At 39.2% G+C, this 922,746-nt stretch carries 816 protein-coding genes, 20 tRNA genes, 10 rRNA genes, 2 other RNA genes, 2 pseudogenes, 1 riboswitch and 1 other annotated feature (1 of these 852 only partly in view); of the genes and pseudogenes, 352 read left to right on the top strand and 498 right to left on the bottom strand.

Going from position 1 to position 922,746, the window contains the following annotated elements; genetic code table 11:
• Positions 1-173, top strand: the final stretch of a protein-coding gene (gene btuF / locus QQS39_RS04245) for a vitamin B12 ABC transporter substrate-binding protein BtuF (RefSeq protein ID WP_285805447.1). The gene continues 655 nt to the left of window position 1, outside the view; only the last 173 of its 828 coding nucleotides appear in the window; its start codon lies beyond the left edge, outside the window; the stop codon is at positions 171-173.
• Positions 174-472: 299 nt separating this feature from the next.
• Here the strand turns inward: btuF and QQS39_RS04240 are convergent, their stop codons facing one another.
• Both QQS39_RS04240 and erpA read right to left on the bottom strand, forming a co-directional pair.
• Positions 473-991 carry an Hcp family type VI secretion system effector gene (locus tag QQS39_RS04240; RefSeq protein ID WP_285805446.1) on the bottom strand — a complete coding sequence of 173 codons (519 nt, stop codon included), beginning with the start codon at positions 989-991 and terminating at the stop codon, positions 473-475.
• Positions 992-1,704: 713 nt separating this feature from the next.
• A complete protein-coding gene (erpA, locus tag QQS39_RS04235) occupies positions 1,705-2,049 on the bottom strand; it encodes an iron-sulfur cluster insertion protein ErpA (RefSeq protein WP_006534944.1) in 345 nt (114 codons plus the stop codon).
• Positions 2,050-2,324: 275 nt separating this feature from the next.
• Here erpA and hemL point away from each other — a divergent pair, with 275 nt between their 5' ends.
• The 4 genes from hemL to QQS39_RS04215 all read left to right on the top strand — a co-directional run bounded on the left by hemL (position 2,325) and on the right by QQS39_RS04215 (position 5,587).
• Positions 2,325-3,611 carry a glutamate-1-semialdehyde 2,1-aminomutase gene (gene hemL / locus QQS39_RS04230; RefSeq protein WP_151434400.1) on the top strand — a complete coding sequence of 429 codons (1,287 nt, stop codon included), beginning with the start codon at positions 2,325-2,327 and terminating at the stop codon, positions 3,609-3,611.
• A 310-nt stretch (positions 3,612-3,921) separates the two neighbouring features.
• Positions 3,922-4,272 (top strand): XRE family transcriptional regulator, encoded by a 351-nt coding sequence (locus QQS39_RS04225; protein WP_285805445.1) that lies wholly within the window; start codon positions 3,922-3,924, stop codon positions 4,270-4,272.
• Positions 4,257-4,568, top strand: a complete 312-nt coding sequence (locus tag QQS39_RS04220; protein ID WP_151434398.1) for a HipA N-terminal domain-containing protein — start codon at positions 4,257-4,259, stop codon at positions 4,566-4,568. The genes QQS39_RS04225 and QQS39_RS04220 overlap by 16 nt, the downstream gene beginning before the upstream one ends.
• Positions 4,565-5,587, top strand: a complete 1,023-nt coding sequence (locus QQS39_RS04215) for a type II toxin-antitoxin system HipA family toxin (protein ID WP_285805444.1) — start codon at positions 4,565-4,567, stop codon at positions 5,585-5,587. The genes QQS39_RS04220 and QQS39_RS04215 overlap by 4 nt, the downstream gene beginning before the upstream one ends.
• Positions 5,588-5,647: 60 nt before the next feature.
• Here QQS39_RS04215 and mrcB read toward each other — a convergent pair.
• Together mrcB and hrpB are read right to left on the bottom strand one after the other, a co-directional pair.
• Positions 5,648-7,960, bottom strand: a pseudogene (gene mrcB, locus QQS39_RS04210) (bifunctional glycosyl transferase/transpeptidase); the annotation flags it as partial.
• A gap of 137 nt (positions 7,961-8,097) precedes the next feature.
• A complete protein-coding gene (hrpB, locus tag QQS39_RS04205; protein ID WP_285805443.1) occupies positions 8,098-10,530 on the bottom strand; it encodes an ATP-dependent helicase HrpB in 2,433 nt (810 codons plus the stop codon).
• Positions 10,531-10,615: 85 nt separating this feature from the next.
• On the opposite strand from hrpB, the gene sfsA reads away from it, so the two are divergent.
• From sfsA to QQS39_RS04125, 16 genes are all read left to right on the top strand, one after another.
• Positions 10,616-11,326, top strand: a complete 711-nt coding sequence (gene sfsA, locus QQS39_RS04200; protein WP_285805442.1) for a DNA/RNA nuclease SfsA — start codon at positions 10,616-10,618, stop codon at positions 11,324-11,326.
• Positions 11,327-11,533: 207 nt separating this feature from the next.
• A complete protein-coding gene (gene dksA / locus QQS39_RS04195; protein ID WP_023580786.1) occupies positions 11,534-11,989 on the top strand; it encodes an RNA polymerase-binding protein DksA in 456 nt (151 codons plus the stop codon).
• 53 nt (positions 11,990-12,042) lie between these two features.
• Positions 12,043-12,954 (top strand): tRNA glutamyl-Q(34) synthetase GluQRS, encoded by a 912-nt coding sequence (gluQRS, locus tag QQS39_RS04190; RefSeq protein ID WP_151434393.1) that lies wholly within the window; start codon positions 12,043-12,045, stop codon positions 12,952-12,954.
• A gap of 90 nt (positions 12,955-13,044) precedes the next feature.
• Positions 13,045-14,598: a polynucleotide adenylyltransferase PcnB gene (gene pcnB, locus QQS39_RS04185; protein ID WP_432711555.1), complete on the top strand. Its 1,554-nt coding sequence runs from the start codon at positions 13,045-13,047 to the stop codon at positions 14,596-14,598.
• Complete coding sequence (gene folK / locus QQS39_RS04180) at positions 14,591-15,085, top strand: 2-amino-4-hydroxy-6-hydroxymethyldihydropteridine diphosphokinase (protein ID WP_151434391.1); 495 nt, start codon at positions 14,591-14,593, stop codon at positions 15,083-15,085. Before pcnB ends, folK begins: the two co-directional genes overlap by 8 nt.
• A gap of 358 nt (positions 15,086-15,443) precedes the next feature.
• Entirely contained in the window at positions 15,444-16,235 is a 792-nt protein-coding gene (panB, locus tag QQS39_RS04175; protein ID WP_151434390.1) for a 3-methyl-2-oxobutanoate hydroxymethyltransferase, read from the top strand.
• Between the two features lie 42 nt (positions 16,236-16,277).
• A complete protein-coding gene (gene panC, locus QQS39_RS04170; protein ID WP_285805440.1) occupies positions 16,278-17,129 on the top strand; it encodes a pantoate--beta-alanine ligase in 852 nt (283 codons plus the stop codon).
• 32 nt (positions 17,130-17,161) lie between these two features.
• Positions 17,162-17,542, top strand: a complete 381-nt coding sequence (gene panD, locus QQS39_RS04165) for an aspartate 1-decarboxylase (protein WP_064719124.1) — start codon at positions 17,162-17,164, stop codon at positions 17,540-17,542.
• 233 nt (positions 17,543-17,775) lie between these two features.
• A complete protein-coding gene (locus tag QQS39_RS04160) occupies positions 17,776-18,408 on the top strand; it encodes a response regulator transcription factor (protein WP_151434388.1) in 633 nt (210 codons plus the stop codon).
• Between the two features lies 1 nt (position 18,409).
• Positions 18,410-19,966, top strand: a complete 1,557-nt coding sequence (locus QQS39_RS04155) for an MASE1 domain-containing sensor histidine kinase (RefSeq protein WP_151434387.1) — start codon at positions 18,410-18,412, stop codon at positions 19,964-19,966.
• Positions 19,967-20,048: 82 nt separating this feature from the next.
• Complete coding sequence (gene uhpC / locus QQS39_RS04150) at positions 20,049-21,386, top strand: MFS transporter family glucose-6-phosphate receptor UhpC (RefSeq protein ID WP_285805439.1); 1,338 nt, start codon at positions 20,049-20,051, stop codon at positions 21,384-21,386.
• A gap of 2 nt (positions 21,387-21,388) precedes the next feature.
• Complete coding sequence (locus QQS39_RS04145; protein WP_069368510.1) at positions 21,389-22,420, top strand: ABC transporter substrate-binding protein; 1,032 nt, start codon at positions 21,389-21,391, stop codon at positions 22,418-22,420.
• Positions 22,421-22,494: 74 nt separating this feature from the next.
• Positions 22,495-24,573, top strand: coding sequence for an ABC transporter permease (locus QQS39_RS04140; protein WP_151434385.1), 2,079 nt, complete (start codon positions 22,495-22,497; stop codon positions 24,571-24,573).
• 15 nt (positions 24,574-24,588) lie between these two features.
• Complete coding sequence (fbpC, locus tag QQS39_RS04135) at positions 24,589-25,629, top strand: ferric ABC transporter ATP-binding protein (protein WP_285805438.1); 1,041 nt, start codon at positions 24,589-24,591, stop codon at positions 25,627-25,629.
• A gap of 207 nt (positions 25,630-25,836) precedes the next feature.
• Positions 25,837-27,912, top strand: a complete 2,076-nt coding sequence (locus QQS39_RS04130) for a TonB-dependent receptor domain-containing protein (protein ID WP_285805437.1) — start codon at positions 25,837-25,839, stop codon at positions 27,910-27,912.
• A 16-nt stretch (positions 27,913-27,928) separates the two neighbouring features.
• Positions 27,929-30,298: a TonB-dependent receptor plug domain-containing protein gene (locus tag QQS39_RS04125; RefSeq protein WP_285805436.1), complete on the top strand. Its 2,370-nt coding sequence runs from the start codon at positions 27,929-27,931 to the stop codon at positions 30,296-30,298.
• Positions 30,299-30,543: 245 nt separating this feature from the next.
• Here the strand turns inward: QQS39_RS04125 and dsdA are convergent, their stop codons facing one another.
• The gene (dsdA, locus tag QQS39_RS04120) at positions 30,544-31,872 is read right to left on the bottom strand and encodes a D-serine ammonia-lyase (protein ID WP_285805435.1); all 1,329 of its coding nucleotides are present in this window, start codon (positions 31,870-31,872) and stop codon (positions 30,544-30,546) included.
• Positions 31,873-31,884: 12 nt separating this feature from the next.
• A complete protein-coding gene (gene dsdX / locus QQS39_RS04115) occupies positions 31,885-33,222 on the bottom strand; it encodes a D-serine transporter DsdX (RefSeq protein WP_196569389.1) in 1,338 nt (445 codons plus the stop codon).
• A gap of 223 nt (positions 33,223-33,445) precedes the next feature.
• On the opposite strand from dsdX, the gene dsdC reads away from it, so the two are divergent.
• From dsdC to QQS39_RS04100, 3 genes are all read left to right on the top strand, one after another.
• Positions 33,446-34,390: a DNA-binding transcriptional regulator DsdC gene (gene dsdC / locus QQS39_RS04110; protein WP_285805434.1), complete on the top strand. Its 945-nt coding sequence runs from the start codon at positions 33,446-33,448 to the stop codon at positions 34,388-34,390.
• 205 nt (positions 34,391-34,595) lie between these two features.
• Positions 34,596-35,363: a hypothetical protein gene (locus tag QQS39_RS04105; protein ID WP_285805433.1), complete on the top strand. Its 768-nt coding sequence runs from the start codon at positions 34,596-34,598 to the stop codon at positions 35,361-35,363.
• On the top strand, positions 35,360-36,361 hold the full coding sequence (locus QQS39_RS04100; protein ID WP_285805432.1) for a nucleotidyl transferase AbiEii/AbiGii toxin family protein: 1,002 nt from the start codon (positions 35,360-35,362) through the stop codon (positions 36,359-36,361). Before QQS39_RS04105 ends, QQS39_RS04100 begins: the two co-directional genes overlap by 4 nt.
• Here the strand turns inward: QQS39_RS04100 and QQS39_RS04095 are convergent.
• Together QQS39_RS04095 and gss are read right to left on the bottom strand one after the other, a co-directional pair.
• Complete coding sequence (locus QQS39_RS04095) at positions 36,358-36,711, bottom strand: hypothetical protein (RefSeq protein WP_285805431.1); 354 nt, start codon at positions 36,709-36,711, stop codon at positions 36,358-36,360. The two genes, QQS39_RS04100 and QQS39_RS04095, sit on opposite strands and share 4 nt — an antisense overlap.
• A 94-nt stretch (positions 36,712-36,805) precedes the next feature.
• Complete coding sequence (gene gss, locus QQS39_RS04090; RefSeq protein WP_151434376.1) at positions 36,806-38,683, bottom strand: bifunctional glutathionylspermidine amidase/synthase; 1,878 nt, start codon at positions 38,681-38,683, stop codon at positions 36,806-36,808.
• A gap of 601 nt (positions 38,684-39,284) precedes the next feature.
• Between gss and QQS39_RS04085 the strand changes: the two genes are divergently transcribed.
• The 6 genes from QQS39_RS04085 to efeB all read left to right on the top strand — a co-directional run bounded on the left by QQS39_RS04085 (position 39,285) and on the right by efeB (position 43,857).
• Positions 39,285-39,572 carry a helix-turn-helix domain-containing protein gene (locus QQS39_RS04085; RefSeq protein ID WP_151434375.1) on the top strand — a complete coding sequence of 96 codons (288 nt, stop codon included), beginning with the start codon at positions 39,285-39,287 and terminating at the stop codon, positions 39,570-39,572.
• 304 nt (positions 39,573-39,876) lie between these two features.
• A complete protein-coding gene (locus QQS39_RS04080) occupies positions 39,877-40,434 on the top strand; it encodes an iron transporter (protein ID WP_151434374.1) in 558 nt (185 codons plus the stop codon).
• A 68-nt stretch (positions 40,435-40,502) separates the two neighbouring features.
• Positions 40,503-40,850, top strand: coding sequence for a cupredoxin domain-containing protein (locus QQS39_RS04075; protein WP_285805430.1), 348 nt, complete (start codon positions 40,503-40,505; stop codon positions 40,848-40,850).
• Positions 40,851-40,852: 2 nt separating this feature from the next.
• Positions 40,853-41,689, top strand: coding sequence for an FTR1 family iron permease (locus QQS39_RS04070; RefSeq protein WP_151434373.1), 837 nt, complete (start codon positions 40,853-40,855; stop codon positions 41,687-41,689).
• Positions 41,679-42,602 (top strand): EfeM/EfeO family lipoprotein, encoded by a 924-nt coding sequence (locus QQS39_RS04065; protein ID WP_285805429.1) that lies wholly within the window; start codon positions 41,679-41,681, stop codon positions 42,600-42,602. The genes QQS39_RS04070 and QQS39_RS04065 overlap by 11 nt, the downstream gene beginning before the upstream one ends.
• A complete protein-coding gene (efeB, locus tag QQS39_RS04060) occupies positions 42,592-43,857 on the top strand; it encodes an iron uptake transporter deferrochelatase/peroxidase subunit (RefSeq protein ID WP_151434371.1) in 1,266 nt (421 codons plus the stop codon). Before QQS39_RS04065 ends, efeB begins: the two co-directional genes overlap by 11 nt.
• A 64-nt stretch (positions 43,858-43,921) precedes the next feature.
• Here efeB and QQS39_RS04055 read toward each other — a convergent pair whose 3' ends face one another.
• Entirely contained in the window at positions 43,922-44,611 is a 690-nt protein-coding gene (locus tag QQS39_RS04055) for an IclR family transcriptional regulator (protein ID WP_151434370.1), read from the bottom strand.
• A gap of 231 nt (positions 44,612-44,842) precedes the next feature.
• Here QQS39_RS04055 and QQS39_RS04050 point away from each other — a divergent pair, with 231 nt between their 5' ends.
• From QQS39_RS04050 to htpX, 5 genes are all read left to right on the top strand, one after another.
• Positions 44,843-47,179 (top strand): molybdopterin-containing oxidoreductase family protein, encoded by a 2,337-nt coding sequence (locus QQS39_RS04050; RefSeq protein ID WP_285805428.1) that lies wholly within the window; start codon positions 44,843-44,845, stop codon positions 47,177-47,179.
• A 2-nt stretch (positions 47,180-47,181) separates the two neighbouring features.
• On the top strand, positions 47,182-47,733 hold the full coding sequence (locus QQS39_RS04045) for a 4Fe-4S dicluster domain-containing protein (protein ID WP_151434368.1): 552 nt from the start codon (positions 47,182-47,184) through the stop codon (positions 47,731-47,733).
• A gap of 2 nt (positions 47,734-47,735) precedes the next feature.
• Positions 47,736-48,554, top strand: a complete 819-nt coding sequence (locus tag QQS39_RS04040) for a dimethyl sulfoxide reductase anchor subunit family protein (protein WP_285805427.1) — start codon at positions 47,736-47,738, stop codon at positions 48,552-48,554.
• A gap of 286 nt (positions 48,555-48,840) precedes the next feature.
• On the top strand, positions 48,841-49,401 hold the full coding sequence (locus tag QQS39_RS04035; RefSeq protein ID WP_151434366.1) for a LemA family protein: 561 nt from the start codon (positions 48,841-48,843) through the stop codon (positions 49,399-49,401).
• 76 nt (positions 49,402-49,477) lie between these two features.
• Entirely contained in the window at positions 49,478-50,443 is a 966-nt protein-coding gene (htpX, locus tag QQS39_RS04030; protein ID WP_151434365.1) for a zinc metalloprotease HtpX, read from the top strand.
• Between the two features lie 117 nt (positions 50,444-50,560).
• Here the strand turns inward: htpX and QQS39_RS04025 are convergent, their stop codons facing one another.
• From QQS39_RS04025 to QQS39_RS04010, 4 genes are all read right to left on the bottom strand, one after another.
• Complete coding sequence (locus QQS39_RS04025; RefSeq protein WP_285805426.1) at positions 50,561-50,743, bottom strand: DUF2526 family protein; 183 nt, start codon at positions 50,741-50,743, stop codon at positions 50,561-50,563.
• Positions 50,744-50,830: 87 nt separating this feature from the next.
• Positions 50,831-52,063 carry an MFS transporter gene (locus QQS39_RS04020; RefSeq protein ID WP_285805425.1) on the bottom strand — a complete coding sequence of 411 codons (1,233 nt, stop codon included), beginning with the start codon at positions 52,061-52,063 and terminating at the stop codon, positions 50,831-50,833.
• A 185-nt stretch (positions 52,064-52,248) separates the two neighbouring features.
• Complete coding sequence (locus tag QQS39_RS04015; RefSeq protein WP_151434362.1) at positions 52,249-53,019, bottom strand: ABC transporter permease; 771 nt, start codon at positions 53,017-53,019, stop codon at positions 52,249-52,251.
• Entirely contained in the window at positions 53,016-53,951 is a 936-nt protein-coding gene (locus QQS39_RS04010; protein WP_109371621.1) for an ABC transporter ATP-binding protein, read from the bottom strand. The genes QQS39_RS04015 and QQS39_RS04010 overlap by 4 nt, the downstream gene beginning before the upstream one ends.
• 848 nt (positions 53,952-54,799) lie before the next feature.
• On the opposite strand from QQS39_RS04010, the gene can reads away from it, so the two are divergent.
• Positions 54,800-55,453 (top strand): carbonate dehydratase, encoded by a 654-nt coding sequence (gene can, locus QQS39_RS04005; RefSeq protein ID WP_023580816.1) that lies wholly within the window; start codon positions 54,800-54,802, stop codon positions 55,451-55,453.
• Positions 55,454-55,522: 69 nt separating this feature from the next.
• Here the strand turns inward: can and hpt are convergent, their stop codons facing one another.
• On the bottom strand, positions 55,523-56,065 hold the full coding sequence (gene hpt / locus QQS39_RS04000) for a hypoxanthine phosphoribosyltransferase (RefSeq protein WP_151434361.1): 543 nt from the start codon (positions 56,063-56,065) through the stop codon (positions 55,523-55,525).
• A gap of 159 nt (positions 56,066-56,224) precedes the next feature.
• Positions 56,225-57,805 (bottom strand): multicopper oxidase CueO, encoded by a 1,581-nt coding sequence (gene cueO / locus QQS39_RS03995; protein WP_285805424.1) that lies wholly within the window; start codon positions 57,803-57,805, stop codon positions 56,225-56,227.
• Between the two features lie 212 nt (positions 57,806-58,017).
• On the opposite strand from cueO, the gene QQS39_RS03990 reads away from it, so the two are divergent.
• The gene (locus QQS39_RS03990; RefSeq protein ID WP_151434359.1) at positions 58,018-58,368 is read left to right on the top strand and encodes a YacC family pilotin-like protein; all 351 of its coding nucleotides are present in this window, start codon (positions 58,018-58,020) and stop codon (positions 58,366-58,368) included.
• Between the two features lie 114 nt (positions 58,369-58,482).
• Here the strand turns inward: QQS39_RS03990 and QQS39_RS03985 are convergent, their stop codons facing one another.
• Positions 58,483-59,520: an AbrB family transcriptional regulator gene (locus QQS39_RS03985; RefSeq protein WP_151434358.1), complete on the bottom strand. Its 1,038-nt coding sequence runs from the start codon at positions 59,518-59,520 to the stop codon at positions 58,483-58,485.
• Between the two features lie 113 nt (positions 59,521-59,633).
• Here QQS39_RS03985 and QQS39_RS03980 point away from each other — a divergent pair, with 113 nt between their 5' ends.
• Positions 59,634-60,044 carry a GNAT family N-acetyltransferase gene (locus QQS39_RS03980; protein WP_285805423.1) on the top strand — a complete coding sequence of 137 codons (411 nt, stop codon included), beginning with the start codon at positions 59,634-59,636 and terminating at the stop codon, positions 60,042-60,044.
• On the opposite strand, the gene QQS39_RS03975 is transcribed toward QQS39_RS03980, so the two are convergent.
• From QQS39_RS03975 to QQS39_RS03960, 4 genes are all read right to left on the bottom strand, one after another.
• Positions 60,039-61,763 (bottom strand): hypothetical protein, encoded by a 1,725-nt coding sequence (locus QQS39_RS03975; protein ID WP_285805422.1) that lies wholly within the window; start codon positions 61,761-61,763, stop codon positions 60,039-60,041. The genes QQS39_RS03980 and QQS39_RS03975 overlap by 6 nt on opposite strands.
• A gap of 68 nt (positions 61,764-61,831) precedes the next feature.
• Positions 61,832-63,505, bottom strand: a complete 1,674-nt coding sequence (locus QQS39_RS03970) for a hypothetical protein (RefSeq protein ID WP_285805421.1) — start codon at positions 63,503-63,505, stop codon at positions 61,832-61,834.
• Between the two features lie 221 nt (positions 63,506-63,726).
• A complete protein-coding gene (locus QQS39_RS03965; RefSeq protein WP_006535016.1) occupies positions 63,727-64,359 on the bottom strand; it encodes a helix-turn-helix transcriptional regulator in 633 nt (210 codons plus the stop codon).
• Between the two features lie 64 nt (positions 64,360-64,423).
• Complete coding sequence (locus QQS39_RS03960) at positions 64,424-65,056, bottom strand: TetR/AcrR family transcriptional regulator (RefSeq protein WP_151434354.1); 633 nt, start codon at positions 65,054-65,056, stop codon at positions 64,424-64,426.
• Positions 65,057-65,286: 230 nt separating this feature from the next.
• Between QQS39_RS03960 and QQS39_RS03955 the strand changes: the two genes are divergently transcribed.
• A complete protein-coding gene (locus tag QQS39_RS03955) occupies positions 65,287-66,498 on the top strand; it encodes a Tm-1-like ATP-binding domain-containing protein (protein WP_285805420.1) in 1,212 nt (403 codons plus the stop codon).
• Between the two features lie 15 nt (positions 66,499-66,513).
• Entirely contained in the window at positions 66,514-67,341 is an 828-nt protein-coding gene (locus QQS39_RS03950; RefSeq protein ID WP_088493647.1) for a phosphoenolpyruvate hydrolase family protein, read from the top strand.
• Positions 67,342-67,426: 85 nt separating this feature from the next.
• On the opposite strand, the gene QQS39_RS03945 is transcribed toward QQS39_RS03950, so the two are convergent.
• On the bottom strand, positions 67,427-68,326 hold the full coding sequence (locus QQS39_RS03945) for a diaminopimelate dehydrogenase (protein WP_285805419.1): 900 nt from the start codon (positions 68,324-68,326) through the stop codon (positions 67,427-67,429).
• Positions 68,327-68,526: 200 nt separating this feature from the next.
• Between QQS39_RS03945 and QQS39_RS03940 the strand changes: the two genes are divergently transcribed.
• Positions 68,527-69,867, top strand: a complete 1,341-nt coding sequence (locus QQS39_RS03940) for an MATE family efflux transporter (protein ID WP_285805418.1) — start codon at positions 68,527-68,529, stop codon at positions 69,865-69,867.
• A 47-nt stretch (positions 69,868-69,914) separates the two neighbouring features.
• Here the strand turns inward: QQS39_RS03940 and QQS39_RS03935 are convergent, their stop codons facing one another.
• Positions 69,915-70,733, bottom strand: coding sequence for a hypothetical protein (locus QQS39_RS03935; RefSeq protein ID WP_285805417.1), 819 nt, complete (start codon positions 70,731-70,733; stop codon positions 69,915-69,917).
• Positions 70,734-71,020: 287 nt separating this feature from the next.
• On the bottom strand, positions 71,021-72,043 hold the full coding sequence (locus QQS39_RS03930; protein ID WP_285805416.1) for a hypothetical protein: 1,023 nt from the start codon (positions 72,041-72,043) through the stop codon (positions 71,021-71,023).
• 444 nt (positions 72,044-72,487) lie between these two features.
• Here QQS39_RS03930 and pepT (QQS39_RS03925) point away from each other — a divergent pair, with 444 nt between their 5' ends.
• From pepT (QQS39_RS03925) to QQS39_RS03915, 3 genes are all read left to right on the top strand, one after another.
• Positions 72,488-73,741: a peptidase T gene (pepT, locus tag QQS39_RS03925; protein ID WP_151434348.1), complete on the top strand. Its 1,254-nt coding sequence runs from the start codon at positions 72,488-72,490 to the stop codon at positions 73,739-73,741.
• Complete coding sequence (gene dcuC, locus QQS39_RS03920; RefSeq protein WP_088493653.1) at positions 73,738-75,105, top strand: C4-dicarboxylate transporter DcuC; 1,368 nt, start codon at positions 73,738-73,740, stop codon at positions 75,103-75,105. Before pepT (QQS39_RS03925) ends, dcuC (QQS39_RS03920) begins: the two co-directional genes overlap by 4 nt.
• Positions 75,106-75,781: 676 nt before the next feature.
• Positions 75,782-77,104: an L-cysteine desulfidase family protein gene (locus tag QQS39_RS03915; RefSeq protein WP_285805415.1), complete on the top strand. Its 1,323-nt coding sequence runs from the start codon at positions 75,782-75,784 to the stop codon at positions 77,102-77,104.
• A gap of 212 nt (positions 77,105-77,316) precedes the next feature.
• Here the strand turns inward: QQS39_RS03915 and yjiA are convergent, their stop codons facing one another.
• The 11 genes from yjiA to apt form a co-directional block, all read right to left on the bottom strand.
• Entirely contained in the window at positions 77,317-78,297 is a 981-nt protein-coding gene (gene yjiA, locus QQS39_RS03910; RefSeq protein WP_285805874.1) for a GTPase, read from the bottom strand.
• A gap of 22 nt (positions 78,298-78,319) precedes the next feature.
• Positions 78,320-78,526: a YbdD/YjiX family protein gene (locus QQS39_RS03905; protein ID WP_004245057.1), complete on the bottom strand. Its 207-nt coding sequence runs from the start codon at positions 78,524-78,526 to the stop codon at positions 78,320-78,322.
• A 60-nt stretch (positions 78,527-78,586) separates the two neighbouring features.
• Positions 78,587-80,737, bottom strand: coding sequence for a carbon starvation CstA family protein (locus tag QQS39_RS03900; RefSeq protein WP_151434344.1), 2,151 nt, complete (start codon positions 80,735-80,737; stop codon positions 78,587-78,589).
• Between the two features lie 336 nt (positions 80,738-81,073).
• Positions 81,074-83,581 (bottom strand): energy transducer TonB family protein, encoded by a 2,508-nt coding sequence (locus QQS39_RS03895; protein ID WP_285805414.1) that lies wholly within the window; start codon positions 83,579-83,581, stop codon positions 81,074-81,076.
• A gap of 15 nt (positions 83,582-83,596) precedes the next feature.
• On the bottom strand, positions 83,597-85,087 hold the full coding sequence (locus QQS39_RS03890; RefSeq protein ID WP_151434342.1) for a DNA-binding protein: 1,491 nt from the start codon (positions 85,085-85,087) through the stop codon (positions 83,597-83,599).
• A complete protein-coding gene (locus QQS39_RS03885; RefSeq protein ID WP_285805413.1) occupies positions 85,081-85,836 on the bottom strand; it encodes a PP2C family serine/threonine-protein phosphatase in 756 nt (251 codons plus the stop codon). The genes QQS39_RS03890 and QQS39_RS03885 overlap by 7 nt, the downstream gene beginning before the upstream one ends.
• A complete protein-coding gene (locus QQS39_RS03880) occupies positions 85,836-86,504 on the bottom strand; it encodes a vWA domain-containing protein (RefSeq protein WP_265576159.1) in 669 nt (222 codons plus the stop codon). The genes QQS39_RS03885 and QQS39_RS03880 overlap by 1 nt, the downstream gene beginning before the upstream one ends.
• A gap of 244 nt (positions 86,505-86,748) precedes the next feature.
• A complete protein-coding gene (recR, locus tag QQS39_RS03875; protein ID WP_109371667.1) occupies positions 86,749-87,354 on the bottom strand; it encodes a recombination mediator RecR in 606 nt (201 codons plus the stop codon).
• Entirely contained in the window at positions 87,354-87,683 is a 330-nt protein-coding gene (locus QQS39_RS03870; protein WP_023580840.1) for a YbaB/EbfC family nucleoid-associated protein, read from the bottom strand. The genes recR and QQS39_RS03870 overlap by 1 nt, the downstream gene beginning before the upstream one ends.
• A gap of 54 nt (positions 87,684-87,737) precedes the next feature.
• Complete coding sequence (gene dnaX, locus QQS39_RS03865) at positions 87,738-89,711, bottom strand: DNA polymerase III subunit gamma/tau (protein ID WP_285805412.1); 1,974 nt, start codon at positions 89,709-89,711, stop codon at positions 87,738-87,740.
• Positions 89,712-89,968: 257 nt separating this feature from the next.
• The gene (gene apt / locus QQS39_RS03860; protein WP_036932856.1) at positions 89,969-90,520 is read right to left on the bottom strand and encodes an adenine phosphoribosyltransferase; all 552 of its coding nucleotides are present in this window, start codon (positions 90,518-90,520) and stop codon (positions 89,969-89,971) included.
• Positions 90,521-90,657: 137 nt separating this feature from the next.
• Between apt and priC the strand changes: the two genes are divergently transcribed.
• Both priC and rsmS read left to right on the top strand, forming a co-directional pair.
• A complete protein-coding gene (gene priC / locus QQS39_RS03855) occupies positions 90,658-91,200 on the top strand; it encodes a primosomal replication protein PriC (RefSeq protein WP_151434338.1) in 543 nt (180 codons plus the stop codon).
• Between the two features lie 11 nt (positions 91,201-91,211).
• Entirely contained in the window at positions 91,212-91,376 is a 165-nt protein-coding gene (gene rsmS / locus QQS39_RS03850) for a pleiotropic regulatory protein RsmS (RefSeq protein WP_102949409.1), read from the top strand.
• Here rsmS and mscK read toward each other — a convergent pair whose 3' ends face one another.
• From mscK to acrR, 3 genes are all read right to left on the bottom strand, one after another.
• Positions 91,377-94,799, bottom strand: a complete 3,423-nt coding sequence (gene mscK / locus QQS39_RS03845; protein WP_285805411.1) for a mechanosensitive channel MscK — start codon at positions 94,797-94,799, stop codon at positions 91,377-91,379.
• 126 nt (positions 94,800-94,925) lie between these two features.
• Positions 94,926-95,279: a DsrE/DsrF/TusD sulfur relay family protein gene (locus QQS39_RS03840; protein WP_023580846.1), complete on the bottom strand. Its 354-nt coding sequence runs from the start codon at positions 95,277-95,279 to the stop codon at positions 94,926-94,928.
• 28 nt (positions 95,280-95,307) lie between these two features.
• Positions 95,308-95,952, bottom strand: a complete 645-nt coding sequence (gene acrR / locus QQS39_RS03835; protein WP_151434336.1) for a multidrug efflux transporter transcriptional repressor AcrR — start codon at positions 95,950-95,952, stop codon at positions 95,308-95,310.
• 124 nt (positions 95,953-96,076) lie between these two features.
• Between acrR and QQS39_RS03830 the strand changes: the two genes are divergently transcribed.
• From QQS39_RS03830 to hha, 4 genes are all read left to right on the top strand, one after another.
• Positions 96,077-97,270 carry an efflux RND transporter periplasmic adaptor subunit gene (locus QQS39_RS03830; RefSeq protein WP_285805410.1) on the top strand — a complete coding sequence of 398 codons (1,194 nt, stop codon included), beginning with the start codon at positions 96,077-96,079 and terminating at the stop codon, positions 97,268-97,270.
• A gap of 14 nt (positions 97,271-97,284) precedes the next feature.
• On the top strand, positions 97,285-100,434 hold the full coding sequence (locus QQS39_RS03825) for an efflux RND transporter permease subunit (protein WP_151434334.1): 3,150 nt from the start codon (positions 97,285-97,287) through the stop codon (positions 100,432-100,434).
• Between the two features lie 641 nt (positions 100,435-101,075).
• Positions 101,076-101,438: an Hha toxicity modulator TomB gene (tomB, locus tag QQS39_RS03820; RefSeq protein ID WP_151434333.1), complete on the top strand. Its 363-nt coding sequence runs from the start codon at positions 101,076-101,078 to the stop codon at positions 101,436-101,438.
• A 45-nt stretch (positions 101,439-101,483) separates the two neighbouring features.
• On the top strand, positions 101,484-101,687 hold the full coding sequence (gene hha / locus QQS39_RS03815) for a hemolysin expression-modulating protein Hha (RefSeq protein ID WP_006535062.1): 204 nt from the start codon (positions 101,484-101,486) through the stop codon (positions 101,685-101,687).
• Between the two features lie 407 nt (positions 101,688-102,094).
• On the opposite strand, the gene ffs is transcribed toward hha, so the two are convergent.
• Positions 102,095-102,191, bottom strand: an RNA gene (gene ffs, locus QQS39_RS03810) — signal recognition particle sRNA small type.
• 323 nt (positions 102,192-102,514) lie between these two features.
• On the opposite strand from ffs, the gene tesB reads away from it, so the two are divergent.
• Positions 102,515-103,390, top strand: coding sequence for an acyl-CoA thioesterase II (gene tesB / locus QQS39_RS03805; protein ID WP_151434332.1), 876 nt, complete (start codon positions 102,515-102,517; stop codon positions 103,388-103,390).
• 42 nt (positions 103,391-103,432) lie between these two features.
• On the opposite strand, the gene amtB is transcribed toward tesB, so the two are convergent.
• The 5 genes from amtB to QQS39_RS03780 all read right to left on the bottom strand — a co-directional run bounded on the left by amtB (position 103,433) and on the right by QQS39_RS03780 (position 109,355).
• A complete protein-coding gene (amtB, locus tag QQS39_RS03800; RefSeq protein ID WP_432711551.1) occupies positions 103,433-104,725 on the bottom strand; it encodes an ammonium transporter AmtB in 1,293 nt (430 codons plus the stop codon).
• A 12-nt stretch (positions 104,726-104,737) separates the two neighbouring features.
• Positions 104,738-105,076 carry a P-II family nitrogen regulator gene (glnK, locus tag QQS39_RS03795; protein WP_151434330.1) on the bottom strand — a complete coding sequence of 113 codons (339 nt, stop codon included), beginning with the start codon at positions 105,074-105,076 and terminating at the stop codon, positions 104,738-104,740.
• 242 nt (positions 105,077-105,318) lie between these two features.
• Positions 105,319-107,106: a SmdB family multidrug efflux ABC transporter permease/ATP-binding protein gene (locus QQS39_RS03790; protein ID WP_285805409.1), complete on the bottom strand. Its 1,788-nt coding sequence runs from the start codon at positions 107,104-107,106 to the stop codon at positions 105,319-105,321.
• Positions 107,093-108,838 (bottom strand): SmdA family multidrug ABC transporter permease/ATP-binding protein, encoded by a 1,746-nt coding sequence (locus QQS39_RS03785; RefSeq protein WP_151434328.1) that lies wholly within the window; start codon positions 108,836-108,838, stop codon positions 107,093-107,095. Before QQS39_RS03785 ends, QQS39_RS03790 begins: the two co-directional genes overlap by 14 nt.
• Before the next feature lie 55 nt (positions 108,839-108,893).
• The gene (locus tag QQS39_RS03780) at positions 108,894-109,355 is read right to left on the bottom strand and encodes an Lrp/AsnC family transcriptional regulator (protein ID WP_036911686.1); all 462 of its coding nucleotides are present in this window, start codon (positions 109,353-109,355) and stop codon (positions 108,894-108,896) included.
• A gap of 158 nt (positions 109,356-109,513) precedes the next feature.
• Here QQS39_RS03780 and queC point away from each other — a divergent pair, with 158 nt between their 5' ends.
• Complete coding sequence (gene queC / locus QQS39_RS03775; protein ID WP_100159254.1) at positions 109,514-110,212, top strand: 7-cyano-7-deazaguanine synthase QueC; 699 nt, start codon at positions 109,514-109,516, stop codon at positions 110,210-110,212.
• 172 nt (positions 110,213-110,384) lie between these two features.
• Here queC and QQS39_RS03770 read toward each other — a convergent pair whose 3' ends face one another.
• The 9 genes from QQS39_RS03770 to bolA form a co-directional block, all read right to left on the bottom strand.
• Positions 110,385-110,789 carry an acyl-CoA thioesterase gene (locus QQS39_RS03770; RefSeq protein WP_099074223.1) on the bottom strand — a complete coding sequence of 135 codons (405 nt, stop codon included), beginning with the start codon at positions 110,787-110,789 and terminating at the stop codon, positions 110,385-110,387.
• A gap of 239 nt (positions 110,790-111,028) precedes the next feature.
• Positions 111,029-111,400 (bottom strand): ComEA family DNA-binding protein, encoded by a 372-nt coding sequence (locus QQS39_RS03765; protein WP_265576157.1) that lies wholly within the window; start codon positions 111,398-111,400, stop codon positions 111,029-111,031.
• A 291-nt stretch (positions 111,401-111,691) separates the two neighbouring features.
• Positions 111,692-113,569 carry a peptidylprolyl isomerase gene (gene ppiD / locus QQS39_RS03760; RefSeq protein WP_285805408.1) on the bottom strand — a complete coding sequence of 626 codons (1,878 nt, stop codon included), beginning with the start codon at positions 113,567-113,569 and terminating at the stop codon, positions 111,692-111,694.
• Positions 113,570-114,045: 476 nt separating this feature from the next.
• On the bottom strand, positions 114,046-114,321 hold the full coding sequence (gene hupB / locus QQS39_RS03755) for a nucleoid-associated protein HU-beta (RefSeq protein ID WP_151434326.1): 276 nt from the start codon (positions 114,319-114,321) through the stop codon (positions 114,046-114,048).
• A gap of 214 nt (positions 114,322-114,535) precedes the next feature.
• Complete coding sequence (lon, locus tag QQS39_RS03750; protein ID WP_075671981.1) at positions 114,536-116,896, bottom strand: endopeptidase La; 2,361 nt, start codon at positions 116,894-116,896, stop codon at positions 114,536-114,538.
• Between the two features lie 259 nt (positions 116,897-117,155).
• The gene (clpX, locus tag QQS39_RS03745; protein WP_023580862.1) at positions 117,156-118,427 is read right to left on the bottom strand and encodes an ATP-dependent protease ATP-binding subunit ClpX; all 1,272 of its coding nucleotides are present in this window, start codon (positions 118,425-118,427) and stop codon (positions 117,156-117,158) included.
• Positions 118,428-118,573: 146 nt separating this feature from the next.
• Entirely contained in the window at positions 118,574-119,197 is a 624-nt protein-coding gene (clpP, locus tag QQS39_RS03740; RefSeq protein ID WP_100159251.1) for an ATP-dependent Clp endopeptidase proteolytic subunit ClpP, read from the bottom strand.
• Between the two features lie 256 nt (positions 119,198-119,453).
• Positions 119,454-120,758 carry a trigger factor gene (gene tig / locus QQS39_RS03735; protein WP_285805407.1) on the bottom strand — a complete coding sequence of 435 codons (1,305 nt, stop codon included), beginning with the start codon at positions 120,756-120,758 and terminating at the stop codon, positions 119,454-119,456.
• 321 nt (positions 120,759-121,079) lie between these two features.
• On the bottom strand, positions 121,080-121,394 hold the full coding sequence (gene bolA, locus QQS39_RS03730; RefSeq protein WP_151434325.1) for a transcriptional regulator BolA: 315 nt from the start codon (positions 121,392-121,394) through the stop codon (positions 121,080-121,082).
• Between the two features lie 340 nt (positions 121,395-121,734).
• Between bolA and QQS39_RS03725 the strand changes: the two genes are divergently transcribed.
• A complete protein-coding gene (locus tag QQS39_RS03725; RefSeq protein ID WP_285805406.1) occupies positions 121,735-122,313 on the top strand; it encodes a YajG family lipoprotein in 579 nt (192 codons plus the stop codon).
• 56 nt (positions 122,314-122,369) lie between these two features.
• Positions 122,370-123,890: a muropeptide MFS transporter AmpG gene (gene ampG, locus QQS39_RS03720; RefSeq protein ID WP_285805405.1), complete on the top strand. Its 1,521-nt coding sequence runs from the start codon at positions 122,370-122,372 to the stop codon at positions 123,888-123,890.
• A 78-nt stretch (positions 123,891-123,968) separates the two neighbouring features.
• On the opposite strand, the gene dbpA is transcribed toward ampG, so the two are convergent.
• On the bottom strand, positions 123,969-125,342 hold the full coding sequence (dbpA, locus tag QQS39_RS03715; RefSeq protein WP_151434322.1) for an ATP-dependent RNA helicase DbpA: 1,374 nt from the start codon (positions 125,340-125,342) through the stop codon (positions 123,969-123,971).
• A gap of 398 nt (positions 125,343-125,740) precedes the next feature.
• Here dbpA and QQS39_RS03710 point away from each other — a divergent pair, with 398 nt between their 5' ends.
• The 7 genes from QQS39_RS03710 (at position 125,741) to QQS39_RS03680 (ending at position 133,320) form a co-directional block, all read left to right on the top strand.
• Positions 125,741-126,502 carry a nucleoside-specific channel-forming Tsx family protein gene (locus QQS39_RS03710; RefSeq protein ID WP_285805404.1) on the top strand — a complete coding sequence of 254 codons (762 nt, stop codon included), beginning with the start codon at positions 125,741-125,743 and terminating at the stop codon, positions 126,500-126,502.
• Between the two features lie 496 nt (positions 126,503-126,998).
• Positions 126,999-127,949, top strand: coding sequence for a cytochrome o ubiquinol oxidase subunit II (gene cyoA / locus QQS39_RS03705; protein WP_151434320.1), 951 nt, complete (start codon positions 126,999-127,001; stop codon positions 127,947-127,949).
• A gap of 4 nt (positions 127,950-127,953) precedes the next feature.
• Entirely contained in the window at positions 127,954-129,936 is a 1,983-nt protein-coding gene (gene cyoB, locus QQS39_RS03700; protein WP_151434319.1) for a cytochrome o ubiquinol oxidase subunit I, read from the top strand.
• Complete coding sequence (locus QQS39_RS03695; RefSeq protein WP_036932890.1) at positions 129,936-130,547, top strand: cytochrome o ubiquinol oxidase subunit III; 612 nt, start codon at positions 129,936-129,938, stop codon at positions 130,545-130,547. The genes cyoB and QQS39_RS03695 overlap by 1 nt, the downstream gene beginning before the upstream one ends.
• Positions 130,547-130,879 carry a cytochrome o ubiquinol oxidase subunit IV gene (locus QQS39_RS03690; protein ID WP_006535101.1) on the top strand — a complete coding sequence of 111 codons (333 nt, stop codon included), beginning with the start codon at positions 130,547-130,549 and terminating at the stop codon, positions 130,877-130,879. The genes QQS39_RS03695 and QQS39_RS03690 overlap by 1 nt, the downstream gene beginning before the upstream one ends.
• Positions 130,880-130,890: 11 nt before the next feature.
• Positions 130,891-131,775: a heme o synthase gene (cyoE, locus tag QQS39_RS03685; RefSeq protein ID WP_100159245.1), complete on the top strand. Its 885-nt coding sequence runs from the start codon at positions 130,891-130,893 to the stop codon at positions 131,773-131,775.
• A 174-nt stretch (positions 131,776-131,949) separates the two neighbouring features.
• Positions 131,950-133,320, top strand: a complete 1,371-nt coding sequence (locus tag QQS39_RS03680; protein ID WP_285805403.1) for an MFS transporter — start codon at positions 131,950-131,952, stop codon at positions 133,318-133,320.
• A 78-nt stretch (positions 133,321-133,398) separates the two neighbouring features.
• Here the strand turns inward: QQS39_RS03680 and QQS39_RS03675 are convergent, their stop codons facing one another.
• Positions 133,399-133,890, bottom strand: a complete 492-nt coding sequence (locus QQS39_RS03675; RefSeq protein ID WP_109391993.1) for a YajQ family cyclic di-GMP-binding protein — start codon at positions 133,888-133,890, stop codon at positions 133,399-133,401.
• 225 nt (positions 133,891-134,115) lie between these two features.
• Between QQS39_RS03675 and panE the strand changes: the two genes are divergently transcribed.
• The 4 genes from panE (at position 134,116) to QQS39_RS03655 (ending at position 136,772) form a co-directional block, all read left to right on the top strand.
• Positions 134,116-135,036, top strand: a complete 921-nt coding sequence (gene panE / locus QQS39_RS03670) for a 2-dehydropantoate 2-reductase (RefSeq protein WP_196569334.1) — start codon at positions 134,116-134,118, stop codon at positions 135,034-135,036.
• Complete coding sequence (gene yajL, locus QQS39_RS03665) at positions 135,005-135,622, top strand: protein deglycase YajL (protein ID WP_109371722.1); 618 nt, start codon at positions 135,005-135,007, stop codon at positions 135,620-135,622. The genes panE and yajL overlap by 32 nt, the downstream gene beginning before the upstream one ends.
• A 181-nt stretch (positions 135,623-135,803) precedes the next feature.
• Positions 135,804-136,385 carry a hypothetical protein gene (locus QQS39_RS03660; RefSeq protein WP_285805402.1) on the top strand — a complete coding sequence of 194 codons (582 nt, stop codon included), beginning with the start codon at positions 135,804-135,806 and terminating at the stop codon, positions 136,383-136,385.
• 6 nt (positions 136,386-136,391) lie between these two features.
• On the top strand, positions 136,392-136,772 hold the full coding sequence (locus QQS39_RS03655) for a type II toxin-antitoxin system YafO family toxin (protein WP_285805401.1): 381 nt from the start codon (positions 136,392-136,394) through the stop codon (positions 136,770-136,772).
• Between the two features lie 72 nt (positions 136,773-136,844).
• On the opposite strand, the gene thiI is transcribed toward QQS39_RS03655, so the two are convergent.
• Positions 136,845-138,296, bottom strand: a complete 1,452-nt coding sequence (gene thiI / locus QQS39_RS03650; protein ID WP_100159239.1) for a tRNA uracil 4-sulfurtransferase ThiI — start codon at positions 138,294-138,296, stop codon at positions 136,845-136,847.
• A gap of 201 nt (positions 138,297-138,497) precedes the next feature.
• On the opposite strand from thiI, the gene xseB reads away from it, so the two are divergent.
• The 13 genes from xseB (at position 138,498) to QQS39_RS03585 (ending at position 150,537) form a co-directional block, all read left to right on the top strand.
• Positions 138,498-138,761, top strand: a complete 264-nt coding sequence (gene xseB / locus QQS39_RS03645; protein WP_023580876.1) for an exodeoxyribonuclease VII small subunit — start codon at positions 138,498-138,500, stop codon at positions 138,759-138,761.
• A complete protein-coding gene (gene ispA / locus QQS39_RS03640) occupies positions 138,762-139,685 on the top strand; it encodes a (2E,6E)-farnesyl diphosphate synthase (protein ID WP_285805400.1) in 924 nt (307 codons plus the stop codon).
• A gap of 66 nt (positions 139,686-139,751) precedes the next feature.
• A complete protein-coding gene (gene dxs / locus QQS39_RS03635) occupies positions 139,752-141,617 on the top strand; it encodes a 1-deoxy-D-xylulose-5-phosphate synthase (RefSeq protein ID WP_151434311.1) in 1,866 nt (621 codons plus the stop codon).
• Between the two features lie 339 nt (positions 141,618-141,956).
• Positions 141,957-142,376: a D-ribose pyranase gene (rbsD, locus tag QQS39_RS03630; RefSeq protein ID WP_285805399.1), complete on the top strand. Its 420-nt coding sequence runs from the start codon at positions 141,957-141,959 to the stop codon at positions 142,374-142,376.
• Between the two features lie 7 nt (positions 142,377-142,383).
• Positions 142,384-143,892, top strand: coding sequence for a ribose ABC transporter ATP-binding protein RbsA (gene rbsA / locus QQS39_RS03625; protein WP_151434309.1), 1,509 nt, complete (start codon positions 142,384-142,386; stop codon positions 143,890-143,892).
• 1 nt (position 143,893) lies between these two features.
• On the top strand, positions 143,894-144,859 hold the full coding sequence (gene rbsC, locus QQS39_RS03620) for a ribose ABC transporter permease (protein ID WP_196735400.1): 966 nt from the start codon (positions 143,894-143,896) through the stop codon (positions 144,857-144,859).
• Between the two features lie 42 nt (positions 144,860-144,901).
• Positions 144,902-145,792, top strand: coding sequence for a ribose ABC transporter substrate-binding protein RbsB (rbsB, locus tag QQS39_RS03615; RefSeq protein WP_151434308.1), 891 nt, complete (start codon positions 144,902-144,904; stop codon positions 145,790-145,792).
• A gap of 78 nt (positions 145,793-145,870) precedes the next feature.
• On the top strand, positions 145,871-146,797 hold the full coding sequence (gene rbsK, locus QQS39_RS03610) for a ribokinase (protein WP_285805398.1): 927 nt from the start codon (positions 145,871-145,873) through the stop codon (positions 146,795-146,797).
• A 4-nt stretch (positions 146,798-146,801) separates the two neighbouring features.
• On the top strand, positions 146,802-147,809 hold the full coding sequence (gene rbsR / locus QQS39_RS03605) for a ribose operon transcriptional repressor RbsR (protein ID WP_432711550.1): 1,008 nt from the start codon (positions 146,802-146,804) through the stop codon (positions 147,807-147,809).
• Between the two features lie 116 nt (positions 147,810-147,925).
• A complete protein-coding gene (gene vapB, locus QQS39_RS03600; protein ID WP_099074198.1) occupies positions 147,926-148,168 on the top strand; it encodes a type II toxin-antitoxin system VapB family antitoxin in 243 nt (80 codons plus the stop codon).
• Positions 148,161-148,565 (top strand): type II toxin-antitoxin system tRNA(fMet)-specific endonuclease VapC, encoded by a 405-nt coding sequence (gene vapC, locus QQS39_RS03595; RefSeq protein ID WP_196569324.1) that lies wholly within the window; start codon positions 148,161-148,163, stop codon positions 148,563-148,565. The genes vapB and vapC overlap by 8 nt, the downstream gene beginning before the upstream one ends.
• A 439-nt stretch (positions 148,566-149,004) precedes the next feature.
• Complete coding sequence (locus QQS39_RS03590; RefSeq protein ID WP_109371746.1) at positions 149,005-149,340, top strand: zinc ribbon domain-containing protein YjdM; 336 nt, start codon at positions 149,005-149,007, stop codon at positions 149,338-149,340.
• A gap of 300 nt (positions 149,341-149,640) precedes the next feature.
• Positions 149,641-150,537 carry a hypothetical protein gene (locus QQS39_RS03585; protein WP_285805397.1) on the top strand — a complete coding sequence of 299 codons (897 nt, stop codon included), beginning with the start codon at positions 149,641-149,643 and terminating at the stop codon, positions 150,535-150,537.
• 62 nt (positions 150,538-150,599) lie between these two features.
• Here the strand turns inward: QQS39_RS03585 and thiL are convergent, their stop codons facing one another.
• The 10 genes from thiL to queA all read right to left on the bottom strand — a co-directional run bounded on the left by thiL (position 150,600) and on the right by queA (position 160,282).
• Positions 150,600-151,583 (bottom strand): thiamine-phosphate kinase, encoded by a 984-nt coding sequence (gene thiL / locus QQS39_RS03580; protein WP_151434303.1) that lies wholly within the window; start codon positions 151,581-151,583, stop codon positions 150,600-150,602.
• A 103-nt stretch (positions 151,584-151,686) separates the two neighbouring features.
• The gene (nusB, locus tag QQS39_RS03575; protein ID WP_006535124.1) at positions 151,687-152,100 is read right to left on the bottom strand and encodes a transcription antitermination factor NusB; all 414 of its coding nucleotides are present in this window, start codon (positions 152,098-152,100) and stop codon (positions 151,687-151,689) included.
• 28 nt (positions 152,101-152,128) lie between these two features.
• Positions 152,129-152,599 carry a 6,7-dimethyl-8-ribityllumazine synthase gene (gene ribH / locus QQS39_RS03570; RefSeq protein ID WP_036932916.1) on the bottom strand — a complete coding sequence of 157 codons (471 nt, stop codon included), beginning with the start codon at positions 152,597-152,599 and terminating at the stop codon, positions 152,129-152,131.
• Between the two features lie 213 nt (positions 152,600-152,812).
• On the bottom strand, positions 152,813-153,967 hold the full coding sequence (gene ribD / locus QQS39_RS03565) for a bifunctional diaminohydroxyphosphoribosylaminopyrimidine deaminase/5-amino-6-(5-phosphoribosylamino)uracil reductase RibD (RefSeq protein WP_196569320.1): 1,155 nt from the start codon (positions 153,965-153,967) through the stop codon (positions 152,813-152,815).
• A gap of 70 nt (positions 153,968-154,037) precedes the next feature.
• Complete coding sequence (gene nrdR, locus QQS39_RS03560) at positions 154,038-154,487, bottom strand: transcriptional regulator NrdR (protein ID WP_006535128.1); 450 nt, start codon at positions 154,485-154,487, stop codon at positions 154,038-154,040.
• Between the two features lie 116 nt (positions 154,488-154,603).
• Positions 154,604-155,572, bottom strand: coding sequence for a protein translocase subunit SecF (secF, locus tag QQS39_RS03555; protein WP_151434301.1), 969 nt, complete (start codon positions 155,570-155,572; stop codon positions 154,604-154,606).
• A 10-nt stretch (positions 155,573-155,582) separates the two neighbouring features.
• A complete protein-coding gene (secD, locus tag QQS39_RS03550) occupies positions 155,583-157,430 on the bottom strand; it encodes a protein translocase subunit SecD (protein ID WP_151434300.1) in 1,848 nt (615 codons plus the stop codon).
• 32 nt (positions 157,431-157,462) lie between these two features.
• Entirely contained in the window at positions 157,463-157,798 is a 336-nt protein-coding gene (gene yajC / locus QQS39_RS03545) for a preprotein translocase subunit YajC (RefSeq protein WP_006535133.1), read from the bottom strand.
• An 85-nt stretch (positions 157,799-157,883) separates the two neighbouring features.
• Positions 157,884-159,026: a tRNA guanosine(34) transglycosylase Tgt gene (gene tgt, locus QQS39_RS03540; protein ID WP_036911729.1), complete on the bottom strand. Its 1,143-nt coding sequence runs from the start codon at positions 159,024-159,026 to the stop codon at positions 157,884-157,886.
• 182 nt (positions 159,027-159,208) lie between these two features.
• Complete coding sequence (gene queA, locus QQS39_RS03535) at positions 159,209-160,282, bottom strand: tRNA preQ1(34) S-adenosylmethionine ribosyltransferase-isomerase QueA (protein WP_196569316.1); 1,074 nt, start codon at positions 160,280-160,282, stop codon at positions 159,209-159,211.
• A 107-nt stretch (positions 160,283-160,389) separates the two neighbouring features.
• Between queA and QQS39_RS03530 the strand changes: the two genes are divergently transcribed.
• From QQS39_RS03530 to QQS39_RS03480, 11 genes are all read left to right on the top strand, one after another.
• Positions 160,390-160,977, top strand: coding sequence for an acyl carrier protein phosphodiesterase (locus tag QQS39_RS03530; protein WP_285805396.1), 588 nt, complete (start codon positions 160,390-160,392; stop codon positions 160,975-160,977).
• A 525-nt stretch (positions 160,978-161,502) separates the two neighbouring features.
• Positions 161,503-162,105 (top strand): peroxiredoxin C, encoded by a 603-nt coding sequence (locus QQS39_RS03525; protein ID WP_151434297.1) that lies wholly within the window; start codon positions 161,503-161,505, stop codon positions 162,103-162,105.
• Positions 162,106-162,409: 304 nt separating this feature from the next.
• On the top strand, positions 162,410-164,170 hold the full coding sequence (gene ggt, locus QQS39_RS03520) for a gamma-glutamyltransferase (RefSeq protein WP_285805395.1): 1,761 nt from the start codon (positions 162,410-162,412) through the stop codon (positions 164,168-164,170).
• A 614-nt stretch (positions 164,171-164,784) separates the two neighbouring features.
• Positions 164,785-165,414: a ferredoxin-like protein gene (locus QQS39_RS03515; protein WP_151434295.1), complete on the top strand. Its 630-nt coding sequence runs from the start codon at positions 164,785-164,787 to the stop codon at positions 165,412-165,414.
• A gap of 52 nt (positions 165,415-165,466) precedes the next feature.
• Positions 165,467-167,569 carry an aldehyde ferredoxin oxidoreductase gene (locus tag QQS39_RS03510; RefSeq protein ID WP_285805394.1) on the top strand — a complete coding sequence of 701 codons (2,103 nt, stop codon included), beginning with the start codon at positions 165,467-165,469 and terminating at the stop codon, positions 167,567-167,569.
• Positions 167,570-167,588: 19 nt separating this feature from the next.
• The gene (locus tag QQS39_RS03505) at positions 167,589-168,305 is read left to right on the top strand and encodes a YdhW family putative oxidoreductase system protein (protein WP_285805393.1); all 717 of its coding nucleotides are present in this window, start codon (positions 167,589-167,591) and stop codon (positions 168,303-168,305) included.
• A gap of 66 nt (positions 168,306-168,371) precedes the next feature.
• A complete protein-coding gene (locus QQS39_RS03500; protein WP_100159217.1) occupies positions 168,372-169,043 on the top strand; it encodes a 4Fe-4S dicluster domain-containing protein in 672 nt (223 codons plus the stop codon).
• A complete protein-coding gene (gene phsC / locus QQS39_RS03495) occupies positions 169,040-169,837 on the top strand; it encodes a thiosulfate reductase cytochrome B subunit (RefSeq protein WP_285805392.1) in 798 nt (265 codons plus the stop codon). The genes QQS39_RS03500 and phsC overlap by 4 nt, the downstream gene beginning before the upstream one ends.
• A gap of 25 nt (positions 169,838-169,862) precedes the next feature.
• Complete coding sequence (ydhT, locus tag QQS39_RS03490) at positions 169,863-170,831, top strand: protein YdhT (protein WP_285805391.1); 969 nt, start codon at positions 169,863-169,865, stop codon at positions 170,829-170,831.
• Positions 170,832-170,946: 115 nt separating this feature from the next.
• The gene (locus QQS39_RS03485; protein ID WP_285805390.1) at positions 170,947-171,240 is read left to right on the top strand and encodes a helix-turn-helix domain-containing protein; all 294 of its coding nucleotides are present in this window, start codon (positions 170,947-170,949) and stop codon (positions 171,238-171,240) included.
• A complete protein-coding gene (locus QQS39_RS03480) occupies positions 171,230-172,516 on the top strand; it encodes a type II toxin-antitoxin system HipA family toxin (RefSeq protein WP_151434290.1) in 1,287 nt (428 codons plus the stop codon). Before QQS39_RS03485 ends, QQS39_RS03480 begins: the two co-directional genes overlap by 11 nt.
• A 61-nt stretch (positions 172,517-172,577) precedes the next feature.
• Here QQS39_RS03480 and brnQ read toward each other — a convergent pair whose 3' ends face one another.
• The 3 genes from brnQ to phoB form a co-directional block, all read right to left on the bottom strand.
• Positions 172,578-173,915 (bottom strand): branched-chain amino acid transport system II carrier protein, encoded by a 1,338-nt coding sequence (brnQ, locus tag QQS39_RS03475; RefSeq protein ID WP_285805389.1) that lies wholly within the window; start codon positions 173,913-173,915, stop codon positions 172,578-172,580.
• A 479-nt stretch (positions 173,916-174,394) separates the two neighbouring features.
• The gene (gene phoR, locus QQS39_RS03470; RefSeq protein WP_151434288.1) at positions 174,395-175,693 is read right to left on the bottom strand and encodes a phosphate regulon sensor histidine kinase PhoR; all 1,299 of its coding nucleotides are present in this window, start codon (positions 175,691-175,693) and stop codon (positions 174,395-174,397) included.
• 23 nt (positions 175,694-175,716) lie between these two features.
• Positions 175,717-176,406, bottom strand: coding sequence for a phosphate regulon transcriptional regulator PhoB (phoB, locus tag QQS39_RS03465; protein ID WP_023580900.1), 690 nt, complete (start codon positions 176,404-176,406; stop codon positions 175,717-175,719).
• A 221-nt stretch (positions 176,407-176,627) separates the two neighbouring features.
• Between phoB and sbcD the strand changes: the two genes are divergently transcribed.
• The 3 genes from sbcD (at position 176,628) to QQS39_RS03450 (ending at position 182,316) form a co-directional block, all read left to right on the top strand.
• Positions 176,628-177,857, top strand: coding sequence for an exonuclease subunit SbcD (sbcD, locus tag QQS39_RS03460; RefSeq protein WP_285805388.1), 1,230 nt, complete (start codon positions 176,628-176,630; stop codon positions 177,855-177,857).
• Positions 177,857-181,585, top strand: coding sequence for an AAA family ATPase (locus tag QQS39_RS03455; protein ID WP_285805387.1), 3,729 nt, complete (start codon positions 177,857-177,859; stop codon positions 181,583-181,585). The genes sbcD and QQS39_RS03455 overlap by 1 nt, the downstream gene beginning before the upstream one ends.
• A 131-nt stretch (positions 181,586-181,716) precedes the next feature.
• Positions 181,717-182,316: a nitroreductase family protein gene (locus tag QQS39_RS03450; protein WP_151434285.1), complete on the top strand. Its 600-nt coding sequence runs from the start codon at positions 181,717-181,719 to the stop codon at positions 182,314-182,316.
• A 147-nt stretch (positions 182,317-182,463) separates the two neighbouring features.
• Here the strand turns inward: QQS39_RS03450 and QQS39_RS03445 are convergent, their stop codons facing one another.
• The 6 genes from QQS39_RS03445 to QQS39_RS03420 form a co-directional block, all read right to left on the bottom strand.
• Complete coding sequence (locus QQS39_RS03445) at positions 182,464-182,787, bottom strand: type II toxin-antitoxin system RelE/ParE family toxin (protein ID WP_196569304.1); 324 nt, start codon at positions 182,785-182,787, stop codon at positions 182,464-182,466.
• A complete protein-coding gene (locus tag QQS39_RS03440) occupies positions 182,762-182,992 on the bottom strand; it encodes a ParD-like family protein (protein WP_004245167.1) in 231 nt (76 codons plus the stop codon). Before QQS39_RS03440 ends, QQS39_RS03445 begins: the two co-directional genes overlap by 26 nt.
• 322 nt (positions 182,993-183,314) lie before the next feature.
• Positions 183,315-184,937: a bifunctional metallophosphatase/5'-nucleotidase gene (locus QQS39_RS03435; protein ID WP_151434283.1), complete on the bottom strand. Its 1,623-nt coding sequence runs from the start codon at positions 184,935-184,937 to the stop codon at positions 183,315-183,317.
• Positions 184,938-184,956: 19 nt separating this feature from the next.
• On the bottom strand, positions 184,957-185,733 hold the full coding sequence (locus tag QQS39_RS03430; RefSeq protein ID WP_069368615.1) for a ribonuclease T2 family protein: 777 nt from the start codon (positions 185,731-185,733) through the stop codon (positions 184,957-184,959).
• 85 nt (positions 185,734-185,818) lie between these two features.
• Positions 185,819-187,774, bottom strand: coding sequence for a bifunctional 2',3'-cyclic-nucleotide 2'-phosphodiesterase/3'-nucleotidase (locus tag QQS39_RS03425; protein ID WP_151434282.1), 1,956 nt, complete (start codon positions 187,772-187,774; stop codon positions 185,819-185,821).
• Between the two features lie 86 nt (positions 187,775-187,860).
• Positions 187,861-189,054, bottom strand: coding sequence for a porin (locus QQS39_RS03420; RefSeq protein ID WP_265576151.1), 1,194 nt, complete (start codon positions 189,052-189,054; stop codon positions 187,861-187,863).
• A gap of 1,328 nt (positions 189,055-190,382) precedes the next feature.
• On the opposite strand from QQS39_RS03420, the gene rdgC reads away from it, so the two are divergent.
• Positions 190,383-191,291, top strand: a complete 909-nt coding sequence (gene rdgC, locus QQS39_RS03415) for a recombination-associated protein RdgC (RefSeq protein WP_151434280.1) — start codon at positions 190,383-190,385, stop codon at positions 191,289-191,291.
• Between the two features lie 70 nt (positions 191,292-191,361).
• On the opposite strand, the gene yedF is transcribed toward rdgC, so the two are convergent.
• From yedF to exbB, 14 genes are all read right to left on the bottom strand, one after another.
• A complete protein-coding gene (gene yedF / locus QQS39_RS03410) occupies positions 191,362-191,604 on the bottom strand; it encodes a sulfurtransferase-like selenium metabolism protein YedF (RefSeq protein ID WP_006535172.1) in 243 nt (80 codons plus the stop codon).
• Positions 191,601-192,827, bottom strand: coding sequence for a selenium metabolism membrane protein YedE/FdhT (gene yedE, locus QQS39_RS03405; RefSeq protein WP_151434279.1), 1,227 nt, complete (start codon positions 192,825-192,827; stop codon positions 191,601-191,603). The genes yedF and yedE overlap by 4 nt, the downstream gene beginning before the upstream one ends.
• A gap of 208 nt (positions 192,828-193,035) precedes the next feature.
• Positions 193,036-194,055, bottom strand: a complete 1,020-nt coding sequence (gene hypE, locus QQS39_RS03400) for a hydrogenase expression/formation protein HypE (protein WP_285805386.1) — start codon at positions 194,053-194,055, stop codon at positions 193,036-193,038.
• Entirely contained in the window at positions 194,052-195,188 is a 1,137-nt protein-coding gene (gene hypD, locus QQS39_RS03395) for a hydrogenase formation protein HypD (RefSeq protein WP_151436717.1), read from the bottom strand. The genes hypE and hypD overlap by 4 nt, the downstream gene beginning before the upstream one ends.
• On the bottom strand, positions 195,175-195,441 hold the full coding sequence (hybG, locus tag QQS39_RS03390) for a hydrogenase maturation factor HybG (protein WP_006535180.1): 267 nt from the start codon (positions 195,439-195,441) through the stop codon (positions 195,175-195,177). Before hybG (QQS39_RS03390) ends, hypD begins: the two co-directional genes overlap by 14 nt.
• The gene (gene hypB / locus QQS39_RS03385) at positions 195,432-196,667 is read right to left on the bottom strand and encodes a hydrogenase nickel incorporation protein HypB (protein ID WP_285805385.1); all 1,236 of its coding nucleotides are present in this window, start codon (positions 196,665-196,667) and stop codon (positions 195,432-195,434) included. The genes hybG (QQS39_RS03390) and hypB overlap by 10 nt, the downstream gene beginning before the upstream one ends.
• A gap of 62 nt (positions 196,668-196,729) precedes the next feature.
• Positions 196,730-197,224, bottom strand: coding sequence for a hydrogenase-2 assembly chaperone (hybE, locus tag QQS39_RS03380; RefSeq protein ID WP_151434276.1), 495 nt, complete (start codon positions 197,222-197,224; stop codon positions 196,730-196,732).
• Positions 197,221-197,709 carry a HyaD/HybD family hydrogenase maturation endopeptidase gene (locus tag QQS39_RS03375; RefSeq protein WP_023580916.1) on the bottom strand — a complete coding sequence of 163 codons (489 nt, stop codon included), beginning with the start codon at positions 197,707-197,709 and terminating at the stop codon, positions 197,221-197,223. The genes hybE and QQS39_RS03375 overlap by 4 nt, the downstream gene beginning before the upstream one ends.
• Complete coding sequence (gene hybC / locus QQS39_RS03370; protein WP_064718974.1) at positions 197,709-199,412, bottom strand: hydrogenase 2 large subunit; 1,704 nt, start codon at positions 199,410-199,412, stop codon at positions 197,709-197,711. Before hybC ends, QQS39_RS03375 begins: the two co-directional genes overlap by 1 nt.
• Positions 199,409-200,590 carry a Ni/Fe-hydrogenase cytochrome b subunit gene (gene hybB, locus QQS39_RS03365; RefSeq protein WP_151434275.1) on the bottom strand — a complete coding sequence of 394 codons (1,182 nt, stop codon included), beginning with the start codon at positions 200,588-200,590 and terminating at the stop codon, positions 199,409-199,411. Before hybB ends, hybC begins: the two co-directional genes overlap by 4 nt.
• A complete protein-coding gene (gene hybA / locus QQS39_RS03360) occupies positions 200,577-201,590 on the bottom strand; it encodes a hydrogenase 2 operon protein HybA (RefSeq protein ID WP_285805384.1) in 1,014 nt (337 codons plus the stop codon). Before hybA ends, hybB begins: the two co-directional genes overlap by 14 nt.
• Positions 201,587-202,711 carry a hydrogenase 2 small subunit gene (gene hybO / locus QQS39_RS03355; protein WP_075674248.1) on the bottom strand — a complete coding sequence of 375 codons (1,125 nt, stop codon included), beginning with the start codon at positions 202,709-202,711 and terminating at the stop codon, positions 201,587-201,589. Before hybO ends, hybA begins: the two co-directional genes overlap by 4 nt.
• A 1,886-nt stretch (positions 202,712-204,597) precedes the next feature.
• Positions 204,598-205,026 (bottom strand): TonB system transport protein ExbD, encoded by a 429-nt coding sequence (exbD, locus tag QQS39_RS03350; RefSeq protein WP_075674386.1) that lies wholly within the window; start codon positions 205,024-205,026, stop codon positions 204,598-204,600.
• A 6-nt stretch (positions 205,027-205,032) separates the two neighbouring features.
• Positions 205,033-206,058, bottom strand: coding sequence for a tonB-system energizer ExbB (gene exbB, locus QQS39_RS03345; protein ID WP_196736481.1), 1,026 nt, complete (start codon positions 206,056-206,058; stop codon positions 205,033-205,035).
• Positions 206,059-206,387: 329 nt separating this feature from the next.
• Between exbB and metC the strand changes: the two genes are divergently transcribed.
• Both metC and QQS39_RS03335 read left to right on the top strand, forming a co-directional pair.
• On the top strand, positions 206,388-207,578 hold the full coding sequence (gene metC / locus QQS39_RS03340; protein ID WP_151434272.1) for a cystathionine beta-lyase: 1,191 nt from the start codon (positions 206,388-206,390) through the stop codon (positions 207,576-207,578).
• Between the two features lie 127 nt (positions 207,579-207,705).
• Positions 207,706-208,374 carry a DedA family protein gene (locus QQS39_RS03335; protein ID WP_151434271.1) on the top strand — a complete coding sequence of 223 codons (669 nt, stop codon included), beginning with the start codon at positions 207,706-207,708 and terminating at the stop codon, positions 208,372-208,374.
• 163 nt (positions 208,375-208,537) lie between these two features.
• On the opposite strand, the gene QQS39_RS03330 is transcribed toward QQS39_RS03335, so the two are convergent.
• Positions 208,538-209,320: a class I SAM-dependent methyltransferase gene (locus QQS39_RS03330; protein WP_285805383.1), complete on the bottom strand. Its 783-nt coding sequence runs from the start codon at positions 209,318-209,320 to the stop codon at positions 208,538-208,540.
• A 180-nt stretch (positions 209,321-209,500) separates the two neighbouring features.
• Between QQS39_RS03330 and QQS39_RS03325 the strand changes: the two genes are divergently transcribed.
• From QQS39_RS03325 to QQS39_RS03315, 3 genes are all read left to right on the top strand, one after another.
• Entirely contained in the window at positions 209,501-210,658 is a 1,158-nt protein-coding gene (locus QQS39_RS03325; RefSeq protein WP_285805382.1) for an iron-containing alcohol dehydrogenase, read from the top strand.
• A 28-nt stretch (positions 210,659-210,686) separates the two neighbouring features.
• Entirely contained in the window at positions 210,687-211,517 is an 831-nt protein-coding gene (gene dkgA / locus QQS39_RS03320; protein ID WP_151434268.1) for a 2,5-didehydrogluconate reductase DkgA, read from the top strand.
• Between the two features lie 213 nt (positions 211,518-211,730).
• Positions 211,731-218,864 (top strand): Ig-like domain-containing protein, encoded by a 7,134-nt coding sequence (locus tag QQS39_RS03315; protein ID WP_285805381.1) that lies wholly within the window; start codon positions 211,731-211,733, stop codon positions 218,862-218,864.
• Between the two features lie 63 nt (positions 218,865-218,927).
• On the opposite strand, the gene QQS39_RS03310 is transcribed toward QQS39_RS03315, so the two are convergent.
• The 16 genes from QQS39_RS03310 to ribF all read right to left on the bottom strand — a co-directional run bounded on the left by QQS39_RS03310 (position 218,928) and on the right by ribF (position 241,058).
• Positions 218,928-220,154 carry a RhtX/FptX family siderophore transporter gene (locus QQS39_RS03310; RefSeq protein ID WP_285805380.1) on the bottom strand — a complete coding sequence of 409 codons (1,227 nt, stop codon included), beginning with the start codon at positions 220,152-220,154 and terminating at the stop codon, positions 218,928-218,930.
• A 12-nt stretch (positions 220,155-220,166) separates the two neighbouring features.
• The gene (locus QQS39_RS03305) at positions 220,167-221,573 is read right to left on the bottom strand and encodes a PepSY-associated TM helix domain-containing protein (RefSeq protein WP_265576150.1); all 1,407 of its coding nucleotides are present in this window, start codon (positions 221,571-221,573) and stop codon (positions 220,167-220,169) included.
• Positions 221,570-221,824: a hypothetical protein gene (locus QQS39_RS03300; protein WP_151434264.1), complete on the bottom strand. Its 255-nt coding sequence runs from the start codon at positions 221,822-221,824 to the stop codon at positions 221,570-221,572. Before QQS39_RS03300 ends, QQS39_RS03305 begins: the two co-directional genes overlap by 4 nt.
• Positions 221,824-224,016, bottom strand: coding sequence for a TonB-dependent siderophore receptor (locus QQS39_RS03295; RefSeq protein WP_285805379.1), 2,193 nt, complete (start codon positions 224,014-224,016; stop codon positions 221,824-221,826). The genes QQS39_RS03300 and QQS39_RS03295 overlap by 1 nt, the downstream gene beginning before the upstream one ends.
• A gap of 132 nt (positions 224,017-224,148) precedes the next feature.
• Entirely contained in the window at positions 224,149-225,789 is a 1,641-nt protein-coding gene (locus QQS39_RS03290; RefSeq protein WP_285805378.1) for an ATP-binding cassette domain-containing protein, read from the bottom strand.
• A complete protein-coding gene (locus QQS39_RS03285) occupies positions 225,779-227,473 on the bottom strand; it encodes an ABC transporter ATP-binding protein (protein WP_285805377.1) in 1,695 nt (564 codons plus the stop codon). Before QQS39_RS03285 ends, QQS39_RS03290 begins: the two co-directional genes overlap by 11 nt.
• A 212-nt stretch (positions 227,474-227,685) precedes the next feature.
• Complete coding sequence (locus tag QQS39_RS03280; protein WP_151434260.1) at positions 227,686-228,579, bottom strand: AraC family transcriptional regulator; 894 nt, start codon at positions 228,577-228,579, stop codon at positions 227,686-227,688.
• 179 nt (positions 228,580-228,758) lie between these two features.
• Entirely contained in the window at positions 228,759-228,908 is a 150-nt protein-coding gene (locus tag QQS39_RS03275) for a Hok/Gef family protein (RefSeq protein WP_409283055.1), read from the bottom strand.
• 477 nt (positions 228,909-229,385) lie between these two features.
• On the bottom strand, positions 229,386-232,613 hold the full coding sequence (gene carB, locus QQS39_RS03270; protein ID WP_285805376.1) for a carbamoyl-phosphate synthase large subunit: 3,228 nt from the start codon (positions 232,611-232,613) through the stop codon (positions 229,386-229,388).
• 17 nt (positions 232,614-232,630) lie between these two features.
• On the bottom strand, positions 232,631-233,794 hold the full coding sequence (gene carA, locus QQS39_RS03265) for a glutamine-hydrolyzing carbamoyl-phosphate synthase small subunit (RefSeq protein WP_285805375.1): 1,164 nt from the start codon (positions 233,792-233,794) through the stop codon (positions 232,631-232,633).
• Positions 233,795-234,228: 434 nt separating this feature from the next.
• On the bottom strand, positions 234,229-235,050 hold the full coding sequence (dapB, locus tag QQS39_RS03260) for a 4-hydroxy-tetrahydrodipicolinate reductase (RefSeq protein ID WP_285805374.1): 822 nt from the start codon (positions 235,048-235,050) through the stop codon (positions 234,229-234,231).
• Positions 235,051-235,283: 233 nt separating this feature from the next.
• On the bottom strand, positions 235,284-236,237 hold the full coding sequence (gene ispH, locus QQS39_RS03255; protein ID WP_098941153.1) for a 4-hydroxy-3-methylbut-2-enyl diphosphate reductase: 954 nt from the start codon (positions 236,235-236,237) through the stop codon (positions 235,284-235,286).
• A complete protein-coding gene (fkpB, locus tag QQS39_RS03250) occupies positions 236,218-236,688 on the bottom strand; it encodes an FKBP-type peptidyl-prolyl cis-trans isomerase (protein WP_285805373.1) in 471 nt (156 codons plus the stop codon). Before fkpB ends, ispH begins: the two co-directional genes overlap by 20 nt.
• A 69-nt stretch (positions 236,689-236,757) precedes the next feature.
• Entirely contained in the window at positions 236,758-237,273 is a 516-nt protein-coding gene (gene lspA, locus QQS39_RS03245; RefSeq protein ID WP_151434255.1) for a signal peptidase II, read from the bottom strand.
• Between the two features lie 3 nt (positions 237,274-237,276).
• The gene (ileS, locus tag QQS39_RS03240) at positions 237,277-240,087 is read right to left on the bottom strand and encodes an isoleucine--tRNA ligase (RefSeq protein WP_151434254.1); all 2,811 of its coding nucleotides are present in this window, start codon (positions 240,085-240,087) and stop codon (positions 237,277-237,279) included.
• 29 nt (positions 240,088-240,116) lie between these two features.
• The gene (gene ribF, locus QQS39_RS03235; protein ID WP_151434253.1) at positions 240,117-241,058 is read right to left on the bottom strand and encodes a bifunctional riboflavin kinase/FAD synthetase; all 942 of its coding nucleotides are present in this window, start codon (positions 241,056-241,058) and stop codon (positions 240,117-240,119) included.
• Between the two features lie 431 nt (positions 241,059-241,489).
• On the opposite strand from ribF, the gene rpsT reads away from it, so the two are divergent.
• On the top strand, positions 241,490-241,750 hold the full coding sequence (gene rpsT, locus QQS39_RS03230; protein ID WP_004248964.1) for a 30S ribosomal protein S20: 261 nt from the start codon (positions 241,490-241,492) through the stop codon (positions 241,748-241,750).
• Positions 241,751-241,822: 72 nt separating this feature from the next.
• On the opposite strand, the gene nhaR is transcribed toward rpsT, so the two are convergent.
• Both nhaR and nhaA read right to left on the bottom strand, forming a co-directional pair.
• Positions 241,823-242,743, bottom strand: coding sequence for a transcriptional activator NhaR (gene nhaR / locus QQS39_RS03225; RefSeq protein WP_151434252.1), 921 nt, complete (start codon positions 242,741-242,743; stop codon positions 241,823-241,825).
• A gap of 190 nt (positions 242,744-242,933) precedes the next feature.
• Positions 242,934-244,112 (bottom strand): Na+/H+ antiporter NhaA, encoded by a 1,179-nt coding sequence (gene nhaA, locus QQS39_RS03220; RefSeq protein WP_196736496.1) that lies wholly within the window; start codon positions 244,110-244,112, stop codon positions 242,934-242,936.
• A 462-nt stretch (positions 244,113-244,574) separates the two neighbouring features.
• Here nhaA and QQS39_RS03215 point away from each other — a divergent pair, with 462 nt between their 5' ends.
• Positions 244,575-245,420 carry a DMT family transporter gene (locus tag QQS39_RS03215; RefSeq protein WP_285805372.1) on the top strand — a complete coding sequence of 282 codons (846 nt, stop codon included), beginning with the start codon at positions 244,575-244,577 and terminating at the stop codon, positions 245,418-245,420.
• 75 nt (positions 245,421-245,495) lie between these two features.
• On the opposite strand, the gene dnaJ is transcribed toward QQS39_RS03215, so the two are convergent.
• From dnaJ to tal, 5 genes are all read right to left on the bottom strand, one after another.
• On the bottom strand, positions 245,496-246,635 hold the full coding sequence (gene dnaJ, locus QQS39_RS03210) for a molecular chaperone DnaJ (RefSeq protein WP_151434249.1): 1,140 nt from the start codon (positions 246,633-246,635) through the stop codon (positions 245,496-245,498).
• Between the two features lie 105 nt (positions 246,636-246,740).
• Positions 246,741-248,666 (bottom strand): molecular chaperone DnaK, encoded by a 1,926-nt coding sequence (gene dnaK / locus QQS39_RS03205; protein WP_109371849.1) that lies wholly within the window; start codon positions 248,664-248,666, stop codon positions 246,741-246,743.
• 484 nt (positions 248,667-249,150) lie between these two features.
• Positions 249,151-249,738: a molybdopterin adenylyltransferase gene (gene mog, locus QQS39_RS03200; RefSeq protein ID WP_151434248.1), complete on the bottom strand. Its 588-nt coding sequence runs from the start codon at positions 249,736-249,738 to the stop codon at positions 249,151-249,153.
• 223 nt (positions 249,739-249,961) lie between these two features.
• Positions 249,962-250,945: a tetratricopeptide repeat protein gene (locus QQS39_RS03195; protein WP_151434247.1), complete on the bottom strand. Its 984-nt coding sequence runs from the start codon at positions 250,943-250,945 to the stop codon at positions 249,962-249,964.
• Between the two features lie 183 nt (positions 250,946-251,128).
• Entirely contained in the window at positions 251,129-252,082 is a 954-nt protein-coding gene (tal, locus tag QQS39_RS03190) for a transaldolase (RefSeq protein ID WP_098941163.1), read from the bottom strand.
• Between the two features lie 304 nt (positions 252,083-252,386).
• Between tal and yaaA the strand changes: the two genes are divergently transcribed.
• The gene (yaaA, locus tag QQS39_RS03185; RefSeq protein ID WP_285805371.1) at positions 252,387-253,169 is read left to right on the top strand and encodes a peroxide stress protein YaaA; all 783 of its coding nucleotides are present in this window, start codon (positions 252,387-252,389) and stop codon (positions 253,167-253,169) included.
• 66 nt (positions 253,170-253,235) lie between these two features.
• On the opposite strand, the gene QQS39_RS03180 is transcribed toward yaaA, so the two are convergent.
• From QQS39_RS03180 to thrA, 5 genes are all read right to left on the bottom strand, one after another.
• Positions 253,236-257,453: a calcium-binding protein gene (locus tag QQS39_RS03180; protein WP_285805370.1), complete on the bottom strand. Its 4,218-nt coding sequence runs from the start codon at positions 257,451-257,453 to the stop codon at positions 253,236-253,238.
• A gap of 156 nt (positions 257,454-257,609) precedes the next feature.
• On the bottom strand, positions 257,610-261,416 hold the full coding sequence (locus QQS39_RS03175; RefSeq protein WP_285805369.1) for a hypothetical protein: 3,807 nt from the start codon (positions 261,414-261,416) through the stop codon (positions 257,610-257,612).
• Positions 261,417-261,576: 160 nt separating this feature from the next.
• On the bottom strand, positions 261,577-262,869 hold the full coding sequence (thrC, locus tag QQS39_RS03170) for a threonine synthase (protein WP_285805368.1): 1,293 nt from the start codon (positions 262,867-262,869) through the stop codon (positions 261,577-261,579).
• Between the two features lie 3 nt (positions 262,870-262,872).
• Entirely contained in the window at positions 262,873-263,802 is a 930-nt protein-coding gene (thrB, locus tag QQS39_RS03165; protein WP_490250188.1) for a homoserine kinase, read from the bottom strand.
• Between the two features lie 2 nt (positions 263,803-263,804).
• Complete coding sequence (gene thrA, locus QQS39_RS03160; RefSeq protein WP_151434242.1) at positions 263,805-266,264, bottom strand: bifunctional aspartate kinase/homoserine dehydrogenase I; 2,460 nt, start codon at positions 266,262-266,264, stop codon at positions 263,805-263,807.
• A 22-nt stretch (positions 266,265-266,286) separates the two neighbouring features.
• Positions 266,287-266,407: a sequence feature (Thr leader region), on the bottom strand.
• A 662-nt stretch (positions 266,408-267,069) separates the two neighbouring features.
• Between thrA and arcA the strand changes: the two genes are divergently transcribed.
• A complete protein-coding gene (gene arcA / locus QQS39_RS03155; protein ID WP_151434241.1) occupies positions 267,070-267,786 on the top strand; it encodes a two-component system response regulator ArcA in 717 nt (238 codons plus the stop codon).
• A gap of 216 nt (positions 267,787-268,002) precedes the next feature.
• Here arcA and creA read toward each other — a convergent pair whose 3' ends face one another.
• Positions 268,003-268,461 carry a protein CreA gene (gene creA, locus QQS39_RS03150; RefSeq protein ID WP_171455359.1) on the bottom strand — a complete coding sequence of 153 codons (459 nt, stop codon included), beginning with the start codon at positions 268,459-268,461 and terminating at the stop codon, positions 268,003-268,005.
• Positions 268,462-268,682: 221 nt separating this feature from the next.
• Here creA and robA point away from each other — a divergent pair, with 221 nt between their 5' ends.
• Positions 268,683-269,597: an MDR efflux pump AcrAB transcriptional activator RobA gene (gene robA / locus QQS39_RS03145; RefSeq protein ID WP_151434240.1), complete on the top strand. Its 915-nt coding sequence runs from the start codon at positions 268,683-268,685 to the stop codon at positions 269,595-269,597.
• 43 nt (positions 269,598-269,640) lie between these two features.
• Here the strand turns inward: robA and gpmB are convergent, their stop codons facing one another.
• Positions 269,641-270,288, bottom strand: a complete 648-nt coding sequence (gpmB, locus tag QQS39_RS03140) for a 2,3-diphosphoglycerate-dependent phosphoglycerate mutase GpmB (RefSeq protein ID WP_151434239.1) — start codon at positions 270,286-270,288, stop codon at positions 269,641-269,643.
• Between the two features lie 52 nt (positions 270,289-270,340).
• On the opposite strand from gpmB, the gene yjjX reads away from it, so the two are divergent.
• Positions 270,341-270,877 (top strand): inosine/xanthosine triphosphatase, encoded by a 537-nt coding sequence (gene yjjX, locus QQS39_RS03135; RefSeq protein WP_023580954.1) that lies wholly within the window; start codon positions 270,341-270,343, stop codon positions 270,875-270,877.
• Positions 270,878-271,014: 137 nt separating this feature from the next.
• Here yjjX and trpR read toward each other — a convergent pair whose 3' ends face one another.
• On the bottom strand, positions 271,015-271,326 hold the full coding sequence (gene trpR / locus QQS39_RS03130) for a trp operon repressor (RefSeq protein ID WP_151434238.1): 312 nt from the start codon (positions 271,324-271,326) through the stop codon (positions 271,015-271,017).
• Positions 271,327-271,427: 101 nt separating this feature from the next.
• Complete coding sequence (gene sltY / locus QQS39_RS03125; RefSeq protein ID WP_285805367.1) at positions 271,428-273,347, bottom strand: murein transglycosylase; 1,920 nt, start codon at positions 273,345-273,347, stop codon at positions 271,428-271,430.
• 342 nt (positions 273,348-273,689) lie between these two features.
• Between sltY and ettA the strand changes: the two genes are divergently transcribed.
• Positions 273,690-275,357 carry an energy-dependent translational throttle protein EttA gene (gene ettA / locus QQS39_RS03120; protein WP_151434236.1) on the top strand — a complete coding sequence of 556 codons (1,668 nt, stop codon included), beginning with the start codon at positions 273,690-273,692 and terminating at the stop codon, positions 275,355-275,357.
• 105 nt (positions 275,358-275,462) lie between these two features.
• On the opposite strand, the gene QQS39_RS03115 is transcribed toward ettA, so the two are convergent.
• The gene (locus QQS39_RS03115; RefSeq protein WP_151434234.1) at positions 275,463-276,260 is read right to left on the bottom strand and encodes an energy transducer TonB; all 798 of its coding nucleotides are present in this window, start codon (positions 276,258-276,260) and stop codon (positions 275,463-275,465) included.
• A gap of 171 nt (positions 276,261-276,431) precedes the next feature.
• Between QQS39_RS03115 and QQS39_RS03110 the strand changes: the two genes are divergently transcribed.
• The 5 genes from QQS39_RS03110 (at position 276,432) to QQS39_RS03090 (ending at position 285,410) form a co-directional block, all read left to right on the top strand.
• Complete coding sequence (locus QQS39_RS03110) at positions 276,432-276,980, top strand: RNA polymerase sigma factor (RefSeq protein ID WP_151434233.1); 549 nt, start codon at positions 276,432-276,434, stop codon at positions 276,978-276,980.
• On the top strand, positions 276,970-277,998 hold the full coding sequence (locus tag QQS39_RS03105; protein ID WP_285805366.1) for a FecR family protein: 1,029 nt from the start codon (positions 276,970-276,972) through the stop codon (positions 277,996-277,998). The genes QQS39_RS03110 and QQS39_RS03105 overlap by 11 nt, the downstream gene beginning before the upstream one ends.
• A 103-nt stretch (positions 277,999-278,101) precedes the next feature.
• Positions 278,102-280,849, top strand: a complete 2,748-nt coding sequence (locus tag QQS39_RS03100) for a TonB-dependent receptor (protein WP_151434232.1) — start codon at positions 278,102-278,104, stop codon at positions 280,847-280,849.
• Between the two features lie 63 nt (positions 280,850-280,912).
• Positions 280,913-282,622 (top strand): ABC transporter ATP-binding protein/permease, encoded by a 1,710-nt coding sequence (locus QQS39_RS03095; RefSeq protein WP_285805365.1) that lies wholly within the window; start codon positions 280,913-280,915, stop codon positions 282,620-282,622.
• Positions 282,612-285,410, top strand: coding sequence for a M16 family metallopeptidase (locus QQS39_RS03090; protein ID WP_151434230.1), 2,799 nt, complete (start codon positions 282,612-282,614; stop codon positions 285,408-285,410). The genes QQS39_RS03095 and QQS39_RS03090 overlap by 11 nt, the downstream gene beginning before the upstream one ends.
• 139 nt (positions 285,411-285,549) lie before the next feature.
• Here QQS39_RS03090 and QQS39_RS03085 read toward each other — a convergent pair whose 3' ends face one another.
• On the bottom strand, positions 285,550-285,966 hold the full coding sequence (locus tag QQS39_RS03085; protein ID WP_151434229.1) for a DoxX family protein: 417 nt from the start codon (positions 285,964-285,966) through the stop codon (positions 285,550-285,552).
• 270 nt (positions 285,967-286,236) lie between these two features.
• On the opposite strand from QQS39_RS03085, the gene QQS39_RS03080 reads away from it, so the two are divergent.
• Positions 286,237-288,255, top strand: a complete 2,019-nt coding sequence (locus tag QQS39_RS03080; protein ID WP_285805364.1) for an NADPH-dependent 2,4-dienoyl-CoA reductase — start codon at positions 286,237-286,239, stop codon at positions 288,253-288,255.
• A 105-nt stretch (positions 288,256-288,360) separates the two neighbouring features.
• On the opposite strand, the gene sstT is transcribed toward QQS39_RS03080, so the two are convergent.
• Entirely contained in the window at positions 288,361-289,614 is a 1,254-nt protein-coding gene (gene sstT, locus QQS39_RS03075) for a serine/threonine transporter SstT (protein ID WP_285805363.1), read from the bottom strand.
• A 734-nt stretch (positions 289,615-290,348) separates the two neighbouring features.
• On the opposite strand from sstT, the gene QQS39_RS03070 reads away from it, so the two are divergent.
• The 11 genes from QQS39_RS03070 to QQS39_RS03020 all read left to right on the top strand — a co-directional run bounded on the left by QQS39_RS03070 (position 290,349) and on the right by QQS39_RS03020 (position 302,425).
• Positions 290,349-291,008 (top strand): DedA family protein, encoded by a 660-nt coding sequence (locus tag QQS39_RS03070; protein ID WP_151434226.1) that lies wholly within the window; start codon positions 290,349-290,351, stop codon positions 291,006-291,008.
• A gap of 265 nt (positions 291,009-291,273) precedes the next feature.
• Positions 291,274-291,579 carry an ElaB/YgaM/YqjD family protein gene (locus QQS39_RS03065; RefSeq protein ID WP_151434225.1) on the top strand — a complete coding sequence of 102 codons (306 nt, stop codon included), beginning with the start codon at positions 291,274-291,276 and terminating at the stop codon, positions 291,577-291,579.
• An 8-nt stretch (positions 291,580-291,587) separates the two neighbouring features.
• Positions 291,588-291,998 carry a phage holin family protein gene (locus tag QQS39_RS03060; RefSeq protein WP_151434224.1) on the top strand — a complete coding sequence of 137 codons (411 nt, stop codon included), beginning with the start codon at positions 291,588-291,590 and terminating at the stop codon, positions 291,996-291,998.
• Positions 291,979-292,284 carry a YqjK-like family protein gene (locus QQS39_RS03055; protein ID WP_265576147.1) on the top strand — a complete coding sequence of 102 codons (306 nt, stop codon included), beginning with the start codon at positions 291,979-291,981 and terminating at the stop codon, positions 292,282-292,284. The genes QQS39_RS03060 and QQS39_RS03055 overlap by 20 nt, the downstream gene beginning before the upstream one ends.
• Positions 292,285-292,467: 183 nt before the next feature.
• Positions 292,468-292,860, top strand: coding sequence for a DoxX family protein (locus tag QQS39_RS03050; protein ID WP_023580968.1), 393 nt, complete (start codon positions 292,468-292,470; stop codon positions 292,858-292,860).
• 660 nt (positions 292,861-293,520) lie between these two features.
• A complete protein-coding gene (locus QQS39_RS03045) occupies positions 293,521-295,683 on the top strand; it encodes a type VI secretion system Vgr family protein (RefSeq protein WP_285805362.1) in 2,163 nt (720 codons plus the stop codon).
• Positions 295,683-296,903 carry a DUF4123 domain-containing protein gene (locus QQS39_RS03040; protein ID WP_196736156.1) on the top strand — a complete coding sequence of 407 codons (1,221 nt, stop codon included), beginning with the start codon at positions 295,683-295,685 and terminating at the stop codon, positions 296,901-296,903. The genes QQS39_RS03045 and QQS39_RS03040 overlap by 1 nt, the downstream gene beginning before the upstream one ends.
• Complete coding sequence (locus tag QQS39_RS03035) at positions 296,900-300,127, top strand: toxin VasX (RefSeq protein WP_285805361.1); 3,228 nt, start codon at positions 296,900-296,902, stop codon at positions 300,125-300,127. Before QQS39_RS03040 ends, QQS39_RS03035 begins: the two co-directional genes overlap by 4 nt.
• Entirely contained in the window at positions 300,127-301,053 is a 927-nt protein-coding gene (locus QQS39_RS03030) for a hypothetical protein (protein WP_285805360.1), read from the top strand. Before QQS39_RS03035 ends, QQS39_RS03030 begins: the two co-directional genes overlap by 1 nt.
• Positions 301,054-301,158: 105 nt before the next feature.
• Positions 301,159-302,106 (top strand): hypothetical protein, encoded by a 948-nt coding sequence (locus QQS39_RS03025; protein WP_285805359.1) that lies wholly within the window; start codon positions 301,159-301,161, stop codon positions 302,104-302,106.
• Positions 302,107-302,155: 49 nt separating this feature from the next.
• Positions 302,156-302,425, top strand: coding sequence for a PAAR domain-containing protein (locus QQS39_RS03020; RefSeq protein WP_151434215.1), 270 nt, complete (start codon positions 302,156-302,158; stop codon positions 302,423-302,425).
• 87 nt (positions 302,426-302,512) lie between these two features.
• Here QQS39_RS03020 and QQS39_RS03015 read toward each other — a convergent pair whose 3' ends face one another.
• Positions 302,513-303,415 (bottom strand): LysR family transcriptional regulator, encoded by a 903-nt coding sequence (locus QQS39_RS03015; protein ID WP_023582840.1) that lies wholly within the window; start codon positions 303,413-303,415, stop codon positions 302,513-302,515.
• A 113-nt stretch (positions 303,416-303,528) separates the two neighbouring features.
• Here QQS39_RS03015 and QQS39_RS03010 point away from each other — a divergent pair, with 113 nt between their 5' ends.
• A complete protein-coding gene (locus QQS39_RS03010; protein ID WP_285805358.1) occupies positions 303,529-304,233 on the top strand; it encodes a pirin family protein in 705 nt (234 codons plus the stop codon).
• 67 nt (positions 304,234-304,300) lie between these two features.
• Here QQS39_RS03010 and rnpB read toward each other — a convergent pair.
• An RNA gene (gene rnpB, locus QQS39_RS03005) (RNase P RNA component class A) lies at positions 304,301-304,676 on the bottom strand.
• Positions 304,677-304,736: 60 nt separating this feature from the next.
• Positions 304,737-305,615 (bottom strand): 16S rRNA (cytidine(1402)-2'-O)-methyltransferase, encoded by an 879-nt coding sequence (gene rsmI, locus QQS39_RS03000; RefSeq protein WP_151434213.1) that lies wholly within the window; start codon positions 305,613-305,615, stop codon positions 304,737-304,739.
• A 61-nt stretch (positions 305,616-305,676) separates the two neighbouring features.
• Between rsmI and QQS39_RS02995 the strand changes: the two genes are divergently transcribed.
• From QQS39_RS02995 to dolP, 4 genes are all read left to right on the top strand, one after another.
• Complete coding sequence (locus QQS39_RS02995) at positions 305,677-307,431, top strand: penicillin-binding protein activator (RefSeq protein ID WP_285805357.1); 1,755 nt, start codon at positions 305,677-305,679, stop codon at positions 307,429-307,431.
• Between the two features lie 80 nt (positions 307,432-307,511).
• Entirely contained in the window at positions 307,512-307,889 is a 378-nt protein-coding gene (locus QQS39_RS02990; RefSeq protein WP_196736149.1) for a YraN family protein, read from the top strand.
• A gap of 22 nt (positions 307,890-307,911) precedes the next feature.
• Positions 307,912-308,502, top strand: a complete 591-nt coding sequence (gene diaA / locus QQS39_RS02985) for a DnaA initiator-associating protein DiaA (protein ID WP_004245257.1) — start codon at positions 307,912-307,914, stop codon at positions 308,500-308,502.
• A 9-nt stretch (positions 308,503-308,511) separates the two neighbouring features.
• Positions 308,512-309,090, top strand: coding sequence for a division/outer membrane stress-associated lipid-binding lipoprotein (gene dolP, locus QQS39_RS02980; protein WP_023582845.1), 579 nt, complete (start codon positions 308,512-308,514; stop codon positions 309,088-309,090).
• Positions 309,091-309,203: 113 nt separating this feature from the next.
• On the opposite strand, the gene ureG is transcribed toward dolP, so the two are convergent.
• Genes ureG through QQS39_RS02945 form a run of 7 tightly spaced genes read right to left on the bottom strand, consistent with a single transcriptional unit; the run spans position 309,204 to position 314,236 of the window.
• Positions 309,204-309,821: an urease accessory protein UreG gene (gene ureG / locus QQS39_RS02975; protein WP_023582846.1), complete on the bottom strand. Its 618-nt coding sequence runs from the start codon at positions 309,819-309,821 to the stop codon at positions 309,204-309,206.
• A gap of 9 nt (positions 309,822-309,830) precedes the next feature.
• The gene (locus QQS39_RS02970) at positions 309,831-310,496 is read right to left on the bottom strand and encodes an urease accessory protein UreF (RefSeq protein ID WP_196570014.1); all 666 of its coding nucleotides are present in this window, start codon (positions 310,494-310,496) and stop codon (positions 309,831-309,833) included.
• Between the two features lie 23 nt (positions 310,497-310,519).
• A complete protein-coding gene (ureE, locus tag QQS39_RS02965) occupies positions 310,520-311,014 on the bottom strand; it encodes an urease accessory protein UreE (RefSeq protein WP_285805356.1) in 495 nt (164 codons plus the stop codon).
• Between the two features lie 26 nt (positions 311,015-311,040).
• Positions 311,041-312,744 carry an urease subunit alpha gene (ureC, locus tag QQS39_RS02960; protein ID WP_285805355.1) on the bottom strand — a complete coding sequence of 568 codons (1,704 nt, stop codon included), beginning with the start codon at positions 312,742-312,744 and terminating at the stop codon, positions 311,041-311,043.
• On the bottom strand, positions 312,741-313,067 hold the full coding sequence (locus QQS39_RS02955) for an urease subunit beta (protein WP_069368686.1): 327 nt from the start codon (positions 313,065-313,067) through the stop codon (positions 312,741-312,743). Before QQS39_RS02955 ends, ureC begins: the two co-directional genes overlap by 4 nt.
• An 8-nt stretch (positions 313,068-313,075) precedes the next feature.
• Positions 313,076-313,378 (bottom strand): urease subunit gamma, encoded by a 303-nt coding sequence (locus tag QQS39_RS02950; RefSeq protein WP_023582851.1) that lies wholly within the window; start codon positions 313,376-313,378, stop codon positions 313,076-313,078.
• A 21-nt stretch (positions 313,379-313,399) separates the two neighbouring features.
• On the bottom strand, positions 313,400-314,236 hold the full coding sequence (locus QQS39_RS02945; protein WP_285805354.1) for an urease accessory protein UreD: 837 nt from the start codon (positions 314,234-314,236) through the stop codon (positions 313,400-313,402).
• Positions 314,237-314,728: 492 nt separating this feature from the next.
• On the opposite strand from QQS39_RS02945, the gene QQS39_RS02940 reads away from it, so the two are divergent.
• The gene (locus QQS39_RS02940; protein WP_285805353.1) at positions 314,729-315,619 is read left to right on the top strand and encodes an AraC family transcriptional regulator; all 891 of its coding nucleotides are present in this window, start codon (positions 314,729-314,731) and stop codon (positions 315,617-315,619) included.
• Between the two features lie 5 nt (positions 315,620-315,624).
• Here the strand turns inward: QQS39_RS02940 and mtgA are convergent, their stop codons facing one another.
• From mtgA to arcB, 3 genes are all read right to left on the bottom strand, one after another.
• The gene (mtgA, locus tag QQS39_RS02935; protein ID WP_151434205.1) at positions 315,625-316,323 is read right to left on the bottom strand and encodes a monofunctional biosynthetic peptidoglycan transglycosylase; all 699 of its coding nucleotides are present in this window, start codon (positions 316,321-316,323) and stop codon (positions 315,625-315,627) included.
• A gap of 20 nt (positions 316,324-316,343) precedes the next feature.
• Positions 316,344-316,994 (bottom strand): isoprenoid biosynthesis glyoxalase ElbB, encoded by a 651-nt coding sequence (elbB, locus tag QQS39_RS02930; protein ID WP_285805352.1) that lies wholly within the window; start codon positions 316,992-316,994, stop codon positions 316,344-316,346.
• Between the two features lie 237 nt (positions 316,995-317,231).
• A complete protein-coding gene (arcB, locus tag QQS39_RS02925; protein WP_151434203.1) occupies positions 317,232-319,568 on the bottom strand; it encodes an aerobic respiration two-component sensor histidine kinase ArcB in 2,337 nt (778 codons plus the stop codon).
• A gap of 674 nt (positions 319,569-320,242) precedes the next feature.
• Between arcB and gltB the strand changes: the two genes are divergently transcribed.
• The 6 genes from gltB (at position 320,243) to QQS39_RS02895 (ending at position 330,408) form a co-directional block, all read left to right on the top strand.
• The gene (gene gltB / locus QQS39_RS02920) at positions 320,243-324,703 is read left to right on the top strand and encodes a glutamate synthase large subunit (protein ID WP_285805351.1); all 4,461 of its coding nucleotides are present in this window, start codon (positions 320,243-320,245) and stop codon (positions 324,701-324,703) included.
• Positions 324,704-324,712: 9 nt separating this feature from the next.
• Complete coding sequence (locus QQS39_RS02915; protein ID WP_285805350.1) at positions 324,713-326,110, top strand: FAD-dependent oxidoreductase; 1,398 nt, start codon at positions 324,713-324,715, stop codon at positions 326,108-326,110.
• Positions 326,111-326,619: 509 nt separating this feature from the next.
• Positions 326,620-327,894 (top strand): C4-dicarboxylate transporter DcuC, encoded by a 1,275-nt coding sequence (dcuC, locus tag QQS39_RS02910; protein ID WP_151434200.1) that lies wholly within the window; start codon positions 326,620-326,622, stop codon positions 327,892-327,894.
• A gap of 14 nt (positions 327,895-327,908) precedes the next feature.
• The gene (locus tag QQS39_RS02905) at positions 327,909-329,177 is read left to right on the top strand and encodes an amidohydrolase (RefSeq protein WP_151434199.1); all 1,269 of its coding nucleotides are present in this window, start codon (positions 327,909-327,911) and stop codon (positions 329,175-329,177) included.
• 395 nt (positions 329,178-329,572) lie between these two features.
• Positions 329,573-330,154 carry a hypothetical protein gene (locus tag QQS39_RS02900; RefSeq protein ID WP_285805349.1) on the top strand — a complete coding sequence of 194 codons (582 nt, stop codon included), beginning with the start codon at positions 329,573-329,575 and terminating at the stop codon, positions 330,152-330,154.
• Positions 330,155-330,246: 92 nt separating this feature from the next.
• A complete protein-coding gene (locus QQS39_RS02895) occupies positions 330,247-330,408 on the top strand; it encodes a hypothetical protein (protein WP_265576145.1) in 162 nt (53 codons plus the stop codon).
• A gap of 111 nt (positions 330,409-330,519) precedes the next feature.
• Here QQS39_RS02895 and sspB read toward each other — a convergent pair whose 3' ends face one another.
• The 5 genes from sspB to zapE form a co-directional block, all read right to left on the bottom strand.
• Positions 330,520-331,029: a ClpXP protease specificity-enhancing factor gene (sspB, locus tag QQS39_RS02890; RefSeq protein WP_285805348.1), complete on the bottom strand. Its 510-nt coding sequence runs from the start codon at positions 331,027-331,029 to the stop codon at positions 330,520-330,522.
• 6 nt (positions 331,030-331,035) lie between these two features.
• Positions 331,036-331,677 (bottom strand): stringent starvation protein SspA, encoded by a 642-nt coding sequence (gene sspA, locus QQS39_RS02885; protein ID WP_023582862.1) that lies wholly within the window; start codon positions 331,675-331,677, stop codon positions 331,036-331,038.
• Between the two features lie 654 nt (positions 331,678-332,331).
• On the bottom strand, positions 332,332-332,724 hold the full coding sequence (gene rpsI / locus QQS39_RS02880; RefSeq protein ID WP_004245284.1) for a 30S ribosomal protein S9: 393 nt from the start codon (positions 332,722-332,724) through the stop codon (positions 332,332-332,334).
• A 15-nt stretch (positions 332,725-332,739) separates the two neighbouring features.
• Positions 332,740-333,168, bottom strand: a complete 429-nt coding sequence (gene rplM / locus QQS39_RS02875) for a 50S ribosomal protein L13 (protein ID WP_006535327.1) — start codon at positions 333,166-333,168, stop codon at positions 332,740-332,742.
• 434 nt (positions 333,169-333,602) lie between these two features.
• On the bottom strand, positions 333,603-334,718 hold the full coding sequence (zapE, locus tag QQS39_RS02870) for a cell division protein ZapE (protein ID WP_285805347.1): 1,116 nt from the start codon (positions 334,716-334,718) through the stop codon (positions 333,603-333,605).
• Between the two features lie 203 nt (positions 334,719-334,921).
• Between zapE and zapG the strand changes: the two genes are divergently transcribed.
• The 3 genes from zapG to degS all read left to right on the top strand — a co-directional run bounded on the left by zapG (position 334,922) and on the right by degS (position 338,226).
• Entirely contained in the window at positions 334,922-335,326 is a 405-nt protein-coding gene (zapG, locus tag QQS39_RS02865; RefSeq protein ID WP_023582864.1) for a Z-ring associated protein ZapG, read from the top strand.
• A gap of 230 nt (positions 335,327-335,556) precedes the next feature.
• A complete protein-coding gene (degQ, locus tag QQS39_RS02860; RefSeq protein WP_151434195.1) occupies positions 335,557-336,948 on the top strand; it encodes a serine endoprotease DegQ in 1,392 nt (463 codons plus the stop codon).
• Positions 336,949-337,155: 207 nt separating this feature from the next.
• Positions 337,156-338,226, top strand: a complete 1,071-nt coding sequence (degS, locus tag QQS39_RS02855) for an outer membrane-stress sensor serine endopeptidase DegS (protein WP_151434194.1) — start codon at positions 337,156-337,158, stop codon at positions 338,224-338,226.
• Between the two features lie 73 nt (positions 338,227-338,299).
• On the opposite strand, the gene QQS39_RS02850 is transcribed toward degS, so the two are convergent.
• The 9 genes from QQS39_RS02850 to mlaF all read right to left on the bottom strand — a co-directional run bounded on the left by QQS39_RS02850 (position 338,300) and on the right by mlaF (position 345,263).
• Positions 338,300-339,361 carry a DUF2157 domain-containing protein gene (locus QQS39_RS02850; protein WP_151434193.1) on the bottom strand — a complete coding sequence of 354 codons (1,062 nt, stop codon included), beginning with the start codon at positions 339,359-339,361 and terminating at the stop codon, positions 338,300-338,302.
• 192 nt (positions 339,362-339,553) lie between these two features.
• Positions 339,554-340,171 carry a YagU family protein gene (locus QQS39_RS02845; protein ID WP_151434192.1) on the bottom strand — a complete coding sequence of 206 codons (618 nt, stop codon included), beginning with the start codon at positions 340,169-340,171 and terminating at the stop codon, positions 339,554-339,556.
• Positions 340,172-340,401: 230 nt separating this feature from the next.
• Positions 340,402-341,664: a UDP-N-acetylglucosamine 1-carboxyvinyltransferase gene (murA, locus tag QQS39_RS02840; RefSeq protein ID WP_151434191.1), complete on the bottom strand. Its 1,263-nt coding sequence runs from the start codon at positions 341,662-341,664 to the stop codon at positions 340,402-340,404.
• A 47-nt stretch (positions 341,665-341,711) separates the two neighbouring features.
• Positions 341,712-341,966: a BolA family iron metabolism protein IbaG gene (gene ibaG / locus QQS39_RS02835; protein WP_006535338.1), complete on the bottom strand. Its 255-nt coding sequence runs from the start codon at positions 341,964-341,966 to the stop codon at positions 341,712-341,714.
• A 140-nt stretch (positions 341,967-342,106) separates the two neighbouring features.
• Complete coding sequence (mlaB, locus tag QQS39_RS02830; RefSeq protein WP_285805346.1) at positions 342,107-342,400, bottom strand: lipid asymmetry maintenance protein MlaB; 294 nt, start codon at positions 342,398-342,400, stop codon at positions 342,107-342,109.
• A 1-nt stretch (position 342,401) separates the two neighbouring features.
• Positions 342,402-343,031, bottom strand: a complete 630-nt coding sequence (mlaC, locus tag QQS39_RS02825; protein WP_109371945.1) for a phospholipid-binding protein MlaC — start codon at positions 343,029-343,031, stop codon at positions 342,402-342,404.
• A gap of 96 nt (positions 343,032-343,127) precedes the next feature.
• Positions 343,128-343,664, bottom strand: coding sequence for an outer membrane lipid asymmetry maintenance protein MlaD (mlaD, locus tag QQS39_RS02820; protein WP_196569988.1), 537 nt, complete (start codon positions 343,662-343,664; stop codon positions 343,128-343,130).
• A gap of 3 nt (positions 343,665-343,667) precedes the next feature.
• A complete protein-coding gene (mlaE, locus tag QQS39_RS02815) occupies positions 343,668-344,447 on the bottom strand; it encodes a lipid asymmetry maintenance ABC transporter permease subunit MlaE (RefSeq protein WP_196569986.1) in 780 nt (259 codons plus the stop codon).
• Between the two features lie 3 nt (positions 344,448-344,450).
• A complete protein-coding gene (gene mlaF, locus QQS39_RS02810) occupies positions 344,451-345,263 on the bottom strand; it encodes a phospholipid ABC transporter ATP-binding protein MlaF (RefSeq protein ID WP_285805345.1) in 813 nt (270 codons plus the stop codon).
• 246 nt (positions 345,264-345,509) lie between these two features.
• Here mlaF and QQS39_RS02805 point away from each other — a divergent pair, with 246 nt between their 5' ends.
• From QQS39_RS02805 to rnk, 12 genes are all read left to right on the top strand, one after another.
• Positions 345,510-346,490, top strand: coding sequence for a calcium/sodium antiporter (locus QQS39_RS02805; protein ID WP_285805344.1), 981 nt, complete (start codon positions 345,510-345,512; stop codon positions 346,488-346,490).
• Positions 346,491-346,508: 18 nt separating this feature from the next.
• The gene (kdsD, locus tag QQS39_RS02800) at positions 346,509-347,483 is read left to right on the top strand and encodes an arabinose-5-phosphate isomerase KdsD (RefSeq protein ID WP_285805343.1); all 975 of its coding nucleotides are present in this window, start codon (positions 346,509-346,511) and stop codon (positions 347,481-347,483) included.
• Between the two features lie 27 nt (positions 347,484-347,510).
• Complete coding sequence (gene kdsC, locus QQS39_RS02795; RefSeq protein WP_109371956.1) at positions 347,511-348,068, top strand: 3-deoxy-manno-octulosonate-8-phosphatase KdsC; 558 nt, start codon at positions 347,511-347,513, stop codon at positions 348,066-348,068.
• 16 nt (positions 348,069-348,084) lie between these two features.
• Positions 348,085-348,663 (top strand): LPS export ABC transporter periplasmic protein LptC, encoded by a 579-nt coding sequence (lptC, locus tag QQS39_RS02790; protein WP_151434184.1) that lies wholly within the window; start codon positions 348,085-348,087, stop codon positions 348,661-348,663.
• Positions 348,644-349,177 carry a lipopolysaccharide ABC transporter substrate-binding protein LptA gene (lptA, locus tag QQS39_RS02785; protein WP_151434183.1) on the top strand — a complete coding sequence of 178 codons (534 nt, stop codon included), beginning with the start codon at positions 348,644-348,646 and terminating at the stop codon, positions 349,175-349,177. The genes lptC and lptA overlap by 20 nt, the downstream gene beginning before the upstream one ends.
• Positions 349,178-349,183: 6 nt before the next feature.
• Complete coding sequence (gene lptB / locus QQS39_RS02780; protein ID WP_006535352.1) at positions 349,184-349,909, top strand: LPS export ABC transporter ATP-binding protein; 726 nt, start codon at positions 349,184-349,186, stop codon at positions 349,907-349,909.
• Between the two features lie 59 nt (positions 349,910-349,968).
• Complete coding sequence (rpoN, locus tag QQS39_RS02775) at positions 349,969-351,450, top strand: RNA polymerase factor sigma-54 (RefSeq protein ID WP_196736131.1); 1,482 nt, start codon at positions 349,969-349,971, stop codon at positions 351,448-351,450.
• A gap of 23 nt (positions 351,451-351,473) precedes the next feature.
• Entirely contained in the window at positions 351,474-351,761 is a 288-nt protein-coding gene (gene hpf, locus QQS39_RS02770) for a ribosome hibernation promoting factor (RefSeq protein ID WP_036913954.1), read from the top strand.
• A 149-nt stretch (positions 351,762-351,910) separates the two neighbouring features.
• On the top strand, positions 351,911-352,378 hold the full coding sequence (ptsN, locus tag QQS39_RS02765; RefSeq protein WP_151434181.1) for a PTS IIA-like nitrogen regulatory protein PtsN: 468 nt from the start codon (positions 351,911-351,913) through the stop codon (positions 352,376-352,378).
• Positions 352,379-352,457: 79 nt separating this feature from the next.
• Positions 352,458-353,312: an RNase adapter RapZ gene (rapZ, locus tag QQS39_RS02760; RefSeq protein WP_064718868.1), complete on the top strand. Its 855-nt coding sequence runs from the start codon at positions 352,458-352,460 to the stop codon at positions 353,310-353,312.
• Positions 353,309-353,581, top strand: a complete 273-nt coding sequence (gene npr / locus QQS39_RS02755) for a PTS phosphocarrier protein NPr (protein WP_006535359.1) — start codon at positions 353,309-353,311, stop codon at positions 353,579-353,581. Before rapZ ends, npr begins: the two co-directional genes overlap by 4 nt.
• Positions 353,582-353,756: 175 nt before the next feature.
• Positions 353,757-354,167: a nucleoside diphosphate kinase regulator gene (gene rnk, locus QQS39_RS02750; protein WP_075671465.1), complete on the top strand. Its 411-nt coding sequence runs from the start codon at positions 353,757-353,759 to the stop codon at positions 354,165-354,167.
• Between the two features lie 116 nt (positions 354,168-354,283).
• On the opposite strand, the gene pmbA is transcribed toward rnk, so the two are convergent.
• Positions 354,284-355,612 carry a metalloprotease PmbA gene (pmbA, locus tag QQS39_RS02745; protein WP_285805342.1) on the bottom strand — a complete coding sequence of 443 codons (1,329 nt, stop codon included), beginning with the start codon at positions 355,610-355,612 and terminating at the stop codon, positions 354,284-354,286.
• Between the two features lie 187 nt (positions 355,613-355,799).
• Between pmbA and yjgA the strand changes: the two genes are divergently transcribed.
• A complete protein-coding gene (gene yjgA / locus QQS39_RS02740) occupies positions 355,800-356,360 on the top strand; it encodes a ribosome biogenesis factor YjgA (protein ID WP_151436713.1) in 561 nt (186 codons plus the stop codon).
• Between the two features lie 73 nt (positions 356,361-356,433).
• Here the strand turns inward: yjgA and QQS39_RS02735 are convergent, their stop codons facing one another.
• From QQS39_RS02735 to mreB, 10 genes are all read right to left on the bottom strand, one after another.
• Positions 356,434-356,715: a barstar family protein gene (locus tag QQS39_RS02735; protein ID WP_151434179.1), complete on the bottom strand. Its 282-nt coding sequence runs from the start codon at positions 356,713-356,715 to the stop codon at positions 356,434-356,436.
• Positions 356,715-357,215: a ribonuclease domain-containing protein gene (locus tag QQS39_RS02730; protein ID WP_151434178.1), complete on the bottom strand. Its 501-nt coding sequence runs from the start codon at positions 357,213-357,215 to the stop codon at positions 356,715-356,717. The genes QQS39_RS02735 and QQS39_RS02730 overlap by 1 nt, the downstream gene beginning before the upstream one ends.
• Positions 357,216-357,301: 86 nt before the next feature.
• Complete coding sequence (tldD, locus tag QQS39_RS02725; RefSeq protein WP_285805341.1) at positions 357,302-358,747, bottom strand: metalloprotease TldD; 1,446 nt, start codon at positions 358,745-358,747, stop codon at positions 357,302-357,304.
• Complete coding sequence (nit1, locus tag QQS39_RS02720; protein WP_109371968.1) at positions 358,744-359,604, bottom strand: deaminated glutathione amidase; 861 nt, start codon at positions 359,602-359,604, stop codon at positions 358,744-358,746. The genes tldD and nit1 overlap by 4 nt, the downstream gene beginning before the upstream one ends.
• On the bottom strand, positions 359,601-363,401 hold the full coding sequence (gene yhdP / locus QQS39_RS02715) for an AsmA2 domain-containing protein YhdP (protein ID WP_285805340.1): 3,801 nt from the start codon (positions 363,399-363,401) through the stop codon (positions 359,601-359,603). The genes nit1 and yhdP overlap by 4 nt, the downstream gene beginning before the upstream one ends.
• A 45-nt stretch (positions 363,402-363,446) precedes the next feature.
• A complete protein-coding gene (rng, locus tag QQS39_RS02710; RefSeq protein ID WP_151434174.1) occupies positions 363,447-364,916 on the bottom strand; it encodes a ribonuclease G in 1,470 nt (489 codons plus the stop codon).
• Entirely contained in the window at positions 364,913-365,500 is a 588-nt protein-coding gene (locus QQS39_RS02705) for a Maf family protein (protein ID WP_151434173.1), read from the bottom strand. The genes rng and QQS39_RS02705 overlap by 4 nt, the downstream gene beginning before the upstream one ends.
• 52 nt (positions 365,501-365,552) lie before the next feature.
• Positions 365,553-366,041, bottom strand: coding sequence for a rod shape-determining protein MreD (gene mreD / locus QQS39_RS02700; protein WP_151434172.1), 489 nt, complete (start codon positions 366,039-366,041; stop codon positions 365,553-365,555).
• 5 nt (positions 366,042-366,046) lie between these two features.
• Positions 366,047-367,099 (bottom strand): rod shape-determining protein MreC, encoded by a 1,053-nt coding sequence (gene mreC, locus QQS39_RS02695; protein ID WP_285805339.1) that lies wholly within the window; start codon positions 367,097-367,099, stop codon positions 366,047-366,049.
• 91 nt (positions 367,100-367,190) lie between these two features.
• Positions 367,191-368,234 (bottom strand): rod shape-determining protein MreB, encoded by a 1,044-nt coding sequence (gene mreB, locus QQS39_RS02690; protein ID WP_023582893.1) that lies wholly within the window; start codon positions 368,232-368,234, stop codon positions 367,191-367,193.
• 688 nt (positions 368,235-368,922) lie between these two features.
• Between mreB and acuI the strand changes: the two genes are divergently transcribed.
• From acuI to QQS39_RS02635, 11 genes are all read left to right on the top strand, one after another.
• Positions 368,923-369,897: an acrylyl-CoA reductase (NADPH) gene (acuI, locus tag QQS39_RS02685; protein WP_285805338.1), complete on the top strand. Its 975-nt coding sequence runs from the start codon at positions 368,923-368,925 to the stop codon at positions 369,895-369,897.
• Positions 369,898-370,327: 430 nt separating this feature from the next.
• Positions 370,328-370,771: a type II 3-dehydroquinate dehydratase gene (gene aroQ, locus QQS39_RS02680; RefSeq protein WP_006535378.1), complete on the top strand. Its 444-nt coding sequence runs from the start codon at positions 370,328-370,330 to the stop codon at positions 370,769-370,771.
• 33 nt (positions 370,772-370,804) lie between these two features.
• Positions 370,805-371,275, top strand: a complete 471-nt coding sequence (accB, locus tag QQS39_RS02675) for an acetyl-CoA carboxylase biotin carboxyl carrier protein (protein ID WP_023582895.1) — start codon at positions 370,805-370,807, stop codon at positions 371,273-371,275.
• Positions 371,276-371,287: 12 nt separating this feature from the next.
• Positions 371,288-372,637, top strand: a complete 1,350-nt coding sequence (gene accC / locus QQS39_RS02670; RefSeq protein WP_109371980.1) for an acetyl-CoA carboxylase biotin carboxylase subunit — start codon at positions 371,288-371,290, stop codon at positions 372,635-372,637.
• A 272-nt stretch (positions 372,638-372,909) separates the two neighbouring features.
• Complete coding sequence (locus tag QQS39_RS02665; RefSeq protein WP_151434169.1) at positions 372,910-373,158, top strand: YhdT family protein; 249 nt, start codon at positions 372,910-372,912, stop codon at positions 373,156-373,158.
• On the top strand, positions 373,148-374,593 hold the full coding sequence (gene panF, locus QQS39_RS02660; protein ID WP_196736161.1) for a sodium/pantothenate symporter: 1,446 nt from the start codon (positions 373,148-373,150) through the stop codon (positions 374,591-374,593). Before QQS39_RS02665 ends, panF begins: the two co-directional genes overlap by 11 nt.
• A 23-nt stretch (positions 374,594-374,616) precedes the next feature.
• Positions 374,617-375,498, top strand: coding sequence for a 50S ribosomal protein L11 methyltransferase (prmA, locus tag QQS39_RS02655; RefSeq protein WP_151434168.1), 882 nt, complete (start codon positions 374,617-374,619; stop codon positions 375,496-375,498).
• A 322-nt stretch (positions 375,499-375,820) separates the two neighbouring features.
• On the top strand, positions 375,821-376,792 hold the full coding sequence (gene dusB, locus QQS39_RS02650; protein ID WP_072063792.1) for a tRNA dihydrouridine synthase DusB: 972 nt from the start codon (positions 375,821-375,823) through the stop codon (positions 376,790-376,792).
• Between the two features lie 20 nt (positions 376,793-376,812).
• Positions 376,813-377,109, top strand: coding sequence for a DNA-binding transcriptional regulator Fis (gene fis / locus QQS39_RS02645; protein ID WP_004245342.1), 297 nt, complete (start codon positions 376,813-376,815; stop codon positions 377,107-377,109).
• Between the two features lie 238 nt (positions 377,110-377,347).
• The gene (locus QQS39_RS02640; protein WP_285805337.1) at positions 377,348-377,980 is read left to right on the top strand and encodes a hypothetical protein; all 633 of its coding nucleotides are present in this window, start codon (positions 377,348-377,350) and stop codon (positions 377,978-377,980) included.
• Position 377,981: 1 nt separating this feature from the next.
• Positions 377,982-378,734, top strand: coding sequence for a DUF3307 domain-containing protein (locus QQS39_RS02635; RefSeq protein ID WP_285805336.1), 753 nt, complete (start codon positions 377,982-377,984; stop codon positions 378,732-378,734).
• 4 nt (positions 378,735-378,738) lie between these two features.
• Here the strand turns inward: QQS39_RS02635 and QQS39_RS02630 are convergent, their stop codons facing one another.
• Positions 378,739-379,266: an SMI1/KNR4 family protein gene (locus QQS39_RS02630; protein ID WP_285805335.1), complete on the bottom strand. Its 528-nt coding sequence runs from the start codon at positions 379,264-379,266 to the stop codon at positions 378,739-378,741.
• Positions 379,267-379,406: 140 nt separating this feature from the next.
• On the opposite strand from QQS39_RS02630, the gene QQS39_RS02625 reads away from it, so the two are divergent.
• Positions 379,407-380,153, top strand: a complete 747-nt coding sequence (locus QQS39_RS02625; protein ID WP_151434164.1) for a hypothetical protein — start codon at positions 379,407-379,409, stop codon at positions 380,151-380,153.
• 119 nt (positions 380,154-380,272) lie between these two features.
• Positions 380,273-381,463 (top strand): cyanate transporter, encoded by a 1,191-nt coding sequence (locus QQS39_RS02620; protein ID WP_151434163.1) that lies wholly within the window; start codon positions 380,273-380,275, stop codon positions 381,461-381,463.
• Positions 381,464-381,563: 100 nt separating this feature from the next.
• On the opposite strand, the gene QQS39_RS02615 is transcribed toward QQS39_RS02620, so the two are convergent.
• Together QQS39_RS02615 and QQS39_RS02610 are read right to left on the bottom strand one after the other, a co-directional pair.
• Positions 381,564-382,511 (bottom strand): carbamate kinase family protein, encoded by a 948-nt coding sequence (locus QQS39_RS02615; RefSeq protein WP_285805334.1) that lies wholly within the window; start codon positions 382,509-382,511, stop codon positions 381,564-381,566.
• Between the two features lie 322 nt (positions 382,512-382,833).
• Entirely contained in the window at positions 382,834-383,568 is a 735-nt protein-coding gene (locus QQS39_RS02610) for a glycerophosphodiester phosphodiesterase family protein (RefSeq protein ID WP_151434161.1), read from the bottom strand.
• Between the two features lie 174 nt (positions 383,569-383,742).
• On the opposite strand from QQS39_RS02610, the gene ugpB reads away from it, so the two are divergent.
• The 5 genes from ugpB to loiP all read left to right on the top strand — a co-directional run bounded on the left by ugpB (position 383,743) and on the right by loiP (position 389,188).
• Positions 383,743-385,050, top strand: a complete 1,308-nt coding sequence (gene ugpB / locus QQS39_RS02605) for a sn-glycerol-3-phosphate ABC transporter substrate-binding protein UgpB (RefSeq protein ID WP_151434160.1) — start codon at positions 383,743-383,745, stop codon at positions 385,048-385,050.
• Between the two features lie 62 nt (positions 385,051-385,112).
• Positions 385,113-385,997: a sn-glycerol-3-phosphate ABC transporter permease UgpA gene (gene ugpA / locus QQS39_RS02600; protein ID WP_151434159.1), complete on the top strand. Its 885-nt coding sequence runs from the start codon at positions 385,113-385,115 to the stop codon at positions 385,995-385,997.
• Positions 385,997-386,845 carry a sn-glycerol-3-phosphate ABC transporter permease UgpE gene (gene ugpE, locus QQS39_RS02595; protein WP_285805333.1) on the top strand — a complete coding sequence of 283 codons (849 nt, stop codon included), beginning with the start codon at positions 385,997-385,999 and terminating at the stop codon, positions 386,843-386,845. Before ugpA ends, ugpE begins: the two co-directional genes overlap by 1 nt.
• Before the next feature lies 1 nt (position 386,846).
• A complete protein-coding gene (ugpC, locus tag QQS39_RS02590) occupies positions 386,847-387,947 on the top strand; it encodes a sn-glycerol-3-phosphate ABC transporter ATP-binding protein UgpC (RefSeq protein WP_285805332.1) in 1,101 nt (366 codons plus the stop codon).
• A 488-nt stretch (positions 387,948-388,435) separates the two neighbouring features.
• Positions 388,436-389,188, top strand: a complete 753-nt coding sequence (gene loiP / locus QQS39_RS02585) for a metalloprotease LoiP (protein ID WP_285805331.1) — start codon at positions 388,436-388,438, stop codon at positions 389,186-389,188.
• A gap of 55 nt (positions 389,189-389,243) precedes the next feature.
• Here loiP and QQS39_RS02580 read toward each other — a convergent pair whose 3' ends face one another.
• The gene (locus QQS39_RS02580) at positions 389,244-389,711 is read right to left on the bottom strand and encodes a MarR family transcriptional regulator (protein WP_151434155.1); all 468 of its coding nucleotides are present in this window, start codon (positions 389,709-389,711) and stop codon (positions 389,244-389,246) included.
• Positions 389,712-389,828: 117 nt separating this feature from the next.
• Here QQS39_RS02580 and QQS39_RS02575 point away from each other — a divergent pair, with 117 nt between their 5' ends.
• Both QQS39_RS02575 and panM read left to right on the top strand, forming a co-directional pair.
• The gene (locus tag QQS39_RS02575; protein WP_285805330.1) at positions 389,829-391,016 is read left to right on the top strand and encodes an MFS transporter; all 1,188 of its coding nucleotides are present in this window, start codon (positions 389,829-389,831) and stop codon (positions 391,014-391,016) included.
• 11 nt (positions 391,017-391,027) lie between these two features.
• Positions 391,028-391,438, top strand: a complete 411-nt coding sequence (gene panM, locus QQS39_RS02570) for an aspartate 1-decarboxylase autocleavage activator PanM (protein ID WP_285805329.1) — start codon at positions 391,028-391,030, stop codon at positions 391,436-391,438.
• A 63-nt stretch (positions 391,439-391,501) separates the two neighbouring features.
• Here the strand turns inward: panM and QQS39_RS02565 are convergent, their stop codons facing one another.
• From QQS39_RS02565 to ftsY, 5 genes are all read right to left on the bottom strand, one after another.
• Positions 391,502-392,644, bottom strand: a complete 1,143-nt coding sequence (locus tag QQS39_RS02565) for a glycerate kinase (RefSeq protein WP_432711549.1) — start codon at positions 392,642-392,644, stop codon at positions 391,502-391,504.
• Between the two features lie 94 nt (positions 392,645-392,738).
• The gene (gene rpoH / locus QQS39_RS02560; protein ID WP_023583733.1) at positions 392,739-393,593 is read right to left on the bottom strand and encodes an RNA polymerase sigma factor RpoH; all 855 of its coding nucleotides are present in this window, start codon (positions 393,591-393,593) and stop codon (positions 392,739-392,741) included.
• A 366-nt stretch (positions 393,594-393,959) separates the two neighbouring features.
• A complete protein-coding gene (gene ftsX / locus QQS39_RS02555; protein ID WP_151434151.1) occupies positions 393,960-394,937 on the bottom strand; it encodes a permease-like cell division protein FtsX in 978 nt (325 codons plus the stop codon).
• The gene (ftsE, locus tag QQS39_RS02550) at positions 394,930-395,595 is read right to left on the bottom strand and encodes a cell division ATP-binding protein FtsE (protein ID WP_023583735.1); all 666 of its coding nucleotides are present in this window, start codon (positions 395,593-395,595) and stop codon (positions 394,930-394,932) included. The genes ftsX and ftsE overlap by 8 nt, the downstream gene beginning before the upstream one ends.
• A 5-nt stretch (positions 395,596-395,600) precedes the next feature.
• Positions 395,601-397,631 carry a signal recognition particle-docking protein FtsY gene (gene ftsY, locus QQS39_RS02545; RefSeq protein ID WP_285805328.1) on the bottom strand — a complete coding sequence of 677 codons (2,031 nt, stop codon included), beginning with the start codon at positions 397,629-397,631 and terminating at the stop codon, positions 395,601-395,603.
• A gap of 228 nt (positions 397,632-397,859) precedes the next feature.
• Here ftsY and rsmD point away from each other — a divergent pair, with 228 nt between their 5' ends.
• Entirely contained in the window at positions 397,860-398,444 is a 585-nt protein-coding gene (rsmD, locus tag QQS39_RS02540) for a 16S rRNA (guanine(966)-N(2))-methyltransferase (protein WP_151434149.1), read from the top strand.
• 17 nt (positions 398,445-398,461) lie between these two features.
• Positions 398,462-398,758 carry a DUF1145 family protein gene (locus QQS39_RS02535; RefSeq protein ID WP_151434148.1) on the top strand — a complete coding sequence of 99 codons (297 nt, stop codon included), beginning with the start codon at positions 398,462-398,464 and terminating at the stop codon, positions 398,756-398,758.
• 80 nt (positions 398,759-398,838) lie between these two features.
• Here QQS39_RS02535 and QQS39_RS02530 read toward each other — a convergent pair whose 3' ends face one another.
• Positions 398,839-399,225, bottom strand: coding sequence for a DUF2500 family protein (locus tag QQS39_RS02530; protein ID WP_285805327.1), 387 nt, complete (start codon positions 399,223-399,225; stop codon positions 398,839-398,841).
• 147 nt (positions 399,226-399,372) lie between these two features.
• On the opposite strand from QQS39_RS02530, the gene QQS39_RS02525 reads away from it, so the two are divergent.
• Together QQS39_RS02525 and QQS39_RS02520 are read left to right on the top strand one after the other, a co-directional pair.
• Positions 399,373-399,999 carry a lysoplasmalogenase gene (locus QQS39_RS02525; protein WP_151434146.1) on the top strand — a complete coding sequence of 209 codons (627 nt, stop codon included), beginning with the start codon at positions 399,373-399,375 and terminating at the stop codon, positions 399,997-399,999.
• A gap of 180 nt (positions 400,000-400,179) precedes the next feature.
• Positions 400,180-402,579 carry a zinc/cadmium/mercury/lead-transporting ATPase gene (locus tag QQS39_RS02520; protein ID WP_285805326.1) on the top strand — a complete coding sequence of 800 codons (2,400 nt, stop codon included), beginning with the start codon at positions 400,180-400,182 and terminating at the stop codon, positions 402,577-402,579.
• A 64-nt stretch (positions 402,580-402,643) separates the two neighbouring features.
• On the opposite strand, the gene tusA is transcribed toward QQS39_RS02520, so the two are convergent.
• Positions 402,644-402,898, bottom strand: a complete 255-nt coding sequence (gene tusA / locus QQS39_RS02515) for a sulfurtransferase TusA (RefSeq protein WP_069368408.1) — start codon at positions 402,896-402,898, stop codon at positions 402,644-402,646.
• A 205-nt stretch (positions 402,899-403,103) separates the two neighbouring features.
• Here tusA and QQS39_RS02510 point away from each other — a divergent pair, with 205 nt between their 5' ends.
• The 3 genes from QQS39_RS02510 to QQS39_RS02500 all read left to right on the top strand — a co-directional run bounded on the left by QQS39_RS02510 (position 403,104) and on the right by QQS39_RS02500 (position 406,450).
• Entirely contained in the window at positions 403,104-403,778 is a 675-nt protein-coding gene (locus QQS39_RS02510; protein ID WP_151434144.1) for a 7-cyano-7-deazaguanine/7-aminomethyl-7-deazaguanine transporter, read from the top strand.
• 364 nt (positions 403,779-404,142) lie between these two features.
• Positions 404,143-405,246 carry a glycerol dehydrogenase gene (locus QQS39_RS02505; protein WP_151434143.1) on the top strand — a complete coding sequence of 368 codons (1,104 nt, stop codon included), beginning with the start codon at positions 404,143-404,145 and terminating at the stop codon, positions 405,244-405,246.
• A gap of 58 nt (positions 405,247-405,304) precedes the next feature.
• Complete coding sequence (locus QQS39_RS02500; protein WP_285805325.1) at positions 405,305-406,450, top strand: phosphoenolpyruvate-utilizing N-terminal domain-containing protein; 1,146 nt, start codon at positions 405,305-405,307, stop codon at positions 406,448-406,450.
• A 180-nt stretch (positions 406,451-406,630) separates the two neighbouring features.
• On the opposite strand, the gene glpC is transcribed toward QQS39_RS02500, so the two are convergent.
• The 3 genes from glpC to glpA are packed head-to-tail and all read right to left on the bottom strand — an operon-like array spanning position 406,631 to position 410,776.
• Entirely contained in the window at positions 406,631-407,824 is a 1,194-nt protein-coding gene (glpC, locus tag QQS39_RS02495; RefSeq protein ID WP_151434141.1) for an anaerobic glycerol-3-phosphate dehydrogenase subunit GlpC, read from the bottom strand.
• The gene (glpB, locus tag QQS39_RS02490; RefSeq protein WP_285805324.1) at positions 407,821-409,128 is read right to left on the bottom strand and encodes a glycerol-3-phosphate dehydrogenase subunit GlpB; all 1,308 of its coding nucleotides are present in this window, start codon (positions 409,126-409,128) and stop codon (positions 407,821-407,823) included. The genes glpC and glpB overlap by 4 nt, the downstream gene beginning before the upstream one ends.
• On the bottom strand, positions 409,118-410,776 hold the full coding sequence (glpA, locus tag QQS39_RS02485) for an anaerobic glycerol-3-phosphate dehydrogenase subunit A (protein ID WP_285805323.1): 1,659 nt from the start codon (positions 410,774-410,776) through the stop codon (positions 409,118-409,120). The genes glpB and glpA overlap by 11 nt, the downstream gene beginning before the upstream one ends.
• Positions 410,777-411,156: 380 nt before the next feature.
• Between glpA and glpT the strand changes: the two genes are divergently transcribed.
• From glpT to QQS39_RS02455, 6 genes are all read left to right on the top strand, one after another.
• The gene (gene glpT, locus QQS39_RS02480) at positions 411,157-412,509 is read left to right on the top strand and encodes a glycerol-3-phosphate transporter (protein WP_285805322.1); all 1,353 of its coding nucleotides are present in this window, start codon (positions 411,157-411,159) and stop codon (positions 412,507-412,509) included.
• A 135-nt stretch (positions 412,510-412,644) separates the two neighbouring features.
• Positions 412,645-413,724, top strand: coding sequence for a glycerophosphodiester phosphodiesterase (gene glpQ / locus QQS39_RS02475; protein ID WP_151434138.1), 1,080 nt, complete (start codon positions 412,645-412,647; stop codon positions 413,722-413,724).
• A 232-nt stretch (positions 413,725-413,956) separates the two neighbouring features.
• Positions 413,957-414,514 carry a LemA family protein gene (locus QQS39_RS02470; protein WP_196736101.1) on the top strand — a complete coding sequence of 186 codons (558 nt, stop codon included), beginning with the start codon at positions 413,957-413,959 and terminating at the stop codon, positions 414,512-414,514.
• Positions 414,515-414,550: 36 nt separating this feature from the next.
• Positions 414,551-415,624, top strand: coding sequence for a hypothetical protein (locus tag QQS39_RS02465; RefSeq protein WP_285805321.1), 1,074 nt, complete (start codon positions 414,551-414,553; stop codon positions 415,622-415,624).
• Between the two features lie 5 nt (positions 415,625-415,629).
• Positions 415,630-416,172 carry a LemA family protein gene (locus QQS39_RS02460; protein ID WP_285805320.1) on the top strand — a complete coding sequence of 181 codons (543 nt, stop codon included), beginning with the start codon at positions 415,630-415,632 and terminating at the stop codon, positions 416,170-416,172.
• Positions 416,169-416,582, top strand: a complete 414-nt coding sequence (locus QQS39_RS02455; RefSeq protein WP_285805319.1) for a hypothetical protein — start codon at positions 416,169-416,171, stop codon at positions 416,580-416,582. Before QQS39_RS02460 ends, QQS39_RS02455 begins: the two co-directional genes overlap by 4 nt.
• Positions 416,583-416,625: 43 nt before the next feature.
• Here the strand turns inward: QQS39_RS02455 and epmA are convergent, their stop codons facing one another.
• Complete coding sequence (epmA, locus tag QQS39_RS02450; RefSeq protein ID WP_023583702.1) at positions 416,626-417,603, bottom strand: elongation factor P--(R)-beta-lysine ligase; 978 nt, start codon at positions 417,601-417,603, stop codon at positions 416,626-416,628.
• 943 nt (positions 417,604-418,546) lie between these two features.
• Between epmA and frdA the strand changes: the two genes are divergently transcribed.
• From frdA to QQS39_RS02420, 6 genes are all read left to right on the top strand, one after another.
• On the top strand, positions 418,547-420,343 hold the full coding sequence (frdA, locus tag QQS39_RS02445) for a fumarate reductase (quinol) flavoprotein subunit (RefSeq protein WP_196569913.1): 1,797 nt from the start codon (positions 418,547-418,549) through the stop codon (positions 420,341-420,343).
• Complete coding sequence (locus QQS39_RS02440) at positions 420,336-421,073, top strand: succinate dehydrogenase/fumarate reductase iron-sulfur subunit (RefSeq protein ID WP_151434133.1); 738 nt, start codon at positions 420,336-420,338, stop codon at positions 421,071-421,073. Before frdA ends, QQS39_RS02440 begins: the two co-directional genes overlap by 8 nt.
• Positions 421,074-421,087: 14 nt before the next feature.
• Complete coding sequence (frdC, locus tag QQS39_RS02435; RefSeq protein WP_151434132.1) at positions 421,088-421,480, top strand: fumarate reductase subunit FrdC; 393 nt, start codon at positions 421,088-421,090, stop codon at positions 421,478-421,480.
• Between the two features lie 14 nt (positions 421,481-421,494).
• Positions 421,495-421,854: a fumarate reductase subunit FrdD gene (gene frdD / locus QQS39_RS02430; RefSeq protein ID WP_006535438.1), complete on the top strand. Its 360-nt coding sequence runs from the start codon at positions 421,495-421,497 to the stop codon at positions 421,852-421,854.
• 379 nt (positions 421,855-422,233) lie between these two features.
• The gene (locus tag QQS39_RS02425; RefSeq protein WP_285805318.1) at positions 422,234-422,644 is read left to right on the top strand and encodes a DUF6088 family protein; all 411 of its coding nucleotides are present in this window, start codon (positions 422,234-422,236) and stop codon (positions 422,642-422,644) included.
• Positions 422,641-423,585, top strand: a complete 945-nt coding sequence (locus QQS39_RS02420; RefSeq protein WP_285805317.1) for a nucleotidyl transferase AbiEii/AbiGii toxin family protein — start codon at positions 422,641-422,643, stop codon at positions 423,583-423,585. Before QQS39_RS02425 ends, QQS39_RS02420 begins: the two co-directional genes overlap by 4 nt.
• 73 nt (positions 423,586-423,658) lie before the next feature.
• Here QQS39_RS02420 and sugE read toward each other — a convergent pair whose 3' ends face one another.
• The 4 genes from sugE to hydN form a co-directional block, all read right to left on the bottom strand.
• On the bottom strand, positions 423,659-423,973 hold the full coding sequence (gene sugE / locus QQS39_RS02415) for a quaternary ammonium compound efflux SMR transporter SugE (RefSeq protein WP_151434131.1): 315 nt from the start codon (positions 423,971-423,973) through the stop codon (positions 423,659-423,661).
• A 132-nt stretch (positions 423,974-424,105) separates the two neighbouring features.
• Complete coding sequence (gene hybG / locus QQS39_RS02410) at positions 424,106-424,396, bottom strand: hydrogenase maturation factor HybG (RefSeq protein ID WP_109374307.1); 291 nt, start codon at positions 424,394-424,396, stop codon at positions 424,106-424,108.
• 8 nt (positions 424,397-424,404) lie between these two features.
• Complete coding sequence (hypA, locus tag QQS39_RS02405) at positions 424,405-424,746, bottom strand: hydrogenase maturation nickel metallochaperone HypA (RefSeq protein ID WP_151434130.1); 342 nt, start codon at positions 424,744-424,746, stop codon at positions 424,405-424,407.
• A gap of 72 nt (positions 424,747-424,818) precedes the next feature.
• Positions 424,819-425,376, bottom strand: a complete 558-nt coding sequence (hydN, locus tag QQS39_RS02400) for an electron transport protein HydN (protein WP_151434129.1) — start codon at positions 425,374-425,376, stop codon at positions 424,819-424,821.
• Between the two features lie 415 nt (positions 425,377-425,791).
• On the opposite strand from hydN, the gene QQS39_RS02395 reads away from it, so the two are divergent.
• Both QQS39_RS02395 and QQS39_RS02390 read left to right on the top strand, forming a co-directional pair.
• Positions 425,792-427,405, top strand: a complete 1,614-nt coding sequence (locus QQS39_RS02395) for a sigma 54-interacting transcriptional regulator (protein WP_151434128.1) — start codon at positions 425,792-425,794, stop codon at positions 427,403-427,405.
• 178 nt (positions 427,406-427,583) lie between these two features.
• Positions 427,584-428,471, top strand: a complete 888-nt coding sequence (locus QQS39_RS02390) for a 2OG-Fe dioxygenase family protein (RefSeq protein WP_151434127.1) — start codon at positions 427,584-427,586, stop codon at positions 428,469-428,471.
• Positions 428,472-428,493: 22 nt separating this feature from the next.
• Here the strand turns inward: QQS39_RS02390 and QQS39_RS02385 are convergent, their stop codons facing one another.
• The 4 genes from QQS39_RS02385 to fdhF form a co-directional block, all read right to left on the bottom strand.
• Positions 428,494-429,270 (bottom strand): MurR/RpiR family transcriptional regulator, encoded by a 777-nt coding sequence (locus tag QQS39_RS02385; RefSeq protein WP_151434126.1) that lies wholly within the window; start codon positions 429,268-429,270, stop codon positions 428,494-428,496.
• Between the two features lie 108 nt (positions 429,271-429,378).
• Positions 429,379-430,740: a 6-phospho-alpha-glucosidase gene (locus QQS39_RS02380; RefSeq protein ID WP_151434125.1), complete on the bottom strand. Its 1,362-nt coding sequence runs from the start codon at positions 430,738-430,740 to the stop codon at positions 429,379-429,381.
• A gap of 14 nt (positions 430,741-430,754) precedes the next feature.
• Positions 430,755-432,332, bottom strand: a complete 1,578-nt coding sequence (locus tag QQS39_RS02375) for a PTS transporter subunit EIIC (protein ID WP_285805316.1) — start codon at positions 432,330-432,332, stop codon at positions 430,755-430,757.
• A 300-nt stretch (positions 432,333-432,632) separates the two neighbouring features.
• A complete protein-coding gene (gene fdhF, locus QQS39_RS02370; RefSeq protein ID WP_285805315.1) occupies positions 432,633-434,777 on the bottom strand; it encodes a formate dehydrogenase subunit alpha in 2,145 nt (714 codons plus the stop codon).
• Between the two features lie 524 nt (positions 434,778-435,301).
• Between fdhF and eptB the strand changes: the two genes are divergently transcribed.
• Entirely contained in the window at positions 435,302-436,993 is a 1,692-nt protein-coding gene (gene eptB, locus QQS39_RS02365) for a kdo(2)-lipid A phosphoethanolamine 7''-transferase (RefSeq protein ID WP_285805314.1), read from the top strand.
• Between the two features lie 111 nt (positions 436,994-437,104).
• Here eptB and QQS39_RS02360 read toward each other — a convergent pair whose 3' ends face one another.
• The 7 genes from QQS39_RS02360 to QQS39_RS02330 form a co-directional block, all read right to left on the bottom strand.
• On the bottom strand, positions 437,105-438,301 hold the full coding sequence (locus QQS39_RS02360) for a lactate oxidase (protein WP_109374300.1): 1,197 nt from the start codon (positions 438,299-438,301) through the stop codon (positions 437,105-437,107).
• Between the two features lie 121 nt (positions 438,302-438,422).
• A complete protein-coding gene (gene ycaC / locus QQS39_RS02355; RefSeq protein WP_109397726.1) occupies positions 438,423-439,046 on the bottom strand; it encodes an isochorismate family cysteine hydrolase YcaC in 624 nt (207 codons plus the stop codon).
• A gap of 362 nt (positions 439,047-439,408) precedes the next feature.
• Positions 439,409-440,086, bottom strand: coding sequence for a respiratory nitrate reductase subunit gamma (gene narI, locus QQS39_RS02350; protein ID WP_285805313.1), 678 nt, complete (start codon positions 440,084-440,086; stop codon positions 439,409-439,411).
• The gene (narJ, locus tag QQS39_RS02345) at positions 440,083-440,808 is read right to left on the bottom strand and encodes a nitrate reductase molybdenum cofactor assembly chaperone (RefSeq protein ID WP_285805312.1); all 726 of its coding nucleotides are present in this window, start codon (positions 440,806-440,808) and stop codon (positions 440,083-440,085) included. Before narJ ends, narI begins: the two co-directional genes overlap by 4 nt.
• Positions 440,808-442,361 carry a nitrate reductase subunit beta gene (gene narH, locus QQS39_RS02340; protein WP_088493882.1) on the bottom strand — a complete coding sequence of 518 codons (1,554 nt, stop codon included), beginning with the start codon at positions 442,359-442,361 and terminating at the stop codon, positions 440,808-440,810. Before narH ends, narJ begins: the two co-directional genes overlap by 1 nt.
• Positions 442,361-446,122 (bottom strand): nitrate reductase subunit alpha, encoded by a 3,762-nt coding sequence (locus QQS39_RS02335; RefSeq protein WP_151434119.1) that lies wholly within the window; start codon positions 446,120-446,122, stop codon positions 442,361-442,363. The genes narH and QQS39_RS02335 overlap by 1 nt, the downstream gene beginning before the upstream one ends.
• Before the next feature lie 52 nt (positions 446,123-446,174).
• Entirely contained in the window at positions 446,175-447,569 is a 1,395-nt protein-coding gene (locus tag QQS39_RS02330) for a NarK family nitrate/nitrite MFS transporter (RefSeq protein ID WP_151434118.1), read from the bottom strand.
• 297 nt (positions 447,570-447,866) lie between these two features.
• On the opposite strand from QQS39_RS02330, the gene narX reads away from it, so the two are divergent.
• Positions 447,867-449,672 (top strand): nitrate/nitrite two-component system sensor histidine kinase NarX, encoded by a 1,806-nt coding sequence (gene narX, locus QQS39_RS02325; RefSeq protein WP_285805311.1) that lies wholly within the window; start codon positions 447,867-447,869, stop codon positions 449,670-449,672.
• Positions 449,673-449,697: 25 nt separating this feature from the next.
• Positions 449,698-450,351: a two-component system response regulator NarL gene (gene narL, locus QQS39_RS02320; RefSeq protein ID WP_151436709.1), complete on the top strand. Its 654-nt coding sequence runs from the start codon at positions 449,698-449,700 to the stop codon at positions 450,349-450,351.
• Here narL and QQS39_RS02315 read toward each other — a convergent pair.
• On the bottom strand, positions 450,348-451,250 hold the full coding sequence (locus QQS39_RS02315) for a LysR family transcriptional regulator (protein WP_151434116.1): 903 nt from the start codon (positions 451,248-451,250) through the stop codon (positions 450,348-450,350). The two genes, narL and QQS39_RS02315, sit on opposite strands and share 4 nt — an antisense overlap.
• Before the next feature lie 110 nt (positions 451,251-451,360).
• On the opposite strand from QQS39_RS02315, the gene QQS39_RS02310 reads away from it, so the two are divergent.
• The gene (locus tag QQS39_RS02310; protein WP_285805310.1) at positions 451,361-451,801 is read left to right on the top strand and encodes a PACE efflux transporter; all 441 of its coding nucleotides are present in this window, start codon (positions 451,361-451,363) and stop codon (positions 451,799-451,801) included.
• A 38-nt stretch (positions 451,802-451,839) separates the two neighbouring features.
• Here QQS39_RS02310 and QQS39_RS02305 read toward each other — a convergent pair whose 3' ends face one another.
• The 7 genes from QQS39_RS02305 to QQS39_RS02275 all read right to left on the bottom strand — a co-directional run bounded on the left by QQS39_RS02305 (position 451,840) and on the right by QQS39_RS02275 (position 459,373).
• Positions 451,840-452,070 (bottom strand): hypothetical protein, encoded by a 231-nt coding sequence (locus QQS39_RS02305; RefSeq protein WP_023583672.1) that lies wholly within the window; start codon positions 452,068-452,070, stop codon positions 451,840-451,842.
• Between the two features lie 104 nt (positions 452,071-452,174).
• Positions 452,175-452,972, bottom strand: a complete 798-nt coding sequence (locus tag QQS39_RS02300) for a sulfite exporter TauE/SafE family protein (RefSeq protein ID WP_285805309.1) — start codon at positions 452,970-452,972, stop codon at positions 452,175-452,177.
• Positions 452,973-453,154: 182 nt separating this feature from the next.
• Complete coding sequence (locus QQS39_RS02295) at positions 453,155-454,906, bottom strand: acetyl/propionyl/methylcrotonyl-CoA carboxylase subunit alpha (RefSeq protein WP_285805308.1); 1,752 nt, start codon at positions 454,904-454,906, stop codon at positions 453,155-453,157.
• 16 nt (positions 454,907-454,922) lie between these two features.
• On the bottom strand, positions 454,923-456,500 hold the full coding sequence (locus QQS39_RS02290) for a 5-oxoprolinase subunit B/C family protein (protein WP_285805307.1): 1,578 nt from the start codon (positions 456,498-456,500) through the stop codon (positions 454,923-454,925).
• 14 nt (positions 456,501-456,514) lie between these two features.
• Positions 456,515-457,321 (bottom strand): putative hydro-lyase, encoded by an 807-nt coding sequence (locus tag QQS39_RS02285; RefSeq protein WP_285805306.1) that lies wholly within the window; start codon positions 457,319-457,321, stop codon positions 456,515-456,517.
• A complete protein-coding gene (locus tag QQS39_RS02280; protein WP_196569879.1) occupies positions 457,318-458,109 on the bottom strand; it encodes a LamB/YcsF family protein in 792 nt (263 codons plus the stop codon). The genes QQS39_RS02285 and QQS39_RS02280 overlap by 4 nt, the downstream gene beginning before the upstream one ends.
• A 13-nt stretch (positions 458,110-458,122) precedes the next feature.
• Positions 458,123-459,373, bottom strand: a complete 1,251-nt coding sequence (locus QQS39_RS02275; protein WP_151434108.1) for an NRAMP family divalent metal transporter — start codon at positions 459,371-459,373, stop codon at positions 458,123-458,125.
• A 467-nt stretch (positions 459,374-459,840) separates the two neighbouring features.
• On the opposite strand from QQS39_RS02275, the gene QQS39_RS02270 reads away from it, so the two are divergent.
• Positions 459,841-460,500 carry a GntR family transcriptional regulator gene (locus QQS39_RS02270; protein ID WP_151434107.1) on the top strand — a complete coding sequence of 220 codons (660 nt, stop codon included), beginning with the start codon at positions 459,841-459,843 and terminating at the stop codon, positions 460,498-460,500.
• Positions 460,501-460,644: 144 nt separating this feature from the next.
• On the opposite strand, the gene rrf (QQS39_RS02265) is transcribed toward QQS39_RS02270, so the two are convergent.
• From rrf (QQS39_RS02265) to pepQ, 8 genes are all read right to left on the bottom strand, one after another.
• Positions 460,645-460,760: ribosomal RNA gene (rrf, locus tag QQS39_RS02265) — 5S ribosomal RNA — on the bottom strand.
• A 117-nt stretch (positions 460,761-460,877) separates the two neighbouring features.
• Positions 460,878-463,780, bottom strand: a 23S ribosomal RNA gene (locus QQS39_RS02260).
• A gap of 367 nt (positions 463,781-464,147) precedes the next feature.
• Positions 464,148-464,223, bottom strand: a tRNA-Glu gene (locus QQS39_RS02255).
• A gap of 84 nt (positions 464,224-464,307) precedes the next feature.
• A 16S ribosomal RNA gene (locus QQS39_RS02250) occupies positions 464,308-465,850 on the bottom strand.
• The 16S, 23S and 5S rRNA genes sit together here with 1 tRNA gene alongside, the layout of an rRNA operon.
• A gap of 419 nt (positions 465,851-466,269) precedes the next feature.
• A complete protein-coding gene (hemG, locus tag QQS39_RS02245) occupies positions 466,270-466,800 on the bottom strand; it encodes a menaquinone-dependent protoporphyrinogen IX dehydrogenase (protein WP_100158035.1) in 531 nt (176 codons plus the stop codon).
• Between the two features lie 20 nt (positions 466,801-466,820).
• The gene (trkH, locus tag QQS39_RS02240; RefSeq protein WP_151434106.1) at positions 466,821-468,272 is read right to left on the bottom strand and encodes a Trk system potassium transporter TrkH; all 1,452 of its coding nucleotides are present in this window, start codon (positions 468,270-468,272) and stop codon (positions 466,821-466,823) included.
• Positions 468,273-468,297: 25 nt separating this feature from the next.
• Positions 468,298-468,918, bottom strand: coding sequence for an IMPACT family protein (locus QQS39_RS02235; protein WP_151434105.1), 621 nt, complete (start codon positions 468,916-468,918; stop codon positions 468,298-468,300).
• Positions 468,918-470,252 (bottom strand): Xaa-Pro dipeptidase, encoded by a 1,335-nt coding sequence (gene pepQ, locus QQS39_RS02230; RefSeq protein ID WP_285805305.1) that lies wholly within the window; start codon positions 470,250-470,252, stop codon positions 468,918-468,920. The genes QQS39_RS02235 and pepQ overlap by 1 nt, the downstream gene beginning before the upstream one ends.
• Before the next feature lie 267 nt (positions 470,253-470,519).
• Between pepQ and fadB the strand changes: the two genes are divergently transcribed.
• A complete protein-coding gene (gene fadB / locus QQS39_RS02225; protein ID WP_151434103.1) occupies positions 470,520-472,700 on the top strand; it encodes a fatty acid oxidation complex subunit alpha FadB in 2,181 nt (726 codons plus the stop codon).
• Between the two features lie 11 nt (positions 472,701-472,711).
• The gene (gene fadA / locus QQS39_RS02220) at positions 472,712-473,875 is read left to right on the top strand and encodes an acetyl-CoA C-acyltransferase FadA (protein WP_151434102.1); all 1,164 of its coding nucleotides are present in this window, start codon (positions 472,712-472,714) and stop codon (positions 473,873-473,875) included.
• A 150-nt stretch (positions 473,876-474,025) separates the two neighbouring features.
• Here the strand turns inward: fadA and fre are convergent, their stop codons facing one another.
• The 3 genes from fre to pepE form a co-directional block, all read right to left on the bottom strand.
• Positions 474,026-474,727, bottom strand: coding sequence for an NAD(P)H-flavin reductase (fre, locus tag QQS39_RS02215; protein ID WP_196571052.1), 702 nt, complete (start codon positions 474,725-474,727; stop codon positions 474,026-474,028).
• A gap of 15 nt (positions 474,728-474,742) precedes the next feature.
• Positions 474,743-476,212: a 4-hydroxy-3-polyprenylbenzoate decarboxylase gene (gene ubiD / locus QQS39_RS02210; RefSeq protein WP_151436708.1), complete on the bottom strand. Its 1,470-nt coding sequence runs from the start codon at positions 476,210-476,212 to the stop codon at positions 474,743-474,745.
• Between the two features lie 120 nt (positions 476,213-476,332).
• Complete coding sequence (pepE, locus tag QQS39_RS02205; protein ID WP_100158028.1) at positions 476,333-477,058, bottom strand: dipeptidase PepE; 726 nt, start codon at positions 477,056-477,058, stop codon at positions 476,333-476,335.
• Between the two features lie 290 nt (positions 477,059-477,348).
• Here pepE and rfaH point away from each other — a divergent pair, with 290 nt between their 5' ends.
• Positions 477,349-477,849 (top strand): transcription/translation regulatory transformer protein RfaH, encoded by a 501-nt coding sequence (gene rfaH / locus QQS39_RS02200; protein WP_023583494.1) that lies wholly within the window; start codon positions 477,349-477,351, stop codon positions 477,847-477,849.
• Positions 477,850-477,911: 62 nt separating this feature from the next.
• On the opposite strand, the gene tatC is transcribed toward rfaH, so the two are convergent.
• The 10 genes from tatC to udp all read right to left on the bottom strand — a co-directional run bounded on the left by tatC (position 477,912) and on the right by udp (position 486,470).
• Entirely contained in the window at positions 477,912-478,697 is a 786-nt protein-coding gene (tatC, locus tag QQS39_RS02195) for a Sec-independent protein translocase subunit TatC (protein WP_151434100.1), read from the bottom strand.
• 3 nt (positions 478,698-478,700) lie between these two features.
• Entirely contained in the window at positions 478,701-479,216 is a 516-nt protein-coding gene (gene tatB, locus QQS39_RS02190) for a Sec-independent protein translocase protein TatB (protein WP_151434099.1), read from the bottom strand.
• A 3-nt stretch (positions 479,217-479,219) separates the two neighbouring features.
• Positions 479,220-479,489 (bottom strand): Sec-independent protein translocase subunit TatA, encoded by a 270-nt coding sequence (gene tatA / locus QQS39_RS02185; RefSeq protein WP_151434098.1) that lies wholly within the window; start codon positions 479,487-479,489, stop codon positions 479,220-479,222.
• Positions 479,490-479,614: 125 nt separating this feature from the next.
• A complete protein-coding gene (ubiB, locus tag QQS39_RS02180) occupies positions 479,615-481,252 on the bottom strand; it encodes a ubiquinone biosynthesis regulatory protein kinase UbiB (protein WP_151434097.1) in 1,638 nt (545 codons plus the stop codon).
• Positions 481,252-481,893, bottom strand: a complete 642-nt coding sequence (locus QQS39_RS02175) for a ubiquinone biosynthesis accessory factor UbiJ (protein ID WP_285805304.1) — start codon at positions 481,891-481,893, stop codon at positions 481,252-481,254. Before QQS39_RS02175 ends, ubiB begins: the two co-directional genes overlap by 1 nt.
• A gap of 1 nt (position 481,894) precedes the next feature.
• Positions 481,895-482,650: a bifunctional demethylmenaquinone methyltransferase/2-methoxy-6-polyprenyl-1,4-benzoquinol methylase UbiE gene (gene ubiE / locus QQS39_RS02170; RefSeq protein WP_075672293.1), complete on the bottom strand. Its 756-nt coding sequence runs from the start codon at positions 482,648-482,650 to the stop codon at positions 481,895-481,897.
• 83 nt (positions 482,651-482,733) lie between these two features.
• Positions 482,734-484,074: a DNA recombination protein RmuC gene (rmuC, locus tag QQS39_RS02165; RefSeq protein ID WP_151434095.1), complete on the bottom strand. Its 1,341-nt coding sequence runs from the start codon at positions 484,072-484,074 to the stop codon at positions 482,734-482,736.
• Between the two features lie 102 nt (positions 484,075-484,176).
• Positions 484,177-484,707 (bottom strand): DedA family protein, encoded by a 531-nt coding sequence (locus QQS39_RS02160; protein WP_285805303.1) that lies wholly within the window; start codon positions 484,705-484,707, stop codon positions 484,177-484,179.
• A 69-nt stretch (positions 484,708-484,776) separates the two neighbouring features.
• Positions 484,777-485,559 carry a tyrosine-protein phosphatase gene (locus QQS39_RS02155; protein ID WP_196571056.1) on the bottom strand — a complete coding sequence of 261 codons (783 nt, stop codon included), beginning with the start codon at positions 485,557-485,559 and terminating at the stop codon, positions 484,777-484,779.
• Between the two features lie 152 nt (positions 485,560-485,711).
• Positions 485,712-486,470 (bottom strand): uridine phosphorylase, encoded by a 759-nt coding sequence (udp, locus tag QQS39_RS02150; protein ID WP_151434092.1) that lies wholly within the window; start codon positions 486,468-486,470, stop codon positions 485,712-485,714.
• A 571-nt stretch (positions 486,471-487,041) separates the two neighbouring features.
• Here udp and QQS39_RS02145 point away from each other — a divergent pair.
• Positions 487,042-487,434, top strand: coding sequence for a YidB family protein (locus tag QQS39_RS02145; RefSeq protein WP_151434091.1), 393 nt, complete (start codon positions 487,042-487,044; stop codon positions 487,432-487,434).
• Between the two features lie 70 nt (positions 487,435-487,504).
• Here the strand turns inward: QQS39_RS02145 and QQS39_RS02140 are convergent, their stop codons facing one another.
• Both QQS39_RS02140 and metE read right to left on the bottom strand, forming a co-directional pair.
• Positions 487,505-488,332 carry a hypothetical protein gene (locus QQS39_RS02140; protein ID WP_349497259.1) on the bottom strand — a complete coding sequence of 276 codons (828 nt, stop codon included), beginning with the start codon at positions 488,330-488,332 and terminating at the stop codon, positions 487,505-487,507.
• Positions 488,333-488,510: 178 nt separating this feature from the next.
• Entirely contained in the window at positions 488,511-490,784 is a 2,274-nt protein-coding gene (gene metE, locus QQS39_RS02135) for a 5-methyltetrahydropteroyltriglutamate--homocysteine S-methyltransferase (RefSeq protein WP_285805301.1), read from the bottom strand.
• Positions 490,785-490,890: 106 nt separating this feature from the next.
• Between metE and metR the strand changes: the two genes are divergently transcribed.
• Positions 490,891-491,844, top strand: coding sequence for an HTH-type transcriptional regulator MetR (gene metR / locus QQS39_RS02130; protein ID WP_075672279.1), 954 nt, complete (start codon positions 490,891-490,893; stop codon positions 491,842-491,844).
• On the opposite strand, the gene QQS39_RS02125 is transcribed toward metR, so the two are convergent.
• The 6 genes from QQS39_RS02125 to QQS39_RS02100 all read right to left on the bottom strand — a co-directional run bounded on the left by QQS39_RS02125 (position 491,759) and on the right by QQS39_RS02100 (position 499,536).
• Complete coding sequence (locus QQS39_RS02125) at positions 491,759-492,631, bottom strand: carboxylate/amino acid/amine transporter (protein WP_151434088.1); 873 nt, start codon at positions 492,629-492,631, stop codon at positions 491,759-491,761. The genes metR and QQS39_RS02125 overlap by 86 nt on opposite strands.
• A gap of 2 nt (positions 492,632-492,633) precedes the next feature.
• Positions 492,634-494,283: a Na+/H+ antiporter gene (locus QQS39_RS02120; RefSeq protein ID WP_151434087.1), complete on the bottom strand. Its 1,650-nt coding sequence runs from the start codon at positions 494,281-494,283 to the stop codon at positions 492,634-492,636.
• Positions 494,284-494,677: 394 nt separating this feature from the next.
• Complete coding sequence (locus tag QQS39_RS02115; RefSeq protein WP_285805300.1) at positions 494,678-495,181, bottom strand: GNAT family N-acetyltransferase; 504 nt, start codon at positions 495,179-495,181, stop codon at positions 494,678-494,680.
• 127 nt (positions 495,182-495,308) lie between these two features.
• Positions 495,309-496,655: an NCS2 family permease gene (locus QQS39_RS02110; protein WP_151434085.1), complete on the bottom strand. Its 1,347-nt coding sequence runs from the start codon at positions 496,653-496,655 to the stop codon at positions 495,309-495,311.
• A 746-nt stretch (positions 496,656-497,401) separates the two neighbouring features.
• Positions 497,402-498,589, bottom strand: coding sequence for an MFS transporter (locus QQS39_RS02105; protein ID WP_196735878.1), 1,188 nt, complete (start codon positions 498,587-498,589; stop codon positions 497,402-497,404).
• Positions 498,590-498,789: 200 nt separating this feature from the next.
• Positions 498,790-499,536 (bottom strand): sulfite exporter TauE/SafE family protein, encoded by a 747-nt coding sequence (locus QQS39_RS02100; RefSeq protein ID WP_151434083.1) that lies wholly within the window; start codon positions 499,534-499,536, stop codon positions 498,790-498,792.
• A gap of 184 nt (positions 499,537-499,720) precedes the next feature.
• Between QQS39_RS02100 and QQS39_RS02095 the strand changes: the two genes are divergently transcribed.
• Positions 499,721-500,299 carry a helix-turn-helix domain-containing protein gene (locus QQS39_RS02095; RefSeq protein WP_151434082.1) on the top strand — a complete coding sequence of 193 codons (579 nt, stop codon included), beginning with the start codon at positions 499,721-499,723 and terminating at the stop codon, positions 500,297-500,299.
• A 94-nt stretch (positions 500,300-500,393) separates the two neighbouring features.
• On the opposite strand, the gene ilvN is transcribed toward QQS39_RS02095, so the two are convergent.
• From ilvN to rbsK (QQS39_RS02040), 12 genes are all read right to left on the bottom strand, one after another.
• The gene (gene ilvN / locus QQS39_RS02090) at positions 500,394-500,678 is read right to left on the bottom strand and encodes an acetolactate synthase small subunit (RefSeq protein ID WP_069368073.1); all 285 of its coding nucleotides are present in this window, start codon (positions 500,676-500,678) and stop codon (positions 500,394-500,396) included.
• Between the two features lie 3 nt (positions 500,679-500,681).
• Positions 500,682-502,376 carry an acetolactate synthase large subunit gene (ilvB, locus tag QQS39_RS02085; protein ID WP_285805299.1) on the bottom strand — a complete coding sequence of 565 codons (1,695 nt, stop codon included), beginning with the start codon at positions 502,374-502,376 and terminating at the stop codon, positions 500,682-500,684.
• Positions 502,377-502,483: 107 nt separating this feature from the next.
• Entirely contained in the window at positions 502,484-502,582 is a 99-nt protein-coding gene (gene ivbL, locus QQS39_RS02080) for an ilvB operon leader peptide IvbL (protein WP_071788573.1), read from the bottom strand.
• Between the two features lie 241 nt (positions 502,583-502,823).
• Entirely contained in the window at positions 502,824-504,335 is a 1,512-nt protein-coding gene (locus QQS39_RS02075; RefSeq protein WP_151434079.1) for a YfcC family protein, read from the bottom strand.
• 104 nt (positions 504,336-504,439) lie between these two features.
• Positions 504,440-505,387, bottom strand: coding sequence for a carbamate kinase (gene arcC, locus QQS39_RS02070; RefSeq protein ID WP_151434078.1), 948 nt, complete (start codon positions 505,385-505,387; stop codon positions 504,440-504,442).
• A 15-nt stretch (positions 505,388-505,402) separates the two neighbouring features.
• Positions 505,403-506,395, bottom strand: a complete 993-nt coding sequence (gene argF, locus QQS39_RS02065; protein WP_285805298.1) for an ornithine carbamoyltransferase — start codon at positions 506,393-506,395, stop codon at positions 505,403-505,405.
• 135 nt (positions 506,396-506,530) lie between these two features.
• On the bottom strand, positions 506,531-506,632 hold the full coding sequence (gene speFL / locus QQS39_RS18700; protein ID WP_109372621.1) for a leader peptide SpeFL: 102 nt from the start codon (positions 506,630-506,632) through the stop codon (positions 506,531-506,533).
• 306 nt (positions 506,633-506,938) lie between these two features.
• Complete coding sequence (locus QQS39_RS02060) at positions 506,939-507,727, bottom strand: sulfite exporter TauE/SafE family protein (protein WP_196735874.1); 789 nt, start codon at positions 507,725-507,727, stop codon at positions 506,939-506,941.
• A complete protein-coding gene (locus QQS39_RS02055; RefSeq protein ID WP_285805297.1) occupies positions 507,727-508,578 on the bottom strand; it encodes a MurR/RpiR family transcriptional regulator in 852 nt (283 codons plus the stop codon). The genes QQS39_RS02060 and QQS39_RS02055 overlap by 1 nt, the downstream gene beginning before the upstream one ends.
• Positions 508,579-508,602: 24 nt before the next feature.
• Positions 508,603-509,967: a PTS transporter subunit EIIC gene (locus tag QQS39_RS02050; RefSeq protein ID WP_285805296.1), complete on the bottom strand. Its 1,365-nt coding sequence runs from the start codon at positions 509,965-509,967 to the stop codon at positions 508,603-508,605.
• A 42-nt stretch (positions 509,968-510,009) separates the two neighbouring features.
• Complete coding sequence (murQ, locus tag QQS39_RS02045; RefSeq protein WP_151434073.1) at positions 510,010-510,921, bottom strand: N-acetylmuramic acid 6-phosphate etherase; 912 nt, start codon at positions 510,919-510,921, stop codon at positions 510,010-510,012.
• A gap of 236 nt (positions 510,922-511,157) precedes the next feature.
• Positions 511,158-512,078 (bottom strand): ribokinase, encoded by a 921-nt coding sequence (rbsK, locus tag QQS39_RS02040; protein WP_151434072.1) that lies wholly within the window; start codon positions 512,076-512,078, stop codon positions 511,158-511,160.
• Positions 512,079-512,257: 179 nt separating this feature from the next.
• Here rbsK (QQS39_RS02040) and deoC point away from each other — a divergent pair, with 179 nt between their 5' ends.
• The 4 genes from deoC to prfH all read left to right on the top strand — a co-directional run bounded on the left by deoC (position 512,258) and on the right by prfH (position 515,831).
• Positions 512,258-512,926 (top strand): deoxyribose-phosphate aldolase, encoded by a 669-nt coding sequence (gene deoC / locus QQS39_RS02035; protein ID WP_151434071.1) that lies wholly within the window; start codon positions 512,258-512,260, stop codon positions 512,924-512,926.
• Between the two features lie 55 nt (positions 512,927-512,981).
• Positions 512,982-513,758 (top strand): DeoR family transcriptional regulator, encoded by a 777-nt coding sequence (locus QQS39_RS02030; RefSeq protein WP_151434070.1) that lies wholly within the window; start codon positions 512,982-512,984, stop codon positions 513,756-513,758.
• Between the two features lie 316 nt (positions 513,759-514,074).
• Positions 514,075-515,220 (top strand): RNA ligase RtcB family protein, encoded by a 1,146-nt coding sequence (locus tag QQS39_RS02025; RefSeq protein WP_285805295.1) that lies wholly within the window; start codon positions 514,075-514,077, stop codon positions 515,218-515,220.
• Positions 515,220-515,831, top strand: coding sequence for a peptide chain release factor H (gene prfH, locus QQS39_RS02020; RefSeq protein ID WP_109372630.1), 612 nt, complete (start codon positions 515,220-515,222; stop codon positions 515,829-515,831). The genes QQS39_RS02025 and prfH overlap by 1 nt, the downstream gene beginning before the upstream one ends.
• 210 nt (positions 515,832-516,041) lie before the next feature.
• Here prfH and QQS39_RS02015 read toward each other — a convergent pair whose 3' ends face one another.
• The 4 genes from QQS39_RS02015 to dpaL all read right to left on the bottom strand — a co-directional run bounded on the left by QQS39_RS02015 (position 516,042) and on the right by dpaL (position 521,512).
• Entirely contained in the window at positions 516,042-517,316 is a 1,275-nt protein-coding gene (locus QQS39_RS02015) for an MFS transporter (RefSeq protein ID WP_285805294.1), read from the bottom strand.
• Between the two features lie 103 nt (positions 517,317-517,419).
• Positions 517,420-519,006, bottom strand: coding sequence for an N-acyl-D-amino-acid deacylase family protein (locus QQS39_RS02010; protein ID WP_100157995.1), 1,587 nt, complete (start codon positions 519,004-519,006; stop codon positions 517,420-517,422).
• Between the two features lie 72 nt (positions 519,007-519,078).
• On the bottom strand, positions 519,079-520,263 hold the full coding sequence (locus tag QQS39_RS02005; RefSeq protein ID WP_196571076.1) for a YgeY family selenium metabolism-linked hydrolase: 1,185 nt from the start codon (positions 520,261-520,263) through the stop codon (positions 519,079-519,081).
• A gap of 31 nt (positions 520,264-520,294) precedes the next feature.
• On the bottom strand, positions 520,295-521,512 hold the full coding sequence (gene dpaL, locus QQS39_RS02000) for a diaminopropionate ammonia-lyase (protein ID WP_285805293.1): 1,218 nt from the start codon (positions 521,510-521,512) through the stop codon (positions 520,295-520,297).
• A gap of 364 nt (positions 521,513-521,876) precedes the next feature.
• Between dpaL and QQS39_RS01995 the strand changes: the two genes are divergently transcribed.
• The 6 genes from QQS39_RS01995 to QQS39_RS01970 all read left to right on the top strand — a co-directional run bounded on the left by QQS39_RS01995 (position 521,877) and on the right by QQS39_RS01970 (position 529,794).
• Positions 521,877-523,679, top strand: coding sequence for a sigma-54 interaction domain-containing protein (locus QQS39_RS01995; protein ID WP_151434064.1), 1,803 nt, complete (start codon positions 521,877-521,879; stop codon positions 523,677-523,679).
• Between the two features lie 646 nt (positions 523,680-524,325).
• Entirely contained in the window at positions 524,326-524,904 is a 579-nt protein-coding gene (locus tag QQS39_RS01990) for a fimbrial protein (RefSeq protein WP_285805292.1), read from the top strand.
• A gap of 57 nt (positions 524,905-524,961) precedes the next feature.
• Complete coding sequence (locus tag QQS39_RS01985; protein WP_285805291.1) at positions 524,962-525,642, top strand: fimbrial biogenesis chaperone; 681 nt, start codon at positions 524,962-524,964, stop codon at positions 525,640-525,642.
• Positions 525,643-525,661: 19 nt separating this feature from the next.
• Entirely contained in the window at positions 525,662-528,169 is a 2,508-nt protein-coding gene (locus QQS39_RS01980; protein ID WP_285805290.1) for a fimbria/pilus outer membrane usher protein, read from the top strand.
• Between the two features lie 9 nt (positions 528,170-528,178).
• Positions 528,179-529,240: a fimbrial protein gene (locus QQS39_RS01975; RefSeq protein ID WP_285805289.1), complete on the top strand. Its 1,062-nt coding sequence runs from the start codon at positions 528,179-528,181 to the stop codon at positions 529,238-529,240.
• Positions 529,241-529,449: 209 nt separating this feature from the next.
• Complete coding sequence (locus QQS39_RS01970) at positions 529,450-529,794, top strand: cell envelope integrity TolA C-terminal domain-containing protein (protein WP_151434060.1); 345 nt, start codon at positions 529,450-529,452, stop codon at positions 529,792-529,794.
• A 169-nt stretch (positions 529,795-529,963) separates the two neighbouring features.
• Here the strand turns inward: QQS39_RS01970 and QQS39_RS01965 are convergent, their stop codons facing one another.
• Positions 529,964-530,347 carry a hypothetical protein gene (locus QQS39_RS01965; protein WP_285805288.1) on the bottom strand — a complete coding sequence of 128 codons (384 nt, stop codon included), beginning with the start codon at positions 530,345-530,347 and terminating at the stop codon, positions 529,964-529,966.
• A 786-nt stretch (positions 530,348-531,133) separates the two neighbouring features.
• On the opposite strand from QQS39_RS01965, the pseudogene QQS39_RS01960 reads away from it, so the two are divergent.
• From QQS39_RS01960 to QQS39_RS01935, 6 genes and pseudogenes are all read left to right on the top strand, one after another.
• Positions 531,134-531,324 (top strand): annotated as a pseudogene (locus tag QQS39_RS01960) (GNAT family N-acetyltransferase); the annotation flags it as partial.
• Positions 531,325-531,561: 237 nt separating this feature from the next.
• Complete coding sequence (locus QQS39_RS01955) at positions 531,562-532,578, top strand: DNA cytosine methyltransferase (protein ID WP_285805287.1); 1,017 nt, start codon at positions 531,562-531,564, stop codon at positions 532,576-532,578.
• Positions 532,579-532,587: 9 nt separating this feature from the next.
• Positions 532,588-535,353 carry a hypothetical protein gene (locus QQS39_RS01950; RefSeq protein ID WP_285805286.1) on the top strand — a complete coding sequence of 922 codons (2,766 nt, stop codon included), beginning with the start codon at positions 532,588-532,590 and terminating at the stop codon, positions 535,351-535,353.
• Positions 535,354-535,387: 34 nt separating this feature from the next.
• A complete protein-coding gene (locus tag QQS39_RS01945) occupies positions 535,388-538,168 on the top strand; it encodes a PspA/IM30 family protein (protein ID WP_285805285.1) in 2,781 nt (926 codons plus the stop codon).
• A 14-nt stretch (positions 538,169-538,182) separates the two neighbouring features.
• Complete coding sequence (locus tag QQS39_RS01940) at positions 538,183-544,116, top strand: DEAD/DEAH box helicase (RefSeq protein ID WP_285805284.1); 5,934 nt, start codon at positions 538,183-538,185, stop codon at positions 544,114-544,116.
• Positions 544,117-544,138: 22 nt separating this feature from the next.
• Positions 544,139-544,297, top strand: a complete 159-nt coding sequence (locus tag QQS39_RS01935) for a hypothetical protein (RefSeq protein WP_285805283.1) — start codon at positions 544,139-544,141, stop codon at positions 544,295-544,297.
• 239 nt (positions 544,298-544,536) lie between these two features.
• On the opposite strand, the gene QQS39_RS01930 is transcribed toward QQS39_RS01935, so the two are convergent.
• Positions 544,537-544,621 (bottom strand) — tRNA-Leu (locus QQS39_RS01930).
• Between the two features lie 1,663 nt (positions 544,622-546,284).
• Between QQS39_RS01930 and ampH the strand changes: the two genes are divergently transcribed.
• Positions 546,285-547,514: a D-alanyl-D-alanine-carboxypeptidase/endopeptidase AmpH gene (gene ampH / locus QQS39_RS01925; protein WP_285805282.1), complete on the top strand. Its 1,230-nt coding sequence runs from the start codon at positions 546,285-546,287 to the stop codon at positions 547,512-547,514.
• 67 nt (positions 547,515-547,581) lie between these two features.
• Here the strand turns inward: ampH and lptG are convergent, their stop codons facing one another.
• Together lptG and lptF are read right to left on the bottom strand one after the other, a co-directional pair.
• Positions 547,582-548,661, bottom strand: coding sequence for an LPS export ABC transporter permease LptG (gene lptG / locus QQS39_RS01920; protein ID WP_151434052.1), 1,080 nt, complete (start codon positions 548,659-548,661; stop codon positions 547,582-547,584).
• Positions 548,661-549,758: an LPS export ABC transporter permease LptF gene (gene lptF / locus QQS39_RS01915; protein ID WP_151434051.1), complete on the bottom strand. Its 1,098-nt coding sequence runs from the start codon at positions 549,756-549,758 to the stop codon at positions 548,661-548,663. Before lptF ends, lptG begins: the two co-directional genes overlap by 1 nt.
• A 286-nt stretch (positions 549,759-550,044) precedes the next feature.
• Between lptF and pepA the strand changes: the two genes are divergently transcribed.
• The 6 genes from pepA to QQS39_RS01885 all read left to right on the top strand — a co-directional run bounded on the left by pepA (position 550,045) and on the right by QQS39_RS01885 (position 558,002).
• Positions 550,045-551,553, top strand: coding sequence for a leucyl aminopeptidase (pepA, locus tag QQS39_RS01910; RefSeq protein WP_285805281.1), 1,509 nt, complete (start codon positions 550,045-550,047; stop codon positions 551,551-551,553).
• Positions 551,554-551,658: 105 nt separating this feature from the next.
• Entirely contained in the window at positions 551,659-552,108 is a 450-nt protein-coding gene (locus QQS39_RS01905) for a DNA polymerase III subunit chi (RefSeq protein ID WP_023583544.1), read from the top strand.
• 13 nt (positions 552,109-552,121) lie between these two features.
• Positions 552,122-555,010 carry a valine--tRNA ligase gene (locus tag QQS39_RS01900; protein WP_151434049.1) on the top strand — a complete coding sequence of 963 codons (2,889 nt, stop codon included), beginning with the start codon at positions 552,122-552,124 and terminating at the stop codon, positions 555,008-555,010.
• A gap of 376 nt (positions 555,011-555,386) precedes the next feature.
• Positions 555,387-555,896 carry a GNAT family N-acetyltransferase gene (locus tag QQS39_RS01895; protein WP_151436705.1) on the top strand — a complete coding sequence of 170 codons (510 nt, stop codon included), beginning with the start codon at positions 555,387-555,389 and terminating at the stop codon, positions 555,894-555,896.
• Positions 555,897-556,316: 420 nt separating this feature from the next.
• Positions 556,317-556,484 carry a YhfL family protein gene (locus QQS39_RS01890; protein ID WP_036914671.1) on the top strand — a complete coding sequence of 56 codons (168 nt, stop codon included), beginning with the start codon at positions 556,317-556,319 and terminating at the stop codon, positions 556,482-556,484.
• Positions 556,485-556,988: 504 nt separating this feature from the next.
• Positions 556,989-558,002: a hypothetical protein gene (locus QQS39_RS01885; protein WP_109372658.1), complete on the top strand. Its 1,014-nt coding sequence runs from the start codon at positions 556,989-556,991 to the stop codon at positions 558,000-558,002.
• On the opposite strand, the gene QQS39_RS01880 is transcribed toward QQS39_RS01885, so the two are convergent.
• The gene (locus QQS39_RS01880) at positions 557,999-558,478 is read right to left on the bottom strand and encodes an Hcp family type VI secretion system effector (RefSeq protein WP_109372659.1); all 480 of its coding nucleotides are present in this window, start codon (positions 558,476-558,478) and stop codon (positions 557,999-558,001) included. The genes QQS39_RS01885 and QQS39_RS01880 overlap by 4 nt on opposite strands.
• 29 nt (positions 558,479-558,507) lie before the next feature.
• Between QQS39_RS01880 and QQS39_RS01875 the strand changes: the two genes are divergently transcribed.
• Positions 558,508-559,431 (top strand): tetratricopeptide repeat protein, encoded by a 924-nt coding sequence (locus QQS39_RS01875; RefSeq protein ID WP_285805280.1) that lies wholly within the window; start codon positions 558,508-558,510, stop codon positions 559,429-559,431.
• 311 nt (positions 559,432-559,742) lie between these two features.
• Complete coding sequence (locus QQS39_RS01870; protein WP_285805279.1) at positions 559,743-560,612, top strand: pirin family protein; 870 nt, start codon at positions 559,743-559,745, stop codon at positions 560,610-560,612.
• 106 nt (positions 560,613-560,718) lie between these two features.
• Here the strand turns inward: QQS39_RS01870 and rraB are convergent, their stop codons facing one another.
• Positions 560,719-561,150 (bottom strand): ribonuclease E inhibitor RraB, encoded by a 432-nt coding sequence (rraB, locus tag QQS39_RS01865; RefSeq protein ID WP_151434047.1) that lies wholly within the window; start codon positions 561,148-561,150, stop codon positions 560,719-560,721.
• A gap of 184 nt (positions 561,151-561,334) precedes the next feature.
• On the opposite strand from rraB, the gene argF (QQS39_RS01860) reads away from it, so the two are divergent.
• From argF (QQS39_RS01860) to QQS39_RS01840, 5 genes are all read left to right on the top strand, one after another.
• Positions 561,335-562,339 carry an ornithine carbamoyltransferase gene (gene argF, locus QQS39_RS01860; RefSeq protein WP_151434046.1) on the top strand — a complete coding sequence of 335 codons (1,005 nt, stop codon included), beginning with the start codon at positions 561,335-561,337 and terminating at the stop codon, positions 562,337-562,339.
• Between the two features lie 178 nt (positions 562,340-562,517).
• Positions 562,518-562,691 carry a hypothetical protein gene (locus QQS39_RS01855; RefSeq protein WP_162558370.1) on the top strand — a complete coding sequence of 58 codons (174 nt, stop codon included), beginning with the start codon at positions 562,518-562,520 and terminating at the stop codon, positions 562,689-562,691.
• Positions 562,688-563,623, top strand: coding sequence for an aspartate carbamoyltransferase (gene pyrB, locus QQS39_RS01850; protein ID WP_151434045.1), 936 nt, complete (start codon positions 562,688-562,690; stop codon positions 563,621-563,623). Before QQS39_RS01855 ends, pyrB begins: the two co-directional genes overlap by 4 nt.
• A gap of 13 nt (positions 563,624-563,636) precedes the next feature.
• The gene (gene pyrI, locus QQS39_RS01845) at positions 563,637-564,095 is read left to right on the top strand and encodes an aspartate carbamoyltransferase regulatory subunit (protein WP_109372664.1); all 459 of its coding nucleotides are present in this window, start codon (positions 563,637-563,639) and stop codon (positions 564,093-564,095) included.
• A 316-nt stretch (positions 564,096-564,411) separates the two neighbouring features.
• Positions 564,412-564,705, top strand: coding sequence for an MFS transporter (locus QQS39_RS01840; RefSeq protein WP_285805278.1), 294 nt, complete (start codon positions 564,412-564,414; stop codon positions 564,703-564,705).
• Between the two features lie 4 nt (positions 564,706-564,709).
• Here QQS39_RS01840 and QQS39_RS01835 read toward each other — a convergent pair whose 3' ends face one another.
• Positions 564,710-565,621 (bottom strand): LysR substrate-binding domain-containing protein, encoded by a 912-nt coding sequence (locus QQS39_RS01835; protein WP_285805277.1) that lies wholly within the window; start codon positions 565,619-565,621, stop codon positions 564,710-564,712.
• Between the two features lie 391 nt (positions 565,622-566,012).
• Here QQS39_RS01835 and QQS39_RS01830 point away from each other — a divergent pair, with 391 nt between their 5' ends.
• From QQS39_RS01830 to QQS39_RS01810, 5 genes are all read left to right on the top strand, one after another.
• On the top strand, positions 566,013-566,399 hold the full coding sequence (locus QQS39_RS01830; protein WP_006535650.1) for a RidA family protein: 387 nt from the start codon (positions 566,013-566,015) through the stop codon (positions 566,397-566,399).
• A gap of 344 nt (positions 566,400-566,743) precedes the next feature.
• Positions 566,744-568,882, top strand: coding sequence for an anaerobic ribonucleoside-triphosphate reductase (nrdD, locus tag QQS39_RS01825; protein ID WP_151434043.1), 2,139 nt, complete (start codon positions 566,744-566,746; stop codon positions 568,880-568,882).
• A 4-nt stretch (positions 568,883-568,886) separates the two neighbouring features.
• Complete coding sequence (gene nrdG, locus QQS39_RS01820) at positions 568,887-569,351, top strand: anaerobic ribonucleoside-triphosphate reductase-activating protein (protein WP_098941341.1); 465 nt, start codon at positions 568,887-568,889, stop codon at positions 569,349-569,351.
• 26 nt (positions 569,352-569,377) lie between these two features.
• Complete coding sequence (locus tag QQS39_RS01815) at positions 569,378-569,587, top strand: hypothetical protein (RefSeq protein ID WP_151434042.1); 210 nt, start codon at positions 569,378-569,380, stop codon at positions 569,585-569,587.
• A 159-nt stretch (positions 569,588-569,746) separates the two neighbouring features.
• Positions 569,747-570,109, top strand: a complete 363-nt coding sequence (locus QQS39_RS01810; RefSeq protein WP_265576136.1) for a hypothetical protein — start codon at positions 569,747-569,749, stop codon at positions 570,107-570,109.
• Between the two features lie 26 nt (positions 570,110-570,135).
• On the opposite strand, the gene QQS39_RS01805 is transcribed toward QQS39_RS01810, so the two are convergent.
• Together QQS39_RS01805 and QQS39_RS01800 are read right to left on the bottom strand one after the other, a co-directional pair.
• Complete coding sequence (locus QQS39_RS01805) at positions 570,136-570,576, bottom strand: YhbP family protein (protein WP_285805276.1); 441 nt, start codon at positions 570,574-570,576, stop codon at positions 570,136-570,138.
• 114 nt (positions 570,577-570,690) lie between these two features.
• On the bottom strand, positions 570,691-570,942 hold the full coding sequence (locus QQS39_RS01800) for a YdgH/BhsA/McbA-like domain containing protein (RefSeq protein ID WP_285805275.1): 252 nt from the start codon (positions 570,940-570,942) through the stop codon (positions 570,691-570,693).
• A 287-nt stretch (positions 570,943-571,229) separates the two neighbouring features.
• Here QQS39_RS01800 and QQS39_RS01795 point away from each other — a divergent pair, with 287 nt between their 5' ends.
• Entirely contained in the window at positions 571,230-571,514 is a 285-nt protein-coding gene (locus QQS39_RS01795; protein ID WP_151434038.1) for a GIY-YIG nuclease family protein, read from the top strand.
• A gap of 13 nt (positions 571,515-571,527) precedes the next feature.
• Here QQS39_RS01795 and QQS39_RS01790 read toward each other — a convergent pair whose 3' ends face one another.
• The gene (locus tag QQS39_RS01790; protein WP_285805274.1) at positions 571,528-572,031 is read right to left on the bottom strand and encodes a GNAT family N-acetyltransferase; all 504 of its coding nucleotides are present in this window, start codon (positions 572,029-572,031) and stop codon (positions 571,528-571,530) included.
• The gene (gene ubiT / locus QQS39_RS01785; protein WP_151434037.1) at positions 572,025-572,558 is read right to left on the bottom strand and encodes a ubiquinone anaerobic biosynthesis accessory factor UbiT; all 534 of its coding nucleotides are present in this window, start codon (positions 572,556-572,558) and stop codon (positions 572,025-572,027) included. Before ubiT ends, QQS39_RS01790 begins: the two co-directional genes overlap by 7 nt.
• A 216-nt stretch (positions 572,559-572,774) precedes the next feature.
• Here ubiT and ubiU point away from each other — a divergent pair, with 216 nt between their 5' ends.
• The 4 genes from ubiU to QQS39_RS01765 all read left to right on the top strand — a co-directional run bounded on the left by ubiU (position 572,775) and on the right by QQS39_RS01765 (position 575,947).
• Positions 572,775-573,770: a ubiquinone anaerobic biosynthesis protein UbiU gene (ubiU, locus tag QQS39_RS01780; RefSeq protein WP_285805273.1), complete on the top strand. Its 996-nt coding sequence runs from the start codon at positions 572,775-572,777 to the stop codon at positions 573,768-573,770.
• A 13-nt stretch (positions 573,771-573,783) separates the two neighbouring features.
• Positions 573,784-574,662, top strand: coding sequence for a U32 family peptidase (locus QQS39_RS01775; RefSeq protein WP_285805272.1), 879 nt, complete (start codon positions 573,784-573,786; stop codon positions 574,660-574,662).
• A 184-nt stretch (positions 574,663-574,846) separates the two neighbouring features.
• Complete coding sequence (locus QQS39_RS01770) at positions 574,847-575,197, top strand: hypothetical protein (protein ID WP_285805271.1); 351 nt, start codon at positions 574,847-574,849, stop codon at positions 575,195-575,197.
• A 15-nt stretch (positions 575,198-575,212) separates the two neighbouring features.
• A complete protein-coding gene (locus QQS39_RS01765) occupies positions 575,213-575,947 on the top strand; it encodes a hypothetical protein (protein WP_285805270.1) in 735 nt (244 codons plus the stop codon).
• A gap of 18 nt (positions 575,948-575,965) precedes the next feature.
• Here the strand turns inward: QQS39_RS01765 and QQS39_RS01760 are convergent, their stop codons facing one another.
• From QQS39_RS01760 to QQS39_RS01750, 3 genes are read right to left on the bottom strand one after another with little or no spacing between them, the layout of a single operon-like run.
• Positions 575,966-577,129 (bottom strand): ABC transporter permease, encoded by a 1,164-nt coding sequence (locus QQS39_RS01760; RefSeq protein ID WP_151436704.1) that lies wholly within the window; start codon positions 577,127-577,129, stop codon positions 575,966-575,968.
• Complete coding sequence (locus tag QQS39_RS01755) at positions 577,129-578,274, bottom strand: ABC transporter permease (protein WP_151434034.1); 1,146 nt, start codon at positions 578,272-578,274, stop codon at positions 577,129-577,131. The genes QQS39_RS01760 and QQS39_RS01755 overlap by 1 nt, the downstream gene beginning before the upstream one ends.
• A 9-nt stretch (positions 578,275-578,283) precedes the next feature.
• Positions 578,284-579,255, bottom strand: a complete 972-nt coding sequence (locus QQS39_RS01750) for an HlyD family secretion protein (RefSeq protein ID WP_285805269.1) — start codon at positions 579,253-579,255, stop codon at positions 578,284-578,286.
• 234 nt (positions 579,256-579,489) lie between these two features.
• On the opposite strand from QQS39_RS01750, the gene QQS39_RS01745 reads away from it, so the two are divergent.
• The 4 genes from QQS39_RS01745 to QQS39_RS01730 all read left to right on the top strand — a co-directional run bounded on the left by QQS39_RS01745 (position 579,490) and on the right by QQS39_RS01730 (position 583,166).
• Positions 579,490-581,193, top strand: a complete 1,704-nt coding sequence (locus QQS39_RS01745; protein WP_151434032.1) for a sensor histidine kinase — start codon at positions 579,490-579,492, stop codon at positions 581,191-581,193.
• A gap of 2 nt (positions 581,194-581,195) precedes the next feature.
• Positions 581,196-581,912, top strand: coding sequence for a two-component system response regulator BtsR (gene btsR, locus QQS39_RS01740; RefSeq protein ID WP_151434031.1), 717 nt, complete (start codon positions 581,196-581,198; stop codon positions 581,910-581,912).
• Positions 581,913-581,936: 24 nt separating this feature from the next.
• On the top strand, positions 581,937-582,317 hold the full coding sequence (locus QQS39_RS01735; RefSeq protein ID WP_151434030.1) for a YjaA family stress response protein: 381 nt from the start codon (positions 581,937-581,939) through the stop codon (positions 582,315-582,317).
• 279 nt (positions 582,318-582,596) lie between these two features.
• Positions 582,597-583,166: a hypothetical protein gene (locus QQS39_RS01730; protein WP_151434029.1), complete on the top strand. Its 570-nt coding sequence runs from the start codon at positions 582,597-582,599 to the stop codon at positions 583,164-583,166.
• A gap of 135 nt (positions 583,167-583,301) precedes the next feature.
• Here the strand turns inward: QQS39_RS01730 and QQS39_RS01725 are convergent, their stop codons facing one another.
• The 17 genes from QQS39_RS01725 to rlmE all read right to left on the bottom strand — a co-directional run bounded on the left by QQS39_RS01725 (position 583,302) and on the right by rlmE (position 602,608).
• Complete coding sequence (locus tag QQS39_RS01725; protein ID WP_285805268.1) at positions 583,302-584,159, bottom strand: 3-hydroxyacyl-CoA dehydrogenase NAD-binding domain-containing protein; 858 nt, start codon at positions 584,157-584,159, stop codon at positions 583,302-583,304.
• A 308-nt stretch (positions 584,160-584,467) separates the two neighbouring features.
• Positions 584,468-586,366 (bottom strand): DEAD/DEAH family ATP-dependent RNA helicase, encoded by a 1,899-nt coding sequence (locus QQS39_RS01720; RefSeq protein ID WP_151434027.1) that lies wholly within the window; start codon positions 586,364-586,366, stop codon positions 584,468-584,470.
• 171 nt (positions 586,367-586,537) lie between these two features.
• On the bottom strand, positions 586,538-587,425 hold the full coding sequence (gene nlpI / locus QQS39_RS01715) for a lipoprotein NlpI (protein ID WP_151434026.1): 888 nt from the start codon (positions 587,423-587,425) through the stop codon (positions 586,538-586,540).
• A 112-nt stretch (positions 587,426-587,537) separates the two neighbouring features.
• Complete coding sequence (gene pnp, locus QQS39_RS01710) at positions 587,538-589,667, bottom strand: polyribonucleotide nucleotidyltransferase (RefSeq protein ID WP_151434025.1); 2,130 nt, start codon at positions 589,665-589,667, stop codon at positions 587,538-587,540.
• A 250-nt stretch (positions 589,668-589,917) separates the two neighbouring features.
• Positions 589,918-590,187 carry a 30S ribosomal protein S15 gene (gene rpsO, locus QQS39_RS01705; protein WP_023583571.1) on the bottom strand — a complete coding sequence of 90 codons (270 nt, stop codon included), beginning with the start codon at positions 590,185-590,187 and terminating at the stop codon, positions 589,918-589,920.
• Between the two features lie 123 nt (positions 590,188-590,310).
• The gene (gene truB / locus QQS39_RS01700) at positions 590,311-591,264 is read right to left on the bottom strand and encodes a tRNA pseudouridine(55) synthase TruB (protein ID WP_285805267.1); all 954 of its coding nucleotides are present in this window, start codon (positions 591,262-591,264) and stop codon (positions 590,311-590,313) included.
• Complete coding sequence (rbfA, locus tag QQS39_RS01695) at positions 591,264-591,665, bottom strand: 30S ribosome-binding factor RbfA (protein ID WP_099073997.1); 402 nt, start codon at positions 591,663-591,665, stop codon at positions 591,264-591,266. The genes truB and rbfA overlap by 1 nt, the downstream gene beginning before the upstream one ends.
• A 302-nt stretch (positions 591,666-591,967) precedes the next feature.
• Positions 591,968-594,724 carry a translation initiation factor IF-2 gene (gene infB, locus QQS39_RS01690; protein ID WP_196571102.1) on the bottom strand — a complete coding sequence of 919 codons (2,757 nt, stop codon included), beginning with the start codon at positions 594,722-594,724 and terminating at the stop codon, positions 591,968-591,970.
• Between the two features lie 22 nt (positions 594,725-594,746).
• On the bottom strand, positions 594,747-596,255 hold the full coding sequence (gene nusA, locus QQS39_RS01685; RefSeq protein ID WP_006535691.1) for a transcription termination factor NusA: 1,509 nt from the start codon (positions 596,253-596,255) through the stop codon (positions 594,747-594,749).
• A gap of 20 nt (positions 596,256-596,275) precedes the next feature.
• Positions 596,276-596,728 (bottom strand): ribosome maturation factor RimP, encoded by a 453-nt coding sequence (rimP, locus tag QQS39_RS01680; RefSeq protein ID WP_036914691.1) that lies wholly within the window; start codon positions 596,726-596,728, stop codon positions 596,276-596,278.
• 202 nt (positions 596,729-596,930) lie between these two features.
• Positions 596,931-597,007, bottom strand: a tRNA-Met gene (locus QQS39_RS01675).
• Between the two features lie 60 nt (positions 597,008-597,067).
• Positions 597,068-597,157 (bottom strand) — tRNA-Leu (locus QQS39_RS01670).
• A gap of 58 nt (positions 597,158-597,215) precedes the next feature.
• Entirely contained in the window at positions 597,216-597,560 is a 345-nt protein-coding gene (secG, locus tag QQS39_RS01665; RefSeq protein WP_036914692.1) for a preprotein translocase subunit SecG, read from the bottom strand.
• A 165-nt stretch (positions 597,561-597,725) separates the two neighbouring features.
• Positions 597,726-599,063 (bottom strand): phosphoglucosamine mutase, encoded by a 1,338-nt coding sequence (gene glmM, locus QQS39_RS01660; RefSeq protein WP_023583574.1) that lies wholly within the window; start codon positions 599,061-599,063, stop codon positions 597,726-597,728.
• Positions 599,060-599,902 (bottom strand): dihydropteroate synthase, encoded by an 843-nt coding sequence (gene folP, locus QQS39_RS01655; protein ID WP_285805266.1) that lies wholly within the window; start codon positions 599,900-599,902, stop codon positions 599,060-599,062. The genes glmM and folP overlap by 4 nt, the downstream gene beginning before the upstream one ends.
• 82 nt (positions 599,903-599,984) lie before the next feature.
• Positions 599,985-601,931 (bottom strand): ATP-dependent zinc metalloprotease FtsH, encoded by a 1,947-nt coding sequence (ftsH, locus tag QQS39_RS01650; RefSeq protein WP_151434022.1) that lies wholly within the window; start codon positions 601,929-601,931, stop codon positions 599,985-599,987.
• A 47-nt stretch (positions 601,932-601,978) separates the two neighbouring features.
• The gene (rlmE, locus tag QQS39_RS01645; protein WP_036939360.1) at positions 601,979-602,608 is read right to left on the bottom strand and encodes a 23S rRNA (uridine(2552)-2'-O)-methyltransferase RlmE; all 630 of its coding nucleotides are present in this window, start codon (positions 602,606-602,608) and stop codon (positions 601,979-601,981) included.
• Positions 602,609-602,753: 145 nt separating this feature from the next.
• Between rlmE and yhbY the strand changes: the two genes are divergently transcribed.
• Positions 602,754-603,047: a ribosome assembly RNA-binding protein YhbY gene (gene yhbY, locus QQS39_RS01640; RefSeq protein WP_151436703.1), complete on the top strand. Its 294-nt coding sequence runs from the start codon at positions 602,754-602,756 to the stop codon at positions 603,045-603,047.
• Between the two features lie 121 nt (positions 603,048-603,168).
• On the opposite strand, the gene greA is transcribed toward yhbY, so the two are convergent.
• On the bottom strand, positions 603,169-603,645 hold the full coding sequence (gene greA / locus QQS39_RS01635; protein WP_151434021.1) for a transcription elongation factor GreA: 477 nt from the start codon (positions 603,643-603,645) through the stop codon (positions 603,169-603,171).
• Between the two features lie 407 nt (positions 603,646-604,052).
• On the opposite strand from greA, the gene dacB reads away from it, so the two are divergent.
• Positions 604,053-605,495: a serine-type D-Ala-D-Ala carboxypeptidase gene (gene dacB / locus QQS39_RS01630; protein ID WP_285805265.1), complete on the top strand. Its 1,443-nt coding sequence runs from the start codon at positions 604,053-604,055 to the stop codon at positions 605,493-605,495.
• Between the two features lie 87 nt (positions 605,496-605,582).
• Here dacB and cgtA read toward each other — a convergent pair whose 3' ends face one another.
• The 3 genes from cgtA to rplU form a co-directional block, all read right to left on the bottom strand.
• Positions 605,583-606,755, bottom strand: a complete 1,173-nt coding sequence (gene cgtA, locus QQS39_RS01625) for an Obg family GTPase CgtA (RefSeq protein WP_196571105.1) — start codon at positions 606,753-606,755, stop codon at positions 605,583-605,585.
• Positions 606,756-606,885: 130 nt separating this feature from the next.
• Positions 606,886-607,143: a 50S ribosomal protein L27 gene (gene rpmA / locus QQS39_RS01620; protein ID WP_006535706.1), complete on the bottom strand. Its 258-nt coding sequence runs from the start codon at positions 607,141-607,143 to the stop codon at positions 606,886-606,888.
• 19 nt (positions 607,144-607,162) lie between these two features.
• Complete coding sequence (rplU, locus tag QQS39_RS01615) at positions 607,163-607,471, bottom strand: 50S ribosomal protein L21 (RefSeq protein ID WP_006535707.1); 309 nt, start codon at positions 607,469-607,471, stop codon at positions 607,163-607,165.
• Between the two features lie 263 nt (positions 607,472-607,734).
• Here rplU and ispB point away from each other — a divergent pair, with 263 nt between their 5' ends.
• Positions 607,735-608,706 (top strand): octaprenyl diphosphate synthase, encoded by a 972-nt coding sequence (ispB, locus tag QQS39_RS01610; RefSeq protein ID WP_151434018.1) that lies wholly within the window; start codon positions 607,735-607,737, stop codon positions 608,704-608,706.
• 46 nt (positions 608,707-608,752) lie between these two features.
• Here ispB and QQS39_RS01605 read toward each other — a convergent pair whose 3' ends face one another.
• Positions 608,753-609,169, bottom strand: a complete 417-nt coding sequence (locus tag QQS39_RS01605; RefSeq protein ID WP_151434017.1) for a DNA-binding protein — start codon at positions 609,167-609,169, stop codon at positions 608,753-608,755.
• A gap of 78 nt (positions 609,170-609,247) precedes the next feature.
• Positions 609,248-609,598, bottom strand: coding sequence for a DNA-binding protein (locus QQS39_RS01600; protein WP_151434016.1), 351 nt, complete (start codon positions 609,596-609,598; stop codon positions 609,248-609,250).
• 186 nt (positions 609,599-609,784) lie between these two features.
• On the opposite strand from QQS39_RS01600, the gene QQS39_RS01595 reads away from it, so the two are divergent.
• Positions 609,785-610,051, top strand: coding sequence for a helix-turn-helix domain-containing protein (locus QQS39_RS01595; RefSeq protein WP_151434015.1), 267 nt, complete (start codon positions 609,785-609,787; stop codon positions 610,049-610,051).
• A 102-nt stretch (positions 610,052-610,153) separates the two neighbouring features.
• Here QQS39_RS01595 and mdh read toward each other — a convergent pair whose 3' ends face one another.
• Complete coding sequence (gene mdh / locus QQS39_RS01590; RefSeq protein ID WP_151434014.1) at positions 610,154-611,092, bottom strand: malate dehydrogenase; 939 nt, start codon at positions 611,090-611,092, stop codon at positions 610,154-610,156.
• Between the two features lie 447 nt (positions 611,093-611,539).
• Between mdh and argR the strand changes: the two genes are divergently transcribed.
• Complete coding sequence (gene argR, locus QQS39_RS01585; protein WP_006535714.1) at positions 611,540-612,010, top strand: transcriptional regulator ArgR; 471 nt, start codon at positions 611,540-611,542, stop codon at positions 612,008-612,010.
• A 58-nt stretch (positions 612,011-612,068) separates the two neighbouring features.
• Here argR and mpl read toward each other — a convergent pair whose 3' ends face one another.
• Positions 612,069-613,448 (bottom strand): UDP-N-acetylmuramate:L-alanyl-gamma-D-glutamyl-meso-diaminopimelate ligase, encoded by a 1,380-nt coding sequence (gene mpl / locus QQS39_RS01580; RefSeq protein WP_151434013.1) that lies wholly within the window; start codon positions 613,446-613,448, stop codon positions 612,069-612,071.
• A gap of 164 nt (positions 613,449-613,612) precedes the next feature.
• Here mpl and fbp point away from each other — a divergent pair, with 164 nt between their 5' ends.
• Together fbp and ppa are read left to right on the top strand one after the other, a co-directional pair.
• The gene (gene fbp / locus QQS39_RS01575; protein ID WP_023583589.1) at positions 613,613-614,620 is read left to right on the top strand and encodes a class 1 fructose-bisphosphatase; all 1,008 of its coding nucleotides are present in this window, start codon (positions 613,613-613,615) and stop codon (positions 614,618-614,620) included.
• A 199-nt stretch (positions 614,621-614,819) separates the two neighbouring features.
• Positions 614,820-615,347: an inorganic diphosphatase gene (gene ppa / locus QQS39_RS01570; RefSeq protein ID WP_072069581.1), complete on the top strand. Its 528-nt coding sequence runs from the start codon at positions 614,820-614,822 to the stop codon at positions 615,345-615,347.
• A 120-nt stretch (positions 615,348-615,467) separates the two neighbouring features.
• Here ppa and QQS39_RS01565 read toward each other — a convergent pair whose 3' ends face one another.
• From QQS39_RS01565 to tamA, 3 genes are read right to left on the bottom strand one after another with little or no spacing between them, the layout of a single operon-like run.
• The gene (locus QQS39_RS01565) at positions 615,468-615,815 is read right to left on the bottom strand and encodes a gamma-glutamylcyclotransferase family protein (protein ID WP_109372692.1); all 348 of its coding nucleotides are present in this window, start codon (positions 615,813-615,815) and stop codon (positions 615,468-615,470) included.
• Positions 615,816-615,820: 5 nt separating this feature from the next.
• Positions 615,821-619,648: an autotransporter assembly complex protein TamB gene (gene tamB / locus QQS39_RS01560; RefSeq protein ID WP_432711548.1), complete on the bottom strand. Its 3,828-nt coding sequence runs from the start codon at positions 619,646-619,648 to the stop codon at positions 615,821-615,823.
• The gene (tamA, locus tag QQS39_RS01555) at positions 619,645-621,387 is read right to left on the bottom strand and encodes an autotransporter assembly complex protein TamA (RefSeq protein WP_196735819.1); all 1,743 of its coding nucleotides are present in this window, start codon (positions 621,385-621,387) and stop codon (positions 619,645-619,647) included. The genes tamB and tamA overlap by 4 nt, the downstream gene beginning before the upstream one ends.
• A 126-nt stretch (positions 621,388-621,513) precedes the next feature.
• Here tamA and msrA point away from each other — a divergent pair, with 126 nt between their 5' ends.
• Positions 621,514-622,152 carry a peptide-methionine (S)-S-oxide reductase MsrA gene (gene msrA / locus QQS39_RS01550; protein WP_151434011.1) on the top strand — a complete coding sequence of 213 codons (639 nt, stop codon included), beginning with the start codon at positions 621,514-621,516 and terminating at the stop codon, positions 622,150-622,152.
• 150 nt (positions 622,153-622,302) lie between these two features.
• The gene (paeA, locus tag QQS39_RS01545; protein ID WP_151434010.1) at positions 622,303-623,685 is read left to right on the top strand and encodes a polyamine export protein PaeA; all 1,383 of its coding nucleotides are present in this window, start codon (positions 622,303-622,305) and stop codon (positions 623,683-623,685) included.
• Positions 623,686-623,778: 93 nt separating this feature from the next.
• On the opposite strand, the gene QQS39_RS01540 is transcribed toward paeA, so the two are convergent.
• Complete coding sequence (locus QQS39_RS01540) at positions 623,779-623,985, bottom strand: DUF1107 domain-containing protein (protein WP_100159789.1); 207 nt, start codon at positions 623,983-623,985, stop codon at positions 623,779-623,781.
• A 283-nt stretch (positions 623,986-624,268) separates the two neighbouring features.
• Here QQS39_RS01540 and QQS39_RS01535 point away from each other — a divergent pair, with 283 nt between their 5' ends.
• On the top strand, positions 624,269-624,829 hold the full coding sequence (locus QQS39_RS01535; protein WP_285805264.1) for a YtfJ family protein: 561 nt from the start codon (positions 624,269-624,271) through the stop codon (positions 624,827-624,829).
• A 52-nt stretch (positions 624,830-624,881) separates the two neighbouring features.
• Here the strand turns inward: QQS39_RS01535 and cysQ are convergent, their stop codons facing one another.
• Together cysQ and bamJ are read right to left on the bottom strand one after the other, a co-directional pair.
• Positions 624,882-625,622: a 3'(2'),5'-bisphosphate nucleotidase CysQ gene (gene cysQ, locus QQS39_RS01530; RefSeq protein ID WP_196735889.1), complete on the bottom strand. Its 741-nt coding sequence runs from the start codon at positions 625,620-625,622 to the stop codon at positions 624,882-624,884.
• Positions 625,623-625,764: 142 nt separating this feature from the next.
• A complete protein-coding gene (gene bamJ, locus QQS39_RS01525; protein WP_006535733.1) occupies positions 625,765-626,385 on the bottom strand; it encodes a BamJ family beta-barrel-assembly machinery protein in 621 nt (206 codons plus the stop codon).
• Positions 626,386-626,634: 249 nt separating this feature from the next.
• Between bamJ and QQS39_RS01520 the strand changes: the two genes are divergently transcribed.
• From QQS39_RS01520 to QQS39_RS01510, 3 genes are all read left to right on the top strand, one after another.
• Positions 626,635-628,083 carry an NAD-dependent succinate-semialdehyde dehydrogenase gene (locus QQS39_RS01520; RefSeq protein ID WP_285805263.1) on the top strand — a complete coding sequence of 483 codons (1,449 nt, stop codon included), beginning with the start codon at positions 626,635-626,637 and terminating at the stop codon, positions 628,081-628,083.
• A 416-nt stretch (positions 628,084-628,499) separates the two neighbouring features.
• Positions 628,500-629,336 carry a hypothetical protein gene (locus tag QQS39_RS01515; RefSeq protein WP_285805262.1) on the top strand — a complete coding sequence of 279 codons (837 nt, stop codon included), beginning with the start codon at positions 628,500-628,502 and terminating at the stop codon, positions 629,334-629,336.
• Positions 629,329-629,745: a DUF1240 domain-containing protein gene (locus tag QQS39_RS01510; protein WP_285805261.1), complete on the top strand. Its 417-nt coding sequence runs from the start codon at positions 629,329-629,331 to the stop codon at positions 629,743-629,745. The genes QQS39_RS01515 and QQS39_RS01510 overlap by 8 nt, the downstream gene beginning before the upstream one ends.
• Positions 629,746-629,773: 28 nt before the next feature.
• Here QQS39_RS01510 and QQS39_RS01505 read toward each other — a convergent pair whose 3' ends face one another.
• The 4 genes from QQS39_RS01505 to QQS39_RS01490 form a co-directional block, all read right to left on the bottom strand.
• A complete protein-coding gene (locus QQS39_RS01505) occupies positions 629,774-630,253 on the bottom strand; it encodes an Hcp family type VI secretion system effector (protein ID WP_023583601.1) in 480 nt (159 codons plus the stop codon).
• Between the two features lie 220 nt (positions 630,254-630,473).
• The gene (zinT, locus tag QQS39_RS01500) at positions 630,474-631,121 is read right to left on the bottom strand and encodes a metal-binding protein ZinT (protein ID WP_196571618.1); all 648 of its coding nucleotides are present in this window, start codon (positions 631,119-631,121) and stop codon (positions 630,474-630,476) included.
• Positions 631,122-631,125: 4 nt separating this feature from the next.
• A complete protein-coding gene (ykgO, locus tag QQS39_RS01495) occupies positions 631,126-631,251 on the bottom strand; it encodes a type B 50S ribosomal protein L36 (protein ID WP_006535739.1) in 126 nt (41 codons plus the stop codon).
• 10 nt (positions 631,252-631,261) lie between these two features.
• Positions 631,262-631,510, bottom strand: coding sequence for a type B 50S ribosomal protein L31 (locus QQS39_RS01490; protein ID WP_023583603.1), 249 nt, complete (start codon positions 631,508-631,510; stop codon positions 631,262-631,264).
• A 236-nt stretch (positions 631,511-631,746) separates the two neighbouring features.
• Between QQS39_RS01490 and QQS39_RS01485 the strand changes: the two genes are divergently transcribed.
• Both QQS39_RS01485 and QQS39_RS01480 read left to right on the top strand, forming a co-directional pair.
• Positions 631,747-633,432 (top strand): hypothetical protein, encoded by a 1,686-nt coding sequence (locus tag QQS39_RS01485; RefSeq protein WP_285805260.1) that lies wholly within the window; start codon positions 631,747-631,749, stop codon positions 633,430-633,432.
• A 74-nt stretch (positions 633,433-633,506) separates the two neighbouring features.
• Entirely contained in the window at positions 633,507-634,151 is a 645-nt protein-coding gene (locus tag QQS39_RS01480) for a LysM-like peptidoglycan-binding domain-containing protein (protein ID WP_285805259.1), read from the top strand.
• 84 nt (positions 634,152-634,235) lie between these two features.
• Here QQS39_RS01480 and rplI read toward each other — a convergent pair whose 3' ends face one another.
• The 16 genes from rplI to tsaE form a co-directional block, all read right to left on the bottom strand.
• The gene (rplI, locus tag QQS39_RS01475) at positions 634,236-634,685 is read right to left on the bottom strand and encodes a 50S ribosomal protein L9 (protein WP_023583606.1); all 450 of its coding nucleotides are present in this window, start codon (positions 634,683-634,685) and stop codon (positions 634,236-634,238) included.
• A gap of 40 nt (positions 634,686-634,725) precedes the next feature.
• On the bottom strand, positions 634,726-634,953 hold the full coding sequence (rpsR, locus tag QQS39_RS01470) for a 30S ribosomal protein S18 (protein ID WP_000135199.1): 228 nt from the start codon (positions 634,951-634,953) through the stop codon (positions 634,726-634,728).
• Positions 634,954-634,957: 4 nt separating this feature from the next.
• A complete protein-coding gene (gene priB / locus QQS39_RS01465; protein ID WP_151436696.1) occupies positions 634,958-635,278 on the bottom strand; it encodes a primosomal replication protein N in 321 nt (106 codons plus the stop codon).
• An 8-nt stretch (positions 635,279-635,286) separates the two neighbouring features.
• Positions 635,287-635,682: a 30S ribosomal protein S6 gene (gene rpsF, locus QQS39_RS01460; RefSeq protein WP_151436695.1), complete on the bottom strand. Its 396-nt coding sequence runs from the start codon at positions 635,680-635,682 to the stop codon at positions 635,287-635,289.
• Positions 635,683-635,858: 176 nt separating this feature from the next.
• On the bottom strand, positions 635,859-636,590 hold the full coding sequence (gene rlmB / locus QQS39_RS01455; protein WP_285805869.1) for a 23S rRNA (guanosine(2251)-2'-O)-methyltransferase RlmB: 732 nt from the start codon (positions 636,588-636,590) through the stop codon (positions 635,859-635,861).
• Between the two features lie 102 nt (positions 636,591-636,692).
• A complete protein-coding gene (gene rnr / locus QQS39_RS01450) occupies positions 636,693-639,185 on the bottom strand; it encodes a ribonuclease R (RefSeq protein WP_151436694.1) in 2,493 nt (830 codons plus the stop codon).
• Between the two features lie 39 nt (positions 639,186-639,224).
• Entirely contained in the window at positions 639,225-639,653 is a 429-nt protein-coding gene (nsrR, locus tag QQS39_RS01445; protein ID WP_109372704.1) for a nitric oxide-sensing transcriptional repressor NsrR, read from the bottom strand.
• Positions 639,654-640,081: 428 nt separating this feature from the next.
• Positions 640,082-641,380 carry an adenylosuccinate synthase gene (locus QQS39_RS01440; RefSeq protein WP_072069601.1) on the bottom strand — a complete coding sequence of 433 codons (1,299 nt, stop codon included), beginning with the start codon at positions 641,378-641,380 and terminating at the stop codon, positions 640,082-640,084.
• 456 nt (positions 641,381-641,836) lie between these two features.
• Positions 641,837-642,841 (bottom strand): protease modulator HflC, encoded by a 1,005-nt coding sequence (gene hflC / locus QQS39_RS01435; RefSeq protein WP_075672791.1) that lies wholly within the window; start codon positions 642,839-642,841, stop codon positions 641,837-641,839.
• A 2-nt stretch (positions 642,842-642,843) separates the two neighbouring features.
• The gene (gene hflK / locus QQS39_RS01430; RefSeq protein WP_151436693.1) at positions 642,844-644,118 is read right to left on the bottom strand and encodes an FtsH protease activity modulator HflK; all 1,275 of its coding nucleotides are present in this window, start codon (positions 644,116-644,118) and stop codon (positions 642,844-642,846) included.
• 92 nt (positions 644,119-644,210) lie between these two features.
• Complete coding sequence (gene hflX / locus QQS39_RS01425) at positions 644,211-645,494, bottom strand: ribosome rescue GTPase HflX (RefSeq protein ID WP_285805258.1); 1,284 nt, start codon at positions 645,492-645,494, stop codon at positions 644,211-644,213.
• Between the two features lie 94 nt (positions 645,495-645,588).
• Entirely contained in the window at positions 645,589-645,876 is a 288-nt protein-coding gene (hfq, locus tag QQS39_RS01420) for an RNA chaperone Hfq (protein ID WP_075672788.1), read from the bottom strand.
• A gap of 109 nt (positions 645,877-645,985) precedes the next feature.
• Positions 645,986-646,927, bottom strand: coding sequence for a tRNA (adenosine(37)-N6)-dimethylallyltransferase MiaA (gene miaA / locus QQS39_RS01415; protein WP_196571624.1), 942 nt, complete (start codon positions 646,925-646,927; stop codon positions 645,986-645,988).
• Positions 646,896-648,908, bottom strand: a complete 2,013-nt coding sequence (gene mutL / locus QQS39_RS01410) for a DNA mismatch repair endonuclease MutL (RefSeq protein WP_285805257.1) — start codon at positions 648,906-648,908, stop codon at positions 646,896-646,898. The genes miaA and mutL overlap by 32 nt, the downstream gene beginning before the upstream one ends.
• A 23-nt stretch (positions 648,909-648,931) precedes the next feature.
• A complete protein-coding gene (locus tag QQS39_RS01405) occupies positions 648,932-650,263 on the bottom strand; it encodes an N-acetylmuramoyl-L-alanine amidase (RefSeq protein WP_196736666.1) in 1,332 nt (443 codons plus the stop codon).
• Positions 650,264-650,276: 13 nt separating this feature from the next.
• Entirely contained in the window at positions 650,277-650,744 is a 468-nt protein-coding gene (gene tsaE / locus QQS39_RS01400; RefSeq protein WP_151436689.1) for a tRNA (adenosine(37)-N6)-threonylcarbamoyltransferase complex ATPase subunit type 1 TsaE, read from the bottom strand.
• A 224-nt stretch (positions 650,745-650,968) separates the two neighbouring features.
• On the opposite strand from tsaE, the gene queG reads away from it, so the two are divergent.
• Both queG and QQS39_RS01390 read left to right on the top strand, forming a co-directional pair.
• Positions 650,969-652,123, top strand: coding sequence for a tRNA epoxyqueuosine(34) reductase QueG (gene queG / locus QQS39_RS01395; protein WP_151436688.1), 1,155 nt, complete (start codon positions 650,969-650,971; stop codon positions 652,121-652,123).
• Between the two features lie 759 nt (positions 652,124-652,882).
• Complete coding sequence (locus QQS39_RS01390) at positions 652,883-653,152, top strand: type II toxin-antitoxin system Phd/YefM family antitoxin (protein WP_196736667.1); 270 nt, start codon at positions 652,883-652,885, stop codon at positions 653,150-653,152.
• Positions 653,153-653,481: 329 nt separating this feature from the next.
• Here the strand turns inward: QQS39_RS01390 and QQS39_RS01385 are convergent.
• From QQS39_RS01385 to orn, 4 genes are all read right to left on the bottom strand, one after another.
• Positions 653,482-653,557, bottom strand: a tRNA-Gly gene (locus QQS39_RS01385).
• A 35-nt stretch (positions 653,558-653,592) separates the two neighbouring features.
• A tRNA-Gly gene (locus tag QQS39_RS01380) sits at positions 653,593-653,668 on the bottom strand.
• A gap of 36 nt (positions 653,669-653,704) precedes the next feature.
• Positions 653,705-653,780: transfer RNA gene (locus QQS39_RS01375), tRNA-Gly, on the bottom strand.
• A 166-nt stretch (positions 653,781-653,946) separates the two neighbouring features.
• Positions 653,947-654,492: an oligoribonuclease gene (gene orn, locus QQS39_RS01370; RefSeq protein ID WP_151436686.1), complete on the bottom strand. Its 546-nt coding sequence runs from the start codon at positions 654,490-654,492 to the stop codon at positions 653,947-653,949.
• Between the two features lie 115 nt (positions 654,493-654,607).
• Between orn and rsgA the strand changes: the two genes are divergently transcribed.
• From rsgA to QQS39_RS01330, 8 genes are all read left to right on the top strand, one after another.
• Complete coding sequence (gene rsgA / locus QQS39_RS01365) at positions 654,608-655,666, top strand: small ribosomal subunit biogenesis GTPase RsgA (RefSeq protein WP_285805256.1); 1,059 nt, start codon at positions 654,608-654,610, stop codon at positions 655,664-655,666.
• An 88-nt stretch (positions 655,667-655,754) separates the two neighbouring features.
• A complete protein-coding gene (gene asd / locus QQS39_RS01360) occupies positions 655,755-656,651 on the top strand; it encodes an archaetidylserine decarboxylase (RefSeq protein WP_285805255.1) in 897 nt (298 codons plus the stop codon).
• A gap of 22 nt (positions 656,652-656,673) precedes the next feature.
• Positions 656,674-660,009 (top strand): miniconductance mechanosensitive channel MscM, encoded by a 3,336-nt coding sequence (gene mscM / locus QQS39_RS01355; protein WP_151436683.1) that lies wholly within the window; start codon positions 656,674-656,676, stop codon positions 660,007-660,009.
• A gap of 1,318 nt (positions 660,010-661,327) precedes the next feature.
• Positions 661,328-662,203, top strand: a complete 876-nt coding sequence (locus tag QQS39_RS01350; RefSeq protein WP_285805254.1) for a LysR family transcriptional regulator — start codon at positions 661,328-661,330, stop codon at positions 662,201-662,203.
• A gap of 205 nt (positions 662,204-662,408) precedes the next feature.
• Complete coding sequence (locus QQS39_RS01345) at positions 662,409-662,930, top strand: fimbrial protein (protein WP_151436681.1); 522 nt, start codon at positions 662,409-662,411, stop codon at positions 662,928-662,930.
• A gap of 59 nt (positions 662,931-662,989) precedes the next feature.
• Positions 662,990-663,649, top strand: coding sequence for a fimbrial biogenesis chaperone (locus QQS39_RS01340; protein WP_151436680.1), 660 nt, complete (start codon positions 662,990-662,992; stop codon positions 663,647-663,649).
• A gap of 12 nt (positions 663,650-663,661) precedes the next feature.
• Entirely contained in the window at positions 663,662-666,187 is a 2,526-nt protein-coding gene (locus QQS39_RS01335) for a fimbria/pilus outer membrane usher protein (protein WP_285805253.1), read from the top strand.
• 9 nt (positions 666,188-666,196) lie between these two features.
• On the top strand, positions 666,197-667,219 hold the full coding sequence (locus QQS39_RS01330; RefSeq protein ID WP_285805252.1) for a fimbrial protein: 1,023 nt from the start codon (positions 666,197-666,199) through the stop codon (positions 667,217-667,219).
• A 69-nt stretch (positions 667,220-667,288) separates the two neighbouring features.
• Here QQS39_RS01330 and yigL read toward each other — a convergent pair whose 3' ends face one another.
• From yigL to pldA, 4 genes are all read right to left on the bottom strand, one after another.
• Entirely contained in the window at positions 667,289-668,089 is an 801-nt protein-coding gene (gene yigL / locus QQS39_RS01325; RefSeq protein ID WP_285805251.1) for a sugar/pyridoxal phosphate phosphatase YigL, read from the bottom strand.
• A 12-nt stretch (positions 668,090-668,101) separates the two neighbouring features.
• Positions 668,102-669,106 (bottom strand): lysophospholipase L2, encoded by a 1,005-nt coding sequence (gene pldB, locus QQS39_RS01320; RefSeq protein ID WP_285805250.1) that lies wholly within the window; start codon positions 669,104-669,106, stop codon positions 668,102-668,104.
• 18 nt (positions 669,107-669,124) lie between these two features.
• Positions 669,125-670,954, bottom strand: coding sequence for an ATP-dependent DNA helicase RecQ (gene recQ / locus QQS39_RS01315; protein ID WP_160229890.1), 1,830 nt, complete (start codon positions 670,952-670,954; stop codon positions 669,125-669,127).
• Between the two features lie 114 nt (positions 670,955-671,068).
• Positions 671,069-671,944 (bottom strand): phospholipase A, encoded by an 876-nt coding sequence (pldA, locus tag QQS39_RS01310; protein WP_151436674.1) that lies wholly within the window; start codon positions 671,942-671,944, stop codon positions 671,069-671,071.
• A 232-nt stretch (positions 671,945-672,176) separates the two neighbouring features.
• On the opposite strand from pldA, the gene QQS39_RS01305 reads away from it, so the two are divergent.
• Together QQS39_RS01305 and rarD are read left to right on the top strand one after the other, a co-directional pair.
• A complete protein-coding gene (locus QQS39_RS01305) occupies positions 672,177-672,644 on the top strand; it encodes a thioesterase family protein (protein ID WP_151436673.1) in 468 nt (155 codons plus the stop codon).
• Between the two features lie 145 nt (positions 672,645-672,789).
• Complete coding sequence (gene rarD / locus QQS39_RS01300; RefSeq protein ID WP_196736820.1) at positions 672,790-673,683, top strand: EamA family transporter RarD; 894 nt, start codon at positions 672,790-672,792, stop codon at positions 673,681-673,683.
• Here the strand turns inward: rarD and QQS39_RS01295 are convergent.
• The 7 genes from QQS39_RS01295 to lptM all read right to left on the bottom strand — a co-directional run bounded on the left by QQS39_RS01295 (position 673,680) and on the right by lptM (position 679,992).
• Complete coding sequence (locus tag QQS39_RS01295) at positions 673,680-674,090, bottom strand: hypothetical protein (RefSeq protein WP_285805249.1); 411 nt, start codon at positions 674,088-674,090, stop codon at positions 673,680-673,682. The two genes, rarD and QQS39_RS01295, sit on opposite strands and share 4 nt — an antisense overlap.
• A gap of 195 nt (positions 674,091-674,285) precedes the next feature.
• Entirely contained in the window at positions 674,286-676,442 is a 2,157-nt protein-coding gene (uvrD, locus tag QQS39_RS01290) for a DNA helicase II (RefSeq protein ID WP_285805248.1), read from the bottom strand.
• Positions 676,443-676,586: 144 nt separating this feature from the next.
• The gene (yigB, locus tag QQS39_RS01285; protein WP_151436669.1) at positions 676,587-677,303 is read right to left on the bottom strand and encodes a 5-amino-6-(5-phospho-D-ribitylamino)uracil phosphatase YigB; all 717 of its coding nucleotides are present in this window, start codon (positions 677,301-677,303) and stop codon (positions 676,587-676,589) included.
• Entirely contained in the window at positions 677,303-678,226 is a 924-nt protein-coding gene (gene xerC / locus QQS39_RS01280; protein WP_151436668.1) for a tyrosine recombinase XerC, read from the bottom strand. Before xerC ends, yigB begins: the two co-directional genes overlap by 1 nt.
• On the bottom strand, positions 678,223-678,933 hold the full coding sequence (locus QQS39_RS01275) for a DUF484 domain-containing protein (RefSeq protein WP_151436667.1): 711 nt from the start codon (positions 678,931-678,933) through the stop codon (positions 678,223-678,225). The genes xerC and QQS39_RS01275 overlap by 4 nt, the downstream gene beginning before the upstream one ends.
• Before the next feature lie 25 nt (positions 678,934-678,958).
• Positions 678,959-679,783 (bottom strand): diaminopimelate epimerase, encoded by an 825-nt coding sequence (gene dapF / locus QQS39_RS01270; RefSeq protein WP_109372725.1) that lies wholly within the window; start codon positions 679,781-679,783, stop codon positions 678,959-678,961.
• A 41-nt stretch (positions 679,784-679,824) separates the two neighbouring features.
• On the bottom strand, positions 679,825-679,992 hold the full coding sequence (gene lptM / locus QQS39_RS01265; RefSeq protein ID WP_151436666.1) for an LPS translocon maturation chaperone LptM: 168 nt from the start codon (positions 679,990-679,992) through the stop codon (positions 679,825-679,827).
• Between the two features lie 79 nt (positions 679,993-680,071).
• Here lptM and cyaY point away from each other — a divergent pair, with 79 nt between their 5' ends.
• On the top strand, positions 680,072-680,389 hold the full coding sequence (gene cyaY, locus QQS39_RS01260) for an iron donor protein CyaY (protein ID WP_088494024.1): 318 nt from the start codon (positions 680,072-680,074) through the stop codon (positions 680,387-680,389).
• 68 nt (positions 680,390-680,457) lie between these two features.
• Here cyaY and QQS39_RS01255 read toward each other — a convergent pair whose 3' ends face one another.
• The gene (locus QQS39_RS01255) at positions 680,458-683,052 is read right to left on the bottom strand and encodes a class I adenylate cyclase (protein ID WP_285805247.1); all 2,595 of its coding nucleotides are present in this window, start codon (positions 683,050-683,052) and stop codon (positions 680,458-680,460) included.
• Positions 683,053-684,050: 998 nt separating this feature from the next.
• Between QQS39_RS01255 and hemC the strand changes: the two genes are divergently transcribed.
• The 4 genes from hemC to hemY are packed head-to-tail and all read left to right on the top strand — an operon-like array spanning position 684,051 to position 688,207.
• Complete coding sequence (hemC, locus tag QQS39_RS01250; RefSeq protein WP_151436664.1) at positions 684,051-684,992, top strand: hydroxymethylbilane synthase; 942 nt, start codon at positions 684,051-684,053, stop codon at positions 684,990-684,992.
• Positions 684,989-685,726, top strand: coding sequence for a uroporphyrinogen-III synthase (gene hemD, locus QQS39_RS01245; RefSeq protein WP_285805246.1), 738 nt, complete (start codon positions 684,989-684,991; stop codon positions 685,724-685,726). The genes hemC and hemD overlap by 4 nt, the downstream gene beginning before the upstream one ends.
• 20 nt (positions 685,727-685,746) lie before the next feature.
• The gene (gene hemX, locus QQS39_RS01240; protein ID WP_285805245.1) at positions 685,747-686,985 is read left to right on the top strand and encodes a uroporphyrinogen-III C-methyltransferase; all 1,239 of its coding nucleotides are present in this window, start codon (positions 685,747-685,749) and stop codon (positions 686,983-686,985) included.
• Positions 686,986-686,989: 4 nt separating this feature from the next.
• A complete protein-coding gene (gene hemY / locus QQS39_RS01235; protein ID WP_151436661.1) occupies positions 686,990-688,207 on the top strand; it encodes a protoheme IX biogenesis protein HemY in 1,218 nt (405 codons plus the stop codon).
• An 85-nt stretch (positions 688,208-688,292) separates the two neighbouring features.
• Here the strand turns inward: hemY and QQS39_RS01230 are convergent, their stop codons facing one another.
• The 19 genes from QQS39_RS01230 to trxA all read right to left on the bottom strand — a co-directional run bounded on the left by QQS39_RS01230 (position 688,293) and on the right by trxA (position 705,675).
• Positions 688,293-688,610 (bottom strand): hypothetical protein, encoded by a 318-nt coding sequence (locus QQS39_RS01230; protein ID WP_285805244.1) that lies wholly within the window; start codon positions 688,608-688,610, stop codon positions 688,293-688,295.
• Positions 688,611-689,523: 913 nt separating this feature from the next.
• A tRNA-Pro gene (locus tag QQS39_RS01225) sits at positions 689,524-689,600 on the bottom strand.
• A gap of 28 nt (positions 689,601-689,628) precedes the next feature.
• Positions 689,629-689,715, bottom strand: a tRNA-Leu gene (locus tag QQS39_RS01220).
• Between the two features lie 22 nt (positions 689,716-689,737).
• Positions 689,738-689,813 (bottom strand) — tRNA-His (locus tag QQS39_RS01215).
• Between the two features lie 64 nt (positions 689,814-689,877).
• Positions 689,878-689,954: transfer RNA gene (locus tag QQS39_RS01210), tRNA-Arg, on the bottom strand.
• Positions 689,955-690,192: 238 nt separating this feature from the next.
• Positions 690,193-690,930 (bottom strand): lipopolysaccharide N-acetylmannosaminouronosyltransferase, encoded by a 738-nt coding sequence (gene wecG / locus QQS39_RS01205; protein WP_088494031.1) that lies wholly within the window; start codon positions 690,928-690,930, stop codon positions 690,193-690,195.
• The gene (gene wzyE / locus QQS39_RS01200; RefSeq protein WP_285805243.1) at positions 690,930-692,294 is read right to left on the bottom strand and encodes an ECA oligosaccharide polymerase; all 1,365 of its coding nucleotides are present in this window, start codon (positions 692,292-692,294) and stop codon (positions 690,930-690,932) included. The genes wecG and wzyE overlap by 1 nt, the downstream gene beginning before the upstream one ends.
• Entirely contained in the window at positions 692,291-693,376 is a 1,086-nt protein-coding gene (locus QQS39_RS01195) for a TDP-N-acetylfucosamine:lipid II N-acetylfucosaminyltransferase (protein WP_285805242.1), read from the bottom strand. The genes wzyE and QQS39_RS01195 overlap by 4 nt, the downstream gene beginning before the upstream one ends.
• Complete coding sequence (wzxE, locus tag QQS39_RS01190; RefSeq protein ID WP_285805241.1) at positions 693,373-694,629, bottom strand: lipid III flippase WzxE; 1,257 nt, start codon at positions 694,627-694,629, stop codon at positions 693,373-693,375. Before wzxE ends, QQS39_RS01195 begins: the two co-directional genes overlap by 4 nt.
• Positions 694,630-694,631: 2 nt before the next feature.
• Entirely contained in the window at positions 694,632-695,762 is a 1,131-nt protein-coding gene (gene rffA / locus QQS39_RS01185) for a dTDP-4-amino-4,6-dideoxygalactose transaminase (protein WP_285805240.1), read from the bottom strand.
• Position 695,763: 1 nt separating this feature from the next.
• Positions 695,764-696,477 (bottom strand): dTDP-4-amino-4,6-dideoxy-D-galactose acyltransferase, encoded by a 714-nt coding sequence (gene rffC, locus QQS39_RS01180; protein ID WP_285805239.1) that lies wholly within the window; start codon positions 696,475-696,477, stop codon positions 695,764-695,766.
• On the bottom strand, positions 696,455-697,336 hold the full coding sequence (rfbA, locus tag QQS39_RS01175) for a glucose-1-phosphate thymidylyltransferase RfbA (RefSeq protein WP_285805238.1): 882 nt from the start codon (positions 697,334-697,336) through the stop codon (positions 696,455-696,457). The genes rffC and rfbA overlap by 23 nt, the downstream gene beginning before the upstream one ends.
• Positions 697,337-697,357: 21 nt before the next feature.
• Positions 697,358-698,425, bottom strand: a complete 1,068-nt coding sequence (gene rffG, locus QQS39_RS01170; RefSeq protein ID WP_151436652.1) for a dTDP-glucose 4,6-dehydratase — start codon at positions 698,423-698,425, stop codon at positions 697,358-697,360.
• Entirely contained in the window at positions 698,422-699,684 is a 1,263-nt protein-coding gene (gene wecC, locus QQS39_RS01165; RefSeq protein WP_285805237.1) for a UDP-N-acetyl-D-mannosamine dehydrogenase, read from the bottom strand. Before wecC ends, rffG begins: the two co-directional genes overlap by 4 nt.
• Entirely contained in the window at positions 699,681-700,811 is a 1,131-nt protein-coding gene (gene wecB / locus QQS39_RS01160) for a non-hydrolyzing UDP-N-acetylglucosamine 2-epimerase (RefSeq protein WP_069369918.1), read from the bottom strand. The genes wecC and wecB overlap by 4 nt, the downstream gene beginning before the upstream one ends.
• A 129-nt stretch (positions 700,812-700,940) precedes the next feature.
• Positions 700,941-701,999, bottom strand: coding sequence for an ECA polysaccharide chain length modulation protein (gene wzzE / locus QQS39_RS01155; RefSeq protein ID WP_151436796.1), 1,059 nt, complete (start codon positions 701,997-701,999; stop codon positions 700,941-700,943).
• A 24-nt stretch (positions 702,000-702,023) separates the two neighbouring features.
• Entirely contained in the window at positions 702,024-703,112 is a 1,089-nt protein-coding gene (wecA, locus tag QQS39_RS01150; protein ID WP_151436650.1) for a UDP-N-acetylglucosamine--undecaprenyl-phosphate N-acetylglucosaminephosphotransferase, read from the bottom strand.
• 409 nt (positions 703,113-703,521) lie between these two features.
• On the bottom strand, positions 703,522-704,781 hold the full coding sequence (gene rho, locus QQS39_RS01145) for a transcription termination factor Rho (RefSeq protein WP_023583649.1): 1,260 nt from the start codon (positions 704,779-704,781) through the stop codon (positions 703,522-703,524).
• A 567-nt stretch (positions 704,782-705,348) separates the two neighbouring features.
• Positions 705,349-705,675 carry a thioredoxin TrxA gene (trxA, locus tag QQS39_RS01140; RefSeq protein WP_151436649.1) on the bottom strand — a complete coding sequence of 109 codons (327 nt, stop codon included), beginning with the start codon at positions 705,673-705,675 and terminating at the stop codon, positions 705,349-705,351.
• A gap of 119 nt (positions 705,676-705,794) precedes the next feature.
• Between trxA and rhlB the strand changes: the two genes are divergently transcribed.
• Together rhlB and gppA are read left to right on the top strand one after the other, a co-directional pair.
• On the top strand, positions 705,795-707,099 hold the full coding sequence (gene rhlB / locus QQS39_RS01135) for an ATP-dependent RNA helicase RhlB (RefSeq protein WP_196736625.1): 1,305 nt from the start codon (positions 705,795-705,797) through the stop codon (positions 707,097-707,099).
• A 3-nt stretch (positions 707,100-707,102) separates the two neighbouring features.
• Positions 707,103-708,611 carry a guanosine-5'-triphosphate,3'-diphosphate diphosphatase gene (gene gppA / locus QQS39_RS01130; protein WP_151436647.1) on the top strand — a complete coding sequence of 503 codons (1,509 nt, stop codon included), beginning with the start codon at positions 707,103-707,105 and terminating at the stop codon, positions 708,609-708,611.
• A gap of 78 nt (positions 708,612-708,689) precedes the next feature.
• Here gppA and rep read toward each other — a convergent pair whose 3' ends face one another.
• Together rep and ilvC are read right to left on the bottom strand one after the other, a co-directional pair.
• Positions 708,690-710,714, bottom strand: coding sequence for a DNA helicase Rep (gene rep, locus QQS39_RS01125; RefSeq protein WP_151436646.1), 2,025 nt, complete (start codon positions 710,712-710,714; stop codon positions 708,690-708,692).
• 300 nt (positions 710,715-711,014) lie between these two features.
• Positions 711,015-712,490: a ketol-acid reductoisomerase gene (ilvC, locus tag QQS39_RS01120; protein ID WP_151436645.1), complete on the bottom strand. Its 1,476-nt coding sequence runs from the start codon at positions 712,488-712,490 to the stop codon at positions 711,015-711,017.
• A gap of 170 nt (positions 712,491-712,660) precedes the next feature.
• Here ilvC and ilvY point away from each other — a divergent pair, with 170 nt between their 5' ends.
• Entirely contained in the window at positions 712,661-713,548 is an 888-nt protein-coding gene (ilvY, locus tag QQS39_RS01115; protein WP_151436644.1) for an HTH-type transcriptional activator IlvY, read from the top strand.
• Here ilvY and ilvA read toward each other — a convergent pair.
• The 6 genes from ilvA to ilvL form a co-directional block, all read right to left on the bottom strand.
• Positions 713,534-715,108 carry a threonine ammonia-lyase, biosynthetic gene (gene ilvA, locus QQS39_RS01110; RefSeq protein WP_151436643.1) on the bottom strand — a complete coding sequence of 525 codons (1,575 nt, stop codon included), beginning with the start codon at positions 715,106-715,108 and terminating at the stop codon, positions 713,534-713,536. The genes ilvY and ilvA overlap by 15 nt on opposite strands.
• Before the next feature lies 1 nt (position 715,109).
• Positions 715,110-716,960, bottom strand: a complete 1,851-nt coding sequence (gene ilvD, locus QQS39_RS01105) for a dihydroxy-acid dehydratase (RefSeq protein ID WP_196571499.1) — start codon at positions 716,958-716,960, stop codon at positions 715,110-715,112.
• A 72-nt stretch (positions 716,961-717,032) separates the two neighbouring features.
• Positions 717,033-717,959, bottom strand: a complete 927-nt coding sequence (gene ilvE / locus QQS39_RS01100) for a branched-chain-amino-acid transaminase (protein ID WP_023583659.1) — start codon at positions 717,957-717,959, stop codon at positions 717,033-717,035.
• 10 nt (positions 717,960-717,969) lie between these two features.
• A complete protein-coding gene (gene ilvM, locus QQS39_RS01095) occupies positions 717,970-718,245 on the bottom strand; it encodes an acetolactate synthase 2 small subunit (protein WP_151436641.1) in 276 nt (91 codons plus the stop codon).
• A complete protein-coding gene (ilvG, locus tag QQS39_RS01090) occupies positions 718,242-719,891 on the bottom strand; it encodes an acetolactate synthase 2 catalytic subunit (protein WP_151436640.1) in 1,650 nt (549 codons plus the stop codon). The genes ilvM and ilvG overlap by 4 nt, the downstream gene beginning before the upstream one ends.
• A 130-nt stretch (positions 719,892-720,021) precedes the next feature.
• Positions 720,022-720,123 (bottom strand): ilv operon leader peptide, encoded by a 102-nt coding sequence (gene ilvL, locus QQS39_RS01085; protein WP_071788577.1) that lies wholly within the window; start codon positions 720,121-720,123, stop codon positions 720,022-720,024.
• A 451-nt stretch (positions 720,124-720,574) separates the two neighbouring features.
• Between ilvL and QQS39_RS01080 the strand changes: the two genes are divergently transcribed.
• Positions 720,575-722,107: a YifB family Mg chelatase-like AAA ATPase gene (locus tag QQS39_RS01080; protein WP_285805236.1), complete on the top strand. Its 1,533-nt coding sequence runs from the start codon at positions 720,575-720,577 to the stop codon at positions 722,105-722,107.
• Positions 722,108-722,153: 46 nt separating this feature from the next.
• On the opposite strand, the gene QQS39_RS01075 is transcribed toward QQS39_RS01080, so the two are convergent.
• Complete coding sequence (locus QQS39_RS01075; RefSeq protein ID WP_036939631.1) at positions 722,154-722,492, bottom strand: MaoP family protein; 339 nt, start codon at positions 722,490-722,492, stop codon at positions 722,154-722,156.
• A gap of 115 nt (positions 722,493-722,607) precedes the next feature.
• On the opposite strand from QQS39_RS01075, the gene hdfR reads away from it, so the two are divergent.
• Entirely contained in the window at positions 722,608-723,429 is an 822-nt protein-coding gene (hdfR, locus tag QQS39_RS01070; protein ID WP_285805235.1) for an HTH-type transcriptional regulator HdfR, read from the top strand.
• 248 nt (positions 723,430-723,677) lie between these two features.
• Here hdfR and QQS39_RS01065 read toward each other — a convergent pair.
• The 6 genes from QQS39_RS01065 to QQS39_RS01040 form a co-directional block, all read right to left on the bottom strand.
• Positions 723,678-723,753, bottom strand: a tRNA-Trp gene (locus QQS39_RS01065).
• A gap of 7 nt (positions 723,754-723,760) precedes the next feature.
• A tRNA-Asp gene (locus QQS39_RS01060) sits at positions 723,761-723,837 on the bottom strand.
• Positions 723,838-723,887: 50 nt separating this feature from the next.
• Positions 723,888-724,003, bottom strand: a 5S ribosomal RNA gene (rrf, locus tag QQS39_RS01055).
• 117 nt (positions 724,004-724,120) lie between these two features.
• A 23S ribosomal RNA gene (locus tag QQS39_RS01050) occupies positions 724,121-727,023 on the bottom strand.
• A gap of 367 nt (positions 727,024-727,390) precedes the next feature.
• Positions 727,391-727,466: transfer RNA gene (locus QQS39_RS01045), tRNA-Glu, on the bottom strand.
• Positions 727,467-727,550: 84 nt separating this feature from the next.
• A 16S ribosomal RNA gene (locus QQS39_RS01040) occupies positions 727,551-729,093 on the bottom strand.
• A gap of 614 nt (positions 729,094-729,707) precedes the next feature.
• Between QQS39_RS01040 and QQS39_RS01035 the strand changes: the two genes are divergently transcribed.
• Positions 729,708-730,271, top strand: coding sequence for a gamma carbonic anhydrase family protein (locus QQS39_RS01035; RefSeq protein ID WP_151436637.1), 564 nt, complete (start codon positions 729,708-729,710; stop codon positions 730,269-730,271).
• Here QQS39_RS01035 and QQS39_RS01030 read toward each other — a convergent pair.
• Genes QQS39_RS01030 through dprA form a run of 5 tightly spaced genes read right to left on the bottom strand, consistent with a single transcriptional unit; the run spans position 730,247 to position 733,632 of the window.
• Complete coding sequence (locus tag QQS39_RS01030) at positions 730,247-730,507, bottom strand: DUF1488 family protein (RefSeq protein WP_151436636.1); 261 nt, start codon at positions 730,505-730,507, stop codon at positions 730,247-730,249. The two genes, QQS39_RS01035 and QQS39_RS01030, sit on opposite strands and share 25 nt — an antisense overlap.
• Positions 730,504-731,328, bottom strand: a complete 825-nt coding sequence (gene aroE, locus QQS39_RS01025; protein WP_285805234.1) for a shikimate dehydrogenase — start codon at positions 731,326-731,328, stop codon at positions 730,504-730,506. Before aroE ends, QQS39_RS01030 begins: the two co-directional genes overlap by 4 nt.
• 5 nt (positions 731,329-731,333) lie before the next feature.
• A complete protein-coding gene (gene tsaC / locus QQS39_RS01020) occupies positions 731,334-731,903 on the bottom strand; it encodes an L-threonylcarbamoyladenylate synthase type 1 TsaC (RefSeq protein ID WP_151436634.1) in 570 nt (189 codons plus the stop codon).
• Complete coding sequence (locus QQS39_RS01015) at positions 731,896-732,453, bottom strand: DNA topoisomerase family protein (protein ID WP_151436633.1); 558 nt, start codon at positions 732,451-732,453, stop codon at positions 731,896-731,898. Before QQS39_RS01015 ends, tsaC begins: the two co-directional genes overlap by 8 nt.
• An 18-nt stretch (positions 732,454-732,471) precedes the next feature.
• Positions 732,472-733,632, bottom strand: a complete 1,161-nt coding sequence (gene dprA, locus QQS39_RS01010) for a DNA-processing protein DprA (RefSeq protein ID WP_151436632.1) — start codon at positions 733,630-733,632, stop codon at positions 732,472-732,474.
• Between the two features lie 130 nt (positions 733,633-733,762).
• Here dprA and def point away from each other — a divergent pair, with 130 nt between their 5' ends.
• From def to mscL, 5 genes are all read left to right on the top strand, one after another.
• Positions 733,763-734,287: a peptide deformylase gene (gene def, locus QQS39_RS01005; protein ID WP_151436631.1), complete on the top strand. Its 525-nt coding sequence runs from the start codon at positions 733,763-733,765 to the stop codon at positions 734,285-734,287.
• A gap of 26 nt (positions 734,288-734,313) precedes the next feature.
• Entirely contained in the window at positions 734,314-735,261 is a 948-nt protein-coding gene (gene fmt, locus QQS39_RS01000; RefSeq protein WP_285805233.1) for a methionyl-tRNA formyltransferase, read from the top strand.
• 99 nt (positions 735,262-735,360) lie between these two features.
• Positions 735,361-736,629 carry a 16S rRNA (cytosine(967)-C(5))-methyltransferase RsmB gene (gene rsmB, locus QQS39_RS00995; RefSeq protein ID WP_285805232.1) on the top strand — a complete coding sequence of 423 codons (1,269 nt, stop codon included), beginning with the start codon at positions 735,361-735,363 and terminating at the stop codon, positions 736,627-736,629.
• Between the two features lie 112 nt (positions 736,630-736,741).
• Positions 736,742-738,118: a Trk system potassium transporter TrkA gene (trkA, locus tag QQS39_RS00990; RefSeq protein WP_109396567.1), complete on the top strand. Its 1,377-nt coding sequence runs from the start codon at positions 736,742-736,744 to the stop codon at positions 738,116-738,118.
• 115 nt (positions 738,119-738,233) lie between these two features.
• A complete protein-coding gene (gene mscL, locus QQS39_RS00985; protein ID WP_023583476.1) occupies positions 738,234-738,641 on the top strand; it encodes a large-conductance mechanosensitive channel protein MscL in 408 nt (135 codons plus the stop codon).
• 3 nt (positions 738,642-738,644) lie between these two features.
• On the opposite strand, the gene QQS39_RS00980 is transcribed toward mscL, so the two are convergent.
• From QQS39_RS00980 to QQS39_RS00800, 37 genes are all read right to left on the bottom strand, one after another.
• Positions 738,645-738,851, bottom strand: a complete 207-nt coding sequence (locus tag QQS39_RS00980; RefSeq protein WP_023583475.1) for an alternative ribosome-rescue factor A — start codon at positions 738,849-738,851, stop codon at positions 738,645-738,647.
• 50 nt (positions 738,852-738,901) lie between these two features.
• On the bottom strand, positions 738,902-739,315 hold the full coding sequence (gene zntR, locus QQS39_RS00975; RefSeq protein WP_151436627.1) for a Zn(2+)-responsive transcriptional regulator: 414 nt from the start codon (positions 739,313-739,315) through the stop codon (positions 738,902-738,904).
• A 296-nt stretch (positions 739,316-739,611) separates the two neighbouring features.
• Positions 739,612-739,998, bottom strand: a complete 387-nt coding sequence (gene rplQ, locus QQS39_RS00970) for a 50S ribosomal protein L17 (RefSeq protein ID WP_004246940.1) — start codon at positions 739,996-739,998, stop codon at positions 739,612-739,614.
• Between the two features lie 37 nt (positions 739,999-740,035).
• Entirely contained in the window at positions 740,036-741,025 is a 990-nt protein-coding gene (locus QQS39_RS00965; protein WP_006535513.1) for a DNA-directed RNA polymerase subunit alpha, read from the bottom strand.
• A gap of 25 nt (positions 741,026-741,050) precedes the next feature.
• Positions 741,051-741,671, bottom strand: a complete 621-nt coding sequence (gene rpsD, locus QQS39_RS00960; protein ID WP_004246942.1) for a 30S ribosomal protein S4 — start codon at positions 741,669-741,671, stop codon at positions 741,051-741,053.
• Positions 741,672-741,707: 36 nt separating this feature from the next.
• The gene (gene rpsK / locus QQS39_RS00955) at positions 741,708-742,097 is read right to left on the bottom strand and encodes a 30S ribosomal protein S11 (RefSeq protein ID WP_002919257.1); all 390 of its coding nucleotides are present in this window, start codon (positions 742,095-742,097) and stop codon (positions 741,708-741,710) included.
• Between the two features lie 16 nt (positions 742,098-742,113).
• Entirely contained in the window at positions 742,114-742,470 is a 357-nt protein-coding gene (gene rpsM, locus QQS39_RS00950; RefSeq protein WP_036914623.1) for a 30S ribosomal protein S13, read from the bottom strand.
• A 146-nt stretch (positions 742,471-742,616) separates the two neighbouring features.
• On the bottom strand, positions 742,617-742,733 hold the full coding sequence (gene rpmJ / locus QQS39_RS00945; protein WP_071788572.1) for a 50S ribosomal protein L36: 117 nt from the start codon (positions 742,731-742,733) through the stop codon (positions 742,617-742,619).
• Between the two features lie 42 nt (positions 742,734-742,775).
• Positions 742,776-744,098 (bottom strand): preprotein translocase subunit SecY, encoded by a 1,323-nt coding sequence (gene secY / locus QQS39_RS00940; RefSeq protein WP_006535510.1) that lies wholly within the window; start codon positions 744,096-744,098, stop codon positions 742,776-742,778.
• 7 nt (positions 744,099-744,105) lie between these two features.
• Complete coding sequence (rplO, locus tag QQS39_RS00935) at positions 744,106-744,540, bottom strand: 50S ribosomal protein L15 (RefSeq protein WP_004246944.1); 435 nt, start codon at positions 744,538-744,540, stop codon at positions 744,106-744,108.
• 3 nt (positions 744,541-744,543) lie between these two features.
• Positions 744,544-744,723: a 50S ribosomal protein L30 gene (gene rpmD / locus QQS39_RS00930; RefSeq protein ID WP_036914634.1), complete on the bottom strand. Its 180-nt coding sequence runs from the start codon at positions 744,721-744,723 to the stop codon at positions 744,544-744,546.
• Positions 744,724-744,728: 5 nt separating this feature from the next.
• A complete protein-coding gene (gene rpsE / locus QQS39_RS00925) occupies positions 744,729-745,229 on the bottom strand; it encodes a 30S ribosomal protein S5 (RefSeq protein WP_023583472.1) in 501 nt (166 codons plus the stop codon).
• A gap of 14 nt (positions 745,230-745,243) precedes the next feature.
• On the bottom strand, positions 745,244-745,597 hold the full coding sequence (rplR, locus tag QQS39_RS00920) for a 50S ribosomal protein L18 (protein WP_075674040.1): 354 nt from the start codon (positions 745,595-745,597) through the stop codon (positions 745,244-745,246).
• Positions 745,598-745,606: 9 nt separating this feature from the next.
• Positions 745,607-746,140: a 50S ribosomal protein L6 gene (rplF, locus tag QQS39_RS00915; protein ID WP_023583470.1), complete on the bottom strand. Its 534-nt coding sequence runs from the start codon at positions 746,138-746,140 to the stop codon at positions 745,607-745,609.
• Positions 746,141-746,154: 14 nt separating this feature from the next.
• On the bottom strand, positions 746,155-746,547 hold the full coding sequence (gene rpsH, locus QQS39_RS00910; RefSeq protein ID WP_100158931.1) for a 30S ribosomal protein S8: 393 nt from the start codon (positions 746,545-746,547) through the stop codon (positions 746,155-746,157).
• Between the two features lie 32 nt (positions 746,548-746,579).
• Positions 746,580-746,885 carry a 30S ribosomal protein S14 gene (gene rpsN, locus QQS39_RS00905; RefSeq protein WP_006535503.1) on the bottom strand — a complete coding sequence of 102 codons (306 nt, stop codon included), beginning with the start codon at positions 746,883-746,885 and terminating at the stop codon, positions 746,580-746,582.
• A gap of 12 nt (positions 746,886-746,897) precedes the next feature.
• Positions 746,898-747,437: a 50S ribosomal protein L5 gene (gene rplE, locus QQS39_RS00900; protein ID WP_036933223.1), complete on the bottom strand. Its 540-nt coding sequence runs from the start codon at positions 747,435-747,437 to the stop codon at positions 746,898-746,900.
• Positions 747,438-747,450: 13 nt separating this feature from the next.
• The gene (gene rplX / locus QQS39_RS00895; RefSeq protein WP_006535502.1) at positions 747,451-747,765 is read right to left on the bottom strand and encodes a 50S ribosomal protein L24; all 315 of its coding nucleotides are present in this window, start codon (positions 747,763-747,765) and stop codon (positions 747,451-747,453) included.
• A gap of 10 nt (positions 747,766-747,775) precedes the next feature.
• Positions 747,776-748,147, bottom strand: a complete 372-nt coding sequence (gene rplN / locus QQS39_RS00890; protein ID WP_004246955.1) for a 50S ribosomal protein L14 — start codon at positions 748,145-748,147, stop codon at positions 747,776-747,778.
• Positions 748,148-748,323: 176 nt separating this feature from the next.
• The gene (gene rpsQ / locus QQS39_RS00885; RefSeq protein WP_023583468.1) at positions 748,324-748,578 is read right to left on the bottom strand and encodes a 30S ribosomal protein S17; all 255 of its coding nucleotides are present in this window, start codon (positions 748,576-748,578) and stop codon (positions 748,324-748,326) included.
• The gene (gene rpmC, locus QQS39_RS00880) at positions 748,578-748,769 is read right to left on the bottom strand and encodes a 50S ribosomal protein L29 (protein WP_004238624.1); all 192 of its coding nucleotides are present in this window, start codon (positions 748,767-748,769) and stop codon (positions 748,578-748,580) included. Before rpmC ends, rpsQ begins: the two co-directional genes overlap by 1 nt.
• Positions 748,769-749,179, bottom strand: coding sequence for a 50S ribosomal protein L16 (rplP, locus tag QQS39_RS00875; protein WP_006535500.1), 411 nt, complete (start codon positions 749,177-749,179; stop codon positions 748,769-748,771). The genes rpmC and rplP overlap by 1 nt, the downstream gene beginning before the upstream one ends.
• A gap of 12 nt (positions 749,180-749,191) precedes the next feature.
• The gene (gene rpsC, locus QQS39_RS00870) at positions 749,192-749,893 is read right to left on the bottom strand and encodes a 30S ribosomal protein S3 (protein ID WP_023583467.1); all 702 of its coding nucleotides are present in this window, start codon (positions 749,891-749,893) and stop codon (positions 749,192-749,194) included.
• 17 nt (positions 749,894-749,910) lie between these two features.
• Positions 749,911-750,243, bottom strand: coding sequence for a 50S ribosomal protein L22 (rplV, locus tag QQS39_RS00865; protein WP_006535498.1), 333 nt, complete (start codon positions 750,241-750,243; stop codon positions 749,911-749,913).
• A gap of 14 nt (positions 750,244-750,257) precedes the next feature.
• Positions 750,258-750,536 (bottom strand): 30S ribosomal protein S19, encoded by a 279-nt coding sequence (rpsS, locus tag QQS39_RS00860; protein WP_004246960.1) that lies wholly within the window; start codon positions 750,534-750,536, stop codon positions 750,258-750,260.
• Between the two features lie 14 nt (positions 750,537-750,550).
• Positions 750,551-751,375 (bottom strand): 50S ribosomal protein L2, encoded by an 825-nt coding sequence (rplB, locus tag QQS39_RS00855; protein ID WP_006535497.1) that lies wholly within the window; start codon positions 751,373-751,375, stop codon positions 750,551-750,553.
• Between the two features lie 19 nt (positions 751,376-751,394).
• A complete protein-coding gene (rplW, locus tag QQS39_RS00850; RefSeq protein ID WP_004246962.1) occupies positions 751,395-751,697 on the bottom strand; it encodes a 50S ribosomal protein L23 in 303 nt (100 codons plus the stop codon).
• A complete protein-coding gene (gene rplD, locus QQS39_RS00845) occupies positions 751,694-752,299 on the bottom strand; it encodes a 50S ribosomal protein L4 (RefSeq protein ID WP_023583466.1) in 606 nt (201 codons plus the stop codon). Before rplD ends, rplW begins: the two co-directional genes overlap by 4 nt.
• 16 nt (positions 752,300-752,315) lie before the next feature.
• Positions 752,316-752,945, bottom strand: coding sequence for a 50S ribosomal protein L3 (gene rplC / locus QQS39_RS00840; RefSeq protein ID WP_023583465.1), 630 nt, complete (start codon positions 752,943-752,945; stop codon positions 752,316-752,318).
• A gap of 32 nt (positions 752,946-752,977) precedes the next feature.
• The gene (gene rpsJ / locus QQS39_RS00835) at positions 752,978-753,289 is read right to left on the bottom strand and encodes a 30S ribosomal protein S10 (protein ID WP_001181005.1); all 312 of its coding nucleotides are present in this window, start codon (positions 753,287-753,289) and stop codon (positions 752,978-752,980) included.
• A 326-nt stretch (positions 753,290-753,615) separates the two neighbouring features.
• On the bottom strand, positions 753,616-754,089 hold the full coding sequence (bfr, locus tag QQS39_RS00830; RefSeq protein ID WP_151436626.1) for a bacterioferritin: 474 nt from the start codon (positions 754,087-754,089) through the stop codon (positions 753,616-753,618).
• A 77-nt stretch (positions 754,090-754,166) separates the two neighbouring features.
• A complete protein-coding gene (gene bfd / locus QQS39_RS00825; protein ID WP_151436625.1) occupies positions 754,167-754,364 on the bottom strand; it encodes a bacterioferritin-associated ferredoxin in 198 nt (65 codons plus the stop codon).
• A 236-nt stretch (positions 754,365-754,600) separates the two neighbouring features.
• Positions 754,601-755,785, bottom strand: coding sequence for an elongation factor Tu (tuf, locus tag QQS39_RS00820; RefSeq protein ID WP_151436284.1), 1,185 nt, complete (start codon positions 755,783-755,785; stop codon positions 754,601-754,603).
• A gap of 121 nt (positions 755,786-755,906) precedes the next feature.
• A tRNA-Thr gene (locus QQS39_RS00815) sits at positions 755,907-755,982 on the bottom strand.
• A 5-nt stretch (positions 755,983-755,987) separates the two neighbouring features.
• Positions 755,988-756,062, bottom strand: a tRNA-Gly gene (locus tag QQS39_RS00810).
• Between the two features lie 82 nt (positions 756,063-756,144).
• A tRNA-Tyr gene (locus QQS39_RS00805) sits at positions 756,145-756,229 on the bottom strand.
• A 15-nt stretch (positions 756,230-756,244) separates the two neighbouring features.
• Positions 756,245-756,320 (bottom strand) — tRNA-Thr (locus QQS39_RS00800).
• A 438-nt stretch (positions 756,321-756,758) separates the two neighbouring features.
• Here QQS39_RS00800 and coaA point away from each other — a divergent pair.
• Positions 756,759-757,706, top strand: coding sequence for a type I pantothenate kinase (gene coaA, locus QQS39_RS00795; RefSeq protein ID WP_196736872.1), 948 nt, complete (start codon positions 756,759-756,761; stop codon positions 757,704-757,706).
• A 131-nt stretch (positions 757,707-757,837) separates the two neighbouring features.
• Here the strand turns inward: coaA and birA are convergent, their stop codons facing one another.
• The 10 genes from birA to btuB form a co-directional block, all read right to left on the bottom strand.
• Positions 757,838-758,800, bottom strand: a complete 963-nt coding sequence (gene birA / locus QQS39_RS00790; RefSeq protein ID WP_285805231.1) for a bifunctional biotin--[acetyl-CoA-carboxylase] ligase/biotin operon repressor BirA — start codon at positions 758,798-758,800, stop codon at positions 757,838-757,840.
• Positions 758,797-759,831 carry a UDP-N-acetylmuramate dehydrogenase gene (murB, locus tag QQS39_RS00785; protein WP_285805230.1) on the bottom strand — a complete coding sequence of 345 codons (1,035 nt, stop codon included), beginning with the start codon at positions 759,829-759,831 and terminating at the stop codon, positions 758,797-758,799. The genes birA and murB overlap by 4 nt, the downstream gene beginning before the upstream one ends.
• Before the next feature lie 179 nt (positions 759,832-760,010).
• Positions 760,011-760,126 (bottom strand): 5S ribosomal RNA (gene rrf / locus QQS39_RS00780).
• A gap of 50 nt (positions 760,127-760,176) precedes the next feature.
• Positions 760,177-760,252, bottom strand: a tRNA-Thr gene (locus tag QQS39_RS00775).
• A gap of 44 nt (positions 760,253-760,296) precedes the next feature.
• Positions 760,297-760,412, bottom strand: a 5S ribosomal RNA gene (rrf, locus tag QQS39_RS00770).
• Between the two features lie 117 nt (positions 760,413-760,529).
• Positions 760,530-763,432 (bottom strand): 23S ribosomal RNA (locus tag QQS39_RS00765).
• 367 nt (positions 763,433-763,799) lie between these two features.
• Positions 763,800-763,875 (bottom strand) — tRNA-Glu (locus QQS39_RS00760).
• A gap of 84 nt (positions 763,876-763,959) precedes the next feature.
• Positions 763,960-765,502, bottom strand: a 16S ribosomal RNA gene (locus tag QQS39_RS00755).
• Positions 765,503-765,899: 397 nt separating this feature from the next.
• Positions 765,900-766,766: a glutamate racemase gene (murI, locus tag QQS39_RS00750; RefSeq protein ID WP_151436621.1), complete on the bottom strand. Its 867-nt coding sequence runs from the start codon at positions 766,764-766,766 to the stop codon at positions 765,900-765,902.
• A complete protein-coding gene (gene btuB, locus QQS39_RS00745; protein WP_151436620.1) occupies positions 766,711-768,567 on the bottom strand; it encodes a TonB-dependent vitamin B12 receptor BtuB in 1,857 nt (618 codons plus the stop codon). The genes murI and btuB overlap by 56 nt, the downstream gene beginning before the upstream one ends.
• Before the next feature lie 69 nt (positions 768,568-768,636).
• A riboswitch (cobalamin riboswitch) is annotated at positions 768,637-768,844 on the bottom strand.
• A gap of 112 nt (positions 768,845-768,956) precedes the next feature.
• Between btuB and trmA the strand changes: the two genes are divergently transcribed.
• A complete protein-coding gene (gene trmA, locus QQS39_RS00740; RefSeq protein WP_285805229.1) occupies positions 768,957-770,057 on the top strand; it encodes a tRNA (uridine(54)-C5)-methyltransferase TrmA in 1,101 nt (366 codons plus the stop codon).
• Positions 770,058-770,415: 358 nt separating this feature from the next.
• On the opposite strand, the gene QQS39_RS00735 is transcribed toward trmA, so the two are convergent.
• From QQS39_RS00735 to fabR, 7 genes are all read right to left on the bottom strand, one after another.
• Entirely contained in the window at positions 770,416-774,501 is a 4,086-nt protein-coding gene (locus QQS39_RS00735) for an NACHT domain-containing protein (protein WP_285805228.1), read from the bottom strand.
• 3 nt (positions 774,502-774,504) lie between these two features.
• Positions 774,505-774,897: a DUF6375 family protein gene (locus QQS39_RS00730; protein ID WP_285805227.1), complete on the bottom strand. Its 393-nt coding sequence runs from the start codon at positions 774,895-774,897 to the stop codon at positions 774,505-774,507.
• Positions 774,894-775,853: a radical SAM protein gene (locus tag QQS39_RS00725; protein WP_285805226.1), complete on the bottom strand. Its 960-nt coding sequence runs from the start codon at positions 775,851-775,853 to the stop codon at positions 774,894-774,896. Before QQS39_RS00725 ends, QQS39_RS00730 begins: the two co-directional genes overlap by 4 nt.
• 172 nt (positions 775,854-776,025) lie before the next feature.
• Entirely contained in the window at positions 776,026-776,319 is a 294-nt protein-coding gene (locus tag QQS39_RS00720) for a hypothetical protein (RefSeq protein WP_285805225.1), read from the bottom strand.
• Positions 776,320-776,337: 18 nt separating this feature from the next.
• Positions 776,338-777,585: a tyrosine-type recombinase/integrase gene (locus tag QQS39_RS00715; protein WP_285805224.1), complete on the bottom strand. Its 1,248-nt coding sequence runs from the start codon at positions 777,583-777,585 to the stop codon at positions 776,338-776,340.
• Between the two features lie 339 nt (positions 777,586-777,924).
• On the bottom strand, positions 777,925-778,326 hold the full coding sequence (locus tag QQS39_RS00710; RefSeq protein WP_151436618.1) for a YijD family membrane protein: 402 nt from the start codon (positions 778,324-778,326) through the stop codon (positions 777,925-777,927).
• Entirely contained in the window at positions 778,326-779,012 is a 687-nt protein-coding gene (gene fabR / locus QQS39_RS00705) for an HTH-type transcriptional repressor FabR (RefSeq protein WP_151436617.1), read from the bottom strand. The genes QQS39_RS00710 and fabR overlap by 1 nt, the downstream gene beginning before the upstream one ends.
• Positions 779,013-779,211: 199 nt before the next feature.
• On the opposite strand from fabR, the gene sthA reads away from it, so the two are divergent.
• On the top strand, positions 779,212-780,609 hold the full coding sequence (sthA, locus tag QQS39_RS00700) for a Si-specific NAD(P)(+) transhydrogenase (RefSeq protein WP_109373435.1): 1,398 nt from the start codon (positions 779,212-779,214) through the stop codon (positions 780,607-780,609).
• On the opposite strand, the gene oxyR is transcribed toward sthA, so the two are convergent.
• From oxyR to argC, 5 genes are all read right to left on the bottom strand, one after another.
• Entirely contained in the window at positions 780,601-781,518 is a 918-nt protein-coding gene (oxyR, locus tag QQS39_RS00695; protein ID WP_285805223.1) for a DNA-binding transcriptional regulator OxyR, read from the bottom strand. The two genes, sthA and oxyR, sit on opposite strands and share 9 nt — an antisense overlap.
• 260 nt (positions 781,519-781,778) lie before the next feature.
• The gene (gene argH, locus QQS39_RS00690) at positions 781,779-783,161 is read right to left on the bottom strand and encodes an argininosuccinate lyase (protein ID WP_285805222.1); all 1,383 of its coding nucleotides are present in this window, start codon (positions 783,159-783,161) and stop codon (positions 781,779-781,781) included.
• A gap of 95 nt (positions 783,162-783,256) precedes the next feature.
• The gene (locus QQS39_RS00685) at positions 783,257-784,465 is read right to left on the bottom strand and encodes an argininosuccinate synthase (RefSeq protein WP_285805221.1); all 1,209 of its coding nucleotides are present in this window, start codon (positions 784,463-784,465) and stop codon (positions 783,257-783,259) included.
• Positions 784,466-784,540: 75 nt separating this feature from the next.
• Positions 784,541-785,314, bottom strand: coding sequence for an acetylglutamate kinase (gene argB / locus QQS39_RS00680; protein ID WP_285805220.1), 774 nt, complete (start codon positions 785,312-785,314; stop codon positions 784,541-784,543).
• Positions 785,315-785,334: 20 nt separating this feature from the next.
• Positions 785,335-786,339, bottom strand: a complete 1,005-nt coding sequence (gene argC, locus QQS39_RS00675; RefSeq protein ID WP_285805219.1) for an N-acetyl-gamma-glutamyl-phosphate reductase — start codon at positions 786,337-786,339, stop codon at positions 785,335-785,337.
• Between the two features lie 100 nt (positions 786,340-786,439).
• Here argC and argE point away from each other — a divergent pair, with 100 nt between their 5' ends.
• Complete coding sequence (gene argE / locus QQS39_RS00670; protein ID WP_151436612.1) at positions 786,440-787,603, top strand: acetylornithine deacetylase; 1,164 nt, start codon at positions 786,440-786,442, stop codon at positions 787,601-787,603.
• Between the two features lie 62 nt (positions 787,604-787,665).
• Here argE and poxB read toward each other — a convergent pair whose 3' ends face one another.
• Positions 787,666-789,390 (bottom strand): ubiquinone-dependent pyruvate dehydrogenase, encoded by a 1,725-nt coding sequence (poxB, locus tag QQS39_RS00665; RefSeq protein ID WP_285805218.1) that lies wholly within the window; start codon positions 789,388-789,390, stop codon positions 787,666-787,668.
• Between the two features lie 567 nt (positions 789,391-789,957).
• On the opposite strand from poxB, the gene QQS39_RS00660 reads away from it, so the two are divergent.
• The 3 genes from QQS39_RS00660 to QQS39_RS00650 are packed head-to-tail and all read left to right on the top strand — an operon-like array spanning position 789,958 to position 792,403.
• A complete protein-coding gene (locus QQS39_RS00660; RefSeq protein ID WP_151436610.1) occupies positions 789,958-790,779 on the top strand; it encodes a DUF3100 domain-containing protein in 822 nt (273 codons plus the stop codon).
• Entirely contained in the window at positions 790,776-791,225 is a 450-nt protein-coding gene (locus QQS39_RS00655; protein WP_151436609.1) for a hypothetical protein, read from the top strand. The genes QQS39_RS00660 and QQS39_RS00655 overlap by 4 nt, the downstream gene beginning before the upstream one ends.
• Positions 791,225-792,403 carry a M20 metallopeptidase family protein gene (locus tag QQS39_RS00650; RefSeq protein WP_151436608.1) on the top strand — a complete coding sequence of 393 codons (1,179 nt, stop codon included), beginning with the start codon at positions 791,225-791,227 and terminating at the stop codon, positions 792,401-792,403. The genes QQS39_RS00655 and QQS39_RS00650 overlap by 1 nt, the downstream gene beginning before the upstream one ends.
• A gap of 73 nt (positions 792,404-792,476) precedes the next feature.
• Here QQS39_RS00650 and QQS39_RS00645 read toward each other — a convergent pair whose 3' ends face one another.
• Entirely contained in the window at positions 792,477-793,490 is a 1,014-nt protein-coding gene (locus QQS39_RS00645) for a LysR substrate-binding domain-containing protein (protein ID WP_151436607.1), read from the bottom strand.
• Positions 793,491-794,209: 719 nt separating this feature from the next.
• Here QQS39_RS00645 and proP point away from each other — a divergent pair.
• On the top strand, positions 794,210-795,712 hold the full coding sequence (gene proP / locus QQS39_RS00640) for a glycine betaine/L-proline transporter ProP (RefSeq protein ID WP_285805217.1): 1,503 nt from the start codon (positions 794,210-794,212) through the stop codon (positions 795,710-795,712).
• A gap of 10 nt (positions 795,713-795,722) precedes the next feature.
• Positions 795,723-797,150, top strand: a complete 1,428-nt coding sequence (gene phrB / locus QQS39_RS00635; protein ID WP_285805216.1) for a deoxyribodipyrimidine photo-lyase — start codon at positions 795,723-795,725, stop codon at positions 797,148-797,150.
• Between the two features lie 83 nt (positions 797,151-797,233).
• Here phrB and ppc read toward each other — a convergent pair whose 3' ends face one another.
• From ppc to metB, 3 genes are all read right to left on the bottom strand, one after another.
• Positions 797,234-799,870, bottom strand: coding sequence for a phosphoenolpyruvate carboxylase (gene ppc, locus QQS39_RS00630; protein ID WP_151436604.1), 2,637 nt, complete (start codon positions 799,868-799,870; stop codon positions 797,234-797,236).
• A gap of 932 nt (positions 799,871-800,802) precedes the next feature.
• Positions 800,803-803,241: a bifunctional aspartate kinase/homoserine dehydrogenase II gene (locus QQS39_RS00625; protein ID WP_285805215.1), complete on the bottom strand. Its 2,439-nt coding sequence runs from the start codon at positions 803,239-803,241 to the stop codon at positions 800,803-800,805.
• A 9-nt stretch (positions 803,242-803,250) separates the two neighbouring features.
• Positions 803,251-804,411 carry a cystathionine gamma-synthase gene (gene metB, locus QQS39_RS00620; protein WP_151436602.1) on the bottom strand — a complete coding sequence of 387 codons (1,161 nt, stop codon included), beginning with the start codon at positions 804,409-804,411 and terminating at the stop codon, positions 803,251-803,253.
• A 282-nt stretch (positions 804,412-804,693) separates the two neighbouring features.
• Between metB and metJ the strand changes: the two genes are divergently transcribed.
• Positions 804,694-805,011 carry a met regulon transcriptional regulator MetJ gene (metJ, locus tag QQS39_RS00615; RefSeq protein WP_006534139.1) on the top strand — a complete coding sequence of 106 codons (318 nt, stop codon included), beginning with the start codon at positions 804,694-804,696 and terminating at the stop codon, positions 805,009-805,011.
• A 198-nt stretch (positions 805,012-805,209) separates the two neighbouring features.
• Here the strand turns inward: metJ and yjjJ are convergent, their stop codons facing one another.
• Both yjjJ and rpmE read right to left on the bottom strand, forming a co-directional pair.
• Entirely contained in the window at positions 805,210-806,514 is a 1,305-nt protein-coding gene (gene yjjJ / locus QQS39_RS00610) for a type II toxin-antitoxin system HipA family toxin YjjJ (RefSeq protein WP_285805912.1), read from the bottom strand.
• A gap of 213 nt (positions 806,515-806,727) precedes the next feature.
• Entirely contained in the window at positions 806,728-806,940 is a 213-nt protein-coding gene (rpmE, locus tag QQS39_RS00605) for a 50S ribosomal protein L31 (RefSeq protein WP_151436601.1), read from the bottom strand.
• A gap of 203 nt (positions 806,941-807,143) precedes the next feature.
• Here rpmE and priA point away from each other — a divergent pair, with 203 nt between their 5' ends.
• The 7 genes from priA to rraA all read left to right on the top strand — a co-directional run bounded on the left by priA (position 807,144) and on the right by rraA (position 815,170).
• Positions 807,144-809,345: a primosomal protein N' gene (gene priA, locus QQS39_RS00600; RefSeq protein ID WP_285805214.1), complete on the top strand. Its 2,202-nt coding sequence runs from the start codon at positions 807,144-807,146 to the stop codon at positions 809,343-809,345.
• Positions 809,346-809,686: 341 nt separating this feature from the next.
• Positions 809,687-810,682, top strand: a complete 996-nt coding sequence (gene cytR, locus QQS39_RS00595) for a DNA-binding transcriptional regulator CytR (protein WP_232797315.1) — start codon at positions 809,687-809,689, stop codon at positions 810,680-810,682.
• Positions 810,683-810,752: 70 nt separating this feature from the next.
• A complete protein-coding gene (locus QQS39_RS00590) occupies positions 810,753-811,550 on the top strand; it encodes an SPOR domain-containing protein (RefSeq protein ID WP_285805213.1) in 798 nt (265 codons plus the stop codon).
• A 114-nt stretch (positions 811,551-811,664) separates the two neighbouring features.
• Positions 811,665-812,195: an ATP-dependent protease subunit HslV gene (gene hslV / locus QQS39_RS00585; RefSeq protein ID WP_006534149.1), complete on the top strand. Its 531-nt coding sequence runs from the start codon at positions 811,665-811,667 to the stop codon at positions 812,193-812,195.
• Positions 812,196-812,207: 12 nt separating this feature from the next.
• Positions 812,208-813,542 carry an ATP-dependent protease ATPase subunit HslU gene (hslU, locus tag QQS39_RS00580; RefSeq protein WP_075672990.1) on the top strand — a complete coding sequence of 445 codons (1,335 nt, stop codon included), beginning with the start codon at positions 812,208-812,210 and terminating at the stop codon, positions 813,540-813,542.
• 97 nt (positions 813,543-813,639) lie between these two features.
• Positions 813,640-814,557, top strand: a complete 918-nt coding sequence (locus tag QQS39_RS00575) for a 1,4-dihydroxy-2-naphthoate polyprenyltransferase (protein ID WP_285805212.1) — start codon at positions 813,640-813,642, stop codon at positions 814,555-814,557.
• Positions 814,558-814,666: 109 nt separating this feature from the next.
• Positions 814,667-815,170 (top strand): ribonuclease E activity regulator RraA, encoded by a 504-nt coding sequence (gene rraA, locus QQS39_RS00570; RefSeq protein WP_006534154.1) that lies wholly within the window; start codon positions 814,667-814,669, stop codon positions 815,168-815,170.
• Between the two features lie 105 nt (positions 815,171-815,275).
• Here the strand turns inward: rraA and zapB are convergent, their stop codons facing one another.
• A complete protein-coding gene (gene zapB, locus QQS39_RS00565) occupies positions 815,276-815,518 on the bottom strand; it encodes a cell division protein ZapB (protein WP_036933299.1) in 243 nt (80 codons plus the stop codon).
• Between the two features lie 294 nt (positions 815,519-815,812).
• On the opposite strand from zapB, the gene QQS39_RS00560 reads away from it, so the two are divergent.
• Together QQS39_RS00560 and glpK are read left to right on the top strand one after the other, a co-directional pair.
• Complete coding sequence (locus QQS39_RS00560; protein ID WP_151436596.1) at positions 815,813-816,628, top strand: MIP/aquaporin family protein; 816 nt, start codon at positions 815,813-815,815, stop codon at positions 816,626-816,628.
• A gap of 42 nt (positions 816,629-816,670) precedes the next feature.
• Entirely contained in the window at positions 816,671-818,203 is a 1,533-nt protein-coding gene (glpK, locus tag QQS39_RS00555; protein WP_151436595.1) for a glycerol kinase GlpK, read from the top strand.
• 117 nt (positions 818,204-818,320) lie between these two features.
• On the opposite strand, the gene emrD is transcribed toward glpK, so the two are convergent.
• Positions 818,321-819,505 (bottom strand): multidrug efflux MFS transporter EmrD, encoded by a 1,185-nt coding sequence (gene emrD, locus QQS39_RS00550; RefSeq protein ID WP_151436594.1) that lies wholly within the window; start codon positions 819,503-819,505, stop codon positions 818,321-818,323.
• Positions 819,506-819,842: 337 nt separating this feature from the next.
• Here emrD and fpr point away from each other — a divergent pair, with 337 nt between their 5' ends.
• Entirely contained in the window at positions 819,843-820,589 is a 747-nt protein-coding gene (fpr, locus tag QQS39_RS00545; RefSeq protein ID WP_285805211.1) for a ferredoxin--NADP(+) reductase, read from the top strand.
• A gap of 63 nt (positions 820,590-820,652) precedes the next feature.
• Here the strand turns inward: fpr and QQS39_RS00540 are convergent, their stop codons facing one another.
• Positions 820,653-821,084 carry a DUF805 domain-containing protein gene (locus tag QQS39_RS00540; RefSeq protein ID WP_285805210.1) on the bottom strand — a complete coding sequence of 144 codons (432 nt, stop codon included), beginning with the start codon at positions 821,082-821,084 and terminating at the stop codon, positions 820,653-820,655.
• Between the two features lie 97 nt (positions 821,085-821,181).
• Here QQS39_RS00540 and QQS39_RS00535 point away from each other — a divergent pair, with 97 nt between their 5' ends.
• Both QQS39_RS00535 and tpiA read left to right on the top strand, forming a co-directional pair.
• Entirely contained in the window at positions 821,182-821,817 is a 636-nt protein-coding gene (locus tag QQS39_RS00535) for a DUF1454 family protein (RefSeq protein WP_285805209.1), read from the top strand.
• A gap of 106 nt (positions 821,818-821,923) precedes the next feature.
• Positions 821,924-822,694, top strand: a complete 771-nt coding sequence (tpiA, locus tag QQS39_RS00530; RefSeq protein WP_069366847.1) for a triose-phosphate isomerase — start codon at positions 821,924-821,926, stop codon at positions 822,692-822,694.
• 101 nt (positions 822,695-822,795) lie between these two features.
• On the opposite strand, the gene QQS39_RS00525 is transcribed toward tpiA, so the two are convergent.
• Together QQS39_RS00525 and pfkA are read right to left on the bottom strand one after the other, a co-directional pair.
• Entirely contained in the window at positions 822,796-823,797 is a 1,002-nt protein-coding gene (locus QQS39_RS00525; RefSeq protein WP_196735164.1) for a sulfate ABC transporter substrate-binding protein, read from the bottom strand.
• A gap of 259 nt (positions 823,798-824,056) precedes the next feature.
• Positions 824,057-825,034, bottom strand: coding sequence for a 6-phosphofructokinase (pfkA, locus tag QQS39_RS00520; protein WP_075673000.1), 978 nt, complete (start codon positions 825,032-825,034; stop codon positions 824,057-824,059).
• An 851-nt stretch (positions 825,035-825,885) separates the two neighbouring features.
• Between pfkA and QQS39_RS00515 the strand changes: the two genes are divergently transcribed.
• From QQS39_RS00515 to QQS39_RS00505, 3 genes are all read left to right on the top strand, one after another.
• The gene (locus tag QQS39_RS00515) at positions 825,886-827,040 is read left to right on the top strand and encodes a glycosyltransferase family 4 protein (RefSeq protein ID WP_285805208.1); all 1,155 of its coding nucleotides are present in this window, start codon (positions 825,886-825,888) and stop codon (positions 827,038-827,040) included.
• Positions 827,041-827,106: 66 nt separating this feature from the next.
• Positions 827,107-827,892 carry a glycosyltransferase family 25 protein gene (locus QQS39_RS00510; RefSeq protein ID WP_285805207.1) on the top strand — a complete coding sequence of 262 codons (786 nt, stop codon included), beginning with the start codon at positions 827,107-827,109 and terminating at the stop codon, positions 827,890-827,892.
• Positions 827,893-828,162: 270 nt separating this feature from the next.
• Complete coding sequence (locus QQS39_RS00505; RefSeq protein WP_285805206.1) at positions 828,163-828,867, top strand: hypothetical protein; 705 nt, start codon at positions 828,163-828,165, stop codon at positions 828,865-828,867.
• A 75-nt stretch (positions 828,868-828,942) separates the two neighbouring features.
• Here QQS39_RS00505 and QQS39_RS00500 read toward each other — a convergent pair whose 3' ends face one another.
• From QQS39_RS00500 to QQS39_RS00385, 24 genes are all read right to left on the bottom strand, one after another.
• Positions 828,943-829,116, bottom strand: a complete 174-nt coding sequence (locus QQS39_RS00500; RefSeq protein ID WP_285805205.1) for an ogr/Delta-like zinc finger family protein — start codon at positions 829,114-829,116, stop codon at positions 828,943-828,945.
• Between the two features lie 52 nt (positions 829,117-829,168).
• Positions 829,169-830,266 carry a phage late control D family protein gene (locus tag QQS39_RS00495; RefSeq protein WP_285805204.1) on the bottom strand — a complete coding sequence of 366 codons (1,098 nt, stop codon included), beginning with the start codon at positions 830,264-830,266 and terminating at the stop codon, positions 829,169-829,171.
• Positions 830,266-830,730, bottom strand: coding sequence for a phage tail protein (locus tag QQS39_RS00490; RefSeq protein WP_099075426.1), 465 nt, complete (start codon positions 830,728-830,730; stop codon positions 830,266-830,268). Before QQS39_RS00490 ends, QQS39_RS00495 begins: the two co-directional genes overlap by 1 nt.
• Positions 830,730-833,591, bottom strand: a complete 2,862-nt coding sequence (locus QQS39_RS00485; RefSeq protein WP_285805203.1) for a phage tail tape measure protein — start codon at positions 833,589-833,591, stop codon at positions 830,730-830,732. The genes QQS39_RS00490 and QQS39_RS00485 overlap by 1 nt, the downstream gene beginning before the upstream one ends.
• Positions 833,584-833,652, bottom strand: coding sequence for a GpE family phage tail protein (locus QQS39_RS00480; protein WP_230507027.1), 69 nt, complete (start codon positions 833,650-833,652; stop codon positions 833,584-833,586). Before QQS39_RS00480 ends, QQS39_RS00485 begins: the two co-directional genes overlap by 8 nt.
• A gap of 65 nt (positions 833,653-833,717) precedes the next feature.
• Positions 833,718-834,065 carry a phage tail assembly protein gene (locus QQS39_RS00475; protein WP_170832185.1) on the bottom strand — a complete coding sequence of 116 codons (348 nt, stop codon included), beginning with the start codon at positions 834,063-834,065 and terminating at the stop codon, positions 833,718-833,720.
• Between the two features lie 19 nt (positions 834,066-834,084).
• On the bottom strand, positions 834,085-834,600 hold the full coding sequence (locus QQS39_RS00470) for a phage major tail tube protein (RefSeq protein WP_285805202.1): 516 nt from the start codon (positions 834,598-834,600) through the stop codon (positions 834,085-834,087).
• 3 nt (positions 834,601-834,603) lie between these two features.
• Positions 834,604-835,776 (bottom strand): phage tail sheath protein, encoded by a 1,173-nt coding sequence (locus QQS39_RS00465; protein WP_285805201.1) that lies wholly within the window; start codon positions 835,774-835,776, stop codon positions 834,604-834,606.
• Positions 835,777-835,868: 92 nt separating this feature from the next.
• On the bottom strand, positions 835,869-836,489 hold the full coding sequence (locus tag QQS39_RS00460; protein ID WP_285805200.1) for a tail fiber assembly protein: 621 nt from the start codon (positions 836,487-836,489) through the stop codon (positions 835,869-835,871).
• Positions 836,489-838,345, bottom strand: a complete 1,857-nt coding sequence (locus QQS39_RS00455) for a phage tail protein (protein WP_285805199.1) — start codon at positions 838,343-838,345, stop codon at positions 836,489-836,491. The genes QQS39_RS00460 and QQS39_RS00455 overlap by 1 nt, the downstream gene beginning before the upstream one ends.
• On the bottom strand, positions 838,335-838,946 hold the full coding sequence (locus tag QQS39_RS00450; RefSeq protein WP_234566096.1) for a phage tail protein I: 612 nt from the start codon (positions 838,944-838,946) through the stop codon (positions 838,335-838,337). The genes QQS39_RS00455 and QQS39_RS00450 overlap by 11 nt, the downstream gene beginning before the upstream one ends.
• A complete protein-coding gene (locus QQS39_RS00445; protein WP_285805198.1) occupies positions 838,939-839,847 on the bottom strand; it encodes a baseplate assembly protein in 909 nt (302 codons plus the stop codon). Before QQS39_RS00445 ends, QQS39_RS00450 begins: the two co-directional genes overlap by 8 nt.
• A 1-nt stretch (position 839,848) precedes the next feature.
• Entirely contained in the window at positions 839,849-840,187 is a 339-nt protein-coding gene (locus QQS39_RS00440) for a GPW/gp25 family protein (RefSeq protein ID WP_198619467.1), read from the bottom strand.
• The gene (locus QQS39_RS00435; protein ID WP_285805197.1) at positions 840,184-840,810 is read right to left on the bottom strand and encodes a phage baseplate assembly protein V; all 627 of its coding nucleotides are present in this window, start codon (positions 840,808-840,810) and stop codon (positions 840,184-840,186) included. The genes QQS39_RS00440 and QQS39_RS00435 overlap by 4 nt, the downstream gene beginning before the upstream one ends.
• 65 nt (positions 840,811-840,875) lie before the next feature.
• The gene (locus tag QQS39_RS00430) at positions 840,876-841,511 is read right to left on the bottom strand and encodes a phage virion morphogenesis protein (protein ID WP_159363697.1); all 636 of its coding nucleotides are present in this window, start codon (positions 841,509-841,511) and stop codon (positions 840,876-840,878) included.
• A complete protein-coding gene (locus tag QQS39_RS00425) occupies positions 841,498-841,938 on the bottom strand; it encodes a phage tail protein (RefSeq protein WP_164527281.1) in 441 nt (146 codons plus the stop codon). The genes QQS39_RS00430 and QQS39_RS00425 overlap by 14 nt, the downstream gene beginning before the upstream one ends.
• Complete coding sequence (locus QQS39_RS00420) at positions 841,913-842,416, bottom strand: lysis protein (protein WP_285805196.1); 504 nt, start codon at positions 842,414-842,416, stop codon at positions 841,913-841,915. The genes QQS39_RS00425 and QQS39_RS00420 overlap by 26 nt, the downstream gene beginning before the upstream one ends.
• Positions 842,413-842,823 (bottom strand): M15 family metallopeptidase, encoded by a 411-nt coding sequence (locus tag QQS39_RS00415; protein ID WP_164527280.1) that lies wholly within the window; start codon positions 842,821-842,823, stop codon positions 842,413-842,415. Before QQS39_RS00415 ends, QQS39_RS00420 begins: the two co-directional genes overlap by 4 nt.
• Positions 842,810-843,124 carry a phage holin family protein gene (locus QQS39_RS00410; protein ID WP_109397508.1) on the bottom strand — a complete coding sequence of 105 codons (315 nt, stop codon included), beginning with the start codon at positions 843,122-843,124 and terminating at the stop codon, positions 842,810-842,812. The genes QQS39_RS00415 and QQS39_RS00410 overlap by 14 nt, the downstream gene beginning before the upstream one ends.
• Before the next feature lie 19 nt (positions 843,125-843,143).
• The gene (locus QQS39_RS00405) at positions 843,144-843,350 is read right to left on the bottom strand and encodes a tail protein X (protein WP_109397509.1); all 207 of its coding nucleotides are present in this window, start codon (positions 843,348-843,350) and stop codon (positions 843,144-843,146) included.
• Positions 843,350-843,805 (bottom strand): head completion/stabilization protein, encoded by a 456-nt coding sequence (locus QQS39_RS00400; protein WP_109397510.1) that lies wholly within the window; start codon positions 843,803-843,805, stop codon positions 843,350-843,352. Before QQS39_RS00400 ends, QQS39_RS00405 begins: the two co-directional genes overlap by 1 nt.
• Before the next feature lie 74 nt (positions 843,806-843,879).
• Positions 843,880-844,551 (bottom strand): phage terminase small subunit, encoded by a 672-nt coding sequence (gene gpM, locus QQS39_RS00395; protein ID WP_285805195.1) that lies wholly within the window; start codon positions 844,549-844,551, stop codon positions 843,880-843,882.
• Positions 844,551-845,693 carry a phage major capsid protein, P2 family gene (locus QQS39_RS00390; protein WP_285805194.1) on the bottom strand — a complete coding sequence of 381 codons (1,143 nt, stop codon included), beginning with the start codon at positions 845,691-845,693 and terminating at the stop codon, positions 844,551-844,553. Before QQS39_RS00390 ends, gpM begins: the two co-directional genes overlap by 1 nt.
• Before the next feature lie 15 nt (positions 845,694-845,708).
• Positions 845,709-846,518 carry a GPO family capsid scaffolding protein gene (locus QQS39_RS00385; RefSeq protein ID WP_285805193.1) on the bottom strand — a complete coding sequence of 270 codons (810 nt, stop codon included), beginning with the start codon at positions 846,516-846,518 and terminating at the stop codon, positions 845,709-845,711.
• A gap of 169 nt (positions 846,519-846,687) precedes the next feature.
• Here QQS39_RS00385 and QQS39_RS00380 point away from each other — a divergent pair, with 169 nt between their 5' ends.
• The 3 genes from QQS39_RS00380 to QQS39_RS00370 all read left to right on the top strand — a co-directional run bounded on the left by QQS39_RS00380 (position 846,688) and on the right by QQS39_RS00370 (position 851,315).
• Positions 846,688-848,442: a terminase ATPase subunit family protein gene (locus QQS39_RS00380; protein ID WP_142836806.1), complete on the top strand. Its 1,755-nt coding sequence runs from the start codon at positions 846,688-846,690 to the stop codon at positions 848,440-848,442.
• Complete coding sequence (locus QQS39_RS00375) at positions 848,442-849,470, top strand: phage portal protein (RefSeq protein ID WP_285805192.1); 1,029 nt, start codon at positions 848,442-848,444, stop codon at positions 849,468-849,470. Before QQS39_RS00380 ends, QQS39_RS00375 begins: the two co-directional genes overlap by 1 nt.
• A gap of 495 nt (positions 849,471-849,965) precedes the next feature.
• Positions 849,966-851,315, top strand: coding sequence for a KAP family P-loop NTPase fold protein (locus QQS39_RS00370; protein ID WP_261260442.1), 1,350 nt, complete (start codon positions 849,966-849,968; stop codon positions 851,313-851,315).
• A gap of 61 nt (positions 851,316-851,376) precedes the next feature.
• Here QQS39_RS00370 and QQS39_RS00365 read toward each other — a convergent pair whose 3' ends face one another.
• The 11 genes from QQS39_RS00365 to QQS39_RS00315 all read right to left on the bottom strand — a co-directional run bounded on the left by QQS39_RS00365 (position 851,377) and on the right by QQS39_RS00315 (position 857,602).
• Complete coding sequence (locus tag QQS39_RS00365; protein WP_285805191.1) at positions 851,377-852,057, bottom strand: terminase large subunit domain-containing protein; 681 nt, start codon at positions 852,055-852,057, stop codon at positions 851,377-851,379.
• A gap of 205 nt (positions 852,058-852,262) precedes the next feature.
• Positions 852,263-854,641: a replication endonuclease gene (locus QQS39_RS00360; RefSeq protein ID WP_285805190.1), complete on the bottom strand. Its 2,379-nt coding sequence runs from the start codon at positions 854,639-854,641 to the stop codon at positions 852,263-852,265.
• Entirely contained in the window at positions 854,641-854,964 is a 324-nt protein-coding gene (locus QQS39_RS00355) for a DUF5405 family protein (RefSeq protein ID WP_109397520.1), read from the bottom strand. The genes QQS39_RS00360 and QQS39_RS00355 overlap by 1 nt, the downstream gene beginning before the upstream one ends.
• Positions 854,964-855,791: a DNA adenine methylase gene (locus tag QQS39_RS00350; protein ID WP_285805189.1), complete on the bottom strand. Its 828-nt coding sequence runs from the start codon at positions 855,789-855,791 to the stop codon at positions 854,964-854,966. The genes QQS39_RS00355 and QQS39_RS00350 overlap by 1 nt, the downstream gene beginning before the upstream one ends.
• On the bottom strand, positions 855,791-856,099 hold the full coding sequence (locus QQS39_RS00345; RefSeq protein ID WP_285805188.1) for a DUF3850 domain-containing protein: 309 nt from the start codon (positions 856,097-856,099) through the stop codon (positions 855,791-855,793). The genes QQS39_RS00350 and QQS39_RS00345 overlap by 1 nt, the downstream gene beginning before the upstream one ends.
• A gap of 1 nt (position 856,100) precedes the next feature.
• Positions 856,101-856,322 carry a TraR/DksA C4-type zinc finger protein gene (locus tag QQS39_RS00340; protein ID WP_285805187.1) on the bottom strand — a complete coding sequence of 74 codons (222 nt, stop codon included), beginning with the start codon at positions 856,320-856,322 and terminating at the stop codon, positions 856,101-856,103.
• Positions 856,315-856,521, bottom strand: coding sequence for a DUF2732 family protein (locus QQS39_RS00335; protein ID WP_285805186.1), 207 nt, complete (start codon positions 856,519-856,521; stop codon positions 856,315-856,317). Before QQS39_RS00335 ends, QQS39_RS00340 begins: the two co-directional genes overlap by 8 nt.
• Before the next feature lie 68 nt (positions 856,522-856,589).
• The gene (locus tag QQS39_RS00330; protein WP_285805185.1) at positions 856,590-856,985 is read right to left on the bottom strand and encodes a DUF5347 family protein; all 396 of its coding nucleotides are present in this window, start codon (positions 856,983-856,985) and stop codon (positions 856,590-856,592) included.
• An 8-nt stretch (positions 856,986-856,993) separates the two neighbouring features.
• Positions 856,994-857,143 carry a hypothetical protein gene (locus QQS39_RS00325; RefSeq protein WP_159363685.1) on the bottom strand — a complete coding sequence of 50 codons (150 nt, stop codon included), beginning with the start codon at positions 857,141-857,143 and terminating at the stop codon, positions 856,994-856,996.
• Positions 857,140-857,328, bottom strand: coding sequence for a hypothetical protein (locus QQS39_RS00320; RefSeq protein WP_049220106.1), 189 nt, complete (start codon positions 857,326-857,328; stop codon positions 857,140-857,142). The genes QQS39_RS00325 and QQS39_RS00320 overlap by 4 nt, the downstream gene beginning before the upstream one ends.
• Position 857,329: 1 nt before the next feature.
• Positions 857,330-857,602, bottom strand: coding sequence for a Cox family DNA-binding protein (locus QQS39_RS00315; protein WP_115370558.1), 273 nt, complete (start codon positions 857,600-857,602; stop codon positions 857,330-857,332).
• Between the two features lie 128 nt (positions 857,603-857,730).
• Between QQS39_RS00315 and QQS39_RS00310 the strand changes: the two genes are divergently transcribed.
• Together QQS39_RS00310 and QQS39_RS00305 are read left to right on the top strand one after the other, a co-directional pair.
• Positions 857,731-858,024 carry a helix-turn-helix transcriptional regulator gene (locus QQS39_RS00310; protein ID WP_196564309.1) on the top strand — a complete coding sequence of 98 codons (294 nt, stop codon included), beginning with the start codon at positions 857,731-857,733 and terminating at the stop codon, positions 858,022-858,024.
• 66 nt (positions 858,025-858,090) lie between these two features.
• Positions 858,091-859,071, top strand: coding sequence for a phage integrase (locus QQS39_RS00305; protein WP_285805184.1), 981 nt, complete (start codon positions 858,091-858,093; stop codon positions 859,069-859,071).
• 271 nt (positions 859,072-859,342) lie between these two features.
• Here the strand turns inward: QQS39_RS00305 and cpxP are convergent, their stop codons facing one another.
• Positions 859,343-859,885 (bottom strand): cell-envelope stress modulator CpxP, encoded by a 543-nt coding sequence (gene cpxP, locus QQS39_RS00300; protein ID WP_285805183.1) that lies wholly within the window; start codon positions 859,883-859,885, stop codon positions 859,343-859,345.
• A 198-nt stretch (positions 859,886-860,083) separates the two neighbouring features.
• On the opposite strand from cpxP, the gene cpxR reads away from it, so the two are divergent.
• The 12 genes from cpxR (at position 860,084) to trmL (ending at position 872,718) form a co-directional block, all read left to right on the top strand.
• Positions 860,084-860,782: an envelope stress response regulator transcription factor CpxR gene (cpxR, locus tag QQS39_RS00295; protein WP_023583423.1), complete on the top strand. Its 699-nt coding sequence runs from the start codon at positions 860,084-860,086 to the stop codon at positions 860,780-860,782.
• 12 nt (positions 860,783-860,794) lie between these two features.
• The gene (gene cpxA / locus QQS39_RS00290; RefSeq protein WP_285805182.1) at positions 860,795-862,174 is read left to right on the top strand and encodes an envelope stress sensor histidine kinase CpxA; all 1,380 of its coding nucleotides are present in this window, start codon (positions 860,795-860,797) and stop codon (positions 862,172-862,174) included.
• A gap of 383 nt (positions 862,175-862,557) precedes the next feature.
• The gene (locus QQS39_RS00285; RefSeq protein ID WP_285805181.1) at positions 862,558-863,601 is read left to right on the top strand and encodes a GNAT family N-acetyltransferase; all 1,044 of its coding nucleotides are present in this window, start codon (positions 862,558-862,560) and stop codon (positions 863,599-863,601) included.
• Positions 863,594-864,112: a hypothetical protein gene (locus QQS39_RS00280; protein ID WP_285805180.1), complete on the top strand. Its 519-nt coding sequence runs from the start codon at positions 863,594-863,596 to the stop codon at positions 864,110-864,112. The genes QQS39_RS00285 and QQS39_RS00280 overlap by 8 nt, the downstream gene beginning before the upstream one ends.
• A complete protein-coding gene (locus QQS39_RS00275) occupies positions 864,103-865,338 on the top strand; it encodes an MATE family efflux transporter (RefSeq protein WP_234980283.1) in 1,236 nt (411 codons plus the stop codon). Before QQS39_RS00280 ends, QQS39_RS00275 begins: the two co-directional genes overlap by 10 nt.
• On the top strand, positions 865,325-866,566 hold the full coding sequence (locus QQS39_RS00270) for a glucosamine inositolphosphorylceramide transferase family protein (protein WP_285805179.1): 1,242 nt from the start codon (positions 865,325-865,327) through the stop codon (positions 866,564-866,566). Before QQS39_RS00275 ends, QQS39_RS00270 begins: the two co-directional genes overlap by 14 nt.
• A gap of 12 nt (positions 866,567-866,578) precedes the next feature.
• Complete coding sequence (locus QQS39_RS00265; RefSeq protein ID WP_285805178.1) at positions 866,579-867,712, top strand: O-antigen ligase family protein; 1,134 nt, start codon at positions 866,579-866,581, stop codon at positions 867,710-867,712.
• A 20-nt stretch (positions 867,713-867,732) separates the two neighbouring features.
• Positions 867,733-868,794, top strand: a complete 1,062-nt coding sequence (locus QQS39_RS00260) for a glycosyltransferase family 4 protein (RefSeq protein ID WP_285805177.1) — start codon at positions 867,733-867,735, stop codon at positions 868,792-868,794.
• Positions 868,784-869,851, top strand: a complete 1,068-nt coding sequence (locus QQS39_RS00255; protein WP_285805176.1) for a hypothetical protein — start codon at positions 868,784-868,786, stop codon at positions 869,849-869,851. Before QQS39_RS00260 ends, QQS39_RS00255 begins: the two co-directional genes overlap by 11 nt.
• An 11-nt stretch (positions 869,852-869,862) precedes the next feature.
• On the top strand, positions 869,863-870,981 hold the full coding sequence (locus QQS39_RS00250; RefSeq protein ID WP_285805175.1) for a glycosyltransferase: 1,119 nt from the start codon (positions 869,863-869,865) through the stop codon (positions 870,979-870,981).
• A 55-nt stretch (positions 870,982-871,036) separates the two neighbouring features.
• Positions 871,037-872,203 carry a nucleotide sugar dehydrogenase gene (locus QQS39_RS00245; protein WP_285805174.1) on the top strand — a complete coding sequence of 389 codons (1,167 nt, stop codon included), beginning with the start codon at positions 871,037-871,039 and terminating at the stop codon, positions 872,201-872,203.
• A gap of 11 nt (positions 872,204-872,214) precedes the next feature.
• Positions 872,215-872,718, top strand: coding sequence for a tRNA (uridine(34)/cytosine(34)/5-carboxymethylaminomethyluridine(34)-2'-O)-methyltransferase TrmL (trmL, locus tag QQS39_RS00240; protein ID WP_036933349.1), 504 nt, complete (start codon positions 872,215-872,217; stop codon positions 872,716-872,718).
• A 74-nt stretch (positions 872,719-872,792) separates the two neighbouring features.
• Here trmL and QQS39_RS00235 read toward each other — a convergent pair whose 3' ends face one another.
• The 5 genes from QQS39_RS00235 to QQS39_RS00215 all read right to left on the bottom strand — a co-directional run bounded on the left by QQS39_RS00235 (position 872,793) and on the right by QQS39_RS00215 (position 876,261).
• Positions 872,793-873,353, bottom strand: a complete 561-nt coding sequence (locus QQS39_RS00235) for a serine acetyltransferase (protein ID WP_285805173.1) — start codon at positions 873,351-873,353, stop codon at positions 872,793-872,795.
• On the bottom strand, positions 873,353-874,174 hold the full coding sequence (gene cysE, locus QQS39_RS00230) for a serine O-acetyltransferase (protein ID WP_036914561.1): 822 nt from the start codon (positions 874,172-874,174) through the stop codon (positions 873,353-873,355). The genes QQS39_RS00235 and cysE overlap by 1 nt, the downstream gene beginning before the upstream one ends.
• A 93-nt stretch (positions 874,175-874,267) precedes the next feature.
• The gene (gpsA, locus tag QQS39_RS00225; protein ID WP_151436572.1) at positions 874,268-875,284 is read right to left on the bottom strand and encodes an NAD(P)H-dependent glycerol-3-phosphate dehydrogenase; all 1,017 of its coding nucleotides are present in this window, start codon (positions 875,282-875,284) and stop codon (positions 874,268-874,270) included.
• Positions 875,284-875,754 (bottom strand): protein-export chaperone SecB, encoded by a 471-nt coding sequence (gene secB, locus QQS39_RS00220; protein ID WP_006534205.1) that lies wholly within the window; start codon positions 875,752-875,754, stop codon positions 875,284-875,286. Before secB ends, gpsA begins: the two co-directional genes overlap by 1 nt.
• 69 nt (positions 875,755-875,823) lie before the next feature.
• Positions 875,824-876,261, bottom strand: a complete 438-nt coding sequence (locus tag QQS39_RS00215; protein WP_072070515.1) for a rhodanese-like domain-containing protein — start codon at positions 876,259-876,261, stop codon at positions 875,824-875,826.
• A 359-nt stretch (positions 876,262-876,620) separates the two neighbouring features.
• Between QQS39_RS00215 and rimO the strand changes: the two genes are divergently transcribed.
• The 3 genes from rimO to QQS39_RS00200 all read left to right on the top strand — a co-directional run bounded on the left by rimO (position 876,621) and on the right by QQS39_RS00200 (position 880,419).
• On the top strand, positions 876,621-877,949 hold the full coding sequence (gene rimO / locus QQS39_RS00210) for a 30S ribosomal protein S12 methylthiotransferase RimO (RefSeq protein ID WP_285805172.1): 1,329 nt from the start codon (positions 876,621-876,623) through the stop codon (positions 877,947-877,949).
• 215 nt (positions 877,950-878,164) lie between these two features.
• Entirely contained in the window at positions 878,165-879,457 is a 1,293-nt protein-coding gene (gene envC / locus QQS39_RS00205; protein WP_151436569.1) for a murein hydrolase activator EnvC, read from the top strand.
• A gap of 2 nt (positions 879,458-879,459) precedes the next feature.
• The gene (locus tag QQS39_RS00200; protein WP_285805171.1) at positions 879,460-880,419 is read left to right on the top strand and encodes a divergent polysaccharide deacetylase family protein; all 960 of its coding nucleotides are present in this window, start codon (positions 879,460-879,462) and stop codon (positions 880,417-880,419) included.
• Between the two features lie 51 nt (positions 880,420-880,470).
• Here the strand turns inward: QQS39_RS00200 and tdh are convergent, their stop codons facing one another.
• Positions 880,471-881,496 carry an L-threonine 3-dehydrogenase gene (gene tdh / locus QQS39_RS00195; RefSeq protein ID WP_151436567.1) on the bottom strand — a complete coding sequence of 342 codons (1,026 nt, stop codon included), beginning with the start codon at positions 881,494-881,496 and terminating at the stop codon, positions 880,471-880,473.
• Between the two features lie 9 nt (positions 881,497-881,505).
• Positions 881,506-882,705 (bottom strand): glycine C-acetyltransferase, encoded by a 1,200-nt coding sequence (locus QQS39_RS00190; protein ID WP_285805170.1) that lies wholly within the window; start codon positions 882,703-882,705, stop codon positions 881,506-881,508.
• A gap of 270 nt (positions 882,706-882,975) precedes the next feature.
• Between QQS39_RS00190 and rfaD the strand changes: the two genes are divergently transcribed.
• From rfaD to rfaC, 3 genes are read left to right on the top strand one after another with little or no spacing between them, the layout of a single operon-like run.
• Positions 882,976-883,914 (top strand): ADP-glyceromanno-heptose 6-epimerase, encoded by a 939-nt coding sequence (gene rfaD, locus QQS39_RS00185; RefSeq protein WP_151436565.1) that lies wholly within the window; start codon positions 882,976-882,978, stop codon positions 883,912-883,914.
• Between the two features lie 9 nt (positions 883,915-883,923).
• On the top strand, positions 883,924-884,976 hold the full coding sequence (rfaF, locus tag QQS39_RS00180; protein WP_196735184.1) for an ADP-heptose--LPS heptosyltransferase RfaF: 1,053 nt from the start codon (positions 883,924-883,926) through the stop codon (positions 884,974-884,976).
• Positions 884,973-885,932, top strand: coding sequence for a lipopolysaccharide heptosyltransferase RfaC (rfaC, locus tag QQS39_RS00175; RefSeq protein WP_285805169.1), 960 nt, complete (start codon positions 884,973-884,975; stop codon positions 885,930-885,932). The genes rfaF and rfaC overlap by 4 nt, the downstream gene beginning before the upstream one ends.
• 19 nt (positions 885,933-885,951) lie before the next feature.
• On the opposite strand, the gene QQS39_RS00170 is transcribed toward rfaC, so the two are convergent.
• The gene (locus QQS39_RS00170) at positions 885,952-887,028 is read right to left on the bottom strand and encodes a glycosyltransferase family 9 protein (RefSeq protein WP_285805168.1); all 1,077 of its coding nucleotides are present in this window, start codon (positions 887,026-887,028) and stop codon (positions 885,952-885,954) included.
• 1 nt (position 887,029) lies between these two features.
• The gene (locus QQS39_RS00165; protein ID WP_285805167.1) at positions 887,030-887,992 is read right to left on the bottom strand and encodes a polysaccharide deacetylase family protein; all 963 of its coding nucleotides are present in this window, start codon (positions 887,990-887,992) and stop codon (positions 887,030-887,032) included.
• 159 nt (positions 887,993-888,151) lie between these two features.
• Here QQS39_RS00165 and rfaQ point away from each other — a divergent pair, with 159 nt between their 5' ends.
• From rfaQ to coaD, 6 genes are all read left to right on the top strand, one after another.
• Positions 888,152-889,219 carry a putative lipopolysaccharide heptosyltransferase III gene (gene rfaQ / locus QQS39_RS00160; RefSeq protein WP_285805166.1) on the top strand — a complete coding sequence of 356 codons (1,068 nt, stop codon included), beginning with the start codon at positions 888,152-888,154 and terminating at the stop codon, positions 889,217-889,219.
• Entirely contained in the window at positions 889,219-890,352 is a 1,134-nt protein-coding gene (locus tag QQS39_RS00155; RefSeq protein ID WP_151436559.1) for a glycosyltransferase family 4 protein, read from the top strand. The genes rfaQ and QQS39_RS00155 overlap by 1 nt, the downstream gene beginning before the upstream one ends.
• Positions 890,349-891,452, top strand: coding sequence for a glycosyltransferase (locus QQS39_RS00150; RefSeq protein WP_285805165.1), 1,104 nt, complete (start codon positions 890,349-890,351; stop codon positions 891,450-891,452). The genes QQS39_RS00155 and QQS39_RS00150 overlap by 4 nt, the downstream gene beginning before the upstream one ends.
• 81 nt (positions 891,453-891,533) lie before the next feature.
• Entirely contained in the window at positions 891,534-892,811 is a 1,278-nt protein-coding gene (gene waaA / locus QQS39_RS00145; RefSeq protein ID WP_285805164.1) for a lipid IV(A) 3-deoxy-D-manno-octulosonic acid transferase, read from the top strand.
• Positions 892,811-893,590 carry a glycosyltransferase family 2 protein gene (locus tag QQS39_RS00140; RefSeq protein WP_285805163.1) on the top strand — a complete coding sequence of 260 codons (780 nt, stop codon included), beginning with the start codon at positions 892,811-892,813 and terminating at the stop codon, positions 893,588-893,590. Before waaA ends, QQS39_RS00140 begins: the two co-directional genes overlap by 1 nt.
• A complete protein-coding gene (gene coaD, locus QQS39_RS00135; protein ID WP_109419621.1) occupies positions 893,580-894,065 on the top strand; it encodes a pantetheine-phosphate adenylyltransferase in 486 nt (161 codons plus the stop codon). The genes QQS39_RS00140 and coaD overlap by 11 nt, the downstream gene beginning before the upstream one ends.
• On the opposite strand, the gene mutM is transcribed toward coaD, so the two are convergent.
• Complete coding sequence (mutM, locus tag QQS39_RS00130) at positions 894,062-894,886, bottom strand: bifunctional DNA-formamidopyrimidine glycosylase/DNA-(apurinic or apyrimidinic site) lyase (RefSeq protein WP_196735191.1); 825 nt, start codon at positions 894,884-894,886, stop codon at positions 894,062-894,064. The genes coaD and mutM overlap by 4 nt on opposite strands.
• A gap of 102 nt (positions 894,887-894,988) precedes the next feature.
• Between mutM and rfaL the strand changes: the two genes are divergently transcribed.
• On the top strand, positions 894,989-896,242 hold the full coding sequence (rfaL, locus tag QQS39_RS00125) for an O-antigen ligase RfaL (protein ID WP_285805162.1): 1,254 nt from the start codon (positions 894,989-894,991) through the stop codon (positions 896,240-896,242).
• A 1-nt stretch (position 896,243) separates the two neighbouring features.
• Here rfaL and QQS39_RS00120 read toward each other — a convergent pair whose 3' ends face one another.
• From QQS39_RS00120 to radC, 7 genes are all read right to left on the bottom strand, one after another.
• Positions 896,244-897,413, bottom strand: a complete 1,170-nt coding sequence (locus QQS39_RS00120; protein ID WP_285805911.1) for a glycosyltransferase family 4 protein — start codon at positions 897,411-897,413, stop codon at positions 896,244-896,246.
• Entirely contained in the window at positions 897,413-898,516 is a 1,104-nt protein-coding gene (locus tag QQS39_RS00115) for a glycosyltransferase family 4 protein (protein ID WP_151436552.1), read from the bottom strand. The genes QQS39_RS00120 and QQS39_RS00115 overlap by 1 nt, the downstream gene beginning before the upstream one ends.
• A 3-nt stretch (positions 898,517-898,519) precedes the next feature.
• Positions 898,520-899,521, bottom strand: a complete 1,002-nt coding sequence (locus QQS39_RS00110) for a glycosyltransferase family 9 protein (RefSeq protein ID WP_285805161.1) — start codon at positions 899,519-899,521, stop codon at positions 898,520-898,522.
• 150 nt (positions 899,522-899,671) lie between these two features.
• Complete coding sequence (locus QQS39_RS00105) at positions 899,672-900,799, bottom strand: glycosyltransferase family 4 protein (protein ID WP_285805160.1); 1,128 nt, start codon at positions 900,797-900,799, stop codon at positions 899,672-899,674.
• A 149-nt stretch (positions 900,800-900,948) separates the two neighbouring features.
• Complete coding sequence (rpmG, locus tag QQS39_RS00100) at positions 900,949-901,116, bottom strand: 50S ribosomal protein L33 (RefSeq protein WP_006534250.1); 168 nt, start codon at positions 901,114-901,116, stop codon at positions 900,949-900,951.
• 11 nt (positions 901,117-901,127) lie between these two features.
• Positions 901,128-901,364, bottom strand: a complete 237-nt coding sequence (gene rpmB / locus QQS39_RS00095; RefSeq protein ID WP_036914542.1) for a 50S ribosomal protein L28 — start codon at positions 901,362-901,364, stop codon at positions 901,128-901,130.
• 247 nt (positions 901,365-901,611) lie between these two features.
• Complete coding sequence (gene radC / locus QQS39_RS00090) at positions 901,612-902,283, bottom strand: RadC family protein (protein ID WP_151436549.1); 672 nt, start codon at positions 902,281-902,283, stop codon at positions 901,612-901,614.
• 302 nt (positions 902,284-902,585) lie between these two features.
• On the opposite strand from radC, the gene coaBC reads away from it, so the two are divergent.
• From coaBC to slmA, 3 genes are all read left to right on the top strand, one after another.
• Entirely contained in the window at positions 902,586-903,797 is a 1,212-nt protein-coding gene (gene coaBC, locus QQS39_RS00085) for a bifunctional phosphopantothenoylcysteine decarboxylase/phosphopantothenate--cysteine ligase CoaBC (protein ID WP_285805159.1), read from the top strand.
• Positions 903,781-904,239, top strand: coding sequence for a dUTP diphosphatase (gene dut, locus QQS39_RS00080; protein ID WP_006534255.1), 459 nt, complete (start codon positions 903,781-903,783; stop codon positions 904,237-904,239). The genes coaBC and dut overlap by 17 nt, the downstream gene beginning before the upstream one ends.
• Before the next feature lie 112 nt (positions 904,240-904,351).
• Positions 904,352-904,954, top strand: a complete 603-nt coding sequence (gene slmA / locus QQS39_RS00075; RefSeq protein WP_151436547.1) for a nucleoid occlusion factor SlmA — start codon at positions 904,352-904,354, stop codon at positions 904,952-904,954.
• A gap of 308 nt (positions 904,955-905,262) precedes the next feature.
• Here the strand turns inward: slmA and pyrE are convergent, their stop codons facing one another.
• Both pyrE and rph read right to left on the bottom strand, forming a co-directional pair.
• Entirely contained in the window at positions 905,263-905,907 is a 645-nt protein-coding gene (pyrE, locus tag QQS39_RS00070) for an orotate phosphoribosyltransferase (protein ID WP_099073912.1), read from the bottom strand.
• An 81-nt stretch (positions 905,908-905,988) separates the two neighbouring features.
• Positions 905,989-906,705, bottom strand: a complete 717-nt coding sequence (rph, locus tag QQS39_RS00065; protein ID WP_072064701.1) for a ribonuclease PH — start codon at positions 906,703-906,705, stop codon at positions 905,989-905,991.
• A gap of 126 nt (positions 906,706-906,831) precedes the next feature.
• On the opposite strand from rph, the gene QQS39_RS00060 reads away from it, so the two are divergent.
• Positions 906,832-907,695 (top strand): YicC/YloC family endoribonuclease, encoded by an 864-nt coding sequence (locus tag QQS39_RS00060; RefSeq protein WP_196570514.1) that lies wholly within the window; start codon positions 906,832-906,834, stop codon positions 907,693-907,695.
• 74 nt (positions 907,696-907,769) lie between these two features.
• Here the strand turns inward: QQS39_RS00060 and murQ (QQS39_RS00055) are convergent, their stop codons facing one another.
• Both murQ (QQS39_RS00055) and QQS39_RS00050 read right to left on the bottom strand, forming a co-directional pair.
• Positions 907,770-908,669, bottom strand: coding sequence for an N-acetylmuramic acid 6-phosphate etherase (murQ, locus tag QQS39_RS00055; RefSeq protein ID WP_285805158.1), 900 nt, complete (start codon positions 908,667-908,669; stop codon positions 907,770-907,772).
• Positions 908,670-909,079: 410 nt separating this feature from the next.
• Positions 909,080-909,538, bottom strand: coding sequence for a GNAT family N-acetyltransferase (locus QQS39_RS00050; RefSeq protein ID WP_285805157.1), 459 nt, complete (start codon positions 909,536-909,538; stop codon positions 909,080-909,082).
• 127 nt (positions 909,539-909,665) lie between these two features.
• On the opposite strand from QQS39_RS00050, the gene pdxR reads away from it, so the two are divergent.
• A complete protein-coding gene (gene pdxR / locus QQS39_RS00045) occupies positions 909,666-911,153 on the top strand; it encodes a MocR-like pyridoxine biosynthesis transcription factor PdxR (protein WP_151436543.1) in 1,488 nt (495 codons plus the stop codon).
• 59 nt (positions 911,154-911,212) lie between these two features.
• On the opposite strand, the gene QQS39_RS00040 is transcribed toward pdxR, so the two are convergent.
• The gene (locus tag QQS39_RS00040) at positions 911,213-911,782 is read right to left on the bottom strand and encodes a class I SAM-dependent methyltransferase (protein WP_151436542.1); all 570 of its coding nucleotides are present in this window, start codon (positions 911,780-911,782) and stop codon (positions 911,213-911,215) included.
• 465 nt (positions 911,783-912,247) lie between these two features.
• On the opposite strand from QQS39_RS00040, the gene asd (QQS39_RS00035) reads away from it, so the two are divergent.
• From asd (QQS39_RS00035) to pepT (QQS39_RS00025), 3 genes are all read left to right on the top strand, one after another.
• A complete protein-coding gene (asd, locus tag QQS39_RS00035; protein ID WP_151436541.1) occupies positions 912,248-913,354 on the top strand; it encodes an aspartate-semialdehyde dehydrogenase in 1,107 nt (368 codons plus the stop codon).
• A 448-nt stretch (positions 913,355-913,802) separates the two neighbouring features.
• A complete protein-coding gene (locus tag QQS39_RS00030; protein ID WP_285805156.1) occupies positions 913,803-915,350 on the top strand; it encodes an AbgT family transporter in 1,548 nt (515 codons plus the stop codon).
• A 41-nt stretch (positions 915,351-915,391) separates the two neighbouring features.
• Positions 915,392-916,627: a peptidase T gene (pepT, locus tag QQS39_RS00025; protein WP_432711547.1), complete on the top strand. Its 1,236-nt coding sequence runs from the start codon at positions 915,392-915,394 to the stop codon at positions 916,625-916,627.
• A 75-nt stretch (positions 916,628-916,702) separates the two neighbouring features.
• On the opposite strand, the gene gyrB is transcribed toward pepT (QQS39_RS00025), so the two are convergent.
• From gyrB to dnaA, 4 genes are read right to left on the bottom strand one after another with little or no spacing between them, the layout of a single operon-like run.
• Complete coding sequence (gyrB, locus tag QQS39_RS00020) at positions 916,703-919,117, bottom strand: DNA topoisomerase (ATP-hydrolyzing) subunit B (protein WP_151436538.1); 2,415 nt, start codon at positions 919,115-919,117, stop codon at positions 916,703-916,705.
• A 20-nt stretch (positions 919,118-919,137) separates the two neighbouring features.
• Complete coding sequence (recF, locus tag QQS39_RS00015; RefSeq protein WP_285805155.1) at positions 919,138-920,226, bottom strand: DNA replication/repair protein RecF; 1,089 nt, start codon at positions 920,224-920,226, stop codon at positions 919,138-919,140.
• Positions 920,227-920,237: 11 nt separating this feature from the next.
• The gene (gene dnaN / locus QQS39_RS00010) at positions 920,238-921,341 is read right to left on the bottom strand and encodes a DNA polymerase III subunit beta (protein WP_151436536.1); all 1,104 of its coding nucleotides are present in this window, start codon (positions 921,339-921,341) and stop codon (positions 920,238-920,240) included.
• Positions 921,342-921,345: 4 nt separating this feature from the next.
• Complete coding sequence (gene dnaA / locus QQS39_RS00005) at positions 921,346-922,746, bottom strand: chromosomal replication initiator protein DnaA (RefSeq protein WP_151436535.1); 1,401 nt, start codon at positions 922,744-922,746, stop codon at positions 921,346-921,348.

The raw sequence follows: 922,746 nt of genomic DNA, 5'->3' as shown, positions 1-922,746 counted from the left end.
ATTTGATTATATTCAGTGGTAAAGCAGATCAAATACCTACTGTACAAGCGTTTTGGCAACCTCATCTTACTGTTCCAGTTATTGCTATTGATGAAGACAGTTTTAGTCGCCCTACACCACGTATTATTAATGCAGCACAGCAAATTTGTGAGGCGATAGCAACAAACAATTAGCCAATTTATTAATTACTCAATTGCCACTAATCCCCCTTTACCTTTCTAACGCGACGGGAATATTGTTTATCCGATGTACCTCATATTCCCTGTCTAATAACAGAGTTTGGCGATGCATCGGATAATAAAATCATTATTATTTTTTAATTTTCATTATTTAAAAATAGAAAAAATACTTTCTTTATTATTTAAATTTAAATTCAAATAATATTTATCAGTATTACAATCATCTCCTAATGGAGACTAAAAAATACAGATATTTATAGGCTCTACAGAGCCCATAAATAAAGCGTAAAAGATTAACCTTCGAGTGGCGCACGCCAGTCGTCAGAGCCTGAAGTCCCTGCAACTGTATGTTCCCAATTAATTTTGCGATAAGAAATAGACACTTCGATCAATTGAGTAAAGTCAGATTTAGTCGGATCTTGGCAGTGAGGCATTTGGCAATCGATATTCACGATGGTCGCATCGGTTAACATGGTGGTGAAGAAATGCTCTTGCTTTCCTTCAACCGAGGTGCGAAACCATTTTAAGGTGATTTTTGGCAGCATTTCGCCAGAGGCTAAGGCGTTATACAGCAGAGGAACTGCTTTGTTTAACGCCACAGTAAAACAGAAAGGTTTATGAGCGCGTTGACCAGAAGGCTGACCCGATTGTGGATCAGTCGGTACTGTCACAACATGAGAAAATGCTTGCACCAGCATTTCATTTTCATGACCTTGAACATAAATATTTCCTACTGATTCAGCAGTAAATGCCCCCGCAGTAATGTTGCCTTGGGTTATTCCTTCAATAGAGAGATAGCATGGAGTTGGCATGACAAGTCCTTAATTAATCGTCAGTAATTGTTTCTCAACAAAACTATTATTGTTGATGTCCTTTTCAAAAATCAGCCAGTGTGCACTGCGATCCGATTAGAATAGCTTAAGTAGTTTTAATAAGAAGTAAAGGAAGGAGTAGAGAGAACAAGTATTTTATCCTCATAGGATAAGTGACTTAGCGTAAAATAATTGTCATTGCGATATTTACTGCTTTCGCTTCTTAAAACAAGTGTATTTATTTATATTATTCACTTTCGAAAATGTCTGAAATCTCGCTAAAGACAGTCAGTTCTAATGTACATGGATTTTTAATATGTAACAAAATATGTATTTTATTTCAAATTGTAACAACACTGATTTATAAGGAAAAAATAGCTTATTTTTCAAAATAATAAGCAAGCTACGATTTTCACCCACAACGATTAAAAAATCCGCACCTAAAATTTCGCACATCACAGAAGATTTATTTAAATAAAAACAAAAATATCACTCACAAAATGATTTTATAAAATAAGCTCAGAAAGAAGAGAAGAGAAAAGAAAAGAAAAAGATGTTAACCAATAACCTCTCACAGAAAAAAGTCGTGAGCGAGCAAGTAGTGCAACAAGGCAGACAGCGCGCAGTAAGCGGAGCATACATTAGTATGTGAGCATTACGAGCACTGCTCTAACGCCGTGGCACTACTGCACAGCCACGACGCCAAAGAATGATCAGATACTGAAAGAAGAGCCGCAACCACAGGTACTCTTAGCATTAGGATTAGTCACGATAAAACGCGAACCCTCTAACCCTTCAGTATAATCCACACAACCGCCTACTAAATACTGCAAGCTCATAGGATCAACCACTAAAGCAACACCTTGTTTTTCTATGGTCATATCACCTTCATTCATTGCATCATCAAAGGTAAAACCATACTGGAATCCGCTACAGCCGCCACCCGTGATATAAACACGTAAACGCAGATTTGGATTTTCTTCATCTGCAATCAGATCTTTTACTTTATTTGCAGCCGCGTCAGTAAATTGTAACGGCAGAGCCATATCATCACTCATTGTTCACTCCAGACTGGGTATTCCAGCAAAAAAACAGCCAGCAAAAATTTATCTTATTTGCTGATATAATGTGATGATTATCTAATACCTGCTCATAACCTTCAAGTTTGTTGTGGACAAAATACACTTTTTGCTACCTATCACTTTTTACGATAAACCACGACCTCACAATAACAGTGAGAAATCAAAATCTTGTTGCCGTGTATTTGGCTTCATCTGCGCGGTGCTTTAGAATACGCCTTAATCTTACGCTCACCCATCATTAGGAGTCTGACATGAGCAAGTCTGAAACGCTTTATAATCTCGCACAACAAGTGATCCCCGGCGGCGTCAACTCACCTGTTAGAGCATTTAACGGTGTAGGTGGAACCCCTCTTTTTATTGAACGTGCTAATGGTGCGTATATTTATGATGTTGATGGACGAGCTTACCTTGACTATGTCGGCTCCTGGGGACCGATGGTTTTAGGTCACAATCACCCTTCCATTCGTCATGCAGTCACTGATGCTGTACAAAAAGGTCTAAGTTTTGGCGCACCAACAGCCGCTGAAGTTGAAATGGCAAACCTAGTGACAGAATTAGTGCCATCCATGGATATGGTTCGTATGGTGAACTCAGGCACAGAAGCCACAATGAGCGCTATCCGCCTTGCTCGTGGTTATACGGGTCGTGACAAAATTATTAAATTTGAAGGGTGTTATCACGGTCATGCGGACTGCCTATTAGTAAAAGCAGGCTCTGGTGCATTAACTATGGGACAACCAAATTCACCGGGCGTACCGGCTGATTTTGTCAAACACACCTTAACTTGTACTTACAACGATTTAAACTCTGTACGCCAAGCATTTGAAAACTATCCAGATGAAGTTGCTTGTATCATTGTTGAACCTGTTGCAGGCAATATGAACTGCGTTCCACCAAAAGCGGACTTCTTACCGGGTTTACGTGCCTTATGTGATGAATTTGGTGCTTTACTCATTATTGATGAAGTGATGACCGGTTTTCGCGTGGCACTAGGCGGCGCACAAGCTTATTACGATGTTGATCCTGACTTAACGTGCTTAGGTAAAATCATCGGGGGCGGTATGCCTGTAGGTGCATTTGGTGGACATATGGAAGTGATGTCTAAACTCGCGCCAATTGGCCCAGTTTATCAAGCTGGTACTTTATCGGGTAACCCTATTGCAATGGCTGCAGGTCTAGCCTGCTTACACGAAGTCTCACAACCAGGTGTTCATCAAACATTAGATGAACTAACCACAATGCTAGCTGATGGTTTACTTGAAAAAGCACAACAAGCTGGTATTCCAATGGTTATCAACCATGTTGGTGGTATGTTTGGTCTGTTCTTTACAGATGCAAAAGAAGTAACTTGCTATCAAGATGTGATGAATTGTGATGTTGAGCGCTTTAAGCAATTCTTCCACTTAATGTTAGAAAAACGCGTCTACCTTGCACCTTCTGCATTTGAAGCGGGCTTTATGTCTATCGCTCATACCAAAGAAGATATTCAACGCACTATTGATGCAGCAGAATATGCTTTTGGAAAAATGAAAGGCTAGTTTAAATATCCCTTTATAAAAGCCAGTCAGTTCACAATTGTGAACTGACTGGCTTTTTATTTCTTTTTTCTATCCAATATCAATAGAAATATCATTTTTGATATCTTTGAATTAAATTCAACCCATTGTTGCCATAATGACTTTAAAGTACAAAACAAAGTATCATATTTGATACTATTGTGTTAAATTTAATCATCTATTGTCATAGTGACTTTAAAATACGGCTTAAAGTATCATATTTGATACTTTATTTGTTTTTTAGAGAAAATATATGCTCTCGTCACAATCAAAACAGGAAAAAGTATCAAAAATGAGCCTTAATAAAATTTTGAAGACAATCGATGATTTATCGGCTGAAGAAAAAACAAGGCTATTCTTAGAATTAAATTCTAAGCAAAAATTAAATAACCATTGTTATTTCAATGAGATATGTAATTCTGAAAAATCACTTAATCTATTTGCACTAGAAGAGTATGAACTTAAAAGAATCATCAAATTAGAGCTAAAAAAACAGGATATTGCCTATGAAGAAATGGCTATGCAAATTGATGTATCTATAGCCACTTTTAAACGAATAGTTGCCAAGCCGTTAATGGCAAAAACGATCAATCTTCATTCTTTATTGAAAGAACTTGGATTTAAATTATGCCTCGAAAAATAGAAGTTTGGCTTTATGACCAGCCTGCTGGTGTTTTAAGTGAAGAAGAAAATGGGTTTATTTTTCACTATTATGATAACTACAAGGGCAGAGCAATATCTTTAAGTATGCCGGTTAGAAAAGAGCATTATTGGTGTGAAGAATTACATCCTTTTTTCAAAGGATTAGCACCAGAAGGATGGTTACGTAAACGTTACTCTGAAATTCAGAAAATTGATGATAAAGATTTGTTTGGTCTATTGATGAACAATGGTAATGACTTACTAGGGGCAGTTGTCCTTAGAGAGATAACCCTATGAATGTAAACAATTGTTTAATAAATCTAAAAGAATTAAAAAGATCAGAATTAGATTCAGGCTATTCTCTACTCGGGATAAAATCTCTTTTTAACAATATAGACATGATCCTGAATTTACCCTTTACACGTAGTCAATTCATTCAAGAATTACCTGAACAACAAAAAGGGATGAGTATTTCAGGTTATCAGCCAAAACTCTCACTATGTGTAAAAGATAACATTCTACAAGTCGTTAATAATAACGGTACTTATATCCTCAAACCTTCACCTGAAGAATATCCTTATCTCGCTGAAAATGAACATGCGACCATGATGGTAATGCAACGGCTAAAATTTGATATTCCACCATTTGGTCTTTTTCGTTTTAAACAAGAAGATGGAAAGCCAGAAGAATTTGCTTTTGTTATTAAGCGATATGATCGTATTGGTTCTGATGCAGTTCGATTACATCAAGAACAATTAGATGGTGCGATGGGGATAAATGATAAATATGGGCTTTCTAAGGGGAAAAAGACTGTTAGCTATGAATCTGCTGCAAAATATTTAATTACTAATATAGATAATAGTCTTAAAAATAAACGAGATATTTTTCTGCGTATCGTTTATGCCTATGTTTTAGGAAACAATGATTATCACTTAAGAAATATGGGTATCATTTTACCTGATAACGCGTCTCCATCACTAGCGCCAATTTATGATTTTGTCAGTGTAGTCCCTTATCCATCGGCATTTATAGAATATCTTGCACTCCCATTACTTGCATTAGAAGAAAACGATACAGACACAGCCCCAGGATTAAATTCAAAATATGGTGAGTATATTGGGTTTGATTTCATTCTACTGGCGGAAAATATTGATATTAACCTTAAGCTTGCTCAAAAATGGCTAGGCGATATTATAAATAGTCACCAACTCATTATTGATACATATAATGAAAGTCATATGCCCAAAGAACAAAGAGAATTAGTCTTAGCTTATGTAGCAAGAAGAATAAACTTACTCAAAATAACTACGCTATAAAAACAAAAAAATAAACGGCACTTACATGCCGTTTTTATTTTATCTAACTGACGTGCTCACTTATTCAGAAAACAGATCTTGTAACCACTTTGGTGCGCCACTTTCATCAGTATCTTGCTGAATAGGCGTACACAATCCATCTGGATTTGATGTCCATACAGGTAGAGTACGAACACCACCGCCATAACAAGCAAAGTTACCTTGTGCATCTACTGACATTTCAGCGATATCATCTGGTGCTGGCGGGTTTAATTTCAGCGGTGCCTGATTTTCTAAATAGTTACGATACAGCAACAATGCCCCTGTTGAACCGGTTAAGTTCGTTGGGCCATTATTATCGCGTCCCATCCATGAAATCGTCACTTCCTTGCCATCAATCCCCGCAAACCAACTATCGCGGAGATCGTTTGTCGTACCTGTTTTACCTGCAAGGTTGTAATTACCAAATTTCGGTTTTAATACACGCCATGCTGTTCCTGAATTCACCACTTGTTGCATACCAAATAGCGTCATATAAGCCGCTTGAGGTGAAACTGTGGTCTCCGCTTGAGGATAGCTTTGATAAAGCACCGTACCATCTTGGGCAATAACAGAACGCAATGATGATAGTTTTGCACGATTACCTAAACTACCAATTGTTTGGAAGGTTTGAGCCACTTCCATTGGCGTTAAGTTTAATGCGCCTAATAGCATCGCTGGTACTTTTTCTAAATTTTCCGCTGGGGCGCCTAAGTTAATCCAAGTTTGGATGACTCGATCTAACCCGACTTCTAAACCAAGATTAACGGTAGGAACATTACGTGATGTTGCTAATGCATCCACCAGCATTAATTTGCCTTTATAACCGCGATCGTAGTTACGTGGTTGCCAAGGTTTGCCTCCCGGAATAGGCACTGAAATAGGTTCGTCCGCAAGCCAAGTATTTAAACGAAAACGATCAGGCTCACTTAATGCCGTTAAATATGTGGCTGGTTTTGCCAAAGAGCCGATAGAACGACGAGCCGATAATGCACGGTTAAAGCCCGCATATTGTGGCTGAGAACCACCGACTAATGCTCTCACTTCACCACTTAAGCGATCTACAACAACCATCGCCCCTTCTAGATCGTCAATTTTGCGAACTTTACGTATATCCGCAACACCCACTTCAACGGCTTTTTCAGCCGCATCTTGCGAGACAGGATCTAATGTGGTGAAAATTTTCGTACCCGATAAATCTTTCACTTTATCGCCTAGGGTTGTTTGTAACTCTTGGCGAACCAATTGCATAAACGCAGGTTGAGGCGTTAACGCTTCACTGCGGGGCTTCACACCTAAAGGACGCGCACTAAGCACATTGTAAAGCTCTTGGTCGATTATCTCTTGGGTTTGCAGCAGTTTTAATACGACATTACGACGCTCTAACGCAGCTTTAGGGTTACGCCATGGGTTATAAGCTGATGCACCTTTAACCATACCTACTAAAAGCGCTTGCTGATCAAGGCTTAATTCATCAACGGGACGACCAAAATAATAGAGGCTAGCTAAAGGGAAGCCCCGAATTTGTTCATCACCACTTTGCCCTAAAAAAACCTCATTAAGATACAGCTCTAAAATACGATCTTTGCTATAACTCGCATCCATAATGATTGCCATATAGGCTTCATTAAGCTTTCTTTTTAACGTTCTTTCGTTAGTCAAAAATAGGTTTTTCACTAACTGTTGCGTTAAGGTACTCCCGCCTTGAACTGCTTTACCCGCAGTAAAGTTTGCTAATACCGCCCGCCCAATTGAATAAAAGCTAATACCGTCGTGCTCATAGAAACGGCGATCTTCTGTAGCAATTAATGTATCCACTAATAATTGTGGGAATTTATCTCTTGCTAAGAATAAACGTTGCTCACCATTTGCAGATTGCATCATGGTGATTAACTTAGGATCAAGACGGAAAAAACCAAACTGCCGCTGATTATCCATGTTAGTAATACTAACCAGTGAATTCTGCTCAAAGGACAATTTAGCTAAAATTTGTTCTTCACGACCATCAGGGAAATCGAAAGGTCTGCGCAACATTTCAATTGCGTTGCCTCTTACCACAAATTCGCCAGGACGAGTGATTTTGTTAACATTGCGGTATTGCATACCCTCAAGTAAGCTCACCATCTCTTTTTGGCTATAATTCATACCCGGTTCTAAGTTAACGGTACGTCCGTAAACCGCAGCAGGCAATTCCCAAACATTGCCATCAAGGCGCTCTTTGATTTGAGAATGTAAATAAACACCATAAATACCCATTAAAACCGCAACTACAATGGCGATTTTGACAAATAACCAAAACCAAGAACGACCTCTTTTGGTTTGTTTTGCTGGTCTTTTCTTTCTACTCATGAACTGTATCTCTCATTAAAACCCCTTTATCACGGGATAAAGAAGCCTAACATTGTCACTATTTTTCTGTGTTATCCCACAAGAAAGCTCTCAAATATGAATAAAACTAGAGCATATCAATCTGGGGTAAAACGAATATTCATTTATTGGCTATATTTTTTCACTCGCCGAGTCGGTGCCGTATTTGCTGGATCATCAGGCCATAAATGCTTGGGATAGCGCCCTTTCATCTCTTTTTGTACCTCTTTATAGCTTCCTGCCCAAAATGTCGCCAAATCTTGCGTTTTTTGGATAGGACGATGGGCTGGTGACAATAATTCCATGATCACAGGCAATTGACCATTCGCAATAATAGGGCTTTGTTGTTCGCCATAAACTTCTTGAATACGAATAGCAATCACAGGTGGCAATGCCAAATCATAATTGATAATCACTTTTGTACCTGTCGGCGCCAAATAATGCGTCGGAAATAAGCTTTGAAGCAACTGATTTTCATGCCATGTTAATTGATTTTTAATAATCGTATTAATATCAATTTGTTGTAATGCTTTTAATGTCTGAACTTCTCCAAGTTCAGGCAAAAGCCATGTTTCTAAAGTTTCAAGTAACACAGCTTCGGCTAAATCAGGTAATAAGACCTCAGGACACCATTTTTTCGCTAAAGCAAGACGAATAAAAAGCTGTTGAGTCTCTTCACTAAGGGCTAAAGCATTTAAACCGTTATCTCTCAGCCAATTTAATAATGCTTGTTGCATTTGCTGTTTATTGGGTTTGTCTAATTGGCGCTGGCTTATGGTTAATCGCCCTAATTGGCGTTGTTGCCATGCAACCAATGTACCCCGTTTTTCATCCCATTCAACCGTGGTATTATTTTCAATTAGCTCAGGAAAAGTAGCTGATATTTCATCGATATCAATAGGTAGAGCCAATAAAATGCGCACATCAGCATAATGTGCATTTTGTAGTAATAATGGCGCTAAGATCCACGGTGTATCACTTATTGAGTGCCTGTCATCCATCATTGCACCTTGCCCATTTGCTAAACGAAAACGCCCTTGATTATCACGATTTTTAGCAATCCTATCAGGAAATCCAACGGCTAATAATAAACCTAGCAATTCAGGGCAGAACATCCCTTTACCATGTTGAGAAAGCTGTTTTTCACGTCGCGACCAAAAGATGTTTTTTTGTTGAGCAATCCACTCTAGATTAATTTCTTGTCCTCGCGGTGGCTCTTCTAAAATTGCACATAAACGTGCAGCCGTCGCAAGATGATTATCACTTTGCTCACTTGCATAATCCAAAATTGCCGCTAATCGAGGCTCTATACCCCATTGCGCCATGCGTGAACCTCGTGGTGTTAATCCACCTTGTTTATCTATCGCACCTAAACGATGCAATAAGTCTTTAGCGGCATGTAATGCTTGTGGTGTTGGCGTATCCAACCAACTCAATTGATTAATGTCACGACATCCCCACTGCAAAACAGAAAGCCACAACGACGATAAATCACTAGCTAAAATTTCGGGTATTTGGTGAGAAGCAACGCGCTCTGCCTGTTCTTGGCTTATTAAATGCCAGCAAATGCCTGCCTCAAGACGCCCTGCTCGCCCTGCTCTTTGTGTTTGTGATGATTGGCTAATTCTTTGACGCAATAAACTAGTGACACCACTTTTCAAATCAAATTGAGCGCGTTTTTCAATAGCACTATCAAGGACTAAACGAATTCCTTCAATGGTAAGACTCGTTTCTGCGATATTGGTCGCAAGAACGACTTTCCGATAACCTTTTTCAGTCGGTTCAATCGCTTTTTGTTGCTCAGCCAATGAAAGCGCACCATAAAGAGGAAATAACAAAACATTGTCATCCACTTTATCTTTTAGAATGTCTGCAACACGCACAATTTCGGCACTACCCGGCAAGAATATCAACATAGAGCCAGCTTCTTGCGCCAATAATCGCAATGCCATGGTGGCAATCTCTTGTTCAAAGGGTTGATGCGGATTGATAGGAAAATAGGCTCTTTCGACGGGATAACTACGACCTTCGGCGCTGATCATAGGTGCATCAGGCAATAATGCCGTGAGCTTTTGATTATCTAATGTTGCGGACATAATCAAAACACGCAAATCATCACGTAATCCCATCTGTACATCGAGCAATAGCGCCAGCGCTAAATCTGCTTGTAAACTGCGTTCATGAAATTCATCTAAAATCACAAGGCTTACGCCAGACAACTCAGGATCTTGCTGTAACATCCGGTTTAATACCCCTTCTGTTACCACTTCAAGTCGAGTTTTTGAGCTAACTTTGCTTTCCGCTTTCATTCGATAACCCACCGTATTACCAACTTCTTCATTTAGTTGATTGGCTAAACGATAAGCAATACTTTTGGCAGCAATTCGTCTTGGCTCTAATAAAATAATTTTGCCATCAAAAAGGTTCTGCTGAAGTAAATAGAGGGGAAGCGCCGTTGATTTACCTGCACCTGTGGGTGCATGAAGCAAAACTTGTGGGAATTGTTTTAACGCAGTAACGATATTTTCTGTTACATCAAAGATTGGCAATAAATGCACACAGGCTCCATGGCTCATTAACTTTTTTGGCTAGGCATTGTAGCATTAGCGCTTTATTAAAGGTCGTATTTTCATCGGAGTCATTATGAAATTTGAGCAACCGCTACAATCCGCCACTTTACTAAAACGATATAAGCGTTTTTTAGCAGACGTTGTCACCCCAAATGGGGAAGAATTCACGCTCCATTGCGCCAACACAGGAGCAATGACGGGATGTGCGACGCCCGGTGATACAGTTTGGTACTCCACCTCTTCAAACGCAAAAAGAAAATACCCGCACAGTTGGGAACTGACTCAAACTCAAACCGATGATTGGATTTGTGTAAATACCTTAAGAGCGAATGGGATTATAGCTGATGCTATTGAGGCGGGTGATATTCCAGAATTATCTGAGTATGACGAGATAAAACGAGAAGTGAAATACGGTAGTGAGAACAGTCGTATTGACATTTTACTTAAATCAAATCATAAAGTTGACTGTTATATTGAAGTGAAGTCAGTCACCTTACTCGACAACGGTATGGGCTATTTCCCTGATGCAAAGACAGAACGAGGTCAGAAACATCTTCGAGAGTTGACCGCTATCGCAAAATTGGGTTTAAGGGCTGTCTTATTCTACGCAGTTCCCCATACTGGGATTACGGAAGTGACTGTTGCTAAAGAGATTGACCCTAACTATGCTTCACTGCTAAAAGATGCAAGTGATGCAGGGGTTGAAATCTTGTGTTATCGCATCAATATTAGTGAATACAATTTAACAATTGGACAGCAATTACCTTTTATTTCAAATGGTTAATTGATTTTCATGGCTTTAGTTAAGTATTAGTTAAGTATTTTTTAACTAAAAAGGGACATTTACTTGCGTGCCTTCACACCATGAGAAAACTTATTAAAGGAATAATTGCTATCCTCGCGGGCATCTGCTATTTATAGCGCCCTATTTTTTCCCCTTCCTGTTTTGAAGGTGGGGATTATTCAGAAATGCGTATGTAGGAGAAGCATTATGCAAGAAGGGCAAAAGCGTAAAACATCGTCCATGAGCATTCTCGCTATTGCTGGCGTTGAGCCATATCAGGAAAAAGCGGGCGAAGAGTACATGAACGAAGCCCAATTAGCGCATTTTAAGCTAATACTTGAATCTTGGCGCAATCAGCTCAGGGATGAAGTCAACCGCACCGTTACTCATATGCAAGATGAGGCGGCAAACTTCCCAGATCCCGTTGACCGTGCTGCACAAGAAGAAGAATTCAGTCTTGAGCTGCGTAACCGTGATCGTGAACGTAAACTCATTAAGAAAATCGAGAAAACACTGAAAAAAGTCGAAGATGATGACTTTGGTTTCTGTGAATCTTGTGGAGTGGAAATCGGCATTCGCCGTTTAGAAGCTCGTCCTACAGCCGATTTATGTATCGACTGTAAGACATTAGCTGAAATCCGTGAAAAACAGATGGCTGGCTAATAATGAGCAAACGCCTCAGCCTAATACGTTGAGGCGTTAATCTGAATCTTTCGATGCACGAGATTACAGACTATATTGGGCGCTTTGCGCCATCGCCAACGGGTCAACTTCATTTTGGCTCCTTGGTTACTGCACTCGGCAGTTATCTTCAAGCTCGCGCATACCATGGGCGTTGGCTTCTGCGCATCGATGATATCGACCCTCTTAGAGAACCTCCTGGCACGGCATTCCAAATTATTCGTACATTAGAACATTATGGTTTGTTCTGGGATGAAGAGATCCTCTATCAATCGCAACGCCATGATGCTTATCGTGAAGTTTTACACACTCTTTGGAAAGAAGGTGTTTGCTATCACTGTCATTGTAGCCGTCATCGTTTACATGATTTAGGGGGCGTGTATGATAACCACTGTCGTCATCGCGAGCCGCTCACAAATAATGTTACGCCTTTTGATAAAGAAAGTGCATGGAGGCTGATCCAACAGCATCCTGTTTATCATTTTGAAGATGTCATTCAAGGTACATATTATTCAAAGAGTACGTCTATCGTGTTAGAAGATATGATTATTCACAGAAAAAATAACTTATTTGCGTATAATCTAGTGACAGTGATTGATGATAGTTATCAGGGTGTAACTGAAGTTGTTAGAGGTGCCGATCTACTTGATCCCACGTTGCGGCAGATCAGTTTACATAAACAACTGAATTTACCTATTCCGCGTTATGCTCATTTACCCTTAGCAATAAATCATGACGGTAATAAATTATCAAAACAAAATCACGCAAATGCGTTGCCAGATACTGATCCAAGACCCGTCATTATCGATGCTTTACGCTTTCTTAATCAGCCTATTATTGCGGGTTGGCAAGATTATTCGTTAGCATCATTGTTGGAGATTGCGATAGCGCAGTGGTCACCTTCTGAGATTTTAAAACAAAATCATCAGCAACAAGGGTATGAATAAACCACACAAAGCATTCTCAAAAAATGTTCAGTAGGCTATGATTAGCCGCTTAATTTTTTAATTATTAGAATTTATTATTCGAGGTGTCATATTTTTAATCGAGTAGCACATTTCTGCCGTAATCTGCTAGGGCGACAAACAACGTCATCAGACACACAACCGGTAGCGAGTGAAAGGCCAGTCACTGCTTCTGACCGACCAATACAAGAAACACAGAAACCTGTGCGTCGGCGTCCTGCTATATCCGCAGACCGCCCCCGTAAAAAAAAGAGTAATAAAGAAAAGGCGAACGGGAGTGATTTGCCAATGACTGTGATCCCAAGAGATCAACACCCAATTTCACGTAAAGACATCAGTGATAATGCATTAAAAGTGCTTTATCGCCTAAATAACTCTGGCTTTCAGGCTTATTTAGTTGGTGGCGGTGTCCGTGACTTATTACTGGGAAAAAAACCAAAAGATTTTGATATTGCCACTAATGCAACACCTGAAGATGTACGTCGATTATTCCGTAACAGCCGTTTAGTCGGTCGTCGTTTCCGTCTTGCTCATATTATGTTTGGCCCTGAAGTGATTGAAGTTGCGACTTTCCGTGGCTCTCATGAAGATCATGAAGTTTCAGACAACAACCAATCCCAGCAAGCACAAAGCGGCATGTTACTGCGCGACAATATTTTTGGCTCTATTGAAGAAGATGCCATCCGTCGCGACTTTACATTAAACAGCCTCTATTACGGTGTTGATGATTTTGCTGTACGTGATTACGTTGGCGGTTTAGCGGATCTGAAAGCGGGTATTATTCGCTTAATTGGCGATCCTGAAACGCGCTATCGCGAAGATCCCGTCAGAATGCTCAGAGCGATTCGCTTTGCAAGTAAATTGGATATGCAAATAGCGCCAGAAACCGCAGAGCCAATTGCCAGACTTGCTCCTTTGTTACGTAATATTCCATCGGCTCGTCTTTTTGAAGAATCGCTGAAATTATTACAAACAGGGCAAGGATACAACACTTACAAGTTAATGTGCCGTCATCAATTACTGGAGCCGCTGTTTCCGCTGATTGCATCTAAAATGACAGAGCAACATGATACGCCAATGGAGAGAATGTTAGATCAAGTTCTCAAAAATACGGACTACCGTATCAATAAAGAGATGCGAGTCAATCCAGCGTTCTTATTTGCGGCGATGTTGTGGTATCCATTAATTGAACATGCTGAAAAATTAGTTCAAGAAAGTGGTCTTTCTTACTATGACTCTTTCTCTATGGCGATGAACGATATTTTAGATGAACAATGCCGTACTATTGCGATACCAAAACGCATTACCACAACAATGCGTGATATCTGGCAATTACAGCAACGTTTACCTAAACGCCAAGGTCGTCGTGCGAATAAATTACTTGAGCACCCTAAATTCCGTGCTGCATTCGATTTACTGGAATTACGTGCCAATGTACAACGCAATCCAGAGCTTCAAGCGTTAGCAAGCTGGTGGGCTAATTTCCAAGCCTCTAACAACACGCAACAACGCTCAATGGTCTCTGAATTAGGGCAAGCACCGGTTCGCAGACGTCCACGTCCACGTAAACGCCCTCGTCATCCAAGTGCAAAACCAGCATCTAGACAAGAGAGCACCAATGAATAAACAGAAAAAACGTGTTTATATCATTTTGGGAAGTAATTTAGATTCACCTGAAAATCAGGTGAATTCAGCGATTAAGGCAATCAGTGAGATCCCACAAACAACATTGATTGCACAATCATCTTGGTATCGTACTCGCCCAATGGGACCACAAGATCAGCCTGATTACCTCAATGTTGCTGTTGCGGTTGATACAACCTTAGCACCAGAAGAGTTGCTAAATAACACACAAGCGATTGAATTAGCGCAAGGTCGTGTTAGGAAAGAAGGCAACCGTTGGGGTCCAAGAACGCTTGATCTTGATATTATGTTATTTGGTGATGACGTGATCCAAACCGAGCGATTAACCGTACCTCATTACGGGCTTAAAGTACGTGAATTTATGCTTTATCCATTAGCTGAATTAGCCCCCGATCTTCGCTTTCCTGATGGCGAGTTATTAGCAGATAGATTGGCGTTAGTGCCTGAAAATGGCATGGAAAAGTGGTAATTTCACACTAATACGCCCTTAATGCTAAAGGTTGATACTGTAAAAAACATAAACAGTATCAGCCTGTCTCTTCGCTGTTACTTTCCTTCGAGTTTTCAAACCCACCTCTGCGCCTCAATTTTCAAACTTTTTTATATTTATTTTTCATATGTAATCAATTGATAAATATAAATAAAAATTATCATTTGTTATTTTTCATTACTCATTTAATTACTTTTTCTTCGTTTTTAGTCCTTAAATGCTACAATCGAAAGTAGCTTTATTTTGATAATCGACTATTTCCTTTAATAAACAAATAATTATGTGAAGTAATTAATTTTATCTACACACAAAAATGACAATAATGGAGCTTGTTGCAATGAAACCCACTACGCTTTCAACGCTGAACAGCTATAAGCAAGAAAAGAAAAAATTCGCCACAATCACCGCTTATGATGCAAGTTTTGCTCGCCTTTTTGCACAAGAAGGTATTCAAGTCATGTTGATTGGTGATTCATTAGGAATGACACTACAAGGTCATAACAGCACGTTACCCGTGACTGTTGAGCAAATTGCCTATCACACTCGTTGTGTAAGAGCTGGCGCACCTAATGCCTTCTTAATTGCTGATATGCCCTTTATGTCTTATTCAACACCTGAGCAAGCTTGCCTTAATGCCAGTATTCTGATGCAAGCTGGGGCTAACATGGTGAAAATTGAAGGTGGTAGCTGGTTAATTCCAACAGTAAAAATGCTCACTGAACGTGCTGTTCCGGTCTGTATTCATTTAGGATTAACACCACAATCCGTTAATGTTTTTGGTGGTTATAAAGTTCAAGGCAGAGACTTTGCAGCGGCAGAACAATTAAAACAAGATGCGATATCACTTGAAAATGCAGGCGCTCAACTGGCGGTATTAGAATGTGTTCCTATAACTCTGGCTAAGGCGATTACAGACGTATTAACGATGCCTGTTATTGGTATTGGGGCAGGTAATGTCACAGATGGACAAATTCTTGTGATGCATGACTTATTAGGCTTAACCCCTCAAGCGCCTAAGTTCTCAAAAGATTTTTTACAAGAAGCAGGTTCATTAAAAGGGGCTGTTAGCCTTTATGTTCAACAAGTTGAACAAGGTCTGTTTCCCGAAGAAAAACATTCATTTAACTAATTTATTATCCTAATTATCAATATTTTTTAAAGGAGTCACGCTGTGCTAATTATTGAAACTACGCTTATCTTACGCAGAGAAATCAAGCGATTAAAGCAAGAAGGTAAACGCATTGCATTGGTTCCAACAATGGGTAATCTGCATGAAGGTCACCTAAAATTAATTGAAGAAGCCCGTATTCATGCAGATGTTGTGATAGCTTCTATTTTTGTTAACCCGCTTCAATTTGATAGAGAAGCGGATTTAGCAAACTACCCTCGCACTTTACAAGAAGATTGCGAATTATTGCGTGATAAACATGTCGATATTATCTTTGCACCTTCAGCGAAAGAGATGTACCCACATGGTATGGAAAATCAAACAACGGTTGATGTACCTGTATTATCTACCGTATTAGAAGGTGCAAGCCGCCCAGGTCATTTCCGTGGTGTCACGACAGTGGTCAGTAAGCTTTTTAACCTTGTACAACCTGATATTGCGATGTTTGGTGAAAAAGACTTCCAACAACTGCAAATTATCAAAAAAATGGTAAGCGATTTATGTATGGATATCAGCATCGTTCCTGTTGCTATCGTACGTGACAACAATGGTTTAGCGCTCAGTTCGCGCAATCGCCTATTATCCGACAACGAAAAACAACAAGCCCCTGCGCTTTATCAAGCGATGCAAGAAATCGCAGAGCAATTAAAGTCAGGTAATCATGATGTTAATCAGCTACTGCAAAATGCAAAAAGCACCTTAGAGCAGCAAGGTTTTCGTGCAGATGAATGCTTTATTTGTGACGCGGATACTCTAAGCCCTCTAAATGAAGATAGCCGACGTGCTGTTATTCTAATGGCGGCATGGCTGGGTAATACACGCTTAATTGATAACCAACAAGTTGACCTGGTTTAATCTTCATTATTAAAACAATAGGAAACACAACAATGCTACGCACAATGTTACAAGGCAAGCTCCATCGCGTAAAAGTGACACAAGCCGATCTTCATTATGAAGGCTCTTGCGCGATTGATCAGGATTTTATGGATGCCGCAGGCATTCTTGAAAATGAAGCGATTGATATTTATAACGTTGATAATGGTGAACGTTTTTCAACCTATGCCATTTGTGCAGAAAGAGGTTCACGAATTATTTCTGTTAATGGTGCTGCCGCTCGTCGTGCTGCCGTTGGCGATCGCTTAATTATTTGCTCTTATGTACAAATTCCTGATAGTGATGCGCGTAGCCATAAACCTAATATTGCTTATTTTGAAGATAACAATGAAATGAAGCGCATTGCTAAAGCGGTGCCCGTTCAAGTTGCGTAATCAATAAAATATTGCCCACTTCCCATAAGCAGAGGTTCCCTGCTTATGGGAAATAATTAACAAGAACAATAAATAACCCATTGTTATTATTTGCTTGTCACGATTCACCTCGATAAAAACGAGATATCAGATTCAAAACTGAGTTTCTTCTCCATTTTTCCTCGCTTATCTTTCTGTAGCTTGTTATAAATCATATAAGTATTGTCTGACTACTCTCTGACTAATAAAAAATTATGATAAAAGTTGCTTTAGTAGATGATCACATTGTTGTGCGTTCTGGATTTGCACAGCTTTTAATGCTAGAACCCGATATTCATATCGTTGGTGAATATTCTAATGGGCAAGAAGCATGGCCTTATTTAGTCCGTGATGATATTGATATTGCCGTTATGGATCTCTCTATGCCCGGCGAAAGTGGTCTACAGCTGCAAAGTCGTTTAAAACAAAAACGTCCTGATTTTCGCACCATTATTTTAAGTATTTACGATACGCCCGCTTTTGTTCAAAGCGCGCTAGACTCCGGCGCTCGTGGCTATTTAACCAAACGTTGTGGCCCTGAAGAATTAGTACAAGCTGTACGTGCTGTACATCAAGGTGGCTGTTATCTCTGCTCTGATGCCATGAAAGCGTTACGACAAACACCTGAAAAAGAAGATGCGCTATATACGTTAACACCACGCGAAAGAGAGATTTTCAATCTTTTAGTTCAAGGCGTTAACGTCAAAACGATTGCGGTACAACTTAACCTTAGCCACAAAACCGTTCACGTTCATCGTGCCAATGTGCTTGGCAAATTAAGCTGTGAAACCACTATCGATTTAGTCCATTTCGCCTTAAAAAATCAGTTGATCACAGGCTCGTTGTAAAATGAAAAGAGGGCTGCGTTTTCTCCTTCAATCCCTCTTTTTATTACTCACCTACTCTTTACTTTGGCTATCACTTTGGGTGATTGGTTTCTATTTAAGTCAAAACGGGCAACAAGCAGCTCTTTTCTTACCTCAAGGTCTGCGATTAGCCCTAATAATTTTACTCTGGCGTCGCTTTTGGCTACCGATGTTATTTGCAGAATGGGGGCTTTATTACTGGTTAGCGCAAGAGCAATTAATTACCCACTTCATTATTTATCTCTCACCAATACTAAGCCTTGTTGTCGCGCTAGAAGTTCAGCGTATTTGGTGGCGATATCCTCTTTATTGGCAACGCTTAACCCTATTAATTGGTGCTGTTGGCTTTAATAGCCTGCTACAAGCCTTTATTCTTGGTTTTGTGATTAATACCACCAGCGGTATTTTCCTGACATCCGTTACTGGTGGCATATTACTCGCCCCTTTTGTTTTTTTACTTTATGAATATCTACGCGAATTACAAAGTCGCGCTTTAGTTTCTGACGGTACACTCGAACCACCATTAAGAACATCATTATTAATGTGGGGATTTCTATTTTGCCTTATCGGGCTAAGCGCACAGTTTTTCTTAACCCCCGAAATAGAACGCTTATTAGTTATTCTTGTTTTTATCCCTAATGTATTTATGGCGTATCGTTATGGCTGGCAAGGCGGCGTATTATCCGCAATATTAGGCAGTTTGATCATTACGTTTGCTCGCCAAGTTAATGGCGCGTTTAATGACTTACGTGAATTAGAAATGTTCTTAACCACACAAGCTATTATTGGTATTGGCTTAGGAATAGCGATAAGTCGCCAACAACAATTAGCACATAATTTACGTCATTATCGGCTACGCTTAGAGCAAGAACTTCAAGCCAGACGCGAACTCATGGAGCAACTTGTTCATACAGAAGAGGATGTAAAAAAAGCCATTGCCCGTGAATTACATGATGAAATTGGACAAAATATTACCGCCATCCAAATTCAATCCATGTTAGTGAAAAAGATGGCTGATAATGATAAGACTCGTCAAACAGGGGAACAAATCGAACGGCTAGCGCTACAAATCCATCAATCTACACGTCAACTACTCCGACAATTACGTCCTCCTGTTTTAGAGGAAATGTCGCTTGAAAAAGCTCTTCATCATTTAATCAATGAATTTGCTTTTGATGACAACGGCATTACCTGTCATTTTAATTACTCGTTAGATAAAGAGCCTGAAAACGAAACCATTATTTTTACCCTCTACCGTTTAGTTCAAGAGCTGTTAAACAACATTAGTAAACATGCTAATGCAACCTATATCCAAATCTCACTGACTCAAAACCAAAATCGATTACGGCTGATGATTAGTGATAATGGCATTGGTATGTTACCCACATCATTATCAACACAACAAAGTAGTGGCTTTGGATTGCGCGGCATAGAAGAACGCATTCGCGCTTTAGGTGGAGAATGGGAAGTGGTAAACCATCACGGCACGAAAATAATTGTTAACTTACCCACAAATTCAAAAGAAAACAGTGAAAACTAAGAATAAGTCTTAGTCATCTACAACCTTATCTCATTCTTTTTCGCGACATTTTTTTTACATTTGCAACATCAAAGAGGATGTTATGTCAGGTAAAAATTCGGCATCAATTAATAAGACCTATAACTTTTGGCGCAAAAATTTAATGCTGTCGATGATTATTGGTTATGCCACTTTCTATCTCACACGTAAAAGCGTCAACTTTGTGATGCCCGTTATGCAGGTGGAATTAAATTTAGATAAAGGGGATATCGGTTGGATTGCCAGCTTGTTTTATCTCACTTACGGTTTATCTAAATTTGTTTCTGGTGTTTTCCATGATAAATGGGGATACCGCTGGTTTATGGGTGTGGGATTAGTGATGACAGGCATTATGAATATTATCTTTGCCTATTGTCTTTCATTTCCTGCACTGCTTTTGGTTTGGGCGCTAAATGGTTTCTTTCAAGGCTTTGGCTGGCCGCCTTGTGCAAGGTTGTTAACACACTGGTATTCACGCAATGAACGCGGCTTCTGGTGGGGATTATGGAATATCTCAATCAACCTTGGCGGGATGAGTCTTCCCATTTTAACTGCGTGGCTAGCGACGCATTATAGTTGGCAAGTCGCACTGCTTGTTCCCGGTACTATCGGCATCATCGTCGGGCTATGGTTGTGTGTACGATTAAAAGGAACACCCGCAGAGGAAGGGCTTCCTACTGTGGGTGTGTGGCGGCGCGATGTTTTTGAATTACGTCAAGAACAGGCATCTCCCCCTAAACCTATGCTAACTATTTTGAAAGAGAGCATTTTATTTAACCGAATGATTTGGTTGCTGGGTTTTTCCTATATTTTGGTTTATCTCATACGTATGGCGATTAACGATTGGGGAAATATCTGGTTATCAGAAACACATGGTGCCAACTTATTGAGTGCTAATGCCATTCTCTCTTTGTTTGAAGTCGGTGGCTTACTTGGGGCTTTGTGTTCAGGCTGGGGTTCGGATTTATTATTCCGTGGTCAACGAGCGCCAATGATATTGCTGTTTTCACTCGGGCTTTTTACCGCAGTAACAGCACTTTGGTTAATTCCAATTCATCATTATGCTTTGCTCGCAGCCTGTTTTTTTAGTATCGGTTTTTTTGTGTTCGGACCACAGATGTTAATCGGGCTTGCTGCAACAGAATATTGTCATAAAAACGCAGCAGGCACGGTAACTGGCTACTTGGGATTGTTTGCCTATTTGGGGGCGGCAATGGCAGGTTGGCCATTAAGTCAGGTCATGGCGCATTATGGTTGGACTGGGATGTTTGCATTATTAACCAGTGCTGCGGCCTTAATGGGACTCTTACTGATGCCGTTGTTAATTGCTGATGTTAGCAAACAAGAGCATTTAGTTGGCCCACTTTCATTTTCCGATGACGACACATTTAAAAGGTTCTGAACATGAAATTGAAAACCCTCTCTACACTCGTTGCTGCTGGTCTGGCTCTGTCTGCGGTTAGCTTATCAACAAATGCGGCTGGTCGCTTAGTGGTTTACTGTAGTGCGACAAATGCAATGTGTGAAGCTGAAACAAAAGCCTTTGCCGAAAAGTATGATGTTAAAACAACCTTCGTTCGTAATGGTTCAGGAAGTACTTTAGCTAAAATCGAAGCTGAAAAACGTAATCCACAAGCTGACGTTTGGTATGGCGGTACAATGGACCCTCACTCACAAGCGGGTGAAATGGATCTGCTAGAGCCTTACGTTTCGCCTAATCTTGATCAGATCATGCCACAATTTCGTGATCCGGCTAAACGCAAAGGTAACTACTCTTCTGCAGTTTATGTCGGTATTTTAGGTTTTGGCGTCAATAAAGATCGCTTAAAAGAAAAAGGTATCGCCATTCCAACGTGCTGGAAAGATTTAATTAAACCTGAATATAAAGGTGAAATTCAAATTGCCGATCCACAAAGTTCGGGAACCGCTTACACGGCACTAGCAACCTTTGACCAATTATGGGGCACTGAACAAGCCTTTGATTATCTAAAGAAAATCAATACAAATATCTCTCAATACACCAAATCAGGTATTGCTCCCGCACGAAATGCAGCCCGTGGTGAAGCAGCCATTGGTATTGGCTTCCTACATGATTACTCATTAGAAGTTGAAAATGGCGCTCCACTTGAATTGATTTCACCTTGTGAAGGTACAGGCTATGAAATCGGTGGTGTCAGTATCATTAAAAATGCCCGCAATATGGATAACGCAAAATTATTCGTAGATTGGACACTCTCAAAAGAAGCTCAGGAAATTAGCTGGAAAGAAGGTAAATCTTACCAAATTCTAACCAATACCTCGGCTGAATCTTCACCAATGGCACTGAAATTATCAGACTTAAAACTCATTAACTACGACATGGATAAATATGGCGATAGTGAAGTACGTAAGGAACTGATTAATAAGTGGGTTACCGAAGTAAAAATGGGTAAATAGCCCATTAACAGAGCGAGATAACCTCTCGCTCTCTTTTTCTCATAATAATAAATACAGTTACTCTCGGGGGATTTATGTCTCACACACTCGCTTTACCTGAAAAAAAGAGGCGGGATCCCATATTTTTATGGATCCTAATTGCATGGATGGCATTTGCTTTACTGCCATCATGGAGCCTTGATTACGGTCTTTTAGATTCTACAGCAGATGAATTGCTCACCTCTTACGGCTGGAGTAGCGTTAATATTAGTTGGCTCTGGTTTTTATTACCAAGCTTGCTGATCTTTCGTCCATTAACTGCGCCTAAGCGTGAAAATCGCACTCGCCACTATTTTGACGCGGGTTTTGCCCTATTTTGTGCATTTATTACGATAGTCAGCGCCACACTTGAAGGACGTGGATTAGGTTATTCGGCGATCATCCTCTTTATTTCTCTGGGAATGATCATGAAAACCGCCTTAACACGCCTTGAATGGCTAGGTGGTGATAGCTTTGTTATTGGCTCTTTGATAGCCGTTGTTGCTCTCATCGGTGCTTTTATTATCTTCCCTAGTATCGCTATTTTTATTCCGATGTTTAAAGATAGCGCAGGCAATTTTGCACCTTTTGAGTTTATCGCGATTTTAAGCCAAGCTCATATTGTGCAAGTGATGCTCAACTCTATTGTGCTTTCTATTGCCGTAGGGATAGGCTGTACTTTCTTTGGTTTAATTCTGGCAATTTATACGTCTCGTATAGCGGTACGCTCTGCCATTATTGGTCGTGTATTTTCTATATTACCTATCGTTACTCCCCCTTTTGTTGTCGGTTTAGGAGTGACGTTAATGATGGGACGCTCTGGTTATGTAACAGAGTTTCTCGCCACTTACGCAGGGCTTGAAAATACCAACTGGTTATATGGTTTTACAGGGATTTGGTTGGCGCAAGTGCTCGCGTTTACGCCTATGTCTTTTATGATTTTAGATGGTGCGATTAAAACCATTCACCCTTCATTAGAAGAAGCCTCTTACACCTTAAGAGCCAACCGTTACCAAACGTTCTTTAACGTCTTTATGCCGTTACTTAAGCCGGCTTTAGCCAATGCGTTTTTAATTGTGATTGTGCAATCTCTTGCTGACTTTAGTAACCCACTCGTTTTAGGCGGTAACTTTGACGTTATTGCGACACAAATTTATTTCTATATCACCGGCTCTCAGCTTGATTATCAATCAGCCAGTACATTAGGTGCATCACTGTTAGTTTTCTCACTATTGGTGTTCTGTGTGCAATATATGTGGATTGGTAAACGTTCTTACGTCACGGTATCAGGTAAATCTTATCGCGGTGATGTTCAGCCTCTGCCATCGTCACTGATTGCGTTTGTCACAACCGTTCTCGGTATTTGGGTTGTCTTTAATATTCTGCTCTATGGCAGTATTTTCTACGGCAGTTTCACCGTTAACTGGGGCGTTGATTACACCTTAACACTTGATAACTTTATCAAACTATTTGGTCAAGGAATGAGCGACGGTGCATGGCCTTCGTTGTTAGATACCTTGTTATATGCAGGTATTGCAGCGCCAATTACCGCTATTCTTGGACTATTAATTGCCTATATCGTGGTACGCCAAGACTTTAAAGGTAAAAAAAGTATCGAGTTCACAACCATGCTTTGTTTTGCCGTACCAGGAACCGTCGCTGGTGTCTCTTATATTCTTGCGTTTAATGATTCGCCTTTCTATTTAACGGGAACGGCGGCAATTGTCATTATTTCGATGACAATGCGTAACGTACCTGTAGGAATACGTGCGGGTATTGCGGGGCTGGGGCAAATTGATAAATCGCTTGATGAAGCTTCTTTAAGTTTAAGAGCGAACTCCATGAGAACCATTTTCTATGTGTTATTACCGTTATTGCGCCCTGCTATTTTGTCTGCGCTGATTTATAGCTTTGTGCGCGCAATCACTACAGTTAGTGCCATTGTCTTCCTTGTTACACCAGATACACGCGTGGCAACTGCTTATATTTTAAACCGCGTTGAAGATGGTGAATACGGTGTCGCAATTGCCTACGGCTCGATTTTAATCGTCGTCATGTTGGCAATTATTTTCTTATTTGATTATTTGATTGGCGAAGCCCGTGTTTCACGCTCTAAAGCCAAAAATGCACAGTAATACGGAGTATAAATCATGACACAACAACATTTCGTTGAACTGAAAAATGTAATTAAGCGTTTTGGCACTAACACGGTGATTGAAGATCTCAGTTTGTCTATTCCACAAGGCAAAATGGTTTCATTATTAGGGCCTTCAGGTTGCGGTAAAACCACGGTATTACGTTTAGTCGCGGGATTAGAAAAACCGACAGAAGGGAAAATTTTCATTGATGGTGAAGATGTTACCGATCGCTCAATTCAGCAACGCGATATCTGTATGGTGTTTCAGTCTTATGCCCTTTTCCCTCATATGTCATTGGGAGAAAACATTGGCTATGGTTTAAAAATGCTAGGACGTCCGAAGGCTGAAATTAAACAACGTGTTTCCGAAGCCTTAGATCTGGTGGATTTAGCGGGCTTTGAAGACCGTTTTGTTGACCAAATTTCAGGAGGACAGCAACAACGTGTCGCTTTAGCTCGCGCCTTAATTTTAAAACCTAAAGTGCTGCTTTTTGATGAACCATTAAGTAACCTTGATGCCAATTTACGTCGTAGTATGAGAGAGAAAATTCGTGAGTTACAACAACAGTTTAATATCACCTCTCTTTATGTAACCCATGATCAAAGTGAAGCATTTGCGGTTTCTGATATGGTTTTAGTAATGAATAAAGGGAAGATAATGCAATTAGGTTCACCGCAAAATCTTTATCGTCAACCCGCGTCTGAATTTATGGCAAGTTTTATGGGAGATGCAAACTTATTCCCTGCCACATTGGGCGCTGATTATGTTGAGATCTTCCACTATCGCCTACCAAAACCAGACACGTTTAACACCACGAAAACCGAAGTTAGAGTGGGAGTTAGACCAGAAGCGATCACCTTATCTCAACAAGGCGATGCTTGTCAGCAATGCAAAATCGTCCATGTCGCTTATATGGGACCTCAATATGAAGTGACCGTGGAATGGCAAAATCAAACTTTGCTATTACAAGTCAATGCGACTCAGCTTCAGCCTAGCGTAGGCGACAGTTACTATCTGCAAATCCATCCTTATGGCATGTTTATCCTAGAATAAGAATATTTATCTTAAAGGTACCTTTCAGGTGCCTTTTTCATTTCTGCTTCACCCTCCCATAAAAAATATTTTTATTTAAAAATTACAATAAGTTATAAAAATTTTGTCTTTTTGAAAAAATCATCACTTGCTAATGATAATTATATTTACTTACAATATTTACAAAATGTTATGTTATAACATTTTAAAACAAAGGAGGTTATCAAAATGAAAAAATCGGTTTTCAGTTATACAACGCTTTTTATTTCAATAAGTTACTCTTTATTTGCGAATGCAAACACCACAATAAAAACAGAGGAAAAACCACAAAGTGAGGTATTAAAGGTTTATTCAACGCCTTTACAAACATCAGCAGAAAAAATGGCAACACCTGTTGCAGTTTTTACACAAGAAGATCTGCGAGCTAATCGTAGTGCATCTATTGCAGAAACATTGACATCTCTACCTGGTTTTCATGCCAGCTTTTTTGGTGGAGGTTCAGTACATCCAGTTATTCGGGGAATGTCAGGAAATCGAGTCAAAGTATTACACAGTGGTAGTGATCTTATGGATGTTTCATCTATTGGTGCAGATCACGCGATCACCAGTGAACCTTTTTTAAGCCAACGTATTGAAGTGTTAAAAGGATCTGCAACATTACTTTATGGTGGAGGTACGATAGGTGGCGCCATTAATGTTATTGATAGCAAAATTCCTATGTCAGTGCCTGAAAAAGGCTACGACGGCGAATTACAGTATCAATACGATTCCGTTTCTAAGGGGAATATAGGGGCAGCCGGATTAACATTAGGACAAGATAATTTAGCTCTGCGTATTGAAGGCACGAAACGTTATCAAAGCGATTACAACCAACCAGCACCTTTGCATCAAGGAGAGTCTCGCCGTTTAGCTGGCTCTTATCAAGATAACCAATCTGCAAATATCGGTGCATCGTGGATCTTTGATGATGGTTATATTGGGATTGGCTATGGTGAACAACATCGCCGATATGGATTACCTGGCCATACTCATTTTCATGATCATGAGGAGGAACATCATCACGTTTCTACTCACCCTCCTGTAACCGGTCATCATCATGATCACAATCATGAATACCCTGATGAACAACATGAACATGGCATTCCCTATATTATTATGGAGAGTAAACGATGGGATCTACGTGGTGAAAAAAGTAATCCATTTACCGGTGTTGAATCGGTACGTTTCAGTGCGGCCAGAACCCATTATCATCATGATGAAAAAGAAGGTCATGAAGTTAGTACCCAATTTAAAAACAAAGGAGATGAATTAAGATTTTCTTTCACACATCAACCTATTTTAGGCTGGCGTGGTGTTATTGGTGGGCAATTTAATCAACGTGATTTTAGTGCTTATGGAGAAGAAGCTTATGTACCATCAACAAAAACCAAAAATCACGCCCTCTTTTTATTAGAAGAATACCAATTAGGTGATTTTCGCTATGAATTAGGCTTTCGCCAAGAGTGGCAATCACTGTTAAATAGAGAAACGCAAAAAAACAATAAGCAGAATGCATCTTCTATTTCTGCTGGATTAGCGTGGAATTTTACACAAGACTATTTTTTAAATTTATCACTATCACACACGAAAAGATTACCGGTAGCAGAAGAGCTTTACGCGAATGGTGTTCATGCTGCAAGTCGAACTATTGAAAAAGGCGATCCTAATTTAACCGCAGAGGCAGCAAATAATATTGATATTGGAATAACTAAAGTTACAGGTGATATTCAATTCAATATTAGCTCCTATTATAACCGTATTAATAATTATATTTACGGTCAGTTTACTGGCACTGAATTAAATAATGGTTATCGTTCATTACAATATGTTCAAAATGATGCACAATTTAAAGGTATAGAAGGTAATATTGATTATTACTATAACCAAGATAGCTTAATTGGTATTTCTGGTGATTATGTTAGAGCAAAATTACTGCATAATAAGGGAAATATACCAAGAATACCGGCTTATCGTTTAAGTACTTATATTAAACATAGTATTACAGATAATTTAACTGGACAAATCCGTGTTGACCATTTTGGAAAACAAAATAAAACGGCAGACTATGAAACACCAACAGATGCTTATAATACGGTTAGTTTAGGTAGTGAATATATCGGTTATTTAGATCAAACCCATTATACCTTATATGCCAAAATTAATAATATCTTTGATGCAAAAGGAAAAGACAGTACCTCTTATATTAAAGATGAAATGTATTTACCGGGTCGTAATATTATCTTAGGCGCCACTCTTACATTCTAAGTATAAAACAATAATTATGAAAAAAAGTAAATTCTCTATTATTTTACTTATGCTTTTGTCGTCTCCTTTATATGGAAAAGAGAATAATAAAGATAAAAGCAAAGAAAAAGAACTACCAAACGATGTTATTACTGTTAAAGCAGCATCAATAAAAAACAAAGAGACATTCTCTTCATTGTTACTGAATAATCGGGAAGAGATAAAAGGAAAACAACTTGAACAAATAAAGTCCAATACAATTGGCAATACCGTTTCAAAAGTCGCAGGAGTACAAGCAGAAGGTTTTGGTCCTAATGCCGCAAGACCTGTTATTCGTAGCATGTCTGGAAATAGAGTGGGTATTTTAGTCAATAACCTTCCTATTAATGATATTTCATTTATTAGCGGAAATATGCCTATTCCCATTGATATGAATAGAATTAATGAAATATCGATCAGTAAAAACTCTGAAGCACTGCTTTATGGCGGTAGTAGCAGTGGTGGTGCAATTCATTTGTGGGATGATAGGATAATGACACAGTTGCCTGAAAAAGCGATTTCAGGCGCCGTGACATTTAATGGAAGTACTAATAACGGTAATGGTGGATCAGCAAATATTAAATTCAGTAATGAAGAAAACTGGGTGTTTAATATTTCGGGTGCCACTAAACGTGTTACTAGATATAAAATTCCAACACATTCTAAAGCAGCACCTTGTTATAGCTATCAGCAACTAAAAAGTCACTTTGCGTTACGTGATCAATGCCAAGTTGATATGAAAGTATTTACCAGCCGCAATCCTGAAGCTTACCCTTACATTAGTGAGTTTTGGAAAAAATACAAAGTTGAATATGAATTAAGCGAAGATGATAAATATACTTTTAAAGATAAAGATTATTTTTCAGGTATTGGCTATGTTGATAATGAAGCTAACTCACAATATAAACCCGGTAGCCCCACATCCATTGAACATGTGACACCACCCAAACATTATGTTGAAAATGATAATAAAGAAATTCCTAATAGCTTTTTAAAAAGTCAAAGTGGTAATGCATCACTCTCTTATATTGGCGATGATGGTTATTTAGGTCTATCTGTTACTGATTTTCAAACATCTTATGGTGTACCGGGATATGCCTATCTCACATCGAAAACGACACGAGAAATGTACAAACCTATTTCGGTTTCAAACCATAATCGACGAATAGATATACAAGGAAAACATTATCACTTAACGCCTTTTTTAAGGGACAGTGCTTTTTATTACTCTTATTCTGAATCGAAAGATGAAGAATTGGTGGGGCAAATTGCATCCTCGATATTTGAGACAAAAAGTCACCAATTAGCCTTGGAAACTGCACACACCCCGCTCTTTAATCGAGTAAATGGTGCTGTTGGAATTAACGGTAATTATCGTGACCTGAAAACGTCGGGCTATGATGCTTATTTACCCAGTGTATTAACCAAAGAATACGGGATCTATTGGGTTGAGTCGCTAAATTTATCTCCTTTTGAAATTACTGCGGGATACCGTAAAGGCTATACTCACCATCATTTAAATATTCCCGATAATTATAATAGCGGTCGAGGACAAGGCTCCAATCTGCAAAATCGTCATTTTGATACAAGTGCAAATACACTAGCCTTATCTTTTACGCCAGTTGATGAATGGACATTAAAACTACAACAAAATATTGCTTATCGAGCGCCAGAAATTAATGAGCTTTATACACATGGCCCACATTATGCTTATTTAATTGAAGAACAGGGAAAGAGTGAATTTAATACCGAAAAAAGTAAAAGTATTGAATTATCATCTGTTATTGAGATAGGTAATTTCTCTAATAAGATTAATTTGTATAAAACAGACTACAGTGATTTTAAATTTAGACGATTAACAGGAGTTAGCCGTGGTGGGGTTACCGTTATGGAATGGGATGAAACGGATCTAGAAACAAAAGGATTAGAATACGAATTTAAGTATTTATATGAAATGCCTCACGAGCATAATCTTACATTTACACTATTTGGTGATTTTGTTGAAAACAAAAGTAAAAGAAAGCTCTTTATTGCAGGTAATTATTTGCCTAATCTTCCCAATGAAAAACATGGTATTAGCCTTAATTACCAGCATGGTGAATTAACCGCATTTAGCACTGCGACTTACTATAAAAAACAAAAAGAAAGTGGTGGATTAATGTATGGCGGGGATATTACCTTCCCTTCTTACACATTAGTTGATGCCGGTATTGGTAAAAAATATCATCTTGATAAATTGGATGTTTCTGTTGATTTTATTATTAATAATCTCACCAATACAGAAGCAAGACCGGCATCTTCTCAATTAAAATATTTAGCCCCATTACCGGGTCGAAACTATGGGGTAAATGTCAAAATTGATTTTTAATACCTTCTAATTTAGCAAGATATAAAGTAAGCGAGGCACCCAATGGGTGCCTCTTTTTTTATGATTATAATACTACGACATTTTCCCCTGGTGTGACATCCTGGTGTGAATGTTTGATGTAACACTTGGTTTAATCCATTGTTACTATATTATTGTTTTATATAATAATTACTGGATACTCGTACTGCTCCCTTTTGTTTTATAGGGAATGATAAAGATAAACCTTATCGCCCCTGCTCTACGCTCTATTTTCCTTGAGCGAGATATTTTTGCATTTCATCTGCTGGAACCATACCGCCACCCGTCGCCCATACTAAATGCGTTGCATTTTGCATTTTTTGACTGTCTAGTGATAAACCTTGCAGATAATCTTTAGCTTGAGCGACATGTACCGCCCCCTTCATTCCAGCTAAAGCCGAAGGTTCTAACTTAATTCCTTCTTCTTTATTTAATAAACTGAGTAAGTCATAAAGCTCTTGGTCATCAATAGTGTAATAACCATCAATTAAGCGCTCCATTGCTCGACCAACAAATCCTGATGCACGACCGACAGCAAGACCATCAGCAGCTGTTATGTTATCAATACCAATCTCTTGTACAGAGATGCCTTCGTGTAATTGGGTATAAACACCCAATAACATACAAGGTGAGTGTGTTGGCTCTGCAAATAAGCAGTGTACTGCATCTCCAAATGCCAGTTTTAGCCCAAAAGCAACACCACCAGGACCACCACCAACACCACAAGGCAGATAAACAAACAGAGGATGTTCACTATCAACACGAACACCTTGTTCTTCAAATTGGCGTTTTAAACGTAATCCAGCTACCGCATAACCCAAGAATAATGTTTTTGAGTTTTCATCATCGATAAAGAAACAGTTAGGATCTTTCTCTGCTTCTTTACGACCTTCTTCTACCGCAATGCTGTAATCTTGTTCATATTCAACAACATTAACGCCATGAGAACGTAATTTATCTTTCTTCCACTGACGTGCATCAGCAGACATATGAACACTCACGCTAAAGCCTAATTTCGCACTCATGATCCCAATAGACATACCTAAGTTGCCTGTGGAGCCTACAGCGATACTATATTGGCTAAAGAATTCACGGAATTTGTCAGAAAATAATTTTTCATAATTATCCTCTGTACTTAATAATCCCGCGTTGATCGCCAATTTTTCAGCATGAGTCAGTACTTCATAAATCCCACCACGCGCTTTAATTGAACCTGAAATAGGAAGATGACTATCCTTTTTCAAGCACAATTGACCGCTAATAGGTGTGTTATAACGCTTTTCAAGAGCAACTTTCATCTTAGGAATATCAACGACTTCTGATTCGATAATTCCTTGAGTAACCGCTGTTTCTGGAAATGCTTTCGCTAAATAAGGCGCAAAACGTTGTAGTCGTGCTTGTGCATCAATTACGTCATCTTGCGTTAAACCAACATATGGAAGTCCCTGGTCAGTGGTGGTCACTTTTGGGTTAAACCAAACCACTTCTTTTAAGTCCACTAAGTCACGAACTAGTGGAAAATTACTTATTAATTTATTTATATCTATATGGTTCATAGTCGTTCTCTTTTATATGACAAAAGAAAGCATAAATGTACCGCCTAATGCGACAAAGGAGGCAATAAAGGTCGCGACACTGTAAAAACGAAAAGTTTCACTTAAAGTTGCATTACAATACTGTTTCACTAACCAAAACAGTGAGTCTGTGACGATGGTACAACCAATAGCACCTGAACCAATTGCTAATGTAATAATTTCAGGGCTAATGTCTGGGTATAAAGGCATTAATGGTGCAACAATTGCAGTAGCCCCCATCATTGCAACAGTTGCAGAGCCAACAGCAGCATGAAGGATAATGGCAACTAACCAAGCCAATAAAATAGGATGCATATCTAAGTTAGAAAGAATTAACGCTAAAGATTCACTTAAACCACTGCCTTTTAAAATGCCGTTAAAAGCACCACCCGCACCAATAATTAATAGGATATTGGCAATAGAGCTAAAGCTATCTTCTGTTTTCTTCAATAACGTATTCATGCCCATATTACGGCGAATACCTAATATATAATAAGCAACAAAGGCAGCAATGAACATCGCAGTAATTGGATTACCAATAAACTGTAATGCAGTATAAATCGATGTGCCTTTAGTCATATTTAATTCTGCGGCTGTTTTTATCAGCATCAGAACAATAGGTAATAAGACAGTAAATAGTGTGGCACCTAATGAAGGCAAATCTTTTTCTTCACGAATTTCCATATCAGAAAATTCTTCAGGCACTGTTTTAAATGGTAAGCGTTCGCCTAACATTTTTAAGAATAAAGGGCCACCAACTAAAGATGCAACTAAACCAACGGCAAGACCCGCAACAATAACGGTTCCCATATCTGCCCCTAATTCATTAGTCACGAATAGAGCTGCAGGATGAGGAGGAACAATACAGTGAACAGCCATTAATGCTGTACATAATGGAATAGCTAATTTTAATAATGAAGTATTTGTTTTTTTCGCAATAGAGAAAGCAAGGGGAATAAGTAATACCACACCCACTTCAACAAAGAGTGTAATACCACAAATAAGACCAACCAATACCATAATAACGTCTGGAGATAACCAACGGCATTTTTGTAATGTAATACCGATGCGTTCTGCGGCACCTGATATTTCCATCATCTTACCAAGGATCGTTCCTAAACCGATAATTGCTGCTAAAAATCCTAATGTACCACCAATACCGTTTTCAATCGCATTTACCATTTCTAAAGGATTCATCTTCATTGCAGTACCCACAAAGAAGCTTGCCAATAGTAAGGCTAAAAATGGATGAAACTTAAGTTTTATTATAGTAAAAACAATGAGCAAGATACTAATTACAAGAGTACCTAGCACCCATAATGTTGAATCCATATATCCATCCCAAATATTTTATTTATTGTTATTCATATTGAATATTAATCATTCCTGACTTACAAATGATGAAAATTTACACTAAGATGAAACCAGTTAATTCAAATAAGTGATCAACAGCACAAATAATCACATTATGATGAATAGTAGCATGGTATTTCATCTTAACATTACCTTGATTGTTAACTCGCGTTACTATTAATAACAAAACGAGAATAAAAGAATGTTTGAATCTTCTAGCGTGATTTTAAGAAATAAACGATTATCCAGTTATCAATTAGCAAGACTTCACACTTTTGAAGCAACAGGTCGCCATCTTTCATTCGCTTTAGCGGCAGAGGAACTGTCATTAACGCCCAGCGCCATTAGCCATCGTATTAATACATTAGAAGAAGAGTTGAGTATTAAGCTATTTAACCGCTTTCATCGCCGAATAGAACTAACAGAAGAAGGTGAACGAATTTATTGGGCGCTTAAAAAAACGCTAGAAGATATTAACCAAGAAATTTTAGATATTCATAACCAAGAAGTCTCAGGCATTCTCACCGTTTATTCACGACCTTCTATTGCCCAATGTTGGTTAGTTCCTCGTATTTCAGATTTTACTGAACGTTACCCATCGATTGAATTAAATTTACTCACAGGAAATGATGATATTAACTTTCGAGGTTATGGTATTGATCTCGCAATCTATTTTGATGATAAGCAACTGCAAAACCTTTATTGCGAAGATTTAATTTCAGAATCTATTATTCCTGTATGTAGCCCAGAATACGCAAAAAAGCATGAGCTTATTGGCAATATTCATCATCTTTCTAATTGTACTTTGCTACATGATAGGCAAGCTTGGAGTAATAACTCTGATTTCGACGAGTGGCGAGCTTGGAGCGAATATATGGGGCTTTCTCTTTTTCCTAATCGTAGCAATATCTGTTTTGATCGCTCTGATCTTGCCGTTATTGCTGCGGCTAACCACTCAGGCGTGGCTATGGGAAGAAAACGTTTAGTGCAAAAACAACTGGCTAGTAAAGAATTGATTATTCCTTTTGATAATAGCGAGCTGTTTTGTGCTCAGCGTTATTATCTTGTCACTCGAAATGAAAAGAATAATGCAAAAGTACAGCTTTTCATTCAGTGGCTGAAAAAGCAAATCAAGGAAAGTATGTGATTTTTTTAAGGAAAATCTGATGAAAGAGATGACTTAGCAACTATAATTATATTTTGATATATTAATAAATTGAGATAATAATATAAATTGAATAATTTTACTTTAGCAGAAATAAATTATAAAAATTATATTTAATTAACTGTATGAGTATTGATTTTTAAAATCAGAAAAACATAATACCTTCTAACGTCTAGGAGGTTTTCTTATGTCTATTGCAAAAAAAGTAAGAATAAAAATAAGTCGAATGACACCAGGAACTGTATTCTTAGTAAACGAATTTTATTTTTATAAAAAAGCTAAAAATGCCACATTAAAAGCTATTGCAAATTATATCAAAAACGACGAGCTAAAAAGGCAGTTTGGGTATTTATATCGATTAGCTAAAGGTTTATATTATAAAGAAGAAAAAGGTATATTAGGAAAATTACCACCTTCATATCACGCTGTTTTATCTGCACTTCTTATTTCAAAAAAACAGCAAGTCGGGTTTATTGCAGGGCATGCCCTTTTTAATCAAAAAGGTTTATCAACACAAATACCTACAGTCACTACAATTATCACATCTAAAAAAACGCCTTCTTTTATTAATCTCCGAGGAATTAAAATAGAGGTAATAAAACAAAAAGAGATAAAAAAAGAAAATATAAAGATAAATGAATTCGCATACATATTAAATAATATAGAAAAAATTCAAGATATAGAGAGTGAAATTATTATACATTCGATTAAAGAATATATTCATCTAATTTCATCTGATTATAAAAAATTTGTTCTACTTTATAAAAAATTGAATTATAAAAAAACAAAAGCATTATTGGGCGCACTAATGGAAGAATATCTAAAAACTTATGATGTAGACATAGAAAATTTAATTTGGAAAGTAAAAAATGATTTGAACCAAAAGAGTAAATATCACTTTAATAATATTTCTAATTATATCACCTATAGAAAAAACTGGAATATTGTATTTTGATACTACATAAAAATGAACACCGCTCTCTATTTATTGAAACAATAAAAAAGACATCCGAAAAATTCAACATTCCATCATCTTATGTAGAAAAAGACTATTACTTAACAAATGCGTTATTGAGAATATCAAAATCTATTTATTGTAATAATGTTATTTTTAAAGGTGGAACATCTCTATCAAAAATCTATAAAGCAATTGATAGATTTTCAGAAGATATTGATCTTGCCATCTTACCTAATACAAATTGGAAAGATGCAAAGATAAAAAAAATCATCAAAGAAATTATTCATCTTGCAACAATAGACTTAGAAGATTCTGGAGAAAAATTTAATAATGGCTCAAGGTTTAGAAAAAAACGCTACAAATACCCCAGAATTGATAGTTCTGAATTATTAGGCGAGGTTAAAGATACACTACTCTTTGAATGTAATGCTTACACAACACCTTCCCCAATAATAAAAAGAAATATTTGTTCATTAATAGCTGAATGGGCAATAGCATCTGAGCAAGATCACTTAATTAATACCTATCAGTTAAATGATTTTCCATTCTTAGTACTTTGTTGGAAAAGAACATTTTGTGAGAAAATTCTAGGATTACTTACAGCATCTTCAAAAGGTTTACTTAAAGACAAAGTAAGACATTTTTATGATTTAACACAGCTAAACAGAGTCCAAGAAATAAAACGTTTTATCAATTGTGACAATACATTCTTTGATTTGCTCTCAATTTCAATTGAAAATGATATGACTCATTTTGAAAAAGAAAAACTATCGTGGATCACAGAAGATCTCAGTAAGAATGAACTCTTTTTAAATTTTAGTCAGATTTGGGATGAAATAAAATCCTCTTACTATGGAGATTTTCAAAAAATGATCATTTATAAAGAAAATATGCCAACTAAAAATGAAATAGAAGATACCTTTATGTTAATAAAATCAAGGCTCTACTCTTATTCTCAATCATCTTCTTATCTCAACTTAATAGCAAAATCCTAACTCAAACATCGATAAGCATCATATTCTCGGTAATAGTTAATTTCTTCAATAACCCACTGCAACGTTTTTTGTTGTGCTTGTTGTGTTTGATAAAATAATGCTAAATCACAAACCACCATCCAGCCGTGTAAATTTTTATTTTCAACTGCCTTTGGCATTTCCATATCATCGTCATCAAGGTAAATCTCATCATCAGGTAATTCTTGGATGTAATCCCAAGGAATATAATAAAAAATGGTCTGCTTAGGATGACTATTCCAAGTTGCAATCTCAGTATAAATCCATTCATTTGATTCAAGCATTGAGAGTGATGCAAGCAACTCACTCAGAGTTTGAAATCTCTTTATCATTTACTTTTCCCCTCAAATGCTACTTTTATTTAAAATAAACCCGCAATTAGCGGGTTTATTAATTATTAATTATTAATTCTAAACGTCTATGATCTTATTTAGCCAAAAAGTGTTTATCTTCAATCACAATTAAAGGTTCAATATCACTCTCTTTTTTAATAACTAGAGTAGGGTCTGAACGTAAACAACAACCGCCATAATGCCCACCCACTGTAAAGGTGCAAACTTGGATATAACGATTTGCTACTTTTGGTAAACACCATAATTCTTGGTAAATATTTTCTTGATGATCAAATTGACCACTGGTTTCATCTAACACGTTATCTTTATGATCGACTAAACCAATGTTATTACCACAACGCCCCGCTATCGGTTTAACCGCATAACCACTTTGTGTAAGACGAGGTGTCACTGTGAAATCCGTATCTAACAAATAAGGGTTATCAGGGAACAATTGCCATAAAATAGGTAGAATCGCTTTATTACTAGGAATAAGAGTCCAAAGAGGCTCAAAAACGGTAATTTCAGGACGTAAAAGCACATCGACCAAACGGACTTCGCCTTCAGGATGCCCCGTACGAATAGGGATCAGTGCTTGTTGCTCACTCTCTTCTCTTAGTTGGTCTAACGCCGTTTCCCAAGCCCATGTTTTCCAAACACATTCAACAACACGCTTGTCTGCATCAATCAATTGCCCACGACTATTCCAATGAAGTTCATTTAACCCACGCAGAATTTTACTGTTATAACCTGCTTGGGTCAGTGACTGTTGCATAAAGAGAGCGTGATAATCTTCTTCACTATCATCATCTTGAAGAATATGCACAAAAGGTTTTGCGTCACAGTGCTTCCAAGCATCCGCTAATGCATCAAGTAAGCGTTCGCCGGGGTTAAAGCCCTCTTTAATTCCACCTTTTTGCGCCCATTTTTCGATAATTAAACCAGCTTCTGTATGGCAAGAGGCTGAGTCAGCATTATATTCATAAACTTTGACACCTCTTTCATCCATACAAAAATCTAATCGTCCCGTGATCATTTGATGGCGTCTGTTTTGCCATGACAAACGAATACGAGGCCACAACACTTCAGGGATATCGAATAAACGCAGTAGCTTATCGTCTTTCAAGACTTTTTCAGTTGCATGCAAATACATCAAATGCATTTCATTACTTGCGCGAATAAGTTCCTGTTCTGCACTTTCTGAAATGGTGAAATATTCATAGCTATCTTGATTGATAATATGACCATGTTGCGCAAGGACATAAGCTTTTTCTAGTGGCGAGCTTTCATCTAACCATTTGCCATCTAATTGACCTTTATTATCAAGCTGTTCGGCATGAATATTTAATAGTTCTGGTGTAATTTTAGGTTGAGGAAGGCTATAAGCATTAGGCTCTGTTTGGATCATCCAACCTAATAGCGTTGTATTATCAAAAGTATCTTGAATAAAGTAACCGTTATCCGTCACTTTAAGCGGTAATTCTCGAGTCCATTGTTGCCCTGCGGGTAATCGAGTATGGATAACATTTTGCTCTGCAATACGAATTTTATCTTCAAGCACTTCAGTAATAACAGCAACATGCCCTGTTACTTTAAATTCGCCACCTTCTTGCCAAATCAATAAAGCACCCACTGCTGGTGGTTGTTTGCTACCATTTGCAAAGGCTTGTAATGGCAATATATCGTCATCGATGGTTTTACGTAAAAAACGCAGTGAGAAGATCTCATAAGCCATTCCCACATCAGTAAATACAGCGCCATAATGCAAATAGAGAAAACGGCGAGCAAACTCAACACACTGCCACTTGTGCCCCATATATTCATTACCAATATAACTACGGAATGAATCATTAGCGGCATAGTCTTCTTTATCAATACTGCTGTAATCTGAAGAGTAAATCGCGACACCACCAGGCGCATAGCCTAGCAATGTTCCAAATGGTTCATGACGAATGATATCTTTTACATTCATAATCTCGACCTTGACGATAAATAGATAACTACCCTGCAATACTTATAATCTGTATAAGTATTATAGATAACAATCTTAACGCTGTAGACCATCAGAAGTGAATGTAATTTTATAAATGACAACAAAATGAAAATTGTTGTTTGAGTTTGATACTCGTTTAAGAAGGGAAATCGCGATGAGATAAAAAAAAACTCAAAAATAACCCATTATAAAAAGCCTATAAAAGGTATTTTCGAGCATAAACACAGTCAAAGAGGGTTTTATCTTTTTTGTTGTAACTGCATTATTTACTCTTTATTAATCATAAATGCGAGCGCAAATAACAGATAAAATGGTGTTTAGGCAATATATAGCACTGTTTATCAAAAAAATCTCGACTATCCTGCTAGGAAAAAGCAGGATATCAAAATAGTTTAATGAAAATTAATATCATCTTATAACGTGATGGGTATAAATAATTCATCCAATTAACCGATAACACAGTAGTATGGATTTTACTCATTCAAGCCGGAGCGCTTGTTTATTTTGAAGATCCACACGGAAACTTGATATTCAATTTATTGAGTATTATTGGTGGTTGATAGGAAGAATGAGGTCACTAATGTCAAAGATTTATCCCATTTCTCAAATTATTGGGCATAAAATTCGTAAACAACGCCAGCAACTTCGCTTGTCAGCAAAGGTTGTCGCTGAACGAGTCGGTATTAGCCAGCAACAATTTTCACGTTATGAGAATGGGCTATGTAAGATTGATGTTGATATGCTCTTTCATATTGCACAAGAGCTAAAAGTCACCCCTGCATTTTTCCTACCGCAAAATGAAGAGCAAGTTTCTGCCGTGGCACTGACACAATCCAAACAGTTTTGGAGCGCCCAAAGTCAGATTTAATCTTCTTTATATGGAAATCTTCTCTTTTATCTTCTTATTATGATAAATAAGATTTCCATATATCATTCTTAATTAGATAATCTTACTGGGTGTTATTACCTACAATTATCAATCCCATTCATATATTTATTTCAGAACAACAAATTTTTTTCTTTTATAAAAGAAAATGTTATCACTATTTTTACTGATTTCTCGACCAGCTTAAGCGATATTTTTCGTATAGATTATCTCCTATTTCTAATACAAATTATGTTAACCTTATTAAGAATAATAACAATTATCATTTCAATAATAGGGGTTAAACATGAAATATCGCTATGCGCTCTCTCTCACTGCTCTCTCATTTTTTTCTGCGTCCGCTCTTGCTGTTGAGTATCCCGTTGGTCATCCTATTCTTAAAAATGGTATGGAAATTCAAGGGGTTTATCTGCAACCTATCACCATGGATATCGAAGAAAGTCATCATGCGATGAATCACTTGGCTGCTGATAAAGCAGATATCCATTTAGAAGCAGATATTCATGCCACAGAAGATAATCCAAATGGATTTGCTGAAGGTGATTGGATCCCTTACCTCACCATTGAATACACCGTAACAAAATCCGATGCTCCTGCAAAAAAACAGCAAGGTACATTTATGGCGATGGTTGCCAATGATGGCCCTCACTATGGTGAAAACCTTAAACTGGACGGAAATGGTCAATATAACGTGACCTATAAGATTTACCCGCCTTCATACAACAAAGATATCGCTTTTGGTCGTCATATCGATAAAGAAACGGGTGTATCACCTTGGTTTGAACCGTTTGAAGTATCTTGGGATTTCACCTATAGCGGTACAGGTCGTAAAGGTAGTTACTAATTAGCTTCATAACGGATAAATCCAACCATTTGGATTTATCCTTTTTCTCTTTTTTAAGTGAAACGCTGATGATCAAAACTCTCTCTAAATATACATTATTACTACTCTTAATGGTGACATCCTCTATTTTTGCAGCAGAGAAATACACCGTTGAATTAGAAATGAAAGATGGTGAACTTATTCCCCAAGTACTTGAAGTTCCTGCTAAAACACCCATTAGAATAAAAATTCGTAATACAGGCACTAGCCCTGTTGAATTTGAAAGTACACAGCTACGTAAAGAAAAAGTATTAGCACCGGGCGCCAATTCTGTCGTTGTAATCGCACCACTAAAACCAGGCCGTTACACCTTCTTTGATGATTTTCACCTTTCTCATCCTCAAGGTGAAATTGTTGCAACTGAAAAGGCAGAGTAATTATGGGACAAGTTCTGTTTGTTGTTTGGCGAGAAAGTTTTGAAGCGCTATTAGTGGTAGGCATTATTTATGCGTGGATAAAACGCTCACCAACACCACAACAAGGTATGAAATATTTATGGGGTGGTGTGGCATTTGGGTTATTTCTTGCCATTATTCTAGCGCTAAGTATTTATGGCGTATTTAGCTCACTCGAAGATATGTGGCAATCTCTATTTATGATCGCAATGGAGATCCTCGCTTGCGTACTTATTGTACAGATGGTTTATTGGATGAATGGGCAAGGAAAATCATTAAAAGCAAATATAGAAAATGAACTCACCCAAAAAACACAGCAACAAAGTGCATGGGGTATTTTATTAATTATTGCCATTGCGATTGCCAGAGAAGGCAGCGAAGTAGTGGTCTTCCTCTCTAGCCATATTATGGCCCTCAATGCACAAACAGCACTGCCTTTCTTTATTGAGGTCTTTATTGGCTTACTTGTCGCTGCATTCACACTGTGGCTATTTTTGCTGACTTCAAAAGTTATTTCATGGCGCTATTTCTTTACCGTAACAGGATTTTTATTACTATTCCTTGCCGTTTCTCTGTTATTAAAAGCCGTAGAAGAAATTGCCAATCTATTGATTGAAATGGATTTTGAATTACCTGATTTCTTTATTTATCCACTTTGGGATATTAGCCATATTCTTGATGATTCCAGTGTCTTTGGTAATTTTTTAGTCTCGTTTTTTGCTTATCGTTCTCAACCTATTGGTTTAAGCGTGGTGACATTTATTGTGTATTGGGTGGTTGTAGCACTGTTATTTAAGCGAGGCGCTCGCCATGCTAAATAATGTAAAGTTGCTAAGTAAAAAGATCACCGTTTTTCTATTTATCTTATTGTTTTCTTTTCCTATTTATGCGGAAAAAATTATTCAGGGTATTATTCAAGATAGCGACAATATCGTTATTGCCAAAGGGGATATCCCCACTCCTAAAAAGTTTGAAACCGATATTTTAAATTACCGAGAAAAGGCGGTTGAACAATTAACGCTAGTTGAAAAATCGCTCGATAAATTAATCGAAAGCAGCGAAAAAAATCAGCTTATTAATGCACAAAATGCTTATCAACAAGCGCATTATCATTATGAAGTGATCCGCCCTATTATTGCCCTTTTTGGTACAAGCGAACGTCTATTGAATAATCGAGCCGATTTCTTTCTTGAAAGAGAAAATTCACCTCGTTTTTCAGGATTTCATTTAGTTGAATATCAACTGTTTAAATTAAAAGATCTTCAAAAAGCCACCGAATCAGCAAAAGCCCTTTTAAGAGGCATTAGTGACTTAAAAAAACGTGTCTCGATTGAAGATATTCCTATCCCTAAATTGGTTCAGTCTGCGGGTGATAGCTTAGAGTTTATTTTAACTGACAAACTCGCTGGTATTGAAAATCAATATTCAAACAGCGATCTGGGTGATAGTTATGCCAATTTATCTGGATCGCGCTTAATCGTAGAGATCTTATCTAATCATATTCCAACGACAGAATATCAACTGCTTATCAAACAATATGACGATATAGGGGCTTTGCTTTTAAAATATCAGCGCGATGAAGGTCTATTCCAGCCTTTAACAGCGCTTCCTGAAACAGAAAAAAGTTGGCTTTTTTCTCAAGTAACACAATTGGCAGAGCAAGTGGCAAACTTACGTAGCACGCTCAATATTGATGTTTACTATCACTATAAAGAAGCAAGTGATGAAAAATAAAACGCTCTTTAAATCGCTATCAAAAAACCCTGTTAATCTCAATAAACGTACAACGTTAAAGTGGTTAGGAGGGAGTCTATTACTCGCCAGTATGGGAGCGAAAGCAGTAGAAAAACAAGAGTCTTTATCTACTCCTCGCTATCAACGGGCTATTGCCTATTTAGGTCAACATCAAGCGGGTGTTATTACACCAGAACAAAAGCATGCTTCATTGATTGCACTTAATCTGACAGTAACAAACGCCGATGATGTAAAAAGAATATTCACAACACTGACCCAACGAATTGCATTTTTAACTCAACCCAGAGAACTTCAACAACGGGCTAATCCACATCTTCCTCCTGCTGAATCCGGCATTTTAGGAACACAATTACACCCCGATGAATTAACCGTCACAGTCGCTTTAGGTGATAGTTTTTTTGATAGTCGTTTTGGTTTTCAAGCTAAAAAACCTAAGCGCTTAGAACCAATGAAACCTTTTCCTAATGACCGGCTCGATCCTAAATGGTGTGGGGGTGATGTATTACTGCAACTTTGTGCAAATAGCCCAGAAAGCGTGATTTATGCGCTAAGGGATATTTTAAAACACCTGTCAGGAAAGGTTTATGCTGTATGGAAAATCGATGGTTTTCTTCCTGCCCGTGATATCGATAATCGACAAACACCGATTAATCTTTTTGGTTTTAAAGATGGCTCTGGCAACGCGCCCTCTTCAGACAATAGCTTGATGGACTCTCTTGTTTGGATCACCGAGAAACAAAAAGAGCCACAATGGTGTTTAGGCGGGAGTTATCAAGCGGTTCGCCTTATTCGTTTTGCTTTGGAGTTTTGGGATAGAACACCGCTTGAAGATCAAGAAAATAACTTTGGTCGCCATCGCTCAACTGGAGCACCAATAGGCATGAAGCAAGAGATGGACGATCCGCAATTTGAAAAAGATCCACACGGTGACAGAGTGCTATTTGATTCTCATATGCGACGGGCTGAACCCAGAAACCCAGAGCGTTATAGTGCCAAATTACGCCGACGTAGTTATAGCTACTCATTAGGATTAACGCCTTCGGGTCAGCTCGATATGGGGCTGATCTTTATCTCGTTTCAAAATAACCTTAAAAAAGGTTTTATTGATACCCAAAAACGTTTAGACGGTGAACCCTTAGAGCGTTATATCAAACCTTTTGGTGGCGGATATTACTTTGTGTTACCCGGTATATCTCAAGAAGGTGACATTCTGGCGAAAGGGCTATTCGATTAATCAACACACGATTTTAGGCACTTTGCTTTTAATGCAAAAGTGCCTAAATACGTTCTTTAGCAAATTAGCGGGAGAAATGCGCCATTTTTGCTTTTAATGCATTGCCTAGCTCCACTTGCCTTTCAGGTTCAATAAATCCCATCGTCAATACTGCCGCTACCATTTCCCCTTTTTTATTAAACACAGGGCATGAAATAGATTGCGCGCCTGGAATACCATCAGCAGGCTCCTGACGAATAGCAAAACCTTGTTGGCGAATAGTATTTTGCTGATTTTGTGATAAATCTGCTTCAATCCTCAAATCACTAAAGGTAGCAAAAACAGCACCTGCGGCACTAATTTTATGAGGAACAGGAGTATCAGGCAAAAAATCGATATCAACATGTTTAAAACTACGGTTGTAACGTGTTAAAAACAATTGATTACCTTGAGGTATCACCAATCCCGTAGACATATTATGTTCATCTCTAAACTCACATAATAGCTGATTAATCTCATCCACAAAGGATTGTGGTTTTGGCGTTGCCTGTGCTAAAAAAAGAATTTTACTCCCCAAACAATACTGACTTCCTTCACTCTCTTGATACAGCATTTCTGAGCGACAAAGTGAAACTAAATACTTATGTAAGCGACTTTTTGAAAGCGAACAGGCTTTTGCAATATCTGACGATCGGGCAATACCTCCATTCGACGCAATAAATTCGAGAATGGTAATAGCGATATCAACCGAGTTAACTCCTTGAGAATTCTGCATTTATTTTCTTTACACCTATTCGTTATTTACTTTGTTTTATGACGATATCCCATTATTCTTTTTTTGTCATTTTTACTAGTTTATTTCACTAAAACCTTATTTTAAATAGGGATTTTTAATCATTTTCTATCGATTATTTTCTTTGTCTATTTTTAGATGATCTAACTCAAGGTTAACCATATATGAATTGAGTTTATATATAGTTAACTTTTCTTGTGCGTGAGAATGTCTATGTCTAAAAATCAAACATGGGAATTAAATAGAAGAACGTTGTTAAAAGGAATGGGCGCCATTGGCGTGGCAGCTCTTTCTCCTAACGCGTTCAGTCTAGTTAATGAAAATAAACCCATATATAACCAAAAAATTCGGATCAAATTATCAGAATATAAAACCTTTCGTTCAACCTGTGCGATGGAATGTTTGCACTGTAACCTAACAGCTTTTACGCATAATGGGCAACTTATCAAAGTTGAAGCCACTGAAGGCTTTAATGTGAAATGTTGTTTGCGTGGTATGAGCCGAACTAAGTGGGTATACCATAAAGATCGTTTAACCACACCTTTATTACGCGTTGGTGAAAAAGGGAAAGCGGAATTTAAGCCAATCAGTTGGAATGAAGCGCTTGATCTTATTGAAAAAAATATCAGAGAAACCATTGATAAGTTTGGTAATGAGGGGCTATTTATCTCCACTCATGCAGGCAATATGGACTCGATTAAAAATGATATGGGTAAGGCGTTTTTCGATTACTTAGGAGGCTCTACAAAGCAAGCTGGCTCGCTATGTTGTTCCGCGGTAACAGCGGCGATGATCCCAATGGTCGGTCTGCGCTATGCAGATACTCGAGATACGGTAAAAGATAGTCGCTATATTCTTTGTTGGGGTAATAACCCAGCCGTCACTATGCAAGCCTATTTTAAAAATTACAACCAAGCTCGCCGCAATGGCGCCAGAATGGTGGTTATTGATCCTCGCTTTAATGAAACTGCAGCTAAAGCCGATGAATGGATCCCAATTGTACCCGGTACAGATACCGCGCTCGCATTAGGGATGATCAAAATTATCATTGAAGAAAATCTCACTGATAAACCTTTTTTACGGGCGCATACAGGTGCCGTTTATCTTGTTAACTCACAGCAAAAGCTATTACGCCAATCTGATGATGATCAAGATAGTTATCTGGTTTTTGATACCTTAAGTCAGCAACTTGTTCACCATGAAACACCAAATATTGTTCCTGCGTTAACTCATGATGAACTGCCCGCTAATGCTGAGTATATGACTGTCTTTGAGCAAATTTATCAACAAGCACAATCTTGGACTGTTGAAAAGACCAGCCAAGAAACGGATATTCCAAAAGAAACGATCATTCGTTTAGCTCGCGATTATGCCACCACTAAACCGGCAATGATTGTACAAAATATGTCAGGCGCTCAACGAACAGAGTTCGGTGCTTATGTCGCAGCCAGCCAGTTTTATCTTGCGTTATTAACAGGCAACATCGGTAAAAAAGGTGCCGGAATTTGTGATGCGGGCGGCGCTCGTCAAATGGCGAAATTTAGCCCGATTATTCCACCAGCACCGAATGCCAAACCCATTAAACCAATCCCTGTTGCCAAAGTCGGTGATTGGATTGTCAATGAAAGACCACACCCTATTAATTTTTGGTGGATCATGACAATGGGGGTGATGACGCAGCTTCCTAACACCAATATGGTGCGTAATGCACTGAAAAAAGTTCCTTTTGTTGTTGTCGCAGATAACTTGATGTCATCCACAGCACTTTATGCCGATCTTGTACTTCCTGTTACCACTATTTTTGAAGATACCAGTTTAATGGCGGGTGTTCGTAGTCAATATGTACAATTAATGGAAAAAGCGGTGGAGCCACCCGGAGAAGCAAAACCTGATTATTGGATCTTTGCTCGTCTTGCTGAGCGCTTTGGCTTTGGTGAAGTCTTTAATCAGCCCATCGAACATTACATTGATGCTTGTCTTAAAGGTTCTGGCATTACTCGTGAAATGCTTGAAAAAGGACCAGTACGCCCAGTTGAAGGTGATTGGGTTCCCTTTAAAGATGGTATTTTCCGTACTTCAACGAAAAAAGCGCACTTCTTTATTGAAGAGTGGCAGAGCAAAAATTTCTCCCCTATTGTCACCTATTACCCAGTAAAAGAATCGACAAAAGGCTCCCCTGAACTAGCCAAAAAGTATCCGCTTATGGCGGTACAACGCAAACTTGCCCGTAGTGTTCACTCCAGCCATGGTATGAATGAATGGATCTTAGAAGTACAGCGCAATCAGCCTAATCTTCTTATCCATCCTAATGATGCCTTAGCTCGCGGCATTAAAGATGGTGAATGGGCTATCGCGTTTAATGATCGAGGCGAACACCGTGCGATTGCCGTTGTGACCACTCATATTAAGCAAGGTGTTATCTCATTAGACAATGGATGGTGGGAGCAACAAGGCGGAAGTAGTAGCCATGTTACCAACGATCACGTAGAGCCTTTAGGTAATGGTCATTGCTGTAATAGCACCTTAGTTAACGTAAGACGGGAGGCATGATCATGGCGAAGAAACAGTATGGTTTTCTGATAAACACCAAAGATTGCTACGGTTGTCGCACCTGCTCTATGGCATGTAAATCTGAAAATGCCACACCACCTGGTGTGCTATGGCGCCGTGTTCGAGAATTCAACGAAGACCAACCTAATGCCCAAGCTTTCATTACTATGTCTTGTAACCATTGTGATGATCCACAATGCCTGAAAGTCTGTCCTGCTGACACTTATACCAAACGTGAAGATGGTATTGTTGTGCAAGATCATGACAAATGTATTGGTTGCCAAATGTGTATTATGGCCTGTCCTTATAATGCACCGGTTTATGATCCCGTTGAAGGTAAAACCAGTAAATGCAATATGTGTGCAGATAGACTAGATGAAGGCTTGAAACCGCGTTGTGTTGAATCTTGCCCTACTAGCGCCATTGAGTTTGGTGAAATTGAAGATCTACGTAAAAAACATACAACAAATTGGGCTTTATTGGAAAAACGCTATGGCGTTCCTGATCACACCATCAGTCATCCTAATATTGTCATTATTGGTATGGAGGATTAATTATGCATGATTATCAACTGCCGTTAGTCCTGTTTACGGTGATGAGCCAATGGGGTATTGGCGCGGTATTAGCGCTTTCACTGTATCTATGGCAAAACCAGACTCAAAACGTTGCAATGCTAAGTACTAAAGCATTACGAACAACCGTTGCGTTGATTTGGTTAATTGAAGTTGTTGGCTCCTCAATGTCGATGGGGCACTTAGGTGATCCGCTGGGTGCTTATCGTTCTGTTTTAGGTATTGCCCATTCTTGGTTAAGTCGCGAAGCCATTGCCTTTGTGATGCTAAATGGATTGATTTCATTATGGGCATTAGCGAGTTGGGTACAGCCCCATGCTATTCGCCGTAATAGTTTGATTGGATTATTTTGTGGTGTGATTGGTTTGCCTGTGATTTTGGTTACGGCACAAATCTATTACCAAATGCAGGCACACCCGTTATGGCATACGCCAGCAACACAAATTAGCTTTATTGGTACAGCGTTGTTACTGGGTTTTGGATCGATGATCCCTTGGTTACGTTTACAAGGTAAAACCATTAGCAATGCATTAAAAATAGGAACATTAATCGGCGCATTATTAGTACTTGTGGGAGTCGTTATAAGAGCGCAAGTAGCCGGTGCAGATGTAGCAAGCCTATTATTATGGTGGCAAGTCATTGCTAGTCTGATGATGGGTATTTGTATTATTACGTTGTCTCACAGTGCGTTATTTAGCAAAACATCACTCTCTATTATCGCTATTTTGATGCTTTTTAGTGGCGAAATTGCAGGCAGGATGTTGTTCTATGGCAATGTAATGGCGCAAGCTCCTTGGTTCTAAGTGTGTTATCTCTCTAAGTTAAATTGCATGGTTAAATGACAGGGTTTAAATCACTGAAGTAAATCACTTAGTTAGCTTGCTTATTTAACCTTGTTTTCATCCCCGATGTTTCACTTGATATTTTTATTTACCTTAACATTACCTTTAATTTGCCCCGAATTTATTTGGGGTATTTTTTTATCTTTGATGAAATAATCATCTAGCTATCTTTATCAATAATAGGCAAAATTAACATTAATCATTTAGCACAATTCCCTGTTTACTATTAAAAAAGAGAGCGCTTCGCATGACTGGATTAATTATTACCATCGCGTTACTGGGTCTTATTTTTTATTATTACAACCGTATTATCTCTATGCGTGAAGCGGTTATCTCCAGTGAAACTGAAATTTCAGTACAATTAGATCGTCGTGGCAAAGTGTTCGATAGTTTATTAGCCACTGTTAAAAAATACCTTAGCCATGAGTCTGAAGTATTTACTAAAATCACTGAATTAAGAACACAAGCTCAAAGCACAAATACTAAAGAAGCCAAAGCGGCTGAAGATGAATTATCAAAAATTGTCTCAAGTGGTGCCATTAATGTGGCGGTTGAAAATTACCCTGAATTAAAATCCGACACTATCATGGCAAATTTACAAGAAGAGATTGTTTCAACAGAAAATAAACTCTCTTTTGCAAAGCGTGGTTACAACCGTACTTTAGAGCAATACCGTGCTTTCATCGCTTCTATTCCTGCGGTATTTATCGTCAAAATTTTCCCAAGCCTTGTTATTGATAAAGAGTACTGGCGTCTTGATGAAGGAACCATTAAAGCGGAAGAAGCGCGCCGCATTAATTTCGATTAATTTGCTGGTGGTAAGAGAGATTTATTACTACTAGATTGATAAAAACAGCACTTAGCGGTGCTGTTTGGAGTCACTAATGGATTTCAGAAATGTTCTACGAAAAAATGCTATTCGAACTCGTTTTGTTATAGCAACATATTTACTGTTAATGCTTATGATCGGTTTACTGGTGGATACGGCTATTGGTGCCAATCCTTATTTAGATCTTACCGATAATATGTTGGCATTTCTGACGTTTCAATCTCTTCCCATTGCTTCATTAATTATTCTCGCTATCTCGATTTTATTGCTTATCTTTATTCATTTTAAAGGGCATAAAATTATGCTCACGGGAATGAATGCGCGATTAATTAGCCCTGATGACACTTTAAATGCACAAGAGCGCCAGCTCCTTAATATTGTTGAAGAGCTTAGTTTAAGTGCAACTCTTGGCTACATTCCTAAACTCTATCTTCTTGATACACCAGAAGCGAATGCCTTTGCAGCTGGCTGGTCTGAGAAAAATGCCTTTATTGGTGTAACAACAGGCTTATTAAATCGTCTTAATCGCCAAGAAGTACAAGCAGTATTAGCGCATGAAACCGGGCATATTATTCATGGTGATTCACGACTGACGTTATATGTTGGCATATTAGCTAACGTTATTCTGACAGTAACTAATATCTTTGGTAGTCGCTTATATATTGCCTCTGGTAACCGCGGTGGTAAAAGTAATGATGCAGCAAGCAAAGCGCGACTCATTTTAATTATTCTCAACTTGGTTTTACCGATCATTACACAGGTGCTCTATTTCTATTTATCCCGCACTCGTGAATATATGGCAGATGCCGCTGCGGTTGATTTAACCCAAGATAATCAAGCGATGATTAATGCATTAAAGAAAATTTCAGCACAACATGACACTGAAAATTTTGAAGATGGTTCGACGGGACGTGCTTATCGTAAAGCGGCCTTTATTTTTAATAAAGGAGATTCGTTTTTCTCAACGCATCCCTCTATTGAAAATAGGATCGCAGTGTTAGAAGGTCGAAAAACGTTTTAATTCATGTTGATACAATGCTGTAAAAAGAAAAAAGCGTTTGCACCCTATTAATAAACAGGTGAAAACGCTTTTTCTTATTTCTTAGCTTTCTTAGCAATTTTCTTAGCGACAATCCAATTAACGTTGTTTTTCACCGTGATGGAAAATAGCCGTACGTAAACGCTCTTGTTGCTCATAACGCAGTGGAAATTCAATTGTTTTATTTTTACCTAATTCCACTAAAAGTTCGTTCATGGTTTGAATACTGGTTGTCGCAATAGCATCATCAACCTGTTTAACCACTTCATCATAATGAGACATCGTTATCTCCTTTTTCTCATAAAAATCTTAACTGCTATCATATTACAAGAAGGAGAAATTCTATATTTTTAGTCGCACAAAGCATGACTAAATTGAGTTAAGTGGTTTATTTTTTGTCTCTTGACCCAATAACATCACCGCTAATATTCCAATCACAATCGAAAAACTGAAAATCAAAAATATAGAGCTTATTTCAAATTGATATTGAACCAAATATCCCACCATTAAAGGTCCTAATATTCCACCAATACGCCCTATTGCGGTTGCTGTTCCGGCACCAGTTGTCCGAATTCCATCGGGGTATTGTTCTGGTGTATAAGCATATAAAGCCCCCCATGCGCCCAAATTAAAGAACGATAACAACATACCGAAAATAAGCAATGTTGCAGTAGAGTCAGCCACACTGAAATAATAAGCACTAATGGCGGTTCCAGCTAAATAAGTCACTAAAACAAACTTTCGCCCATAGCGCTCAATTAACCAAGCTGCCGTAAAATAACCAGGCAACTGTGCTAATGTCATAATAAGCACATATTGGAAGCTCTTAATTAAACTAAAACCTTTTAACATGGCAACACTAGGCAACCACAAGAAAATACCGTAATAAGAGAAAACCACACAAAACCATAAGATCCACAACATTAACGTTGAGCGGCGATATTGTGGTGACCAAATTAACGCCATTGATTGGCGAATTGATAAACGTGTTTTTTTCTGTGAAATAGACGATGAGGTAGGTTCGGGTAATTTTGAGCGTAAATAGAGGGCATATACCGCAGGTAATGCGCTTAATAGCATAGCCATACGCCAGCCATAATCAGGAATAATAAAATAAGCAATCAACGCAGCAATTAGCCAACCGACCGCCCAAAAACTCTCTAATAAAACAACAATACGACCTCGTTCATGGGTTTCAACGCTTTCACTAACAAGTGTGGAAGCAACAGGTAATTCTCCACCTAATCCCATTCCGATAAAAAAGCGTAAAACAAGCACCACCATCAAAGAGCTTGCTAATGCTGTTAATCCACAACCTAAGCTAAACAGCAATAAAGTAAAGATAAAAACAGGTTTGCGCCCTTTTCTATCTGCCATAATGCCAAACACAAATGCACCAATAGCCATTCCAATTGAGTTGACACTACCAATCCAACCCAATTGTGATGCCGTTAATCCCCAATCTTCTTTTAATGCTGTGAGTAAAAAAGCCAATAATCCCACATCCATGGCATCAAAAGTCCATCCCATACCTGCGATACATAAAAGCTTATTACGAGAGATTGCCTCAGGCGCTTTGCCTGTTTGGCTTGCCGTTGTCATTACATTTCCTTTCCATCCCGATTAAAGTGTTTAGTATACTAAACAAGAAAAATCATTTTGTTAATAGAGAAGTCATTTTTTAAATAAAAATTAACATTTATGCTGAAAAAATAGCTAAAAAAAATCGGTACCTCTAGTTAAGGTACCGATTTCAACTTTTATCACTTTTTCTTTTGTTTTTTTGATTAGCTTCTTAAACCGCGACCTTTTTCAATTAAATACCATGCAATCACATAAAACGCAGCAATAAAAAGACACAGTACGCTAATCGTCACTGTTAAAGAGACATCGGTAATTCCCAGAAAACCATAACGGAAACCGCTTATCATATAAACAATCGGGTTTAATTTAGATACCCCTTGCCAGAATTCAGGTAAGAGTGACAGTGAGTAGAACACGCCACCTAAATAGGTTAATGGTGTTAAAACAAACGTTGGAATAATACTAATATCATCAAAGGTTTTCGCAAAAATCGCATTTAATAATCCTGCGAGAGAAAACACAATGGAGGTCATCAGTAATGTCACAACGACCATTGTCCAAGAATGTATTTCCAATGGTACAAAAAATAGTGAGATTACCGTCACTAACACTCCGACACAAATACCACGAGCAACACCCCCACCAACAAAACCCGCAATAACAACATGCGTTGGAACAGGTGAAACTAATAATTCTTCAATGCTACGTTGGAATTTAGCACCAAAAAAGGAAGAGGAAACATTGGCATAAGAGTTTGTTATTACTGCCATCATAATCAGGCCTGGAACAATAAACTGCATATAATCTACGCCCCCCATATCGCCAATTCGTTTACCAATGAGGTTCCCGAAAATAACGAAATAGAGAGACATTGTTATCACTGGTGGAATTAATGTTTGCACCCAAATACGCCCAAAACGGGTGACTTCTTTAATCCAAATTGTTTTGAGGGCTACCCAATACAGCTGAATCATTCCCTCTCTCCTTCTACGGTATGATCTTCATTCACTAAATGAACAAATAATTCTTCAAGACGATTGGCTTTATTTCTCATACTTAACACTTGAATACCTTGTGCATTAAGTTGAGCAAAAACACTGTTTAATCCTTGTTCTCTTTTAACATCAACTTCTAAAGTCGATGTATCAACCAAGCGATATTGATAATTTTGTAATTCAGGCAATGGGCTTTTAGGTGCTAAGTCTAAAATAAATGTTTCAGACTCTAATTTACTTAATAAACCTTTCATACTGGTATTTTCAACCAGCTCACCACGTTGAATAATACCAATATTCCGACACAGCATTTCTGCTTCTTCTAAATAGTGAGTCGTTAAAATAATGGTGGTACCTTCAGCATTTAATTGTTTTAAAAACGTCCACATTGAGCGACGTAATTCAATATCAACACCTGCTGTTGGTTCATCAAGAATAAGCAATTTAGGTTGGTGCATTAACGCACGCGCAATCATTAAACGACGCTTCATTCCTCCAGATAAAAAACGCGCTCTATCATCACGTTTTTCCCACAAATCTAACTGAGTTAAGTAAATTTCGGCACGTTCTAGCGCTAATTTACGAGGCACACCATAATAACCCGCTTGGTTGAGAACAATTTGTAATACGGTTTCAAAAGGGTTGAAATTGAACTCTTGTGGCACTAATCCTAACTGGCGTTTTGCATTGACCATATCGGTATCGGTGTCATAACCAAACACTTTTACTTTGCCGCTACTCTTATTGACTAACGAGCTAATAATACCAATCGTGGTCGATTTACCCGCACCATTAGGACCTAATAAAGCATAGAAATCGCCAGCCTCAACGGTGAGGTTAATACCTTTTAGCGCTTTTACGCCATTGTGATAAGTTTTCGTTAACTCCGTTAACTCCAATGCATACGTCATAAGTGGGAATTACCTTTTATCAACTGCATTATTCAGCATTGACTGAGCTGAAATCAGAAAATAGCTATTCAACTAAACTTTGCTAATGCTACGTATTGCTCACACGCTTTGAATTAGAAAATAAGCTTAGTTCAATAGGATCAAAATGGAATAAGGATATTCTAGAGAAAATAAAGTCGTAAATAAACCGTTTTAGGGTTTATGACACAAACGAATAAATAAATTTTTCTTAACTATTGTAATAATAAAGAATAAGAGCTGCAGAGAAAATAAATTAGCCATCAAGGCTCTAGGTTGTTTTATTTCTTACTGATATTCTGATGTTTTTATAAATTTATCTCTTAGTGCAATCATTTAGCCTAATTGATACCAATAAAATTATTGCCCTTGTTTCTCAATCTTACTGATAGATATTAGCTTGCCATTTATCGCCCCAATCAATAATGCTGATTATTTTTTATCATTTGGGCTTTCAGTGTAAAAATAAAACCAATAATCATGAACATTAGATTTATTTATATAATATTTATAAGTGTCTATTTTTGAATAATACAACAGCAGGTTTAACAACCAGTTATCTTTTTATACATTTGATTTACATCAAGGAATGTATTGATAAATTCATTAAACAAATGCTATAAAAAGATCTATCTTATTTGAAAGCGAAAAATTACAAGTAATTATCTGTCATTTGGCCTTAAAAAGCCCTCTGATTAATTCAAAAGTAATGGTATAAAAATACCCTTTCTTAATGGATCTCTCGCATCCAACAATAACACAAGAGCTATTTCGTGTTGGCGTACTGTCAGCGCAAATGGTGGGAAACCGAATTTACAGGCAGTCACGTCATGATGAGAAAAATTGAAGAGCTGTTAGCCAATAACAAGCAATGGTCAGAATCTGTTACTGAAGAAAATCCTCAGTTTTTTAAAGATCTCTGTAAAGGTCAAAAACCTCACTTTTTATGGATTGGTTGCTCTGACAGCCGCGTTCCAGCAGAAAAACTAATCAACGCAGCACCGGGTGACTTATTTGTTCACCGTAATGTGGCAAACTTAGTCATTCACACTGACTTAAACTGCCTTTCTGTGATCCAGTATGCGGTTGATGTATTACAAGTTGAGCATATTATTGTCTGTGGTCACTACGGTTGTGGTGGCATTGAAGCCGCAATTGAAGGCACTGAGTTAGGGCTTATCAATAACTGGTTACTGCATATCCGTGATATCTGGTACAAACACAGTTCAATGCTAGGTGAGCTTGCACCACAAGATAGATTAAACCTACTTTGTGAGCTAAACGTTATCGAGCAAGTATACAACTTGGGGCACTCAACGATTATGCAAGCCGCGTGGAAACGTGGACAAAAAGTGATGATCCACGGTTGGGTTTACGGGTTAAATAACGGTGAACTACACGACCTTGATATCACTTCGGATAGTCGTGAAAAACTTGAACTTTCTTATCGTCAAGCGATGGCAAAATTAAGCCATCCACGCTAATACACTCCGCACACCAACAAAAAACCCGCTTTTCAGCGGGTTTTTTCACTTCTATTTGAAGTCAATTGATTACTCATCTAATAACGTTACATGCCCAATATAAGGCAGATGACGATAACGCTGTGCATAATCGATACCGTAACCAATAACAAATTTATCTTCAATGGAGTAACCAATCCACTCAACTGGCACATCAACTTCACGACGAGAAGGTTTATCCAATAAAGTACAGATAGAAATAGAAGCTGGCTCCCGTAAACTTAAAATCTCTTTAACACGATTTAAAGTATTACCTGAGTCAATAATATCTTCAACAATCAGCACATCTTTACCACGAATATCTTCATCGAGATCTTTAATGATTTTAACGTCACGCGTTGACGTCATACCATTACCGTAACTTGATACAGTCATAAAATCGACTTCATGGTTTACATTAATTTCACGACATAAATCTGCCATAAAAATAAAAGAACCTTTTAACAAGCCGATTAAAACAAGATCGTGTTGTTCTTGACGTGGACGGTAATGTTCTGTGATTTCACGACCTAGCTCAGCAATACGCTGTTTGATCTCTTCTTCAGAGATCATGACATCAACAATATGTTTCATGATTTATTTCGATTGGGTTAACGGGGAAAGCAAACGATTGTACCAGAACTTCCTTCATCATGCGATGATCTGATTTAATGAAAATAAAGGCACAAAATATCAATTTCATGCCATTTATTAATTTATCTTACTGATATTAATGGTTTTTACAGTGTTTGATTATTTGCTAACGGTAAAACCCGCCATCATTCCGGTATCTTCATGTTCTAATAAATGGCAGTGCGCCATAAACGGATGTGCTTTTGTGGCTAAATGATCGAATTTCAGCAAAATTTCGCTAAATTGACCTTCAACTTTCACGATATCTTTCCAACCTTGGCGATGTTTTTCTGGCGCGCGACCATTTTCAGATAAAATACGAAATTGCGTACCATGCACATGGAATGGATGCAACATCATGTCACCACGACCAGAAACAACCCAACGTTCATAAATGCCCTGCTTCACATCAAATGCGGGTTCAGTCATTGAGAATGGTATTCCATTGATATTATTGGCATTATAAATATTTAAATCACCATTACCATGCCCACAATTCATTCCCCCCCCCATCATGCCACTGCCGTTACCTTGGCGCATATGACTCATTCCATGATGAATACCCGCTAAAGCTTTATCACCATAACGCTCTGTTAATAGCATCATGCCTTGCATATCTAAACGCATATCCATACGCAAATGTAATGTACGAGTTGCAATGTTACTGAGTGTTGGTAATGGCGGAATTAATGCTAATTGATCAGGTAAAGTACCTTGTGCTTTTTCTGCTGACGGCAATAAACGTAACACAGGTAATACATTATCAAACGGTGCTAACACCATACCCATTTGGCGTACAGGTAAAGTGACAATATCAAAATCTCGACCATCCGAGGTATCCACTAAAACCTCAAAACGCTCTCCCATTAAAATAGGAAGCTCTGTTACTTTTACGGGTTCCGCTAATAATCCACCATCGCTGGCGATCACATACATCGGTCTGCCATCACTAGTGGCAAGATTTAAGCTGCGCGCATTACACCCATTTAAGAAACGTAATCTTACCCAGCCTTTGGGCACAATATGTTGTGGTTGGATCGCTCCATTGGTTAACATCATATCGCCAAACCAACCAATTGCCGCACTCATTACATCGAGTTGATAATCGATTTGTCCATCACTGTCTAAACGTTTATCTTGCAAAATAATCGGTAAATCATCAACGCCCCAGCGATTAGGTAATTTACGGCTTGCGGTTTCATCATCTTCAATAATCACTAATCCGCCTAACCCCATAGCCACTTGCTGACCTGTTACACCATGCGTATGAGGGTGAAACCAACACGTTGATTCAACTTGGTTTGGTGTAAAAGTCACCGTGCGAGATTTGCCTGGTGCAATCGTTGCTTGAGGGCCGCCATCTTCTTCGCCACTAATTTCAAGCCCATGCCAGTGAACAGTTGTCGTTTCGGGGAGTTGGTTATTGATATTGATAGTAACAGGTTGACCACGTTTCAATTTTAATGCGGGTCCTAATAAACTGCCGTTATAACCCCAAGTTGTTGTGCTTGCCGTCGGAATAAATTGAGAAACACCTTGTTGAATATTAAGAACAATCTTTTGTTGGGCATCTGGGGTAATTTGAGGTGGAATAGCCAATGAAGGCGTGTTACTTTGGGCAAACGCAAAACGACTCCAGCTCGGTAATAATGTGACAGCACTTAGTGTTGCGCCTAATTTTAAAAATTCGCGACGTTGCATAATGTATCCTTTGAATAAAAACAAGTTATTATGTATTTATCGAAATAAGATGAATAAAGAAGTTTTGTTAACTATTACCGATGCTAAAGTTTCCCCTTACTGGAAGGTCAATTTAAACCCCAACAAAACAACGGGTCTTTGCAAAACTTTTAACTTTATTAAGCCAAATAACAAAACTTGCTAAATCATCACACTGAGGAACATCACAACCAATGAACAAAATGTTCGCCTTGTTTTTCTCGCTAACGCTTTCTTTTTCTATGTTCTTTTCTTCGGGTGCAAAAGCGTTAACCTACACGCAAGCAGAAGACTTGGCCGATTTAACTGCTATCTACCTTTTCCTAAATAAAGATTGTGGTTATGAGCAAATATCAAAATCTAAAATTGAAAGAGCACTAATGGTATTTTCTCGCTCACAACAATGGGATGTCAGTAATTACTCAACGTTGCCGATGAGCCAATTAAATGAAGATAGTTACAACGATTTAAAAGGTATTGAAGTGACGCACAGTAAGAAATGTCAACTATTAGCGAACAAATCACTAAGTTTGTTAAATTATTAAAACTTGTGTTCATTCACTATTCAAGAAATAAAGCAAGATAACCTCTTTAAATACAGTCGCCATATAAAGTGACTTATAGAGGTTATCAACAGATTTTTTTACCTTTCTTTAATGCTAATTATTTTTCTTCTGCCTATATTCATTCCAATATAAAGCAACAGATGGAATACTTTGAATAATCAGCATCCTAAAAATATGATTCGACATCACAAAGGCGGCATCGACATTCATGGTTATCGCAGCAAATGTCATGGCTTCCATACTTCCAGGCGCCCAAGCTAATACCAACGTTGCCCACGGGACACCCGTTAGATAAGCTGCGCCATACGCCACAATCACGGTTAAAATCACATTAATGATCACCACTTGCACAGAAGAAAAAGCATTTTTAATCAGTGATGAAAGTGGGAAAACAACAAAGTGCGCTCCGATATTCATACCAATTAAAACCATGCTCAATTCATTTAGTAGCATTGGAAAAGCAATAGGTTCACTGACAAAAGATTGAACCAGTATTGCACTGCCTAATGACGTTAACATAAAAGGCGCTGGAAATCGGATTTTCTGCAATAAAAGCCCTGAACCCAACCCTAAAGCAACAATTAATAATAACCACAACAATGATATAAGGGTCATTTGAGGTATAGAAAATTCAGGCATATTCGCTTTATCAGCACCAACGATAAAACCCGCCATAATAATCAACACCATTAAACGAATAGTATGAGAAATAACAATTTTTTGTGGTGGCGTTTTAGTGTGATCAGTGAGCGCCAAAATAGCTGCCATCGCACCGGGTACAGCACCTAACATTGATTCTTCTTTCGTCCAACCAATATGACGATGGAACCAAAAATAGCTCACAAAAAATTGAATGGCTAAACAAACAACCAACGTCAGTAATAGAATGATTAAATTATCAGCATTGCCTAAATGAACTTGGTTAAACATTAAGCCAACCGATGTACCTAAAGTGAGCTGAATAAACGTTAAGGTATGTTTAGGAACCGCAAGCTCCCATTTAAAACGATAAGCAATAATGACAACGAGAATTGGCCCAAACATCAGAGCCATAGGCAAACCTGAAAGGGTAAGAACACCACCGATTAATGCACAAAATAGAATACCTGGCAGAGTTTTTAAAAACGACATGTTGTGTTATCCAGCTTTTTTAATTATTGTTTCCATCCTAGCATTTGTATAAATATTTAATAACCAAATAGTGATAATATAATTATTATTTTTCTTAATATTAAGAGCCAATTATGTCGTTAAAAATCACCACAAACCCGACGTCGAATGAGATCAATGAAATTTATGAAGGGCTGTTAACACATAACCTCAACTATATTCAGATGGAACAATACACACCACTTGCTGTTTTTAAGGAGGTGAATGGTAAAAAAATAGGTGGGATCACAGGGGATATTTTAGGGAATTGGCTACGCATTCGTTATTTGTGGGTAGATAAAGCCTATCGTGGACAAAACATAGGTACAGAATTGTTGCAAACGATGGAAAGCGCAGCAAAAGAAAAAGGAGCCAAATATGCTGAAGTGGATACTTTTAGCTTTCAAGCCCTGCCTTTTTATCAAAAGCAGGGATTTGAGATATTTGGCATATTAGAAAACTATCCAATTAGTGATAAAAAATATTACTTAAGAAAAGATTTATAGTTTTTTGTTAGTTTTGTCTTCTTCACTTATTTCACTCGTATTTTCTTCCATATTAACATTCAATTGATAATTATCTGGTGAAAATTTTAATTTATCACTTAAATCTAAAGGAGTCTCTTCTTCTGTAAAACTATCATCTATATCGAGTATAATCGAGTCTAATTTATTATTTATTTTATTGAATTTCTCATCTGACTTTAGCTCTGAATTTAAATTATTTATTTTTTCCATTAAAGCATTCAATTCTGATTTTTTATAATGAAAATGATTTATATTAAAACCTTCATAATCCCATTGATAACCAAAATCATCATCTTCATTCATTTCTTTTAAATTATCTAATTCACCATCATCAATATCTTGAGTGTCATCCTCATCAATTTCACTTATATTATCTATTTTTATTTTTAATAACTCGTTATTTCCTTTAACATCAAAATCATCAATATTGATATATTTTCTACTCAAGTCTTCTTTAGGTCTTGATAATTCTATTTTTGTTTCTTTCTCTACATCATTAATTATAATTATATTTGCTTGTATATCCGTGTCTACAGTCGTATTTGTATCTACTTGTGTACCAGTATCTACTGTTATATTTTTATCTATTTGTGTAGCTGTATCTACTGTCGTATTTGTATCTATTTGTGTAGCTGTATCTACTGTCGTATTTGTATCTATTTGTGTAGCTGTATCTACTGTCGTATTTGTATCTACTTGTGTACCAGTATCTACTGTTATATTTGTATCTATTTGTGTACCAGTATCTACAGTTATATTTGTATCTACTTGTGTACCAGTATCTACAGTTATATCTGTATCTACTTGTGTACCTGTATCTACTATCGTATTTCTTTTTATCACATTATGGTTATCACTAATATATTTCCCTATCCATTCTTGCATTAAGTCATTAAAGGAATATTTACTGCCCATATTTTTATTAAGTGCTATCATCATAATAGTAGATAATTTATTTTCTATTTTATTTTTTATAGCATCATCAAACTTATCAAGTACTTGGGCTTCTTCAATACCAATAAGTAAAATGTTCATTGATTTTATAAAATTATCTCTTTCTTTTCCTGTTGAAAAATTACTCATAAAATCATATTTTTTATTTAAATGAATATTTTCGAAGTTAAAATTTGAATTTATTAACTTAAAAGTATTTTTTATGCTTTTATCATCTATGGAGCTTATTCTAAGTTTAATAATTTCATTCAAACACTCTACAATTAAGTTACTGTTAGAGCCTTCATTCTCTATATCATCTAGTCCTGAGAAAAAATCTTTAGCTCTTTTCACTTCAGTTAAATAATCACAGAAGCTGTAAAAATCAAACTTATCATTTGCATGAGAAATTATGTTATTTATAGCATATAAATTTTTATTTTTTATTTCTATTCTTTCTTCTCTAACGTCTTCTATTTCAATGTTTTTTTCATCTATTTTATTAAAAATATTACTATGTTTGTTTGTATCAACAGTATCAAATAGTTTATTATTTTTTATATCTTTTATAAGAAAACCAATCTCTAGTTTATGAAATAAAGAAGTCAACACATGAATAATTCTCTTACCAAAAGAAGGTGAAACTGGTGTGTTTCTTATTTCAGTTATTTTTTTTGTAAAAATATAATCTTCATTTTTGGGAAGATAATGTTTTTTATTTACAAATAACACGTTGGGGTTAAATAGATTTGTTTTGCTAATCATAAATCATCCACCTATATACCAATAAATATAATAAAATCATTAAACATATAAATAACTTGATGAAATTATTAGATATGCTCAAAATAATTAGCAAAATACTTTCTTAGTACTTCATCTTTAGATTTATCTAAATCATCAATGCTTAACCCTAACCGGCTAAAAATACCTTTTAAGTTATTTTCCACTGCCGTTTTTTGTGTACTACTAGTACCATTACCGCCATCTGTCACTTTACCATCACTAACGTATTCAGTTGTTTCATTATTTTTACTTTCAAAATAACTATAGTTAATTAATAAAACAACAGCATCTTGCGCCCATTTATAATTAATATTATTACTTGAATTTTTAAATAACCGAGTAAGAAAATTATATCCATTATCATCTTTCTTTATATTTTCATAAAAACTATTGTTGAGTAAAGTTATTTCTTTATCCGTTGGTTCTCCCATATTCTTATAAATATCTTTGCTCACCATCCTTATTAAGTTGTCTACTTTAGCAATAGAGTTACCCTCGCCAATAAATTTTTTATCTTTTGATAACTGGTTAAACAATCCTTTTGTTAAACGTGAATATATTTCTTTTTTGATCCCTTCGAAATTACCATTAAAATCATTTTTAATTCTTAAAATACTCTCTTCATTAAAAACAGAATCAATAATTTCATCAATAAAACTATCAACTTTTACACCCTTATCTTGGCTATTGACTTTTTCTTTTAGTAAATTTGTTAAATTATCAATAGTATTAGAAGAGAATAGTTCATCTATATTTTGATTTAAAATAACGTTTAATTTATTCATTATTTTATCAGGTAGGTCAGAATAATTATTCTGGAATTTATTTTTAGCTAAATCAGCTTTAAATTCATCATTTATTATTTTAATATCATTAACAAGCTTACACTCCAAAGCTTTTTCTAAGGTATGATATTTAATCACAATATCTATTTTGTTATTACTATTTACTTTTTTAGATATTACCTTATTAACATTATCAGTAAATGTTTTATTAAGTTGATTTAACTTATTTGAGAAATTATTAAACGCATCATTATCAATTGATATGTTATCAAACTTAAATGTATTTAACGATTTATTTATATTTTTATTCTCAAAGTTTATTTTTATAGGTAATAATGTTCTATTTATAAATTTAAATGGTGAAATTAAATTTATAATTAGATTTTTAAAGCTCCTTTTTTTCTCGCTTCTAAAATAAAGTTTTTGTTCTGTATTTAATTCCTTCTTTCCTGAATTAGTAATCGAATCTGGAAGTTTATCTATTGTTTCTTTTTTTTCAACATCTTCTTTTATGTTAATATCTTCTCTTATATTAATATTTTCTTTTTTCAAATTACTCCCAGAATCTATGGTATCCTCAGCATCATTATCTAAGTTAATAATTGAATTCACATTTTCTATTACTTTATTAAACAAATCCTCTATTTCAGTTTCATCCACAATTTCATTAACTCTATTTTCTTTATTTTCTTCGCTAAGATTTTCAAAATGGGGAATATAAATATCAAGATCTGTTTTATTTAATATATTCTGACATTTTTCAATATACTCTGAAGCTTTTTTTTGGGGTATTTTTTCTCTTTCTCCTTTATCAAAAGAAACATTAGTATTACCAATAAGTTTTATATTTTCTATCAAACTAAATTTTTCATTTAGTTTATTATTAATCTTATCTATACATGAAAATAAAGTTGTTTGCATTCCTGAAACTTTCATTTTAACACCTATCAATTAAAAATTATTATAGACAGTCTATTCCTTTTATTTTTTTATGTTTATAAAAATCAAACACAAGTAATTAGTTAATCAATTTCAATAAAAAAACGATATTTTATTAAAACAAACAATAGAAATAAAAAAAGATATCAATAAATGATATCTTTTTTTTAGTTTTAAATAATATTCCGCTGGAGTTTAAAATATAATGTATATCTTAATCATTCTTTTAAATCGTTATATACCGTTGCTCTTGAAACACCAAGGTATTGGGCAGTAATTTCCATCGCCTTACGTAAGGAAAGATAACCTTCATCTTGTAAACAAAGTAACAACTCGCGTCGTTGATGCGGTTTTAATGCTCTTGGTGTAACTGAATAAGTCGCAGAAAACTCATCAATACGTTTTTTCAGCGAATCTTCCGTCACTGAACTAAAGGTTTCAATAATGTCATTACCTTCTTCAAGAGTCGCAAATTGGTTAAGTACCATTTGCAATCCTTTGATCATTGAAATATCAATATTCAAACATAACGCAGCAACATAATTGCCTTGTTTGTCTTTAATACCGATAGACGTACTTTTTGCCGTTCTTCCATCCGGAAATTGATTGGGATAATTCGCCACAATCTGAGGGAAATCTGACGATTCAATACGTGCCATTCCTAGCTCAGTTGCTCTATCCCCTACTTTTCTACCTGATAGATTATTTTCAATGACCATAATGGTATTTTCACTATCGGTTAGATCATGAAGTACAACTTCACAAAAAGGCGATAATGTTTTACCAATGCCTTGTGCAATAAATTGTAGTTGTTCTACCAGCCACTCTTGGTCTTCTGTTTTGTGTGACATAACGATCCCTGCAATAGCTAAAACGTAAATGATTTATACAATTTTAACTGATTTATTCAAATAATTAATCGTTATCTGCAGGATAATCAGATTTTGCCTGATTTAGAATAGCTTTTGCCATCCATTGAGTCATATCAATGACCTGTTGATCATCCATTTTCCAGATATCTTTCATTACCAAAAAGACTTCAGACCCGTAAATTAAAGAGAACGATTTAATCACCTTATCCCACATTTCTTCAGGATAGTGTGCTTTTAATGGCTCAATAACTTTGAGTAAAATCTCTTTACGGTGACCACGAATAAATCGTTTTTCTGCATATTCACTTGATTGTCTCTCTTTCGCCCACTGCTGTAATGAAACTTGCAATGCGCCACGCAATGCGCCTTCATGTTTAAACATTTGAGGATAGGCAAGATTGAGCAACTCAGTAATGCGTTGTTGTGTATTATCTTCGGGAGTGGGGTTCCATGCAATGATCGGTGCTAAACTTGCATCAACTGTGGCACTAATTAAATCACTTTGTGTGGGAAAATAACGATATGCGGTTGCTCTCGAAACACCTGCATGTGCTGCTAATTCCGACACTGTTGGTAACATTCCTTGCTCAAAAAGCCCCAACGCTGTTGATACCAATAGTTGATGGGTTCTTTTTCGTGTACCGGACATCGCATCCGTTTCGTCACTGTAACTCATAGAAAATCCTTCGTTATTTCTACACTTTATGTGTCTAATTTATTTTAAGCCAAATACTCACAATGATTAATGTTTACTTTAGGTGATTAATTTCACCTTATCGACCTTTAGAGTATAAAAATAAAAATAATGAGACAAGCGTCTCAAAACGATGCTATGATAAATGAAACTCAAGTCTCATTATGGTTATAATCTATTCGTCAATAATCATAAAAGGTAAGGGAAGGCTTATGAAACAGTATTCTGGTTCAATATATGTTGCCACAACGCTTGATACTAAAAGTGCTGAGATTTTTTATGTCAGTGATTTAATTAAAAAAGCAGGCCTTCCTGTTAAAACCGTCGATTTGACAACCAAACCCACGGCACTCGAAAGAGACGCTGATGTTAGTGCAATAGAAGTTGCACGTTTTCACCCAAATGGCCAAGAAGCAGTATTTTGTGGCGATAGAGGGAAAGCAATAGAAGCGATGTCAATCGCATTTGAACACTATTTAACTCACCAAGATGATGTCTTAGCCATTCTTGGGCTAGGCGGATCAGGGGGAACGGCACTGATTACACCAGCAATGCAATCTCTGCCAATTGGTGTACCTAAATTGATGGTATCAACGATGGCGTCTGGCGATATTTCAGGCTATATCGGTGCAAGTGATATTTCAATGATGTACTCCGTCACAGATGTATCCGGCTTAAATCGCATTTCTCGTAAAGTTTTAAGAAATGCAGCAAACCAAATAGCCGGCGCTGTTTATTTTTACCAAGAAGAACACGTTGTTGATAAACCGGCTGTCGCATTAACGATGTTTGGCGTCACGACGCCGTGTGTACAACAACTAACACAAAAACTTGAAAATAATTATGACTGCCTTGTTTTTCATGCAACAGGAAGTGGCGGTAAAGCCATGGAAAAACTGGTAGACAGTCACTTACTTCATAGCGTGCTCGATCTTACAACAACAGAAGTCTGTGATTACTTGTTTGACGGTGTACTTGCTTGTGATGAAGACCGTTTTGGTGCAATCGCCCGTACCAAAACCCCTTATATAGGCTCTTGTGGCGCATTAGATATGGTGAACTTTGGTCGCCCATCGAGTGTTCCTGAGAAATATCAAGGGCGTCAATTTTATCATCACAATGCGCAAGTCACCTTAATGCGTACAACACCAGAGGAAAACCGTCAATTAGGTATCTGGATCGCTGAGAAACTCAATCAGTGTGAAGGTCCATTGCGGTTTGTATTACCACAGGGCGGTTTTTCAGCTCTGGATATTGAGGGAGCCGCTTTCTGGGACCCTCAAGCAAACCAAGCTTTTTTTGATGCATTTATAACAACATTTAAAGAGACCGAGACGCGTAAGTTAGTCATCAGTCCTTATCACATAAACTCTGCCGAGTTTACTCAGCAAATTTATGATTTACACCAGGAACTTATTTGTTAACCACGGAGAAGAAGAATGACTCATTCACGTGAAACGTTACTAAAAAAATTCAATGAAATGATCGCTCGCCATGAACCCATTATTGGCGGTGGTGCAGGTACAGGGCTTTCAGCTAAGTGTGAAGAAGCAGGTGGTATTGACCTTATCGTTATTTATAACTCAGGTCGTTATCGTATGGCTGGCCGTGGCTCTTTAGCGGGTTTATTAGCTTATGGTAATGCTAATGAAATCGTGATGGATATGGCAAAAGAAGTATTACCTGTTGTTAAACATACACCGGTGCTTGCTGGCGTTAATGGTACAGACCCTTTCTGTAACTTTGATAAATTCTTAGATGAAGTTAAAGCAACAGGCTTTGCTGGCGTACAGAATTTTCCAACAGTAGGTCTGATCGATGGTAATTTCCGCGCTAATTTAGAAGAAACAGGCATGGGTTATGGTCTTGAAGTGGATATGATCCGCAAGGCTCATGAGAAAGGTTTATTAACCACGCCTTATGTCTTTAGCCGTGAAGATGCGATTGCAATGGCGGAGGCTGGCGCAGATATTATCGTACCTCATATGGGATTAACAACTGGCGGCAATATTGGCGCTGAAACCGCATTAACATTAGCGGACTGTGTGCCTTTAATTAATGATTGGGCAAAAGCAGCAAAAGCAGTGCGTTCTGATGTTATTGTGCTTTGTCATGGTGGTCCAATTGCAACGCCAGAAGATGCACAATATATCCTTGATAATTGCCCAGATTGTCACGGCTTCTATGGTGCAAGTTCAATGGAACGCTTACCAACAGAAGTGGCATTAACCGCAACGACCAAAGAATTTAAAAGTATTAAACGCTAATTCAAAATCATCAAGTTTGCCTAAGCGTTAATCCATATTGCCCACTTTATGTGGGCAATATTTTATGCAGATACTCTTAATCGAATTAGACAAGTTTTGCGATTAATGTATTTAAATCACCCGCTAAGAAATCAACCGGTGGAATTTCAATTACCGTATAAGCACCTGCACGTTGTTTCATACTTGCTCTTGCGGCAGAAACCATAAATTGAGAGGTTAATGCAGGATTATTTATACGCATCGAATATTCAAATAATTGATTATGTGTTTTACCCGAAACCCCTTTATGAGTCATTTTTACTCCATGTCCCACATCTTTTAAGCTATCAACACAATCAACTTGCTTAATATGAGTTTCATCAGAAGAGAAATAGCTATCTGCTTTAATCGCTTGCTCTACTTGATTAAAATTTGCTCCTGCTTCTAATTCCACATAAACCATACGACGATGGACACCCGTCCCTAATGGAATAGTCATTGAAAGCGCATCTTTTACACCTTCAATTGCTTTAGCCGCTACACTATGCCCCATGCTCATACCGGGACCAAAGTTAGTATAAGTGATCCCTTTTGGCGACATGGCTAACATTAGCGTACGAATAATAGAGTCTGAACCTGGGTCCCAACCCGCAGAAATAACCGCTACACGGTCATGTTTTTTGGCAACTTCGTCTAATTCTGTTTTTAATGACACAATTTCACTGTGAACATCAAAACTATCTACTGTATTAATACCTAAGCTTAAAATAGATTTAGCTAATTCTTTAATTGCGCGAGTCGGTGAACATAAGAGAGCAACATCAACATTACCTAATGTTTTAATATCGTTAGTCACGGTAATATTTTGCAGTTCTTCTGGAACATTATTGATATCACGACGAACAACACCTATTAATTCAAAATCTTGAGCAGCTTGAACCGCTTCTAATGCAAATCGACCAATATTGCCATAACCGACAATAGCCACTTTTATTTTAGTATTCATTCATTCCCCTGACTTTAACGTTAATCATCTCTTAATGATAATAGTGATTAGTTATCAATGAATAAACCATATAAACATCTTTTTTGCCAGATAAACATTATTTGCGCTATTACCTTATAAATAAACCTTGTAGAATCCATTATCTTCCTACGCGTTATATTAATAATATCGATTTCACTCTGTTTTTAAGAAGGTTTTCAATGCATCAGTCTGATGTAGCGGATCGCTCGCTTTTTTCCCTTAGTTGGCCAATATTTATAGATATTTTCCTACATCTAGCCACACTGTTAATTAATACTTACATGGTAAGCCACGTTTCTACGGCTTACTTAGCCGCTATGGGCGTCGGTAACCAAGTCTTTGATCTTTTTATCACTATTTTTAGCTTTATTAGTGTGGGATGTAGCGTTGTTATTGCCCAATACTTAGGCGCGGGTAAAAAAGAAAAAGCCAGCCAAGCCATTCATATTTCTATCGCTTTTAACTCTTTGTTAGGTATTAGTAGTGCCTTGATCATTCTTTTCTTTGGCTACAATATTCTTAACATAATGAATACGCCTGAACACTTGGTGCAAGATGGCTATAACTACCTGCATATTATTGGTATTTGCCTTATTCCTGAGGCAATTTCGATTATTCTTGCAGCTTGTCTGAGAGTTTATGGTAAATCTAAAGCAGCGATGTATGTCACACTGATCGCCAATATTGTTACTGTTATTGGTAATATGATTGTGCTTTATGGCTTTTTTGGTTTACCACAATACGGATTAGTGGGTGTTGCGTGGTCAACGGTTGTTGGTCGTATTATTGCAGTTATTTTATTATGTGGATTACTGTTCTACGGTTTGCGTATTAAATTCGAAGCCAAGCAACTCGTCGTATGGTCTAAAAATATGTTAGGGAAAATCCTACATATCGGTTTACCTGCTGCAGGTGAGAACTTGGTTTGGATTTTACATTATATGACTGCATCAGCCTTTATTGGCTTAATGGGCGAAGTCCCTCTTGCTGCGCAGACCCTTTATTTCCAACTGTCATTATTTTTAATGCTTTTTGGTATTGCGATTAGTATTGGTAATGAAATACTAGTGGGTCACTTAGTTGGCGCTAAACGCTTTGATGATGCTTTTGCTAGAGGCTGGAAAAGCTTAAAAACGGGAGTAATATTTACCATTGGGGTTGTGATTATTTATTGGTTTATGCGTGATCCTATTTTGTATTCAATCACTGAAGACCAACGCATCATTAACCAATTGATCCCTCTATTTATTTTATCCGTCTTTTTAGAACCCGGCCGTACTTTTAATATCGTGATGGTGAATGCTTTGCGTGCAGCCGGCGATGCTAAATTTCCGCTGATGACAGCAATTTGCTTTATGTGGGGTATTGCTATTCCGGTGGGCTATTTCCTTGGTATAAAAATGGAAATGGGCTTGATTGGTATCTGGATTGGCTTCCTTTGTGATGAATGGCTGCGTGGCTTAACTAACGCATGGCGTTGGCGCTCTCGTAAATGGCAAACTAAGCGCTTGGATATTTAGTACTAATACACTACTTGTTTCCCCGATATTTTATCGGGGAAACCCTATTAAATAATGTTATTATTTTTCAACCTTAAACTCTCAAGAAGAACAAAAGCATTCAAACATCTTTTTAAATCTTCATTTACTTCAATTTTATGATTATTTGATTTATTAAAACCGTCTATAAATCGATAAATAAATCTATTAATTGAAAAATCATCTTGTATCTCATACAATTCGTTATATTTTTCACATAAAGAAAACAATGCCTTTAGTGAAACTTCATTCATGGATTTAATTAATTCATCTTTAAATTTACCGTTCATATTATTATTCTTACAAATAATTTTAGATAAACCATCGATAAAATCCAGCTTTTCTTCTAACTCTAACTTTTCTTTTAAAGGACAATGTTGATTCATTTCTTCATAAATATTTTCTTCAACTAATTCATTAATAGACTTATTGATAGGACTTTCTAATAATTCTTTATTTAGCAATCTATTAGTATCAAATCCTTTATTTTTTAAATCATTAAATATTGATTCTTGTTCTTTTTTATCTAAATCAAAAAATGGTTTTATTTTTTCATTCTTAATAAATAAACTTTTATTAGAAAAATAGCCATCAGCGATTTTATCATAAAAAATTTCGTAAGAATTAGAAACACAAGAGATATCTTTACTCATGTCCATATAAATTGGTTCGTCTAGCACCTCCATTGTTTTACTTTCTAAACACTTAATACCAATAAATTCATGCGATGAATTTTTCATTGATAACACTGAGTCTCTATTAATAGAGAGATCAGTATCTGATACCTGATTTGCTAAAATTGAATACATTCCTTGTGGCATTATGTTTATCTTTTCAAGATACATCATTATCATCCTATTAATTAATATTACTACTATTCTATGGATTACGTTGTATCCTTCTATCATTTATCTGCCATTTATAAAAAACTTTCTATTTTTAAATAATATATAATAAACATATCTAAAATTAATTAAAATTAATAAGAGGATAAAATAACACTATTCTTTTTTCACCATTGCCAATAACTCTTTTAGTGTAAGATTCTTATTTCATTAACTATACTAAGTTGCTCATCTATTTCAGCTAAAAACTTATCAAATGAATTATCATTAAGCGTATTGTTACGCCATGGCTATAATTTTCCTGCAACACCATTTTCATCGCTGCTTTGTTCTTTTTTTAAAAATTGCAAATAAATAATATTATTAATCCTTTTATTTAATTTAAAAAAATAGTCTGAATTAGCCAGTTTTTTAAAATAAGTTTCTTTATTAACAAGATCTGTTTTTCCCGACTCCTTATTTTTATTATAATTTTCTAAATAATTAACAACTTTAGCGAGAAATACATATCCATATATATCATTATCATCTGATAACCTATCTAATAATGAAATATCTTTTGTAATTTCAATTAAATGAGATTTAAAATTTTCTTTTTCAACAGAACCTTGATTTTTATTAATATGAGAGTTAACTTCATTACTCGTATTTTTATCGATATCTTTTAAATCCGTCATTACCAAATAGCCATCATTAACCTGATCATATTGCGGATTAATAATGGTTGTTTTTTTATTTATATAATCATCGGATTTTACATATTCATATCCACCTTCAACTTCACCTTTTGAATGAGATATATTTAAATTATCATTTGATTTATTTAATAACTCTATTTTAGTTTTTGGTGATGATTTAAATTGTATCTCTGTAATATAATCAATTAATGATAGCTTACTCTTTAATAGACTGTCTTGTTTACATAAATGAATAGTATTAATAGCTTTATCAATTGGAACCAAATCTCCATTCGGAAGTTCAATATCTTTCAGAATTTGCAATCTTTCTCTTAAAATATTTTTTTCATTGTCTATGCGATTAGACTCTATCGTTTTATTATCTATACGATTAAACTCTATGGTTTCATTATTTATTCCTTTATTGCTGATGGTTAAATCTTTAGATTTTAAAAATGTACTCTTTGCATTAAATATGATCTTATTTTCATAGCAACTAGGATGAATGAATTCATTTATTGTATTCCTCACCTTGATAGATAGATTAGAAATAGAAAGTTTTATTTTCCCACCTACAGAGACTATTTTATTCGCAATAGAGGGTGATTTTATACCAATATCATTGATACCATTCATTATCATAATACTCATATTATTTATATATAAATAATATTTTACTCTCAATGTTTCCCTCATCTATCACTTCTCTTTTCTATTTTTTTAAATAAATAGCATTTATTTTAAGAAAAAAACTTAATAACTTTCAAAAAAACATATTAATTATGATAAAGAAACAATAATAAATTAAATGAAGTTTAATGATTAACTTCACAAAAACAGAAGTCATAAAGTAAATAAAAATAACCTCACCTATACAAAACACGATTTTTTTTAATAAAGAAAAAACCAAAAATTAAATATTAATTAACATTAAAAAATTACTGTAAAAAAAATTATTTTCCTCTAATTCCCTACTGATTTTTTTATGATACAACAAGTAGGTGTTGCCCTTTCCAATAAATGAGACAACTAAGCTTTAATAGAGAGAATACAAAAAATCAAACACAATGGAGTCTTGTCATGAATCTCGTTGAACGTTTTATTTCTTATACAAAAGTTAACACCACGACTAACAGGGAAAATGGCGCTGCTGGTATCATGCCTTCATCGGAAGGTCAGCGAGTGCTTGCACTACAATTAGTGGAAGAATTAAAAGCGTTAGGTGTTGAAGATATCAAAATTCGCGATACCGCGATTGTCACAGCGACACTTCCTTCAAACCTTGATTATGATGTTCCTACGGTTGCCTTTTTTGGTCATCTAGATACCAGCGCTGAACAAACGAACGATACCAAAGCGCAAATCCTACCTTATAAAGGCGGTGACCTTTGCTTAAACAAAGAACTTGATATTTATCTGCGCCAAAGCGAGTTTCCTGAATTAGAAAATTATATTGATGACGATATTATCGTGACCGATGGCACAAGCCTATTAGGTGCTGACGACAAAGCCGCTATCGCCTCTATTATGGATATGCTGCAGTACTTTAAACAACATCCTGAAGTTAAACACGGTACAGTTAAAATTGGTTTTGTACCAGATGAAGAACAAGGTTTACGTGGTGCAAAAGCCTTTGATACTAAAGAATTTGGTGCTGATTTTGCCTATACCTTAGATTGCTGTGGTATTGGTGAATTAGTATATGAAAACTGGAATGCGGGTGATGTTGAAATCACCTTTACAGGCGCATCAGCGCATCCAATGTCAGCCAAAGGGAAATTAAAAAACTCACTGTTAATGGCACATAAATTTGTTGCTATGTTACCGGGCGGTGAAGCACCTGAATATACCGAAGGCCGTGAAGGTTATTATTGGGTAAAACAATTAGCAGGTAATAGCGCTCGTACTGTATTAAAAATGGATGTGCGTGATTTCACCGAAAAAGGTTATGCGCACCGCATGGCATTTTTAAAACAACTCTCAGATTATTGTGAAAGTTTATGGGGTGAAGGCTCTGTCACTTGTAAACTAGCAGATCGTTATGCCAACGTGTTTAATAGCCTGCAAGGTGATAACCGCTATCCTATCGATATTGCAGTGGCTGCTTATGAAGCGAATGGTATTACACCTCGCCCAATCCCAATGCGCGGTGGTTATGATGGCGCTGCACTCTCTCAAAATGGTCTGCCTTGTCCTAATATTTTTACTGGCGCTCATAACTTCCACTCTATTTATGAATATCTGCCAGTTAAGTCGCTTTATGCGGCGAGTGATGTCTTAAAATCTGTCGTTAAGATCACCGCTGAACGCTTTGCACCTGGAGCTAAAGCATGATCCAAATTCTTGCGGTCTTAATTGTCGTTGTTATTGTCGCTAGAATGATCTTGAAAGGATATAAAGCCGAACCTGTTTTGTTAGTGGCTGGTTTAGCCTTAATGGCGCTAACGATGATGTTTGGTTGGGGAGACATTCTTCCTAAAAATGTCAAAACAACAGGTATTGGCTGGTTAGATCCTTTTGAAGTAATGCGTGATCTCTTTAGTAGCCGTGCGGCTGATCTTGGTTTAATGATCATGGCGCTGATGGGATTTGCACATTATATGGATCATATTGGTGCCAATGAGGCCGTTGTCCGTGTTGCAACTCGCCCATTGAAAAATATGCGCTCACCTTATGTGTTGCTATTTTTCTCATTTTTACTCGCGAGTATTTTGCAACTTGCTATTCCTTCAGCAACAGGATTGGCCGTTCTATTAATGGGTACAATGTTCCCGATTATGATAGGGCTTGGCTTATCCCCCGCTTCCGCGGCAGGCGTGATTGCAACCTCATTGGGCGTTGCTTATACCCCAACAGCAATTGATGCCATTCGTGGTGCAAAAGCGGTTGATTTAGGGGTTGTTGAATATGTGCTTTATTACCAAGGACCTGCGGCAATTGCTACCGTATTAGCCGTCGGTATTACACATATCTTCTGGCAACGCCATTGTGATCGCAAAGCCGGATTTGTGCCTCAATTAGGCAAAATGTCTGAAGAAGCAAAAAGTGATAAAAATGTCCCCGGCTTTTATGCCTTACTGCCAATGTTACCTATCATTATGGCAGTGAGTTCATCAAGCCTATTTGTTGAAGGCATTCACCTTGATGTCGTCACAATTGTATTGATTTCAATGGCGATTTGTATGCTGATTGAAACATTACGCTTACGTGATTTTAAATCCGTGTGTGCGGGCTTTCAGCATTTCTTAAAAGGGATGGGATCTGCATTTAGTAATGTTGTGGGATTATTAGTCGCAGCGGGTGTTTTTGCTCACGGTATTAAAGTCAGTGGTGCAATAGACAGCCTGATCGTTATGGCAGAATCTGTTGGCTTACCGCCATTTGCAATGGCATTGGTCTTCGCTATCGTGACATTAGCTGCCGCGATTATTATGGGTTCAGGTAATGCACCTTTCCTTGCCTTCGTTGAACTTATTCCACAAATTGCCCATAGCATGGGTGTAAACCCAATCGCGATGATTTTACCAATGCAACAAGCGTCACATATGGGACGAGGTATGTCTCCAGTGGCCGGTGTTATCATCGCGGTATCGAGTGGTGCAAAATTACAGCCGTTTGATGTTGTAAAGAGAACAGCAATACCGCTGATGGTAGGTTTTGTATTCCATAGTGCTATTATTGCTATCTTCTATTATTAATAAATATACCTGAAGCAATAGCTGTTGCTTCAGGTTATTTTCAAATAATAAACATATTAAAAATAAATGAAGATAATTTATTGTTATTTTCATAAATAAAAAATTAGTTATATTTTATTAAAAATACATTTACCCACTCATTTAAAAACAAAAACAAAATCATTAAACTTATGAAAATATTAACAAAATAACAAGATATTATTCTTATACATCAGAGGATAAAACGCCTATTATCTGTTTTGTTAAAATGATGACATGATATTAAATGCACTCACTCATTGCCATTTATTTTAACTATTCTGAGTTAGCCCACATTAAGTATAATAATTGTACTAGCAATAGAACTGTGTATTCGTTCTATTGCATTTTTATTTAATCTTATTATTAGATATTAAAACCATCTCATTCTTTTTTATTTCTCACCACTTCTTTTTAAGAAAAAAACACAAAACGCCCCTCTTTTTATCAATAAATACTGCAAAAGAGCCAAAACGGTTGCGTTATCTTTGATATAGAAAAAATTACCAATCTTAAAGTTAAGAAAGGTAATATTTTCTCAAATTTTATACAATCTTAGTAAATTCAGAAAAAACTTTCTCCCATAAATTCAGTATGATGTTTGTATTAAAAATAGAATAACCCATTGAATTCTCATACTGTTTATTGGATGCATGCAATGAAAGAACAATTATCTTCTCGTTGGAAAATATTGATAGCGGCAGTTAAGCAACAAGTAAAACCCGCTTTAGGTTGTACAGAACCTATTTCGCTTGCATTAGCGGCTGCAACAGCAGCAAGTTACTTACAACACGCGATTACCCGCATTAGTGCTGAAGTCTCTCCTAATTTAATGAAAAACGGTATGGGCGTAACCGTACCAGGTACAGGCATGGTGGGATTATCCATTGCCGCAAGCTTAGGTGCCGTTGGTGGTGATTGTAAAGCAGGTCTTGAAGTATTAAAGAATGCAACACCAGAGCATGTTGAGCAAAGCAAGGCACTATTAGCCGCGGGCATTGTGAATGTTTCAATTAAAAAAGCATGCCAAGAAGTTCTATATAGCGAAGTGACTGTTGAAGATGGTGAAAACAACGCAACAGTCATTATTGCGGGTAACCATACTAATATTGTTAAAATTATTCATAACGGTCATGTTGTTCTTGATAACACTTGTGCTGGCGCAGAACAATCTGCATCACCTTGCGAAATAAAAGAAACATTAACCCAAACCAATACTCAAGAAATTTACCAGTTTGTTACCCAAATTCCCGTAGAAGAAATTTCTTTTATCCTTGAGTCAGCACATTTAAATGATGCGCTATCAAAAGAAGGTTTGAACAATACTTATGGTTTACATATTGGGCAAACTTTACAACGCCAACAACAGCGTGGTTTATTAGCAAAAGATTTATTATCAGAGATTATGATCCGTACTTCTGCAGCCTCTGATGCGCGTATGGGGGGAGCTGTTTTACCCGCCATGAGTAACTCAGGCTCTGGTAACCAAGGTATTGCCGCAACGATGCCTGTTGTCGTGGTTGCTGAATATTTACAAGTTGGCGAAGAGAAAATGGCAAGAGCTTTAATGCTTTCCCATTTGCTGGCTATTTATATTCACCATAAATTCCCTGCGCTATCTGCGTTATGTGCAGCAACAACCGCATCAATGGGCGCAGCTGGTGCAATTGCATGGCTAATGGATGAACGTTACGAATCTATGGCGATGGCAATTAGTAGCATGATTGGTGATATCAGCGGTGTGATTTGTGATGGTGCTTCAAATAGCTGTGCGATGAAAGTCTCAACGGGAGCGAGTGCAGCTTATAAAGCTGTGTTAATGGCTCTAGATAACACTTATGTGACAGGTAATGATGGTATTGTCGCTCATGATGTTGATTCTACAATTGAAAATCTATGTGCGCTCGCAAGTCGTGCAATGCAACATACCGATGTTCAAATTATTGAGATCATGGAATATAAAGCCGTTGCTAACGGCTAATTTAAGCATTTAAAAAAAGCACCCCATAATGTTGGTTATTATGGGGTGAAACATAAGATCCTAGGAACAGGACCCTCCTCAAGTCAGGAGCTTATCAATATTCGTTACTGCTATTTACGGCTACTACATTTCAACTACTAAGTTTCAACTACTACGGTTACTTAACTACTTTACTTCTTACTGCTTTCTAACACTCACTACAGGGTATTAGGTTAAGGAGCCTTCTCTTCTGTGCTAGGCATCAATGCATCAAAATTGGCTCTTATCTCTTCTTCTGGTAATTGAATACCAATAAAGACTAATGTGCTTTGGCGAGTCTCATCTTCATTCCATGGTCTATCCCAATCAGCACTATAAAGACGTTGTACACCTTGAAATAACAAGCGATTAGGTTGATCTTTAATATTTAAGATCCCTTTATAACGCAATAGATTATCAGCAAAGCTTAATAATAATTTTTCCATTACGTCTGAAACTTCTTGTAGCTCAACGGGATAATCAAATTTGAGTACAATCGAATTGATGTCATCTTGCTTATCAGCCTGATAACGAAACAGAGGCTGTTTTACATCGAGATTATCGTTCAACATAAAACCTTTTACGTTAAACAGTAATCCTAAATCAATTTGTCCATGGATCACGGTATTCACAGGCGCTCTGGCATTAATGCGTCTTAATCGTGCCATTAATTCTGGAGAGGCTGGTGTGATATCTGTTTTCGTTAACAGAATGCGGTCAGCATAACCAATTTGTGATTGTGCAATCGTAAATTGATCCAGTTGTTGCTGAGCATGGACATTATCAACAAGCGTGATAATGCCATCTAATAAGTAGCGCTGGCAGATGATCTCATGAGAAAAGAATGTTTGGCTAATAGGACCTGGATCAGCCATGCCTGTACATTCAATAACTAATCTATCAAATTCGATTTCACCGCGATCTAGACTGTCACATAAGTCTAATAGCGTATCTTCTAATTCATTCGATTTACTGCAACAAATACAACCATTGGTCAGTGTTTTAATTTGAGTCGCCCTATCACCAATGATTTCGTCATCAATAGGTACTTCACCAAATTCATTTTCAATGACGGCAATTTTATAGCCATGCTCTTCATTAAGCATATGACGTAAAAGTGTTGTTTTTCCTGATCCTAAAAAACCAGTCAGTATTGTCACTGCAATAGGTTCCATCATTTATCTCCTTTTCGGATCATTAGCAACAGCGAAAACCGCCTTTACCATCACCACCACCATAACGGGCTTCCTGACGTTCACGGAAAAACTCGTTATAGGTCATAACAGGCTTATCTGGATGGTTATCTTTCATGTGTTGCACATAATTATCGTAATCAGGAATACCTATTAGCATACGTGCTGCTTGTCCTAGATATTTTCCAGCTTGTCCTAAATTACCAAACATAAGTTTCTCCTAAGCCCCGTACTGGCAAGCCAGCACGGGGGTTTAACCTATCTACCTAAATTAGTGACCTGAGGACACTTTTACATCTTTTGGCATAGGAACATACGGTGTTTCTTGTGATGTATCTTCTGGGTTTTTACGCGCTTTCATTGCGGTACGGAAACCGTAGAAAATGATGCTGTAAACAACCACTAAGAACAGAATACTTAAGCCAGCATTGGTGTAGTTGTTAATTACAATATGATTCATATTGGTAATTTCAGCCGCAGTTAAGTCAGCACCACCAGCTAAGATCTTCGCTTTGTATTCATTTGCTAAGTAGAAGAAACCTTCCATTTGTGGATCATCACTGAGAAGTTTCAGACCTAATGCCCATGTTGTACAAATTAATAACCATACTGCCGGGATCACTGTCACCCAGATATATTTAGTACGTTTCATCTTAATTAAGATAACAGTACCTAATACCAGAGCAACTGCTGCTAACATTTGGTTTGAAATACCAAACAGTGGCCATAAGCTCTTAACACCGCCTAATGGGTCAACAACACCTTGGTATAACAGATATCCCCATAATCCTACGCAACCTGCAGTACCAATCACACCCGGAATGAACGAGTTTGTTTTCTTCAGGTAAGGGATAAAGTTACCTAACAAGTCTTGGAACATAAAGCGACCAGAACGTGTACCCGCATCTAACGCCGTTAAAATAAAGAGCGCTTCGAACAAGATCCCAAAGTGATACCAGAAGCCCATATCCGCAGCAGGAATGATTTTATGGAATACCATCGCGATACCAACAGCTAAGGTAGGCGCACCACCAGCACGGTTTAATACAGAAGGCTCCCCAATATCTTTCGCTGTTTGTAGAATTTCTTCTGGCGAAATAACAAAGCCCCATGAACTCACCGTTGCAGCAGTATGCACAGTAACTTCTCTTAACTGCTCCATAATAACTGCTGTATTTTCACCACCTAATTCATGAAGGTTCGGCATAGTAATACCTAAACCTGCTGGTGGTGTATTCATTGCAAAATACAGGCCGGGTTCAATGATAGATGCAGCAACTAATGCCATGATCGCAACGAATGATTCCATTAACATTGCACCATAACCGATAAAACGCGCATCCATTTCATTAGCGATAAGCTTAGGTGTTGTACCTGAAGCAATCAGTGCGTGGAAACCAGAAACGGCACCACAAGCGATAGTGATAAATAAGAATGGGAATAAAGCCCCTTTCCATAATGGTCCTGTACCATCGACATATTGAGTAACCGCTGGCATTTTCAGTTCAGGGTTTAGGATAACAATACCAACCGCTAACCCAACGATAACCCCAATTTTCAGGAACGTCGCTAAGTAATCACGAGGAGCAAGGATCAACCAAACTGGCAGTAATGCAGAAACAAAAGCATAACCAATAAGACCAAAGGTGATGGTTGTATCTTTAAAGGTTAGTGCAGGTCCCCAGTATGGATCGTGAGCAATAACGCCACCAAACCAAATCGCAGCAATCAGTAATACAATACCGATAACAGAGACTTCACCGACACGGCCCGGACGGATATAGCGCATGTAGATACCCATAAACAGGGCAATGGGTACTGTTGAACAAACAGTGAACACTCCCCATGGGCTTTCTGCTAATGCTTTAACAACGATAAGCGCAAGCACTGCAAGAATGATGATCATGATAAGGAAACAGCCGAATAAAGCGATAGTACCCGGAATAGGACCCATCTCTTTCTTTATCATCTCACCAAGTGAGTTACCATTACGGCGTGTTGAAATAAACAACACCATAAAGTCTTGTACTGCACCAGCAAGCACAACCCCGGCTAATAACCAAAGCGTCCCCGGTAAATACCCCATTTGCGCAGCAAGAACAGGTCCGACTAAAGGACCGGCACCCGCGATAGCCGCAAAGTGGTGACCAAATAAAACATAACGGTTAGTCGGAACGTAGTTCAAACCGTCATTATTGACAACAGAAGGTGTTGCTCGAGTTGGATCAAGCTTCATCACTTTTTGAGCGATGTAAAGACTGTAATAACGATAAGCAACTAAATAAACGGCAACAGAAGCAACAACTATCCATAGCGCACTGACGTGTTCACCACGGCGAAGTGCAACCACTGAAAGACAAAAAGCACCGATAATCCCGAGGATCACCCAAGGTACGTGCTTTAAAAATGCATTTTTGTTCATGAGACACCTTTTTTTCAGGCAAGACCGAACAGCCAAAGAGTAATGCGGGACAGCTGAGAATGATTTGAGCGAATATGAGAGACAACTGCCCGCTACTACATAATAAGAAGAATGAGATATGAACAGTGTGACAAAATCGCTTAGCGGTTGTATAACGAATTAAGCGGTCTGTTTTCTGAGTTGAGTGGTTCTGTCTTTTTGAAAAGGCTATTTTTTTGTGATCTAGGTAACAATTTTATTTCTTTCAATAAGTTAGAAACTCACAAAATAGAAGAAACCCTCCTTTTCACTAACAAAAAAGGAGGGTTTTTATAACATTATTTAATTGAATGGTAATTATTGGCTAAATTGAACTGATATTAAAAGCACATTACCTTTTCGGGTAGGTGAGCCATTAAAACGCCATTGGTATGCAGCATCAATAACGGCATTATCTATGCTCATGTCACCACTGCCAGATTTCAATAACACCACAGTAGGAACGCCTTGAGGGTCCACATCAAGTTGTAAGATCATCTCCCCTGTTTTAGCTGCTGTATCAGGGGCATTCACTTTCGGTAATGCCTGATCACTGGCTTTAATATTCGCCGATGAAAAATCAATACTAAATGCTCGATTTGATTGCTCAACAACTTTGTTGTTTAACGGCTTACGTATCACTTTACTATTCGGATCTGATGCAGGTATTACACGCTGAGCCAATTGAATTTGAGTTAAATCATCGCTGAGATAATCATCTGAAGGCTTAACTTCAATACCTTCAGGTAAATAACGCATATCCATTCTGGCACGTAAGGTTTGATAGCGTTCTAAGCGAGCGCCCTCAAGTGTATTCATTACCATGCGCATTTCTAACATTTGCATCAGCACACCAACACTTTCTTTTGATTTTTGCTGTGATGCTTTAGCAAATGCACCGGCTGCAATTTCGGGATCTTCATCAAGCCATGTAATGCCCCAGCCTAACCAGACATCTTCACGATCAGGCTCTAATGCAATAGCCTGTTCAAAATGAGTACGCGCTTTCAATAATAAGGTTTGCCAATACTCTTTATCTTGCGGATAAATTTTAGGAGAACTGGCTAAATTGTTGGTTCCTATGTTGTAATATTGCAATTCAAAACGTGCCACTGTTCTTACGATATCAACATTATCTTGATGAAGAGCGAGTTTTTCATTTAAAAAGCGAATACTGTTATCCCAGCTTTCATGGTTATTTTTACCATTAGGCAATGCCTGTAACTCTTTTAAGATGGCTTGTAACGCAGCACGCTTTTCTTGCTGTCGTTGAGATAATCTAGGGTAATAAGAAGCATAAGGATCATAGCTAGAACGAGTTGCTTCTCTTTCATTTTCTAATTCTGGCGCTTGTTTTTTCAATTCTGAATAAACATTTTCGGTAAGTGTTATCTCTTTAGCATCTTGTCTTGCGTAAGCTTTAACCAATTTTATTAATGTTGATTGTTGCTTAACGGCATACTCTTTCCAACCAAGACGGGTACTTTCAAAACGAACGGTCACACGTTGACGATATCCGTCTTTGTTTGGCATAAAACGCCAATGGCGAGCGGCACTCACTGCTTTATTATCGAATGCATCAACACCACTACTGTTTTGTACCCAAAGCCCTGAAATGCGCCCTTGAGGATCAACATCAACGGATAAAATAACATCTGCACGAGGGATATATTTTCTGATTGTTGGATAACGGATCTCAGTTAAGTTTTTTACTTCATTAGGTGATTCAACGAAAACTTCTCCGGGATACTCTTTTCCCATCATTGATTGCATTTCAATATAAGTGGTTGAATCATTATAAATTGCGTTACTCACTGGTAATCGTTGATTTGCCAACGTTGTAACATCGTCTGGTGGAGTGCTATTTTGTCGATAAAAACGATCTTCAATAACACGCGCTTGTAATATCTGATAAATCTGACGCTGATTTTCAGTAAGCTCTGAAATTGCTTTTTTCAATAATTGTTGCGCTGAAATATCATCATGACCTTGCTTAGCCAGTTTGAGCGTATCTGCCACCATTAACGCTAACATCGCTTTTTCAATTTGTGCATCCACAGAACGATGAGCAATATAAGTCAGTGCTAAAACTTGCCATGCCTCAGGCGATAACGGCGCAACAGCAATAACATTCATACCTGATTGCGTTAATTGAGCATCATTACTCGTTGAAAGGGAAGCTAATGCCTGAGCAACCATAATCTCAGGTTGATTTAATAGCCAGTCGCCATAAAAATTGAGTGTTTTTACAGCTTCCGCACGTTCTGACGTTCCCTTGGTATGAGCTAAATAAGCCTCTTTCGCTTTTATCGCTTCAGTCACATCATCGCTAAAATAATCCAATCCTGGTAAAGCAATTCGCGCTTTCTCAATAGCGCTAATCAATGCCAGCGCTTTCGGTTGATTAGACCGAATAACGTTACGGATCTCATTTTCGCTATTAACAACAAGATAATGATAATTTTGCCATTCTGATTGTTCGATATTTTGTAAAACAAAACGACGGCGATCTTCTAATTCATTTGTTGGGATCACCGATAATGACACACCCAGCGCCATTAAAAGCACGAGTCCACCACCACATAAATAGTAAATATTTTTAGCTCGCCACGATTGCAATAACATAACAATCGTCATAATAAGAGAGCCTAGCCATACTCCCAGCAAGAAATTACGCTCATCAAAGCGCACAGATGAGGGGAGAATTTTGCTATTAAAACTATCAATCAAACTAAAGGTTGAAACTAAAAAAGCTGGCAACCAAAAAGGAAACAGTAATGTTATAACGCCAATAATAATCAGGATCAGCTTTATTCTTTTTTTCATGTTATTTTCCCTAACCTATGGCTTTCTTTTCAAAATATGCATGGAAGGGAAAACAAAAATAACTAATAAAATAATGGCTGAAATCATTAAAAACATCACACTCAACATCGTTATTAATATTTGTTCAATATAATCAGCTTTAATTAAATCAGTAACCCAGCTAGAGCCTAAACTACCGCTGGCGCCTTGTGGAATAAAATTCATCAGCAATAATCCCAACAACACAGGGACTATCATGGCAATAGCGGTATGTAATACGACTTTGGGTACTTTATTTATTGCATTTTTAACTGCAATAAATATTGCTGGAGGCTGAATAGGTTTCGCTGGCGTAGCTTGGGCTGGCGCTTGTCGAATATTCGCATTTTGTACTCGTTTTTGACGAATTTGCTCGCGTTGCGTTTGGTTTTGTTTTTGAGTAATTGCAACTTGCTGTAACTTCGCCCCTCTTGCACAAGCTGCGCAAGCTTTACCTGCAAAATGCTGGTGGTTTTTATCTTTTTGACAAATAACTAATTGTTGCTTTTCAGGTTGTGCATATTCATAAAGTGCTGTCGTCCATGTTTTTGCACTTGGTCTTTGCGAAGGTGTGCCTGAAAAGGCTTTATCAAAGAGTGTTCTGAGTTTATCGGGTAATTGTTTATGTCCACTGGCGACATTAGGGGTGATCAAATTATGCGCTTTTACGCCATAACCATAAAAACGCCCTGCTATACGCCTTGGAATATCTGTAGGTACAGTGTCATTTTTAGGGCGACCACTAAAAGGATGGATACCAAAATTAAGCAACTGGAAAATAATAACGGCTAAGGCAAATCGGTCTTGCCACTCTTCTTGAGATTCTGGAACCGTTTGTTTTGCTTGAAACTCAGGGGCAAGATATTCAACGGTAAATTGCCCAGCAGGAAAGCGTGCATTCTCACCTTGGATACTAAAGCCATCACAATCGAGAAGAGACATATACAGACTTGATTTATAAAACCGCAAATTCAGCGGTTTCATATCAATAATACGGTGCCCTTGCTGATGCAAAGCATCAATCAACGAGCAAAGGTTATATGCAAGACTCACTTTCGCACCCATTCCTGTGGGTAAACCATGAGCTTTAGCTTGGCGCTCTTGAAGAATATACTCCAACTCAATCGTATTTTTGACATCAAGTTCCGGCATCACAAAGCCAACAAATTGTTTTTGGCTATTGTATAAACGAGCTTGAGGCCATGCGAGTTGGATAATAGGCGTATCGTTAACAGAAACGGGCTTTAATGCAGGTTCTAACTTCTGCATTGCCGTGATCTTTTTTAGATAATAAGCTTTATCAATTTTATCATGGTAAACTTTTGAGACTTGGAAAGGTGCATTATTAATATGGCTAACGCTGCCCGCACCACCGCTTTTTATCAAAGTACCTATTTGATAAATCTTACCATTTTCATCTTGTAGCTGTGTCGATAGTAGTTGTGTCGATATAGGTTTGCTTGGTTTCTGTTTCTTTGCCTTTACCACAACTCTTCATCCCTGATACAAATAACTAAGGTTTTATCATCGCCGGTGATTGAATGTGTTCGAGGATCAGCTAAAGTCCCTGCTAATGCCTCACTTCCGCTATCTTCTGATACTGTTTTTAAATAACGGATCACAGGAGTAATAAACGGTTCATAAAGGGCATCACACGCTTTATTCATCGCAAAAGGCTGTACACCATCAGACATCAAAATAACCTGTTTTACCGGTTTATTTAGGGGAATAACGCGTAAGTGCGCTTCCCAATTTTCTGACGTCACAAACCAAGTTTGATTCGCATATTCTCCATTTTCAGGCTGTGATACATAACTTGTACCATCGCAATACTCCACCACGGCAATGCCATCGCCTAAATGGAATAAATAGCCACTATCATCACCAACCCAACATGCAACCAGTGTTGATGCATATTCATTAAGCGCACACTGCTTTATTTCTGCATATTCAGCCAGTTGGAGGCGAATATCTTCAATAAGTTGTTTAGCCCCTTGGATTATCTGTTTTTCGGTTAACAAATCAATGTTTGGCCACTCTGTAATACGTAGCGTAAATAACCGGGCAACGAGCTGAGCGCCTTGTTCACTATAACGAGAAGAGCCAGCGCCATCACAAACAGCAGCGATAAGATATTCACCTTTACGACGAATAAAATAAGCATCCTGACAGGGAATTTGACGTTCTTGATGGGCAATACCTGTCACAGATGCCCCATAAGCTAACCAATCATTCATCAAACAGGTACACTCGCCCAAGAATCAGTTGAAGGTAATTGTGCTGTGCCACCCGGTGTTGATTGAGAAACCACCTGCATACTGGCGCTTAGCCACAAGAACAGTTCTTTAAATTGCAGCCCTTTAAGCATTTTCACACCATTAACACCATTACGGCTAAAGCTTCCCATGACTTCTGCTGATGCACCATCAACCATAATAGGAAATACCGCTGTTTTTTGGTTTTCTTCTGCTTGACGACAAAGCTGTGCAGCCTGCTCCCATTGGTCTGTCGGAACACCATCAGACATTAAAAATAGCCAAGGACGAGTATAAGCAACACCCGCCTGTTTAAAGCGCTGTTTTTCAGCTTCTATTTCTTCAAGTGCGAGCGTAATGGCTTGCCCCATCGGCGTTGTGCCATTAGCTTCTAAAACAGGCGCTGTAAAGTCCATCGCATCTTTCCAATCACCATGAACCGTACATTGGTCATATCCGCCATATTCAATAACCAGAATACGTACACGTTTAGCCGCAATTACATCGTTTTTAAGCTCTTGTTCGAGTAATTTAAGCCCTTCATTTAGTTGTTGAATAGGTTGACCATACATACTGCCAGAGCTATCTAGTACTAAGATCAGAGGGGTTCTTTGTTCACTATTATCAACCAAGGCTACGTCTGGGATCATAAGATGCTCCATCATTCAGTTATTATTTTTCATGATAGTAATTAATGTAACATAAAGACGCAAAATTCATCAGAAAGAAAAAAGCAATAAAGTGAAGATAAAGATATTTCTGATAAAAAATAAGCTTTAAGGTTTAAAACTCGATGTTTTAAATTAAATTTGAGAGTGTTTTCATGATTTCAGATGAAAAAAAACACCTTATTACATCTTGTAAAAGGTGCTTTTTAATAAACGATTTATGATATTAATAGTGGATTTTTTGGCGTCCAGCAATAGAGTGCGAAAGCGTTGTACCATCGACCATTTCAAGTTCACCTCCCACAGGAACCCCATGGGCAATTCGGCTAGCCGAAATATCATACTGAGCACAAATTTCAGCAATATAATTGGCTGTTGCCTCACCTTCAACGGTCGGGTTTGTCGCCAAGATCACTTCTGAAATAGTCTCTTGGCTTAAGCGTTCTTCAAGTCTATCTAAACCAATATCCATAGGTCCAATACCATCTAAAGGGGATAAATGCCCCATTAAAACAAAGTATCGACCCGCAAACTGCCCTGTCTGCTCGATAGCATGAATATCCGCAGGACTTTCAACAACACAAATTTGCCCATTTTGCTGACGGCGAACATTCGCACAGATGGTGCAACGCTCTTCTTCAGTAAAAGTTCGGCAATCACAGCAATGACCAATTTCAGACATTGCACGCGTGAGTGCTTGTGCAAGTCGCATACCACCGCTTCTATCGCGTTGAAGTAGTTGGAAAGCCATTCGTTGCGCTGACTTAGGCCCGACACCGGGTAAACAACGCAACGCTTCCATTAATGATTCAAGAAGTGGGCTGGTTTGCATTAGAATGGCATCTTAAAGCCTGGTGGCAATTGCATACCGTTAGAAACAGAGGCCATTCTTTCTTTTTGTGTTTCATCAATACGACGCGCAGCATCATTAAAGGCAGCAGCAATCAGATCTTCCAGCATCTCTTTGTCATCTTCTAGCAGGCTAGGATCGATTTCAACACGACGGCAATTATGAGCACCATTGATAGTGATCTTAACTAAGCCAGCGCCAGATTCACCTGTCACTTCTAAGTTAGCGATCTCTTCTTGCATTTGTTGCATTTTTTCTTGCATTTGTTGGGCTTGCTTCATCAGATTACCCAAACCACCTTTTCCGAACATAATTGTCTCTCTTTGTAAAAGCCACACAGTATGAAGTCATACAACATGTTGCGATTAAACAGGTCGGATACTCTCTTCATCCAATTCAGCATCAAAATATTGCTGTAATGTTTGAATCGTTTTATCCGTAATAATCGATTGACGCGATAACGCCAATTTTTCATCATAAATGGCTTGTCGCCACTCCAACGGTGTTTTTACCGCTGGATCATCATCTTCTATAATTGTGAGTGAAATTGCTTTTCCATGCAATTCACTTAACGCATTAGTAAGCGTGCGTAACGTATTTGCTGAATTTAAATGTTTCTGTTTAGTTCGTAAATGCAAAATAACGTTTTCTTCGCTTACCGTCTCTTTATACGCATTTAATGCCAGTTGTTGTACCAATTTAGGGAGCGGCATTTTGTCAATTTCAGCAGCCCACGCATCTCTTTCTTGTGATTCTTTCGCAATTTTTGCTGCTAATTCAGGCGTTTTTTCATATTCGAGAACTTCTTTGATCTCTTTTGGTGAAGAAACAACCTCTTGCGTTGACATTAGCTCAGGGTTTTGCGGGCGCCACTGGTACTCTTCTTTTTTCTTTTTTTCAGGCGCATTAGTCTGACGCTTCGCTGCTTGCTGGCGTTTTTCACTCACGGCTGCTAGCCGCTCTAATGCACTAGCAGCCGGCTTAGCCCGATTAGGCGTCGCCGGTTCAGACTTTTTTGGCGGGGTTTGTTGTTCCGTCCCCTTTATTGCCTGTCTTGCCCTTAGAAGTTGTGCTGCGGGGCTATTGCCGAGCGAAGCACTATTTTCTATTGGTGAAGAAGATGAATGAGCCATTTGAGGCGAATGAGTCTGCGCCGTTTGTGGAGCATAATGTTCAGACTTTCTATTCGTAGGCAATGATGCTGAAGGTAACGTCTGTGCTAATGGCGCAGAAGGTATTTCATCAATCACTGTTTTAGGATGAAAAGCCAGCGCACGTAACAGCGTCATTTCAACGCCCATGCGTCTGTCTGGCGCATAAGCCAGTTCTTTTCGTCCTACTAATAAGGTTTGATAATAGAGCTGTAAATCTTGTGGAGAAACAGATTTAGCCAATAAGCGTAGGCGTTCTTGAGTAAATTGCTCTTGAGGATTTTCTTCACTAGGCAATAACTGCAACATCGCAATTTGATGCAGTAATGAGAGTGTTTCCACCAAGAAATTTTCCCAGTCAGTACCTCTTGAAGCGACTTCATTAACTAGCGACATGACCTGTTGACCATCCGCTTTTACTAGCGATTCAATCAATGCTAAAGGCTGAGCGTCATCAATCGTGCCAAGCATTTGGCTAACCACATCCGCACTGACAACACCTTCGCCACTTGCGATAGCTTGGTCTGTTAAGCTTAATGCATCTCGCATACTGCCATCGGCAGCGCGAGCAATAAGTTGACGCGCTCTTACATCATTTTCAATATGCTCTGCTGATAGCACTTTTTCGAGCTGTGTCGCAATTTGGTCAATATCTAATGCTCGCAGATGAAATTGCAAACAACGCGATAAAATCGTCACCGGTAGTTTTTGTGGATCAGTCGTCGCTAATAAGAATTTAACGTGCTCTGGTGGTTCTTCTAATGTTTTTAGTAGCGCATTAAAACTGTGACGAGAAAGCATGTGAACTTCATCAATCAAGTAGACCTTAAAGCGTCCTCTTGCTGGCGCGTACTGCACATTATCCAGCAGTTCACGAGTATCTTCTACCTTAGTACGAGATGCCGCATCGATTTCAATTAAATCGACAAAACGCCCTTGTTCTATTTCAAGGCAATTTGCACATTGGCCACAAGGTTTACTCGTAATACCTGTTTCACAATTCAACCCTTTGGCAAATAATCGGGCAATAGTGGTTTTTCCGACACCTCTTGTGCCAGAAAAAAGATAGGCGTGATGAAGTCGCTGATGATCAAGACCATTAGCTAAAGCAGTCAACACATGACGTTGACCAACAACATCGTTAAAAGTTTGTGGGCGCCACTTACGGGCAAGTACCTGATAGCTCATTGATTCCGCTAAATTTGAACGAGATTTATCTCTATGCTAACACAGGGGCGACCTATTGAGCGAGATCTGTAAGAAACAAATGAGATATTGATGAAAGAACCAGCAGAAATTTAAGATAAAGTAAGAGGTAACAATTGTGCGGGCAACAATATACATTTATAAAAATAGAAATACTTATAAATGAGATATAAACACCCGCACTCTTACTTGTGTTTACGATAAGAACTTAATGCGTTCTTCTCTAAACAGTGAAGATATTAATGTCCTGGGAAATCAACCAGTGTAAAGCTGTGAACACCTTGTTTTTCTAAGCGTTCGATACCGCCTAAATCAGGTAAGCAGATAATAAATGCAGCTTCTGTCACAGTACCACCTAAACGGCGGATCAGACGAGCAGTTGCTTCAATGGTGCCACCTGTTGCCAGTAAGTCATCAACCATTAATACTTTATCTTTATCCGTAATGCTATCTTTGTGGATCTCTAAAGTATCTGTGCCGTATTCCAGATCATAAGTTTCACTGAGCGTTTCGCGAGGCAATTTACCTTTTTTACGAACAGGAACAAAACCAACACCTAGGCGTAAAGCGACAGGAGCACCAAATAGGAAGCCACGCGCTTCGGTACCCACGACTTTAGTGATACCCTGACCTTGATAGTGTTCTACCAATAAATCAATGGTTGCCTGATATGCAGCAGGATTATCTAATAATGTGGTGATATCACGGAATAATATCCCTTCTTTTGGATAATCAGGAATGGTTTCAATACTGTCTTTAATAAATTGCAGTTGTTGCGCGTTAGCAGTCATAATCAGTGCCATAATAAAAAACGAAACGATAGAATCTATGCAATATGCCGTTAAAATGCAACAGAAAGCCAATTAACAACTCTTTTTTGTTGCTTTAAGTCAATTCATGTTTTTATCAAAACAGGGACAAGAACCAGATGAATAAACCCGATCCTTTAAGCTTGTTTAAAAAACAGATAGACAATCTAGCCGAAACAGTGGCGCCTATTGCAAACAAAAAAATTGCAGCACCTTGCTTCGACACAGCACTATTCCACCGCCGAAGTGATTCCCTTGGTGGCTATATGCAACAGATCCGCGATAATTTTATCCAGTTAATCGCTTGTGTTGAGGCACAACGAAGCCAGCAGGTTAAATTTCTGGCCACACAAATCCTACAACAAATTGAAGCATTAACTCGTGAATTATCGACACAAACACTAAGAAAGCAAGAGAACCAGCTTACTCAACGAAAAAAAAGTGTCGATTTATACCAAAAGCTTGCCCAACATCAGGATTATGAGCGTCGATTACAAGCCATGATCCAAGATAGAGAACTTTCATTAACGCAAGCACAAAGCTTTATGAAGCAACAAGAGTTGCAAAAAGAGATTGCCGCTCTTGAAAATCGCCTTGCGCGCTGCAAAAACGCCCTGTTCTCTATCGAAAAGAGCATTGAGAAACAAGAAGATAAATTTTAAAGGAGGTGATAATGAGTTTAAAAGAAGCACCAGAGTCTGTTCAATTGGCAGTCGATCTTATCTATTTACTTGAAAGCCACCATATTGATCCTAAAACTGCACTAGAAGCCCTTGAGATTGTGCGCCAAGATTATGAAAAAAAATTAGCAGCACAATCTACTCATTCATCCCTTTAATTAAGCAAAAGGTGTATTGGCTTCAGGTGTTGAACCATCAAGAGGACGTTTTATCTCTTGTACTTCATCACCTTGTTTATTATGTAAATAGACATCAAGTTGGTTAAACGCAATATTGATATTATTTTCATTACATAACTTATCAATAGCACGGTTAACTTCATCTATTGCAATACTTCTATCACCTAATGTTCTGACATAAAAACGCAAATCATGATTCAGCGTACTTGCCCCAAACTCAGTAAATAATACCACCGGTTCTGGCTCTGTCATCACTCTGACATTATCTTTAGCCGCCTTCATTAAAATCTCTTTGACCTTATCGAGATCAGAGCCATAAGCGACACCAACTTGAATAATAATACGTGTCACCGTATCAGATAATGTCCAGTTAATAAGTCGTTCGGTCACAAACGCTTTATTTGGAATAATCACTTCTTTACGATCAAAATCAGTCACTGTCGTCGCCCGAATACGAATTCGGCTAACCGTACCGGAATAAGTACCAATAGTAACCGTATCGCCAATTCTGACGGGTCTTTCGAACAAAATAATTAGACCAGACACAAAGTTTGCGAATATTTCTTGTAAACCAAACCCTAAACCAACCGTTAAAGCGGCCGCTAACCATTGCAGTTTTTCCCAGGCGACACCTAATATTCCCAGTGATACGATGGTTCCGATAGCAATAATAATGTAGGTTAAAATGGTTGTGATCGCGTAAGAAGCCCCTTGTTGCAGTTTTATACGAGATAAAATTAATACCTCTAATAAACCCGGTAAATTTCGGGTCATAAACCAAGAAATTGCCATAATAGAAACAGACAATAATAGGTCGGCAACAGTAACCGCTTTAACGACATTACCAAGCTCTGTCGGCAAAGTGTAACTCCAGAGCGTTATTCCATCTAAATAGGTAAAGACCGTAATAAAATCAGACCAAATACCATAGAAACTAGACGCAAAGATGATAAATAAAATCATCGTTGTCAGTCTTAATGATTGCTGATTGATTTGATCCATATCCATTGGTGGTTCTTGAATAGGCTCTAGGCTGTTATCTTCGCCCTCTTTTTTCTCTTTTAACATAGCTTGTCTACGTTCAAGAGCGCGACGATAGGCGAGACGTCGAGCCGCAACAGTTAAGCCACGTAAGCTTGCATGATAAGCAATAAACCACAGCATGAGCAGATATAAGCTGTCAATCCAGCGATTTGCTAAACGCAATGCTGTGTAGTAATAACCAAAAATAACTAATCCCATTAAAATAAGGGGCGAAAACGTTAATAAGGTAATGACGACCGTTCTAACAACATGATTACCCTTTTCTTGCCATATTTCACGGCAAAATGGCAGCGCACACAGGCTAATACCAAATAATGAAATAATCGCAACTAATTGCCCAATAACATCCCCCACTAACAGTAATGGATTATTAATACCATAAGCTGAAAGCAGAATAATTGGCAACATTGGCAGTGATAAGCGTAATAAACGTTTACGATTTTGCTGAACGCGTTCGAGAGGAATTTTAAAATGTTTTACGGCAACACCATTGTCAGACATTAAGCGATAAGACCATTCAAACATCAGCCAAAATACCGCAAATTGCCATGCAAAAGACCAAATAAATTCTTGCTGCACATTAAAGCTATTAATTAGCCAATACCCTATTGCTAATACAATACAAGAAAGGGGTAATGTTTTTATAAATACAATCCCTAATGCTAATGGCGTATGCAGTTGTGAATCTTTATTAAGCTTATTAATATCCGCATTCAGTTTTTCAAATTGCATATCTAGCTTTTTGCGTTGCCAAATAATCAACAAACTGAACGAAATAAGTGCAATAAGTACAGGAAGTGATTTCTTAGCCCCGATCAACAGATTTTCATTTGACCAGTTAAGCTTAAAACCTTGAAATTCGGCAACCGCTTGAGTCGGAAATACTGCAAACCAATTAAGATTAATCGGCTTATTACTGCTTACCCAGAAAATTTGCTGAGCCAATGTGTTTTCCAGTGAGCTGACCACACTGCGTAATTGTTGCTGATCCATTTGGAGATTAATCGAACCCGATATTTGATTACCTAATTGGTTATTCAGTTTATCGAGCAATTCTCTACGTGCATCAATTAAGAGTTCCAAAGCATTGCGTAACTCTTTTTGCGCATTGGCATCTGTAGTTTCAGGATGTGTTGATTGATACTCTTTCATCAACTGATCAATATAAACATTAGGTTGAATGATTTGATCACGTTGCTTGTTTATTTCAAATTGTTCTAATCGCAAATCGGCAATTTTATCCGGCAAGTTATTAATAAATATACCATCGGGTAAATCAACTTGTTCTTCAAACAGAATACGTGACAGTAATAAACTGCCTTTAAGCACATCAATTTGTTCTTTTAAATTGCGTTCAGATTGAATGGCTCTATCTAAACGATTCTTTACGAGTAAGCTATGGCGATTTAAATCGTTGTTGTTTTGTGTGGTAACAATCAACTTATCACTAAGCTGTTTATTGATTTCTGTTTGTACCAAATAAAATGGATCGTTATTAATGATCTGATTCTCAAGCCCTGTACTTTGGGCTTCTTTGGCAGTTTCTTCCGAGCTATCTAAGCGTTTATCATTGATAGCATCTTGAAGTAATTGAGCATGCTCTTGTGAAAGGTCGATATAAGCAGAACTATAATCTCGCTGTAGTTGCAATAAACTTTGCAGTTGCACATTTGATTGGAGAGTTCGCTTTTGAAAATTATTTTGTTGTTGAAGATAATATTGTTCTAATTGCAACAATTGCACTGCTGAAGTGCGCATTTGTGCTTTATCAGCACTGCTTTTATTCAACAAGGTTCTTATTTGTTGCAGTCTTTCTGAATTGCCGAATAAAACAGATTGCGCCCTTTCAGGTTGTGTTTGTAATACAATAAGCTCATTACTGTAGTTGGCTAAATCATCTTGAGACTTTTGTAATGACTGTAAAACCGTTTCAAGTTGAGATTCTAATGTTGTAAGCGGTAAAGCCTCTAATGATTTTTTATAATCGTCGGCTTCTTTATTAGCGATTTTTTGTTTTAATTGTTCGAGTTGATATTGTGTACTACGTAATTTTTCCGGTAATTGATCGACTGTTTTATTGTAGCTTGTCGATTTTTTCTCTAATTGTTGAATATCATCAAGTAATAAAAGTGATTGTTCGAGATCTGTGATAGTTAATTTATCTTCTGCACTTAACTCACTGCGCTTATTTAATAAATTAAGCTGGTTTTGAATGCTTTCTTGAGTCGGTAAATTACTCGGTACCGCGGCTAAAACGGCGGTAATGGAGAGTCCCCAAAGAATAAAGACAATAATCGTGGCTGTAATAACCGTCTTTATTTGACTATTAAATTGAGAAAAAAGAGTTTGTGTACACATGGTTAAGCAACTTGTTCAATTAATATTGAAAAACTGTTTATTAGTATAATCCAATTGCTTTAAATTGGCAGTGTAAACAGAGCAAGTTGCTTGGTTTGTTTCTCGCCTGAGAAAACGAAATAGTGATCAGAAAGTCAGGATTTTATCCGCATCGAGCGTCCACTGCGCTAAATCGACTAATGTACCTAATTCTGCACCATCAACAAGTGGTAAATCACTGATACCACGCGTATCTGTACATGTTTTACAGAGTTTAACAGGCACATTTTGCGCCGTGAGGATTTCCAGCATTTGCTGTAAGTTATAACCTTCTTTAGGTTGTTGACGAGCTAAAGCCCCAGTTACAGCATCAGACATTAAAAAAATATTTAATTCAGTTTCTGGATGCTGTTCTTTTAATGTAATCGATAAACGCAGTGCGTTAAATAATGATTCATTGCCATAAGCTGCACCATTAGCAATAACTAATACCTTACTCATAAACATCTTCCTCAAGTTTAATAATAAATTAAGATGGCGCCGATATTCTCATATTTGCGCTATGCTTTATCATATCAATAAAGCTATCAACCAAATATTGACTTTCATCTTTGATAGAAAAACTTTCTGGTGAAAATAACCAATTCTCGGCAAGACCCGTCATCATTGCTCTTAACATAATAGCGGCCCTTCTTAAATTAAGATCGGCAGGAAGCTGTTTTTTTTCAATACAACGAGATAAAGACTGTTCTATTCTAGAGTGATCCGCTGCACACAATTCTCTGCGAATTTCAACAATTGGTGTCATTTCACCGACAAATTCGCATTTATGGAAATATATTTCTAAAAGTGCATTATGTTTGGGATCTTCGACAATTGATGTCAATATGTAAATAAGTAATTCTCTTAATACAAATAGTGGATCATCTGGGTATTTTGATTGATACTCTATTTCTAAAGATTCTATTTTTAAGTCGGTGAGTTCGCACGCTTCAGTAAATAAATCCACTTTATTTTTAAAGTGCCAATATATTGCGCCACGGGTCACGCCTGCCGCTGTTGCAATATCTGAAAGTGATGTGGCAGAAACGCCTTGCACAGTAAACAGCCTAAGTGCAGCATCAATAATCTGCTGTTTTGTTTCTTGTGCCTGTCGTTTAGTTTTTCGTGCCATTAATCCTCGATTTTGACTGAAGTTAATTTACATACATTCATGTATGTTTGTACTATACATCGCAATCAATCATCAACTTAATTATTTTTATCCCGGGAAACAACGTTTGAATAGAGGTTTTCTTATGCGAAAAAACAGAGGGGTTTTGCCTCTGGCTCTGTTAGTGCTATCAGGCAGCTTGGTTCTTGCTGGATGTGACGACAAAGCTAAACAGTCTGCTGGAGGTCCACCTCCTGCACCAGCTGTCGGTGTTGTGACTTTAGGAGCTGAAGCCCTGACAATCACCACTGATTTACCAGGTCGTACATCAGCCTTCCGTATTGCTGAAGTTCGCCCTCAAGTTGGCGGCATTATTTTAAAACGTAATTATACAGAAGGTAGCTATGTAGAAGCGGGTACATCTTTATACCAAATCGACCCAGCTATTTTTGAAGCAACTTTAAATAGTGCGCAAGCTGAATTAGCGAAAGCTAAAGCGAATGCTGAAATAGCTCGTCTCACCGTGGAGCGTTATAAACCTCTACTTGGTACAAACTATGTCAGTAAGCAAGATTTTGATACTGCAACGTCTCAGTACGCACAAGCGGTTGCCGCTGTTAAAGCAGGTGAAGCTGCTGTAACGACTGCAAAAATTAATCTTGAATATACAAAAGTAACAGCACCTATTTCAGGTCGTTCAGGTAAATCTACTGTGACTGAAGGCGCGCTAGTTGCTCCAGGTCAGCAAGTGGCACTTACCACTGTTCAGCAAATTGATCCGATTTACGTCAACGTGACGCAATCGAGTGAAGACTACCTGAAACTTAAAAATGAAATTGAAAGTGGCGTTATTCGTCAAGAGCAAGGTAAACCTGTTGTTCATTTAACATTGACTAATGGGCAAGCTTACGCGCAGAAAGGTCATTTAGAGTTTTCTGATGTGACTGTTGATGAAACAACAGGCTCTATTACGATGCGTGCAATCGTACCTAACCCAAATGGGGAATTATTACCCGGTATGTTTGTTCGCACCAAGTTAGAAAATGGTATTCGTCAAAATGCAATTTTGATCCCACAACAAGCCGTTATTCGTACAGCTCGTGGTGATGCAACAACAATGGTTGTTAATAAAGATAATGTTGTTGAAGTTCGTACCATTGAAGTGTCACAAGCTGTTGGTAATAAATGGCTCGTTAATAGTGGTGTTCAGGCTGGTGAGCGCGTTATCGTTTCTGGATTGCAAAAAGCAAAACCAAAAATGACAGTAACAGCTCAAGAAGAGAATTTAGATGCGAAGCCATCACCTGAACAAACTGAGCCAGCTAAGAATCCTCAATAAGGAGTCGGTGATCCATGCCTAAGTTTTTTATAGATAGACCGATATTTGCGTGGGTAATTGCGATAATTACCATGCTCGCAGGTCTTCTGGCACTCATCAAACTGCCTGTCGCCCAGTATCCAACGATTGCACCGCCAGCGATTTCTATCTCTGCGGTTTATCCTGGTGCTGACGCCACCACTGTGCAGAACACTGTTACCCAAGTTATCGAACAGAATATGAATGGTATCGATAACATGGTGTATATGTCTGCGACCAGTGACTCAGCGGGTATGATGAATATCACTCTGACCTTTGAAGCAGGTACTGACCCTGATATCGCGCAAGTACAGGTGCAGAACAAACTGCAACTTGCCATGCCGTTATTACCTCAGGAAGTGCAACAACAAGGGATTAGTGTTGATAAATCCTCAAGTTCATTCTTGATGGTTGCGGGTTTCATCTCAAATGACGGTTCAATGTCGCAAGATGATATCGCAGACTATGTAGGTGCAACGATTAAAGACCCATTAAGCCGTGTTACCGGTGTGGGTGAAACCCAGTTATTTGGTACTCAATATGCGATGCGTATTTGGTTAGATCCCGATAAACTGGTGAAATACAACATGACAACACTTGATGTTATTGGTGCGATTAAAGCACAAAATAACCAAGTGGCAGCAGGTCAATTAGGGGGAACACCGCCTATTCCTGGCCAGCGTTTAAACGTATCAATCATTGCTCAAACTCGACTCAATACCGCAGAACAATTTGGCGATATCCTGATGAAGGTCAATACTGACGGTTCACAGGTTAAGTTAAAAGATCTCGGTGTAGTTGAAATGGGGGCTGAAAGCTACAGTACTATTGCTCGCTTTAATGGCTTACCCGCTTCTGGTATCGGTATTAAATTAGCAACAGGTGCTAACGCATTAGATACAGCAACCGCTGTACGTGCTGCATTGGCTGAAATGGAGCCGTTCTTCCCTGCGGGATTAGAGGTTGTTTATCCTTACGATACAACGCCATTCGTTAAGATCTCTATTTTCGAAGTGGTAAAAACGCTGGTTGAAGCAATCATGCTGGTATTCGTAGTTATGTATCTGTTCTTACAGAACTTCCGTGCTACGTTAATTCCAACAATTGCAGTGCCTGTTGTATTGTTAGGAACCTTCGCCATACTCTCGGCGTTTGGTTATTCGATAAATACCTTGACGATGTTCGCGATGGTACTTGCTATCGGGCTTCTGGTGGATGATGCCATCGTTGTGGTAGAAAACGTCGAACGTGTAATGCAAGAAGAAGGTTTATCGCCTAAAGAAGCAACACGTAAATCCATGGGACAAATCCAAAGTGCGCTGGTCGGTATCGCCTTAGTGCTTTCTGCGGTATTTATTCCAATGGCATTCTTTGGTGGTTCAACAGGTGCAATTTATCGCCAGTTCTCTATCACCATCGTATCAGCAATGGTTCTGTCTGTTTTCGTTGCATTGATTTTAACACCCGCACTTTGTGCAACGATGTTAAAACCTATACCGAAAGGCAGCCATGGTGTGCAAACAGGTTTCTTTGGTTGGTTTAACCGTACCTTTGAAAAAAGCAGCCACCACTATACTGACAGCGTATCCCGTACTCTTCGTGGTACTGGTCGTTACTTACTGATTTACGTTTTATTAGTCGCAGGTATGGCGTTAATGTTTATTCGCTTACCCGCATCGTTCTTACCTGAAGAAGACCAAGGGGTATTACTGACAATGGTTCAGTTGCCTGCTGGCTCTACACAAGAACAAACACAAGACGTATTAGAAAGAGTAAACGACTACTTCAATACCGATGAGAAAGAACTCGTTAAATCTGTCTTTACCGTAAGTGGCTTCGGCTTCGGTGGTCAAGGACAAAATATGGGTCTGGTTTTCGTTGTATTGAATGATTGGGATGAACGTAAAGCAGAAGAAGACAAAGTGCCTGCTATTGTAGGACGTGCCAACGTGGCATTATCCCAAATTAAGGAAGCCTTTGTTTACTCATTTAACATTCCAGCAATTGTTGAGTTAGGCTCTGCGGGTGGTTTCGAATTCGAGTTAGTGGATAAAGCTAACCTCGGTCACGATAAACTCATGGAAGCTCGAAATCAATTACTCGGAATGGCAGCGCAACAACCTCAAATGTTAATGGGTGTGCGTCCTAATGGTCAGGAAGATACGTCACAGTATCGTCTGTTTATCGACCTAGAAAAAGCACAAGCTCAAGGTGTTGCAATTAGTGATATCTATTCAACATTGGGTACGATGTTTGGTGGTAGCTATGTAAACGACTTTATCGACCGTGGTCGTGTTAAGAAAGTTTACGTTCAAGCTGAATCACAATTCCGTATGTTGCCACAAGATATTGGTAATCTTTATGTTCGTAACAATGTCGGTCAGATGGTTCCATTCTCATCGTTCATTGATACAAGTAAAGATCCTTGGTTATACGGCTCTCCTCGTTTAGAACGCTATAACGGTTTACCAGCAGTTCAAATTCAAGGTAGTGCAACACCGGGTCAAAGTAGTGGTGATGCAATGCTTATGATGGAAGATCTCGCGAGTAAACTACCAAGCGGTATCGGTTATGAATGGACAGGAATGTCATATCAAGAACGTTTATCGGGTAACCAAGCGCCTGCGCTGTATACCATTTCCTTGATAGTGGTATTCCTTTGTCTTGCTGCTCTTTATGAAAGCTGGTCAGTACCATTCTCCGTTATGTTAGTCGTTCCACTGGGTGTTATTGGTGCGCTTGCATTAACATCAATAAGAGGGCTTGAAAACGACGTTTACTTTAAGGTTGGGCTACTAACAACCATTGGGTTATCGGCGAAAAACGCAATCTTGATTGTTGAATTCGCCAAAGACTTGATGGAGAAAGAAGGTAAAGGACTCATAGAAGCAACGTTAGACTCTGTTAGAATGCGTCTACGTCCAATTCTAATGACTTCACTAGCCTTTATGTTAGGGGTTATTCCTCTAGTATTAAGTAATGGTGCGGGTTCTGGCGCTCAGAACTCAGTAGGTACAGGTGTATTCGGTGGTATGATTGCCGCAACCTCCCTTGCTATCTACTTTGTTCCTATTTTCTTCGTTGTGATCCGTAGACGATTTGCGAAGAAAAATGAAGATTTAGAGCATCCAAATCATTCTCACTAGTTTGAATGAATTTGAGTGATAATGCCAAAAAGGTCGCGAAAGCGACCTTTTTCTTTATCTATTGATGCACTGTTTTAAATGAAAACTTATCTCATTATATTATTTTTAGGAAATATCTCTTTAATCAATAAATTCATTTTATTTTTTTTCTTATATGTGACTTTTTGTCAAAATTAAGCTGTTCTGTTATTTATAAATAACAACGATAATTATGCCTCATTTACACGCTTAAACATTTGAAATATAATAAAAACAAATAAAATCATTATGTTAAGATAAAATCACTTTAATCGGGATTTATTAATTTTTACGAAAATAGACAAAATTCTGTTGTTCAGATAGTGACTTATGCAATAATAGTGCTATATTAAGCAAAGAAATACTTAATGTATAAATTTTAAACTCATTCATGTGCAATTGAATGTTTAGTATTGTCTTTCGATATGCTATTACTTTGTTAGAAATAATAAATATAATTATTAAACTCTTTTAGCATGCGAGTAAATATAAACGCTCATTTTCCAGTTTATGTTTTTTATTAATCCATTAATGAATTATGTGATGTATCTCGTTAATAAGCTCAACTTTAAGTATTTATCATTATTAATGAATATTTTCTATTAATTCAATTACGATATGTTATGGACGAATATTCACCAGAAAAAGTAGATTTAGCCGAATTGTCGTTTTTGTGCGAAGAGCTATTACAGCAAGCTTTAGGCTCCTTAGATAAAGGAAGCACAGTTTGGCACAACGATCTGAGTAGCACAAAAAGCGTTGACCTTAATGTTCTAATTGAACACATTATGGACTTTAGTTGGAAATTTAAGATTAAGCACCCAGATAAACATGTAATTAATACGCTTATAGAAGAGTACCTTGAAGAGACTTATCGTTTATTTGGTAATACATCAATTTCTTACTCAGATATCAATAATTGGAAAGAGTTAAACCAGTCACTTTTAACTCTCATTGCCAAAAACCCAACAAATTATATTAAATAATTTTAATTATCTTTAGTTTTATTTTAATAATAGAGAAAAGACAACATGACTAAGACAGACTATCTAATGCGTTTAAGAAAATGTACTTCAATCGAAACATTAGAACGTGTGATTGAAAAAAACAAATATGAGCTTTCTGATGATGAACTGGAGCTGTTTTATTCAGCAGCCGACCACCGTTTAGCAGAACTCACAATGAATAAGCTATATGATAAAATTCCAGCGTCTGTTTGGAAATTTGTAAGATAATCTAGTTCTATTTAATTACCTTAGTTTTATTTTTGCTATTTTTATTTTTTATAGTATTAGGGTTATTAGTTCTTAATTTAGATATCGTTTTATTCGCGTTTTCTTATCAGTAGAATGATTACACACCATCATGCCGTTGACTTATTACGGCATGACTGCACTGCTTTGCTCAAATATTCTTTCATTTATAAATATGACCGTAAATATTCCAATAATAAATTGATACATTAAGCATACTATTTTTTATTCAATACGATTTTCTATTCGATACGATTGATTCTTAAACTCAAAGAAAACAGCGCTCAAAAAAACACGCGTGTAGAGTAAAACATAAGGGGAAACAAAAATCCTAGAAGATAATCATTATGAGAGATTAGATATTACGAAAGGCTAAAAATTGGGTGGGGCCTTGCCAGCGACATCCCGGCACACGCGACACCTGTCATGGCTGCTTCCTTCCGGACCTGACCGAGTTAACAAGTTAGCGTTGCGGGAGAACCAACAAGACCCCATAGATTGTCTTATTGCTAAGACGTCACGCATTATGTTTTAAACTGACCCAAATAGCAAGGAAAGCGAGCCTAAGTGATGATTAATTACCCAATTTTTCTCTCGCTGATTATTCAATTGCCTTTAACGCTCTTTTTGTCCCTCATAAATTCACCAGAAAGTATTCAATAAGTGGATAAATCATAATCTCATCAACGCTGTTTATTTATCATTAGATTGCTATCTAAGATAAAAAGGGAGATTATTTTTTTATCTTCTGAGGATTGTATATAATCAGCGTTATAAAAAATAACCAGATCTAATGATACAGGTACACTATGAGTCAAGCATTGAAAGATCTCATCAATTTGATGGCACTTGAAAAAATAGAAGAAGGTCTATTTAGAGGTCAAAGCGAAGATATAGGATTACCTCAAGTTTTTGGTGGGCAAGTTGTCGGACAAGCACTATACGCTGCAAAACAGACAATTGCTGATAACCGCTACATCAACTCATTTCATAGCTACTTTTTACGTCCTGGCGATAGCCGCAAGCCTATCGTTTATGATGTGGAATTTATCCGTGATGGCGGTTCATTTAGTACTCGTAGAGTCAGTGCTATTCAGCATGGTAAACCTATTTTTTATATGACCGTTTCTTTTCAAGAATTTGAAGAGGGCTTTGAACATCAAGATATAATGCCTGATGTTCCTTTTCCAAATGAACTTATCCCACAGCATGAAATTTTAAAGAAATTAGCACCTAAATTACCCGAACCGATTAGATCTTTAGCACTACGAGAAACACCTTTTGAAGCACGTCCAGTGCAATATTTTAGCCCTTTTGGCTACTCTAAAGCGCCCGCTGAACGCTATGTTTGGTATCGTAGTCGTGGTGAAATGCCATCAGATCCTTTCTTGCATCAATACTTGCTTGGTTATGTTTCTGATTTTGATTTTTTACCAACCGCTCTCCAACCTTATGGCTTAGGCTTTATGGATACAAGTCTGCAGGTCGCTACGATTGACCATTCTATGTGGTTTCATCGTCCATTCCGTGTGGATGATTGGTTACTTTATGTGATTGAAAGCCCTTCAGCGTCAGGCGGTAGAGGATTTGTTAGAGGTAAATTCTTTAATACAAATGGTCAACTAGTCGCATCTTCTGTTCAAGAAGGGGTTATTCGCCAAAAACGGACTAAACATTCAAAATAATATTTTGGCATATTCCCCCCTCAAACGAGGGGGAATAGACAATTATTGTTGATAAGCTCTTTCACCATGCGTGGTTAAATCTAATCCATCATGCTCTTCCTCTTCTGAAACACGTAAACCAACCAGTTTATCTGCGATTTTAAAGCTTATATAAGCGACAACACCAGACCAAATCACTGTGATCACAACACTTATTAATTGAATTAAAACTTGTTTACTAAGTGTCATACCATCGCTGTATCCCACGCCTCCTAAAAATGAAGCCGTAAATACCCCTGTTAATAAGCAACCTGCGATACCACAAGTACCGTGAATGCCGAAAACATCACAAACATCATCCGCTTTTAACCAACGTTTTAAAACAACAACGCCCCAAAGCCCGATGATCCCTCCTACTACACCGATAAATAAAGCACCCATCACTCCGACTGTGCCAGCAGCAGGTGTAATTGCCACTAATCCTGCAATACAACCTGAACAACTGCCTAGCATGGAAGGTTTTCCTCTGGTGAGCCATTCTGATGCAGTCCAAGAAAGCACCGCTCCTGCAGTTGCGATTACTGTATTTAGAAATGCTAAAGCTGCGATCGCATTTGCACTGCCAGCAGAGCCTGCATTAAAGCCAAACCAACCAATATAGAGCACCGCTGTACCTGTAAAGACCATCGGCAAATTATGAGGTTTAAGCGCGGTATGTTGACTATCACGTCGCTTACCAAGTAAGTAAGCACCAACAAGAGCTGCAATAGCTGCATTAATATGTACGACGGTTCCCCCAGCAAAATCTAATGCACCATCATCGATTAACCAACCACCTTCTCCCCATACCATATGCGCAATCGGGATATAAGAAAATGTGAACCAAATAACGGTGAAAATAAGCAATGCAGAAAAACGAACTCGCTCACCTAATGCACCAACAATTAATGCAACGGTTATCACTGCAAAAGAGCCTTGAAAAGCAATATGTACATATTGATTAATTGAACCAGAGAGTGAATCTAGTGATACGTTATTCAAAAAAGTAAGTGACCACCCACCCCACATTTTATTACCCGCGGTAAATGCCAAACTATAGCCAAATGTAACCCAAAGAATAACAACCACACTGAAAATCATCATCACTTGCGTGATCAAAGAAAGTACGTTTTTTCCTCTCAATAATCCGCCATAAAACAAAGCGATACCGGGTATCGTCATAAAAAAGACCAAAGCAGTACATACCAACATAAAACCGTTGTCAGCTTTATCAACTGCCACTGTTTCAGTCGCAAATACGGATGAAGAAAAGTGTGTGAGCACTAACATTAATAGCAAAGAAAGTAAGCGTTTCATCGAATATCTCCTTTAAAGTGCTTCATCACCAGACTCACCGGTACGAATACGGACAGCCTGCAATAATTCAAAAACAAAAATTTTTCCATCTCCTACCTTCCCTGTATCAGTCGCTTGCATAATCACTTGCATAACTGGCTCCAGTTGATCATCGCAAATAGCTAGCTCTATTTTTACTTTGGGGAGAAAATTAACTTCGTATTCTGCGCCTCTATACAACTCCGCATGACCTTTTTGTCGCCCATATCCCTTTACTTCACTGATTGTCATTCCCTTTATACCTAACTCAGAAAGCGACTCTCGTACTTCTTCTAATTTAAATGGCTTAATAATGGCGATGATATATTTCATATAAACCTCGTCGATATTTAAAAGAACCAAGCCCATATAGAAAAGCAAAAGGCATGCCATTATTTAACACATTGATATTTAAACAAAAATAAAATTATTGAAATAGTGAAAATGAAAAGGCTCACCGAGTTGGTGCAAAAATACGATGGCTATTTTGATAAAAGCGAGATAATAGGGAAGTAAAAAAGGCGCATACATAAAGATAATGCGCCCTCTAGAATTATGTTTTTTATTTAAGGTGATTATTCTACTTCAACAGGGACTTGTTCTTGTAAAGATTCTCTGACTTGCTGTAATTGATACATATTATAATATCGACCTTTTTGTGAAAGTAACTTAGCATGATCACCCTGTTCGACAATTGCACCACGATGAAGCACCACAATTTCATTGGCTTCAATAATAGTAGAAAGTCGATGAGCAATAACAATCAGTGTTGTTTTTTCCCTAACTACTTTTAGCGCCTTCTGTATGGCTTGTTCTGTTCCTGAGTCAATATTTGCTGTTGCCTCGTCCAAAATAAGAATACGAGGAGGTATTAATAATACACGCGCCAATGCAAGTAGCTGTTTTTGTCCTGCGGATAAGCGACTACCTTGCTCACCGAGTTCTGTTTGTAGCCCTTCAGGTAAGGTTTTAACCCATTGATCAAGTTGAACCGTTTCTAATACCTGCCATAAATGTGATTCATCACATTTACGCCCTAACGTAATATTGTCATACAGTGAACCCGATAATAAAACGGGATCTTGCTGCACCATCGCAATACCACTGCGTAGTGCTGTATGAGAATACGATCCTAATGGTTGCTTATCTAAAGAGATACTTCCTTTTTGCCAAGGATAATTTCCCATTAATAAGCTGGCTAAAGTACTCTTGCCACTTCCTGTGTGCCCAACGAATGCGACAAAATGACGAGCAGGAATAGTTAAATTGATATCTTTTAATACCCATTGCTCATCACGATACGCAAACCAAAGAGAGTTAACATCGATATTACCTTGAGTGATGGAATGTGATGATGAACCGTAGTGTTGTAAGGGTGCATCCATCAGTTCAAAAACACGCTCACCAGAGACAACCGCCTGTTGCAAAATTGATTGCTGTGATGTCAATGTGATCAAGGGTTCATTTAATCGACCTAGATAACTAATAAACGCATAAATAACCCCAACACCAATAACTGCACTGCCTTGATACCCAAATAGCATTAATAAGCCACACAGAACCAACGCAGAGAGCATACTTAATAAAGGACGTAATAACAGACCATCCAGTTTTAACGCTTTCATACGTGCTTGGTAATGTTGCCAACTGTCATCTGATATTCTTTCGCCAAATCGAGCTTGTTGCCTAAATTGCTGAATAACTGACATGCCATTGATAACTTCGTGGAAACCATCATTAATATTGGCAAGAAAATGACGTACATTACGTACAATCGGTGTGCTCAGTCGCTGATAAAGCATCATCACACCTATCACTGCAGGAAATATCATCATTGCAACAAGCGCCATTTGCCATTCCAATAAGAACATCGCTATCAGCATAACAACCACTAAAGCAATTGCTCGAAATAGTGTCGGTAACACGTTCACGAACAAATCTTTAATCGTCTCGGTATCATTTGTTACACGAGAAATTAACTGCCCCACGGGCTGATTATCAAAAGCACTTAATGGCTGTTTTAGAGCCGCACTCATTACATCAGTACGTAATTGTTGTACAACCCCAACAGCAGCATGATTAAACACAATTGCCTGATAATAGTGAAGTGTCGCGGCGATCACCTGCAAAAGAATAAAAGCCAACGCGAGACCTAAGGATGACATTAATTCCACATTATTCGTGGCAACTTTTGCATCAATAAAATAGCCAACAATTAATGGTCCCCCCACTTCTGCAACGGCAGCAACCCACAACATAATGACACCCCATGTCATGGGTTTGCGATAGGTTTTACCATAAGTCAAAAGGCGCTTTAATGCAGGTAATAGCGCTTTAACGGATTTATTTTTATTCATCGTCATCCAGCGCGGCCTCTAATTGCTGATAATGGTACATATCTTGATACCAACCTGGTATTGAAATTAACTGCTGATGTGTACCTTGCTCTATAATCTCGCCTTGTTTCAAAACTAAGATATTCGTAGCACCAACCAATGCAGATAAGCGATGAGCGCTGATAATTAAGGTTCTATCTTTTCGCCATTGTGACAAGTTTTGCAGGATTTGATATTCTGTTTGTCCATCAACTGCAGATAATGCGTCATCTAATAATAGAATCTCGGCATCCAGTAATAGCGCTCGGGCAATAGAAATACGCTGTTTTTGTCCACCAGATAACATCACACCTTTTTCACCTACCTGTGTTTGATACCCTTGCGGTAAGCGCAAAATATCCTCGTGAATATTTGCCAGTTTCGCAACAGACTCTATTTCTTCTTTTGTCGCATCAGGACGACCTAAAGCAATATTTCCCGCGATGGTATCGGAAAATAGGAAGGGAGTTTGGTTAACAACAGCCAATCGCGCTCGCCATTCATCAAGTTTCAATTGATAAATAGGAACTGATTGAAAACAAATTTCACCTTCGGTGATATCGTAAAGTCGTTGAATAGCACTAAGTAATGTACTTTTACCACTGCCAGTCACACCACAAATACCTAGCATTTCACCGGGTGATAATGTGAAATGAACGTTTTTCAGTGTTTGTGTCGTTTGTTCGGGATATTGGAAATGTTTGATATCAACGGATAATACTCCTCGACCTGGCTTTGGTGATAACTCACCATCAACCATATCGAGTTTTTCATCCAATAAACTATTAATGCGACTATAAGCAGCACTGCCACGCTCAACAATATTAAACATCCATGCTAAAGCCAGCATTGGCCAGATCATTTGCCCCAAATACATCACAAAACTGGTTAATTCACCCAATGTCATTCTGCCATTAATTACAAAATAGCTGCCACCAGCAACAGCGAGTAAATTAGCAAAACCAATAGCCATAAAAATAGTAGGATCAAATAGCGCATCAATTCTTGCAACACGCATATTTTGTCGTCCAGTTTCTTTTGCCACATCATCAAAACGGGAGGCATGTTGTTGCTCTAGCCCGAATGATTTGATCATACGAATACTACTCAAGCTTTCTTGTGCTTGATTATTAAGTGAAGAGAAAAGTGCCTGTGCCGTTTTAAAGCGACTATGTAATTTATCGCCATATCGCTTAATCAAAATTGCCATGATTGGCATAGGTAGTAATGAAATCAGTGTCAGTTCCCAACTTAACTGAATGCTCATCATGACAAGTACAGCAAGCCCCATAACCATAGAATCCACTAAGGTCAGTACACCTTCGCCTGCGGCAAAAACCACTTTATCAACATCGTTGGTGGTACGTGCAATTAAATCGCCTGTGCGATAACGATGATAAAAAGAGGAAGATTGTTGATTAAGTTGTTGGTAAATTTGCATCCGCAGTTTTACTGCTAATTGATAAGATGCGCCAAATAACCAAAGACGCCAAAAATAACGCAAAAGATAAACCGCGAGGGCTATTAATACCATCACGCCAATCCAATTCATCACTTGGCTAAACGTCAGACTATGGTTATCGACACCATCCACAATGATCCCAACAATCTTTGGAGGGATCACCTGTAATACTGCGATAACCATCAATAAGAAAATGGCACCTACATAACGACGCCATTCATTGAGAAAATACCAACTGAGCTGTGAAAATAGAGCCACGCCTTAAATCCTAAGGTTATACAAAAATAAAAGTGCCAGTTGGTAAAGATGAACCTTATTCAGGTATCGGCATTGCCGTTGTGTATTTAATTTTTTCCATTGCGAAGTTAGAAGTCACATCAATAAGACCCGGTACGCCATTAACCATACGCTTATAAAATAGGTCGTAACTTTTCATGTCTACTACTTCAACATGCATTAGATAATCACACTCACCCGCCATTCGATAGAATGTCAGTACTTCTGGCATTTGCTTAACAAATGAAACAAACTGTTCGTACCATTCGCTATTATGCTGCTGTGTTCTAATCATAACAATAACTGTTAGACCTAGCCCGATTTTTTCACTATCAAGCAACGCAACGCGTTTACGAATATACCCTTCATCCTCTAATCTTTTCAATCGTTTCCAGCAAGGTGTTGAGGTTAGGTTAACAGCCTCAGCCAAAGTATTCAGTGAGAGGCTTGAATCTTCCTGTAACAGCGCTAATAGTTTACGGTCAATCTTATCTAACATAGATACTCCTTCAAAATATGCCCCTACAAAAAATAATGATAACCTGCCCCTTACTATAAGAGTAATCATCTAATGATAAATCGGTAATAAATTGCCATAATATATGTACTTTTATGCGTACTAATCCCTATAGAAATTCAATATTCAGGAGTATTCTGATGAAAAAAACGGTCGTTGTCTTTAGTGGTGGACAAGATTCGACAACCTGCCTTATTCAAGCGTTGGAAAAGTACGATGAAGTACATTGCATTACATTTAATTATGGGCAACGCCATAAAGAAGAAATTGAGGTAGCACAAAAAGTTAGTCAATTACTGGGCGCAACAGCGCATAAAGTTTTAGATGTAAGTTTACTCAACGAACTCGCCATCAGTAGCTTAACTCGCGACAATATTCCTGTTCCTGATTTCAAAGAAAGTGAAGAAAGTGATATTCCTAGTACCTTCGTACCAGGTAGAAATATCCTTTTCCTCACTTTGGCTGCAATTTACGCTTATCAAATTGGCGCTGAGAGTGTCATCACGGGTGTTTGTGAGACAGATTTTTCTGGTTACCCAGATTGTCGAGATGAATTTGTAAAAGCACTCAATCATGCTGTCAGCCTAGGTATTGCTCGTGATATCAAATTTATCACGCCATTAATGTGGCTAGATAAAGCCGAAACGTGGGCTTTAGCTGATTACTATAAAAAGTTAGATTTCGTTCGTCATGAAACTTTAACTTGCTATAACGGTATTCAGGGGGATGGCTGTGGTGAATGCGCGGCTTGTCATTTAAGACAACGAGGATTAAACACCTACTTAGCCGATAAAACACCTATTATGCAGACCATGAAACAGAAAGTGGGTCTTAAATAATCATCAGAATTACCTGATTAATTATCACTGCTACCTGCCATTCTATTCGTTTATGTTTTCATTTATGCATTCACTTATGCAGTGATAATTTATTAAACATTATCACTGCATTAAATCATCTTAGATTAGCCTGAAGTGTTTAATAAGAGATCTCTAATACTCTCTTTGTGTATTAGGATGATTGGCGTACATATTCAAGCTTCTCTCTTAACTGCTCTGTTAATGTCAGTGCTTTTTTGGTATTGATATCAACAAGAACAAAAGTAATTAATGCATCAGAGATAAGTGCGCCATCTTTTTTTCTCACAATCTTTTGAGAAAGCACGCCACTTTTAATTCCCACTTCAGCAACATCACAATCAATTAGTAGCTCATCACCTAAACTTGCAGGTAAGCGATAATTAATATTGATATTAGCAACCACTAATGCCAAACCATTGCGCTTAAACCAATCAAAATCTAAATGTTGCTCAATCCAGTCCCATCGAGCTTGCTCTAAAAACTCAAGGTAACGTGCATTATTCACATGTTCAAAAACATCTAAATGAAAACCATAAACTTTAATTAATGTACTCATATCAATTTATTACCTCTTGATTATTCTAATAAACTTTTTATAAATTTTTTATGCGATACCATAAATATAGCCAAGAAAATAAATTTAGTAATTTTTGATATAGTTTTATCTCGTTTTCTTTTAACAAAGAAAACGTGTTTCTCTTATCAAAATACAAACCAAGAGAAACACGGAGATTTTCAATCAATATTCACGTTTCTGCTATCACTTATACTCAATATCGTATAAGAATGAACACCTTAATTAATAACAATAAAATCACGATTTTGATCAACTAACTTCATACCAATTCCAAAAACTTTTTCAAGTTCATCGATAGAGGTAAAACGCCCTAACTGCTCGCGATAATCAATAATGGCTTGTGCTTTCGCTTTTCCGATCCCTTTTAATCCCATTAATTCATCTACTGTTGCCGTATTTAAATTAACTTTACCTTCTGTACTGGCTTTATTTTCTTTAGCATCACGAACAACAGATGAGTGAGTTTCAATAGAAACCGTTGGGGTTGAAGCGGGTGTTTCTTCTGCATAAGAGAAAGGAGAAAGCCCTAATCCCAAGGCAAGACAGATAGAAGCCATAAAACCTGACAACATTTTTTTATCCATTTTCATAATCATCATTTCCTTTTATTCAATAATTTTAAATTCAATAACAAACAGAGATTTCTGAATGCAGAAAAAGAGTGCCAATATACTGATAAATCGGCAATTGTATAAAAAGAAAACTACGAGAAACTAGGAAAAATAAAAATGAACAAAAGAAGCATTACAAAAAATTATCGTGCTGGCTCTCAAATATGAATTTTTTTAAGCGGTAACCTTATTTGTTTAAATAACCAAGAATAGCAGCCATAAAAAAACCCAGCTTGATGCTGGGTTTTCAATTTAATAACTCAAATTCGATTATTGATAGTCTTTATCAAAAATTTCAATTTTAGCGTTATCTTTTAGGTCGCGTAACATGAGTTGTAACGCTTCTTCGCCCATCTGAGCGCGATAGAGATTAGTCATAAACTCTAGTTGTTCAGATGTTGGCTTACCATCTGTTACGCTATCCAATTGAATAAGAACGACTTTAGTGCCTGGCACATTAGTCATACCATACTCTTTTTTGCCTTCAGCGGGTTTTGGCATAGAGAAAATCGCGGTTTGTACTACATCTGTTGCAGATGAGTGAACAATGCTTTCTTCACTACCAAACGAAATATTAGCGGCTTTCAGTGCTTCTTCGCCTTTGCCTTCTTTCAAGGCAGCTAAAAGTTTTTGGGCTTCTGCATTCATTGCTTGTGATGCTTTTTGCTGTTTAACCAGCATAACAACTTGATCACGCACTTTATCTAATGGTTGGGTTGCTGAAGGCTTATAACCTTCTACACGCACGATAAATGCACTGTCATTACCTAACGTCACCATGTCTGAATTCATGCCTGTTGGGCCATTTTCATCCACTAATGAACCACCAAAAATTAACTGGGTGAGTTTTTCATTATTTAATGGTGCAGGAACCGTATTTTCATCAAACCAATCAGTATTAACCACAGTCACGTTACCCGCTTTTGCAGCAGGCGCGAGTGTGTCATTGTCATTAGATGCAGCTTGGCTCACTTTTTGTTGTAATGCGAAGAAATCATCAATCGCTTTGTTTTCACGCATTTTTGCCAGTAAATCTGTTTTCACTTCATCAAATGGTTTTACAACAGATTGTTTGACATCATCAAGGCGGAAAATTGCGTAGCCATTGCTGATTTTAACAGGCTCAGAGATTTGACCTTTTTCTGTCAAACTTGCGTTAGCCAGCTCTGGTAACTCTTGTCCAATAGTTATCCAACCTAAAGAACCATTTTGTTTTTTAGAGAAGCTATCAATAGATTTTTCTTTCACTAACGAAACAAAATCAGCGCCTTTTTTCAGCTCATCTTCTGCCGCTTTAGCCGCTGTTTCATCAGCTAATACTAAGATGCTGTACTGTTTCTGTCCTACTGCCGTGAATTCATCAATATTACTATCGTAGTAAGCCTTCGCTTCTTCATCAGTAATGTTGATATTATTAAAATCTTTTTGAGCATTTAATTGGATGTAGCTAATTTTAAATTGCTCTGGCGCGATGAACATTTGGTTATTTTGCTCATAGAACGCTTTCACTTCTTCATCAGATGCCGTTTCTTTTTCAAGGAATGGCTGAATGTCTAATGATGCTAAACGTACATTACGGCTTTGTAGCATTAATCCAGCAAATTCTTTAACTTCGCTATCTAAGGCAAAATCTGTACCTTGGATAGAAAATTTTAATTGCTGATTAATAAGGTTTTGACGAATACCTTCTGCAAAAGCATCTGCATCAATATTATTGCCTTTCAATAAATCGACATATTTTTTATTGTCAAATTTGCCGTCAGTTTGAAAGTAAGGAAGTGCAAAAATAGCATCTCTGATTTGCTGATCACCGGCTGAAATACCCAGATTTTGTGCAAATTGATCAAGTAAGGCTTGGTTAATCAGTAAATCAAGTGCTTGTTGGCGAATAAGTTTCTGACCTTCTTCTGATGAAGCAAGAGCAGCAAAATTTTCACCCATATCTTGTTGTAATTGAGCGCGACGTTGTTGATAAGTTTGCTCTAATTGAGAACGGCTAATTTTATATCCGTTAACTTCAGCAGCATCATTAACGCCTGAACTAAAGAGGTATCCGCCCACACCGGTTAGGACGAAGGAGAGGATGATCACAGCTAATAATATCTTTATAAATGGATTATTAGCAGTGGAACGAATGTTGTCCATCATAACGAGACGAGGCTCCGTTTGGTGAAATAAAAATTATTTTTATGGGTGTTACACGACTATTTTGAGCACAGCGAAAAGATAATATGCCCATGCTGGCTTAATATCAAAATGTCGCGACACGCGACAATCATTAAAAACAGCCAGTCCCGTATTAATGCGCAGTCTTAACACGCACTTTCTATAACTAAGAAAAAACTAAACAGCATTATTTGATTCATTGATTACGATAACCATTTAACTCACCACTGAATCATTCATTGTTGTCTATTTCAGTTATAGAACAACGCGTCATTCTATCAAATGACTACTTCAGTTTCACGTCTTATCGCCAGAGAATACAAGGTTTAATCGTGATTTATAACCTAAAAAAGAAAAGCGCATCTCAAAAAGATGCGCTTCATTTTTTTAATTGAGTCGTTTTCTGTTTACCCATAACGTTAAACTAATAACAAATTGGCAGAAAATAAGTTCAACTATTATTGATTAACTGCGTCTTTTAAGCCTTTACCAGCACGGAATGCAGGAACTTTTGCAGCTTCAATTTGAATTTCTTTACCTGTTTGTGGGTTACGGCCTGTACGAGCTGCACGATCACGTACAGTGAAAGTACCGAAACCTACTAATGCTACATCATCACCTTTTTGTAAAGATTCAGTGATAGAAGCAACCAGAGCATCTACAACACGACCTGCTGCCGCTTTTGAGATATCTGCATTTGCAGCAATTTTATCGACCAGTTGAGTTTTATTCACGCTTTCATCCCCATAATTTTATGCGTTATTTTTCACCATTAATGGCAAATTTTGCAAACGTCGTTATATCAAGCCTTTTTAGATATAGCAAGACCGATAAAACAGCATTTTTAATTAAAATCGCCATTAAATTAGCGACACAAAAAAAGGCTGGCAAGCTTTTATTACTTATCCAGCCTTTTTTTTAGCTATTATTTATGACTAATATCACTCTTTAGTGTGATTTATCAGTCACAACTTCCATGCCAAACGGTGAGTTTTGCAGGGCTAACGATAAAACTTCCTCAATTGTTTTCACCGGGTGAATATCCAGATCAGCAACAATATTTTCAGGAATTTCTTCTAAATCACGTTTATTTTCATCTGGGATAAGAACTGTCTTAATTCCACCACGATGTGCAGCAAGTAACTTTTCTTTCAGTCCGCCAATTGGCAATACTTGTCCGCGTAACGTAATTTCGCCCGTCATTGCAACATCAGAACGCACAGGATTACCTGTTAGGCTTGATACCAATGCAGTACACATTGCGATACCTGCACTTGGACCATCTTTTGGTGTTGCGCCTTCAGGAACGTGTACGTGCATATCACGTTTCTCATAGAAATCGCCATTAATACCAAGTTTATCAGCACGAGCACGAACGACAGTCATCGCCGCTTGAATAGACTCTTGCATCACTTCACCTAAAGAGCCGGTGAATGTTAGCTTGCCTTTACCCGGTACACTTGCTGTTTCAATAGTCAGTAGATCACCACCAACTTCTGTCCATGCAAGCCCTGTTACCATTCCTACTCGGTTTTCTGTGTCAGCACGACCGTAGTCAACTTTACGAACACCTAAGTAGTCTTTGAGATTATCTTCGTTAATCTCAATATGTTTGATTGTGCTATCCATTAGCAGTTGTTTTACTGCTTTACGGCATAATTTAGAAATTTCACGTTCTAAACTACGTACACCCGCTTCACGCGTGTAATAACGAATAATGCCCATAATTGCGCTGTCATGAATTGTCAGCTCACTTGGTTTTAACGCATTACGTTCAATCTGTTTTGGTAACAAATGTTGCTTAGCAATATTCAGTTTTTCGTCTTCGGTATAACCTGATAAACGAATCACTTCCATACGATCTAACAACGGTGCCGGTATATTCATGGAGTTAGATGTCGCCACAAACATAACATCAGACAGATCGTAATCGACTTCCAGATAATGGTCGTTAAATGCGATATTTTGTTCTGGATCTAACACCTCTAACAGTGCAGAAGCCGGATCGCCTCGCATGTCTGATGACATTTTATCAATTTCATCTAACAGGAAAAGTGGGTTTTTAACGCCAACTTTTGCCATTTTCTGAATTAATTTACCTGGCATAGAACCGATGTAAGTACGACGGTGACCGCGAATTTCAGCTTCATCACGTACACCACCTAACGCCATACGAACATATTTACGGCCTGTTGCTTTAGCAATAGATTGACCCAGTGAGGTTTTACCGACACCTGGAGGTCCTACTAAGCACAGGATTGGCCCTTTAATTTTGCTAACTCGAGACTGTACCGCGAGATATTCAAGGATACGCTCTTTAACACGCTCTAAACCATAATGGTCAGTATCAAGAACTTCTTGTGCTTTCACTAAGTCTTTTTTAACTTTGCTACGGCTATTCCAAGGAACTTGAACCATCCAATCAATATAGCTACGCACAACCGTGGCTTCTGCAGACATTGGCGACATCATTTTTAATTTCTGAAGTTCCGCTTCTGTCTTTTCTTTTGCCTCTTTTGGCATTTTAGCAGCGTCGATTTTACGTTTCAGCGATTCCATTTCATCAGGTGCATCATCCATCTCACCTAATTCTTTTTGAATAGCTTTCATTTGCTCATTGAGATAATACTCACGCTGACTCTTTTCCATCTGCTTTTTAACGCGGTTACGAATGCGTTTTTCAACTTGTAGCAGATCGATTTCTGATTCCATCATCGCCATTAAATATTCAAGGCGTTCGGTGACATCAGACATTTCAAGTACAGCTTGCTTATCTTTTAATTTCAGCGGCATATGAGAAGCAATGGTATCTGCTAATTTCGCTGATTCTTCGATAGCATGTAATGAGGTTAATACCTCTGGCGGAATTTTTTTATTCAGTTTGATATAACCTTCAAACTGATTAATCGTTGTACGATTTAAGACTTCCTGTTCGCGCTCATCAACAGCAGGCGTTTCAAGGTATTCTGCTTTCGCCTGAAAGTATTCACCATTGTCAGATAACGTCGTAATTTTGGCACGACGAATACCTTCAACAAGGACTTTCACTGTTCCATCAGGCAGTTTTAGCATCTGTAAAACAGACGCAACTGTACCAACAGAAAAAAGATCATTAACACCTGGTTCGTCAGTAGATGCATCTTTCTGCGCAACCAGCATAATTTGTTTGTTGTCGTTCATCGCAGCTTCTAAGCAATGAATAGATTTTTCACGACCAACGAACAACGGGATCACCATATGCGGATATACAACGACATCACGTAATGGCAATACAGGTATTTCAATACGTTCTGGACGCTCAGGATTCATAGAGCTCTCTCTTCGTTTTTAGCTTAACGCTTTTACAGGTAATTTTATTCGCATGTCACCAAATAAAATTAATTCCACGGATTGTCAAAATATATAAGGGCACTTTTCTGACATTCAATAGCCTTACCCATTAAAAAAACAAAATGAGGGAAAATTCCCTCATTTTTATTGCGTTGGCGCGCCTTATCTTAAATTTTCCTCTTATTTTGAGAGAAAACCAGATAATGTCAGACAAGAGACATTGCCAAATTACGATGCATTATTCACCAGACGCTTGGTTTTCTAGCTGACTATAAATAATCAGAGGCTCAGATTTTCCATTAATAACGCCTTCATCAATGACCACTTTTTCTGCATTTTCAAATGAAGGAAGGTCATACATCGTATCAAGTAATGCGGCTTCAACAATCGAACGTAAACCACGCGCACCCGTTTTACGTACCATGGCTTTTTTCGCAATCGCAGTCAGCGCTTCCTTACGGAATTCTAAATCTACACCTTCTAATTTAAATAATGCCTGATATTGCTTAGTCAGTGCATTCTTAGGTTCTTGTAAGATTTGGATTAACGCTTCTTCGTTTAATTCGCCGAGTGTTGCAACAACAGGTAAACGACCAATAAATTCAGGGATAAGACCAAATTTAATCAGATCCTCTGGCTCTACTTGAGCTAATAATTCACCTTCGCTAGCTTTCTCTTTTTGGCTTTTAACTTCTGCACCAAAACCGATACCTGAATGCGTATTTAAACGTTGTGCAACAACTTTATCTAGCCCTGCAAATGCACCACCACAAATAAAGAGAATTTTAGAAGTATCAACTTGTAAAAACTCTTGTTGTGGGTGCTTACGTCCGCCTTGTGGTGGAACAGAAGCCACTGTGCCTTCAACTAATTTCAATAATGCCTGCTGTACACCTTCACCAGACACATCACGAGTGATTGATGGGTTTTCAGATTTACGGGTGATCTTGTCAATTTCATCAATATAAACAATACCACGTTGTGCCTTTTGCACATCGTAATCGCATTTTTGTAGCAGTTTTTGAATGATGTTTTCAACATCTTCACCCACATAACCCGCTTCTGTCAGCGTTGTGGCATCTGCCATAGTAAAAGGAACATCAAGGTAGCGTGCTAATGTTTCTGCTAATAACGTTTTACCGCTACCAGTAGGACCAATCAGCAAAATATTACTTTTCCCTAGCTCTACACCATTGGCTTTATCGCCATTACGCAGACGTTTATAGTGGTTATAAACGGCAACAGCCAAAACTTTTTTAGCCAATTCCTGACCGATAACATAGTCATCAAGGTGCTTACGGATTTCATGTGGCGTTGGCAATTCACTGCGTTCATGATGAGGTGCCAGTTCTTTTATTTCTTCACGAATGATATCAACACAAAGATCGACACATTCATCACAGATATAAACCGACGGACCAGCGATCAATTTTTTTACTTCATGCTGGCTTTTACCGCAGAAAGAGCAATACAGAAGCTTCCCTGAGCTATCTTTGCGCTTATCTGTCATCAGTCAACCTCACTTAGTTATTCTTCTTATTCAATTAATAAGAAGAAGAAAGACTTTTTACATAGAGATATTAATAGCCGTTTCCTTTGCGCGATTCTATAACAAAGGAAACGTGTTAATTCAATTGCTATTACAACGAGTAATAATTAGCTACGTTGAGTATAGACTTTATCCACTAATCCGTATTCTAACGCTTCGTTAGCGGATAAGAAACGATCACGCTCAGTGTCTCTTTCTATTTCTTCAATAGATTTACCTGTATGTTGAGCCATTAGCTCATTCATACGAGATTTTACTTTCAAAATTTCTTGAGCATGAATTTGAATATCTGTTGCTTGACCTTGGAAACCACCTAATGGTTGGTGGATCATCACACGAGAGTTAGGTAAGCAAATACGTTTACCTTTCGCACCAGCAGATAATAAGAAAGCGCCCATTGAGCACGCTTGTCCCATACAAATGGTACTCACATCTGCTTTGATATATTGCATGGTGTCATAAATAGACATACCTGCAGTAATGACACCACCTGGTGAATTGATATAAAGGTTGATGTCTTTCTCTGGGTTTTCTGCTTCTAAAAATAGCATTTGAGCAACGATAAGATTAGCCATGTGATCTTCAACTTGGCCAGTCAGGAAAATAATACGTTCTTTTAATAAACGTGAGTAAATGTCGTAAGAACGCTCTCCACGCGAAGTTTGCTCTATAACCATCGGCACCAGAGCCATATTAGGTGCGAATTGTTCCTGTGTGTCGTTAAATGACATGTCTGTCTCCTATTGCATTCTTATTGGTGCCAATGACAACAATTTTACTTGAGATAATTGATCATGACCATTTCTAATGATCTAATCTCTCACAAGACATTCAAGGCGCCTCGCGAGGAGTGATAAAGAGAATATAGAATTATCTGGAGATAATCGCTCAAATTTCAAGGCAAAATTTGATAAATATACACAAACTGAAAAAAACCCGTGGTAAAAACCACGGGTTTTTGCTTAAAACCGATATCGCGGTTAAGAATTAACCCATTTGAACTTCGTTCATCAGTTCAGTGAAGTTAGTTTCTTTTTCAGTTACTTTAGCATTTGCTAAGATTTTTTCTACCGCTTGCTCTTCTAACGCAAGATTACGGATGTTATTCATCAGTTGTTCGTTCTTGTTGTAGAACTCAACAACTTCTGATGGATCTTCGTAAGCTGAAGCCATTTCGTCGATCAGTGCATTCACACGGTCGTCTTCTGCTTTCAGTTCATTACTATTGATCACTTCACCTAACAGTAATCCAACGATTACACGACGTTTAGCTTGTTCTTCGAACAGTTCGCGTGGTAATTGTAGAGCTTGTTTCTCGTCGCCACCAAAACGTTGAGCTGCTTGACGTTGCAGAACTTCGATTTCGCTGTCAACAGCAGCTACAGGTACGTCAACTTCGTTTGCTTTAACTAAGCCATCAATAACTTGTGATTTAACACGAGTACGGATTGCATTTTTCAGTTCACGTTCCATGTTTTTACGTACTTCTGCACGTAAACCATCAACAGAACCATCAGCAATACCAAAACGCTTGATGAACTCTTCAGTTAATTCTGGCAGTTCACGCTCTTCAACTTTTTTCAGGTTGATAGCGAATTGTGCTTTTTTACCTTTCAGGTTTTCAGCGTGGTAATCTTCTGGGAAAGTCACATCAATTGTGAATTCTTCGCCAGCTTTATGACCGATAACGCCTTCTTCGAAACCTGGGATCATACGACCTTGACCCATTGCCAGTACGAAATCTTCAGCTTTTCCGCCTTCGAATTCTTCACCGTCAATAGAACCGTTGAAATCAACAGTTACGCGATCTTCTGCTGCAACTTCACCGTCTTTGTCTTTCCACTCTGCTTGTTGCTTACGCAGTGTTTCTAACATGTTATCAACGTCTTCGTCTTTAACAGTAACAACAGGTTTTACAACTTCAATGCTTTCCAGATCTTTCAGTTCGATTTCTGGGAAAACTTCGAATTCTACAGAGTAAACAAAGTCTTCACCTTCTTTGTATTGCTCTGGTTTGTAGTCAGGCGCGCCAACTGGGTTTACTTTGTTTTCGATGATAGCGTTAATGAAATTACGCTGCATCAGGTCACCCAGAACATCATTCAATACTGACATACCATAACGCTGTTTAACCATTGACATTGGAACGTGACCTTTACGGAAACCATCAATGCGAACAGTTTTAGCAGCTTTTTTCAGTTCACTGTCTACAGCAGTTTGGATATCAGCGGCTGGTACGGTGATTGTGACACGACGCCCTAGGCCTTGAGTCGTTTCAACAGAAACTTGCATCTTGTTACCTCAAAATAAGTTTTAGTGCTCGGTCTACTTTAAAGGAAACTAACATGATATTGACATGTTTAGATTTATTTTCCTTTCAGAACCGGGGCCGCCACATTTAAAAAAACGAGGATCCCTGATATCAGAAGCATCCCGAAACCTTACTGAAAATTAGACGCGACATTATAACGATCTAGAGGGGTTGAGTCGAGAAAGAGCCGTTTTATTCCTCAATTTTTTCATAAAATCGAGCAACTCGCCCCTTTTTCCCTCTATAAAGAACAAAAAATACGCATCTTAGGATCTATTTACTCACGATTAACGATAAGGTTGTTAATCTTCTTGGCTTCCGCCACGACACCCAGGAGAGCGCAATGCTTTATCCTGCTGTTCATTCCATTCGCTCAAAGTAAAAGTGTGTAATGCTAATGCATGAACACCACTTTCCATTTCATGAGCTAATGTTTGGTACACATCACGATGGCGCGAAACACTACGTTTCTCATTAAAATCATCACTCACGATAATGACTTTAAAATGGCTTTCAGAGCCTTCGGGCACATTATGGCGATGGCTTTCGTTTATTACTTGTAAAAAATGCGGTGAAAAGCGTGAAATCAGCTTATTCTCAATATCATCACGGATCATCTCTGCCCCTAATACTCTAGCCTTTATACCATGGTGAACAAAAAACAAGTCAACCAGACTATATTGATTTAGTCTTTATCAATACACAATGATGGGCTTATTCTTTTTAATTTTGCTGATGATAATCGCTTATTTTTCATCTTGAGTAAAACCATTGACCAAATATTGTCAAATGCATGAGCAAAAATGAGAGTAATTTGAAATAAAATCAATTGATAAAATCAGATAATTTCGTTCGTTAAGGGGATATTAGCAACCTATCAGCAGTGGTATGATAGGCTAAAGTTTGAAGCCTATTCTACTTGTTAACACAACAGACATATTTAACCGAGATTACCTCATGATTAAAAATTTACTCTGTGCTGTTTTTGCATTAACACTGCTTTCAGGTTGTGCAACTCCTAGTAACAAATTATCTATTGAACCTGTAATGTCAGTTCCTGCGGCCGACCCAACAATGCGCCCTATTTCACTGAATATTTCAAGCCAAGACAAACGTGCATCAAAAAACCTAGCGGAAATCAACCGCAACGGTAAATTAGAAGTTCTAGTTCCAACTCGTGACATTGCATTTTTAATGCAAGAAGTTCTACAAAAACAAATGGCAGCCCGTGGTTTTATGATGGGTTCTCCTGCTGCTGCTGATGTGATTATTGTTATCAATAAACTCAATGCAGATGTGGGAGAAGGAAGTGTTCGTCATAATATCAGTGCAAAAGCGGATATTTCAGTTATCGCCACCTTACCGAATGGCAGTTCTAATACCAAAACATTCCGTACTAGCTACAATGTTCAAGGTCCATTTGGTGCAACTAATGAGAAAATTGCCGCCGCGATTAACAATGTCTTAAGTGAACTCGTTAGCGATATGGCAAAAGACGCTTCAGTCAGTCAATTTATCAAATCTAACGCTCGTTAATTTTATTAGAACAAACGACCTGTTATCTCAAACGGGTCGTTGAAAGGAATTTTTGCATGGTTCAGCCCGCCTTCAAACAAACCACTTGGTATAAATCATTTATTCTTCTATTACTTGGCTTTACTTCTGGATTACCTCTGGCGTTAACAGCAGGTACATTACAAGCTTGGATGACAGTAGAAGATATCGATTTAAAAACCATTGGTTTTTTCTCATTGGTGGGACAAGCCTATGTGTTTAAATTCCTTTGGTCGCCCTTTATGGATCGCTATACCCCCTCTTTTCTTGGTCGCCGCCGAGGATGGATGTTACTGACTCAAATAGGGTTAGTGCTTGGTATTGCAGGAATGGGATTTTTAAATCCGAATGATCATTTATGGTGGCTTGCCTCTTTAGCTGTCATTGTTGCCTTTTGTTCCGCTTCACAAGACATTGTTTTTGACGCCTATAAAACAGATATATTAAAAGCAGATGAGCGTGGTACAGGTGCTGCAGTTTCTGTATTAGGCTATCGCATAGCAATGCTTGTTTCTGGGGGCATGGCGCTTTGGTTAGCTGATAAATATATTGGCTGGCAAAACATGTACTGGTTAATGGCTGCTTTAATGGGTATTGGTATTATTGCCACATTACTTGCCCAAGAGCCAGAAACCGCAGTAAAGCCTCCACGTACACTCTATGAAGCTGTTATTGAACCTTTATATGAGTTCTTCTCTCGTAATAATGCTTGGCTAATTTTACTGCTTATTGTGCTGTATAAAATGGGAGATGCTTTTGCCCTAAGTTTAAGTACCACTTTTCTTATTCGCGGTGCTGGATTTGATGCAGGTGAAGTAGGATTAGTGAATAAAACACTTGGACTTGCCGCCACTATTATTGGGGCATTACTAGGTGGTTTATTAATGCGCCGTTGGAGTTTATTTAAAGCACTGATGATTTTTGGTATTTTGCAAGGCGGTTCAAATATCGGTTATTGGTATTTAGCTATTTCTGAGCAAAATATTTACAGCATGGGTGCCGTAGTTGCATTTGAAAATATCTGTGGCGGTATGGGAACAGCAGCATTTGTTGCCCTCTTAATGACGCTTTGCCATCTCTCTTTTTCAGCAACACAATTTGCGTTGCTCTCGGCTCTCTCTGCTATTGGTCGTGTTTATGTTGGTCCAGTTGCAGGCTGGTATGTTGAAAGCCATGGTTGGGAAGCATTTTACCTTTTTTCTATTGTTGCTTCTGTACCCGGTCTTATCTTGCTGTTGATTTCGAAAAACACGCTTATTTACACGCAAAAAACAGGTGAATTCCTTAGAAGAACCTTGTTTATTAAACAATACCGTTTTGCTATTTATGGTTTGATGCTAACTGTTCTTTTCTTTCTTTGTAGCTTAATTCTTGTGATTACAAATTCACTACCAACTTTAGAAATGTTCCAGTCTGTCGATTTTATTCAATCAATAGATACTGATAGATTAAGCGCTTGGGCTTCAACACTCTTTTTATATGGTGTGATTGTTGGTGCGGTAAGCCTTGTCTTTGGCACAATCTTAGATTATTTAGCCCTTAAAAAAACAACATATTAGCTTTATTGTCTTTTCAAGATATGCACCATAAAAAAGGACAGCTTAGGCTGTCCCTTTTGTATTCTTAGTAAAGATAATTTATCTAAATAATCTTACTTTTACGGCTTTACCTTTGATTTTACCTTGTTGCAGCTGTTTCCAGACTTGTTTTGCAATAGATTGTTTTACAGCAACATAAGCATGAGTTGGGTTGATCATAATTTTACCAATATCGGCACCATTGAAACCCATATCACCCGTTAGTGCGCCTAAAATATCACCTGGGCGCATTTTGGCTTTTTTACCACCATCAATACATAATGTTGCCATTGTTGCTTCAAGAGGCGTAATTTGTAGCCCAGTAGGCACTGGTAACCAATTTATCTTCATATGAAGCATCTCTTCTAAAGCGTTAGCACGCTGAATTTCTTCTGGTGCGCAAAAGCTAATCGCTAATCCACTTTCACCCGCTCTGGCTGTACGACCAATTCGGTGAACATGTACTTCAGGATCCCACGACAATTCGTAGTTAATCACCATTTCTAACGCTTTAATATCAAGTCCACGAGCCGCAACATCTGTTGCTACTAATACACGACAACTCCCATTAGCAAAGCGAATAAGCGTTTGATCACGCTCTCTTTGTTCCATATCACCATGTAAAGCAAGCACACTTTGGTTGCTTTCTGTCAGTGTTTCATACACATCTTGGCAATCTCGCTTTGTGTTGCAAAACACAACACAAGAGGCAGGCTGCTCACGACTTAAAAGCTTTTGCAGTAATCCTATTTTTCCATGACGAGATATTTCATAAAACTGCTGTTCAACAGCCGGAAGTTCATCAACAGAATTTATCTCAATAGTGACTGGATTTTGCTGGATCTTACGGCTAATTGTTGCGATTTCATTTGGCCAAGTTGCAGAAAAGAGCAGCGTTTGGCGTGCTGTTGGCATACGAGAAATAATATCGTTGATATCATCAAAAAATCCCATATCCAACATTCTGTCTGCTTCATCCAATACCAATGTTTTCACATCATCTAAAGTAACCGTCTCTTTTTTTAGGTGATCAAGCAATCTGCCCGGTGTTGCAACAATAATATGTGCAGCATGTATTAATGAATCGCGCTGGATACTAAATGGAACGCCACCACACAGCGTTAATACTTTGATATTTGGAAGGTAACGAGCAAGACGGCGTAATTCATTTGCAACTTGATCAGCAAGTTCTCGCGTTGGGCATAAAATAAGTGATTGAGTATTAAACTGTTTTGCATCAATGTGTTGCAAAAGCCCCAAACCAAAAGCAGCTGTTTTACCGCTGCCTGTTTTTGCCTGAGCGCGAACGTCTTTTCCTTCAAGAATGGCAGGTAAAGCGGCCTCTTGAACTGGAGTCATAGTGAGATAACCCAATTCATTAAGGTTAGCGAGTTGTTCAGCAGGAAGTGCGTTAAGTTCAGCAAATGAGGTCACAATGAAAATTCCAAGTAAGATAAAAACGAATATTGCTTAATGATACTATCCCTTTATTCCTGTGTCGTGAGGTATTTTTACGCAACTTTTACTGCATATTTTTCTTTCTTCTTTTACTTCCTTTTTTACTTCCTGTTCTACTTCCTGTTCTACTTCCTGTTTTACTTGCCAAAAAACCATTATTAAGCGCTTAATTCATTCAAAATAGATAGAATTATAAAAATAAACTAAACAATACTAAAAATCCTACTTTTTATTATCAATTTAATATTCTAGAAATAGATCCTAATTTCAATATTATGATCTATAAATGTGAATTCTTTAGGTTATAATTTTAAAATAAATTAAAAAACAAATTCACCGCAAAATTATTTCATTAAATTTAATTGAGATTATTCATGATAAAAAAAACATTTTTATTAGCCATCGCAAGTACACTTTCTTTATCGGCTCAAGCTGGCTATTTAGGTGGCTTCGCTAATACCAGCATCAATTATCTTGATTGGACTTCTCATACAACACACAAAACAGGGCAATCTTCTCATAAAGATGATTTTGCCTATTTAGAACTTGAAGGCGGTGCCCATTTTTCATGGGGCGAGTTTTATGGCTTCTTTGATCTAGAAAACCTATTTAACCCTCGAAAAACACAACCGGGTGATAACCAACGCTATACCGTAAAAACAACAAGCCGTATTTATTTAGGTGAAAGTCATTTTAATTTATATGGGCATGTTTACGGCACATGGTCACTTCCGGGTAAAGAAAATAATGGTAATTTCCATGAAGTTAATACGCTCTACGGTTTAGGCTATAACACACAAATTGATAATTTATGGTTTAAACCATTCGTTGCGCTTCATTATGTCGATCAAACTTATTATTCAGGAAATAATGGCTACGTCGTTGGCTGGGTTGCTGGATATGATTTTTCTATTAGAGATCAAAAATTTAGCATTAGCAATTGGCATGAAATGGAATTTAGCCGTCATAAGCGTTATGGCAATGGCGGGCAAAATGGGTTTAATGGCGCTTTAGCTTTTTGGTGGCATCCAACGACCTCTATTACCACGGGTATTCAATATCGTTATGCTTATAAAAAGTTAGGCGAAGATTTCCTGCAAGACGGCATTGTATATAGCTTGAAATATAACTTTTAATCACTAATTGTTAATTTTTATTACAGCGAAAGCATTTTTATTCGCTGTAACCTCTTTTTATCACTTAATGAAAAACTTTCTCATTGGATACAAACATTCATTAAATCACTAATTGCCCATATTAAAAATCATACAAGCATCAAATATAGATATTAAACATCAAGATAAAAAGGATTTTACCTATCAACTCTCCTCCGACCTCTAATTTGTTACTTTTTTAATCAGAATACGTTTTCTTACACTTTTTACTGCATTTTTATTTGTAAAAATATGTATTTATTTTAAAAACATGGTACTTTATGAAATTATAGTTAATACGCAATAATTAAATTAACATTTATTTAATAGTTTGATTACTTGTGATCACATTAACACAAAAGACTAACCAACCTCTTACTTACCATTACAATTGTTTACACTGTCGCAACCTTACCGTAAAATGTCCTTACTGATACTGATGAAACAACAATAGAACCTTTGTCATTTGGGTCGTTGGATGAGACTTATGAAATACATAAAAAGTATTGGGACACTTTCGCTATTAGCAGCAGCTCTTCTATTAAGTGGCTGTGATATGGCGTTAATGAATCCCAAAGGCGCTATCGGCGCTGAGCAAAAAACATTAATCCTCATTGCGCTTGGTTTAATGTTAATTGTTGTGATACCGGTAATACTGATGGTGATTGTTTTCGCTTTTCGCTACCGTGAATCCAATACTAAAGCCACCTATCGCCCAAACTGGGCTCACTCAAATAAAATTGAACTCGTCGTTTGGACGGTGCCAATTATCATTATTGTGATTTTGGCGAGTATTACATGGAAAACAACCCATGAACTTGATCCTTACAAACCATTAGAGTCCACAGAAAAACCTGTCACCATTGAAGTTGTTTCAATGGATTGGAAATGGTTATTTATCTATCCAGAACAAGGTATTGCAACAGTTAATGAACTGGCTTTCCCTACTAATGTTCCTGTTAATTTCAAAATCACTTCTGACTCTGTCATGAACTCATTCTTTATCCCTCGCTTAGGTGGACAAATCTATGCGATGGCAGGAATGCAAACTAAGCTACACTTAATTGCTAATGAACCAGGTGAATATCAAGGTATGTCAGCAAGTTATAGTGGACACGGCTTCTCTGATATGAAATTTACAGCGATTGCGACACCTGATCGTGCCGGTTTCGATGCGTGGGTTGAAAAAGTCAAACAATCGTCAGATACGTTAAATACGACCGCTGCATTTAATGAACTTGCTAAACCAAGCCAGAAAAATCCAGTGACCTACTATTCAAGCGTGAAGCCAATGTTATTCCAAGAGACCATTTCTAAATTTGGTCATACAGGTCATGGCGCTCACACCAGTGGCAATCAGACAGCACATGCTGATGCAACAATGAATATGAACATGAGCCATGCGGCGCATGCAGGAGCAGAGGAATAAAGGCATGTTCGGAAAATTAACTCTTGATGCAATCCCGCTACACGAGCCAATTATCGTAGTTACTTTACTCGGTATTGTTCTTGGTGGGCTTGCTGTTGTTGGTGCGCTAACTTATTTTCGTAAATGGAAATGGTTGTGGACTGAATGGTTAACCAGCGTTGACCATAAAAAAATTGGTATTATGTATATCCTCGTTGCAATGGTCATGATGTTCCGTGGCTTTGCCGATGCGATTATGATGAGAAGCCAACAAGCGCTCGCCTCTGCCGGCGAAGCGGGTTTCTTACCACCTCATCACTATGATCAGATTTTTACCGCACACGGCGTTATCATGATTTTCTTCATGGCAACACCTTTCGTTGTGGGTCTGATGAACCTTGTTGTGCCTTTACAAATTGGCGCTCGTGATGTTGCCTTTCCGTTCCTTAACTCACTGAGTTTCTGGTTCTTTGTTGTTGGTGTGGTACTCATTAACCTTTCTTTAGGTGTTGGTGAATTCGCACAAACAGGTTGGTTAGCTTATCCACCACTTTCTGGCTTGGAATATAACCCGGGAGTCGGGGTCGATTATTGGATATGGAGTTTACAGATATCTGGTATTGGTACGCTTCTAACAGGGGTTAACTTCTTCGCAACTATCCTGCGTATGCGTGCGCCGGGTATGAGCATGATGAAAATGCCAGTATTCTCTTGGGCGGCTTTATGTACTAACGTCCTGATTATTGCTGCATTCCCAATTTTAACAGTCACTATTACGCTGTTAACTTTAGACCGCTATCTTGGTACGCATTTCTTTACCAATGATATGGGCGGTAATATGATGATGTACATCAACCTTGTATGGGCTTGGGGTCATCCAGAAGTTTATATCCTTGTTCTGCCAGTATTTGGTGTGTTCTCTGAAGTTACAGCAACATTCTCTAAAAAACGGTTATTCGGTTATACCTCATTAGTCGGTGCAACTGTCGTTATTACCGTGTTGTCATTTATCGTTTGGTTACACCATTTCTTTACCATGGGCTCTGGCGCAAACGTCAATGCCTTCTTCGGTATCGCCACAATGATCATCGCTATACCAACAGGGGTTAAAATCTTTAACTGGCTGTTTACGATGTATCAAGGTCGTATCGAATATAAAAGCCCAATGCTGTGGACTATCGGTTTCCTTATCACCTTCTCTGTTGGTGGTATGACAGGGGTTCTGTTAGCCGTTCCGGGTGCAAACTTTGTTTTACATAACAGCTTATTCTTAATTGCTCACTTCCATAACGTTATTATCGGTGGTGTGGTATTTGGCTGTTTCGCAGGTATGACTTATTGGTTCCCTAAAGCATTCGGTTTCACACTGAATGAAAAATGGGGTATCCGTGCATTCTGGTTCTGGTTTATCGGCTTCTTTATGGCCTTTATGCCACTGTACATTCTTGGCTTTATGGGTATGACTCGTCGTATCAGCCAAAACATCAACCCAGAATTCCATCCAATGCTGATGGTTGCTGCGGGTGGTGCTGCGCTGATTGCTATCGGTATCGCTTGTCAAGTTATCCAGATCTACGTAAGTATCCGTGACCGTGATCAAAACCGTGACTTAACGGGAGATCCATGGGGCGGTCGTACTCTGGAATGGTCGATTTCTTCACCTGCTCCTTTCTATAACTTTGCCGTTGAACCTAATGTTCAAACTCGTGATGAGTGGTGGGATCAGAAAGAAAAAGGCACAGCTTATCAGCGTCCAACTAAATACGAACCAATCCATATGCCTAAAAATACAGGCGCTGGTGTGATTATTTCAGCATTCAGTCTAGTACTTGGTTTTGCCATGATCTGGCATATCTGGTGGTTAGCTATCGTTGGTTTCGCTGGCATGATTGTCACTTGGATCGTGAAAAGCTTTGATACAGATGTGGATTACTATGTCCAAGTACCTGAAATTGAAGCTCTCGAGAATAAGCATTATGAAGAACTGAAAAAAGCAGGTGTGAAATAATGTCTACTCAAACTGTAAATAACACAAACGCCCATGAGCATCATGGGCACCACGATGCAGGAGCAACGAAAGTTTTCGGCTTCTGGATCTACCTAATGAGCGACCTTATCCTGTTTGCCAGCTTATTCGCCACTTATGCGGTGCTTGTTAACGGGATTGCGGATGGTCCTTCAGGTAAAGAAATTTTTAGCTTACCGTTTGTTTTAGTTGAAACCTTCTTACTGCTATTTAGTAGTATCACTTTTGGTTTCGCTATGCTGAGCATGAATAAAGGTAGCGTTAGCCAAGTTAATCTGTGGTTATTTGTTACTTTCTTATTCGGCTTAGGTTTCGTCATCATGGAAGTTTACGAATTCCATGAGCTAATCGCAGAAGGTTATGGCCCAGATCGCAGTGCATTCTTATCTGCATTCTTTGCATTAGTTTCAACACACGGTCTTCACGTAACTGCGGGTTTAATTTGGATTGTTATTATGATGATCCAAGTATCACGCCGTGGTTTAACTGAAGTTAACCGCACTCGTTTAAGCTGTTTAAGTCTGTTCTGGCACTTCCTTGACGTTGTCTGGATCTGTGTGTTCACCGTAGTTTATCTGATGGGAGCGATGTAATGAGTCATCCAAATACTTCTCCTTCAGGCGCAAGCCACGGCAGCATGAAGTCTTATCTGATCGGCTTTATTCTGTCTGTTATCCTCACCGTTATTCCATTTTGGATGGTGATGGAAGGAACCGCGACACCAGCAACAATTCTATGGACTGTTGTCGGTATGGCAGTTGTGCAGATTGTGGTTCACTTAGTCTGCTTCTTGCATATGAATACGTCATCAGAAGAGCGCTGGAACGTCGTCGCATTCCTGTTCACACTGCTTATTATCGGCATTGTTGTCGTAGGCTCGTTGTGGATTATGTACAACCTGAACATCAATATGATGATGGATTAAGAGTTGTCGCTATGATTAAGCAATACCTACAAGTCACCAAACCAGGAATTATTTTCGGAAATTTAATTTCTGTAATAGGTGGTTTTCTACTCGCTTCTAAAGGTGAGATTGATTACTCCCTATTTTTCGCGACTCTACTTGGGGTGTCTCTGGTCGTTGCTTCTGGTTGTGTTTTTAACAACTATATTGACCGTGATATTGACCGTATCATGGAAAGAACGAAGAATCGTCCATTAGTTAAAGGATTAATTGACCCTCAAATTAGCCTGATTTATGCCTCAGTATTAGGTATTGCAGGTGTTGTGCTGCTCTATGTAGCAGCCAACCCACTTGCAATGTTTATCGCTGTATTCGGTTTTATTATTTATGTTGGGGTTTATAGCCTCTATATGAAGCGTAAATCTGTGTATGGCACACTGATTGGAAGTTTATCTGGCTCTGCACCTCCTGTTATCGGTTATTGTGCCGTTAGCGGTGAATTTGATGCAGGCGCGGCAATCCTATTACTTATCTTTAGTTTGTGGCAAATGCCTCACTCTTATGCCATTGCTATTTTCCGTTTTAAAGACTACCAAGCTGCAAATATCCCTGTATTACCTGTGATTAAAGGGATCTCAGTCGCTAAACGTCATATTATTCTCTATATTCTGGCGTTTATGATTGCAACCTTAATGCTGACATTAGTTGGTTACGCAGGCTATAAATACCTGATTGTGGCTTCAGCCGTCAGTATTTGGTGGTTAGGCATGGCATTATCTGGTTACAAAGCAACCAATGATATTGTGTGGGCGCGAAAATTATTTATTTTCTCTATTGTCGCAATAACTTCATTAAGCGTAATGATGTCTGTTGATCCAACAAGCTCCACAGAAGCAGTTCTTGCGTATCTAAGATAATGTATTTATTAAAGTAACCTAAATACCAGTCAGCTTTCTGACTGGTATTTTTTTATCTTTTTTATGACTTCACATGATATCAGTACAATTTTGTCTTTTTTGTATCCCATTTATTGATTAACCTCGCCAAGATTTGCCATTACAATGAGGGGGATCAGTAATTCGAGGTAATCCATGAATGATAATAAAATGACCCCCTTAGAGCGCAAAGCAACATGGGGATTAGGCACTGTTTTTTCTCTTCGCATGCTTGGCATGTTTATGGTACTCCCAGTTTTAACCACCTATGGGCTTCAACTACAACACGCAACAGAATCTCTCATTGGATTAGCCATCGGTATTTATGGATTAACACAAGCTATATTCCAAATTCCTTTTGGTATTTTCTCTGATAAATTTGGTCGAAAACCTATGATTGTTTTTGGCTTAATTATTTTTATTATTGGTAGTTTGATTGCAGCTCTCAGTGACAATATCTACGGCATTATTATTGGTAGGGCATTACAAGGAGCGGGAGCTATATCAGCCGCGGTAATGGCTTTATTGTCAGATTTAACACGAGAACAAAATAGAACAAAAGCAATGGCCTTTATTGGTATTAGCTTTGGAATAACGTTCGCTTTAGCCTTGGTTCTAGGACCTATTTTAACGCATATCTTTGGCTTACATGGGCTATTTTGGGGAATTGCCTTACTCGCCTTTGGTGGCATTATTATTACGCTTTTTACTGTACCGAATAGCGAACACCATATTCTTAATCGAGAATCAGGTTTTGTTCGTGGCAGTGTAAAAAAGGTTTTATTTGATGCACAGCTTCTTAAACTTAATACAGGTATTTTTTCACTACATACCTTATTAATGGCTGCATTTGTTGCACTTCCTCTGGTTATGAGTAATGCCGGTTTAGCAAAAGAGAAGCATTGGATTGTTTATCTAGTCACGATGCTTATTGCCTTTATTACGGTACTTCCTTTTATTATCTATGCAGAAAAGAAACGAAAGATGAAACAAGTTTTCTTATTCTGTATTTTATTACTTATTATTGCTCAAGCCATTCTTATTATTTCAAACTCTAACTTATGGCTAATTATTGCAGGTATTCAAATTTTCTTTATTGGTTTTAATATTATGGAGGCTCTTCTTCCTTCATTAATCAGTAAAGAAGCACCAGCAGGTTATAAAGGTACAGCGATGGGAATTTATTCCACCAGCCAATTTTTAGGTGTGGCATTGGGCGGAATATTAGGCGGATGGCTTTACCAGCATTATAATGCACAAACTGTATTTTTAGGCTGTTTAGTGATTGGGCTTATTTGGTTTTTCATTAGCCTAACATTACGCCAACCCTCTTATGTTAGTAGCTTACGCGTTGAATTACCTGAGAATTTATCTTCAAGCCAACAACAGCAACTACAACAATTATTTAAGCAACAAGCGGGCGTTAATGAAGTGGTGATTATGGCAGATGAACAGAGTGCTTATATCAAGGTTGATACTAAACAGACGCCAAGAACAACATTAGAGTCTCTGATCCCTTTAGTTTAAGGATCAATAAATTTACTGGATAAAATAAAAATGCGCTGTTAAACCAGCGCATTTTTTTATGACTAAATAGATAAAAAATTAGTCACGGAAATTGTTAAATTGGAATGGCTGTCCTAGCTCACCTTCTCTTACTAATTTCATCACAGCTTGTAAGTCATCACGCGATTTACCTGTAACACGCACTTGCTCACCTTGAATTTGAGCCTGAACTTTCAATTTACTGTCTTTAATCAGCTTAACAATTTTCTTAGCTAATGCTGAATCAATACCTTGTTTTAAGGTAGCTTCTACGCTGTACATTTTTCCGCTGTGAGTCATCTCTTCAGGGATATTTAATACCGCACCATCAATCCCTCTTTTTGCCATTTTCTCACGCAGAATATCTAATAATTGTTGAACCTGAAATTCAGATACACTGGTCGTTTTCACTGACTCTGCTTTTTCGTTTAATTCAAAACTTGCTTCAACGTTACGAAAATCCCAGCGAGTAGTCAGTTCACGTTGCGCGTTTTCCACCGCATTACGCACTTCATGTAAGTCAACTTCAGATACGATATCAAAAGATGGCATTCTTTCTTCCTCAATAAATAAATACAACCAAAATAATAGCTTCTTTTAGGGTTGCAAAAAAGCATTACACATTCAATAACAAATTTATCCCCCTGTTTTGCCTTTATGGTAAAGCGCAAACATACTTTAAACAGAGAAGTGCAATCAATGTTATAATTTTAGCTAAATAGTCTAATGACCGTCAGTAGCCACCTTACGCTATTACGATTTGTAAAAAGAGGCACAATGAAAATTACCGTTTTAGGGTGTGGTTCGATTGGTAAACTTTGGGTTGCAGCTTTAACACGTCAATCTCATGAAGTACAAGGTTGGCTAAGAGTACCTCAGCCTTTTTTAGATGTAAGTGTTGATAACATTAATGGCGAGCCTTTTTATCAACGTATTACTGCAAATCAACTTGAATGGTTAAAACAAAGCGAATTACTTATTGTTTGCTTAAAATCTTGGCAAGTCTCAGATGCGGTTAATGCGCTTCTACCTTTTTTATCTGCACAATGTCCTATCTTATTAATTCATAATGGCATGGGAACAGCAGATGAATTAACAGCAACACAGCACTCTATATCCAGACCAATCTTACAAGGCATCATTACTCATGGTGCTTATCAACAAGGACAAGATGTTATTCATACCGCAACAGGAATAACACATATAGGTCCATTAAATCATGCAGCTCAACAATATAGCTATTTAGCAGAAACCTTGCATCATGCTTTACCGGATGTCGCTTGGCACAATGATATTCATACAATTAGTTGGCTAAAACTTGCTGTCAATTGTGTTATCAACCCTCTTACCGTTTATTATCAATGCCGTAATGGGGATTTATTGCGTTATCCTGAACATATTCAAAAAATATGTGATGAAGTTTATCTAGTAATGGAACGTGAAGGTGTTGTACCAACATCTCAAGCCCATCTTCATGGCTATATTATTGATACGATAGAACAAACAGCAAATAATTATTCTTCTATGTATCAAGATGTGAAATATCAACGCCATACAGAGATTGACTATATTACGGGTTATTTATTACGTCGAGCTTCAGAACAAGGGCTTGTATTGCCAGAAAATAACCATCTTTTTCAATTTATCAAACAACAGGAAGGCAATTATGACCATATCAGCGCTCATCTGCCTAGCTAATGGAAGTGAAGAAACCGAAGTCGTGACTACCGCAGATTTGCTGGTAAGGGCAGGTATTAATGTCGTGCTTGCAAGTGCAGAAGATGATGTTGATGAACTTATAATTACAGGTTCCCGAGGCATAAAACTTGTCGCAGATGCCCCTTTAGTTCGTGTTGTCGATCACCACTATGACGTTATTATTCTACCCGGTGGATTACAAGGTACTGAAACATTAAGAGACAGCCCTTTAGTCGTTGAGAAAGTACGTCGCATGCACAGTGAAAATAAGCTTGTTGCTGCGATTTGTGCGGCCCCCGCAATGATCCTTGAATCTCATAATATTTTTCCCATCGGCAATATGACGGGTTTTCCTGCCTTAAAAGATAAAATCTCATCGAAAAAATGGGTTGATTATCGCGTCTATTATGATGAAAGAGTTAATTTAATTACCAGCCAAGCTCCAGCAACATCTATCGATTTTGCACTAAAAATTATCGAACGCTTAAAAGGCAAAGAAGCTGCAGCAGATGTTGCCAAACAGCTTGTATTACCACCCGGTATTTATAATTATCAAGATGAATTTACAGGGTTTGGGGATAAATAGATAAACTGTACACTCATAACAAAATATCCCCACCTAATTCATTTATCTTATTAATAGGTATATTATTTATTAGTTGGGGATTAATTTTTAAGACCTATTTCAGTCGTTATTTCTTCATATCAGATTTTAAAATAAGTGTTGAGAGGTTAAAATAGAACCAACTTCTAAAGGATGTGGCAAAATGAAAACTCTTCAATACCGCAAGAACTTACCTAAACTTGTTACTTTAATTTCTATGGGATTAGCCACTGTTCCTGCTGAAAGTTTTAGACATAAACAATCATCGTTGATCCCCAATATTCAATACTCTTTTGCATCTCCTGTATCTAATCAACTTGTTGCTATTCCAATTGATGATGCTACTGAAAAAATGAGCACTTTAGCTGAGTTACTCAATAGTGACTTAACTAGATTAAAAAAAGAATGGGAAAACCATGAAAATTTATTTATTAGCCAACACATTTATGAACAAATAAATAAAAATATAAAAGATATAGATACCTCTTTAGTTGATATAAAAAATGTCCTTGCATCGTTTTTAAATAACGATATCTCAAAAAAAGAAAGCATTCTTTTATTTGGTCGCTCTTTAGCAATGTATAGAAGTGTATTAACTGAGATTGTTTCATTTATAGAACAAACTCATCAGCCATTAAAAACAACAAATAAAAAACCCAATATAACTAATGCTGAGATGCAGAGATTAATACAATCTGAGCATATAAAATTAGGGCTTGATATACCTAAGTTTAATAGTAATTGATATTTTATGACTCAAATATCAATACATCCTGATATTGAACATAAAACTATCGCCAATGAATATGCTCACTTATTAAAACTTTGGAAAGAAGACAATATATTATCTAATTATTTAGGTGCCAATGGTCGCTGGGAAAATAATGCCAAGTTATGTCAATCTCTTATTTCTAAAATACATATTAGAATGCCACTTGAACCAGGATGGAATAAAAAGATACCTCAAATACAAAGAAAATCAAATCATTACTTGGTTTACTGTCAACATTGGCTTTACCCAAACAGATATCAAATTATTGCTATTATGTCGCCCAATGCTCATGAGATAGCAAAAACATCATTTCTGGCTGTATTAGAGAAAAGAGCAGAAGGATTTCAAAATAATTTCTAATAAGCTATTATCAGTAACTAAAAAGCCACTTTTCAGTGGCTTTTTTATTCGCAAGATCAAATCGCTAACGTATTATTTTTTACGATAGACTTTAACGTTTTCAAAACCTTGTTCACGCAAATAAAGCGCTTGTAAGCGGCTCATCATTCCGCGATCACAATAGAGCAAATAAGTTTTGGCTTTATCTAAATCACCAAACTGAGTGCTTAATTTATAGAAAGGTAACTCTTTAACATCAACACCGTCTATCTTTAATGGTGAGGTTTCTTGCTCTTCAGGTGAGCGGATATCCAAAATAACATCGTTAGCGCCAAATTCAGATACCATCTCAACTTCAGTAACCTGCTGTACGGTTTCTTCTGCAATACGACGAATATCCATATTCTTGGCGTTTTCAACAACGCTATCAAGAATAGAAAAATCAAACTTCTCTTCTTCTGCTTCGATCTTCGCTTTAACCGCTTTCACTGTGGGGCTTTTTGAAATCACACCACAGAATTCTGGCATTGTACGAGCAAAATCTTCTGTGCCTATTTGGCGAGCAATATTGATAATGTTTTCTTTATCGTGTGTGATAAGAGGACGTAAAATTAGTGTATCTGTCGCATTATCAATTAAACGTAAGTTCGTTAAAGTTTGACTTGAAACTTGACCTAATGCTTCACCCGTTACAATCGCTTGAACACCATAGCGTTCTGCAACACGGGATGCTGCACGTACCATCATACGTTTTAATACAACACCCATTTGACCATCATCGACTTTTTCTAAGATTTCTGCGACAACAGGTTCAAAATCAACCGCAACGAAATGCACTTTATGAGAACGGCCAAAGCGATTCCATAAATAATGAGCAACTTGTTTAACGCCAATTTCGTGTGCGGAGCCACCTAAGTTAAAGAAACAATAGTGAACACGGCTACCACGACGCATCAGCATATAACTTGATACGCCAGAGTCATAGCCACCAGAAATCAACGACAATACATCTTCTTGCGTACCAATAGGGAAGCCACCAATACCTTCATAGCGCGCATTCACTAAAATAAGTTTGTCATCTTCAATTTCTAAATTAATGGTGACATCTGGACGCGTTAATTTCACTTTTGCGCTTTCGACGTGTTGGTTAAAGCCACCACCGACATAACGCTCAACTTCATTTGAAGTAAAGCTGTGCTTACCACGACGTTTGGCACGAACACAAAATGTTTTGTTTTCAACTAAATGCTTAAACGCTGCAAAAGTTTGCTCAAAAATATTATGTAGATCAGTATATGGATGCTCTTCTACTTGTAAGAAGTGATGAATACCAGGAATACGTGTGAGTGCATCACATACCGCTTCACTTTTGCTTTCATCTTTACTAACAACAACAATGTTATCCCAATTGCGGACAACTGTGATTTCATCACCTAATGTATTGAGTACATTACGAATATTGCTAGTAAGAATTTTGATAAAACGGATACGAACTGATTGGCTTTTGATCGTAATTTCGGGGAATAATTTAATAATAAACTTCATAGTCAATGGTCATAGGTTATTAAGTAGAAACATAAACTACAGTGATGTTAATTGACTGGAGTTTATAAAAGTCACAAAGTATATCACCAATATTTAGGGCTCACCCGCAAAAATCATCGACTGAATAAGAAATTTTCTTCTTACTTGTAGTAAGATGATCGCTATTATTCAGCGCTAACATGCTTTATTATCAAAAATATTATGGCTAAGAAAACGACACCAATTAACGAAGACATCGCACAAGCACCAAGTTTTGAAGCATCTATGCAAGAACTTGAGCAAATCGTAAACCGTTTAGAATCCGGTGAACTCCCTTTAGAAGAAGCGCTTAATGAATTTGAACATGGCGTTCGTCTAGCCCGTGTTGGACAAAAAACATTACAAGACGCTGAACAGCGTGTTCGTATTCTTCTAAAAGAAGACGATAACGCAACTCCTGATGATTTTATCCAAGAGGCAGAATAATTGAGTAACGCAACTTCAAGTACGGATGCGTTCCGTCATAAATTAGATTCCGCCCACCAGCGTGTTGATGATGCATTAAACCAAGCGCTATCAGCTTTACCATTCACTGACATGCCTCTAGGTAAAGCCATGCATTATGGTGCGCTTTTAGGTGGAAAGCGCTTACGTCCTTTCCTTGTTTATGTAGTGGGTGAAATGTTTAAAGTCCCCACACTTAACCTTGATGCACCCGCCGCTGCAGTAGAATGTATTCACGCTTATTCTCTTATTCATGATGATTTACCTGCGATGGATAACGATGATTTACGTCGTGGTAAACCGACTTGTCATATTGAGTTTGGTGAAGCCAACGCCATTTTAGCGGGTGATGCATTACAAACACTAGCCTTTGAAATCTTAGCAAAAAATCCGATGCCTGATGTTGCAATGGCCGATCGTGTTGCAATGATTTCAGAATTAGCAACAGCCAGCGGGCTTGCTGGTATGTGTGGCGGTCAGGCTCTTGATCTTGAAGCCGAAGATAAATCGATTGATCTAGCATCTCTTGAAAAAATCCATTTACACAAAACAGGTGCATTAATTCGTGCAGCTGTTCGCTTAGGTGCATTTAGTGCTGGCTCCAAAGGTCATGAAGTATTACCCGCTCTAGATAAATATGCCCACTCTATTGGTCTTGCATTTCAAGTACAAGATGACATTTTAGATATCATTGGCAGTACGGAAGAAACAGGGAAACGCCAAGGTAGCGACCAAGAGTCAGGGAAAAGCACATATCCAGCACTCCTTGGATTAGAGCAAGCTCAAAAGAAAGCACAGGAATTGTATAACGAAGCACTGGATGCCTTAGCGTTTCTTGAGCAATACGAGTACGATACGACCACGCTTAAACAATTAGCGAGTTTTATCGTCGAACGGAAAAACTAATAAAAAATAAAGAGAGCAGCTTACCTGTTCTTTCCCTATTACAAGTGATTAATTAATAGGCATCACATGAGCATTGATATCGAAAAATATCCCACATTGGCGTTGGTTGAAACACCAGAAGATTTGCGCCTATTACCAAAAGAGAGTTTACCTAAACTCTGTGATGAGCTAAGGCTATTTCTTCTTAACAGTGTCAGCCGCTCAAGTGGTCACTTCGCCTCAGGTTTAGGTGCTATTGAGTTAACGGTTGCTCTTCATTACGTCTACAAAACCCCTTTTGATAACCTGATTTGGGATGTGGGTCATCAGGCCTATCCTCATAAGATCTTAACAGGTCGCCGTGACCGCATTGATACTATCCGTCAAAAGAATGGGTTACACCCCTTTCCTTGGCGTGAAGAGAGCGAATACGACAAACTTTGTGTCGGTCACTCTTCAACCTCTATCAGTGCTGGTTTAGGTATGGCTGTCGCCGCCGAACAAGAAAAGCTGAACAGAAAAACAGTTTGTGTGATTGGTGATGGTGCAATTACTGCGGGTATGGCTTTTGAAGCAATGAATCACGCAGGGGATATTGAACCAGATATGCTCGTTGTACTTAATGACAATGAGATGTCAATTTCAGAAAACGTTGGTGCATTGAATAATCACCTTGCACAATTGTTGTCTGGCAAACTGTATACCACCTTGCGTGAAGGTGGAAAAAAAGTCTTTTCTGGTATTCCACCCATTAAGGAATTACTGAAAAAGACCGAAGAACATATTAAAGGTATGGTTGTTCCAGGCACTATGTTCGAAGAGTTGGGCTTCAACTATATCGGCCCTGTTGATGGTCATGATGTTATTGCGTTAGTACAAACACTCGCCAATATGCGTGATCTAAAAGGTCCTCAGCTTCTGCATATTATGACTAAAAAAGGTCGTGGCTATGCCCCTGCAGAGCGTGATCCTATTAGCTGGCACGCTGTACCTAAGTTTGATCCACAAGCTGGTACATTACCTAAAAGCCCGAATGCACGACCTACATTTTCCAAAATTTTTGGTGACTGGCTATGTGAAGAAGCCTTAACCGATCCAAAACTCATGGCGATTACCCCGGCTATGCGTGAAGGCTCTGGTATGGTGCGTTTTTCAAAAGAATACCCATCACAATACTTTGATGTTGCGATCGCAGAACAACATGCCGTTACCTTTGCAGCAGGTTTAGCTATTGGTGGTTATAAGCCGATTGTTGCGATCTACTCAACATTCTTACAACGCGCCTACGACCAAGTGATCCACGACATTGCCATTCAAAAACTCCCTGTTTTATTTGCTATCGATCGTGGTGGTATTGTGGGCGCAGATGGGCAAACTCACCAAGGTGCTTTTGACCTCTCATTCTTACGCTGCATTCCTAATATGGTCATTATGGCACCAAGTGATGAAAATGAGTGTCGCCAAATGCTTCATACCGGTTATCACTATCAAGATGGCCCTGTTGCCGTACGCTATCCAAGAGGCTCTAGTGTTGGGGCGCAATTGCAACCACTGAATCCACTGCCTATGGGTAAAGGCATTATTCGTCGCCAAGGCAAAGGCATCGCAATTTTGAACTTTGGTACATTACTACCAGAAGCGTTAGAAGTGGCTGAAAAACTTGATGCAACTGTAGCTGATATGCGTTTTATTAAGCCTCTTGATAAATCACTTATCCTTTCTCTGGCTGAACAGCATGATATGTTGGTAACACTGGAAGAGAATGCCATTATGGGTGGTGCTGGCAGTGGTGTTAATGAATTACTCATGCAAGAGCGTTGCTTAGTACCTGTCTTAAACTTAGGTATACCTGATCTGTTTGTACCACAAGGTGGACAAGAAGAGATCAGATCTGACTTAGGATTAGATGCAGCAGGTATTGAGAAATCGATTAAAGCTTATCAAGATAACTGATTGAATTAAAATGATTAAAAAACCTCTCCTAATTAAATACAGGAGAGGTTAATATATTTTCTAAGCTGTCTTTTATATACTGGTTTACGTCTTCATACCCCATATTGCCGCCCCATTACAATCTTGTTAGCCATCACATTTTTATGTAATTCACTGAAAATAACCACTTCCCTTCTTGAATCCATTCAGCGTTAATTTATTCAATCAGTTAGATTTTTCTTTCTTTTTGCCTGCCAACGAAACGTTTCGATCACGCTCACAATCTGAATAAATCAGACTTGTTTTCCCACCTTTCTTTTCTACTATGTAGACAGCGAAACGTTTCGCTGAGGAGGGAACATGAAAAAAGGTGTATTACTTAATAGTCCTATTTCGAGCGTCATTTCACGTTTAGGGCACACTGACAAAATCACTATTGCAGATGCCGGATTGCCTATTCCCCCCTCTGTTGAACGTATTGATCTTGCTCTTACTCAGGGTATTCCTGACTTTATGTCAGTCTTGCAAACCGTTACTCATGAAATGCAAATCGAAGCGGTGATGCTGGCGGAAGAAATTAAAACCATCAATCCTTCTCTGTTTAATGAAATCATCTCTTACCTTCATTTATTAGAACAAGAGCAGAAGAAACCTATTCAAATCATATATGTTTCACATGAAGCATTTAAAAAGCAACTCACTGAAAATAGAGCTGTTATCAGAACCGGTGAATGTACGCCTTATGCCAATATTGTGTTGTTTTCTGGTGTGACTTTTTGAGGGCAATATGAAACCTTTACTTGAACTTAAAGATATTGATAAGTCATTCCCCGGTGTAAAAGCACTATCAGGTGCAACTTTGCGAATTTACCCTGGCCGAGTAATGGCTTTAGTCGGTGAAAACGGGGCAGGCAAATCAACACTGATGAAAGTACTCACTGGGATCTATAAAAAAGATGCTGGCGAAGTGATTTATCAAGGTGAAAGTTGTGCTTTCAATGGTCCCAAATCTTCCCAAGAAGCAGGAATAGGTATTATTCATCAAGAGCTTAACCTTATTCCAGAATTAACCATCGCAGAAAATATCTTCTTAGGTCGTGAGTTTACACGCGCTTTTGGCGCTATAGATTGGAAGAAAATGTATGCAGAGGCTGATAAGTTATTAGCCCGATTAAACCTTGCTTACAGTAGTCATCGTTTAGTGTCTGAATTATCGATTGGTGATCAGCAAATGGTTGAAATCGCCAAAGTGCTTAGCTTTGGTTCCAAAGTGATTATTATGGATGAACCCACGGATGCCTTAACGGATACTGAAACAGAATCGCTGTTTAGTGTTATTCGTGAGCTAAGAGATCAAGGCTGTGGCATTGTTTATATCTCACACCGCTTAAAAGAGATCTTTGAGATTTGTGATGATGTAACAGTGTTGCGAGACGGTCAGTTTATTGGTGAAAAACCTGTTGCCTCATTAAAAGAAGACACTCTGATTGAAATGATGGTGGGCCGTAAGTTAGAAGACCAATACCCCCGTATTAATATCCCTCAAGGAAAAACCAAACTTAACGTCATTAACCTCAGTGGTGAAGATGTTCACGATGTTAGTTTCTCATTACATGAAAGCGAAATTCTAGGTATCTCAGGATTAATGGGCGCTGGTCGTACTGAGTTAATGAAAATTATCTACGGTGCATTACCCAAAACCAATGGCACTGTTGAATTAGATGGTAAACCCTGCCAAATCAAAAAGCCGGTTGAAGGATTAGAACAAGGTATTGTTTACATCTCTGAAGATAGAAAGCGTGATGGTTTAGTGCTTGGCATGTCAGTAAAAGAAAATATGTCTTTGACTGCACTGCGCTATTTTAGCCGCGGTATGGGGGTTCTTAATCATAAAGAAGAGCAACTCACTGTCGGTGATTTTATTAAATTATTCAATATAAAAACCCCTTCAATGGATCAAACCATTGGCTTTTTATCTGGGGGAAATCAACAAAAAGTGGCTATCGCAAGAGGCCTAATGACTCGCCCTAAAGTGCTTATTCTTGATGAACCCACTCGTGGCGTTGATGTAGGCGCTAAAAAAGAAATTTATCAGCTAATTAATAAATTTAAACAAGAAGGATTAAGCATCATTTTAATTTCTTCTGAAATGCCTGAGGTAATGGGAATGAGTGACCGTATTCTGGTTATGCATGAAGGTCGTATTAGTGGTGAGTTTTCCGCTCACAATGTCACACAAGAAATGCTAATGGCAGCGGCTGTTGGTAAACAATATGACGCTAAAGTAGGAGTTTGATATGAGCGCGAATTCAATTCCAGCGTCAAAACGTTGGTTCTCAAAAGCTTGGCTATTAGAGCAAAAATCGCTAATTGCATTGCTACTGCTGATTGTTGTGGTTTCTACCCTCAGCCCTAATTTTTTTACCTTAAACAATATTTTCAATATTCTCCAACAAACCTCGGTTAACGCCATTATGGCGGTTGGAATGACGCTAGTTATTTTAACATCAGGCATTGACCTTTCTGTTGGGTCATTGCTTGCATTAACAGGTGCCGTTGCCGCTTCTATGGTGGGGGCGGATGTTAATGCACTTGTTGCTGTTGTTGGGGCATTAGCACTAGGTGCCGCGATTGGTGGTGTAACAGGAATTATCGTTGCTAAAGGTAAAGTTCAAGCCTTTATTGCAACTTTAGTCATGATGTTATTACTACGCGGTGTGACTCGCGTCTATACCGATGGTAGCCCAATAAATACTGGATTTAGCGATAATGCCGATCTGTTTAGTTGGTTTGGTATTGGTCGCCCATTTGGTATTCCAACCCCAATTTGGCTCATGATGATTGTCTTTTTGAGCGCATGGTATTTATTACATCACACCCGTTTAGGTCGCTATATCTATGCACTAGGGGGTAATGAATCTGCCACTCGCTTATCAGGTATTAGCGTCGATAAAATCAAAATCATCGTTTATTCATTATGTGGTTTATTAGCCGCCCTTGCGAGTGTCATTGAAGTTGCTCGACTTTCATCAGCACAACCAATGGCAGGTAATGGTTATGAGCTAGATGCAATTGCTGCCGTTGTTCTGGGTGGCACCAGTCTTGCGGGCGGTAAAGGTCGTATTATCGGTACATTAATTGGTGCGCTTATTCTAGGCTTCTTAAATAATGCACTGAATTTATTAGGAATATCATCAAACTATCAAATGATAGTAAAAGCGGTGGTCATCTTACTTGCTGTTTTGGTAGATAACAAAAAATAACTCTCTATTCTCTTAATCCGAACCCCGACAGGAACTTATATTATGAAACTCAAAAAAATGGCGACACTTCTTTCTGTTGTTGCATTAAGCGCCACAATCAGCGCCAATGCATTAGCAAAAGAATCGATCGCGCTTGTTATCTCAACACTGAACAACCCTTTCTTTGTCACCATGAAAGACAGTGCGCAGAAAGAGGCAAATAGATTAGGTTACGACCTTGTTGTTCTAGACTCTATGGATAACCCGGCTAAAGAGCTTGCTAACGTGCAAGATCTCACAGTGAAAGGCACACGCTTAATGCTTATTAACCCAACAGATTCAGATGCTGTGGGGAATGCCGTTATTTTAGCCAATAAAGCCAAAATCCCAGTTATCACCTTAGACCGTGTTGCAAACAAAGGTGAAGTCGTCAGCCACGTCGCTTCAGATAACCGCCTTGGCGGTAAAATGGCGGGCGATTATATTGCTGAAAAAGTCGCTAATGACGCCAAAGTCATTCAATTAGAAGGGATCACCGGAACATCGGCATCTCGTGAGCGTGGTGAAGGTTTTAAACAAGCCGTTGATGCTCATAAACTGAATATACTTGCAAGCCAACCTGCTGATTTTGATCGCACAAAAGGTCTTAACGTGATGCAAAATCTGTTAACTGCATATCCTGCGGTTCAAGCTGTTTTTGCACAAAATGATGAAATGGCATTAGGTGCATTACGCGCATTGCAAACTGCCGGTCGTACTGATGTATTAGTCATTGGTTTCGATGGTACCGATGATGGGATCAAAGCAGTAAACCGTGGCATGTTAGGTGCAACCATTGCTCAACGCCCAGATCAAATTGGTATTATCGGCATTCAAACTGCAGATAAAATTCTCAAAGGCGAGAAAGTGGATGCAACAATCCCTGTCGAGCTTGAGTTAGTTATTAAAAAATAACAACAATAAATACCACGGAGTGATATTGCTCCGTGGTAGCTTTAATCATTAAAACACGTTTTCACAAGGATAAAGGCTATGACAACACCTCGCCTTGCTGTTCTAGGTAGCATCAATGTTGACCACATTATGAATATTTCACAATTTCCAAAACCCGGTGAAACCATTATTGGTCATCAATACAAAATAGCCTTTGGTGGTAAAGGTGCAAATCAAGCTGTGGCTTGTGGTCGAAGTGGCGCTGATATTACCTTTATTGCTTGTGTCGGTGATGATGCAATTGGTAGTGAAATAATCTCTCAGCTTAAAACAGATAATATTCATATTGATGCAATTAGTATTATTCCGCAGACACCAACGGGTGTTGCGATGATCCTTGTTAATGAGCAAGGTGAAAACGTAATTAGCATTGTTGCAGGTGCGAATGGCGCATTAACGCCTACACATTTTCAGCAGTATCATCATGTTGTAGAGCATGCTGATGCCTTACTGATGCAATTAGAATCACCGTTAGAGACTGTTTTTGAAGCCGCAAAACTGGCAAAATCACATCAAACTAAAGTCATTTTAAATCCCGCACCAGCACAACCTTTATCTGATGAATTTCTGAGTTTTATTGATGTTATCACTCCAAATGAGACGGAAGCCGAAATATTAACAGGCGTTTCTGTGCATGATGAAGCGGGTGCAGCAAAAGCGGCCGAAATTTTACATCGTAAAGGTATCAAACAAGTGCTTATCACTTTGGGTAGCCGTGGCGTATGGTTTAGTGAACATGGGCAAGGCATGATAATTCCTGGATTTCGTGTCGATGCTGTTGATACCATTGCCGCAGGTGATACATTTAACGGTGCATTTGTCACTGCAATATTAGAAGGGAAACCTTCCGTTGAGGCTATCCGTTTTGCTCACGCAGCAGCAGCAATTGCAGTTACACGTCATGGTGCGCAATCTTCTGTTCCTTGGCGTCATGAAATCGGATCATTTTTAGCAGAGCGAGCATAGTACTTTGGCAACAATGAAAGATGTCGCCCGTTTGGCGGGCGTTTCGACATCAACTGTTTCTCACGTTATCAATAACAATCGTTATGTTAGCGAAGGTATTCGTAAAAAGGTTAACGACGCTATCGAAACCTTAAATTACGCGCCTTCTGCTTTAGCACGCAGTTTAAAAATGAACTGTACTCATACTATTGGGATGTTAGTAACAGCCAGTAGTAACCCGTTCTATGCAGAAGTTGTTCGCGGTGTTGAACGCAGTTGTTACGAAAAAGGTTATAGCCTTATTTTATGTAACACCGAAGGTGATTACGAGCGCATGGATAGTAGCCTTGAAACCTTGCTACAAAAACGTGTTGATGGCTTATTATTGATGTCAACAGAAGCCAGAGCGCCTTCTCATGAAGTGCTAAATCGTTATCCTCGTTTACCTATGGTTATGATGGATTGGTCCCCGTTTGAATACGGGGGAGATATTATTCAAGATAACTCTTTGCTCGGAGGAGAAATCGCAACCCATTATCTAATTGAAAAAGGCTTTACTGAAATAGCCTGTATTGCAGGTCCGCAAGATAAACTCCCGGCAAGACATCGTTTGCAAGGTTATTACAATGCGATGCAAAAAGCGGGATTAGCTATTCGAGAAGAGTTTGTGCTGACCAGTGATTTTGAATTTGCAGGTGGATTTAACGCAATGCAAAAATTACTCTCACTTTCTGTCTTACCGCAAGCTGTTTTTACCTGTAATGACGCGATGGCAGTTGGTGCTTATCAAGCCATTTATCAAAAAGGGTTGCGTGTCCCTGATGATATTTCCGTCATGGGTTATGACGATATCGACCTAGCCTCTTATATGATCCCACCGCTCTCGACTATTCACCAACCTAAAGATGAATTGGGAAAACTCGCTGTCAGCCAATTATTACATCGCATGGAAAATATCGATGCTGATGATAATGTTCTGGTGCTTACACCCAAACTTATAGAGCGTGGCTCGGTGATAGATCATAGAAAATAACCTATTATATTAATAAGTTATTAGGATGTGTATATATTAAATACAACATGTTTGGTATCCTATCAAAACTGCTATATACTTATGCTATATAGCAGTAATTGATAGGAGCTATTACTATGATCCAGCATGGCAAAGTATTTATGAGCAATAGAACACAAAATGTTCGTTTACCCGCTGAGACTCGATTTCCTGATGATGTAAAAGAAGTTTTTGTTCGCGTCAAAGGAAAAGAAAGAATAATCACACCTATACAAAATGCATGGGATAGCTTTTTCTTATCAGATCAGTCTGTAACAGATGATTTTTTATCTGAAAGACCTGATCAAGTCACAAGTGAAAGAGAATCCTTTGATGATTAAATACCTGTTAGATACAAACATCGTTATATTTACCATTAAACGCAGACCTGAGTTTTTGCTACCGAAATTCAATCAACATGCTGAACAATTAGCTATTTCTACAATCACACTCGCTGAGCTAATTTTTGGTGCTGAAAAAAGTTTAAATTCAACTAAAAACTTAGCTACAGTTAACGACTTTGTTTCTCGACTCACTGTTTTATCTTACGATGAGTTAGCCGCTTTTCATTACGGAGATATCAGAGCAACACTTGAGAAACAAGGAAAACGCATTGGTGATAATGATTTACACATAGCAGCCCATGCTAGAAGTAAAGGGCTAATCGTAGTGACAAATAATACTCGAGAATTTGAAAGAGTTGATGGATTAAGAATTGAGGATTGGACTCATCATTAATTCAGATATCCAAACTTATAGAGCGTGGCTCGGTAATAGATTTCATAAAATAATAACAAGAAGATTAACACTATTATTAATGATGCTCTCATTTAAGATGAGGGCATTTATTTTTAGTGATATTTATAAAATTATTAATTTAATATCAATAAGTTAATTAAAAACTAAAAACACCTCTATTTGTCTTTATTTTCAACTTAGCTCTCTATATCTAATCTACTTTTCCTCATTCGTTATGTCATAACCCGTGAAAGATGCAAATTTCCATCAAATCTATTATACTATCGCCCTTTCACATTATCAGAAGCAGTACCATTTAGGGGATTGCTTAGAACTTTCACTCTTAAACGATAATGTGTCCTTTAATTTATGGGGCAAGTGTTATCCTCATTGTGACGATTAATCGCTTCCCATTTTGATAAAATTTGAGAGTATTATTATGTCATTACCTTCTTGTCCTAAGTGCAATTCAGAATACACCTATGAAGATGGTGCAATGTATGTGTGTCCTGAATGTGCCCATGAATGGAACGATGCTGAACCTGTTGCTGAAAGCGATGAATTGATTGTTAAAGATGCTAACGGTAACTTATTAGCCGATGGCGATTCAGTGACTGTGATTAAAGATCTCAAAGTCAAAGGTAGCTCAACCATGCTAAAAATTGGTACTAAAGTAAAAGGTATCCGTTTAGTGGAAGGCGACCATAACATTGATTGTAAAATTGATGGTTTTGGACCAATGAAATTAAAATCTGAATTTGTGAAGAAAAACTAAGGTAAATTAATAATACTTTTATTAATTCATTCAGATATTATCAGCATTCTCAAAGGCGCTTATTAAGCGCCTTTTTATATAAAATTATAAATAAGTATTTAAGTATTTAAGTATTTAAGTATTTAAGTATTTAAGTATTTAAGTATTTAAGTATTTAAGTATTTAAGTATTTAAGTATTTAAGTATTTAAGTATTTAAGTATTTAAGTATTTAAACATCATAATTATTTTCACTTTTTACCCTCAACACTATAGAATAATTAAATTCTCTTTTTTTAATAAGATCATACCATTACAACTAATGACAACGATTATCTCTCAGAATTTAACATTTGTAGCTGCCGATAGATTATGGACTGATTGTGATGATAATCCTGCTCCACCTCCTTTTAAAAAGTTTTATATTCTTGACGATAGTATTATATTCTATTCAGGTTATATCAATGCAATATTAGCGATATTAGCATTTTATATTGGAGATAATATAGGTATAGATGAAGAATACGCTACATTAATAGGTATTCTTTCAAATATGGATGAAGATATCTGTGAATTTATTGAAGTAGATAGAACTAATGGGGAAGTTGTCTATTTTCAAGGTGCAATTACACAAGAAAACGGTAATTATATTTTTTATGGTGCTGGCTCCGGCTCTGAATATGCGATTGAATGTTATATTAATAGTATCCAAGTTATCACTATAAATGGTCATTATTATGATTTTATCAAATATGGTGATCATTTTATTAAAATAAGTATGGATTCAGCGTCTACAAGGGATCGATGTTCAGGTGGTGGGTTTGATTATATTAAGTGGTTAGAAGAAGATCTCATTATTGATAAACTCAATTGGTTGGATACAGAAACAATAGAGCAATATAATCAAAAAATTCTCGATTTAATTAGAGAAAATTGTGGTAATAAAAAAGAATTGAGTGAACTAATATCAATGATGGATGATGAACGAGAAAGAGATCAAGAGGAATTAGAACGAGAAATCAAATCTATTGACAGCTTATTTTCTCATGAGCATAATCCAATCAAGGATCCGCAACTAAAAGGAGACTCTCGCATGAATGATTCGATTAAGCCCCCAACAAGAGTTGCAGTAAAAACATCAGGCGCAAACAGAGGTGTTATACTCGATATAGCTTCAATAAAAAATCGTATAGCTAAACGTAAAGCTACGAGAAGCTAATTAGCGGTTTCTTCAAAAGATCTTCAAAGGCGCTTATTAAGCGCCTTTTGTGTAGATAAACTTTACTCGTTACTCTCACTAAAGTGATCAAAACCTTTAAGATTAGGGTAAACATCTTTGCCATTTCGTAAATAACGAATACCTTCAGCAATCGGCATTATTTGCCCTATACAATGAAAATCTGCACCTGTATGCGCTAATGCAATCTCTAAAGCGCCACGGTTGATTTCAGGCACGGTAAAGCAAAGCTCGTAATCTTCACCGCCACTTAATGCCCAAACCTCTGCTTGTTCTTCGCTCACTTCCGCTTTCATCGCTGGTGAGTAAGGTAATGCATCTAAATTTAAACGCGCACCACAACCACTTGCTGTGAGAATATGATCCAAATCTGAAATCAGCCCATCAGAAATATCAATCGCAGATGTCGCTAAATGGCGTAATGCTTGACCTTGCAATAAACGAGGTTGAGGACGTAGATGCCTTGCAACAAAATAATCACTATGCTCTTTTTCTGTCGGCTGTAATCGATTTTGTAATACAGCAAGCCCTGCCGCGCTATCACCTAAAAAACCCGTAACATAGATCCAATCGCCAATTTTAGCACCGGAACGAAGTAATGCAGTTCCTTGTGGAACAAGCCCTTGTATTGTAATTGTTAAGCTCAGAGGGCCACGAGTGGTATCACCACCGATTAGCTGGATTGCATAATACTCAGCTAACGCAAAGAAGGAGCGACTAAATGCCTCAAGCCATTCACTGTTTGTATCAGGAAGCGTTAAAGCCAATGAAGCCCAAGAAGGATCTGCACCAACGGCAGCTAAATCACTAATATTTACAGCAAGTGCTTTATAGGCTAAATCTTCTGGTGAGATAGAAGGAAGAAAGTGAATGCCACTCACTAAAGTATCGGTACTAATCGCGACTTGCTGCTTTTCAGGTACCGTCAAGATTGCGCAGTCATCTCCAATTCCTGTACTCACATCTTTTCGTTTTACAGGCTGTGAAGTGAAATATTGCTTAATAAGGGAGAATTCACCACAAGGCATTATCTATTTCCTATTTAGCTGTGCATACTAAACGAGTTTTATTAAACAAAAGGCCGGAAATACCGGCCTTGAATTATTTACCATAGAGGAAACGTGAAAAACGTTATTTTTTACGTACAGTTGGTGCAGCTTTATCAAGCACGCCATTAACAAATTTATGGCTATCGTCAGCACCAAATACCTTAGCCAGTTCAATCGCTTCGTTAATCGCAACTTTGTAAGGAACATCTTCACGGAAGCTAAGTTCAAACATTGCTAAACGTAAAATTGCTTTTTCAACTTGACCTAACTCTTCAAGTTGGCGGGATAAATAAGGTTCCATCGCCTTATCTAAACGTGTTGCATTAATGGCAACACCCACTAAAAGCTCACGAAAATAAGCAATATCTACACCTTGGGTATCCTGCTCGGATAAAAACTCCAATTCCACATCCGCGATGTCATTTCCGGATAATTGCCATGAGTAGATAGCCTGAACAGCACACTCACGAGCACGACGACGAGCAGCAGGTTTCACAAAATTCCCCTTAAGTTAAAACAGATGATTAGCCTTTTATGGCTTTAAGTACATTGATCATTTCAAGTGCTGTCATTGCCGCTTCAGCACCTTTGTTGCCCGCTTTCGTTCCAGCGCGTTCAATAGCCTGTTCAATATTTTCAGTGGTTAAAACACCAAAAGTCACAGGGATCTCACTTTGCATCGCAACTTGAGATAAACCAGAACTACATTCGCCAGCAACGTATTCAAAATGTGCGGTTCCACCACGGATAACAGTACCTAACGCGATAACTGCATCGTATTTGTCGCTTTCGGCTAATGCTTTAACCGTTAATGGCAACTCATAAGCGCCTGGAACCCAAACGACGGTAATATTTTCAGAGGAAACTTGTCCAATGCGTTCTAATGCATCAACCGCACCTTCTAATAGGCTGTCGTTGATGAAGTTATTAAAACGGGCAATTGCAATTGCTACGCGTGCGTTTGGCGCCGCGACAACACCTTTGATTACGTTCATAGGTTACCTTTTTCTCCTATCCGCGGGGGCGCGGATTTTATCATATTCTTTCCCTTACTGCGCTCTGTTTTATTATTACACAGCAAAGGAGCCAAAAACCCTTGATAAATCAAGGCATTTAGTTGGCTGATAACGATGTCGTAACGACAGGAAATAACACACACGGCGCCATTTTACTACAAATAGCGCCGTAGACACACTTATTTGCGTCTATTAATAACGAGGTTTTAAACAAACTCTGATATCAGAGCCAATTTGTTGAAGAGAATCTACTGTAAATTCAGGTGCTTCGGATAATGATGAAAGTGGAGAAAGTGCAAATAATCCACGCGCATCATCGCCTAAAATTTTAGGTGCAATATAAATAATAAGCTCATCAACAAGCCCAGCCTCTAATAATGCACCAGCAAAATGAGCGCCACTTTCAACCCATACGGTATTGATATTGCGTTTACCCAATTGCATCATTAATAAAACTAAATCCACGCCACTGTTTTTGCCATTCGTTGGTAATAGGATTTCAGATACATTGCCTTGCCAGTCACTTGGCTGTGATTTTGTACGCGCCAACCAGCATTCGCCTTCAATTTGAGTGATTTTATGATCTTCAGTCACTCTATTTTGGCTATCAGCAACAATACGAATAGGTTGACGTAATGTTTCTTCTGGATAAATGGCTTTTATCTCATCTGAAAGCTCTTCCCAACGTACATTCATAGAAGGATTGTCAGCAAGCACTGTCGCACTTGTGGTTAAAATAGCGCTAGCTTTTGCTCGGAAATTTTGTACATCCCGACGAGATGCTTTAGAGGTTATCCATTGGCTTTCGCCTGATGCTAATGCCGTTTTACCATCTAAAGATGCACCTAATTTTAGCTGGATATAAGGGAAACCGGTTCTCATGCGTTTAAAAAAGCCAACATTCAATTTCTCAGCTTCTTGCATTAAAACACCGTGTGAAACATCAATTCCGGCTGATAATAATTTGTGTAATCCTCGTCCTGCAACCAGAGGATTGGGATCTTGCATCGCAGCAACAACGCGTTTTATGCCTGCATTAATCAACGCATCAGAACAAGGTGGTGTTTTACCAAAGTGGCTACAAGGCTCTAGTGTGACATAAGCTGTCGCCCCTTTTGCTTTATCTCCAGCCATTCTTAAGGCATTGACTTCAGCATGAGGACCACCTGCGTGATGGTGATAACCTTCACCAATAATCTCACCCTCTTTTACAATCACACACCCCACATTAGGATTAGGCGATGTTGTAAAACGACCTAATGCTGCAAGCTCTATGGCTCGACGCATATAGTGTTCATCTTGCAGACTTTCATTTTCACTTGGATTGTTGCTGTTGTTATTTATCATAATAATTACATGTAATTTTATTATTTATCGTTATTTTTCAAATCATTAAATAAATCACAGTATTAATGTATTAATCCTGTAATTTTGCAATTTCTTCACCAAAATCACGGATGTCTTCAAAACTACGATAAACAGAAGCAAAGCGAATATAAGCCACTTTATCGAGTTTCTTTAGTTGTTCCATAACAAAATTGCCAATTTCTTTTGAAGGGATTTCTCTTTCACCCGTTGCTCTTAATTGTGATTTAATATGGCTTATTGCAGCTTCAACATCGTCTGAACTCACTGGACGCTTTTCTAATGCTTTAAGCATGCCTCGACGAAGTTTCTCTTCATCAAAAGGCTCACGTATTTCATCACTTTTCACAACACGAGGCATCACTAACTCTGCTACTTCAAAGGTAGTAAAACGTTCATGGCAAACAAGACATTGGCGACGACGGCGCACTTGTGAACCATCACCAACAAGTCTGGAATCAATTACCTTGGTATCTACGGCTCCACAAAATGGGCAATGCATAGTTATTCCTACTTTTGACAACACTCATAAACAGTGTACCTGTTCAGTGAACAAAAAACACCCTGTCAGTATATACTGGCAGGGTGTTTGCGATGTTTTATCAGAAAAACGCTCTATTATGGTAAGAGTGTTGTCTGATCGGCACCCTCTTTTTCCACTTTTTGCACAATCAAGTGTTCACGTTTCATTCCCATTTTCAGTGCTAATGCAGAAGCCACATAAATAGAAGAAATAGTACCGATTGAAACACCGATTAACATAACTAAAGAGAAGCCTTGAAGCATTGAACCACCAAAGATATACAGCATTAATACAACTAATAATGTTGTTGCTGATGTCATGATGGTACGGCTTAACGTCTGCGTAAGAGAAACGTTCATAATTTCATATGATGTTCCTCGACGAATTTTACGGAAGTTCTCACGAATACGGTCTGATACAACGATACTATCGTTCAGTGAGTAACCGATAACAGACATCAATGACGCCACAATGGTTAAGTCAACTTCTATGTGGAACAGTGAAAGAACACCCAGTGTTATCACCACGTCATGCGCAAGTGCAATAACCGCACCTAACGCCAAACGCCATTCAAAACGGAATCCAACATAGATAAGAATACAGATAAGTGCGGATAATAACGCCATTGCACCTGTTTGAGCCAATTCACTACCAACACTTGGCCCCACAAATTCAATACGTTTTACCACTGCATCGTTATCAACTTCAGCATTGATAACATCGATGACTTTCTTACCTAATTCTTGACCTGCCTGTCCTTCAACAGGAGGCATACGCACCATAATATCGCGACTGCTACCAAAGTTTTGTAACAGAGGATCTTTAAAACCCGCTGCATCTAGGCTATCACGCATTTTATCAAGGTCGGCTGGTTGACTGAGATTGATCTCAATTACTGTACCACCTGTAAAATCCAGTCCCCAGTTAAATCCTTTCACGGAAATGATAGCAATTGACGCTATCAAAAGCAGAAACGAAATAGTAAAGGCGACGTTGTCCCAACGCATAAAGTCAATGACTCTACGACCATGGTTTAATTGTTCAACAGTATAATCCTGTGCCACAACGTGCTCCTTAAATAGACAGTTTCTTAACGCGTTTACCACCATACAACAGGTTTACAATCGCACGAGTACCGACGATAGCGGTAAACATGGATGTTGCAACCCCGATTGCAGTTGTGATAGCAAAGCCTTTAATTGAGCCTGTACCGACTGCATAAAGGATCACAGCTGTAATTAATGTGGTTAAGTTCGCATCAATAATACTGGAGAAGGCACCTTTATAACCTTCATGGATTGCTTGTTGTACTGAACGTCCATTACGTAACTCTTCTTTGATACGTTCGTTTATCAGTACGTTGGCATCGACGGCGACGGCAAGTGTTAATACGATACCTGCAATACCCGGCATAGTCAGTGTTGCGCCCGGTAATAGTGACATTACCCCAACGATTAACACTAAGTTTGCCATTAATGCAGTACTCGCAATCACACCAAATTTACGATAATAAATTATCATAAAGGCAACAGACGCAATCAGACCCCATAAACACGCTTCTAAACCTTGGGTAATATTTTGCAGACCCAAAGTTGGACCAATCGTTCTTTCTTCAACGATTTGAATAGGTGCAATCAACGCACCAGCACGTAATAACAGAGACAATTGGCGTGCTTCATTGGCATTTGAAATACCCGTAATACGGAAGCTATTTCCTAAACGACTCTGAATATTCGCAACGTTGATAACTTCTTCGCTTTTAACTAATACCGCACGGTCATTCTCATCGCGCTTACCGCTGTCTTTATACTCTACGAACAGTGTCGCCATCGGTTTACCGACGTTGTCTTTCGTAAAGTTAGACATGATAGAACCACCAGCGCTATCAAGTGAAATATTCACTTGAGGTTGACCATATTCATCAGCTTGAGAAGTTGAATCAGTAATGTGGTCACCCGTTAAAATAACGCGTTTATAAAGAATAGTTGGTCTACCTTCACGGGTATATTTCACTTCTGAATCACCCGGAATACGACCTGTTTCTAAAGCAGAAGGATCAACAGTGGTATTGACTAAACGGAATTCTAATGTTGCTGTCGCACCTAAGATTTCTTTAGCACGCGCGGTATCTTGGATACCTGGTAATTCAACAACAATTCGGTCAGCACCTTGACGTTGGACTAATGGCTCTGCAACACCTAACTGGTTAACACGATTACGTAAGATTGTGATGTTTTGCTGTACTGCATAAGTACGCGCATCACGTAAACGTTCGTCAGTAAAAATAGCTCTTAATGAGTTATTTGCACCATCTCTAAAAATGAGATCTTGATTACGACGAGTTAGGTAATCTGAAGCTTTAGAGCGATCATCCGAATTACGGAAACGGATTTCAACGCCATAGTTATCCGTTTTACGGATAGATGAATATGGAATGCCTTCGTCACGTAATAATGTACGTAGACTTTCAACATTTTGTTCCTGAAGTTTACCTAACGCGGTTTCCATATCAACTTCCATCAAGAAGTGAACACCACCACGTAAGTCTAATCCCAGTTTCATCGGCTCCCCACCAATGGCTTCTAACCATTTTGGTGTTGCCGGAGCAAGGTTAAGTGCAACAATGAACTGGTCGCCTAATGCAGGCAACAACACTTCGCGAGCACGTAACTGAATATCAGGGTTACCGAAACGAGCCAAAATCGCACCATTTTCAAGTGCAATAGATTTCGCTTCAATTTTTTCTTTATCTAATAAAGATCGAACTTGATCCAGTGTTTGCTCATTGGCGGCGGTTCCCCGCGCGCCAGTGATTTGAACAGCCGGATCCTCTCCATATAGGTTAGGAAGTGCGTAAAGCAGACCGATGAGGATAGCGAATATCAACATCAGGTACTTCCACAAAGGATAACGGTTTAGCACGGCAGTTCCCTTTTCCCTTTGGGGAAATGTTATTAAATAGCTTTCATTGTGCCTTTAGGTAATACAGCGGCAACAAAGTCACGTTTGATAGTTACTTCAGTTGTTTCATTCAGAGCAACAACGATATAGCCGTTATCTGAAACCTTAACAACACGACCAATTAAACCACCCGTCGTTAAAACTTCATCACCTTTACCAATAGAATCCATCAGTTTACGATGTTCTTTAGTACGTTTTTGCTGTGGACGTAGGATCATAAAATAGAAAATCAGAATAAAGATCACTAACATCGGTAAAATAGACATAAAGCTAGCTTCAGGTGCTGCTTGTCCAGCAGAAGCAACAGCATCAGAAATGAAAAAACTCATTCACTTTTCCTCATTGTTGTCGATATCGACGATATTCAAGTTATAAGCCCAATATCATACACAGTATTGGGCTTTCTCGTATACATTATTCACACTTAGTCGCACTGCCATTTAGCGGTGGGACAGGTTTTCCAATACGTTCGTAGAATTCGTGTACAAACTCTTCAAAACGCGAGTCTTCAATAGACTGACGAATTTCAGCCATCAAACGCTGATAATAACGTAAGTTGTGGATAGTGTTCAGCCTTGCACCTAAAATTTCGTTACAACGATCAAGATGATGTAAATAAGCACGGCTATAATTTTTACAGGTATAGCAGTCACAATGTTCATCAAGCGTTGATGTATCAGAGCGATGTTTCGCATTACGAATTTTAATAACACCATCGGTTACGAACAGATGGCCATTTCGTGCATTTCGTGTTGGCATAACACAGTCAAACATATCAATACCACGACGAACACCTTCAACTAAATCTTCTGGTTTACCAACACCCATTAAATAACGCGGTTTATTCGCAGGAATTTGAGGGCAGACATGCTCTAAAATACGATGCATATCTTCTTTAGGCTCCCCGACTGCAAGGCCGCCAACAGCGTAACCGTCAAAACCAATTTCGACTAGCCCTTTTACTGAGATGTCACGTAAATCTTCGTAAACACCGCCTTGAATAATACCGAATAATGAATTTTTGTTATTGAGTTCATCAAAGCGCGCACGACTACGTTTAGCCCAACGTAATGACATCTCCATTGAGTTTTTCGCATAATCCCAATCTGAAGGGTATGGCGTACACTCATCAAAAATCATCACAATGTCAGAACCCAAATCGTATTGGATTTCCATTGATTTTTCTGGGCTTAAGAAAATCTTTTCGCCATTAATAGGGTTACGGAAATGGACGCCCTCTTCTTTAATTTTACGCATTGCGCCTAAACTAAAGACTTGGAAACCGCCTGAATCCGTTAAAATAGGACCTTGCCATTGCATAAAATCATGTAAATCACCATGTAACTTCATGATTTCTTGACCCGGGCGTAACCATAAGTGGAAGGTGTTACCTAAAAGAATTTGTGCGCCTGTCGCTTTCACTTCTTCAGGTGTCATTCCTTTTACTGTGCCGTAAGTACCCACTGGCATAAATGCAGGTGTTTCAACAACACCACGTTCAAAAATAAGGCGACCGCGACGAGCATTACCGTCGGTTTTGTCTAATTCGTATTTCACTCATCCTCCAAGCATCAGAAAAACAGTCCAATGCGCATTAAAAAACAGCATATTCTAATCATTTGTTAGACGGCTGTATATGTTACTTCAACAAAAACCCGTGCTTAGTCAAAGGGATTAAGCAATAAAATTGAAATAACAATTCATAAAAAGAAGAAAAACACTAAAAAAATAATAAATCTTTATTCTTGCCCTACTTTTTCATTGATAGCTAAAGGATTACCCGTAATAAACATCGCATCACCATAACTGAAAAAACGATACTCTTGCTTAACCGCTTCTTTATAAGCATTCATGGTATTTTTATACCCAGCAAAAGCAGAAACCAGCATGATTAAAGTAGATTCAGGTAAATGGAAATTGGTAATCAACGCATCAATAATTTGATATTGATAACCCGGATAAATAAAGATTTGGGTATCATCGAAGAAAGGTGCTATTAACGCATCTTTTGTTGCCTTAGCGGCACTTTCTAATGAGCGAACAGATGTTGTCCCTACCGCAATCACTCGATTTCCACGCGCTTTACACGCTAATACAGCATCAACCACTTCTTGTGGTACTTCTGCGTATTCAGAATGCATTGTGTGTTCTTCGATATTATCAACACGCACTGGTTGGAAAGTTCCCGCCCCAACATGCAGTGTGACAAATGCCATCTCAACACCTTTTTCTTTTAAGGCTTGAAGTAATGGTTCATCAAAGTGTAATCCCGCAGTAGGCGCGGCAACAGCGCCTGGACGCTCATTATAAACCGTTTGATAAAGCTCTTTATCAGATTCTTCATCAGGACGATCAATATAAGGAGGTAAAGGCATATGCCCAATACTATTTAGGATAGTAAGAACATCTCTTTCATCATCAAAGCGAATTTCAAAAAGCGTATCATGACGCGCAACCATAGTTGCTTGTACACTTTCATCTTCACCTAACACAAGCGCAGCGCCTTCTTTCGGTGATTTAGAGGCTCGAACATGAGCAAGAACGCGATGTTCATCAAGCATACGCTCAACTAACACTTCGATTTTACCACCTGACGCTTTACGCCCATAAATACGCGCAGGGATCACGCGCGTATTATTAAAAACCAGCAGATCACCGGCATTTATTTTATCTAATACATCGGTAAAAATACCGTGTGATAAAGCACCAGTCTCACCTTCTAAAGAGAGCAAACGACAACCACTGCGTTGAGGTTGTGGATAGTGAGCAATCAAAGCTTCTGGCAATTCAAATGTAAAGTCTGATACACGCATAATTAAACGACTACTTTCATAAAAAACAGGCGGACTAGTCTAGTGCTGCCAGCTTATCAGTGCAAGAAAGAAGCCCTTTTTTATTCAAAAAGCGCTATGATGCTGTGATGAATTATCTTGCTCACTTACATCTGGCCTTTAGAGCAAAAAGCTCTCTATTAGGCAATATGATGGCAGATTACGTTAAAGGCGCACCTAGCTCTAATTACAGCCAAGCTGTTATTGAGGGCATTCGTATGCATAGACGTATTGATGTGCTTACTGACACTCATCCATTAGTCAAACAAGCTCGCCTTTTATTTCCTGATGAATATCGCCGAGTTTCGCCAATTACTTTAGATGTTTTTTGGGATCATTTTCTTTCTTTAAATTGGTTGAAATTTGAACCAAATATGCCGTTGGCAGAATTTGTCACCAAGACCCGAAATATTATTGAACCTGATTTATGGCAAACACCTGAAAAATTCCAAGAGCTTAATGAGTATCTATGGTCACAATCTTGGTTAATTCGTTATGCTGATAAGGCATATATTGCTCAAACATTGAAAGGCATGGCGAGAAGAAGACCACGATTAAGCGCACTCGCAGGCTCTTATATCGTACTCGAAACTCATTACGATGAATTAAGTGAGATTTTTTGGCAGTTTTATCCACAATTGCTAGAAAGAGCACAGCATCACCAACTTGATGACTGATACATTTAACTACCATTTTGGATTTCATCTTTTTGTCATCTTGTAGGATTACATTTGATATATCAAAAAGATACTCAGTCAATTTATCATATTATTCGTAACGATTTGTTAACAAGCATAGTATTCATTTTCAAAGTTGATTAGAATGAATCGCTATACAAGGAGTCATAAATAATCCTACTTTGTTGTATTAAGTTGATAGCTACAATCTATCAAATAGATTGTTCTGTTTAACTTTATCAATAGCGATTGATTATTTATGCTGTATGCATCATTTAAAAACAGGGTACCCCCCTGAATTTACTCTAAATAGTTCAAGATAACGCTACAACTTGAAATATGACGAATAAAAACAGGGTACACATCCTGAATTTACTCTAAATAGTTCGAGGTGTAGCTAGGCGACAAGTGAATGAGTCGCTAGGAGCATACAAGAGTATGTGACTAGTGCGAATGAACGCAGTCAACAACGCTACAACTTGAAATATGACGAGTACAAACTCTTTCAATTTACAGGAGTACATTATGGTTCTGGTTACTCGCAAAGCCCCTGATTTCACAGCTGCTGCCGTTTTAGGTAATGGTGAGATTGTTAACGATTTCAACCTGCATTCATTTATCAAAGGCAAACCTGCCGTTATTTTCTTCTGGCCAATGGATTTCACTTTCGTTTGCCCTTCAGAGCTGATTGCATTTGATCACCGTTTTGACGAATTCAAAAAACGTGGCGTAGAAATCATCGGTGTTTCTATGGACTCAGAATTCGTTCATAACGCATGGCGTAAAACGCCAATTGATGATGGCGGTATTGGTGAAGTTAAATACCCAATGGTTGCTGATATCAAACATGACATTATCAAAGCTTACGGTATCGAACACCCAGAAGCTGGCGTTGCTCTGCGTGGTTCATTCCTGATTGACAAAGAAGGCGTTGTTCGTCACCAAGTCGTTAACGATCTGCCATTAGGTCGTAATATCGACGAAATGATCCGTATGGTTGATGCACTGCAATTCCACGAAGAACACGGTGAAGTTTGCCCTGCACAGTGGGAAAAAGGTCAAGAAGGTATGGGCGCATCTCCAGATGGCGTTGCTAAATACCTGAAAGCAAACTCTGGCAAACTGTAATATTTCAGTAAGCTACTATTTTTCTAAAAGCCTGTGAAAAACAGGCTTTTTTTATTTATTCAGCACTTATCTATTTATCTCTTATCAATTCTATTTATTATTACAATTTGTTATACGCAAGATTATTGTTTGTCTGCTTAAAGATGATTTTGTGATCATCACATCAAAAAAAATTCTCCTCACCAATAACCGCTCTCTATACTTATTGTTACGCAATTGTTAATTAATATTAATAACAGCGTATACACATCTATTTTTATTTGTCGTTATTCAATATAACTCACTGTTATTAATGGGGATAATAATGATTAGTATAAAAAAAACTCATCTACTGTTACTCACAGCCCTTTTTTCACATTCACTTTATGCTGCCTATGAACCCGCTGTTGAAGCGCAGCATGGAATGGTTGTCTCTTCTCAACATTTAGCCTCACAAGTTGGAAGTGATATTTTACAAAAAGGGGGAAATGCGATTGATGCCGCTGTTGCAGTTGGTTATGCACAAGCTGTCGTTAATGCCTGTTGCGGTAATATTGGTGGCGGTGGTTTTATGACAATACACCTTGCTGATGGCACAAATACCTTTATTAATTTCAGAGAAACTGCACCCGCTTCTGCGTCTAAAAATATGTATTTAGATAAAGACGGAAATTTAGTGAAAGATGCCAGTCTTTATGGCTATCTCGCCTCAGGAGTACCCGGTACAGTAAAAGGATTAAATTCCGCATTAGAGAAATACGGCACCCTTTCACGCCAAGAAGTGATGGCACCTGCGATTAAACTTGCAAGAGAAGGCTATATTTTAACGCGTGCCGATACTGATGTATTAGAAACAACAACAGAGCGCTTTAAACAAGATCCTGAGTCGGCAAAAATTTTCTTGAAACCAGATGGAACACCGTGGCAACCCGGTGATCGCCTAATTCAAACTGACTTAGCCAATACATTGGAACTCATCGCAAACCAAGGCTCTGACGCATTTTACCAAGGCGAGATCCCTAAAAAAGTTGAAGAAGCGTCGAAACAACATAATGCACTGTTAACTCAAGAAGATTTTGCTAATTTTACTATTACAGAAACCAAACCTATCACCTGTACTTACCGAGGTTATGAGTTTATTTCTGCCCCACCTCCAAGTTCAGGCGGAGTCACTATCTGCCAAACACTGAATATTTTGGAAGGTTATGATCTTAAATCGATGGGTTTTAATTCAGCGGAATATGTTCATACTCTAACGGAAGCAATGCGTCATGCTTATATGGACAGAAACACTTTTCTTGGTGATCCTCAATTTATTAACAATCCAACAGAAAAGTTACTCAGCAAAGCTTATGCCACAGAAATTCGCCAACAAATAAAACCCAACAAAGCCACACCATCAGAAAATGTACAACCCGGTATCGCGCCTCATGAAAGCCTTGAAACAACACACTACTCAGTTATAGATAAAGATGGTAACGCAGTGTCAACCACTTACACTATAAATGGTCGTTTTGGTGCTGTTGTCATCGCACCGGGAACCGGATTTTTCCTCAATAATGAGATGGATGATTTTACAACCAAAGTCGGCGAAAAAAATCTCTATGGTTTAGTACAAGGTGAGCGCAATAGCATTGCACCATTAAAACGCCCATTGTCGTCAATGAGCCCAACGATTGTGACTAAAGAAGGCAAACCTTTCCTTATTTTAGGATCACCGGGAGGTTCTCGTATTATCTCAATCACCTTACAAACCGCACTGAATATTATTGAATTTGGTATGCCACCACAAGAAGCCGTTAATAGCCCTCGTATTCACCACCAATGGTTACCAGATGAGGTTTATTATGAACAACGAGGATTATCAAAAGACACGTTAGAAAAACTCTCTGCCATGGGATATAAAATGGTAGAACAAACACCATGGGGAGCCGCTGAGCTGATTATGGTTGGACTTCCCGGAGAAGAAGGTGTGATCCCAGCTTCATCAGGTAATGATTCTGCTGTTTCTGGTGCTGTACGTGAAGGTTATCTTTATGGATCAAATGATGTGCGTCGCCCTGCGGGTAAAGCAGTGGGTTACTAACCATAAAACCAAATGATAAAACAAATGAAAGAAACCTTCTCTTAATTAGATAAGGTTTCTTTTTTTATAAAAATGATCTAGTCATGGTTTTACAATTTATTCATATTTACAGCTATTAATAATAATCAAAACTCACATTTCATTTAATCGATAATTAATATCGAATATCAATTTATTATTAAAATAATAATATCAAATAAAATAAAAGAACAAATCACCTTTAATTTAATTTCAATAATAGAATATATATAAATGGTATTTATTCTCTTTCTTAATTACAGATAAAAATAATAATCATTTAATTAAATAAAATTAATAACACTCGATGTTTTTATTTCTATGATAACAGTCACAGTATTAATTTATTAATACCCACACTATCAAAGAGGATAATAAAAATACGTAAAAAATGGAGATAACACATTGTAAACACAAATATTTAACATTTTCTTACAACGTGTCTTTTAATCATAAAAAGAGTTGAAATCTATAATCTATCTGCTAACGATACCGTTATTATATTTTTTATATAACGATAAAGCAAGTGGGTAAATAAAGAATTTATCATCACAACTTATTTCTTAATAAAATTAGTTAAGCGGAGATAAATATTAATGTCTGATACACATCATCGTCCAATATTAGATATTGGACTATCAAGACTAGAGTTTCTGCGAATATCCGGTAAAGGGCTTGCAGGGATCACAATAGCACCCGCATTGCTTTCTCTTTTAGGTTGTAAACAAGAAGAAATAGACAGCGGAATAATTCAATTAACCACAACACCTAAAGGCGTTTTAGTCACAAATAGAGCGCGTTGCACAGGATGCCACCGCTGCGAAACAGCATGTACAACATGGAATGATGGAAGCGTTGGATCATTCTTTTCACGCACAAAAATCCATCGTCATTTTTATTTTGGTGATAAAGGTATTGGCTCCGGTGGGGGGCTTTATGGCGATTTAAACTTTACAACGGATACATGTCGCCAATGTAAAGATCCTGAATGTATGAAGGTCTGCCCAGTCAAAGCTATCCGTTATCAAGAAGAGTTCGGCTGTATTGTCGTTGATACTCGTCGTTGTATTGGTTGTGCCGCCTGTACAACAGCTTGCCCGTGGATGATGGCTACCGTCAATCCACAAACTAAAAAATCCGGAAAATGCAATTTATGTGGTGAGTGTGCATCCGCGTGTCCAACAGGTGCTCTGCAAATCATTGAATGGAAAGAAATTACTATTTAATAAATCCAGACAATCACATCACTGACCCACATTTAGATTAGGAAGCAATATTATGACTAACGGCTGGACTGGAAATATTCTAAGGATCAATTTAACTACCGGTGCCATCACTCGTGAAAGCTCAAGCCAATATAAATCCTTAATTGGTGGTATGGGCTTTGGCTACAAAATTATGTACGAAGAAGTTGCCCCCGGCGTTAAACCTTTTGATGAAGAAAACAAAGTTGTCTTTGCGGTAGGTCCTTTAACTGGATCTGGCGCACCTTGTAGCTCCCGCGTCAATATCACCTCTCTTTCCACATTCACTCGTGGCAATCTCGTTGTTGATGCTCATATGGGTGGATTTTTCGCAGCATGGATGAAGTTTGCAGGCTATGACGCTCTGATTATTGAAGGTAAATCAGATAAACCTGTTTGGGTCCATATTGATGATGACCAAGTTTCTATTGAAGATGCCTCTTTCTTATGGGGTAAAGGTGTGCGTCAAACCACAGAAGAACTGTGTGCGCAAACTAGCCCTGAAGCTTGTGTCGCTACCATTGGTCCTGCGGGTGAAAACCTCGTACCTTTATCTGGCATTATTAATAGCCGCAACCACAGTGGTGGTGCAGGTGTTGGTGCCGTCTTAGGTGCTAAAAAATTAAAAGCGATTGTTGTCGAAGGTAGCCGTGGCGTTAATGTTGCTGATCGTAAAGCGTTAAAAGAGCTTAACGACTACATGATGACGCAACTCATTGGCTCTAATAACAACCACGTTGTACCAAGTACACCACAATCTTGGGCTGAATATTCAGATCCAGGTTCTCGTTGGACTGCACGTAAAGGGCTGTATTGGGGAGCGGCTGAAGGTGGCCCAATTGAAACAGGTGAAATTCCTCCTGGTGATATCAATACTGTCGGCTTCAGAACCATGAAATCCACCTTTGACTTAGGCCCAGCAGCAGAAGAATACACCGTGAAAATGGGAGGATGCCACTCTTGCCCTATCCGTTGTATGTCTCAACTCAATGTTCCACAAGCGAAAAAATTTGGTGTACCACAAACAGGTGGTAACACTTGTGTCGCTAACTTCGTTCACACAACTATTTTCCCTAATGGCCCTAAAGATATTGAGAAAAAAGGAGATGGTAACGTTGTTGGTAACCTTGTTGGTCTAAATATTTTTGATGATATGGGATTATGGTGTAACTACGGTCAACTTCATCGTGACTTCACTTATTGCTACACCCACGGCGTCTTTAAACGTGTGCTTTCAGAAGAAGAATATAACGATATTCCTTGGGATAAGCTTGAAGAAGGTAATCCAGAATTTATCAAAGACTTCTATTACCGTTTAGCGCATCGTAAAGGTGAGTTTAGCCACCTTGCTGATGGCTCTTATCTCATTGCACAGCGCTGGAATTTAGGTGAAGAGTATTGGGGTAACAAAAAAAATAAACTTTGGTCACCAATGGGCTTCCCAATTCACCACGCAAATGAAGCATCGGCTCAAGTTGGTTCTATCGTTAACTGTATGTTTAACCGCGATGCGATGACACATACCCATATCAACTATATCGGCAGTGGTTTACCCCTAAAATTGCAAAAAGAGATTGCCGGTGAACTGTTTGGCTCTGGTGATGCGTTTGATGAAACCAAAAACTATACACCAATCAATAAAGCCAAAATTGCTTATACCAAGTGGACAATTTTACGTAGTTGCTTACACGATGCCGTCACCTTGTGTAACTGGGTATGGCCAATGACGGTTTCTCCTCATAAGAGCCGTAATTATCGTGGTGACTTAGAAATGGAAGCCAAATTCTTTACGGCTATTACCGGCGAACCAACCACATCTAAAGATTTAGATTTAGCCTCAGAGCGTATTTTCACCTTACACCGCGCTTATACCGTTAAATTAATGAACACCATGGATATGCGCAATGAGCATGACCAAATCTGTTCATGGGTATTTGATAAAGATCCTGATATTCCAGTCTTTACTGAAGGTACAGACAAAATGGACAGAGAAGATATGCAACTTTCTCTCACTCTGTTCTATGAAGAAATGGGCTGGGACCCACAATTAGGTTGCCCAACAAAAGAAACTTTGGTTCGCCTTGGATTACAAGATGTTGCGGACGATTTAGCGTCTCGTGGTTTATTACCAAGTTAATGGGTAAAAGAAGGAGATCATGATGATAGAACAAAGTGCATCGGCTTCTATACCACAAGATATCGCTGATGATGCAGATATTGCTTTAGAGCAACCTGACATTTCTCGTCGCCGTTGGTTACTGCCACTATCAAAAATAGGTGTTGGACACGCTTCTAACACCTCAACGGATATTGCAGAAGAACCTGTTGCAGAGATAGCCGAATTATCTGCCGAACAACATCTCGCGAATGCGATACGTCAATGCTCAAAAGAAGGTGAACTATTAGCAATTTCAACGCTGTATGATGCACCCTATTCTCTGACTGAAGAGGATATTGTGCAGTTAGAAACTGCGTTAAAGAGTGACGAGTTTATTGATATTGCCCATTTAAGTCTCAATGGCGAGGATTATTTCTACTCTGATGAATTTATGTCAGATAACTTCGCACAACTGCAATTATTAAACCGCCACGCGGATATTTGTACAGCAATTGCAGGTGTGGTTCGTTTTGAATGCGAAACCTATCCTCGACCATTGAAGCAAAGCATGTTGATGTCTGAACCTTTTAATTACACGGCTTCAGAGATTGAAGATGCACTGACACTGATGAAAACCCACCCTGATTTTCAGGATATTCAGCAAGTTTTAGCGTCCAACGATGCCCCTTATCTCTTTAGTAATACGTTAATGAGTTACGGCAAAGCACGAGGCTTAACTGAATGGATTGAGGTAGAACAACATGAAAATCCTTAACGTTCTGTCTTATCAACAAAATTCGATGTGGGTATTACAACATCATCAGACTGAGGAGCAAAAATAATGCGTGTTTCTCGCCGTAAATTTGTAGCTGGTATGGGATCGGTCATTTTTTTCAGTGCGCCACTAGGAAGTGCGCTTGCAGCAACTGCAGAAAAAAAACCTATCCGCTATGCCATGATCCACGATGAGACGCTCTGTAATGGCTGTAATATCTGTGCCACTGCATGTCGTCGATTAAATAAAGTACCCAATGGAATGGCTCGGATGGACATTGCTCATATTCCATTAAGCCTCAAAGAAGATAACGATAAATACCATTTCTTTAGACACTCTTGCCAACAATGTGAAGATGCCCCTTGTATCTCGGTTTGTCCTACAGGTGCTTCTTGGCGTGATGAAACCAATGGCATTGTTCGTGTTAATAAAGAGAAATGCATTGGTTGTAGCTATTGTATATCGGCATGCCCATACCAAGTTCGTTATCTTAACCCTGTGACACATGTCGCTGATAAATGTGATTTTTGTCTTGAGTCTCGATTACAAAAAGGTTTCCCACCAATTTGTGTGAGCGCTTGTCCACAAAATGCCTTGTTATTTGGCAGAGAAGACAGCCCTCAAATTCAAGAATGGCTCAAAACACACGATTACTATATTTATCAACTTGATGGTGTAGGAAAACCACATCTCTATCGCCGTGTAGGGCCTCATGTTCAAGAGGAGGGTAAAGTATGAGTATCGTCAATACAATGCCAGACAGTGCTCAATTCCAAGCTGCACTAAAAGAGTATGTTTTAATCTATACGCCTGATTATTTGCCCCTCTGGCTAATTGTCGCAGGTGTATTATTTATTGGCATGCTACTGGTGCTCGCACTTCATGGTTTTTTACGTTATCACTTTGCCACACCACACGGTGAGTCGCATAAAGAAGAGAAGCTCTATCTTTACTCTAAAGCCGTGCGTTTGTGGCACTGGAGTAATGCCTCTTTATTTATTCTGTTGCTGCTTAGTGGTGGCATTAACCATTTCGCCCTACTTTCTGCTCACGATACTGCGTTATTAGTTAACGTGCATGAAATCTGCGGTTATCTGCTCTTAGTGTGCTGGTTATCCTTTGTCCTTATTAATCTCGTTGGTGGCAATGGTAAGTTTTACCGTATTGATGGCAAAAACTGGTTTCACCGCGCCTTTATGCAAACGCGTTTTTATCTCTACGGTATTATCAAAGGAGAAGATCACCCCTTCCCAGCAACACCCAATGTTAAGTTTAATCCACTGCAACAAATGGCTTATTTAGGGGTGATGTATGCATTAGTTCCATTACTTTTAATAACAGGTGTTTTACTACAAAATCCAGCATTTATTCCTGCTGATGCCGTGATGTTTAAAGCATGGTTATTAATCGCACACCAAATATTAGCTATATGTAGTGTCTTTTTTATCATTGGTCACCTTTATCTGTGTACAACAGGAAAAACACCATTCCAAACTTTTCGCAGTATGGTTGACGGTTACCATAGACACTAATTAATACATGGATTAAGGAGCTTATATGTCAGTCCCTTCAAAGGAAAATATTAGATTAACAAAAGAAGACTTACGGCAACTGCATGTCTCAACTTCGCTTTATCGTTGGTTTTTGCGTTATTTTCCTGATGGAGGTACTTACAGTGCTATCCATAGTGAGTTAATAAAACAGCATCGTACACAGTGGATAGAAAGCTTTATTCAATATATTTATTTACGTCATTTTAGTGAAGCATCCTTTGCCAAACAGGAACAAGAAGTCATGGAAAACATCTTGTTCCTGCTCGGCAATGAACAACAACAAGGTGTGACATTACAACGCCAGCCATATCACAGCACGTTGCCAACATCTGAAAATATTCAATTTGCGACCGAATGGCACCAATTAGTCTTAAAAAGTCAGCAATTAAGCACCGATCTGGCTTTATGTGGAAGTAATAATATGGTGGCTTTTTCTGGCGATGAAAATAGCATTGCCAACACAGGTTATAGCAATCAATTGATAAATACTGGTTTTGCAGGAAAGGTATGTAATACGGGTAATCAATGCCGTATTGGCAGCTTAGGAGGACGATCCCGCATTTGTAATAGTGGCAATGATGTCAAAATTTATGCCTCAGGCAATGGCGTTCATATCGCAAACAGTGGTATGCGTAATTTCATTACTGCCTCTCAAGATCGAGCAAAAATCACCAACACTGGTGATTTAGCACAAATCAATGTTACTGGAAAAAACGCTGTAGCAATCAACACAGGCGATAACTGTAAAGTCACAGTATCTGGCGATAACAGTATTTGTATATCAACAGGTAGCCTCCATCAGTTCTGCCTAGGAAAAGGCGGCAGTGCAGTAATTGCTTATCATGACGGCAATCGTACTCGCTTTAAAATCTTCTATGAAGGTGAAGATGATATTGTTGCAGGAGTTCATTATTACTTAGATGAAAACCAACGGCCCGTGGCAGAAAAACAGTATTCTACAGATCAAAATTAATGACAATCTAAGCTAAACTGCTTACTCACCCCTTAAATAAAATAGACACTATAATGTCCAAAATAGCTATTTTTTGCTATAATTGGACATTATAGTGTCTATTTTAGGCTAATAAATGAAACTCTCATTACTTACTGATCTCAATGTTAGTCGAGCCTTTGCCTCTCATTTACGAAAGTTGCGTGAAAAAGAAAAATGGTCACGCGAGCAACTTGCCGAGCGTAGTACAGTTCCTGCTTCAACTATCAAAAAGTTTGAGTTACAAGGTAAAATTTCACTACGCCAGTTACTGTTACTTTGGCAATGCCTTGATGATTTAAATAATCTTTATGCGGTTGTTGATCCTAAGAAAGTGAATAAGCCACGTATGCCAAGGACTATTGAAGAGGTGTTACAAGATGAGTTTTAAACCAATACAAAAGCTAAATGTAACACGGACGTTATCTACAGGTGATTCCGTTTTAATGGGAACATTGGTACAAAACCATAGTGGTGTATTTTTTCAATATGATGCGCATTACTTAACACAATTTGGTAATAGTTCACCTTTTAATCTACAGAATAATACGGATTTACAAATAGCCCCTAAAAAACCTCATGGTAATTTGCAAGGGCTTTTCTCGGATAGTTTGCCTGATGGATGGGGGCGCTTATTGCAAGATAGAATATTCCGCCAACATGGTATACAACCGCATGAAATTACGACGATGGACAGGTTAGCATTTGTTGGTAATAAAGGTATGGGAGGATTATCTTATTTACCAGCCTCTGACTATCAAATAGATGAACAGTTTGAAGTTGATTTGATTAATTTAGGTTTAGAAGCACAAGCTGTATTTGATGGTCAAACGGAAATTGTTTTATCTGAACTTGCTATTGTTGGTAGTTCTGGTGGCGCTAGGCCTAAAGCGTTGCTTTATTTTAAACAAGGAAATTTTAATCAATGTAAAACGTATGAAGAAGAAGGTGATGAATCATGGCTGATCAAATTTACGTCTAAAAACTTACCTCTTGGCCATGATGAAGGGCTATGTGAAGCGATCTATCTCATTCTAGCAAAAGAGTTAGAGCTAAATCCTCCACAATGGCAACTTATTAATGTTCCTAAAAACAATGACGGAAAATCTTGGTTAGCGCTAAAATGTTTTGATCGTGTCACAAATAGTTCTGGTAAATCAGGGCGTTTAATCATGCACAGTGCATGCGGATTATTAGATGCTGATTTTAGGCTACCTTCTTTGGATTACGAAGATTTAATTAAAGTAAACCGCGTACTATGCAAATCAGTTTCAGCCGGACAACTCCAGTTTAGACGAGCTATTTTTAATCTATTCGTCTCTAATCAAGATGATCACAGTAAAAACTGGTCATTTTTACAATATGATGATGGGCACTGGGAGCCGGCACCTTTTTATGATGTGACCTATAATCCCAATCCAAGAAATGAGCATATCACTTCATTTGGCGGGTATGGTAAAAAACCACCATTAAAGACAATAAAGCAGCTTGCTGAAATAGCAGGTTTTGAAAATTGGCAACAAGCACAAGCGTATATTCATCATACAGTTGATGTTATTGCTCGATTCTCATCACTTGCCAAAGAATATGATGTATCAAAATTAGTACAAACAGATATAGAAAAAACACTGGCTGACCGTTTAAAAGAGAACCAGCACTTACTTTAATTCCAACAAAAAGGGAAACTTTCGTTTCCCTTTTCACGTTTAAATCAATGTGCTTTATCGCTTATTTAGTCACTTTCGTCTGGAGTGCTTTTTTACTCTGAGAGCCTGCAACTTTATCGTAAATACCGCACACAACAATCGTCACCACTACGGGAATGAGCCATGCTAATCCCTGTTCACTTAATGGCAATTTAGTTGCCCAGTCTGGTAATAAATGTTTCAGATAGTCAGAGGCTTTTATTGCATCAAAAATACCGAAAAATAAGCTAACCGCCATTGCCGGTGCGATAATACGACTTGGATTATTCCATAAACGTAATGTGAAACTCATTAAAATAATCACAATGCAAGGCGGATAAATCATAATCAATACAGGAATAGAAAACTCAATAAGTTTGCTTAATCCTAAGTTTGATACAACGGCTGAGAATACCGCCAAGATCAACACTAATACACGATAAGAGATAGGCAAATAACGGCTAAAAAACTCTGCACATGCACACGTTAAGCCAACAGCGGTCACCATACAGGCTAAGAAAATCAGTACGGCTAAGAAGAAGCTACCAAAATTGCCGAAAGTGTACTGAACATAAGCATGTAAAATATCAGCGCCATCTTGAGCACCCGGAATAATACTGCCACTGCTAGAGCCTAATTTAAATAAACTCAAATAGATCAGAGTTAATAATACGCCAGCAATAATTCCCGCCCACATAGTATAACGTGTTAACAGTGAGGAATTATCAATACCTCGAGAGCGAGCCGCATTAACAATAACAATACCAAAAACCATAGCGCCCAATGTATCCATGGTGAGGTAACCGTTAATAAAGCCCTGAGTCAACGCCATATCACGATAAGCATCAGTAGCCGGAATAGCACCACCAGCAGGCCAAAATATTGCAGCAATACCTAATATTGCTAATGCCAGAATTTTAATCGGTGCGAGAATATGACCAACACTGTCTAGCAATTTTCCCGGATAAAGTGAAATACCAATCACAATTAAGAAATAGACAATGCTATAAATCAGTAATGACATTTCTGTATCACCCACTAAAGGAGCAATACCTACTTTAAAAGAAACCGTTGCAGTACGAGGCGTGGCGAAAAGAGGTCCCACAGCAAGATAGGCAACAATAGCTAATAATAATCCCATTGATTTACCAATAGGGGTGCTTAATGCCTCAATACCCCCACCGACTTTTGCCAATGCGACAACCGTTAAAACAGGTAAACCAACCCCGGTGATCAAAAAGCCAATTGCAGCAGTCCAAACAAATTCGCCTGATTGTAAACCCACCATTGGAGGAAAAATAATATTGCCAGCGCCAACAAATAGGGCGAATGTCATAAACCCTAATGCCAGAATATCTCTGGAAGTTAATCTATGTGCCATAAGTTTTGTTAATATATAGTTACAATAATGGTGAAATTGCGCCAATATAGCGCAACATAAAATCAACAATATCTATTTAGACTCATGCCATCATTATTTAGGATAATATCCATATATAATCATTTCATATAGAGCAATTAAGTGCTAAATAGAAAAAATCGCCGATAACTGGTCACAAGTAAAACTTTTATAATGAAAAAAGGCAATAGCTAATCCAAAAACCAGAATAATCATCTAAACTATTTTTCAGCACTAGTTATAACTGTCATATATCATCGAATATACATGATATGATTTGTGCATTTTTCCACCAATAATATTGAATATCGGTATCATTTAAAGTTAGCATTAATTAATAATATTAAAATTTAACGCTACGATATTAGTTTTCATTGATATTAAAAAGATTAAGAAAGGGATAAAAAAGCCTCTATCACCAATTAAATACAAGTGATAAAGGCTTTAAAAAAGACATACTGTTAGTGTGTTTTTTTAGCAGTAAGCAATGTTTGAGGAAGGATAAAAGAGAACGTGCTCCCAACACCGACTTTACTTTCAATATTCAATTGAGAGTGATGATGGAGCAACGATTTTTTCACAATCGCCAAACCTAACCCAGTACCACCAGAATGACGAGAGCGAGCTTTATCAACGCGATAAAAACGCTCTGTTAGACGAGTTAAATGTTCAGCGCTGATCCCCGCCCCATTATCTGAAACACTAAATAACATGCCTTGGGGGATTTTCTTCCAACTCACGTTGATTGTTGTGCCTTCTTCAGTGTGATTAATGGCGTTATACACTAAATTAGAAACTGCACTACGCAATTGCTCTTCATTACCACGAACTGCCCACTGTTCATCAATATCAAAAACAATCTGATGTTGACCTTGGCTAAGTGAGTTCGCTTCTTGTTGTAATAAAGCCAAAATAGCAGGAATATCAACAATCTTGTTTAAATCAATATGAGGAGCAGATTCAATACGAGAAAGTTGTAAGAGTTGCTGAACAAGCGTATCCATCCGTTTAGCTTGCTCTTGCATCGTGACTATCGCCTTATGCTCTGCGGGTTTTGTTACGCTATTTTCTTCCATCATTTCAAGATAACCTTGAATAACGGTTAACGGTGTTCTTAACTCGTGACTGACATTAGCAAAAAAGTCACGTCGTGAGTTTTCTAGTTTATTTTTTTCTGTCACGTCACGCGCCACCATCAAGCGCTGATCTTCGCTATATGGCATCACACGGAATTCAACAATAGAGCCATTATTTAGTGAAATGGTTAAAGGGCGACTAAAATCGCCTGCGGTAAAATAGTGCAAAAAATCAGGATAACGTAATAAGTTAAAAATATTTTGCCCGTTATCTTCAGGCCAGCGAAAGCCTAATAAATGTTGAGCTAGGCTATTACACCAAAAAATATTCCCTTCATTTGTCATCATCACAACAGCATCGGGTAAGCTTTCGGCGCCACTTCTAAAACGTTTAATTAAATCGCCTAATTCTCTGCGTCGTTTACGATTACGTTGTTGGGTCTGTCGAATGCCATAAAAAATAGGCTCCCATCCTCCTCTTCCTTCTGGAGGCAATACAGAGCGATCTAACCATAACCATTTAGATAATTTCAGCAAATTATAGGCATGCCACACAAGAGCGCTGAGAAGCGATACCACCAGCAGCCAAGGAAGATGCCCAATAAAAAGCGATAATATAAAGGCAGGTAAGCAAAATAGACATAGCCCCCAAACGAGGGCTTTCCACGATAGTCGTTCTAACACCTGACGATTACTCCCATATTGACTTAGAAACGGGCAGAGAAACGATATCCCGTTCCACGTACGGTCTGTATCATTCTGTCATGGCCATCTTCTTCAATAGCCTTACGTAAACGACGAATATGCACATCAACAGTACGGTCTTCGACATAAACATTGGTTCCCCAAACGTAGTTTAGCAGTTGTTCTCTGCTGTATACGCGTTCAGGATGAGTCATAAAAAAGTGCAGGAGTTTAAATTCGGTGGGTCCCATATCAATCGGCTTATCTTGACTTGTGACACGGTGAGAAACAGGATCAAGACCGAGTCCATTGAATTCAATAATATCTTCCGCTGACATCGGTGATAAACGCCGTAAAATCGCTTTCACTCGGGCAACAAGCTCTTTAGGTGAAAACGGTTTGATAACATAATCATCAGCTCCCGTTTCTAACCCTTGGACTTTATCTTCTTCTTCCCCTTTTGCCGTTAGCATAATAATGGGAATATCACGAGTATTACTTTCCCGCTTCATCTGTTTTATTACTTGTAAGCCTGATCCTCCGGGGATCATCCAATCTAATAAAACTAAATCAGGGTAAGGATCAATAAGAAAGCTCAATGCAGAATCATAGTCTTCTGCTTCAATGGGTTGAAAACCATTTTGTTCTAAAACAAAACAGATCATCTCTCGAATTGCGGTTTCATCTTCAACAACAAGAATACGCCTTGCCATACTCTATCCTGTGTAATGTATATAGAGGGTCAAAATGATTATGATGCAGTTTTATGACAGATTTATGACTAACCTTAACATTACTGAAATAGATCCCCGTTGTTAAGGTAAATAAATTACTTTTTGGTGAGATATCACTCAAAAAAAAGGCTTATTGTTGAGTTTTCACTAAAAAAGTAAGGTGCGCTATACTCTTCATCAGATAAAAAAGAGGGATAGCAATGCGGATTATTCACACATCAGACTGGCATTTAGGGCAATATTTTTTTACTAAGACTCGAGCTAAAGAACATCAACAGTTTCTTGATTGGTTATTAGCACAAATAAAACATTACCAAGTCGATGCACTGATTGTTGCAGGTGATATTTTTGATACTGGCTCCCCTCCAAGCTATGCCCGAGAGCTTTATAACCGTTTTGTCGTCGCTATTCGAGATACACAATGTCAGCTTGTTATTCTAGGTGGTAATCACGACTCTGTGGCGACACTAAATGAATCAAAATCACTCTTGGCGTGTTTAAATACGACGGTTATTGCCAATGTTCATACTGAAACACCACAAGCACCGCTAATTCTTCCTCAAAAAGATAGCACTCCGGGAGCATTGCTGTGTGCAATCCCTTATCTACGTCCTAGAGATATGATCAGCAGTAAAAGTGGGCAATCAGGTGCTGAAAAACAAACCGCCTTAAAAGAAGCGATTGCTGAATATTATCAAGCTCAATATCAAACAGCCCTTGAATTACGTCAGCAATTAAATGTCGATATTCCCATTATTGCAACAGGTCACCTCACCACAATTGGCGCGAGTGTGACAGATTCTGTCCGTGAAATTTATATCGGCACCTTAGAAGCCTTTTCAGCAACCCTATTTCCTGAATTTGACTATATCGCCCTTGGTCATATTCATCGTCCTCAAGTGATGAATAAGTCCGGTCATATTCGTTATAGTGGCTCCCCTATTCCTTTAAGTTTTGATGAGAGTGGGCAACAGAAAAGTGTCTGCCTTATCGATTTTGAGCAAGACAAATTAACTAACCTCACACTATTACCTATCCCTGAGTTTCAATTACTACGCACGATTAGTGGTTCATTAAAAGAGATAGCGATACAACTTGAGGATTTAAAAAAACAATACGGCGAAATAGATACCACTATTTGGTTGGATATCGAAGTTTCAACACAAGATTATCTCAGTGACATACAAACCCGTATTCAAGAGCTAACTAACGATCCGCTTTTTGATGTGATCTTATTAAGAAGAGCGAGAAAACAGCGCCAAGCATTCACTCAAAATGAAAACGAAACACTGGCCGAATTAACCGTTTATGATGTTTTTGAAAGACGCTTAGAACAACATGAGTTTGATTCAGAAGAAACTAAAACTCGTTTAACAACATTATTTAAACAAGCAGTTGAAATGGCAGAGAAAGAGGATAACGAAGCATAATGAAAATCTTAAGTCTGCGATTTAAAAATATTAACTCCTTAAAAGGCGAGTGGAAGATTAACTTTAACCAAGAGCCTTTTATCAGCAATGGATTATTTGCGATTACAGGTCCTACGGGGGCGGGGAAAACCACGCTGTTAGATGCGATTAGTTTAGCGCTTTATCACCGAACTCCACGATTAGATAAAGTCACACAATCACAAAATGAGTTAATGACACGCCACACCGCGGAGTGTTTGGCTGAAGTTGAATTTGAAGTTAAAGGTGTGGCTTATCGAGCATTTTGGGAACAACGTCGAGCTAATTATAAAGAAGATGGCAACCTTCAAGCACCGCAGGCAGAACTGGTTAAAATCAATACCACAGGAGGCGAAGACAAAATATTAGCAAGCAAGATAAGCCAAGTGAAAGAGATGATCATTAATATCACTGGTCTTGATTTTGATCGTTTCACTAAATCTATGTTGCTTTCCCAAGGGCAATTTGCGGCTTTTTTAAATGCAGATGATAAATCTCGCGCTGAATTACTCGAAGAACTCACTGGCACAGATATTTATCGTCATATTTCTCAGTCTATCTTTAAACATTGGCGAGAAGAAGAACAAGCATTAAAAACACTAAAACAGCAAGCCGAAACGATGGCGTTATTAGATGAAAATGCTCGCCAAGCTCTATTAACTGAACAAACGGATCTTTTTGCCAAAGAGAGTTTATTACAAAAAGAACAACAGGAATATCAAGCAGCAAAACAGTGGCAAGAAAAAGAAATAGAACTCAATAAAAATAAAGCATTAGCACAAAATGAGGTTAATTTAGCACAGGAAGCATTAGTTTCTGCTAAACCTGATATTCAACGTCTTGAAAATAGTGAACCAGCAGAAAAAATTCGCCCAATTTACGATGAAAAAAATCGTCTATTAAAAGAACAAACCTATATTGAGTCACAACTCTCAACACTAACAGCGGAAAAACAGCTTATTGAACAACAGAGCCAACCTATTAATCAGCATTTAGTCGAGGCTCGAAATACATTTAAACAACACGATGAGAAAAAACAGCAAACCTTGCAGCTTATACGTGAAAAAGTCGCGCCATTGGATAATCAGTTAATCTTGCTACAACAAGATATTTCAGTAAAAACACAGCAAAAAAATACGCTAGAAAAAACGCAATCAGAATATCTGGAAAAAATACAGTTAACAGAAGCCAAATTAGCGGGATCACAAAAGCAATTTAATGAATTAAATGAATATTTAAATCAGCATACCGCTCATGCTCAACTTGCTGAAAACTTACCGTTATGGCAGCGTTATTTTGAGCAATATGATGAAATTACAGAGAAATATCGAATTAGTCAGAAAAGTGAAAAAGCAGAACAAGAAAAAGAATGCTTACTTAAACTCGAATTAGAAAAAGCGACGAAAACGCTAGAAGCTCAACAGCACACGCTTAATTTACAGCAACAACAATTAAGCGAATTACAAACGCAACTTGAGCAACAAAATAAAGCGGATGCTATTGCAGATATTCCTCATCGTTCACAACAAATTTCACAACAAAGAAATGCTCTCACAAAACTAATGGGAGTACAGGCTCAATTACAGCGCGCTATAAAAACTGAACATCAGTACCAACAAACGCAGTCAGACAATCAGCAAAAAATAGCCATGCTGACTGAAAATATTCACAAAAATGACACTGTTTTAAAAGAGAAAGAACAACACCTTAAAGACTTAAACGATAATTATCTGCTAATAAGGAAGTTAGCGGAATATGAAGAAGAGAGACAACGTTTAGTTAAAGACAACCCATGTCCTGTTTGTGGTTCAACCGAGCATCCTTATGTTGAAAAATATAAAGAAATTCAAACGGATGAAACAAAATCACGTTTAGATAACTTAACACAGCAAGTGCATACATTAACAATAACGTTAGTGGAACAAAAAACACAGTGTGCTAGTTTTGAAGTTCAAAACGAAAAATTAAGTCGCGATCTTGAGCAGCTAACACAAGATATTGCGTCATTAAAACAGCAATGGCAGATTTTAGCTCAAACTTACGCATTACCAGATGTTGACTGTGAAGAAACGGCTTTAACTCAATTAGATTCAGCCCTTGAGAAAGAAGATAATTTACTGACACAAAAACGAATTAGTTATCAACAATTAGAAGTCAAAATTCAGCAAGAATACAAGTTGCTATCTGATGCCAAAGAACAATTTAATCAACAACAGCAAGCGATCCTTCATCAACAAAATGAATTTGCGCAACAACAGAAAGAAGTTTCCAATAAACAACAACAAACAGCGCAATATCTTCAACAACAAGCCCTATTAACGCAGGATCTGCAATCTCTAGTCAAACAACAAGGTTATGAATTACAAGAGTTTGAAGACAAAATTCAATGGCTTACTGCGCGTAAAAAAGAGAGCCAACAATATCAATCAACCTTAAAAACACATCACGAATTACAACAAACAATCCGCGAATTGTTATTAACGCAGGAAGAGAGAAAACGCTATTTATCTGAAACGCAAAAAGAACTTGATGCTGTTTTGATCCAGTTACAAAAACTGCATCAGCAACAAGAACAACTAAAAGCACAACGCCACGCTTTATTCGGGATACAAACCACCGAAGATGCACGTAATGAGTTAGATAAACAGAGTCAGTTGTTACAAAAGCAAATTGAGCAATATAGCGAAGAGAAAAACCGACTCGAAGTCCGTTTAAATCAGCTTATTGGTCAATATCAGGAAAATGAAAAATCGCGACAACGGTTGCAAACACGCTCACAAGACATTATTGAACAATATCAATATGCGTTAAAAAATAGCCCGTTTACTGACGAAAATGCATTTTTAGCCTCTCTGTTATCCGTCGAGGAAAGAAATCGCTTACAAGAGCAACAAAAACAACGGCTTGATAAGTTGTTGCAAGAGAAAACACGTCTAGATACACAAGAAAAGGCATATCAACAACACTTGCTACAACAACCTTTATTATCAACTGAGCAAAATATTGAACAAATCACGGCACATTTATTGGCACTAGAAACACAGCTAGTGCATACACAAGAAACCAAGTTTCGTCTTCAAGAGCAACTGCGTACAGATGAAGAAAAACGTAAAGAACAACAAACCTTGCTCGACAAAATAACGAAACAGCAATCTCAGTTTGATGATTGGAGCTATTTAAATGAATTGGTGGGATCTGCATCAGGAGATAAATTCAGCCGTTTTGCCCAAGGCTTAACGCTTGATCATCTAATTTATTTGGCCAATCGTCGTTTAGAAAAGCTTCATGGACGTTATTTCTTGCAACGCAAAACACCAGCAAGCCTTGAACTACAAATTGCCGATACATGGCAAGCTGATGCTTTGCGGGATACTCGCACGCTCTCTGGTGGTGAAAGTTTCTTAGTCAGTTTATCGCTCGCTTTAGCGCTGTCGGATTTGGTCAGTAACAAAACACAAATCGAATCACTCTTTCTAGATGAAGGCTTTGGCACATTAGATCCTGACACCTTAGATATTGCATTAGATGCTCTCGATAGCCTTAATGCATCTGGAAAAATTATTGGTGTAATTAGTCACGTAGAAGCAATGAAAGAGCGCATTCCAGTGCAAATTAAAGTGAAGAAAGCCGGAGGCGTTGGCATTAGCCAGCTTGCTCCTGAGTTTAGATATGTAGATAAACAGAATTTAAATCAAGTAGTTAAAAACTAGGTCGAATATTTTGACGTAGCTGATTAAATTTTTTATATATCAATAAATCACGACTAAGCCCTATAGTATATCCATAGATTAGCCCAAGCTAAGACACGCTTTAAGCGCTTAAATTTATCAAGGAGACAATCATGTCTAACGCATTTACTGATTTAATGAAAAAACGTAGAACAATTTATCATTTAGGTAATCAACTTCCAATTAGCGAAGACAGAGTCACTGCAGTTATTAAAGAAGCGGTTAAAGAAAGCCCTACAGCATTTAACTCACAAACATCTCGTGTTGTGGTTCTGTTTGGTGAACAACACCAAAAACTATGGGGTATCGTGAAAAATACCCTGAAAAAATTAGTCCCCGCAGAAGCGTTTAGCGCAACTGAAGCTAAAATTGATAGCTTTGCAGCAGGCGCTGGTTCAATTCTGTATTTTGAAGACACCGATATTGTAAAAGGTCTTCAAGAGCAATTCCCACTGTATGCGGATAACTTCCCTGTATGGTCAGAACAAGCAAGTGGTATGGCGCAACTTTCTGTTTGGACTGCATTAGCCGCAGAGAACGTAGGTGCTTCATTACAACACTACAACCCAATTATTGATGACGAAGTTCATGCAACTTGGGATCTGCCAAAAACATGGAAATTAAGAGCGCAAATGGTCTTTGGTTCAATTGAACAAGAGGCTGGCGAAAAGAATTATATGGAAGATGATGCACGCTTTAAAATCTTCAAATAAGAGTTAGAACAGACATCTGACAAAAGACCCTAGCAATAAGTAATACCCTCTTTCTTTACTTTCATTCCTTGCCCACAGCCACTGTGGGCTTTTTTTTATTACATATCCATAAAAAAAGAGTGGTGACCTTATGCCACCACTCTTTTATTACTTAATCAGTTTCAGATCAGCCTTTCGCTGTTTTTTCTGAGCATCATAGAAATTTTCATGGGAACCGATATGCAGTAAATACAGTTCAACTTTGTTGGCGACCCATGAATAGCCGAGTAGTACAGTCAGCTCATTAAGCCTAAATTTGTGTACTCTGAGATAAGCAAGATCGCCTTTTTTCTGTTCACCAATCAATGGATTATCAATTATTTGATCAATTTCATCTTCAATAATTTTCACATCTGATTCAGGCAACTTTTTCATTGCCTTTTCAAATCGAGCTGACTGATAAACATCAATCTCTTTTTGTGGTTCGGACATATCGAGAAACCTTTTTGTTTTCGACTTCCGCCTGTGCCAGTAACAATTCTTCGATAAAGCTATATGGCAGATCAGGGTTATCTTCAGCTATACGCCCTATTTTAGCCCAGTGTTCAATTTGTTTAGGAACACTTCTGCTTTTCGCTTCCGCATGAATTTTAGCATCAGACACAAAGTCTTCATCTAATCTTACGGAAATAGCCATTACTTACACTCCAAGCCTCACGGCAGTTATAACTTTAGAACTTGATAACATTAAAACGTTATAAGTTTAGATCTTTATAATGACGACAAAATGCAATCTTTTGTCGCAAAATAACACAATACACCACAAACTACCCATTGTAAAGGCGTTAACTCTTATGTTTATTCCCACATATTGGTGAATAAAAAACATAAAAAAAGAGCAAAGTGCGTAATGAATACAAAGGTAGGGATGGACCCTTTGTGTTCAACACTTTGCTCTCTTTATTTATTTACGCACCTCCCATAAGAGGTGCGATTTTCACAAGGCGTATGAAAATACGTTATTTACGTGTGATGTTATTCGCTTTTGGTTGAGCAACAGGAGATTGCTCAGCAAAGTATTTCACGACTGCATCAACATCTGGCACGCTGTAAACTGGATCTTTACCTTCTTTCAGTACAGAGAAGTTACTACCACCCGTTGCTAAGTATTCGTTAGCCACAACACGGTAATTCGCTTTCATATCTACTGGTTTGCCATCAATTTTCATTGATTCAACGATAACACGGTTACCATTAGATGCTTTGCTATCCCATGTGTACTGGAAGTTACCTGAAATCGCTAACACTTGTGGACGTGAACGATCCCATTGTTGCTCTAACAGGCGTTTGATTTGCTCACCTGTTAATGTTTGAGTTAACAGTACGTTAGAGAATGGCTGTACAGTGTAGATTGCGTTATAAGAAACATCGCCACCTGTCATATCAGCACGAATACCACCGCTGTTCATAAATGCGATTTGTGCGCCACCCATATCTTTTGGTTTTGCAGTGTATAAATGCGCATCAGCAATCACTTGACCCAGTGCAGACTCACCCGCATCGTTAGTTTGCTTAGTTAAATTACCTTCTAACTTACCGATAATACGGTTAGCTAATGGGGTTGCGATTTTTTCGTAAGCTTCTAACAGTTTGGTAACGGCTGGATCTTTTTCATATTTGCGGTTATCAACCCAAATATTACGTGCTTCAACATCAACAACATCTTTTGTTGTTTTGTCTAATTTCAGGTCGATACGCGTTAACATTGCACCGTTTGATTGCGCTGATGTTACTGAACGTCCGTTAATTGTACAGTTGTAAGCTTGGTGAGTGTGACCTGTTACAACGAAATCAATCGCTGGATCTAATTGCTCAACAACACCCAGAACTTTGCCCGTAATACCATTACATGCGTTGATATTCACAGGACCACCGTCACGACGTTGTGCAGCGCCTTCGTGAATTAATACACCAATCGCTTGAACACCTTGTGCTTTTAACTGAGGCACTAATGCATTGATGGTTTTTGCTTCGTTATGGAAGCTTAAACCTTCAGTACCTTTAGGCGTTACGATTGCAGCAGTACCTTCTAGAGTGACACCAATAAAGGCAACAGGGATACCGTTAAATTCTTTGATAACATATTCAGGGAATAACGTTTTGCCTGTTTCATTAACAGTTACGTTTGCTGATAAGTATTGGAAATCAGCCCCTTTAAATTCAGTTGGACCTTGGCAACCTGTCACTGGATGGCAGCCACCGTTTTGCTTACGCAGTAACTCGCCCATGCCTTTATCAAATTCGTGGTTACCCACAGAAGTTGCTTCTAAGCCTGCTAATGATAATGCTTCGATAGAAGGCTCATCATGGAACATTGAAGATAACAGAGGGCTTGCACCGACCATGTCACCCGCGGCAACAACGATGTTGTTCGGGTTATCTTTCTTCATTTCTTTGATTAATGTTGCCATATGCTCGATGCCACCAGGTTTGTTTGGACCTGGCGCTTTTAGCGCACCGTGGAAGTCGTTCATTGCGATAACACGCACATCAACAACATTAGCTTCGTCGTAGTTCTTTGCACAACCCGCTAATAAGACAGAGCTTACCGCTAGTGCAACGAGTTTATATTTATGGTTCATTTAAAATTTATCCCTAAGATCAAAATTCACGTTTCGGACAATCAATTACTTCGAAATCTTTGCTATAACAGATATAGAATTCATCTCGATTAATTTGAATTTCTTTATCCTTCAGTGATGGATTGTGTTCTTTTAAGAACTTAATCAATGCACTGTTTGAAGGACGGCCTTCTGGTAATACTAACGCTTCATACAACTCTTTTTGTTTACCAAAGAATGCATCTGGTGTATCAAAAGCACACACACCATGTTTTTCCCACTCACCTTGCAGTAAGTCGATACCCGGAGAATCACACAGATAAGGTTTGATAGCAGAGTATTCTAAAGGTGGTAAATCGCCTTTACATAGACGAGGATGCTTGCGTATGTCTTTCCAATCACGGCACTCTTCCCATGATTTACCATCACAGGTTTCAGCCCACAGCCCATGAACTATCCAGCCAAATTTGTTATCAGAGAAACACTGGATTTCAAATTTATCGTACTCACGTTTTGCACGATCTTTTTCATTATCGTTATTTAAACGTTTAATGTTATTACTTTTATAATCACAAAAAGCCGGTGAGTAGTTAATCGCTAACTTAAAGTAATCTGTCGATGCTGTGCTATTTTGGCCATAGCGATCATTAGAAGCAATGTAGTCGTAAGGTGCTGTTGGCGCATCAGGCAAAATACAAGATACGCCTTCAACTAATTTAGCTTGAGGTTTTAATGGTTCTGTAATTTCAGGTGCTTGCGTTGCACATCCTGCTAGCACTAAAGCAAAAGCTGCAGGTAATAGCTTCATAAAGCGCATAAAATCCCCTTAAAGAGCAATAAGTTTTACTCTCTTGGTTCAAAAAGGTAAGAAAAACCTGCCCTGAATGGGCAGGCTTAATAGCTTATTTCTTCTCAGTTAAATCAATTTTGTAAATTGCAAAACCGATTTCATCATTTTCCACAAAGGTCATTGGATATTGAGAGAAATCTTTAATAAATGCAGCCGCTTTTTCACTTGGAGAAGTTTCAAAACGTACATCTAATGCTTTGTCAGTCTTAATAGGTAAGAATGACCAGTTGTTAGCTGCTTTAGTTGCAACTTCGCCTTTTTCTTTCGTTTGTTTAGCAATGTAAGAAGCTAAGATTGCACGGTTTTCATCTGGAGATGCAAACGCAATATTGGCTTCACCAGTACCTGCAAACTTACCGCCGTATCCACGATAGTTATTGGTTGCGATCAGGAATGTTGCTTTAGGATCGATTGGTTTGCCTTCATAAGTCACTTCTTTGATACGGTTCGCATCTTTATTAACGACTTGGCAATCAACGTCATATTTAGCTGGTTGAGTTAAGTCAACTTTATAGTTCACACCACTAATAGTGTCGAAGTTATAAGTACGGAAACCATCCCAGTTGATCAGTTCTTGTGGTTTAGTTGAGTTAGGATCAACTTGGTTCCACATACCTGCTGAACATTCTAACCACTCAACAACATCAGCACCGGTCGCTTTAACAACCACTAATGTGTTTGGATACAGATATAAGTCTGCCGCGTTACGGAATGTTAAGTCACCTTTTTCAACTTCGACGAAGTCTGCTGGTGCATTTTTACGACCACCCGCTTTAAATGGCGCAGCTGCACCTAATACTGGTAAACCGTCTAAGTTCGGATCACCTTGAATAAAGTGTTTGGTGTAATCAACTTGTGCATCATTCACGATTTGTACAGTTGGATCGCTTTGTACTAATGCTAAGAAGCTGTACATGTTGGCAGAAGCTTTACCAATGTGTTTACCCACGAAATCACGGGTGCCTTGGTGTGCTTTTTCGATGATTTGCGCTAACTCAGCATCACGTTCAACTAATGCTTTTTTGTTTGCTTTATCAAAGATAGGACGCGCTTCACCTGTTGCTTGTGTCATCACCCATTTACCGCTGTCGTTGTTGATAACCATATCAACGACACCTAAGTGATCACCCCATTGGCCAGGCATAACTGCAGGAACGCCATTTACAGTACCTTTAGCAACATCAACACCTTTAATGCCTTCAAATTCTTTGCTTGGGAATACGCCATGAGCGTGACCAAACATGATTGCATTGATGCCTTCAACTTCACTTAAATAATAAACAGAGTTTTCAGCCATTGCTTTGTACGGCTCTGACGCAAAACCAGAGTGAGGAATAGCCACAATCAGGTCAGCACCCTCTTTTTTCATTTGAGGGACGAATTTTTTCGCTGTTTCTGTAATATCGTTTACAACGACCTTACCATCCAGATTGGCTTTATCCCAGATTAAGATCTGTGGTGGAACGAAGCCGATATAACCAATCTTGATAGTGTGTTCTTTACCATCACGATCTTTTACTGGTGTATCAACAATGATATAAGGTGTGAAATAGTTTTTGCCTGTTTTCGCATCCATCACGTTGGCGTTGATGTAAGGGAATTTAGCACCGGCAATGGCTTTTTTCAGGTAATCTAAACCATAGTTAAATTCATGGTTACCAAAGTTACCTACTGTGTAGCCCATGGTGTTCATCAGCTGGTGAGCTGGATGAGATTCGCCTTTTTCTAAGCCTTTAGCTGCTTGATAGTCAGCCAGCGGGCTACCTTGGATCAAGTCGCCGTTATCAACTAAAATCGCATTGGTTGCTTCAGCTTTTGCTGCTTTAATTAAATTAGCAGTACGGACATAACCAAACTGTTCTGTTGGTTTGTCTTTGAAGTAGTCAAAGTCGATTAAGTTACTGTGAACATCAGACGTCTCCATAATACGAAGATCGACTGTCGCAGCATTCACGTTGAATGCGACAAACATTGCTAATGTTGAAATTTTCAACACATTCTTAACCATTACACACCCCTTATATATTGGTTAACAGGAGAGCGAAATCGCTCTCCTTTGGTTACTTCTATCAAACGGTAATGCTTTTGTCAGGACTAGAAGTACAGACGCATACCAGTTTCGAAGATATATTGTTTTTTATCTTCATATTTCGGGTTTTCGCTACGTGCATCATCATATGCAACTTCAGCGAATAAACGTAAGTTGTTGTATTTAGATACAGCAAAACGTTTATCTACACCCATAGTATAGGTTTCTTTTTTGTAGTTGAATGTATTGGCATCGCCATCACGCAGGTAGTAACCCGCATACATACCACTTTCGATACGATCCCAGTGCCATTTCACACCAACACCATATAAATCTGCTTTCCAGTCGCCTTTAACAGAGTTCCAGCCACGAGGAGCTTGGTCTGAATACAGTGCTAAACCTGGGTTTTTACCACGAGATTGACCATAGTCTAAACCGATAGAGAATTCACGACCTGGGAAGAAGTATTCAGCACCAAAAGCTAAAATACTGTTTTCAGGTGTTTTATCTTTATTTGGTCCAGTATTGTTTGCTTCACCTTTAGCTGCTGAATAACCCGCATCAAACTCTAAGCCGAAAGTTGATTTATAGAAACCAACTAATGAGTAAGCACGAGTGATATCACCTGCAACACGACGACCATCATCACCTGTTTTACCAGTTACAGTACCAGCTAATTTAAAGCCTTCGTAACGGTTAGTTTCTAAGAAAATAGTTTGTGGTAAACGGGTCATAAAGTTATTTTTACCGACACCGTTGGTATTTACATATTTACCATTAACACTAGTTTCACCACCAGAATAACCTACTGAGCGACCTAATACATCGCTAAAGTAGAACACACCAGTGTTACCATAGCCGTAGCTTGATTTTTTCACCCAGTCGATTGGAATATAAGTACGACCAAACTGGATTTGACCATAATCACGGTGAGAGAAACCGACATAACCCACACGGTTGTACATTTCAAAGTTTGATTTAGGGTTGTCACTGTTTGTTTTTTGAGTGTCTGAACCCCACTCTAATTTACCAAATACTTTGATATCGTTAGTCAGTTCATGCGAGCCAAAGAAACCGATACGGCTACCATCATCCGTCATTTTCATTTCGTGATTTTGGCTAGTCACTTGTGTTTTTAAACGGAACTGACCATTTACATCAAAACGTGTACCTTTATCGTTATACACGTTTACCGCGTTTGCCGATCCAGAAAGAACCAACAAACCAACCAGTGCTGCTAGAGGCTTCAAGCTTTTCATGATTAAAATACCCATCTATTTTCTATAGTTTTATGACTTTCTTTAAGGTCAAAAATAATACCGCCGTATATAGTTGACCTGAGATTCAGACAAAAGATCTCTGCCACGAATTTCGAAAAAGAAAATCGCTCTCACAATTGATAATTTTTATAGCTACTAATTATGACTCTACAAAATCTTCTTAAAGGTTTTAATTTCCTTGACACAGACGTAATCACCAATAAGACACAAAAATAATATCCTCATTATATTTAAATAAGGGCATTGCTTTTATTTCTGTTAGGAAAAGAAATAGGTTGTTGAGTTTTCGAAGGCATGTTACTCAAAAAAAAGCCCTGCTTTCGTGATGTAGCCCACAATTACACCAATGTGCATTTTCATGGTTACATGCCCAAGTGATAGGTATCACAATTAAAGGTAAAGATACGTGTTTTTTGAACTTAATCAACTTTTAAAAAATAGCATTTTTAGATTTTTCTTTTATATTTCATTTCTTTATAAGACTCTTTTTTTTGCTAATAAAAAATTTATCCCCCTATTTAATATATTTAAAAGGAAGTATTAATTTTAACCACTAAATAAATAACACTAAAGATTTAAATATTGTTATTCCTAATTAATAATTTTTTATCTTTATATTTATTTCTTATTTAAATAAAGGCAAAGTCGAATTTAAATACAATTTAACTAGTGGTAACGAGTAACACGCCATCATAAAAAGAATAATTATCTGTAAATATTAAAAAGAGGAGCACAAGAATGCTATTCAATCACAATATCTAATCAATACGTACAAGTAACAACAAAACCTAATGAAACATTATAAAATCTAAACTATTACAATGGTTAATATAAAAAGCCCAATTGTGCTCTTTTAACAATATTTGAAAAAAAAAGATCAATATTTGTGATCTTAATCACTTCGTTCAGTGTGAAAAACTCACCCCTATATTTTCCTTATTTTGTGATAATAATCACAATAGAGCGTCAAGAATATTTTTGTTTTGTAAATTAATGCAGGGATAAATCTGAAAGTGATTTCAGTTTGTAAACAAAAAACAGTGTGGAAATAAAATCTTGTGATTATTGTCACATAATGACTTGTGCTAAAAATCATGTTATTTCATTATCAATATTCTTAATCAATTTAATTTAAATAAGAATAATACGCATTATCATAGAGTAGATTTACTAATTATTCGTTTCAGCTTTTTTTATCTTTTTATTCAATAACACCATATAGATTTTCTTTTAAGGGATATTACCTTTTAGATACCCTAAACATTCAGTATCATATTGCGGTAAATAATGATTAAGGGGAATGTCAGATGCTGTGGTTTAAAAATATTTTGGTCTATCGCTTAAATAAAGAGATAGCGCTGTCAATGGATGAGTTAGAACAACAGCTTGCTTCATTGGCATTCACACCTTGTAGCAGCCAAGATATGACCAAAACAGGTTGGGTTTCGCCAATGGGTGATCGCGGTGAAGCGCTTATCCATGTTGCTGGCAAGCAAGTGATGATCTGCGCCCGAAAAGAAGACAAAATCCTACCTGCCACTGTAATTAAAAATGCCTTACAAGATAAAGTTGAAAAGCTTGAAGGTGAACAAGGGCGCAAACTGAAAAAAACAGAGAAAGCGACTCTAAAAGATGAAGTTGTGCATACTTTGCTTCCTCGGGCTTTTAGTAAATTTTCACAAACGTTTATTTGGCTCGATTTAGAAAAACAACTCGTTATTGTTGATTCAGGCAGCGCAAAACGTGCCGAAGACAATCTAGCATTATTACGTAAAACCTTAGGTTCGTTACCGGTTGTTCCTTTGAACTTTAATGAATCCGTTGAATTAAAAATGACGGAGTGGGTACGCTCTGGAGAACTCCCTGCTGGTTTTACCTTGATGGATGAAGCAGAACTAAAAGCGGTACTAGATGAAGGTGGCGTGATTCGTTGTAAGAAACAAGAATTAGTTTCTGATGAAATTGCGACACATATAGAAGCGGGTAAATTTGTTACCAAACTCTCTGTAGATTGGGAAGATCGCCTGCAATTTATGCTTTGTGATGACGGTTCTATCAAACGCATTAAATTTAGTGAAACTTTGCGTGAGCAAAATGATGATATCGATAAAGCCGATTTTGCCCAACGTTTTGATGCCGACTTTATTTTAATGACCGGTGAACTCAGCGCTTTAATTGAACGCGTCACCGAAGTCTTAGGTGGCGAAGCAGAGTAATAATGTTATTCAAGAAAACAGCCTATCATTCTCATGTATAGGCTGTTTTTTATTTAATGAAAAATAAAGATTATTTTTGAATTAAATAACGAATAGTCGGACCATCTTGTTGAATATCTAACACGGTATAACCGTAGTTTTTAGCATCAAGTGGAATATTGTTGATTGATTGAGGGCAATCACTGACCACTTCTAAAATCTCGCCTTTTTTCAGTGATGGCATAGCTTCAAGCGTTGCCACCGCAGGGTAAGGACAAGGTTCACCGACCATATCTAGACGATAATCAGGAATAATGGTGTCTTTCTGGCTCATGCGATTTCCTTATTAATCTGGGTTGAAATAGAGTGTGCTTGTTGTGCTTTTTTACGGAAGAAATGTTTCTCCCACCAAAGCAGCAACACAAATGACAGACCCAACATCAGATATGTCACACCTAATCCACCTACTGGTCCAAAAGTATCAAGTAAATTAATTTTGTCATAATCGGTCGCTAAGATGGCTGAAAAATCATCCCAGTAATAAGCGAGTAACGTCGAACCAATGACATTACCTAATCCTACCCACCAAAAATGAATTTGCCCTTCAACAGCGCGATACATCCAGCCGGTTTCACAACCGCCCGCAAGCACAATACCAAAACCAAACAATAAACCACCCACAACCGCATTAGGTCCCGCCCACATAATTTTAGGTGATGCACCTAATTGGACATAGCTAAAGATCCCAATGGCACTCACCGCCATACCGATGATAATCGCTTTTGCCATATGGGTTCTGCCTGTTATCCATAAGTCACGGAAAGCAGAAGTAAAACAGATTTGCGCACGTTCAATTAAAATACCAAAACCAATACCGCCTAGCATGGCGAAGCCCAGTTTTGGTGAATCAAACAGAATAATTAAAGACCACGCAATCATGGCAAAAAAGATAACCATTCCCAATCTAAAGCGACGTTTCGCACGTTGTTTATCTTGAGTAATAGGTGAAGCTTGGCTGACTTTTTGCAGTTTTACTGGAATACGGAACAGAGGCATCAATGATAACTTGGCACCAAAGTAAGAACCGATTGCCGTTGCAACGGCAAAGAACCATGCATGTAAAGAGAACTGAGGAATACCCGTAAAGAAGGCAGCAAGGTTACAACCCATTGCTAGACGAGCACCAAAACCTGCGATGATCCCACCTAGAACAGCTTGAAGAATACGAATTTTATGTTGAGGATGACGAAGTTTGACGTTGTTGGCCCAAAGAGCTGCCATAATACAACCGCCAAACATCCCGATAATCATCACACCATCAATACGCGTTAATGGCGTACCTTCAAGACCGATAATTTTAAAGTAACCCCATTCTTCAGGGTGAGCGCCAAACCATTGCATAACGTGACCACCCCAGCGAGTAAACTCACCAGTGACAGCCCAAAAAGTACCCGTTAAACCAAAATAGTAAGTTGATAAAATACCTGCCGCAATGACTGCTGGAAGAGGCTTCCAAAAACGGATCAGGTATTGAGATTTAAATTCTGACCAAGACATGTTTTTTCCTAGAGCTTACCTCTACGAGAGACACTCTCCACGCAGTAGGATGAGGCGAACATGTTACTCCGATAATTTTTTTATCAAAGAGTCAGTATTCAGATAAATGAGAGAAATTTGCGTTATAACAATTTTTTTGTAACAACTGGGTAACGTCTTCCACTTATCAATCGCTTTATTTTTTGATTAGTAAGTGGAAGATAAAAACTTAGCAGATACGAGGTAATGGCTCGTTATAAGGTAGGTCAAGAATACGGCTAGTTCCAAAAATACCCGTTAAACGAATATAGTTATCGGTTGTAACTTCACCAATCGTACAAGCGTCTTTCCCTAAATCATGTTGATGTAGAGTTTCAAGCACTTGGGCTTCTGCTTCTGGTGATACCACTAAAACAATTTTTCCTTCGTTAGCGAAATTCAGCGCTTCAAGCCCTAATAATTCACAAACGCCACGAACAGATTGTTTCATAGGTAATTTACTTTCATGCACATTCATACCGCAACCACTGGCTTGAGCAAATTCATGTAAAATTGCTGTCACTCCGCCTCGTGTTGCATCACGTAATGCACGAATGCCTTTAAGTTGACGTAAAGGCGCAATCATTGGCTCCAGAACAGCACAATCACTTTGCAGATCGGCTTCTAATCCTAAATTTTCACGCAGATTCAGGATTGTTGCACCGTGATCGCCAATCGTGCCGCTCACTAAGATCTTATCGCCAGCTTTGATATTACTTGCCGCCCAATTAATTGTCGTTGGAATAACCCCAATACCCGCAGTATTGATAAAGATCTTATCCGCAGCACCACGAGGAACCACTTTTGTATCCCCCGTAACAATTTGTATTCCTGCTTGTGCTGCTGCTTTCGCCATCGCCATAACAAGGGTTTCGAGGGTTTCAAAGGGAAGCCCTTCTTCAAGAATAAAACCACATGAAAGATAACGAGGAACCGCACCACCAACAGAAAGATCGTTAGCCGTACCGCAGACCGATAATTTACCAATATTTCCACCAGGAAAGATTATCGGATCGATAACATAGCTATCTGTACTAAATGCAAGACGATCACCAAGCGTGGTTAATTCATTTAACGCGATCCGCGCTTGGTCTTCTTTTTCATTTAATAATGGATTATCGAACGCTTTTAAAAACAGTCCTTCGATAAGTTGTTGCATACCTTGCCCACCATTTCCTTGGGCTAAGGTGATTTCATCAGGTTGTTTCATATATTACCTTCACGGCGATACTGATAATAAGCCGCACATGCACCTTCAGATGATACCATCAAGGCACCCAATGCCGTTTCTGGTGTACAACTTTTACCAAAGAGTGGGCAATCGGAAGGTTTGCATCGTCCTGTTAATACATCGCCACAGCGAGATTGCGGATTATCTGCCACTTTCTGCGGTGCGGGAGTAAAACGTCGTTCAGCATCAAACTCAGAATAAGCAGGTGTTAATTGAATACCTGACATTGGGATTTCACCCAATCCACGCCATTCGCTGGTTTCTTTTAACATAAACACTTCGCTAAGTGCTTTTTGAGCCAACTTATTACCTTCATTCGGTACAATGCGACTATATTGATTTTCAATACTTAAAACATAATCTGCATTTTCTGCTTTTGCTTTAAGTTGTTTAATGACCATCAGTATAGCTTGCAATAAGTCTAATGGTTCAAATCCTGTCACCACAAAAGGCTTTTCAAATTCGTCACATAGCGGTTGATATGGCGTACAGCCAATCACCATACTCACATGCCCCGGAGCAATAAAGCCGTCAATGCGAACATCCTCTTGTTCTAGTAAACAACGCAACGTCGGCACGATAGTAATATGCTGACAAAACAGAGAGAAGTTTTTAAGCCCGCGCAATTTCGCTTGTTGTAGCGTCATTGCCGTACTTGGCATCGTTGTTTCAAAACCTAAACCAAAGAAGACAACTTGTTTATCTGGGTTATCTTGGGCAATTTTGAGTGAGTCGAGCGGGGAATAGACAATACGAATATCACTGCCACGACGACGCGCATCAAGCATGGAGCCATTACGACCCGGTACTCGCATTGCATCACCAAAAGTACAGAAAATCACATCTGGACGGGCTGCGATTTCTAAACATGCATCAATTCGCCCCATCGGCAATACACAAACAGGACAACCGGGTCCATGAACAAATTCAATTTCTTCTGGTAGTAAGCGGTCTAGACCAAATTTAAAAATGGCATGTGTATGCCCACCACACACTTCCATAATTTGTAATGGACGTTTAATTGGATGAGGCCATTGTGAAATTGTTTCACGGATTTGAACTAGTAAGGCTTTCGCAAGTTCGGGATCACGAAATTCATCAACGTACTGCATCATCAGCCTCTTCGAGGGTTACACCATACACATGCTGTAATGCATCAAGGGTATCTTGTGCTTCTTGCTCATCAAGAATACTCATGGCAAATCCCACATGAATAAGTACCCATTTGCCTAATAATTCACTAGGTTCGCCTTCACATACCATCGAAATATTAACAGCACGTTTGACGCCACTGACTTCGGCATAAGCGAGTTGGTGGACGTCTTCGCCCACCTCAACAATCTTAGCTGGCACACCTAAGCACATAAACGGCTCTCCAACCAAGCTAACCACTCTTCCATGCCTTCACCCGTTGTTGCTGATAACGCAATGATTTCGATATTTGGGTTAACACGGCGAGCCGATTCAATACAGGCTTGAACGTCAATATTCAGATGTGGCACTAAATCAATTTTGTTGATAATCATTAAATCAGCCGCAGCAAACATATGCGGATATTTCAGCGGTTTATCTTCACCTTCAGTGACAGAAAGAATAGCAACTTTATGTTTCTCACCCAGATCAAAACTGGCAGGGCAAACTAAGTTACCCACGTTTTCAATAAAGAGAATGCTGTTATCTTGTAAGCCTAATTGATGTGTCGCATCATGCACCATTTGTGCATCAAGGTGACAACCTTTACCTGTATTCACTTGGATAGCTGGCACGCCTGTTTCACGGATACGATCCGCGTCATTAGTGGTTTGCTGATCGCCTTCGATCACAGCGCAAGACACACGTTGTGCTAACTGTTTTAATGTTTGAGTTAATAGTGTCGTTTTACCAGAGCCGGGGCTTGAAACTAAATTCAATGCCAACACATTTTGTTGTTCAAAATGTTCACGGTTATGAACAGCAATACGGTTATTTTTATCCAACACATCCATTTCAATTTTCAGCATACGCTTTTGGCTAATACCGGGAGCATGTGTACCTGCTTCACCTTGACCATAATGCATATTCTGATTTTCAATTACAGGGCTAAATTGCTCTTCGTGATCATGTTCATGATCATGATCATGATCGTGGCTGTGAGAATGATGATGTGAATGTTCATGGCTATGATCATCAGCATGATCGTGACTGTGAGCATGGTCATGATTGTGTGAATGTTCATGCTCATGATGATCGTCATGCCCATGATGGTGTTCATGGAAAACAGGCGTTTCGTTTAGCTGAGCATCGTTATAAAAATGGAGATGAACATCGCCACTGTTATGGTAATAGTGGTGATGAACGATGATAGGCTGACCATGTGTTTCGTAGTTATGCTTATGCTTTTGCTCAGACTTATCAATATATTTATGAACAGTATTCGCTGGAGTAGCATTGTGTTCATGATGGTGATCATGCCCATGATGGCCGTGATCATGATGATGACCGTGGTCGTGATGATCATGGTCATGAGAGTGATGATGGTGGTGATCATGTGAATGAGGCTCTACGCCTTCAATTCTGACATTGCCTTCGCCACAACCGCAAGTGCTACACATATTCTGACTCCTGTACTATTCAATAAGAAGAATGTGACTCTGTGTCGCGTAAAATTTCTACACTATGATCTTAACTGACCACGGAAGAGAGAACGACGACTTAAATCAACTTCTGCTACGGATTGTGTCTGAACAGGAAGAGAAAGTGCCATTTTTACACTATTTTCCACCAACTCAACAGCATGTTCCCCTGAAAGGTGTCTATCAAGTGGCGACATTAATGAACACGCGAGATATTGCATATCACCAGCAAGCTCCCCCACAACGAATTTAATCTGACCACAAGGTAATTCTAATCCAATGCGCTCACCGACTTTTCGATGTGGCCATTCTTGTGAAGGTCCCGGAAAAACGACTAGCTCTAGCATCCACGGAGTAAGAACAGCGCCAATCCACTGATTTTCAAATAAGGTAAAGCCCCCTGCTTTTACAGGAATACCTTCTCGATAAAAAGGAAGCCCTTTCATCTCTTTTTCAGCAATTTCACTAAAACGCGCTTCAAGTTGCTCAACAGGCGGTTCATCGTATCCTTCGATATCCCAGCTTATTTCACTCATGCTGTTACCTCTTTGGGTGTGACAGGAATACCATATTCACGCAAAATATTGACGACATGTTCTAACGCAATTTCCATTGATTTTTGACCAATGTCAGACAGTGACATGCTTGGCTCTAATGAAGCAGGTTCAATACCCACTAAAATAAGCTTACGTGGAAATTCATCTGTCATACGCAATGCCATAAGCACATCAGATAAGCCTAATTGATGAGGTGAGATTTTCTGTGTAAAAAGCGCGGGAACATCATCATCATGTAAGACAAAAATACTGCCCGGTTCATGATTACTTCTTACTGCATCAGCAACAATCAGGAGATCTCTGGCGGCGATATCTTGCAAAATTTCCATGCCAGATGTGCCACCATCAATAACATCGACGTTCTCTGGTAAAGAGAAGCGCTCTTCGAGCGCTTCTACTATACGAACACCAATGCCTTCATCGCTTAGTAATAAATTACCAATACCTAAGACGAGAGTTCGCATTATAATACCTTCACCTTACTTAGTTCTTTACCTGTTAAATCAACCATATGCACAGCACACGCCATACATGGGTCAAAGGAGTGGATTGTTCTTACCACTTCTAATGGTTTTTTCGGATCAGCAACAGGTGTACCAACAAGTGATAACTCATAAGGACCCGGTTCATCATTAAAGTTACGAGGACCCGCATTCCATGTTGATGGAACAACCGCCTGATAGTTAGTGATTTTACCGTCTTTAAATACGATCCAGTGAGATAACATACCGCGAGAGGCTTCTTCAAAACCTACACCACGATACTCTTTACCGGGTTCAAACTCTGGTTTAATAAAGGCAGCAGTATCGCCACGACCAATATTATCAACCAGTGATTGCCACAAGAAGTTTAGAGAATCTTGTAACACGCACGCATGAACAGTACGTCCAATAATACGTCCCCAAGTTGACTCTAACTGCTCATTAACCAGTGTTTCACCTGTTAATTTAGTATAGATACCATTGATTTCGTTGTAATGTTTAACAGTCCCTTCATGCTTACCTGCTAAACCACATACTAACCATGCTAATGTACCCACTTCGACAGGTTTGCCATAGAATGTCGGTGATTTAACCCATGAGTATTTTTCGTTCTCATCCCAACCTGTATATTTAGGACGAGTCAAACCTTCCCACGGTTTTAATGGTTCATCATCTTCATACCAAGCATGCTTACCACTTTCTTCGATACCGTCCTTCAGGTTTTCATCTTTCCAGTCTTTAATTGGACGATACGTTGAGAAATCAACGCCTTCCATATAACCACCAGATAATAAAAACTCAGTGTTATTACCGTTAATAGGTAATTCAGGTACAGATAAATAGTAGTTCGCACCTTTACCAATTTTTAGCCACTCTGGGTAATAAGCAGCAAAAATCGCAGTATCGACTTTATAAACTTGTTCAATAAAATCGCCAAGATTATCGATAAAGTGCTTAACATACATTAGACGTTCTAAGTTAAGAACACTTGGTGCATCAAGGTTAATTGGGTTAGCAACCCCACCCACTGCCAAGTTTTGAATGTGTGGAGTTTTACCACCCAGAACCGCTACGATACGGTTTGCATCACGCTGACATTCAAGTGCTTGCAGATAGTGAGCAACCGCAATCAGGTTAACTTCTGGCGGTAATTTCATTGCTGAGTGACCCCAGTAGCCGTTAGCGAAAATACCTAACTGACCGCTGTCCACTAGACCTTGAATTTTCTTCTGAACTTTTCTGAACTCTTCAGCAGAGTTTAATTGCCACTGAGAAACACCTTTCAGCATTGCTGACGCTTTTTCAGGATCAGCTTGTAATGCTGAAGTAATATCAACCCAGTCCATCGCAGAAAGCTGATAGAAGTGAACGATATGGTCATGAAGAATGTGAGAAGCCAGAATAATGTTACGGATATACTGCGCATTGACAGGAATATCCATCCCTAAGGCATCTTCAACTGCACGTACTGAGGCAATGGCGTGAACTGTCGTACAAACACCACAAATACGTTGTACGATAATCCATGCATCACGAGGATCGCTTCCTTTTAGGATCTCCTCCATTCCGCGCCACATGGTACCGGAAGACCAAGCCTTAACAACTTTTCCGTTATCAATTTCACAATCGACGCGTAAATGCCCTTCAATACGGGTAATAGGATCAATAGTAATGCGTTGGCTCATGATTTAACCTCAGCCTTTTTTAATTGTATATTTGAGTCTGTTTGTGCTGGTAAAACCGGCAGTAAACGGATAATAAGAATGTAAGCTGTTACTTCAAATGCAACGAAACCAACAGAAATCAGCAATTCACTTGCTGTTGGGAAATAGTGGTAACCATTGCCTGGATTGTAAGCAACTAAAGAGTAGTTCATACGCCACATTGCTGCGCCAATTAGGATAAATACAGCACAGACAAACAACATTTTTGGACTACGGCGGTTATTATTTAAATGCATCAAAATAAGAGGAAGTAACAATAATGCACTTTCAGCAATGAATAACCACGAGAACATATCCCCATTTCCGATATAACTCAGTTTACCGTTCCAAATAACTTCGCCCCAGCGACATACCAAGAAAGCAATCAGTAACACTTCAATCACTTTGGTTAATTTGGTAAATAGCGGTGTTTCATCATCGTTCATGGTGCGGCTTGCCTTTAACAGCGAACCTTCAAAAATAACGATAGTGAAACCAAGGAGAAAGGCCGTTAACAGAGAAAACAGCGGTAACATCTCATAAGATTGCCACAGTGGGTGTACTTTCCAACCTGCTGAAATCATTAACGATCCCATTGAAGATTGGTGCATGGTTGGCAGTAAAGCCCCAAGACCAATAATAAAGAACATCGCTTTATTAAGACGCTTCAACGACACTTTCCAACCTAAACGTTCTAATAACGCCGGTAAGAATTCTAATGCCATCACCATAATATAGATGGTCATACAGGTCGCTGTTTCAAACAACACTGAGTTAACGTTAAAGTATTGCGGCATAAAGAAGTGAGGCATGTTCCAATAACGACCGATATCAATGGCGATAGATAAACCACCTAATGAATAGCCGAACAAGCTCGCTAACAATGCAGGGCGTACTAACGGGTGAAACTCCCCTTTATTAAAGACATAAACAGCCCATGCAAGCGCCCAACCGCCACATGCAAAGCCTGTTCCTATCAATAAGTCAAAGGCAATCCAAATCCCCCAAGGATATCCCCCATTCAAATCAGAGACATCGCCCAGACCCAATACCAAACGCTTACCAATAAGAATAAAACCGAGCACAGCAAGCGGTAAAAATACTCTTACTGCGAGAGTAAATAACTTACCGCCAAGTGGACGAGGATCATGACTCGACATCGTTATCCTCCTTGTGGTGTTCCTGCTCTTGTTTTTTACTATTACGGTTAACCAAATAGGTGATCCCTGCAAGGGCTGCTATTGGTAATACCATGCCTTTGTACAGCGTATGTTGAATATGTTCAGAACGTGCGCCCGTTGATAATGGTGCCACTTCTGGCATACCTAAATTGCTGAAAGGAACAGCAGAAAGTACCATGACTTGCGTACCGCCACCTTCAAACTCACCATAGATATGATCTTGATATTCAGGAATTTTATGCAGATAAGTGTCGCCACCACTAATGGTTTGACGTGGGTAATGATATTCTTCACCCGCTTTTTTCGCTAAACGACGTTTTGCTTCTTCCAGCAACTCTTCGCGTGTCCCGAAAATAACCGCACCAGTAGGACAAACTTCAACACAGCCTGGTAATAAGCCTTTATCTAAACGCTCAACCCCTTTTTGGTTACAAAGCTCGCATTTATAGAGCTTACCAAATGGATCATCATAATCGTATTTTGGAATGTTATAAGGGCATCCCACCATACAGTAACGACAACCTGTACAGATATCCGCGTGATAATGGACAATACCGGTTTTTGGATCTTTGGTTAACGCAGAAACAGGACAAACAGAAACGCAGTTTGCATCAACACAATGCATACATTGTTTCTTAATAAAGGCGTAACCGTTTTCCAGTTGGTCTTTATTTTCACCAGTACCATCACGCCAAATTTGAATAATGTTATTTGTGTAAGGACTTAATTTGTCATTGTTTGACCAAGTCGGATCACCATTAGCGTAAGTATCACCACGCTCCATTGGCTCCGGGTGATTAATTTCCTGACATTTTGTGACACATGCTTGACAGCCTACACACAGTGTAGAGTCGTAGAGCATACCGAGAGACCCAGGAATTGGGGGACGGTTCTGCGCCGCAGCATGACTCGCAGTGGGTGCCATTCCCGCAAGGAGAACCCCACCTGATGCCAGCTTAAAGAAATGACGCCTATTCACCGTTTATCCTCCTGTGAGGCTCCTGTGGCATTCTTGTCACGGCCTAATTGACGCACAGCCATCACACTGACACCCGCAACTGCACCCACGACAGCACCCAGTAAGCCAGCAGCACCATAAGAGACACCACCACCTTCTTTTGCATTAACATCAGGCACTTGTGCTTTTGGTGTTGGCTGATAAACGTTCGCTAATTGGAAAATACCTTTAGTAAAGCCGATACCTTCTTCGTTACAACCATAGCAAGGGTGACCGATACCGACAGGCCAGATCCCACCACCGACATCACAGAATTCTAATGTAGGGCAGTTACCATAAGTTTCAGGGCCTTTACAGCCTAAATGGTATAAACACCAGCCTTGACGATGACCTTCATCACCAAATTCTTTAGCAAAACGACCCGCATCAAAATGAGGGCGACGTTCACAGTTTTCGTGAATTAAACGCTCATAAGCAAAAAGCGGTCTGTTTTTGCTATCTAACTTAGGCAATTTATTGAAAGTAATAATATGTGCAACAGTAGCTAAAAAGTTATGTGGGTTTGGTGGACATCCTGGAATATTGATAACGGTTTTACCCGGTAAAATAGCTTCCAGTGATTTAGCGCCTGTTGGGTTGCCCCCAGTAGCAGGTACACCACCCCATGCAGAACATGAACCAATAGCAATAATCGCAGCAGCCCCTTCAGCAGCTTCTTTGATATGCTCAAGAATTGGTTTTCCTGCAACCATACAGTAAACACCACCGTCTTTGTCTGGGATTGAACCGTCAACAACGAGGACGTACTTACCTTTGTATTTCTCCATCGCATTGTGTTTATTTTCTTCAGCTTGATCACCAAAAGCTGCAGAAAGCACTTCGTGATATTCGAGTGCGATAACATCAAGAACGAGGTTTTCTAGAGTAGGGTGAGTTGCTCGTAATAAAGACTCCGTACACCCAGTACATTCCTGAGCGCCAATCCAGATAACAGGTGGGCGTTCAGGTGATGCCATTGCTTCTGACATTTCCGCGGCAGCTTTGCCGCTTAATCCCATGGTAGCTGACAACGCAGCACACAATTTCATAAAATCGCGTCGGTTAATACCATGATGGGAAAAAACATTATTCCCCAAGGCCATATATCTCTCCTGATATGATGATTTTTAATTGGAATAATTTTAAAACACCGCCTTTTTAACACTCCGACACAATAATGACTTGATCATTATCAAGCGATAATTCATTAAAAAATAAATTACTCTTTTATGTGAGTAAAAACGTTTCAGCAATATAAGGTTTAATGTCTATTTTTTATATATTTCGTCATTTTAAATTTATTAAAATTCTATTTAATAATGATAAAGTAAATAGAAATAATTATCATTATCTCAAAAATTCAAGAGAGAGGTAAATTTAAACCCTTATTAATTAACTACTTACAAAAACACAAAAAACAACCAAATTATAAGACAATATATTTAAAATAATACAAAATTAATAATTCATTATTTCTATTTTCTAATAAAAATTATTAAAAATAAATTCTAATATATTTTTTAATTATAATAGTGACTCTTTTTTTCATATTATCAACCTTTATATTACATCATGAATAATGTTAAAAATTGCATTTCATAAACAAGAAATGATTACATTAATATATTTAATTTCAGCTTATTTTCATTACCAATTTAGTGACTCTTCTTTTGTTATTCATTTTTTATCACCATGAAGATGTTTATTTTTTAGCCAAATAATAACCTCTTTTTCTTATCATTTTTCATGAAGTTATAACCATATTCGTTTTTGGAATAAGAAGTTCCTTTAGTATAAAATCGTTATAAAATTAAATACATATTGATATAAGACGCCATCAAAAAGATAAGATCATTAATAATTACTAATTAGTAAATGGTTGCAATAATTTCATTAAGTTATTTTATAACATATCGAATTCATAACAAAATTAACGTAAATAAAATTTAATGTTAAATCCATGTTGTTTTTGTGGATAAAAAAAATACAATTTATCGATAAATAATGCCCAAATAGAGCCGATTTCTTTTTTTTGTAAGAATAGATAAAAGAAGTGGTCATAAATCTAAAAAATTGAAAAATACGTTGTTAACTGTTTGTGTTTTTTAATCTGGCAAGGTTTGGTTGATAATGGGAGATAAACTGGGAATAAGCATCAAAAGGGTACACAACAAAACACCCACTCCGACCCTATCGACTTAAAAGAGGCAGTAACGGCAGATATAGCAAGCCAAATAAAAAAGCCATAACACCGAAATGTTATGGCTTCTAAATTTATTAAAATAATAAAATGCTATGTGTAGTTCTCTGCCTTTCACGTTTTATTTTACTCACCGCTTATCAAAGATAAGAAGTGGTTTGAGTAAGTAAATAAAATCTACTTACCCGAAATTGGAATGACTGAAAACAACGGTCTACCTGGTGCAATAAAAAAATAAGTATCCAAATACGGATAACTTAGATAATAAATAAATTAGGCGTTATAACACGTTACAAAGTATTTCAATTTGTAACGTGAGTGCATTATATCCAATAAGATTTTTTGCGCAAGTTTTTTTACACTTAAATCAAATTTGCATAAAGACATTATAAATCACAAGGTTATAGAGAAATTTAACTTTAAAAAGCCGTTCTAAACAAATCTAAAAATGAAAAAAATGAAGAGTTAATGAATATTAATGTTACAGGAGTTCAAGTAATGACATCTACTTAGCATTAATTGATTCAGCCCGCCATTACTCAATAAACTTAATTAATCGTTTATTCATAAACTTAATCTACTTATTATTAATCTTATTTAAGACTAAAGTTAAATTTTATTCTAACTCAATTTTATTAATAATATCGATAACCATTAAAAACGGTAAAAATATAAACTCTATTTCTTCTACACAATAAAAAAGCACTTTATTCATCATTTCACAACGACAAATAAAGTGCTTTTAAAATAGCGTAGTAATACTTAGATAAATAGCGTATTTACTAAATTTTAACCACCCGTAGAGACGGTTTCCATTCCCACCAGCCCCACTTTGAGATAACCCGCTTTTCTTAGCGAATCCATTGCCGACATTAACGTTTCATAATCAACCGTTTTATCAGCTTGGAAAAAGATTGTTGTCTCTTTGTTTGCTTGTGTCATGGTATCTAACACATTCGCCATCGTTTCATGTGTGACCATCTCTTCACCAATGAAAATTTGTTTATCCGACTTAATCGTTAAATAAACAGGCTTTTCAGGGCGAGGCTGTGGTTTAGCACTTGAAGCGGGTAAATTTACTTTTATATCAACAGTAGCTAAAGGTGCCGCCACCATAAAGATAATGAGTAGAACCAACATGACATCAATAAAAGGCGTCACATTGATATCATGCAATTCATTATCATCACCTGAATCATCACCAAGACGCATTGCCATAATTCATTACCTTGCTTTGCTGTTTTCGATATCTAAATCACGGCTGACTAATGTCACCACACCTGTTGCGATATCACCAATTTCACCACGATAACCTGCGATCATACGAGCAAAAATGTTATAGATAATAACCGCTGGAATTGCCGCAATCAGACCAATCGCGGTTGCTAATAACGCTTCTGCAATACCCGGCGCAACAACAGCAAGGTTTGTCGTTTGAGAATGTGCAATACCGATAAAGCTATTCATGATCCCCCAAACCGTACCGAAAAGACCGATAAAAGGAGAAATTGCACCGATTGTGGCTAAATAACCATTACCGCGGCCTAATTCACGAATAATTGCAGCAACGCGACGTTCCATACGCATTTCAACACGCTCTTTAATACCTGATGCGACTTTACTTTCTTGAGAGTAAGTACGCTCTAATTCTGCATCATTAAAGAAATCAGCGGTTGCGCTCTTATTACCAAATTTTTTGCTAATCGCTAACGCATCGTTAAGTGATTTAGCTTCAACTAACTGAGCCGTCTCTTTTCTTAAGCGACGACGCAGTGAAATCAAGTAGCTTCCTTTTGCGAAAAATAGCGCCCAAGTAACAATAGAGGCTAACAGTAAGCCAATCATGACACTTTTAACGACTAAGTCCGCATTACGGTACATACCCATTACAGATAAATCTTCAGCGAAGCCACCACCAGCAACCATTTCAGGTTGTACTTCTGAGGAGGTATTTTCTGTCGCTGAAGGTACATTTTCTGAATTCTCAGCCGTTGTCACAGGTGTATTTTCACCTTCAGGCTTTGTGGTTTCAGTACCCACTGCTTTCACTTCATTACCCGTTGTCGTGGTCGTAGAAGAAGTCGCAGTTGTTGGTGTCGCGGTTGTCGGTGTAGCAGTTCCCGGTGTAGCAGCTGTTGAAGAAACGGCAGCAGTAGTTGGCTGTTCAGTTGGTGTGGCAGGAGTCGTATCCGCAAAAGCAGAGCCTGTCAGACCGATTGCCAATAGAATAGAAGCTGTCAAATTACGCATCAGTTGGCCTATTACTCTCTTTTTTATCTATTTATTTATTCAGTAATGACATCTTTACGTCACTACTTACCCAAAATCGTTCGCTTACAATCATCCTGTTTGCCATCAGGAAAGAGAAAACGCTCAAATGATATCAAACATGAAGCATTTTGATAGTAATTATCATTACTATTTGGCTATTTTTTTTCCATTTGTCGATTTTTAAGACAAATTATCGTCCTTTCACGTAACGTGAAATTTTATCAACTACCCTGCAAGCCTTTTGTACTTATCCAAAAAATGCATTAACTTGAGGTAAACACACCATCAATTAAAAGAAGGTATTAAGGATGACGCTAAAAAAACAAGAAACCTCACTCCTCCTTTCTGGTCGAGCTAAAAAATATTCTCAAGGCGCAGTAAACCCAATTATACAACGAACATCATCCGTTATTTTTGATTCCGTTGCACAAAAGCGTGAAGCAACGAAAAAACGAGCGGAAGGTACGCTCTTTTATGGTCGTCGAGGCACAATCACACATTTTGCCTTACAAGAAGCTTTAACTGAATTAGAGCAAGGCGCAGGCTGTGCACTATTTCCTTCAGGTGCGGCAGCAATTACGCAATCTATACTCGCATTTATTGAGCAAGGTGCGCATATTCTTGTTACAGGCTCTGCTTACGATCCAACCCAAAATTTTTGTGATCAGATCTTACGTAAATTCTCAGTCACAACGACTTATTTTGATCCTTTAATCGGTAAAGAGATCAGCCAATTACTACGTCCTGAAACAAAAATCGTTTTTCTTGAATCTCCGGGTTCAATCACGATGGAAATTCAAGATCTGCAAGGAATAGTCAATTCAGTGCGCCAATATAACCCTGAAATCATTATTATGATTGATAACACTTGGGCGGCAGGATTACTACTGAAACCACTGACATTGGGTGTCGATATTTCAATTCAATCGGCCACAAAATATATTAATGGTCATTCTGATGGCATGTTAGGTTTTGCTGTCGCTAATGAGCGTTGTTGGGTGCAGTTACGAGAAAATGCCTATTTATTAGGTCAATGTGTTGATCCTGATACTGCTTATATGACAGCAAGAGGATTAAGAACATTACCTGTCAGGATGAAACAACACGAACAAAGTGCATTAGAAGTCGCTCGCTGGTTAAAACAACATCCTTTAGTTGATAATGTTTATCACCCTGCCTTAGCCTCTTGCCCAGGACATGAATATTTCCAACGTGATTTCTCTGGTAGCAACGGGTTGTTCTCTTTTAGTTTAAAGAAAATCCTAACCACTGAAGAGTTTGCTCTTTTCTTAGATAACTTCTCATTATTTAAGATGGCATTTTCATGGGGAGGGTTTGAATCTTTAATTTTGGGGTATCAGCCTAATGATATTAAAGCAATGCGCCAATATGAAACGCAGCCGACATTTACAGGTACTCTATTTCGCATTCATATTGGATTAGAAAATGTAGATGATCTTATTGAAGATCTAGAGCAGGGCTTTTTACGTATTTCTTAATAAAAATAATGAATTTTTTATTAAAAAAATCTATCCCTGTGGTTCCACAGGGATTAAATCAAACTGTTCTCGTTATTTTGCGTTAGAATAGCGAACATAAAGTCTTTTTTTTAATGCGAGTTCGCTAATGGGTACATTAAAAGAGATCATTCACGCGCTAATGCAACACGATTATATGGTGTTAGCTAATCCCAATGTGCTGTGGGTTATCTATATTGTTCTTTTTGTTATTATTATGCTGGAAAACGGGGTATTACCCGCCGCATTTTTACCAGGAGATACACTGCTTATTCTTTGCGGTGCCTTAATTGCAAAAGGTGTTTTACACTTTTTCCCGACTATCATTATATTAGGCGCTGCCGCGAGTATTGGGAGTTGGCTCGGATTTTTACAGGGCCGCTGGCTAAGTGATACAAAAATAGTTAAACGGTGGATGGCTCAATTACCAGAGCAATATCATCATAAGGCAAATGATCTCTTCCATCGCCAAGGCTTATATGCGCTATTACTGGGTCGTTTTATTGGATTCGTGCGTACATTATTACCGACGCTGGCTGGCTTATCAGAATTACAACAACGTCGCTTTCAAATATTTAACTGGTTAAGTGGTTTCTTATGGGTAGGGATTATTGTTTCTTTAGGCTATGTACTAAACCTTATTCCATTTATACAAAAACATGAAACTCTGGTCATGAATATTTTGATGACATTGCCTATATTACTCTTAAGTGCAGGTTTAATTGGTTCGATTGTGATGTATATTCGCCATCGTAAAAATAGCACCAGTAATAAGTAATTAAGAAAAACGCCATTATTTTAATCATCATAATGGCGTTTTTTAATCATCTAACACATCAAAAGTTCAGTTGTTCATTTTCTTATCTCCTATCTTATTAATATCTTAGTAAAAATCCGTTGATATTTATCACCGTCATCTTTTTACCTTAATCTGTTTGTTGTTAAAGCTTAATGGCTTTTGACGCAAGAAACGTTGGAATATAACTATCAACTAAGAAACGAGCATGAGGGGCAAAATCCTCAACAAAATCTTGTAATAAGAAACCCGCTTTTAGCTGTCCACCAATAAGGTCAGTTAAAGAATGACCAAATACCAGCCCATCACCTCTGGCGATTTTTTCTTGCAAGATCTCCGAAGGTAGCGAACCTTGATCGCTATAAGGTAAACGGTAAGTTGGTCTCATTAATCCCTGTGAGCGCAATTGCGGATCTCTATCATCAACAAAAACAACAGGATTATAAAAACTCGCCATAAGTACACCGCCTGTTTTCAAAACACGGTAACACTCTTGCCAAACAGAATTCACATCCGGTACATATAAGTTTGAGATAGGGTGAAAAATAATATCAAAACTTTCATCAGCAAATGCAGTTAAATCCGCCATATCACCTTGTACTGTAACCAAATCTAACTGATGCTTTTGTGCCAATTGATGGTCTTTGCTTAATTGACCCTCAGATAAATCAAATACCGTCACAATGCCACCAGCAGCAGCTAAAATAGGCGCTTGTTGCCCACCGGCAGAAGCTAAACAGAGTATTTTTTTACCTTTAATATCTGCTAACCACTCTTTTTTAACCGGATTAGGTGTTAAATGGACTTTCCAGTTTCCTTGTTTTGCCGCGATAATGTCTTCATCACTTACAGGTTTAGACCACTGATTTTCCATTGAGGCTTGTTTATCCCAATGTTCTTGGTTTAATGTTAAATAATGATTTTCCATATTACTCCTTATAAATTAGCTACAATTTGAATTGCTGTAGTCATTAAGAAAGATAATTCATCTCTTATTTCTACAACCTTACAGTTATAGTTATGTCATGCTATTTCGTCTAGACACAGTGAAAAACTTTTTCCTGATTAATTGTCATATTGCAGAACATCAAATTAAGGTGGATACAAAATGCAAAACTTTACTTATTACTCCCCCACTCGCCTTCATTTTGGTCAAGGGCAAATAGAAAAACTACGTTCTGAAATCGGAAAAAATGAAAGAATTTTGCTGACTTATGGTGGTGGCAGTATTAAACGCAACGGCGTTTTAGATCAAATCTATACGGCACTCCCTGGTTATCAAATTCATGAATTTAGTGGTATTGAACCCAATCCTTCTTATGAAACATTAATGAAAGCTGTTTCTTATGCCAGATATCATGGTATTACGCATTTATTAGCAGTAGGGGGCGGGTCAGTTATTGATGGCACAAAATTTATTGCAGCCGCGATACCTTATAAAGGTGAACCTTGGGAAATCGTGACCAGTCGCGGTAAAGTCATCGAAAATGCAATACCTTTAAGCTGTGTATTAACACTTCCAGCAACGGGTACAGAAACCAACAGTTTTTCTGTTATCAGCAGAAAACAGACCATGGATAAGCAAAGCTTTGCTAGCCCGCATGTTTACCCTCATTGCGCTATTTTAGATCCAACAACCACTTATTCCCTGCCACCAAGGCAAACCGCAAACGGTGTTGTTGACGCTTTTATTCATATATTAGAGCAATATCTCACTTATCCGGTGAATGCTCGTGTACAAGATGAGTATGCAGAAGGTCTTTTACGGATTTTAATTGATCAAGGACCAAAAGCGCTGACATCACCTACAGACTATGATATCCGTGCTAATATAATGTGGACAGCATCACAAGCGCTTAATGGTATCCTTGGTGTTGGTGTTCCTCAAGATTGGGCTACACATGCATTAGGCCACGAACTCACGGCATTACACGGGCTTGATCATGCACAAACTCTCGCTATCGTTTTACCTGCCCTATTAAATGAAAAACGGCAGACTAAATATGAGAAGTTAATCCAATATGCACAAAAAGTTTGGGGTATAAACCAAGGTTCTGACGCTTTTAAAATTGAAACTGCGATTAATGAAACTCGAAAATTCTTTGAATTAATGGGACTTAGAACTCGACTGGCTGATTTCAAAATCACTGAAGAAGATATTCCAGCTTTAGTGCGAAAATTGGAAGAGCACGGACAAACCGCACTAGGCGAGCATCAAGATATCACATTAGAAGTCAGTCAACGTATTTATACAGCGGCACTCTAAGTACTTTAATGCGACTTTGGAGACAGAAATGGATAAACCTAAACTGATCAAGCTATCTGATGGAAATACCATTCCACAACTTGGTCTTGGTGTTTGGAAAGCAGATAATCATCAAGTTGTTAACGCTATTCATCACGCACTTGATACAGGCTATCGCCTTTTTGATACGGCAGCGATTTATCATAATGAAGAAGGTGTGGGTAAAGCGTTAAAACAGGTCACTGTTCCTCGTGAGGAGCTTTTTATCACAACAAAATTATGGAACAACGATCAAACGCATGCTCGTGGTGCTGTCTTAGAAAGTCTCCAGCGTTTGCAACTTGATTATATTGATCTCTATTTAATGCATTGGCCTGCTCCCTCACGCGAACTTTATGTTGAAGCGTGGAAACAGATGATTATTTTGCAAAAAGAAGGGTTAGTAAAAAGTATTGGCGTTTGTAATTTTAAAGAAGAACATCTTGAACGTATCATTACTGAAACAGGTGTAGCCCCTGTTATTAATCAGATTGAAATTCACCCTTTAATGCAACAAGCGCCATTAAGAGCATGGAACACAACGCATAATATTGTGACCGAATCTTGGAGCCCTTTAGCACAAGGTGGTGAAGGTGTTTTCAACCAGCCCATTATTCAAAAACTTGCCGAAAAATATCATAAAACCCCAGCACAAATTGTTTTACGTTGGCACCTAGATAGTGGACTTGTGGTGATCCCTAAATCTGTTACGCCTTCTCGTATAGAAGAAAACTTCCATATTTTTGATTTTAAATTGGAGAAAGAGGAAGTTGCGGAAATAACAACACTTGATCAGAAAAAACGTTTAGGCCCTGATCCTGATATTTTTGTTGATATCTAATTTTTGATGTTGAATAAAAAGCCAATAGTATTATTTCTATTGGCTTTTTTATACTTAAATTCCCTTTTCAATTTTTATTTCTAAACTTATTTTATTTTTTTGATCATTTATTTTTATATATTGAATAATTAATTAATTCAAGTTCACTTTCTGATATCAAAAACATCTATAAATACGAGAATCTCATCATTATTTGTTACGGTGAGTTTAAAAATGACAAAATTTAAAAGTGGACTAACGCCTCAACTCTCTTCTATTACAAAGAAAGTTGCTTGGTTTAATATTTTTATTCAACTGGCATTTCCTATCTCAGCAACCCTTCCAGCCAATGTGTTTGCTAACGGAAATAACCAAGAAAAACAGGCTATTAATTTATTAAAAAAACAGAAAACGTATCAGGTTAAAGCAGGCGATACACCTGAATCTATCGCTAAGCAATTTAATATAAAATTATTTAAACTTATAGAAGCTAACCCTGATTATGTCTCTTTAGTGGGTAAATTAAAAATAAAGGCGGGCATAACACTTAATATCCCCGATGAGCCTTTATTAACAAAAAAATGGCTAAATAATAATAATCAAGATATTCCGATCCCTTCAACTAACGGGCAAGAACTGGCCCAAATTATTGTCGATAATTCATCTTTATTAAATAGAGATACGGACGCGACACAATTCGCAATAAGCCAAATATCAAATAAGGCCAATCAACAAATAGAACAATGGCTTAATCAATTTGGCCATGCTCGTGTATCACTTTCTACTGATAAAAATTTCACATTAGAAAGTAGCTCAGCCGATCTCTTGATCCCATTGTACGATCAAGAAAAAAACCTAGTTTTCTCTCAAACCAGTTATCACCGTAAAGACTCTCGTAGCCAATTAAACCAAGGAATTGGCTACCGGCATTTTACTGATAAATTTATGGTGGGTCTGAATGCTTTTTATGACTACGATTTAAGTCGTTATCACAGCCGCTTTGGTGTGGGTGCTGAAGTATGGCGAGACTATTTTAAATTAAGTGTAAATCACTATCACCGTCTCTCTAACTGGCGTACCTCTGACGACGTTATAGATTATAACGAGCGTCCTGCTAATGGGTGGGATATTCGGACAGAAAGCTACCTACCCGCTTACCCACAATTAGGCGCAAAACTCATTTTTGAACAATATTACGGTAAAGAAGTCGGCTTGTTTGGCAAAGATAATCGCCAAGAAAATCCTCACGCTTATACTGCGGGGCTTACTTATACGCCAGTGCCTTTAATTACCTTTGGTGCTGAACGTCGCTTTGGTTTAAATGACAACAGTGATAATAAATTTGATGTGAATATCCAATATCGACTTGGAGAATCACTCTCTTCACAACTTAATCCCGATAATGTGCGAGCAACTCGTTTAATGTCAGGAAATCGCTATGATTTTGTTGATAGAAATAATGACATTGTTTTGGAATATAAAAAGAAAACTTTAGTCTTCCTTTCTATAAATCCAACCCTTAACGGTTATGCGAAAGAAGAAAAAGATTTAGGCGTGCAAGTTCGTTCAAAATATCCTGTTAAACAGATTGAGTGGTCAGCAAGTCGCTTAATCGCTAATGGAGGTAAAATTAATCATAATAATAATCTTAACTATTCGATAATTTTTCCTCGTCATATCTCAGGTTCAACTGAAAAAAACAGCTACACAATAAGTGCTGTTGCTATTGATGATCAAGGTAATCGTTCTGATCCCGTACAAAGTCACATTACAGTTGATCAATCCGCGATTAATACACAAAATAGCCAATTTACACCTAAAGCCACACAACTGCCTGCCGACAGTCATTCTGCACAAAATCTGACTTTATCCATCCTCGATAATGATAAACTTCCCGTTGATATCAATATCAACGAACTCTCACTACAGGTTCAATCTGATAATCCTATCGGTAATAGCAAAGTTTCCAATTTCAGCCGAATAGATGCAGGGAAATATCAAGTCACAATCACCGCAGGGAGTACTCCTGAAATGGTGACATTAATACCCAAATTTAGAGATAACACCTTTAATCAGGCACAAGTGACTTTTGTTGCTGATACACATTCCGCCATTATTGCTAAAGGCGGATTAACCGTAATTAAAAACTATGCACCTGCTGATGGTAAAAGCCAAAATAAAATTCAAGTTATCGTAACTGATATTAATGCCAATAAAATTCCTAACTATCCTGTCTCTTTTACTGCAGATAATGAAGCAACGATTATTGGGCAAGCAAATACAGATGCTGAAGGCAAAATCATTGTTCCCATTACTAATACACATATTGGCAAAAGTATAATTAATGTTAGTGTTAAAAATATTATCTATTCAACTAATGTTGATTTTATTGCCGATAGTAGTTCAGCCAAAATAAATACTTTCACAATTAATCCAAATAGTTCATTTGCTAATGGAAAAGATGAAAAGCATATTGCTTTCAATGTGATTGATAAAAATAATAATCCCGTCCCAAATGTAAAAATACAATTATCTGCTGATAACCAAGCCCTGCTTAAAGAAACTGAATTATTGACTGATAATCAAGGTAATGCATCAACAACGATGACCAGCCAAATATCAGGTACAACCACTGTAAGTGCATTAGTTAATAAAATAGTCACGAAAAAGACAACGCAATTTATTGCCGATCTATCCAACGGTAAAATTATTTCATTAACGCCATCGGCAAAACCTTATATTGCTGATGGTAAAACAGCAGTAACCTTTACCGCGGTCGTTGAGGATAACAATCACAACATCTTGCCAAATGCAAAAGTCATTTGGTCTACTAATCGTGACCAACAGATTGTTTCTATTAATGAAGTTTCAACAACAAATGACCAAGGTATCGCTCAAACGACAGTGACCAGTACTCAAGCCTTTGATGTTATTGTTACTGCTAGCCTCAGTAATGGGTCAATGGATCAATCACCTATTACTTTTATTGCCGATAACAAAAAAGGTTTAATTACCTTAACCAGCAATAAAACTCAAATTATTGCAGATAATAAAGAACAGGCCATATTAAGCGCGGTTGTAAAAGATAAGTTCGGCAATAAATTACCTGATGTTATCGTCAATTGGGATATTAACGGCGGAACAGCAAATCAAAAAGAGACAAAAACCAACCAACAAGGTGAAACGGCTATTTCGATTAATACCGCTCAAGCGGGAACGATTACCGCCATTGCTTCACTCAAAAATGGAAATAAAGCCCAGACGACAATAAAAGCCATTTCTGATCCGAACAGTGCAACAATTTCTTTATCGGCTAATAATAAAACAGAAGCCATTGCTGATGATAATGACACCATCACAGTCACAGCACATGTTGTTGATGCAAATAATAACCCATTGATACAACAATCTGTTTTTTGGAATGCATCACCTAATCATCCTAATAAAGAGATGGTAAAAACAGATATTCATGGTAATGCACAAGTCGAAATAAAAGGAAAAATAGCACAGGCAATAACATTAACTGGCCGTCTAAATAATAATCAAAGTGCATCAATTAATCTTTTATTTAAACCTGGAAAAGTAGATAAAGCCCATAGCCACTTTAAATTAGATCCGCAAACCATCGTGGCTAATGGTAAAAATGTCTCTATTGGTACTATCGAATTAAAAGACCAATTTGATAACCCAGTTCCTAAACAAGAAAAATATATCAGCCTTAGTGGTAATAACCCCACTATTACATTCAGTAATGTTATTGATAAAAACAACGGAATTTATCAGTTTGAAATTAAAGGGAAAAAAGAAGGTATTAGTGAGATAACAGTAAAATATGGCGTAACAAATCCATTTGCCCTAACACAGCCTCTTGGTTTTGTTGCCGACACGCAAAATGCCATGATTCAATCTGTAAACGTCATTGCACCTTATACTGTCACCGCAAATGGGAAAGATAGTGTCGTTATTAAAGCCCATATTGTAGATAAGCAAGGCAACCCAAGCATGGAAGGCATTACGGTGGGTTGGCAAACCTCATTAGGTCAACTTTCACCATTACCAATTAGTAAAACAGATAAGAATGGGGTTGCAGAGATTGCGCTGATAAGCACACAAGCAGGCACAGCCAAAGTCACTGCAATGCTAGATGCTCAAGAGTTTCTTGAAGCGGATCATGACATTATATTTACAACTGATGTTATCTCAGCAACTCGCTCTACACTTGCTCTTTCACCATCCATCATTACGGCGGGTGATGGAACTCGCTCTTATGATCAATCAAATATTACGGTCATTGTAAAAGATAATCAGGGGAATTTACTCACTGGATTAAAAGACGATATTAAACTTCAATATTCCACTAATCTTAATATTAAAGAGAGTAAATTTACCGAGAGTAGCGCGGGTGTTTATAAAGCTACAATCAGCGCCCAAAAAACGGGTACAACAGAAATTCATGCCACGATTAACAGTATCACCTTAACTCAATCGGTTTCGCTGACTGTTGTTGCTGATAATATCAGTGCCAAAGTGCGTGATATTATTATCAGTGATATGGCACCTAAAGCCGGAGACACTATCACTTATACTGCTTATTTAATTGATAAATATGATAATCCTGTTAGTAATGATACGCCTGTCACTTGGACATCCGACAATGTCAGTGTTTTAACCTCAGCACTGACGTTTACAGATGATAAAGGCGTGGCGCAAACAAAATTAACGCGTGGCCCTGCGGGGTTAGCAAAAGTTAATGTGAACTTAAAATCAGGGGTTTATCCTGCAAAAGATGTCAATTTTATCGCTGATGATGTTGATGAAAACCGTTCAGAAATCGACTTAATACCAGCAACAATCATCGCCAATGGCACAGATAAAGCCTTACTCTCGTTAACGATTAAAGATAAAGGCGGTAATATTCTGCCAAATCAGCAAGTTGAAGGAATTTCTAATAACCCAACTATTCGGTTTAGCCAAGCCCAACAAGTCTCTCCGGGTCATTATGAAATTGAAGCAACGGGCACGAAATCAGGCATGGCACAATTAAGTGTTAAAGTGAATGGTGTCGATTTCAAAAAACAAAAAACCTTACAACTGCGTGCAGATGCAAAAACCAGGCAAGTAAAATCTGTCGATGTCGATAGAACAAGCATAATCGCCGGAGATAATGGTGTTAATTATCAAGCAACCATTGTGGATGCCAATGACAATATATTGTCTAACGTTATTGTAGTATGGGAGTTACAAGGTGTAGCTGATAAATATAACCATATTACCTATACCGATACCAATGGTATCGCAAGAACAAAAGTCACCAGTACTGTTGCCGGTATATTGAAAATGAACGCTGCTCTTGATTCAAATAATTATAAGCCAATTCAAGATGTAACCGTAAATCCAGCTGATATTGATGCCAATCAATCAACCTTTAGTAGTAACCGTCAATCAATTGGGGGAAATAATAAAGATAGCGCCCTACTCACTGTAAATTTAATGGATAAATACGACAATACCATTGATGGTAAAACTGTTTCGATAAAAACAACCAGTGGTAAACCTAATTTTAGTGATAACCCACTCAATTCATTAGGAAAGGGGAAATATCAAACTCATCTTACTTCAAATGTTAAAACAGATATTATTTTAACGGCTGAAGCGGAAGGATTAGCCATTGCGAAACCATTAACTATTAAAGTCACTATTCCGAAACCTGATATTATTTTTGACAAACAAATCCAACAAGAAACCTACGCTTCAGCACCAATCAGCGCACTAGGTTATACAGGATTACCTAATAATATTAATATGATGTGGTCTAGTTCCGATCCGACTATTGCCTCTATTGATACAACTAGCGGCCGTATTTCGATGAAAAAAGCGGGTACTGCAGTTATCACATTACAAACATCAGGTAATGATCAATATCAACCAGCGCAAAGTAGTTATCCTTTAGTCATTGAAAAAGCGAAACCTATTTTACAATTAGCGTCATCGGGTGCGATTAAATCGGTATGGAATGATGGAGTAGTACATAACGTTAACGCCACTTTTGGCAATACAGACGTAAAAAATATTCCTTTGTATTATATCAGTGATGATCAACGTATAGCCACTATTGATACACAAGGCACTATTGCAGAAGTAAAACCAGGTAAAACGAAAATACACATCAAAAGTGATGCGACTGATCAATTTCTAGCAGATGCGGTGGCAGTGGATTACGAGCAAGATAAAGGAACACTCCAAATCACTTTTGCAAAAAATGACATTATTTTATCTGAAACGGATACTAATATTGATGTCCAACAACCAACAATTCCATTGCCTAAAGAAGCTCTAGGTATCTGGTCAGCAAAAGATCCTAATATTGTGGCAATAAAAGAAAGTGGGGTTATTGTTAAAGTCACTCCAGGTAAAACAAATATCATTTTGACATCAAAAGAAAATGACTACTTTTATCAATCTCAAGGTTCTTATTCTGTCGATGTCAGAAAAGTACCTCATATCACTATTAATTCCGTAACACGAAGGGTTGATAACAATAAAAATGCACAAGTCACACCTCATGCAAATATATCGATAAATTGGACTCCTGTTTATGAAGATGATTCGTTAACTTTTTCTTGGTTACCGCCAGATACAACATCAAGTGATTATGCAGTTAATCTTGAATTATGGGATGGAAATCAAAAAACCAGTCAAATCCTTGCTTATGACCACAATCAGCTTCTTGGTAGACCAAAAATCACTAGCTCCTTTAAGCTTGATAAAAATTTATTTAAAAGTACTCAACTTAAAATCAAAGTCATTGTGTTTGACATTTACGATCATGATCCAAGTACAAATACAGGTAGACAATATGCGGTTTATTATCCACTAGATGTAAAACCGATTCATCCTATGTATATGGATTTAGAATTAAACGGCTCTATTTCATTTATTACTACTACTAGTGCTAGTGTGCCGAGAAATTCATGTAGAATGAGTGGATTGGATAGTATGGTTCATGTTATTGCAAGGCCGATGTTTACATTAGGAAACCACGCAAGTGATTTCTTTGAGCCAGTCACGGTATCTCATAAACTTATTGATATACAAGGCGATTCTACTCGTGGTTCAGTCGATTACAACGATGGAGATACTTATACATCTAGAATTGAGAACCAACGTTTCCCATCTAATAGTCATTCACTGGCAATAAAAGAAGACTGTTGGGGGAGTGGTGGCGGTGCTTCTGCTCATCATGGTAATGCAACGTTAATTACCTCTGTCACTATCGCAGGTGAAACATATGAGTTTAAACAACATGTTAATTGGGATGGAGATGGTGCTTCATCACAAAATAATATAACGAAAATTAGCCAACTTTAGTTAATAACCATAAAGAGCCTCTCGAGGCTCTTTATTAATTTAAAGCTGTTTTTCTAAATCAGTTTATTCCGTTGATTGATATCTCTTTTGATATTTTACGTTTACCAACGTTACCAATAAAGCAAAGAGTGCAATCATTGCAGCCAATCCAAAACCACCACGATATCCAATAATGGCAGTTAAACTCACTAACATCATTGCGCACGCCATTTCACCAATATCACGCATGCTTTGCACAGCAGTCATATCTGTACCAGCTTGATTATCTGTTGAAGCAAATCGCATACCAGCGGTCATAATAGCCACAGAAGTGATCCCCGAAGATAAAGAGCCTAAAACGATACATACAGCAACCATTGGAAGGCTAACCGTTCCTGTTGATTGTGAAAACCATAATAATGAAGAGCCTAAAGCACACAATAATCCTGCAGAAAAAGCACGCCAAACACCGATTTTATTAATTAACCAAGCTCCACCACCACAACCAAAGAACAGAGTGACCATTCCTCCCATCATGCCCATTTTTCCAACATCAGCTAAAGACCAGCCATTATCCGTTAAAAATAGTTTAGCCAAACCAAAGCCTGAAACTGCCGTTACTGCTGAGAGTAATGTCAGTGTTAATAGCCTTACGGCGCCTTTTCTTCGTACCGTTTTTAATAAACTTGCATTAGGATGATCACTGTTTTCTCCTGCTTCATATTGGGCTTTTTGTTGAAATAACGTAATCGATATCAAGCTAATAGCGGGGATCAATGCAAAAAATAACAATGTATTTTGCTGCCCTAATGTCTCGCTTAATATCATCATTCCTGCGCCTCCTAAGAAAAATCCCCCCATTACCCCCGCAATTTGGATCGCATTGATTTTAGATAATAGAGTGCCACTTGCATGCTCAGCCGCCATTCCATCTGTCGCGATATCTTGTGTTGCACTGGCTAATGAAGCGATAGCTAATAAAGCGACACCCCATTTTGCCATCTCAACGGAAATCCCTATCAATGCTAAGAGTAATAAGCAAAGCGTCACGATAATCTGCATGGGAATAATCCAGCTACGGCGACGACCTAATGATGTAAACCAATAATTATCAACGACTGACGCCCATAAAAATTTTAACACCCACGGCAATCCCACTAATGGAATAAATGCGATGGCACTTAAAGCCGAACCTTCTTGACGTAATAATGTGGGTAAAGCATCCATTGCAATTCCCATCGGAATACCTTGTGCTAGATAAAGTAAACCTAACGTAATGACCAATTGACGAGATTTTAATAATTCTTGCATAACGGACTCCAATTACGCTCTTTTCAGTAGAAAAAGACCTATCAAAAAATAAAAAATGGCACTTATCAGCAAGGCACAACTTATCCACCATAAAGAAGCATGAGTAATAAATAAGTGGCTAAAAACACTTATTAATAAAATCGCACTACTTAGGGTTAAAATAAGGAAAGTAAGTTGGATCACTTGCAAATAAAAAGAATAAAAAAGAAGCGTTATTAACCAGATGCTAAAAAAAGACAGTATCGGTGATAACGCGGAGAAAATAGCGATAGGAATTAAACATGTGCTGGCAAAAATTAAGCCAATACAACTTCCTAACACTAAACGGGAACTGATATTGATGGGCTTTTTTAATAGCCAAATCACTAATCCGCTAAAAGTTAATACACAGGCCATCATTCCCATTAAGCAGTGAAGCGCAGATAAACTAAAGTTAGCAGAGCCTGTCCATAAATATTGCCCATAATGCAGCGGTTGAACCGCAATAAAAGTACGCGTCCAAAATTGCTGAGACACAGAAGTTTTTTCTGTAACCCGATAATTATCTAAACCAGCAAAAGAGAACTGTTCAAAATTCGTAGTACTGGGTAAATATAAATTGCTCCCACTTATTGTTATTTGCTGTTCAGCAGTACTTTTATTTTTCCAATTAATTGTTTCAGGAATAAATTCTGGCTTTTCTTTCGAAAGTTGAATTAACAGTTCATTTGGCGAAGATGCACTCCATTCAAATGAGGTAGGGGTTGATTGCCCCATAAGTTTCATCATCACTTGCGCTGGAGCATTTGGCTCCACATATTTTGCCAGCATTAATGTACCAAATGCACCTAATCCTGATAATGCCCCGGTTAAAGCAAATACAACCAGCCACGGATAGCTCAATAATCCAATGACATTATGCAAATCAAAGAAAAATAACCTACGTCCTTGATTAAAACGGAGCCGAAATAATTGATAGATTTTACGGTGATGAATAACAATGCCCGTTATTAGCAATAGCGCAAAAACAAACCCAAATAAGCTAATAAATAATCGCCCAGAAAAACCCATAAATAGATTTTTATGTAGATTAACCATAGGAGAGATAACCTCTGTTAATCTAATTTCTTCTCCTGTTTGTGCATTTAACTGCAGTGAACAATTTCCCATTCCTTGGCAGAAAGTAATAATAGGATGATCAATAGAAGCTAATTTCACACTATTAAAACCGTTTTCACCTAAGAGGTATTCGCCTTTTATTAATAGCTTATCTAACGGTAATAGTTCTTTATTTAACGGCTTAAATTGAACCCATAGATTTAAATTTTCATGAGCTAATGACCATGTGCCTGTAAATAAAATAATAAATAATAGGATGCCAAATAAAGTGCCTGTTTGGCGATGAAGCTGTGAAAATTGGCGTTTTAATATTGCTTTCATAAAGTAAACTCCAGCAATATTAAAAGTAACGGCCACCAGCTCCATGCTCGCCAAAATACCTGCTTTCCAGTCACTGAAAGCAAACTAAAACAGAGCATGCCACATAAAAATAAAACAGGTAAAAAGACGGCTGCATATAGACGATTAAGCGGATCTACACTGGGATAAAAAGTTGCTATCAGTAATGACAGCGTAATACTTCCTATTACGCTGCCTAAAATAGCACAACTGATCAGCAATGCTTTTTGCATTAGAAATCAGCCTTTATATTCAACATAACATTACGAGGTTCACCGTAACGATTATTCCATTGAGGGGAGAAAAGACTTGAGTAATAACGTTTATCAAAAACGTTATTAATATTTAATGCTACAGACCAGTTTTCATGAATTTGGTAACCTAAACGCGTATTAAATATCGCATAGCCACCTTGGCGTAACGTAACTTCACCGTTTGTTTTGCTATATTCACTTTGTGCTTGAATACCACCACCCACACTCCACTTACGTGCATCCCAAGGTAACTGATAGTTTGTCCACGCTCTTACCATATGGCGAGGCACCAATGAATTAAAACTATTGCCTTTATTAAGAGTATCTTCTTTATATTCCGTATCAGTGTAGGTGTAGCCAACAGAGAGATCCCAAAATAGTGATAGATATCCTGTCCCTTCAATATCAAACCCTTGGCTAATCACTTTTCCGCCACTAATAAGATAGGTATTAAAACCACCGCCAGGATGTGCCGGATCTTCTTGTGGATTATTTTTCATATCAATACGGAAAATAGCGGCTGAGACGTTAAGACCACCGTTCATCAACGCACCTTTGATCCCAGTTTCAACCGTTTGTCCTTCAACGGGCTTCAACATTTCACCACTCCACGTTTTTCCTGTTTGTGGTTGATAAACCGTAGAATAACTGCTGTACCATGACCATTGAGGCGCAAAGTCCCAAATCAAACCACCATAAGGAGTAATTTTTCCATTTTCAGTAAACTTAGCTTGCGGTTTTGTCACTTCCCACCAGCTCGCTCTTGCGCCTGTAACCAGCGTAACAGGCTCTATAAGCTTGATCCGGCTCATTGCATAAACGCCAGTTTGTTCCGTTTTTGTCGCACCTTGAGAGGAATAACCTGTTATTTGTGGTTTTGCTACACTGTGAGGATCCCAGCGATAAATATTGACAGGTACATTGAGAGGCTCTTTAAATTGCCCAGTGTGCTGTTCTTCACTGGCCTTCGAGTAGCTCATTCCTACTATCACGTCATGTTGTAAGCCCCAACCTTTGAATTTTCCTGTGACGTTGGTATCAAGACTGGTTTGATAGTTATGGAACTTGTATGCTCCTCCCATTAACATGGCACCATCACCGGTTTCAGGATCGATATTTCCCCATGCTCCTGCATACAACAAACGCGCTTTAGCATATTGATAATCACCGTTGATTTTAAACAGCCAATCATCATTAATTTGATATTCAATTCCGGTAAATAAACGCGTGGTATCCCATTTAAAGCGATCCCAATCAGCATCTAAATAGGTTTTACGAGAAAGATGTAAATCACTCCCCTCTTTCCCCATTGGCACACCCGCCATATTGGTGATGGAGTCTATTGTTTGATATTGAATACCCGTACGTAATAGGGTGTTAGGCGTTAAATCCGCATCGACAGTGGCATAAATCAAGCGAGTCTTTTGATCTGAAATATCGTAGAAGAAATCTTTATCTTCCCATGCCATTACAACACGACCACGAACGCTACCCTCTTGATTTAAACGTCCCCCCACATCCACTTCACCGCGATAACGGTTCCAGCTTCCAGCCGTGAATGTTGCTTTTAATTGATCTTCTAAAGGTGCATGTTTACGTACCATATTGACGGTTGCCGCAGGGTTTCCCATTCCATGCATTAATCCGTTAGAGCCTTTTAAGATCTCAACTCGTTCATACACCGCCATATCTTGTGGTGAACTTGCCATATTTCCCATTAATGCAGGAACACCATCAAGCTCAAAAGAGTTAATTTGAAAACCACGAGCGTAATAAGCCGTTGTTAATAATACAAACGGGGCGCTGGTAATGCCATTGGCACGAGTCATCACTTCATCAAGAGTGTTTAGGTTTTGATTTTCTATTTGCTCTCTGTCTATCACAGAGACAGTTTGTGGGATCTCTCTGGGCTTTAGTGCCATTTTACTTAATGTACTCACGCCAGGAGCAAGATCATCGCGGTTTTGTGTCGCGCTTTCAGTCACCACCAAAACATCGACCGCTTTATTGTTTTCTGTTGCTGTATTTGCGATGGCAGAAAGTGAAAATAATGCGGTAGAACACAAGATAGCGCATTGTGTTAATGCCAATTTATTTTGTGTACGTTGATTTAATACTGGTGATAATGTCTGTGTTTTATCTAAGTTAGCTAAAGCAGAAATGTAAACCATACCCATCCCAAAATATTCAAATGATAATGGTTATCACTCTATCAATTTTGGGATTAGGGTATTTTAGATTGCCAAATTATCTCTTTCGATTGCCAATCGATATTACATCACAACGAATGAAGATCGAAAAACTCAATATGATCCACAAAAACGTGAGAACCATGTTGAAGATAATAACAATGCATTAGGCGAACCTTCTGCAATGACTTTTCCATCCTCTAGCACAATGACGTGATCTGCCCGTTTGGCAACATCAGGATCATGAGTGATCACAACTCGTGTGGATGTTAAATTTTCAAGATAAAGCGCGACTTTTTCACGACTAATTGTATCAAGGCTCGCGGTAGGCTCGTCTAAAAATAGAATTTTAGGATCGGCTAATAATGAACGCGCCAAGCATAGCCTTTGTTTTTGCCCACCAGAATAACGGTCTCCCTGTTCTCCCACATCGTCATCTAAATCCGCTTGGGTCAGCGATAAACCTAATGCATTAAGTAATTGTAAAATATCCTTATCACTGACTGTTGATTGCTCATCTTGCAATAATGACCAGCGTAAAGTGCCTTTAATTAATTGATTATGCTGAAATACGATTTGTCTTGTTTGCGCTAATACACTCTCAGATAAATCATTAACTTTTTTATCACCATAAAGAATTTGCCCTTTATCCGCATCAATAAGACGAGCTAAAACATGGAGTAGTGTTGTTTTACCTGCACCAGAACTCCCCACAACCGCAGTCATTTTTTTATCAGGACAACAGACTGAAATATCAGAAAGAATGGCTTTACCTGTATGGTTATTAACATGGAGATGTTCACAATGGATCTGATAATTTTTCGGTGCTTCACTCTCTATTGGGCTATGTAATATTGGTGTATTCAACGCATTCTTAATTAAAGTGAGTGACTGTTTACTTTGTCTTAATGCTTGATCAATATGAGAAAGCTGAAATAACGGCTCAATAAAGCGGGCAATTAATACAACAACGGCTAACCACTGCGCTAAAGTAAGATAATTAGCATCAACATTTATCACCCCAATCACGAGCACAGCGATAAAAATAACCTGAATACAGAGAGAAAAAATTAAATGGTAAGGTAAACTTCGCTGTAATAACTGTACTTGTTGGTGATGTTGCGCTAGTAAATCTTGCTGTAACTGCTGTGAGAACAGTGAATTTTGCCCACTTTTTCGCAGTAATGCCTGATGTTGTGCAAAATTAGCCAATGTTTTAGCCGCAACAGCCTCTGCTGTTTGCAGTGTTACTTCTTGTCTATACAGCCCTTTGGCACTTATTCGCATCACTGCAACAAGTAATAATGTAGCCACTATAAAAATCAACGCAAAAGTGACGTTATAAAATAAAAGCCCCATAATCACTGTTAATGGTGTAACCACAACACTGATAACAGGTGCAAGTAAATGGGCTGGAATACTCATTGCGCTCATCGCTGCACCTGAGCATAACGTTTGTGCTTGAGGCGGTGGCGTTAAACTACGCGGTAAATGACGGATCAAGGCTTGGACTAAGATCTTCATCACCGTCGTACCCGCAAGAAAACCTTTTAGTGTCGCAATATACTGAAAAATAAGTGTAATTAATGTTAATCCCGCTAACATCCATAAATATTGGCTTGGTCCTTGATGCCAATAGATAATAATGGGTAATAATAATAAACCACATAGCCCTTCTAAAATGGCACTCAACACCATAAAACTAAGTGGATATTTTAAAGATAAGAGTAATGAAACAAAGGGATTAGTCTTCATTTTGCTCTCCTTGTTTTTGTACAAAGTCTTGATAAGCAGAGCAATTAACTAATAACTCATCATGATGCCCTATTGCGATTAATTTACCTTCAGCCATAAACATCACTCTGTCTGCTTGTTGTGCTAAAACCAGTGAATGTGTGACGACGACTCGTGTCATGGTTTTATTTTTTATCGCCACAAAAATCTTTTGTGCATTATCAGGATCAAGTGCAGAGGAGGGTTCATCGGCTAACAACAGAGGGTTATTGGCAATAAAAGCGCGAGCAATGGCAAGGCGTAGAGCTTCACCACCAGATAATGCAATTTCATCATTAATAACGGTTGATAAACCTTGCGGTAAATTCTTTATGACTTCAGTTAAATTGGTTTCATTGATGGCTGATTGCAACTGTTGCTCGCTACAATCGGGATCAAACAACAACAAATTATCGCGAATAGAATAAGGCAATGGTGCACTATTTTGCATCACCACAGTGGTTATCTGGTTTAGTGCATTACGTGAATATGCCTGTAAATTCTGATCCTCAACAAAAATCTCACCTGATGTTGCATCCATAAATCGAGCAATCAGTTGTAGCAAAGAGCTTTTACCTGCACCAGAAGATCCAACAATGGCAATAAACTCGCCTTTCTTAATTTCAAAATTAATATTATCGAGGATCTTTTTATCCCCATAAGAGAGGCAAACAGAGTGTGCTGTTAACGCGACAGCATGAGATATCGTCTCGGTCGATAAATCACCATATTGCATTTCAGGCTGATTTAATAATTGCTGAATTCGCTGTGCTGATTGTTTTGCAGCACGTAAAGCATCGCCACCATGCCCCATTGCCATAACAGGCTCTGCGATACGTCTTAATAATAAAATAAACAGTAATAAATCGGCTAATGGCAACGCGTGTTCAAAAATAGTTGCACCCAGTAATAGCCATCCCGTTAATAGCGTGGCACTTAATAATAGCTGAGTAAGTGATCCTAATAATCCAACTCGTTTAACCCAATTTTGAAAATGAAAAACAAAATTAAATAAGGCTTTTTCTGTTTTACTGATAATGCCTTTATGCGGGAATTGACGCGCGATAAGTGGGTTTTCGGCAAGAAGTTGATAATCGCCAAAGAGTATTTTCATCGCACTATCACGCTGTTCACAATAGGTTTGATAACGTGATGATTGTGTTTGTTTAAAACAAAAATAAGCAATGATTAAAGGAATAAGAGAGAAAACCAGTAAAAAAGGATTTAATGTTGATAGCACAATAATAGCGATAACAGGAACAACGATTAATTGCACGATATCAGCAGGTGCATGAGCAATTAATTGATGTAATGCTTTAATATCTCGCTGAACATATTGATTAATACCATTTTTCCCTTGGTTAACGAACCAATTCAATGGTAATTTTTGCATTTTTTCTGATAGTGCTAACCGTAAATGATAGGTTAATTTAGCATCCATTAAATGCGTTAAATGAAAGGCAATAGTCTGCGAAATAAGCCATACAATGCCACCAATAACCGCAATGGTTAGCCAGAACGTATTAGTAGAAGGGAAAGAAATAATAAGTTGATAAAGTGCTAACCAAGGTACTAAAGAGCTAAAACCTGCAACAGCTTGTAGTAACAGCGCACCTATTAATAAAGGGCGATAAGGACGTAACAACGCCCATAATTCATTATGCATAATAATCTCCACAACATCTTGTGGCACTATAACGAAAAGCGTATTTTCCCTCTAGCAACAAGACTTTAGATTGCGTGACTATTACTTTCGATTTAGATGCATTTTGCTTATTTATTAAGCAAGATGGGAACGGGAGAATTAATTAAGCGTTTAATAGATGACAAATCAAGCGATGAAGATAATTAATATACCGATAAACCTAATAAAATCAATTAAGGCGTGAAATGCCCTTTGCGTACATCGCCCGGTAATATACCAAAACGTTTACGAAACGCGACGGAAAAATGAGCGGGTGTATACCCAACATAATAGGCAACACTGGAGATAGATTCCCCTTCATTTAGCAACATATTATATGCGGTTTGTAAACGATACTCTTGTAGCCAACCATAAACAGAATTACCAAATAATTGACGAAAACCTTGAGTCAGTTTTCGAGTATTTAGTCCCACACGAGTTGCTAATATTTCAAGCTTGGGTGGCGTTTCCATTTCAGCAATTAAAATTTCTTTGGCTTGTTTTAAACTGTTTTTTTCACGCTGACTTAATGGCCGATTGGCTGGCTCTTGTTCATGACATAAATATTGCAAACTTAATGAAGCAAATTCGCAGGCTTTACCTGAGTAGTAAAGTGGTTTTAAGGAGTCGTGAACCGGATTTTGGAATAACTGCATGGTTAACGCTAAAAACGTGTTATCCAAAGTCAGATGATGCAACATAAGTGATTGGTTTTGTCGCAGTATTGGAGGTAATAAAATATGTTGTTGCTCAAGCCACTGAGATGATAATTGCAATAATGTATATCTTAGCGGATCGCCAGATTTAAATTGATTCAATAAAGAATAACGTTCAACACTATTAGCAATAAAAATACTCGGTGTTGCTATCTCTATTTTCTGTCCATTGACACTTTCACTAATCACACTTCCACTATGAACCGCCACTAAATTAAAGCCGGCTTGATAAGTCTCTTCAATATGCAGATCTTCTGTGGTTTCTAATACCCCTTGTCGTAATAGAATTTGGTCTTGAAAGCGATATTCTTCAACCTGCTGATGCTTAGGTTGATAACCAATATATGAATAGAATGAAGAGTGTTGAGACATAATAGAAAGATATCAGCAGAGTAAATAATCAGCTATATTCTCAAACACGCAACGAAATAGCAATCATTATCATTTATATCCAACTATCACAAAAAATAATTTAAAAGACAGGGTGCTTGTACCAAAACTCTGACAACTTGAAGAAAAATTGGGAGGGAGAAAACCTCCCTCCAACCAAGCTATTTATTACACATCAAAATAGCTTGAACGACTGTGTTTCCATTACTAATGTTAAGTGAACATAATCGTTCGCCTACAATTATTGTAAAACATAGAACAGTCACACAGATAACCGTAATGCCAAATAAGGTTATTTTCGTCAATTTCATTGACTCCTTTCGGAAAAGGAGACAGAATCAAGTTGTTGATGTTTGAGTCTGTCCCCGGATTTTATGAAAATAGAATTCGGGGCTTTTCTCTTTTTGGCTCTTGCAAAATGCTTGAACCAAAATGATCCAAGCACCCGCCAATATAGTAACAGAAATTTCTCTATTCCCTATACCTTATCCGTAGTAAATAACAAATTTAAACCAATTAAAACAGTACGTTACTCAATCTCGTAAAATAATTTTCTCTTGACTCAAGCGACAAAAAAAGACAAAATCAACCCGCTAAAACAAAGAAATTAACTTATTTTATTTTCTTGACTCCTTACTTGAAAAAAAGATCCGCACCCACTTCTTTGTTTTGCACTAGCCCCAAATAAATTTATTTGGGGCTATCTTTTTTATATCAAATAGAAAAATAAAAAATCCCGAATACAAGTCTCCTTATATTCGGGATCATTATTACAACAATAAATAACCTTAAGATTTACTTATCTTTTCGTGCATTTCTTGAACTGAGATAACACTTTCCGTAGGGTCCGCTGTTAATGACAGCGTTGTCGCAAACCCGCCATTTAACGTCGTGTCATAATGGACTTTATATCTTAATGCACTACGACGAATAATTTTAGAATCTTCAATGGCTTGACGACCAGAAGTCGTATTAACAATATAGTCATATTCACCATTTTTGATTCTATCTTCAATATGCGGCCGACCTTCATGAACCTTATTAACTAAACGTGGGTTTATTCCCGCCTCACCTAATACAATGGCTGTACCATGTGTAGCATCTAATTCAAATCCACTTTTTAGTAATTTCGTTGCTAAATCAACAACTCGCTTTTTATCACCAGCACGCACAGAAAGAAGCGCTCTGCCTTTTTTCTTCATGGTAGAACTGCTGCCTAACATCGCTTTAGCAAAGGCTTGAGCAAAGGTTGCACCAACGCCCATCACTTCACCAGTTGAACGCATTTCAGGTCCTAAAATCGGATCAACACCTGCAAACTTATTGAAAGGTAAAACCACCTCTTTTACAGAGTAATAAGGTGGAATAACTTCTTTTGTAACTCCCTGCTCTTCAAGGCTTTGACCAATCATGACACGCGCAGCGACTTTGGCTAATGGCACACCTGTGGCTTTTGACACAAAAGGTACGGTACGAGCAGCACGAGGATTGACTTCGATAAGGTAAACATCGTTACCTTTCACCGCAAATTGTGCATTCATCAACCCTTTTACACCTAATTCAAACGCAAGCTCACGGACTTGCTTACGCATCACATCTTGAATTTCTTGGCTTAGGGTATAAGCAGGCAATGAGCAAGCAGAGTCACCAGAGTGAACACCCGCTTGTTCGATATGCTCCATAATGCCGCCAATCACGACTTGCTTACCGTCACAAATCGCATCAATATCGACTTCAATTGCATCATCAAGAAAACGGTCTAACAACACTGGCGCATCATTTGACACACTCACTGCGGTTTGGAAATAGCGACGTAAATCGACTTCATCGTAAACAATCTCCATTGCGCGTCCACCAAGAACATAAGACGGACGAACCACCAGCGGATAGCCAATCAATTGTGCTTTTTCTACAGCCTCTTCTAAAGCGGTTACAGTGGCATTTTCAGGCTGTTTAAGCCCTAATTTATCAACTGCTTTTTGGAAACGTTCACGATCTTCTGCTTTATCAATAGCATCTGGCGTTGTGCCAATAACTGGCACCCCTTCAGCTTCTAGCGCTCTGGCGAGTTTTAATGGTGTTTGTCCACCATATTGCACGATAACCCCTTTCGGCTTTTCAATTCGTACAATTTCAAGTACATCTTCTAATGTGACAGGTTCAAAATAGAGTCTGTCAGAAGTATCGTAATCTGTTGAAACCGTTTCAGGGTTACAGTTCACCATAATGGTTTCGTAACCGTCTTCACGCAACGCAAGCGCGGCATGAACACAGCAATAATCAAATTCTATTCCTTGCCCTATACGGTTTGGTCCACCACCTAAGATCATGACTTTAGGTTTATCTTGATGTGGATTTGCCTCGCACTCTTCTTCATAAGTCGAGTACATATAAGCCGTATCCGTAGCAAATTCTGCTGCACAAGTATCAACACGTTTATAGACCGGATGGAGTTGATATTGCTCCCGTAACTGGCGAATAACAGGCTCTTTTACGTTAAGTATTTTAGCTAAACGTGCATCAGCAAAACCTTTACGTTTTAACTGACGTAAGAAATCAGCATTTAAGCCTTTTATACCGACTTCGCTGACTTTTTCTTCAAGGCGAACGATTTCTTCTATTTGAACTAAGAACCAGCGATCAATATTGGTGAGGTTAAATACACCATCAACGGATAGCCCTGCTCGGAAGGCATCCGCGATATACCAAATTCGGTCAGAGCCTGCTTCTTTTAGCTCACGGCGAATTTTCGTTAACGCTTCTGGGTCGTCTAAATCGACTTTAGGATCAAACCCTGTCGCCCCCACTTCGAGGCCTCGTAATGCTTTTTGCAAAGATTCTTGTTGTGTTCTACCAATTGCCATCACTTCGCCAACAGATTTCATTTGCGTTGTTAATCTGTCATTGGTTCCTGCAAATTTTTCAAAGTTAAAGCGAGGAATTTTTGTCACAACATAATCAATAGAAGGTTCGAAAGAGGCTGGTGTTCGCCCTCCAGTGATATCATTCATCAACTCATCGAGGGTGTAACCTACAGCTAATTTTGCAGCGACTTTCGCAATTGGGAAGCCTGTCGCTTTAGATGCCAGCGCTGATGAACGAGAAACCCGAGGATTCATTTCGATAACAATCAAGCGCCCTGTTTTAGGATCAACAGCAAACTGAACGTTAGAACCGCCCGTTTCAACACCTATTTCACGTAATACCGCCATCGAGGCATTACGCATAATTTGATATTCTTTGTCAGTAAGTGTTTGTGCTGGCGCGACGGTAATGGAATCGCCTGTATGAATTCCCATTGCATCGAAGTTTTCGATAGAGCAGACGATAATGCAGTTGTCGTTTTTATCACGCACAACTTCCATTTCATACTCTTTCCAACCAATTAGAGATTCATCAATTAACAGTTCATTAGTGGGTGATAAATCTAAGCCTCGCGTACAAATTTCTTCAAATTCTTCACGATTATAGGCGATCCCGCCCCCCGTTCCGCCCATTGTGAATGAAGGGCGAATAATACAAGGAAAACCCACTTGTTCAGCAACAGCAAAGGCTTCATCAAGATTATGTGCAATACCTGAACGCGCAGTATCTAAACCGATTTTTTTCATCGCTTTATCAAAGCGTTGTCTATCTTCTGCTTTATCAATTGCATCGGCTGTTGCACCAATCATGGTGACGCCAAATTCAGCCAAGACACCTTGGCGCTCTAGCTCTAGCGCACAGTTCAGTGCCGTTTGCCCACCCATTGTTGGCAATACCGCATCAGGGCGCTCTTTTTCAATAATTTTTCTCACAACTTGCCAGTGAATAGGCTCGATGTACGTTGCATCGGCCATTTCAGGATCGGTCATAATGGTTGCAGGATTTGAATTTACCAAAACAACTCGATATCCCTCTTCACGTAGGGCTTTACATGCTTGCGCGCCTGAATAGTCAAATTCACACGCTTGCCCGATAACAATCGGCCCAGCACCTAAAATCAGGATTGTTTTGATATCTGTTCTTTTAGCCATTTTCTTTCGCTCCTGATTTATTTAGTTGTCACTGATTGCAGGTTTTGACGATATTGCGCGATAAGCTCGATAAAGTGATCAAAAAGCGGTGCTGCATCATGTGGCCCTGGGCTAGCTTCTGGGTGACCTTGGAAACTGAATGCAGGTTTATCCGTGCGATGAATACCTTGTAAAGAACCATCAAATAGAGATTTATGTGTCACACGTAAATTGGCAGGAAGAGAGGTTTCATCAACGGCAAATCCATGATTTTGCGCTGTGATCATCACCGTATTTTTATCTAAATCTTTAACAGGATGATTACCACCGTGGTGACCAAATTTCATTTTGATGGTTTTTGCACCGCTAGCTAATGCTAATAGCTGATGCCCTAAACAAATACCAAATACCGGAATATCAGTGGTTAAAAAGGTTTGAATGGCATTAATGGCATAATCACAAGGCTCTGGATCCCCGGGACCATTGGAAAGAAAAATACCATCAGGAGAAAGCGCTAACACATCTTGAGCTGACGTTTGAGCGGGTACCACAGTAACTTGGCATCCTCTATCCACCAGCATACGTAAAATATTACGTTTCACACCGAAATCATACGCCACAATATGCAATGGCAATTCAGTCGCTAATTTAGCTTCTGGTAATTCATTTTCTAGTGTCCAACTTCCTTGAGTCCACGAGTAAGGCTGTTTGACGGTGACTGTTTTGGCTAAATCCATGCCTTTTAAGCCGGGAAAGGCTTTAGCTTTTTCGAGGACAAGTTTGGTATCGGGATGTTTACCAGCGATAATACAGCCGTTTTGCGCGCCTTTTTCTCTCAATAAGCGCGTTAATTTACGTGTATCAATATCCGCTATCGCAACAATGTTATGGCGTTTAAGATAATCAGATAACGTTTCTTCAGCACGATAGTTGCTCATCACTAATGGTAAGTCGCGAATAATTAAACCTTGAGCATGGATTGTTTCTGATTCTTCGTCTGAACGATTAACGCCGGTATTGCCAATGTGGGGATAAGTGAGAGTAACAATTTGTTGGGAGTAAGAAGGGTCGGTTAATATTTCTTGATAACCGGTCATGGAAGTATTAAAAACGACTTCACCGATGGCGGCGCCTTCTGCGCCAATCGACTTGCCGTGGAATTCGGTCCCATCTTCTAGAACCAGTATAGCTTTTCTAATCAAAACGCCCTCCAGAGAATAATAAATCACATTTCATGCATATTAATTCAGATTTAAGACTCTAAATCAATGCCAAAAACATAAAATTGGGCAAATTTTTGGCAAATTGGGCGCATTCTAAAGATCGAACAAGCAGATGTCTAGAAAAAACACCTTTTTAATTTAAAAAATATCAATTATTAGCAAATTAGTCATCTAAGTGACAATTTACACCAGCGATCTTACAAATTTAACCGTTTGCTTACCAAGTTAATTTAAAAACTGATCTTAAATAGGAAAAAAAGAGGATTTTTGACATTAAGAAAGGAAATATAGGCAAGAATACAGAGAAAATAGATATAAAAAACACACATACAAATAATTAAGAACAAAAATCAATAAAAACTCATAATTGAAAAAATAATCATGAGTTTTCATTACATTATAAATTTAATAAATTATAAATCTTCCAGTGAAAGCACATCTTTCATATTATATAAACCTGATTTTTTAGATCTTAACCAAATAGCTGCTTTAACAGCACCATTTGCAAAGGTCATTCGACTAGAAGCCTTGTGGCTTATCTCTACACGCTCACCAATATCAGCAAAAATGGCAGTGTGCTCACCCACAATATCACCTGCTCGAATAGTAGCAAAACCAATGCTTTGAGGATCACGCTCTCCCGTATGCCCTACTCGTTCATAAACAGCACACTCTTTAAGATCACGACCTAACGCATCTGCAATAGATTCACCCATTGCTAATGCAGTGCCTGATGGTGCATCAACTTTATGGCGATGGTGTGCTTCTACAATTTCAATATCACTGTAAGATCCCATCACTTTCGCTGCTTTTTCAAGTAACTTAAGTACTAGATTGACACCGACACTAAAGTTAGCGGCAAACACAATTGGAATAATTTTGGCGGCATTTTCAATGGCTTGTTTACCTTCATCATCAAAGCCGGTCGTACCAATAATCATGCCTTTTTTCTGTTCTACGCAAAATGCAATATGAGAAAGCGTTCCTTCAGGGCGTGTAAAATCAATTAATACATCAAATTCACCCGCTTGAGCCAGCAAGTTATCGGTGATTGTGACACCAATATGCCCGATGCCCGCTAATTCTCCAGCATCAGTGCCAATCAATGAAGAATTAGTACGCTCAAAAGCAGCACCTAAAACGGTTCCTTCTTGTTGAGAAATTGCCTGAATTAATTGGCGTCCCATACGACCACCCGCGCCAACAACGGCAAGACGAAGTTCTTTTGCAGACATAACTAAATTTCTCCTTAACAATACTTATTGTCTCTATTTATTGTTTACAGATTAGCGATGTCATCCACTTGATGCCAGCATTTAACGTTCAAGATAAGAAAAACACACAAAATCGTGGTCATTATCAGTAAAAGAGATGAACAGCATGATTATTCATTTAACTTTACTTTACACATAAAAAAAGCAGCGTTATTCACGCTGCTTTTTAAATTCACTATCACATTTAAGTGAGATTATTCGATAACTTTATAATCTAGGCGAAGCTCTTTAGGTACTTCAAAAACAATATTTTCTTCACGCCCTGATAATTCAATCACCTCATCAGCACCAAAGGTCTTTAAACGTTCTAATACTTGTTGAACCAAAATATCGGGTGCTGAAGCCCCTGCTGTAACGCCAACAATATTTGCATTAGCCACCCATGACTCATCAATATCTTCAAAACTATCGATCAGATAAGAAGGCTTACCTGCACGCTGTGCAAGCTCCGCTAGACGATTAGAGTTTGATGAGTTTTTAGAGCCAACGACAAATACAACATCCGCTTTTTCAGCAAGCTCTCTCGCAGCTTCTTGGCGATTGGTTGTTGCGTAACAGATATCATCTTTACGAGGCCCAATAATTTTGGGGAAGCGTGCATTTAAAGCATCAATCACTTCAGATGTATCATCAACAGAAAGCGTTGTTTGAGTCATAAAGCAAAGATTATCTTCATCTTTCACTTCTAATTTCCACACATCAGCTGGCGACTCAACTAAATACATTCCCCCTTCAGGGTTATTGTATTGCCCCATTGTGCCTTCAACTTCTGGGTGTCCTGCATGACCGATTAAAATCGCTTCTTTGCCTTTACGGCTCGCTCTTGCCACTTCCATATGAACTTTAGTTACTAACGGACAAGTCGCATCATAAAGCATCGTTAAATTACGTGAGCGAGCTTCTTGACGAATAGCTTGAGAAACACCATGTGCAGAAAAAATTAAAATCGCGTTATCGGGGACTTCTGAAATTTCTTCAATAAAAATAGCGCCACGTTCACGTAAGTCGTTAACGACATAGCGGTTATGAACGACCTCGTGACGAACATAAATAGGTGCGCCATAGATTTCCAGAGCGCGGTCAACAATGCTGATAGCTCGGTCAACACCCGCACAAAAGCCTCGTGGGTTAGCCAGCAGTATTTGCATGTGTTGTTTCCTCCTCAGGATTGATGCTGACAACTTCAATATCAAATGTCACTTCTTCTGATGCTAACGGATGATTAAAATCAACGGTTACAGAATCTTCAGTGACATCTCTTACAATGCCCGGCATTTCACTGCCATTCATTGCTGTAAATAGCATGATAGTGCCTGCCTCAGGCACACCAGACTCTACAAAGTCAGAAGGCATAAAGTATTGGAGCAAGTCGGGATTGTATTTACCAAAAAGATGTTCACCCGCAAGCGTAAAGGTTTTTTTATCTCCCGTTGATAATCCCAATAATTCAGCTTCTAAGGCTGGCGATAAACTTTCATCACCTAAACGAAAAAGGGCGGGTTTACCATGCGCTTGTGTAGATTCAGCAACAGAGCCATCGGCTAACTTTAAAGTGAAATTCAGCAACACAGCGCTGTCGTTGAGTACCTGCATAACCATACTAATACCTTCTATTAAGCGTAACCCCCGCCATAAGGCAGGGGTTATTTTAGTTAACTTCTTGTCTGATTACTTTTGCTTTTTTGTATCTTGAGGGCTGGCATTTTTATCAGGAAAAAAGCTCTCAATAATAATAAGCCCTGCACCAATACAAATGCCCATATCAGCAATATTAAAGGTCGGCCAATGCCAATCTCCGATATAAACATCAAGAAAGTCGATGACAAACCCGTGGATCAGACGATCAGAGAGATTACCCAATGCTCCGCCAATAATGAGCGCATAAGCAATGTTACTTAGTTTGGCACTCGCTTTGTTTTTATACATCATTACCAATAAAGTAATGCAGATTGCCAATGCAATCAGTGCAAAAAACCAACGTTGCCATCCCCCTTTATCTGCTAAAAAGCTAAAGGCTGCACCATAGTTATGGGCGTAAGTGAAGTTGAAAAAAGGCATCACGGCAACAGATTCATACAGACGAAATGTCTGCATGAAATACTGTTTCGTTCCTAAATCCAACACCACTACGGCGACAGCTAGCCATAGCCAGCGTAAACCTGTAGAGCAAAGTGTTTTCTTCATTAATTAAGCAAACTTACGTTCTTCACCGTTACCGGCTACGTTAGTAACACAGCGTCCGCATAATTCAGCGTGTTCCGCTACTTGACCGATATCTGTCGCATAATGCCAACAACGAGGGCATTTTTCGCCATCTGCTTTGTTAAAGGCGATTTTTAAACCCGCCATATCAGAAGCTAATGCTGTTTCTGGTGCTTCATTAATATCTGCCACTTTCGCTTGAGAAGTTAATAAAACAAAACGTAGTTCGTTACCTAACGCATTTAACTTATCTGCTAAAGCTTTATCTGCATACAGCGTTACTGAGGCTTCTAAAGAGCCACGCAGTTGTTTATCTGTACGCGCTTGCTCTAATACTTTGTTGACTTCACCACGAACGGCAAGTAATTCAGCCCAGTAGTCATCATTTAAGGTTTCTGACGCATCTAAGCCGAATAAATCGGTATACCATTCTTCCGTTAAGACATATTTTGCACGTTCGCCTGGTAACTCATTCCAGATCTCATCTGCAGTGAATGACATAACTGGCGCCATCCAACGAACTAATGCTTCACAGATATGGAATAACGCTGTTTGGCAACTACGACGAGCAATGCTATCGCTTTTCGCGGTGTACTGTCTGTCTTTGATGATATCTAAGTAGAAAGACCCCATTTCCACTGAACAGAACTGCATCAGGCGCTGAATAACATTATGGAAATCATAATTTTCATAATGTTTTAGGATATCCGCTTGTGCTGCTTTCGCACGACCTACTGCCCAGCGATCTAACGTGACCATATCTTCTGGCTTAACTTGGTGTTTTGCAGGATCAAATCCATTTAAGTTAGCTAAGAAGAAACGCGCAGTATTACGAATACGGCGATAAGTATCTGCTGAACGTTTTAAGATCTCATCAGATACCGCAATTTCACCTGTGTAATCTGTTGATGCAACCCATAAACGTAGGATATCAGCGCCCAGTTTATCCATTACATCTTGTGGGCTTACTGTGTTACCGATAGATTTAGACATTTTACGGCCTTGTCCATCTACGGTAAAACCATGCGTTAACACTTCACGGTAAGGCGCTTTGCCTTTGATTGCAGTCGAGATCATCAGTGAAGACATAAACCAGCCACGATGTTGGTCAGAGCCTTCTAAGTACATATCTGCTGAATTGCCGTGGAATTCAGGACGCGCATCAACAACTGTTGAGTGTGTTGATCCTGAATCGAACCAAACATCCAGTGTATCTGGCGTTTTCATGTAATCGTCAGCTTCATCACCCAGCACTTCGCGGATATCTAAATCCCACCATGCTTGAATACCACTCACTTCAACACGTTTTGCCACTTCTTCCATTAACTCTAAAGTACGTGGATGTGGCTCTTGAGTCTCTTTGTGAACAAACAGAGACATTGGCGTTCCCCAAGTACGCTGACGAGAGATACACCAGTCAGGACGGTTTTCAACCATTGATTCAATACGTGCTTGACCCCAATCAGGGATCCATTTAACACCTTTGATCTCTTTTAATGATTGCTGACGTAAACCGTTTTTATCCATGCCAATAAACCATTGTGGTGTAGCACGGAAAATAACCGGAGTTTTATGTCTCCAGCAACATGGATAACTGTGTTGCATGGCTTCGTGATGTAATAGAGCGCCTTTTTCTTTTAACAGCTCTACAATCACATCATTCGCTTTAAAAACAAACACGCCATCTAATGTTGGATAAGTACCAGCCAAGTAACAACCATTTGGACCAACTGGGTTTGCGACTTCTAAACCGTATTTTTGACCAACAACGAAGTCATCAGGGCCGTGGCCTGGTGCAGTATGAACAGCACCTGTACCCGCTTCTAAAGTAACGTGATCACCTAAAATTGCAGGTACATCAAAGCCCATAAATGGATGATTAAAGCGCAGTAGTTCTAAATCAGCACCCTTGCATTCGCCTAAAACAGTCCAGCTTGTTACGCCAATACGCTTCATTACGCCTTCAACAAGATCAGCGGCTAAAATCACGCATTCATCGTTAAAAGAGACTAACGCGTAATTAAATTCAGCATTTAATGCGATAGCGCGGTTAGCAGGTAATGTCCAAGGCGTTGTTGTCCAGATAACCAAAGAAATAGGCTTATCTGTTGTTGCATGGAATTTTGCAGCAACTGCGTTTGGATCAACGGCGGTGAAACGCACATCAATCGAAGGTGAAGTTTTATCGTAATATTCAACTTCAGCTTCTGCCAGCGATGAACCACATGCAGTACACCAGTGAACAGGTTTAGCCCCTTTTAACAGGTGACCATTTGCGATAATGCGCGCTAATGCACGGATAGTATTCGCTTCAGTTTTATAGTCCATTGTAAGATAAGGTTTTTCCCAATCTCCTAGAACACCTAAACGAATAAAATCTTTTTTCTGTGCTTCAATTTGCTCGTAAGCGTATTTACGGCATTCCTCGCGGAATTGCGCTGCAGATATTTTCTCTCCTGGTTTACCTACGATTTGTTCAACTTTTAGTTCGATAGGTAATCCGTGACAATCCCATCCTGGAATGTACGGAGAATCAAAGCCTGACAGCCCTTTGGATTTAATAATAATATCTTTGAGAATTTTGTTTACTGAGTGACCAATATGAATATTGCCGTTGGCGTATGGAGGGCCATCGTGCAAAATAAATGTTTTCTTACCACTTTTAGCCTGACGAATTGCTTGATACAAACCTTCTTTGTACCAACGTGATAACATCTCTGGCTCGCGCTTTGCTAAATCCCCGCGCATAGGGAACCCTGTTTCTGGTAAGTTCAGGGTATTTTTATAGTCACTCATTCGATTCTCAGTTCCAATTTTCCGCTAGTTTATGACTCCGACCGCTGCGATAAAAAATCCCTAGCAGTAGCCACATCATCTGCGATTTGCTGCTTCAATGCATCCAATGATGCAAATCGCTGTTCATTACGTAATTTCTTTCGTAACACAACATCAATACGACGTCCATATAAATCCATATTAACGTCGATTAAATGAACTTCTAATTGTACGCCCTTCCCTTGTACAGTAGGACGACTTCCGATATTTGCCACACCGGGTAAAGGTGATTGATTATCTGATAAATAGACATCAACGGCATAAACGCCTTTAACTGGTGCAACTAAGCGTTTCATAGGAATATTGGCTGTCGGAAAACCAATGGTTCTACCCAATTCATTACCATGAACAACACGCCCACAAACGCTGTAAGGGTGTCCTAGTAGTGATTCAGCAAGAACTAAATCATCATTGAGTAACGCTTCTCGTACCGCAGTGCTACTGATACGCAATCCTTTATCGCAATAACTTTCTGTATTCGCGACTTCAAATCCATATCTAACACCGGCTTGTTGTAAAAAATGGAAATCACCTTCACGGTTTTTGCCAAAGCGAAAATCATCGCCAATAGCAAGAAACTTTACCCCTAACTTATTCACCAAGAGTGATGAAACAAATTCTTCTGGGGTTTGTGCCGCAAATTGTTTATCAAATTTGACACACAAAAGGTAATCAATACCACATTCAGCTAAATACTTAATCTTGTCTCGTAAACGAGTCAGACGCGCTGGTGCCTTTTCTGGTAAAAAGAACTCAAGTGGCTGAGGCTCAAATGTCATCACAACCGTGGGTAATCCTCGCTGTGATGCCTCTTGCTTCAAATGTTTCAATAATGCCTGATGGCCTCTATGGACACCATCAAAATTCCCAATCGTCAGAACGCAACCGTGGTGTAGCGCTCTAATATTTTGTATACCGCGAATTAGCTCCATAACTGGCTCAATACCGTGGAAATTATTGGATTATACCTTGTCAAAGGCTTGAGAGTAACCCAATATATCAATGTTTATTGATGAGTAATATCTCGACAAGTCGATTCACTGTTATTCTTAAATTTGATTGCTCACATCAAACAAAAAATGGACTATCACTCACTTCTTGGTTATAAAATCGCATAAAATCAAGCGTAGATCCTATTAGAATCTATTATTTATTACTCATATACACGATTTTGATGATTTTTTCACTCAAAAGACTGTATTCTACCCGTCTTAACTGATAAAATCTTGCGCCATCACAACGAAACAAGTGTCGCGTACAACGACGCTAATTTTGTATAAATCCATTGACAAACTTAGGTTGAAAAGGCATATTCCTTCACCTTTGTATTTGTCCTCGCTAGAATATATTTGGGAGTTGGAACTTGGCTAATATCAAATCAGCTAAGAAACGTGCGGTTCAGTCTGAAAAGCGTCGTCAGCACAACGCAAGCCGTCGTTCTATGATGCGTACTTACATCAAAAAAGTATACGCAGCAGTTGCTTCAGGTGATAAAGAAGCAGCACAAAAAGCATTTAATGACATGCAACCGATTGTTGACCGTCAGGCAACTAAAGGCTTAATTCACAAGAATAAAGCTGCACGTCATAAAGCTAATCTGCAAGCACAAATCAAAGCAATGTAATATTGCTTTCTTGTGTTATAAAAAACCGGCTTATGCCGGTTTTTTGTTGTCTACGGTTTAATCGCAATCTACTTATGGGTTTGCAACGCTCTTTTTATCCCCATTAAAGAGTTCAGAAAAATCAGTATTACAAACACGTTGAACTGCTGGATGTTGGATCATTCGCTCTGCAAAAATCGCATAGTACTCTTCTTTTACCGTATCAAGCTTCCCAATCTCTTCGATATTACTTTGAGCAAAAGTTTCATCGGTATACAGTGAAGGTGCTACAAAGATAGCATTATAATTTAAGCCGAATGCTTTCATTAATGCCGCATCATCAAACTCACCCAATATTTCTACTTGCAGGTTTTTATTACGTATCCATGTTAATAAATGGCGACCTAACATATATCGACGCCCCGGAATAAGGAGTTTTCGCTCTTCTAAGCATTCAGGAAACGGTTTTTCAGGAAGAGGGTGACTGCAAAAAAAGCTCATATTACATTCGCCAAGTTTTACAGAGAACAAACCTTCTTGTTGTGACGAATCCACTGGGCAATCTGATAGGATCATATCCAGCTTATGCTGGCTTAATTGCTCTAGTAATAGTTCATGAGTAGATTCAAAACAACGCAGATGGATTTGCTCATTATCAATAACAGCCGTTTCTAATACGCGACTGACTAATTGTTTTGATAACGCATCCGCAACACCGACATCAAACAGTAAATTCGATTCACGACTGTAATTAACGATATCCAGCATTTCTTGGCTGAGCATAAACATTTTATCGGCATAACGAAAAATAAGCTGACCCAATTCTGAAGGAACTAATCCCCTTCCTTGGCGTTTAAATAACTTGCCACCCAATCTTTCTTCTAATGCTTTAATTTGCCCTGTAATTGTCTGAGGTGTCAGATACAGCGCTTGCGCTGCACCCACAACAGAGCCTTCTTTACACACATGCCAAAAATAATAAAGATGGTTAAAATTGAGATGTGACACCCGCATAGCTATCTTCCTTTCAACTTCTGTGCTTCAAACACAGACTATGTAATAACGCATTAGTGTGCGATTGGCTTTCCTTGCATCCAATCCTCATAAAAACACCTACGGCACAATACACTGTATTGCACCGTAGGTTTAAATATATAACTCGGTATTTATTGTGTTGAGAAACTCAAGTCCGTAATAAATTTCCCTATATTGACTTCGTTTTTAACTTCGGTAAAACAGAACGAAGTAACAAATATCCCACAACAGCGGCTACTGTTGAACCGACTAAAATACCAAGCTTAGCATAGGTATTATAAGCTTCATCCGCGCCATCAAATGCTAACCCTGCGATAAAGATAGACATAGTAAAACCGATACCACATAGCACAGATACTGCAAATATTTGCTTAAGATTAATCGCATCTGGTAATTTTGCAATGCCTAGTTTTACCGAAATCCAACTAAAGAGGAAAATTCCAATCGGCTTACCTAAAAATAGACCTAACGCGATACCTAACGGTAAAGCAGATAACATGCCATCAAGTGTTACACCATTTAAAGAAACCCCTGCATTACTAAATGCAAACAGCGGCAAAATAAAATAGGCAACCCAAGGATGTAGCACGTGCTCTAATTCTTCAGAAGGAGAATCACCTTCTTTATTTCTCAATGGGATAAGGAATCCAACAATCACACCTGCAATGGTGGCATGAATACCTGATTTTAAAATACACACCCACAAGATGAATCCAAGAATTAAATAAGCAGCAGTATTACCCACTTTGCGCCAGTTCATTATGCCCAAAGCAATCACTATCAAACCCGCCAAAGCAAGAGGTATTAGTGCAATACTCTTTGAATAAAAGAGCGCAATAATGACAATCACACCCAAGTCATCAATGATGGCTAATGCTAATAAAAAGACTTTTAACTCAACTGGAACGCGCTTGCCCAGCAACGCCATAACACCCAGCGCAAAAGCAATGTCTGTTGCAGCTGGAATTGCCCAACCTTGCTGCCCAACGGGGTCCATATGATTAAACATCAAATAAACCAATGCTGGAGCTAACATACCACCTACTGCTGCTATCGCAGGGAAAATAGCTCTATCACGCTGGGCTAAAGAGCCTTCTTTTAATTCACGTTTAACTTCCAATCCGACCACTAAGAAAAAGATCGCCATTAAGGCATCATTAACCCAAAGCAATAATGGCTTATCAAGCTCGAACGCGCCGAATTTGATCATAATTGGAATTGATAAAAACTCATTATACAAAGCACTTAGAGGTGTATTCGCCATGATCAATGCGATAATAGCAGCAATAATCAGAAGAATACCGCCTGATGCCTCTAATCTCAAAAATTGTCTAATAATTGCCGTCATAATATTAACCTCAAAATCACTAATCTTGTTAATAATATGCTAATTATGAATTCGTAAAAAACAGATTATTTATGGATAATAACTCGGGTTATTCGAATTAAAAAAGAAATATTAAGAAAAACAAGATGAATAGTATCAATTCATCAACATAATTTTTCAAAAACAAAAGAGCAATAAAAATTAAGAATAATTAAAAACAATTAAAATAACACATTGAATATAAATATTATTTTCTACAATTAAGTGAAAACAAGCATCTTTTTTGATAAATTATACCAATTGATAAAATAGTTCAAACACATCAATCTTTAATTATCAAAAAATTTATTATTTTTATCTTTTTTATTTACAGCATTCCAAAATTATAAGAGAAAAGAAATTGTCATGCATTTCACTATTTAACCATTATGTTATTGTCTTATAGATAGTGAATACTCTCGTTTTATTAAGGTTTCTATCAATATGTCGATTACTATTTTTATTGCCGTTTTATTTGCTGCTATCTTTCATGCCTGTTGGAATGCATTGGTTAAAGTAGGTAGTGATCGATTTTTAGGGATCTCATTACTGACTTTTTTTTCAGGTGTTGTAACTCTACCCGCCCTATTTTGGGTTGGGCTACCTGATGTCGGTGCATGGAAATGGCTTGCCCTGTCTGTTTTATTTCATATTGGTTACACACTCTCTTTAAGTCGTTGTTATACATTGGCTGATTTTAATCAGGTCTACCCTATCTCTCGTGGTAGTGCGCCATTAATGACTGCTTTTCTTGGTTTTTTTCTCTTTCATGAAACACTACCCATAACTGGCTTACTCGGTATTTTATTTATTATTCTGGGTATTATCCTTATCTCACGTAGTAGAAAAATAGCAGAATTTAATTTACATAAAGATGCACTCTTTTTTGCGTTACTTACCGCATTATTTACCGCAAGTTATACCTTATCTGATGGTAATGGCTCTCGTGTAGGTGAAACACCGTTTGCTTATATTTTATGGCTCTTCTTTTTAAATGGCATCGCAATGTATTTACTTGCTTGGCTTCGTTATCGCCAACATTTAAAAATCAAGATAAAGAGTTATTGGAAGCCTGCTTTCTTTGGTGGTGTGATGCAATTGGTAAGCTATGGCATAGTGATATGGGCGATGAGTCATGCCTCTATTGTGCTTGTCGCTGCACTAAGAGAAACCAGCGTATTATTTGCCATGATCTTATCTGTTTATCTGTTAAAAGAGCAATTTAACCGTAAACAGCTATTGGCGTGTTTAGTGATTTTAGCCGGTATTGTTGCTATCAAGATGGGATAATATTAAACATCATTCAAATAAAAAGACCTGATGACAAAATTTATCATCAGGTCTTTTTGAAGGTGATAAGAGAAATTATTTGGTTAAATCATCAAAGAATTTTTTCACACCATCTAAAAAGCTTTTGGAACGAGGGGTATTTTTCTCACCACTCTTGCCACCAAATGATTCACCCAGTTGTTGCATTAACTCTTTTTGTTTTTCATTGAGTTTAACTGGTGTTTCAACCACAACGCGGCACATTAAGTCACCAATACTACTACTGCGTACTGATTTAACGCCTTTGCCTTTCATGCGGAACATTTTGCCAGTTTGTGTTTCTGCTGGAATTTTAAGTTTCACACGACCATCAAGTGTTGGGACTTCAATCTCGCCACCTAACGCAGCAATAGCGAAGTTAATAGGGACTTCACAGTAAAGATTATTGCCATCACGTTCAAAAATATGATGTTGGCGAACATGAACCTGCACGTATAAATCGCCTGCTGGTGCGCCATTTTCACCGGCTTCACCTTCACCACTTAAGCGAATACGGTCGCCCGTATCAACACCGGCTGGAATTTTGACGGACAGCGTTTTCGCGCGTTCAACACGACCATCACCATGACATTTAGAGCAAGGCTCTTTAATCACTTTACCGCGACCATGACAAGTTGGACATGCTTGCTGTACAGTGAAGAAACCTTGACGTAAATGAACCTGACCAGCGCCATGACAAGTCGAACAGGTTTCTGCTGATGTGCCTTCTTTAGCACCGCTACCATGGCATTTGTCACATGTTTCTAATGTAGGTATACGAATTTCTTTAGTAATACCACGAACCGCTTCTTCAAGCGTTAGATCCATGTTGTATTGTAAGTCAGAACCACGCGCTGCGCGTTGTTGACGGCGACCACCACCAAAAATATCACCAAATACATCACCAAAGATATCACCAAAGTCAGCACCACCGCCGAAGCCGCCGCCACCTTGACCACCAAATCCACCTTGTTCAAATGCAGCATGACCGTATTGATCATAAGCAGCACGTTTTTGAGCATCACTTAAGATCTCATAGGCTTCTTTAATTTCTTTGAATTTTGATTCTGACTCTTTATCACCTTGATTACGGTCTGGGTGATATTTCATTGCTAAACGCTTATATGCGCGTTTAATTTCTTTTTCGTCGGCACTTTTACTTAAACCGAGTACTTCGTAAAAATCTCTTTTCGCCATTCTGGATTACCCTTGACATAAGCACACGGGCGTTGAGTTTCCTCGACGCCCGTGTTCGGTATCAGTAACTATTCACTGGTAAGTTACCGTGGCCCGTTAAGGGCATTATTTCTTATCTTTGCCGTCAACTTCTTCAAATTCTGCATCGACAACGTCGTCATCTTTCTTCGCACTTGCATCAGCACCCGCGGCATTACCTGCTGCGCCAGCTTGAGCTTGTTGTTGTGCGATTTCTAGCAGTTTTTCAGAAGCTTCAACTAATGCTTTAATTTTTGCTTCAATAGTGTCTTTATCTTCACCTTTAGAAGCAATTTCTAACTCGCTTACCGCTTTTTCGATAGCTTCTTTATCGTTCGCTGGTAATTTATCACCCGCTTCTTCAATTTGTTTACGTGTACCGTGAACTAATTGGTCAGCTTGGTTACGAGTTTGTACTAATTCTTCAAACTTACGGTCAGCTTCTGCGTTTGCTTCTGCATCACGAACCATTTTTTGGATTTCATCTTCATTTAAACCAGAAGATGCTTTGATTGTGATGTTTTGCTCACGACCACTGTTTTTATCTTTCGCTGATACATGCAAGATACCATCAGCATCGATATCAAAAGTAACTTCGATTTGTGGCATACCGCGTGGTGCTGCTTGAATACCATCTAAGTTAAATTGACCCAGTGATTTGTTATCACTTGCACGTTTACGTTCACCTTGTAATACGTGAATAGTTACAGCAGATTGGTTATCTTCTGCGGTAGAGAACACTTGGCTATGTTTAGTTGGGATTGTGGTATTTTTCGCAATCAGGGAAGTCATTACACCACCCATTGTTTCGATACCTAAAGACAGTGGTGTTACGTCAAGTAACAGAACGTCTTTAACATCACCCGCTAACACACCACCTTGAACAGCCGCACCCATTGCAACAGCTTCATCTGGGTTAACGTCTTTACGTGGCTCTTTACCGAAGAAATCAGCAACGGTTTTTTGAACCATTGGCATACGAGTTTGACCACCAACCAGAATAACGTCGTTAACTTCGCTAACTTTCAGACCTGCGTCTTCTAATGCAACACGTACTGGTTCCATTGAACGTTTAACTAAATCTTCAACTAAAGATTCCAGTTTTGCACGAGTTACTTTGATATTTAAGTGTTTAGGGCCAGTCGCATCTGCTGTAACGTATGGCAAGTTAACATCTGTTTGTTGTGCAGAAGATAATTCGATTTTCGCTTTTTCTGCTGCTTCTTTCAGACGTTGCATTGCTAATGGATCGTTACGTAGATCAATGCCTTGTTCTTTCTTAAATTCATCAACTAAATAGTTAATTAAACGGCTATCGAAGTCTTCACCACCTAAGTGAGTATCACCATTGGTTGACAGAACTTCATAGGTTTTTTCGCCATCAACTTCATCGATTTCGATGATAGAGATATCGAATGTACCACCACCTAAGTCGTAAACTGCGATAGTACGGTTGCCCACTTCACGATCTAAGCCGTAAGCCAGAGCAGCCGCTGTTGGTTCGTTAATAATACGTTTAACTTCAAGACCTGCGATACGACCCGCATCTTTAGTTGCTTGACGTTGAGCATCGTTAAAGTAAGCAGGAACAGTAATAACCGCTTCAGTAACTGCTTCACCTAAATAGTCTTCTGCTGTTTTCTTCATTTTTTTCAGGACTTCAGCAGAAACTTGTGGTGGAGCCATTTTTTCGTTACGCGCTTCAATCCAAGCATCACCGTTATCTGCTTTTACAATTTTGTAAGGCATGATAGCAACGTCACGCTGAACTTCGGCATCTTCAAAACGACGACCAATTAAACGTTTGATGGCAAACAAAGTATTTTGTGGGTTAGTCACAGCCTGACGTTTTGCAGGTTGACCAACTAAGATTTCACCATCTTGTGCATAAGCAACGATTGAAGGAGTAGTACGATCGCCTTCTGCGTTTTCAATAACCCGGGCAGTTTTGCCATCCATTACAGCAACACAAGAGTTAGTTGTACCCAGGTCAATACCAATAATTTTACCCATTTAAACGCCTCCAAAGAGAATTCTTTATCAATTCGATTACCAATCTATATGAGGATGAATATTCATTTTTCAAGTCACAAATTAATAGACTAAACAACATCATCTCAAAGCGGATACAAAATCAACGCAACTCAATAGTGGTAATTGCAGTTGAAAAATAAGATGGGGTCATAAATACATTCATCAAGGGGAATAATGAAAAAAAATGCAAAAAATGCGAAAATTTTGTTTTTGAGAATAAGGCGAGAATTAAAACTTGTTATTTTTCATAGACTTACACCGCTTGCAAATAACATCATAACTTATCTGAAGTGCTTTTTTAAGACCATGCTTAGAATAAGAACATAATTGGTTGAAAAATAATGTTTTTCAACTCTGATAGTAAAAATATCAAATAAATATAAGGCTATTTTTGCATTATCTAAACTTAGTCAAAGCTTTTCCTAACCAGACGTTTAGTGACAAAAATAACCTCTTACATTATTTATGCTGAAGTGGAACGGCGTGCTGATTTAGGTCTAAACGCAGCAACAATCGCTTCATTAGTTTCAACATAAGGACCATCAAGTAGTTGAATGCAGTACGGTACACTCGCGAAAATACCGCTAACAATCACATTACCGTCGTTATCTTTTAATCCTTCCAACGTTTCTGCAATCGCCTTAGGTTGTCCCGGTAAATTTAGAATTAACGCTTGATTACGAATAACACCAACTTGGCGAGATAAAATAGCCGTGGGTACAAACTTCAGACTAATTTGACGCATCTGTTCACCAAAACCCGGCATTTCTCTATCGGCAATAGCCAACGTAGCATCAGGAGTAACATCACGACGCGCAGGACCTGTCCCCCCTGTTGTTAACACTAAATGACAGCCAGCTTCATCAACTAGTTCACACAGTGTTTGCTCAATCATCAGTTGTTCGTCAGGAATTAAACGTGATTCGATATGAAAAGGCGTTGTTAATGCAGCTTTTAGCCAAGCCTCTAAAGCGGGTAAGCCTTTATCTTCATAAACACCACTTGATGCGCGATCAGAAACAGAAACTAACCCTATGCGTAATTCGTTCATATCAAACCTCAATTAATCAATCACCATCTAACTTGCGCGCAGATATTACCATGAGAACACAAGAGAATTAAAAATAATCTCAATATATTACTGATAATCACTATTTGATTATTGAGAATAGATAATAAAAAATGATAACAATCTATTTTTATTTGGCTTTAGCTAAAAATAAAAAAGGGAGCATACGCTCCCAATCTTTAATCTTGAATAATATTAATTAATATTACTCATCAATATATTTAGTAATATAAGAAGCCGCTAATTTTTTCGCTTCTGTTAATTGTGCTGCATTTAATGCGCGAGCAGTACGTTTTAGCATAGCTTCATCACCATCACCATTTTCAACAGCAACAGAGAACCATGCATAAGCTTCTTTCAGATCACGTTTAACGCCTTTACCGTAATAATAGTTTAAAGCTAAGTTATTTTGAGCCAAACCATTACCTTGCATAGCTGATTTTCTATACCATTCAACCGCTTTACGGGCATCTTTAGCAACGCCGTCGCCTTCATCGTACATTACGCCTAAGTTATTTTGCGCATCACGATTACCTTGGTTTGCTGCTTTGGTATACCAGAAAACCGCTTTAGTGCCGTTACGTTCTACACCTTCACCATCATCGTAAGAAACAGCAAGGTTATATTGCGCATCAGAGTGACCTTGTTCTGCTGCTTTTGTATACCAAACTACCGCTTTTTCATGGTCTTGCGCTACACCGATACCTTCATCATAAGAGATACCAAGGTTGTATTGTGCATCACTATCGCCTTGTTCACCGGCTTTAGTATACCAATACACTGCTTTCTCGTGATCTTGTGCTACGCCATCACCATCATCGTAAGAAACAGCAAGATTGTATTGGGCTAAAGAGACACCTTGAACAGCCGCTTTGTTATACCAATAAACCGCTTTTTCTGCATCACGGTCAATATCATCACTCATATCATACATAAGTGCTAAATTTAGCTGTGCTTCAGCATGACCTTGCTCGGCAGCCTTGGTATACCATTCCAGCGCTTTTTGTCCATCCTGCTCAACACCTTCGCCGTTTTCATATTTTACACCCAATTGATACTGAGATGCTGCGTTTCCACTTTCAGCACTTTTTTCAATTGCAGGTAAAGAGAAAGCGGTTTTACTTTCAGCCATTACAGCGCCACTAAAAAATAACGATGCAAGTACCGTTGCCAAGACAATCTTTTTCATAATTCACCAATAATAAATAGAGTATTTTAATAATATATTTTTATAATTATTACTGGATAAATAATATATTCCAATCAATTTAATCTTAAAATTTACTTAAATGTTATTTTGAGAGGCAAAAAATGAAAATACCCACCTATATAAGATGGGTATTTAAGATTTTTATAAGAATTTAACGACGAATTATAATAAATCCGCAATCATTTTCTCTAATTTTTCCTGATCGACAGCAAATTTACGAATACCGTCAGATAATTTATCTACTGCCATTGGGTCAGCGTTATGATCCCAATAGAATTGAGCTTCAGTGATAGCTTCTGGACGCGCTTTCACTTCACCTTTGTAAGATAATTTATGTTCAACTTCACCTTCAGCTTCTGATAATTCTTTTAACAGTGCTGGAGCAATCGTTAAACGGTCACAACCTGCTAATTCTAAAATCTCACCTATATTACGGAAGCTTGCGCCCATAACAACCGTGTTATAACCGTGTTGTTTGTAATAATTATAGATTTCAGTAACAGAAATCACACCTGGATCTTCAGCTGGAGCAAATTCTTTTTTATCTGTATTGGCTTTATACCAATCCATGATACGACCAACAAATGGAGAAATCAGGTAAACACCTGCTTCAGCACATGCACGCGCTTGAGCGAAAGAGAACAGTAAAGTCAGGTTACAGTTGATACCTTCTTTTTCTAATTGCTCTGCGGCACGGATACCCTGCCAAGTAGAAGCTAATTTAATAAGAATACGGTCGTTACTGATACCTGCGTCATTATAAAGTTTCATTAAATGACGTGCTTTTTCGATACACGCTTGCGTGTCGTAAGAAAGACGTGCATCAACTTCTGTTGAAATACGACCTGGGATCAGTTTTAAAATTTCTAAACCGATATTTACTGCCAGTTTGTCGCAAGCATCAACAATTTGTTGTTCACGAGAATCGCTTTGTGAACGAGCCCATTCAATCGCTTCATCAATTAATTTACGATATTCAGGAATTTGAGCTGCATTTAAAATTAAAGATGGGTTGGTAGTTGCGTCTTGTGGCTGATACAGTTTCATTGCTGCGATGTCACCAGTGTCAGCAACAACAGTTGTCAGCTTACGCAAAGAAGTCAATTTGTTGGTCATTTTGTTTATCTCATCTACTAGGTAAATCTGTTTGCAGTCACCTGCGGATATCTATTGATAATAACATGGACTGCTCACACTACAAGACGCTTAGATTCATACAAAGCAATTATTTGAATGCCAAACGTTTTCGCAAAACAAAAGCGGAAAAAAACAGAAGAAGATCACGGGCTGAATCGTTTAAATTATCGAGTTTTACGACAAATAAGAGAAACCATTGTTTTTTCCTATTGCTATAATTTAGTCTTTAATCGCAAGAATTTGCTATATTTAATCAACATTAAAATAACGTATCGAGGGAATTATGCTAATCACCATTTCACCAGCTAAAACACTGGATTTCGAATCGCCTTTAGCAACAACGCACTTCACCCAACCTGAATTGCTAAAATATTCCCAACAACTTATCGAAGAATGTCGAAAATTATCATCGAGTGATATCGCAAGCTTAATGAAAATAAGTGATAAACTCGCAGGATTAAATGCTGCTCGCTTTGGTGAATGGCAACCTAATTTCACACCAGAAAATGCACGCCAAGCTATTTTAGCATTTAAAGGTGATGTTTATACCGGCATGCAAGCAGAACTTTTTTCTGAAGATGATTTTCAATTTGCACAACAACATTTACGTATGCTTTCAGGTTTATATGGCGTACTGCGTCCTCTTGATTTAATGCAACCTTATCGTCTTGAAATGGGAATAAAGCTAAAAAATAAAAAAGGCAGCGATTTATACCAATTTTGGGGAAATATCATTACAGAAACGTTAAACAAAGCACTTGAAGAACAAGGTGATAATATTTTAATTAATTTAGCGTCTGATGAATATTTTAAATCTGTTAACCCCAAAAAACTCAATGCTGATATTATTAAGCCTGTTTTCCTTGATGAAAAAAATGGCAAATATAAAGTTATCAGCTTTTACGCTAAAAAAGCCCGTGGATTAATGAGTCGCTTTATTATTCAAGAAAAACTGACCAATAAAGCACAACTGAAAGAGTTTGATCTTGAAGGTTATCAGTTTAACTCAGCAGAATCAGAGGGTAACACTCTCGTATTTAAACGTGCAGAATCACTGGCGAAATAAAATTATTAACTATTAGCTACCAATAAAAACAGCACTAAAATCAGTGCTGTTTTATTATATTGAGCCTTATAAATGTTTTGTCACTAGCGATAATGGTGACCATGTTGGCGATGGGATAAATTCACTACCTTGCATTGTTGTCAATTGTTGCTCATTAAACTGCGCCATTTCTTGAATAATAGAAGCGAGGGACTGCATTGAAAGCGAGCTTTGTTTTTCAATCAAAATAACCGATGAATGATTATTTTCTTTTGTTTTAACGGTTAAGGTAAATTGATTATCTTGGCTTTTATACTGTATATCATCACCGATTTCAGAATAAGTAAAAGTATCTTGTTCGGATAGCCCAGTAATAAAAAGATGACTATTTTCACCTTCATCATATACCGTCACATTACCTTGCCTTTTTTGCACAATATAAATATTACTTCCAATGCCACCATTCAGATAATCATGACCAGATTGTGAAATAAGCAGATCATTTCCGCTTCCTGCATTTAGATTATCATTTCCATCACCCGCAATTAAGATATGATGTCCATGATTAACCACAATATGATCATCACCCTTTCCGCCATCAATCACCGAGCTACATTTATTATGATTAACGACGATATCATCACCTTCCATTAATTCGAGAATAGGCAAGTGGTCAATTGATTGATTATCTGGTTTCTGTTGAGTCATTAAAACAGATCTTAATAAAGAGCGAGGTGAATCAAGTGAATATGTCGATAATGTCTCTTTATCTAAGGTAAGCGATTCAGGGATCATAAGCACATTATCTTCTTGATTTATTATCATATTTAGATCTGAAACTGGCATAAGTAAGCCTTGAAGGCTGTCTTTTGTAGGAAGCGTAAAAACCACATTGTCTTTATCAATAAAACGAATTGTCATATCAGAATTATAAATCATCTCAAGATGAGATGGTTCGAAAATCAGTTTTACATGGGCATCGGGATGATAACGATGTGATAGAACCCCATGATTAAATACTAAATCAAAACCACTGATATCAGATAGAAAGAAATCACTTATACTGTTTGATTGTATTCCATTAATATTGTTAGAAAGCGAAACCTTAATTTCATCACGCTTATTTTTTGCTAAATAAGTTTTAATTTGATAACTATCATAGCCAGAACTTAATTTAATCAATGAATTAGGCGTAATACCTAAATAATGATTATTCATTTCATTACCATGGATATCCAATTTTAATTGCTCACCAAAAGAAAAACCACTGTATTGTAACTGAGGTAATAACGTTATTATTTTATTATCATCAGAATATGAAATAGACAAAGAATGGTTATTATCATTGATACAAAGCTTCTGAATAGTTTCTTTATTTTGATTATATTTATCTAAATAACTAAATTTATATAGCACATTATCTTCAGTCGTTTTATTTTCATTTGCGGTTAATAGAAAACCATCTAGCGTGGTTAACGTATATCTATGTGCTAATATATCATTTTCATGATAAACATTTTTTAACGTTATAGAGTGATAAACTAATGCATTATTTTTATTTCCATCATTTACTTTTACATCAAAAATAATATCTTTTCCTCGACGGGAAATAGCGACAATTTCATCAAAATGATAGTTTAATCGCACAATACTAGACTCAACATGACTTACTTCATTAATAATCGTTTCAAATTGAATATTATAATTTTTTTCTAAAGAAGATCTTAAAATAACATAGCTATCATTTCCCTCACCACCTTCAGCATAACCTTCTTGTAAAACCAGTGTGTCATTTCCGCCTAATCCATATAATAAATCAGCACCGCCAGCACCATCTAAATAATTATTTTCTTGGTTACCATAAATAATATCATCACCAGTTTCACTTCCTATTACGTTTTCAATACTGTCTAAATAAGCAATTACTTTTTGATCTTGCAAGACAATATTAGGCATAGAATCAACTAATTGCTTTGAATATAAACGTCCATTTTCTTGATAAAGAAACAGTTTTGAATGAAAATTTTGACTGTTTGTTTGTTCTTCTGACTGCCTGAATTTAACATAGTTATCAGATAAATTAACTTCATAACCTGTGTATTTGTTTGGTGTTTTTATAATACGAAGTGTATCATTTCCCTCTCTGCCATAAAAACGACTCGCGTAAAGTGGCGATTCAGAGGAGAATAAATTGAACATATCATTCTTTTTTCCTCCACTTATTCGTTTAGTGCCATTATAGATATCAAAGATATTTTGAGTTATTAAAGGTGCTGCAATAATATCATTACCATGATAGGTATTAAAATAGAGTTTTTCATTCTCATTCCAATCTGATACATAATATTTTTTATACTGATTCGCTTTTATTAAACTCTCCGATAAATTTTCCACACCTAATACATTAATTATATTTTCTCTATTTGTTTTTATATCCCTCAAAAAATCACTATCGACCAGATTATCAAAAACAGGAGAATCATCATCGGAAATAATATCCATTGTATAACGGTTTAACTCATCGACATAAAAATCAATATCAAAAATAAGTGTTTCATTCGTAGCAATGGCTTCTTTAGGAAGATAGTATTTATATTCCGTTTTTTCTGAGCGAAGATGATAAGAAAGTGCTGCTATTTTTTCAGCCATTTCTTGACTGATATTTTGAGATATTCGTTGAGAAACATATTCACCTAATGGAATTAAAATTGAATCTAATGTTTTCCCCATTAAATGGGGTATGACTTTATAATAATAATATTCTTTATAAATCTGTTTTTCATTTGTATAAAAATAACGGCTCTGATGATTTTGTTTTTTTATCTCATCAAGATAATTGACTGCATTTTTATCAATCATATCCTCTAATTGTGTTTCTGTTTCTAAATAAATAATTTCATTTTTTTTATCAGGAATAAGATCACCCATTAAAAATGCATAAAATCCATTATTAAATTCTTCTAGTGGTGTAAAATGGATTTTTGCTTTTGCTTCTTCGATAAGTCTTGCCGCATTATAAATTGAGGTTGCTAAAGTAATAACAGCACCCGCAACAATACCAATAGGACCTGCAATCGTTGAACCAGCAAGCATTGCAATAGAAACCCCTAGCGTAACCAATCCAGATACGACAGCTAAGGAGCCATTAACAATATAATCGATTTGCCTTTTTTCATTATTTTCACTAGAAATTCGACTAAAATTATCATAGGAATTATAAATATCAAATCCAATAGAAAGAACATTAAGCCCAATTCCTACCCTTGTACTTAACTTACTCACATATTCAAGCGGGTTATGGCGATATTTTAGTAATCCTTTAGCTAATGTAATTTCAATCAACTCAGAAAGGCCATTGTAAGCCATTTCAGACCACATAATAGCTAGGCTATTAATGATCTCTTTTCTCTCTTTAGGCGATAATAGTGGATTATTTAATTGTTCAGCAAGCATAAACGTAGAGTTAATTGACTGCCACATACCATAAGAAATATTAGCGTAACCAATTTTACTAATTATTTTCATATGTCGAGGAAGTGTTAGTGATGCATTCCTTAATAAATCCCAATCTTTATCACTGTAGTCTTTATTCCCTAGCTTGATCATTTTAGTTAACCGTTCAGATGCAGCAAGATAGTCGATTCTATTTACATCGTTAGAAAGGAGATATTTAATTTTCTCTTCTTTATTATTTAATAAATGACGAAACAAAGAGATGACGTATTTATCCTTTTCACTGCCGGATATTGACAAAAAATAATCATTAAGGTGATAGGGATCAAAGGTAAGTTTCGATTCCAATTTATTTACTGTATTAAGATCAACAGAATCGATATTTTTTCCATTAACTTTCGCGCCCATATTAACTAATAGTTGTTGATCAATAGAAAGATTATTTATTGTTATATTTTCTTTATTAAGTAATCGTTGGTTATTTACTTTTAAAATATCTAATTGATTTAATTCATTTACTTTCTCTAATGCCTTAAAGGGGGATAAGGAGTCAGGTATCTTTTTATGGTGGATCATGGTAATAATATTCTGAAATGAATTTATTATTTTTTTATAGTTTTTAAAAATAGAGATATTGTCTAGCAATACCCGATATAAAATACCTCTTTTATTTTCATCAAAAAATGAAGCAAGCAAATTTTCTGAAAACAGACTTAATTTTTTTATCAATGATGGATTATCATAAACCGCATGAATAACCTCAATGGCTTGATTTGTTCTTTCAGTTAATGTCAGGTTTTCTTCTGATAATGAACTAAATGATAGCCATTTTTGATATGTTATTTCCTCCATTAAATATTGATTGAATTTTTTATTAACTAATGGATCATATATTACTTGTGTTAACTTATTTTCTATATTAATTTTGTCTGAAGTTTTAAAAAAAGAAGATAACTCATATAAATATTTTTCACATACAGTACTTATTGAAATATTATTATTGATAATTTAATTACTGATGTGCTTTAAGTCTTTTCTATGACATTCCTCATTAATAGCATCTACTTTATTAATAATAGAACCAAGTTGAGATATATTAAGATCATAGCGATTTAATTTAATATATTCAAAAATATCAGATAATGTTATTTGTTCTGAGTAATTATGAAAAAACGTCTTAATATCTTGATTATAACCTAATTTAAACTCTTCACTTTCTCGGTAATTAGGATACAGAGATGAAATGAATTGATAGATTTCTTTTACAATTCGATTATTTTCTACAGTTATTTTTTCTTTATTTGAAACAACTAAGACATCATCATAATCGGCTTCAGCCATAATGATATTAGATATCGCCGAGCTTGCAATTAGCGGTTTATCGATATATTGTCGTTCAATGGGTGCTTTAATAAAAACATTGTCTCTTACAAGAGATACTTTGTTATCATTTATCTGATAAATTGGCATATTTAATCGTTGAGCAATTCCCTCAATAAAAAAATCACCTGATTGATAACTCAATAATTTTTCTTTTTTAGCAAAAACTATCGTTTTTTCATTAACAAACTGATTCTCTAAAATAATATTTTGTAATGTTTCGACATCATGTTTTTGTTTAATAAAATCTTGGTAAAATAAAATATCGTCTTCATTTCCAGTTGCAATAACTCTTATCTTATTTTTTAAACAATAATCAAGAAAATGACTTATTTCTTTTTTATCATTTAAGTAATTCTTTAAACCATCACTTTTAACACCATTATAAAAGTAAATAACAATATCATCTTGATAAAATGAATCTATACTATCTATAATAATAGTATCAATATTTCCATTATTAAAAAATTTATTATCAAAAAATAAAAATTTAAAATTTTCTTTATTATCATCAAATAACAAATAACTACAATCCATTTTATTTTTATTTTGATTAAGTGAATATTCAAATATAACATTGGGATTATCATCATTAATATAAAAATTATTTTGATGATAAGCATAATTCACTTCACGATAGTTTTTATTAAAGTAATTTTCCAATTGATTTATTTCACGTACAATCATCCTATTTGAAAATTGATTATTCCTAAAATAATCAAAGTATAAATCATGATAAGAACTTAAATCATCGCCTTTTTTAAAATTAATTTCACTTTCAATTAAATAAATTAATTTATTCACATATTCATTATCTCTATACTTTGAAATATAATTATAACTCTCTTTTAAATGTAGCTTATTATTACCTTCTATCAAAAATAGATTTTTTAACTCTGGAATATTAATACGTTCAATTATTTCAATTAAATATTGGTAGTTATTTTTAAACTCAATAGTATAATCATACCCTTCAACGCCAACATTCCTGTTTTTATCTACTGGTAAATAAGGGCTTGCAATAATTTGATTATAAATAAAATTACTTACACCATGAGCACCATCATTAATTTCACTTACCATTAACTGATAAAGTTTTGCAGCAACCAAACTGTTTTTTTCAGCTAATTGAATTAGTTTTTCCTTTCCATAATTTAAGCTATCATAAAATAACTTATCTTCTAATTTAATTTTTACTTTACTTAAAATTTCAACAAGTGATATATTTTTATTGTTTTCATTAAATGATTTTATTTTACTAATGATAGAGAAGCTGGCCGTTAACTTATCAAAATATATATTACACTTTAATACATCTATTAAAGAAACTATTTCCTTTAATTCCTTTGATATACTTCCTTTAACTAAATAACTATTTATTTCAATTAAATCCCTATAATAAATATCCTTAAACTCAATATATCCATTTGCTTTTTTGATTTCTTGGAAGTTATTAAATTCTACTTCTTCAATATCAATACTATTATCATCATTCTTATTTAAAATAATCTTACTTGCCTGATTATTTTCAATAATATCATCAATATAATGTTTAACTAAATAAATCCCTTCATCAACATATGAGTTTTTTACAATAACTTCAATTAGAAAATTATCTTTTTTAAGCTCTAAAATAAGATCTTGCTGTTCACTATAATGAATAACTCGCCCTGTAACATTTTCTTTAAACGACAATGAAAATCCAATTTTTTTTATAGTTTCAGCAATCCCTTTATTTTTATTAATATCACTCTCATCCCACACACTATTATAATTTATTGAATTGGTTTTTTTATATTCATCAAAAATAATATATTCATTACTATCTATATTATGAGAACCATATAGCTCCATATTATTATTCAGTGCTTTTTTTATAGATGAATGATCAGAGAATTCGAGTAACTCACTATTTGAATCAAATAATGTAAACTTATAATTATTTTCAGAATATTTTTTATATGACAGGGCTATGGCGTGATCTTTAAATACAACAATTGCATAATAATCATCATATCCTTGTACTATGCGATCTATATGAGAGCTAATGGCTTCTTTATTAAAATCAAGATGACTAATATTTGATTCCATCAAACCTTTTTTATTTAAAATTTCACTATATTCAGTCGATTTTAATATATCTAAAATAAAATATTTTTTATTTTTACATAACCTTTCCATTTGAAAATTTTGAGCAAAAATAATACTTTTCACCTCTTTAATCAAATTTAATATTTGATATTCCTGTATACTATTAAATAAAACTGAATCCAATTTATTGTCTATGGTTTCCATTTCATCTTGAAAATAAGAAGCACTCTCTTTTAACCAAAGTAAATATTTATTCCCAGCTTCTAAACCACTATTTCTCACTTCTAATAAATAATTTAGGCTCAAGCCATAACATAATCCAGCAAGTGAATGTACATGGCTAAAATAATAATTTGTTTCTGTGGAAGAAATAAGATTAACTCGGCTCATTACTCTTTCTAGTGGCTTTAGTAGTTCTAAATATTGTGAAAAAGTGGTTACTACATTACGTTTCATTTTCGTTCTAAACCAGCCTTCGCCAACTTTATAAAGTAAATGTTCACCACTCTCTGTTATCTGATCATATTTAGATTTTGCAACTGTAAATGCCTCTTCTATATCATCAACATAAATATGCAGTACCTTTTCTGTATTTTCTATTTTATCCCTAATAATAAAAATATTTTTATAGGAATAACTTTCATTTAATTCAATAGAAGTATGTTCATTAATCTTTAGCTGTTTTCTTGCCTTAATATCATTAATTATTTCTCTAAGAATATCTTTATTATTTACCTTCCAATTTTCTGTGTTATTAAAGCAGCTAACATATTCTTTTCTATTATAAAAACGATAATATAATAAATTCTCATTGCATTTATCACTTATAAAACCATAAATTTTATTTATTAGCTCTTGCTTATTATAAAAAAAACTGGCATGCCCATCAAAATTAATAATTTTAAATTTATTATTTTCATTATCTATTTGTATAAAAAGCTTATTATCTTCAAATTCTAGATAGTAATCACCGGACAAATTGTTTTGCATTAATAATTTTAATCGTTCTTTTTGTATTTTACTGGGTTCTCTTCCTGCTAATTTAGCGCTATTAAAAAACAAGCCTTCTATACTTGAATTAATTTCTTTTCTAATAAAATCAATACTTTTTGTAAAATTACTCTTATGATAGAGCAAAAAATTATTATCTATTTTTTCTAAGAATTCATTTGCAGCATATTCATTTTTAGAAATAAAAATAGCAATATAATTTTCAGTTAATATTCTTCTTACAGAATTTATCTTAAAAAAAAGTTCTGAGTTATTTTCTTTTATATGATTTTCTATTTTCAATACAATACTGTTAATATTATCTTTAAATGTTATTTCTTTGAATCCATTCATTCTTAACGTCCTTAATTATAATTAATTTACTTATTTAAAATAAAATATATAAATTGATTTTTATCTTTTTTAAATACTGATTTTCCTATTTTTAGATAAAAAAATAGCCCAACATTTTGTTGAGCTATTCAATTAAATATCTAATTATTTAAAGTAATTGCTATTTAGGCGCTCTTTCAAGCAAAAATGCACGTAGTTGAGCAAAATCTGCAGGTAAGAAATGCGAAAGTAATTCTTTATCTGCACGCTCTGCGAGTTCTTTCGGTAATGGCAGTTCACCACCTAAAATACGTTCAACACTTTCTTTAAATTTCGCTGGATGAGCTGTCCCTAAGAATAAACCATATTCACCTGTTTGAAGTTCATCGCGCAATAAACGATATGCAATTGCAGCATGAGGCTCTGAAATATAGCCTTTCTTCGCAAGTTCACGCACCGTTTCTTCTGTTGTTTCATCACTGACTGAGCCATGAGCAAGATCAGAAAGATCCCAACCTTTGCGACGATACAGCTCTTCAATACGTGGCCAGTTATTTGGTTGGCTAACATCCATTGCATTAGAAAGTGTTGCAACCGTACGGTGCGGCTCCCATTTACCATTATCTAAATAGCGAGGAACAGTGTCATTTGCATTGGTGGCTGCAATAAAACGCTTAACAGGTAATCCCATGGATTTTGCCAATAAGCCCGCGGTTAGATCACCAAAGTTACCACTTGGTACTGAAATCACTAACTGATCATGTTTTTCAGCAGGAATTTGTGCCACCGCTTCAAAATAATAACAAATTTGAGCAAGTAATCGGCTGATATTGATAGAGTTCGCTGAGTTCAAATACATTGTTTTCTTTAAGAACTCATCATCAAAAGCTTGTTTCACTAATGATTGGCAAGCATCAAAATCATCTTTAATGGCAACAGTGTGAATGTTTTCACCTAATGTACAGAACAGTTTTTCCTGTAACGGGCTAATTTTGCCTTCAGGATAAAGAATAACAACTTGTACATTTTCTAATTTGTAAAAAGCATGAGCAACAGCCGCACCAGTATCACCGGATGTTGCTGTTAAAATAGTAACAGGCTGGTTGCCAGCAACTTCTGACAACATTTGCGCCATAAAGCGACCACCAAAGTCTTTAAATGCCAGTGTAGGGCCGTGGAAAAGCTCTAAACAACTCACATCGTCTTCAACTTGAGTTACTGGTGCAGGAAATGCAAATGCGGTGCTAATACGTTTTGCTAATACATCAGCAGGAATTTCATCACCAATAAAGGCCGTTAAGATACGGCTACTACGTGTTGCAAAATCAAGTGCTAATAATTCATCAATTTCAGCTTTAGAAAACGAAGGTAAGTCTTGTGGGAAAAATAGCCCTTGTTGTTTACCCAAACCTTGTTTTACTGCTTGAGCAAAATTGACTTGCTCTTGATTATCTTTCAAATTATATAATTTCATGACTTATCCTATCTGTCTTGCGCCACGCGTATCTATACGGCAGATATGTACAAAGCCTTCACTGTTTTGTACGTAGTTTTGTTTCAGCCATTCGGCCATCTCTTGTGCGATTTCTAATGAATCAGTAATCGTAAAAATGGTAGGTCCTGAGCCAGAAATGCCACAAGCTAATGCACCTTTCTTCTGCGAAGCCTCTCTGGCTTTTTCAAATCCCGGAAGAAGTTGGGTGCGATAAGGTTCAGCAATCACATCTTGCATCAAATTAGCGGCTAATCCTGGTTGCTGAGTATGGCAAGCATGAATAAAACCAGATAAATAACGACCGTGGTTAATGATGTCTGCTTTAGAGTATTGTTTTGGTAAAATCGCTCTTGCTTCTGCTGTAGAAACTTTAATGCCTGGATATGCCATAACCCAATACCAATCATCAAAGGTTGGTACAGACTGGCAAATAATGCCATTTTGTTCCAGAATCAGTTGCAACCCACCTAAGTAACAAGGTGCAACATTATCATAGTGCACACTACCTGAAATACGTCCTTCAAGCTCTCCCATCATCAACAGCAATTGTCTTTCACCAAAAGGCTTTTGGGCAAATTCATTAAGCGCAACCAATGCCGCTACAACAGAACAAGCACTTGATCCTAAACCAGAACCAATCGGCATATTTTTCTCAAGTGTCATTGCAACAGGGAGTTCTTTGCCTAACTTTTCACAAAATAGCTGCCAACATTGATATACAATATTTTGCTTAGGATCTGAAGGTAATTTGCTAACAAAGCGCCCTTTACTCTCAAGTGTAAATGCCGAAGCCGCTTCAACGGTGACACAATCACCCAGTAATTGCCCATCAATAGGTGAAACTGCCGCGCCGAGGACATCGAATCCGACACTCACGTTGCCTATTGATGCCGGTGCATAAACTTTAACCACGCTTAAACTCCCAATTTCCATGATAAGGTACGTAATACATCTGCAAACACCCCAGCAGCAGTAACATCATTACCAGCGCCATATCCACGTAATACCAATGGAATAGGTTGATAGTAGCGAGTGTAAAAGGCTAAAGCATTTTCACCATTTTTCACTTTAAACAGAGGATCATTTGCATCAACTGCCATTATCTTAACTTGGCATTTTCCTTCATTGATGATGCCTACATAACGTAATACCTTACCTGCTTTTTGTGCTTCTTCGACTTTAGCATCAAATTCAACATCAACTTGAGGTAAACGGTTTAAGAAGCTTGTTACATCACCTGAGCTATCAAATGAAACAGGCAGTACAGGCTCTACATCGATATCACTGAGTTCTAATTTATAACCCGCTTCACGCGCTAAAATAAGCAGTTTACGCGCAACATCCATCCCAGAAAGATCATCACGAGGATCAGGCTCTGTAAAACCTTTATCTTTTGCTGAAAGAGTCGCTTCAGATAAGCTTTTACCTTCATCTAATTGGCCAAAAATATAAGATAATGATCCAGAAAGAATACCATTAAATTGAACTAACTCATCGCCTGCGTTTAGCAAGTTTTGTAAGTTTTCAATAACCGGTAAACCCGCACCTACGTTAGTGTCATACAAGAACTTACGACGCGATGCTTCCGCTGCTTGTCGAATTTGGTAGTAATAATCCATCGACAGCGTATTCGCTTTTTTGTTTGGTGTAACTACGTTAAAGCCATTTTGTAAGAAATTTGCGTATTGTTGCGCAATTTCTTCGTTTGATGTGCAATCAACGATCACTGGATTTAAGAAGTGGTACTCTTTTTCTAAACGAATAAGCTGGCTGAAGCTAAACGGCTCTTTTGCTTCTTTAAGTTCTTGTTGCCAATTGTCTAAATCAATACCTTGCATATTGGTAAGCATGGCGCGTGAATTTGCAATACCACATACACGCAGATCGATATGCTTATTTTTCAGCCATGCTTGTTGGCGATGGATTTGTTCGATTAATGCGTTGCCAACACCACCAACACCAACAATAAAGACTTCAACAATTTGATTGGTATTGAAAAGCATCTGATGGCATAAACGCACCGCATTGGTTGCTGAATCATTCGCAATAACCGCTGAAATTGAGCGTTCTGAAGAACCTTGAGCAATAGCAACGATATTAATATTGCCACGAGTTAGTGCAGAGAAGAATCGCGCTGAGATCCCTTTTAAAGTACGCATACCATCACCTACAACAGAGATGATAGCAACGTTTTCCATGATATCTAATGGATCAAGTACACCATCTTTTAATTCTAAATAAAATTCATCTGATAAGGCTTTTTGCGCTCTAATAAGTTCTTTTTGTGGTACACAAAAGCTAATGCTGTATTCAGAAGAAGACTGTGTGATCAGAACAACAGAAATACCCGCTCTCGACATAACAGAGAACACACGAGCCGCCATCCCTACCATACCTTTCATACCAGGCCCTGACACATTGATCATCGCCATATTATTAAGGTTAGTGATCCCTTTAACTGGTGTACTATCATCTTTTTGACCATCACCAATTAATGTACCCGGCGCATCTGGGTTGCCAGTGTTTTTTATTAAACAAGGAATTTGGAATTGGGCGATTGGCGCAATAGTGCGAGGATGAAGTACTTTTGCACCAAAGTAAGAGAGTTCCATCGCTTCTTGATAAGACATGCCTTTTAACAGACGTGCATCCGGAACTAAACGAGGATCACAAGTATAAACACCGTCAACATCAGTCCAAATTTCACAACACTCTGCACGTAAGCAAGCGGCCAATACAGCAGCAGAGTAGTCGGAACCATTGCGACCTAATACCACGAGTTCATTTTTTTCATTACCCGCAGTAAAACCAGCCATTAAAATCATATCATCTTTTGCGATATTGAGTTCTAAGATGCGGCGAGTAGACTCAGGAATATCAACTGTCGATTCTAAATAATGACCTTGTGCGAGTAAGTTTTTGACAGGATCGATCACGGTGACATTATAGCCACGAGCCTGTAAAACAGACTCCATAATGGCAATAGACAGTTTTTCACCACGGCAAATCATCGCTGCATTGATGCTATCAGGGCATTGACCTAATAAAGAGATCCCATGAAGAATATGTTTGATCTCTGCAAATTCACGCTCCACTTTATCTTTTAAGCGCTCATAGTCAAAACCAGGTTGTTTTTCTCTTAAACCTTGTAATAAGTTGGCAAAAATTTGCTCGGCTTCTCGTACTTGAGTGAGAGGATCTTCACCTTCTGCCGTTTTTTCAATCATTGCAACCAAGTAGTTAGTTATCTTGGCTGGTGCTGATAATACAAGAGCGACTTGTCCTTGCTCTCTTTTTTTCTCAGCGATATCAGCAACATTCAGCACACGCTCTGCGTTGGCAACTGAAGTTCCCCCAAATTTTAACACTCGCATACAGCTCTCCTGATTTTTCACCCAAAAAAAAACCCGCATTTCTCAATGCGGGCTTTTTCGATTTTCGTTTTTTATATGCGACAGCCCGCCCCGCAATATAAGATTCCGGTGGTGGTGGTAATAATTGTCATTTTAGCTGGGCTGTAAATACGCATAACTATCCTGTCTGTCTCAAATTTAGTTTGACTATATACTGGTTAAAGCAAAGCGAGAGAGATGTCAAATTTTTTCTTTTTTTTCACCAAAAAACAAACTTAAATTAAGTGAAATTTATTCGCTCATTACCCCTATAGTAGTATAGATATTGCTATCACAAAGGGATAAACAAAGAAAATAAAGCTACCGTTTTAGAGTTATTTGGGGATTTGTACTTTTATAAGGAATAAGGTATTTTATGCTACTTTAAATTGTGTAACAAAACTGGAAAAAAAAATAAACCCCACTATATTTAACATATATTTTTCTTTTACATTACATAAATCAAATTATATAGTTAACTATTGAAATCAAGGTTAAGCTGTTACCTTGATTTTGATATGTGTCAACAAAAGTTAGCTTTTTAGATGGTATTTAATACAACTGGTGTTATATTGCTGTTAATAGACTATGGGCGTTTTGCATTCTGATTTTAGCGTCCATTATCGATTAAAATTGCAAGTTTTGTAATAACGTGATGGTTATTTATCGAATTTCAATCTGGGTCTAGTTTTTACGTGCTAATAACAAAAATGAATAACCACACAAGTGCACACAGAAGTTAAACACAGATTTCCTTTTTCTATTTTGGTAATTTTAGGTAGCAAATATGCAAACCCCGCACATTCTGATTGTTGAAGACGAAGTTGTTACTCGTAATACCCTGAAAAGCATATTCGAAGCTGAAGGGTATATCGTACACGAAGCCACTGATGGCAACGAAATGCACAATGTTCTATCTGATCATGATATTAATCTGGTCATTATGGACATTAACCTTCCTGGTAAAAATGGGCTGTTACTTGCTCGTGAATTACGTGAACAGGTAAGTGTTGCACTAATGTTCCTAACAGGTCGTGATAATGAAGTTGATAAAATCTTAGGACTAGAAATTGGTGCCGATGATTACATTACTAAACCATTTAACCCTCGTGAATTAACGATTCGTGCACGTAACTTACTGTCACGTACCATGAATTTAGTTAATGGCACAGAAGAACGCCGTTTAGTGGAAAGCTATAAATTCAATGGTTGGGAGCTGGATATTAACAGCCGCTCACTAATCAGCCCTGCTGGTGAACAATATAAATTACCACGCAGTGAATTTCGTGCGATGCTGCATTTCTGTGAGAACCCAGGAAAAATCCAAACTCGTGCAGAATTACTGAAGAAAATGACAGGCCGTGAACTGAAACCTCATGATCGTACTGTTGACGTAACTATCCGTCGTATTCGTAAGCATTTTGAGTCAACACCCGATACACCAGAAATCATTGCAACAATTCATGGTGAAGGTTATCGCTTCTGTGGTGATTTAGACGAGTGATTTGATCTAATCTCAAACACTTTACTAATAAAAAACCCCTGAATGATATTCAGGGGTTTTCTTTATCTAAATCTAGAGAAGGATTAATAAAATCACAAACAGTGAAAATTGATCTCAGCGACTATTTTGAAAAAAAATATAACTTCTTTTTTAAAAAAATTTTAAACCTTATTCGTATTAATTTTATTAACCATTAATTTCTCTAGCAAATGCAAATCACTCTTTCCACGGCATAATAGGTACTGCACTAATCGCATTTTTTGGCGAACCATCAATGACTTTATCAGAGTACGTCAGGTAAACTAAAGCGTGGCGCTGTTTATCGTAAAAACGTACAACTTGAAGCTTTTTAAAGACGAGTGATGTTCTTTTCTGGAAAACAACATCGCCATTATTTTTCCCTTTAATAACCTTTTCACTTAGTTCAATAGGTCCTACTTGCTGGCAAGAAATAGCCGCATCAGCAGTATCTTCAGCAAGACCTAAACTCCCTGAAATGCCCCCCGTTTTTGCTCGGCTTAAATAACATGTGACATTTTTAACTTCAGGATCATCAAATGCTTCAATCACAATTTTATGGTTAGCGCCAAAAAACTTAAATACCGTATCCACGTAGCCAATTTCTTCTGCTTTTGCCATCAAAGAAAAAGGGAGTAAGATAGAGACAGCTAGCATCTTTTTGAAATTTAACATATTTACCTTGTTCCATTGAAAAGATGAGAAAGTAATTGCGTCTAGAATAAAACAATCTATTACTAACTGATAGAAGAATTTGTGTACATTAGTCGATGAAAAAGACTATATTCTACGATTGTTTAACAATATAACTTGTTATAGATGTTCAGGCTCTTTACCATCTACGGCAATAAACAAACGAATATGATTAAGGGAGATGTATGGATCAAACCAACATCATACGTGATTTGCTCGCTTGGCTTGATAGTAACCTAGACAAGCCATTATCCCTCGATAATGTCGCAACCAAAGCGGGTTACTCCAAGTGGCATCTACAACGCATGTTTAAAGAAGTTACAGGACAAGCGATTGGTTCTTATATTCGTTCAAGGCGTCTATCCCGTGCAGCCGTTGCATTACGTTTAACGAGCCGCCCTATTTTAGACATTGCTTTGCAATATCGTTTTGATTCTCAACAGACTTTTACCCGCGCTTTTAAAAAGCAATTTGATAGAACACCCGCACTTTATCGTCGTACTGATGAATGGTGCGCGGTAGGCATTTGTCCACCAATTACCTTAGATCCGCAAAATTTACCTAAATGGGAATTTGTAACACTATCTGAGAAGAAATTAATTGGTATTGAGCAAACTTGTAGCCACACCCTTGAGCAATGGGCCGAAGCCTGCTCTAACATGCGCCAAACCTTCTGGCGCTACTACATGAGCAAGATAAGCGCTGTCCCTCATCAAGTTTATGGGCTTCACCACGCACAACATAGCGATGAACATGAAGACGAACAACGTGTGCTTTACACCACTGCTGTTGAACCAGATTATGCAACGTTTATCGATGATGATGCAGCAAATGAAGTCTCTCTTGCTGGCGGTGATTACATTCGGTTTGATTTTGAAGGTGAGGCAAAACGCGGTGCAATGCAGGAGTTTTTATTCCTAATTTATGGCGTCTGCTTACCTAATATGGGATTAACGCGCCGTAAAGGCTATGACGTTGAAAAATATTATCTTAAAAATGTGCGTTACAGTAATGAGATGGTAACGGAGCCACAAGATCATATCGAACGTTTTGAATATTACATTCCAATTAAACGCGAACACGAAGGTGTAACTGCATAAGAAAAAGCTCTCTTTGTCGTATGAAAAAGAGAGCTTTTATTTTTTAGCGCTGGACTTCATCTAGTGCAATATCAGTAAGATGACTCACATCACCCGCGGTTTCAATCACCCAGCCATTAGCAAGCCAAGGGCTATTTTGATAATCAACGCGAGAAATAGAGCAATTACGCAGTCTTAAACGGCGTTCTGCATATGCAGGCAATCCTAATACAGTGCTCAGTAAGCACCCTAAAGCAATACCATGACTGACTAATAGTGGACGGCTATTTTCGGGTAAATCAAGGCATTGATTTAGCGCAGCCTGCATACGACTTGCTAATTCTGCCATTGATTCTCCTTGGGGAATTCGTCCATCAGGTGTACCATCAATCAAACTCTTGCGCCAAGCCTCTTCTTGTGTCTTTAATGTTGCGATCTCTCGCTGTTCAAGAACGCCCATATTAAGTTCACGTAAACGTGGGTCAGTTATCACTTCACAGCCACAAGCTTGTGCAATGATTTCTGCCGTTTGACGAGTACGGCCAAGATCGCTTGAGATAATGTGGGTAATGCCTGCTGATTTTACTTTTTCAGCAACTTGCTGTGCTTGACGCACACCATTCGCTGTTAGTGGGCTATCAGATTGCCCTTGAATACGTCTCGCCACGTTCCATTCAGTTTCACCGTGGCGAACAAGATAGACCTGTAACATACATTTTTTCCGTTATACTGCTCTAATTTTTTCAAAGGATGATTAATTCATTATGTATCATGTCATTGCAGCCACTACGAATCCAGCAAAAATCAACGCGATAAAACTCGCCTTTGAGCAAGTATTCGGTAAAGATACCTTTGATATTGAAGATATTAATGTCGATAGCCGTGTTCCACAGCAACCTATCGGAAATACAGAAACGAGAACTGGCGCACGTCAACGTGTGATGGCAGCTCGCCAAGTTCGCCCTGAAGCTGATTTTTGGGTTGGCGTCGAAGCCGGTATCGAAGATGATATGACCTTTGCTTGGATTGTTGTCGAACATGGTCAAATTCGTGGAGAATCACGCTCAGCAAGCCTTATGCTACCAGAACAGATCTTAAAAGGGATCCGTGAAGGTCGGGAGCTTGGCGATGAAATGGCTTTCTTAACAAAAATTGACAACATTAAACAGCGCGGCGGTGCGATTGGTTATTTTACTGATGGTCTACTCAGTCGTACTTCTGTGTATCAACAAGCATTAGTGCTGGCATTAGTACCTGTCACTCATGATATCTATAAAGAACTTAATCAAAAAGAAGATTAATAATTAATCTGATGCGTTTTTTTAGATAAATCAGCTTCTAGATAAGTCTGCTGTTAGATAAAAAGAAACAAAAAAAGCCATTTAATCAAACAATTAAATGGCTTTTTATTATTCTAGTTTAGTGAGTAACAACGCGACTATTTTTTCGTCATTAGTTCTTTTTCAAGCCATAATTTCACATCATGTGGCGCTGTTTTTAAACTATTAGAGCCTCTAGTGATGGTGGCAATACCAACGCCTAACTCTTCTTTTAACTCACGCTGACTTAAATCCCCTCGCATTAGCTCTTGCACAATGCGAACTCGAGTTGCCAAAGCACTACGTTCATCAGGTGTCATTAAAAGTTGTAAAATAGGAAATTGCACATTTTGCTCAAAAGCATGTTGTAATAACTCAACAAATCTTAGCCAGTGCTCATTCTCTTCAGGTGATAATGCAGGATCTTGCATCGTGGGAACCTCTTTTTGCCACACTCATTAACTAGTACATAATATAACATACTTTACTAATGTACAAAGAGGCTCCAACAATAAATCCGCGTTATTATCTCTTAATACTGACTATTCCACTCATTTTCAGTCAGTACTGGCTGCTGTTCGCCCGCAAAATAGCTATAGAAAACAGCAAAAGAGAGTACATTTTTGACATAACCACGCGTTTCAGCAAAAGGAATACTTTCAACAAACGCAATCGCGTCTAATTGACCATTTGCATCAGATAACCAACGGTCAACACGCGCAGGTCCCGCATTATACGCAGCACTTGCCAAAATACGGTTTTGGTTAAAACGTTGATAGACAGAATCAAGATAAGCGGTACCAATCTCAATATTCTTCACAGGATTTGTCAATTGTGCACTACTTGTATATCCCGTAATACCTGCTTGTTTTACCGTAAACTCTGCTGTTTTTGGCATAACCTGCATTAAACCTGTTGCACCCGCTGAAGAGCGAGCTTGGGGGTTCCACGCACTTTCTTGACGAGCAATAGCCATCGCATAATTACGGTCTATTGATTTATCTTTCGTATATTGCTCAAACTCATTTTTCCAAGCAAGAGGGAAGCGTTCTTCTAGATGATCCCACATTTTCCCAGTGATCGTGGCTTGTACTGCTAAATCAGCCCATTTTTGCTCGTATGCATAACGCGCTAATTCAGACTGTATTTGCGCTGGCTGTGAAGCGACATAGTTTGCCCATTCTGATCGCGCTAAGTTATCCATCTGCCAATACATTAACTCACGAACACGCTGTATTTCTGGCTGATTAGGGATGTTTGATGAAACACTAGGGGCTTTATCTATCACCATCACATAAGGCTTACCTAATTTGGCAGCCGCAACCATTGGGTAAAAACCACGATTTTGTGTTAGCGCTTCTAAAATAGCTTGTGCTTCACTGTTTTTACCTTGTGATTGCAATACCATTGCTCGCCAATAACGCCACTCTTCCTTATTTTTACTTTCAGGAGAGAGTCTTTCTAACCACAATGCCAATTCAGCGGGTTGATTTTGGCTTAATGCTAGGCGTACACGACGCTCACGCAATATATCTGATGCTGTATCTTGAATAACGCTATCACGCCATTTTACCTGCTCCGGTGTGGCATAAGGCATATATTGCCATGCCACAGTATCACGCATTAACTGGCGTTCACTCGCCGTCATTTTTTGCGCATGTGCGATATTATCAATCTGCGCTCTTGCTGCATCAGCGTCTTTTCTTGCCCAACGTGAAAATGCAGATTGTATGATGGCGCGAGTAAAATCTGTTGGTGAAAGCGTAGTTGCATAGCGCCCAACTAAGTTTGGATAGTCTTGTAATTCAACCAAGGCATCACTAATGGTTTGATAATTTTCAGGGAGACGTCGAGCCAAGTAAGCAGCAAGCGCCGTATTACCATTTTTAATTGCTAAATTAATTCGCTCTAATACTAATTCTGGTGTTAATTGATTCGCTTTTTGCCATTCATCAAAAAGAGGATCGCAACTTGATGGCATCGAAGTGCCATTTAACCATGCTTCTTTAGCCCCTATCCATGCTGTCTGGATATCACCGGTTGCCCATTTTGCATAATAGTAATTACATCTTGCTGCTTTAGGATTCGGTGGATTTGGACTAAAAGTCAGTAAATTTTGCCACTCTTGACGTTTTGCCAATTCATTCACAAACAATGAAGGAAGTGCTTTTGCTGGCGGTAATGTTGGATATTTAGCAACAAACTCAGTGACTACAGCAGGCGCAATGACATCAAGATTGTCCGTAATTTGACGGTATTCCAAATAGGGATAAAGTGGGTAACTTTGCAATGTGGGGAGTAATTTTTCTACTTCATCTGTTTTTTTAAGATCCCACGCTGCTTTAATTTCTTGATAACGACCACGTTGCTCACTGAGTGAGTCTGCTTGTGTCCATGTAGAAAAACACAATGCCCCTATTGCTACGGCTAATGACCATGTTTGCTTCACCACGTTATTTCTCCCACCTCAAATAGAACCACCAAAGAGTGAATACATTAGCTAATATGATAATCATTAACAATGTAAGTTCCCCTCTTTAAGAGAAATTTTCTTTACTTTCAGAGGAAGTACGAAAGGTGGATAAAAACCTCTCTTTTGACTAAGGTTTTCTTTTATAAATCGGGTATACTGGCGACTTTCATCATTTTCGGGTCTTTGGCAAAATACTGGCATTGACTTTGCTATTGTTCATTTTGGTGCCATAAACACGCGGCTTAATCACAAAAAATTTGTTTTTAGCGCAAAAAGTGGCACTTCAGATAAAATCTCTTTTATAATCAAAGGGTAATTATAGTGGCTCAATACGTTTATAGTATGTTGCGTGTCGGGAAAATTGTCCCACCTAAGCGACATATCCTTAAAAACATTTCACTCAGCTTCTTCCCGGGCGCGAAAATTGGTGTGCTTGGTCTTAATGGTGCCGGTAAATCAACATTACTACGCATCATGGCAGGTATTGATACTGATATCGAAGGTGAAGCACGTCCACAACCGGGTATTAAAATTGGTTACTTACCACAAGAACCAAAATTAAACCCAGAACATACAGTACGTGAAGCCGTTGAAGAAGCCGTTAGCGAACTGAAAAACGCATTAAACCGCCTTGATGAAGTTTATGCGGCTTATGCCGATCCTGATGCTGATTTCGATAAATTAGCAAAAGAACAAGGTCAGTTAGAAGCGATTATTCAATCTCATGATGGTCATAACCTTGAAAATCAATTAGAGCGTGCAGCAGAAGCACTGCGTTTACCTGAATGGGACGCTAAAATTGAAAAACTTTCAGGGGGTGAACGCCGCCGTGTTGCTATCTGTCGTCTTCTGTTAGAAAAACCAGATATGCTGTTATTAGATGAACCCACTAACCACTTAGATGCAGAATCTGTGGCTTGGTTAGAGCGCTTCTTACATGATTATGAAGGTACTGTTGTGGCGATCACCCATGACCGTTACTTCCTTGATAATGTAGCGGGTTGGATCTTAGAACTTGACCGTGGTGAAGGTATTCCATGGGAAGGTAACTACTCTTCATGGTTAGAGCAAAAAGATGCACGTCTTGAGCAAGAAGCAGCAACCGAAGCAGCTCGCCATAAATCTATTCAAAAAGAACTTGAGTGGATCCGTCAAAATCCTAAAGGTCGTCAGGCAAAAGGCAAGGCTCGTCTTGCTCGTTTTGAAGAGCTTAACAGCGTTGATTATCAAAAACGTAATGAAACCAGTGAACTCTTTATTCCACCTGGACCACGTTTAGGCGATAAAGTATTAGAAATTAATAATCTAACAAAATCTTATGGTGATCGCGTTCTGATTGATGATTTAAGCTTCTCTATTCCTAAAGGGGCGATTGTCGGTATTATCGGTCCTAACGGTGCAGGTAAATCAACGCTATTTCGTATGATCTCAGGTCAAGAACAACCCGATTCAGGCACCTTAACACTAGGTGATACTGTTAAACTAGCATCGGTTGATCAGTTCCGAGACAGCATGGACGACAGTAAAACTGTTTGGGAAGAAGTTTCAGGTGGCCAAGATATTATGCGTATTGGTAACTTTGAAATTCCAAGCCGTGCTTATGTTGGTCGCTTTAACTTTAAAGGCGTTGATCAAGGTAAACGTGTTGGCGAACTTTCTGGTGGTGAGCGCGGTCGTTTGCACCTGGCGAAACTGCTACAAGTTGGCGGTAACATGTTACTGCTCGATGAACCAACCAACGACCTCGACGTTGAAACTTTACGTGCGTTAGAAAATGCCCTGTTAGAGTTTCCTGGTTGTGCAATGGTTATCTCGCATGACCGTTGGTTCCTTGACCGTATTGCCACTCATATCATCGATTATCAAGATGAAGGTAAAGTGGAATTCTTCGAAGGTAACTTTACTGAATACGAAGAATACAAAAAACGTACATTAGGCAACGACGCTATTCAGCCTCGTCGTATGAAGTACAAACGTATGGCCAAATAATTAAAATTATTTTTCTTACGACCAAAAATAAAAGCAGAGATTATTCTCTGCTTTTTTATATTTAATTAGCTTGAAATTTAATAAATAATTGTAGAGAAATATTAATTAACTTTCTTGCCTATAATCAAATGTTAAAGGCGCAGTAAATGAAATACGACCATCAACTAAGCGATAGCTTTCAGGTGCGGGAAATGGCGAAGCACGTTTAACTGTATTTAACGCTTCTCTATCAAGAATGCGATTACCTGATGATGTTTCCACTTTCGCATCTAATAATTCCCCTTTAGCATTTAATACAATAGAAATTTGTGTCACTCCTGTCGCTTTAAAACGTATTGCTGTACGTGGGTAACGTTTATACATTTCAATATGACTATGTACTAAACTTTCCCAGCCCATTTGTCCACTCACCGACGAAGAGGATAAGCTATTAAATTGCGCACTGCTGGCCGTATTAGCACCAGAAACTGGCGCACTTGTCACTTCCGATGGTGCTTCAGAGACAGGAAGATCATCAGGCACTTTTACTGCCACAGGTTTCGGCTTCACTACCGGTTTGACTTTTGGCTTTTCGGGAATACGTTCATAAGTACCGTGTTCAACAACGGGCATTTTAGGTAAATCTAATACTTCTTTGACTGGCTCTGGTTCTGTTTCTGCGGGTTCAGGAACAGACATCACTTTTTCAGGGCCGATAGGAACATCTTTTGTTTCTACCTGAGCCAGTTGATAAATACCAATATCCATTGTCATCGCGGGTGGTAAAACGCCATAGCGCTCATCTTTAGATGTTATCCAACCAATAGCGACAACGACTAATGTTGCATGAAATAAAATACTGGCGGCAAATCCACCAATAGAAAATGACCTACGGCGTGAAAAAGTCGCCGACATACTACTCATAATTCTTGCCTCTGATTTTCTTTCTGATGAATTATAGGCATAATATAAACACAAATGATATTGCTTATTATTAATAATACAATAAAAAATTAGCTTGATAATTATCATAACTTGTTCGCATAAGAAGCAGTAAGAGCTTATTATTTCACTCTTTTTTAGACACCAGAGATTATGGCTAGCGATAAATCATTGGCACAAAAAATTAGTTGTGCCTATCAATCAACCTATGGACAACTTGTGCGTTTTTTCCACAAACGTACGGGTAATTACCATGATGCAGATGATTTGTCTCAAGATGTGTTTACACTATGGCTAAACAGAAAAGAACAAACACCTGTGCAAGAACAGCGTGCTTTTCTGTTTAAAATAGCGAACCACGTTTTGATTGACCATTGGAGAAAAAATCAAAAGCAAAAAGATATCTATCAGGATGATTGTGAATTAGATGACGCTGCTCAAAGTTATACCACGGAGCTTGATCCGGGATATGTTCTTGAGCATCAACAGCGTTTAGATCTACTTAGCGAAGCAATTGAAACATTACCTCCACGCCGTCGAGAAGCATTTATTCTTTATCGTTTTGATGGACTATCACAAAGCGAAATTGCAGAGCAAATGGAAATCTCAATCAGCATGGTGGAAAAGCATATTGCGGCTGCCCTATTACATTGCAAAAGATATGTCGATGCAGGAAAGGAGAAATGCACGAATGATGAGTAAGCCGGAAAAAAATATACCGGAAACGAGACCTCACATAGATGAGGACGCAGACTCCTTTTTTTTGGAGACTGATGATGAATTACTCCATGGTTCGACTGATGAGCAAGCCGCCCTTTGGTTCACCCGGCAACACAGCCAAAGGATGAGTCCTAAACAACGTCAAGCATTTAAAGTGTGGATAGAAAATGATGTAAACCGGCAAGCGTATCAAGATATTGCGGGTATCTGGCGTCAATGCGATGCATTACCACGACCAACAATAGCCACAATTGAAAAGAAAAAACGCGCACCTTGGCGACCAGTGATCCACACCACAGCAACTCTTTGTTTACTCACCGTTTTATATCTTCCTTATAGTCATTTACCTGCATTACTGATGGATAATATGACGCTTGCAACCAGCGACTTACCGAAAGAAATAACCTTAGCTGATGGCTCTAAAGTTTATTTAGACAGAAACACACAGGTAAGAGTGGCTTATGTGCAAGAAGAAAGACGATTATGGCTAGATAAAGGACAAGCTTACTTCAAAGTAAAATCAAATCCGTATCGCCCTTTTTATGTTCATGCTGATAGCCGATTAATTAAAGTGGTTGGTACTGAATTTGAAGTCAGTCGTTATGATAACAATCAAATTAACGTTGCTGTACACCAAGGGATTGTCGAAGTAAAAGCCACACCAAAATCTTCGCCAGCCTATTTGTATGCTGGCTCTCAAGCCACCAGCAAGTTAACCAGTGATAGTTTTGTTATCTCTTCGGTCAATGTTGATTCCGTGGGAAGTTGGCGTTTTGGTCAACTGCATTTCTTTGAGCGCCCATTGAATGAGGTGATAACCAAACTCAAACCTTATCTTGATATCAATATTCAAATTACCTCTCCTGAAATTGCCAAAATGAAAGTCTCAGGGATCGCGAATATAAACGATGCCAAAGACTTTATTACCGCAATTCCACTTATATTGCCGGTTAATGTTGTTTTTACCGATAAAAATAATGCGTTAATTATCAACAAGTAAAAATAAATATGAAAAATATTCTTTTTTACAGGTGAGGATAATTCTCATTTCACCCTCTTCCCTAGTAACAACAATTATTAAGTTAGTGAATGGGATTGGTGAAATGAAAATGAATAACAAAAAAGAGGCTCTTAAGAGGTCTCTGCTAGCGTTGCTAATAAGTACCACTATTGCCGCACCTTGCGCTTATGCATCTACAGTTTCTGTGGCGTTACCAGAACAGTCTTTAGCTGATTCATTAAGTGCCATTGCAAAACAAGGGCAAGTACAAATTTTATTTGATGCAAATTCGGTTAAAAACCTACGTGCTCCAGCACTTTCAGGTCAATTTGAAACCCAAACCGCATTACAAAAAGTCTTAATTGGCAGTGGATTAGAAATTATTCCACAAGGAAGTGGATTTGTTATTCGCCCTCTAGCAACGGCTAACAAGATTGTTATTCCTGAAGTTAGAGTCACAGGTGTCGGTAATGCTTATCATCCAGCTACCGATGTCGTTTCTGCACCGCAATACATCACCGCAGAAGAGATAAAACAGCGTAATACAGGTGATGGAAACGTTACTGACTTACTAAAAAGTAACCCTGCTGTTCAATTTTCCAATAACGACAGCACCTCAATGAATCAGGGTGAAATTAAACCTTCTCGTATTTCTATTCACGGCTCTAGTAGTTATCAAAACTCTTACAAGCTTGATGGTGTAAGTTTTAACAATGACTTTGACCCTGCAAAATCAGATTTAGGTGAAACCAACACACGCATTAGTAGTGACGAACAAGGGATGTACCTTGATAGTCGCCTAATTGATAGCGTAGCCGTTTACGATAACAATATTCCTGTAGAATTTGGCGGATTTACGGGTGGCACCGTTGAAGTACAAAGCCGTCGTTGGTCTGGTGAAACACACGCCAACGCCTATTATCGTACAACTCGTTCAAGCTGGAACAATATTTTCACCGATCCAAAACTAAATTTTGATACTGCAAATAATGATTTCAGTAATCCAGCCCGATTCCAGAAAAAATACGATAAACAAAACTTTGGTGGTTGGTTTGAAACAAGCTTAACAGACAATACTGGGCTTATTTTCTCTGCATCTCGTCGTGAATCTACGATCCCAATGATGATTAGCTCTGAAGGCGGAGTGATCCGTCATCCTGATGGTGAACTGGAACAAGTTGAGCAAACACCTCATTATAAAGATCAAACCCGTACCTCAGATAACTATTTTATTAAATATTCTTGGGATATTTCAGAAAAGCAAACTTTTGATTTATCAAGTAATATTGCCAGATATAAAAGCTATTTATTCTCCGGCTCTGTCTATAACTCAGGTTATGACAACGAACATAATGGTTTAAGTTTTACCGCACTTTATAAACATCAGCTTGATCTTGGTTCATTAGAATTAACGGCAGGTTATCAAAATCTGGAAGATAAACGTTCTAACGATCAAGACGAATTTGTGACCATCAAGGACTACACCGATTGGAAAAATCCACAGCAGATAAGTAGTGGTGGTCAAGGTGATTTGAAGAGCAAACAAGAAACCTATAACGCCAAAAGTATTATGCGATTTAATCCTGTTGAATGGGGTGCTGTAAGCCATCAGCCAACCACAGGATTTGAGATCAGCCGTACTAAAGGCTCTTATATTCGCGATAAAACCTACTACAACTATACCTATACTGGCTCCACTTGGGATGATCAGTGGATGGGTTCATTAGAGCAAACAACACGTTTCCTTGCCGGTACACATGATGCTTCGTATACAAACTATTCGATTTATCTTGATGATAATATCCAATATAAACGTTTAACGTTGCGCCCGGGTATTCGGTTAGATCGTGATGATTTTGTTCAAAAAAACAATATCGCTCCTCGTTTAAGCGGAACTTATGATATTTGGGGCACTGGTAATACTTTAATTATTGGTGGTGTAAACCGTTACTATGGTCGTTCCATGCTGACTTATGCGCTTTATGGCGCACAGAATGCAGGCTTACAGCACTGCTATTACTCTTGTGATAACGACAATCCGAATGATTGGGAAAATCGTACTGACTTTGAAGGCGTCGATTCGCTAAAAACACCTTATAACGATGAAATTACTTTAGGTTTACAACAAGAAATCGCATCCACGACGTGGCGTTTACAATATGTTCATCGTGAAGGTCGTGACGAAGTGCGTAGTGATACTAAATATCCAAATGACAAAGATAAAATAAGAATTCGTCAATTTAATAACAATGGACGCAGTACTCACGATACCGTAACGCTTTCTGTGAAAAATAGTCAGCCGTGGGAATTAGCGCAAGCTGACCATGTTTTTAATGCTTCTATTAGCTGGCAACAAAGCAAAACGAATACACCTAAAGATTCTGGCTATGCCAACTTCGATCCTAGTGTACAAGGAATGAACTACGACAAAGTGTGGTATGACGGAAAAATCATCAATGCAAAAGACTTACCTTCTGGCAACTTTAACTCACCATTAAAAGTCACGGCTGAACTCACTAGTGTTTGGGATGATTTAGATCTGACTTGGTATAACCGCCTTCAATGGAATGGCGCTCGTTCACAAGCAGAAAAAGCCAATAATGGTTCCCCAAAACCAAGTGAATATGGTCCATTATTTGAATACAAAAAACGTAATTACAGTAGCCGTTTTACTTGGGATACCAAACTAGGTTGGAAACCTGAATTTGCTTATGGTGTAGGTATTTCTGTTGAAGTAAATAACGTCCTTAACACTAAAAATGTGTCTGACTACTTCACTTACCAAGATAAAGATTACAAATCGTATGAACCAGGTCGTCAGTTCTGGTTACAAGTCAGCTACGACTATTAATAAATTGACGAAGTTAATGTGAGCAACCAAGTCGATACACAATAAAAATATGACCAATAAGCAATGAAAACAATAAAACAATTTTTCTATTTAGTTTCACCTTTTTGGGGGCGGCGTGCCGCCCTTTACTGCTGGTTTCTATTGATTATTTCGTTAACCTTAACCCTGTCATCGGTTTGGTTTAACGTCAAAATGAATGAATGGAATGGCAGTTTCTATAACGCATTACAACAACTTGACGGACAAGCGCTATACAAACTCCTTCAACAATTTGTCATTATCATTGCAGGATTAATCACTGTCGTGGTTATGGGCGATTTTTTACGCCAAAAAATGGTTATTCGCTGGCGAGAAGGCATGACAGAGCAAGTCCTCGACCGCTGGTTATCGAAAAACAGTAAACACTATATGCTAAGACTGACTTCTCAAGAGCCTGATAACCCGGATCAGCGTATTGCAGAAGATATTCGTTTACTGATCGAATCAACCATGCGTTTAACGGTGACATTTTTACACTCGTTACTCACACTTATCTCTTTTGCCACCATTCTTTGGTCGCTGTCTGGCGCTATCTCTTTCACCTTAGGCGGTAGCGAATGGACAATTCCCGGCTATATGTTCTGGGCTTGTATTATCTATACCATTATTGGGATCACCATTACGCAGTTTATTGGTTCGCCATTGCGTAAAATTAATATGGATAAACAACGCAAAGAAGCTGATTACCGTACTGCGCTTATCACTCGCAAACAACATGGCGATGCGATTGCAGGTCAACGTGGTGAAATGAGTGATCGTAATGAATTAATGGGTCGCTTTTTAGGGGTTATTCGTAACTGGAATAGCCTTATCCGCTACGAAAGAAATTTGGCTTTCTTCACTGTGGGTTATCAACAAGCGACTGCAATGGCGCCCATTATTTTTGCCCTACCTAAATTCCTTGCTGGCGAGTTAATGCTAGGGGGATTAATGCAATTAAGACAAGCATTCTCTAGTGTTGCAGGCGCATTAAGCTGGTTTATTTTCTCTTATAAAGAGATTGCCGCATGGCAAGCAACAGTAACCCGTCTTTATAATTTCGTGGTGCTTTTAGAGCATGATCATGAGTCAGAAGTCGCTGATTTAAATGATAAACAGACTAAATTGAAAGCTAATCTTTCTCTATTTATGCAAGATGATAGCCTGTTAATCCAAGATATTAACTTCTCGGTAAAAGCGGGTGAATTAACCGTTATCGAAGGTTGTTCTGGTTTAGGTAAATCAACATTGCTTAGAGCATTAAGTGGACATTGGCCTTACTTCAAAGGGGAAATTCAACGCTCGCCAAATGTGTGTTGGATCCCACAACGTATGTATCTGCCTTTTGCGCGTTTAGATAGTTTGCTCGCTTATCCTTGTCAGCCTAATCAATTCTCCACTAAAGAGTACGAAGAAGCGCTTCATTTGGTGGGCTTAGACAAAATAAAAAATCAACTTTCACTCGAAACTGATTGGACAACACGCCTATCAGGTGGTGAGCAACAGCGTCTTATTTTTGCCCGTTTATTACTCAATAAACCTGAACTTATTTTATTAGATGAAACCACATCAGCCCTTGATGAGCAAAATGCGTTAAACATGTTGACGTTGCTAAAACAACATCTGCCAACCGCGGGGATTGCCTTAGTCAGCCACCAGCGCTTTACACATGTGATTGCAGATAATGTGCTTTCATTAAAAGCCCCTATCGTATCCTCCTCTCAACCTGTTGGAGCTACCGAATATGTATCGTAACTTACTGATTGTTTCAGTCAGCCTTTCACTTTTAGGATGTGCTGCAAGCACCCCTAATCAAAATGACAAAAATACGCTACTACTGCGTCCTGATGTTCGCCATTTTACGCTAGATAATGGGTTAGACGTCTACTTACTGCAACGTCAACAAACCGGCGTTGAAATGCGTCTATTAGTGAAAAGCGGTTCTGTACAAGAAGATGAAAAGCAACTTGGTTTTTCACACTTTACAGAACATATGGCGTTTAAAGGTACAACTCATTTTCCGGGTACAACGGGCTTTAAACAACTTGAAAGCCTAGGTATGAAATTAGGTAGTCACGTAAATGCCGCAACAAGTTTAAATGCGACAACGTATAAACTGTCACTCCCAAATGCAAACCCCATCCAAATTAAGACAGGGCTAAAAATCTTATCAGACTGGGCATTTGAAATGACATTTGACCCTATTGAATTTGATAAAGAGCGCCCGGTTATTGTTGAAGAATGGCGTTTGCGCCAAGGTATTGGTTTTCGTATTAATCGCCAGTTAGAAGAGTTACGTTATTACGGTAGTCGTTACCTTAATCGTGACCCTATTGGCGATCTCGACATCGTTAAACACGGCGATGTGAAAGATGCGAAACGTTATTATGATACTTGGTATCAACCAGAAAGAATGGCTTTAGTGCTGGTGGGTAACTTTAATCAAGGCGATGCTATCGCGGATATTAAACAACTATTTAACGCTAAAAATAGCGAGAACAAAGGGATTGACGATCCATCTTGGCACAATTTTATCGATCATAAAGATTTACTCGTTAAAACGATTTTCGATAAAGAGCAAGGCTCGCGTATTTTGCAATTTACCTTGCAACGGACTTTGCCTGCCCCTTTAAATAGCCGCCAAGGTCAATATGAAGACCTAATGGATTCATTATGGCTATCGATTTTAAATCAACGCTTCTCAACTATCGTCGATAATGGCTTGATTGCGTCTATTAGCGCTAATGCGCAAGGTGCAATGTTAGACTCTCGTCGCTCACAACAATTGATGATTGCGCACCCTAAAGGGAATGACTACCAAGGCGCATTAGATATCTTATTGACTGAAGTTCAGCGTTTAGCGTCTGTTCCTGTGACTCAAGAAGAGCTAGATAATGCACGTAACGCCTTGTTAAAACGTTTAAGTCAACAAGCTGCGGGCGAAGAACGTTACGAGCACGATTATTTAGCCAACCAAATCACGACAGCCATTGAATTGGATATGCCAATTCAAACAAAAAAACAGGCATTAAATTTAAGCTATCAACTCATCAATAAAGTGACGCCTGAAACGCTTGAACACTATTTTGCGCAATACCTAAAACAAGCATCACCACGCGTTGCTGTGATTGGCCCTGATAATGATGCTAATTTGTTTAATGCCACTAAAGCCACACAACGCTGGCAAGAAATTAGACAATCAAATCCAGGTGCATTTACGTTAAAAACGCAAGCTGTTGTATTAGATGTCAAACCTGAACTCACAGGTTCAGTTGTTTCAACACAATCACTGCCCATTGAAAAAACACAACAGTGGACACTGAGCAATAACGTAAAAGTGATTGTGAAAAATGACAGTTATCTCAAAGATAATATTCAAGTTTCACTGCGTATTCCGGGTGGTTCATCCCTTGAAACCAATCAAAGCTTAGGCATGGTGCAATGGGCATTAAAATTACCTGAAGCCAGTGGATATGGTCATTATAATGCGCGTGAATTGGCGTTATTTACCAAGCAACACCAAATTAATTTACGCCCTTATAGCGAACTGTTATTCCACGGTTTCCGTGGTGAAGCACCAATTGATGAATTGGAAACTTTACTCACGTTAATGCACTTAAAAATCACGTCACCGCAATTTAATGGCGAGAAATTAGAGCAACAAAAACAAGCGATGGCATTAGGGATCTCAAAAACACCTGTTGAACGCACCTTCTTAGATAATATCAATAAAGAAAGCTATCAAAATGGCGATCGTTTAGTGATTTCGCCTCAAGGTGCTTGGAGACAATTTACTGCCCAACAATTACAGCAAACCAACCAAATGATCTTAGGGCAACCGGCTGATATGACCTTAGTTATCAGTGGTCCTATCAATCTAAATCAAGTTAAACCTCTTGTTGAGCGTTGGATTGCGAGTCTGCCAACGCGTTCAGAGCAACGCTTATTTTGGGCAGATCCCGCTATTAATCCTAAACTTACCTCGTTTAGTAAAACATACCCTATTGCAAGTAGCGATAAGAGCATGATTAGCATTCAATATGCGGCACCGGCTCAATGGTCACAGCAGCAAGTATTAGCGCTGAATTTACTTGATACGGTGATCAGTCAACGCTTAAGGCTCAATCTGCGTGAACGTGCCGGGGGCATTTACTCTCTTGGTTTTTCTGAAATGTTAACGAAAGTCCCGACAAGCTACTATACCGGCCGTTTAAACTTTACGGCATCACCTGAGCGTGCAGATGAATTAATTACTCTTGCTCGTAAAGTCGTGAATGAAGTTAAACAATCAGGCATTACAGATAAAGAGTTACAAGAGGCTAAAAATATCTGGCTAACTGAAAATTCACAGGTAAATGACAGTGCAAGCTATTGGACGGATGCTCTGGCTCAAGTTGCAACTGATGACCAACAGTACCAGCGTTTACTTACTGATCCTGCCATCATAAAAACATTAAGTGTTAACGATATAAACCAAGTAGCTCGTCAGTGGTTAGGTGAGAATGAAAAGGTCTTTAAGTTAACGCCACCGAATCAAAAATAAACATGACTTTAGTTTATAAACGATAATTAACTACGTTATCGAAAACAAAACGCCCAGTTTAAGATAAAACAGGGCGTTTATTCATCAATTTTAATCAAGTTATAACAGCAACATTCAAATTCATTGATTATTAAATTTATTAATCTTTTTTAACAGCAAAACGACCACTGCCTAAAAACATAACAGCAATCGCGGCAAATAGATAAAAGCCCGCACTTTCTGGCGCCCATCCCCCTGTTTTAGGGTTTAATGCAAATAGATCACCAGAATGAACCATCAATACAGCAACAAACATTGTACCTGCTAAAACAAGTGCTGACGCACGAGTAAATAAACCGATAATCAGTAAAATAGGAGCAACCACTTCCCCAATCACTGTACCGTAGGCAATAAAGGTAGGTAGATTAACATTAGCTAACATTCCCTGAATACCTGCTAATCCGCCCGGTTCCATTTTATGAAGCCCATGTAGTAACATTAAAACTCCAAGAGAAACACGTAATACCAATTTACCTAAGTCAGAACAGTCAACAAGTTGATTAAATTTATTAATCATAACGTCTCCAAATTCAAAATAGTGATGTGTGTTTTTAATACGTATTAATAGGTACACTACATTATATGATGAAATATTATGAATGAGTGTGATTTTTATTATCACTATTTGTTCTCATTAACTAATCACTTAGATTATTATTGCTTTATCGCCCTCTACTCACCTTTTCCATGATTAAGATCACAACTTATTAACATAATAAACTCTTAATCACTCACTTCTCGTTATGCTAATAGATATCTCATCTGACCAGTATAAAAAGGGTATCCGATGGCACATTATTCTCATCTATTTTCGCCTCTTGATTTAGGGTTTACCACACTTAAAAACCGTATTCTTATGGGATCGATGCATACTGGGCTTGAAGAAAATCCAAATGACGCCCCAAAACTTGCACAGTTTTATGCCAAAAGAGCCGCTGCAGGTGTTGCATTAATAGTGACTGGCGGGATCTCTCCCAATAAACAAGGGGTGTTATTGCCACATGCCGCAACCTTGATGTCTGAAAGCCAACTAACCACTCATCAACTTGTTACAGATGCAGTTCATCAGCAAGGAGGTAAAATTGCATTACAGATATTGCATACCGGTCGTTATAGCTACCAACCTAATTTAGTTGCACCTTCAGCCATTCAATCACCAATCACCCCGTTTATGCCAAAAGCCATGAGCCATGAACAAATCGAACAAACCATCAATGATTACATTCATTGCGCTCAATTGGCACAAAAAGCAGGCTATGATGGTGTAGAAATTATGGGATCTGAAGGCTATTTAATTAATCAGTTTTTAGTCAGCCATACTAATCAACGAGACGATCAATGGGGGGGAAATATTGAAAATCGTTGTCGTTTTGCGCTACGTATTCTTGAAGGCATAAAAAAAACCGTCGGTGAGCAGTTTATTATTATTTACCGTCTTTCTATGTTGGATTTAATTAAAGATGGCTCAGATGCATCAGAGGTACTTTACCTTGCCAAAGCCGTTGAAAAAGCCGGTGCTACCATGATCAACACGGGGATCGGCTGGCACGAAGCACGAATTCCAACGATAGCCACCATGGTACCAAGAGGTCAATTTTCAAATGTAACACGCGAATTAATGGGAAAAGTGAATATCCCACTGATTACATCCAACCGAATTAACACACCACAAACCGCAGAAGCTATTTTAGCTGAAGGCTGTGCTGATATGGTCTCAATGGCTCGCCCTTTTCTTGCTGATCCTGAGTTTGTACTTAAAGCACAGCAGGGACGTGAAGACGAAATCAATACTTGCATCGCTTGCAATCAGGCATGCCTTGATGAAATATTTTCGGGGCAAACTGCCTCTTGTTTAGTTAATCCTTTTGCTTGTCGAGAAACAGAACTTCTAGTTATTCCCACTCTACAGCCTAAAAAATTAGCGGTTGTCGGAGCGGGTCCTGCGGGTTTGTCTTTTGCTGTTATGGCAGCGAAACGAGGTCATCATGTTACGTTGTTTGAAAAAGAAGATGTTATTGGTGGACAACTGAACATTGCCAGCCAAATTCCGGGGAAAGAAGAATTTCAAGAGACATTACGCTACTTTAAACGACAGCTACAACTCACTGGTGTGATTGTTAAAAATAATACCGAAGCCACCCCTGAACATCTTGAAAACTTTGATGAAGTCATTTTAGCGAGTGGCGTTAAACCTCATATTCCTGAGATTGAAGGTCTTGATGCTCCCATTGTAAAATCTTATCTCGACGTTCTTAAACACCACCAACCCGTAGGTAAAAATGTTGTCATCATAGGGAGTGGCGGAATTGGCTTTGATGCAAGCCTTTATCTTACGCAAAAAGGGCAATGTAGTAGCCTAAGCCCTTGCGCCTTTAATAAAGAATGGGGTATTGATCCCACACTTTCTTATCGTGGTGGCATAAAGCCCGCAAATCACCTTAAAGACGATACTAAACACATTGTTATGACACAGCGTAAAGCCGGGAAAATAGGCTTAAGCCTAGGTAAAACAACGGGTTGGATACATCGTTTAACGCTAGAGAAAAAAGGGGTTAAATTTTTAACCCATTGCAACTACCAAAGGATCACACCAGAAGGTCTAGTTATTGAACAGGATGGAAAACAACAACTTATTCCTGCTGATAATATTATATTGTGTACAGGGCAACGCGCTTATCACCCATTGCTTATGCCTTTAGAAAAAGAAAATAAAACGGTTCATCTTATTGGTGGAGCAAAAGATGCCAGTGCATTAGATGCAAAACGCGCTATTAGACAAGGCACAGAACTCGCCCTAGAAATTTAATCAATTAAGATTAGCAAAGCAAAAAGAAACCCCACATAAATGTGGGGTTCTATTTTTTATTAATTATTATTTTTACAGCTCTTCCTGTTTTACTACTTACCCTTTTTACCCATTATTTTTTTCAGTTAATGGATTATCTGAAATACGATTATCTTCAGCAATACAGACGGTTGCAGTAAAGAGAACATCCGTTGATGAGTTCAGTGCAGTCTCTGCTGAATCTTGTAACACTCCAATCATCACGCCCACAGCAACCACTTGCATAGCGATATCATTGTTAATACCAAACATGCTACAAGCCAGCGGAATTAACAATAATGAACCACCCGCAACACCTGATGCACCACATGCACAAATTGCAGCAACAAGGCTTAGCAATAACGCAGTTGGAATATCGACTGGCATACCCAATGTATTTACTGCGGCTAATGTCAAAATAGTGATAGTAATTGCCGCGCCACCCATATTGATGGTCGCGCCTAATGGAATTGAAACAGAATAAGTATCTTCGTCTAAATTCATACGACGACACATTGCCATATTCACAGGAATATTTGCTGCGGAGCTACGTGTAAAGAAGGCAGTTACACCACTTTCACGCAGACATGCCCATACTAATGGATATGGATTACTGCGAATTTTCCAAAATACAATCAGTGGGTTCACAACTAAAGCAACAAACAACATACAGCCAATCAATACAACAAGAACTTGTAAGTAACCCGCTAAGACCTCAAAGCCTGTTGTTGCAATAGTTGATGACACTAAACCAAAAATACCGATAGGAGCTAAACGAATAACAACACGTACTAAATTTGTTACTGCGTCAGCTAAATCTTGCGTTAAGGCTTTAGTGGTATCACTTGCATGACGTAATGCTAAGCCAAGCCCGATAGACCACGCTAGAATGCCCATATAGTTACCATTGATAAGCGCATCAACAGGGTTTGCGACCACATTAATTAATACGCCTTTAAGAACTTCAGCAATATTTTCAGGTGGTGACAATTGTGATTCATTAACAACCAGTGTTAAAACTGATGGGAACATAAAGCTGGCAACAACTGCGGTTAATGCAGCAAAAAACGTTGCTAATAGATATAGAATTAATACAGGGCGAATATTCGATTTTTGCCCTTGACGGTGATTAGCAATCGAAGCCATAACCAGTACCCATACTAAGATAGGTGCTACAGCTTTCAGTGCGCTAATAAACAGGGTGCCTAATAGATTCATCATCTTGGCAGCTTCTGGCGCTAACCAAGCAAGTAAAATCCCTGCAACTAAACCAACGAGTATTTGTTTGACGAGGCTTCCCTTAAAGAACAGGCCGAAGACTCTGGATTGTTGTTTATCCATAGCTATTCCATTACTTAAAATAATATTTAAAAAAGGCATTCTTGAGTGTTTGCAATGCCAGTATAAGGAATTGAATCGCGCTGAAAAGCTGATTATGCAAAATATACAGCATTAACCGTTTTTGTTAACAATAAAATAACACAACTGTGATCATAAGAGGATTTTGTTCTTTTTAATATACCAATATAGAATGAAAGAAATTATTATTATCAGTGAGTTATACTTAACCATCTTACTTATTTTTTATTTTGTTTCTCTTCTTTTGCATTTTATTAATCAACTGACTGTCTTTTTTATTAACATTATCACTAACAATTATCCTTTCTAACCTTCCTTAATTTGGATAAAAAACACACAAAAAAGATGAGCGATATAAACAAGATAACGTTTTATTTTTATCAATTAATATTAAAAATTTATCTTTTATGAATGCTATAAAATAGAGAGCGACTCTCAGTATTATTCATCTTATTAAGTTTTTCTTTTTAAAAAGCACCTATTCTGAACTCAAAAAGAGATTAGATGTCTATTTTTCGAGATCCAATATCCATGTATAAGTAGTGTCGTCATCCAGTTAAAAAATTTTCTGTCTAGTTTTTCATGATTTTGTTAGAGTGTTGCTGTTTTAAACAATGAAAAATAGACCCTATGAAGTAGAAAACGGGTAAATAGATTACAACACCTATTGATTTTATATTTACCCCCAAATGACTCAGTTTTAGGAAGCCTTTTATATGGAAATCGTAAGAGAGCTATTCTTGGCGCTATGGCACCAAGATTACGAAACCTTAGCTAATCCTTCATTAATATGGATTATCTACATTTTATTATTCACCATACTATTCCTAGAAAACGGAGTATTGCCCGCAGCTTTCTTACCAGGAGATAGCTTATTAATTTTAGTGGGCGTGTTAATTGCTAAAGATACAATGGATTTTCCATTGACCTTACTTATTTTGACCGCTGGCGCGAGCCTAGGCTGTTGGTTGGGCTATCTTCAAGGGCGATGGCTTGGAAATACGAAATTAGTACGCAGTTGGCTATCGCATCTACCAGAACATTACCACCAACGTGCGCATGGGCTTTTTCATCGTCATGGCTTAGCCGCATTACTTATTGGTCGCTTTTTAGCATTCGTTAGAACATTGTTGCCAACAATTGCTGGCCTTGCTGGATTGAACAATACCCGCTTTCAAATTTTCAACTGGTTAAGTGGACTTTTATGGGTAGGTATTCTGACCACGCTGGGTTATTTATTAGGTAATAGCCCCCTATTTCGTCAATACGAACACCATTTAATGAATATTCTTATGCTATTACCTGTTTGCCTATTAGTTATAGGATTAATTGGTAGCATCTGGGTTGTCATTAAAAAGAAAAAGAAAGTGAGCTAACGCTGCATTTTCTAATAACATCAAGATATTCTGAATACAAAATAAAGTCATAAAACGCATACTAAAAGCCTGTTTCAGAGAACTGAACAGGCTTTTATTTTATGGATGATCTCTTCTTTTTTCATCGTAAGTAATACAATAAATATTCCCGTCTAATTAAGATTTTTCTCTTTTTTACCTGATTACATCAATATTTAATTTTATTAAGAGACAAAATTGGTCTATGGTTATAAGTATTAACCTGTCATTATTAAAGGAGTTGCCTATGTCTCATCAACGTTCCAATGAAGATCTGCGTAGTGAATTGAAATCTCTTGCTGATACTCTAGAAGAAGTACTGAACTCCTCTGCAGATAAATCTAAAGAAGAAATCCAAAGCTTACGCGCAAAAGCAGAATCAGCAATCAAAGGTTCTCGTGCAAAACTCAGTGATGCTGGTCGAGAAATTGTCGATAACACCAAGGAAATCGCTGGAAAAGCAGATAACTATGTTCGTGAAAATCCATGGACAGGTATCGGTATTGGTGCCGCAGTTGGTGTTGTTCTTGGTGTTCTGCTAGCTAAACGCTAATCACACCTATGAGTGATACACAAAGACCACAGGGCCCCGCATCCGGGGTTCTGAATTCTATCAGTAAGATTGGTGCTATTGTCATAGGCATGGTTGAAACACGCCTAAACTTGATTGCCGTTGAACTGGAAGAAGAAAAAACCACGCTTATCCAGCTTATTTTAATGGCGGGTGTTACTTTGTTGCTCACCGCTTTTGGCTTAATGAGTTTACTTGTTCTGATTTTTTGGGTTATTCCACCTGAATATCGAGTTTATGCTTTAGCCATCACAACCGCTACTTTACTTTTTTGTGCACTGATTGGTGCCATCATGACATTAAGAAAAGCGCGAAATTCCACCTTATTAGGCGATACTCGCCAGCAATTGGAATTAGATAAACGTCTTTTGGAGCAATATCATGATGAACAAACAAAATAAGCAGACGATCCTCGCAAGACGTAAAAAGCTGTTGTTGAATAAAATTCAGCAACAGCGTTCTGATTTAGGGCAAAGCACGCAAACTTGGCTTGATGTGACAGAGCCTTATGATAAAGCGTGGCGAATTTTAGTTTCTTTAAAACCCGCATTGTTAGTGGGCGCTAGTTTTATTTCTCTTTATAGCATCAAACACCCTAGAAAAATCATACAATTAGGGCAACGTGCCATCGGTGCAATTGGTTTAATTCGTACAATCCAAAAGTCCTTCAAAAAAACCTCAGATTGAACATCAATTTTTTTGTCTAAGAATGTTAATTCTTCTTAATATCCTCTTTGCTCAATTCACATTATTGTATATCTCACAACGTAGCCGTGGTTATTAAATCTAAAAATAGAAAAATAGCCGACGAAAATACAATACAAATCGATATACATTGCGAATAATAGAGTTGAATTAGGAATAAAGACCATGAAAAAATTTGAAGACATTGCATTATTAATTGCCCGTATTTTAATGCCTATTTTATTTATTAGTGCAGGCTACGGAAAAATTGGTGGCTACGAAGGAACACAGCAATATATGCAAGCAATGGGTGTTCCAGGTTTCTTATTGCCACTGACTATTTTATTAGAATTAGGCGGTGGATTAGCAATCTTATTTGGTTTCTTAACTCGCACAACAGCAATCTTTACTGCGGTATTTACTCTTCTAACCGCACTGCTGTTCCACAGCAATTTTGCTGAAGGCATGAACCAATTAATGTTTATGAAAAATATGACAATCGCTGGTGGATATTTATTACTGGTTATCACAGGTCCAGGTAAATGGAGCTTAGATCGTATTTTCAATAAAAATTGGTAATAACCCCTTTAGAAACAAAAAAGATCCTCTAGGGGATCTTTAAATCGATAAGAATCCCATGTTTTAAACATAGGGTTCTTTTTTTTTAACTGTATTTATATAAATTTTATTAATTTTCTTTCTGTTACCCCCACCCCATCCTCAAATTCACTCTATCAGTGATATTTTTGTCTTTATTTAAATGAATCTTCTGTGATGTGTGAAATTTTAGGTGCGGTTTTTTTCGTCATTGATGATAAAAATCGTAGCTTGCTTATTATTTTAAAAAGTATGTTATTTTTCCCTTACAAATCAAGGATGTTACAATTTGAAATAAAATACACATTTTGTTACATATTAAAAATTCATGTACATTAGACCTGACTGGCTTTAGCGAGATTTCGGACATTTACGAAAGAGAATAATATAAGTAAATACACTTATTTTAAGAAACGAAAGTAGTAAATACCGTATGAACAATTATTTTACGCTAAGTCACTTATCCTACGAGGATATAATGCTTGTTCGCCCCGCCCCTTCCTTTACTTCTTATTAAAAGTACTTAAGCTACTCTAATCAATTAAAGGCTCATTTATGGGCCTATTATTCAATAGATACTTTTTTAGGCTTATTTTTTTGTCTTTTTTATTGCGTGTTTGTCACAGTTAAATGGGAGCTTTTATGTCAACGAATGACGCTAACAATACCCCTAAACCCCGTTTGGTATTAGATGATCCGACATCATCACCCTCCTTTAAAATGGGGATGACATTCTCAGAACAACAAGCTCGCATTAAAAAATACAGCGAATTACTCGAAACGTTAGGTAAAGGATTACTGCACACGGGGTTAGTGTTTACTTGCCAAATTGGCGGCTTACCCGCAAGCACCTTTCAAGTCACCCAATTCGATTTAAACGAAGGGTTATCAGAACTTTTCACTCTGTCGATTCACGCGGTGAGCGAGCAAAACGACATCGATTTTTCCAATCAATTAGGCGTAGCTTCATCGTTAACGGTCAGTCGTGATGGTAAAACACTTCGCACTGTTCAAGGTTTGTTGGCAAGTGCCGAACAAGGCAATACCGATGGCGTTAAAACGTGGTATCAATTTGTTATTCGCCCAGAAATGTGGGTGATGACGCTGAACCAAGATAGCCGTATTTTCCAGAATAAAACGGTGCCACAAATTCTTCAGCAATTGCTGGATGAAGCCCATATCAAATATGACAACCAGTTTTATCAACCTGAACTGCATCAAACTCGTCGCTATATCACTCAAAAGCGCGAGTCTGCTTATGCATTTTGGTGTCGCCTAGCCTTTGAAGAGGGGATCAACTTTTGGTTTGAAGAAGGGCCAAAACTGTTTTATAGCGATAACCATTTAGGAATGACCGCGGGGATCACGCTAACCTATAACCCACAAGCAGAAACCGATATTACCGACACCACTGCCACCACATGGCGCTATACCGAACGTTTATGCAGTGATGTGCGCATCGATAAAGATTATAACCCTATGCGTCCTTCTTACCCGTTATCACAAGAAACAACGGGTGACGTTCATCAACAACATCCTGTTTTTGAGAGTTATGGACGTTTTCAAGAAGATGCCCATGCTCAACCATTGAATCAACTGCGCTATGAACAATCGCAAAACCATCGTCAAACCGGCTCGGCAAGCACCAACTGTTTTGCATTAATGCCGGGCAAAGTGTTTACCTTAACCAATCACCCGAGTGCGAGAATGAATTCGCGTTGGCAAGTGATCAGTGTTTCGCATCACGGTGTACAGCCCTCTGCGGATAACGGGGGCGGTGAAGGCACCCAGTTGAGCAATCACGTGACATTTATTCCTGGCACACAAGAATGGCGTCCACCTTTTCATTATAAACCTCTGGCAGATGGTGACGAGTTAGCGACCGTAGTAGGACCTGAAGGTGAAGAGATTTATACCGATGAACAAGGTGCGGTAAAAGTTTATTTTCACTGGGATAGACGCGGAAAGCCTGATCATAGTGGTTCGTGTTGGTTGCGCGTTGCACAAGGTTGGAATGGCGATGGCTACGGCTTTATGGCGATCCCGCGTATTGGGCAAGAAGTGATTGTTTCTTATTTAAATGGTGATATTGATAGACCGATTATTACGGGCTGTACTTATAACGGTCGCAATGCCCCACCACTAGATTTACCCAAAGATAAAACCCGAACCACTTTTCGTACAAAAACGCATAAAGGCACAGGATTTAATGAACTGCGATTTGAGGATGCCGGCGGACGCGAAGAAGTGTATTTACATGCGCAGCGGAATCAGAATACACATATTAATCACAATAAATTCCAATATATTGGCAATGATGAATCTCATGAGGTTGCGAATAATCGTAAACATGAGGTTTGTCATAATGAATTTATTCGTATAGTTAATGAGCAAACTCTTAACGTAGGTGCCAATCAATTCGAGCAAATTGGTAAAGATCGCATTACTCGGATTGATAATCATTGGAAAGAAGTGATCTATGCTAGTCATTTTCAAGAGGTAGGTGAAAATAAACAGTGTGATATACAAAATGATTATAAATTGACGGTTGCTGGTGGTATTCATTCCCATACAAAAATACACACGCTTCAAGCGAGTGATACCATGCTAATTAAAGGGAAATCAGGAAGTATTCAAATTGATGCCCAAGGTGTCACCATTACCGGAAATATAACGTTAAGAGGAAATGTTTCTATTACTGGAGGCGCTCCTGAAGTTGTGCCTTCATTAGAGTCTGCTGTAAATGAAGGACTACCGCTAGCAGAAGATTGTCGAGCAAAAGCGTTAAAACAGGATACGCCATAATGACTTCGACAATAAATAAAATCTATCAAAAGTATTGGATTGCGCAATGTCACTATATTCGAAATGGTGAAGAATTCTGTGGTTATATGACATTATTAGGGGAAAATGAAGATCAGGCTATCAGTGAAATGCGTCACTATTTTAGTCAATATAAAGAGCAATATAGTACCGCAGTATATGATGATATTGCCCCTGCAATAACGTTTATAAAAAGCAGTAATAAACTTGAATTATCTTTAATTCGTCAACTTCGTAAGCAAAATAGTGAACAAATAAACGCTATTCTTATTGATGAAAAAAACCTAACAAATCCACTTCCGTCAGAAAAAGGTGATATTTATTATCAAGCAGGCGCCCCTGAGTTTATCAATGGCTGTACATTATATTTAGTGATTGATAGTGGAGAATATTTACGACAAACAGGGCAATCACTCGTTCCTATGCTATATGGTTCTTGTTTACCTTGGCAGCCTCTTTATCAAGGAGAAACACAAACCAGTTTAGAGGATAATGCACCTTATCTAGTACAAATTTTATCTAATAAAGCAGGACAACGATTATTAAATGATTATATGTGTATGCCAAATAAAGGCACATTAGGATTATTTTTAAATAGTTCTAAACCATTTTTTGAATTACATCGTCAACTACGAAAGTTAACTTATTTATATAACCAAAAATTAAATACATGGAATTTTTTCCGTTTTTATGATGTGACTCATTTTATCCCTTTTATTGAGTCCTTAAAGGAAGGGCAACTTCTTAATGTTGTGAGTGGTATCAATGCATTCTATGGGTATAATAAAGAATATATTGATGGTATTAAAATTACATTTAATTCTCATTATTTAAGTCATGATGGAGTCAAGGAATCATTATTTATTAATGAGAAATTGTATAGATATTATTCAAATCTAACATTAATACAGAATATAGCGAAAGCAAAACAATTAATTATTCAATTTTCACCAGATGCAAATGATAATAATACGATTGAATTAGATAACTATTGCTTAAAATTAGCTAATCAAAGCTTTCTAGAAGATATCACACAGACACAAGCTATTTTATATACCTTATTGGCTCGTTATATTAGTGGAGATGATCTTCGAAAATGGGAAGAAGCGACTGAATACGCAATGCCTTATAAACATAACCAAGTTCTTTTTAGCTATCATCGCTATATATATTGTTCAGATAATCAAGGAGTGAACTCATGACGGAAAATAAAATTACAACAGAAACCGAAAAAACGACAAATACAGTTGATGTTGTTCAAAAAATAAATGAAATGAGTCCTCGTAATTTACAGGCAGACGCCGTTGTATGTCCATGTGAAGATGATCATAGAGCAGTATATCCGGTAAGGTATGCTTATTCGAATTTATATGGTAATGAAAATGCAAAGGCTGCATTACCACCATCTATAGAAACATTGCTTAATGCAAGTAGTGTTGATGAAAACCGAGGATTTTCAGCTCGTTTATTACGACAAGGCTGGATCTATATTTTTGAAGAAGGACAGTTTCCAACAAGAAATAATAAAACTGGCAATTTAGTTATTTTCGAACATCAAATAAATTATTCTTATAATGAAAAATTATATAATGATAGTGATGACAGTTCTGAAAGTTTATCTGCAAAAAAAAATGGGACAGCAGAAGAAAAGTTCATTAAGAATACTGTTTTTGTAGATGAAAAATCAGGTGAGTTAACTATTAGTGAAGATAAAAAACAATATCCTTATTTGGCAATAAAAAAAGATGTTATTAATGCATCTTTTTTATTTAGTGATATAGAGTTATCTCCTTATGTTTTAAAAAAGATTATAAAAAATAAAAAATATAGAAAATCTTTTATGCAATTCGTTAACTTAATAGCATTAGAAAAAAATGATTATTGTATTAAACCAACGGCAGATAATATTTCTGCACTTATCGAGGACTATAAAAATGAGGAGAAAAAATTTGAAGCATTTATTGATGAAGCTAAGAAAATAAAACGGGATCTACCGGGTGAATATTTTTCAGAAGTAACAGGAAATATAAGTGTTACGCAAAATTCGAAGAAGCTTGTTAATCAACTTCAGAAAACATTAGATGAAAATGAAAACGCTACTTTAGTAATTCTTTATGACCCCATTGGATATCAAAAAGATATATTATCATTTTATCTCTTTATTACCGGTATTTATACTTTATTTCAAGGGCATTGGAGTTATCCTAATACAGTAGGGACATTTATTAAAAAACTTGATGAACAAACAAAAAATAAAAGTATGTCTCCTGAAGCTGGAAAAGAGCTAAAAGAGATCCTAGATAAAAGTATAAAGTTTGATGCGTTGAATAAATATACAGCACAAATTGAAAGTTGTTATTTAGATTTTCAAAAAATTCAATTAGGTATTGTTAATCTCTACCAAGATTTTTTAACAGATCCTATGATAGCACCTAAAATAGGTGGAATTCAAAACTATGTAGATCATGTTTTTTTAATAAAAGAACAACTAGAGAAAAGCAATGTTTGGCATAGTGATTTTTTAAGAGATCTAGTTAGCTATTGTGAACTTCATTCTACATTATTACATCCATTGCATAGTTCAAAAGCAGGAAAAGAATTGCTTGATTTATTATATTCTTTCAAGCAAGACGATGATTTTTTAGCCGGCTTTGCAAAAGTGATATTTTATATCTTATCTCAAGACAAGGTTAGAGATAAAAGTAATGAGAAATTAATTGAAAAAATACTTCCTGTAGTAAAATCTGCTATTTTTATTTTTTGGGATTCATTAGGTTATGCGTTTACACATACTCATAATAAATTAAAGAATATTTCTGCTCATTCAAGAGGAATTAGTTTAAAAGGAGTGGATATAATCGCTAATAAGATCCTTCCTGCAATTTTATCTTACTTTGGTGTTTATGTAAGTTACACTAATTTTAGTGAAATGACTGGAGAGCAATTTAATAAATTGCTAAATAAGTTAAAACAACAATCTTCATTTTCAATAAACAATCAAAAAGTAATGGAAAAAATGTTTAACTGGAAAGAAAGAATCAAAGGAGCAGGTAACAATGTAGTAATAAATTTGCCAAGTTTTAAATGGATATCCGAAAATTTAAGTACAAGTAAGAATTCAAAGTTAAATAAAAACTCAAATTTTAGTTTTTATGATGTAAGCGCGACAACACTTATTGCAAAAGATGTTTTTTGGCTTGTCAGCGGGATTATAGGTTTGGCTACAGCTAAATATCCAACTGAATTTGAAAAAAGTAATCCATTAGCACTGGAAGCAAAAAATATATTTATATTACAAATAGGGTATAATTTATTTGCAAGTATACAAGCTTTTGTAGATATTCAAAATTCAATACAAAAATATGCAAGTCTTGTTATTAATCCTAGATATAGTACATTTTTAAATAAGGTTAAATTACCTGAAGTTAGTTCTCGATTTAGTAAATTAGCTTTAAATAGATTAACGCAAACAGTTATTATTCTAGGATTTGCACTTCCCTTATCTGAATCCTATTCAGCATATACAATTGGTAATGATGATTTAGCTTGGGCTAAAGTTACTGAAGCTTTTAGTTCATTAGCACTATCCTTAGGTATTTTGGCGTTAGGAACCGAAGTTGGTGTTGCAAATATTTATAACCCAATTGGTTGGGTTCTGATTATTGGTGGTATTTTAGGATTAATAGGTAGTTACATTTATAGTAAAAAATATGATTGGGGAGTATTGGAAAAATTATTACAAAATTGCTTTTGGGGAAGAGGCAGTCAATATATTGCTTATGGGAAAAAAGATAAAAATAGTAGAAGAAAAGATATAGACTATCAGTTAAAACTATACGCCAATAATTTTAGCAAAAATGAAATTTATTTTGAAGTGGAATTACAAGAGTTTTATAATATATTCTTTTCTCCTAAAGTTGAAATAGAAATAAAGAATATTACTTCTAATAACAAGGATTATGAAAAAAAAGTATCTTATAAATTTATATTGCCTAGTTTTAAACCTGGTGTTTCTGATATAGAATATAAATTAGTTGAAAATATATATCTTTCTAATGCAGATGACTATGATTCAGAGAAATATAATTTATCTAAGTATTATAAAGAACTTTCCTTTTTTATGGAGTTTGATTCAAGAAGATACTATTTATCAAATAATAAAAGATATAATGAGCTTTTTAAACAATCACTAGAAAAAGCAGTGGCTAGTTCTATAGAAAAAAACTGTTTTGATAAAGATGGAAACTTTATTGTTAATTTTGATTTTGAATATAAACAAGATATTTATAATCCAACAGAATCTATTCCATCAATTTTTTGGTATTATAAGATTGATGAAGGGAAAAACATTATCTCTCCAAGGAGATATAAAGATTTTGATCTTAACCAAGAATTAATTGGTTTTATTAATGATAAGGTGAATTAATGGCAAGTCTATTTAGTGGTACAAATAATCCTCATAAAATAAAAATGAATCTCTTTAAAGAAGATCAAGATGCTTACAATAAAAATATCAAATTAAAAGATTTTGATTTTTTAAATGAGTTAACTGAAGATAAATGTGAAATTGACTCACCTAATCGAAACCTTATTAAAAATATCGCAATTCCTATCTTTATCGTATTATTTTTTAGTTTTTTTTATCTGATCTATAATAAAGCTGAAAGTATTTACTACGGAAGAGAAGATTTTCAACAAATGGTGGTTATTTTTGAAAAGGATTACAAAAAAGAATATTCAAATCTTAGTGAAGGATGGAAAAAAACTTATGATAAAATTTATCCTTATTTTAATCGAGAGGTTACTTATTGGGATTACCTAACAGCATATTATTCTGGTGAATTTTATCAAGGAACGAAAAATGCCATCTATCTAGAGGTTGCATTATTTTCTATGCCACTAATTGGAATGATACTTATGGGGCTGATTATTTTTTATATGCCTTGGGTAGTTTTAAAAGTGGATAGAAAACGACAAATTCTTTATGTTTGGAATTCCAGACAGTTATTAGTAACGCGTTATCGTGATGCTGAATTTGGTTATGCGGGCACATTAATGTTCTTAAAACTTTATTGTCTTGATAAAAAAACAGGAAAATTAATAGAAGGCTATTTTAAACCTAATATTTCATACTCAACAGGTCTTTTAGTTAGTAGAACGGCTGAAAATAAGCATTTTGTGACTTTTATTAATACGTTTATGAAAGAAGGTCGAGATGCAATAAGTCAGACTAATTATAGTCGAAGAAAACCGTTATTTTGGTTTAATAAAAACCCACTCCCTACTGATTTTGAGCAACAATTAGAACGTACTTTAGTCGAAATCGATAAAGAAAAAGCTAAAAATATGTAGCACAATTCAAGGACGAAAAATTATCTTAAAAAATTACACCACCAATACAAAAAGAACCGTATTAAGCGGTTCTTTGTTGATGATAAATATAAAGAGATAGCCTAGATGGAACTAAAACACAAACTCAGTGATCATTGTGAATCACTATTACAAACAGAAACATCAAAAATGACTCAATATCAAGCTGGTGCGCTTGATTTTGTGGAAAAAATAGATAATTTACGATTAGTCATACGTCATGCTTTTTCTAATGGCAGGACTATGTTAGCGATCCCTTTTGTTATCGGTTTACTTTGGGCTTTCAGCTATGGCATTAAAACAATTTATATTGATCCTTGGAAAAATACAGAATCTATTTTTCTTAGAATATTAGAGAAAAAAGATAACAAAAATAACATAGTTATATTACCTCAGCATAGGGATAATGATGAACTAGAAAAAAAGTATATTCAAAATGGGAGACTTTCTTTTTTAAATTATTGGGATTATTATTACTATAGTAACTCATTTATAAGAGAAAAAAGTATTCTCTTAGATTTATTTTTATTATTAACTCCATTATTATGTTCATTACCAATGATCTATTTTGGATTTATTGCAAGAAATCGACCTTATCTAATATGTGACCGAGAAAAACAATTATTTTATACTTGGGATATGAAAATGAATGTTTATGTTGCTAAATATTCTCAAATCAATTTTTCAGATATTAAACCGACATTAGCACTTATTTTATATCGCGTTGATGAAAATCAAAAATTAATAGAACATAAATATTATCCCAACTTAACGATGTTTAGTTTTTTAGGCGGCGGAAGCAGCAATGATAAAGCATGGGGATTAGGGTATATTACCAAATATTTATTTTATGGATTAGCACCTTTGATTGAAGGTAAGTATACAAGAAAAAAATATTCTATTTTTAGAGAAGCACCTATTCCTAAAGATCTCGATAAACAAATAGAACAACAAGTTCTTCTGGTTGATAACGCATTACCCCCCTGTAAAGAAATCGAAAATAAATTATCGGAAGCAATTAAGCGTTCCATTTAGATTTTTTAATTAAGTTTGATGTTAATAATTTATAAAAGGATATATAAACATGCGTAGCACAATTCAAGGACGAAAAATCATCTTAAAAAATGACACCACCAATACAAAAGGAACCGTATTAAGCGGTTCTTTATTAGCGAAGCAACTTTATGAAATAGCTTGCCTTGGTGATGAAGTCTATTGCCCCGCTTGTCAGCAAAAAGGCAAAATTGTTGAAGGCGATGTCATGATGAAAATAAACAATATCCCCGTCGCATTAGAAGGGCATAAAGTGCAATGCGGTTGTTTGAATGGCTGTGTATTAGTGGCGATGGAGTGATCTGTTTTTAATTAGGCGGAAGCTTCCGCCTAATGTTAGGATCTATATTTTTATCGATATCTAAAATAGAAAAATTATCTACAAAAACTATTTTTTATTGTTCGCAAAAAGTTTAGGTATTTCACGTAAGCACCATGATTTGGCTTCACCCATACTATCTCTTCGCCATGCCATAATAATATTATTTTCATGGTGATATTCAGGGCCAACAACACGTAAACGCCCTTCTTTAATATCATCTTCAATTAAATCAATTGGCATCGTCGCCACACCTAAACCGGCAATTAAAGCACGACGTTTATCTTCAATAGAACTGACCGTTAAACGACGCTGTTTATCTAATAGCAGTACAGTTAAAACTGGGCGTTCTCTTGCGGTATCTGCAATGGCAATACCTCGATATTTTAAGCGAGTTTCTTCTGCTAATGGCTCAGGTTCATTATGGATGGGGTGATCTGGGCTGGCGACATAAACGCTAGTGGTATTGTATAAAGGGCGAAAGTTGATTTCTGATGAAGTGCGAAAATGCATATCAGGTGAAATCACAATATCACACTTACCGCTTTCTAAGCTTTCCCAAGCACCTGCTAAGACTTCTGTCACTAAAGAGAGTTGGGTATTGGATTTTTCAGCTAATTTATCAACCAAAGGAAAGAGTCTAGATGCAGGAGTGAGCGCTTCACAAACAATGGTGATATGAGGCTCCCAGCCTCTTGCTAAGGCTTCTGCATCTGACGTTAATTTGTCAGCAGCCTCAAGTAATATGCGTCCTCTATCAAGCAGCATTCTGCCGACATTGGTAAATTTAGTTCTATGGCCAGAGCGGTCAAAAAGGACAACATCTAAATCTTCTTCTAATTTTTGCATGGTATAACTGAGTGCCGATGGAACTCGATTTAGTTCATCAGCCGCAGCTGCAAAACTCCCTCTACGATCAATGGCATCCATGACTCGTAAAGATTCCAACGTAATTGCTTTGTCTTTACTCATTATACTTATCTCTATCAAATAATTTGATTATAGGCACCAGATTAACTTGCTAACAATAGACAGTCCATACCTCTATGATAAATATATTGATAATCTACTCGAAAAATACCGCTATGATAAAATACAGAACAGCACAACAATGTGGTAAAGCGGATTATGGTTGGCTACAAGCTCGCTACACATTTTCCTTTGGCCACTACTTTGACCCTCATTTTTTAGACTATGGCACGCTAAGAGTTCTCAACCAAGAAGTGCTTGCCCCAAATTCTGAATTTAAAGCAAAGACTTATCCTCATGTTGATGTGGTTAACTTGATCCTTCAAGGAGAAGCGACATACCTTGATAATATGGGACGTACAGTGACGGCAAAAGAAAATGAGTGCTTACTTATTTCACCGCATAATACTGATACATATATAGAGAGAAACAGCAGCCCTGATACACCGTTAACCCGTATTCAGTTGTGGCTAAATGCGTGTCCACAACAAGAAAGCTTAGCTTCACAAAAATTGGCTTTAGATGAAAACTTAAAATATCAATTGTTAGCTTCACCTACCGGTGATGATGGCTCATTAATGTTAAGGCAAACAATTTGGCTTTATCATATTCATTTGCAAGCAGGCGATGAAATTACACTGCCAATAAAAGGTCAAAAAGGCTTTTTACAATCCATAAAAGGTGGTACCTGTTTGCAAACATCAACACAAGAAAATGGGCAAATTCAGTGTGGTGATGGGGCTTTTATCCAAGATAGCCACAGTATCACGTTAAAAAGCTCGGCTGAGTTTCGTGGCTTGTTTATTGATATTATTTCGTGACAGTTGATTTAGATTGGTTTAAAAACAGAAAACCCTCGAAACACAATGTGAATCGAGGGTTTTTTATGAGGTGAGTTGACCGTTAAGCCGGGTTCTGTCGTGGACAACCATTCATCTAGGCCAGAACTTGCGCGCTGGCTCCAGCAACCTACCCGGGTTCAATGCGGGCCGCACCATAAGAACCCCTATTTGGTCTTGCTCCGGGTGGAGTTTACCATGCCACAAACTGTTACCAGTTGCGCGGTGCGCTCTTACCGCACCCTTTCACCCTTACCTGATCCTGTAAACAGGCCATCGGCGGTTTACTCTCTGCTGCACTTGTCGTAGGCTCGCGCCTCCCAGACGTTATCTGGCACCCTGCCCTGTGGAGCCCGGACTTTCCTCCCCTCTATCCGTCTCCCCCGAAGGGACAACGATAAAGCAGCGGTTGTCTAGTCAACTCAGGGTGCGGATTATAGGGATTTTGGTAGAAAATGTATAGCAAAAGAAGCTAAAAAATCACTTTACTCACCTGAAGCTTCACCATTTTGCTCAATGACATGTTTATAGAGTGCGTTTTTCTTCACGCCATAAATCTCAGCGGTGACTGCAGCCGCTTTTTTTAGTGGTAGCTCTTTTTGTAAAATCGCCAGTGTCCGTAATATTTCTGGAGAAAAATCATCATCAACAGGTTTTTCATAACCTTCAACAATTAATACCATTTCACCTTTACGACGGTTTTCATCTTCAAGTACCCATTTAAGTAACTCACCAACAGGCATCCCTTGAATAGTTTCCCACGTTTTTGTTAACTCTCTCGCTAATACTACGTAGCGATCTTCACCCCAAACTGTCACCATATCAGCTAAACTATCTAACAGCCGATGTGTTGATTCATAAAAAATCAATGTACGAGGCTCTTCTGATAATGCGCGTAAACAATCTTGACGACTTTTTGTTTTTGCTGGTAAAAAGCCTTCATAACAAAAACGATCAGAAGGAAGCCCTGCCGCAGAAAGTGCCGTAATAGCAGCACAAGCGCCGGGTAATGGCACAACATTAATGCCATTCTTACGACATTGATTGACTAAATGATAGCCAGGATCGTTAATTAATGGTGTACCTGCATCAGAGACTAATGCGATACTTAGCCCCTGTTGTAATTTGCTGATTAATTGATCCGCTTTTTGCTGTTCATTATGATCATGTAACGCATACAAACGTGCGTTAATAGCAAAGTGCTGTAATAGAAGCCCTGTATGACGGGTATCTTCTGCAGCAATTAAATCGACATGAGACAGCACATCAAGTGCCCGCTGGGTGATATCGCCCAGATTACCAATAGGTGTGGGTACTATGTACAGTGTGGATGTCGTTACCGCTGCTCGATTAGGTTGATTCATTGTTTATTCCGAATGACCGATTTAAAATTGAGCATAATTATAAAACATCACTGGGTACAGTATGCTTTCCTCAATTTTTGTGCGTTTTAAAACAGGTTTATCCTATACTGCGATACTCTCTGCGCTGATTATGTCAGGTTGTACCCTGACGGGGCAACAAGAACAACCTCTCACTCCAGCTGCAAAAGCAGAAATAGAGATGAAACAATTTCAAAAAGTGATTGATGACGCTCAAGGGCTAGCATCTTTAGATGTTATTAGAGCCTATATTGGGTTAGAAACATTAATTACTGATCCTCAGCTACATCAGAAAAATATTGATGAGACATGGCTCACGCTAACCAAACTCACACCAGAGCAACGCCGTGGCGTTGTTATCAAAGCAGATGAAAATACCCTGCAAGGTTGGTTAGATTTACTGAATACTTATGAATACAACAAAGATGATGCTGATAAGTTATCAACAGCAGTTAGAGAATGGCAGACTCGCTATCCTCGTAATCCGGCTGCATTAACCCTTCCTGCATCATTATTACGTCTATCACAACCTTCTGTGAGTACAAGTAGCCAAATCGCATTATTATTACCTTTAACAGGGCAAGCGAAAGTCTTTGGTGAAGCTATTCGCCAAGGTTTCCTTGATGCACAAAGTGGCTTACCGCAACCTCAAGCTATGCCAGCGCCACAAGCGCCTAAAAATGACGATAGCCTTGCGTCAATTTTAGAAGAATTGGGCATCAATAATACAGAAACACCAGCAACAGATACGGCAAAAGAAACAACCGAAAATACGCAAGCGACTCAAGATCAAGAAAAAGATAGCTCAACATTTTCTGGTGATACAACATTACGCTTAGATCCTGTTGCACAAAACTCTCGCCAAGTGATTGTTTATGATACCAATAGCCAATCTATCGATAGTTTACTGAAAAAAGTACAGCAAGACGGCGCTAACTTAATTGTTGGTCCACTGCTAAAACCTGAAGTCATGAAGACGATAGAGCTTCAAAGTGGTTTGCCTGTATTAGCACTTAATGAGTTAGATAATATCCCTTCTGCAACCACAGTGTGCTTCTTCTCGCTTTCACCAGAAGATGAAACACGTAATGCGGCACAACATTTACGTCAGCAACAAAAATCAAACCCATTAATTATTGTTCCTGATAATAAATTTGGCCAAAGAATGGCTCAAACATTTGCTGATGAATGGCAAAGTACGGGTGGTGGCACCGTTTTACAACAAACGTTTAGTTCTGTTGATAGCTTAAAAGCCTCTATTAACCGTGGTGTGGGTATTCGTATGACAGGTACGCCTGTTTTACCAACAGCTAATGCACCTTTACCATTAGAGACGCAATCTATTCCCTCTGCAGGTGGTGCCATTGATTCGGTTTACATCATTGCAACTAGCGATGAATTAACCTTAATTAAGCCAATGATTGATATGGCAATCAGTACCCAAAAACGTCCACCAATTTATGTTAGTTCTCGTAGTAACCAAGGTGGAACAGGTCCTGATTTCCGTATGGAGATGGAGGGTATTCAATTTAGTGATATTCCATTGATGACTGGCGCTAATTTGCCGTTAATGCAAAAAGCATCAAGCAAATTTGCGAACGATTACTCATTAATGCGTCTTTATGCCATGGGAATTGATGCATGGTCATTAGCAAACAATTACAATGATCTGACAAAAGGCACATTACGTTTTAATGGTATTTCAGGTTCATTGCGTGTTGAAAACAACTGTACTGTTTATAGAGAACTTCCTTGGATGCAGTTTAAACAAGGTAAAATTGAACCTGTTGTACAGTAATATATATATTTAGTTATCATTAAAATAAACCGCCATAAAGGCGGTTTATTTTATGAGTGAGATAAAGAAGGAAATCATGGATGATTTTTTCTAAAAGCCCTTATTTTTTAGGGCTATACTATGAACAAAAAGCGCTAAAATATTTACGCCAACAAGGATTAATATTGATTGAGCGTAATGTCCGATATCCCTGCGGAGAAATTGATCTTATTATGCAGGAAAAGAAGACATGGGTATTTGTTGAGGTTCGTTTTAGACGCAATATCTTATTTGGTGATGCAATAAGCTCTATTACGACCGCAAAACGGCGTCGTTTATGGCGGACAGCAAAATGTTGGTTAGCACAACGCCAAGAAAGTATCGAGACTTCAGACTGTCGTTTCGATATTTGTGCATTTAATCAACGCCAGTTAATATGGTTAAAAAACATTCTCGATTATACGGAATTTATTCGTTAAATTAGATTATATAGGTCTTAACGTGCTTGATAGAATCAAAGTCTGCTTTACAGAGAGTATTCAAACTCAAATTGCAGCAGCAGAAGCATTACCAGATGCCATTTCCAGAGCCGCCATGATGATGGTTCAATCTTTGTTAAACGGCCATAAAATATTAAGCTGTGGAAACGGTAGCTCAGCAGCAACAGCACAGCGATTTGCCGCAAGCATGATCCATCGTTTTGAAACTGAGCGCCCAAGCTTGCCTGCATTATCGTTAAACACAGATAGCGTTGTGATGACTGCAATTATGGGGAATCAGCAGCACGATGAAATCTATGCAAAACAAGTGCGTGCATTAGGCCAAGCTGGAGATGTGCTACTTGCTATCTCAACGCATGGTAACAGCAGAAGTATTATTAAAGCCGTTGAAGCTGCTGTTACACGAGATATGACCATTGTTGCATTAACAGGTTATGATGGCGGAGAGCTTGCCGGATTATTAGGTCCTCAAGACGTTGAAATTCGTATTCCATCTCAACGCACCGTCAGAATACAGGAAGTTCAGATGCTAACAGTCAATTGTCTCTGTGATTTGATTGATAATACATTATTCCCACATCAGGATGACTAAGGAGTTACTATGAAATTGCTTCCTATCACTGCAGTGTTGTGTTCTGCACTTTTACTGCAAGGTTGTATCGGCGCAGCTGTTGTCGGCACGGCCGCAGTTGCGGGTAAAACTGCAACCGATCCTCGCTCATTAGGGCAACAAGTTGACGATGGTACCTTGGAAGCGCGTGTTTCTGGTGCTCTAAACAAAAACGAACAAATCAAGAAAAGCAATTCACGTATTGTCGCTACCGCTTATCAAGGCAATATACTGTTAACGGGTCAAAGCCCTGATATGTCTGTTGCGAATACAGCAAAACAAGTCGCAAGTCAGGTTGAAGGGGTAAATAACGTCTACAACGAAGTGCGCCAAGGCGAGCCTGTGACATTAGGCACAGCATCTTCAGATACATGGCTAACAACCAAAGTTCGCTCTCAAATTTTAGGCAGTGATTCAGTAAAATCCTCATCTGTAAAAGTGATCACTGAAAATGGTGAAGTGTTCTTATTTGGTATTTTAACTCGCCAAGAAGGGGCTGCTGTTGCAAAAATTGCCAGCGAAACCAAAGGGGTAGTAAAAGTAACCACCGCATTTACTTACCTTAACTGATCCCATTGCTAATCTCGTTTTTAGATTATCCTGCCAGTATCGGTCTTTATAATAAAATGACCGATACTGGCAGTTTCTTTCTCGACTAAAACTCGCCTTTACTCAACAAGCCGTTAGCGTCTTAGCATCCCTTTATCAATGATAAAATCGATAATCGTTTCCAAGCCCACTTTTTCTTTTAGATTTGTGAAAACATAAGGCTTCACAGGACGCATTCTTGCGGTGTCTGATTCCATGACTTCTAATGATGCACCAACATAAGGGGCTAAATCGATCTTGTTGATCACGAGCAGATCAGAATGGGTAATACCGGGGCCACCTTTACGTGGAATTTTTTCACCTTCGGCAACATCAATGACGTAAATGGTTAAATCAGCAAGCTCAGGGCTAAATGTCGCACTTAAGTTATCACCACCGCTTTCCACAAAAACGATATCAAGATTTTTGTGGCGCATGGCTAATTCTTCAACCGCTGCCAGATTCATGGATGCATCTTCACGAATCGCAGTATGAGGACAACCTCCCGTTTCGACACCAATAATACGATCCGCATCTAATGCTTCAGCACGCGTTAAGATCTTGGCATCTTCTTGGGTATAAATATCGTTAGTCACAACCGCGATTTCATAAGTGTCGCGCATTGCTTTACAAAGAACTTCTAACAGTGCGGTTTTTCCTGATCCAACAGGGCCACCCACACCAATACGTAGTGGTTGATTATATTCTTGCATATAGATTTCTCATGAACGAAAAAGTCGAGTGTATTGTGTTTCATGGCGACTACTGGCAATAATTTGTGCGGGTGTAAAACTCCCAATATCTTCCGTTGGCCAATGTGCGGATTGCTCAACAATGGCAGGGATTTGCTCTGCTAAGCTAAACAATATTTTCTGCCCCGCACTTTGCCCTAATGGGATCAGCTTTACGCCTGACATCACTGTATTTTCAAGCCAACCCCAAGCATAAGCACAACATAACTTTTCAGAGGAAATATTCCATTTCACCGCAGCTAACGCAAACGCCATAAGTTGTGTCTGTTTTACACATGCTTGTAAAGTGTCATCTAACTCAATATCTAATTGAGGAAGTAAACGAGCAAAAGCGATACCTCGTTGGCGCTCTTCTTGTCTTAACTCTTTCGTTTCACGACTTGCGACAATAAAATCACACCAATATCTCACTTCACTCATTTTGGCTTGTGCCAAATTTTCTTGTAATCGCCGTAAGATAGGAAGCTCTAACATTGCTAACGTGCTGGCCATTTGGGTACTTAGCCAATCCGCTAATGTTTGAGGACAACAAACCCACCCCTTTTCAATCGCCCACTCTAACCCTTGAGAATAAGTAAACGATCCCACGGGTAAAGAAGGACTGACTAATTGATATAAGCGCAGATCTGCAAGCATCAATAAGCTCTCTATTCAAATAATTAATGATGATGGTGATCGTCATGAGAGTGATGATAATGACCACCTGACGATCCGCCATAAGCGCCCGGCTCCGGTTGGTATTTCTCTAAACCCACCACCACATTAGCGCCTAAACCTCTCGCCATATCATCTAAAACATGATCATGAAAATAACGACACCAACCCGCTTCGATTTGTAATGGAACGTGACGATTGCCTAAGTGGTAACAAACACGAGCCAATAACAGTGGATCGTCACTATACACGGTTGAAACTTGCTCTTTTGCCGCTTCAATCGTTACCAGCGTATTATCTTCTGATAGTAAGATATCGCCCTCTTTTAGCACCGTACCACGAGGCAAAAATAACCCCGCTTCTTGCCCATCACTTAATGTCACTTTTAAACGGCTTTTGGTTCTTTCATCCATCGTCAAACACAAAGTAAGCGCCTGTTTTTCTGACGTTGCCGTTTCAAGTGCTTTTTGTTTATCAATAAGTTGAGTAAATCTTTTCATTCTCTATATTCTCGGTAACACGCTGATTAAAACAGGAAATAGCGCTGTGCCATCGGTAATTGTGTTGCAGGCTCACACACTAATGGCACACCATCCGCTTTCACAATATAGGTTTGAGGATCAAGCTCGATATGAGGCACATAACTATTGTGGATCATCGATGCTTTAGTAATATTACGACAACCTTTAACACGCCCAATTAAGCTCTTTAAGCCCAGTTTTTCAGGCACACCTGTGTCAATCCCTGCCTTCGACATAAAGATCATCGACGTTTGATATTTCGCTTTACCTAAACATGCATACATTGGACGATAATGCACAGGTTGAGGTGTTGGAATAGCCGCATTAATATCACCCATAGGTGCATAAGCCACCATGCCACCTTTCATGATCAATGCGGGTTTCACACCAAAGAAAGCCGGCTCCCATAACACCAAATCAGCGAGTTTTCCTTTCTCTATTGATCCCACTTCATGTGCAATGCCGTGTGCTAATGCGGGGTTAATCGTGTATTTCGCTACATAACGTTTAATACGATGATTATCGCTTTCAGGAGTGTCACCTTCTAATGTGCCACGTTGCAATTTCATTTTATGCGCACATTGCCAAGTGCGAAGAATAACTTCACCAACACGCCCCATTGCCTGTGAGTCTGACGACATAACAGAAATAGCGCCCATATCATGCAAAATATCTTCCGCAGCGATAGTTTCACGGCGAATACGAGATTCAGCAAAAGCCACATCTTCAGGAATGGAAGGATCAAGGTGATGGCAAACCATCAACATATCAAGATGCTCATCTACCGTGTTAATGGTATAAGGCATTGTAGGATTGGTTGAAGCAGGGAGAATATTTGGCTCTCCGACTGATTTAATGACATCGGGTGCGTGCCCACCTCCCGCGCCTTCGGTGTGGAAAACGTGGATCACACGACCCGCAATTGCTTTCACGGTTTCTTCATAGAAACCGCCTTCATTTAAAGTGTCAGAGTGAATAGCAACTTGCACATCCATTTCATCGGCAACATTAAGGCAGTTATGAATTGCCATTGGTGTTGCGCCCCAGTCTTCATGAATTTTTAGACCAATAGCACCCGCTTCAATTTGCTCACGAACGGCTTCAGGTTGACTCACACAGCCTTTACCGAATAAACCAACGTTAATCGGAAGCTCATCAACCGCTTCTAACATGCGGTGCATGTTCCAAATACCCGGCGTTACTGTCGTTGCATTTGTTCCAGCTACTGGCCCTGTACCACCACCAATAAACGTGGTGACACCAGAAACTAAACCTTCTTGTGCTTGTTGCGGGCAGATAAAGTGAATATGCGTATCAACGCCACCAGCAGTAATAATTTTACCTTCGCCAGCAACCACTTCAGTGGCAGGTCCTACAACAATATCCACGTTAGGCTGTACATCAGGATTACCGGCTTTACCGATACCCACAATGCGACCATCTTTAATACCGATATCCGCTTTTACGATCCCCCAATGATCTAAAATAATGGCGTTTGTAATAAGCACATCGACACATTCAGCATTGATGACTTGGCTCTGCCCCATACCATCACGGATAACTTTACCACCACCAAACTTGACCTCTTCGCCATAAGTGGTGAAATCTTTTTCAATTTCAAGAAAAAGCTCCGTATCGGCTAATCGCAGACGGTCGCCAGTTGTGGGGCCAAACATATCTGCATAAGCTTGACGTGAGATAGTTTTCATTTTTTCTCACTCTCCAATTTACCCATCACTTTGCCATGAAAACCGTAAATTTCACGTTTTCCTGCGAAAGCCACCAATTCGACTGTACGACTTTGACCGGGTTCAAAGCGAACCGCCATGCCCGCTGGAATATTTAAACGAAAACCCAAAGTGCCTTCTCGTTCAAATTTTAATGCGTCATTCACTTCATAAAAATGATAATGAGAGCCGACTTGCACGGGTCTATCGCCATGATTGGCAACCTGTATTGTTTTTGTTTCTCGACCTGCATTAAGTTCGATATCGCCTAATGCTTGGTTAACTCTAATTTCACCGGGTATCATGTTGTTACCTACACAATAGGATCGTGAATAGAAACAAGCTTTGTGCCATCAGGAAATGTGCATTCGACTTGAATGTCTTTGATCATTTCTGGCACCCCTTCCATGACTTGTTCTGCTGTCAAAACAGTGCGACCTTCGCTCATTAGTTGGGCAACCGTTTTACCCTCTCTCGCCCCTTCCATAATGGCACAACTGATCAGTGCAACCGCTTCAGGATAATTAAGCTTAAGCCCTTTTGCTAAACGTCTTTCAGCAACAAGACCCGCGGTAAAAAGCAGTAATTTATCTTTTTCTCTTGGTGTTAATTCCATTTCTGCTCCTAAAATTAACGATTATGTCGCCCATATACGAGGCGGCTCAGGACAATACCCTAACCAGTGTTGTCTAACGGTTTGCCAAACTTGAGCAAAACACGCCATCATTGGCTCTGTTTGAGAGCCTAATAACCGTAAAACTAAAATACCGTCTACATCCGTTAAGCCATATTCGATAACATGATCGTAAGCGGCTGAGAAAGCCTCGATACTTTGTTGAATAAGGCTTTTTAATTCGTCTGTTGCGGGATAAATATAAAGTGATCCCAACATCGGAAACTCACGCATGGCAGCCGATCTTTTTTGCAAACCATCGACAAAAAGCGACTCAGTTAATGTTAGCTTTTCATCGATATAGAAATTTAAACGCCCTTTTACATTGCCATTTTCAAACCATTCATTTAAAACGGGGCGACCAAAACATTGGATTTCCCAGCCAATAAATCTGGCTGTAGATGCAATATGAATATGTGTTTCTAGGCGAACTTGCGCTTCAGGAAAAAAGATATTTTCTTGAGGTAACCACTCTAAAAAGCCATTAGCTGCCACTTTTAAGGTTTGAATTTGCCGAGCAACACCGCCTGCACTACGGTAAAACTTAGTAGCTCCGGGTGTTGTGAGCAACGCGTGCGCTTGAGGCTGCACATCAATATTGATCAATAGCTTATCGCCACCAACCACGCCGCCTGGGGGATGAAGCAAATAGGTGTGTGCAATACCTTGCTCAGGATAAAAAGGACGCTGAACCATTAATGGGCCAATATGGCGTTTTTCTGTAAGACGTGTTATTTCGCGTTTTACTTCATAGCGTAAAACGATTTCAGCAAGCCAACCCTTTCCTGAAAAGTCAGACATACTCACTCCTGCCAACTCGGCAAAATTATCAATAAATCAGGAAAATACGTGAATACATACAGCGCTATCCATAAGATGAATCATTCAAAATCAAATAGAAAATAAGCTAATGAATGTTGGATAGGGTGTGGATAAAAGACAAACAGTAATATCCTAAGAACAGGATAATCTCCTTCGTCTGTGACGCGCGATTCTACACCTTATTACGAAAAATGCGTTTTGAATAAATAACAATTTATTTAGAAAAAATAACACTGTTTAAAATAAATATAAAAAATGAGCAAATATCTATATTGTCATGTTTTATCAACAAGATTATATTCTGCTGCATGCTGATTCTGCTTTGCATGACAACACCTGTTTAAATTAGAATAAACTCTCTATTATTATTCTAGACGTGGCTTATTAATTTATACAACAAATGAGCTAATTTTGAGTATTGTTCATTTAAGCAAGATTGATGCTTAACTTGCCTACGGTATATCGGAGATCATGGAATACAAACACATCCTGTCCTCTAACCAAATATCTTTAAAAACGTTTTACATCGAAAACCCGATGATAGCGATGGTTAGTGGCGCAAAAGGTACAATTTGCATCAATGGACAAACTATTGATGTATCTAGCCATTTAACGCTGATTATTCCGAAATACAGTCAAGTTTCTTGCGATATTGTCAGCCAATTTACGCATAAATCTATTGAACTACACACGCTTGTGTTATGTGAAACAGAGCTTCAATCTGTTTTCTCTTTATTAAAGCCTTTCATTAAATCTAGCTCGCCACTAACAAGCCATCTTCCTTCTTACCATTTATCGACTCCTGAAGTAATAAAAAGTAATTTTGGAATTTTAAAACAGTGTTTACCGCTACCACATGGCTCTCCATCACAAGAAACCATGTTTATGCAGCAGTGTTTGTTCTTTATTTTAATGGCGGTGTATCAGGCTGGTGTGGATATTCTAAATATCTTTCGTTTTAACTATGATGAACCGAAAAATCAGGCGATTACACATTTAATAACACAAGATCCACAACGAAAATGGCATTTAGACGATGTCGCAAAAACATTGTTTACGACGCCATCGACATTACGTCGGCATTTAAATAAAGAAGGGGTTTCATTCTGCCAATTGCTATTAGATGTCAGAATGGGGATCGCCTTAAACTACCTTACATTCTCTAATTACTCGGTATTTCAAATCAGCCATCGTTGTGGATTTGGCAGTAATGCTTATTTTTGTGATGCCTTTAAACGTAAATACGGCATGACGCCGTCACAGTTTCGTATTCAATCTCGTCAAGCTAATGATCCATCGACAATAAACAAAATGTCAGAAAAAATTGCAGAGCCAGAAAATAAAGTGTTTCCAATCTTATAAAAGTGTTACAAATTGTTTTTCTTTAAAAAGGATATTCCACCCATTAACCGCATCTGATTTAAGATCCACTGTTGCCGTTTTAGGGTATAAGCAGAAGGTTTATTTACGTGATAAATATGCGGATTAGGTAATACTGCAGCTAATAATGCAGCTTCATGACTTGTAAGTTGTTTCGCTGGCTTTCTAAAATAGTGTTGAGATGCCTGCTCTACACCGAAGATCCCATCGCCAAATTCAACAATATTCAGATACACCGTTAAAATACGTTTTTTTGACCAAATAAGCTCCACAACGGGCGTCATTCCCGTCTCAAGCCCTTTTCTTATCCAACTACGACCATCCCATAAAAAGAGATTTTTGACCGTTTGCTGAGAAATAGTCGATGCACCACGTAATGTTTTCCCGTTGTTATGATTTTTTTTGAAAACTTTCTCAATAGCATCAAAATCAAAGCCCCAATGTTTGGGGAAATTTTGATCTTCAGAGGCAATAACGGCTAAATACATCACAGAAGCTATCTCTTCTTCACTTACCCAAGTGGAATGTGATACATAAGAGAAATCAAACTCACTCCAAGCAGAAATTTGTCTTTGAACCATCACAGCAGAAAAAGGCACGGGCAAAAAAGAAAACAGCACAACTGTTAACAGCCATAAAGCAATTAAAATAATTAATAGTTTCTTTAACTTTCTCACCAGTACCATCTGCTGTTTTTACCTACTATTTATGCCATCTCAAGGACTTTCTTAACCAGTTTCTCAATACCGACCTGTGCTTGTGCAATAGATTGTGCAAGCATATAAGCAGGGGTTGTGACAACACGGTATTTTTCATCAACAACAATATCATCAACCGGACAATCTATATGTATACCGCCCATTTTTTCAATTGCACGCGCTGTTTCTGCGTCGTTTCCAATTGTTAATTTCACTGGAGCATTTAACATTTTTGGTAACATTACAGGTGCAATACATATTAGCCCTAATGGCTTATTTTGCTGATGCATTGCTTGTACAAATCTTAAGAGATCTTTGTTAATTTCACAGTCACTTCCTTTTGTGGCGAAATTGCATAAATTCTTCGCCGCACCAAAGCCACCAGGAATAATGACAGCATCAAAGTTTTCAGCCTTTGCTTCTGATAAAGGGGAGATTTTTCCACGAGAAATACGAGCAGATTCCTCCATCATATTCCTTTTTTCTGATTTTTCTTCACCTGTAATATGATTAATTACAGTTGGTTGTAAATCATTAGGTGAAAAATAATGAACTTCAGCATTATTTTGGCTTAAAGCAAGCATTGTGAGCACTGATTCATGGATTTCGCTCCCATCAAATACACCACAGCCACTTAAAATTACCGCAATTGATTTCATATCTTTCTCCGTTTGTAGTAGATTACTAGTTACCCATTTATAGGTGTAAACACCAATCGGCATCACATATTTAAATGTTTCTTGTAACAAAAAAACTTATCTTTGCTATTTTGTTGCTTGTATGATGTATGGAATAGTTTCATCCTATTCGCCTATGTAATGAGAATCAAAAAAAGCGGATAGAAAAGTTTCCCTGGTGTTGGCGCAGTATTCGCGCACCCCAACCTTCGGTTGGGGTTATTTTTTTCTAGCGTCTGATAACCAGTTTCTTAAACTTTCCACATCCTTTCTCCAATCTCTTTCTAACTCATCTACCCACTCTTGCACATTGTCCCACCAAGCTGGTAATTCCGATGATTGGATTTGTTTAGCGAGTTGCTGTAAATGTTTTAAACCAATAGAACCCGCAGCCCCTTTAATTTTATGTCCTTCCTCTGAAATCCCCTTCTCATCACGAGCTGTTAAGTTAGATTCAAGGACTGACATATAACTAGGCATCATCTTTTCAAAAACATCTAGACCATCAGTGATTAATTGAGGTCCGACAAGTTCGATGTATTGATTCAGCATGTCTATATCTAATAATTCTTCATTTTTATTCAACAATTCCGATGACTCATTACATGGCACAGAAACCGCACCATCACCCCAGAATTTATTGATAATCGCGGTAAGTGCATCCACAGAAAGTGGTTTGCTTAGCACATCATTCATTCCCGCATCTAAATACTCTTTTTTATCTTTCAAAACATTTGCTGTTAAAGCGATAAGAGGGGGAAGTTCATTACTGTCGAATTCTTTGCGTAATTTTCTTGAAATATCGAACCCAGTCATATCCGGTAGTTGAATATCTAATAGCACTAAATCATATTCATCCGGCTTAAACATCGATAGCGCTTCTTGCCCTGTCATTGCGACATCAACGGTATTACCCAGTTTTTCTAAAACAGAGCAGGCAACAATCACGTTAAGTTCAATATCTTCAACAAGCAGAATATTTAAAGCGGGTAATAATAGTTCATCATCACTTTCGATATCGTGGCGCTCTTCAATCGCAGGAGCGACGATAGAGAGCGTAAAGGTAGAACCCTCACCTAACTCACTCTCAACACGAATATCACCGCCCATATGCTGTGCTAGGCGTTTTGAGACCGCAAGCCCGATACCCGTTCCCGTTGCAGAACGACCACCTTGACTATCATTGACTTGATAGTACATGGCAAAGATCTTCTCAAGCTCACTTTTTGGAATGCCAATTCCGCTATCTTTCACTTCAAAGAACAACTTATCTGGCGCTTCTTGCCAAATACGTACTTTGATTTCACCTTCTTGGGTAAATTTCACCGCATTACCAATGAGATTCCATAAAATCTGGCGTAATCGAGTTCCATCAGAGGTTATCTTGTGCGGTAGCGTTTCTTCTGCTTCGAGTGTGAATTTCAATCCTTTTGGCTGTACTAACAGCCCAGACAGGTTTTCTAAATCAGAAATAAATTCCGTGAAGTCAATGGGCTGATTATCTAACTGAATTTTTCTACGCTCAATTTTGTCCATCTCAATCACATCATTGAAAATATTCCCTAACGTAATCGCACTCACATGGATCGTTTTTAAGTAATTGAGTTGTTCTGGTGAAAGTTCGGTATCCAATAAAATACGGCTTAATCCAACAATACCATTTAGCGGTGTACGCAATTCATGGCTGATTGTTGAGATAAAGGTGGTTTTATCACGGCTCGCGTTCTCTAACGCGTCTTGATAGCGCTTACGCTCTGTAATGTCACGTCCAAAGCCCATTAAGCCATGGCGTTTACCAATACGATCATAAAACGGCACTTTGCGTAGTTCAAAACAAGCCTTGCGACCATCAGGATAAACTAACCACTGCTCATAAGTGAGTGACACATTATGACGGAAGACTTTTTCATCCGTTTCCATCACTTTTGCAGCAATATCTTCGTCATACACATCAAGTGGGGTTAAACCGATAAGTTGCTTCTCACTTTTACCTGTCAGTAATTCCGTCGCGCGGTTACATCCTGAAAATTCATTATCTTCATTGCGGTAATACACTAAGTCAGGAGAGGCATCTAGGAATGAACGTAGAAGTGAGGATTGTTGTTCAAGCTCGATTTGCGTCAATTCACGACGCTTCATTTCACTTTTTAGTTTTTCTAGTAGTTCAAGGTGCGCTTTTTCAACTTTTTCACGCTCTTGAATTTCCAAGTTTAATTGCTCAATATTCTCTTTTAATTGAGAGTTAAGCTCTAAGTCGCGCTGGCGCATTACACCGAGTTTATCCACCATACGAGATAAACGGCGTCGTGACTCTTCAAGTTGTTCAACCACAACAGAGAGAAAATAGACAGCCCAAGGCGTAATAATCAGCCCAAAGAAAATAGAGCGAACAAGGTCAATACTGGTAACATCACCTGCAAGCAAGAATGTCACCGCCATTTGAACAACCATCGCTAAAACAACTAATGCAGAAGCTAACAATAATGAGAAGCGAATTAGCCCCAGCCTCATCATTAAGTCAACGTAGTATTGGGCAAGCCCTTTGAGCAATTTCATTGAAAACTCCAATATATTGAATCTATGGAATGATAACCCAAAAATGAATTGGCGCAGTGGCGAACATTCAGAAATCTTGCTAAGAGTGTTTATTTCTCATTACTTTGTTTGATTTCACCCTCTATTTTCTCTCAACGAATCTATTCACAACACATGCATTCATGAAAATAATACAAAACCAAGCAACATAAACGATAGCAATATCAACAATAAATAGACCTTATTAAAAAAAATTCAATTTGTCTTTTTTTATACAAAATGTATAAAAACAATAAAATTCCAAAATCAATATATTCAGCAGAATAACTCACTAGCTGTTCTTATCATTAAAGGATGAGATAAAGCTAAACCACTCAAATAAAGTGATATAGCTCACATTAAAAAATCACTCCTATACTATTTTAAAATAGAATAATTTAGTTATTAATCAATATATTAAAATAAAAAATTCCTTATCTATTTTATCTCAGTCAAATATCCCTACACATTGACCTGATTTTTATTTATCGATAAGTTGAAAAGGCATTGCATAGCAATATAAAAAACACACCAAGCTAGGCAAACACAACATCACCCGACTGAGCACCCATAAATTTACCTACATACTTAGAGCCAAAACGTTCCTTTTGCGCTCTTTTTTGAGGCGCCCAGTAAACTAAGTAGGAAGCAAAAAAATGCTCTATCAAAAGACACAGGAAAAAGACAATTGTGGATTTGGGTTGATCGCGCATATTGAAGGGCAAGCCAGCCATAAGATTGTCAGAAATGCCATACATGGTCTTGCCAGAATGCAACATCGTGGTGCGATTCTTTCTGATGGTAAAACCGGCGATGGGTGCGGATTACTCTTACAAAAACCAGAGCGTTTTTTCCAATTAGTTGCACAAGAAAAAGGCTGGCATCTAGCAAAAAATTACGCCGTCGGGATGCTATTTTTAAGCCAAGATCCCAATATCGCCAAACAATGTCGGCTCATTGTCGAAGAAGAACTACAACGTGAAACGCTTTCCATTGTTGGTTGGCGTAAAGTGCCTATTAACACGGATATTTTAGGCAGCATTGCCCTTTCTTCTCTCCCTTTAATCGAACAAGTTTTTGTTAATGCCCCCGCAGGCTGGCGGATAAGTGATATTGAGAGACGACTCTTTGTTGCCCGCAGACGCATTGAAAAGCGCATTACTGACAATGATTTTTATATTTGTAGTCTTTCTAATTTGGTTACGGTTTATAAAGGTCTTTGTATGGCCATCGATCTACCGCGTTTTTTTACCGATCTTGCTGATCTTCGTATGGAATCTTCAATTTGTTTATTCCACCAGCGTTTTTCAACTAATACCACTCCTAGATGGCCACTTGCACAACCTTTTCGTTATTTAGCACATAACGGTGAAATTAATACCATCACAGGTAATCGCCAATGGGCCAAAGCGCGTGCCTATAAATTCCATACTCCACTTATTCCTGATTTACAAAGTGCTGCTCCTTTTGTCAATGAAAGTGGCTCCGATTCAAGTTCACTCGACAATATGCTAGAACTTTTTCTCAATGGCGGTATGGATATTGTTCGCGCAATGCGATTGTTAGTGCCACCTGCATGGCAAAATAATCCACAAATGGATGAAGATCTTCGTGCCTTTTTTGATTTTAACTCAATGCATATGGAGCCTTGGGATGGCCCTGCGGGCATTGTGTTATCAGATGGTCGTTATGCCGCATGTACGCTAGATAGAAATGGTTTGCGCCCTGCTCGCTACGTTATCACCACAGATAACATCATCACTTGTGCTTCTGAAATTGGTATTTGGGATTATCAACCTGATGAAGTGCGAGAAAAAGGACGCATCGGCCCCGGCGAGTTAATGGTTATCGATACGCATCATGGGCGTATTTTGCATTCTGCCGAAACGGATGAAGATTTAAAAAGACGCCATCCTTATAAACTGTGGCTAGAGCGCAATGTTAAACGATTAACACCGTTTGAAGAGTTACCAGAACAACAAGCCACAGGACAACGCGCCTTTGATGACGCTTTATTAGCCACGTATCAAAAACAATTTGCCTATAGCCAAGAAGAGCTTGAAAGCATTTTACATGTGCTTGCAGAAAACGGGCAAGAAGCCACAGGTTCAATGGGTGATGACACCCCATTTGCTGTACTTTCTCAACGCCCTCGCCTTATTTATGATTATTTCAGACAAAAATTTGCGCAAGTAACAAATCCTCCTATAGATCCATTAAGAGAAGCACATGTCATGTCTTTAGCGACTTGCATTGGACGCGAGATGAATGTGTTTTGTGAAGCGGAGGGACAAGCACATCGGCTGAGTTTTAAATCGCCTATTTTGCTTTATAGCGACTTCCAACAGCTTATTAATCAAGAAAATCCTTATTACCAATCTGTTCATCTTGATATCACTTATCAACCAACAGAATGCAATTTAGAAACAGCGTTACGCCAATTATGCGCAAAAGCACAACAGGAAGTTCACCGTGGTGCTGTATTATTGGTATTATCAGATAGAAATATCACTAAAGAGCGATTGCCTATTCCTGCTCCTATGGCAGTTGGCGCCGTACAAAAAGCGTTGGTAGATAATAACTTACGTTGTGATGCCAATATCATTGTAGAAACGGCAAGTGCTCGTGATCCTCACCATTTCGCCGTATTACTCGGATTTGGTGCTACTGCTATTTATCCTTATCTTGCTTATGAATCTTTAGCGCAACGTGTTGATAAAAAAATCCTGCAAGCAAGCTATGCCCAAGTGATGCTCAATTACCGTAACGGCATAAATAAAGGCTTGTATAAGATCATGTCCAAAATGGGCATTTCAACTGTTGCTTCTTACCGTTGCTCTCAACTTTTTGAAGCTGTTGGATTAAATGATAGCGTTGTCGAACTCTGTTTTGCGGGCGTTGATAATCGGATTAATGGTGCCGATTTTAGCGATTTTGAACACGATTTATTTAATTTGTCTAAGCGGGCTTGGTTAACTCGCCATCCTTTAGACGCGGGTGGTTTATTAAAATACGCCCATAAAGGGGAATACCACGCCTATAACCCTGATGTCGTGCAAGCACTACAAAAAGCCGTAAATAGCGGGGAATATGCCGACTATCAGCATTATGCAAACCTTGTGCAACAGCGTCCAATTACAACCTTACGCGATATGTTAGTTCTCAATAACAAGACAACGCCTATCTCGATTGAAAAAGTTGAACCTGAAACAGAATTATTTAAACGCTTTGATACTGCCGCAATGTCAATCGGAGCGCTAAGCCGAGAGGCTCATGAAGCGCTTGCGCAAGCGATGAATACATTGGGGGGATTTTCAAATTCAGGCGAAGGTGGCGAAGATCCAGCTCGTTACGGGACTAATAAAGTCTCACGCATTAAACAAATTGCGTCGGGTCGTTTTGGCGTGACACCTTCTTATCTCATGAGTGCCGATGTTTTACAAATCAAAGTCGCACAAGGGGCAAAACCCGGTGAAGGCGGACAACTTCCCGGCGATAAAGTGACGCCTTATATTGCGCAACTGCGTTATGCCGTACCCGGTGTTACCCTAATATCACCGCCACCTCATCACGATATCTACTCTATTGAAGATTTAGCACAGCTTATTTTCGATTTAAAACAGATCAATCCAACGGCACTGATTTCTGTAAAACTCGTGTCAGAGCCAGGTGTGGGCACTATTGCTACTGGTGTTGCCAAAGCTTACGCAGATTTGATAACCATTGCAGGTTATGACGGCGGCACAGGTGCAAGCCCTTTAACTTCTGTAAAATATGCAGGTAGCCCGTGGGAGCTGGGCTTAGTTGAAACTCAACAAGCATTAGTGGCAAATAGTCTACGTCATAAAATTCGTTTGCAAGTCGATGGTGGATTAAAAACCGGTCTAGATATTATTAAAGCAGCAATTTTAGGTGCAGAGAGTTTTGGTTTTGGTACTGGTCCTATGGTGGCATTAGGCTGCAAATATCTACGCATTTGCCATTTAAATAATTGTGCAATGGGTGTTGCAACTCAAGATGAAACGCTTCGTCGTCACCATTATCACGGATTACCAGAACGCGTTATTAACTACTTCCGTTTTATTGCGCAAGAAACTCGTGAGTTAATGGCATTACTTGGCGTAAGAAAAATCACAGATTTAATCGGTCGAACCGATCTGCTTTCATGTCTAGAAGGTGTGAGTAGTAAACAGCAAAAACTCTCTTTGGGTGGATTATTAGAAATCGCGACATCACCATCAGGCAATGTGCTTTATTGTCAGGAAAATAATAATACTTATGATAAAGGCGAATTAAATCAGCATATCGTAGCTCAAACTCGTGATGCTGTTGAACAACAAAAAAGCCAAACATGCTATTTTGATATTCGTAATACAGACCGCTCTGTAGGAGCTACATTATCTGGCATTATTGCTAAGAAATATGGCGAGAATGGGTTATCTGCAACACCTATAAAACTCAATTTTACGGGAACTGCGGGGCAAAGCTTTGGTGTATGGAATGCACAAGGTGTTGAATTAACCTTAGTGGGTGATGCTAATGATTATGTAGGCAAAGGCATGGCAGGAGGTCGTATTGTAATTTCGCCACCCGTTGGCTCTGCATTTAAAAGTCATCATGCAACCATTATGGGTAATACCTGCCTTTATGGCGCAACAGGCGGAAAACTCTATGCCTCTGGATTGGCTGGCGAACGTTTTGCCGTCAGAAACTCTGGCGCAATTGCTGTCGTTGAAGGCGTTGGTGATAACGGCTGTGAATATATGACGGGCGGTATTGTCTGCGTTCTGGGTAAAACAGGGATTAACTTTGGTGCGGGAATGACGGGGGGATTTGCCTATCTATTAGATGAAGATCTCACGTTATCACAACGGATCAACACGTCATCGATTGAGTTGCTCCCAGTTGCATCCTTTGCCATTCTCGCTGAACATCTACGTGGCATGATTGCAGAACATGTCAGACTCACAGGCTCCCAGCAAGGAGAAAGATTACTTTCACAGTGGGAATATTGGTCACAACACTTCAAGTTAGTTAAGCCAAAATCCAGTGATGTCAATGCGTTGCTTGGTCATCCTCGTCGTTCATCTGCTGAATTACGCGTTCAGGCACAATAGGAGAATATTATGAGTCAGAATGTGTATCAGTTTATCGACTTAAATCGTGTTGAGCCGACTAAAAAACCGTTAGCCATTCGCAAAATTGAGTTTGTTGAAATCTATGAGGCCTTTTCGCCACAGCAAGCCTCTGCACAAGCTGATCGCTGTTTAAGTTGCGGTAATCCTTATTGTGAATGGAAATGCCCTGTCCATAATTACATTCCTAATTGGTTAAAGCTGGCAAACGAAGGGCGTATTATTGAAGCGGCTGAACTTTCTCATCAAACAAACAGTTTGCCTGAAATTTGTGGTCGTGTTTGCCCTCAAGATAGGCTTTGTGAAGGTGCCTGTACGCTTAATGATGATTTTGGTGCCGTTACCATTGGCAATATTGAACGTTACATTAATGACACCGCCTTAGCACAAGGATGGCGTCCCGATCTTTCTCACGTCACAATGACCGATAAAAAGGTCGCAATTATTGGTGCTGGCCCTGCGGGTCTTGCCTGTGCAGATGTTCTTATTCGACAAGGTGTGAAACCGGTTGTTTATGATAAACATCCAGAAATTGGGGGATTACTTACATTTGGGATACCCTCTTTTAAACTCGAAAAATCACTGATGATCCGACGTCGCGAATTATTTAGTGAAATGGGTATTGAGTTTTGCCTTAATACGGAAATAGGTAAAGATATCGCCCTAAATACGCTAATAGCACAATATGACGCAGTTTTTCTAGGATTGGGCACTTACCACAGTTTAAGCGGTCATTTCCCTAATGAAAATGCTGATGGTGTTTATAGCGCCCTACCTTATTTAATTGGTAATACACGTTATTTAATGAATTATGGTGAAGATCCTCAAACACCTTATATCGACCTGAAAAATAAAAATGTCGTGGTATTAGGAGGTGGCGATACCGCAATGGACTGTGTTCGTACTGCAATTCGACAAGGTGCAAATAAAGTCACTTGTGTTTATCGCCGTGATGAAAGCAATATGCCGGGTTCAAAACGCGAAGTAAAAAACGCCAAAGAAGAAGGTGGCGAATTTTTATTTAATCTTCAACCTACAGATATAGAAGTTGATAATCAAAATAAAGTGGTTGGTATTCGCGTTATTAAAACTGAAAGTGATAAAACATTAACGCCGATTGAAGGAAGCGAGCATTTGTTATCTGCTGATGCGGTTATTCTGGCATTTGGTTTTAAACCTGCACATTATCCATGGCTAGATGAAAATAATATTGAATATGCATCTTCAGGCAGAATTATTATTTCAGATAATCAAGAAATACCAAATCAAACAACAAACCCTAAAGTGTTTGCTGGTGGCGATATTGTACGAGGCTCTGATCTTGTGGTAACAGCAATAGCAGAAGGAAGAGAGGCGGCTGAAGGAATATTACGATATTTATCATGTTAAATATTTTTTATTTTCGTTATTTAAAATAACAATTTCTTTTGTTCATTATCCCACTTAATTTAAGTGGGATAATTTTTTAATATTATCGGTGAAATTAATAAATAGTATTTAAGGATCATCAAGATATTAGACAGAATAATCATTCTCATTACCATTTAATATAGTTTATAGAATAATATTTTGATAAAAAGCGATATTCTTTTTTGTATCAAAATAACACTCTTGATCTATAGTAAATATAATTTATTTTCGTATTTTTTACTTTATCTCTTTTTATTTAACCTTTCCGTCATCTTTTAATGATAATTGTTTTACAGCATTTGTTAATAACATCACAGTCTAAAAAAATAGATTTTATTTCGGCTATTAAATTTGATAACAATCAAATATTGTCAATCAACCAACTTCATAATGGAGTCACCTAATAACTTTACAGAAAAATATAATTTATTGATGTTAGGTTCGTTTTCACAATTAATAGTATTGTCATAATTAACTAGGGGATCACTATGGTGATGCAACTTATAGCCGTAGCCGTTATTATCGTAACGGTCTATTTGCTAATAAAAAAATATGAAACCCGAATGGTGCTAATTGGTGCGGGCTTATTACTCTGTATTTTAAGTCTAAGCCCATTAGATGCGTTTGCCGCATTTAGTGAGCGCATGGTGTCTTCATCATTAATTCAAGCTATCTGTTCGAGTATGGGTTTTGCTTATGTTATGAAATATACCAAATGCGATATGCATCTGGTTCATGTTTTATCAAAAGTAATGACTCGTCTGGGCTTCTTCCTTATTCCAGCCACTGTTGTCGTAACGTATTTTATTAATATTGCAATTCCATCAGCAGCAGGTTGTGCAGCAGCGGTGGGTGCAACACTCATTCCATTATTAATCGCAGCACGTATTCACCCAGCTATCGCTGGCGGTGCAGTATTATGTGGTACTATCGGCTCCATGCTAAGCCCAGGTATGTCGCATAACGCCTTCGTTGCTAACATGGCAAATATGGAAGTGGTTGATTTAATCGCTCGCCATAGCCCATACAGCTTAATGGCTGGTGGTATCGCAGCAGTTTCACTGGCGGTTGTCGCTTTAGTGAAAAAAGAGTTCAAAATGGCTTCTGCTACGGGTGATGCATCATCTTCATCAGCACAAGCAACACCAGAAGCTATTCGTCCTAACTATTTATATGCAACAGCGCCGTTCATTCCGTTAATCCTGTTAATTCTGCCATTCTTCGAGACTTTCAGTACATTTAAACTGTCTGTACCAGCGGCAATGTTAATCGGTTCTATCTATGCTCTGTTCATCACATTAACTAACCCTGCCCAAATTACGAAAGAGTTCTTTAAAGGTATGGGTAATGCTTATGGTGATGTATTAGGTATCATCATTGCAGCAGCAGTATTCGCAGCCGGTCTGAAAGCATCTGGTTTAATCGACGCGTTCATCAACTTCTTAACTCATTCTCCTGAATTTGCTCGCTGGGGTGGTACTTTAGGGCCATTCTTAATGGGTATTATCACAGGTTCTGGTGACGCAGCAGCATTCGCATTCAACGAAACAGTAACACCTCATGCTGCACAATTCGGTTATGAAATCCCTGATATGGGTATGGCAGCGGCATTATCTGGCGCGTTAGGTCGTACTATGTCACCACTGGCAGGTGCAGCGATTGTTTGTGCTGGCCTTGCAAATGTTAACCCTATGGAAATCGCAAAACGTACCGCACCAGGTATGATTATCGGCGTCATCGCTGTTGCGTTATTCATGTTATAAGTGGAGAAATGAATATGTCAGCAATTACACTAGAAAAATTAATTAAATGGCGTCGTGAGTTTCACCAATATCCAGAAATTGGTTGGTCAGAATTTTTAACCACAGCAAAAATCGTCAAAGAACTACGTAGCTTAGGTTTAGAAGTTAAAGTTGGCCCAGACGTTATCAATCAAGAGTTTGCTTTTGGTCGCCGCCGTCAAGTCGTTGAAAAAGGCCTAGCGGTTGCCAGAGAGCATAAAGTTGATGAAGCTCTGCTTGATGAAATGAAAGAGCTAACTGGCTGTGTGGCTATCTTTGATAGTGGTAAAGCTGGTCCAACAGTCGCACTGCGTTTTGATATCGACTGTGTTGGTGTTAACGAAGCAACCGAAACTAAACACCGCCCTCATGCCGAAAATTTTGCTTCTTGTCACCCTGGCGAAATGCACGCTTGTGGTCATGATGGACATATTTCTATCGGTTTAGGTGTTGCTCACTGGTTAGTTGAGAATAAAGATAAAGTCATTGGTAAAGTTAAAATCTTATTCCAACCAGCAGAAGAAGGTGTTCGTGGCGCTCGTGCGATGGCTGAAAGTGGTATCGCGGATGATGCAGATTACTTCTTAGGTGCGCACTTAGGCTTTATCGCAAACAGTGGTGAAATTGTTATTAACCCAACACATTTCTTATGCACCACTAAATATGACTTCCGTTTTAAAGGCGCACCATCTCACGCAGGCGCAGAGCCAGAATTAGGTCGTAATGCGTTAGCTGGCGCTTGCCATGCAGCAACACAAATGCTGGGCATTTCTCGCCATGGTAAAGGGATGTCACGTATCAATATCGGTGTATTAAAAGCGGGTGAAGGTCGTAACGTCACTCCAGCTAATGCTGAAATGCAAATTGAAGTTCGTGGTGAAAACGAAGAGATCAACAGCTTTATGGCTGCAAATGCCGTGCGTATGGCTGAAGGTGCAGCACATAGCTTCCAGTTAGAAATGGAAAGCGAAATCATGGGCGAAGCCGTTGACCTGACAAATGACCAAGAGCTGATTGATGTGATGACCAAAGTTGTTGGTAAACATTCTGAGCTAACTGCGGTTGCAACTCGTCCATTCGGTGGAAGTGAAGATGCAACAGTATTAGCAAAACGAGTACAACGTTGTGGTGGTAAATCACTGTACTTCGTTGTGGGTGCCGATAGAACAGCGGGTCACCACCAAGCAGGTTTTGACTTCGACGAAAAACAATTAATGACTGCAGTTAATCTTTACACAGGTTGTTTAGAAGAACTGTTGAAATAATTTCAACGCAATCAGTAAGCTAAACGCTCTATAGAAATATAGAGCGTTTTTTTATAACTAGATATTTTTAATTACTTCATCAATAACACGTCTACAATTCAGAAAAACCACTTCCAACCTTAATTATTTTCAAAAACATGGATGAACACAGAGATTGAACAATTTCTTAGCTAAGAACAGATAAATAGATAAATTTAATTAGGTAAAATGACAATTTATAAAAAACCGCCAAAACCAAAAAAAAGAAATATATTTATATTTCAAACCAATGAATGACAAATCATTTGAAATGGAAATAGCATTGATTTGTTTTTCATTAGAAATCATTAAAAATATTGATGTAACTCTAATTCTTTTAAATTAATAAAATTTATTTTTTGAGGGGAATTTTGACTGTGGTAGCTTTTCTGTATGCCTATATAAAAGGAAAATCTATTTTGTCTCCCAAATTAAACTTAGATGAAACTATTCACTTTTTACAAACGTTTATTAATAAAGCTCAATTAGAATTAAAAGTCAGCGTTCTATCAGAAAGTGATTTTGAATCAATAGTTAAAGATAATCGTTCTGTATTGAATTGGATAGATAAATTTCCACATTACCTTAATGAAAACAGTTTTCATATGGGATTTAGATTATGCACAAATAGAGGCATTGATGGTGCAATGCTCGGCATTTATGCAACTTCAAGTGGAGATTTACATATTTTCCTTATTGAATCATTTATTCGAAATAAGAAAAACCACCCACTATCTGAACGCTTAACAACGTTAGTTATTATTGCTAGTATATTTTTCTTATCTCAATATACTGATAGTAAAGGTATTTATATTGTAGAGCCTCATAAAGAACTTATTTTCCATTATGAAAAATTCGGATTTCAATTACTTGATGATCATTTAGCCATGTATGCGACATTTGAAACTCTACAAAAAATGCAGTTGTCATTAATGTCAAAGTTACTAAATAACGAATAATATTCAGTCAATAAACTCATTTATCTGACTATTGGAAGTTGTCTCTGTATTGTTTATAATATAACCAAATTGTAAAGGTGAGGGAAATAACAATGAGTAGCAACAATATTAAACGGTTATCACCTCAAGAAATGCGCACACTTTTACTTACTAATGCAAAAGTATTGATGTCAGAGAGCTTTAAAACGAAGGCTCCTGAAATAACCGGTCAAAGAAAAGTCACTAAGCAATCTAACACCCCAAATTTACTTTAAACTTCAAGTTAAGTATTCATTGTTTTTTACAAAAAACTATCAGTCAATAAAACACAAAAAACCCCAGTTCATTTGAACTGGGGTTTTCATTAATACAAATAAGATAATCTCTTATTTCACTACACGCAATGATGGACGACCCGTAGGGCGAGGTGGCTCTGGATCATCATCTGGTGAAGAGGTATCTGCTTCAACAGCTTCATCAGTGACAAGAGATAAACCTTCGCTAGCCGCAGCGATAGTGTTATTTTCACTATCATCTTCAGCAAACTGTAACGATGCACCAGATTCATAAGCAGGCTCTGGCTCAAACATCATTCCCGCACCGTTTTCTCTCGCATAAATAGCCATAACAGCAGCCATAGGCACTCGTACTTTACGAGGTATGCCACCAAAGCTTGCACTAAATAAAACCTGATACGGCGTTAACTCTAACTCATCTACTGCACGAGATGAAATATTTAGTACAATTTGACCATCGTGCGCATATTCCATTGGGACTTGAACACCGACAACATTCACATCAACAACTAAGTGTGGTGTTAAATCGTTTTCGATTATCCAGTCATAATGCGCACGTAATAAATGCGGACGACGCGGAGACATATCCATGATCTCCATACTTTATTACCCTCTTGAAGGTAAGCGCATCTCACGCTCTGCTTCGGTTAATGACGCGAGGAAAGAATCACGTTCAAAAACACGCTGCATATAAATTTGTACATCTTTAGCGCCAGCACCACTTAAATCTACACCGAGCACCGGTAAACGCCATAACAGAGGAGCAAGGTAGCAATCTACTAAGCTGAACTCTTCACTCATAAAGTAAGGATATTCTTTAAACACAGGAGATACAGCCAGTAGCTCTTCTGCTAACTGTTTACGAGCAGCATTGGCTTGCTGTTCAGTTCCTTTCTCGATGGTGTTCATTAAAGAATACCAATCATGCTCGATGCGATGCATCATTAAACGGCTGCTACCACGAGCAACAGGATAAACTGGCATTAAAGGAGGATGAGGGAAGCGTTCATCAAGGTATTCCATGATGATACGTGAATCATACAGAGTCAGCTCACGATCAACCAAAGTCGGTACACTTTGGTAAGGGTTTAGATCGATAAGATCCTGTGGAAGATTACCAGCTTCAACCTGTTCAATTTCAACACTGACACCTTTCTCCGCTAGGACAATTCTGACCTGATGGCTGAAAATATCAGTCGGACCGGAAAACAAAGTCATTACCGAACGTTTGTTGGCAGCGACAGCCATGAAAACCTCCAAGTTAATCAATTAAAGAAATGAATTAGCACAATGCTTTTTCCATTTCCCCATTCCTAAAAGACAAGCACACAAACGCAGTAGACCTAAATAAACATTTAAGTTATTAACTGCATTGGGTAACTACCTGTATAACAGCGTTATCGTGGGATAATCATATTTTACAGGGTTAAAAACTCACCTGTCTTTGCGGCACATATCATTATCAAGTAATACCAAAACAATCATTCAACAATCATTATTGTCATAATAATTTTGGTATGACTTTCAAACTCATCACGGTATTACGATCGATATACCCATTGGCACATGATGAAATCATAGAAAGAAAGACATCAAAGCTCACTATTCTACCAGAATTCATGTTGCTTAGGGGGGCTAATGCAAATAATTCAACACAATATGCCACACTACTTTAAAAGTAAGATTATAATATTAAAAAATGAAATTATTTAGAGATAAAATCTAAAAAATGGGGTTTTTAATACTACCGTTATCTTAAATAAAGCCTGTTTTATGAGTAACAGCATCATGTATTAGCAACATTATGTTTTTATTATTAATAAACACAAATAAATCAAAAATAAAAAACCCGCCTGTGAAGACGGGTTTTCAACATCAAATTGATATCTAAAAGATAACAAATTAACGTTTAGAGAACTGTGGACGACGACGTGCTTTACGCAGACCCACTTTCTTACGTTCAACAGAACGCGCATCACGGGTTACGAAACCAGCTTTACGCAGATCAGAACGTAGAGTCTCATCATATTCCATCAGTGCACGAGTGATACCGTGACGGATCGCGCCAGCTTGACCAGAAATACCACCACCTTTAACAGTGATGTATAAATCTAATTTACCCAGCATATCAACTAATTCCAGCGGTTGACGAACAACCATACGTGCTGTTTCGCGGCCGAAGTAAACTTCTAGGCTACGTTTGTTGATTACGATATTACCGCTACCTGGCTTAATGAAGACACGTGCGGAAGAACTTTTGCGGCGACCTGTGCCGTAGTATTGATTATCAGCCATTGCCTATTATCCCGATTAAATGTCCAGAACTTGCGGTTGTTGTGCCGCGTGGTTGTGCTCAGATCCTGCGTAAACTTTCAGTTTACGGTACATCGCACGACCCAGAGGCCCTTTTGGCAGCATGCCTTTTACCGCGATTTCGATTACACGCTCAGGACTACGGGCGATCATCTCTTCGAAAGTCGCTTGTTTGATACCACCTACGTGACCAGTATGACGGTAGTAAACTTTGTCAGTACGTTTATGACCAGTTACCGCTACTTTCTCAGCGTTTAAAACGATGATGTAATCACCAGTATCAACGTGCGGAGTATATTCCGCTTTGTGCTTACCGCGTAAACGGCTAGCAATTTCAGTTGCTAAACGGCCTAAAGTTTTGCCGTCTGCATCAACAACGTACCAGTCGCGTTTTACGGTTTCTGGTTTAGCTGTAAAAGTTTTCATTATTGAAAATTACCCAATGTTTAGTTACACGTTGGTGAACGCTCGGTTCAAATACTATTGAGGTTCACACGACTCTTGTGTCCAGCAAACCTACCCCTTCGAGTAGCACTGCTGACTCTAAAATGCGAGTTTTTTGGGAAATAAAAAACTTGCTGCAACGTGGGGTCGCAAGATTATAGAGAAGTCAGAAAAAAAAATCGAGTCATAATTGAAAAACAATTGAATTCTTTTTCAATATTTCAGCGAAAAAAACGAATCTGGCACTTTTTTCTGATTTGACTGATAAATTCTTGCTACCTGAAGAGAAGAATTGTTCCTTTCCAGAGCGCTTGTAAGCTGCCTAATGCATTCTATTTTCATAGAAAAAAACATCAAGCAACTTAACCTGCGTCATCCTACCATAATGAAAGATGACTTTCTTCAAGAATTAAAAATTAAGCGAGATGAGGTTGTACTAAATATTCTTCACTTTGCATCTCTTGTAAACGAGATAAGCAGCGTTGATATTCAAAACGTAAAAAATCACCTTGGTAAATTTCGTTCATTTCTACATTGGCATTAATAACAAGTTTCACCTTACGCTCATAAAACTCATCAACAAGTGCGAGAAACCGACGCGCAGCGTCTTCATTTAATGTCCCCATTTGCTCCATGTCATACAACAAAACAGAATGGTAATGTTTAGAAAGCTCAATGTAATCAAGCTGACTACGTGGTTCCATACACAAAGTTGAAAAATTAATAGCCAGCACTCCATTAGATGCCTTTATTACTTTCATCGGACGATGATTGATAGTTAAAGTACAATCAACTTGCGGTTCGTTGGTTGCCAAGTGCATGAAAATTCTATCCATCTCTTGACGATTTTTATCGTTCAGTGGAGATAAAAAAAGATGCGCTTGCGTTAATGTTCTAAGACGATAATCAATACCTGCATCGACATTTAAAATGTCACAATGGTGTTTGATCTGTTCTATTGCAGGTAAAAAACGAGAGCGCTGTAATCCGTTACGATAAAGCTCGTCAGGTGGAATATTTGATGTTGCCACCAGCGTGATGCCTCTAGCAAATAACGCCTCAAGCAAGGTACCTAAAATCATTGCATCAGTAATATCAGAAACGAAAAACTCATCAAAACAGAGCACATCCGTTTGCGCTTTAAAACCATCAGCAATAATTTCTAGCGGGTCCTCATGGCCTTGTAAGTTTTTTAGCTCTTCTTGAACGCGTAACATAAAACGATGGAAGTGTAAGCGAAGCTTTCGTTCTGTCGGCAAGCTTTGATAAAACATATCCATCAACCATGTTTTACCCCGTCCAACACCGCCCCACATATATAAACCACGCTCAGGTGCAACAATCTGTTTTTTTGTGCGAATTCGCCCGAATAATCGTTGAGTGAGCGAATTTTTTTCTGGTGGAGTCTCTTTTAATAATGCATGGTATATCTGTTGAAGATGAAGAACAGTTTTTCGCTGAACATCATCAGGTTGATAGTCACCTTGCTTCAATGCGGCTTCATAAAGTGATAACGGCGTACTAACAGTCATGAATGCCCTCTTATTCTTAATTTTCTGACATACTGATTTGTATCTGTCGAATGGCTCTATTATAAGCATTAAGAATTGTTTTAACATCAACGTAACACACGAATTTTATATTAAGCTTAAGGATATTATTCCACCCATGCCTTTTAGCGGTTATGATGTTAGAAGGATCCATCTTCCTCACTATTAGATGAAAAGGAGTTGCCATGGTTTGGGTTTATGCACTGATTGGATTAGTTGTTGGTCTTATTATCGGCGCACTTGCAATGCGTTACGGTAACAGCACCCTTCGCCAACAAGATGCTATCAAAGCAGAGTTAGACACGAAAAAAGAAGAACTGGATACTTATCGCAATGAACTTGTCAGCCACTTTGCTAGAAGTGCTGAACTATTAGATAACATGGCGAGAGATTACCGTCAGCTTTATCAACATATGGCAAAAAGCTCTAATGAGCTTATGCCTGATATGCCTGCTCAAGAAAATCCATTTAATTACCGATTAAGTGAATCAGAAGCAGCGAATGATCAATCGCCAATAAAAATGCCACCTCGTGATTACTCCGAAGGAGCATCTGGATTGTTCAGACCCACAGATAAAAAAGACAGTTAATATTAAAAACGCCACATTTTTTGTGGCGTTTTTCTTTCTAATAAACATCATAAAATGACAATTATTTGCTATGGTTTTAAAGATAGCTTTTGTCTTGTAAATCCGTGTAAAAGGAAGCGAAGCGCATCATGTCTTAATGAACTTTCCTTTGTCAGTACAGGTCTTAGTGACATCCGCTCATTTTGAGCAATAACTTTTATTTTGATAACTGTATCAAGAGACTCTAATTCATGTTGACTAAAAAAAGAAAATTATTACTTAGTGCATTAGCAATGAGTGTCGGGCTTTCACTCTCTACTATTCCAGCAACCAGTATGGCTGCGCTACCTGCAGTTATGCCATCAGGCGAACAGCTACCAAGCCTTGCACCTATGTTAGAAAAAGTGTTACCTGCGGTTGTCAGTGTACACGTTTCAGGGACACGAGTACAAAGCCAGCAAGTACCTGAAGAGTTTAAATTCTTCTTTGGTCCAAACTTCCCATCACAACAACAAAGTATTCGCCCTTTTGAAGGCTTAGGCTCTGGTGTCATCATTGATGCACAAAAAGGCTACGTATTAACAAACAACCACGTTGTTGATGGTGCAGATAAAATTCAACTGCAAATTAATGATGGTCGTGAATTTAGTGCAAAATTAATTGGTAGTGATCCACAAACAGATATCGCATTACTGCAAATTGAAAAACCAACTAATTTAACCGCAATTAAAATGGCAGACTCTGACCAATTACGCGTTGGTGACTTTGCAGTTGCAGTCGGTAACCCGTTCGGTTTAGGTCAAACAGCAACCTCCGGTATTATTTCAGCATTAGGTCGTAGCGGTTTAAATCTTGAAGGTTTAGAGAACTTTATCCAGACAGATGCTTCAATCAACCGCGGTAACTCTGGTGGCGCGCTCGTTAACTTAAATGGTGAGTTAATCGGAATTAACACCGCTATTTTAGCTCCGGGTGGTGGCAACATCGGTATCGGCTTCGCCATTCCAAGTAATATGGCGCGTGATCTTAGCCAACAACTGATTTCTCATGGTGAAGTTAAACGTGGCATCTTAGGTATTCGTGGTACAGAAATGAATTCTGATCTGGCGAAATCCTTTAATATTGATGCACAACGCGGTGCTTTTGTTAGCGAAGTAATGCCAGATTCATCCGCAGCAAAAGCAGGCATTAAACCGGGTGACGTTTTAATTTCAGTTGATGGTAAGCGTATCAATAGTTTTGCTGAATTAAGAGCTAAAGTGGGTACGACACCACCGGGTAAAGAAATTCTGATTGGCTTAATCCGTCAAGGTAAACCAATGGATGTTAAAGTGACATTAGAGAAACAATCAGCAGATGCAACACGCGCAGATAACTTCTCTCCTGCACTACAAGGTGCCACATTAAGTAACTACTTAAACAAACAAGTTAAAGCGGTTGCTGTTGATTCTGTAGAGAAAGATTCTGCAGCAGCGGTATCCGGTTTACAGAAGGGCGACCTTATTATTGGTATTAATAATACGCCAATTACATCACTAGGCGATTTACGCAAAGCAATTGATGCTAAACCGCCTGTTCTTGCATTAAATATTCAACGTGGTAATGAAGAAATTTACCTGTTGTTACGTAATACACCGCGCTAAGAAGTAAGCTTTTCACCTATCTAATTTATTGATTTCTTTAGCCCTATAATTTCCATTATAGGGCTTTTTTTATACCTATTTTGGATAAGCATCATTGACTTAAATGGGGATTTTATGCGCTGAGCGATGCTTTCATAAGTTAAACTATGCTATTCTCATCGCTCCTACGCGAATAATTTCACAGTCAGACATAAATACAGGATTTTTATGTTAACTAAGTTACTGCGATCAACTCTAATTGGTCTTCTCACCGCAGCAATTCTTTTGATTGCAGTTCCTTCAATTCGCCCTATTTTTATTGAACGCCTATTGAATGGCGATTTTCTCAATGCACCTTTTAGCTATAACACGGCGGTACGACGAGCAGCCCCTGCCGTTGTTAATGTTTATAGCAGTACAATGGGGAGTTTTTCTCAAGAAGGCCGAGAGCTAACATCTTTAGGTGCGGGTGTTATTATGGATGGTCGTGGTTATATTCTGACAAATCAACATGTTATCAACAATGCTGATCAGATCCTTATCGCGCTCCAAAATGGTGACCTTTATGAAGGTTTGCTTATTGGCTCTGATCCTTTAACCGATCTTGCGGTATTAAAAATTGATGCCGATAAACTCCCAACGATCCCCATTAATAGTAAACGAATTTCTCATGTTGGTGATGTTGTACTGGCTATTGGTAACCCATTTAATATTGGGCAGACTATTACACAAGGGATCATCAGTGCTACGGGTCGAGTTGGATTAAGCCCTACCCGTTATCAAAATTTCCTACAAACAGATGCCTCAATTAATGAAGGCAACTCGGGTGGCGCATTAATTAATACTGAAGGTGAGCTTGTGGGTATTAATACCATGACGTTTGATTCAGGTACTTATAATGGATATCGCCCTACGGCAGAAGGATTAGGCTTTGCCATTCCGACTGAACTTGCGGTAAAAATTATGAATAAGCTTATTCGTGATGGTCGTGTTATTCGTGGTTTTATTGGTATTACAGCAAAAGAATTACCTAAAATTCGTTCATCAAATACCGATATCAAACAAATTCAAGGGTTGCGGATTTTCCGTATCACACCAAATAGCCCAGCAGATAAAGCGGGAATAAAAACGGGTGATATCATTCTTAGCATTAATCATGCACCCGCGACTTCTGCAATGGAAATGATGGATTATATTGCCGAAACACGCCCCGGTACGGTATTACCCGTGACATTATTGCGTGATGGCAATGAAATTAATGTCGATGTTACCATTTCGGAATATCAACCAGAATCTTAATATCCTCCTCGCCCGCATTGGGCGAGGGTTTATGGTGCTTTTTACTAATAAATATATTTCACTATTCTTTATACTATTCGCGCTTACTCTCTTTATTGGCGATGGTGTTATTTTCAACAGCATGCCAAATTTTTTCGGCTTTTCGTCCAATTAAAATCAGAGAAATTGCCAAAATAAAGAAGAAAATTGCACTGTGTAAGCTATCCCAGAAATATTCAAAGAATCGGGTATAAAGGTTAATGCCAAGGAAGGTCAAACCAAATCCTCTTAACATACCATCATCTGTTTTAAGGCTAATATAAATACAAATAACAGCGACAACACCAAATAATAGCGCCCAAGGCAACAAATTCACACTTGAAGTGCGATACCACGTATCTGGATCGTAATTACCGAAAATAGACATTATCCATAGCGCAATAAACAGATAAGTCAGCCCCATTATTTTTGTCATGGTAAATAAACGACGGCGTGCCAATATATTTTGTAGGAAATAACAGCCTGCTAATAATACTGCGCCAAAGAAGACAAAGCGGATAGGATAGTTCATCCCTAACCAATAAGCGCCCCATCCTGACATATAGCCAGTTTCAGCACCAAACCAATTTCCTAACATCAATAAGAAGAATAACCACACCAACGAGGAGCGACTGATAAATCCAATTGCACCATAAATAACACAGCCAATTAAAAAGAGAGGAGCAATATGGCCACTTCCTGTATCCAGTAATTCTCCCAGTTGCCAAAGGAAAATAGCCGTAAACATCACACCTAAAAAGAGAATAAACTCCGTACTGTAATGCCACTGTGTTTCTTTTCGTTGTCGTTTAAATCCCCAAAAATAGAGCGCTGAAGCAATAAGTGCAGGAGAGATAACTCGCATAATTTCAGAAACACTAAAAATCTCAATTAAATAATAGACTAATGCACTGTCACTAAAAATACTTCCAGCAGCAATAATCAAACAGACCATCGCTATCCAAAATGCATAGCGACTTAATCTTTTCCAATCAAAAGGAATACGATGTAACGTACTTCCTAATTGTTGATATTCTTGTGTCGAGATTGCGCCAGATTGTTGCCATTCATCCAATGCTTGGCGAACGAGGCGCTCTTGTTTCCTTGTTACCTGCATATCGTCTTTTCCTTTTACAATTATATGCTTATCATCGATATATCTTACATTTTAAACAACAGAAACGCGCAATAATAAAGGCTTTAGTGAATTTATTATAATGCAGAGAATAAAATTTAACCAAATGTACTTCATTACCATAAAAAGCCAGCTTACCGCTGGCTTTTTATTTATTTTTTATTTATTTTTTATTTATCTAAATGGTTGATCTAATGGTACTTCAGGATCAGGTTCATGTGTAATTCGGTTACGTAGATCACGACGAATAATCTCAATAGACCAGAACCAAATTAAATGACCAAATATTTCAGAAACATTTTCATACCAAGGAAGATCGAACAACGGTGGTGTTAATCCCATTAATGGGAATGAAATCATATGTACAAATAATTGCGCTAAGGCTCCCGCCAATAACCCTTGCCATAATTTAATTTTTGGGAAACGTTCAGCAACAATACAATACCCTACGGCGAAAACGATCGAAAATAGAATATGAGTCACGCCTACCCAGTTAAAAACATGACCAGCAAAGCTATAAACAACCGCATTAGGATCAGCAATACCTAGCCAATCACGTAAGAAAATATAAGGAGGATTTAAAAAATTACGCGAACAATCAACCAATTCCGTTGCTCTTAGCATAAATTCAGGGCCACAAGCACCACTAAACATATCCGTTGGGCTTCTTGGAGGTAAAGGAACTTCAGCCCCCCATTTAACAAATGAAGAAACAATACCTGCGATTAAACCAATAAATGCTGCCAGACCATAACGTCTCCGTGACTTAGGAGTTTGCTCGAAGAGGTTCATTTTTGTCCTTGCCTATTTAAAAAGTGTAAATGAGAATCAATAATAAAATAGGTTCAGATGAGATGCACGATTTTCTGATAAGTCGATCACATAAAAAGCAAGTAAATTTGTAAATTTTATTTAGCTATTAGTGATTTATATTATGAAAAAAACCATAGCACAACAATGCACTATGGTTTTAAATAGCTGAAAATGGTTTTAAATAGCTAAAAAAGGATAACTAAAATAAATTAGTCATTAGAACGCAAACGTTCTATTTTTGCGCCTAATCCTTGTAATTTAGCTTCAATATTTTCATAACCGCGATCGATATGGTAAATACGATCAACAATGGTTGTGCCTTCAGCAATACAGCCTGCAAGTACTAAACTTGCAGAAGCACGTAAATCCGTTGCCATCACTTGTGCGCCTGACAGTTTTTCAACACCGTGGCATAACACAGTATTACTTTCGATTTCAGCGTGAGCGCCCATACGGATTAACTCAGGAATGTGCATAAAACGATTTTCAAAAATCGTTTCTGTGATCATACCCGCGCCTTCAGCCACTAGGTTTAAAAGGCTAAATTGTGCTTGCATATCAGTTGGAAAACCTGGATGTGGCGCAGTACGCAATGTTACCGCTTTAGGGCGTTTACCATGCATATCAAGGCTTATCCAATCTTCGCCTACTTCAATATCTGCACCAGCTTCACGTAATTTTGCCAACACAGCATCTAATGTATCAGGCTTTGCATTACGGCAAACAACACGACCACGAGAAATTGCAGCAGCAACTAAGAAAGTCCCTGTTTCAATACGATCGGGTAGAATTTGATAAGTACCACCACCAAGGCGCTCTACGCCTTCAATAGTAATGCTATCAGTACCCGCACCGCTGATTTTGGCACCTAATGTATTGAGGAAGTTTGCTGTATCTTCAATTTCAGGCTCTCTTGCCGCATTCTCGATGATGGTTTTGCCTTCAGCTAATACCGCAGCAGTCATAATGGTGATAGTGGCACCCACGCTCACTTTATCCATGACAATATGCGCGCCTTTTAAACGCCCATCAACGCGCGCTTTTACATAGCCTTCATCCAGTGTGATCTCAGCGCCTAATTGCTCTAAACCTGTAATATGAAGATCAACAGGACGAGCGCCAATGGCACAGCCACCCGGTAAAGAAACCTGACCTTGACCAAAACGAGCGACCAGCGGACCCAAAGCCCAAATAGAAGCACGCATGGTTTTTACTAATTCGTAAGGAGCGCAAAATTCATTAATATTACGAGCATCAACGAAAACTGAGCCATTACGTTCAACATTGGTTCCTAAACGATTAAGCAACTTAATCGTTGTATCGATATCTTTTAATTTAGGAACATTTGTTAATTCTACTGGCTCTTCGGCAAGGATCGCAGCGAACAGGATTGGTAGTGCGGCATTTTTTGCGCCTGAAATAGAGACCTCACCTGATAAACAGGTTGGCCCTTGTACTCTAAATTTATCCATCTGTAGAACTCTCTTTTTATTTTGCTGTACGCTGTATACCTACTGAATCAAAGCCCGTTAAGTTTTCGATCTCTCTTCCACTCTTCAGGTGTGTAGGCTTTAATAGACAAAGCGTGAATACGGTTATCTGCAATATATTCCATCAAAGGGGCATAAATGGTTTGTTGTTGCTTTACTCTGCTCATTCCCTCAAACATTGCGCCAACAACAACAACTTGAAAATGACTACCATCACCATTGACGATGACTTCATCTAAAGACAGGCTGTCCATTAATACTTGTTTGATTTCATTTGTATCCATAATTGCTCAATCTCAACGTTAAAATAATAATCAGTCGTCTATCCTAATGGAATCCGCTCTACTCTTAAACCATCAAAAACCCCCTTAATGATAAAAGTATCATGAAGGGGGCTTTTTCATACCTTTACTCAAAATCTGTATTAGGCAATATTCATAATTTCATCAAGATCATAGAGTGTAATTAAGGTTTGAAAACGCTCACTGACACCTTGAATAATAAATTGACGATTTTGCTCTTCCATTTCTGCTTTTAAGTGAACAAAAAGTGCCAATCCTGTTGAATCGATATGTCCTAAGGCAGAAATATCAATGATATTAATGTCAGCTAATAATGCCTTACGTTGCTGCCAAGCAGGCAATAACGTTTCACGATCTAGCGTTCCTTGGAAATAAAGGACACCATCCTTTTTTTCCCAATTTAACGAAACTGACATGTTATTTTTTCTCATCCAGTGTGATTGGTGTTTTTGCACTGATTTCTAACTGTTTTGTTAAACCATCAACACCTTTAGAATTTAAAATATCTGACCACTCATTCTGTTTAGTTGTGATCATGCTGACACCTTCAGCAATCATATCATAAGCTTGCCATTCGCCTGTTTTACTGTTTTTACGCCATTGGAAATCAAGACGAACTGGCGGACGACCATTTGTATCGATAATGGTGACACGAATAGTTAGCGTTGATTTATCTGCGAAAGGTTTTGCAGGCTCTATACGGTACTCTTGGCCTTCATACATTGCTAATGCTTGACCATAAACTTGGGCAAGATATGCTTCAAATGCAGTGAAATAAGCATCACGTTGCGCAGGTGTTGCATTACGATAATGTGGCCCTAACACTAATGCACCTGCATATTTAATATGCACATAAGGCAGTAATTCTTGCTGAACAATTTGACGTAAAAGTTCAGGATTTTTACGAATTTCAGGCTGTTCATTTTTTAATTTACTAAAGGTCTTTTGTGCCGCATCTTCCATCAATGCGTAAGGATTGGTTTTATCTACTGCCATGGCAAAAGGCGTTATCACTAATAGTGCGACCATCAATAAGCGTTTAAACATATGTTCGCTTCTCCTCAAATAGGGTTTCAATAATACGATGCATTTATTACGCTAAATCTAGCTAAATATATAAGTGCATCGTATAGGAATTAATGATTAAGGTAATGCAGAGTGTTCTTCTGTTGGTTTAGTTTCAGATTTAGCTGAATCATCACCATCACCCGTTTTATAAAGGAATTGACCAATAAGATCTTCTAGCACCATTGCTGAATTGGTATTTGTGATCCGTCCTCCGTCTTTTAACAGAGTAGAATCTAATGCTTCATCATAAAAACCTAAATTCAATGCAAGGAACTGCTCACCTAATAAACCAGATGTGCGAATAGACAGCGAGCTACTTTCTGGAATATGGTCATAAATGCTCAGAATATCGAGCGCGACTTCAGGGCGATAGTTCCCTTCATCTTCTTCTTTTAAGGTGATAGAAGAAACACGACCAATCACCACACCACCAATCTTAACTGGAGAGCGCTCTTTTAACCCACCAATATTACCAAAGCTGGCATAAACACGATAAGTTGGTTGATTACCCATTTCTTTAATATCAGCGACTTTAAGGCATAAGAAAATCACGGCAGCTAACGCAATCAGAACAAATAGACCAACCCAAACTTCAATTTTTTTACTTTGCATGACTTAGTTCCCAAACATCAGTGCTGTTAGCACAAAATCTAAACCCAATACGGCTAACGATGAATGAACAACAGTACGTGTTGTTGCTCTGCTAATCCCTTCTGATGTTGGGATTGCGTCATACCCGTTAAAGAGCGCTATCCAAGTGACGGTAATGGCAAAAACGACACTTTTAATAAAGCAATTCACTAAATCGAGTCGCCATTCAACGGCACCTTGCATAGATGCCCAGAAAAAGCCTTCATCGATCCCTTTCCAATCCACCCCCACAATTGCACCACCCCAAATACCGATGGCGACAAAAATAAGTGAAAGCAATGGCATACTAATAAGACCAGCCCAAAAGCGGGGTGCAACGACACGTCTTAAAGGATCGACTGCCATCATTTCTAAACTAGAAATTTGTTCTGTGGCTTTCATTAAGCCAATTTCAGCTGTTAAGGCGGAGCCTGCGCGACCGGCAAATAATAATGCTGTAACAACTGGGCCTAATTCTCTCAACAATGAGAGCGCGACCATCATGCCAAGACTAGCTTCAGCACTAAAGGTGGTTAAAACAAGATAGCCTTGTAATCCCAACACCATGCCAATAAATAGACCAGACACCATGATAATTAATAAAGATTGAACACCCACGTTATACAATTGCTTCAGTAAAAGAGGCCACTGTTTACGAAATTCGGGCTTACCGATTAATGCACGAAAGAGCATAATGCCCGCTCTACCGAAAGTTGCAAAAATCGCTAATGCTCTAGTGCCAATGCGAGATAATAAATTTACCACGTACTAATTTCCTCGTCCTAATAGGTCGTCCTGATAATCTCCCGCAGGAAAACGGAAAGGTACAGGGCCATCAGCAATACCATCTAAAAACTGTCTTACTTGCCTATCTGGATTATCTTGTAATTCTTGAGCGCTGCCTTGAGCAATCACTTTCTGCTCCGCAACAATATAGGCGTAATCTGCGATACTTAACACTTCAGGTACATCATGGGAAACCACAACACAAGTTACACCAAGCGCATGATTTAACTCATCAATTAACTTAACAAGTACACCCATTGTGATAGGATCTTGCCCAACAAAAGGCTCATCAAACATAATCAGCTCAGGATCAAGCGCAATCGCTCTTGCTAATGCCGCCCTTCTCGCCATTCCTCCTGATAATTCAGAAGGCATTAAACTTGCCGCACCACGTAATCCCACGGCTTCAAGTTTCATTATCACCGTTGTACGGATCAAGGCTTCAGGTAAATTTGTATGCTCTCTTAGTGGAAATGCCACATTTTCAAACACATTCATATCTGTGAATAGTGCGCCAGATTGAAAAAGCATACTCATTTTCTTTCTTGCCTGATACAACGCAGAGCGTGATAGCGCAGGAATATTGTCGCCATCAAACCAAATTTCACCACTATCTGGAAGGATTTGTCCTCCCATTAGGCGTAACAAGGTTGTTTTACCAATCCCTGAAGGGCCCATAATCGCAGTCACTTTTCCTCTTGGCACAACAAGATTGATCTCAGAGAAGATCTTTCTGCTACCGCGAGTGAAGTTCATATTGCGCACTTCAATTAGATTGTCAGATTGTGCGTTCATGAATAAAACATCCTCAAGCCTGTCTGCATAAACGAATTTTTACGCTATTTTGGCAGGTCATTCGCCATGTTACAAAGAAATCACCACTATTTAGCAATTTATTGCACGGTTAATTTTACTTTTCGTGCTTGGCTAGTCAAAATATGGTTAATTAGTAAAACCTTTTGACAATATGTTTTTTTATCAGCCCTGTCTTATTGGTTTTTTCTTTATTCGCTATTCGCTCATTGTTGGAAAACTGATGGCATGTTGATTACTTTGTCTCTTTTAATTTTTGGATTGATGTTACTCGTTTATGCATCAGACCGATTAGTTTATGGTGCGAGCGTTTTTGCGCAATCGTTAAAAATCCCACCTGCTGTCATCGGTATCTTAATTGTAGGTACGGGTACATCACTGCCTGAGCTTTTTGTTTCAACTGATGCCGCAGTTCATAATTTGCCTGATATCGCTATCGGGACAGCCATTGGCTCTACACTCACCAACCTTCTCCTTATCGCGGGTATTGGCGCGATGATTTACCCCATGAACATTCAATCCGCAGTGCTAAAAAAAGAGCTTCCCTTGATGATTATAGTCATCATGCTTGTTGGCATTATCGTTTCTAGCGGAAACTTAGGGCTTAGAGAAGGCTCGCTGCTCTTTTTTATTGGTTTTGCATCCATATTTCTCATGATAAAAACGATGCATAAAACACTCACACAAGAGCGTCATGTGTTACCTTTAGAAACCTTAACGCGTTTTGAATTACAGACCAATCCTCGTAATTCTGTTGCCCTTTTTTGGGTTGTTGTTGCGTTACTTGTTATTCCAGTTGCAACCCAGATGATATTAGATAATGTCTTTATTTTAATGCAACAGTATCATCTTAGTGGATTTTTTGTTGGTTTAACCTTGCTATCTATTGGAACAAGCCTACCGGAGTTAGCAACAACCATTGTGGCAGCACTAAGACGCGAGAATGAATTAGCCTTAGGAAATATTATAGGTGCTAATATTTTCAATCTAACTTTTGTCTTAGGAATGCCAGCATTACTCTCACCAAGCACATTTAATATCAATACATTTTATTTTAGCTTTGCTGTACTTGGTGTCGCCAGTTTACTGTTTTCTCTCTTTTCATTAGGACGTAAGCAACGTCTTAATCGAGGAAAAGGAATATTCTTGTTAGTTTGCTTTATTGTTTATATTACGGTGTTGTGCTTCGCACATTCTCTTTTAACCTAAAATAAATGGTACAAAAAAATGACCGAGTTTGATTTTCAGCAAGCGGGTAAAAAAGTTCTTCATATTGAGCGTGATGGATTAGCTGAACTAGAACAATACATCAATGATGACTTCACTCTTGCCTGTGAAAAAATTTTTCACTGCCAAGGTCGAATCATTGTCATGGGTATGGGTAAATCTGGCCATATTGGACATAAGATTGCCGCGACATTCGCCAGCACAGGAACGCCTTCTTTCTTTGTTCATCCCGGTGAAGCAAGCCATGGTGACTTAGGTATGGTGACCGAAAAAGATATCGTTCTAGCGATTTCAAACTCAGGTGAAGCGAGTGAGATCCTCGCGCTTATTCCGGTGCTTAAACGTAAACAGATAACGCTGATTTGTATGACACGCACTCCTCAAAGTACAATGGGGAAAGCGTCTGATATTCATCTTTGCATCAAAGTACCTCAAGAAGCCTGTCCTTTAGGGCTTGCCCCAACAACCAGTACAACGGCAACCTTGGTCATGGGGGATGCACTAGCGATCGCGCTTTTACGCGCTCGTGGTTTTACCGCTGAAGATTTTGCACTTTCTCATCCTGGTGGTGCATTAGGGCGTAAATTACTCCTTCATGTCAGTGATTTAATGAATAAAGAGGCAGATATTCCGCGTGTCACCAAAGATGCCACTTTACGTGAAGCGCTTGTCGAGATAACCCGTAAAAAATTAGGTATGACCGTCATTTGTGATGATAGTATGCTGATCAACGGTATATTTACTGACGGTGATTTACGCAGAATATTTGATTTAGGGATAGATCTAAACAATGCCAAAATCTCAGATGTAATGACAAGAGGCGGTATTCGTATTCGCCCTGATTGTTTGGCGGTTGAAGCTCTGAATTTAATGCAAGCAAAACATATCACCTCGCTATTAGTGACAGAACAAGATAGTGATATCCTGTTAGGTGTTTTGCATATGCACGATTTATTACAGGCTGGTGTTGTATAAGATAGTCATAACGTTCGAAGGATAAAAATGAATACAATGATAGAAACTTGTTATGGTGCAGTAAGCGAACAAATCATCAAAAAAGCAGAAAAAATCCAATTGCTGATTTGTGATGTTGATGGTGTGATGTCAGATGGACTCATTTACATGGGCAATAATGGCGAAGAATTAAAAGCCTTTAATGTCCGTGATGGATATGGCATCCGTTGTTTGCTTACATCTGGCATTGAGGTTGCTATCATTACAGGTCGTCAGTCTAAACTGTTAGAAGATCGTGCTAAGACTCTTGGCATTACATATCTTTACCAAGGTCAGCATAATAAGCTTTTGGCGTATCAACAACTGTTAGATACACTAAACCTTAAACCTGAACAAACAGCCTATATTGGTGACGACCTGATTGATTTACCTGTAATGGAAAAAGTAGGGCTTTCCGTTGCCGTGGCTGATGCTCATCCATTACTTACACCTCATGCTAATTATGTAACCCGCATTGCGGGAGGGCGTGGTGCAGTACGAGAATTGTGTGATTTAATCCTTTTAGCGCAAGGTCGGCTTGAAGAAGCTAAAGGTCTTTCGATTTAACGTATAACGATACAGAATGAATAAATTAAAATCCTGGTTTACCTTAATTCTTGCCATTATCGCCCTTGCGTTGATTGGCTGGAACTACACTAATAACACTGAATTCGGTGATGGTGAGATTGTTGATGATGGTCAGCCAACTTATCAATCCAAATCATCGATATCTTTTGTTTACGAGCCAACGGGTATACTCGGATATAAACTTGTTGCTGATGATGTCAAAAATTATGCTCAACAGAAGTTTACATGGTTTACTAACCCTGTCTTAACCACCTATTCACCGGCAGGGGATGCAACATGGACAGTACGCGCGAATAAAGCCAAGCTAACAAACAGTAAAATGCTCTATCTTTATGGCGATGTTCAAATTGATAGCCTAACGGATGACTCTCAACTACAGAGAATAAGCACAGACAACGCTATCGCAAATTTGGATACACAGGATGTTTCCTCTGATGATGAAGTGACTATTATCGGCGTCGGACTGAAATCAGTCGGCTTAAAAATGCGAGGCAATCTGCGCGAGAAACGTGCAGAGCTGATTGAAAAGGTAAACACCTATTATGAGATCCCTAATGAATCAAAAAATCCGTAATACACTGATTATCGGTACACTTTTAGCGATAAGTGTACCTGCGATGGCGCTTAAAGATGACACACAACAACCTATCGTTGTGAACTCAGAGAAACAATCGCTTGATCTAGAAAAAAACGTCACAACCTTCACACAAAATGTTGTGATCAAACAAGGATCTATCGATATTCGTGCTGATAAAGTTGTTGTCACACGTCCAGGCGGTGACTCCAAAAAGATCGTAATAGAAGCATTTGGTAATCCAGTAACTTTTTATCAGCTACAAGATGATGGTAAACCTATCAAAGGTCGTGGTGAAAAAATGACCTATGAAATGGATAAAGAGTTAATGACCTTAACGGGTAAAGCCTATCTTGAACAATTAGACAGTAATATCACCGGTGATAAGATCACTTATCTCGTCCCAACTCAGCAAATGGAAGCTTTTAGCGGTAAAGGTAAACAAGTGACTACTGTTTTACTACCTTCCCAGTTGCAAGAGAAAGGTCCTGGTGTTAACAACAAAGGTAAGTAACACTTTATGGCGCTGTTAAAAGCTGAAAATTTAGCGAAAGCATACAAAGGGCGCACCGTTGTCGGTGATGTCAGCCTGAACGTTAACTCCGGTGAGATTGTCGGCTTACTTGGGCCAAATGGTGCAGGTAAAACAACCACATTCTATATGGTTGTTGGCATTGTCGCTCGTGATGCAGGTAGTATTACAATTGATGATGAAGACATTACGCTGTTACCGTTACATGAACGAGCGCGTAAAGGCATTGGCTATCTTCCTCAAGAGGCGTCTATTTTTAGACGCTTAAGCGTTTATGACAACATTATGGGGATCTTAGAAATCCGCCATGATTTAACGCCTGAAGAACGAAAAGATCGAGCAGAAGAACTGCTAGAAGAGTTTAATGTCAGCCACTTACGTAACAGCTTAGGGCAATCATTATCAGGGGGTGAACGTCGCCGTGTTGAAATCGCGCGGGCATTGGCAGCCAACCCTAAATTCATTTTATTAGATGAACCTTTTGCAGGTGTTGACCCTATTTCGGTATTAGATATTAAAAAAATTATCCAGCATCTACGTGATTATGGATTAGGTGTACTGATTACTGACCATAACGTGCGTGAAACATTAGATGTGTGTGAACGTGCTTATATCGTCAGCCAAGGTCACCTTATCGCTCATGGTTCACCAGAAGAAATTCTTGAAAATGAGCAAGTTAAACGTGTTTACTTAGGTGAAGGCTTCCGCCTGTAATCTTTGATTCACTTTTACTCTGTCAAGGATGACAATAGCAAAGGACTCATCGCATTATTATGAAACAAAGTCTGCAACTTCGTCTTAGTCAGCAACTGGCAATGACGCCACAGCTACAACAGGCTATTCGTTTGTTGCAACTTTCGACGCTTGAATTACAACAGGAAATTCAGCAAGCACTTGAGTCTAATCCACTTCTAGAACAAGACGATGATCCACAAGATCCCGTTTCAGATGATGCGTCTCATACAGAAGATCAGCCAACCTCTACAACAGAAACAACAACTGAAAACGAAGTTGAAGAGTTTGACACGCTGGATGCTTTAGAACAAAAAGAGATGCCTGATGATCTTCCTTTAGATACTCAATGGGAAGAGATCTACACCGCAGGCACTCCTTCAGGCACCAGTAATGACTATACTGATGATGAGCTTCCACTGTATCAAGGTGAAACAACTGCCTCATTGCAAGATTACCTCACATGGCAGGCTGATCTCACCCCATTTTCAGAAACAGACAGAGCAATTGCGATAAGTATTATCGATGCTATTGATGAAACAGGCTATTTAACTGTCACAACAGATGACATCCTTGCTGGAATGGGCGATGATGAATTAGAGCTTGATGAAGTCGAAGCCGTATTAAAACGTATTCAACGCTTTGATCCTATTGGTGTTGCTGCTCGTGATTTAAAAGAGTGTCTTTTGATTCAGCTATCCGCTTTTTCAACAGAAACACCCTATCTTAAAGAAACGCAGTTAGTCATTAGCCAATATTTAGAGTTGCTAGGTAACCGTGATTTTCGCCAATTGATGCGTCAAACGAAATTACGAGAAGAGACACTAAAATCTGTTATTGAGATGATCCAGTCTCTTGATCCTAAGCCCGGATTAAGTATTGATACAGGCGAGTCAGAGTATGTTATTCCAGATATACTGGTAAAAAAATCAGGTGAACGCTGGCAAGTTGAGTTAAATACAGATAGCATTCCTCGCCTACGAATAAATGAGACTTATGCAGCATTGGGTCAATCGACTCAAAATGAAAGTGATGGAAAATTTATTCGTGACAATTTACAAGAAGCCAAATGGCTGATAAAAAGTTTAGAAAGCCGTAATGAGACACTATTAAAAGTCGCTCATTGCATTGTTGATACACAGCAGGCATTTTTCGAATTAGGTGAAGAGCACATGAAACCCTTAGTGTTAGCAGATATTGCTGAACAGGTTGAAATGCACGAATCCACCATTTCTCGAGTGACAACGCAAAAATTTTTGCATTGCCCGAGAGGAATTTTCGAATTGAAGTATTTTTTCTCTAGCCATGTGAATACTGATAGCGGGGGCGAAGCCTCTTCAACAGCAATCAGGGCTTTAGTGAAGAAACTAATCGCAGCAGAAAACCCAGCGAAACCACTTAGTGATAGTAAACTGGCAGATATGCTCGCAGAACTTGGAATACAAGTTGCTCGACGCACTGTTGCGAAGTATAGAGAGTCATTATCCATCCCGCCTTCAAATCAACGCAAAGAGTTGGTTTGAGCATAATTGAGAAGGAAGACACTATGGAACTTCAAATCACTGGTCATAATATTGAATTAACCGATGCTCTGCGTGATACCGTCAAAGCAAAAAGCGCGAAATTACCTCAGTTCTTTGACAAAATTAATAACGTTCAGGTTATCCTGAAAGTCGAGAAAGTTAATAAAATCGCGGAAGCGACCATTCAAGTTAATGGCGGTGAATTGCATGCCTCTGCAGAAGCAGAAGATATGTACGCAGCAATTGATGGATTAATGGATAAACTGGCTCGTCAATTAACCAAACACAAAGATAAACTGAGACAACATTAATTCATTTCCCATTGTGAAATGGGGATACAATCGGCGAAGTTACTGCGTTGTTTATGACTCGGTTTAAGCCAACGCCTAATCAATATCAGTAACAAAAAACCAGATGTCACTTTGTGGCATCTGGTTTGCTGGTCTAAGTGAATAAGACAATGAACAACGATACAAAGATGAATATTAGCGACGTACTTTCTCTGGCATGTACGCATAATGATGTACATTGCACTAGTAAAAAGCGCGCGTTAGAAATTATCAGTGAAAATGCAGCAAAAGCACTTAATTTACCCGAAACACTGATATTTGAAGCTTTATTGACGCGTGAAAAAGTCGGTACAACAGGGATTGGGGGTGGTTTAGCTATCCCTCATGGACGTATTGAAAGTGATGAAACAGAAAAAGTAGTTGGTGTGTTTCTTCACCTAAGCGAACCTATTTCCTTCGACGCTATTGATAATCAACCTGTCGATTTGTTGTTCGCATTACTCGTTCCTGCGACACAATGTAAGGAACATTTACACACACTGTCTTTGATTGCAAAACAGTTGGCAGACAAAAATTTATGTCGCCGACTACGCTCCGCACAAAGTGATGAAGAGCTTTATCAGATTATCACAGAATAACCCCTACGGGTTTAGTAGGACGCGAATAGCATACAGTGGAATGATATTCATCACTGGGAAATTATAGGGGAGCTACCTCATGGTGCTGATGATAGTCAGCGGACGCTCTGGTTCAGGTAAGTCAGTCGCTTTGCGTGCGCTTGAAGACATGGGATTTTATTGTGTTGATAATTTACCTGTTGATCTTTTACCTGAGCTAGCAAAAACACTGGCTGAACGTGATGCTTCTGCTGCCGCAGTCAGTATTGATGTCCGAAATATGCCAGAGTCGCCGGAGATCTTCGAAAAAGCGCTGGAAAGTTTACCCGCTGAATATTCTCCACAACTCTTATTTTTAGACGCAGATAGAAATACCTTAATTCGTCGTTATAGTGATACTCGACGTCTCCACCCTCTTTCGACCAAGAATCTTTCGTTAGAAGTGGCCATTGATACCGAAAGTGATCTGCTTGAGCCATTGCGATCACGGGCTGATCTCATTATTGATACCTCTGAGATGTCAGTCCATGAACTCGCAGAAATGTTACGCACTCGCTTATTAGGTAAGCGTGAACGTGAACTGACTATGGTCTTTGAATCTTTTGGCTTTAAGCATGGTATTCCTATTGATGCGGATTATGTTTTTGATGTGCGCTTCTTACCGAATCCACATTGGGATCCTAAACTGCGTCCAATGACAGGTCTTGATCGCCCTGTCGCGGCATTTTTAGATAGACACACCGAAGTTCATAACTTTATTTATCAAACTAGAAGCTATCTCGAACTTTGGTTGCCGATGTTAGAAACCAATAACCGTAGTTATTTGACGGTTGCAATTGGTTGTACGGGGGGAAAACACCGCTCTGTTTATGTTGCTGAGCAACTCGCAGATTATTTCCGCTCTAGAGGGAAAAACGTACAATCACGCCACAGAACACTAGAAAAACGCAAATGACCCAATATCGACAAGTTGCGATTAAAAATCGACTCGGTATGCATGCAAGACCTGCAATGAAGCTGTTTGATTTAGTAAAAACATTTCAATCAACTGTCATTTTACGCAACAACGAAGGGGTTGAAGCACAAGCGGATAGTGTGATTGCTATGCTGATGTTAGATTCAGAGCAAGGCAGTCAAATTGATATAGAAGTCACTGGTAGTGATGAAAATGAAGCTATTGATGCTATTATCGCATTATTTGAATCTGGGTTTGATGAAGAATAATCGTAATAGAAAACAATAGATTAGCATTTCTTAACTAAATAACCCGAAAGAGACTGTGATCACTGTCTCTTTCTTTTTTATACAGAACCGCCTATTATCTCTTATATGAGTTTAACAACACCCCCATCTCATCCGTGGGGGTGTTGTTTTGCATTGGAATAAATTGGAGTGTGGTATGACAAAGCCAACAATTATCATCAACGAACTTGATGCAGAACGTTTAGATTCATTACTTGAACAACCGGCATTTGCAGATAGCCCGATTGCTGAAGCATTGAATGAAGAATTAGATCGTGCTGACATTGTTACACCAGCTGATATCCCTGCTAATATTGTCACAATGAACAGCAAAGTCCGTTTTATGGACTTAAAAAACAATGAAGAGCGTACTCGTACTTTAGTGTATCCCGCTTCATTAAAAGACAGCACCACTGAACTTTCCGTTATGGCACCAATGGGTGCTGCGCTACTGGGTTTAGCGATTGATGATGAGATCAGTTGGAAGCTGCCAAATGGCCTTGAAACCAAGGTTAAAGTATTAGAAATTCTATACCAACCTGAAGCTGCGGGTGAATTACACCGTTAAGCATAGCTGAAGGTTCGCGTCTTACTTTATCTTCTCAAATTGAAAAGCACATTGATAAACGCGATATCTCAGCCCATTGCGGGCTGAGATTAAAGATTGCGATAAGTGTCTAAAATTTACTCACCTGCAATGCTCATTTCTGGTAATAACAACGAACCACACTGAACATTACTGCGTGTCTCAATATCATCCCCCATGGTGGCAATATTTGCCCACATATCTTTTAAGTTACCTGCAATAGTCACTTCGCTTACAGGATATTGAATTTCACCATTCTCAACCCAAAAACCGCTCGCACCACGAGAGTAATCACCCGTTACTGTACTAACGCCTTGTCCCATCAATTCAGTCACAACAAGACCTGTTCCCATCTCTTTTAACAGTGCATCAAACGATAAGCCTTGCCCTGGGATATACCAGTTATGAATACCACCAGCATGACCATTGCTTTTTAAACCCAGTTTTCTTGCTGAATATGTGGTTAATAACCACTCTTGTAATACACCATCTTTAATAATTTCAGCATTGGTTGTACGTACACCTTCACTATCAAACGGTGTTGACGCCAAACCTCTCATTAAATGAGGGCGCTCTTGAATGTTTAACCACTGTGGGAAAATTTGCTTACCTAAGCTATCGAGTAAACAAGAAGATTCACGATAAATCATGCTACCACTGATTGCTGCAACCAAATGACCAAAAATACCCGTCGCCACATCTGCTGCAAAAATAACAGGGGCTTTCATGGTGGGTAGTTTACGAGGTGCAAGGCGAGATAACGTGCGACGAGCGCACTCTTGCCCCACCCATTCAGGTGATTCTAGATCATCGAAACGACGACTAATAGTGTAAGCATAGTCGCGCTCCATATCTTCACCATCGCGAGCAATAACACAACTCGACATCGAATAGCGTGAAGATGAATAGCTTTTTAATAAGCCAAGGCTATTACCGAATACACGGGTCCCACTGTTGCTATTAAAACTCCCCCCTTCGGTATTAATAATACGGCTATCACTATCTAAAGCGGCTTTTTCTGCTCTTGATGCTAATTCAATCGCTTTATCTGCTGTGACTTCGGTAGGATGGTAAAGATCAAGGAAAGGTGCATCAAACGCTAATAGCTCTTTATCGGCAGGTCCTGCATATGGGTCAACTGAAGTGTAGCGTGCAATATCCACAGCAGCTTGTACTGCTCGCTTAATCGCATCAGGGCTTAAATCTGTTGAAGATGCACTACCTTTACGTTGTTGTTGATAAACAGTGATACCTAAAGCACCATCACTGTTAAATTCAACATTTTCAACTTCACCATAACGCGTACTTACACTAATACCCGTCGATTTATTAATAGCGACTTCAGCACCATCACACTGTTTTGCTGCCAGCTCTAATGCGAGTGAGACGGCGTCTTCAAGCTGTTTTACCTGATCTGAATTATTCATTGAGAACCATTTTTCCTAAGGAGAACACCACTTTTTACTTATTTTTAGCAAAGTAAATCAATTGACAGGTGGTCAACAAGCGATTTTCCCAGTTACAATAGAAGATATATGAATGTTATCACCCGTCGGGCTTTTGGTCATTCACCAAATCACACTCCCGGCTAACTCTGCAACAGGAATTTTTATTATGGCAAAGCAGCCTGAAGAGTGGCATTACCTCAATCCTGAATTTGACGATACCTCGTCAGAAGAGGAAGAAGAGGACGAAATTATCTGGGTCAGCAAAAGCGAAATTAAACGTGATGCTGAAGCACTCAAAAAACTGGGTACTGAATTAGTTGAATTAAGTGCACAAGAATTAGAACGTGTACCATTAGATGAGAAATTATTATCCTCTATTCAATTAGCACAGAAAGTACAGCGTGAAGCACGCCGCCGCCAAATTCAGTATATTGGAAAACTACTGCGCAATGTGGACGAAGATCCGATCCGCCAAGCGCTTGATAAACTAAAAAACCGCCACAACCAACAGATCTTAGTGTTACATAAACTTGAAGATCTGCGAATTCGCCTTGTTGAAGGTGGCAATGAAGTAATTGAAGAAGTCGTTGCGCTTTATCCAATGGCTGATCGCCAACAATTACGCACACTTATCCGTAATACGAAAAAAGAAAAAGAAGCGAATAAACCGCCAAAATCATTCCGCTTACTATTTCAATATCTAAAAGATTTATCAGAATCAGCATAAAACCTGATCATCCTGAAAACGCAGTGTCAATTCAGCCTCACTGCGATTTTCAGGGCGTATTTTCTACTCTAAATTACTTTTGTGTTTTATGCTCACAATGAAAGCTTAAAACGTCTTTACCAAGCTCCCTTTGTGCTTCTTGCATCAATTCCACCAAAGGTTGAAAATCACGGGAATGGTGCGGTAAATGCTTGAAAACAATACTGACCGGCAATTCTATTCCACCCAATAACGCATCCCATAGTGCATCTAGGTTATCGCCAAATTTATCATCTAACTGAAATTGCTGTGCAAATTCGTGATAAAAGGCGTCTCTATCTGCCAGTGTTTTAAAATTGAAGATAACCTGTTTCATTAAGGTGCAACCTTTGTCATTGTACGATAATGATCAGTGGTAACATAAATCAGCCCATCATTCGAATAGAGCAATCTGTCACTGCCACGACGACCACACTGATAATTTACATCCGCTTCATACCACTGACGTCCAGCTTCTTTTGGTAACTGCTTTTCACGATCCATAAAGCGATCGCCACCAATTGCTCTTCCCGGTAAAACTTCACATAAGTTACCTTCTTTCGCATTCCAGCCTTGCTCTCTAGCCTGTTTTTTAGTGAGATAAAAATCTGGCAACTGTTGATAACGTTGCAAATAGCTAGCTACTGCATTGGTTTGCGTTTTCTCATCAATGGACAGTGGAGTTTGTGCGGGTTTATTGGTGTTATTACTTGGTGATGTCGGAATAGGCGCTAAGGATGAAGACGTTGGCGCTTTGGTTTCAGGCAATAAACCTTTATAAAGAACACCAAATAAAACCGCAATAACAATAATAACTGGTAATAAACGTTTACCCATAAATTAGCACCTTTACTGTCGCTGAGATAAAAAACTCCATCAAAAGATGGAGTTCAATAGATACTTACAAATAACGATAGCGATAATTAAGCTGTACCGCCTACGGTGATCTTATCAAGCTTCAACGTTGGTTGACCTACACCAACAGGTAGGCTTTGTCCTTCTTTACCACAAACGCCAACCCCTTTATCTAAAGCGAGATCATTACCTACCATAGAAACCTGTTGCATGGCCTCAATACCTGAACCAATCAGCGTTGCCCCTTTAATTGGTTTAGTTATTTTTCCATTCTCGATTAAATAAGCTTCTGAGGTTGAAAAAACAAATTTACCCGATGTGATATCAACCTGACCACCACCAAAGTTTGGCGCGTAAATACCGCGATCAACACTAGCAATAATCTCTTCTGGTGAAGACTTACCGGCTAACATGTAAGTGTTTGTCATACGAGGCATAGGAAGATGCGCATAAGACTCACGACGACCATTTCCCGTTGGCGCAACCCCCATCAAACGTGCGTTCATCTTATCTTGCATATAGCCTTTTAAGATGCCGTTTTCGATTAAGACATTGTATTGACCTGGGACACCTTCGTCATCAATAGCCACAGAGCCACGGCGACCTTCAATGGTGCCATCATCAACAATCGTACAAAGCTCCGAAGTGACTTTCTCACCAAGACGACCTGAAAATACAGAGGTTTCACGACAGTTAAAATCACCTTCTAAACCATGACCCACGGCTTCATGCAACAACACTCCCGGCCAGCCTGCACCTAAGACCACAGGCATTGTTCCCGCTGGTGCCGCAATTGCAGATAAATTCACCAACGCCATACGCACCGCTTCACGCGCATAAGTGATAGCGTGGCTTTCACCATCGACTTTAATGAGGAAGTAATCATAACCAAAACGACCACCGCCACCACTTGCGCCACGCTCACGTTTGCCATCTTCTTCCACCAGCACACTCACTGAAAGGCGAACTAAAGGACGCACATCGGCGGCTAACGTGCCATCGGTTGCTGCAACAAGCACATGCTCATAAACACCAGTTAATGACGCATTAACTTGTTTAACGCGTTTATCTTCAGCGCGAGCAGCTTTATCTACCTCATGCAATAGCGCAATTTTCTCTTCACGAGAGAGGCTTTGTAGAGGATCGTTTAAGCTGTATAGCGGAGAATGTTGAATAGCACCTAAAGTATGGATACGACCATTACCTTTAGCCTGAACAATACTTCGTGCAGCATGAGCACTTTGATTAAGTGCATTAAGCGTTAGTTGGTCGGCATAAGCAAAGCCGGTTTTTTCACCGTAAATTGCTCTAACACCAACACCTTGATCAATATTGTAAGAGCCATCTTTAATAATCTGATCGTCGAGAACCCACGCCTCGTGATAACTTGACTGAAAATAAAGATCACCATAATCAATTTGACGCTGTGCAAGCTGCTCTAGTGTTGATGCTAAATCATCTAAACTAAGTTTGTTTGCTTCCAACAGACTTTCGCTGACAACAGCTAAACTCATAATTCTTCTTTATCCTTAACTTTTTTGATTAAGTGGGTCAGTTTCGGGCGAAAGCGGTTATGTTTTACAACCCGTATCTGTTCACGCATACCGTGTAAACTTTCGACGCCAACATTCAACGTTAGCGCACTAACAGCATCAGGGTTCTTTTTCAAAACTTTCCCCCAGCCATCAATCGCCATGGTATGACCCCAAGTCCGGCGCGTATCATGTGTACCCACTTGTGCTGGCGCTAAGATAATACACTGATTCTCAATGGCACGAGCGCGTAATAAAGGCTCCCAGTGTGCTTTCCCTGTTAAACGGGTAAAAGCCGCTGGTACAGAGATTATCTCTGCTCCTTTTTCTCTTAATGCTTGGAAAATACCTGGGAAGCGTAAATCATAACAGATTGTTAAGCCTAATTTCCCAACTGGAGTATCAACGACTGTTAGGCGCTCACCGCGTTGATAAATAGAAGATTCGTTATATTCGCCTTGCTCATCATCAATACTGACATCAAACATATGGATTTTGTCATAACGAGCACGAATAACACCTTCATCATCAAACACCAAACTACTGCTCGTAATTTGGTCTGGGGAGTCTCGGCTAATCAATGGCATAGAACCGACTAAGATCCATACTTTATAGCGCTGAGCCATTTTAGCGATAGCATTTTGTAAAGGTCCATCACCCTGAACTTCAGCATTTTTATGATAATCTTTAGAGTTCGAAAAAAGTAACGCATTTTCAGGTGTTAATACAAGCTTCACTGAATCGGGTAATTGCTTAATCTGTTGCTCAATTTGCGCCAGATTATTTTTTGTGTTTTTACCGCTACAAAGTTGCAAAAGTGCGACATTAACTTTTTTCATAACGCCTGATTCTCCTTAAGCTGACGCAGTACTTCGTCAATTTTGGGTTGTTCCATAGTTCCGGTCACATGATAACGGATAACTGAAATCTTACTCCAAAGTGGCCCCAGAACCTTTGATGCCGCAAACACTGCGGCGCCTGCAATTGGGTTTATCGCGAATGCAGTAGCAACACCAACAGTGGCTGAAATTTCAGGTGTTACTACAACCTGTAGATCCATTTTACGTTCAACTAAATCCACTTTCCCACTTATCGCAATATCAGCAATAACACCATCAACACGAACACTCTCTGCATTCATAATACCTTGATTAATCGTAATTTCACTTTTAATCGAATCATATTCAAAATGCTCGCTGAAAGTATCCCTAAAATCAAATTGTAATTTACGTAAAAGCGCATCAAAACTCACAAGACGCAGTAATTTACCCGCCTGCCCAACATCCACTTTTTCGATACGCCCTTTGCCTAAAGTAGATTTAATATCACCATTTAAGGTCGCAAGATTAAAATTCCACGGCGTATCACGCCATTGCAATGAGAAATCAGCAGAAAGTGGGGACTGAACAATAGGAATGATATAACCGAAGTAAGCGGCCATTTCATCAACTTCTTCGGCTTTTAATTTGCCGATTAACTTTGTCGTATTATTGCCCGCATTATCTTCAGACCACTCACCATTAACAGACAACTCACCACTGCTATTTTCTAACTTACCTTCTGTTAAAAATAGCGCGCCATGCCTTTGCTTTAATGAACCTTGAATTTTGCCAAGTAGTAATCCATTTACCCAACATTCTCGGCATTCAAAATCGATAGAGGGAATATTTTTAACTGAAAACTTCAAGGCATTCGCATCAGAAGTATTTGCCATTTTTAATGGTTTTTCTTCTTGAGATAACGTTGCGCCATTAAAATAGAGATAGTTAATATTGACTTGCCAAGGTGCTGACGTGGTAGGAATAAACACATCCCCTCGTAACTCACTACCTGAAAATGCCAATTTCACACCGTCATTAATACGCATGATTTCAGTTTGTGGATTATTCCACTTTTGCCCTGCGAAATTTAATTCGGGTAAGCTGATATGCACATTATCAGGAAAGCTCACATCATTTCCAGACGGTGTTAAAGACGAAAAAGCCAATAATGTCGGCAACCATTTATCACCTTCTAGCCCTTTAAGAGAAATGGTTAAGCGTTGCTGTGCTGTCAATTCAGGTAATTTCTCGCCAGAGGACACCAGATTACCTTGCAATAAACGCAACTGCTTACCTAATGCCCACTGGCTATTAAATTTCCATTGTTTTTCAGCACTGGCATTCACCGTTAAAGTTTCACTGTTACCCTTTGCAGAAATCACAATAGGCGGTGAGTTTTTTAAATCATCTGTTTCAGGAGCTGTTAGCTGACTACTTAATGCATTGATATTTCCGGTTAAATCGACTTGATAATCAACATCCCCTTTTTCGGGGATCTTAACATTAACGTTGCCACTCCAAGGAAATACGCCGCTAAATTTATGCTGAATATCGCTAGGCAAGCCTTGAATTTTTTGAATATCCCATTGACCTTTTAAGCCAACATCGACCTGATAATTATCCGTACTATTATGACTGGTAAATGAGAAGGCGAGAGGCTGCCCAAACCAATTAGCCGTTAATGTATCACTCTCAAGTTTGTCATTGTGATAACGAAATTGCCCGCTAACACCTTTTAAGGTGGTATCCATAAAATTCAATGTGACATCATTGTTTTTTAAATTAATATCCCCCGAAGCAACCACATCTTCACCACCAAAGGGAATATCTAATTTCAATGTGCCGTCAATTTTTCCGGCAACATTAAGCTCTTCAAGTGTATGACCAATGCTCGCCATTTGAGAGTCTAAGAAATACTCTTTCAGCTCGTCGCCTGTGGCTTGAATATCCGCATTAATTAAGATCTTTTCTTGTCGATAGCTCTCAATCACGGCACTTAAATTCGTGGCGGTTGCTTTACCCACTTTCGCTTGTGCAGAAGACATCCATAACCCATCATTTTTAAAATCTAGATTAATATCAAGATCGAATAATGCTGGCCATTCACTATCAAATTTAAAAGTTGCGTGTTTGACAGGGGCATAAACTTGGAACCACCCTTTGTGATTATCAAAAGGAAAATCGACGGGGTTACCATGGAAAATAAAGGTTCCATTATCGATATTACCGGCAATAATGGCATCTGAGAGATATTGTGTTAGCCCTTTACCAACATACTCCTCAGGCAGGTAACGCCATGCATCTCCTGCATTTGTGACTCTTACGCCTGAGAGTATAGAAAGTTGTTGATCTTCACCTTGTTTCTCATAACGAAAATCACCGGCAACCCATGCTGATGTAGCTTGAATATCTAATCCTTCACTCCAAAGAGATAAGTCATCTCCAGAATGAGTCCAATAAACTGTACCTTTCCCTTTTTCAATATTCAGCGGTGCTTTAAATAATTCGCCCGTATCTATTTCACTATCGGCTAAAGCAAAGTTAAGTTCACCGCCTTGCATACTTCCTTTTAATTGCCCGCTGAAATGTTGTACCGAGGGGATCTCTTGCCAACGCTTCCAACTCACATTTTTCCAAGAAAGATTAATGGCACTTTGCTCGAAGTTTTCTGGGGTGAGATCTAATGCAAAATCATTAACCACACCAGAAAATTGACGATACTGCCATTGACGAACAAAATCAGGCGTTAAAAAAGAGAACAACGGCAATATGGCATACAGCCTATCGAGTTCAATATTTTTGGCACGAATACGCCATGCTTCATCATTCTGTTTTTCTTTTGGTTGATAAAGAACGGCTAAATAACCATCAGGCCACTCTTCACCATCCATGGTAATTTTTCGCGTATAAGGAACATCCGCAAGCCAACCATTTTCTTGCCTTCTCATACGTAATATTAAGTCTTCGACATTTAGTACGTGCGAGGTTCCATCACTACTCCAGTCCATTTCACCTTGATGAATTTGTAACTGACTTCCAGTAATACGCCCTTGAGTAATGTCAATCCAGTTAGACAAACTGGCTTTGGCTTCACCTACGCCACTATTATTTTTTACCCACTGACTAAGCCAAGGTGAGATATCAACATCATCTGCGGTAAGAAATACTTTACCGTTATCGATAAGCCCCTTCTCTGTGGTATAGAGATCAAGGCGTACTTTTAATCCCCCATAATGATTAATGGGAGTATCGAGAGTGACTTCACCTTGAGCACGATGACGATTTTTCTGATTTAACCACATCAATTCAGGCACATGTAATGTACTGGTGTCTCCTGAAGGGGTTAAAAAAACAAAACGGCTTTCAATCAGTTTAAAACGGTCAAACTGCTCAAGGAAAATTGAAGAGATATCATCAGGTTCAGTTAACGTTATATCCCCACTTTGCCCAGTAAAAATAGGGCTATGGTAATTAACATATAACTGTTCAAAGGTCAGTTCACGAAAATGAAGACGGAAAGCGAATAATGAACGCCAAACGTCAAAAGAAAAAGTGACTTTTTCTGCCGTTACGTTCACATCTTTATTGGTAATATTCAGCCCTTCTACTTGAATATCGGGGCCAAAATTTTGCCACTCCCCTATGATCTTTGTCATTGAGACAGGGCTATTGAGTTGCTTCGTTAAATACGATTCTATTTCAGGACGATAACTATCTAAGCGTGGCAGAAAGTAGCGAAATCCGCTTAATACCAAGGCAAAAACGATGAGGCAAAAAACTGTTATCACTAACAGGTATTTAGGCAGCCGCTTCATTTTTGTCTCCTTTCTGCCATCATATTCATTAGGAAGGCGAATCCATTACATCATCACCACGTCAAATTGCTCCTGACTATAGAGTAGCTCAGTTTGCACTTTCACTTGTTTACCGACAAAAATTTCAACCTCTGCTAATGCATGTGATTCATCGCCTTTTAATGCTTCGGCTACTGCTGAAGAGGCGTAAACTAAGAAGCGATCTGCATCAATCGTTTTATGCACACGCACTATTTCACGTAAAATCTCATAACAAACTGTTTCAACTGATTTTACCGTACCTCGCCCTTGGCAAGTTGGGCAGTCATCACAAAGCACATGTTCAAGGCTTTCTCGCGTTCTTTTACGTGTCATTTCTACTAAGCCAAGCTGAGAGAAGCCATTAATCGTTGTTTTCACTCTATCTTTACTTAACGCTTGTTCAAGTGATGCTAATACTCTGCGTTTATGTTCATCATTATTCATATCAATAAAGTCAATAATAATGATACCGCCTAAATTACGTAACCGTAATTGACGAGCAATGGCTTGGCTTGCTTCTATATTAGTATTGAAAATCGTTTCTTCTAAATTTCGATGACCAACAAATGCCCCTGTATTGATATCAATAGTGGTCATCGCTTCAGTTTGATCGATAATCAGATAACCGCCTGATTTCAATTCAACTTTACGCTCTAAAGCCCGTTGAATTTCACTTTCTACACCATAGAGATCAAAAATAGGCTGATTCCCTTGATGCAATTCAAGTTTAGCGGTTAATTCAGGAATATATTCACCAATAAATTCCTGTAGTTGATTGTAAGTTAATTTAGAATCAACCCGTATGCTATCTAATTCAGAGCTTGCAAAATCACGTAAAATACGCTGCGCTAACGCTAATTCACCATAAATTTGAATACGGGTTTTATTTCTTTTTTTACGCTCAATGATTTTATTCCACAGGCGTTTAAGAAAAGCAGCATCTTGCTTAATTTCATGCTCACCAACGCCTTCAGCGGCAGTACGAATAATAAAACCACCATTTTCATCGCAATACTCTTCAACGAGTAGCTTTAAACGTTCACGCTCTTCTTCACTGTCAATTCGCTGAGAAACGCCGACATGAGAGGCACCCGGCATAAACACTAAATAGCGAGAAGGTAATGTAATATCGGTGGTAAGGCGAGCGCCTTTTGTTCCTAATGGATCTTTAACCACTTGTACAATTAAGTCTTGTCCTTGATGCACCAGTTGCGCAATATCACGAACATTAAATTTTTTCTGCTCTTCACCTGCAATACATTCAGTGTGAGGCATAATATCAGAAGCATGTAGAAAAGCGGCTTTATCCAGCCCGATGTCAATAAATGCAGCTTGCATCCCGGGTAATACGCGACTTACCCGACCTTTGTAGATGTTTCCGACGATACCTCGTTTTGCTTCTCTTTCGACATGAATTTCTTGAAGTATGCCGCCGCGAATATAGGCGACACGGGTTTCAGAAGGCGTCACATTCACTAATAACTCTGCTGTCATGAAATCTCCTTCTCATTAGCTAGAGACGAAAATTGAGCTATCAATGCTTCGGTTTCAACAAGAGGCAATCCGACAACAGCATGATAACTTCCCTCAATCCGTTGAACGAACCGGCCTCCTTTTCCTTGAATACCGTAAGCGCCAGCTTTATCCATTGGCTCCCCTGACTCAATATACGCGCTAATCTCACTCTCTGTCATCTCTCTAAAAGTGACGTGTGTGACAACTAATTGACTCAATGTATGTGTTCTATTAGAGATAGCAATTGCTGTCATCACTTGATGTGTTGCGCCAGAGAGTGAACGTAGAATTTGCGCAGCATGGGTTTTATCACGAGGTTTTTCAAGAATATGACCATCATAAACCACAATAGTATCAGACCCCAAAACGGGATAATCATGAGGTGCTTGTCTTACACCTTCTTGTGATTTTTCTTTTGCTAAACGAAGAACATACTCTTCTGGCTTTTCACCTTGTTGCCAAATTTCATCAATTGCTGGTGTGATAATACTAAATTCAACATCTAATAACGCGAGAAGTTCACGTCTTCTTGGTGAGCTGGAAGCAAGGTAAAGTGTGGTCACAAATAATGTCCTCATGACGGTAACGCAAAAGTGACCGCCATGATCCAATAACTTAGTGAACTAAAAACTGGTGGCGGATTTTGCGAAGTAAAAAATAAAGCCAAGGCCAAAGAATACCACTGACTGGACTATTCCAGAATACTTGAGGGTGAAAAGTCACAGGTGAAAGTAAAAATTCTGCCCAAAATACAGCAAGATCAACAACCACAACACTTAACATTACCACTAAGGCTTGTTGCCATAACGCTAAATTACAAAAAAGCTGATATTTAAAGGCGATGACATAACTCACTAAAGTATAGGCCAATGCATTGACACCCAAGGTAGTTCCTTGGACTAAATCCATAATCATACCTAAAACAAATGCGGTTCCGACACTGACTCGATGAGGGATTGCTGTTATCCAATAAATAAGAAATAGCATCGGCCAAATAGGTCGATACACGGCTAACTGTTCTGGCCACGGCATAATTTGTAAAACTAATGCGACAAGAAAAGAGAGCCAAACAACCCAACGCCCACGACTTTGATATGGATTCATCGTGTCTACCTACTTCTATTTGTATTAGCAGGTGTATTTGTTGCAGCAGGAGGAGTTGCTGGTGTCGTTGTTCTGTTAGTTTCTTCAGCCGCACTGTCTAACGGCTCTTGAGACATAGAACGAGGGAGCGGTGGCCCTGCTTGTTCATAATTAGGTAAAACTTGAGGCATCAGTTGCATTAAGCGCTCATTAGCCGCGTGATAAACCTCTGAAGGCAGAGGAGGCTCTCCCATTTTATCTGATGAATTCCATAATAAAAGCAAATAGCGTAAACGTTGTAGCTCTGCTGAAGGTCGAACATTAATCACGGAATAAGCCCGTTGGTTATCCACTTTAACTGAAGATACCACACCAACAGGATACCCTTCTGGGAAACGACCGCCCAATCCGGATGTCACTAAAACATCGCCTACACGAATATCAATATTGGCAGGTAATGCTTCTAGCAATAAATCATCCGCACAGCCCGCACCAGAAGCGATAACACGAATATCGTTACGTAAAACTTGTACAGGTAATGCATGAGAAGTGTCACATATTAATAGCACACGACTCGTAAGCTCACTTACGGCAATAACTTGTCCTACAACACCTTTATCACTAATAACAGGTTGCCCTTCATAGACGCCATCATTGGTTCCTTTATCAATCACAACTTGATCTCGATAAGGCGTACTATTACCAGACAGTACTTGCGTTACTGTCATTTGTTCATTTTGGCGCAGTGGTGAACCAAGTAATTCTCGTAAACGGGCATTCTCTTGCTTAAATTGCTCCAGTAATTGGCTTTCTCCGCTACGAACTAACAACTCTTTTCTTAACGCTTGATTCTCAAATTGTAAACGCTCACGCGTGGCAAATGTTTCTGAAATTTGATCAAGGAAACGGCGTGGGCCATTTGCAAGAAAATAGAAGGGACTAACAGCAGTATCAAGATACTGGCGGACTTTAGAAAATGCACCAATACGGTTATCAGCAATCAATAAAGAGATAGCAACAACCACGGCGATTATTAATCTTAGTTGCAGGGAAGGGCCCCGACTAAAAATTGGCTTCATAAACTCTAAGATCACTCACACGGAGAAGTAAAAGAACAGGTGTTAATATTCTAACCAAGGGGGAATCCATTCTCCCTTGTTAGAATTAATCTCAATCTTCGCTAAACAGATCGCCACCGTGCATATCGATCATTTCTAATGCTTTACCACCACCACGAGCAACACACGTCAGTGGATCTTCAGCAACAATCACAGGAATACCTGTCTCTTCCATTAATAAACGGTCTAGGTTACGTAATAATGCACCACCACCGGTCAATACCATGCCGCGCTCTGAAATATCAGAAGCTAATTCTGGCGGGCATTGTTCTAATGCAACCATAACAGCGCTAACGATACCGGTTAATGGCTCCTGCAAGGCTTCAAGAATTTCATTAGAGTTTAAAGTAAAGCTACGAGGTACACCTTCTGCAAGGTTACGACCACGAACTTCAATCTCATTGACTTCATCAGAAGGATAAGCTGAACCGATATCGTGTTTGATACGTTCTGCGGTTGCTTCACCAATCAGTGAACCGTAGTTACGACGCACATAGTTAATGATAGCTTCATCAAAGCGGTCACCACCGATACGAACAGAAGAAGAATAAACGACACCGTTTAATGAAATCACGGCAACTTCTGTTGTACCACCACCAATATCGACCACCATAGAGCCTGTTGCTTCAGAAACAGGTAAACCAGCACCGATTGCCGCAGACATAGGTTCTTCAATTAAGAACACTTCGCGAGCGCCCGCACTTAATGCGGATTCACGAATAGCTCTGCGTTCTACTTGAGTGGCTCCTACTGGTACACAAACTAATACACGAGGACTTGGACGCATAAAGCTATTGTTATGAACCTGTTTTATGAAGTGCTGAAGCATTTTTTCGGTTACATAAAAATCAGCAATCACACCGTCTTTCATTGGACGGATAGCAGCGATATTCCCAGGTGTACGCCCTAACATCTGTTTGGCTTCATGCCCTACAGCGGCAACACTTTTTGATGTGCCAGCGCGATCTTGACGAATAGCGACGACGGAGGGTTCATCGAGAACAATACCCTGCCCTTTGACATAAATAAGGGTATTGGCGGTACCCAAGTCAATAGACAAATCGTTGGAAAACATGCCACGAAATTTTTTAAACATACGAAAGGATAATCCTGCAAGCCGGGACGGAAAAATCCGTCTACTCTATCAACCACAATAAGCAGCGACAAGGCGCGATTCACTACTTAGATTAAAGTGGACACGTAAATAATCTTAAAGGCACAATATTCTACGTTACTTTTCCCAATTGGAGCAGAAAAAAACTGCATAAAAATGGGCTAATTAGAACGATTAACGCATAATTTCGATCTTACGCTGTTCATATTTGACTTATGTAACAATACAAACAACGCTCATATCAATAAAGAAAAATCTCACTTCGTTGCCAAACTGTGACTCAAAAGTCTCATTGCAAGTTCAAATAAAATTTATTCATTTGAATAAGCACCATGACTCTATTGATATTAAATGGTGTTTCACTGGCAAAGTTTGACTGAGATAACAACCCAAGTACCCACCTCGAATACTTATAAGGCAACACATTATCTTTATTTCAAGCAATAAAGAGAAATGCTAATTTTTATCCAATCGTAAACCATTAACGGTGTTATCTAATTACCAAGAGATAAAACTCAGAATAATCTCTGCACCAATAAACGTAGAACCCCCGTTTATACACTAAAAAAGAATTATTTGTCTCATTATTACAATAGATATTGTGCACAATCACGACGAGATCTAAAAAATCACCTATCATGACACAAATAGAAATCGATGAGGGGTCCAAATGAGAGCATTATTAGTAGAACAAAATGACAATAAACTCAGTGCCAACGTACAAAACATTGATGAAAAAACACTGCCTATTCATGATGTTATTGTCGATATTCATTACTCAACGCTTAACTATAAAGATGGGCTAGCAATCACAGGCAAGGGAAAAATACTGCGCCAATTTCCAATGGTGCCAGGTATCGATTTTTCGGGTGTTGTTCATCACACCGAAGATCCTCGTTTCCACATTGGTCAACATGTCTTATTAACTGGCTGGGGAGTAGGTGAAAATCACTGGGGTGGTCTTGCACAAAAAGCAGGTGTAAAAGGTGATTGGTTAACCGTTGTACCAGAAGGGCTATCTTTAAAAAATGCCATGATAATTGGGACTGCAGGTTTTACTGCCATGTTGTGTGTGATGGCATTAGAACAAGGCGGTATTACACCTGAAAGTGGTGATATTTTAGTCACTGGAGCCAGCGGTGGTGTCGGAAGCACTGCCATTAGTTTACTAACAGCATTAGGCTATCAAGTTACCGCATTAAGTGGCAGAGCGAGTAACCATGACTATTTACGCAAACTCGGCGCTAAAAATATTATCACTCGTGAAGAGTTGGAGCCTGTAGGCAGAGCTTTAGATAAACAACGCTGGGCGGGTGCAATTGATACCGTAGGTGGGCAGATCCTTGCCAATATTCTGTCACAGACAAACTATAACGGCACAGTAGCGGCTTGTGGATTAGCAGGTGGTTTCTCTTTGCCAACAACCGTTATGCCTTTTATTTTACGTAATGTTCGCTTACAAGGCGTCGATTCTGTTTATTTCCCCGCAGAAAAACGCGCTCAAGTTTGGCAACGTTTATTAAAATTACTACCAGATACGTTCTATCAGCAAGCGATGACAGAAATTACACTTGATGAAGTCCCTCGTTATGCTCAGATGATTATGGATAACCAAGTGACAGGAAGAACCTTAGTAAAACTCTAATTCACGTTTTTTATCTGCTTATTTCTGGCATTAATTCACTTTATTTAGTGCCAGAATAAGCTTCTTTGTGTGTGAAACGGTCATTTAATTGTGATACAGATCACATTTATGATATATATTGATGATTGATCTCAAAGAAGTTCAGATTTCCAGTGACATCAATAAATAACGTGGTGTTATGATCGTTTTTTAGACACTTGTTTATTTTGCTTTCTCGCGTTTACAATCTTGTAAAATCTTTTCACTTTTCATCAAAATAAACCCTTCATTCCCTGATTAGACCAGTATTTTGCTGTTATCTTCTGTGAAATGTCTATAATGTCGGACTTTGTGATATGTATCGTAGCATTGGATACAATAAAAGATGACAAAACGAAAAGCACAGGTTATTTTGTCATTTCGTTGACGAATTGACGGAGATAGAAGCATAATGTCGGAAAATTTTCATATTTTGCTCCTGAATGGTCCGAATCTAAACCTGCTTGGAACAAGAGAGCCGGAAACCTACGGACACTTAACTCTGGATGATATCGTTCAAAGTTTGTCAGCAGATGCTCAGGCATTAAATGTGAAACTCAGCCATTTTCAGTCTAACGCTGAATTTGAGCTGATAAATAAAATTCATGCGGCTCGGGGTAATGTCGATTATATATTAATCAACCCTGCGGCTTTCACGCATACCAGTGTTGCACTGCGTGATGCATTATTAGGGGTGAATATTCCATTTATTGAAATTCACCTGTCCAATGTCTACAGTCGGGAGCCTTTCCGCCACCATTCATATCTCTCTGATATCGCAACAGGCGTAATCTGTGGATTAGGTGCAGAAGGTTATCGATTTGCTTTACAGGCAGCGGTCAGCCGCTTGTCTTAATAAAAAACATCAAAAAGAGTACGGAATCAACTCATGGATATTCGTAAAATTAAAAAACTGATCGAGCTAGTCGAAGAGTCTGGCATTTCTGAACTGGAAATCTCTGAAGGTGAAGAGTCAGTACGTATTAGTCGTAACTCTGGTCTTCAGGGTCAAATGGCTCCTCAGCAATATTTTGCGGCACCAGTGGCACCTCAACCTGCATTAGCAAATGCAGTTGCGCCTGTAGCGCCAGAAACACCAGCGGCTACACCAACGCAAGAAATTAGCGGTCACGTTGTTCGTTCACCAATGGTCGGAACGTTCTACCGCTCACCAAGCCCTGAAGCTAAGAAATTTGTTGAAGTCGGTCAGCAAGTCAATGTAGGCGATACTCTGTGCATCGTTGAAGCAATGAAAATGATGAACCAGATTGAGTCTGACAAAGCGGGTGTTGTTAAATCTATCCTTTGCCAAGATGGCGACAACGTTGAGTTTGACGCTCCACTCTTTGTTATCGAATAACGAGGCAGGTCCATGCTAGAAAAAATCCTCATTGCCAACCGTGGTGAGATTGCACTGCGTATCCTAAGAGCATGTAAAGAGCTTGGGATCAAAGCAGTTGCTGTTCACTCCACGGCAGACCGTGATTTAAAACACGTTCTGCTGGCAGACGAGACTATCTGTATTGGTCCCGCTGCTTCAGCAAAAAGTTACCTAAATATCCCTGCAATTATTGCAGCGGCTGAGATCAGTGGCGCACAAGCCATTCATCCAGGATACGGTTTCCTGTCTGAAAATGCTGATTTCGCAGAGCAAGTTGAACGCTCTGGCTTTATTTTTATCGGCCCTAAAGCTGAAACCATCCGCCTAATGGGTGATAAAGTTTCTGCTATCGAAGCGATGAAAAAAGCCGGTGTTCCTTGTGTACCAGGATCAGACGGTCCTTTAGGTAACGACACTGCGAAAAATATTGAAATTGCTAAACGTATTGGCTACCCAGTTATCATCAAAGCCTCTGGTGGCGGCGGTGGACGCGGTATGCGTGTTGTTCGTGCTGAAAAAGATCTTGAACAATCCATTACAATGACGCGTGCAGAAGCAAAAGCGGCATTTAGCAACGACATGGTATACATGGAAAAATACCTTGAAAATCCGCGCCATGTGGAAATTCAAGTTATGGCTGATGGTCAAGGTAATGCAATCTATTTGGCTGAACGTGATTGCTCAATGCAACGTCGTCACCAAAAAGTTGTTGAAGAGGCACCAGCACCGGGTATTACCCCAGAGATCCGTAAAAATATCGGCGAACGCTGTGCGAACGCATGTATTGAAATCGGCTATCGTGGTGCAGGTACATTCGAATTCCTGTATGAAAATGGTGAATTCTACTTTATTGAGATGAACACCCGTATTCAGGTTGAACATCCAGTAACAGAAATGATCACTGGCATTGACTTAATCAAAGAACAGTTACGCATTGCATCTGGCTTACCTTTATCAGTAACGCAAGATCAAGTTAACGTTCATGGTCATGCAATTGAATGTCGTATCAACGCAGAAGATCCAAAAACCTTCATGCCAAGCCCGGGTACAATTACTCGGTTCCACTCACCAGGTGGATTTGGCGTACGTTGGGAATCGCATATTTACGCAGGTTATACTGTTCCACCTCACTATGATTCAATGATTGGTAAATTGATCACTTACGGTGAAACACGCGAAATCGCGATCTCTCGTATGAAAAATGCGTTGGCAGAACTTATCATTGATGGTATTAAAACCAATATTGAACTGCACCAGTTCATTATGAATGATGAGAATTTCCAAAAAGGTGGTACAAACATTCACTACCTTGAAAAACGTTTAGGTTTAGCTGAGAAATAATATTTCTCGCTTAACAAGAAAAGGCATAGTTTACGTACTATGCCTTTTTTATTGCTGATAACCCGCCATAAACAGATCCATAAAGGACAAATTAAGCGCATTTCTTAATTAAAACCTGTACTGTTTTCTTTCATATTTATATTTAAAAACAATAAGATAATCTATTTTTAATATTCCCTGATGACTTTGTGATTAATTTTCACTGAATCAATACTCACTTTCCCGTACAATCCTCCCATTCATTTTTAACCCTATTAAGATTGGGAGAACAGATGGACAAACGTTTTGTTCAGGCCCACAAAGAAGCCCTTTTGGCCCTAATTTTAACTTTTATGTATTTGTTGGGTTGGTTAATTACCGCCTATTTACCTGATAACACACTAGGCATTACTGGTTTACCTCTTTGGTTTGAGCTTTCATGCTTATTCTTACCTGTTTTGTTTTTTCTGTTGTGCTATCTGATGGTGCGCTACTTTTTCAAAGATCTGCCGTTAGGAGATGAGCATGACGATGCAAACTGAGGTCATAGTGCCACTGATTGGCTACCTTCTACTAGTCTTTCTGCTGTCGGCTTATGCTTATCGTAAGCGTGAAAAAGGCGAATTTCTTAACGAATATTTTCTTGGTAACCGCTCAATGGGTGGCTTCGTACTAGCCATGACTATCACTGCAACTTATGTCAGTGCAAGTTCCTTTATTGGCGGACCGGGGGCTGCCTATAAATACGGTATTGGTTGGGTATTACTTTCGATGATCCAACTTCCCGCTATTTGGCTCTCTTTGGGTGTTTTAGGGAAGAAATTTGCCATTTTAGCGCGCCGTTATAATGCGGTTACCTTAAACGACATGCTGTATGCTCGTTACAAAAGTCGCTTCCTCGTCTGGTTTGCCAGTTTAAGCCTGTTAGTCGCTTTTGTCGGCGCCATGACGGTGCAATTTATTGGTGGAGCGCGCTTATTAGAAACAGCAGCAGGCATTCCTTATGAATTCGGCTTGTTGATCTTTGGGATCTCCATTGCGCTGTATACTGCGATTGGTGGATTTAGAGCCAGCGTATTAAACGATGCCTTACAAGGTCTGGTGATGCTACTTGGTACATTTATTCTCCTGTTTGCCATTATCTATAAAGCAGGCGGATTAGATGTTGCGATACAAAAACTCAATACCATCGATCCTGCATTAACCTCTCCTCAAGGGGCTGATGGGATTTTAAGTGGTCCGTTTATGGCATCATTTTGGGTACTTGTCTGTTTTGGTGTGATTGGTTTGCCACATACTGCGGTGCGTTGCATTTCTTACAAAGATAGCAAAGCCATGCATAAAGGGATCATCATTGGCACAATTGTCATGTCGCTATTGATGTTTGGTATGCACTTTGCTGGCGCATTAGGTCGGGCTATCATTCCTGATCTAACGGTTCCTGATCAAGTTATTCCAACATTAATGGTTGAAGTATTACCGCCTATTGCAGCAGGCATTTTTCTTGCGGCACCTATGGCTGCCATTATGTCAACGATAAATGCGCAACTGTTACAATCATCAGCAACGTTGGTCAAAGATCTCTATCTCAATATCGCGCCGCATGCGATAACTAATGAGAAACGCATCTCTCGTTTATCGAGCCTTTCAACCTTGATTTTAGGTGTGTTACTGCTGTTTGCAGCATGGAATCCACCCTCAATGATTATTTGGCTTAACTTACTTGCTTTTGGTGGCCTACAAGCTGTTTTCTTATGGCCTTTAGTACTGGGGCTTTATTGGGAAAAAGCTAACCGTTATGGTGCTATTGCGGGCATGATCATAGGTGCCACGCTCTATGCCACCCTTGCGACATTTAATATCCAGATAGCTGGATTCCACCCCATTGTTCCGTCACTGCTATTGAGCTTAGTCGCGTTTCTTGTGGCTAATCGATTTGGAGAGCATACTCTGCCTCAATCAGCATCATTACAGTGAATTCGTTTTTAAAGAGACTAATTATGCCTTGGATACAATTAAGACTTAATGCAACCGCCGCTAATGCAGAAGCCATTGGTGATGAATTGGTTGAAAGCGGTGCCGTTTCAGTGACTTTCCAAGATAGTCACGACACCCCTATTTTTGAACCTTTACCGGGTGAAACTCGTCTTTGGGGTGATACTGATGTTATCGGTTTATATGATGCAGAAACTGACATGAAAATCGTTGTGGCGATGTTAGAAAATACGCCATTACTCGGTCGAGGCTTCCTGCACAAAGTTGAACAACTCGAAGATAAAGATTGGGAACGTGAATGGATGGATAACTTCCACCCAATGCGTTTCGGTGAGCGTTTATGGATTTGCCCAAGCTGGCGTGAAGTGCCCGATCCTAACGCTGTAAACGTCATGCTAGACCCTGGACTTGCATTTGGTACAGGTACCCACCCTACGACTTCATTGTGCCTTCAGTGGCTTGATGGCTTAGATTTAGCGGGTAAAACGGTTATCGACTTCGGTTGTGGTTCTGGCATTCTAGCTATTGCGGCATTAAAACTGGGTGCAGCAAAAGCAATTGGTATTGATATCGATCCTCAAGCCATTCAAGCAAGCCGTGATAATGCGCAGCGTAATGGCGTTTCTGACGCACTCACACTGTATCTGGCAAAAGACCAACCAGATAACCTCAAAGCCGATGTTGTTGTCGCTAATATTTTAGCTGGTCCATTGCGTGAACTTGCACCTGTTATCAGTACACTGCCGCGTCAAGGTGGACACCTAGGTCTTTCTGGTGTGTTAGCGACACAAGCAGAAGGTGTAGCCGCCGCCTATGAAGGACTATTTAACTTAGATCCTGTTGCTGAAAAAGAAGAGTGGTGTCGTATTACCGGTGTGAAAAAATAACACCGAACAAATATTAACCAAAATGAGATAGTCTCATTGAGTTAAAATTTCACTTAATTATTGTTTATCAGGCATTAATCACATTTTTGCCTGATAAACTTTACTTAGTTTCACTTGTTTATCAATTCTCTATCATCAATTTTTAATTTTTAAAAAAACACATAACATTATGTTTTTATTGATTAAATAATCAATTTACAAAAAATCAAGTGTAAAAAAGTAACTTTTTTTCGCAATTTGGTTAAACTTTGTCCTTTCATATCTGGCAAAAAATGCGTAATATACGCGCCCTTGCAGTCACAGTTTGGCCCTCTTTTCATCTATGCGAATCGGACAGTATCAGTTAAAAAATTGCCTTATCGCGGCTCCCATGGCTGGCGTTACAGACCGACCTTTTCGGTCGCTTTGCTATGATATGGGTGCGGGTATGACAGTTTCTGAAATGCTTTCTTCCAATCCTCAGGTTTGGCAGACAGACAAGTCTCGATTACGAATGGTACATAGTGATGAATTGGGGATCCGCTCCGTACAAATTGCAGGAAGTGATCCCGTTGATATGGCTGCCGCTGCGAAAATAAACGCAGATAGTGGCGCTCAAATTATCGACATTAACATGGGTTGCCCTGCAAAAAAGGTGAATAAAAAGCTAGCTGGTTCAGCACTACTTCGTCATCCCGACCTTGTCGCAGAGATCCTCTCTGCAGTGGTTAACGCGGTAGATGTTCCGGTTACTCTCAAGATCCGTACTGGCTGGTCACCTGATGAACGTAACTGTGTAGAGATTGCCAAATTGGCTGAACGTTGTGGTATTCAGGCTCTCACTATTCATGGACGCACACGCGAGTGTTTGTTCAAAGGGGAAGCCGAATACGACAGTATTCGGACAGTTAAGCAGAATGTTTCTATTCCCATTATTGCGAATGGAGACATAACAGACCCGCTAAAAGCCAGAGCAGTATTAGACTACACTGGAGCCGATGCTTTGATGATCGGTCGCGCTGCTCAGGGAAGACCCTGGATCTTTCGGGAAATCCAGCACTATCTGGACACAGGTGAACTGTTGCCCCCTCTGCCGATTGCAGAGGTGCAACAAATAATGCAAAAGCATGTGCGTGAGTTGCACGACTTTTACGGTCAAGGCAAAGGAACTCGCATTGCACGCAAGCATGTCTCTTGGTATCTCAAGGAACATGCCCCTGATGACCAGTTTCGGCGCTCCTTCAACGCCATAGAGGATGCCAGCGAACAGCTGGAGGCGTTGGAAGCATATTTCGAAAATTTTTTGCGTAAATAAATAAAAGAGCTGACAGAACTATGTTCGAACAACGCGTAAATTCAGACGTACTAACAGTTGCCACCGTAAATTCACAAGATCAGGTGACCCAAAAACCTTTACGTGACTCAGTTAAACAAGCACTGAAGAACTATTTTGCTCAATTAAATGGTCAAGATGTTAATGACTTATATGAGCTAGTATTGGCTGAAGTTGAACAGCCATTGTTGGACATGGTAATGCAGTACACCCGTGGCAACCAAACGCGTGCAGCACAAATGATGGGCATTAACCGCGGCACACTGCGTAAGAAACTGAAAAAATACGGCATGAACTGATCCTAGTCAGTTAGGTCTATTTTTATAAAAAGCCTTTTCTGGTTTTTCCAGAAAAGGCTTTTTTGTTGCCTATTTTTCACGCTTGCTCTATAACATAAATCATTAAGTTACCAAATATGGTAACATTTGAGTAAGTTACCAAATATGGTAACATTCTCTTTTGTCTTTCAATTAAATAACTGAGTAAAAGATCACTATACTCATTCTATTTCTCTCACAAAATAATAAGAGCAAGCTAATGAATAAAGACATCGTAAGTGTGATTACAGGTGATATCATAAACTCTAGAAACATCACACCTGAAAACTATGATGTTATGCTCTATACCTTGGAGCAGACGGTTCAATTACTCTCAGAACAGTTACCACTTAAATATGACAGATATCGCGGTGACTCCTTCCAACTTGTTTGCTTACACGCTTGTGATGCCATTAAAGTTGCTATCGTTATTCAATTAGCATTGAAAACGTCAGAATTAAACATCAGTGCTCGTCAAAGTATTGGTATCGGCCAAATTAATTCATTGCGTAATGATATTAGAACATCAATGGGTGAAGCCTTTATCTTATCGGGCGAAGGATTAGATAAGATGAAAAGTGAAATATTAACAATATCTACATCAGATAAAGAATTTCAAAAAAACATTACTTTAGTGACTAAATACGTAGATATACAACTTAAAGAAATAACTCGAGCACAAGCGCAAGTTTTACTTAAATATATGGTTAATGAAGATAAATCTCATTATGCTATTGCCAGTGAATTAAAAAAATCGAGAAGTAATATTACTCGATTATTGAACGCTAGCCACTACCAGTTAATAGATGAATATATTCAATACTTTAATTATTTAATTAACAAGGCTTATTGATATGTATAATTTTACGCTTCTTATTTCTCTCTATATTGCTCATATTGCTTTTGATTTTTATTTACAACCTAAAGCATGGATAGAAGCGCGAAATACTCTGCATTACAAATCTAAAGAGCTTTACTTACACTCACTACTGCACGCTGGAATAACCTTTATTATTCTAGTTTTAATGTCTGAGATAAGTTTTAGTTTTATTTTCATTTATAGTGTAATTATATTAATAACACATTATTTTTTTGATCTTGGTAAATCTTATACTGATAACTCTTTAAAATGGTTTATTACTGATCAAGCTATTCATTTATTCGTGATTACCTTTTTATGGATAATGCTTGTTGATCAAAATACTCAAATATTCCACGATCTTAGTTTTAAAAATATTAACTACAAATATCTTATTGTTATTCTTGCCTACATCATTATTTTAAAGCCTATTTCTAGCCTTATTTATATGTTACTAAAGAAATGGACACCTGTTGCAGTAGAAGGCTCTACACTTGTTTCTGCGGGTCAATCGATTGGTTATTTAGAAAGAATACTAATCTTAACTTTTATTCTTTTAAATCAATTTGCAGCAATTGGCTTTTTATTAGCAGCTAAATCAATATTTAGATTTGGTGAATTACAAAATGATCAAGATAAAAAGCTAACAGAATATGTTATGTTAGGCACACTGATTAGCTTTAGCATTTCTATCTTTATTGGACTTGCTACTTCCTATTTTGTGACTCAACTCCCCATAGGAAAATAACTCATCAAACTTCTGGGCTAAATATCATTTTTTCTGATGGAAATCCCTCGGGGAATGACTGACAACGAATTCGTTTTGATAAAACTCCCTCTAAAAACCCTGTCAGACTCTCTGCAATAAATTCTACCTCTGATCCTCTAGATGGAATAATTGCCATTGTCCAAAGCTCACTATTTTCTGATAAAACAACCCAAAAAAGCGTATCTCCATTATCCGTAACACCAATGGGTAAAAGCCCATTACATTTTGGATATAGAACAAAACGATAGTAATTAGGATCATCATTGATTAATGAGCTGAAATCTTCAAGGATCTGCTCTTTTTGCTGGAAAAAATTAAGGTACTCATTTTGGCTAAAGGGGTTAAATAACGTTATAAAATCAGCTACCTGACCTGAACCATATTGGGTGATAAACACAATATAATCTTTGGGAAAGGCATATTTGTTATCAATTAATGGCCATCTCTCTTCTTTTCCATTCTCATATATTACAGAAGGAATAGGTAGTTGCTGATTTAATGCCGTTAACATCACTATCTCACTTATTTGAGTTCTATTACGCCGTGTAATGTATGGTATTTTAGAGTGAATATCACTTTTATCATAATCATGCAGATAGTTATCACTCTATTACCCTAGTAAATAAACCTATATTTAAAAGAAAACAAACCATGACCACACCCGTACGTACCATTACTTTTATTGATAGCGCCTATCCGAAATCCCATAAAATTACCGAAATTGTCTGGTCAGGTCGATTAGATAAACATGGTCAACTTTGGTTTGATCTTCATCTTAGAAGTGCCGATTACTATTTAAGTGAAGGGGAGGATTATCTGGATGATATCGACGAAGATGAATCAGATGACGAAGAAGAATATACCAGCTTAGCTCACTGGCAAGCTCCCATTGTTTGGGATAATTATCACTGTTGTACACTCTCCTCAACTTATTGGTTTGACGACCAAGGTATTTTGCTCAGCACAGGAAATACTCTGTTCGATTTTGATAACTTTATTACTCATCAATTTAATGTTGATATTGCCCCTCAAATCGATAGTGATACTGATGAATATGAAGAAAAAGCAGAAGTCCCTGCTTTCAGTATTTACTTATTAGGTCATGATGCATGTAAAAATCATCAAATTTACTTCCAACGCCAACAAGATAATACTTATCACATTAATTGGTCTGGAAAAATCGCACTCTTTTATGCAGGGTTTGATGAGTTTATTCATCAATTTAGTGCACAACTTGAAAACATCCCTTTTGATGGTTTTTATTTCCCTAAATCGTGGGATTTAGATAAAGCAGCCCTCGAATTTAAGAAGGTACTTTCTCATTTTGAACATTATGAGTTTGTATTAATTAATCCTAACAGCCAGATTAAACAGTGGAAATTGAAATACATCGCTTAAATGGCATGATGATTAATTAAAATACCTAATGTTATTTATGTTGATATAAAATCCCTCATCTGTTTATATCAACATTGTCCATAAAGCAGGCAATATTTATTGTTTATCAGGGAATTATAATGACTGCCTTACCAAGAAAAAAAACATGGCAGATTGTCCTGACGATTATTTTAGTCGGGATAAATTTACGCCCCTTCTTAACTGGCCCCGGCCCTGTTATTGATAATATTATTGCCTCAACAGGAATGAGCTATAGCCAAGTCTCATTACTCACGCTATTACCCATGCTTTTAATGGGTATAGGCGCACTAATCGTTCCTTTCTTACAGTCTTATATTCAAGTACGTAAAGGGCTTTTAGTCGCAATGTTGATGCTTCTTATAGGCTCCTTTTCTCGAGCTTATGTTTCTGATGGCAATCAGCTATTACTGACCGCCCTCTTTTGCGGTTTGAGCGTTGCCTATATTCAAGCGGTATTTCCTGGCATTATTAAAGGGTGGTTTGGCAATCGAACACCTATCATGATGGGGTTATATTCCGCAATGCTAATGGGGGGAGGCGCACTCGGAGCGCAATTATCCCCTCTTCTTACTGCCAGTTATGGTCATTGGCAAAGTGCTTTAGCGTGGTTTGCTCTTCCAGCAGGATTGGCATTTGTCGCTATTCTTTTTTCAATTCAAAACAATGCCGCATCTGCCAATAAAATGTCACTAAATACCTTAATTTGGCGCCCCAGAACGGGCTTGCTTATTTTAGGTTTTGGTTGCGTTAATGCAGGTTACGCCTCTGTTGTGACATGGTTGGCACCTTTTTACCAATCGTTAGGAATGCCAAGTGCGCAAAGTGGCTCTCTTGTCGCTATCCTTTCTCTTTTTCAAGCCTCTGCCGCTTTAATTATTCCTTTCTTAGCGGCTAAAAATCACGATAGGCGTTTTTGGCTTACGATAACATTAATCAGCCAATTTATAGGTTTTGGCACAATCATGACTATTCCAATGAGCGCCCCTTATCTTTGGAGTATTTTCTTAGGTTGTGGCTTAGGTGGATGTTTTTCCATGATGATGATTGTCGCGCTCGATCATATTCCTGATCCTGCACAAGCGGGCGCTCTATCAGCCTTAATGCAAGGTGGTGGCTTTATTATTGCTGCGTTTGGACCGTTAGTTGCTGTGCTATTACGTCAACCAGACGGAAGCTTTACTTATGCATGGGCATTTCATGCCGTTTTAGTGATTATCACGATAGGATTATTTGCACGATTAAATCCGCGACATTACGCAAAAGCCTATCCGGCTAATCACACTATTTAATCATCAATATATTAAGAAGCTCTGCATAAAATAAGCGCCTTACTCTTTTATAAATAAGGCGCTTATCAATTAAATAACAGAGTATTTTTGATTGCGAAAATTAAGCAATAATATGCGTTCCTGTTTCGCCTTTTAACGCTGAAGCCAGTTTTTCTGGTGTTGTGATAATCACTCTTTTTCCACCCGCAGCTAAAAATGAGAGGCTGGCTTCAATTTTAGGAAGCATACTGCCCGGTGGAAAATGCCCTTCATGCATATATTGTGTCATTTCTTCAATCGACGTTTCACCCAATGCTTTTTGTTCTGGTTGACCGAAATGAATACAGACTTTTTCAACACCCGTGGTGATGATAAGAATATCGGCATGTAATTCTTTTGCGAGCAATGTTGATGAGAGATCTTTATCAATAACCGCATCAACACTTTGGTAATTACCCTGTTCATTTTTAATAACTGGAATACCACCACCACCTACTGCAATCACGACATAACCACATTCAGATAGTGATTTAATTGCTTTAGATTCAATAACATGTTGAGGAATTGGCGAGGCAACAACACGACGATAACCACGACCAGAATCTTCAACAAAATGCCATTGAGGATTTTCTTGCTTTAATTGCACCATCTCTTGTGCAGAGAAAAATGCACCTATAGGTTTTGTGGGAGAAACAAAATTGGGATCGTTTTTATCGACTTCAACTTGTGTGATAAGGGTAATGGCTTGTTTATGTTGTTGAACACGAAGCTTATTCGTTAATGCTTGTTGTATTAAATAACCAATGCCACCTTGTGTATCTGCCACACAGTTGGCTAAAGGTGTTAACGGCAAACCTTCTTGCACATGCGCCACTTCAGCGCGACGCAAATCAAGCCCTACTTGTGGCCCGTTACCATGAGTTAAAACAATATTATACCCTTCAGCCACCATATCACTAATATGGGCTGCAACCTCTTGTACTGCTTGTTCTTGATGAGCGATAGACTGGCTAGCATTGTCTTTAATAATACTGTTGCCTCCAATGGCAACAACAACGAGTTCTTTCATATTTCACTCTCAATAATATTATTGGCAATTAAAGTAGAAATAATGCACCTCTACTCTTAGAGGTTGGGTTGATAAGGTCGCCATATTCGCTAACCATTTTCCCATTTTTATTTTTAATGAGATGAATATTATCGTGTTGAATAATATCTATTCATTAATTGCGCAGGATAATAGCAGAGAATGTAAAGAAAGCATCTATTACTCAACGTTTCTCTTATTTAATTTCTGCAATTAAGATACGGAAAGAAAAGGATAAAAGGCGTCATCAAACATCTCAATAACGCCTTATTCAATACCAATAAGCAGGATTGTTAGTGCTTTTTCATTTTGCTAGTTGATCAACATTGGGCAGATAAACATCAGGCATATCTGTGATCAGCATATCAACGCCCCATTGCTCAAAATCTTTCACTTCTTCAGGATCATTCGGGGTATAGCAATAAATTTCATAGCCGGCTTGTTTTAACAATTGTGCTTGTTCTTGCGTAAGATATTGGTAATTACAATGCACACTAAAACCATCAATCGCTTTTAGTGTTTCTAACGCATTATCAGGGATCTCATCCCATAATTGCCCTCTGCGAATCAAAGGAAGGTATCGTTTCATAACGATAAGTGCATGCGTATCAAAAGAAGAAAATAGAATTTGCTCATTCGGAATATCTGCACTTTTTATCATGTCAGAAACCGCTAAACATAAACGCTCAACATCATCATCAGGCCATGTCTTCAGTTCAATGTTGAGTTTTGTTCCTGAACGTTTGATGAGCTGCAATCCTTGCCTTAAAGAAGGAATTTTCTCACCTTGATAGAGCGAACTAAACCAACTTCCCGCATCAAGGCGATGTAAATCATCTAAGGTATGAAAACGCACAGCACCTTGCCCATTCGTGCAACGATTAACTGTTTTATCATGAATAAGCACAGGAACATGATCCGCGGTTAATTGCACATCCGTTTCAATCCATTCGCACCCAAAATCAATCGCCATTTTAAACGCAGCCAGTGTATTTTCAGGGGCTTTTCCAGAAAAACCTCGGTGAGCAGCTATCTTCATTTCTCTCTCCTTTTCATTTGTGCCGACATCATGACAACCATTTATGACAGCAATTTGACAGTCATACCATCAATATATCTTCATTTAATTGTCACCCATTTGTCATAAACAACATTTAGGGTAATTCGCAGATTAGATTGCACCTTTAACTTTCGATTAAAAAGGAAATTCTGCATGTCGATAAAATCAATAACAGGTCTTGCTGTTGCTATGGCGTTATTTACCTCTCCTACACACGCAAAAACACAAATTGAATGGTGGCATGCAATGGGAGGTGCGCTCGGTCAGAAAGTAAATCAAATCGCCTCTGATTTTAACGCCAGTCAATCTGAATATGAAATAAAGCCTGTTTATAAAGGCACTTACGCTGAAACAATGACCAGTGCAGTGGCTTCATTTCGCGCTAAAAACCAACCTGCTATTGTGCAAGTCTTTGAAGTGGGTACAGCCAGTATGATGGGCGCTAAAAAAGCCGTTTTTCCGGTTTATCAATTAATGGAAAAAACCCACGAACCTTTTGATCCTAATAGTTATTTATCAACCGTCACGGGCTATTACACCACCAGCGACGGCAAAATGATGTCATTACCATTTAATAGTTCAACACCAGTGCTTTACTACAATAAAACACTATTTAAAAAAGCAGGGATAGACCAACCACCAAAGACATGGAAAGAGATGGAAGTTGTATCTCAAAAACTGCTCAATTCTGGTGTTAAATGTGGGTTTACCACCACATGGCAATCATGGACACAAATCGAAAACTTTGGTGCGCGTAATAATTTGCCTATTGCGACAAAAAATAACGGTTTCGATGGTTTTGATACGACCTTCCTATTTAACAAAGCGCCTTTCGTCGCTCATATCCAACAAATGGCAGATTGGTCGAAATCCGGTATTTTCAAATATGGCGGACGCCAATCTGATGCAATGCCACTGTTTTACACTCAAGAATGCGCCATGGTGATGGAGTCATCTGCGGGTTTTGCCGGCATTAAAGAGAACATGAAAGATCTTGATATTGGTGTTAGCCAATTGCCTTACGACGATACTCTGGTACAAAAACCAGCAAATACCATTATTGGTGGTGCATCGTTATGGGTAATGTCTGGACGTCCTGATGCAGAATATAACGGTGTTGCTAAATTCTTCACCTATCTTTCAAGCCCTGAAGTTCAAGCCGATTGGCACCAAGCAACGGGTTATTTGCCAGTCACTAAAGCGGCTTATGCGTTAACACAGCAGCAAGGCTTTTATCAGCAAAACCCCGGCGCAGATACGGCAATATTGCAAATGACAACCTCTGAACCAACAGCTAATTCAAAAGGATTACGTTTTGGTAATTTCCTGCAAACTCGCGAAATCGTTGATGAAGAGTTAGAAAAAGTGTGGTCAGGAAAACAGAGTGCTCAAGTTGCGTTAGATAATGCGGTTGCGCGTGGAAATGAGCAGTTACGCCGTTTTGAACGTACTCAACAATAGTCACTTAGATTAGGCGAGCAAAGTAGCTCGCCTTCTGTTTTTATCGATTTACTGGATATTGTATGGCTTCTCAATCCATTTATTTTAAACAAAAATGGTTACCTCTCGCGCTAATTTTTCCTCAATTAGCTATCACGATTATCTTTTTCATTTGGCCTGCTGGGCAAGCGTTCTTTCAGTCATTTCAGTTAGAAGATGCATTCGGGCTTAGTCGAGAATTTGTTGGTTTTGAAAATTTTCAGCGCCTTTTTAGCAATAGTTATTACTTTGATAGTTTGATCACAACGCTTATTTTCAGTACCAGTGTCGTATTTTTATCGATGCTCTCAGCACTTATTTTGGCAGGCATTGCCGAGCAAATTTTGCGAGGTAAACTTTTTTATCGCACCATTTTAATTTCACCCTATGCCATTGCACCAGTTATTGCGGGTTTTCTTTGGTTATTTATGCTTGATCCGACGATTGGCGTATTAAGCCAACAATTAAAGAAAATAGGTATTAACTGGGACCCTGTACTTAATACACATCACGCCATGTGGATGGTGGTTTTAACGGCAACATGGAAACAAGTGAGCTATAACTTCTTATTTTTTCTTGCCGCTTTACAATCTGTACCTAAATCCTTGTTAGAGGCAGCGGCCATCGACGGCAGTGGCCCGATTAAACGCTTTATCACCATCAGTTTCCCTTTGATTTCTCCTACCACTTTTTTCTTACTCGTGGTGAATTTTGCTTATGCCTTTTTTGATACATTTGCCATTATCCATGCGATGACACAAGGAGGCCCCGGTAGTAGTACATCCACACTGGTTTATAAGGTCTATAACGATGGTTTTGTGGGATTAGATTTAGGCTCCTCCTCCGCACAATCCGTTATTTTGATGTTTATTGTCGCGATATTAACCATTATTCAATTTCGTTATGTTGAGAAAAAGGTGGCTTACTGATGGTTGAACGTAGACCTTTATTTCATGCTTTCTGCCACTTTATTCTTATTGTCGGCATACTTTCTGTTGCTTTCCCTGTCTGGATTGCACTTGTGGCAACAACACATCAAAACACCGAATTTGCCACCGGCTCTCCTCTTTGGTTTGGTACTGAAGGTATTAATATTTTTAAATCGATATTTTCACAAGTAGGCACCACGCAAAATAGCGCCATCTCTATTAATAGTATGTTATTGAATTCATTGATTATGGCGTTAGTGATCACCCTAGGGAAATTAACAATCTCGATTTTATCAGCCTACGCTGTCGTTTTCTTTCGCTTCCCAGGAAGAATGCTCGCCTTTTGGACTATCTTTTTTACGTTAATGTTACCTGTTGAAGTCCGCATTATGCCTACATTTGAGGTGGTCACTAATCTCAATATGTTGAACTCTTATGCAGGTTTAACCATTCCATTAATTGCCAGCGCCACAGCCACTTTTTTATTTCGCCAATTTTTTCTGACCATCACCCCTGAATTAATTGAAGCCGCTAAAATTGATGGCGCAGGGCCGATTAAGTTTTTTTTCACTATCTTACTTCCTCTTTCTCGCACCAATATCGCCGCCCTATTTGTTATCACCTTTATTTATGGGTGGAATCAATATCTTTGGCCAATGCTTATCACAACAGATACTCACTACTACACCATTGTAATGGGTATTAAACAGATGGTTGCGGTTTCTGATGGTGTCGTTGAATGGAATAAGATCATGGCGACCACGTTAATTGCAATGTTGCCTCCCGTCCTTATTGTCATTTTGATGCAAAGAGCCTTTGTTAAAGGCTTTATTGATACGGAGAAATAATATGACAACCGTAACGCTCACTGATTTAGAAAAACGCTATCCTAATGGGCACCAAGCTATTTCGAAATTGAACCTTTCTATTGAGCAAGGTGAAATGGTGGTATTAGTTGGTCCAAGCGGTTGTGGCAAATCAACATTGCTACGAATGATTGCAGGGTTAGAAACGATTACACAAGGTGATTTATTTATTGATAATTTACGGGTTAATGAGCATGAACCTAGTGAACGTGATATTGCCATGGTGTTTCAAAACTATGCCCTTTATCCTCATATGTCCGTTTATAACAATATGGCATACGGCTTACGCAATCGAAAAACCCCCAAAGCCAAGATTGAAGAACTTGTTACAAATGCCGCCCAACTACTTGAAATCAGCCATTTACTGGATAGAAAACCCAAAGAACTTTCAGGTGGGCAACGTCAACGCGTCGCAATGGGAAGAGCCATTGTTCGTGATCCTAAAGTCTTTTTATTTGATGAGCCACTTTCTAACCTTGATGCTAAATTACGGGTTCAGATGCGTCTGGAGATCAAAAAATTACAGCGAAAGCTCTCCACAACCTCTATTTATGTGACGCACGATCAGGTAGAAGCGATGACATTAGCCGATAAGCTAGTGGTGTTAAATCAAGGAAATATAGAGCAAGTAGGTACACCGTTAGATATTTATCAAAACCCGGCTTCTGTGTTTGTAGCTACTTTTATGGGTTCGCCAGCAATGAATATCTTAGATGTCCCAATTAATCATGGTGTGATTGAAATTGCTGATGGGCATATTGCCATTTCATCTCAGCATTTTCCTTATCAAGCTATTAAATTGGGCTTACGTCCTGAACATTTAATCATTAGCCATCAACATTCTCTTTTTCATGTTGATGCTGAATTTATTGAAGCACTCGGTGCCGATGTTTTAATTTATGCCACGACTTGCGATAAGCAAAAACAACCCCTCGTTATTCGTGCGCCAAATGATCATGGTGTGAAAATTGGTAGTAGAATAGGTCTTACCATTCACCCAGAAAATCTCCATTTCTTTAATGAACAATCAGGGAAACGTATTAATCGCCCTTTTATGCTCATCAGTGAATTAATGGTTTCCTAAGGTTTTGATATCATTTCATTCACTTTCAGTTTAATCTGAATAGCGATATTTTAAATGTCGCTATTTATTTACCCATAAGCAATAAATATTAAAAATATAAATTTTGTCAGAATTAAACAAATAAAACACACATCTAAATACAGCGTTACTTCAATATTATTCCAAATGAATACAAAATAGCCTTACTCACATCTAAAGTAAGTATAATTAAATGGTTTATAGCAATAAAATTTACCCCTTCAAGATCAAACCATCAATTAATTCTCTTAAATTTAAAGAAGTTAAATCTATTTTTCCATTTGTATTATGCTCAATTAAGAAAAGAGAAAATAATACAATCATGCTGAAAAAAGAGAAAAATATATATTGAGATAATATTTCTCACATAAAATACCTATATTGCACAGGCAGATAAGCACTGTTATTCTTCTGCTCGAATTTGATCTGCAATTATATAAACTGCCAAGCAGAAAAGGACTTAATAAAAAATGAAAATTAAATTACTTGCTACAGTGATAGTATCAGCAGCACTACTCTCTGGTTGTCAAAACCTCAATACAGATATGCTGACCAAATCAGGAACCCAACTTTTTCAAGCCGCGACATTAAGCGACGATGATATCAAAGCGCTAACAAATGATGCTTGTAAAGAGATGGATGCGCAAAATAAAGTTGCACCTGCAAATAGCACCTACACTAAACGTTTAAATAATATCGCTAAAGCGTTAGGTAATGAAGTTAATGGTACGCCAGTAAACTACAAAGTTTATATGACCAAAGATGTCAATGCGTGGGCAATGGCTAACGGCTGTGTACGTGTTTATAGCGGCTTAATGGACATGATGACTGATAACGAAGTTGAAGGCGTTTTAGGTCATGAAATGGGTCACGTAGCTTTAGGTCATACTCGTAAAGCGATTCAAGTTGCTCACGCAACGGTTGCAGCTCGTACAGCGGCAGCATCCGCTGGTGGTGTAGCAGCGCAATTAAGCAGCTCTCAGCTAGCTGAAATGGGAGAAAAACTGGTTAATGCTCAGTTCTCTCAACACCAAGAATCAGAAGCGGATAACTTCTCTTATGATCTGCTGAAAAAACGTGGGGTAAGCACCGCAGGTTTGGTCACAGGTTTTGATAAGTTAGCTAAATTAGGTGGTGGTGATTCAAGTATGTTTGATTCTCACCCACCATCAAAAGAGCGTGCAGATAATATCCGTAATCGCATTGCTGAAGATAAGAAATAATTATCTTGCCCCTATATTCCATAATATGGGGGTTTTCTTTTCAGTTTTATCCTTTTTACGACTGGCGAAAACAGTTTATCACATCGACAAAAAAACGGCTGATCGCTTGTTTTTCACTCTGATCATATTGCTCAAATAACGCAGACCATTTTGCTTGAGACTGTTGATGCAACACCTCATGCGCATGAAAAAGACGCTCACCTTCAGTGGTTAAGATAAAAAATATTTCTTTTTGATTATCCGCCAATTTTATTTTTTCAATAGCCTCTTTCTTTTGTAATCGACTGCAAATTTTGGACACTGCACCTCGGGTCATAGACATATATTCACTGATGGTTGTGAGATTTCTCATGCTCTCTTCACCAATACAATGGATCACATGCAGTTCTGTAAGCGAATAATTATCTAACCCATTCTCTTTTAATACTTTTTTATGAACACTATCGGCTTGTTCATCTTTAAGATGCAAAAAATCACTTAACCCTTTTAACAAGTCTTCTGTTGTCACATTCTCTTTTGCCATTTTGTTTCCTTGGAAAGAATATTTTTAAAAAATAGTACCAAAAGTATTTACAACAATCAAAATATCGCTATTATTTGTTTTGTTTCCATGGAAACAAAAACAACAAGAGGCAATATAATGAAATTATCAATCCGCAGTCTGTTTTATCTCATTTGTTTTAGCGCACTACTAGGCTCTTTGGCGCAAAATATCTATACCCCTGTACTTCCCTTGATCCAACAGCTATTTAATACCACGCTATCATTGGTTAATTTAACGGTATCTGCATTTACTTTTGCTATGGCTGTTATGCAACTGTTTTACGGCTCCTTGATTGATAAATGGGGAAGAAAACCTATTTTACTCAGTGGGTTAGCCATCTCAATTGTGGGTGCTTTGGGTTGTGTTTGGTCTGATTCTATTGGGGTATTGATTTTTTGGCGGGTGATCCAAGCTATTGGTATTGCAGCTATTCCTGTGGTTGCAGCCACTATTCTTGGCGATCTTTATCAAGGAAACGAGCGTGCTAAAGCGATGGGATCGTATCAAATGTTATTAGCGCTAGCTCCTGCCTGTGGCCCTTTATTAGGTGGATATTTAGCACAACATTATCAATATCAAGGCATTTTTATTTTCTTGGCCGTTGTCGGTATCCTATTACTTATTACGCATCTCTTTTATTTACCTGAAACACGTCCAGAACAGAAAGAAGCTTTTAAAAGCATGTCTGCAATGCAACAAGTGCTTATGGCTCCTGCGGGTAAATCCGTATTTATCATCAGTTTTATGGTGTTTTATAACTATTTTTGTTTACTGGTTTTCTTACCCTTAATTGCCTTTCATCTCTACCAGCTTAACAGTACCGAAATTGGTGGATTATATATCCCTATGTCGATTGCTCTGATTTCAGGTAGTTATCTTTACCGTAGGATCTGCCATCTATTCAATGTGGAATATGGTGTGATTATTACCTCTTGTATTAACCTGATCATGTTGACGTTATTTGCACTCTTTTGGCAAATCTCATTACCTGTAATGCTTGGCTTAACCGTGTTATATGGGCTTTCTTTAGGATTAACCATGCCAACACATACCACATTATTAGCGAGTTATTTCAGTACAATGAGAGCAACTGCAATGGGGATTTATAATTTTATTCGTTATTGTGGCATGGCGGCAGGTCCTATGATTTCGGTCTATTTTGTGACAGACAATCACTATGAGTATGTCTTTTATTCTTGTGTGATCTTCACGAGTTTGGCATTGTGTTTCACCATTAAGACCTTAATGTCTTCATTAAAAGAAAAAAAACAAACTGCAAACTAACAGGATATTTAATGAAACTGACCATTGAAAAGCTCACACAGCCTTCAGCACAAGACCGTATTGATTTAGGCAAAATTTGGCAAGATATTCGTTATCAATCAGCCTTAAAAAACGAGATCAATAACGAGAATGTCCTCTTTGTGGCAAGATTTAATGAACGATTATTAGCCGCTTGCTGGGTTAAATTATCGGATAAGAAAGCTGTTATCACCGATTTTATGGTCAGAGAAGTAACACGCCGTCGCGGTGTTGGGCATTATTTACTGACACAATGCTTATCTGCATATCCTGAGATTACCCATTGGCAAGCAATAAGCTTATCCACCGAAGAACATGGATATGATGTTGCACATGCTTTTTTGGCACATCATCAATTTAGTCCATCACCACAATCTGCTCTTTATATCCTAAATAATTCATAATGTTCTTACTCTAAATAATTCTACAACTTGAATATATGCAACATATAGTATGACGAGTAAACGCTACGGCTTGAAATATGACGAATAATAAAGCCTCGCCACATTATAAGCCGTCTCACTAAGATTCCTTTGCACATTATTTAAAGCATCAGAAAGTGTAGAAACGCCCGGTACAATTGAAAAAACGGCATCAATACCCTGCTGATGCACCACATCGTAATCTGGTAAATAACCACCGACTAACGCAATAACAGGAAGCTGGTATTTTTTTGCCAATTTAGCAACGCCTGTCGGTGTTTTACCTTGTGCGGATTGGCTATCCATTCGCCCTTCACCCGTTATCACTAAATCTGCATCAATTAACTGTTTTTCTAATTCAACAGTATTAGCAACCAATTCGACACCTTGCGAAAGTCTTGCTTGCGTAAAAGCCAGTAACGGCAAAGCCAATCCTCCCGCAGCGCCGCTTCCTGCAATATGGATAAGACTGCGTTGCGTCATTTTTTCAAGATAAGTACCAAAATGGTGTAATGCGTTATCAAGTTGCGCAATATCGTCTTTAGTCGCGCCTTTTTGAGGGCCAAAAATAGCGGATGCCCCTTTTTCGCCACACAATGGATTAGTCACATCGCAAGCAATCTCAATTTCAACCTGTTTTAGTTTAGGATTAAGCTTCGTGATATCGACAGAGTAAAGTTGAGCTAATGATAGTCCACCAAAAGGCAAAGATGCCCCAAACTTATCTTTAAGACCAAGACCCAGTGCTTGCATCATCCCCGCACCAGCGTCATTTGTAGCACTGCCACCTAATCCTAAAATAATTTTTTTAACGCCCATTTCAAGTGCGGCATTAATTAATTCACCCGTACCATAACTGGTCGTTAATTTGGGATCACGTTGAGATAAAGGAATAAGATGAAGACCAGAAGCTTGTGCCATTTCAATCACGGCAGTGGTGTTATCACCTAAAAGCCCCCAAGTTGCGGTCACTTTTTTACCTAAAGGCGAACACACTTGTGTAGAGATAAAACGGCCTTGCGTTGCATCCACCAGAGATGTCACCGTTCCTTCGCCACCATCTGCCATGGGAATACAACAATATTGCGCATTAGGTAAATAACGTGAAAAGCCCTGTTTTATTGCCATCGCAACGTCTTTCGCACTTAAACTTTCTTTAAAAGAATCAGGGGCGATAACTATTTTCACGTTCTTTTCTCCAAGCAATAAAAAAGCGATATTTTCATATCGCTTTTATAACATACTCTACTTTATGAGTGCGTGTGCTTGGTCTGAAATGTGATTAATCTTCAATCGCTAAACGCAATTTCTTCATCGCATTTTTTTCTAATTGACGAACACGCTCGGCAGAAACACCGTATTTTGTCGCCAAGTCTTGCAATGTCGATTTGTTATCATCATCTAACCAACGAGCGCGAATAATATCTTGGCTACGTTCATCAAGAGTTTCAATTGCTGACGTCAGTTTATCCGTTGCATGATTATCCCAGTTATCTTCTTCAATGCCGTCGGCAAAGTCAGAAGACTTATCTTCTAAGAAGAGTACAGGAGCAATAGGATGTGAGTCATCACTATCATCAGCGGTCATATCAAATGCCATATCTTGTGCTGACATTCGTGATTCCATTTCTCGGACATCACTTTCTGATACACCTAATTCTCTTGCAACAAGCTCCACTTCATCTTGATTAAACCAACCTAAACGCTTTTTATTTTTTCGCAGATTAAAAAAGAGTTTACGTTGTGATTTTGTGGTCGCGACTTTCACGATACGCCAGTTACGTAGCACATATTCGTGAATTTCAGCTTTGATCCAATGCACAGCAAAAGAGACAAGTCGAACACCCACTTCTGGGTTAAAACGACGAACCGCTTTCATCAAACCAATATTACCTTCTTGGATAAGATCAGCTTGCGGTAAACCATAACCTGAATAGCTGCGAGCAACATGAATAACGAAGCGCAGATGTGAAAGGATAAGCGTTCTTGCTGCATCCAAGTCACCATCGTAATGCAGCCGTTCAGCGAGTTCCTTTTCTTCCTCTGCGGTTAACATCGGATAGGAATTGGCTGCACGTATATACGCTTCGATGCTGCCTTGCGGAACCAATGCTAAGGATTGCATTTCTTTTGTCATTCAAATCCTCATGAAAATCAAATAAATAATTAAATTATTGCGATAAGGGAAAGTAGATGAGCCTTATAAATATAGCTTAAATAGGAAGTCAGTTAAGGTTTTTTACGATGTGTTTTTATCATAACGACTATTTGACCAGCATAAAGACTAAAGGTTCATATCGCATCTATGTTTACATATCTTTGTACTTTTCTATCACTGAAACCAATATGACTATTGCCTTATCGTAGAAAAGAGTGTGTGCATTATTATGCCAGAGACAGGGCGTCGATAAAATGGCTGGGTAACGATATTAACGTAACCCAGCCTGATAAAAAGAATATCTTCTCATTATTTAGAGAGTAAGGATAAAAACGCTCTAATTCATTATTCTGGTGTGAATTGGCGCAAATGCTGCATTGTCGTCAACCATGCAGCAAGCCAGCCAATGGTCATAGCAACGAGGATCAGAATGATAGATTCATCAAAGCCAAGCCCTGAAATGGAAAATGAAGTTCCAAACACCGTTGCGGCTTGAGTCACCACATCAGAGAGTTTCCACACCAGTAAAGCTGAAAAAATCAGGGCAAATACAGCGCCAATAAAACCGAGGATCAATCCCCAATTAAGGAAAGGACGCATAATAAAGCCATCGGTTGCACCAATTAGCTTCATCACATTAATGGTGTCACGACGACTGAATATATTGAGGCGTACACTGTTACCAATGACCAATAACAGGGCAACAACCATCAATGTGCCAATCACCAAAGCAATTTGCCCGACTAATGAAGTTAACGTTGAAAGCCGAGTAAACCAGCTATCATCCATTCTTACTTCGTCAACACCGGGTATTTTCGCCACTGTATCACGCAAATTCACCATTAATTGTTGATCGCTAGGCTCCATAACGGGTGTCACAATTGCAACCGCAGGTAATGGATTTTCTTCTAACATATCTAATGCACTGCTAAAGCCAGCCCAAGAACGAAATTCCACTAGTGAATCTTGTCGTGAAAGATAGTTAACATCTTCAACTTTTTCTAAGGCTTCTATTTTTTTGATCGTGGCTTCAGCTAATGAGTCATCCAGTGATTTATCAAGATAAACCGTTAATTGTGGTGTTGGATACCATTGTTCTGATGCCGTTGAGACATTCTTCCAGACAATATAAAAGATGCTCGGTAAGGTGAGAGATATCGCGACAACCATTACCGTTAAAAAAGAGGAGAGCGGCTGGCGTAAAAAATCAGCCATTGTGTTACGCCATGCATAGCGCCACTGTTCTCGTCTTCCCCCTTTTAGCGCCTTGGTTTTTGCACCTGGCGTTGGCATTGATTTACGGGAACTTTTTGCTTTAGCCATTTTGCCCTCCCACCATTCTGCCTTGCCCTAATGTAAGAATGCGATAATTTCTGCGTTCTATTAAAGACATATCGTGCGTCGCCATTAGCACCGTTACACCAACACGGTTGAACTCTTCAAAAAGGCGCATAATACCTTCTGAAAGCTCCCCATCAAGATTACCTGTTGGTTCATCTGCGAGTAAAACTGTCGGTTTATTTACAACAGCGCGCGCAATACCGACACGCTGTTGTTCACCACCAGAGAGCTGAATAGGATAATTTTTGGCTTTATCCAATAACCCTACTTTATCTAAAGCGGCTGAAACTCTTCGCCGAATATCCTCTTCACTCGCGCCAGCAATAATTAGGGGAAGAGAAACGTTGTCATAAACCGTTCTGTCCATCAATAAGTGGTGATCTTGGAAGATCATCCCAATTTGACGACGCAGAAAAGGGATCTCACTATTTTTTAGTCTACTGATATCATGACCAGCAAACCAAATAGCACCATCACTTGGTCGTTCTATTCCACAAATTAACTTAAGCAATGTACTTTTACCGGCACCAGAGTGACCCGTTAAAAAAGCCATTTCACCAGGGCGAAGATGAAAATCAACCCCCTGTAATGCTTGTCTTCCACCTAAATAAGCCTTGCTGACGTGTTCGAAGCGGATCATTAAAACTACTCCTCGCGGGCAAACAGAGCCTCAATAAAATCGTCGGCCTTAAACGGACGTAGATCTTCAATACCTTCACCTATCCCGATATAACGGATAGGAATACTAAACTGATCAGCAATAGAGAAGATAACGCCCCCTTTTGCTGTACCATCGAGTTTAGTCAATGTTAATCCAGTTAGCCCAACTGTTTCATTAAAGAGTTTTGCCTGACTAACTGCATTTTGTCCGGTACTTGCATCTAACGTCAGCATCACTTCATGTGGTGCTTCTTCGTCTAATTTCTTCATAACACGAACGATTTTTTTCAGCTCTTCCATTAAATGGGATTTATTCTGCAATCGTCCTGCGGTATCAGCAATAAGAACATCGACACCTTTTGCTTGGGCTGATTGAATTGCATCAAAAATAACAGAGGCAGGATCAGCGCCAGTGTGTTGTGCCACAACAGGGATATTATTACGCTCACCCCAAACTTGTAACTGTTCAACCGCCGCTGCTCGGAATGTATCACCCGCAGCTAACATCACAGATTTACCTTCAGCTTGGTATTGTCGTGCTAATTTCCCGATCGTGGTTGTTTTACCAACACCATTAACACCAACCATTAAAATAACAAAAGGTTTTTTACCTTCAATATTTAATGGCTTATCAACTTTACTTAAAATATCGCCCATCTCTTCACGTAATTTTCCGTAAAGGGCTTCAGCATCTTTAAGATCTTTATGAGTAGCGTGTTTGGTCAGGCTAGTGATGATTTTAGTGGTGGTTTCCATACCCACATCAGCAATTAAGAGTTGCTCTTCTAACTCTTCAAAAAGCTCCTCATCAATTTTCTTGCCACGAAATAGACCAAGGAATCCTGAACCTAAGTTCTGGCGAGTTTTCAGTAAACCCTTTTTGAGACGGCTAAAGAAGCCTTCTTTTTTAGGTTTCTCTTGTTCAACAACTTTATCTGCCAGTACTTCTTCGCGTAAAGCTTCAATATCTTCCGCTTGTGCTTGCGCAATAGCGAGACGTTCGTTTTCCTCTTCTTGCGCAAGGCGTTGTGCTTCTGCTTCTTGTGCCAGACGTTCCTGCTCTAAACGCTCGGCTTCTTGACGCTCTTGTTCGGCTTTAAGTTCCGCTTGGCGCTGAGCTTCTTCTTGCGCAAGGCGTTGTGCTTGTGCTTCTTGAGCCAAACGTTCTTGCTCTAAACGCGCGGCTTCTTGGCGTTGCGCTTCTTGACGCTCTTGTTCTGCTTTAAGCTCCGCTTGGCGCTGAGCTTCTTCTTGCGCAAGGCGTTGTGCTTCGGCTTCTTGAGCCAGACGTTCTTGCTCTAAACGCGCAGCTTCTTGGCGTTGCGCTTCTTGACGCTCTTGTTCCGCTTGGCGCTGAGCTTCTTCTTGCGCAAGGCGTTGTGCTTCGGCTTCTTGAGCTAGACGTTCTTGCTCTAAACGCGCAGCTTCTTGGCGTTGCGCTTCTTGACGCTCTTGTTCCGCTTTAAGTTCCGCTTTAAGTTCCGCTTGGCGCTGAGCTTCTTCTTGCGCAAGGCGTTGTGCTTCTGCTTCTTGTGCCAGACGTTCTTGCTCTAAACGCTCGGCTTCTTGGCGCTCTTGTTCGGCTTTAAGTTCCGCTTGGCGCTGAGCTTCTTCTTGCGCAAGGCGTTGTGCTTCTGTTTCTTGAGCTAGGCGTTGGGTTTGTGCTTCTTGTGCCAAACGTGCTTGTTCTGCGTGCTCGGCTTCTAAACGCGCTTGCTCCGCCTCTATTTCTGCTTGGCGCTGGGCTTTCTCTTGTTCTAAACGTTGTTTTTCAGCTTCTTGTGCCAATCTATCTTGCACTACACGTTGCGCTTCTTGGCGCTCTACTTCTAAACGTGCTTGTTCTGCTTCTAATTGCGCTTGGCGAGCGGCTTCTTCTTGCGCCTCTTTTGCCAAACGTTCTTGTTCTAAACGCTCTTCTTCTAAGCGTTGCTGTTCTTTCTCTTGCTCAATATTTTCTTCTTTGTTACGCCCAAAACCGAGCCACGAGAAAAAACCTTTTTTTTCTTTTGCCATTAGCTACTAAACTCCTCGCACTAAATCATGGCGCGATTACATTGACGATATTGAAAATAATAATGAAGTCTATCATTTGATCATAGATAAACGCATCTTTTATACGAATTTTATGGTAAATTATTGCGGATTAAATCAAGGGAAGTCATCGAGATAACAACTGACACGAATTCCTTATCCCAAAAGACACATCAAAACTCACGTTTAAACGATATAAATCAAAATAATATGGCCAAAAAACCACAAAAAGCCCCAATGGGACAAATCAGAATAATTGGGGGAAAATGGCGTGGTCGTAAACTTCCTGTTCTTGATAGCCAAGGATTACGACCAACAACGGATAGAGTGAAAGAAACACTCTTTAATTGGCTAATGCCTGTTATCCAAGACGCCCGTTGTCTAGACTGTTTTGCAGGAAGCGGTGGTTTAGGCATTGAAGCTCTTTCTCGCTATGCTCGTGAAACCACGTTTATCGAATATGAACGTGCAGTTGCCCAACAAATCACCGCAAACTTAACCTTACTTAATGCAGAAAATGGGCATGTCATTCAAGACAGTGCATTGTCATATCTCGCCAAGCAAGGTTCACCTTATAACGTCGTTTTTTTAGATCCTCCTTTTCATAAAGGCATGTTGTCAGACACTATTCAGTTATTAGAAAATAACGGTTGGTTAGCGCAAGATTGCTATATTTATATTGAGGAAGAAATTAAAGCGCAGACTTATACGATCCCGACTCATTGGACATTGCATAGAGAGAAGATCGCGGGGCAAGTCGCGTATCGCCTTTATATTCGCAATTTATCTGCTTAATTTTTTATGGAGCTGCTATGTTAATCTTTTTTGGCCGATTTTTAATGGTCGGTGTTTGGGGTTTTCTGTTTTTAAATATTATTTCCCCGTTTCCTAAACCTTTAAAATACTTTATGGATATTGCGTTGATTTTTATGGTAATTATGCATGGATTACAAATCGTAATGTATAAAGCAGGACAACCTAAAGATCAAAAACCATCAACGGCATTACAATTTCGTATTTTCTTCTTTGGGATCTTTGAGCTATTAAAAATACAAAAAGAATTACGAAAAGAATACGAAGAAAAACAGAAAAATAAGACCAAACAATAGCCGTAAATATTGTTATATCCTCGCAATTATCTGGGGTCAATATTAACCCCAGAGGTTGCCAACTTTATGAATAAATTATCTTATTTATTATTTTGCTCATTACTTGGCATATCTGTTTCAAACGTTACAAAACGACTCCCCTGCATAAACAGACGCCCTTTCATTTCAGGCTCAATATTTTGATAAGCAGATTTATCAACCCTTAACACTAAATCTTTACGAGAGTCAGTGGTTAAACGAAACGTAACTTGATAATAATGTGTTATTTCTGGGCCAGTTACATCATTTTCTCTTGAGCGTCGTTCATTTGCCGCCACTTCTTTTTTATCAATCACTTCGACCATATAGAGTATAACGGGTGAATTATCATCACTTATTCGCTGTTTTCTTTGTTCGAAGAAACGATAAGTTGCTGACGCTATAATAACGATCAGTACCGCAATTCCTAAAATAGCCGCTTTATTCATTACATTAATTCCTATCGTTATATGGATTAAAAAACAGTGTGCTTTATATTATTTTAATAAGTCCATCAGTTTCGTCATTAACCGCTATTCTTAAATTAATCTTTCTGTTATGAATAATAAAACAGTTCTGAATATAAGGAAGATATTATGAGTTGGCCTTTTCTCGCCGTATTATTCTCCGGATGGCTCTATATCGATGCCGCATATCGAGGTCCTAATTGGCAACGATGGTTATTCCGTCCTATCACGCTACTTCTTTTATTACTTTGGGCATGGCAAGTTCCTGAACACAGTATTAATAGCTACCTTATTGTAGGTGCATTATTAGCGACACTACTTTCTGATATTTTAAGAATGTTTGATGGTAAGTATTTACTACCTTCTTTTGCCTTGGTTTTTCTAAGCTACATACTTTATATGGTGAGTTTTTTACTACCACTCCAACTCTCTTTCTATCTTCCTTTACTTGGGTTCGTTATTCTTGCTTTTATTATCATTTTAGCCATTGTTTGGACTAAGCTTGATAAATTAGCCATTCCAGCCTCTCTAACTTTATTAGCCGCATTCGCTATGTTTTGGATTGCTGGCGAAAAATTCTTCTACTTAAGCAATGATTATAACTTATCAGTAATGATAGGCTCATTATTGTTAGTAATCGCTTACTCTATATGGCTAATCAACCGCTTCCGCTTCTCATTTTCAGCTTCTAAAGGGCTTGTCAGTGCCTGTTATTTTATTGGGCATTTCTTCATCGTCAGAGCTTTATTCCTTTAGACTCCATTAACCCCTTGTTTTTACAAACATAGAATAAGGGGTTAATTTTTTGACCTAATTCGCATTTTTTGCCAATGAATATGCCTTTGGTATCTTGACTCTGGACTCTACTCCAAGCTGTAAAGTACTTATCAGATAAATGAATTTAAACTTTACTTTGTTGAACAAGGAGAGCCAGTTATGACTAAACATGCTCATCAACACGATAATCATAAACATACCGATGCTTGCTGCTCAAGCTCTCAATGCTGTTCAGGTCACTCAGAGAATAGTACGCACTCACATACTGAAAGTGGACATTCGCACACCAAAATAGATAAAAGTGATCCTGAATGCGAGGATGAGCATCACCACGAGCACTCCCACCAACATAATCATGATGCTCACGATCATAGCCATGATGGGCACAATCATGCTCATGGAAGCTGTGATATCAACGCCCCAGTTTCTAATATAGAGCCAGAAAAGCTTGCACAACAGCGCTTTAGCTGGAAAGTGCAAGGTATGGATTGCCCAAGTTGCGCACAAAAAATTGAAACCGCTGTACTAAAAGTCGCTGGCGTTAAACAAGCCAAAATTCTTTTTGCTACCGAAAAACTGGTTGTTGACGCTGATAGTGATTTGCGCACCAATGTGATTAGCGCAGTAAAAAGTGCGGGTTTTGAACTGTTCGACCTCTCATCACCTGAATCTAAAAAGCCCGTTAAGCAAAGCCTATTAAAAGAAGGCGCATTTGTTATTGTGCTTGCGATTTTAATGGCGATTAGCTGGGGTGCTGAATTTATTGATCCTCAAGCAGGTCGAGCAGCCTTTATTGCGACAACCTTGATTGGTTTATTCCCCATTGTGAAGAAGTCCTTACAACTTATTCGCAGTGGTACGCCTTTCGCCATAGAAACATTGATGAGTGTTGCCGCAATTGGCGCTCTATTTATTAATGCTACCGAAGAAGCAGCAATGGTTATTTTGCTGTTTATGATTGGTGAAATGCTGGAGTCTTACGCCGCAGGACGTGCTCGTCGAGGTGTAAGCGCATTAATGGCATTAGTGCCAGAAGAAGCAACATTAGTTAAAGATGGTAAAAAACAAACGATCCCTGCGGCGCAATTACGTCCAGGCGACATTATTGAAATTGCACCAGGTTCACGTTTACCGACAGATGCGGAATTAGTTAGTGCATTTGCAAGCTTTGATGAAAGTGCATTAACGGGTGAATCAGTGCCCGTAGAGCGTCTACAAGGCGAAAAAGTAGCAGCCGGTTGTTTATCTGTGGATAGATCTGTACAGATGAAAGTGGTATCTGAGCAAGGGCAAAATGCTATCGACCGTATTTTGCAACTGATTGAAGAAGCTGAAGAGCGTAGAGCGCCAATTGAGCGTTTTGTTGACCGCTTTAGTCGCTACTATACCCCTGCCATTATGCTGTTCTCCGCATTAGTGATTATTATACCGCCACTGTTCTTTGCTCAGCCTTGGGAAACATGGTTCTATCGCGGCTTAACGCTGTTATTGATTGGTTGTCCTTGTGCATTGGTTATCTCAACGCCTGCCGCTATTACCTCAGCATTAGCGGCTGCGACAAAACGTGGTGCATTAATTAAAGGGGGTGCAGCGTTAGAGCAATTAGGCACCGTTAATACCATCGCCCTCGATAAAACCGGTACATTGACTGAAGGGAAACCTCAAGTGACGGATGTTGTTGCTGAAACGGGGTTTAATGAAAAAGAAATCCTAACTTTGGCTTCGTCCGTAGAAGTCGGATCACATCATCCATTAGCAAAAGCCATTATCAATAAAGCACAAGAACAAGGTGTACTTGTTGTTGAAGCGGAAGATCGTAAAGCCTTAGCGGGTAAAGGAATTGAAGGTTATTTAAATAGCCAGCACATTCTTGTCAGTGCGCCGTCTCAATTATCAGAAACAACAACATTATCGTCTCAATGGCAACAAGAGGTTGCTCGCCTTGAAGATGAAGGAAAAACCGTTGTTGTTGTTTTAAAAGAGCGTCAACTTATCGGTGTTATTGCGATGCAAGATACCTTACGCAATGATGCCATCGAATCAATGAAATTATTGAAAGAGATGAACATCAATGCCGTGATGCTAACAGGAGATAATCCAAGAGCCGCTGCGGCAATTGCGAAAAAACTTGGCATGGATTTCCGTGCAGGATTACTGCCTGAAGATAAAGTCACTTCAGTAATGGAAATCAGTAAAACGCATAACACCATGATGGTCGGTGATGGTATCAATGATGCGCCAGCAATGAAGGCTGCCACCATTGGTGTTGCAATGGGAAGTGGCACTGATGTTGCACTTGAAACCGCAGATGCAGCATTAACACATAACCGTTTAACAGGTTTACCTGAAATTATTCAGTTATCTCGTGCAACACGCAAAATCATTCGTGAAAACATCACTATCGCACTAGGCTTAAAAGCCGTGTTCTTAGTAACTAGCTTATTAGGAATAACAGGGCTTTGGGTTGCAGTACTTGCAGATTCAGGGGCGACCGCCCTTGTCACAGCCAATGCCGTAAGACTGTTACGAGTAAAGCTGAAATCATCTAGCAAAGAATAAAGTAAATTAAAAAACCCAAACTTCAATGATTGAGGTTTGGGTTATTTTTTAGCACGATAATCAATTACAGATTGCTCTCTTTTTTACGGATCAGGTAACGATAAGGTGCAGACTCAGTCTCTTGATTTAATAAATCATGTTCCATAAAACGGCAAAAGCCGGGGATATCACGTACTGTGGCGGGATCATCCGCAATCACTAAAAGCGTCTCACCTAATGCCATATTTCTTATGGTTTTACGCACTAACATCACAGGCTCTGGGCAACGTAGGCCTAGCGTATCTAATGTTTTAGTTGCATCATCAAATTGAGCATTCATTCTATTAACCATTCTTCTTACACTGACAGATTGCGTCATTATATCTCGCTTTTGTGTTCACATCACGGCACATTAAGCACAAAGGTATACCTGCTAACCTTTGCTTTTGTTGCGCAACAGGCGTATTATGCGCATCCTCTCATTTAAGAGAGAAATCACTGTTTTATTGGGTTCCCTCACCCCAATCACTAAAAAGGTACAATTTATGTATACGTTTACTCCCCGCCAAAAAGCGGTGGCGCTGTTATGGCTTTCTTTGTTCCATATCCTGATAATTACTTCTAGTAACTATCTTGTGCAATTGCCTATTTCCATTTTTGGTTTCCATACCACTTGGGGTGCCTTTACTTTTCCGTTTATTTTTCTGGCAACAGACTTAACGGTTCGTATTTATGGTGCGCCTTTGGCTCGACGCATTATTACTGCCGTCATGATCCCTGCATTAGCGATTTCTTACCTGATCTCAACGCTCTTTTTCCAAGGAAGTTGGCAAGGTTTTGCCTCATTAGCTGATTTTAATATCATGGTGGCAAGAATTGCGACAGCAAGCTTTATGGCTTATGTGTTAGGTCAAATCATGGATGTGTCTGTCTTTAACCGTTTAAGACAACAACAAAAATGGTGGGTAGCACCAAGTGCAGCGATGTTCTTTGGGAATTTACTCGATACTCTCGCCTTCTTCTTTATTGCATTTTATCGTAGTACTGACGCATTTATGGCGGAGAATTGGGTTGAAATTGCATTGGTTGACTACGTGTTTAAATTGACCATTTGTATGCTGTTCTTCTTGCCTGCATATGGTGTTTTGCTGAATTTTATTTTGCGTCACTTTTTCGCACAAGAAAATGAAAAACAAGATTATGCTGAAATTCGCTCATAATCTGTCTCACCTCGCAAAAAAATAATGGTATAAATGTCATAATTCAAATAATAAAGCTTCATAAGTCAATTTTATGAAGCTTTATTCTAAATGAAATAATTTATTATTTTATGTAAATATTTCTTATAGTAATTAATTAGCATGATTAGTCAAACAACGTACAGAATATTACTTAAATATCATTATTGTGATATTTTTTGCATGCTAATATAAAAATGATTAATTATTTACAATGAAATATTTTATTCATCTATTAAACTGTTAATGTATTTAAGTTCATCTCCATAGAATTCTCTGTCAATTGGGATGACAAGCCCCACCATAAGGATTTTTTACTCTCTTTTGCGAATAGTAGGAGTCTATTATGTTAAAAGTTATTCAATCCCCCGCTAAATATATTCAAGGGCCAGATGCGTTATACCATATTGGTAAATACGCAAAACCTTTTGGCGATAGAGCGCTGATTATTGCTGATAAATTTGTTATGGATCTCGTCGGCAGTACTGTCAAAGACAGTATGTCTCAATATGAAGTGAATGGGCACTTTGAACTGTTTAATGGTGAATGCACACACAACGAAATCAATCGGTTATCTGAACTTGCAAAAGCACAAGCCTCCCTTGTGATCATCGGCGTTGGTGGTGGTAAAACACTTGATACTGCCAAAGCAGTTGCTTATAAATGCCAGCTTCCTGTCGTCATCTCCCCAACAATTGCTTCTACTGATGCGCCAACAAGCGCACTTTCTGTGATTTATACAGAATTAGGCGCATTTGATAGCTACCTTTTCTACCCAACAAACCCTGATGTTGTCGTGATGGACACAAATATCATCGCGTCTGCACCAGCTCGTTTATTAGTGGCAGGAATGGGGGATGCTTTAGCAACTTACTTCGAAGCAAGAGCCTGTAGTCATGCTCAAAAACAGACCATGGCAGGGGGTAAATCAACACTAGCAGCCCTAGCTCTGGCTGAACTTTGCTATAACACCCTTTTAGAAGATGGCTATAAAGCAAAACTCGCAGTAAGCCGAGGTGTTTGTACCACTGCGGTAGAAAATATTATCGAAGCTAATACCTTCTTAAGTGGTATCGGTTTTGAAAGCGCGGGGCTTGCGGCAGCTCATGCCATTCATAATGGATTTACGGCATTAGAAGAGTGTCACAATATGTACCATGGTGAAAAAGTCGCCTTTGGTACATTAGTCCAATTAGTGTTAGAAAACAGTCCATTAGAAGAGTTAGAAGAGTTCCTTGATTTCTGTATTTTAGTCGGGCTGCCAGTCACTTTAGAAGAGCTGGGGATCAATGCAACAGGCGATGAATTAAATGAAAAAATCATGGCAGTTGCTGAGTTAAGTTGTGCTGAGGGCGAGACAATTTACAACATGCCATTTGATGTTGATTCCGATAAGGTTTATGCCGCTATTTTAACTGCCGATCAATTAGGACGGGAATGGCTTTATTAAAGCCTGAGTAAACAGGGAGTGTTTATCTCCCTGTTTGCATTTACAAAAAAGGTGATTTATGGTCAGTATCGTATTAGTTTCAAAAAGTCTTACGCTCGCCAATGGTATTAAAGAGCTTGTTAATCAGACTGTAGATCGCCAAGTAAAAATTGTCATTGCAACCAATTATCAAACACCTTCTGATCTTGCTAATGAAGTGTCACCAGAAACTATACTCACAGCAATTAAAAAGTGTTACAGCAAACAAGGTGTACTCGTTTTACTCGATACTTATCATTCAGCACAAAATGCGGCACTCGCTATCGCTAATCTTGAGCATGACGTTGCCACTAACGTCGCGTTAAGTTCAGCGCCGATTGTTGAAGGCACCTTGGCTGCCGCCAATAGTATTGCGTTAGGTGCTTCACTTGAAGAAGCTGAAAAAGCAGCGCATAAAACCATTACAATTAAAAAACTGCAATTAGGCGAAAATCTGCCTAATTTAAATCTTCATCCTAAAAACACAAATTACGAACCTGTCAGAATTATCACCGCACCTGTTTGGCTATACCCTTATCATCGTTTTGTGATCTCGCGTAAAAAAATATCCTCTCACTTATTACTTGAAGAGCAAAAACGTCTCGTAAAAGCCATTGAGCGATCCAAAAAGGATATAGACTGGTTAACCGAAGAAGCGTACCGCAAGATTGGAGAACAATATGCCCATATTTTTTCTAGTCACCGTTTCTTATTAGAAAATACCGAATTACAACTGACTGTATGTAGCATGATAAGCAAACATCACTGTAATGCGGAATTTGCCTTACAGCAGACATTTATTGATTTAATAGATACTTATGCGCAAATGGATGATGATAATATGCGCGCTCGTGAAAGTGATTTAGATGATATTTTATCTCGATTACTGCGCTATTTAACTTCTGCGCCTCCGCCAATCACGCATCCTCCTTATACAAACGCAATTCTGGTAACAAAACAGCTTCATCCCTCCACATTAATGACCCTTGATACCAATAAGATCAAAGGAATTTTATTAAGTCACGGTAATCCTCTGTCTAATACAACCGTATTAGCGAATGCACTAGATATTCCAATTATTAATGAAGCGGGAAATCAAGCGCTCTCGCTGACTGACGGACAAAATATAACGCTAAAAAAAGTCCAGAATATTTGGCTTTATCAAAACACCTATATTTCACATTAAAAATAAGCATATTTAAATGACCTGAATTTCCCTGTATCAGGTTATTTAATTTCCTTATTCTTTTATATTTCACATCTGTTTTACTAAAAATAAAAAAAGGGAATAAAAGATCCTCTTTTATTCCCTAGCTGCTTGTTATCTTAGTAATCAATTACTTTTTTATTATCTAATAGGCAATACTTATAATGCTCTTGCCAATAAACTAATGGGGTGTTCACATTTTTTCGTCGTTGACATCTCAATTTGCCATTTACAGGTTTCACAGTCTGTAATTACCAAATCACAGCCGCTCTCTTCAATTTGGCGGAATAAACCCGCACCAATGCCTTGAGCAACATCGTAGTTTTCAGATTTAAAACCGTAAGTTCCGGCAATACCACAGCATTGAGAATCTAAAACAATAACCTCAACACCTGGGATACGCTTAATTAAATCAATGGAATACGCAGTCCATCCCATTTTTTCCATATGACAAGGTGTGTGATATGCCACTTTTAACGGAGTGTGTTTCAGTGGTAATTCACGACCTTCTTCTAATAAACGATAAATATAACGTGTCGCTAATTCAATATTTTCACGTACTTTGGATGTATCAACATCAAGGATATGTTCATACTCATCACGAATAGTGAAAGTACAGGTTGATGATGTTGCAACGACAGGAATATTGTTTTCAACAATTTTTTCTGTCAGAGATTCAAGGTTTACCGCGGCTTGTTTTTTAGCTTGTTTAACAAAACCATTCGCAATTAATGCAACACCACAGCATTTTTCACGTTTTAATAACTGAACACCAATCTCCATTTTGTTGAATACTTTAACTAAATCTTTACCTAATTGTGGGTGGTTATAGTTAGCGTAACAACCATGGAAGAAGGCAACTTGATCTTTAAAACGCGCCTGCTCTTCAACTTGTTTTTTCATCCATGTTCTAAATGTACCAAAAGAGTATTTTGGTAATTCGCGACGATGGTCGATTTTAAGTGCTTTATCCAAGATCTTGCGTACAGGTTTTAATCCTGTAATGGTATTTACTATCGGCGCCATTGGCGTTGATAATGACCCCATTAGATCCGTATGACTTAAAATAGCATCACGAAGTTTTGGTGTTTTTGTATTGTAGTTCAGTTTCGCGCGCGAAATGATGTCACCAATCTTCACATCTGACGGACAAGCAACTTCACAACGCTTACAATTGGTGCAATATTTCAATGCTTCATCATAAAGCATTGGATCTTTTAGACGTAAACGCTCACCATCAGGACCCGCTTGTTTAGGACCCGGATAAAGTGGATTCACTTTTGCAACAGGGCAATAAGTTGTACAAACAGTACACTTAATGCACGCTTCAAAACTGTTATCATGTAAACTCATTGTGCTGCCTCCACAACCGCAGATGTGGTCTGTTCTGATTTATTGCGCTGTAAAATTTGTTGCGCTGCATAAAGTGCGCTGATCATTGAAACACCGGCACCACAACCTTCATTAAGAGGGTCAAACCCACCTAATACAGCGCCTACAGCGTAAACATTCTCTAAGACTTCGCCATATTTCATCGGTCTTAATTGGCTATCTGTATCAACACCAAATCGCATATAAGGCTGTTTTGCAAAGACATTGACTTGTGTCCACTCATTGCGTGGTAATGTCTCTATCAAATCAAGTTCCATCAAAGGTTCATAGACACGATCAAACTCTGCAATTAACCCATTATTGAAGAAACTGCCCGTTGCCAATACAACATGTTCACTACGAATAGGAATGTCAGTATGGTTTCGAGTATGAATACCTGTAACTTTACTCCCCACTAAATCAACTTGTTCTGCACGATCACCCGGCATGATTAAACCGCCCGCTTTTTGGAAACGCAGTTTTAATGCTTGATGTAAACGAATACCCAATAGTGATGGTGGCAATGTCGGTAATAAACAGATAGGTTTACCTACAAGTTGTTGAAGTAGCGTCACCGGCTCTTCAGCATCCAGCCCAATACATGCAGGTAAAATAATTGCTTCAACACTATCATCGATATGCTTTTTCAGCTCTTCCGCTAACGCTTTAGTGTTTTCAGGCTTATCTAAATAACGCGCAATATTAACGGCTCTAAATTCACTTGGATTATCACGCAATCTGTCTAATAGCGGTAAGTGAATATGATAAGGAATAGCCTCAACACCTTGCTCATTCAGCGTATTACTTGCAAATTGTGGCTGAAAATCTAAGAAGCCTTCAATGCCAACAACAGCCAGCTTTTTCCATGGCAACCCTTGATCAACACCATGAGTTGGCACACGTTTTGGACTCATCCAACTCATACGTGAACGTCCAACGGGTGTAATACGATAATGGTTTTCATCACCATTGCCTTGATATTCAAGACCTTTCGTACTTGATAATAATGCTTGAGCCTGTTCAATTAAGGTTGAAACCTGAATTTCACCCATACGGCTATAAGGATGTTTCGGGGCAAGTTCAGCCAATGCGGCTAACGCTTTTTTAGGTTGAGTCACTAATGAACCATCAGGAAGATGAGTTAATAGATCTAGCGAACCTGATGAAAAATGTAGTGCGCTCTGACCATTACTGATAATTGCGCAAGACTTACCGGCTTCAGCAAGACGAATACCTGCGGTTAAACCTGCAAGCCCGCTACCTATAATGATGACGTCAAATTTCATTATCTGCCTCCGCTGAAGCTGTTTTTTCAATCATATCAGCATCTAAACCACATAAACCTTGATAAACCCAACTGGTAAATTCACTCTCACGCAACGCATTACCCCAAGCAATTGGTCGAATACCTTTCCAACGCTCATTTAAGAAATGGGCAAGCTGTTGTTCTGATTCATGAGGAGTCGTGACTTGTAAACGGTTTAATAAACCCGCAGCACGACAAGCACAAAGCTCACCTTGGCATGTTCCCATCCCCACACGAGTACGGCGACGTAAATCAAGTAAGTTATTGACGGTTAAAGAGTTAACCGCATAGCGAACTTCCCCTGCGGTAACAGCTTCACATTCACAGACTAAACTCTTATCACTGCGTTCATTACTCAATAATTTATTCGCCAAATCACCGTGACGATAAACTGCAGAACCACGAATTGGCGCAGGCAATGAAACAACACTACGTAATGCTTGCTCTGCAGATTGGCGAGAGCCAGGTAAGGCTTCTTCTGCGGTTGTACATTTAGCAGAGACATTTAATTTTTCGCAGATTTTATCTGTTGCCCATTCAGCCATTAAACGGTAAGTCATTAATTTACCGCCCGTAATGGTAATAAAGCCTTCTAATCCATCACGTTGCGCATGGTCGAGTAAAACAATACCACGGCTAACATTACGACCTGATGGATCATCATCACTTGCAACTAAAGGACGCACACCAGCATAAGCACGTAAAATGCGAGTTTGAGCCAATTTTGGCGCTAACATTGAACCTTCACGAATGAGAATATCGACTTCTTCTGGGGTGACATACATATTGTCGATTTCATCGTAAGGTACGCGTGTTGATGTTGTACCAATCAATGAAATGGTATCGCCAGGCACTAAAATATCGGCATCCGCAGGTTTACGACAGCGGTTAATCACCATATTGTTAATGCGATGACCCAAAATCAGCAACGCACCTTTGGCTGGGAACATACGAACTTTTAGCTCGCCATATTCAGCGATTTTTTGTCCCCAAATTCCCCCTGCATTTGCCACTATTTGCGCGCGAATTTCATACAGTTTTTTCGCTTGGTGATCGTAAACTTTCACACCTTTAACGCGGTCGCCTTCACGAACAAGCCCCACGACTTCATGATAAGTCAGTACTTGGGCACCATGTTCGCGGGCATCTAACATATTTGCGGCAGTTAAACGGAAAGGATCGACAGTACCATCTGGCACTTTAACCGCACCGATTAAATTCGGGTTAACAGATGGCTCTAAGCGAATGGCTTCTTCGGGTGAAATCGCTTGAGCATCAATACCTGCGGCTTGGCAAGATTGAATAAAAGTCTGTTGAAACTCTAAAGAATCTTCAGGAAGGGTAATAAAAAGGCCATCCGTTTTTTCAACACAATGACGAGCGACCCGTTTTAAAATCATGTTTTCTTCAATACACTCACGCGCTGACTCAGGGTCTGTTACTGCATAACGCGCACCACTGTGTAACAATCCATGATTTCGACCGGTTGCACCGGTTGCAATATCATGTCTTTCTAGCAGGATGCAACGTAATCCACGGCGTGCACAGTCTCTTGCCATGCCTGCACCGGTTGCTCCCCCGCCAATAATAATGACATCTGTTTCTGTCACTGGTGAACCGCTCATCATAGAGATGCCCTCTCACATTACATTCAGCAAACGCTTAATTATTCTTTAGCGTTAATTATAGTGTATAAGATACACAAAAAATGTGGTTAATGTTTGATAATGAGCAAAAACGAAAGAGAAACGCTCACGAGTGAAAAATTAAAACCACAAGTGTGATACTAATCACAAATTATTTAACAAAAACTATTTGATAAAGTTAACATATCACTCAAAATTGCACATCTTGAAAAATTATTCGACAACTGAGTAATACCTCACAGTAAATTTGATTGTATAAGTTTACTATTAAGTTCGTTAAAGAAAATTTTTTGATAACTTCACTGTTCGTTTTGTCATTATTTAATATCAACATATTAAAATAAAAGCCATCGGAGGCTAATATGTTAAGTCTGTTTAGACCTGCGCCACATAAAGCGCGTTTGCCAAAAGAGCAGATAGATCCTGTCTATCGTCGTCTGCGCTGGCAGATCTTTATGGGGATTTTCTTCGGTTACGCTGCTTATTATTTAGTAAGAAAAAACTTTGCACTAGCAATGCCTTATCTTGTAGAAGAAGGGTTCTCTAAAGGTGACCTAGGTTTTGCTTTATCAGGGATCTCGATTGCTTACGGTTTCTCTAAGTTTATCATGGGCTCATTCTCTGACCGTGCTAACCCTCGTTATTTCTTACCAGCAGGTCTTATTTTAGCCGCTTTAGTGATGCTATTTATGGGCTTTGTACCATGGGCAACTTCGAGCATTATGATAATGTTCGTTCTGTTGTTCCTTTGTGGTTGGTTCCAAGGTATGGGTTGGCCTCCTTGTGGACGTACAATGGTACACTGGTGGTCACAAAAAGAACGTGGCGGGATCGTTTCTATCTGGAACTGTGCGCATAACGTTGGTGGTGGCTTACCTCCATTACTGTTCTTATTAGGTATGGCATGGTTTAACGACTGGAAAGCAGCGTTATATATGCCAGCATTTGCGGCAATCTTAGTTGCTATGATTGCATTCGCATTAATGCGTGATACACCACAATCTTGTGGTCTTCCACCAATTGAAGAATACAAAAACGACTATCCACCTGATTATAAAGAAACTGACGAGCAAGAGCTGACTGCAAAAGAAATCTTTATGAAGTATGTGTTCCCTAACAAACTTCTGTGGATGATTGCGATTGCTAACGTGTTTGTTTACTTACTGCGTTATGGCGTACTGGACTGGTCACCGACTTATCTGCGTGAAGTAAAAGACTTCGCAATGGATAAATCATCATGGGCTTACTTCTTATATGAATACGCTGGTATCCCAGGCACACTGCTGTGTGGTTGGATGTCGGATAAAGTATTCAGAGGTAACCGTGGTGCAACAGGCGTGTTCTTCATGACCTTAGTAACTATCGCAACTATCGTATTCTGGATGAACCCAGCGGGTAACCCGAATGTTGATATGGCGTGTATGTTAATCATCGGTTTCTTAATCTACGGTCCTGTTATGTTGATTGGTCTGCATGCGCTAGAGCTTGCACCGAAAAAAGCAGCAGGTACAGCAGCAGGCTTTACCGGTCTATTCGGTTACTTAGGTGGTTCTGTTGCAGCGAGTGCTATCGTAGGTTACACAGTTGACTACTTCGGTTGGGATGGCGGCTTTATGGTCATGATCGGCGGTAGTGCGCTATCTGTTGTGTTATTACTTATCGTGATGGTTACTGAAACCAAACACAAACGTGAAATGCTTCAGAAGTACGAATAATCGCTAACTGATTATTTATGAAATTAGTTAAATCTCATCTCTAAAAACCAAGCCACATCAACTGTTTTGATGTGGCTTTTTTATTGCCAACTGTACATAACTTTGTTGTACGTAGAATTAAAATGGAGCAGCTTTATGAGTACATCTTTTAGAATAAAACCGTTAGTTGCAGGCGTTCTTTTAACTCTATCTTTAAGTGCAATCGCACAAGCGGCAAGTGATAAGGTCGTTATTGCTCACCGTGGTGCAAGTGGTTATTTGCCTGAACATACGCTTCCTGCCAAAGCATTAGCTTATGCCCAAGGCGCAGATTATCTCGAACAAGACTTAGTGATGACCAAAGACAACGAATTAGTTGTTTTACATGACCACTATCTTGATCGCGTAACAGATGTGGCTGATCGTTATCCTAATAGAGCAAGAAAAGATGGTCGTTATTACGCTATCGACTTTACGCTTGAAGAAATTAAAGGGCTGAAATTTACTGAAGGTTTCGACATTGTTGACGGTAAAAAAGTCCAAAGTTACCCAAACCGTTTCCCTATGGGTAAATCGGATTTCCGTGTACATACTTTCCAAGAAGAAATTGAATTTATCCAAGGTTTAAACAAATCAACCGGCCAAGATATTGGCATTTACCCTGAAATTAAAGCACCTTGGTTCCATGAACAAGAAGGTAAAGACATTACCACCAAAGTACTGGAAGTACTTAAACAGTACGGTTATACGAAAAAAACCGACAATGTTTATCTACAATCATTCGATGCTAACGATCTAAAACGCATTAAAACAGAATTGATGCCAAAAATGGGCATGGATCTAAAACTTGTGCAGTTAATTGCCTATACCGACTGGAATGAGACATATGAGAAACAGCCTGATGGTACATGGACAAACTACAGCTATGAGTGGATGTTCAAGCCCGGTGCAATGAAAGAAATTGCAACTTATGCTGATGCTATTGGCCCTGACTACCATATGTTAGTAGAGGCCGATTCAACGCCAGAAAAAATCACCTTAACGGGAATGGCTGCTGATGCTCATGCTAATAAACTAACCATTCATCCATTTACTGTTCGTGTTGATAAACTGCCTAAATACGCAAAAGATGGTGATCAACTTTACGACATCATTTATAACCAAGCGGGCGCTGAGGGTGTCTTTACTGACTTCCCTGATTTAGGCGTTAAATTCTTACAAAAACAAGCTAAATAACTCATCGTTTTTTATTTACGCTTAAATAATTCAAGGTGCAGCTAGGTGACAAATGAATATAGTCAACAACGCTGCAACTTGAAGTATGACGAGTATCCTAGATATTTGCGCCCTTTCTGATTGTATATTCCTTCATCTTTCTCTAACTTATTCTCATAATTTAATTAAAAACCATAATCACTTTTTGATTTAGCTATCATTATTTATTAAATATTTAGAGGAAGGGATCACGATGACAATAATGGCTATTATTTTACTTGTTCTTATCGTTCTTTTTATTGGTTGGGGAATTTCCATTTACAACCGTCTTATTGCAACACGCAATCAAGTCAGTAATCAGTTTGCGAATATTGACGTTATTTTAAAACAAAGAGCTGACCAAATTCCTCAATTAATGGCGATAGCTGAAAAAGCGATGGAGCACGAAAAAAGTGTATTTATTGCCTTAAGTGACGCAAGACAACGTTATTTTAAAGCACAAAATATTAACGAAAAAATCAGCGCAACAAATGAGATGAATACAGCACTGCGAGGCATGATTGCCCTTGCTGAAAATTATCCGACGTTAATTTCAGGCGAACAATTGGCACTACTTCAAACTGCGGTTAGTGATGTAGAAAATAAAATTGCTCAACGTCGTGAAGGCTTTAATGATGCAACAACTAACTACAATACCGCAATAGAGATGTTTCCTGATAGCTTAATTGCTGGTCTTTTCCGCTTTGAACGTATGCAATTACTAGAAATACCAAAAGAAGAAATAAAATTTGAAGGAATTCATTTTAAATAATAGCCAGTTAAATTACCGCATTAAGGATAAATTGCAGTGTTAATTTATTTTTTTATCGGCTGTGCTGTGGGCGCATTAATCTATTTTTTACGCAGCAAACGCCCTCAAAAAAAGAAGAACAGCTTGAGCATTATTCCCTTTTTAGGGATCGCGTTTTCTGCTGGAAACTATCTATTTTTTTCACGAGAAACTCACCTTTATCCTAGTGGTGAAAACTCTGTTGCTACTCTTATCTCTTGCATTGCATTCGCTGTTATTTTGCTGTTTGCATACGGTATTTCAACCCATATTGCGAATATTGGTGAGAAAGCGATAAAAAATTATCATCAATTACAAAATGAAGGAACCTCTAAATTTTCAGCACTTATCAACACAGTATTTATTAGCCTTTTATTACTGAGTTTAAGCTTCAGCTTGTTTATTGACCAAAGATTGTTCTTTTTAAGTTTCGTTTTAATGTTCGTTTACCAAATTGTCAAAAGAACGCCTGAAAAACGTTTTTTACGCTTTCAAAAAATTCTAGCCACATCTAAGATCCGCTCTTTGGCTATTGGGCTGGTTGAAATTGAAGGCAAAATAACGGCTGGGAAAAGCTTAAATAGTCGATTAGGTAAAAAAGAGTGTTATGGCTACTTCTATTATGAATATAATGTATCCACAGACAAAGAAGGTAAAAAAAGCTATCACCAAACGTTTTGCGAAAAAAAAATCAATAATTTCACGATGACAGACGATACTGGGTCAATTCAAGTTCTCGCTGCTGATACTCCCTTTATACACTTTGGTATCAAACCTCACCAAGATTTTGAGTCCAACAATAAACGTTTTAAAGAGTACATTTTAGACAAAGACACCACATATTTATTAATTGGTGATGCAGAGTCTATCAATGGCGAAGTGGTTATCACACGCAAAGCGCCTCATTACCTACTGGGTTTATCGCCACAAGATTATATTGTTAGTTGGAACAAAGCGCGTCCTTTACGTCGTAATGCGACTATCATCGTTATCATTGCTCTTTTTGTTATCTTTTCCATTCTAGTAATACCAATGGATTATCAAAACGGCATTTTAACGCTTTATTTTAATAGCACTTCTCTTCCTCGGTAATTAATATGGAATGGCTTATTTTCATCATTTTTATTCTCACCTTGGTTTATTTTTTAATACGCCAATTAGTGATGATTTATAACAACATGGTGATGCTAAAAAATAATTGCTATAAAGCCTTTGCAAATATTGATGTTTTATTAAAAAAACAAGCCGACTTGATCCCCATGCTGATCGTTATCACACAAAAAGCAATGGATCATGAGAAAGCTTTATTTGAACAATTAGCTGAAAATAGAGAGCGCTATTTACATGCTGATATATTAGATAAAAAAGTTAATTTAGCGAATCAGCTATTACCACAAATACAAAAATCACTCATTATTGCTGAAAAGTACCCTGAGCTTATCAGTGGGAAAAACTTACATCTATTACAAATTCAAGCGAAAGAATTAGAAGAATGCATTGCTGACAGGCGAGAATTCTTCAATCAATCCGTGACTCTCTATAATACTGAAATACGTATTTTTCCTAATATCGTGTTTACGTTTATTTTTAAATTTAAAGATATCCCTCTTTTTTGCCCTAGTAGGGAGGCAATATCATGATAGAAATTCCCTTTTCTTTTTTTGGTATAACGGATTGGTTTCTCAGCTTTAATGAGTCTATTTCGATTATTATGTTTGCCACATTTGGCGTGCTGTTCTCTATGGCCATTATTTTGCCATTAATCAGTATCACACCTTTAAAAAAATATATGCCGCAGATTGCAGGAGGATTATTTAGCTCGATATTTGTCAGCTTAATGGTCTTAATTAGCTTTAATTTAATGCTGGGTGTTAATTCTGCATTAAAGCTACTCTTAATTTGGTGGGTTATTTTATTTTCGTGTATTACGTTTTGGTTTATTAATTATCGCTATATAAAAGACGTAACAGGAAATAAGTTTGCGAAGTTTCAAGAAAAAGCCCTTGAAGCAGAAGAAAAACGCAGAAAAAGCCGAAAATCCAAAAAATAAAAGAGAGCCTAAGCTCTCTTTTTTAGCATTATCGATATCGCATTTATGCCCTGTAAACAGGGAATGCAATAACATCACTAAGGCGTTCAACACCCAGTGCCAGCATAATAAGGCGATCAACCCCTAAAGCAACGCCAGAACACTCTGGTAACCCTGCTTCAAGCGCAGCTAAAAAACGCTCATCAATAGGCTGTTCTGGCAATCCCATAGCTACTCGCTGACGATTATCACGTTCAAAGCGATGACGTTGTTCTTGTGCATCCGTCAGTTCACGAAATCCGTTCGCTAACTCAACACCTTTAAAATAGACTTCAAAACGCTCTGCGACACGATGATCTTCAGAGCTTATTTCAGCTAATGAAGCTTGTGACGCAGGGAAATGATAGATAAAGGTTGGCTTTTCTAAACCGATATGCGGTTCAACCCCAGAAACAAATAGCAACTGAAGTAACGTATCTTTATCTTCTTCAGTATCTGCAATATTTGATAGATCCAGTTTTGCTGCCACTTCACGCAATTTTTCTTTATCGACAGATAAAGGGTCAATATCGAGATAACGCAAAAATGCTTGTTGATAAGAGAGTGACTCTGATGCTTCACAATCTAATACTTCTTGCAGTAGATCATCGACTTCATTCATCAACCGGTACATATCAAAACAAGGGCGATACCACTCTAGCATCGTAAATTCCGGATTATGATATCTACCGGCTTCCTCATTACGGAAGCAACGCCCCATTTGATAAATCGGTCCACTGTTTGCAGCTAATAAACGCTTCATGTGGTATTCAGGGCTTGTCATCAAATAAAGTTTTAGCCCTTGAGAAGCCCCAGGCCCCACAAATTGAGTTTCAAATGGGTAAAGATGAACATCGGTAACGGTAGCCTGACTCATCATCGGTGTTTCAACTTCTAACACGCCACGATCAGTGAAAAAACGCCTAATATTACTGACTATTTTCGCCTTTTTTAATAAGTTGGCGATTGAGGCGCTTGGCTGCCAATCCGCGATTTCACTCATGAACGAAAAACTCCAACAGAAAACAAAGCGTGCAGTTTACTCGCATCCTCTTCAACAGACAAATTTCTCCTAATAAAGAGGGGTTTCATTTTATATTTTTTCACTGATTTTTTCTTTTATTAAGTAAAAACACATAAGACAAATAAATATAATTCTACAAAACATCTACTTTGATGCGCTTTTTATCGTTTAAATAAACACCAGTTTAGAGTAATAAACTCAGTGCTTTTTCGCTATTTTTATAAAAAGAGTTAATTAGAATAATTCTTTTTCTCAATTGCGAATAACAATAAACTAACACTATGCTTATATTTAAATAGCCAAACTCATCTAAACTTCAAAGTTAACTTTCTATTTAAATCTACGTATTTTGATGAGAATTAAAAACCTTTAGAAATATTATTAATATTCTATTAACAATTAACAAGACAAACCGATTTGTTTTAGATAAATAGTAAAAAATTTATTTTAGTTTTTAAAATGGACTTTTATTAATTTAAATTACACTTAAGAAAGATAAAAATATTTACCCTTTAAAATCAATATGTAATAAAAAACCATTGTCATTTTCAATTAAAGTTATCTATACTTTCAAAAAAAATTATTCATTACTATTTATAATTTTCAATTTAGAAAAATATATTCTATTTGATCTTCAAGTTTCTCTGGTGGCTTATTAGTTAAACCCAGAATTCTTGGCGTAGATCACACTTTTTTTGCGAAATACGGGAAAACCATCATTCATATCAAATTTCGGTGTCCTACATTTCGTTATACTAAAATTACAGTCAATGATAATAAAGATGTTATCAAGCGCAGTCACAAGGTAGTGAAACAATTTCGTTACGGATAGCGTAAAAAAATAGCATTACAAATTAATAATGTCAGTGAATTGAATTCTAGACAATTATTCCAATTTTCACTTGAACAATGGAGAAGCGCAGTGCAAACCTTTAATGCCGATATAGCGATAATCGGAGCCGGGGGCGCAGGCTTACGAGCAGCAATAGCTGCTGCGGAAGCTAATCCTCAACTGAAAATTGCTCTGATCTCAAAAGTTTACCCAATGCGTAGCCACACCGTGGCAGCAGAAGGCGGATCAGCAGCAGTGACTCAGGCTCACGACTCCTATGATTTCCACTTCAATGATACCGTTTCAGGCGGTGACTGGTTGTGTGAACAGGATGTCGTCGATTACTTCGTTGAGCATTGTCCAACAGAGATGACTCAACTAGAACTCTGGGGCTGTCCTTGGAGCCGTAAAGAAGACGGGTCAGTCAACGTCCGACGTTTTGGTGGGATGAAGATCGAACGGACCTGGTTCGCAGCCGATAAAACCGGCTTCCATATGCTACATACCCTGTTCCAAACATCCTTAAAATACCCACAAATTCAACGTTTCGACGAACACTTTGTTCTCGATATTCTTGTTGATGAAGGTCACGCTCGTGGTCTTGTTGCAATTAATATGATGGAAGGGACGAAAGTTCAAATTCGTGCTAACGCTGTCATTATGGCAACCGGTGGTGCAGGACGAGTTTATCGTTTCAATACCAATGGCGGTATTGTTACGGGTGATGGTATGGGTATCGCTTTACGTCATGGCGTTCCACTGCGTGATATGGAATTTGTTCAATATCACCCAACAGGGCTACCAGGTTCAGGTATCCTGATGACCGAAGGTTGTCGTGGTGAAGGTGGTATTCTGGTCAATAAAGATGGCTATCGTTATCTACAAGATTACGGTCTAGGACCAGAAACACCATTAGGTAAACCAGAAAATAAATACATGGAATTAGGTCCTCGCGATAAAGTTTCTCAAGCTTTCTGGCATGAGTGGCGCGCAGGTCGTACCATCAAAACTCACCGTGGTGACGTTGTTTATCTTGACTTACGTCATCTGGGTGCGAAAAAACTGCATGAACGTCTGCCATTTATTTGTGAATTGGCAAAAGCGTATGTGGGTGTTGACCCAGTAAATGAACCAATCCCTGTTCGTCCTACTGCTCACTACACTATGGGTGGTATTGAAACTAACCAACAAACTGAGACTCGTATTAAAGGTCTGTTTGCTGTGGGTGAATGTTCATCTGTTGGTTTACACGGTGCTAACCGTTTAGGTTCTAACTCACTGGCAGAGCTGGTTGTATTCGGTCGTCTTGCAGGTGAAGAAGCGGTTCGTTGCGCACAAGAAGCTGCGCCAGCTAACGCCTCAGCATTAGATGCGCGTACTCGTGATATCGAAGATGGCCTGAAAAATCTGATGAACCAAAAAGGTTCTGAAAGCTGGTCACAAATTCGCGATGAAATGGGTGAATCAATGGAAGAAGGTTGCGGTATCTATCGCACACCTGAATTAATGCAAAAAACCGTTGATAAACTGGCTGAATTAAAAGAACGTTTCAAACACGTTGAAATTAAAGACACCAGTAGCGTCTTTAATACAGATTTACTGTACAAAATTGAGCTTGGCTTTGGTTTAGATGTCGCTGAATGTATGGCTCATTCCGCAATCAATCGTAAAGAGTCTCGTGGTGCACACCAACGTCTTGACGAAGGTTGTACTGAGCGTGATGACGTGAACTTCCTGAAACATACTCTGGCGTTCTATAACCCAGAAGGTGCCCCTCGTTTAGAATATAGCGATGTGAAGATCACGAAATCTGCTCCTGCTAAACGTGTCTATGGTGGTGAAGCGACTGCACAAGACAAGCAGAATAAGGAGAAAGCGAATGGCTGATGACATGAAGCACATTAAAATAGAAGTCATGCGCTATAACCCAGAAACGGACGAAGCGCCTCATTTCGTCACTTATGATGTTCCTTATGATGAGCAAACCTCATTACTGGACGCATTGGGTTATATTAAAGACAATTTAGCGCCTGATCTTTCTTATCGTTGGTCTTGCCGTATGGCGATTTGTGGCTCTTGCGGCATGATGGTCAACAAAGTGCCTAAATTGGCTTGTAAAACGTTTATTCGTGAATATCCAAACGGTATAAGAGTTGAAGCATTAGGTAACTTCCCTGTTGAGCGTGACCTTGTTGTCGATATGACTCACTTTATTGAAAGCTTAGAAGCGATTAAACCTTATATTATCGGTAATGATCGTAAGCCTTCAGAAGGGCCAAATAAACAGACTCCTGCTCAAATGGCGAAATACCACCAATTCTCTGGTTGTATCAACTGTGGTCTTTGCTATGCAGCATGTCCACAATTTGGTTTAAACCCAGAGTTTATTGGACCAGCAGCGATTACATTAGCTCAACGTTACAACACAGATAGTCGCGACCATGGGGCAAAAGAACGTATGCCTCAGTTAAATGGTGAGAACGGTGTCTGGTCTTGTACCTTTGTTGGCTACTGTTCTGAAGTCTGTCCAAAACATGTGGATCCTGCTGCCGCTATTCAGCAAGGTAAAGCAGCCAGTGCGCAAGACTTTGTCATTGCGATGCTGAAACCACGTTAAGGAGGAAACAAGACATGACAACAAAACGTAAGCCTTATGTTCGTGGCATGCAACCAAACTGGTGGACGAAGCTTGGATTCTATCGTTTCTATATCACCCGTGAAGGGACTTGTCTTCCACAACTTTGGTTCAGTCTGGTTGTTCTGTTTGGTGTATTCGCACTGAAAAATGGACCAGAAAGTTGGGCAGGTTTCGTTGGATTCCTGAGCAACCCAATTGTAATGCTAATTAACATTGTGACCCTTATTGCAACAGTCTTCCACTCTGCGACTTGGTTCAAACTTGCACCAAAAGCAGTGGTTATCATTGTTAAAGATGAAAAATTGCCGCAAGAACCTATTGTTCGTGGTTTCTGGGGTGTCACTATCGTTGTTACTGCCGCTATTCTGGCAGTGGCGTTAATTTAACCCAGGAGGAAATAATGAATCAGAATCAACTTCCTAAGCGCTCTGATGAACCTATTTTCTGGGGATTATTTGGTGCAGGTGGTATGTGGAGTGCGATTGTTTCTCCAGCAATCATCATCCTGCTCGGTATCCTAATCCCTATGGGTATTGCGCCAGAAGCATTTACTTATGAACGTATTATGGCATTTAGCCAAAGCATCATTGGCCGTCTGTTCTTACTGCTAATGATTATTCTGCCAGTTTGGTGTGCATTACACCGTATTCACCATACTCTGCACGATTTTAAAGTGCATGTACCTGCAAGCAAATGGGTATTCTATGGTGGTGCAGCAATTATCAGCGTTATCGCTATCATTGGTGTATTTACTCTGTAATTGATTAATACGTAAAGATTAAAAGCCACTCAATTGAGTGGCTTTTTTTTATGAAATTTTTTAATTACATCTATCTTATTAAAATATATTTAAACAACTTATGTCTTATTAAAAAACTCTTTAATAAAAAATATCAAAATTACTTATCCAAAATACACATACAGTAATGATGAATATTAATAGGCTACATCTAGAAACATAGGTCACTGAATTTTTATTAATAACCTAATAATTAAAAATGGAATAAATAATTATTTATTATCAATAAATTATAATGATTTATTTTATTTTTATGCCGTATTTATTATTTAAAAAATGCCGTATTTCTTCCTATGTAACGTTCTCTCGTGTATGCTTTCTGTACATAAAAGGAGGTTCTATGACAGCCGCAAATCAAATTAACCAAAAATTAAAGCGTTCAAGGCGTTATGTCTTTGAACGCAAAGATTTTGAAGATATTGCCAGTTATGACCAAATTGGTCGCGCACTTAATCAATTGATCAAGCAAGGTAACCTAATGAAAATTGGGTATGGTCTTTACACCAAAGCGCGGGAAAACAGCCTCACGGGTCGCTTAATGCCAACTAATCCAGGTGGTACAGATGCTATTTTACGTGAAGTTCTTAAGATGAAAGGCGTAGACTTTGAAATAGATGCGCTATCTTTGCAAAGTCTTTCTGGTAATAGCACACAAATCCCTTCATCTGTAAGGTATTCGTGGGATCCAAAACAGTTTAATCGTAAGCTGGTTATTGGTAATCGAGTCCTTAGCGCACCAAATAGCAAATGATAAAATTAAAAAATCAATTTTTAGAGGTTTCCGATGCTTTAGCGCTCGGAAACCCTGCTATCCCTGAAAAAGATTACTGGGTAGTTGCTTTACTTGCTCAATTAGCGACACTTAATTTTGATACACACCAAATAGTCTTTTCTGGCGGAACTGCACTGGCTAAATCCCATGTAAGAATATTCAGAATGTCAGAAGATGTTGACATCAAACTCATTCCAACAGATGTATTTAACTTATTTTCTCGAGATAAACGTAAAGCGAAGCGTAAAGCCTTATTAAAAGAAATCGAAGATATTCTTACCCTTCAATCAAGCCATTTTTCTATTGAAGAAAAAATAGTTCGTGATGAATACCGCTACGTTGAATATCAACTAAAATACCCTCAACAATTTAGTCAAGCACCCTGTTTACGTCCAATCATCAAACTAGAGTTAATCGAAACCATTCCTCTACTTCAAGTAGAACATCGTAGTATTCAATCGCTAGTTGCACAGTTGTATCGCCAATCTCAAGAAGTCGGTAAATTTGCCTGTGTCACAGTACAATCTATATTAGTTGAAAAAGTCATTTCTATGCTACGACGTACCATGCTAGTTAAGCGAGATCCTAAGCGTAAAGATGATCCTACATTAGTACGCCATATCTACGATATATACTGTATTAATATAGACCAACAGCTTGATTATAAAGCTCTGATACCTCTTTTTCGTATTGTATTACAAGAAGATGTGAAACGTTTTGGTAAGCAACATTTAGACTTTGTTATTGATCCAATTAAAGAATTACAACTCGGTTTGACAGAGTTAGAATCTAATCCATTATATTATCAAAGGTTTATAGATTTCGTTACTCCAATGGTATTTACTACTGAAATACCTAATTTCGATACTTGTTTTGCCTCATTTAAGAGTATTGCTCAGTCATTAATGATAAATAACTAAAAGAGAGTACCCACTAGATGATCCCCCAAAGTTAAACATAACTTTGGGGCTTTTTTATACCTGATATTCAGGTTTAACTCGCCAATTTCAGACCAATAATGCCGAAAATAATCATCGCTAAACTCAGTAAACGATAAATATTAGCGGACTCACCAAAAACTAAAATACCAAAGATTGCCGTGCCTACTGCACCAATACCGGTCCAAATTGCATAGGCGGTGCCTGCTGGTAAGCCTTTCATGGCATAAGACAACATGCCCATGCTTAAAATCATGGCGCTAATGGTAATGATACTGGGTGTTAAGCGTGTAAAACCGTGTGTGTATTTAAGACCGACAGCCCAAACGATTTCTAATAAACCGGCGACAAAAAGAATGATCCAAGACATAAACTACCCCTATTTGATAAATTGGGGTCGTCCCCTGAATACAAAGACAAAAAGCTGGGTCGTCCCAGCTTTCGAAAGATGAAGTTCAAGTATAAAAAAAAGAAATTAATCATGCAATAGTATAAAATTAACTCAATTTTTTTGAGGTGCGCCCTCTTCACCATAAAGAAAAGCAGAGACATCGTCTTCAACTTCTCCCATTGCCATCAGAGCATCCAGCGTCTCTTTTGCTTCTTCTTCATTGACAATACTCATGGCGAAACCAACGTGTACCAGTACCCACTTACCGATCATCGTATGAGGCTCCCCCTCACAGACTAACGCAATATTCACTTCTCGCTTAACGCCACAAACATCGACCATTGCATTTTCAGTGATTGTTTTTCCAACTTCAACAACCTGACCTGGAATACCAAGACACATAACAACCCCTATTCGATCTCTATTTGCTTTATTCGCATTGCATCATCATTTTCAACACGCAAATTTTGGCTACCACAAGACGGACAACCTGCATTAAACGTTGAAACAGTGACAACTTGATGACAATCCCAACACCATGCTTTCGCGGGGATAATCTCAATATGTAATTCACAACCTTGGGCAAGGGTATCTCTGCAAACAATATCAAAGCAAAATTCAAGTGCGCTAACTTCAACACAAGATAATGCGCCAATTTCCATCCATACGCTTTTTACTTTTTTTGCATTATTTAATTTAGCTTGAGAATCTATTATCTCAAATGCGCTCTGGCAAAGCGTGATTTCATGCATATCGATACCTTATTGAAGCAGGATAAATAATAGCAACTATAGTATCAGCACATAGTTGCTTTATTATTGATCTTAGAACAACAATTCAGCACCGGTTTCAAAAGCGGCTCTACGACGACGCTCTTTAACCATCTCTTCAAGTGCATCTCTATCAATACACACTAAAGCATGAGTTGGGCAGACTTCAATACATGCAGGACCCGCTTCACGGTGGTGGCATAAGTCGCATTTGTTGGCTTCCGCTTTAAATGCCTCAATCGCATTAAGTACGGTTGATTTGCGCATAACTGGACGAGAAACCACTTCCATCGTGCCATAAGGACAAGCTAGTACGCAGGTTTTACAGCCGATACATTTGTCCTGATCAACATAGTAATAATCTTTGTTATGAATAATAGCGCCATTTGGGCACACATTGGCACAAGGGGCATCCTCACATTGATGACATACAACTGCCGTGCTGATTGAAAATCCTTTGATAACATGAATGCGAGGTTGGAAATTCTGCTCACTAATTTGCTCAATGGCTAAATTATCTTGGTCTGCTTGCTGATGTGAAACAACACAAGCCACTTCACAAGTATGGCAACCAATACATTTTTTAGGGTCTGCAATGATGAAACGGTTCATCATATTCTCCTGCTTTTTGTTATATAGCTGTTATATATAGCCGTTATATATGGCAATAAATGCAACGAGTTATTCTAATTAATAGTAATAATTAGAGTATCAATAGAATGAATCTAGCACGGTTCATGCCAATATATTCTTGATATAACTATTCCTTATTTTTCAATTAAATAATTTCTAAATAAAAATGATTATTAATTAATAAATAAGTCGCTTCGTCAAATTATTCGACAATTTTGACGATAAAATAAATCGCTATATATTTGATTATATAGTGGTTTGATGCATTTATATTATTAAGTTTCATTACATATACAAAAATAGCGGGTTGGATCAAAAATGATTCAGTCATTGATATAAATTTATTATAAACCTACTACAATATAGCTAATTTTTTAGGGCAATCGGTGGTGTCATGAAATTAAGCAGTAACAATGCTGAAACTATGGAGAGCCTTCGTAATGAGCGTAACCAATATCGAATATTGGTTGATATCACAAACTCTGTATTAGCTCATCTAGACATGGATGGTCTTATTTCTGAAGTCTCTAAAGAAATACATCGTTTTTTTGGACTGAACCATATTAGTCTTATGTTATGCCGTGCCTCTTCACAAAATAGTAGTGAAGGTGTTCTTTATTCTAGTCGTTATCAGACTGGGAAATCTGTCATTCGTCAACAGCGTAAATTTAGTAGCGCGAATAACAAAGCCGAAGAAATTATTAATCAGAATAAACCTGTCTTAATTGATATTAATAAAGAAGATCAGGAAGATGTTTTGATTAAGCGTCTAGTTAAGCAAAATATGCAGACGGCTTTGTTATTGCCACTGGCTTTTAATCATAAACCGCTAGGCTTATTAATCTTAGCGCATGAAATAGGAAGTGTTTTTACTAACGATACTTGCCAATTGCTTCAACAAATTGCAGCACGTATTGGTATCGCGATTGAAAATGCGGCAGCTTATGAAGAAATAACACACTTAAAAGACAGTTTAAAGAATGAGAATATTTGGCTTAATGAGCAAATAGATAACAATGCATGCTTCAATGAGATCATTTATCAAAGTGACGCTATGCATAATGTGCTCGAACAAATTGAGTTAGTGGCACAAAGTGATAGTACTGTACTTATATTAGGTGAAACAGGCACAGGTAAAGAATTAATTGCGCGCGCTATTCATCGTCTAAGTCAGCGAAAAAATAAGTCGATGATAAAAATGAACTGTGCCGCAGTACCTTCTGGTCTGTTAGAAAGTGATCTCTTTGGTCATGATAAAGGCGCATTTACGGGTGCAACCAATACACATATTGGCCGATTCGAGATGGCAGATAAAAGCACGCTATTTCTTGATGAAATTGGTGATATGCCCATTGACTTACAACCCAAATTGCTTCGCGTGCTTCAAGAGCGTGAAATAGAAAGGTTGGGTGGTAATAAAGTAATCCCGGTTGATGTTAGGCTAATTGCTGCCACCAATAAAGATCTGCATGAATTAACAGATGAAGGTGAATTTAGAGAAGATCTTTATTATCGTCTTAATGTTTTTCCTATTATTATTCCACCACTAAGAGAGCGACCTGAAGATATTCCACTCTTGGTTAAACATTTTACGCAAAAAATTGCACGTAGAATGGATAGAAAAATAGATTGTATTCCTGCTAACGCATTGGAGCAGCTAACACTTTATCCATGGCCGGGTAATGTTCGTGAGCTTGAAAATATTATTGAGCGTGCCGTTATTTTAACGCGAGGATCAACATTAAACCTTCAGTTAAAAGAGCTTCATATTAACAAGCCCTCTCGTTTAAAGCAGGTACTGACTCAACCTTCATCCATTGAAAAGCGCATGCAGACGAATGCGCCAGAAAGCGATGATGAAGAGCGAGAAAGAATAATTCAAGCATTAAGAGAAACCAATGGTGTGGTTGCGGGTGCCAGAGGTGCTGCTTTAAAATTAGGATTAAAGAGAACAACATTATTATCACGGATGCAACGTTTAGGTATTTCAATTCCGGAAATACTTTAATTCTGAAATAATCAATCTCTAATTTATTTAAAGAGAGTGTAATTAATTTATTACACTCTCTTTTTCTATTTGTTTGAAAGTTATTAATCTCCATCTATAATTAATCTGATTGTATTTTATTAGTTATATTCTCTGATAAATTATTAATAATATAAACCATCAATGGAGCATATTATATATGAATAACCTGCTTATAAATAAAATTAGTGAAATAAAAAAAGAATACAAAAATAATAAATATGTTTTTATTCCTCAAAATATTGTGATTGATTTAATAAAACAATTAGGTGCTGAAGAAAAAGATATTAATGCACTGATGGAATATGGTGATTATTTAGTGCAAGATCCGACACTTTCATTTCGTCACTCTCGAACAGGCCGCTACCTTTTTGATAATGATATAAAAACAATCTCCAGACTAGAGTATCAACCTTTTGTTCTCTCTGAAGAAGATGGATTTATTCGTGAAGACAGTGGCGCACAAAGGCATTTTAGAGCGCTTGATGATCGCTGGCAGAGCAATACAGCATATCAAGCGTTATTAAAATTAAAAATGTTATTAATTCAAGGTAATACATTTACACCTCGTCACTTAACAGATCAAAATTCGCCTAAATCGATATCCACTGTTTTTCATTTAAGATTAATTGCCCAACCTGATTCTTTAAGTGAACTTTCAATTGAAGGCGTTCATCAAGATGGCGTTGATCACACCATGATTGTGACGATTAATAAGAATAACGTTAAGGATAAAACAGGTTCTTTACGTGTTCACTCACCGAAAGAAGCGATAGGAACGCCTTGGGAAAAAATTGATCCTGAAAATGTGCTTTATGAACACAATAACGCGCAATATCTTGATATTTTATTGATTGCAGATAATGAATTAAATCATAGCGGTACACCTATTTTTACGCATGATAATAAAAAGCAGGCTTACCAAGATTTTATCCTTTTACTATCTCGCTATCCGACTATAGATTCTCACCCATCACATCAATTTGATTCGATAAATTTACATCCAGACTTGCCTTTAACACTTTATTTAAATCAGTCTGTCGCTTAGTCATAACGCGTTATCACATCAATTAAAATCGTTGAGCTTGGCTGAGTAATAAATCAATAATCAAGACGAGGTTTGATTCAAAAGAGGAGCTTTCGATAGTGTCACAATGATAATTCACTGCATCGTCATAAATGGGGAAATGAAGATCAGCAAGTTCAGCCAACGGATTGGCACTTGCTCGAGTAAACGCAACAATCTTCATACCAATACTTTTTGCTATTTTTGCTTTTTCAACGACTTGTTCTGTTTCTCCACTACGAGATATCGCAATAAAAACCGTATAGCGAGAGGCATTATTAATAAAGATATTCTTACTGTCACTCAGCCCAGAAAGAAAAGCATCTTTACCAATCAGTTGTAACCGCTTACTGATATATTCTGAAAATATATGAGAAAAACCTGCACCATAAATAAAAAATGAGTTCTTGCTGTTAATTAAATCAGCAAAAGCTTGTCTTCGTTCGTCTGAAATTAACGTGAAAGTTTTTAAATAATTTGCCAAAAACTGATCAAAAAGAGGCTCTGTTGTTTCGTTTTCATCACTTTTCAATGGGTGTTTTTTTTCACCTGAAGATAACAACTGTTTGCAGTAATAAACCAACTCACTATAACCAGAAAAACCTAATTTCTGGCAAAGTCGCATAATAGTTGTTGTCGAAACAAAATTGGCTTGTGCAAGTTCTCTAATGGTCTGTTTGCCAACTTGTGTTGGGTTATCAATTAAATAGGAAAGAATGCGATATTCTGCACGGGTTAATTCCGTTGCTCTTGATAGTAAAGATGATAATCGTGCCGACATACCCGTTACCTTATTGATACATCGTCCTTACCAACATAAAAGGAAAATGCTGTTCTGGTGATAGAACAGCATTCTTATTCAATTATTCGTTAACAGCAAGTCTTGAGATCAAACACGCTTACCATTTACATAAGCTTTACGCAATTCAGGCCAATACTCACGATTTGCTTCAATCATATCATCAAGGATCTTCTTAGCGTGGATCACACTTGGCACCGTTTTATTCAGTGTAAATGCCTCCAGCGCTTTTTCGTAACTACCTTCAAGCGTTGCTTCTACCAGCAATTGCTCTGATGCCAATTGTTGCTCTAACAACGTACGATGAAAGCGCGGAATATCACCAACACGAATAGGCTCTGGTCCGTGCGAAGTGATATATGCAGGCACTTCAACCATTGCATCATAAGGTAAATCAGCAATTGCACCTTTGTTCTCAACAATCACTAAATGACGCTGACGTAAATCAAAGGCTAAAGAGCATGCCACATCAACAATAAAAGCACCGTGTACACCAACGTGGAACGCATCAGGTAAAATACCCGTCTCTTTGTATTCACGCGCGGCTTCAAACAGACGTTTTTCACGACCATCCATAACTTCATTTGCACGAGTGTAATCTGGATCTTGATGTTCAACGATATAATTTGGCATCAAGTAATACTGCAAATATGGATTTGGAATATATTCAGGGAATGCTTCCATTAACGGCTGAATATGACGCCATGTTTTTACCCATGATGGATCAGAGTGTTGTGGATCAGTTTGAGCAGCATCTTCTGTTAGAAGACCAAATTTAGCGATATGTTCACGTAATTCAGGTAATTTTTCCTCACCTTTTACACGTACAGAAGTGAACCAACCAAAGTGATTTAGACCAAAATAGTCCACATCTAAATCATGACGATCAACATTCAATACAGCAGCCATATTACGCATCGCCGCAACAGGCATATCACAGATATTCAATACACGAGCATTAGGGCGTAAACGACGCACACCTTCAGCAACAATCGCGGCTGGGTTTGAATAGTTTACAATCCATGCTTTCGGAGAAGCATATTTCTCAACTAAATCAATTAGCTCAACCATAGGTAAAATAGTGCGTAGACCGTAAGCCAGCCCGCCAGGTCCACAAGTTTCTTGCCCTACAACACCATGACGTAATGGGATTTTTTCATCCTGCTCACGCATTTTGTATTGACCCACACGCATTTGAGCAAACACAAAATGAGCGCCATCAAACGCTGTTTTAGCATCCGTTGTCACCGTAAATTTAATGGTATCGCTATGATCACGGATCACCTTTTCAACCACGGGTGCAATAGTCTCTTGGCGCTCTTGATCGATGTCGTATAAGCGAATTTCACTCAGTGGAAAATCCTCTAAACGAACCATTAAGCTTTTTACAATTCCCGGTGTATAGGTGCTTCCGCCGCCTGCAATACTTAAGATAAAGGGTGATTTAGTCATCTTTCTTTCTCCTATTAAAGTGCGGCTTCGACCGCTTCACGCATTTTTTTCACATGTAATCCATAAACCACTTGAACGTTATTACCGTGGCGTACAACGCCTTTAGCTCCGGTTTTTTTCAAGATATCTTCATGAATTACATCGACATTTTTAACAATGACTCTTAATCGGGTATAACAATTATCAACCACTTCAATATTGTCACGCCCGCCTAGCCCTTCAATAATCTCTTCACCTAACTCATTGATAGTTTGAGTAGTTTCTTCAGAGGCAGTGCCTGCTTCTGCTTTTTTCTTGTAGTCTTCTTTGCTGTATAAACGCGTCTCTTCATCATCATCTTCACGACCCGGTGTTTTAAGATTGAGTTTTAAAATCAAGGTTCTAAAGATAACGAAATAGAGCGCTGACATAATCAAACCCACCACGATATACATAGGCCAATTTGATTTTTCAGTGCCTAATGGCAAGTTATATAAAATGAAATCAATCACACCATTTGCACCAATCGCATGAACACCTAATAAATAGAACAACATCATGCCAATACCGGTTAATACGGCGTGAACTAAAAACAAAATAGGGGCAACAAACAAGAAGGAAAATTCAAGAGGCTCTGTGACACCCAGTAAAAAAGAGGTAGCGGCTGCCGGAATTAAAATCGCCTTCGCTATCTGTTTTTTCTCTTTTTTAGCCACAGAGATCATGGCAGCCGCAGCAGCTGTTAAACCAAACATTTTAGCGATACCACGAGCATCCCAAATTACCGTGCTACTCAGTTGCTTAACGTCAGAGCATGCCATTTCAGCAAAGTAGATATTTCTTGCACCTTGGTAAGTTGTGCCACAAACATCAGCAACACCACCTAATTCGGTATATAAGAATGGGGTATAAACTAAATGATGTAATCCTGTTGGGATCAGAATACGTTCTAAGAAGCCATAAATTAGCGCACCAAAAGCGCCTGAATCATGAATAACGAGCGCCATTTTGGTAATGCCCGCTTGAGCAAAAGGCCAGATTTCACACATTAAAACCGCTAATGCTATCGTAAATGGAATGGCGATGATCGCCACAAAACAGTGCCCTGAGTAGATAGCCATAATGCCGTTAAACTGACGACCTGAATAACGGTTATAAAGCCATCCTGATATTGCCCCCGTTAAAATACCTGCAAATACGCCCATTTCGAGGACTTGGACACCTAATACCATGCCTTGACCGGCAGCTCGCATTTCTTCAGCACTAACCAGTTTACCTTGCAGTGTTAGCGTAATGTTCATGGCATTTGTGAAAATAACAAATACCACCAAGCCAATTAAACCTGCATAGCCTTTGTCTTTTTTCGCTAAACCAATGGGAATACCCACAGCAAAAATCAGTGCTAAATTAACTAAAATAGCAACTGATGATTTTGCAAGTAATTGCCCAATACTTTGAATAACCGGGTGATTTAAAAACGGAATATATTCCGCAAGATTGCCATTGCCAAAGACATTGCCTAAAGCGATATACAAACCGACAATAGGTAATATCAAGACGGGGCCATATAGGGATTTACCAAACGCTTGTAGGGCATTAATGAGTTTTTTCATATGATATCTCGTTGTTGTTTTCTTACACTCATTTCCATGACAGCATCCTGCGCTGGCATTAAATAAAAAGCAATTTATCCACTTGATTTAGAAACGGATTACGTTAAAAGTCACATGTTACTTTTTTTATTGTGAACCAACGCATGGTGAGTATTCAGACAAAAGTTAAGTGATTTTTCGACGATAAACAGAAAAGAAAAAACCCCGACAACAATAAAAAATCATAAAAAAACCGAGCTTACTAACACAAGGTCAATAAACTCGGTCTTAAGGCAGAAAAACAATACTAATTAGGTCAGATTAGCCCTCGGCGGCTTCTCTTAAACGACGTTTAATATTGCTATATTCCGTTTTCACATAGTGTTCTGCCTGAGCCTGTTCCTTGATTGGCTCCACACATACTGCACAATATTTATACTCAGGTGTTTTAGTAATGGGGCTTAAATTCTCTGCAACCAGTTCGTTACAAGCACCAATCCACCATTGGTAAGTCATATATATCGCGCCTTTATTCGGTCTATCACTGACTGCAGCACGCGTAATAACTTTACCTTGACGAGAGCGTATCCAAACTAACTCTTGATCTTTAATACCCAGCTGTTTGGCATCTTCTGTATTTAATTGAACATAACCCGGTTCATCAGCCAACGCCGCCAATGCTTTACAGTTACCCGTCATTGAACGACAAGAGTAGTGTCCAACTTCACGGACTGTTGCCAGTACCATTGGGAATTCATCAGAAAGTTTGTCAATTGGTGGCGCCCACTCACAAGTAAAGAATTGACCTTTACCGTTAGGGGTATCAAAGTTACCACCATCGTACAGATATTGTGTACCTGGGCTATCTTCTGTTGGGCAAGGCCATTGAATATAAGCCAAGTCCGCCATTTTTTCGTAAGTCGCACCATAATAAATTGGGCATAACTCACGCAACTCATCCCAAATTTCCTTGGTATTGTTGTAATGCATTGGATAACCCATTGCTGTTGCCATCAGACTGATAATTTGCCAGTCTGTTTTTACATCACCAACAGGCTCAACCGCTTTATAGAAGCGTTGGAAGCCACGGTCTGCTGCGGTATAAACACCTTCATGCTCACCCCATGATGTTGCAGGGAAAATAACGTCAGCAATAGACGCTGTTTTGGTCATAAAGATATCTTGCACTATCAGTAAATCCAGTTTTTCAAACGTTCTACGGATGGTTGCTAAATCAGGCTCTGTTTGTAGTGGATCTTCACCCATTATATAGTGAGCTTTTAATAAGCCATGATCGATATTATGAGGGACTTCACTTAACGCATAGCCCACTTCATCAGGCATGGATTCAATGCCCCAGAATTTGGCAAATTTTTCACGCGCTTTTTCGTCAGTAACGTATTGATAACCTGGCAGTGTGTTAGGTAATGCGCCCATATCACACGCACCTTGTACGTTATTTTGACCACGAACAGGACCAACCCCGACGTATTTTTTACCTAAATTACCCGTTAATAAAGCCAAACTAGTCAGTGAACGCACCGTTTCAACACCTTGGTAGAATTGAGTGACACCCATTCCCCAAAGAATTGTTGCTGTTTCTGCTTTCGCGTACATACGTGCAGCTTCACGAATAATTGAAGCATTTAAACCTGTGGTTTCTTCAACGGATTCAGGTGTATAGCTTTCAACTAATTTACAATATTCTTCAAATTGCTCGGTGTGATTTTCGATAAAGGATTTATCATGTAATCCTTCTTCAATAATCACATGCGCAATGGCATTTAATAGCGCAATGTTAGAGCCATTTTTTAAGCCTAAGTGTAAATCGGCTAAACGTGCTGTTTCGATGTAACGAGGGTCACATACAATAATTTTGGCACCCTTTTCTTTCGCCTTAACAATACGGCGAGCAACAATAGGATGCGAGTCTGCGGCGTTATAGCCGAAGACAAATAGACATTTGGTATCCTCAATCTCAACGATTGAGTTGCTCATAGCACCATTACCGACCGAACGCTGCAGACCTGCAACCGAAGGGCCGTGTCAGACACGAGCACAGCAGTCTATATTATTATTTCCGATAACCGCACGAGCGAATTTCTGCATAACGAAGTTAGCTTCGTTACCCGGACCTCGTGAAGAGCCGGTTGTCATAATAGATTTAGCACCGTATTTCTCTTTGATAGCAAGAAGCTTGCTACTTGCAAACTCAATCGCTTCATCCCAAGAAACCGATTCTAATTTTCCGCCTCTTTCACGGCGGATCATTGGTGTTTTAAGACGTGGAGTCAGTATCTTAGTATCATGGATAAAATCCCATCCATAATACCCTTTCAGACACAGCTCACCTTGGTTTGTTAAACCATTGGCTCCTTCAGCGCCAATAATTTTACCGTTTTCCACCTTCAGGTAGATTTTGCATCCTGAGGCGCAATACGGACAGACCGTGATGACTTTTTTCATCAACATTGCTCCTGTGTTCATCAACTTTCAGGTTATTACCTGATCTTCTCCTCTATCTATGCAGAGAGTGTGCCAAATAAGCACGCTTTTTCATTTTTCTACAACACAATGAAAAATAAAGAGAAATAAATCCGTTGAATGAATGAGTAAACAATGAAAACTAAAATAATAGTAAGCGCTCGACACTAATGACGATATTTATGTCGATTCATGTTTCTATCAAAATTCGTTATACATTAATGCTTATAACGTAATAGTACTTATTTATCTGCGGAATTAAAATAATAAATACGCTTTCTTATCTGCCTTTATCGGGATCTTGCCGTATATAATGATGACAACCTTCTAATATCTCTATCAATATCCCTATCTACTAAAACTATTTAAAATTAATAATTTTGATATTAATGTAATTCAAATAAAAATTTTTAAACTTCAATAAAAAAAAGAACATAATACTGAACCTGGAAACAACTTCACGGTCTTAAAGACCTCTACACCCTATAAATTGATAATAACTGAACATGCAAAAATTAAAGTTTTTACGTTTTTCTAAAGAGAACATTGCCCTTTTTTTAGCTGTCTACCTTGGTTTCTTTCTTAATCTTTCCGTTTACATTGGCCGATACGGCACACAAAATACAAACAACCCCCTCATTGATGCATTATATATTCTAGGTGAAATTGCCGTTAACATTGCCTTTACCTTCTTTCTTTTACGACTACTCTCTTTTTTCGGCTCTCTATTCTTTAAAATCGTCGCCTCTTTTATTCTCGTCGTGAGTGTTTGTGCTAGTTACTATATTTCTTTTTATGATGTCGTTATTGGATATGGCATTATCATTTCAACACTAACCACGGATACGGATTTATCTAAAGAGCTGGTTAGCCCAAATGTCATTATTTGGATTATTGGCTTATCTATTTTGCCATTGGCTCTTATTTGGCTATGTAAAAAACCAGAGAAAAATCTCACAGCACAGCAAAAGAAAAAAATCTGGATAAAAAATACCGCCAAAATGCTTGTGATTGCACTGGCTGTTTTTGCCTATTTAAAAACGCTTGATTCAAAACAAAAAGCCTATGAAATAAAAAATAACTTAGACCTGCCAAGTTATAGTGGTGGCTTAAGTTATGCGTATTTACCTACAAATTGGATTATCCCATTATTTCAATATGCAATAACGCAGTATGACGATACGTTTAATAACCAAAATATTTTTAATCCTGCTGATCACTTCACTTATGAGCCTTCAAAGGCAAATGAAGATGTGTATGTTGTTTTTATTATTGGTGAAACAGCAAGATGGGATCATATGGGATTGTTAGGCTATAAACGTCAAACAAATCCGCTATTAAGCCAAGAAAAAAATCTGGTTGCCTTTAAAGGTATTTCTTGTGATACCGCAACAAAGCTCTCTTTAAAATGTATGTTCGTACGAGAAAACGGAACAGAAAGTAACGATCAGCGGACATTAAAAGAGAACAATATTTTTTCAGTATTAAGCCAATTAGGTATGTCATCAGAATTGTTCTCAATGCAAAGCGAACTGTGGTTTTACAATAAGCTTGATTTAAATAACTACGCAATGAAAGAGATGATGACGGCAAAAAATAGCAACTTTGGTAAAGAACTTGATGACACCTTATTAATTGCTGAAACTGCGAATGCAGTTGCCCAACATCCAAAGGGAAATCATTTAGTGATTTTACATACTAAAGGCTCTCATTTTATGTACTCACAGCGTTACCCTGAATCATTCAAAAAATATCAACCTGAATGTTTAAATGTGGATGATGAGTGTACTAAAGAGCAGTTAGTGAATGCTTATGATAACTCTATTCTTTATACCGACTATTTTATTGATGGTATACTCAACACATTACGCGATAAAAAAGCCATTGTGTTTTATACCTCCGATCACGGTGAATCTATTTCAGAAAAAGGTGGTTTACACGGCACACCAAAAGAAATTGCGCCACCAGAACAATTTAGAGTTCCTTTCTTAGTGTGGATGTCAGATAGCTATTTAGCAGAACCTCAAAACAAACAGTTATTTGATAACCTAAAACGTAATCAAGATGTAGAGCGTACGTTCTATCACCATAATATTTTTGATTCAATGTTAGGTTGCTTGGGTTATTCATCACCTGATGGTGGCATTAATAATCAAAATAACCTCTGTTTTGGTGATACACCATCAACCCAAGAATAATTTTTTTAAACTAACAATATTCTTTTAAGTTGATAGAAAAAATAAATTGATAGAAAAAACCCACGTTCAATATTGAGCGTGGGTTTTATTACTTTTAACTTTATAAACTAATTATTGATTAAAACTTGCATCGGTATAAAGTGGAGTGGCTTGAATATCTTTTACTGTTTTTGCGCCACCTAACATCATATTAATTTTTAATTCTTTATTTAAATGTTGGATAACTGAATTAACACCTTCAGCACCACCTAAATTTAATCCATAAAGAATTGGGCGACCAACAGCGACAACATCTGCACCACTGGCTAATGCTTTAAAGACATGTGAACCACGACGCACACCACTGTCAAACACGATAGGCACACGTTTATTTACCACTTTGGCAATTGCAGGTAACACATCAATCGTTGCTGGTGCGCTATCTAATTGACGACCACCGTGATTAGAAACCCAAATCGCATCTGCACCCGCTTTAATTGCAGTATCTGCATCTTCAGGTGATTCGATACCTTTTACAATCACAGGTAAACCAGACATCTTTTTCACATACTGAATATCTGCGGGTGTAAATGCTTGTTTAGCTTGAGCATAAATTTCACTAATACCCGCACCTTTACCTGTTTTAGATTTATCATCACTGATTTTTGCAAACGCTTCTAAGTTGGCAAAACCTAATGGAAATTGGAAATTATTTTTCACATCATCTTCACGATAACCACCCACTGAAGAGTCGATAGTCATAATGATACCTTTAGCGCCATACTGTTTTGCTTGAGATAAAATATACTCATTAAAGGCATCATTTTTACTCATGTATAACTGAAAGAAGAATGGGTAACCGGGTTGAGCATCCGCCACTTCTTTAATGGTTTTATTACCATAAGTGCTTAATGAAAAAATAGAGCCGGCTTTCGCCATACCTTTTGCTGTGGCAACTTCGCCTTGTTGATGTGCAAGCCCTTGAGCTGCCATCGGTGCCTGAATAATAGGCGTATCTAATTTAATACCCAAAAATTCTGTTTTTAAATCTAAGTCAGAAAATTCGATGCCTTGTAATGAACGAGGCATAATATATTTTTTATCAAATGCACTTGTATTAGAACGTAAGTTATTTTCATCTTCAGCACCACCGCGAATATAACCGAAAGCGCCTTTTTCCATATTTGCTTGAACTTGAGCTTCCATTGCTTTTAGGTTTACTATTTTAATTGGACCTTCAGCAGTACTTGCTTTATATTCAGCAGCCTGTGCAACACCTACACTTAATGCCATAGCAATAGCGGTAGCTTTTAATATTTGACGTTTCATTTCTATTCCATTTTTAATTAAGGGCTTATATCTATAATTTAATAAAATTAAAGTTCAATTAAATTATATTTTCCAAAAAATAATATAAGCCCTATTTTTAGGTAAAGCTTAAATTAACCGCTTACTTTTTTGTTAAAGTATTATAGCTTGTCATAAGATTACGATAGTCTGGAATATGATTAGCAAACAGTGTACCTAATCCTTCGATATCATTACGCCAGTCACGGTGTAATTCACAAGCTAAACCAAACCAGTTAATTAATTGCGCCCCTGCTTTTGACATTCTATCCCACGCAGAGTCACGAGAAATGGCGTTGAAAGTGCCTGAAGCATCAGTGACAACAAAGACTTCAAAACCTTCCTCAAGTGCTGATAATGCTGGGAATGCAACACAAACTTCAGTCACAACACCTGCAATAATCAGTTGTTTTTTACCCGTTGCTTTAACGGCTTTGACGAAGTCTTCATTATCCCACGCATTGATTTGACCTGGGCGAGCGATATAAGGAGCATCTGGGAACATTTCAACGAGCTGAGGCATTAGAGGACCATTAGGACCATCCTCAAAAGAAGTCGTTAAAATGGTAGGTAAATTAAAGTATTTAGCGGCATTGGCTAATGCTAATACATTATTATTGAATTTATCAGGCTCGATATCTCTGACTAAAGAGAGTAATCCAGCTTGATGGTCTACCAACAAAACAGCGGCATTATTTTTATCAATACGATGATATTTAAAGCTCATAATAATCTCCGATAGTATAATAGAGGTAAGACTCAATTAAATCATAGCACCAAATTTACATATCAATATTCAGATTAATTTAAATTTGAGTTTATTTATAATAAACAATAAATTATAAATCTTTATTTTTAATTAAATATCACGATATTTAATTAACTGTTTATTGCTTTATATAAATTCATTTCGTTGAAAAGAATTATAAGTGCAACCATTCTTAAATGAATCTAAAGATTATTGTTTTAACCATTCAAAAATTTTGTATGAAGTTTTAGAGCAGGAAAAAAAATAAAAAACCCCCGCGGGCGGGGGTGAGATAAGCGCATTAAAAGGTCTCTAATTTACTATCAGGAGATGGGTATTCATTAATGACGATTACGCACAATTTGATAGCGACGAGTTAAATACTCAACTGGCACGCTCCAAATATGAACTAATCGACAGAATGGGAACAATAAGAAAATCGTCATACCTAAGAAAATGTGCAATTTAAACACCAATGCAACACCTTCAAGATGAGCAGAAGCACCGCCGTGGAAGGTCACAATGGATTGCGCCCAAGCCACCAGCTTCATCATTTCGCTTCCATCCATATGTTGTGCTGAGAATGGAATTGTCAGTAAACCTAACGCGACTTGAATAACCAAAAGCGTTAAGATCATGATGTCACCAAATGAAGATGTGGCCCTAACGCGTGGATTGGTTAAACGACGTTTTAATAACATCACGCCCCCCACCAGCATTAACACACCACAAGTACCACCACCAACCATTGCCATAATTTGTTTATATTCAATTGGCAGGAAAGATTCATACATCCAATGTGGTGTTAGCATTCCCAGAAAATGACCAGCAAAAATACCAAGGATCCCAACATGAAATAAGTTAGAAGCCAATCGCATATTTTTCTTGTCTAACATCTGGCTAGAGCCGGCACGCCATGTATATTGACCATAGTCATAGCGTAACCAGCTACCGATAATAAAAACGGCACCCGCAATATAGGGATAGATATCAAAAAATAACATATTGATGTAATTCATTTTTGTGCTCCCGTATCCAACGAATTCCCCACGTTGAGATATTGAACTGTCGTCTCTTGTGCAAAACGGCGCTGATGTTGGCTAATTTTGCCACTGCCACATTGCGTACCTTCTCCAAGAAACGTCACTTGTTCTTCTTCCCACACAGCATCTAATGCAGCTGGTGTATCATCTAAAGGCTCTTTTTCTACTTGAGCCGTCAGTTGTGATGCTTCTAATCCACTTTGCGAAAGGCAAAGCAACACATCAAAGAGAGCATGATAGTCACTGCCTCGCTGTTTTAAACGCTCACCCAGTAACGCCAAAATAGGCGCAATATTGTTTAGCCCTTCAATACACTCGGTTGTCGGTAAAAGCGTTAGGTATTCAAGGTAAGTCGGCAAATAGTCAGGAAGTTCACGGCTACTTAATGTGATCCCTGCTTGTTGATATTGATTGAGCAGATCAACCATTGCCTGACCACGATCGCGAGATTCACCATGAACGTGTTCAAATAACAGCAGTGATCGCGCCCGACCTCTATCAAAAAGCTCGCTGTAATTGGCTTGCGCATCTAATAACTCTTGTTGCGTTAAGGCATGAATAAATGCCATTAATTTCGCAACTTGAGTCACAGGAAGCTCCTCAGCTTCCTGTAATGCATCGATAAGTTCGCCTCGGTTATCCCACAATTCTTGTGTGGGATAATCTAAGAGATGTGAAATAACTTTCAGAGAGATCATTATATTTTCTCCTCTGATCGGCGTTCGTCTTGAGGTGTTCTTGATGTGATATCAATCGCATCAATACGATGACTATTAAACAAATTAAATTTGCTATCACTGCCATGACAACCATCACCAAAGCTAAAACCACAACCATTACGTTCTGGGAAAGCTTCTCTTGCAAGTTCACGATGGCTTGATGGAATAACAAAGCGATCTTCATAATTTGCGATAGCCAGATAACGATACATTTCTTGAGCCTGTGCTTCTGTCAAACCGACTTGCTCTAATGCACTTAAGTCCGTTTTCCCTTCTACCGTTTCAGCACGTTTATAATGACGCATCGCTAGCATACGTTTTAATGCTAATAACACAGGCGCAGTATCACCCGCGGTCAACAAGTTAGCTAAATACTGCACAGGAATACGTAAGCTTTCTACATCAGGCAGAACGCCTGTATGTGGTAACACACCCGCATCAGCAGCAGACTGAATTGGTGACAAAGGTGGTACATACCAAACCATTGGTAAGGTGCGATATTCAGGGTGCAGTGGTAATGCCAGCTTCCAATCTACCGCCATTTTGTAAACAGGCGAACGCTGTGCTGCATCAATCACACTTAATGGAATACCTTGCTCTTCAGCCGCTTTGATCACTTCAGGATCAAAGGGATCTAAGAAGATATCTAATTGGCTTTGGTATAAATCCTTTTCATTATCCGCACTGGCAGCTTGTGAGATTTTATCTGCGTCATACAGCATCACACCCAGATAACGAATACGTCCGACACAAGTTTCTGAGCACAGTGTTGGCTGACCAGCTTCAATACGTGGATAACAGAAAATACATTTTTCTGACTTACCACTTTTCCAGTTGAAGTAGATTTTTTTGTATGGGCATCCAGTTAAACACATGCGCCATCCACGGCATTTATCTTGGTCGATAAGCACAATGCCATCTTCAGCGCGTTTATAAATCGCACCACTTGGACATGTCGCAACACAAGCAGGATTTAAGCAGTGTTCACATAAACGCGGTAAATACATCATGAATGTATTTTCAAACTGCCCATACATCTCTTTTTGCATATTGGCGAAGTTTTTATCCGCAGCGCGTTTACTAAATTCGCCCCCTAAATCATCTTCCCAGTTTGGACCTTTTTCGATTTTGGTCATGCGCTGACCAGTGATCAGCGAACGAGGACGAGCCGTCGGTAAGGAGCCTTCTGGCGCATTTTTTAAATGCTCATAGTCATAATCAAATGGCTCATAGTAGTCATCTAATGCGGGAACATCTGGGTTGGCAAAAATTTTAGATAATAGACCAACACGGTTGCCCATTCTTGGTACTAATTTACCTTTGATATTTTTGATCCAGCCACCTTTCCACTTCTCTTGGTCTTCCCAATTTTGGGGATACCCTGTACCCGGCTTGGTTTCAACGTTATTGAACCATGCGTATTCAACACCTTCGCGACTGGTCCAAACATTTTTACAGGTTACTGAACAGGTATGGCAACCGATACATTTGTCGAGGTTCAGTACCATACCGACTTGTGAACGAATTTTCATTATGCCTTCTCCTGTCCATTCAGGGTCTGTTGATAAGCATCACCTTCACCATCAAGCCAATCAATCTGTTTCATTTTACGCACCACAACAAACTCATCACGGTTAGAACCCACAGTGCCGTAATAGTTAAAGCTATAAGCCAACTGAGCATATCCACCAATCATATGAGTTGGTTTAGGACAAACACGCGTCACAGAGTTGTGAATACCGCCACGCATTCCTGTTATTTCAGATCCTGGCAGGTTTATTTGGCGTTCTTGTGCGTGATACATATAAATCATGCCATCAGGAATACGTTGGCTGACAATCGCTCTGGCGGTTAATGCACCGTTACTGTTATAAGCTTCAACCCAATCGTTATCACGAATTCCCATCTCTTTAGCATCATCTTCACTCAGCCAAACCACAGGGCCACCACGACCGAGCGTTAACATCAGTAAGTTATCGCTATACGTTGAGTGAATACCCCATTTTTGGTGAGGCGTTAGGAAGTTCAGCGCTTTTTCAGGGAAACCATTTGGTTTTTTACCTTTAACCGCATCAATCGCCTTAGTATCAATTGGTGGACGATAAACCACTAAACTTTCACCATAAGCACGCATCCACTCGTGATCTTGATACAACTGCTGACGACCACTTAAAGTACGCCAAGGGATCATCTCGTGAACGTTGGTATAACAGGCGTTATAAGAGACATGCTCATCTTCAAGACCAGACCATGTAGGGCTTGAAATGATCTTACGAGGTTGAGCAACGATATCGCGGAAACGAATTTTCTCGTCTTCTTTGACTTTAGCTAAATGAGTGTGATCGCGCCCTGTCACTTTACTGAGTGCATCCCACGCTTTTACCGCCACCTGACCGTTAGTTTCAGGGGCTAAAGAGAGGATAACTTCGGCTGCATCAATCGCGGTTTCAATCGCTGGACGCCCTTTTGCTGCGCCATCATGACGAACACGGTTAAGTTTTTTCAGGAAATCGACTTCTGCCTGTGTATTCCAACTGATCCCTTTACCGCCATTTCCTAACTTATCTAACAGAGGACCTAAAGAGGTAAAGCGGGCATAAGTATTAGGATAATCACGCTCAACAGGAATAAGATGCGGTGCTGTTTTACCCGGAATAAGATCACATTCACCTTTTTTCCAATCTTTCACATCAAAAGGCTGAGCCATTTCAGCGGCAGAGTCATGCTGAATAGGTAATGTCACTAAATCGGTTTCAACCCCTAAATGACCTACGCACAATTTAGAGAAGGTTTTAGCGATACCTTTATAAATTTCCCAGTCTGTTTTAGATTCCCAAGCAGGATCAACCGCGGCTGTTAATGGATGAATAAATGGATGCATATCCGAGGTATTCATATCATCTTTTTCATACCATGTTGCGGTTGGTAAAACGATATCTGAGAAGAGACAGGTACTTGACATACGGAAGTCTAAAGTCACCACTAAATCAACTTTACCTTCACCGCCTTTATCTTGCCATTCCACTTCTTGTGGCTTAACTTGGCCTTGTTCGCCTAAATCTTTACCTTGTAATCCATTTTCAGTTCCCAGCAAGTATTTCAGTAAATACTCATGCCCTTTACCCGCCGAACCTAACAAGTTAGAACGCCAGATAAATAAATTACGTGGGAAATTTTGTGGGTTATCAGGTTGTTCTGAAGCAAAGCGGATTTCACCTGATTTCAATGCATTAACGGTGTAATCCGCGGCACTCACGCCCGCCTCTTGCGCTTTTTTCGCAATAGACAGCGGGTTTAAGTTTAATTGAGGCGCGGAAGGTAACCAGCCCATACGTTCTGAACGCACGTTCATATCGACCAAACTACCGCTAAAGCGAGATTTATCCGCTAATGGCGATAACAACTCTGTTGGTGATACGGTTTCATAACGCCACTGACTTGAGTGGTTATAGAAAAATGACGTGCTATTCATATGACGAGGCGGACGCTGCCAGTCAAGACCAAAGGCTAATGGCAACCAACCGGTTTGTGGGCGCAGTTTTTCTTGTCCAACATAGTGCGCCCAACCGCCACCACTTTGACCAACGCAACCACAGAAAATCAGCATATTGATAATGCCACGATACGTCATATCCATGTGATACCAGTGGTTAATACCCGCTCCCACAATCACCATTGAACGACCATGTGTTTTTTCTGCGTTATCCGCAAATTCACGCGCTATACGAGTGATATCTTGGCGACTTACGCCTGTGACTTTTTCAGCCCATGCAGGTGAATATGCTTTGATTTCATCGTAGTTTGACGCACAGTTTTCATCATTTAAACCGCGATCAACCCCGTAGTTGGCTAACAATAAGTCATAGACTGTTGTGATGTATTTCTCTTCACCATTAGCAAGTGTAATACGTTTAACGGGTAGCTTGTGAACAAGCACATCATCAAGCGCAACACCTTCAAAATATTCGCTTTTAATGCCACCGAAATAAGGGAATGCGACATCAACAACATCATCATGATTATCTAAAAGACCTAATTGCAATGTGACATTTTCGCCACTTTTGCCATCTTTAGGCTCTAGGTTCCATTTAGCCACGCCTTCCCAACGAAAGCCCATCGAGCCTTGAGGCGCAACCAATTGTTGGGTTTGCTCATCAATTGCAATAGTTTTCCACTCTGGATTTTTCTCTTGATCCAGGTTGTTCACTAAATCAGAAGCACGCAACATACGACCTGCAACTAGCTTGCCTGAGTCGTGCTTATCTAGCATCACCAACATTGGCATATCAGTGTAAGTGCGCACATAGTTGCGGAAATATTCTGTTTGGCGTTTAACGTGGAATTCGCTAAGAATAACGTGTCCCATCGCCATTGCCATGGCGCTGTCTGTACCTTGTTTTGGGTTTAACCATTGGTCACAGAGCTTTGCAATTTCAGCGTAATCTGGCGTTACGGCAACAGTTTTAGTGCCTTTATAACGAACTTCGGTAAAGAAGTGCGCATCAGGAGTACGGGTTTGAGGTACGTTAGAACCCCACGCAATCAGATAAGAAGAGTTATACCAGTCTGCTGATTCAGGTACGTCTGTTTGCTCACCCCAAGTCATTGGAGATGCAGGTGGTAAGTCACAATACCAATCGTAGAAACTTAAACATGCGCCACCGATAAGCGATAAATAACGCGCGCCTGCCGCATATGACACCATCGACATAGCAGGAATTGGCGAGAAGCCGATAATACGATCAGGGCCAAACTCTTTTGCTGTAAACACGTTCGAAGCTGCAATGATTTCATTCACTTCTGACCATGAAGATCGGACAAAACCCCCACGCCCACGCGCTTGCTTATAGCTTTTGGTTTTTTCTGGCGCGTTAACAATAGAAGCCCATGCATCAACGGGATCGCTATGTTGTGCTTTGGCTTCACGCCATAATTTAATGAGGCGTTTACGTACCATTGGGTATTTAACGCGGTTCGCACTATATAAATACCATGAATAACTTGCACCACGAGGGCAACCACGAGGCTCGTGATCTGGTAAATCAGGACGTGTACGCGGGTAGTCTGTTTGTTGGGTTTCCCATGTCACTAACCCATTTTTAACGTAAATTTTCCAGCTACAAGAGCCAGTACAGTTTACGCCGTGAGTAGAACGAACAATTTTGTCGTGCTGCCAGCGACTGCGATAACCATCTTCCCAATCGCGGTTAACATTTAGCTCTTGGCCATGATCCTTTGAAAAGGTATCACCAAGTTGTTTGAAATAGCGGAATCTATCGAGAAACTTACTCATCAGATACTCTCCCAATGCGCGCGAGCGCTCTCACATTGCGTATAATTCGTCATTATTGTTTATTGTGTTTACGTCCATAGACCAACCAAGTGATCAAGACGCAGGCGATATAAAATAGAACAAAGATTTTCATGGCACCGGCAGGAGAGCCAGTCATAGCCAGTGATGTACCAAAGGCTTTAGGAATAAAGAAACCACCAATTGCACCGATGGCAGAGATAAAGCCAAGTGCTGCGGCACTTTCTGTTACCGCTTCTTTTTGAGCCGCTTCATCGGTGGCACCTTGAGCTTTCATGCGATCAACAGTGACTTTTCTAAACACCACGGCAATCATTTGGAATGTAGAACCACTGCCTAAACCCGCGGTTAAAAACAGCACCATAAAGACACCGTAGAAGGCGATAAACGAACCACCAGCACCGTTTTCAGGTAGCGTTAAAAAGAGTAATGCAGAGAATATTGCCATGAGGATAAAGTTAATCAGCGTAACTCGAATGCCACCAAATTTATCAGAAAGCGCACCACCGACAGGACGTGCTAAAGCCCCTAATAAAGGTCCAAAGAAGGCATAATGCAGAATAACGATATCTGGGAATTGGGTTTTTGATAACATTGCAAAACCCGCAGAGAAACCAATAAATGAACCAAAAGAACACAGATATAAAATACTTAATAGCCAGAGGTGACCCCGTTTTAATACGGGTAATTGCTGGCTTAACGAGGCTTTATTCGCGGCAAGATCATTCATGCCAAACCAAGCAGCAAAGGTAAAAAACAATAAGAAAGGCACCCAAACCCATGCCGCATTTTCTAACCATAAGTGCGAACCATCAGGTTGAACAACACCGGGACCACTAAACATTGCAAAAACACCCACACCAATAACTAATGGGGCGATTAATTGCATAACGCTTACGCCAAGATTACCTAACCCACCATTTAATCCTAATGCACCGCCTTGACGTGCTTTAGGGAAGAAAAAGCTGATATTTGCCATACTGGAAGCAAAATTTGCACCTGCGAAACCACATAGCAGTGAAATCACAATAAAGGTTGAGTAAGTCGTTGTGGTATCTTGCACTGCAAAGCCAAGCCAAATACAAGGGATGATGAGGAATACGGTGCTGATTGCAGTCCAGCGACGACCACCAAAGATTGGAATAACAAATGAATAAGGAACGCGCAAAATAGCACCAGAAACAGAAGGCAGCGCAGTCAGCATAAATAGCTGATCTGTGGTAAAGTTAAAGCCGACTTTGTTCAAATTTACTGCAACTGCACTAAAAAGCATCCATACGCAGAATGATAAGAGTAAACAAGGAACAGAAATCCATAAATTGCGTGAAGCGATCTTTTGACCAGTTTTTTCCCAAAAAGCTTTATCTTCAGGATGCCAATCTTCGATCACCCCTTTTCTCATTTTTTTTGGGTGTTGAGTGAGTGCCATAACAACCTCGATTAACGGTTAGATTGGCACCTTTTTACGATTAGAATTGTTAATTAGTCATGATCTGCATCAAGCAAAGATTTGTTTGATTTTTAAGCTAAAGTTGTTATTTATACCTAAGTATTAATAGGGTTACTATTAATTTTTCATTTTAAATTAATAAGTTAAATTAAGATTATTGTAATTTACAAGTGAAATTATCCCTGTCAGATATTTAGGAGTAATACTTTAGTAGTATATGACATTTGATGCCTTTTTAAGGCAAGATAGCGCCTGAATAAATTTGGAAAAATAACGATGAGCACTCATAAAATCCAATGGCATTACCGTTTTTCAATTATTAATCAAATCGCAATATTAATGTTACTTTTCACCCTATTGGGTGTGGTGGGGATGGCGATTTCTAACCACATTATTCTAAGTGTGCAAGGTAATGCCCATGCGATTAATAAATCAGGCTCTTTGCGTATGCAAAGCTATCGCTTGTTATCTGCTTTACCGCTAGATGAACAACATCGTTATTATCTTCACGAATTAGAAACCGATTTAGACAGTGGTGAATTACTTCAAGTCTTAAGCAATGAATCGCTACAATCACAATATGCTCAACTAAATACTTACTGGAAAGAGACTTTAAAACCAACATTGCTCTATGCAAAACAACGGGATGATGCAAAAGAAGAAGTTATCTTTTTTGTTTCACAGCTAGATAAATTAGTATTAAGTATCGACCAGCTAACAGAGCAAAAAATCAGGCTGGTGGCTTATACCCAGCTTATTTTCACTGCGCTGACACTGTTATTGCTGTTTGGCTCTGTTTGGCATTTCCGTCGCCGTTTATTACATCCTTGGCAACAACTTATGGCGATGGCTAATTCGATTGGTCATGGTAATTTTTCAGCTCGTTTCCACCAACGTACACACCATGATGAAATTGCCACATTGGGTATCGCACTCAATACCATGTCAGAAGAGCTTTCTACACTGTATAGCGAGTTAGAAAAAAGAGTGGTTGAAAAAACGCACGACTTACAACAGAAAAATAAAGTGCTCTCTTACCTCTATCATTCAAGCCAACAATTACACTCCTCTGCACCTCTTTGCGCTCGATTAAGACAGATATTATTTGAACTTCAACAAATTATTCCTGATAGCTATTTGCAAATACGTTTATATGAAGATAATCATCACACACTGTTTAATGAAGTTAGCCTAGCACCACAATCGCGCCCTCATCACTGTCCTGATCAGCAATGTGAGCGTTGTGAAGATAATCCCCCCATTAATACACCACTAAATAATGAATTATTACATTGGGAATTAGCCGATCAAATTCATCGTTATGGATTATTTGTTATACAGTTACCTGAAAACACAGAGTTAACCGATGAACAAAATAATTTAATGATTTTACTGACAAAACAAATTTCAGCCATGCTGGCAATGGAACAACAAAACGAACAACAACAACAGCTTTTATTAATGGATGAACGTTCGGCAATTGCCCGTGAGTTACATGACTCCATTGCACAATCACTTTCTTGTTTAAAAATGCAAGTCAGCTATTTGCAAATGCAGTCAGAAACCTTACCCAATAATTGCCAAAAACTACTCAAAGAAATGAGAGAGGAGCTTAATGTTGCTTATCGCCAACTAAGAGAATTATTAACCACATTTCGTTTAAAACTTACGGAGCCAGGCTTATTAGCCGCATTAGAAAGTACGCTGAACGAATTTAATCAGCGCCTCGGTTTTACGATTAATTTTGACTACCAACTCCCTGCAAAATGCGTAAATTCGCATCAAAGTATTCATGTCGTTCAAATTGTACGTGAAGCATTAAACAATATTTTGCAACATGCCAATGCCAATTGGGCAGAGGTCTCTTTATCGCTTGATAATGGCATGGTTGAACTCAAAATTAATGATAATGGTGAAGGCATTAGCCCAGAGCCTGAAAAACTAAATCATTATGGTCTTATTATTATGCGTGAACGCGCAAATAGCTTAAATGGTTCTTATACTATAAAAGTACGCGAACAGGGCGGTACTCAAGTATTTGTTAAATTTCCATTAATAACTACTCATAAAGACCCTATCTAAATTGGAGCAAGTCGTAATGAATAATATGGGATCACCCACAGAAAAAGCGACAATTTTACTCATTGATGATCACCCGATGCTACGCAATGGTGTAAAACAACTTTTAAGTCTTGATACAACACTCACTGTCGTTGGGGAAGCGGGAGATGGTATTCAAGGTGTGAAACTAGCTGAAGAGCTAGATCCTGACTTAATCTTACTCGATCTGAATATGCCAGGAATGAATGGTTTTGAAACACTTGATCAACTGCGATTAAAGTCGTTATCAGGTCGGATCGTTGTTTTCAGCGTATCAAATTATAGTGATGATTTAGTCACAGCGCTAAAACGTGGTGCCGATGGCTATCTTTTAAAAGATATGGAGCCTGAAGAATTACTTGCGTCTCTAAAACAGGCGGCTGCCGGAAAAATGGTTGTCAGCCCTGCATTAACCCCTATTTTAGCCGAATCATTACGTGAAGATCGTTCTGAAGGTGAGCGTGATATTGAACAACTCACCCCGCGTGAACGCGATATTTTAAAGCTGATCGCGCAAGGGTTATCAAATAAAATGATCGCACGTAAGCTTGATATCACAGAAAGTACGGTCAAAGTGCATGTAAAACATCTGCTGAAAAAGATGAAGCTGAAATCTCGTGTTGAAGTCGCTGTTTGGGTTCATCAACAACGTGTCGATTAATTAAAGTTAGGTACAACGGGCTGGTGAGTGCTCATCAGCTCCACTAGCTCTTTTGCCCCCTTTTGTAACGACTCCCCTTTTAGCCACATGGCATGAATAGGCAATCGTAACTCATTTTTGGTATTCTTAAACTGAAGCTGTTTTAATTTACCTTTTTGCAATTGAGTATAAATCAGCGAATACGGTAAATTTCCCCATCCCATTCCCGCTTCAACCATACCCAAAGCCATTTGAAAACTATCGGTTTGCCAATAATTTGTCGCGACTAATGAGCGTACATCTCTAAGCTCTTTGGTGTGACTTGCGATCATTATTTGGCGCACATTGACAAGATCTTCAATAAATACGCCAGATGGATGTGCTAATGCAATATGGCTTGCAGATATTGTTGCTACCAATGACTCAGAGCCAAGATATTGAAATTGTTCATCACCATTCACATACAAGCCCCCATAAACGAGGCTTAATTGAATTTTATGCGAATGCAACATCTCAATAATGTCATCTTGCGCCGCGGTTATCACATTCACATTAAGTAATGGATAACGTTGCGTTAATTCAGATAATGCAGGTAATAAATAATCAGGATTAATATCAGCCGCAACACCAATATTTAAGACACTTTCAAGATCCATCGAAAGCTCTTGTGCATGCACTTGCAATAATTTTAATTGCTCAGCGATCATTCTGGCATGAGGTTCCAGTGCTTTGGCTTTTTCAGTTGGCTGAGGCTCGCGTGATGAACGCTCAAACAGCGCATAACCTAATTCAGCTTCCATATTAGCAATCGCCATACTGACTGCTGATGGAACGCGTTTTAATGAACGTGCAGCAGCTGAGAAAGATCCCTTATCCATCACGGCTAAAAATATCGCAATATGTTCACTTGAGAACTGCATGTTCACTCCTGATGTTTCAATCAAATTGATACTAGCTAACTTTTTCTATCATTCTTACTGATTTATCTTACGATGCTTAACGACACAGATCCACAGAAAAAGAGAACGCAATGCAAGGTATCAAACGAAAAATTGTCTACGTGACAGCTTATGAAATTTTTGGCTGGATTATTTCATCAGTCGGGCTTGCCCTTTTAGCTGATAGCTCAACTGCAGTAACTGGTCCACTAGCGCTTGTGATCACAACAATCGCGGTAAGTTGGAATTTTATTTATAACTGCATATTTGAATTTTGGGAGAGCCGACAAGTTTCAAGGATCAGAACTTTTAGACGCCGTTTAGTACATGCGATTGGATTTCAGCTAACACTAGTGCTCTATTTAATTCCATTAATAGCATGGTGGCTGAATGTTTCGTTATGGCAAGCGTTAGTTATGGATTTTGCACTGATCATCATCATCCCTTGTTATACCTTCGTTTATAACTGGATATTTGACAAAGTGTTTGGCTTACCAAAATCGGCATTACCAGAGAATGCACCCGTAGCCTAAGCGACAAATTAAGTAAGGAGAGTGATCCCAATAACGGATCACTCTTTAACAGGATAAATATCTTCTAACGCGAATTGCTCAATACCGCCTTCTAACTCACAACGACCTAAACCAATATTTTTATCATCCGCTGTCGTTCTTCTTAGTAATTTACCTGTTACTTGAGAAAGCGTTGGATCAATTTCAATCACACGGTAATACTCTTTCATATAGCTCTCTTCACCCAGCGCCATATAAACTAAAAATTCATCACCTATTTTAATGTTCATCTCGTTTTTACTTACTCTTAGTAGTTAATCTAATGATGATAGAATAAGTTTAGTCTAACTAAAGGTAATAAGAGAAAGATTGACTCACTCGATATTACATTAAGTTAATTTATTAATTTCCAACTCATCATAATGATGCTGATCAGAATAAAAGACAGTGTCAAATATTGGAAAAAACGCTCTGATAAATACACAAGTAAATAGCGTGCTAATGGAATGGAGATTAAGGAGCCTAAGCAAAGAATAAGTGCCGTGTGAACATCGGTATAACCACCAGCACTATAAGCGATAGCTGATCCACCAGAGAGGATCGTGGTAATAAAAATAGATGTGCCAATCGCTTCTTTTATTCCCATTTGTGCAAAGCGCATTAATACTGGTAATACGACTAATCCCCCTCCTACGCCAGTTGCACCCAGTACAAATCCAGCACTGACTCCCGGTACAAATAAAGAAGAAAAAGTGACGGATGAAGGAGATGGCAAAACAATTAAAGGATCTGAGATTGCTGTTCTTCTTATCATTCTCTGTAAAAATAAGATCAATGAAAATACGATAGCCACAATCATTAAAATATTAATACCAGATTCAACACGATCATAATATTGAGGTTGTGATCCCAGCCATGTCACGCCATAACTCGCCAAGAATGTTGCCGGAAACATGATCCCCAAAATTAATAGTGCGGGTTTTAATGGAATATTGCCTAAACGAAAATGGATATAAGAAGATGAGAGCTTCATTAGCATAGAAAGTAAATTTGCTGTCGCAACTGCTGCGAGTGCATTCATACCAAAAAGATAAATAAGAACTGGCAATAAAATAACACCACCGCCAACACCCGTTGTTGTAATAACTAACCCTATCGTAGCGCCAATAAGCAGTTGTGTTACAAGCAACATCTTATTTCCTTTTTGCTCAAAATTTCACAAGCTTCGATTATAGGCAAAATAACTTATAACCAAAAGGAATTAGATATAACAAATAGGAATATAAATACCGTTATTATAAAAAAGCTCCTTAATATGAGGTTAATTCATATTAAAGAGCGAATGCTGAAAAAGATATTTTATTGATTAATCAGTTAGTTAATTTCAGCCAAAATGGTTTCTGCTGAAAAATAATCACCTGTTTTTGCTTTTTGCAGTAACACACCATTACGAGAAGCCACAACCTGAACTTCCATTTTCATGGCTTCCATAATAGCAATAACATCACCTTCTTTGACTTTGTCGCCATCAGATAAAACCCAGCTATGCAATACGCCAGAAATGGGTGCAGTAACGGCTTTTTCATTCTCTTTTTTCTCATGTTCATGGCTCGCACCAATAGCTGTTGGTATTACCGCAGAGAGAGAAAGTAATTGAGCTGGTAAGGCTAATTCGTGACGACGACCATCAATTTCAATAAAGGTACGCACAAGTTCTTCATTTTTTGCCGATGTACTACGAGGGAAATGGGTATTTTTTGCTTGAAAATCAGTTTCAATCCAACGGGTATGTACGCTGAAATCTTCAGTAAAATCGGTATGTTCCATCATTTCACAATGGAAAGGCAATACGCTTGCCACACCTTCAATTTTAAACTCAGATAACGCTCGACGAGCACGAGAAATAGCTTGTTCACGCGTTGCTCCAGTGACGATTAATTTCGCCATCATGGAATCAAATTGACGTGAAACATGATTATTTTCAGCAACTCCACTATCTACACGCACACCTGGGCCTGAAGGCTGAGAGAAATGTGTAATTAAACCCGGTGTAGGTAAAAAGCCTTTGGCGGGATCTTCCGCATTGATCCTAAATTCAAAAGAGTGACCGCGCGGAACAGGCGTTTTATCAATACTTAGAGGTAAACCTTCCGCAATACGTAACTGCTCAATCACTAAATCGATACCTGCGGTTTCTTCGGTAACTGGGTGCTCTACTTGTAAACGCGTATTTACTTCAAGAAAGGAGATAGTGCCGTTGGCACTTAATAAAAACTCGACCGTACCCGCACCTACATAGCCCGCTTTAGCACAAATATCTTTAGCTGACTGATGAATACGTTGACGTTGTTCATCCGTTAAATAAGGCGCGGGTGCTTCTTCAATTAACTTCTGATTACGACGCTGTAATGAACAGTCTCGCGTTCCTACAACCACAACACTACCCAGTTTATCGGCAATAATTTGTGCTTCAATATGGCGAGGTTTATCAAGGAATTGCTCGACATAACATTCGCCACGTCCAAAGGCTGTTACTGCTTCTCGCACAGCAGAATGATACAGCTCTTCAATCTCTTCCATTTTATGAGCTATCTTTAATCCCCGACCACCACCACCAAAAGCGGCTTTAATTGCGACAGGTAAACCATATTGTTTAGCAAAATCTAGAACCTCTTTGGCATCATTAACCGGATCAGCCGTACCATTTACAAGAGGAGCACCAACAGATTGTGCAATTTTACGGGCTTTAACTTTGTCGCCAAGCACTTCAATCGTTTCTGGATTAGGTCCAATCCAAATAAATCCTGCGTCTTGTACCGCTTTTGCAAAATCAGCTCGCTCAGAAAGAAAACCGTAACCGGGATGGATCATCGTGGCATTGGCTTTATGAGCAATATCAATAATTTTATTAATATCTAGATAGCTCTCTTTCGGCAAATTACCATTAAGCCCATAAGCTTCATCAGCAAGACGAACGTGCAGTGCATCAATATCATCATTGGCATAAATAGCGATGGAAGTCGCACCATAGTCCTGACAAGCACGAATGATACGAACTGCAATTTCGCCTCGGTTGGCAATCAGTACTCTATGCTTCACTCGTTGTTTTTGGTTAATTGTTGTCATGAGTGGCATTCTCCTATCAATATTCTTGAAACTCGGTAATTGGATTAAAACGAATTTTAGCGTTAACAGGGATCTGCCCTGCGAGAGGTAAGTGATATTCCGCAACAGCACCGATAACAGGGTATCCCCCTGTTAAAGGGTGATCGTTAAGAAACAAAACAGGTTGCCCATTAATCGGAACTTGTATTGCACCAATGCAAGTGCCTTCACTTGATAACTCTTGTTGTTGCTCTCGTGCAAGAGGTGTTTCACCCAATAAACGTAAACCAATACGATTCGACTGTGGTGTCACTTGCCATAATTGAGACGTTAACGTCTTGATAGCGTCCGTTGTAAACCAGTCTGTACGAGGACCTAGAACAACATCCAGTGTTACAATATCATCTTGTTTTGGCAGTGTTGATGTAGGTTGTTCCTCAGTAATAATCCCATTTAGCGTACTTTCGTGATTAAGATGAAGCACGTCACCTTCTTGTAAAGCATTAGGACCAATTTGCGCTAAAGTATCAAACGCATGACTACCTAAAACCATTGGTAATTCAAATCCACCTCTAACGGCTAGATAGCTACGTACACCCGCTTTTGGCATACCTAAAATAATTTCATCGCCACAACGAATATCTATAGGTTGATAACCAGATAGGGATTCATTCTCACCCGACTCATGTTTTAGCGTAATAGAACAATCTGCCCCTGTTAAAGCAATCACGCAGTCTTGTCGTGCTTTAAGCGCCAATCCACCTTGCGTTATTTCAAGTGCCACAAATGAGATAGGATTACCCACTAGGCGATTAGCTGCATGTAAGGCGGGTTTATCGAGTGCGCCAGACGCTGAAACCCCCATTGATGCCGCACCAATACGTCCTTCATCTTGAAATAAAGTCTGTAGCCCCGCGGAAATAACATATAAACCTTTATCATTTAACGAGAGTGGAGAAGCCACTGCTGATTTTTTCTCTGGTAATGAAACTGTCATTGGAGCTTTTTGAGCATCAACAAAATGCACTTCATTACCCGGTAATAGAAAAGCGGGTTGTTCACGAGAAAGATCCCACATTTTTATTTCTGTGGTGCCAATAAGTTGCCAACCACCGGGGCTTTGTTGCGGGTAAATCCCACTAAACTCGCCAGCTAATCCGACTGAACCTGCTGGAATGCGTGTACGAGGTGTTTTACGACGAGGCACATAGAGCTGGGTTTCATCTGCAATCAAATAGGCAAAACCTGGCGCAAAACCGGTGAATGCGACTTGATAGGTTTGTTCTGTGTGTCTGCGGATCACCTCACTGGTTGAGATCCCTAATAATTCAGCAACCTCATTAAGATCTTCACCTTGATAATGAACAGGGATCGTTAATGATTGTGTTTGACGAGCTGATATCGCTTTAACTTCTAATTGTCGGATCTGACACACAAGTTCTTCAGCCGTGATTAGCCACGGCGTATAGTGAATTAAGAGTGTTTTCGCTGCGGGAACAATATCTTGAATAGCAGCAATATCGGCTTGTTTAATGGATTCATACAAGGCAAGCGTCTCTTTTAAAGAGGATAGCTCGACAAGTACATGAGATAAGTTAACGGGTAAAAAGCGCAAAGTATCTTCCTCCCTTATACGTGATAAGCCGCATCAGGCACATCGGTAATAAACATATGCCCCGGAGCATGACTGATTGCAAAAGGAACACCTGAACGCATCACTGCCGCTTGGGGAGTTACACCACAAGCCCAAAATACGGGGATCTCGCCTTCTTCAATTCTCACTGAGGTGCCAAAATCTGGCGACATAATATCTTTAATACCCAGCGCATCAGGCGAGCCAATATGTACGGGAGCGCCATGCACAGAAGGGAAACGACCGCTGATCATCACAGCATCAGAGACTCTATCCGCTGGAATAGGACGCATTGAAACCACTAACTCGCCTTCTAATCGCCCAGCAGGGCGACATAAGCGATTTGTTTTATACATCGGAACATTGCAGTTATCTGTGATATGGCGGATTTCAATGCCCGCTTCTAACATTGGCGTTTCAAATGTGAAACTACAGCCAATAAGAAACGTAACGAGATCGGGATGTTGCGCCCAAAGCTCAGTGGCATCCGTAATTTCATCAACTAATTTGCCATTTTCCCAAACATGATAAAGAGGAATGTCAGTACGTAAATCAGCGTCTTTTGCTAAAACAGTGCGATAACTTCCTGACTCACACACATCTAAAATAGGGCAACTTTTCGGATTACGTTGGGCATAGAGCAGAAAATCAAACGCCCAATCACGCGGCAAGCTAATCATATTAGCTTGTGTCATTCCTTTTGCCATACCCGCTGTTGGTATAGCTAAACCATTGCGAATAGCCAGCCGAGCTTCTTGTGCTTTGGCAATGGCACCCGCAGTTGCTTGCATTAAGTCAGTCATTTTTGTACCTCACTTTTAAGAGACTGAGGTGCAAAAGGCTTAATGCTAACACCATGATTAATTAAAATTTCTTTTACACTTTTAGCCAGAGCCACAGCATCAGGGCTATCACCATGAACACAAATAGAATCAGCCTGTATTATGGTAAAAATGCCTTCTATAGATTCAATTCCACCTTCTTGCACAAGTCGTAACATGCGTTGTGCAACAAGTTGGGGATCATGTAAAACGGCACCCTCTTTTTTGCGAGAAACTAATGTGCCATCAGCGTGATAAGCTCTATCTGCAAAGGCTTCAGCAATCACACGAAGCCCCTTTTCTTTTGCGAGTTCAATAAGGGGAGAGCCAGCCAAAGCAACTAAAATAAGTTGTGGATCTATGGCGAGGATCGCATCAATAACTGCAAGTGCTTGGCGCTTATCATGAGCAATAGTGTTATAAAGCGCACCATGGGGCTTCACATAAGTCACACTCAAACCCACTGCTTTAGCCAATCCTTGCAAAGCACCTATTTGATAAATCACATCTGCCGTTAATTCATCACTGGCGATATCCATATTTCGGCGACCAAAGCCCACTAAATCAGGATAAGCAACATGTGCCCCTATTGCGACATTGTGTTGTTTCGCTGCTTTTAATGTTTTTAAAATGCCATCTGGTGAACCTGCATGAAAGCCGCAAGCAATATTGGCACTACTGACAATTTCAAGCACTGCATCATCATTGCCCATCGTCCATTGGCCGAAGCTCTCACCTAAATCACTGTTTAAATCGACTGCTTTTATCATCGTTATTATTCTCTTAAGCAATGTTGAGGTAGTTGAAAATAGCACCCACAGACATAATTCCCATATACCAAGTCAGCGCACAGACTAAAATACCTGACCACAGTAACCATGCAGGATATTTATAACCATTCATGAGATCTTGGCGACGCCATGCAACAAAAATGAAAAGTGTCATACCTATAGGTAAAATGAGTCCATTAAAGCCGCCGGCAAAGACTAATAATGCAGCCGGAGCCGTTCCCATAACCATATAAATGACGAGTGAAATAGCGATAAAAATAATAGTTGCGATATTACGTTGACGTTCAGTAACACCGTTTTTAAATACAGTAATAAATGACATTGAGGTATAAGCAGCACCAATCACACTCGTTAATGCAGCTGCCCATAAAATAAGACCGAAGATGCGTAATCCAGTTAAACCCGCAGCATGTTGAAATGCTTGAGAAGCCGGATTTGCTGCATGGCTAGAAATATCTAAGGTTACGCCACTGGCAACTACACCTAAAATGGCAAGAAACAGGATATAGCGCATTAATCCAACAACTAAAATTCCCTTGGTTGCAGCGCTTGATACAGCATCAATATTCTCAATACCCGTTGTTCCTTTATCAAGAAGACGGTGAGCGCCCGCATAACAGATATAACCACCTACAGTCCCACCAACAATTGTCGTGATCGTAGCGAAGTTAATTGCATCAGGTAAAACAGTTTGTCTTAATGCCTCGCCTACAGGGGGGTTAGACGCAATCATGACAAAAACCGTCAGTAAGATCATGACGAGACCAAGGATAATGATCATACGATCAATAAAGTTACTGGCTTTGCGTGATGAGAAAATATAGATCGCAAGTAAAGCACTTAAGATCCCCCCCCATTTAGGATCAAGACCAACCATCGCATTAAGCCCTAATCCAGCACCTGCAATGTTACCCACGTTAAATACTAAACCGCCAAAAATAACTAATACAGCAAGTAAGTAACCACTGCCTGGTATTGCTTTGTTAGCAATATCTGAAGCTCGCATATTGGTAACAGTGATCACTCGCCAAATACTTTGCTGAACAACATAGTCGATAATGATTGATGCTAAAATACCAAATGCAAATGCGGCTCCCATCGTGGCAGTAAAGGTTGCAGTTTGAGTAATAAAACCTGGCCCAATTGCTGACGTTGCCATTAAAAAAATGGCAGCGATTAGTGAAGAGCGTCTATTTTTTATAAACGTACTTGATGTTGTATTTGCAGTGTCTTGTGTAGCCATGAGCTACCCCCTTTATCATCATTATTTTAATTATTATTACTAAGGCAATTAGCGTGCCATTGTTGAGCATGAATACGTAATTGTTAATCACCTGATATTAGATTGTTGAACAATTAATAATAATAGATGAATAAATAAGCAAATAGATTTAAATACGGGATGATAAAAGTGCAAAGAAGATCGCATTTTTAACATTTTGTTGACAATTATGACATGTTCATGAGCCATGAATATGCACTTAAATGAGGCATAAAAAGCTCAGTCGCACAAAAATAGTGCGCTAGATGGAATGAAAAATAAGTTTAATTACTAAAATATCGTAAGGAAAAATTAATTTTTTTGATGGAAATAAATAGACAGCTATACTCGATACAGTGAGAAGTACGACAGAGTGACATAATAGAGGTTATATATTACAAAACACACTGATAGAATAGACGCTTCTATTAAGCTAATAGCAGAAGATAATGCAGAAAAAAACATCTCCACAAATTCTTTCTCAAAAAGTCGCAAATATTATTCGGCAAAAAATCACTATTGGAGAATTACCTCCTGGTGAAAGATTGTCAGAAACTGCATTAAGTGAAACGCTAGAGATATCGCGCAATACTTTAAGAGAGGTTTTCCGCGTTCTTACCCAAGAAGGGCTTTTGACTTATAAACCTAATCGCGGTGTTTTTGTTTCTGTACCAGATATGGCAAGTATCATGGATATTTATCGTGTAAGACGATTAATTGAATGTGATGCTCTACGACATTCTTATCCTATGCATCCCGCTATTGTTAGAATGCAAGATAGTGTTAATCAAGCAAAAATTTTTCAAGAACAACAAGATTGGAGCGGTGTAGGAACCTGTAATATGCACTTTCATACCGCGATTGTGGAGCTTTCAGATAGCCCTAGATTGTTTAAACAATACCAACTTATTCTAGCTGAATTACGTTTAGCATTTGGCTTACTCAATGATCCGCAATTACTACACGCACCTTATATTGAAAAAAATGAACAGATTTTAATGCTATTGATGGATGGAAAAGCGCAAGAAGCCGCGGGCGCAATGGAAGACTATTTAGAAATTTCAGAAAGGACTGTGTTAGCAGCATTTTCTCGTCATAACTTCTGTTAAAAGATCATAAAAAATGCCTTAAATTAGGGCATTTTTATATTCAGAATTTAGGATAATATTTAAAATTCACTCATTTTTGATCTTTTAAAAACTCCAAACGCAAAAAAGCCAACCCATTGGGTTGGCTTTCTCGTCTTATTTAATGCCTGGCAGTTCCCTACTCTCACATGGGGAGACCCCACACTACCATCGGCGCTACAACGTTTCACTTCTGAGTTCGGCATGGATTCAGGTGGGTCCGCTGCGCTATGGCCGCCAAGCAAATTCGGTTTTATTACCCGTTACTGTTGTTTCTTCCTCAGTAACCAGCAATTTCAATCTTAAACAAGCTTACTTCATCTACTGTCGTCTCTCAGACAAAACACCTTCGGTGTTGTCAGGTTAAGCCTCACGGTTCATTAGTACTGGTTAGCTCAACGTATCGCTACGCTTACACACCCAGCCTATCAACGTCTTAGTCTTAAACGTTCCTTTAGGTCACTCTAGGTGACAGGGAAGACTCATCTCGAGGCAAGTTTCCCGCTTAGATGCTTTCAGCGGTTATCTCTTCCGCACTTAGCTACCGGGCAATGCCATTGGCATGACAACCCGAACACCAGTGGTGCGTTCACTCCGGTCCTCTCGTACTAGGAGCAACCCCTCTCAATCTTCCAACGCCCACGGCAGATAGGGACCGAACTGTCTCACGACGTTCTAAACCCAGCTCGCGTACCACTTTAAATGGCGAACAGCCATACCCTTGGGACCTACTTCAGCCCCAGGATGTGATGAGCCGACATCGAGGTGCCAAACACCGCCGTCGATATGAACTCTTGGGCGGTATCAGCCTGTTATCCCCGGAGTACCTTTTATCCGTTGAGCGATGGCCCTTCCATTCAGAACCACCGGATCACTAAGACCTACTTTCGTACCTGCTCGAGCCGTCACTCTCACAGTCAAGCTGGCTTATGCCTTTGCACTAACCGCATGATGTCCGACCATGCTTAGCCAACCTTCGTGCTCCTCCGTTACTCTTTAGGAGGAGACCGCCCCAGTCAAACTACCCACCAGACACGGTCCCCGATCCAGATTATGGACCTAGGTTAGAACATCAAACGTTAAAGGGTGGTATTTCAAGGTTGACTCCATGCAGACTGGCGTCCACACTTCATAGTCTCCCACCTATCCTACACATCAAGGCTCAATGTTCAGTGTCAAGCTATAGTAAAGGTTCACGGGGTCTTTCCGTCTTGCCGCGGGTACACTGCATCTTCACAGCGAGTTCAATTTCACTGAGTCTCGGGTGGAGACAGCCTGGCCATCATTACGCCATTCGTGCAGGTCGGAACTTACCCGACAAGGAATTTCGCTACCTTAGGACCGTTATAGTTACGGCCGCCGTTTACTGGGGCTTCGATCAAGAGCTTCTCCCTAAGGATAACCCCATCAATTAACCTTCCAGCACCGGGCAGGCGTCACACCGTATACGTCCACTTTCGTGTTTGCACAGTGCTGTGTTTTTAATAAACAGTTGCAGCCAGCTGGTATCTTCGACTGGCTTCGGCTCCGTCCGCAAGGGACTTCACTTACCGCCAGCGTGCCTTCTCCCGAAGTTACGGCACCATTTTGCCTAGTTCCTTCACCCGAGTTCTCTCAAGCGCCTGAGTATTCTCTACCTGACCACCTGTGTCGGTTTGGGGTACGATTGTTGGTAACCTGAAGCTTAGAGGCTTTTCCTGGAAGCAGGGCATCAATTGCTTCACCACCTTAGTGGCTCGTCATCACACCTCAGCATTAAGTGACCGGATTTGCCTAATCACTCTGCCTACATGCTTGAACCGGGACGACCGTCGCCCGGACAACCTAGCCTTCTCCGTTCCCCCATCGCAGTTACCACCAGTACGGGAATATTAACCCGTTTCCCATCGACTACGCTTTTCAGCCTCGCCTTAGGGGTCGACTCACCCTGCCCCGATTAACGTTGGACAGGAACCCTTGGTCTTCCGGCGTGCGGGTTTTTCACCCGCATTATCGTTACTTATGTCAGCATTCGCACTTCTGATACCTCCAGCATACCTCACAGTACACCTTCGCAGGCTTACAGAACGCTCCCCTACCCAACAACACATAGTGTCGCTGCCGCAGCTTCGGTGCATGGTTTAGCCCCGTTACATCTTCCGCGCGGGCCGACTCGACCAGTGAGCTATTACGCTTTCTTTAAATGATGGCTGCTTCTAAGCCAACATCCTGGCTGTCTGAGCCTTCCCACTTCGTTTCCCACTTAACCATGACTTTGGGACCTTAGCTGGCGGTCTGGGTTGTTTCCCTCTTCACGACGGACGTTAGCACCCGCCGTGTGTCTCCCGTGATAACATTCTTCGGTATTCGCAGTTTGCATCGAGTTGGTAAGTCGGGATGACCCCCTAGTCGAAACAGTGCTCTACCCCCGAAGATGAATTCACGAGGCGCTACCTAAATAGCTTTCGGGGAGAACCAGCTATCTCCCGGTTTGATTGGCCTTTCACCCCCATCCACAAGTCATCCGCTAATTTTTCAACATTAGTCGGTTCGGTCCTCCAGTTAGTGTTACCCAACCTTCAACCTGCCCATGGATAGATCACCGGGTTTCGGGTCTATACCCTGCAACTCATTCGCCCAGTTAAGACTCGGTTTCCCTACGGCTCCCCTATACGGTTAACCTTGCTACAGAATATAAGTCGCTGACCCATTATACAAAAGGTACGCAGTCACCTCACGAAGAGGCTCCTACTGCTTGTACGTACACGGTTTCAGGTTCTTTTTCACTCCCCTCGCCGGGGTTCTTTTCGCCTTTCCCTCACGGTACTGGTTCACTATCGGTCAATCAGGAGTATTTAGCCTTGGAGGATGGTCCCCCCATATTCAGACAGGATAACACGTGTCCCGCCCTACTCGTCGAGTTCACAATAACAGCATCTTCAGATACGGGGCTATCACCCTTTACTGCCGGACTTTCCAGACCGTTCTCCTGATGCTGCTATTGATTAAGACTCTGGGCTGTTCCCCGTTCGCTCGCCGCTACTAGGGGAATCTCGGTTGATTTCTTTTCCTCGGGGTACTGAGATGTTTCAGTTCTCCCGGTTCGCTTCATTAACCTATGTATTCAGTTAATGATAATATCCATTGGATATTGGGTTTCCCCATTCGGAAATCGTCGGGTATAACGGTTCATATCACCTTACCGACGCTTATCGCAGATTAGCACGTCCTTCATCGCCTCTGATTGCCTAGGCATCCACCGTGTACGCTTATTCGCTTAACCTCACAACCCGAAGGTGTCTTTTTCGATGACTCTCTTGGTGGTGATGGCTGCGCAGATTACATTTCATCGTTGGGCAGTGCTCGCAATGCTCACATACTTTAGTATGTTCCGCTTGCTGTGCGCTGGCCGCCTCGAACTGTAAATTGCTCGCTCATCCCACTTTGATGTCAAAAACACACTCAAAGTTTGAGATTTTGAGAGACTCATCAATATACCTCGGTGATATATTGATTTGTTTTCAATTTTTCAGCTTGTTCCAGATTGTTAAAGAGCATAATAGGTAAAATAACTCACACGAATTATCTTAACTATTCTCTGATTCTCATCAGACTATAGTGTGGTACGCCTTTCACTCATACCGCGCAATTGGCGTCCCCTAGGGGATTCGAACCCCTGTTACCGCCGTGAAAGGGCGGTGTCCTAGGCCTCTAGACGAAGGGGACTTCAGTCAGCTTCGCAGACGCGCTTTTGCTCGTTCTTCATCAGACAATCTGTGTGAGCACTACACATAACACGTATCTCTTAGGTAAGGAGGTGATCCAACCGCAGGTTCCCCTACGGTTACCTTGTTACGACTTCACCCCAGTCATGAATCACAAAGTGGTAAGCGCCCTCCCGAAGGTTAAGCTACCTACTTCTTTTGCAACCCACTCCCATGGTGTGACGGGCGGTGTGTACAAGGCCCGGGAACGTATTCACCGTAGCATTCTGATCTACGATTACTAGCGATTCCGACTTCATGGAGTCGAGTTGCAGACTCCAATCCGGACTACGACAGACTTTATGAGTTCCGCTTGCTCTCGCGAGGTCGCTTCTCTTTGTATCTGCCATTGTAGCACGTGTGTAGCCCTACTCGTAAGGGCCATGATGACTTGACGTCATCCCCACCTTCCTCCGGTTTATCACCGGCAGTCTCCTTTGAGTTCCCGCCATTACGCGCTGGCAACAAAGGATAAGGGTTGCGCTCGTTGCGGGACTTAACCCAACATTTCACAACACGAGCTGACGACAGCCATGCAGCACCTGTCTCAGAGTTCCCGAAGGCACTCCTCTATCTCTAAAGGATTCTCTGGATGTCAAGAGTAGGTAAGGTTCTTCGCGTTGCATCGAATTAAACCACATGCTCCACCGCTTGTGCGGGCCCCCGTCAATTCATTTGAGTTTTAACCTTGCGGCCGTACTCCCCAGGCGGTCGATTTAACGCGTTAGCTCCAGAAGCCACGGTTCAAGACCACAACCTCTAAATCGACATCGTTTACAGCGTGGACTACCAGGGTATCTAATCCTGTTTGCTCCCCACGCTTTCGCACCTGAGCGTCAGTCTTTGTCCAGGGGGCCGCCTTCGCCACCGGTATTCCTCCACATCTCTACGCATTTCACCGCTACACGTGGAATTCTACCCCCCTCTACAAGACTCTAGCCAACCAGTTTCAGATGCAATTCCCAAGTTAAGCTCGGGGCTTTCACATCTGACTTAATTGACCGCCTGCGTGCGCTTTACGCCCAGTAATTCCGATTAACGCTTGCACCCTCCGTATTACCGCGGCTGCTGGCACGGAGTTAGCCGGTGCTTCTTCTGCGGGTAACGTCAATTGATAAAGGTATTAACTTTATCACCTTCCTCCCCGCTGAAAGTACTTTACAACCCTAAGGCCTTCTTCATACACGCGGCATGGCTGCATCAGGCTTGCGCCCATTGTGCAATATTCCCCACTGCTGCCTCCCGTAGGAGTCTGGGCCGTGTCTCAGTCCCAGTGTGGCTGATCATCCTCTCAGACCAGCTAGAGATCGTCGCCTAGGTGAGCCATTACCTCACCTACTAGCTAATCCCATATGGGTTCATCCGATAGCGCAAGGTCCGAAGAGCCCCTGCTTTGGTCCGTAGACGTCATGCGGTATTAGCTACCGTTTCCAGTAGTTATCCCCCTCTATCGGGCAGATCCCCATACATTACTCACCCGTCCGCCGCTCGTCAGCAAGAAAGCAAGCTTTCTTCTGTTACCGCTCGACTTGCATGTGTTAGGCCTGCCGCCAGCGTTCAATCTGAGCCATGATCAAACTCTTCAATTAAAAGTGTTTGATGCTCAAAGAAATCGAAAACTTAGCTATTCATAAATGAATTTACTTTTGTTGTTCACTCTTCAAGACTTGATACATCTAATATTTTAGAAGATATCGTCTCTGCGAGTGCCCACACAGATTGTCTGATAATTTGTTAAAGAGCAGTGCAACCTTCGCTGCCGTTTCCGGTCTTCTGCGTTGTTGCGAGGAGGCGTATATTACGTTATTCCTCTGAAGAGTCAAGAGTTTTTTCAAACTTTTTTCTTTTCTCTTCACCGTCCTGCGTGGCTTGTTGTTTGCTCATCGCCGGTCAGTGGATGCGCATTATAGGGAGATCTCGGATTAGCGCAAGTGTTTTTTTAAAATAATTTTCTGTTCGTTCAAAACTCCAACAAGACGTATAAAAACCCCACAGCAAAGATTAAATATCACTCAATTTTGGCAAAATGTGTCGCAAATTCGCTTACTTTATTCCAATCCGTATATTCAATTTCTTTTGTTGGGTCCGTTTCACCTTTAGTCATCTTCATAATTAACTGGATCATGACTCTATCAATCCATTTATAGCGAGGATAAAAAAGTGCGCCGGCAAAGACACCCGTTAACGTTGGCTTCCATGGAGTCTTATCTAAAAACTTACGCATATAAGCATTCGTCTCAGGTGTATTCTTTTCTGCTTTTCTTGCCGTAAGATTAACGCCAAAGAATGCGGACGGCATACTATTCAATTGTGCAAGATGACGCGTGATAAATTTATCGAGAGCTTTATTAAAGTAACCATAACGAATTGAAGCGCCCACTAAGACTTTATTATAAGCAGACAAATTTAAACTCTGTTGAACAGAGGTTAAATCTCTCACATCACATTCATGACCGTGTTGTCTTAATTCATTCGCGATTTGTGTCATTATCTTTTTAGTTTGCCCATCAGTACTACAATACAACAATAGCGCGCTCATACATTGCTCCTTGTATTAGGTTAATCACGCCAAAACGTTGGGGTAAATAAAACCAATAGTGTGAAAACTTCTAGTCGCCCAAATAACATTGTCACGACTAATATCCATTTTGCAGCTGGATTCATTGTCGTGAAGTTATCGGCGACAATACCTAACCCAGGACCAAGATTATTTAATGTAGTGGCAATAGCAGAAAATGCAGAAAATTCATCAACGCCTGTCGCTATCAACAACATTAAGCTAATAATAAATACCAACGCATAAGCGGAGAAAAATCCCCACACTGCTTCAATAATACGTTCAGGTAATGCTCGGTGGCCAAGTTTGATGGTATAAACGGCATTAGGGTGAACAAGACGTTTTAATTCACGATTCCCTTGTAGGAATAAAAGCAAGATACGAATGACTTTCAATCCCCCACCCGTTGATCCTGCACAACCACCAATAAACGCAGAGCATAATAATAGAAGAGGCAAAAATGCAGGCCATTGTGCAAAGCTATCCGTGGCAAAGCCCGCGGTTGTCGCCATAGAGACAACTTGGAAAAAAGCCTGATTTATGGTTATCCATCCTGAGTCATATACTGAATAAAGCCATAGAATGCCGCTACAAATAATGACTAATCCCAATTGAATTGAGATAAACATACGAAATTCAGGATCACGCCAATAAATATTTAAGCTTCTTCCCGTGAGTACGGCAAAGTGCAAACCAAAGTTACAACCAGAGATCAGAAGGAATACACCAATAATGATGTTAATGGTTGGGCTATTAAAATAACCAATACTGGCATCGTGGGTAGAAAACCCACCAATCGCAATAGTTGAAAAGCTATGAGAAATAGCATCGAACACATCCATACCAGCAATCCATAATGCTAAGGCACAAATGATCGTTAATAAGACGTAAATAAGCCAAAGTGCTTTCGCTGTTTCTGCAATTCGAGGTCGCATTTTATTATCTTTCAATGGACCCGGCATTTCTGCACGATATAACTGCATTCCCCCAACACCTAAAAGTGGAAGAATAGCGACAGCTAATACGATGATCCCCATTCCTCCTAACCATTGGAGCATTTGGCGATAAAACAAAATAGCTTTAGGTAATGAATCTAACCCTACAAGCGTCGTGGCTCCGGTTGTAGTCAGTCCAGAGAAAGATTCAAAAAAGGCATCAGTAATGGAAAGATTGGGTTGTTCAGAAAAGATAAACGGTAATGCCCCTACACTGCCTAGCACCGTCCAAAATAAGACAACTATAAGAAAGCCTTCTTTAGGCTTAAGCTCACTTTTTTTATGTCGATTGGGGATCCACAACATTAACCCAATGATCAAGGCGACAATAAATGTTTGGCTAAATGCACGCCCTGCACCATCTCGATATATTAATGCGACAATACCGGGAATGATCATCGTGACAGAAAATAAGATAACAAGCAGTCCGACAATACGGGTTATTGAACGAAAATGCATTTAGCGATTTCCTTGGTAGCAAAGATTATTCATTTTTATCTAGCGGGATTAATTGCATACTGCCACGACTTATATCGCGTAGTTTAACTTCAACTTCATCACTATGCACGGCAGGTAATGAAAGTACAAAAGTGACTTTATCAGTATATTCACTTGAAAGTACTTGCCCCTGATATTGTTCAACAACTTGTTCAAGTAATGAAACCAGTGAATATTCACACGCTACACTAAAACGCAACTGTGGTACTTTCGTTTTCGTTGGCAAAAGCTTTAATGCTTGTTGAACACCACTGCCATAAGCTCTAACTAACCCACCGGTTCCTAATTTGATCCCACCGAAATACCGTACAACCACTGCGGTGACTTCTCCCATTCCACTCCCTAAAAGAGGAGCAAGAATAGGTTTTCCCGCAGTACCTGTTGGCTCCCCGTCATCAGAAAAACCTAACTGTTGTGAGTCATCAGGTCTTCCTGCAACAAAAGCCCAACAGTGGTGCCGGGCATCAGGGAATTGTTCTTTGATAGACTGGATATACGCTTTTGCTGCATCAATACCTTCAGTGTGAGCAATAAATGTAATAAAACGACTCTTCTTTATTTCTTCACTGAATTCTACGGTTTCAGCGGGGATCAAATACGCTTTCATCAGGCTAAATGTAAGTCTCTGGTCATATTTTCAATTTTGTTATCGTGGATAATAATATTATCTTCAATACGAATACCACCAAATGGTTTGAAATGCTCAATAAGCTTCCAATCGAAATGAGTACTGTTTTTTCCTTCTTTCCATGGCGCTAACAGAGAGTCGATAAAGTAAAATCCAGGTTCAATTGTTAATACCATGCCCGGTTCAACAATACGTGTGCAACGTAAGAATGGATACATTGAAGGAGCCGCTAAATGGGTACCTTTATCATCTTGCATAAATCCAGCGGCATCATGAACTTGTAGACCTAAAGCATGCCCTAAGCCATGAGGTAAAAATGGTGTAGTTAATCCAGCACTTACCATCTCTTCTTCACTCACACCTTTAACAATACCGTATTTATTGAGTAATCCAGCAATACGTTGATGCATTTGAACATGATATTCAGTGTAACGTACTCCAGCCTTCATCGTTGCAATCAGCGCTTGTTGCGCATCATTCATATCTTTAACTAATGAAGTAAATTCATGATTTTCTTTTGCGCTATAAGTACGAGTGATATCTGCCGCGTAGCCATTATACTCTGCACCTGCATCAATAAGGAAACTGCGATACTCATCTGGTGATTCATGATCTAATTTTGTGTAGTGCAAAACAGCAGCGTGTTCATTTAAGGCGACGATATTGCCATAAGGAACATCGGTATCACGATGACCCGTAGCCATTAAATACGCCATATTAATATCAAACTCACTTAATCCAGCTTGGAAAGCTTCATGAGCGGCAATATGCCCGTTGACGGCCATTTTTTGTGCTTCACGCATACAAGCTAATTCATAACCTGTTTTATAGGCACGGTAATAATGATAATAATTAAGAAGAGATTGATTGTTGATATTATCAATACTCACACCTAATGATTCTGCTCGCTGTGTATTTGGACCAATATAAGCAGTATTTTTATTAATATAAGGTGCTAGCTCTTTTTGAATATCATCAACATTTTTAAGATGAATTAGCTCAATTTCATGAGTCCAATAGCTACTTGGTAAAGCTTCAACACTATGCCAATAATCAACTGGAGAATAGAACCATAATTTAGGTTTATTAACGCCATCCGCTAATAACCAACAATGTGGTACATCTGTAACAGGCACCCATGCTTTAAAATGAGCATTCACTTTAAAAGGGTAATCACTGTCATCAAGGAAAACACGGATAGGTTCACCAGAATGAATTAATACAGAATCAAGATGGTGTCTGGATAAAGCATCACGAGTACGATTTTGTAGAGTTTTGATATGTTCTTGGTACAGAGAGAGCAATTTTTCCATTATTAATTACCTTATCTTATTCATTGTTAATGATTCAGCTTAACACGCCAACTCTTTGAGTGGCTAACGCCATAACAAAAATAGATTATTACCGATTTATCTCCCCTCTTTTTATCAAACTGAGCAACAGCATAGAATTCAATAAGTTGAATAATTTCACTGTGATCACCCTTGCAGTTTTTTAATCAAATATTTGCATTTATTTAACATAGTATTCACACTCTTATTATCTGGTCATACCAGTCTATACATTTAGGGAGAATACAAATGCTCTATCAAAGCGAAAATATTCAAGCCGATTGGGTGAAACAAGGTATTGTTGAACTCATTTTTAACGCCAAAGGTTCTATTAATAAATTAGATACCAAAACGGTTGCAATGCTAAGTGAAGCTTTAGCAGTATTAGAAGCAACTCCGGGACTAAAAGGTGTTATCTTGCGTTCCGAAAAACCGGCTTTTATTGTCGGTGCTGATATTACCGAGTTTTTATCCCTTTTTGATGCTCCTGAAGAAGAATTGACTCAGTGGCTACATTTTTCTAATCAGATTTTTAATCGACTTGAAGACCTACCTGTTCCTACCGTTTCCGCTATCAATGGCTACGCACTTGGCGGTGGCTGCGAGTGTGTACTTGCTACTGATTTTCGTATCGCTTCTCCTGATCTGCGTATCGGTTTACCAGAAACAAAACTTGGGATCATGCCAGGCTTTGGAGGCTCAGTACGCCTTCCTCGTTTGATTGGTGTCGATAACGCATTAGAAATTATTACTGCTGGAAAAGATGTTGATGCCCAAACTGCACTTAAAAATGGATTAATCCAAGCAATTGTCCCTCTAGAAAATTTAAAAGAAAGTGCTATTTCGCTAATCGAGCAAGCAATTGAAGGAAAAATTGATTGGAAAGCTGCACGTCATCCAAAAACAGCACCATTAAGACTGACAGAGCTTGAACATAAAATGTCTTTCAGTGTGGCTAAAGGTATGGTGATGAAAGTCGCAGGACCTCACTATCCAGCACCAATCACCGCAGTAAAAACAATTGAAAAATCAGCCTTTCTAAATAGAGATGAAGCACTGGCTCTTGAAACTGAAAGCTTTGTTAAGCTCACACGCACTGATGTTGCAAAAGCCTTAGTCGGTATTTTCCTTAATGATCAGTACGTTAAAAATATCACAAAAAAACGTCATGCCGAATTGCCTAAACAGGCTGCAGTATTAGGTGCTGGGATCATGGGTGGCGGAATTTCCTACCAATCCGCCTTAAAAGGTATTCCTGTCGTAATGAAGGATATTAATCAAAAATCCCTTGAGCTAGGTATGAATGAAGCGTTAAGCCTGCTACAAAAACGCCAAGAAAAAGGTCGAATGAGTGCTGTTGATATGGCAAAAACTCTCGCCTCTATTCAACCAACACTAAATTATGCTTCTGTCAGTGATGCCGATGTTATTGTCGAAGCTGTTGTTGAAAATCCAAAAGTAAAAGCAACTGTACTTGCAGAAACAGAAGCGCTATTGGCTGATAACGCGGTACTTGCATCAAATACTTCTACGATCCCTATTTCCCTACTCGCAAAATCATTAAAGCGTCCTGAGAATTTCTGTGGGATGCACTTCTTTAATCCTGTTCATCGAATGCCGCTGGTTGAAATCATTAAAGGCGAAAAAACCAGTGAAGAGACGATTAACCGTATCGTCAGTTACGCCAGTAAAATGGGAAAAACACCGATTATTGTTAATGATTGTCCCGGCTTCTTTGTAAACCGAGTTCTCTTTCCTTATTTTGCAGGATTTTCTCTATTACTAAGAGATGGCGCGGATTTTATTGCTGTTGATAAAGTGATGGAAAAGATATTTGGCTGGCCTATGGGACCTGCATACCTGCTTGATGTTGTGGGTATTGATACGGCAAATCACGCTCAAGCCGTAATGGCTCAGGGTTTCCCTGACAGAATGGGAACGATTGAGCGAGATGCTATTGCTCTTTTATATGAGCAACAGCGATATGGTCAGAAAAATAATCATGGTTTCTATAATTACGCAGTTGATAAACGGGGTAAAAAACAGAAATCTGTTGATGGTCAAATTCAAACGCTTATTCAGCAAAATGCGGGCAAAACACAAGAGTTTAGCCAAAATGCAATTATCGCTCGGATGATGATCCCAATGATTAATGAAGTTATCCGTTGTTTAGATGAAGGTATTATTGCCTCACCAGCAGAAGCGGATATTGCATTAGTTTATGGTTTAGGCTTCCCTCCTTTCCGAGGTGGTGTATTCCGTTACCTTGATACCATCGGATTAGCGCAATTTGTTGCCGATGCACAGCAATACGCATCATTAGGACCTCTATATCAAATTCCTGAAAGCTTAAAACAGAAAGCGCAACGCAACGAAACCTATTATCCAAAGCCCGCAAAAGTAGATGTTAACATCAGAGAACTCGCTTAAGGAGATATGAAATGGAAAAGGTTGTCATAATTGATGGTATTCGTACTCCAATGGGACGCTCAAAAGGTGGAGCATTTCGCCATGTCAGAGCGGAAAACCTCTCTGCACAATTGATGCAAGCACTACTAACACGCAATCCGAATATTAATCCCAATGATATTGGTGATGTAATTTGGGGCTGTGTACAACAAACTTTAGAGCAAGGTTTTAATATCGCTCGTAATGCGGCGTTATTGGCTGAACTTCCACACAAGGTTCCGGCAGTTACCATTAATCGGTTATGTGGTTCATCAATGCAAGCATTACATGATGGCGCTCGCCAAATTATGCTGGGTGATAGTCAAGTCGCATTAATCGGCGGCGTTGAACATATGGGTCACGTACCAATGACTTATAATGCAGACTTTAATCCATCACTTAATCTTTCTGTTGCTAAAGCTTCATTTTCAATGGGATTAACAGCAGAAATGCTCGCAAAATCATTCCAAATTTCACGCGAGGATCAAGATAAATTTGCTTATCGCTCACATCATTTAGCAGCGATTGCGACACAGCAAGGCTATTTTGATAATGAGATAATACCTATCAATGGTCATGATGCTATAGGCAATTTTATCAATGTAAAAAATGATGAAGTGATTCGTTATAACCCTAGCCTTGAAGAATTAGCACAGCTTAAACCGGTGTTTGATCCAGCGACAGGCTCTGTAACAGCTGGCAATTCATCCGCAGTTTCTGATGGTGCATCCGCTATGTTTATCACCAGTGAACGTTATGCCAAAGAGCATAATTTAACGCCTCGCGCCATTATTCGTTCAATGGCTGTGACTGGATGTGACCCCGCAATTATGGGTTATGGCCCTGTTCCTGCAACAGAAATCGCATTGAAAAAAGCGGGATTAACATTAGGTGATATTGATATTTTTGAGCTAAATGAAGCTTTTGCCGCGCAGTCATTAGCTTGCATGAAGAAAATGAATTTGCTCGATAGTATCGATGACAAGATTAATTTAAATGGCGGAGCGATTGCCTTAGGGCATCCTTTAGGATGTTCAGGCTCTCGAATAACCACTTCATTATTAAATATTATGGAACGTAAAGATGCACAATTTGGCTTAGCCACAATGTGTATTGGATTAGGGCAAGGTATTGCAACGATTATAGAACGTGTTTAATACGATATTCTGTATATCCACGTTCTGATCGTTAGGAACGTATTCTTTTCGATTGCATGGTTAGAAACCATTTTCCCGCCGTCAGGGGCGGGTTTTTTTTATGGTTTTAAAAACAAAAATAATAACAAATAACGGAGTACTGTCGTTTTATCAGATAAATTCAAAAGCATCGCTAAATAGACGGGTTTTATCTGCATTGCGCTCACTGCAAAAACGATCTCTGGCGATTTTAGCCATTTCAAAACGCCCTGCAATGTAAATATCATATTCTGATAAATCACCAAAATCTTCGCTTATTGCCGTTAATACCGTTCCTTTTCGGCCTCGCCAAGTCTCCTCTGGTTGCTCGACCACAGGAACAACCGTTAAAGACGGATGCAATTCTGATAATTCTTGTAATTCATTAAGATCATAGAGGTGAACACTTTCTCTTCCCCCCCAATAGATCGTAATAGATCGCTGTGGGTTTTCAGCTAATGCAGCCAATAAAATTGAGTGGGTATAAGAAAATCCTGTACCGCCAGCAATTAATAATAGAGGACGTTGACTCTCTTTTTTAAACCACGCATTTCCATGAGGAATATCAATGGTAAGCTGCTGCTTTTCTAATATCACATCAAGCACTGCCATCGCATAAAGATTGAGTTCAGACGCACCAATATGAAGTTCAATAAAGTCTTTATTTTCAGGTATAGATGCAATAGAAAAAGGACGTTTATCACGTTCATCCATAACAGCTAAAAGATATTGCCCAGCCTGAAAATCAAATTCGCCATCAGGTAATAGCCTTACCCGATAAACCGTATCTGTCATCGGCTCAACAAGTGAGACTTTACAATTCAATATTGCCATGTTGTTCCTCTGTTATTATTTAAGAATATCGAGCTGTTCCCAAATAGTATCGACTCGTTGCTTAACTTCATCAGACATCACAATAGGTCTACCCCATTCTCTATCTGTCTCACCCGGCCATTTGTTAGTCGCATCAAGACCCATTTTTGATCCTAATCCTGAAACAGGTGAAGCGAAGTCGAGATAATCAATAGGCGTATTTTCCATCAGAATAGTATCCCTTGCAGGATCCATTCTAGTCGTGATTGCCCAAATCACATCTTTCCAATCTCTTGCATTGACATCATCATCGCAAACAATCACAAATTTGGTGTACATAAATTGCCGTAAGTAAGACCAAACTCCCATCATTACGCGTTTAGCATGACCCGCATACTGTTTCTTCATTGTTACAACGGCTAAACGGTAAGAACATCCTTCAGGAGGTAGATAAAAATCTACAATTTCAGGAAACTGTTTTTGTAATATCGGAACAAGCACTTCATTCAACGCAACACCTAATACCGCGGGTTCATCAGGTGGGCGCCCTGTATATGTTGAATGATAAATTGCATCTTTACGACGCGTTAAATGCGTAATGGTAAACACAGGGAAAGAGTCAATCTCATTATAATATCCAGTGTGATCACCATATGGTCCTTCTGGGGCTAATTCGCCCGGTTCTATATAACCTTCAAGGATAATTTCAGCACTTGCAGGTACTTCAAGATCATTTGAAAGACATTTTACAACTTCTGATTTATTACCCCGTAATAAACCAGCGAATGCATATTCAGATAATGTATCTGGTACAGGTGTTACAGCACCTAAAATAGTAGCAGGATCTGCCCCTAATGCCACTGAAACTGGGAATCGTTCACCGGGATGTTTTTGGCACCACTCTTGAAAATCTAACGCGCCACCACGATGCGATAACCAGCGCATAATCACTTTGTTTTTACCCAGCACTTGCTGGCGATAAATACCCAGATTTTGGCGCTCTTTCAATGGGCCACGAGTCACCGTTAATCCCCAAGTAATCAAAGGTGCCGCATCTTCAGGCCAACAATGCATAACAGGGATCTGGGTTAAATCAACATCATCACCTGTTAAAACCACCTCCTGACAAGGGGCTTTACTCAAGCGTTTTGTTGGCATATTTAAAACTTGCTTAAACTTAGGTAATTTATCGAAGAGATCACGAAAACCTTTCGGAGGATCAGGTTCTTTTAGAAACGCTAATAACTTTCCAACTTCGTGTAAGGCTTTAACATCATCTTGCCCCATTCCCATTGCCACACGCTCTGGTGTACCAAATAAGTTACAAAGCACGGGCATATCATACCCTTTAGGATTTTCAAACAGCAGCGCTGGCCCACCGGCACGTAAAGTTCTGTCCGCTATTTCGGTCATTTCAAGGTAGGGATCTATTTCATAGGTGATACGTTTTAATTCACCTTTTTCTTCTAATAATGAAAGGAAATCTCTTAAATCGCGGTATTTCATCATAATCTTACGAGCCAGTGAGTGAAAGAAAAGAGGGCCAATGCCCTCTTTGAGACGCTATAAGCTAAACGCATAACTCACTAAAATGCAATGCTTTTTATTTAGTCGCGTTCACTATACTTATAAACAGCGGAATGGAACCCACTCTGAAAGCAATTTAGTATCAAACTGTTCAGGGAATGTTTTTCCATGTTGGAAGATTTTAAAACCTTCATTTTTAGCGCTGTAATAACGTAATTCTTCACCTTGAATATATAAGTAACTCCCTTCACGGATAGCCACAACAATCTCTTCAGGGTTAATTGCACAAAACTCAGCAATACGCTCATCGCGCGTTTCACCCATATGACCACTGATAGAAGCATCAATGTAATGTGGGTTAATTTGGACAGGGAATAGGCCTAATGAAGGCATAATAACAGAGGAGCGTACTGGCATATCATTAGTGGTACGAATTGTTGGTGTTGCGACATTACAACCTGCACTCCAACCAATATACGGAATATTGCGCTCACGTACTGCGCGTTGAATTGGAACTACCAATCCTTTCTCATGCAGCATTTGGTTTAATAGCCAAGTATTACCACCACTGACTAAAATACATTCTGCATTATTGATTGCGTCTACTTCTGAATCAAAATGTTCAATACAAGTAACTTCAATACCTAACACTTCTGATAAATCACGAGCGCGTTGGTCATGATCGGAACGAATAACGGCATAAGCAATTAATACAGCGGAACGAATACCGCGTTTTTTAATCATGCTATCGATATTATCTTTTGCATAACTTAACCAACGTGGATCCCCGGCAATTTTTCCGTTACTTAATAAAAAAACTTCCATTACAGAACCTCTTTATAATTATGAACAAAATTCTAAGATAATTATCTTGAGAGCTTTTTCTTATTTTTACCATCACTTTTTTATTAACTTGTTACCTCTATCCGAGATCCAAGTGAAAGTAACAAAAACAAGCGCTTTTATTGCTTATAAACACAGCTTTTCTGTACTTTTTTCAGTATAAAACCACGTTACTCTATTTTTTATTTCATCCCCCGATAGATAACTGTTACCTTAATGATAAATTTGCTATTATCACTTAAATTAAATTTAACTAACCTATTGTCTCTATTATGAAAAACTGGCATTTGCTGTATTGTAAACGAGGGCAAATTCCTCGTGCTATCGAACACTTAGAACGTCAGCAAGTGGGCTGTTTTACACCTATGGTAACCATAGAAAAAGTATTAAGAGGAAAGCGCACTACCGTAACAGAACCGCTTTTCCCTAATTATCTTTTTATAGAATTTGATCCTGAAGTGATCCACACCACGACGATTAACTCAACGCGTGGAGTAAACTCGTTTGTTCGCTTTGGGCAATATCCTGTCACTGTTCCTCAAGATGTGATTGATACACTGCAAATACCTCAGCTTTCTTCTCTCACTTATAGTGAAGAAAATGTACCTCACAGTGGCGATAGCGTATTAATAACAGAAGGGATTTTTCAAGGGATCAAAGCCATATATCAAGAGCCTGATGGTGAAGCCCGTTCGATTTTGCTTTTAAATATATTAAATAGTGAAGTAAAAAAATCCGTGGGAAATAAAGAGTTTAAAAAAGAATCGCTCTAGAAAAAGTTAACCCAGCAATCGCTGGGCTAATATCATATGATTTTAGAAAATCGGTTCTAAAATTATTTTTGCTGTTCTGCTTCAGCTTCAGCCTCTGCTTCCTCAGCTCCTTCTTCATCTGTTCTTCTTCCCTTGCCTACATAAAAGCGCGATACCATAACACCAATTTCAAACAGTAAGTACATAGGTATTGCGAGTAAGGTTTGAGAGAAAACATCTGGTGGTGTCAAAATCATACCAACGACAAAGGCACCGACAAGAATATAAGGACGTTTTTTCTTTAATGCTTCCGGTGTCGTTACACCACTCCAACACAGTAAAATAATCGCAATCGGTACTTCAAAAGCTGCACCAAACGCCATAAATAACGTCATTACGAAACTTAGATATTTACTGATATCTGGAATAAAGTTAACCCCTTCAGGGGTTGTATTAACAAAGAAGCCAAACGCGAGAGGGAACACAACAAAATAAGCAAACGCCATACCGAGGTAGAATAATACCGTACTTGAAACAAGTAATGGCAGCATTAAGCGGCGTTCGTGTTTATACAATGCTGGTGCGATAAAAGCCCATACCTGATAAAGAATAATAGGTACAGAAGCAAAAATGGATACCATTATTGTCAATTTAATCGGAGTCAAAAAAGTAGAGGCAACATCTGTCGCACTCATATTTGACCCTTTTGGCAACTTATCGAGTAATGGAGCCGAGACTAATTGATAGATATCATTAGAAAAATAAACCAGCGCTAAAAAAACCACTAGAACTGAGATTAAGCTATACATCAAACGCTTACGAAGTTCTATTAAATGGCTGATCAGCGGTTGGGTATCATTTACTGCCATGTTTTAATGCTCACCATTGACCTGATCAGTTGTTTTTTTCTCTATTGTTACTGGCTGAGTAACAGGAACTTCTGTCTTTGTAACACTTTCTGCCACAGGTTTATGGCGATTAGCATCATCATTAACTTCATCAGCTTCAGCAAGTTCAGCTAAATCAGAAGGTGAAGGTTCCGTAGAGTCGGTTTTTACAGACTGCTCTTTCGTGGAGTCTGGCGTTGCAGGAGCTTGATAAGTTTGTTTTAAAGACTGTGCAGCCTCTTTTAACTCATCCATAGACGCTTTCAGCTCTGGCGACAACGTTTGTAAATTCGCTTTCTCTTCAACTTTTTTCAAGCTCTCTTGGAGTTCTTGAAGTTTTAGTTCTTGAGCCAGTTCATTTTGCACATTCGCAGCCAAAGAGCGTAGCGCCCTTACCCAGCCAGCAATTGTTTTTACTGCTACGGGCAAACGTTCTGGCCCCAGAAAAACAAGACCAATCACCATGACCAATAGCAGCTGACTAAAACCAATGTCAAACACGGTTTACACCTGCTCTTTGTTTTTGCTCTCAGTTGTAGACTTCTCTTCTGTTGAAGTCTTCTGCGCTAAATTTTTAGTATCAAAATCTGCGTCATTATTTGTTTTTTCAGCGTTGCTGGTGTCTTTATCTGCAGTTTCGTCACCAATCGCTTTTTTAAAGCCTTTTACTGATGCGCCTAAATCTGAGCCTAATGTGCGCAGTTTATTTGTACCAAATAATAAGACAACGATGACAGCGATGATGAGTAATTGCCAAATGCTAATACCGCCCATTTTATGTTCCTCAACTATTTTCGGGGTTATACTTAATAACAGTGCCCATTATATACAACGAATTCAATTTTCGGGAATCTCGAATTCATCTTTTAATTTGCTCAAAGACAAACTTTGATGCGTTTTTATTGTGCATTACCAGATCTAAACCAACCCAAAATCCATGCAAGAAGACCTAAACTGATAAAAACACTGAATAATGTTTTAAAACCAGAAACAAAAAACAGGCTACCGCATAAAAACAGTGTTGTACCTATACCCAATAAAAATAGAGACTGTCTCTGTTTGACTCTTTGCGAACTTATTTGTTCCGTCAATTTGTCTAGCGTTAACTTCATATTTTTATGTTGCTTCAGACTATCATAAACCAGCTCTGGTATCTCTGGCATTTTTTCAATCCAGTAAGGCGCTTTGCTCTTTATGCCATTCACTAATGCCGTGATACCAATTTGACTATGTAGCCAATCTTCTAAGAAAGGTTTTGCCGTTTTCCATAAATCCAATTGTGGATATAATTGACGCCCAAGCCCTTCAACATAAAGCAATGTTTTTTGAAGTAAAACTAACTGTGGTTGTACTTCCATATTGAAACGACGTGCTGTATTGAAAAGATTAAGTAACACATGTCCAAATGAGATCTCAGAAAGTGGTTTTTCAAAAATCGGTTCACACACAGTACGGATCGCAAATTCAAAATCTTCCACATTGGTATCTGCTGGCACCCAGCCTGAATCAACATGTAATTCTGCAACTTTCCGATAATCGCGGTTAAAGAAAGCTAAGAAGTTTTCAGCTAAATAGCGTTTATCTTCTTTATTTAATGAGCCAACGATACCGCAATCAATACCAATATAATATGGGTTCTCAGGGTGATCATAGCTAATGAACACATTACCAGGATGCATATCAGCATGGAAAAAACTGTCTCTAAACACCTGAGTGAAAAAGACTTTTACGCCACGCTCTGCAAGAAGCTTCATATTCGTTTTTTGTGCATTCAACGCTTCAATATCAGAAACGGGAATACCATAAATACGCTCCATTACCATCACGTTTTCATGGCAATAATCTGAATACACTTCAGGAATATACAACATAGAGCTATTTTCAAAATTACGACGTAGCTGAATAGCATTCGCGGCTTCACGCAGTAAATTTAGCTCATCAAGTAATGTCTTTTCGTATTCGCGGATCACTTCTTTTGGTCGTAAACGACGACCATCAGGTAAAAACGGTAATAAATTTGCCAAGCGATACATCAAACGGATATCTGCTTTTATCACCGGTTGAATATCGGGACGAATAACCTTTAGTACCACTTCTTTGCCGTTTTCTTTTAATTTTGCAGTGTGAACCTGCGCAATAGAAGCGGAAGCGAGTGGCGTTTCATCAAAATCATCAAACCATTGGTCGATAGGGCAACCAAATGAATTTTCAATATATTGTCGTGCTTTCTTACCATCAAAAGGAGCAACTTTGTCTTGCAATAAAGCAAGCTGATCAGCGATTTGAGGAGGGAAAAGATCACGTCGAGTTGATAACATTTGACCTAATTTAATCCAAACAGGGCCTAATGTTTGCAATGCGAGTCGTAAGCGTTCACCTAATGGTTTTTCTGGATGTTTATTTTTGATCCAAAATAGTGTTCGGCATCCTAATCTTACAGGTAAGGTAATTCGGTGTTTAGGAATTAACTCATCAAGCCCATAAGATAAAAATACCTGAATAATATGATAGAGGCGCTTTAACTCACTCAGGAGCATTATTTTTTCTCCAATGTGCCTAACCGTTTTTCCAGCTCGGCGGTTTGCTGTGCAAGTTCTTCTATTTCATCATAAAAATGGACTGTTTCTAATGCACTAGGTGCGGTTTTCCACTCTTCAATTAATGCGTCACGTAAATAACCTTTTTGGTGACTTAAGAGTGAAGAAAATAACTGAACGCCCTTTCCTGCAACAACAGTCAGACTTTGCGCCGCAATGTCACCAATATAAGGTGCTAAATATTGCGCGGGGTCCCACTGCGCCATATCTAATAATGCAGACCAATTTTGCACAACCTGCATATCGCCATCAATAGTGATATCGCCACGGTTGATTAGTTCTGACATTTTTTGACGGTCACGAAGCTTAATCAGAGTTAATAGTTTTGTTTTTATCAAACAATCAGTTTCATCATCCCACTGACTTAATACATCAACTTGTTGTTCGCTAAAGACTAAGTAGATGGAACGAGGAAACTCATTGATAGAAAGCGCCAACACTTTGCCCGCAAGGCGATTGCGGGCAGGTTTAAGCACATTTTCCTGATATAAAACGTGATTAAGTGCTGTCTCCATAGATGCTGTTAACAGCGGATACAGTACTTGAGAAGCAATATCATGAGAAAAAGTGGCTTTTTCCATCTCAGAATTTAAATCCTTTGTGTAATGCAACTATACCTCCAGTCATATTGGTATAGGTAACTTGATCAAATCCCGCTTCTTCCATCATGCCTTTTAGTGTTTCTTGGTCTGGATGCATGCGAATTGACTCTGTTAAATAACGGTAACTTTCAGCGTCATTCACAATCACTTGACCAATTTTCGGTAGAATATGGAAAGAGTAAGCATCATAAATCTTGCTTAAAGGATCAAGAACGGGTTTAGAGAATTCCAGTACCAGCAGACGCCCACCTGGCTTTAATACACGGAACATCGAACGTAAAGCTTTTGCTTTATCGGTCACATTACGTAAGCCAAAGGAGATTGTAATGCAATCAAAATGGTTATCAGGGAAAGGTAACTCTTCAGCATTTGCTTGTACATAGTTAACATTACCCACAATACCGTGATCGCGTAGCTTTTCACGTCCCATTTTCAACATTGAGTCATTGATATCAGCTAAAACAACTTCCCCATTTTCGCCCACAAGACGAGAGAATTTAGCTGTTAAATCACCCGTGCCGCCTGCAAGGTCAAGAACACGTTGGTTACGTCTTACGCCACTTGCTTCAATGGTATAACGTTTCCAAATACGGTGAACACCGAACGACATCAAGTCATTCATTAAATCATACTTAGACGCGACAGAGTGAAAAACCCTTGCAACCATGGTTTGTTTATCATCTTTGTCAACGGTTTGGAAACCAAAATCTGTTGTTTCCTTAGTTTGTTGAGTCATATTATTTGCCCGCTAATTAATCAAAATTTAGTAAATTTAGTACTGGTCGTTTTCAGAAGTCTTTATCTCTTTATTTTATCAAATCAATCAGATGCTGATTTTTCAATGAGATCATTATCAATCGTTTTTTTTATCTCAACCCCTAAGGATTTAAAGCCTTCCGCTTGACTGATAAGATTTCCACGACCTTCAGAGAGTTTTTTCATTGCTAATAGATAGCCGGATTGCGCTTTTTGAATACTGTTTCCTAACCCTTGCATATCATCAACGAAAAGTCTTAATTTGTCATACATTTTAGCCGCTCTGTCTGCAATTTCTTGCGCATTTTGGCTTTGATATTCATAACGCCACAATGCGGCTATTGTACGCAAAGCAACAAGTAAAGTAGATGGTCCAACTAACATAATATTGTTTTTCAATGCTTCATCTAGCAAGTCTGGAGAATGACCAATTGCAACAAGATAAGCAGGCTCAATAGGTATAAACATTAAAACATAGTCTAAAGACGTTATACCCGGTAGTTTATGATAATCTTTTACACTCAATCCTTTAATATGCGCTTTAATTGAGTTCACATGCGCATAAAGCGCTTGTTTACGTTCATTATCACTATCACTACTAAAATACTTCTCATATGCCACCAGCGACATTTTAGCGTCGATAATAACATCTCTACCATGAGGTAGATGCACAATCACATCCGGTTGATAGCGACTACCATTTTCATGTCGAATGCTTACTTGGGTTTCAAACTCATGACCTTCACGTAATCCAGAAGTCTCTAATATACGTGCTAATACCGTTTCGCCCCAGTTACCTTGAACTTTATTATCCCCTTTTAGGGCATTAGTTAAATTAACGGCTTCTTGTGCCATTTTCACATTCAATTGTTGCAGCTGGCGAATTTCATGAACCAAAGTATGTCGCTCTCTGGCTTCTTGCCCAAAACCATCTTGTACTTGTCGCCGAAAGCTTTCGAGCTGTTCACGAAATGGTGACAGTAAATGGGTTAATCCTTGACGATTTAACTCTTCGGCTTTACGCCCACTCTGTTCAAAAATACGGTTAGCTAAGTTCTCAAACTGTGTTGCAAGCCGTTGCTCACTATTAATTAATAATCGCTGTTTTTCTTCTGCGGATATGCGGCTTTCTTCCCAACGAGTTGTCACTTCTCTTAATTCTGCTTCTTGGGAAGTAATAATTTCTCGTTGAGCACGTAATTCTTGCTCTAGCTGTTCTATATGTTGTTGTAAAGAGGGGATAATCACCGCTTTTTCTTGGGCGATAGCAAGCTGTGTATGATTTTCACGTAGCATGGCTTCTTTATCGGATAAACGTTGTTGGATAGACCACCAAACCAGCGCACCGCCAACAAGCACTCCACCTAATAAACCAATGATCCCGTATAACAACTGAATATCCACTAAAGTGACCTTTTTACTTTCCAGCGGGCTACGTTAAAACGCATAAGTAATATTGTCTAGCAACAATTTACATCATGACTTTATTTGCGATAAAGGACGCAGTTATCCCACCCATTTCGCAAGCCATTGCAAACCAAAAGCACCGGGTGCCAAAATACCGAATGCCCAAATCATAGCTGATGTTAAATTAGCAATTTGAAAATAACGTTGTGGCATTGCACAAATACCCGCAACTAATGGGACAATTGCACGAAAAGGTCCAAAAAATCGTCCAATAAACACCCCCCAAATTCCCCAACGATTAAAGAATTGATGACCTCTAACTAATGTTTGTGGTGAACGTGAAATGGGCCACATGTTTCTCACGCCCTCTTTATAGTGAAATCCTACCCAGTAGGATACCCAATCACCAAAGAAAGCACCTAATGCAGCAGCAAGCCAAATCGGCCAGAAAAACAGACCACTCTCACCAATTAAGGCGCCTAATCCTAATAAAATCACTGTGGCAGGAATAAGCAAAGAGATAAATGCGAGTGACTCACCAAAAGCAAGCAAAAACACGATCGGAATAGCCCAGATTTCGTGCTCTTTCACAAAGAGAGTGATGGTATGAATAATGTCTTGTACTGTCAAAATAGAGACCTTAAATTCGGTTAACCTAAGTGAAATAATAAATTGATTAACCGAATATAAATCACTTTATTATTCAAGAAAATAATTTTGTAAGGTATCTCGGCTAGAAGCATCTAAACCGATATCTTTCTCTAGCCAAGTATCCACATTACCGTAATGCTGATTAATACTCGCCAATGCAGTTTGCAGAAACTCTTCTTGTACTGAATAAACATAGGCAAATTTATCAACAATGTTATCACTCATTGTTTTGGCATGTTCTTCTAAAAGATAAGCGCGATAAGGCGCTAATGTTTCATTGGTAAGTAGGTAATCTTCCATTACTACATCTAAAGATGCACCCAACGCAAATAATACTAAAGCAGAGCCAACACCTGTTCTGTCTTTACCCACAGCACAATGTTGTACAACGCCCCCTTTCTCAGGTTGCTTTAATAATGTTGCCAGTTGTTTATATGCAGGATTATTAATAGGAAGTAATTTATATAACTGAAACATAAAGGCTTTAGCGTCAAATTGCTCAAGTATTTCAGGAGTCAGCTTTTCAAGGTTTGCAGAGACTTCTTTGGATAGCGGGTTTGCAGGAGCATGGTAATATTGCGCACCTTCCCAGACACGGTCTGGTTTATCAACAATTTCACCACTATCGCGATAATCAATGATTTGAAAAAGATTTTTATCAATAAGAAGGGATTGATCCGTATCCGTCAGCCTATCCAGTGATCCAGCACGAAATAACATTCCTGGCTTGATAATACCACCGTTGCTTAATTTTTTACCTCCTAGATCACGGAAGTTAATTCCACCGGTTAAAGGCAACACTGAAGGGTGTGTCTGCAAAATATCAGTCATATTTATTTTCTCATTGTTTTATTGTAAATAATTCTCAATTACATTATCAAAAATATAGTTCTATTGACATAGTATATTAAGCGAGTGAATTATTGCATAAAAAAAGCCCTTAACACTTGCGTATTAAGGGCTTCTATCAGCGATTCGAAAGATTATTTCATTAAATTACGAGCCGCTTCAATCACGATACCGAGTGCATTGTTCTCAGTTTTCTTCAGTAATTCCGCATCTGGAATTTCTTGTTGAGTACGGTTTACGATAACACCCGCAACCATACCTGCACGTAAACCTTGGCTTGCACACATTGTCAATAATGTTGCAGATTCCATTTCATAGTTCATTACGCCCATTTCTTGCCACTCTTTCATAGAGCCTTTGAAACGGCGAATAACACGACCTGTATAGGTGTCGTAACGTTCTTGTCCTGGATAGAATGTATCTGAAGATGCAGTAACACCGACGTGTACAGTGGAGCCATTGTCTTTAGCGGCTTTGTACAGTGCGTTCATACATTCAAAATCAGAAACAGCTGGGAATTCCATTGGTGCGAAATGTAAGCTTGCGCCATCTAAACGAACCGCAGCCGTAGTCACAAGAATATCACCTACATTGATATGTTCTTGAATTGCACCAGTTGTACCAATACGCAAGAAAGTACGAATACCTAACTGTGCTAATTCTTCAACTGCGATAGAGGTAGATGGACCACCGATACCTGTTGAACAAACAATGACAGCTTTACCATCAATTTCGCCACGCCATGACGTGTATTCACGTAAAGAAGCCAGATGAACTGGGTTATCCATTAATTTTGCAATTTTTTCAACACGCTTAGGATCACCTGGAACAATTGCTAAAGTGGCACCCTGTAGGTCATTTTTGGTTAAACCTAAGTGAAATACATCAGACATATCGGACTCCTCAATGGGACAAAACCAATGATCATTAAATTAAAAGTTACTGTATCAGTTTTTCAGACCTTTTTAGTGACCAACATCACTTACAAGGCAACAAACAAAGTAACAATTTCATAAAATTGTGATTACTATCACAAAAAGCGGCATATAAAAGACATGATCCGCAAGCACTATATCAATATTCGCCAGCATCAATCATTAACTAAAGTAAACATTTCTCTCATCAGTATAGATGCGATAAATACATTATTGAACATATACTCTAAATAATTCGAGGTGTAGCTAGGCGACAAGTGAATGAGCCGCTAGGAGCATACATCAGTATGTGACTAGTGCGAATGAACGAAGTCAACAACGCTACAGCTTGAAGTATGACGAGTAGCTAGGCGACAAGTGCAGGAGTCGCTAGAAGCATACATAAGTATGTGACTAGTGCGAATAAACGCAACCAACAACGCTGTGGCTTCAAGTATGACGAGTAGCTTGAAGTACAACGAACATAACGAGTAAACTACCCGCCCTTAAAAACATCGAATGTGACAAACAGATCGTCATTGGAGTGAACATGAGCTTATTTAACCAAATTGCGAGCCTACTAGGTGGCGAAAAAATCAATCAATATAAAACTGTCCTTGACTGGATTGGATCTCAAGGCGGCATTGAAGGCTTAGTAAAGCAATTTGATACAGCAGGTTTAAGTGAGCTTATTCAATCTTGGATAAGTACAAAGACAAATTTACCTATCAGTGCTGAACAAATCGTAGCGGTTTTTTCATCACCGGTGATTAATGAACTTGCGTCAAAAATTAATTTAAGTGCAACAGAAGCTTCTGAAATGGCGGCACAATATTTACCTAAATTAATTGATAAAGTCACCCCAGATGGCGTTGTACCTAAAGACTTAGACTTAGTCAGTGCGGGTATGGATATTTTAAAAGCGAAAATTTTTGGCGGCTAAATAAACAGACTGCGTTTTCCCTTATATCCCATAAGAGAAAACGCATCATATTCTTAATAATCAAAATTGATTACAGCAAACCTTCTTCAATCAACGCTTCATGAAAACGTTGTTTCTCTTCAGGCGTTGCCTGAATACGTTCTAAAGGTACATCCAAAGCATAAGGGATATTTTGTTGTGGTGAATAAACGGCTAATACGTAGGTATTTCCATTTTGCTCAATCACAATAGGTGGTGTTTTCTTATTTCCTGAATAAGCAATACGGATATCTTTACCCTCTAAATTAAGATGATAAGTCGCAATAAATTGCTTATTACTCACTACCATTTTTGCAGGAATAGCGATTAACTTTAAAGGCTGAGTTCCCACTGATAATAATGCTTTTCTCACTTTACTCGTCAATATTTGACGATAGATAAAAAAGACCACACTAAAACCAAATAATGCGATAAAAATAACCGTACTCATTAAGCGAAGCCAAATATTATCTATCGCCACATCAACGGTCATTTTACTGAGATCATTAGCATCAGCGACGGGTTCAACTAACACATCTTTAGGGCCTAAATCTAAAAAAGTAAAATTACGCGAAACTTCATTGCCTTTATAACGTAAATCAACACTACAGTTAGTCAGAACAAAAAGTTGAGAACGACAAGAGCCATTTACCGTAGCATCAACAGGTACTGCATTCTCACTGATTTTATAATCATAAAGAATATTGGGAATTTGATAAGCACTAAATACCGTCATTGCTAACATGAAAATAACTAAGAATAAGGTGCGAAATAATCCACCGTCTCCTCTTAGTGGAACTAATTTCAAAGGTCGAGTTGGAAAAGCATCTAATACTTTATCCGAAAGTTTAATGCTAGTTTGCACAATAATTATATCCATAAAATTAGAGAGTTTTGCAGTATAGCAACTCTAATGAATATCAATAATAAGATTTACTCTGGGTTTTAATGAATACCTTTTTTTAATTTTATATAAAGTTAGCCTGCTATTTTGACTATGCAACTTATCTAAAGTGACAGTTCAAAAATAACAGGCTAATAAACAATTAATTCTTTTATTACGCGTTTTGGCGTAAATATTTAGCAGCCTCAACCATATTCGCTAATGCTGCACGTGTTTCAGGCCAGCCTCGTGTTTTTAATCCACAATCTGGATTCACCCATAAACGCTCTGCGGGAATTCGAGATTGTGCTTTTCTTAATAAACCGACGATCCATTCCACATTTGGCACATTAGGTGAGTGAATATCATAAACACCTGGTCCAATTTCATTTGGATAATCAAAGTGCTCAAAGGCTTCTAGCAATTCCATATCTGAACGTGATGTTTCGATTGTAATCACATCAGCATCCAGCGCTGCGATTGAATCCATGATGTCATTAAATTCGCAATAACACATATGGGTATGGATTTGTGTCTCATCATCAGCAATGGCGGCACTTAATTTAAAGGCATCAACTGCCCAATCAAGGTAAGCCTGCCACTCATTACGACGCAGTGGTAAACCTTCACGTAACGCAGGCTCATCGATTTGAATAATCCCAATACCTGCTTTTTGTAAATCATCCACTTCATCACGCAGTGCTAACGCTATCTGTTTTGCAATCGTTTCACGCGTTACATCTTCACGAGGGAAAGACCAACATAAAATTGTCACAGGACCTGTTAACATGCCTTTGACTGGTTTTTCTGTTAATGACTGAGCGTAAGTTGCCCAATCCACAGTAATCGGAGCTGGACGACTAATATCACCAATAATCACCGGTGGTTTTACACAACGGGAGCCATAGCTTTGTACCCAGCCATTTTGCGTAAACACATAACCATCAAAATGTTCACCAAAATACTCCACCATATCGTTACGTTCAGCCTCACCATGAACTAACACATCAAGGCCAAGATTTTCTTGTTCAGATATCGCTTGCTTAATATGTTCGCTGATATTTGTACGATAAGCTGCTGTATCGATGCGCCCTTTCTTAAAATCTAAACGGACAGTACGAATTTCTGTTGTTTGTGGGAATGAGCCAATCGTGGTGGTTGGCCATAATGGCAAATTAAACCGAGTACGTTGTACTTCTGCACGTTGAGTATAAGGTGAATTTCTTTCACTATCTTGTGCTTCAATCGCCTGTAAACGAGCTTCAACTGTTGCATTATGTACGCGGGTCGAATGTTGACGTTGACGAATTGGCGCACTGTATTGTGCCAGTTGTTCATCATACTCACCTTCTGGTGCATTCAATGCCTTAGCTAACAAAGCGACTTCTTCACATTTCTGAACAGCAAAAGCAAACCAGCTTTTGACTTCATCATCAAGTTTCGTCTCTGCATTTAAATCAATTGGGCTATGCAGTAATGAACATGAAGTACCAATCCACAATGGACGTTTCCCTTTTAATGCAATCACTTGCTGATAACGTGTACTTAAATCTGCTTTCCACACATTTCGACCATTAATCACACCTAATGACAGAACCCAATCTTTAGGTAATGCTTGGTGTAAGTGCTGTAAATCATCTTGCCCTGCTGAAATATCAACATGAAGCCCCTCAACAGGTAAGTTTTTAATAATATCAAGATGATGAGAAATACCATCAAAATAGGTTGTCAGCAGTAATTTAGCTTGCCCTGTTAATGCTTGATAAGCTGTTTGATACGCATTTTGCCATTCAATAGGTAAATCCAGTACTAATGCAGGCTCATCAATTTGTATCCACTCAATACCTTTCTCTTTTAATGCAGAAATAACTTGTTGATAGATAGGTAAAATATCTTTTAGAAGCGTTAATCTATCAAATTCAGGGCCTTTTACTTTACCTAGCCACAAGTAAGTCACAGGACCCAGTAAAACAGGTTTTATTTTATGACCTAACGCTAATGCTTCATCGACTTCTTCTAATAGCGCTTTCCATGCAAAGCTAAATGACTGACCTTGCTGAAATTCAGGCACGATATAGTGATAGTTAGTATTAAACCATTTCGTCATTTCAGATGCAGCCGCAGGCTTACCTGTTGGCGCTCTACCACGAGCGACTCTGAATAGAGTATCAAGATCAAGTGAGCCATCTTCATTACGGTGACGAGGCGGCACATTACCTAACAGTAGGCTTGTACCTAACACTTGGTCATACCAAGCAAAATCACCGACAGGTAATAATTCAACACCTGCATCTGCTTGTTGTTGCCAATGGCGAGCGCGAAGCTCTTTACCCACCGCAACCAATTCTTCTTGTGAAATCTTGCCTGCCCAATAATTTTCTTGCGCCTTTTTTAGCTCTCTACCTAAGCCAATACGAGGGAAGCCAAGTGTGTGATTGCGAATTGTCATAATTAAAATCCTATTTTTAGCCGTCTAGATGTTTACACATCCATAATCTACAGGTAGTGTATAAATCACAAGCGCAAATTTTTCATCAACAACTTGAAGGTTTCTCATGATAGAAATAAAACATTTAAAAACGATCTTAGCCTTGAAGCACACAGGCTCTCTTGCTAACGCAGCAAATCAATTGCATCAAACGCAATCGGCTCTTTCACATCAATTTAGTGAATTAGAACATCGCCTTGGTTATCGAATTTTTGTGCGTAAAAGCCAGCCACTGCGCTTTACTTCACAAGGAGAAGTGCTCGTTAAATTAGCAGAAGAAGTATTGCCTATTGTTCGTAGAGCCATTGAAGCATGTAATGAACCAGGTAGTGTGAATTTGAATATAGCCATTGAATGCCATAGCTGTATTCAATGGTTAACCCCTGCATTACAGCAATATCGTCAAACATGGCCTGAAGTGACTGTTGATTTTCATTCGGGTGTGACTTTTGATCCACAACCAGCATTATTACAACGTGAATTAGATGTGGTGTTAACATCCGATATCTTGGATGATCCTCGTTTACACTACACTCCGTTATTTGACTATGAGGTGAAATTAGTTTTATCGCCAGATCACCCTCTTGCTAATCGCTTACATATTCAGCCACAAGATTTAATTGCAGAAACCTTATTTATTTATCCCGTACAAAGAGAGCGCTTTGATGTATGGCGTCATTTCTTACAACCTGCGGGGATCACACCACATTTTAAACATGTCGATAATACGTTGTTATTAATTCAAATGGTTGCAGCCGGTATGGGAATAGCGGCATTACCTCATTGGGCTGTTGAGAATTTTGAAAAACAAGGCTTAGTGGTTACAAAAACATTAGGTGAGGGATTATGGAGCCGGTTATATGCCGCTAACCGTAGTGGAGAGCAACATCAACCGGCAATTCGAGAGTTTATTCGTTTATCAGGTCAGCACGCGGTTAACAATCTTCCTTTTGTAAAGCAGGTCGGCGTATCCAGCGTCGATGGATCCAAAGTGATGCAACAATCAGGCTCGCGCCTATGATGAAACTTGGCCAATTTGGATGTTGCTGCCAAATAGAAAAATTCACTAACAATCCTGCTGGAACCATCATGTTATTCATAATAGCTAAGGTTCCAGCATCAACTTGTGTGGCACCGTAGTTCCACATAAAATACCCGATGCCAGAAGCGCCAATTCCTAACCAGAGTAAAACACCCCACTGTAGTGATGTTGTTGGCATTTTCTGCCAATCAGCAAAACACAGAGCGCCAATCAATGAAACGACAACGGCACCAAGGTAAAACCAAGAAAATGCATGATGTTGTGGAATAGGATGCACTTCCATTAATCGTTTATAACCCACCTGACCAATCGCAAAGAAAATATTAGCCAATTGTACTAATAACAGACCATACCAAAAGTCATCACTTAAATGGTCATAGCGAATAATCGCAGCCCCTAACACCGCTAATAATGAGCTAAATGCATAACCCCAACGTAATTTCTGACGTTCTAATAAATCATAAATTAACGTGACATAAAGCGGTGTTAATACCGTAAATAGTAAGAATTCTGCAACAGTCAAATAGTTATAAGCATGGAAGACGAACAGATACATAATACCGAGTTGGCAAGCACCCACCAGCATATAAAGCAGGATCACCTTAAAGCGGATCCCCTTCCAACGTAAGAAAGGTAAGAAGACTAAAGCCGCTAAAGAAACGCGGATCAAAACAGAGAGCCAGCTATCAACCTGACCCGCGAGATACTCGCCGATCAGGCTAAAAGAAGCCGCCCATAACAATGTTGTAATAACAAGCAACCACATAATTAGCTATCTTTCTCTACTAATAACGCTTCCATTAAATCCAACTCATGTAGCAATAGTTGGAGTGTTTCATTACTGATTTTTCGCGTTGCTCTTAAATGGTAAAGCTCCCCACGTTCAGCACGCAATGCTGTTAAACGAAAACGTCTTTCGAGATCTTCTTCTAACGCGTTATGGATCATTTCATCTTGATCTGCAGTACGGCGTCTTAAATAACCCGTTACACGAGAAGCAACTTCATTAATTTCTTCTGCATCCAACTGCTCATCGGTACTTGCGGCTAAGCGCTCTTCCATTTTATTCAGGCTGACCATTGCCACTTCTGCCATCACTTTACGCGCATAGCGAACTTCGTTTTTATCTGCTTCTTTGTCTGTTGCCTTCACACCTTTTAATAGGAAAGGAAGTGAAATAATACCCACTAAAATTGACAGTAAAATGACCCCCGCAGCAATAAAGATAATTTGATAACGCCCAGGGAAAGTACTGCCATCGGTTAAAAAGAGTGGGATAGAAAGCGCACCGGCAAGCGTAATCGCACCACGAACACCCGCAAATGACGATAACCACAACTCACGCGTTGTGTAATTAGCGAAATCAAGAGGATGTTTTTTCATAAAGATCAGGCTGATTTTTTTCATTAGCCATAACCATGTAAATCGCAGGATCAGCAGTGCAAAGTAGATAACGAAAACGGCTGCAAACAACATCCAGACTTCAACTTCTGGGTCAAGATCGGCTTGAATAACAGAGCTTGTCCAGATAATAGGAAGCTGTAAACCAAGCATGATAAAGACAAGACCGTTAAAGACAAATTCAAGCATTGACCACACGCTATCAGCACGTAAACGCATCGCAAGAGGTGCATTTCTGATAACGCCTGATTTACTGATAGTCATACCGGCAGCAACAGCCGCTAAAATACCTGAAAAACCAATATGTTCTGCAATAAGATAAGAGGCAAAAGGTAGCAATAACATAAAGACGATTTGTGTAGCCGGATCGTCTCCGCTCCAACGACTCATTAATCGTAAAGATTTACTGTAAACTAAGGTGACACCGATACCAGCCAGTAATCCCCCAACCGCGACTTTAAAGAATTCAAGGGTTGCACCACCAACAGTAAACACCATTGTGCCCATTGCCACTGCAACCGCAAATTTCAAGGCAACCAGACCTGAAGCATCATTCATTAATGCTTCACCTTCTAAGATGCCCATTATTCGCTTAGGTATTCGCCCTTTACCGACAATGGAAGAGAGTGCAACCGCATCCGTTGGCGAAAGTACTGCCGCCAATGCAAATGCTGAAATAAGAGGGATACTTGGCATCATCCAATAAATCAGATAACCGATACCAACAACTGTCACCATGACTAAAACAAGCACAAGAATAAAAATCTCACGCCCATTTTGGATAAATTCTCGTGTCGGTGTTTTCCAACCATCAACAAAAAGTAAAGGTGGGATCAATAGAACGAGGAATAATTCAGGATCAAAAGTGACATGTAAACCAAACTGAGGCCATGCCAATAAAGCCCCTATCACAATCTGTATTAATGGTAACGGAACACGAAAGGGAATTAATTTTGTGATAACTCCCGAAACTGAAACCACCAGTATTAAAATCAAAATAGTAAAGAAAATTTCCATGTTACCCTTACATGCCTATTTTTATCCTGAAAACCTGTCATCTTTCCCTTATAAAAGGAAAACCTACCAAACAATAAAGAAACAAATTATGTAAAATTCGCGCATCATACCTCTTTCTTTATCTATGCTTATTCTAAACAGATCACACACAGACTCTGTGAGAATATTTATAAATTAAGATTAATCGTATCTAACACCGCACATTGCACACAATTTATTACTCTCTATTTATTAACGGCATTAATTATAGAAAGCATACGTTTTTATTTCTCTTTTTCGGTCTAAGCAATGTAATAGAGCGTATAAAAACGTAAAACGTTAAGTAATTAAATAAAAAATAATAGATAAATAACAATAGCGATTAAATTTGAGAGCTAACGCGTAATGCTAATGATTATTCAATTGTTCTTAACATCGACATCATGACAACATCACAATATTTGCCCTCTCTAAAAGCTGCTTTACGGCGTACACCTTCAACTTCAAAACCTAATGTCTTATACAGATGCAAGCCTCTTTCATTGTCTGAATACACTTCTAATTCTAATCGTGTGGCTGCTAACCAATTGAAAGTATAATCAATTGCTGTATTAATAAGTAATTTACCGACACCTTTTCCTGAGTATTCAGCGCCCACCCCGATACCAAAACTCACAATATGGCGACGACGAGGATGATTATCGATTATCAGTGCTAAATGTCCCGCAACTTGACCATCAATGGTTGCAACAAAATTAGGGATATTTTGTTCTGAAAATTCAAGTAATCTTTTTTTCCACATCGTGACTGAAGGATAAGGAAATTGGCAAGTACAAATATATAAATCAGGATGTGTATATAACTGTTGAATTGCTGATGCGTCGTCAGGTTCGCCATGGCGTATTTTTATTTCTTGCATATCTTCTACCAACTATTTAATCACTAGATTTAATTTCGACAATAGCGAATAAAAGTAGAGAAATAAATAGCAAAAAAGCGGAATACAAATATATTCCGCCTTTTGTCTTTAAAACCGATTATTTAAATTAAATTGCCCACTCACCCGCATAAAATGCCACTAGAGCAATAGTAATTAACACTGTGCCAATATTGAGTTTGCGCCATTCCCCTGCAAATACACGACCAATAACCAAACAGCCGAAACCTAACATAATGCCAGTGACGATATTACAGGTTAAAACAATAAATACAGCACATACCATGCCTGACATTGCATCAACAAAATCACTGAAATCTAACTTAGTAACGTTACCTAACATCAATAAACCCACATACATTAACGCAGGTGCCGTTGCATAAGCGGGAACTAAATAAGAGAGAGGCGATAAGAAAAGGATCAGTAAAAATAGAATACCGACTACTGTTGCAGTTAACCCTGTTTTACCACCAGCAGCCGTTCCTGCGGCTGATTCAACATAAACTGCGGCGGGTGCTGCACCAATAACCCCGGCAAAAATGCTACTGACAGAGTCAGAAGTCAGCGCTTTTCCACCATTAATAATTTGCCCGCGTTTATCTAATAAATTTGCTTGACCCGCAACCGCACGAATAGTCCCTGTGGCATCAAAAATGGCTGTCATCACTAACGCAAGCACACTTGGTAATACTAAAGGCTGTAAGGCACCTTTAATATCCATTGCAAATAATAAAGAAAGCCCCTCTTCACCTAATTGAGGCATTTTAAAGATGCCTTGATATTTCACATTAGGATCAAAAATAAGACCAATAATCGAAATCGCCACAATCACTAATAGCACGCCACCGGGTACTTTACGTTTTTCTAATCCGAAAATAGCGGCCAATCCTGCAAGTGACATCAGAACAGAAAATGAGGTAAATTTGCCCATTGCGACAGGTAAACCATCAAATGGGTTTTTAACCACTAATCCAACACTGTTTGCTGCGATTAAAAGCAGAAAAAGCCCAATCCCTATTCCTGCACCATGTGCAATACCAATTGGAATATTTTTTAAGATCCAAGTGCGAATGCCCGTTAGTGAGAAAACGGTGAATAAACACCCCATTAAAAATACGGCACCTAATGCAACGGGCACAGAGATGTTTTGTCCCAACACCAAGCTAAAAGCGGTAAATGCTGTTAATGAAATAGCACAGCCAATTGCCATAGGAAGGTTTGCCCACAATCCCATTAGAAGAGAGCCTAATCCCGCGACTAAACAGGTTGCAATAAAAACCGCTGTATGTGGAAAACCGGCTTGCCCTAACATGCTAGGAACAACAATAACGGAATACACCATAGCCAGAAATGTCGTCAAACCCGCGATCATTTCTTTGCGAACAGTTGTGCCGCGTGCTGTAAGTTGAAAATAGCTATCCAGTTTACCTGTGCTTGCTGATTGATTAGCAGACATTACATTCCTCTGACATAAAAACGGTTCACTCTCCAAAAAACGAAAACGATTACGTACCAATTAAAATAACCTCTTATCGATAAAAAATCTTAAGAGGGAGTCAAAAGCAAACGTTTGGTTTTTCGTGTGGATTGAGTGAGAGAATTTGACGCAAACGATTATCTGGTGCTTTTAGGGTAAGAATCAAGCGAAAAAATATATTTTTAATAAAAATGTCATAAAAAGATAATTTAAAGTTAGAAAAAAAGAAAAAGAGGAAAGCAGTTACCTACTTTCCTCATCATTCTACTTTTGTACAATCATCCAATATCATGTTTATCTCACAGTAGAAAAATAACTTAATTGATTGTTTTTATTGAATTTATATTAAACGTTATGATAACTAGGTATATTTATCTATTATTAGTAACTTTAATAAGTTACTTAAATAAATAATACCTCCCGTTCCCAATGTGTGGCGATTAACGATTTACAGTATTCATTATTTTTTACCTGAAGATAACGTCATCTTCTACTTCTAACGTTAGATGAATAGGCGCAGTTTTAGCAAATAATTTTCCGTTTTTCATAAGCACTTCTAGATTATTCTTAATAAGTTTTAAAATAAGTACAATTACGAAAGATAATTACAATCATTTAAAAAAAACAATAAGATAAATTTTTAGTATTTAGAAATCGAGAGAAGGAAGGCTTCCTCTATCGCATTCCTTTCAGCCTAAATGGAATACGATAGAGAAAACATAATATTAAGATGAGCTACTATTGAGTGCTTCAACACCTAAGTTCCAACGATCCATCGTTGACACTAAGAATAAACCTGTCATAGCAACCAACAAGAATGGCAGTGAAGATGAAGAAATTTCTGACATCGCGCCAGCCAGCAAAGGTCCTGATAAATTACCTATTCCCCATAACATCGCAGCCGACGCATTAGCAACCATGAGATCATTGCCTGAGAAATATTGCCCTATTTGTACCAACGCAATGGTGTATATCGCACCCGCTGTTGCACCCAATACCAGCAATAAAGGCCAAATCAAAAATGTATGAGACATCGTGATAGGTAATAATAAGCTTGCTAGTAAAGTCACTACACCACAAATTCGATATAACCGTGTTCTATTCATATGATCCGCAAGCCAGCCAAATGGCATTTGCATAATGGCATCACCCGCTAAAATAGCGCTTATCATCATGGCGGCAATAGCTTCCGTGTGTCCCATACTTAGACCATAAATAGGAAACATAGAAAGTACGGTTCCATCAAAAAAAGCAAAGAAAATAATGCCACCGCAAATTGCTGGCGCGACTTTAACAAAGCGGATAATAGAAAAATTAGGCTCTTGCGTATCTTTTGGTAATTTATCGCCTGTTTTCTGATCCATCATTAAAAACAGGACAATAGAGATAATATGAATAAAGACACTAATTAAAATAGGTGTCTTATCTGCGACGCCATAAAGCGCAATAATTGAAGGTCCTAATAACTGGCTAATAGTAAATACCGTCGTATATACCGCTAAAATTCGCCCTCGTTTATTATCAGGCGAAAGCTCATTAATCCACGTCTCACCTAAACAAATCATCACACCACTAGCAATCCCAGTGATAAGTCGTAAAGGAAATAACAACTCTAAAGGTAAGCTCCCCATTAATGGTAATAGGCTTATCGCAGAAACAATGGTTGCTAATAACATGGCAAAGCGTTTGCCAATCCATTGCACAATACGCCGAGCAAAAGGCGAAATAATTAACATCCCAATAGCGGGTGCAGCGGAAATAAGCCCAATGATAGATTCACTAATACCCACTAAATTAAGGCGCAGTGCCACCATAGGAATAGTTAATCCGATAACAATCCCGATAACGCCAATACTTACCGTGATAGTTGTTATCGCAAAAACTTCAGATTGGCGATAATTTTGATGTGACATATTATTTTGTTTCTGTGAATAACAGAAACCTCTGTAATAAAAGGAAGGTGGTTAAATAAAATATTGTTTTATTATAGGGGATAAGAAATAGATAAACATGCTTAAAAAATAATGTTAATTAGAGAAAGATCTCCGTTTGACTCACAAAGATCTTTGCCTTTCACAATATTCTCACTTCACCATTATTTATCCTACAACGCTTAAGAAAAATAACGATAAATAAGCACAGTACCTGATGCCAATACAATGGTGTAAATCACACTCATAAACCGTGCTTTTGACATCCGTAATGTTAAATTGCGCCCTAACCATACACCAGCAAACATAGCCGGTAAGAAAATAACGGCTAACTTAAGAATATCCAATTGCCAATAAATACCTGCAAATAAGAAAATTACCACTCGCGTTAGTGTGCTAAAGCCAATCAAGGTAGTTTGTGTAATGCGAAACTTGTTTTTATCTGCAATTCTACCTGACAAGTAAATTGCATATAAAAAGCCACCACTGCCAAACAACGCACTAAACACACCACCAATTAACCCGAAAGGATAAACTAAGCGTTGAGAAAATTGGCTTTCTTGTTTTTTCCAAAACAAGGCATAAATTGCATAACAGGTAGCAAAGATACCTAAAAGAAGAGAAAGCAAATCAGGTCGTGTGGTTAATAAAATCGTAGCACCAACCAGACTACCAATAATAATCAGCGGAATAAGGTAGCGTATCTCTTTAAAATCAGCCTGTTTACCATCTCTTAAAACATTCACTACAGCAGCACTTAAATCGATTAATGCCAATAAAGGCACTATCATTGAAAGAGGTAAATAAAGAGCTAATACAGGACCTGCAATTAACGCAGAGCCAAATCCAGCCATACCGAAAATAACATAAGCAAAGAATAAGGTAAGTAGGCAAATAAAAAGATCAGACCAACTGAGTAAGTCCATCATAGTAAACCTTGAATAATTATCATTTAACGAAGGATATTAGCGTAATTATTAAAAATCGAACAGAGATCGTCACACTATTCACAAAATACAGCAGAAACAGGATCTCATTTTTCCGAATACGGTTAATTAGTGTTATTATCTAGTCGGAATGACACTTTTAAACTAACGATATTTTGAATTGGCAATGAACCCACAACCTCCTAAAAAAACGAATGAATACCTTGGTAATAAAGTCAAACAATTAAGACAGTCTCGAAACTTGTCACTTAATGAGTTATCAAGAAAATCGGGAATATCCAAGGCTGCATTGTCAAAATTAGAATCGGGTGATTCTAATCCTAGAATCGATACCTTAGAGGCTATCGCGATAGCACTTGGCTTTCCGTTAGGGGATTTATTTAGTTTCACACGAGAAGAATATCCTCGTTTAGAACGACATAAGCCTATTGTGGGTGATTATGCCCAAGAGTTTAAATTTCGTATTGGTATCGGCAATATTACTGAAATTTGGCATATCGAAATGAAGCATGGCGCGATCATCAATAGCCCCGCTCACGCAGATGGCACTCAAGAACACATTATGGTCTATTCGGGTAAATTAATGATGCGTTTTGATAATGATGAAACAGTCTTACTCGAAACGGGTGATTTTTACGCCTTTCACGGTAATACCCCTCACTCTTATATTTGTGTTGAAGGGCATTTGCGTGCATCCGTCATTATGTCTAGCCCCAATCAACAGCATTATCATCATCGCCCTTAACTTTTTTATTCACGATAAAAAATATGGCTTTATTCCTATTAATTATAAATACCGTAATTAAGAATAAAGCCACCGATGGCATAACAATAAAAAGTTAGTTTAAATAGCTTTCCATTTGTTCGAAAACACGTAAATCGTCACTGAATCTCACTTCTTTTACGTCTTCAAGCTTTTCTACCTGACTCACCATTTGCATTAGCCGATCATCTTTTTGCACTAATAGCCAAATACGGCTTTTATCGCTATTTTTCATCGGTAAACACAAAATACCATCAACGTTAAAGGCGCGGCGAGCAAATAGCCCACAAATATGGGTCATAACACCGGGATGGTTGCGAACAATCAATTCCAGCGCGATAGGTTGTGATTGTTGTGACATAAATTAAGCTCCTATCATCTCAATATTTGCCGCCCCTGGCGGTACCATTGGAAATACTTTTTCATGAATATCAATCATGACATGAATTAAACACGGACCTGGTTTTTCAATTGCTGCTTTTAATGCACTCGCAGGATCTGCTTCCTGATTTAAGTCACAGGTATCTAAACCAAAACCTTGCGCAATACGAATAAAATCTGTTTGATAAGGGTAAGCGGCAGCATAAATACGCTCTTCAAAAAACAGTGTTTGTTGCTGATGCACTAAACCTAGCGCCTGATTATTAATCAAAATAATTTTGATATCTAATTGGTGTTCAGCCGCGGTAGCAAGCTCTTGAATATTCATCATAATACTACCATCCCCCGAGAAGCAGAGGATTTTCTTATGCGGCTCCGCTAACGCGGCACCAATCGCTGCAGGTAAACCAAAACCCATCGTGCCTAATCCACCCGAAGTTAACCATTGTCGAGGTCGATTTAACGGATAGGCTTGCGCTACCCACATCTGGTGTTGTCCTACATCCGTCGTAATAATCGCATCGTCATCTACGCAATTTGCAGCCGCCAATACAATACCGTAACCACTCAGAATATTTTCAGCGTTTTTCATCTCCAATGGATATTCTTGTTTCAGTGTCGTAACACGCTCTATCCATTCATTACGTTTATTGTTATTAATCAATGGTAATAACAGTGATAACACTGATTTCGCATCAGCGTGGATCGCAATATCCGGGCGTTTGATCTTGCTAATTTCAGCGCGATCAATATCAACATGAATGATTTTAGCATTAGGGCAAAACTTCTCTGCTTTGCCAATTGCGCGATCGTCAAAGCGCGCCCCTAATACAATTAATAAATCTGCTTCTTCTAAAATAAAATTGGTACTACGAGTCGCATGCATCCCCAGCATTCCCAAATACAAAGGGTGTGAAGGTGGCATTAATCCTAATCCCATTAAGGTCATCGTTGTAGGCAGGTTATTTTTCTCTGCTAATTCAATCGCTTCTTTACATGCTTCTGAGCTAATTATTCCACCGCCTAAATATAAAACCGGATTTTTAGCTTGGTTGATCATTTGTGCCGCTTGTATTACTAAATCAGTATTAAATGCGGGTACAGGATCTTTTTGTGGAATAGGCGGTAGCGCTTCTAACGTAATGGTGGCTTGCTGAATATCTTTTGGTACGTCAACCCAAACAGGTCCCGGTCTTCCTGACATCGCTAAACGAAACGCATCACAAATAATTTCCGGTAAGTCAGCAATATCGCGTACTAAATAATTATGTTTAGTGATAGGGATAGACATGCCATAAGTATCAACTTCTTGGAAGGCATCTGTGCCAATCATTGCAGAAGACACCTGACCGGTAATACACACTAAAGGAATGGAATCTAATTTAGCATCTGCGATTGCAGTGACTAAATTTGTCGCACCCGGCCCACTTGAGGCAATACAAACAGCCGGTTTACCATTTGCTCTTGCAATACCTTGAGCGATAAAACCAGCGCCCTGTTCATGGCGAGTTAAGATATGGCGAATAGATTTACTTTGGCTTAATGCGTCATACAAAGGCAATGCCGCGCCACCGGGGATCCCAGCAATTGTCGTAATGCCTTGCCGTTCCAGTAAATAAACGATTAATTGTGCACCAGTAAAGGTTCTACTTGTGGCGTTATCTTGTTGAGCACCCATTTTTCTCTGTCCTTTGTTCTAAGCCGGACTTTATGGGCGGTAGAAAAGAAAAACCCCGCCCGGTTAATGCGCCGGCGGGGTTGCGAAACTGTGTTGATTCGGACCCGTTACGGCGCTTTGCCGACGACCACCACCACACGCACGACAACCACAGCCGCAATGTGCGCTGTTAGTCGTAGGCTTTGTAGTAGAGTAGTGATGATCATGGGTTACCTATCAATTAATTTAATGATGTGTTTACGTGTTATCTGTATTTAAAAAAACATAACTTCTACAAATTAACAACCTTTTTTTCGGTTTATTTTTTATCACTGTTAAAAACGAGAGCTAGATCACTTCTAATGAAAATCAAAAAGTAATCCCAGTAACAGCATAAAAAACCAGATTAATTCTACGCTACAGAATAACCGAAAATCCCTTTATCAACGTAAACACACCCATTCAATATTATAAAAAAGCGACCTGAACCAGTAATAATGTTGCCGAGAGTACAAACATAAATATCACCATCGGCATAATAAATTTAAGCCATTTATTATAGGAGATATCTAACATTTGTAATGTCGCTAAGACCAATCCCGTTGGCGCTAAGAACAACATAATATATTGTCCCCAGTTATATGCTGATACCACCATATAACGAGGAACACCAACTGCATCGGCTAATGGTGCCATAATAGGCATCGCTAAAACCGCAAGCCCTGAAGAAGACGGAACAATAAACCCTAAGCAGATAAAGACCACGAGCTGTGCCAATAAGAATAAACTTGGTGGCATTCCTGCAACCATATGAGACATAAATTCAAGAATGGTATCAGCAATTTTACCTTGTTCCATCACAAGGTTAACACCACGCGCTAAACCAATAATTAATGAAACACCGACTAATTCAGACGCCCCGTGAATAAATCCATCAATGGCTGTTTTCTCTTTTAATCCAGAGAGGAAAATTATAATGATTGCGATAGCAAGGAACAGAGCCGCCATTTGTGGAAACCACCAGCCCATGTCCATAACACCCCAAACCATAATGGGAAAAGCAGCAACAAATAAGCAGAGGATCACTTTACGACGCCACGAAAACTCTAATATCTCATTAGGATCGTAATTACTTAAAAAGCGCTGTTTAAAACTTTCGGCATTTTCATAGTTGTAAGAGAAAGTTGGATCTTTTTTGATCTTCTTGCAATACCAATATAAATAAAGCAAAACACCTATCGTACCAATCACTAACCCAATAGTACGAAAACCGATCCCTTCAATAAAACTGATCCCCGATGCATTTGATGCGATAACAACCGAGAAAGGATTTACCGTTGAGAACCCAGCCCCCATTGAAGAAGCAAGGAAAATAGCACCGACACACACAATAGCGTCATAACCCAAAATTAAGAATATGGGTACTAATATAGGATAGAAAGCAACGGCTTCTTCTTCAATCCCACAGCTTGTCCCACCTATGGATAATATAATCGTGACCCCAAACACGACTAAAAACTCTTTACCTTTGGTTCGATTCGCGAGTGCTGTTAAACCAGCATTGAATGCACCAGTTTTATTAACAACCCCAATAAGCCCCCCCAAGACCAGAATAAAAACAATAACATCAGCCCCCTCTATCGTCCCTTTTACCATACTTTCGGTAATATCCATTATCCCTTTGGGTTGCTGTGCTACGCGTTCATAAGTTCCGGGTATCGCTATCGGTTTTTTAATGGTTCCATCGGTAAATTTATTAATCTCAATAGAGACATTTAAATCATTTAATGTCGCCTGAGTTGCAGGTAACACTTCATGAGAACCATCTATTTTTGCAACCACTAATGATGGCTCTGCTGAGTTATAACTTAATCGTTGATATTCGCCAGCTGGAATTATCCACGTTAAGCCAACCACAATTACTGTAATGGCAAATAAAATAGTAAATGCGGTCGGAAACGCAAACTTTTTAAGTTTCATAAGCGTCCTCGACTTAAATAAGAGGCTACTCTGCCAGTAGAAATAATATCTATCTGGCAGAGTCTATTATTAGAATTAAATTTAGAATAATGATAAGTATGATATTAATCAGAAATAATTGTTGTGCCTGTTTTTCCTTCTAAAGCAGATAATGCATTCTCTAAAGAAGTAATAATAGCTTGCACACCTTTATCACTCTCTTTTAGAAAATTAAGACAAGCCTCCACTTTAGGTAACATACTTCCTTTAGCAAATTGCCCTTGAGAAATATATTCCTGAGCTTGAGAAAGTGTTAATTTATCTAAATTCATTTGATTTGGTTTATTAAAATTAATAGCGACTTTATCAACAGCCGTTAATATTAATAAAATGTCTGCTTTTAATTCTACGGCTAATTTTGAGCTAGAATTATCTTTATCAATAACAGCATCAATACCTTCTAATAAATCTCCTTTTCGAATAACGGGAATACCGCCGCCCCCCACAGTAATCACCACAATATTACGTTCAACCAACTGTTTAATAATCGGTGATTCTACAATTTCTAACGGCTTAGGTGATGGGATCACTCGACGATATCCACGTCCAGCATCTTCCATAAAGTGAAAACCATGCTCTTTTTGAATAACCTCAGCTTGCTGTTGGGTATAAAAAGCACCAATCGGTTTTGTCGGTGATAAAAAAGCAGGATCGTTTTTATCAACAACCACTTGGGTCACAATGGTGGCACAACCATGATTTTTATTCAGATTTCTTGCACATAATTCGTCATTAATCGCTTGTTGTAGATGATAACCAATATAACCTTGGCTCATGGCACCACACTCAGCGAATGGCATATAGGGCGTACCAATATTCTGCTGTGATGCATAATCCATAGCTAAGTTGATCATTCCAACTTGTGGACCATTACCATGACCAATAATGACTTGATAACCCTTCTCAACCAAATCCACAATGGGCTTTGCGGTTTTTCGTACTATTTGCTTTTGCTCTAGCGGCGTATTTCCTAATGCATTTCCCCCTAAAGCAATGAATACCTTTTTAGGCATTGTCAGCTCCTTGCTTTAGCTTAAAGTGGCAAACATAACGGCTTTAATGGTATGCATACGATTTTCAGCTTGATCGAAAACTTTTGATTGGCGAGATTCAAAAACATCGTCGGCCACTTCCATTTCACTCAAGCCAAACTTCTGATAAATATCTTCACCAATAAGCGTTAAACGGTCATGGAATGAAGGTAAACAGTGTAAGAAAATCGCATGAGGATTTGCCATTTTCATCATAGAACTATTCACTTGATAAGCTTTCAATAAGCGAATACGTTCATCCCAAACACTATCTGGCTCTCCCATTGAAACCCAAATATCGGTATAGAGAACATCAGCCTCTTTTGCCCCTTTCTCGATATCTTCTGTTAATGTGATAGAGCCTTCGTTTTCAGCCGCGATTGCACGACACTCCTTCACAAGTTGCTCTTCTGGCATTAAAGATGCCGGGCCACATGCTGTAAAATGTAAGCCTAATTTGGCACAAATCACCATTAAAGAGTTAGCAACGTTATTACGCGCATCACCAAAGAAAGTCAGCTTAAGCCCTTTTAAATGACCAAAGTTTTCTTCAACTGTCAGCATATCTGCCAGCATTTGAGTTGGGTGGAATTTATCTGTCAGACCATTCCATACGGGCACACCTGATTTTGCAGCAAGCTCTTCAACTAATGACTGATCAAAACCACGATATTCAATACCATCATAAAAACGGCCTAATACACGCGCAGTATCTTCAATCGATTCCTTTTTACCCATTTGTGATGAACCTGGATCAAGATAAGTGACACCCATTCCTAAATCGTAACCAGCGACTTCAAAAGCACAACGTGTACGTGTTGACGTTTTTTCAAATAATAAAACAATATTTTTACCTTCAAGAGAACGATGAGGAATGCCTGTCATTTTTAATGATTTAAAATGCTTAGATAGCTTCAATAAATATTGAATTTCCGCAGATGTAAAATCGAGTAATTTTAGAAAACTTCTACCTTTAATATTAATAGACATAATAATCCTATCTCCTAATTATTTTGATAATAATAGAGTTAAAAAATAGTTTGTTATTTAAAAAATAGAAGACTCCCCAATAACAAAAGTTATTAGGAAAGAGGCTTGATATTTTTAGCGTGTAATAATGAGAACTTATCCGTTAAAAACAGAGAAATGGAAGCACTGACGTTGTTTATACATCATAATATGGGCAATACGTCTAATATGAGGTGTTTTCCTATTATTATTTTCCATAATACTAGTACCTTCATCTATAGGTATTAAATGAGGGTTACAGTGAAACATATAGGAATTAACTTTAATGTGATTATCATCTCAATTATCTATTTATGATAAAAACCATATATCAGTAAAAATAAAATCATTAAAAATACATTTTATTAACACACAAATAAAATAGGGATAATTATTTTATATTAATAATGACTTCAATTAAATTAATAAGATAATCGAAAAATAGCCAATAAAATTTATTTTTATTTAGCTTAGCTATGATTTAAATCTCATTTTTATAATTAACATTAATGATACATTTTGATACTAGAATAATTTAGCTAACATCATTACGGCACTACAAATGATTAAAATTAAAGTCGCATACTGAAACACTTTGTCAGGCATTCTGATCAACAGCCACTTAGACAGCGGAATAGAGATTAGCGAGCCTAAGAATAACAAAAGCGCCAAATGAATATCCGTATGTCCATCTTGCATATAGGCGAGTGCAGAAGAGCCTGATAACAATGTTGTGGTAAATATAGAAGTACCAATAGCTTGCTTAATAGAAAGGTTCGCATAGCGTAGCAATAATGGTAATACAACCACACCACCGCCCACCCCCGTTGCTCCTAAAACAACACCCGCTGCAATCGCAGGAAGTAATAGTGCTTTTATATTTAAAGGTGCTAACGCTGTATTTTCAACCACAACAGGAGGTAAGAAGAAAAACATTCTCTGTACAAAGAGAAATAGAGAAAAAACAATAGCACTAACAACAAGCGCATTAATTCCCCATTCGACTTGTTGCTGATACTGCGCTAACGACCCTAAATAATTAACAAAAACACTGGCTAAAAAGGTACTTGGTAGCATTATTCCTAATACAATCATCGCTCTTTTAAAGGGAATATTCCCAAGGCGAAAATGCATATAAGACGAAGTCACTTTCATCAACATAGATAATAAATTTGCTGTTGCCACTGCCATTAGCGCATTCATACCAAAGAAATAGGTCAATACAGGTAAAACAATAACACCGCCGCCCACGCCCGTCGTACTTATAATTAAGCCAATTGCCGCACCCACCGCTAATGTGGTGATAAGTAACATTATTGATTTCCTTGCATCACAGCTTCTCGCCCTTTTAATAATGCTTTTTCTGCTGACTCACTTGCTAATGTCATATATTTAAAAAACAGCACATCAAAAGCCACCATTTGTAAAACTTGTGGCGTAATCACCCCTAATTGAGAGTGTTGTTCATCATAAAAATAAGGCAACGTGTAATCAGATAAACGAGTCGCTTCATCTTGCCCAAAACGGGTTAATGCTACCGTTAAACAGCCTTCATTCTTTGCTGATTTCAACATACGGTTAATATCCGTCGTATTTCCTCTAGCGGTAACAGCAATAGCAATATCATCCGCAGATAAATTGGCGGAATAAGCCAATTGAGCATGAAGATCTGAACTAAATAACGTGTTTTTATTTACACGAATTAATTTATGAAAAATATCACTCGCCACAACGGCAGATGCGCCAATACCAAACAATACAATGCGTTTTGCCGATACCATTTTTTCAGCTAATACATCAATGGTATTGGGATCTAACAACGCTAATGAATCCAAAATAGCGCTGGTAAACAGATGCCCTGTTTTGGAAATAATTAATTCTGTCGAGTCTGTTTTCGCAAGATTGCCATAGAGAATATCGCCACTGCTTTTTTGTTGCTTTTCTTCTGAAAGATAATCAATTTTAAATTCAGGATAACCGCGATACCCCATTTGACGAGAGAAACGGATAACAGAAGCACTACTTACACCGGCTTTAACTGCCAGATCAGCCGCATTCATACTGGCAATATTCTCACTATTCTCTAATAGATAATGAGCAATACGTTGTTCTGTGCCTTTGCCTTGTATTCGTAGGCTTTCAAGCTTTTTGGTCAGTGTTGACATTCTGTTATCCTTTTTATTTCTGACTTATTTCTCTGGATCGGTAAATCCCATTAGCATACTGGCGATAAAACCGACAATCCATGCACCTAATACTGCGATCAGGAACTTAATAATTTGCCCATCGCCCACTAACGGAATTAATGATAACCCAGCTGTACCAAATGGAATAATGATCCCAACTTGGAAATATGCCATTAATGCACCACCAGCCGCACCACCAATACATCCAGCAACAAATGGTTTTCCTAATGGAAGGGAAACACCAAATAATAAAGGCTCTCCGACACCGAAAATACCCACAGGTAATGCGCCCATTAACGTTTTCTTTAAACGTTGGTTTTTAGTACGTAGATAAACCCAAAAACAAGAGCCTACTTGCCCCATTCCGCCCATGGCTAAAATAGGGAACAAGTAATTTAAACCAAAAGTATTTAAAATTTCGGTATGAATAGGAATTAACCCTTGATGTAATCCCGTTAAGAGTAAAAATAAGAAACTTCCCCCTAACGCAGCACCGGTTACAACTGCACCACCACCTTGATTTAAAAGTGATAATGATACGCCTTGTGCTAATAACTGATTAAGATAATGGCCAATAGGTTGGAAGATCATAATCGCCACAAGAGAAGAAACTAAAATAGTCACAAATGGCGTTAAGATAAGATCAAGGCTCTCTTTAACGATACTACGAAACCATAATTCTAATTTTGAAGAGAATACGACCACCATTAATACGGCAAAGATCCCGCCACTGTTTGGCTGTAATTTCTCACCAAATAAGGTGATATCAGCAAGCCCTGGCATAGCTAATAACCCTGCCATTACCGCACCAATCGACGTTGATGCTCCCAATTCTTTGGCGGTATTTATCCCAATCATAATAGAGAGATACGCAAATACCGTACTACCAATTAATTTGAATAATTTAAATAGCTCAGGGAATTGCTCAACTAAGCCCGGCGCGACTAAACGGATAATATTAATTAACCCCATAATCAAACCGCAGCCAATTAAAGCAGGAATGGTCGGAACAAAAATAGCCGCTAATGTATTTAGCATACGACGAATAGAAAAGCCTTTTTTCACTGGTGTTGACGCAGACCCCTCTTCACTACTTGCCGAACTATTTTGCATACGCTTATTCATAATGGAATAAACTTTTGCCGCGGTTCCCATTCCTACAATCACTTGGTGCTGTTCGCCATTAAATACAACACCTTTAACGCCTTCGACTTGTTTTAAAGCGTCTGCATCAAATAGCGAACTGTCTTTTAAAATCAGTCGAATACGAGTCATACAATGTGTTAGGGTTGCCACATTTTGAAACCCACCAGCGTGTTTTTCTATTTCTATTGCTAACGTGTCGAGATGTTCTATTTTATTAGCCATATGCGTGCCTGCTAAAGTTCAGAGTGTTTACTCATATTGTTATTAGTTAAATAGGGCAAGTTGCTGTTGTAACGAACGATAAGGATATTGCTGTGTAATTTGATCAACTTTCTCCACACTCAGGTGAAGTTCATACATTAAAATGGCTTTTCTAGGATGATAATTAACCATTTGTAACAGGGTTCTGGCTCTTTCATGTGAAATTCCACACACTTCGCTGACAATGCCTTCAGCACGACGCTGCAATTTCTCATTACTCGCAATCACATCCACCATCAGGTTTTTATGCACTTTACCAAGCTTAGTCATTACGCTAGTACTTAACATACCCAAAATCATTTTTTGAGCCGTGCCACTTTTCATTCTTGTAGAGCCTGTTAATACCTCTGCGCCCACATCTGGAGCAATAGATAAGTCGGCAATTTCACTCATCATACTTTTGCCGCGCGTAGTAATAGATACAGTCAATGCTTTTAACTTTTTGCCATATTGCAAAGCTGCGACAGTGAAAGGCGTACGACCGCTTGCCGCAATGCCAATAACGACATCTTTATCGCTAACATGACGACGTTGAAGCTCTTCAATTGCCGCCTCTTGGCTATCTTCAATATTTTCAACAGCTTTTAGCATTGCATCATGACCGCCTGCAATAATTGCCTGCACTAATGTAGGAGACACTCCAAAAGTAGGAGGGCATTCGGCACTGTCTAGTACAGCTAATCGCCCACTTGTTCCGGCACCAACATAAAAAATACGTCCACCTTTTTGCAAACGCTCAGTAATTTTTTCTACCGCTTTAGCAATAGCGGGTAATTCTTTTTTAACTGCATTGGCAACGGTCATATCTGCACTATTGATAAGCGTAACCAACTCTAAAGCGCTTAATTCAGAAAACTGTGTTGTTTCTTGATTGCTTTCATTTTTAAGACATTCGATTAATGCATCTTCTTTCATCATAACAACCTTAATGAAACCAAATTTCAATAAAAATTACATCTAATGAAATTACATTTCAATGGTAATTATCACCACTCTGTGAAATTAGTCACATTAAGTTAAGCTTTTTTCTTTGTCAGAAACCCAACAGTCACTATGAAAAATAGAACAATTTATTGATTTAAAAAGAATTCCACTTGTTCTCTAAATAAGACAGCAAGTGGAATACAAAGATGTGATAGTGCAGAAGTGTACTACTTTGCTTGCGCTAGAAATTGTCCAAACTCTTCAATGCTTGGATAAGAAGATTGTGTGCCTTTACCTGCAACACTTAAACCAGAAAACATCACGGCTTTATTTAACGCTTTTTCAATATTATTGGTGTGAACATAATAATGGGAGAAACAACCAATAAAAGCATCCCCCGCCCCACTGGTATCTATTGCATCAACTTCAATGGCGGGAATATATTTTTCAATGTCGCCATTCATCCATAATGCGCCTTTTTCACCTAATGTAACGATGACATTCTTAAAGCCTTTTTGTAATAAAGAACAAGCGGCTTCACGAATTTCATCCATTGTGGTGATTGGCATACCCGTCAATATTTCAAGTTCTGTTTCATTCGGAACAAAAAAGTCACAACGAGCCGCAATATCAAGATCTAATGCTTTTGAAGCCGGTGCAGGGTTAAATAACACAGGAATATGGTGTTTATTACCGAACTCGATAGCGTGATACACCGTTTCAAGCGGGATTTCTAATTGTAGTACGATTATTTTGCATTTTTTTAGGCTATCTGTTGCTCTATCAATATCCTCTGGTGATAAATGCTGATTAGCACCTTTCACAATTAAAATGCTATTTGATGATTGAGAAGTCACAAAAATAGGTGCAACACCGCTTGTTGTACCGGGCACTTTTTCAACATAGCGTGTATTAATGCCATAAGATTCTAAATTCATGATGGTGTTATCCGCAAAAATATCATCACCAACCTTTGTTAACATCATCACTTTTGAATTTAATTTAGCTGCCGCAACCGCTTGATTTGCCCCTTTGCCACCGCAACCAATCTTAAATGCTGGCGCCTCAAGGGTTTCCCCCTCTTTTGGCATCCTATCTATATAGGTGATCAAATCCACCATATTTGAACCAATCACTGCGATATCCATAGCGCCTCTTGCTCTTATGTAAAATTTATAAATGTGAAAATAGTGACATTTTGATAGATGTATAACAGTATCATGTTATTTAAATATCACTTGTGATTGTTATCTCGTTAAAACAGCACTAATATGTTGCCAAACTAACATGAGTGATAAATAACAATCTTCTTATTAAGGAATATACTATGCGTCCATTAGCTAATTATATCGATCATACCCTTCTTGCAGCAGATACAACTGAAGCACAAATCAAGAAATTGTGTGCTGAAGCAGTTGAACACGGTTTCTTCTCCGTTTGTATTAACACTTCTTACATCCCTTTAGCAAGAACTTGCCTTGAAGGAAGTGATGTAAAAGTCTGTTGTGTTATCGACTTCCCATTCGGGGCGGGTTTAACAGCAACAAAAGCATTTGAAGCGGCTGAAGCTATTCGTCAAGGCGCACAAGAAGTCGATATGGTTATCAATATCGGTATGTTAAAAAGCGGTCGTTTAGACTTCGTAAAACAAGATATTGAAGCAGTAAAAGCCGCTTGTGGTAATACAACTCTGAAAGTTATTTTAGAAACTTGCTTATTAACTGATGACGAAGTACGTTTAGTTTGTGAAATGTGTCGTGAGATCCGTGTTGATTTTGTGAAAACATCAACAGGATACAGTACAATGGGCGCAACAGAACATCATGTTGCTTTAATGCGCAAAACCGTTGGTGATGAAGTTGGTGTGAAAGCATCTGGTGGTGTTCGCGATCGCCAAACAGCATTAAACATGATCAAAGCAGGTGCAACACGTATCGGTGCGAGTGCAAGTGTCGCTATCGCAACAGATTCAGATGCACCTGAATCAAACTACTAATTATTTAGCGTATATTTTCTTGGAGTACGCTATTCGATAACACAAGGATCCTTCGGTGATAGAGACCAAACAGCACGAACGTTTGCGCCGCCTCAGTGAATGTATAAAACGCTCAGGTCGCATACATCTTAAAGACGCCGCGAGGATCCTTGAAGTTTCTGAAATGACAATTAGGCGCGACCTTAGTTCTGATGCCGAAAACCCTTTTCCGATGTCATTATTAGGTGGCTACATTGTTGCATTAGCCCAGCCCCATTCAGGGTTAATCTCAACATCCTCTGATATTATTACGCCGGATCAAACTGAAGAACTTCATATTCCTAATCTTGCTGCTGGCATGGTGTCTGACGGTGATGTTCTTTTTTTCGATAACGGACAGTTTATTCCTACACTGATTGAGCTAATTCCCGATAATCTGCATTTCATGGGGATCTGTTATTCTCACCGCGTATTTTTGGCATTAAGTCAGAAAAAAAATGCCACCGTATTACTTTGCGGAGGTGAATATCGTCCTAAAAGTGATTCATTCTATAATCCTACCCAGACTTCTTATCTTGATAGCATTAATCCTAAAAAAGCCTTTATTTCAGCCGAAGGTGTTCATCTCGATTTTGGCGTTACCTGTTATAACATCGACGATCTGTACATGAAGAAAAAAGCGATGGATAAATCTATTCGTAAGATTTTACTCACCAAATATCACTATTTTGATGAAACAGCGACAGGCAATATGGGCGATTTAGCTCAGTTTGATGTTGTTATCACAGATAGAAAATTAACGGATGATTACGAAGATTATTGCCGAAAAAATTCCGTAAAAGTGATTTATTAAATTAAATAATAGAGAGCTAACTTAAATAGATAATAAAGAAAAGCTAACCTTAAATTAAATAAAATCGATTAATTCTTTTTTTAAAAAATAAAGAAAAATCACACCACTTTTTGATTGCCAATGCAAAAAAAAGTGGTTAATATGCCCGCGATTTATTATTTTTCATCCATTTCAATTAACTGCAAGGAGGTATCCCATGACAACTACAAATATGAATACTCTTTGCGGACAATCTCAGAAGTAATCCTTTTTTTCTTCTTTTTGCTGTCCGCCAATCAATTTATTTTTTTATCCTTTACATTATATGGATTGGTATATGGACAAGTGTGTTCATTATTTATCTGATAGCGTTTGTTATATCGCATCGGATAATACTTGGATTGAAAGCAAAGCAATCCAACAATTAGAAACAACCGCTCAACTTCCTGATATGGCTTATGTTGCAGGTATGCCTGATTTGCATCCTGGCCGTGGTTATCCCATTGGCGCTGCCTTTTTTTCTGTTAATCGCTTTTACCCTGCTTTAGTCGGTAATGATATTGGCTGTGGTATGACGCTTTTTCAAACTGAGTTTAAAAACAGCAAACTCAACTTAGATAAAGCGGAAAAACAGTTGAGTGAAATGAGTGATATCGCACCTTCAGAATGGCTAGAAGCGCATCTACCGACTGAAATGCAAAACCATCCTTTCGCTGGCTCTTTAGGCTCTATTGGTGGTGGTAATCACTTTGCTGAATTCCAACAAATTGACCAAGTGATTAATGAAACACTTTTCGCTGCAAGTAGTATCAATAAAAAACAGTTATTGCTATTAGTTCACAGCGGATCGAGAGGTTTAGGACAATCTATCTTACGCGCCCATACTGAGCAGTTTGGTCATAAAGGGCTTGTTGCTAACACCGAAGCAGTAAATGAATATTTGCAAGCCCACAATAATGCACTTGATTACGCAAAGATTAATCGCCGCCTTATTGGTGAAAGAATGATGCGCCAAATTCGTACTCAAGGTGAAGTAATTTCTGATGTAAATCATAATCTTGTAGAGCCTTGTGAATTACATGGTCAACAAGGTTGGTTACATCGTAAAGGTGCAACACCCGCACATCACGATATGGTGGTTATTCCGGGATCACGCGGTGATTATAGCTATATTGTGAAGCCACTTATGTCTGAATTAAGCGAATTAAGCCTTCATTCATTGCCTCATGGTGCAGGTAGAAAATGGATGCGTACAGAGTGTAAAGGGCGATTATCACACCGTTTTACACCTTTACAACTTTCACGAACAGCATTAGGTAGCCGTATTATTTGTGCCAATAAACAACTGATTTATGAAGAAGCACCACAATCTTATAAATCGATTGAAACAGTGATTGAAAGCATGGTGAATATTGGATTAATCGACGTCATCGCGCGTTTAAAACCGGTGATCACCTATAAAACAAGTGGGGAGATGGCGTAATGTTATTACAATTCACCTCCGCACAAGGCCCTGAAGAGTGCTGTTTAGCCGTTGAAAAAGCGTTAAATTACTTTTTGAAATCAACCACAAAACAGCAAGTGAACGTCACAGTTCTTGAAAAAGAGCCTTCACGTCATGGCTTAAAATCAGCGTTAGTATCTCTTGAAGGTGCTGATGCACAGGCTATCGCACAACAGTGGGCAGGCTCTGTACAATGGCAATGTGCAAGCACATTACGACCTCGGCATAAACGTAAAAATTGGTTTATTGGTGTTGCTTGTTTTGAACAACCTGATGAAATTAATGACAAAGAAATTGTCTTTGAAACCATGCGTTCAAATGGCCCCGGCGGTCAGCATGTTAATAAAACAGAATCGGCAGTCAGAGCAACACATATTGCCACTGGTATTAGTGTAAAAGTGCAATCAGAACGTAGCCAGCACGCAAATAAAAAGCTCGCTAAACAACTTATTGCATGGCATTTAGAGGCTTATATGATGAAACAACACGCTTCATTAAATAGCCAACGCCATATTGCCCATCACCGAGTTATTCGTGGCGATGCCACACTCTGTTTTAGTGGCAACGACTTTGTTCTTATAAGCAAATAATGTTATTTATCTAACAAAAGCAAAGCCACGATTTTTAATCGTGGCTTTTTTGAGACAAAAATACCCTGCAATAAGATTTTTTAAATTAAAAAATCAATAAAGCGTATAGTGAGTTTTAATAAATAAATCTTACAGTTAATACATTTATTTTATTTAATTAATCTTATTTCTTTTAATAAATCACACTTATTAAAATATAACTATTATTAATTAAATGGCTGCTGGTGTATTTCGCATTTTAACCGTGAACGTTACAACCGCAGAAGCAACTAATGCAATAATCATAAACATAAATGCGCTGTCGTAACTACCACCACTTGCTTTAATTAAAAAGCCCATAACCGGTGCAGAAACAACACCCGCCATTTGACCACCAAAGTTAACAATCCCTGAAGCACGACCCATGATTTTATTTGGAATAGTATCCATTAAAATACCCCAGAACATTGCCATGGCGAAGAACATAAATAATGCTGAAATACACTGGTATACAACAGCCATATCAGCACTTTCAACGGTATATGTCATATATAAAAAGCCTGCTGCAATCACTGCGGTAATCATATATAACCATTTACGCTGTGATTTACATTTATCAGAAACATAACCCCCTAATAATGTACCACCAGCGCCAAATAAGAATGGGATCGCCGCCATTACCCCTGTTTTAGCCAAAGAGAATTCACGAACAGTAATTAAATAACTTGGTAACCATGTTGAGAATCCCCAAAAGGTAATATCAAACAAAAACCAAATTGCTGCCATTTGCCATAGTACTGGCATCTTTAACACATCTTTAAAAGGTATTGCTTCAACAGGTTTATCCGTTAACGTACCATCTGCGGCTAACTCATCGAGATCTTGCTGGGTGATACTTGGGTGATCTTTGGGATTATCACGAGTGAAGAAATAGATACCCGCTGCAATTAATAGACCGGGAATACCTAAAACAATAAACACCATATGCCAGCCAAAAGCACCGATGATACTCGCAGCAACAATAACCGCTAATGCAGGGCCTAAGGTATTTACTGTTGATTGAATTGCCGTTGCACGACCACGCTCTTTAGATGGGAAATAAGTTGAGATCATTTTCCAAGAAGCGGATGGAAAACAACCTTCACCAATACCAAATAAGAATCGCACCGCTAACATTAACGGTAATGTAAATACCATCCCCGTTAAGCTGGTGAAGACTGACCACCATGCAATGCCGATTGCCATAATTTTACGTGCGCCAAAACGGTCAGCTAAGAAACCGCCCGGTATTTGGAATGCCGCATAACCGACAAAGAACGCACTGATGATTAAGCCTTGTTGTGTGGTATCAAGATTAAGATCACGTCCAATAAAGGGTAATGAAACACTCATTACCATTCTATCTAAGAACGAAAGTAACCATGCTAACCAAATTAAGGATAAAACGGTGTAACGAGCTTTCCATGTTTTCTTCTGTTGAAGATTTGGAATAATATTTGAACTCATTTTCCTGTTCCTCAGGTAAGGGGAAACCATCACGGTTGAAGAACAACCGTGATAAACAGAGATAAGATTTAACGTTTAAGAGTGTTATTGTGTTTTTGTGTCGTTATGCTCTTAAAACATGACCACTACAGGCGTAGCTTTCGACCCCATTAATTAATGCGATACGACCATTGACCATCACCAAATCGATCCCTTCAGGGTATTGGTTTGGTTCAACAAACGTGCCTTTATCAATAATGGTTTCAGGGTCGAACATCACAATATCAGCGGCATATCCCTCTTTAATTAAACCTCTATCGGTTAATCGAAGGACTTCAGCCGGTTTACCTGTCATTTTGCGAATGGCTTGTTCCCAAGTGAGGCATTTTTCTTCTCTGACGTATTTCCCTAAAACACGCGGAAATGCACCAAATACACGAGGATGAGGCTTACCTGCCCCCATTAATCCATCAGTACAGACGTTTTGTTCAGGGCGACATAAGAATTTAATAACGTGTTCTTCTGTACCGTAAAAATCCACCATGCCTACCGCATTTTCTTCTTCATATAGCAGATCAAAGGTTGCGTTATACGGATCTTTACCTCTCAATTTGCCTAGCTCTACAAGGCTAAGCCCAACAGCATCTTGGTTTTTTTCTGTTTTAGAGCTAGTCACATAAATATTTTCTAATCCTGCGAAATCAATAAAGTTATCCCAGCCCGGAATGCCTTTTTCGATATCTTCAATCATCTTTTTACGCAGTTCAGGAGAAGCCAAGCGTTCTAATAATTTCTCTGTACCGCCTGCGTGAACCCAAGGCGGTAAAATCACCCCAAGCATGGTACTGCCTGCCACATACGGGTATTGGTCAAAAGAGATACGAATGCCCTCTTTTTGCGCTTGCTCTAACATACCAAGCATTTCGTCAATTAATCCCCAGTTTTTCTTACCGCAAACTTTCATATGGGAAATATGCAACCAAACACCTGATGCTTTGGCGATATCAATAAGCTCTTGAGTTGATTGAATAATATCGTCAGCTTCACTACGTTGATGAACAACAAAAATGCCATTATGTTTTGCTGTAACCTTACAAAGTTCGATCATTTCAGCGGTATCACCAAAGGCACAAGGCATATAAATCAATCCGGTTGATAAACCAAACGCCCCTGCTTTTAACTCACGCTCTAAGATCTCACACATCTTGGCGACATCTTCACGGGTAGAAGGATTACCTTCTAATCCCATCGCTTCCATTCGAATGTTGCCATGAGGAACAAGGTAAGCAAGATTCGTTGCAGAGCCTCTCGCTTCCAACATACCTAAGTAACCTTCAGTATTTTTAAAATGCCAATCAATACTGTCAGAATCACCATCTAAACCCGCAATATTCTTACGCCATGCTGAAATATATTGTTCTGGTAATGGTGCTAACGCGACACCATCTTGCCCTAACAATTCAGTGGTGATCCCTTGGCGAATTTTGGCAGATAAAGCGGGATTAAGTAGAGCAGAAAGATCAGAGTGAGTGTGAGTATCAATAAAACCGGGACAAACTATCTTCCCTGTTGCATCAATAATCTGATCATTTGTTTTTGCATCAAACTGGCCGATTTTTATTATTTTCCCTTCATTAACCACAACATCAGCTTGAAATGCACTTGCCCCTGTTCCATCAATAACAGTGGCGTTTTTAAATATTGTTTTCATTCTGTTATTTCTCCAAAGAGCATCTGGCTGTTTCGCCAGATACTCTTCTAGTAAGGATTTATTTCGTAAGGATTAAAGGTGATAAAGGCTGTTCATAATGCTGTAATAGCCACTCGCAGCACCTTTTAACTGTTCAACTTCAATATATTCATCAATGGTGTGCGCTAAGTTCTCGCGAGAGGGGCCAAAACCAATAGTTTTAATACCCGCCTCACCCGCATAATGGCTACCGTTAGTACAGAAAGAGTATTGTGTGACAGTCGGTTTAAAGCCTGACTCGTGCAGCCCTTTTAAAACGCTTTGTACATAAGGATCGCTCTCTTCTAATACCCAACCAGGGAAGAAACGTTCACCTTCAATAGTGGCTCCGGTGTAACATTTTTCAGTGCCGTAGGCATAAGAGACTTTTGCTTTAAAATCAGCATCTTGAGAAGCAAGTTCATCAATCGCTTTTTGTAATGGTGCAAGCACTTCTTCTTTCGTTTCACCCACTAACAAACGGCGATCGTAAGTGGCGCGACAATATTCAGGCACAACCGAAGCGCCCGGATAAGGTGATGATTTAATATCTGTTAGTTCTAAGATCCCTTTTCCTAATACAGGATGAACCGATGGTGTTAAGGTTCTGATCTTCTCGATCAGTTTTGCCATCTTATAAACAGAGTTGATCCCTGCATCTGGATTGGCTGAATGAGCGGGTTTACCAAAGGTTTCAACCACAATTTCAGCACGACCGCGTTGCCCAATTTTGAGGTTTAATTCAGAGGCTTCACCAATCACCACATAATCTGGTTTATAGCGCTCAGAAACGAGTCTTGCGGCAACACCTTCAAAACACTCTTCATGCACAATACAAGAGACATAAATACGACCAGCAAAATTGCGCTGATTATCTTGACCATAAAAACCTATCGCTGAAATCATCGCAGCGACGGCACCTTTCATATCACTGGTGCCGCGACCATAAATCTTGCCATCTTTGATTTCTGCACCATAAGGTTTTTCTTTCCAGTCACGCTCACTCACCGGTACAGTATCGATATGACCATCAAAAATAAGGGTTTTCCCTGGGTGTTGACCTATAATTCCGCCAATAATATTGCCGTATTTATCAATGTGAATATCGTCAAAATCATAGTTTTTCATCATCTCTTCTATGACTTTAACAACGTTACCTTCTTCACCTGAATAGCTTTTTTGTTGGATTAATAATTGGCAATTCTTAATAACTTCATCAAATCGGTTTGCTGATAACATACTTGTTCACTCCAAAAGACTTATTTGTTTTTTAAAATTGTTTGAAGCTAGGCAACTCACCATCCCACACGATATCGCGATAACGTTCAGGATCAGTGTCACCTTCAGTGCTTATCACAAGCACTCGTGCATTTTCATCTAATCCCAGCGCTTCTTTCGCACTCTGATAGACAGGTGATTGCATCAAAATAGAGAGCAAGCCTGTTGTCACAGCACCAGATTCACCAGAAATGATGTGCGGATCACCGGGTAAAGGGTTCCCTAAAATCCGCATTCCCCTCGTCGCGACGGCATCAGGGCAAGAGAAAAATGCCGCTGAATAATCGCGCAATAAATTCCAACCAATACTATTCGCTTCACCACAAGCAAGCCCTGCCATAACTGTTTGTAAATCCCCACCAACAGGAATAGCATCTGCTTTTCCTGATACCGCAGATTGATATAAACAGTCAGCAATGCGCGCTTCGACCACAATCACTTTCGGTGCTTGTTTGCCATAAGCTGCGGTTACCATGCCTTGCACCATACCCGCAAAAGAACCCACACCGGCTTGCACAAAAATATGCGTCGGGGGAACTTCATGTAATTGTGCGAGAGATTCCAGCATTAAAGTGCCATAGCCTTGCATGATCCAAAGTGGGATCTCTTCATAGCCATCCCATGCAGTATCTTGAACCACAATCCAGCCATATTTTTCAGCCATTTCAGCCGTCATTCTCACTGCATCGTCATAGTTCATATCAACGATTTCAGCGACTGCACCTTCACGTAAAATGGCATCTAAACGTTCTTGAGATGATCCTTTTGGCATATAAACCACAGCGTTTTGCTTTAACTGTCTTGCCATCCAAGCAACGCCACGTCCATGATTCCCGTCAGTGGTTGTCGCAAAAGTCACGCCATTTAACTTTTTCCTGATCTCATCACTGATCATTACCTCATAAGGTAATTCACTTATGTCCATTTCAAGGAAATCAGCAATATGGCGTGCCATCGCATAAGCACCACCTAACGCTTTAAATGCTTTTAAACCAAAACGAAAAGACTCATCTTTGAGATATAACTCACCAATCCCTAAGGTTTTGGCTAACTGGGGTAAATGAAATAATGGTGTAGGTGCGTATCCTGGAATAGTTCTGTGAAAATCTAACGCTTTGACTAACTCTTCATAATGAAAAGGGGCAAGCTCCGCGGTTGGTTTTCGCGTAAATGAACTTTGGTTAATCAGGTACTGCAATTGCTCCTGCATGGAATTACCTCTTAATCACACTTTAAAATTCGCGATAACCCAATATCGCGATTAATCGGAATACATAGGGTTATCCCCTATATCGCAATATGTATGCCAACTCATTCAAAAAGCATTTAATAAAAATATAACCATTTGATTTAAAATATATTTATTGTTTTAACGATTAAGAAATGAAATTAATGATGCAGAAAAGCTGTGATCTAGGCGGTTTTATTTAGGTGATAAATTATCAATAATAAGAAACTGTGTGAGCTTTATACAAAAACAACATAACTAACTAATAAATAATAATTAAATTAAACACACCAAACAGATGGTGATAATTTATTATCAATATTGATAATTTTAAGGTGAGAATGTGATGCACTCATTACTAAGTACCCTACAAGATGAAATCAGCAAATACACCGATGCCATTGCGGGTATCACTGGTACTGATGTTGAAATTATTGATAACAACTTAATTCGTATTGCAGGTACAGGTCGTTATCGCTATATGCTCAATCAAGATGTCTCTAGTAATGGATATATTTATCGCCATGTACTGCAAGTCCAGCAAACTATTCTGATTGAAGATCCAAAAGAAAACGCGCTCTGCCAGCTATGTCAAAATCGCTTAACTTGCACCGAAGAGCTTGATCTTAATGCACCAATTTTTCTCAATAACCAAGTTATTGGTGTAATTGGTATTATCTGTTCTAACCGAGAACAGAAAATGTTTTTGATGAAACAAAAACAAGCCTTTATCACTTTTATCGAACAATTTTCAGAGATGATTTCAAGTCGTGTTTTTGAATGTCTTGAAAGGCTTAGAGAGCAAGAGCGGTTTGGTACTTTTCGAAACTTAATTGATGTGATGGATAGAGGTGTTATCGCTATTGATAGCTTAGGCAAAATTTGGCATGCCAATCTTTCTGCTCTACGTTTTTTTGATTGTGAATTAATTGGGCAGTCTCTTGATATCGATATGACTGGCGATATTCTTTATGGTGATGAAGAAGCGTGGCTAATATTAAATCAACAGCGCTATCATGTTCTGTGTAAAAAAATCACCTTTTCGTCTATGGATAATGACCAACTCACTATGGTTATTTTCCATGATGCCCGCGATTATATGACGCAAGTAAATACCTTATCTGTTGATGAAAATCCTCACTCGCCTTTAATTGGCAACTCGCAAAATATGATCCAATTAAAAAGCATGTTAAGCAAAGTGGCTGTTAGCCATGCTAGTGTACTTATCACAGGAGAAAGCGGTTCAGGTAAAGAAGTGGTTGCTTACACTATTCACCAACAAAGCCTACGCACAAAACAGCCTTTTATTACCATTAACTGCGCAGCTATCCCAGAACAACTGCTAGAAAGTGAGCTTTTTGGTTATGTCCGCGGTGCATTTAGTGGCGCTGATCCTAAAGGGCGTATTGGTAAATTTGAATTAGCGCATGGTGGAAGCCTATTCCTAGATGAAATTGGGGATATGCCTTTACATCTACAAGCCAAACTTTTACGAGTGCTTCAAGAAAAAAGCATCACTCGTGTTGGCTCTAATAATATGATCAATATTGATGTAAGGATCATTGCTGCCACCAACAAAGATCTGCGTGAAATGGTCAATAAAGGGCAATTTCGTGAAGATCTGTTTTATCGCCTGAATGTCGTTCCAATCCATACGCCTGCATTACGTGATCATCGAGAAGATATTGCAGAACTTGCACAATTCTTTGCTGATGATCTGGCGTCAACCTATCAACGACCAGCTACAAAAATCCCCAACGTTGTTATTAACTACTTATATTCCTATGATTGGCCCGGCAATATCAGAGAGCTACGCAATGTGATTGAATATATGTATGTTATGCAAGGCGATACTATTGATTTAAACCTAAGCCATCTGCCACCATATTTGTTAGAAAAAACAGGAACGATAAATAATAAAAATGAATATTTATTAGAGCCTATGAAAGAGAATAAAAAAAATAATGATAACCCATCCCAATTAAATAAAGAGAAACATAATTTAAAAATAAAAAGACACCGTTTAGAACATCAAACCATCATGCAAATATTAGAGAAAACAGGGCATACTCTTGATGGAAAGAAAAAAGCCGCAGAAATTTTAGGAATAAGTATTGCTACGCTATACAGAAGAATGAACAAGTTATAATTCGATAATTACCTGTCTTTATTCCACTAACACTAGTAATCATTTTTAGACTATTTATTTTATGGATTTTTACTTATATATGTATGACAATTTTCTCTATATACCCAATATATACCCAATTATTTAAACTTTTGTCATTTTACTATGTAAAATTACTCTATATTTGTAACTAAATATATTATCAATTAAATAAACTTAAACTATTTTATAGTGGTACTTTAATTGCACATTAAGACAACTAAATGAAAATATTGAATTTTTATTTCTAATTTCATTGTAATGTTAACGATTATTTTATTTTTCATAAGAAAATTTTGTAACATTGTCCACAAGACATCATTAAATAAAGCCATTAAACTGCTTCCCAGTCAAAACCAATTAGAACGTAATAACGTAATCAGTATTATTTAAAAAATGATAATTTCATCTAAATATGACCTTTATCTAATTAATTAATACTAACAAGCTATTTTATAAAAGATTATATCTTGTTATTTAATTTATCTGTTTAAAGCACTTGTATATTTCAATGCTTTTACTAAATTTATAATTGGTAATAGTAAGTTAATCTCTAAATTAAATAGCATTTAATCTGTTTTCATTGAGAAAACAACTACTATTTATATAAATCTATAGAGGTCATAAAATGACTATTTCGACAAAAAAACTTCTTCCTATCGCTTTACTTGTTTCTGCAATAACGGCAAGTACGGGTGTATTAGCAGCTGAAACGCAGACAGGTACTTTATCCTTTAAAGGATTAATCTATTCTTCTTCTTGCATTATCGATATTAACGACACTAATTCACCTAATGCGAATATATTAATGGGTCGTTATCCTACCAGCGCATTTAGTGGAAAAGATTCGGAAGTGGGTGGCGAAAATGGTAATGGTAAAATTGAAATTACTTTAGAAAACTGTCCGCCAGTAGGGAAAGTGACGCTTAAATTAGATGGTAAAGCAGATAGCAGCTCAGACCAAACTTTAGCATTGGATAATCCAACGGATTCTAAAACAGCTCAAAACGTAGGTATCCGTATTTATAACGTTAAAAATCCATCTACGCCATTGGTGATTAATGGAAGTAAATCTGAAACTATTGATGTAACAGGTGCTGACTCTTCTTGGACGGCTGAATTTGTTGCTAAATATATTAGTACCGCAAGCACTGTTACTGCAGGTCAAGCTGATGCAACACTGAATTACACTATCACTTATCAATAATAATTAAGCGCAGGTTAATGATTTAACCTGCGCTTTTAAATAAAGGTTGTCATCGTTATGTCTTTTAAAAAAATACTTTTAGGGTTAGGACTCATATTTAGCACTGTATCATCAAGCTTTGCTGGTTTTGGCTTAGAAACTACCCGTGTTATTTATAATGAACAGAGTAATAACGAGGGCTTTGTTGCATTTAATACCGATAAAGACACCAACTATTTATTACAATCTTGGATTGAAGATCTTAATGGCAAGGTCACACAAAACTTTGTGATCACCCCTCCATTATTAAAACTTGTTGCACAGCAAAAAAATACGCTACAAGTCACTAAAAATACAACATTACCTAATGATGTTGAGTCAATGTATTGGATTAACGTAAAATTTGTCGCGCCAAGCAATGAAGATTTAGAAAATGTTTTACGTTATTCCATGACTAACAAAATAAAATTAATTTATCGCCCGCAATCTCTTAGTAATATTAATATTGAAGAAGAAATAAAATCTCTTAAATGGTCAATTAAAAATGGAAATTTAGTCGTTGTTAATAACTCTCCTTTATTTGTTAATATTGGAAAATTATCTATTAATAATCATGAAATAGAAGAGAATCCTGGTTATTTACCACCAAAATCCGAAACTATAATAAAAACAAATAAAATACCGAATAGCCAAAGTAAAATTCAACTTCTTTATATTGATGATTTTGGAAAAGGTGTTCCAGTAGATTTTAAATTATAACTAAGAGATTTAATTTAATATGAAAATGGAAAAAGGAATGGATAATTATTTTAATAAATCCTCACTCTATTTATTGATAGTAGGAGGTTTATTTACCTCCTTCAATACTTCAGCAGATGATTATTATCCACCTAATCTATTGAATATTGAAGGTAGTTCACAACAAGTTACCAATGAAGATCTCAGTGTATTTAGAGAATCATCTATCGCGCCTGGTCACTATTACGTTGATTTCTTTATTAATAAAAATCGTATTTTCAATCGTGAAGTAGAATTCGCATTAATGGATGATGCTGATAATAAAAAAGTCTTAGTTCCATTATTAACGGCTGATGAATGGTATCAGGCGGGTGTTGATATTCCGAGTGAATTAATTAATAAAGACGACAAATTTATTAATATTAGTCTTATTGATCACACAGTTGGCGTACTTGATTTAAACAGAAGTCATTATATTCTGACAATACCGCAAAAATATATTAACGAAAATAGGCTCCAACTTAACGAAGTTAATAATTGGGATTCAGGTATTCCTGCAGCTTTGGTTAACTATTCATTTTCATCATTTAATCGTCGCAGTAACGGTGAAACAAACGATAGCTATTATGGCAATATTCAAAGCCAAGTTAACGTTGGTGCATGGCGTTTTTATAATTATTCGACATGGGCAAGAAATGAGAATGGTGAAAATAGATGGAATACATTAAGTAACGTTCTTTCTAGAGATATTTATGCGTTAAAAAGTGAATTACAGGTTGGTGATCTTTATAGTTCATCTCAGTTATTTGACTCTGTTAAATATCGTGGGTTGAAGTTAATGACAGACCGCCTAATGACGCCTTACCAAAATAGAACCTATGCCCCAGGTGTAGTTGGCATCGCTAATTCAGAATCCATCGTGACTATTACGCAAAATGGGCAAATTATTTATAAAAAGAGCGTGCCCGCAGGACCTTTTAATATTATTGATTACTCCCCAATGAGTAGCGGAGGAAATTTATATATTAATGTCAAAGGATCTGATGGCTCCGAAAAGAATTTCATTGTGCCTTTTTCTTCTATTGCCAGTCTAGAACGAAAAGGCGAAATAAAATATAGCTTTTCAACAGGTAAATACGACAGCCACAATAGTGGTGATGGCACTTATTTAGCCCAAACTGAAGCTTTTTACGGTTTAACGGATTACGTCACACTTTATAGCGGCTTATTGGTTGCTGAAAAATACCAGTCTTTTGGTTTAGGTAGTGGAATTAACTTTGGTAGTTATGGTGCAATTACCGCCGATTGGCTCTATGCCAAATCAACGGTTAATCATGATGAATCTTTAAACGGTAATGCCTTTAGAGTTAATTATTCAAAAAATATTGAATTAACTAATACCAACGTTTCTGTAGTGGGTTATCGCCATTTTGATGCTAATTTTCTTAACTTCAATGATGCAATGGAGTACAAAGATAAAGAGTATCAGGCAAATGATGGGCTAAAAAATGAATATACGATGTCAATTAGCCAACCTTTATTTTCAAATAACTCATCAATAAACTTAAACTCTATTATTTATAAATATGCTGACGGCAAAAACATTAGCTCTTATAACATTGGTTTTAATAGCTCAATAAATAAAATTAACTACAGCATTTATTATACTTATTATGATGGTAATCGATTCGATAATAACGATAAAAACACTTATGATCTAAGTATGAATATTAGTATCCCATTAACGTGGAATGAAAACTATGTATGGGCAAACTATGCTGTCTCAACCAATAATAATGACCAAACCTTGCATACTGCACGTTTAAGTGGAACTTATGGCGAAAGAAATCAAGCAAGCTGGGATGTTTATCAAGGTTATGGCAATAAAGGCGTTAACTATAGCGGCGGATTAAATGGTTCTTATAAAACATCAAGCGCTATTGTAAATGCGGGTTATTCATACTCAAAAGATAGACAAAATCTTAACTACGGAATTAGTGGGGCTTTTGTTGCGACACAATATGGTGCTGTACTTACACCATCGTTACAACAAACAAACGCTTTAATTCTGACGAAAGATACTGCTGGCGTTGAAGTGATTAACGGTCAATCTGTGAAAACAAATGGTAGTGGTTTAGCGGTTATTTCGGGTATGTCTGCATATCAGAAAAACAGTATTAGCATTGATACTAAATCTATCCCAGCAGATACTGAGATTTCTAATAACATAATGAGTAATATTATTCCGACTAAAGGCGCATTAATCCTTGCTGACTTTGATGCTAAAAAAGGATTTAAATTCTTACTCACATTAGAAACACCTGATAAACGTGTTATTCCAATGGGTGCTCAAGCAGATCTTGGACAAACAGAAAAGCAATTAGTAGCCAACTTTAATCAACTTTATTTTGTTGCAGATAAACCACAAGGTGATATTCAAGTTTCTTGGAAAGCTGATGGTAAAACCTATAACTGCCATGCTAACTACAATGCGAAAAATGAGTCACCAACTAATGGGTTATATATTTTAACTGCTGAGTGTAAATAAGGAAATAAAATGACCAACTGCAAAAAGAAAACCAATAATTTATTATTTCTTACTTTTATACTTGGTTTATCTTCTACTCCATTTTATAGCTATGCTGCGCCAAACTGCGTTAATAATGGCGGTATTAAGCACGGCACTATGGATGCAAAAGCAGGTACGATTGAATTAACAGGTTCAATTAAAAAAAACCAAGAAATAGGCCGTTTTACCTTTGTACGAGATGGCTCTGACGTTTCTGTTGCAGATTGTCCTGATGGCGCTGAAGTTTATGCTTATGCAACATATAGTGAAGCCAGTGGTGTTATACCCACCTATTATATGGATATTGATGGCAGACCTGCTTATTATGTTGTCCGCAATGCCCCTATTGTTGGTTTAGATGATTATGCTTATGTGTTAATTGACAATAAAACACAACACTCTTTTAGAAGTCAGCCGGGGCAAGAGATCCCTGTTAATGATAGTAAACTTTATTCAAGAGATGCGACGGTTATTGTCTATTCCACTAAAGATAATCCTAAGTCACAACGTTTCACTACCCAATATATTGGCTCTGTGTTAATTAATCGCTTTAATTCTGGTGGTGGTACAACAGCGGTAGGTTTTAGTTATCGCCTTTCTGTTAATATTATTAGTGCGCCAACATCATGTAGCACTGAAAATACGAACCTTGTTATGAATCTTCCTAGAATATCAACATCTGCATTTCCTAAAATGGGTTTTCCAACTGAACAAGCCTACGCTGAAGATCATCTAAAAATTAATTGTACTGGCAATGTTTCCTCCAAAATAAAGCTGATGGCAAATAATACCGCAAGCTATGAAGGTCAAGAATCGGTTATTAAAGCAGATAATGAAGGTGGCCGAGATAATGCAGAAGGTATTGGCTTCGTTGTCACATCGCCATTAAGCAATAATACACGTTTAGTGAATAACCAATTTGTTAAACTGGCCGATTTAACCAGTGGCTCAACAAGTGTGCCGTTAAAAGCTGAATATTTCCGTTATGGTGAGGAAATAAAACCAGGTAAAGTTAATGGCTCAGCAAATTTTGTGCTTGAGTTTAATTAGATTTAATAGCGTAAGTTAAATAAAAAGATCACTCCACAAACCAATAACGCTATTAAATTAATTTTAATAGCGTTTTTTTATAAGTCACACTGTAAGTTGATTATTAATAAGGTATAATTTTTAAACCTAATATCGACTTAATAAAAATAATAAAAGTACTGATTTATCACATATTAATATCATGATAACTTACAAGGAAATCAATTAACATGAAGAAATATATATTTCTTTTCAGTTTTCTTCTCTCTGGATATTTAAGTGCAGCGCCTATCGATAATAATTCTGTAATAAACTTTGTAGAACAAATAAAAAAATCGATCAGCTCAAGTTTCTACGAAAAAGAGAATTATAAAGGCAAAGAATGCTTAATAAAGGTGACATTATCTGATGATGGAAGATTAATTTCAGCTGTTCCAGATGAAAGAAACACGAAAAATGATAAATCACTTTGTGATATAGGCATTGAAATTATTAAAGAAACAAAGTTTCCTTCACCGCCAGAAAATAAGAAGATCAGCAATAAAAATACGTTTTATATTGACTTTAGGCCGTAACTTGCAAGTAATAATGATTGATTAAGCGAAGATAATATAAAAAAGAAACAAAAAATTATAATTTTCACCTTAAGCTCTTTTTTCAAACAAACATGAGAAAGACATAAATCAATAAACACTTATTAATCATATCGATAGGTTAATTTAAATTTCAGTAAATTTTATTAGTTTAGTCAATTTCTATTTCATAAATTTTATGAAACTCCTTGCCTGCGTACATAGTGCCAGATGTATATCCATCAATTTTAATCTGAATAATTCCCTTTAATAATGGTATTCCAGTGATACTAATCTCATGGAAGTCCTCATCTTTTTGGGTTTTACCTTGAAATGTTAGATATGAAATCTTCGGACTCCATGTCAATCCAGAGTCTTGAGGTATTATTTTGACAGAAATACCTTTGGGGCTAATATATCCTCCGGATATATTAATTGTCGCATTATACGCAATGCCGGAGGTTCCTACTGGTAACTGATCAGGCGTTACTTTTGGAGTCGGGTTGCCGCAACCCATCAATATTAGTGATGCAAAAAATAAAATTATAATCTTCATTTTACAATATTCGCTTGAAAACAAGTGCACCAAATATATGGTTTAATACATAATTCAGTGATTTTTCTTTCTTAACCCAAGCCTTAACTTCACCCCAAGAAAAACAATTTAAATTCACCACAGTATCTAAATTAGTTTCATTAGTAAGAATCGAATCATCTGCTCCAGCAAGAGTTCCGTTCCAGACGACCCAATGATTTTTACTCGACGTGTCTTGGTTTGGTAAACCAGTTAGCATACCAGCAGATATTAACGAAACGACCAGATATCCTTTTCTCTAATATTCATTTAAATCAAGAATATCTTTAAAACTAGAGGAGGATAAACTTATGTTATCAAAAACTTTTTGGTAACCGACCTTTTCAAACCACTCAGATAACATCCCCCACATTGTGACCCCAGCAGCTTCATCTTCAGCTGAGCTATAACTAAATATGGCATTTTCAGAATCACGTATACTTGCTAACGTAACCCAATCTAAACCGCGCGCTTAGGTGCGGTCTTCACTTGTGCTGTTATCTTAGGCAGTGTGGTGAATAAAAGTATATAAGCCCTTTTTAAACCCTAAGTATCGAGATAAGTGATTGATTCTACCTCATCCTGATTTGCCTTCATTAACATTTTAATCCCGATTAAATAGGCTCATCACGTCTCGTTTTTTATGCCCTCAACAAGGAAATTGATGATGTTTTCACTTGAACAAATTATTTCTAAAAAAGTTTCGTTACGCCATCGTGATAATTTTTGGTTTCAGCACTTTGGCGCTATTCCACAATGGTTAAAAGACGCGCATTGGTTCGCGACGCAGGGCTGCGGAGAATTCAAGTGGTAGAGACTATTGACATTCGCGGAATGCTGGTTCATGCCCAGTCGGATGAAATCCGAGGTATTTATCTGTGAGTGGGGTTTGGCCGTCGCCGATGAACTCCATGATACTGATGGTGACGCAAGGAGATTTGGTGGGAAGCGCTATCTGATAAAGGATTGTTTAGTAACACAATGACAACAAAAACACCACTTAGCTCTCAAAAGCTAAGCATATCGATGTAATATCCCTTACACAGAGGTATAATCTTTCTCTATGATTTTATGGGAAATTAACAATCAGGTGCAGTTTGTTATAAGAAGATACTTGGTATGGACATATGAGCAGTGTTTTCGAGAGAGAGAACGATAATATTCGGGTACTTTCACTATTCTCCGGATGTGGTGGTATGGATTTTGGGATTACCTCAGCCGGTGAAGATATCGTCTTTGCCAGCGATGTTGTAGATAATGCCTGCAAAACATTAGAGAACTATTTCCCCGATACTGATATCAGGCATAGCGATATATCTCAAATTAAATCTTTTCCAGATGTTGATATTGTTGTTGGTGGCTATCCCTGCCAGTCATTTTCAATAGCAGGTAATAGAAAAACAAACAATGACGACAGAACAAACCTTTATAAGCACTTTCTTCGGGTATTAGAGATTATTCAGCCTAAATATTTTGTTGCTGAAAATGTTTCTGGCTTGAAACATTTGGGGGCAGGTAGTTTTCTGGAACAACAGCTCACGGCATACAAAGCTGCTGGATACCAGATCAATTATCATATGGTAAATGCAAGGGCTTACGGCGTGCCTCAGCCACGCAAGCGTTTGTTTATCATTGGTGTCAGGAACGATCTAGGGCAATACTTTGAATTTCCTGCTGAAACACATGGCAAAGTGACAAAAAAGAATCCCCATTTAAAACCCTATGCTTCACATGGTGAGGCTATAAGGGATTTACCTCTATGGCCTAAAGGTGTGTTTTATGAGCGACCACACTATCCTGAAGAGCATTTTTCATGGTATTTCATGTCCCGAAACCATAAAGCTCAATGGGATAGCCCTGCTTACACCATTGTCGCTAACTGGCGTCATGTGACATTACATCCTGCCAGCCCAGTGATGAAGTTAACATGGTCAAACCTGAAGGATGGCTGGAAGCAGCGCTGGGATTTTTCTGATGAATATGAGCATCTAACTGCGGATATTTCTCGCCCCAAGCTGGAACGGGTAAGACGGTTATCATGGCGGGAATGTGCACGAATACAAACTTTTCCACAAGGTTTTGAGCCTGTAGGAGATGTCGAGTCAAAATTTACCCAAATTGGTAATGCTGTTCCTCCACTACTGGCTGAGGTACTTTTTCGGCATTTGTTTTCTGGCACCGGTTTGAAAAAGATGACAGAGAACGGTAATTAGGCGGTGAGTATGAATGGTTCTTTCCCGGTTACTTTAGAACAATGGAATGCTGAACTAGTAAAGATCGTCTTTCTTGAGCCTTCGCATACGGGTTCGACCTTAAGTCGAATTGATACTACGGGACGTATTTTTGAGCAACTTGCAGGTCCACGTAGCAAAGAGGATGCTAAACGAAGTTTTCTGGCTTCGTTTGGAAAAGAGGCGTCTAAAATTCAGGCTGCTCTTAGGGATGAGTCGCGGTTAGATATTTTAGCGCAACTAAAAGGATATCCTACTTATTTTGCCATTTTATATTTAACATTACTTGCTGCTAGTGCTGATGATGAGACGCATGACGAAGGAAATTTTCGGGTTCGATTTTCTGTACTGCTCGGGTTTGATAAAAAGAAAGAATTTATTTTTACTGAATTACCCAATTTATGGAAAAGATTAGAAAGATGGAGCAGTAGAAAACAAAACTGTACCCGTTTAGTCCTTCCAGAACCATTAAAACGTGAAAGGTTAATTGGATATTCCAAGAGAATTGCTTTCCCCTGCTATAAGGATGAGGTTTTTTTACGGGATCTACTCGCCAATAATGAATTAGATAGCCATTCAACCTTTGAGTCAGTTAATAAGTTAGTACATCAATATATATCTTGTTTTGGCGAAGTTTTTAACCAGGAGTTTATTGAGTTCAGAACATTACTTTCAAAGGCTGTCATGCAGCAGGCTTATGACTCTCCTTTTTGGGGAGCCATTCGTGATATCACTGTACGTACAGAGAAAGAACAGCTCAAAGAAAATGGTAAGTATTGTATTCGCCTTGAGTCTAACGACTCAGGTAATCCAGAGATTTATCTTCTTATGGATGACGCTGCTGCCGCAGCCTCAGAAATTCAGCGTTATTACTCGTTGCCCAAAGAAATAGAAAACTATAATAATATATATTATGAACGAGATATGAGTTCCACATTAGACTCTCTAGATTTATTATTAAAACAACGGAAAGGTTATCTCTATAAATCACGAGTGGGGGCTGCACTGCGGTCTGGATGTTTACCGCTTTTTCGTGATGAGTTTTGTTATATTAGCTCAGAAGGAGAATATTATGATAATTCTCCACTCTATTTAATACTTCACCATAAATATGCAGACAGTATTTTTACAGCTCTGAAAAAGTCTGGCGAAAGAGCACAACGTCGGGATATTAAATCTGCCAAATGGTCGATAGTTTTTTCCGATAAAGTTGGCAGGCAAACACTGAATAAGATAGCCCAATTGTTACCAGAAGAAGCCCGTCGTTTTCTAATACAGGGATGGCGGCCTGCCCGACCTCGTATATCAGGCGCAGCACGGTTTGGACAGGCTATACTGCTTAACCCTGCCAGCACCCCCGTAATTTATATGCCTGAAGTACTAAGAGGATGCTATGTAATTAGCAATAAAGACGGAGAAGAATTAATGCATGGCTCACTATTTCAGGGGGCTGAAGGATTATTCATTCCACCAAAGGAGCTGATGGAAATATCTGGCCAGGCATTTTGTCGCTATGAACTTACGTTGGCGTATTCGGATATCCCAGTAAATTTTGATGTACACGTGTTAGATCATGCGCCTTACGCCACTTATTGTAAAATTCCAGAGCCGCATGATTGGATGACTGATGGACCATCAGGAATATTAATGATGTTAGGGGATACGGCAGTGTTCCCCTCACTGAAACGCGAAGAATTAATGCCATTGAGTGGTGCTCAGATGTTATGGCAGTATGAAAATGGCTCTCCTGTTACATGTCAATACACTGAATTACATAATATACCCGCAGCATTTGACTGGATCGCTGAAGCGCTGGCCTTGCGTTTTCAACACCGTAGCACATTGCCTTTTGGTGAATTAAAAAAACATATTAAATCAGTATCACAGGTAACGAGGATACCCGAATGGCAATTGCGTCGCATGCTCTTTGCCGCTGGCTGGCTTTGTGTAGTACAACAACGCCATGCGCCATATTCGTTAGTCTCATTGGCTGAAAGAACCATTTCCGTTGATATCACAGAACAGGGAATTATTGCCCGAATTATGGGGATGTTTACAAGAAGCGAACGTAATCTTCTACAAGAAGCACTTAATAACAGTGAGCGAATAGGGCGTCGGTTAGTTGAGGATAACAGCGGTTCAATGGGTTGTATTGAATTACATCTATCAGCCAGAGAGCGTGTCCATACTTTCATTGAACAGTTTGGGTTACGTTTGATTAATCACGACGATTTCCCGGTAAATGCTTTGAGCGGAGTATTGCTACCATTGTCTCAAATGCAGTTTATCCCGGCTTTACCCTCGGATCTCCATGTGTCGCTATGGCAAGCTGAAAAATACCAATGGTCGGAAGAAAAGCGGGTTACTCAAACGGCTAATAATCTATTGATGCGGTGTCAGGAAAAACAGCGTTATCGTTATTTTATTCGGCAGAATACCGGATACTGGCAAACCGATAGCTTCTCCTGGGCATTAATGGCTCAGGTGATATGTTCAGGAGAAACGGTTGGTGTTCGAAAAGGTGATAATGACTGGTGCTGGTCAACAAAAATCATTGCGTTACCGCCCTCCATTTTGCAGTGGTGGATCCATGTTGCCCATGGATGCTTGTCGATAACAGACAATGGTGGTTACTTATTTGTAGGGGGGAAAGTTCCACTCTGGGACAATGTAATAGACTTCCCCTCCCGCCAACGAGCATTGGCACGACGGAATAGAGTGCTGACAAAACGCAAGCTGCACAAAACCTTACAGTAAATTACAGAATCAGGTGGTAAGGAGAACGCTTAAGATGTCTAAAAAGAAAAGTATCATCAGCGATCGGCTGAGCCAAATGTACAACTTCGGTACAGAACCTCATGAATTGATCAGATGTTTGCAAGAGTGCAAGCAAAAACTCACCATAAATGGCGCTAAAGCGGATAATTTACCGAAAGGATCAGAGAAAAGATTACATTTTCTCCGTACGTTACCACCTAAGGCTAAACCTGTTGTGTCTGATTGGTTTCGTGAAAATTTGACGTTTTCTGAAAAAAATGATCCGCAAACTGTTCTTAGGGATCTGTTAAAAGTAGAAAGCAACACAGAAGATATTAAGCTATCTAAACCGCTATGGCGCACAGTTCTTGGATTCTATATTTCTTCTGACTGCCCTGAAATTATAATGAAATTCCTGAACGGTGAACAAATTGATTTATCCCAACATGGTGTTTCTGACGCCCTGACAATTAATGTCACTGATGAAGACATTGAGCAATGTGCTTTAATTAGCCAAGGTAAAGAAATTCCTATACCTGAGCGTACGATTCCACTGTTTGTAAGGGGATTGGTTGATGTACTCAAGGGATCACATACAGCTGAGAATCGATGGCGGACAAAGCTATCAGAACATTCTTTACCACTGGCACGAAAATTGGGTGAGCTTATTGATCAGTTTGAGGTCAATAACGACATTAAAGCGATGGATGGTACCTGTATAATACAGGCTCCTCCCGTTGTTTCCAAAGAAATCGACGGTATGATGGATGAAGTTATGTTCATTGGAAAAGTGTTAACGCTAACCGCGTCTGGCGCTTTTTTTGTTATGCCAATTGGTCTGTTAGTTGATGGCAACCCACGAGATCTCCCTGAGGTACTGGTAAAAGATTTTTACCCCCATAATGGGGAAGTTATTGGTTTTGAGAACCATTTCAGCAAAAAATTTACTCAGGGTGAAATAGCAATATGGAAAGCCCAATATCAGCTGTCCGATAAATCTGCTCAATATGTCATTACTGACTACCTATCACGCGTTTATCCTGTAGTTTCGCTGCCTCATGCCTCCAATGAGCCTGATGCTGTCAGAGAGTGGTTACTTACCAGATACCAATCGCAAAATGATACACCGGTAATTTTTCAGCTAAGTGACAACATCTCCCTGAGGTTGCCGGGGGACTTGCCTGATCCTAAAAAATATAACTTTGATATGCCGCTGGAAAGTTACCGTCAGGTCTCTCAAACACTACTTGGTTCTCATGCCCTCACGGTGATCACTGAGCTCCCTCAGGTGAATGAAAAATATGATTGTGCTGAAGCTAGCACGTGGATCAAACGCCTACTTAAACGAACCTATTCAGCAAAAGATTTTCCTCAATTTAGTAAAGTGCAGCTACAAAACTTAACCCATTTTATTGCTGAACATGAGCCTGATAATGAGGCATCCTATCTTCGTGCAATATCTCATCTGGAACAGATAGCAGATACAAGATCCTTTCTTAATGATACGACTCAACAGTTGCTAGGTTTACCTGATGTTGAGGCGCAAATTAATATTGAGAAACAGGAAATACTGACTCGTTACGAAGATGAACAATATCAGATTAAACAATCAATAACGGTATTATCTGAAAAAAAAATACAGCTTGAAAATGAAATAGCCGATCAGAAGAAAAAACTGAAAAAAGAAACCGACCGCATTAATAAAGTGCTAAGTCAGCAAGAAAATGAACTGGAACAACGGATTAAAAAGACCTTCGAGGCTGCATCTCAAGCGGGAGTGGAAACGCTGGCCCAGACAGCGTTACTGCGGGCGATAATCAAAAATGAAACAGCCCATGAACAACCTGCTCAACAACGAATAACATCAGAATCTGTAACCGAATCAGCAAATTCTAATTTGCCATTAGCTGAGACGAATGCCCTGACTCGTAAACATCAACTATCAGCGGCTATCGAAAAACAAGCATTGGCGACGGGACTAAGTGAATCTTTATTATCCAGCCTTATCGCCACGGCGAGTATTACACCTGCGGTCGGATTGATGGGAAAACAGACAAAACAGGCTATCGCCTCATTAGCGAACCTTTTAGCTGGTAACGTTTGGGGGGAAGTGTCGATACATAGTGATCATTTTAGTTTCAGTGATTTAATGAACTCCCCCACACTGGTCCGCTTATCTGGCGATACTCATACCTCGACGTTGGGTGATTTTTTGACTCAACAACAAGAGGCAGGGCTTGCTAGCATTGTTCAATTGCGTGGTTTTAACCGCACTCCGCCAGAAACTCTACTCCCTGAACTCCACGAGTGTTTGTTCAGAACACCCCATCCTGCCGCATGTAGTTGGGTGGATCGGCGGCAGACTCTACGACATTTATCCATCCGGCACCCAATACTTTTTTTACTCACATTCACTACCGGGAAAAGCACGTTTCCATTGCAGGCTCCTCTTGCTCACCAATTACCTCTATTTCTGGCAGAGAATATATGGTCGGATGAACGGCCATTTGAGGAAAATACTGACATCACGCCTTCTCGTATTACCCCAGAACTATGGCAGACAATCTATGTGGACAACCACCAACCGGTGCACCAGGCTTGTGCGCCGTGGGAAGCGCTAAAAGCAGCGCTACTCTCTTTACTCCCTAATGAACAAGCGCAAGCCGTTGCCCGTCTGGCTTACGGTCTCGGCCGTAATACAGCACAAGATATTGCGACCACGATTGACGCTCTTGCCCCGGAGTTAGGGCCATATGTTCAGGAAATGACTACCGGTGAATCTGCAAGCGTACTTGAGCACCTTTTCCAGTTATAAGCAAAGGAATAGTAATGAACAACCCACTGGAAACATTTGAATCAATAAGAGATTTTTATATTTCGTACCTTGAAACGGCCTTCCGTATTGGTTCATCAGACATACAGTCTGAACGGCGAGCGTTACTGGAACAGCATGGGACATTATGTGCCGATCTATTTCTTGAACCAATGCCCCGATATCAGCACTATGGCTTAACTATCAGCGAATTACGAAATGATGCTCATGGTCAGACATGGTTGCCAGGGTTTAATGCGCAACAAAGGGCAGCATTCATCGACCTCTGTTTAGGTGGACTTCTGCCCCGCAATAAAACGGATTCAACTAAGGGACGTTTTAATCTTTATACCCATCAACTGGATATGCTGAAAAGAGGGGTACAGTCGGGGAAACCGGGCATTGTCACCTCCGGGACTGGTTCCGGTAAAACCGAATCATTTTTACTGCCGGTTCTGGCACAGATCGCAAAAGAAGCCACCGGCTGGCCGCAAAGCCCGGCGTTGAAGCGTTGGCAACCGTGGTGGCATAAGGTAGCGGATAAACAGCCCAGCTTCATGCGCGAGCATGAGGCCGCTGCACGTCCGAAAGCGGTACGCGCGCTGATCCTCTACCCGATGAATGCCTTGGTAGAAGATCAACTGGTACGTATGCGACGGGCGCTGGATTCCAGCGAAGCTCATGATGTCATGGATACGTATTTCGGCGGCAACCGGATCTTCTTTGGCCGTTATACCAGCGCAACTAAAGTAACTGGCTGGCTTAAACATCCCCGAATCAGTGAAGAAAAAAATGAGAAAAAGCGCGTGGCTAAAAAAATCACCGAGCTGCGTGAGTATATGCAATTAACGGAAGAGACCCATCAGGAGGCGGTACGACAAGCGCAGCAGGACAAGGATAACGAATTATCGTTTAATTTCCCCCGAACCGCTGGTGGAGAGGTTCTCAGCCGCTGGGAAATGCAAGAGACACCGCCCGATATTCTGATCACCAACACCAGCATGCTCTCAACGATGCTGGTTCGCGAGGTGGACGATCCTATTTTTGAGCAAACCCGTCAATGGATTGAGCGCGATCCTGATGCCTACTTTTATCTTATTCTTGACGAACTTCATCTACAGCGAGGAACCGCTGGAACTGAAGTCAGCTACTTGCTTAAATATTTGATCAACCGGCTGGGACTGGATCAGGAAAAACACCGACACAAATTGCGTATTCTGGCCTCCAGCGCCTCTTTACCCGTTGAAGGGTCTGAAGGTGATCAAAGCGTCGAATATTTATGGGGGATGTTCGGTCAGCGGGGATTACCCGCAGGTGCCTCTTCCAGCGACTGGAGAAAATGTATTATTAAAGGTGACACCCTTCCCCTGGGTAATATGTCTCTTTTCCAGGGGGATCTGGAGGAGTTTTATCACGCAGTACTTCAATTACAGCAAGCACCATTTACCTCATTACAACACTGGCAGAATGTCGCCCGCAGCATGGGAATGACAGCTAGTGAAGCCTCTACAGAACAACTAGCACAACGTATCGTTTTACAGGCGGGCAACCTGCTTGAAAGTGGCTGCTATACGGATGATCATTCTCCGAGAGCTACGTCAATCAAAATGCTTAGTTCACGCCTTTTTAACGCCCAACCCCATAGTGATAAAGCGCTCCAGGCATTAATCTGGTTACGTTCGACTGAGGGAGACTGGCCGCAATGGTTTTCACATGTCTTTCCTGATGATATCGGTGCGCCACGTTTCCGCGCTCATGCTTTTTTGCGCGCTCTTGAGGGATTATATGTCGCGCCATTGCCCGTCCCTAGCGCTGCATCTGCGCAAGAAATTAATCACAGATATTTTGGCGATCTTACCGTCGAGTCCGGCTTACGTTACGGCAAAGATAAAAAATCGCGACGTGTCGAATTACTCTATTGTGAATGTTGCGGTAATCTCTTTTTGGGGGGTAAACCTTCGGTCTTTTCCGGTTCAGAAAGTCGAATTGAACTTTTACCCAACGATCCTGATACGGAACAACTGCCCGAACACGCAAAATCAGTCATGGTAGAACGACGATCTGCTGAAGAATACGCGCTATTTATGCCCGTCGTTGAACGTTTCTGGCCGAAAGGAGATGAGGAGCTAAACAGCGATAATTACAATACTTTTGGTACTTGGGTAAAAGCCAGCTACGATCCATTTACCGCCACTATCCAACACCCAGTATCGCTATTAAAACCGCTACCAGAAAACCATATCGCGGGCTGGTTCTATTACGTCAAACCCGGTGAATTTGCCTCCTCGGAAAGAGACCAGTCATCCAGCCAGTCACCGGGAACGGCGCTACCTTTTCAGTGTCCGGCGTGCGGTACGTCCTATAAATACGGCAAAGGTAAGCTTTCCCCAATCCGTAGCTTTCGCGTCGGTTTTTCGAAAACGACACAGCTACTGGCCAGCTCGCTAATGGCGGAACTACAGCGATCGGGTAATCGTGAGCAACTGGTAACGTTTTCAGACAGTCGTCAAGATGCCGCAAGGGCGGCGCTCGATCTGGAATCGGGTCACCATGACGACGTCAGACGAGAAATTGTTGTCCATTCGCTACAGACCATTGCGGCTGATAAACCGTCCCATAACCAACTAAAAATACGCCAGGCAGAGATAGAGAACCGGAATAAAACACTAGTTAACCTCAGCGTAAGGTCGGATGAGGAAGAGGATGAATTGGATCAACTTGCTGATGAACGAAAGAAAATCAGAAGGTTATTATCAAAGCCTGAAGCTGACAGCATACCTCTGCGTGAGATCCTCGAACCTGAATCACCGGATGCAGGTCAACCGCTTGGTCCGCTGTTAAGGGCGCAGGTCGATGCAGGTATTCACCCTTCCGATCGTACTGGCATCGCGCCCGTTCCCGATCCAGAAAAACATGAAGAAGGTACTCTGACCTTTGCATGGCAACAACTCTTTGAAAAGAACGCGCAGGGGGAGTGGTGCTGGAAGGCACTTCCATCCTATGAAGACAACCTGCTTGTGGCACGACAGGAGATTTCACGCGATCTGAAACGGTTAGTGGGGGAAAGCGTATTCAGTAAAACCTATTTCGCGCTGGAAGAGTCCGGTTGGGGTTATCCCTGCCTTCCCATTACCGGAAACGACTCACGGGAACATCTCACGATTTATAACGCAATGTTTCGTGTGTTGGCAGACGCATACCGGGTGACCCCTTCACAATATACAAAGCCAGAAACTCCATGGCGTTCAGCGCGCGATGTCAATCATAGAAACCGCCTGTACCGTTTTACACAGGAGATATGCCAGTGCTCAGGAGGCGATCCTTTATCTTTAATTGATAGTTTTCTCCGGCAACTAGAGCTGACTGGCCATCAGGGCGGTATTATTGATATTGGTAAAATGCACTTTCGCCTGGCGAAACCTACTGATCGCGTCTGGCGCTGCTCCCGTTGTGGGCGTATACACATGCACACCGGCGCGGGAATATGTACTCGTTGCTACTCTCCTTTACCAGAAACGCCGTGCAGCGAGGCAAAAACGCTCCAGATGCAACACTATCTCGGTAAACGTCTCTCACATTCTTCTGGTATCCACAGGATGCGCTCAGAGGAACTGACTGGAATGACAGAAAATCCGGCGGCAAGGCTACGCCGGTTTAAAGGTATTTTGATTGCCGACGACGATGATATTTTACCAGAAGGAATGAAAAATTTTGAGCCAGATCGAGATCTTGACCGGGCAGCTCGGGTGGTTGATGTGCTTTCTGTAACCACAACCATGGAAGTGGGCGTGGATATCGGTGATTTACGTGCGGTTTTTCAGGCCAACATGCCGCCACAACGCTTTAATTATCAACAACGTGTCGGACGTGCCGGACGACGTGGACAAGCGTTTTCATTCGTATTAACCACGTGTCGCAGTAAAAGTCACGATCTGTTTTACTTCCGCTATCCGGAAAAAATTACCGGCGACCTCCCTCCTCCACCATTTCTGACTACAAAGCTGGAAATGATCTGCCAGAGACTGGTACGAAAAATCTGGCTGGTGTCGGCATTCAAATGGTTAAGACAGCAAACGGAAAAAGCCGATCACCCATGGCCGGTTGACGACTACGCACACATCCCTGATAACCATGGTGAGTTTTTCCCGGTGCACTGGCTGAAAGAAAACCAAACGGACTGGCTGCCAAAAATCCGGCAGGCCATTGAAGCAACCATCCTGGCGCGCGATGAATTTACCCAGACTAGCACACAGCAAAACCCCCATTTGTTCCAGAAAATTATTCAGCCTTTGACACCGGAACAGCTGATTCAGGATATCAACGCCGTACTGAACGACAGCGCGATGGAGGCGAAAGGGCTGGCAGAGGCGTTGGCGGAACACGGTAAATTCCCAATGTATGGCATGCCGACCCGATCACGCCTTTTGCTGACAAGACCTGTCAGCACAGGTGAAAAAGAAATCGAATTCGCCAGCATGGACCGCGATCTGGATATTGCGATACAGGAATTTGCTCCCGGAAAAATTCTGGTTCAGGATAAACGGCGCTACTTTACAGCAGGTTATAGTGGACTGCTTAAACAAAGCAGAAAAAATCCACGATCATTTTATTCAAATGCCTGCGAACCGGGTGAACTCAGAACAATGACCGCCTGTCCGGAGTGCAACATCTGGGCTCCGGCAAACTCTCTGGCTACCAAATGTACTATCTGTGGTGCCGTTATGGATAAGGCAGAGCGCTATCAATGCTATGTTCCTTATGGATTTATCACCACGCTGGAACCAAAATCGGCCAAAGAGGATTTTGATCAGATCCTGACCACAGCCAGTCGTGTATCAATTGCAGAAGCCTACGCTTTTTCTGCAACGCCTGAGCCTGACGTTAATGTGGCGATACAGCTTCAGCCACAGACATGTCTGCACCGCCTGAATCGGGGAATTTATGCCAATAAAACATGGCGTGGTTTCAGCGCAACACAGGGGGACCTATCGGTCCCTTTCAGAAAGCAGGGGACCTACCAGCCGCTTTCGGCGAACCGGGTTTGGATGGATAGTCAAATAATTGAGACCAACCTATCAGTTAAAAACCACTTTACCGAGCGGGGAGAAACCCGAAACACATTTTATCTTGCCGCGCCTAAAGTGACTGATCTACTTGCGCTAATGGTTGCCCAAACCCCACCAGGTCTCCGGCTACAGTATTCCACTCTAACTCCGGCATTCAGAGCTGCTGCGCTCTCGGCGTCTTTTATCATTGTTAACTATGCATCAAAAGAACTATTGGATATTGATCCTGAAGAAATTGAAATTCTGGAACCCCGCGTTCAAATACTGAAAAACGGTAAGTCGGTACCGGTTCTGCAAATGGCCGATCGTCTGGTTAATGGTTCAGGGTTATGTGAACGGCTGCAGCAGAAGGACGCATCCGGCTCTCTCATTATACTTGAGGTCATGAAGAATATTTTAAATAACAAAACGGCTTACCCTCTGGCTGAGTTTCTGCAATCCGATCATCGCGAACGATGCTTTCAAGGGTGTTATCACTGCCTGCACCGATACGGAAACCAGCCGTATCACGGGTTGCTGGACTGGCGTCTGGGACTGGATGTTATTCAACTTCTTCTGGATCAAACCTATAACGCCGGGCTGAACGGTGATTTTACATCTCCGGGCGTGTCTGACTGGCCGGAAAATGCCTTACGATTAGCCAAAGAGGCCGCTTCGCTATATAGCGACAGTGACGTAAAAGTGATGGGGAATATACCCGTGATTCGCACCGGTGACGGGCGGTGGGCCGCCGTATTACATCCATTCTGGGATCCCGATGCTGCATTTGCTGCAACCCCCGAACTTGAGGTATTTTCATATGAGGTGGACGTAGACGCGACGAATACTTTTGCATTGTCCCGCCGCATGGGGACTGAAATGGCGAAATTACGGACTCAGGCGTAATCATCTCAGGAGTGATAATGCAATGAATGAAATGACGCTATTGCGTACTCGTCCGGTACTTCCTTCCCTGTTGGGTTATTTCGCCGTTTGCCCGGCGAAATACCAGCTGGAAAGTAAAGCTCATTCTTACGCTCGTTTACCGCTGCACCCAGGAGTGATTCTGGACCAGGTAATTCAGTGATACCCGATAGCTCAGTAGCCCTGACTTTAGCATCAGTAAGAGCCATGATTTATCTCCTTGCGTTGGTACAAACTATTATTGAATCGAGAGATACCAACATGCTTAAAGCAACAACATGCAACAGCAGATACTTGATATGGGTTTATTTTAGCATAGCGGGGAAAACCAGATGGGAGAGGGAAAACCTTATAAATCATAAACTTTAGGCATAAAAAAAGACGCTTTTAGCGTCTGATTTTTGGTGCCGAAGGCCGGACTCGAACCGGCACACCCGAAGGCGGTTGATTTTGAATCAACTGCGTCTACCAATTTCGCCACTCCGGCACAGAAGTGTGTCTGGAAAACCTGCCCATTATACTTGCGTGAAGAACCCTCGCAACAATTATTGTTAGTTTTCAGTTTGATTGGCGAAAAAAAGTGCATTTGGGGAGTTGTTACTATCATAAAACACGACCTAGAGGTTACATCACGATATCTATCGTTAATGCTTTAATCATGTTGTATCGATAAATCAATTATCTTGTTTTTCTTATGTCTACGTTTATTTTTTACCTTATTACTACTTTTTTCTTATTTTTTTCTTATCTTATTTCTTTTAAAGATTATATCGTCATTATATAAATTTATTAAAACTAACTTATTTAATCGATATATTTTATTATACATAACGATAAATAAAAAAAGGATCAAAACTTGGGTTAGTGTTTTGATCCGATAGTACTGCTAAACGAGGGCTTTATTTTATTTTAATGACTATAAATTATTTTTGTAGCGTCACTGCCCTTTTCTCCCCTGGTGTGAGGAAGAGGGTAATTATGTTTTATTAATATAATGTACTTCTTTATCTATACTACATATTATTGATATAAAGGATTAACTACTTTACTAAGATACTTCTTACTACTATATAGGAAATTACTATTTAATATAAAGGTACTTATTTACTGCGTTAATGAAGGCACAACTATCTAATATAAAGGTACTTATTTACTACTTTAACGAAGGTACTGCTATCTAATATAAAGGTACTTATTTACTATTTTAACAAAGGTACTGCTATCTAATATAAAGGTACTTATTTACTATTTTAACAAAGGTACTGCTATCTAATATAAAGGTACTTATTTATTGCGTTAATAAAGACGCAACTATCTAATATAAAGATACTTATTTACTGAGTTAACGAAGGTACTACTATTTAATATAATGGTGTTGAAACATTACTATTAATATATAAATTATTTATTATTGAAGAGGTCATTTTATAATATACCTCTTATTACTTCACTCTATTATTGCTGTGATATCTTTGCTCTGTAACTCTTATATTCTCAGTCTCTCAACTTGATGAAGCTATAATAAATTTAATTTCACAATCCCACAATCATTAAATTATTACAAAATATGATACACACTTATATTCCTTTTACAAACATCCAATAACAAATCCAATTAAAACAAAATAAAGAACAATAAACCATACACATGTAATTCAATAGATTATAACACCATTCATTAACATCTTCTTGATAAACATATCCTAACTTAATAATAAAGAAAAGCTAATAATAAGGTTAAAAATTGGGGTAAATTGAGGAAGATTGTAACTTAACGGTAATACTTCCCTCACTTTTAGAGGAGAAACATAAAGGAAATGTCCTTTTATGATGCAGTTTTTCTTCACTCTCTTTTTCTTAGAGACAATTTGACACATTTAATGCCAACTTTGTGATAACTGGCTCTTGCACTGATAGACATTCTTATTTCTGATAATATAATCAAAATTTAGTTTAAATCTGATTAGAAGGCGGTGTTATGGGCATTGTTGGCTGGATTATAACAGGCATATTTGTTGGTATTATCTTAGGTGCCGTATTAAAAATGATAAAGAAAAAATAGCGCGATAAGAAAGGCACCAAATTAAAACATAAACCATTTTATGTTGATCGCATTCCTTTCACCTCACTGACTTCTGTTGAAAGTAAAAATGAAAAAACATTTTCTAAAATATCTTATGATCCCAGTCGCTTTATTGACATTGAATGCATGTAGCCAGCGTTCGTCATTACCACCAGCGACACAACCTTCTATGTTAAATCAACAGAACAGTGTACCTGAATTAACGCAATGGCCTACGGCATTAAGCCCTAATGTAAGCAATGCAAGAACACTGTTTGATAAATATGCCTCACAGATTTATCAAAAGAGTAATCCTCAAGGCATGGTTATTGTCATGATCAATAACTCTCAAACCTTGAATCGTTCTTTTGGGACGACAACACCTGAAAGCCGCAATGCACCATCAATGAACTCACTGATCCGTATCGCTTCTGTCACAAAGCTGATGACCAGTGAAGTGATGTTAAAGTTACAAGATGATGGAAAATTATTAGTCACCGATCCACTGCAAAAATACAGCTACTATGGTGTAGATATTCCATTAGTTAGCGCTCAATCCCCTATCCGTCTTTATCATTTAGCGAGTCATACCAGTGGTTTTCCGCGAGAACAACCGGGTGGAAAATGGGGAAGACCTGTTTTTATATGGCCAACGCATGGCGACCGCTGGAACTGGTTGAAAAAAGCGACACTGACATCTACCGCAGGCAATCAAGCGGCTTATTCAAACCTAGCTTACGATCTATTAGCGGATGCCTTGGTGAAAGCATCAGGTAAAAGTTATCCTCAACTTTTACAACAATATGTCACTCAGCCCGCAGGCATGACTAATACCACACTGACACCAACGCCAGCGCAATGCCAACGGCTATTAATCGGATATAAACCCAGCCCATGCTCTGACACCATCGCAGCGGCCGGAAGTGGAGGTGTGTACTCAACGCCTGCCGATATGCAACGTTGGATGCAAGGCTTTTTGACTTCTCATAACGCCATGCGAAAGGCAACAGCAAGTAAAGAGCAATCTGTCTACTTTCCTCGTAATCGACTCTCTTCAATAGAAGGGATGGATGTGGCGGGTCGTGCTGATGGCGTGGGTTTAGGCTGGGTTTATATGGCTCCCGCCAATGGTGTTCCGGCCATTTACCAAAAAACAGGTGGCGGCGGTGGGTTTAATACTTATATGGCAACCATCCCTGAATTAAATATCGGTGTATTTGTGGTGATCACCCGTAAACCTAACGGCACTAAATTTAGTGAAGTAACTCAGGGGACTAATGCTCTTGTTCGTGCGCTAGCAAAAGATTTTTATCAGTGATCGCATACTCAATAGCAATAAAAAAGCGCCTTATAAGGCGCTTTTTGTTTTTCTGGCTGATATTTACTTAGCGATTACGCTTCATCAATAACCATAAACTCAACGTTAGGAAGAGCATTCCCGGTACTAATGCGGCAATCACTGCGGGTATGCCATAAACCAAACTTAATCGTCCTGAAACTTCATTGACGATATAGAATAAGAACCCAAAAGAGATCCCCGTTAAGACTCTTAATCCCATTGGTACAGTACGTAGTGGGCCAAAAATAAATGACAATGCCATTAACATCATTACCGCAACAGAGATTGGAGCAAAGATTTTTTTCCAGAAATTCAGCTCATAGTTTGCTGACTCTTGCCCACTCTGTTTTAGATATTTAACGTACTGATAAAGCCCGCTGATCGATAATGCATCTGGATCTAACGCCACAACGCTTAATTTTTCTGGCGTTAGTCGTGTTGGCCATTCAAGTGATACCTGTTTTTTACCTGTGATTTTTTGTGGATCAGTTAAATCTGATTGCTCGACTTGCGTTAGCATCCACGTTTTTTTATTCACATCGTAGATTGCACTTGATGCATAACGTACCGTTTCTAGTTTTCTATCATTATTAAAATCATAGAGTGTGATGCCTTGCATCTCATTTTGGCTCTTTATTCGGTTGATATGAATAAATTGGTTGCCATCTTTAGCCCACATACCACGGTTAGTGGAAACTAAAGAGTTACCCATGATTTTTTCGGCACGATAGTTACGTGCGTATTGTTCACCTTGTGGCGCACCCCATTCACCAATCAGCACAGTTAACAGAACCAATGGAATAGCGGTTTTCATCACAGAGCCTGCAATTTGCAAGCGGGTAAATCCCGATGCTTGCATCACCACCAACTCACTGCGCGTTGCTAATGCACCTAATCCTAATAACGCACCAAGTAATGCCGCCATAGGAAAGAAAATCTGCACATCTTTAAGGATATTTAAAATCGCGTAAACACCCGCATCGAGAGTGGTGAAATCCCCTTGCCCTACTTTACGAAGTTGATCGACAAATTTAATAATGCCGGATAATGAAACCAGCAAAAAGAGTGTCATCAAAATTGACTGTAAAATAGTACGCCCGATATATCTATCTAATACACCAAACATCAGGCAACTCCTTTCTTAAAGCGAGCGCGGAATTTACGCATAGGCAAGGTATCCCAAACATTCAATAAGATAGCCAAGGCAAGATAAGCGCCATTAACACTCCACATTGCAATTAGGGGATCCAGTTTTCCTTTTTCACCGTTAGAGTGCAATGAACTTTGTAGTAAGAAGAACACCAGATAAAGCAGCATGGCTGGTAGCATACTTAATACGCGACCTTGACGTGGATTTACCTCACTTAAAGGCACGACCATCACCGCCATAATGATAACAGAGAAAATCAAAGTTAAGCGCCAATGGAATTCAGCGATAGACTCTGCTTCATTTGAATGCCAAAGCTCAGTCATCGTTTTTTGTTCTACGCGATTACTGCGAATGGTAGATTCACGGTGCCCGATAACAGCTTGGTAGTCATTAAAATCGGTAATACGAAAATCACGTAGTACAGCCGTACCTTCATAGCGAGTTCCCTCACTTAATACGACTATTTGATTCCCGTTAGGTAATTCTTTGGTATAGCCTTTATCTGCCACCACGACAGAAGGACGCTGATCTTGTGTTGGACGCAACTGTGCAAGAAATACATCTTGGAATTGATTCCCTTTTACACTACCAAGATAGAGCACCATATTGCGGTCGCTGGACATTTTAAATTGCCCTTCCATCAATGCAGCTAAACTTGGGTTTGCTTTAGCATCCTCAAGGACTTGCTCTTGATGCGCCGAAGACCAAGGAATAAGCCAAATGACATTTCCTGCGGCTAATGCGCTGGTGAGTAATGAGAGCAACAGTGCAGCTTGCACCAATGCTTTCTTACCTATTCCGCACGCATTCATGACGGTTATCTCACTTTCAACATAAAGTTTGCTGTAAGTCATCAGAAGCCCAAGAAAAAGGCTTAATGGAAGAATAAGCTGTGCCATCTCAGGAATTCCCAGCCACAGCAGAGAAATCACGAGGTTTGTAGGAATGTTACCTTCAACAGCAGCCCCTAAAATTTCAACCAGTTTCTGGCTAAAGAAGATAAGCATCAAAATAAATAAGATGGCTATCTGACTTTTAAGGGTTTCCCGAGCTAAATATCGAATTATAATCACGCTAGTTATGCCTGTGAAAACTTGTCTTTTTGCAGGAAAATCGCTAACTTCGTTGTATATCTATCATTTGTGCATCTCAGTTAGACATTCTTGCAGCCCAAATGATATCAAAACATGCTATAAACAGGTTCCCAATAAGAACAAGCTTATAAGTTAGCTAAATTAGTTGTGTTCAATTAATGCATTTAGCTTAACATAAAAAGTAAACTTTCTATGGGGTAGATTAATGCGGATCACTATTCTAAACGATACTTTCCGTTTTTGTCTTTAATATTCAGGAGAACGCATGGAGTTTAATGTAAAAAGCGGCAGCCCAGAGAAACAACGCAGCGCTTGTATTATCGTGGGGGTGTTTGAGCCTCGTCGTTTATCTCCGATCGCGGAGCAACTTGATAAAATCAGTGATGGCTATATCAGCGCCCTGTTACGCAGAGGTGAACTAGAAGGCAAAGTCGGACAGTCATTGCTGTTACATCATGTACCAAATGTTCTCTCTGAGCGCGTTTTACTCATTGGTTGCGGTAAAGAGCGTGAATTGGATGAACGCCAGTATAAACAGATTATTCAAAAAACTATTAACACACTCAATGAAACTGGCTCGATGGAAGCCGTATGCTTTCTAACTGAGTTACATGTTAAAGGTCGAAATAATTACTGGAAAGTGCGTCAAGCAGTTGAGACTGCAAAAGACTGCCTCTATACCTTTGATCAACTGAAAAGCAATAAGACAGAATTACGTCGTCCATTACGTAAAATGGTCTTTAATGTACCGACTCGTCGTGAACTACCAAGTGGTGAACGCGCAATTGCACACGGTTTAGCCATCGCATCAGGTATTAAAGCATGTAAAGATTTAGCTAACATGCCACCAAATATCTGTAATGCTGCTTATTTGGCATCTCAAGCTCGTCAATTAGCAGACTCCTCTCCAAATGTTTCTACGCGCGTTATTGGCGAAGAGCAAATGAAAGAGCTAAATATGGATGCTTACCTTGCGGTAGGACAAGGCTCTCAAAATGAATCTTTAATGTCGATTATCGAATATAAAGGCAATAAAGATCCTGACACTCACCCAATTGTGTTAGTAGGTAAAGGGCTGACATTTGACTCAGGTGGTATTTCTATCAAACCTGCTGATGGCATGGATGAGATGAAATACGACATGTGTGGTGCTGCAACGGTTTATGGTGTGATGCGTGTTGTTGCTGAACTCCAGTTACCAATTAATGTCATTGGTGTACTTGCGGGTTGTGAAAATATGCCGGGTGGAAAAGCATATCGCCCAGGTGATATTTTAACAACCATGTCTGGACAAACTGTTGAAGTATTAAACACCGATGCTGAAGGTCGTTTAGTGCTGTGTGATACGTTAACTTATGTTGAGCGCTTTGAGCCTGAATTAGTTATCGATATCGCAACATTAACAGGTGCTTGTATGGTGGCTTTAGGGCATCACTATAGCGGATTAATGTCTAATCATAATCCATTAGCACATGAATTAATGAATGCATCAGAGCAAGCAGGTGACCGCGCTTGGCGTTTACCATTAGGCGAAGAGTTCTATGAACAAATCGAATCTAATTTTGCTGATTTAGCCAATACTGGTGGCCGTTTAGGTGGCGCAATTACCGCGGGTTGTTTCTTAGCGCGTTTTGCAACTAAATATAACTGGGCTCACTTGGATATTGCAGGCACAGCATGGCGTTCTGGTAAAGCCAAAGGTGCAACAGGCCGTCCTGTTTCTTTATTGTCTCAGTTCTTACTTAATCGCGCGGGTTTGAATAGCGACGAGTAATACCGCATAATTATCAGGGTTAAGGTATTACCCTATTATTATGGTAAATAGAGCAGACTCCAAGAAGGGTATTGCAACGCAATACCCTTCTGTTATCGGGATATCATGAAAAACGCCACGTTTTATTTAATGGAACACCCATCAATACACGATGATTTACAGGCTCATGAGTGGCTTGCCTGTCAACTTACTGCTGAACATTGGCGATTAGGCAAACGTATTTTGTTGGTTTGTGAGTCTCAAGCTCAAGCTGAATTGCTTGATGAGGCATTATGGGCAAGAGAACCTCATCAGTTTGTTCCTCATAATCTTGCAGGTGAAGGTCCTCGTTATGGCTCTCCTGTTGAATTATGTTGGCCTGGAAAACGTGGTAATGCACCTCGTGATCTCTTGATTAATTTGCAATCGCAATTCGTAGACTTTGCCACAGCTTTCCATGAAGTGATAGACTTTGTACCTATTGATGAACAATTGAAACAGTTGGCGCGTGAACGATATAAAATTTATCGTAGCGTCGGCTTTACTTTGACAATGGCTACGCCGCCAACCTATTGAATACGTAAAGAATATGGAAAATAAATCCGCACCGAAAGAGCCATCGCTCGACACAACATATAATCCAGCAGAGATTGAACAACCTCTGTATCAGCATTGGGAAAAAAATGGCTATTTCAAAGCCAATGGCGATACAACAAAAGAAAGCTTCTGTATCGTGATCCCACCGCCAAACGTCACAGGTAGCCTACATATGGGTCATGCTTTCCAGCAGACCATTATGGATACCATGATCCGTTATCAGCGCATGCAAGGTAAAAACACCTTATGGCAGTCAGGTACTGACCATGCAGGTATCGCAACCCAAATGGTTGTTGAGCGTAAAATTGCCGCTGAAGAAGGTAAAAATCGTCATGACTATGGTCGTGATGCATTTATCGACAAAATTTGGGAATGGAAAGCGGAATCAGGCGGTAACATTTCTAACCAAATGCGTCGTTTAGGTAACTCTGTTGATTGGGAACGTGAACGTTTCACAATGGATGAAGGATTATCTAAAGCGGTTAAAGAAGCTTTTGTTCGCTTACATAAAGAAGATCTAATCTACCGTGGTAAACGCCTTGTAAACTGGGACCCTAAATTACACACAGCGATTTCTGATCTTGAAGTCGAAAACCGTGAAGTTAAAGGATCTATGTGGCATCTGCGTTATCCTTTAGCTGATGGGGCGAAAACCGCTGAAGGTAAAGATTACCTCATTGTTGCAACAACACGTCCTGAAACCATGTTAGGTGATACCGGTGTTGCTGTTAACCCAGAAGATCCTCGCTATAAAGATTTAATTGGTAAAGAAATTATTTTACCAATCGTTAACCGTCGTATCCCTATTTTAGCGGATGAACACGCTGATATGGAAAAAGGTACAGGTTGCGTAAAAATCACCCCTGCTCACGACTTTAATGACTATGAAGTTGGACGTCGTCATCAATTACCAATGATTAATATCATGGACTTTGATGGCAATATCCGTGTTAGCGCAGAAGTTTTAGATACCAATGGTGTTGAGTCTGATATTTATAGCACTGAAATTCCAGCAGCCTACCAAGGTATGGAACGCTTTGCTGCACGTAAAGCCATCGTTGCTGAATTTGAACGTTTAGGTTTATTAGAAGAGATCAAACCTCACGATTTAACCGTACCTTACGGTGACCGTGGTGGTGTCGTTATCGAACCTTTATTAACAGACCAATGGTATGTTCGCGCAGCGCCTTTAGCAAAACCAGCTGTTGAAGCTGTTAAAAATGGCGATATCCAATTTGTACCAAAACAGTATGAAAATATGTACTTCTCATGGATGAATGATATCCAAGATTGGTGTATTTCTCGTCAACTGTGGTGGGGTCACCGTATCCCTGCTTGGTATGATAACCAAGGCAACGTTTATGTTGGTCGTGACGAAGAAGAAGTTCGCCGTGAAAACAATATCGCAGCCGATGTTGCATTACGCCAAGATGATGACGTACTGGATACCTGGTTCTCATCTGCACTATGGACATTCTCAACATTAGGCTGGCCTGAAAATACTGAAGCACTGAAAACATTCCATCCAACGAATGTCTTAGTCAGTGGATTCGATATTATATTCTTCTGGATAGCTCGCATGATCATGATGACCATGCACTTTATCAAAGACGAAGACGGTAAACCGCAAGTGCCATTTAATACGGTTTACATGACAGGTCTTATCCGTGATGAAGAAGGCCAGAAGATGTCAAAATCCAAAGGTAACGTACTTGACCCTCTGGATATGATTGACGGTATTTCATTAGAAAACCTGTTAGAAAAACGTACTGGCAATATGATGCAGCCACAAATGGCTGAAAAAATTGCTAAACGTACTAGCAAAGAGTTCCCAGAAGGTATTGAAGCACACGGTACAGATGCCCTGCGCTTTACCTTAGCCGCGTTAGCCTCAACGGGTCGCGATATTAACTGGGATATGAAACGTCTATCTGGTTACCGTAACTTCTGTAACAAGCTGTGGAATGCAAGCCGCTTTGTGCTGATGAATACAGAAGAGCAAGATTGTGGCTACCAAGGTGGTGAGATGACATTCTCACTGGCTGACCGTTGGATCTTAGCTGAATTTAACAATACCGTTAAAGCCTATCGTGAAGCGTTAGACAACTATCGTTTCGATATCGCTGCTGGTATTTTATATGAGTTCACTTGGAACCAATTCTGTGACTGGTATCTTGAGCTATCAAAACCTGCGGTACACAAAGGTAATGATGCACAAAAACGCGCAGCACGTCATACACTGATTGAAGTATTAGAAGGCTTACTACGCCTTGCTCATCCAATTATTCCATTTATCACAGAGACAATCTGGCAACGAGTGAAGGAAGTAAAAGGCATTGAAGGTGAAACCATCATGCTACAAGCTTTCCCTGAGTTCGATGCTGCGCTGGTGGATGAACAAGCACTTAACGATCTTGAGTGGATCAAAGAAGTTATCGTTGCGGTTCGTAACATCCGTGCTGAAATGAATATTGCTCCGGGTAAACCACTTGAAGTTATCTTACGTGGTGCCGATGACAATGCTAAACGCCGCGTTAGTGACAATATTGGTTTCTTAAAAGCAATGGGTCGTTTAGCGGATATCCGTCCATTAGCAGAAGGTGAAGAAGCGCCATTATCAGTTAATAAACTGGTTAACGGTGCAGAATTGCTGATCCCAATGGCAGGCTTTATCGATAAAGATGCAGAGCTTGCACGCTTAGATAAAGAGCTTGAAAAAGTAGAGAAAGATATCACAACTTTAGATAGCAAATTATCTAACGATGGCTTTGTTAGCCGTGCGCCAGAAGCAGTCGTAGCGAAAGAGCGTGAACGCTTAGCAACTTGCTTAAGCGCCAAAGAAAAACTGATCGCACAGAAAATCTCTATCGCTTCTTTATAAGCACAATCGCTTTAAAGACACTGAGATTAATAATAAAAACCCGCGTTTATCGCGGGTTTTTACTTAATATCATTCAGCTAAAAAATAAAACCATTTTTCACTTCATTTCTTGTTATTCTCGGTTCTATTCTCGCCAATCCGCCTTTCTCCCCCCTTATTTTCGCTTAAATTTAATCACTCACTAAAATATAACGCTAGAAATAAAGGGGATAAGTAAGCAAAGAAAAAGGGTTAACGGTTTACAAACACGCTTAATCAATTAAGATAGTTTTTGTAGCCATCCGTGCTACTTCCAATGAAGAAGTTCCTTTCCGGTGCTCTCTCAATACGTAATCAAAAAAATAATCTACTAATAAGTGAAACGATGAGTGCAACTATGACTGCAACCCAAACTATAACCTCAAACATTGTTATCCGAGCGATTGAAGAAAAAGACAACGCTGGCATTGCACGCGTTATTCGTGAAGTCTCCGCAGAGCACGGTTTAACTGCCGATAAAGGCTTTGCTGTTGCTGATCCGATTTTAGATACTCTCTATGAAGTTTATCACCAGCCACGTAGCGCTTACTGGGTTGTTGAAATGGATGGAGAAGTTGTTGGCGGTGGCGGTGTCGCACCACTTGCTGGCGGTGATGGCAATACCTGTGAATTACAAAAAATGTACCTTTCATCCAAACTACGGGGCAAAGGTATTGCGAAAAAAATCGTTCTACAATCTCTTGAATTTGGTAAAGAGCAAGGCTTTAGCCGTTGCTATTTAGAAACCACAGATATCTTAAAAGCGGCTGTTGGTTTATACGAAAAACTAGGATTCGAATTTATTGATGAAGCATTAGGTAATACGGGTCATAGTGATTGTGAGATCCGGATGGTGAAGCCACTTTAAGTGTTCTTGCTGTTCCCTACGTAATACAATAAATAAAATAAGTTCGACTTTACCCGCATTTTTATGCGGGTTTTTATTATCAAAAATAGCATCTATAAACACAAATTCTATTTTTCAAAATGATATAAAAGAACTCTATTTACCCTCTATTTGTTCAAATTGATTTATAATTAGATTATTAGCTACTTATTATTTATTAATTTCTTATCTTAAATATCATTAAAATACACAAGTTGATTTCTTTATTCATTTCACTCTAGATAATTATATTTCACTTCTTAAGTTAAATATTTTTTAGCATCTTTTCTATTTTAAATTTCCTTATTTTTTAGATTGCTATTTATAGCTAATTTAATATCTTTATGCAGATAAAGTCATGCATTGGCTTTTATAACTCTAAAATTTAAAAGGAATTTTTTCATGAAAAACTTTGTTAAAATTGCACTTATTGCTTCTGTAATTACCGTAATGACTGGTTGTACTGGTAGCGTATACAATAAAGAAAAAGACTGTAACTACGACTACTTACTGCACCCAGCAGTTTCTATTTCTAAAATCATTGGCGGTTGTGGCGACACAAGCAAATAAGATTTAAGAAATAAATGTATTAATAAACTGCATTCTGACTTATTGTTGCTAAGAAAGAATGTAGTTTTTTTATTTTTTTCACCACTTTTCTCTATAACCTTGTATAAGTAGCATCAATTTTTTTCAGTATAGACTTTATCAATATTCTAATTAGAAATAGCCTTGTTTATAGTATGGTTAAGCTATTTCCTTATTATACGTCTTATTTTTGTATTTTTATTTCTTTTTTGCACTCTATTATCTTGTAAAATTTTAGTATTTCTCAATTTTAATTATATTTTTAAATTGAAAAAAGCAGATGAAAATATACTTATATACCACAAAAATATTATAAGATTTCAAAGCAGGTTATATATATTTTTCAAGGCTTTTTAGCAGAATCTAATAGGGATCTTTAGCTATCAACTTATTATTTAAACTAATGAGAAGTTATCGATAACTATTTGATTAAATTTATTATTCTATGAATAATTTATATTTAACTAAAATATAAAGGGAAGTTGTATGCAATGTAGTGATTTACAATGGTTTTACTGCAAAGATGGTGAAATCATGGATGCTAATGAAGCCATGGAAAAGCGATTAGCTCTTTATCGAAAAATAGGTCGAGAGCTTAAAAACGCACATAATCGCTCAAAAGAATGTTTACCGCCTACAGGATTAGACGAGTCGATTTATTATCGATGCGAAGGAGATACCCCCTCAGTTGAAACCGCGCTAAATAATCCTTGGGTAAAAAGAGTTGAAGATTTTGGAATAACATCAACTAAAGGTATTAAAAGAATAGAAGATACCGCTGTATACTTGGGCGTTTTTCCTCCCCAAATGATGGGCATGAACTTTATTCTTAAATCTCGACTCTCCAGAAATCCTCGTATCATACAAGAAAATATTGAGGCAGTTTATTTATTACGATTTATTATAGATCCTTACGAAAATATTGCTGAAACCCTCAATATTATTATTGGTTCAATAATCAGTCAAATTTCACCAACGAGAAAACAGAAGTTATCTGATCATATTCAAGTAATAACTAATATTTCTAGCTCAAATAATGCTATCAATTTTAAAAATAAGCTTGATATTGACGATCAAGTAAATGTATCTGTTAAAAATTTTGCAATCGGTGTTGGAGTTGATGTCATGACTGAATCTAATATCCGAAAATTTATTGTGACTGCGATAACTACTCAAATTGTTTCCTCTGTTGTTTTAAAATATCCAACTTTCTTTAAACCAGTCAGTACACAAACAGTGATTAATCGAGCAGTTATCGTAGCTACTGTGATATACAGCTATGGAACCATTGAAAAAATGTCAGAAGCAGCAAAAAGATTAAAAAACAAAAATAAAACAGTCTTTGAGGCGTTGGATAAAAGCAAGATCACTATGGCCTATTATTTTGTTGAAGAAGAAATAGGACCATTAATTACTTTAGCAGCAAGCCCAAGTAGCGTAGCTAGTGATGATGCTTTTATCTCTGAAGTGCGTCATTTAATTAATAAATATAAAAATTAGAATACACTCTCATCCGATATACTATATCCAGAAGTACCAGCCATAATTTGTGAGGTGGTAATATCACGATATCTAACAGTTAATTGCTCTTCAGGATCTATATCATTGCGTAAAATATTATTTGGGCATTGATGTGAATAATCAATAATAGATGCCTCATTTAGTTTCACTGTGAAATATTTCTCAATTCCACCATTTTGTGCAGTACGATAATAATCAAAATTTAAACTAAGAATTTCATTATTTGAAACTGCAATAAGTAATAAAGGAGAAGATTTATCGATTAGCTTGGTAAACTCTATAGGCTGATGAGCTAAATTTTGGGATCTAGATACTGAGAAATTCAGTTCTGTAACAAATATTGCATCTTCTTTTCCTGTTTGATAACGATTTCCTATTGAATCCAATGTTCCACAGCCACGAGAAATCAAGCCTTGTTGTTTCCCTTCTAACGTAAGATAGATTAAATTAGCCATTAATAAAGTCCATTTATAGGTGATTTTACATGATGTTAAACAATAAGATTCTTATCGTCACGTTATTTCTATGTTTATCTAACCCCATATTGGCTTATTCAAAATCTCAAGCTAAATGTATTCCAGCAGAAAAGAACTTTGTTGCATGTGAAATATTAGCAGAACATGGAGATAATGAAGCATTATTAATCCTCGGGCATTTCTATGAAATAGGTGCTGGAATTGAAAAAAGTACAGAAAAAGCAGAGGAAATATATCAACATTTAGCAGATAAAAATGATGCAGATGGGATTAATCAGTTAGCAATGCTAAAAGAAGAACAAGGAAAACAAGAAGAAGCCATCTTACTTTACCAAAGAGCAATAGAATTAGGTTCATCTTCCGCTAATTATAATTTAGGTCTATTGTACAAACATAATAAGAACTATTCGAAAGCGAAAGAGATGTTTGAAATAGCAATTAAAAATGATAATTCTAGTAATGCCATGATGAGTTTAGGAGATCTATATCGTCATGGTAACGATGTTGAAAAAAATATGGAATTAGCTGAAAAATGGTATAAAGCATCAATACAATCAGGTAACCATTTCGCCATTACCCGATTAGGAATGCTGTATGGTGAATTAGAAAAATATGATGAAGCGATAAAATGTTATCAGGAAGCAATCAAAAAAGGTGATCCTAGTGCAATGAATTCACTAGGTTTATTGTATCAACATGGTTTTGGATTTAAACGCGATATCAATAAAGCGGTTAAACTCTATCAAGACGCGGCAAATAAAGATGGAATCGGTGGGCTTGTTAATCTTGGACTGATGTATGAAGAAGGGCTTGGTGTACCTAAAAATTATAAGAAAGCGATAGAATTATATACAAGAGCATATCAATTAGGTTACACCGACATTCAATTACGAATCGATTTTTTAAATAAAAATTTTATAAAAAATAATTAAAATTAAGGTGGTACTATAAATTATATATTTGCGTGTTTAATAACAATCAAAATATAGGCAGATTATGAACAAGAGAAAACTTAAAGTGTTTGCAACCGAACTCATGATATTGTGAAGTCCTGTAAATAATTCAGTGTATTTTTCTGTCATAAAATCATTCATTTTTTTTGAACACCATCAACAAATTCCCCCTATTTTGTTCATCGTGCGAACACTTTATGATCATCGTCATTAAGAAATCGCAATAATCTGTATTACCTCCTTCTGTGTCTTGGTTATTGCGGTTTCTTTCCTTAACTCGGAGAACAATCATGACTATCAGACAGATTAATCATATTTATTCAGTGCCAAATTCACACTGGGTAGGTAATGGCTTTCCAGTCAGCACCTTATTTTCCTATCAGGAAAATGGTGAAAAACATAGCCCGTTTCTGCTGATGGATTATGCCGAGCCAACACTGTTTAAACCTGTTACCAATGCCCGTGGTGTAGGAGCGCATCCTCATCGTGGATTTGAAACCGTAACCATCGCTTATCAAGGCGAAGTTTCTCATCACGACTCTAAAGGTCATGCTGGAACCATCGGCGCAGGTGACGTGCAATGGATGACCGCGGCCTCTGGCATTTTGCATAAAGAGTATCACTCTGAAAAAATGACCAAAGAAGGCGGTGTATTGGAAATGGTGCAACTTTGGGTGAATCTGCCGACAGCGTACAAAATGACACAGCCTCGTTATCAGGCGCTGAAAGCAGAGGATATCCCTCATGTTGAATTACCTAATAACCAAGGTTATGTCAGAGTGATTGCGGGTAATTATGCCAATACAAAAGGTGTGGCAATGACCTATTCACCGCTGAATGTGTGGGATCTGCATTTAAATCGTGCAGGAGTTTCACATTACAGTATTCCTGAAGGTCATAATGCAATGCTGTTTGTAGTAAAAGGTGCCGTACATATCAATGACAGTGAAATTGCACGTCAACACGATATGGTGATATTAGATAATCATGGCGATACGCTGATATTAGAATCAATGGGTGACACCCTTGTTTTAATTCTAACAGGTGAGCCGATTAATGAGCCTATCGCAGGGCAAGGACCTTTTGTGATGAATACGCAAGAAGAGTTACAACAAGCTTTTGATGATTATGACAATGGTAAATTTGGTGTCATGAATTAATGACATTACCTTAAAAACAATAACACCAGTCACAAAGCAATAATTTTGTGGCTGGTGCTATATTGCACTGATCAATCAGGTACAAAAGGACAACATTTAGCAAAAATTAATGTAAGCGTGATGACTTATCAGACTCTTCTTCGTCGTCTTCGTCTTCACCTTCTTCATCATCATACTCTGCGTCAGGATCTTCAAAATAAGTCCCCCAACCATCGTAATAGACACCCATTTTTTCAGCTAAATTCATTAATTGCTCAACTTGGGCATCAATAAGTTCAGCATTCAAACCACTTTCACTCACCGCATCAAAACAAACTAGGATCTCACCTGATTCGACTTCGATTTCCTCAGGCTCCGTCACTTCGTAACCTAACTTAAAGACTTCAACCGCAGCTTTTTCTAGTGTTTCAAAATTTTCACAAGAAATATGATGCTCAATGGCATACAGTGCATCAGGATCACTGCCATCTTCCAGTAATTCTTCAATAATAAGACGTGTTTCTTCACGTTGTTCTGCTAACTCTTTGCTGTCCGCCATAATCATGCTCCGCAATAGTCTGAAAAGGTATCTTGTTCATTCTCCCACAGGCAGGATCAACACTCCATACTTAATATGATGCCCTTATCGCATACTGTTTAAATTAAAAGTTTTCCATTAGGGGTTGATGATGAATATTTATTAATATAAATTGAATATAAATTCAATAATAGGATATCACTCTATGAACCCTTTTTATCAAAAATCATTCTTACGTTTGCTTGATTTTTCACCTGCAGAAATTCAGCAACTACTCACATTGTCAGCACAATTGAAAAAAGCCAAAAAATCAGGTCAAGAAACGCAATATCTTACGGGAAAAAATATCGCACTGATTTTTGAAAAAGACTCAACACGTACCCGTTGTGCATTTGAAGTTGCTGCATTTGATCAAGGCGCAAGAGTGACTTATTTAGGGGGAGGAAGCCAGATTGGGCATAAAGAATCGATAAAAGATACCGCTCGAGTATTAGGTCGTATGTATGATGGTATTCAGTATCGAGGTTACGGACAAAAAACGGTAGATGCACTTGCACAATATTCAGGTGTCCCTGTTTGGAATGGTTTAACCAATGAATTTCACCCAACACAACTATTAGCCGATTTGCTCACTATCACTGAACATCAAACTAAACCGTTATCAGAAACCGTGTTTGCTTACCTTGGTGATGCTCGCAATAACATGGGAAATACTATGCTGGAAGCGGCAGCATTAACCGGTATGGATTTACGTTTAGTTGCACCTAAAGCATGTTGGCCTGAAGCAAATTTAGTTGCTCAATGCCAAAATATTGCCAAGAAAAATGGCGGAAATATCACGCTCACTGAAAATGTCGCTGAAGGCGTTAAAAATGCAGATTTTCTTTACACTGACGTGTGGGTTTCTATGGGTGAACCGAAAGAAGTTTGGAAAGAGCGTATCTCTTTACTCAAACCTTATCAGGTCAATATGGATGTAATTAAATTAACAGGTAACCCTGCGGTTAAGTTCCTACACTGTTTACCTGCTTTTCATGATGAAGAAACAACAATGGGTAAAGCATTAGCTGAAGAATTTAACCTATATGGTGGCTTTGAAGTCACTAATGAGGTTTTTGAATCGAAACACAGCATTGTGTTTGATGAAGCAGAAAATCGTCTTCACACCATAAAAGCGGTGATGGTCGCGACCCTTGCAAATCCTTTCTAAAATACATAATCATGCAAAACACCTATTTTTTATTTATCAAAAAATAGGTGTTTTCTCTGCTTTATCTCAAGCTTATTGATTTTTAAATCAAAAAAAATTTTTTAGAAAAAAACAAAAGCAAACGCTTGCGTGCAAATCTAAGATGCGTATAATGCGCCACAATTTGTCAGGAGGAAAGATGAAACAGCGCCTATTCCAATTTGTTACTAAAACAAGCACCTTAACCGGTCGCAAGCGCATTCTCTTTTTTCCAATAGCCCAATTTTTTAAAACCCCTCTTATTGAGGGGTTTTTTTTGGCCTGTAAAAAACCACTTATCGCACAATTCATCGCTAAAGGAGAACTCAAATGACTAATCCGCTCTACCAAAAGCATATTATCTCCATCAATGATCTGGACAGAGAAGATTTGGAGTCTGTTCTTCACGTTGCTAATAAACTAAAACAGCAGCCTAATAACGAATTGTTAAAAGACAAAGTGATTGCGAGCTGCTTTTTTGAAGCCTCAACACGTACTCGCTTATCATTTGAAACGGCGATTCATCGCTTAGGTGCATCTGTTGTTGGTTTTTCTGATGGAAGCAACACTTCACTGGGTAAAAAAGGTGAAACTTTAGCAGATACCATTTCGGTTCTTCGCACTTACGCTGATGCCATTGTTATTCGTCATCCTCAAGAAGGTGCTGCGCGTTTAGCCTCTGAGTTTGCTGGCGATATTCCAGTACTCAATGCAGGAGATGGTGCAAACCAACATCCAACACAGACTTTACTGGATTTGTTTACCATTCAAGAGACTCAAGGTCGTTTAGATAATCTCAATATCGCAATGGTCGGTGACTTAAAATATGGTCGAACAGTGCATTCACTGGCACAAGCCTTAGCAAAATTTAAAGGCAACCATCTTTACTTTATCGCCCCTAAAGTACTCGCAATGCCAGAGCATATTCTTCACTTACTGGATGAAAATGGTGTTGAATATAGCCAGCATGAAACAGTAGATGAAGTAATGCCAGAGCTTGATATTCTTTATATGACCCGTGTACAGAAGGAGCGTTTAGATCCATCTGAATATGCGAACGTTAAAGCTCAATTTATCTTAACCAGTGCAGATCTGGTGAATGTGAAAGATAATCTCAAGATCTTACACCCACTGCCACGTATTGATGAAATCACTACTGATGTAGATAAAACACCTTACGCTTACTATTTCCAACAAGCGGGTAATGGCATCTACGCACGTCAGGCATTACTTGCCTTAGTTCTGAATAAAAACTTAGTTCTTTAATAAGGAGCACACCATGACACATGATCACAAACTAAAAGTTGAAGCTATCAAACGTGGGACTGTTATTGATCATATTCCAGCGCAGGTGGGCTTTAAAATTCTTTCGCTATTTCGTTTAACTGAAACGGATGAAAGAATAACAGTAGGTTTTAATTTACCTTCTGAAAATTTAGGCAAAAAAGACTTAATTAAAATCGAAAATGTCTTTTTAACCCCAGAACAAGCAAACCGTTTAGCAATGTATGCCCCACAAGCAACAGTAAATATTATCGATGATTATCAAGTGATTAATAAGATGGCATTAAGCTTACCTGAATTACTTGAAGATGTAGTGCCTTGTCCTAATAGCAACTGTATTAGCCATAACGAACCAGTACAAAGTAGTTTCCGTGTAAAAAAACTGGCCTCAGATGTTGTATTAACCTGCAAATACTGTGAAAAAGAGTTCGAACGCCACGCGGTTATTCGTTAATTCTGTTAACTATCTGCTCGAAAGGGCAGATAGTTTTTTATTAGTTAACCTGATAAATGACAAACTCTTTCCCACCTATAATAAAATACCCATTCACACTTATTGTAGATATTTTCTCTACTTAGAATCGCCAAAGTCGATCTTTTGTTTTCTCTCGCTTTTTGTCACCATAAAGCCTGGATATATCCGCTAAATCACTTACTTTATTTTTAGTCACTATTTACAGCGAAATGTGGTTAAAACAACGATAACTTACCCAATCTTGTTTTGTTTTATCTACTTATTTATTTGGTTAAGCGGCGCTCAGGCACTTGCAATGATCCCATTGATCATTCTTTGGGGCATGTTGCATACCTCTGGGCTAATTATTTCTCAAACATGGTTAATGAGAGATGCAAAAGCAGCCCCCGAATTTGCAAATAGCCTGTATATCGCCTTCTCAAATCTAGGGATAACCGTGGGTTCTATGGTAGGAGCTTGGGTAATTCAACACTTTGAATTAGAAATGATAATTTGGGTAGGCATACTCTTTTCACTGCTTGCATGGGGAACAATCTGGCTACGAATACGTTTACAATCACCAAACCATGAAATGGTTTATCAACAGTAAATTGTTACTCGTCAAATCCTCCTTCTTTTGCCACCTGAAGCAATGCATCTGCTATATAACGTGTTTTAGGTGGTACTTTTTGCCCTTTATGCCACATCATATTAATCGGAGATTGATACCCTTCTGTTTTGATCAATACTCGTTGTAATTGTCCCTCTTTAAGTTTATCCCCAATCATCCATAACGGAAGTTGAGCAATACCATAGCCATGGATCACCGCATCAAGCATTGCATCACCATCAGCAAGCTCATAGAAAGGTGTTGGAATGTACTGGCGAAAGGTATCTGCCTCTTTTAACATCCAATAGAAAGGTGCATCTTGTCGAAATCCTACAATGCAACGATGCTCTGATAGCGCCTCGATATCTTTAGGCATACCATATTTTTTCAAATAAATAGGTGAAGCACAGAGAGCCAACTTTTGTGTTGTCAATTGCCGTGCAATAACATTGCTACTATCCGGTAAATGCCCAATACGAACGACTAAATCCACACTCTCTTCGTGCATATCAATATAACGCTCACTAAATGAGACGCTCATTTTAAGCAGAGGCTGTTTATCCATCAGTGTCATTAAAACCGGCATAATACATTTACGACCAAAGGCAGAGGGTAAATCCAGACGGATTTTTCCTGTTAATACAGACTGATTTTCTTGAACTTGATTATTCGCTTGTTCAAGAATAGAAAGTGCAATTTGACATTGTTGTAAGTAATACTCACCTTCAGAGGTCAACGTTAAACGCCTTGTTGTCCTTAATAGTAAATTGACACCTAAGTGCTCTTCTAATCGAGTAACACTCTTTCCAACCGCTGATTTAGTTATTCCTAAACGCGACGCAGCTTCAGTAAAATTGCCCGTTTCAGCGGTTGCAACAAAAGCAGTGATACCAGAGAGTGAATTGAATTGAGTCATAGACGCCTATTGCAATTGTTCTAAATCGTATTCAACAATACATTGATAAAGAATACATCGATAAAGAATACATAGATAAAAGCAAATATAATAAACACGATGTTTCTTTATTATAGAATAATTCCCTGCTAGCGGCATAAAGGGGATATTGTTGAAAAATAAAAATTATACACAATCCTATTTTTAGGGAAATTTTTTCTATAAAAAGCCCTTCTCTTCCCGTAAAAACCCGCTTTAAAGCGAAGTAATTGCATGAGTTCATTTTCTTTTTACACTGACAAACTTTATGATAAAGCCTGACATCTGTCATATTGCTAACCTAAAGCACTGGCTATAATAGCGCCACACTAATCGAATGTTAGCGTTAATCTTATAAAAACAGGAGTTCTACATGTCTTACGAAATTAATACCGATAAAGCCCCTGCAGCAATCGGCCCTTATGTACAAGGTGTTGATTTAGGTAACTTAGTGATCACTTCAGGTCAATTACCTGTTGATCCTGCAACGGGTGAATTTGTTTCTGATAATGCCGCAGAGCAAGCTCGTCAATCTTTAGAAAACGTAAAAGCAATCATTGAAAAAGCGGGTTTAACCGTTGCTAATATCATCAAAACCACTGTTTTCGTAAAAGATTTAAATGATTTCGGCACAATTAATGCCGCTTATGAAGCATTCTTTAAAGAGCATAATGCAGCATTCCCAGCTCGCTCATGTGTTGAAGTTGCACGTTTACCAAAAGATGCAAAAGTAGAAATCGAAGTTATCGCTATCCGTTAATTTCGTCTCAATAGTGGATCATAAAAAAGCAAAGGTCTCTTAATGAGCACTTTGCTTTTTTTATGTTCTCACTTTTTGATGAATAATTTATCACTTCTGTTTTTGGCACATATTTACAATTCGGCTAACCCCTCTTGATGCCTGACGTAGCAAAAATACCTTGATGTAGATCAGTTTTAATGAAGATTATTTCCCTTCCAATAACTATATATTGTGCTTTAATACACATCGACATACAACATATAGTAATTATACACATCTTATCCACAATAAGCCTGAATGCTGTGCCATCACCTGTTTTTATGGGATTTGAGCCTGTGGATAAATAGTTAAGGAGCAAGATTGTGAAAACCATAGTGATAAAACGAGACGGATGTAAAGTCTCTTTTGACCAAACCCGCATCAGCGATGCTATCAAAAGAGCCGCCGTAGCTTGTGAGATCACTGATGATGATTATTGCGATTCTATCGCGCAATCCGTTTCACAATCTCTCGCAGGACGTTCGAATGTCGATATCCGTGAGATCCAAGACGCCGTAGAAAATCAGCTGATGGCTGGCGAACATAAAGATGTTGCCAGAGCCTACATTGAATACCGTCATGACCGAGATGTTGCTCGTGAGCAACGTGGAAGACTAACTCAGGAAATCCGAGGTCTTATCGAACAAAGTGATGTCTCTATTCTTCATGAAAATGCGAATAAAGACAGTAAAGTTATCCCTACCCAACGTGATTTACTTGCGGGTATTGTGGCTAAACATTACGCAAAATTGCATATCCTGCCAAGAGATGTGGTACTCGCCCATGAGCGTGGTGAAATTCATTATCATGATCTCGATTATTCCCCGTTTTTCCCTATGTTTAACTGTATGCTAATTGACCTTAAAGGCATGTTAAACAATGGCTTTAAAATGGGAAATGCGGAAATAGAACCCCCTAAATCTATTTCAACAGCAACAGCAGTAACTGCACAAATTATCGCACAAGTGGCAAGCCATATTTATGGCGGTACAACAATAAACCGTATCGATGAAGTATTAGCGCCATTTGTAAAATCAAGTTATGACAAACACTATAAAGTGGCAGAAGAATGGCAGATCGCTGACAAAGAAGCCTATGCCACTGCACGCACTGAAAAAGAGTGTTACGACGCATTCCAATCTTTAGAGTATGAAGTCAATACGCTGCATACGGCTAATGGACAAACCCCATTTGTCACTTTTGGCTTTGGTCTTGGTACATCAAAAGAAGCGCGTTTAATTCAACGCTCTATTCTTGAAAACCGTATGGCAGGTTTAGGAAAAAACCGTAAAACGGCTGTTTTCCCTAAACTCGTTTTTGCCATTAAAGATGGCTTAAACCATAAGTTTGGTGATCCTAATTACGATATCAAGCAACTTGCTCTTGAATGTGCAAGTAAACGCATGTATCCCGATATCTTAAATTACGATCAAGTTGTGAAAGTGACGGGATCATTTAAAACTCCAATGGGTTGCCGTAGTTTCTTAGGTGTTTACGAAGAAAATGGCGAAATGATCCACGAGGGTCGTAATAACTTAGGCGTTATCAGCCTGAATCTACCGCGTATTGCTATTGAAGCTCAAGGTGATGAAGCGACATTCTGGTCACTACTTGATGACCGCCTTGAATTAGCGAAAAAAGCACTGATGACACGTATTGCTCGTTTAGAAAACGTCAAAGCGCGTGTTGCCCCTATCCTTTATATGGAAGGTGCTTGCGGTGTTCGCTTGAAAGCAGATGATAATGTGGCTGAAATCTTTAAAAATGGCAGAGCCTCAATTTCTCTTGGTTATATTGGTGTTCATGAAACCATTAATGCACTGTTTGGTACTCAAACACACGTTTTTGACGATGAAACCTTAAGAGAAAAAGCAGTGGCGATTATTAATCGTCTACGTGAAGCCACTGACCAATGGAAAGCTGAAACAGGTTATGGCTTTAGCCTTTACAGCACCCCAAGTGAAAACTTATGTGACCGTTTCTGTCGTTTAGATGCTGCTGAATTTGGTATCTTACCGGGTGTAACGGATAAAGGTTATTACACTAATAGCTTCCACTTAGATGTTGAGAAAAAAGTCAATCCATACGACAAATTGGATTTTGAAGCACCTTATCCCCCATTAGCAAATGGCGGTTTTATTTGCTACGGCGAATATCCAAACTTACAGCATAACCTTAAAGCGTTAGAGGATGTATGGGACTATAGCTATACCCGTGTTCCTTACTACGGCACAAATACCCCAATTGATGAATGTTACGATTGTGGCTATACCGGTGAATTCTCTTGTACTAGTAAAGGGTTTACTTGCCCACGTTGCGGTAATCACAACCCTGCTAGAGTCTCTGTTATTCGTCGTGTATGTGGATATTTAGGTAGCCCTGATTCACGACCATTTAATGCGGGTAAACAGGAAGAAGTTAAACGTCGAGTTAAACATCTGGCAAATGGTCAGTTAGGTTAAGAGTGTGAATTACCATCAATATTACCCTGTTGATGTGGTAAATGGTCCTGGTACACGTTGCACCCTGTTTGTTTCAGGGTGCATACACCAATGCCGCGGCTGTTATAACAAATCAACGTGGTCATTAACATCGGGCAAGCCGTTTACACAAGAAGTGGAAGATCAGATCATTGCGGATCTCCAAGACGACCGTATTAAACGACAAGGATTATCACTTTCAGGTGGCGACCCGCTACACCCTCAAAATCTTTCTGCTATATTAAAATTGGTAAAACGCGTTAAAACGGAATGCCCTGAGAAAGATATTTGGGTTTGGACTGGCTACTTACTGGCTGACTTAACCCCAGAGCAGCAAGAAGTCGTTAACTTTATTAACGTACTGATTGATGGGAAGTTCGTACAAGAACTTTATGATCCCGCATTACTGTGGCGTGGTAGTAGTAATCAGGTGATCCATAAATTGAAGTAATACACATTGAATTAACTGGAGGATGTATGCCTTTAAGTGATAATAAATATGTAAGCTTTTCTGAAGATCATGAACTGAACTACCATTTAAAAAAATGGGGTAAAAAGCAGTCTAAAGCGAATCGAGAACAACTCGTGAAGCTAGGCACTGAATTGAAAAAGAAACTCGGTGCGAAACATCTCCTGCATACTGAAATAGATGCTGAGATAGAAAAAAATCTTTCATCATTTGAATGATCCTTAAAAGCCCATTTATATAATGGGCTTTTTTCTTACCATTCTTACTTAATCACCTCCGTTATCAAATGCGAATCATTTTCAAAAAAGATGGTCAAAGTAATTAGTTTTGTTTTATTATTAACGCTCTTGACTATTCTTTTTATGATGATATTTGATATGAAATTAGCACTTTTCCCTTTGTTTTCAATAATTTTACTTTCGGGTTGCAGCAGTACTTGGGAACCCAAAGGTGCATCAGATTACACATTGCAAGAAGCAAAGCTAATTTGCGATCTCGATGCCAATACTCGCTATCCTATCCGCAAAGAAGTGCTACAACGTACTGTTTATCGTGATGTGCAAAAGACGTGTCGTAAAGATGATAAAGACCATTGTGGTGATAAAAAAACCTACACTGAACGCGTACCAATGACAGAAAGCTATGTTGAAGACATTAATCAAGAAGACAGAAGAACCTTCTATACTTCATGTATGTCTTTAAAAGGGTGGGAACAGAAGAATCATTATTTTTGGGAATAAAAGGAATTTAAGAAAAAATAATCAGCTTAATCACGCTGCCAATACAGCTTAGTCCCAAAACCTAACTGATTATTGACCATTTTAATTTCTTGTAATTGTAATTCCCATAAAGGTACATGGATGGCGGCTAATGCGACAGGAAAGCGTAAACAATAATGTTTTCTTGCGTTGATGTCGTCCTGACCTGCCAGTAAAGCAACAGAGCCAGTGAATTGAATACCTTGTAGATCAGATACTGCAATTTCTTGCGTACTAATACCCCCTGCAACTAATGAATTTTCCTGCATCATTTGAGCATGACGCGTTTTCTTTTCAGAAAGAAAAACAAGTCTCATCTGGCTTTCATCGAACCAATAAAAACAATTTGCACACCAAATATCACCTAATGAACGAGTTGTACATAAGGTAAACACATGGTTGCTTCGAATATATTGTTTAATTATTTTGATCGAATCTAAAGAAGACATAATAAACCTGTATAGATACAAAAAGAGACGCTGTTTAGTTGATAATTATATCATCAAAACGAGCGTCTTACCGCGTGTCTCTTATTACAGGTTATTTATCGAGAATAATTAAAATTAACGATAAATTTCAGCATTTACAGTGAGGTAATTATCACCTGTTGCGCCTACAACTTTAAAACTTTTTGCACCTTCATCTTTTGCGATTTGGGCAATCTTAGTAGTTAAACCATCTAAAGTATCGTTACCTGTGATTGTGATATACTCACCATTCACTGACGGGCTTTTTGATACGCTATCAGATGCGATTGAACCGAATGAAATAGCACTTAAAGCTAATGTAGCAGCGATTAATGTAGATTTTTTCATAATATGCTCCAAATAAATTCTAATTTTGTTAGTTATCGCGGAGTGTCTCTCTGTGATGTGGATCATATTATGCGCTTTAGTTTAATTTTAAAATTAGCAATAATTGCTGTTCATTTTCAAAAAAATTGAATGTTATTTTTTAAATAACAAAACTTATTGTCACAAATATTTCACAACATATTGATATATCTAATAGATTTTATTTTGATAACGCGATAAATTACTCACTTAAAAAATTAAGAAATATTATTTATCAAAAGAGAAAGTAGCACGAAAAGGAAAAAATGATGGCTGATACAGTGTGGTCACTCTATATTGTCAGAAATCGTCTTGGCTATCTTTATACCGGAATAACGACAAATGTTGAGCGACGCTTTACTCAGCACCAGAATGGAACTGGTGCTAAAGCCCTCAAAGGAAAAGGACCTTTGTTATTAGAGTTTCATTGCCAAATAGGCTCTCGACAACGTGCTTCTCAACTTGAATACCAATTAAAACAATTGAAGAAAACACAAAAAGAAAAGCTGATCAAAGACCAGCCTTCAGACATTGTGTTATATTTAACGCGATAAGCGACCTGCTCGACTAAACCTCATCAAATAATGGCGAAAAATTCACTAAACCATGAATATTTTCAACATTACCATTATCGAGAGCATAGAACTGAAATGCCTCTTCTGTGTCAGGCCATTTGCAATGTAACCCTTGTGATTTTGCAGTAATAAAGCCTGACTTTTGATAGTACTCTGGCTCACCTAACACCACCACAGCGCCATAACCAAATTCATTTAGGCTATCTAATCCTTCATTAATCAGTTGGCGTCCAATACCTTGGCGCTGGAAATCAGGTGCAACAGCAAGAGGTGCAAGCCCTACCCACTGGCAATCTACACCATCAACATCAACCGGAGTAAAGCCAATGTAACCCATAACATGGCCTTCATCATCTACTGCGACCATACCTAATGTCAGCAGTCCCTCTTCTCGTAAATGTCCCACTAAATCAGCTTCTGCACCTGTAGGAAACGCTTGACGTAAAAGGTTATCAATAGCTGGAATATCAACGGGAATTTCAACACGTATTAGCATGAAGTTGAGCTCAGTTCATGGCTGTGTAGAGTGTCTTCGGTTTCTTCTTGAAGCCCACTTTTTACAAACTCAGCCAGTTGTAATAAACCAAAACGCAACACAGATGGCATTGAGTCTAATTCAATTGCGTCCATCAGGTTCTTAACATATAACCCGAGTTCTGTATCACCCTCAATTTGTAGACGACGTTGGAAAAATAAGGTGTCAGGATCTTCTTTGCGCGCAGCAATTAAAATAAGATCATTTGCATTTCCACTAAAGCTGACATCTTCTTTTTCTAAGCGACTAACCACTAATTTATCATCACGAACACTGATAAACCACTGTAAATGTAAGTCTCTTATCTCAACTTTTAGCCATTTATTCTCTAGAAAGTGCAAATCGCCTTCCGCTAAAGATTCACGAAATTGCCAGCTTAAAAACTGTTCTAAAATATCGCGTTGCAGAGCAAATGGGGTGACTTGTAAGGGATAACGTAAAAAACGAGGCCCCTCTTTAACCAAGTGGGTACGAATTTTATTAAACACGTTCGGACTCCTATAAATAAAATTAGGGGCTATTGTGCCAGAGATGAACAGATATTCTGCGATCCTATATCAATATTCCGTTAATCCGTTGCTCACATTTTGTGTTCTCTGATTTTACTTAAGCAAAAAACAAAGTTCTCTGCCCTAAATCAAAACCTTTTTTTATCTTGCTTATTACAATTTCTGATCATTCTTAATTTCTAAAGGGAAGTGAAGATGGAATTGCTGTGCCCTGCGGGTAATTTACCTGCCTTAAAAGCGGCCATAGATAATGGTGCGGATGCCGTTTATATCGGCTTAAAAGATGATACTAATGCAAGACATTTTGCTGGTTTAAATTTCACAGAAAAGAAGTTACAAGAGGCGGTTAATTATGTTCATCGCCACCAGCGAAAATTGCATATTGCAATAAACACCTTTGCTCACCCTGATGGATTTGAACGCTGGCAAAAAGCCGTTGATATGGCGGCATCTTTAGGCGCTGATGCTCTTATCTTAGCGGATATCGCCATGTTAGAGTACGCTGCAGAGCGTTATCCTCATATTGAACGTCATGTTTCAGTACAAGCCTCAACAACCAATACACAAGCGATTGAGTTTTATCAACGTAACTTTGATGTGGCTCGTATTGTTCTTCCTCGTGTTCTATCTATTCATCAAGTTAAACAGTTAGCACAAAATAGCCCTGTACCTTTAGAAGTTTTTGCCTTTGGCAGTTTATGTATTATGGCTGAAGGTAGATGCTATCTCTCTTCCTATTTAACAGGTGAATCGCCAAATACGGTAGGTGCTTGCTCTCCTGCGCGTTTTGTACGTTGGCAACAAACACCGCAAGGAATGGAATCTCGCCTTAATGATGTTTTGATAGACCGCTATTCACCTGATGAAAATGCGGGCTACCCAACACTGTGTAAAGGTCGCTATTTTGTTGATGAAAATTGTTATCACGCATTAGAAGAGCCGACCAGCCTCAATACTCTTTCACTCTTACCTGAATTAATGGCGATGAATATTGCGTCAGTTAAAATTGAAGGTCGTCAACGTAGCCCTGCCTATGTGACAGAAGTGGCGAGAGTTTGGCGTGCAGCCATTGATCAATGCAAAAAAGATCCTCAAGGTTTTAGCACTAATCCACGTTGGATGAACGCGCTAGGAAAGATTTCAGAAGGAACACAAACAACATTGGGTGCTTATCACCGTAAATGGCAATAATAAGGATACGAAAATGAAATATGCATTAGGATCTGTACTTTATTATTGGCAAAAAGAGACACTTGAAGCGTTCTACGAAAAAGCAAAACAGTGCGACGCTGATATTATTTATTTAGGCGAAACAGTGTGCAGCAAACGCAGAGAAACCAAGCCTCAAGATTGGATAAACCTCGCCAAAGAAGTCGCTAAAAGTGGCAAACAAGTGGTTCTTTCTACCTTAGCGTTATTACAAGCCCCTTCTGAATTGAAAGAAATTACTAAGCTGGTTGATAATGGCGAGTTTTTAGTTGAAGCCCATGATTTTGGCGTAATTAATATGCTTTACGAGCGCAATCTTCCTTTTGTCGCAGGTCACGGGCTTAACTGCTACAACGCTTATGCACTACGTTTGTTACATAAGCAAGGCATGATGCGTTGGTGTATGCCTGTGGAGCTTTCTCGCGAGTGGTTAAATAATCTTTTAAATCAATGTGAAACATTAGGCATTCGCAATAAGTTTGAAGTTGAAGTATTGGCTTATGGGCATCTTCCTTTAGCTTATTCCGCACGCTGTTTTACTGCGCGTTCTGAAAATCGTTCTAAAGATGATTGTGAAACCTGTTGCCAAAAATACCCACAAGGTCGTGAAGTGCTCTCACAAGAAAATCAGCAAGTATTTGTTCTTAATGGTATTCAAACACAAAGTGGCTATTGTTATAACTTGGGTAACGATCAAACATCAATGGCAGGTTTAGTGGATATTATTCGCCTTTCACCTGAATCTGACGCTATTTTTGATACCTTGCAACAATTTCGCCAAAATGAGCAAGGTCAACACCCCATTACAACCATTCATCATCATGACTGTAACGGTTATTGGCGTAAATTGGCAGGATTGGAATTGGTGGAGTAAGGATTTGATGATAAATCCACTTCATGGTTATTTGTGAAGTGGATTCAAGAAATTTAACTCTTTTATTACAGGTTACACTATTGAAGTTAGTTTAGAGTTCACCTATTCTAAATCGGAGATATTTTGTACGATTAATGAATAAGTTACTCTATTGTCAATAAAATCAATAATTCAAGGAGGCTATATGAAAACAGAACATACTCGTTCTATACAAACTATTAGCCATTCTACTGAAATTATTAATACATTCGTTGATGATGTGACTAAGATCCATTTTTCAATCCATCGCCTTATAGTAAGACAAAACTCTCATAAACAACTATTTATTGTCATTATCAAAAATGATCATAAAAGTAATAATTTTTATATTGTTCCATTTACCGAATTATCTTACCGAAAAGAAAAAATAAATATTATTGTTGATCCTTATACGCAGTATCCTGAATTAAATAAAAATATTATTCATCTTATTAGAAAGATTAAATCCTCTATTTTCTATTACATGTCTAAATATCATAATTTATCAATTCATTAGTATAGTGAGAATGTAATGTCTCCAAACTTTACCAGTAGTTATATCAAAGATCTCAGTAAGAAACCTGAATGTATAAAAGAAGAAATCACTGAAGTCTTTTTTTATCTAACAAATGAAGGCGATTTATTAAAAATCACTGAATTTACTTTAATAGGTAGCGAGTATCATTACTATTCTGATATTGTCTTAATGGGTTGTAGCACACAAGACTTCTATTCTAATTATTCATTATATTTACGAGAATTAGGTCATTTTGACTCACAAATAATTAATACATTACTTGCATTAGAAATGCATGAAGAACAAGACGATTGCCTTATAGGACGCATTGTTTATAACGATTTTACTTTTATTGATAATTTAATTATAAAAAATGGAAAACAAATTAAAGGAATAACTATCCTTGAAGATTATAGATCAATAGGTATTGCTCGACATATTTATAAACGACTATTAATAAAATATGAATATCTTATCTGTGATAATTTGCAAACATTAGGAGGCGGATCATTATGGGTTTCAGGAATGACTAAAATTGGTGAAGTAAAGATATATGATACACTTAACAAAACATTTATAGATCAATTAAATCATTATGGATGTGGTGTAAGCGGTATTATTCCTTGGAGTTACCACGGTCTTTCATTAATAGATATTTCAAAATGGGAACCGAGAAAATTATCAATGGACTGTTGCCACCACATAGTAAATATTATTAGTAAAGATAAGATCTACAAGATTGATAAATAAAAAGCCCTTAAGGGCTTTTTATTTTGACTCTCCACGATGATGTAACCAATGCTTAAACTGATGCGTAATATGTCTTAGCTCACCATTACGTAACATCCCCACCAGCACACCTAATACGGTATAAATCACACCTAAAACGAGCATCATCACAATATCACCCAATATACTTTGGAATGATAGCCCCATTTGGTTAATTCCCGCCATGGCGTTTACTGCCCATGTAGAAGGTAATGCGGATGAAATGGCAAAGACCCAGTCAGGCATTGCTTGTAGTGGCCAAATCGTGCCAGAAATATAGAACACAGGTGTAGTCACAAATGCCAGTGTCAGATAAATCATCTCAACACTGCGTAAGCATTCTGTAATTAACTTACCTAACCCTAAGACCGCCAATAAGAATGGGAAAGTCAGCATCCAAACCTGATAAAGCGGTGCTTCTTGGCGATATCCCAATACCCACGGCCACAATGCAAAGAATACTGCAGATAAAAATAACCAAATCGGAATAAGTGCAGATAATGCCCCTAAATACACAGCCAAAGGAGGCTTTCCTTTTGGTGTGCTTCTCACCGCGATACTAACGCGGACACAAGCAATTAAAAGGGAGTGTTGTAATAACATCACTAATAACCCTGGGAAAATAATCGCAGCAAAACTTACCCCTGGGTTATACATCGCAATGGTTTCCCCCTGAATAGGCTTTAATAGGATGTTTGATTGCTCAACACTAAAACCTGCATTTCTCAAAATACGTCCATTGTAAGCATCTAGTAACTGTTGATACGCCAACATCAATTCTTGTTGAATTTGCCCACTAGCCAGACGGTTTGTCGCATCACCAAAGACTGGCACAGTGACATCTTTGCCATTTAATAATTTTTTCTCAAAATCAGTTGGAATAATAATGATGGCAAAAAGCTCACGCATAATCATATCGTGACGAGCTTCATCTAAATTATCGTAGTTCTTAATGCTTAATTTAGGTGTCGAGTTTAATGACCGAATAAGTGAATAACTTGCTGGGCTATGATCTTGATTAATCACAGCCACAGGCAAATCCCATAAAACAGGTTTGGCATACACTAAACTCATAATGCATAGAGAAACAATAAGTAACATCCACATGGGTTTTTCTAACATACCCAATAGAACACGCTTAAAGGTTTGGAAGTATATTTGCATCATGCGACACCTACCTGTAATTCCAATCGTTTAAAAATACGTTTGCGAACTAAGAAGGCGATAGCAAAAGGATAAATCAGTAAGAGTGAACAAACATATAAAATGCCTTGTAGTGATACTTCTCTTAAGAAAATATCAAACATCGCATTTAAGGCGTGCGTTAATGGCTCTAAATTAGAAATAATCCGCGCAGGTAAGATCATCGAAAGTTCAGGTACAGCCATGCCTGAAAATGCCAAGGCAATACTCACCAACATACCTATCATACTGTATGCCGTTATCGCACTATTGGTAAACGCAAAGAGCAGCAATCCCACACTTTGAGCCGCTATGATATAGAAGAAACCCACTAATACCATATATAGCGGATTACCGTTCACTTTCGCCCCCGAAAAATGCACTAATGCCGCTAATTCAACAATTAATAAGGTTAAGAAAAACAGTGTGTAAGGCGTAAGTTTTCCAATCAGTGCAAATGTGAAGGGCTTAATATTCAATAGCATATTACCGCGCGACAACGAATAAATCGTACAGGTTACGACAAATAGCTGGAGCATATGGATCGTAGCGGCAAATTGCTGATAATAAATATAGCTGCCACTGGCATTAAATAAACTGTCATAAGAGAGCGTCACTTTTGCCAAGGGAGGAACAGGTTTATTCATCTCTTGCGCTAACACAGTGCGATATTGCGCATTAAGCTCTGCAAGAAGCCCACTAAAATCCTGTATTGCATAACTCCCAGCAGCATAATACAACCCGTTGTAATACATCCGTGTGGTGGGTTGTTTTCCTGCTAATACCTTACTTTCAAAGTGTCGAGGAATGGTCAATATCGCATAATCTTTTGCGCTACCTAATCGCTCCATTGCAGTGCGTGGATTACCATCTAACGTATTTAATTGCGCATGAGAGCCTGCATTTAAGTCTCTGATCAGTGTTCTCGATAACGGGCTATTATCGTTATTGATCACGGAAACAGGCAAGTTCAGCAATGTGCCTTCAGAAAAGTTAGCACTAATTAACGTGAACAACATCAATGGAAATAGCCAGCTTAGCCAGTGAAAAACGGGGCTACGGACTGCCATATGAGTTTCTCGTGAAAATGCGCTACTAAAGCCACGCCAAGCTGCCTTTACTCTCATTGTTTGTCCTTATTTATCCCAACGCCATAATGCACTCATACCAGGGCGTAACCCTTCAATTGGCGTAACAGGATACAGTCGGATTTCAAATGTTTTTAAATCGAAATCGCCCGTTGCTCTTGTTGCTCTTTTTGTTGCATAGTCGCCCATTGGAGCGATATAGCGAATTTCAGCTTCGACTTCTTTATTGCCTAATGCGGGAACAGTGATAGTAATGCGATCACCTTTACGAATATCCGCTAAGATATCTTCGCGAAGGTTATAAACAAAATAGGCATCAGGAATTCGGATCAGTGTGGCAAGTGGGCTATTCGCGTTAAAAAGCTCACCAATTTCCGCAGGAATAGGACCGACTTCACCATCCACCGGCGCTTTCACCTGTAAGTCATCTTGCTGAATTTTCAGCTCAATTAATTGCTGTTCTGCTTGTTGCACCGCCGCCATATATTTGTGGCGTAATTCAATACGATCGCCATTTTGGGCTTCATCAAGCTCCGCTTGCGCAGCTCTTACACGTTGTGAAGCGACATCTCGGCTACGGCGTGCATTATCCAGTTCTGTCGCTGATACATAGCCTTTATTCGCTACAGCACTGATACGCTGATAATCTCTTGTCGCATTTGCAGCTTCCACTTTGGCTTGAGATAGCACGGCTTCTAGGTTACGAATACTCTCTTCCCTTGTGCCATGCAATGACAAGTCTAGTTGTGCTTGTGCTTGTGCTTTAGCGGCTTCAAGTGCAGCAACTTGTGCGTTAAGTTCAGGGCTTTCTAATGTGATCATCAATTGCCCCGCTTTTACATCATCACCACGCTCTATATGACGCTCAATCACACGACCTTTGGCTTTAGAGGCGACAATAACTTCCGGTGCGTCTACTTCGCCTTGCAGTAATAAATATTGATTATGCGCGCGGAAAAGTATGGCTAATGCAATTAGTATTAGCATTAATAAAATAAGATAAATGGCTCTTTTTTTCATATAACGATTAGACCTTAATAGTGAAGTAGAACACTCACTGACAGAGTTATATTACACAATAACTCAGAATTTCTTTAAGAATTTTGTGCGCCAGATCACTGACGCAAAGGAATATTTTCTTTGAAAGTGCGATTAAGTTATTCTTATATCAAACTTTATCGCCTCATTAATAGCCCTGTTTTATCTGGTATTTTTATATTTATCAGATAAAAAAGAGAACGGTACTCAATACTTATGTACGAATTTGATCTGATTTTGCTGTTATTACAGCAAATGTGCGTTTATTTAATTATTGCTTGGTTTTTAAGCAAAACACCTTTATTTACGCCACTTTTACAGGTCACGATAAAGCTTCCGCATAAGTTGATGTGCTACGTCATTTTCTCTATTTTTTGTATTATGGGCACCTATTTTGGGCTACATATTAATGATTCTATTGCCAATACACGCGCCATTGGTTCGGTATTAGGTGGATTACTAGGTGGCCCTTACGTCGGCTTTCTCGTTGGTTTTACAGGAGGTCTACACCGCTATTCACTTGGTGGCATGACTGCATTTAGCTGTATGGTGTCTACCATTGTAGAGGGATTAATTGGCGGATTAGTTCACCGTTATTACGTCAAGCACGGGCAAATGCACCGCATATTTAATCCATGGACCGCTGCTGCCGTTACCTTCTTTGCTGAAATAATACAGATGAGCATCATCTTATTATTAGCTCGCCCATTTAATGAAGCACTTGCCTTAGTAAAAGATATTGCAGCGCCAATGATTGTCGCAAATACCGTTGGTGCGGCGATGTTTATTCGAATATTACAAGATAGACGGGCAATATTTGAAAAGTATACCAGCGCATTCTCAACTCAAGCATTAAAAATTGCCGTTTGTACCGAAGGTATTTTGCGTAAAGGATTTAATCAAGATAATAGCACTCGTGTAGCAAAAGTCATTTATCAAGAATTAAGAGTCAGTGCTGTTGCTATTACAGACAGAGAGAAACTCCTCGCCTTTATTGGTATTGGTGCTGATCATCATTTGCCGGGTACACCTATTTCATCAGAACAATCCAAGCAAGCCATCAATAATAATGAAGTTGTTTATGCAGATGGCAATGAAACACCTTACCGTTGTACGCTTTCACCTCATTGCAAACTTGGCTCAACCTTAGTTATTCCATTAAGAGGCGAAAATAACCAAGTCATTGGCACAATAAAACTTTATGAGGCTAAAAATCGTCTATTTAGTTCGATTAACCGAACCTTAGGTGAAGGGATTGCCAGTCTATTATCTGCACAAATTCTAGCTGGGCAATATGAGCGAAATAAACAATCTCTTTTAGAATCAGAGATTAAACTTCTCCATGCGCAAGTGAATCCTCACTTTCTTTTTAATGCATTAAATACACTACAAGCGGTTATTCGACGTGATAGCGAACAAGCAAAACAATTAGTGCAATTTCTCTCTGCTTTCTTTCGTAAAAACTTAAAAAGACCTGAAGCTGTTGTGACATTAAGTGATGAGATTGAGCATGTGAATGCATATTTGCAAATCGAAAAAGCCCGTTTTCAGGAACGTTTACAAATTGATATTCAAATTCCTGAAAGCCTAGCTAATGCTCGCCTACCTGCTTTTTCACTACAACCAATGGTCGAAAATGCAATTAAACATGGAACGTCACAGTTATTAGATACAGGAAAGATTACAATTAGAGCGCACCAAGAGCACCATTTAATCATTATTGAAATCAGTGATAATGCGGGGCTTTATCAACCTCAATGCTCTTCACATGAATTAGGGTTAGGAATGAGGCTGGTGGATAAGCGATTAAAATTACGCTATGGCGAACTTTATGGTGTTTTAGTGGAATGCCAAGCTGATGAATATACAAAGGTAAAAATTTGCTTACCTCTAGAGAAAAGTATGGATAATACTGTATAACAATGAATATATTAATCGTTGATGATGAGCCGTTGGCTCGTGAAAATTTACGTTGTTTACTTGAAGTCGAAAAAGATATTCATATTGTTGGTGAATGCAGTAATGCCATTGAAGCCATAGGAGAGATACACCGTAAAAAGCCCGATGTTGTCTTTCTGGATATTCAAATGCCACGCATTACAGGGCTTGAAATGGTCACAATGCTAGATCCTGAACATCGCCCTTATATCGTCTTTTTAACTGCATTTGAAGAGTATGCAATTCAGGCCTTTGAAGAGCACGCCTTTGATTATCTACTCAAACCTTTAGAGCAAGAGCGCCTGACTAAAACATTAAACCGTTTACGCCAAGGTAATAAACAGAATATTGATTTATTATCCCCACCAGAAGAGCGTTTAAAGTGTATTCCTTGTACAGGTCATAGCCGTATTTGGTTAATGCCCATTGATGAGGCAATATTTGCCACATCAAGGCTCAGCGGTGTTTATGTAACCAATAATCAAGGCCAAGAAGGTTTTACAGAATTAACACTACGTACATTAGAAACACGGACACAACTAGTCCGTTGTCATCGTCAATATTTAGTTAATATGGATTATGTTAATGAGATTGTTTTTGGTGATAATGGGCAAGCGGAGTTAATCTTACACAATAACAGCCAAATCCCTGTCAGCCGTCGATATTTAAAACCATTAAAAGAAGCGATTGGTTTAAGCTAATTTATTATAAAGGAGAATAATAGGATGGAACCTATTTATATTAAAGTTTATAAAAATCGCATTGAAATCCGCGATATTCACACACTAAAAGAAGTATCAGTAGAACGTAACTTTTCTCATAGCCGCATGTTAATTGGTGATTTTTATCAAGCTATTGAAGCGCTTTCCTTTGCGCTCAAAGAGCTAGGTATTAATCCATATTCATTTTTTTATAGAAAAAGAGATGTCGTTATCCATCCTTTGGAACAAACAGAAGGTGGATTATCCATGGTTGAAAATCGCTTATTTCATGAAGTTATTATGAGTGGGTTTAATGGGAAATATAAGAAAATAGCTATTAGTGAAAAACAACATCCTCTTATAGATGCAGAAGTCATTGAATTAATAAATAAATCTATAAGTTAGGGTTATTTTCACCCATTATTGATCTTTATTTTTTTATTATCATATCTTTCAATTTGATTATTTAGTGTTAATAAAAAACCACAAAAACAAGTAAATATACTTAATTATTCTATATAATCCGGTATAACTAACAACGTTAATACCTATTATAGTGATTAATCTTAATTTATCTTTTAAATGCATTATTTAGTATAAAATATAAAAGTTACCTTAATAGTATTTTTAAGAGCATTTGTTTTTTAGAGTTAAATTAAAATATTTTGTAATATAGGTGGAAAAATGAAAAAGAATATATTTTTGATTGGTATCGCAGCCTTAGTTTTATCTGGCTGTAATTCAGGATCTGAAAACTCCTTTGAAAAATTCACTAAAATAGTCACCAATCTTAGCTCATATTCATCTGAGGTTGATGAATGGAATGATTATGGCGCTAATCTTAAAAAGAACGGTATTAAATATGAAGCAGCCAATTCATCAGACCAAAAATTTGTACAAGATAAAATGGATTCAGAGTATGTCAATGCAATAAACCATGTTGGCTCTGCATTTACTGTTACAGAAAAATCAAAACAAGAATTAGAGAAAGAAAATCAGGGTTATAAATTTACTTACAATAAAATTGTTACTGTAAAAGATACAAGTAAAAATAATACTGTAGGCTATTGTGTTAATTATGATTCTGCAAGAGTTATCGATGGCCAGATAAAATCAGAAGATAAAGACAAAAAGAATTTCCTTTATATTGATAAAAGCCGACCATTATCTATCTTTACCGGAAGCAGTGATTTTATAAAAGTTGTTTGTGGTGATGATTTTTATAATAAATATAAAGGAAAAGATGCAGACTAATTAGTACGGCATTTAAAATAAATAGTTATTAACTTTTCCTGAAAAAGGAAAAGTTAATAACAGACTAAAAATCTAAAATCAACATCATTCTTATTGACTATTATTGCCTTTATTCTATTTTATAGAATATAAACATTATTTTTCTTTGCGTAAACTTATGATTTCTAATGCTAATTTATCTCGATGTTCTGATCTTTCTTTCCAATTTTTTTCACCTGTGCCATAGGTTTTCTCTACTTCAGCAATAATATCGCCTTGCTTTTTAGGATCAGGGGCTACCAATTTTATATCTAACCCTGCACCTACACCTTCAAAAAGGTGTCGAATACCTTCAGGGCCACCACCAAGATGTTGTGCTTCAAATGGACCAACCGTAGACCAGCGAAGCCCTAAAGAATTTAATACCAGTTTATCTAAATCACCAACTGTAATAACACCTTGTTCAACTAAATAACGGCACTCGTTCAAAAAAGCTATTTGTAATCGATTACCAACAAAACCACCAATCTCTTTTCGAATTAAAACAGGCTCATATCCAAGAGCCGTGTAAATCTCCATGGCTTTATTGATAGAATTATCGCTAGTGTCAGGGCTAGGAACCACCTCCACTAATGGCATAATATTCGCTGGATTAAACGGATGCCCAATCAAAATACGATCTGCGGCAGGATTACCTTCTGCAATTTTTGATGCCATAATACTTGAGCTTGATGATGCAAAAATAGCATGTGATGGTGCGGTTTCCGCGATTGTCTTGAATATTTCTTGCTTTATTGATAGGCGTTCAGGACCATTTTCTTGAACATAATCCGCATTAAGTACCGCTTTTTTTAGATCTGTTGTAAATTTAACCTTTCCATTAAATTCATCATGTAGCATTTGGCTTAAATCTTGAGTATCAGTAATAGTGACATTCCATCCACCTTGTAAAAAACGAATAGCCCAAGCCCTACCAATCACACCACCACCAATAATTGTTAAATTTTTAGACATCACCTTTTCCTCTTAGCTAAGGTTATTACATTGATTTTCGCCCTTCTTATTAATTATTACTTCATAATCCAATTAAAACCAAATTTTTGGAATATTATTGTAACTCAATGAAAAAATAACTTATTATCAATATGTTATATTGAATTTTTAATGTATGGAATTGATTTTTTTTAAAGTCTATCTCTATCAATTGCAAGGCTATTGTAGTTTGGTTTAGAAATAGAGATAAAAAAAACCAGCCAACTTACGTTGACTGGTTTTTATTTTTTGTCATCAACTCAATTTAAAATTAAGTTAATTACCAACTCTTATTGGTTATGAGAGCTGCTACGACGACGAGGTGTACCTTCGTTGTTACGACCACGGAAGTTACCGCGCTCGCCACCACGATCGTTGCTACGCTCACCACCGCGGTCGTTATTACCACGACGTTGTGGTTGATCACCATTGTTAAAGCGGCGGCCACCTTGTGGCTGACCATCACGACGGCTGTTATTACGACGCTCACGGAAAGGCTGAGATTGAGCATCACCCACTAATTGCATATTCAGTGGTTTGTTCATAATACGCGTACGCGTGAAATGGCTTAATAAATCTGTTGGCATACCTTTTGGTAATTCGATGGTTGAGTGAGAACCATACAGTTTGATATTACCAATGTAACGGCTGCTGATATCGCCTTCGTTAGCAATCGCACCAACGATATGACGTACTTCAACACCATCATCACGACCCACTTCGATACGGTATAAATCCATTTCGCCAGCATCACGACGTTCACGACGAGGAGAACGCTCGCGATCGTTATCACCGCGACGGCGATCATCACCACGACGATCGTCACGATCGTTAAATTCGCGACGAGGGCGACGAACTGGATCTGGTGGCAGAATAAGCGCACGCTCACCTTGAGCCATTTTCAGTAATACCGCAGCCAGTGTTTCCATGTCTAACGCTTCTTCACCTTGTGGAGCAAGTTTTGGTAATAGAGCGCGATATTGGTCAAGGTTGCTTGTTTCTAATTGTTGTGCGATTTGCTGTGCAAATTTTTCCTGACGACGTTGGCTGATAAGCTCTGCATTTGGCAGTTCTACTTCAGGAATAGTCATCTTCATTGTACGTTCGATATTGCGCAGTAAACGACGCTCACGGTTATCAACGAATAAAATTGCACGACCCGCACGGCCCGCACGGCCTGTACGACCAATACGGTGAACGTAAGATTCTGAATCCATTGGGATATCATAGTTCACAACCAGGCTGATACGGTCAACGTCAAGACCACGAGCAGCAACGTCAGTCGCGATTAAAATGTCTAAACGACCATTTTTCAGACGCTCTAATGTTTGCTCACGCAGTGATTGGTTCATATCACCGTTTAACGCTGCGCTGTTATAACCATTACGTTCTAAAGCTTCAGCAACTTCTAATGTTGCATTTTTAGTACGAACGAAAATAATTGCCGCATCAAAATCTTCAGCTTCTAAGAAACGAATTAACGCTTCGTTTTTACGTGCGCCAAATGTCATCCAATAGCTTTGGCTAATGTCTGGACGTGTTGTTACGCTACTTTGAATACGTACTTCTTTCGGATCGTTCATAAAACGACGAGTAATACGACGAATAGCTTCTGGCATTGTTGCAGAGAACAGTGCCGTTTGGTGTTCTGCTGGGATCTTACTTAAAATGTTTTCAACATCTTCAATAAAGCCCATACGTAACATTTCATCAGCTTCATCTAATACTAAGCCTTTCAGTTTAGATAAATCTAATGTGCCACGGTTTAAATGGTCTAATAAACGACCTGGTGTACCCACAACAACTTGTGGACCTTGACGTAAAGCACGTAATTGAACGTCGTAACGCTGACCACCATACAGTGCAACAACATTTACTTTTGGTAAATGCTTAGAAAAATCTTCAATAGCTTCAGCAACCTGAACCGCAAGTTCACGAGTAGGTGCTAAAACTAAAATTTGTGGTGCTTTTAATGATTCATCAAGATTATGTAATAATGGCAGGCTAAATGCGGCAGTTTTACCACTACCTGTTTGTGCCATACCTAAAACGTCATTGCCGTTTAAAAGGAAAGGAATACATTGTTGCTGAATTGGAGAAGGCTTCTCGTAGCCTAAGTCATTCAGTGCAGTCAAAATAGGTGCTGATAAACCTAGATCAGCAAAAGTCATATCGGTTTCAGTAGTCATGTCACTGTGCCTCATTCATTATGGCAGCCAGTTGACATAACATACCGCATGGTTTGTCGGTCTTTATCATCTAAAATGTGAACTGGCTCAAATTATATTATTAAACGAACAAACAAGCCCTCATCCTATGTAGATGATGGCTTTCAAACTGATCAGAGAAATGTTCGTCAGCTATTGCTGGTCCGATTCCGCTAGGTCTTCTTGTTGGCCTAACAGTGCTAATTCCAACAATGCGTAGCGGTGCTCAACAAAGTTATGTGCGTTGTTGGCAACCGTCAGCTTGAATAACGCTTCAGCGCTATCCATGTCCCCCAGACTTAGGTAATACTTACCTAAATAGAAGTTAGTTTCACTAAGATGCTCAGCGAGCGAAGTGTTATCGGTTGAAGCCTCATTTAGTTTCAACATTAATGTTTTCTCATTAATATCGCCTAAATAAAACTCAACTATATTCCATCCCCATTGCCCCGTTTTATTCGCTTGCTGGTATCGCTGTTTTAGCTGCTGTTTAGCCAAATCAGTGTTTATCTCTTTTTCTACAAGATATAACCAAAGCGAACGAATGGGATCATTTGGATCGACCTGATAAAACGCCTGCAGATCATCCTGCGCCAATTTCAATCGGCCACCGTAGTACAACGCGATACCACGATTAAAACGCGCATTATTGTAAGTTGGATCAAGCTCTAAAACAGAATCAAACGCTTCATAAGCAGCATCGTAATTCGCTGCTTGCGTAAAATAGATACCTAGAAAATTAAAAATTTCTAGCATATCTGGTCGAATTGATAGCGCCATTGAAAAATCATTACGCGCTAAAGCTCGTAAACCGAGGCTATCATACAGCACACCACGCTCATATAAAAGCTGTGCGTATTCATCTTCGGTTAATGAACGGCTCGCTAGGATTTGTTCTATACGAGCCAATATCACTTCTTGTTGTAAAGAAGGCTGCAATGGTGTAGCAAAAATCGCATTCTTACGCCACTCTGGACTAGTGCTGCATCCGGAAATAAAGATGAAAACAGCAATAGAACAACTGCGCAGAAATGTTTTCATTTCTCACTCCCAAAGTCAGACCTTTCAACAAAAAGCGTTCTAGACGTCCTACTTGTCAATCATAATAAGTCTCTACCGATACCTATGTCTAGCTATCGGTAGTAGAATATCATTAATTCGCAGAATCTTCAGAAGAAGTTTCTGTTGCTTCCTGCTGATTAGCTTGAGCTTCTTTCATGCTTAAGCGAATACGGCCTTGACGGTCAATTTCCAATACTTTAACTGGAACTTCTTGACCCATTTCCAAGTAGTCACTCACTTTCTCAACGCGTTTGTCTGCGATTTGAGAAATATGAACCAGACCTTCTTTGCCGCCACCGATAGCAACGAATGCGCCGAAATCAACGATACGAGTTACTTTACCGTTGTAGATACGACCCACTTCAACTTCAGCAGTAATCTCTTCGATACGTGCGATAGCTTGTTTTGCTTGATCGCCACTTGTTGCAGCAATCTTCACGGTACCATCATCTTCGATTTCGATAGTTGTGCCAGTTTCTTCCGTTAATGCACGGATAACAGAACCGCCTTTACCGATAACGTCTTTGATTTTGTCTGGATTAATTTTGATAGTGTGAATGCGCGGTGCGAATTCAGAAATATCAGCACGAGGTTGGCTAATTGCATCTTCCATTACGCCTAAAATGTGTAGACGTGCGCTTTTCGCTTGGTTTAATGCAACTTGCATGATTTCGCGAGTGATACCTTCGATTTTGATATCCATTTGTAATGCGCTGACCCCGTTACGGCTACCCGCAACTTTAAAGTCCATATCGCCTAAATGGTCTTCGTCACCCAGAATATCAGAAAGAACAACAAAGTTGTCGCCTTCTTTCACTAGACCCATTGCAATACCTGCAACAGATTCTTTAATTGGTACACCTGCATCCATCAGCGCTAAAGAAGCACCACAAACAGATGCCATTGAAGATGAACCATTTGATTCGGTGATTTCAGAAACCACACGAACGGTATATGGGAATTCTTCAATTGTTGGCATTACTGCTAACACACCACGTTTTGCTAAACGGCCATGACCGATTTCGCGACGTTTTGGTGAACCCATCATACCTGTTTCACCAACAGAGTATGGAGGGAAGTTATAGTGCAGTAAGAATGTATCAGTGTGCTCGCCCATGATGTCATCGATAGTTTGAGCATCACGCGCAGTACCTAATGTTGCAGTTACCAGAGCCTGAGTTTCACCACGAGTAAACAGTGCTGAACCGTGGGTGCGTGGTAATAAGCCAGTACGAATGTCTAATGCACGTACCATGTCTTTTTCACGACCATCAATACGTGGTTCGCCAGCTAATACGCGAGCACGAACGATGTTTTTCTCAAGACCTGAGAAGATTTCGCTGATTTCAGCTTCATCTAAAGTTTCATCTTCAGCGACTAATGTTGCGATAACTTCATCACGGATTGCTTCGATTTGTTCATAACGCTCTTGTTTCTCAGTGATACGGTAAGCATCACCAATACGAGCTTGTGCTAGTTGTGCAATACGGTCATGTAAAGTTTGGTTGATAGCTTCTGGCGCCCAATCCCATTTTTCTTTACCCACTTCTGCAACTAATGCATTGATGTTTTCGATCACAACTTGTTGTTGATCATGACCAAATACGACTGCACCTAGCATTTCTTCTTCTGATAATAAATCAGCTTCTGATTCTACCATCAGTACCGCGCCTGCAGTACCTGCAACCACTAAGTCTAATTTGCTAACTTTCAGCTCATCAACAGTTGGGTTTAGAACATATTGTCCATCGATAAAACCAACACGAGCGCCACCGATAGGACCATTGAATGGAACACCTGACAGTGCTAATACCGCAGAAGCACCAATCATTGCAACGATATCTGGGTTAACTTGTGGGTTAACTGAAACAACGGTAGCAACGATTTGAATTTCGTTTAAGAAGCCTTCTGGGAATAATGGGCGTAAAGGGCGGTCAATTAAACGTGCAATTAACGTTTCGCCTTCACCAGGACGACCTTCACGACGGAAGAAGCTTCCTGGGATACGACCAGCAGCGTATGAACGCTCTTGGTAGTTAACTGTTAATGGGAAGAAATCTTGTCCAGCTTTAACTTTTTTCTTAGCAACAACGGTAACAAAAACAGCAGTGCCGTCCATGTCAACCATAACAGCGGCTGTTGCTTGACGAGCCATCATACCTGTTTCTAACGTAACAGTATGTTGACCGTATTGAAATTTACGAACTGTAGGATTCAGCAAAATAATATCCTTTATCTTATTGTCGCCAGATGTTTAGCGACGATGAATGATCTTTTCTCCGCTACGTCCCCTCGCGACTAATGAAAATATTGACCATTGAGTGATAAATACTTTCATTAGCCGCGCGAATTGTCGTAACTAGAGAGACTAAATAACAATCACCACATTAAAACATAACGACTAATATTAAAAATAGCACTTTCTAGTAGAAAAGGGGCCAACAGGCCCCTTTCCACTGAAACTCGCTTGATTAGCGACGCAGACCTAAACGTTCAATCAGTGCAGAGTAACGAGCAACATCTTTACGTTTCAGGTAGTCCAGCAGATTACGACGGCTGGAAACTTTACGCAGCAGACCACGACGGCTGTGGTGATCTTTTTTGTGCTCTGAAAAGTGACCTTGCAGGTGGTTGATTTCTGCAGTCAGCAGTGCAATCTGAACTTCGCTTGAGCCAGTATCGTTAGCATCACGACCAAATTCAGCAACGATTTGTGCTTTCGCTTCAGTACTTAGAGACATAATAAACTCCAAATTAAGTAAAATTTTCAGATAGCCAATCTCTAATTCAGCTATCCAACTCAGCCACCTAAACAGATAGCCGCATTATTCTACGCTTCAAACACTTTTAGCGCAAGATTGCTATTAAGTGTTATCTTGTGCGCTATAGTCCACAACCACTCTTTTCGGAGCGACGAGACCATCTTTAATGATAGCAAGGCCAATGAATTTTTTTTCATCGCCTTCAGTTACTCTTACCCATTCGCCTTCATTAATGTCATGATTAACACGAACAGGCTGCCCCAACTTGAGATAACTCGCAATAATCGTGGTCAAATTCACAACAGGAAAATGTGCAACAGCGGTATCCATAGGCAATAACAGTGCATCAAGCGCTAAGAAAGGATCTTCTTGCGCAGTTTGTGCATTCTCTATCATCGAGCTTAATTGCGCTAACGTTACCATTCGTTCTTTAGGATAATCTGCGACTTCTAATCGACGTAAGAAAATAACGTGAGCGCCACATTGTAATTTCTCACCAAGATCATCAATAATTGTTCGAATGTAAGTACCTTTAGAACAATGAATTTCCAGCTCTAGCTCATCACCTTCCCAGCGAATAAACTGAAGTTCATAAACCGTGATAGGTCTTGCTTCACGCTCAACTTCAATACCTTGTCGGGCATATTCGTAAAGCGGTTTACCCTGATGTTTTAAAGCGGAGTACATTGAAGGGACTTGCAATGTTTCGCCACGAAAACTATCTAAGGCATCATCTAAAGCCTGTTGTGTAAATTGTACTGGGCGCTCTTGAATAACCTCACCATGTGCATCAGAGGTATCTGTTCGTTGCCCTAAACGTGCAATAACACGATAACGCTTATCAGAATCCAATAGAAACTGTGAAAATTTTGTTGCTTCACCTAAACAAATAGGGAGCATACCTGTTGCTAAAGGATCCAATGCCCCAGTATGCCCTGCCTTACTGGCATTAAACATACGGCGGACTTTTTGGAGTGCATCGTTAGAGGAAATATCTTGGGGTTTATCGAGTAGCAATACGCCGTTAATCTCACGCCCCTTACGACGACGCCCCATTATTTATCCTCTTTATGACGACGCTCTTCATCGCTTTTAACGACGTTAGAAACTAAGTTAGACATACGCATACCTTCAACTAATGAGTTGTCATAAGCAAATGTCAGTTCAGGCACAATACGTAAACGCATCGCTTTACCTAATAAAGAACGAATAAAACCAGCGGCTTCATTAAGTGCAGTTAAACCATCTGCAACCATCTCTTCTTCGCTTTTTTCACCACCTGATAAGTTTAAAAAGGTGACAAATACTTTGGCATAAGCCAAATCACGAGAAATTTCAACGCCAGAAACCGTTGCCATTCCAATACGTGGATCTTTGACTTCGCGTTGTAAAATGATAGCGATTTCTTTTTGCATTTCCTGAGAAACACGCTGACTACGGCTAAAATCTCTTGCCATTTTATCTCTCCCTGACAATAGGGTATCGCCCTGATTGTCATTGTTAATTCAAATCTAAAATCAATGATATCTAAAGAGTATACATGAAGTGATATTTAACAACCGCTTTCTCTGATTTCTTTCTTTAGAAATAAAATGTTTCTTTGGTGCTATTTTACCCTGTTATTTCACTTTCATAAATTACTGAAAGGCAATCTATTTCGGTTATGTTGAAAAATGGAGAGGAAATAAGAGGAGAATACAGCAAAGACAGGAATAAGAAGGGAGCCATTAAGCTCCCTTTTAAAACAAAACGGACTAAATTAATCAATAGAACGTTTGATTTCGATAACTTGGAAGACTTCAATCATGTCGCCAACACGGACATCGTTGTAGTTTTTCACACCGATACCACATTCCATGCCGTTACGTACTTCGTTGACGTCATCTTTAAAGCGACGCAGTGACTCCAGTTCGCCTTCATAGATAACCACGTTATCACGTAGAACACGAATTGGGTTATTACGTTTGATGTTACCTTCAACCACCATACAGCCCGCAATCGCGCCAAATTTAGGTGATTTAAACACATCACGGACTTCTGCAAGACCCATGATTTCTTGTTTATATTCAGGTGCCAACATACCGCTCATTGCCAGTTTGATTTCGTCAATCAGGCTATAGATAACGGAGTAGTAACGTAAATCAACGCTTTCTTGTTCAATGATACGGCGAGCAGATGCATCAGCACGAACGTTAAAACCAAGAATGATTGCGTTAGAAGCCGCTGCTAATGTTGCGTCAGTTTCAGTGATACCACCTACGCCTGAACCGATGATTTTCAGTTTAACTTCATTAGTAGACAGTTTAACTAAAGCATCAGTGATCGCTTCACAAGTACCTTGAACGTCTGTTTTCAGAACGATGTTCAGTTCAGAAGTTTTACCTTCTTCCATGTTAGCGAACATGTTTTCCAGTTTAGATTTCTGCTGACGAGCCAGTTTAACATCGCGGAATTTACCTTGACGGTATAATGCAACTTCACGCGCTTTTTTCTCGTCACGAACAACTGTTGCTTCATCACCTGCAGAAGGAACGTTAGACAGACCTAAAATCTCAACTGGCATTGATGGGCCAGCAGATTGAACGTCTTGACCTAATTCGTTACGCATCGCACGAATACGACCGTATTCGAAGCCACACAGAACGATGTCGCCTTTATTCAGTGTACCTTCACGGACAAGAATAGTTGCAACTGGACCACGACCTTTATCAAGGTAAGATTCGATAACAACACCGCTTGCCATACCTTCTTTAACTGCTTTCAGTTCAAGAACTTCCGCTTGTAAAAGAATAGCATCCAGCAGCTCGTCGATACCTAAGCCTTGTTTTGCAGATACGTGCATAAACTGAGTTTCGCCGCCCCACTCTTCTGGCAGGATGCCATATTGAGACAGTTCAGTTTTAACGCGATCTGGATCAGCTTCGTGTTTATCAATTTTGTTCACTGCAACAACAACAGGTACGTTTGCCGCTTTTGCGTGTTGGATTGCTTCGATAGTTTGTGGCATTACACCATCATCTGCCGCAACAACCAGAACAACGATATCCGTTACCTGAGCACCACGAGCACGCATTGAAGTAAACGCGGCGTGACCTGGAGTATCAAGGAAGGTGATTTCACCTTTGTCAGTCTTAACGTGGTAAGCACCGATATGCTGGGTAATACCACCCGCTTCGCCTGATGCTACTTTCGTTGAACGAATGTAGTCCAGTAATGATGTTTTACCGTGGTCAACGTGACCCATGATAGTCACAACAGGTGCACGAGATACTGCGCTTTCTTCGCCAGTATCACGATCGCTCATGACTTGTTCTTCTAACTCGTTTTCACGACGTAAGATAACTTTATGGCCCATTTCTTCAGCAACAAGCTGTGCAGTTTCTTGGTCTAAAACCTGATTAATGGTCGCCATAGCACCCATTTTCATCATAGTTTTGATAACTTCAGACCCTTTTACTGCCATTTTGTTAGCAAGTTCAGCAACAGAAATAGTCTCACCGATAACAACATCACGGTTTACAACAGCCGCTGGCTTATTGAAGCCTTGCTGTAATGAGCTACCTTTACGTTTACCTTTCTTGTTAGTGCGGCCAGCAGCGCGTGCTTCTTCACGATCTGCTTTTTCAGAATGGCGGTTGTTTTTCTTAGGACGAGGAGCCTTAGCGTTGCGACCACGACCGCGACCACCTTCAACTTCAGCATCACTTTCATCTTCTGCATCACGAGCATAACGTGATGTTGTTACATGATAGTCTGAGCCTTCAGTTTCTGGTGCTTTAGGTTCAGCAGTCCATTTTTCAGCATTTTCTTCAGCTAAACGACGTGCTTTTTCTGCTGCAACTCGTGCTTCTTCTTCCGCTTTACGGCGCTGTGTTTCTTCCGTTTTACGCTTCAGTTCAGCCTGTTCAGCATTGCGACGTGCTTTTTCCTGATCTGCTGCTTTATCAGCTTTTGGTTTATCGTTTTGTTTCACTTTATCTTTTTCCGCTGCTTCGCGCTTAGCTAATTCCGCTGCTTCACGTTTTGCTTCTTCAGCTTCACGTTTCGCTTTTTCTTCGGCGTCTTTCTTTGCCTTTTCAGCTTCACGTTTTGCTTTTTCTTCAGCTTCGCGCTGTGCTTTCTCTTGTGCTTCGCGCTGGGCTTTTTCTTCGGCTTCGCGATGCGCCTTTTCTTCCGCTTCACGCTGAGCTTGCTCATCCGCTTGCGCTTTTTCAACGGCGTCACGGTTCACATAAGTGCGTTTTTTGCGGACTTCGATGGCTACTGATTTACTTTTGCCACCTGTACCAGGAACACTTAACGTACTGCGCACTTTGCGTTGTAACGTTAATTTTTCTGGTTGGTTGGTTGATACGTCTTTATCACGATTCAACCAAGCCAGTAAGGTTTCTTTCTCTTTTTGGGAGACAGAATCAGAGACGGTCTTCTTAATACCGGCATCAGCAAACTGCTGTACCAAACGTTCAACCGGTGTCTGAATCTCTTCTGCCAGTGATTTTACTGTTTCATCTGTCATTCTGTTCCTTCCTGCTCAGTTGTTACGCATCATTCCCAAACCAGCAGATATTACGTGCGGCCATAATGAGTTCGCCTGCGCGCTCACTATTTAAACCTTCAATATCAGTTAGGTCGTCGATACCCTGTTCGGCAAGATCTTCCAGTGTGCAGATACCACGGGCAGCTAGATCAAATGCTAAAGAGCGCTCCAAGCCTTCGAGAGCTAATAAGTCCTCGGCTGGCTGGTTATCGCCTAGGCTTTCTTTTTGAGCCAATTCAATCGTTGTTAATGCAGCTTTTGCTCTCTCACGTAGAGCTTCAACGGTGTCTTCATCTAATCCGTCAATAGCCAGCAGTTCACTGATTGGCACATAAACTAACTCTTCAAGGGTAGAGAAACCTTCTTCAACTAAAACAGTTGCGAAGTCTTCATCAATGTCGAGATGCTTAGTAAATATTTCAATGGCTGCGTTTGCTTCTGCCTGATGTTTTGCATTCAGTTCATCAGCAGTCATGACGTTTAATTCCCACTTGTCATCACCACGATGTTTTTTCAGTAACTGTGCTGCCAGACGAACGTTTTGACCATTACGGCCGATTGCCTGTGCAAGGTTACTACTTTCAACTGCAACATCCATTGTACATTTGTCTTCATCGACAACAATAGAAGCAACATCTGCCGGAGCCATTGCATTAATGACGAATTGTGCAGGATTATCATCCCACAGAACAATATCAATTCGCTCGCCGCCCAATTCGCTGGAAACGGCTTGTACACGCGCACCACGCATACCAACACAAGCACCCACAGGGTCAATACGCTTGTCGTTAGTTTTTACTGCGATTTTGGCACGAGAACCTGGATCACGCGCTGCAGCTTTAATTTCAATGATTTCCTCGCCAATTTCTGGTACTTCAATACGGAAAAGTTCAACCAGCATTTCAGGGCGAGAGCGTGTCACGAAAAGTTGCGCACCACGGGTTTCTGTACGTACGTCGTATAAAACACCACGTAGACGGTCACCTGGGCGGAAGTTTTCACGCGGTAACATATCTTCGCGTAAAATAACCGCTTCAGCGTTATTACCTAAATCTAAAGTGATATTTTCACGGTTCACTTTCTTCACAACACCAGTGATAATTTCGCCTAATTGTTCGCGGAATTGATCAACAACCATTGCTCTTTCAGCTTCACGTACTTTTTGTACGATAACTTGTTTAGCGGTTTGTGTTGTAATACGGTCGAAAGTAACAGATTCAATCTGATCTTCAATATAACCACCTAGTTCAATACTAGGATCTTCATATTGAGCAGCTTCAAGTGTGATTTCACGAGTTGGTTGAGTCACTTCATCAACAGCAACCCAACGACGGAATGTATCAAAGTCACCGGTTTTACGGTCGATACATACGCGAACATCAATTTCTTGCTCGTATTTTTTCTTAGTTGCTGTCGCTAGTGCGGTTTCCAGTGCTTCAAAAATCTTTTCACGAGGAAGAGATTTTTCGTTAGAGACCGCTTCCACAACAGCCAGAATCTCTTTGTTCATCCTAGTTGCCTCTTCAAAACTTAAAAGTGGGGTACCAGGTTAGCTTTCTGGATGTTGCTCAGTGCGAACACTTCGTCTTTACCATCCACAGTAACCGTGATCATTTCGCCAGCGACAGACTTAATAATGCCCTGCCATTTACGGCGGTTTTGCATTGCAATTCGTAATACGATAGCGGCTTCTTCGCCGATAAATTGCTCATAATGCGTTGCAGTGAATAAAGGTCGTTCTAAACCAGGAGATGAGATCTCAAGGTTATAAACCGTTTGAATTGGATCTTCAACATCCAGCACAGCACTGACCTGGTGGCTAACATCAGCACAATCATCAACAGTGATACCGTCTTCACTATCAATATAGATGCGCAATGTTGATTCTCGGCCACGAATAAACTCAAGACCGACAAATTCAAAGCCTAATGCTTCTACTGGTGCTGAAACCATCGCTGTTAATTTTTGCTCTAATGTGGACAAACCCACCCCCAAGGCATAAAAAAAGGGCCTATAGCCCAGTATTCTATTCTCTGATAACAAAAAACCCCGAAATTCGGGGCTTTATGCAACTGGACCCTGTAACTTGCCATTCGAGAATAACCTCTTCTTACGGCACATTCCACTCAGGATCATAATCGGTTCAACAAGATGATTAATGAGAAAAGTGCTGTATTGTTAGAAGTGGTTGCGGGGGCCGGATTTGAACCGACGACCTTCGGGTTATGAGCCCGACGAGCTACCAAGCTGCTCCACCCCGCGTTCGAAAAACGTGGCAAATTTTACGCTGATAACAAGCAAAACGCAAGCTATCTGGAATAATGGTGCCGAGAACGGGACTTGAACCCGTACGCCCGTTTTATAGGCACTACCACCTCAAGGTAGCGTGTATACCAATTTCACCACCTCGGCACTTAATGAGACTGTTACTGCGTAAAAATTAACAATCTCATTTAAATCTTTACTTAGTTTACTGCGGAATATCTGTATTTGCTGGCGCTACAGGCGCTGCTAATTGCTCAGCTTTTTTAGCTTCTTCTGTAGTCTGCTCGATAGACATCCATTTGCTGTCTTCACGTACAGTTTTATTGGCACTTAGATTACCTAAAATAAGGGCAAGTACAATAAAAGCTGTCGCTAAAACAGCGGTCATACGGGTCATAAAGTTAGCTGAACCGCTTGAACCAAATACTGTACCGGAAGCACCTGCACCAAAAGAAGCGCCCATATCAGCACCTTTACCCTGCTGTAACAGGATCAGACCAACTAGCCCTGTTGCTACAATGATAAGAATAACAATGAGTGCCGTATACATTTGCGTTACCTTTTCTATGGAACTTATCGTCTTAACGATAACCTTCGATTGCTTCACCCGCTTTAGTTCAAGACCTTACTAAGCGGGTGTGAATACTAACCAAAGCTGAACTGACAAGCAAGGTTATTTTTCTACAAAGTGATTGATTGAAGAAAAAAGCATCAATTAACCAACGTGCTTCACAGCGTCTGCAATACGATTTGCCATCGCCGTGACTTGCTCTTCATTTTCACCTTCAACCATGACACGAATTAAAGGTTCTGTTCCTGATTTACGCAGCAATACACGACCTTTACCAGCCAGTTCTTCTTCAACCGCTTTAGCGACTTTCTGAACTTCTGGTGTTTGTAGTGGATCGTGGCTACCGGTAAAACGAACATTCACTAAAATTTGTGGTAATAGTTTCATGCCACTACATAGATCATGCAGACTCATATGGTTACGTACCATTGCACTTAAAACTTGTAAACCAGCAACAATACCATCACCTGTCGTCGTTTTATCTAATAAAATAATGTGACCTGAGTTTTCAGCACCTAAACGCCAGCCTTTCTCTTGTAATTTTTCAAGCACATAGCGGTCGCCCACTTTTGCTCTGACAAAAGGAATACCCAGTTGTTTCAATGCAATCTCTAATCCCATATTGCTCATTAGAGTACCAACTGCACCACCGCGTAATTGACCTTGGCGTAACGCTTCTCTCGCAATAATGTAGAGAATTTGGTCACCATCAACTTTTAGACCTTGATGGTCAACCATGATGATACGGTCACCGTCACCATCAAAAGCTAAACCAACATCAGCGCCTTCTTCTAATACGCGTTTTTGCAACATACGAACATCTGTTGCGCCACACTCTTCATTGATATTGATACCCGTTGGCTCACAGCCAATAGTGATCACTTCAGCACCTAACTCACGAAATACGTTTGGCGCAATGTGGTAGGTTGCACCATGAGCACAATCGACAACCACTTTAAGACCATTAAGATTGTTTTCATTCGGGAAAGTCCCCTTACAGAATTCAATATAACGACCTGCCGCATCCACGATACGATTTGCACGACCAAGCTCTGCTGATTCAACACAGGTAATTGGTTTTTCCATTTCAGCTTCAATGGCTTCTTCTACTTCATCTGGTAATTTTGTGCCATCAATAGAGAAGAATTTGATCCCGTTATCGTAATAAGGGTTATGAGAAGCTGAAATAACAATCCCAGCTTCAGCACGGAATGTACGCGTTAAATAAGCAACAGCCGGTGTTGGCATTGGCCCTGTAAATGAGGCTGATAAACCTGCCGCAGCTAAACCCGCTTCTAATGCAGATTCCAGCATATAGCCAGAGATACGTGTATCTTTACCAATAATGATTTTACGAGAGCCATGACGTGCTAATACTTTGCCCGCAGCCCAACCCAGTTTTAATACAAAATCAGGTGTAATTGGACTATCACCTACTTTTCCACGGATACCATCTGTTCCAAAGTATTTACGTTCGCTCATTCATTATTTTCCTTTGCAGAAAGAGTCGCTTGTACGACTTTCATCGCATCAACAGTCTCTTTAACATCGTGTACACGAATAATTTGTGCGCCTTGCATCGCTGCAATCACTGCGCATGCCACACTACCAGCAACACGCTCTTGTGGTGGTACATTCAATAGTTGTCCAACCATTGATTTGCGTGACATTCCGGCAAGTATGGGTAAACCAAAGTGATGAAGTTCACTTAAGTGTGCTAATAATTGGTAATTATGCGCTAAATTTTTACCAAAGCCGAATCCTGGATCAAGAATAATTTGATTTTTTTCGATTCCAGCATCAACACAACGTTGAATATTTTCTTGTAAAAAACGATCAACATCTATCATCACATTCTCATAATGTGGTGATTGTTGCATAGTTTTAGGGTCACCTTGCATATGCATAATGCACACTGGCAAACCTGTTTTAGCAGCTGCTTCAAGCGCTCCCGGCTCTTGTAAAGAGCGAATATCATTGATAATTGAAGCACCTACATTTGCAGATTCGGTAATGACTGGAGCCTTGGATGTATCAACAGAGATCCACACATCAAAACGCTGACGAATAGCCTCAACAACAGGAACAACACGCTGCAACTCTTCATCAATAGAGACATCACTTGCGCCGGGTCTAGTAGACTCACCACCAATATCGATGATAGAAGCCCCTTCGGCGATCAATTTTGCGGCATGGTCAACTGCATCATTAAGTGAATTATGAGTGCCACCATCAGAAAAAGAGTCTGGAGTAACATTCAAAATCCCCATAACTTGAGGTGTTGATAAATTAAATTCGGTTCCTCTAGCCATTAATTTCATTTCATTGATACCTTCATAAAAAAACCCCAGAAGCCTGGGGTTTGTATTTATAGCTTACTCAATATGCGTAACCCAATAAGGATTAGTGAGTATTGTTATCAGAAGGTGTATCACTTTCTGACTCAGGCTTGTCTTTTGGCTCATTCGCTACATGCGTTTGTGCTGGCTGGGCAGTAGTCGTTGTACCACTATTGCCATTATTGCCTTCCCAACCCGCAGGTGGACGAACATCACGACGATTCATTAAATCATCAATTTGAGGCGCATCGATAGTTTCATAAGTCATCAGTGCATCTTTCATTGAGTGCAGAATATCAAGGTTGTCCATTAAGATCTGACGAGCACGAACATAGTTACGATCAACGATAGCTTTAATTTCTTCGTCAATTGTACGAGCCGTTTCATCAGACATATGTTGCGCTTTAGCAACAGAACGACCTAAGAACACTTCACCTTCTTCTTCTGCGTACAGCAATGGTCCTAATTTTTCAGAGAAGCCCCACTGTGTCACCATGTTACGTGCAATATTGGTTGCAACTTTGATGTCATTAGAAGCACCCGTAGAAACATGCTCTACACCGTAGATAATTTCTTCAGCTAAACGACCACCGTAAAGCGTTGAAATTTGGCTCTCTAACTTCTGACGGCTCGCACTAATTTGGTCACCTTCAGGTAAGAAGAAAGTCACACCTAATGCACGTCCACGAGGGATAATCGTCACTTTATGCACAGGATCATGTTCAGGAACTAAACGACCAATAATTGCGTGACCAGCTTCATGATAAGCGGTTGATGCTTTTTGTTCTTCAGTCATCACCATTGAACGGCGCTCTGCGCCCATCATTATCTTATCTTTCGCTTTCTCAAACTCAACCATTGAGACAACACGTTTATTACCACGAGCAGCGAATAAAGCAGCTTCGTTAACCAAGTTAGCTAAGTCAGCACCAGAGAAACCTGGAGTACCACGCGCTAAAATTGCTGGATCAACATCGGGTGATAAAGGCACACGGCGCATATGGACTTTAAGGATTTGCTCACGTCCACGCACATCAGGTAAACCAACAACCACTTGACGGTCAAAACGACCAGGACGAAGTAATGCTGGGTCTAACACGTCTGGACGGTTAGTTGCCGCGATAACGATAATACCTTCATTACCTTCGAAGCCATCCATTTCAACTAGCATTTGGTTCAGTGTTTGTTCACGTTCATCATGACCACCACCTAAACCTGCACCACGTTGACGACCGACCGCATCGATTTCATCGATAAAGATGATACAAGGTGCTGCTTTTTTAGCTTGTTCAAACATATCACGAACACGAGAAGCACCCACACCCACAAACATTTCAACGAAATCAGAACCTGAAATGGTAAAGAATGGGACTTTAGCTTCACCCGCGATGGCTTTTGCTAATAATGTTTTACCTGTACCAGGAGGCCCTACCATCAGAATACCTTTAGGGATTTTACCCCCTAATTTCTGGAAACGACCTGGATCACGTAAATACTCAACTAATTCGCTTACTTCTTCTTTCGCTTCATCACAACCCGCGACATCAGCAAAGGTTGTTTTGATTTGGTCTTCTGTCAACATGCGTGCCTTGCTTTTACCGAAAGACATCGCACCTTTACCGCCACCACCTTGCATTTGGCGCATAAAGAAAATCCAAAGACCAATCAGTAATAGCATTGGGAACCAAGACACAAAAATTTGAGTCAGAAGACTTTGGCCTTCAAGTGGTTCGCCCGTTACTTTTACATTACGGTTCATTAAAGTGGTCAGCAGGTTATCATCACGCATAGGCATATACGTGCTGTACTTTGAGTTATCTGTTTTAGTTACATTAATATCATAACCACTTATGCTGACCTCGCGTAATTGGTTATTAGTTAACTCATTGATAAAGGTAGAGTAATCCACCTTACGACTATTCGAATCGCTGGGTCCGAAGCTCTGGAATAATGACATCAAAACGACTGCAATAACTAGCCAGAGGATCAGGTTTTTCGCCATGTCACTCAAGGGATTAACCTCATATTACAACTGTGTTAACAAATAGCTTTAGGGTACTAAAGTTTACGCCCTGTGGCTACAATATATACCTCACGAGAACGAGACCGCGAAGCGTCTGGTTTACGAACTTTCACTTTCGTAAACAGGGAGCGTATTTGCCCCAGGTATTCATCAAAGCCTTCTCCCTGAAACACTTTGACAATAAAACTTCCCCCGGGAGCCAGTACATCACGACACATATCAAGCGCTAACTCTACTAAATACATGGATCGAGGGATATCGACCGCGGGCGTACCGCTCATGTTTGGAGCCATGTCAGACATGACAACCTGGACTTTGTTTTCACCTACTCTATCAAGCAATGCCTTCAACACAAGTTCATCACGAAAATCGCCTTGAAGGAAATCGACTCCAACAATAGGATCCATAGGTAAAAGGTCGCATGCGATAATTCGACCTTTGCTTCCTAACTGCTGTACAACGTATTGAGACCACCCACCAGGAGCAGCTCCTAAATCGACAACGGTCATACCTGGTTTAAAGATATTGTCACTTTGCTGAATTTCTTCCAGTTTAAACCAAGCGCGAGAGCGAAACCCTTTTTTCTTTGCTTGCTGAACATATTTATCACTAAAATGTTCTTGTAACCAGCGGCTAGAGCTTGCCGAACGTTTCTTATTGGCCATTGCGTTTTCCAACTATCATACACTTAGCTATCAAAATTTTTACTATTTCACTCATTTAACCTCGTCTTAACGACATTTTATGGTGATAAGTGAGAGATGGCGTTAGAATAGCGAGTTTTCAATCCCAACAAAGCAAAAATTAATGATGACTCTTAACAAAAAACAAATTCAACACCTGAAAGGGCTCGCTCATCACCTTAATCCAGTCGTTATGATTGGTAACAACGGGTTGACTGAAGGCGTTCTTGCAGAAATTGAAGTCGCTCTGGCACACCATGAGCTTATCAAAGTCAAAATCGCAGGCGAAGATCGAGATGTTAAAAACTTGATCGTGGCAGCGATTGTACGCGAAAGCGGTGCACAGAATGTACAAGTTATCGGAAAAATTCTTGTTCTTTATCGTCCTTCAGAAGCACGTAAGATTATTTTACCGAAATAAAACTTGTATCTTTATATAAAAATGCCATAACTAACTCTATGGCAAAAAAGGCCTTTTAAGGCCTTTTTCATATTACCACAGGATAGCAGTCTAGTTTTCTATAGAAACGTAAAATTACAAATTAAATATATTCTACGTTTAAAACTTCATACTCGACTTGTCCACCCGGTGTAGTGATAACAACGACATCATCTAACTCTTTACCAATCAACCCACGCGCAATCGGTGAGTTAACAGAAATTAAGTTTTCTTTAATGTTCGCTTCATCATCACCCACAATGCGGTAAGTTTGCTCTTCTTCAGTTTCAACATTTAACAGTGTCACTGTTGAACCAAAAATAATACGACCATTGTTATTCATCTTTGTAATATCAATGACTTGAGCATTTGATAATTTTGCTTCAATTTCTTGTATGCGACCTTCACAGAAACCTTGTTGCTCTCTTGCAGCATGATATTCCGCGTTTTCTTTTAAGTCTCCATGTTCACGAGCTTCAGCGATAGCAGCAATAATCTCGGGACGACGAGTACCTTTTAAATATTCCAGCTCTTCGCGTAATTTTTCTGCACCTAGAACTGTCATAGGGATCTGATTCATGTGTTAATACCTCAATACTATTCCTAATAAAAAATAGGTATCATCCTGATTTTTTATACTAACAACACAGAGAAAAGGATCTATTTACTCTTCTCAAGACAAAAAAAGACACAGGCAACCTTAAATTGGGCCTGTCTCTACATATATTCGGTAAATAAGGGGATGCTATTATTCCCAACTCATGCTATTGGGATATAAACTAAACCTCCCATACTTAAAACTAAATCTAACACAACAGACGCATTGCTTCACGCCTTATCTCTCTTTATAAAGAGATAAACAGACTTTTTCTGATAATGAGCGAATCCTGCTTGTTACCGTTTACTTTTGCCCTCATTGCCCTTTAGTATTAGCCTCTGGCAATCAATACTGTAACGTTACACGCTATAGTCACAGATAGAGAAATTATGCGCTTACTATCAACATTTCGACGGATACTTTACACATTAAGTATTATTAGCTTTTCAACCCAAGCAATACCTGTTGAAAACTACACATCCCTTCTTCCTGAAGGAACACAAGTAGGTTTAATAACTCAACCCGTTGGCGCGGCTTCTCCTAATCTTAACTATCATGCCGAGCAATTAGCACTTCCAGCAAGTACTCAGAAAGTAGTGACTGCACTTGCAGCATTACTTCAATTAGGTGGAAATTATCAATTCACCACAACAATGGAAACCGAAGGTAAGATAAAAGACAATCAGCTTAATGGTGATTTAATCTTTCGTTTTACAGGCGATCCTACATTAACTCGCCAGCAGTTAAGAGCAATGGTTGCCATATTAAAGCAAGCTGGTGTTACAAAAGTGCATGGTGATTTGCTTATTGATACTTCTGCTTTTTCAAGTCATGACAAAGCCCCGGGTTGGGTTTGGAATGATATGACCCAATGCTTTAGCGCACCACCAAGTGCTGCGATTGTTGATAAGAACTGTTTTTCTGTCTTGCTGCAAAGTGGCAAAAACGAAGGTGATATTGCCACAATACGTAAAGCTTCTTTCTATCCTGTAACTGTTTTAAGTGAAGTTGAAACTTATGAGAAAGGATCAACTCGCACCCGTTTTTGTGAATTAGATGTCACTGTGCGTGACTTAAATACCTATGTAATCACAGGTTGTATTCCTAAACGTGACGATGCAGTACCTTTAATGTTTTCTATTCAAGACGGCGCGCATTGGACCGGTACAATTTTAAAAGAAGAGTTACAACGCGCTAATATTGAACTTGATGGATATATCAAGCGTCGCTCTCAACTAAAAGCACCCGTTACTGTACTGGCACAAACACAATCAAAACCGTTACATAGCTTACTTACAACTATGCTAAAAGAGTCTGACAATATGATTGCAGACACCGTATTTAGAACTATTGGTCGTGAGTATTATGGCGTTGCAGGTACTTGGCGCTCTGGTGCAGAAGCAACCCGCGCTATTTTAAAACAAAAAGCCGGAATCGATTTAGGAAATACCGTTATGGTTGATGGCTCTGGTCTTTCTCGCCATAATCTCATTTCGCCTGCAACCATGATGCAAGTCCTTCAATATATTGGACAACATGAAAGTGAATTAAACTTTATCACTATGCTTCCCCTTGCAGGGCATGACGGTACATTGCAATATCGAGGCGGTTTTCATGAAGCGGGTGTTGATGGCAAAGTGTCTGCCAAAACAGGTTCATTAAAAGGGGTTTACAATCTTGCGGGCTTTATGACCACGGCAAATGGACAGAAAGTTGCGTTTGTACAATACGTTTCAGCGTATTCACCGCCGACACAGAATCGTAATGCAGGACGCGCTTATTTAGTGCGTTTTGAAACTAATCTGTATAAAGATATGTACAATAACCGCTAGATTTACACGAGATAAGTATAAGCAATTGATATGAAAAACGCCTGATTAATCAGGCGTTTTTTATTTTAATCACAATCAGAATGATGATTAACGTTGGTAGATAAATTCAATACCATCATCGTCTTCTTCATCCCAATCATCGTCATCATCTTCTTCGAAATCAGGGTTTTCAAGCTGTTCTTTGTGGTAATCATCCCACATAAAGTCAACTTTTCCTGGTTCTACTTTTGTTGCAACAATGTCTTGCTCACGCGGAGTAACATTCAGGAATTCCATGATATTCCAGCAAAGTTTTTTCACACCTTCTTGGTTGATTGCCGCTATCATGTAATAGTTTTCATCCCAACCCAGCGCTTCAACAATTGCTTTTGCCTTCTCTTTTGCTTCTTCAGCATCAAGAAGATCAACTTTATTGAACACTAACCAACGTGGTTTTTGTGCTAATTTTTCGCTGTATTTCTCTAATTCAGAGATAATAATTTTTGCATTTTCCACAGGATCCGATCCATCAATAGGATCAATGTCGATCAAGTGTAGTAATACACGACAGCGTTCTAAATGTTTTAAAAATTGGATCCCAAGACCTGCACCATCAGCAGCGCCTTCGATTAATCCGGGAATATCTGCAACCACAAAGCTTTGGTGATTATCCATACGCACCACACCTAAGCTTGGTACTAATGTTGTAAATGGATAATCAGCAACTTTAGGTTTTGCTGCTGATACTGCACGAATAAATGTAGATTTACCCGCATTTGGCATACCAAGCATACCCACATCAGCTAATAACATTAGCTCTAATAGGACTTCACGAGATTCACCCGGTGTTCCCATTGTACGTTGACGTGGAGCACGGTTAACCGACGATTTAAAGCGAGTATTACCTAAACCATGGAAGCCGCCTTTAGCAACCATTTGCTTTTGACCGTGAGCAGTCAAGTCAGCAATAACTTCATTTGTTGCTAAATCACGGACACGCGTTCCGACAGGAACACTGATAGTAATATCTTGACCACGCTTACCAGTACAATCACGACTGTGGCCATTTTCACCACGTTCTGCACGATAAGATTTTGTAAAACGGTAATCGATTAAGGTGTTAAGGTTTTCGTCTGCAATCATGTAGACATCACCACCATCACCACCATCACCACCGTCTGGTCCCCCGTTAGGGATATATTTTTCGCGACGAAAGCTTACACAGCCGTTACCACCATCGCCCGCGACGATTAGGATCTTGGCCTCATCAACAAATTTCATGATTTTACTCCGTATAGTAGCCATTAACGTGCTGGATGGCCGAAATTACCCAGAGATGGCCTTTTTTAAATATAAAAAGCCCCGCAACAGATTTGCAGGGCTTTTGACTCGGTGCTTAAAGGACCAGTAATTATTCAGCTTCGATGCTGATAAATTTACGGTTGTTTGGACCTTTAACTTCGAACTTAATTTTTCCGTCAGCTAATGCAAACAGGGTGTGGTCACGACCACAACCAACGTTAGTACCTGCATGGAACTTAGTACCACGTTGACGAACGATGATGCTACCTGCTAATACAGCTTCACCACCGAAACGTTTAACACCCAGACGTTTTGCTTCGGAATCACGACCGTTACGAGTCGAGCCGCCAGCCTTTTTATGTGCCATTGAACTACTCTCCTAAACCTTAAGCGATACCAGTGATTTTAACATCAGTAAACCACTGACGGTGGCCCTGTTGTTTACGGCTGTGTTTACGACGACGGAACTTAACAATCTTAACTTTATCGCCGCGACCGTGAGCAACCACTTCCGCTTTAACTTTAACGCCCGCAAGGATTGGAGCGCCAATTTGAATGTCATCGCCATTAGCGACCATCATTACAGTATCAAACTCGATTGTTTCGCCAGTAGCTACTTCCAGCTTCTCTAAACGAATAGTTTGACCTTCGCTGACTCGGTGTTGTTTACCACCACTTTGGAAAACCGCGTACATATAAACTCCGCTTTCCGCACACTCCCAATATGTATAATTTGAGTGCACAATTAAAATATTCACATAGGGCGCGAATTCTACGCAAATTTAGTGCCGATGACAAGTACAGATCGCAAACTAGCGTTAAAAAAAAGAGTTTTTTACACGATATTTATTTCAGCCATTTTTAAAGTACAATCTAAATTATAAGAGAGTAAAATCTATGGCATGATCATTTTTTATTAATAATAACGCGCTCATTGGCGAGCCAAAGTCGAAAAAACATGAATTTAGAATCTATTATAAAACTAACATCCGCTGATATGGCTGCGGTAAATGAGGCAATCCTTTACCAGCTTAATTCAGATGTTTCTTTGATAAACCAACTTGGTTACTACATCATTAGTGGTGGTGGTAAAAGGATCCGACCAATGATCGCAGTGCTCACCGGACGAGCATTGGACTATCAAGGTGACAAACATATCTCGGTCGCAGCGCTTATCGAATTTATTCATACTGCAACGTTGTTACATGATGATGTTGTTGATGAATCTGATATGCGTAGAGGAAAACAAACGGCAAATGCCGTCTTTGGAAATGCAGCAAGTGTGCTTGTTGGCGACTTTATTTATACACGATCCTTTCAGATGATGACGGATCTTGATTCGATGCGTGTATTAAAATTAATGTCTAACGCCACCAATGTGATCGCTGAAGGTGAGGTTTTACAGTTAATGAATTGTAATGATCCTGACATTTCTGAAGATGACTATATGCAAGTTATCTATAGCAAAACAGCTCGTCTCTTTGAAGCGGCTTCTCATGCATCAGCGATCCTTTCAGGTGCGACGCCTGAGCAAGAAAAAGCATTCCAAGATTATGGTCGTTATCTTGGGACTGCTTTCCAGCTCATTGACGATTTGCTTGATTATGATGCAGACAACAACCAGTTGGGTAAAAACACGGGTGATGATCTCGATGAAGGTAAACCAACGTTGCCATTACTTCATGCTATGCATAACGGCAATGAAGAAGAATCCCAATTAATTCGCCAAGCCATTGAACAAGGTAATGGTCGCCATTTATTGGATACTGTTTTAACTACGATGAAACAGTGTGGTTCTTTGGAATATACCCGTCAAAAAGCAGAAGAAGAAGCAGACAAAGCGATTGAGGCTTTATCAATTATACCTGACTCACCGTATAAAGATGCGCTTATTGGGCTTGCTCACGTCGCTGTACAACGTCAATCATAACCTTTATGTTAAGACATTAGTTATGTAAAGAAGCCCGCCAGAGCGACTATGTCGATTCTGGTGGGCTTTTCAACTTATTAAGTACTTCTTCGTTTTCTCGCTCAATCGCGTCCTGATTATCAGCATCAATATAACTAATAAGCTTTGCTAACCCTTCACGGAGCACAAATTTCACAATTTTCTCTCGTTCTGACTTGGTTAATTGATAATAAGCTTCAACCCAAATCAAAAAAGCATCCTGACGCTTTGATAAATACTCAGCCGGAGGCTCATGTGCAGCTAGCACGCCAATCACCTCATCAGGAAGGCTTTTCACTGAATACTCGACAGCTTTCCCCTGAACACCTCGTTTACGGCGATTTTCCCATCCTTCACGACGCGCCATCAAGTTAACTCCCTGCGGTGAGTTAGGTAACCCCGCAAGCCCCACTAATTCTTTCGCTGTATACCATTCTTTTTTCATGATCTCATCTCACATTCAACTAAGAGGTTAGTCAGATATCTGTTGCGGATAACGCAATAATAAATTCTTTAAAATCGCTTAATAATTGACGATTTTTTCTAAAAAACTTCTAATACCATCCCGCAATATCAGCTCTGTTAATGTTTTTTGTTCACCATCATTTAGTTGTTGGAATGCTTTCACCCAGATAACGAGTGGCTCCTCTTTTTTATTTAGTTTGTAATGTGCTAATGGTTCATAAAGTTCCAGAGCAATTAAAGTTTCTTCTGGCAAACAAGAATAATGATATTCAACACCATTACCTTGTTTATTCTTTATCTTTTGTTTTTGCCAAAATTCTCGTTTAGCTTTCGCATTTACACCTTGTGGTGATTTAGGTAATCCACCTATACCCGTCAATTCCTTTGCCGTATACCACTCTTTTTTCATTATGTTTCTCTAAAATTGTTATCAACTTCAAAAAAGAAATTATTAAGAAAAAAATCAGAAATCTTTTTAGAAAAATAATGTTATTTTATTTTCTAAATAATCAGTTTAAATGCTTTAGGACATTTCTAATAAACTGTTATTTATACCACTAACACAGCAATCAATTTTATAGAAAAAGGATTAAAAATGATTTCAAGGAAATCTGATTGGCATCCTGCCGATATTATTGCCGCACTTAGAAAACGAGGAACAACACTTGCTGCCATCTCTCGCCAAGCAGGGTTAAGCTCTTCAACACTCGCTAATGCGCTGTCACGCCCTTGGCCTAAAGGAGAAAAAATCATTGCTGATTATCTTGGTGTCTTCCCTTCTGAAATTTGGCCTAGCCGTTATTTTCATCCTGAAACAGGAGAATTACTTGAGCGAAAGATTCGTGACAAAACTAATAATTAACTAATAATTACATACATTATAATTAATAAAAAAAACCGCTGATACTATATCAGCGGTTTTTATTTAATTTTGCATTATTTTTATAGCAAAAAAAGTATTTCTTTATTTATTAATAAATTCTTCACCAAGAATTATATCTTTTTTCAATACATCTAACATGCCATTAAGAGATTGTTTTTCGAAATCACTTAATTTACCAATAGATAAATATTCCTCTACACCATTTTTACCTAAACGAATAGGTTGTGCAAAGAAACGGGCATATTCTCCGTCGCCTTCGGTATAGGTACATTCAATAACATCTTTTTCGCCATTTAAAGCACGAATTAATGAAAGACCAAAACGAGCTGCCGCTTGACCCATTGATAATGTAGCTGATCCGCCACCGGCTTTTGCTTCTACTACCTCAGTACCTGCATTTTGAATGCGTTTAGTCAGCGCGGCAACTTCATCATCTGTAAATGAAACACCATCAACTTGGGATAATAGAGGAAGAATAGTCACACCAGAGTGTCCACCAATCACAGGAACATTGGTTTTTTGTGGATCTTTACCTTTTAGTTCAGCGACAAAGGTATTGGCGCGAATAATATCGAGAGTGGTAATTCCGAAGAGACGTTTTTTATCGTAAACGCCTGCTTTTTTGAGTACTTCAGCGGCAATAGCAACCGTTGTATTCACTGGATTAGTAATGATACCGATAAGTGCTTTAGGGCAGTTTTGTGCAACCTTTTCAATTAAGTTACGCACAATACCTGCGTTAACATTGAAAAGATCTGAACGATCCATGCCTGGCTTACGAGCTACACCCGCAGAAATCAGAACAACATCAGCGCCTTTTAGTGCAGGAGAAGGATCTTCACCCGCAAAACCTTTTACAGTAACTTGAGTCGGGATATGGCTTAAGTCAGCTGCGACACCCGGCGTGACGGGAGCGATATCATATAAAGAGAGTTCACTACCAGCAGGAAGCTGGTTTTTAAGAAGAAGTGCCAGTGCCTGACCAATACCACCTGCTGCACCGAGAACTGCTACTTTCATTCTGATACTCCTTAGTTTACAAGATAGTGGAACGCCTTAAAGATATTCACTATTACGCAATTCACCTTGTAAAAAACAATTATTTAACAGCAATATTGCATAATAAGGCATTTACAGTGAAAAATAATACTCTGGTTATTCTAAACAAATTGCTTATCTGTTAATGAGATAGTGGACACTCTTTTGATAAATAATTTCAATAAATATGGCAAAGTGTTAAGTACACCATTATCCTTGTGATAACCATTTAAGCTTATCATTTAGTTAACAAATATTTTACTTTCTTTAAATTATCACATTCACATGCTGTAAATGAAATTTTTTTGCAGTACATTCTACTTTACAATTTTGAAGAGGCTATCATTCGTCTTTCTTCGTCTTATGTTGCATAAAAATTCACTTCTCTGCATAATACACAGGTTATTGATAACTCACTAAAGGTGAACTATGCGCGTTCCTTCTAAGCAAGAAGACTTGGTTAAAGCGTTTAAAGCCCTGCTGAAAGAAGAAAAATTCAGTTCACAAGGCGAGATTGTGACTGCATTACAAGAGGCTGGATTTGATAATATTAATCAGTCCAAAATCTCTCGTATGCTAACAAAATTTGGTGCAGTAAGAACCCGTAACGCCAAAATGGAAATGGTGTATTGTCTTCCTACTGAGCTTGGCGTACCAACAGCCAGCAGCCCATTAAAAAATCTGGTACTTGATATCGATCATAACCATTCTGTTGTGGTGATAAGAACAAGTCCGGGTGCGGCACAACTTATTGCACGTTTATTAGATTCATTAGGCAAAGCAGAAGGGATCCTTGGCAGTATTGCAGGTGATGACACCATTTTTTCAACACCCGCACCAGGATTTTCCACAGAAGAATTACGAGACGCTATTCTGAATCTTTTTGATCAAGAATTATAATTAGCCTTTCTACAGCTTCAAAAAATAAGCCACTGAATGTTCAGTGGCTTATTTATTTTTAATACTGGCTATCAGGAGCTTTAGGTTGTGCTAATTTTGCGAGCAGTTTTTCGTGAATACCACCAAAACCGCCATTACTCATAATCAAAATATGATCGCCCGCTTGAGCTTCTTTCGCAATCATATCAACAAGTGTATCCAGATCTGTACTCCAGCGAGCCGGTTGTACACAATGTTCTGCAATATCACTCACTAACCATTGAATATTAGGTGGCTGGAATAAGAAGACTTCATCAGCACGACCTAATGCAGGCGCGATATCATCCTTACTAATTCCCATTTTCATGGTATTTGAACGAGGCTCTAACACCGCAATAATACGTGCAGTTCCACCGACTTTACTGCGTAACGCTTCAAGCGTTGCCAAAATCGCTGTGGGATGATGCGCAAAGTCATCATAAACACTTATTTGGTTAACCTCACCACGTAGCTCTAAACGACGACGCGCATTAATAAACTTATCTAATGCCTCACAAGCATCAGCAGGTAAAACGCCAACGTGGTGCGCTGCAACAATCGCCATTAAGCCATTTTGCATGTTGTGTTCACCAGAAAGTCCCCAACACACCTCTGCGACTCGCTCACCTTTGTGGAATACCTCAAAATGACTACTGTCATTACTGAGTTTTTTGGCTTGCCAATCTCCTGTTTCACCCGTGAATTCTTGTTCACTCCAACATCCCATGCCAATGGTCTGTTTTAAATTCATATCGTTATCAGGCATGATGATTTTCCCTGTGCCTGGAACAATACGAACTAAATGATGGAATTGTTTTTGAATCGCCGCTAAATCATCAAAAATATCAGCGTGATCGAATTCAAGATTATTTAAAATCAGTGTACGTGGCGAATAATGAACAAACTTAGAGCGCTTATCAAAGAAAGCACTATCATATTCATCCGCTTCAATCACAAAGAAAGGGCTTTCGCCTAACTGTGCAGATACTTGGAAATTACCCGGAACACCACCAATTAAAAAACCGGGTTTATAACCACAGTCTTCTAAAACCCAAGCCAGCATACCTGCTGTTGTGGTTTTACCATGAGTTCCAGCAACGGCTAATACCCAACGTTCAGGTAAAATATAATCGTGTAACCACTGAGGACCTGAGGTATAAGGTAAACCTTTTTCAAGTACCGCTTCAACACAAGGATTTCCTCGTGTCATCGCATTACCAATAATCACCATGTCAGGGGCAGGTTCTAATTGTTTTGGGTCATATCCCTCAATCAGTTCGATTCCCTGATTTTCTAATAAAGTACTCATGGGTGGATAGACATTAGCGTCTGAGCCTGTGACTTTATGTCCCTTTGCTCTAGCTAAAATCGCAAGGCTTCCCATAAAGGTGCCACAAATACCAAGAATATGAATGTGCATGAATTTCTGTCCAATAGCATGAAGTTGGTCACTATTCTAACGATCAAAAAGCAGATAAGGAACGGATTAACCTTTGAATCATCCGATTCTTTGGCTAAACTTGCCACCACCAAGGAGATTTTCCTCCTTTTTTACTTTACCCACTCACATTCAGGACCTGCGTCATGAAAACATTAGGCGAATTTATCGTCGAGAAACAACAAGATTTTCCCCATGCAACTGGTGAACTTACTGCATTACTTTCAGCAATTAAGCTTGGGGCTAAAATTATCCACCGTGATATTAACAAAGCAGGGTTAGTCGATATTCTTGGTACTAACGGTGTTTCTAATGTTCAAGGTGAAGCCCAGATGAAACTGGATCTTTACGCGAATGAGAAACTAAAAGCTGCATTAAAAGCACGTGGTGAAGTTGCGGGTATCGGATCAGAAGAAGAAGATGATATTGTTATCTTTGAAGGTGATCGTGCTGAAAATGCTAAGTATGTTGTACTAATGGACCCTTTAGATGGTTCGTCGAATATTGATGTAAACGTTTCCGTCGGCACAATTTTCTCTATTTACCACCGTATTACGCCTATTGGTCAATCTGTTACTTTAGATGACTTCTTACAACCAGGTCATCGTCAAGTCGCAGCAGGCTATGTCGTTTATGGCTCCTCAACCATGTTAGTTTATACAACAGGTTGTGGTGTTCATGCCTTTACTTACGATCCATCTTTAGGTGTATTCTGTTTATCTCATGAAAGCGTACATTTCCCACCAACAGGAAATATGTACTCAATCAACGAAGGTAACTACATCAAATTCCCATTAGGCGTAAAAAAATACATTAAGTATTGCCAAGAACAAGACGCGGCAACAAATCGTCCTTATACCACACGTTATATTGGTTCTTTAGTTGCTGATTTTCACCGCAACTTACTGAAGGGCGGTATTTATATTTACCCAAGTACTGCAAGCCACCCTACTGGTAAATTACGTTTACTCTATGAATGCAATCCAATGGCGTTCTTAGCCGAACAAGCTGGCGGTAAAGCAAGTAACGGTAAAGAGCGTATTCTTGATATCGAACCAAAAGAACTTCACCAACGTATGCCTTTCTTTGTAGGGACTAAATCGATGGTTGAACAAGCTGAAAGCTTTATGGCGCAATATCCAGACGAAGAATAATCCATTCGTTTAGCACGAACATAGATAAACCGGGCTTCTTATTCGTCCGGTTTTTTCATCTTTGAAAATAGCGCTTTCTTTTATTTGCTGCTTATTTTTGCGTCAGAACGCAACATGTTCGGCAAAAAACGGGTATTGTTAAAAACTTTTCGCTATACTAGAGGCCACGTAAAATTAATTTTTTTATAGGAAATTTTTTATGAGCCTGAATCATGTTCCTGCTGGTAAAGAACTACCAGAAGATATCTATGTTGTTATTGAAATCCCAGCAAACGCGGATCCCATCAAATACGAAGTTGATAAAGAAAGTGGCGCACTGTTCGTTGACCGTTTTATGTCAACTGCAATGTTCTACCCATGCAACTACGGTTACATCAACAACACGTTATCTTTAGATGGTGACCCAGTAGACGTTCTGGTTCCAACTCCATATCCATTACAACCAGGTTCAGTTATTCGCTGCCGTCCTGTTGGCGTACTGAAAATGACTGACGAATCAGGTGAAGATGCGAAACTGGTTGCAGTTCCACACACTAAACTGAGCAAAGAATACGATCACATTAAAGATGTGACTGATCTGCCTGAACTGCTAAAAGCACAGATCAAACATTTCTTTGAACACTACAAAGATTTAGAAGCGGGCAAATGGGTTAAAGTTGACGGTTGGGAAGGCGTAGAAGCAGCTAAAGCTGAAATTCTGTCTTCTTTCGAGCGCGCTAAAAAATAATTCTGACATCATCAGAATGACTGATTAACTTATGATCCAATAGGTTAATCAATAAAAACGGCTCGATAGTGATATCGAGCCGTTTTCAGACATCTTTCAGTAAAAGGTAGATCTGACCAATTACTCTTCTTCGTGACGTTTTAGCCAGTCACCGCTTTTTATTTCACGTAAACCATCAACAGGCTTTTGATAAAGGTAGATCCAAGCGCTGCCATAAGGCGTTGAAATCAGTTGTCGCTTGTAATCTTGATCGTTCTTTTTCAATTCATCAAGCTCTGTCAAAATAGAGGGCGTTATCCGATAAACTTCGCACTCTATTTCGCCATCACCTTCAACCACAGCAGGATAAAACCCTAAATCATAAAGTTTATATCCCACTAATTTATGCTCGCCTAATAGCTGCGCATAGGTCATCCAGTGATGATTACCTTGGTTTTGTCGTAAACTACCATAAACAATAATTCGCATATAATTTAAAACTCAAATTGATAAAGCAGATCTATTGCCTGATTCATACCAGACACTGCCTGTAAATACAACCTGGGCATCAAGCGATAACGTAAAGTTAACGTCGCTAGCGAATCAAATATACCCACTCCATATTTTACTTGTAGATCATTGGTTATCTTGCCACTGACCACAACTTGTGAGCTATCACCCACACCTTGCGTATCCAATGCTAAATCTGAAACACCAAAGGTTTCACCAATGCGTCCTACAAGCTGACCACTTTGACCAACACCTAAGCCTATCAGCATTGCCGTCATTTGTGATGAGTCTGCATCACCACTTTTATCTAACCCTTCACCTCTTAGCAAGTAAGATAACGCTTCTTGCTGGGTAAACGCAGGTTCAGAGAAAATTTCAACTTTAGGTTTATCTGCAAGCCCTGTCACCCTGACACCAGCAATCACATTATTTGCTGTGTTTTCAGGATTACGAATCGCTTCAATATTTAAGTAAGGTTGATCAACTGGCCCTGAGAACAAGATTTGTCCCTTACGCACTTGTAAGTCTTGCCCATAAGCTTTGAATGCGCCTTTTGGAATATCTATTTGGCCATTTAAACCTAGCCCTTGTTTATTTTGATTGACTTTAAGCGCCCCCGTCAATCTAGCTTTAAGCCCAAATGCGTCCAGTGTCACATCATCGCCAATATTAATCGCTAAATTGCTCTGAATTGGAATGGATGTCTCTTTTGGTGCAATAGGTTGCAAGTTTTTATCTAGCATCACTTCATCAGAAGACGCTGATACCGCAGATTCTGGTAAATCTTGCACCACAATGCGCGCCCAAGGTATATCAATGCGACCGTCTAATTTCAGTAAATGGGGGCTTGCCTCAAACACTAAATCAGGGTTGACATCAATACGAACCATCGGAGGTAATGCAACACGTAACTTATTACCATTTGCTGCCACAACAGCGCGCCATTCCTCTAATTTACGCCAATCTGCATTACCCGTAAGATTTAAATAACCTTCTGGTGTTTCGATTCTGCCACTTAAATCAGAGGTTGCACCATTAAAGCTAATATCAACATTTCCTTTGGTGATATCAAATGGGATCCAATGCCCAACCACTTTTAATTGATTAATACCGAATTGACCAAATAACAGCGGTGATTGCGCATTTCCTCCTAAACGTAATTGAGCGCCCACGCTTCCTTGAGCTATTTCACCTTTCCCTAAGAACGGTTTGATTAAATCTAATGTCAGATTATCAATATCAACCGTACCAGACAGTTGGCGTTTTTTCTCAAGATCAGCAACATTCACATTACCTTTAAAATCACCATTACCCGCAATACTAATCAACCATTGCAATGTGGCTTTGCCATTATTTACACCAGCATTTAAAGTAATTGCATCAAAATCAATCGGTAAAACAGTACCATCAATATTCTGTTTTACACCAACACCTTGCCCTTTCAGGTTTACAGACGCTTTCGGTAATCCGCCTTTTGAATTCCAAGTTGCTGTCGCATCGCCAGTAAATACGCCTCGAACAGAAGTCTCTGCTGGTAGGAAAGGTTTGATCATAGCGAGATCAAAACGTGTCAATGTAATTGCGGCAGATCCGCTTTCACCCACTGTTATCGCTTTAGGAACACAAACTTGTGCATTTGGGTTTACCCAACAATGAGAACCAATGGTGACTTCTTGCTTTTCTGCCAACAAATTTAACGCCATGGCTTTATTTAAACGCCATTCACCCACAGGAGTATCAAATGCCGTATTATTTAGCGTTCCTTTCCATTGCTGTTTTTCTTTATCGAATGAACCCGCTAATGTCAGTCCGCCAGAAACAGGCTCTCCATCCATTTTTAGCGTCAGTTTATGCTGTTTTTCTGTACCAGCAGCATCCAGCGTTAAATTGCGAATAACTAAATCGGCTTGTTTTAACTGGCGAGCAGTAATTGCTAGCTTGCCGCCAATCTCTTTGTCTGATTGAACATCACCTTTAATTGTGATGGATTCAATACTGACTTGATCTTGCCATTTAATACCATGAGCATTGATATCAGCAATAATCTTAGGTGTATTAATATCACCACGAATATTAACCTTACCTTTAATGACTCCAGCCAATCCAGGCACTAAACCATTTAATCCTGGCGCATTAATATTGGCATCTAATGCCCATTTATCACCTAAATGCCCTTCAATATCGAGGTTATTCTTACCAAGAATAAGTTTTAACTGAGGGATATTCCATTGGCCAGAATCATTACCGTAAGCATTACCTCTCGCTTTGATAAGATTATTTTTGATATTGCCATCTAAGGTGATTTCAGGAACACGTAATTGCCAACTTCCGCCATATAAACTGCCCGTTGTGGCAATGCGCCCATCTAATTTAGCGGGCATATCCGGATATTGTTTAACGGTATTAATACCTGAAATGGTTAATAACGCATTCCAGCTAATTGCCTTACTCCAATCAGCAACACCAGTAATATCCGCATGACCTTGCAAAGCGGCTAAACGTAAACGTGTCAGCTCTATTTTCTCTTCATTCCCTTTCGCATCTAGCATTAATTTAGCTGGCGGGATCTCCTGACCTTCAATATCGGAGCGTAATGAGAGATCATAGTTGTCTGTCTGACCATTTAAACGCAGCCGAGTATCATTGAGTTGATACTGTACATCGCCCGTTAATGGCCAACGAACTTTCTGACTTTCAAGTGTCAATTTTAATGGAAGATGTGGTTTTGCCAGTTCCGCTTGAGCGTCTAAAGTTGCGGTAACCGTTCCTGTTAAAGAGAGTGCTAATTTAAGCTCTTCGAGTAATGCGCCTTGTAAAGAAAGCGTCGCTTTTTGATCTTTAAAATCTTCAAGCCCTGCCACATCACGAATAGTCGCATTCACATTTAAATTAACAGGCCACTGCTTATCTAGGGTAATTCCCCCATTTAAACTAATCTCACCTTCTGGTGCATCAACATTTAATTTAGTGAGATTAACCTGTTTACCTTGCGTATTGGCTTCAAAAGATAATTGGTTAATCGTAACCGGTGTATCCCCTGTTATTTGTAACTGCTTACCTTCAATACCTTCAACATTTACATCAACAGGAATAATAATTTCGGGTAAATCAGCTAACAGAGGTTTAGCAAAAATCGCTTTAATTGTCTCAGCTAAAGCCTGTTCTTTTTCTTCTTGAGTTGTTGGCTCAGTTTGAGTTTTTGCCGTGACAACTTCGTTTACATCTTGTGCAACCGCTTCAACACTGCCTTCTTCTGGTGTTTTCGGTAATGCCACCAGCAAATCATTAATAAGTGTTGGATTTAATGTAACTTGACGACCTTCCCACTGTGCGCCTGTTTTAAATTCACCAAGCGAGATTGCCATATCGTCAATCTTCACATGTGTATTTTCTAATGAGAGTGAATTTAAATAGATAGGTAATGGTGCATTAAGCTCTGTTAAAGGCTCTGATGAAGGTGTTTCTTCAGAAGGGGGAAAAGCACTAGTATCAACATTAACAACAACATCTCGTGTGCCTAATGTATCGACACAAACTTGTTTATCAGTCAGGCACGCTAGACGTAATCCTAATGATAACTCTCCCACATTCACGTCAACACCGGGCATTTGATATTCAACACCCGTTAAACGTAGATCTTTCCAGCCTCCGTTAACCTCTTTAATGGCTAAACCGGGAACCCAACGCGCTGCGCTGTTAATAGCAAAATGTAAACCAGATTGTGTTCCTAAAACCCAAGCTACAGCACCAAATGTAAGCAAAATAATGATAAGGAGTATTAGCGCAATCCATTTCAACCACTTTTTTATCATAACTCTGCTCCTAACCCGATATAAAACTGGAGTCTACGCTTATCAACGTCGCTCACAGGTAATGCTAAATCAAATTTAATGGGGCCTACTGGTGATGCCCAACGAACACCCGCACCCGCACCTGTTTTAAAATCACTACGAGTAAAATCATTAACGGCTTCACCGCTATCAATAAAGACGGCACTCCACCAGTTCCCGGTCACGTTATATTGGTATTCTGCTGAGCCAACTAACATTCTTGAGGCACCCGTTAAGTTACCTTTACTATCTTCAGGTGAAATACTTTGATATTTAAAGCCACGAACGCTTCTATCACCACCCGCAAAGAAACGAAGTTCAGGTGGCACTTGCCCAAAAGCATTGGTTTCAATCCAACCAAAATTGCCTCTTACCACAAAACGATGCCCATCCCAAGGCGTACGTATCCACACTTGTTGAGCATTGAAAGCTAAAAACTCAACATCAGAACCCCAAATTTTATTTGAGTAATTTAAAGAGTAACGTTGGCTATCTCCCCAATAAGGCATCATGCCACCGCGTTGACGTACTCGACTCGCATTAACCCCTGGATATAACAGCATAGTGGTATAAGTGTCTTGCCCTTGAGTAAAGTGGCTGAGGCTCCAGCGGGTATTTATGCTATATTGCCAACCTGTAGACATATCCCAATTTCGAGAAAGGTTCAGCGTTGTCGTATCAGAACGCGTGTCATTATAGTCTGTTCTCTTAAAACCACCGTCTATCGCATAATATTGCTCTAATGGATTAATTTTTAATGGAATTTTGTATTTCGCACCAATAGATTGTTCAGGTTGAGAAATACTAAGATCTGACGTCAGGCTATGACCACGAGAATTCATCCAAGGTTTATTCCACTGCATATTCAACCTAGGCCCTACATCAGTTGCATAACCTCCCCCTAATTCAACGTAGTTACGAGAGCGAGGAGTGACAACCGCATCCATAGGGAGCAAGTAAGAATGCTCACTGCGTGCTTTTGCGATATCAGGCGTCACAAGTGCTGAGTTAAACCAACCTGTTGCCGCTAAGCGTCGATTAAATTCTGCCAGATCTTCTGAGGAGTAATATTGCCCTTCTTTAAAAGGAACAATATTTTGTAGATAGTCTTCACGGATTTGAGAACCGCTATAATTCACCTTACCAAAGCGGTAACGCTCGCCGCTATTAAAGACGAAATCCCAATAAGAGGCGTGATTATCTAAAGAAACACCGAGCTGGCTTTTTTCCATTTCAGCATCGAAGTAGCCACGGCGAACAGCAAGCCCCGTTAGCGAACCTTTGAGCTTTTCATAATCACCATGGTTTAACACGCTATCAAGTGGCGGCGTATTCTCTTTAATGACCTTAGCATATTGGCTATCTGTTTTAGCACCGCCTTCGAGAACCACATCGACTCCTTTTAATAAAATCGGAATACCTGGTTCAACTTTTGCTGTTAATACCGAACGTGCTGGCGGTGTATTTTCTTGATAAGAGAATGTCACAGTAGGCTGATAATAGCCTAATGGGCGAAGTCCTTCTTGAATTGCCTTTTCAACACGCGCACGAAAACGCCCGTCAGGTGCAACTTCTTCTGTTGTAATGTTTGATAGCTGGACTCGCGCATTTTTTTCGAGCTGCCCTTCTAAACCTTCTACTTTTAAACGCAAATTTGCCCCATAGGCAACGGGTGCGATAAAAGACAGACAGAGAACGTAGATAACGGAGTATCTCGGCACGTTTTCTCCTCAATATGATTTAATCCATGTGATGAATTGACGACAAACTGTTTTAAGCTTTATTGTAGATTTAGTTTATAACAATATTAAACCTTTACCATAGTAAAGCGTTTACAAATATAAAAAATGGAGTCTACCTTGCAACATAAAGCTTACCAACCAGAGAATGCCTTAAAGGGTACTTCGACACCATTAGAAATATCTGCTAATCATGCAGTAAATGGGCATTCTATCAATGATATTCCTGAAAAAATGAGTATCGCTTATTTTGCGATGGGTTGTTTTTGGGGAGTTGAACGTCTGTTTTGGCAACAACAAGGCGTTTACTCAACAAGTGCAGGTTATAGCGGTGGTGTAACAGAAAATCCAACCTACCAACAAGTTTGCCAAGGATTAACGGGTCATAGTGAAGTCGTGAGAGTCGTTTTTGATCCTACAATAATTAGCTACTCACAACTTTTGGCGCTTTTTTGGGAAAATCATAATCCTGCACAGGGTATGCGCCAAGGTAATGATATTGGTAGTCAATATCGCTCGGCAATTTACACCGTTAATGCAGAACAATATGCGCAAGCTATTGAGTCCAAAAAACGTTATCAGCAAGCGATGAATGCTCAAGGTGCTACTGAAGCAATCACCACAGAAATTCAACCTACAGGGCCTTTTTATTTTGCTGAAGATTATCACCAACAATATCTCTATAAAAATCCACAAGGTTATTGTGGCTTAGGGGGAATTGGTATCTGTTTCCCACCTGAAAAGTAAAACTAGCAGAAAATAGCAGGGCGATGATATAATTGCGCCCTCTTATCTTTCTTTGTGAAAAACTTCATCACAATATATTGATTTATCTTCTATTTTTAACACTCTAGTATTACCCTTTGGATTAAATACTTGGGGTGGTGTGAGCCTTATATGCTTAATAGTTTACTCATTGTGCTTTTGCTTTGTGCTATCAGCGCCTTTTTTTCGCTGTCCGAAATCTCTCTTGCTGCTTCTCGTCGAATTAAGCTCAAACAACTTGTTGATGAGGGCAATATCAACGCTGCTCGTGTATTAAAAATGCAAGAAATGCCGGGCATGTTTTTTACCGTCGTACAAATTGGATTAAACGCCGTCGCTATATTAGCGGGTATTGTTGGTGAATCTGCATTTTCGCCTTCATTAAAAAGCTTTTTCCTACAATTTTTTGATGAAGCACTCTCACAACAATTAGGGTCGATTTGCTCTTTTATTATTGTCACATCAATGTTTATTTTACTGGCTGACTTAACGCCAAAACGCATTGGTATGATAAAACCAGAAGCTATCGCATTAAGAATTGTGAATCCAATGCGTTTCTGCCTTGCCTTCTTTCGCCCTTTGGTGTGGTTATTTAACGGTATGGCAGATCTCATTTTCAAATTATTTAAAATCCCGATGGTTAGAAATGAAGATATTACTTCTGATGATATTTTTGCCATTGTAGAAGCGGGGGCTGTTGCTGGGGTTTTACGTAAACAAGAGCATGAGTTGATTGAGAATGTCTTTGAATTAGAATCTCGTACTGTACCATCCGCAATGACACCACGAGAAGATGTGGTCTATTTTGATCGTGAAGAAACTGAAAGTGATATCAAAGAAAAAATTGCTACCCAGCCTCACTCTAAATTTTTAGTTTGTGAAGGCGATATCGACCATATTATTGGTTATGTAGATTCTAAAGAACTTCTTAATCGCGTTATTAACGGGCAAAGCCTAAATCTCAATGAAGGTGTTCATATCCGTAAAGCGTTGATTATTCCTGATACATTAACGCTTTCAGATATGTTAGAAAGCTTTAAAACATCTGGCGAAGACTTTGCCATCATCCTTAATGAATACGCTATGGTGATGGGTGTGATTACATTAAACGATGTAATGACAACTTTAATGGGTGATTTAATTGGACCGGGGCAAGAAGAGCAAATTGTAAGCCGTGATGAGCACTCGTGGTTAGTTGAAGGCGGTACGCCAATTGATGATGTAATGCGTGTACTTGATATCGACGATTTCCCAGATTCAAGTAACTACGAAACCATCGCTGGGTTTATGATGTATCGCTTACGTAAAATTCCCAAACGCACTGATTATGTGAAGTTTTCAGGATACAAATTTGAAGTTGTCGATATTGATAATTACAAAATAGATCAACTGCTTGTGACAAAAATTGATGATATTCCACCTGTGAAGCCTGTTTTACAAGAGCACGTTCCTGTAACACAGACGACCACAACAGAAGTCGATATCAAGACAGATGAGAATAAAACGGTCAGTTAACAAGTAATAGGTAACAAGTAACAAGTTGAAATTAATAACTGAGTCTTATCGAAGGTATGCACGAGAAAGACTCAGTTATCTATCAGATAAAAGTTAGCCCAGTTCTGCTTTCAGTAAAACCACTTGCTGGTTTACTTCACTCATCACATTAAAATGTAGCTTATCTTTTATTTTAGGCAGTAGTATTTTGCCATAATCGAATTCAAATGCACCCATTCCTTTGATGTAAAACCGTCCACGAAATAATGTCTTAACGTAGAGAGCAATTTTTTCAGGGTTATAGCGATTGAAGATTTTCATCTTTCAGTTAGTCTCCCATGCTCGTTGTTGAGTTTAATAAGTCATAAAGACTTATCTTTATATATCAAATTTAAAGACCTAATTATAAGTACTAGGTTCAACTTATTTGATTTTCTTATCTGTTTTTACATTTATTGACAGTAAAGAATATAACTAAAGATAGCGTATGCATTATTTTACTCACTCAATGTTAAATAAATGTATCAGTGATGAGGTATTATTCTTCACTAGCTTCTATGCTTAGATAAAATCTAACGTCGATTTCAATAATAGGACAATGGCTATGCACAAAATAACCTTAGCTGCTCTTTTACTCAGCACATCCACCTGGGCATTTGCACATAACATCACTGAAAATACCGTACTTCCTGCTGTCACAATCAATGACAAAGGCGAGCTACTTTATGACACAACCAAAGATAAGTTTAGCTACCAAAATTGGAATAGTGGTCTGTTTAGTGGAAAAGTACGTACTGTTCAGCATATAGCAGGACGTAGCAAGGCGAAGGAGATGAATGCACCGTTTATTGAAGCCGTAAAACTGGCTAAATTTCCACACTCCAGTTATCAAACTACAACGATTATTAATACTGATGATGCAGTCTTTGGCACAGGTCCATTTGTTCGTGGCAGTGTTGAAGACAGTAAAAAAGAATTTCCTTGGTCACAGTTTATTGTTGATGCCGATGGTGCAGCATTAAAAAGCTGGGGATTAGAGAAAGAGAGTTCAGCTATTGTTGTTTTAGATAAGCAAGGTAAGGTTCGTTTCGTTAAAGAAGGTGTGTTAAGCGGTGCGGAAATTACAACTGCAATCAATCTTATCAACGATTTAATTAAAGAATAATCTCTGTGTTATAGCCCTTTTATATAAAGGGCTACAACCTTATTTGGTCTATTTAAAAAATAGAAACTCTAAATCCTGGGTTTATCAGCGACTCTTTAGCAGAATAATCTAACGTTATTCCTTTCCAATCGGTGACATGTGCGCCGGCGGCAATCGCAATGGCATGACCTGCGGCAGTATCCCATGTGTGTGTTGGTCCAAAGCGAGGATAAAGTTGTGCTTTACCTTCTGCTACAAGACAAAATTTTAAAGAAGAGCCAACTGCCACCGTTTGATGTTCACCAAGTTGAGATAAATACTCTTTTAATTCATCATCTTGATGAGAACGGCTAATCACAATCACTGGCGGTTCAGCACGGCTCGCATGAATAGGTAATTTACGACCACACACTTCTTTCCATGCTTGTTTATTAGCAGCTGCATATAACACATTTTGAACTGGTGCATAGACAACGCCTAAAACGGGAATACCTTTTTCAATTAAGGCGATATTCACCGTAAACTCACCATTTTTGCTGATAAATTCTTTAGTTCCATCTAAAGGATCAATCAACCAATAGCGATCCCAATGACGACGAACTTCCCATTCAGGGGGATCTTCTTCAGATAATTGAGGTATATCAGGGGCAATAGAAGCAAGTCCTTGTTTGATAATTTGGTGAGCGGCCAAATCAGCCTCTGTGACAGGTGAATTATCGCTTTTTTCCTGTACTTGGATAGGCTCTGATTGCTGGTAGATTTGCATTATCGCCATACCTGCTTGGCGGGCTAATTTGCTGACTTGTTCTAACATCATACACCTCTCTTATTTCTATAAGCAGATAACTTCTCTTATAAAAATTAATTACCCTACTGTCTCTTTATTTTAGTATAGAGACAAAAATAGCTGGCAAAAACCAGCTATTTTTTACTCTAATTTGCCGCAGAATAAGAAATTATAAAATTTCTAATAATTCTACTTCAAATACTAATGTCGCGAATGGAGGAATAGCCGCACCCGCACCACGTTCGCCATAAGCTAATTGGTAAGGAATATATAATTCCCATTTTGAGCCTACTGGCATTAATGTTAATGCTTCAATCCAGCCTGCGATAACGCCATTTACTGGGAATTCAGCAGGTTGACCGCGCTGAACTGAGCTATCAAACACAGTACCATCAATTAAACGCCCTGTGTAATGAACACGAACATGATCAGTACGCGCAGGGATTGCACCTTCGCCCGCAGTCAGGACTTTGTACTGTAAACCTGATTCTGTAACTTGAACGCCTTCATTTTTCACATTTTCTTCTAAGAAAACTTTACCAGCATCAGCCAGTTCTGCTTGGCGTTCTTGACGCACAGCTTCAGCACGCTCGTGCATAGTACGTAAGGCATTGTGTAATGTTTCAACAGGTACAGAAGGCGCATTACCTTCTAATGCATCGGTCAAGCCAGCTAACAGTGCTGCTGGCTCTAATCCTTGAAGACCTGACTCAGTCAGTTGTTGACCGACTTGCAGACCAATACCGTAACTTGCCTGTGATTCAATAGAATCAAATGATGGTTTTGACATGAAAAATACCTGTTTTTTATGAAAGTTAAATCCAAGAATAACAGTGGTAAGGTACAGCGTAAACCTTCAGCCTTGAGATTCATTAAAAACGTAAGCAATTGACTCTATTCACCGCGTTTTAACGTTTTTTTATTGGCATTTGTCATACTTATTTTCACAACATCACAACACAGGCATATAATTACAAATAGGCACTAAACTGCCTAGCCTTATAAATATCAATATATAATGTGTTCAGAGAGGTATTAAGTGAAGATAACGACAAATCCCTATTTCCGCGAACAAGGCTATATTGATGGTCTTTGGTGTAATGCTAAAAATAACGAAACCGTTGATGTTATCGATCCTGCCACGGGTACTTTGCTCGGTACTGTACCCAATATGGCAACTCAAGAAGCAATAATGGCTGTTGATGCTGCACAAAAAGCCTTACCAAAATGGCGCGCACTTACAGCACATCAGCGCGGAGCGTTATTGCAAAACTGGTTTAGATTAATCACTGAAAATAAAAGAAAATTGGCTGAACTAATGACCTTTGAGCAAGGTAAACCTGTTGCTGAAGCAGAGGGTGAAATTACTTATGCGGCTTCTTTTATCGAGTGGTTTGCAGAACAAGGAAAGAGAACCAACGGTGAAATTATTCCCTCACCTTCTGCTGACAAACGTTTGATGGTGATTAAACAAGGTATTGGTGTTTGTGCTGCTATTACACCTTGGAACTTCCCAGCAGCGATGATCACCCGCAAAGCCGCTCCAGCATTAGCTGCGGGTTGTACGATGGTGATTAAACCTGCCAATGAAACACCTTACACCGCATTAGCTTTAGCGGAATTAGCGGCTCAAGCTGGTATTCCTGCGGGTGTGATTAATATTGTTACAGGTGATGCCATTAAAATTGGCGAAGTCTTTACCTCTGATAACCGTGTTCGCAAATTAAGTTTTACTGGCTCGACAGGTGTTGGACGTTTATTAATGCGCCAATGTTCTGATAGCGTAAAAAAAGTCTCTTTAGAATTGGGCGGCAATGCGCCATTTATCGTGTTTAACGATGCCGATATTGATAAAGCCGTTGAAGGGGCTATGGGCGCTAAATTCCGCAATGCAGGGCAAACCTGTGTTTGTGCTAACCGTTTTTATATTCATAAAGATGTTTACCAACAATTTAGTGAACGTTTTGTTGCTGCTGTCAAAAAGCTCAAAGTAGGAAACGGTTTTAAAGAAGGTGTCACTATTGGACCTCTTATTAATCGCAAAGCAGTTGAAAAATCACAATCTTTACTGGCTGACACACTAAAACGCGGTGCGACACTACTTTGTGGTGGTGAAAGTGATAAAGCGGGTGAAAACTTCTTCCAGCCTACTGTTGTGGGTAATGTACCTGCCGATAGCCATATCCTTGAAGAAGAGATCTTTGGCCCTGTAGCACCTTTAGTTATCTTTGAAAATGAAGATGAAGTAGTACATTTAGCCAATAACACTATTTATGGTTTAGCGGCTTATTTTTATAGTGAAAATCCACAGCGTATTTGGCGTGTTGCTGAAAATTTAGAATACGGCATGGTGGGCATTAATACGGGTTTAATTTCTAATGAAGTTGCGCCATTTGGAGGAATTAAACAATCAGGTTTAGGTCGTGAAGGCTCTGAACACGGTATTGAAGACTATATGGAGATGAAGTATCTCTGCCAAGGATTATAAATAATCGTTAACCCAACTTATAAAAGTAAGTCAGCATGGATGCTACTACTTTTTTCTTACTCTTTTTTCTTATTATTTTCTCTTATTATCTAAAAAAATTAAAATCCCTTATTTAACAAAAAGATAAAAAATAGAATTTATATATCCTTAATCTATTTATTACTAATATAAAAATAAAAACAACTTCTCTTATAAGAGTGGATATTATTTCTTTAAATAAAATTAAAAAGATAAAGAAAATAAATACCATAACAATCAAAATAATCATCATAAAATATGAAATAATAAGAAATAAAAACCCATATAGCATTAAGCTAATTTTTTAATTGGTTAATCTAATAACGAATATTTTTAATTGCATAAAACTATAAATTTTATTAATCTAATCCAAATTTATAAAAAAAGGATCTTTTTATATGGGCTATATATACGATACCACCGTTATTGATTGGGATAGAGAAGAACAATACAACAATAAGAAAAGAATTGAACGGATCCTTAATGATACCGAAGATGATGAAAATGTTGCAGCACTTATCACCATTGAAGAAGCTGATTATGTTCTAAAAAACTTATCTACCCCAACACCTTATAAATCATCGAAAGACACTTTATTTAGTGTTGGTGATATTGTTTCATCATATTCTGGAAATATCTATGAATTATATAGAGTTGAAAGGATTATTAATGAGTTTAGAAATATTAATATCACAGCGACTGAATATGTAGGTAAAAATGGAAATGTCTATATAAGAATTTCAGGTCATGCGGGCGTTAGAACTTATTTAAATGCAACTCGATACTTAGCAAATAATCCTCGTATTATATATATGGGGGTAGGAACCCAAGGAATGAATTCAGTTTCAACTGGGGGAGCACGTTTTGCAATTGTCTTTTCAGCAGCTTATAGAATTGTAGAGCTAATATTTAGAGATGAATATGATCTCACCAATTTTTTCGTAAATATAACGATGGATATGGCAAAATTGGCTATTAGTATGCAAATGACAACTTTACTCACGGGTAGCTTAGTAACAGCTGCATTAGCAGGAGGAACAAGTATTATAGTCGTTACTTTAGGTGTATTTATTGTGGGTCTAGTGGTAGCGATTGCCCTATATAAATTAGATGATGAATTTAAGATAAGTGAAACCATAATTAAAAATCTAAAATCTTATCGAGACAAAAAACCTGAAACACCTTATCATCCTGATCAATTTTTTACACAATGGGGAAGACTTAGCCGTGGATAAAATAAAAAAAATAGAAATAAAACCGGTTAATTTAATACTATCTTCTCTATGTATTTTACTCTTATCGTTTTTTGGACTTTATTACTCAATAATTAATTATATAGATTACTTTTTAATGAAAGACAGAATAGCATTCTCATTTCAGACCGGATTACTCTGCTTTGGGGTTCCTTTAACTTTTTATTTTTCATATTATGGTTTTCTTTGTGCATATAAGAAAAAAATACAAAAAATGAATAATAAAATCGCCGGTTATCTTGCTATTATTGCAATAGCTGGAATTGTTTTTAGTTTCTTTTTTTCATTTTATGTCAGATATGATTTAGTCTCTAAGGGATATTATATTTGCTATAAACAATCAATCTTTGCACCAAGCGAATATGTTATATCAAAAGATATGTGTAAATAGCACATATCTTTTAATTATGTTGTAAATCCTACTTAATCATATCACTATTAATACTGTAACTAGAGGTATTACCGACTAAATGATTTCTTGAGATTGAAGTATATTTCATTTGAATACGCTGATATGGCATTGATTCATTATCATTTATTGAATCAGGGAAAATATCAGAAACTTCAATTAGAGAAACTTCTGTCAGTTTAATTTCATAATATTTTTCAAGTTGCCCATGTTGGCTTGTTCTATAAAAAGTGAATGTTGCTTCTAATACCTCATTGTTATCTAGGGCTGTTGAAAGTAGTGGTGATGATTTATCTATGGGTTTAGTAAATATAACCGGTTGATAAGATGCATTTTGTGTACGAAAAGAACCATTATTTAAACTAATCACTTGAATTTCATCCTCATGATTAAGTTGATAACGGTTTCCTATCGAATCAAGAGATGAACAACCAACAGAAATTAACCCTTGGACTTTCCCTTTTAAAGTTAAATAAATAGGATATGCCATAAAAATTCCTTTTAAAAAAATTAATTAAATATTAGGTAATAAAAAATGAATAGACTTAGTTTAATATATCACTAAATAAATATGAGTATACTTACTAATTAAATAACTTTCACATGAATTATTTTATTATTCTCTTTAGACCACATAATTAATTAAAAAAATCTAGCATTCCTTTGCTAAAGATTTTTTATTATTTTATTTTCTATTTATTTTACTTAAATCAGTGATAAAGCATTTCATGAACAATATCATCTGCTTTCATGGAATAAGGATAATACGTTGGCCAGTTACTTAGTTCTTTAAGTAATTCATCTTGCGATATATTGCCCATATATAAATGGAAGTGCCCTGCTTTCTCTGGCGCAATAATATGGTCGCTAAATTGAATAAATTTAGGTGCTTGGCTTTTAGCATCATCACAGCGGAAAAGATAACGTACACCTTTTTTACCAGACTCATAATGTAGAATACGATAACCATCATAGTGATATTCACAGCTATCGACGTTCTCGCCTCTATGGAACTCAATAATATTGTTTTCAATACCAACCATATCCACATCAGTTTTATAGCCTTGTGCGTAATAGGCTCGGTACTCTTCAACCGTTTTATCTTTTTTCGTTTCTGCTTTCTTTTGTAAAACCTCATCTAGCTCGCCACTCACCAGATAAGGCTCTACAGATTGCCATACGCCATCCCAATCACTAAGCTGGCGATTGAGAACGTCCTTGTCCTCAAAAATCCCATTCGCTGCATCTCGCTGTGCTTGTGTTTGTACTTTTTCATGATGGTGGCTATGTGCTAAAACAGACATTGCACTACCCAATAATCCCATGATTAAAATACAAGAAAGAACTGGCTTTTGCATAATTTCACCCCTGAACCGCTTTAAAACGTGGATTTGATTTACAAATCACATAAAGGCGACCACGGCGACGCACCACCTTACAATCTGGATGACGTTGTTTAGCGCTTTTTAATGAACTTAATACCTGCATTTTTTCTTCCTTACTTAATAAATTGACCAAAACGTTTATTAAAGCGTGCCACATTACCTTCTTGAGAATGTGTCTTCTGCTTACCGGTATAAAATGGGTGTGATTGAGAGGAGACATCTAATGTCACATAAGGGTATGTTTGCCCTTCATACTCTATTGTCTTTTCCGTTTGGATGGTTGAACCCACTTTAAAATAAGCATCTGCGCTGGTGTCATGGAAAATCACTGTTCGATATTGAGGGTGGATACCTAGTTTCATAATAAACCTCATTTTATTTGCAATGTTATAATATAACAATTTGGAATTGCGCTAATGTACCCCTTTTTAATTTTATTGACCAGTTTTTTTTGATTTGTTTTTTTGATCTTAAGAAGGGAGGAATTTTGAGGTGGGAATTTTTTTAGTGATATAAGTGGATTTTCTGGCTTTTTTTATCCAGCCCTCCTATTTTCCGCTAAAGTTATACTAAGACGGCAAAACAAATAGGATTTATTATGACTAATTGGCGCAATAAGCTTTTCAGTAAGTCACCTTTGTCTATCGATCTCACAGTAGACTTTCCTAACGTTTACTCGTCTTCTGCGCCTTCAATTTTTTCACAATTAAGACCTTATGAAATAGGTGATACACCATTACCTGATGAATTAAATCTATTGTCAGACGCACATCTAAAAGTAAAACCTGATAATTCAATACCTTTTAGTTGGTCAGCTGGCGCTCGTGAAGGTATTATTTTGCACCAACGAATAGGTCGAGCCATTGAGCAACTACCTTCTCAAAAAGCATGTGAGGAATTTGCCTTATCACTCTATCATGCAATAAAACATCTCGTTCTTTTGCCTGATAAAGAGCATATTGATTCTTTTTATTCCATGGCCTGCCAAGATAAACTCGCGCCTATTACCTATCTTCCACATCTGATAAAGAAAATAGAACAAGATGAAACATTGATTAATCATGAGGTCTATTTTCAATTCATCTTGTGGATCTTGAAGTCAAGCCCTGATAAAAATCCGATCAAAATTGCATTAGGGCTATTAGGTACATTTAGCGATAGTCCTTCTCAACGTTTACTTTTATTGTTTGCCCTTCACCCTGAATTTACACTTTATGCTATTCGTTCGCTGAAACAGCGCCTTTCTTGTGAAGAATTGGAGCCTTTTTTATATTCCCTAGGTCAACGAACAAAAGGCTGGGGACGTATCCAATTTATCGAATATCTGCCTTCAACATTGTCTATTAATAATCGTTATTGGCTGCTGACTGAAGGGTATAAAAATAACGTAATGACAGAATATGTGGCCTATGACTGCGTCACAAAAGGCGCATTATTAGAGATGTTGAATACGCATCCTTTAGATAATGAGTTACTGCTTGGTTGTAGTGATCTTTTACGCGCACTGCTTAATGGGGGTCCTACAAAAGATATCTATGATTATGTAGAAGGCGTCCAAGCGTGTAATACTTTTATTTCACAAGTTGATTCTTTGCCACCCAAAGAATTAAAACTTCTTTATTGCGTCTGTGAAATCGCCGACTTTGTTCAAAATAGTGGTGAAGATTGGTTATTACTCGAGTCTCTCGGCTGGGACGATCAATACCAACAACAAATTATCTCCACTTCACAAAATATTATTCAAAAACCAGAATGGTCGATACTCATTATCGAAGCATTACAAAACTCTTCTCGCTCAAAAAGTTACCAAGCAAGCCTTGTTGCTAAATCTCTTCGCCTTGATATTTGGGAATTGCTCTTTTCACTACAAAAAGATAATCCCAATGCGGATTGGTGGCACCAATTAATGCAAACGGATGCTTCTCATAAAATAGAAAGAGTAGTTAAACTTGCAGAACAACAAATTGAATTAACAGAATTCGATAGCACAGATGATCCATTAATAACTACCTACTCTGAATATCAGCCCCATCATGCCGTTGAATATATTATGCAAGATCTTGGTGGTTTTCCTGGTATCGGCTGGTCACTGATCAAAAGGCAATTACGCAGCCCGACATTGCGTGATAGAAATATGGCGCTGAATGTTCTTTCAACATGGTCTGACACATTATTGCCTCATGATCTTTACGGTGAATTAACGCAGGCTTTAACCATAGAAACAGATAAAAATGCGTATCAACGTATGAAACTCTTTTTAGTTAACCATCAAGGGAATAAATAACATTAACGGTTAGAGCGAATAGATAATTCTGAAAAGAATTCAGGGAGCAAGTTAGGATCATGGTTCGTGCTAGTATGGCTACAAGAAATAAAAAAGATGTTACAGCAATTCATAATACTGATTCACAGATCAATAATGAGGTGAATATGGGCAAATTCCCTGGCTTACATCGTCGAGCAATACTGGTTATTGCTATTGCTTTATTGGTCGTGTTTTTTTGGCCGACAAGTGAAAACACCAGTGAGCCACCTCAGCCATCATCATCAACGCATGATCTTCCTGTGCCAATAGCATCTACCAATAATCCGGCGTATCAAACACCGATCCCTCAAGCACAAGATAGTTTAAATGCCGAATCTGGGGCTTCTCCATCAATAGAGGAGCCAATGACAAATGATCCTGAGGGCAATATTGCTCAAACAGCACCGCAACAAAACACGCAATCAACACCAGCGCAAACATGGCAAACTTATACCATTAAAGAGGGACAGACCTTAGCGCAACTTTTTAGAGACAATCAACTTCCTGTCAATGATGCATTCTCTATGGCGAAATCAGAAGATCAGCAAAAATCATTAAGCCAATTACGCTCTGGGCAAACTATTCGTTTACAGCGTAATCCACAAGGTGATGTCAGTATGCTAGAAGTGACAAATAGCGCCGGTACTGTTATCACTTACACTCGTTTGAGTGATGGAAGTTATTACCGTACACCATAGTAAGAAAAGCATTTATTTATCCCAAAAAAAAACGCCAGCTAAGCTGGCGTTTTTCTTTATCAACATTAACTGTTTAATCAGAGATTATTCAGCAACGATGATAACATTCAGTTCAGCGAATACGTCACTGTGAACTTGGAAGTGAACTTCGTGGTCACCAGTAGTACGCAGAACGCCATTTGGCAGGCGAACTTCGCTCTTACACATTTCAACGCCAGCTGCAGTTACAGCATCAGCGATGTCACGAGTACCGATTGAACCAAACAGTTTACCTTCGTCACCCGCTTTAGAGCTGATAGTGACAGAACCCAGTGCATTGATCTTCGCTGCACGAGCTTCAGCTGCTGCTAAAGTTTCAGCTAATTTAGCTTCTAACTCAGCACGACGCGCTTCGAAAAACTCGATGTTTTTCTTAGTCGCAGAAACAGCTTTACCCTGTGGGATTAAATAGTTACGAGCATAGCCCGATTTTACGTTAACCTGATCACCCAGGCTACCCAGATTCGCTACTTTATCAAGCAGAATAATTTGCATTACCTTATCCTCTACAAGTCATTAATGGACTATATACCTATTACTGATGACGATCAGTATAAGGTAATAAAGACAGGTAGCGTGCGCGCTTGATAGCACGAGCCAGCTGACGCTGGTATTTTGCACGAGTACCGGTGATACGACTTGGTACAATTTTACCACTTTCAGTGATATAGTTTTTCAGCGTAGCGATATCTTTATAATCGATCTCTTGTACGCCTTCTGCTGTGAAACGGCAGAACTTACGACGACGGAAATAACGTGCCATATGGCTAGTCTCCAGAATCTATCAATTCAATCTGCTCGGCATGAAGCACCAATTTAAACAATCCATTTCGCGCCTGATGGCTACTAATGAATCCAGAAACGGTGATTTGGCTGCCGACCGTTATACTGTGAGTAACTGCTTGTAACGCTTTCCCGCTAGCAATAATGGGCATTCGGCACCATGATTGTCTTTTTAATCCCGCCTCTTCTTGTATTGAACGATGTTCAATAACAAATTGACAGTGCGGGATCCCAGCGGGGCTAATTTTTCGAATTAATGCCTTGCACACTGTGCCTGTTAGCACCAAATGATTATTAGCCGTCACAGCACTAATTACTCTTCAGAATCCTCTGCTACATCATCAACTTCATCTTCATCAAGGTCATCAGCGATATCACGACGGCGTTCGTCTTTTGCTTTAACCATTGGAGAAGCTTCAGTTACTGCGTGTTTAGTACGCATAATCATGTTGCGGAGAACGGCATCGTTGAAACGGAAAGTAGTTTCCAGTTCATCAATCACTTCCTGCGGAGCTTCAACGTTCATCAGAACGTAGTGTGCTTTGTGCAGTTTGTTGATTGGATAAGCTAATTGACGACGACCCCAGTCTTCTAGACGGTGGATCTGACCATTTGCATTAGTGATAGCGGTTTTATAACGCTCGATCATGCCCGGAACTTGTTCGCTCTGGTCAGGATGAACCATAAAAACGATTTCGTAATGACGCATTTGATATTGCTCCTTACGGATTTATCAGCCTCCTGTCAGGGTCAGTCACCACCCATGGAGGCAAGGAACTTGTTTAAGTTGTGACTGAAAAAATTGACGCGTAACTATACCCCCGCGGCCAATAAAACTCAAGGGAGTATAGAGAATAAAATGAACCCAGCAATTATTTCACACAATTATTTCAAAATAATACGCTGGCGCATCGCTTCAAATAAGCAAACGCCAGTTGCTACAGAAACGTTGAGCGAAGACACCGTACCCGCCATAGGGATACTGATCAGCTCATCACAATGCTCGCGAGTTAAACGACGCATACCTTCACCTTCAGCGCCCATCACTAATGCCATTGGACCTGTGAGTTTGCTTTGATATAACGTATGGTCTGCTTCGCCTGCTGTGCCGACAATCCAAACATTCTCTTCTTGCAGAAAACGTAATGTACGAGCAAGGTTAGTCACTTTAATTAAAGGGACACTTTCTGCAGCACCACAAGCCACTTTTTTGGCTGTTGCATTTAATTGTGCAGAACGATCTTTCGGAACGATGACAGCATGCACACCAGCGGCATCGGCACTACGTAAACAAGCCCCTAAATTATGGGGATCAGTAACGCCATCTAGCACTAATAAGAAAGGTGTACCCACTTTAGCTAACAAGTCTGGTAAATCTTGTTCTTGATACTGACGACCTGGTTTTACTTTAGCAATAATACCTTGGTGAACAGCACCCTCTGTTTGGCTATCTAACCATTGGCGATTAGCCACTTGAACCAGAATACCTTGCGCTTCTAATTCATGAATAACCGGTGTTAAACGGCGATCTTCACGCCCTTTTAATACATAAACTTCTTTAAAACGTGCAGGATCACGCTCAAGTAATGCGGTTACTGCGTGAATACCATAAATAATTTCTTCGCTCATAGCGGTGCTTACTCATTAAAAAATAAAAGGCACAAAACAGATAAAAGGCGGAGTCTCCGCCTTTTAAAAAAGAACCAGAAGAACGAAACTTTATGCGTTATCGCGTTTGGCTGCGCGTTTAGCTTTAAGTTTTGCCTCTATCTTTTTGGTTTGTGATGATGCTTTCTTACGTTTGCTACTTGCTTTATCTTTCGCAACTTGGTCTTTTACAGCGTTATCTTTGCTCGCCTTACCTCGACCTGATGATTTGCCTTTTTTGAAGGCACTATCTGGCTCAAAGTTTTTATCTTTGCTTGCATCACGACGACGAGACTTGCTAGAACTAGCGTTTTTCTTGTCTTTTTCACCTTTTAGTCCACGAACACGGGCTGTTTTACCCGGATTACGTGCAGTGCGTGTTGTTGAAATTAAAGAGAAGTCGATAGTACGTTCATCCATACTGACCGCTTCCACTTTCACTTCAACTTCATCACCAAGGCGATAAACTTGTCCTGAAGACTCACCAATTAAGCGTTGTCCTACATTATCATACTGATAGTAATCATTATTTAATGTAGAAACATGCACCAGACCATCAATAAACAGATCATTTAAGCGAACAAAGAAACCAAAGCCCGTTACGCTAGTGATAATACCTGTAAATTGTTGACCAATTTGATCCAGCATAAAGTCACACTTCAGCCAATCAGCGACATCTCGTGTTGCTTCATCAGCACGGCGCTCTGTTAAAGAGCAGTGCTCACCTAATTGCAACATGGTGTCCATATCACTATGGTAGCCACCTGTTGGTGTCCAGCGCTGTGAACCGTGACCTTCTTGTTTCGCAATTTGATATTTAATAGCGCGATGCAACGCTAAGTCCGGATAACGACGAATTGGCGAGGTAAAGTGCGCGTAAGATTTTAGTGCTAAACCAAAGTGCCCACGATTTTCAGGATCGTAAATCGCTTGTTTCATGGAACGCAAGATCATGGTTTGCAGCATTTCACGATCAGGACGGTCTTCAACTTCTTTCATGACACGCGCGTAATCTGCTGGCTCTGGCGTTAAGCCTCCTGGCAGCGTTAACCCTAATTCATTAAAGACTGAACGTAAATTCAGAACGCTCTCTTCTTTGGGTTTATCATGAATACGATAAAGTGCAGGTTCTTCGTTTTTCTCAACAAAGCGAGCGGCTGCGATATTAGCAAGGATCATGCACTCTTCAATCAATTTGTGTGCATCATTACGAACAACTGGCTCAATACGCTCAATACGACGCTCTGCATTAAAGATAAACTTCGCTTCTTCTGACTCAAAACCAATCGCACCACGTTGCTCACGCGCTTTATCTAGCACTTGATACAATTCGTATAGATGCTCAATATCTTGAACGATAGGTTTATAATGTTCACGCAGTTCTTCATCACCTTGAATGATTTTCCACACTTTGGTGTAGGTCATTCGAGCATGAGAACTCATCACCGCTTCATAGAATTTATAAGAAGAAAGGCGTCCTTGTTCAGAAACCGTCATCTCACAAACCATACATAAGCGGTCAACTTGTGGGTTTAATGAACATAATCCATTAGACAGAACTTCAGGTAACATCGGCACGACTTGAGAAGGGAAGTAAACAGAGTTTCCTCGGCTACGCGCTTCTGTATCTAATGCTGTTTGTGGACGCACATAATAGCTCACATCCGCGATTGCGACCCATAAACGCCAGCCACCACCTTTTTTGCGTTGACAATAAACGGCGTCATCGAAATCTCGCGCATCTTCACCATCAATGGTAATTAAAGGTAAGTTCCGTAAATCGACACGTCCTTGCTTAGCTGATTCTGGTACTTCTTCTTTTAAATCAGCAACTTCTTTGGTGACTTTTTCAGGCCATGTATGAGGGATCTCATGAGTACGCAGGGCAATTTCAACTGCAATACCTGTTCCCATCGTTTCGCCTAGGATCTCAACGATACGCCCTACTGCCTGAGTACGACGAGTAGGTCTTGTTGTGATTTCAACAACAACCACATTTCCCATTCGTGCGCCCATGATATCTTCTTTAGGAATAAGAATATCAAAGCTTAAACGGCTATCATCAGGTACAACAAATCCCATACCTGACTCAATAAAATAGCGACCTACAATTTGGTTATTTCGTGGTTCAATAACACGAACAACACGACCTTCACGACGACCTTTTCTATCCATACCTAAAGGTTGAGCAAGGATCACATCGCCATGCATCGTTTTTTTCATTTCATCTTGTGAAAGATAAAGGTCATCTTTTTGACCTTCTGCACGTAAAAAACCATAACCATCGCGATGACCGATTACCTTACCTTTCCACAAATCAAGGCGTTCTGGTAATGCGTAACACTGGCGACGGGTAAAAACTAATTGACCATCACGTTCCATTGCTCTTAAACGGCGACGTAACGCTTCTAAGTCTTCTTCACCAGAAATTTTTAACGCCTGTGCTAAATCTTCACGGCTCATGGGTGCCGTGCGTTTTTTCATTTCTTCTAAAATATATTCGCGACTAGCAATTGGAGAGGCGTATTTCTCTGCTTCTCTATCCTGAAAAGGATCTTTTGACATTATGACCTCCAAGCTATCAGATTTGATGAAATAGTAGACTCAAACATCTTCTAATAACAATTTATATAAGGAGCTATTATTTTCAACTAGCTCTGCGAGTGTGTGACGGTCTAACTCTTTCAAAAACTGCTCAATTGCCTGATTTAACACCAGTTTTAGTCGGCAAGCTGGGGTAATGTGGCAAAACTCAGCACTACAGTTTACTAATGAAAGTGGCTCTAAAGCACGAACAACCTCACCTACAATGATATTTGTTGCAGGCTTGCCTAAACGGATCCCTCCATTTTTACCGCGAATAGCCTCAACAAAACCTAAATGGCTAAGTTGATTAATAATTTTCACCATATGGTTACGCGAGACACCATAGACTTGTGTCACTTCAGTGATACTCGTCATTTTGCCTTCTGGCAATGAAGCCATATATATCAATGCTCGCAATCCATAATCTGTAAAACTGGTTAATTGCACAATGACCTCTGAAAAGTGGTTTCCCCTATTAAAGTCGTTAAGGGATCAATAAATATTAATGAGAATATCATTTTATTAAGCAATATTATGTTTAATTTTTGGACATTTAGCAAAGATATGCTCAAAAGTGAGTTATTTCCGTCTCTCACTTGACCATCAACAAAATAATAGCGATATCACAGACAAAGAAAAAGCGATACTGTCGATTTTCAACAGATCGCTTTCTTATTTCTGACATTACAACAATAACATTGTCTTACTGTTTTTACGCGTTACTGATAAAACAGAAGCAAAACCGAGTGTAAAGCTGTCTTATCTTATATGTGTAACGCGTATTGTTATCTCAATTTTAACCAACAAACAGATACGAAAAAATCGCCCCTGTCATTTTCAGGGACGATTTTCACATCAAACCAATTTAATGCAGATTATGCATCAAATGGATGACGGAGAATGATGGTTTCTGAGCGATCTGGACCTGTAGAAACGATATCAACAGGAACACCTGTTAATTCTTCTACACGCTTGATGTAGTTCAGTGCTGCTTGTGGCAGTTGAGCATGATCTTTCACACCAAACGTTGTTTCGTTCCAGCCTGGCATTGATTCATAGATAGGCTCGATACCTTCCCAATCATCAGCGGCTAAAGGTGTTGTATCAATCACTTCACCATTTGGTAAACGATAACCAACACACAGTTTCACTTCTTTCAGACCATCTAACACATCCAGTTTAGTCATACAGAAACCAGACAGTGAGTTGATTTGAACCGCGCGACGGATAGCGATGATATCTAACCAGCCAGTACGACGACTACGACCTGTAGTTGCACCAAATTCTTGGCCTTTCTCACGTAAGAAGTCACCCACTTCATCAAACAATTCAGTTGGGAATGGACCTGCACCTACACGAGTAGAGTAAGCTTTGATGATCCCTAATACGTAACCAACATAGCGAGGACCTAAACCTGAACCAGTTGCCACACCACCTGCGGTTGTGTTTGAAGAGGTTACATACGGATAAGTACCGTGGTCGATGTCTAATAAAGTGCCTTGTGCGCCTTCAAACATCACTAACTCACCGTTTTGTGTTGCTTTGTACAGTAAGTCAGAAACATCAACAACCATACCAGTCAGAATATCGGCGATTGCCATGATATCGTCTAAGGTTTTTTGGTAATCAACAGGTTCAACTTTGTAGTAGTTCACCAGTTGGAAGTTATGGTATTCGATGATTTCTTTAAGTTTTTGTGCGAACGCTTTTTTATCAAACAGATCGCCAACACGTAAACCGCGACGAGCAACTTTATCTTCGTAAGCAGGTCCGATACCACGGCCTGTTGTACCGATAGCTTTTTCGCCACGCGCTTTCTCACGCGCATTGTCTAATGCGATGTGATAAGGAAGGATTAACGGGCAAGCTTCAGACAGAAGTAAACGAGAACGAACAGGAATGCCACGATCTTCAAGTTGAGTCATTTCCTTCATCAGGGCTTCTGGTGATAAAACGACACCGTTTGCTATGATGCTAACAACATTTTCACGGAGAATGCCTGATGGGATTAAATGAAGAACGGTTTTTTCACCGTCGATGACTAGAGTGTGACCCGCGTTATGGCCACCTTGGTAGCGAACAACATATTTAGCGCGTTCTGTCAGCAAATCGACTATCTTGCCTTTGCCTTCGTCACCCCACTGGGTGCCCAATACGACAACGTTATTACTCATTTCAAAATACACTCGGTTGCTTAAAAAAGGATTCTACCATCTCAATTCAAGAGTTACAGTAGATTTTATCTAATTATGTCATCCCCGCTTTTAAGCAATAGATTATCTTGCCATTGTCAATATTTTTGCCAGAAAAATCCGCACCACAAACGTATTGTGAATTTTATCAACAGTTTTGATCGCAAAAACAGGAAGCAGAGTGACATAAAAGTGAAAATGGCGAAGAAGACGCTTCGGGATTGCCGAAGGTTTATCTTGAAATGCAATTTTCGCTTTATACTATCCCAGCTAAAACCATTTTGGAAACCATTAAGCGTAAATTTTCATCTTTTTATGCACAATTATTTATTTTTTAGCTTGAACACTCGTTTTATCTTATTGATATCAAAAAAAATCCCCCACGTTTTAAGGTGGAGGATTTTATTATTTACTCAAACGCTTTAATACGTTTGGAAATTACTCTTCAATCGCTCGCGCTTTTGTTGGTGCTTTCATATAGCGTAAGAAATCGCTATCTGGGCTTAACACCATGACGTCATTACCATCTTGGTTAAAGCTCTTCTCATAAGCACGTAAGCTACGAATGAAGGCATAGAAGTCTGGATCTTGGTTGAATGCATCAGCAAACAGTTTAGTCGCTTGAGCATCACCTTCACCGCGAAGACGTAATGATTCACGCTCAGACTCAGCAAGTGTCTCTGTTACGGTCTTGTCCGCAGCTGCACGAATTTTTACAGCTTGCTCTTGACCTTGTGAACGGTGACGACGCGCAACAGCTTCACGCTCTGCACGCATACGCTGATAAATCGCTTCAGAAACTTCCATCGGTAGGTTGATTTGCTTGATTCGAACATCAATCACTTCAATACCTAATGCCGCCATACTGTTCATATTGATAGCTGGCGCTTGGCCTTTGGTTTCTTCAGCGACTTTCTTCGCAGCAATAGCAATAGCATCATCAGCGGCACTTGAATCACGAGATGGAGTACCTTCATTCAGTGCATTACGAACATCAATGGTTAAACGACCACGAGAATCCGTAATAATTTGGTTTACGCTCATACGACCAATCTCAGAACGTAAGCGGTCACTGAATTTACGACGCAGTAATGTTTCCGCTTGCGTTGTATTACCACCACCTGTTGCCAGATAGTAAGTACTGAAATCACTGATACGCCATTTCAGATAAGAATCGACTAATAAGTCTTTATTCTCGCCTGATAAGAAACGGTCTTGCTGGATATTCATAGTTTGAATACGCGCATCCAGTTTTTTCACATTCTCAATAAATGGAATTTTAAAGTGAAGACCTGGCTCATAAACCACAGGTTTATTTTCAGCATCACGTACAACTTTCGCAAAGCGTAAAATAATGCCACGCTCATACTGTTGAACGACAAATACAGAAGAGTACAACAACGCTAAAATAATAACTGCAACAACAGCGATAACTTTACGCATGATTATTGTCCTCCTTGATTATTGCCGTAAGGCTGACCATAACCGCCATTATTACTACCATATCCACCATTACCATAAGTCGTTGTTGCTGGTTTTTGTGCTGGTGCTGGATTTGCAGCTGGAGCAGGTGCCGTTACACGAGCTGGCGCTTCAAGCGTATTCGATGGTGTAGATTGAGATTGCTGACGTAACATTTGCTCTAAAGGCAGCACTAACATGCTGTTACCTTTATCATTAGCAATAACTTTACGTGTTTTTGATAGCACTTTTTCCATCGTTTCAATGTAAAGACGCTCGCGAGTAATTTCAGGAGCAGCACGATATTCAGGTAAGATTTTAGCAAAACTTGCTACCTCACCTTCTGCTTTCATCACCACACTGGTTTTATAAGCAGTCGCTTCTTCAATCATACGTTGCGCGTTACCTTTTGCTAATGGTAACACTTCGTTTTTATAAGCTTCAGCTTGACGAATTGTTTTTTGTTCTTCTTCACGGGCAGCGATTACGTCATCGAATGCCGCTTTTACCGCTTCTGGTGGGCGAGCAACTTGGAAGTTGACGTCCACAATTGAGATACCCATGTTATAAGGACGGATAGTCTCTTCTAATTCTTGACGTGTTTGGTCACGAATTTCTGAACGGTTAGAAGTCAGAATTTTTTCCATTTCTGAACGACCAATAACGCCACGTACTGCGCTGTCAGTTGCCTGACCTAAGCTGTTAATTGGTGTTGTCAGGTTGAACAGGAAGGTTTCTGGATCGGAGACAACATACTGCACGTTTATCTCAACTTGAACCATGTTTTCATCTGACGTTAACATCATGCCACCCGTGGTTAAATCACGGATAGTTTTTACGTTAACAGGCTGAACTTCATCAATGAAAGTCGGTTTCCAGTTCAGACCAGGTTCAACGATTTGGTAAAATTTACCAAAACGAGTCACTACGCCTTGTTCTGCCTCTTTGATGGTATAAAAACCACTTGCAGCCCAAACCACGACAACCGCACCTAATGCAAGAGAAATCAACAGATTTCCAGCATTGCTACGAGGACCGCCATTTTGCCCAGAAGAGGAGTTTCCACCTTTTTTACCGCCGAAACCACCAAGCTTTTCACTCAGTTTACGGAACATATCATCGAGATCTGATGCTCCGCGATTCCGACCTCCTTGATTGCCGTTGGAGTTACCGTTGCCATCGCCATTATTATTGCCGCTGTTTCGGTTACCCCACGGGTCGCGGTCTTGTCCGTTGTTACCGGGCTGATTCCACGCCATGTTCTAGCTCCATTATTATGATTAGATTTATCAGGCTTAAGAGCCGATTTCGTCGCCAGCTCTCAGTTAATGTTCATTATTATGGCCGAATTTCAGACCACGTAATCCAATAAATTTGGTTCCTGCTTGCAAAGGCGGCGCCAGTCTACCATAGGCATACGTATGATTAGCCCAACTTTACCGTCTTTTTCAATCCATTCACGTTCTATCGACTGTAATTGATAAAAACGACTACGTAAGCGCCCTGTATTTTCTGGCGGTAAACGTAATTCAAAGTGTGCGATCTCACCTGAAAGACGTTCTGTCAACGCCTGATACAACAGAGGAATACCTTCGCCTGTTTGTGCAGAAACCCAAACCCTAACGGGTAAGTTTTCTTCATTTCGATCAATTCTTGGAGTGAAGTCTTCAAGAAGATCAATTTTGTTCATAACATGCAGTGTTGGTATTTCTTGAGCATCAATCTCTTCTAATACACTTTCAACTGCATGAATATTTTCCTCAAAACGGCTATCTGCTGCATCAATAACATGAAGAAGTAAGGTCGCTTCTCGTGTTTCTTGCAAAGTCGCTTTAAAAGCAGCAACAAGATCGTGAGGTAAATGTCGAATAAATCCAACAGTATCGGCTAATACAACGGTTCCAACATCATCAACTTGAATACGTCTTAGCGTCGGATCTAATGTTGCAAAGAGCTGATCTGCTGCATACACATCAGAACAGGTAATGTGATTAAATAAACTCGATTTCCCTGCATTCGTATAACCAACAAGGGATAATGTTGGTATATCAGCTTTACTCCGCGCTTGCCGTCCTTGCTCACGCTGACGCTCAACCCTACCCAATCGCATTAGAATTTGACTAATTTTACCTCGGAGTAAGCGGCGGTCTGTTTCTAGCTGAGTTTCGCCTGGTCCTCGTAACCCAATCCCCCCTTTTTGTCTTTCAAGGTGAGTCCACCCTCTGACTAAACGAGTTGATAAGTGACGTAACTGGGCGAGTTCTACCTGTAGCTTTCCTTCATGGGTTCTTGCTCTTTGAGCAAAGATATCAAGGATAACTCCCGTGCGATCAACCACTCGGCATTCACAAAGTCTTTCCAGATTTCGTTCTTGTGCAGGTGTCAATGCATGATTAAATAAAACAACATCTGCACCACTTGCTTTTACAGCCTCGGCAATTTCTTCTGCCTTACCTTCACCCACATAATATTTAGGGTGAGGTGCTTTACGATTTCCTGTAATAATCTGAACTGGTTTAACACCCGCAGATGTCACCAAAGATTCAAATTCTTGCAAATCATCAATGTTCTTTTCTTGAGAAAAGAAGACGTGCACTAAAACGGCTAATTCGCCACCTTCATAACGATCAAACAAAGGCGAAACCTCTTGGACTTTATAAAAACAGGAAAAAACATAGGTAAAGTCTCCCTACCTATGTTTTTCTTATATCAAGAATAATATTGGATTATTATTCTGCAACATCATCCTGCTGAGCAGCGCCACCATTGTAGCCTGTACCAGTTTGGTTCGTGCCTGTGTTGCTATGATGAGAAACAGGACGCGAAGGTACCACGGTAGAGATAGCATGTTTGTATACCATCTGACTTACTGTGTTTTTCAGCAAAATAACAAATTGGTCAAAAGATTCGATCTGACCCTGCAATTTAATGCCGTTTACCAAATAGATAGAAACGGGAACCCTTTCACGACGTAATGCGTTCAGGAAAGGATCTTGCAAAGATTGCCCCTTAGCCATTCTATGTTTTCCTTATTTTGTTGTTTTATATTAGAACCCAATTGGTTCGAAAAATGAACTACTCAAAAATTGCGCTTTGGCAACTATCAATTTTACACAAACCTACCATCTATGCACTAACTACCTGCAAAACAGTGTCAAGAGATTGTTTCGGATCTTCACTATCAAGCCAGTGAATATCATTCCAACCTCTTAACCAAGTGATTTGTCGCTTCGCTAATTGCCGGGTAGCGCAGATCCCTCGATAAACCATCTCATCATAATCTATTTCGCCGGATAAATATGACCACATCTGGCGATAACCGACACAACGTACAGAAGGTAGATCTTCATGCAGATCACCCCGTTCATATAATGATTTTACTTCATCTTCAAATCCACACGTTAACATCTGTTTAAAACGAGCTTCAATGCGTTGGTGAAGAACATTTCTATCTTTCGGAGCAATCGCAAATTGATAAACATCATAGGGCAAAGACTCGCCTGATATTTTTGTCAATTCCGTCATTGTCTTACCTGAAATCAGGTAAACTTCTAGCGCACGAGAAAGCCGTTGAGGATCATTAGGATGGATCCGTTGTGCTGCAACAGGATCAACTAATGCTAACTCTTTATGTATTGCCTCCCATCCTTGCTCTGCTGCTTTATTTTCTATTTCAGCACGAACATCTGGATTGGCGCTGGGTAAAGGCGATAAACCTTCAAGTAACGCTTTAAAATATAGCATAGTCCCGCCCACTAATAGTGGAATTCGCCCAGCTGCGGTAATTTCTTTCATGGCATTTAATGCATCACGTCGGAAATCAGCTGCGGAATAGGGTAATGCGGGGTCTAGAATATCAATTAATCGATGTGGCGCAAGCGATTGCTCTGCCGCATCTGGCTTTGCAGTACCAATATCCATACCACGATAGATAAGCGCAGAATCCACACTAATAATATCTACAGGCAGCTTTTGTCTTAGTGAAATTGCTAATGCCGTTTTACCTGACGCTGTAGGCCCCATTAGGAAAATTGCTTTAGGTTTTATTTGCGTGTTTACTTCGCTCATTATTTAATGCCGCTACCACCGGTTGTAATTCTATTAATTGTAATAAGTTTTTTGCTGGCTGTCTGACATATTGCGGACAAAGTCTTTCAATATCAGCCAATAATCCTACTGCTTGAGCTTGCGACCACTGTGCTTGCTCTGCGCCTAATTGTTTTGCAAACCATTGTCCAAGTTGTTGCTTGGTACAAGATTGCTCTGCTGACAAATAGGCTAATAATGCTGTCAGTAACGCGGGTAAATTTTGCTGGCGTAAAGGTAACGACACAGCATGTATTGTTGCTTTACCGTGAGAAATTTCGATAACGATCCCGAAATGACTAATCAGCGATTGAAACTGATTGAATACGCTAATCTCCTCTTTACTCAATGCCACCTTTAAAGGCACTAGCAAAGGTTGCGGCTTCAATGTTTCATCTTTAGGCAGTAATTGCGCACATTTTAACAGAAAATCTGCTTCTTCCAATGATAACAGCCCAAGACCTTGTGAAGATTCTATTAACGCATATTTATACTGATAAATTGCCAATACTCGCCCAAAAGTATAATCAGTTTGTCCATCTTTCGCATTGACGGAACGAGGCATCACCGAAATAGTATCTTCTTCGATATTATTAGTTGTATGAACGATTTCACCTAAATTCAATGGGGCGCGATCAGGAAATAATGGTATTTTTTCTTTATCTTTTGATGTAGAGACACTTTCTTGCATCATTTTTTGATAAAGCGCGCCTTGTGTCCGTTGATAGCTTTCACCAAACTGACGGCGATCTGCAAATTGAGAAGCGGGCTTTTGCGGTGAGTTACTGTTGTGCTCTCGTTCACTGTATTGGTGTGAAGATGATGTATTTGTCTGAGTTTGAGCGATTGATGCTTGATAAGGCTGAGAAAATACGTTTTCACCTGCAACTTGACGATTTTCAGGAAAATTTAACGCTGTTTCGTGTTCTTCTTCGTTATCTGAAGTCAGTGATAAAGGCTCTTGCGTTGCTTGTCGTAAAACACTCAGCACACCTTGATAGATAAAATCATGAACTAAACGAGATTCATGGAAACGAACTTCATGTTTAGCAGGATGGACGTTAACATCGACTTGGTGAGGATCAACACTTAAATACAAGATGTAAGAAGGTTGCTGCTCTCCTTGCAAATATCCTTCGTAAGCTTGACGAATAGCATGATTAATCAATCTATCACGCATCATTCGTCCATTCACATAACAATACTGAATTTCACTACTTTGCACCGCTGATAAAGGATGTTCTACCCAACCTTTTATTGCTAAATCGCCATGTTCCCACGATAACTGCATTGATTGATGGACAAAATTATTACCACAAATCGCACTCAAACGGCGATTTTGCTGGCTTTCGTCCTTCACTGCACGGTATTGCCGAACACGTTTACCGTTATGAGTAAGATTGATGGAGACATCAAAGCGCGATAACGCAATGCGGCGTACCACTTCATCAATATGTGCAAACTCTGTTTTTTCAGTACGTAAAAATTTACGTCTTGCTGGCGTATTATAAAACAGATCAAGGACTTCAACTGTACTTCCCACAGGATGAGCCGCAGGCTTAACCGTCACAGCCATATCTCTGCCTTCGGCATAAGCTTGCCATGCTTCTTCTTGCTCTTGAGTACGCGATGTCAGCGTTAAACGAGAAACTGAGCTAATGCTCGCTAATGCTTCTCCACGAAAGCCCATACTCATTATGGCTTCGAGATCGTCAAGACTTGATATTTTGCTAGTTGCATGGCGAGCAAGTGCTAACTTCAAATCATCACGATTGATACCGCATCCATTATCACGAATGCGAATTAGCTTGGCACCACCTTTATCGATATCAATCTCAATTGAAGTCGCACCTGCGTCTAAACTATTTTCCAGCAACTCTTTAACAACAGAGGCGGGTCTTTCAACAACTTCCCCTGCGGCAATTTGGTTTGCAAGCTGAGGAGGTAATAAATTTATCGCCATTACCTTTATTCCATTCTACTCAATCAATTAGGCGCGTTTTGTAAAGGGTGAGCCAGAAAGTAATTTCTTAAGCCAGCGTGAATAGATGCCGCAAGTTTCTCTTGATAAGCATCAGAAATCAGTAACTGCTCTTCTGACGCATGACTGATAAAGCCTGTTTCAACTAAAATTGAAGGGATATCGGGTGAACGTAAAACACCTAAGCTTGCATGCTCTGGTGTTTTCTTATGTAGTGAACCCACTTTTCTTAGTTCAGACAATACAGCAACGGCAACGTCATAACCCACTCGCTGTGAATTGCCAAACTGTAAATCGAGTACTGTTTGGCTTAAATAAGGATCAGCCCCGTCTAATGCATCACCAGCACCACCGAGCAATTCAGATTGTTTCTCGCTTTGCTCAAGCCACTTACCTAATTCACTGTTTGCACGACGATTAGAAAGCACCCATACAGAAGCGCCTCTTGCACTACGATTGGGTGCTGAGTCTGCATGAATAGACACTAACATATTTGCACTTTGCTTACGGGCGACTTCAGAGCGCCCCGCAACTGAGATAAAATAATCGCCGCTGCGTGTTAGAACAGGCTTAAACATAGGATCATTACGTAAGCGAGCTTCTAACTTTCTTGCCACACTTAGCGTTACGTCTTTTTCACGATTACCTTTCTGACCAATCGCACCGGGATCTTGCCCACCATGACCAGCATCTATCGCAATAATAATTTGGCGAGAGCCTGCTTGCGGTTTTGAAGGTGTGGTGCGTGGTTTTGCAATAGGAACAACAGGCGTAACCTCGGTTACTGGCTTAGTCATTAAAGGCGCCATTTCCCGATTTGTATTTGCACTTGAATGTGATGTCGTTGCTGTTGCAGTCGGTGATAACGCAACAACACTTACTGTCGATTGGGCATTGCTATTTTGTCGAGCATTCATAGCTTTGATAGTAAGCACTAACTTATAGCCACCACTTACATTCATCAAACTTTCAGTCACCACAACAGGCTGAGCAAGCTCCACGACCATACTTTGGTATTGGCTATCTTTTGATTGTGTTGAGCGAATTTTATGAACTAACTGCCCATTGCCTAATGTTGCCGGTAATCCCGTGATTTTTGTACCCTGTTTAAAATCCATCACTAAACGGTCAGGGCTTTTTAATGAGTAATATCGATAACTCGGCTTCCCATCACTAAAAGTAAATGTGAGAGTTGTTGCTGAAATACCGTTTTCTGCTTTTACTTCTGTCACAGTAGCGGCTTGTGCTATTTGCACAAAAAATAAAGACAAAACAACCAACAGAAAGGCAACAACATAGCGCTGACTTTGACTCACAGTAGTGATGAGACTCGACATAATCAATATTCCTTTATGCGGACTGAATACGGGATAAAACAGTGTTCCCTCTTGATGAAAGGGCAACAAAACGCGCTTTTCGACCTTCATCTTCGTAGCTTAAATGAAGTTCTAAATCTGCGTTAGGTAAAAAGCCTTCGCCTTGAGATGGCCATTCAATCAGGCATAACGCATCTTGCTCAAAATAGTCGCGTATTCCCATAAATTCCAGTTCTTCAGCGGAAGCTAAACGATAAAGATCAAAATGATAAACGGGATTTGGCGAAAGCATATAAGGTTCTACTAATGTATATGTAGGGCTTTTAACATGCCCTTGATGACCAAGAGCTTGTAAAAATCCTCGGCTAAAGGTTGTTTTTCCAGCACCAAGATCGCCATATAAATAAATGATCAATCCGCTATGCTCCGTCGCCATTGCAACAGTACGCCCTAGTTCAACTGTTGCCGCTTCATCTTCTAATGTAACAACCCATTCTTTCATATTTATATAATCTATTGTTAAGTTATAACGGCTTAATAAAGAGAGATCGTTGGAGAATATCAAATACTAAGCTTTATATGTTTTCTTAAGGCAAATAGTTATCGAAATCACTATCAAATAACCATACCATAAATCTATTTATTGCGAGGATTTTTCCTACAGCCTCACTATGATACACTGCGCGCTCTTAGGACTCACCTCTTACCTACTGATTCGGTTTATTCATGTCATCACTCGATCTTAATCTCCTCGCTCAAAATATTAAATTATGGGGTTCTGAGCTAGGTTTTCAACAAACAGGGATATGTGATACTGACTTATCACTTGAAGAACCTCGCCTGCAAGCGTGGCTAGATAAGCAATATCATGGTGAAATGGCCTGGATGGAAAAGTATGGAATGACACGAGCCAGACCTCATGAACTGGTTCCGGGTACATTACGCGTTATCAGCGTCAGAATGAATTATCTCCCCACCGATGCGGCTTTTGCACGAACCTTAAATAATCCAGAACAAGGTTATATCAGCCGTTATGCGCTTGGTCGGGATTATCACAAAGTATTAAGGCAGCGTCTTAAAAAACTTGGCGAAAAAATTTCACAATATTGTCAGCAATTTGAATATCAAGGGATAGTCAACTTTCGACCTTTCGTTGATTCAGCACCTATCATGGAACGCCCATTGGCTGTTAAGGCAGGACTTGGCTGGGTTGGTAAACACTCACTTGTTATTAACAATCAAGCAGGCTCTTGGTTTTTTCTTGGTGAATTACTGATTGATTTGCCATTACCTACTGATAGCCCAGTTGAAGAACAGTGCGGTAAATGTGTCGCCTGTATGACAACCTGTCCGACAGGTGCCATTGTTGAACCTTATACTATTGATGCTCGTCGCTGTATTTCTTATCTCACTATCGAACTCGATGGTGCTATTCCTGAAGAATTTCGCCCTCTCATGGGCAATCGTATTTATGGTTGTGATGATTGCCAGCTTATTTGTCCTTGGAATCGTTTTTCATCACTGACTGACGAGGAAGATTTCTCACCAAGAAGAGCGCTTCATACCCCAGAATTACTCGATCTCTTTCAATGGAGTGAAGATAAATTTCTGCGTATCACTGAAGGCTCGCCGATCCGTCGTATTGGCTATTTACGTTGGCTTAGAAATATTAGCGTGGCGTTAGGAAATGCGCCTTATCAAGATAAAATTATACTTGCCTTGCAAGAACGCTTTGGACTGAGTGATGTTTTAGATGAACATTTAAACTGGGCGATTACACAACAGACAGCGAAGAGAAATGAAAAAGAAGTAAAAATACAAACTTCACAACAAAAACGCTTAGTAAGGGCGATAACTAAAGGTTTACCTCGTGATGCTTAATTTTTAACAGAATAAGCGCATTACGTGTAATCATTAATTTCCTCTGTGAATAAAATAAAAATCCCTTGCCTATCAACATGAACAAAAAATTCAAGCGAACTAAGACTCAAAATTTAAAAAATTAAAATAAACTTAGTTATCAATTAGATATAAAATCCAATTAATTTATTGAAGAGAATAATATCCTTGTCACTTAATGACACGTGCTTGTGGATAACTCTGTGCAGTAAAAAAATAAATAGTGCTTAGATGCGGTGGTTATTAGCATCTCACTGTGGATAAATTGATTTGGGAAGATTTTAAGAATAGTAGAATATATATCACGTTTTTTTAAAGAAAAGCCTAAGAAACCCTTTTCTTTTTCTAAAATACTATTCAATGCATGTTTAACAGAATAAAGGTCTAAAACCTAAAAAATGATCTTGCCTTTAGTTTCCCCTCTAAATGAGGAAAGGCGCACATTCTAGTGCTGTCAAAATAGAAATGCAAGCAAAGATCAAAGATAGATCACAAAAAAATAGCTTGATCTTACATGTAGTAATAACATTTTCTTTTTTGAACAATTATCCCACATACACTCTCTTTATGAGTATTAAGTAAAAGCCCCTAACCTACACCCTAAAATAGTGTAGCCGATATTTAAAAAAGCGAGAGAAAAAATAAAGATTTTTTGGTTATATTTTAAGCTACACATTATTAGACTAGCGAACATAGTCTTTTTTTGGTCTAAATTAAGACTTAATTTATGGAGAGGTGAATATGCGTTATTCCGAACAAATTAAACCAATTAGCTATTTAAAGGCCAATATGGCTGAAGTAATGGTAAAACTTACCGAATCAGGCTCCCCTATGATTATTACTCAAAATGGCGAAGCTAAGGCAGTCATTCAATGTATTGAATCTTATGAAGAAACTCAGGAAACGTTAGCTTTACTGAAAATATTAGCATTAGGTCAACAACAAGTTGAATCAGGCGAAGTCAGTGATATAAAAAGTGTTGTTCAGCGTTTAAAAAATAAAAGGAAGTAGAAAGAATGGCATCATACAAGGTCGTAGTTACTAAAGATGCCGAGGCAGATTTATAAAACATTCACAACTATATTTCTGAACATGACTGCCCAGAAAATACAGATTATGTATTAGATGAGTTACTAGCAGTAGCAGACAATTTAACTAACTTTCCAATGAAGGGAACTGTACCTTATGAGTTACAAACTTTAGGTATTCATAAATTTCGGCAAATTATTATTTATGTCATTACTGATGGTAGACGAGATATGAAAGCACTACTTAGCCGTAGACTATTAGGATAACGTATTGATTTTTGATTAGAAGAATAAAACTAGAAGAGAAAAACTTGGAGCGGGAAACGAGACTCGAACTCGCGACCCCAACCTTGGCAAGGTTGTGCTCTACCAACTGAGCTATTCCCGCATTTGGTAAGTTTTGACAATGATGAGTGAAAGATTTGGAGCGGGAAACGAGACTCGAACTCGCGACCCCAACCTTGGCAAGGTTGTGCTCTACCAACTGAGCTATTCCCGCGTCGCATAACACTACTCATAACTGTCTAAGAAAGATTGGAGCGGGAAACGAGACTCGAACTCGCGACCCCAACCTTGGCAAGGTTGTGCTCTACCAACTGAGCTATTCCCGCGTCTTTCTTACACCCGTACAAACGAAATTCTTCATCGGTACGGGAAGCGCATTATACGAGAAAAATGCTTAACCGCAAGCCCTTATCAACAAAAAAATACGTTTTTTTGATTACATGCCGATAAAATCATCACAATGATGCAATATCAATCATGAATGCACGCTTTTTACTCTTTAATAAAGGTTTTACGATAATAATCAAGCTCTGCAATGGATTCACGAATATCATCCAGTGCCTGATGAGTATTTTTTTTCTCAAAACCTTCTAAAATTTCAGGTTTCCAACGACGTGCTAATTCTTTTAATGTACTCACATCAAGATAACGGTAGTGAAAATATTGCTCTAGTTCGGGCATGTAACGGTATAGAAAACGTCTATCTTGCCCCACACTATTACCACAGATAGGTGATACGCCTTTTGGTACCCATTTTTCTAGGAATTCAATTGTCGCTTTTTGTGCTGAATTATCATCATATGAACTGGCTTTTACACGCTCAACTAAACCACTACCTGTATGAGTACGTGTATTCCATTCATCCATTAAACTTAATTGTTCATCAGATTGATGGACTGCAATAACAGGGCCTTCTGCTAAAATATTAAGTTGAGGATCTGTCACGATAGTGGCTATTTCGATGATACGGTCACATTCAGGATCAAGACCTGTCATTTCCAGATCTATCCAGATCAGATTGTTCTCGCTTTTTGACATAATATATCCTAGCTGTTTCTAAGTGTGAGACATGATATTTTAGCGTTTATCATAGCGCGTTTACTCAATAAGCACGACAGAAGAACATCTAACCGAATAATACAAGTGAGGATCGGTGACAAAACGTAAATTATCTAAAGGCCAGCAACGCCGAGTACAAGAAAATCATAAAAAGCGTTTGCAGAGCAAAGAGAAAAAAAACCACGTTGAATTAGACGATACGCAATTAGGCGAAGCGACCGAAGGCTTAGTGATCAGCCGTTTTGGTCAACATGCAGATATCGAAGCTGCTGACGGCACCATTACACGATGCAATATTCGACGCACAATTTCATCACTGGTAACGGGTGATAAAGTTGTTTGGCGTCCTGCGCTACAAACACAAGAAAACGTCCGCGTAAACGGTATTGTAGAAGCGGTACACGAACGAACGTCAGTACTTACTCGTCCTGACTATTATGATGGTATTAAACCTATCGCGGCTAATATTGATCAAATTATTATCGTTTCGGCTATTTTGCCTGAACTCTCTTTAAATATTATCGACCGTTACCTTGTAGCCTGTGAGACGTTAAACGTAGAGCCTCTGATTGTACTCAATAAAATCGATATGTTAGACGAGGAAAGCCGCAAGACTGTCAGCGAATGGATGCAAACTTATAAAAATATTGGTTATCGCGTTCTTGAGGTCTCTAGCTACACCAAAGAAGGTCTTGATGCATTAACACAAGAGTTGATTGGCCGTATCTCCATTTTTGCTGGGCAATCTGGTGTCGGAAAATCAAGCTTACTCAATACGTTATTACCACCAATGGAAGAAAGCATTCTGGTTAATCAGGTTTCTGATAATTCAGGTTTAGGTCAGCATACCACCACCGCATCACGCCTTTACCATTTCCCGCAAGGAGGAGATGTCATTGACTCGCCGGGTGTGCGTGAATTTGGTCTATGGCATTTAACACCAGAACAAGTAACAAAAGGATTTATTGAATTTAGACCTTATTTGGGAGGGTGTAAATTCCGCGATTGCAAACACTTGGATGATCCGGGTTGCTTAATTAGTAAAGCAGTGAGAAACAACGAAATTGCAGAAACACGCTTTGAAAATTACCATCGTATTTTAGAAAGTATGAGTCAGGTGAAGGTTCGTAAGAACATTAATTTAGACTCTTAATAATTGATTCACTGACAACCCTATTAAGGGTGGGTACAATAGACCCCTTTTGTCTATTTTTTATCGTTCAATCCCAGAGGTTGCCATTTTGGACAAGCTAAAAATTAAACTACAGTATTTATTGCCTAAATTATGGCTCACACAGCTAGCAGGTTGGTTTGCAAACAAAAAAGCGGGTGTAATTACCCAATTTGCGATCAAAGCCTTTGCTAAAGCATATAAAGTCGATATGAATGAAGCAAAAGATAGCCAGTTCCAAGCTTATTCTTCATTCAACGATTTCTTTATTCGTGCATTAAAAGATGGCGCTCGCCCTATTATCGAAGGTGATGACCAACTTGCATTGCCTGCTGATGGCGCAGTAAGCCAACTCGGTCTTATTCAAGACGATCAAATTCTGCAAGCTAAAGGGCATCATTACACCCTTGAAGCGTTACTTGCGGGTAATTTTATGTTGGCAGATAAGTTCCGTAATGGTCAGTTTATTACGACATATCTTTCACCTCGTGATTACCACCGTGTTCACATGCCTTGTGATGGTTTATTAAAAGAGATGATTTATGTTCCAGGCGATCTCTTCTCTGTTAATCCATTAACCGCGGCTAATGTTCCTAACTTATTTGCACGTAATGAACGTATTATCTGCCTCTTTGAAACTCAATTTGGCCCCATGATACAAATTCTAGTGGGTGCAACAATTGTTGGTAGTATTGAAACGGTTTGGTGTGGCATGGTAACACCACCTCGTGAAGGTATTATTAAACGTTGGACATATCCACAAGCCGATAAAGCAGGTGCGATATTCTTGAAAAAAGGGGAAGAAATGGGCCGATTTAAGTTAGGCTCAACGGTCATCAATCTTTTCCCAGAAAATACCGTTCAACTGAATAAAGATCTTATGAATGGCTCCGTTACATTAATGGGGGAACGATTGGGTTCCATCATCAATGTCGCTGGTAATGACAATAATGCCATCAGTGAATAACACGTAATTCGGAGTAACCTTTGTGCGCCTGATAATCAGTCTTTTCTTCTCGCTCTTTTTGACGCTTTCGTTAAGCACATCTGCAATATCAGCGGATGTAGAAAAATTACGTCAAGATATTAAACAACTTGAAGGAAGCACCAATCCTCAAGATATTGAGGCAGTTCAGGCGCTACAAGGCACTATCAACTGGATTAATGATGGTGATAAAGCGCAAACAAACGCAGATAACTATCAAAAAACCATTGATGATTACCCTCAAATTACGCAAGAGCTAAGAACCAAACTGCTTGAAGAAAGCCATGCTGTTCCGACTATCCCTGAAAAAATTAGCATTCCTGATTTAGAACAGAAAATTATTCAGATCAGTAGCCAATTAATGGAACAAGCAAGGCTTCAGCAACAAGAGCAAGATAAAAGCCGAGAAATTAGCGAATCTTTAAACTTATTACCGCAACAGCTTTCTGAAGCACGCCGTTTACTCAGCGATGCAACAGCAAGACTCGCCGCTGCCAGTGCGTCAACAACACCGTTAACAGAAGCACAAAATAAGCTAACACAAGCTGAAGTCACCGCACGTAAAGCGATGGTTAATGAGCTTGAAATGGCACAACTTTCGGCTAATAACCGCCAAGAAATTGCTCGCCTTCGCTTAGAATTATTTAAAAAACGCTATCAGCGCCTTGATGTGCAACTACAACAATTGCGCAGCTTATTAAATATAAAACGCCAAGAAGTGGCTGATCTGGCATTAGAAAAAACAGAAATGCTGGCGGAGAAAGGTGGCGAACTTCCTGAATTTCTGACAAAACAGATCCAAACTAACCGTGAACTTTCTCAGATCCTGAATAAACAAACACAGGAAATGAGTGAGTTATCAGAAAAACAACGCATTACCACACAGCAGACACAACAAGTTCGTCAAACGCTTACCACTATTCGAGAACAAGCACAGTGGTTAAGTGGCTCCACAGCATTAGGTGAAGCATTAAGAACACAGCTTTCCCGCTTACCTGAAATGCCTCGTTCACAAGAACTTGATAGAGATATTATTCAGTTACGTGTCGAGCGTTTAGGCTATGAGGATATGCTGGAAAACTTAAGTAAGATCCAGCCGCCAGAAACCGCAGATGGCTCTAAATTGCCTGAAGCTCAGCAATATATTTTTGATTCTCTTATTCAAGCACGTCATGAATTATTGAATTCGTTGTTATCCGGTTATGATTCTCAAATTCTTGAGTTAACAAAACTAAAAGTGGCAACAACACAATTAGCGGATGCATTAAAAGAGACAAAAGACGCCACAAACCGTTATATGTTCTGGGTTGCTGATATCAGCCCCATCAAATTTAATTATCCGGTTTTATTAGTCAAAGATATCACTCGATTGCTTTCGCTAGATACCTTCTCACAATTAGGTCATGCTGCTGTCAGCATGCTTAAAAATCAGGATACGTTCCTGTTCCTATTTGTTACTTTATCAATTGTGGGCTTTAGTCTGCGCACTCGAAAACACTACAACGCATTTCTTGAAAGAGTCAGCAACCGTATTGGTAAAGTCACACAAGATCACTTTTCACTGACGATACGCACGGTCTTTTGGTCTATTTTAATTGCGTTGCCATTACCGCTGTTATGGTCTGCCGTAGGTTATGGCTTACAAAGTGTTGAATGGCGTTATCCAATGGCGGGAGCTATTGGATATGGCGTCACAGCAGCAGCACCTGTGCTGTGGCTATTTATGATAAGTGCAACCTTTGCACGTCATAACGGCCTATTTATTGCTCAATTTAAATGGAAAGAGAGCCGTGTTAAAAAAGCGATGCGCTTTTACCAGCTTTCTATTTTTGTCATCGTTCCGCTGATGATGTCATTAGTTACCTTTGAATATTATAGCGATAGAGAATTTGCACCAACGGTTGGTCGCTTCTGTTTCTTACTGCTCTGTATCGCCCTAAGCTTTATTACATCTAGCCTTAAAAAAGCTCACGTCCCACTTTATCTTGATAAACATGGATCTGGCGATAACCTTATCAATACCATTTTATGGTGGTTCTTACTGCTTGCCCCGGTTATTGCAGGTTTAGCCGCTGTCTTAGGTTACCTTTCTACATCGATTATCTTACTCGGTCGTTTAGAAATGTCTGTCGCCATTTGGTTTGCTCTACTAATTATCTACCACATTATTCAGCGATGGATGCTTATTCAGCGCCGAAAATTAGCCTTTGAACGAGCTAAACAAAAGCGTGCAGAAATTCTGGCTCAGCGTGCAAAAGGTGAAGATGAAAATACGATTGTTGGGAGTAGTGGTGAGAGCACAGTAGGGCTTGAAATTGAAGCTCAAGAAATAGACCTTGATGCTATCAGTGCGCAATCCATTGGTTTAGTTCGCTCTATTCTAACGATGATTGCATTAGTCTCGATGATCTTATTATGGTCTGAATTAAACACTGCGTTCTCTTTCGTTGATAATATCCGACTTTGGGACGTCACCTCATCGGTAAACGGTGTTAACACGGTACAACCTATTACGATGGGTTCTATTTTAGTGGCAATCCTTGTCATTATTATTACAACCCAATTAGTACGAAATCTCCCTGCTTTACTTGAGTTGGCCATTTTACAGCATCTTGATTTAACACCGGGTACAGGTTACGCCATTACCACGATGACCAAATACACCATCACCTTAATTGGGAGTATTGTGGGTTTCTCTTTATTAGGGATTGAGTGGTCAAAATTACAGTGGCTAGTGGCAGCAATGGGTGTTGGGTTAGGTTTTGGCTTACAAGAAATTTTTGCCAACATCATTTCAGGTTTGATGATCTTATTTGAAAAACCAATCCGTATTGGCGATACCGTCACTATTCGGAATTTGACCGGAAATATTTCTAAGATCAACACTCGGGCAACGACCTTAACCGACTGGGATAGAAAAGAAATTATCGTACCGAACAAAGCTTTTATTACAGAGCAATTTATTAACTGGTCACTCTCAGATTCCGTCACTCGTATCGTAATGACCATCCCTGCTCCAGCAGACTGTAACAGTGAGCAAGTGACAAATGTGTTATTAGAAGCCTCAAAACGCTCTACGATGATTTTAGAAAACCCAGCACCAGAGGTTTATCTGGTCGATTTACAGCAAGGTATTCAGATTTTTGAATTACGTGTTTATGCCGCAGAGATGGGGCACAGAATGCCAGCAAGACACGAGATCCACCAAAATATTCTCTTAGCCTTTGCAGAGCACGGCATCCCATTACCGTTCCCACCATTCCAAGCCAGAGTGGATATGATGGGCAATACAATTCGTAGCTCAATGCGTGCAACACCAAGAGAAGTAGGCGGATTATAAGCTCTGCTTCAATTAGTTTGAAAAAAAGCCATTATCTTCTCGAAAAAAACGAAAGATAATGGCTTTATTCTTTTCTTTCTCATTCTTTCACCCTCTACACTAAAACTTTTTTCACCCTATTCTGTGTATCCACGCCTCTTATAGTTCATTGATTGTATAAATTTAATCCGTATTTCTGTCCTATTCTCTGACTTCTAGAAAAAAGGAAGATTATTTTTTGCTTTTTTGTTTAATAAAATTGATAAGTAATAACAAAAAGAAACTATCTATCACTTAATGGCAAGATGAAGATAATAAAGTGAACATCATAAAGAGAATGCGGCTTTTTCAGGTGAATGTTTTTATTGCAGTCTATTTTTCTAACACCCCTCCCATTTAACCAGAGAATAAAATGCCATTTTGGATAAGGCATTTAATTTACCTTAAGGTGAAGTATGTTTTGCCTTACCCTTATTATTTTAGGGTTCTATCCACGAAATCGGACACTTAACTAAAATCAGTCACCAATTATTGATCAAAATCATATTTTTACGTTTTTATACCTACATTAACTCCTTGAGTGAGTAAAAATTGATTTTTGTTAGCTTTTAACTTTTAAATTATTATCTCTAGCTGATTATTTCCTTTCCCTAAGTTAAATAAGCTAAGACATTTATAGCGTACAAAACTTAACATCGGTATTTAAAACTCCAATAGTTTTACATAACAAAATATCTCATATATCCACATTTAAAACCAAATACAATCCAATTTGGATTATTGCATAGTGTTTATCATCAAAAGCAATCGTCTTTTTCTTGCTTTAATCACCTTGAGCAAAAGATAGAATATTTATTATTTTAAGTTTTTATACTAAAAAAAATAAGAAAAAATAAAACACAAAAAGTAAAAGAAATTTTAAAAATAAATTTACTTTAATTTTAAAACACAAAAAATAAGAATATAAATTAATTTAAGATTGTAATTTAATAAAATTAAAAATATAAATAAAAAAATAAACAAAAACGAATAATAATACAAATATAAAATCTTAATTCTCACTATAAATAACACTTTTTAGTTATATAGGGTAATATTGAGAAAAAAGAGTAAAAGCCATCTATATCCAATTTATCAAACAAAATAATTTAAATAGAAAAATAAATATTTATTTTTGTTATTTGTACTGAACATTAATAAATAACATTACGGCTTATAATGTTAATATTTTTTAAACTTGGTTTAAAAATGAGTATTACTACCTATTAACAATGCTAAGATATATTGCTAGCTTCATTTTTAATGAGTATTAAATAAACAATAATAAGAAGGTTCCATTATGGAAAAATCCCGAACGACTCTCGATCAGTGGATTACCTTACAAGCTGTCGTTGACTACGGTGGCTTTGCTCAGGCCGCAGATGCATTACATAGAACACAATCATCAATTAGCTATACTATCAATAAATTAGAGCAAACTTTAGGCATTGAAATACTCTCTTTAGAGAAAAGACGAGCGGTACTTACTCACGAAGGTAAATTGTTACTTGAACTCTCTAGAGAAATTACTGAAAGAGCAATTTCATTAGAAAAAGAGGCTAAAAACTTAATATTTAACAACAAGTTAAAGATAAATATCCTTATCGACCCTTTATATATTTCAGGTCTTTTCTGGAATAAAATATCGCAATTTATTAAAGAGAATAAACACTATGATATCAATATTCATAAAACAGCGCTGAGTAAATCAGATATTTTAGCGCAAAAAGATCAAGACTTGGTGATAACACATTATAATGTAAAATCATTACAACCCATTGATTTAGAAAGCATTAAAACAGTATTAGTAACACACCCGAACAGTGTTTTACAACATCTTCAAGATGATGAATTATCTAGGGAATTACAACAACATACCTATATTTCCTTACTCGCTGATAGCTCCAATGCTGATCATAATAACCAGGTTATTCATGTTGGCTCTGTGGAAACAGCAATCAGTTTTGTTAAGCAAGGTCTTGGTTATTCTCGACTTCCATTAACGGTTGTTCAGGAAGAGTTGAATAAAAATACGATCAAACAATTAAATACACATAATGAAGATAAAGAATATAAGTTCTATCTTTATTTGAATAAAAATTCATTTTCAACAGGAGACATAGCAAAGCTATTATCTTTAATAAATAATCCACACCAAAATTTAATTAGTGATTAATTAAACATTATTTTTAATTTTAAAAACGAACATTAAATAATTCGATATAAAAACAAAAAAAACTCATGTAAATCTTTATTAACTTAAATTTTTTGTGATGTTATATTTTATTGGCATATTTCTTATGCGAATAAACCAATACTTAAATCTATACTTATAAATAAATTAAAAAGTAAAAATAACTACTTTTTATATAGGACCGGTCATGAGCAAATTAAATAAATCTCTCTATTTATTAGGGATGAGTCTCTCTCTACTTTCTGCACCTGCTGCTTTTGCATCGGGCACTATTAACTTTACCGGAGAAATAACAGATCAAGCCTGTACTGTGGATAGCTCTTCTAAAAATCTAACCGTAGATTTAGGAAAAGTGTCATCAAAAAGTTTAGCAACTAAAGGTGAAGTTGCAGGCCTTAAAGACTTTACGATTAAACTTATTGATTGCCCTATAGATACCACTGTCGCTGTCCGTTTTGGCGGAACTCGAGATGCAATTGATAGCGATATTTTAGCGATTGACCAAGTTTCTGGTGGCGCGACAAATGTGGGTATCGCTCTTTTTGAAAAAGATGCCGTATCTCAAATAAACCTATATGACGATTCGAAAGAAGTCGAAATCAAAGGGACTGAAATTAACTTAGATTATGTTGCACGCTACAAAGCAACAGCCCAAGCAACACCAGGTCCCGCAAATGGATCTGCGGTTTATAGCATCCAATATAAATAATAAAAAATGAGGGTAATACTTATTACCCTCTTATTTCCCTTAACTTTGTGGCGCCATTTATGAAAAAGAATATTTTTCTAACCCTATTTTTATTATTTTCTCTCATAACGGTAAGCCATGCTGCTGGAGTCAGTGTGGGGGGAACTCGGTTTGTTTATAACGATAACGCTCGTGAAATAAGCATTCCTATTCTAAATACGGATAAAGAAAAGCCTTATCTTATCCAAAGTTGGGTTTCTGCTTTTCAAGGCACAGAAAAAACGCCTTTTATTGCAACACCACCGCTTTTTCGTATTGAACCTGATGGCACAGGAACTGCACGTATTTCCTATACTGGTGAACCCTTAAATTCAAATACAGAAGTCGTCTATTGGCTTAATATAAAATCAATTCCACCTGTTGAAAAAAGCCCTGAAAATCAATTACAACTCGTCATTAACTCTCAATTTAAGCTCTTTTTACGCTCTCATGATATTGAGCCACTTAATTTTAATAACGTCGAATTATCAAAACAAAGCCAAGGCTTGGTGCTTAAGAACAAAACACCTTATCACCTCACGATTAAACATATTTTTCTTGATGACAAACGCTACCCTTACGACCCTTTAATCAACCCTTATCAAGAAGTGGTGTTACTTAAAGAGAGTTCTACTTCTCAGAAAGTCATTGTGCAGTTTATTAATGACTACGGTGCAACTGTAGATAAAGTATTAAATTAAGAGTGTAGAGTTATGACTTTATCCATCATCGCGTTATCTACAAAACGATTATCGGTATTTCCTACTGATAATCTCTATCGCCACTGTGTGCTTGCCATAGCGATAGCCTCTATTTTATTTCCTTATCAGGTGACTGCTGAAGAGCAATTTAATCCTGATGCACTCAATTTAGGCATAGAAAATCAGGTTGCAGATATTAATAACCTTGATTACTTTTCTTTTACAGGAGGACAGCTTCCTGGTGTCTACTCTGTTGATATTTATCTCAATAATAAATTAATCGACAATCGCCAAGTCCGTTTTATTTTTAATGAAGAAAAAAAGGTGCTGACGCCTGAGCTAACCAAACAAGATTTATTAAATTGGGGAGTGAAAGAGTCTGCAACATCGCAATTTAGCCAACAAGCAAACACATCAACAGTTACCGATATTGCTAGCATTATTCCGAATGCAAAGTATGAGTATGATTTTTCACGAGCGCGCTTGTCGTTTTCTATACCACAAATTGCTTTATACAATTATGGGCAAGGCTATATTCCACCAGCACAGTGGAACGATGGCATCAATGCTGCTTTTGTGAATTACACTTATCGTCAAAATCAGTATTGGTATCGTGACCAAAATAATAGTAACTCTATTTTCTTAGGATTACGTAGTGGCGTTAACGTTGGTGCTTGGCGTTTACGTAACCACAGCAACTACAATAAAAATAGCGATAACTCATCTCAATGGAATAGCTTGCAGACTTATGTTGAGCGAGATATTCGTAGTTTAAAAAGTCGTTTAACTATCGGTGAAACCGCTTCTGATAATGATGTATTAGAGAGTATTCCTTATCGTGGAATCAAATTGGCTTCTGATGAAAGTATGTTGCCACAAAGCCAACGTGGATTTGCTCCCATCGTTAGAGGTATCGCGCAAAGTAATGCCGTTGTCACCGTTCGACAAAATAACAGCATCATTTATCAGACCTCCGTTCCACCGGGGGAGTTTGCCATTTCAGATTTATATCCCACGTCTTACAGCGGTGATTTACAAGTTACGATCGAAGAAGCCGATGGAACAACCCGTACTTTTTCACAACCTTTTTCTGCAGTGCCGATGATGCAGCGTGCGGGTAGCTTAAAATACAGTGTCGATATTGGTAAATATCATGCCGATACGGCGGCAAGAAAACCTAATTTCTTTCAAACCTCAGCTATTTATGGGCTTCCTTACAATTTATCCCTTTATGGCGGCACCTTAATCTCGGCTGATTATCAAGCTTATGCGTTAGGTACTGGGGTTAATCTTGGCTATTTAGGTGCCGTTTCTGCAGATATTACTCACGCAAGAACAACGTTAATAAATGACGATGAAGCCCAAGGGCAATCTTATCGTATTCAATATTCTAAGTATTTACCTGATACTAAAACGGGTTTTTCACTGGCTTCGTATCGCTATTCAACAAAAGATTATTACGATTTCTCCACAGCTAACGAGCGTTTTTCTCATCTTTATCGTAAGAAAAAACAGTTCCAGTTATCTGTATCACAATCTTTAGGCGATATGGGTTATCTCTCATTAAATGGTTATCAACAATATTATTGGTATCAAGACAGAGTTGATCGCAATGTTAATGTGAGTTTTAACTCAAATTATCGTGCATTAAGTTATAGCGTCTCTTATGCCTATAACAAGCGTCAAGAAAGTGGATTAACCGATCAGATTTTATCTATTAATTTTAGTCTTCCATTTAATATTGAACAGAATAACAACTGGTTAAGTTATCGCTATAACACCAGTAAACAAGGTGATTCTATTAGTTCAGTGAGTTTAAGTGGTACTCAGTTGGAAGATAACAATCTGCAATATGATATTTCACAGAACTACAACCATTCTCGTCAAGAATACAGCGGCTCTGTTAATGGTAACTACAGTGCTTCTGGAGGTGAGATCAGTGCAGGTTACAGTTACGACAAACGCTATCAATCAATGAATTGGGGCGCGACGGGCGCACTTTTGGTGCATCAAGGTGGGATCACGCCATCTCGTACCATTTACGATTCTGCCATTTTAATTAAAGCAGAAGATGTTGATCACTTAAAAGTCAGCAGCGCACAAAGCCTTTATACCAATGCGCAAGGTTATGCCGTTATTCCTAATGTTTCACGTTATGAACGTAATAAAGTCACTGTTGATCCAGCTTCTTTAACAGGTAATAACGATGTTGAATTAACATCGACAACCGTTATTCCAACCAAAGGTGCAATTGTCTTAGCCGATTTCAAAGCAAGAAAAGGCGCTCGTGTGCTTGCAAACTTACACTACAACGGAACACCGCTGCCATTTGGTACTCAAGTTGAGATTTATAAAGACGACCACGTACTTTCAAGTGGCATTGTGGCCAATGATGGTGAAGTTTTCTTAAATGGCGTACCAGAATACAGCCAGTTACGAGCTAAGTGGGGCAACAGTGCTGTTGAACAGTGTCAAACACCGTTAAATGTGGATCTTGCCTTAGAGAAAATCCAATTTTTACAACTTGAATGCAGATAGGTGAGCACAATGAATAAATATATAACTCTTGGTTGTCTGTCTGCTATTTTGTATACATCAAGCACATTTGCAGAGTTTAGGGCAGACCTTACCACTAAAACCGTCACCTATTCAGCGCCTATTTATGTCTCACGTTCAGCGCCGATTTTAACAGAGATCGCCACCATTCCATTAGGAACGATGAATGCATGGACATGGTGGAACCTTTCTGGAAGTGCAGTAAGACCCGGTATTTATTTACCAGGCTCTTTTAACGCATCAAGCCCTAGAGTCAATGGTGCTTATGTCAAAGAGCTTAACAGTAGTGGTGTGGGTTATACCTTGCGTGGCACCATTAGCGGGAGTTGCAATGGCTCTGCTTATGTCGATGGTCAGCAAAACATTGATGGTAACTACAGTAATCGCCTTATTTGCTCAACCAATGCGACCAGTGGCAATTATTCTGTTTCATTAGAAATGAAGCTTTATAAATTACGCGATAATGTAACATCACAAACGATCCCTGCTTCATGGGTCGCTATGCTTATTATCTACAATAATGGCTTTATCACCAGTGACTATGTAGGAAAAACTGAACCTAGAATTAATCTATCGTCTTTAAACATTATTTCTAGTGGCTGTGATGTTGTGAATAACAACATTAATGTTCCACTCGGTGCAGTTCCTAAATCAAGCTTTAATGGTGTGGGTTCTGTCAGTGCAGAGAGCATCAAAAATTTTAATATTGATTTGAGTTGTGATCCTGTGTCACCAATCAAAATTCGATTTGATGGTGTGCCCGATGAGCAACAAACCGCAGGAACCATTGGTTTAAGTAATCCCACCGATAGCAATACAGCCAAAGGCTATGGCATTCAGGTTAAATATCAAAATCAACCGATAAAATTAGGTCAGTTAATGACTGTTAGTGAAAAGAATAACAGCGCAGGTCATTATGCTATTCCATTAGAAGCAGGCTATATTCAAACCACGGATACCACGACTGCGGGTAAAGCAAACGGTACATTGCAATTTACTTTGCAATATCACTAAATTGAGTTTGGTCAGTTTAAAAGAAGGCGAACAATATTACGTTGTTCGCCTTTTCTTTTTTCGAAGGGATCACACTTGATATAATTTACGTAAATAATGAGGCACGGCTTCATCAGCATTAGTGCCGATCACTTCCATATTTGGGAGTAAATCTTTTAATGTCTGATGCGCATTTTCCATAATGCAACCTTTACCAGCTGTTTGTAGCATCTCTTTGTCATTCATACCGTCACCAAATGCAACCGCATCTTTGGCAGTGTGTTGCATCAATTTAGCCACTTTTTCAAGCGCTTCACCTTTAGATACGCCACCAGCCATTACTTCTAAGCAATTACGCAGTGAGAAACTCACATTGATCTTATCACCCCAACGCTGATTAATTTCACTTTCCAGTGTCAGCAATAGCTCATGATCTTCAGAAGTGAAGAACACCTTACAGACATTGGTGGTCGGAAATCCGGTTTTACAAAATAATTCATAATTGAAAGCCGATTCGCGGAAAAACTCACAAGCTCCTGGCATTTCTTTATTAACGTACCAGTAGTCGCCAGCATAAATATTAGTTTCAATTTCAGGGTGATCAAAAACCATTAGAGCCAAGTCATAAGCAATTTCAGGCTCCAGATCTTGGCTAAAAATAAGGTCGCCATGAGTGTTATGCACTCGTGCGCCATTAGAGGTTATCATATAGGCATTAATGCCTAATCCATCACGAATTTGAGCAACATCAACATGATGACGACCTGTTGCGAATACAAAATGCACACCTTTATTAATAAGTAGGTGTAGGGTTTCTTGCGTATAGGGAGTTAATACATGATTAGGTGATAACAGTGTGCCATCAAGATCTGAAGCGACTATCGAATACATACACATTCCTGATTAAAATAAATGCTTATCATAAAACTCACAGATTTCATTTAATGCTTGTGAGCGTAGCTTATCTATTTCGAACAAGATTTCATGATGCGCACCCTCAATCACCAGTGGCAATTTTTGTTTTTCTTCTCTTGTTCTGGACTGACTATAACGTTCACAGAAAGCCCTTAGCTCTTGATTATCTACCACCTTATCTTGCTCTGCTTCGAGCACTAATAGAGGGGTACTAATCTCTCCCGCATGTTCAATTAACCAATCTCCCATTTTTAGACTTTCTCCCATCCAATGATAAGTTGGGCCGCCTAATCGTAGTTCTGGAAAATCAGCATAATAACGTAAATACCGGCGATATCGCTCATGGCTATGTGTTAACACATTAAGGATAAAGGGCAGTGGAAACCATTTACCTGTTGATACCGCGTAGTTATTTCTTTCAGATTGACTTTGTTCTGCTCGGTTAACCAAAAAATTAGCCACCCAGCGAGGAATAGGTAATCGAATACCAAACATCGGCGCACTTAATGCCGCCGCTTTAAATACATGAGTTTGCTTTAGAAGATATCCCGCTAAAATAGCACCGCCCATGGAATGAGCTAATGCAAAATAATGCTGATATTGAAAAGGCAACACTATCGTATCGACAAACGTTGAGAAATCATCGATATAATCACTGAATTTCTCTACATGCCCTTTTTGCGTATCTTCTAATAGTCTGTCTGAAAGACCTTGTCCTCGATGATCGAGAAGAAAGATATCATAGCCTGAGTGAAAGAAATCAAATGCAACTTCAGGATACTTTACATAGCTTTCACTACGGCCTGAAGCAATAACCAGTGCTTTATTGTGCGATGGTGAACGCCAATGAACATAGCGAATTTTTGCACCATCCACGCCAACAAACGCCCCTTCTTCCCGTTGCCCCCAAAAATCCAATAAGGCGCCGTTCGTGAATGCAGAAAACTGCTTTTCACGCGATAACCACGAATATTTAAACAGAGTGGTTGTCATTGGTTCTCCTTATTGGCGTTATTCGAAGCCCTCAATATGGTCACGAATGAGTGTCATAAACGCTGGCCCAAATCGTTCTAATTTTCGTTGTCCAACCCCGTTTATTAATAATAATTCATCAGGGTAAACGGGGCATTGCTCTGCCATTTCAATCAATGTGACATCATTAAAGACGACAAATGGCGGGATATTTTCTTCATCAGCAATAGACTTACGCAATTTACGTAGTTTCGCAAATAATTTTCTATCGTACTGTCTATGCGTATTTTTTGTTTGTTGATTACGGCTTTTTGTCGGGCTTAGTAATCGAGGTACGGCTAATTGTAATGGCACTTCACCACGTAAGATGGGTCTCGCCATCTCTGTCAGTTGTAATGCAGAGCGGTGGACAATATTTTGTGTCACCATACCTAAATGAATAAGCTGGCGGATCACACTCACCCAATGTTCATGGCTTTGCGCTTTCCCAATACCATAGACAGGTAATGTATCGTGTCCAGAATCTCGAATACGCTGATTATTCGCACCTCTTAAAATCTCAACAATATAACCAATACCAAAGTGCTGACCAGTACGATAAATACAGGACAATGCCTTTTGTGCATCCACTAAACCATCATATTGCTTAGGAGGATCAAGGCAAATATCGCAGTTACCACAGGCATTTTGTCGATGTTCATCGAAGTAATTTAGTAACACTAAGCGTCGGCATGTTTGAGCTTCAGCAAATGCGCCCATCGCATTAAGCTTATGCATTTCAATTGCTTTTTGATCGCTTTCTGGTTTTTCATCTAAACAACGACGCAACCACGCCATATCGGCAGGATCGTAAAATAATACCGCTTCTGCGGGCAATCCATCTCGCCCTGCACGCCCTGTTTCTTGGTAATAAGATTCAATATTTCGCGGAATATCAAAATGAACCACAAACCGAACATTGGGTTTATTAATCCCCATACCAAATGCAACCGTGGCAACGACAATTTGTAAATCATCACGCTGGAAAGCTTCTTGTACTTTAGCTCGTTGTGCAATTTCCATTCCTGCGTGATAACCCGCAATGCTTAACCCTCGCTTACTCAGGCGCTCTGCGGTTTCTTCGACTTTACTGCGGCTATTACAGTAAATAATGCCGGACTTTCCTTTCTGACCGCGAATAAATAACCAAAGTTGATCAAGCGGTTTGTATTTCTCTACTAAAGTGTAGCGGATATTTGGCCTATCGAAACTGCTGATATGAATCAAAGGATCACGCAACACTAGCTGATTAATAATATCGTAACGTGTTGTATTATCCGCCGTTGCCGTCAGTGCAATAATGGGAACATCAGGAAGATATTGTCTTAATAACCCTATACCGCGGTACTCAGGACGAAAATCATGTCCCCACTGTGAAATACAGTGTGCTTCATCAACAGCGAGTAATGCGGGTTTCCATTGCACTAATTGATGAAGAAAACTCTCCATCATTAAACGTTCAGGGGCAATATACAGCAGTTTTATTTCACCCTTTTGACAACGTATTTGAACATCAAACTGCTCTTCACGCGTTTGGGTTGAATTTAAATAAGCGGCTTCAATACCATGCAGGCAAAGTTGATCGACCTGATCTTTCATCAATGAGATAAGTGGCGAAACAACCACAGTTAGCCCATCAAGCAATAATGCGGGAATTTGATAACAAAGGGATTTACCACCCCCTGTTGGCATCACAACGAGACAGTCTCTCCCAGTTGTAATGGTATGGATGATTTCTTGCTGACCAGGGCGAAATTGCTGATAACCAAAGGTTTCTCGCAAAATAGCCTGTGCTGATGGCATTGAATTAAGAACTTCTGCTGTGGACACGCCGTTCCTCTGAAAAGCTGCTGATAAAAACTATGATGAGGAGTAAAAGAAAAGGCACCAATGTGCAGGTGCCATCATCATTTATAGCGCTATGCTACCCCAGAACGGAGAAAATTACAGCATATCATTAAGCATCACGCCAACACCGACCCGTGTCTGACGAAAATTATAATCAATCATTGATTCGCCATAACCACTAAATACTTGGGTATAAAAGCGTACATGCTTAGTAATTGGGTAACTCCAGCCTAATTCAGCCGCTCCATAGCCACTGTTCCAGTTATAACGCCCTGTTGCCGTGATCACACTATCGCCTAAACGATAGCCTGCTTTTAAACGGTAATAGCCCATATAGCGATTAATTTCTGGATTATCATCACGGTGAGCGCTTTCACTAAAGCGATACCAAGGTTTTAAATCAAGCTGTAAATTGCCTTTTTGCGCCATAAAACGTGCATAAGCACGGTTCCAACTACGAGATGTGGGATCAGAACGGCCATTTGATTCGTGGTTAAAACCGGTTTCTATTTCACGAAGTGTCCAACCCGCAAATTTATAGTCTGTTGCCCAACCTAGAAAAAGTTGCGGTTCATAGTTTGTCTCTCGAAAAGGGGCAGATTCTTTCTTATTGCTTAATTGCCACCAAGAGCGTTGGGTATACGATGCGGCTAAAACAGAGTTTTCACCCGCAATGCCGCGCCATAAAGGGAAGGCCAAACTGAGCTGAAATTTCACCTCATCTTTTTTAGCCTTATTACCCCAATCATAACTTTGAATAGCCTCTTTATTCATATCAGAGGTATCAGTGTAAATAATATAATTGGATTCATAAGGATAAAGAACAAAAGGTGAATCGTATTCTTGTAATAAACCAGAAATGATACTGCCCTGAACAAGCGGTGCAGGAGATGATGATGCTTGTATTTCGGATGCAAATCCCCATGCTGGATAGAATAAAACCACCGCAAGTAAAGAACGGATGTAACGCATAGTTAGTTATCCTGTTTCATTATTGAATAATATAAAAGTTAGTACTTACTTTAGAATTAGCTCTTATATATGTGCTTTATTGCACTTTAACGCCCATATTTTACACGTAATTGCCATTAAATCTCGTATATTTTCACACCATTATATTTATAGCACGAATGTGCAATTACGATTTTGTCATGTATTATTAACATAGTATTAACTTAATAACGTGATATCAGGGGTTCTAAAAATGGGAAAACTGTTAACATTAGAAGAGGCTCAAACACTTATTGGTCATGTTTTTGTTTATAAAATGCCCTTTAATCAATTAATCGGCCTAGAGCTAGTCCGCTTTGAACAAGACTACGCGGAAATTCAATTTCGATATCAAGATAAACTTGTTGGTAATATCGCTCAACGTATCTTACATGGTGGGCTAATCGCTTCTGTGCTTGATGTTAGTGCCGGGTTAGTTTGTGTCGGTAACGCATTAACACGTTTAGCACCAATATCCCAAGAGCAACTCGAACAAAAACTCGCTAACATGGGCACGATTGATTTACGTGTTGATTACTTAAGACCGGGACGTGGCGAATGTTTTACGGCAAGTAGCCATATTTTACGCAGTGGTAATAAAGTATCTGTTGCTCGTGTTGAATTACATAATGAAAAACAAGTTCATATTGCGAGTGGGACAGCGACCTATATTGTAGGTTAAGCCTTTGCTAAAATTCATTGTGCGCGATGATGCTTAGATTAGTATTAATTACTTGTAAAAACACATGCCTAATGACACATTAGATAATGTCATTGGGTATGATAGCCCCGTCACACTTTTCCTTTCCATCAATTCCAGAGATAGCATGAGCCAGAAAAACACGATGAAAGGCGTTTTATGTGCCTTAGGCGCCTATTTGATCTGGGGTATTGCCCCTGTCTATTTTAAAAGCATTCAAGAAGTGCCCGCAGAAGAAATTTTAACGCACCGTATTTTATGGTCGTTCTTTTTTATGCTGATTTTAATGACTATTAGTCGTCATTGGCCTTATTTGCGCCAATTAATACGCCAACCTAAAAAAATCCTTCTTTTAGCGCTGACTGCCGTTATTATCGCAACAAACTGGCTTACCTATATATGGGCGGTTAACCACGGTTATATGCTAGAAGCCAGCCTTGGTTACTTTATTAACCCACTGGTTAACGTACTGTTTGGCATGCTTTTCTTGAGTGAACGCTTCCGTCGTATGCAATGGGTAGCGGTAGGTTTAGCCTTTACGGGTGTATTTATTCAACTCTGGCACTTTGGTTCAGTGCCCGTGATTGGATTAAGCCTCGCTGTGACTTTTGGTCTTTATGGCTTACTGCGTAAAAAATTGGGTGTCGATGCACAAACAGGTATGTTGGTAGAAACATTATGGCTATTCCCTGTGGCATTAGTTTATATCTTATTTTTCACACATTCACCGACTAGCAATATGCTTGAAAATAGTTGGTCATTAAATACCTTGTTAATTGCAGCCGGTATTATTACAACCGTACCATTACTGCTTTTTACAGAAGCTGCGCATCATCTGCGTTTATCAACCTTGGGCTTTTTCCAATATATTGGTCCAACCTTGATGTTTATTCTTGCCACAATGGTATATGGCGAAAAAATTGATGCGGAAAGGCTCGTCACCTTCGGCTTTATTTGGGTTGCACTGATCCTCTTTACGCTTGATGCACTTTATACACAACGCCGTTTAAGACGCAGCTAACCTTCTAAAACTCGCTCTTCCGCTAAATTACTGATTTGTGTAAAAGCGGAAGAGAGTTTTTTCTTCTTGTCCTTCTTTAATGAATGCGCACTCTTTGATATCTCGTTTACATAGCGATATGAACACCTAAATGATGTTGATATTGCGTTATTAATCAATTGAATATGGTTAATCACAACACTGTAATAGAGATTAATACGAGGCACAAAATCACGCTGATGTCTCAATAACTTACAATACAAATCTTCTTCAAATTCGTTGATAGGTTCACTGGGATGATAAGTATCACAAAAGACTTCCTCCGTATTTTCGATCAGTAATTCATTACTAGAAAAAGGAACAGGAGAAATTTGTGTGCTAGGTGCGACAAAAGAATCGGTATGAAAGAATATGCTAGAGAGTTTCATCAATTAATCCCGTTAAATAAGAATAGATAACGAGATTATTAAGTAACCACCTTGAACATCCCTTAAAAAAAACACCGTAGCTTATCTATCAAATAAATAAGGGTGTTTTTTTATATTGAAGCAGTGGTGACGACTCCCCGCCCACATTGGGCGAGGGTTTCTGGCGTTTTTTTGCCAACTCACTCTAATCGAGGATTATTCTAGCCGAGCAAATGCTGCCACCAGCCATTTAATACCTTCACCATTAAAGGCGATTTGTAATCGGCAATGTTCACCGCTGCCTTCAATATTGATAATGGTGCCATCACCAAATTTGGGGTGTTTCACACGTTGCCCTAGCGAATAGCCACTATCATTGCTGATAATTGGCGTCCCTAAACGGCTATGATTAACAGGGCGGGAAACCGTGGCGCGTAAACGCACCTCTTCAACACACTCTTTCGGTAACTCACCAATAAAACGAGAAGGACGATGACTGACTTCTTTTCCATATAAACGGCGGTTTTCAGCGTAAGTGAGTGTTAACTTTTTCATTGCTCGAGTGACACCAACATAAGCCAAGCGACGCTCTTCTTCCAAACGCCCACCTTCATCTAGCGACATTTGACTTGGGAACATGCCTTCTTCTACGCCCACAATAAAGACTTGTGAAAATTCTAGCCCTTTAGCCGAGTGAAGTGTCATTAACTGTACGGCATCTTGATATGCATCAGCTTGGCTTTCGCCTGATTCTAATGCGGCATGTGAAAGGAATGCTTGCAGTGGCATTAAGTCTTCATCTTCATCTTGATAACTAAATTGGCGAGTCGCAGTGACCAGCTCTTCTAAGTTTTCAATACGAGCTTGTGCTTTTTCACCTTTTTCTTGCTCATACATCGCTTTCAAACCTGAATCACGAATAATTCGGTCTGTTTGTACATGTAATGGCATATCTGCCGTTTCAGAAGCGAGTGTTTCAATCAGTTCTAGGAATCGTTGAATTGCAGCGGTTGCTCGTCCTGCAAGCATTTTATGTTCAATAACCTGCAATGCACTTTCCCATAAGGTAATTTGATTCTCTCTTGCCACTTGGCGAACAATATCTAAGGTTCTATCACCAATGCCTCGTGTCGGTGTATTCACAACACGCTCAAAAGAAGCATCATCATGACGATTAGCTGTTAATCGCATATAAGAAAGTGCATCTTTGATTTCTTGGCGTTCGAAGAATCGTTGACCACCATAAATACGGTATGGCATTGCAGCTTGTAATAACGCCTCTTCCATCACACGAGATTGCGCATTACTACGATACAAAATGGCACAATCTGTCAGCGCACCGCCTTCTTCTTGCCAGCGCTTAATGCGACCGACTACATAACGCGCTTCATCCAGATCATTAAAAGCACAATAAAGCGAAATAGGCTCCCCTTCGGCACCTTCAGTCCACAGATTTTTACCTAATCTGTCACTGTTATTGGCAATTAACGCATTCGCCGCTTTTAGGATATTACTTGTCGAACGATAGTTTTGTTCTAATCGAATGGTTTCTGCACCAGGAAATTCATTTAAGAAATTTTGAATATTCTCAACTTGCGCACCACGCCAACCATAGATGGATTGGTCATCATCCCCCACAATCATCACTTTACCAGATTGACCCGCCAACATTCTTATCCACGCATATTGAATGCGGTTAGTATCTTGGAACTCATCCACTAAAATATTGGTAAAGCGATTTTGGTAGTGCTCCAAAATTTGTGGTTTATTTAACCAAAGTTCATGAGCGCGCAATAAAAGCTCTGCAAAATCCACAAGCCCTGCGCGATCGCAGGCTTCTTGATATGCTTGGTATACTTTTAACCATGTAGTTTCAACTGGATTGCCATAGGTTTGAATATGCTGAGGACGTAAGCCTTCATCTTTTTTACCGTTGATATACCACATGCCTTGACGTGCGGGCCACTGTTTATCATCAAGGTTCATTGACTTAACAATACGGCGAATAAGGCGATATTGATCATCACTGTCAATAATTTGGAAGTCTTGTGGCAAATTTGCATCAAGATAGTGTGCGCGTAATAAACGATGAGCAAGGCTATGGAAAGTGCCAATCCACATACCGCCTTGGCTTGTACCAATTAAGTCTTCAATACGATGACGCATTTCTGCGGCAGCTTTATTGGTAAACGTCACTGCCATAATTGAAAAAGGAGAAGCTTGTTCAACAGATAATAACCAAGCGATACGATGTACCAGCACCCGTGTTTTACCACTGCCTGCGCCAGCTAACACCAGCATATTAATACGAGGTGCGGCTACAGCTTCGCGCTGTTTATCGTTAAGACCTTCTAGCAGATATGAGACGTCCATAATTACCAATCATTTAGTGAAGAAAATACTGTGGATATATACAGAAATAGAGAGTAAGCAACAAACTAACAGGAATTTACGCGCTATGCAAAATAAAGCCTTTTTTAGCCTCGTTTATCTGTGCCATTCTTACCGAATATCACATTAAACCAATTCTATCAGTTTGCTTAAATCTGTAATTTCAATATGTGGCATTACTCTGGTTTCACCTTCTTCAAACAAACTACGATTATCAAGGTTAATCCAGCACGCTTGTAATCCACTATTAACGGCACCTTCGACATCGGTTACAAGGTGATCACCCACATGTAAAATTTTCTCATGTGGAAGATTTAACAGTGAAGAGGCTTTATCAAACATATCAGGATAAGGCTTAGAGCGACCATCAGGGCCAGCTTTTAAAATATGTGAAAAATACTGCCCTAAACCACAACTTAATGGGTTTGCATTACCATTTGTGATCGCAATTAATGGGATTTTTTGCGCCAATTCAGTGAGAACTTGATGGGTATTTTTAGGCACATTAATGTGGCTACGCCAATAAGCAAAGTGCGCCATAATTTCATCAGCACCTTGCTGTGCTTTGGCTTCACTGTAGCCGTAATCTAACAACATATTTCTAGCCGCAAGCCAACGCCATTGTGTAATATCATGAAAAATATCAGGATTGCTTTCTAGCAGTGGCTTTTTATAGGCATTCACATCTTTTTCTGTGAAATGATTAAAACGCAGATCATATTGACGAATAAAATCCAGCGTCTCTTTTTCAGTTTTGTCCATCACTGGCACATTGTCATACAGCGTGTCATCTAAATCAAAAGTCATCGCTGCAATTGGCGTCAGAGTTCTGTAAAAGCGCATTATGATTTTTCTCTCTTAGCTCTCGGATGAGCAGCATCATAGACTTTCGCTAAATGCTGAAAATCTAAGTGGGTATAAACTTGAGTAGTCGATAAATTAGCGTGCCCTAATAACTCTTGTACAGCACGTAAATCACCACTGGATTCTAATAAATGTGTGGCAAACGAGTGACGTAATTTATGAGGATTCACATGGCTACTTAGTCCTTGTTTAATCCCCCAAAGTTCAAACCGTTTTTGTACACTGCGCACGGATAAACGCTTACCGCTTTGGGTTGAGATAAAGACAGCTTTATCCTCAGGTGCATATAGCTCGCGCATCGGAAACCAATTTTGTAGCCACTCTAGCGCTTTTCTTCCCAGCGGGACTTTTCGCTCTTTACTTCCTTTACCTACAACACGAACTTCACCTTCATTCATGTCGATGTCGCTAATATTTAAGTTAGTCAATTCTGATAGACGTAATCCCGCACCATACATCACTTCCAGCATGGTTCTATCTCTAACAGAGAGCGGATCTTTTAAGTCGATATTCATCAATTGGCTAACTTCATCGACATCCATATTTTTAGGAAGATGACGACCCGATTTCGGTGTGCGAATGCCTTTTGCTGGATTAACCTCTAACATTCCTTGTGCCACTTGCCAATCAAGAAAGCTACGTAACGCCGAAAAGCGCAAAGCAAGGCTAGTCGGTTGTAACCCACTACGATGACTTTTCGCCAATAACATGCGTACATGTTGGCTTTCAAGCGATATCCATTGTGTGATTTTCATCGCCACCATCATTTGCGCTAATGTAATCAGTTGGCGATGGTAATTTTCTACTGTGACAGGGCTTAATCGGCGCTCAACTTGAATATAACGCAGGAATTGTTCAATAGCGGTAGAGAGTGTTTCTGGAATATCTATTGGTTGATTCATTGCCTTGCGATCCAACGAAGTAACAATTCTGGTAAAATATGGGCAAGCTTATCCAGCATTACTGTACCCATCCCTTCCTGAAAATGTTGGTTATCTCGGCTATTAAAAATAATCACGCCCAAATCACCATAATGCCCTAACAATGAAAGCGCTACGGAGCCAGAGCGTCGTACATTAGGCATCAATAGCATTATCTCTTGCCCATTTAATGTACCTAAATAGTGGTTATCATCACCCATACGTTGAATACGGAAATGTTCAAATGCTTGGCGAGATAATGGGAGATCTTGTGCATCTAAAGGTGGCTGTAATTGCCAACGATCGGTAAATAGGCGTAATTGAACTGAATAAAGCCCTAATCCCTTAGCCCAAAGGTTTAAACGTTCTAGCATTTCGTGAAGAGAAGCACTGTTGGATAGTTCAGAAATTAATAATAAGAGTTGGCTAAACAGTGCTTCATTTTCAGAGGCTTGTTCTATCAACAAACGCATATCTTCTTCAAGATAATGGATGCGGTTACGTTGGCGTGACATTATCCATTCGACTAAAGAAACAGTTCCTCTGACCGGATGAGGAACTTGCATTTGCTCAATATAGCTTGCATTACGGATAAAAAAACCAGGATGTTCCCTGAGGTAATGGATCACTTGTTGATCATTAAGTTCGTTGGTTTCAGGGCAACAGAACTGCTCATTTTTATCCGTCATACAGATAGCCTCTCAAAAAATAATATTATAGCTGAATGATCCCATCATAAATATGTGTCGCAGGCCCAGTCATATAAAGAGAGTTACCCTCTCCTTTCCATTCAATTAGCAATGATCCACCCGGTAAATTGACTTTCACACGTTTATCTAATAAACCTTGTGAAATACCAATTGCGACAGCTGCACAAGCCCCGCTACCACAGGCATTTGTTTCACCAGCACCACGTTCGAATACCCGCAAATGAAGGTTACTTCTGTCTACGATTTGCATAAAACCAATATTAGCACGTTCAGGAAAACGTTCATGTTGCTCTAACACCGGTCCTAACAACTCAACTTCTGCTGTTTTAATGTCTTCAACCTGAATAACGCAATGTGGATTTCCCATTGAAACTACACCACATAATACAGTGCGTTCCATTGCCCTGATAATATAGGTCTTTTCTGCCTTTTGCGCACGGAAAGGAACCTTTTGAGGTTCAAATTCAGGCTCGCCCATATTGACGCACACATCGTCATTATCCATAACATGCAAGGTCATTCTGCCAGATTGCGTACTGACTTTTATCTCTCTTTTGTTTGTAAGACCTTTTAATCTCACAAATCGAGCAAAGCAACGAGCACCATTACCACACTGTGCAACCTCACTTCCATCAGCATTAAAAATGCGATAATGGAAATCGAGTTCAGGATCATAAGGTGCTTCAACCACCAATAATTGATCAAATCCAACACCAGTATGGCGATTCGCTAATCGACATATTAATTCTGGTGAGAAATAAACATTTTGAGTCACAGCATCGACCACCATAAAGTCGTTGCCAAGACCATGCATTTTTGAAAATTGCATCTTGCCCCTGCCTGAAACGAAATTACCGTTTCTAAGATTGACTAATTGGTCTGAGTTGAGTCGCTCTCAACTTGCTGGGTTGGCTGGGATGACTGTGTCATTTTTGCCTGAGTATCTTCAGGAGGGAAATAAAGCGGGCCTTTCAAGCCACAACCAGAAAGAGAAATCAGTGTTATTATAGCAAGAGTGCAACGTAAATACGTTTTCATTCGAAATCTGCCTGTCATTTATTTGGTTAATATCCTCTATAATCGCAGTTAGATCTCGAAAAGCAAATAGGAAATGAAGATGAACGACAGTGAATTTCACCAATTAGCTGACGAACTCTTGTCAGAAATAGAACAAACTATTGATAATTATGAAGGTGACGCAGATATTGATTGTGAAATCAATGGCGGTGTAATGACATTAACCTTTGAAAATAATAGCAAAATTATTATTAATCGCCAGGAAGCATTTCATCAAGTTTGGTTAGCGACACGCTCTGGTGGCTATCACTTTGATTGGAAAGATGAACAATGGATTTGTGATAGAAGTGGCGGTGAATTTTTAACCATGCTAGCACAAGCAATAACAGAACAAAGTGGGGAAGCTTTTTCTTTCTAAGAAGCACGGTTAATAACAATAATGGGAGCTATCAAAGCTCCCATTTATATTTATTGTCTGGTACTTAATTAAGAGTGTTGCACCGCTTTATAATCTGTAAATCCGTGGGCAACAGCATTCATTTCAGGTTGCGTTTCTTTACTACCCAGATCGGATAATTTACCAAAGGATCCACCTGCAAAAGGTAACACTTGCGTTGATCCTTCCACTTTCACAATTTGATAAAACTGTGGCAGATTAAAATTAATAAAGCTGGAGCCGTACGTGAATCGGTCATGGGATGAAGAGTAGAAACGGCTAACATCTTTCACCAACTCTTCTTTACTCCCTTCACAATGGGAATAGATTTCAACGCGATTTGCTTCATCTAAGATATAGATATTAAAGACATTATTATCTTCTGTGGTTTCAAAGAAGAATTGAATAATCCCTTCACAAGCAAAACCATCGATCACCGCAGGTAAATAGCGGGCGTCCTTATCTAATTTAACGGGCAATCCATGAAGCTTGTTATATGAAATCGCCCCATAAAATTCGATAGCATTTTCTAATTTTTGTACCGACACATTGAGGCGTTCAAAGAACAATCCCCACGTTTGTCCGGCAATGCGTAACGCTTTAAAACGCCCCGGCTCTAAACGATTTGTTGATAATCGTAATTCAATACATTCTGAAACTAACTGCTGAACACGAGTACGAATTAAACCGCGCAAATGTTGGCTATAACAAAATACTTCAACAGAGGCTGGTGGAGCGGCATCTTGGTGCATTTTGCCTAATATCGTTTTTAACGATTCCAACATAGATTGTGTACCACTGAAATGAAGGGTTCTAACTTCATTCCAAGAATTACGATACAACAAATCAATGCTACCAATAAGACACTGCTCTTTTTCACCAAAACTAAAGACATCGAGCTTTCTAAAATCAAAGTGAACCACTTGATCAGAAAAACTCTCTGTTGGATCGGTTTCTAAATTGACAATAATCGCGAGATGTCTAATTTCACAAGGGCTATACAGTGCTTTCGGGGTTGGTGCAGGTAGACGAATTGGGAAATGGCTCGACATATCCCTAACTAATTCATGCAGTTTAATTTCATCACAAGAGGATTCTCCTTGATGAATATAAACTCGAGACTCTTTTGTTAACAGCCCATTAAAGTAAGACCATGCCACTAATTTATTTAAATAGCGGTTATATTCTAATGGTTGATGTCCAACGATATTTTCAAAATCAGGGGCGCGATTATATAAATACCAGCCGCTACGATTTGCTCGACCTTGTGGTACATAAATAAAGGTTAAATGTGACTCTGATAAATCAGGTGAGATTTGTGGATTAACCAGTGTGACTTTACCGGGTAATGCTTCAAACGCCGCGTAAAGTTTACGTGTTAGAACACCAATATCTTGCGGGCTTGCACTGACACTTAAATTATTACGACGCGCAAAACGGATAAGATTACGATAGCTTTGCATCATCGTATCTAATAACTCATTGTGTGCATCACGCACACGCTCGATTTTCCAACTATCACGCGTATCGAGTACTGTTAAGCGCTCATTATCCCATTGCCATTGAGTAACCAATTGCGATAAGACTTGTCGTCTCCAACCTTCAGGTTCGTTTTGTGTTTTTTCGTTAGATAATTTTTCACACACTTTCAGGTAGAAACAGCGACGGATAAGATCAAGGCGGGTTAAATCATTAATAGAAACCAAATAACGAGTGACGCGCTCCAGCATCATACAATAAGCATCTAAACCGTAATTAACGATTTCGCCACGATGTAGATGTTGCTTCATTTCTAATGCCAGCAACTTCCCATTAGGGTAGTCCGCTGAATAGGCTTCTAATAAAATACTTTTTAGTACGGCTTTATAAGGTGAATCGACACTTTTATAGAGTTGCCATAAACTTGCGCCAAAGTACTCTTCAGCAGAAAGTTCACCTAATCCCCCGAGATCTAGCCACTCATTTGGCGTTAATACACCTTGAGCATAAAGAGAGTTAACATACTCGTCATAATGATGTTCTTCTTCAACAGGCACCATCGCCCATAACAAGCGCTTACCTGCTAGGCGTACCGCTGTACGATAAAATTCATCAAGTAAAAGAATATGTTGGGTAGAACCGCAATCTTCTCCACCTAAGCTACCACTTGCATGGTGACGAAATCTATTTTCATCAATTAGGAAAAACGTAACATCAATACCTAACTCGCCTGCCCATTGTTCAATCAATTGGCATTTGCGTTGTAAAAGCGCACGTTCATCTTGATCCAGCCATGATTGATGGCAGACCCAAATATCAATATCAGAGCAGTGACTTTGACCAATAGAAGAAGTACTCCCCATTGAATAGATGCCAGTAATTGGCAACTCTCCATTGGCGTATCCATCCATCGGATCATCACATAATGCGTTAACCAGCTTATTCGCCCATTGACGTTGCATGTCATCAGGTTCAAAGAAACATGTGCCGTGAGGAACATTTCCTTGTAAGTAGCCGGGCAACTCAGGATGGTGGTAATGCAATAAAACAGGAATTAAACCATAGACCTGTTTAAAAACATCACACATCGATGCAAATGCTCGTTCCAGTCTGAGTTGATTAATCGCATCCAGCCGTTGCTTCAGTGTTTCAATATAAAGATACAAGAGTTTCGCCTGAACAATACTAAGAAGATAGTAGAATCTGAGTTTATAAGTGACCAAGGTTGAGTTAGGTAATATTAATAGATAAAACTTTACTAACAAAATCTCGGAAACGTGATCAATTTAACACCTTGAGCGCAAGGCGTAAAGAGGAACTCAAAATATAGCACCAAGATCTAAAAATGGTATTTAAGCGCTTAATCGTGTAAAGCCATCAAATAAATATCTTTATAATCATAAGGATAAATCATTTTATTTACAGAAAAAATGATGGAAAAAATTTCTCAATCCTCCCTTTACCCCACAAAAACCCCTGTTTACTTAATGATGAAACTGAAAATAAATTCTGATAAAACATAAAAAACAGATAAAAAAGCAAAAGTAAAAACAACTGATTGATAATCATGAGTTATTTCTTCTTTTTGATTATTTTTTTATTTTTACACTTAAAATAAGAGTTTTATTTTTAATGTTGCGATAATAATATTTAAAATAATATTCAATCTTTATTAATTATTTATTTAATTTAAGGCTAAATTCTTTTCTTTATTTTTATTATTTCTCTTTCTTTTATTTAATAATAACTTTGTTAAAATTTATCGTGTTTTTATATATTAGAAAATAATAAGAAAGGTAAGTAAATTTAAAATAATAGTTGTTTTATCAATACGTTCAGATTAAACATAATATTTATTTCACTTCTCGCGCATCAGATGTTAATAAAATTAACGTGATGTTTTAATTTTGTAAATAACCACACTTTTTATATAGATATAAAAAGAATAAAATTCTGAAAATAACTAAACCCGATAGTATCTATTAATAAATTGCTTATTTTTTATTTCCTCTTTCTTTTTTTCTTTTTCGATAATGACCTCATTTCTTTCATTGTTATTATGACGCAAAGCGCCTTAACTGGAAAATGAAGCCTTAAAGTGTTAAAACAATGCCTTATTTCTAAACAAAAATATCGCTAATCGCTCGGAAGAGATAATACTATTATGTCAAAAAGTACCATCCGTATTGCTACCCGCCAAAGCCCTCTTGCTATGTGGCAGGCACTTTATGTGAAAGAACAACTACAACTTGCTCATCCAGGTTTAGTCGTCGAATTAGTACCGATGGTCACTAAAGGTGACATCATTTTAGATACACCTTTAGCTAAAGTAGGTGGCAAAGGGCTATTTGTAAAAGAGTTAGAACTTGCTCTACTTGAATCACGCGCAGATATTGCCGTTCACTCTATGAAAGATGTTCCTATTGAGTTCCCTGAAGGTTTAGGGTTAGTGACTATCTGTGAACGCGAAGATCCTCGTGATGCCTTTGTCTCTAATCATTATGATTCTTTAGCAGAACTTCCTGCGGGTAGTATTGTAGGCACATCCAGTTTACGCCGCCAATGCCAATTAAAAGCACAGCGCCCAGATCTCATTATTCGTGATTTACGGGGTAATGTTGGTACTCGCTTAGGGAAATTAGATAATGGTGATTATGATGCCATTATTCTTGCCGTTGCTGGCTTAAAGCGCCTAGGTCTTAACGAACGTATTCGCACACCATTATCTGCTGAGCAATCTTTACCCGCGGTTGGGCAAGGTGCGGTGGGAATTGAATGTCGCTTAGATGACAATCAAACTCGCCAGCTATTAGATGCTCTCAATCACTCACGCACCGCAATTTGCGTTAAAGCAGAGCGTGCAATGAATACTCGTCTTGAAGGCGGTTGCCAAGTTCCGATTGGAAGCTATGCCATTTGGCAAGATGACAAAATTTGGTTACGTGCTTTAGTCGGTTCTCCTGATGGAGAAACTATTTTACGTGGCGAACGTTTAGTTACGCCAGAAAATGCTGAAACCGCGGGTATCTCATTGGCTGAAGAACTTTTAGATAAAGGTGCACGAGCTATTTTAACGGCAGTGTATCAAGGCAACACACCGGCATGAGTATTTTAGTTACTCGCCCTAACCCTGCTGGAAAGGCATTAACCCAACGTTTAATTGAGGCGGGGAAAACAGCCTTTCAAGCACCTTTGATAGAGATCACCGCAGGTCGTGAACTCTCTTTATTAGATGCTAAACTAAAAGGATTAAGGGCGGGTGATTGTGTATTTTTACTTTCTAAAAATGCGGTGTCATACGCAAACTGGCAGCTAAATCAATTACAACAATCATGGCCAGATACGCTATCCTATTATGGAATAGGTCAAGGCACAGCGAAAGATTTCCAACATGTAAGCAGTCTTACAATTTGCTACCCTGAGCAAGGAGAAACCAGTGAAGATCTTCTTGACCTTCCTGAACTTAATCAGGTGAAAAACAAGCAAATATTACTGCTTAGAGGTAACGGTGGTCGTGACTTACTCGCAACAACATTGAGTCAACGAGGCGCAATTGTTGATGAATGCGAATGTTACCAACGCCTATTTATTCATTATTCTCCTGAAGACTTTGCGCTTCAATGGGAAAAAGCACAGGTTGATACGCTTGTTGTCACTAGCGGTGAAATGTTACAACAACTCTTTGATCTGGTTGCTGAATCTAAAAAAGCATGGCTGTTAAACTGCCATTTAATTGTGGTCAGTGAACGATTAGCAACAATAGCAAAAACATTAGGGTGGAAAACTGTCACCGTTGCTGAAAGTGCCAATAATGATGCTTTATTTCATGCATTAATATAGAACCTAAATGAGACGCCGATATGACGGAACAGAAAAATACAAATGATAATGACTTGCCAAAAGATGCAGCCAAAGCTGATGAGAATGTCCGCTATCAGGAAGTCAAACCTGTTAATAACAAGCGCTCAGGTCTAATTGGAAGTGCTGTTGCTATCCTTGTTATTTTGGCAATTGGTGGTAGCCTTTACTATTACACCAATCAACAAGCATCAAAGCTGGGTGTAGAAAATCAATCGCTCAAATCTGAGCTTGCCCAATTACAACAACTCCAAAATACCTATCAACAGCGCTTTGACAATATTGATAGTATGTTTAACTCTCAAAAACAAACTATCGATAAATTACAAAACGAACGCCAAACAACAGAGCGCCAAATTCAAGATCTACAAACACGCTTTGCCGCTATTTCGAGTGCAGACGTCAAAAGTTGGCTATTAGCACAAGCTGATTTTATGGTAAAAATGGCAGGTCGTAAGTTATGGAATGATCAAGATGTTGTGACCGCTGTGAGTCTACTAAAAGGTGCTGATAGTAGCTTAGCGGAAATGAACGATCCGAGTTTACTTGAGATCCGTCGTGCGATTAATGAAGATATCAGCAATTTAGCGGCGCTCACCAAGATTGATAATGATGGCATCATTTTACAATTAAACCAGTTAGCAAATCAGATTGATAATCTCCGTTTAGCTGATCTTGAGCGTAATGGCTCCCCAATGGATAAGAACGATGAAACCATTTCAGGTTCACTTTCTGATTGGAAAGAGAATCTAAGTAAAAGCTGGAAAAGCTTTATGGATGATTTTATTACCATTCGTCGCCGTGATACCGCCGCTGCTCCTTTATTAGCACCGAATCAAGATATCTATTTACGTGAGAATATCCGCTCACGTTTATTAATTGCTTCTCAAGCCATACCTCGTCATCAAACTGAAACTTATCAGCAATCACTGGAAGCGGTATCTACTTGGGTACGTGCTTATTTTGATACCTCTGATCCAAGTACAACCGCATTTTTAGATACTGTTTCTGAATTAGAGAAACAACCTATTACGCTTGCAATGCCATCAGAGTTGAAGAGCCAGACACTACTAGAAAAACGTGTAGAAAAACAAATCCGCAATTTACTGGCACAGAATGAGTATACAGAGCCACAAGCTGTTGAAGCCCAAGATGCCCAAGCCGTAGGAGCTGAAAGCGTACAAGATGCTGCAGCTGAAAGCATAACTGTTGATACACCAGCAACACAACAAGGAGAATAAGCTTATGTTAAAAATACTGCTCCTTTTTGTGGTGCTTATTGCAGGTATTATTTTTGGTCCACTATTGGCAGGCCATCAAGGTTATGTACTGATACAAACTGATGATTGGGATATTGAAACCAGTGTAACCAGCCTTGTTATTATGTTTGTTTTACTACAATTAGCATTGTTACTAATTGGTTGGAGTTATCGCCGTTTTATTGGTACAGGCTCTAAAGCATATAGTTGGTTTTCTTTCCGTAAACGTAATCGTGCGCGCAAACAAACCGGCATGGCATTAATGAAATTAGCGGAAGGTGATTTTAAAGAAGTAGAAAAACTCATGAGCCGTAATGCAGATTATGCAGAACAGCCTGTTGTAAACTACCTGTTAGCCGCTGAAGCCGCACAACAACGTGGTGATGAATTCCGAGTTCAGCAACACCTTGAACGTGCAGCGGAGCTTGCCGATACCAATCAGCTTCCTGTTGATATCACCCGAGTGCGTATTTTATTAGCACAAAACGAAAATCATGCGGCGCGTACTGGGGTTGATGAGTTATTAAACCAAGCACCACGCCATCCAGAAGTATTACGTCTTGCAGAAGTCGCTTATACACGAACCGCAGCTTGGCAAGCACTGCTTGATATCATTCCTTCCATGCAAAAAATTGCATTACACTCGGATGATGAACTAGCGCAATTACGCCAAAAAGCCTATATCGGTATTATGGGACAGAAGATGTCCGAAAATGGCTGTGATGGACTGAAAAATTGGTGGAAAGCACAACCGCGTAAAGTCCATCACGATAATGCATTGCGTGTCGTTTTGGCTGAACACCTTATTGAGTGCAACGATCCTGATACCGCTCAAACGATCATCTTAGACGGTATTAAACGCCAATATGATGAGCGCTTGATCTTGCTATTGCCTCGTTTAAAAAATACAGATGCCAATGTTATTATGAAAGTGCTTAATACATTAATTAAACAACATGGGCCAACGCCATTACTCAATAGCACATTAGGTCAGATAGCAATGCAACAAGGACAATGGGCTAAAGCTGAAGAAGCATTTCGTAATGCGTTAAAACAACGTCCTGATGTTCATGACTTTGCGTGGCTTGCTGATGCATTAGATAAACAGAAAAAATCTGAAGAATCGGCGAAAGTGCGTAAAGATGCTTTATTAATGACACTGAAAAAAGACTCTGTCATTTTTGAAGAGCCTAAAAAAAAGTAAATAAACACATTCGATAAGAACGTGATCGTAAATCGTTTAATCAACTGATCTAAAAACCCTCTTATTGAGGGTTTTTTTATGTGATTTAAAAGCCTCGTTGAAATAACAACACCACTTCTACACATAGCGTCAAAAACACATACACCCAAGCGATACGATAAAAGCGAATGGGTATTTCCTTCTCATTTTCTTGCTTAAATGCCAAATAATGTTTTCTCGCTTGATAAAACACGACGATATAAATCAGTGCGATCCCCTGACAAAGAAAAGCCACATATTTAGCCCATGATTTGCCTCCAATAATAAGCATGATAAGAGGGATCAAAAAAAATAATAATGGGCCAAACTTCTCTATAAGAAAGAGTTTTTCTTGTGCAAGATATGCTTTTTGTTTATTTATCATATTGATGCTATCTCCAATCTACTCTTGCGCTGGATAATAGCGTGATAATGCCGTGAATACAAAACGGAGGTGTGATTGATAGATAAAAAAACGCCCGTATAAAACTATACAGGCGTATAAATATACAATCAGGTCTACAGACGGATGGTGCCTCACTCAACGTTTCGTCCTGTTGATGATGAATGATGTTCATCGTTAACGTGGACGTAGGCACCGAATAATCGGCTCTGCATCATTCCTAGGTTTATGAAGTCATATGCTGTCATAAGGAGTGGAATGAGCATCTACAATATACATGTTGCATTTAGCGTGCCAATTTTTCATTTTTTATGAAAAAAATCACCTCTCGCTAAAAAGCATAAGATAACTTATTGAAATTTGGTTTTCCTTTCTGGCTTTACTCATTTTCAATGATAAAGAAGCTATGGTTTGTGCTTTCACCACGCTATTGCTAAATAGAAAAGAAAATATAGGGTCTGTTATACGTCTCTTTTTCACGACAAGAAAAATACACCAACCATTTAATCATGTAAAATCAATAAATTAGATGTCTCCTATTGGAGACATTAAAAATAGCGAGTGTTGGCATTTACCGACAAATAAAATAAAAGACTTATATTTCATATAGATAAAGTTAGTTATTTTACGTACTTAACTCATCTTTTTATGAAGATTAAAATTCGGCAATAAATTAAATTATTAATAACCCTTAAGTGACAAGGATGGCATTTCCGTTAAAAACATCATTTTGGTTTTCTTATCTGGAACATATAACAAGAAATAAAAAGCATGGATAAGGGTAATGAATTGTAGAAGTAGAAGTAGAAGTAGAAGTAGAAATGGTATAGCCGTTTTTAAAAACGGTAAATCGTAGATACGAAAAAGCCTCGATATAATCGAGGCTTTTTCTTATTGGTCGGCGAGAGAGGATTCGAACCTCCGACCCACTGGTCCCAAACCAGTTGCGCTACCAGGCTGCGCTACTCGCCGTCTGTATCACTGCTCTTATCTTGTTTATTGGTGCGAAGGGGGGGACTTGAACCCCCACGTCCGTTAGAACACTAACACCTGAAGCTAGCGCGTCTACCAATTCCGCCACCCTCGCATAAACAATAACTAAGATAAGATGGGGTGGCTAATGGGACTCGAACCCACGACAACTGGAATCACAATCCAGGGCTCTACCAACTGAGCTATAGCCACCATAACAGCTATCTTATTACTTCTCACAACTACGTTCTTCACCGTAACTCTTAGCACGCTTTAATGGCGCGCCCGACAGGATTCGAACCTGAGACCTCTGCCTCCGGAGGGCAGCGCTCTATCCAGCTGAGCTACGGGCGCTTCACGCCGTTGCGGGAGAGGATAGTACGGATTTACGCTCTGTCTGTCTAGTGCTTTTTGAAAAAAAAAGTTTGTTTGACGATAGTTTGTGCATTTCGTCGATAAATGGAGCGTTTTTACACGCTAAACGCCCCATCAGTATAATAATTAAACAAGTAAGATGCTAGGTAAAAGCATGAATAAATCATTTAATCAGCCTCACCTAACAAAAAAAGGCGCTATTGCTATTACTTTACTATTACAATTTATTGGAATAGTAATACCCAACGAATTTTAACAGCTTAAATTGACGCTTAATTCGACTTGGTTGTGATAACAAACGATATAACCACTCTAGTCCAAGATTTTGCCATGCTTTCGGTGCTCTTTTAACATGGCCTGTGAATACGTCATACGTTCCACCAACACCCATGTATAAAGCATCAGGATAAATTTCACGGCAGGCACGAATAAATAACTCTTGCTTAGGTGATCCCATGGCAATAGTCACTATCTTCGCACCAGAGGCCTTTATACGCTCAAATAACGCCTCTCTATCTTGTGGTGTGAAGTAACCGTTCTGGCTACCCACAATATTTACGTTCCACTGTGCTTTTAGTTTATCTTCGGTTTGAGAAAGAATTTCAGGCTTACCGCCAACAAGAAAGACAGGAGTTCCCTCTTTACCTGCCCTTTCCATTAATGCTTCCCATAGATCAGCACCTGCAATACGAGAAACATTTGCATCAGGATATTTACGACGAATACCTCGCACCACACTAATACCATCTGCATAAAGATAATCAGCTTCATTGAGTAGCTCGTTGAGTGCTGAGTCTGTTTCTGCTGTGAGAATTTTTTCTGCGTTAATGGCAATCAAAGAGCCACTTTTTATTTGTGCTCCTTCATAGAGATAATCCAGAAAATGAGCCATATCGCGAAATCCCCAGATATTATGTCCGCGGATTGAATACTTCGGAATTGAATTGGGTCCCATTACTTTTCCTTTTTCTCTAAACGAGGTTCACTTTGTAGTTGGCGAGTCACGTAATGACGCACTAATCCCGCACTTTCAAATAACCAATAAAGCAGTTTTGCGGCCACTAAACATAAACCAAAAATTAAACAGAAGAACACAACACGAGAGACGAACGAATCAACACCCTCTCGTGCTAAAACAATCATATTAAAAATAGCCCCAAAGCAGAAAGCTTGTAAGATAGCGGACTTATAGCGATTGCTCTCACTTAGCCCCTGCTGATATAGCCAATCAAACCATTTAATAATCAACCCGACTACGATAGCGCCTAATGGGATAAAGGCAACGCCACCCATCACAACCAACGAGCCAATTAAGGTCGGTGAAATAGCAAGACCCGCATGGTAATTAAGCACTTCCCACGTAAAGTAATTTGCTGAATTCAGCACAACATCAGGGCGTTCAGGCCAAACCCAAGAAGGAATAAAGACATAAAAATCACGAATTATCGGTGCAAGCCCTTGGAACTCAATCTTGTCATAATTATTAAGTAACAAAGCTAGATTTTCCCAAGGAGAGAACGTATCGCGAGTAAGGTACAAGAAAGTATAGAATGCCTCGGCACCACTCACATCAAGACCATAGCGTTTTAATGCCAACCAGAACATTCCAACGATACTCATCACCCCTGCAGCAACCAGCATCCACAAGGTTATCCAACCACGAACAATGCCGATAAACAAAAACAGTGCGAATGCGATGATAATATTAGCGCGAGTTCCACCCACGATAATGTAAGTTAAGATCCCAAAACCCACCGTCGCACAAAGGAAGAAAATCCAGCGTTGTTGAGTGGGTTTTAAGAAATAAACCACCAGCATGGCGGGAATAAAGAAATAGAAAAAGCGCTTAAGCGCAACACCCGAGACTTGGCTGGAGAAAATCTGGCTATACGTTTTGAGCTTAAAGAGTAAAAAGCCATTTTGTAGAAAGAAAATACCCACGGTCACAAACGCAATTAATGCCAATAAGATCCACGTAAGATTAGTTTCTACCCTATTCATGGTAAATAACGACCTAGAAGGACCGCTAGACGGTTTTCTCAGCCTAACCTTATAAGTAACATAATAAATGGCATAGAAGCTGGTAGAGGCTAATAACGCGTATAATAATGAATCAACGGGTACAACTGCGACATCAAATTGGAATACCAACATACACGTCAGTGGAAAACCAAAATAAAATGTCAGCAAATAGAGCATGGAGAAAAAAACATTAAAATTAAAACGAACCCGACGAAACTCTTGATAAGTCAGCAATAAAATAAAACTTAAAGAGATAAAATAAACGAGTGCTAAGCCACCCAGTTCCGCCAATGTCATTGCGGCTCTCCTGTACTCATCTCAATTAGCTCTTTCCAGCCATCCGTAAAATTAGGTGCAAAGAAGGCAATATTTTGGCGGTCAAGCATCAGCAATTGACGTTTAGCCTCTTCAATAAGCGCAACATCTAATTTATCACCCGAGAAAAAAACAGGAACATTTTGCTCAGTTAAGTCCTGCCAAAATGGGTTTTGACGGCTAATAACAAAAGGGATCGCAAATTGGATCAGCAAACAAAGTGTACCGATACCTTGCTGACGATGAAAAATGAAATAGCCTAAATCGCATGTTTTCAATAACGTAAGATAATCATCAAATGCCAATTTATCACGTAATATTTCAACCTGATTATATGGAAGCAACTGGCTAGCAGCTTGGGCTACTTCATCAATATAAACGTGATTATTTTCAGGATATCCCATTGGAATAATCACTTTTGCGCGTGTTCCATATTGCTCTGCAATCGCCTGTAAAGCCTCAATATGACGGTTAGATTTATCCCCTGAATTCCCCACAATAATGGTGAGTTGCTTTTCATCAATAGGCGCTTTTTCTGTCACCGTCAGCGCAGGATCCATTCTTGTTGGAAAATAGAGCAAACTCGCTGGAATATTAACGTTAAATTGCGCGAAGTAATTCAGATCACCCCGTGTACCGAATACTCTCCCCACACGCTTTTGAGCAAGTTTACGCAGAAGGTAAAAGAGTCTAAATTTTAGCTGTTTAGAATCCTGATATAAATCAGCACCCCAAATATGCCACCAAAATTGATGACGTTTAATCTTGCCAGTCAATAATGCTAACCAAATAGGCGCATTAAACTGACCTAAAAAAAGAAATCGCTGGTGAGTATCGGCTTTTGCTAATGTAACCACTCTCTGTGCAACCTGCTTTTTATCAGCTAAACACTCAATATCTAAAGCTGGGTAGCTTTCTTGCAGTGAAGTATTTTTACTGGCAACGATAAAACGAGGTTTATACGTTAACCCCGCCTCAGTCACGAGGTGGTCGTTAAAAAACCGTAACATTGTGTTGTTATGATGCACAATGTCTGAACCTAGTATGTAAATCAAAGTTGTCATTTGCGCCTGCAATAAATCACGAAAACAGAACTACAGAGAAGGAAGTAAATAATATACGTTGCCATATAGGCTTGAGCTGCACCCAGTGCGCCATGCTCAGGAATAAGCCAACGCGAAAATAGCGTTAATAAGGCAAACTGGCTTACTTCTGTAAGGATATAAAAACGTAGTGCTGCTTTTGCAATGACAAGATAGCCAAAGACATAAGCGCCTACTTTTAAAACATCACCGACAAGTTGCCATGCAAATAAATCACGCATAGCGACAAATTTATCTGAAAACAGTAACCAAATCGCAAAATCACGTAATAACCACACCATAAAACTCGCAGCAGCTACCACAGGTAATACAAATTTCAGTGACTTAACGATCTCTTTGGTAATATCACTCTTTTGTGTGAGTCGGGAGAGTGTTGGCAATAAATAAACGGAGAAAGATGCGGTAATAAATTGCAAATAAGCATCTGAAATACTGGTCACCCCTTGCCAAATTCCCACGTCTTCCCAGCTATAACGCTCAGCCAGTAAGTTTCGCATCATGATATAAGCGACAGGTAATGTAATCGATGTCAGTATTGCCATAATGGTAAACTTACCAAGATGACTTGCTATCGCCTTATCCCAATGAGGCTTAAGCTCATTTAACGCGAAGCGTTTACGCTTTATTACTAAAAATGTAGCAGGAAATAAAATAAGTGCAGGTACTAATGCTAGTCCAATTAATGCACCGTGATACCCCGCAAATAAATAGCATAAATAATAAGCAACAACGCCAATAATACTACCCGCAATCACCGATAAGGCATTACCAGCCGCATCACGATAACCTTTTAATATGGCAAGAAAATAGTTGCTATATGCTATTCCCATTTGAATAAAAGCAACGGCTCTTACAATATCCTGATATTGATGATAATCATCACCAAATAACACTTGGCTAATGGGGGCAGAAAAAAGAAGAAATAAAATAGCTAATAATGAGGAAAACAGCAAAATCATGGATGATGACGTACCCAACACTTTTTTGCGTTGAATACCATCATCTTGATATTGCGCGATTAATTTCGTCACACCATTAAAAATACCCGCACCAGACAAGACGCCTAGTACGGTGATTAATTGACGAAAGTTACCCGCTAACCCGACCCCTGTTGGGCCAAAAGAGACAGCAAGTAACTTAACGACAAGCAGACCAGCCCCAATTTTTATCAGGGTTGATCCGGCTGTCCAAATTGATGCTTTGGCTAATGACATAATTAAGCAAAAAAGTCGCGAATATGACCAATAACAGTCTGTTGCTCTTCTTCTGTCATGTTGTAGAACATAGGCAAACGCACTAAACGCTCACTTTCTCGTGTTGTGAAAATATCTTCACCGTCAAAGCGACCAAACTTCATACCTGCGGGGCTGGTATGTAATGACACATAGTGGAATACCGTTAAGACACCATGCTCTTTCATATAATCATTAAACGCGGTACGTTGCTCGATATCTTTCAGTTTGATATAGAACATATGCGCATTGTGTTCTAACCCTTCAGGAACGATTGGAAGCGCCAATAAGCCTTTTTCCGCTAATGGAGTCAATGCATCATAATAAATCTGCCAAAATGCTAAACGACGCTCATTAATTTTTTCAGCTTCTTCAAGTTGCGCCCACAGATAAGCTGCTTGTAAGTCTGACATTAAGTAGCTAGAACCAATATCACGCCAAGTATATTTATCTACCTGCCCACGGAAAAATTGGCTACGATTAGTGCCTTTTTCACGGATAACTTCTGCGCGATTGATTAAATCAGGATCGTTAATTAACGTTGCACCACCCTCACCACCTGATGAGTAGTTTTTAGTTTCATGGAAGCTATAGCAACCAATATGACCAATCGTGCCAAGCGCTTTGCCCTTGTAAGTTGACATGACACCTTGTGCAGCATCTTCAATCACGAATAGATTATGTCTTTTCGCAATCGCCATAATGGTATCCATTTCACACGCAACTCCCGCATAATGAACAGGCACTATCGCGCGCGTTTTATTTGTGATTGCTGCTTCTATTTTTGTTTCATCAAGATTCATAGTATCTGGACGAATATCAACGAAAACAATCGTTGCGCCACGTAATACAAACGCATTAGAGGTCGAAACAAAGGTAAAACTAGGCATGATGACTTCATCGCCAGGCTTGATATCTAATAAGATGGCAGCCATTTCAAGCGATGCTGTACAAGAAGGCGTTAACAGCGTTTTATGACAATGAAATTGTTCTTCTAACCACTTTTCACATTTCTTTGTGAAATTGCCATCACCACAGAGCTTGCCACTTTCCATAGCCTGTTTCATATATTCTAATTCTGTGCCGACAACCGGTGGTTTATTAAACGGAATCATATTATCCCCTGTATAACCAATAAGTGGTGCTCTCTATTAAGCCTCCACTGTGTGTGTATAAACGCGAAGCTGCAATATTGCTGATCTGTGTTGCAACATATAAGGTTGAAATACCTTGTTGTTGACACCAAAACTTCGCGGCCGACATCAGTTGTTTACCAATGCCTTGTCCTATTCTGTTGGGCATTACTGCGAGTAATCCCACTCTTGCTTCATTTTCAGATAGCTGGCGTAAAGTAACGAAACCACTTACATTATTTTCCGCATCATAAGTCAGTAAGCAGATATCATCGAACGTACCTAGCACCGCTTTTTTAGCCCATAATGCATAGAAACGACTACTATCGCCTTCTTGATACCAAGGCGCTCTAAAACGACTTTGTACAAAAACTTCTGAGGCCGTTGTCATCAATAAGTCGATATCATCTTCATTGGCTTTTCTAAAACAGTATTCCGTCGCTTTCTTACAAGCATTTTCTGTGCCAATTGAAAGTTTAAAATCAATTTCACCTTCCGCAAATTGAAAACCTAATTGGCTGAGTTTATCGATGAGCGAAAGCTCATGAGATGCGACTTTAGCTTGAACCACATCAAAAGTATCAAGCTGTTCGTCTGTTAACGCGGGCGCTTGCGTATCAAACTCAAGACGCCCTGTTTTGAGGGAGAAATACTCGCTTTCCCACTCAAGATAATTAATATTGGCGAGGACGGACATGTAATAAATCCAGTAGATAGCGGCCATAACCTGTTTTAGACAGTGATTTTGCGCTTTCTCTTACTTGGTCATCACTGAGCCAACCATTGCGCCAAGCAATCTCTTCAAGACACGCCACTTTAAATCCTTGGCGTTTTTCAACAGTTTGAACAAAGGTACTGGCTTCAATTAAACTATCGTGAGTGCCGGTATCTAACCACGCAAAACCACGTCCCAGTAATTCAACGTTAAGCTCCCCACATTCAAGATACATCTGATTAATCGACGTAATTTCTAATTCTCCACGAATCGAAGGTTTGACGCGCTTGGCAAAATCAACCACTCGGTTATCGTAGAAATAAAGCCCTGTTACCGCCCAATTAGATTTAGGTTGCTCTGGTTTTTCTTCAATCGATAACACTTTAAAATCATCGTCAAATTCAACGACACCAAATCGCTCAGGGTCCATCACTTGATAACCAAACACAGTTGCACCACGTTCACGTTGTGCAACTTGTTTCAGTTTTGGACTAAACCCTTGACCAAAATAGATATTATCGCCTAAAACTAAACAGCAATGGTCATCACCAATAAATTCCTCACCCAAAATAAAGGCTTGCGCTAAGCCATCAGGAGATGGCTGAATTTTATATTGAAGACGAATACCAAATACAGAACCATCACCTAATAAGCGCTGAAATGAGGTCATATCATCGGGTGTTGTGATGATCAAAATATCTCGAATACCAGCAAGCATCAGAACTGAAAGCGGATAATAGATCATGGGCTTATCATAGATAGGCAATAACTGCTTCGATACCCCTTTGGTTATCGGATGCAGTCGTGTGCCAGAGCCACCCGCTAAAATAATACCTTTCATCATTTATCCTTCTTTACTTAATCAGTTCCCAAGCCCTAAACGTTCACCGGCATAAGAGCCATCTAGCACACGTTTCCACCAAGTTTCGTTATTTAAATACCACAAAACCGTTTTACGAATGCCAGATTCAAATGTCTCTTCTGGTTTCCAGCCTAATTCAGCTTCAATTTTTGCCGCATCAATCGCATAGCGCAGGTCATGACCAGGTCTGTCTTTCACATAAGTAATGAGATCGACATATTGAGCAACACCTTCCGGTTTTGCTGGATATAACTCTTCTAATAGCGCACAAATCGTTTTAACAACATCAATATTACGACGCTCATTATGACCACCAATATTGTAGGTTTTACCCGGTGTTGCCGTTGTTGCGACTAAATAGAGCGCACGAGCATGATCTTCAACATAGAGCCAATCACGGATCTGTTCACCTTTACCATAAACAGGTAATGGTTTTCCTGAAATCGCATTTAAGATAATTAATGGGATTAGTTTTTCAGGAAAATGATAAGGACCATAGTTATTTGAACAATTGGTTATTACGGTGGGTAAACCATAAGTCCGTAACCAAGCGCGAACTAAATGGTCGCTTGACGCTTTAGAAGCAGAATATGGGCTACTTGGCGCATAAGGTGTGGTTTCAGTGAAGAAATCGTCTGTACCTTCTAAATCGCCATACACTTCATCTGTTGAGATATGGTGAAAACGAAATGCCGTTTTCTTTTCTTCAGGTAAAACTTGCCAAAAATGGCGAGCGGCTTCCAATAAGGTGTAAGTCCCCACAATATTGGTTTCAATAAATGCAGCTGGACCATCAATAGAGCGGTCAACATGGCTTTCTGCCGCTAAGTGCATAACAACATCTGGCTGATATTGAGCAAATAAGCGATCAAGCTCCGCTCTATCACAGATATCGACTTGCTCAAAGGCATAGCGTTCACTGTCTGCCACTGTTGCTAATGACTCTAAATTACCGGCATAAGTCAGTTTATCCACCACAACAACGCTGTCATTGGTGTTTTCAATAATATGTCGAACAACAGCAGAGCCGATAAAACCGGCTCCACCTGTAACTAGAATGCGTTTCAACGCCATACTCCTTTAGTATCAACAATCCATTTTTGAGTCACTTTACTACCAGGGATCGCCTTAAATTGTTGGTGATCAACTAACATTAAGACAATATCAGCGTCTTTCAGTGCTTGTTCTGTTGACACTAACTCTGTGATCCCTTTCAGTTTTGTTGGTAGCTCATGAATATTCGGCTCCACAGCTAATGTCGTACCACTGTGCCAATCAGCGACTTGTTTCGTGATATTCATTGCTGGGCTTTCACGTAAGTCATCAATATTAGGCTTAAAGGCTAAACCAAAGCAGGCAATCTTAATTTCGTTTGCTCGTTTACCTGTTTCAGTAAGGCAATCTGCAACAGCGGCTTTCACTTGATCGATAACCCACACAGGTTTGCCATCATTGACTAAACGCGCAGTGTGAATTAAACGGGATTGTTTTGGATTTTGTGACACGATAAACCAAGGGTCAACAGCGATACAGTGTCCGCCAACGCCTGGGCCTGGTTGTAAGATATTGACGCGAGGATGGCGATTCGCCAAGCTAATTAGCTCCCACACATTAATATCTTGGTCAGCGCAGATCAGTGATAATTCATTAGCAAACGCAATATTAACATCACGGAAACTATTTTCAGTCAGCTTACACATTTCCGCAGTACGTGCATTAGTGATAACACATTCACCTTCAAGGAAAATCTTGTATAACTCACTTGCACGCTCTGAGGATTTACGGTTCATACCACCTACAACACGGTCATTGCGGATAAGTTCAATCATCACTTGACCCGGTAATACGCGCTCAGGGCAGTAAGCAACATCGATATCAGCATCTTCACCTTGTTGATGAGGGAATGTTAAGTCTGGACGAGCTTCTGATAACCACTCTGCCATTTTTTCAGTAGAGCCAACTGGTGAAGTTGATTCTAGAATAATAAGATCACCTTTCTTCAGTACAGGTGCGATAGAGCGAGCTGCTGCTTCAACATAAGCCAAATCAGGCTCATGCTCACCTTTAAATGGTGTAGGTACAGCAATAAGGTAAGCATCTGCTGGCTGTGGCGTGGTATAGGCTTTTAAATGACCTTCTTCAACTGCTTGTTTAACGACTTTATCAAGATCAGGCTCAACAATGTGAATTTGACCTTTATTAATCGTATCAACTGCATGCTGATTAACATCAACACCGATGACGCTTTTTTTACGAGAGGCAAAAGCTGCCGCTGTAGGTAAACCAATGTAGCCGAGGCCGATAACAGAAATAGTTTCAAAACTCATAATGTCACCTGATTTTTTTTCAATGCTTCAAGAATACGTTGGCAGGCATGACCATCACCATAAGGATTTGTTGCCTTACTCATTTGGTGATACGCGTTTTCGTCTGTCAATAAAGAGGTTACTTCGCTAACAATACGTTTAGTATCTGTTCCGACTAAACGAACAGAACCCGCTTCAACAGCTTCTGGGCGTTCTGTTGTGTCTCGCATTACAAGAACAGGCTTACCTAATGAAGGCGCTTCTTCTTGAATTCCACCAGAGTCGGTCAAAATAAGGTAAGCATGGTTCATTAAATAAACGAATGGGAGATAATCTTGTGGCTGTATTAGCTTAATATTATCAATACCATGAAGGATCCGTTGAACAGGCTCACTCACATTAGGATTTAAGTGAACAGGATAAACAACTTCTACATCAGGGTGTGCTAATGCAATTTCAGCTAAAGCTTGGCAGATACGTTCAAAACCTCCACCAAAGCTTTCTCGACGATGTCCTGTTACCAAGATCATTTTCTTATCAGGCTGAATAAATGGGTAGTTTACAGCAAGCTCGTTTAAGAGTGTTTGATTGCCCATCACTCTGTCACTTACCCAAAACAACGCATCAATTACCGTATTTCCCGTGACAAAAATATTTTTATCCGCAACCGCTTCTCGTACCAAATTTAATTTTGCAGTTTCTGTTGGTGCGAAATGATACATTGCAAGATGACCTGCAATAGTACGGTTTGCCTCTTCGGGCCAAGGGGAGTAAAGATTGCCAGTACGCAGCCCAGCTTCCACATGACCAACAGGAATTCGTTGATAAAATGCGGCTAAACTTGCTGCCATAGTCGTTGTTGTATCACCATGTACCAAAACAACATCAGGTTGAAATGACGCTAATACCGGTTTTAACCCTTCTAAAATACGACAGGTAATATCCGTTAAATCTTGTCCTGGTTTCATAATATTGAGATCGTAATCTGGTTTGATCTCAAAAAGATTTAATACCTGATCAAGCATTTCTCGATGTTGGGCCGTAACACATACCTTCGCTTCAAACGAATCATCATTTGCTAAAGCGTGCACTAAAGGTGCCATTTTTATCGCTTCAGGGCGTGTGCCAAAAACAGTCAACACTTTCACAGTGGCTCTCTTTTTTTCATTGTTATATTGCTTATTTTTGGGAAAGCAATATGCCCTTATTCTCAATACATCAGGTGCCGAAACACCTGATGTCTCGTTATTGTCATCAATGACAAAATTTAATTATTATTATTTTTTTAATGAACTGCGTCTTACTAATGCAACACCTGCACCCGCTAAAACGCCAATAGCGCCCCAAAGTACCATCATAAAGGCACGACGAGGACTATCACGTTTCACAGGATCTTCAGGGGTACGTAGAAAACGGTAAGTTTGGAAGTTATCTTGTAATTTTGCGCCCACAGCAAGGGTCGCTAACATTGCCGTATTTTGATCGTAATCACTATCAAAATCAGCACCTGTTGCGACTAAAGTTTCTAACTGTGATTGCAACAGAGGAACACCTAACAGAAACAGTTTAGAATCTGGTAACTCATCAATCGCAATCGAGGTTTGCTTTTGAGAAATACCTTGTTTCTCAGCTACTTTGATTGATTGCTCTAATAAGTTAATTTGGCGTTGATATGCAGATTGAGCCGCCATTTCTTGACGTTTAACTAGCGCTTTCATTGATTGAGTTCTAGTTGCCCAAGCCGTTATGACTTCATCATTAAGATGGGTAGATGCTCTTTTATTAGCAAAAGCAATATACTCATTTAATAATTGGCTTGCTTCTTTGGATGTTTCCGCAATCAGTTTTAGTTGATCATTAACTAATTTTTTCTCATCGGCAGGCGTAAATTGAATATTGTTAATTAACTCATCCAATAACGCAGCATTAGCCTGTTCATCACTTTCTTTGCGCTGTTTGAAATAATCCGTTTGCAACCAAAACTCACGACGTGTATCAAACGCCGCGATTTGAGTAATAAACTCTTGATAAGCTTCATCTGAAATTGTTAAAGATGAGGTTTGTGCTGCTGGATTAATCTGTGTATCAAGATTGCGCAAAAACTGAGATTGCGAATAATAACTGCCTAAGTTATTAATCGTTGGTTTCTCTGTCATTGCAATTGCACTCCATTTAGGTTGCATCAAATAAGATGCACCGAGTGCAATCACTGCAAAAAGCAGAGCGAACCCTATAATCCAGCTTTTTCCTGACCAAAGTGCACAAAAAAGACCTCTAATATCGAGTTCATTATCTGGCTGTTCACCCTGTCGGGAGGCGTTATTTTCCGAGTTCATCACGTTAAAAAACCTCTGCTTATATTAATGCTGTTGTGTTGCTCTACGTAAGCGACGCTTATGTCGTTTAATAAAACGAGCGACTCGCCACGCGCGTTTAATACAATAACCATACATAACAAATGCAAGCAAGAATAATGCCAACATAAACCATTCAGGTACAAATGATAGGTTTTGACCGATAATACCAATCGCTGCTAATAATGCGGCTGACAGTGTAATCAGAATGAAAGCTTGGCGGGAGGTAAAACCTGCACGCATAATCAAATGGTGAATATGTTGACGGTCTGGAGAGAATGGACTCATGCCTTTACGTAAACGACGGTACATAATTGCCACCATATCCATAAGAGGAATAGCAATTATCCATAATGCGGTTACCGCTTTAACAGGACGAGGCTGAGCTTGTGTTGATGCGACCAATAACCAAATAATGGTAAATCCAATCAGTGTACTTCCCGCATCTCCCATAAAGACTTTGAATTTTTTACCACAGACCCCTAAGTTTAAAAGGATATAAGGTAAAATTGCCGCGATAAATGAGAAGCACCAGAATGCAAGAGCTGAATTGCCACTTTGATATAATAAAATACCAAGCGCGCCAAAAGAGACACAAGAAAGACCACCTAATAACCCATCAATACCATCAACCATATTAAAGGCATTGATTGCTGCCCAAACAGCGAAAAGTGTAACAATATAGCCAAAAGGTCCTAAATGCATTTCCCAAGGACCAAAAGCATGACCCAGTGAGTCAAGTTTTAACCCTGCCCCCACCATCATCACGATCCCAACAAAAGCTTGGATTGTAGCTCTAATTTTTACACTAATATCGAAGCGATCATCTAAAGCGCCGATAAAAACAAGAAGCCCCGCACATGCCAGATACAATTCCTTATGAGGAATATAGATATCTGAAATATAAAATGCGAAAACAATACCAAAATAGACTGATATTCCGCCAACTAAGGGGATCAATCCATGATGTTTTTTACGATAATTCGGTTTATCCACGAGTCCAATTTTCTTTGCAATTTTACGAGCCAAGAATAAAAAAGCGAAAGAAAATAAGAACACATAAAAAACGCTTGTGCTCATTTTTAGTATATCCACAGTACCTGTTCTCTATAATAAATATAGCTGGTTATTTTACGCTTCCATGTGTTTTTATTCTTTTTTCCAGCTTCACCACGACGAGTTTATTCAAAACCCACCACCCTTCATCAATTATAAGTTTTCCTTAACTATTTTCATTGATGCCATCGCTATTTTTATCAATTACTAAAACATGCAATATATATACCAACATCTCGCTAAAATATTGCAATCTAAAATTAAATTACATCCATAAAAAACAAAAAACGCCACAACTATTGTGGCGTTTTCATCATATCTTCATTCTTACAAAGTAAATGAGCTTAACAGCATATAAATTGAGGTGATATTACTTATTCTGTAACAGAGCACACTATTTTAATATTTTATATTCTAATTCTCAGCTTACTCACTTTGTTAATACACTTTATGAACGTTTCATAAAGTCGAAGAATTCTTCATTTGTCTTAGTCATTGCTAACTTATTAATGAGGAATTCCATTGCGTCAATTTCACCCATTGGATGAATAATTTTACGCAAGATCCACATTTTTTGTAGCTCATCTTGAGACGTCAGTAACTCTTCTTTACGTGTACCAGAACGATTGTAATCAATCGCAGGGAAAACACGTTTTTCAGCAATTTTACGAGACAGGTGTAATTCCATATTACCTGTACCCTTAAATTCTTCGTAGATAACTTCATCCATCTTAGAACCCGTATCGACTAACGCTGTTGCAATGATAGTCAAGCTACCACCTTCTTCAACATTACGAGCCGCACCGAAGAAACGTTTAGGACGATGTAATGCGTTTGCATCCACACCACCTGTTAACACTTTACCTGATGAAGGAACAACGGTGTTATAAGCACGCGCTAAACGTGTGATGGAGTCTAACAAGATGATAACGTCTTTTTTATGCTCAACTAAACGCTTCGCTTTTTCAATCACCATTTCTGCAACTTGTACGTGGCGAGAAGCTGGCTCGTCAAAGGTTGAAGCAATAACTTCCCCTTTTACTAAGCGTTGCATTTCTGTCACTTCTTCTGGACGTTCATCAATCAGAAGTACCATTAATACGCAATCTGGGTAGTTATGAGCAATATTTGCTGCAATGTTTTGCAGCAACATGGTTTTACCTGCTTTTGGTGGAGCAACGATAAGACCACGTTGACCACGGCCAATTGGTGCCGCTAAGTCAAGAACACGCGCAGTTAAGTCTTCTGTGGAGCCATTACCACGTTCCATGCGTAAACGATTATTAGCATGTAAAGGTGTTAAGTTTTCAAAGAGGATTTTACTGCGGGCATTTTCTGGTTTATCAAAGTTAACTTCATTAACTTTTAGGAGGGCAAAATAACGTTCACCTTCTTTAGGAGGACGAATTTTCCCTGCGATGGTGTCACCAGTGCGAAGGTTAAAACGGCGAATTTGACTTGGAGAAACGTAGATATCATCGGGACCAGCAAGGTAGGAACTGTCTGCGGAACGTAGGAAGCCGAAGCCATCCTGCAATATTTCCAGCACACCGTCACCGAAAATATCTTCTCCACTTTTCGCGTGTTGCTTCAAGATAGAGAAAATAATGTCTTGTTTTCTCATTCGAGCCAGATTCTCTAGCCCCATGTTTTCGCCAAGTGCTATCAGTTCTGATACCGGCGTATTTTTTAATTCGGTAAGATTCATAATGGTGGGTTCTTAATAACTCGGGGTAACTCTCGAACTATGAACGTGAATAGTATAACAGCGAATTGCTGTCAGTTTCGTCATGTGTAAAATTACAGATTATAACTTTCTAACATAAGGGTATAACTAAAATGATAATGTTAGAGAGTGTTAATACTATTAGACCAGTCTGCTTTATCCCAGAGAAGTGACATTCATTTTTGTGATGCATGAGTGTACTTTCAACTTATGGGTTCGGAACATACTTTGGAAAAATTTATATTCCTTGAATACTATAGATTATTCTAAGGCAACTTGACTGGTTAGATGAATTCAGATTACTTATATTAAATATCATATTAGATTAAATATCATATTATGTTATTCAATTCTATTACTTTGCACGCTTGATATTCAATATCTCAGACTTATTTAATCGTGTCTAATCATATTGACAAGTAGATCCGATATATTATGTAAGTAAGTGGCGCTAACTTATCATGCTTCGAAGCGGACGTCTAGCTGTCAATAACAGAAATACTGACAAGGTCTAAACGTCCTACTTTTATTTTTGATATCTAAATCAAATTAGATATTTTCGTCTAAAAACTCTTTCAGTTGAGTTTTTGACAATGCGCCTACTTTAGTCGCAGCAGCTGCACCGTTTTTGAATAAAATCAGTGTAGGAATACCACGAATACCGTATTTTGGTGCTGTCAGCGGGTTTTGATCGATGTTTAGCTTCGCAACTGTTAATTTACCAGCGTATTCTGTTGCAACTTCATCTAGAATAGGAGCAATCATTTTACATGGGCCACACCATTCAGCCCAGAAATCAACGAGCACAGGGCCGGTTGCATTTAATACATCAGCATCGAATTTGCTGTCAGATAAGTGAAGGATTTTATCGCTCATTGTTCTACTCCAAAGAATAATATTGACCGTACCAGTGTAACATTAAATAACAGAAGTCTGTCTGCATTTCAGCGGATAAACTTTTGTAATGCAACCCATAACTGATATTCTATTACATTATGAGCAAAACATATTTGACAGAAAAGAAGTTTTCCGACTTCGCCTTGCATCCAAAAGTGATAGAAGCCCTTGAGAAAAAAGGGTTCTCTAATTGTACACAAATTCAGGCATTGACGTTACCTATCACTGTGAAAGGTCAAGACATTGCCGGGCAAGCCCAAACAGGAACAGGCAAAACGTTGGCGTTTTTAACCTCAACGTTTCATTATCTTTTAACACACCCTGCTAAAGAAGGGCATGAAACCAATCAACCTCGTGCTCTTATTATGGCGCCAACACGCGAATTAGCTGTACAGATTTATTCTGATGCTAAAGAGCTTGCGCAAAGTACAGGGATTAAAATGGGTCTCGCCTACGGCGGCGATGGCTATGACGAACAACTCAAAGTATTAAGTAATGGTGTCGATATTGTTATTGGCACAACAGGTCGTTTAATTGACTACGTTAAACAAGGCCATATTAACCTTAGCGCAATCCAAGTTGTGGTACTTGATGAAGCTGACAGAATGTACGATCTCGGCTTTATTAAAGATATTCGTTGGATTTTCCGTCGTATGCCAGTTGCGGCTGAGCGTATGAATATGCTGTTCTCTGCAACGCTTTCTTACCGCGTCAGAGAACTGGCTTTTGAGCAGATGAATAATCCTGAATATGTTGAAGTTGAACCTGAACAAAAAACAGGTTTTAGCATAAAAGAAGAACTCTTTTATCCTTCAAATGAAGAGAAAATGCGTCTTCTTCAAACATTAATTGAAGAAGAATGGCCAGATCGTTGTATCATTTTCGCCAATACAAAACATCGTTGTGACGATATTTGGGCGCACCTTGCTGCAGATGGACACCGCGTTGGTTTATTAACAGGTGATGTTCCTCAGAAAAAACGTCTACGCATTTTAGAAGATTTTACCCAAGGTAATATTGATATTCTGGTTGCCACTGACGTTGCCGCTAGAGGTCTTCATATTCCATCAGTAACGCATGTTTTTAACTATGATTTACCTGATGATTGTGAAGATTATGTTCACCGTATTGGTAGAACCGGACGTGCTGGAAATAGTGGTAATTCAATCAGCCTTGCATGTGAAGAATATGCACTGAATTTACCTGCAATTGAGACTTATATTCAACATACTATTCCTGTGAGTAAATATAATAGTGATGCGTTATTAGCTGATCTTCCAGAGCCTAAACGCCGTCACCGTCCTCGCCAAGGTCAGCCTCGTCGCAATAATGCGCCGGTGCGAAATAATAGAGGAAATAATACTCAACGTAACAACCGAAATAAACGCCCGAGTCATCCATAAATTATGCTGAAATCCTCATCACTTTATGCTGCTATTGATTTAGGTTCTAACAGTTTTCATATGTTAGTCGTTCGAGAAATCGCGGGGTCTATACAAGTCCTTTCCCGCGTGAAACGTAAAGTTCGACTCGCTGCTGGCCTAAACAGTGAAAATGAATTGTCAGAGCAGGCAATGGAACGCGGTTGGCAATGTTTACGACTTTTTTCTGAATATCTGCGTGATATTCCGACTGAACAAATCAGAGTCGTTGCAACAGCCACATTACGTATTGCTAAAAATGCAGATATTTTTGTCGCAAAAGCGTCTGAAATATTGAGCAATACTGTTCATGTTATTAGTGGTGAGGAAGAAGCGCGCCTTATCTATCGTGGCGTCGCACATACCACTGGTGGTGCAGAGCAACGTTTAGTCGTCGATATTGGCGGTGGCAGTACAGAGCTAGTGACAGGTACTGGCGCTAAAACGACGCAATTAATGAGCTTAAGTATGGGCTGTGTAACTTGGTTAGAGCGCTATTTTACTGATCGCTCTTTAACTCAAGAAAATTTTGCGAAAGCACAAGACGCAGCCAAAGCGATACTCGCCCCAGTGGCGGGTAAATTAATTGAGCAAGGCTGGCAAGTGTGTGTGGGTGCTTCTGGTACTGTACAAGCATTGCAAGAGATCATGATTGCTCAAGGTATGGATGAATTAATCACCTTACCTAAGCTTGAGCGGCTCAAACACAAAGCCATTGAATGTGGAAAGCTGGAAGAATTGGAAATTGAAGGGCTTACTTTTGAAAGAGCCTTAGTGTTTCCGAGTGGGCTTGCTATCTTAATCGCCATATTTGAAACACTGCATATCGACAATATGATCTTAGCAGGTGGTGCATTACGAGAAGGCTTAGTCTATGGAATGTTGCATCTTCCTATTGAGCAAGACATTCGCCAACGCACTCTTCGTAATGTCCAGCGTCGGTTTCAGATTGATATTGAGCAAGCACACCGAGTTCAGCAACTTGCAGAACATTTTTTTATCCAAGTCAGCAAGAGTTGGCAGTTAGATAATCGTTGCCGAGAGTTGCTTAATAGCGCTAGTGCATTACATGAAATTGGTCTCAGTGTTGATTTCCGCCAAGCCCCTTCTCATGCAAGCTATCTGATCTCTCATCTTGATTTACCGGGGTATACACCTGCGCAACGACGTTTATTAGCTTCTTTGCTAAAAAACCAAACAGGGATCATCGATCTCGCGCCTCTTAATCATCAAAACGCCCTACCGATAACTCAAGCCAATCGACTAGTGCGTTTACTGCGATTAGCCATTATTTTTGCTAGCCGTCGCCGTGATGATACGCTTCCTGCATTACGATTACGCACTGAAGATGAGAAACTCATTATTACACTGCCACATCAATGGCTTAATGAGCATCCGTTACGTGCTGAAAATCTCCAAGAAGAGATCCAACTTCAGAGTTATGTCCATTGGTCTTTAATGATTGAAGAACAAAATAGCTCTCGTATAAGTTAATTTTTTTACTTATACAAAAATAAAAACCCCTTGGATATCAATATGCCAAGGGGTTAATTTTATCAACTACTCTCTATGCTATTCAGGTTTATGCCTTGCCAACATAGCTCTTAATCCTGCGACACCTTTTTGCCCTTTCTCTTGTTTTTCCTCGGCACTTAACACTTTCTTTTTATTGGTATCCCAATTCAAATCATCTTGAGGTAATTCATAAAGAAAACGGCTTGGATCTGGTTTGATTAATTCACCGTATTGACGTCTTTCCTTACATAACGTAAACGTGAGTGTTTTCTGTGCGCGAGTAATACCCACATAAGCAAGACGTCTTTCTTCTTCTACATTATCTTCATCAATACTGCTTTGGTGTGGCAATATACCTTCTTCCATTCCCACTAAAAATACATGAGGAAATTCAAGACCTTTAGAGGCATGTAATGTCATTAACTGAACTTGATCTAACTCTTCTTCTGTTTCTCCTCGCTCCATCATATCGCGCAAGGTAAAACGGTTAACCACTTGAGAAAGCGTCATAGGTTCATGCAATTCATCACCTTCAAGCATTTCGCTCATCCATAAAAATAGCTGATTAATATTTTTCATTCTCATTTCAGCGGCTTTTGCGCTACTTGAGGTTTCATATAACCAACTTTCATAATCCATTTCATGCAATAAATCACGTACAGCTAACAGTGGCTCTCGTTCTGATTTTTGTACTATACGCGACATCCATTGTGAGAATGCTTGTAATGAATTCAACCCTCGGCCTGTTAATGTTTGACTTAGCCCCAAATCAAAACAGGCATTGTATAAGCTTTTATCTCGAACTTTTGCCCACTCACCTAACTTTTGAATTGTCATAGGGCCGATTTCACGACGAGGCTTATTCACAATACGTAAAAATGCCGCATCATCATCAGGATTAGTAATGACTCGTAAATAGGCAAGAATATCTTTTATCTCTTCTCGTGAGAAAAAAGAGGTTTCACCCGAAATGCGATAAGGAATGCGATTTTGCATCAAGTATTTTTCAAAAATACGCGACTGGTGATTACCACGATAAAGTATCGCGTAATCCTTATAATTGGTTTTATTAATAAAGTGATGCGCAATTAATTCGCCTGCGACACGTTCAGCTTCGTGCTCTTCATTATTTGCCGTTAAAACACGAAGTTCATCACCATAACCTAACTCTGAAAATAAGCGTTTTTCAAAAACATGGGGATTGTTTTCAATCAAGATATTCGCTGATTTTAGAATACGTCCAGAAGAGCGATAATTTTGCTCGAGTTTAATGACATTAAGTTGAGGGAAATCTTTTTGTAACAACACTAAATTTTGAGGTCGAGCGCCACGCCATGAATAAATAGATTGGTCATCATCACCCACAACGGTAAAACGCGCTCGTTCACCAACCAACCATTTGACCAGTTCATATTGGCTTGTATTTGTATCTTGATATTCATCCACCAGCAAATAGCGAATACGTCTTTGCCAGCGCTCTCTCACTTCTTCATTCGTGCGCAATAACATAGTTGGCCGACTGATTAAGTCATCAAAGTCGAGCACATTACAACTACGCAGATGTTGTTCGTAACGTCGAAAGCATTCGGCAAACGTATGATCTTGTTGCGATCTCGCCATTCCTATGGCTTGCTCTGGCGTGAGCATGTCATTTTTCCAGTTAGAAATTTGGCTCTTTAGCTGAGAAAGCAAATCTTTATCTTCTTCTAATAAATCAGCCGTTAATTCTTTAAGTAATGCAGATTGGTCTTGATCATCAAACAATGAAAATTTAGCTTTAATACCTAGTGCTTTATATTCACGTTTAATAATTTCTAATCCCAAGGTATGAAACGTTGAGATCATTAATCCTTTCGCTTCTTGGCGACCTAAGGTTTGAGCAACACGCTCTTTCATTTCACGCGCGGCTTTATTAGTAAACGTAACCGCTGCAATCTGCTTTGCTGGGTATTGGCATTGACGAATAAGATGTGCAATTTTATTGGTAATAACCCGTGTTTTACCCGATCCCGCACCCGCCAAGACCAAACAAGGACCTGACACATATTCCACTGCTTTTTGCTGACCGGGGTTTAATCGCATACTTTTTCCAAACTTCATTAACCAAGAACATAACGGGGGATAATTGTAGCAGAAATCAACCAAAGTCTTGAGTCATTCCCTCTTTCAACTTTCCCTAAAATTATAAAAACAAAAAACCGTATTTCATTAAGAAACACGGTTTTCAACAAATTTGGATCTTACGCTTATTTTTCTAAGCTATTTGCGAGAGAAGAAGGCGGCAAAGGAGGTTATCCCAAGGAGCATACATGAGTATGTGACTTGGGTAACCGAGTGTAGCCAACGCACTTATCGCGTAAAGAGCGACGAAAAATCGGAAAATTAGTTACCGACGGCAATCTTCTTCATATCCGTCATATACCCACGCAGGGTTTTACCTACAGCTTCAATTGGATGCTGACGAATTGCTTCATTGATATCTCGCAATTGCGCATTATCAGTTCCATTATCTTGAACTTTCTTCGCTAAATCGCCAGATTGCAATGTTGTCATAAACTCTTTCAACATAGGAACAACAGCGAATGAGAACAGATAGTTGCCATATTCTGCTGTATCAGAGATAACCACATTCATCTCATACAAACGCTTACGAGCGATGGTATTCGCGATTAATGGCAACTCATGCAGTGATTCATAATAAGCCGACTCTGCAAAGATCCCTGCTTCAATCATGGTATCAAAGGCTAATTCAACACCAGCTTTAACCATTGCGACCATTAATACACCGTGATCAAAGTACTCTTGTTCACTGATTTTACCCTCATATTCAGGGTAGTTTTCAAATGCGCTTGCGCCAGTCTCTTCACGCCATGTCAGCAAGTTTTTATCATCATTTGCCCAATCTGCCATCATAGTTTCAGAGAATTTACCTGAAATAATATCATCCATATGTTTCGCAAACAGTGGAGCCATGATCTCTTTCAGTTGCTCTGATAATGCATAGGCACGCATTTTCGCAGGGTTAGATAATCTGTCCATCATCAAGGTGATACCACCTTGCTTCAGTGCTTCTGTAATCGTTTCCCAACCAAATTGGAGCAGCTTACCTGCATAGCCCGGCTCTACACCATCGGCAACCATTTTGTCATAACATAACAGAGAGCCAGCTTGTAACATGCCGCACAGAATGGTTTGCTCACCCATTAAGTCTGATTTTACTTCAGCAACGAAAGAGGACTCTAAAACACCAGCACGATGACCACCTGTCGCAGCAGCCCATGCTTTTGCAATCGCCATGCCTTCACCTTTTGCATCATTCTCAGGGTGAACAGCAATCAGTGTTGGTACACCAAAACCACGCTTATATTCTTCACGAACTTCTGTGCCTGGGCATTTTGGTGCCACCATAACAACAGTGATGTCATCACGAATTTTTTCGCCAACTTCAACGATATTAAAACCATGGGAGTAGCCTAATGCTGCACCTGATTTCATCAGTGGTTGAACAGCTTGAACAACAGCAGAGTGCTGTTTGTCTGGCGTTAAGTTAACAACTAAATCTGCTTGAGGGATCAACGCTTCATAGGTTCCAACCTCAAAGCCGTTTTCAGTTGCACGACGCCATGATGCACGTTTCTCATCAATCGCTTCTTGGCGTAAGGCATACGCGATATTCAAACCTGAATCACGCATATTTAAACCTTGGTTTAGTCCTTGAGCGCCACAACCAATGATAACGACTTTTTTGCCTTTCAGGTAATTTGCTTCATCAGCAAATTCTTCGCGTGACATAAAGCGACATTTACCTAATTGTGACAACTGCTGACGCAGATTCAATGTATTAAAATAATTTGTCATAGAAGACTCCAAAATCGTTGTGTATGTGTTTGCTATTATTATCCTCACTCTCCGTGAGGTGTTGCATGACTTTACTATATGGGATGAAAGCCATTGCTTAAATTGATATATTTACAAGATAGTGTTGCGAAAAATGCAACGTTCTTTTTTATCACCTAAGGTGGCTGATAATGGATATTCGTGATCTCAAACTCTTCCTGCATTTAGCTGAAAGTTGTCACTTCACCAAGACAGCACAAGCGATGCACGTCAGCCCTTCTACGCTCTCTCGCCAAATTCAACGCCTTGAAGAAAGCTTAGGTCATCCTTTGTTTTTACGTGATAACAGACAAGTGACTCTCACCGATGCTGGCGAACAGTTAAAACGCTATGCTCAACAAACTTTATTACAATATAAACAACTTAAGCACACGTTAAATCAAAATAGCCCAAGCCTTTCTGGTGAACTGCGCCTATTTTGTTCTGTAACAGCAGCTTACAGCCATTTACCGCCTATTCTTGACCGTTTTCGTGCAGAAAACCCACTCGTTGAAATAAAACTCACCACTGGAGATGCAGCTGACGCAGTCGATAAAGTGCAATCTGATGAAGCCGATTTAGGTATTGCAGGAAAACCTGAAAAGCTTCCTGAAAATATCTGTTTTGAAAAAATAGGCGAAATTCCATTAGTACTGATTGCACCCGCTTTGCCTTGTAATGTTCGTCATCTTGCAACACAAGAGAAACCCGATTGGCTCCATATTCCATTTATCATTCCTGAACATGGACCATCACGACAACGAATTGCATTATGGTTTAAACGCCACCGTATCCATAATCCCTTAATTTATGCGACTGTTTCAGGGCATGAAGCAATTGTCTCAATGGTTGCGTTAGGTTGCGGTATCGCGCTTATTCCACAGGTCGTCGTTGATAATTGTCCAGAGCCTGTACGTAATCGCATCTCTTTATTGGATAATATTTCAATGGTAGAACCTTTCGAATTAGGCGTTTGCGGATCACACAAACGCCTTCAAGAGCCTGTGATTAGTGCTTTTTGGCGATTACTCCACGACTAAGCTTGTCGTTTGTGGCGACAGAAATAGCTGAAAAGACGGATTTCCTGTCTCATCATGATATTCATAGCCTAATGCATCTAAATGTCGCTCGAAACGCCCTTCTGTTTCGGGCAATTCAAAAGCCACCAGCACACGCCCATAATCTGTACCATGACTACGATAGTGAAATAATGTGATATTCCAATAAGTCCCTAGTGTTTTTAAAAACTTCATTAAAGCGCCGGGTGACTCAGGGAACTCAAAACTAAATAGACGCTCTTTAAGTGGCTTATTAGGGCGACCGCCAACCATATAACGCACATGAAGTTTTGCCATTTCATCGTCAGAAAGATCAGCAACTTGATAACCCGCAGTCGTAAGCTCCCGCAAAATTTCTTTACGTTCAGTGAGTCCTTGACTTAAACGTACACCAACAAAAATACGTGCATTTTCAGGATCAGCATCGCTATAACGATAATTAAATTCAGTGACAACGCGTTGACCTAAGATTTGGCAGAAACGTAAAAAACTGCCCTTTTGTTCTGGGATAGTCACCGCTAATAATGCTTCGCGTTTTTCACCGAGTTCACAGCGCTCAGAAACATAACGTAACCCATGAAAATTCACATTTGCACCGGAAAGCACATGCGCTAGGCGCTCACCTTTGATCTGGTGCTCTTCTACGTATTTTTTAAGCCCTGCTAATGCCAATGCGCCTGAAGGCTCTGCAATCGCACGCACATCTTCAAATAAATCTTTTACTGCAGCGCAAATTTCATCACTATCAACAGTAATCACATCATCGACATACTTCTGGCATAAACGAAAAGTTTCATCACCAATACGCTTAACGGCAACACCTTCTGCAAATAAACCGACTCGAGCTAGCTCAACAGGGTGTCCTGCCTTTAATGCTGCTTTTAGACATGCTGCATCTTCTGCTTCAACGCCGATAACCTTAATTTCTGGCATAAGCTGTTTGATTAATACAGCCACGCCAGCAATTAAACCGCCGCCACCTACGGGTACGAAAATACGATCAAGATGAACATCTTGCTGTAAGAGTTCCATTGCCAGCGTTGCCTGTCCTGCAATTACTGCTGGATGATCAAAAGGCGGAACAAAGGTGTATCCCATCTCTTCAGATAGGGCGATAGCTTTGGCTTTTGCTTCATCAAAGTTGGCACCATAAAGCAATGCTTCTCCACCAAATTGGCGAACAGCATCGACTTTGATATCCGCTGTTGCCACAGGCATCACGATTAATGCTTTTACACCCATTCGATTCGCTGACAACGCAACGCCTTGAGCGTGGTTACCTGCCGAAGCAGTTACAACGCCTTTCGCTTTTTGCTCAGGAGTCAATCCTGCAATCATGGTGTATGCACCACGTAATTTAAAACTATGAACAGGTTGTCTGTCTTCACGCTTAACTAAAATCGTATTTTCTAAGCGTTCAGAGATTTTTGTCATCTCTTGAAGTGGCGTGACAATTGCAGCTTCATAAACAGGTGCGCTCAGCGCCGCTTTTAAATATTCAGCGCTACTTGGCGCTGAATTTAAAGGTCTAAAGGCAGCCATCTCAGCCCCCTAATTTAGATTTATCACGCACCGCACCTTTATCAGCACTAGTGGCTAAAGAGGCGTAAGCACGTAAGGCAAACGAAACTTGGCGCTGTCTATTTTGTGGTGTCCACGCTTTATCGCCACGAGCATTTTGTGCATCACGACGTGCAGATAACGTTTTATCATCTACCTTTAATGAGATCTCACGAGTTGGAATATTGATAGAGACAATATCGCCTTCTTCAACTAAACCAATTACGCCACCACTTGCCGCTTCAGGTGAAACATGCCCGATAGACAAGCCCGATGTTCCCCCAGAGAAACGTCCGTCAGTGATAAGTGCGCAAGCTTTACCTAATCCCATTGATTTTAAATATGAGGTTGGATACAGCATCTCTTGCATACCCGGCCCACCTTTAGGACCTTCATAGCGAATAATAACCACATCGCCCGCTACTACTTTTCCACCCAAGATGGCTTCAACCGCATCATCTTGGCTTTCATATACTTTTGCAGGACCACTAAAAATTAAGTTATCTTCATCAACGCCGGCTGTTTTAACAATACAACCATCTACGGCTAAGTTGCCGGATAAAACCGCTAATCCACCATCTTGGCTATACGCATGTTCTTTACTGCGGATACATCCGTTTTCACGATCGGTATCTAAAGTTGGCCAACGACAATTTTGCGAAAATGCCTTCGTTGTACGAATACCGGCAGGACCTGCTTGGAACATTGATTTTACTTGCTCATCTTGCGTTAACATCACGTCATATTGCGCTAATGTTTCTGGCAAACTTAGCCCTAAGATATTATTCACATTACGGTTAAGTAATCCGGCTCTGTCTAATTCACCTAAAATACCCATGACTCCACCTGCACGGTGAACATCTTCCATATGATATTTTTGTGTACTTGGTGCTACTTTACATAAATGAGGTACTTGGCGAGAAAGTCTGTCGATATCTTCCATGGTGAAGTCAACCTCACCTTCTTGCGCAGCGGCTAATAAATGCAGAACTGTATTTGTCGAGCCACCCATTGCAATATCTAAGATCATCGCATTTTCAAAGGCTTCTTTTTTAGCGATATTGCGCGGTAATGCGGACTCATCATCTTTTTCATAATAACGCTTGGTTAATTCAACAATGCGCTTACCTGCATTGATAAACAGTGTTTCACGATCTGCGTGTGTTGCTAATAATGAGCCATTTCCAGGTTGAGATAATCCCAGTGCTTCGGTTAAACAGTTCATGGAATTTGCGGTAAACATACCCGAACACGATCCGCAAGTCGGGCAAGCAGATCGTTCAATTTGCTCACTATCCGCATCGCTAACATTTGGATTCGCCCCTTGGATCATGGCATCAACCAGATCCAATTTGATCAGTTGATCTGAAAGCTTCGTTTTGCCCGCTTCCATAGGACCTCCCGAAACAAAAATAACCGGAATATTTAAGCGTAAAGACGCCATTAACATTCCTGGGGTGATCTTGTCGCAGTTTGAGATACACACCATCGCATCAGCACAGTGTGCATTAACCATATATTCAACAGAGTCGGCGATAAGCTCACGGGATGGCAAAGAGTAAAGCATGCCACCGTGCCCCATTGCGATACCGTCATCAACCGCAATGGTATTAAATTCTTTAGCAACACCACCAGCGGCTTCAATTTGCTCAGCAACGAGTTTTCCTAAATCCCGCAGATGCACATGACCCGGCACAAATTGCGTAAATGAGTTCACAACAGCGATAATGGGTTTACCAAAATCAGCATCAGTCATTCCCGTTGCACGCCATAAGGCACGGGCTCCAGCCATATTACGACCATGTGTCGTTGTCGCTGAACGGTATTTAGGCATTTTTCACACTCCTGCGATAAAGAAAGCGAGTAGGGAACGCGCTACCCGCTAAACAAATTTATTTGATTATGTTTATGAATTGATTGGATCTAACCAGCCGTATTTATCTTCTGTCTCACCAGTGAACAGACCAAAGAATGCTTTTTGAATTGCTTTGGTCACAGGACCACAACGTCCGATACCTACTTGAATGCCATCAACACTACGTACTGGCGTTATCTCTGCCGCTGTACCTGACATAAAGACTTCATCTGCAAGATAAAGTGATTCACGAGAAAGCACTTGTTCACGCACTTCATAGCCGAGATCTTTTGCTAATTTGATGATGGCATCACGCGTGATCCCCGGTAATGCTGATGAAGTAAATGGAGGTGTAAAAATAACACCGTCTTTTACTTCAAATAGGTTTTCACCTGCACCTTCTGATAAATAGCCATGCACATCTAATGCAATCCCTTCTTGATAACCATGGCGACGAGCTTCACTTCCCACTAACAGTGAAGATAAATAGTTGCCGCCAGCTTTTGCTGCTGTTGGAATAGTATTTGGCGCAGCGCGATGCCAAGAAGAAACCATTGCATCAATACCTTTATCTAAAGCTTCTTCACCGAGATAGGCTCCCCATGGGAATGCAGCGATGATCACATCTGTTTTATAACCAGCTGGCGGATTCACCCCCATACCGACATCGCCAATAAAAACTAATGGACGAATATAAGCACTGACTAATTTGTTTTTACGTAAGGTTTCACGACAGGCTTCCATTAACTCATCAACGCTTTGCTCAACAGGCATACGGTAGATTTTGGCTGAGTCATGTAAACGTTGCATATGCTCACGATGACGAAAAACCACAGGGCCTTTATGAGAATTGTAACAACGCACACCTTCAAATACGGAAGTACCATAATGCAATGCGTGAGACATCACATGAACCTTTGCCTCAGCCCATGGAACCATTTCACCGTTAAACCAAATATAATCAGCTTGCTTTGTCATTCTTTTATCCTTACATGGCACTTAGTGCATTCATGAATCGTAATTTTTCTTTCTGTTGATGTGATACTTGAATACCTGCAACATCAGCTAATTTTGTTAACTGGCTGCACAGAAGTTCTAATGGTCGCTGACTACTCACCGTCAGGCTTAAATTAATATTGTTGCTCTCAGTGACATTCATATTCATCGAGCATATATGAAAACCACGATGACGAATAACTCTCAGGATACGTTCTAAGATCTCTGGACAAAAACGGGCTTCAATTGTGATATTGTGTTGGTTCATTTTGATTTCTCCATCATCTCATCATTACTTGCGCCCGGCGGAACTAAAGGCCAGACATTTTCAGCGTCATCGATAGATACCTGTAATAAGTAAGGACCATCGCTCTCTAATAAACATTTTATTGCATCAGCAACTTGTGCTTTTTCTGTGATACGTTGCCCTGGAATATCAAAAGCGTTTGCCAAGGCAACAAAGTCTGGGTTATCGGTTAAAATTGTTTCGCTATAACGTTGTTCAAAAAACAGCTCTTGCCATTGACGGACCATACCAAGACGTTGGTTATCTAATAACACCAATTTGATCGGTAATTGCTTACGCTTAATGGTGCCCAACTCCTGCACATTCATCATAAAAGAGCCATCACCTGATACGCAGATAACACATGCATCAGGTCTAGCAATTTGAGCGCCCACAGCCGCAGGGATACCAAACCCCATCGTGCCTAAACCACTTGAGGTGATAAAGTTTTCAGGTGCATCAAATGTCATATGTTGTGCAGACCACATTTGATGTTGGCCAACATCTGTTGTCACAATCGTATTTTCAGGTTTTGCATCTGATAATTGTTTTAATAATAACGGTGCATAAATTGCAGAGCCTGGATGATCATAGCGCCATGCATATTCTGCTTTTAATTCTTGTACTTCTTGTTGCCAAGCAGCGATAGATAATGGCTGAGTTAAAGCAGGCAATAACACTTTCGCATCACCTAATAACGCAACATGTGCCTGTTTTAATTTATTTAATTCTGCATGGTCGATATCGATATGAATAACCTTGGCATTAGGTGCAAAAGTGTTTAATCGCCCAGTAACGCGATCGTCAAAACGCGCACCAACCGCGATTAATAAATCACTACGCTGAACGGCATAATTTGCCGCTTTAGTGCCATGCATACCTAACATACCTAAATAATTAGCATCTAATGCATCAGCACAACCTAACCCTTTTAAAGTGGACACAACGGGCATTTCTGTTTGCTTCACAAATTCTCTTAACGTTTCCACCGCATTACTCATGGCAACACCACCACCTACATACAAAATCGGTTTTTGTGCCTGCGCTAACATCTGCTTAGCTTGAGCCAGCTCTTGTGTTGGATAAGGAAATTCTTGCTCTTCTGGTAATTCATAACTTGATAAATGGGAAGCATCGGCCAATTGAACATCTTTAGGAATATCAATTAAAACAGGTCCAGGGCGACCTTGAGATGCAATAGAAAATGCCTCTGATAACACTCTTGGTAATTCATCAACGGTCGAAACTAAAAAACTATGTTTTGTACACGCTAATGAAAGCCCTAAAACATCAATTTCTTGGAATGCATCAGTACCAATTAAATTAGAAGCAACTTGCCCAGTGATAGCAACAACAGGCACAGAATCTAACAATGCATCAGCAAGGCCAGTGATAACATTAGTAGCGCCTGGGCCTGATGTCGCGATACAAATACCTGTCGTACCTGTAGAGCGAGCAAAACCAATAGCAGCAATTGCAGCACCTTGTTCATGGCGACATAAAACATGTTCAACACCGCCATCATAAAGGGCATCGTAGACAGGCATGATTGCACCGCCAGGATAACCAAAGACTGTTTCGACTTGATGTTTTCGTAATGCCTGTACTAACCACTGTGCTCCATTCATCCTTTCACCCTGCCATCTTAACTTCTTGTTTAATTTGAATTTATTTTCTATTTAATCTCTTTTTCAAACTCAGGCTCAAAAAAAACCCCCGCGCCTTTCGGTGCGGGGGTTTTTAAGAGATCCGGCTAGTTTAGTTAGCCTTTCTTCGTCCTAGTGCAGCCCCGCACGGTGGGTTAATAATCACCACCACGCTGACAATAATTAGGCTAATCACTAGGACGATAGTATTCATAGTTTTATAACTTCTTTTCTTATTTAAAATGTATGTTTGTAATGTTGTGTTGTGTTTTCTTTCACTCTGTCCTTTTAGAGTTATCATGATATTTTAGAATTGACAACGTTTATTTTAAAAATAATTATAACATAATGAATTTTATATACTTTTTTATATCGCAAACTCTCATCAGAGCATTAATCTATAAAATATTTATTTTTTAGTTATTAATACTAAGAAAGAACGCGTTATTTTGTTTTTTCTACTATTACAATTTACTATTCCAAGTTAAAAATCAATGATATTTTTTATTATATTTATATTAATTTACTAAATTAATAGCCAAATTTATTAATCATTATATTTCAATGCATTAGATTATTTTCGAGATATCTCGCATTTATTTAATTCTTCATTTAACAAAAAAGAAAAAACAATTTAAAAAGAAAAAAATAATGGAGAATAAAAAATGGCATTAGCAATAATATATACGCGTGCCTCTTTAGGAATATCAGCTCCGCTTATTACTATCGAGGCTCATATTAGTCAGGGATTACCCGGATTAACATTAGTTGGATTACCTGAAACTGTCGTAAAAGAAGCAAAAGATAGAGTAAGAAGTGCATTAATTAATAGCGGATATACTTATCCTGCAAAAAGAATAACGATTAATCTTTCACCCGCTGATTTACCCAAAGAAGGTGCGCGTTATGATTTACCTATTGCACTGGCAATACTCTTTGCTTCAGAACAATTAATATCAAATAAATTAGAACGTTATGAGTTTATTGGAGAGCTTGCACTTTCTGGAAAATTACACCGAGTTAATGCGGTTATTCCATCAATTCTTAGTGCATCAAAAGATCATCGAATAAGTATTGTATCAACAGAACATCAAACTGAAGTTTCATTATTACCTAATAAGTCGGCTTTATTAGCCTCTCATCTTTTAGATATTTGCCATCATCTAGAAAATAATACGCCATTAATTGAAACAGAAAACTTTATTATTAATGATGAAATTGAAAATCAAAATAATAAAGATATGAGCGATATAATTGGTCAAAATAATGCAAAAAGGGCAGCAGAAATCACAGCAGCAGGAAATCACAACATTTTATTTCTTGGACCTCCAGGAACAGGCAAAACAATGTTAGCACAAAGAATAAGTACGCTTCTTCCACCTTTAACTGCTAAAGAAGCACTTGATGTATTAATCATTAGTAGCTTAAGAGGAGTGACATTTAATGAAAGAAAGTGGCCTACAAGACCATTTAGAGCGCCACATCATACTTCCTCTGCTGTTGCTTTAACAGGAGGAGGCTCTCTTCCTAAACCGGGAGAAATTACATTAGCACATCACGGTATTTTATTTTTAGATGAACTACCTGAATTCGAGCGCCGTGTACTCGATGCATTGCGTGAACCTCTAGATGCTAGAGAAATTACTATTTCACGCGCAAAAGCCAAAATAAGCTACCCTGCTAATGTATTATTGGTCGGTGCATTAAATCCAAGCCCTACAGGACATTATCAAGGTAATCACAATCGAGTACCAATAAAGCAAATCCTGCGCTATTTAAGCAAGGTTTCTGGACCTTTTTTAGATAGGTTTGATTTATCTGTCGAAATGCCACTTCTTCCCCAAGGCGCACTTATTCATCCTACATTTACCACAGAAACGAGTACGACAATTAGAGAGCGTGTTCTAAAAGCAAGAGAAAGACAATTTGCACGATGTGGAAAAGTGAATACTTATTTAACCGGAAAAGAGATTGAATGCTATTGCTCATTGAATACCATTGATGCAACTTTTCTTGAAGATACGCTTAATAAATTAGGATTATCGATACGGGCTTGGCATAAAATTTTAAGGGTATCGAGGACTATTGCAGATCTTGCAAATGAAGAGAAAATACAGAGAAATCATTTAATTGAAGCACTAAGCTTTCGTGCAATGGATAGATTAATGATCTATTTACAAAAGCAACTAGATGGATAAATAAAAAGGAGCGAAAAAACGCTCCTTTTAACTAAAACTAATGATATTAGTCATCAGAGTCGGTATAGTCATCAGATGGATCGAGCTGCGGCTTTCCACCCGATAATGTATGAAAACGTTTTGGACGACTTATACGACTTGTATACTTCTTCCAAATTTTTTCTTCGACCGTTGCTGCTTCTCGTTCGCCACGACACATGGCAACAAATAATTTTTCCGCTTCAGTTGTAGGCTCTCGTTTGCCTAAATCAAGCTCATTAAAGGCTTGACCATGACGTTCCAATATCTGGGATTCCTTGATAGTGAAATCGCCATGACGAGAAAAACCACGCGGATAATGTTTATTGTCAAAAAAACGATTAGTCGTGATAAAACTTTCTGCCATCTGACACACTCCTAATTCTCTATCGTCATACTTATGGCGCGGAGTATTAGATAGTCATGCGGTTCTGTAAAACAAAATATTTAAATCGTAACGACAAATTTTTTTGGAGATAGATGTGGATACCGAATTACTGAAAACCTTTTTGGAAGTCAGTAAGACTAGACACTTTGGACGAGCCGCTGAATCTCTTTATTTAACGCAGTCTGCGGTTAGTTTTAGAATACGACAATTGGAAACACAATTAGGCACAAATCTATTTACTCGCCATCGTAATAATATTCGTCTAACTGTCGCGGGTGAAAGACTGATCCCCTATGCTGAATCGTTAATGAATACATGGCTTCTCGCTAAAAAAGAGATTAGCCATGCTTCTCAACATTCAGAGCTATCAATTGGAGCCACAGCATCGCTCTGGGAAGCATATCTAACATCTTGGTTACAGGAATCTTATCTAGAAAGAAAAGAGCTTAAAATCGAATCTAGAGTCTCTACAAGGCAATCTCTTGTAAAACAACTTCATGCAAGAGAGCTAGATCTTCTTTTTACGACTGAAGCACCAAAGATGGATGAATTAGAAAGTAAAATTATTGGCGATATTACTTTTCAGTTGATGAAAATTGCATCAAATAAAACCGAAGAAATAGCACAATTTATCAAAATTGAATGGAGCGCCGATTTTCAGTCTTTTCTTCCTAGTGGTGCCGTGCAGAAAATTGATCCTATTTTAACCACTAACTCCGCAATGATTGCTTATCAGTTAATGAAAACAACGCAAGCAGTTGCATTTCTACCTACACATTGGCTAGATCTCTATTCAGATTTAGCTCCTGCCTCAACAGAAATTATTCAAAAACCTTTATTTGCAGTTTGGCTAAATACGAGTGATCAACAAGTATTAATACAACAGCTATTAAAACAGCCGATAAATCATCAATAAAGCTTAAATCCACACCATAGTTATTCATGATATTAACGAATTACTCTTGGGTTTAAGCTTTATCGCTAGAATTTTTATTACATATAACGGGAAATATTACTGATAGATATTAGTAAAAGAAGCACATTGGCAGGTTAGTCGATGGGAATTTAGGGCAGTAAATATTGAGAATATATAGATAACAAAAAGCCCAGTTAATTAACTGGGCTACAAAGAAGTATAAATTTTGTTATTACTTAATTGGTAACTGGCAGGGGCGGAGAGGCTCGAACTCCCAACACCCGGTTTTGGAGACCGGTGCTCTACCAATTGAACTACGCCCCTAAATAGTTGGCGGAACGGACGGGACTCGAACCCGCGACCCCCTGCGTGACAGGCAGGTATTCTAACCAACTGAACTACCGCTCCGCGTATTCTTTGCGCGATTAATGTTATTTAACACTAACGCTTTAATTGATGCCTGGCAGTTCCCTACTCTCACATGGGGAGACCCCACACTACCATCGGCGCTACAACGTTTCACTTCTGAGTTCGGCATGGATTCAGGTGGGTCCGCTGCGCTATGGCCGCCAAGCAAATTCGGTTTTATTACCCGTTACTGTTGTTTCTTCCTCAGTAACCAGCAATTTCAATCTTAAACAAGCTTACTTCATCTACTGTCGTCTCTCAGACAAAACACCTTCGGTGTTGTCAGGTTAAGCCTCACGGTTCATTAGTACTGGTTAGCTCAACGTATCGCTACGCTTACACACCCAGCCTATCAACGTCTTAGTCTTAAACGTTCCTTTAGGTCACTCTAGGTGACAGGGAAGACTCATCTCGAGGCAAGTTTCCCGCTTAGATGCTTTCAGCGGTTATCTCTTCCGCACTTAGCTACCGGGCAATGCCATTGGCATGACAACCCGAACACCAGTGGTGCGTTCACTCCGGTCCTCTCGTACTAGGAGCAACCCCTCTCAATCTTCCAACGCCCACGGCAGATAGGGACCGAACTGTCTCACGACGTTCTAAACCCAGCTCGCGTACCACTTTAAATGGCGAACAGCCATACCCTTGGGACCTACTTCAGCCCCAGGATGTGATGAGCCGACATCGAGGTGCCAAACACCGCCGTCGATATGAACTCTTGGGCGGTATCAGCCTGTTATCCCCGGAGTACCTTTTATCCGTTGAGCGATGGCCCTTCCATTCAGAACCACCGGATCACTAAGACCTACTTTCGTACCTGCTCGAGCCGTCACTCTCACAGTCAAGCTGGCTTATGCCTTTGCACTAACCGCATGATGTCCGACCATGCTTAGCCAACCTTCGTGCTCCTCCGTTACTCTTTAGGAGGAGACCGCCCCAGTCAAACTACCCACCAGACACGGTCCCCGATCCAGATTATGGACCTAGGTTAGAACATCAAACGTTAAAGGGTGGTATTTCAAGGTTGACTCCATGCAGACTGGCGTCCACACTTCATAGTCTCCCACCTATCCTACACATCAAGGCTCAATGTTCAGTGTCAAGCTATAGTAAAGGTTCACGGGGTCTTTCCGTCTTGCCGCGGGTACACTGCATCTTCACAGCGAGTTCAATTTCACTGAGTCTCGGGTGGAGACAGCCTGGCCATCATTACGCCATTCGTGCAGGTCGGAACTTACCCGACAAGGAATTTCGCTACCTTAGGACCGTTATAGTTACGGCCGCCGTTTACTGGGGCTTCGATCAAGAGCTTCTCCCTAAGGATAACCCCATCAATTAACCTTCCAGCACCGGGCAGGCGTCACACCGTATACGTCCACTTTCGTGTTTGCACAGTGCTGTGTTTTTAATAAACAGTTGCAGCCAGCTGGTATCTTCGACTGGCTTCGGCTCCGTCCGCGAGGGACTTCACTTACCGCCAGCGTGCCTTCTCCCGAAGTTACGGCACCATTTTGCCTAGTTCCTTCACCCGAGTTCTCTCAAGCGCCTGAGTATTCTCTACCTGACCACCTGTGTCGGTTTGGGGTACGATTGTTGGTAACCTGAAGCTTAGAGGCTTTTCCTGGAAGCAGGGCATCAATTGCTTCACCACCTTAGTGGCTCGTCATCACACCTCAGCATTAAGTGACCGGATTTGCCTAATCACTCTGCCTACATGCTTGAACCGGGACGACCGTCGCCCGGACAACCTAGCCTTCTCCGTTCCCCCATCGCAGTTACCACCAGTACGGGAATATTAACCCGTTTCCCATCGACTACGCTTTTCAGCCTCGCCTTAGGGGTCGACTCACCCTGCCCCGATTAACGTTGGACAGGAACCCTTGGTCTTCCGGCGTGCGGGTTTTTCACCCGCATTATCGTTACTTATGTCAGCATTCGCACTTCTGATACCTCCAGCATACCTCACAGTACACCTTCGCAGGCTTACAGAACGCTCCCCTACCCAACAACACATAGTGTCGCTGCCGCAGCTTCGGTGCATGGTTTAGCCCCGTTACATCTTCCGCGCGGGCCGACTCGACCAGTGAGCTATTACGCTTTCTTTAAATGATGGCTGCTTCTAAGCCAACATCCTGGCTGTCTGAGCCTTCCCACTTCGTTTCCCACTTAACCATGACTTTGGGACCTTAGCTGGCGGTCTGGGTTGTTTCCCTCTTCACGACGGACGTTAGCACCCGCCGTGTGTCTCCCGTGATAACATTCTTCGGTATTCGCAGTTTGCATCGAGTTGGTAAGTCGGGATGACCCCCTAGTCGAAACAGTGCTCTACCCCCGAAGATGAATTCACGAGGCGCTACCTAAATAGCTTTCGGGGAGAACCAGCTATCTCCCGGTTTGATTGGCCTTTCACCCCCATCCACAAGTCATCCGCTAATTTTTCAACATTAGTCGGTTCGGTCCTCCAGTTAGTGTTACCCAACCTTCAACCTGCCCATGGATAGATCACCGGGTTTCGGGTCTATACCCTGCAACTCATTCGCCCAGTTAAGACTCGGTTTCCCTACGGCTCCCCTATACGGTTAACCTTGCTACAGAATATAAGTCGCTGACCCATTATACAAAAGGTACGCAGTCACCTCACGAAGAGGCTCCTACTGCTTGTACGTACACGGTTTCAGGTTCTTTTTCACTCCCCTCGCCGGGGTTCTTTTCGCCTTTCCCTCACGGTACTGGTTCACTATCGGTCAATCAGGAGTATTTAGCCTTGGAGGATGGTCCCCCCATATTCAGACAGGATAACACGTGTCCCGCCCTACTCGTCGAGTTCACAATAACAGCATCTTCAGATACGGGGCTATCACCCTTTACTGCCGGACTTTCCAGACCGTTCTCCTGATGCTGCTGTTGATTAAGACTCTGGGCTGTTCCCCGTTCGCTCGCCGCTACTAGGGGAATCTCGGTTGATTTCTTTTCCTCGGGGTACTGAGATGTTTCAGTTCTCCCGGTTCGCTTCATTAACCTATGTATTCAGTTAATGATAATATCCATTGGATATTGGGTTTCCCCATTCGGAAATCGTCGGGTATAACGGTTCATATCACCTTACCGACGCTTATCGCAGATTAGCACGTCCTTCATCGCCTCTGATTGCCTAGGCATCCACCGTGTACGCTTATTCGCTTAACCTCACAACCCGAAGGTGTCTTTTTCGATGACTCTCTTGGTGGTGATGGCTGCGCAGATTACATTTCATCGTTGGGCAGTGCTCGCAATGCTCACATACTTTAGTATGTTCCGCTTGCTGTGCGCTGGCCGCCTCGAACTGTAAATTGCTCGCTCATCCCACTTTGATGTCAAAAACACATTCAAAGTTTGAGATTTTGAGAGACTCATCAATATACCTCGGTGATATATTGATTTGTTTTCAATTTTTCAGCTTGTTCCAGATTGTTAAAGAGCATAATAGGTAAAATAACTCATGCGAATTATCTTAACTATTCTCTGATTCTCATCAGACTATAGTGTGGTACGCCTTTCACTCATACCGCGCAATTGGCGTCCCCTAGGGGATTCGAACCCCTGTTACCGCCGTGAAAGGGCGGTGTCCTAGGCCTCTAGACGAAGGGGACTTCAGTCAGCTTCGCAGACGCGCTTTTGCTCGTTCTTCATCAGACAATCTGTGTGAGCACTGCACATAACACGTATCTCTTAGGTAAGGAGGTGATCCAACCGCAGGTTCCCCTACGGTTACCTTGTTACGACTTCACCCCAGTCATGAATCACAAAGTGGTAAGCGCCCTCCCGAAGGTTAAGCTACCTACTTCTTTTGCAACCCACTCCCATGGTGTGACGGGCGGTGTGTACAAGGCCCGGGAACGTATTCACCGTAGCATTCTGATCTACGATTACTAGCGATTCCGACTTCATGGAGTCGAGTTGCAGACTCCAATCCGGACTACGACAGACTTTATGAGTTCCGCTTGCTCTCGCGAGGTCGCTTCTCTTTGTATCTGCCATTGTAGCACGTGTGTAGCCCTACTCGTAAGGGCCATGATGACTTGACGTCATCCCCACCTTCCTCCGGTTTATCACCGGCAGTCTCCTTTGAGTTCCCGCCATTACGCGCTGGCAACAAAGGATAAGGGTTGCGCTCGTTGCGGGACTTAACCCAACATTTCACAACACGAGCTGACGACAGCCATGCAGCACCTGTCTCAGAGTTCCCGAAGGCACTCCTCTATCTCTAAAGGATTCTCTGGATGTCAAGAGTAGGTAAGGTTCTTCGCGTTGCATCGAATTAAACCACATGCTCCACCGCTTGTGCGGGCCCCCGTCAATTCATTTGAGTTTTAACCTTGCGGCCGTACTCCCCAGGCGGTCGATTTAACGCGTTAGCTCCAGAAGCCACGGTTCAAGACCACAACCTCTAAATCGACATCGTTTACAGCGTGGACTACCAGGGTATCTAATCCTGTTTGCTCCCCACGCTTTCGCACCTGAGCGTCAGTCTTTGTCCAGGGGGCCGCCTTCGCCACCGGTATTCCTCCACATCTCTACGCATTTCACCGCTACACGTGGAATTCTACCCCCCTCTACAAGACTCTAGCCAACCAGTTTCAGATGCAATTCCCAAGTTAAGCTCGGGGCTTTCACATCTGACTTAATTGACCGCCTGCGTGCGCTTTACGCCCAGTAATTCCGATTAACGCTTGCACCCTCCGTATTACCGCGGCTGCTGGCACGGAGTTAGCCGGTGCTTCTTCTGCGGGTAACGTCAATTGATAAAGGTATTAACTTTATCACCTTCCTCCCCGCTGAAAGTACTTTACAACCCTAAGGCCTTCTTCATACACGCGGCATGGCTGCATCAGGCTTGCGCCCATTGTGCAATATTCCCCACTGCTGCCTCCCGTAGGAGTCTGGGCCGTGTCTCAGTCCCAGTGTGGCTGATCATCCTCTCAGACCAGCTAGAGATCGTCGCCTAGGTGAGCCATTACCTCACCTACTAGCTAATCCCATATGGGTTCATCCGATAGCGCAAGGTCCGAAGAGCCCCTGCTTTGGTCCGTAGACGTCATGCGGTATTAGCTACCGTTTCCAGTAGTTATCCCCCTCTATCGGGCAGATCCCCATACATTACTCACCCGTCCGCCGCTCGTCAGCAAGAAAGCAAGCTTTCTCCTGTTACCGCTCGACTTGCATGTGTTAGGCCTGCCGCCAGCGTTCAATCTGAGCCATGATCAAACTCTTCAATTAAAAGTGTTTGATGCTCAAAGAAATCGAAAACTTAGCTATTCATAAATGAATTTACTTTTGTTGTTCACTCTTCAAGACTTGATACATCTAATATTTTAGAAGATATCGTCTCTGCGAGTGCCCACACAGATTGTCTGATAATTTGTTAAAGAGCAGTGCAACATTCGCTGCCGTTTCCGGTCTTCTGCGTTGTTGCGAGGAGGCGTATATTACGTTATTCCTCTGAAGAGTCAAGAGTTTTTTCAAACTTTTTTCTTTTCTCTTCACCGTCCTGCGTGGCTTGTTGTTTGCTCATCGCCGGTCAGTGGATGCGCATTATAGGGAGATCTCGGATTAGCGCAAGTGTTTATTTCAATTTTTTTTCTGTTCGTTCTCTTTTTGAACTTTACGTCTATTTTTGATACGAAAAACACTTCTTGCGTACAAAAAATATACGCTTTATCTTGTTATTGTCTATTCGGTATATTCTATCAATCACACTCTATTGCTCTACTTTCTCTTTTATTATCGATTTTTATAGTAATGCATCATAAAAATCATTGATCTCGCCAGCCCCCACCATCCACTGCTATGCTTTTCTTATTATAAAGTGAAACTAAGTACGAGGTTAAATTATGGGGAAATCAACAATCAGGAATTATTTACACCTTTCACCTTCTATTGATAAAGATGTTTTTATTGATGAAACAGCAACTGTGATTGGAGATGTACGCATTAGCGAAGATGTCAGTATTTGGCCTATGGTTGTTATTCGTGGTGATGTGAATTACGTAAGTATTGGGAAAAGATCAAATATTCAAGATGGTTCGGTTCTTCATGTCACTCACATCTCATCCAATGATCCTGAAGGTTTTCCTCTTATTATTGGTGATAACGTTACTGTGGGGCACAAAGCAATGCTACACGGGTGCACAATCGGAAATCGTGTTTTAGTAGGAATGGGTTCTATTTTACTTGATGGTGCAATTATTGAAGACGATGTAATGATTGGTGCAGGTAGTTTAGTTCCACCCGGAAAGCGACTTGAAAGCGGTTTTCTTTACTTAGGAAGTCCAGTGAAAAAGGTTCGCCCACTTTCACCCGCAGAAATAGAGCACTTTATCTATTCTGCGAATAATTATGTTGGGTGGAAAAATAACTATCTAGCCACTTATCAATCTGCCATTGATAAAGAATAGATCGGATGAAGAGTTGATAACTCATGCTCTGTTACCAACTCTTCAAATTCTTCTTCAATGTCCCAGCGATTTTGTTTAAATAATAAAATCCCCTCACCATTACCAAAACGCTCTATAAGCTCTTGCTCTGTAATTTGACAATCAAAAAGCATTCCGTTGATCATTATAGGAAAAAGAACTTTTCTACTCTCAGCTAGCCATATTTCACGATCTGGAAATTGAATGGATTGGTTCATTTATTCAATCTTTCTCTTAATACATTAAGGACGGGATTAATATCTGGTACAAGTTCATACCACAATTCAAATGCATAAGCCGCTTGCCCTACTAACATACCTAATCCATCTGATAAACGCGTACTTCCATGTTTCAACGCGTTATATAGAAATGAAGTCATTCCAGTTTGATAATAAAGGTCATAGCACGCTGTTTCAAAGCCATAAACATCATTAGGGATCGGTGGTAAATCATTAGTCATACTAGATGCAGATGCATTTATAATTAAATCGTAATGTTTATCAGCAACATCTTCAGCAGCTATTGCTCTGATCGTTCCAAATTCACTAAACTCTTTTACTAATTGCTCGGCTTTAGCAAATGTGCGATTGGTTAAAGTAATATCACAATCATAATCAAGTAGTGGAAGTAGTATTCCTCTTGTTGCGCCACCAGCACCAATCACTAAGACGGATTTAACCTTATTAGGAACGATAAAATCGAGCCTCGCTAAATCTAGAATAAGTCCTTGTCCATCAGTGTTATCACCAAGAAGTGATCCATCGTCTAATTTAACAATAGAGTTAACTGCGCCACATGCTTTTGCTCTATCTGTTAATTCATCCACAAAGCGGAATGCATCTTCTTTAAAAGGAACAGTAACATTAGCACCTCGCCCCCCATTAGAAAAAAAATGTGAGGCGGTTTTATTAAATTCACCTAAAGGAACAAGTAAGCGTCCATAGCCATACTCTATTCCAGTTTGTTTTGAAAAAAATTGGTGAATGAAAGGAGACTGACTATGCTCGATAGGGTTTCCCATCACTAAATATTTTTCCATCACAATCACCCTTGTCGGTACAATTCACCTGTTAATGCATCTCGAATTTCAGAAGGATTCTGTCTACCACCAACATTTCCTTCAACGATAGGAATTGTATCCTCAAATTGTTCTCTTACTTCTTCAACTGTACGACATGGTGGCAATCCACTTAAGTTAGCACTCGTTGACACTAAAGGTTTTCCATAAGCTAAACATAGCTCTTTAACAACTGGATGATCTGTTACTCTTACGGCTAAAGATGCAAATTTTCCAGTTAACCATTTTGGCGTCGTTGATTTGGCAGGAATAACCCATGTAATGGGTCCCGGCCAAGATGCAAACATTCTGTCTCGTTGAGTTTGTGTCAATGCACTATCATCAATATAAGGTTTCAATTGCTCATAATTATCAGCAATTAAAATTAGCCCTTTATCAATTGAACGTTGTTTTAACATTAATAGCGCCATAACAGCATGCTCGCTATCAGGATCACAACCGACCCCAAATACAGCTTCTGTTGGATATGCGATAACTTTATTATTTTTTAATGCTTCTATAATAGTATTGCTTACAGGTGATGCTTCATTATTCATGTTCTTCTCTTTTTGTTTGTTGCTTTCCACATAATTTGCTGGCGCACACCAATCTTACTCCTTGAGAAGACCTTTTTTCCATCAATAATGGATAGTGACAATGTTCGCATTCACCATTAACAGGTTTGTTATTTAATACAAATTGGCATTCTGGATATTGGTTGCAAGCATAAAATATCTTACCAAACCGAGACTTACGCTGTAATAATTTCCCTTTTTTACATTGAGGACAAGGTATAACGGTTTCATCAGGTTTATCAATTTGCTCTATATGTTCACACTCAGGATAATTGCTACAACCAATAAACATCCCAAATTTACCCTGACGTAAAACTAAATCAGCACCACAGCACTTACAAGGTTGTCCTTCTAACACTTTAATAATTTGCCCATCACCTTGTGGTTTCAGTGTTTTAATATAGTGGCAATCAGGATAATTAGAGCATCCTAAAAAAGGACCATGCCCTCCATTTTTCATCACTAATGCACTACCACATTCAGGACATTTTCCCTGTTCAGGTTGCTGTGTAAACGGCATATTCTTTGCCATTGTTTTACCTCATTACACTTATTCCAATCGAGTATAACCACCAGCCACAATAGCGACTTTTTCAATAAGCTCAAGTTCTAATAAAAGAGGAGCTAATTCAGAAGTTGATAATCCACTATCCTGAGCAATGATATCAATAGGTACTGCTTTATTAAAACGTAGAAAAGGCAATATCACATCCATTGCGTGTTGTTGTTCAAGTGTAAATTGTTCTGGTGTAAGTTGCTCTGTTTTCGCCTCTCGTTTTTCATTATTGGTAAACGTTGCATATTCTTCTGTTGTTATTTTTTGTTGATACTCACTATCACTAGTAAGCCACTGCAAAGAGCTATTTAAATATTCCAGAATATCTTCAGGTGACGATGCTAAATTTGCACCTTGTTTAATAAGCTGATGATTACCTTCAAAATGGTCATCGCCTAATAATCCAGGTAACACAAACAGCTCTTTACCTTGTTGCAAAGCATAATTTGCTGTTATTAAAGAACCGCTTTTAATTCCTGCTTCGACAATAAGTAGTGCAGCACTTAGCCCACTAATAATCCGGTTACGTTGAGGAAAATGGCGCGCTAAAGGGGGCGTCATAGGTAAATGTTCAGAAATAATAAGACCGGATTCTTTTATTTGTGTTGCAAGAGTGCGATGGAATGACGGATAAATCTGTGCTAAGCCACTTCCTAGTACAGCAATAGTAATACCATTATTCTTTAATGCACTTCGATGCCCTATACCATCAATACCTTGAGCTAACCCACTTGTAATGGTGAGTTCTTTCTTTACTAATTCCTGTGCAAAATAAGTTGCCCATTTGGAACCATAAGGTGTAGCAACTCGACTACCAATTAATGCAATTTGTGTGCTTTTTAAATACTGCTTATTTCCTGCAACAAAAAGCAAAAGTGGCGGTGATGAAATTTGTTTTAATAAAGATGGATAATCTGAATCTATAATTGTTAATAATGATGATTCGTTTTTATCTAACCACTTTAATGTATCGTTGACAGCATTTGCGTGAAGTCTTAAGAATTGATAACTTTGTTGTTCTGATAGACCACAACCTATTAATAGTCTTTGATTTAACTGAGTCAAAGATTGTAGATACCTTGCAATTTGAATCGCTTTATTAATAGGTAGTCTTGAAACAGCATTAAGCCTTATCCATATTTCTCTAGCATCCATGCATTATCCTAATATTGTTTTTAGCAAACAGGGTGAATGCTAAACACACCAAATACTGTCAATCTAGACAATAAATGTCTAGAATAGACGTTAAATCCTATTCACATTTTAGAAACAGTCCGAATAAATTATGGCAGTGTTACACGTATTACATTATCCAGACGAGCGCCTTCGCACGATTGCAAAGCCAGTCGAAAAAGTTGATGCCGAAATTCAAAAAATTGTCGATGATATGTTTGAAACGATGTATTTGGAAGAAGGTATCGGTTTAGCCGCGACACAGGTGAATATCCACCAGCGCATTATCGTCATTGATATCTCTGAAACAAGAGATCAAAGACTGGTATTAATAAATCCAGAACTTCTTGATGCCGACGGTGATACAGGCATAGAAGAAGGCTGTTTATCTATCCCAGAACAACGCGCTTTTATTCCTCGTGCAGAGCATGTAAAAATAAAAGCCCTTGATTACAATGGTCAACCTTTTGAGTTAGAAGCTAATGATTTATTAGCTATCTGCATTCAACATGAAATGGATCATTTAGTTGGCAAGCTATTTGTAGATTATTTATCTCCATTAAAACGCCAACGTATCCGTCAAAAAGTTGAAAAACTCGATAAGCTAGATAAAAAAAGAGCTAAAACAGGACAGTAACAGTTAAATTGAAACAGGAAGAAAACGTGTCTGATTCATTACGTATTATTTTTGCGGGAACACCCGATTTTGCAGCTCGACATTTAGCTGCATTATTATCAACTCAACATCGTGTGGTGGGAGTACTTACTCCTCCAGATAAACCCGCAGGAAGAGGTAAGAAACTGACTATTAGCCCTGTTAAAGAACTGGCGTTAACTCATAATATTCCTGTTTATCAACCAGCCTCTTTAAAACCAGAAGAGAACCATGAGTGGATAGCAGCACAACAAGCAGATATTATGATTGTTGTCGCTTATGGCATGATTTTACCTAAAGCCGTTCTTGAAATACCGCGTTTAGGTTGCCTTAATGTGCATGGATCTCTCCTTCCTAAATGGCGTGGTGCTGCACCAATTCAACGCTCTTTGTGGGCGGGAGATAAAGAAACAGGCATCACAATTATGCAAATGGATGTTGGTTTAGATACCGGCGATATGCTGTATAAAGCATCATGCCCAATTACGAATGAAGATACCAGCGCATCACTTTATGAAAAACTTGCAGAATTGGGGCCTAAAGCGTTAACAACTACGTTAGATCTTATTACCTCAGGTAAAATAAAAGCTGAAAAACAAGATGATAATTTAGCGAATTACGCACAAAAATTATCTAAAGAAGAAGCAAAAATTGATTGGTCATTATCAGCAGAACAGATTGAACGTTGCATAAGAGCATTCAATCCATGGCCAATGAGCTTTTTCATGTTAGACGAGCAACCTGTAAAAGTATGGAAAGCACAAGCTATAGCGGATAATACAGACAAACCTGCAGGAACCTTATTAAAAGCAGATAAAACAGGTATTTATATTGCGACAGGTAACGGCATTCTAAATATCACTGAATTGCAACCATCGGGTAAGAAACCTATGGCTTCTGCTGATTTCTTAAACTCCAAGCGAGATTGGTTTACTCCTGGAAAAATCATTCAATAATAATTATAAGCCCTGATATCTAACATTATTATCAGGGCTTTCCTTTTTTCACGCCAATGTAATACATCTCTGGCACTCAATATTAAACGTTAACTCATCATGAAAACGTCATACAACTTACGTAGCATTGCAGCCAAAGCAATTAACCAAGTATTAGACCAAGGCTTATCTCTAAGCACTGTCATACCAGAACTTCAGAAAAATATTTCAGACAAAGATAAACCCTTATTACAAGAAATCTGCTTTGGCGTATTACGTACATTGCCACAATTAGAATGGATTATTCAGCAGCTTATGGATAAACCATTAAAAGGCAAACAACGTATTTTGCACTACCTTATTATGGTTGGTTTATATCAGCTGCTTTATACACGTATTCCTGCCCATGCAGCTTTAGCAGAGACAGTAAATGGCGCTGTTGCACTAAAAAAACCACAGTTAAAAGGATTAATTAACGGTGTGTTACGTCAATTTCAACGCCAACAAGATATCCTGAACGAACGCTTTCAAAATAGCGAAAATCGTTTTCTCCATCCATCATGGCTACTTGCTCGTATTAAACAGGCTTATCCTGAGCAGTGGATGAGTATTGTTGAAGGCAATAACCAAAAACCACCAATGTGGTTACGTGTAAATCAACGTCATCATTCTCGAGAAGAATATTTAACATTACTTGAAAATGAAAATATTCCCGCCATTGCTGATGATAGCCACCCTTTCGCGATCCGTTTAGAAAATCCATGCAACGTGAATCTTCTTCCTGGATTTGCTGATGGTTGGGTAACCGTTCAAGATCGTTCTGCTCAACGTTGTGCTGAATTATTAGCACCAGAAAATAAAGAACAGATCCTTGATTTATGTGCAGCACCTGGTGGTAAAACAACACATATTTTAGAGATAGCTCCGCAAGCTCAAGTATTAGCTATCGACATAGATGAGCAACGTTTAAAGCGTGTACAAGAGAACCTTACACGTTTAAAACTTAATGCAGTCGTCAAAAGTGGTGATGGTCGTTATCCTGAACAATGGTGTTCAGGCATGCAGTTTGACCGAGTTCTTCTTGATGCACCATGCTCAGCAACAGGAGTTATCCGTCGTCACCCAGATATAAAATGGCTTCGTCGTAATGACGACATTGAGCAATTGGCTCAAATTCAAAAAGAGATCCTTCACGCTATTTGGCCATACCTAAAATCTGGTGGCACGTTGGTATATGCAACCTGCTCTATTTTACCTGAAGAAAATAAACAGCAAGTTGAAGCATTTTTAGCATCAACAAAAGATGCACAGTGTGATTATCAGTACCAATGCTTACCAGAAGAAAAAGGTGGCGATGGTTTCTTTTATGCATTGATCAAGAAAATATGATCTTGTGATAAAAGATGATATCAGATCTAAAAAACGCTACTATTTCAACGCAAGATCATCCAGATCTTGCGTTTCTTTTCTATTTGTTAATCGAATACTCTGAGAAATTACAATGAAAATTATTATCTTAGGCGCTGGTCAAGTAGGTGGTACTCTCGCTGAAAATCTTGTCGGGGAGAATAATGATATTACTGTCGTTGACACGAATGCAGATCGCTTACGCCAACTTCAAGATAAATTCGATTTACGAGTAGTCAATGGACATGGATCTCACCCAAGGATCTTAAGAGAAGCCGGTGCAGAAGATGCAGATATGCTGGTTGCCGTCACCAACTCTGACGAAACCAATATGATAGCGTGCCAAGTTGCTTACACTCTGTTTAATACGCCCAATAAAGTTGCTCGGATCCGTGCCTCTGAATTTGTTCGTGAAGCAGATAAACTCTTTCTCCCAGAAGCTATTCCCATTGATTATTTAATTTCACCAGAGCATTTGGTTATTGATTATATTTATAAATTGATCCAATACCCAGGTGCCTTACAAGTTGTTAATTTTGCCGATGGTCAAGTCAGTATTGTTGCGGTAAAAGCGTATTATGGTGGTTCTCTCGTTGGGAATGCGTTATCAACATTACGTGATCATATGCCACATATTGATACGCGTGTTGCTGCAATTTTTCGCCAAGATAGACCTATCAGACCTCAAGGTTCCACAATTATTGAAGCTGGAGATGAAGTTTTCTTTGTCGTTGCATCTCAGCATATTCGTGCGGTAATGAGCGAATTACAACGATTAGAAAAACCTTATAAACGCATTATGATTGTTGGTGGTGGTAATGTCGGTGCTGGTTTAGCGGCTAGATTAGAAAAAGATTATAGCGTCAAACTTATTGAACATAATCAGCAACGAGCCACAGAACTGGCAGAGTTACTCCATGACACCATCGTTTTTTATGGTGATGCATCAGATCAAGAGCTTCTTGCTGAAGAACATATTGAACAAATTGATGTCTTTATCGCACTGACTAATGATGATGAAGCCAATATTATGTCAGCGATGCTGGCAAAAAGAATGGGTGCTAAAAAAGCAATGGTACTTATTCAGCGTAGCGCTTATGTTGATTTAGTCCAAGGTGGGGTTATTGATATTGCAATATCGCCACAACAAGCAACTATTTCTGCACTTTTAGGTCATGTTCGTAAAGCTGATATTGTTAGCGTTTCATCATTACGACGGGGTGTTGCAGAAGCGATCGAAGCCGTTGCACATGGTGATGAAAATACATCAAAAGTTGTTGGTCGCCGAATACAAGATATAAAGCTACCACCAGGAACCATCATTGGTGCAATTGTTAGAGAGCAAGATGTTATTATTGCGAACGCAAGTCACTCCATAGAACAGGGTGATCATGTAATTATGTTTATCACTGATAAAAAATATGTTCCTGAAGTTGAAAAACTTTTCCAGCCAAGTCCATTTTTCTTATAAAGATTACGTAGAAATAAGAATAATAGTGATTGTTACTTATAGTGGTCTATTATTATCATGTTAGATACTATATTTTTACATAATAAATCTATATTGAGATAAATAAGGGGTGGTTATGTCTTTTTTTAAAGAGTTTCGTGAATTTGCCATGAAAGGCAACGTTGTTGATATGGCAGTCGGTGTCATCATCGGTGCAGCTTTCGGTAAGATTGTTTCATCTTTAGTTGCTGATATTATCATGCCTCCATTAGGATTATTAATCGGTGGTATTGATTTTAAACAGTTTAGCCTTGTATTAAGAGATGCAAGTGGAGATGTGCCTGCTGTTGTACTAAATTATGGTATGTTCATTCAAACTGTTTTTGACTTTGCCATTGTTGCATTTGCTATATTCTGCGCAATCAAATTAATCAATAAGACACGTCGTCAAGCAGAAGAAGCACCTAAAGCCCCCCCGGCTCCTTCCGCAGAAGAAACTCTATTAACAGAAATTCGTGATTTATTAAAAAATCAGCAAAAATAAAAACTAAAAGGCCAGTGATAACAATTGAAAAAATCTTTTGTTATCACTGGCCTCCCAGTTACCCTTCTTGTCATGTTTTGCTTTTCTCATATAACTTCCTTTTCCTTTCTTATTCTTTTCCACGCGTTGTCTAAATAGTGGATCATGAACAAGTGCCGCTAAAGCATTATCTTTAATAACACCTTTCTGGTGCTGATATTTACTAGACATAAAAACCTCTTAAATTGTTAAAGAACATAAAACGTAATACGGTACAGATATTATTGCTTTGTGGCTCCAGATTCAAGTATTTCAAGAATAGAACAATAAGTACTTTCATGAGCGCTACCACAACATGCATTACTTAACATCTTCAATGAATCTCGCATTTTTTCCATTTCTTTCAAGCGAATTTCAACTTCAGCAAGTCTTGCATCAACAATATGTTTTGATTCAACACAAGTGTGATGAGCAGGGTCAACACGAATAGAAAGTAGCTCTGTAATCGCATCTAATGTAAATCCCAACTCTTTTGCATAACGAATAAAACGCAAACGTTGAAGATCTTGCTCTGTATATAGGCGATAACCACCTTCTGTTCGCCTGTCATGATCCATCAATCCTTGTTTTTCATAAAAACGGATTGTATCTGTTGTCACATTCGCTAATTTTGCAACCTGTCCAATACGATACATGGAGCACTTCCTCACTATAGATTATGAATAAGCATAGCAAATAATCGAAAAAATAGAATTGAAATATAGTGCGAAGCTTATTTGGCAAAAAAGAGTAGTATGTTGAAATAATAAAAAATAGATATGATGCAACACAAGGGTAGGTAAAAAAGCATAGAATAACAAATAGAAAGGTTTGAGTATGGCTTGATAAGTTATTTTATAAAACAGTTTCAGTAGCTATCATTTTCAATAGATGTAAAAAAACCGGATTAAAAATCCGGTTTTTTTATTCGCTTCACTAAATAATAATTAAATTATTCAGCTGCTGCTTCTGTTTCAGAATCAGCACGGTCAACAAGCTCAATGTAAGCCATTGGAGCGTTGTCACCAGCACGGAAGCCACACTTCAGAATACGAGTGTAACCACCTGCACGGCTCGCAAAACGCGGACCTAATACTGTAAACAGTTTTGCCACGACTTCGTTATCACGAGTACGGGCGAATGCCAGACGACGATTAGCTACGCTGTCGGTCTTGGCAAGAGTAATCAGCGGCTCAACGACGCGACGCAGTTCTTTCGCTTTAGGCAAAGTTGTCTTGATTATCTCATGACGAACTAAAGAACCTGCCATGTTACGAAACATAGCCTGACGATGGCTGCTGTTGCGGTTCAATTGACGACCACTCTTACGATGGCGCATGACCTTATCCTTCTCAGTAAAACCTTAACCTGTGATCTTATTCATCAGCGATACTTGCAGGTGGCCAATTCTCAAGGCGCATGCCCAGAGATAAACCACGCGACGCCAGTACGTCTTTAATCTCAGTAAGAGATTTCTTACCAAGGTTAGGCGTCTTAAGTAATTCAACTTCAGTACGCTGTACCAGATCACCGATGTAGTGGATTGCTTCTGCCTTCAGACAGTTAGCAGAGCGGACAGTCAATTCAAGATCGTCTACTGGGCGCAGTAAGATAGGATCGAATTCTGGCTTCTCTTCTTTAACTTCTGGTTGACGAACATCACGTAAGTCAACAAAAGCTTCAAGCTGTTCAGCCAGGATAGTCGCTGCACGGCGAATCGATTCTTCTGGATCGATAGTACCGTTAGTTTCCATCTCGATAACCAGCTTATCCAAGTCGGTACGCTGTTCAACACGAGCTGCTTCCACATTATAAGCAATACGCTCAACTGGGCTATAGCACGCGTCTACTAAAAGGCGACCGATAGGGCGCTCATCTTCTTCCGAATGAATTCGGGCAGAAGCCGGCACATAACCACGACCACGCTGAACTTTGATACGCATATTAATAGATGCGTTCTCGTCTGTAAGGTGGCAGATAACGTGCTGCGGCTTGACGATTTCGACATCACCGTCATGGATGATATCGGCTGCAATAACAGGGCCAATGCCAGATTTGCTCAAAGTAAGAATAACTTCATCTTTACCATGAACTTTTACCGCCAACCCTTTAAGGTTGAGCAGTATTTCTAGGATATCTTCCTGAACACCTTCTTTGGTGCTGTACTCATGCAGTACACCATCAATCTCAACCTCTGTTACCGCACAACCCGGCATAGACGAAAGCAGAATACGGCGCAGTGCGTTACCAAGAGTATGGCCGAAGCCTCGCTCTAATGGTTCAAGGGTCACCTTGGCGTGCGTCGAACTGACTTGCTCGATATCAACCAGGCGCGGTTTTAGAAACTCTGTCACAGAACCCTGCATTGTGTCCTCTCTTTGGTGCTAAGCCTTACTTGGAGTAAAGCTCGACGATCAGGTGCTCGTTAATGTCAGCAGACAAGTCAGTACGTTCAGGAATACGTTTGAACACACCTTCCATCTTAGCAGCATCAACTTCCAGCCATGTTGGCTTTTCACGCTGTTCAGCCAGCTCTAAAGCAGCCTTGATACGAGACTGTTTTTTCGATTTTTCACGAACGCTGACTACGTCATTCGGGGAAACCTGATAAGAAGCAATGTTAACCACGCGACCATTTACCATGATTGCTTTATGGCTAACCATCTGACGTGCTTCTGCGCGAGTTGCGCCAAAGCCCATACGATAAACAACGTTATCCAGACGACCTTCCAGCAGAGTCAGCAGGTTTTCACCTGTGTTGCCTTTCAGACGAGTTGCTTCTTTGTAGTAGTTACGGAATTGACGTTCTAGAACACCGTAAATACGACGTACTTTTTGTTTTTCACGTAACTGAACACCGTAATCAGAAAGACGCGGTTTACGTGCGCCGTGCTGACCTGGTGCTTGTTCCAGTTTACACTTGGTGTCAATCGCCCGAACGCCAGATTTTAGAAATAAATCTGTACCTTCACGGCGGCTCAGCTTGAGCTTAGGACCCAAATATCTTGCCATTTTCTTTCTCCAACTTTCCTAAAAACGAAAACGTTATTAAACGCGACGTTTTTTCGGTGGACGACAACCGTTATGAGGAATCGGAGTCACATCAGTAATATTAGTGATGCGGAAACCAGCCGCGTTTAATGCACGGATAGTTGACTCACGACCAGGACCAGGTCCTTTAACCATAACTTCCAAGTTCTTAATTCCGTACTCTTTAACAGCTTCAGCGCAACGTTCTGCTGCAACCTGAGCCGCGAACGGAGTAGATTTACGAGAACCACGGAAACCGGAACCACCGGCAGTAGCCCAACCCAATGCGTTACCTTGACGATCGGTAATAGTAACGATTGTGTTGTTGAAAGAAGCATGGATATGAGCCACACCGTCAGAGACTTGTTTTCTTACACGCTTACGTGCACGAATAGGTGCTTTTGCCATTGTTCAAATACCCCGATTATTTCTTGATCGGCTTACGCGGACCCTTACGGGTACGTGCGTTAGTCTTAGTACGCTGACCGCGAACTGGTAGACCACGACGATGACGTAAACCACGGTAAGTACCAAGATCCATCAGACGTTTGATGCTCAGGGTAACTTCACGACGCAGATCACCTTCTACAACGTATTTGGCAACTTCGTCACGCAGCTTGTCGATTTGCTCTTCAGACAGCTCACTGATCTTAACATTTTCAGCAATACCAGCAGCTACACAGATAGCCTGTGAGCGGGTCTTACCGATACCGTAAATCGAAGTTAATGCGATTACAGTATGTTTATGATCAGGAATGTTAATGCCTGCTATACGGGCCACTATGCACTCCTAAATTAGCAGTTATACAGTACCATTCTGAAAAGCCCGTTTTCAGGATACTCAAACAATACTGTATATATTATAAAAGATTGGGCTGGCTAATTTAGCCAGCTCAACCGAACTTTGCAAGAAAAAAATGCAATAAATTAGCCTTGACGCTGTTTATGCTTAGGCTCGACGCTGCAAATTACACGCACGTGACCGTGACGTCTAACAATTTTGCAGTTACGGCACATTTTCTTGACGGAAGCACGAACTTTCATTTTTACTCTCCGTAACTTCTAAAACAAATCGCTTATCAGTAATTAACCTTTAAGATTTGCTTTTTTCAATGCAGACTCATACTGACTTGACATCAGGAGAGTTTGCACTTGAGCCATAAAATCCATGATGACCACAACCACGATTAAGAGGGAAGTACCACCAAAATAGAAAGGTACTTTCATTGCGTCACGCATGAACTCCGGGATGAGACAGATAAAGGTAATATACAAGGCACCAATTAAGGTTAAACGTGTCATTACTTTATCTATATATTTAGCCGTCTGCTCTCCCGGGCGAATTCCTGGTACAAATGCACCGGACTTCTTCAGGTTATCTGCCGTTTCTCTTGGGTTGAAAACCAACGCCGTATAGAAGAAACAGAAGAATATGATTGCAGCAGCGTATAGTAACACATAAATAGGTTGACCAGGCTGTAGATTTAAAGAAATCGTCGTCAGCCAACCCCACCCTGTACCATCGCCAAACCAAGAGGTTATTGTACCAGGAAACAGGATAATACTTGAAGCAAAAATTGCTGGTATAACACCCGCCATATTTACTTTAAGTGGTAGATGTGTACTTTGTGCCGCGTATATTCTACGCCCTTGTTGACGTTTTGCATAGTTAACAACGATACGACGTTGTCCTCTTTCTACAAAAACAACAAAGAAAGTAACCGCGAACACTAATACTGCAACCAACAATAACAGGAGGAAGTGCAGTTCGCCTTGCCGCGCCTGCTCGATGGTTTGACCAATGGCAGGCGGAAGACCTGCAACGATACCTGCAAAGATAATGATTGAGATACCGTTACCAATACCACGTTCAGTGATTTGCTCACCTAACCACATTAGGAACATTGTCCCAGTGACTAAGCTCACAACAGCCGTAATATAGAATGGTAGACCTGGATTAATTACCAGACCTTGCATTCCTGGCATATTCGGTAAGCCTGTTGCGATACCAATTGATTGGAATATCGCCAGCACCAAAGTACCATAACGGGTATATTGGCTGATCTTACGACGACCGGCCTCCCCTTCCTTCTTAATCTCTGCTAACCGAGGGTTAACCACTGATAAGAGTTGGATAATAATCGATGCCGAAATATAAGGCATGATACCCAGCGCAAAGATAGAAGCACGGCTAAGAGCACCACCAGAGAACATGTTAAACATTTCAATGATGGTGCCTTTTTGCTGATCGAGCAATTTGGCAAGCACAGTGGCATCAATACCAGGGATAGGAATAAAAGAGCCAATCCTAAAGACAATAAGTGCACCAAGAACAAACAAAAGTCTGCGTTTTAGTTCACCAACACCACCTTTAGCACTCTGAAAATCTAAACCTGGTTGTTTAGCCATCTGTCACTTATTCCTCAATTTTACCGCCAGCTGATTCGATTGCTGCACGGGCACCTTTGGTAACACGCAGACCACGAATAGTCACTGCACGGTTAACCTCGCCAGACAGAATTAATTTTGCAAATTCAATCTGTGGGCCAACAACGTTTGCGGCTTTCAGTGCATTCAGATCGATTACATCGCCTTCAACGTAAGCTAAATCAGACAGACGGATTTCCGCAGTCACGAATGATTTACGTGAAGTAAAACCAAATTTTGGTAAACGACGATATAAAGGCATCTGGCCACCTTCAAAACCACGACGTACGCCACCGCCAGAACGAGATTTCTGACCTTTGTGACCACGGCCGCCAGTTTTACCTAAGCCAGAACCGATACCACGACCTACACGTTTAGGCGCATGCTTGGCACCTTCAGCCGGAGACAGAGTATTTAAACGCATCTCTTACTCCTCAACTTTAACCATATAGGAAACCAAGTTGATCATACCGCGAACTGCTGGTGTATCTTCGCGTTCTACAGTGTGACCGATGCGACGCAGACCTAAACCAGTCATAGTTGCCTTATGTTTAGGCAGACGGCCGATTAAGCTGCGTGTTTGAGTAATTTTAATAGTCTTAGCCATGGTCATTACCCCAGAATTTCTTCAACGGATTTACCACGCTTAGCTGCGACCATATCTGGAGACTTCATGCTATCTAAAGCGTCCAGTGTTGCACGAACCACGTTAATCGGGTTAGTGGAACCATAGGTTTTAGCCAGTACGTTACGAACGCCAGCCACTTCTAGAACTGCACGCATTGCACCACCTGCGATGATACCGGTACCTTCATGAGCAGGCTGCATAAATACGCGAGAGCCTGTGTGAGTACCTTTAACAGGGTGGAACAGAGTACCGTTGTTTAAAGCGACGGTTTTCATATTGCGACGGGCTTTTTCCATCGCTTTCTGGATTGCTGCCGGAACTTCGCGAGCTTTGCCATATCCAAAACCAACGCGGCCATTACCATCACCAACTACTGTAAGAGCGGTGAAGCTAAAGATACGACCACCTTTAACGGTTTTAGATACGCGGTTTACCGCGATCAGCTTTTCCTGCAGTTCGCCAGCTTGTTTCTCGATGTGAGCCATCTTACACTCCTACCTTAGAACTGAAGGCCAGCTTCACGGGCAGCATCTGCCAGTGCCTGGACTCGACCATGATATTGGAAACCGGAACGGTCAAATGATACTACTTTGATACCTTTTTCCAGAGCGCGTTCAGCAACAATTTTACCAATTACCGCTGCTGCTTCTTTGTTTCCAGTGTTTTTCAGTTGCTCAATGATAGCTTTTTCTGTAGTAGAAGCGGCCACCAAAGTTTCAGAACCGTTTGGTGCAATAACCTGCGCATAAATATGGCGAGGGGTACGGTGTACCACCAGGCGAGTCGCACCCAATTCCTGGAGCTTACGGCGTGCGCGGGTCGCACGACGGATACGAGCTGCTTTCTTATCCATAGTGTTACCTTACTTCTTCTTAGCCTCTTTGATACGCACAACTTCGTCGGCGTAACGAATACCTTTACCTTTATAAGGTTCAGGGCGACGGTAAGCACGCAGTTCAGCTGCTACTTGACCAATCACTTGCTTATCCGCACCTTTCAGCACGATTTCAGTTTGTGTTGGGCATTCAGCAGTGATGCCTGCTGGCAGTTGGTGTTCCACTGGATGTGAAAAACCTACTGATAAGTTAACCGCATTGCCTTTAATAGACGCACGATAACCTACACCTACCAGTTGCAGTTTCTTAGTGAAGCCTTCGGTAACACCTACAACCATTGCATTTAACAGAGAACGAGTAGTACCCGCTTGTGCCCATGCATCAGCAAAACCATCGCGAGGTGCGAAAGTTAAGTGGTTGTCAGCATGTTGAATTTCAACTGCATTATGGATAGTACGAGTTAGCTCGCCGTTTTTACCCTTAATCGTAATTACCTGACCGTTGAGTTTAACCTCTACGCCGGCAGGAATGACGACGGGTGCTTTTGCCACACGAGACATTCTTTCCTCCCGAATTAAGCTACGTAGCAGATAATCTCGCCACCAAGACCTGCTTGGCGAGCTGCACGATCAGTCATAACACCTTTTGAGGTAGAAACAACAGCGATGCCCAGTCCTGCCATAACATTTGGCAGCTCATCTTTTCTTTTATAGATGCGCAGACTTGGACGGCTTACGCGCTGAATGCTTTCTACTACAGCCTTACCTTGGAAATATTTTAAAGTGATTTCCAGTTCTGGCTTAGTGTCGCCTTCAATTTTAAAATCTTCAATATAACCTTCTTCCTTAAGCACGTTGGCAATCGCCACTTTCAGCTTGGAGGAAGGCATTGTGACCGCAACTTTGTTCGCGGCCTGACCGTTACGGATACGGGTCAGCATATCCGCGATGGGATCTTGCATGCTCATCTGTCTTTACTCCCGTGATTCAATTATGGTAATTACCAGCTAGCCTTTCTAAGGCCCGGGATTTCACCGCGCATAGCGGCTTCACGGACTTTAATACGGCTGAGGCCAAATTTCCGCAGGAAACCGTGCGGACGTCCAGTTTGACGGCAGCGGTTACGCTGACGTGAAGGACTTGAATCACGTGGCATAGTTTGCAGTTTCAGAACAGCATTCCAACGATCTTCGTCAGACACGTTCACATCTGAAACGATAGCTTTCAGTTCTGCGCGTTTTGCGAAGAATTTCTCAGCTAAATTCGCACGTTTTACATCACGTGCTTTCATAGATTTCTTAGCCATGAATGCCCTGCCTTACTTGCGGAACGGGAAGTTAAACGCTGCTAACAGTGCGCGACCTTCATCATCTGATTTCGCAGTCGTAGTAATGGTAATATCCAAACCACGAACACGATCCACTTTATCGTAATCGATTTCAGGGAAGATGATTTGCTCACGTACGCCCATGCTGTAGTTACCACGTCCATCAAATGATTTAGCGGACAAACCACGGAAGTCACGGATACGTGGTACAGCAATAGAGATCAGGCGTTCAAAGAACTCCCACATGCGTTCGCCACGCAGGGTCACTTTACAGCCGATCGGATAGCCCTGGCGGATTTTGAAGCCTGCAACAGATTTGCGTGCTTTGGTGATCAAAGGTTTTTGACCTGAGATTGCTGCTAAATCAGCTGCTGCATTGTCCAGCAGTTTTTTATCAACAATCGCTTCACCAACACCCATATTCAGGGTGATCTTCTCGACCCGAGGGACTTGCATGACAGAATGGTAACCAAACTGAGACATCAGTTTTTGGACTACCTCGTCTTTGTAGTAATCATGCAGTTTCGCCATCGTATACTCCAAATTACTTGATAGTTTCTTTATTAGACTTGAAGAAACGAACTTTTTTGCCGTCTTCGAATCTAAAACCTACACGGTCAGCCTTGCCGGTTGCCGCATTGAAGATTGCAACGTTAGAAACTTGGATAGAAGCTTCTTTTTCAACGATGCCACCTGGTTGGTTCAGAGCCGGAACTGGCTTCTGATGTTTTTTAACCAGATTAATACCTTCAACGATAACTTTACCAGAAGAAAGAACCTGTTTTACTTTACCGCGCTTACCTTTATCTTTACCAGTTAGCACGATAACTTCGTCTTCACGACGGATTTTCGCTGCCATTGCCTGCTCCTTAGAGTACTTCAGGTGCCAGAGAGATTATTTTCATAAACTTCTCGTTACGAAGTTCACGAGTAACCGGCCCAAAAATACGCGTACCAATAACTTGCTCGCTGTTGTTGTTTAACAATACACAAGCGTTGCTATCGAAGCGAATGACAGAACCGTCAGGGCGACGAACACCCTTCTTGGTGCGCACCACTACCGCTTTCAGTACATCACCTTTCTTAACTTTACCACGTGGAATTGCTTCCTTGATGGTAATTTTGATGATGTCACCTACATCTGCGTAGCGACGGTGCGAGCCACCTAGAACCTTGATACACATTACGCGACGTGCACCGGAGTTGTCGGCCACGTTCAGCATAGTCTGTTCTTGGATCATTTTAGTGCTCCGCTAAATGTCAACTACTACTGAGCCACTTCCACATTAGAAGAGGCCGTTCAATATCCCATAATACGAGGGAGCGGCATTATAACACCACATTCTCGATATGGACAGAAAAAATAAACGGCTCGTTCAGTTTTGAGCCGTTTATTTCGTACGAAAAGGCTATTTTATTACAGAACAGCTTTTTCTACAACGCGAACTAACGCCCAAGACTTAGTCTTAGATAGTGGACGTGTTTGACGAATTTCTACTACGTCACCAATTCCACATTCGTTGTTCTCGTCATGTACATGCAGTTTGGTCGTACGACGGATAAACTTACCATATAATGGGTGTTTAACCATACGATCGATAGCAACGACAATAGATTTCTCCATTTTGTCACTAACTACACGACCTTGCAGAGTACGGATTTTATCGGTCATTACGCACCCGCCTTCTCAGTCAGTAAAGTCTTAACGCGTGCGATATTACGACGCACTTGTTTCAACAGATGAGACTGTTGTAACTGACCACTTGCTGCCTGCATACGCAGGTTAAACTGCTCGCGCAGTAAGTTCAGCAGTTCTGTGTTCAGCTCTTCAACGCTCTTTTCGCGCAGCTCTTTTGCTTTCATTACATCACCGTCTTAGTTACAAAGGTGGTTTTGATAGGCAGTTTTGCTGCCGCCAGCTTGAATGCTTCACGGGCCAGTTCTTCAGGCACACCATCCATTTCATACAGGACTTTACCTGGCTGGATTAAGGCAACCCAATACTCAACGTTACCTTTACCTTTACCCATACGGACTTCGAGCGGCTTTTCAGTGATTGGTTTGTCTGGGAACACACGGATCCAGATTTTACCCTGACGCTTAACTGCACGGGTCATTGCACGACGTGCCGCTTCGATCTGACGTGCAGTCAGACGACCACGGCCCACAGCTTTAAGACCGTAAGTCCCGAAGCTTACATCCGCACCAGCAGCTAAGCCACGGTTGCGGCCTTTGTGCACTTTACGGAATTTTGTACGCTTTGGTTGTAACATCAGCGACTCTCCTTACTTGCGGCCTTTACGCTGCTGCTTTTTAGGTTGAGCAGCCGGTTTTTCCGCCTGTTCAACTGCAGCCATACCACCCAGGATCTCACCTTTGAAGATCCATACCTTAACGCCGAGCACACCATAAGTGGTTTGTGCTTCTGAGGTATTGTAGTCGATATCTGCACGCAGAGTGTGCAGAGGTACACGACCTTCACGATACCATTCAGTACGAGCGATTTCAGCGCCGCCTAAACGACCACTTACTTCCACTTTAATACCTTTAGCGCCTAAACGCATAGCGTTCTGTACCGCACGCTTCATAGCACGACGGAACATAACACGACGTTCCAGCTGTGAAGTGATGCTGTCAGCAACTAATTTTGCGTCCAGTTCAGGTTTACGTACTTCGGCGATATTAATTTGCGCAGGAACGCCAGCGATATCCGCTACGTTTTTGCGCAGTTTTTCAACATCTTCACCTTTTTTACCGATAACGATGCCTGGGCGAGCAGTGTGAATAGTCACACGGATGCTTTTCGCAGGACGTTCGATAACGATACGAGATACAGATGCTTTAGCCAGTTCTTTAGTTAAGTACTGACGTACTTTAAAGTCGCTGTCTAGGTTGTCAGCGAATTCATTGGTACCCGCATACCATGTGGAATTCCAAGGCTTGACAATGCCAAGGCGGATACCATTAGGATGTACTTTTTGACCCATTGCTAGTCTCCAGAGTCTCAGCGATCAGACACAACCACAGTGATGTGGCTGGTGCGCTTCAGAATACGATCTGCACGGCCTTTTGCACGAGGCATAATGCGCTTCATAGAAGGACCTTCGTCAACAAAGATCTTAGCTACTTTCAGATCATCAATGTCAGCGCCATCGTTGTGTTCTGCATTAGCAATAGCAGACTCCAGTACTTTCTTCACTAAACCAGCAGCTTTCTTGTTGGTAAAGGTTAAAATTTCCAGAGCTTGCGACACTTTCTTACCGCGAATCAGGTCAGCTACCAAGCGAACCTTCTGAGCAGAAGAACGAGCGTGGCGATGCATAGCGATAGTTTCCATCTCTTCCTCCTACCTTATTTTTTCTTAGCCTTTTTATCGGCTGCATGACCGCGATAAGTACGGGTCGGCGCGAATTCACCCAGTTTGTGACCAACCATTTCGTCGGAAACGTAAACTGGAACATGCTGACGACCATTATGGACAGCGATGGTCAAACCGATCATGTTAGGAAAGATCGTTGAACGACGGGACCAAGTCTTAACAGGCTTTTTGTCACCGCTTTCCACCGCTTTCTCTACCTTCTTCAGCAAGTGCAGGTCAATGAAAGGACCTTTCTTGAGAGAACGTGGCATGGCTTATCCTCTAATTATTTCTTAGTACGACGATGAACGATGAAATGTTCAGTGCGTTTGTTTTTACGAGTCTTCTTACCTTTGGTTTGAACGCCCCAAGGTGTTACTGGGTGTTTACCAAAGTTACGACCTTCACCACCACCATGTGGGTGATCGACTGGGTTCATCGCAGTACCGCGGACGGTAGGACGAATACCACGCCAGCGACTTGCACCAGCTTTACCCAGAACGCGTAACATGTGCTCAGAGTTGCCAACTTCACCGATAGTTGCACGGCAATCAGAAGGAACTTTACGCATTTCACCAGAACGCAGACGAATAGTGACATAAGCACCATCACGAGCAACGATCTGAACGTAAGTACCAGCTGAACGAGCTAACTGACCACCTTTACCTGGTTTCATTTCTACGTTATGAACTGTAGAACCAACCGGGATATTACGCATTGGTAAGGTGTTACCCGCTTTGATAGCAGCATCAACGCCAGACTGAACTTTATCACCCGCTTTCAGGCCTTTTGGAGCCAGAATGTAGCGACGTTCACCATCAGCATACAGCACTAAAGCGATGTTAGCTGAACGGTTTGGATCATATTCCAGACGTTCTACTGTCGCAGGGATACCATCTTTGTTGCGTTTAAAGTCAACAATACGGTAAGCCTGTTTGTGACCACCACCGATATGACGGGTAGTGATACGACCATTGTTGTTACGACCACCGGACTTGCTGTTTTTTTCCAGCAATGGCGCATAAGGTTTCCCTTTATGCAGCTCAGGGTTTACCACTTTAACTACGTGGCGACGGCCCGGAGACGTAGGTTTACATTTAACAATTGCCATTGTTCTTTACTCCTCCGACTTACTCAGCGCCGCCGACGAAGTCCAGATTCTGGCCTTCCTTCAGGGTGACGTAAGCTTTTTTCCAGTCGCTACGACGACCAATACGCTGACCGTGACGTTTCACTTTGCCTTTCATCAGCAGAGTGTTAACACTTTCAACTTCGACTTCAAACAGTTTTTGTACAGCTGCTTTAATCTCTGCTTTGGTCGCGTCTTTAGCAACTTTGAGAACGATGGTGTTTGATTTTTCCATCGCGATAGAAGCTTTTTCAGATACATGCGGCGCGCGCAGTACTTTCAGCAGACGTTCTTCACGGATCATGCCAGCATCTCCTCAACTTGCTTCACAGCGTCAGCAGTCATGACGACTTTGTCGAAGGCGATTAAGCTAACAGGGTCGATTGTTGCTGCATCACGTACGTCAACTTTATATAAGTTACGTGCTGCTAAATACAGATTCTCATCTACATCAGCAGTGATGATCAGAACATCTTCCAGTGCCATATCTTTCAGTTTCTGCGCTAAAAGTTTAGTTTTAGGAGCTTCAACAGAGAACTTCTCTACGACGATCAGACGATCTTGACGTACCAGTTCAGACAGAATGCTCTTCAGAGCACCACGGTACATCTTTTTGTTTACTTTTTGACTGTGGTCCTGTGGTTTAGCTGCGAAGCTAACACCACCAGAGCGCCAAATTGGGCTCTTGATTGAACCTGAACGTGCACGACCTGTACCTTTCTGTCTCCAAGGCTTTTTGCCTGAACCAGAAACTTCAGCACGGGTTTTCTGAGCACGAGTACCTTGACGAGCACCAGCAGCGTATGCAACGACTACTTGATGCACAAGCGCTTCGTTAAAGTCACGCCCGAAGGTAGTTTCGGAAACAGTCAGCGCGCCTTGCGCGTCTTTCATTACCAATTCCATTCCTATCTCCTCGACGTTACGCCTTGACAGCTGGTTTAACGATCAGGTCACTGCCAGTTGCACCTGGAACAGCACCTTTGACCAGCAGCAGGTTGCGCTCAGCGTCAACACGTACTACTTCCAGGCTCTGAACGGTAACTTGTTCGTTACCCAGTTGACCTGCCATTTTCTTGCCTTTGAACACCTTACCCGGAGTCTGGTTCTGACCGATAGAACCCGGAACACGGTGAGACAAGGAGTTACCGTGGGTAGCATCTTGAGTACGGAAGTTCCAGCGCTTTACAGTACCGGCAAAACCTTTACCTTTAGATGTTCCAGTAACGTCGACTTTTTTAACGTCAGCGAAAATTTCTACGCTAATGCTTTGACCTACAGTGTATTCTTCGCCTTCATTCAGACGGAATTCACGTAGTAAGCGGCCAGCTTCAACACCAGCTTTAGCAAAATGACCTGCTTCAGGTTTCAGTACACGGTTAGCTTTTTTGCTACCAGTAGTCACCTGAATGGCACGATAACCGTCTTTCTCCAGATCTCTGACCTGAGTAACACGGTTGTTTTCAATTTCGATAACGGTTACAGGGATTGAAACGCCATCTTCAGTGAAGATACGAGTCATTCCTACTTTTTTACCGACTAAACCAATCATTGTTTCAACCTCTCAATCGCTTGATGACCTGATTAACCTAGGCTGATCTGCACGTCTACGCCGGCAGCCAGATCCAGACGCATCAGAGCATCAACGGTTTTCTCGGTTGGCTCAACGATGTCAACCAGACGTTTGTGAGTGCGAATTTCATACTGATCACGCGCATCTTTATTAACGTGCGGAGAAATCAACACTGTGAAACGCTCTTTGCGAGTCGGCAGTGGGATTGGACCACGAACTTGCGCACCAGTGCGCTTAGCAGTCTCTACGATTTCCGCAGTTGATTGATCAATCAGACGATGATCAAAAGCTTTCAGGCGGATACGGATTCTTTGGTTCTGCATGAGACCAGAGCTCCAACTATTTTTTATAAACGTAAATGATCACTACTCGTACCCATTTCGATTGATGAGAGAGTGTAATCGTTCTGCATATAACTCCCCAATTGGGAGTATTATATTAATGCAATATAAAATCTGCATTAGCTGATAAATCAGCCTCACTAAATCAGTGAGCCTGCGCATTATACTTGCCTGAGTGATGAAATCAAGCCAAGAATAAAAAATCAGCGATAAAAATTCATTTTATCTTTTTGAAAATAAAAAAAGCAAAGGCAACCGTCATCACCTTTGCTTTAAAAGCCGTCTAACAACTCACTAAAGAAGATAAATTATTCTTCAATAATTTGTGCTTGCAGATAGTTTTGAAGTCCCATTCGTTCGATAAGTTCAAGCTGGGTTTCAATCCAATCAATATGCCCTTCTTCATCGGTTAGAATTTCTAGCATCAAATCACGGCTGACATAGTCATGAATTGAATCTGCATAAGCAATAGCTTCACGTAAATCTTTGGCACCGCCTAATTCCAGTTCCAGATCAGAACGTAGCATCTCTTCAACATCTTCTCCGATATGTAGTTTGCCTAAATCTTGTAAGTTTGGAATACCTTCAAGGAACAAAATACGCTCGATATATTTATCAGCGTGTTTCATCTCATCGATGGATTCATGGTATTCCATTTCATTGAGGCGCGTAAGTCCCCAATTTTTGAACATTCGGGCATGCAGGAAATACTGATTAATTGCAACAAGTTCACCACCTAATAATTTATTAAGGTGGGCTATCATTTTTTTATCACCTTTCATTTTTATGCTCCTTTGCTTCCAGTCTTTTCAGTGTAGACCTTTTATACAAAGAGGAGAGAAAGGAAATTTAAAATTTGTTATGCAACTTCAGAAATTTGAGGGTAAAGAGCAGATTGCTCATTTTCGATCAGTTGACGAGTTTGACGTACACATTTACCACAACAACTTCCAACGGGTAAGATTTTGCGTAATTCATTAATAGTGTGAATTTGATGGTTACGGACAGTCGAGATAATTTTTTTATCACTCACACCGTGGCAAAGACATACGTACATAATAACAACCTCATTAACTTCTCACGAACAAGATAGTAAATGATAATTATTATGATTTCAATTTCTATTTATTTGACTTAAGTATACTTACTTATATCGCAAAAGATGAAAATGATGAAGCAAGGAAAAATATTAATACTTAATTGTAATTTAAAATAGCTAATCTTCAGATACAAAAAACAGATACAAAAAAGGGCATCTAACGATGCCCTCTTCATGCATAAATCTATCAGGAATTAACCTAATACTTTAGCAACAACGCCCGCACCTACTGTACGGCCACCTTCACGGATAGCGAAACGTAAACCGTCGTCCATCGCGATTGGGTGAATCAGTTCAACGATCATGTTGATGTTGTCACCTGGCATTACCATTTCTACGCCTTCTGGTAATTCGATAGTACCAGTTACGTCAGTTGTACGGAAGTAGAACTGTGGACGGTAGCCTTTGAAGAATGGAGTGTGACGACCACCTTCATCTTTGCTCAGAATATATACTTCTGATTCGAATTTAGTATGTGGCTTGATTGAACCTGGTTTTGCCAGTACTTGTCCACGTTCGATTTCTTCACGTTTAGTACCACGCAGAAGAACACCAACGTTCTCACCTGCACGACCTTCGTCAAGTAATTTACGGAACATTTCAACGCCAGTACAAGTTGTTTTAACTGTTGGTTTGATACCAACGATTTCAACTTCTTCACCAACTTTAACAACACCACGCTCAACACGACCTGTTACTACTGTACCACGACCTGAGATTGAGAATACGTCTTCGATTGGTAACAGGAATGGTTTGTCAATTGCACGCTCTGGTTCTGGGATATAAGAATCCAGTGCTTCTGCTAATTCAACAATTTTTGCTTCCCACTCTGCTTCGCCTTCCAGTGCTTTCAGCGCTGAACCACGGATAACTGGAGTGTCATCACCTGGGAAATCGTATTGAGACAGAAGTTCACGAACTTCCATTTCTACTAATTCTAACAGCTCTTCATCATCAACCATGTCACATTTGTTCAGGAATACGATGATGTAAGGAACACCAACCTGACGACCTAACAGGATGTGCTCACGAGTTTGTGGCATAGGACCATCAGTTGCAGCAACAACCAGAATAGCACCGTCCATTTGCGCAGCACCAGTGATCATGTTTTTAACATAGTCGGCGTGACCTGGGCAGTCTACGTGTGCGTAGTGGCGGGTTGGTGTGTCATATTCTACGTGTGAAGTAGAGATGGTGATACCACGTGCTTTTTCTTCTGGTGCGTTATCGATTTGATCGAATGCACGAGCAGAACCACCGTAAGTTTTAGCTAAAACTGTAGTGATTGCAGCAGTCAGAGTTGTTTTACCGTGGTCAACGTGGCCGATAGTACCAACGTTAACGTGCGGTTTTGAACGTTCAAATTTTTCTTTAGACATTTAAATTGTCCCTCTAAGACACGGAATCGGTGGTTACACCACATCAACCAAGCAGTAAGTAAATTAGCGATTTGCTAGTGCTTGTTAAGATTTTAATCAGGGAGGCAAGAACATGAAGGAGTGGTGCTGATAGGCAGATTCGAACTGCCGACCTCACCCTTACCAAGGGTGCGCTCTACCAACTGAGCTATATCAGCACATCTGGAGCGGGCAGCGGGAATCGAACCCGCATCATCAGCTTGGAAGGCTGAGGTAATAGCCATTATACGATGCCCGCAGAACTCGGCTACCTGACTTAAAATCAGCTTTGTATTCTACTTAAGTGTTTACCAATTTAAAACACTTAAGTTAGGAATTAATGGTGGTGGGAGAAGGATTCGAACCTTCGAAGTCTGTGACGGCAGATTTACAGTCTGCTCCCTTTGGCCGCTTGGGTATCCCACCAAACCTAATTTTTAATGGTGCCGGCACCAAGAGTCGAACTCGGGACCTACTGATTACAAGTCAGTTGCTCTACCAACTGAGCTATGCCGGCTAAGTGGTGCGCATTCTAGGAGGACTTTCATCATGATGCAACAAAAAAATTGCGATATTTGTTCTTTTGCTTAGATTTTGTTCATTTTTGATTGAATTGTTGATTTTTTAGGAAAAAAACGACCAAAATGCCAACAAAAATTCATGATAGATTAGCAAGCTAATTTATCTATCCAGCCCTAAATTTATTAACCATCAATAAATTTTTAGAAAAAAGATTGATTGCGCCCTTATTAGTCTACGCTAAAAAAATATTTTTATGACTATTTTTTGTACTTTTTTTACAGATTTATTCAGTTCGTGTCAAAAAAAGTAGAAAAAATTTAAAAAATATCTACGCCTAAGAGTCATCACTCGTTATGATGCTGTTTATTTTTTATCGGATACGGGTGTTTTAAACAGCCTGTCCAACCTGCGAATATTAGGCAGATGTTGGCTTATGAATAACAAAGAACGCTTTATAACCCCTTATTTAGAATTTGACAGAAAGCACTGGGCAACGTTAAGAGATTCCGTTCCTTTAACGCTAACCGAAAAAGAGATTGCTGATTTAAAAGGAATTAACGAAGAAATTTCTATTGATGATGTCATTGAGATTTATCTTCCTCTTTCAAGATTGCTCAATTTTTACATAAGTTCTAACTTACGTCGTCAAGCCGTCTTAGAGCAGTTTCTTGGAACAAGAAGCGCCAAAATCCCCTACATTATTGGTATAGCGGGTAGTGTTGCTGTTGGCAAAAGTACCACAGCTCGTTTACTACAAGCACTTTTAACCCGTTGGCCAGAACATCGTAAAGTTGATTTAATTACTACTGACGGTTTTCTTTTACCTAATGCAGAATTAAAGAAACGCGGAATAATGAAAAAGAAAGGATTTCCTGAATCCTATGATATGCATAGTCTTGTCTCTTTCGTTTCTGATATAAAATCAGGCAAGAAACAAGTCACAGCCCCTGTCTATTCTCATTTAGTGTATGACATCATTCCAGATAAAAAACAGGTTATTGAACAACCTGATATTTTAATCCTTGAAGGATTGAATGTATTACAAAGTAATCAGGATTATCCTCATGATCCACATAATGTTTTCGTATCAGATTATGTCGATTTTTCTATTTATGTTGATGCTGAAGAAGAATTACTAAAACACTGGTATATCAGTCGCTTTTTAAAATTTAGAGAAGGTGCGTTTACTGATCCTGAATCGTATTTTAATAATTACTCTAAACTAAGCAAAGAAGCGTCTATTGAAATAGCCTCTTCAATTTGGCAAGAAATTAATGGTTTGAATTTGAAACAAAACATTCTGCCTACGAAAGAAAGAGCGAGTCTTATACTAACCAAAGGGCAAAATCATACGATCACTAATGTTAGATTACGTAAATAACTCTAAACAATTCTTACCGTGTTATCTATATATTATTATGTTTTAGTTATTAAAAAATAGTATCGATAAATAAAAAGCTTTCCCATTTAGGAAAGCTTTTTATTTTTAGATGTTCGATGCAATTTAAGACATTACGATGCACTTCTCAGTGAAATTTCACCACCTATATAAGGTATGATTTTTCCATCCTGTTCTAAAAGTAGAGCGCCTTGATCATTAATACCTTTGGCAATACCAAAGATCTCTTTTTCACCAATAATCAGCTTCACCCGACGATCCATAAAGTTATCTAAACGTTTCCAACGCTCGATAAATATAGATAATCCTTGTTTTTCAAATTGAACAAATGCTTCTCTTAATGCATTTGTAATTTCACAAGCAAGTTCATTTCTATCAATTTTAATACCAACTTGCTCTAAATTAATCCATTGCTGATTAATCGCTTCATTTTGATTTTTACTCATTGCGATATTAATACCAATACCTGTGACAATATGAGCAACATCACCTGTTTTTCCTGTTAGCTCCACAAGAATACCTGAAAGCTTTTTATCATTTAAATAGAGATCGTTAGGCCATTTAACTTTAACGCCATCTGCGCCAAGTTTTTGCAATACTTCAGCCATAATAACGCCAACAACCAAACTCAGCCCTATTGCAGCGGCAGGTCCTTGATCGAGTTTCCAATACATACTCAAATATAAATTTCGACCAAAAGGCGAAACCCATTGACGCCCTCTTCTACCTCGCCCAGCAGACTGATATTCAGCAATACAGACATCACCCGATTTTAATTCGCTAATACGTTGGATTAAGTATTGGTTTGTAGAATCGATAACCGGAATAACGCTAGCAGGTTCACCATTGATGTTCTTGTTTACACTATCCGCATTTAACAAATTCATAGGAGCATCTAGTTGATAGCCTTTTCCCGCGACAGTTTGCACATCAATACCCCAGCTGCGCAATGTCTGAATATGTTTATTAATGCCTGCGCGTGTCATTCCTAAGCTTTCGCCTAGTTGTTCCCCTGAATGGATATTTCCGTCAGCAAGAAGCTCTATTAATAATAAGGGAGTTGGTGTTTCTTTCATGATATAGCATCCACTGCATTAATTTCGCCATATTGCCCCATAAAGCGAACTTCTGGCTCTAATTGTACACCGAAGCGCTCAAAGACTTTTTGGCGTATATATGCAGCTAAATTAACAATGTCTTTGCCCGTGGCTAGACCGTCTTTATTGATGAGAACAAGTGCTTGCTTCATATGAACAGCAGCACCACCAATCTGATGGCCTTTAAGACCACATTGATCAATCAACCAACCTGCAGCAAGTTTTACACCATCTTGTTGAACATATTGAGGACAGAAGGGGTATTCTGCTTTTAAATGTTGTGCAATACGAGTATCAACAATTGGGTTCTTGAAAAAGCTACCAGCATTACCTGTTATGGTAGGATCGGGTAGTTTGCTCGTTCTCATAGCGCACACAGATCCAAATACATCTTTTGGCGTTACGGTTTCTAATGGTAATTTAGACAAATCGCCATATGTAAGAATAGGCTCCCATTTTTTGCTAAGCTGTAAGCCAACAGCAATAATAGCAAAGCCTTGCTGGTAATGATGTTTGAAAATACTATCACGGTAACCAAATTGACATTCATTATTAGTTAATCGATGAACATGACCCGTACTTAACTCAACAATATCAACATAAGCACACACATCTTTTAATTCTTTGCCATATGCACCGATATTTTGTATGGGGGCTGAACCTACATTTCCTGGGATCAGTGCTAAATTTTCCAGTCCATAGATGTTCTTTTCTAACAGAAATTCAATAAGTGCATGCCAGTTTTCGCCCGCACCAACATGAATAGACCAATATTGCTCATTTTCAGTAATTTCAATACCAGCAATACAATTGCGGATAACAATACCATTAAAATCTTCTGTAAACAGTACGTTACTACCGCCACCTAGAATAAGGGTGGGTAATTTCTGCTCATGGGCATTTTGCCAATATGTACAAAGCTCATCTTTATTATTTGCAGTTTCTATTTGGTGAGCTTTTGCTCTCAAACCAAATGTATTAAATGCTTGCAATGAAACCGATTCTTTCATGAAAGTCTACCTCATTTAGCTGATGGCTTAGTTTAACAGCCTAGCATCGCTGAGGATAGTAAAGTGGCAGGTGATTAGTATGGAGATATTATATCTACATTTCAGATGTCTTATGATCTTTTAAAATCCCAAACGCAAAAAAGCCAACCCAGTGGGTTGGCTTTCTCGTCTTATTTAATGCCTGGCAGTTCCCTACTCTCACATGGGGAGACCCCACACTACCATCGGCGCTACAACGTTTCACTTCTGAGTTCGGCATGGATTCAGGTGGGTCCGCTGCGCTATGGCCGCCAAGCAAATTCTGTATTTATAACTGTCTGTTTATGCAGTTATAATAATTTTTTATGGTGCTGATACCCAGATTCGAACTGGGGACCTCACCCTTACCAAGGGTGTGCTCTACCAACTGAGCCATATCAGCACTAGTGGCTTATTGTCACCGGCTGACACAGCCTAAATTTTAATGCCTGGCAGTTCCCTACTCTCACATGGGGAGACCCCACACTACCATCGGCGCTACAACGTTTCACTTCTGAGTTCGGCATGGATTCAGGTGGGTCCGCTGCGCTATGGCCGCCAAGCAAATTCGGTTTTATTACCCGTTACTGTTGTTTCTTCCTCAGTAACCAGCAATTTCAATCTTAAACAAGCTTACTTCATCTACTGTCGTCTCTCAGACAAAACACCTTCGGTGTTGTCAGGTTAAGCCTCACGGTTCATTAGTACTGGTTAGCTCAACGTATCGCTACGCTTACACACCCAGCCTATCAACGTCTTAGTCTTAAACGTTCCTTTAGGTCACTCTAGGTGACAGGGAAGACTCATCTCGAGGCAAGTTTCCCGCTTAGATGCTTTCAGCGGTTATCTCTTCCGCACTTAGCTACCGGGCAATGCCATTGGCATGACAACCCGAACACCAGTGGTGCGTTCACTCCGGTCCTCTCGTACTAGGAGCAACCCCTCTCAATCTTCCAACGCCCACGGCAGATAGGGACCGAACTGTCTCACGACGTTCTAAACCCAGCTCGCGTACCACTTTAAATGGCGAACAGCCATACCCTTGGGACCTACTTCAGCCCCAGGATGTGATGAGCCGACATCGAGGTGCCAAACACCGCCGTCGATATGAACTCTTGGGCGGTATCAGCCTGTTATCCCCGGAGTACCTTTTATCCGTTGAGCGATGGCCCTTCCATTCAGAACCACCGGATCACTAAGACCTACTTTCGTACCTGCTCGAGCCGTCACTCTCACAGTCAAGCTGGCTTATGCCTTTGCACTAACCGCATGATGTCCGACCATGCTTAGCCAACCTTCGTGCTCCTCCGTTACTCTTTAGGAGGAGACCGCCCCAGTCAAACTACCCACCAGACACGGTCCCCGACCCAGATTATGGGCCTAGGTTAGAACATCAAACGTTAAAGGGTGGTATTTCAAGGTTGACTCCATGCAGACTGGCGTCCACACTTCATAGTCTCCCACCTATCCTACACATCAAGGCTCAATGTTCAGTGTCAAGCTATAGTAAAGGTTCACGGGGTCTTTCCGTCTTGCCGCGGGTACACTGCATCTTCACAGCGAGTTCAATTTCACTGAGTCTCGGGTGGAGACAGCCTGGCCATCATTACGCCATTCGTGCAGGTCGGAACTTACCCGACAAGGAATTTCGCTACCTTAGGACCGTTATAGTTACGGCCGCCGTTTACTGGGGCTTCGATCAAGAGCTTCTCCCTAAGGATAACCCCATCAATTAACCTTCCAGCACCGGGCAGGCGTCACACCGTATACGTCCACTTTCGTGTTTGCACAGTGCTGTGTTTTTAATAAACAGTTGCAGCCAGCTGGTATCTTCGACTGGCTTCGGCTCCGTCCGCAAGGGACTTCACTTACCGCCAGCGTGCCTTCTCCCGAAGTTACGGCACCATTTTGCCTAGTTCCTTCACCCGAGTTCTCTCAAGCGCCTGAGTATTCTCTACCTGACCACCTGTGTCGGTTTGGGGTACGATTGTTGGTAACCTGAAGCTTAGAGGCTTTTCCTGGAAGCAGGGCATCAATTGCTTCACCACCTTAGTGGCTCGTCATCACACCTCAGCATTAAGTGACCGGATTTGCCTAATCACTCTGCCTACATGCTTGAACCGGGACGACCGTCGCCCGGACAACCTAGCCTTCTCCGTTCCCCCATCGCAGTTACCACCAGTACGGGAATATTAACCCGTTTCCCATCGACTACGCTTTTCAGCCTCGCCTTAGGGGTCGACTCACCCTGCCCCGATTAACGTTGGACAGGAACCCTTGGTCTTCCGGCGTGCGGGTTTTTCACCCGCATTATCGTTACTTATGTCAGCATTCGCACTTCTGATACCTCCAGCATACCTCACAGTACACCTTCGCAGGCTTACAGAACGCTCCCCTACCCAACAACACATAGTGTCGCTGCCGCAGCTTCGGTGCATGGTTTAGCCCCGTTACATCTTCCGCGCGGGCCGACTCGACCAGTGAGCTATTACGCTTTCTTTAAATGATGGCTGCTTCTAAGCCAACATCCTGGCTGTCTGAGCCTTCCCACTTCGTTTCCCACTTAACCATGACTTTGGGACCTTAGCTGGCGGTCTGGGTTGTTTCCCTCTTCACGACGGACGTTAGCACCCGCCGTGTGTCTCCCGTGATAACATTCTTCGGTATTCGCAGTTTGCATCGAGTTGGTAAGTCGGGATGACCCCCTAGTCGAAACAGTGCTCTACCCCCGAAGATGAATTCACGAGGCGCTACCTAAATAGCTTTCGGGGAGAACCAGCTATCTCCCGGTTTGATTGGCCTTTCACCCCCATCCACAAGTCATCCGCTAATTTTTCAACATTAGTCGGTTCGGTCCTCCAGTTAGTGTTACCCAACCTTCAACCTGCCCATGGATAGATCACCGGGTTTCGGGTCTATACCCTGCAACTCATTCGCCCAGTTAAGACTCGGTTTCCCTACGGCTCCCCTATACGGTTAACCTTGCTACAGAATATAAGTCGCTGACCCATTATACAAAAGGTACGCAGTCACCTCACGAAGAGGCTCCTACTGCTTGTACGTACACGGTTTCAGGTTCTTTTTCACTCCCCTCGCCGGGGTTCTTTTCGCCTTTCCCTCACGGTACTGGTTCACTATCGGTCAATCAGGAGTATTTAGCCTTGGAGGATGGTCCCCCCATATTCAGACAGGATAACACGTGTCCCGCCCTACTCGTCGAGTTCACAATAACAGCATCTTCAGATACGGGGCTATCACCCTTTACTGCCGGACTTTCCAGACCGTTCTCCTGATGCTGCTGTTGATTAAGACTCTGGGCTGTTCCCCGTTCGCTCGCCGCTACTAGGGGAATCTCGGTTGATTTCTTTTCCTCGGGGTACTGAGATGTTTCAGTTCTCCCGGTTCGCTTCATTAACCTATGTATTCAGTTAATGATAATATCCATTGGATATTGGGTTTCCCCATTCGGAAATCGTCGGGTATAACGGTTCATATCACCTTACCGACGCTTATCGCAGATTAGCACGTCCTTCATCGCCTCTGATTGCCTAGGCATCCACCGTGTACGCTTATTCGCTTAACCTCACAACCCGAAGGTGTCTTTTTCGATGACTCTCTTGGTGGTGATGGCTGCGCAGATTACATTTCATCGTTGGGCAGTGCTCGCAATGCTCACATACTTTAGTATGTTCCGCTTGCTGTGCGCTGGCCGCCTCGAACTGTAAATTGCTCGCTCATCCCACTTTGATGTCAAAAACACACTCAAAGTTTGAGATTTTGAGAGACTCATCAATATACCTCGGTGATATATTGATTTGTTTTCAATTTTTCAGCTTGTTCCAGATTGTTAAAGAGCATAATAGGTAAAATAACTCACACGAATTATCTTAACTATTCTCTGATTCTCATCAGACTATAGTGTGGTACGCCTTTCACTCATACCGCGCAATTGGCGTCCCCTAGGGGATTCGAACCCCTGTTACCGCCGTGAAAGGGCGGTGTCCTAGGCCTCTAGACGAAGGGGACTTCAGTCAGCTTCGCAGACGCGCTTTTGCTCGTTCTTCATCAGACAATCTGTGTGAGCACTACACATAACACGTATCTCTTAGGTAAGGAGGTGATCCAACCGCAGGTTCCCCTACGGTTACCTTGTTACGACTTCACCCCAGTCATGAATCACAAAGTGGTAAGCGCCCTCCCGAAGGTTAAGCTACCTACTTCTTTTGCAACCCACTCCCATGGTGTGACGGGCGGTGTGTACAAGGCCCGGGAACGTATTCACCGTAGCATTCTGATCTACGATTACTAGCGATTCCGACTTCATGGAGTCGAGTTGCAGACTCCAATCCGGACTACGACAGACTTTATGAGTTCCGCTTGCTCTCGCGAGGTCGCTTCTCTTTGTATCTGCCATTGTAGCACGTGTGTAGCCCTACTCGTAAGGGCCATGATGACTTGACGTCATCCCCACCTTCCTCCGGTTTATCACCGGCAGTCTCCTTTGAGTTCCCGCCATTACGCGCTGGCAACAAAGGATAAGGGTTGCGCTCGTTGCGGGACTTAACCCAACATTTCACAACACGAGCTGACGACAGCCATGCAGCACCTGTCTCAGAGTTCCCGAAGGCACTCCTCTATCTCTAAAGGATTCTCTGGATGTCAAGAGTAGGTAAGGTTCTTCGCGTTGCATCGAATTAAACCACATGCTCCACCGCTTGTGCGGGCCCCCGTCAATTCATTTGAGTTTTAACCTTGCGGCCGTACTCCCCAGGCGGTCGATTTAACGCGTTAGCTCCAGAAGCCACGGTTCAAGACCACAACCTCTAAATCGACATCGTTTACAGCGTGGACTACCAGGGTATCTAATCCTGTTTGCTCCCCACGCTTTCGCACCTGAGCGTCAGTCTTTGTCCAGGGGGCCGCCTTCGCCACCGGTATTCCTCCACATCTCTACGCATTTCACCGCTACACGTGGAATTCTACCCCCCTCTACAAGACTCTAGCCAACCAGTTTCAGATGCAATTCCCAAGTTAAGCTCGGGGCTTTCACATCTGACTTAATTGACCGCCTGCGTGCGCTTTACGCCCAGTAATTCCGATTAACGCTTGCACCCTCCGTATTACCGCGGCTGCTGGCACGGAGTTAGCCGGTGCTTCTTCTGCGGGTAACGTCAATTGATAAAGGTATTAACTTTATCACCTTCCTCCCCGCTGAAAGTACTTTACAACCCTAAGGCCTTCTTCATACACGCGGCATGGCTGCATCAGGCTTGCGCCCATTGTGCAATATTCCCCACTGCTGCCTCCCGTAGGAGTCTGGGCCGTGTCTCAGTCCCAGTGTGGCTGATCATCCTCTCAGACCAGCTAGAGATCGTCGCCTAGGTGAGCCATTACCTCACCTACTAGCTAATCCCATATGGGTTCATCCGATAGCGCAAGGTCCGAAGAGCCCCTGCTTTGGTCCGTAGACGTCATGCGGTATTAGCTACCGTTTCCAGTAGTTATCCCCCTCTATCGGGCAGATCCCCATACATTACTCACCCGTCCGCCGCTCGTCAGCAAGAAAGCAAGCTTTCTCCTGTTACCGCTCGACTTGCATGTGTTAGGCCTGCCGCCAGCGTTCAATCTGAGCCATGATCAAACTCTTCAATTAAAAGTGTTTGATGCTCAAAGAAATCGAAAACTTAGCTATTCATAAATGAATTTACTTTTGTTGTTCACTCTTCAAGACTTGATACATCTAATATTTTAGAAGATATCGTCTCTGCGAGTGCCCACACAGATTGTCTGATAATTTGTTAAAGAGCAGTGCAACATTCGCTGCCGTTTCCGGTCTTCTGCGTTGTTGCGAGGAGGTGCATTCTACATCTTCCTCATTCAGTGTCAAGCGTTTATTTTCAAGGCTTTTCACTTTTTTCTTCGTTCTCTCGGCTAACTCACTTAGCGTGGTTTGCCGTGACAACGAGGGCGCATTATAGGGAGTTTTGTGAAGCTGGCAACACTTTTTTTGAGTTTTTTTACTAACCGTTGAATTTTCAATCAAATTGCACTTAAAGCGCCAGTTTTCTGAGCGATTCAAAGCCAAAACTCGCTAAAACAGGTTTTAGTAATTCGCTATTCTCATCTTCTTTTAAGCAATAAGCGAAGTTAATTTCATTTGAACCTTTGATTTTCGCTTGATTTACGACCAACCACGCAGTTCTTCGTGCAATTGCAGCACCAGAATCGATAATTCGTGTGCCATCAGGTAAAACAGAAAGAAGCTCATCGGCTAATAAAGGGAAATGAGTACAACCTAATACCACAGTATCTGGTGGCTCTTTCATTTTTAACCAAGGTGCAAGAATTTTACGAAGCTCTTCTAAAGAAACCGCTTCACCATGAAGTTTTCTCTCAGCCAATTCCACCAGCTCAGCCGAACCTAAAGAGTGAACTTTGCAATCAGTCGCAAAGCGTTCAATAAGTTCATGGGTATAAGGACGTTTAACTGTGGCTCTTGTTGCTAATAATCCAACTACACCATTACAGGTTAATTTAGCGGCTGGTTTAATAGCAGGTACAACACCCACAATTGGAATATCAGTAAACTTGGCACGTAAAGCAGGGAGGCTCACTGTGCTTGCTGTATTACAAGCAATAACAATAGTGGCGAGATCATGCTTTTCAGCAACCGCGCTAACGATTTGAACAACACGGTCAATAATGAATTCTTGTGATTTCTCACCATAGGGAAAAGCTTCATTATCGAAAACATAGATATAGTGAGCATCCGGTAATTTTTCACGGATCTCACGATAAACAGATAAACCGCCAACCCCTGAATCAAAAACCAATACAGTAGGGTTAGCGGTAAGTTGTGCATCAGAAGTTGTAGCTTCCTGTAAGGAAGTATTCACGTCCTGGCGTGCGATAGCCATAAGCTGTCTCATAATCTTTATCAAACAGGTTGGCTATTCTACCACGAATTGAGAGATGTGATGTAATAGGATATGAAGCAGTTAAATCCCAAATACTCACACCACCTAAAGAAACATTCTCATAAGTCCCATAATCTTTATCTGTTCGTTGACCGATATATTGGTAAGTCACTCCCATATCGAGTTTCTCAACTTGCCAATCAAGCTGATATTTCAGTTGTTGACGCGCACGACGATCAAGACGTTGATGCGTTTCTTTATTTCTTGCATCTATATATTGAAGGTTAAAGGTGTGATGAAAAATCCACGTATCCATTTCACCCGTAAATTCCACGCCTTTAATTAATGCCTTACCAACATTGTAATTACGGTATGGATAATTTGACTCACCTTGGATCAACGAATCAATATCATTACGATACGTAGTGACTCGCCACGCTAAAGGTCCTGTCAATCCTTCAAAGCCCCCTTCCCACTGTTTGCTCTTTTCTGGTTGTAAATCGGGGTTACTTCCCCATTCACTATAAAGTTGAGTTAACGTCGGTGCTTTAAATGCCGTACCATAGCCACCAATCACACGATACCCTTCAACAAATTCCCAACCTAAGTTAGTTTGCCAAGTCGTATGCCAGCCATATTCGGAGTGCTTATCAGAACGCACTGAAGCTTCAGCTATAATCTCACCTAGCTTTTGCTGTCCTGTTAGATATAAACCCGTATTGTCGAAGTGTTCTTTATTAGGAAATCCACTAGAGCCAGCTTTAATAGATTGACGTTGCCAATCGACACCACCACCAATACTGCCATTTCCTAATAAAAGGTGATTACCCCACTGCACATTATATTGTTCAGAATTGGTAAAACGGCTTCCTTTACCATAGCGACCATAACGAGGATCATAGTCATAATCTTTGGTGTAGTTATAGCTGGTATTTAAAGAAGAAGAGTAGTTATCACGATTAAATTTCACACCACCATCATAGGTACGGCTAAATAATGCTCGGGTATCCGTTAAGGTATCGTTATAACTGTCATAATAAGCATCATAAGCGGTGCGATTATCAAAACCATAAGCGCGTGCATATAAAGAAACGTTATCGTTAATATCGTGATTAGCCCCTAACCACAGTGACTTATTCATAAAGCCATCGCGATCAGGTTGTGGATATCCCCCCGTATTTCCATTCGCTTCTACATCATAACCTTTGGTATAGAGATAACTGCCTGCTACCGTTAATGTCGTTCTATCCCCGACTTTCTGTTTTACGGAGCCATCATATTCTTGATAACCATGAGAACCCATTGTGGCATTAAGTGTTCCTCCCTCTGTTTTTCTTTCTGTGAGGATATTAATCACGCCACCAATCGCATCTGAACCATAAACAGAAGAACGAGGTCCTCTTATATATTCAATACGTTGAACAAGAGAAAGGGGAATTTGGCTAATATCAGAACTACCAGACACATTAGCCTGATTTAAACGCACACCATCCACTAAAATAAGAACATGACGAGATTCAGCTCCACGGACATAAATAGAACTCATCTGCCCTATTCCACCGTTTTGCCCCACATCAATACCCGGCATTCTACGTAATACATCAATAACACTATTACTTTGCCAACGATCAATTTGTTCACGTTCAACAACGGTTATCGGTGCTAAAATAGAAGAGTTAGGCTCTTGAAAACGATTTGCAGTCACGCTTAACGTATCACTGTTATTTGCAAATACATTAAAGCTGCCCGCCATAACACTCAAAGCCACACTCGAAATGAAAAAAACTTTTTTATTATTCATGAAAATCTGCATCCAACAGAATAAGTAGCAGGATGCCGCCAAAATTAAATAAAGCGCGTATTTAATTTAAGATGCGACAGGTCTTCGGCAGGTCTTCGGACTTTAGGTTAAAGAAACAAATTTATGTCTTTAAGATAATGACTTCCCACTGCACTTATATAAGTGCTTTGTAGTGTCTTTTATTATCCTTGATCCTATTACCGCTGCGCGTCAGTTCTGGCTTTGCACCAGATTCCCTTTTCACTCCTATTAGGAGACCGAATAACTATGCTACGATTTCAAATCTACTGAGTCCAGAAATTGAACATGAAGAATACTGGACATCTTCATGAGGATCTCTACAATTTCGCTCGCTTAACTTTATTACTGCCAAAAAAAGGCGAGATACCATGCAGAATTCATTACCAACGCAAACATATCAGTCTCAACTGAATGAAAAAACACAACGTCTACAAACAATGATGGCTCCTTTTAATGCGCCTGAAGCAGAGGTTTTTTCATCACCAGAACAGCATTATCGTATGCGTGCGGAATTCCGTATCTGGCATGAAGAAGATTCTCTCTATCATATTATGTTTGATCAAGAGACTAAGCAGCGCATTCGTGTTGACCAATTTCCGGTTGCCAGCCAGCTTATTAATAAAATGATGATTGCCTTGTTGGCAGAAATAAAAGATAAACCAACACTCAGAAAGAAACTGTTTCAGATAGATTATCTTTCTACGTTGAGTAATAAAATTATTGTCTCCCTGCTTTATCACAAGAAAATTGATGAAGTCTGGCAACAAGAAGCCATGGCATTACGCCAATCTTTAATTGCTCAAGGTTTTGACGTTCAATTAATTGGTCGAGCTTATAAAACAAAAATTATGCTCGATAACGATTTTATTGATGAAGTATTACCGGTTGCTGGCAAAGAGATGATTTATCGCCAAGTTGAAAATAGCTTCACGCAACCTAATGCACAGGTCAATATTAAGATGTTGGAATGGGCATTAATGGCAACCGAGAATGCAAAAGGTGATCTGCTTGAATTGTATTGCGGTAATGGCAATTTTTCATTAGCGCTAGCGCGTAATTTTGAACGTGTACTCGCAACAGAAATTGCAAAGCCGTCTGTTCATGCAGCACAATACAATATTGCAATGAATCACATTGATAATGTGAAAATTATTCGTATGTCCGCAGAAGATTTTACGCAAGCAATGAATGGTGTAAGAGAATTTAAACGTTTAGAAGGGATTAATTTAAAAAATTACCAATGTGAAACTATTTTTGTTGATCCTCCTCGCAGTGGTTTAGATGAGAAAACTGTAGAGTTGGTTAAAACTTACCCTAACATTTTATACATTTCTTGTAATCCAGAAACACTGTGCCAAAATTTAGAAACACTGATAAAAACACATAAAATCAGTAAATTAGCATTATTCGATCAATTCCCTTATACCCATCATATGGAAGCGGGCGTATTGCTAGAACGCATCAAATAAGGGTTTAAAAGAACTTTAATTGTAGCAAAAATCGCCCTGGGTACAGCTTGGGGTACGGGAACAATAAAAAACACTAAAAATAGAAAACGAGCTCATTTCAAAAAGCTCTGGCAGTGTTCATATCAAAGCCACCAGCAATATTGGTGGCTTTAACTAGGTACACTTTGAAGCAGTAGTACTGTGAAGCAATAGTACTGTGAAGCATCGTAACTCGGAACTGGACAGAAACGAGTCAGTGACCTTGCTAAATTAGCATTTCACGGATTACCTGAGGTACAGCAAAACCTCGATCTTAATGCCAATTCTTATTCATCCATTAAAAATAGCAGAGAGAATGTGTTGCGCATTTCCTTTCCAATCAATAATTAGCTCTCAGAACGCCTATACTTTCAAAATCTTTGTACGCAAAATCCCCATTATATCCGACGTCAGAAACTCTTCTTTCACCCTTAATCCGAGTTATTATTCTTAAGTCACTAGATTTCAGAGCAGCAGTTAAGAATTCTTTTTCCAAGTAGAATCTTTTCCGAGAGTTAGAGTATCCGTCTAGATCTTCAACTATATACTTTGAGATTTGTTGTCCGTCTTTGAAGTAACAAAGCCGCTCACAGTCAAACTTAAGCGCATGCTCTTTAACAAAACTAGCAGCTAGCATCGGCATAGAAAAACTACCACTTGAATGTTCCGAACTATATTCGATGATAAAATCTTTAAGCGAATGCTCCTTATATTTAGGAACAGTCATTGTATGTGTTCCAGATGTTCTTACAAAAGCACTTCCATCAAAGAACACGTTTGATTCAACTTCTATTTCTTCTTCACCATCTTCTTCCTTGATAACTTGGGGTTCAAGGCTTTTACTCCACGAGCTATAAAGCTCTCCCAAATAAACGTCAGATAATTTGGCGATTTCGGGGAACTCCAATTTGCTAGATTCCTCGCTATCAAAATCAAAGTCTTTCAACGACTCATCGAAAACTAAAAAGGAGTTTACAGAAGCATAGAAATGACGATTTAATTCCTTAGATTCCTCGACTATAAATGCATCAACCAAAATCAAATTTTCATTTTCAAAACTTGCACAATCGCTGAGATGAACCAGATTCGGATCTTCCGAATAGTTAATCCATTCTTCTGTAGTTAATCCTTCATCACCTAAGTACATTTTTTCATTAAGAGGGTAGATTTTTAACCTTTTACTAGGAAAGAAAGGGTCAATTCCTTCTATAAACCTTCCCCCCCAGAACTCCAACTGTTCCGAATCGAGTAGTTTTCCTGCCATTTGGTAGTACGCTATCCAAGAGTACTTTTTGCCATAGCGCTCTACTTTTGCAGTTTCGGGTCTCCGGTGATAACCGCTCGAAGAAATTTGATTGTCTAAGTTGCCAAATTTGTCCTCGCTCCACCCCAAATCATATACTTTCCATAGTATCTGATTACGAATTTTCGCATAAGCCTCATGTTCATAGTCGTAATTGCTACGATCTTTAACCAAACGACCAATAGTATAGTTCTCAAAATCCATTTTAAGAGGAGATAAATGCCCGCTCATACCATCAGTTGTTTCTTCATTCCATTCACTTCTGGGCATTTGTTCAAAAGGTTCAGTAGCTGCTTTAACTTCTGATTCACTAATATTAATTTGAGATTCCAAACTCGCACGCTTCACTAGACATGAGGCATATTCTCTAACCAATATGTTGGTTGTAGCGTACTTCGAATCATGGCTGAAAAAAACAGCTACTATGTGTTTGCTGAACGCCTCTATCTCACCTAAGTTTTCAGATTTATCCAAAGAAATACTGACTATTGAGTAACATGCTGCGATTATCCGCTCTAATATATATTCATCATCAGCCGCTAGAATAGGTTTGACTACTTCTAGGAAACTCTTAGTGTTATGCATTCCATAGTAGACTAAAGCCTCAGTTGAAACATCTCTTAGCTCAGTTACGACTGAGTTAAGGAACCAAATCGTTGTAATTAGCCTTAGTTTTTCTATTTCTGGATCTGAAAACTCTCTATTTTTCCAACACTCAGCCCTAAATCGAATGCCTTTTATCAATTCATCATGGTTTCTTCGAAAGTACTCTCCCCATGAAAGATCTCTGTCCACCATAGACATGTCTAACAATATATCACTTAGAAACTTTGCGTTTAGAGGGTGAGATATTGCGAATCGTACGTCTCCTAAAGATTCAATGTATTTTTGTTTCAACCCTTCATTAAGTATTAAGCTTTTCAATTCGCATACTGTTTCATCACAAATGAAATTAGGTTCAATCAAATGCGACAAACTTAAAACTTCGTTTTTGTAAGTTGAAGGAACTATTTGCCAAATGTGTGGCAGATTATACTGCGGTGCAATAGCGACAAGTGCATGTAGGATGTCCTCTGACAGCTCATGCTGTAAAGTCACATCTTCGAAAATTTTCTCTAAAAAACCTTGTGAACTAAATAGCGATACGTCTCGATTTAGACAATAGTGCTCAATTAAATAGAAAGCTATAATGTATCCACCTAGTCGATCATACGCTGGGCTTAAGCGATATTCTCCACGACGAACCAGATCTCTGAATATCAAACCTTCTTGAGATAGCAAGTTGACAATATTACTGTCCCAATCTGTCAACTGTGGATTATACTTCCGCAAAAAGTCTCTTTCTAAAACACCTCTACCGTTTGCCTCCCACAGAGCTTCGCCTAAGTAGTAGACTGCGTTTTCTACCTCAGTAATTGTGTATCTGATAGACAGGTTAGTCATTTCAGAGATAGTTTGTCCGATATGTGTGACTTGCTCTTTAAACAATGAGTATATGGATGATGGAAAACTTTGAACCACCACACAAGTCTTCCTTGGGCGATTCATCACTTCACAAAAGATTTTCAAGTTTAAAGGATGACTGAAGAAACTTTGCGGAGCCGCTATTAGATTAGCACTAATCTTATAATATCTAAAGTATGCACCTATAGCTTGGACAATTACTTCGTCACTAAACCCTTTTAATAGTAACTCAAAGCAATCATTGGGGAGCGCTTGCTGCGCAAACCCTTCTCTTGATGAACTATTAGATCTGACAACACCGACATGTTTCCGAGACTGATAACCATCTCGCAAAGTACAGACGAGAACTACATTTGGATATCGAGGTAATATAGTCTCAATGCTTGCCAATAAGTTCTTCCATTCTCTTGGGTCTTCAGCCTCATTTAATCCATCAATAACTATTGGAACTCGGCAACGATTTCTTTCTCCCGCCGAGTCTATAGCTGAAAGCAACGATTCAAACGATCTAACTCCGTTAGAGGCAAAGGACATATTTTGAACCAGAGAATCAAGCGTTCCCCCCTTACGAAGTTTTTTTCCATGAAGAAGTATTCCTGCTAGCCTGTCATCATTTTGGCTTGTAACTTCAGCAGCTAATTGTGTTTTACCTCTGCCAGCTTTACCAATAACAGCCACTAGCTGATGAGAAAACAGTTCTACAGCTTCTGACAACAGCTTTTTGATATCTTTGATGACTGCATTCGCATTGGTCAAATAAAGAGAAAGCGGTAGGTTCTGCCTTCTTGTTAACCTTAGTAACTGACTTATGTTTTTTGTCTGCTCTGAAGATTGAGCAAAGTTTGCAATTCTACCTATTTCTCTGCCTGACACTGTAGACTCAAAGACTTTACAGCTAGATATAACCTGTTTACAAAAGGCTATAAACTCTTCTAGATCAGACAAAAGATCTACATAATCCTTATGCCTAGCTAACTCAGAAATAGTTGACAAATAACCGTCTAGTTTAACTTTCGCAGCATATATATCAGACCATGCGCTAGGTTCACCGAGGACTCTTCTTATATCTCGCTCTACGTCTGTAGATTGATGAACTTCATGAATCCAACGATTTCTAATCGGAGCCACTGAATTCGTATGCTGTTCATTTAACATATCTGGTGTTAAAGCCAGCTCTCCAAAATAACTAGCCCTTAACTCTGTTGCTGGACCTGAGAGATAAGACTCTAAATCGTTTTCATTCCAAAGATGTAATGTAAAGCCATATTTTGTTTGTAAATCATAGAACCAAGTTTGGTCAGCCTTCGCTAAGGTTTTGTGTGTCCAAAGAATCCATACATTTAAATCTGGTAAATGTTTTTTCGTTGTATCCAGCGAGTGTTCAATCTGGCTCTTTGCCACACTAGTTAAGCCACCGTCACTCTTATATTGGAACCATTTGCATTGCCATCCAACCTTTAACCCTTTTGTTCCCAATCTTGGGTCATCACAATCAAGCTCAAGATGGAACTCCACTCCTGGTTGATTTTTTAACTCTTTTATTGGTCCATGATTTCGAAATTGTCGAATGACTATTCCTCTGCATAAGCTTTCAAAACTAAAAGCATGCGCATTAGGATGCTCTCCAGCTACATGTTCAAACTTAGCCCAATCAAGCACTATTTAATCCTCTTGTTTAACTAAATCAGGATAGTCGTGTGCTGAAAAGCATTCGACCTTCGCTCCTTCATGAATCAGTAAAGATATAAATGCATTCAGATCGTCATCTGAAGATATGATTATCTTTGAACCTTTTCTTTCGAGGCGTTGGTCATACATAAATTGCGCTAATTGTTGGGGAGAAAAACAAAACAGATTTTGCTTGCCAAGGAACTTAAGCACTTCATCACCATATCTATCTGCATCCACGTCAAAATTCGATTCATCACTGCATAGAAAAGAACTAATCGTTGATACTAATTGCTCAAAATTTTCAGCCTTTTCTGCATCCTTGAACTCACCAACGATTATTAGATTTAAAGAGTGCTCCGCACCGTAGCCCTGCCAAATTTTCATTCGAATTCAACCCTTATAGTATTTGTTAACTGACGATAAGCATTAGTGAGAGAACCACCACCTATAGGAACGCCATTCTTGTCAAACGAACTCAGCTTGAAAACACCTGACGCATCTATATGCGCAAAGCCTTGCAGGTCACTCTCTTTCTGAAGACCGATAGCAGTGACAAATTGATTTTTGTAATCAGAGCTTATAGATACTCTCATACTTTTTGTCGCTGAGCTTCGACTGTCGACAATTTCTTTTAATTTACTTAGTGTTACATCATCGATTTTTTTACCGAACCCCACTGGTACCTCTGGTAAAATCAGAAACTCATCAGCACCTAGCTCCTTGCACAGTTCCAAGGCATTTGGTAAGTCGTCAATAGTTTTACTGTTAACTACGTAATTTATCCCAAATGGGATACGCCCTTTCAATAATTCTAAATTGCTTAACAGCTGCTTAAATGGTCTCTTCCTTATAGATTCATAATTACTATAAGTTCCATCCATACTTACTCTAATAAAGTTCACATGACTTTTTAGCTGAGATATTAGTTCAGGAGTTAAACCATGACCATGCGTTGTAAAGCTAATTGCTAGCTTGGTTTTTTCTTGTCCAAACTGGCAAAGTTCAACCAAGTCTTCATGCAATGTTGGCTCACCTCCACCAAAGCCGATACCAAACACCCCCATACTATCCATTTCAAGCAACCAACCTTTTACTCTACTTTTATCCAGAGTTGAACGATGCTTCGGCGCATAACAATGCGCACACCTCAAGTCACAGTCATTAGTAAGTGCGATAGAAACCTGCCTAGGACTAGGAGTCCAATCGGACTCAGGTGGGATTTCATCATCTAGAAGTATGTTAAGTCCATTTTGGCGGCTAAATAAATGGACACCATCAGGCCCCTTTCTAATTTTGAACTCTTTGTGTTGGGTAACATCATTTTTATTCTTTATATACAAAGTTTATCCAATACCTTAAATGGTTAGACCGCAGTGCAATATCAGCACAAGATGAAACTGAATCGCTTCCGATAGAGTAGTTACTCTGTAGCATTACTAAAATTTGGTCAACTTTAAGCTTGCAGAATTCGTTACCAGTAGCACGGATAAAACGAAAAGGGGCAGTTTTATGTTAGCTATAGTTGCATGACCAATGATGAATAACATAATCAAAATGTGATGTTTCTAATACTTCGCCTGTTGTTAATTCAGTTTTCAACTCAACCAAATCGCCATCTTCACACTCAAAGATTTGCCCTTTCAGAGCATAAGCTTGGTTAATAAGTCGAACCGAAAGCGTTAATTGTCTATCAGAAATTAATTGATAAAGAGTCGCCAGCGAAACGGGCACTTCAAGAGCGTTAGACAAATAAGCAGCGGCTTCTTCAAGCGTAAAAAATTTTTTTATTTTTAAAAGGTTACTCATAAATAAACTGAACTACACCTATGCAGATTTTATCATAGATAAAGGAACTACATTTACGATGGCCAGCTCTTTCAGTTTATCGCCCCATGCTTCCAACACCGCAAGTTGCTCATTTAAGTAATCGTGATGATTATAAACTCGCAGCATACCGGGTAGCTGGTGGCCGACCGTTTTTTCTATTGCCACAATATCCAGCCCCATTTCGCTACAACGGCTGATAAAGGTACGGCGCAAGTCATGAGGTGAAAAACGCTCAAAATCGATAGGAATATTACGTTTGATCAATGCTCGTACTGCCGCAGGTTCTTGGACTTTATCGACCGTTAGCTGAGGCCAAACCAACTTCCACTTGCTTGGCACGCTTTCACGCTGCTTTTGTAACTGCTCAAGGAGATAGTTGCTTAAAGGGACTTTCCGAACATCTAGACTTTTAGTGTGCCGATCTTCTGCACTGGCAGGTAAGCGCCAAGTCCCTTCATCCAAATCTAACTCACTCCAGCGCATTTCAAGCACAGCACTAATCCGTTGCCCACATCCGAGCAAAAAGCGCATTAGACGGATATTTGCGGGATTAGTGCGCCACTCATTCAAACTAGTTAACAAAATCTTTAACTCTGCAAAGCTTAGATTGCGCTTAGTTACTTTGGAACCACCACCCACGTCTTTTGCTTTCAGTTGTGGAGCCGGATGGCTATCAAGCATATTTAGCGCCAAAGCATGGTTAATTACTTGATTGCAGACGCCGATGGCTCCAGCCATACGCTTACCATCCTTATCTACCTTTGCATCAAAGACCTTATTAAGGTCATATATGCTTAAATCCGCCAGTTTGATGCTACCGATAATTGGCTTTATATCTCGATTGTAAATGGTTCTCGACTGGTCACCCCGTAATTGCTTCGAAAGACGCTTATCATCAAAACTCACAAAAGCATCGTCAAAAGTCTTCGCCTTATCTTGTGCACGTTTTTCTTTATCAAGTTCAATCTTTGGATTCTTGTTGTTCTCCAACCAACTCCGATAGCGACCAGCTTCCTTTCTTGCCTGATCTAATGTCATCCCAGTTTCAGGATTAGATTTTACGTATCTCCCCATTGATATTTTTTCGTGCTTTTTGCCAATCTGAAAACGAAATGTCCAAGTCATTGTGCCCGTTGGGCGAACGCGAATATTAAGCCCTTCAATTTTTTTATCAGGGATTAGGTACTCTTTCTCTTGGGGATTCATTGCTTGTAGGGTGGCATTACTACTAATTCGCTTTGTCATACTAACCAATCTTCTCTAATTCTGGGTACGGCACGGGGTACGGCAAATGGTAGGTTTTTATTGTATCTTTTAAAACATCACTGGACAACAAAATAGAGACAAGTCACGCAATATCAACACCTTAATGCGATATATGAGATTTTAATGAACACCATTGGGCTCATCATCCCATTTACCCATCATATGGAATGTGGTGTGTTATTAGAAAAAAGATAACCTCTTATTTTACTCATTATAGTTAAAAACACTTCAATAACCCGAATAAAAACAAAAACACCAGCAAGATAGCTTGCTGGTGTCAAAATTTCGCTGTGTTTACAACAAAGAGATAAGTACAGACTAGTACTGTTCTGCTTGTGATGCTCTTTCAGCTTCTTCTGCCTGTATACGCAAGCGTTGGCGCTGTTTGAACTGACGATAAATCCACAACGCAACAATAACGATACAAACTGAAGAGAAGAAATTTGAACCCCATTCAGGGTTAACGGTTCTGGTGTAAGCGTTATAACCGAATAAGCCTAATAAAAAGAATGAAAAAATCAGCTTCGGCATACCATCGGTCATGGGTTGATTTAAATAGCGCTGATATAAACAGTAAACTGCCAAGATTAAACTGATGAGTGGGAAAACTGACCACGACTCAATAAGCGGGTTAAAAAAGCTTGAATAAGTACCATGTAAAGCGACACCAATGACTGCGGCAAGTAATAGCGTGCTTTTTTCACAGCGATTTTGTTCCATCATTTGTCTCCTTTCTGATGCGTTTTTTTCTTTATTTCCGGGTTATCTTGTGGAGGTGTTTGCGTCTCTTGCTCACGTCGATACCAATAATAAGCACCTTTAGCAATCATACGCAGTTGTAAAACTAATCTTTCTTCTAATTGTTGACGCTTTTCAATATCAATATCCAGTGCTTCTGCGCCTGCACTAAATACAATAGTGACCATTGCTTCAGATTGCATTTCTGTAAAATAACGTGGCATATGACTTTCTTGCTCAAGATAGTCTGCCAGTTCTGCAATAAAATGTTGGATCTCTCGTGCGACTGCGGCACGAAATTCGGCAGATGTCCCAGAACGCTCACGTAATAATAATCGAAATGCATTAGGATTATTGCCAATGAATTCCATAAAGGTTGACACTGATGTTCTGATAACACTGCCACCTTTCGCAATACGTTGACGTGCTTGGCGCATTAATTGACGTAGCATCAATCCGCTTTCATCAACCATGGTAAGCCCAAGTTCATCCACATCTTTAAAATGACGATAAAATGAAGTAGGTGCAATACCCGCTTCTCTAGCCACTTCTCGTAAACTTAGACTTGTAAAGCTACGTTCAGCACTGAGTTGGCTAAAAGCAGCTTCAATTAAAGAGCGACGGGTTTTTTCTTTTTGTTTAGCTCTGACGCCAATATTATTACTCACAGAAATCCTGATAATCCTAATTTGGTTTGTACTCAATATATCAAACTTTGTTAAAAAAGCAGTGCGTACAATCATCTCTCAAGACACATTCTCATAAAAACTCAATAAAGTGTGACTAATGCCCTTAATGTCAGTTGGGCTATTATTCATTCTAATGTTAATATAGCGTTGTCGGTTTGTATAAAACAGGTCTCTTCTTATGCAACATTCTCATTTCGATGCAATTGTGATCGGTTCAGGTCCTGGTGGTGAAGGCGCGGCCATGGGGCTTGTTAAACAAGGAAAGCGCGTCGCAGTTATAGAACGTTATAACAAAGTCGGTGGGGGCTGTACTCACTGGGGAACCATTCCTTCAAAAGCCCTACGTCACGCAGTAAGCCGTATTATCGAATTTAATCAAAACCCGCTTTACAGTGACCAATCTCGCCTTATTAACTCCTCTTTCTCCCAAATACTTCGCCAAGCCAGCACCGTAATTAGTCAGCAGACTAAAATGCGTCAAGGTTTTTACGAGCGTAATAATTGTACGATGTATTCAGGTGAAGCTGCGTTTATTGACGAGCACAGGATCAGCGTGCGTTATCCTGATGGCACTTGCGATATTCTTTCTGCTGATAGTTTTATTATTGCAACAGGCTCTCGTCCTTATTGCCCGCCAGATGTTGATTTCTCTCATTCTCGTATTTATAACAGTGACACTATTCTCGATTTAGAGCATGAGCCTCACCATGTCATTATCTATGGTGCTGGTGTCATTGGTTGTGAATATGCCTCTATTTTTAGAGGATTAAGAGTGAAAGTAGACTTAATTAATACTCGTGATCACTTATTGTCTTTTCTGGATCAAGAGATGTCTGATGCGCTTTCTTATCACTTCTGGAATAACGGCATTGTGATCCGCCATAATGAAGAATATGAAAGCATTGAAGGTGTCGATGATGGTGTTATTGTTCACCTAAAATCAGGTAAAAAAGTCAAAGCAGATTGCCTACTTTATGCGAATGGTCGAACAGGAAATACTGACACACTGGGCTTAGAAAACGTCGGTATTAAAACAGATAGTCGTGGGCAAGTTTCTGTTAATGCGCACTACCAAACCAGTTGTGAACACATTTATGCAGTTGGTGATGTGATTGGTTATCCAAGTCTGGCTTCTGCCGCCTATGATCAAGGTCGAATTGCAGCGTTGGCAATTACAACTGGAAAATCAGAAACACATTTAATTGAAGATATTCCTACTGGGATCTATACCATTCCTGAAATTAGTTCTGTTGGTAAAACAGAGCAACAACTTACGGCAATGAAAATTCCGTATGAAGTGGGACGTTCTCAATTTAAACATCTGGCAAGAGCGCAAATTGCAGGTATGAATGTCGGAAGTTTGAAAATTCTCTTCCACCGTGAAACCAAGCAAATTTTAGGTATTCACTGCTTCGGTGAGCGTGCCGCTGAAATTATTCATATCGGTCAAGCGATTATGGAGCAAAAAGGTGAAGGCAATACTATCGAGTATTTCGTTAATACTACCTTCAACTATCCAACAATGGCAGAAGCCTATCGTGTTGCTGCACTTAATGGTTTAAACCGCTTATTTTAATGCACTCTGTTTTTCTGCATAAAATGCGGTCATATGTTCACGGATTGTCTCTGCTAACTGTTCATAACGATTACGCAAAGGCGATCCGGGACGATAAACCAAAATAATAGAACGTGATGGATTGGGATCAGTACATTCTAGATAACAAACTCCATCACGTTTTTGTTCTTGAGGTACTGATAAATCAGGTAATAAGGTTATTCCACTACCGGCAGCGACCATATTACGCAATGTCTCTAAACTCGTTGCTCTAAAATGAGTATCTTCTTTTGCACCAGCTTGGAAGCAGAACCCTAACGCTTGATCACGTAAACAGTGCCCATCTTCTAACATCAATAAACGCTGACCCGCTAAGTCGCCCATCCGCACAGATCCACGTTCATTCCATGGGTGCCCTTCATAAATTGCTAACTTCATTGGCTCTTCAAATAGAGGAACTTCAATAAACGGCGCACTCTCTTTTACCATTGCTAAAATTGCGCAATCGAGTTTTCCGCTATCTAATTGCGCTAATAAGCTGTGAGTTTGTGCTTCATGAAGATACATCTCTAACTTAGGGTAGTTTTTATGTAATTCGGGAATGATATGGGGCAATAAATAAGGGCCAACAGTAGGGATAAGCCCAATATGTAAAGGTCCCGCCATACTTTCGCCTTGCAATGAAGCCATTTCTTGCAGCACTTTGACTTCACGTAAAACGGTTTTCGCTTGATCCACCAGCAACAAACCTTGTTGCGTAAACAGAACTTTACGGCTAGTTCTTTCAAGCAACATTACACCGAGTTCATCTTCAAGTTTACGAATTTGACCACTTAATGTTGGCTGACTCACATGGCAAGAATCTGCCGCACGACGAAAATGTTTATGCTCAGCTAGAGCCACCAGATATTCCAAGTCACGGATATTCATTGCAGATCCCACATTTATTGCTGATAGTTAATGTCTATAGATAATATAGTAACTGATAAATTTTTCTATCAGTCGAATGTTATTCTGTCTCTCTTTTTCGATATTTTCTAAATAAACGACTTAAACAAAACGTATTCCTTCATCCTCTAAAGCATTCAAGATGAGTATAGATATTATCGGCAATTTAAACTAAAAGAACAGAGTGAAATTCACCCTGTTCTTTTTGAATAACAGTAAGTTGTCTTAGATAAACGCTTTGCTTATTTATCCATATTTAAAACTTCTTTAGCTTTTACTATCGCATAAGCGACCTGTTTTTGAGAAACGCCCCCTTTTGCAAGACGTTTATCTAAACAAGATTGAAGCGATAAAATATCGTACACATCAATCATAATTTTACTATTAAACATCTGTAATTCAGAAAGAGGAAGTTCTTCAATCGCTTTACCTTGCTCAATGGCGCAAACCACCACTTCACCCACAATATGGTGAGCTTCACGAAATGGCACACCTTTCGCAACAAGGTAATCTGCCAGTTCTGTGGCGTTAGCATAACCTTGTTTCGCGGCTTCTTCACAACGAGAACGACGGATTTGTAGCCCATCAAGAACAAGCGTTGCCATGTGCAAACAATCAGACCATGTATCGATAGCGTCAAATAGCCCTTCTTTGTCTTCTTGCATATCTTTATTGTAAGCAAGAGGCAGACCTTTTAAGGTCATCATCATACCCGTTAACGCGCCTTGCACTCGTCCACATTTCCCACGGATAAGCTCTAGTGCATCTGGGTTTTTCTTTTGTGGCATTAATGAAGAGCCGGAAGTGACTTTATCTGATAATTCAATAAAACCCGCTTCGCCACTATTAAAGAAAATAAGATCTTCTGCAAAACGAGATAAGTGAACCATACCAATAGCCGCAGAGGATAATAATTCTAAGACATGATCACGATCGGATACGCTATCTAAACTATTATTGGTTGCACTCGCAAATCCCAGCCATTCAGCTAATTGTTCACGATCGATATCATAAGCCGTACCTGCCAGCGCACCACATCCCAACGGGCTGACGTCCAAACGTTTTAATGCATCTGCTAGGCGGCTTTCATCTCTGGCTAGCATTTCATTGTATGCTAAACACCAATGTGCAAAAGTGACAGGCTGAGCGCGCTGTAAATGGGTGTAACCCGGCATCACTGCATTTTGATTTTGTTCTGCGGTGATAACTAAGGCTTTTTGTAGCTCAACAATTGCTTGGCGAAGATGAATAACTTCTTCTTTACACCATAATTTTAAGTCTGTTGCGACCTGATCATTACGGCTACGACCTGTATGTAATTTTTTACCTAAATCACCCACTTTGGCAATAAGCTTACTTTCAACCCAGCTATGGATATCTTCTGCATCACTTTGCAAAATAGACTGCGGGTTTGCGGTTACTTCTTCTGATAATTCATTTAAAGCTTGCTCAAGTTGAGCTTGTTCATCTTGCGACAATACGCCCACTGTGACTAACGCTTTAGACCAAGCAACTGAGCCAAAGATATCCTGTTGTGCCAGTCGAAAATCAAACCGCAGTGAATCATTGAATTGTTTAAACCGTTGATCAGCTTCCTGACTAAAACGTCCACCCCAGAGTGCCATAATTGCTTCCTGTATTTATTTTATGTAATAAAAGAGTGAGAGTGATGCCTTGTATCCTTATATATAGATATATAGCATCACTCTATTGTTTAACCTTATTTCTTACTCAATGCACGAATACGTGATGGTAAGGAATATAAACGGATAAACCCTTCAGCATGGCTGTGATCGTAAACTTCATCTTCACCAAAGGTTGCAAATTCTTCAGAATACAGACTGTTATCTGATTTCTTCTGAATAGCATTAACATGACCTTTATACAGCTCTAATACCACTTCACCATTCACATCATTTGCCAGTGATTCTGCAGCCGCTTGCAGTGAAGCGCGAATTGGCGTGAACCAACGACCGTCATAAGCCACATAAGACATCTCTAAGCCTAGTTGTTGACGCCATTTAAAAGCATCTCTATCAAGTACCAGTTGCTCAACACCACGCAGAGCCGCCATCATGATTGTGCCCCCCGGTGTTTCATAGCAGCCACGAGATTTCATTCCCACTAAACGGTTTTCAACAATATCAATACGACCGATACCATGTTTAACGCCTAATGCATTTAAGGTGTCTAAACATTCAAAAGGTGATTGTGTTTTACCGTTTACAGCGACGACTTCACCCGTTTTTACAGTGACAGTAACCCGTTCTGGTGTTTCTGGTGCTTTCTTTGGATCAACCGTCCATGCCCAACAATCTTCGTTTGAAGCATTCCACGGGCTTTCTAATACCCCACCTTCTGTTGAGATATGCCATGCGTTTTCGTCACGGCTATAAATTTTCTCAAGCGTCGCTGTCGTTGGAATATTACGAACTTTCAGATAATCCAGTAGCGCTTCGCGAGAACGTAAATCCCACTCTCTCCAAGGTGCAACCACTTTCAGTTGTGGGGCAAGTGCCGCATAAGTACTTTCGAAACGAACCTGATCATTACCTTTACCAGTTGCACCATGAGCAACTGCATCGGCTCCGAGCTTTAAGGCTAGTTCAACTTGCGCTTTAGCGATAACAGGGCGAGCCATTGAAGTACCTAATAAATAGCTACCTTCATATAACGCACCTGTTTTTAATACAGGATAGACGTAGTCTTTGATAAATTCTTCGCGTAGATCGACGATATAACACTCAGAAGCACCTGACGCTAACGCCTTTTGTTCCACACCTACTAAATCATCACGGCTTTGACCCACATCTGCCACAAAAGCGACAACTTCGCAGTTATCATAATGTTCTTTTAGCCAAGGAATGATTGCTGATGTATCAAGTCCGCCAGAGTATGCCAGTACGATTTTTTTTATGCCTTTAGTCATAGTGATAACCTTCAATTTCCAATTTGTTTAAATTCTGCCAACGAGTAAACAGCGATAAAATTTCTAGAGTGATTTTTAAGCTAAAATACGGGTTCCAACTGCAACACCATTAAACAGTGCAGTCAGTTTTTCAGCATGACGCCAACTTGCAATCTCAACTGGCCGACCTAGTGTTTTAGCTGCTTCTAATGCCGCATTGACTTTCACAATCATGCCGTCAGTGATAATGCCTTGGTCGATTAATGTCTGTGCTTTCTCGGCTGACATCTCGGCAATCTTCTGACCTTTACCGTCTAAAATGCCACTGACATCGGAAAGTAGGACTAAATCAGCACCTAATGTTTCAGCAATAGCGGTTGCCGCTTGGTCAGCATTCACATTCATCAATTCACCTTTTTCAGTCATACCGATAGAACTGATAATAGGTAGATAGCCAGCCCCCAATAATAAATTGAGTAAATCAGGAGAGCCGGGCTTTGCATTTCCGACATGCCCTAACTCTTCATTGATTTGCGTCACTTTTGCTAATTGCCCATCACCCAAAGAAAGCCCTACACCATTAAGCCCAAACTGAGTTGCCCACGATAACAAGGTTTTATTGGCACTTCCGGCAAGCGCTCCTGTGATGATGTCTATCTGATTAGCGGGTGTGACACGAAGCCCCTGCTTTTTCACCACTGGCAATTGCAATTTACTCATCAAGTCATCCACCAAACAGCCACCACCATGTACGATGACTAACGGACGAGAATGTGTTGAGCGATACTGTTGTAATGCAGTGAAAAACCGCGTTAACGCTTCTTCATTATCAAGGAGCACACCACCCAATTTGATAATTAATGGTTCCATGAAACTTCCCTACTCATTATTTAAATAAGTGATTCGGTTTCAGCGAAAGCAAACCGAATGTTCATACATTGCACCGCTTGTGCAGCAGCCCCTTTCAACAAGTTATCTTCAACACCAACCACAATTAGGTGTTCACCTTGTTGAGCAAATCCGATATCACAGAATGCGGTTCCTACAACGGCTTTTAATGCCGGCAACCCTTTTTCATACACACGCACTAATGGTTTATCTTGATAAGCATCTTCAAAGACTTGCCTTACATCCTCTTGTGTCACACCCACTTTTAACTTACAGGTGATAGTGGCTAAGATCCCTCTCGCAAAATTACCCAGATGAGGTGTAAAAATGACATCAATACCAAGATGCGTTGCAATTTCAGGTTGATGACGGTGAGTGAACACACCGTAAGGTTGCAAACTCACTTCACAAAAACTGCTAGTTAAAGAGGCTTTTCTACCTGCACCACTCACACCGCTGGTGGCATTAATAACAGGCCACTGTGCTGTATCTAAAAGCCCCGCTTCCACAAGCGGTTTTAGAGACAACTGAGACACCGTGGGATAACAGCCCGGCACTGCAATTAATTGAGCCTGACTAATAATGTCAGCATTCCATTCAGCTAACCCATAAACTGCCTGTGATAACCAATCAGTATTCTTATGCTCGAATCCATAGTATTGTTGATAAAAATGCTTGTTTTGTACTCGATAGGCACCAGACAAATCGAATACCACACAACCTTGCTCTAAAAAGACAGGGGCAATGTCATGGCTGACTTCATGTGCTGTTGCGAGAAAAACGATATCAATGTTTTCAGCGGCTTTAGCGACATCAACCATCGGTTCGAGTGGGAGATCCACTAAACCACGATATTGTGGATGAAGTTCAGAAAAGCACTTTCCTGCATCTGCACTTTGAGCTGATACCATCAGTCTGCTCAAATTCACATGAGGATGCTGCTGAAGATAGGCGGCTAATTCAGCGCCAGTGTAACCACTTGCTCCTACAATCAGAGTATTTAACATGTCATTCTTACCTTGTACTATGAACACAAACCGATTAATGTATTTTTATTCAAAAAAAGTGCATGAATATTGATACTATTATGAAGAAAGGCTGTCAACAGTGAATATTAAATTACCTACATTTATTGAGATTTATCGTCAATTAATTGCAACACCCTCGATCAGTGCAACAGACGCTAAAAACGATCAAAGTAATGAAGCACTGATTAATTTGCTTGCTAATTGGTTGGAAACATTAGGTTTTTCAATTGAAATTCAACCTGTACCCGAAACGCGAGGTAAATTTAACCTTTTGGCAACATTAGGTTCGGGAAAAGGGGGATTATTACTCTGTGGTCACACTGACACAGTACCCTTTGATGAAGGCCGTTGGACGCAAGATCCTTTTACGCTGACAGAAAAAGAAAATAAGTTATACGGCTTAGGCACTGCCGATATGAAAGGCTTTTTTGCCTTTATTCTTGATGCATTACGTGATGTGGATACTAAAACACTAACGCATCCACTTTATATACTTGCTACCGCTGATGAAGAAACCTCCATGGCAGGGGCGCGTTATTTTGCTGCTAATACAACAATCCGCCCTGATTTTGCCATTATTGGCGAACCTACATCGCTAAAACCTATTCGCGCTCATAAAGGGCATTTATCAAATGCAATACGTATTACGGGGCAATCAGGGCACTCGAGTGATCCAGAAAAAGGGGTAAATGCGATAGAACTGATGCATGAGTCTATTACTCACCTTAGTACATTGCGCGATACGCTAAAAACTCGTTATAACAACCCTGCGTTTGTTATTCCTTATCCAACAATGAACTTTGGTTATATTAATGGCGGTGATGCAGCAAATAGAATTTGTGCTTGCTGTGAATTACATATGGATATTCGCCCATTACCGGGATTAACACTGCAAGACTTGGATGATTTACTTCATGAAACATTAGCACCAGTCAAAGCACGTTGGCCGGGGCGTTTAAGTGTTGAAGCGTTACACGATCCTATTCCCGGTTATGAGTGCCCAACCGATCATAAAATGGTTGCCGTGATCGAAAAACTATTAGGTGAAAAAGCGCAAACGGTGAATTACTGTACTGAAGCACCGTTTATTCAAGATCTCTGCCCTACCTTAGTTTTAGGGCCTGGTTCTATTGAACAAGCACATCAGCCTGATGAATTTATTGATATGGCATTTATTGAGCCGACTCGTGAATTAATGGGGCAATTAATTGAAAACTTCTGTTTAACAGAGAAAGCCCAATAATAAAAATATAACCCTATCGATTTATTTTGATAGGGTTATTTATCTTCAATCTAACTTAATCATTAACGTAGCCAATTCGTTTTCGCGAGTTGCACAATCTCATCTCCTCGGCCATTAATAATCGCTTTCATCATATACAGACTAAAGCCTTTGGCTTGTTCAAACTTCACTTCAGGAGGCATTGAAAGCTCTTGTTTTGCAGTTACCACATCGACAATCACAGGGCCATCATGTTCAAAGGCTTCTTTAAGAGCATTATCCAGATCTTCACCCTTTTCTACTCGAATACCTTTGATGCCAGACGCATTGGCAATAGCAGCAAAATCAGGATTATGTAAATCAGTACCATCGGTTAAATAGCCACCAGCTTTCATCTCCATCGCCACAAAACCTAATACACTGTTATTAAAAATAATCACTTTTACAGGCAAATTCATTTGCGCCAATGAGATAAAATCACCCATTAACATGGTAAATCCACCATCACCACACATTGCTACCACTTGGCGTTTTCTATCTAATGCTTGTGCGCCAATAGCTTGAGCCATTGCATTTGCCATAGAGCCGTGATTAAACGATCCCAGCAACCGACGTTTGCCATTCATGCTTACATAACGGGCTGCCCATACTGTTGGTGTACCTACGTCACAAGTAAAAATAGCATCATCATTTGCCAGTTCACTCAATCGACGTGCCAGATATTGTGGGTGAATAAGCTCACGTTCACTGGGTTGTGCTAATGCATCCAGATCTTCTCGTGCTTTAGCATAATGTTTCAGCGATGCGTCAAGATGCGTCGTATCTGTTTTCTCTTTTAAACGAGGCTGTATTGCATTTAGCGTGGCTTTAATATCGCCAATCATCGCCATATCGACATGGCAATGCGAACCAAGGCTGCTTGGATTAATATCAATTTGAATAATATTGGCTTTTGATGGATAAAATGCACGATAAGGAAATTGCGTACCTAATAATACTAACGTATCGGCATTTTCCATCGCATGATAACCCGATGAAAAACCGATTAATCCCGTCATTCCTACACTGTAGGGATTTTGCCACTCAATGTGTTCTTTCCCTCGCAATGCGTGTACAACAGGGGCTTTTAATGTTTGAGCCAGCTTAATCACTTCGTCGCGAGCTTGAACACATCCAGCACCGCACATTAAGGTGATATTTTTTGCATCATTGAGTGCATCGGATAATTTTTCGATTTCGAAACGATTTGGCATGATGAGTGGAAATTGCAACGGATACCAGTTTTCATGCGCATCTTCTGGGGCTGGTTTTAGTGCAACATCTCCTGGTAAAACAACAACTGCGACCCCTTTTTTCAAAATAGCGGTGCGCATTGCAATGGCCAGCACTTGAGGGATCTGCTCTGGGTTTGAGATTAATTCACAGTAATGGCTGCATTCGCGAAAAAGTTCTTGAGGATGTGTTTCTTGAAAATAATTACTACCAATTTCCGCAGAAGGAATATGCGCAGCAATGGCTAACACAGGAACATGATTACGATGGCAATCAAAAAGCCCATTGATAAGATGTAAATTTCCTGGTCCACAAGAACCCGCGCAAACCGCTAATTCACCATTAACTGCCGCTTCTGCTCCTGCGGCAAACGCCGCGACTTCTTCATGACGGGTTCCCATCCACTCAATCGTTCCCATCTTTCGCAAGCTATCACTTAATCCATTGAGAGAATCGCCTGTCACGCCCCAAATACGTTTTACACCTGCATTCTGGAGTACTTTAGCAATGTAGGTTGCAACTGTTTGCTTACTCATGGTGATGTTTTTCCTCAGTTTTGGGTAAATTACGCCTCTGCGAGCTACACTGATTTCCTTCCCATATTCTGTTTCTCTTCCTCATCAGCTTGCAGAGAAAATTATCTCACTAACTTAAATATAAAGAATAACACCAATCACTATAATGTCACTGTGAGGATAAAATCAGCCCTCAAAAATACAAAAAATAAAATATCACTTCCAAATACATTCATTAAATTTATAATAACCGCACCAAATAAGAATATATCTCATTAATAATGTATTATTCTTTATTAAATTATAGACAATGTCTGCTTATAGGATTATTTTAATAATTAAAATAATTTTTAATAAAGATTTTTCTCCTCACATCTTTATTAACAATTAAGCTGACTCATTTCAGCCTTACTCACTGTCTTTATTAAAAAATTTAACTTTCCCCTATTTGTTAATAAATTTATCACCATTGCATTATTTCATGCACCATGAAAAAGAGGTATGAAATAAACATGACATTGGTCACGCTACCTTTTGCTTTTTGTCCTCTAGAATAAAGCCTGATTATTTTTCAACGGAGATTAACGGATGGACAAAAGTAGAAGTCCGATAAAGGTTTTCTTTATTAGTATTCTGGCAGTCCTTTTCTTAATTTTTATTTCACAATATGTTATTGGTAAAAAAGAAATTAAGATTGGCATTGCGGTAATACCTATTTTACCAATGTTATTTGCTGTAATTATTGGTATGTGTATGTCTGCTGGATTTACCCGTAAAAAAATTAAAGTATGGGGTAAATTATTCACAGAAAAAGAAGAAGGCTTCTGCGGTAAAATGGTAGGTTTCAGCCTGCTTATTTTAGGTACGCAATATGCAGGAATGATTGTTCCTAATATTAAAATGATTTTAAGTGTTGGCGTTCCTTTATTTGTTCAGGAACTCGGCAACTTATTACCTGTATTAATTGCAGTTCCATTAGCCATTAAATTTGGATTTGGTCGTCGTGCAATTGGTGCTTGTTCATCTATTAGTCGTGAACCGTCTATCGCTGTTATTCAAGGTAAATTTGGTACAGGATCTCAAGAATATATTGGTGTATTAGCCATTTATTTATGTGGTTCTGTTATCGGTACTTTATGGTTTAGCGTATTAGGGAGTATTGCTCCATTAACTGGATTACATCCACTTGCTCTTGCAGCAGGCTCTGGCGTGGGTTCAGGTTCAATGTTAAGTGCTGCATCAGGTGCATTAATTAATGGTCTTGATGAAGCATTAGCACAGCAAGTATTAAGTGTTGCCGCTGCATCTAATTTATTATCTTCAGCATTAGGCGCACTGTCATTAACCTATTTAGGTTTACCTCTTTCAGAAAAAATTTATAAAATTTTCACCAGAGGCAAAACTGCATGAAAAATATAATTATTGATATGAAGTTTGTATTCGTTGCTATTTTACTGGCAATGTTTACTCAGACGTTAACATCAGGGATCGCTCTTTATGCAATGTGGGATAGCTTTATTGCTATGTCATTAGTGGTATTTATTTCACTCGTTGCAAAACATTATTTACCTTCATCTTTACCAACATTTGCTTATGCAACAATTATCGGGATCATTATTTGTTTACCCGAAACTCCGGTAAGAGATTTCTTTATTAGTTCTATTGGTAAAGTTTCTTTCTTATCTTGTTGTGTTCCTTTATTAGCATTTGCTGGTTTATCTGTTGGTGGTCAATTAGAAGAACTTAAGAAAATGTCATGGAAAGTTATTCTTATTTTCATGATTGTTTCAACTTGTTGTTTCTTTGGCGCATCAATCGTCGCGCAAATTGGATTTAGTATCCAGGGAGTTATCTAATGAATAATATTTATAATGTCAGTGAAAAACTCTTTCAATTAAATGACTTTAGTAAAAAAACACGACAAGACCTGCATAAAATACCTGAGCTATCAGGTGAAGAATATAAAACATCTAAATATTGTCGTGAATTAATGGAAAGTTTTGGTTATCAAATTAAAACTTTTGATGGATATACTGGTTTCACAGCAGACTTAATTGTTAATTCTGAATTTCCATTAATTGCTATCCGTGCAGATATGGACGGATTAGAAATGCCAGACTTAACCAATAATGAACACAGTTCAATCCACCAAGGTTGTGCGCATAACTGTGGTCACGATACCCATATGACCATGGCATTAACCAGTGCTAAGTATCTTGCCGAAAATAAACAAGAGATGACATCCAATGTCCGCTTTATTTTCCAAATGGCAGAAGAAGATATGCGTGTACCTGGCGCTGAAAAAATGGTGGAAATGGGGTGTATGGAAGGCGTTGATGAAACATACGCACTTCATAATGATGCCGCTATCGAAACAGGTTGTGTTCGCTTTAATGATGGTGTGATGTCGTCTTATGGTTCAGCATGGACATTAGATGTTTATGGTGTTTCTGCACATGGTTCAACACCACACAAAGGATTAGACGCCATTCGTGAAGCAACGCGCTTAATTGACTATATGGATTATGTTGTTGCCAAAAAGACAGATCCATTTAGCCCTGCGGTATTTGGTTGTGGCATGATCAATGGGGGAACAATCCCTAATGCATTAGCTGATCACGTACAAGCTCGCGGTACTATCCGTTCTATGGATGAAAATACCGACCAAGTACTGAAAGCAAGTTTTGATGAAATCGTTGCACGCAGTACAGCGGGTGGATTTAAAACCACATTAAGCTATAGCGGATACCCTGCTGTTGTGAATCATCCAACTGCACATCAGCGTTTATTAGATGCGATGCGTAAATTCTTACCAGAAGAAAATATTGAATCGAACGGTAAACCAATGACAGGCAGTGAAGACTTTAGCTATATGGTTAACGCCACAAAAGGTAAGGTTGGTGCCATGTTCTTCTTAGGAAGTGGTAATCAAGCGAAAGGAATTAATAACTACCTACACGCTAATCCTTATTTTGTCGATGATGATTGTTTATTAGTGGGCGCTCAGATTTTTGTGAATATTCTGACTCGCTAATCTTTTTCTTATTCTGCCTAAGCCCGTTCATTGCCCCCGCAAGAACGGGCTTATTCTTATTCTGCTTCTATTCTTATTCTGTCGCGATATTATTAATATTTACAGAACGCAAATCAGGCAATCCCTGATAGACCTCTTTACTGTGCCATTGTGTTTCCCATTGATCTGGCATCTGAATAATATTTCTATCAATATGGGGGGCATAGAGAGAAATAAACTCATGCATATAATCTTTCATATGGGTATGTTTACTGACACAAATATGGGTATAACTTGGTTGCACTAAATGATCGATATTAATACATTTTAGTGCGCCACTATCTTCTGTTTCATCATATGAAGCGGCTGCAATAACACCGATGCCTAAATGTCGCTTAACATAGTATTTAATAATCTCTGTATCCGTCGCGGTTAACGCCACCTTAGGCTTAAGATTATTTTTATAAAAGACTTTGTCTAATTTAGATCCTCTCGTAAAACCAAAAACATAAGTAATCAGTGGATACTCTGCCATCTGCTCGATAGTAACCTGCTCATCGTCTTTCAATAAAGCAAGAGGATGATCATAAGGAACCAATAAACTACGCGTCCAGCGATAACAAGGCAGTGTAATGAGATCTTCATAAAGGTGCATAGATTCTGTCGCTATCGCAAAATCCACATCACCATTTTTAACCATTTCCGCTAATTGAGCCGGTGCGCCCTGATGAAAATGTAGCGAGATATTAGGGTAATAACGACGAAAGTGATCAATCACATTCGGCAATGAATAACGAATTTGTGTATGTGTTGTCGCAATATGTAAATCGACTTTTTTATTACGATCTTCTTCAGCCACAATGCTTTTGATCCGGTCAACTTGCCCAAGGATATCGCAAGCAATTTTATGGACTTCTTTACCCATAGGGCTTAATGCTAATAAGTTATTATTTTTACGCACAAACAGCGACACACTTAATTCATCTTCTAATATTTTTAGTTGCTTACTGATTGTCGGTTGTGAGGTATAAAGTTTTTCAGCTGCATTAGTAATGTTGAAATTATTTTTCACGACTTCAACAAAGCTTTTCAGTTGATTAATGTTCATAGAGGTACCTGGGTTCATTTGCACAAATGCGCGGTTAATTATTAAATTTATAAGTTGTTATTCTAATACGGGTAAGGACGAGGCTATCTTTACTATCTCTGTCGTGATATCCCGTCATACTATTTCGATACTGTCTTGATATAATCAATAATAAGAATAGCGAGATCTATTCTATTATCCACATTTTCATCTTCACTATTCGAAAGAATAATAAAGTAAAATAAGGCATTATTATTTTCTATTTACCTTTCGGTCTTTGTATTATGCATAATACCCATACAAATGCGTTAGCCTGTATCAAAAAACACGATAAATCAAATTAACCGATTGTTATTTATGATAAAAATCGATCTTGTTTTTTAATTTTTCTTTTCGAAACTTTAAGTTCACTTAACGTAAATTTAAAATCTCTCGCACTGCAAATTTTACACAAAAGCAGAATTACGTTATGATAACGATCACATTTTAATACTAGAGGCTATGTTTTGTTATATCAAAACAACAAAAAAAACTTCCTAAAATCTTATTTAATCTCATCTATACTTAATAAATATTCTCTTATCTATTAGCTTAATATCACTATTTAAAATAGGTAGAAGTAAGCTGTTTTTTAGTGAACTTTTATTACTTACTCCTCTCGCTAACAAATAGTCACTTCATTTCTTTTAATTAATTGAATAACAAGAAATTACGAATACCTTAATAAAAGGTCACTTAATATGAAAATGAAGAAGAAAAGAAATAAACCATTACAAATCAATGATATAACAATTATTGATGATAGTAAGCTGAAAAAAGCCATTACCGCTGCGGCGTTAGGTAATGCCATGGAATGGTTCGACTTCGGTGTCTACGGCTTCCTCGCTTATGTTTTAGGTCAAGTGTTTTTCCCTGGCGCATCTCCGGGCGTACAGATGATTGCAGCCCTTGCCACATTCTCTGTACCTTTCCTTGTAAGACCATTAGGTGGCATTGTGTTTGGGATGCTAGGGGATAAATTTGGTCGTCAGAAAGTGTTATCTGTCACCATCATTATTATGGCACTCAGTACGTTTGCCATTGGTCTTATTCCTGCTTATGAAACTATTGGGATCTGGGCACCCGTTTTATTATTGCTGGCTAAATTAGCACAAGGTTTCTCCATTGGTGGTGAATATTCCGGCGCGGCGATTTTCGTTGCTGAATACTCACCAGACCGTAAACGTGGATTTATGGGAAGCTGGTTAGACTTCGGTTCTATTGCTGGTTTTGTTCTGGGTGCAGGTGTTGTTGTACTGATTTCTACTATCCTTGGAGAAACAGCATTCCATGAGTGGGGATGGCGTATCCCGTTCTTCTTAGCATTACCATTAGGTCTTATTGGCTTATATTTACGTCATGCTTTAGAAGAAACGCCTGCATTCCAACAGCATGTTGATGAAATGAACAGCGATGATCGTAAATCTATCGAAAATCCACCGCGTGTTTCATTACGTGAAATCGCATCAAAATATTGGAAAAGCTTAACGGTGTGTGTCGGTTTAGTGATTGCCACTAACGTGACCTACTATATGTTATTAACGTATATGCCGAGTTATTTATCTCATAACTTAAATTATTCGGCAGATCACGGTGTACTGATCATCATCGCGATTATGATAGGGATGTTGTTTGTACAGCCTGTCATCGGGTTATTGAGTGATAAAGTTGGCCGTAAACCATTTGTTATCGGTGGTAGCATCGGGTTGTTTGTCCTTGCTTACCCTGCGTTTATGATGATTAACAGTGATGAAATCGGTTTAATTTTCTTAGGATTATTAATTCTTGCGATCCTACTCAACTGTTTTACTGGGGTAATGGCATCGATTTTACCCGCCATATTCCCAACGCATATTCGTTATAGTGCATTAGCTATTGCATTTAATATCTCTGTATTAGTGGCAGGTGCAACACCAACGGCAGCCGCTTGGTTAGTTGAAGCAACCGGTGATTTATATATGCCTGCTTATTATCTGATGATTGTTGCAGTTGTCGGTTTGATCACAGGGATTAAGATGATTGAAACCGCAAATAAACCGTTACGAGGCGCAACCCCTGCGGCATCAGACAGATCAGAGGCGAAAGAAATTCTGTCTGAGCATTATGATAATATCGAGCAACGAGTTGAAGATATTGAAGCTGAAATTGAGACATTACAGAAAAAACGCCAAGCACTTATCGATCAACATCCTAAATTAGATTAAGAGAGGTTACATGCACCCGTCTTCTGTTCATTTGGTTTGGTTTCGTAATGATTTAAGAGTGACGGATAACAAGGCACTCTTTAACGCTTGCCAAGATACACAAGCACAGGTGCATGCTATTTTCACCGTAACGCCTGAACAATGGAAAGCCCACAGTATGGCTTTGTCATGTCAGGCGTTTATTCATGATGCTTTGCTAGATCTGTCAACATCACTGGCAAAACTCAATATTCCACTGACTGTCGTGATTAGTGATACTTATTCAAATGCGGCCGATAAAGTGGCTGAGTATTGCCAACAACATCAAGTCACTGCGCTTTTTTTCAATCACCAATATGCTCTTAATGAACAACGCCGTGATAAAAAAGTCATTGAGTTACTAGAGAATAAGACAACCGTTTATGCTTATCATGACAATGTATTTATTCCGCCGGGTAATGTAATCACCCAACAAGGGGAGATGTATAAAGTTTTTACTCCCTTTAGAAATGCATTCTTGCGGCTCTTTTTTTCACAAAATAACGCTTCATTGCCTATCCCAGAGATCAGGGCGCATCAAAAAACGGTATCACCTTTAAAGGCACCGCTATTTTCACTTGAAAATACAAGCTCGCCCTCTTTTATCTCTACTGAAGAAGAGGCACTTAAACGCTTAAAACAATTCTGTTATGAAAGCGTCCCACATTATGCAAAATGGCGAGACATTCCTGCAGTTGATGGCACCAGCCGATTATCCCCCTATCTTTCGATTGGATTACTGTCTATTCGGCAATGTTTTAATCGCCTTTACCAAACTGAACCTGATTTCTTAGAAAACAACACATCAGGTGCATTTGTTTGGTTTAATGAACTTATTTGGCGAGAATTTTACCAACACTTAATTGTGGCAAATCCCAATTTATGCAAACACATTGCTTTTCAGCTTTGGACAGAAAAAATCAATTGGCGTAACAACCAAGATGAATTTAATGCTTGGACTCAAGGCGCTACGGGATTTCCTATTATTGATGCTGCGATGCGACAGCTTAATCAAACAGGTTGGATGCATAACCGCTTACGTATGCTCACGGCAAGTTTTCTTATCAAAGACTTATTAATTGATTGGCGTTGGGGTGAGCGTTATTTTATGTCACAACTGATTGATGGTGATTTCGCATCAAATAACGGGGGTTGGCAGTGGGCTGCATCAACAGGAACTGATGCCGTACCTTATTTTCGAATTTTTAATCCTACTACCCAAGGTCGTAAGTTCGATCCTGATGGTGAATTTATCCGCCATTGGCTTCCTGAACTCGCCAATGTGCCGAATCGCTATATTCATACACCTCATGAGTGGGCAGCAAAAACCAATAATTCTCTTGATTATCCATTACCCATTGTTGATCACGCAAAAGCACGAGCAAGAGCGATTGAGTCTTATGAAGAAGCAAAAAAATAAAACCAATATCAGAGATAAGAAATAAAAAACAAAAAAACAGCGCTGTTATTAAGCGCTGTTTTTATTGCTAAATACTGGCGACGCTAGCCTGTATTACGCATACCCGCAGCAATACCCGCAATAGTAACCATTAGCGCCTGTTCAATACGAGGATCTGACTCGCTATGTGTGCGAGAGCGCTGTAACAACTCAGCCTGAAGTACGTTTAATGGATCGGTATATACATTACGTAGTGCAATAGATTCAGCAACCCATGGCAAATCTGCCATTAAGTGCTCATCTTTTGATATTGCCAAAACACTCTTAATATCATCAGAAAGTTGCTGACGTAATTTAGATCCTAATGGCCATAAACGCTCTTCGACTAAACGCTGATCGTAATATTCCGCTAACCATAAATCCGCTTTAGCGTACACCATTTCCAACATCGCAATACGTGTATTAAAGAACGGCCAGTTCTCACACATATCGTCTAATACTGCTTGTTTTCCGCTATCAATTTCATGTTGTAATGCGGCACCAGCACCTAACCAAGCAGGTAACATTAAACGGTTTTGAGTCCATGCGAAGATCCACGGAATAGCACGCAAGGTTTCAACCCCACCGGTAGGACGACGTTTTGCAGGACGAGAGCCTAATGGTAGTTTACCCAATTCGCCTTCTGGCGTTGCCGCTCTAAAGTAAGGAACAAAGTCTTCTTGCCCTCGCACATAGTCACGATACATGGCACAAGAAACGTCAGACAAAGAATCCATGACCTCAATCCAAGGTGCTTTTGGCTCTGGTGGTGGCAATAAATTGGCTTCTAAGATTGCACCAGCATAGTGAGCAAGACTGCTGATTGTGACTTGTGGTAATCCGAACTTAAAGCGGATCATTTCGCCTTGTTCTGTCACACGCAGACCACCTTTTAAACTTCCCGGTGGTTGAGAAAGTAAAGCTGCATGTGCTGGCGCACCACCACGGCCAATCGTACCGCCACGTCCATGGAATAGCGTTAATGTTACGCCTGATTTTTCACAGAGTTTGATTAATGCATCTTGAGCACGATATTGCGCCCATGATGCTGCCATCACACCCGCATCTTTTGCAGAGTCTGAATAGCCAATCATCACCATTTGTTTGTCATCAATTAGATCTCGATACCAAGGGATATTAAACAAACGGGTCATTACGCTTTCAGCATTATTTAAGTCTTCAAGCGTTTCAAATAAAGGAGCAACAGGTAAACGAATATTCGCACCGGCCTCTTTCAGTAATAGTTTTACAGCTAATACATCAGAAGGCACTTTTGCCATTGAAATCACATAAGAGGCAATAGAATCTTTAGGTGATTGTGCAATGACGCGACAAGTTTCAAATACTTCTTGAGTCGCTGCACTTGGCTGCCAATTTGTTGGGATCAGTGGACGTTTAGAGTTTAACTCTTCAAGTAAGAATGTTTGTTTTTGCTCTTCAGACCAATTTGCATAATCACCAAGCTCTAAATATTGTGTTAATTCAGAGAGCGCTTCTGTGTGATTGGTACTTTCTTGGCGAATATCCAGTTTCACCAGTTGTAAGCCAAAACAACGAATACGGCGTAACGTATCTAACAGTTGCCCATTGGCGATAATACGCATACCACATTGAGTTAGTGATTGATAACACGCGTATAACGGCTCCCAAAGTTCTTCATTATCAATCAATAAGCCTTCTGGTGGTAACGACTGCTGTCCTTTAATGCGTTGCTCTAGATAATCGCGAGTCACTTGTAAGCGTGTACGCAATTGTTTAGCAATTTCACGATAAGGCTCTGCAATTTCAGCGCCACCCGCTAATTCACGCAGTTCAGGTGTACTTTCTGTCATTGAAAGTTCTGAAACTAGGACTTGAATATCATTTAAGAATAAATCGGCAGCTTTCCAACGGCTTAGCAGTAAAGCATGGCGTGTAATTTCTGCTGTCACATTTGGGTTACCATCACGGTCACCGCCCATCCATGAGGTAAAGCGAATTGGTGATGCTTCTACTGGCAAGTTAAAATTTATCGATTCTTCAAGCTGCTCATTAAATTCACGTAAGAACGCTGGAACACCTTCCCATAGGCTATTTTCAACCACCGCAAAGCCCCATTTTGCTTCATCGATTGGGGTTGGACGGATTTTTCTAATTTCATCGGTATGCCACGATTGAGCCACTAACTGGCGCAGACGGCGCATGATGTTTGTGCGTTCATAATCGGCTAAATCATCGTGATCCAGTTGAGATAAACAGGTATTCACTTCAACCAGCTTATGAATAAGTGTACGACGTGCAATTTCGGTTGGGTGTGCCGTTAATACCAGCTCAATAGAGATTTGCTCTACAGCTTCTTTTAATTGCTCGTCGGTAAAATTCTTATCTTTTAGTCGGGTGATCAGTTTTGCCAATGCCACAGGATTGCTCGCAGCTTCACCGTGAGGCGAAATGCTATGGTATTGCTCTGCCACGTTCGTCAGGTTTAAGAATTGATTGAATGCTCTAGCAACAGGTAATAATTCATCATTAGAGAGATTTTGCAACGTCAACAACAGTTTTTGTCGCTGAACTTCATTACCCGCTCGTGACGATTTAGATAATTTTCGAATAGATTCAACTTTATCTAAAATTTCTTCACCGAGTGCTTCTTTTATCGTATCTCCAAGTAGCTTGCCAAGCATACTGACATTACTACGCATCGCAGAATATTGTTGATTCATAAGACTCCTGACCTTGTCTTTGTGGCGGTAACAACATGCTTCTTCCTAGTAGAAAAGTCATGTCCTCCCAGTTGTGTAATTAACTTTCATTTCTAATGTGACTTTATTTTGATTTTTGTGATAAGCCACACTGCTTTTTTTACTTAGCCTACTATTCATATCAGAAAATAATCGTTTTGGGGGATTTTTCTGAAATTTAATTACGGCTTTAGTCTTATAAGAATGGCTAATATTCATGCTGTTCTAGCTCAATTTTATTAAGAATAAGGACATTTTTTCGTTTCTTATTCACTACGAAGAGTTTTTTACTAAAAAGAAGGGGATACGTGAAAATTTATCTGGCGAGAAATTTAGATGATTTTTTTTAATATTGATAAATTGTCTGGTCTGTTTTTTGGTTTTTAGCTTATTTTATGGATGCGCTATAACTCATGTTTCTCTTTCATTCCTTATTTTTCCTCTCTTTTGCATTTTTACTAGATTAAATTTTCCCGATTAGAATTTTTATAAGATAAAAACGAATAAAGCGCTGAATATCAGCGCTTTAAATTAAGAATAACAAATTGTCTTTCAGTAAATTAGGTTGTCTGTTGTAAATAATGTGGTTAATCGAATTGTACTCTAAATAACGTTCTAACACGTTGTAACCATGCTTCAACTTCCACTTCAACTTCCACTCAAGACGCTTAAATTTCACATCATGAGCTACTGACAAAAGTTCTCTTTAGCTTGATGGTTCACCTCCGTCATTTCATTTCTTAGTGGGACAATCTGTCTTACTACTTTTGACATCAATCGCTCCTTTGTGACTAGAGATAAATTAAGTATAGCCAAAGAAATTAAAAAAATTGGGTGATATGACACAAAAATGACAAAAGATTATCAGCAGAAAATAACCCGCTGATAATCTTTATAAAAGAGAAAAAATTAAATTACAGTAATTGAGAAAGGCGGTTTAAATCTGACTGAATTGCGCCAGCGGTCACATCTCTGCCTGCTCCTGGTCCTCTGATCACAAGCGGATTATCACGATACCAACGACTTTCAATCGCAAATAAATTATCCCCCGGTAATAACGAAGCGAGAGGATGATCTTTTCTCACTGCTTCAACACCCACTTTTGCTTTACCATTAGCATCAAAACGGGCGATATAACGTAATACCATATCCATTTCATTTGCAGCCGCTAATCGTTGTGCCATTTGTTCATTAATCAATGCACTGTTATCAAAGAACTCTTCTAGCGAACCGGTTTCAGCTTGCACAGGCACTAAAGATTCAACTCGTACTTGCTCTGGCTCGATGTCATAACCCGCTTCACGAGCAAGAATAACCAGTTTACGCATGACATCTTGCCCTGATAAATCAATTCGTGGATCAGGCTCTGTTAATCCTTGTTGCCAAGCTTGTTCTACCAGCTCACTGAAAGGAACGGTGCCATCAAATTGCAAGAATAACCAAGAAAGCGTGCCAGAGAAAATACCGCTAATTGATAAAATAGTGTCACCACTTTCACGCAGATCACGCACTGTATGATTAATTGGTAAACCCGCACCCACTGTGGCGTTATATAACCAATGGCGACCTGTTTTAGAAAAAGCATCTCGTGTGGCACGATAACGTAAACTTGAAGCGGAGCCAGCAATTTTATTTGCACTGATAACATGAAAACCATAACTAGCAAAATCTTCATAAGAAGCAGCAAGAGACTCGTTGGCTGTAATATCAACAACCACTAAATCATCATAAGGATGCGCTCTCATCCAAAGATAGAGTGATTCTTCCGTATGTTCAGTCGCGTCGTTATCAAAGAAAGCCAAAGCGCGACTAGGATTAATTCCTTGGTAGTCCAGCAAACTGCGGCGACTATCGACCACACCCGCAAGAATAAACTCAAAATCACTACGCGCTGATAAAGGCTCTTGTTCTCGAGCAAACAATTCTAACCAACGTGAACCAATATTCCCTTTACCAAACAGCACTAAACCAATTTGTTTTTCAGCTCTAAATAATGTTTGATGCAAACCTTGCAGCAAATGCTCAGTATAATTACGTAATACCGCCACTAAGCTGATGTTATCTTCCGCATGCCAAATAAATTCAACCGGTTGGTCTTTAAGTTGTTGATAAAAACGATGGCAATGCAATGGATTTTTACAAACCCCCGCCCCCACTAAAGCCACTAATGAGAAACCTTCTCGTAAATGTAATTTACCCGGTAAAACGGCATCTTGTAATACATCTAATGCACTATTAGCCACTTCACTGGTATAGCAAAGTTGTAAAAGCTGGCTGTCTTTATCCACGCCAGTAGCTAAAGGACGAATTTGGGCGCGCTTAAGTAATTCATCAACCTCTTTCGCTACTTGTTCGAAATTTTGATGAGATGAAAGTTGGAGTTCAATCAAACAAACATCATCATGGCTAGTAACGATTTTAGCGCCCGTTCCTGATGCTAAAACACGTTCTATACGAGTTGAACCCTGTTCTGGTTGATAGCTACAACGAAGTTGCAAATCGATATTACTGCCTGAAACGGGTTGAAGTGTACGCGTATGTAAAACTGGGGCAGCTAATCGAGCCAATTCACTCGCTTCATCTAAACGCAACAAGGGTAGTAAACAAGCATCTTTTACTTTGCGAGGATCTGCACTATAAACACCCGCAACATCACTCCAAATGGTGACTTTACCAACATCGGCTAAAGCACCCACTTGAGTTGCCGAGTAGTCACTACCGTTACGACCTAATAAGACCGTGTCACCTTGTTGATTGCGACTAATAAAACCAGTGACAACAAAACGGCTTTCAGGATGTTTAGCTAATAATGATTGGAGTAATGGGCGAGATAACGTTTCGTTGACTTGTGGCTGAGCCGCTCTTTCAGCACACAAAAATTCACGCGCATCTAACCACACACTAGGTAAACCTTGTTCTGTAAGTAAATTCGCCATTAATCTTGCAGACCAAATTTCACCGTGACCAACAACTTCTGCATACGTTGCGTCTGTAATAGGTTTATCTAACAAATAACTTAAGCGTTCAAGATCTGCAATAAAGGCTTGAGAAAGTAATTCTGCATTCTCTTTCGAAAGTAATCCTTCAATTAAAGATAACTGGTAACGGCGCAACGTTTGCTGAACTTGATGGGCAGAAATGCGATCGTTTTGACTAAGTTTTAGCCAGTCAATCAACTGATTTGTCGTAGAGCCAGCCGCAGAAACCACCATTAGGTCATTAGGTTGGCTATAGTTCGTCATGATATTCACGACACGTTGATAACATTTTATATCCGCAAGACTGCTACCACCGAATTTATGTAACTGACGGCAAATCGGCTCCGCCTGTTGTTTAATCGCCACTACGCTCATGATCCATGGTTACCTTTTAGTTGCTGCATCAAACGCACTTTGCAAATCATTGATTAAATCCTGGCTATCTTCAATACCCACCGAGATACGAAGTAATGAGGGGCTGATCCCTGCTGTTTTTTTCGCTTCTTCTGACATACCTGCATGGGTCATGGAGGCAGGGTGACAAATTAAGGTTTCTACCCCACCTAAAGATTCTGCCAGTGTAAAGAGTGTTAATTGAGATAAAAAGAGTTTAATCACATCTAATCCTCCTTTTAACTCAAAACTTAACATTGCACCGAAACCTTGTTGCTGTTTTTTTGCTATTTGATGGCCAACATGATTTTCCAGTGCGGGGTAATACATTTTTTCGACTAATGGCTGTGTTTGTAAAAATGCTACTAATGCCTGTGCATTTTCTTGCTGAAGTCGAATTCGAGGTACTAATGTTCTTATGCCTCGTAATAATAAATAACTATCAAATGCGCCAGATGTGACGCCAATATTATTCGCCCACCAGCTTAGCTCCTCAAGCTGTTTCTGACACTGACAGATAACAACACCAGCGACAATATCTGAGTGTCCATTAAGATATTTTGTGCATGAGTGGACAACAATATCAGCGCCTAATGCTAACGGCTTTTGCAAAACAGGGCTCATAAAAGTGTTATCAGCAACCACTAATGCACCGTGTTGATGAGCAAGCTCACTGATTTTTTGAATATCCGTTATTCTTAAAAGAGGATTACTTGGTGTTTCGATAAAAACAATTTTAGGCTGATGCGCTAAAGCCTGCTTAAGTGCAATATCATCATTTTGATCAACAAAAATCACACGATAAGCGCCACGCTCTTGCTGGCTGTTAAAAAGACGATAACTTCCTCCATAACAATCATGAGGCGCAACAATCACATCGCCGGGTTTTAGAAAAACCGTACAAATTAAATGAATAGCTGACATTCCACTGCTAGTGACAACTGCCCCCACTCCACCTTCTAGCTCGGCTAATGTCTTTTGCACCATATCACGCGTTGGATTACCTCGACGAGAATAATCATGATCACGAGGCTGATTAAATTCTAAAAAATTATAGGTACTAGAAAGATAGATAGGCGGTACGACACAACCAAATTGAGTGTCTTCATTTAGCCCATTATGGATAGCAATTGTTGCTGTTTTCTTCGTCATACAGGCACCTTGTCACAGCGATAAGTGGAGAAATCTGCAACAGCATATCCAATTAGACACCAAGACGTCAATACATCTAGCCATCTAAACTCCTTTACGGATAGATTAAGTAATGGAATAATACCCAAATTAAGAATATCACCAGTGACTGTTACTTTTTCTCTCACCTTCAGCCAGAAGAGTCGGTGGTTTTAGAAAAGTCATGATAAACTGGTATTGCCCATCAGAATGTGGGTTAACCCTATTCTGACTTCAACTAAATGATATTAATTAAGGTAATCCATGGCTGAATGGAACGGTGAATATATCAGCCCTTACGCTGAGCATGGCAAAAAGAGTGAGCAAGTTAAAAAAATTACAGTTTCAATTCCATTGAAAGTGCTAAAAATTTTGACTGATGAACGCACTCGCCGTCAGGTTAATAACCTAAAACATGCAACCAATAGTGAATTATTGTGTGAAGCATTTTTGCACGCATTTACCGGACAGCCTCTCCCAAATGATGAAGACTTACGTAAAGAACGTAACGATGAAATCCCTGAAGAGGCAAAAGAAATAATGCGCCAGCGCGGGGTTGATCCCGATACTTGGGAGTATTAATCAGCGTCAGCTTTTGACTGATTGCTTGATTAACACGAACAAAAAAGCCCAAAGCAAAAAACTTTGGGCTTCAGATTAACCCCCCTAGCTTTTAGCGAGGGGGTTCTTTAGGTATTTATCGAAGATTGTTCTCATCAGCCACATGAATAAAATTCAGCAACACATCATCTTGAATTAAATTTTTAGGTCTATTTGTCATTACCCTAGACGAGATATACGCGAACTTGCTTCATCAAGATGACTACGTAACGCTTTAAGGCATGGAGAAAAATTGTCAGAAAAACAATTACAGCTCTCAGCTAAAGTATAAAACTGCTCGGCTAACTCTAAACATTCCTGCCAAACTTCACTGCTGATCCCATCAAGTAATGTCACTGGACGAAGTGTATTGACTATTTCACCACCGGGCTTAGGCGCAAATCCCATTGGTAAAATATCGTAGGCAGGTGAAAGCTCGTATGGGCGACCATGTCTACTGATAAACGACAAATTGCCATGGTGCATATCAGTATTCCCAATCAACATTCCAAATGCCCAACGACGTGCCGTGCTAATCGCAGCATCTGGATGAACTCGTTTTTGCTTAATTAACTCATTAACTAATACTGGCCAAGGCTCTCTTGCTCGTCCTATAAACTCAGCATCTAGTGCTTGTAAAGAAAAAAGACCTATACGACCTAGTGGACCTACACGATCAAATCGTGGGATTTCGAGGAAACGTTGCCCTTCAAAATCAAATACCTCTGTTTCAACTCCGAGTACTTTTAATGCCAGATGCTCAGCTTGAAGCAGATCACGCCAACGCTCACTAACAGCATTATTGTCAGGCGCTGTAAATTTTACGATAACATGACCTTTCTCTGTATAGGTACAGAATTTGGGTTGCTCCCCACCAGCGGATGAACCAGGCTCCTCTCCCGAACTAACAGCTCGTGCTAATGTGGGATAAGTTTTATCACGTTCAACAATTTCTGGTATCTGCATACTCAAAAATTGATCTCTTGCCTGCTCTCCTATTAGCAGATTTCCCACTGCATCATGTCCATGAATCAATAATGCTCTGATTATATCGGTATCAGACCAACGATCTGGATTTTGGGGCAAACCAAGCTCAGCCGAATAAGCAGAAGCATAAGCTCTCCCAAGATATCCTTGGGGGCGCATATCCAATAACCACCACGGCAAACCTTCACTATATCGGTTCACATTATCTATCCGCTCCATAACAAAACCTTCTGGGAAAACTGGCGTCAATTTACCTAGAGGCTTAACTTTACCTTCTTCATTTATGCGATAAATAGGAACTGAATTGAATCCACGAAAACCATCACGTAAAGCATATTGAATAGAAGCCCCTGAACCAATTCGCACAATATCATCACTTAGTGCGTTTAATGCCCGTGATAATGTTGGCTGACTAATATTAATTATATCAGTAAGTTGTCTTGCTGATTTAGGTTCACTGCGTAGTATTTGCCGTATCAATTCAGAGCGTATTGTCATGATATTAATTGCTTTATGAATAGATAAATGAATAGATGGATGAATAGATAATTTATCAGTTGTGATCTGGCTTGTCACTACCAAAAGCGTTATCTAAAAAGAGAAAACTTTGCCCATAAAAAAAGCCCAAAGCAAAAAACTTTGGGCTTTTTTTCAATTCCGAACTGTCTGCAAGATGCCAGACTAAGCTGACATCTTGTGACAACAAATATCTTATTTGCTGCCTGGAATTTTGAAGCGTTTGTTGAACAGATCAACACGACCACCAGTTGCAACATCACGTTGTTTACCAGTATAGAATGGGTGGCATTTGTCACAAACGTCCAGATTCAGGTTATGACCTGCAGTGGAGTTGATTTTCATAACGTTACCGCAAGAACAAGACGCAGTAATTTCTTCGTATTTAGGATGGATATCTTTTTTCATGGAAAACCTCTACTAAGGCCGTGTCGCCATTCAGCCCACAGCCGAACACCACACGTCGTGTTGATTGAAATTAAGTGTTTGGTAATTTATCTACCAAAGGGGGCGGATCATACAGAATATCCACTAAACGCGCAATGAAATCTGCACACTTTTTGTGATATTCTTAACGTCATCTTTTCGCTAAAACTCTCGGAAACCCTGATATGACCATAGTTCAGGTAATTTTACCTGTACCACTATTCTCCTCTTTTGATTATCTGTTACCAGGAGGGATCGATGCGCCTGTTATCGGCAGCCGAGTGATCGTGCCTTTTGGTAATAAACGCCGCTCTCTTGGTATTGTCAAAGGGCTTAGTACACACAGCGAGTTTCCTATCGAAAAGCTAAAGCCAATTGATGAGATCCTTGATAGCGAAACACTCTTTCCGGGTGTTTTGTGGGATATGTTAAATTGGGCATCGGCTTATTATCACTACCCGTTAGGGGAAGTGCTATTTCATGCTATGCCGATTTTATTACGACAAGGAAAACCCGCAGAATTCACACCATTATGGCAATGGTATGCGACTGAAGAAGGGATTAATCTCGACCTCAATAGTTTAAAAGGGGCGAAAAAACAGCAGCAAGCATTAGCAGCCCTTCGCCGTACACCTTTATATCGCCATCAACTTGATGAGTTTGAGATAACGACTGCAACACTTAATAACTTAAAAAAGAAAGAGTTTGCGGATCTGCGCCCTATTCAACCGGCCCCCATACATTGGCACAATGATCTTGCGGTTCAAGGCGAACGTTTTAAATTAAACACAGAACAAGCTATTGCAGTAGGTGCAATCACCGCACAGGCCGATCAATTCTCACCTTGGTTATTATTGGGTATTACAGGTTCAGGCAAAACAGAAGTTTATTTGAGTGTGTTAGAAAAAATTCTCGCACAAGGTAAACAAGCACTGGTACTGGTGCCTGAAATTGGCTTAACTCCTCAAACAATTCGTCGTTTTAAGGCTCGCTTTAATGCGCCTGTGGATGTGCTTCATTCAGGATTAAATGATACTGAACGCTTAGCCGTTTGGTTACGAGCCAAACGAGGTGATAATGCCATTATTATCGGTACACGTTCGGCACTACTAACCCCTTTTCAGCATCTTGGTATTATCATTATCGATGAAGAGCATGATGGCTCTTACAAACAACAAGATGGTTGGCGTTATCATGCGCGTGATCTCGCCGTTTTTCGTGCAAAACAAGAAAATATTCCTATTGTTATGGGAACTGCAACCCCATCAGTTGAAACCAGCTTTAATGTTGAGCAAAAAAAATATCAACAACTCACCCTAACTCAGCGTGCAGGTAATGCAAAACCCGCAACAGAGCATTTAATTGATTTAAAAGGGCAACCACTGACAACGGGGCTGTCTCCCATTCTGATCAAAGCAATAAAAGAGCACCTTAATGCGGGTAACCAAGTGATGCTCTTTTTAAATCGCCGAGGATTTTCACCTACATTGCTATGCCATGAATGTGGATGGATAGCAGAATGCCCTCGCTGCGATCACTATTATACTATCCATCAAAAACATGGCATGTTACGTTGCCATCAATGTGATAGCCAGCGACGCATTCCAGCACAATGTCCACAATGTGGCTCCACTAATTTAATCCCCGTAGGATTAGGAACAGAACAACTTGAGCAAGGGATTGGTGAATTATTTCCTGATACACCAGTGACGCGAATTGATAAAGATACAACAAGTCGCAAAGGCGCTTTAGAGCAACAACTGGAAGATATTTATCAAGGTGGCTCACGTATTCTTATCGGTACACAAATGTTAGCCAAAGGGCATCACTTTCCTGATGTCACCTTAGTGGCTTTACTTGATGTGGATGGCGCTCTGTTCTCCAGTGATTTTCGTGCAGCCGAACGCTTTGCTCAGCTTTATATACAAGTATCAGGTCGAGCAGGTCGTGCGGGTAAACAAGGCGCGGTGTATTTACAAACCCATCAGCCTGATCACCCTCTATTACTGACATTATTAGAAAAAGGCTATGACGCTTTCACTAAAGAGGCTTTACAGGAGCGACAAGCGACTTTTTTACCGCCTTATTCTAGCCATATTATGATCCGCTCTGAAGATCACAATAATCAGCGTGCGCCTCAGTTCTTACGACAGCTCAAACAGTTTTTCGAACAACACCCAATGCGAGATGCTAATTTATGGATAATGGGGCCAGTTCCTGCAATTCAAGCTAAACGAGGAGGCAATTATCGTTGGCAATTATTGCTCCAGCATCCTTCACGAGGTTATTTACAAAAATTACTGTCTGTCACTTATCCTCAGATTGTGGCTTTACCTGAAAGTAAAAAAGTGAAATGGAATATTGATGTGGATCCGACAGATTGTTGATACTCTCTTTTGGATATTTTTGCATATATTTTGATCGATTTTATCTTGAGAGCCAAATTCCACCAAATACTCATTACGCCTCAAGACTATTTATCAATTTTGCGAACTACCTCATAAAAACGATTGGTATCACACTTTTTATGCAAACTAGGTAACAGTATCTATTTAAAAAGCGGGTAGAATAACAATTTAGAATATTTCTTGAATTAAAAACCGTCGATAAAATCCTTTTTTGAATATTGGCGGTTTTTTTGCAATAAAAAAGCAATCGTTTAACTAAACCATCCAAAAGGGAGGTATGGGGTTTGCAACAGAATAATAAAGATAATACGCAAGCAACAATGAAAGATGTTGCCCTTGCAGCCGGCGTGTCCACAGCAACTGTGTCACGTACTTTAATGAATCCGGAAAAAGTATCCTCACAAACCCGTCAGAAAGTTGAACAGGCTGTTCTTGATGTGGGCTATTACCCACATAACCTGTCAAAAAATCTTAAGCGTAACGAGTCAAAAACGATCCTTGTGATCGTACCTAACATCAGCGATCCGTTTTTTACTGATGTTGTGTGTGGCATCGAAGAAACCGCTGCACAACATGGTTATCTCGTGTTAATTGGTGATTGTAAACATCAGCAAAAACATGAAAATGCCTTTATTAATCTCATTATCACCAAACAAATTGACGGTATGTTACTTCTTGGCTCACACATCCCCTTTGATGTTTCCAAAGAAGAACAGAAAAATTTACCGCCGATGATCATGGCAAATGAGTTTGCGCCTGAACTCGAATTACCTACCGTGCATATTGATAATCTCACGGCATCTTTTAGAGCAACACACTATTTACAGCAAATGGGTCATAAGCGTATTGCCTGTATTACAGGCCCTGAAGATATGCCTTTATGTCGTTATCGTTTGCAAGGCTATATTCAAGCCATGCGTAGAACGGGTGTACCTTTGCGCGAAGATTATATTATTCGTGGTGATTTTACCCATGAAAGCGGTGCAGAAAGTCTGAAAAAACTGATTTCTTTACCGGAGCCACCGACAGCCGTGTTCTGTCATAGTGATATTATGGCAATTGGCGTTATGTGGCAGGCGAAAAAATTAGGATTAGAGCTACCTAAAGATCTCTCTGTGATTGGTTTTGATAATCTTGATATCACTCGCTATAGCGAACCTGCTCTGACAACAATGGAGCAACCTCGTTATCAAATTGGTCGTGAATCTATGTTGTTATTACTCGATCAACTACAAGGTAGACCTGTTGCACCCGGCTCTCGCTTATTAGATTGTGAGCTAATTATAAGAGAGAGTGTCTGTCGGCTTAAAAGCTAGGCAAAACACACTATGTTAAGTAACATATCGTTTGTGATACCTATTCCTTTAATTATCAGCGAATCGAACTGTGGCACAACGAGACTATGTGGGACGAGGGCAGACATCTGCTCGTCGTAAAAAGACAACGAAAAGTAAAAACAAAAAGGCTGCTAAAGGGCTGCCTTTAACGACGCTTATCGCGGCAATCGCTATTGTGGCGCTGTTTATCGGCGGCCTCTATTTTATTACACATAATAAAAAAGAAGCCGTAGAAACAATGCCAACCATCACTGGGCAACATCCAGCGAATAGCCTACCGCCAAAACCGCAAGAGCGTTGGCAATATATTAAAGAATTGGAAAATCGTCAGGTCGGTACACCTTTACAGCCTGAATATCCTTCATCGGGTAGCCAGATTAATCCGAAAGCAACACTTTCGCCTGAGCAGTTACGTTTTTTACAACAAATTGAAGCGGATAAGCGCCAACCTGCCGTTCAACTGCCAGAAGTGCCTTACAATGGTGAAGTACCACGCTCACAAGTGGTTGTAACACCACCTGCAACAATCCCCCCTTCTGTTACACAACAGCCGGTACAAACTCCACCACCGCAAGCACCTGTACCTGCAATTGTTACACCGCCTAAACCTGCTGTGACTGAAGCAAACTTTTTAGTGCAATGTGGCTCTTTTAAAAATACCGAACAAGCTGAATCAGTGAGAGCAACGCTGGCTTTTTCGGGTGTTGAAAGCCGAGTAACGAAAGGTAATGATGGTTGGATCCGCGTCTTATCAGGTCCTTACAGTAAAGAACAAGCCAACTCCATAAGTAGACAAGCCGCTGGAGCTGGCGTATCAGGTTGTATTCTTCGCGCTTCTGGGGGTTGAAAAATAAATTTTCTCCCCCACCTATAATTCTAATTCACACAACGGTCAGTGCCTTATCTTAAATAAAGGCACTTCCCGTCTCTTTTTTTTATTGATTAAACCAGGGGCTGACTCATGACTACAATCGTAAGTGTTCGCCGTAAGGGCCAAGTTGTAATCGGTGGTGATGGACAGGCGACGATGGGTAATACCGTCATGAAAGGCAATGTTCGCAAAGTACGCCGTCTTTATAACGACAAAGTCATTGCGGGATTTGCTGGCGGCACTGCTGATGCTTTTACTCTTTTTGAACTGTTTGAGCGCAAACTAGAACTTCACCAAGGGCATTTAACTAAAGCTGCGGTAGAACTTGCTAAAGATTGGCGCACAGACAGAATGCTACGCAAATTAGAAGCGTTGCTTGCTGTTGCAGATGAAAATACATCTCTTATCATCACAGGTAATGGTGATGTGGTTCAACCAGAGAACGATTTAATTGCTATCGGTTCTGGTGGCCCTTATGCACAAGCAGCGGCTAGAGCTATGCTAGAAAATACTGAACTTTCTGCACGAGAAATTGCTGAAAAAGCACTTAGCATCGCTGGAGATATCTGTATTTACACTAACCATAATGTCAACTTTGAAGAACTCTCTTCAAAAGAGTAAGGATTAGAGAGCATGTCTGAAATGACTCCTCGCGAAATTGCCAGCGAACTCGATAGATTTATTATTGGTCAAGATAAAGCGAAACGTGCAGTGGCGATTGCCCTACGTAACCGCTGGCGTCGTATGCAGCTTGATGAAGCGCTGCGTCATGAAGTAACACCTAAAAATATTCTGATGATTGGACCGACAGGTGTCGGTAAAACTGAAATTGCACGCCGTTTAGCAAAATTGGCAAATGCACCTTTCATCAAAGTTGAAGCAACTAAATTCACCGAAGTGGGTTATGTGGGTAAAGAAGTTGATTCTATTATCCGTGATTTAACCGACTCTGCGGTCAAAATGGTACGTAGCCAAGCTATCGATAAAAATCGTTTCCGTGCTGAGGAAATGGCTGAAGAACGTATCCTTGATGTCCTTATTCCACCAGCAAAAAATAACTGGGGCGTAGCAGAACAAGCATCTGAACCGTCAGCAGCACGTCAATCTTTCCGTAAAAAATTACGTGAAGGTCAGTTAGACGATAAAGAGATTGAAATTGAGTTATCTGCAACACCAATGGGTGTTGAAATTATGGCTCCTCCAGGAATGGAAGAGATGACTAATCAATTACAATCTATGTTCCAAAATTTAGCAGGTCAGAAACAAAAAGCGCGTAAGATGAAAATCAAAGATGCGTTTAAGCTTATTGTTGAAGAAGAAGCTGCTAAATTAGTTAATCCTGAAGAGCTTAAACAGCAAGCGATTGATGCAGTAGAACAACACGGTATCGTCTTTATTGATGAAGTAGATAAAATCTGTAAACGTGGGGGACAAAGTTCTGGCCCTGACGTTTCTCGTGAAGGTGTACAGCGCGACCTCTTACCACTGGTTGAAGGTTGTACAGTTTCAACAAAACACGGTATGGTAAAAACAGACCATATTCTGTTTATTGCATCAGGTGCTTTCCAAGTTTCAAGTCCTTCTGATTTAATTCCTGAATTACAAGGACGTCTGCCAATTCGTGTTGAACTTCAAGCGCTGACAGCAGAAGATTTTGAGCGTATTCTAACTGAACCTAATGCATCGTTAACAAAACAGTATGAAGCATTAATGGCAACCGAAGGTGTGTCTATTAGCTTCACCGAAGACGGTATTCGCAAAATTGCTGAATCAGCATGGCGTGTAAATGAAACTACCGAAAATATTGGTGCTCGTCGTTTACATACTGTTTTAGAGCGTTTGATGGAAGAAATTTCCTACGATGCTAGTGAACGTCAAGGTCAATCAGTATTGATTGATGCAGAATATGTGAAACAGCATCTGGATGAGCTTGTCGCAGATGAAGATCTGAGTCGATTTATTTTATAATCAACTTGTGCGATCCTTATCAGCAATATTTACGTGGGAGGCTTGCCTCCCATTCTTATTTTTATAATAACAACGAACACGAGTATCGAATTTCAGCATGAGCTCTCTAAATTCCACTAGCCGGACTCAAGCCTGGCTTGAAAGTTTACGACCCAAAACACTGCCTTTAGGGTTAATTGCCATTGTGACGGGTTCCGCATTAGCGTATTGGATGGGTCATTTTGAGCTACCTATTGCATTGCTTGCTATATTGACAGCGGGAACATTACAGATCCTATCAAACCTTGCCAATGACTATGGTGATGCCGTAAAAGGAACAGATACTGAAGAACGTTTAGGGCCACTACGTGGAATGCAAAAAGGCATAATCACAGCGGCTCAAATGAAAAAAGCGCTGATCCTAAATGTTATTATTTCCTGTATCTGTGGTATTGCACTTATTATTGTCGCCTGTAAAAAGCCAGAAGATGCTATTGGCTTCTTAGTAATGGGTCTGCTCGCTATTGTTGCCGCAATTACTTATACCGTGGGTAAACGCCCTTATGGTTATATGGGGCTGGGAGATATCTCTGTTTTAATTTTCTTTGGCTGGTTAAGCGTCATCGGAACTTATTACTTACAATCCAACACCTTTGATATTGTTACCCTACTTCCTGCTACAGCCTGTGGTTTACTTTCTGTCGCTGTTCTAAACATTAATAATATGCGCGATTTAGAAAGTGATATTCAAGCAGGTAAAAATACATTAGCTGTTCGCTTAGGTCCTGCTGGCTCCAGAACTTACCATACCTGTGTTATTTTTCTTTCTATTGCCTGCTTAATTATCTTCACTCTCCTTTATATGCATCGCTGGACAGCGTGGTTATTTTTACTCGCCACCCCGATACTTTTACTGCATATCAAACGAGTGAATGCCGATCACTCTGGTGAGGCGATGCGTCCCCTACTCGAACACATGGTAAAAGCAGCACTATTAACTAACGTTCTTTTCTCTTTAGGTTTAGTTTTAGAATAATTTCACTCGATTGTTGATTTGACTCACTGAATTTTCAGTGAGTCTTTTGCCAATCGCCCCTGTTAAGGGATATACTGGACTTTCCTGTGGCAACCTGACGTAATCTCCTATGAAATATGATACTTCTGAACTCTGTGATATCTATCAAGAAGATATCAATGTCGTAGAACCGCTTTTCTCAAACTTTGGTGGTCAAAGTGCCTTTAACGGGCAAATTATCACCGTTAAATGTTTTGAAGATAATGGCCTGCTTTATGACTTACTCGAAGAAAATGGTAAAGGCCGTATTCTTTTGGTCGATGGCGGTGGCTCTGTACGTAAAGCCTTAGTTGATGCTGAACTAGCACAACTTGCTGTTTCTAATGAATGGGAAGGCATTGTCGTTTACGGCGCTGTACGTCAAGTGGATGCATTATCAGAGCTTGATTTAGGTATTCAAGCAATGGCCGCTATTCCTGCGGGTTGCCAAAGTGAAGGCATTGGTGAAAGTGATATCCGTGTTAACTTCGGTGGTGTTACCTTCTTCTCTGGTGATTATCTTTATGCTGATAACACCGGGATCATTTTATCTGAAGAGCCATTAGGCTTAGATGAAGATTTGATTGAAGAGTAATTGTTACTTTTTATCTGTGTTTTATCTGCGTTCTTACGATTTCAATACTCAAAAGCCACCTAACGGTGGCTTTTGTTTTTTTAGACTTTAAGCAAATAAAGACAATTATTGCACGTCTTCCATTTTGCCTAACAGAGCGCGTAAACGCTCTTGCCAACTTGATTGCTCTTGTTTCAACTCTTCATTTTCACGAACAAGGGCTTCGCGTGATCCTTTCGCTTCTTGAACTTCTTGGTTCAGCGCATCATTTTTTTCTTTTAGCTCTTCGATTTCCATCTGTAATAATGTGATGGTATCAATTGCTTGTTGTACTTTTGATTCTAACTTCTCGAAAACTTCAAATGACATACTGTAATCCCCCATATAATCGATACTTCCGATTGTAAGTAGCCTATCAACAACTGTCTAGCATCTTCCGAGGAATTACATTCTTTTTTCAATTTATCAAAAACACTGGTCAGATCACATTACAAATGTCGATCAAGTCACTAATTAAGAGCGTTTTCACTCATTTTCTTGATGAGACACACAAATTTCAATTTCGCTTATTCTCGTTTACGCTCATTAACGATAAATTCACAGTTATCTTTTCAATTCGAAAAGAATACTAACAATAAATAACCCTCTTTCAGGATAGAATATATGAGCCAGACGAAAACCTCTCTTATGGGTCAATGCATTTCTGAATTTATCGGAACTGCGTTGCTAGTCTTCTTCGGCCTTGGTTGTGTTGCTGCAGTACGTATTGCAGGTGCAGAGCTAGGGCTGTGGGAGATAAGTATTATCTGGGGGCTGGGTGTTGCCTTAGCCGTTTATCTTACCGCGGGCACATCTGGTGCTCACTTGAACCCGGCAGTTACCGTTGCATTTTGGTTATTTGCTTGCTTTGAACGCAGAAAAGTTATCCCTTATATTATTGCACAAATGTTAGGTGGCTTCTTTGCCGCTGCTATTGTGTATTTTATGTACTACAGTGTTTTCCTCGACTACGAACAAGTTAATGGCATTGTCAGAGGCTCACAAGAAAGTCTCTTCACTGCCGGTGTATTCTCTACTTATCCTGCAGCTCAAATTTCCGTTGCACATGCCTTTGTTGTCGAAGTTATCATTGCCATTATCCTTGTTGGCTTAATTTTAGCCTTAACTGATGATGGTAACGGTGTACCTAAAGGTCCATTAGCACCATTATTAATTGGTATCTTAATTGCCGTAATCGGTGGTGCATTTGGCCCATTAACCGGATTCGCCTTAAACCCAGCTCGTGACTTTGGTCCAAAATTGGTTGCGTACTTTGCTGGCTGGGGTGATATTGCACTGACTGGTGGACGTGATATCCCTTATTTCTTAGTTCCAATAATTGCTCCATTTATCGGTGGTATCTTAGGTGCATTGGCTTACCGTAAATTAATTGGCCGTCACTTACCTTGCGATACCTGCAAAATTGAAGACGATAAATAAAATTAAGAGCAATATTGTTGATTATCAGAACAGGTTACTAACATGACAACAGAAACAAATACATCGAATACCGAGAAAAAATATATTGTTGCACTGGATCAGGGTACAACTAGTTCACGCGCCGTAGTCATTGACCACGATGCCAATATCGTCAGTATTTCACAACGTGAATTTACCCAAATCTATCCTAAGCCAGGCTGGGTTGAACACGATCCAATGGAAATTTGGGCAACACAAAGTGCAACCTTAGTTGAAGTATTAGCAAAAGCAGATATTCCATCCGACCACGTTGCAGGTATTGGTATCACGAACCAACGTGAAACCACCATTGTATGGGATAAAGAAACGGGTAAACCTGTTTATAACGCAATTGTATGGCAATGCCGTCGTACTGCGGATTTCTGTACTCGCTTAAAAGATAAAGAAGGTGTTGAAGAATATATCCGTCAAAACACGGGTTTAATGGTTGACCCTTATTTCTCTGGTACAAAATTAAAATGGATCCTCGACAATGTCGAAGGCGCTCGTGAAAAAGCAGAAAAAGGTGAACTGTTATTCGGTACTGTTGATACTTGGTTAGTTTGGAAAATGACACAAGGTCGCGTTCACGTTACAGATTTCACTAACGCCTCACGTACCATGTTATTTAATATCCACTCTTTAGATTGGGATCAAAAAATCCTCGATCTGCTGGATATTCCTCGCAATATGCTACCAAAAGTAGTGCCATCTTCAGAAGTTTATGGCCAAACAAATATTGGTGGTAAAGGCGGTACACGTATTCCTATCGCCGGTATGGCGGGTGACCAACAAGCTGCACTTTATGGTCAACTTTGCGTACAAAGCGGTATGGCAAAAAATACCTATGGTACTGGTTGCTTCTTACTGATGAATACAGGTAAAGAAGCGGTTCGTTCTAATCATGGTTTGTTAACAACAATTTGTTGTGGTCCTCGTGGTGAAGTGAACTATGCCCTAGAAGGTGCGGTATTCGTTGGTGGTGCTTCTATTCAATGGCTACGTGATGAGCTAAAACTCATTGATGAAGCCACTGACTCTGAATACTTCGCAACTAAAGTTAATGATACTAATGGTGTCTATGTTGTGCCTGCCTTTACAGGCTTAGGCGCACCATATTGGGACCCGTATGCCCGCGGTGCTATTTTTGGTTTAACCCGTGGTGCTAACCGTAATCACATCATTCGTGCAACCTTAGAGTCTATCGCTTATCAAACGCGCGATGTGCTTGATGCAATGCAAGCTGATTCAGGCGCACGTTTACAATCACTGCGTGTTGATGGTGGTGCTGTTGCCAACAACTTCTTAATGCAGTTCCAATCCGATATTTTAGGTACGCGCGTAGAACGCCCTGTTGTTCGTGAAAGTACCGCATTAGGTGCCGCATTCCTTGCAGGTCTTGCTATCGGTTTCTGGAGTGATTTGGAAGAAGTGAAAAACAAAGCTGCTATTGATAAGGAATTCCGCCCTGGCATCGAAACCACTGAGCGTAACTATCGCTATAACGGCTGGAAAAAAGCTGTCGCTCGCGCTCAAGAGTGGGAAGATCGCGGTTAATTGCAGTAAAGGTTAATTGCAGTAAAACAGTTTGAGAGAGAAGTAGCCTAGGCTACAAAACCAAAATGCCGAGATTTTTATCTCGGCATTTTTTATTTTAGTCAGTGCATCAATCAACTAAATAGTATGTTCTTCATGGCTAAAACGATGCGCTAAAGGAAGCCAACAAAGCATAATCGCCACTGACATAGCAAACATAATCATACCTAAACTAAATTGATTATGCTGTGGCAGTAAAGCAGAAAACCATGTTGCGACACCAGAACCTACATTTTGTAAACCGCCCACCAGCGCACCCGCTGAACCCGCTAAATAAGGGAATGGCTCCATCGCCCCTGTTGTTGCTAATGGGAATAACATGCCAGCACCAAAGAAAAACAGTGCCGCAGGTACTAGTAATGTCCAAATATTAATAATATTTAGCCAACCGGGGACCCACATTAAAATCCCTGCGGATAAACAACAAAACACAGAATGCCACATCAGCTGTACAAAGGTTTTACCTTCACGGCCAGCATACCAAGCCCCAAAGAATGCGGCAGGAATAGGCAAAATAAATAATATACTGATAGTAATACTATTTAATCCGAGTACTCCACCCATTAACACACCGCTTGATGCCTCAAAAACCGCAATACCTGATAACGCACAAATCAGCATAATTAAAAAGGCGCTAAAGGTACTGTTTGAAAGTAGTAAGTAAAATGATGACAACATTTTACGTTTTTCAACTTGTACAGGACGTGTTTCGGGCATCCAACGATACATACAAAAAAGAACGCTACTTCCCAATAATAATAAGAAGATATAACACGCATGCCAGCCAAAGAAGTGAGCGACAACACCACCAATCATAGGCGCTAATAATGGGCTAACTAAAACCCCCATATTTAACAAACTATTGGCGTAACGTAACGCTGTACCTGTATATAAATCACGAGGTTGGGTACGTGTCATCACGCCTGCAACACCCGTTCCCATCCCTTGTAAGGTACTTGCAATAACCAGTGTGGTTAAATTTTGCGAGAAAATCGCCACTAGTGTTGATAAGCAAAAAATTGTCATACCAACTAAAATAACAGGACGACGCCCTACTTTGTCGGAAATAGGCCCATAAATTAGCTGTGAAAAACCATAAGAAAAAAGATAAGCCCCCATTACTTGCTGCACAGCCCCAGTTGGCTCACCAAAATAAACGGCCATATCAGCAATAACAGGAACATAAATAGTTTGAGTCATTTGACCCACAGCAACCAGTGCAATTATCAATAATAATAAATTTGCATGCTCTAACTTTCTCATTTCTTTTCTTTGCTCAAGAATTTCAGATAAATAAATTAACGGACAGGCGCACACTACAGAGAATTTACAAAAATAAACTCCGCAAAATGTATGCCTTTTCAGAATGAGACTAAGTTAACAAATTTGGAGAAATTTGCGAGATAGCCAGCAATTTTTGTATAAAGATTAATGTCAGAGAAATACACCATAGTTGTCAATATAAATGTACATATTGTGTCATTTATTGACAAAATCTTAGATTAATCACATCACCACACCATCTTGATAAATAAAAAACCGCTTCCTATTTAGAATAAATAACCAACGTAAGCATGTTTATCAAAAGGAGATAATCTCTATGGCTAATTGGGTGAATGGAAAAGTAACTCAAGTTCATCACTGGACTGATGCGTTAATGAGTCTTGTCGTCAATGCGCCTATTGATAAGTTTACAGCTGGGCAATTTGCAAAATTAGCGCTAGATATTGATGGTGAACGAGTACAACGAGCCTACTCTTATGTGAATGCACCTAATGATCCCAATTTAGAGTTTTATCTGGTGACTGTACCTGATGGAAAATTAAGCCCTAAATTGTGTGCGCTAAAAATAGGTGATGAAATTCTTGTGACCGAACAAGCTAGTGGCTTTTTTGTATTAGAAGAAGTCCCCACAGCAAATACACTTTGGATGCTTTCGACAGGCACCGCTATTGGACCTTTCCTCTCTATTTTACAATTAGGTGAAGATCTCGCTCGATTTGAAAATATCGTTCTTGTCCACGCTGTTCGATATGCTAATGACTTAAGCTATTTACCTTTAATGGAAAAACTCGTTGAACGTTATCAAGGTAAATTACGCATTCAAACCGTTGTCAGCCGTGAAAATCATATTGGCTCCTTAACAGGGCGCATTCCTGCACTCATTGAAAGTGGTGCTTTAGAAAAAACGGTAGGTCTAACCATCAGCCCAGAAGAGAGCCATATTATGTTGTGTGGTAATCCTCAAATGGTCAGAGACACTCAACAACTCTTAAAAGAGCAACGAGAAATGCGTAAGCACTTACGACGAAAACCCGGGCATATCACCAGTGAGCAATATTGGTAATAAGGCAAAAATAAGGGTGAACTTATTTATTTCACCCTTATTTGTTTGATTTAGTAACATCAATTAACGCCAGCGACGATAGTCCACTTGATCAGTCTGTTTACCAAAATAGTTTTCACCGTCATTACCAACAAATACACCGCAATCAAGCAACATAATCATCCCGATAAACGAAGGCAGAAAACGCCCTATCGCCCATTGCCAAAATGGCTCTAAGCTACTGGTATCAGCTAATCCTAACATCACCGCAAGTAAAAGTAATAAAAGCCATATTCCTCTTTTATTTCTGTCATGAAGTCTTTTGGTAAAAATTGCGCACAATGGATAAAAAATAGAGAAAATCAATATCCACGTCACAATGGCAGGTAATGGATAAATCATATCATTGATAATAAACAGGCCTAAAAAAAGAGCAAAACAAGCACCTAAACCAGCCCAAAAATCACGACGTCCAATTCGTCCTTTGAATGAAAATGCCCAATGTTGTAAGGTCATAAATTCTCAATAATTTACTTAATTTGTGAATTACACTGTCCATTTGGTATCAAATAATACAGACTAGCCAATAACAGCACAGACAAGCGGAGGACAGATGATAAAAGCAAACATACTTTCTACGTTATACCTGATAATCATTAGCATTGCTCTTTGTTTGCCAACTTCTGTTTTGGCAACAGAGATGTCAGTTGCACAAAAACAGCCCGCTAAAGATGATATTGCTTATCTGAAACAAGATGCACCTGTTTTTGAGATAACTATTCCAGAGCTAAGAGCTAAGTTCAATCAACAAAATCCGTTGCTATCGCTTAATGAATATAAAATCATCACTAATCACGATATTGCGATCCCTCTTGTCAGAGCTGCAACGCGTATTACGCCTTATATCTATTCATCTGCAATATTAGAGCGCGGCAGCGAAAAAATAAAAAGTTTACAACTCACGCTGATCCACTCCCCTGATTCACCTGAATTAGAAAAGATAAATCGCGAGCTAACAACACAATACATCATCACTTTGATTGCTCAATTTGACTCATCAATAACTCAAGAGCAAATTCAAGAGGCGCTCAATTTATTCGCCTTTAAAAATCAAACTTCTGATTATATTAGCCATGATGTAGGGGCCATTCGCTATATTATTGCCCATGAAGATAATCAATTAACTACCTTCGCCATTGAACCGATTAAGCTTTCTTTAAACAGCAAGATCGTTTCAGCAATTCCGTGATAAAAAACAAAGCTATTCTATTCATTGTTCTCTATACTGTTGTGCATCAACAGAATTCGTGTTTATTAGCAAACTAAATTTAAACCACTCGGTTGGAGGAAAAGTTATGCGCCATCCATTAGTCATGGGTAACTGGAAACTCAACGGCAGCATTCATATGGTTCATGAATTAATTGCTGCATTACGTAAAGAAGTTAGCGGTGTTGCGGGTTGTGATGTTGCTATCGCACCACCAGCAGTTTACCTATGCCAAGCACGCCATGAAATTGGTGGAAGCCGTATTGCATTAGGTGCTCAAGATACAGGTGTTAACTTATCAGGTGCTTTCACTGGTGAAACTTCAGCAGAAATGCTGAAAAACGTTGATGTTAAATACGTTATCATTGGTCACTCTGAACGTCGTACTTATCATAAAGAATCTGACGAGTTTATCGCTCAAAAATTCGGCGTGTTAAAAGAGTTAGGTTTAACACCAGTATTATGTATTGGTGAAACTGAAGCTGAAAACGAAGCTGGCAAAACTCAAGAAGTATGCGCTCGCCAAATCGATGCGGTGTTAAATGCACACGGCGCAGCAGCATTTAAAGATGCAGTTATCGCTTATGAGCCAATCTGGGCTATCGGTACAGGTAAATCTGCAACTCCAGCACAAGCTCAAGCTGTTCATAAATTTATTCGTGATCATATTGCGAAGAAAGATGCCGCTATCGCTGAACAAGTTATCATTCAATACGGTGGCTCTGTTAACGATAAAAATGCAGCAGAACTGTTTGGTCAACCAGACATCGATGGTGCATTAGTAGGTGGCGCTTCACTGAAAGCGGACGCATTTGCCGTTATCGTTAAAGCAGCAGCACAAGCTAAAGCGAAAAAATAATTTTTATCTTTCTGGCTTAAGCCGTTAATCGATAAAAAATAGAGAAAATCACCTTACTGAATATAAAGCAGAAGGTGATTTTTTTGTTTCTAGTCGTTTGATCAGCGACGACTTATTTCATCAAACACACCACCTGTCGCAAAATGTATTTTCTGTGCAGATTGCCAATCACCAAAAACGTCATTAAGCGTAAATAACTCTAGTTTTGGAAAACTGCTTTGGTATTTTTCTGCTATCGCTTTATCTCTAGGGCGATAATAGTTTTTCGCCGCGATTTCTTGTCCTTCTGGTGAATAAAGATAGTCTAAGTAAGCGGTAGCGATTTCTCGCGTGCCTCGCTTATCAACCACTTTATCAACTACTGACACCGTCGGCTCTGCAAGAATAGATATTGATGGTGTGACTATCTCAAATTTATCTGCCCCTAATTCATTAATCGCTAATAAAGCTTCGTTTTCCCATGCAATCAATACATCACCAATACCTCGTTCAACAAAAGTGTTTGTGGCTCCTCTTGCACCTGAATCTAACACCTCAACTTGCTGATAAAGTGCTTTAACGAATGCCTTAGCTTTTTCACTGTCTTGATGATTCGCTTTTAATCCGTAGCCCCATGCCGCAAGATAGTTCCATCTTGCACCACCAGACGTTTTAGGGTTTGGTGTAATAATGGAAACTCCTGGTTTAATTAATGAATCCCAATCTGTTATTTGCTTAGGGTTTCCTTTTCTCACCAGAAAAACGATCGTTGACGTGTAAGGGGCTGAGTTATCAGGAAGTCGTTTTAACCACTGTTTATCAATACTCCCTCTTTGAGCGATGGCATCTATGTCATAAGCCAGTGCTAAGGTAACAACATCCGCCTCAATGCCATTGATAACTGATGTCGCTTGCTTTCCTGAGCCGCCATGTGATTGACGAATAGTGACTCTATCTCCCGTTTTCTGCTCCCAATACTGGCTAAATGCTTGGTTATACTGCTGATAAAGCTCTCTCGTTGGATCATAAGAGACATTCAATAATTGAATATCTTTAGCCCATAAAATATGAGAAAAAAGTAATGTCGCTAAAGCCGTTGATAATAAACCCCATCGTTTAAACATAGCTATCCATCCCCTATCGTTAAGTATTTAACTAGGCTGACAGAAAGTTTTATAACGATGAAATAACAAAAAGCCGATGGATATACACAACAGGAATATAGCTATCAATATAAAGGAGATAAGAAGAAACCAAGGAGGATAGAGATCGCTAAATGAAATGTTTTCACTCGAGAAGCTGCCCTGATACAAGGAAAATGTATCAGAGCAGTTCACGAATAAGGATAAAACTCAGAAAGGCTCTGGTATTACGGAAGATTAATTAATACAGTTTTTTCGCTGTTTCATACCAGTCAGCTTTAAAGACACGTTTCATATTCATAACCGCATCAATAATATCATGGTGAACCAATTTTTCGTTTTGAATACCAACACAACGACCGCCGTAGCCTTCTAATAGCAGTTGTACAGAGTAAGCACCCATGCGAGAAGCCAGAATACGGTCGTAAGCAACTGGAGAACCACCACGTTGGATATGACCTAATACCGTTGCACGCGTTTCATGTTTAGTTTCAGCTTCAATAAAACGCGCTAATTCATGCACATCACAAACGTGTTCAGTGATTGCAACGATGGCGTGACGTTTACCACGTTCAATACCTGCTTTGATTTCTGCCAGTAATTCATCACGATTAAAAGGTAATTCAGATTCAGGCAGAACAACAAATTCACAGCCCCCAGCGATTGCCGCAGACAGTGTTAAGTCACCACAGTAACGTCCCATGACTTCTACGATAGAGATACGTTTATGAGATGTTGAGGTATCACGTAAGCGGTCAATGGCTTCAACAGCGGTTTCTAATGCAGTGAAATAACCGATGGTGTAGTCAGTACCCGCAACGTCATTATCGATGGTACCCGGCAAACCGATACATGGAAAACCTGCTTCCGTTAATTTTTTTGCACCTAGATAAGAACCATCACCACCAATAACAACTAAAGCATCAAGCTCATTTTGTTTCATGTTTTCGATGGCAACAGCACGCACATTGTCTTCACGGAATTCAGGGAAACGAGCAGAACCAAGGAATGTACCACCACGATTGATCATGTCTGACACGCTAAAACGGTCGAGTTTTTTCATGCGATTTTCGTATAGCCCCATATAGCCATCCATAATCCCATAAACCTCTAAACCTTCACTTAGCGCGGCACGAACAACACCACGGATCGCAGCATTCATACCTGGTGCGTCACCACCACTTGTTAAAACCCCAATTCTTTTGATCCCATTGACCATGATTACCTCTGATTCTTATTCGATGTAATTATTGCAAAATTGTTGGAATAACTTTTTATCTCAATACCGGCTTATCTGGTATAATTTTCCGATATCGCAAATGCTGAATTGATTCAACAATACCATTGTACGCATATTTTTTGCCAGTTCATCATTATCGTACATTTTTTTTCATAAACTTGATGCGCATTAAACTAATCAGATAGCTTGTATAAATATTATACTAGTCTATCTCAAATACATTTCGCCAATAAGTTAACACTTTTTATACAGACACTTTACTGCCTTTTTGCATTCACCTCAAAAAAACGCTATTTATGCTAAAAATAGCATCGGCATCTTTTGATAAATATTCAGTTTTCTCTGGTGTGATATTCTATCTACCGTTTATCTCTCTATTTTGTGATGTCATTCTTGCAAAGAAACAAATGATCTAGGGTACATTTGTGGCTAACAACAAAGTTCTCTGGTTGATTTACCGCTTTTCAATCTAGGCTGAAGTGAAACTCACACTTAATAAGAGGTTTATATTTGATTTAACGGGTTATCCAGGCAGGAACCTCTACAGTACAAGTCAGGTGGGATAATATCATCGACGGCGGACAGATTTTACCTGAATCATCAGAGGCATTGTTGTAGGTCAGCATGAAAATCATGTAGACTAGTGTAGTGTATCTCCACACCTTAAAATATAAGAATATAATTTATGGTTCCTGAGTTATTTCAGCTTAATCTCCCTACTACAAATTACTCACATCCATTAGAGGAATAAAACTCCTTACATAAAATAAACAAAATTATATTGTTATATTAAAAAATTATTTCACACTCTATTATGAGCTCTACATATCATGAATAAAGAAAGTAAACGAAAAATTAAAGTTGGTCTTATCGTTGATGAGTTTTTTGGAGCCGCAAATACTCGCTTTGGTGGATATGGTTACTTAGCAAGATATTATATTGCTAAGTATTTAAAAAATGAAGAATTCGAATTCGATGTTTTATTAGGTAAGGGAAAAAGTCATTTCTTTGCTGAAAAAACAATTGTCGATGATGTAGCTCTTTATAAACTTCCTCGTAGAAAATGGTTTACTCAACAATTTTTAAAAAAGAAAGACTATGATGTTTACTTTAGTGTTGAGCTTACACACGATAATGTATTAAAAAATGAACTAGATCCATCTAAACGCCTTATTCTTTGGATACAAGACCCTAGACCTATGTATGAATGGGATGAAATTTTCACAGTAAAATTAATTCCTGAAACATCTTACTACAACCAAAAAATCTATGACCTTGTTCATTCTTGGTACAAAGAAGGAAGAGTACGATTCATTACTCAAGCTCAATGCCTTAATCAGAAAGCTATTGATTTATATAATCTAGATAAAAATGTTCCTATTGATTTTGCGCCAAACCCAATTGATATTGATTACAATTTTGATGTTTTAACTTATCCCAAACAAAACAATATTGTTTTTTTAGGTCGTATTGCATCTGTTAAGCGTGGCTGGATTTTTTGTGAGATTGCAAAAAAAATGCCTGAGTACAATTTTTACGTTTTAGGTAAAATATTCAGAGCAGATGATAAAAACCATGACATCATGTCTGAATATGAAAAAATTCCTAATCTTCATTTTGTAGGGCATGTTGAAGGTGAAGAAAAGAACAAATATCTACGTGATGCAAAAGTGCTAGTTAATAGTTCTATCCATGAAGCACTTCCAGTTTCATTTCTTGAAGCCTTATCTTTTGGAACATTGCTTGTTAGTAACAGAAATCCCGATGACTTAACATCTAAATTCGGTATCCATGTTGGAGAGGTTCTTGGTAATGGTTTTGATAAAGTAGACTTATTCGTAAATGCAGTTAGAGAACTCATTGAGAATGACGAAAAGAGAAAAATGTTATCAATAGAAGCCATTGATTATATTAAAAAAATTCACAACGTGGATGATTTTATAAAAAATACACATGCAATCATCAAAGATGAGCTGACAAAATAAAAACCTACTAAGGGAAATAACACTCTTATATTTCCCTTAAAATATTACTTATATAAAGAATATTACATGAATAATTTCATAATTAGCTTAAAAGATAATAATGAAGATAGACGTACACATATATCTAATCAATTCAATTCAAAAAATATTCCATTCTTATTTTTTGATGCTATAAATAAGAGTAATTTAGATATTTCAGAACGTTTAAATATAAGCTTTAATAATCCTAATTTGACTGCCGGAGAAAAAGGTTGTTTTTTAAGCCACATATTTTTATGGAAAAAAATTATTGATGAAAATATTGATGTAGCTGGAATTTTTGAAGATGATATTTACCTAGGGAAAAATTCTGAAGAATTACTAAGAAATTATTCATGGGTAGATGAAAATATTGATATTATAAAAATTGAAAAATCTAATGATAAAATAAAAACATCCATTAGACCGATAAAAAAAGTCAGTGATATTCAAATTGTTAGATTAAAAAGTCGGCATTTAGGTACTGCAGGATATATTATCACAAATAAAGGTGCTCATTTTTTATTTGATAAAATATCTCAAAATCCCATTAATAATCCAATAGATCATGAAATATTCAATGATTTATTAATAAACAATGAATATATTGTTGGGCAAACTATGCCTTGCTTATGTATACAAGATTTTGTTTTAAATAAAAATGACAATAATTTTCCTAGTATTTTAGAAGATAGTAGAATTCATCGCGTTATACATAACAAAACAGGAAGTAATAATAAAACTATACGAGAACTATCTAGACTAAAACAACAAATTTTAGATTTCACACTAAAAAATACAATAGAAAGAAAAGTATACTTTTACCTAAAATAGAGCTGATATAACTAAAAATATAACGAACAAAAAAAAGCCCCTCTCCAGAGGGGCTGCAAAAGACAGGGATGGTGTCCGAAAATAGAATTTAACTCTTTGTTTTTATTGAATTCTAATAGTACACCGTCCACCAACTGTCCACATCCACGAAAAAACGACCACATTGATACAAAACTAGCCCCTTACTTTAGGGGCTTTACTTACCACATTTCGTGTCTCATCATTAGAAATTCTTAAGATTCTTCTGTTTATCGTTAGAAAGGAAAAAACATGGAATTTCTATTTATTTTATCTATAACATTATTCGTAATATCTATTGTCTGCATAACTCTAGGAATGATAAAACCTAGCATCATCAAGTTAAAAAACCGCAGGCAATCATTTATTGCTTTTCTTGTTACCTTCGTCTTATCAATCATTGGGGTTCTTAATTTCGCTCCCGATACCCCTAACAACCAAGTCAACGAAACACAAGAAACAATAACCGATTCTTTTGTATGCAGTAATAAAAATGCAATCTACCCCACCGTCACAAGCATGATGGAAGATTTTGGAGACTATCCTTCTGATACTAATGCATTTGAAATTATCAGTGAATCACCTCTGAAAATTCGATTATCAGCAACCGCTTACGATAATGATCCAACTGATGTAAAAGATAATTTAGCAAAGCGCGCCCTTATGTATGGAGTATTACGCACATTTATCAATACAAATAATAATGATGTGACAGTAGTGTCTTACCTCATTAATAATGATAATCACCAAAAACTTAAAGATAGCCCTGAATACACAACTACACTCACTAAAGATCAAGCATTAAAAATTACTCAGAAATATATTCCAATCAATTCATTGAATGATTTAATTGATGAGAATTGTTCATTTACAAAACAGTTTAATGAATTACGTTATGACGATAGCGGTAAGAAAGGCTTTGATAAATTCTTTAATGAATTAACGACAAATAAATAAAACAACGCCCGGAACACTCCGGGCATTTTCATCAAATCGCTAATGCCTGCTGACAATACTTATCAAGATGTGGCTCTACTCGCTCAACAATTGAGGCTTTGAAATAAACCGTGTTACGGTTTCATGGCTGACGAACGTTGCGCCACAATTGATATTCTGGCACTGGTTATAACGTTCTTTGGTATCGGAAGATATTTGCTGACTACTACGAGTATGGGCGGCATGACCACAAACAGGACAAATCATCATAAACGGGTTACCTCTTTATGATGTGGAAATTACCTGTAATTATACACAGGCACTATTCCTTATCCATATCTATATCACTGCTTTTGACTTCTAATTCTAACGAGGTGGTAAATCCGCTATTGTTCAGTGAATGGCTCACTGTGACCAATGTCCAATAGGCTTCATCAATTTCAGGTTTAAATCCGCTGACTTGTACCGGTAATTCAGGAAAGAGATCCGCTCGCCCTTTCGCAAGGGTAATACTAAAAGAGGCAACGCCCCGCTGTATTTTTTCCCACGCGGCTTTCGCGGCACGTTCGGCATTGGTTTTACTTGCGTAAGTATGAGACAACACCATCACATTACCTTCTTCACCAACAAGATACTCCCCTTGTTTCTCTTCTTCTTTTTTCGGTTTATCGGTAGTGGGTTTTCTGCGCCTAATTTGTGATTGTGTTTTCTCTTGCGGTTTACGGGTGTTTAAATAATTGGCGGTCACGCCAGTGTAAGCACCTCTATCCACCAATGAAAAACGGTGCCCATCTCCTACACTGCGGGTGATTTGTACTAGCGGTAATGCTTGACCACTGGCGGTGGTATTTCCCCCTTGCACCATAAACAGCAAACTCCCGTTTTTAACACAGGCGGTGGCACCATTTAATTTCCCTAAGCGCGTTAAAAAACTGCCGTCTGACTCATTGGTCTGGTCGATATGTTCAATTTTTACCGTATCAAGACCAGGATCAACCACCGCCGTGACATTATTACGCCCTGCAATGGTTCTAACGATATCGCCTAATGTTTTTTGATGGTACGACATTTCGCGGCGCACATTTAGCGTTGCCCTAAAGTCGGCACTACGAGCGCGTAATGTCATTTTATCGGGTACACCTGAATGCTCTATCTCATCGACCGTAAACGAGCCTTTATGAATAAGGTTTTCACCTTGCCAACCAAGATGTAAAGTTAATACCTCACCCCGCTTTGGCATCATTAATGCGCCGTCAGAATCATCTAACTCAATATCAAGCCGGTCAGCTTCAAAGCCCCGATTGTCCGTTAATGAAAGCGAAATTAATCGCCCTTGAATTTTGGCGCTGATATCTTCGTCACCAGCAATTAACACGAAAGCCGGCGTGCTACTTTTACCAGTGATCATTTCTGGCAACATTATGATAAAACCCCTTTAATGGCTTCACCGGCACCGTTCGCCATCATACCTAATTGGTCGCTTAAATCTCCCAACATCTGACTGATGGAGTCATCCACCCGTTTTAATGTCAGCGAGAAATCAATTTTTCTGGCAGCACCATCTTGGAAAAATTCGGTGTGGGTGCGTTGTAAATCGGTGATCACAAACATGCCGTGAATAGTGCCCGTACCATCAATAAATGACCATGCCTTACCGCTATCCGCCATTAATTCTAATGCCAGCAACGACACCTTACCGCCAGTTAATGAGGGATAAAGCGCACCCGATAAGGTGATCACATCAGTATCAGGACCAATAAATTGTTGTGCCGGTCGGCGTGCGACACGTTGAGTAAAACCATGTCGCCACGTTTGTTGTTTTTGTAGCGATTGATAAGGCACTGTGCGTAACTCAAACACAAATACCCCAAGTGCTGCCATCATTACCACACCTCATTATCTTGATAACGGCTATTTAATCGTGCTTGTTTGTCACGCTCACGACGCTCAATTTCCGCAATGACAAGCTGTGCGATATCTTGCGCGGATTGATTTGGTTGAGGATGAATATTAATTTCATAATGTGCCGGCGCGCCTTGATAACGCTGTTGTTGAATGTTCACGTTAGCCGGTGCCGTGCGATAGTTTTCAACCGGCAAACTGTGCGGGTGCAACGGGGCATTTTGTGCCTGTAATGAAAAGGCACTGCCTAGCGATAATGCGGCTGTCGCTAACATGGCGGTGTGCTTACGGCTGGTGATATTCGCAGGACCCTCAACAATTTCAGGACCATTTTCGCCGGCAATACCAAACTGACCACGCGGGATATAACCGCCTGAATCATACATACCGGCAAAGTTGCTATTGTAAGAATCTAATGCAGACTGCACTTTCGGATCGGATGTTTTAGCAAATTCCGGTGTCAGTGCTTCTTTGGCGGCGGTTGCCAATTCCCCAATGCTATTTTTAAAGTCCGTCCATTTGTTTTTTATCCCCTGAATAATGGAATCAATCAGGTCACTACCGAACTGTAAAAATTTAGCCGGCAACGCTTTAGTATCTTCGACAATTTCATCCCATTTAGTCGATATCGTTGTTTTAAGAAATTCCCATTTTTCTTTGGTGTACTTAACGATTTGATCCCAATTGCTATAAATAATCCCCGGTAATGTTTGCGTCATGAAAAAGGTTTTAATGCCTTCCCATATCCCTGAAATCACAGATTTAACAGATGCCCACGCGGTTTTGGTATAGCCGACAATACTATCCCAATGTTTTGCAATTAAGCCCGGTATCGTCCAGTTAAAGAAGATGTATTTAATGGCTTCCCATGCCATTAAAATGGTGCCTTTCAATGCTTGCCATGCGATAGCGGTGCGCTGTTTAACAGACTCCCATACTTTGGTGACATACGGCTCAATCTTATCCCAATTTTTATAAATCAGATAAATAGCACCCGCAATAACAGCAATAGCCAACAAAATAGGGTTAGCTAACATGGCTTTACCCAATCCTAAAAATGCACTGCCTAATAATTTTATTGGTTTTAATAACAGAGCGAGTGCGCCACCGCCTTTAATGCCTAAAATTGATAGACTTAATTTCGCGGCGGCTAATGGTCCTAACATTGCGGCAATGGATAACGAGAGAATACCGAGCGTGGTAATTATGCCGGCTATCGCTAAGCCCACCATAGTCAGTGTTTTTGCCAGCTCAGGATTTTCTTTCATCCACACACCCACATTAGAAATCACACTGGTAATACTTTGTGATATCTGACGCAATGGGCTATCAATGCCGTCAAAAATCTGAATGCCTAAATCTTCCCATGCAGATTGTAGGTTTTTCATATCCCCGCTTAAGTTGTCCGTCATGGTGCCCGCGACTTTTTGGGCTTCGCCTTTAGCTTTCTTTAAGTCGGCAACAAGGTTTTGCAACTCCCCCTTACCCGCTTGTTCTGCCAATACCGATAACGCGGAGAAGGCTTCTTCACCAGCAATATGTTTAAAGAATCCCGCCCGTTGCGCATTACCCATATTGGCGGTTTTCTTATCCAATTCAGCTAATAACTCAGGAAAGTCGCGTAAGTTGCCTTTGGCATCACGAGTCTTAATGCCCAGTTCTTCTAACGCTTTCGCCGCTTGCTTAGGTGGCTCCGCCAAACGTCCTAAAATTGCCCGCAATGAGGTACCCGCCATTGAGCCTTGAATACCGGCATCACCCAATTTACCCGTTGCGGCGGCTGCCGTTTCTAAATCAACCCCTAACCCTGACGCCACCGGTGCAACGTATTTCATCGTGTCGCCAAGCATCGTCAGACTGGTATTTGAACGGGTAAAGGCACCGACTAACACATCACTCACTCGCCCCATCTGATCCGAGTCGAGTTTAAAGCCGGTTAAAATATTTGAGCCGATATCTGCCGTCGTACCTAAATCAATATCACCCGCCAATGACATTGCCAATGTACCCGGCATAGCATTTTTAATTTGTTCAGGCTTAAAACCTGCCATTGCATAGAATGCCTGACCTTGCGCCACTTGGTTAGCCGTAAATGCTGTGGTTGCGCCTAGCTCTCGCGCTTGTTCACGCAACATCTTAAATTCATCGGAGTTTTTATCTAGACGCGTTAATGCCTGCACCTTTGACATACCCACATTAAACTCATACCCCGGCATTAAGGTTTGTTTCGCGGAATACAGCATACCGGCACCGGTTGCTGTCATGGTGGCACCGGTGCCCGCCATTTTATTTCGCACATCAAGCGTCTTTTGATACTGCGATTTAGCCGCCGCCATGCGCCGTTCTTGTTCGGCACTGCGCCTTAATTGGTTTTCCTGTCGGCGTAGCTGTTGCGTGGTGCGTTCAATATCACCATTGAGTCGCCGTTGTGCTTGACCAAGCTGGTTAGTGGAAATACCATTCGCTTGTAGTGCCGAGCGCTGTCGCTGTGCCGACTGCTGTAATTGCTCATACTTGGTTTTGAGTTGCCCCGCTTCCCGTTGCGCTTTTTTAAATGCCTCTAACTGTTTTTTTGTGGGATTTTCACTATTGGCAATTTCTTTGGCGAGAGTAGCAACACGTTGTGTGGCGGATTGGTACGCTTGCTGTGTGGACGTTAACTGCTGTTTAATCTTGCGAAAGCCGTCAATTTGTGAGGCTTGCTGATTAAGTGTTTTTAACGAGTCACGCGATTGGCGCACAGCGGATGCCAATCGTTTATTGCTTTCTTGCGCACTGCGAAACGGTGCGGTTAATTTATCAACCGCACTCAGTACAACTTGTAATTTTAAGTTATTACTCATCCTGTTGTCCGCACCGTTTCGCCGCTTGATAGCGCCATGACAATAATTCTGAAAGGCTCATTTTGCCGGTGTCTGCCGGTGACCAATGAAAAATGACGGCAATATCTGCCGCCAGTTCATCGGTAGTTAATTCGCTAGGGAATCGGGCATAACCGACTTCGGTAATAAAAAATTGACCACCTGTACACTTAGGTTTACCAAGTCGCCCGCAGCTAAAGACAGCACATCGTTTTTGGTTAACGTTGGCATAGTAATACGCGGTAAGACTTGCATCATGCTATCAACATCCATATCCATTAACGGCTGTAAACGCACACCGCGTAATGCCCCTGAATTGGGTTTAAGCACCGTCACTTTTTCGATTTTGGTTTCACCGCGCATAAGTGGTTGTTCTAATGTCACCGTGGCTTGGTCACCGTTAACAACAACCCATTCAATTGGCTCTTGGTTTTGTTCTTTGATTGGCTCTTTCATGTTCTCTTTCCGAATTTAATTAAAGTCCCAGCGCGTCACGCTGTGCTTGTAACAGGTCTTTACCGTCCACTTTTTCCACCATATTGACGATATCAATCTCAATGATTTCTTGACCGTCCATCACTAACTTGTAGTACGTGGGTTTTACGGTGACTTTGGTTTGTGTGTTATCGCCCGATTTCCAGTTACCCGGATCGATTTCGCTATAACGGCCACGCAGAACCACTTCAACCGCGAGTACTTCCCCCGTATCATCACGCTGATAAGCACCACAAAAACGCAATTGAACCGCATCAATAATAGACGCACCCCATTGTCGGTAAACGTCAATATCAGCACCACCGAGAGTAAACTCACTATCAAGCGCACCGTCATCAAGACCCATATCAATTTGCACCGAACCATTCATACCGCCCCCGCGATAAGCTTCTAACTTGCGGGTGATTTTGGGTAATGTGAGTTCTTCGGCAACACCCACATAATTGGTGCCATTCATAAATAAATTAAAATTCTTTAGCTTGCGTGGTAACGCCATGATTTACCCCTTGATTTTGTTACCGAAATCCATCAGGTATTTATCGGTAATACGCTGACGTAACATCAGATTTTCCATTGGTGGCACTGGTGTATAGTCATAATCCAGTGTGAGCTTGCCGTCTTTAAGTTCTTCTTTGCTATTTGATGTCGGGTCATACCAACATTCACCGCCTAACAAATAGCCCTGACTGACCAGTGAACGTAATTTTGCGTTGATGGTTTCAACGATATCCCGCGCCAAAGACGGTGTTAACGGTTTATCAATCGCCCACATTTGCCCTTCTGCCATGGTGTCAGCAAGGACTTGCGCGCTACGGGTATAAGATTCAAAGGCAAACAGCGGATCATCCGAACAGGTACGCGAACCCCAAAAACGAAAACCATCACGGCGGATAAGTGTCGTCACCCCTTTTTCATTCAGTAAACCGGCATCAGTGGCAGGGTCTTGTAAATCCCAATAAATATCCTTAGAAATACCCGTCACACCATTAACGGTGATATTGGATAGTGTTTTATGCCAACCGATATCATTGTCTAACTTGGCACGCAGACCTAGCGCACGCGCCGTGGCATAAGCGGTTGATTCGCTGTTAGTGGTACTATCCCATGACGTGAAATCAGGAAAAATCACCATCAATTCACGCTGGCCAAAGTTGTCACGGTACTTGATTGCTTCGCTGATATTTTTACAGTCGTAAGCAGACACATAGCCAAAGGCGCGGAGCTTTTGACAAATCACCGCAATCTCATTGGCAACGGCTAAAGTATCGTGACCGGGTGCGCCGATAATACGAGGCTTAATGCCGTGTTGGGCTTGTGATGCTAGCAGTGCTTGCAACCCTGTTTTTAGCCCTTCTTCGGTAGTGCCACCAATAATATTAGTAGTGGTTTCTGCTTCACTTTCGCCTTGCTCTACACGCACCACAACAGTGATGGGTTTAGCCTGATCGGAAATTGCTTTTAAGGTGCTGGCTAATGTGCCGGTTTTTCCTGCTTTACCGATAACCTGTGATACATCAGTCAGTAAGATAGGTTTGTTTAAAGGAAATGTTTTTTCGTCCGCATCATCAGCGGTGCAAACCACGCCGACAATAGCGGTGCTGATAGTGCGAATGGGGCGGGTGCCTTCGTTAATTTCAATAACGCGCACACCGTGATGATAATCTTGTGCCATGCTCACGGACTCCTATAACTGTGTCCGTGTAGCATGAAAAATTAGTGAGTAAATTGCACGAAAGTTGGATTCTTTGAATGATGGCACAACGGCTATTCTGGCTTTTCTGGAAATTCAATATCTGGCGCTAATTCTGGATTTACATCATCAAGCTTGACTGTGTAAATTTCCCATGCTTTCAGTAGCCCGACCTCTACTTCATTTGCCATTTCTAATTTAATTTTTCGCTCTAATTGCACAATGCGATTTTCAGCTTCTTGTGATAACTCTGTTTTTTGTTTATTAGCTGAGTTAATTTGAGCTTCTTTAATAGCTCGCTCATCAGCAACCCAGCTTTCACCATTCCACTTATCGAACTCACTGTTCGGCTGTAATAGTGTTAATGTATCAGGTAATGATCCGATAAAATCAATGTTTACTGGTTGCATTGTTTGTATGTGATATGCAACAAGTCCGCGATAGTCATCGACAATTTCCCATGCGCTACCATCAACTTTACGTCTAATGGCTTGATTTTCTTTTTTTGGCAACTTAGGCTCATCTAGGTACGCACCCGATTGAAGAGAAACATCAAACATAACGTTTTCCATTGTTGCGCCCATATATTCACGAGTCTGAGGGTGTGATAAATAACATTTCACCCAACCAGCAACTTCCGCTAAACCATTCTCACCAATTTTTCCGTCTTGAATGTCTAAATTATATTTTGTCATTATGCTGCTCTCACTATGTATAGAAATGCAATATTACGTGGACGAGTTTCGTTACCGTTAGCGCCTTCTATTTGCTGAAATATTCCATAACCACCTTGGTTATTGGTGCCAGAACTACCGATCCACTCAACCTTTTGCTGGTACTCCTTGGCAACTGGACTGTCGTTATTAAGCATATTTGTTGATAACAAGCTGTTACCCGGCTGTGTGGACAATACGACTCGACCTGAATCGACACCTCTATCCGCATCTGATCCCCGGATAAACTCACCACGCAAGTCAGGTAATTTACCAGACGGATATGCGGTAGCTAGTTTTGGATATGTTGTCTTATTAAATGTCTGCCCTTGGCAAATTAGATAACCAGTAGGTGCTGTGGATAATGACCAAGGGATAGGGTGGGGAACCAGCTCAATATCATTAAGTTCTGATTTTAGCGCATAATCACCTATTGGTTGATATCGTCCATCAGATTGCGATTTTGTGTAGCTCTCACCCGCAAGAGCCAATGTTCCTGAGTTGTTAGGTAAGGCTATCTCGTTATTAGCATCCCCAATTTTAGTTTTAAATAAAACAACAGTATTACTCACAATTAAATCGACAGAGTTTCCTCTGAATGTGACAGATGAACTCCCCGTTGCACTAGTTGCACTATTAAAAACCTGAGTTTGAGTAGATGATTTATCCGCGTAATTCCCTTTCTGTTGATATTTACTATCTGACTCATTTTTTGTATAGCTATCACCTATCAAAGAATAGTTACCCTTTAATTGGTATTTAGCGTCTGATTCTATTTTTGTGTATGAAGTTCCAGCTAGCGCATAATTACCCGTTGGTTGATATCGTCCGTCAGATTGCGATTTTGTGTAGCTCTCACCCGCAAGAGCCAATGTTCCTGAGTTGTTAGGTAAGGCTATCTCGTTATTAGCATCCCCAATTTTAGTTTTAAATAAAACAACAGTATTACTCACAATTAAATCGACAGAGTTTCCTCTGAATGTGACAGATGAACTCCCCGTTGCACTAGTTGCACCATTAAAAACCTGAGTTTGAGTAGATAATTTATCCGCGTAGTTGCCGGACGCTTGCTTTTTACCTAATTCTTTCGTTACTAAATCAAGACTAGGTACTTTATTAACATCATTTCCCAACTGCTGAGAAACGCTAGCTTTATCCACTTTTTTATTAAGCTCAACATTCATTTCTGATGCTGTTGGGTATGTTCCTTTGGGTTGAAATAAGTCTGTCACTCCCTTTTGACTAATAACTTTTTCTTTTGACGCACCTACTTCATGCACAACATTACTGTTATCAAATTTCTTTTTAACATCTTCTTTTGTTGCATATTCTTTTTTAACAGTGTCTAAAATAGATTTTGATGCTGTTTCAATGGCATCATTGACAGATTCACGAGTCGCCAATATCACCGAGGGATCAACCTTTAACTCAACGGATTCGGTATGACTAACGGTTAATATCATGCGGATAGTCTGTGTTCGTCCGCTTCCCTCTTGCAATTGTGGCTTATAGGTTTCAGGGCAATTACCTACGGCAATTAAACTGCCTTCATCATCAAATAAACCAATCTCACGTATCCAGTAACCACCTTCGTTTTCAGGTATAACCTGTTCAGCGATAATCTGGCTGTCGTTTTTCGGATCAACAAATAAGGTATTTAATCCCGCCCGGCGTTTCTCACCGACGAGTTTAGTTTGTTGTGTATCGGGTGTGGGTAACGTTCCGCCACCGTCACCCACAGCCATTTGGGTGATTTTTAAGGTGGTGCCTAGTGCCGTGGCTTTTGCCAATTTATTGGCACCAATCACCGTTAATAAGGCAAAAAATTTAGCGCTCATGTACGACCTCAACTTTATCAATAATGTGTACTCCGACCGCCGTTAATGGCGCACCAGACACGGTAATTTCTTCTGCAAAATAAGGGTAAACCGTTAACTCATCACCGCTAAAGGTGGCGGCAGAGAGATAAAACTCACCTTGTGAATCAAGATTGATAGATAACCCTAATAGATGCCGACTAACAGGGCGTGCATCAGCGATCAAACGCTCTAATTCGTCATAAATTTCTTGAGTAATGCCGTTTTCTTGCACCCCAACATCAAGGCGAAATGTGCCCGGCGGGTCATCGGTTTGCCACCATTCAGTGACTTTGATGATGTAACCTAACGGCTCGACCACACGCTTAAGTGCGCCAATGGTTCCCTTGTGTCGGTGAATAAACATCGAATCCCGTACCACTTGGCGCTTAACAGACTCCGACCAGTTTTCATCCCATCGATCCACTGACCAAGCCCATGCAAGATATGGCAATAAATCAACGGGGCATGTACTAGCGTTCCATAATTGGCGTAAAGGCACGGGCAACGTCTGCAAGGATTGACAGGCAATGGCTGCAGCCTTTTCTAATGGGCTACTGCCTGATGGTAACAAGCTATTCATCCGAACCACCAATGGTTAAAGTGCTTTGAGTGCAATACGAGGCTTGAGTTTTATCCAGTACCACATCTTTGGTGGGTTGCTTTAATTCTACTCGTTGCACACCTTCCACATGCAATGCGGCATAAATCGCTGACAAACGAATATCACGCCCTAAGCGGTGTTGCTCTGTAATGTATTGCGTCAGACGTTGATTTGCTTCTTTGCGTATCGGCTCCGATTCGGGTCCCGGAAAGAGAAATAACGTCGCATCAATTTGATAAGGGATAATTTTTGCGGATTGTACTTTTATGCGGTCAGCAACCGGTCTCACATCTTCATCGTTTAACGCGTGCTCAACAATGCGCAGTAATTCTTCCGATGCAGTGCCGTCACCCTCACGAGATAACACGGAAATAGTGACATTTGCCGGTGTTGGACTGATCGCGGACACATCGGACACCCGACCATCGGCACTACGGGCATGAAATTCATAACTGCCCACCGGACCCGCAACACTTAGCCCCTCAAAAGCGGCGGGAATGCGTAAACGCAAATCATCGTCAGATTCTAAAATCGCTGGCGTGGGCGGAATAGTTTTGTTATTGACGGGGCGTAACACTAAGCGCGATAAATTATAATTCGCGGCTAACTGATCTAAATCTGCCCCTTTCGCATACGCCACCATCACCGCACGTGCCGACTCATTAATACGTTGGCGTAATAGTAATTCACGATAGACGTTTTCTTCTAACAGCTTCGTCAGTGGTTCAGACTCTAACGATAACGTGTTAGCCACCGCATCACGTAAATGCGTTGGCATCGAGGCAATCAATGCTGTTTTACGTTCACGTAATAATTGTTCTGCATCTAACGACTCAATCACATCGGGCGGTGTTAATTGACTTAAATTAATCGTAGGCATGTTATGTCACCGGTAGAGAGAAATTAATCGGTTGTTGGTTATGGGCGTAATAGCCGGTGATATCCACAATCACCTGTTCCTGTTGGCTATGAATATCAATAGCGGTCATTACTATACGAGGTTCCCAACGATAAACCGCGGTGTAACATGCCGACATTAATTGCAGTCGCATCTTGGCGTTAACAGGACCGTCAATTAAGTCGGCAAGCAAACTGCCATATTCACGGCGCATCAATCGGCTACCAATGGGGGTGTTAAAAATATCTCTCACCGACTGGCGAACATGCTCAATATCGGTAATACGTTCACCGGTTTGGCTGTTCATGCCGAGATAGTTCATTGCGGTTGTCCTGTATTACCATCACCGGTGCACACGCCACCGTGGGTATGAGTTGAAACCACCACACCGTTAGAAGACATTTGCCCACCAACATGGGTAATATCGCCAGTCATCGTGCCGCCTTTTTGTACCGTCAGTGATCCCGTGGTTAAGTTGTTGGTACAAATAACGGTAGGGGTATCTAAGGTAATTTTGCTTGTCGCTACACACGTAATGTCGGGTGATGTGACCGTGACCGACTCATTGGCTTCAATCACGGCAGTTTTAATTCCCGTGACTATTAGCGCCCCGGTTGCGGGTTCATATTCAATTACTGCACCGTCTTCATACTCATGACGGTGGGCGGTTAATGAGGTTGATGGCTCTGAAAAATCGTCACTAAATATTGCCGGTAACACAAACGAGGTGGTTAAGTCACCACCGATTGACAGCAATAACACTTGTTCGCCAACACTGGGCGCCCACCATGAACGCGAATGACCCGCACGCGCAGTGAGCCACGGGCGCCAGTCGGTTTCATTGTCGCCCGTTTTAACTCGACAGCCTTTTTCCGCACTGACATCAATCACAACGCCAGTGCGGATCAAGTTTTGTATTTTTCGGATAAGTTCTGCGATATTCATACTCGCAATGTGCAACGGGAAATAAAAAAACGCACGAGGTTGGGATTGTTTCAAAGACAGGACAATTAACGGGAAAGGAATTCCAGTAATTGATTTTCAATATGTTTAATATCCGCCGGTGAAAAGCCTAATAGCTTTCGTTCAGGGTATTGAATTTCTAATGACTTGCCCCGCACTCGCTCTTTTAAACCGTAATGATGCACCGCAGCAATGCCCGCGACTTGAGGGGCAAAAGAGAGGGAGACACCTTTATCATTTGCTGACATGCGCAAATAACGGGCGGTGGCTAAACGCTTAAACATGCGAGTCTGTTTATTGGGTTTTGACGTACTGATTTTGTCTTTTTTCACTTCAATAAAACGCAAAATATCGCGCTTATAAAAACTACGTTCGGCTCTCTTTTCTAAATCGTAGCCGGTGATCACTTCGCCCTTTTTCGTTTTACGCAATCGCCAATTTTTTAAACTGCGGGGTTGCCCTTTCCAGACAAATTTCATTCCTCGCAATACGGTAACCGTTGAGGCTTTACGTTTGGTGAATGCGGTTCCATCGGGATTTTTTTGCGCACGAATACGTTGTAAATTGCTTTTGCGTAAATCACGGGCAATTTCACGGGCTAGCTTTTTGCGCTCATTGGGTGACGCTTTTGCCAACATGGTGGCTAACGCTTGGGTTAACGGGCTGAAATCATCGGCGTTCATGAGCCACACTCTCCCAAATTTCAAACGGATCAGCCGGCTCTTCAATGGCACCGACAACGAGTTTATCCGCTTGCACATTAACGAGGACACGCTCAGTCAGCTTTAAATCAATGCTGATACTGGCGGTTTGGTGACTATCAATAAAGGCATCAAAGGTAAAATGACTTTGGCGTTTATCGGGATTGAGGAAAATATCAGGCTGATGTTTTTCAATCCAACCAATGATCACCGCCATTAACACATCTTGGTCACCGGGATAATCATCAATAATAATATTGAGATTGTATTGATACTCATAAGATTGACTACGGGCACCGGTTGCCACAATCGCCCCACCATCAATAAAGGTGTAGAGCCTATCGGGATTTTCGCCTAAATAAGCGACCTTTTTAATTAAGGTATCACGCAGGTTTGCAGGCTTTTTCATGGTTTAACTCATTGATGTATTGCAATAATCGATTTGTATAATCAATCAAATATTCCGTTTGTGCCTTATTCTCCGCCATCATTTCGAGGAGACGTAAATAATCTTGTTGAGCTGTTTTGGTAAGTCTTGCGGGGGTTGCATTACCCATGCCGGCGGTGGCGGTGGTGTGATTATCGGGGTTGGGGCAATCGGCTTTGATGTACACCCGTTTAGTATTATTGCGCAACTCATCATTAAGCCGGCTAATATCATTTTTTGCATCGGTTAGCGCCTTTGTGTGTTGTTTATCCAGTTCTGATAAACGAGTAAGTTCTTTCTGATAGTGCTCAATAGCATTTTTATGACTGATAACATTTTGCTTAAGGGCGAGGTTGTCACCCTTAAGCTGGCTATTCTCAGTGAGCAAGGCATCAAACTTAAATATCAGTAGCAAGCCCATCACGACCGCGACAATAATAAGCAGTACGTTCCTTTTCATCGTGGGATCTCAATATGAGGATAGTCAGGAAAGCGGGTTTCAACGGGTAAACTGGGATCACTTTTCCAGTTTTTACCAAAGCGCAATGTTACCCCCTCTTCATCTGCGGCTTGTTTAAAGGCTCTTAAAATCGGCTCAAAGAAATGTGGTTGCCATTCCATTCCCGGTTTAATCACAGAAGGTAAAATATCAATGGCATCGCCTGTTAAATGACGGCTGTTTAATGTTTTTGAAACACCCTTTTTGACGTTTTCTTTTTGCTTTTCGAGTGTGCGAACACCTTCAATCACTGCAAAGTCCGCCGTAGAAATGTCTAACGCACGATAAGCAATTTTCACTAACAGCGGGTTAACGCCACTAAGATTATTTTTACTGCGCTGACTAAAGATAAATTTACTCACCGGCAACCTTCCTTAAGAATAACTTTCCGACTGCGCTAATAAATGCTGACCCCATCCAGCCCGCCATGCCCGCTATACCGCCGGCAATTTCAGGTTGCCACTGAAAATAACTTGCACCGAATAAAATCAATGCCCCTGAAAACATAGAGACAACGATTTGCGCAAGTAAAATGGCAAAGCGGAACGGTTCCCCTTTCACTATTTTATTGGCATAACTGGCAATACCACCAAAAACCGCCATGCCGGCAATTAATAAGGCGGTAAACCAATTAATATTACTTGGATCTTTATAGGGCATCTTCTTCATACCTTCCCCCTTAAAGGGGTTAATCCCAAAGTTGTAAAATCGGTGTGGTGCTGTGTTGTTGGGGCGTGTCCGGTAACTCAATCGCAGTGCCGGTGGGTAAGATTGCCCCCCATTCAACCAGCCCAGGATTAGCCTCTAATACTTGCTCAATCATGCCGGATGACTGACCAAAGTAACGCCAACAAATATCATCTACGGTATCCCCTTGTTGGGTGTAAATCCGCATTAGATAAGCTCCACCGTGTTATGGGTTTCCCCTTTGATACGTTGTAAAGCCCATTGACCATCACGCCACACTTCATCAATCACCGGTGTCATGGTGTCGGCTTTTTTATTACCTTGTGCGGTGGTATCAATATCGCGATAACGTTCGATTAAACTGGCTTTTGCAAAACAGAACACCGCACGCTGATATAAAACCATCAGTTCACTTTCACCGTTAATCTGTTCGGCTGGCACGTCTTTTAATGTTTTCGCAGATTGACCTATGCGCCACTGATACAACTCGCGATTCACTTCAATCATGGCGTTCAGTAACGTGCTTTTCAGCCGTTCCGGTGTCACCGTGCCATCGACGCGAGTCTGCAATTGAAAATCACGAGTTTGAATATCAGGGAAAAAGCCATTATTTTTAATGGTTTCGTCTTTTTGTGGCACAGGGTTAGCAGAAACATAATCCATAAGAAAACCTTAAAATAGGTGGGCGGTGGACGAAAGAAAGCAAATTGCTTTTTCCGTGCCGCCCTGACGTGGTGTCACAATGCTTTTTCAGCGTCACGCTGGGCTTTGAGCACTTTATCGAGTTGCTTTAATTCGGTTTTAATCCCGACATTTATGTTTAACTCTAATGCTCGACTTAATACGCAGTAGCTTTCTTGTGGTCGATTATTATCGCGTAGCACTAACCCTAAGATTTTATAGAGTTTTGCTCTCACTTCATCGGGCATATCTTCATCATCAGTAAGGGCGCGTGTACGCTCTAACGTTGCTAAAGATACTGGTAATTTCACGGCATACGCTCGCATTGCCGAATCGGCAATTTCTTCGGCAATCACGGTGCCCGTGGTGCGGTTAACACCGGGGATCACTAAACGGTTAGCTAATGCATAAACGGCAATATCTAACGCCCCCTCATAATCACCCGCATCAATTTTCCACAGCAAAATCGTCATTAAGACATCATCTTGCACACCGCTACCACCGGACAACGCCCCATCAACCCACGGCTGATAATTGGCTAATATCTTGCGTTTATAAGCTTCTTTGCGTTCGCGTGACTGAAAATGTTTTAGCTCTTTTTTATCTGTCGCAAGACGTAACAGCATCATGTGATAGCCTTTCGTATTGCGACTAACATGCCCACCCAATTGAGTGGAGTGTTGCGCACTTAGGCTCATGCGGTGTTTTTCCCACGGAGATAACGCCATTATTTCGCCTTTTTATTTTCAGCCGGTGTTTCTTCTGTTACTGCGCTGTTGTCTGTACCAGTGTTATTTTCAGGCGCGATAACGTCAGTGGTTTCGGGTGGTGTTTCTTCGGCATCTTCGCAAACGATATTTTCAACCAATGCCACACCGCGGAAATCTTCAACCACGAAATCTTCATTGACTGACTCGTAGTTTTCGATGCGATCGCGTTTTGCATTATCCAGCACTTGGCGACGACGAGAATCTGCAAGGAAATAAATCGACAAATTATCAAGACGAGTAATAAAAAAGGCATTTTCAGGAAAGAACGGCGCACGTACAGCCGGCAAACCGCCAATACGTTTCTGACTGATAATGGTATCGGCAGCTAACTTTTCGCTGTTGTTTTGGTCTTTATTGACCAGTGGGAAGTATTTATCTGCTAACAATTTACGCCCACAAATCACAACAAGACCGGTATCGTCCTGATATTCTGGATCAATTGCCTTATCAATGGTGTCTTGTACTAACGCATCGAAATTTTGATACGCGCGCCCTTTACCAACATAAACCGGTTTGGCTGTTGTTGTACCGTCTTGCGTGATACTGCCCATCACATGTTCAGGGGCACGTTCACGGACTTTTTGTAACCAACCTGAATTCACATCTTGCAGTAAGGGGTGTTTTTTACGATCAGAGTTATCGGCGCGGTGCGTACCATTAAAACCAATCATAATGCGGTCTAATGCCTGACGGCGGATAATCGCATCACGGATACGGGTTTGAAAGTCGGTAAACTTCGCCCACATATCAATTTTTGCATAATCAAGGTGGGTGTCGTAATTGGTTTTCTGGCAAAGATAGCTGTTCTTTGTCAGCTTAATCGGATCGCTTGTTTCACGGTCTTTTGCTGTTGTGTCAGTGGTTCCCGCGATAGTCGAACCGATGCCTAAACCAATCGCTTCACCGACTTGCTCATCAACCGGCACAATATTAATGTGCGTTAAAAACTCCGCCGATTGCTGGATCGTAGTTTCTAATTTTTGAGCCGCAGACGGCTCAATCGGTACTTTGGTATCGCTGAACTCTTGGGCACTAACACCGTAAATTTTACCGAGTTGCGTCATATACGCATTAAATTTAAAACGAGTTTCTTTTTTCATGGCTTGTTCACTACCTTAGCAATCCGTCAGCACTTCGCCGTTATTTTCGCCACCCGTTGCCGGCGGACGATGTGAGAACGAGGCGTCTGTATTTTCAAATTGGTTTTTTAATTCCGTGAGTTGTTGCGTGAGCGCTTTTACCGCCTCGCTTTGGTCTGCGCTTTTTAATGCGGTAATTTCTGTTGAAAGGGTTTGCACTTCTTGGGCGCACAGCTCTACCGCCTGATGCACATCGGTAAATCGTGCATCATCACTGTGTTGCTTTTTAGAAAACATCTCTTTAATGACGCTAAAAAGACCCGGCTTATCGCTCTCTGGCTTTTCGTCAGTAAATTCGAGATGCGTTTCTTCTGCGGCAGTAAAGACGTTATCTTTGCTTTGTTTGCGCTCTGAAAATGGGCTACTTTGTGCACTGGCACTAAATTGCAACATTTCAGTGCCTAAACTCGCGGGGTTATCGGTCACTGCAAGACCGACCAGATAGGCTTCACCGGTATCTGAAAAACTCGGGTTAATTTCAACAGAGGTATAAACTTTTTGACGTTTTTTATTGAGTTCAATTAAATCAGGTGTCGGATTGATCACACCGTATAATGCCAACTTACCTGCCAGTGCCCCTTCTTTGATTTCCTCGGTATACACCGATTCCACATCACCAAAGCGTGGTGCCCATGAATAGTTATAGTGATCGACATTGACCCGCGCACCATAAACCGCGGGATCAAAGTTTTTCGCAATTTGGGTTAACCATTCGCGGTCAACTCGACGCCCGTCCGTTGTCGCCCCTTCAACACAAAGACGAACCGGTTTTGATTTCTTCGACATGCATTACTCCAGACTGCCGTTTATTCGTTGGTCTGTATGTTGTCGGTTAAAAGGGGCGTTAAACAATGGATAAGGTTTGTCTGAGATATGGCACAAAGGGAATGAAGCGAATCGGTGATCCGCGGTCAATAGACTAGCCGTAACTTAAGCAAGAAATAGTGATTGTGCAATGGCTATTACCGAAACATTTGATAACCGAAAAAAAGCAATGCACCTGTATTTTTCAGGTTACCGCATTGCCCGCATAGCGGAATCGCTAGGCGAAAAGGCGTCCACTATTCACAGTTGGAAACGCCGTGATAATTGGGATGAAATTAACCCTACCGAGCGCGCAGAGTTAACCGTTGAAGCGCGTTATTGCAATCTGATTTTAAAAGAGAGCAAAGAAGGCAAAGATTTTAAAGAAATCGACTTATTAGGGCGTCAACTTGAACGCATGGCGCGGATCAGAAAATATCAAAACGGTGGTAATGAAACTGACCTTAACCCTAAGATTGCCAACCGCAATAAAGGCGAACGCCGTCAACCAGAGAAAAACTTCTTTTCAGAAGAACAAATCGAAAAATTAGAAGATGAGTTTCGCAATACGTTATTTGAATATCAAAAGGTGTGGTATCGCGCCGGTCATCACCGCATCCGTAATATTTTAAAATCCCGTCAAATCGGCGCAACGTTTTACTTTGCCCGTGAAGCCTTTATTGATGCCCTGACTACTGGACGGAATCAAGTTTTCTTATCCGCCAGTAAAGCGCAAGCCTATATGTTCCGTGAATACATTATCAAAATGGCATTAGAGGTTGATGTTGAATTAAAAGGCGACCCACTGATGTTAAGTAACGGTGCAACGCTCTATTTCCTCGGCACTAACGCCCGCACAGCACAAAGTTATCACGGCAATTTATATCTTGATGAAACCTTTTGGATACCCAAGTTTCAAGAGTTACGCAAAGTTACTTCAGGTATGGCAATACAAAAACATTGGCGACAAACTTACTTTTCAACACCGTCAACCATGAGCCATGAAGCGTACCCGTTTTGGTCGGGCAAGCTGTATAACCGCGGACGCAAAAAAGAAGATCGCGTTGATATTGATATCTCACATGAAGCGTTAGTGAATGGGCGTTTATGTGAGGATGGGCAATGGCGACAAATCGTCAATATTGAAGATGCGTTGCGAGGCGGTTGTGATTTATTCGATTTAGAGCAACTCAAAAAAGAGTATAGCCCAGACGAATATAACAACCTGTTAATGTGTCACTTTATGGATGATATCGAATCCCTATTCAACTTTAACATGATGCAAAATTGCATGGTGGATAGTTGGGAAGTGTGGGATGACATTCAACCATTAGCGCTACGCCCTTACGGTTATGATCCAGTTTGGGTGGGTTACGACCCAAGCAAAGGCGGTGAAAATGGTGATAGTGCCGGTTGTGTGGTTATCGCTCCGCCGAAAGTACCAGGAGGGAAATTCCGCATATTAGAACGTCATCAATGGCGAGGCATGGATTTTCGCGCACAAGCTGACGCCATAAAAAAAATCACCGAACGTTTCTATGTTGAATATATGGGCATTGATACCACTGGGCTAGGTCATGGTGTTTATCAAAATGTCATCCAGTTTTTCCCTGCGGCGCGTGAGTTTATTTATAACCCGAATGTCAAAAATGCTTTAGTCATTAAAGCTTATGACGTGATTAGTCACGGACGTTTAGAGTTCGATGCGCAGTGCGTTGATATCATTCAATCCTTTACTTCCATTCGCCGTACTACCACCGGAAGCGGTAACCGCCCCACTTATGAAGCCTCACGCAGTGAAGAAAGTGGACATGCTGACCTTGCATGGGCAACGATGCACGCCCTCTTCAATGAACCATTAACTGGCACCACCGAGAACAGTAATAATATTGTGGAGATTTATTGATGAGCCGTAAAAATAAAAAGAGTTTTAAAGCACAACAAACGGCAACCGCCAATAACAGCATGGAAGCCTTTACCTTTGGTGATCCCGTTCCGGTGTTAGATAAACGAGAAATTTTTGATTATCTTGAGTGTGCGCAAACTGATAATTGGTATGAGCCACCGATTAGCTTTGATGGGTTATCAAAATTGTTTCGTGCGGCGACGCATCATAGCAGTGCAATTTATGTGAAACGAAATATTTTAGTCAGCACGTTTCAGCCTAACCGCTTTCTCTCTAAATTAGACTTTAGCCGGTTTGCACTCGACTTCTTAACTTTTGGTAATGCCTATCTTGAACGACGTAATAGCATAGCGGGTAATTTATTAAAGCTCACACCATCCCTTGCCAAATATACCCGCCGTGGTGTTGCCGATGATAGTTATTGGTTTGTACGCTATGGCTATGATTCACAACCTTATGAGTTTAAACCCGGTAGCGTGTTTCAGTTATACGAACCCGATTTAAATCAAGAGCTATATGGGTTACCAGAATATCTAGCGTCCACCATGTCAGTGTTACTGAATGAAGCCGCTACCCTCTTTCGCCTTAAGTATTATCGCAATGGTAGCCATGCGGGATTTATTTTATACGTCAGTGACGCCTCACAAAACCAAAGTGATATTGATAAAATCCGTAAAGCAATGCAAAACTCAAAAGGTCCCGGCAATTTCCGTAACTTGTTTATCCACGCACCGAACGGCAAGAAAGACGGCGTACAAGTTATTCCACTAAGTGAGATTGCGGCGAAAGATGAATTTCTCAATATTAAGAATGTCAGTCGTGACGATATGTTAGCAGCACACCGCGTACCGCCTCAAATGATGGGGATCATTCCACAGAATACAGGTGGTTTTGGTGACGTAGAAAAAGCAGCAAAGGTTTTTTTTCGTAATGAGTTGGCACCACTGCAAAGCAAGATATTACAGATTAATGATTGGCTAGGTGAAGAAGTGATTAAGTTTGATAAGTACACATTAGATGATGAGTAACTTCACCGCACAAAGAACAATACCGCCGACACTGGCGGTATTTTTTTACCTGTAAGGTATAAGTATCGGTCTGACTAATAATAATAGTGACCCAATTCTATTATACCGTTTACACCCTGATAAGGCGAATCCGCCTAATTTCCACCCTCTCAAACCTGTATTAAATGCGCCTACAATCCATTTTAAGCGCATGTAATTTATTTGACCCCTAGATAACTTTATCTTGTTTTAATCGCTCTACGTGCCGTAAATTTGCGAGGAATAATGTTTTCAACCCCCTCAAAACGCAATCGTGACCCCGCCACGCCCGCGCACTAAATGTGTCGGTTTTTATGCAGATGCAAATTCTCATCATAGCGCCTAGCAATGGCATTAGTGTATATAAAAAATGACGGCACAATAGATTCAATATCATGCAAAATTATTCAGAATTGCTTACCATGCAATAGTAACTATCTAAATAGATTTCATATTAAACGTATTTAAGGAGTTGTTATGAGATTGTCACCAGAAGAACCTGATTTTTCTCAAGGATTTACAAGCGAAAATGATATTTTTAATAGGAAAGCTTTATATGAAAAAATTATTAATGTCGTAAACCATTCTGAAGATAGTAACTTAGTTCTTGCATTAAATGATAAATGGGGAAATGGTAAAACCTCTTTTGTAAAAATGCTAAAAGCAGAATTAGAACTATCAGAAAATAATATTAATGTTATTTACTTTGACTCTTTTAAAAATGATTACCAAAAAGACCCATTATTACCAATGATATCATGTGTATACAATAGTATAGAACATGATGAAAAATCTATAAAAGAGAAAGTATTCCAAACAGGTAAAAGTGTTGCTTTAAGCATTTCAAAACAAGTTCCTAAAAGTATAATCAATATATTAACCTCTAAACTAATCGACAGTGATGATATAGATAAAATTAAGGAATCAATTGTTGATGCCACAAATGCCCCTTGGGAAAGTTACATTGAAGATAAAATAAAAAACTCACAAGAAGAAGAGGATAAAATCGAAAGTTTTAGAGCCATATTAAGGTCTATACACCAAAAAACAAATAATAAAACCTTATTTATTATTGATGAATTAGATAGAGCAAGACCTGATTTCTCATTAAATCTTTTAGAATTAATAAAACACATATTTAATGTTGAAGGTTTTTATTTCTTACTAGTTATGAATAAGCAACAATTTGAAGAATCTATAAAAATAAGATATGGAAACATTAACTCATCATTATATTTAAATAAATTTATAGATTACTGGTTTACCTTGCCTAAAGATATATTTACAACAGAAAAATACATAAATAGCGAAGGGTATCGCATGCCTAAATATTTAACTTTAGGTGCTTATCTTCAACATATAGATAAAAACAATATTCTTATGAAAGAAAGCGATGCATTTAATATGCTACTGTACCTATTTAACTTCAACAATGTGTCTCTTAGAGAAATAGAGAAATGTTATTCTTTAATTTCAATTATTAAAAACTCCAATAAAATAATGATGCTTAATAGAGCACATCAAGTTATCGTTAGCTTGATTTGTTTCATAAAAATTAACAATGAACCGTTATTAGAAAAATTAAAAAGAAGGAATATAACCCCAGAAGAAGTACTTTCAGTATTGAACATACCATTAGATCAGAATTTATTTGATACATCACTTCTCTATTTGTATATGGTACTACGCTATGAATTACTTACTGGTGCAGAGTTTAAAAAACTTAAAGATGAAAATTATTTTAAAGATATAGAAGGTTATTCTGGTAGAAAAGTAAGATATTTAGAAACGATAATCGATTACTTTGAAAACATGTCAATAGATTAATTTCATGGTGGCTTAAGTTATTCCAAAGAATATTTAAGCCACTTTTAGTTAATTCCACAAATCAATTTCCATTGAATTGACACAATATCATTTCATTAAAATAATCATCACCCCTATCATTTCTTATATTTTCCATATTTAAAAAGTTATAACACCCCATATTAATAGATGGAACAACATCCCAATACGTTTCCTCATTAAAAACTTTATGATGTTTAAAATAATCATTATCAACAATATGGCCATTATCTGACTTTGAACGACTTGAATAAAAAGTCCTTCTCCATTTTTTATTTAAACTCACTGATTTAACTAGGCTTACAATGTAAGAAGGGTCTTGGAACCAGCTCCATTCTGAAACATAAATGTCACCAATGATATCAACCCATGACTTACGATTCTCAGGTAGAAAATACAATACTGCACCATTATCTAATCCTATTTTTGTTATAGAATTATTGCTTTTTATACCTAAAAAATATTTAACAATCTCCATTTCATTAGAGATAAATTCATCATCTGGCCCACAAACATGGCTTATATATATTTTATTTCTTCCTGTTAAACAGGCATCTAATAACCCCTCTAGAGCAAAGAAATAACTGCTACCTATTTGACGCGCTTTATGTAAATATCTATTTCTTTCAAACCTGTGGTTATACCAACGTGTTTGCCATGGATATAATTTATCTAACTTGCTATATAAACTTACCAATAAATCAGTTGTTACCTTGACTTTCATTTTATCTCTCCTCACTCATACCAATAAATTTTCTATATTTCTCTGCAATAAAAAATATGGCGCAATAAAAACATAAAGAGGCCATAACGTTGAATAATCTATCGCTTCGCCAAAACTATATTTATCGTGATAACTCTTTTTTGATTTAATAGTCCTGTATATAAAAAGGGTTATCGATACCAACAAATAAAACAAAATTAAATATTTAATCATTTATTCCTCTCAATTTATTAACCTTAGCCATTACCCTATCTCGTGTATTTGAGATATTCTTTTGCTTCGCTTCTTCAAAATTAACTTTTTCACTTTTCGTTGATGAAATTTGAATTTTCCCGTTTTCAAACCAAATCACTTCATCGCCATAACTCAGGCGCATACCGTTCATCACCATTGACCACATTGTGTCTGGTGGTAAATCCAATCCCATTTTTTCGGCAAAGGCTTTGAATTCAGGTATCAAACGTTCCTGATTTTCACTTAATGACACCGTTGAAATTATTCGCTGACTCTTTTTGTGCTCTAAAACCTCGCCAAATGATTCCTCCCAATCGCTATATTGTGAATGTAGGTCGAAATATTCAGGCTCAGAAATCCCCCATACGGGCGATTTTAAGCCCCTTTCGTGTGGGTTTTTAATATCGGGTGAACTGCCCGATCCACAGTTATTGACAGGACTCCGAGGCGCGCTGATCGCGCTTTTTAAAGTCAAAACCCGACCCGTTTCTGACTTACGCTTATGCTCAATTGCCTCAATATCCTGCTTAGATTTACGGACTAAACGATACTGACGCTCACGCGTTTTTACTAAATCACCGCTTTTCAATGGTGAACATAGCCCAATAACGCGCATCACCTCTTCATCATAAGAATTCGGCTCATCAGCAACGGTACGAGCAACTAATAATGTTTGTAGGTTACGCTTAACGTTAGGGCCTCCTTGGTGTTCGATATAAGCGGCGAAATCTCCTGCATCGGCAGACGCTCTTACTTTTTCCGCTATATCCCCCAACTTATCAGCGATACTCACACCACGAACACGGCGACACTCACGCCATACGCCTTTAGACGGTAAGCCAAACATGTGAAATTGAGGAATACGCCAAGTTGATGCCCATGCAGTAACGGCTGATGCAACCTCGGTTAATAACTCTCCCGATTCGTCATCAACTTCGCCCTCTAGCGCATAACCGTCGATATTTTTTGAAATGTATTTAGCGAGATAACCCGTAGCACCGCCTTTATTTAAATGCTTTGCTTCAAAGCGATGTTTTTTTGCGCCCCGTTCTTCGCCGTCTTCTTCAAGGGCGTACTTACGCATGATCTCAATCGCTGATGCACGTTGAGATTTATCCAGAAACATCATCATGTGCCAATGTGGTGTGGCATCATGATGTGGCTCAACAACTCTGATCCCGTAATAGTTAATGCCTTTGTCTTTAAAGGCAGTGCGAATTTTTGCCCATACCCTCACTAAATAGCGTTGACCGTCTTTCGGAGTATATGCACTGTTATTCCATTTCTCGTTAATGAGAACTTTTTTCTTTTTCTCATCTTTAGAAACGTTAATTTGCTTGGTGGGATGGTATTTTGAAGGCGTGGTTAAGGTGATAAATAAACCTATATCACCCCGTTCTTCTGCAACTTTTTGAATACCTGCTGCTTGCGCCATTAATTCCATGCGACGAATTTTAGGGTTAGCGATACTCGCTAATACTTTTTCCATTAAATCAAAGCGATCACCCGTTTCAACATCTTGAATATCCATCATTTCAAGATAATTCATGTTTGCTAAACGCTGCGCTCTAACTTCACGGACTGCATTTTTACTGGCGTAAGGCGTCTTGTCTGAATTCACATCACCAAAGGCAATATGCAAAGACTCACGCCAACGTTGACGATGAGCCTTTAACTTTTTAAGCCACCAATTTTCATCTGCTAACCGGTTTAATCCAGATAACGCATTTTCTGGTGTTAATTTCCCTTTTTGAGCCTTCCCCCAAAACAACGGCGTTACATGCAAATAGGTAATTAACTGTCCTAGTTGTTGGTAAATAGGGTTAATCACTTTTAAGTTAAGTAAAACCTCACGATCACCGTTATTTTCAGCAATTGCCTGATCAGCTAATTCAGCAAATAAGTTGTCACTTGCATCAGCGAATGTCTTCGCCATGTGGCGCAATATTTTGTCATGCGCATCGGGCAAGCGATTAAAGAACATGGCTTGATCAAAATCTCTATCTAATAAGAATTGGCGCTTATCTTTTGTTAAACCATACCGAGCATTAACAGATAACAAACGCTGATAGACGCTTTTATGAAACTTAAATACCAACCAGTTATGAACTTCTTTAGGTGTTTTTTCTTTTCTAAGATGTTCGATGTATTTAAATAAGCGGGATTTAAGAAAGCGAGGTAGCTTTTCAATATCGAATAAAATCGCTTGCCCCTGAGCCAATTGCTCACGGGTAAGCGGTCTTTCATAAACAACAGGCTCATGCTGTTTCCCATTCCACCAATATGTCCATTGCATATCAGCAGGATAAGAAACAGGAGGCTGAGAAAAATCAATCAAACGGCTAGCCATTACAGCACACCGCCTAAACGCTTCGGATCAATAATTTCAATGGCTGTTTCGCACAGTTTAGCAACGTGAGTCATTATCTCTATCAATTCAGAGATAGACTTAATTTCCGCACAAATAACACGACTCACATGCGCACCAACAACGCCAGCAGTTACATTGACCGCAGAGTCATACCACGCAATCACTTCACGGCGCACACGACCATCAATAACAGTGACTTCAATTAATCCGAATTGTTTTTTCCAATAAACGATAGCAAAACGAGTGCCAGTGATATGCACCCCATTTTTTGGATCTTGAATATCAACATAGCCCTGTTCCATCAGCACACCTCCGGCAAAACAGCAATAATTTCTTTGGCTGATTGGCGGTTTCCATTTGCAGAAATAGAACGAGGCGCATCAATCTCGTGAATAAGAAAACCAAGATCGGCATACAGCTCTTTGGCGTGAATGGAATTAGAGACGGTAATCGGGTTACCTTGTGATTGATTTAATGCTTTTAACGCTTGAGCTAATTCAATTTGATGAGCGTGAGTAAAATCAGTGTGATGATATTTAGTAAAACATTTCTCATCACCCATATATGGAGGATCACAATAAACACCATCCCCAAAGTCAACGAGTGATAAAGTATCTTGCCATTCTAAACAAGCGATAATGGCATTAGTGGCTTTTTCAGCAAATTGCCTGACTTCCTCCTCTGGAAAATAAACGCGTCCATATGTTCCAAATGGCACGTTAAATTCACCTGAATTGTTATATCGACATAAACCATTAAAGCAATGACGATTTAAATATAGAAATCGAGCAGATTGTATATATTTATCACACTCGCTTTTATCTAATACCTTAATTGAATTAAATAACTTTCTAATAGAAATGTAATCATTTTTATGATTGCTTTCTTCCCACGCATAGAACTCTTTACGTGCCATAATTTCAGTATGTTCTACGACATTACGATATAAACTAATTAAATCCTGATTGGCATCAGCAATTAAATATTCGTTATATTCCGTATTCATCATAACCGCGCAAGAGCCTGCAAACGGCTCAACTAAGCGCTTTGCTTTTGGCAAATGTGGGATTAATTTATCCATAATGCGGGCTTTTGAGCCTGCCCATTTCAGAATGGTTTTATTAGCCATTACTCATCATCCTCAATAATAGAAAATGAAAGCATTACAAATTGAGGTTTATCACCTAACTCTGGATAAATAGGATTGACACTGGTGATATCAGTAATAACCGCTCTAATAACATTCCCCGTATATTCACCATAATGAAGAGGGTGACGAAATTCTCTTGGTGGAATAGAATTAAATTCACGTAAAACCAAAATATCTCCGACCTGAAAATCTCTATCAGCCCGACGAAATTCTGCTTTTTTCGCACCAATACGTACTTGATTAAAATATTGAGGGTTTATTTTTAATTCATGCGTATATCGTTGCATCTTAAACACTCCGATAATGCTTAGATTTCAGTTCATGTACTGTCTGGCAATCAGCACAGCGGATGCATCCCATTACTGCAATACGACGCTTTTCGGGTATTTCACGACCACAATCTTCACATTCAAACGCTGATACACCGACGCAACGCCCCGTTACTGCTTTTATTTGTTTATCAAGCAATAACTGTGATTGCTCGCAGGCTAAATCCATTTCTTTAGACATAATTCCATTCCTGTGCTTGATGTTCGATATTCTCAATTTCCCCTTCCACTAACTGAACTATTTCAGGGCGTTCCATTTGTTCGCTTGTTATTTTTGATATCAATGAATGCAAACGGATCGCATAAAAAACCGCCCGAGATTTTCTTTCATCTTCTCGAACGGCATTAATTAAATCGGTTACATCACTTTCTTTAGACATAATCAGACCTCTGATAATCAGATATAAAAAGTCCTGACAAATAAATGTCATTTATTTTTTAGGTGTAATTAAATAGGCATTGCTAATTTATTCGGAATTAATGCGCTTAATACTTTTATTTGATGAAGTGCATTAATGATTTTTATTTTGTCTTTCCTCTTTAATAATAAATAATCTATTCCGTTCTTTTCTTTTTCTATCTCAGCAAGGTAATAAATCATCTGATATATACGGCTATTTTCATTCTTTAAATAATCAAGAAACTCACTAACCTGAATATCATCACTATTTTTATTTAACTTACTTAATAAATCAGCCCTAACTTCTGCTGTTTTATTCATACCACTGACGCGCTCATCAAATGAAAGACCATCATTACGATAGTGCCTTACAACTTTAGGCTGATAAAAATCATCATTACCTTGTAGTTTCTCTCTTGCTTGAATAAGCTCCGCGGCATTCATAACAACACCTAGATAGAAACTTTCACAAGAAACGAAACAATAACAATGGCACATAAAGCCAGTGTTGCTTTATCAGCTTTTGAATACTTTTTACTTTTATAAGTAAAAGATTCACTGCTTAATTTATATTTGTTTCTTTGCTTAATTAATTGGTTCATTGAATGTCACCTTTTAATAAGTCGATATAGTGTGTTGCTTCTGCCATTGCATCAAACTTACCGAATGACTGATCATCTAACCAAACGTGATAACGAGTTATCGGTGTTACTGCTTTTCTTGGCAGTTTAATAATGGTGAAACCGCGATACATAAAACTATGCTCTGTAATTTGTTTCACCTGCATTTTATAGCCCAACCCATAGACGCCATGCGTCACGTTGTTCTTTTGGTAAATTGGAATATGCATCATCCATTCCACGATTAAATTCCGTGATACTCACCCATAATTCACCAGCTCTAGCATCTGGCTTCATAGGATCACGAAATTCAATAATGGGTAACTTACCCGCTTTAGCCATTGATCTAGTGGCTTCGTAACCTTTCCCTATTAATTCCGCAAACTTTGCGAGTGGCACCGCATTTACAGGGAATTTCACATTGATCGCTTCTTTGTTCATTTGCTACCCTCGTTAGATCAAGCCCTTTAAAACCCCTTATTTTCGGTTTTATAGGGATTTTTATGCCCCTAACCATCCTAAATAGGATGATTATGGATAAATCTACATCCTATATAGGAAGGTGTCAAATGAAATTGAGCGAAAAGATAAAAGCTATTCGGCTCGCTGAAGGACTTAATCAAACACAGCTTTGTAACATGATAGACCTATCAATAAGTACATTAGGTAAATATGAAACAGGAGTGTATGAACCAAGTGGGCTTAATCTTTTGAAAATAACGGAGCACCCTAGATTTGAGAAATATAGCCTTTGGCTAATGACAGGAAAGACAGCCCCTGAAGTTGGTCAAATTGCGCCGACTCTCGCACACAGTGGGCAAGAGAAAGAAACATTACCCCACTCAGAAAAGAAAATTGGTTAGACGTTTTATATGAATATGCTGATTACTGTTGGTCACAGTCGGTCAGTTACATCGGAGGGCTTACTTATGGCAATTAAGAAGCTCAATGATGGTCGTTATGAAGTGGATATTCGCCCAAACGGGAAAGATGGTCAGCGAGTCAGAAGGATATTTGATCGCAAGATAGAAGCTACAAATTTTGAGAAATATACAATTGTTAACGCTAAGAAATTTTCTAGCGATAAAGTCCAATCAGGAAGAATTCGATTAAGTGAGCTACTTGATAAGTGGTGGCTATATCACGGACAAACATTAAAAAACGGATCGATAGAGAAAAGGCATTTAATTAAAACAATGAATGCGCTTGGTGATCCAACAATGAACCAACTTGATAAGCATGCATTACTAGAACATAGAGGAATGCGCCTTTTTGATGGAGTGAGTCCATCAACGATAAATAGGGATATGTATCGTCTATCTGGAATGATAAGCGCATTAAAAAAACTCGAAATGTACAAAGGTGATAACCCATTGAGAGGATTACCACCATTAAAAGAAAAGCCGCCTGAACTCACTTTTTTAAGTGATGATGAAATATCGCACTTATTAAATTCATTATCAGGAGACTATCGCCGTATCGCATTACTATGCCTTAGCACTGGTGCAAGATGGGGTGAAGCTGAGATGCTAGATAGTAAGCACGTTCATCAAGGAAGGGTAACTTTTGCCTATACAAAGAATGGTAAAAAAAGAATTATTCCAATTTCTGACTCTCTTGAAAAAGAGATAAAAACCAGAAAAACAGGAAAGCTATTTCATGTTGATTACGGAACCTTCCGAAAAAAACTAAAAATAGTAAAACCTGATTTACCTGATGGCCAAGCGACACACGTTTTACGCCATACGTTTGCAAGTCATTTTGTAATGAATGGTGGGAACATCGTAGCACTGAAAGAAATATTAGGTCATGCGAGTATAAACCAGACAATGGCATACGCTCATTTAGCACCCGATTATTTGCAGTTAGCTATAAAGTTAAACCCACTAAAAGGTGATATAAAAGTTTAAAAATAGGAGGAGATTGGGCGTCCACATTCTGTCCACCGACAGCCAAAAACGTCCACTTTCCGTCCACCTTTAAAGACTTTTCTAGACTTTTATTACCCTTAAAAATGAAATTTAACTCTTTGTTTTAAAAGGAATGATAAACAAAAGGGCAAAAAAAAGCCCCTCTCCAGAGGGGCTGCAAAAGACAGGGATGGTGTCTATGGCAAGGAAAAAACTTCGTTGTTGCTACTTACTCTCTAACTAGGTACTACTTTACTACACTCTTACTTCATTACTGATTCTGTTGACCTTGCTGGTCAAAATGTGACATTTTCTGTTGGTAATTCTTTTCTAACTGCGCTTTCTGTTCAGGGGTTAACAGTTGATACATCTGGTTATGGACTTTCGCCATTTCAACATGGCGCTCTATTGCTTGTTTATCCATATCTTGCATTTGCGCTCTTACAGCGGCTTCATCAAATTGAGGTGCAGTGACTAACTTATGCATATTCTCATGATGTTGACGGTAGTTTCCGTTATATCTATCTTGATGATGCTGGCGCATTAAATCGCGCATTTGAGTACGTTGTTGCTCAGTTAGGGTGATACCGTTAAACATACGTGACTCGCTATAATTGCGATCCATCATATGTCCTCGTTGTCCACGGTGACCTCTGTAATCACGGTCACCATGCATTCCATAGTCATAACCGCAGTGAGAGTTACCATTATACTGTTGCTCAGTAGGTGGATTGGTATTTGCGGTTTCAGCTAATACCATCGTCGGAGCTGCTAAAAACATTGATGCTAGTGCAACTACTGCTACTTTACGCATTGCTTCACTCCTAATTCGGTAAATTAATACCGACCTAATTAATATGACTTCAATGTGTATAATTCATATGTGTAATTCTTTGCTATGTGGATTACTATACCGTTGCGGCTGCAAACTAGCGTCAGAGCGTGTAAAAGAACGTAAAGTCATAGATTCGCGCTATTTATTATCGTATTTTTCTCTTGGAGGAATTGACGAATGCATAAAATCTTATTAGTGGATGACGATCGCGAATTAACATCGCTATTGAAAGAACTGCTTGAAATGGAAGGCTTTAATGTTGTAATCGCCTCTGATGGCGAACAAGCACTTAAACTTTTGGATGCTTCTATCGACTTGTTATTACTGGATATCATGATGCCACGTAAAAACGGGATTGAGACACTCAAAGAGTTACGCCAAAATTTCCAGACCCCTGTCATTATGTTAACGGCAAGAGGCAGTGATCTTGACCGAGTACTTGGCCTAGAGCTAGGTGCTGATGATTATTTACCAAAACCATTTAATGATAGAGAGCTAGTTGCTCGTATCAGAGCTATTTTACGTCGTTCTAACTGGAGCGAACAAAAACAGACTGATAGCAATACATCTCCAACATTACAGGTTGATAAATTACAACTTAATCCTGGCCGACAAGAAGCAAGTTTTGATAATGAGCCGCTAGAGTTAACAGGAACTGAGTTTACTTTGCTTTATTTACTTGCTCAGCATTTAGGACAAGTCGTATCTCGTGAACATCTAAGCCAAGAAGTACTTGGCAAGCGCTTAACTCCGTTTGACAGAGCGATTGATATGCATATTTCTAATTTACGCCGTAAATTACCAGAAAGAACAGATGGACAACCTTGGTTTAAAACTTTACGTGGCCGCGGTTATCTGATGGTTTCAATAACTTGATAAATATTCTTTATGATAAATAGTCTGTCAGCACGCATTTTCGCAATTTTCTGGCTGACGCTAGCATTAGTTCTCGTGCTAGTTATGATGGTTCCAAAGCTGGACTCGCGCCAGCTTACCCCTCTATTAGAGAGCGAATACCGTCAAGGCGTTATGCTAGAACAACATATTGAAGCGGAATTAGCTCAAGATCCCGCTAACGATCTCCTTTGGTGGCGTCGATTAATTCGTGCCATTGATAAATGGGCACCTCCTGGTCAACGTTTAATTATTGTCACCAGTGAGGGGCGTATTATTGGCGCTCAACGTAACGAGATGCAGGTTGTCAGAAACTTTATTGGTCAATCTGATAACGCTGATCACCCTAAAAAGAAAAAGTATGGCCGTTCTGAGATGTTAGGGCCTTTTTCTGTAAGGGATGGTGAAGATCATTACCAACTTTATCTCGTACGCCCTTCAAGTAGCCCTCAATCGGATTTTATCAACTTATTATTTGATAAACCGTTATTGCTACTCATATTCACCATGCTTATCAGCACGCCATTATTAGTATGGCTTTCTTGGAGCTTAGCAAAACCAGCAAGACAACTTAAAAATGCGGCTGATGATGTTGCTAAAGGTAATCTACGCCCTCATCCAGAGCTAGAGACTGGCCCTCAAGAGTTTTTAGCAGCGGGCACCAGTTTTAATCAGATGATAAGTGCTCTTGAACGTATGGTTGAGGCTCAACAACGTTTAATTTCTGATATTTCTCATGAGTTACGCACACCATTAACACGCTTACAATTAGCAAGCGCATTATTACGTCGTCGTAGTGGAGAAAGTAAAGAGCTAGAACGTATTGAAACTGAAACTCAGCGCCTTGATGGCATGATTAATGACTTGCTAGTTCTTTCTCGTAATCAACATAAAAACGAGTTATTACGCGAGACGGTAAAAGCCAATGAATTGTGGGATGATATTTTAGATAACGCTAAATTTGAGGCTGAACAAAGTAATAAAACACTGCAAGTGACAACACCTCCGGGGGCATGGTCTATTTACTGCAATCCATATTCTCTGGCTAGTGCATTTGAAAATATCGTACGTAATGCCCTACGTTATTCCAACTCTCGTATTGAAGTAGCCTTTACTGAGCAGAACCAAGGCATCACGATTATTGTTGATGATGATGGCCCTGGCGTTAGCCCTGAAGATAGAGAGCATATCTTCCGACCGTTCTATCGCACTGATGAAGCAAGAGATCGTGAATCAGGAGGCACAGGCTTAGGATTAGCGATTGTTGAAACCGCAGTGAGCCAACACAGAGGCCACGTTAAAGCCGATGACAGCCCATTAGGTGGGTTAAGAGTAGAGATTTGGTTGCCAAGAGCGGGTACGGGCAATAAATAACCAACTGACCTAATAGAGTAATTAAACTGTTGCATCAAAATATACTGCCATCTATTGAAGAATAGGTGGCATATTCTTTTAGTTAGCGTCTAACGATGCAATTCAGAATGATCTGGCTGAATCGACCGCTATTCCGATATTTATATATCTACAATCAATGCTAAAATACCCAGCTATTACTTGACCGTCTGGTTTGAAGAGTCTACTCTCAGTGCGGTTTTTTGCATATTGTTAAAGTATGCTTATATAATAAAGCTCTTATATTACAATTAGATAGGAGCTTTTCGAGATAAATTTTGGCGCTCTGGGGGCCGTAAACCCAGTGCGGTAGCTTTAAGAAATTTTATATTTAATTACTATAATTAATATATATGGTTGATAGAATGCAAGTTATTATAAAATATACAATTGATGAGTCAGTTATTGCTGCATATAAATATCTTTCTGAGAGTGAAGATATATATAGCAATCCTTTTTTAGAATATAATTGGGTTTTATCTATGGCAAATGCCTATGATAAAAATAATATTTTTATACTAATAAAAAATAAAAATAAATTTATAGCCGCATGTGCATTAAGAATTGACAAACAAAAATTTCTAATGCGAGAAATTACAACACTTAGATTTATCAATAATAATATTGCTGATTATAATGGAATTATATATACAAAAAAAGAAAAAGCATCTCAAATAGCAAAGTATTTCATTAGAGCTATAGATAGTATAAAAAATATAGACTGCATAGATCTAGATAATCTACAACAAAATTGTCATGTATCTACTGAAATATTAAGCCAACTAAGATTTAACTTTAAAAAATATTATATTATTCCTCGTTCAGAATGCCCAAAACTTATTTTAGATCGTAGTGAAATAGATATATTAAAAAAGAATAAACAAGATACATTACGATGCTTAAAACGATTAGAGGAAAACTATTCCGTTGAGATTTTTGTAAATCAGAAAATAGAGGAAAAAGATTTAGAAGTAATCATGAATATTAAAGAAGATACTTATGGTAAACATGATTTATCTATTCCTCAAAATTTTAAAATATTACTAGAGTCTATTAAAAATGGCATTCAATATGATTACTCTTATATAAAATGTAATAATGATATTATTGCTGCTCACTTTGGTTTAATTGATAATGATACAGTCTATTATTATATACCGACATTTAATAGGGATTTTTCAAAGTATGCCGTTGGTAATATTTTACTTTTATCTTTAATAGAACATTATAAAAATAAAAACTATAAAACGTTTGATTTTTTAAGAGGTGGTGAATTATACAAAAAAAATTGGTCATCTGTAACATTAAAAAATCAAGAGGCATTAATATCTCTTAATAAAAAAGGATATATTTACATTACATACATAGCATTACGTCGTATTTTATCTAAGGTAAAACAGAGTGATTAATTTAAATTTCTTTAAAACAAGAAAACTGCACTTCTATAAATACAATTTAAATAGACCATTGCCCACTAATCAGTATAATAAAATAATAAAAATAAATAGAATAGAAGACTTTAAATATAAAGTACCATCCTCCTATAAAAATCAAATATTAAAAGAGTTATCTTTGGGTAGTGTGTTATATTTAATCGAAGAAAATGAAGAAGTCTGTGCATATATTTTCTGTTCAAATAACATTAAAAATATTATTACTGAATTAAATATAGAGATTGAATTATCTGATTCAACGTATTATGCATATGCAGCTAATACCATAGAAAAATATAGAAATAAAGGCTTATATGGTTTTCTGTTAAATCATCTTATAAACCAACATTTTAATAATTTATTTATTGCCGTAGAAGATAACAACCTTATCTCATTAAGAAAAATAGAGAATGCTGGTTTTATAAGGTATTTTTCCCTATTAAAAACTCGATCTTATTTTAAAAATAAATATATATTATGTTTATAAAGTTTATCTTCCTTGCTTTTTCAAGATTTTATTCAACATTTGTAGGACTTGTACTTTTATTATTATCAACTGAAATATTAGGTTTTGAGCAAAGAGGACAAATTGCAATTAGTATTTCATGGATGACAACAATATTTACAATATCATATCTAAGCTTAGGTCAAATAGGTTATAAAATTGTAGTTGATGATAACTCAAAGATTTCAAATGTAATTAGCATATTTTTTATATATTCACTATTAGTCACTCTATCAATTTTATTACTAGTTTATCCTATATATAAATATTTTCTTCCTAATGGAAGCATTGAAATTGAATATTTTATATTTTCCGTAATATTAATTCCTGGGCTTATGCTTGAGCAGCAAATGCTTTCTCTTTTTATTGGGAAAAGAGATACGAGTATAATGAATAAAATAACAATTATAGTAAAAACATTTATACTTTTATTATCTATATTACTCATCTATCTCTTTCCTTCTAAATATCTATTTATTTCATTATTATCATTGATGTCTCTATTACTAGCATTTTCTTTTTTTTATAATTTAAATAAAGATATAAATTTCAAATTTCATTTTGACTTTACTCTTTTTAAAAAAATGCTTCTCTCTGGATTAAATTTCCATTTTTTTAATGCATTTGGATATATATTATATACCCAACTACCGTTGCTTGTTTTACCATGGTTCTTCCCTAACGATATTTATGCTAAATATGAAATAACGTTCAAATTTTTATCTCTATTAACCATTATTGCTACGACGTGTCAGTTATTAGGAATGAGAATATTCAGTAATACTGAAATTTCAAAGAAAGTCGCTTGGAAAAAATATATATCAATCGTTGGTATATATTTTTTACTTTCTTACTGTATAGTTGGTATATGCTATCTAATCAAACCCATACTTTTTAATTTTAATTTTTTTAATGAGTATCAAACTTCCTATATATTATTCTTACAGTTAGCATTATTCATTCCATTTATGAATACATCAGCTTTTCTACCTACATTATTTTTGAATTTAAATAAATTAAATTTATCAGCTATATATAATGTACTCTTAGGTTTGATTTCCTTAATCTTAATATCTACGACTATATTATTTTTTAATCCAGAAGATATCTTTAACGCTCTAAAAATAGTATATATTGCTGCAGGGATGTTGTTTTTGTATTTCATATGTGCTTTATACAAGAGAAACATATTAAATGATCAATGTTAATTTAATTAAAGACTATTATTCTTCTCTTATCGTAAACATGAATAGAGATTTTACTAATGCTAAAAAGGTTAGTGTGAAAATTTCTAATGGGGAAGTATTTTCATTACCATTATTACAGAATGATATTCAATCAATAGATGTTGATTTTTATTTTAAGAGTAAAGACAAGAATCTAAAAAACGATTTATTAGTAAATAAATTTGTTACCGTATGCTTTAAAATCACATATTCAGATTTCAGTGAAATAAATTACTATTTTAAGCAACGAATTTATAATAAATCTATTAATACTTTTATTTCTAGCCTTTCATTCGATTTATATTTATTATTAAATTTCAAATTAAATTTGGACACTCCGATTATTGAGTGTAATTTATCTCAAAAGGCAAATAATAAGAACAATAAATTTCTTTTTATAAAAAATTTATTGAATAGAATCCTTAATAGATTTTTTATAAGGGATGAATGGTTGATATTATTTGCAAAAGAAAGAATAAATCCTAAACAGCTTCATGAAAATTTCAATAAATTTATTTCACTTGGTAACGATAAAGGTTATTTTAATGCAGATCCTTTTCTCTTTAAAAAGGATGATAACTATTATATTTTTTATGAAAAATGTAAATTATTACGAGGTAAAGGAATTCTCGTTGCTAAAAATATAAAAGATAATAAAGAATTCCCTATATTAGAAGAAAACTATCATCTATCTTATCCAAATGTTTTTGAATATCAAAATAAAATATATCTAATTCCACAAGGTGATAACTTTTCGATTGATCTCTATGAATGTACATCCTTTCCCAATAAATGGAGAAAAATACATACTTTAATTAAAAGTAAAACTCTTCATTTTGCTGATACTAATATTTACTTTCAAAAAAATGATATCAAAATAACCACATCAATTTACTCTCATGCAAAAGATAGTAATAGATGTTTGCTAGAATGGAATATTTCGACTTTATTAAATGCCAATTTAAATCTAGAGGATGCCATTATTACCCGTATAGGGGATGAAGGATCAAGAAATGCTGGGAATTTAAAAGATTCCGAAACGGCATTATATCAAGGCTGTGCTATATCTTATGGTGAAAATTTAATTAATAAAGAAGATTTATATGTAATTAATCCTCCGAAAGGTTATTCTGGCATACACACATATAATACTATTGATAATATTACTATTATTGATTTAAAGAAAAAAAAATATGGTTTGTTTTTCTAACTGGCTAATGATATGACATATCGATTTCTGTTTACAACTTACTTTTCTTTATATTTTTTTAAAATAGCAATACCTGGAGGAGCGATTTTCTACGCACTAAGCTCATTAGTTGGGCTATTATTTATTCCTTATGCATTACGTTTTAAGCTTAGTATGACAATGCTTCTAATAGTTACTATATCTTACATATTAGTTTGTGTTGGTTCTCATGATAGATATCTTGAATCTTATATTTCTCTTTATATTTTAGCTATTTCCAATATTAGTATATTCTCTTATATCTACTTTTTAGTTTTAAAAGGTGATAGATTTAAGCTAAATAAAATAAAAAATGATATAAAAAATCTTGGTTTAATCATATTTATATTAATTTTCATAATGGAACTGAAAGTTGGAGGATTAGTAAAAGTTGATTATATCAATTTATTTGGTGTCGATATTAATAGAAACTCAGTACACCCAATAGTTTTATGCTTTCTTTATATTTATTCCACCCTAACTATTTTATTAAAATCTAAAAATGAGCGATTAAAATTCAATCATGCATTCTTTATATTAGCAGTTATTATTATGATTTTATCAAATAGTAGAGCAGCTCAGGCAGCATCATTATTAGTTTTTGTATTTTATCTATTTTCTAGTTATTCATTTCAAGAGCGATATTTAATCCTCTCTCTTATAACTATTTTTGGTATGTTTTTTATCTTATTTGTAGATTTTTCCTTTTTAACAGAAAGATTAAATAAATCTGGTGAGAACAGTGGGTTAGAAAGCAGTCGATTTATTATGTGGTCTTGTTATTATAATAACTTTGAAATAAGCCAACTTATCTTTGGCCTACATGAGGCAGGAAGAGATCAATGTGCATATTTGCCTCGTGTAATTGGTAAAAACCCCCACAATTCAATTATATGGTCAGCATCTGTATATGGTTTCATTACTCTATTTATTTTATTCGCATTAATTAAAAATCTTACACGAGCGTTCTTCAAAAAAGAATATTTATATTTTATTCTTATTTTGTGCTATATATTCATAATGAATTTCGAAAGAGCATATATAGTAAGTCCGTTAGATGTTCCTCTTCTGCTATTAATATTCTTACCTTTACTGATAAAAAAACTAAAGTTATCATCATCTAACTAACCATTAGGATATTATATAAATTGAAAGTACTCCTTTTTTCTCATGAATATCCTCCTTGTATAGGTGGAGCAGGTTCTGTTGCTGAATCTATTTTTACATCATTTAAAAGAAAAAACATTAATATAACCTTGCTTACTTCTTCACGAACAAATGAAGATAAAAATAACTTTATTTTTACTGAAAGAATGAACCATAAATTATGGTTTATTAGTTATGCGTCTTGGTTAAAAAAACATATATCACAATTTGATCTCATAATTTGTAATGACCCAGCAGCAATCTATAATGCTGGAAAATATTTTCCAGAAGATATATTAGCTAAAACAGTATGTTTAATTCATGGCGAAGAGAAATATTTAAATAAAAAATATTTTATTATTAATAAACTGAAATTCTCTAATTATTTTAAAAAAGCTATAAATATGGCAAAGAAAATAATTTTTGTATCTGAGTATATTAAAGATAGATATGCTGAACTCTACAATATTGAATTAGATGATAGTAAGTATAGAATAATACATAGTGGTGTTAAAGATACCTTCTCTTGTACGAAAAATATCTTATCAAAAGAAAAAAACACATTCCTGACAGTTTCACGCTTAGAGAAAGCTAAGGGATTTGACACTATGTTACAAGCATTTTGTAAAGTGAAAGAATCAGGAATTGATTTTAAATGGTATATCGCTGGCAATGGTTCATACTATGAAGATTTTGCAAAAATAATAAAAAGATCACCTATAAATGAAAATATTGTTTTATTAGGAAAAATTGAGCGCTCTAAACTACCTGAAATATATCAAAAAGCTTATTATTATATTTCACTTTCAGAATTAAATGAATCTTATGGATTAAGTTACTTAGAAGCGGCAACCTGCGGTACAACGCCTATTGGCTATAATCGATGTGGAACAAAGGAAGCATTTAAATATATCGACAATGGCATATTAATCGATAACTTCAAAGATAAAGATAAGATTGGTGATGTTTTATGCGAAATTTTAACAATTAGCCAAACTCCTATAACCTCTTGTTCTAGAAGTGAATCAGACTTCATAGAGGAATTAATTAATAATGTCTTTTAAAATTTTATTTTTAGAGGAAGAATCTTTTTATAACGACATGTTAAATAAAAAATTTTTTCTCGATTGTGAATTATTTTTTAATGGCTGTAAATTCTATAGGAAAACTGAGAAACTAAAAGAATATGATTTAATTGTTTATACAATCTATTCATCCCCTATATATAATTATGTCATAACAAAAGCTTTAGAATTAGATATCAATACACTTCTACTTATGGATGGTATTTGTGAATTTAGTAATTTTACAAATAACAATAAGATAAGTTCATTAGGTATAGAAAATTATCATCCAATAATAGCCAATAATATTGGTGTTATTGGCAATACGGCAAAAAAATATTTCAATGAATTTAATATTAACTCAGTACATTACCTTCCACCAAGAGTTATAGATACTAGTATGAATGATAAGATTCCTCTAAGTAAAGAAAATATATTTCTAATTACAACTGCCAATACCGCGTATTACAATGAATATGAATATAATAGATTAATATCTCTATTGAAAGATATTGTTCATAGTTTAGAAAAAGATAATATAAATTTTTATTTTAGAATTTTTGATGAGAAAATTATTACTGACTTATCTATTTCTCCTGAGAGAAATCTTAATACCGGTAGTTTTCCAGAAATACTAAAAAAAATTAATTTTGTTATTACGACTCCAAGTTCAATTATGCTAACAGCTATGTATCATAACAGACCTGTTGCTATGCTACTTTATCGTGATTCACCAAATTTTATTCAAAGTGGTTGGCTTATAAGCAAAGATATTGATTATTCATCCACATTTTCATCAATGATAAGTTTTGACGAAAAAAGAATAAACTTTCAATTAAGTCAATTAGAAGATAATTTGAAACAAAACAACAATGTTCAAGATTGTTTTACTAATATAAAAAAATCGAACTTCAAGCAAATTGCTGAATTTATTAATGTTATGAATTTAAATATGTTAAATTCTAAATTTAACTTTAATATAGAATACATCATAAGAAATATTTATAGAAAATTTATTAGAGGAAGCTCTCTAGAAAAAAAACTAAAGAAAAAATAGCATAAAAAATTATGAAAAAAATAGCTCATGTTCAAGTTATACCTAAACTATCAGGTGCTCAAAAATTCTCTTTAGAGATATTTAAGAATGTTTCAAATTTTGAAAAATATATTATATGTGCAGAATTTGAAGATGAAACAGAGGAGCAAAGGAATGACTTTGTCACTCATTTTAAACAAGCAAATGTAAATATAATTTGGTGCAAAAATTTAAAAAGAAAAATTGGATTTCACGATATAAAAAGTATTATTGAATTATATAATATATTTAGAAAATATAAATTTGATGTTGTACACACAAATTCAACCAAGCCAGGTATCATTGCAAGAATTGCTGCAAAAATCGCAGGGGTAAAAAAAGTAATTCATACTGTACATGGTATTTCCTTCCATAAAGAAGTTAATATTTTTTCTAGAATAATATTTTATTTTTTAGAAATAGTAGCATTACAATTTGGTAATACCAACGTTACTGTCAATAAAAATTATTTGAAATATTATAAACTTATATTTTGGAAAAAAAGTTTATGTATTTATAACGGTTTAGATTTTAAAACATTATCTACTAATAAAAATAGAATATATAACAAAGAAAATAATGATACCAAAAATATTCTTTTTGTTGGTCGTCTTGATCAACAGAAAGATCCTTTAGGATTAATAAAAATTTTTCATGAATGCTCTTTAACTAATAACAATCTTATATTAAACATTGTAGGTGATGGTGAATTAAGAGCTGAGTGTGAAAAACTTTCAAATAAATTAAATCTAAATGAAAAAATAAATTTTTTAGGTTGGATCTCTGAACCATCTCTATTTTATAATAACGCTGATTTATTTGTATGCCCTTCTAAATTTGAAGCTTTCGGTTTTACTTTTGCAGAAGCTGCTTTTTTTGAAATACCTATAGTAGCTACTAATGTTGAAGGTATTCCAGAAGTTGTTATAAATAATAAAATGGGATATTTATATCCACCTTATAATTATAGTGATATGGCTCAAGGAGTATTAAAAATTTTAGATAATGAAGAACTCAAAAAGTCAATGAGTGAATTTGGTTTGAAACATGTAACTGATAATTTTCAGTTGGATAAATGTATAACACAATATCTAAATTTATATAATAAATAGTTTTTCCTATGATTTGTCCAATCCCATATACCTTAAATTTAAACTATATTAAACCATGAAAATCACCATCTCCGGTACCGGCTATGTCGGTCTATCTAACGGGATACTTCTTTCCCAAAACAACACAGTTGTTGCGTTAGATATCAATAAAGAAAAAGTCGAATTACTGAATAAAAAAATCTCTCCAATTTCAGATAAAGAAATTGAAGAGTTTTTAGCAACCAAAACGCTCGACTTTACGGCAACACTAGATAAAGAGTTCGCTTATAAAGATGCGGATTTTGTTATCATTGCCACGCCGACCGATTATGATCCTAAAACGAACTACTTTAACACCTCATCTGTAGAGTCTGTTATTCGTGATGTTTTAGAATATAATCCAAATACCACAATGATCATTAAATCAACGATCCCTGTTGGTTTCACCAAAGAAATGAGAGAAAAATATAATACAGATAATATTATCTTTTCTCCTGAATTCTTACGTGAAGGTCGTGCGCTTTACGATAACTTATACCCATCTCGTATTGTTATTGGCGAACAATCTGAAAGAGCACAAAAATTCGCTGACCTTTTACAACAAGGCGCATTAAAAAAAGATATCGATGTTCTTTTCACTGATTCAACAGAAGCCGAAGCGATTAAATTATTTGCCAATACATATTTAGCATTACGTGTTGCTTACTTTAATGAGCTTGATAGCTATGCAGAATCTTACGGTTTGAACTCAAAACAAATCATTGAAGGTGTCTGTTTAGATCCGCGTATTGGCAATCACTACAATAACCCATCATTCGGTTACGGTGGTTACTGCTTACCAAAAGATACTAAACAACTGTTAGCAAACTACGACTCTGTCCCTAATAATATTATTAGTGCAATCGTGGAAGCTAACCGCACACGTAAAGACTTTATTGCAGACTCTATTATTTCAAAATCGCCAAAAATCGTCGGTGTTTATCGTTTAATTATGAAATCAGGCTCTGATAATTTCCGCTCATCATCAATCCAAGGCATTATGAAACGAATTAAGGCCAAAGGAATCGAAGTGGTGATTTATGAACCTGAAATGAAAGAAGATACCTTCTTTAATTCGAGATTAGTTCGTGATTTAAATGAGTTTAAATCAATCTCTGATGTCATTATTACTAATAGAATGTCATCAGCACTAAACGATGTTGAAGAAAAAGTTTATACTCGTGACCTCTTTGGTAACGATTAAATCGATTTTTTATGCTCAATATCGTCTTATTTGAACCCGAAATTCCACCGAATACGGGTAATATTATCCGCCTGTGTGCTAACACAGGCTTTCATCTCCATTTGATCCAACCATTGGGTTTTACTTGGGATGATAAACGTCTTCGTCGTGCAGGGCTTGATTATCGTGAGTTTGCTGATATTAAACAACATCACGATTACTATGCTTTTTTAGAAAGTGAAGGTTTAAATCCTGATAATGCACAATCACCAACAGGTGCGCGTGTATTTGCTTTAACGACAAAAGGGACACCAGCACATAGTAATGTGAGCTATCAAGATGGAGATTATCTCCTGTTTGGACCTGAAACTCGTGGCTTGCCACCTTATGTATTGGATAATATGCCAACACAACAGAAAATTAGAGTTCCAATGCTTGCAGATAGCCGTAGTATGAACCTATCAAATACTGTAGCAGTTGTAGTTTTCGAGGCATGGCGTCAACTAGGTTATCCTGGTGCATTATTAAGAGACTGAAATGCAAAAAGCGCTACTCATTAATAATGAGCAAGCGCTTTTTTTTATTTAATCCAAAGATATTAAAACGTCATTTAATCTATTTCTGGTCGTTTTATTTCAGCAACAACCTTCGTAATATACCGACACCCTTCCCCTACATCTTTCAACACCAATGCATGAGCGCCAATCACGGCATTATCACCTACCACTATCTCTCCGCCAATAATCGATGAGTTACAACCAATATAAACGTTATCACCAACCCGAATATCCGCTTTGCCATCTTTCTCTTTTACACCGATTGTTACGCCTTGCATTAAAGTCACGTTTTCACCTAACTGACAGTAATTAGTCAGTACAATCCCGATAGGATGCGGTAATGAAAGACCTTTGCCTATACGTGTTCTTAGTGAGATATCGTTGCAATATTTACGATTATTGTTAGCACCAATGCGAGTGCCTAATTTTTTAAGAAAACGATGGTTAGAGAAATAAAAGAATTGGGCGACACGCCACCAAAATAGATAACGTGAGCGTTGGCAGAAAAAAACACGGTGCAAAAGCCTTATCCAACTAAAAGGCTTGTTATTACCAATATATTCAGCGTGTAAACAAGCCTTAAGTTCAGAGAGTGTGACTTCGGTTAATGCCATTAAATACCATCACCACATTCAAAACCGGGTACCACACCATTAAAGTGTTGATCCATATCGAGTGAAGGCTTGTCACTGGTCGGTTTACCCACAATGCGAGCAGGAACGCCTGCAACCGTAGTATGTGCTGGCACTTCATGTAATACCACTGATCCCGCACCAATTTTAGCACCGCGACCAATCTCAATATTACCAAGTATTTTAGCACCGGCACCAATCATCACGCCTTCGCGCACTTTAGGATGACGATCACCGCAGGTTTTACCTGTTCCCCCTAAGGTAACAGACTGTAAAATAGAAACATCATTCTCTACGATAGCCGTTTCACCAATCACAATACCTGTTGCGTGATCGAGCATAATGCCATGACCAATACGGGCAGCAGGATGAATATCAACACCAAAAGTAACTGAAATCTGGTTTTGTAGGTAAATGGCGAGTGCTTTACGATCTTGCCCCCATAACCAATGGGCTATACGGTAAGCTTGTAAGGCATGAAAACCTTTTAGATAAAGCAAAGGTGTGGAGTATTTATCAACAGCAGGATCGCGTAAACGAACAGCAGAAATATCATAAGCGGCAGATTCAATCATAGAATTATCGCTACGATATGCTTCTTCAACAATCTCACGCACAGCAATCGCAGGCATTGTCTGAGTTGCCAGCTTGTTCGCCAACATATAACTTAAAGCACTGCCTAAATTTTCATGCTTGAGTAATGTCGCATGGAAGAAACTGGCCAAAATTGGCTCGCAATCTGCCAAACATCTTGCTTCATTTTTAATATGATCCCAGACTCTTTTTAATTCTTCTAGCGACATACTCACTCTCATTCTTTTACATTGAAGCCTAAGTAAAAACTTAGGCTTCTTATGTTTGAAACAGAAATAAATAACTGACTATCTAAAATAGACTTAGAACAGATTACTGTCTATCTCATCTTTCGTTGCACGACCTAATAAAGATAATGCCGCTTCTTTGGCATCTTTATGCTGATATAAAATCTGGTAGATCTGCTCAGTGATAGGCATTTCAACACCAACTTGTTCTGCTAATGCACGAACTTCTTTGGTGTTACGATAACCTTCAACTACTTGCCCGATTTTCTCTTGGGCAGTATCAACATCAAAGCCTTGGCCTAGCATCATACCGAATCGACGATTACGAGATTGGTTATCAGTGCAGGTTAAGACTAAATCACCTAACCCTGCCATTCCCATAAACGTTGCTGCATCTGCACCTAATGCTTTTCCTAAACGACTCATTTCAGCAAGACCTCGGGTAATCAGCGCGGTACGTGCATTGGCACCAAAGCCCATACCATCAGACATACCCGCACCAATCGCAATCACGTTTTTTACCGCACCACCTAATTGCACACCGATAAAGTCAGGGTTTTTATAAACACGGAAACTTTTGCCACAATGGAAAAGCTGTTGAAGCTCTTCAGAGAACGTATTATCCGTTGATGCCACAGAAATCGCAGTAGGTAGACCTGCAGCAAGCTCTTTCGCAAAAGTAGGACCTGATAAAACTGCTAGCGGGATTTCATTACCTAATACTTCACGCGCTACATCTTGCAATAAGCGACCAGTATGTGCCTCAAGTCCTTTTGTCGCCCAAACAACACGCGCATCCTGACGTAAAAAGGGTTTGATCTGTTGTAATACATCACCAAAAACATGGCTTGGGATCACAACCAGAATATTACGGCTGGCTTCAATTGCTTTTTGCAAAGAAGCTTCCATGTATAAACTATCAGGAAAGGAAACATCGGGCAGAAACGCCTGATTACAGCGGGCTTGCTCTAACGCAGCAACATGCTTAGCATCATGACCCCAAAGTACGACGTCATGACCATTGCGCGCTAAAGTAATCGCTAAAGCGGTGCCGTATGAACCGGCACCGATAACTGTCATAGAAGCGTTCATTAAGCTTCTTCAGCCCCTTCATTAGCGGCATCAGTTTGTTGCTGTTGTAAATAGTTCATAAACAACGCATCAAAGTTAACTGGTGCTAAGTTCAGTTGTGGGAAAGTACCACGGCTAACTAAGTTAGTGATACATTCACGAGCATAAGGGAACAGAACGTTAGGGCAGTATGCACCTAAGCAATGTGCCAGTTGAGTGCCTTCGATACCTTCAACGGTAAAGATACCTGCTTGTTGAACTTCACACAGGAATGCAGTTTCGTTATCCATTGTTGCGGTTACAGTCACGCGCAGAATAACTTCATAGACGTTTTCAGCTAAAGTATTAGAAGAAGTATCCAGATCTAATTTAACTTCTGGTTGCCACTCTTTTTGGAAAACTTGTGGGGCATTAGGCGCTTCAAAAGAGATATCTTTTGTATAGATACGTTGAATTTGAAAAGTCATCTCTTGGTTTTGCTGTTCTGACATAATAATCTTACCTTTTTATATCCTTATTAATTGAATAGCAGTAAGTATAGAACTCAATCTGCCCGCTCGTTACTTTTTACCTTTAGCCAGTGGTAAATTCTCACCACTCCAGCCTGAAAGACCATCTTTTAAGATAAAGACTTTTTCAAAACCGAGTTTAGTTAGGCTTTCTGCAGGTTTTGCACCTTCAATACCTGATGGTGACACAACAATAACTGGCTGTGATTTATATTTCTCCAGCTCAGCAATATTATTATTTTTGATTTCAGAAGGCGTTAAATTGATAGAATCAATGATGTGCCCTTTACGGAACTCATCACGGCTACGGATATCAACACACACCGCATTCTCTTTGTTTATCAAAGAAATCGCTTCTGTACGGGAAATATTTTTCGTCTTAGAAAAAAGCCCTTTAAAGGTCAATACAATGACCGCCACCAGCAACGCGACCCAGACAAAACTTAACAGGGTGTGCCGGTTGAAAAATTGCATTACTTCTTGCAGCATAGGATGCAATCACTCTCGTTGGTTAAAAATAGTATCAAAGAGCCAAAGTATACCTTTGTCATGGCGCAATTACAGCCTATTCCTGCGTTTCTCTTTCTATTTTTGCGGAAAGTTTCTCAACAATCATTTTTTTTATTGACGGATTTATGTACCATTAGCGCCAGTTCCGTGAAAAATGATGAATTAAAAAGGCATTGCCTTTTTACTCTACAGGATCCCTCTTCAGGCAAGCTATTAATAAATCAGCATCCCTTATAATGGCTACTTACGTATAAAATCGCCCATTTTACGTAAGATTTATACCTGTCTGAGATACAACAACTATCTGTTATTTATTTAAAAGTATTGAGAACACGAGCATGTCGCAAACAAATCAAGTGCCTAAAATTGGATTCGTTTCATTAGGTTGTCCTAAAAATTTAGTGGACTCTGAACGTATCCTAACCGAACTGCGTACAGAAGGTTATCAAGTTGTTCCTACCTATAATGATGCTGATTTAGTCATCGTCAACACCTGTGGGTTTATTGACAGCGCAGTACAAGAATCGCTAGAAGCGATTGGTGAAGCACTCGATGAAAACGGTAAAGTCATTGTTACTGGCTGTTTAGGTGCAAAAGAGAACCAAATTCGTGAAGTCCACCCTAAAGTACTCGAAATCACAGGGCCTCATAGTTATGAGCAAGTTTTATCTCATATTCACCACTATGTGCCAAAACCTGATCACAATCCTTTTCTCAGCCTTGTTCCTGAACAGGGTGTCAAATTAACGCCTCGTCATTACGCGTATTTAAAAATCTCTGAAGGCTGTAATCACCGTTGTACTTTCTGCATTATCCCATCGATGCGAGGCGATTTAGACAGTCGTCCTATTGGTGAAGTATTAGGTGAAGCTAAAAGATTAGTTAATGCGGGCGTAAAAGAGTTACTGGTTATCTCTCAAGATACTTCTGCTTATGGTGTTGATACTAAACATCAAACGGGCTTTTGGGATGGAATGCCTGTCAAAACCAGTATGGTCAGTTTATGTGAACAACTGGCAAAATTGGGCATTTGGGTTCGCTTACATTATGTTTATCCATATCCACATGTTGATGATGTCATTCCTTTAATGGCTGAAGGCAAAATTTTGCCTTATTTGGATATTCCATTACAACATGCCAGCCCGAAAGTCTTAAAACTGATGAAACGCCCAGGTGCTGTTGAGCGTACTCTAGAGCGTGTAAAACGCTGGCGTGAAATTTGCCCTGAATTAACCTTACGTTCTACCTTTATTGTTGGTTTTCCGGGTGAAACAGAAGAAGATTTCCAAATGCTATTGGATTTCCTCACCGAAGCACGTTTAGACAGAGTTGGTTGCTTTAAATACAGCCCTGTTGATGGTGCGAAAGCAAATGAATTGGCGGATCAAGTTCCTGAAGAAGTGAAAGAAGAACGTTATCATCGCTTTATGCAATTACAGCAACAAATTTCGACCGAACGTCTGCAAGAGAAAATCGGCAAAGTGTTACTGGTGATGATTGATGAAGTGGATGAAGAAGGTGCGATTGGTCGTAGTATGGCAGATGCGCCTGAAATTGATGGTGCTGTTTACCTCAATGAGCAATTTGATGTAGAGCCGGGGCAAATCGTGCGTGTTCTTATTGAACATGCAGATGAATATGACCTTTGGGGTACTATCGTCGAATAATCTCTCTCGTGGACAGCGTGATATTCTATTGCGCTGTCACACAGAATACCTCTTTTTTCCTCTCTCCTATTATTATTGCTTTATAATCTGTTATTAATTGAATAGATTACCTATTAGGTATTATCTGAAATTTCGGCTTTATTTCGTGTTAGCTGGTCAGTTGTTTAGTGACATGAAATAATCTTACAAACTGTTATGAAAGGTACGTTGGTCAGATGGCAGAGAAAATGGATCTTCAAAAAAAAACACATCCGTCTTATCGTGTATTTTCTTTACCGTTAATCACGTTGCTTATTAGCACCGCTCTCTTTTCTGCATCCCCTGTTTTTGCTAACACATTAACGGATAACCGCAATCAGCTAAAAGATCTACAAACTACGATTGCAGAAAAAGAAAAACAGGTTCAAGAACAACAAAAACAACGTACAGCCCTTCTTAATCAATTAAAAACACAAGAAACTCAAATCTCTAGTGCGGGTCGATCTGTGCATGAAACCCAAAACCGCTTACAAACATTGGGTAAAGAGATCAAAACCATTACCGCCAATATTGCACGCTTACAAAAACAATATCAGTCTCAACAAGAATTATTAGCGCGCCAAATGGATGCAGCTTATCGTCAAGGTAAGCACCAAGGTATAGAGCTTCTATTTCGTGGTGAAGAAGGTCAGCGTGAAGAGCGTATTTTAGCGTATTACAGCTATATTAATGATGCGCGGAAAGAAACAATGGCAGAGCTTGCGCAAACCTCAAAAGAGCTTGAAGCCGAAAAAGCAGCGCAGCAAGCAAAACAAAATGAGCAAAAACAAGCTTTAACAAAACAACAGCAAGAAAAACAAAAGCTGGATAATGCCTTAGCCGCTCGACAAAAAACACTGACTCAACTTGAATCAACCTTAAAGGCTGATCAGAAAAACTTAGCGACGATGCGAGCTAACGAAGCGCAATTAAGAAATAAAATTGCGCAAGCTGAGCGTGAAGCCAAAGCACGAGCAGAACGTGAAGCCCGAGAAGCGGCACGTATTGCGGCCAAACAGCGTGAAGCCCAACAACGCGGTTCAACCTATAAACCTACCGCCGAAGAGCAGTCATTAATGTCACGTACAGGCGGTTTAGGTAAACCAGCCGGGCAAGCAATTTGGCCAATCAGAGGCTCTTTATTACACCGTTTTGGTGAGTCTATTTCTGGCTCTGGTGAATTACGTTGGAAAGGTATTGTGATACCCGCGGCACAGGGTACAGAAGTAAAAGCCATTGCTGATGGACGAGTATTATTAGCTGACTGGCTTCAAGGTTATGGTTTAGTGGTTGTGGTTGAACACGGTAAAGGTGATATGAGCCTTTATGGTTATAACCAAAGTGCTTTAGTGAATGTTGGTCAACAGGTTAAAGCTGGTCAACCTATTGCTTTAGTGGGTAACAGTGGTGGGCAAGAGCGTTCAGCACTCTATTTTGAAATCAGACGTCAAGGAAAAGCAGTGAACCCTGTTCCTTGGCTTGGGAGGTAGGTTTGAAATTACTTGGCACATTACAACGCAAGCGCTCTTTTCTACTCAGTTTAATGTTGCTAAGCCTGGTTGTGAGTACTCCCGCATTTGCAGCCAAATTAGCCATTGTGATTGATGATTTTGGTTATCGAAAAAAAGAAGATAACCAAGTTTTACAACTTCCTACAGCTGTTTCTATCGCCATTTTGCCTGATTCTCCTCATGGTAAAGAAGTGGCAACAAAAGCCCATGCACAAGGACGAGAAATTCTGATCCATATGCCAATGGCACCCATTAGCAAACAACCTCTGGAGCGCGATACCCTAAAACCGTCTATGGATCAGGCTGAAATTAACCGCATTATTCAGCATGCTATTAGTAATGTTCCTTACGCTGTCGGTATGAATAACCATATGGGTAGTGCGATGACATCCGATAGACAAGCAATGGATAGAGTCATTAAAGCCCTTAATCACTCAAACATCTATTTTTTAGATAGCGTGACTATTGGTAATACTCAAGCTGCGATTGCTGCAAAAGCTGCTGGTGTTCCCTCTTTACGCCGTCATGTTTTCTTAGATAACGTACAAACCGAAGCTGAAACTCGCCAACAGTTAGCTCGTGCGATTGCTTTAGCGCGTAAAAATGGCTCGGCAATTGCGATTGGGCACCCTCACCCTTCAACCGTTAGAGCATTACAGCAACAGTTGCCTTTATTGCCTGCGGATATTCAACTGGTTGCACCGAGTGCTCTATTAAAACCACAGACAGAAAAACCAATACAACCAGAACCACCCAAAGTCACACCACCAACAGAACAGCCACAAGAGCCAAAACCTGCGTCTTGGTTAAAACCCGCACAAGAAGCCATTATTTCGATGAAAAAAAGCACGTTGATTAATACCTTATCAAGCGGGTTTAGCTCCTCAGAAAAAAAGAAAATACCGCCTACGCCAAAGGAAATCGGCGAAGTTGAAAAATAATGCAACAAAAAAGAGCCTTTTAAGGCTCTTTTTTGGCTTAGTTGTTACCTATCACTGCCAATCTAAAATCACTTTACCTGATTGACCTGAGCGCATGATATCAAAGCCTTTTTGGAACTCATCAATTGGGAATTGATGCGTAATAATCGGAGAGAGATCAAGACCAGATTGAATAAGTGTCGCCATCTTGTACCATGTTTCGAACATCTCACGACCGTAGATACCTTTAATAAACAAGCCCTTAAAGATAACTTGTCCCCAATCAATTGCCATATCAGAAGGTGGAATACCTAAAAGCGCAATACGACCGCCATGATTCATGGTATTAAGCATGGTACGAAACGCAGGAGGTGCGCCTGACATTTCTAATCCCACATCAAAACCTTCGATCATACCCAATTCTTTCATCACATCGATTAGGTTTTCTTTGCTAACATTTACAGCTCTGGTTACTCCCATTTTTTTCGCGAGATCAAGGCGATATTCATTAACATCCGTGATCACCACATGGCGCGCACCCACATGTTTACAGATTGCCGCAGCCATAATCCCAATGGGACCAGCACCAGAAACCAGCACATCTTCACCCACTAAATCAAAAGATAACGCGGTATGAACAGCATTACCAAATGGGTCAAAAATAGCGGCTAATTCATCAGGAATATTGTCTGGGATTTTAAAGGCATTAAAGGCAGGGATAACCAGATATTCAGCAAAACAGCCTGGGCGATTTACACCCACTCCAATGGTATTACGGCATAAATGCGTACGACCACCACGACAATTACGACAATGACCACAAGTGATATGCCCTTCACCAGAAACGCGATCACCAATATTAAAACCTTTCACTTCTTGTCCTATCGCAACAATTTCGCCGATATATTCATGACCCACAACCATAGGAACAGGAATTGTTTTTTGTGACCACTCATCCCAGTTATAAATATGAACATCAGTGCCACAAATTGCTGTTTTACGAATTTTGATCATCACATCGTTATGACCAAGTTCAGGTACTGGAACATCAGTCATCCAAATACCTTCTTGTGCTTTTAATTTTGACAATGCTTTCATAGAGTAACCTTATGCAATCACATTAAGTTCTTTGCCAATTTTGATAAATGCTGCCACTGCACGCTCAATTTGTTCAGTTGTGTGTGCTGCTGACATTTGTGTACGAATACGTGCTTGCCCTTGAGGTACAACAGGATAGAAGAACCCAGTGACATAAATCCCTTCATCAAGTAAGCGTGTTGCAAACTCTTGGGCTAATTTCGCATCGCCTAACATCACCGGAATAATAGCGTGATCCGCACCAGCCAATGTAAAACCCGCTGCACTCATTTTTTCACGGAAAAGCGAAGCGTTACGCCATAAACGAGCGCGTATTTCATCACCGGTTTTCAGCATATCTAAAACAGCAATAGAAGCAGAAACAATCGCAGGCGCTAACGAGTTAGAGAATAAATAAGGACGAGAACGCTGACGTAACCACTCAACCACTTCTTTACGTGCAGCGGTATAACCACCCGATGCACCGCCTAATGCTTTACCTAAAGTGCCCGTGATAATGTCGATTCTGTCCATCACATCACAATACTCATGAGTTCCGCGACCTTGTTCACCCACAAAACCCACGGCATGCGAATCATCGACCATCACTAATGCACCGAATTCATCCGCTAAATCACAGATAGATTTGAGATCGGCAATCACACCATCCATAGAAAATACGCCATCAGTGGCGATCATAATATGGCGAGCATTCTCTGCTTTGGCTTTTTCAAGTTGTGTACGCAGTTCAGCCATATTGTTATTCGCGTAGCGATAGCGTTTTGCTTTACATAAACGTACACCATCAATAATAGAAGCATGATTTAAGGCATCAGAAATAATCGCATCTTCCGGCCCCATTAATGTTTCAAATAATCCACCATTGGCATCAAAGCAAGATGAATACAAAATGGCATCTTCCATACCTAAAAATTCAGCAATTTTATTTTCTAATACTTTATGTGAATCTTGAGTACCACAAATAAAACGCACAGACGCCATACCAAAACCATGGCTATCCATTCCTGCTTTTGCCGCTTCAATCAGTTTGGGATGATTGGCTAAACCGAGATAGTTATTAGCACAGAAGTTAATAACATGGCTTCCATCAGCAACAGCAATATCTGCGCTTTGTGAAGAAGTGATGATGCGCTCATTTTTAAAGAGGCCATCTTGACGAGTTTGTTCGAGTTGTTGATTAATTTGTTGATAGAAAGAGTGGGTAGACATACTTTCTCCTAAGACTGCAGGGCGAAAAGAGGTAACATACATTTTTGATTATAATGTAGCCGTTATTGTTTCTTATTCTATTCCTTTGTTCTATTAAAAACGACAAATGTAAATAAATAATGTTATTTATGTAATTAAGATCACTAATACACACTGTGTTTTTCGAGAATTTCAGCCTGTTATTCCGTGATGAATACTACCGTTAACGCTGTTCAGTGTTATTATAGACCTAGAGCTAATTTTTAGATTTTTATATGAAGGGGTAGCCACATGATTATCGTCACGGGCGGTGCAGGTTTTATCGGCAGCAATATTGTTAAAGCATTAAATGATGAAGGTTATACTGATATTTTAGTTGTTGATAACCTTAAAGATGGCACCAAGTTCGTGAATTTGGTCGATCTAAATATTACCGATTACATGGATAAAGAAGATTTTATTGCCAGCATTGTTGCTGGTGATGATTTTGGTGATATTGATGCGGTTTTCCATGAAGGTGCTTGCTCTTCTACCACCGAGTGGGATGGCAAATATATGATGGATAACAACTATCAATATTCTAAAGAGCTACTCCATTTTTGCCTTGAGCGTAAAATTCCTTTCTTATATGCCTCTTCTGCTGCCACTTATGGCGGTCGTACTGATAATTTTATCGAAGATAGAAAATACGAAGCACCTTTAAATGTCTACGGTTATTCAAAATTCTTATTCGATGAATATGTGCGCCAAATTTTACCTGAAGCAGATTCGATGATTTGTGGCTTCCGTTATTTTAATGTTTATGGCCCTCGTGAAGGACATAAAGGCGGTATGGCAAGTGTGGCATTCCATTTAAATAACCAAGTAAATGCTGGTCAAAATCCAAAATTATTTGAAGGCAGCGAAACCTTCCAACGTGACTTTATTTATGTCGGTGACGTGGCTGCGGTTAATTTATGGTTCTGGCGTAATAATGTATCGGGAATTTTTAACTGTGGTACAGGTCGTGCTGAATCATTCCAAGCTGTTGCTGATGCCGTTATTGCACATCATAAAGATAAAGATCTCTCTATCGAACATATTGAGTTCCCAGAAAAATTGAAAGGTCGCTATCAAGCCTTTACACAAGCAGATCTCACAAACTTACGTAAAGCAGGTTATACCGCACCATTTAAAACGGTTGCCGAAGGCGTCGAGCTTTATATGCAATGGTTAAATCAAGGTAAATAATCGCTGTTTATGAAAATCTTTGTGGTAGGACCTTCATGGGTCGGGGACATGATGATGTCTCAAAGTCTTTATCGTACATTGAAAGCATTACATCCTGCGGCAACCATTGATGTGATGGCACCAGCATGGTGCCGTCCATTACTCGAAAAAATGCCAGAAGTTGATAATGCCATTCCTATGCCACTAGGTCATGGTGCGTTAGCGATTGGTGAACGCCGTCGTTTAGGAAAACAATTAAGAGAGAATGGTTACACGCACGCTTATGTATTACCTAACTCGTTTAAATCTGCATTAGTCCCTTTCTTTGCAGATATTCCTAAGCGTACAGGCTGGCGTGGCGAAATGCGTTACGGCTTATTAAATGATTTACGCCCTTTAGATAAAAACGCATTTCCTTTAATGGTTGAACGCTATGTGGCTTTGGCTTATGACAAGCAAAAAGTCCAAAAAGCGACAGATTTACCTCAACCTTTGCTTTGGCCTAAGTTATCAGTTACTGAAAATGATATTTCTACCACATTAGCTCAATTTTCATTATCGACACAGCGCCCTGCCATTGGTTTTTGCCCCGGTGCCGAATTTGGCCCTGCAAAACGTTGGCCTCATTATCATTATGCGGCTTTAGCACAAAAATTAATTGCTGAGCAGGGTTATCAGATTTTCCTTTTTGGCTCTCAAAAAGATAAAGAAGCCGGTGAAGAGATAAAACAAGCCTTAACGCCAGAAGCCCGCGAAGCCTGTTTTAATCTGGCTGGTGAAACCAGTCTTGAACAAGCGGTTAATTTGATTGCATCTTGTAAAGCCATCATCAGCAACGATTCTGGTTTAATGCATGTGGCAGCCGCCTTAGAGCGCCCATTAGTCGCTCTTTATGGTCCAAGTAGCCCTGATTTTACGCCACCGTTATCCCACAAAGCACGAGTGATCCGTTTAATTACCGGTTATCACAAAGTGCGTAAAGGGGATGCGGAGCAAGGCTATCACCAAAGCTTAATTGATATTCAGCCAGAGAAGGTTTTTGCTGAATTAGAAAATTTACTGTCAACGGAGCCATCTGCGTGAAGCGGGTATTAATTGTTAAAACCTCTTCCATGGGGGATGTTTTACACACCTTGCCAGCATTAACTGATGCAATAAATGTATATCCTGATATCCGTTTTGACTGGGCTGTTGAAGAAGGTTTTGCACAAATTCCAAGCTGGCACCAAGCTGTTGATACCGTTATTCCAGTGGCAATACGCCGTTGGCGTAAAAATTGGTTTAGTGCACCTATTCGTGCTGAGCGTGCGCAATTTCGTCAAACGATCCAAACACATCATTACGATGCGGTTATTGATGCACAAGGTTTACTAAAAAGTGCATTTTTGGTAACTCGATACGCCAAAGGCACTAAACACGGTTATTCTCGTCAAAGCGCCCGTGAACCTTTAGCCAGTTTTTTCTACGATATTCGCCACGATGTTAGTAAAAAAATGCACGCCGTTGAGCGAATTCGCCAGCTGTTTGCCTTAAGCTTAAATTACCCCATTCCACAATCTCAAGGTGATTATGGGATTGCACAGCATTTTCTCTCTCTTCCATCCTTTGATGAACGCCCTTATTTGGTATTCTTACACGCAACAACTCGTGATGAAAAACACTGGCCAGAATCTCATTGGCGAGAATTAATCGCCCTACTTGCTGATTCAGGATTGCGCATTAAGTTACCTTGGGGCGCAGAGCATGAACATCAACGCGCTATCCGCCTAGCCAAAGATTTTGACTATGTTGATGTGTTGCCAAAAATGTCGCTCGCGGAGGTTGCTCAAGTGATTGCGGGTGCAAAAACTGTGGTTTCTGTGGATACAGGGTTAAGCCACTTAACCGCAGCCTTAGATAAACCGAATATCACCTTATTTGGCCCTACCGATCCCGGTTTAATTGGCGGTTACGGTAAGGCACAAACCGCTATAAAAGCGGATGGTGGGGATATTGGGGAGATAAAACCACAGCAAATATTTAGCCTTCTTGATATGTAGTCTTATAAACCCTAAAAGGTTATTCGCTTTTTAGGGTTTTATTTACCGCATTAAAGACTTCATCAACCGTAATTACATCCATGATCAGCTCTGGAGTTTCACAACAGAGAGGCTCTTTCTTAATGACGGTATGTAGCTCAAGATCTTGATAAGGACCTGTTGAACAAGGATTTGCGGTGACAAATAAACTCACTGTTGGTCGTTTTAATGTAATCGCTAGATGTAAAGGTCCTGTATCACCAGTCACTAATACGTTCATCATATTGATATGGCTTAATAGGTCAGGTAATGATGTTTTACCTACTAAGTTTTCTATATTTTTGTGATAATTAACAGGAAGTAATTTGAAAAACTCATCAGATAAATTTTGCTCATGAGGTGCTCCAATTAATTTAATTATCAATGAATTATCACTGTTAATTAATTGTTGAGCTAACTCGACAAAATGAGAGACAGCCCATCTCCGTTCTGGCGTTGACGTCCCCATCTGAAAGCCAATGACTTTATATTCTACTTTTGGTAATAACTTTATCTTACAAGGGATCTCCATATCAGTGCTTACATTTGTGATGCCTAAATGACTGACGAGATCTAATTTACTTTGAACAAGATGTACTGGTGTGGTGTTATGATCAGCAACAATCCATTTTGTAAACCACTTAGGAAGTTCATGAAAAGTATTACGCAAAATATACTGGCAACCTGCCATTACTGCGAATAGCACATCATAAGGGAGATGAGAATGTAAAATTACGGCTAATTCAGGCTTATACTTTTTTGCCTGTAAGGCAATAGGAAGTAAGTTTTTTATTTTATTATCCCAATAAATCACACTGTCTATTTGGTCATAGTTTTCAACTAATAACCTATTTTTCTCACTCGAAACTAATGTGATATGAGCATCTGGATAATGCGCACGGATCGCTCTTATCGCTGGGGTATTAAACATAAAATCCCCCAGCGCTGTTGTTGAAAAAATAAGAATACTGTTAAATTGAATATCTGATGAAAACATATCCGTTTTTTTCATCTTGCCAAAAAGTGGGTTATAGATATTTAAGAAGTTATGTACCCATTTTAATTTTTTCAACTTCATCTTATTTTGCCTGCACCTTACTTTGATAATACTCAGCCAACGTCATGCCCTGCACTTTATCTTTTAAGAAACTAAATAGCGTTTCCAAATCGTTATATAGCCCTTCAATATCTTTTTCTGTGCGGAATGTGGGACTACCACCCGGCATAAATTCTGATGAGTGCAGCATAAATTCAATATGAGAGTGACCTTGAGCTAATGATTTTTCAGCAACGTCAATCATTTGCTGTGCATTACCACCTTTAGGGCGTAACCAATTTACTGAAGGCGCTCGTTGCTTACCTCTTAATTTGTCATAACCTTGCTTAAATTTGTTCATTAAAGGTGAGTGCTTATATTGAATGCTCATCGGCACTTCTAGCAACGTTGAATTTCCTACTTTAGTAATATCCTCTAGATCCATAAAGTAAGCATGACTTGGAAAATCAGTGTAATTTGTTCCACCTGATTGCGCGGGATCACCTTTAGTAAAACGCCAATCCACTTTAGGTGTTACAGAACAATCAACTTGATAACCAAATTCAACTAAAAGCTGTGCATAAATCTCATTAAATGCCCAACGACCAGCTCGATGACTTAACATTTTTGTTTGTAGTTTATCTTCTAGCAAGTGGGTCATTAACGCGATTTTTTCTCGCATTTGATCTTTAGGGTATTCAATTAAATAAGGCTGATGATGTAAATCATTATTGGTTAAAGGCACGAGTGGTGGGCTATTCCATGCATGCAAGTGCATACCAATTTCGCCCGTATTACGAGCAATAACATCACGAGCAAACTCAATATAAGCATCATCCATTACCATTTCATAGTTTGTTAACCAAACGGGTTTAAAATGAAAATGCTCGCAAAGTTGCTGAAAACGGGGTAGAAAGTGCGTATTTTTAGTCGTGATATCACATTCATTTTCCCAAAGATTATCGCCTTCGGTATCTAATGTGATAATAAATGCTGGTTTTTTCATGCATACCCTGCCAATTAATGGATAATAGGCTAATAAATTTATATTTAATACTATGGCATGCAGTGTAAAACATCAATTCAATCAATATAAATTAGGTTTTATGGATGCTTTTGGCTGTTTTGTTTACAATTAGAGTATCTCACTAAAGCTAAAGTAATTATGACTAATATAAATCAATCATTTAATAGAATACTGGTTATTAAACTCCAACATCATGGAGATATGTTATTAACGACGCCCGTTATATGCTCATTAAAATCAGCTTATCCTAATGCAACGATTGATGTTTTATTATACAAAGAAACATTACCTATGCTTGAGCACAACCCATTCATCAATAATATTTTTTATCTTGATCGTAATTGGAAACATCAAGGTAAATTGACCCGATTAAAAAAAGAGTGGGAGCTTGGTCGAACATTGCAAAAACAGCAGTACGACTTAGTAGTAAATTTAGCTGATCAATGGAAAGCGGCCATTTTTGCTCTACTTACCAAAGCAAAAATACGTTTAGGCTTTGAATTTGAAAAGCGTAAAGGCAGCCAATTTTGGCAAAAATGTCATAATGTAATTGTCTCTACGGCAGATCATGGACAACTACACACCGTTGAACAAAATCTGAGTATCCTTGCTCCACTTAATATTCCTATCATTTCAGATGTAATGATGGCTTATAGCGAAGCAGATAAACAGTGGTTAGCAGAGACTATTGGAAAATATCATCTCCCTGAAAACTATATCGTTATACAACCAACCTCTCGCTGGTTTTTCAAATGCTGGGATGAAGATAAAATGGCGACTTTAATTACAAAGCTCCAGCAAAATCATTATTCCGTAGTTTTAACTTCTGGCCCAGAAGCAAAAGAATTAGAGATGATACAAACTATTTTGGCACACTGCCCAAACAAAGAAGTGATAACGGTTTTAGCCGGACAAACATCTTTATCTCAACTTGCGGTATTAATTGATAATGCAGGGCTTTTTATTGGTGTGGATTCTGTCGCAATGCATATGGCTGCCGCATTAAAAACACCTTTAGTTGCTCTTTTTGGCCCTTCTAAACTTGAACATTGGCACCCTTGGCAAGCGGTAGGTGAAACAATATGGGCAGGCAATTATGACGATATTCCACACCCAGATCATATAAAAACAGATACCCAACAACGTTATCTTTCCGCTATTCCGGTTGATGTGGTTTACAACACAGCTATAAGGCATTTATCTTAATGAATCACCCGTTACGACTCGCCATTGTCAGACAAAAATATCGCCCAGATGGGGGAGCTGAGCGCTTTATTGCGCGCGCATTAGATGCATTATCAAACGATGATCTTGAACTTAATGTGATCACACGAGAATGGCAAGGTGATACCAATCCAGATTGGCATATTCACTTATGCAATCCACGAAAATTAGGCAGGATTAGCCGAGAATCGGGTTTCGCTAAAGCAGCTAGAGCATGTTGGCAGGAAAATCATTTTGATATTGTTCAAAGCCATGAACGTATCGCAGGTTGTGATATTTTTCGGGCAGGTGATGGTGTACATCGCCGATGGTTATTACAACGCCAAAGAATATTACCTAATTGGAAAGGTCGTTGGCTATTTTATGATAGATACCACCGTTATGTCATGAATGCAGAAAAACAGATGTATGCCGATCCCGCATTAAAACAGGTTATCTGTAATTCACAGATGGTTAAAAATGAAATTATTGAGGATTTTGGCGTTTCTGCCGATAAAATAACTGTCATTTATAATGCAATTGACCATAATGCTTTCGTACCTGCAACAAATTCTCAAAAAGAGAGATTAAAAACACAATATAATATTCCACACGACGTACCTTGCTTTATTTATGTGGGATCAGGCTTCGAGCGTAAAGGCTTAGCAGCTGCTATCTCAGCAATAGCAAAGACATCAGCTATATTGTTAGTGGTTGGAAGTGATAAAAATCAGCGTAAATATGAACAACTCGCAACACAATTAGGTTGTGAACAACGCATTTTCTTTTTAGGTATGCAGAAAAAAACACTCGATTTTTATCAAATAGCGGATGCGTTACTACTTCCTACTCTTTATGACCCTTTTCCTAATGTTATTCTTGAGGCATTATCATGTGGTTTACCGGTGATCACCTCAACGACTTGTGGTGGTGCAGAGTTTATTCAACATGGTAAAAATGGATTTGTTTGTGATGCATTGGATATTTCAGCATTAACCGATGCAATTACACAGATCCCAAAAGAAACAGCGTGGACTGAGATGTCACAAGTGGCGAGAGAGACCATTCTCCCTTATACACCACAGCGATTATCAGGCGAGCTTATTTCACTTTATAAACGGATATTAGCCTTGTGAGTCAACAACATATACTTTTTATTATTGATGGATTACCGGGTGGTGGTGCTGAAAACGTCACGCTCAGGCTAGCTAATGGTTTTCATCAAGCTGGATACCAAGTCACATTATTATCCTTACATAATAAATTAGCGTATGAACTACCTGATTTTATTGATTATATTGTTGATCATGATAACTATCGTGGAATTTTTAGAAAATTAACTGAAATATCGCGTAGAGCAAAATCGCTTGATAATGTACTCACTCAACTTTTTGCTAAGAAAGGTCGCCCTGCTCTCGTTCTTTCTAATTTACATAAAACAGACCGCATTGTTTGTCGCTCTAAACAACTAAAAAGTTGCAATGTTTGGTACTGTATTCACGGCATTTACTCTCAATCTTATCTTGGCAATAAATCAGGATTTTCATATTGGCTGAAAAAAACAAAAATCCAACGAGTTTATCGAGATAAAAACCTCGTCTGTGTTTCTAATGCGGTAAAAGATGATCTAATCAATGCCATTGGTATTCATGCTGAACAACTAAAAACTATTTATAATCCATTTAATATTGAAGAAATACAGCAAAAAGCCACCCTTTCTAATCCCTTTGCTGAACAAGATTATATCTTGCATGTAGGTCGATTACATGAAGTAAAAAGACAAGACAGATTAATTGAGGCTTTTGCTAAAGCTGATTTACCTTGCCAACTGATTATACTCGGTGAAGGCACTCCCACCGTTAAACAGCGATTAGAAGCTCTAATTAAACAACTTAACTTAATGGAGAAAGTCACCCTTGCGGGTTTTATCCCAAACCCTCTCCCTACAATCAAAGGCGCTAAAGTGGTTGCATTAAGCTCTGATAGTGAAGGGCTTCCTACTGTATTAATTGAAGCATTAATATGTGGTGTGCCTATCGTTAGTACCCGATGCCCCGGTGGGGTCAGCGAAATCATGACAGGCGAACTTTCCGATTACCTCTCTGCAATGGATAGTGACTCTCTCGCGGAAAAACTTCGCCTTGCGTATTATTCACAGCCTCAAATATTGCCATCATCCTATGCAAAATTTGAACTAAACCATATTTTAAAGCAGTATATCGCTTTAATTCCTTAATCCGCGCTTACTTGTTTTACACACTTTCTCCCACACAGTGTGATACTATAAGCGTTCGTCTAGATAAGTGAATTTGATAGCATGTTGTTGCGTTTATATCAGGTACTTCTTTACCTTATTCAACCTCTGATTTGGTTGCGTCTTTTATTACGCAGCCGTAAAGCACCCGCCTACCGTAAACGGTGGGGAGAGCGCTATGGCTTTTGCAAAGGCAAAGTCGTACCTCAAGGGATATTATTGCATTCCGTTTCTGTTGGTGAAACACTCGCCGCAGTGCCGCTTGTTCGCGCCCTTCGTCATCACTATCCTGATTTACCCATTACCGTCACTACCATGACACCGACTGGCTCAGAACGTGTACGCTCCGCATTTGGTGATGATGTTTACCATGTCTATCTTCCTTATGATTTACCGGGTTCAGTTAATCGTTTTCTTAAAACGGTTGACCCGAAATTGGTGATCATTATGGAAACGGAGTTATGGCCTAACTTGATTTCAAAACTTCATCAACGAAAAATCCCGTTGATTATCGCCAATGCCCGTTTATCTGAACGCTCTGCTGCGGGTTACCAAAAATTGGGCAGTTTTGTCAAAACGATGCTCCAAAAAATCACCTTAATTGCCGCTCAAAATCAGGAAGATGGTGAACGATTTATTGAACTGGGCCTCAAACGTTCACATTTGCATGTTACAGGTAGCCTAAAATTTGATATTTCTGTTACCCCAGAATTAGCCGCCAGAGCCGTTGCTTTGCGCCGTCAATGGGCTGCTCACCGCCCCGTGTGGATAGCAACGAGTACCCATGAGGGCGAAGAAAGCATTATTTTAGAGACACATAAAAAGCTACTGACACAATTCCCTCAGCTTTTATTAATTTTAGTCCCTCGCCACCCAGAGCGTTTTCCTAAAGCCGAACAATTAACACGTGAAGCAGGATTAAAATATACCCTACGAAGCACTGACGCTGTGCCTGATGCACAAACTCAAGTGGTTATTGGCGATACAATGGGCGAGCTGATGTTGCTCTATGGTATTGCAGATTTAGCCTTTGTTGGCGGGAGCTTAGTAGAGCGTGGTGGTCATAATCCTTTAGAAGCTGCTGCTCACGCTATCCCCGTTATTATGGGACCGCATACTTTTAACTTTAAAAATATCTGTGCCAAGCTTGATCAAGCTGAAGGATTAATTACTGTTACAGACAGTGAATCAATGGCGACGGCTATTGCCTCATTGCTTAATGATGAAGATTATCGCCGTTATTACGGTCACCATGCCGTGGAAGTGCTTCATGAAAACCAAGGGGCATTACTGCGTTTACTTACCTTACTTTCACCTTATCTTCCCCCTCGGAGTCACTAATGAGCCAAAGTAAGCGCCTTTCTGTGGTGATGATCAGTAAAAATGTCGCTGATGTCATTGGCGAGTGCTTAGACTCTGTACAATGGGCTGATGAAATTATTGTGTTAGATTCAGGTAGCCAAGATAACACCTGTCATATTGCAACAGAAAAAGGGGCTAAGGTCTTTATCAACAGTGAATGGCCGGGATTTGGTAAACAGCGCCAACTGGCACAACAATATGCCACTGGTGATTATATTTTTATGATCGATAGTGATGAACGCATCACTCCTGAACTCCAAACCAGTATCCTCGCCGTATTACAACAACCTGAAGAAAATGTGGTTTATAGCTGCGCTCGCCGTAATTTATTTATGGGGCGATTTATGAAACACAGTGGTTGGTATCCCGATAAAGTGACACGCTTATATGCTCGTGAACGTTATCAATATAACGATAATTTAGTGCATGAATCATTAGAAACCCAAAGTGCGACTGTTAAAACCTTACAAGGTGATCTTTTGCATCTTACCTGCCGTGATTTAATAGAATTTCAGCAAAAACAGCTAAAATATGCCTCCGAATGGGCAAAAGAGCGCCATCAACGAGGAAAAACAACGAGTTATAGTTCTATCTTAAGCCATACTGCTGGTGCTTTTTTTAAGACGTGGTTGTTAAGAATGGGTTTTTTAGATGGGAAACAGGGATTAGTACTGGCATTTGTTAATGCACAGTATACCTTTAATAAATACGCCTCTTTATGGGAACTCAGCCAGAAGACTGTAAATCATGAAAAATAAAGCTATCTATCCCGGAACCTTTGATCCTATCACTTATGGTCATATTGATATTTTAACCCGTGCAGCAGGTATGTTTGATACGGTTTTATTAGCGATTGCTGATAGCGCCCGTAAAAATCCTATGTTCACCTTAGAAGAGCGGGTGAATTTAGCTAGAGAGGTAACGAGTCATTTACCTAATGTTGAAGTAGTGGGATTTAGCGAACTAATGGCTAACTTTGCTAAGCAACAACAAGCCACCATTTTAATTCGCGGTGTCCGCTCTGTTTCTGATTTTGAATATGAATGGCAACTCGCCAATATGAACCGTCACTTTGCACCGGATCTTGATAGTGTGTTTTTACTGCCCTCTCAAAATCTATCATTTGTCTCTTCATCGTTAATTAAAGATGTGGCGCGCCATGACGGTGATGTCTCTACGTTTTTACCTGAAGTTGTCACCACCGCCATGCTAAAAAAACTCGGTAAGATTTAGCGCTCATTTTCACCATGTTGGCAATGTCGGCAGAAAAATGTGCTACGTTGCCCTTGTTTAATACTTTCTATCGGTTGACCACAAATCAAACAAGGCTTGTCTTTGCGCCCATAAACAAATAACTCTTGCGCAAAATAACCAGGTTTACCGTCTGATTGCAGAAAATCTTTTAGTGTCGTGCCACCTTGCTCAATAGAGCGCGTTAATACTCGCTTAATCGCAGTTACCAGCACCGTACACTCTTCTTGCGTTAGGCTATTGGCTTTTCTATCTGGCATAATACCCGATGAAAATAGCGCCTCATTAGCATAAATATTGCCTACACCAACCACTAATTTATTATCCATTAACCACGGCTTTATCGCCGTTTTTTTATTTTTGGATTGTTGATAGAGATATTCGGCGTTAAATTCATCAGAAAGTGGTTCAGGCCCTAAATGCGCTAATACAGAGCTTGTGGCTAAATCTTCACACCATAGCCAAGCACCAAAGCGTCGTGGATCAGTATAGCGGAGTACTTTACCATCACGAAAAATCAAATCGATATGATCATGTTTTTCTTCAGGTTGTTCTTCTAATAATATGCGTACACTTCCTGACATCCCTAAATGAATAATGATCCATCCTGTATGAAGCTCAATTAGCAAATACTTAGCACGTCGCTTTACACTTAAAATAGGCTCATCCAGTAACGTTTTTATTTTTTCTGAGACAGGCCAACGTAATTTACTATTACGTACAATAGCATAGTGCAACACATTGCCTACAAGGTGAGGCTCTATACCTCGGCGACTGGTTTCGACTTCCGGTAATTCAGGCACAGGTGACTCCATGATTATCAGATAAGAGATACAGCGATAAACACATTTTTATTGTATGATCGCCACTCTATCAAAAAGTATAAAGGATGATGGCAGATTATTATGATGGTGTTTAAAGACTATAGTAAAAAATCCCTGTGGAATTTATCCATTATTGGGCTTTACATTATATTGATCTACTTACCGGATATCACCCGTTATAAAAATATTGTGATGGGATTGATTGGTGCAACAGCACTGTGGTATCTGGTACGTGATTTTAAGACTATCTGTAAAATCTTTAAAAATAATCTGTCATACTCACTGCTGTTTTTATTGTTGGTGATTGGTTATTCCATCCTAATTTCTGTCGAACCCAATATCAGTATTAAAGAAGTCAATAAGCCTATTTTAAATGGCTTACTGCTATTTGCTGTGACCTTTCCGATTGTATTATATAAAGAAAAACCGACCGATATTGCTAAGATGGTAATGGTAGCGTTTACGATTGGACTATTGGTGATTATAGCTAAGGAGTTAGTGCAGTATTATTTGGAGTATCAGAAAGGAATTTCTCCATTTACGCAAAAAAGCCAAACAGCACATAGAGAAATATCTTATGCCCTACTTTTCTTCTTCCCAATCATTTTATCTTCCCTTGTTTTAAAAAAAAGAAACTCTATTATTAATTGGTTTTTATTAATTTTAATTAGTGCATTATTTATTTTTATAATGCTAGGAACTTTAGCACGGGGGGCATGGATAGCATTAGTAATTATTACATTGCTTACCTTAATTATTAATCGCCAATATCTAATTATTGTAATCTTAAGTAGTTGTATACTATTGTCAGCATCTGCAATTTATCTAAATAATAATTTTATTAATGGTGAGCTTAAATCTAAATTATTTCAACTAAATAGTGGAAAAAGATTCAGTAATGGAACACAAAGCTCCGCATTAGAGCTTATTAAACAAAACCCAATAAAAGGTTATGGTTACGGTAATCAGATTTTTCATAATATTTACGATCCTCTAGTGAGAGATAACCCGCACTGGGTATTTAAAAAATCGAGAGGCCCCCATAACGTCTTTTTAGCTTTCTGGTTTGCGGGCGGTATTTTAGGGTTACTTGGTATTCTTTATTTTTGTTCTTCGATTATTGCCCAAGGGATTCAGCTAATAAGAAAAAACCAAGGGATTATTCGCCAAGCGGCTTTAGTGTTATTGATGTCATTTTTAGGTGTTTATGTACTGAGAGGATTATTTGAAAATGCCTATATCAATCAGGTCGGTATTTTGGTGGGACTCATGTTGGCGCTACGACATGCTTTACTTAATAATCAATCAGCAACACCGTCAGATAAACAGCAATAGATCACTGAATTAGCGTCTCTATTGTCTTTAGGATCACCTCAGCCCGTTTATCCCAGTTGTAATAGTTTTCAACTAATGAGCGGGCATGAGCGGTTTTTTCACTTGCGCGCTGTGGATTATCTCTTAACTGTATTATCTGTTTTGCAAAACTTTGTGCATCGCCACTATCTGCAAAACTTACTGCTTTTTCATCTACAACATCACGGATTGAAGGAAAATCTGAAATTACTACAGGTTTTTCCATCGCCATATACTCAAATAACTTGAGTGGTGAAGTATAACGGCTTCCAATACTGGTTAACGTAAGCGGGAGTACACAGATATCGTGCTGAGCAATCGCTTCAAAGCGTTTTTTCGGATCAATAAACCCCAAAAAATTAACCTTATCTTTTACGTCCATTTCTTGTGCTAATAAGGTTAGCCCTCCAATCTGCTCCGGCGTTCCCCCTGCAATATTCAATCGCGCGTTATCAAGGTATTTCATTGCTCGCATCATGGTAGGAATGCCCTTCCATTTATGCAGGCTACCTAAATACAGCACTTCAGTTATAGCTTTATCTAATAAAGGAGGAGTAACCTGATAATTTGCCACTGCATGCAAATCAACACCATCAGGAACAACGGTTATCGGTGTAGCAACTTGATATTGCGAAACAATATCATCTCTGAGTAATGAAGTAAGAACAAAAATACCTGTCGCTTGGCTATAAACCAATTTCTCCATTTTTAATAGCTTATGATATTTCGCGCGATTCTTTTTTTTCTCAAATGAATGAGACTCTGCGAAAGATTGTGCAAATATTTCATGACTTTCAAAAAAAAGGGGAATTTCTGGATAATTTTCACAAAGATAACAAGCCAGTTTTAAATTACGGGTAAACAACGCATCAACATTATTTTGCTTAACCCAACGCGCTATCTGTAATGAGAAAAGTTTTTGTGAATTAAATGGAAAATACCATTTACGACGAATATCTCTTAAGGAAACTAAACTTGCATTAGCATGGATTGAACGACCTAATATATCACTATCTCGATATTGCCCTTTTGGTGTAACTAAAGTGACATGTGCTCCCGCTCTGGCAAAAGCATCAACATTTTGCAAAATTTGCAATGAAGCAACTCGTAAGTCAGGAACTGGGTAAGGATCAAGATAGGCAATCTTCATTATTATGACGCCAATGTCTGTAATAAACGTTGTGCAGAATGTTGCCAAGTATAATGTGTTTCTATACGTAAACGTGCATTCTCGCCCATTGCTTTTCCTCTATCGGATAATTGGCGAAGATGATTAATTGCCATCACAATTTCATCTGCATTGCCAGGGGCAACCAATAATCCTGCAGTGCCCTCATTACCCACCACTTCAGGAATCCCCCCGATATGGCTGGCAATAACTGGTTTGGCACATGCCATCGCTTCTGCAATCGTAATGCCAAATGCTTCATCGCCAGTACTTGGGAAAATACCCGCATCACTGGCTGCATAGAATTTAGGTAATTGGTTATGCTCAACGGGTTGATGAAAAATAACTTGTTCAGCAATGCCTTTTGTCATCGATTTACTCTTCAATCGTTCTAGATCATCGCCTGTACCGATAATCAAGAGCTTCACATCTTCACCTTTTAGCTTTTCGATAGCATCGATCGCGACACTCAAGCCTTTCCAACCGACTAATCGTCCAGCAAATGAGAGTAAAAAAGTAGATTCACTTATTCCTAATTGCTCTCGTAACGAGGTCGCCATAGGTTTAAATTTTTCAATATCCACACCATTATAAATCACACGAGGGAATTGCTTAAAATGATGTTGGATTTGCCAAGCATTAAAATGGCTACATGCTACCCATGCTGAAATCTTTTTACCTAATCTGCGGTCACCTTTAAAAAAGCTAGTGCCTCCACTCATATAACAAAAACGTGTTGAAGATGATTTAGGCATCATAGAAGGCCAAAAAAAATCAAAAGGTTTTGTTAAAATAACCCAATCAAACTTTTGACTGATAACATCTTTTTTAGCGTGTCGTGCAAAAGTGTAGCGTTCAACAATACGGCGAAAACGACCACCAAGATCAATCACTTTATCTCGCGGTGTATAAGGATAAGTATGAATTTGTATTTGGCGTCCAGCTAGATTGTGTCGAATATCGCCATTGCCACCATAAAGATGAACTTCATGCCCCGCATCATGTAATTGCTTAGCCAGTTCCCAAACCGCAGTTTGGATCCCGCCATAAGACATGGTGATTGTGACATCAATTATACCGATCTTCATGGATTACTTTTTCACCTTCATTCCATTCATAATATTACTTACCGCATTCCACACATTCTCAACCGAGATTTCAGCCATATTATCTTCACGGTGGGCATTTTCTAACGACGTTGGATGTTGGATAACCTGACAACAAGAATGCTGTAATGGCGCTAAATAACACCCTGGATGATAACTATGATATAACGCCACCATTGGGATATCTAAAGCCCCAGCTAAATGTGTAGGTCCTGTATCTACTCCAACATAAAGCGATAGATTCGCCATAATTGCCGCATTTTGTCGCATTGAAACTCGACCCGCTAAGGCTAAACAATGCTGCTCACCGATTTTTTTAGCTAAATCAATCGATAATTGTTCGCTTTCCTTACTACCTAATAGCAAAAAGTACGTACTCTCGTCATGGGTAATAATCTGTTTTGCTAATTGTAGAAAATTTTCCACAGGCCAATCCCGATAGGCTTTAGCCGGAAAACTTTGCAGTTGAAAACCAATAATATTCTTATTAATTAATGAATTATCTTTTAAAAACTGTTGTGCGAAAGTCGCTTCTTCATCACTGACAAAGTAACGTAATTGCCAACAACTCGGATAAATCCCTAATGCATTAATTAATAAAGCACGTTCTTTTTGTGCCACCATCGGCGACTTAGGGCGCGCAACCCAAGTCACATTACCTTGCTGCTGAGAAATATCAGCAAAAGCAACGGTATGATGAGATTGGCGACGAGCATAGTTCACCAGCTCACTATCATTGCCGTACACCAAAGCCAAGTCATAAGGCTTATGAGGTAACCAACCCGTCCAAACCGCTCTTTTTTTAGAAAAATGTCTAATGCTATCAATATCAGGGTTATGCTCAAGAATACATGCGCTACGCTTATGTGCAAATACATCAATATGAGCATTGGGCCAGCGTTGTTTTAAGGCATGAATAACGGGAGTGATAAGTAATGTATCACCAAAACGCGCTACCGCTATAACCAATATATTTTTTGGATCCATATGCTTTTTATTTGGCTTAAATGATACATTTACTTCTCAGACTATACACTAAAAAGTATTACAAATATTCATCAATAAGATGAATACACCAAGTTGATAATTAAGTTGATAATAGAGATAATCGTTTCACGACTTTATTATCAACATTAATCATACTGATTTATTTTTATCGTTGATTGCCTGAATAAAGATCCTTTCCATCTTATCTAACATATTATCTAAACCAAATCGTGAAATGGCATGTTCAAGCGCGGCTTTTCCCATCTGATCACGCAATTCATCTAAATTCATTAATTTGGCTAAATGACTGGTTAATAATTCTTGTTCTTGCGGTACTAATGTAAAGCCTGTTTTACCATCAATAACAGCTTCACTAATTGCCCCAACCGTCGTTGACACAACAGGTAAACCACATGCCATTGCTTGCATAATACCTTGCGGTACACCTTCATTACCAAAAGAGGGTAACGCAAAGAGATCCATTGCATTTAAACAATCAGGCACATCATTACGATTACCAAGGAAGAAGATACTTTGTTCTAATCCCGCTTCTTTAACCATGGGTTCTAAATTTTTACGTTGAGGTCCGTCACCAACAAAAATTAATTGCCAACCGGGAAACTGCTGATGCAATGATTTCCATGCTTCTACTAAATATTTATGTCCCTTCCACACCCGCATAGTCGCAACAATACCTAATGTCGGTTTATTTGGTATTCCAATTTTCTCTCTAGCTTTTTGTTTATCTTGTGGAAAAAAACGTTGCAAATCAATTCCTGTAGGAACTGATGTCATTTTTTCTAATGGAAATTTATTATGCTGATGGAGTGTCTGGCGTAATTTCTCACCTGTTGTCACGACATGCGCACAGGATGAAAGATAAAGCCATCGTGTTGGTAAGGAGCGTGAAACATCCGTAGAAACATGACGAGTTCGAACAACTACGGGTGAATGGAGTAATGTGGCACAAGAAGCGGCAACTAACCATGCATCAGTTGAACTATGGGTATTGATAACATCAAATTGGTGACGATGCAGTTTCAGCCATTGGCGAAGTGCTTTTAATGCTGAACCACGTTTTTTTTCAATCGGTAATGTGAAAACTTCAATACCATAATCAGGAGCTGCTTTAGCAATTTTGGATGTAGGACAGCACACTAATGCAACTCGGTGCCCTCTGCGGATCATGCCCTGAGATTCCGTCAGTATACGAATTTCCTGACCACCCCACCCACAAGATGATTCTGTATGTAATATTGATAATACTGACTTACTCATCCGCAATCCATTCATCTGATGATTTTAAAAGAGCCATAGTATAACTAAAGAGCAAGCGAAGATCACAATAGCTTTACTTTGTTATACTTAGCAGACTCCAGATAACAAAAAACCCGACACTAAGGTCGGGTTTTTTAAGAAAACTAAAATTATTTAATTTTAGCTTCTTTATAAAGCACATGTTGACGAACAACTGGATCGAATTTTTTCATTTCCAGTTTTTCTGGCATAGTGCGTTTGTTCTTCGTAGTGGTATAGAAGTGACCTGTACCAGCAGAAGAAACGAGTTTAATTTTCTCGCGAATACCTTTAGCCATTTTTCAGCTCCTTAGAACTTCTCACCACGGGCACGTAAATCTGCTAATACAGATTCGATGCCTTTCTTATCAATCACACGCATACCTTTAGCAGATACACGCAGAGTTACGAAACGTTTCTCAGACTCAACCCAGAAACGGTGAGAGTGCAGGTTTGGCAGAAAACGGCGTTTAGTCGCGTTTAATGCGTGAGAGCGGTTGTTTCCACTCACAGGACGCTTGCCGGTAACTTGGCAGACTCGGGACATGTCTATTCTCCAAAAATCTAATCAGCTCGAGCTTTAATATCAGGTTTGACCGCCTCGTCAGGCTTTGGAGCCCATCTCAGCAACTTTTAACGATTGAAAAACTGTGTAAACACCTCAGAAAAAACTTGCTGAGATAGGCTCTTCTCGCCAAACCCAAGATCCTCAAAGGTGGCGTAGTATACGCCCAATGGCCTCAACGCTCAAGACCCGTACAAATAAAGATTGACAATAATTACAAAAATATTTGCTATAGCCAACCACGTTCTGCAAAAGAAACGCAGTTATCATGCCCTATCACAAGGTGATCGAGTACATTTATACCAACCAATTGACAAGCGGTAAAAATTTTTTCAGTTAACTGTTTATCTGCAAGGCTTGGTTCTGAATGACCAGAGGGGTGATTATGAGCAAGAATGATGGATGTTGCATTCTTTTTTATCGATTGACGGACAATTTCTCTCGGATGAACCTCTACTCGGTTAATTGTTCCTTTAAACATTTCTTCAAATGCAATCAATTTGTTTTGATTATCAAGAAACAACACCACAAACACTTCTCGATCTCTCCAATGAAGTAATTTTTGCAGGTAATATTTAGTGTCTTCAGAAGAAGAAAGTACATTTTTATACATAAATTGTGTTGTAGAAAAACGCTGAGCCATTTCATTGATAGCTCGCAACTGGGTAAACTTTCCCACACCAACGCCTTTAAAACGCCCTAATGTTTCATAATCAGCATTAATAACGTGATAAAGAGAACCACACTCTTTAAGTAAAAAAGCAGCAAGCTCTAATACAGATTTTTCATAAGTACCAGTGCGTAAAAAGAGCGCCAATAACTCAATATCAGTGAGTGATTCCACACCATAAAGTAATAGTTTTTCTCTAGGTAAAAGTTCACTACTCAATTGATTTTCCATCCGTGGACTCCTTAATAAGTAAAGACAGTGGTATTAATGATCTATTTTATTTATTCACATAAGCATTAGGATTTAGGGGAAACATCACTCATCATTAAATGCTAATCGCAAAACAACTGTTGTTTTATACAGTTAATTTACTATAAACTGCTAATCTTGTATAAAAAAGACACATAACAAATTTATGCGAGATAAATCGCAAAAATTTAATCTATAAAACATGAAGTTACATAGAATTCCGAATTCACGATTACCTTGTGGTAAAATTACGGGCAATTATTTATGTACTTAGGCATTTCATCATGACTACACTTCACGACAAAAAGATTATTCTTGGTATCAGTGGTGGTATTGCGGCCTATAAAGCACCCGAACTTGTACGCCGTTTACGTGATAAAGGCGCAATTGTGCGAGTTGTAATGACACCCGCGGCTCATGCATTTGTGACCCCTTTGTCACTACAAGCAGTTTCTGGCTTTCCTGTTGCTGATGATTTACTTGATCCCGCAGCAGAGGCCGCTATGGGGCATATTGAATTAGGCAAATGGGCTGATTTAATTCTACTTGCACCCGCTACTGCCGACCTTATTGCTCGTTTACGAGTGGGTATGGCAAATGATTTACTTACCACACTCTGTTTAGCGAGTAGCGCACCTATCGCTATCGCGCCAGCAATGAATCAGCAAATGTACAGAGCCACAATTACACAAGAAAATTTATCGGCTTTAGAACAACGAGGCTGTTTAATTTGGGGTCCTGACTCTGGTAGTCAAGCTTGTGGTGACGTAGGGCCGGGGCGAATGTTAGATCCTCTAACACTCGTTGCATTAGCTGAAAAACAACTTACTTTACAGCCACAAGACTTTGCAGGTAAAAAAATCACGATAACCGCAGGGCCTACTCGTGAAGCCTTAGATCCCGTGCGTTTTATCAGCAATCACAGCTCAGGGAAAATGGGGTTTGCAATTGCGCATGCAGCCGCATTACGTGGAGCAGATGTCACGCTTATCGCAGGGCCTGTCACATTATCGACACCAGCTTGTGTTAAACGTATTGACGTTGAAAGTGCACAAGAAATGTATGAACAAGTGATGTTAATCGCACCGTCACAAGATATTTTTATTGGTTGTGCGGCTGTTGCTGATTACCGCGCTAAACTTATCGCGACTGAAAAAATAAAAAAACAAGGTGATGAAGTCACCATCACTATGGTAAAAAACCCCGACATTGTCGCGAGTGTTGGAAAAATGGTTGAACACCGTCCTTTTGTTGTTGGATTTGCAGCCGAAACACAGAATGTGGAAGAATATGCCCGCAAAAAACGAGAACAAAAGCAGCTCGATTTAATCTGTGCCAATGATGTTTCAGCAGAAAATCAAGGCTTTAACAGTGACAACAATGCATTACACCTTATTTGGGCTAATGGAGAAACGCGCTTACCACACAGTAGTAAAGCACAACTTAGCCATCGCCTACTTGACGAGATAGCCAAACATTATGATGAAAAAAATTGATGTTAAAATCCTTGATGCACGTATTGGTCAAGAATATCCACTTCCTGCTTATGCCACAACAGGCTCTGCTGGTTTAGATTTACGCGCTTGCCTTGATGCACCATTAGTTCTTGAACCGGGGCAAACCGAATTATTACCTACAGGTCTTGCTGTACATATTGCCGATGAAGGATTGGCAGCAATGGTGCTTCCTCGTTCAGGTTTAGGTCATAAACACGGTGTTGTCTTGGGGAACTTAGTTGGACTGATCGATTCTGACTACCAAGGTCAACTGATGGTGTCAGTTTGGAATCGCGGTCAAACAGCGTTCACCATCGAACCAGGTGAACGTATTGCTCAAATGATTATCGTGCCCGTAGTTCAAGCTGAATTTAATATTGTTGAAGATTTTACCGCAACGGAACGTGGTAGCGGTGGCTTTGGTCACTCCGGCCGCCAATAATAAAGACGTCTTGCATTAATTATATCAATGACGATATCACTCCCTTTGCACTAAAACCCTTAGTGCAAAGGTTTACTGATTTGTTTTGCTTTTAGCAGGGGCCTTATCAGTCATGGCAGAAGAAAAAGAAACCAAAAAGAAAAGAAATAGACGGGATGAAATCTTACAGTCACTTGCCCAAATGTTGGAATCAAGTGACGGTAGTCAGCGCATTACAACAGCGAAGCTTGCCGCCACAGTTGGTGTATCTGAAGCCGCGCTCTATCGACATTTTCCAAGTAAAACCAAAATGTTTGATAGCTTAATTGAGTTTATCGAAGATAGCTTAGTCTCCCGTATTAATTTGATTTTAAAAGACGAAAAAGACACTGTAGCAAGAATTCGCTTAATTCTTATCTTGATCCTCGGTTTTGCTGAGAAAAACCCGGGGCTATCTCGTATTTTAACGGGTCACGCTTTGATGTTTGAACAAGACAGATTACAAGGGCGAATAAACCAACTTTATGAACGCATTGAAGTCCAGCTTCGACAAGTTATCAAAGAACGTAAAATTCGTGAAGGAAATGCCTTCTTACATGATGAAGCATTGCTGGCTTCACAATTACTGGCTTTTTGTGAAGGTATGCTAGCGCGTTTTGTACGCACAGAATTTCGCTATCAACCCACTCAAGAATTTGAAGCTCGCTGGCCATTAATTTTGGCACAGTTACAATGAAATGATGGACTCGTGATTTAACTCAACAATTTGAAATTTACAGATATGCCGTTTTTTTCTTATTTGTGTTAACATGCGTCCTCTGGTACAGAGTTACCTAAATATATTTATCAGGAATGGCATTTGTGCAGTTCCTACATTGTGGCATTAGCGACTCGCTTTGCCCCTGCTGTAAAAGTCCTTTTTATATTTCAATATCTGTGATAATTGTCGCAGAAGATTCATTGTACTACTCACCCCGCCCATAATTGGGCGAGGGCTTTTTTTTATCTATAATTGACCAACTCGTTTATCGCGTATTAACTTTATTAATTCACACCATAGCGTTCACGATAAGCTTTAACTGCAGGTAAATGCTCAGACAGAGTCTCACTCTCACTGAGGTAGCTAATTAAATCATCCAAAGTAATAATCGAATACACTTGGCATTGATAGTCACGCTTTAACTCTTGTATCGCAGAAAGTTCTTCTCGCCCTTTCTCTTGTCTATCCAAACTTAATAACACCGCAGAAAGCGTTGCATCATGCTGTTTGATGATTTCCATTGACTCACGAATTGCAGTACCTGCTGTAATGACATCATCAACAATTACTACATTACCTTTCAAGGGGCTTCCTACTAATGTTCCTCCTTCACCATGATCTTTAGCCTCTTTGCGATTAAAACAGTAAGGGATATCGATATCATGATGTTCAACCAATGCGACTGCCGTTGTAGTGGCAATAGGGATCCCTTTATAAGCGGGTCCAAACAACACATCACAAGACACATTATTATCTAATAATGTTTGCGCATAGAACTGCCCCAGCAAAGCCAAATCACGCCCTGTATTAAATAAACCGGCATTAAAAAAGTAAGGACTCACCCTTCCTGATTTCAGTGTGAACTCACCAAATTTCAGGACATTTTTTGCTAATGCTAGTTCGATAAAGCGGCGTTGGTAGGCTTTCATTTCTTTCTCCTCTCTACGTTACTTGATGACAAATTTTAGGCATAAAAAAGGCGACTTCTCAGTCGCCTTTAAAAATAGAATTTATTGCTTAAGCGCCTCTTTTTGCGCTTCAAATATTTTCTCTAATCCCCCCTTCGCAAGGGCGAGTAAAGCAAGTAATTCTTCATGGCTAAATGGTGCGCCTTCTGCCGTACCTTGAACTTCAATCATACGACCATCATCGATCATCACCACATTCATGTCTGTTTCTGCAGCTGAATCTTCAACATATTCAAGGTCACATAATGGTTCACCATCAACAATACCCACAGAAACTGCAGCTACCATTGACTTCAGAGGGCTTTTTTTCAGTTTACCTTCTTCAACCATTTTATTTAATGCATCAACTAACGCGACACAAGCACCAGAAATAGATGCTGTACGTGTACCACCATCAGCTTGAATAACATCACAATCGACAGTGATGGTAAATTCACCTAATGCTTTCAAATCAACCGCAGCACGTAATGAGCGAGCGATTAAACGCTGGATCTCCATAGTACGACCCGTTTGTTTACCGCGAGCCGCTTCACGAGCATTACGACTATTTGTTGCGCGAGGAAGCATACCGTATTCTGCGGTCACCCATCCTTGCCCTTGTCCTTTCAGAAAACGAGGTACACCGTCTTCTACAGTGGCATTACACAAGACTTTAGTATCACCAAATTCGACTAATACAGAACCTTCAGCATGTTTTGTATAGTGGCGAGTAATGGTAATAGGACGTACTTGGTTTGCTTGTCTGTCTGCTGGACGCATAGTGTTATCTCCGCTTTCTCTGACATATTGGGGGCGCATTATACGACCTAAAATGGCTTATGCCTATCCTTGTATTGATGCATAGGGTTATAATCGTCTTATCTTTTACATTATTGAGACCCTATTATGATCCGTAGCATGACCGCTTTTGCTCGCCGAGACATCAAAAAAGATTGGGGTAGCGCTGCATGGGAACTGCGTTCCGTTAACCAACGTTACCTTGAAACTTATATTCGTTTACCTGAACAATTACGTAGTTTAGAGCCTGTTATTCGTGAACGTCTACGTAATCGCTTAACGCGCGGTAAAATTGAATGTAACTTACGTTTTGATCTTAATGCTCGCTTTCAAGGTGAACTGAATCTTGATGAAAATCTGGCAAAACAACTGATTGTTTCTGCAAATTGGGTAAAAAGTCATAGCCATGAAGGCACTATCAGCCCGTTTGATATTTTACGTTGGCCGGGTGTGATTTCAGCACAAGAGCAAGACTTAGATGCAATTGGCACAGAGCTTTTAGCTGAATTAGATCTAGCAATCGATGCTTTTATTGCAAGCCGCGAAGCTGAAGGACAATCACTTAAAGAACTTATCGAGCAACGCTTAGATGCGGTTAGCGCAGAAGTAGTTAAAGTAAGAACTCAAATGCCAGAAATTTTACAATGGCAACGTGAACGCTTAACCAGCAAATTAGAAGAAGCGCAGGTTCAAATCGATAATAATCGTTTAGAGCAAGAGTTAGTGATGCTAGCACAACGCTTAGACGTTGCTGAAGAGTTGGATAGATTAGAAGCCCACGTTAAAGAAACACGCAAAATTCTCGTTAAAAAAGAAGCGGTAGGTCGTCGCCTTGATTTTATGATGCAAGAATTTAACCGTGAATCCAACACATTAGCTTCAAAATCAATTAATACTGAAGTTACTAATTCAGCGATTGAATTAAAAGTTTTAATTGAACAAATGCGCGAGCAGATCCAAAATATTGAGTAAGATTTCTTAGCTGTTTACAGCCCATCATTAAGCCAGCCGATACCTTGTATTAACTGGCTTTTTATAAATACTCATCACTCACCCAACGCCTTTCTAATAAATCCTTTATTTTGATTAAGCATCTGCGCGGCTTGAAGTGCATCTACCCCTGCTAAAATCATCAAAATTGCCGTTTTACAGTGGCGCTGACATTGTGATAATGCTTCTTCAGCGATAGATCTTTCACACTCCGTTGCTTGCATCACAATACGAATTTGACGCTCAACAAGCTTGGCATTGGTGGCTTCAACATCGACCATCAAATTACCAAACACTTTGCCGATTTTTATCATCGCAGCCGTTGTTATCATATTTAAGATAAGCTTTTGTGCTGTGCCCGCTTTCATACGTGATGATCCTGTGACCACTTCGGCTCCCACAATCGGTGTAATAGCGATATCCGCAATTTGTGCAATAGGGCTTTCAGGATTACAGCTAATTGCACCTGTTGTCGCCCCTAATGATTTTGCATACTTTAAAGCACCAATGACATAAGGGGTTCTGCCACTTGCGGCAATACCCACTAATACATCTTGTTCATTAAAATTAAGTTGGCGTAAATCTTGTTCACCTAATTGAGTATTATCTTCTGCGTTCTCGACAGCTTGTAAAATAGCCTTGTGTCCACCCGCAATTAAACCAATCACCATTTCATGAGGTGTACCATAGGTTGGTGGACATTCACTAGCATCTAAAATCCCTAATCGGCCCGATGTACCTGCTCCGCAATAAATAAGGCGACCACCTTGAGAAAAAGCAATTGCAACTTTATCAACTAATTGAGCAATTTCAGGTAACACTTTCTCGACAGCTAATGGCACTTTTTTATCTTCATTATTGATGACTTTTAGCATATCTAATGTTGAAAGTGTGTCTATATTTTCACTGTGATGGTTTCTACTTTCAGTGACAAGATTGCTCAGGTCAATCGCCATTATCGCGCTCCCAATATTGTTATTTGTTTGGTTAAGTCGAAGAAATAAACTGCTTTTATACTATTATTATTGTTAAGATTTTCAAAATCATTACAAATGATACTCTACATGATATTGATTAAATCTATTTCGACCTTTATCAGTTTAATGACCCTTTTCTTCTCATTATTCTTTGCATGCTAATTTTTAAAGAATAAGAAAAAAAGAGTTTGAACCAACCCATGCAGAAGCACTAAGTCACAATGCACAATTGTAGGTTTGTGAAGAAGCAAAAAAAGTTGGCAATGAGTTCTATTGCCAACAAGCGTTTAATTAACCCAAATTAAATCTAATAAATAACCCTAACTCAGAAAAGAGAAGGTAAATCTTGCCATCTCTTTTATACCCTGTCTGTCCTACCTAATGTTCTTTTACAACGCCATGCGGTATTCAATCACACCCGGTTTTTCTGCCACCCAGTTATATAAACGTTGACCGCGTAAGTTGGTTTCCTGCGTATGCCAATATAAACGAGCGCAATTACGCTGTTTTGCTTGTTGATTAACAAAATCAATAAGTTGCTTACCCACATGGCGACCACGCGTATCTGGTGAAACAAATAAATCTTCTAAATAACAGAAATCACTTTCAGCCCATGTTGAGCGATGAAAAAGATAGTGAACAAAGCCCAATACCTTTTTACCTTCCATCGCTATGGCACAATAAACAGGCTCTTTTTCGTCAAAAAAACGCGCCCATGTTTTTAATGTAATTTCTTCTGATAACTCAACTTTATAAAATGTTTGGTAACTTAACCAATGCGGCAACCATTGAGCATAATGCTCTTGCTCAACAAACTGAATTGAAACAGTTATTGGTGTTGTGCTCATCTCTTCACTTCCTTCTACTTTTATAAATGCTATAACAAGTTGTCACCTGCCTTTAATCGTGGTCATGGTACGTTTAATTTTGGCTCTCAATAAGGTACACTTTTTGTGTTTTTATAGGGTCCACTTTATGAAACAGAAAAAAACGGCTTATTTCCCTAACCTTGTTTTAGAAGAAGGGCCTATTGGCTCTCAGGTTTATCACGCGATCAGAAAGGCTATTTTAGATGGGCGCTTAACATCAGGTAGTCGTCTACCATCAAGCCGCACCTTAGCTGAAATGATGTCGATTTCCCGTAATTCTGTTATTGCCGGGTTTGAACGTTTAGTTGATGAAGGTTATTTATTTACTCGACGCGGTGCGGGTACTTTTGTTGCGAGCACAATCCCTGATGCCATTATTTCAGATACATGGTTTAAAACGACCGACTCAACTTCCTTACCGTCAATTGAAAGCCCCTTAGAAACGCTAAATCCGAATATGCAAAAAGCACAGGCTTTTTGGCAACAATCGCAACCGAATATCAATAGTAATCCGATATTTCATGTTGGTATTGGCTGTGTTGATCTTTTTCCACATGAACTTTGGGGAAGGTTATTAGGACGAGTTTGGCGGCAATCAAAAAAAGCACTCGCAACCTTTAATTCGCCAACTGGCTATACACCATTAAAAGAGATGATATGCCAATATATGCAATCAACTCGGGGTCTTTATTGCCAACCTGAACAAATCATTATTGTAAATGGAACACAGCAAGCGATTAATCTCACCGCCAGAGTGTTATTAAAAGAAGGTGATACTGTTTGGTTAGATGATCCTGGCTATGACAGCGCACGCGGGATCTTCGCATCTTATGGGATAAAATCGCACCCAATCAGCTCAGATATTGATGGAATGGATATTTCTCAAGGAATAGAGCAATGCCCTGAAGCAAAACTTGTTTTTACAACACCTTCGCATCAATTTCCTTTAGGTAATACCCTCTCACTTTCACGCCGTATTGCGTTATTAGAGTGGGCATCATCCAATAATGTGTGGATCTTCGAAGATGACTACAATAGTGAATTTCGCTATCACTCTAAACCCATTCAATCGCTACAAGGTTTAGATAAATATCAGCGCGTTATTTATGCCGGTACATTCTCAAAAATGATGTATCCCGGATTTCGTTTAGGCTTTTTAGTCGTTCCTTTACCTTTAGTTGATGCATTTAAAGCGGCTAAATATTATACCGATTCACATTCTGGCTTTTTAGAACAAGCAACTTTAGCGCTGTTTATTTCTCAAGGGCATTATGCACGCCATGTTAGACGAATACGAAAAGCCTGCTATGAACGCTATCAAGTGTTAACTAATGCCATAAAAACACATTTATCTCAGGTTTTCTGTGTTGAACCAACAGACTCAGGTATCCATATTGTCTGCTGGCTACAGGCTGGATATACAGAAGAATATATTGTAAAAAAATCACGAGAAATTGGATTAGCCATACAGCCTTTATCTCGTTATTGCATTCAAACTTACCCGAAACAAGGCGTATTATTAGGATATGCAGCTCATGATCCTATTGAAATTGAAAAGAGTATTATTTTGCTTGCTCAAGCATTATCTAAATAAATAAATAACATTTATTCTTAGTTTTTATTTACCCTATAAACGTCGAGCAAGCTTTGTATTTACCCTATTTTATGTTTTGGCGTACAATAATAAACCCAAGCAGGAGGAACATTTCGCATAACTAATTTTTTTTCTAAATGAAAATAACGAGATAACGTTTTTTCATATCGAGTTGTATATTGGAATAATACAAAACAACCTTGGGTTTTTAATAACTCGTTATGCACTCTTTTTAAAACTCTTAAACCTGTTTTTTTAGGAATAGATAAAAAAGGTAGCCCTGAAATAATCATATTATAATGACTATTTAATTTCTCTGCCGATGCAGCATAAACCCTTAATCGATTATCATTAATTTTATCTAATTCTGTCGCAAAACTGGGTTCTATTTCAAAAACATCTAATGATGAATTTATCGACATTCTTTTTAAGATCTGTTGAGTAATAACACCTGTGCCAGCACCTAACTCAGCAACCTGAAGATCCTGTTGCCAATTGAGTTTATCTAACATTTCATAACATAACCAACGAGATGAAGGCGCAATAGTACCCATCGTGGTTGGTGAGATCACGAACCGTTTTAAATATGAGTAGTATGTAGATAATGGAATGAATGTGGATATATCCATCTTCGCCTCCTAGTGCCTTTTAATTAAGGTAAAATAATATTTAGATTAAATGAAGAATGTTCATCATTATTTTTATTTATGAAAATACATCATCCAGTGAATAACGACTTTCAGTATAAAGCTTGAAGGCATCTCTAAGTAAATACGTTTTTCTTATATATTACACTATTTTACATTTTCCTATTTTTACTCTATTTTCTTAAACAAGAATATATTTTTATTTATCCTAAAAAAGAAAATAAGATATAGCAGAATATTCTTACACTTTTATGTTTGGTTCTTTTTAACAACTCATTGATATTTGTTCGTTCTGTAGTTGTCTTTTGTTAACTCTACGAAGACTATAAGAAACACTTCTAATTCTTTGGTAAATAATCAATAAATTAACTTGCACCTATCTCTATATTTTGTCAGGTTAGTGTGAGGTCTCTCACTATTCCTACAGATAAAGACAGGGTAATTACAATGAAAAATGTTGGTTTTGTGGGCTGGCGTGGTATGGTCGGCTCCGTTTTAATGCAAAGAATGGTTGAAGAACGTGATTTTGATGGGATAAACCCTGTTTTCTTCACCACATCTCAATTAGGTGAAGCAGCACCCGCTTATGGTAACCACCGTAGCACTCTGCAAGATGCTTATGACATTGATACCTTAGCATCACTCGATATTATCATTAGTTGCCAAGGTGGTGACTACACTAATGAAATCTATCCAAAACTGCGTCAAGCCGGTTGGCAAGGTTACTGGATTGATGCCGCATCAGCATTACGTATGAATGATGATGCCGTTATTATTCTCGATCCTGTTAATGGACAACATATTCAAGACAGCTTAAATAAAGGCATTAAAGCCTTTGTCGGTGGTAACTGTACCGTCAGTCTAATGCTAATGTCATTAGGTGGTCTGTTTGCTAACAATTTAGTGGAATGGGCAAGCGTATCGACTTATCAAGCAGCTTCTGGGGCGGGCGCTCGCCATATGAGAGAGTTACTGTCACAGATGGGCTCTTTACATAATCAAGTGGTTAAAGAGCTAGAAAACCCAGCCTCTGCAATCTTAGATATTGAACGTAAAGTCACTAACTTTACGCGCAGTGGCACAATGCCTACCGAACAATTTGGTGTTCCTCTTGCGGGTAGCTTGATCCCTTGGATTGATAAACAACTAGAAAACGGTCAAAGCCGCGAAGAGTGGAAAGGGCAAGCTGAAACTAACAAGATCTTAAATACAGGTTCTAATATCATTCCTGTGGATGGTCTTTGTGTTCGTATTGGTGCATTACGTTGCCATAGTCAAGCATTCACCTTAAAACTGAAAAAAGACTTACCTGTTGCAGAGATTGAACAGCTACTCGCAAACCATAATGATTGGGTAAAAGTCATTCCTAATGATCGTGAATTAACTATGCGTGAATTAACACCAGCAGCAGTCACAGGTACATTGAGCACACCAGTAGGTCGTATTCGTAAACTGAATATGGGCCCTGAATTTATTTCAGCCTTTACAGTGGGTGACCAACTGTTATGGGGTGCTGCAGAGCCTTTACGTCGTATGCTGAATATTCTGCGTTAATATGAGTTATTTAGAATATCGACCATTTTTAGAAAATGAAAATGGTTGATATTCTTATTCTAAATAATCATTAGCTTTATTTTTTATTTCTCATCCCTTCTTTTTCTCATAAAATTTTTTTGAATTTTTCATATTTTATTTATTTTAATTTTATGACTCGGTATAAAATATATTTTCTACAATAGTTTCAAAAATAACGCTAAAGAATTCAGGCAGATTATTCAGCATAATCCACCTCTTTTTATTCAAAACAGAGTGTGAAAATAAATAAATCATTTTTTAACAACTAAAAGTAATGATGACAAACATTTAAATATAATAATTTCTAATATATTATTTATTTTATAGAAACTGCGGTAACTACTTATTATTTAAAAATAAATTTACTTTTTATTGTCATTTATTTAAGGTGATTTTTATTACTTTTATAAAAAGATGCATTATAAATATGACAACGCAAACACAACCCAATAAAAAAGGTTTTTTAAACCGAGTCGAACGCATTGGTAATATCATGCCTGATGTTACTATGTTGTTCGTTTACGCCTTAGTGATCTGCTGGATATTTTCATTCTTCCTCTCTTTTGTTCATTTTGATTATTTACACCCAGTGACTAAAGAGAAAATCGCCGTTATTAATATGTTTCAATATGAAGAGATCATATTATTTGTGACAAGTGCGGTGAAAAATTTCATTAGCTTTCCTCCACTTGGAATAACGATTGTTGCAACATTAGGAATTGGTATTGCAGAAAGCAGCGGTTTTATTAAAACGGCTCTAAAAAAAATGCTTTCGTTTATTTCTCCTAAAATGCTGACACCAACAGTTGTGTTTGTTGGTATTGTTGCGCACTTAGCTTCCGACTCTGCTTACGTTATTCTTATGCCCGTCTCTGCGATGATGTTCTATGCCTGTGGTCGCCATCCTTTAGCAGGTATCGCGGCCTCATTTGCAGGTTTGGCGGGTGGATTTACAGCAAGTTATACACCGTCAATTATTGACCCAATAATGCAAAGCTTTACTCAGGAAGCGGCGCAAATTATGGCTCCGGGATATAGCGTTAACGTTTTATGTAACTACTTTTTTAGCTTAGGTGGAACATTTGGCGTTATTTTAACTTGTTGGTATATCACTGAAAAAATTGTAGAGCCTTGGTTAAATAAAAACTGTCCTGTCTCTTCTGGTATTGATACCAAAGATGCAGAGTTAGGTGAAATTACACCAACAGAAAAACGAGCATTCCGTTTTGCAGGTTGGGCAGTGGTGCTAATGGGGATTGGTTTATTTGCACTGTTATTACCAGAAACCTCACCATTACGTTCACCAGAAGGCAGTTTAACCAGCCCTAAAGCCCCAATTATGCAAATTGTGGTACCTTTACTGTTTATCTTCTTCTCTGTACCCGGTTTAATCTATGGCTATATGACTAAGTCTTTTGCTTCCACAAAAGATATTGTCAAAGCAATGGAAAATATCACTAAATCGTTGATCCCATTTATCGTTTTTGCCTTTTTTGCTGCTCAGTTCCTTTACTCTTTCCAACACTCAAATTTAGGAACTTTATTAGCATTATCAGGTGCAGAGTTACTGCGTACACTTAATATGCCTTCAGGTATGACGGTATTAGGTGTCATTTTGCTGACTGCGATTTTAAATATCATGATCACCTCAGCAACATCAAAATGGGCTGTGATTGCACCAGTATTAGTGCCAATGTTAATGGCTGTCGGGATTTCACCTGAATTAACGCAAGCTGCGTTCCGTGTCAGTGATTCCGCAATGAATGTGAGTACACCGATGTTCCCATTCTACCCACTGATTTTGATGTATTGCCAAAAATACTATAAAGGGGCAGGTATCGGTACATTGTGCTCCATGATGATCCCTTTCACTATTGGCTTGCTTATTGTATTAACGGCGACACTGTTTATCTTCTGGGGACTCGATATTCCTCTCGGTTTTGACAGTGGATATACATGGCAACCAGCATCATAACTCACACTTATAAAAATAACTGTATTAGGAACAAGATGATAATGAACACCCTAGGTCAAAAATTAGAACAGCGTTTCTTCCGTTATCTGGCAATTGAAAGCCAAAGTGATGCATCAGCTTCTGTGGTACCCAGTACGCAAGGGCAACTTGAGTTAGCAAAGTTACTGGCTAAAGAGTTGGAAACTTATGAGCTAAAAGATATCTATATCGATTCTCATGCCATTTTATATGCAATGAGACCAGGTACTAAACCCAATGCCCCTAAAGTTGGATTTGTTGCCCATCTTGATACGGTTGATGTCGGTATTTCACCTGATATTCACCCACAAACACTGCGTTATGAAGGGAAAGATCTCTGCTTAAATAAAGAGAAGGATATCTGGTTTAAAGCGCAAGAGCACCCTGAAGCCGAGCCTTATATTGGTGAGGAGATTATCTTCAGTGATGGTACAAGCGTATTAGGTGCTGATAATAAAGCGGCGATCACCGTTGTTATGGAGTTAATGGATAAACTTCAACATGCTGATTTTGATTGTGGCGATATCTATGTTGCGTTTGTCCCTGATGAAGAGATTGGATTGCGCGGTTCAAAACTGATGGATTTATCTCGCTTCAACGTTGATTTTGCTTACACCATTGATTGCTGTGCATTAGGAGAAGTTGTGTATGAAACCTTTAATGCGGCATCAATTAACGTGTCTGTAAAAGGTGTGACTGCACACCCAATGTCTGCGAAAAACGTATTATTAAATCCAATTCGTGTTGCTCATGATTTTATTGGCTGTTTTGACCGTTTTGATACCCCCGAGCACACCGAGCACCGTGAAGGTTATTTCTATGTCACTGATTTAATCGCCAATCCTGATAATGCGGTCATCAAAATGGCTATTCGTGATTTTGACAAGCAGAGTTATGAAGCTCGCAAACAGTTTATTAAACAGTCTGTTGCTTTGATCCAAGCTCGCCATCCTCGTGCGCAAATCGACTATGAGATTGTCGATGTGTATAGCAATATCAGTGATTCAATTGGGGAAGATCGCACCGCTATCGAACTTATTTTTGAAGCATTAAAACGATTAGATATTCAACCTAATGTGATCCCAATGCGAGGAGGTACAGATGGCTCTGCACTTTCAGCACGAGGCTTGCTCACACCTAACTATTTTACAGGTGCGTTGAATTTCCACTCTCGTTTTGAATTTTTACCTGTTAGCTCCTTTGAAAAGAGTTATTTAGTGACAGAAATGCTGTGCCGTTTGGTCGGACAACGCGGATAAACGTGATTGTTGTAGCCAACAAAAAAGCGGGGCCATTTTCACAGCTCCGCTTTTTTTATCTCATCGAATCTAAAACTAGATATCAATATTTGCCGCTTTCAGCGCATTCTCTTCGATAAAGGCACGACGAGGTTCAACCGCATCACCCATTAAGGTAGTGAACAATTCATCAGTTGCAATCGCATCTTTCACAGTGACTTGCATCATACGACGTGTATCTGGGTTCATAGTGGTTTCCCATAATTGTTCTGGGTTCATTTCACCAAGACCTTTATAACGTTGTACCGCAAGACCACGACGTGATTCTTTTGTTAACCACTCAAGAGCTTCTTCAAAACTTGAAATTGGCTGACGACGCTCACCACGCTCAATAAACGCACCCTCTTCAATTAGGTTACCGATAATGTCACCTAAATGCGTAATACGTTGATATTCGCTACTGTGGATAAAGTCATAATCCAATTTGTAGTCTGTATCCACGCCATAAGTACGAATACGTAATACAGGTTCGAACAGGCGGTTTTCATCGTTTTGAGCAATAGTGTAGCTATAAGTACTGCCTTGATCTTCCGCTTCATTTAAGCGATTAACCAAGCCACTCATCCACTCTTCGACTTTAGCTTTATCAGATAACGCATCTTCTGTCAGCGTTGAGTGATACACCAAGCTGCTTAACATGCTAAGTGGATAGATACGCTCCATACGACGAATAATCTTGTGCGCTGCATGGTAATCAACAACCAGTTTTTCAAGTTGCTCACCGTGCATTGCTGGTGCGTGTTCACTCACATAAAGTGCTGCGCCATCAAGAGCGATCGACATCAGATACTCGTCCATTGCGTCGTCATCTTTAATGTATTGCTCTTGTTTACCTTTCTTCACTTTGTAAAGTGGTGGCTGAGCAATAAAGATATGACCACGTTCGATAATTTCTGGCATTTGACGATAGAAGAAAGTCAGTAGCAGAGTACGAATGTGAGAACCATCGACGTCCGCATCCGTCATGATGATAATGCTGTGATAACGCAGTTTGTCTGGGTTATATTCATCACGACCGATACCACAACCTAATGCAGTGATTAACGTTGCGACTTCTTGAGAAGCCAGCATTTTATCAAAGCGCGCTTTTTCAACGTTGAGGATCTTACCTTTTAACGGAAGAATAGCCTGTGTTTTACGGTTACGCCCTTGTTTTGCAGAGCCACCCGCAGAGTCCCCTTCCACTAAATACAGTTCAGAGAAAGCAGGATCACGTTCGGAACAGTCCGCTAATTTACCCGGTAAGCCACCTAAATCTAATGCGCCTTTACGACGTGTCATTTCACGCGCTTTACGTGCAGCTTCACGCGCACGAGCAGCATCAATGATTTTACCAACAACGATTTTCGCGTCATTTGGATTTTCTAACAGATATTCCACCAGCTTCTCATTCATCAGCGTTTCTACCGCTGTTTTCACTTCTGAAGAAACCAGTTTATCTTTTGTTTGTGATGAAAATTTAGGATCAGGAACTTTAACAGAGATAACCGCAATCAAGCCTTCACGAGCGTCATCACCCGTTGCACTGATTTTCGATTTCTTATTAAACCCTTCTTTATCCATATAGTTGTTTAATGTACGTGTCATTGCAGTACGGAAACCAACTAAGTGAGTACCACCATCACGTTGTGGAATATTGTTGGTAAAGCAATAAACGTTCTCTTGGAAACCGTCATTCCACAGCATTGCCACTTCAACACCAATGCCATCTTTTTCAGTTGAGAAATAGAATACATTTTGGTGAATTGGTGTTTTATTACGGCTTAAGTATTCAACGAATGCTTTAATACCGCCTTCATAGTGGAAATGATCTTCACGGTTATCACGTTTATCAATTAAACGGATAGAAACACCTGAGTTTAAGAATGACAACTCACGAAGACGTTTTGCTAGGATCTCATACTGGAATTCAGTCTCGCCTTTAAAGGTTTCAAGACTTGGCCAGAAGCGTACAAATGTCCCTGATTTTTCAGTATCGCCAATCACTTTTAAGCGATCATCAGGCACACCATGACGATAAATTTGTTGATGGATATTTCCATCACGATGGATTGTCAGTTCAAGTTTTTCAGACAACGCATTAACAACAGAAACCCCTACACCATGAAGCCCACCAGAGACTTTATAGGAGTTATCATCGAATTTACCCCCCGCATGCAGAACAGTCATAATAACCTCTGCCGCTGAGACACCCTCTTCTGGGTGAATGCCGGTTGGAATTCCACGACCATCATCTCGAACAGAGACGGAGTTATCTGAATGGATAGTGACAATTATCTCATCACAGAAACCCGCGAGGGCTTCGTCGATTGCGTTGTCGACCACCTCGAAGACCATGTGATGCAGACCGGTTCCATCATCTGTATCCCCGATATACATCCCCGGGCGCTTACGCACCGCATCCAGCCCTTTTAATACTTTGATACTTGAGGAGTCATATGTATTCGACATCAACGTTTCTCGCTTTATTCCTATGGTTTAACCTCTATTTTGCCACGTTCTACGCTAAATAGCCTGCTATTTACATCTAGCATATCTTTCACTTGCCCTTGTGTTATCGCACTGACAAACACTTGAGCTTGCGTAGACTTTAGACGCTCGGCTAACAACTGACGCCGACTTGCATCTAATTCGGAAGCAAAATCATCGAGCAGATACAGGCATCTTTGCCCATTCTTACGAGTGAAATATTCACCTTGTGCCAGCCTCAAAGCACACATCAACAACTTAAGCTGGCCTCGTGACAACATATCTTCTACTGGCGTGCCGTTTGCTCTAATACGTAAATCCGCTTTATGCGCGCCAAGTGAGGTATACGCTAACATTTTATCACGTTCAAATTGACGTGCTAGTAACTCACCGTAATCTGTTTCTTTATCCCATCCCCGTTGGAAGCTGACTTTCAACGAAAACTCAGGCAAAAACAGACGACACGTTTCTTCAATATCTTTAGCGATATCTTCGGTATATTTAGATCGCCATTCACTTATCTGTTCTGTTAGTAAGATAAGTTCTTTATCCCAAGGCATCAGTTGTCGATAAGACGTTGCTTGCCTCAGTGCTGCATTGCGTTGTTTTAATACACGTTTTAAATCTGACCATGCAGCAAAAAATCGAGGTTCATTATGAAAACAACCCCAATCAATAAAAGCGCGACGATATTTAGGTCCACCATTCAGTAGCGTAAAGCCTTCAGGTGTTATTAATTGCATGGGTAACAATTTTGCTAACTCTGCAATTTTATGACCATCGCTGCCATCAATACGAACTGTACTATTGCCTTCGCGATCTTTACTTAATCCAATCGCATAACCACGGCTCTCTTCATTTAGCCCACTTAAGCGCCCATGAAGAATAAATTCATTTTCATCATGCTGGATCACGCGATTAGCTTGAGAGCTACGAAATGCGCGTCCGTGACCTAATGTGTAAATTGCTTCAAGTATACTTGTTTTGCCACTCCCGTTAGGCCCCACAAGGAAATTAAAGCCATCCGCTAATGGCAGATCCGCCTGTTCAATATTTCTAAAATGACGGATCAATAAACGGGATAAAATCATGTTAGTGACTATTATAAACGCATTGGCATAACAACATAAGCGGCCGCAGAACTTGCCATATTCTCCACTTGAACACTTGAAACCGCATCGGTTAGCAGAAGCTTAACTTCTTCACATTTCAATGTGTTAAGTACATCAAGGAGGTAACTGACATTAAAGCCAATTTCCATATCTTCGCCTTGATATTGAACATCAACAATCTCTTCTGCTTCTTCTTGCTCAGGATTGTTTGCTGTAATTTTCAATTGACCGTTAGTAAGGTTTATACGCACACCACGGAATTTTTCATTGGATAAAATGGCAGCACGAGAAAATGCCTGTTTAAGAATATCACAGCCCGCAGTTACAGTTTTCGTTGGGTTTTTCGGTAATACTCGACGATAGTCAGGGAAACGACCATCAACCAACTTCGAGGTGAAAATAAAATCACCCACATGAGCTCGAATATTATTACTACCGATTTGCAGCTGCAGTGAACTTTCACCCGCGCCATCAAGTAAACGCATTAATTCAATGACACCTTTACGAGGAACAATAACAGAATGCCCCGGTAAAGATTGTCCAATATCCATTGAACATACCGCTAAACGGTGTCCATCTGTTGCAACTGTGCGTAACTCTGTATTTTCAGTTTCAAACAACATACCGTTGAGGTAATAACGCACATCTTGATGCGCCATTGAAAATTGAGTGGACTCAATTAGACGTTTTAATGTTGCTTGAGGCAAAGTAAATTCAACCTCACTTTGCCAGTCATCTAAATTAGGAAAATCAGATGCAGGTAATGTTGATAAGGAGAAGCGACTACGACCTGAACGCACTAATAGGCGATCACCATCAAGCTCTACACTAATTTCAGCACCTTCTGGTAGCCCACGCCAAATATCAAAAAACTTACGCGCAGGAACAGTTGTGGCGCCAATTTCATGAGATAGGCTAAGATTAACTCTTGCCACCATCTCCATTTCAAGGTCAGTGCCAGTTAGCGATAAGGTATTTTCAGTTACCTTAAGCAATAAGTTACCTAAAATAGGTAATGTTGGACGACCACCTAAAGGGCCACTTACTTGTTGTAGCGGCTTAAGAAGCTGTTCACGTTCAATGATAAATTTCATAGCGCTAGGATGATAATGTTCTGATTAAGTTAGAAAAATCTTCTTTGATGTCATGACTTTCTTCACGCAATTGCTCTATTTTTCGGCATGCATGAAGGACTGTTGTATGATCACGACCACCAAAGGCATCCCCGATTTCAGGCAAGCTGTGGTTTGTTAATTCCTTCGCCAGCGCCATTGCCATTTGCCTCGGACGGGCAACCGATCGGGATCTCCGCTTTGACAGCAAATCAGCGACTTTAATTTTATAATATTCAGCAACTGTTTTTTGAATATTATCGATAGTGACTAATTTTTCCTGCAAGGCGAGCAGATCACGTAATGCTTCACGTACAAAGTCGATAGTAATCGCGCGACCTGTAAAGTTTGCGTTAGCAATCACTCGGTTTAATGCACCTTCAAGTTCACGGACGTTAGAACGAAGTCTTTTAGCAATAAAAAAGGCCACTTCGTCAGGTAACTGAATTTGGTTTTCGTCCGCTTTTTTCATCAAAATCGCCACTCGGGTTTCAAGTTCTGGTGGCTCAATAGCAACCGTTAATCCCCAACCAAAGCGTGATTTTAATCTGTCTTCAACACCATTTATCTCTTTAGGATAACGGTCTGACGTTAAAATAATTTGCTGATTACCCTCTAACAATGCGTTAAAGGTATGAAAAAATTCTTCTTGTGAACGCTCTTTATTGGCAAAAAATTGAATATCATCAATTAATAGTGCATCCACAGAACGGTAATAGCGTTTAAAGTCTTCTATCGCATTATTTTGTAATGCTTTTACCATATCTTGTACGAAACGTTCAGAATGCATATACACGACTTTTGCATTCGCTTTACGTTCCATAATGCTGTTACCCACCGCATGTAACAAGTGAGTTTTACCAAGCCCTGTTCCACCATATAAAAAGAGTGGGTTATAAGCTCCACCTGGGTTATCAGCAACTTGCCTTGCCGCTGCTCTTGCTAACTGGTTTGATTTACCTTCAACGAAGTTATCAAACTTATGTTTAGGGTTAACGTTAGAACGATAATTGAGTTCAGGCAGTTGAGACGCGGGTTGATTATCCCAACTAGGGCGAACAGGCTGACTATGGGGAGGAGCTGTATTCACTGTTGGATGTACAACAGCTTTAGGAATACTTTCCGTAGTACGTGCTGATGCCGGTTTATTACCCACTTCAAAACGTAAAGAAGGGACTTCAGAGCCACAAAAATCCACTAATAATGCATTGATATTATTAATGTATTTTTCTCTTACCCAATCTAAGACAAAACGATTAGGTGCATACAGCGCCAGCGTATTATCGCTTAGTTCTGCCTGCAAGGGACGTATCCACATACTAAATTCAGTGGCAGGTAACTCATCCTGCAATCGGGCAAGACAATGCTGCCAAAGCGAAAGTGACAC

This window comes from Proteus appendicitidis (assembly GCF_030271835.1).
Lineage (GTDB): Bacteria > Pseudomonadota > Gammaproteobacteria > Enterobacterales > Enterobacteriaceae > Proteus > Proteus appendicitidis.
Note: the sequence above shows the minus strand (reverse complement) of the source record. Positions and strands in the feature narration are given on the sequence as shown.

Coding starts and splice junctions, on each gene's coding strand:
- QQS39_RS04240 (WP_285805446.1), bottom strand. CDS start 991: ATGCCAACTCCATGCTATCTCTCTATTGAAGGAATAACCCAAGGCAAC.
- erpA (WP_006534944.1), bottom strand. CDS start 2,049: ATGAGTGATGATATGGCTCTGCCGTTACAATTTACTGACGCGGCTGCA.
- hemL (WP_151434400.1), top strand. CDS start 2,325: ATGAGCAAGTCTGAAACGCTTTATAATCTCGCACAACAAGTGATCCCC.
- QQS39_RS04225 (WP_285805445.1), top strand. CDS start 3,922: ATGAGCCTTAATAAAATTTTGAAGACAATCGATGATTTATCGGCTGAA.
- QQS39_RS04220 (WP_151434398.1), top strand. CDS start 4,257: ATGCCTCGAAAAATAGAAGTTTGGCTTTATGACCAGCCTGCTGGTGTT.
- QQS39_RS04215 (WP_285805444.1), top strand. CDS start 4,565: ATGAATGTAAACAATTGTTTAATAAATCTAAAAGAATTAAAAAGATCA.
- sfsA (WP_285805442.1), top strand. CDS start 10,616: ATGAAATTTGAGCAACCGCTACAATCCGCCACTTTACTAAAACGATAT.
- dksA (WP_023580786.1), top strand. CDS start 11,534: ATGCAAGAAGGGCAAAAGCGTAAAACATCGTCCATGAGCATTCTCGCT.
- gluQRS (WP_151434393.1), top strand. CDS start 12,043: ATGCACGAGATTACAGACTATATTGGGCGCTTTGCGCCATCGCCAACG.
- folK (WP_151434391.1), top strand. CDS start 14,591: ATGAATAAACAGAAAAAACGTGTTTATATCATTTTGGGAAGTAATTTA.
- panB (WP_151434390.1), top strand. CDS start 15,444: ATGAAACCCACTACGCTTTCAACGCTGAACAGCTATAAGCAAGAAAAG.
- panD (WP_064719124.1), top strand. CDS start 17,162: ATGCTACGCACAATGTTACAAGGCAAGCTCCATCGCGTAAAAGTGACA.
- QQS39_RS04160 (WP_151434388.1), top strand. CDS start 17,776: ATGATAAAAGTTGCTTTAGTAGATGATCACATTGTTGTGCGTTCTGGA.
- QQS39_RS04155 (WP_151434387.1), top strand. CDS start 18,410: ATGAAAAGAGGGCTGCGTTTTCTCCTTCAATCCCTCTTTTTATTACTC.
- uhpC (WP_285805439.1), top strand. CDS start 20,049: ATGTCAGGTAAAAATTCGGCATCAATTAATAAGACCTATAACTTTTGG.
- QQS39_RS04145 (WP_069368510.1), top strand. CDS start 21,389: ATGAAATTGAAAACCCTCTCTACACTCGTTGCTGCTGGTCTGGCTCTG.
- QQS39_RS04140 (WP_151434385.1), top strand. CDS start 22,495: ATGTCTCACACACTCGCTTTACCTGAAAAAAAGAGGCGGGATCCCATA.
- fbpC (WP_285805438.1), top strand. CDS start 24,589: ATGACACAACAACATTTCGTTGAACTGAAAAATGTAATTAAGCGTTTT.
- QQS39_RS04130 (WP_285805437.1), top strand. CDS start 25,837: ATGAAAAAATCGGTTTTCAGTTATACAACGCTTTTTATTTCAATAAGT.
- QQS39_RS04125 (WP_285805436.1), top strand. CDS start 27,929: ATGAAAAAAAGTAAATTCTCTATTATTTTACTTATGCTTTTGTCGTCT.
- dsdA (WP_285805435.1), bottom strand. CDS start 31,872: ATGAACCATATAGATATAAATAAATTAATAAGTAATTTTCCACTAGTT.
- dsdX (WP_196569389.1), bottom strand. CDS start 33,222: ATGGATTCAACATTATGGGTGCTAGGTACTCTTGTAATTAGTATCTTG.
- dsdC (WP_285805434.1), top strand. CDS start 33,446: ATGTTTGAATCTTCTAGCGTGATTTTAAGAAATAAACGATTATCCAGT.
- QQS39_RS04105 (WP_285805433.1), top strand. CDS start 34,596: ATGTCTATTGCAAAAAAAGTAAGAATAAAAATAAGTCGAATGACACCA.
- QQS39_RS04095 (WP_285805431.1), bottom strand. CDS start 36,711: ATGATAAAGAGATTTCAAACTCTGAGTGAGTTGCTTGCATCACTCTCA.
- gss (WP_151434376.1), bottom strand. CDS start 38,683: ATGAATGTAAAAGATATCATTCGTCATGAACCATTTGGAACATTGCTA.
- QQS39_RS04085 (WP_151434375.1), top strand. CDS start 39,285: ATGTCAAAGATTTATCCCATTTCTCAAATTATTGGGCATAAAATTCGT.
- QQS39_RS04080 (WP_151434374.1), top strand. CDS start 39,877: ATGAAATATCGCTATGCGCTCTCTCTCACTGCTCTCTCATTTTTTTCT.
- QQS39_RS04075 (WP_285805430.1), top strand. CDS start 40,503: ATGATCAAAACTCTCTCTAAATATACATTATTACTACTCTTAATGGTG.
- QQS39_RS04070 (WP_151434373.1), top strand. CDS start 40,853: ATGGGACAAGTTCTGTTTGTTGTTTGGCGAGAAAGTTTTGAAGCGCTA.
- QQS39_RS04065 (WP_285805429.1), top strand. CDS start 41,679: ATGCTAAATAATGTAAAGTTGCTAAGTAAAAAGATCACCGTTTTTCTA.
- efeB (WP_151434371.1), top strand. CDS start 42,592: ATGAAAAATAAAACGCTCTTTAAATCGCTATCAAAAAACCCTGTTAAT.
- QQS39_RS04055 (WP_151434370.1), bottom strand. CDS start 44,611: ATGCAGAATTCTCAAGGAGTTAACTCGGTTGATATCGCTATTACCATT.
- QQS39_RS04050 (WP_285805428.1), top strand. CDS start 44,843: ATGTCTAAAAATCAAACATGGGAATTAAATAGAAGAACGTTGTTAAAA.
- QQS39_RS04045 (WP_151434368.1), top strand. CDS start 47,182: ATGGCGAAGAAACAGTATGGTTTTCTGATAAACACCAAAGATTGCTAC.
- QQS39_RS04040 (WP_285805427.1), top strand. CDS start 47,736: ATGCATGATTATCAACTGCCGTTAGTCCTGTTTACGGTGATGAGCCAA.
- QQS39_RS04035 (WP_151434366.1), top strand. CDS start 48,841: ATGACTGGATTAATTATTACCATCGCGTTACTGGGTCTTATTTTTTAT.
- htpX (WP_151434365.1), top strand. CDS start 49,478: ATGGATTTCAGAAATGTTCTACGAAAAAATGCTATTCGAACTCGTTTT.
- QQS39_RS04025 (WP_285805426.1), bottom strand. CDS start 50,743: ATGTCTCATTATGATGAAGTGGTTAAACAGGTTGATGATGCTATTGCG.
- QQS39_RS04020 (WP_285805425.1), bottom strand. CDS start 52,063: ATGACAACGGCAAGCCAAACAGGCAAAGCGCCTGAGGCAATCTCTCGT.
- QQS39_RS04015 (WP_151434362.1), bottom strand. CDS start 53,019: ATGATTCAGCTGTATTGGGTAGCCCTCAAAACAATTTGGATTAAAGAA.
- QQS39_RS04010 (WP_109371621.1), bottom strand. CDS start 53,951: ATGACGTATGCATTGGAGTTAACGGAGTTAACGAAAACTTATCACAAT.
- can (WP_023580816.1), top strand. CDS start 54,800: ATGATGAGAAAAATTGAAGAGCTGTTAGCCAATAACAAGCAATGGTCA.
- hpt (WP_151434361.1), bottom strand. CDS start 56,065: ATGAAACATATTGTTGATGTCATGATCTCTGAAGAAGAGATCAAACAG.
- cueO (WP_285805424.1), bottom strand. CDS start 57,805: ATGCAACGTCGCGAATTTTTAAAATTAGGCGCAACACTAAGTGCTGTC.
- QQS39_RS03990 (WP_151434359.1), top strand. CDS start 58,018: ATGAACAAAATGTTCGCCTTGTTTTTCTCGCTAACGCTTTCTTTTTCT.
- QQS39_RS03985 (WP_151434358.1), bottom strand. CDS start 59,520: ATGTCGTTTTTAAAAACTCTGCCAGGTATTCTATTTTGTGCATTAATC.
- QQS39_RS03980 (WP_285805423.1), top strand. CDS start 59,634: ATGTCGTTAAAAATCACCACAAACCCGACGTCGAATGAGATCAATGAA.
- QQS39_RS03975 (WP_285805422.1), bottom strand. CDS start 61,763: ATGATTAGCAAAACAAATCTATTTAACCCCAACGTGTTATTTGTAAAT.
- QQS39_RS03970 (WP_285805421.1), bottom strand. CDS start 63,505: ATGAAAGTTTCAGGAATGCAAACAACTTTATTTTCATGTATAGATAAG.
- QQS39_RS03965 (WP_006535016.1), bottom strand. CDS start 64,359: ATGTCACACAAAACAGAAGACCAAGAGTGGCTGGTAGAACAACTACAA.
- QQS39_RS03960 (WP_151434354.1), bottom strand. CDS start 65,056: ATGAGTTACAGTGACGAAACGGATGCGATGTCCGGTACACGAAAAAGA.
- QQS39_RS03955 (WP_285805420.1), top strand. CDS start 65,287: ATGAAACAGTATTCTGGTTCAATATATGTTGCCACAACGCTTGATACT.
- QQS39_RS03950 (WP_088493647.1), top strand. CDS start 66,514: ATGACTCATTCACGTGAAACGTTACTAAAAAAATTCAATGAAATGATC.
- QQS39_RS03945 (WP_285805419.1), bottom strand. CDS start 68,326: ATGAATACTAAAATAAAAGTGGCTATTGTCGGTTATGGCAATATTGGT.
- QQS39_RS03940 (WP_285805418.1), top strand. CDS start 68,527: ATGCATCAGTCTGATGTAGCGGATCGCTCGCTTTTTTCCCTTAGTTGG.
- QQS39_RS03935 (WP_285805417.1), bottom strand. CDS start 70,733: ATGATGTATCTTGAAAAGATAAACATAATGCCACAAGGAATGTATTCA.
- QQS39_RS03930 (WP_285805416.1), bottom strand. CDS start 72,043: ATGAATGGTATCAATGATATTGGTATAAAATCACCCTCTATTGCGAAT.
- pepT (WP_151434348.1), top strand. CDS start 72,488: ATGAATCTCGTTGAACGTTTTATTTCTTATACAAAAGTTAACACCACG.
- dcuC (WP_088493653.1), top strand. CDS start 73,738: ATGATCCAAATTCTTGCGGTCTTAATTGTCGTTGTTATTGTCGCTAGA.
- QQS39_RS03915 (WP_285805415.1), top strand. CDS start 75,782: ATGAAAGAACAATTATCTTCTCGTTGGAAAATATTGATAGCGGCAGTT.
- yjiA (WP_285805874.1), bottom strand. CDS start 78,297: ATGGAACCTATTGCAGTGACAATACTGACTGGTTTTTTAGGATCAGGA.
- QQS39_RS03905 (WP_004245057.1), bottom strand. CDS start 78,526: ATGTTTGGTAATTTAGGACAAGCTGGAAAATATCTAGGACAAGCAGCA.
- QQS39_RS03900 (WP_151434344.1), bottom strand. CDS start 80,737: ATGAACAAAAATGCATTTTTAAAGCACGTACCTTGGGTGATCCTCGGG.
- QQS39_RS03895 (WP_285805414.1), bottom strand. CDS start 83,581: ATGAAAAAAAGAATAAAGCTGATCCTGATTATTATTGGCGTTATAACA.
- QQS39_RS03885 (WP_285805413.1), bottom strand. CDS start 85,836: ATGAATGATTGGTTAGCTTATGGGGCATCTGTGACAGGTATTGCCCAT.
- QQS39_RS03880 (WP_265576159.1), bottom strand. CDS start 86,504: ATGATCCCAGACGTAGCCTTGGTTGATAATAGTGAACAAAGAACCCCT.
- recR (WP_109371667.1), bottom strand. CDS start 87,354: ATGCAAACCAGCCCACTTCTTGAATCATTAATGGAAGCGTTGCGTTGT.
- QQS39_RS03870 (WP_023580840.1), bottom strand. CDS start 87,683: ATGTTCGGAAAAGGTGGTTTGGGTAATCTGATGAAGCAAGCCCAACAA.
- dnaX (WP_285805412.1), bottom strand. CDS start 89,711: ATGAGCTATCAGGTACTTGCCCGTAAGTGGCGCCCACAAACTTTTAAC.
- apt (WP_036932856.1), bottom strand. CDS start 90,520: ATGACTGCTAACGCGCAACAACTGCAATTTATTAAAGACAGTATTGAA.
- priC (WP_151434338.1), top strand. CDS start 90,658: ATGAATAAACCCGATCCTTTAAGCTTGTTTAAAAAACAGATAGACAAT.
- rsmS (WP_102949409.1), top strand. CDS start 91,212: ATGAGTTTAAAAGAAGCACCAGAGTCTGTTCAATTGGCAGTCGATCTT.
- mscK (WP_285805411.1), bottom strand. CDS start 94,799: ATGTGTACACAAACTCTTTTTTCTCAATTTAATAGTCAAATAAAGACG.
- QQS39_RS03840 (WP_023580846.1), bottom strand. CDS start 95,279: ATGAGTAAGGTATTAGTTATTGCTAATGGTGCAGCTTATGGCAATGAA.
- acrR (WP_151434336.1), bottom strand. CDS start 95,952: ATGGCACGAAAAACTAAACGACAGGCACAAGAAACAAAACAGCAGATT.
- QQS39_RS03830 (WP_285805410.1), top strand. CDS start 96,077: ATGCGAAAAAACAGAGGGGTTTTGCCTCTGGCTCTGTTAGTGCTATCA.
- QQS39_RS03825 (WP_151434334.1), top strand. CDS start 97,285: ATGCCTAAGTTTTTTATAGATAGACCGATATTTGCGTGGGTAATTGCG.
- tomB (WP_151434333.1), top strand. CDS start 101,076: ATGGACGAATATTCACCAGAAAAAGTAGATTTAGCCGAATTGTCGTTT.
- hha (WP_006535062.1), top strand. CDS start 101,484: ATGACTAAGACAGACTATCTAATGCGTTTAAGAAAATGTACTTCAATC.
- tesB (WP_151434332.1), top strand. CDS start 102,515: ATGAGTCAAGCATTGAAAGATCTCATCAATTTGATGGCACTTGAAAAA.
- amtB (WP_432711551.1), bottom strand. CDS start 104,725: ATGAAACGCTTACTTTCTTTGCTATTAATGTTAGTGCTCACACACTTT.
- glnK (WP_151434330.1), bottom strand. CDS start 105,076: ATGAAATATATCATCGCCATTATTAAGCCATTTAAATTAGAAGAAGTA.
- QQS39_RS03790 (WP_285805409.1), bottom strand. CDS start 107,106: ATGACGATGAATAAAAATAAATCCGTTAAAGCGCTATTACCTGCATTA.
- QQS39_RS03780 (WP_036911686.1), bottom strand. CDS start 109,355: ATGTTAGATAAGATTGACCGTAAACTATTAGCGCTGTTACAGGAAGAT.
- queC (WP_100159254.1), top strand. CDS start 109,514: ATGAAAAAAACGGTCGTTGTCTTTAGTGGTGGACAAGATTCGACAACC.
- QQS39_RS03770 (WP_099074223.1), bottom strand. CDS start 110,789: ATGAGTACATTAATTAAAGTTTATGGTTTTCATTTAGATGTTTTTGAA.
- QQS39_RS03765 (WP_265576157.1), bottom strand. CDS start 111,400: ATGAAAATGGATAAAAAAATGTTGTCAGGTTTTATGGCTTCTATCTGT.
- ppiD (WP_285805408.1), bottom strand. CDS start 113,569: ATGATGGACAACATTCGTTCCACTGCTAATAATCCATTTATAAAGATA.
- lon (WP_075671981.1), bottom strand. CDS start 116,896: ATGAATCCTGAGCGTCCAGAACGTATTGAAATACCTGTATTGCCATTA.
- clpX (WP_023580862.1), bottom strand. CDS start 118,427: ATGACAGATAAGCGCAAAGATAGCTCAGGGAAGCTTCTGTATTGCTCT.
- clpP (WP_100159251.1), bottom strand. CDS start 119,197: ATGTCATTTAACGACACACAGGAACAATTCGCACCTAATATGGCTCTG.
- tig (WP_285805407.1), bottom strand. CDS start 120,758: ATGCAAGTTTCTGTTGAAACGACTCAAGGCCTAGGGCGTCGTGTCACA.
- bolA (WP_151434325.1), bottom strand. CDS start 121,394: ATGATCCGTGATGATATTGAGAATAAGCTGATTTCACGCTTTTCACCG.
- QQS39_RS03725 (WP_285805406.1), top strand. CDS start 121,735: ATGATTAAAAATTTACTCTGTGCTGTTTTTGCATTAACACTGCTTTCA.
- ampG (WP_285805405.1), top strand. CDS start 122,370: ATGGTTCAGCCCGCCTTCAAACAAACCACTTGGTATAAATCATTTATT.
- QQS39_RS03710 (WP_285805404.1), top strand. CDS start 125,741: ATGATAAAAAAAACATTTTTATTAGCCATCGCAAGTACACTTTCTTTA.
- cyoA (WP_151434320.1), top strand. CDS start 126,999: ATGAGACTTATGAAATACATAAAAAGTATTGGGACACTTTCGCTATTA.
- cyoB (WP_151434319.1), top strand. CDS start 127,954: ATGTTCGGAAAATTAACTCTTGATGCAATCCCGCTACACGAGCCAATT.
- QQS39_RS03695 (WP_036932890.1), top strand. CDS start 129,936: ATGTCTACTCAAACTGTAAATAACACAAACGCCCATGAGCATCATGGG.
- QQS39_RS03690 (WP_006535101.1), top strand. CDS start 130,547: ATGAGTCATCCAAATACTTCTCCTTCAGGCGCAAGCCACGGCAGCATG.
- cyoE (WP_100159245.1), top strand. CDS start 130,891: ATGATTAAGCAATACCTACAAGTCACCAAACCAGGAATTATTTTCGGA.
- QQS39_RS03680 (WP_285805403.1), top strand. CDS start 131,950: ATGAATGATAATAAAATGACCCCCTTAGAGCGCAAAGCAACATGGGGA.
- QQS39_RS03675 (WP_109391993.1), bottom strand. CDS start 133,890: ATGCCATCTTTTGATATCGTATCTGAAGTTGACTTACATGAAGTGCGT.
- panE (WP_196569334.1), top strand. CDS start 134,116: ATGAAAATTACCGTTTTAGGGTGTGGTTCGATTGGTAAACTTTGGGTT.
- yajL (WP_109371722.1), top strand. CDS start 135,005: ATGACCATATCAGCGCTCATCTGCCTAGCTAATGGAAGTGAAGAAACC.
- QQS39_RS03660 (WP_285805402.1), top strand. CDS start 135,804: ATGAAAACTCTTCAATACCGCAAGAACTTACCTAAACTTGTTACTTTA.
- QQS39_RS03655 (WP_285805401.1), top strand. CDS start 136,392: ATGACTCAAATATCAATACATCCTGATATTGAACATAAAACTATCGCC.
- thiI (WP_100159239.1), bottom strand. CDS start 138,296: ATGAAGTTTATTATTAAATTATTCCCCGAAATTACGATCAAAAGCCAA.
- xseB (WP_023580876.1), top strand. CDS start 138,498: ATGGCTAAGAAAACGACACCAATTAACGAAGACATCGCACAAGCACCA.
- dxs (WP_151434311.1), top strand. CDS start 139,752: ATGAGCATTGATATCGAAAAATATCCCACATTGGCGTTGGTTGAAACA.
- rbsD (WP_285805399.1), top strand. CDS start 141,957: ATGAAAAAAGGTGTATTACTTAATAGTCCTATTTCGAGCGTCATTTCA.
- rbsA (WP_151434309.1), top strand. CDS start 142,384: ATGAAACCTTTACTTGAACTTAAAGATATTGATAAGTCATTCCCCGGT.
- rbsC (WP_196735400.1), top strand. CDS start 143,894: ATGAGCGCGAATTCAATTCCAGCGTCAAAACGTTGGTTCTCAAAAGCT.
- rbsB (WP_151434308.1), top strand. CDS start 144,902: ATGAAACTCAAAAAAATGGCGACACTTCTTTCTGTTGTTGCATTAAGC.
- rbsK (WP_285805398.1), top strand. CDS start 145,871: ATGACAACACCTCGCCTTGCTGTTCTAGGTAGCATCAATGTTGACCAC.
- vapB (WP_099074198.1), top strand. CDS start 147,926: ATGATCCAGCATGGCAAAGTATTTATGAGCAATAGAACACAAAATGTT.
- vapC (WP_196569324.1), top strand. CDS start 148,161: ATGATTAAATACCTGTTAGATACAAACATCGTTATATTTACCATTAAA.
- QQS39_RS03590 (WP_109371746.1), top strand. CDS start 149,005: ATGTCATTACCTTCTTGTCCTAAGTGCAATTCAGAATACACCTATGAA.
- QQS39_RS03585 (WP_285805397.1), top strand. CDS start 149,641: ATGACAACGATTATCTCTCAGAATTTAACATTTGTAGCTGCCGATAGA.
- thiL (WP_151434303.1), bottom strand. CDS start 151,583: ATGCCTTGTGGTGAATTCTCCCTTATTAAGCAATATTTCACTTCACAG.
- ribH (WP_036932916.1), bottom strand. CDS start 152,599: ATGAACGTAATCAAAGGTGTTGTCGCGGCGCCAAACGCACGCGTAGCA.
- ribD (WP_196569320.1), bottom strand. CDS start 153,967: ATGATAAATAACAACAGCAACAATCCAAGTGAAAATGAAAGTCTGCAA.
- nrdR (WP_006535128.1), bottom strand. CDS start 154,487: ATGCATTGCCCATTTTGTGGAGCCGTAGATACCAAGGTAATTGATTCC.
- yajC (WP_006535133.1), bottom strand. CDS start 157,798: ATGAGTTTTTTCATTTCTGATGCTGTTGCTTCTGCTGGACAAGCAGCA.
- queA (WP_196569316.1), bottom strand. CDS start 160,282: ATGCGTGTATCAGACTTTACATTTGAATTGCCAGAAGCTTTGATTGCT.
- QQS39_RS03530 (WP_285805396.1), top strand. CDS start 160,390: ATGAATTATCTTGCTCACTTACATCTGGCCTTTAGAGCAAAAAGCTCT.
- QQS39_RS03525 (WP_151434297.1), top strand. CDS start 161,503: ATGGTTCTGGTTACTCGCAAAGCCCCTGATTTCACAGCTGCTGCCGTT.
- ggt (WP_285805395.1), top strand. CDS start 162,410: ATGATTAGTATAAAAAAAACTCATCTACTGTTACTCACAGCCCTTTTT.
- QQS39_RS03515 (WP_151434295.1), top strand. CDS start 164,785: ATGTCTGATACACATCATCGTCCAATATTAGATATTGGACTATCAAGA.
- QQS39_RS03510 (WP_285805394.1), top strand. CDS start 165,467: ATGACTAACGGCTGGACTGGAAATATTCTAAGGATCAATTTAACTACC.
- QQS39_RS03505 (WP_285805393.1), top strand. CDS start 167,589: ATGATGATAGAACAAAGTGCATCGGCTTCTATACCACAAGATATCGCT.
- QQS39_RS03500 (WP_100159217.1), top strand. CDS start 168,372: ATGCGTGTTTCTCGCCGTAAATTTGTAGCTGGTATGGGATCGGTCATT.
- phsC (WP_285805392.1), top strand. CDS start 169,040: ATGAGTATCGTCAATACAATGCCAGACAGTGCTCAATTCCAAGCTGCA.
- ydhT (WP_285805391.1), top strand. CDS start 169,863: ATGTCAGTCCCTTCAAAGGAAAATATTAGATTAACAAAAGAAGACTTA.
- QQS39_RS03485 (WP_285805390.1), top strand. CDS start 170,947: ATGAAACTCTCATTACTTACTGATCTCAATGTTAGTCGAGCCTTTGCC.
- QQS39_RS03480 (WP_151434290.1), top strand. CDS start 171,230: ATGAGTTTTAAACCAATACAAAAGCTAAATGTAACACGGACGTTATCT.
- brnQ (WP_285805389.1), bottom strand. CDS start 173,915: ATGGCACATAGATTAACTTCCAGAGATATTCTGGCATTAGGGTTTATG.
- phoB (WP_023580900.1), bottom strand. CDS start 176,406: ATGGCAAGGCGTATTCTTGTTGTTGAAGATGAAACCGCAATTCGAGAG.
- sbcD (WP_285805388.1), top strand. CDS start 176,628: ATGCGGATTATTCACACATCAGACTGGCATTTAGGGCAATATTTTTTT.
- QQS39_RS03455 (WP_285805387.1), top strand. CDS start 177,857: ATGAAAATCTTAAGTCTGCGATTTAAAAATATTAACTCCTTAAAAGGC.
- QQS39_RS03450 (WP_151434285.1), top strand. CDS start 181,717: ATGTCTAACGCATTTACTGATTTAATGAAAAAACGTAGAACAATTTAT.
- QQS39_RS03445 (WP_196569304.1), bottom strand. CDS start 182,787: ATGTCCGAACCACAAAAAGAGATTGATGTTTATCAGTCAGCTCGATTT.
- QQS39_RS03440 (WP_004245167.1), bottom strand. CDS start 182,992: ATGGCTATTTCCGTAAGATTAGATGAAGACTTTGTGTCTGATGCTAAA.
- QQS39_RS03435 (WP_151434283.1), bottom strand. CDS start 184,937: ATGAACCATAAATATAAACTCGTTGCACTAGCGGTAAGCTCTGTCTTA.
- QQS39_RS03430 (WP_069368615.1), bottom strand. CDS start 185,733: ATGCGCTTTATGAAGCTATTACCTGCAGCTTTTGCTTTAGTGCTAGCA.
- QQS39_RS03425 (WP_151434282.1), bottom strand. CDS start 187,774: ATGGTTAAGAATGTGTTGAAAATTTCAACATTAGCAATGTTTGTCGCA.
- QQS39_RS03420 (WP_265576151.1), bottom strand. CDS start 189,054: ATGAAAAGCTTGAAGCCTCTAGCAGCACTGGTTGGTTTGTTGGTTCTT.
- rdgC (WP_151434280.1), top strand. CDS start 190,383: ATGCTGTGGTTTAAAAATATTTTGGTCTATCGCTTAAATAAAGAGATA.
- yedF (WP_006535172.1), bottom strand. CDS start 191,604: ATGAGCCAGAAAGACACCATTATTCCTGATTATCGTCTAGATATGGTC.
- yedE (WP_151434279.1), bottom strand. CDS start 192,827: ATGTCTTGGTCAGAATTTAAATCTCAATACCTGATCCGTTTTTGGAAG.
- hypE (WP_285805386.1), bottom strand. CDS start 194,055: ATGAAACAACCTGATGAAATCACCTTAGCCCAAGGAAATGGTGGGCAA.
- hypD (WP_151436717.1), bottom strand. CDS start 195,188: ATGCAGTACGTTGATGAATTTCGTGATCCCGAACTTGCGAAAGCCTTA.
- hybG (WP_006535180.1), bottom strand. CDS start 195,441: ATGTGCTTAGGTGTGCCAGCTAAGATTGTTGAGGTGGGCGAAGACGTC.
- hypB (WP_285805385.1), bottom strand. CDS start 196,667: ATGTGTAGCACTTGCGGTTGTGGCGAAGGCAATGTCAGAATTGAAGGC.
- hybE (WP_151434276.1), bottom strand. CDS start 197,224: ATGAGTGAAATAAGCTGGGATATCGAAGGATACGATGAACCGCCTGTT.
- QQS39_RS03375 (WP_023580916.1), bottom strand. CDS start 197,709: ATGCGAACTCTCGTCTTAGGTATTGGTAATTTATTACTAAGCGATGAA.
- hybC (WP_064718974.1), bottom strand. CDS start 199,412: ATGAGCCAACGCATTACTATTGATCCTATTACCCGTATTGAAGGGCAT.
- hybB (WP_151434275.1), bottom strand. CDS start 200,590: ATGTCGAGTCATGATCCTCGTCCACTTGGCGGTAAGTTATTTACTCTC.
- hybO (WP_075674248.1), bottom strand. CDS start 202,711: ATGGCCTTGGGGAATAATGTTTTTTCCCATCATGGTATTAACCGACGC.
- exbD (WP_075674386.1), bottom strand. CDS start 205,026: ATGGCAATGCGTCTTGGTGATGATTCAGGTGATGATAATGAATTGCAT.
- exbB (WP_196736481.1), bottom strand. CDS start 206,058: ATGCGTAATTTGACAGCTTCTATTCTATTGGCAATCGGTCTGACAGGC.
- metC (WP_151434272.1), top strand. CDS start 206,388: ATGACGCTAAAAAAACAAGAAACCTCACTCCTCCTTTCTGGTCGAGCT.
- QQS39_RS03335 (WP_151434271.1), top strand. CDS start 207,706: ATGGGTACATTAAAAGAGATCATTCACGCGCTAATGCAACACGATTAT.
- QQS39_RS03330 (WP_285805383.1), bottom strand. CDS start 209,320: ATGGAAAATCATTATTTAACATTAAACCAAGAACATTGGGATAAACAA.
- QQS39_RS03325 (WP_285805382.1), top strand. CDS start 209,501: ATGCAAAACTTTACTTATTACTCCCCCACTCGCCTTCATTTTGGTCAA.
- dkgA (WP_151434268.1), top strand. CDS start 210,687: ATGGATAAACCTAAACTGATCAAGCTATCTGATGGAAATACCATTCCA.
- QQS39_RS03315 (WP_285805381.1), top strand. CDS start 211,731: ATGACAAAATTTAAAAGTGGACTAACGCCTCAACTCTCTTCTATTACA.
- QQS39_RS03310 (WP_285805380.1), bottom strand. CDS start 220,154: ATGCAAGAATTATTAAAATCTCGTCAATTGGTCATTACGTTAGGTTTA.
- QQS39_RS03305 (WP_265576150.1), bottom strand. CDS start 221,573: ATGAAAGCAATATTAAAACGCCAATTTTCACAGCTTCATCGCCAAACA.
- QQS39_RS03300 (WP_151434264.1), bottom strand. CDS start 221,824: ATGCAAAAAGCATTGCTGATCAGTTGTGCTATTTTAGGCAGCGTAATA.
- QQS39_RS03295 (WP_285805379.1), bottom strand. CDS start 224,016: ATGGTTTACATTTCTGCTTTAGCTAACTTAGATAAAACACAGACATTA.
- QQS39_RS03290 (WP_285805378.1), bottom strand. CDS start 225,789: ATGAAGACTAATCCCTTTGTTTCATTACTCTTATCTTTAAAATATCCA.
- QQS39_RS03285 (WP_285805377.1), bottom strand. CDS start 227,473: ATGCATAATGAATTATGGGCGTTGTTACGTCCTTATCGCCCTTTATTA.
- QQS39_RS03280 (WP_151434260.1), bottom strand. CDS start 228,579: ATGTCTCAACACTCTTCATTCTATTCATATATTGGTTATCAACCTAAG.
- QQS39_RS03275 (WP_409283055.1), bottom strand. CDS start 228,908: ATGAAATTGACGAAAATAACCTTATTTGGCATTACGGTTATCTGTGTG.
- carB (WP_285805376.1), bottom strand. CDS start 232,613: ATGGCTAAAAGAACAGATATCAAAACAATCCTGATTTTAGGTGCTGGG.
- dapB (WP_285805374.1), bottom strand. CDS start 235,050: ATGTCTGCAAAAGAACTTCGTCTTGCCGTTGTTGGCGCGGGTGGTCGT.
- ispH (WP_098941153.1), bottom strand. CDS start 236,237: ATGCAAATACTGCTGGCTAACCCACGAGGCTTTTGTGCGGGTGTTGAC.
- fkpB (WP_285805373.1), bottom strand. CDS start 236,688: ATGGTTATGCAGGTACTCAACGACAGCGCTGTGTTGCTGAATTTCACT.
- lspA (WP_151434255.1), bottom strand. CDS start 237,273: ATGAAGAAAACACTTTGCTCTACAGGTTTACGCTGGCTATGGCTAGCT.
- ileS (WP_151434254.1), bottom strand. CDS start 240,087: ATGAGTGACTATAAAAATACCCTGAACTTACCAGAAACAGGGTTCCCT.
- ribF (WP_151434253.1), bottom strand. CDS start 241,058: ATGGAGCTAATTCGCGGTATACAAAATATTAGAGCGCTACACCACGGT.
- nhaR (WP_151434252.1), bottom strand. CDS start 242,743: ATGCGGGTGTCACATCTCAATTTTAACCATCTTTATTATTTTTGGCAT.
- nhaA (WP_196736496.1), bottom strand. CDS start 244,112: ATGACGGCAATTATTAGACAATTTTTGAGATTAGAGGCATCAGGCGGT.
- QQS39_RS03215 (WP_285805372.1), top strand. CDS start 244,575: ATGTCGATTACTATTTTTATTGCCGTTTTATTTGCTGCTATCTTTCAT.
- dnaJ (WP_151434249.1), bottom strand. CDS start 246,635: ATGGCGAAAAGAGATTTTTACGAAGTACTCGGTTTAAGTAAAAGTGCC.
- dnaK (WP_109371849.1), bottom strand. CDS start 248,666: ATGGGTAAAATTATTGGTATTGACCTGGGTACAACTAACTCTTGTGTT.
- mog (WP_151434248.1), bottom strand. CDS start 249,738: ATGAACGAATTACGCATAGGGTTAGTTTCTGTTTCTGATCGCGCATCA.
- QQS39_RS03195 (WP_151434247.1), bottom strand. CDS start 250,945: ATGAAAAAGATTGTCTTGGCAACGGTACTTGCATCGTTATTTTTTAGT.
- tal (WP_098941163.1), bottom strand. CDS start 252,082: ATGACCAACAAATTGACTTCTTTGCGTAAGCTGACAACTGTTGTTGCT.
- yaaA (WP_285805371.1), top strand. CDS start 252,387: ATGCTAATCACCATTTCACCAGCTAAAACACTGGATTTCGAATCGCCT.
- QQS39_RS03180 (WP_285805370.1), bottom strand. CDS start 257,453: ATGGAGGAAATAACATATCAAAAATGGCTATCATTTAGTTCATTATCA.
- QQS39_RS03175 (WP_285805369.1), bottom strand. CDS start 261,416: ATGAATGGATTCAAAGAAATAACATTTAAAGATAATATTAACAGTATT.
- thrC (WP_285805368.1), bottom strand. CDS start 262,869: ATGAAATTATATAATTTGAAAGATAATCAAGAGCAAGTCAATTTTGCT.
- thrA (WP_151434242.1), bottom strand. CDS start 266,264: ATGCGAGTGTTAAAATTTGGGGGAACTTCAGTTGCCAACGCAGAGCGT.
- arcA (WP_151434241.1), top strand. CDS start 267,070: ATGCAAACCCCGCACATTCTGATTGTTGAAGACGAAGTTGTTACTCGT.
- creA (WP_171455359.1), bottom strand. CDS start 268,461: ATGCTAGCTGTCTCTATCTTACTCCCTTTTTCTTTGATGGCAAAAGCA.
- robA (WP_151434240.1), top strand. CDS start 268,683: ATGGATCAAACCAACATCATACGTGATTTGCTCGCTTGGCTTGATAGT.
- gpmB (WP_151434239.1), bottom strand. CDS start 270,288: ATGTTACAGGTCTATCTTGTTCGCCACGGTGAAACTGAATGGAACGTG.
- yjjX (WP_023580954.1), top strand. CDS start 270,341: ATGTATCATGTCATTGCAGCCACTACGAATCCAGCAAAAATCAACGCG.
- trpR (WP_151434238.1), bottom strand. CDS start 271,326: ATGCAAGATCCTGCATTATCACCTGAAGAGAATGAGCACTGGCTAAGA.
- QQS39_RS03115 (WP_151434234.1), bottom strand. CDS start 276,260: ATGAGTAGTATGTCGGCGACTTTTTCACGCCGTAGGTCATTTTCTATT.
- QQS39_RS03110 (WP_151434233.1), top strand. CDS start 276,432: ATGGCTAGCGATAAATCATTGGCACAAAAAATTAGTTGTGCCTATCAA.
- QQS39_RS03105 (WP_285805366.1), top strand. CDS start 276,970: ATGATGAGTAAGCCGGAAAAAAATATACCGGAAACGAGACCTCACATA.
- QQS39_RS03100 (WP_151434232.1), top strand. CDS start 278,102: ATGAAAATGAATAACAAAAAAGAGGCTCTTAAGAGGTCTCTGCTAGCG.
- QQS39_RS03095 (WP_285805365.1), top strand. CDS start 280,913: ATGAAAACAATAAAACAATTTTTCTATTTAGTTTCACCTTTTTGGGGG.
- QQS39_RS03090 (WP_151434230.1), top strand. CDS start 282,612: ATGTATCGTAACTTACTGATTGTTTCAGTCAGCCTTTCACTTTTAGGA.
- QQS39_RS03085 (WP_151434229.1), bottom strand. CDS start 285,966: ATGATTAATAAATTTAATCAACTTGTTGACTGTTCTGACTTAGGTAAA.
- QQS39_RS03080 (WP_285805364.1), top strand. CDS start 286,237: ATGGCACATTATTCTCATCTATTTTCGCCTCTTGATTTAGGGTTTACC.
- sstT (WP_285805363.1), bottom strand. CDS start 289,614: ATGGATAAACAACAATCCAGAGTCTTCGGCCTGTTCTTTAAGGGAAGC.
- QQS39_RS03070 (WP_151434226.1), top strand. CDS start 290,349: ATGGAAATCGTAAGAGAGCTATTCTTGGCGCTATGGCACCAAGATTAC.
- QQS39_RS03065 (WP_151434225.1), top strand. CDS start 291,274: ATGTCTCATCAACGTTCCAATGAAGATCTGCGTAGTGAATTGAAATCT.
- QQS39_RS03060 (WP_151434224.1), top strand. CDS start 291,588: ATGAGTGATACACAAAGACCACAGGGCCCCGCATCCGGGGTTCTGAAT.
- QQS39_RS03055 (WP_265576147.1), top strand. CDS start 291,979: ATGATGAACAAACAAAATAAGCAGACGATCCTCGCAAGACGTAAAAAG.
- QQS39_RS03050 (WP_023580968.1), top strand. CDS start 292,468: ATGAAAAAATTTGAAGACATTGCATTATTAATTGCCCGTATTTTAATG.
- QQS39_RS03045 (WP_285805362.1), top strand. CDS start 293,521: ATGTCAACGAATGACGCTAACAATACCCCTAAACCCCGTTTGGTATTA.
- QQS39_RS03040 (WP_196736156.1), top strand. CDS start 295,683: ATGACTTCGACAATAAATAAAATCTATCAAAAGTATTGGATTGCGCAA.
- QQS39_RS03035 (WP_285805361.1), top strand. CDS start 296,900: ATGACGGAAAATAAAATTACAACAGAAACCGAAAAAACGACAAATACA.
- QQS39_RS03030 (WP_285805360.1), top strand. CDS start 300,127: ATGGCAAGTCTATTTAGTGGTACAAATAATCCTCATAAAATAAAAATG.
- QQS39_RS03025 (WP_285805359.1), top strand. CDS start 301,159: ATGGAACTAAAACACAAACTCAGTGATCATTGTGAATCACTATTACAA.
- QQS39_RS03020 (WP_151434215.1), top strand. CDS start 302,156: ATGCGTAGCACAATTCAAGGACGAAAAATCATCTTAAAAAATGACACC.
- QQS39_RS03015 (WP_023582840.1), bottom strand. CDS start 303,415: ATGAGTAAAGACAAAGCAATTACGTTGGAATCTTTACGAGTCATGGAT.
- QQS39_RS03010 (WP_285805358.1), top strand. CDS start 303,529: ATGATAAAATACAGAACAGCACAACAATGTGGTAAAGCGGATTATGGT.
- rsmI (WP_151434213.1), bottom strand. CDS start 305,615: ATGAATCAACCTAATCGAGCAGCGGTAACGACATCCACACTGTACATA.
- QQS39_RS02995 (WP_285805357.1), top strand. CDS start 305,677: ATGCTTTCCTCAATTTTTGTGCGTTTTAAAACAGGTTTATCCTATACT.
- QQS39_RS02990 (WP_196736149.1), top strand. CDS start 307,512: ATGATTTTTTCTAAAAGCCCTTATTTTTTAGGGCTATACTATGAACAA.
- dolP (WP_023582845.1), top strand. CDS start 308,512: ATGAAATTGCTTCCTATCACTGCAGTGTTGTGTTCTGCACTTTTACTG.
- ureG (WP_023582846.1), bottom strand. CDS start 309,821: ATGCAAGAATATAATCAACCACTACGTATTGGTGTGGGTGGCCCTGTT.
- QQS39_RS02970 (WP_196570014.1), bottom strand. CDS start 310,496: ATGCTTGCAGATCTGCGCTTATATCAATTAGTCAGTCCTTCTTTACCC.
- ureE (WP_285805356.1), bottom strand. CDS start 311,014: ATGAAAAGATTTACTCAACTTATTGATAAACAAAAAGCACTTGAAACG.
- ureC (WP_285805355.1), bottom strand. CDS start 312,744: ATGAAAACTATCTCACGTCAAGCTTATGCAGATATGTTTGGCCCCACA.
- QQS39_RS02955 (WP_069368686.1), bottom strand. CDS start 313,067: ATGATACCCGGTGAAATTAGAGTTAACCAAGCATTAGGCGATATCGAA.
- QQS39_RS02950 (WP_023582851.1), bottom strand. CDS start 313,378: ATGGAATTAACACCAAGAGAAAAAGATAAATTACTGCTTTTTACCGCG.
- QQS39_RS02945 (WP_285805354.1), bottom strand. CDS start 314,236: ATGTCTGACTTTTCAGGAAAGGGTTGGCTTGCTGAAATCGTTTTACGC.
- QQS39_RS02940 (WP_285805353.1), top strand. CDS start 314,729: ATGGAATACAAACACATCCTGTCCTCTAACCAAATATCTTTAAAAACG.
- mtgA (WP_151434205.1), bottom strand. CDS start 316,323: ATGGTACTGGTGAGAAAGTTAAAGAAACTATTAATTATTTTAATTGCT.
- elbB (WP_285805352.1), bottom strand. CDS start 316,994: ATGAAATCAATTGCGGTAATTTTAAGTGGCTGTGGTGTATTTGATGGG.
- arcB (WP_151434203.1), bottom strand. CDS start 319,568: ATGAAATTGCTCAAAGGGCTTGCCCAATACTACGTTGACTTAATGATG.
- gltB (WP_285805351.1), top strand. CDS start 320,243: ATGCTCTATCAAAAGACACAGGAAAAAGACAATTGTGGATTTGGGTTG.
- QQS39_RS02915 (WP_285805350.1), top strand. CDS start 324,713: ATGAGTCAGAATGTGTATCAGTTTATCGACTTAAATCGTGTTGAGCCG.
- dcuC (WP_151434200.1), top strand. CDS start 326,620: ATGGTGATGCAACTTATAGCCGTAGCCGTTATTATCGTAACGGTCTAT.
- QQS39_RS02905 (WP_151434199.1), top strand. CDS start 327,909: ATGTCAGCAATTACACTAGAAAAATTAATTAAATGGCGTCGTGAGTTT.
- QQS39_RS02895 (WP_265576145.1), top strand. CDS start 330,247: ATGAGTAGCAACAATATTAAACGGTTATCACCTCAAGAAATGCGCACA.
- sspB (WP_285805348.1), bottom strand. CDS start 331,029: ATGGAGATCATGGATATGTCTCCGCGTCGTCCGCATTTATTACGTGCG.
- sspA (WP_023582862.1), bottom strand. CDS start 331,677: ATGGCTGTCGCTGCCAACAAACGTTCGGTAATGACTTTGTTTTCCGGT.
- rpsI (WP_004245284.1), bottom strand. CDS start 332,724: ATGGCTGATAATCAATACTACGGCACAGGTCGCCGCAAAAGTTCTTCC.
- rplM (WP_006535327.1), bottom strand. CDS start 333,168: ATGAAAACTTTTACAGCTAAACCAGAAACCGTAAAACGCGACTGGTAC.
- zapE (WP_285805347.1), bottom strand. CDS start 334,718: ATGACTGTTAGTACGCCGTTATCACTTTATGAAGCCGCATTGAAGCAA.
- zapG (WP_023582864.1), top strand. CDS start 334,922: ATGGTTTGGGTTTATGCACTGATTGGATTAGTTGTTGGTCTTATTATC.
- degQ (WP_151434195.1), top strand. CDS start 335,557: ATGTTGACTAAAAAAAGAAAATTATTACTTAGTGCATTAGCAATGAGT.
- degS (WP_151434194.1), top strand. CDS start 337,156: ATGTTAACTAAGTTACTGCGATCAACTCTAATTGGTCTTCTCACCGCA.
- QQS39_RS02850 (WP_151434193.1), bottom strand. CDS start 339,361: ATGCAGGTAACAAGGAAACAAGAGCGCCTCGTTCGCCAAGCATTGGAT.
- QQS39_RS02845 (WP_151434192.1), bottom strand. CDS start 340,171: ATGAACCTCTTCGAGCAAACTCCTAAGTCACGGAGACGTTATGGTCTG.
- murA (WP_151434191.1), bottom strand. CDS start 341,664: ATGGATAAATTTAGAGTACAAGGGCCAACCTGTTTATCAGGTGAGGTC.
- ibaG (WP_006535338.1), bottom strand. CDS start 341,966: ATGGATACAAATGAAATCAAACAAGTATTAATGGACAGCCTGTCTTTA.
- mlaB (WP_285805346.1), bottom strand. CDS start 342,400: ATGTCAGTTTCGTTAAATTGGGAAAAAAAGGATGGTGTCCTTTATTTC.
- mlaC (WP_109371945.1), bottom strand. CDS start 343,031: ATGTTTAAACGCTTATTGATGGTCGCACTATTAGTGATAACGCCTTTT.
- mlaD (WP_196569988.1), bottom strand. CDS start 343,664: ATGCAAAGTAAAAAAATTGAAGTTTGGGTTGGTCTATTTGTTCTGATT.
- mlaF (WP_285805345.1), bottom strand. CDS start 345,263: ATGAACGCACAATCTGACAATCTAATTGAAGTGCGCAATATGAACTTC.
- QQS39_RS02805 (WP_285805344.1), top strand. CDS start 345,510: ATGTTGATTACTTTGTCTCTTTTAATTTTTGGATTGATGTTACTCGTT.
- kdsD (WP_285805343.1), top strand. CDS start 346,509: ATGACCGAGTTTGATTTTCAGCAAGCGGGTAAAAAAGTTCTTCATATT.
- kdsC (WP_109371956.1), top strand. CDS start 347,511: ATGAATACAATGATAGAAACTTGTTATGGTGCAGTAAGCGAACAAATC.
- lptC (WP_151434184.1), top strand. CDS start 348,085: ATGAATAAATTAAAATCCTGGTTTACCTTAATTCTTGCCATTATCGCC.
- lptA (WP_151434183.1), top strand. CDS start 348,644: ATGAATCAAAAAATCCGTAATACACTGATTATCGGTACACTTTTAGCG.
- lptB (WP_006535352.1), top strand. CDS start 349,184: ATGGCGCTGTTAAAAGCTGAAAATTTAGCGAAAGCATACAAAGGGCGC.
- rpoN (WP_196736131.1), top strand. CDS start 349,969: ATGAAACAAAGTCTGCAACTTCGTCTTAGTCAGCAACTGGCAATGACG.
- hpf (WP_036913954.1), top strand. CDS start 351,474: ATGGAACTTCAAATCACTGGTCATAATATTGAATTAACCGATGCTCTG.
- ptsN (WP_151434181.1), top strand. CDS start 351,911: ATGAACAACGATACAAAGATGAATATTAGCGACGTACTTTCTCTGGCA.
- rapZ (WP_064718868.1), top strand. CDS start 352,458: ATGGTGCTGATGATAGTCAGCGGACGCTCTGGTTCAGGTAAGTCAGTC.
- npr (WP_006535359.1), top strand. CDS start 353,309: ATGACCCAATATCGACAAGTTGCGATTAAAAATCGACTCGGTATGCAT.
- rnk (WP_075671465.1), top strand. CDS start 353,757: ATGACAAAGCCAACAATTATCATCAACGAACTTGATGCAGAACGTTTA.
- pmbA (WP_285805342.1), bottom strand. CDS start 355,612: ATGAATAATTCAGATCAGGTAAAACAGCTTGAAGACGCCGTCTCACTC.
- yjgA (WP_151436713.1), top strand. CDS start 355,800: ATGGCAAAGCAGCCTGAAGAGTGGCATTACCTCAATCCTGAATTTGAC.
- QQS39_RS02735 (WP_151434179.1), bottom strand. CDS start 356,715: ATGAAACAGGTTATCTTCAATTTTAAAACACTGGCAGATAGAGACGCC.
- QQS39_RS02730 (WP_151434178.1), bottom strand. CDS start 357,215: ATGGGTAAACGTTTATTACCAGTTATTATTGTTATTGCGGTTTTATTT.
- tldD (WP_285805341.1), bottom strand. CDS start 358,747: ATGAGTTTAGCTGTTGTCAGCGAAAGTCTGTTGGAAGCAAACAAACTT.
- nit1 (WP_109371968.1), bottom strand. CDS start 359,604: ATGAAAAAAGTTAATGTCGCACTTTTGCAACTTTGTAGCGGTAAAAAC.
- yhdP (WP_285805340.1), bottom strand. CDS start 363,401: ATGAAGCGGCTGCCTAAATACCTGTTAGTGATAACAGTTTTTTGCCTC.
- rng (WP_151434174.1), bottom strand. CDS start 364,916: ATGACAGCAGAGTTATTAGTGAATGTGACGCCTTCTGAAACCCGTGTC.
- mreD (WP_151434172.1), bottom strand. CDS start 366,041: ATGAATCCATATCAAAGTCGTGGGCGTTGGGTTGTTTGGCTCTCTTTT.
- mreC (WP_285805339.1), bottom strand. CDS start 367,099: ATGAAGCCAATTTTTAGTCGGGGCCCTTCCCTGCAACTAAGATTAATA.
- mreB (WP_023582893.1), bottom strand. CDS start 368,234: ATGTTTAAAAAATTTCGTGGCATGTTTTCCAACGATTTGTCTATTGAC.
- acuI (WP_285805338.1), top strand. CDS start 368,923: ATGAGAGCATTATTAGTAGAACAAAATGACAATAAACTCAGTGCCAAC.
- aroQ (WP_006535378.1), top strand. CDS start 370,328: ATGTCGGAAAATTTTCATATTTTGCTCCTGAATGGTCCGAATCTAAAC.
- accB (WP_023582895.1), top strand. CDS start 370,805: ATGGATATTCGTAAAATTAAAAAACTGATCGAGCTAGTCGAAGAGTCT.
- accC (WP_109371980.1), top strand. CDS start 371,288: ATGCTAGAAAAAATCCTCATTGCCAACCGTGGTGAGATTGCACTGCGT.
- QQS39_RS02665 (WP_151434169.1), top strand. CDS start 372,910: ATGGACAAACGTTTTGTTCAGGCCCACAAAGAAGCCCTTTTGGCCCTA.
- panF (WP_196736161.1), top strand. CDS start 373,148: ATGCAAACTGAGGTCATAGTGCCACTGATTGGCTACCTTCTACTAGTC.
- prmA (WP_151434168.1), top strand. CDS start 374,617: ATGCCTTGGATACAATTAAGACTTAATGCAACCGCCGCTAATGCAGAA.
- dusB (WP_072063792.1), top strand. CDS start 375,821: ATGCGAATCGGACAGTATCAGTTAAAAAATTGCCTTATCGCGGCTCCC.
- fis (WP_004245342.1), top strand. CDS start 376,813: ATGTTCGAACAACGCGTAAATTCAGACGTACTAACAGTTGCCACCGTA.
- QQS39_RS02640 (WP_285805337.1), top strand. CDS start 377,348: ATGAATAAAGACATCGTAAGTGTGATTACAGGTGATATCATAAACTCT.
- QQS39_RS02635 (WP_285805336.1), top strand. CDS start 377,982: ATGTATAATTTTACGCTTCTTATTTCTCTCTATATTGCTCATATTGCT.
- QQS39_RS02630 (WP_285805335.1), bottom strand. CDS start 379,266: ATGTTAACGGCATTAAATCAGCAACTACCTATTCCTTCTGTAATATAT.
- QQS39_RS02625 (WP_151434164.1), top strand. CDS start 379,407: ATGACCACACCCGTACGTACCATTACTTTTATTGATAGCGCCTATCCG.
- QQS39_RS02620 (WP_151434163.1), top strand. CDS start 380,273: ATGACTGCCTTACCAAGAAAAAAAACATGGCAGATTGTCCTGACGATT.
- QQS39_RS02615 (WP_285805334.1), bottom strand. CDS start 382,511: ATGAAAGAACTCGTTGTTGTTGCCATTGGAGGCAACAGTATTATTAAA.
- QQS39_RS02610 (WP_151434161.1), bottom strand. CDS start 383,568: ATGAAGATAGCTGCTCACCGAGGTTTTTCTGGAAAAGCCCCTGAAAAT.
- ugpB (WP_151434160.1), top strand. CDS start 383,743: ATGTCGATAAAATCAATAACAGGTCTTGCTGTTGCTATGGCGTTATTT.
- ugpA (WP_151434159.1), top strand. CDS start 385,113: ATGGCTTCTCAATCCATTTATTTTAAACAAAAATGGTTACCTCTCGCG.
- ugpE (WP_285805333.1), top strand. CDS start 385,997: ATGGTTGAACGTAGACCTTTATTTCATGCTTTCTGCCACTTTATTCTT.
- ugpC (WP_285805332.1), top strand. CDS start 386,847: ATGACAACCGTAACGCTCACTGATTTAGAAAAACGCTATCCTAATGGG.
- loiP (WP_285805331.1), top strand. CDS start 388,436: ATGAAAATTAAATTACTTGCTACAGTGATAGTATCAGCAGCACTACTC.
- QQS39_RS02580 (WP_151434155.1), bottom strand. CDS start 389,711: ATGGCAAAAGAGAATGTGACAACAGAAGACTTGTTAAAAGGGTTAAGT.
- QQS39_RS02575 (WP_285805330.1), top strand. CDS start 389,829: ATGAAATTATCAATCCGCAGTCTGTTTTATCTCATTTGTTTTAGCGCA.
- panM (WP_285805329.1), top strand. CDS start 391,028: ATGAAACTGACCATTGAAAAGCTCACACAGCCTTCAGCACAAGACCGT.
- rpoH (WP_023583733.1), bottom strand. CDS start 393,593: ATGACAAAAGAAATGCAATCCTTAGCATTGGTTCCGCAAGGCAGCATC.
- ftsX (WP_151434151.1), bottom strand. CDS start 394,937: ATGGCTAAAGCAAAAAGTTCCCGTAAATCAATGCCAACGCCAGGTGCA.
- ftsE (WP_023583735.1), bottom strand. CDS start 395,595: ATGATCCGCTTCGAACACGTCAGCAAGGCTTATTTAGGTGGAAGACAA.
- ftsY (WP_285805328.1), bottom strand. CDS start 397,631: ATGGCAAAAGAAAAAAAAGGTTTTTTCTCGTGGCTCGGTTTTGGGCGT.
- rsmD (WP_151434149.1), top strand. CDS start 397,860: ATGGCCAAAAAACCACAAAAAGCCCCAATGGGACAAATCAGAATAATT.
- QQS39_RS02535 (WP_151434148.1), top strand. CDS start 398,462: ATGTTAATCTTTTTTGGCCGATTTTTAATGGTCGGTGTTTGGGGTTTT.
- QQS39_RS02530 (WP_285805327.1), bottom strand. CDS start 399,225: ATGAATAAAGCGGCTATTTTAGGAATTGCGGTACTGATCGTTATTATA.
- QQS39_RS02525 (WP_151434146.1), top strand. CDS start 399,373: ATGAGTTGGCCTTTTCTCGCCGTATTATTCTCCGGATGGCTCTATATC.
- QQS39_RS02520 (WP_285805326.1), top strand. CDS start 400,180: ATGACTAAACATGCTCATCAACACGATAATCATAAACATACCGATGCT.
- tusA (WP_069368408.1), bottom strand. CDS start 402,898: ATGAATGCTCAATTTGATGATGCAACTAAAACATTAGATACGCTAGGC.
- QQS39_RS02510 (WP_151434144.1), top strand. CDS start 403,104: ATGTATACGTTTACTCCCCGCCAAAAAGCGGTGGCGCTGTTATGGCTT.
- QQS39_RS02505 (WP_151434143.1), top strand. CDS start 404,143: ATGTTAAAAGTTATTCAATCCCCCGCTAAATATATTCAAGGGCCAGAT.
- QQS39_RS02500 (WP_285805325.1), top strand. CDS start 405,305: ATGGTCAGTATCGTATTAGTTTCAAAAAGTCTTACGCTCGCCAATGGT.
- glpC (WP_151434141.1), bottom strand. CDS start 407,824: ATGAGTTTACATGATAACAGTTTTGAAGCGTGCATTAAGTGTACTGTT.
- glpB (WP_285805324.1), bottom strand. CDS start 409,128: ATGAAATTTGACGTCATCATTATAGGTAGCGGGCTTGCAGGTTTAACC.
- glpA (WP_285805323.1), bottom strand. CDS start 410,776: ATGATGAGCGGTTCACCAGTGACAGAAACAGATGTCATTATTATTGGC.
- glpT (WP_285805322.1), top strand. CDS start 411,157: ATGTTAAGTCTGTTTAGACCTGCGCCACATAAAGCGCGTTTGCCAAAA.
- glpQ (WP_151434138.1), top strand. CDS start 412,645: ATGAGTACATCTTTTAGAATAAAACCGTTAGTTGCAGGCGTTCTTTTA.
- QQS39_RS02470 (WP_196736101.1), top strand. CDS start 413,957: ATGACAATAATGGCTATTATTTTACTTGTTCTTATCGTTCTTTTTATT.
- QQS39_RS02460 (WP_285805320.1), top strand. CDS start 415,630: ATGGAATGGCTTATTTTCATCATTTTTATTCTCACCTTGGTTTATTTT.
- QQS39_RS02455 (WP_285805319.1), top strand. CDS start 416,169: ATGATAGAAATTCCCTTTTCTTTTTTTGGTATAACGGATTGGTTTCTC.
- epmA (WP_023583702.1), bottom strand. CDS start 417,603: ATGAGTGAAATCGCGGATTGGCAGCCAAGCGCCTCAATCGCCAACTTA.
- QQS39_RS02440 (WP_151434133.1), top strand. CDS start 420,336: ATGGCTGATGACATGAAGCACATTAAAATAGAAGTCATGCGCTATAAC.
- frdC (WP_151434132.1), top strand. CDS start 421,088: ATGACAACAAAACGTAAGCCTTATGTTCGTGGCATGCAACCAAACTGG.
- frdD (WP_006535438.1), top strand. CDS start 421,495: ATGAATCAGAATCAACTTCCTAAGCGCTCTGATGAACCTATTTTCTGG.
- QQS39_RS02425 (WP_285805318.1), top strand. CDS start 422,234: ATGACAGCCGCAAATCAAATTAACCAAAAATTAAAGCGTTCAAGGCGT.
- QQS39_RS02420 (WP_285805317.1), top strand. CDS start 422,641: ATGATAAAATTAAAAAATCAATTTTTAGAGGTTTCCGATGCTTTAGCG.
- sugE (WP_151434131.1), bottom strand. CDS start 423,973: ATGTCTTGGATCATTCTTTTTGTCGCCGGTTTATTAGAAATCGTTTGG.
- hybG (WP_109374307.1), bottom strand. CDS start 424,396: ATGTGTCTTGGTATTCCAGGTCAGGTTGTTGAAGTTGGAAAAACAATC.
- hypA (WP_151434130.1), bottom strand. CDS start 424,746: ATGCATGAAATCACGCTTTGCCAGAGCGCATTTGAGATAATAGATTCT.
- hydN (WP_151434129.1), bottom strand. CDS start 425,376: ATGAACCGTTTCATCATTGCAGACCCTAAAAAATGTATTGGTTGCCAT.
- QQS39_RS02395 (WP_151434128.1), top strand. CDS start 425,792: ATGAAATTAAGCAGTAACAATGCTGAAACTATGGAGAGCCTTCGTAAT.
- QQS39_RS02390 (WP_151434127.1), top strand. CDS start 427,584: ATGAATAACCTGCTTATAAATAAAATTAGTGAAATAAAAAAAGAATAC.
- QQS39_RS02385 (WP_151434126.1), bottom strand. CDS start 429,270: ATGTCGGCACGATTATCATCTTTACTATCAAGAGCAACGGAATTAACC.
- QQS39_RS02380 (WP_151434125.1), bottom strand. CDS start 430,740: ATGACTAAATCACCCTTTATCTTAAGTATTGCAGGCGGCGGAAGCACC.
- QQS39_RS02375 (WP_285805316.1), bottom strand. CDS start 432,332: ATGAAAAAACTCATTAATGCCCTACAAGCGTTTGGTAAATCCCTATAT.
- eptB (WP_285805314.1), top strand. CDS start 435,302: ATGCAAAAATTAAAGTTTTTACGTTTTTCTAAAGAGAACATTGCCCTT.
- QQS39_RS02360 (WP_109374300.1), bottom strand. CDS start 438,301: ATGAAACGTCAAATATTAAAAGCTACCGCTATTGCTATGGCATTAAGT.
- ycaC (WP_109397726.1), bottom strand. CDS start 439,046: ATGAGCTTTAAATATCATCGTATTGATAAAAATAATGCCGCTGTTTTG.
- narI (WP_285805313.1), bottom strand. CDS start 440,086: ATGAATTACATCAATATGTTATTTTTTGATATCTATCCCTATATTGCG.
- narJ (WP_285805312.1), bottom strand. CDS start 440,808: ATGATCTCTCTGAAAGTTATTTCACATCTCTTAGATTATCCCACACAA.
- narH (WP_088493882.1), bottom strand. CDS start 442,361: ATGAAAATTCGTTCACAAGTCGGTATGGTACTGAACCTCGACAAATGT.
- QQS39_RS02335 (WP_151434119.1), bottom strand. CDS start 446,122: ATGAGTAAGTTTCTCGATAGATTCCGCTATTTCAAACAACTTGGTGAT.
- QQS39_RS02330 (WP_151434118.1), bottom strand. CDS start 447,569: ATGGCACTCACTCAACACCCAAAAAAAATGAGAAAAGGGGTGATCGAA.
- narX (WP_285805311.1), top strand. CDS start 447,867: ATGAGCACTCATAAAATCCAATGGCATTACCGTTTTTCAATTATTAAT.
- narL (WP_151436709.1), top strand. CDS start 449,698: ATGGGATCACCCACAGAAAAAGCGACAATTTTACTCATTGATGATCAC.
- QQS39_RS02315 (WP_151434116.1), bottom strand. CDS start 451,250: ATGCAGTTCTCAAGTGAACATATTGCGATATTTTTAGCCGTGATGGAT.
- QQS39_RS02310 (WP_285805310.1), top strand. CDS start 451,361: ATGCAAGGTATCAAACGAAAAATTGTCTACGTGACAGCTTATGAAATT.
- QQS39_RS02305 (WP_023583672.1), bottom strand. CDS start 452,070: ATGAACATTAAAATAGGTGATGAATTTTTAGTTTATATGGCGCTGGGT.
- QQS39_RS02300 (WP_285805309.1), bottom strand. CDS start 452,972: ATGTTGCTTGTAACACAACTGCTTATTGGCGCTACGATAGGGTTAGTT.
- QQS39_RS02295 (WP_285805308.1), bottom strand. CDS start 454,906: ATGACAACAATTAACCAAAAACAACGAGTGAAGCATAGAGTACTGATT.
- QQS39_RS02285 (WP_285805306.1), bottom strand. CDS start 457,321: ATGACTGACTTAATGCAAGCAACTGCGGGTGCCATTGCCAAAGCACAA.
- QQS39_RS02280 (WP_196569879.1), bottom strand. CDS start 458,109: ATGATAAAAGCAGTCGATTTAAACAGTGATTTAGGTGAGAGCTTCGGC.
- QQS39_RS02275 (WP_151434108.1), bottom strand. CDS start 459,373: ATGGCTACACAAGACACTGCAAATACAACATCAAGTACGTTTATAAAA.
- QQS39_RS02270 (WP_151434107.1), top strand. CDS start 459,841: ATGCAGAAAAAAACATCTCCACAAATTCTTTCTCAAAAAGTCGCAAAT.
- hemG (WP_100158035.1), bottom strand. CDS start 466,800: ATGAGCGCGCTATTGTTGTATTGTAGTACTGATGGGCAAACTAAAAAG.
- trkH (WP_151434106.1), bottom strand. CDS start 468,272: ATGCATTTTCGTTCAATAACCCGTATTGTCGGACTGCTTGTTATCTTA.
- QQS39_RS02235 (WP_151434105.1), bottom strand. CDS start 468,918: ATGAAAGCGTATTTGATCCCCGCTGAAACCGTAGAATTCAGTGAAGAA.
- pepQ (WP_285805305.1), bottom strand. CDS start 470,252: ATGGAAAAATTGCTCTCTCTGTACCAAGAACATATCAAAACTCTACAA.
- fadB (WP_151434103.1), top strand. CDS start 470,520: ATGCTCTATCAAAGCGAAAATATTCAAGCCGATTGGGTGAAACAAGGT.
- fadA (WP_151434102.1), top strand. CDS start 472,712: ATGGAAAAGGTTGTCATAATTGATGGTATTCGTACTCCAATGGGACGC.
- fre (WP_196571052.1), bottom strand. CDS start 474,727: ATGGCAATATTGAATTGTAAAGTCTCACTTGTTGAGCCGATGACAGAT.
- ubiD (WP_151436708.1), bottom strand. CDS start 476,212: ATGAAATACCGCGATTTAAGAGATTTCCTTTCATTATTAGAAGAAAAA.
- pepE (WP_100158028.1), bottom strand. CDS start 477,058: ATGGAAGTTTTTTTATTAAGTAACGGAAAAATTGCCGGGGATCCACGT.
- rfaH (WP_023583494.1), top strand. CDS start 477,349: ATGAAAAACTGGCATTTGCTGTATTGTAAACGAGGGCAAATTCCTCGT.
- tatC (WP_151434100.1), bottom strand. CDS start 478,697: ATGGCAGTAAATGATACCCAACCGCTGATCAGCCATTTAATAGAACTT.
- tatA (WP_151434098.1), bottom strand. CDS start 479,489: ATGGGCGGTATTAGCATTTGGCAATTACTCATCATCGCTGTCATCGTT.
- ubiB (WP_151434097.1), bottom strand. CDS start 481,252: ATGCTCCTGAGTGAGTTAAAGCGCCTCTATCATATTATTCAGGTATTT.
- QQS39_RS02175 (WP_285805304.1), bottom strand. CDS start 481,893: ATGGAAAAAGCCACTTTTTCTCATGATATTGCTTCTCAAGTACTGTAT.
- ubiE (WP_075672293.1), bottom strand. CDS start 482,650: ATGACTCAACAAACTAAGGAAACAACAGATTTTGGTTTCCAAACCGTT.
- QQS39_RS02155 (WP_196571056.1), bottom strand. CDS start 485,559: ATGACTGATATTTTGCAGACACACCCTTCAGTGTTGCCTTTAACCGGT.
- udp (WP_151434092.1), bottom strand. CDS start 486,470: ATGTCTGATGTATTTCACTTAGGTTTAACCAAAAATGACCTACAGGGT.
- QQS39_RS02145 (WP_151434091.1), top strand. CDS start 487,042: ATGAGCTTATTTAACCAAATTGCGAGCCTACTAGGTGGCGAAAAAATC.
- QQS39_RS02140 (WP_349497259.1), bottom strand. CDS start 488,332: ATGGATATAATTATTGTGCAAACTAGCATTAAACTTTCGGATAAAGTA.
- metE (WP_285805301.1), bottom strand. CDS start 490,784: ATGACAATTCGCAATCACACACTTGGCTTCCCTCGTATTGGCTTAGGT.
- metR (WP_075672279.1), top strand. CDS start 490,891: ATGATAGAAATAAAACATTTAAAAACGATCTTAGCCTTGAAGCACACA.
- QQS39_RS02125 (WP_151434088.1), bottom strand. CDS start 492,631: ATGTGGTTGCTTGTTATTACAACATTGTTATGGGCGGCTTCTTTTAGC.
- QQS39_RS02120 (WP_151434087.1), bottom strand. CDS start 494,283: ATGGAAATTTTCTTTACTATTTTGATTTTAATACTGGTGGTTTCAGTT.
- QQS39_RS02115 (WP_285805300.1), bottom strand. CDS start 495,181: ATGCAAGAAATAAAAATACGCCATGGCGAACCTGACGACGCATCAGCA.
- QQS39_RS02110 (WP_151434085.1), bottom strand. CDS start 496,655: ATGTCTGCTAATCAATCAGCAAGCACAGGTAAACTGGATAGCTATTTT.
- QQS39_RS02105 (WP_196735878.1), bottom strand. CDS start 498,589: ATGTCACATCAAAATTATCGCCAATCTGAAGTTTTTGCGATAACAACT.
- QQS39_RS02100 (WP_151434083.1), bottom strand. CDS start 499,536: ATGATGGACTTACTCAGTTGGTCTGATCTTTTTATTTGCCTACTTACC.
- QQS39_RS02095 (WP_151434082.1), top strand. CDS start 499,721: ATGAACCCACAACCTCCTAAAAAAACGAATGAATACCTTGGTAATAAA.
- ilvN (WP_069368073.1), bottom strand. CDS start 500,678: ATGTCACAACAATCACAACCTATCGCGCTGGAATTGATTGTTCGCAAC.
- ilvB (WP_285805299.1), bottom strand. CDS start 502,376: ATGGGTGCTCAACAAGATAACGCCACAAGTAGAACCTTTACTGGTGCA.
- ivbL (WP_071788573.1), bottom strand. CDS start 502,582: ATGATCATCACTACTCTACTACAAAGCCTACGACTAACAGCGCACATT.
- QQS39_RS02075 (WP_151434079.1), bottom strand. CDS start 504,335: ATGAAACTTAAAAAGTTTGCGTTTCCGACCGCATTTACTATTTTATTT.
- arcC (WP_151434078.1), bottom strand. CDS start 505,387: ATGCCTAAAAAGGTATTCATTGCTTTAGGGGGAAATGCATTAGGAAAT.
- argF (WP_285805298.1), bottom strand. CDS start 506,395: ATGTCTATTAATATTAAAGGTAGAAGTTTTCTAAAATTACTCGATTTT.
- speFL (WP_109372621.1), bottom strand. CDS start 506,632: ATGGAAAATAATAATAGGAAAACACCTCATATTAGACGTATTGCCCAT.
- QQS39_RS02060 (WP_196735874.1), bottom strand. CDS start 507,727: ATGTTACTTATCACCACATTAGCGGTGGGTGCGGCAATTGGCTTAATT.
- QQS39_RS02055 (WP_285805297.1), bottom strand. CDS start 508,578: ATGTCAACACTGACCAAAAAGCTTGAAAGCCTACGAATACAAGGCAAA.
- QQS39_RS02050 (WP_285805296.1), bottom strand. CDS start 509,967: ATGGCTAATAAAATAGAACATCTCGACACGTTAGCAATAGAAATAGAA.
- murQ (WP_151434073.1), bottom strand. CDS start 510,921: ATGAAAGAAGATGCATTAATCGAATGTCTTAAAAATGAAAGCAATCAA.
- rbsK (WP_151434072.1), bottom strand. CDS start 512,078: ATGGATATCGCAGTGATTGGTTCAAATATGGTGGATTTGATCACCTAT.
- deoC (WP_151434071.1), top strand. CDS start 512,258: ATGCGTCCATTAGCTAATTATATCGATCATACCCTTCTTGCAGCAGAT.
- QQS39_RS02025 (WP_285805295.1), top strand. CDS start 514,075: ATGGACAAGTGTGTTCATTATTTATCTGATAGCGTTTGTTATATCGCA.
- prfH (WP_109372630.1), top strand. CDS start 515,220: ATGTTATTACAATTCACCTCCGCACAAGGCCCTGAAGAGTGCTGTTTA.
- QQS39_RS02015 (WP_285805294.1), bottom strand. CDS start 517,316: ATGAGTTCAAATATTATTCCAAATCTTCAACAGAAGAAAACATGGAAA.
- QQS39_RS02010 (WP_100157995.1), bottom strand. CDS start 519,006: ATGAAAACAATATTTAAAAACGCCACTGTTATTGATGGAACAGGGGCA.
- QQS39_RS02005 (WP_196571076.1), bottom strand. CDS start 520,263: ATGTTATCAGCAAACCGATTTGATGAAGTTATTAAGAATTGCCAATTA.
- dpaL (WP_285805293.1), bottom strand. CDS start 521,512: ATGCAGGAGCAATTGCAGTACCTGATTAACCAAAGTTCATTTACGCGA.
- QQS39_RS01995 (WP_151434064.1), top strand. CDS start 521,877: ATGCACTCATTACTAAGTACCCTACAAGATGAAATCAGCAAATACACC.
- QQS39_RS01990 (WP_285805292.1), top strand. CDS start 524,326: ATGACTATTTCGACAAAAAAACTTCTTCCTATCGCTTTACTTGTTTCT.
- QQS39_RS01985 (WP_285805291.1), top strand. CDS start 524,962: ATGTCTTTTAAAAAAATACTTTTAGGGTTAGGACTCATATTTAGCACT.
- QQS39_RS01980 (WP_285805290.1), top strand. CDS start 525,662: ATGAAAATGGAAAAAGGAATGGATAATTATTTTAATAAATCCTCACTC.
- QQS39_RS01975 (WP_285805289.1), top strand. CDS start 528,179: ATGACCAACTGCAAAAAGAAAACCAATAATTTATTATTTCTTACTTTT.
- QQS39_RS01970 (WP_151434060.1), top strand. CDS start 529,450: ATGAAGAAATATATATTTCTTTTCAGTTTTCTTCTCTCTGGATATTTA.
- QQS39_RS01965 (WP_285805288.1), bottom strand. CDS start 530,347: ATGAAGATTATAATTTTATTTTTTGCATCACTAATATTGATGGGTTGC.
- QQS39_RS01955 (WP_285805287.1), top strand. CDS start 531,562: ATGGATTTTGGGATTACCTCAGCCGGTGAAGATATCGTCTTTGCCAGC.
- QQS39_RS01950 (WP_285805286.1), top strand. CDS start 532,588: ATGAATGGTTCTTTCCCGGTTACTTTAGAACAATGGAATGCTGAACTA.
- QQS39_RS01945 (WP_285805285.1), top strand. CDS start 535,388: ATGTCTAAAAAGAAAAGTATCATCAGCGATCGGCTGAGCCAAATGTAC.
- QQS39_RS01940 (WP_285805284.1), top strand. CDS start 538,183: ATGAACAACCCACTGGAAACATTTGAATCAATAAGAGATTTTTATATT.
- QQS39_RS01935 (WP_285805283.1), top strand. CDS start 544,139: ATGAATGAAATGACGCTATTGCGTACTCGTCCGGTACTTCCTTCCCTG.
- ampH (WP_285805282.1), top strand. CDS start 546,285: ATGAAAAAACATTTTCTAAAATATCTTATGATCCCAGTCGCTTTATTG.
- lptG (WP_151434052.1), bottom strand. CDS start 548,661: ATGTTTGGTGTATTAGATAGATATATCGGGCGTACTATTTTACAGTCA.
- pepA (WP_285805281.1), top strand. CDS start 550,045: ATGGAGTTTAATGTAAAAAGCGGCAGCCCAGAGAAACAACGCAGCGCT.
- QQS39_RS01905 (WP_023583544.1), top strand. CDS start 551,659: ATGAAAAACGCCACGTTTTATTTAATGGAACACCCATCAATACACGAT.
- QQS39_RS01900 (WP_151434049.1), top strand. CDS start 552,122: ATGGAAAATAAATCCGCACCGAAAGAGCCATCGCTCGACACAACATAT.
- QQS39_RS01895 (WP_151436705.1), top strand. CDS start 555,387: ATGACTGCAACCCAAACTATAACCTCAAACATTGTTATCCGAGCGATT.
- QQS39_RS01890 (WP_036914671.1), top strand. CDS start 556,317: ATGAAAAACTTTGTTAAAATTGCACTTATTGCTTCTGTAATTACCGTA.
- QQS39_RS01885 (WP_109372658.1), top strand. CDS start 556,989: ATGCAATGTAGTGATTTACAATGGTTTTACTGCAAAGATGGTGAAATC.
- QQS39_RS01880 (WP_109372659.1), bottom strand. CDS start 558,478: ATGGCTAATTTAATCTATCTTACGTTAGAAGGGAAACAACAAGGCTTG.
- QQS39_RS01875 (WP_285805280.1), top strand. CDS start 558,508: ATGATGTTAAACAATAAGATTCTTATCGTCACGTTATTTCTATGTTTA.
- QQS39_RS01870 (WP_285805279.1), top strand. CDS start 559,743: ATGACTATCAGACAGATTAATCATATTTATTCAGTGCCAAATTCACAC.
- rraB (WP_151434047.1), bottom strand. CDS start 561,150: ATGGCGGACAGCAAAGAGTTAGCAGAACAACGTGAAGAAACACGTCTT.
- argF (WP_151434046.1), top strand. CDS start 561,335: ATGAACCCTTTTTATCAAAAATCATTCTTACGTTTGCTTGATTTTTCA.
- QQS39_RS01855 (WP_162558370.1), top strand. CDS start 562,518: ATGAAACAGCGCCTATTCCAATTTGTTACTAAAACAAGCACCTTAACC.
- pyrB (WP_151434045.1), top strand. CDS start 562,688: ATGACTAATCCGCTCTACCAAAAGCATATTATCTCCATCAATGATCTG.
- pyrI (WP_109372664.1), top strand. CDS start 563,637: ATGACACATGATCACAAACTAAAAGTTGAAGCTATCAAACGTGGGACT.
- QQS39_RS01840 (WP_285805278.1), top strand. CDS start 564,412: ATGATCCCATTGATCATTCTTTGGGGCATGTTGCATACCTCTGGGCTA.
- QQS39_RS01835 (WP_285805277.1), bottom strand. CDS start 565,621: ATGACTCAATTCAATTCACTCTCTGGTATCACTGCTTTTGTTGCAACC.
- QQS39_RS01830 (WP_006535650.1), top strand. CDS start 566,013: ATGTCTTACGAAATTAATACCGATAAAGCCCCTGCAGCAATCGGCCCT.
- QQS39_RS01815 (WP_151434042.1), top strand. CDS start 569,378: ATGCCTTTAAGTGATAATAAATATGTAAGCTTTTCTGAAGATCATGAA.
- QQS39_RS01810 (WP_265576136.1), top strand. CDS start 569,747: ATGAAATTAGCACTTTTCCCTTTGTTTTCAATAATTTTACTTTCGGGT.
- QQS39_RS01805 (WP_285805276.1), bottom strand. CDS start 570,576: ATGTCTTCTTTAGATTCGATCAAAATAATTAAACAATATATTCGAAGC.
- QQS39_RS01800 (WP_285805275.1), bottom strand. CDS start 570,942: ATGAAAAAATCTACATTAATCGCTGCTACATTAGCTTTAAGTGCTATT.
- QQS39_RS01795 (WP_151434038.1), top strand. CDS start 571,230: ATGGCTGATACAGTGTGGTCACTCTATATTGTCAGAAATCGTCTTGGC.
- QQS39_RS01790 (WP_285805274.1), bottom strand. CDS start 572,031: ATGCTAATACGTGTTGAAATTCCCGTTGATATTCCAGCTATTGATAAC.
- ubiU (WP_285805273.1), top strand. CDS start 572,775: ATGGAATTGCTGTGCCCTGCGGGTAATTTACCTGCCTTAAAAGCGGCC.
- QQS39_RS01775 (WP_285805272.1), top strand. CDS start 573,784: ATGAAATATGCATTAGGATCTGTACTTTATTATTGGCAAAAAGAGACA.
- QQS39_RS01770 (WP_285805271.1), top strand. CDS start 574,847: ATGAAAACAGAACATACTCGTTCTATACAAACTATTAGCCATTCTACT.
- QQS39_RS01765 (WP_285805270.1), top strand. CDS start 575,213: ATGTCTCCAAACTTTACCAGTAGTTATATCAAAGATCTCAGTAAGAAA.
- QQS39_RS01760 (WP_151436704.1), bottom strand. CDS start 577,129: ATGCAAATATACTTCCAAACCTTTAAGCGTGTTCTATTGGGTATGTTA.
- QQS39_RS01755 (WP_151434034.1), bottom strand. CDS start 578,274: ATGAGAGTAAAGGCAGCTTGGCGTGGCTTTAGTAGCGCATTTTCACGA.
- QQS39_RS01750 (WP_285805269.1), bottom strand. CDS start 579,255: ATGAAAAAAAGAGCCATTTATCTTATTTTATTAATGCTAATACTAATT.
- QQS39_RS01745 (WP_151434032.1), top strand. CDS start 579,490: ATGTACGAATTTGATCTGATTTTGCTGTTATTACAGCAAATGTGCGTT.
- btsR (WP_151434031.1), top strand. CDS start 581,196: ATGAATATATTAATCGTTGATGATGAGCCGTTGGCTCGTGAAAATTTA.
- QQS39_RS01735 (WP_151434030.1), top strand. CDS start 581,937: ATGGAACCTATTTATATTAAAGTTTATAAAAATCGCATTGAAATCCGC.
- QQS39_RS01730 (WP_151434029.1), top strand. CDS start 582,597: ATGAAAAAGAATATATTTTTGATTGGTATCGCAGCCTTAGTTTTATCT.
- QQS39_RS01725 (WP_285805268.1), bottom strand. CDS start 584,159: ATGTCTAAAAATTTAACAATTATTGGTGGTGGTGTGATTGGTAGGGCT.
- QQS39_RS01720 (WP_151434027.1), bottom strand. CDS start 586,366: ATGACTACTGAAACCGATATGACTTTTGCTGATCTAGGTTTATCAGCA.
- nlpI (WP_151434026.1), bottom strand. CDS start 587,425: ATGAAAACATTTCTGCGCAGTTGTTCTATTGCTGTTTTCATCTTTATT.
- rpsO (WP_023583571.1), bottom strand. CDS start 590,187: ATGTCTCTAAGTACTGAAGCGAAAGCACAAATCGTTGCTGAATTTGGT.
- truB (WP_285805267.1), bottom strand. CDS start 591,264: ATGGGGCGTCGTCGTAAGGGGCGTGAGATTAACGGCGTATTGCTACTC.
- rbfA (WP_099073997.1), bottom strand. CDS start 591,665: ATGGCAAGAGATTTTAGCCGTAGTCAGCGTGTTTCTCAGGAAATGCAA.
- infB (WP_196571102.1), bottom strand. CDS start 594,724: ATGACAGATGAAACAGTAAAATCACTGGCAGAAGAGATTCAGACACCG.
- nusA (WP_006535691.1), bottom strand. CDS start 596,255: ATGAACAAAGAGATTCTGGCTGTTGTGGAAGCGGTCTCTAACGAAAAA.
- secG (WP_036914692.1), bottom strand. CDS start 597,560: ATGTATACGGCACTCATTGTTATTCTTATCATTGTAGCAACAGGGCTA.
- glmM (WP_023583574.1), bottom strand. CDS start 599,063: ATGAGCGAACGTAAATACTTTGGAACAGATGGTATCCGTGGAAAAGTA.
- folP (WP_285805266.1), bottom strand. CDS start 599,902: ATGAAATTAATGGCTAGAGGAACCGAATTTAATTTATCAACACCTCAA.
- rlmE (WP_036939360.1), bottom strand. CDS start 602,608: ATGGCCAATAAGAAACGTTCGGCAAGCTCTAGCCGCTGGTTACAAGAA.
- yhbY (WP_151436703.1), top strand. CDS start 602,754: ATGACTCTTAACAAAAAACAAATTCAACACCTGAAAGGGCTCGCTCAT.
- greA (WP_151434021.1), bottom strand. CDS start 603,645: ATGAATCAGATCCCTATGACAGTTCTAGGTGCAGAAAAATTACGCGAA.
- dacB (WP_285805265.1), top strand. CDS start 604,053: ATGCGCTTACTATCAACATTTCGACGGATACTTTACACATTAAGTATT.
- cgtA (WP_196571105.1), bottom strand. CDS start 606,755: ATGAAATTTGTTGATGAGGCCAAGATCCTAATCGTCGCGGGCGATGGT.
- rpmA (WP_006535706.1), bottom strand. CDS start 607,143: ATGGCACATAAAAAGGCTGGCGGCTCGACTCGTAACGGTCGTGATTCC.
- rplU (WP_006535707.1), bottom strand. CDS start 607,471: ATGTACGCGGTTTTCCAAAGTGGTGGTAAACAACACCGAGTCAGCGAA.
- ispB (WP_151434018.1), top strand. CDS start 607,735: ATGAATTTAGAATCTATTATAAAACTAACATCCGCTGATATGGCTGCG.
- QQS39_RS01605 (WP_151434017.1), bottom strand. CDS start 609,169: ATGAAAAAAGAATGGTATACAGCGAAAGAATTAGTGGGGCTTGCGGGG.
- QQS39_RS01600 (WP_151434016.1), bottom strand. CDS start 609,598: ATGAAAAAAGAGTGGTATACGGCAAAGGAATTGACGGGTATAGGTGGA.
- QQS39_RS01595 (WP_151434015.1), top strand. CDS start 609,785: ATGATTTCAAGGAAATCTGATTGGCATCCTGCCGATATTATTGCCGCA.
- mdh (WP_151434014.1), bottom strand. CDS start 611,092: ATGAAAGTAGCAGTTCTCGGTGCAGCAGGTGGTATTGGTCAGGCACTG.
- argR (WP_006535714.1), top strand. CDS start 611,540: ATGCGCGTTCCTTCTAAGCAAGAAGACTTGGTTAAAGCGTTTAAAGCC.
- mpl (WP_151434013.1), bottom strand. CDS start 613,448: ATGCACATTCATATTCTTGGTATTTGTGGCACCTTTATGGGAAGCCTT.
- fbp (WP_023583589.1), top strand. CDS start 613,613: ATGAAAACATTAGGCGAATTTATCGTCGAGAAACAACAAGATTTTCCC.
- ppa (WP_072069581.1), top strand. CDS start 614,820: ATGAGCCTGAATCATGTTCCTGCTGGTAAAGAACTACCAGAAGATATC.
- QQS39_RS01565 (WP_109372692.1), bottom strand. CDS start 615,815: ATGCGAATTATTGTTTATGGTAGTTTACGACAAAACCAAGGTAATCAT.
- tamB (WP_432711548.1), bottom strand. CDS start 619,648: ATGATAAAAAAGTGGTTGAAATGGATTGCGCTAATACTCCTTATCATT.
- msrA (WP_151434011.1), top strand. CDS start 621,514: ATGGAGTCTACCTTGCAACATAAAGCTTACCAACCAGAGAATGCCTTA.
- paeA (WP_151434010.1), top strand. CDS start 622,303: ATGCTTAATAGTTTACTCATTGTGCTTTTGCTTTGTGCTATCAGCGCC.
- QQS39_RS01540 (WP_100159789.1), bottom strand. CDS start 623,985: ATGAAAATCTTCAATCGCTATAACCCTGAAAAAATTGCTCTCTACGTT.
- QQS39_RS01535 (WP_285805264.1), top strand. CDS start 624,269: ATGCACAAAATAACCTTAGCTGCTCTTTTACTCAGCACATCCACCTGG.
- cysQ (WP_196735889.1), bottom strand. CDS start 625,622: ATGTTAGAACAAGTCAGCAAATTAGCCCGCCAAGCAGGTATGGCGATA.
- bamJ (WP_006535733.1), bottom strand. CDS start 626,385: ATGTCAAAACCATCATTTGATTCTATTGAATCACAGGCAAGTTACGGT.
- QQS39_RS01515 (WP_285805262.1), top strand. CDS start 628,500: ATGGGCTATATATACGATACCACCGTTATTGATTGGGATAGAGAAGAA.
- QQS39_RS01505 (WP_023583601.1), bottom strand. CDS start 630,253: ATGGCATATCCTATTTATTTAACTTTAAAAGGGAAAGTCCAAGGGTTA.
- zinT (WP_196571618.1), bottom strand. CDS start 631,121: ATGCAAAAGCCAGTTCTTTCTTGTATTTTAATCATGGGATTATTGGGT.
- ykgO (WP_006535739.1), bottom strand. CDS start 631,251: ATGCAGGTATTAAGTTCATTAAAAAGCGCTAAACAACGTCATCCAGAT.
- QQS39_RS01490 (WP_023583603.1), bottom strand. CDS start 631,510: ATGAAACTAGGTATCCACCCTCAATATCGAACAGTGATTTTCCATGAC.
- QQS39_RS01485 (WP_285805260.1), top strand. CDS start 631,747: ATGACTAATTGGCGCAATAAGCTTTTCAGTAAGTCACCTTTGTCTATC.
- QQS39_RS01480 (WP_285805259.1), top strand. CDS start 633,507: ATGGCTACAAGAAATAAAAAAGATGTTACAGCAATTCATAATACTGAT.
- rplI (WP_023583606.1), bottom strand. CDS start 634,685: ATGCAAATTATTCTGCTTGATAAAGTAGCGAATCTGGGTAGCCTGGGT.
- rpsR (WP_000135199.1), bottom strand. CDS start 634,953: ATGGCACGTTATTTCCGTCGTCGTAAGTTCTGCCGTTTCACAGCAGAA.
- rpsF (WP_151436695.1), bottom strand. CDS start 635,682: ATGCGTCATTACGAAATCGTTTTTATGGTTCATCCTGACCAGAGCGAA.
- rnr (WP_151436694.1), bottom strand. CDS start 639,185: ATGTCAAAAGATCCTTTTCAGGATAGAGAAGCAGAGAAATACGCCTCT.
- QQS39_RS01440 (WP_072069601.1), bottom strand. CDS start 641,380: ATGAGTAATAACGTTGTCGTATTGGGCACCCAGTGGGGTGACGAAGGC.
- hflC (WP_075672791.1), bottom strand. CDS start 642,841: ATGCGTAAAGTTATCGCTGTTGTTGCAGTTATTATTTTAGCGTTGTTG.
- hflK (WP_151436693.1), bottom strand. CDS start 644,118: ATGGCGTGGAATCAGCCCGGTAACAACGGACAAGACCGCGACCCGTGG.
- hfq (WP_075672788.1), bottom strand. CDS start 645,876: ATGGCTAAGGGGCAATCTTTGCAAGATCCTTTCCTGAACGCATTACGT.
- miaA (WP_196571624.1), bottom strand. CDS start 646,927: ATGAGCGAAGTAAACACGCAAATAAAACCTAAAGCAATTTTCCTAATG.
- mutL (WP_285805257.1), bottom strand. CDS start 648,908: ATGGCGATAAATTTATTACCTCCTCAGCTTGCAAACCAAATTGCCGCA.
- QQS39_RS01405 (WP_196736666.1), bottom strand. CDS start 650,263: ATGTCGAGTCTCATCACTACTGTGAGTCAAAGTCAGCGCTATGTTGTT.
- tsaE (WP_151436689.1), bottom strand. CDS start 650,744: ATGAAAGAATGGGTTGTTACATTAGAAGATGAAGCGGCAACAGTTGAA.
- queG (WP_151436688.1), top strand. CDS start 650,969: ATGTCATCACTCGATCTTAATCTCCTCGCTCAAAATATTAAATTATGG.
- QQS39_RS01390 (WP_196736667.1), top strand. CDS start 652,883: ATGCGTTATTCCGAACAAATTAAACCAATTAGCTATTTAAAGGCCAAT.
- orn (WP_151436686.1), bottom strand. CDS start 654,492: ATGTCAAAAAGCGAGAACAATCTGATCTGGATAGATCTGGAAATGACA.
- QQS39_RS01350 (WP_285805254.1), top strand. CDS start 661,328: ATGGAAAAATCCCGAACGACTCTCGATCAGTGGATTACCTTACAAGCT.
- QQS39_RS01345 (WP_151436681.1), top strand. CDS start 662,409: ATGAGCAAATTAAATAAATCTCTCTATTTATTAGGGATGAGTCTCTCT.
- QQS39_RS01340 (WP_151436680.1), top strand. CDS start 662,990: ATGAAAAAGAATATTTTTCTAACCCTATTTTTATTATTTTCTCTCATA.
- QQS39_RS01335 (WP_285805253.1), top strand. CDS start 663,662: ATGACTTTATCCATCATCGCGTTATCTACAAAACGATTATCGGTATTT.
- QQS39_RS01330 (WP_285805252.1), top strand. CDS start 666,197: ATGAATAAATATATAACTCTTGGTTGTCTGTCTGCTATTTTGTATACA.
- yigL (WP_285805251.1), bottom strand. CDS start 668,089: ATGTATTCGATAGTCGCTTCAGATCTTGATGGCACACTGTTATCACCT.
- pldB (WP_285805250.1), bottom strand. CDS start 669,106: ATGACAACCACTCTGTTTAAATATTCGTGGTTATCGCGTGAAAAGCAG.
- pldA (WP_151436674.1), bottom strand. CDS start 671,944: ATGCGTTACATCCGTTCTTTACTTGCGGTGGTTTTATTCTATCCAGCA.
- QQS39_RS01305 (WP_151436673.1), top strand. CDS start 672,177: ATGGGAAAACTGTTAACATTAGAAGAGGCTCAAACACTTATTGGTCAT.
- rarD (WP_196736820.1), top strand. CDS start 672,790: ATGAGCCAGAAAAACACGATGAAAGGCGTTTTATGTGCCTTAGGCGCC.
- QQS39_RS01295 (WP_285805249.1), bottom strand. CDS start 674,090: ATGAAACTCTCTAGCATATTCTTTCATACCGATTCTTTTGTCGCACCT.
- uvrD (WP_285805248.1), bottom strand. CDS start 676,442: ATGGACGTCTCATATCTGCTAGAAGGTCTTAACGATAAACAGCGCGAA.
- yigB (WP_151436669.1), bottom strand. CDS start 677,303: ATGCGCTTTTACAGAACTCTGACGCCAATTGCAGCGATGACTTTTGAT.
- xerC (WP_151436668.1), bottom strand. CDS start 678,226: ATGAATCAACCAATAGATATTCCAGAAACACTCTCTACCGCTATTGAA.
- QQS39_RS01275 (WP_151436667.1), bottom strand. CDS start 678,933: ATGACGGATAAAAATGAGCAGTTCTGTTGCCCTGAAACCAACGAACTT.
- dapF (WP_109372725.1), bottom strand. CDS start 679,783: ATGCAATTTTCAAAAATGCATGGTCTTGGCAACGACTTTATGGTGGTC.
- lptM (WP_151436666.1), bottom strand. CDS start 679,992: ATGAAAACGTATTTACGTTGCACTCTTGCTATAATAACACTGATTTCT.
- cyaY (WP_088494024.1), top strand. CDS start 680,072: ATGAACGACAGTGAATTTCACCAATTAGCTGACGAACTCTTGTCAGAA.
- hemC (WP_151436664.1), top strand. CDS start 684,051: ATGTCAAAAAGTACCATCCGTATTGCTACCCGCCAAAGCCCTCTTGCT.
- hemD (WP_285805246.1), top strand. CDS start 684,989: ATGAGTATTTTAGTTACTCGCCCTAACCCTGCTGGAAAGGCATTAACC.
- hemX (WP_285805245.1), top strand. CDS start 685,747: ATGACGGAACAGAAAAATACAAATGATAATGACTTGCCAAAAGATGCA.
- hemY (WP_151436661.1), top strand. CDS start 686,990: ATGTTAAAAATACTGCTCCTTTTTGTGGTGCTTATTGCAGGTATTATT.
- QQS39_RS01230 (WP_285805244.1), bottom strand. CDS start 688,610: ATGATAAATAAACAAAAAGCATATCTTGCACAAGAAAAACTCTTTCTT.
- wecG (WP_088494031.1), bottom strand. CDS start 690,930: ATGGGACCCAATTCAATTCCGAAGTATTCAATCCGCGGACATAATATC.
- wzyE (WP_285805243.1), bottom strand. CDS start 692,294: ATGACATTGGCGGAACTGGGTGGCTTAGCACTCGTTTATTTTATCTCT.
- QQS39_RS01195 (WP_285805242.1), bottom strand. CDS start 693,376: ATGACAACTTTGATTTACATACTAGGTTCAGACATTGTGCATCATAAC.
- wzxE (WP_285805241.1), bottom strand. CDS start 694,629: ATGTCATTAGCCAAAGCATCAATTTGGACAGCCGGATCAACCCTGATA.
- rffA (WP_285805240.1), bottom strand. CDS start 695,762: ATGATTCCGTTTAATAAACCACCGGTTGTCGGCACAGAATTAGAATAT.
- rffC (WP_285805239.1), bottom strand. CDS start 696,477: ATGTCCGTCCTCGCCAATATTAATTATCTTGAGTGGGAAAGCGAGTAT.
- rfbA (WP_285805238.1), bottom strand. CDS start 697,336: ATGAAAGGTATTATTTTAGCGGGTGGCTCTGGCACACGACTGCATCCG.
- wecC (WP_285805237.1), bottom strand. CDS start 699,684: ATGAGTTTTGAAACTATTTCTGTTATCGGCCTCGGCTACATTGGTTTA.
- wzzE (WP_151436796.1), bottom strand. CDS start 701,999: ATGAACTCGGAAAATAACGCCTCCCGACAGGGTGAACAGCCAGATAAT.
- rho (WP_023583649.1), bottom strand. CDS start 704,781: ATGAATCTTACCGAATTAAAAAATACGCCGGTATCAGAACTGATAGCA.
- trxA (WP_151436649.1), bottom strand. CDS start 705,675: ATGAGCGATAAAATCCTTCACTTATCTGACAGCAAATTCGATGCTGAT.
- rhlB (WP_196736625.1), top strand. CDS start 705,795: ATGAGCAAAACATATTTGACAGAAAAGAAGTTTTCCGACTTCGCCTTG.
- gppA (WP_151436647.1), top strand. CDS start 707,103: ATGCTGAAATCCTCATCACTTTATGCTGCTATTGATTTAGGTTCTAAC.
- rep (WP_151436646.1), bottom strand. CDS start 710,714: ATGCGATTAAACCCCGGTCAGCAAAAAGCAGTGGAATATGTGTCAGGT.
- ilvC (WP_151436645.1), bottom strand. CDS start 712,490: ATGACAAATTATTTTAATACATTGAATCTGCGTCAGCAGTTGTCACAA.
- ilvY (WP_151436644.1), top strand. CDS start 712,661: ATGGATATTCGTGATCTCAAACTCTTCCTGCATTTAGCTGAAAGTTGT.
- ilvA (WP_151436643.1), bottom strand. CDS start 715,108: ATGGCTGCCTTTAGACCTTTAAATTCAGCGCCAAGTAGCGCTGAATAT.
- ilvD (WP_196571499.1), bottom strand. CDS start 716,960: ATGCCTAAATACCGTTCAGCGACAACGACACATGGTCGTAATATGGCT.
- ilvE (WP_023583659.1), bottom strand. CDS start 717,959: ATGACAAAGCAAGCTGATTATATTTGGTTTAACGGTGAAATGGTTCCA.
- ilvM (WP_151436641.1), bottom strand. CDS start 718,245: ATGAACCAACACAATATCACAATTGAAGCCCGTTTTTGTCCAGAGATC.
- ilvG (WP_151436640.1), bottom strand. CDS start 719,891: ATGAATGGAGCACAGTGGTTAGTACAGGCATTACGAAAACATCAAGTC.
- ilvL (WP_071788577.1), bottom strand. CDS start 720,123: ATGAATACTATCGTCCTAGTGATTAGCCTAATTATTGTCAGCGTGGTG.
- QQS39_RS01080 (WP_285805236.1), top strand. CDS start 720,575: ATGGCATTAGCAATAATATATACGCGTGCCTCTTTAGGAATATCAGCT.
- QQS39_RS01075 (WP_036939631.1), bottom strand. CDS start 722,492: ATGGCAGAAAGTTTTATCACGACTAATCGTTTTTTTGACAATAAACAT.
- QQS39_RS01035 (WP_151436637.1), top strand. CDS start 729,708: ATGGGGAAATCAACAATCAGGAATTATTTACACCTTTCACCTTCTATT.
- QQS39_RS01030 (WP_151436636.1), bottom strand. CDS start 730,507: ATGAACCAATCCATTCAATTTCCAGATCGTGAAATATGGCTAGCTGAG.
- aroE (WP_285805234.1), bottom strand. CDS start 731,328: ATGGAAAAATATTTAGTGATGGGAAACCCTATCGAGCATAGTCAGTCT.
- tsaC (WP_151436634.1), bottom strand. CDS start 731,903: ATGAATAATGAAGCATCACCTGTAAGCAATACTATTATAGAAGCATTA.
- QQS39_RS01015 (WP_151436633.1), bottom strand. CDS start 732,453: ATGGCAAAGAATATGCCGTTTACACAGCAACCTGAACAGGGAAAATGT.
- dprA (WP_151436632.1), bottom strand. CDS start 733,632: ATGGATGCTAGAGAAATATGGATAAGGCTTAATGCTGTTTCAAGACTA.
- def (WP_151436631.1), top strand. CDS start 733,763: ATGGCAGTGTTACACGTATTACATTATCCAGACGAGCGCCTTCGCACG.
- rsmB (WP_285805232.1), top strand. CDS start 735,361: ATGAAAACGTCATACAACTTACGTAGCATTGCAGCCAAAGCAATTAAC.
- trkA (WP_109396567.1), top strand. CDS start 736,742: ATGAAAATTATTATCTTAGGCGCTGGTCAAGTAGGTGGTACTCTCGCT.
- mscL (WP_023583476.1), top strand. CDS start 738,234: ATGTCTTTTTTTAAAGAGTTTCGTGAATTTGCCATGAAAGGCAACGTT.
- QQS39_RS00980 (WP_023583475.1), bottom strand. CDS start 738,851: ATGTCTAGTAAATATCAGCACCAGAAAGGTGTTATTAAAGATAATGCT.
- zntR (WP_151436627.1), bottom strand. CDS start 739,315: ATGTATCGTATTGGACAGGTTGCAAAATTAGCGAATGTGACAACAGAT.
- rplQ (WP_004246940.1), bottom strand. CDS start 739,998: ATGCGCCATCGTAAGAGTGGTCGTCAATTGAACCGCAACAGCAGCCAT.
- QQS39_RS00965 (WP_006535513.1), bottom strand. CDS start 741,025: ATGCAGGGTTCTGTGACAGAGTTTCTAAAACCGCGCCTGGTTGATATC.
- rpsD (WP_004246942.1), bottom strand. CDS start 741,671: ATGGCAAGATATTTGGGTCCTAAGCTCAAGCTGAGCCGCCGTGAAGGT.
- rpsK (WP_002919257.1), bottom strand. CDS start 742,097: ATGGCAAAAGCACCTATTCGTGCACGTAAGCGTGTAAGAAAACAAGTC.
- rpmJ (WP_071788572.1), bottom strand. CDS start 742,733: ATGAAAGTTCGTGCTTCCGTCAAGAAAATGTGCCGTAACTGCAAAATT.
- secY (WP_006535510.1), bottom strand. CDS start 744,098: ATGGCTAAACAACCAGGTTTAGATTTTCAGAGTGCTAAAGGTGGTGTT.
- rplO (WP_004246944.1), bottom strand. CDS start 744,540: ATGCGTTTAAATACTCTGTCTCCGGCTGAAGGTGCCAAGCATGCGCCT.
- rpmD (WP_036914634.1), bottom strand. CDS start 744,723: ATGGCTAAGACTATTAAAATTACTCAAACACGCAGCTTAATCGGCCGT.
- rpsE (WP_023583472.1), bottom strand. CDS start 745,229: ATGGCTCACATCGAGAAACAAGCTGGCGAACTGCAGGAAAAGCTGATC.
- rplR (WP_075674040.1), bottom strand. CDS start 745,597: ATGGATAAGAAAGCAGCTCGTATCCGTCGTGCGACCCGCGCACGCCGT.
- rplF (WP_023583470.1), bottom strand. CDS start 746,140: ATGTCTCGTGTGGCAAAAGCACCCGTCGTCATTCCTGCCGGCGTAGAG.
- rpsH (WP_100158931.1), bottom strand. CDS start 746,547: ATGAGCATGCAAGATCCCATCGCGGATATGCTGACCCGTATCCGTAAC.
- rpsN (WP_006535503.1), bottom strand. CDS start 746,885: ATGGCTAAGAAATCTATGAAAGCACGTGATGTAAAACGTGCGAATTTA.
- rplE (WP_036933223.1), bottom strand. CDS start 747,437: ATGGCGAAACTGCATGATTACTACAAAGACGAGGTAGTCCAAAAACTG.
- rplX (WP_006535502.1), bottom strand. CDS start 747,765: ATGGCAGCGAAAATCCGTCGTGAAGACGAAGTTATCGTGCTAACTGGT.
- rplN (WP_004246955.1), bottom strand. CDS start 748,147: ATGATCCAAGAACAGACTATGCTGAACGTGGCCGACAACTCCGGTGCA.
- rpsQ (WP_023583468.1), bottom strand. CDS start 748,578: ATGACCGATAAAATCCGTACTCTGCAAGGTCGTGTAGTTAGTGACAAA.
- rpmC (WP_004238624.1), bottom strand. CDS start 748,769: ATGAAAGCAAAAGAGCTGCGCGAAAAGAGCGTTGAAGAGCTGAACACA.
- rplP (WP_006535500.1), bottom strand. CDS start 749,179: ATGTTACAACCAAAGCGTACAAAATTCCGTAAAGTGCACAAAGGCCGC.
- rpsC (WP_023583467.1), bottom strand. CDS start 749,893: ATGGGTCAAAAAGTACATCCTAATGGTATCCGCCTTGGCATTGTCAAG.
- rplV (WP_006535498.1), bottom strand. CDS start 750,243: ATGGAAACTATCGCTATGCATCGCCACGCTCGTTCTTCTGCTCAGAAG.
- rpsS (WP_004246960.1), bottom strand. CDS start 750,536: ATGCCACGTTCTCTCAAGAAAGGTCCTTTCATTGACCTGCACTTGCTG.
- rplB (WP_006535497.1), bottom strand. CDS start 751,375: ATGGCAATTGTTAAATGTAAACCTACGTCTCCGGGCCGTCGCCACGTA.
- rplW (WP_004246962.1), bottom strand. CDS start 751,697: ATGATCCGTGAAGAACGTCTGCTGAAAGTACTGCGCGCGCCGCATGTA.
- rplD (WP_023583466.1), bottom strand. CDS start 752,299: ATGGAATTGGTAATGAAAGACGCGCAAGGCGCGCTGACTGTTTCCGAA.
- rplC (WP_023583465.1), bottom strand. CDS start 752,945: ATGATTGGTTTAGTCGGTAAAAAAGTAGGAATGACTCGTATCTTCACT.
- rpsJ (WP_001181005.1), bottom strand. CDS start 753,289: ATGCAGAACCAAAGAATCCGTATCCGCCTGAAAGCTTTTGATCATCGT.
- bfr (WP_151436626.1), bottom strand. CDS start 754,089: ATGAAAGGTGATAAAAAAATGATAGCCCACCTTAATAAATTATTAGGT.
- bfd (WP_151436625.1), bottom strand. CDS start 754,364: ATGTACGTATGTCTTTGCCACGGTGTGAGTGATAAAAAAATTATCTCG.
- tuf (WP_151436284.1), bottom strand. CDS start 755,785: ATGTCTAAAGAAAAATTTGAACGTTCAAAACCGCACGTTAACGTTGGT.
- coaA (WP_196736872.1), top strand. CDS start 756,759: ATGAATAACAAAGAACGCTTTATAACCCCTTATTTAGAATTTGACAGA.
- birA (WP_285805231.1), bottom strand. CDS start 758,800: ATGAAAGAAACACCAACTCCCTTATTATTAATAGAGCTTCTTGCTGAC.
- murB (WP_285805230.1), bottom strand. CDS start 759,831: ATGAAAGAATCGGTTTCATTGCAAGCATTTAATACATTTGGTTTGAGA.
- murI (WP_151436621.1), bottom strand. CDS start 766,766: ATGGCTATCGCACGCCAGGACGTGAATACTTCCTTACAGGAAGCTACA.
- btuB (WP_151436620.1), bottom strand. CDS start 768,567: ATGAATAATAAAAAAGTTTTTTTCATTTCGAGTGTGGCTTTGAGTGTT.
- trmA (WP_285805229.1), top strand. CDS start 768,957: ATGCAGAATTCATTACCAACGCAAACATATCAGTCTCAACTGAATGAA.
- QQS39_RS00730 (WP_285805227.1), bottom strand. CDS start 774,897: ATGAAAATTTGGCAGGGCTACGGTGCGGAGCACTCTTTAAATCTAATA.
- QQS39_RS00720 (WP_285805225.1), bottom strand. CDS start 776,319: ATGAGTAACCTTTTAAAAATAAAAAAATTTTTTACGCTTGAAGAAGCC.
- QQS39_RS00715 (WP_285805224.1), bottom strand. CDS start 777,585: ATGACAAAGCGAATTAGTAGTAATGCCACCCTACAAGCAATGAATCCC.
- QQS39_RS00710 (WP_151436618.1), bottom strand. CDS start 778,326: ATGGAACAAAATCGCTGTGAAAAAAGCACGCTATTACTTGCCGCAGTC.
- sthA (WP_109373435.1), top strand. CDS start 779,212: ATGCAACATTCTCATTTCGATGCAATTGTGATCGGTTCAGGTCCTGGT.
- oxyR (WP_285805223.1), bottom strand. CDS start 781,518: ATGAATATCCGTGACTTGGAATATCTGGTGGCTCTAGCTGAGCATAAA.
- argH (WP_285805222.1), bottom strand. CDS start 783,161: ATGGCACTCTGGGGTGGACGTTTTAGTCAGGAAGCTGATCAACGGTTT.
- QQS39_RS00685 (WP_285805221.1), bottom strand. CDS start 784,465: ATGACTAAAGGCATAAAAAAAATCGTACTGGCATACTCTGGCGGACTT.
- argB (WP_285805220.1), bottom strand. CDS start 785,314: ATGGAACCATTAATTATCAAATTGGGTGGTGTGCTCCTTGATAATGAA.
- argC (WP_285805219.1), bottom strand. CDS start 786,339: ATGTTAAATACTCTGATTGTAGGAGCAAGTGGTTACACTGGCGCTGAA.
- poxB (WP_285805218.1), bottom strand. CDS start 789,390: ATGAGTAAGCAAACAGTTGCAACCTACATTGCTAAAGTACTCCAGAAT.
- QQS39_RS00660 (WP_151436610.1), top strand. CDS start 789,958: ATGGACAAAAGTAGAAGTCCGATAAAGGTTTTCTTTATTAGTATTCTG.
- QQS39_RS00655 (WP_151436609.1), top strand. CDS start 790,776: ATGAAAAATATAATTATTGATATGAAGTTTGTATTCGTTGCTATTTTA.
- QQS39_RS00650 (WP_151436608.1), top strand. CDS start 791,225: ATGAATAATATTTATAATGTCAGTGAAAAACTCTTTCAATTAAATGAC.
- QQS39_RS00645 (WP_151436607.1), bottom strand. CDS start 793,490: ATGAACATTAATCAACTGAAAAGCTTTGTTGAAGTCGTGAAAAATAAT.
- proP (WP_285805217.1), top strand. CDS start 794,210: ATGAAAATGAAGAAGAAAAGAAATAAACCATTACAAATCAATGATATA.
- phrB (WP_285805216.1), top strand. CDS start 795,723: ATGCACCCGTCTTCTGTTCATTTGGTTTGGTTTCGTAATGATTTAAGA.
- ppc (WP_151436604.1), bottom strand. CDS start 799,870: ATGAATCAACAATATTCTGCGATGCGTAGTAATGTCAGTATGCTTGGC.
- QQS39_RS00625 (WP_285805215.1), bottom strand. CDS start 803,241: ATGAGCGTAGTGGCGATTAAACAACAGGCGGAGCCGATTTGCCGTCAG.
- metB (WP_151436602.1), bottom strand. CDS start 804,411: ATGACGAAGAAAACAGCAACAATTGCTATCCATAATGGGCTAAATGAA.
- metJ (WP_006534139.1), top strand. CDS start 804,694: ATGGCTGAATGGAACGGTGAATATATCAGCCCTTACGCTGAGCATGGC.
- yjjJ (WP_285805912.1), bottom strand. CDS start 806,514: ATGACAATACGCTCTGAATTGATACGGCAAATACTACGCAGTGAACCT.
- rpmE (WP_151436601.1), bottom strand. CDS start 806,940: ATGAAAAAAGATATCCATCCTAAATACGAAGAAATTACTGCGTCTTGT.
- priA (WP_285805214.1), top strand. CDS start 807,144: ATGACCATAGTTCAGGTAATTTTACCTGTACCACTATTCTCCTCTTTT.
- cytR (WP_232797315.1), top strand. CDS start 809,687: ATGAAAGATGTTGCCCTTGCAGCCGGCGTGTCCACAGCAACTGTGTCA.
- hslV (WP_006534149.1), top strand. CDS start 811,665: ATGACTACAATCGTAAGTGTTCGCCGTAAGGGCCAAGTTGTAATCGGT.
- hslU (WP_075672990.1), top strand. CDS start 812,208: ATGTCTGAAATGACTCCTCGCGAAATTGCCAGCGAACTCGATAGATTT.
- QQS39_RS00575 (WP_285805212.1), top strand. CDS start 813,640: ATGAGCTCTCTAAATTCCACTAGCCGGACTCAAGCCTGGCTTGAAAGT.
- rraA (WP_006534154.1), top strand. CDS start 814,667: ATGAAATATGATACTTCTGAACTCTGTGATATCTATCAAGAAGATATC.
- zapB (WP_036933299.1), bottom strand. CDS start 815,518: ATGTCATTTGAAGTTTTCGAGAAGTTAGAATCAAAAGTACAACAAGCA.
- QQS39_RS00560 (WP_151436596.1), top strand. CDS start 815,813: ATGAGCCAGACGAAAACCTCTCTTATGGGTCAATGCATTTCTGAATTT.
- glpK (WP_151436595.1), top strand. CDS start 816,671: ATGACAACAGAAACAAATACATCGAATACCGAGAAAAAATATATTGTT.
- emrD (WP_151436594.1), bottom strand. CDS start 819,505: ATGAGAAAGTTAGAGCATGCAAATTTATTATTATTGATAATTGCACTG.
- fpr (WP_285805211.1), top strand. CDS start 819,843: ATGGCTAATTGGGTGAATGGAAAAGTAACTCAAGTTCATCACTGGACT.
- QQS39_RS00540 (WP_285805210.1), bottom strand. CDS start 821,084: ATGACCTTACAACATTGGGCATTTTCATTCAAAGGACGAATTGGACGT.
- QQS39_RS00535 (WP_285805209.1), top strand. CDS start 821,182: ATGATAAAAGCAAACATACTTTCTACGTTATACCTGATAATCATTAGC.
- tpiA (WP_069366847.1), top strand. CDS start 821,924: ATGCGCCATCCATTAGTCATGGGTAACTGGAAACTCAACGGCAGCATT.
- QQS39_RS00525 (WP_196735164.1), bottom strand. CDS start 823,797: ATGTTTAAACGATGGGGTTTATTATCAACGGCTTTAGCGACATTACTT.
- pfkA (WP_075673000.1), bottom strand. CDS start 825,034: ATGGTCAATGGGATCAAAAGAATTGGGGTTTTAACAAGTGGTGGTGAC.
- QQS39_RS00515 (WP_285805208.1), top strand. CDS start 825,886: ATGAATAAAGAAAGTAAACGAAAAATTAAAGTTGGTCTTATCGTTGAT.
- QQS39_RS00510 (WP_285805207.1), top strand. CDS start 827,107: ATGAATAATTTCATAATTAGCTTAAAAGATAATAATGAAGATAGACGT.
- QQS39_RS00505 (WP_285805206.1), top strand. CDS start 828,163: ATGGAATTTCTATTTATTTTATCTATAACATTATTCGTAATATCTATT.
- QQS39_RS00500 (WP_285805205.1), bottom strand. CDS start 829,116: ATGATGATTTGTCCTGTTTGTGGTCATGCCGCCCATACTCGTAGTAGT.
- QQS39_RS00495 (WP_285805204.1), bottom strand. CDS start 830,266: ATGTTGCCAGAAATGATCACTGGTAAAAGTAGCACGCCGGCTTTCGTG.
- QQS39_RS00490 (WP_099075426.1), bottom strand. CDS start 830,730: ATGATGGCAGCACTTGGGGTATTTGTGTTTGAGTTACGCACAGTGCCT.
- QQS39_RS00485 (WP_285805203.1), bottom strand. CDS start 833,591: ATGAGTAATAACTTAAAATTACAAGTTGTACTGAGTGCGGTTGATAAA.
- QQS39_RS00475 (WP_170832185.1), bottom strand. CDS start 834,065: ATGAAAGAGCCAATCAAAGAACAAAACCAAGAGCCAATTGAATGGGTT.
- QQS39_RS00470 (WP_285805202.1), bottom strand. CDS start 834,600: ATGGCGTTACCACGCAAGCTAAAGAATTTTAATTTATTTATGAATGGC.
- QQS39_RS00465 (WP_285805201.1), bottom strand. CDS start 835,776: ATGGCACAAGATTATCATCACGGTGTGCGCGTTATTGAAATTAACGAA.
- QQS39_RS00460 (WP_285805200.1), bottom strand. CDS start 836,489: ATGACAAAATATAATTTAGACATTCAAGACGGAAAAATTGGTGAGAAT.
- QQS39_RS00455 (WP_285805199.1), bottom strand. CDS start 838,345: ATGAGCGCTAAATTTTTTGCCTTATTAACGGTGATTGGTGCCAATAAA.
- QQS39_RS00450 (WP_234566096.1), bottom strand. CDS start 838,946: ATGAATAGCTTGTTACCATCAGGCAGTAGCCCATTAGAAAAGGCTGCA.
- QQS39_RS00445 (WP_285805198.1), bottom strand. CDS start 839,847: ATGCCTACGATTAATTTAAGTCAATTAACACCGCCCGATGTGATTGAG.
- QQS39_RS00440 (WP_198619467.1), bottom strand. CDS start 840,187: ATGAACTATCTCGGCATGAACAGCCAAACCGGTGAACGTATTACCGAT.
- QQS39_RS00435 (WP_285805197.1), bottom strand. CDS start 840,810: ATGAATATCGCAGAACTTATCCGAAAAATACAAAACTTGATCCGCACT.
- QQS39_RS00430 (WP_159363697.1), bottom strand. CDS start 841,511: ATGAACGCCGATGATTTCAGCCCGTTAACCCAAGCGTTAGCCACCATG.
- QQS39_RS00425 (WP_164527281.1), bottom strand. CDS start 841,938: ATGAAAAAGCCTGCAAACCTGCGTGATACCTTAATTAAAAAGGTCGCT.
- QQS39_RS00420 (WP_285805196.1), bottom strand. CDS start 842,416: ATGAAAAGGAACGTACTGCTTATTATTGTCGCGGTCGTGATGGGCTTG.
- QQS39_RS00410 (WP_109397508.1), bottom strand. CDS start 843,124: ATGAAGAAGATGCCCTATAAAGATCCAAGTAATATTAATTGGTTTACC.
- QQS39_RS00405 (WP_109397509.1), bottom strand. CDS start 843,350: ATGCGGATTTACACCCAACAAGGGGATACCGTAGATGATATTTGTTGG.
- QQS39_RS00400 (WP_109397510.1), bottom strand. CDS start 843,805: ATGGATTATGTTTCTGCTAACCCTGTGCCACAAAAAGACGAAACCATT.
- gpM (WP_285805195.1), bottom strand. CDS start 844,551: ATGGCGTTATCTCCGTGGGAAAAACACCGCATGAGCCTAAGTGCGCAA.
- QQS39_RS00390 (WP_285805194.1), bottom strand. CDS start 845,693: ATGAAAAAAGAAACTCGTTTTAAATTTAATGCGTATATGACGCAACTC.
- QQS39_RS00385 (WP_285805193.1), bottom strand. CDS start 846,518: ATGTCGAAGAAATCAAAACCGGTTCGTCTTTGTGTTGAAGGGGCGACA.
- QQS39_RS00380 (WP_142836806.1), top strand. CDS start 846,688: ATGGCTATTACCGAAACATTTGATAACCGAAAAAAAGCAATGCACCTG.
- QQS39_RS00375 (WP_285805192.1), top strand. CDS start 848,442: ATGAGCCGTAAAAATAAAAAGAGTTTTAAAGCACAACAAACGGCAACC.
- QQS39_RS00370 (WP_261260442.1), top strand. CDS start 849,966: ATGAGATTGTCACCAGAAGAACCTGATTTTTCTCAAGGATTTACAAGC.
- QQS39_RS00365 (WP_285805191.1), bottom strand. CDS start 852,057: ATGAAAGTCAAGGTAACAACTGATTTATTGGTAAGTTTATATAGCAAG.
- QQS39_RS00360 (WP_285805190.1), bottom strand. CDS start 854,641: ATGGCTAGCCGTTTGATTGATTTTTCTCAGCCTCCTGTTTCTTATCCT.
- QQS39_RS00355 (WP_109397520.1), bottom strand. CDS start 854,964: ATGGAACAGGGCTATGTTGATATTCAAGATCCAAAAAATGGGGTGCAT.
- QQS39_RS00350 (WP_285805189.1), bottom strand. CDS start 855,791: ATGGCTAATAAAACCATTCTGAAATGGGCAGGCTCAAAAGCCCGCATT.
- QQS39_RS00345 (WP_285805188.1), bottom strand. CDS start 856,099: ATGCAACGATATACGCATGAATTAAAAATAAACCCTCAATATTTTAAT.
- QQS39_RS00340 (WP_285805187.1), bottom strand. CDS start 856,322: ATGTCTAAAGAAATGGATTTAGCCTGCGAGCAATCACAGTTATTGCTT.
- QQS39_RS00335 (WP_285805186.1), bottom strand. CDS start 856,521: ATGTCTAAAGAAAGTGATGTAACCGATTTAATTAATGCCGTTCGAGAA.
- QQS39_RS00330 (WP_285805185.1), bottom strand. CDS start 856,985: ATGAATGCCGCGGAGCTTATTCAAGCAAGAGAGAAACTACAAGGTAAT.
- QQS39_RS00325 (WP_159363685.1), bottom strand. CDS start 857,143: ATGAACCAATTAATTAAGCAAAGAAACAAATATAAATTAAGCAGTGAA.
- QQS39_RS00320 (WP_049220106.1), bottom strand. CDS start 857,328: ATGCAGGTGAAACAAATTACAGAGCATAGTTTTATGTATCGCGGTTTC.
- QQS39_RS00315 (WP_115370558.1), bottom strand. CDS start 857,602: ATGAACAAAGAAGCGATCAATGTGAAATTCCCTGTAAATGCGGTGCCA.
- QQS39_RS00310 (WP_196564309.1), top strand. CDS start 857,731: ATGAAATTGAGCGAAAAGATAAAAGCTATTCGGCTCGCTGAAGGACTT.
- QQS39_RS00305 (WP_285805184.1), top strand. CDS start 858,091: ATGGCAATTAAGAAGCTCAATGATGGTCGTTATGAAGTGGATATTCGC.
- cpxP (WP_285805183.1), bottom strand. CDS start 859,885: ATGCGTAAAGTAGCAGTAGTTGCACTAGCATCAATGTTTTTAGCAGCT.
- cpxR (WP_023583423.1), top strand. CDS start 860,084: ATGCATAAAATCTTATTAGTGGATGACGATCGCGAATTAACATCGCTA.
- cpxA (WP_285805182.1), top strand. CDS start 860,795: ATGATAAATAGTCTGTCAGCACGCATTTTCGCAATTTTCTGGCTGACG.
- QQS39_RS00285 (WP_285805181.1), top strand. CDS start 862,558: ATGCAAGTTATTATAAAATATACAATTGATGAGTCAGTTATTGCTGCA.
- QQS39_RS00275 (WP_234980283.1), top strand. CDS start 864,103: ATGTTTATAAAGTTTATCTTCCTTGCTTTTTCAAGATTTTATTCAACA.
- QQS39_RS00270 (WP_285805179.1), top strand. CDS start 865,325: ATGATCAATGTTAATTTAATTAAAGACTATTATTCTTCTCTTATCGTA.
- QQS39_RS00265 (WP_285805178.1), top strand. CDS start 866,579: ATGACATATCGATTTCTGTTTACAACTTACTTTTCTTTATATTTTTTT.
- QQS39_RS00255 (WP_285805176.1), top strand. CDS start 868,784: ATGTCTTTTAAAATTTTATTTTTAGAGGAAGAATCTTTTTATAACGAC.
- QQS39_RS00250 (WP_285805175.1), top strand. CDS start 869,863: ATGAAAAAAATAGCTCATGTTCAAGTTATACCTAAACTATCAGGTGCT.
- QQS39_RS00245 (WP_285805174.1), top strand. CDS start 871,037: ATGAAAATCACCATCTCCGGTACCGGCTATGTCGGTCTATCTAACGGG.
- trmL (WP_036933349.1), top strand. CDS start 872,215: ATGCTCAATATCGTCTTATTTGAACCCGAAATTCCACCGAATACGGGT.
- QQS39_RS00235 (WP_285805173.1), bottom strand. CDS start 873,353: ATGGCATTAACCGAAGTCACACTCTCTGAACTTAAGGCTTGTTTACAC.
- cysE (WP_036914561.1), bottom strand. CDS start 874,174: ATGTCGCTAGAAGAATTAAAAAGAGTCTGGGATCATATTAAAAATGAA.
- gpsA (WP_151436572.1), bottom strand. CDS start 875,284: ATGAACGCTTCTATGACAGTTATCGGTGCCGGTTCATACGGCACCGCT.
- secB (WP_006534205.1), bottom strand. CDS start 875,754: ATGTCAGAACAGCAAAACCAAGAGATGACTTTTCAAATTCAACGTATC.
- QQS39_RS00215 (WP_072070515.1), bottom strand. CDS start 876,261: ATGCTGCAAGAAGTAATGCAATTTTTCAACCGGCACACCCTGTTAAGT.
- rimO (WP_285805172.1), top strand. CDS start 876,621: ATGTCGCAAACAAATCAAGTGCCTAAAATTGGATTCGTTTCATTAGGT.
- envC (WP_151436569.1), top strand. CDS start 878,165: ATGGCAGAGAAAATGGATCTTCAAAAAAAAACACATCCGTCTTATCGT.
- tdh (WP_151436567.1), bottom strand. CDS start 881,496: ATGAAAGCATTGTCAAAATTAAAAGCACAAGAAGGTATTTGGATGACT.
- QQS39_RS00190 (WP_285805170.1), bottom strand. CDS start 882,705: ATGTCTACCCACTCTTTCTATCAACAAATTAATCAACAACTCGAACAA.
- rfaD (WP_151436565.1), top strand. CDS start 882,976: ATGATTATCGTCACGGGCGGTGCAGGTTTTATCGGCAGCAATATTGTT.
- rfaF (WP_196735184.1), top strand. CDS start 883,924: ATGAAAATCTTTGTGGTAGGACCTTCATGGGTCGGGGACATGATGATG.
- QQS39_RS00170 (WP_285805168.1), bottom strand. CDS start 887,028: ATGAAGTTGAAAAAATTAAAATGGGTACATAACTTCTTAAATATCTAT.
- QQS39_RS00165 (WP_285805167.1), bottom strand. CDS start 887,992: ATGAAAAAACCAGCATTTATTATCACATTAGATACCGAAGGCGATAAT.
- rfaQ (WP_285805166.1), top strand. CDS start 888,152: ATGACTAATATAAATCAATCATTTAATAGAATACTGGTTATTAAACTC.
- QQS39_RS00155 (WP_151436559.1), top strand. CDS start 889,219: ATGAATCACCCGTTACGACTCGCCATTGTCAGACAAAAATATCGCCCA.
- waaA (WP_285805164.1), top strand. CDS start 891,534: ATGTTGTTGCGTTTATATCAGGTACTTCTTTACCTTATTCAACCTCTG.
- QQS39_RS00140 (WP_285805163.1), top strand. CDS start 892,811: ATGAGCCAAAGTAAGCGCCTTTCTGTGGTGATGATCAGTAAAAATGTC.
- coaD (WP_109419621.1), top strand. CDS start 893,580: ATGAAAAATAAAGCTATCTATCCCGGAACCTTTGATCCTATCACTTAT.
- rfaL (WP_285805162.1), top strand. CDS start 894,989: ATGATGGTGTTTAAAGACTATAGTAAAAAATCCCTGTGGAATTTATCC.
- QQS39_RS00115 (WP_151436552.1), bottom strand. CDS start 898,516: ATGAAGATCGGTATAATTGATGTCACAATCACCATGTCTTATGGCGGG.
- QQS39_RS00110 (WP_285805161.1), bottom strand. CDS start 899,521: ATGGATCCAAAAAATATATTGGTTATAGCGGTAGCGCGTTTTGGTGAT.
- QQS39_RS00105 (WP_285805160.1), bottom strand. CDS start 900,799: ATGAGTAAGTCAGTATTATCAATATTACATACAGAATCATCTTGTGGG.
- rpmG (WP_006534250.1), bottom strand. CDS start 901,116: ATGGCTAAAGGTATTCGCGAGAAAATTAAACTCGTTTCTTCTGCTGGT.
- rpmB (WP_036914542.1), bottom strand. CDS start 901,364: ATGTCCCGAGTCTGCCAAGTTACCGGCAAGCGTCCTGTGAGTGGAAAC.
- radC (WP_151436549.1), bottom strand. CDS start 902,283: ATGGAAAATCAATTGAGTAGTGAACTTTTACCTAGAGAAAAACTATTA.
- coaBC (WP_285805159.1), top strand. CDS start 902,586: ATGACTACACTTCACGACAAAAAGATTATTCTTGGTATCAGTGGTGGT.
- dut (WP_006534255.1), top strand. CDS start 903,781: ATGATGAAAAAAATTGATGTTAAAATCCTTGATGCACGTATTGGTCAA.
- slmA (WP_151436547.1), top strand. CDS start 904,352: ATGGCAGAAGAAAAAGAAACCAAAAAGAAAAGAAATAGACGGGATGAA.
- pyrE (WP_099073912.1), bottom strand. CDS start 905,907: ATGAAAGCCTACCAACGCCGCTTTATCGAACTAGCATTAGCAAAAAAT.
- rph (WP_072064701.1), bottom strand. CDS start 906,705: ATGCGTCCAGCAGACAGACAAGCAAACCAAGTACGTCCTATTACCATT.
- QQS39_RS00060 (WP_196570514.1), top strand. CDS start 906,832: ATGATCCGTAGCATGACCGCTTTTGCTCGCCGAGACATCAAAAAAGAT.
- murQ (WP_285805158.1), bottom strand. CDS start 908,669: ATGGCGATTGACCTGAGCAATCTTGTCACTGAAAGTAGAAACCATCAC.
- QQS39_RS00050 (WP_285805157.1), bottom strand. CDS start 909,538: ATGAGCACAACACCAATAACTGTTTCAATTCAGTTTGTTGAGCAAGAG.
- pdxR (WP_151436543.1), top strand. CDS start 909,666: ATGAAACAGAAAAAAACGGCTTATTTCCCTAACCTTGTTTTAGAAGAA.
- QQS39_RS00040 (WP_151436542.1), bottom strand. CDS start 911,782: ATGGATATATCCACATTCATTCCATTATCTACATACTACTCATATTTA.
- asd (WP_151436541.1), top strand. CDS start 912,248: ATGAAAAATGTTGGTTTTGTGGGCTGGCGTGGTATGGTCGGCTCCGTT.
- QQS39_RS00030 (WP_285805156.1), top strand. CDS start 913,803: ATGACAACGCAAACACAACCCAATAAAAAAGGTTTTTTAAACCGAGTC.
- pepT (WP_432711547.1), top strand. CDS start 915,392: ATGAACACCCTAGGTCAAAAATTAGAACAGCGTTTCTTCCGTTATCTG.
- gyrB (WP_151436538.1), bottom strand. CDS start 919,117: ATGTCGAATACATATGACTCCTCAAGTATCAAAGTATTAAAAGGGCTG.
- recF (WP_285805155.1), bottom strand. CDS start 920,226: ATGATTTTATCCCGTTTATTGATCCGTCATTTTAGAAATATTGAACAG.
- dnaN (WP_151436536.1), bottom strand. CDS start 921,341: ATGAAATTTATCATTGAACGTGAACAGCTTCTTAAGCCGCTACAACAA.